The sequence below is a fragment of the Pseudomonas sp. LBUM1653 genome, from assembly GCF_059716115.1.
Map to the genome: position 1 here is coordinate 4125485 of NZ_CP166803.1, position 915194 is coordinate 5040678.

Annotated in this window: 848 protein-coding genes, 12 tRNA genes and 20 pseudogenes; 440 read left to right on the forward strand and 440 right to left on the reverse strand. The window is 60.3% G+C overall.

The window, feature by feature from the left end:
* The first annotated feature begins 253 nt into the window (after window positions 1-253).
* A complete protein-coding gene (locus ACA054_RS18360; RefSeq protein ID WP_497685517.1) occupies window positions 254-769 on the forward strand; it encodes an HvfX family Cu-binding RiPP maturation protein in 516 nt (171 codons plus the stop codon).
* Window positions 770-898: 129 nt separating this feature from the next.
* Here the strand turns inward: ACA054_RS18360 and ACA054_RS18365 are convergent, their stop codons facing one another.
* Both ACA054_RS18365 and ACA054_RS18370 read right to left on the reverse strand, forming a co-directional pair.
* A complete protein-coding gene (locus ACA054_RS18365) occupies window positions 899-1873 on the reverse strand; it encodes a nitrilase-related carbon-nitrogen hydrolase (RefSeq protein WP_497685518.1) in 975 nt (324 codons plus the stop codon).
* Between the two features lie 95 nt (window positions 1874-1968).
* The gene (locus tag ACA054_RS18370; protein WP_497685519.1) at window positions 1969-2901 is read right to left on the reverse strand and encodes a GlxA family transcriptional regulator; all 933 of its coding nucleotides are present in this window, start codon (window positions 2899-2901) and stop codon (window positions 1969-1971) included.
* 203 nt (window positions 2902-3104) lie between these two features.
* Between ACA054_RS18370 and ACA054_RS18375 the strand changes: the two genes are divergently transcribed.
* A complete protein-coding gene (locus tag ACA054_RS18375) occupies window positions 3105-6593 on the forward strand; it encodes a hypothetical protein (RefSeq protein WP_497685520.1) in 3489 nt (1162 codons plus the stop codon).
* A 45-nt stretch (window positions 6594-6638) separates the two neighbouring features.
* Here ACA054_RS18375 and ACA054_RS18380 read toward each other — a convergent pair whose 3' ends face one another.
* From ACA054_RS18380 to ACA054_RS18395, 4 genes are all read right to left on the reverse strand, one after another.
* On the reverse strand, window positions 6639-7718 hold the full coding sequence (locus ACA054_RS18380) for a putative urea ABC transporter substrate-binding protein (protein WP_497685521.1): 1080 nt from the start codon (window positions 7716-7718) through the stop codon (window positions 6639-6641).
* Window positions 7719-7756: 38 nt separating this feature from the next.
* Complete coding sequence (locus tag ACA054_RS18385; protein ID WP_497685522.1) at window positions 7757-8695, reverse strand: hypothetical protein; 939 nt, start codon at window positions 8693-8695, stop codon at window positions 7757-7759.
* Window position 8696: 1 nt separating this feature from the next.
* Window positions 8697-9746, reverse strand: a complete 1050-nt coding sequence (locus ACA054_RS18390; RefSeq protein ID WP_497685523.1) for an isopenicillin N synthase family dioxygenase — start codon at window positions 9744-9746, stop codon at window positions 8697-8699.
* A gap of 257 nt (window positions 9747-10003) precedes the next feature.
* Window positions 10004-10624: a cell wall hydrolase gene (locus tag ACA054_RS18395; protein ID WP_497685524.1), complete on the reverse strand. Its 621-nt coding sequence runs from the start codon at window positions 10622-10624 to the stop codon at window positions 10004-10006.
* Window positions 10625-10768: 144 nt separating this feature from the next.
* Between ACA054_RS18395 and ACA054_RS18400 the strand changes: the two genes are divergently transcribed.
* Complete coding sequence (locus ACA054_RS18400) at window positions 10769-11620, forward strand: CAP domain-containing protein (protein ID WP_497685525.1); 852 nt, start codon at window positions 10769-10771, stop codon at window positions 11618-11620.
* A 57-nt stretch (window positions 11621-11677) separates the two neighbouring features.
* Here ACA054_RS18400 and ACA054_RS18405 read toward each other — a convergent pair whose 3' ends face one another.
* On the reverse strand, window positions 11678-11809 hold the full coding sequence (locus ACA054_RS18405) for a DUF2474 family protein (RefSeq protein WP_497685526.1): 132 nt from the start codon (window positions 11807-11809) through the stop codon (window positions 11678-11680).
* A 185-nt stretch (window positions 11810-11994) separates the two neighbouring features.
* Here ACA054_RS18405 and moaA point away from each other — a divergent pair, with 185 nt between their 5' ends.
* The 8 genes from moaA (at window position 11995) to ACA054_RS18445 (ending at window position 20987) form a co-directional block, all read left to right on the forward strand.
* The gene (gene moaA / locus ACA054_RS18410) at window positions 11995-12993 is read left to right on the forward strand and encodes a GTP 3',8-cyclase MoaA (protein WP_497685527.1); all 999 of its coding nucleotides are present in this window, start codon (window positions 11995-11997) and stop codon (window positions 12991-12993) included.
* 5 nt (window positions 12994-12998) lie between these two features.
* Complete coding sequence (locus tag ACA054_RS18415; RefSeq protein WP_497685528.1) at window positions 12999-13898, forward strand: bestrophin family protein; 900 nt, start codon at window positions 12999-13001, stop codon at window positions 13896-13898.
* A gap of 949 nt (window positions 13899-14847) precedes the next feature.
* The gene (locus ACA054_RS18420; protein ID WP_497685529.1) at window positions 14848-15114 is read left to right on the forward strand and encodes a cyclic pyranopterin monophosphate synthase MoaC; all 267 of its coding nucleotides are present in this window, start codon (window positions 14848-14850) and stop codon (window positions 15112-15114) included.
* Between the two features lie 174 nt (window positions 15115-15288).
* Window positions 15289-16647, forward strand: coding sequence for a chromate efflux transporter (gene chrA, locus ACA054_RS18425; RefSeq protein ID WP_497685530.1), 1359 nt, complete (start codon window positions 15289-15291; stop codon window positions 16645-16647).
* 404 nt (window positions 16648-17051) lie between these two features.
* Entirely contained in the window at window positions 17052-18416 is a 1365-nt protein-coding gene (locus ACA054_RS18430; protein ID WP_497685531.1) for a glutamine synthetase family protein, read from the forward strand.
* A 160-nt stretch (window positions 18417-18576) separates the two neighbouring features.
* On the forward strand, window positions 18577-19863 hold the full coding sequence (locus ACA054_RS18435) for an NAD(P)/FAD-dependent oxidoreductase (protein ID WP_497685532.1): 1287 nt from the start codon (window positions 18577-18579) through the stop codon (window positions 19861-19863).
* 214 nt (window positions 19864-20077) lie between these two features.
* Window positions 20078-20515 carry a hypothetical protein gene (locus ACA054_RS18440; RefSeq protein WP_497685533.1) on the forward strand — a complete coding sequence of 146 codons (438 nt, stop codon included), beginning with the start codon at window positions 20078-20080 and terminating at the stop codon, window positions 20513-20515.
* 40 nt (window positions 20516-20555) lie between these two features.
* Window positions 20556-20987, forward strand: coding sequence for a PaaI family thioesterase (locus ACA054_RS18445; RefSeq protein WP_497685534.1), 432 nt, complete (start codon window positions 20556-20558; stop codon window positions 20985-20987).
* 1 nt (window position 20988) lies between these two features.
* Here ACA054_RS18445 and ACA054_RS18450 read toward each other — a convergent pair.
* Window positions 20989-21198: pseudogene (locus tag ACA054_RS18450) on the reverse strand (DeoR/GlpR family DNA-binding transcription regulator); the annotation flags it as partial.
* 418 nt (window positions 21199-21616) lie between these two features.
* On the opposite strand from ACA054_RS18450, the gene napE reads away from it, so the two are divergent.
* The 5 genes from napE to ACA054_RS18475 are packed head-to-tail and all read left to right on the forward strand — an operon-like array spanning window position 21617 to window position 25693.
* Window positions 21617-21784 (forward strand): periplasmic nitrate reductase, NapE protein, encoded by a 168-nt coding sequence (gene napE / locus ACA054_RS18455; RefSeq protein WP_497685535.1) that lies wholly within the window; start codon window positions 21617-21619, stop codon window positions 21782-21784.
* Between the two features lie 32 nt (window positions 21785-21816).
* Entirely contained in the window at window positions 21817-22077 is a 261-nt protein-coding gene (locus ACA054_RS18460) for a chaperone NapD (RefSeq protein ID WP_497685536.1), read from the forward strand.
* The gene (napA, locus tag ACA054_RS18465) at window positions 22074-24578 is read left to right on the forward strand and encodes a nitrate reductase catalytic subunit NapA (protein WP_497685537.1); all 2505 of its coding nucleotides are present in this window, start codon (window positions 22074-22076) and stop codon (window positions 24576-24578) included. The genes ACA054_RS18460 and napA overlap by 4 nt, the downstream gene beginning before the upstream one ends.
* An 11-nt stretch (window positions 24579-24589) precedes the next feature.
* Window positions 24590-25087: a nitrate reductase cytochrome c-type subunit gene (locus ACA054_RS18470; protein ID WP_497685538.1), complete on the forward strand. Its 498-nt coding sequence runs from the start codon at window positions 24590-24592 to the stop codon at window positions 25085-25087.
* A 9-nt stretch (window positions 25088-25096) separates the two neighbouring features.
* Entirely contained in the window at window positions 25097-25693 is a 597-nt protein-coding gene (locus ACA054_RS18475) for a cytochrome c3 family protein (RefSeq protein WP_497685539.1), read from the forward strand.
* 4 nt (window positions 25694-25697) lie between these two features.
* Here ACA054_RS18475 and ACA054_RS18480 read toward each other — a convergent pair whose 3' ends face one another.
* The 21 genes from ACA054_RS18480 to tssB all read right to left on the reverse strand — a co-directional run bounded on the left by ACA054_RS18480 (window position 25698) and on the right by tssB (window position 53543).
* A complete protein-coding gene (locus tag ACA054_RS18480) occupies window positions 25698-26366 on the reverse strand; it encodes an ATPase (RefSeq protein WP_497685540.1) in 669 nt (222 codons plus the stop codon).
* A gap of 108 nt (window positions 26367-26474) precedes the next feature.
* Entirely contained in the window at window positions 26475-27662 is a 1188-nt protein-coding gene (locus ACA054_RS18485) for an OmpA family protein (protein WP_497685541.1), read from the reverse strand.
* A gap of 15 nt (window positions 27663-27677) precedes the next feature.
* Window positions 27678-28127: a type VI secretion system baseplate subunit TssE gene (gene tssE, locus ACA054_RS18490; RefSeq protein ID WP_497685542.1), complete on the reverse strand. Its 450-nt coding sequence runs from the start codon at window positions 28125-28127 to the stop codon at window positions 27678-27680.
* A gap of 3 nt (window positions 28128-28130) precedes the next feature.
* Window positions 28131-28667 carry a type VI secretion system lipoprotein TssJ gene (gene tssJ / locus ACA054_RS18495; protein WP_497685543.1) on the reverse strand — a complete coding sequence of 179 codons (537 nt, stop codon included), beginning with the start codon at window positions 28665-28667 and terminating at the stop codon, window positions 28131-28133.
* On the reverse strand, window positions 28648-29745 hold the full coding sequence (tssG, locus tag ACA054_RS18500; RefSeq protein ID WP_497685544.1) for a type VI secretion system baseplate subunit TssG: 1098 nt from the start codon (window positions 29743-29745) through the stop codon (window positions 28648-28650). The genes tssJ and tssG overlap by 20 nt, the downstream gene beginning before the upstream one ends.
* Window positions 29709-31478, reverse strand: coding sequence for a type VI secretion system baseplate subunit TssF (gene tssF, locus ACA054_RS18505; protein WP_497685545.1), 1770 nt, complete (start codon window positions 31476-31478; stop codon window positions 29709-29711). The genes tssG and tssF overlap by 37 nt, the downstream gene beginning before the upstream one ends.
* 24 nt (window positions 31479-31502) lie before the next feature.
* On the reverse strand, window positions 31503-33089 hold the full coding sequence (tssA, locus tag ACA054_RS18510) for a type VI secretion system protein TssA (RefSeq protein ID WP_497685546.1): 1587 nt from the start codon (window positions 33087-33089) through the stop codon (window positions 31503-31505).
* The gene (locus ACA054_RS18515; RefSeq protein WP_497685547.1) at window positions 33086-36448 is read right to left on the reverse strand and encodes an ImcF-related family protein; all 3363 of its coding nucleotides are present in this window, start codon (window positions 36446-36448) and stop codon (window positions 33086-33088) included. Before ACA054_RS18515 ends, tssA begins: the two co-directional genes overlap by 4 nt.
* Window positions 36432-37607, reverse strand: coding sequence for a KPHS_23130 family T6SS system protein (locus ACA054_RS18520; protein ID WP_497685548.1), 1176 nt, complete (start codon window positions 37605-37607; stop codon window positions 36432-36434). Before ACA054_RS18520 ends, ACA054_RS18515 begins: the two co-directional genes overlap by 17 nt.
* Before the next feature lie 115 nt (window positions 37608-37722).
* Entirely contained in the window at window positions 37723-38238 is a 516-nt protein-coding gene (gene tli1a / locus ACA054_RS18525; RefSeq protein WP_497690333.1) for a Tli1a family immunity protein, read from the reverse strand.
* Between the two features lie 43 nt (window positions 38239-38281).
* A complete protein-coding gene (locus tag ACA054_RS18530) occupies window positions 38282-40594 on the reverse strand; it encodes a T6SS phospholipase effector Tle1-like catalytic domain-containing protein (RefSeq protein WP_497685549.1) in 2313 nt (770 codons plus the stop codon).
* A complete protein-coding gene (gene tli1a, locus ACA054_RS18535) occupies window positions 40582-41067 on the reverse strand; it encodes a Tli1a family immunity protein (RefSeq protein ID WP_497690334.1) in 486 nt (161 codons plus the stop codon). The genes ACA054_RS18530 and tli1a (ACA054_RS18535) overlap by 13 nt, the downstream gene beginning before the upstream one ends.
* 37 nt (window positions 41068-41104) lie before the next feature.
* Window positions 41105-41905 (reverse strand): toxin Tle1 chaperone Tla1, encoded by an 801-nt coding sequence (gene tla1, locus ACA054_RS18540; protein WP_497685550.1) that lies wholly within the window; start codon window positions 41903-41905, stop codon window positions 41105-41107.
* Entirely contained in the window at window positions 41902-44298 is a 2397-nt protein-coding gene (locus tag ACA054_RS18545; protein WP_497685551.1) for a type VI secretion system Vgr family protein, read from the reverse strand. Before ACA054_RS18545 ends, tla1 begins: the two co-directional genes overlap by 4 nt.
* A gap of 2 nt (window positions 44299-44300) precedes the next feature.
* Window positions 44301-46964: a type VI secretion system ATPase TssH gene (gene tssH / locus ACA054_RS18550; RefSeq protein WP_497685552.1), complete on the reverse strand. Its 2664-nt coding sequence runs from the start codon at window positions 46962-46964 to the stop codon at window positions 44301-44303.
* Between the two features lie 170 nt (window positions 46965-47134).
* Window positions 47135-47644: an Hcp family type VI secretion system effector gene (locus ACA054_RS18555; protein WP_497685553.1), complete on the reverse strand. Its 510-nt coding sequence runs from the start codon at window positions 47642-47644 to the stop codon at window positions 47135-47137.
* A gap of 34 nt (window positions 47645-47678) precedes the next feature.
* The gene (locus tag ACA054_RS18560; protein WP_497685554.1) at window positions 47679-49400 is read right to left on the reverse strand and encodes an OmpA family protein; all 1722 of its coding nucleotides are present in this window, start codon (window positions 49398-49400) and stop codon (window positions 47679-47681) included.
* 10 nt (window positions 49401-49410) lie between these two features.
* Window positions 49411-50094 carry a type VI secretion system protein TssL, short form gene (gene tssL, locus ACA054_RS18565; protein WP_497685555.1) on the reverse strand — a complete coding sequence of 228 codons (684 nt, stop codon included), beginning with the start codon at window positions 50092-50094 and terminating at the stop codon, window positions 49411-49413.
* Window positions 50091-51446, reverse strand: a complete 1356-nt coding sequence (gene tssK, locus ACA054_RS18570; protein ID WP_497685556.1) for a type VI secretion system baseplate subunit TssK — start codon at window positions 51444-51446, stop codon at window positions 50091-50093. Before tssK ends, tssL begins: the two co-directional genes overlap by 4 nt.
* Complete coding sequence (gene tssC, locus ACA054_RS18575) at window positions 51443-53005, reverse strand: type VI secretion system contractile sheath large subunit (protein WP_497685557.1); 1563 nt, start codon at window positions 53003-53005, stop codon at window positions 51443-51445. The genes tssK and tssC overlap by 4 nt, the downstream gene beginning before the upstream one ends.
* A gap of 34 nt (window positions 53006-53039) precedes the next feature.
* Window positions 53040-53543 (reverse strand): type VI secretion system contractile sheath small subunit, encoded by a 504-nt coding sequence (tssB, locus tag ACA054_RS18580; protein ID WP_497685558.1) that lies wholly within the window; start codon window positions 53541-53543, stop codon window positions 53040-53042.
* 453 nt (window positions 53544-53996) lie between these two features.
* Here tssB and ACA054_RS18585 point away from each other — a divergent pair, with 453 nt between their 5' ends.
* Entirely contained in the window at window positions 53997-54233 is a 237-nt protein-coding gene (locus tag ACA054_RS18585; protein WP_497685559.1) for a hypothetical protein, read from the forward strand.
* Between the two features lie 191 nt (window positions 54234-54424).
* Window positions 54425-55165 carry a hypothetical protein gene (locus ACA054_RS18590; protein ID WP_497685560.1) on the forward strand — a complete coding sequence of 247 codons (741 nt, stop codon included), beginning with the start codon at window positions 54425-54427 and terminating at the stop codon, window positions 55163-55165.
* 33 nt (window positions 55166-55198) lie between these two features.
* Here ACA054_RS18590 and ACA054_RS18595 read toward each other — a convergent pair whose 3' ends face one another.
* Complete coding sequence (locus tag ACA054_RS18595) at window positions 55199-56002, reverse strand: hypothetical protein (protein ID WP_497685561.1); 804 nt, start codon at window positions 56000-56002, stop codon at window positions 55199-55201.
* 350 nt (window positions 56003-56352) lie between these two features.
* On the opposite strand from ACA054_RS18595, the gene ACA054_RS18600 reads away from it, so the two are divergent.
* Genes ACA054_RS18600 through argE form a run of 4 tightly spaced genes read left to right on the forward strand, consistent with a single transcriptional unit; the run spans window position 56353 to window position 59968 of the window.
* The gene (locus ACA054_RS18600) at window positions 56353-57663 is read left to right on the forward strand and encodes a flavin-containing monooxygenase (protein WP_497685562.1); all 1311 of its coding nucleotides are present in this window, start codon (window positions 56353-56355) and stop codon (window positions 57661-57663) included.
* 51 nt (window positions 57664-57714) lie between these two features.
* Window positions 57715-58131, forward strand: coding sequence for a RidA family protein (locus ACA054_RS18605; protein WP_497685563.1), 417 nt, complete (start codon window positions 57715-57717; stop codon window positions 58129-58131).
* Window positions 58132-58142: 11 nt separating this feature from the next.
* Entirely contained in the window at window positions 58143-58820 is a 678-nt protein-coding gene (locus tag ACA054_RS18610) for a DUF1028 domain-containing protein (protein ID WP_497685564.1), read from the forward strand.
* Window positions 58817-59968 (forward strand): acetylornithine deacetylase, encoded by a 1152-nt coding sequence (argE, locus tag ACA054_RS18615; protein ID WP_497685565.1) that lies wholly within the window; start codon window positions 58817-58819, stop codon window positions 59966-59968. The genes ACA054_RS18610 and argE overlap by 4 nt, the downstream gene beginning before the upstream one ends.
* Before the next feature lie 15 nt (window positions 59969-59983).
* Here the strand turns inward: argE and ACA054_RS18620 are convergent, their stop codons facing one another.
* Window positions 59984-60895, reverse strand: a complete 912-nt coding sequence (locus ACA054_RS18620) for a LysR substrate-binding domain-containing protein (RefSeq protein WP_497685566.1) — start codon at window positions 60893-60895, stop codon at window positions 59984-59986.
* A gap of 256 nt (window positions 60896-61151) precedes the next feature.
* Between ACA054_RS18620 and ACA054_RS18625 the strand changes: the two genes are divergently transcribed.
* The 3 genes from ACA054_RS18625 to ACA054_RS18635 all read left to right on the forward strand — a co-directional run bounded on the left by ACA054_RS18625 (window position 61152) and on the right by ACA054_RS18635 (window position 64290).
* Window positions 61152-62567, forward strand: coding sequence for a purine-cytosine permease family protein (locus ACA054_RS18625; protein ID WP_497685567.1), 1416 nt, complete (start codon window positions 61152-61154; stop codon window positions 62565-62567).
* 1035 nt (window positions 62568-63602) lie between these two features.
* A complete protein-coding gene (locus ACA054_RS18630) occupies window positions 63603-64028 on the forward strand; it encodes a hypothetical protein (RefSeq protein WP_497685568.1) in 426 nt (141 codons plus the stop codon).
* A 67-nt stretch (window positions 64029-64095) separates the two neighbouring features.
* Window positions 64096-64290 (forward strand): PLDc N-terminal domain-containing protein, encoded by a 195-nt coding sequence (locus tag ACA054_RS18635; protein WP_497685569.1) that lies wholly within the window; start codon window positions 64096-64098, stop codon window positions 64288-64290.
* Window positions 64291-64319: 29 nt separating this feature from the next.
* On the opposite strand, the gene ACA054_RS18640 is transcribed toward ACA054_RS18635, so the two are convergent.
* From ACA054_RS18640 to ACA054_RS18655, 4 genes are all read right to left on the reverse strand, one after another.
* Window positions 64320-64868: a cupin domain-containing protein gene (locus tag ACA054_RS18640; protein WP_028623608.1), complete on the reverse strand. Its 549-nt coding sequence runs from the start codon at window positions 64866-64868 to the stop codon at window positions 64320-64322.
* Between the two features lie 333 nt (window positions 64869-65201).
* Complete coding sequence (locus ACA054_RS18645) at window positions 65202-66485, reverse strand: NAD(P)/FAD-dependent oxidoreductase (protein ID WP_497685570.1); 1284 nt, start codon at window positions 66483-66485, stop codon at window positions 65202-65204.
* A 51-nt stretch (window positions 66486-66536) separates the two neighbouring features.
* Window positions 66537-68027: an aldehyde dehydrogenase gene (locus tag ACA054_RS18650; protein ID WP_497685571.1), complete on the reverse strand. Its 1491-nt coding sequence runs from the start codon at window positions 68025-68027 to the stop codon at window positions 66537-66539.
* A 201-nt stretch (window positions 68028-68228) separates the two neighbouring features.
* Complete coding sequence (locus tag ACA054_RS18655; RefSeq protein ID WP_497685572.1) at window positions 68229-69605, reverse strand: glutamine synthetase family protein; 1377 nt, start codon at window positions 69603-69605, stop codon at window positions 68229-68231.
* 281 nt (window positions 69606-69886) lie between these two features.
* On the opposite strand from ACA054_RS18655, the gene ACA054_RS18660 reads away from it, so the two are divergent.
* The 5 genes from ACA054_RS18660 to ACA054_RS18680 all read left to right on the forward strand — a co-directional run bounded on the left by ACA054_RS18660 (window position 69887) and on the right by ACA054_RS18680 (window position 75212).
* Entirely contained in the window at window positions 69887-70648 is a 762-nt protein-coding gene (locus ACA054_RS18660; RefSeq protein ID WP_497685573.1) for a gamma-glutamyl-gamma-aminobutyrate hydrolase family protein, read from the forward strand.
* 355 nt (window positions 70649-71003) lie between these two features.
* Window positions 71004-72146 carry a polyamine ABC transporter ATP-binding protein gene (gene potA, locus ACA054_RS18665; RefSeq protein WP_497685574.1) on the forward strand — a complete coding sequence of 381 codons (1143 nt, stop codon included), beginning with the start codon at window positions 71004-71006 and terminating at the stop codon, window positions 72144-72146.
* Between the two features lie 29 nt (window positions 72147-72175).
* Window positions 72176-73057: an ABC transporter permease subunit gene (locus ACA054_RS18670; RefSeq protein WP_497690335.1), complete on the forward strand. Its 882-nt coding sequence runs from the start codon at window positions 72176-72178 to the stop codon at window positions 73055-73057.
* Window positions 73054-73938: an ABC transporter permease subunit gene (locus ACA054_RS18675; protein WP_497685575.1), complete on the forward strand. Its 885-nt coding sequence runs from the start codon at window positions 73054-73056 to the stop codon at window positions 73936-73938. The genes ACA054_RS18670 and ACA054_RS18675 overlap by 4 nt, the downstream gene beginning before the upstream one ends.
* A 176-nt stretch (window positions 73939-74114) precedes the next feature.
* Window positions 74115-75212 carry a polyamine ABC transporter substrate-binding protein gene (locus tag ACA054_RS18680; protein WP_497685576.1) on the forward strand — a complete coding sequence of 366 codons (1098 nt, stop codon included), beginning with the start codon at window positions 74115-74117 and terminating at the stop codon, window positions 75210-75212.
* Between the two features lie 237 nt (window positions 75213-75449).
* Here ACA054_RS18680 and thpR read toward each other — a convergent pair whose 3' ends face one another.
* On the reverse strand, window positions 75450-75989 hold the full coding sequence (thpR, locus tag ACA054_RS18685; protein ID WP_497685577.1) for an RNA 2',3'-cyclic phosphodiesterase: 540 nt from the start codon (window positions 75987-75989) through the stop codon (window positions 75450-75452).
* 60 nt (window positions 75990-76049) lie between these two features.
* Here thpR and ACA054_RS18690 point away from each other — a divergent pair, with 60 nt between their 5' ends.
* Window positions 76050-76244, forward strand: a complete 195-nt coding sequence (locus tag ACA054_RS18690; protein ID WP_497685578.1) for a hypothetical protein — start codon at window positions 76050-76052, stop codon at window positions 76242-76244.
* A 15-nt stretch (window positions 76245-76259) separates the two neighbouring features.
* Here ACA054_RS18690 and ACA054_RS18695 read toward each other — a convergent pair whose 3' ends face one another.
* Entirely contained in the window at window positions 76260-76613 is a 354-nt protein-coding gene (locus ACA054_RS18695) for a DUF1428 domain-containing protein (protein WP_497685579.1), read from the reverse strand.
* A 16-nt stretch (window positions 76614-76629) separates the two neighbouring features.
* A complete protein-coding gene (locus ACA054_RS18700) occupies window positions 76630-77697 on the reverse strand; it encodes a hypothetical protein (protein ID WP_497685580.1) in 1068 nt (355 codons plus the stop codon).
* 435 nt (window positions 77698-78132) lie between these two features.
* On the opposite strand from ACA054_RS18700, the gene ACA054_RS18705 reads away from it, so the two are divergent.
* Entirely contained in the window at window positions 78133-78390 is a 258-nt protein-coding gene (locus ACA054_RS18705; RefSeq protein WP_497685581.1) for a hypothetical protein, read from the forward strand.
* An 8-nt stretch (window positions 78391-78398) separates the two neighbouring features.
* On the opposite strand, the gene ACA054_RS18710 is transcribed toward ACA054_RS18705, so the two are convergent.
* Complete coding sequence (locus tag ACA054_RS18710; RefSeq protein ID WP_497685582.1) at window positions 78399-79289, reverse strand: LysR family transcriptional regulator; 891 nt, start codon at window positions 79287-79289, stop codon at window positions 78399-78401.
* A gap of 134 nt (window positions 79290-79423) precedes the next feature.
* Here ACA054_RS18710 and ACA054_RS18715 point away from each other — a divergent pair, with 134 nt between their 5' ends.
* Window positions 79424-80836 (forward strand): MFS transporter, encoded by a 1413-nt coding sequence (locus tag ACA054_RS18715; RefSeq protein WP_497685583.1) that lies wholly within the window; start codon window positions 79424-79426, stop codon window positions 80834-80836.
* Window positions 80837-80842: 6 nt separating this feature from the next.
* Here ACA054_RS18715 and ACA054_RS18720 read toward each other — a convergent pair whose 3' ends face one another.
* Window positions 80843-81292 (reverse strand): cupin domain-containing protein, encoded by a 450-nt coding sequence (locus tag ACA054_RS18720; RefSeq protein WP_497685584.1) that lies wholly within the window; start codon window positions 81290-81292, stop codon window positions 80843-80845.
* Between the two features lie 1087 nt (window positions 81293-82379).
* Between ACA054_RS18720 and ahr the strand changes: the two genes are divergently transcribed.
* A complete protein-coding gene (gene ahr / locus ACA054_RS18725) occupies window positions 82380-83411 on the forward strand; it encodes an NADPH-dependent aldehyde reductase Ahr (RefSeq protein ID WP_497685585.1) in 1032 nt (343 codons plus the stop codon).
* 41 nt (window positions 83412-83452) lie between these two features.
* Here ahr and ACA054_RS18730 read toward each other — a convergent pair whose 3' ends face one another.
* Genes ACA054_RS18730 through ACA054_RS18740 form a run of 3 tightly spaced genes read right to left on the reverse strand, consistent with a single transcriptional unit; the run spans window position 83453 to window position 86523 of the window.
* Window positions 83453-84556, reverse strand: coding sequence for an extracellular solute-binding protein (locus tag ACA054_RS18730; RefSeq protein WP_497685586.1), 1104 nt, complete (start codon window positions 84554-84556; stop codon window positions 83453-83455).
* A gap of 1 nt (window position 84557) precedes the next feature.
* On the reverse strand, window positions 84558-85466 hold the full coding sequence (aguB, locus tag ACA054_RS18735) for an N-carbamoylputrescine amidase (RefSeq protein ID WP_497685587.1): 909 nt from the start codon (window positions 85464-85466) through the stop codon (window positions 84558-84560).
* A 4-nt stretch (window positions 85467-85470) separates the two neighbouring features.
* Window positions 85471-86523 (reverse strand): agmatine deiminase family protein, encoded by a 1053-nt coding sequence (locus tag ACA054_RS18740; RefSeq protein ID WP_497685588.1) that lies wholly within the window; start codon window positions 86521-86523, stop codon window positions 85471-85473.
* Window positions 86524-86658: 135 nt separating this feature from the next.
* Here ACA054_RS18740 and ACA054_RS18745 point away from each other — a divergent pair, with 135 nt between their 5' ends.
* The 8 genes from ACA054_RS18745 to ACA054_RS18780 all read left to right on the forward strand — a co-directional run bounded on the left by ACA054_RS18745 (window position 86659) and on the right by ACA054_RS18780 (window position 94667).
* Window positions 86659-87528 (forward strand): LysR substrate-binding domain-containing protein, encoded by an 870-nt coding sequence (locus ACA054_RS18745; RefSeq protein WP_497685589.1) that lies wholly within the window; start codon window positions 86659-86661, stop codon window positions 87526-87528.
* A gap of 142 nt (window positions 87529-87670) precedes the next feature.
* Window positions 87671-88522 carry a putative selenate ABC transporter substrate-binding protein gene (locus tag ACA054_RS18750; RefSeq protein ID WP_497685590.1) on the forward strand — a complete coding sequence of 284 codons (852 nt, stop codon included), beginning with the start codon at window positions 87671-87673 and terminating at the stop codon, window positions 88520-88522.
* Window positions 88519-89316, forward strand: coding sequence for a phosphonate ABC transporter ATP-binding protein (locus ACA054_RS18755; protein ID WP_497685591.1), 798 nt, complete (start codon window positions 88519-88521; stop codon window positions 89314-89316). Before ACA054_RS18750 ends, ACA054_RS18755 begins: the two co-directional genes overlap by 4 nt.
* A complete protein-coding gene (locus ACA054_RS18760; protein ID WP_497685592.1) occupies window positions 89310-90137 on the forward strand; it encodes a PhnE/PtxC family ABC transporter permease in 828 nt (275 codons plus the stop codon). Before ACA054_RS18755 ends, ACA054_RS18760 begins: the two co-directional genes overlap by 7 nt.
* On the forward strand, window positions 90134-90901 hold the full coding sequence (gene phnE, locus ACA054_RS18765) for a phosphonate ABC transporter, permease protein PhnE (RefSeq protein ID WP_497685593.1): 768 nt from the start codon (window positions 90134-90136) through the stop codon (window positions 90899-90901). Before ACA054_RS18760 ends, phnE begins: the two co-directional genes overlap by 4 nt.
* A gap of 153 nt (window positions 90902-91054) precedes the next feature.
* Complete coding sequence (locus tag ACA054_RS18770; protein WP_497685594.1) at window positions 91055-91474, forward strand: organic hydroperoxide resistance protein; 420 nt, start codon at window positions 91055-91057, stop codon at window positions 91472-91474.
* A gap of 629 nt (window positions 91475-92103) precedes the next feature.
* Window positions 92104-93234, forward strand: coding sequence for a PAS domain-containing protein (locus tag ACA054_RS18775; RefSeq protein WP_497685595.1), 1131 nt, complete (start codon window positions 92104-92106; stop codon window positions 93232-93234).
* Window positions 93231-94667, forward strand: a complete 1437-nt coding sequence (locus ACA054_RS18780; RefSeq protein WP_497685596.1) for a sigma-54 interaction domain-containing protein — start codon at window positions 93231-93233, stop codon at window positions 94665-94667. The genes ACA054_RS18775 and ACA054_RS18780 overlap by 4 nt, the downstream gene beginning before the upstream one ends.
* 77 nt (window positions 94668-94744) lie before the next feature.
* Here the strand turns inward: ACA054_RS18780 and ACA054_RS18785 are convergent, their stop codons facing one another.
* Entirely contained in the window at window positions 94745-96049 is a 1305-nt protein-coding gene (locus ACA054_RS18785) for an IS4 family transposase (RefSeq protein WP_497690236.1), read from the reverse strand.
* 1095 nt (window positions 96050-97144) lie between these two features.
* Here ACA054_RS18785 and ACA054_RS18790 point away from each other — a divergent pair.
* The 5 genes from ACA054_RS18790 to ACA054_RS18810 all read left to right on the forward strand — a co-directional run bounded on the left by ACA054_RS18790 (window position 97145) and on the right by ACA054_RS18810 (window position 103076).
* Window positions 97145-97747, forward strand: coding sequence for a dimethylamine monooxygenase subunit DmmA family protein (locus ACA054_RS18790; RefSeq protein WP_497685597.1), 603 nt, complete (start codon window positions 97145-97147; stop codon window positions 97745-97747).
* Window positions 97744-98712, forward strand: a complete 969-nt coding sequence (locus ACA054_RS18795) for a PDR/VanB family oxidoreductase (RefSeq protein WP_497685598.1) — start codon at window positions 97744-97746, stop codon at window positions 98710-98712. Before ACA054_RS18790 ends, ACA054_RS18795 begins: the two co-directional genes overlap by 4 nt.
* A gap of 18 nt (window positions 98713-98730) precedes the next feature.
* The gene (locus tag ACA054_RS18800; RefSeq protein WP_497685599.1) at window positions 98731-99771 is read left to right on the forward strand and encodes a heme-dependent oxidative N-demethylase family protein; all 1041 of its coding nucleotides are present in this window, start codon (window positions 98731-98733) and stop codon (window positions 99769-99771) included.
* 194 nt (window positions 99772-99965) lie between these two features.
* Window positions 99966-101501 carry an APC family permease gene (locus ACA054_RS18805; protein ID WP_497685600.1) on the forward strand — a complete coding sequence of 512 codons (1536 nt, stop codon included), beginning with the start codon at window positions 99966-99968 and terminating at the stop codon, window positions 101499-101501.
* Window positions 101502-101651: 150 nt separating this feature from the next.
* Window positions 101652-103076 (forward strand): gamma-aminobutyraldehyde dehydrogenase, encoded by a 1425-nt coding sequence (locus ACA054_RS18810; protein WP_497685601.1) that lies wholly within the window; start codon window positions 101652-101654, stop codon window positions 103074-103076.
* A 104-nt stretch (window positions 103077-103180) separates the two neighbouring features.
* On the opposite strand, the gene ACA054_RS18815 is transcribed toward ACA054_RS18810, so the two are convergent.
* Entirely contained in the window at window positions 103181-103417 is a 237-nt protein-coding gene (locus ACA054_RS18815) for a hypothetical protein (protein ID WP_497685602.1), read from the reverse strand.
* Window positions 103418-103594: 177 nt separating this feature from the next.
* Here ACA054_RS18815 and ACA054_RS18820 point away from each other — a divergent pair, with 177 nt between their 5' ends.
* The 7 genes from ACA054_RS18820 to yghX all read left to right on the forward strand — a co-directional run bounded on the left by ACA054_RS18820 (window position 103595) and on the right by yghX (window position 112275).
* On the forward strand, window positions 103595-105358 hold the full coding sequence (locus ACA054_RS18820) for an L-lactate permease (protein ID WP_497685603.1): 1764 nt from the start codon (window positions 103595-103597) through the stop codon (window positions 105356-105358).
* Between the two features lie 223 nt (window positions 105359-105581).
* On the forward strand, window positions 105582-107081 hold the full coding sequence (gene glcD, locus ACA054_RS18825) for a glycolate oxidase subunit GlcD (protein ID WP_497685604.1): 1500 nt from the start codon (window positions 105582-105584) through the stop codon (window positions 107079-107081).
* Entirely contained in the window at window positions 107081-108145 is a 1065-nt protein-coding gene (gene glcE / locus ACA054_RS18830) for a glycolate oxidase subunit GlcE (protein ID WP_497685605.1), read from the forward strand. The genes glcD and glcE overlap by 1 nt, the downstream gene beginning before the upstream one ends.
* Window positions 108146-108148: 3 nt before the next feature.
* Window positions 108149-109369 carry a glycolate oxidase subunit GlcF gene (gene glcF / locus ACA054_RS18835; protein ID WP_497685606.1) on the forward strand — a complete coding sequence of 407 codons (1221 nt, stop codon included), beginning with the start codon at window positions 108149-108151 and terminating at the stop codon, window positions 109367-109369.
* 20 nt (window positions 109370-109389) lie between these two features.
* On the forward strand, window positions 109390-109788 hold the full coding sequence (locus tag ACA054_RS18840) for a heme-binding protein (protein WP_497685607.1): 399 nt from the start codon (window positions 109390-109392) through the stop codon (window positions 109786-109788).
* Between the two features lie 148 nt (window positions 109789-109936).
* Entirely contained in the window at window positions 109937-110995 is a 1059-nt protein-coding gene (locus tag ACA054_RS18845; protein ID WP_497690228.1) for an IS110 family RNA-guided transposase, read from the forward strand.
* A gap of 392 nt (window positions 110996-111387) precedes the next feature.
* Complete coding sequence (gene yghX, locus ACA054_RS18850) at window positions 111388-112275, forward strand: YghX family hydrolase (RefSeq protein ID WP_497685608.1); 888 nt, start codon at window positions 111388-111390, stop codon at window positions 112273-112275.
* Window positions 112276-113175: 900 nt separating this feature from the next.
* Here the strand turns inward: yghX and ACA054_RS18855 are convergent.
* The 3 genes from ACA054_RS18855 to ACA054_RS18865 form a co-directional block, all read right to left on the reverse strand.
* Entirely contained in the window at window positions 113176-113829 is a 654-nt protein-coding gene (locus ACA054_RS18855; protein WP_497639438.1) for a peroxiredoxin, read from the reverse strand.
* 140 nt (window positions 113830-113969) lie between these two features.
* Entirely contained in the window at window positions 113970-114914 is a 945-nt protein-coding gene (locus tag ACA054_RS18860) for an aldo/keto reductase (protein WP_497685609.1), read from the reverse strand.
* Complete coding sequence (locus tag ACA054_RS18865) at window positions 114911-116188, reverse strand: NTP/NDP exchange transporter (RefSeq protein ID WP_497685610.1); 1278 nt, start codon at window positions 116186-116188, stop codon at window positions 114911-114913. Before ACA054_RS18865 ends, ACA054_RS18860 begins: the two co-directional genes overlap by 4 nt.
* 52 nt (window positions 116189-116240) lie before the next feature.
* On the opposite strand from ACA054_RS18865, the gene ACA054_RS18870 reads away from it, so the two are divergent.
* Window positions 116241-117029, forward strand: coding sequence for an alpha/beta hydrolase (locus tag ACA054_RS18870; protein WP_497685611.1), 789 nt, complete (start codon window positions 116241-116243; stop codon window positions 117027-117029).
* Window positions 117030-117369: 340 nt separating this feature from the next.
* Here the strand turns inward: ACA054_RS18870 and ACA054_RS18875 are convergent, their stop codons facing one another.
* Window positions 117370-118284 (reverse strand): LysR family transcriptional regulator, encoded by a 915-nt coding sequence (locus ACA054_RS18875; protein WP_497685612.1) that lies wholly within the window; start codon window positions 118282-118284, stop codon window positions 117370-117372.
* Between the two features lie 91 nt (window positions 118285-118375).
* Between ACA054_RS18875 and ACA054_RS18880 the strand changes: the two genes are divergently transcribed.
* The 7 genes from ACA054_RS18880 (at window position 118376) to ACA054_RS18910 (ending at window position 126819) form a co-directional block, all read left to right on the forward strand.
* A complete protein-coding gene (locus tag ACA054_RS18880) occupies window positions 118376-119818 on the forward strand; it encodes an aldehyde dehydrogenase family protein (protein ID WP_497685613.1) in 1443 nt (480 codons plus the stop codon).
* A gap of 13 nt (window positions 119819-119831) precedes the next feature.
* Window positions 119832-120818, forward strand: a complete 987-nt coding sequence (locus ACA054_RS18885) for a dipeptidase (RefSeq protein WP_497685614.1) — start codon at window positions 119832-119834, stop codon at window positions 120816-120818.
* A 126-nt stretch (window positions 120819-120944) separates the two neighbouring features.
* Entirely contained in the window at window positions 120945-122498 is a 1554-nt protein-coding gene (locus tag ACA054_RS18890; protein ID WP_497685615.1) for a BCCT family transporter, read from the forward strand.
* A 23-nt stretch (window positions 122499-122521) separates the two neighbouring features.
* Window positions 122522-124237, forward strand: coding sequence for a hypothetical protein (locus tag ACA054_RS18895; protein WP_497685616.1), 1716 nt, complete (start codon window positions 122522-122524; stop codon window positions 124235-124237).
* A gap of 1 nt (window position 124238) precedes the next feature.
* Window positions 124239-124952: a DUF3726 domain-containing protein gene (locus ACA054_RS18900; protein WP_497685617.1), complete on the forward strand. Its 714-nt coding sequence runs from the start codon at window positions 124239-124241 to the stop codon at window positions 124950-124952.
* Window positions 124953-124980: 28 nt separating this feature from the next.
* A complete protein-coding gene (locus ACA054_RS18905) occupies window positions 124981-125373 on the forward strand; it encodes a RidA family protein (RefSeq protein ID WP_497685618.1) in 393 nt (130 codons plus the stop codon).
* Window positions 125374-125958: 585 nt separating this feature from the next.
* Window positions 125959-126819 carry a CAP domain-containing protein gene (locus ACA054_RS18910; RefSeq protein ID WP_497685619.1) on the forward strand — a complete coding sequence of 287 codons (861 nt, stop codon included), beginning with the start codon at window positions 125959-125961 and terminating at the stop codon, window positions 126817-126819.
* Between the two features lie 67 nt (window positions 126820-126886).
* Here the strand turns inward: ACA054_RS18910 and ACA054_RS18915 are convergent, their stop codons facing one another.
* The 5 genes and pseudogenes from ACA054_RS18915 to ACA054_RS18935 form a co-directional block, all read right to left on the reverse strand.
* Window positions 126887-127897, reverse strand: a complete 1011-nt coding sequence (locus ACA054_RS18915) for a GlxA family transcriptional regulator (RefSeq protein WP_497685620.1) — start codon at window positions 127895-127897, stop codon at window positions 126887-126889.
* A 973-nt stretch (window positions 127898-128870) separates the two neighbouring features.
* Window positions 128871-129500 carry a Vgb family protein gene (locus ACA054_RS18920; RefSeq protein WP_497685621.1) on the reverse strand — a complete coding sequence of 210 codons (630 nt, stop codon included), beginning with the start codon at window positions 129498-129500 and terminating at the stop codon, window positions 128871-128873.
* Window positions 129501-129535: 35 nt separating this feature from the next.
* Window positions 129536-130756 carry a winged helix-turn-helix domain-containing protein gene (locus ACA054_RS18925; protein ID WP_497685622.1) on the reverse strand — a complete coding sequence of 407 codons (1221 nt, stop codon included), beginning with the start codon at window positions 130754-130756 and terminating at the stop codon, window positions 129536-129538.
* Window positions 130757-130818: 62 nt separating this feature from the next.
* Window positions 130819-131029: pseudogene (locus tag ACA054_RS18930) on the reverse strand (hypothetical protein); the annotation flags it as partial.
* An 85-nt stretch (window positions 131030-131114) separates the two neighbouring features.
* Window positions 131115-131669 (reverse strand): MarR family winged helix-turn-helix transcriptional regulator, encoded by a 555-nt coding sequence (locus ACA054_RS18935; protein ID WP_497685623.1) that lies wholly within the window; start codon window positions 131667-131669, stop codon window positions 131115-131117.
* A 128-nt stretch (window positions 131670-131797) separates the two neighbouring features.
* Between ACA054_RS18935 and ACA054_RS18940 the strand changes: the two genes are divergently transcribed.
* The 12 genes and pseudogenes from ACA054_RS18940 to ACA054_RS18995 all read left to right on the forward strand — a co-directional run bounded on the left by ACA054_RS18940 (window position 131798) and on the right by ACA054_RS18995 (window position 140413).
* A complete protein-coding gene (locus tag ACA054_RS18940; protein WP_497685624.1) occupies window positions 131798-132058 on the forward strand; it encodes a DUF2024 family protein in 261 nt (86 codons plus the stop codon).
* A gap of 4 nt (window positions 132059-132062) precedes the next feature.
* Window positions 132063-132341 carry a Rho-binding antiterminator gene (locus ACA054_RS18945; protein ID WP_497685625.1) on the forward strand — a complete coding sequence of 93 codons (279 nt, stop codon included), beginning with the start codon at window positions 132063-132065 and terminating at the stop codon, window positions 132339-132341.
* A 199-nt stretch (window positions 132342-132540) separates the two neighbouring features.
* Window positions 132541-132996: an outer membrane lipoprotein gene (locus tag ACA054_RS18950; RefSeq protein WP_323608898.1), complete on the forward strand. Its 456-nt coding sequence runs from the start codon at window positions 132541-132543 to the stop codon at window positions 132994-132996.
* 229 nt (window positions 132997-133225) lie between these two features.
* Window positions 133226-133678 carry an Ohr family peroxiredoxin gene (locus ACA054_RS18955; protein WP_497685626.1) on the forward strand — a complete coding sequence of 151 codons (453 nt, stop codon included), beginning with the start codon at window positions 133226-133228 and terminating at the stop codon, window positions 133676-133678.
* A gap of 63 nt (window positions 133679-133741) precedes the next feature.
* On the forward strand, window positions 133742-134194 hold the full coding sequence (locus ACA054_RS18960) for an Ohr family peroxiredoxin (protein ID WP_497685627.1): 453 nt from the start codon (window positions 133742-133744) through the stop codon (window positions 134192-134194).
* Between the two features lie 148 nt (window positions 134195-134342).
* Window positions 134343-134798, forward strand: a complete 456-nt coding sequence (locus ACA054_RS18965) for a MarR family winged helix-turn-helix transcriptional regulator (RefSeq protein ID WP_497685628.1) — start codon at window positions 134343-134345, stop codon at window positions 134796-134798.
* Between the two features lie 149 nt (window positions 134799-134947).
* Window positions 134948-135610, forward strand: a complete 663-nt coding sequence (locus tag ACA054_RS18970) for a glutathione S-transferase family protein (RefSeq protein ID WP_497690336.1) — start codon at window positions 134948-134950, stop codon at window positions 135608-135610.
* Between the two features lie 130 nt (window positions 135611-135740).
* Window positions 135741-135827: pseudogene (locus ACA054_RS18975) on the forward strand (outer membrane lipoprotein carrier protein LolA); the annotation flags it as partial.
* 811 nt (window positions 135828-136638) lie between these two features.
* The gene (locus tag ACA054_RS18980; RefSeq protein ID WP_497685629.1) at window positions 136639-138015 is read left to right on the forward strand and encodes a pyridoxal-phosphate dependent enzyme; all 1377 of its coding nucleotides are present in this window, start codon (window positions 136639-136641) and stop codon (window positions 138013-138015) included.
* Window positions 138012-139190, forward strand: coding sequence for a trans-sulfuration enzyme family protein (locus ACA054_RS18985; RefSeq protein ID WP_497685630.1), 1179 nt, complete (start codon window positions 138012-138014; stop codon window positions 139188-139190). Before ACA054_RS18980 ends, ACA054_RS18985 begins: the two co-directional genes overlap by 4 nt.
* A 147-nt stretch (window positions 139191-139337) precedes the next feature.
* Entirely contained in the window at window positions 139338-139838 is a 501-nt protein-coding gene (locus ACA054_RS18990; protein ID WP_497685631.1) for a PaaI family thioesterase, read from the forward strand.
* Window positions 139839-139960: 122 nt separating this feature from the next.
* Complete coding sequence (locus ACA054_RS18995) at window positions 139961-140413, forward strand: hypothetical protein (protein ID WP_497685632.1); 453 nt, start codon at window positions 139961-139963, stop codon at window positions 140411-140413.
* Between the two features lie 439 nt (window positions 140414-140852).
* Here the strand turns inward: ACA054_RS18995 and mqo are convergent, their stop codons facing one another.
* Window positions 140853-142496 (reverse strand): malate dehydrogenase (quinone), encoded by a 1644-nt coding sequence (gene mqo / locus ACA054_RS19000; protein WP_497685633.1) that lies wholly within the window; start codon window positions 142494-142496, stop codon window positions 140853-140855.
* A 465-nt stretch (window positions 142497-142961) separates the two neighbouring features.
* Between mqo and ilvD the strand changes: the two genes are divergently transcribed.
* Complete coding sequence (gene ilvD / locus ACA054_RS19005) at window positions 142962-144644, forward strand: dihydroxy-acid dehydratase (RefSeq protein ID WP_497685634.1); 1683 nt, start codon at window positions 142962-142964, stop codon at window positions 144642-144644.
* A gap of 142 nt (window positions 144645-144786) precedes the next feature.
* On the opposite strand, the gene ACA054_RS19010 is transcribed toward ilvD, so the two are convergent.
* The 3 genes and pseudogenes from ACA054_RS19010 to ACA054_RS19020 all read right to left on the reverse strand — a co-directional run bounded on the left by ACA054_RS19010 (window position 144787) and on the right by ACA054_RS19020 (window position 147172).
* Window positions 144787-145650, reverse strand: coding sequence for a methyl-accepting chemotaxis protein (locus tag ACA054_RS19010; protein ID WP_497690337.1), 864 nt, complete (start codon window positions 145648-145650; stop codon window positions 144787-144789).
* Window positions 145645-146400, reverse strand: a pseudogene (locus ACA054_RS19015) (MCP four helix bundle domain-containing protein); the annotation flags it as partial. The gene ACA054_RS19010 and the pseudogene ACA054_RS19015, both read right to left, overlap by 6 nt.
* 97 nt (window positions 146401-146497) lie before the next feature.
* Complete coding sequence (locus ACA054_RS19020) at window positions 146498-147172, reverse strand: DUF2238 domain-containing protein (protein ID WP_497685635.1); 675 nt, start codon at window positions 147170-147172, stop codon at window positions 146498-146500.
* A gap of 171 nt (window positions 147173-147343) precedes the next feature.
* On the opposite strand from ACA054_RS19020, the gene ACA054_RS19025 reads away from it, so the two are divergent.
* Window positions 147344-147775, forward strand: coding sequence for a nuclear transport factor 2 family protein (locus tag ACA054_RS19025; protein ID WP_497685636.1), 432 nt, complete (start codon window positions 147344-147346; stop codon window positions 147773-147775).
* A gap of 89 nt (window positions 147776-147864) precedes the next feature.
* Here the strand turns inward: ACA054_RS19025 and ACA054_RS19030 are convergent, their stop codons facing one another.
* Genes ACA054_RS19030 through nirB form a run of 3 tightly spaced genes read right to left on the reverse strand, consistent with a single transcriptional unit; the run spans window position 147865 to window position 151272 of the window.
* On the reverse strand, window positions 147865-148305 hold the full coding sequence (locus ACA054_RS19030; protein ID WP_497685637.1) for a CBS domain-containing protein: 441 nt from the start codon (window positions 148303-148305) through the stop codon (window positions 147865-147867).
* A gap of 31 nt (window positions 148306-148336) precedes the next feature.
* On the reverse strand, window positions 148337-148711 hold the full coding sequence (gene nirD / locus ACA054_RS19035; RefSeq protein WP_497685638.1) for a nitrite reductase small subunit NirD: 375 nt from the start codon (window positions 148709-148711) through the stop codon (window positions 148337-148339).
* Complete coding sequence (gene nirB / locus ACA054_RS19040; RefSeq protein ID WP_497685639.1) at window positions 148711-151272, reverse strand: nitrite reductase large subunit NirB; 2562 nt, start codon at window positions 151270-151272, stop codon at window positions 148711-148713. The genes nirD and nirB overlap by 1 nt, the downstream gene beginning before the upstream one ends.
* Before the next feature lie 786 nt (window positions 151273-152058).
* Here nirB and ACA054_RS19045 point away from each other — a divergent pair.
* Complete coding sequence (locus ACA054_RS19045; protein WP_497685640.1) at window positions 152059-152415, forward strand: DUF6124 family protein; 357 nt, start codon at window positions 152059-152061, stop codon at window positions 152413-152415.
* A 905-nt stretch (window positions 152416-153320) separates the two neighbouring features.
* On the forward strand, window positions 153321-154346 hold the full coding sequence (locus tag ACA054_RS19050) for an IS110 family RNA-guided transposase (RefSeq protein WP_497685641.1): 1026 nt from the start codon (window positions 153321-153323) through the stop codon (window positions 154344-154346).
* A 455-nt stretch (window positions 154347-154801) separates the two neighbouring features.
* Here ACA054_RS19050 and ACA054_RS19055 read toward each other — a convergent pair whose 3' ends face one another.
* Window positions 154802-155002 carry a YbdD/YjiX family protein gene (locus ACA054_RS19055; RefSeq protein ID WP_497690338.1) on the reverse strand — a complete coding sequence of 67 codons (201 nt, stop codon included), beginning with the start codon at window positions 155000-155002 and terminating at the stop codon, window positions 154802-154804.
* A 241-nt stretch (window positions 155003-155243) separates the two neighbouring features.
* On the opposite strand from ACA054_RS19055, the gene ACA054_RS19060 reads away from it, so the two are divergent.
* The 4 genes from ACA054_RS19060 to katG all read left to right on the forward strand — a co-directional run bounded on the left by ACA054_RS19060 (window position 155244) and on the right by katG (window position 159531).
* Window positions 155244-155849 carry an SCO family protein gene (locus ACA054_RS19060; protein WP_497685642.1) on the forward strand — a complete coding sequence of 202 codons (606 nt, stop codon included), beginning with the start codon at window positions 155244-155246 and terminating at the stop codon, window positions 155847-155849.
* Entirely contained in the window at window positions 155849-156337 is a 489-nt protein-coding gene (locus ACA054_RS19065; protein WP_497685643.1) for a copper chaperone PCu(A)C, read from the forward strand. The genes ACA054_RS19060 and ACA054_RS19065 overlap by 1 nt, the downstream gene beginning before the upstream one ends.
* A 53-nt stretch (window positions 156338-156390) precedes the next feature.
* Window positions 156391-156897 carry a peptide-methionine (S)-S-oxide reductase MsrA gene (gene msrA / locus ACA054_RS19070; protein WP_497639395.1) on the forward strand — a complete coding sequence of 169 codons (507 nt, stop codon included), beginning with the start codon at window positions 156391-156393 and terminating at the stop codon, window positions 156895-156897.
* A 381-nt stretch (window positions 156898-157278) separates the two neighbouring features.
* Window positions 157279-159531: a catalase/peroxidase HPI gene (katG, locus tag ACA054_RS19075; protein ID WP_497685644.1), complete on the forward strand. Its 2253-nt coding sequence runs from the start codon at window positions 157279-157281 to the stop codon at window positions 159529-159531.
* Window positions 159532-159589: 58 nt separating this feature from the next.
* On the opposite strand, the gene ACA054_RS19080 is transcribed toward katG, so the two are convergent.
* From ACA054_RS19080 to ACA054_RS19100, 5 genes are all read right to left on the reverse strand, one after another.
* Window positions 159590-161590, reverse strand: coding sequence for a peptidase U32 family protein (locus ACA054_RS19080; RefSeq protein WP_497685645.1), 2001 nt, complete (start codon window positions 161588-161590; stop codon window positions 159590-159592).
* 1004 nt (window positions 161591-162594) lie between these two features.
* Window positions 162595-162975: a RidA family protein gene (locus tag ACA054_RS19085; RefSeq protein WP_046816407.1), complete on the reverse strand. Its 381-nt coding sequence runs from the start codon at window positions 162973-162975 to the stop codon at window positions 162595-162597.
* Window positions 162976-163072: 97 nt separating this feature from the next.
* Entirely contained in the window at window positions 163073-165883 is a 2811-nt protein-coding gene (locus tag ACA054_RS19090) for an amino acid adenylation domain-containing protein (protein WP_497685646.1), read from the reverse strand.
* A gap of 87 nt (window positions 165884-165970) precedes the next feature.
* Window positions 165971-166843 (reverse strand): mechanosensitive ion channel family protein, encoded by an 873-nt coding sequence (locus ACA054_RS19095; RefSeq protein WP_497685647.1) that lies wholly within the window; start codon window positions 166841-166843, stop codon window positions 165971-165973.
* 96 nt (window positions 166844-166939) lie between these two features.
* The gene (locus ACA054_RS19100) at window positions 166940-167752 is read right to left on the reverse strand and encodes a cupin domain-containing protein (protein WP_497685648.1); all 813 of its coding nucleotides are present in this window, start codon (window positions 167750-167752) and stop codon (window positions 166940-166942) included.
* A 132-nt stretch (window positions 167753-167884) separates the two neighbouring features.
* Here ACA054_RS19100 and ACA054_RS19105 point away from each other — a divergent pair, with 132 nt between their 5' ends.
* Both ACA054_RS19105 and grxC read left to right on the forward strand, forming a co-directional pair.
* Window positions 167885-168403 (forward strand): carboxymuconolactone decarboxylase family protein, encoded by a 519-nt coding sequence (locus ACA054_RS19105; protein WP_497685649.1) that lies wholly within the window; start codon window positions 167885-167887, stop codon window positions 168401-168403.
* Between the two features lie 25 nt (window positions 168404-168428).
* Window positions 168429-168680 (forward strand): glutaredoxin 3, encoded by a 252-nt coding sequence (grxC, locus tag ACA054_RS19110; RefSeq protein WP_497685650.1) that lies wholly within the window; start codon window positions 168429-168431, stop codon window positions 168678-168680.
* A 225-nt stretch (window positions 168681-168905) separates the two neighbouring features.
* On the opposite strand, the gene ACA054_RS19115 is transcribed toward grxC, so the two are convergent.
* Together ACA054_RS19115 and ACA054_RS19120 are read right to left on the reverse strand one after the other, a co-directional pair.
* The gene (locus tag ACA054_RS19115) at window positions 168906-169994 is read right to left on the reverse strand and encodes a polyamine ABC transporter substrate-binding protein (protein ID WP_497685651.1); all 1089 of its coding nucleotides are present in this window, start codon (window positions 169992-169994) and stop codon (window positions 168906-168908) included.
* A gap of 52 nt (window positions 169995-170046) precedes the next feature.
* Window positions 170047-171348, reverse strand: a complete 1302-nt coding sequence (locus tag ACA054_RS19120; RefSeq protein WP_497685652.1) for an NAD(P)/FAD-dependent oxidoreductase — start codon at window positions 171346-171348, stop codon at window positions 170047-170049.
* 157 nt (window positions 171349-171505) lie between these two features.
* Here ACA054_RS19120 and ACA054_RS19125 point away from each other — a divergent pair, with 157 nt between their 5' ends.
* Complete coding sequence (locus ACA054_RS19125; RefSeq protein ID WP_497685653.1) at window positions 171506-172390, forward strand: LysR substrate-binding domain-containing protein; 885 nt, start codon at window positions 171506-171508, stop codon at window positions 172388-172390.
* 29 nt (window positions 172391-172419) lie between these two features.
* Here ACA054_RS19125 and ACA054_RS19130 read toward each other — a convergent pair whose 3' ends face one another.
* From ACA054_RS19130 to ACA054_RS19150, 5 genes and pseudogenes are all read right to left on the reverse strand, one after another.
* Window positions 172420-173460, reverse strand: coding sequence for a GT-B fold glycosyltransferase domain-containing protein (locus tag ACA054_RS19130; RefSeq protein WP_497685654.1), 1041 nt, complete (start codon window positions 173458-173460; stop codon window positions 172420-172422).
* A 28-nt stretch (window positions 173461-173488) separates the two neighbouring features.
* Window positions 173489-173684: pseudogene (locus ACA054_RS19135) on the reverse strand (hypothetical protein); the annotation flags it as partial.
* A gap of 71 nt (window positions 173685-173755) precedes the next feature.
* On the reverse strand, window positions 173756-175264 hold the full coding sequence (locus ACA054_RS19140) for a tripartite tricarboxylate transporter permease (RefSeq protein ID WP_497685655.1): 1509 nt from the start codon (window positions 175262-175264) through the stop codon (window positions 173756-173758).
* A gap of 18 nt (window positions 175265-175282) precedes the next feature.
* The gene (locus tag ACA054_RS19145) at window positions 175283-175768 is read right to left on the reverse strand and encodes a tripartite tricarboxylate transporter TctB family protein (protein ID WP_497685656.1); all 486 of its coding nucleotides are present in this window, start codon (window positions 175766-175768) and stop codon (window positions 175283-175285) included.
* 1 nt (window position 175769) lies between these two features.
* Window positions 175770-176735 (reverse strand): tripartite tricarboxylate transporter substrate binding protein, encoded by a 966-nt coding sequence (locus ACA054_RS19150; RefSeq protein ID WP_497685657.1) that lies wholly within the window; start codon window positions 176733-176735, stop codon window positions 175770-175772.
* 203 nt (window positions 176736-176938) lie between these two features.
* Here ACA054_RS19150 and ACA054_RS19155 point away from each other — a divergent pair, with 203 nt between their 5' ends.
* The 7 genes from ACA054_RS19155 to ACA054_RS19185 all read left to right on the forward strand — a co-directional run bounded on the left by ACA054_RS19155 (window position 176939) and on the right by ACA054_RS19185 (window position 183834).
* Window positions 176939-177289, forward strand: a complete 351-nt coding sequence (locus tag ACA054_RS19155) for a DUF6152 family protein (RefSeq protein WP_497685658.1) — start codon at window positions 176939-176941, stop codon at window positions 177287-177289.
* Window positions 177289-177777, forward strand: a complete 489-nt coding sequence (locus ACA054_RS19160; protein WP_497685659.1) for a DUF6644 family protein — start codon at window positions 177289-177291, stop codon at window positions 177775-177777. Before ACA054_RS19155 ends, ACA054_RS19160 begins: the two co-directional genes overlap by 1 nt.
* A 130-nt stretch (window positions 177778-177907) precedes the next feature.
* Window positions 177908-178681, forward strand: a complete 774-nt coding sequence (locus tag ACA054_RS19165) for an alpha/beta hydrolase (protein ID WP_497685660.1) — start codon at window positions 177908-177910, stop codon at window positions 178679-178681.
* A gap of 125 nt (window positions 178682-178806) precedes the next feature.
* Entirely contained in the window at window positions 178807-179076 is a 270-nt protein-coding gene (locus tag ACA054_RS19170; protein ID WP_497685661.1) for a DUF2790 domain-containing protein, read from the forward strand.
* Between the two features lie 113 nt (window positions 179077-179189).
* Entirely contained in the window at window positions 179190-179861 is a 672-nt protein-coding gene (locus ACA054_RS19175; protein WP_497685662.1) for a heavy metal response regulator transcription factor, read from the forward strand.
* Complete coding sequence (locus tag ACA054_RS19180; RefSeq protein ID WP_497685663.1) at window positions 179858-181270, forward strand: heavy metal sensor histidine kinase; 1413 nt, start codon at window positions 179858-179860, stop codon at window positions 181268-181270. The genes ACA054_RS19175 and ACA054_RS19180 overlap by 4 nt, the downstream gene beginning before the upstream one ends.
* 182 nt (window positions 181271-181452) lie before the next feature.
* Window positions 181453-183834 carry a DUF3772 domain-containing protein gene (locus ACA054_RS19185; RefSeq protein ID WP_497685664.1) on the forward strand — a complete coding sequence of 794 codons (2382 nt, stop codon included), beginning with the start codon at window positions 181453-181455 and terminating at the stop codon, window positions 183832-183834.
* Between the two features lie 436 nt (window positions 183835-184270).
* Here the strand turns inward: ACA054_RS19185 and ACA054_RS19190 are convergent, their stop codons facing one another.
* Together ACA054_RS19190 and ACA054_RS19195 are read right to left on the reverse strand one after the other, a co-directional pair.
* On the reverse strand, window positions 184271-185761 hold the full coding sequence (locus ACA054_RS19190) for an aldehyde dehydrogenase family protein (RefSeq protein WP_497685665.1): 1491 nt from the start codon (window positions 185759-185761) through the stop codon (window positions 184271-184273).
* A 52-nt stretch (window positions 185762-185813) separates the two neighbouring features.
* Entirely contained in the window at window positions 185814-186203 is a 390-nt protein-coding gene (locus tag ACA054_RS19195; RefSeq protein WP_497685666.1) for a c-type cytochrome, read from the reverse strand.
* 258 nt (window positions 186204-186461) lie between these two features.
* Between ACA054_RS19195 and ACA054_RS19200 the strand changes: the two genes are divergently transcribed.
* The 7 genes and pseudogenes from ACA054_RS19200 (at window position 186462) to ACA054_RS19230 (ending at window position 194887) form a co-directional block, all read left to right on the forward strand.
* Complete coding sequence (locus ACA054_RS19200; protein WP_497685667.1) at window positions 186462-187178, forward strand: glycosyltransferase family 25 protein; 717 nt, start codon at window positions 186462-186464, stop codon at window positions 187176-187178.
* Window positions 187179-187383: 205 nt separating this feature from the next.
* On the forward strand, window positions 187384-188706 hold the full coding sequence (locus ACA054_RS19205) for an alginate export family protein (protein WP_497685668.1): 1323 nt from the start codon (window positions 187384-187386) through the stop codon (window positions 188704-188706).
* A gap of 353 nt (window positions 188707-189059) precedes the next feature.
* Window positions 189060-190112: pseudogene (locus ACA054_RS19210) on the forward strand (methyl-accepting chemotaxis protein); the annotation flags it as partial.
* Between the two features lie 255 nt (window positions 190113-190367).
* Window positions 190368-190967, forward strand: a pseudogene (locus tag ACA054_RS19215) (methyl-accepting chemotaxis protein); the annotation flags it as partial.
* A 309-nt stretch (window positions 190968-191276) separates the two neighbouring features.
* Window positions 191277-192590, forward strand: coding sequence for an amino acid permease (locus tag ACA054_RS19220; protein ID WP_497685669.1), 1314 nt, complete (start codon window positions 191277-191279; stop codon window positions 192588-192590).
* Window positions 192583-193863, forward strand: coding sequence for an aspartate aminotransferase family protein (locus tag ACA054_RS19225; protein WP_497685670.1), 1281 nt, complete (start codon window positions 192583-192585; stop codon window positions 193861-193863). Before ACA054_RS19220 ends, ACA054_RS19225 begins: the two co-directional genes overlap by 8 nt.
* Before the next feature lie 10 nt (window positions 193864-193873).
* Window positions 193874-194887 carry a phosphotransferase enzyme family protein gene (locus tag ACA054_RS19230; protein WP_497685671.1) on the forward strand — a complete coding sequence of 338 codons (1014 nt, stop codon included), beginning with the start codon at window positions 193874-193876 and terminating at the stop codon, window positions 194885-194887.
* 158 nt (window positions 194888-195045) lie between these two features.
* On the opposite strand, the gene hpaC is transcribed toward ACA054_RS19230, so the two are convergent.
* A complete protein-coding gene (hpaC, locus tag ACA054_RS19235) occupies window positions 195046-195558 on the reverse strand; it encodes a 4-hydroxyphenylacetate 3-monooxygenase, reductase component (RefSeq protein WP_497685672.1) in 513 nt (170 codons plus the stop codon).
* 260 nt (window positions 195559-195818) lie between these two features.
* On the opposite strand from hpaC, the gene ACA054_RS19240 reads away from it, so the two are divergent.
* Window positions 195819-196448 (forward strand): response regulator transcription factor, encoded by a 630-nt coding sequence (locus tag ACA054_RS19240; RefSeq protein WP_497685673.1) that lies wholly within the window; start codon window positions 195819-195821, stop codon window positions 196446-196448.
* A 132-nt stretch (window positions 196449-196580) separates the two neighbouring features.
* Here the strand turns inward: ACA054_RS19240 and feaR are convergent, their stop codons facing one another.
* The 9 genes from feaR to ACA054_RS19285 all read right to left on the reverse strand — a co-directional run bounded on the left by feaR (window position 196581) and on the right by ACA054_RS19285 (window position 204480).
* Window positions 196581-197501, reverse strand: a complete 921-nt coding sequence (gene feaR, locus ACA054_RS19245) for a transcriptional regulator FeaR (protein WP_497685674.1) — start codon at window positions 197499-197501, stop codon at window positions 196581-196583.
* Window positions 197502-197655: 154 nt separating this feature from the next.
* Window positions 197656-198606: a PDR/VanB family oxidoreductase gene (locus tag ACA054_RS19250; protein WP_497685675.1), complete on the reverse strand. Its 951-nt coding sequence runs from the start codon at window positions 198604-198606 to the stop codon at window positions 197656-197658.
* A 151-nt stretch (window positions 198607-198757) separates the two neighbouring features.
* On the reverse strand, window positions 198758-199498 hold the full coding sequence (locus tag ACA054_RS19255; RefSeq protein ID WP_497685676.1) for an SDR family NAD(P)-dependent oxidoreductase: 741 nt from the start codon (window positions 199496-199498) through the stop codon (window positions 198758-198760).
* 10 nt (window positions 199499-199508) lie between these two features.
* A complete protein-coding gene (locus tag ACA054_RS19260; protein WP_497685677.1) occupies window positions 199509-200009 on the reverse strand; it encodes an aromatic-ring-hydroxylating dioxygenase subunit beta in 501 nt (166 codons plus the stop codon).
* On the reverse strand, window positions 200006-201289 hold the full coding sequence (locus tag ACA054_RS19265) for an aromatic ring-hydroxylating oxygenase subunit alpha (RefSeq protein ID WP_497685678.1): 1284 nt from the start codon (window positions 201287-201289) through the stop codon (window positions 200006-200008). Before ACA054_RS19265 ends, ACA054_RS19260 begins: the two co-directional genes overlap by 4 nt.
* A gap of 22 nt (window positions 201290-201311) precedes the next feature.
* On the reverse strand, window positions 201312-202433 hold the full coding sequence (locus ACA054_RS19270; RefSeq protein ID WP_497685679.1) for an amidase: 1122 nt from the start codon (window positions 202431-202433) through the stop codon (window positions 201312-201314).
* Window positions 202430-202915 (reverse strand): nuclear transport factor 2 family protein, encoded by a 486-nt coding sequence (locus tag ACA054_RS19275; RefSeq protein WP_497685680.1) that lies wholly within the window; start codon window positions 202913-202915, stop codon window positions 202430-202432. The genes ACA054_RS19270 and ACA054_RS19275 overlap by 4 nt, the downstream gene beginning before the upstream one ends.
* 3 nt (window positions 202916-202918) lie before the next feature.
* Window positions 202919-203290, reverse strand: coding sequence for a hypothetical protein (locus ACA054_RS19280; RefSeq protein WP_272605850.1), 372 nt, complete (start codon window positions 203288-203290; stop codon window positions 202919-202921).
* Between the two features lie 26 nt (window positions 203291-203316).
* Complete coding sequence (locus ACA054_RS19285) at window positions 203317-204480, reverse strand: acyl-CoA dehydrogenase family protein (RefSeq protein ID WP_497685681.1); 1164 nt, start codon at window positions 204478-204480, stop codon at window positions 203317-203319.
* Between the two features lie 356 nt (window positions 204481-204836).
* Between ACA054_RS19285 and ACA054_RS19290 the strand changes: the two genes are divergently transcribed.
* The 7 genes from ACA054_RS19290 to ACA054_RS19320 all read left to right on the forward strand — a co-directional run bounded on the left by ACA054_RS19290 (window position 204837) and on the right by ACA054_RS19320 (window position 211878).
* A complete protein-coding gene (locus ACA054_RS19290) occupies window positions 204837-206318 on the forward strand; it encodes a sensor histidine kinase (protein WP_497685682.1) in 1482 nt (493 codons plus the stop codon).
* A gap of 296 nt (window positions 206319-206614) precedes the next feature.
* A complete protein-coding gene (locus ACA054_RS19295) occupies window positions 206615-207766 on the forward strand; it encodes an amine dehydrogenase large subunit (protein ID WP_497685683.1) in 1152 nt (383 codons plus the stop codon).
* 13 nt (window positions 207767-207779) lie between these two features.
* The gene (locus tag ACA054_RS19300) at window positions 207780-208319 is read left to right on the forward strand and encodes a MauE/DoxX family redox-associated membrane protein (protein WP_497685684.1); all 540 of its coding nucleotides are present in this window, start codon (window positions 207780-207782) and stop codon (window positions 208317-208319) included.
* A gap of 5 nt (window positions 208320-208324) precedes the next feature.
* Complete coding sequence (gene mauD / locus ACA054_RS19305; protein WP_497685685.1) at window positions 208325-208951, forward strand: methylamine dehydrogenase accessory protein MauD; 627 nt, start codon at window positions 208325-208327, stop codon at window positions 208949-208951.
* An 18-nt stretch (window positions 208952-208969) separates the two neighbouring features.
* Window positions 208970-209491, forward strand: coding sequence for a methylamine dehydrogenase light chain (locus ACA054_RS19310; protein ID WP_008062110.1), 522 nt, complete (start codon window positions 208970-208972; stop codon window positions 209489-209491).
* A 155-nt stretch (window positions 209492-209646) separates the two neighbouring features.
* The gene (locus tag ACA054_RS19315) at window positions 209647-210168 is read left to right on the forward strand and encodes a cytochrome C (RefSeq protein ID WP_497685686.1); all 522 of its coding nucleotides are present in this window, start codon (window positions 209647-209649) and stop codon (window positions 210166-210168) included.
* Window positions 210169-210453: 285 nt separating this feature from the next.
* Window positions 210454-211878, forward strand: a complete 1425-nt coding sequence (locus tag ACA054_RS19320) for an undecaprenyl-phosphate glucose phosphotransferase (RefSeq protein ID WP_497685687.1) — start codon at window positions 210454-210456, stop codon at window positions 211876-211878.
* An 87-nt stretch (window positions 211879-211965) separates the two neighbouring features.
* Here the strand turns inward: ACA054_RS19320 and ACA054_RS19325 are convergent, their stop codons facing one another.
* The 12 genes from ACA054_RS19325 to ACA054_RS19380 form a co-directional block, all read right to left on the reverse strand.
* Window positions 211966-213078: a glycosyltransferase 61 family protein gene (locus ACA054_RS19325; RefSeq protein ID WP_497685688.1), complete on the reverse strand. Its 1113-nt coding sequence runs from the start codon at window positions 213076-213078 to the stop codon at window positions 211966-211968.
* A 72-nt stretch (window positions 213079-213150) separates the two neighbouring features.
* Window positions 213151-214293 carry a hypothetical protein gene (locus ACA054_RS19330; RefSeq protein WP_497685689.1) on the reverse strand — a complete coding sequence of 381 codons (1143 nt, stop codon included), beginning with the start codon at window positions 214291-214293 and terminating at the stop codon, window positions 213151-213153.
* 239 nt (window positions 214294-214532) lie between these two features.
* Entirely contained in the window at window positions 214533-215276 is a 744-nt protein-coding gene (locus ACA054_RS19335) for a WecB/TagA/CpsF family glycosyltransferase (RefSeq protein ID WP_497685690.1), read from the reverse strand.
* A complete protein-coding gene (locus tag ACA054_RS19340) occupies window positions 215276-216463 on the reverse strand; it encodes a glycosyltransferase family 2 protein (RefSeq protein ID WP_497685691.1) in 1188 nt (395 codons plus the stop codon). The genes ACA054_RS19335 and ACA054_RS19340 overlap by 1 nt, the downstream gene beginning before the upstream one ends.
* On the reverse strand, window positions 216460-217662 hold the full coding sequence (locus tag ACA054_RS19345) for a glycosyltransferase family 4 protein (RefSeq protein ID WP_497685692.1): 1203 nt from the start codon (window positions 217660-217662) through the stop codon (window positions 216460-216462). The genes ACA054_RS19340 and ACA054_RS19345 overlap by 4 nt, the downstream gene beginning before the upstream one ends.
* 68 nt (window positions 217663-217730) lie before the next feature.
* A complete protein-coding gene (locus ACA054_RS19350) occupies window positions 217731-218642 on the reverse strand; it encodes a DUF535 family protein (RefSeq protein ID WP_497685693.1) in 912 nt (303 codons plus the stop codon).
* 19 nt (window positions 218643-218661) lie between these two features.
* A complete protein-coding gene (locus ACA054_RS19355; RefSeq protein ID WP_497690339.1) occupies window positions 218662-219639 on the reverse strand; it encodes a glycosyltransferase family 2 protein in 978 nt (325 codons plus the stop codon).
* A gap of 5 nt (window positions 219640-219644) precedes the next feature.
* Window positions 219645-220169, reverse strand: coding sequence for a serine O-acetyltransferase (locus ACA054_RS19360; protein WP_008062132.1), 525 nt, complete (start codon window positions 220167-220169; stop codon window positions 219645-219647).
* 8 nt (window positions 220170-220177) lie between these two features.
* Window positions 220178-221134: a glycosyltransferase family 2 protein gene (locus tag ACA054_RS19365; RefSeq protein ID WP_497685694.1), complete on the reverse strand. Its 957-nt coding sequence runs from the start codon at window positions 221132-221134 to the stop codon at window positions 220178-220180.
* A complete protein-coding gene (locus ACA054_RS19370) occupies window positions 221127-221744 on the reverse strand; it encodes an acyltransferase (RefSeq protein WP_497685695.1) in 618 nt (205 codons plus the stop codon). Before ACA054_RS19370 ends, ACA054_RS19365 begins: the two co-directional genes overlap by 8 nt.
* A gap of 110 nt (window positions 221745-221854) precedes the next feature.
* The gene (locus ACA054_RS19375) at window positions 221855-223321 is read right to left on the reverse strand and encodes a GMC oxidoreductase (RefSeq protein WP_497685696.1); all 1467 of its coding nucleotides are present in this window, start codon (window positions 223319-223321) and stop codon (window positions 221855-221857) included.
* Window positions 223322-223588: 267 nt separating this feature from the next.
* On the reverse strand, window positions 223589-224971 hold the full coding sequence (locus ACA054_RS19380) for an oligosaccharide flippase family protein (protein WP_497685697.1): 1383 nt from the start codon (window positions 224969-224971) through the stop codon (window positions 223589-223591).
* A 103-nt stretch (window positions 224972-225074) separates the two neighbouring features.
* On the opposite strand from ACA054_RS19380, the gene ACA054_RS19385 reads away from it, so the two are divergent.
* From ACA054_RS19385 to ACA054_RS19405, 5 genes are all read left to right on the forward strand, one after another.
* Window positions 225075-226601 (forward strand): O-antigen ligase family protein, encoded by a 1527-nt coding sequence (locus ACA054_RS19385; protein ID WP_497685698.1) that lies wholly within the window; start codon window positions 225075-225077, stop codon window positions 226599-226601.
* Window positions 226602-226606: 5 nt separating this feature from the next.
* Entirely contained in the window at window positions 226607-229240 is a 2634-nt protein-coding gene (locus ACA054_RS19390; RefSeq protein ID WP_497685699.1) for a glycosyl hydrolase family 5, read from the forward strand.
* A gap of 79 nt (window positions 229241-229319) precedes the next feature.
* Window positions 229320-230297, forward strand: a complete 978-nt coding sequence (galE, locus tag ACA054_RS19395) for a UDP-glucose 4-epimerase GalE (protein WP_497685700.1) — start codon at window positions 229320-229322, stop codon at window positions 230295-230297.
* A gap of 268 nt (window positions 230298-230565) precedes the next feature.
* Window positions 230566-231534, forward strand: a complete 969-nt coding sequence (locus ACA054_RS19400) for an IS110 family transposase (protein ID WP_497690340.1) — start codon at window positions 230566-230568, stop codon at window positions 231532-231534.
* Window positions 231535-232248: 714 nt separating this feature from the next.
* Entirely contained in the window at window positions 232249-233274 is a 1026-nt protein-coding gene (locus tag ACA054_RS19405) for an IS110 family RNA-guided transposase (RefSeq protein WP_497685641.1), read from the forward strand.
* A 580-nt stretch (window positions 233275-233854) separates the two neighbouring features.
* On the opposite strand, the gene ACA054_RS19410 is transcribed toward ACA054_RS19405, so the two are convergent.
* The 7 genes from ACA054_RS19410 to ACA054_RS19440 form a co-directional block, all read right to left on the reverse strand.
* Window positions 233855-234643 carry a CpsD/CapB family tyrosine-protein kinase gene (locus ACA054_RS19410; RefSeq protein ID WP_497685701.1) on the reverse strand — a complete coding sequence of 263 codons (789 nt, stop codon included), beginning with the start codon at window positions 234641-234643 and terminating at the stop codon, window positions 233855-233857.
* 11 nt (window positions 234644-234654) lie between these two features.
* Window positions 234655-236217 (reverse strand): GumC family protein, encoded by a 1563-nt coding sequence (locus ACA054_RS19415; protein ID WP_497685702.1) that lies wholly within the window; start codon window positions 236215-236217, stop codon window positions 234655-234657.
* A 20-nt stretch (window positions 236218-236237) separates the two neighbouring features.
* A complete protein-coding gene (locus tag ACA054_RS19420) occupies window positions 236238-237356 on the reverse strand; it encodes a hypothetical protein (protein WP_497685703.1) in 1119 nt (372 codons plus the stop codon).
* Between the two features lie 26 nt (window positions 237357-237382).
* Window positions 237383-237940, reverse strand: a complete 558-nt coding sequence (locus ACA054_RS19425; protein ID WP_497685704.1) for a polysaccharide biosynthesis/export family protein — start codon at window positions 237938-237940, stop codon at window positions 237383-237385.
* A gap of 109 nt (window positions 237941-238049) precedes the next feature.
* A complete protein-coding gene (locus ACA054_RS19430; RefSeq protein ID WP_497685705.1) occupies window positions 238050-238526 on the reverse strand; it encodes a hypothetical protein in 477 nt (158 codons plus the stop codon).
* A 423-nt stretch (window positions 238527-238949) separates the two neighbouring features.
* Window positions 238950-239468, reverse strand: coding sequence for a G/U mismatch-specific DNA glycosylase (gene mug / locus ACA054_RS19435; protein WP_497685706.1), 519 nt, complete (start codon window positions 239466-239468; stop codon window positions 238950-238952).
* The gene (locus ACA054_RS19440) at window positions 239461-240087 is read right to left on the reverse strand and encodes a TetR/AcrR family transcriptional regulator (protein WP_497685707.1); all 627 of its coding nucleotides are present in this window, start codon (window positions 240085-240087) and stop codon (window positions 239461-239463) included. The genes mug and ACA054_RS19440 overlap by 8 nt, the downstream gene beginning before the upstream one ends.
* A gap of 250 nt (window positions 240088-240337) precedes the next feature.
* Here ACA054_RS19440 and ACA054_RS19445 point away from each other — a divergent pair, with 250 nt between their 5' ends.
* The 5 genes from ACA054_RS19445 (at window position 240338) to ACA054_RS19465 (ending at window position 246636) form a co-directional block, all read left to right on the forward strand.
* Window positions 240338-241456 carry an HlyD family secretion protein gene (locus tag ACA054_RS19445; RefSeq protein WP_497685708.1) on the forward strand — a complete coding sequence of 373 codons (1119 nt, stop codon included), beginning with the start codon at window positions 240338-240340 and terminating at the stop codon, window positions 241454-241456.
* Window positions 241456-242955, forward strand: a complete 1500-nt coding sequence (locus ACA054_RS19450; protein ID WP_497685709.1) for a DHA2 family efflux MFS transporter permease subunit — start codon at window positions 241456-241458, stop codon at window positions 242953-242955. Before ACA054_RS19445 ends, ACA054_RS19450 begins: the two co-directional genes overlap by 1 nt.
* Window positions 242956-242974: 19 nt before the next feature.
* Entirely contained in the window at window positions 242975-244435 is a 1461-nt protein-coding gene (locus ACA054_RS19455) for an efflux transporter outer membrane subunit (protein ID WP_497685710.1), read from the forward strand.
* A gap of 31 nt (window positions 244436-244466) precedes the next feature.
* Window positions 244467-245417, forward strand: a complete 951-nt coding sequence (locus ACA054_RS19460; RefSeq protein WP_497685711.1) for an aldo/keto reductase — start codon at window positions 244467-244469, stop codon at window positions 245415-245417.
* A 271-nt stretch (window positions 245418-245688) separates the two neighbouring features.
* A complete protein-coding gene (locus tag ACA054_RS19465; protein ID WP_497685712.1) occupies window positions 245689-246636 on the forward strand; it encodes a LysR family transcriptional regulator in 948 nt (315 codons plus the stop codon).
* 53 nt (window positions 246637-246689) lie between these two features.
* Here the strand turns inward: ACA054_RS19465 and ACA054_RS19470 are convergent, their stop codons facing one another.
* The 12 genes and pseudogenes from ACA054_RS19470 to ACA054_RS19525 form a co-directional block, all read right to left on the reverse strand.
* Entirely contained in the window at window positions 246690-246956 is a 267-nt protein-coding gene (locus tag ACA054_RS19470) for a DUF2790 domain-containing protein (protein WP_497685713.1), read from the reverse strand.
* Window positions 246957-247198: 242 nt separating this feature from the next.
* Window positions 247199-248893, reverse strand: a complete 1695-nt coding sequence (locus tag ACA054_RS19475) for a BCCT family transporter (protein ID WP_497685714.1) — start codon at window positions 248891-248893, stop codon at window positions 247199-247201.
* A gap of 225 nt (window positions 248894-249118) precedes the next feature.
* A complete protein-coding gene (locus tag ACA054_RS19480) occupies window positions 249119-250426 on the reverse strand; it encodes an MFS transporter (protein WP_497685715.1) in 1308 nt (435 codons plus the stop codon).
* 26 nt (window positions 250427-250452) lie between these two features.
* Window positions 250453-250824 (reverse strand): ethanolamine utilization protein EutQ, encoded by a 372-nt coding sequence (locus ACA054_RS19485; protein WP_497685716.1) that lies wholly within the window; start codon window positions 250822-250824, stop codon window positions 250453-250455.
* On the reverse strand, window positions 250821-252149 hold the full coding sequence (locus tag ACA054_RS19490; protein WP_497685717.1) for an NAD(P)/FAD-dependent oxidoreductase: 1329 nt from the start codon (window positions 252147-252149) through the stop codon (window positions 250821-250823). Before ACA054_RS19490 ends, ACA054_RS19485 begins: the two co-directional genes overlap by 4 nt.
* A 10-nt stretch (window positions 252150-252159) precedes the next feature.
* Window positions 252160-253404, reverse strand: a complete 1245-nt coding sequence (locus ACA054_RS19495) for an FAD-dependent oxidoreductase (protein WP_497690341.1) — start codon at window positions 253402-253404, stop codon at window positions 252160-252162.
* Window positions 253393-253557, reverse strand: a pseudogene (locus ACA054_RS19500) (rubredoxin); the annotation flags it as partial. The pseudogene ACA054_RS19500 and the gene ACA054_RS19495, both read right to left, overlap by 12 nt.
* A 5-nt stretch (window positions 253558-253562) precedes the next feature.
* Window positions 253563-255008, reverse strand: coding sequence for an aldehyde dehydrogenase family protein (locus tag ACA054_RS19505; RefSeq protein WP_497685718.1), 1446 nt, complete (start codon window positions 255006-255008; stop codon window positions 253563-253565).
* 9 nt (window positions 255009-255017) lie between these two features.
* Window positions 255018-256205, reverse strand: coding sequence for an aromatic ring-hydroxylating oxygenase subunit alpha (locus ACA054_RS19510; RefSeq protein WP_497685719.1), 1188 nt, complete (start codon window positions 256203-256205; stop codon window positions 255018-255020).
* A gap of 287 nt (window positions 256206-256492) precedes the next feature.
* The gene (locus tag ACA054_RS19515; protein WP_497685720.1) at window positions 256493-257410 is read right to left on the reverse strand and encodes a LysR substrate-binding domain-containing protein; all 918 of its coding nucleotides are present in this window, start codon (window positions 257408-257410) and stop codon (window positions 256493-256495) included.
* Window positions 257411-258574: 1164 nt separating this feature from the next.
* Window positions 258575-258895, reverse strand: coding sequence for a DMT family transporter (locus ACA054_RS19520; RefSeq protein ID WP_497685721.1), 321 nt, complete (start codon window positions 258893-258895; stop codon window positions 258575-258577).
* 62 nt (window positions 258896-258957) lie between these two features.
* Entirely contained in the window at window positions 258958-259413 is a 456-nt protein-coding gene (locus ACA054_RS19525) for a carboxymuconolactone decarboxylase family protein (protein WP_497685722.1), read from the reverse strand.
* Between the two features lie 223 nt (window positions 259414-259636).
* On the opposite strand from ACA054_RS19525, the gene pdxR reads away from it, so the two are divergent.
* From pdxR to ACA054_RS19540, 3 genes are all read left to right on the forward strand, one after another.
* Window positions 259637-261055, forward strand: coding sequence for a MocR-like pyridoxine biosynthesis transcription factor PdxR (gene pdxR / locus ACA054_RS19530; protein WP_497685723.1), 1419 nt, complete (start codon window positions 259637-259639; stop codon window positions 261053-261055).
* Window positions 261056-261160: 105 nt separating this feature from the next.
* Entirely contained in the window at window positions 261161-261793 is a 633-nt protein-coding gene (locus tag ACA054_RS19535; protein WP_497685724.1) for an FMN-dependent NADH-azoreductase, read from the forward strand.
* Window positions 261794-261814: 21 nt separating this feature from the next.
* Entirely contained in the window at window positions 261815-262429 is a 615-nt protein-coding gene (locus ACA054_RS19540) for an LOG family protein (RefSeq protein ID WP_497685725.1), read from the forward strand.
* 101 nt (window positions 262430-262530) lie between these two features.
* On the opposite strand, the gene ACA054_RS19545 is transcribed toward ACA054_RS19540, so the two are convergent.
* The 3 genes from ACA054_RS19545 to ACA054_RS19555 form a co-directional block, all read right to left on the reverse strand.
* Window positions 262531-263178 carry a hypothetical protein gene (locus ACA054_RS19545; RefSeq protein ID WP_497685726.1) on the reverse strand — a complete coding sequence of 216 codons (648 nt, stop codon included), beginning with the start codon at window positions 263176-263178 and terminating at the stop codon, window positions 262531-262533.
* 598 nt (window positions 263179-263776) lie between these two features.
* Window positions 263777-264193, reverse strand: a complete 417-nt coding sequence (locus tag ACA054_RS19550) for an organic hydroperoxide resistance protein (RefSeq protein ID WP_130208903.1) — start codon at window positions 264191-264193, stop codon at window positions 263777-263779.
* Between the two features lie 234 nt (window positions 264194-264427).
* On the reverse strand, window positions 264428-264754 hold the full coding sequence (locus tag ACA054_RS19555) for a hypothetical protein (RefSeq protein ID WP_497685727.1): 327 nt from the start codon (window positions 264752-264754) through the stop codon (window positions 264428-264430).
* A 182-nt stretch (window positions 264755-264936) separates the two neighbouring features.
* On the opposite strand from ACA054_RS19555, the gene potE reads away from it, so the two are divergent.
* The 7 genes from potE to ACA054_RS19590 all read left to right on the forward strand — a co-directional run bounded on the left by potE (window position 264937) and on the right by ACA054_RS19590 (window position 273574).
* Window positions 264937-266346 carry a putrescine-ornithine antiporter gene (potE, locus tag ACA054_RS19560; protein ID WP_497685728.1) on the forward strand — a complete coding sequence of 470 codons (1410 nt, stop codon included), beginning with the start codon at window positions 264937-264939 and terminating at the stop codon, window positions 266344-266346.
* Window positions 266343-268628, forward strand: coding sequence for an Orn/Lys/Arg family decarboxylase (locus ACA054_RS19565; RefSeq protein WP_497685729.1), 2286 nt, complete (start codon window positions 266343-266345; stop codon window positions 268626-268628). Before potE ends, ACA054_RS19565 begins: the two co-directional genes overlap by 4 nt.
* Before the next feature lie 178 nt (window positions 268629-268806).
* Window positions 268807-269208, forward strand: coding sequence for a hypothetical protein (locus ACA054_RS19570; protein ID WP_497685730.1), 402 nt, complete (start codon window positions 268807-268809; stop codon window positions 269206-269208).
* Window positions 269209-269429: 221 nt separating this feature from the next.
* A complete protein-coding gene (locus ACA054_RS19575) occupies window positions 269430-269708 on the forward strand; it encodes a DUF3303 domain-containing protein (RefSeq protein ID WP_497685731.1) in 279 nt (92 codons plus the stop codon).
* A 184-nt stretch (window positions 269709-269892) separates the two neighbouring features.
* The gene (locus ACA054_RS19580; RefSeq protein ID WP_497685732.1) at window positions 269893-271506 is read left to right on the forward strand and encodes an arylsulfatase; all 1614 of its coding nucleotides are present in this window, start codon (window positions 269893-269895) and stop codon (window positions 271504-271506) included.
* 77 nt (window positions 271507-271583) lie between these two features.
* Complete coding sequence (locus tag ACA054_RS19585) at window positions 271584-272852, forward strand: OmpP1/FadL family transporter (protein ID WP_497685733.1); 1269 nt, start codon at window positions 271584-271586, stop codon at window positions 272850-272852.
* Window positions 272853-272899: 47 nt separating this feature from the next.
* Window positions 272900-273574, forward strand: coding sequence for a DUF3313 domain-containing protein (locus tag ACA054_RS19590; protein ID WP_497685734.1), 675 nt, complete (start codon window positions 272900-272902; stop codon window positions 273572-273574).
* Window positions 273575-273692: 118 nt separating this feature from the next.
* Here the strand turns inward: ACA054_RS19590 and ligD are convergent, their stop codons facing one another.
* Window positions 273693-276305: a DNA ligase D gene (gene ligD, locus ACA054_RS19595; RefSeq protein WP_497685735.1), complete on the reverse strand. Its 2613-nt coding sequence runs from the start codon at window positions 276303-276305 to the stop codon at window positions 273693-273695.
* Window positions 276306-276489: 184 nt separating this feature from the next.
* Here ligD and ACA054_RS19600 point away from each other — a divergent pair, with 184 nt between their 5' ends.
* Window positions 276490-276933: a cupin domain-containing protein gene (locus ACA054_RS19600; RefSeq protein WP_497685736.1), complete on the forward strand. Its 444-nt coding sequence runs from the start codon at window positions 276490-276492 to the stop codon at window positions 276931-276933.
* Between the two features lie 118 nt (window positions 276934-277051).
* Here ACA054_RS19600 and ACA054_RS19605 read toward each other — a convergent pair whose 3' ends face one another.
* The gene (locus tag ACA054_RS19605) at window positions 277052-277813 is read right to left on the reverse strand and encodes a DUF533 domain-containing protein (RefSeq protein WP_497685737.1); all 762 of its coding nucleotides are present in this window, start codon (window positions 277811-277813) and stop codon (window positions 277052-277054) included.
* Between the two features lie 248 nt (window positions 277814-278061).
* Here ACA054_RS19605 and pcsA point away from each other — a divergent pair, with 248 nt between their 5' ends.
* Both pcsA and ACA054_RS19615 read left to right on the forward strand, forming a co-directional pair.
* Window positions 278062-278784 carry a phosphatidylcholine synthase gene (gene pcsA / locus ACA054_RS19610; RefSeq protein ID WP_497639340.1) on the forward strand — a complete coding sequence of 241 codons (723 nt, stop codon included), beginning with the start codon at window positions 278062-278064 and terminating at the stop codon, window positions 278782-278784.
* Window positions 278785-278788: 4 nt separating this feature from the next.
* The gene (locus ACA054_RS19615; protein WP_497685738.1) at window positions 278789-279175 is read left to right on the forward strand and encodes a DUF488 domain-containing protein; all 387 of its coding nucleotides are present in this window, start codon (window positions 278789-278791) and stop codon (window positions 279173-279175) included.
* A gap of 481 nt (window positions 279176-279656) precedes the next feature.
* On the opposite strand, the gene ACA054_RS19620 is transcribed toward ACA054_RS19615, so the two are convergent.
* Window positions 279657-280682: an IS110 family RNA-guided transposase gene (locus ACA054_RS19620; RefSeq protein ID WP_497685739.1), complete on the reverse strand. Its 1026-nt coding sequence runs from the start codon at window positions 280680-280682 to the stop codon at window positions 279657-279659.
* Between the two features lie 1027 nt (window positions 280683-281709).
* Here ACA054_RS19620 and ACA054_RS19625 point away from each other — a divergent pair.
* Entirely contained in the window at window positions 281710-282636 is a 927-nt protein-coding gene (locus tag ACA054_RS19625; protein ID WP_497685740.1) for a universal stress protein, read from the forward strand.
* A 119-nt stretch (window positions 282637-282755) separates the two neighbouring features.
* On the opposite strand, the gene ACA054_RS19630 is transcribed toward ACA054_RS19625, so the two are convergent.
* Both ACA054_RS19630 and ACA054_RS19635 read right to left on the reverse strand, forming a co-directional pair.
* Window positions 282756-283568 (reverse strand): class I SAM-dependent methyltransferase, encoded by an 813-nt coding sequence (locus ACA054_RS19630; RefSeq protein WP_497685741.1) that lies wholly within the window; start codon window positions 283566-283568, stop codon window positions 282756-282758.
* Between the two features lie 39 nt (window positions 283569-283607).
* Window positions 283608-283877, reverse strand: coding sequence for a DUF4242 domain-containing protein (locus tag ACA054_RS19635; protein ID WP_008063076.1), 270 nt, complete (start codon window positions 283875-283877; stop codon window positions 283608-283610).
* A 180-nt stretch (window positions 283878-284057) separates the two neighbouring features.
* Between ACA054_RS19635 and ACA054_RS19640 the strand changes: the two genes are divergently transcribed.
* Window positions 284058-285050, forward strand: a complete 993-nt coding sequence (locus ACA054_RS19640) for an AraC family transcriptional regulator (protein WP_497685742.1) — start codon at window positions 284058-284060, stop codon at window positions 285048-285050.
* Between the two features lie 9 nt (window positions 285051-285059).
* Here the strand turns inward: ACA054_RS19640 and ACA054_RS19645 are convergent, their stop codons facing one another.
* From ACA054_RS19645 to ACA054_RS19655, 3 genes are all read right to left on the reverse strand, one after another.
* Window positions 285060-286286, reverse strand: coding sequence for a cytochrome c biogenesis protein DipZ (locus ACA054_RS19645; protein WP_497685743.1), 1227 nt, complete (start codon window positions 286284-286286; stop codon window positions 285060-285062).
* Window positions 286287-286443: 157 nt separating this feature from the next.
* Complete coding sequence (locus ACA054_RS19650; protein ID WP_497685744.1) at window positions 286444-286656, reverse strand: hypothetical protein; 213 nt, start codon at window positions 286654-286656, stop codon at window positions 286444-286446.
* Window positions 286657-286704: 48 nt separating this feature from the next.
* Window positions 286705-286968 (reverse strand): DUF2790 domain-containing protein, encoded by a 264-nt coding sequence (locus ACA054_RS19655; RefSeq protein WP_497685745.1) that lies wholly within the window; start codon window positions 286966-286968, stop codon window positions 286705-286707.
* Between the two features lie 304 nt (window positions 286969-287272).
* Here ACA054_RS19655 and ACA054_RS19660 point away from each other — a divergent pair, with 304 nt between their 5' ends.
* Complete coding sequence (locus ACA054_RS19660; RefSeq protein ID WP_008063067.1) at window positions 287273-288013, forward strand: response regulator; 741 nt, start codon at window positions 287273-287275, stop codon at window positions 288011-288013.
* Window positions 288010-289323, forward strand: coding sequence for an ATP-binding protein (locus ACA054_RS19665; RefSeq protein WP_497685746.1), 1314 nt, complete (start codon window positions 288010-288012; stop codon window positions 289321-289323). Before ACA054_RS19660 ends, ACA054_RS19665 begins: the two co-directional genes overlap by 4 nt.
* A 137-nt stretch (window positions 289324-289460) precedes the next feature.
* On the opposite strand, the gene ACA054_RS19670 is transcribed toward ACA054_RS19665, so the two are convergent.
* From ACA054_RS19670 to ACA054_RS19680, 3 genes are all read right to left on the reverse strand, one after another.
* Window positions 289461-290216: an HvfC family RiPP maturation protein gene (locus ACA054_RS19670; protein WP_497685747.1), complete on the reverse strand. Its 756-nt coding sequence runs from the start codon at window positions 290214-290216 to the stop codon at window positions 289461-289463.
* Window positions 290209-291048: an HvfB family MNIO-type RiPP peptide maturase gene (locus ACA054_RS19675; protein ID WP_497685748.1), complete on the reverse strand. Its 840-nt coding sequence runs from the start codon at window positions 291046-291048 to the stop codon at window positions 290209-290211. The genes ACA054_RS19670 and ACA054_RS19675 overlap by 8 nt, the downstream gene beginning before the upstream one ends.
* 144 nt (window positions 291049-291192) lie before the next feature.
* Window positions 291193-292527 (reverse strand): acetamidase/formamidase family protein, encoded by a 1335-nt coding sequence (locus ACA054_RS19680; RefSeq protein WP_497685749.1) that lies wholly within the window; start codon window positions 292525-292527, stop codon window positions 291193-291195.
* Between the two features lie 503 nt (window positions 292528-293030).
* Here ACA054_RS19680 and ACA054_RS19685 point away from each other — a divergent pair.
* Together ACA054_RS19685 and ACA054_RS19690 are read left to right on the forward strand one after the other, a co-directional pair.
* Entirely contained in the window at window positions 293031-294077 is a 1047-nt protein-coding gene (locus tag ACA054_RS19685) for a class I SAM-dependent methyltransferase (RefSeq protein WP_497685750.1), read from the forward strand.
* 156 nt (window positions 294078-294233) lie between these two features.
* A complete protein-coding gene (locus ACA054_RS19690; protein ID WP_497685751.1) occupies window positions 294234-295076 on the forward strand; it encodes an NAD-dependent protein deacetylase in 843 nt (280 codons plus the stop codon).
* Between the two features lie 116 nt (window positions 295077-295192).
* Here ACA054_RS19690 and ACA054_RS19695 read toward each other — a convergent pair whose 3' ends face one another.
* Window positions 295193-296080 carry a LysR family transcriptional regulator gene (locus tag ACA054_RS19695; RefSeq protein WP_497685752.1) on the reverse strand — a complete coding sequence of 296 codons (888 nt, stop codon included), beginning with the start codon at window positions 296078-296080 and terminating at the stop codon, window positions 295193-295195.
* Window positions 296081-296221: 141 nt separating this feature from the next.
* Here ACA054_RS19695 and ACA054_RS19700 point away from each other — a divergent pair, with 141 nt between their 5' ends.
* Genes ACA054_RS19700 through ACA054_RS19710 form a run of 3 tightly spaced genes read left to right on the forward strand, consistent with a single transcriptional unit; the run spans window position 296222 to window position 298815 of the window.
* A complete protein-coding gene (locus tag ACA054_RS19700) occupies window positions 296222-296920 on the forward strand; it encodes a CoA transferase subunit A (RefSeq protein ID WP_431761370.1) in 699 nt (232 codons plus the stop codon).
* A 36-nt stretch (window positions 296921-296956) separates the two neighbouring features.
* Window positions 296957-297622 carry a CoA transferase subunit B gene (locus tag ACA054_RS19705; protein ID WP_497685753.1) on the forward strand — a complete coding sequence of 222 codons (666 nt, stop codon included), beginning with the start codon at window positions 296957-296959 and terminating at the stop codon, window positions 297620-297622.
* An 11-nt stretch (window positions 297623-297633) separates the two neighbouring features.
* Window positions 297634-298815 carry an acetyl-CoA C-acetyltransferase gene (locus tag ACA054_RS19710; RefSeq protein WP_497685754.1) on the forward strand — a complete coding sequence of 394 codons (1182 nt, stop codon included), beginning with the start codon at window positions 297634-297636 and terminating at the stop codon, window positions 298813-298815.
* 227 nt (window positions 298816-299042) lie between these two features.
* Here the strand turns inward: ACA054_RS19710 and ACA054_RS19715 are convergent, their stop codons facing one another.
* Window positions 299043-299645 (reverse strand): NADPH-dependent F420 reductase, encoded by a 603-nt coding sequence (locus tag ACA054_RS19715; protein WP_497685755.1) that lies wholly within the window; start codon window positions 299643-299645, stop codon window positions 299043-299045.
* Between the two features lie 113 nt (window positions 299646-299758).
* On the opposite strand from ACA054_RS19715, the gene ACA054_RS19720 reads away from it, so the two are divergent.
* Complete coding sequence (locus tag ACA054_RS19720; RefSeq protein WP_497685756.1) at window positions 299759-300652, forward strand: LysR family transcriptional regulator; 894 nt, start codon at window positions 299759-299761, stop codon at window positions 300650-300652.
* Between the two features lie 83 nt (window positions 300653-300735).
* Here ACA054_RS19720 and ACA054_RS19725 read toward each other — a convergent pair.
* Window positions 300736-300948: pseudogene (locus tag ACA054_RS19725) on the reverse strand (divalent metal cation transporter); the annotation flags it as partial.
* A 372-nt stretch (window positions 300949-301320) separates the two neighbouring features.
* Between ACA054_RS19725 and ACA054_RS19730 the strand changes: the two are divergent.
* The 5 genes from ACA054_RS19730 (at window position 301321) to ACA054_RS19750 (ending at window position 304291) form a co-directional block, all read left to right on the forward strand.
* Complete coding sequence (locus ACA054_RS19730) at window positions 301321-302109, forward strand: hypothetical protein (RefSeq protein WP_497685757.1); 789 nt, start codon at window positions 301321-301323, stop codon at window positions 302107-302109.
* Between the two features lie 83 nt (window positions 302110-302192).
* Window positions 302193-302867: a glutathione S-transferase family protein gene (locus tag ACA054_RS19735; RefSeq protein WP_497685758.1), complete on the forward strand. Its 675-nt coding sequence runs from the start codon at window positions 302193-302195 to the stop codon at window positions 302865-302867.
* A gap of 297 nt (window positions 302868-303164) precedes the next feature.
* Window positions 303165-303356 carry a type II toxin-antitoxin system RelB family antitoxin gene (relB, locus tag ACA054_RS19740; protein ID WP_497685759.1) on the forward strand — a complete coding sequence of 64 codons (192 nt, stop codon included), beginning with the start codon at window positions 303165-303167 and terminating at the stop codon, window positions 303354-303356.
* Between the two features lie 28 nt (window positions 303357-303384).
* Complete coding sequence (locus ACA054_RS19745) at window positions 303385-303615, forward strand: type II toxin-antitoxin system RelE/ParE family toxin (protein ID WP_497685760.1); 231 nt, start codon at window positions 303385-303387, stop codon at window positions 303613-303615.
* 103 nt (window positions 303616-303718) lie between these two features.
* Entirely contained in the window at window positions 303719-304291 is a 573-nt protein-coding gene (locus ACA054_RS19750) for a DcrB/PsbP domain-containing protein (protein WP_497685761.1), read from the forward strand.
* 3 nt (window positions 304292-304294) lie between these two features.
* Here ACA054_RS19750 and ACA054_RS19755 read toward each other — a convergent pair whose 3' ends face one another.
* On the reverse strand, window positions 304295-305011 hold the full coding sequence (locus ACA054_RS19755; RefSeq protein ID WP_497685762.1) for an alpha/beta hydrolase: 717 nt from the start codon (window positions 305009-305011) through the stop codon (window positions 304295-304297).
* A 224-nt stretch (window positions 305012-305235) separates the two neighbouring features.
* Between ACA054_RS19755 and ACA054_RS19760 the strand changes: the two genes are divergently transcribed.
* Together ACA054_RS19760 and ACA054_RS19765 are read left to right on the forward strand one after the other, a co-directional pair.
* Complete coding sequence (locus ACA054_RS19760) at window positions 305236-306699, forward strand: PAAR domain-containing protein (RefSeq protein ID WP_497690342.1); 1464 nt, start codon at window positions 305236-305238, stop codon at window positions 306697-306699.
* Window positions 306696-307310 (forward strand): hypothetical protein, encoded by a 615-nt coding sequence (locus ACA054_RS19765; RefSeq protein ID WP_497685763.1) that lies wholly within the window; start codon window positions 306696-306698, stop codon window positions 307308-307310. Before ACA054_RS19760 ends, ACA054_RS19765 begins: the two co-directional genes overlap by 4 nt.
* Before the next feature lie 11 nt (window positions 307311-307321).
* Here the strand turns inward: ACA054_RS19765 and ACA054_RS19770 are convergent, their stop codons facing one another.
* The 3 genes from ACA054_RS19770 to ACA054_RS19780 form a co-directional block, all read right to left on the reverse strand.
* On the reverse strand, window positions 307322-308434 hold the full coding sequence (locus ACA054_RS19770; protein ID WP_497685764.1) for a succinylglutamate desuccinylase/aspartoacylase family protein: 1113 nt from the start codon (window positions 308432-308434) through the stop codon (window positions 307322-307324).
* A 174-nt stretch (window positions 308435-308608) separates the two neighbouring features.
* Window positions 308609-309388, reverse strand: coding sequence for an ABC transporter substrate-binding protein (locus tag ACA054_RS19775; protein ID WP_497685765.1), 780 nt, complete (start codon window positions 309386-309388; stop codon window positions 308609-308611).
* A gap of 244 nt (window positions 309389-309632) precedes the next feature.
* Window positions 309633-310055, reverse strand: coding sequence for a rhodanese-like domain-containing protein (locus ACA054_RS19780; protein WP_497685766.1), 423 nt, complete (start codon window positions 310053-310055; stop codon window positions 309633-309635).
* 101 nt (window positions 310056-310156) lie between these two features.
* Between ACA054_RS19780 and ftrA the strand changes: the two genes are divergently transcribed.
* On the forward strand, window positions 310157-311131 hold the full coding sequence (ftrA, locus tag ACA054_RS19785) for a transcriptional regulator FtrA (RefSeq protein WP_497685767.1): 975 nt from the start codon (window positions 310157-310159) through the stop codon (window positions 311129-311131).
* Window positions 311132-311139: 8 nt separating this feature from the next.
* Here the strand turns inward: ftrA and cobF are convergent, their stop codons facing one another.
* Complete coding sequence (cobF, locus tag ACA054_RS19790; RefSeq protein ID WP_497685768.1) at window positions 311140-311895, reverse strand: precorrin-6A synthase (deacetylating); 756 nt, start codon at window positions 311893-311895, stop codon at window positions 311140-311142.
* Window positions 311895-312467, reverse strand: coding sequence for a histidine phosphatase family protein (locus tag ACA054_RS19795; protein WP_497685769.1), 573 nt, complete (start codon window positions 312465-312467; stop codon window positions 311895-311897). Before ACA054_RS19795 ends, cobF begins: the two co-directional genes overlap by 1 nt.
* Before the next feature lie 342 nt (window positions 312468-312809).
* On the opposite strand from ACA054_RS19795, the gene ACA054_RS19800 reads away from it, so the two are divergent.
* From ACA054_RS19800 to ACA054_RS19810, 3 genes are all read left to right on the forward strand, one after another.
* Complete coding sequence (locus tag ACA054_RS19800) at window positions 312810-313826, forward strand: arginine N-succinyltransferase (protein WP_497685770.1); 1017 nt, start codon at window positions 312810-312812, stop codon at window positions 313824-313826.
* 61 nt (window positions 313827-313887) lie between these two features.
* Window positions 313888-314922, forward strand: a complete 1035-nt coding sequence (astA, locus tag ACA054_RS19805) for an arginine N-succinyltransferase (RefSeq protein WP_497685771.1) — start codon at window positions 313888-313890, stop codon at window positions 314920-314922.
* Between the two features lie 149 nt (window positions 314923-315071).
* Complete coding sequence (locus tag ACA054_RS19810; RefSeq protein ID WP_497685772.1) at window positions 315072-315941, forward strand: isocitrate lyase/PEP mutase family protein; 870 nt, start codon at window positions 315072-315074, stop codon at window positions 315939-315941.
* A gap of 66 nt (window positions 315942-316007) precedes the next feature.
* Here ACA054_RS19810 and ACA054_RS19815 read toward each other — a convergent pair whose 3' ends face one another.
* On the reverse strand, window positions 316008-317414 hold the full coding sequence (locus tag ACA054_RS19815) for a purine-cytosine permease family protein (protein ID WP_497685773.1): 1407 nt from the start codon (window positions 317412-317414) through the stop codon (window positions 316008-316010).
* A 323-nt stretch (window positions 317415-317737) separates the two neighbouring features.
* Here ACA054_RS19815 and ACA054_RS19820 point away from each other — a divergent pair, with 323 nt between their 5' ends.
* The 5 genes from ACA054_RS19820 to ACA054_RS19840 all read left to right on the forward strand — a co-directional run bounded on the left by ACA054_RS19820 (window position 317738) and on the right by ACA054_RS19840 (window position 321805).
* Complete coding sequence (locus ACA054_RS19820; RefSeq protein ID WP_497685774.1) at window positions 317738-318223, forward strand: flavin reductase family protein; 486 nt, start codon at window positions 317738-317740, stop codon at window positions 318221-318223.
* A 108-nt stretch (window positions 318224-318331) separates the two neighbouring features.
* Window positions 318332-319375, forward strand: coding sequence for an LLM class flavin-dependent oxidoreductase (locus ACA054_RS19825; protein WP_497685775.1), 1044 nt, complete (start codon window positions 318332-318334; stop codon window positions 319373-319375).
* A gap of 119 nt (window positions 319376-319494) precedes the next feature.
* Entirely contained in the window at window positions 319495-319665 is a 171-nt protein-coding gene (locus ACA054_RS19830) for a hypothetical protein (RefSeq protein WP_497690407.1), read from the forward strand.
* Between the two features lie 92 nt (window positions 319666-319757).
* Window positions 319758-320435 (forward strand): cysteine hydrolase family protein, encoded by a 678-nt coding sequence (locus tag ACA054_RS19835; protein WP_497685776.1) that lies wholly within the window; start codon window positions 319758-319760, stop codon window positions 320433-320435.
* A gap of 5 nt (window positions 320436-320440) precedes the next feature.
* A complete protein-coding gene (locus ACA054_RS19840) occupies window positions 320441-321805 on the forward strand; it encodes a purine-cytosine permease family protein (RefSeq protein ID WP_497685777.1) in 1365 nt (454 codons plus the stop codon).
* A gap of 777 nt (window positions 321806-322582) precedes the next feature.
* Here the strand turns inward: ACA054_RS19840 and ACA054_RS19845 are convergent.
* From ACA054_RS19845 to glnT, 5 genes are all read right to left on the reverse strand, one after another.
* On the reverse strand, window positions 322583-323908 hold the full coding sequence (locus tag ACA054_RS19845) for an ammonium transporter (RefSeq protein ID WP_497685778.1): 1326 nt from the start codon (window positions 323906-323908) through the stop codon (window positions 322583-322585).
* A gap of 263 nt (window positions 323909-324171) precedes the next feature.
* A complete protein-coding gene (locus ACA054_RS19850) occupies window positions 324172-325494 on the reverse strand; it encodes an FMN-binding glutamate synthase family protein (protein ID WP_497685779.1) in 1323 nt (440 codons plus the stop codon).
* Window positions 325495-325514: 20 nt separating this feature from the next.
* A complete protein-coding gene (locus ACA054_RS19855) occupies window positions 325515-326198 on the reverse strand; it encodes a protein glxC (RefSeq protein WP_497685780.1) in 684 nt (227 codons plus the stop codon).
* An 11-nt stretch (window positions 326199-326209) separates the two neighbouring features.
* Window positions 326210-327115: a class II glutamine amidotransferase gene (locus ACA054_RS19860; protein WP_497685781.1), complete on the reverse strand. Its 906-nt coding sequence runs from the start codon at window positions 327113-327115 to the stop codon at window positions 326210-326212.
* 76 nt (window positions 327116-327191) lie between these two features.
* Window positions 327192-328526 carry a type III glutamate--ammonia ligase gene (gene glnT / locus ACA054_RS19865; RefSeq protein WP_497685782.1) on the reverse strand — a complete coding sequence of 445 codons (1335 nt, stop codon included), beginning with the start codon at window positions 328524-328526 and terminating at the stop codon, window positions 327192-327194.
* Between the two features lie 266 nt (window positions 328527-328792).
* On the opposite strand from glnT, the gene ACA054_RS19870 reads away from it, so the two are divergent.
* A complete protein-coding gene (locus ACA054_RS19870) occupies window positions 328793-329398 on the forward strand; it encodes a helix-turn-helix domain-containing protein (protein ID WP_497639243.1) in 606 nt (201 codons plus the stop codon).
* A gap of 578 nt (window positions 329399-329976) precedes the next feature.
* Here ACA054_RS19870 and ACA054_RS19875 read toward each other — a convergent pair.
* Entirely contained in the window at window positions 329977-331179 is a 1203-nt protein-coding gene (locus ACA054_RS19875; protein WP_497685783.1) for an NAD(P)/FAD-dependent oxidoreductase, read from the reverse strand.
* Window positions 331180-331479: 300 nt separating this feature from the next.
* Here ACA054_RS19875 and ACA054_RS19880 point away from each other — a divergent pair, with 300 nt between their 5' ends.
* Complete coding sequence (locus ACA054_RS19880) at window positions 331480-332049, forward strand: RrF2 family transcriptional regulator (RefSeq protein WP_497685784.1); 570 nt, start codon at window positions 331480-331482, stop codon at window positions 332047-332049.
* A gap of 3 nt (window positions 332050-332052) precedes the next feature.
* Here ACA054_RS19880 and ACA054_RS19885 read toward each other — a convergent pair whose 3' ends face one another.
* Both ACA054_RS19885 and ACA054_RS19890 read right to left on the reverse strand, forming a co-directional pair.
* A complete protein-coding gene (locus tag ACA054_RS19885; protein WP_497685785.1) occupies window positions 332053-332391 on the reverse strand; it encodes a hypothetical protein in 339 nt (112 codons plus the stop codon).
* 73 nt (window positions 332392-332464) lie between these two features.
* Complete coding sequence (locus ACA054_RS19890) at window positions 332465-332683, reverse strand: hypothetical protein (RefSeq protein WP_497685786.1); 219 nt, start codon at window positions 332681-332683, stop codon at window positions 332465-332467.
* Window positions 332684-332852: 169 nt separating this feature from the next.
* Between ACA054_RS19890 and ACA054_RS19895 the strand changes: the two genes are divergently transcribed.
* Window positions 332853-333092 (forward strand): hypothetical protein, encoded by a 240-nt coding sequence (locus ACA054_RS19895; RefSeq protein ID WP_497685787.1) that lies wholly within the window; start codon window positions 332853-332855, stop codon window positions 333090-333092.
* Window positions 333093-333104: 12 nt separating this feature from the next.
* On the forward strand, window positions 333105-333458 hold the full coding sequence (gene osmE / locus ACA054_RS19900) for an osmotically-inducible lipoprotein OsmE (protein WP_497685788.1): 354 nt from the start codon (window positions 333105-333107) through the stop codon (window positions 333456-333458).
* 5 nt (window positions 333459-333463) lie between these two features.
* On the opposite strand, the gene ACA054_RS19905 is transcribed toward osmE, so the two are convergent.
* The 8 genes from ACA054_RS19905 to ACA054_RS19940 form a co-directional block, all read right to left on the reverse strand.
* Complete coding sequence (locus tag ACA054_RS19905; protein WP_497685789.1) at window positions 333464-334477, reverse strand: ABC transporter substrate-binding protein; 1014 nt, start codon at window positions 334475-334477, stop codon at window positions 333464-333466.
* Window positions 334474-335016: a sigma-70 family RNA polymerase sigma factor gene (locus tag ACA054_RS19910; RefSeq protein ID WP_497685790.1), complete on the reverse strand. Its 543-nt coding sequence runs from the start codon at window positions 335014-335016 to the stop codon at window positions 334474-334476. The genes ACA054_RS19905 and ACA054_RS19910 overlap by 4 nt, the downstream gene beginning before the upstream one ends.
* A gap of 117 nt (window positions 335017-335133) precedes the next feature.
* A complete protein-coding gene (locus ACA054_RS19915) occupies window positions 335134-335925 on the reverse strand; it encodes a phosphate/phosphite/phosphonate ABC transporter substrate-binding protein (protein ID WP_497685791.1) in 792 nt (263 codons plus the stop codon).
* 212 nt (window positions 335926-336137) lie between these two features.
* Complete coding sequence (locus ACA054_RS19920; RefSeq protein WP_497685792.1) at window positions 336138-337079, reverse strand: fatty acid desaturase; 942 nt, start codon at window positions 337077-337079, stop codon at window positions 336138-336140.
* A 474-nt stretch (window positions 337080-337553) separates the two neighbouring features.
* The gene (locus tag ACA054_RS19925; RefSeq protein WP_497685739.1) at window positions 337554-338579 is read right to left on the reverse strand and encodes an IS110 family RNA-guided transposase; all 1026 of its coding nucleotides are present in this window, start codon (window positions 338577-338579) and stop codon (window positions 337554-337556) included.
* Window positions 338580-338729: 150 nt separating this feature from the next.
* Window positions 338730-339854 carry an IS481 family transposase gene (locus ACA054_RS19930; RefSeq protein WP_497685793.1) on the reverse strand — a complete coding sequence of 375 codons (1125 nt, stop codon included), beginning with the start codon at window positions 339852-339854 and terminating at the stop codon, window positions 338730-338732.
* A gap of 358 nt (window positions 339855-340212) precedes the next feature.
* Window positions 340213-341640, reverse strand: a complete 1428-nt coding sequence (locus tag ACA054_RS19935; RefSeq protein ID WP_497685794.1) for an IS1182 family transposase — start codon at window positions 341638-341640, stop codon at window positions 340213-340215.
* Window positions 341641-342304: 664 nt separating this feature from the next.
* Complete coding sequence (locus ACA054_RS19940) at window positions 342305-342502, reverse strand: DUF2188 domain-containing protein (RefSeq protein ID WP_272602648.1); 198 nt, start codon at window positions 342500-342502, stop codon at window positions 342305-342307.
* A 218-nt stretch (window positions 342503-342720) separates the two neighbouring features.
* On the opposite strand from ACA054_RS19940, the gene ACA054_RS19945 reads away from it, so the two are divergent.
* The gene (locus ACA054_RS19945; protein WP_497685795.1) at window positions 342721-343083 is read left to right on the forward strand and encodes an NUDIX hydrolase; all 363 of its coding nucleotides are present in this window, start codon (window positions 342721-342723) and stop codon (window positions 343081-343083) included.
* A 10-nt stretch (window positions 343084-343093) separates the two neighbouring features.
* On the opposite strand, the gene ACA054_RS19950 is transcribed toward ACA054_RS19945, so the two are convergent.
* The 8 genes from ACA054_RS19950 to ACA054_RS19985 all read right to left on the reverse strand — a co-directional run bounded on the left by ACA054_RS19950 (window position 343094) and on the right by ACA054_RS19985 (window position 350734).
* Entirely contained in the window at window positions 343094-343867 is a 774-nt protein-coding gene (locus tag ACA054_RS19950) for a 1,6-dihydroxycyclohexa-2,4-diene-1-carboxylate dehydrogenase (RefSeq protein WP_497639302.1), read from the reverse strand.
* 152 nt (window positions 343868-344019) lie between these two features.
* Window positions 344020-345033, reverse strand: a complete 1014-nt coding sequence (benC, locus tag ACA054_RS19955; protein WP_497685796.1) for a benzoate 1,2-dioxygenase electron transfer component BenC — start codon at window positions 345031-345033, stop codon at window positions 344020-344022.
* Window positions 345034-345043: 10 nt separating this feature from the next.
* On the reverse strand, window positions 345044-345532 hold the full coding sequence (gene benB / locus ACA054_RS19960; RefSeq protein ID WP_497685797.1) for a benzoate 1,2-dioxygenase small subunit: 489 nt from the start codon (window positions 345530-345532) through the stop codon (window positions 345044-345046).
* Window positions 345529-346893 carry a benzoate 1,2-dioxygenase large subunit gene (benA, locus tag ACA054_RS19965; RefSeq protein ID WP_497685798.1) on the reverse strand — a complete coding sequence of 455 codons (1365 nt, stop codon included), beginning with the start codon at window positions 346891-346893 and terminating at the stop codon, window positions 345529-345531. The genes benB and benA overlap by 4 nt, the downstream gene beginning before the upstream one ends.
* 247 nt (window positions 346894-347140) lie before the next feature.
* Window positions 347141-348100, reverse strand: a complete 960-nt coding sequence (locus tag ACA054_RS19970) for an AraC family transcriptional regulator (RefSeq protein ID WP_497685799.1) — start codon at window positions 348098-348100, stop codon at window positions 347141-347143.
* A gap of 203 nt (window positions 348101-348303) precedes the next feature.
* A complete protein-coding gene (gene catA, locus ACA054_RS19975) occupies window positions 348304-349233 on the reverse strand; it encodes a catechol 1,2-dioxygenase (RefSeq protein ID WP_497685800.1) in 930 nt (309 codons plus the stop codon).
* A gap of 54 nt (window positions 349234-349287) precedes the next feature.
* Window positions 349288-349578 carry a muconolactone Delta-isomerase gene (catC, locus tag ACA054_RS19980; protein WP_497685801.1) on the reverse strand — a complete coding sequence of 97 codons (291 nt, stop codon included), beginning with the start codon at window positions 349576-349578 and terminating at the stop codon, window positions 349288-349290.
* 10 nt (window positions 349579-349588) lie between these two features.
* The gene (locus tag ACA054_RS19985) at window positions 349589-350734 is read right to left on the reverse strand and encodes a muconate cycloisomerase family protein (RefSeq protein ID WP_497690343.1); all 1146 of its coding nucleotides are present in this window, start codon (window positions 350732-350734) and stop codon (window positions 349589-349591) included.
* A gap of 127 nt (window positions 350735-350861) precedes the next feature.
* Here ACA054_RS19985 and ACA054_RS19990 point away from each other — a divergent pair, with 127 nt between their 5' ends.
* Window positions 350862-351758, forward strand: a complete 897-nt coding sequence (locus ACA054_RS19990) for a LysR family transcriptional regulator (protein ID WP_497685802.1) — start codon at window positions 350862-350864, stop codon at window positions 351756-351758.
* 85 nt (window positions 351759-351843) lie between these two features.
* Here the strand turns inward: ACA054_RS19990 and ACA054_RS19995 are convergent, their stop codons facing one another.
* The 4 genes from ACA054_RS19995 to ACA054_RS20010 form a co-directional block, all read right to left on the reverse strand.
* On the reverse strand, window positions 351844-352083 hold the full coding sequence (locus ACA054_RS19995) for a DUF1652 domain-containing protein (RefSeq protein ID WP_497685803.1): 240 nt from the start codon (window positions 352081-352083) through the stop codon (window positions 351844-351846).
* A gap of 103 nt (window positions 352084-352186) precedes the next feature.
* On the reverse strand, window positions 352187-352927 hold the full coding sequence (locus ACA054_RS20000) for a class I SAM-dependent methyltransferase (RefSeq protein ID WP_497685804.1): 741 nt from the start codon (window positions 352925-352927) through the stop codon (window positions 352187-352189).
* 130 nt (window positions 352928-353057) lie between these two features.
* Entirely contained in the window at window positions 353058-353957 is a 900-nt protein-coding gene (locus tag ACA054_RS20005) for a polysaccharide deacetylase family protein (RefSeq protein ID WP_497685805.1), read from the reverse strand.
* Between the two features lie 148 nt (window positions 353958-354105).
* Window positions 354106-355053, reverse strand: a complete 948-nt coding sequence (locus ACA054_RS20010; protein ID WP_497685806.1) for an ABC transporter substrate-binding protein — start codon at window positions 355051-355053, stop codon at window positions 354106-354108.
* A gap of 216 nt (window positions 355054-355269) precedes the next feature.
* Between ACA054_RS20010 and ACA054_RS20015 the strand changes: the two genes are divergently transcribed.
* Window positions 355270-355953, forward strand: a complete 684-nt coding sequence (locus ACA054_RS20015) for an SOS response-associated peptidase (protein WP_497685807.1) — start codon at window positions 355270-355272, stop codon at window positions 355951-355953.
* A 180-nt stretch (window positions 355954-356133) separates the two neighbouring features.
* On the forward strand, window positions 356134-356403 hold the full coding sequence (locus tag ACA054_RS20020) for a hypothetical protein (protein WP_497685808.1): 270 nt from the start codon (window positions 356134-356136) through the stop codon (window positions 356401-356403).
* 881 nt (window positions 356404-357284) lie between these two features.
* On the opposite strand, the gene ACA054_RS20025 is transcribed toward ACA054_RS20020, so the two are convergent.
* From ACA054_RS20025 to ACA054_RS20035, 3 genes are all read right to left on the reverse strand, one after another.
* A complete protein-coding gene (locus tag ACA054_RS20025; protein ID WP_497685809.1) occupies window positions 357285-357431 on the reverse strand; it encodes a hypothetical protein in 147 nt (48 codons plus the stop codon).
* Window positions 357432-357499: 68 nt separating this feature from the next.
* Window positions 357500-357811, reverse strand: a complete 312-nt coding sequence (locus ACA054_RS20030; RefSeq protein WP_497690344.1) for an AzlD domain-containing protein — start codon at window positions 357809-357811, stop codon at window positions 357500-357502.
* Window positions 357811-358509 (reverse strand): AzlC family ABC transporter permease, encoded by a 699-nt coding sequence (locus tag ACA054_RS20035; protein WP_497685810.1) that lies wholly within the window; start codon window positions 358507-358509, stop codon window positions 357811-357813. The genes ACA054_RS20030 and ACA054_RS20035 overlap by 1 nt, the downstream gene beginning before the upstream one ends.
* 432 nt (window positions 358510-358941) lie before the next feature.
* Here ACA054_RS20035 and dapA point away from each other — a divergent pair, with 432 nt between their 5' ends.
* The 3 genes from dapA to ACA054_RS20050 are packed head-to-tail and all read left to right on the forward strand — an operon-like array spanning window position 358942 to window position 361194.
* Window positions 358942-359817 carry a 4-hydroxy-tetrahydrodipicolinate synthase gene (gene dapA, locus ACA054_RS20040; protein ID WP_497685811.1) on the forward strand — a complete coding sequence of 292 codons (876 nt, stop codon included), beginning with the start codon at window positions 358942-358944 and terminating at the stop codon, window positions 359815-359817.
* 60 nt (window positions 359818-359877) lie between these two features.
* Window positions 359878-360252: a DUF2784 domain-containing protein gene (locus tag ACA054_RS20045; RefSeq protein WP_497685812.1), complete on the forward strand. Its 375-nt coding sequence runs from the start codon at window positions 359878-359880 to the stop codon at window positions 360250-360252.
* A 24-nt stretch (window positions 360253-360276) separates the two neighbouring features.
* Window positions 360277-361194, forward strand: a complete 918-nt coding sequence (locus ACA054_RS20050) for a LysR family transcriptional regulator (protein WP_497685813.1) — start codon at window positions 360277-360279, stop codon at window positions 361192-361194.
* A gap of 3 nt (window positions 361195-361197) precedes the next feature.
* On the opposite strand, the gene ACA054_RS20055 is transcribed toward ACA054_RS20050, so the two are convergent.
* From ACA054_RS20055 to ACA054_RS20080, 6 genes are all read right to left on the reverse strand, one after another.
* On the reverse strand, window positions 361198-362751 hold the full coding sequence (locus tag ACA054_RS20055; RefSeq protein ID WP_497685814.1) for a sensor domain-containing diguanylate cyclase: 1554 nt from the start codon (window positions 362749-362751) through the stop codon (window positions 361198-361200).
* Between the two features lie 133 nt (window positions 362752-362884).
* Window positions 362885-363652, reverse strand: coding sequence for an ABC transporter ATP-binding protein (locus ACA054_RS20060; RefSeq protein ID WP_497685815.1), 768 nt, complete (start codon window positions 363650-363652; stop codon window positions 362885-362887).
* A 20-nt stretch (window positions 363653-363672) separates the two neighbouring features.
* Window positions 363673-364386 carry an ABC transporter permease gene (locus tag ACA054_RS20065; RefSeq protein ID WP_497685816.1) on the reverse strand — a complete coding sequence of 238 codons (714 nt, stop codon included), beginning with the start codon at window positions 364384-364386 and terminating at the stop codon, window positions 363673-363675.
* Window positions 364383-365072: an ABC transporter permease gene (locus ACA054_RS20070; RefSeq protein WP_497685817.1), complete on the reverse strand. Its 690-nt coding sequence runs from the start codon at window positions 365070-365072 to the stop codon at window positions 364383-364385. The genes ACA054_RS20065 and ACA054_RS20070 overlap by 4 nt, the downstream gene beginning before the upstream one ends.
* A gap of 47 nt (window positions 365073-365119) precedes the next feature.
* Window positions 365120-365908, reverse strand: a complete 789-nt coding sequence (locus tag ACA054_RS20075) for an ABC transporter substrate-binding protein (protein WP_497685818.1) — start codon at window positions 365906-365908, stop codon at window positions 365120-365122.
* Window positions 365909-365969: 61 nt separating this feature from the next.
* The gene (locus tag ACA054_RS20080; RefSeq protein WP_497685819.1) at window positions 365970-367139 is read right to left on the reverse strand and encodes a M20 aminoacylase family protein; all 1170 of its coding nucleotides are present in this window, start codon (window positions 367137-367139) and stop codon (window positions 365970-365972) included.
* A gap of 132 nt (window positions 367140-367271) precedes the next feature.
* On the opposite strand from ACA054_RS20080, the gene ACA054_RS20085 reads away from it, so the two are divergent.
* The gene (locus ACA054_RS20085) at window positions 367272-368225 is read left to right on the forward strand and encodes a LysR family transcriptional regulator (RefSeq protein WP_497685820.1); all 954 of its coding nucleotides are present in this window, start codon (window positions 367272-367274) and stop codon (window positions 368223-368225) included.
* Window positions 368226-368231: 6 nt separating this feature from the next.
* Here ACA054_RS20085 and ACA054_RS20090 read toward each other — a convergent pair whose 3' ends face one another.
* On the reverse strand, window positions 368232-368759 hold the full coding sequence (locus tag ACA054_RS20090; protein WP_497685821.1) for a DUF3087 domain-containing protein: 528 nt from the start codon (window positions 368757-368759) through the stop codon (window positions 368232-368234).
* On the opposite strand from ACA054_RS20090, the gene ACA054_RS20095 reads away from it, so the two are divergent.
* The 5 genes from ACA054_RS20095 to ACA054_RS20115 all read left to right on the forward strand — a co-directional run bounded on the left by ACA054_RS20095 (window position 368758) and on the right by ACA054_RS20115 (window position 374134).
* Window positions 368758-368967 carry a hypothetical protein gene (locus tag ACA054_RS20095; protein ID WP_497685822.1) on the forward strand — a complete coding sequence of 70 codons (210 nt, stop codon included), beginning with the start codon at window positions 368758-368760 and terminating at the stop codon, window positions 368965-368967. The genes ACA054_RS20090 and ACA054_RS20095 overlap by 2 nt on opposite strands.
* Window positions 368968-368992: 25 nt before the next feature.
* Window positions 368993-370366 (forward strand): nucleotide 5'-monophosphate nucleosidase PpnN, encoded by a 1374-nt coding sequence (gene ppnN / locus ACA054_RS20100; RefSeq protein ID WP_497685823.1) that lies wholly within the window; start codon window positions 368993-368995, stop codon window positions 370364-370366.
* 601 nt (window positions 370367-370967) lie between these two features.
* Complete coding sequence (locus tag ACA054_RS20105; RefSeq protein WP_497685824.1) at window positions 370968-371708, forward strand: response regulator; 741 nt, start codon at window positions 370968-370970, stop codon at window positions 371706-371708.
* 136 nt (window positions 371709-371844) lie between these two features.
* Complete coding sequence (locus tag ACA054_RS20110; RefSeq protein ID WP_497685825.1) at window positions 371845-372057, forward strand: hypothetical protein; 213 nt, start codon at window positions 371845-371847, stop codon at window positions 372055-372057.
* 1081 nt (window positions 372058-373138) lie between these two features.
* A complete protein-coding gene (locus tag ACA054_RS20115) occupies window positions 373139-374134 on the forward strand; it encodes an IS110 family RNA-guided transposase (protein ID WP_497685826.1) in 996 nt (331 codons plus the stop codon).
* 131 nt (window positions 374135-374265) lie between these two features.
* On the opposite strand, the gene ACA054_RS20120 is transcribed toward ACA054_RS20115, so the two are convergent.
* The 3 genes from ACA054_RS20120 to ACA054_RS20130 form a co-directional block, all read right to left on the reverse strand.
* On the reverse strand, window positions 374266-375711 hold the full coding sequence (locus ACA054_RS20120; protein ID WP_497685827.1) for an FAD/NAD(P)-binding protein: 1446 nt from the start codon (window positions 375709-375711) through the stop codon (window positions 374266-374268).
* A gap of 463 nt (window positions 375712-376174) precedes the next feature.
* Window positions 376175-377578, reverse strand: a complete 1404-nt coding sequence (locus ACA054_RS20125; protein WP_497685828.1) for an LLM class flavin-dependent oxidoreductase — start codon at window positions 377576-377578, stop codon at window positions 376175-376177.
* Window positions 377579-377738: 160 nt separating this feature from the next.
* The gene (locus tag ACA054_RS20130; protein WP_497685829.1) at window positions 377739-378302 is read right to left on the reverse strand and encodes a helix-turn-helix domain-containing protein; all 564 of its coding nucleotides are present in this window, start codon (window positions 378300-378302) and stop codon (window positions 377739-377741) included.
* Between ACA054_RS20130 and ACA054_RS20135 the strand changes: the two genes are divergently transcribed.
* From ACA054_RS20135 to ACA054_RS20165, 7 genes are all read left to right on the forward strand, one after another.
* A complete protein-coding gene (locus ACA054_RS20135) occupies window positions 378297-379322 on the forward strand; it encodes a DMT family transporter (RefSeq protein ID WP_497685830.1) in 1026 nt (341 codons plus the stop codon). The two genes, ACA054_RS20130 and ACA054_RS20135, sit on opposite strands and share 6 nt — an antisense overlap.
* A 97-nt stretch (window positions 379323-379419) precedes the next feature.
* Window positions 379420-382338 carry a monovalent cation/H+ antiporter subunit A gene (locus tag ACA054_RS20140; RefSeq protein WP_497685831.1) on the forward strand — a complete coding sequence of 973 codons (2919 nt, stop codon included), beginning with the start codon at window positions 379420-379422 and terminating at the stop codon, window positions 382336-382338.
* Window positions 382338-382682 (forward strand): Na+/H+ antiporter subunit C, encoded by a 345-nt coding sequence (locus tag ACA054_RS20145; protein ID WP_007986256.1) that lies wholly within the window; start codon window positions 382338-382340, stop codon window positions 382680-382682. The genes ACA054_RS20140 and ACA054_RS20145 overlap by 1 nt, the downstream gene beginning before the upstream one ends.
* On the forward strand, window positions 382679-384364 hold the full coding sequence (locus tag ACA054_RS20150) for a monovalent cation/H+ antiporter subunit D (RefSeq protein ID WP_497685832.1): 1686 nt from the start codon (window positions 382679-382681) through the stop codon (window positions 384362-384364). The genes ACA054_RS20145 and ACA054_RS20150 overlap by 4 nt, the downstream gene beginning before the upstream one ends.
* On the forward strand, window positions 384361-384849 hold the full coding sequence (locus tag ACA054_RS20155) for a Na+/H+ antiporter subunit E (protein WP_497685833.1): 489 nt from the start codon (window positions 384361-384363) through the stop codon (window positions 384847-384849). Before ACA054_RS20150 ends, ACA054_RS20155 begins: the two co-directional genes overlap by 4 nt.
* Window positions 384846-385124 (forward strand): K+/H+ antiporter subunit F, encoded by a 279-nt coding sequence (locus tag ACA054_RS20160; protein WP_008063386.1) that lies wholly within the window; start codon window positions 384846-384848, stop codon window positions 385122-385124. Before ACA054_RS20155 ends, ACA054_RS20160 begins: the two co-directional genes overlap by 4 nt.
* Window positions 385121-385483: a Na+/H+ antiporter subunit G gene (locus ACA054_RS20165; protein WP_497685834.1), complete on the forward strand. Its 363-nt coding sequence runs from the start codon at window positions 385121-385123 to the stop codon at window positions 385481-385483. The genes ACA054_RS20160 and ACA054_RS20165 overlap by 4 nt, the downstream gene beginning before the upstream one ends.
* Window positions 385484-386290: 807 nt before the next feature.
* Here ACA054_RS20165 and ACA054_RS20170 read toward each other — a convergent pair.
* The 4 genes from ACA054_RS20170 to ACA054_RS20185 all read right to left on the reverse strand — a co-directional run bounded on the left by ACA054_RS20170 (window position 386291) and on the right by ACA054_RS20185 (window position 388619).
* Window positions 386291-386728 carry a DUF3995 domain-containing protein gene (locus tag ACA054_RS20170; RefSeq protein ID WP_497685835.1) on the reverse strand — a complete coding sequence of 146 codons (438 nt, stop codon included), beginning with the start codon at window positions 386726-386728 and terminating at the stop codon, window positions 386291-386293.
* 106 nt (window positions 386729-386834) lie between these two features.
* The gene (locus tag ACA054_RS20175) at window positions 386835-387848 is read right to left on the reverse strand and encodes an ABC transporter substrate-binding protein (protein WP_497685836.1); all 1014 of its coding nucleotides are present in this window, start codon (window positions 387846-387848) and stop codon (window positions 386835-386837) included.
* A gap of 118 nt (window positions 387849-387966) precedes the next feature.
* Complete coding sequence (locus tag ACA054_RS20180) at window positions 387967-388170, reverse strand: hypothetical protein (protein WP_497685837.1); 204 nt, start codon at window positions 388168-388170, stop codon at window positions 387967-387969.
* Window positions 388170-388619 carry a hypothetical protein gene (locus tag ACA054_RS20185; protein ID WP_497685838.1) on the reverse strand — a complete coding sequence of 150 codons (450 nt, stop codon included), beginning with the start codon at window positions 388617-388619 and terminating at the stop codon, window positions 388170-388172. Before ACA054_RS20185 ends, ACA054_RS20180 begins: the two co-directional genes overlap by 1 nt.
* Window positions 388620-389049: 430 nt before the next feature.
* Between ACA054_RS20185 and ACA054_RS20190 the strand changes: the two genes are divergently transcribed.
* From ACA054_RS20190 to ACA054_RS20200, 3 genes are all read left to right on the forward strand, one after another.
* Window positions 389050-389298, forward strand: a complete 249-nt coding sequence (locus ACA054_RS20190) for a hypothetical protein (RefSeq protein WP_497685839.1) — start codon at window positions 389050-389052, stop codon at window positions 389296-389298.
* Window positions 389299-389452: 154 nt separating this feature from the next.
* Window positions 389453-389683 carry a hypothetical protein gene (locus ACA054_RS20195; RefSeq protein WP_497685840.1) on the forward strand — a complete coding sequence of 77 codons (231 nt, stop codon included), beginning with the start codon at window positions 389453-389455 and terminating at the stop codon, window positions 389681-389683.
* Window positions 389684-389823: 140 nt separating this feature from the next.
* Window positions 389824-390063, forward strand: coding sequence for a DUF2789 domain-containing protein (locus tag ACA054_RS20200; RefSeq protein ID WP_110750803.1), 240 nt, complete (start codon window positions 389824-389826; stop codon window positions 390061-390063).
* Window positions 390064-390065: 2 nt separating this feature from the next.
* On the opposite strand, the gene ACA054_RS20205 is transcribed toward ACA054_RS20200, so the two are convergent.
* The 3 genes from ACA054_RS20205 to ACA054_RS20215 form a co-directional block, all read right to left on the reverse strand.
* Entirely contained in the window at window positions 390066-390275 is a 210-nt protein-coding gene (locus tag ACA054_RS20205; protein WP_497685841.1) for a hypothetical protein, read from the reverse strand.
* A gap of 120 nt (window positions 390276-390395) precedes the next feature.
* On the reverse strand, window positions 390396-392060 hold the full coding sequence (locus ACA054_RS20210; RefSeq protein ID WP_497685842.1) for a methyl-accepting chemotaxis protein: 1665 nt from the start codon (window positions 392058-392060) through the stop codon (window positions 390396-390398).
* A 187-nt stretch (window positions 392061-392247) separates the two neighbouring features.
* The gene (locus ACA054_RS20215; protein WP_007907888.1) at window positions 392248-392652 is read right to left on the reverse strand and encodes a TraR/DksA family transcriptional regulator; all 405 of its coding nucleotides are present in this window, start codon (window positions 392650-392652) and stop codon (window positions 392248-392250) included.
* Window positions 392653-393016: 364 nt separating this feature from the next.
* On the opposite strand from ACA054_RS20215, the gene ACA054_RS20220 reads away from it, so the two are divergent.
* Window positions 393017-393628, forward strand: coding sequence for a glutathione S-transferase (locus tag ACA054_RS20220; protein ID WP_497685843.1), 612 nt, complete (start codon window positions 393017-393019; stop codon window positions 393626-393628).
* Between the two features lie 222 nt (window positions 393629-393850).
* Here ACA054_RS20220 and ACA054_RS20225 read toward each other — a convergent pair whose 3' ends face one another.
* Window positions 393851-394780, reverse strand: a complete 930-nt coding sequence (locus ACA054_RS20225) for a hypothetical protein (RefSeq protein WP_497685844.1) — start codon at window positions 394778-394780, stop codon at window positions 393851-393853.
* 278 nt (window positions 394781-395058) lie between these two features.
* On the opposite strand from ACA054_RS20225, the gene ACA054_RS20230 reads away from it, so the two are divergent.
* A complete protein-coding gene (locus ACA054_RS20230) occupies window positions 395059-395742 on the forward strand; it encodes a response regulator transcription factor (RefSeq protein ID WP_497685845.1) in 684 nt (227 codons plus the stop codon).
* Window positions 395720-397114, forward strand: coding sequence for a sensor histidine kinase (locus ACA054_RS20235; protein ID WP_497685846.1), 1395 nt, complete (start codon window positions 395720-395722; stop codon window positions 397112-397114). Before ACA054_RS20230 ends, ACA054_RS20235 begins: the two co-directional genes overlap by 23 nt.
* Before the next feature lie 116 nt (window positions 397115-397230).
* Here the strand turns inward: ACA054_RS20235 and ACA054_RS20240 are convergent, their stop codons facing one another.
* The 3 genes from ACA054_RS20240 to ACA054_RS20250 are packed head-to-tail and all read right to left on the reverse strand — an operon-like array spanning window position 397231 to window position 399485.
* Window positions 397231-397641, reverse strand: a complete 411-nt coding sequence (locus tag ACA054_RS20240; protein WP_497685847.1) for an SRPBCC family protein — start codon at window positions 397639-397641, stop codon at window positions 397231-397233.
* Window positions 397642-397668: 27 nt separating this feature from the next.
* Complete coding sequence (locus ACA054_RS20245) at window positions 397669-398466, reverse strand: SDR family NAD(P)-dependent oxidoreductase (protein ID WP_497685848.1); 798 nt, start codon at window positions 398464-398466, stop codon at window positions 397669-397671.
* 2 nt (window positions 398467-398468) lie between these two features.
* A complete protein-coding gene (locus tag ACA054_RS20250; protein WP_497685849.1) occupies window positions 398469-399485 on the reverse strand; it encodes an aldo/keto reductase in 1017 nt (338 codons plus the stop codon).
* Window positions 399486-399600: 115 nt separating this feature from the next.
* On the opposite strand from ACA054_RS20250, the gene ACA054_RS20255 reads away from it, so the two are divergent.
* Window positions 399601-400500, forward strand: coding sequence for a LysR substrate-binding domain-containing protein (locus ACA054_RS20255; protein ID WP_497685850.1), 900 nt, complete (start codon window positions 399601-399603; stop codon window positions 400498-400500).
* A 126-nt stretch (window positions 400501-400626) separates the two neighbouring features.
* On the opposite strand, the gene ACA054_RS20260 is transcribed toward ACA054_RS20255, so the two are convergent.
* Complete coding sequence (locus ACA054_RS20260) at window positions 400627-401970, reverse strand: MFS transporter (RefSeq protein WP_497685851.1); 1344 nt, start codon at window positions 401968-401970, stop codon at window positions 400627-400629.
* A gap of 283 nt (window positions 401971-402253) precedes the next feature.
* Here ACA054_RS20260 and ACA054_RS20265 point away from each other — a divergent pair, with 283 nt between their 5' ends.
* Window positions 402254-403687 carry an aldehyde dehydrogenase family protein gene (locus tag ACA054_RS20265; protein WP_497685852.1) on the forward strand — a complete coding sequence of 478 codons (1434 nt, stop codon included), beginning with the start codon at window positions 402254-402256 and terminating at the stop codon, window positions 403685-403687.
* Between the two features lie 284 nt (window positions 403688-403971).
* Here ACA054_RS20265 and ACA054_RS20270 read toward each other — a convergent pair whose 3' ends face one another.
* Window positions 403972-405237, reverse strand: coding sequence for an OprD family porin (locus tag ACA054_RS20270; RefSeq protein ID WP_497685853.1), 1266 nt, complete (start codon window positions 405235-405237; stop codon window positions 403972-403974).
* A gap of 195 nt (window positions 405238-405432) precedes the next feature.
* Between ACA054_RS20270 and gcvA the strand changes: the two genes are divergently transcribed.
* From gcvA to ACA054_RS20325, 11 genes are all read left to right on the forward strand, one after another.
* Window positions 405433-406338, forward strand: coding sequence for a transcriptional regulator GcvA (gene gcvA, locus ACA054_RS20275; protein ID WP_497685854.1), 906 nt, complete (start codon window positions 405433-405435; stop codon window positions 406336-406338).
* Between the two features lie 94 nt (window positions 406339-406432).
* Window positions 406433-407338, forward strand: a complete 906-nt coding sequence (locus ACA054_RS20280; RefSeq protein ID WP_497685855.1) for an NAD(P)-dependent oxidoreductase — start codon at window positions 406433-406435, stop codon at window positions 407336-407338.
* Between the two features lie 375 nt (window positions 407339-407713).
* A complete protein-coding gene (locus ACA054_RS20285) occupies window positions 407714-408073 on the forward strand; it encodes a Zn-ribbon domain-containing OB-fold protein (RefSeq protein ID WP_497685856.1) in 360 nt (119 codons plus the stop codon).
* The gene (locus ACA054_RS20290) at window positions 408070-409215 is read left to right on the forward strand and encodes a thiolase family protein (RefSeq protein WP_497685857.1); all 1146 of its coding nucleotides are present in this window, start codon (window positions 408070-408072) and stop codon (window positions 409213-409215) included. The genes ACA054_RS20285 and ACA054_RS20290 overlap by 4 nt, the downstream gene beginning before the upstream one ends.
* A gap of 4 nt (window positions 409216-409219) precedes the next feature.
* Window positions 409220-409978, forward strand: coding sequence for an SDR family NAD(P)-dependent oxidoreductase (locus ACA054_RS20295; protein WP_497685858.1), 759 nt, complete (start codon window positions 409220-409222; stop codon window positions 409976-409978).
* 10 nt (window positions 409979-409988) lie between these two features.
* Window positions 409989-410795 carry an enoyl-CoA hydratase/isomerase family protein gene (locus tag ACA054_RS20300; protein ID WP_497685859.1) on the forward strand — a complete coding sequence of 269 codons (807 nt, stop codon included), beginning with the start codon at window positions 409989-409991 and terminating at the stop codon, window positions 410793-410795.
* An 18-nt stretch (window positions 410796-410813) separates the two neighbouring features.
* Entirely contained in the window at window positions 410814-412025 is a 1212-nt protein-coding gene (locus ACA054_RS20305; protein WP_497685860.1) for a CaiB/BaiF CoA transferase family protein, read from the forward strand.
* Between the two features lie 495 nt (window positions 412026-412520).
* A complete protein-coding gene (locus ACA054_RS20310; protein ID WP_497685861.1) occupies window positions 412521-412808 on the forward strand; it encodes a DUF6124 family protein in 288 nt (95 codons plus the stop codon).
* A gap of 149 nt (window positions 412809-412957) precedes the next feature.
* A complete protein-coding gene (locus ACA054_RS20315) occupies window positions 412958-413464 on the forward strand; it encodes an RHS repeat-associated core domain-containing protein (protein ID WP_497685862.1) in 507 nt (168 codons plus the stop codon).
* A 2-nt stretch (window positions 413465-413466) separates the two neighbouring features.
* Window positions 413467-414021, forward strand: coding sequence for a hypothetical protein (locus ACA054_RS20320; RefSeq protein ID WP_497685863.1), 555 nt, complete (start codon window positions 413467-413469; stop codon window positions 414019-414021).
* A 114-nt stretch (window positions 414022-414135) separates the two neighbouring features.
* Window positions 414136-415056, forward strand: coding sequence for a LysR substrate-binding domain-containing protein (locus ACA054_RS20325; protein WP_497685864.1), 921 nt, complete (start codon window positions 414136-414138; stop codon window positions 415054-415056).
* Here ACA054_RS20325 and ACA054_RS20330 read toward each other — a convergent pair.
* The 3 genes and pseudogenes from ACA054_RS20330 to ACA054_RS20340 form a co-directional block, all read right to left on the reverse strand.
* Complete coding sequence (locus ACA054_RS20330; protein WP_497685865.1) at window positions 414977-415570, reverse strand: DinB family protein; 594 nt, start codon at window positions 415568-415570, stop codon at window positions 414977-414979. The genes ACA054_RS20325 and ACA054_RS20330 overlap by 80 nt on opposite strands.
* Before the next feature lie 204 nt (window positions 415571-415774).
* Window positions 415775-416877, reverse strand: a pseudogene (locus tag ACA054_RS20335) (NAD(P)/FAD-dependent oxidoreductase).
* Window positions 416877-417026, reverse strand: a complete 150-nt coding sequence (locus tag ACA054_RS20340; protein ID WP_497690408.1) for a hypothetical protein — start codon at window positions 417024-417026, stop codon at window positions 416877-416879. Before ACA054_RS20340 ends, ACA054_RS20335 begins: the two are co-directional and overlap by 1 nt.
* Window positions 417027-417252: 226 nt before the next feature.
* Here ACA054_RS20340 and ACA054_RS20345 point away from each other — a divergent pair, with 226 nt between their 5' ends.
* Both ACA054_RS20345 and ACA054_RS20350 read left to right on the forward strand, forming a co-directional pair.
* A complete protein-coding gene (locus tag ACA054_RS20345) occupies window positions 417253-418272 on the forward strand; it encodes a GlxA family transcriptional regulator (RefSeq protein ID WP_497685866.1) in 1020 nt (339 codons plus the stop codon).
* 102 nt (window positions 418273-418374) lie between these two features.
* A complete protein-coding gene (locus ACA054_RS20350) occupies window positions 418375-418695 on the forward strand; it encodes a DUF2388 domain-containing protein (RefSeq protein ID WP_497685867.1) in 321 nt (106 codons plus the stop codon).
* Between the two features lie 143 nt (window positions 418696-418838).
* On the opposite strand, the gene ACA054_RS20355 is transcribed toward ACA054_RS20350, so the two are convergent.
* The gene (locus ACA054_RS20355) at window positions 418839-419630 is read right to left on the reverse strand and encodes an SDR family NAD(P)-dependent oxidoreductase (protein WP_497685868.1); all 792 of its coding nucleotides are present in this window, start codon (window positions 419628-419630) and stop codon (window positions 418839-418841) included.
* A 124-nt stretch (window positions 419631-419754) separates the two neighbouring features.
* Here ACA054_RS20355 and ACA054_RS20360 point away from each other — a divergent pair, with 124 nt between their 5' ends.
* Together ACA054_RS20360 and ACA054_RS20365 are read left to right on the forward strand one after the other, a co-directional pair.
* A complete protein-coding gene (locus ACA054_RS20360) occupies window positions 419755-420699 on the forward strand; it encodes a GlxA family transcriptional regulator (protein ID WP_497685869.1) in 945 nt (314 codons plus the stop codon).
* A gap of 134 nt (window positions 420700-420833) precedes the next feature.
* The gene (locus ACA054_RS20365; RefSeq protein ID WP_497685870.1) at window positions 420834-421493 is read left to right on the forward strand and encodes a methyltransferase family protein; all 660 of its coding nucleotides are present in this window, start codon (window positions 420834-420836) and stop codon (window positions 421491-421493) included.
* A gap of 105 nt (window positions 421494-421598) precedes the next feature.
* On the opposite strand, the gene ACA054_RS20370 is transcribed toward ACA054_RS20365, so the two are convergent.
* The 5 genes from ACA054_RS20370 to ACA054_RS20390 all read right to left on the reverse strand — a co-directional run bounded on the left by ACA054_RS20370 (window position 421599) and on the right by ACA054_RS20390 (window position 424748).
* Window positions 421599-422267, reverse strand: coding sequence for an HAD-IA family hydrolase (locus ACA054_RS20370; RefSeq protein ID WP_497690345.1), 669 nt, complete (start codon window positions 422265-422267; stop codon window positions 421599-421601).
* A gap of 146 nt (window positions 422268-422413) precedes the next feature.
* Entirely contained in the window at window positions 422414-422821 is a 408-nt protein-coding gene (locus tag ACA054_RS20375) for a response regulator (protein WP_497685871.1), read from the reverse strand.
* 207 nt (window positions 422822-423028) lie between these two features.
* Entirely contained in the window at window positions 423029-423295 is a 267-nt protein-coding gene (locus tag ACA054_RS20380) for a pentapeptide MXKDX repeat protein (RefSeq protein ID WP_497685872.1), read from the reverse strand.
* A 53-nt stretch (window positions 423296-423348) separates the two neighbouring features.
* Entirely contained in the window at window positions 423349-424134 is a 786-nt protein-coding gene (locus tag ACA054_RS20385; protein ID WP_497685873.1) for a molybdopterin-dependent oxidoreductase, read from the reverse strand.
* Entirely contained in the window at window positions 424131-424748 is a 618-nt protein-coding gene (locus tag ACA054_RS20390; RefSeq protein WP_497685874.1) for a cytochrome b/b6 domain-containing protein, read from the reverse strand. Before ACA054_RS20390 ends, ACA054_RS20385 begins: the two co-directional genes overlap by 4 nt.
* 252 nt (window positions 424749-425000) lie before the next feature.
* Here ACA054_RS20390 and ACA054_RS20395 point away from each other — a divergent pair, with 252 nt between their 5' ends.
* The gene (locus ACA054_RS20395) at window positions 425001-425942 is read left to right on the forward strand and encodes a class I SAM-dependent methyltransferase (protein ID WP_497685875.1); all 942 of its coding nucleotides are present in this window, start codon (window positions 425001-425003) and stop codon (window positions 425940-425942) included.
* Here the strand turns inward: ACA054_RS20395 and ACA054_RS20400 are convergent.
* Window positions 425926-426702 (reverse strand): helix-turn-helix transcriptional regulator, encoded by a 777-nt coding sequence (locus ACA054_RS20400; RefSeq protein ID WP_497685876.1) that lies wholly within the window; start codon window positions 426700-426702, stop codon window positions 425926-425928. The two genes, ACA054_RS20395 and ACA054_RS20400, sit on opposite strands and share 17 nt — an antisense overlap.
* A gap of 111 nt (window positions 426703-426813) precedes the next feature.
* Here ACA054_RS20400 and ACA054_RS20405 point away from each other — a divergent pair, with 111 nt between their 5' ends.
* Together ACA054_RS20405 and ACA054_RS20410 are read left to right on the forward strand one after the other, a co-directional pair.
* On the forward strand, window positions 426814-427917 hold the full coding sequence (locus tag ACA054_RS20405; RefSeq protein WP_497685877.1) for an extracellular solute-binding protein: 1104 nt from the start codon (window positions 426814-426816) through the stop codon (window positions 427915-427917).
* Between the two features lie 166 nt (window positions 427918-428083).
* Window positions 428084-429214, forward strand: a complete 1131-nt coding sequence (locus ACA054_RS20410) for a DmpA family aminopeptidase (RefSeq protein WP_497685878.1) — start codon at window positions 428084-428086, stop codon at window positions 429212-429214.
* Window positions 429215-429619: 405 nt separating this feature from the next.
* Here ACA054_RS20410 and ACA054_RS20415 read toward each other — a convergent pair whose 3' ends face one another.
* Window positions 429620-430240, reverse strand: coding sequence for a TetR/AcrR family transcriptional regulator (locus ACA054_RS20415; protein ID WP_497685879.1), 621 nt, complete (start codon window positions 430238-430240; stop codon window positions 429620-429622).
* 143 nt (window positions 430241-430383) lie between these two features.
* Here ACA054_RS20415 and ACA054_RS20420 point away from each other — a divergent pair, with 143 nt between their 5' ends.
* Entirely contained in the window at window positions 430384-430824 is a 441-nt protein-coding gene (locus ACA054_RS20420) for a hotdog fold domain-containing protein (RefSeq protein ID WP_497685880.1), read from the forward strand.
* A 107-nt stretch (window positions 430825-430931) separates the two neighbouring features.
* Here the strand turns inward: ACA054_RS20420 and ACA054_RS20425 are convergent, their stop codons facing one another.
* The gene (locus ACA054_RS20425; protein ID WP_497685881.1) at window positions 430932-431621 is read right to left on the reverse strand and encodes a GNAT family N-acetyltransferase; all 690 of its coding nucleotides are present in this window, start codon (window positions 431619-431621) and stop codon (window positions 430932-430934) included.
* A gap of 207 nt (window positions 431622-431828) precedes the next feature.
* On the opposite strand from ACA054_RS20425, the gene paoA reads away from it, so the two are divergent.
* Genes paoA through paoC form a run of 3 tightly spaced genes read left to right on the forward strand, consistent with a single transcriptional unit; the run spans window position 431829 to window position 435600 of the window.
* Window positions 431829-432452: an aldehyde dehydrogenase iron-sulfur subunit PaoA gene (gene paoA / locus ACA054_RS20430; protein ID WP_497690346.1), complete on the forward strand. Its 624-nt coding sequence runs from the start codon at window positions 431829-431831 to the stop codon at window positions 432450-432452.
* Window positions 432449-433405, forward strand: coding sequence for an FAD binding domain-containing protein (locus tag ACA054_RS20435; protein WP_497685882.1), 957 nt, complete (start codon window positions 432449-432451; stop codon window positions 433403-433405). Before paoA ends, ACA054_RS20435 begins: the two co-directional genes overlap by 4 nt.
* On the forward strand, window positions 433402-435600 hold the full coding sequence (gene paoC, locus ACA054_RS20440; protein WP_497685883.1) for an aldehyde oxidoreductase molybdenum-binding subunit PaoC: 2199 nt from the start codon (window positions 433402-433404) through the stop codon (window positions 435598-435600). The genes ACA054_RS20435 and paoC overlap by 4 nt, the downstream gene beginning before the upstream one ends.
* A 686-nt stretch (window positions 435601-436286) precedes the next feature.
* Here paoC and ACA054_RS20445 read toward each other — a convergent pair.
* From ACA054_RS20445 to ACA054_RS20455, 3 genes are all read right to left on the reverse strand, one after another.
* Window positions 436287-438776 (reverse strand): TonB-dependent siderophore receptor, encoded by a 2490-nt coding sequence (locus ACA054_RS20445; RefSeq protein ID WP_497685884.1) that lies wholly within the window; start codon window positions 438774-438776, stop codon window positions 436287-436289.
* Window positions 438777-438891: 115 nt separating this feature from the next.
* On the reverse strand, window positions 438892-439845 hold the full coding sequence (locus ACA054_RS20450; protein WP_497685885.1) for a FecR domain-containing protein: 954 nt from the start codon (window positions 439843-439845) through the stop codon (window positions 438892-438894).
* 3 nt (window positions 439846-439848) lie between these two features.
* Window positions 439849-440358, reverse strand: a complete 510-nt coding sequence (locus ACA054_RS20455) for a sigma-70 family RNA polymerase sigma factor (protein WP_497685886.1) — start codon at window positions 440356-440358, stop codon at window positions 439849-439851.
* 132 nt (window positions 440359-440490) lie between these two features.
* On the opposite strand from ACA054_RS20455, the pseudogene ACA054_RS20460 reads away from it, so the two are divergent.
* Window positions 440491-440903 (forward strand): annotated as a pseudogene (locus ACA054_RS20460) (Ig-like domain-containing protein); the annotation flags it as partial.
* A gap of 84 nt (window positions 440904-440987) precedes the next feature.
* Here ACA054_RS20460 and ACA054_RS20465 read toward each other — a convergent pair.
* The 8 genes from ACA054_RS20465 to ACA054_RS20500 form a co-directional block, all read right to left on the reverse strand.
* Window positions 440988-442406: a ComEC/Rec2 family competence protein gene (locus ACA054_RS20465; protein WP_497685887.1), complete on the reverse strand. Its 1419-nt coding sequence runs from the start codon at window positions 442404-442406 to the stop codon at window positions 440988-440990.
* Window positions 442407-442410: 4 nt separating this feature from the next.
* A complete protein-coding gene (locus ACA054_RS20470) occupies window positions 442411-444312 on the reverse strand; it encodes a hypothetical protein (RefSeq protein WP_497685888.1) in 1902 nt (633 codons plus the stop codon).
* A gap of 38 nt (window positions 444313-444350) precedes the next feature.
* A complete protein-coding gene (locus tag ACA054_RS20475; RefSeq protein WP_497685889.1) occupies window positions 444351-445358 on the reverse strand; it encodes a patatin-like phospholipase family protein in 1008 nt (335 codons plus the stop codon).
* 231 nt (window positions 445359-445589) lie between these two features.
* Window positions 445590-446159: a YceI family protein gene (locus tag ACA054_RS20480; protein WP_497685890.1), complete on the reverse strand. Its 570-nt coding sequence runs from the start codon at window positions 446157-446159 to the stop codon at window positions 445590-445592.
* A gap of 20 nt (window positions 446160-446179) precedes the next feature.
* The gene (locus ACA054_RS20485; protein ID WP_497685891.1) at window positions 446180-447289 is read right to left on the reverse strand and encodes a DUF3616 domain-containing protein; all 1110 of its coding nucleotides are present in this window, start codon (window positions 447287-447289) and stop codon (window positions 446180-446182) included.
* 86 nt (window positions 447290-447375) lie between these two features.
* Entirely contained in the window at window positions 447376-448044 is a 669-nt protein-coding gene (locus ACA054_RS20490; RefSeq protein ID WP_497685892.1) for a phosphoribosyltransferase, read from the reverse strand.
* A 195-nt stretch (window positions 448045-448239) separates the two neighbouring features.
* Window positions 448240-448380 carry a hypothetical protein gene (locus ACA054_RS20495; RefSeq protein ID WP_497685893.1) on the reverse strand — a complete coding sequence of 47 codons (141 nt, stop codon included), beginning with the start codon at window positions 448378-448380 and terminating at the stop codon, window positions 448240-448242.
* A 336-nt stretch (window positions 448381-448716) separates the two neighbouring features.
* Window positions 448717-450078 carry an MATE family efflux transporter gene (locus tag ACA054_RS20500; RefSeq protein ID WP_497685894.1) on the reverse strand — a complete coding sequence of 454 codons (1362 nt, stop codon included), beginning with the start codon at window positions 450076-450078 and terminating at the stop codon, window positions 448717-448719.
* Between the two features lie 442 nt (window positions 450079-450520).
* Between ACA054_RS20500 and ACA054_RS20505 the strand changes: the two genes are divergently transcribed.
* The gene (locus tag ACA054_RS20505; RefSeq protein ID WP_008054930.1) at window positions 450521-450793 is read left to right on the forward strand and encodes a hypothetical protein; all 273 of its coding nucleotides are present in this window, start codon (window positions 450521-450523) and stop codon (window positions 450791-450793) included.
* 72 nt (window positions 450794-450865) lie between these two features.
* Here the strand turns inward: ACA054_RS20505 and ACA054_RS20510 are convergent, their stop codons facing one another.
* The 4 genes from ACA054_RS20510 to ACA054_RS20525 all read right to left on the reverse strand — a co-directional run bounded on the left by ACA054_RS20510 (window position 450866) and on the right by ACA054_RS20525 (window position 454088).
* Window positions 450866-451141, reverse strand: a complete 276-nt coding sequence (locus tag ACA054_RS20510; protein WP_497685895.1) for a hypothetical protein — start codon at window positions 451139-451141, stop codon at window positions 450866-450868.
* A complete protein-coding gene (locus ACA054_RS20515) occupies window positions 451141-452913 on the reverse strand; it encodes an S-type pyocin domain-containing protein (RefSeq protein WP_497685896.1) in 1773 nt (590 codons plus the stop codon). The genes ACA054_RS20510 and ACA054_RS20515 overlap by 1 nt, the downstream gene beginning before the upstream one ends.
* A gap of 409 nt (window positions 452914-453322) precedes the next feature.
* The gene (locus ACA054_RS20520; RefSeq protein WP_497685897.1) at window positions 453323-453721 is read right to left on the reverse strand and encodes an alpha/beta fold hydrolase; all 399 of its coding nucleotides are present in this window, start codon (window positions 453719-453721) and stop codon (window positions 453323-453325) included.
* A gap of 91 nt (window positions 453722-453812) precedes the next feature.
* Complete coding sequence (locus ACA054_RS20525) at window positions 453813-454088, reverse strand: alpha/beta fold hydrolase (RefSeq protein ID WP_497685898.1); 276 nt, start codon at window positions 454086-454088, stop codon at window positions 453813-453815.
* A gap of 196 nt (window positions 454089-454284) precedes the next feature.
* On the opposite strand from ACA054_RS20525, the gene ACA054_RS20530 reads away from it, so the two are divergent.
* Window positions 454285-454686: a GFA family protein gene (locus tag ACA054_RS20530; RefSeq protein WP_497690347.1), complete on the forward strand. Its 402-nt coding sequence runs from the start codon at window positions 454285-454287 to the stop codon at window positions 454684-454686.
* A gap of 145 nt (window positions 454687-454831) precedes the next feature.
* Here ACA054_RS20530 and ACA054_RS20535 read toward each other — a convergent pair whose 3' ends face one another.
* Window positions 454832-456913: a molybdopterin-containing oxidoreductase family protein gene (locus ACA054_RS20535; protein WP_497685899.1), complete on the reverse strand. Its 2082-nt coding sequence runs from the start codon at window positions 456911-456913 to the stop codon at window positions 454832-454834.
* Between the two features lie 81 nt (window positions 456914-456994).
* Window positions 456995-458293, reverse strand: coding sequence for a DUF1214 domain-containing protein (locus tag ACA054_RS20540; protein ID WP_497685900.1), 1299 nt, complete (start codon window positions 458291-458293; stop codon window positions 456995-456997).
* A gap of 335 nt (window positions 458294-458628) precedes the next feature.
* Here ACA054_RS20540 and ACA054_RS20545 point away from each other — a divergent pair, with 335 nt between their 5' ends.
* The 4 genes from ACA054_RS20545 to ACA054_RS20560 all read left to right on the forward strand — a co-directional run bounded on the left by ACA054_RS20545 (window position 458629) and on the right by ACA054_RS20560 (window position 463281).
* Window positions 458629-459963, forward strand: coding sequence for a DUF1214 domain-containing protein (locus ACA054_RS20545; protein ID WP_497685901.1), 1335 nt, complete (start codon window positions 458629-458631; stop codon window positions 459961-459963).
* Entirely contained in the window at window positions 459956-461455 is a 1500-nt protein-coding gene (locus ACA054_RS20550; RefSeq protein ID WP_497685902.1) for a DUF1254 domain-containing protein, read from the forward strand. The genes ACA054_RS20545 and ACA054_RS20550 overlap by 8 nt, the downstream gene beginning before the upstream one ends.
* A 338-nt stretch (window positions 461456-461793) precedes the next feature.
* Entirely contained in the window at window positions 461794-462171 is a 378-nt protein-coding gene (locus ACA054_RS20555) for a c-type cytochrome (protein WP_497685903.1), read from the forward strand.
* 129 nt (window positions 462172-462300) lie between these two features.
* Window positions 462301-463281 carry an NAD-dependent epimerase/dehydratase family protein gene (locus tag ACA054_RS20560; protein ID WP_497685904.1) on the forward strand — a complete coding sequence of 327 codons (981 nt, stop codon included), beginning with the start codon at window positions 462301-462303 and terminating at the stop codon, window positions 463279-463281.
* Here ACA054_RS20560 and ACA054_RS20565 read toward each other — a convergent pair.
* Window positions 463247-463660: a MerR family transcriptional regulator gene (locus ACA054_RS20565; RefSeq protein ID WP_497685905.1), complete on the reverse strand. Its 414-nt coding sequence runs from the start codon at window positions 463658-463660 to the stop codon at window positions 463247-463249. The genes ACA054_RS20560 and ACA054_RS20565 overlap by 35 nt on opposite strands.
* A gap of 207 nt (window positions 463661-463867) precedes the next feature.
* Here ACA054_RS20565 and ACA054_RS20570 point away from each other — a divergent pair, with 207 nt between their 5' ends.
* Entirely contained in the window at window positions 463868-464356 is a 489-nt protein-coding gene (locus ACA054_RS20570; protein WP_497685906.1) for a GNAT family N-acetyltransferase, read from the forward strand.
* 122 nt (window positions 464357-464478) lie between these two features.
* Here the strand turns inward: ACA054_RS20570 and ACA054_RS20575 are convergent, their stop codons facing one another.
* The 6 genes from ACA054_RS20575 to ACA054_RS20600 form a co-directional block, all read right to left on the reverse strand.
* Window positions 464479-465375: an allantoinase PuuE gene (locus tag ACA054_RS20575; protein ID WP_497685907.1), complete on the reverse strand. Its 897-nt coding sequence runs from the start codon at window positions 465373-465375 to the stop codon at window positions 464479-464481.
* Between the two features lie 54 nt (window positions 465376-465429).
* Entirely contained in the window at window positions 465430-466302 is an 873-nt protein-coding gene (locus ACA054_RS20580) for a MurR/RpiR family transcriptional regulator (protein WP_497685908.1), read from the reverse strand.
* Between the two features lie 35 nt (window positions 466303-466337).
* Complete coding sequence (locus ACA054_RS20585; RefSeq protein ID WP_497685909.1) at window positions 466338-467573, reverse strand: cysteine desulfurase-like protein; 1236 nt, start codon at window positions 467571-467573, stop codon at window positions 466338-466340.
* 20 nt (window positions 467574-467593) lie between these two features.
* Entirely contained in the window at window positions 467594-468328 is a 735-nt protein-coding gene (locus ACA054_RS20590) for an amino acid ABC transporter ATP-binding protein (RefSeq protein ID WP_497685910.1), read from the reverse strand.
* Window positions 468325-469002 carry an amino acid ABC transporter permease gene (locus tag ACA054_RS20595; RefSeq protein ID WP_497685911.1) on the reverse strand — a complete coding sequence of 226 codons (678 nt, stop codon included), beginning with the start codon at window positions 469000-469002 and terminating at the stop codon, window positions 468325-468327. The genes ACA054_RS20590 and ACA054_RS20595 overlap by 4 nt, the downstream gene beginning before the upstream one ends.
* A 63-nt stretch (window positions 469003-469065) precedes the next feature.
* Complete coding sequence (locus ACA054_RS20600) at window positions 469066-469842, reverse strand: transporter substrate-binding domain-containing protein (protein ID WP_497685912.1); 777 nt, start codon at window positions 469840-469842, stop codon at window positions 469066-469068.
* 379 nt (window positions 469843-470221) lie between these two features.
* Between ACA054_RS20600 and ACA054_RS20605 the strand changes: the two genes are divergently transcribed.
* Complete coding sequence (locus ACA054_RS20605; RefSeq protein ID WP_497685913.1) at window positions 470222-470899, forward strand: hypothetical protein; 678 nt, start codon at window positions 470222-470224, stop codon at window positions 470897-470899.
* A gap of 73 nt (window positions 470900-470972) precedes the next feature.
* Here the strand turns inward: ACA054_RS20605 and ACA054_RS20610 are convergent, their stop codons facing one another.
* Window positions 470973-471284: a hypothetical protein gene (locus ACA054_RS20610; RefSeq protein WP_497685914.1), complete on the reverse strand. Its 312-nt coding sequence runs from the start codon at window positions 471282-471284 to the stop codon at window positions 470973-470975.
* Window positions 471275-471883, reverse strand: coding sequence for a cyclodeaminase/cyclohydrolase family protein (locus ACA054_RS20615; RefSeq protein WP_497685915.1), 609 nt, complete (start codon window positions 471881-471883; stop codon window positions 471275-471277). Before ACA054_RS20615 ends, ACA054_RS20610 begins: the two co-directional genes overlap by 10 nt.
* Window positions 471884-472008: 125 nt before the next feature.
* Here ACA054_RS20615 and ACA054_RS20620 point away from each other — a divergent pair, with 125 nt between their 5' ends.
* From ACA054_RS20620 to ACA054_RS20640, 5 genes and pseudogenes are all read left to right on the forward strand, one after another.
* The gene (locus ACA054_RS20620) at window positions 472009-472980 is read left to right on the forward strand and encodes a ribonuclease Z (protein ID WP_497685916.1); all 972 of its coding nucleotides are present in this window, start codon (window positions 472009-472011) and stop codon (window positions 472978-472980) included.
* Window positions 472981-473183: 203 nt separating this feature from the next.
* A pseudogene (locus tag ACA054_RS20625) lies at window positions 473184-473342 on the forward strand (aldo/keto reductase); the annotation flags it as partial.
* Window positions 473343-473352: 10 nt separating this feature from the next.
* Window positions 473353-473544, forward strand: a pseudogene (locus ACA054_RS20630) (aldo/keto reductase); the annotation flags it as partial.
* A gap of 38 nt (window positions 473545-473582) precedes the next feature.
* Complete coding sequence (locus ACA054_RS20635; protein ID WP_497685917.1) at window positions 473583-474755, forward strand: (R)-mandelonitrile lyase; 1173 nt, start codon at window positions 473583-473585, stop codon at window positions 474753-474755.
* A gap of 163 nt (window positions 474756-474918) precedes the next feature.
* Complete coding sequence (locus tag ACA054_RS20640; protein WP_497685918.1) at window positions 474919-475812, forward strand: LysR family transcriptional regulator; 894 nt, start codon at window positions 474919-474921, stop codon at window positions 475810-475812.
* Between the two features lie 137 nt (window positions 475813-475949).
* Here the strand turns inward: ACA054_RS20640 and ACA054_RS20645 are convergent, their stop codons facing one another.
* Window positions 475950-476216, reverse strand: coding sequence for a hypothetical protein (locus ACA054_RS20645; protein WP_497685919.1), 267 nt, complete (start codon window positions 476214-476216; stop codon window positions 475950-475952).
* On the opposite strand from ACA054_RS20645, the pseudogene ACA054_RS20650 reads away from it, so the two are divergent.
* Together ACA054_RS20650 and ACA054_RS20655 are read left to right on the forward strand one after the other, a co-directional pair.
* Window positions 476109-476380, forward strand: a pseudogene (locus ACA054_RS20650) (multiheme c-type cytochrome); the annotation flags it as partial. The gene ACA054_RS20645 and the pseudogene ACA054_RS20650 overlap by 108 nt on opposite strands.
* Before the next feature lie 118 nt (window positions 476381-476498).
* Window positions 476499-477287 (forward strand): GntR family transcriptional regulator, encoded by a 789-nt coding sequence (locus ACA054_RS20655; RefSeq protein WP_497690348.1) that lies wholly within the window; start codon window positions 476499-476501, stop codon window positions 477285-477287.
* 154 nt (window positions 477288-477441) lie between these two features.
* Here the strand turns inward: ACA054_RS20655 and ACA054_RS20660 are convergent, their stop codons facing one another.
* From ACA054_RS20660 to ACA054_RS20710, 11 genes are all read right to left on the reverse strand, one after another.
* Complete coding sequence (locus ACA054_RS20660) at window positions 477442-478602, reverse strand: acyl-CoA dehydrogenase family protein (protein ID WP_497685920.1); 1161 nt, start codon at window positions 478600-478602, stop codon at window positions 477442-477444.
* Entirely contained in the window at window positions 478599-480407 is a 1809-nt protein-coding gene (locus ACA054_RS20665; protein ID WP_497685921.1) for an acyclic terpene utilization AtuA family protein, read from the reverse strand. Before ACA054_RS20665 ends, ACA054_RS20660 begins: the two co-directional genes overlap by 4 nt.
* Entirely contained in the window at window positions 480392-481156 is a 765-nt protein-coding gene (locus ACA054_RS20670; RefSeq protein ID WP_497685922.1) for an enoyl-CoA hydratase-related protein, read from the reverse strand. The genes ACA054_RS20665 and ACA054_RS20670 overlap by 16 nt, the downstream gene beginning before the upstream one ends.
* Entirely contained in the window at window positions 481153-482400 is a 1248-nt protein-coding gene (locus tag ACA054_RS20675) for a CaiB/BaiF CoA transferase family protein (RefSeq protein WP_497685923.1), read from the reverse strand. The genes ACA054_RS20670 and ACA054_RS20675 overlap by 4 nt, the downstream gene beginning before the upstream one ends.
* A 23-nt stretch (window positions 482401-482423) precedes the next feature.
* Window positions 482424-482972, reverse strand: coding sequence for a 2,4'-dihydroxyacetophenone dioxygenase family protein (locus tag ACA054_RS20680; protein ID WP_497685924.1), 549 nt, complete (start codon window positions 482970-482972; stop codon window positions 482424-482426).
* The gene (locus ACA054_RS20685) at window positions 482969-483766 is read right to left on the reverse strand and encodes a cupin domain-containing protein (protein WP_497685925.1); all 798 of its coding nucleotides are present in this window, start codon (window positions 483764-483766) and stop codon (window positions 482969-482971) included. Before ACA054_RS20685 ends, ACA054_RS20680 begins: the two co-directional genes overlap by 4 nt.
* Window positions 483767-484287: 521 nt before the next feature.
* Complete coding sequence (locus ACA054_RS20690; RefSeq protein WP_497685926.1) at window positions 484288-485604, reverse strand: outer membrane protein transport protein; 1317 nt, start codon at window positions 485602-485604, stop codon at window positions 484288-484290.
* A 162-nt stretch (window positions 485605-485766) separates the two neighbouring features.
* Window positions 485767-487668 carry an acyl-CoA synthetase gene (locus ACA054_RS20695; protein WP_497685927.1) on the reverse strand — a complete coding sequence of 634 codons (1902 nt, stop codon included), beginning with the start codon at window positions 487666-487668 and terminating at the stop codon, window positions 485767-485769.
* The gene (locus ACA054_RS20700) at window positions 487668-488624 is read right to left on the reverse strand and encodes a fumarylacetoacetate hydrolase family protein (RefSeq protein WP_497685928.1); all 957 of its coding nucleotides are present in this window, start codon (window positions 488622-488624) and stop codon (window positions 487668-487670) included. The genes ACA054_RS20695 and ACA054_RS20700 overlap by 1 nt, the downstream gene beginning before the upstream one ends.
* A gap of 175 nt (window positions 488625-488799) precedes the next feature.
* Window positions 488800-489891: a VOC family protein gene (locus ACA054_RS20705; protein ID WP_497685929.1), complete on the reverse strand. Its 1092-nt coding sequence runs from the start codon at window positions 489889-489891 to the stop codon at window positions 488800-488802.
* A gap of 83 nt (window positions 489892-489974) precedes the next feature.
* A complete protein-coding gene (locus tag ACA054_RS20710; protein ID WP_497685930.1) occupies window positions 489975-490589 on the reverse strand; it encodes a TetR/AcrR family transcriptional regulator in 615 nt (204 codons plus the stop codon).
* Between the two features lie 226 nt (window positions 490590-490815).
* Between ACA054_RS20710 and ACA054_RS20715 the strand changes: the two genes are divergently transcribed.
* On the forward strand, window positions 490816-492054 hold the full coding sequence (locus tag ACA054_RS20715; RefSeq protein ID WP_497685931.1) for an NADH:flavin oxidoreductase/NADH oxidase family protein: 1239 nt from the start codon (window positions 490816-490818) through the stop codon (window positions 492052-492054).
* A gap of 4 nt (window positions 492055-492058) precedes the next feature.
* On the opposite strand, the gene ACA054_RS20720 is transcribed toward ACA054_RS20715, so the two are convergent.
* The 3 genes from ACA054_RS20720 to ACA054_RS20730 are packed head-to-tail and all read right to left on the reverse strand — an operon-like array spanning window position 492059 to window position 494605.
* Window positions 492059-492706, reverse strand: coding sequence for a TetR/AcrR family transcriptional regulator (locus ACA054_RS20720; RefSeq protein ID WP_497685932.1), 648 nt, complete (start codon window positions 492704-492706; stop codon window positions 492059-492061).
* A 2-nt stretch (window positions 492707-492708) separates the two neighbouring features.
* A complete protein-coding gene (gene mhpA, locus ACA054_RS20725; protein WP_497685933.1) occupies window positions 492709-494367 on the reverse strand; it encodes a bifunctional 3-(3-hydroxy-phenyl)propionate/3-hydroxycinnamic acid hydroxylase MhpA in 1659 nt (552 codons plus the stop codon).
* On the reverse strand, window positions 494342-494605 hold the full coding sequence (locus ACA054_RS20730; protein WP_497685934.1) for a hypothetical protein: 264 nt from the start codon (window positions 494603-494605) through the stop codon (window positions 494342-494344). Before ACA054_RS20730 ends, mhpA begins: the two co-directional genes overlap by 26 nt.
* A 98-nt stretch (window positions 494606-494703) precedes the next feature.
* On the opposite strand from ACA054_RS20730, the gene ACA054_RS20735 reads away from it, so the two are divergent.
* The 6 genes from ACA054_RS20735 to ACA054_RS20760 all read left to right on the forward strand — a co-directional run bounded on the left by ACA054_RS20735 (window position 494704) and on the right by ACA054_RS20760 (window position 504370).
* Window positions 494704-497601, forward strand: coding sequence for an AAA family ATPase (locus tag ACA054_RS20735; RefSeq protein WP_497685935.1), 2898 nt, complete (start codon window positions 494704-494706; stop codon window positions 497599-497601).
* A gap of 240 nt (window positions 497602-497841) precedes the next feature.
* Entirely contained in the window at window positions 497842-498057 is a 216-nt protein-coding gene (locus ACA054_RS20740; protein ID WP_497685936.1) for a hypothetical protein, read from the forward strand.
* 117 nt (window positions 498058-498174) lie between these two features.
* Window positions 498175-499689, forward strand: coding sequence for an efflux transporter outer membrane subunit (locus ACA054_RS20745; protein ID WP_497685937.1), 1515 nt, complete (start codon window positions 498175-498177; stop codon window positions 499687-499689).
* 29 nt (window positions 499690-499718) lie between these two features.
* Window positions 499719-500831: an efflux RND transporter periplasmic adaptor subunit gene (locus tag ACA054_RS20750; RefSeq protein ID WP_497685938.1), complete on the forward strand. Its 1113-nt coding sequence runs from the start codon at window positions 499719-499721 to the stop codon at window positions 500829-500831.
* Window positions 500828-503923: an efflux RND transporter permease subunit gene (locus ACA054_RS20755; protein WP_497685939.1), complete on the forward strand. Its 3096-nt coding sequence runs from the start codon at window positions 500828-500830 to the stop codon at window positions 503921-503923. Before ACA054_RS20750 ends, ACA054_RS20755 begins: the two co-directional genes overlap by 4 nt.
* Window positions 503924-504127: 204 nt before the next feature.
* A complete protein-coding gene (locus tag ACA054_RS20760; protein WP_497685940.1) occupies window positions 504128-504370 on the forward strand; it encodes a hypothetical protein in 243 nt (80 codons plus the stop codon).
* Window positions 504371-505388: 1018 nt separating this feature from the next.
* Here ACA054_RS20760 and ACA054_RS20765 read toward each other — a convergent pair.
* Entirely contained in the window at window positions 505389-507326 is a 1938-nt protein-coding gene (locus tag ACA054_RS20765; RefSeq protein ID WP_497685941.1) for a potassium transporter Kup, read from the reverse strand.
* 495 nt (window positions 507327-507821) lie between these two features.
* Between ACA054_RS20765 and ACA054_RS20770 the strand changes: the two genes are divergently transcribed.
* The 23 genes from ACA054_RS20770 (at window position 507822) to ACA054_RS20880 (ending at window position 532421) form a co-directional block, all read left to right on the forward strand.
* Window positions 507822-508070 (forward strand): hypothetical protein, encoded by a 249-nt coding sequence (locus tag ACA054_RS20770; protein ID WP_497685942.1) that lies wholly within the window; start codon window positions 507822-507824, stop codon window positions 508068-508070.
* A 182-nt stretch (window positions 508071-508252) separates the two neighbouring features.
* On the forward strand, window positions 508253-509407 hold the full coding sequence (locus ACA054_RS20775; RefSeq protein ID WP_497685943.1) for an epoxide hydrolase family protein: 1155 nt from the start codon (window positions 508253-508255) through the stop codon (window positions 509405-509407).
* 373 nt (window positions 509408-509780) lie between these two features.
* Window positions 509781-510617, forward strand: coding sequence for an ABC transporter ATP-binding protein (locus ACA054_RS20780; RefSeq protein WP_497690349.1), 837 nt, complete (start codon window positions 509781-509783; stop codon window positions 510615-510617).
* Window positions 510618-510655: 38 nt separating this feature from the next.
* Window positions 510656-511657, forward strand: coding sequence for an ABC transporter substrate-binding protein (locus ACA054_RS20785; protein ID WP_497685944.1), 1002 nt, complete (start codon window positions 510656-510658; stop codon window positions 511655-511657).
* A gap of 28 nt (window positions 511658-511685) precedes the next feature.
* Entirely contained in the window at window positions 511686-512462 is a 777-nt protein-coding gene (locus ACA054_RS20790) for an ABC transporter permease (RefSeq protein ID WP_497685945.1), read from the forward strand.
* The gene (locus ACA054_RS20795) at window positions 512459-513226 is read left to right on the forward strand and encodes an SDR family oxidoreductase (RefSeq protein ID WP_497685946.1); all 768 of its coding nucleotides are present in this window, start codon (window positions 512459-512461) and stop codon (window positions 513224-513226) included. Before ACA054_RS20790 ends, ACA054_RS20795 begins: the two co-directional genes overlap by 4 nt.
* 18 nt (window positions 513227-513244) lie before the next feature.
* On the forward strand, window positions 513245-513784 hold the full coding sequence (locus tag ACA054_RS20800; protein WP_497685947.1) for a cupin domain-containing protein: 540 nt from the start codon (window positions 513245-513247) through the stop codon (window positions 513782-513784).
* A 4-nt stretch (window positions 513785-513788) separates the two neighbouring features.
* Window positions 513789-514673, forward strand: coding sequence for an alpha/beta fold hydrolase (locus ACA054_RS20805; RefSeq protein WP_497685948.1), 885 nt, complete (start codon window positions 513789-513791; stop codon window positions 514671-514673).
* Window positions 514670-515506: an IclR family transcriptional regulator gene (locus ACA054_RS20810; RefSeq protein WP_008054905.1), complete on the forward strand. Its 837-nt coding sequence runs from the start codon at window positions 514670-514672 to the stop codon at window positions 515504-515506. Before ACA054_RS20805 ends, ACA054_RS20810 begins: the two co-directional genes overlap by 4 nt.
* A 1-nt stretch (window position 515507) precedes the next feature.
* Window positions 515508-516305, forward strand: coding sequence for an SDR family oxidoreductase (locus ACA054_RS20815; protein WP_497685949.1), 798 nt, complete (start codon window positions 515508-515510; stop codon window positions 516303-516305).
* Window positions 516298-517980 (forward strand): thiamine pyrophosphate-binding protein, encoded by a 1683-nt coding sequence (locus ACA054_RS20820; protein ID WP_497685950.1) that lies wholly within the window; start codon window positions 516298-516300, stop codon window positions 517978-517980. The genes ACA054_RS20815 and ACA054_RS20820 overlap by 8 nt, the downstream gene beginning before the upstream one ends.
* 10 nt (window positions 517981-517990) lie before the next feature.
* Window positions 517991-518794: an aspartate dehydrogenase gene (locus ACA054_RS20825; protein WP_497685951.1), complete on the forward strand. Its 804-nt coding sequence runs from the start codon at window positions 517991-517993 to the stop codon at window positions 518792-518794.
* A 9-nt stretch (window positions 518795-518803) separates the two neighbouring features.
* Window positions 518804-520300 (forward strand): aldehyde dehydrogenase, encoded by a 1497-nt coding sequence (locus tag ACA054_RS20830; protein ID WP_497685952.1) that lies wholly within the window; start codon window positions 518804-518806, stop codon window positions 520298-520300.
* Complete coding sequence (locus tag ACA054_RS20835; RefSeq protein WP_497685953.1) at window positions 520297-521277, forward strand: VOC family protein; 981 nt, start codon at window positions 520297-520299, stop codon at window positions 521275-521277. The genes ACA054_RS20830 and ACA054_RS20835 overlap by 4 nt, the downstream gene beginning before the upstream one ends.
* A gap of 1 nt (window position 521278) precedes the next feature.
* The gene (locus tag ACA054_RS20840; protein WP_497685954.1) at window positions 521279-521506 is read left to right on the forward strand and encodes a recombinase-like helix-turn-helix domain-containing protein; all 228 of its coding nucleotides are present in this window, start codon (window positions 521279-521281) and stop codon (window positions 521504-521506) included.
* Between the two features lie 21 nt (window positions 521507-521527).
* Entirely contained in the window at window positions 521528-522562 is a 1035-nt protein-coding gene (locus ACA054_RS20845) for a Rieske 2Fe-2S domain-containing protein (protein WP_497685955.1), read from the forward strand.
* A 68-nt stretch (window positions 522563-522630) separates the two neighbouring features.
* Window positions 522631-523590 carry a PDR/VanB family oxidoreductase gene (locus ACA054_RS20850; RefSeq protein WP_497685956.1) on the forward strand — a complete coding sequence of 320 codons (960 nt, stop codon included), beginning with the start codon at window positions 522631-522633 and terminating at the stop codon, window positions 523588-523590.
* A gap of 1925 nt (window positions 523591-525515) precedes the next feature.
* Window positions 525516-526745, forward strand: a complete 1230-nt coding sequence (locus ACA054_RS20855; RefSeq protein ID WP_497685957.1) for a putative porin — start codon at window positions 525516-525518, stop codon at window positions 526743-526745.
* A gap of 282 nt (window positions 526746-527027) precedes the next feature.
* Complete coding sequence (ampC, locus tag ACA054_RS20860) at window positions 527028-528221, forward strand: class C beta-lactamase (RefSeq protein ID WP_497685958.1); 1194 nt, start codon at window positions 527028-527030, stop codon at window positions 528219-528221.
* 112 nt (window positions 528222-528333) lie between these two features.
* Window positions 528334-528903: a GNAT family N-acetyltransferase gene (locus ACA054_RS20865; RefSeq protein WP_497685959.1), complete on the forward strand. Its 570-nt coding sequence runs from the start codon at window positions 528334-528336 to the stop codon at window positions 528901-528903.
* Window positions 528904-529183: 280 nt separating this feature from the next.
* Complete coding sequence (locus ACA054_RS20870) at window positions 529184-530806, forward strand: DUF1254 domain-containing protein (protein WP_497685960.1); 1623 nt, start codon at window positions 529184-529186, stop codon at window positions 530804-530806.
* A 90-nt stretch (window positions 530807-530896) separates the two neighbouring features.
* Window positions 530897-531688, forward strand: coding sequence for a transporter (locus tag ACA054_RS20875; RefSeq protein WP_497690350.1), 792 nt, complete (start codon window positions 530897-530899; stop codon window positions 531686-531688).
* A gap of 178 nt (window positions 531689-531866) precedes the next feature.
* A complete protein-coding gene (locus ACA054_RS20880; RefSeq protein WP_497685961.1) occupies window positions 531867-532421 on the forward strand; it encodes a DUF1905 domain-containing protein in 555 nt (184 codons plus the stop codon).
* A 191-nt stretch (window positions 532422-532612) separates the two neighbouring features.
* Here ACA054_RS20880 and ACA054_RS20885 read toward each other — a convergent pair whose 3' ends face one another.
* Window positions 532613-533071, reverse strand: a complete 459-nt coding sequence (locus tag ACA054_RS20885) for a metallophosphoesterase family protein (protein WP_497685962.1) — start codon at window positions 533069-533071, stop codon at window positions 532613-532615.
* A gap of 300 nt (window positions 533072-533371) precedes the next feature.
* Between ACA054_RS20885 and gltS the strand changes: the two genes are divergently transcribed.
* Both gltS and ACA054_RS20895 read left to right on the forward strand, forming a co-directional pair.
* Window positions 533372-534586 carry a sodium/glutamate symporter gene (gltS, locus tag ACA054_RS20890; protein WP_497685963.1) on the forward strand — a complete coding sequence of 405 codons (1215 nt, stop codon included), beginning with the start codon at window positions 533372-533374 and terminating at the stop codon, window positions 534584-534586.
* Between the two features lie 264 nt (window positions 534587-534850).
* A complete protein-coding gene (locus ACA054_RS20895) occupies window positions 534851-536044 on the forward strand; it encodes a Fic family protein (RefSeq protein ID WP_497685964.1) in 1194 nt (397 codons plus the stop codon).
* Window positions 536045-536086: 42 nt separating this feature from the next.
* Here ACA054_RS20895 and ACA054_RS20900 read toward each other — a convergent pair whose 3' ends face one another.
* Window positions 536087-536770, reverse strand: a complete 684-nt coding sequence (locus ACA054_RS20900) for a winged helix-turn-helix transcriptional regulator (RefSeq protein WP_497685965.1) — start codon at window positions 536768-536770, stop codon at window positions 536087-536089.
* 104 nt (window positions 536771-536874) lie between these two features.
* Here ACA054_RS20900 and ACA054_RS20905 point away from each other — a divergent pair, with 104 nt between their 5' ends.
* The 3 genes from ACA054_RS20905 to ACA054_RS20915 are packed head-to-tail and all read left to right on the forward strand — an operon-like array spanning window position 536875 to window position 538668.
* A complete protein-coding gene (locus tag ACA054_RS20905) occupies window positions 536875-537816 on the forward strand; it encodes a carbon-nitrogen hydrolase family protein (protein WP_497685966.1) in 942 nt (313 codons plus the stop codon).
* Window positions 537817-537869: 53 nt separating this feature from the next.
* Window positions 537870-538304 (forward strand): GFA family protein, encoded by a 435-nt coding sequence (locus ACA054_RS20910; protein ID WP_497685967.1) that lies wholly within the window; start codon window positions 537870-537872, stop codon window positions 538302-538304.
* 43 nt (window positions 538305-538347) lie between these two features.
* Window positions 538348-538668, forward strand: coding sequence for an isochorismate lyase (locus tag ACA054_RS20915; protein ID WP_497685968.1), 321 nt, complete (start codon window positions 538348-538350; stop codon window positions 538666-538668).
* A 49-nt stretch (window positions 538669-538717) separates the two neighbouring features.
* Here ACA054_RS20915 and ACA054_RS20920 read toward each other — a convergent pair whose 3' ends face one another.
* On the reverse strand, window positions 538718-539212 hold the full coding sequence (locus tag ACA054_RS20920) for a cupin domain-containing protein (protein ID WP_497685969.1): 495 nt from the start codon (window positions 539210-539212) through the stop codon (window positions 538718-538720).
* A gap of 265 nt (window positions 539213-539477) precedes the next feature.
* Between ACA054_RS20920 and ACA054_RS20925 the strand changes: the two genes are divergently transcribed.
* The 3 genes from ACA054_RS20925 (at window position 539478) to ACA054_RS20935 (ending at window position 542677) form a co-directional block, all read left to right on the forward strand.
* On the forward strand, window positions 539478-539957 hold the full coding sequence (locus tag ACA054_RS20925; RefSeq protein WP_497685970.1) for a hypothetical protein: 480 nt from the start codon (window positions 539478-539480) through the stop codon (window positions 539955-539957).
* 246 nt (window positions 539958-540203) lie between these two features.
* On the forward strand, window positions 540204-541754 hold the full coding sequence (locus ACA054_RS20930; RefSeq protein WP_497685971.1) for a DUF3300 domain-containing protein: 1551 nt from the start codon (window positions 540204-540206) through the stop codon (window positions 541752-541754).
* Between the two features lie 80 nt (window positions 541755-541834).
* Window positions 541835-542677: a DUF2950 domain-containing protein gene (locus ACA054_RS20935; protein WP_497690351.1), complete on the forward strand. Its 843-nt coding sequence runs from the start codon at window positions 541835-541837 to the stop codon at window positions 542675-542677.
* 1388 nt (window positions 542678-544065) lie between these two features.
* Here ACA054_RS20935 and ACA054_RS20940 read toward each other — a convergent pair.
* Complete coding sequence (locus ACA054_RS20940; protein ID WP_497685972.1) at window positions 544066-544716, reverse strand: TetR/AcrR family transcriptional regulator; 651 nt, start codon at window positions 544714-544716, stop codon at window positions 544066-544068.
* 157 nt (window positions 544717-544873) lie between these two features.
* Here ACA054_RS20940 and ACA054_RS20945 point away from each other — a divergent pair, with 157 nt between their 5' ends.
* Window positions 544874-545299, forward strand: a complete 426-nt coding sequence (locus tag ACA054_RS20945; RefSeq protein WP_497685973.1) for a hypothetical protein — start codon at window positions 544874-544876, stop codon at window positions 545297-545299.
* A 79-nt stretch (window positions 545300-545378) separates the two neighbouring features.
* Here the strand turns inward: ACA054_RS20945 and ACA054_RS20950 are convergent, their stop codons facing one another.
* The 6 genes from ACA054_RS20950 to ACA054_RS20975 all read right to left on the reverse strand — a co-directional run bounded on the left by ACA054_RS20950 (window position 545379) and on the right by ACA054_RS20975 (window position 551103).
* Window positions 545379-546701 carry a purine-cytosine permease family protein gene (locus ACA054_RS20950; RefSeq protein WP_497685974.1) on the reverse strand — a complete coding sequence of 441 codons (1323 nt, stop codon included), beginning with the start codon at window positions 546699-546701 and terminating at the stop codon, window positions 545379-545381.
* 111 nt (window positions 546702-546812) lie between these two features.
* The gene (locus tag ACA054_RS20955) at window positions 546813-547787 is read right to left on the reverse strand and encodes a 5-oxoprolinase subunit C family protein (RefSeq protein WP_497685975.1); all 975 of its coding nucleotides are present in this window, start codon (window positions 547785-547787) and stop codon (window positions 546813-546815) included.
* Entirely contained in the window at window positions 547784-548656 is an 873-nt protein-coding gene (locus ACA054_RS20960) for a 5-oxoprolinase subunit B family protein (RefSeq protein WP_497685976.1), read from the reverse strand. The genes ACA054_RS20955 and ACA054_RS20960 overlap by 4 nt, the downstream gene beginning before the upstream one ends.
* Window positions 548653-550026, reverse strand: a complete 1374-nt coding sequence (locus ACA054_RS20965; protein WP_497685977.1) for an acetyl-CoA carboxylase biotin carboxylase subunit — start codon at window positions 550024-550026, stop codon at window positions 548653-548655. The genes ACA054_RS20960 and ACA054_RS20965 overlap by 4 nt, the downstream gene beginning before the upstream one ends.
* 10 nt (window positions 550027-550036) lie before the next feature.
* A complete protein-coding gene (locus ACA054_RS20970) occupies window positions 550037-550282 on the reverse strand; it encodes an acetyl-CoA carboxylase (protein WP_497685978.1) in 246 nt (81 codons plus the stop codon).
* Between the two features lie 62 nt (window positions 550283-550344).
* Window positions 550345-551103 carry a 5-oxoprolinase subunit PxpA gene (locus ACA054_RS20975; RefSeq protein WP_497685979.1) on the reverse strand — a complete coding sequence of 253 codons (759 nt, stop codon included), beginning with the start codon at window positions 551101-551103 and terminating at the stop codon, window positions 550345-550347.
* 142 nt (window positions 551104-551245) lie between these two features.
* On the opposite strand from ACA054_RS20975, the gene ACA054_RS20980 reads away from it, so the two are divergent.
* Window positions 551246-552163 (forward strand): LysR family transcriptional regulator, encoded by a 918-nt coding sequence (locus ACA054_RS20980; RefSeq protein ID WP_497685980.1) that lies wholly within the window; start codon window positions 551246-551248, stop codon window positions 552161-552163.
* Between the two features lie 79 nt (window positions 552164-552242).
* Here the strand turns inward: ACA054_RS20980 and ACA054_RS20985 are convergent, their stop codons facing one another.
* Complete coding sequence (locus ACA054_RS20985; protein ID WP_497685981.1) at window positions 552243-553199, reverse strand: AraC family transcriptional regulator; 957 nt, start codon at window positions 553197-553199, stop codon at window positions 552243-552245.
* 212 nt (window positions 553200-553411) lie between these two features.
* Between ACA054_RS20985 and ACA054_RS20990 the strand changes: the two genes are divergently transcribed.
* The 4 genes from ACA054_RS20990 to ACA054_RS21005 all read left to right on the forward strand — a co-directional run bounded on the left by ACA054_RS20990 (window position 553412) and on the right by ACA054_RS21005 (window position 556610).
* On the forward strand, window positions 553412-554365 hold the full coding sequence (locus ACA054_RS20990; RefSeq protein WP_497685982.1) for a diiron oxygenase: 954 nt from the start codon (window positions 553412-553414) through the stop codon (window positions 554363-554365).
* A 15-nt stretch (window positions 554366-554380) separates the two neighbouring features.
* Window positions 554381-554803, forward strand: coding sequence for an MAPEG family protein (locus ACA054_RS20995; protein WP_497685983.1), 423 nt, complete (start codon window positions 554381-554383; stop codon window positions 554801-554803).
* A gap of 716 nt (window positions 554804-555519) precedes the next feature.
* On the forward strand, window positions 555520-555924 hold the full coding sequence (locus ACA054_RS21000; RefSeq protein WP_497685984.1) for an antitoxin Xre-like helix-turn-helix domain-containing protein: 405 nt from the start codon (window positions 555520-555522) through the stop codon (window positions 555922-555924).
* Entirely contained in the window at window positions 555918-556610 is a 693-nt protein-coding gene (locus tag ACA054_RS21005) for an RES family NAD+ phosphorylase (RefSeq protein ID WP_497685985.1), read from the forward strand. The genes ACA054_RS21000 and ACA054_RS21005 overlap by 7 nt, the downstream gene beginning before the upstream one ends.
* 6 nt (window positions 556611-556616) lie before the next feature.
* On the opposite strand, the gene ACA054_RS21010 is transcribed toward ACA054_RS21005, so the two are convergent.
* From ACA054_RS21010 to ACA054_RS21020, 3 genes are all read right to left on the reverse strand, one after another.
* Entirely contained in the window at window positions 556617-557030 is a 414-nt protein-coding gene (locus tag ACA054_RS21010) for an arsenate reductase ArsC (protein WP_497685986.1), read from the reverse strand.
* 81 nt (window positions 557031-557111) lie between these two features.
* A complete protein-coding gene (locus ACA054_RS21015) occupies window positions 557112-558047 on the reverse strand; it encodes a Ppx/GppA phosphatase family protein (protein ID WP_497685987.1) in 936 nt (311 codons plus the stop codon).
* A 183-nt stretch (window positions 558048-558230) separates the two neighbouring features.
* On the reverse strand, window positions 558231-559931 hold the full coding sequence (locus ACA054_RS21020; RefSeq protein ID WP_497685988.1) for a tetratricopeptide repeat protein: 1701 nt from the start codon (window positions 559929-559931) through the stop codon (window positions 558231-558233).
* 235 nt (window positions 559932-560166) lie between these two features.
* On the opposite strand from ACA054_RS21020, the gene ACA054_RS21025 reads away from it, so the two are divergent.
* From ACA054_RS21025 to ACA054_RS21050, 6 genes are all read left to right on the forward strand, one after another.
* Entirely contained in the window at window positions 560167-560568 is a 402-nt protein-coding gene (locus ACA054_RS21025) for a hypothetical protein (RefSeq protein WP_180207199.1), read from the forward strand.
* Window positions 560569-560729: 161 nt separating this feature from the next.
* A complete protein-coding gene (locus ACA054_RS21030; RefSeq protein WP_497685989.1) occupies window positions 560730-561014 on the forward strand; it encodes a DUF7693 family protein in 285 nt (94 codons plus the stop codon).
* Window positions 561015-561117: 103 nt separating this feature from the next.
* Window positions 561118-561687, forward strand: coding sequence for a chorismate mutase (locus ACA054_RS21035; protein WP_497685990.1), 570 nt, complete (start codon window positions 561118-561120; stop codon window positions 561685-561687).
* 1328 nt (window positions 561688-563015) lie between these two features.
* The gene (locus tag ACA054_RS21040; RefSeq protein ID WP_497685991.1) at window positions 563016-563390 is read left to right on the forward strand and encodes a hypothetical protein; all 375 of its coding nucleotides are present in this window, start codon (window positions 563016-563018) and stop codon (window positions 563388-563390) included.
* Window positions 563387-563587, forward strand: coding sequence for a helix-turn-helix transcriptional regulator (locus ACA054_RS21045; RefSeq protein ID WP_180203326.1), 201 nt, complete (start codon window positions 563387-563389; stop codon window positions 563585-563587). The genes ACA054_RS21040 and ACA054_RS21045 overlap by 4 nt, the downstream gene beginning before the upstream one ends.
* Window positions 563588-563641: 54 nt before the next feature.
* Window positions 563642-564070: a nuclear transport factor 2 family protein gene (locus tag ACA054_RS21050; protein ID WP_497685992.1), complete on the forward strand. Its 429-nt coding sequence runs from the start codon at window positions 563642-563644 to the stop codon at window positions 564068-564070.
* On the opposite strand, the gene ACA054_RS21055 is transcribed toward ACA054_RS21050, so the two are convergent.
* Window positions 564046-565011 (reverse strand): LysR family transcriptional regulator, encoded by a 966-nt coding sequence (locus ACA054_RS21055; protein ID WP_497685993.1) that lies wholly within the window; start codon window positions 565009-565011, stop codon window positions 564046-564048. The genes ACA054_RS21050 and ACA054_RS21055 overlap by 25 nt on opposite strands.
* Window positions 565012-565396: 385 nt before the next feature.
* Between ACA054_RS21055 and ACA054_RS21060 the strand changes: the two genes are divergently transcribed.
* The 10 genes and pseudogenes from ACA054_RS21060 (at window position 565397) to ACA054_RS21105 (ending at window position 575003) form a co-directional block, all read left to right on the forward strand.
* Window positions 565397-566887, forward strand: coding sequence for a sensor histidine kinase (locus ACA054_RS21060; RefSeq protein WP_497685994.1), 1491 nt, complete (start codon window positions 565397-565399; stop codon window positions 566885-566887).
* Between the two features lie 70 nt (window positions 566888-566957).
* A complete protein-coding gene (locus ACA054_RS21065; protein ID WP_497685995.1) occupies window positions 566958-567611 on the forward strand; it encodes a response regulator transcription factor in 654 nt (217 codons plus the stop codon).
* A gap of 98 nt (window positions 567612-567709) precedes the next feature.
* Window positions 567710-568084 carry a response regulator transcription factor gene (locus ACA054_RS21070; protein WP_497685996.1) on the forward strand — a complete coding sequence of 125 codons (375 nt, stop codon included), beginning with the start codon at window positions 567710-567712 and terminating at the stop codon, window positions 568082-568084.
* Between the two features lie 230 nt (window positions 568085-568314).
* Window positions 568315-569517 (forward strand): NAD(P)/FAD-dependent oxidoreductase, encoded by a 1203-nt coding sequence (locus ACA054_RS21075; protein ID WP_497685997.1) that lies wholly within the window; start codon window positions 568315-568317, stop codon window positions 569515-569517.
* Window positions 569518-569590: 73 nt separating this feature from the next.
* Complete coding sequence (locus tag ACA054_RS21080; RefSeq protein ID WP_497685998.1) at window positions 569591-569851, forward strand: transmembrane sensor/regulator PpyR; 261 nt, start codon at window positions 569591-569593, stop codon at window positions 569849-569851.
* A gap of 191 nt (window positions 569852-570042) precedes the next feature.
* A complete protein-coding gene (locus ACA054_RS21085) occupies window positions 570043-571497 on the forward strand; it encodes a sensor histidine kinase (RefSeq protein WP_497685999.1) in 1455 nt (484 codons plus the stop codon).
* Between the two features lie 60 nt (window positions 571498-571557).
* Window positions 571558-572220, forward strand: a pseudogene (locus ACA054_RS21090) (AraC family transcriptional regulator); the annotation flags it as partial.
* A 155-nt stretch (window positions 572221-572375) separates the two neighbouring features.
* Window positions 572376-572906, forward strand: a complete 531-nt coding sequence (locus ACA054_RS21095; protein WP_497686000.1) for a hypothetical protein — start codon at window positions 572376-572378, stop codon at window positions 572904-572906.
* 157 nt (window positions 572907-573063) lie between these two features.
* A complete protein-coding gene (locus tag ACA054_RS21100; RefSeq protein ID WP_497686001.1) occupies window positions 573064-573444 on the forward strand; it encodes a response regulator transcription factor in 381 nt (126 codons plus the stop codon).
* 107 nt (window positions 573445-573551) lie between these two features.
* Window positions 573552-575003: a catalase gene (locus ACA054_RS21105; protein WP_497686002.1), complete on the forward strand. Its 1452-nt coding sequence runs from the start codon at window positions 573552-573554 to the stop codon at window positions 575001-575003.
* A 1340-nt stretch (window positions 575004-576343) separates the two neighbouring features.
* On the opposite strand, the gene ACA054_RS21110 is transcribed toward ACA054_RS21105, so the two are convergent.
* Window positions 576344-576793: a winged helix-turn-helix transcriptional regulator gene (locus ACA054_RS21110; RefSeq protein WP_497686003.1), complete on the reverse strand. Its 450-nt coding sequence runs from the start codon at window positions 576791-576793 to the stop codon at window positions 576344-576346.
* Between the two features lie 202 nt (window positions 576794-576995).
* On the opposite strand from ACA054_RS21110, the gene ACA054_RS21115 reads away from it, so the two are divergent.
* The 6 genes from ACA054_RS21115 to ACA054_RS21140 are packed head-to-tail and all read left to right on the forward strand — an operon-like array spanning window position 576996 to window position 581616.
* Window positions 576996-577781 (forward strand): SDR family oxidoreductase, encoded by a 786-nt coding sequence (locus ACA054_RS21115; RefSeq protein WP_497686004.1) that lies wholly within the window; start codon window positions 576996-576998, stop codon window positions 577779-577781.
* Between the two features lie 37 nt (window positions 577782-577818).
* Window positions 577819-577953 carry a hypothetical protein gene (locus tag ACA054_RS21120; RefSeq protein WP_497686005.1) on the forward strand — a complete coding sequence of 45 codons (135 nt, stop codon included), beginning with the start codon at window positions 577819-577821 and terminating at the stop codon, window positions 577951-577953.
* A gap of 20 nt (window positions 577954-577973) precedes the next feature.
* The gene (locus tag ACA054_RS21125; protein ID WP_497686006.1) at window positions 577974-578873 is read left to right on the forward strand and encodes a heme/hemin ABC transporter substrate-binding protein; all 900 of its coding nucleotides are present in this window, start codon (window positions 577974-577976) and stop codon (window positions 578871-578873) included.
* A gap of 50 nt (window positions 578874-578923) precedes the next feature.
* Window positions 578924-579907 (forward strand): FecCD family ABC transporter permease, encoded by a 984-nt coding sequence (locus ACA054_RS21130; protein ID WP_497690352.1) that lies wholly within the window; start codon window positions 578924-578926, stop codon window positions 579905-579907.
* A complete protein-coding gene (locus ACA054_RS21135; protein ID WP_497686007.1) occupies window positions 579907-580674 on the forward strand; it encodes a heme ABC transporter ATP-binding protein in 768 nt (255 codons plus the stop codon). The genes ACA054_RS21130 and ACA054_RS21135 overlap by 1 nt, the downstream gene beginning before the upstream one ends.
* Window positions 580675-580731: 57 nt before the next feature.
* Entirely contained in the window at window positions 580732-581616 is an 885-nt protein-coding gene (locus ACA054_RS21140) for a ChaN family lipoprotein (RefSeq protein ID WP_497686008.1), read from the forward strand.
* A gap of 149 nt (window positions 581617-581765) precedes the next feature.
* Here ACA054_RS21140 and ACA054_RS21145 read toward each other — a convergent pair whose 3' ends face one another.
* On the reverse strand, window positions 581766-582155 hold the full coding sequence (locus tag ACA054_RS21145; protein ID WP_497686009.1) for a c-type cytochrome: 390 nt from the start codon (window positions 582153-582155) through the stop codon (window positions 581766-581768).
* Between the two features lie 204 nt (window positions 582156-582359).
* Here ACA054_RS21145 and ACA054_RS21150 point away from each other — a divergent pair, with 204 nt between their 5' ends.
* The 3 genes from ACA054_RS21150 to ACA054_RS21160 all read left to right on the forward strand — a co-directional run bounded on the left by ACA054_RS21150 (window position 582360) and on the right by ACA054_RS21160 (window position 584198).
* Window positions 582360-583109 carry an SDR family oxidoreductase gene (locus ACA054_RS21150; protein ID WP_497686010.1) on the forward strand — a complete coding sequence of 250 codons (750 nt, stop codon included), beginning with the start codon at window positions 582360-582362 and terminating at the stop codon, window positions 583107-583109.
* 33 nt (window positions 583110-583142) lie between these two features.
* Entirely contained in the window at window positions 583143-583544 is a 402-nt protein-coding gene (locus ACA054_RS21155; protein ID WP_497686011.1) for a cupin domain-containing protein, read from the forward strand.
* A 186-nt stretch (window positions 583545-583730) separates the two neighbouring features.
* Window positions 583731-584198, forward strand: coding sequence for a hypothetical protein (locus ACA054_RS21160; protein ID WP_497686012.1), 468 nt, complete (start codon window positions 583731-583733; stop codon window positions 584196-584198).
* Window positions 584199-584404: 206 nt separating this feature from the next.
* Here ACA054_RS21160 and ACA054_RS21165 read toward each other — a convergent pair whose 3' ends face one another.
* On the reverse strand, window positions 584405-585235 hold the full coding sequence (locus ACA054_RS21165; RefSeq protein WP_497686013.1) for an oxidoreductase: 831 nt from the start codon (window positions 585233-585235) through the stop codon (window positions 584405-584407).
* A gap of 130 nt (window positions 585236-585365) precedes the next feature.
* Here ACA054_RS21165 and ACA054_RS21170 point away from each other — a divergent pair, with 130 nt between their 5' ends.
* The 3 genes from ACA054_RS21170 to ACA054_RS21180 all read left to right on the forward strand — a co-directional run bounded on the left by ACA054_RS21170 (window position 585366) and on the right by ACA054_RS21180 (window position 588653).
* Entirely contained in the window at window positions 585366-586292 is a 927-nt protein-coding gene (locus ACA054_RS21170) for a LysR family transcriptional regulator (RefSeq protein ID WP_497686014.1), read from the forward strand.
* 166 nt (window positions 586293-586458) lie between these two features.
* On the forward strand, window positions 586459-586785 hold the full coding sequence (locus ACA054_RS21175) for an NIPSNAP family protein (RefSeq protein WP_497686015.1): 327 nt from the start codon (window positions 586459-586461) through the stop codon (window positions 586783-586785).
* A 215-nt stretch (window positions 586786-587000) separates the two neighbouring features.
* The gene (locus ACA054_RS21180) at window positions 587001-588653 is read left to right on the forward strand and encodes an arylsulfatase (protein ID WP_497686016.1); all 1653 of its coding nucleotides are present in this window, start codon (window positions 587001-587003) and stop codon (window positions 588651-588653) included.
* Window positions 588654-588695: 42 nt separating this feature from the next.
* Here ACA054_RS21180 and ACA054_RS21185 read toward each other — a convergent pair whose 3' ends face one another.
* The 5 genes from ACA054_RS21185 to speB all read right to left on the reverse strand — a co-directional run bounded on the left by ACA054_RS21185 (window position 588696) and on the right by speB (window position 595410).
* Complete coding sequence (locus ACA054_RS21185; RefSeq protein ID WP_497686017.1) at window positions 588696-589154, reverse strand: GNAT family N-acetyltransferase; 459 nt, start codon at window positions 589152-589154, stop codon at window positions 588696-588698.
* A gap of 160 nt (window positions 589155-589314) precedes the next feature.
* Window positions 589315-591003: a choline dehydrogenase gene (gene betA, locus ACA054_RS21190; protein WP_497690353.1), complete on the reverse strand. Its 1689-nt coding sequence runs from the start codon at window positions 591001-591003 to the stop codon at window positions 589315-589317.
* A 17-nt stretch (window positions 591004-591020) separates the two neighbouring features.
* Window positions 591021-592595: a purine-cytosine permease family protein gene (locus ACA054_RS21195; protein ID WP_497686018.1), complete on the reverse strand. Its 1575-nt coding sequence runs from the start codon at window positions 592593-592595 to the stop codon at window positions 591021-591023.
* Window positions 592596-592832: 237 nt separating this feature from the next.
* Window positions 592833-594341, reverse strand: a complete 1509-nt coding sequence (locus ACA054_RS21200; RefSeq protein WP_497686019.1) for an aldehyde dehydrogenase family protein — start codon at window positions 594339-594341, stop codon at window positions 592833-592835.
* A gap of 67 nt (window positions 594342-594408) precedes the next feature.
* The gene (gene speB, locus ACA054_RS21205) at window positions 594409-595410 is read right to left on the reverse strand and encodes an agmatinase (RefSeq protein ID WP_497686020.1); all 1002 of its coding nucleotides are present in this window, start codon (window positions 595408-595410) and stop codon (window positions 594409-594411) included.
* A gap of 151 nt (window positions 595411-595561) precedes the next feature.
* Here speB and ACA054_RS21210 point away from each other — a divergent pair, with 151 nt between their 5' ends.
* From ACA054_RS21210 to ACA054_RS21245, 8 genes are all read left to right on the forward strand, one after another.
* On the forward strand, window positions 595562-596476 hold the full coding sequence (locus ACA054_RS21210; protein ID WP_497686021.1) for a LysR family transcriptional regulator: 915 nt from the start codon (window positions 595562-595564) through the stop codon (window positions 596474-596476).
* Between the two features lie 69 nt (window positions 596477-596545).
* The gene (gcsR, locus tag ACA054_RS21215) at window positions 596546-598054 is read left to right on the forward strand and encodes a transcriptional regulator GcsR (RefSeq protein ID WP_497686022.1); all 1509 of its coding nucleotides are present in this window, start codon (window positions 596546-596548) and stop codon (window positions 598052-598054) included.
* Window positions 598055-598479: 425 nt separating this feature from the next.
* Entirely contained in the window at window positions 598480-598863 is a 384-nt protein-coding gene (gene gcvH, locus ACA054_RS21220; RefSeq protein WP_497686023.1) for a glycine cleavage system protein GcvH, read from the forward strand.
* Window positions 598864-598872: 9 nt separating this feature from the next.
* Window positions 598873-601728 carry an aminomethyl-transferring glycine dehydrogenase gene (gene gcvP / locus ACA054_RS21225; RefSeq protein WP_497686024.1) on the forward strand — a complete coding sequence of 952 codons (2856 nt, stop codon included), beginning with the start codon at window positions 598873-598875 and terminating at the stop codon, window positions 601726-601728.
* 145 nt (window positions 601729-601873) lie between these two features.
* Complete coding sequence (gene glyA / locus ACA054_RS21230) at window positions 601874-603142, forward strand: serine hydroxymethyltransferase (RefSeq protein ID WP_497686025.1); 1269 nt, start codon at window positions 601874-601876, stop codon at window positions 603140-603142.
* Window positions 603143-603296: 154 nt separating this feature from the next.
* Window positions 603297-604253 (forward strand): lipoyl synthase, encoded by a 957-nt coding sequence (gene lipA, locus ACA054_RS21235; RefSeq protein ID WP_497686026.1) that lies wholly within the window; start codon window positions 603297-603299, stop codon window positions 604251-604253.
* Between the two features lie 38 nt (window positions 604254-604291).
* On the forward strand, window positions 604292-605053 hold the full coding sequence (locus tag ACA054_RS21240; RefSeq protein ID WP_497686027.1) for a M15 family metallopeptidase: 762 nt from the start codon (window positions 604292-604294) through the stop codon (window positions 605051-605053).
* The gene (locus tag ACA054_RS21245) at window positions 605050-605772 is read left to right on the forward strand and encodes a L,D-transpeptidase family protein (protein WP_497686028.1); all 723 of its coding nucleotides are present in this window, start codon (window positions 605050-605052) and stop codon (window positions 605770-605772) included. The genes ACA054_RS21240 and ACA054_RS21245 overlap by 4 nt, the downstream gene beginning before the upstream one ends.
* Here ACA054_RS21245 and ACA054_RS21250 read toward each other — a convergent pair.
* The 6 genes from ACA054_RS21250 to ACA054_RS21275 form a co-directional block, all read right to left on the reverse strand.
* Window positions 605675-606778: a sterol desaturase family protein gene (locus tag ACA054_RS21250; protein ID WP_497686029.1), complete on the reverse strand. Its 1104-nt coding sequence runs from the start codon at window positions 606776-606778 to the stop codon at window positions 605675-605677. The two genes, ACA054_RS21245 and ACA054_RS21250, sit on opposite strands and share 98 nt — an antisense overlap.
* A 108-nt stretch (window positions 606779-606886) precedes the next feature.
* Complete coding sequence (locus tag ACA054_RS21255) at window positions 606887-608293, reverse strand: purine-cytosine permease family protein (RefSeq protein WP_497686030.1); 1407 nt, start codon at window positions 608291-608293, stop codon at window positions 606887-606889.
* Window positions 608294-608438: 145 nt separating this feature from the next.
* Window positions 608439-610286 carry an amidohydrolase gene (locus tag ACA054_RS21260; protein WP_497686031.1) on the reverse strand — a complete coding sequence of 616 codons (1848 nt, stop codon included), beginning with the start codon at window positions 610284-610286 and terminating at the stop codon, window positions 608439-608441.
* Between the two features lie 136 nt (window positions 610287-610422).
* Window positions 610423-611421, reverse strand: coding sequence for a helix-turn-helix transcriptional regulator (locus ACA054_RS21265; RefSeq protein WP_497690354.1), 999 nt, complete (start codon window positions 611419-611421; stop codon window positions 610423-610425).
* 99 nt (window positions 611422-611520) lie between these two features.
* Window positions 611521-612366, reverse strand: a complete 846-nt coding sequence (locus ACA054_RS21270; RefSeq protein WP_497686032.1) for a nitrilase-related carbon-nitrogen hydrolase — start codon at window positions 612364-612366, stop codon at window positions 611521-611523.
* A complete protein-coding gene (locus ACA054_RS21275) occupies window positions 612363-613865 on the reverse strand; it encodes a purine-cytosine permease family protein (protein WP_497686033.1) in 1503 nt (500 codons plus the stop codon). The genes ACA054_RS21270 and ACA054_RS21275 overlap by 4 nt, the downstream gene beginning before the upstream one ends.
* 199 nt (window positions 613866-614064) lie before the next feature.
* On the opposite strand from ACA054_RS21275, the gene ACA054_RS21280 reads away from it, so the two are divergent.
* Window positions 614065-614967 carry a LysR family transcriptional regulator gene (locus ACA054_RS21280; protein ID WP_497686034.1) on the forward strand — a complete coding sequence of 301 codons (903 nt, stop codon included), beginning with the start codon at window positions 614065-614067 and terminating at the stop codon, window positions 614965-614967.
* Window positions 614968-615089: 122 nt separating this feature from the next.
* Here ACA054_RS21280 and ACA054_RS21285 read toward each other — a convergent pair whose 3' ends face one another.
* Window positions 615090-615623, reverse strand: coding sequence for a cysteine hydrolase family protein (locus ACA054_RS21285; RefSeq protein ID WP_497686035.1), 534 nt, complete (start codon window positions 615621-615623; stop codon window positions 615090-615092).
* Between the two features lie 62 nt (window positions 615624-615685).
* Window positions 615686-617413 carry a gamma-glutamyltransferase gene (ggt, locus tag ACA054_RS21290; RefSeq protein ID WP_497686036.1) on the reverse strand — a complete coding sequence of 576 codons (1728 nt, stop codon included), beginning with the start codon at window positions 617411-617413 and terminating at the stop codon, window positions 615686-615688.
* Between the two features lie 135 nt (window positions 617414-617548).
* Here ggt and ACA054_RS21295 point away from each other — a divergent pair, with 135 nt between their 5' ends.
* Complete coding sequence (locus ACA054_RS21295) at window positions 617549-618061, forward strand: methylated-DNA--[protein]-cysteine S-methyltransferase (RefSeq protein ID WP_497686037.1); 513 nt, start codon at window positions 617549-617551, stop codon at window positions 618059-618061.
* A 109-nt stretch (window positions 618062-618170) separates the two neighbouring features.
* Here ACA054_RS21295 and ACA054_RS21300 read toward each other — a convergent pair whose 3' ends face one another.
* Entirely contained in the window at window positions 618171-618608 is a 438-nt protein-coding gene (locus tag ACA054_RS21300) for a hemerythrin domain-containing protein (RefSeq protein WP_497686038.1), read from the reverse strand.
* Window positions 618609-618753: 145 nt separating this feature from the next.
* Here ACA054_RS21300 and ACA054_RS21305 point away from each other — a divergent pair, with 145 nt between their 5' ends.
* Window positions 618754-619179: a GNAT family N-acetyltransferase gene (locus ACA054_RS21305; RefSeq protein WP_497686039.1), complete on the forward strand. Its 426-nt coding sequence runs from the start codon at window positions 618754-618756 to the stop codon at window positions 619177-619179.
* Window positions 619180-619315: 136 nt separating this feature from the next.
* Here the strand turns inward: ACA054_RS21305 and ACA054_RS21310 are convergent, their stop codons facing one another.
* Window positions 619316-619666 (reverse strand): hypothetical protein, encoded by a 351-nt coding sequence (locus ACA054_RS21310; RefSeq protein ID WP_497686040.1) that lies wholly within the window; start codon window positions 619664-619666, stop codon window positions 619316-619318.
* A gap of 149 nt (window positions 619667-619815) precedes the next feature.
* Here ACA054_RS21310 and ACA054_RS21315 point away from each other — a divergent pair, with 149 nt between their 5' ends.
* The 9 genes and pseudogenes from ACA054_RS21315 to ACA054_RS21355 all read left to right on the forward strand — a co-directional run bounded on the left by ACA054_RS21315 (window position 619816) and on the right by ACA054_RS21355 (window position 624813).
* Entirely contained in the window at window positions 619816-620064 is a 249-nt protein-coding gene (locus tag ACA054_RS21315; RefSeq protein WP_034146936.1) for a hypothetical protein, read from the forward strand.
* Window positions 620065-620084: 20 nt separating this feature from the next.
* Window positions 620085-620414, forward strand: coding sequence for a DUF6388 family protein (locus ACA054_RS21320; RefSeq protein ID WP_497686041.1), 330 nt, complete (start codon window positions 620085-620087; stop codon window positions 620412-620414).
* Between the two features lie 25 nt (window positions 620415-620439).
* A complete protein-coding gene (locus ACA054_RS21325) occupies window positions 620440-621144 on the forward strand; it encodes a YoaK family protein (protein WP_497686042.1) in 705 nt (234 codons plus the stop codon).
* A 200-nt stretch (window positions 621145-621344) separates the two neighbouring features.
* A complete protein-coding gene (tusD, locus tag ACA054_RS21330) occupies window positions 621345-621737 on the forward strand; it encodes a sulfurtransferase complex subunit TusD (RefSeq protein WP_497690355.1) in 393 nt (130 codons plus the stop codon).
* A gap of 1 nt (window position 621738) precedes the next feature.
* On the forward strand, window positions 621739-622101 hold the full coding sequence (tusC, locus tag ACA054_RS21335; RefSeq protein WP_497686043.1) for a sulfurtransferase complex subunit TusC: 363 nt from the start codon (window positions 621739-621741) through the stop codon (window positions 622099-622101).
* Window positions 622101-622394 carry a sulfurtransferase complex subunit TusB gene (tusB, locus tag ACA054_RS21340; RefSeq protein WP_497686044.1) on the forward strand — a complete coding sequence of 98 codons (294 nt, stop codon included), beginning with the start codon at window positions 622101-622103 and terminating at the stop codon, window positions 622392-622394. Before tusC ends, tusB begins: the two co-directional genes overlap by 1 nt.
* A complete protein-coding gene (locus ACA054_RS21345; protein ID WP_008062047.1) occupies window positions 622391-622726 on the forward strand; it encodes a TusE/DsrC/DsvC family sulfur relay protein in 336 nt (111 codons plus the stop codon). The genes tusB and ACA054_RS21345 overlap by 4 nt, the downstream gene beginning before the upstream one ends.
* Entirely contained in the window at window positions 622723-623724 is a 1002-nt protein-coding gene (locus tag ACA054_RS21350) for a glycosyl transferase family protein (protein ID WP_497686045.1), read from the forward strand. Before ACA054_RS21345 ends, ACA054_RS21350 begins: the two co-directional genes overlap by 4 nt.
* Before the next feature lie 90 nt (window positions 623725-623814).
* Window positions 623815-624813 (forward strand): annotated as a pseudogene (locus ACA054_RS21355) (glutathione S-transferase family protein).
* Between the two features lie 132 nt (window positions 624814-624945).
* Here the strand turns inward: ACA054_RS21355 and cysG are convergent.
* From cysG to ACA054_RS21385, 6 genes are all read right to left on the reverse strand, one after another.
* On the reverse strand, window positions 624946-626340 hold the full coding sequence (cysG, locus tag ACA054_RS21360) for a siroheme synthase CysG (protein WP_497686046.1): 1395 nt from the start codon (window positions 626338-626340) through the stop codon (window positions 624946-624948).
* Window positions 626341-627621: a serine--tRNA ligase gene (serS, locus tag ACA054_RS21365; RefSeq protein ID WP_497635627.1), complete on the reverse strand. Its 1281-nt coding sequence runs from the start codon at window positions 627619-627621 to the stop codon at window positions 626341-626343.
* 15 nt (window positions 627622-627636) lie between these two features.
* On the reverse strand, window positions 627637-628011 hold the full coding sequence (crcB, locus tag ACA054_RS21370; protein WP_497686047.1) for a fluoride efflux transporter CrcB: 375 nt from the start codon (window positions 628009-628011) through the stop codon (window positions 627637-627639).
* Complete coding sequence (locus ACA054_RS21375) at window positions 628011-629333, reverse strand: replication-associated recombination protein A (protein WP_497686048.1); 1323 nt, start codon at window positions 629331-629333, stop codon at window positions 628011-628013. Before ACA054_RS21375 ends, crcB begins: the two co-directional genes overlap by 1 nt.
* Before the next feature lie 184 nt (window positions 629334-629517).
* Complete coding sequence (gene lolA, locus ACA054_RS21380) at window positions 629518-630141, reverse strand: outer membrane lipoprotein periplasmic chaperone LolA (protein WP_008062032.1); 624 nt, start codon at window positions 630139-630141, stop codon at window positions 629518-629520.
* A 67-nt stretch (window positions 630142-630208) separates the two neighbouring features.
* The gene (locus tag ACA054_RS21385) at window positions 630209-632617 is read right to left on the reverse strand and encodes a DNA translocase FtsK (RefSeq protein ID WP_497686049.1); all 2409 of its coding nucleotides are present in this window, start codon (window positions 632615-632617) and stop codon (window positions 630209-630211) included.
* 305 nt (window positions 632618-632922) lie between these two features.
* On the opposite strand from ACA054_RS21385, the gene trxB reads away from it, so the two are divergent.
* The 4 genes from trxB (at window position 632923) to infA (ending at window position 635720) form a co-directional block, all read left to right on the forward strand.
* The gene (gene trxB / locus ACA054_RS21390; protein WP_497686050.1) at window positions 632923-633882 is read left to right on the forward strand and encodes a thioredoxin-disulfide reductase; all 960 of its coding nucleotides are present in this window, start codon (window positions 632923-632925) and stop codon (window positions 633880-633882) included.
* Window positions 633883-633945: 63 nt separating this feature from the next.
* Window positions 633946-634626: a leucyl/phenylalanyl-tRNA--protein transferase gene (aat, locus tag ACA054_RS21395; protein ID WP_497686051.1), complete on the forward strand. Its 681-nt coding sequence runs from the start codon at window positions 633946-633948 to the stop codon at window positions 634624-634626.
* A 56-nt stretch (window positions 634627-634682) separates the two neighbouring features.
* Window positions 634683-635390: an arginyltransferase gene (locus ACA054_RS21400; protein WP_497686052.1), complete on the forward strand. Its 708-nt coding sequence runs from the start codon at window positions 634683-634685 to the stop codon at window positions 635388-635390.
* A 111-nt stretch (window positions 635391-635501) separates the two neighbouring features.
* A complete protein-coding gene (gene infA, locus ACA054_RS21405) occupies window positions 635502-635720 on the forward strand; it encodes a translation initiation factor IF-1 (protein ID WP_002553999.1) in 219 nt (72 codons plus the stop codon).
* A gap of 227 nt (window positions 635721-635947) precedes the next feature.
* Here the strand turns inward: infA and clpA are convergent, their stop codons facing one another.
* Window positions 635948-638218 (reverse strand): ATP-dependent Clp protease ATP-binding subunit ClpA, encoded by a 2271-nt coding sequence (gene clpA / locus ACA054_RS21410; protein WP_497635635.1) that lies wholly within the window; start codon window positions 638216-638218, stop codon window positions 635948-635950.
* Window positions 638219-638248: 30 nt separating this feature from the next.
* Window positions 638249-638632, reverse strand: a complete 384-nt coding sequence (gene clpS / locus ACA054_RS21415; protein WP_020799529.1) for an ATP-dependent Clp protease adapter ClpS — start codon at window positions 638630-638632, stop codon at window positions 638249-638251.
* Window positions 638633-638856: 224 nt separating this feature from the next.
* On the opposite strand from clpS, the gene cspD reads away from it, so the two are divergent.
* The gene (gene cspD, locus ACA054_RS21420; RefSeq protein ID WP_497686053.1) at window positions 638857-639123 is read left to right on the forward strand and encodes a cold shock domain-containing protein CspD; all 267 of its coding nucleotides are present in this window, start codon (window positions 638857-638859) and stop codon (window positions 639121-639123) included.
* An 81-nt stretch (window positions 639124-639204) separates the two neighbouring features.
* Here the strand turns inward: cspD and icd are convergent, their stop codons facing one another.
* Entirely contained in the window at window positions 639205-640461 is a 1257-nt protein-coding gene (gene icd / locus ACA054_RS21425; protein ID WP_497686054.1) for an NADP-dependent isocitrate dehydrogenase, read from the reverse strand.
* 494 nt (window positions 640462-640955) lie between these two features.
* On the opposite strand from icd, the gene ACA054_RS21430 reads away from it, so the two are divergent.
* From ACA054_RS21430 to ACA054_RS21545, 24 genes are all read left to right on the forward strand, one after another.
* Window positions 640956-643181 (forward strand): NADP-dependent isocitrate dehydrogenase, encoded by a 2226-nt coding sequence (locus ACA054_RS21430; RefSeq protein WP_497686055.1) that lies wholly within the window; start codon window positions 640956-640958, stop codon window positions 643179-643181.
* Window positions 643182-643389: 208 nt separating this feature from the next.
* The gene (locus tag ACA054_RS21435) at window positions 643390-643836 is read left to right on the forward strand and encodes an NUDIX hydrolase (protein ID WP_497686056.1); all 447 of its coding nucleotides are present in this window, start codon (window positions 643390-643392) and stop codon (window positions 643834-643836) included.
* 59 nt (window positions 643837-643895) lie between these two features.
* A complete protein-coding gene (mnmA, locus tag ACA054_RS21440) occupies window positions 643896-645029 on the forward strand; it encodes a tRNA 2-thiouridine(34) synthase MnmA (RefSeq protein ID WP_497686057.1) in 1134 nt (377 codons plus the stop codon).
* On the forward strand, window positions 645026-645649 hold the full coding sequence (gene hflD / locus ACA054_RS21445) for a high frequency lysogenization protein HflD (RefSeq protein ID WP_272602829.1): 624 nt from the start codon (window positions 645026-645028) through the stop codon (window positions 645647-645649). Before mnmA ends, hflD begins: the two co-directional genes overlap by 4 nt.
* A 124-nt stretch (window positions 645650-645773) precedes the next feature.
* Window positions 645774-647144 (forward strand): adenylosuccinate lyase, encoded by a 1371-nt coding sequence (purB, locus tag ACA054_RS21450; protein WP_007940861.1) that lies wholly within the window; start codon window positions 645774-645776, stop codon window positions 647142-647144.
* 86 nt (window positions 647145-647230) lie between these two features.
* Window positions 647231-648400 (forward strand): ribosomal protein uL16 3-hydroxylase, encoded by a 1170-nt coding sequence (locus ACA054_RS21455; RefSeq protein WP_497686058.1) that lies wholly within the window; start codon window positions 647231-647233, stop codon window positions 648398-648400.
* On the forward strand, window positions 648393-648818 hold the full coding sequence (locus tag ACA054_RS21460; RefSeq protein WP_497686059.1) for a GNAT family N-acetyltransferase: 426 nt from the start codon (window positions 648393-648395) through the stop codon (window positions 648816-648818). The genes ACA054_RS21455 and ACA054_RS21460 overlap by 8 nt, the downstream gene beginning before the upstream one ends.
* Window positions 648819-649042: 224 nt before the next feature.
* A complete protein-coding gene (locus tag ACA054_RS21465; RefSeq protein ID WP_497686060.1) occupies window positions 649043-649819 on the forward strand; it encodes a secretin N-terminal domain-containing protein in 777 nt (258 codons plus the stop codon).
* Between the two features lie 459 nt (window positions 649820-650278).
* Window positions 650279-651604: an isocitrate lyase gene (gene aceA, locus ACA054_RS21470; RefSeq protein ID WP_497686061.1), complete on the forward strand. Its 1326-nt coding sequence runs from the start codon at window positions 650279-650281 to the stop codon at window positions 651602-651604.
* A 559-nt stretch (window positions 651605-652163) separates the two neighbouring features.
* Window positions 652164-652577 (forward strand): NADH-quinone oxidoreductase subunit A, encoded by a 414-nt coding sequence (locus ACA054_RS21475; protein WP_003223812.1) that lies wholly within the window; start codon window positions 652164-652166, stop codon window positions 652575-652577.
* Window positions 652578-652587: 10 nt separating this feature from the next.
* A complete protein-coding gene (locus tag ACA054_RS21480; RefSeq protein WP_007946424.1) occupies window positions 652588-653262 on the forward strand; it encodes a NuoB/complex I 20 kDa subunit family protein in 675 nt (224 codons plus the stop codon).
* Between the two features lie 74 nt (window positions 653263-653336).
* Window positions 653337-655121, forward strand: a complete 1785-nt coding sequence (nuoC, locus tag ACA054_RS21485) for an NADH-quinone oxidoreductase subunit C/D (protein WP_497686062.1) — start codon at window positions 653337-653339, stop codon at window positions 655119-655121.
* Between the two features lie 2 nt (window positions 655122-655123).
* On the forward strand, window positions 655124-655621 hold the full coding sequence (gene nuoE, locus ACA054_RS21490; protein WP_008053447.1) for an NADH-quinone oxidoreductase subunit NuoE: 498 nt from the start codon (window positions 655124-655126) through the stop codon (window positions 655619-655621).
* Entirely contained in the window at window positions 655618-656973 is a 1356-nt protein-coding gene (gene nuoF, locus ACA054_RS21495) for an NADH-quinone oxidoreductase subunit NuoF (RefSeq protein ID WP_497686063.1), read from the forward strand. The genes nuoE and nuoF overlap by 4 nt, the downstream gene beginning before the upstream one ends.
* Window positions 656974-657110: 137 nt before the next feature.
* Window positions 657111-659825 carry an NADH-quinone oxidoreductase subunit NuoG gene (gene nuoG, locus ACA054_RS21500; protein ID WP_497686064.1) on the forward strand — a complete coding sequence of 905 codons (2715 nt, stop codon included), beginning with the start codon at window positions 657111-657113 and terminating at the stop codon, window positions 659823-659825.
* On the forward strand, window positions 659822-660829 hold the full coding sequence (gene nuoH, locus ACA054_RS21505) for an NADH-quinone oxidoreductase subunit NuoH (RefSeq protein WP_497686065.1): 1008 nt from the start codon (window positions 659822-659824) through the stop codon (window positions 660827-660829). The genes nuoG and nuoH overlap by 4 nt, the downstream gene beginning before the upstream one ends.
* Before the next feature lie 12 nt (window positions 660830-660841).
* A complete protein-coding gene (gene nuoI / locus ACA054_RS21510; protein ID WP_497635648.1) occupies window positions 660842-661387 on the forward strand; it encodes an NADH-quinone oxidoreductase subunit NuoI in 546 nt (181 codons plus the stop codon).
* A 9-nt stretch (window positions 661388-661396) separates the two neighbouring features.
* A complete protein-coding gene (gene nuoJ / locus ACA054_RS21515; RefSeq protein WP_497686066.1) occupies window positions 661397-661900 on the forward strand; it encodes an NADH-quinone oxidoreductase subunit J in 504 nt (167 codons plus the stop codon).
* A 2-nt stretch (window positions 661901-661902) separates the two neighbouring features.
* Window positions 661903-662211: an NADH-quinone oxidoreductase subunit NuoK gene (nuoK, locus tag ACA054_RS21520; RefSeq protein ID WP_007946416.1), complete on the forward strand. Its 309-nt coding sequence runs from the start codon at window positions 661903-661905 to the stop codon at window positions 662209-662211.
* Window positions 662208-664061 (forward strand): NADH-quinone oxidoreductase subunit L, encoded by a 1854-nt coding sequence (gene nuoL / locus ACA054_RS21525; protein ID WP_497686067.1) that lies wholly within the window; start codon window positions 662208-662210, stop codon window positions 664059-664061. Before nuoK ends, nuoL begins: the two co-directional genes overlap by 4 nt.
* A 39-nt stretch (window positions 664062-664100) precedes the next feature.
* Complete coding sequence (gene nuoM / locus ACA054_RS21530) at window positions 664101-665633, forward strand: NADH-quinone oxidoreductase subunit M (protein ID WP_497686068.1); 1533 nt, start codon at window positions 664101-664103, stop codon at window positions 665631-665633.
* Window positions 665634-665640: 7 nt separating this feature from the next.
* Complete coding sequence (nuoN, locus tag ACA054_RS21535) at window positions 665641-667104, forward strand: NADH-quinone oxidoreductase subunit NuoN (RefSeq protein ID WP_008061979.1); 1464 nt, start codon at window positions 665641-665643, stop codon at window positions 667102-667104.
* A 250-nt stretch (window positions 667105-667354) separates the two neighbouring features.
* The gene (locus ACA054_RS21540) at window positions 667355-667705 is read left to right on the forward strand and encodes a toxin (RefSeq protein WP_497686069.1); all 351 of its coding nucleotides are present in this window, start codon (window positions 667355-667357) and stop codon (window positions 667703-667705) included.
* On the forward strand, window positions 667695-668009 hold the full coding sequence (locus ACA054_RS21545) for a helix-turn-helix domain-containing protein (RefSeq protein WP_497686070.1): 315 nt from the start codon (window positions 667695-667697) through the stop codon (window positions 668007-668009). The genes ACA054_RS21540 and ACA054_RS21545 overlap by 11 nt, the downstream gene beginning before the upstream one ends.
* Window positions 668010-668406: 397 nt before the next feature.
* Here ACA054_RS21545 and ACA054_RS21550 read toward each other — a convergent pair whose 3' ends face one another.
* From ACA054_RS21550 to ACA054_RS21575, 6 genes are all read right to left on the reverse strand, one after another.
* The gene (locus tag ACA054_RS21550; RefSeq protein WP_497686071.1) at window positions 668407-670149 is read right to left on the reverse strand and encodes an ABC transporter substrate-binding protein; all 1743 of its coding nucleotides are present in this window, start codon (window positions 670147-670149) and stop codon (window positions 668407-668409) included.
* Between the two features lie 167 nt (window positions 670150-670316).
* Window positions 670317-670589: a DUF2160 domain-containing protein gene (locus ACA054_RS21555; RefSeq protein ID WP_497686072.1), complete on the reverse strand. Its 273-nt coding sequence runs from the start codon at window positions 670587-670589 to the stop codon at window positions 670317-670319.
* 10 nt (window positions 670590-670599) lie between these two features.
* Window positions 670600-671400 carry a carbohydrate ABC transporter permease gene (locus tag ACA054_RS21560; RefSeq protein WP_497686073.1) on the reverse strand — a complete coding sequence of 267 codons (801 nt, stop codon included), beginning with the start codon at window positions 671398-671400 and terminating at the stop codon, window positions 670600-670602.
* Window positions 671401-671407: 7 nt separating this feature from the next.
* Complete coding sequence (locus tag ACA054_RS21565) at window positions 671408-672274, reverse strand: carbohydrate ABC transporter permease (RefSeq protein ID WP_053161460.1); 867 nt, start codon at window positions 672272-672274, stop codon at window positions 671408-671410.
* Window positions 672271-673404 (reverse strand): ABC transporter ATP-binding protein, encoded by a 1134-nt coding sequence (locus ACA054_RS21570; RefSeq protein ID WP_497686074.1) that lies wholly within the window; start codon window positions 673402-673404, stop codon window positions 672271-672273. The genes ACA054_RS21565 and ACA054_RS21570 overlap by 4 nt, the downstream gene beginning before the upstream one ends.
* Complete coding sequence (locus ACA054_RS21575; protein WP_046817153.1) at window positions 673404-674498, reverse strand: ABC transporter ATP-binding protein; 1095 nt, start codon at window positions 674496-674498, stop codon at window positions 673404-673406. Before ACA054_RS21575 ends, ACA054_RS21570 begins: the two co-directional genes overlap by 1 nt.
* Before the next feature lie 388 nt (window positions 674499-674886).
* Here ACA054_RS21575 and ACA054_RS21580 point away from each other — a divergent pair, with 388 nt between their 5' ends.
* Window positions 674887-676725: a sigma-54-dependent Fis family transcriptional regulator gene (locus ACA054_RS21580; protein WP_497686075.1), complete on the forward strand. Its 1839-nt coding sequence runs from the start codon at window positions 674887-674889 to the stop codon at window positions 676723-676725.
* A gap of 123 nt (window positions 676726-676848) precedes the next feature.
* Here the strand turns inward: ACA054_RS21580 and cysS are convergent, their stop codons facing one another.
* Entirely contained in the window at window positions 676849-678231 is a 1383-nt protein-coding gene (gene cysS, locus ACA054_RS21585; RefSeq protein ID WP_497686076.1) for a cysteine--tRNA ligase, read from the reverse strand.
* A gap of 15 nt (window positions 678232-678246) precedes the next feature.
* Window positions 678247-679944: a glutamine--tRNA ligase/YqeY domain fusion protein gene (locus ACA054_RS21590; RefSeq protein WP_497686077.1), complete on the reverse strand. Its 1698-nt coding sequence runs from the start codon at window positions 679942-679944 to the stop codon at window positions 678247-678249.
* Between the two features lie 251 nt (window positions 679945-680195).
* Between ACA054_RS21590 and ACA054_RS21595 the strand changes: the two genes are divergently transcribed.
* The gene (locus ACA054_RS21595) at window positions 680196-680699 is read left to right on the forward strand and encodes a peptidylprolyl isomerase (RefSeq protein ID WP_497686078.1); all 504 of its coding nucleotides are present in this window, start codon (window positions 680196-680198) and stop codon (window positions 680697-680699) included.
* Window positions 680696-681448 carry a UDP-2,3-diacylglucosamine diphosphatase gene (lpxH, locus tag ACA054_RS21600; protein ID WP_497686079.1) on the forward strand — a complete coding sequence of 251 codons (753 nt, stop codon included), beginning with the start codon at window positions 680696-680698 and terminating at the stop codon, window positions 681446-681448. Before ACA054_RS21595 ends, lpxH begins: the two co-directional genes overlap by 4 nt.
* A 121-nt stretch (window positions 681449-681569) precedes the next feature.
* Here the strand turns inward: lpxH and ACA054_RS21605 are convergent, their stop codons facing one another.
* The 4 genes from ACA054_RS21605 to ACA054_RS21620 form a co-directional block, all read right to left on the reverse strand.
* Window positions 681570-683099, reverse strand: a complete 1530-nt coding sequence (locus tag ACA054_RS21605; RefSeq protein WP_497686080.1) for a DHA2 family efflux MFS transporter permease subunit — start codon at window positions 683097-683099, stop codon at window positions 681570-681572.
* Between the two features lie 195 nt (window positions 683100-683294).
* Window positions 683295-684497: an HlyD family secretion protein gene (locus ACA054_RS21610; RefSeq protein WP_497686081.1), complete on the reverse strand. Its 1203-nt coding sequence runs from the start codon at window positions 684495-684497 to the stop codon at window positions 683295-683297.
* 15 nt (window positions 684498-684512) lie between these two features.
* Window positions 684513-685982, reverse strand: a complete 1470-nt coding sequence (locus tag ACA054_RS21615; protein WP_497686082.1) for an efflux transporter outer membrane subunit — start codon at window positions 685980-685982, stop codon at window positions 684513-684515.
* Window positions 685979-686452: a MarR family winged helix-turn-helix transcriptional regulator gene (locus ACA054_RS21620; RefSeq protein ID WP_497686083.1), complete on the reverse strand. Its 474-nt coding sequence runs from the start codon at window positions 686450-686452 to the stop codon at window positions 685979-685981. Before ACA054_RS21620 ends, ACA054_RS21615 begins: the two co-directional genes overlap by 4 nt.
* Window positions 686453-686703: 251 nt before the next feature.
* On the opposite strand from ACA054_RS21620, the gene zapE reads away from it, so the two are divergent.
* On the forward strand, window positions 686704-687834 hold the full coding sequence (gene zapE, locus ACA054_RS21625) for a cell division protein ZapE (RefSeq protein WP_497686084.1): 1131 nt from the start codon (window positions 686704-686706) through the stop codon (window positions 687832-687834).
* Between the two features lie 779 nt (window positions 687835-688613).
* Here zapE and ACA054_RS21630 read toward each other — a convergent pair.
* Window positions 688614-688700: pseudogene (locus tag ACA054_RS21630) on the reverse strand (outer membrane lipoprotein carrier protein LolA); the annotation flags it as partial.
* Between the two features lie 110 nt (window positions 688701-688810).
* Between ACA054_RS21630 and ACA054_RS21635 the strand changes: the two are divergent.
* The gene (locus ACA054_RS21635) at window positions 688811-689836 is read left to right on the forward strand and encodes an IS110 family RNA-guided transposase (RefSeq protein ID WP_497686085.1); all 1026 of its coding nucleotides are present in this window, start codon (window positions 688811-688813) and stop codon (window positions 689834-689836) included.
* Between the two features lie 390 nt (window positions 689837-690226).
* Here ACA054_RS21635 and ACA054_RS21640 read toward each other — a convergent pair whose 3' ends face one another.
* The gene (locus tag ACA054_RS21640) at window positions 690227-690931 is read right to left on the reverse strand and encodes a YebC/PmpR family DNA-binding transcriptional regulator (RefSeq protein ID WP_497635668.1); all 705 of its coding nucleotides are present in this window, start codon (window positions 690929-690931) and stop codon (window positions 690227-690229) included.
* 225 nt (window positions 690932-691156) lie between these two features.
* Here ACA054_RS21640 and ACA054_RS21645 point away from each other — a divergent pair, with 225 nt between their 5' ends.
* Window positions 691157-692572, forward strand: a complete 1416-nt coding sequence (locus tag ACA054_RS21645) for a type VI secretion system Vgr family protein (RefSeq protein WP_497686086.1) — start codon at window positions 691157-691159, stop codon at window positions 692570-692572.
* A 38-nt stretch (window positions 692573-692610) separates the two neighbouring features.
* Here ACA054_RS21645 and ACA054_RS21650 read toward each other — a convergent pair whose 3' ends face one another.
* A complete protein-coding gene (locus ACA054_RS21650; RefSeq protein ID WP_497686087.1) occupies window positions 692611-693936 on the reverse strand; it encodes an MFS transporter in 1326 nt (441 codons plus the stop codon).
* A 266-nt stretch (window positions 693937-694202) separates the two neighbouring features.
* On the opposite strand from ACA054_RS21650, the gene ACA054_RS21655 reads away from it, so the two are divergent.
* A complete protein-coding gene (locus ACA054_RS21655) occupies window positions 694203-695075 on the forward strand; it encodes a LysR family transcriptional regulator (protein WP_497686088.1) in 873 nt (290 codons plus the stop codon).
* Between the two features lie 112 nt (window positions 695076-695187).
* On the opposite strand, the gene ACA054_RS21660 is transcribed toward ACA054_RS21655, so the two are convergent.
* A complete protein-coding gene (locus ACA054_RS21660; RefSeq protein ID WP_497686089.1) occupies window positions 695188-696051 on the reverse strand; it encodes a LysR substrate-binding domain-containing protein in 864 nt (287 codons plus the stop codon).
* A gap of 109 nt (window positions 696052-696160) precedes the next feature.
* Between ACA054_RS21660 and ACA054_RS21665 the strand changes: the two genes are divergently transcribed.
* From ACA054_RS21665 to ACA054_RS21675, 3 genes are all read left to right on the forward strand, one after another.
* Entirely contained in the window at window positions 696161-697270 is a 1110-nt protein-coding gene (locus ACA054_RS21665; protein ID WP_497686090.1) for a 2-aminoethylphosphonate--pyruvate transaminase, read from the forward strand.
* Window positions 697271-697423: 153 nt separating this feature from the next.
* The gene (phnX, locus tag ACA054_RS21670) at window positions 697424-698251 is read left to right on the forward strand and encodes a phosphonoacetaldehyde hydrolase (protein WP_497686091.1); all 828 of its coding nucleotides are present in this window, start codon (window positions 697424-697426) and stop codon (window positions 698249-698251) included.
* Between the two features lie 204 nt (window positions 698252-698455).
* On the forward strand, window positions 698456-699007 hold the full coding sequence (locus ACA054_RS21675) for a cytochrome b (RefSeq protein ID WP_497686092.1): 552 nt from the start codon (window positions 698456-698458) through the stop codon (window positions 699005-699007).
* Window positions 699008-699136: 129 nt separating this feature from the next.
* Here the strand turns inward: ACA054_RS21675 and ACA054_RS21680 are convergent, their stop codons facing one another.
* Both ACA054_RS21680 and ACA054_RS21685 read right to left on the reverse strand, forming a co-directional pair.
* A complete protein-coding gene (locus ACA054_RS21680) occupies window positions 699137-700063 on the reverse strand; it encodes a 1-aminocyclopropane-1-carboxylate deaminase/D-cysteine desulfhydrase (RefSeq protein WP_497686093.1) in 927 nt (308 codons plus the stop codon).
* Between the two features lie 161 nt (window positions 700064-700224).
* Complete coding sequence (locus ACA054_RS21685; protein WP_497686094.1) at window positions 700225-702264, reverse strand: 2,4-dienoyl-CoA reductase FMN-binding domain-containing protein; 2040 nt, start codon at window positions 702262-702264, stop codon at window positions 700225-700227.
* 175 nt (window positions 702265-702439) lie between these two features.
* Here ACA054_RS21685 and ACA054_RS21690 point away from each other — a divergent pair.
* Window positions 702440-702646 (forward strand): annotated as a pseudogene (locus ACA054_RS21690) (O-antigen ligase family protein); the annotation flags it as partial.
* A 5-nt stretch (window positions 702647-702651) separates the two neighbouring features.
* The gene (locus ACA054_RS21695) at window positions 702652-705276 is read left to right on the forward strand and encodes a glycoside hydrolase 5 family protein (protein ID WP_497686095.1); all 2625 of its coding nucleotides are present in this window, start codon (window positions 702652-702654) and stop codon (window positions 705274-705276) included.
* A gap of 278 nt (window positions 705277-705554) precedes the next feature.
* On the opposite strand, the gene ACA054_RS21700 is transcribed toward ACA054_RS21695, so the two are convergent.
* Both ACA054_RS21700 and ACA054_RS21705 read right to left on the reverse strand, forming a co-directional pair.
* Window positions 705555-707201 carry a phosphoethanolamine transferase gene (locus ACA054_RS21700; protein WP_497686096.1) on the reverse strand — a complete coding sequence of 549 codons (1647 nt, stop codon included), beginning with the start codon at window positions 707199-707201 and terminating at the stop codon, window positions 705555-705557.
* A gap of 470 nt (window positions 707202-707671) precedes the next feature.
* Window positions 707672-708028 (reverse strand): hypothetical protein, encoded by a 357-nt coding sequence (locus ACA054_RS21705; protein WP_497686097.1) that lies wholly within the window; start codon window positions 708026-708028, stop codon window positions 707672-707674.
* A gap of 233 nt (window positions 708029-708261) precedes the next feature.
* On the opposite strand from ACA054_RS21705, the pseudogene ACA054_RS21710 reads away from it, so the two are divergent.
* Window positions 708262-708417: pseudogene (locus ACA054_RS21710) on the forward strand (IS5/IS1182 family transposase); the annotation flags it as partial.
* 244 nt (window positions 708418-708661) lie between these two features.
* Here the strand turns inward: ACA054_RS21710 and ACA054_RS21715 are convergent.
* Both ACA054_RS21715 and ACA054_RS21720 read right to left on the reverse strand, forming a co-directional pair.
* Complete coding sequence (locus tag ACA054_RS21715) at window positions 708662-709465, reverse strand: PhzF family phenazine biosynthesis protein (RefSeq protein WP_497686098.1); 804 nt, start codon at window positions 709463-709465, stop codon at window positions 708662-708664.
* An 85-nt stretch (window positions 709466-709550) separates the two neighbouring features.
* Window positions 709551-710246, reverse strand: a complete 696-nt coding sequence (locus ACA054_RS21720; RefSeq protein WP_497686099.1) for a B3/B4 domain-containing protein — start codon at window positions 710244-710246, stop codon at window positions 709551-709553.
* Between the two features lie 44 nt (window positions 710247-710290).
* On the opposite strand from ACA054_RS21720, the gene ACA054_RS21725 reads away from it, so the two are divergent.
* Together ACA054_RS21725 and ACA054_RS21730 are read left to right on the forward strand one after the other, a co-directional pair.
* Complete coding sequence (locus tag ACA054_RS21725; protein ID WP_497686100.1) at window positions 710291-710908, forward strand: XRE family transcriptional regulator; 618 nt, start codon at window positions 710291-710293, stop codon at window positions 710906-710908.
* A gap of 300 nt (window positions 710909-711208) precedes the next feature.
* Window positions 711209-712663 (forward strand): TrkH family potassium uptake protein, encoded by a 1455-nt coding sequence (locus ACA054_RS21730; RefSeq protein WP_497686101.1) that lies wholly within the window; start codon window positions 711209-711211, stop codon window positions 712661-712663.
* 198 nt (window positions 712664-712861) lie between these two features.
* On the opposite strand, the gene ACA054_RS21735 is transcribed toward ACA054_RS21730, so the two are convergent.
* Complete coding sequence (locus tag ACA054_RS21735; RefSeq protein WP_497686102.1) at window positions 712862-714073, reverse strand: patatin-like phospholipase family protein; 1212 nt, start codon at window positions 714071-714073, stop codon at window positions 712862-712864.
* A 700-nt stretch (window positions 714074-714773) separates the two neighbouring features.
* Here ACA054_RS21735 and ACA054_RS21740 point away from each other — a divergent pair.
* Complete coding sequence (locus ACA054_RS21740; RefSeq protein WP_497686103.1) at window positions 714774-714980, forward strand: transporter substrate-binding domain-containing protein; 207 nt, start codon at window positions 714774-714776, stop codon at window positions 714978-714980.
* On the opposite strand, the pseudogene ACA054_RS21745 reads toward ACA054_RS21740, so the two are convergent.
* The 4 genes and pseudogenes from ACA054_RS21745 to ACA054_RS21760 form a co-directional block, all read right to left on the reverse strand.
* Window positions 714923-715149: pseudogene (locus ACA054_RS21745) on the reverse strand (FAD-dependent monooxygenase); the annotation flags it as partial. The gene ACA054_RS21740 and the pseudogene ACA054_RS21745 overlap by 58 nt on opposite strands.
* A gap of 15 nt (window positions 715150-715164) precedes the next feature.
* Window positions 715165-717645: a TonB-dependent siderophore receptor gene (locus tag ACA054_RS21750; RefSeq protein ID WP_497686104.1), complete on the reverse strand. Its 2481-nt coding sequence runs from the start codon at window positions 717643-717645 to the stop codon at window positions 715165-715167.
* A gap of 96 nt (window positions 717646-717741) precedes the next feature.
* Window positions 717742-718713: a FecR domain-containing protein gene (locus ACA054_RS21755; RefSeq protein ID WP_497686105.1), complete on the reverse strand. Its 972-nt coding sequence runs from the start codon at window positions 718711-718713 to the stop codon at window positions 717742-717744.
* Window positions 718710-719231: a sigma-70 family RNA polymerase sigma factor gene (locus ACA054_RS21760; protein WP_497686106.1), complete on the reverse strand. Its 522-nt coding sequence runs from the start codon at window positions 719229-719231 to the stop codon at window positions 718710-718712. The genes ACA054_RS21755 and ACA054_RS21760 overlap by 4 nt, the downstream gene beginning before the upstream one ends.
* A 145-nt stretch (window positions 719232-719376) precedes the next feature.
* On the opposite strand from ACA054_RS21760, the gene ACA054_RS21765 reads away from it, so the two are divergent.
* Complete coding sequence (locus ACA054_RS21765) at window positions 719377-719535, forward strand: DUF2986 domain-containing protein (protein ID WP_497686107.1); 159 nt, start codon at window positions 719377-719379, stop codon at window positions 719533-719535.
* 12 nt (window positions 719536-719547) lie between these two features.
* Here the strand turns inward: ACA054_RS21765 and ACA054_RS21770 are convergent, their stop codons facing one another.
* A complete protein-coding gene (locus ACA054_RS21770) occupies window positions 719548-719931 on the reverse strand; it encodes a winged helix-turn-helix transcriptional regulator (protein ID WP_497686108.1) in 384 nt (127 codons plus the stop codon).
* Window positions 719932-720024: 93 nt separating this feature from the next.
* Here ACA054_RS21770 and ACA054_RS21775 point away from each other — a divergent pair, with 93 nt between their 5' ends.
* Window positions 720025-721152 (forward strand): alkene reductase, encoded by a 1128-nt coding sequence (locus tag ACA054_RS21775; RefSeq protein WP_497686109.1) that lies wholly within the window; start codon window positions 720025-720027, stop codon window positions 721150-721152.
* 70 nt (window positions 721153-721222) lie between these two features.
* Here ACA054_RS21775 and ACA054_RS21780 read toward each other — a convergent pair whose 3' ends face one another.
* The 7 genes from ACA054_RS21780 to ACA054_RS21810 all read right to left on the reverse strand — a co-directional run bounded on the left by ACA054_RS21780 (window position 721223) and on the right by ACA054_RS21810 (window position 727175).
* Window positions 721223-722524, reverse strand: a complete 1302-nt coding sequence (locus ACA054_RS21780) for an MSMEG_0569 family flavin-dependent oxidoreductase (protein ID WP_497686110.1) — start codon at window positions 722522-722524, stop codon at window positions 721223-721225.
* A gap of 52 nt (window positions 722525-722576) precedes the next feature.
* A complete protein-coding gene (locus tag ACA054_RS21785) occupies window positions 722577-722912 on the reverse strand; it encodes an MSMEG_0570 family nitrogen starvation response protein (protein WP_497686111.1) in 336 nt (111 codons plus the stop codon).
* A gap of 1 nt (window position 722913) precedes the next feature.
* Entirely contained in the window at window positions 722914-723945 is a 1032-nt protein-coding gene (locus ACA054_RS21790) for a sll0787 family AIR synthase-like protein (protein WP_497686112.1), read from the reverse strand.
* Entirely contained in the window at window positions 723938-724498 is a 561-nt protein-coding gene (locus ACA054_RS21795) for an MSMEG_0567/Sll0786 family nitrogen starvation N-acetyltransferase (protein ID WP_497686113.1), read from the reverse strand. The genes ACA054_RS21790 and ACA054_RS21795 overlap by 8 nt, the downstream gene beginning before the upstream one ends.
* 14 nt (window positions 724499-724512) lie before the next feature.
* Window positions 724513-725595 carry an MSMEG_0568 family radical SAM protein gene (locus ACA054_RS21800; protein ID WP_497686114.1) on the reverse strand — a complete coding sequence of 361 codons (1083 nt, stop codon included), beginning with the start codon at window positions 725593-725595 and terminating at the stop codon, window positions 724513-724515.
* Window positions 725582-726559 carry a Nit6803 family nitrilase gene (locus ACA054_RS21805; RefSeq protein ID WP_497686115.1) on the reverse strand — a complete coding sequence of 326 codons (978 nt, stop codon included), beginning with the start codon at window positions 726557-726559 and terminating at the stop codon, window positions 725582-725584. Before ACA054_RS21805 ends, ACA054_RS21800 begins: the two co-directional genes overlap by 14 nt.
* A gap of 133 nt (window positions 726560-726692) precedes the next feature.
* Entirely contained in the window at window positions 726693-727175 is a 483-nt protein-coding gene (locus ACA054_RS21810; protein WP_007969977.1) for an MSMEG_0572/Sll0783 family nitrogen starvation response protein, read from the reverse strand.
* A 266-nt stretch (window positions 727176-727441) separates the two neighbouring features.
* On the opposite strand from ACA054_RS21810, the gene ACA054_RS21815 reads away from it, so the two are divergent.
* The 4 genes from ACA054_RS21815 (at window position 727442) to ACA054_RS21830 (ending at window position 733050) form a co-directional block, all read left to right on the forward strand.
* Window positions 727442-729346 carry a sigma 54-interacting transcriptional regulator gene (locus ACA054_RS21815; RefSeq protein ID WP_497686116.1) on the forward strand — a complete coding sequence of 635 codons (1905 nt, stop codon included), beginning with the start codon at window positions 727442-727444 and terminating at the stop codon, window positions 729344-729346.
* 206 nt (window positions 729347-729552) lie between these two features.
* Entirely contained in the window at window positions 729553-730410 is an 858-nt protein-coding gene (locus ACA054_RS21820; RefSeq protein ID WP_497686117.1) for a Pnap_2097 family protein, read from the forward strand.
* The gene (gene scpA, locus ACA054_RS21825) at window positions 730407-732458 is read left to right on the forward strand and encodes a methylmalonyl-CoA mutase (RefSeq protein ID WP_497686118.1); all 2052 of its coding nucleotides are present in this window, start codon (window positions 730407-730409) and stop codon (window positions 732456-732458) included. Before ACA054_RS21820 ends, scpA begins: the two co-directional genes overlap by 4 nt.
* 55 nt (window positions 732459-732513) lie before the next feature.
* A complete protein-coding gene (locus ACA054_RS21830; protein ID WP_497686119.1) occupies window positions 732514-733050 on the forward strand; it encodes a P-loop NTPase family protein in 537 nt (178 codons plus the stop codon).
* 52 nt (window positions 733051-733102) lie between these two features.
* Here the strand turns inward: ACA054_RS21830 and ACA054_RS21835 are convergent, their stop codons facing one another.
* On the reverse strand, window positions 733103-733693 hold the full coding sequence (locus tag ACA054_RS21835; protein WP_497686120.1) for a TetR/AcrR family transcriptional regulator: 591 nt from the start codon (window positions 733691-733693) through the stop codon (window positions 733103-733105).
* A gap of 195 nt (window positions 733694-733888) precedes the next feature.
* Here ACA054_RS21835 and ACA054_RS21840 point away from each other — a divergent pair, with 195 nt between their 5' ends.
* The 4 genes from ACA054_RS21840 (at window position 733889) to ACA054_RS21855 (ending at window position 738330) form a co-directional block, all read left to right on the forward strand.
* Window positions 733889-734602: an SDR family oxidoreductase gene (locus tag ACA054_RS21840; RefSeq protein WP_497686121.1), complete on the forward strand. Its 714-nt coding sequence runs from the start codon at window positions 733889-733891 to the stop codon at window positions 734600-734602.
* Window positions 734603-734639: 37 nt separating this feature from the next.
* Window positions 734640-735965 (forward strand): epoxide hydrolase family protein, encoded by a 1326-nt coding sequence (locus ACA054_RS21845; protein ID WP_497686122.1) that lies wholly within the window; start codon window positions 734640-734642, stop codon window positions 735963-735965.
* A 176-nt stretch (window positions 735966-736141) separates the two neighbouring features.
* Entirely contained in the window at window positions 736142-737272 is a 1131-nt protein-coding gene (locus ACA054_RS21850) for a carbon-nitrogen hydrolase family protein (RefSeq protein ID WP_497686123.1), read from the forward strand.
* A 2-nt stretch (window positions 737273-737274) separates the two neighbouring features.
* Window positions 737275-738330, forward strand: a complete 1056-nt coding sequence (locus tag ACA054_RS21855; protein WP_497686124.1) for an AraC family transcriptional regulator — start codon at window positions 737275-737277, stop codon at window positions 738328-738330.
* A 340-nt stretch (window positions 738331-738670) separates the two neighbouring features.
* On the opposite strand, the gene ACA054_RS21860 is transcribed toward ACA054_RS21855, so the two are convergent.
* From ACA054_RS21860 to ACA054_RS21915, 12 genes are all read right to left on the reverse strand, one after another.
* Window positions 738671-739534, reverse strand: coding sequence for a DUF2242 domain-containing protein (locus ACA054_RS21860; RefSeq protein ID WP_497686125.1), 864 nt, complete (start codon window positions 739532-739534; stop codon window positions 738671-738673).
* 201 nt (window positions 739535-739735) lie between these two features.
* Window positions 739736-741607, reverse strand: coding sequence for a SurA N-terminal domain-containing protein (locus ACA054_RS21865; protein WP_497686126.1), 1872 nt, complete (start codon window positions 741605-741607; stop codon window positions 739736-739738).
* Between the two features lie 102 nt (window positions 741608-741709).
* Window positions 741710-741787 (reverse strand) — tRNA-Leu (locus tag ACA054_RS21870).
* A 53-nt stretch (window positions 741788-741840) separates the two neighbouring features.
* Complete coding sequence (locus ACA054_RS21875) at window positions 741841-742113, reverse strand: HU family DNA-binding protein (protein WP_002552737.1); 273 nt, start codon at window positions 742111-742113, stop codon at window positions 741841-741843.
* A 148-nt stretch (window positions 742114-742261) separates the two neighbouring features.
* Window positions 742262-744658: an endopeptidase La gene (lon, locus tag ACA054_RS21880; protein ID WP_497686127.1), complete on the reverse strand. Its 2397-nt coding sequence runs from the start codon at window positions 744656-744658 to the stop codon at window positions 742262-742264.
* A gap of 226 nt (window positions 744659-744884) precedes the next feature.
* Window positions 744885-746168, reverse strand: coding sequence for an ATP-dependent Clp protease ATP-binding subunit ClpX (gene clpX, locus ACA054_RS21885; RefSeq protein ID WP_145318649.1), 1284 nt, complete (start codon window positions 746166-746168; stop codon window positions 744885-744887).
* 112 nt (window positions 746169-746280) lie between these two features.
* Window positions 746281-746916, reverse strand: coding sequence for an ATP-dependent Clp endopeptidase proteolytic subunit ClpP (gene clpP / locus ACA054_RS21890; protein WP_497635695.1), 636 nt, complete (start codon window positions 746914-746916; stop codon window positions 746281-746283).
* Window positions 746917-747009: 93 nt separating this feature from the next.
* Complete coding sequence (gene tig / locus ACA054_RS21895; protein ID WP_497686128.1) at window positions 747010-748320, reverse strand: trigger factor; 1311 nt, start codon at window positions 748318-748320, stop codon at window positions 747010-747012.
* A gap of 395 nt (window positions 748321-748715) precedes the next feature.
* Window positions 748716-748791: transfer RNA gene (locus ACA054_RS21900), tRNA-His, on the reverse strand.
* A gap of 78 nt (window positions 748792-748869) precedes the next feature.
* Window positions 748870-748954, reverse strand: a tRNA-Leu gene (locus ACA054_RS21905).
* Between the two features lie 57 nt (window positions 748955-749011).
* Window positions 749012-749087, reverse strand: a tRNA-His gene (locus ACA054_RS21910).
* A gap of 32 nt (window positions 749088-749119) precedes the next feature.
* Window positions 749120-749196 (reverse strand) — tRNA-Arg (locus ACA054_RS21915).
* Between the two features lie 275 nt (window positions 749197-749471).
* Between ACA054_RS21915 and folD the strand changes: the two genes are divergently transcribed.
* Entirely contained in the window at window positions 749472-750326 is an 855-nt protein-coding gene (gene folD / locus ACA054_RS21920) for a bifunctional methylenetetrahydrofolate dehydrogenase/methenyltetrahydrofolate cyclohydrolase FolD (RefSeq protein WP_497686129.1), read from the forward strand.
* A gap of 239 nt (window positions 750327-750565) precedes the next feature.
* The gene (pbpG, locus tag ACA054_RS21925; RefSeq protein ID WP_497686130.1) at window positions 750566-751507 is read left to right on the forward strand and encodes a D-alanyl-D-alanine endopeptidase; all 942 of its coding nucleotides are present in this window, start codon (window positions 750566-750568) and stop codon (window positions 751505-751507) included.
* A gap of 902 nt (window positions 751508-752409) precedes the next feature.
* Here pbpG and ACA054_RS21930 read toward each other — a convergent pair.
* The 5 genes from ACA054_RS21930 to ACA054_RS21950 form a co-directional block, all read right to left on the reverse strand.
* Window positions 752410-752625 (reverse strand): hypothetical protein, encoded by a 216-nt coding sequence (locus tag ACA054_RS21930; protein ID WP_497686131.1) that lies wholly within the window; start codon window positions 752623-752625, stop codon window positions 752410-752412.
* A gap of 17 nt (window positions 752626-752642) precedes the next feature.
* A complete protein-coding gene (locus tag ACA054_RS21935) occupies window positions 752643-752849 on the reverse strand; it encodes a DUF6021 family protein (RefSeq protein ID WP_497635700.1) in 207 nt (68 codons plus the stop codon).
* A gap of 87 nt (window positions 752850-752936) precedes the next feature.
* Complete coding sequence (locus ACA054_RS21940; protein WP_497686132.1) at window positions 752937-753665, reverse strand: peptidase C39 family protein; 729 nt, start codon at window positions 753663-753665, stop codon at window positions 752937-752939.
* Window positions 753666-754066: 401 nt separating this feature from the next.
* Window positions 754067-754816: a TerC family protein gene (locus tag ACA054_RS21945; protein ID WP_497686133.1), complete on the reverse strand. Its 750-nt coding sequence runs from the start codon at window positions 754814-754816 to the stop codon at window positions 754067-754069.
* Window positions 754817-754845: 29 nt separating this feature from the next.
* Entirely contained in the window at window positions 754846-755088 is a 243-nt protein-coding gene (locus tag ACA054_RS21950) for a hypothetical protein (RefSeq protein WP_497686134.1), read from the reverse strand.
* Between the two features lie 257 nt (window positions 755089-755345).
* Between ACA054_RS21950 and nhaR the strand changes: the two genes are divergently transcribed.
* A complete protein-coding gene (gene nhaR / locus ACA054_RS21955; protein ID WP_497686135.1) occupies window positions 755346-756245 on the forward strand; it encodes a transcriptional activator NhaR in 900 nt (299 codons plus the stop codon).
* A gap of 4 nt (window positions 756246-756249) precedes the next feature.
* Here nhaR and ACA054_RS21960 read toward each other — a convergent pair whose 3' ends face one another.
* Window positions 756250-757404: an MFS transporter gene (locus ACA054_RS21960; RefSeq protein ID WP_497635705.1), complete on the reverse strand. Its 1155-nt coding sequence runs from the start codon at window positions 757402-757404 to the stop codon at window positions 756250-756252.
* 449 nt (window positions 757405-757853) lie between these two features.
* On the opposite strand from ACA054_RS21960, the gene sstT reads away from it, so the two are divergent.
* Window positions 757854-759086, forward strand: coding sequence for a serine/threonine transporter SstT (gene sstT / locus ACA054_RS21965; RefSeq protein WP_497686136.1), 1233 nt, complete (start codon window positions 757854-757856; stop codon window positions 759084-759086).
* A 203-nt stretch (window positions 759087-759289) separates the two neighbouring features.
* Here the strand turns inward: sstT and ACA054_RS21970 are convergent, their stop codons facing one another.
* The 13 genes from ACA054_RS21970 to ACA054_RS22030 all read right to left on the reverse strand — a co-directional run bounded on the left by ACA054_RS21970 (window position 759290) and on the right by ACA054_RS22030 (window position 772580).
* Window positions 759290-759799 (reverse strand): DUF1993 domain-containing protein, encoded by a 510-nt coding sequence (locus tag ACA054_RS21970; protein ID WP_497686137.1) that lies wholly within the window; start codon window positions 759797-759799, stop codon window positions 759290-759292.
* A gap of 74 nt (window positions 759800-759873) precedes the next feature.
* The gene (locus tag ACA054_RS21975; RefSeq protein ID WP_497686138.1) at window positions 759874-760749 is read right to left on the reverse strand and encodes an SDR family oxidoreductase; all 876 of its coding nucleotides are present in this window, start codon (window positions 760747-760749) and stop codon (window positions 759874-759876) included.
* A 152-nt stretch (window positions 760750-760901) separates the two neighbouring features.
* Entirely contained in the window at window positions 760902-762050 is a 1149-nt protein-coding gene (locus ACA054_RS21980; RefSeq protein WP_497686139.1) for an acetyl-CoA C-acetyltransferase, read from the reverse strand.
* 171 nt (window positions 762051-762221) lie between these two features.
* Window positions 762222-763277, reverse strand: a complete 1056-nt coding sequence (locus ACA054_RS21985) for an acyl-CoA dehydrogenase family protein (RefSeq protein WP_497686140.1) — start codon at window positions 763275-763277, stop codon at window positions 762222-762224.
* A gap of 10 nt (window positions 763278-763287) precedes the next feature.
* Complete coding sequence (locus tag ACA054_RS21990; protein ID WP_497690356.1) at window positions 763288-764454, reverse strand: acyl-CoA dehydrogenase family protein; 1167 nt, start codon at window positions 764452-764454, stop codon at window positions 763288-763290.
* 10 nt (window positions 764455-764464) lie between these two features.
* Window positions 764465-765220, reverse strand: coding sequence for an enoyl-CoA hydratase family protein (locus tag ACA054_RS21995; protein WP_497686141.1), 756 nt, complete (start codon window positions 765218-765220; stop codon window positions 764465-764467).
* A gap of 30 nt (window positions 765221-765250) precedes the next feature.
* A complete protein-coding gene (locus ACA054_RS22000; RefSeq protein ID WP_497686142.1) occupies window positions 765251-766318 on the reverse strand; it encodes an NAD(P)H-dependent flavin oxidoreductase in 1068 nt (355 codons plus the stop codon).
* A 2-nt stretch (window positions 766319-766320) separates the two neighbouring features.
* Entirely contained in the window at window positions 766321-767193 is an 873-nt protein-coding gene (locus ACA054_RS22005) for an enoyl-CoA hydratase (RefSeq protein WP_497686143.1), read from the reverse strand.
* A gap of 23 nt (window positions 767194-767216) precedes the next feature.
* Window positions 767217-768005, reverse strand: a complete 789-nt coding sequence (locus ACA054_RS22010; RefSeq protein ID WP_497686144.1) for a CoA-transferase subunit beta — start codon at window positions 768003-768005, stop codon at window positions 767217-767219.
* Window positions 768006-768017: 12 nt separating this feature from the next.
* On the reverse strand, window positions 768018-768899 hold the full coding sequence (locus ACA054_RS22015; protein WP_497686145.1) for a CoA transferase subunit A: 882 nt from the start codon (window positions 768897-768899) through the stop codon (window positions 768018-768020).
* Between the two features lie 11 nt (window positions 768900-768910).
* On the reverse strand, window positions 768911-769801 hold the full coding sequence (locus ACA054_RS22020; protein ID WP_497686146.1) for a VOC family protein: 891 nt from the start codon (window positions 769799-769801) through the stop codon (window positions 768911-768913).
* Window positions 769802-770137: 336 nt separating this feature from the next.
* On the reverse strand, window positions 770138-771259 hold the full coding sequence (locus ACA054_RS22025; RefSeq protein WP_497686147.1) for an LLM class flavin-dependent oxidoreductase: 1122 nt from the start codon (window positions 771257-771259) through the stop codon (window positions 770138-770140).
* Window positions 771260-771395: 136 nt separating this feature from the next.
* Window positions 771396-772580, reverse strand: a complete 1185-nt coding sequence (locus ACA054_RS22030) for an acyl-CoA dehydrogenase family protein (RefSeq protein WP_497686148.1) — start codon at window positions 772578-772580, stop codon at window positions 771396-771398.
* Window positions 772581-772960: 380 nt separating this feature from the next.
* On the opposite strand from ACA054_RS22030, the gene ACA054_RS22035 reads away from it, so the two are divergent.
* From ACA054_RS22035 to ACA054_RS22060, 6 genes are all read left to right on the forward strand, one after another.
* Window positions 772961-773476 carry a flavin reductase family protein gene (locus tag ACA054_RS22035; protein WP_497686149.1) on the forward strand — a complete coding sequence of 172 codons (516 nt, stop codon included), beginning with the start codon at window positions 772961-772963 and terminating at the stop codon, window positions 773474-773476.
* A 9-nt stretch (window positions 773477-773485) separates the two neighbouring features.
* On the forward strand, window positions 773486-775165 hold the full coding sequence (locus tag ACA054_RS22040) for an FAD-binding protein (RefSeq protein ID WP_497686150.1): 1680 nt from the start codon (window positions 773486-773488) through the stop codon (window positions 775163-775165).
* Window positions 775153-775908, forward strand: a complete 756-nt coding sequence (locus ACA054_RS22045) for a glucose 1-dehydrogenase (protein WP_497686151.1) — start codon at window positions 775153-775155, stop codon at window positions 775906-775908. The genes ACA054_RS22040 and ACA054_RS22045 overlap by 13 nt, the downstream gene beginning before the upstream one ends.
* A 13-nt stretch (window positions 775909-775921) precedes the next feature.
* Window positions 775922-777007: a 2Fe-2S iron-sulfur cluster-binding protein gene (locus ACA054_RS22050; RefSeq protein ID WP_497686152.1), complete on the forward strand. Its 1086-nt coding sequence runs from the start codon at window positions 775922-775924 to the stop codon at window positions 777005-777007.
* Between the two features lie 228 nt (window positions 777008-777235).
* Complete coding sequence (locus tag ACA054_RS22055; protein ID WP_497686153.1) at window positions 777236-777982, forward strand: SDR family NAD(P)-dependent oxidoreductase; 747 nt, start codon at window positions 777236-777238, stop codon at window positions 777980-777982.
* 71 nt (window positions 777983-778053) lie between these two features.
* Complete coding sequence (locus ACA054_RS22060; RefSeq protein ID WP_497686154.1) at window positions 778054-779634, forward strand: FadD3 family acyl-CoA ligase; 1581 nt, start codon at window positions 778054-778056, stop codon at window positions 779632-779634.
* 128 nt (window positions 779635-779762) lie between these two features.
* On the opposite strand, the gene ACA054_RS22065 is transcribed toward ACA054_RS22060, so the two are convergent.
* Both ACA054_RS22065 and ACA054_RS22070 read right to left on the reverse strand, forming a co-directional pair.
* Window positions 779763-780641, reverse strand: coding sequence for an SDR family NAD(P)-dependent oxidoreductase (locus ACA054_RS22065; RefSeq protein ID WP_497686155.1), 879 nt, complete (start codon window positions 780639-780641; stop codon window positions 779763-779765).
* Window positions 780638-782380: an FAD-binding protein gene (locus tag ACA054_RS22070; RefSeq protein ID WP_497686156.1), complete on the reverse strand. Its 1743-nt coding sequence runs from the start codon at window positions 782378-782380 to the stop codon at window positions 780638-780640. The genes ACA054_RS22065 and ACA054_RS22070 overlap by 4 nt, the downstream gene beginning before the upstream one ends.
* 374 nt (window positions 782381-782754) lie before the next feature.
* Between ACA054_RS22070 and ACA054_RS22075 the strand changes: the two genes are divergently transcribed.
* From ACA054_RS22075 to surE, 3 genes are all read left to right on the forward strand, one after another.
* Window positions 782755-784332 (forward strand): DUF1302 domain-containing protein, encoded by a 1578-nt coding sequence (locus ACA054_RS22075; RefSeq protein WP_497686157.1) that lies wholly within the window; start codon window positions 782755-782757, stop codon window positions 784330-784332.
* Between the two features lie 23 nt (window positions 784333-784355).
* Entirely contained in the window at window positions 784356-785735 is a 1380-nt protein-coding gene (locus tag ACA054_RS22080) for a DUF1329 domain-containing protein (protein WP_497686158.1), read from the forward strand.
* Window positions 785736-785812: 77 nt separating this feature from the next.
* The gene (surE, locus tag ACA054_RS22085; RefSeq protein WP_497686159.1) at window positions 785813-786790 is read left to right on the forward strand and encodes a 5'/3'-nucleotidase SurE; all 978 of its coding nucleotides are present in this window, start codon (window positions 785813-785815) and stop codon (window positions 786788-786790) included.
* Window positions 786791-787193: 403 nt separating this feature from the next.
* On the opposite strand, the gene ACA054_RS22090 is transcribed toward surE, so the two are convergent.
* From ACA054_RS22090 to ACA054_RS22105, 4 genes are all read right to left on the reverse strand, one after another.
* Entirely contained in the window at window positions 787194-787652 is a 459-nt protein-coding gene (locus ACA054_RS22090) for an REP-associated tyrosine transposase (RefSeq protein WP_497686160.1), read from the reverse strand.
* A gap of 204 nt (window positions 787653-787856) precedes the next feature.
* Window positions 787857-788972, reverse strand: coding sequence for a 3,4-dihydroxy-2-butanone-4-phosphate synthase (locus tag ACA054_RS22095; protein ID WP_497686161.1), 1116 nt, complete (start codon window positions 788970-788972; stop codon window positions 787857-787859).
* Complete coding sequence (gene lipP1 / locus ACA054_RS22100; RefSeq protein ID WP_497686162.1) at window positions 788969-789895, reverse strand: LipP1 family hormone-sensitive lipase; 927 nt, start codon at window positions 789893-789895, stop codon at window positions 788969-788971. Before lipP1 ends, ACA054_RS22095 begins: the two co-directional genes overlap by 4 nt.
* Entirely contained in the window at window positions 789882-790721 is an 840-nt protein-coding gene (locus tag ACA054_RS22105; protein WP_497686163.1) for an SDR family NAD(P)-dependent oxidoreductase, read from the reverse strand. Before ACA054_RS22105 ends, lipP1 begins: the two co-directional genes overlap by 14 nt.
* 146 nt (window positions 790722-790867) lie before the next feature.
* Here ACA054_RS22105 and ACA054_RS22110 point away from each other — a divergent pair, with 146 nt between their 5' ends.
* The 4 genes from ACA054_RS22110 to ACA054_RS22125 all read left to right on the forward strand — a co-directional run bounded on the left by ACA054_RS22110 (window position 790868) and on the right by ACA054_RS22125 (window position 794634).
* Window positions 790868-791911, forward strand: coding sequence for a 3-ketosteroid-9-alpha-monooxygenase, oxygenase component (locus ACA054_RS22110; protein WP_497686164.1), 1044 nt, complete (start codon window positions 790868-790870; stop codon window positions 791909-791911).
* 136 nt (window positions 791912-792047) lie between these two features.
* Complete coding sequence (locus ACA054_RS22115) at window positions 792048-793178, forward strand: helix-turn-helix transcriptional regulator (protein WP_497686165.1); 1131 nt, start codon at window positions 792048-792050, stop codon at window positions 793176-793178.
* Window positions 793179-793265: 87 nt separating this feature from the next.
* On the forward strand, window positions 793266-793814 hold the full coding sequence (gene nudE / locus ACA054_RS22120) for an ADP compounds hydrolase NudE (protein WP_497686166.1): 549 nt from the start codon (window positions 793266-793268) through the stop codon (window positions 793812-793814).
* Between the two features lie 652 nt (window positions 793815-794466).
* On the forward strand, window positions 794467-794634 hold the full coding sequence (locus ACA054_RS22125; RefSeq protein WP_497686167.1) for a hypothetical protein: 168 nt from the start codon (window positions 794467-794469) through the stop codon (window positions 794632-794634).
* Window positions 794635-794699: 65 nt separating this feature from the next.
* On the opposite strand, the gene dmpG is transcribed toward ACA054_RS22125, so the two are convergent.
* The 4 genes from dmpG to ACA054_RS22145 are packed head-to-tail and all read right to left on the reverse strand — an operon-like array spanning window position 794700 to window position 798305.
* The gene (gene dmpG, locus ACA054_RS22130; protein WP_497686168.1) at window positions 794700-795734 is read right to left on the reverse strand and encodes a 4-hydroxy-2-oxovalerate aldolase; all 1035 of its coding nucleotides are present in this window, start codon (window positions 795732-795734) and stop codon (window positions 794700-794702) included.
* A 12-nt stretch (window positions 795735-795746) separates the two neighbouring features.
* Window positions 795747-796655: an acetaldehyde dehydrogenase (acetylating) gene (locus ACA054_RS22135; RefSeq protein ID WP_497686169.1), complete on the reverse strand. Its 909-nt coding sequence runs from the start codon at window positions 796653-796655 to the stop codon at window positions 795747-795749.
* A 19-nt stretch (window positions 796656-796674) separates the two neighbouring features.
* Window positions 796675-797466: a fumarylacetoacetate hydrolase family protein gene (locus ACA054_RS22140; RefSeq protein WP_497686170.1), complete on the reverse strand. Its 792-nt coding sequence runs from the start codon at window positions 797464-797466 to the stop codon at window positions 796675-796677.
* Window positions 797463-798305: an alpha/beta fold hydrolase gene (locus tag ACA054_RS22145; protein ID WP_497686171.1), complete on the reverse strand. Its 843-nt coding sequence runs from the start codon at window positions 798303-798305 to the stop codon at window positions 797463-797465. The genes ACA054_RS22140 and ACA054_RS22145 overlap by 4 nt, the downstream gene beginning before the upstream one ends.
* A 262-nt stretch (window positions 798306-798567) precedes the next feature.
* Here ACA054_RS22145 and ACA054_RS22150 point away from each other — a divergent pair, with 262 nt between their 5' ends.
* The gene (locus ACA054_RS22150) at window positions 798568-799338 is read left to right on the forward strand and encodes an SDR family oxidoreductase (protein ID WP_497686172.1); all 771 of its coding nucleotides are present in this window, start codon (window positions 798568-798570) and stop codon (window positions 799336-799338) included.
* A 19-nt stretch (window positions 799339-799357) separates the two neighbouring features.
* Window positions 799358-799855 carry an SRPBCC family protein gene (locus tag ACA054_RS22155; protein ID WP_497686173.1) on the forward strand — a complete coding sequence of 166 codons (498 nt, stop codon included), beginning with the start codon at window positions 799358-799360 and terminating at the stop codon, window positions 799853-799855.
* 192 nt (window positions 799856-800047) lie between these two features.
* Here the strand turns inward: ACA054_RS22155 and ACA054_RS22160 are convergent, their stop codons facing one another.
* Genes ACA054_RS22160 through ACA054_RS22190 form a run of 7 tightly spaced genes read right to left on the reverse strand, consistent with a single transcriptional unit; the run spans window position 800048 to window position 805720 of the window.
* Window positions 800048-800482: a nuclear transport factor 2 family protein gene (locus tag ACA054_RS22160; protein WP_497686174.1), complete on the reverse strand. Its 435-nt coding sequence runs from the start codon at window positions 800480-800482 to the stop codon at window positions 800048-800050.
* Window positions 800479-800868 carry a steroid Delta-isomerase gene (locus ACA054_RS22165; protein WP_497686175.1) on the reverse strand — a complete coding sequence of 130 codons (390 nt, stop codon included), beginning with the start codon at window positions 800866-800868 and terminating at the stop codon, window positions 800479-800481. Before ACA054_RS22165 ends, ACA054_RS22160 begins: the two co-directional genes overlap by 4 nt.
* Window positions 800869-802071 (reverse strand): acetyl-CoA C-acyltransferase, encoded by a 1203-nt coding sequence (locus tag ACA054_RS22170; protein WP_497686176.1) that lies wholly within the window; start codon window positions 802069-802071, stop codon window positions 800869-800871. It abuts the gene before it with no gap.
* Between the two features lie 29 nt (window positions 802072-802100).
* Window positions 802101-802559: a MaoC family dehydratase gene (locus ACA054_RS22175; RefSeq protein WP_497686177.1), complete on the reverse strand. Its 459-nt coding sequence runs from the start codon at window positions 802557-802559 to the stop codon at window positions 802101-802103.
* A gap of 2 nt (window positions 802560-802561) precedes the next feature.
* Window positions 802562-803344, reverse strand: a complete 783-nt coding sequence (locus ACA054_RS22180; RefSeq protein WP_497686178.1) for an SDR family oxidoreductase — start codon at window positions 803342-803344, stop codon at window positions 802562-802564.
* 13 nt (window positions 803345-803357) lie between these two features.
* On the reverse strand, window positions 803358-804551 hold the full coding sequence (locus ACA054_RS22185) for an acyl-CoA dehydrogenase family protein (RefSeq protein WP_497686179.1): 1194 nt from the start codon (window positions 804549-804551) through the stop codon (window positions 803358-803360).
* Window positions 804548-805720, reverse strand: coding sequence for an acyl-CoA dehydrogenase family protein (locus tag ACA054_RS22190; protein WP_497686180.1), 1173 nt, complete (start codon window positions 805718-805720; stop codon window positions 804548-804550). The genes ACA054_RS22185 and ACA054_RS22190 overlap by 4 nt, the downstream gene beginning before the upstream one ends.
* Window positions 805721-805947: 227 nt before the next feature.
* Here ACA054_RS22190 and ACA054_RS22195 point away from each other — a divergent pair, with 227 nt between their 5' ends.
* The gene (locus tag ACA054_RS22195; protein WP_497686181.1) at window positions 805948-806595 is read left to right on the forward strand and encodes a YceH family protein; all 648 of its coding nucleotides are present in this window, start codon (window positions 805948-805950) and stop codon (window positions 806593-806595) included.
* A 45-nt stretch (window positions 806596-806640) separates the two neighbouring features.
* Here ACA054_RS22195 and ACA054_RS22200 read toward each other — a convergent pair whose 3' ends face one another.
* Window positions 806641-807468, reverse strand: a complete 828-nt coding sequence (locus ACA054_RS22200) for a shikimate 5-dehydrogenase (protein WP_497686182.1) — start codon at window positions 807466-807468, stop codon at window positions 806641-806643.
* A gap of 245 nt (window positions 807469-807713) precedes the next feature.
* On the opposite strand from ACA054_RS22200, the gene ACA054_RS22205 reads away from it, so the two are divergent.
* Window positions 807714-808097: a hypothetical protein gene (locus ACA054_RS22205; RefSeq protein ID WP_497686183.1), complete on the forward strand. Its 384-nt coding sequence runs from the start codon at window positions 807714-807716 to the stop codon at window positions 808095-808097.
* Window positions 808098-808320: 223 nt separating this feature from the next.
* Window positions 808321-808512 carry a hypothetical protein gene (locus tag ACA054_RS22210; RefSeq protein ID WP_497690357.1) on the forward strand — a complete coding sequence of 64 codons (192 nt, stop codon included), beginning with the start codon at window positions 808321-808323 and terminating at the stop codon, window positions 808510-808512.
* Here ACA054_RS22210 and ACA054_RS22215 read toward each other — a convergent pair.
* The 5 genes from ACA054_RS22215 to ACA054_RS22235 all read right to left on the reverse strand — a co-directional run bounded on the left by ACA054_RS22215 (window position 808509) and on the right by ACA054_RS22235 (window position 814849).
* Entirely contained in the window at window positions 808509-809570 is a 1062-nt protein-coding gene (locus ACA054_RS22215) for an AI-2E family transporter (RefSeq protein ID WP_497686184.1), read from the reverse strand. The two genes, ACA054_RS22210 and ACA054_RS22215, sit on opposite strands and share 4 nt — an antisense overlap.
* A gap of 107 nt (window positions 809571-809677) precedes the next feature.
* Window positions 809678-809956 carry a helix-turn-helix domain-containing protein gene (locus tag ACA054_RS22220; RefSeq protein WP_497686185.1) on the reverse strand — a complete coding sequence of 93 codons (279 nt, stop codon included), beginning with the start codon at window positions 809954-809956 and terminating at the stop codon, window positions 809678-809680.
* Window positions 809953-811305 carry a HipA domain-containing protein gene (locus tag ACA054_RS22225; RefSeq protein ID WP_497686186.1) on the reverse strand — a complete coding sequence of 451 codons (1353 nt, stop codon included), beginning with the start codon at window positions 811303-811305 and terminating at the stop codon, window positions 809953-809955. Before ACA054_RS22225 ends, ACA054_RS22220 begins: the two co-directional genes overlap by 4 nt.
* Before the next feature lie 308 nt (window positions 811306-811613).
* A complete protein-coding gene (oadA, locus tag ACA054_RS22230) occupies window positions 811614-813422 on the reverse strand; it encodes a sodium-extruding oxaloacetate decarboxylase subunit alpha (RefSeq protein ID WP_497686187.1) in 1809 nt (602 codons plus the stop codon).
* A gap of 11 nt (window positions 813423-813433) precedes the next feature.
* Window positions 813434-814849, reverse strand: a complete 1416-nt coding sequence (locus tag ACA054_RS22235; RefSeq protein ID WP_497686188.1) for an acetyl-CoA carboxylase biotin carboxylase subunit — start codon at window positions 814847-814849, stop codon at window positions 813434-813436.
* Between the two features lie 190 nt (window positions 814850-815039).
* On the opposite strand from ACA054_RS22235, the gene ACA054_RS22240 reads away from it, so the two are divergent.
* Entirely contained in the window at window positions 815040-816002 is a 963-nt protein-coding gene (locus ACA054_RS22240; RefSeq protein ID WP_497686189.1) for a LysR family transcriptional regulator, read from the forward strand.
* Here the strand turns inward: ACA054_RS22240 and ACA054_RS22245 are convergent.
* From ACA054_RS22245 to uraH, 3 genes are all read right to left on the reverse strand, one after another.
* Window positions 815944-816156 (reverse strand): PA3496 family putative envelope integrity protein, encoded by a 213-nt coding sequence (locus tag ACA054_RS22245; RefSeq protein ID WP_497686190.1) that lies wholly within the window; start codon window positions 816154-816156, stop codon window positions 815944-815946. The two genes, ACA054_RS22240 and ACA054_RS22245, sit on opposite strands and share 59 nt — an antisense overlap.
* Window positions 816157-816393: 237 nt before the next feature.
* Entirely contained in the window at window positions 816394-817260 is an 867-nt protein-coding gene (gene hexR / locus ACA054_RS22250; protein ID WP_497686191.1) for a transcriptional regulator HexR, read from the reverse strand.
* 265 nt (window positions 817261-817525) lie between these two features.
* Complete coding sequence (gene uraH, locus ACA054_RS22255) at window positions 817526-817879, reverse strand: hydroxyisourate hydrolase (protein ID WP_008031462.1); 354 nt, start codon at window positions 817877-817879, stop codon at window positions 817526-817528.
* Window positions 817880-818314: 435 nt separating this feature from the next.
* Between uraH and puuE the strand changes: the two genes are divergently transcribed.
* The 9 genes from puuE (at window position 818315) to ACA054_RS22300 (ending at window position 826433) form a co-directional block, all read left to right on the forward strand.
* Window positions 818315-819241: an allantoinase PuuE gene (gene puuE / locus ACA054_RS22260; RefSeq protein ID WP_497686192.1), complete on the forward strand. Its 927-nt coding sequence runs from the start codon at window positions 818315-818317 to the stop codon at window positions 819239-819241.
* Window positions 819238-819753 (forward strand): 2-oxo-4-hydroxy-4-carboxy-5-ureidoimidazoline decarboxylase, encoded by a 516-nt coding sequence (gene uraD, locus ACA054_RS22265; protein WP_497686193.1) that lies wholly within the window; start codon window positions 819238-819240, stop codon window positions 819751-819753. Before puuE ends, uraD begins: the two co-directional genes overlap by 4 nt.
* Window positions 819754-819849: 96 nt before the next feature.
* Window positions 819850-820845 (forward strand): allantoicase, encoded by a 996-nt coding sequence (alc, locus tag ACA054_RS22270; RefSeq protein WP_497686194.1) that lies wholly within the window; start codon window positions 819850-819852, stop codon window positions 820843-820845.
* Window positions 820846-820964: 119 nt separating this feature from the next.
* The gene (locus ACA054_RS22275) at window positions 820965-821468 is read left to right on the forward strand and encodes an ureidoglycolate lyase (protein ID WP_007960046.1); all 504 of its coding nucleotides are present in this window, start codon (window positions 820965-820967) and stop codon (window positions 821466-821468) included.
* 50 nt (window positions 821469-821518) lie between these two features.
* Window positions 821519-822823: a urate hydroxylase PuuD gene (locus ACA054_RS22280; protein WP_497686195.1), complete on the forward strand. Its 1305-nt coding sequence runs from the start codon at window positions 821519-821521 to the stop codon at window positions 822821-822823.
* A gap of 139 nt (window positions 822824-822962) precedes the next feature.
* Complete coding sequence (locus ACA054_RS22285) at window positions 822963-824315, forward strand: nucleobase:cation symporter-2 family protein (RefSeq protein WP_497686196.1); 1353 nt, start codon at window positions 822963-822965, stop codon at window positions 824313-824315.
* A gap of 171 nt (window positions 824316-824486) precedes the next feature.
* Window positions 824487-825272 (forward strand): outer membrane protein OmpK, encoded by a 786-nt coding sequence (locus ACA054_RS22290; RefSeq protein WP_497686197.1) that lies wholly within the window; start codon window positions 824487-824489, stop codon window positions 825270-825272.
* Window position 825273: 1 nt separating this feature from the next.
* Entirely contained in the window at window positions 825274-825621 is a 348-nt protein-coding gene (locus ACA054_RS22295) for a hypothetical protein (protein ID WP_497686198.1), read from the forward strand.
* 26 nt (window positions 825622-825647) lie between these two features.
* A complete protein-coding gene (locus ACA054_RS22300; RefSeq protein WP_046817966.1) occupies window positions 825648-826433 on the forward strand; it encodes an outer membrane protein OmpK in 786 nt (261 codons plus the stop codon).
* A 124-nt stretch (window positions 826434-826557) separates the two neighbouring features.
* On the opposite strand, the gene ACA054_RS22305 is transcribed toward ACA054_RS22300, so the two are convergent.
* Window positions 826558-827730 carry a patatin-like phospholipase family protein gene (locus ACA054_RS22305; protein ID WP_497686199.1) on the reverse strand — a complete coding sequence of 391 codons (1173 nt, stop codon included), beginning with the start codon at window positions 827728-827730 and terminating at the stop codon, window positions 826558-826560.
* Window positions 827731-827908: 178 nt separating this feature from the next.
* Window positions 827909-828841 (reverse strand): lipid A biosynthesis lauroyl acyltransferase, encoded by a 933-nt coding sequence (locus ACA054_RS22310; protein WP_497686200.1) that lies wholly within the window; start codon window positions 828839-828841, stop codon window positions 827909-827911.
* A 118-nt stretch (window positions 828842-828959) separates the two neighbouring features.
* Here ACA054_RS22310 and minC point away from each other — a divergent pair, with 118 nt between their 5' ends.
* The 9 genes from minC (at window position 828960) to ACA054_RS22355 (ending at window position 837875) form a co-directional block, all read left to right on the forward strand.
* Window positions 828960-829706 (forward strand): septum site-determining protein MinC, encoded by a 747-nt coding sequence (minC, locus tag ACA054_RS22315; RefSeq protein WP_497686201.1) that lies wholly within the window; start codon window positions 828960-828962, stop codon window positions 829704-829706.
* A gap of 201 nt (window positions 829707-829907) precedes the next feature.
* Complete coding sequence (minD, locus tag ACA054_RS22320) at window positions 829908-830720, forward strand: septum site-determining protein MinD (RefSeq protein WP_008056976.1); 813 nt, start codon at window positions 829908-829910, stop codon at window positions 830718-830720.
* A 3-nt stretch (window positions 830721-830723) separates the two neighbouring features.
* The gene (gene minE / locus ACA054_RS22325; RefSeq protein ID WP_007974947.1) at window positions 830724-830978 is read left to right on the forward strand and encodes a cell division topological specificity factor MinE; all 255 of its coding nucleotides are present in this window, start codon (window positions 830724-830726) and stop codon (window positions 830976-830978) included.
* 76 nt (window positions 830979-831054) lie between these two features.
* Window positions 831055-831690 (forward strand): RluA family pseudouridine synthase, encoded by a 636-nt coding sequence (locus tag ACA054_RS22330; RefSeq protein ID WP_497686202.1) that lies wholly within the window; start codon window positions 831055-831057, stop codon window positions 831688-831690.
* A gap of 1076 nt (window positions 831691-832766) precedes the next feature.
* The gene (locus ACA054_RS22335) at window positions 832767-833858 is read left to right on the forward strand and encodes a hypothetical protein (RefSeq protein ID WP_497686203.1); all 1092 of its coding nucleotides are present in this window, start codon (window positions 832767-832769) and stop codon (window positions 833856-833858) included.
* Window positions 833859-833954: 96 nt separating this feature from the next.
* Window positions 833955-835244, forward strand: coding sequence for a M18 family aminopeptidase (locus ACA054_RS22340; RefSeq protein ID WP_497686204.1), 1290 nt, complete (start codon window positions 833955-833957; stop codon window positions 835242-835244).
* A 37-nt stretch (window positions 835245-835281) separates the two neighbouring features.
* Complete coding sequence (locus tag ACA054_RS22345) at window positions 835282-835431, forward strand: hypothetical protein (protein WP_497686205.1); 150 nt, start codon at window positions 835282-835284, stop codon at window positions 835429-835431.
* A gap of 33 nt (window positions 835432-835464) precedes the next feature.
* The gene (locus ACA054_RS22350; protein ID WP_497686206.1) at window positions 835465-835641 is read left to right on the forward strand and encodes a hypothetical protein; all 177 of its coding nucleotides are present in this window, start codon (window positions 835465-835467) and stop codon (window positions 835639-835641) included.
* 77 nt (window positions 835642-835718) lie between these two features.
* Entirely contained in the window at window positions 835719-837875 is a 2157-nt protein-coding gene (locus ACA054_RS22355; protein WP_497686207.1) for a mechanosensitive ion channel family protein, read from the forward strand.
* 248 nt (window positions 837876-838123) lie between these two features.
* On the opposite strand, the gene ACA054_RS22360 is transcribed toward ACA054_RS22355, so the two are convergent.
* Window positions 838124-839797, reverse strand: a complete 1674-nt coding sequence (locus ACA054_RS22360; RefSeq protein WP_497635732.1) for a DEAD/DEAH box helicase — start codon at window positions 839795-839797, stop codon at window positions 838124-838126.
* A 420-nt stretch (window positions 839798-840217) separates the two neighbouring features.
* On the opposite strand from ACA054_RS22360, the gene ACA054_RS22365 reads away from it, so the two are divergent.
* Window positions 840218-841009 (forward strand): crotonase/enoyl-CoA hydratase family protein, encoded by a 792-nt coding sequence (locus tag ACA054_RS22365; RefSeq protein ID WP_497686208.1) that lies wholly within the window; start codon window positions 840218-840220, stop codon window positions 841007-841009.
* Between the two features lie 136 nt (window positions 841010-841145).
* Here ACA054_RS22365 and ACA054_RS22370 read toward each other — a convergent pair whose 3' ends face one another.
* Window positions 841146-841901, reverse strand: coding sequence for a spermidine synthase (locus ACA054_RS22370; protein WP_497686209.1), 756 nt, complete (start codon window positions 841899-841901; stop codon window positions 841146-841148).
* A gap of 159 nt (window positions 841902-842060) precedes the next feature.
* On the opposite strand from ACA054_RS22370, the gene ACA054_RS22375 reads away from it, so the two are divergent.
* Entirely contained in the window at window positions 842061-843407 is a 1347-nt protein-coding gene (locus tag ACA054_RS22375; RefSeq protein WP_110749138.1) for a class II 3-deoxy-7-phosphoheptulonate synthase, read from the forward strand.
* A 104-nt stretch (window positions 843408-843511) separates the two neighbouring features.
* On the opposite strand, the gene ACA054_RS22380 is transcribed toward ACA054_RS22375, so the two are convergent.
* From ACA054_RS22380 to ACA054_RS22390, 3 genes are all read right to left on the reverse strand, one after another.
* Window positions 843512-844741: a winged helix-turn-helix domain-containing protein gene (locus ACA054_RS22380; RefSeq protein WP_497686210.1), complete on the reverse strand. Its 1230-nt coding sequence runs from the start codon at window positions 844739-844741 to the stop codon at window positions 843512-843514.
* A 67-nt stretch (window positions 844742-844808) separates the two neighbouring features.
* Entirely contained in the window at window positions 844809-845201 is a 393-nt protein-coding gene (locus ACA054_RS22385; protein ID WP_497686211.1) for a DUF1127 domain-containing protein, read from the reverse strand.
* Window positions 845202-845213: 12 nt separating this feature from the next.
* A complete protein-coding gene (locus ACA054_RS22390; protein ID WP_497686212.1) occupies window positions 845214-845435 on the reverse strand; it encodes a DUF1127 domain-containing protein in 222 nt (73 codons plus the stop codon).
* A 95-nt stretch (window positions 845436-845530) separates the two neighbouring features.
* Between ACA054_RS22390 and ACA054_RS22395 the strand changes: the two genes are divergently transcribed.
* Complete coding sequence (locus tag ACA054_RS22395) at window positions 845531-846385, forward strand: LysR substrate-binding domain-containing protein (protein WP_497635737.1); 855 nt, start codon at window positions 845531-845533, stop codon at window positions 846383-846385.
* Here the strand turns inward: ACA054_RS22395 and ACA054_RS22400 are convergent.
* On the reverse strand, window positions 846375-847124 hold the full coding sequence (locus ACA054_RS22400; protein ID WP_497686213.1) for a sulfite exporter TauE/SafE family protein: 750 nt from the start codon (window positions 847122-847124) through the stop codon (window positions 846375-846377). The two genes, ACA054_RS22395 and ACA054_RS22400, sit on opposite strands and share 11 nt — an antisense overlap.
* 112 nt (window positions 847125-847236) lie before the next feature.
* Here ACA054_RS22400 and ACA054_RS22405 point away from each other — a divergent pair, with 112 nt between their 5' ends.
* The 4 genes from ACA054_RS22405 (at window position 847237) to ACA054_RS22420 (ending at window position 850546) form a co-directional block, all read left to right on the forward strand.
* Window positions 847237-848193 (forward strand): LysR family transcriptional regulator, encoded by a 957-nt coding sequence (locus ACA054_RS22405; protein WP_497686214.1) that lies wholly within the window; start codon window positions 847237-847239, stop codon window positions 848191-848193.
* 68 nt (window positions 848194-848261) lie between these two features.
* Window positions 848262-848723 carry a MarR family winged helix-turn-helix transcriptional regulator gene (locus ACA054_RS22410; RefSeq protein WP_497686215.1) on the forward strand — a complete coding sequence of 154 codons (462 nt, stop codon included), beginning with the start codon at window positions 848262-848264 and terminating at the stop codon, window positions 848721-848723.
* 358 nt (window positions 848724-849081) lie between these two features.
* Window positions 849082-849501 (forward strand): organic hydroperoxide resistance protein, encoded by a 420-nt coding sequence (locus tag ACA054_RS22415; protein WP_497686216.1) that lies wholly within the window; start codon window positions 849082-849084, stop codon window positions 849499-849501.
* A 34-nt stretch (window positions 849502-849535) separates the two neighbouring features.
* Complete coding sequence (locus tag ACA054_RS22420) at window positions 849536-850546, forward strand: alpha/beta hydrolase (RefSeq protein WP_497686217.1); 1011 nt, start codon at window positions 849536-849538, stop codon at window positions 850544-850546.
* A gap of 128 nt (window positions 850547-850674) precedes the next feature.
* Here the strand turns inward: ACA054_RS22420 and ACA054_RS22425 are convergent, their stop codons facing one another.
* Together ACA054_RS22425 and earP are read right to left on the reverse strand one after the other, a co-directional pair.
* Window positions 850675-851244: an elongation factor P gene (locus ACA054_RS22425; protein ID WP_100940667.1), complete on the reverse strand. Its 570-nt coding sequence runs from the start codon at window positions 851242-851244 to the stop codon at window positions 850675-850677.
* 48 nt (window positions 851245-851292) lie between these two features.
* The gene (earP, locus tag ACA054_RS22430; protein WP_497686218.1) at window positions 851293-852435 is read right to left on the reverse strand and encodes an elongation factor P maturation arginine rhamnosyltransferase EarP; all 1143 of its coding nucleotides are present in this window, start codon (window positions 852433-852435) and stop codon (window positions 851293-851295) included.
* 124 nt (window positions 852436-852559) lie between these two features.
* On the opposite strand from earP, the gene ACA054_RS22435 reads away from it, so the two are divergent.
* Together ACA054_RS22435 and ACA054_RS22440 are read left to right on the forward strand one after the other, a co-directional pair.
* Window positions 852560-852970, forward strand: a complete 411-nt coding sequence (locus ACA054_RS22435) for a hypothetical protein (RefSeq protein WP_497686219.1) — start codon at window positions 852560-852562, stop codon at window positions 852968-852970.
* 2 nt (window positions 852971-852972) lie between these two features.
* Window positions 852973-853455 (forward strand): GreA/GreB family elongation factor, encoded by a 483-nt coding sequence (locus ACA054_RS22440; protein WP_497686220.1) that lies wholly within the window; start codon window positions 852973-852975, stop codon window positions 853453-853455.
* A gap of 33 nt (window positions 853456-853488) precedes the next feature.
* Here ACA054_RS22440 and cysB read toward each other — a convergent pair whose 3' ends face one another.
* The 5 genes from cysB to ACA054_RS22465 all read right to left on the reverse strand — a co-directional run bounded on the left by cysB (window position 853489) and on the right by ACA054_RS22465 (window position 857444).
* Window positions 853489-854463 (reverse strand): HTH-type transcriptional regulator CysB, encoded by a 975-nt coding sequence (cysB, locus tag ACA054_RS22445; protein ID WP_497686221.1) that lies wholly within the window; start codon window positions 854461-854463, stop codon window positions 853489-853491.
* Window positions 854464-854575: 112 nt separating this feature from the next.
* The gene (locus ACA054_RS22450; protein ID WP_110749159.1) at window positions 854576-855079 is read right to left on the reverse strand and encodes a universal stress protein; all 504 of its coding nucleotides are present in this window, start codon (window positions 855077-855079) and stop codon (window positions 854576-854578) included.
* A gap of 94 nt (window positions 855080-855173) precedes the next feature.
* Complete coding sequence (locus ACA054_RS22455; RefSeq protein ID WP_497635747.1) at window positions 855174-856079, reverse strand: 5'-nucleotidase; 906 nt, start codon at window positions 856077-856079, stop codon at window positions 855174-855176.
* A gap of 25 nt (window positions 856080-856104) precedes the next feature.
* Window positions 856105-857061 carry a putative 2-dehydropantoate 2-reductase gene (locus ACA054_RS22460; RefSeq protein WP_497686222.1) on the reverse strand — a complete coding sequence of 319 codons (957 nt, stop codon included), beginning with the start codon at window positions 857059-857061 and terminating at the stop codon, window positions 856105-856107.
* Complete coding sequence (locus tag ACA054_RS22465; RefSeq protein WP_497686223.1) at window positions 857058-857444, reverse strand: thioredoxin family protein; 387 nt, start codon at window positions 857442-857444, stop codon at window positions 857058-857060. Before ACA054_RS22465 ends, ACA054_RS22460 begins: the two co-directional genes overlap by 4 nt.
* Between ACA054_RS22465 and ACA054_RS22470 the strand changes: the two genes are divergently transcribed.
* The gene (locus tag ACA054_RS22470) at window positions 857443-857886 is read left to right on the forward strand and encodes a PilZ domain-containing protein (protein WP_497686224.1); all 444 of its coding nucleotides are present in this window, start codon (window positions 857443-857445) and stop codon (window positions 857884-857886) included. The two genes, ACA054_RS22465 and ACA054_RS22470, sit on opposite strands and share 2 nt — an antisense overlap.
* 127 nt (window positions 857887-858013) lie before the next feature.
* Window positions 858014-859090, forward strand: a complete 1077-nt coding sequence (locus ACA054_RS22475) for a 3-deoxy-7-phosphoheptulonate synthase (RefSeq protein WP_497686225.1) — start codon at window positions 858014-858016, stop codon at window positions 859088-859090.
* 72 nt (window positions 859091-859162) lie between these two features.
* Here ACA054_RS22475 and ACA054_RS22480 read toward each other — a convergent pair whose 3' ends face one another.
* Complete coding sequence (locus ACA054_RS22480; protein ID WP_020800382.1) at window positions 859163-859450, reverse strand: GNAT family N-acetyltransferase; 288 nt, start codon at window positions 859448-859450, stop codon at window positions 859163-859165.
* A gap of 638 nt (window positions 859451-860088) precedes the next feature.
* On the opposite strand from ACA054_RS22480, the gene oprI reads away from it, so the two are divergent.
* A complete protein-coding gene (gene oprI / locus ACA054_RS22485) occupies window positions 860089-860340 on the forward strand; it encodes an outer membrane lipoprotei OprI (protein ID WP_003183784.1) in 252 nt (83 codons plus the stop codon).
* A 124-nt stretch (window positions 860341-860464) separates the two neighbouring features.
* Here the strand turns inward: oprI and ACA054_RS22490 are convergent, their stop codons facing one another.
* From ACA054_RS22490 to ACA054_RS22500, 3 genes are all read right to left on the reverse strand, one after another.
* Window positions 860465-861436 (reverse strand): L,D-transpeptidase family protein, encoded by a 972-nt coding sequence (locus ACA054_RS22490; RefSeq protein ID WP_497686226.1) that lies wholly within the window; start codon window positions 861434-861436, stop codon window positions 860465-860467.
* Window positions 861437-862381: 945 nt separating this feature from the next.
* Window positions 862382-862675 (reverse strand): hypothetical protein, encoded by a 294-nt coding sequence (locus ACA054_RS22495; protein WP_008055299.1) that lies wholly within the window; start codon window positions 862673-862675, stop codon window positions 862382-862384.
* Window positions 862676-862731: 56 nt separating this feature from the next.
* The gene (locus ACA054_RS22500; RefSeq protein WP_497686227.1) at window positions 862732-863337 is read right to left on the reverse strand and encodes an arylesterase; all 606 of its coding nucleotides are present in this window, start codon (window positions 863335-863337) and stop codon (window positions 862732-862734) included.
* Between the two features lie 10 nt (window positions 863338-863347).
* Here ACA054_RS22500 and ACA054_RS22505 point away from each other — a divergent pair, with 10 nt between their 5' ends.
* From ACA054_RS22505 to greB, 3 genes are read left to right on the forward strand one after another with little or no spacing between them, the layout of a single operon-like run.
* A complete protein-coding gene (locus ACA054_RS22505; protein ID WP_008055295.1) occupies window positions 863348-864031 on the forward strand; it encodes an ABC transporter ATP-binding protein in 684 nt (227 codons plus the stop codon).
* Window positions 864031-866535: an ABC transporter permease gene (locus ACA054_RS22510; protein ID WP_497686228.1), complete on the forward strand. Its 2505-nt coding sequence runs from the start codon at window positions 864031-864033 to the stop codon at window positions 866533-866535. Before ACA054_RS22505 ends, ACA054_RS22510 begins: the two co-directional genes overlap by 1 nt.
* A 36-nt stretch (window positions 866536-866571) precedes the next feature.
* Complete coding sequence (gene greB / locus ACA054_RS22515) at window positions 866572-867069, forward strand: transcription elongation factor GreB (RefSeq protein WP_497686229.1); 498 nt, start codon at window positions 866572-866574, stop codon at window positions 867067-867069.
* A gap of 14 nt (window positions 867070-867083) precedes the next feature.
* On the opposite strand, the gene ACA054_RS22520 is transcribed toward greB, so the two are convergent.
* From ACA054_RS22520 to leuC, 27 genes are all read right to left on the reverse strand, one after another.
* Window positions 867084-867392, reverse strand: coding sequence for a hypothetical protein (locus ACA054_RS22520; RefSeq protein WP_020795467.1), 309 nt, complete (start codon window positions 867390-867392; stop codon window positions 867084-867086).
* A gap of 271 nt (window positions 867393-867663) precedes the next feature.
* A complete protein-coding gene (locus ACA054_RS22525; RefSeq protein WP_497686230.1) occupies window positions 867664-868635 on the reverse strand; it encodes an XdhC family protein in 972 nt (323 codons plus the stop codon).
* A gap of 1 nt (window position 868636) precedes the next feature.
* Window positions 868637-869872, reverse strand: a complete 1236-nt coding sequence (locus tag ACA054_RS22530) for a c-type cytochrome (RefSeq protein WP_497686231.1) — start codon at window positions 869870-869872, stop codon at window positions 868637-868639.
* A 2-nt stretch (window positions 869873-869874) separates the two neighbouring features.
* Complete coding sequence (locus ACA054_RS22535; protein WP_007982256.1) at window positions 869875-870414, reverse strand: (2Fe-2S)-binding protein; 540 nt, start codon at window positions 870412-870414, stop codon at window positions 869875-869877.
* The gene (locus ACA054_RS22540; RefSeq protein WP_497686232.1) at window positions 870407-873292 is read right to left on the reverse strand and encodes a xanthine dehydrogenase family protein molybdopterin-binding subunit; all 2886 of its coding nucleotides are present in this window, start codon (window positions 873290-873292) and stop codon (window positions 870407-870409) included. The genes ACA054_RS22535 and ACA054_RS22540 overlap by 8 nt, the downstream gene beginning before the upstream one ends.
* Window positions 873293-873694: 402 nt before the next feature.
* The gene (locus tag ACA054_RS22545) at window positions 873695-876118 is read right to left on the reverse strand and encodes a TonB-dependent siderophore receptor (RefSeq protein WP_497686233.1); all 2424 of its coding nucleotides are present in this window, start codon (window positions 876116-876118) and stop codon (window positions 873695-873697) included.
* A 66-nt stretch (window positions 876119-876184) separates the two neighbouring features.
* Window positions 876185-877117 (reverse strand): FecR domain-containing protein, encoded by a 933-nt coding sequence (locus ACA054_RS22550; RefSeq protein ID WP_497686234.1) that lies wholly within the window; start codon window positions 877115-877117, stop codon window positions 876185-876187.
* Between the two features lie 8 nt (window positions 877118-877125).
* Window positions 877126-877635 carry a sigma-70 family RNA polymerase sigma factor gene (locus ACA054_RS22555; protein WP_497686235.1) on the reverse strand — a complete coding sequence of 170 codons (510 nt, stop codon included), beginning with the start codon at window positions 877633-877635 and terminating at the stop codon, window positions 877126-877128.
* A 248-nt stretch (window positions 877636-877883) separates the two neighbouring features.
* Window positions 877884-877960: transfer RNA gene (locus ACA054_RS22560), tRNA-Asp, on the reverse strand.
* Between the two features lie 92 nt (window positions 877961-878052).
* Window positions 878053-878129: transfer RNA gene (locus ACA054_RS22565), tRNA-Asp, on the reverse strand.
* A 53-nt stretch (window positions 878130-878182) separates the two neighbouring features.
* Window positions 878183-878258 (reverse strand) — tRNA-Val (locus ACA054_RS22570).
* 215 nt (window positions 878259-878473) lie between these two features.
* Complete coding sequence (locus ACA054_RS22575; RefSeq protein WP_497686236.1) at window positions 878474-879247, reverse strand: SDR family oxidoreductase; 774 nt, start codon at window positions 879245-879247, stop codon at window positions 878474-878476.
* The gene (locus ACA054_RS22580; protein WP_497686237.1) at window positions 879244-880455 is read right to left on the reverse strand and encodes an O-succinylhomoserine sulfhydrylase; all 1212 of its coding nucleotides are present in this window, start codon (window positions 880453-880455) and stop codon (window positions 879244-879246) included. Before ACA054_RS22580 ends, ACA054_RS22575 begins: the two co-directional genes overlap by 4 nt.
* A 73-nt stretch (window positions 880456-880528) precedes the next feature.
* Window positions 880529-882034 carry an amidophosphoribosyltransferase gene (gene purF, locus ACA054_RS22585; protein WP_020795479.1) on the reverse strand — a complete coding sequence of 502 codons (1506 nt, stop codon included), beginning with the start codon at window positions 882032-882034 and terminating at the stop codon, window positions 880529-880531.
* A 41-nt stretch (window positions 882035-882075) separates the two neighbouring features.
* Window positions 882076-882636 (reverse strand): CvpA family protein, encoded by a 561-nt coding sequence (locus tag ACA054_RS22590; protein ID WP_497686238.1) that lies wholly within the window; start codon window positions 882634-882636, stop codon window positions 882076-882078.
* Window positions 882637-882734: 98 nt separating this feature from the next.
* On the reverse strand, window positions 882735-883412 hold the full coding sequence (locus tag ACA054_RS22595) for an SPOR domain-containing protein (RefSeq protein ID WP_497686239.1): 678 nt from the start codon (window positions 883410-883412) through the stop codon (window positions 882735-882737).
* On the reverse strand, window positions 883396-884703 hold the full coding sequence (folC, locus tag ACA054_RS22600; RefSeq protein ID WP_497686240.1) for a bifunctional tetrahydrofolate synthase/dihydrofolate synthase: 1308 nt from the start codon (window positions 884701-884703) through the stop codon (window positions 883396-883398). The genes ACA054_RS22595 and folC overlap by 17 nt, the downstream gene beginning before the upstream one ends.
* Entirely contained in the window at window positions 884700-885620 is a 921-nt protein-coding gene (accD, locus tag ACA054_RS22605; RefSeq protein ID WP_497635764.1) for an acetyl-CoA carboxylase, carboxyltransferase subunit beta, read from the reverse strand. Before accD ends, folC begins: the two co-directional genes overlap by 4 nt.
* Before the next feature lie 188 nt (window positions 885621-885808).
* The gene (locus ACA054_RS22610) at window positions 885809-886447 is read right to left on the reverse strand and encodes a phosphoribosylanthranilate isomerase (RefSeq protein WP_497686241.1); all 639 of its coding nucleotides are present in this window, start codon (window positions 886445-886447) and stop codon (window positions 885809-885811) included.
* 63 nt (window positions 886448-886510) lie between these two features.
* Complete coding sequence (truA, locus tag ACA054_RS22615) at window positions 886511-887335, reverse strand: tRNA pseudouridine(38-40) synthase TruA (protein WP_497690358.1); 825 nt, start codon at window positions 887333-887335, stop codon at window positions 886511-886513.
* A gap of 299 nt (window positions 887336-887634) precedes the next feature.
* Complete coding sequence (locus ACA054_RS22620; protein ID WP_497686242.1) at window positions 887635-890298, reverse strand: motility hub landmark protein FimV; 2664 nt, start codon at window positions 890296-890298, stop codon at window positions 887635-887637.
* A gap of 178 nt (window positions 890299-890476) precedes the next feature.
* Entirely contained in the window at window positions 890477-891487 is a 1011-nt protein-coding gene (locus tag ACA054_RS22625) for an aspartate-semialdehyde dehydrogenase (protein ID WP_497686243.1), read from the reverse strand.
* A gap of 245 nt (window positions 891488-891732) precedes the next feature.
* A complete protein-coding gene (gene asd / locus ACA054_RS22630) occupies window positions 891733-892845 on the reverse strand; it encodes an aspartate-semialdehyde dehydrogenase (protein ID WP_497440804.1) in 1113 nt (370 codons plus the stop codon).
* Window positions 892846-892913: 68 nt separating this feature from the next.
* Window positions 892914-893996, reverse strand: a complete 1083-nt coding sequence (gene leuB, locus ACA054_RS22635) for a 3-isopropylmalate dehydrogenase (protein ID WP_497686244.1) — start codon at window positions 893994-893996, stop codon at window positions 892914-892916.
* A gap of 61 nt (window positions 893997-894057) precedes the next feature.
* Window positions 894058-894825, reverse strand: coding sequence for a class I SAM-dependent methyltransferase (locus ACA054_RS22640; protein ID WP_497686245.1), 768 nt, complete (start codon window positions 894823-894825; stop codon window positions 894058-894060).
* A 138-nt stretch (window positions 894826-894963) separates the two neighbouring features.
* A complete protein-coding gene (gene leuD / locus ACA054_RS22645) occupies window positions 894964-895608 on the reverse strand; it encodes a 3-isopropylmalate dehydratase small subunit (protein WP_497686246.1) in 645 nt (214 codons plus the stop codon).
* Between the two features lie 11 nt (window positions 895609-895619).
* Window positions 895620-897038 carry a 3-isopropylmalate dehydratase large subunit gene (gene leuC, locus ACA054_RS22650; RefSeq protein ID WP_497686247.1) on the reverse strand — a complete coding sequence of 473 codons (1419 nt, stop codon included), beginning with the start codon at window positions 897036-897038 and terminating at the stop codon, window positions 895620-895622.
* A gap of 148 nt (window positions 897039-897186) precedes the next feature.
* Here leuC and ACA054_RS22655 point away from each other — a divergent pair, with 148 nt between their 5' ends.
* The 11 genes from ACA054_RS22655 (at window position 897187) to ACA054_RS22705 (ending at window position 910795) form a co-directional block, all read left to right on the forward strand.
* Complete coding sequence (locus ACA054_RS22655; RefSeq protein ID WP_497686248.1) at window positions 897187-898077, forward strand: LysR family transcriptional regulator; 891 nt, start codon at window positions 897187-897189, stop codon at window positions 898075-898077.
* 65 nt (window positions 898078-898142) lie between these two features.
* Complete coding sequence (locus tag ACA054_RS22660; RefSeq protein ID WP_497686249.1) at window positions 898143-901421, forward strand: PAS domain S-box protein; 3279 nt, start codon at window positions 898143-898145, stop codon at window positions 901419-901421.
* 257 nt (window positions 901422-901678) lie between these two features.
* A complete protein-coding gene (locus tag ACA054_RS22665; protein WP_497686250.1) occupies window positions 901679-903142 on the forward strand; it encodes a PAAR domain-containing protein in 1464 nt (487 codons plus the stop codon).
* Window positions 903139-903756 (forward strand): hypothetical protein, encoded by a 618-nt coding sequence (locus ACA054_RS22670; RefSeq protein WP_497686251.1) that lies wholly within the window; start codon window positions 903139-903141, stop codon window positions 903754-903756. The genes ACA054_RS22665 and ACA054_RS22670 overlap by 4 nt, the downstream gene beginning before the upstream one ends.
* A 127-nt stretch (window positions 903757-903883) precedes the next feature.
* On the forward strand, window positions 903884-904507 hold the full coding sequence (locus ACA054_RS22675; RefSeq protein ID WP_497686252.1) for a CDP-alcohol phosphatidyltransferase family protein: 624 nt from the start codon (window positions 903884-903886) through the stop codon (window positions 904505-904507).
* Window positions 904508-904517: 10 nt separating this feature from the next.
* Complete coding sequence (locus tag ACA054_RS22680) at window positions 904518-906272, forward strand: bifunctional alpha/beta hydrolase/class I SAM-dependent methyltransferase (protein ID WP_497686253.1); 1755 nt, start codon at window positions 904518-904520, stop codon at window positions 906270-906272.
* A complete protein-coding gene (locus tag ACA054_RS22685; protein WP_497686254.1) occupies window positions 906272-907615 on the forward strand; it encodes a phosphatase PAP2/dual specificity phosphatase family protein in 1344 nt (447 codons plus the stop codon). Before ACA054_RS22680 ends, ACA054_RS22685 begins: the two co-directional genes overlap by 1 nt.
* Complete coding sequence (locus ACA054_RS22690) at window positions 907605-908060, forward strand: hypothetical protein (protein WP_497686255.1); 456 nt, start codon at window positions 907605-907607, stop codon at window positions 908058-908060. Before ACA054_RS22685 ends, ACA054_RS22690 begins: the two co-directional genes overlap by 11 nt.
* A gap of 9 nt (window positions 908061-908069) precedes the next feature.
* On the forward strand, window positions 908070-908690 hold the full coding sequence (locus tag ACA054_RS22695) for a lysophospholipid acyltransferase family protein (RefSeq protein WP_497686256.1): 621 nt from the start codon (window positions 908070-908072) through the stop codon (window positions 908688-908690).
* A gap of 1 nt (window position 908691) precedes the next feature.
* Window positions 908692-909624: a phosphatidate cytidylyltransferase gene (locus ACA054_RS22700; protein WP_497686257.1), complete on the forward strand. Its 933-nt coding sequence runs from the start codon at window positions 908692-908694 to the stop codon at window positions 909622-909624.
* Between the two features lie 112 nt (window positions 909625-909736).
* Complete coding sequence (locus ACA054_RS22705; protein ID WP_497686258.1) at window positions 909737-910795, forward strand: RHS repeat-associated core domain-containing protein; 1059 nt, start codon at window positions 909737-909739, stop codon at window positions 910793-910795.
* Between the two features lie 78 nt (window positions 910796-910873).
* Here ACA054_RS22705 and ACA054_RS22710 read toward each other — a convergent pair whose 3' ends face one another.
* From ACA054_RS22710 to ACA054_RS22755, 10 genes are all read right to left on the reverse strand, one after another.
* A complete protein-coding gene (locus tag ACA054_RS22710; protein WP_497635773.1) occupies window positions 910874-911320 on the reverse strand; it encodes an Hsp20 family protein in 447 nt (148 codons plus the stop codon).
* Window positions 911321-911451: 131 nt separating this feature from the next.
* On the reverse strand, window positions 911452-912411 hold the full coding sequence (locus ACA054_RS22715) for a tRNA dihydrouridine synthase (protein WP_497686259.1): 960 nt from the start codon (window positions 912409-912411) through the stop codon (window positions 911452-911454).
* Between the two features lie 11 nt (window positions 912412-912422).
* Window positions 912423-912563: a hypothetical protein gene (locus ACA054_RS22720; RefSeq protein ID WP_497686260.1), complete on the reverse strand. Its 141-nt coding sequence runs from the start codon at window positions 912561-912563 to the stop codon at window positions 912423-912425.
* Window positions 912564-912584: 21 nt separating this feature from the next.
* Window positions 912585-913022 carry an acyl-CoA thioesterase gene (locus tag ACA054_RS22725; protein WP_497686261.1) on the reverse strand — a complete coding sequence of 146 codons (438 nt, stop codon included), beginning with the start codon at window positions 913020-913022 and terminating at the stop codon, window positions 912585-912587.
* A 49-nt stretch (window positions 913023-913071) separates the two neighbouring features.
* Window positions 913072-913905 (reverse strand): alpha/beta fold hydrolase, encoded by an 834-nt coding sequence (locus ACA054_RS22730; RefSeq protein ID WP_497686262.1) that lies wholly within the window; start codon window positions 913903-913905, stop codon window positions 913072-913074.
* A gap of 29 nt (window positions 913906-913934) precedes the next feature.
* The gene (locus ACA054_RS22735; RefSeq protein ID WP_497686263.1) at window positions 913935-914474 is read right to left on the reverse strand and encodes a TetR/AcrR family transcriptional regulator; all 540 of its coding nucleotides are present in this window, start codon (window positions 914472-914474) and stop codon (window positions 913935-913937) included.
* 184 nt (window positions 914475-914658) lie between these two features.
* Window positions 914659-914734, reverse strand: a tRNA-Glu gene (locus ACA054_RS22740).
* Between the two features lie 80 nt (window positions 914735-914814).
* Window positions 914815-914890 (reverse strand) — tRNA-Ala (locus ACA054_RS22745).
* A 53-nt stretch (window positions 914891-914943) separates the two neighbouring features.
* Window positions 914944-915019, reverse strand: a tRNA-Glu gene (locus tag ACA054_RS22750).
* A gap of 79 nt (window positions 915020-915098) precedes the next feature.
* Window positions 915099-915174, reverse strand: a tRNA-Ala gene (locus ACA054_RS22755).
* Window positions 915175-915194 lie beyond the last annotated feature (20 nt).

The following is a 915194-nucleotide window of genomic DNA, read 5'->3' on the forward strand; positions in this document are numbered from 1 at the left end:
GCGAAAGCGGTCTGATAGTCAACATTGACGTCGACTGGAAGGGCCTCATCGTCGGAACGCCGCCCGGAGCAAGCTCGCTCCCACAGGGATCAGGGTGTCCTGGTTACGTATCAAAGTGTGTACAGCCCCGCCCCTGACACACCAGGCCTTCAAATACGCGCGCAAACGACACACCGCAGATACACCCGGTTGATGAAATAGGTATCAACGGGCACACCGCCGCCCGACACCCCTGCCTTGAAGGAGATCAACCATGAGCGCCACTATTTCATCGGCCGTGAAAGGCCTGCACCTGAACCTTGACCGTGCCGGCAGCTGGATCGCGCCACTGACCCTGCGGGTGTTCCTCGCCTGGGAATTCTTCGAATCAGGCCTGGAAAAATTCAATGGCGAAAACTGGTTCGCCGACATCCAGGACCGCTTCCTGTTCCCGTTCAACCACCTCCCGGCCACGCTGAACTGGGAATTGTCGATGTGGGTTGAGCTGATCTGCGCCCTCGCCCTGCTGGCGGGCCTGGCCACGCGGTTCTCGGCAATCAGCCTGATCGTGGTGACCATCATCGCGACCGCCGCGGTGCACTGGCCTGCCGACTGGTCGAGCTTGAGCGAACTGGCCCAGGGTTACTCCATCAGCAACAAAGGCTTCGGCAACTTCAAGCTGCCGCTGATCTACCTCGCCGCCCTCGTGCCGCTGCTGCTTTCGGGCCCCGGCAAGTTCAGCCTCGATGCCCTGCTGGCCCGATTCTTCTGGCGCCGCAATCAACACTGAAACGATGCCGTACTGTAGGAGCGAGCATGCTCGCGATGAGCGTCCAGACACCGCGGGCATCCAGGTTCCCCGCGAAATCGTTGACCACCATCGCGAGCAAGCTTGCTCCTACAGACAGTGGGTCAAGAATTATCGAAGCATTTCTTCCACCGCCTCAACCCCCGCCAATTGCGGATGCGCACTGCGTTCATGCACATGGGCATGCGGTGTGCGATCGATCAGCAGGCTCAGCAGTTCCGGACGGCTGTAATGGCCGCGGGAATCCATCATGCGCTTGCGCTTGTCGATCAGGCTCATGTCGAGGTCGACGATCACCTCGCCTTCACCCTCGGTCAACGCACCCAGCACCACGCCGTCCGGGCTGATGATCGCGGTGTAGCAACCGCCGGAAATCGGGCCGATCGGGCAACCGGTGTCGGCCATGATCTGCGCCTGTTGTTCCGGGTTGAGCCAGGCGGTGGAGTTGACCACAAAGCAGGCCGCTTCCAATGCGTGCTGGCGAATGCTGACTTCCATCTGCGAGGTGAACAGCGGGCCGGCAAACGAGCCGGGGTACATCGAGGCGTGGATCTGTTCGCCATCGGCCATCAAGGCGTAGCGAGCCAGCGGGTTGTAATGCTCCCAGCACGCCAGTTGGCCAATGCGCCCAACCGCGCTGTCGGTGGCGCGCAGGCCGGAACCGTCGCCCATGCCCCAGATCATCCGTTCATGGTAGGTCGGGGAGATCTTGCGGCGGCTCTGGATCAGAGTGCCGTCGGCATCGAACAGCAACTGTGTGTTGTACAACGTACCGCCGTCACGTTCGTTAACACCAATGGATACGACCATGCCGGCCTCTCTGGCTGCGGCGCCAATGGCATCGGTCGCCGCCGATGGCACAGTCACGGCCTGGTCCAGCAGCTTGAGATGTTCGGCGCCCATTGCAAAGGGCGCCTGGACGAACGAGAAATACGGGTAGTACGGCACGATGGTTTCCGGAAACACGGCGAACTGCACGCCCTGCCCGCCGAGCTCGAGAATCTTCTCGACGACTTTATTGACGGTGCCTTCACGGCTATAGAGCACGGGGCTAATTTGTACGGCAGCGGCTTTGACGAAGGTCATGGCGGCGATCTCATTGGGGGAATGGGCTTCAACGAGATAAATATTACGTCAATCATATTCAGTCTTGAATGTCGTATACACCACCTTTTAGGACATCACCCTCGATTGGCCCGTTGTATCACTTGCGGCGGTTGCCCGAACGCACGAATAAAGGCCCGACGCATGCGCTCCCTGTCACCAAACCCGGTTTCGGTCGCCACCACATCGATCGAGTGTCGGCCGGTTTCCATCATCAACCGCGCGGACTCCACCCGCAGGCTTTCGATGGCCTTGGCCGGTGATTGCCCGGTTTCGGCATTGAACACCCGGCTGAATTGTCGAGGACTGAGATTGGCGGCGTTGGCCAACGCTTCGACCGACAGTTCGGACTTCAGATTCTGCTTGGCGTAAGTCAGCGCAGCCTGGATGCGATCGGTCTTGGGCTGCAACTCCAGCATGACCGAAAACTGCGACTGCCCGCCTGCCCGGCGGTGATACACCACCAACTGCCGGGCTACCCGCCGCGCGACTTCGCCACCCAGATCCATCTCGACCAGCGCCAGCGCCAGATCGACGCAAGCGCTCATGCCCGCTGCCGTCCAGAGATTGCCATCGTTGATGAAGATGCGGTCCTCTTCGACCTTGATCCTGGGGTACGCCCGCTGCAGCGACGCGGCGTGACACCAGTGAGTGGTCGCCCGCCGGCCATCGAGCAAACCGGCCTCGGCCAGAGCAATGGCGCCAGTGCAGATCGAACCCAGGCGCCGGGTGTTCCGGCTGGCGTGACGCAAAAACTCGACCATGCCCGTTGATACCGGGCGAATCTCGTTATCGCCCATCACTAACAACGTATCGAACGAACGCTGGCCAAACGCTGTGGTTTCCACGGCAAAACCGGCGGAGGTTTGCACCATGCCGCCGTGTTCGGACAGCGAGGCAATGCTGTAAACCGGCTCATGCATAGCGTTATTGGCCAGTTCGAACACGGCGCACATGGCCAGGCCCAGTACCTGGAAACCGGGGTAAACAATGAGTCCGATGTGTTGCATGGTGGTTGCCCCGAATGACCTTAAAGGTGGCATGAGCGGTTATTCAGCCAGAGCACCGCACTGTACGCCTGCCGCTATAGTGCCGGGTAAAAAACCGTCCGATGGCAATTCGGTCAGACAATCGTCCATTCAGGCCATGCCCCTTCATTTATTGGGTCTATAAATAACAGTACACAGTTGGCCGCAAAGAAGAGGCGCAGGCCATGGACAGCAAGGATTCGGGCACAAATCTGGCCTTCTGGTTGCCAGGCAGTGCAGTCATCCTGAGTCTGGTGGTATCGATGTTCGCCCTCACCCGCGAGCCGTTCCTTGAACCGCGCCCCATCGGTGCCCAGTTCCAGGCGCAACTGCCTATCGAGGCCCGGCTGTGGCAGGACCCTTTCGACGCCGTGGAGCGTTATCGCAAGAAGCTTGTCGAGAGCAAGAACCCGGACGCCGAGAACGTTTGCAGCCCCGACCTCTCTCCCCTGAGTGCAGGACAATCGGCGCCTGACATCATGGTCGCGCTGGTCGAGGGCGGTCCCTACGCCGATGAAGTCGAACGGCGTCGTCGCATTCGCTATGCCTTGCTGGCCGGGTTCAAGAATTCCCATCGGGTGCCGGATCAGGAGCAGTACATCCACTGCCTGAAACTGGCCGCCAACCTGTCACTCGATGCGCCGCAAAAAACCGCTTTTGTCGATGCGCCCTACGAAGTGTTCGTATCCAATCCCTTCGATCCACCGCTGGCGCTTGAAGGCAAGCCACCGGCGCCCGACCGCACGATCGTGTTCTGGCTGAAACAGGACGCGCTCGGCTCGACTCCGCTGCAACAGCTCGAGACGCTACGCGCCAGCCTCAACAAAAAAGTCGCCATGGCCTGCGCGCCAGCACCCTGCGCCGAGCCTGCGGCCAATGCCGTGCTGAAGGTCATCGGCCCTTCGACCTCGACCGTGCTGCGCGACATGTTCCAGGACCAGGACATTGGCAAGGCTTCGGCGAACATCGAAATCTACTCGCCGCTGGCTACAGCCGATAACGAGACGCTGGATCGCGGCTACCAGAAGCTTTCACCGCCGCTGCAAAACCGGCAACCCATGAAGTTGCTGCGCACCGTCAGCGACGACGGCACCATGACCCAACTCATGCTCGATGAGTTGAAGTTGCGCCGCGTGGACCCGGCCGCTGGCGTACGCTGTGGTGAGGGCAAACTGCGCCGGATCGGCTCACCCTGCACCGGCAATCTTCGCCGCAGCGGCAACCGCATCGCGTTGATTTCCGAGTGGGACAGCTTCTACAGCCGTGCCCTGATCGAAAGCTTCAAGTTGCAGGTGGCCAAGGACGCCCGACTCGGTGACGGTGAAAACCATAGGGGCGCTGTCGACCAGTGGATTTTGCGCTTCAGTTACTTGCGCGGTCTCGACGGACGGCTGCCGGAAGAATCGGCGAGCACCGATAAAACCGCCAGTTTCGATGCCAGCAAAAGCGCCCGTGGCGCATCCGCAATCGACCTCAGCCCACTGGAAAAATCCGATGGCAATTCCCAGCTCGATTACCTGCGACGCCTGGCCGACCACATCGCCAGCGAAGACGCGGCCTATCGACGCGATGGCGAAAGCGGCATCGGCGCCATCGGCATCCTCGGTGTCGATGCCTACGACAAGCTGTTGGTACTGCAGGCACTCAAGAACCGGATGCCGTACAAACTGTACTTCTCCACCGATCTTGACGCACGCATGCTGCAACGGGGCCAGGCGCAAACCACGCGCAACCTAATCCTCGCCGCGCCCTATGGCCTGACGCTGACCCGCGCCCTGCAACAGGACGTGCCGCCGTTTCGCGACAGCCTGCAAAGTGCAGTGTTCATCTCGGTACTGGCCGCGTTGGCCCCACAATCATTCGATGCCAAGCGTGCGAAATTCGACTATTCCAAATCGGAGCTGCTCTCGCCGGGCATCTATGAAGTGGGCATCAGTGGTTTCATTCCCCTGGCCACGCGACTGGGCGCCTCGCGCCCGATCAGTTGCCAGGCACCCACCCAATCCCAGTCGGATCGCGGCATTGCGCCTCACGATCTTATGGCGCTTCGCTGCCTGCAAGATCCCTCGCCACCGCCCTACCCTGAGCCCTCCAGGTCACTGCGCGAGCGTTTCAAACAAAGCCAATCGTTCTTTTGGGCGGGACCTTTGACGCTCACCCTGCTGACCATCGCCGCGTTCATCCTCTGGTGGCGCATCGAGGGTCCCCAGGATGAACACGACACGCGACTGGCATGGGTGCGCGGCGTACCCATTACGCTGTTCATGGTTGCGGCGGCCTGCGCCTTCATTGCCACGCGCTATTGGCATGCGGAGTTCCTGTGGTTCACCTTCGTACTGGTGCTGCTGGGCATCCTGTCTTCGAACCTGGTCCGCCGCTCCACGCGGCGACTGGCACTGGCCCAGGACGCGACGGCGAGTTTGACCCCGGGCTCACACGATGCCTGGGCGTGGTACATCGTGGTCCCGCTGGTGGCGTTCATCCTCGCGTTGATGCTGGCGTACCAGATGCGCAGCACCTTGACCGACAACGGCCTCGGCGAACCGATGTTCCTGCTCGAAGGCATCAGTGCCTGGCCGACCGTGGCCCTGCGCCTGCTGGCCGTGCTGATCTCGCTCTCGGCGTTGACCTGGGGCTGGCGCAAACTGCGCATCAACCGCGCTGAAATCGAAAGCGCCTTTCATTTGCGCCTGCACATGCGCAAATACCAGACGACCCTGTGGGGCCAGGTGCGACGTTTGGTCCGCCGCGGCAAAGGCTGGAGCTTGCGCCGCTGGTGCAATGAACTGGGCCATTGGCTGCTGCTGATTTTCTTCCCGCTGATGAGCGCCAGCGAAGACTGGTCGAAGTCCTGCGCGGCCGCCCAGGCCCGCTGCACGGACGGACGCAAGATGATCGTCGTTGCGCGCTTCTGGGGTGAGCACTGCATCTGCGGCTCATTCGGTGCCCGCCTGTTGCGGGCGATACTCGCCACTTGGGCCTACGTCGTGGTCACCAGCGTGCTGTTCGTGATCTGGCCCATGGAAGGCATGCCCGTGCGCGGCGCATCGGCGTGGTGGATGATAACCTGGCTGATTCCAACCCTGATTTTCCAGTTGCTGGTGTTCTGGGTCATGGACGCCAACCTGTTGCTGACCCGCTTCATCCGTCATCTGAGCGAGCACCATGCGATCTGGCCGGGGACTTTGCAGGCCGAGCACAAGAAAATCTTCGGCATGCTCAAGCATCCCTGCATCGATGAGTGGGTGGATCTGCAGCTGATCGCCAAGCGTACGTCGGCGGTCAACCGGCTGATCTACGCGCCGACTGCGGTGCTGTTGATCCTGCTGGCCTCGCGCAGCAGCCTGTTCGACAACTGGCCGACGCCGCCAGGGCTGATGATTTCCTACCTGCTGACCGCGTTGCTGCTGCTCAGCTCCGCGCTGACCCTGCGGCGAGCCGCGGAAAAGGCCCGCACGGTGGCCTTGCAACGACTCGACGCCTATTTGCTGGAAACACCGGAATCGTCGCCCGGCTATGCCAAATTCAAGATGATCCGCGAACGGGCGTCAACGCTCAACACCGGTTCGTTCTCGCGCTATTCCGAAGATCCGTTGATCCGTTCACTGCTGCTGTCCCTGACCGGTATCGGCGGCTCGGCGATTGTCGATGCGTTGAATTATGCGAAGTTTTAACGGCAAGCCATGGGCGCTCAAACCCACGCCCATGGCCACGAGGGATCACAGCTGGTTGGTCATCGCCATGTTCACGAACCGGGTATCGAAGCGCAGCTTGATGTTGTTCTTGTCGCCGAGGGTCGAGCCATCGGCGAACTGCATGCCCACCGCATCAGCGCTGGTGGCGGCCTGGCCGAGCAATCCCTTGGCGAAAGAGAAGGTGCGGACCTTGTCCATGGTATTGCGGATAGCCTCGGAACTGGCGAATTCGTAGGCCGTGGTCGGCGTGTAGAACAGCATGGTTTGCGTGAGTTGATCCTCGTACCCCTTCAAATCGGTGCCCGAACGTTCGGCCATCGAAGTGCGTGCGGCGATGGCTGGCCCATTGTCGCCGGACATCAATTGCAAGGTCTCGAACCACGCGCCCACCAACGCCTTGCCCAGTTCCGGGTTGGCCGTCAGTGTCGCTGTGTTCACCGCCATCATGTCGATGATCTCGCCGGGAATTTCCCTGGACGTGAAGACCTGGACCGCCGTCGGCGATTGCTTCATCACCATGCTCAACTGCGGGTTCCACAGCGCCGCCGCTGTCACGCCAGGTGTGGTGAAAGAGGCCACCGCATCAGCGTCGGAGGTGTTCATGATCTTGATGTCGCGCTGGCTAAGGCCGTGGATGTCCAGGGCCCGGGACATCAGGTAGTCGGAGACCGACAGTTCCACCAGATTGACCTGCTGGCCCTTGATGTCGGCAAAGGTCTTGCCGTGTTTGAGGACAATCGCGTCGTTGCCGTTGGAGTAGTCGCCGAGGATCAGCCCGGTGGTGTCCACGCCGTTGGCGCTCGGAATGGTCAAGGCATCCATGTTGGTCATGCCGCAGGCATCGAATGCACCGGCGGCGTACTGGTTAATCGACTCGATATAGTCATTGAGCTGAACCAGTTCGATCTTGATGCCGTACTTTTCGGCCCATTTGTCGATGATCCCGTGTTCACTGGCGTAGCCCCATGGCATCCAGCCGGAATAGATCGACCAGGCCACCTTGAACGTCTGCTTTTTCTCGGCGGCAGAGGCACCGGAAGCGAGAATGGTCAGGGCCAGCAACACGGCTGCAAAACGGTAAAACACGCACGAGAATGCCTTCATGTAAACCTCACGGGTTATGAATAGGGGACGCAATGAGTTCAAACGAGCGGCTGGGTATAGCGGCGCAATGTCGGTGATTCGCGCTCATACCATCGCGCGGCGCTGCTGGTGAATCCGGTGCACGGCGAGTAGCTGACTTGCGGTTCCAGCGTGTCGATGATGAACACCCGTTCGCAGGCCTTGCCATCAATCAGCAACCTCTGGATGACCTGAACGCCGTCAGCCTGAAGTTCGAAACCGTCCAGTGAGATCAGGGGCTGGCCCACTCGCGCGGGACAGGTCGAGAGCGTCACGTTGTAGCCTTCGTCGAGCGAGCCCCGAGCCACCGAGGTTTCAAAGTTGAACGCACGGCTCAGCCATTGCGGATCTTCGCCGTGCCGGGCGACCAACTCTCGCAGGGGCGCACCGCTCTCAAGCGGATGTGAACGCCCCAGCACCAGCGCGGCATGTTCACCACAAACGATCAAACCGCCGCCTCGATGACGCACGACACCGCTCTCCAGTTCCTTTTCCTCCATCAGGCGCAGACCAATCAATGCTCCCGGCGCCGAAGATTGCAGACGCCAGTCTTCGACATAGGCCCCGCTGGGCGCGAACTCGATCATGCAGTTGCCGATGCGCTTGAGCAGCCCCGGCTCAGGCCAGCGATTGTGCAACTGGAAGGACGTGTCAGTGTGCCAACTGAGAACCTCGCCTTCCCATGAACAGAGGGCTTCCCAGCCTTCGTAGTTGGCCAGTTGCTGCAATTGTTCAGCGCTGTACTCCAGCAACGGTTTGGCTGTCACCTGGTGTTCTTCCAGCGGCAGGCGCAAATCGATAGTGAAGTTGCGACTTTGAAACCAGCACACATGGGTCTGCGTGTCAGTCAGGCCGTCGGCAAAGCTGATCGCCCGGCGTTTGTAGAAGCCCAGCATCCAGTCCGGAACGCCTTGCGCCGGTCGTTGCGGGTAGAGCGCGACAAGGTCAGTGATGTGCATATCAAATCTCCATGGCGCGGGCGGTACGGCCGAATGAGGACAAGCCCTTTGCCCCTTTCGGCAACTGCAACTCACCGTTGGCCAGGCGCTGCTTGAGGTAGCGAAAGGTTTGCAGGGTTTGCGCATACAAATGCTCGCCACAGGCAACCGGAACGTAGCGGCTGGGCGTTTGCGGATCGACCAGTTGCGCAATGGGCTCGATGACCGTGTCGTAATCACAAGCGCAAAACATCGGGAACGAGTAACGCTCCTGGGCGACTTTACGCACCCGATGCGCCGTGGCCACGTAGGTGCCGTTGCTCAGCACCTCCATCATGTCGCCGATATTGATGACAAACGCGCCCTCCACCAACGGCACATCGATCCACTGCCCTGCACCGTTCAACACTTCGAGTCCTGGCGCGGTCGGCAACAGGATGGTGAAGCACTCATAGTCGGTGTGTGCACCGATACCGGGACGATCCACCGGCGCATCCGGCGAGAATGGATAGTGGATCAACCGCAGTTGGCTGGGCGGGTTGCTGACCCATTGAGTGAAGGCGTTTTCCGCTAGCCCCAATGCCAGTGCGAAGCCTCGAAAAAGCGTGAGATTGAGGCTGAATACCGCATCATAATAAGCCTTGATGTCCTGCTTGAATCCCGGCAACGCCGGCCAGCGATTGGCCCCCAGCATCGGTCGCGTCCCCTGCGGCAACAGGTAATCGAAACCGACATCGAAGGCCTCCTTGTGATCGATGCTGCCCTCGACGAACTGCTCTTCGCCCTCCGGTACATAGCCGCTGTGGTTGCTCGAAAGCCCGATGTAATCCTGCATCTTCTGTTCGAGCGGCTGGGCGAAATACTCCTCCGTCCGTTGCTTGAGGCGACTGATGATCTGCGGGTCGATACCGTGTCCGGTCACATACAGAAATCCCGCTTGCGAGGCCGCTCGCCCCAATGCCGCGGCGGTTTCGACGCGATCGGCCTGCCTGTCTGAGAACAGTCCGCGAATATCTACAAGCGGCAGGGTTTTAAACGCTGAGTGAGGGGTAATTCGAGGCGTGGGCGCCATAAGTAACCTCCTGATGATTAGTCAAAATGTCACCTGGTCGTCCAGATATCGCAGAGCCGCGAGGCCTCCGGGTCGTCCCGGATCAGTCGCACAGAAAAGGTGCTTGAGGGGTGGAGCAATGTGCGTGCCACGTTTGCCCACGGTGAAGAGTGCAGGGTTATCCGATTGATTTAAAAGGCCCAACTTATAGCTGGCGCAATGAGTTCTTTATTCAAAGGTGCGAGCAAAGCACCAGAATGGAGCGATAGCGCCCGCGATCACTTCGCATCTCCACCATGGGGCTTGTAGAACCTGAACAACCCGATGTTGGCCGTATTAGTGTACTCCCTGGCCCAATCCGGCTTCACCGTGCGGTCATGGAAATACAGCGCGCCTTTGGTGCGATCCGGCAATTGTTTGTTCAGTGCCTTGCGCGCTATTTCCTTTGCCATCGCATAAGGCACTTCTTCCTGTACCGAATCGGAACGGCCGTCGCACCACCAGGAGAACTGGCAGCTCCTGGTTTCCGAGCCCTGCTTGACCACACCGCACACGGTATCGGGAAAACCCTCGTGGCCGAGGCGGTTCATGACCACATTGGCCACCGCTTCCATGTCGGCCGCGTTCTTGCCTTTGGCTTCCCAGTAGATCGAACGGGCGAGACAGGTGATGGCGTCATCCAGCGGCGCTTTGCCCACCGGGTCCACGGCCTGGACCTCGGGCTGGGTGATGGCTTCAGACTTGGGCGTCGACGCGGGACTGCTGTTTTCTGCGGCCTTATGCTCCAGCACCTCGGCCTTGTCTTCAGCGACTTTCTGTTTTTGCTCCTGGTCGGTGGCGAATGCCGGGACGGCGAGCAGGGTCAGGGCGAGGCAGGTGGCTATCCAGTCGTGGCGCATGGTTGGGCACTACTCTGTAGGCAGTATCGCTTCAGTGTAGTATCGAAATGATTGCACCTAGGGTGCGACATCCCGGAAAAAGGCATTGCGCTCAAGGGGGGCATTTCGCGCATCATGGGCGCAGTCAGCTCAAGGAGGATTTCCATGCATTTCCTATCATCCACTCTGCGCCTTGCCGGGTTTTCACTGGGACTTCTATTTGCCGCCACCGCGCTTGCCAGCGAAGAGTCGCAACTGATCGAATCGATCAACCTCTACCGCGGGCAGTTGCAGCGTTGCGCCGGCCAAGTGTCATCGGAACTGCCGCCGCTGTCGGCCGACCCGCGGCTGGTGCTGTCCGCCGCCAGCGTCGGCAACCTGCAGCAGGCCATGGCCACTGCCGGGTATCCGATGAAGAACGTGCAGGCGATCAGCCTGTCCGGGCCGCGTGATGCACCCTCGGCCATGAAGGCGATCCAGGAAAGTTTTTGCCAGATCGTGCTCGACCCGCAATTCGTCGACGTCGGCGTCAGCCGCCAGGACCGCGAGTGGCGCATCGTCCTGGCCCGGCCATTGTTGAGCGCACGCCTGGGCGATTGGCAGGCCGAAGGGCAAAAACTGCTGGCCGAACTCAACGTCGCGCGCAGCCAACCCCGCCAATGCGGCGCGCAAGCCTTTAACGCCACTACGCCACTGACCTGGAACACCACCCTGGCGAGCGCCGCCGAAACCCAGGCGCGCAACATGGCCAACAACAACTACTTCGATCACAAGGACCGCGACGGCCGTACCCCAGGCGACCGCGCGGAACTGGCGGGCTACGACTTCCAGCAGATCGGCGAAAACATCGCCGCCGGGCAGGACAGCGTGCGCAAGGTGGTCGACGGCTGGCTGACCAGCCCCGGCCATTGCGCCAACCTGATGAACCCGCAGTTCCGCGATCTGGGCGCGGCGTATGCGGTTGATCCGAAGAGCGATGCGGGGATTTACTGGACGGTGATGTTCGGGGCGCAGTGAAACAGAAAAACCCGGAACCCTTTCATAGGTTCCGGGTTAATTGCTTTTCGTAGGAGCTCAGTGAGCGCTCATCCCGGCCGCATGCATCAACATCCGCAACGCGCCCGCCACTACACCCAACGCAACTACATTTTCATCATAGAGCCTGTCGATCAACCGGTTATTGATAGTGATTGGACGCCCTCGCAAGTTGCTCTTAGCCTGCGCTCAACAACTGTGGGAGCGAGCCGGCTCCGGGCGGCGTTCCGACGATGAACTCAAGAGCGCCGCGTTAAACCAGTAACCACGCGTTATCGTTAGCGACCATCGTCGGAACGCCGCCCGGAGCCGGCTCGCTCCCACAATTCATTCAATGCGTGCCAAGCGAGGATGTCATGTCGGAACGAGTCTTGATCGATGGGTTCTCCCGGCGCGTGGACTATCTGCGGATGTCAGTCACCGATCGCTGCGATTTCCGTTGCGTGTATTGCATGCCCGAGGACATGCAGTTCCTGCCGCGCCAACGGGTGTTGACGCTGGAAGAGATCTATCAAGTGGCGCAAAGCTTCGTCGCACTAGGTACGCGCAAGATCCGCCTGACAGGGGGCGAGCCGCTGATCCGCCCAGGCGTGGTGCAACTGTGCGAGAAGATCGCCGCCCTGCCCGGCCTGCGCGAACTGTGCATGACCACCAACGGGTCGCAGTTGGCCAGGCTTGCCGATCCCCTGTTCGAGGCCGGGGTCAAGCGCCTCAACATCAGCCTCGACTGCCTGGACCCGAAACGCTTTCGCGAGCTGACCCGCACCGGCGATCTGGCGCAGGTGATCAAGGGCATCGACGCCGCCAACAATGCCGGATTTCGCAACACCAAGCTCAACTGTGTGGTGATGAAGGGTCGCAACGATCACGAGATCAACGACCTGGTGAGCTTCGCCATCGACCGCAACCTCGACATTTCCTTCATCGAAGAAATGCCCTTGGGCACCATCGATGAACACAGCCGTGCAGAGTCGTTTTATTCCAGCGCCCAGGTTCGTGAACGGATTGCCGAACGCTACACTTTGATTGATTCTGCCGAGTCGACCCAGGGCCCTTCGCGCTACTGGCGCCTGGCCGAGGCGCCGCAGATTCGCCTGGGGTTCATTTCGCCCCACAGCCACAACTTCTGCGGCACCTGCAATCGGGTACGGCTGACCGTCGAGGGTCGTCTGCTGCTGTGCCTGGGCAACGAGCACTCCGTCGATCTCAAGGCCGTGTTGCGCAGCCACCCCGGACAGCCAGAGCGTCTGGAGAAAGTCATCATCGAGGCGATGAAGCTCAAGCCTTATCGGCACAATTTCGAAGTGAACGACGAGGTCCAGGTCATTCGCTTCATGAACATGACAGGTGGCTGAACACCATGATCGTCAGACCCAAACCCAACCTGATCGGCGTGCTGACTTCGCTCAAGGGCTCGATCGCCAAACGGATTGCCTTGCGCAGTCTGTTAGTGACACTGCTCGCCTCTGCCATCGTGCTGATCGAAACATTGCATCCAAGCTACTTTTCCAAGGTCAGCGCAACGCCGTTCACCCTGCTCGGTTTGTCGTTGTCGATCTTCATGAGTTTTCGCAACAACGCTTGCTATGACCGCTGGTATGAGGCGCGCAAGGCGTGGGGCGAGATCATCGTGGAAATCCGCTCGATGATTCGCGAAACCCAGATCATCAAGGATGCGCCTGGACGACACACAATCCTCAGCAACTTGTGTGGCTTCGCCCATGCGCTCAACGCACGCCTGCGCAAGGAAAACGAACTGGCCGCGAGTGGCGACTGGCTCGAACCGATGCCCCAGGGCAACACGAGCGATGTGAGCGGGCAGATTCTGCTGCAAGTCGGTCAACAGTGCTCGGCGCTCAATGAGTCAGGCGTGATCAGCGAATGGCGCTACACGATCATGGCCAACCATCTGACCAACCTGACCCGCGCGCAAGCGATCTGTGAACGGATCAAAAATACGCCGTTGCCGTTCCCCTACACCCTGTTGTTGCACCGGACCATCTACCTGTTCTGCATCCTGTTGCCGTTCGCCATGGCCGAACCATTGGGCTGGCTGACACCGATCTTCACCGCGATTGTCAGCTACACCTTTTTCGGCCTGGATGCGATTGCCGACGAACTGGAAGACCCGTTCGGTCGTGATGAAAACGACCTGCCCACCGACGCCATCGTGCGCAACATCGAGCGCGATGTCCTGGCGGCGTTGGGTGTGACGGAACTGCCACCACAACTGGAACCGGTGTATTTCGTGCTGAATTGATTGACCCGAGGTAACCCCTAAAACCTGGGGGAGCGGGCTTGCTCAGGTAATGCTGTTCACTTTAGGTTGGGGGGCTGCAGGTGCATATTTGGATTGGGTGTATATCCGTTGCTGCGGTAACGGCGACCTAGGGTTTCGCCCTTACGGCGAGTCACTTGGAAGAGCCCCAAGTAACCAAGGGCTCTTGCCCCTGGCGTTCGGTGCCTCGCTGTGGCTCGGCATGCCCTCGCTCCGGTCCTGCTCCGTGGGCCCGCCGCGATGGGCCATCCTTGGCCCAGCGCGGCTAAACCGGCATCCATGCCGGTTTACCCACTGCGCAGAACCGGAACGAAGCCTCTCGATGTGGCAAGAAAATCAAAAGCCAAAGCAAACGCGAGGCGGCCTTAAAGCCGACCTGATTGCAGGTCTGTCCGCGATCCAACTGTGGGAGCGAGCTTGCTCGCGATGGACTTCCAGACAACGCGTTCATCCAGACAGGGCGCGTTATCGTTGACGACCATCGCGAGCAAGCTCGCTCCCACAGGGGATTGGGGGTATCTGCAAAAATCAGGTCGGCTGTCAGGCCGCCTCGCTTTGGCTTTAGATTTTGGGGGCCCCGTTAAACTACGATGGCCGAACGCAGGCATTGCGCAGTGGGTAAACCGGCAGGACGCCGGTTTAGCCGCGCTGGGCCAGGGATGGCCCATCGCGGCGACCCACGGAGCAATGCCTTCGTTACGGCATGCCGAGCCACAGCGAGGCACCGAGTGGTGGGGCAAAGCCTTTTGGTTCCTTTTTGGCGTTTGAAAAAGGGACTCGCCGTAAGGGCGAAACCCTAAGCGGCCGTTACCGCAGCAACGGATATACCCCCAATCCAGTTCTTACATACAACCCCATGTTTAAGTGAACAGTATTGCGCTCCTACAGGGAGTTTGCTGCTCATCCCCGCGTCCCGCAAGTTTGCACCGATTTGAACGCCGGCATTGATAGCCGTCGCGGCTTCACCGTGGTCACCAGTCGTTGCAGACTGGAACTGATCCACAAAGCCGTCAGGGCCAGACTCGGCACGCTGGTCAGCCTGTTCGCGCCTACGGCCCTGACCGTGCAATGGGCGATCAAACATCGTCTCAACCAGACCGGCGTAGAACTGGAAGCGCTGACCGCCGTCAGTGTCGCCGCGCTGACCCTCTACGACATGTGCAAGGCGGTGGACCGCGGCATGGTCATCGCCAACTGACACACCGTTCTGGAAACGCGAAGACGTGGCCTCTGTCGCGCGCTGGGTCGATGCCCGTGACAGCGACCGATTCGCAGCTGAACGCTGGAAGACTGTACCGTATTAGCAACTTTCCAAAGCGTGGCATCATGGCTAAAGTCACTGGCTCAAAGCGCCTTCGCAAGGAACATCCGCTTGAGCCTGACGCCTTCGCCGAACAGCCAACCAGAACCCGCAAAGCCCGCTGCCATCAGCCTGCGAGAAGCGTTCCGCTTCTGGCTCAAGCTCGGCTTCATCAGCTTCGGCGGGCCGGCGGGGCAGATTTCGATCATGCACCAGGAACTGGTCGAGCGCCGACGCTGGATATCCGAGCGGCGTTTTCTACACGCCCTCAACTATTGCATGTTGCTACCCGGCCCCGAGGCCCAGCAACTGGCGACCTACATCGGCTGGCTGATGCACCGGACCTGGGGCGGCGTGATCGCCGGCGCGCTGTTCGTGCTGCCGTCGCTTTTCATCCTGATTGCCTTGTCGTGGGTGTATATCGCCTTCGGTGAGGTGCCGGTGGTGGCCGGGCTGTTCTACGGAATCAAGCCTGCGGTGACCGCGATCGTGTTGCAGGCAGCGCATAGAATCGGCTCCCGGGCGTTGAAAAACCGCTGGATGTGGGGCATCGCCGCCGCGTCATTCGTGGCCATCTTCGCGCTCAACGTACCCTTTCCCTTGATCGTGTTGGGGGCGGCAATCATCGGTTACTTCGGCGGGCGTCTGGCACCCGAAAAGTTCCGCACCGGTGGCCATGGCGCAGCGCAAAAATCCTTCGGCGCGGCGCTGATCGATGACGACACACCGACACCCGAACACGCCCGTTTCAGTAGCTGGAAATTGCTGCGCCTGGCCCTCATTGGCGTGGTGTTGTGGACACTGCCGATGGCCACCCTCACCGCCCTGTTCGGTTGGGACGGCACGCTGACGCAAATGAGTTGGTTCTTCACCAAAGCGGCGCTGCTGACCTTCGGCGGTGCCTACGCGGTGCTGCCGTATGTGTATCAGGGCGCGGTGGGTCATTATGGGTGGCTAACGCCGACGCAGATGATCGATGGCCTGGCCCTCGGCGAAACCACTCCAGGACCACTGATCATGGTCGTCGCCTTCGTCGGTTTCATTGGCGGCTACGTACATCAGGTGTTCGGTCCGGATCAGGCCTTTGTCGCCGGGGCCCTTGCCGCAACACTGGTGACCTGGTTCACCTTCCTGCCTTCGTTCCTGTTCATTCTCGCCGGGGGTCCCTTGGTGGAATCGACGCACAACGAACTCAAATTCACCGCGCCACTGACAGCGATTACGGCGGCGGTGGTCGGGGTGATTGTCAATCTGGCGTGCTTCTTCGGCTACCACGTACTCTGGCCCAAGGGCTTCGACAATCCCCTCGACTGGCCCTCGCTGCTGATCGCGATAGCGGCGGCGATTGCCTTGTTCCGCTTCAAGCGCGGCGTGATCGAAGTGCTGGTCGGCTGCGGGCTGATCGGCCTTGGTGTGCACCTGATGCGTTGAATCAAACATTTACACGCGCCCCATTCACCCCTAGTATCCAGCCATCCCCGGATGGCTTGTGCTACTCGCCACCGACGATTTCCGCCTCTGGAAACCCTGCGTCATGCGCAATTCGCCGTCAGAACAGCATCGGCTGTACGTCTCGACACTCGCCACTTCACAGCTGGCCGTGGGCGGCATTGCCTCATGAAACGCATCGTCAACCTGCCCATGGCCCTGCGCCGCTCCAAACTGCGTCACTCCGCACGCCCGCCGGATAGCACCCTGCTCGCCTGATTGCGTCCACGACGCGTCGAGCACCCTCCTTTTTTGCTATCGCTGCCAGCCCGCCGCGGATCTTTATCCGTCGTCGTGTCGTGGCCTGAATCCGTGCGTCCGCGGGACGCCAACGTGAGTGACCAACAATGAAATTCGCAGCCCTTGAAGACGCCCAATGCTTTTTGGCGAACAACCCCGATATCGACATGATCGAGCTGTTCATTCTCGACGCCAACGGCGTACCACGCGGCAAGCTGTTGCACCGTGAGGAACTGCTGGCGGTGTATGAAAGCGGTCGCCCGCTGCCCAGCACCATTCTCGGCCTGACCTTGCAAGGCGATGACGTCGAGAACTCCGGGCTGGTCTGGGATGTGGGCGACATCGACTGTCGCGCCTATCCGCTCGAAGGCAGTCTGGTGCGTTTGCCGTGGCGGCAGATTCCGACGGCGGCGGTGCAAGTCAGCATGCACCCGCAAGAAGGCATGCCGGCGAGCATCGCTGACCCGCGTCACCTGCTGATCAAGGTCATCGAGCGTTTGCAAGCCGAGGGTTACCACCCGGTGATGGCGTGCGAGCTGGAGTTCTATTTGCTGGACGCCAAGCGCGACCACCACGGTCGCCCGCAACCGGCGCTGGACGCTGACGGCGGTCGACCGCGACACACTCAGGTCTATGGCCTGCGTGAGCTGGAGCAGATCGAACCCTTCCTCGCCGACCTCTATGCCGCGTGCAAACTCCATGGCATTCCGGCGCGCACGGCGATTTCCGAGTACGCCCCAGGGCAAGTGGAAATCACCCTGGAACACGGCGATGCCTTGCAAGCGATGGATCAGGCCGTGCGTTACAAACGACTGGTGAAAGCCGTGGCCCACAAGCACGGGATGCAGGCGACGTTCATGGCCAAACCCTTCGATCATCTGGCAGGCACCGGCATGCACATGCACGTCAGCATCGCCGATGCCGAAGGCCGCAACCTGTTCGCGTCCGAAGACCCGGCCGGCACCCCGCTGCTGCGCACGGCCATCGGCGGCATGCTGGCGTCCCTGCTCGATTCGCTGTTGCTGTTCTGCCCCAACGCCAACTCCTACCGGCGTTTCCAGGCCAACAGCTATGCGCCGCTGGCCCCGACCTGGGGCGTCGACAACCGCACCGTCAGCCTGCGTGTTCCCGGTGGCCCGGCCAACAGCCGCCACATCGAACACCGCATCTGCGGTGCCGACGCCAACCCCTACCTGGCAGCGGCGGCGATCCTGGCCGGCATCCATCGCGGCATCAGCGAGAACCTCGATCCGGGCGAACCGGTGCAAGGCAACGGCTACGCGCAGGCCACGCAATTGCTGCCGACCGACTGGCTGACGTCACTGACGGCGCTGGAAAATTCGGTGTGGGCGCGGGATGCGTTGGGGCAGGAATTTCTTGGGGTGTATCTGGCAGTCAAGCGTGCGGAGTATCGGCAGTTCATGACGGAAGTGGGTGAGCAGGACTGGCGCTGGTATTTGACTCAGGCGTGAGCCACCCGGTCGACCATACGCATTCCCACTGTAGGAGCGAGGCTTGCCCGCGAAGGCGGTGTGTCATTAAACATTGATGTTGGCTGACACACCGCCTTCGCGGGCAAGCCTCGCTCCTACAACGGTTCGCGCTACTCCCCTTTTTTGCCTGGACATTGACATGACTTCCCAACGCTGCAATTCCTACTACACCGCCACCCTCAACCACGAAACGGACTACCCAACCCTGCAAGGCCAACACCGCGTCGACGTAGTAATCATCGGCGGCGGTTTCACCGGCGTCGCCACGGCGGTCGAGCTGGCGGAGAAAGGCCTGAAAGTCGCCATCGTCGAAAGCCACAAGATCGGCTGGGGCGCCACCGGGCGCAACGGCGGCCAAGTCACCGGAAGCCTCTCGGGTGACGAAGCGATGCGCAAACAGATGCGCCGCACTATCGGTGATGAAGTCGACGATTTCATCTGGCACCTGCGCTGGCGCGGGCACCAGATCATCGAGCAACGGGTGGCGAAATACGGCATCGCCTGCGACCTCAAGCACGGTCACCTGCATGCGGCGTACAAACCGGGCCACATGGTCGGTTTGCGCAAGGACTACGACGAAGCGGTGCGCCGTGGCATGGGCGACGACGTCAGCCTGCTCGACCGCAGCCAGGTACGCGACCTGCTGCAAAGCGACCTTTACCACGGTGCGATCAAGAACACCCGCAACATGCACCTGCACCCACTCAACCTGTGCATCGGCGAAGCGCGGGCGGCGGAAAGTCTGGGGGCGCTGATCTTCGAAAACAGCGAAGTGCTGGAGATCATTCACGGTGACAACCCCGGCGTTCGCACCGCCCACGGCCGCATCGATGCCGAACAGGTGCTGCTGGCCGGTGACGTCTACCACAAACTGGAACCGGGCAAGCTCAAGGGCAAGATCTTCCCGGCAATGGGCGGCATCGTTACCACCGCGCCACTGGGGGACCTGGCCAAACAGATCAACCCTGAAGACCTCGCCGTCTACGACTGCCGCTTCGTGCTCGACTACTACCGCCTGACCGCCGACGGACGTCTACTGTTCGGTGGCGGCGCCAACTACAACGGCAAGGATTCGCGCGACATCGCCGCAGAATTGCGCCCGTGCATCGAGCATACGTTCCCGGCACTCAAAGGCGTGGCCATCGATTACCAGTGGAGCTGCGCGATGGGCATCGTGATCAACCGCATCCCGCAACTGGGCAAACTCTCGGACAACGTCTGGTACTGTCAGGGCTACTCCGGGCACGGCATTGCCACTACCCACATCATGGGCGAAATCATGGGCCGCGCGATCACCGGGCAGCTTGAAAAGTTTGATACCTTCGCCGCCTGCCACCACATCCGCGTGCCGATGGGCGACCTGCTCGGCAACCCGATGCTGGCCGCTGGCATGTGGTACTACCAGATGCTTGAGCGACTGCGCTGAGTAGCTCGCCCTCCGGACATGGCGGCCGAACATTCACCAGATATCCACCCTGTTACTTCTGACAGTAGACAGCTAAAAATTCAACAGTTAGTTTAATTTCACTAACTGCCGAACAGCTTCTCAGAAGAAGTGTGGGGTGTAGATATCCCTCAGTGAATCAGGCCAGGACGGTGTCAGCCACGTAGTGCCCTGCCATATCGAATGGATCGCAGACATGGACATGTATTACTGGCTCGCACTCGTTAGTTATGCACTGGCTTTTCTGATCATCGTGGCGTATTCATTCATTTACTTGAAGCGTTCTGACTTCCTGCCCTATCACGGCATCGCCATTGCTCGCACGTGGGATGAGGTCGACTCGCGTATGCAGTTGCTGATCATGGCACTGATCAAGGTGGCCGGGTGGGCCTGGCTGGCTGTGGCCTTCGCTGGCTTCGTGTTGTTGTACCTGCTTTTTTCGCGCAATGCGGGGTTTGCACAACTGATCATATTTCAAGTGTTCTGCCTGATTGCAGTCACGCCCCCCATAGCCGTCGCCATTTATGTACACCAAAAAACGGATGCGCCAACCCCGATTCGCAGCGGCTCTTTAGTCGTGTTTCTAACGTTATCGGGATTCACGTTCGCATTGCTATCCGGCCATTACGCCTAGCTTTCCAGGCCTCCCTCGCACACCATGAAGGTAACGAACCATGAACCTCGACTCATTGTTCTGGAAAGTCGTTAAAGGTGATCTTCCCTTGCCAAATGCAGCCGCATTACTGGGATGGAAATTCATCAGACACGATGAACACAAGAATAAGGCCTATGTCGAATTTGATGCTCCCACCTCGCTGACCAATCCAATGGGAAACATTCAGGGGGGTATGCTTTCAGCCATGCTGGATGACTGCATGGGGCCAGCGGTATACGCGAACCTGTCTGCTAACCAAGTCGCCATCACGGTCGAGGCAAAAACCCAATTCTTCCGCCCTGCTTCGCCGGGACGCATTATCGGATGGGGCCGCATTGATCACGCAACTAGCAAGTTATGCTTCACTTCGGGTCAACTTACCAATGAAGCCCACGAAGTTCTGGCGCGTGCGACAGCCATTTACCAAATCGTCAATCGTCGTGAGCCGTGAATCAAGAATCCGCTTGCACCACCTCGATTCCCAACTGGCGGTAATCCACGACATTACCCAACGCCACTTGACGCTCGGTGATCAGCGTGTGCAGGCGTTCGCAAGACGCCACCACGAACGGTTCCACCGCGCCCAGTTTGTCCGCCGTGTTGACTGCAATGATCTGGGTCGCGCTGTAAGGCATCGCCTGTTTCACCGGCACCTCATCGAAAAATGTCCGACGGCAGCAACCGAGCCAGCTATCAATTCTTTCGATCTTTCAAATCACCAAGCCGAATTTTTTATTTGCGCCCGACCTGTTCAAGATGAGCGCCATCACCCCTGTCTCGGATGGAAACGACATGAATCTAAATTTCGCCTTTGCCTGCATGATCGTGGTTTCGTTCACCATCGCGTTGGTGCACACCTGATCGCGATAATGCGCACCCCGCTTTTCTTCCTGTATCGAACGGTGCCAGAAGGCCCGTTCTCGCTTTTTGTAACTCAACGCTGTAATGACTCGAAGCGTTATATCCGTTTATCTCGTGACAATACGTTCATGCCACCGCCGGTCGATAAAAGCTGCGGTAACTAAACCCTTCAAAACACCGTGATCTAGTCTGAGTGCAAGTTCGGCTGGAGAGCACTCCATGTCATTGACTGAAGAGCAAAAACCGCAGCGACGCAAGGAAATGCGCCTGTTTCTGTTTCTCGTCATTTGCCTTTTTCCGTTGCTATCCGTGGCGATTGTCGGCGGCTACGGCTTCATTATCTGGTTTTTCCAGATGCTCTACGGCCCTCCCGGGCCGCCCAACTAAAAGCCCTCGATTAGAGCCTGTTGGAGTCAACCATGGACGAAGCCCTGCATATAGCCAGCCTTGTGGTACTTGCCCGACCTGAACTGTTCGACGCCGTCAAAGCCAACCTGCGTCTATTGGACGGTGTGGAATTACATCAGGAAAGTGCCGCCGGGAAACTGGTGGTAGTCCTTGAGGCGGTGCACGAAAACCAGATCCTGCAACGCATCGATCAAATCAACAATCTGCCGGGCGTACTCAACGCTGCGCTGATCTATCACGAAATTCTCGATTCCGCGGGAGACATCGAATGAGCATGTCGCGCCGAGCATTCGTCAAGGCCCAGGCCGCCGCCATAGCAGCCTCCGCGGCCGGCCTGCCGATATTCACCACGGCCAGCAACCTGGTCACCGAAGCGGACATGGTCACCCTGGACTGGAACAAGGCGCCCTGCCGTTTCTGCGGCACCGGTTGCAGTGTGATGGTCGCGACCCGTGACAACCGGGTGGTCGCCACCCACGGCGACGTCAAGGCCGAAGTAAATCGCGGGTTGAACTGCGTGAAGGGCTATTTTCTTTCCAAGATCATGTACGGCGTTGACCGTCTGACTCAGCCACTGCTGCGCATGACAAACGGTCAGTACGATAAGCAGGGCGAGTTCCAGCCGATCAGTTGGGACAAAGCCTTCGACATCATGGAAGAAAAATTCAAGCAGGCGCTGAAAAACAAGGGTCCAGAATCGGTCGGCATGTTCGGTTCGGGACAATGGACGGTATGGGAAGGCTATGCCGCCAACAAGCTGATGAAGGCCGGCTTTCGCAGCAACAACATCGACCCCAATGCCCGTCATTGCATGGCCTCGGCGGTGATGGGATTCATGCGCACCTTTGGCATGGATGAGCCGATGGGTTGCTACGACGACATCGAAGCCACCGACGCCTTTGTGCTGTGGGGCTCGAACATGGCGGAGATGCATCCGATCCTGTGGAGCCGGGTCACCGACCGACGCCTGAGCTATCCGCACGTGAAAGTTGCAGTGTTGTCGACCTTCGAACACCGCAGCTTCGAACTGGCCGACATCCCCATGGTGTTCAAGCCGCAAACCGACCTGTTGATTCTCAACTACATCGCCAACCACATCATTGAAAGTGGCGCGGTCAATCAGGATTTCATCAGCAAGCACACGCGCTTCGCCAAGGGCGCCGACGATATCGGCTACGGCTTGCGTGCGGATGATCCGCTGGAAAAACAGGCGAAGAATGCCGACAAGGCCAATACCTGGACGGACATGTCCTTCGAGCAGTTCGCCGCGTTCGTCAAACCCTACACCCTGGAACGCACCGCCAAGGAAACCGGGGTGGCGCCTGAACGCCTCAAGGCCCTGGCCGAACTTTATGCCGATCCCAAGTGTAAGGTCGTGTCGTTCTGGACCATGGGCTTCAACCAGCACACCCGCGGGGTGTGGGCCAACAACCTGATCTACAACATCCATTTGCTCACGGGCAAAATCAGCGAACCGGGCAACAGCCCTTTCTCGTTGACCGGCCAGCCGTCGGCCTGTGGCACCGCTCGTGAGGTCGGGACGTTCTCCCACCGCCTGCCCGCCGACATGGTGGTGACCAACCCCAAGCACCGCGCCACCGCGGAAAAAATCTGGAAGTTGCCCGCCGGCACCATCCAGGAGAAAGTCGGCTTTCATGCGGTACAACAAAGCCGCATGCTCAAGGACGGTGTGCTCAACGTCTACTGGACCCAGGCCAGCAACAACATGCAGGCCGGGCCCAACATCATGCAGGAAGTCTTGCCGGGCTGGCGCAACCCGGAAAACTTCGTGATCGTCTCGGATGTCTACCCCACCGTTTCCGCCCAGGCCGCCGACCTGATCCTGCCCAGCGCGATGTGGGTAGAAAAGGAAGGCGCCTTCGGCAACGCCGAGCGCCGCACGCAGTTCTGGCATCAGTTGGTCAGCGCACCGGGGGACGCCAAGTCCGATTTATGGCAATTGGTGGAGTTTTCCAAGCGCTTCACCACGGATGAAACCTGGCCCGCGGAGTTACTGGCCAAGGCACCGGAGTACAAAGGCAAAACCCTGTTCGAGGTGTTGTACAAGAACGGCCAGGTCGACGAGTTTCCGGTCGAGCAAATCGAGACCGGCTACAAGAACGATGAAGCCAAGGCCTTTGGTTTCTACCTGCAAAAGGGTTTGTTCGAAGAGTACGCACGGTTTGGTCGCGGACATGGCCATGACCTGGCGGCCTTCGATCGTTACCACAGCGAACGCGGCCTGCGCTGGCCGGTGGTTGACGGCAAGGAAACCCGCTGGCGTTATCGCGAGGGGTTCGACCCCTACGTGGAAACGGGCAGCGAAGTGCAGTTTTACGGCTACCCGGACAAGAAGGCGATCATCTTCGCCCTGCCCTACGAGCCACCGGCCGAAGCCCCTGACGCCGAATACCCGTTCTGGCTGAGCACCGGCCGGGTCCTTGAACATTGGCATACGGGCACCATGACCCAACGGGTCGATGAACTGTACAAAGCCGTGCCGGACGCGCTGGTCTACATGCACCCCGAGGACGCCAGGGCCATGAAGGCACGCCGTGGCAGTGAGGTGAAGCTGATCAGCCGCCGCGGGGAAATCCGTGCCCGCATCGAAACCCGCGGGCGCAACAAACCGCCACGCGGCCTGGTGTTCGTGCCGTTTTTCGATGCCAACAAGCTGATCAACAAGGTCACGCTCGACGCCACCGACCCGATCTCCAAGCAGACCGACTACAAGAAATGCGCCATCCGCATCGAGTTGATCAGCGTGGCTTGAGGAGAACCGCCATGACTTTTCGCATCCTGCCGTTGTTCCTGCTCGCCGTGATGGGCGCCGTGATGGGTGCCGCGATCGCCGCCGAGTTTGATTACCCCCTGGATGCGCCGGGCCCGGACGGACGCCGGCCCGGCGGTACCCTGACGCAAAACGCGCCCGCGCCGCCGATAGCCGACGACGAAAACAAGGACCTCAAACGCGAGCGCAACTACCCTGACCAGCCGCCGACCATTCCCCACAGCATTCGCGGCTATCAGATCGACAAGAACGGCAATAAGTGCCTGTCCTGCCACAGCCGGGCCAACAGTCCCCGCAGCCAGGCGACGATGATCAGCATCACCCACTACATGGACCGCGACGGCCAGGCGCTGGCGGCTGTCTCACCGCGTCGCTACTTCTGCAACCAGTGCCATGTGCCGCAAAAAGATGTGCTGCCGCTGGTGGGCAACAGCTTCGAGACCATCGACAAAATCCTGCAAGACGACGCCAACGCCGCGCAGAAACCTTGAGGAGGCGCCATGAAAGCACTGTTCGCCCTGCTTAAAGACTACTGGGGCATCCTGTGTCGGCCGAGTGTTTATTTCAGTCTGGGGTTTCTGACGCTGGGAGGTTTTATCGCCGGGATCATTTTCTGGGGTGGTTTCAACACCGCCCTGGAGCTGACGAACACCGAGAAGTTCTGCGTTTCCTGCCACGAGATGCGCGACAACGTGTTTGTCGAACTGCAGGACACCATCCACTACACCAACCGCTCGGGTGTGCGCGCGAGCTGCCCGGACTGCCACGTGCCCCATGAATGGACCCACAAGATCGCGCGCAAGATGCAGGCATCGAAGGAAGTCTGGGGCAAGCTTTTCGGCACCATCGACACCCGCGACAAATTCCTCAACCTGCGCCGTGAACTCGCGGAACATGAATGGGCCAGGCTCAAGGCCAACGACTCGCGCGAATGCCGCAACTGCCACAACTTCGAGTTCATGGACTTTACCCGCCAGGGCAAACGGGCGGCGGCCATGCATTCAACGTCACTGGCCAAGGGCGAGGCCACCTGCATCGACTGCCACAAGGGCATTGCGCACAGGCTACCGGATATGAGCGGCGTTAAAGGCTGGTAGTTGTTCAGTTGCTCGCGACATGATCCACATGGCTGGCCGTCACCAGTGTCTTCAACGACGCATCGAACTGTTTCAACGCGTTCACTTGCAACTCGGTCTGCTGATTGATCTGCGCGGCAATCTGCGGCGCGGCTTTGCCATGCACCCACACCGAGGGCATCTGCTGGGCACGCGAACCTTCAGCCTGGCCGATGTATTGCAGGTTCGAATCGTAGAATTTGGCCACAAACCGCGCCTCGACCTGATTGTTGCGTTTCGACACCAGGCGACTGTAGCTGTCGAGCATCACCACCACGTCCGGATGAGCCTGAACCGCCGCATCGAGACTGTCGTAAACGGTCACCGCTGCGAATTGTTTCTGCAACGACCCCATCAACCAGCCAATCGCCCGCTGCGGATCGGAGCTGTCGACGAACGCCTGGCTGATCCGTGAATCCAATCCGGGGTTCTGCGCACCCTTCACCGCCACGGCGTGGTAGCTCTCAAGGTATTGCTGGGTGTTGAGGGTGTTTTCGCTGTAGAGCACCGCCACCCTTTGCGTGTGTTGCAAAGGGACGGCGCTGTCGGCAATAGGCAGGAAACGGCAGGCCGCATCAGCAGCAATGGCCGGTGCGGTGGCAGCCACGCCAGCGCTGAACAGGGTGACAAAAGCCAGCAGGGTCGAGATTCTCATCGCGCTTAATCCTTCAATGGCGAGATTGGTATGGCGCTATCTTCCTCCCTTGGCAGAAAAACTGAACTTGCATTCTTTAATGATGGATATCGAGCAAATGAATGGTTGCTATGACGGCACCTGCTCGCTCGGTTTCCCGCAGGCTCCCACTTGAGGCACCAACTGGATATCGACACGACGGTTGGCCGCACGCCCGGCCTCGTTGTCGTTGCTGGCGATTGGCTGGCTGTCGGCAAAGCCCTGAACCGCGAAGCAACTGTCGGGGATATCCCCCATCCGTTGCATCCAGCCCCGCACGGCCGAAGCGCGAGCGTGGGACAGCTGCAAATTTTGCTCGGCATTGCCCTTGGCATCGCTGTGCCCGGCGATGACGATCAACCAGTCAGGTTGGGCCTTGATGTCGACCAGGGCGCTGATCAAGACCTTGGTCGAGCCGGGCTTGAGTTCGGCGCTGCCGGGGGCGAACAGGGACAGGCTGTCCAGACGTACGGGCTCGGGCGCCATTGGTGGCGCCTGGAAGACACTGGTGAGGCGATTCACGCCATCCTTTTCCGGGCTCGCCAGCCAAGCCGTCCAGAAGGCACCCGTGGCCAAGGTGATCGTCGCGGCGGCGGCGAACAGCCAAGGGCCAAGCCGATGCGCCTTTTTCTGTTGATCGCGAGCCAGCACTACAGGCATCGGCGGCGTCGGCAGGAGCACCACCGGCATTACTTGGGGCGGTTGCGGCAGTCTCGTCGACAACGCCACCGGGTCGAACAACGAGTGGGTCTGCGCGTGGGACTGCGCCAGTCTTTGCAGCAGGCTGTCGACTTGCTGACGCAGGGCTTGCAATGAGCCCGGCGGATTCTGCGCCTGTCGATCCAGTCGTGCGTCCAGGCGTTCCAGCCCAGCGCCCAGCTGGGCGATCGCAGGCAGACTCCAGGGTTGCAGCGCCAGGCTGCGCAACAGGGGCTGCAGGCACGCGAACAGCCAGGCCAGGATTTCCATGCGCGCCGGCTCCATCGCCGGCCACAGGGTTGTCCATTCGCAGACCAGTGCCTCGATCAGCGCGATCCCCTGAGCCATGCCCTCCAGGCCGTGGAGGTGACTACGGGCCAGTGCGAAAGCAGCGGCCGTTTGCAACTCCGCCCCGTTGCGCTGGAACAACGCCAGGCACAACTGCTCCACCTTGGCCCAATCCACATCCGGGCAGGCCGGATGACTCAGTCTGGTCAACTCTTCACGCAGCGCCTTGAACTCACTGAAGGCTCTCGGATCGCCGCCGAGCCTGATTCGCATCTCAAACAACGCTGTCATCGCGCATTCCTTGTGTTAAACAATTCCCGACATCGACAGATAGTGCTGCCGCTTCAAGTGACGCACCAGGACATTGCCCCCTGGCGTCAGTGTGGTGCCGAAGGTCACTCGTCGACCCCCTTTGAGTTGCACCTCGAGGCTGTACTCCAGATGACCCGGTCGGGTCTGGGGCAACAGCTCGATGCCAATCGTGGCCACGCGCGGCTCGTACTTGGCCAAGGTGTCAGCCATGGCGCTCATCAGTCCATGCGCCGATCCGGGCAGGCCCTGCAGAATCTGGCCCATGTCCGGCAGGCCATAATCGGGCAGATGGTCGAGCGCGCCGGCCCGGCTGTTGAGGATGCGCCGCAGGTTGTCCAGCACCGACAGCGTGCACTGATCCTCTTCGGCGACCTGGTGCAGATCCAGTTCGCCGTCGAAATTCTGCAGGAGTGTCTCGTACAACGAGGGATTGAGATCGCTCATCCGTCACTCCTTGGCCATGGGGCGCAGGGTCAGGCGGTTGTCCCCCAGTTCGATTACCCGCACCCGGTCCGGGTCGAGGTCATCGCGGGTCAGTGTCAGGCGCCAGGTATCGGCTCGGCTATCGAACTCACGGAATAATGCGACCACGGCGACGTAGCGTGCCTGCTTGTCCAGGGGGATGTTCAGTTGCGCGCCCTCGTCGGGCTTGACCACCAGGGTTCGCTTGTCCAGCAGGTCGGCACTCAGCACCTGCTCGTCGTGGTTGAGCAAGCTGTCGTAATTCGCCCTTTCCAGCGCCTTGCGCTCACGCAGTTGATAAACCCGCACCAGGGTCGGCAGGGATAACGCATTCATGTCGATCCCGGCGGTGTTCAGCGCCGCGCGCCCGCTGAGGTCCAGGCGCAGGGTTTTCACCTGCTTGTAGAAGATCGCCTCTGTGGTCGAGGTCGTTGCGTCTGTCACGCTCTGGGTTACCCCGCAAGCGGCGAGCAATACACCGAACGCGGCGACCCCCAATGATTTAGAAACGGTACGCGACATGCTGTATCTCCCTGTCCCGGCGGTTGTTCTGCAGGCCTTGATAGCGGCCCAGATTGATCGTGATAGTGGTGCTTTCGCAGGCCTGCCAGGCATCACTGCCCAGGCCCAGCACCGCGGTCATGCCCAGCAACACCTGCGCTCGTCCCAACAGCGGTTGCGGCAGGCTGTGCAGGGGCAACGACAGCTGCAGCGTTGCCGTGCAACGCCAGCCCAGGTACACGCGCAGCAGTACCAACAAATCGTTGTACAACTGGCCACCCGGGAGCCAGCCTCGGGCCTCGTCCCGGTCTTCGGTGAGCAGCGCCAGATGCAGCTGACTGTTGGCGTCGTAGCCGACACAGCCCAGGGGAGTGCCCTGGGACAGCCGCACCGGATGCTCGACGGACAAGCTCGCCGGCTGCGCCAGCAGCACTTTCTGCGGCCAGTGTGGAGTCACTTGTGTTCGGGTTTCGGGAGCCAGCAGCTTCACCAGCGCAGCGATGCCTTCGGCGTTGCGGGTGGGCAGGCGCATCACGCTGAGCAAGGCGAGGAAGCGCGATATCGGCGTGGCGACCTGCCTGGCCGTTCCGGGAATGCCCAGGCCGATCAGGCCCAACAGGCATTGCGAGGTCGCATCCGTACCACCGGTTTCGAAGGTGGCCGGATAGGAGTACTTGCGCCATATCCGGTAGAACTGGGTAAAGATCCGGTGGTTGAAAATATCGAGGAAGGCTTCAAGTGCCTCGTGCCCCTCGCGTCGCTGGGCGATATCGTCCAGAAAAGCCGTCGGCAACGGCGAGTCCACGCCATACAGACCCAACAGGCGCGTGCGCACCGTGGCCGGACGCCAAGGGTGTTCATCGTCGGTTTCAATCGCCTTCAATTCACCGGCGGGAAAGCCCATGCCGGGGTCTGGCCGAAAGCGTACCGGGTCATCCGCAGGCGACGTGGTGCTGCCCAGTGGCGGTTGATCGGGCAGCGCCTGTTCGAGCAACTGGCAGAAGCGATACAGATGGGCCTCGGCCACCTGCCCCTGCAGTGCATCGAGTAAACCGCTGGCTTTCAGCCGGGAATACGCTGACTGTGGTTCTCGTTCCATCGCAGGCACTTTCCAGTAGGTTGCAGGATCAGCGTGAGCTGGTTGTAGAGGTGGATGTCGGCGTACAGGGCGAAGAAGCGATTGAGCATTTCGCCGAACAGGCTGATGTCGCCCTCACCACTAAAGCCGTTGGCGTCCAGGGTGACTTCGATGTCCACCCCGCGCAGCAGAAAGCCTCTTTCGAAGCGCTGCACCAGGTGGTGGCCGACCTCGACAATCGCCGCCAGGCGACGTCGGTTCAGCTCACTGCCCGTCCAGTCGTACAACGCCAGCGTGCCGCGCAGCACTTCGGCGTTGTCGAGCATCGGCAGGAAGTTCGACCCGAGATGGCTCAGCACCCGCCAGTGGAAGCGGTCGCGGTTGGGCGGGTAGCACGGCAAGGTCGGCGCACACAGGTTGCGCACTCGCAAGTCGACCTCGATCGATTGCACCGGCGTATCGAGCAAGGTGCCTTGCAGTGCCTTGCGCGGCAGCTGGCCGTGGGTGCCGGTCAAGCGCAGCGACAGGCTTTCGTTGGTGTCCAGCCGATCCTGATCGAAACCTTCGCCGCCCAGGATCAGCCAGGTGTCATGCAGGCCATTGGGGCCACGCTTGAGTCGTGTATGGAAATAACGCTCCGGCGCTTCGTCACGCAACATGCCGCCCTTGTGACGAAAGCTGCTGAACGGCACGTATTCGTGGCGCACGGCACTCTTTGACGCAGTGACCCGATCCACCGAGTAAATCTCCGTATGACCGTCCTGCAAGCGCATGGGGCGAAGCAGGTAGTCGGTTTGCAAGGGCGCCAGGGTCATTGGGTCGGACTCCAGCGTGAACAGATTGATCACCGGCACGCAATGCAGGCGAATGTGCTCGGCGCTCGGCGTGAACGCTTGGGGCAACGGCTCGCGCAGCACCACCTCGAGTTCGAACCAGGGGGTATTCGGTGCCAGCTCCAGGTGCTCGAGCCCGCAGAGGGTCACGAACATGAATTTCTCGCGAAAGGTGAAATACTCCAGCAGCAACTGATAGCCGCTGAAGGCACTGTCGCCCTTGGGCCACAGGCGGTCCTCGTCGCCGAACCCCTTTGGCGAAAAATAACCCTCGAGCAGAGAGCGGCCCGCTTGGTCAGGCAGGCGTACATATAAGGCTTGAGCGTTCAGGGTCAGCGCCTGATGCAGCGCACTGGCCAGCGCGGCATCGGCATTGAGGTACAACGGCAGGCGGCTCAGGTCGATCTCGCTGCAGTCGACCATTGCCCCGCAGGCGAAGCGCAGTCGCAACAGCGAGCGACCGTCCGGTTCATAAGCCACCTGCACCGTTTCCAGCGCCAGCGGCTGTAATGTCAGGTCTTGGGTAGTGGTGTAGCGGCAACGGGTACGCAGCGGCCCGATGGGTTGCGACAGAACTTCGAAGCCGCTGGCGATCCGCTCGCTGCGCTTCATCTGCGTGAGCTCGGGCGTCAGTTCGACAATCGAGAGCGACGGGATGGTGCGCAGATAATGTGGCCAGAGCAAGCTGACCAGGCCTTCGGTCAGCTCCGGCAGGTCATCGTCGAGCTTTTCGCGCAACCGCCCCATCAGGAAGGCAAACCCTTCAAACAGGCGCTCCACATACGGGTCACGCGCGCCCGACTTGTCCAGGTTCAGCTGGGCCGCCCGGTCCGGAAAGGCCTCTGCGAACTCCTTGCCAGCCTCACGCAGGTAGCGCATTTCGGCGTCGAAATACTGCAGTGTCAGATTGTCGATGCTCAAAGAAAGAATCCTGATAAATGAGATTTAGCCACAGAGCACTGCGGCACGTACCGGGTCGACAGCCACCAGCGCTGCCAGCAGCGCCTCCATCCGCCGGGTCAGGCCGGGTTTGTCCGCGTCATTGCGTTGAGCCTTCAAGCGCAACAGCTTGAGCAGGCGCGCCTTGACCTCGAAACTCAGCTCGGATTCCCATTCGGCCAACCCATGACGTTGTCCGCTGGCATCCAGTTCGCCCAGTAAGTGAATGGCCAGTTCGCTCCTGCCGTATTGCTCGGCCACCCGGGCCATCAGCAGGCGCAACAACCAGCGTTGGCGACCGTTATGGATGCCCGGGCGCGCGGCCAGCCAGGCCAGTGAGTGCTCGACGCCGTCGCTGTCGGCCTGGGCCAGGGCCTCGCCTTCCAGTGACAGGATCTCGGGGTCCGCGGCCGTCGCGGCAACGGGCGCCGCCGGCAGCCATTGCTGAGGGCGATTGCCACAGACGTGCTGGCTGATCCACTCGCGGGTGGTCTCGTCCGCCAAGGGCGATCCATCGTTCCAACACAATGCCTCCAGCCCCGGCAATCGCTCGAGGAACATGCCCAGGTCGCGCTTGGCAATGTCGGCCCAACTGTCCTGTGGCGCAGGCTGCTTGCTCAGCGCCTGGTAGAGGTACCACTGCAAATCCAGCCAGAAATGGTTGACGCCCTCGGCGTAGATCCGCTCCACCAGATCCAACAGTTCACTGAAGCTCTGTTGCAGGTGCAGGCGCTTGAGTTGTGCCCGGTATTCGCCGCGGGGTGGCGTCAGGCGCGTCTTGCCGCTGGCGTCCTGGAGCGGTGCTTCATGCACGGTGTCCCAGCGCAGGCTTTTCATCAGGCGATGGGCCGCCAGCCACCCTTGGGGCTGCTCGCGCAGATAGCCGGCCAGCGCTCGACCGCTGTCCAGCAGGTCGCGCCCGGATTTGATGGTTGTCGCGTCGGGGGCGGCCGTACGCGTGTTCGCCTCGTGGCGGGCGCTGTTCTGCGGTACCAGCGCGTCGACCCCGCCGGATTGCGCCAGCCGCGCAGACAACGCGGCATATAGCGCGCCGAGGGCGGGACGCTGGTCCTGGGGCCAGGCAGCCAGCCCGCGCTCCAGCCAGGCCAGCGCCGCCACCGTGCGCTCAGCCTCGTCCTTGACCACCTCCGGATACCGCGACAGGGTGTCGAGCACCTTGCTGCTCGCCAGCCACTCCAGCGCCATCTTGCGGCTGTGGGGACGCGCGGGCAGCACCTGGACGGCATAACGTTCCAGCAAAGCGGCCAACAGGTTCAGACCGTCGGCCAACCCCGCTTCGCCATCCCGGTGCAAGCGTGCCCAGATGTAATAAGTGACCACCCGCAGATCCTTGCACGATCCGGCAAGCAGCGACTGCGCCAGTTGAATGACCTGTTCGATATCGGCCCCGGACAGTTTGTTGACCTCCTCACGCATGCGCTGGAAGTCATCGTCGCAGGCCGGGTCTTCCCCTGCTGGCAAGTCCGCGCTGATCGGCTGCAACCAGGATTGCCAGTGCCCAGCCTGCGCCCGGGCAAGGCCCAAGGCATCGCGCTCCCCCAGGCAACGTTCGATCAATCGGTCCAGGCTCATTCAAACCTCCCGTTCAGTGCATAGGGCACGGCTTTTTCGTCCTTGCCCAAAAAAATCTGCGTCGGCAACTTGAAACCCCGCAGCTTGAGCAACGCCATCGGCCCCGCCCCCAACTCGGTGCGCAGGTACCAGGTCAGGCCGATGCCATCGGGCGCCTTGAGCACCAGGCGAAAACGGCTGTCGCCATCGTCCAGCGGCGTGACCTGGGCTTGTTCCAGCAGGCGGATCAGGCCCCAGGTGCCCGGGTAGTCGCCGAACAGCCGTTCGTTGGCCCGCACGCTGGTCCAGGTCAGGCTCGCGCCGGGGTATTGGCTGCGACCGGGCCAGTTGAAGCGCTGCCAGCTTTCCTTCTGGTTGAAGTACTCGTGTTTTTCACCATTGAGGGTGAAGGTGGTTTGCACCACGTCGCGCACCGGTTTGCCTTGCAGTTCGAAGCTCAGGCCCATGCCGCCGTCGGTGAACAGCACGTCGGCCAGGTGACTGAGCTGGTTGATCGCAGTGATAAACTGCGGGTTGAAGCGCAGGCCCTGACTGTGTTGCGTGTCGGCCACCCAGCGGCTGCCTTCCTTGCGCAGCAAGCCGCCCAATTCGCGTTGCAGGAATTGCTCGAGGCGCCCGGAGTCGGCGCGGATCATCTGCCCGAGCATCGGCAGCGAGGCGTCGCTGGCAGTCGCAGCGAAGGGAAAACGACCGGTGAACGCTTGCTGCCATTCGTTGACGATCGCCCGTTGCCACTGGCGGTTGAGGCTACTGGCCGAGGGTTGCAGGACGCGCTGCCAGGCTTGCTCCAGCGGCTGCACGAACAGGGTCTGGCCGATGCCGCCCCACTCCGCGCCGAGGCTGGCGGCGAGTTGGCTGCCGTAGGCGCGGGTGTCGGTGAGGTCGATGCTCTTGCCCTGGAACACCGTCTGCGCCAGGGTCTGGGTCATGTCCTGCGGGTCGGCGGCGTGGTTCACCTGCTGCAGGGTCAGGCGGGTGCGCGTGACCTGGTTGAGGAACGCCTGCAGGCTCAGGCGCTCGCGATCGTCCTGGCCTTCGGGGGTTTTGCCGAGCAGGGCCAGCAGCGGGCCGAAGGTGGCGTCCAGGGGGCTTTTGGGTCCCAGTTGTTCAATTAACGGCACAGGGGCTTGGGCGATCAGCTTTTGCGCCGAGCTGATCAGCGAGTCGGCTAACGCCTGGGTGCGTGTGCCGGCTTGCCCCTGGTAGGCCAGGGTGTTCATCAGGGCGATCAGCGGCGACTGGCGCACGTCGCTCATCAGGGTCAACTGGTCGATCACCTCGCCCAGGCTGTTGGCCGGCTGCCAGCGCAGGTGGTTGAGGAATTTCAGCCAGGCGCTGGCGTAGTCCTGGAAGTAGCGCCGGGTCAAGCGTTCGCGCAGCATTTCCGGGGTCAGCTCGGCGTCGATGTCGCCCGGCCGATCGCTGAGCACCCAGTCGATTTCCTCGCGCCGCGCCTCGGCGATGGCATCGATCGCCGGCCGCACCTGGCCCTCCCAGGCCTGGCGGGTAAACACCCCCGGCACGCTGGCCGTGCTGACGAACAGCGCCCGCGCTTCGGTGTCGCCGACCATCTGTGCCAGGTTCAACGCCGGGTAATGATTGGCCGAGGCATCGAGCACCTGGCGGTACAGGCTGGCTTCGGCATTGCGCTGGCCCAACTGGCCGAGCAGCAGCTGGCGGACCTGAGCCACCAGCTTCGGGTCGGCCGCGATGCGCCACTCCGGGTGCGCCACCAGTTGCTCGCCATAGAACTGCCAGAGCATCGGCGACAGACCGTGCCACAGCCCCGGCGAGACACCGCCGGCGCTCGGTTCGAGCGTGCCCAGGGTCTTGACCAGAAAGCTTGCATCGGCTTTTTCCGGGCGCGCCAGCATCAGGTAGGCCTTGAGTTGTTCGTAGGCCTGGGGTGCGCGCTTGAGGCGTTCGGGGCTGTCGGCGGGTAACTTGATCAGGGCAGTAAGCTGCTGTTGCAGGCTGGCCACGGCAGGGTCGCGCAGCAATCGCTGGTTGGCCTCGAGGTAGCGCGGCCATAGCAGTGCCAGCAGCGGCTCGTTCTGGTTCAGGCCGAAGCGCTGGTACCAGGGCGTGCCGTGGGCGGCGCGGTAATCCAGGCGTCCCAGCTCGCGGGTCAGGTCATTCAGGGCGAGGAATTGTTCGTCACTGTTGGACGATTGTTGCAAGGTCGCCAGCGACGACTGCACCTGGGCGATAAGCACGCGGTTGCTGACGAAAGACAGCAACATGCCGGCGCCCCAGACCAGTGCCAGGGCGAGCATCAAGGCCTGTGCGATGCGGGTCGCGGGCCAGCCGAGGCGACGGGCGTGCGACTTTTTATCGCCGAGTACGCCCTCCCACACTGGCGCTATCGACCAGAAGTGACTGCGGTTATTGGGATCCGGCGACACCTCCGGTAACGGCAGGCTGAACCACAACCCGCGCAACGGCACGCTCCCGGCCAACTCGTCGAGCAACGGTGCCAGCGCCTGACGCCAGCGGGGAATGCCCTCGACCTGCAGATCGCGGGACAGGCGCAGCAAAAAGTCATGCTGCATCTGCTCACCCATCTGCTCCAGACCCTCCTGGCGCAAGGGCTCGAGCAATTGCTGCAGACGACTTTCCAGCTCCACCGCGGTGAAGCCGGCGGGCAACGCGCAACCCACCGGCTGTGTCTGACGCGTGTGCTGCTCCCACACAGTGTCGCAGACCTGCCACAGGTGCAGCGGCAACTGCCAATGCAGCGCCCGCGCCAGATCGCACAGGCGCCTTACGTTTTCGCCCAGCACTGCGGCGTCGGTGGTCTGCGCCTTGTTCAAGGCCCAGACCACGCCATCGAAGGGACGCCAGCGGCTCAAACCCTGCCATTGGCTGAACAGGGTTGGCGCCTGCACGCTGCCGCCGCAGAGCAGCACGGTGTCCTGTGCATGCAGGAAGTACCGTGTGGTCAGGCCGGGGGCGATGGCTTCGATCTGTTCGGGTTCGCCGACGACCAAAAGCAGGCGCACCTTGAGGCGCCAGAAGGGGCCATAGTGCTTGCGCAAATCTGCGAGTGCCTTTGCGCACTCGTCTGGCGGACTAGTCTCGGTGTTCGGCAAGGGCAGCAGAGGCTGAGTGCCCATCACCAGCTTGTGAATTCCTTTCTTCAGGACCAACCAGATTGAGACTGCCAGACTGAACAGCAGTGCCCAGCACGTCAGACCTTTGAGCAGCAGATCCACCCACATGGCTTGGCTGACAGGGCCGCGCCCTGTCAAAAACCACCAGACCACGCCACCCACCGTGACCACTACGGCCACGACCAGCGCCAGCAACAGCGCCGTCGGCCAGGAAGATATTTTTGGAGCTTCAGCTATCTGCATCATCGGATTCCACAATGCCAAGGGCCAGGGTGTGTTGAGGGTCATTCGCCAACCAGGCACAAGGCACGCCATGCTGCTCGGCATACCAGGCAGCCAAGGTCTGCACGACCATGGCCTCCAGGTTCTGCAGCGCACCAAAGTTGGCGTCTTGCAGGTGTTGGCGGGTGTTCCAATCCATGTCGGACAGCTGCGGCACGTCGGGTTGAGAGAACGACACGCATACCGGGGCGGAAGACTTCAGCTCGCTCTGTTGCGACGCTCGCTCGGCTACCGACGCCAGGCTCTCGGCATCAGCCGCGAACCACTCCCCGCGAGACAAGCGCACCCGACCTCGTGGAGCGAGCAACCACAACACGGCAGCCTCGCCCGCGGGCATGTGGCTCTGTGCACCGGGCGGCGAAGAGTGGCAACCGGCACAAAGAATGCGGAGATCCCAGGGTGCCCCATGCAGCCGATCAATGATCGCGTCAAGGCTCTGCATGCCTTGCCAAGGCTCGGGTTGTTCGGGCAACTGGATTTGCGGACAGCACTGCGTCATCTGTTCGACAAAGGCTTGCCAGGCGTCCAATGAACCTTGCCAGTAACAACACACTGGCTGCACCACGTCGGGTTCCGTACGCTGCTCGTTCCACTGCAGGGCGAGCAACGTCGCCAGATGCCGTTCGCGCTCGGCGACATCGCGTCCAAGTACCTGGAGCAGTCGAATCGCCGGGCCCTCGGCCGTCTCCTCTGGCACTGGGGGTTGATGCTCAGGACTGAACAGGCTTTGTCGATGTTCGGGGGAACTGCAGGCGGCGCCCAACAGCACCGATTCGATCAACCCGACTTTCTGGCGATGGTGGGTCCACCAGGTGTGCTGAATCTGTGCAACTGCCTCGGCATACCACTTCGCGTTAAGGCAACCGAAACGGTAGAACAACACCCGCAACAGCAATACGAGCAGCCACAGCACTGCCACACCAACCATCACACCCCAGACGGTGAGAAAGTACAGTAAATTTCGGAAGAGACTCACCCAGTCACCCCGTCCAACGTCGTACGAATCCACCAGACCGGCACCACCAAACACCAAGCTCAGCAGCACTGCGCCACTAACCAGCCACTGCGAGTAATTGGGGGATCGCGCCTGCGGATATGGCGCGTACTCGGGAGCCACTTTCATGAGGCCACCAAAATGTCGGCGTACTGCAACTGACGTAGCAGCGGCGATCTTTGTTTAGTGCATGGTTCTGTCATCTGGCTGGCTGCAGTGCAGCCCATTCGCCTTTCGGCGTATTTCACTTCGGACATGACTGTGGCTCCGGTAAATGCAACGGGGTCTTGATCGGGTATTCGGGGCTGCCGTAGGCGTAGCAGGAGGTGGTAACTTGCAGTTCTTCGCAGGGCAGGAAATGCACGGTGAGGCCGCAGACTTTTTGGTCGGTGTAGTCAGGGACTGGTACGACTTTTCTGTGTTGGCGTTTTTGTGCGTCGATCTGTTTTTCCCATGCCAAGTATTTCGGCCAGTCGGCATAACCTGGAAAGTTATCCGCGTAAGCCACTCCCGTCTCCCAATCGACACGCACCGTCATCCCCGGTTGCCAGCCCTGTGGTGCGATATAGCAACAGCCGCCTCCGCCACCTTGATAAGGCCCGATGATGTCGATGCCCGAACGGCCATCGACACTGAAATGGTTGATCGCCCAGTGCGTGTGGTTGATGGCTTCAAGGGTGCTGGCATGAGCCTGTTGTGCCAGCAGGATGCCGACCAGAGCTCCGACGAAGATGGCCCGTTCGCGCCATGGGCTACGCATGATCCCGGCTTCGCAGCCCTGTGCTGCGCCCCGAACAACAGGTTCAGGCCGACGCATTCTTCACCTCATCTGCCTGGGCATAAAATGCCTTCCATAGCGCATCGATGTCTTGCATGGCCTGGGCCAGGTGCTCGGCGTCCAGCACCACAGGTTGCGCGACGCCGGCAGGCCCGGCATTCGGGTTGGTGCGCGCCAGCACTTCACCGTTCTCGCCATACAGCGCCAGGTCGCGACGGCCGGCCTCGCCGAAAAACACCATGCGTTCGCCGAAGTAACTGCCGAACGGCTCACGTCTCAATGTGTACATAAACCAGGCGCGGGAATCGTGGACCTGATCGTCGAACAGCGCCCGCAGCAGCCCTTCGGGGTGCGTGGCGTTGCGGCTTTCGTCGACATTGCCGCGCCGGGTTTCATTTTGGTGATTGATTTCGCGCAACGGTGGCGGAAAAAGCTGGCTGACCCTGCTCCGCCCCGCCGCCTTCATACGTGCGCGTTCGGCCCGCACTACTTCGGTGAAGGGATGAATCTGCGCACCGAACGCCAACAGTGCCACGCGAACCACCACATCGACCGGAAGAACGGGTCTCCGGTAATCCGCCGCAAACTCCTCGGCGGCTTCGCGCAACTGGGTTTGTGCCATGTCGGCATCGAAATCCTTGACACCAGGCTCCAGCGGCATGTTCGGTTCGCGGCTGAGAAACTCGCGAGCCCGCTGCTGCTTGCGCCGTTTTACGACCTCTGCCTGATTCTGGTCGCGCTTTTCTTCGGCGCGCGCTTTGACCCCTTTGTCAGCTTCAAGGTCGCTCGCCTGAAGATAGAATGGGGTGTGCTTGAGGCTAGCGAAGGCATAACGGTCGATGCGCCAGGCGGTGATCCAGCTCATCTGATTGCGCAGGACCTGTTCCAGGTAAGTGGTGGCGGGAGTTGGCTGGTAATGGTCAACCTGTTCAGCGGGCAGCGGTTGAAGATCGGTGGGTAGACCAAGAGTGACTTCGCGCCAGGCATTGAAACGGTTTACCAATGTTGGCGCCGCGATAAACTCTCGTAACAGTTCGGGCTCCATCGCCCGCCAGCGGTCTCGGTTAACCGCCTCTGGCAGAACTTCTTCTGGCACTTTCAAAGGTGCGCCATTGGCAAAGGCATCGGCATACAGATCGTTCAAGGCAATCTGCGACAGCAATAGACTGTCTCCAACCCGAGGGTCCGTACTGACAGCCTTACCCTGTTCACCCGGCGGATATCCCCCTCCCTGATCCGAGTGCACGCCCGGATAAATCACCTCCAGGCTATTTACCGGGTAACCACCCTTCTCCCGGCGAATGGATTCCAACGGAAAACTCAACCGTTGCTCGTGACTGGCAACGATGTGCAGGCAACGCTTGACCAGACTGCTGGCGGGCAGTTCCTGGTTGCCATCGGCCCAACTCATATGGCCGTTGGCCCCTGGTACGATATCGGCCAGACCGACCGAGGCCACGGTGTCCAGCAGCCCCAGGTACTCGACGCTGATGGGCAGCCGCAAATCGGACAGGCGCAACGCCAGCACCGGCTCGGATCGGGTCAACAGCTGGTTCAACCAGCTGACAAAGGCCCGCGCCGCTGATGCGCCACGGGAAAAACCATAGACGTACAACTTGATTCCCAAGAGCTTGACCTGGCCGGGTTGCGGTTGGGTCAAGGCGATGCGCAGCGGTTTCTCCAGGGCCCAAAGCTGCCTGTTGAGTTCGCGGCTGCGGGTGGCATAACCGTCCATCGACTCCACACCCGCCCAGGTCCCCATGGCCTTAACCGCTTTGAGCAGGGCCGTGTTGTCCAGCCGCGGCAGCCCCAGTGTGCGGCGCAGGGCATCGAGGATCATCAACAGGCCCCAGTTGATCCGTTCCTCGCCATACCAGGCCCCCCCCAGCCCCAGAATGCTGTAGTCCAGGTCGCCGACTTCAGTGAACGGCGTGCCCACACCGGGCATGTAGTACTTGAAGTACTGGCCGTTGCCGGTACCCGCCGCATCAGTCAAACCCTTGGCCTCGGTGCTGTGGGCGGTGCCGCCGGCATGGCCGTCGCCTATGCTGGCGCGGAACATCCGGGCGATATTGGTCGGGTGCCGAGGATTCGACAGGTAGAGGTCGTTGTTGAGGTTATTGCCGGTGCCGTCGAAAAACAGGCTGATGTGCAACGTCTTGCAGCACGGCGGCATAAGCCGGCGCCCGGCCGCCACGCACAGGGCATCGTGATACTGCGACTCCAGCTGACACTGGCGCTGATTATTTTGATAGACCTGCGCAGCGCTGCGAGGCAAACGGCCCTCAACCGGAAACGCTGGCGGGTACCACATAGAAGCGTGTTTCACTTCGGACATGACTGGGGCTCCGGCAATTGCAGTGGGGTTTTGATCGGGTATTCAGGGCTGCCGTAGGCGTAGCAGGAGGTGGTGGCTTGCAGTTCATCGCAGGGCAGGAAGTGCACGGTGAGGCCGCAGACTTTTTGGTCGGTGTAGTCAGGGACAGGAACGTCTTTGCTGTGTTGGCGTTTTTGCGCATCGATTTTGTCGATCCAGGCTAAATACTTCAGCCAATCACCAGTGCCGGGGTAACCCGCAGAGCTTCCAGCGCCCGTCTCCCAATCAACACTTACAGTCATCCCCGCTTGCCAACGTGCCGGCGCGATATAGCAACAACCGCCCCCGCCGCCCTGGAAAGGCCCGATAATGTCGATCCCCGGACGCCCATCGACACTGAAATGATTGATGGCCCAGTGGGTGTGGTTGATGGCTTCAAGGGTGCCAGCCTGAATGTTCTGCGCGAATACCGCGGCATTAAGACCGAAGAGCATGGCAACGATTACTTTGCTTACAGCGCGAGTGGGCATGTCATTCGGTTCCTGTCTTTGCGGGGTCGGGACACTCAGATGCCAACCTTTCGAGGGTGAAGGCTTCGCGTTCGGGCATCATCAGCAATCCAGCCTGGGTGGCTTCGAGCATGGCGCCGTAGCAGGCTTGAAAGTGCTGTTCGGCGCTCCGCTCGCCAGGCAGTGCATGGCGCAGGTTCTTCATGGCCAACGTGGCATCACTGGCACAACCGAGGGTGTCTACCTGGCTGTCGCTCAGCTCGATGGGACTCAACATGGCGACGCTTTTTGGCGTATCGGGAGCCCCTGGAAGGTGCTGGGGAACCCCATCGCGATCGAGCCAGCTCCAGAACACGGCGGGCCGCAGCCACGGCTGTTGCTGTTCGGCTTGCAACACATGACTGAACAACAAAGGGAACAGACGCGGATCGTAGTAGCGCAGCAACCCTGGATAACCGCCATTGCGTGCTTCCAGACAACGACCCAGGTGCTCGGCCAAGGCCTGGAAAGGCCAGCGGGAAGCCAGCGCCAGTAGTTGCGAGCGACCGTGCAAGTCATGCATCAATCCCTTGAGCCATTGCCGCTGCAGCGGCTGCGCCAGGTCAACGCGCACCAGCAACGGCGCCAGGTCTTCGGCCCCCGCTTCGGGCAGCCCGGTGAACAACGAATACCACGTCAGTGATGGCTGAACACTGAGCACACTTGGGAGCATCGGGGCATTGCTACCGGCCTGGTCGATGATGATGTCCAGGCAGGTGATGGACGCTTTCGCGCACGAGGCCTCCAGCAAACCGATCCAGGTACCGAGCTGAGTGATCGTCATGCTCGCGTCTCCCTGAGCACAAAGCCCTGCGCTGCGGCCTGGGCTCTTTTCAGGCAGTCCTTGCACACTGAGCCGGGCAGTTCCGGTAGAGGATGGGTTTTGCTGGCGGCTAGGTTGAACTCGTGATGCGCAGCCTTGACCATGTAATCGCCCGTCGTGCCCTTTTCGATGCCGCCCGCATCGAGGCTGAGATAGCTGCCCCCGCCGTTGAGGTAGATTTTCTTTTTCGCGGTGAGATGGATTTCATCTTCGGTACTGGTAACCGACAGCCCGTGACGCGCCAACAGTTCCAGCGTGCCGTTTTGCGCCTGCACGCTGATCGGGCCCTGGTTGGCAATCAACTTCATCCCCAGCTTGCGCACGAACAGGCTCAATCCCTGGCCCACACCCATGAACAAGCGCTTGACCACGCTGAGATCGGCCTGGCCTCCGGCGTTGAGCATCAGGTTCTCCTGCGCCGCCAGTTGCAGGTGCTGGCCGCTGCTCAAGGCGATGCCCTGGGGCGCGCTGAGCAGGACCACCTGGGCCTGGAGTGCATCGATTCGTTCATTCATAAGGGCCCACTGCGCCTGCATATCGGCGGGGTCAGCGTGGGCTGCCTGGGCATCGCTGGACAGGCCTTGCAGTTGCTCGCCAGCCTGTTGCAAGCGGCACAGCGCGGCAGCCATTTCCAGCACCTGACCCTGGGCTTTCGGTTGTTCATCGGCACTGATGAATAGGCCCTTGCCTGCGCGGAGGGCGCCATGGCCATCGCTCCTCAGCTCAAACCCTTCCCCCCGCTTCTGCTTCTTGGCATCCACCAGATGCCCCAGATTCAACTGGCTCTTGCCACTGTGCTCAGTACTGAGCTTGACGTGCTCTTCCCCGCGCTGGTCCTCCATGCGCAGCTTGTTGTTCGCCGGGGTGCGCAGCACGTTGCGTTTGTAGTTGCGCAGGGTCACGTGGTCCGGGTGTTCGCTGTCGTGCAGGGCGTGGGCGATGTAGGGGCGGTCCGGGTCGCCTTGTTCGAAGGCGATGGCCACTTCGGTGCCGCAGATCAGCGGCAGGTGCAGGCCATGGGTGTCGCCGGCGTAGGGGCGCGCCTGGCGTAGCCACATGCTTTCCTGGCCGAGCTTCCACGGGTCGCGATCGAACAGGAAGTTGACCTTGTAGCGGCCTTCGAGGTCGATTTCGGCGTAGGGATCGTTGGCTTTGCCGCTGGTGACGCGGGCCGGCAGGGTGCCGGCGATGATCGGTTTGGCCGGGACCGGGGGGCGGAAGCAGACCATTTCGGCGTAGGGGATGGCCTCGAAATGCACTTCGATGCTGCGGTCGCGGGCGGCGCGGGTGTGCAGGCCGGTGATCACCGCGCCGGGGGCAAAGGCCTGGGGTGCGTCGGCGATTTTCAGCACCTGGCCCGGCGCCAGGGTGGCGCTGCTGCTGGCGCCGCTGAGGTGGGTCTGGCCGTTGAGGTAGCGTTCGTGGCGCAGGCGCGCGTAGAAAAAACCGCTTTCGCTTTGCAGGTCTTCGTCCTGATCCAGGCGATCGCCGAGCACGCGGTAGGGTTCGGCGTAGTGGTAGGCCTCGCCGTAGGTGGTGGTCGTGGTGCCACGGGTCTGGTCGACCTCGCCATCGAGCCAGGCCCGCGCGTCGCGGTGGTGATAGGCGCGAAAGTTGATGTTCTTTTCCACCACCTGGTGGCGGGTCTGCAGGCCCCACACGCCGTTTTCGCCGCTGGCAAAGCCGGACGGCGCACGCAACGGTAGCTGCACGCCGAACTGGTAGTGGCGCTGGTCGTCGTGGAACTCGACGACGTCGATCTGCAGGCGGTCGTCGTGGCTGAAGCGGTACCAGATGCCGACCTCGGCCAGCAGCCGCTCGATGAACGCCAGGTCGCTTTCGCCGTACTGCATGACCTGCTCGCGGCGGGGGTATTCGCGCACCAGCTGGAACAGGAAATGCTGGCCGAGGAAATCGTGGCGGCTGCGCAGGATGTGCTCGACGATTTCCGGCACCGACTGCTGCTGGTACAGGCGGTACTGGCGGCCACGGTCGAGCAGGGCCAGGCGCGGTTGCAGGGTGATTTCGTAGCGGGCTTCGTCGCGGGAGCTGGACAGGCGCTGGAAGCTGTTGACCATGCCGTACAGGCTGCGCAACGGCTTGACCTCGGGCACCGGCAGGCCGGGGTAAGGTGGCTTTGCCGGCGGGGGGTACAGGCTGAAACGGGCGTCCTTGTTGAGCATTTGCTCGGCGCTGAGATCCTGCTCGGTGCAGGTGAATTCGATGCGGTAGGTGAAGGGTTGGCTGAGGTGTTCTTCGCCTTCGAAGGCCAGGACGTCGAACGCGGCGTCGAACCGGCGAATTGCGAATTTGTGGCGGCGGTGGTCGAAGAAGATACGCGATTGGGTGCTCATGGTCAGGCCTCCATGGCGATGCTTGGCATCGTTTCCTGTGTGTCGATGAACTGCAGCGTGATGCCTTCATCGTCGTTGTAACCCAGGCTCACCCCCCGGGTTGGTTGACGGGTCGCCTGGCGTTGCAGCAGTTGCTGGCTGAGCACCGGCAGAATCTGCTGATTGAGCAGGCTGTCGATATTGCGCGCGCCGGTATCAGGCAGCAGGCAGGCGGCAACCAGGGCCTGGTTGAGTGCGTTGTCGATCTGGCAGGTCAGGCCGTAGTGGCGTTGCAGGCGCTTGGCGACCCGGGCGAGTTTTTGCGCGACGATGCGCTGCAGTGCGTCGACTTGCAGCGGGCGGTAGATCAAGGTCTGGAAGCGCGCGAGCAAGGCCGGCTGGAAGTGCTCGCGCAACAGTGGCCGCAGCAGCTCCTGCAGGGTGCTGTCGGGGGTTTCAGGGTATTGCTGCAGGCAGGTTTGCAGTTGATCCCTGCCCAGGTTCGAAGTCATGAGGATGACGGTGTTGCGAAAATCGATTTCGCGCCCTTCACCATCGCGCATGAAACCGCGATCGAAGACCTGGTAGAACAGATTGAGTACGTCGCAGTGTGCCTTCTCCACTTCGTCGAGCAACACGACACTGTAGGGGCGCCGGCGTACCGCTTCGGTGAGCACGCCGCCCTGGCCGTAACCGACGTAGCCCGGCGGCGAGCCTTTGAGTTGGCTGACGGTATGGGCTTCCTGGTACTCGGAGAGATTGAGGGTAATCAGCGACTGCTCACCACCGAACAGACAGTCGGCCAGCGCCAGGGCGGTTTCGGTCTTGCCGACGCCGCTCGTGCCTACCAGCAGGAACACGCCCAACGGAGCCTGCTCTTCGGTCAAGCCGGTCTTGGCCGCGCGCAGGCGTTGGGCCAAGGCACCGAGGGCATGATCCTGGCCGACGACCCGGTCACTCAATTGTTGCTCCAGTGCCAGCAGACTGGCCTGTTCGTCCTTGAGCAGACTGCCCAGCGGCACGCCGGTCCAGTCGGCGATCACTTCGGCCACGCTGCGGGGGTTGACGTCCAGCGAGAGCAACGGTTGTCCGCCCTGCACTTCGACAAGCTGCTGTTGCAGTCGAGTACAAAGAGTGATCTGCAGGGGGTCAGCCTGACGTGCATCAAGCAGTTGTCGGGTCAGGTCCAGTTCGTCGCTGTATTGGCGCACCAGCGCACTGTGCTGGTCTTGCAGGTCGACCCGTTGCGCATCGATCAAGGCAAGACGCTCGTCAACGCTGCAGCCACCGAGTTGGGCGTCCTCTGCCAGCGCTTGGCGTTCAAGCTCCAGGGCCGCCTGCCCGGCCTTGAGTCTGACCAGTGCCTGGGGTTCGCAGTCGAGGCTCATACGCACCCGTGCACTGGCGGTGTCGAGCAGGTCGACGGCTTTGTCGGGCAGCTGTCGACCGGTCAGGTAACGCCGCGAAAGCGTGACCGCGGCCTGTACCGCCGCATCCTGAATGTGCACGCCATGATGACTGGCGTAACGCGCCTTCAGGCCACGCAGCATGAGACAGGCATTGTGGTCATCCGGCTCGTCGACCTTGACCCTCTGGAAGCGTCGCTCCAGGGCGGCATCGCGCTCGAAATACTGCTTGTATTCGCTCCAGGTGGTGGCGGCGATGGTGCGCAGCTCGCCACGGGCGAGTGCGGGCTTGAGCAGGTTCGCCGCGTCGGCACCGCCCGCCTGGTTGCCGGCGCCGATCAGGGTATGGGCTTCATCGATGAACAACAGCACCGGATTTGCCGATTGCTGTACGGCATCGATGACGTTTTTCAGGCGCTGCTCGAACTCGCCCTTGACCCCGGCACCCGCTTGCAGCAACCCCAGGTCGAGGGTGCGCACGCTGACCGGCTTGAGACTGTCCGGAACGTTGCCCTCGGCGATGCGCAGCGCCAATCCTTCGACCAATGCGGTTTTGCCGACCCCAGGCTCGCCAACCAACAGTGGGTTGTTCTTGCGTCGACGACTGAGAATGTCGATGACCTGGCGGATCTCATCGTCACGGCCGAACACCGGGTCGATCCGCCCTTCCCGGGCCTTTGCGGTTATGTCTTGGGTGAACCGGTCCAGCACGGCCTGCAAGGCATCGTGGCTGCCGGTAGTGGATGAAGGCGTCGCCAGCACATCAGCCGACACCTGTGCCTGATCGATGGCAGCCTCTTGCTGTATCTGGGGACGCTCTTCGGAATGTTGATCGAGCAGCGCGAACAACTGCTGCAACTGGGTTTCGCTCAGGCTGAACAGCGGCCAGGCCGCTTCACAAGCCAGCAGCTCGGGAGACTCCAGCAACGCGCCGAGCAAGTGGGCCGAGCGCAGGTTGTCCTGGCCATCGAGCGATGCGCGCAGCCAGGCGTTCCTGATCAGTTGCTGTAACTTGCCACACAGCTGCGGCTTGCCGTGCACACTGCGCGGCAGTGTGTCCAGGTGTTCAAGCAGTCCGCGCCAGAGTGCGTCCAGATCCCATTCGTAGCGACGGGCAATGAGCGTCAGATCGCCCTCGCCCTGTTCGAATAATTTGAGCAACCAGTGCTCGATACTGATGTAGCCATGGGCGCGACTTTGGCACAGCGTCGCCGCCGCGCTCAGCGCCTGGGCACAGTAGGGATTGAGACGGCGAAGCAAACGGGAGGCGTTCTGTACCATGGGGGTACGTCCTTGTCTTGAGTGTAAGGCTTGTAATCCAGCAGCCCGCGATGAGCCTGGAGCTCCAGGGGCTGGCTGAGCGCCCGCGTTCAGGCGCTCAGCACGACACGCCGAAACCCGCCGGCATCGACGCATGCGGGTGCTCAGGTGTTCAGCTGTTCAGCTGTTTGTCATGCTGCGGGGGCTGCATTCGTTTCACCGCGGTCGTCCCAGGAATCGGAGTGGCTGAGGTTGCCCTCCATGAAATTCCAAGTGATCTTCTCGTAGCGCAATTCAATTTCCTCCAGGTGATTGTGCTTTTCCTTGGACGGATCCTTGATGTCGTGCATTTTCGACTCGACGTTCACCACCTTGACGTTCTCAAGCAACGCGGTGTAATTCACCACCTCCTGGCCTGCTTCGTTGATGCGATACCACTTGAACTCGGCGCTCATCAGAGTCTGTCCCTGTGTTACGGCTTTAAACAGGTAGACAGTGGAAGCATCAACCTCCTTGGTGAATACAAACGGATCGTGAATCCGGGTGCCTGTCAATTTGCCCGTGTTGTCATCACTTGGGATGGACACGCTATGATTCAGGGCCAGCACCTCGATGCTGCCCTCGCGCCCTTTAACGTCCACTGAACCCTTGATGTTTGCGCCGCCGTCACTTTTCAGCCACAGGTGAACGGGAATTGCCATGTGAAGCTCCTTCTCTCAGAACATGAATGCCGCGTTATGCGACAGGGGGTTGCAAGTCCGGTCCCGTAGTCGGGAACACGCAGGCTCCCGGCTCCGGCACCAGACGAATATCGACTCGGCGATTGGCGCTACGCCCGGCCTCGGTGTCATTACTGGCGATGGGCTGGCTGGCACCGAAACCCTGCACTGCAAAGCAACTGCCTGGGATGCCGCCCATGTGCTGCATCCAGTCGTGCACGGCGGCCGCCCGGGCCCGGGACAACTGCAGGTTTTGCTCGGTGCTGCCAGTGGCATCGGTATGGCCGCTGATCACGATGAGCCAGCCAGGCTGGGCCTTGATGTCGACCAGGGCGTTGATCAGGACCTTGGCCGAGCCGGGCTTGAGCCGGGCGCTGCCCGTACTGAACAGCGACAGACTGTTCAGGCGCACCGGCTTTGGATTGCCCACACGTCTTGGAGCCAGCGAGGGATGACGGTGACCGGCAATCGTCGACTGCAGCCTGATGCGCAATCGCTCGCCTCGATAAAGGCCCAGTCCCAGCGACAGGGGAGCGCCGTGTCGGTAGTAGCTGTCCAGGCGCAGGGCATCCTCGCGCAGCACCGCGAGCGCCTGCTCGCGCAAGATGAATTCAGGCCGCTCGGGTTGCCCCGATACGGGGATGGCGCTGTAACGACGCAGGTCGTCACTGACCTGGCGGACCAGCAGGGTGTTCTGCCAGGCCGAGCTGACCAGGGCTGTTGTCCCGGCAACGGCGAACAACCACAAGGCGATGACGCTCGCACGGCGCAATGGAGCGCGTTGAGTCTGGGTAGGCAGCAGCGCCAGCAAGGGATCGGGGAAAGGCATGGACGCGCCCTGCCCTGGTTCCGCTTGCCTTGCGTCAAGAAGTGCAACCTTGTTGTGCAGCCATTGTTGCCAAAGGTTGCCCGTCACTGATTGCGCGAGCGCCGGTACGAAGGTGACGGCACAGACCTTCGGCGGACCGTCGGGATCGCGGACATCACGGGGTGCCAAGTGGGGCAATACCGCATGATCGAGCCACGCCACCACACTGTTCAGCTTTACACTGGTGTGCATCCGGGCAGCGCGCGTTGCGCTGTCTGAAGGGTGCCTTTGCCAGTCGGCCATGCTGGTGCAGGCTCCGGCCTCGCGCACCTTGGGGCTATCCTCCCCGGCCTCCCAACTGAACCATGGGCCTTCTGCGGCCGAGGCTTGCAGGTAACTCGTCAACAGTAGCGGCAGCGCAACGCCGCCCTTTCGAACGATATCGACCTGATAGCGCAGAGCGCGCGCCTGCCCCGCCAGCACGGCGCAGTCGAGCTGTTCGGCCGGGTTGACGATGAACATGACGCTGAGCTGCCCACTCCACTCAGGGCGCAGCGTCATCAGGCTGGCGGTGAAAGCAGGCAGCTGCTCAAGCTCGGGTACCCGCACGTAGCAACCCTGGCGGGTTGTGCGCAATGCCAGTTGCTCCACGGGCGTATCGCCGAACAACTCCATCAGGCCATCGCCACAGACCAGCACCACTGGTTGACGGTAGGCTGCCGGGGGCAGCGATGCATTCTCGGTCAGGGTCAATGATGCGCACATTGACGTTGCACGGCGCCCGATCCGGTTCCAGGCCACGACCATGACGCACACCACGGCCAGGGCAGCCATTGCCCGCAGGCCCCAGGCCAATGGCACGACAATCAGCAACGCCAGTGACAGCGCGCCCGCCCACAACCAGAGACCGCGCATCTGCGCCAGCGTCATCGGCCTCACCTCAGGCCTCACCGGGCAAAACCGAGTTGAGGAGATTGGCCAACAGTTGGTCAAGCCCCCACCACAGACCGACGAAAAGCAAAACCACCAGCAGACAATGAGCCAGTGGCGATCGCGGCCACAGCCGAATGCGCGGTCCCTGTCCGATCTTCACTTTTGTCGCCAGCGTCTGGCTGAGTGCCAAAGGTGCGACCTGCGAATGGAATGCGCTCAGCAACTGTTCGCGCTCAGGATCGTCGGCATCGCGGTAGCGCCCCTGGAAGCCCAGCATCAGCACCCGATGGAACGTCGTCAGAACCAGAGGATCAGGCACGGGCTCGCGCAAGACTTCGCGCATGTCTTCATACAGGAACTCGCCCGCCTGGTGCCGACTGAAAAACTTCGCTTGCAAAGGCTCGTTCGTCCAGGCATCGCGAGCCTGTGCATTGCCACAGCCGAGTACAGTTTCATCGAGCAAGGCGCACTGAGCATGGCTGATGTGATCGATGCTGCGCGGGCTCAAGCCGGCGTGCTCGAGCATCTGGCGAACATGTTCGACCTGCTTTACGCAAAGGTCCCACAGCGTCGGGCCGTCCTGCGTCGATGCCCCCTGGCGCAGTTCCACCACCAGCAAGTAGCTGTCCTGCAGCAACGCGTCGATATCCACCGCCAGTGCGGTCGGTTTTCTTGAGGCTTTCCGGTTCATGTGCGCAACACCGCAAACAGTTCAAGTTTTACCTCGGCCAGCGTGCTCGGGACGTAGAAGGCGCAGACCCCTGCCGCCAGCACCGCCTGCCCCTTGGCATGGTCGAGATCCAGGGCGAAATACTGGTTCTCCAGTCGCAGCGGAATGGCTGCCGGTACATGGCTGAGCGACTGCAACGGCACACCGTCGAGCGCGGCGTTGATCAGGTGATCGACATCATCCGGTGTGCCGATCTTGCACAAGCGCGGGAACTGGCTCTGCACCTGTGCTGCCGGCAAGCGGCAACGCACTGACAGATAAAAATCAGCGCCTTCACGCTCGCACAGGCGTGGATCATTGAGGCTGACCTTCCAGCGGTTGGCGCCGTTCTCCTCCAGCGCCAGGGCGATGACACGCGAAGGCAGGCTGGCCTCCAGCAAGGTGGAAATCAGCCGCAACAGTGGGGGAAAAACGCTTTCCAGATGCCCATGCCGGTAAGGCGGAATCTGCTCGATATCGTGTTCCAGGGAAAAGGTCAGCAGGCCGCCGGCCAACTTGGCCAGTTCCCGATACACCTGCTCGGGATGTCGTGCCGGATGGGTCTTGAGATCAACCAGAATCGGCTGGTAGGTGTTCAAGGCATTGAGCAGCCAGAACAGCGACACATCGGCCACGGCAAAATCGGCCATGCGCTGGTTACTTTCACGACGCATACCCATCAGCCGTTGACGCTTGGCGGACAACTGGGTCAGCAGATTATCCAGCTGAACCAGCAATCCCGGGTGAGCCGCGAAGTCGAGCAGTGGCGGCACATAAGCGCTATCAAGACCCCATGCACCCTGCCCGTCCCGCATCAGGCGCGTGATCGGGCAGGTCAGGTAATCCGCGTTGTCGTCGTGAGCAAAACGCAGGCTCAGCACGTGTTCGAGCACGCCGACCTGTTGCGCCTCGCCATCATACAAATCCTGCACGTTGCGCCAGTCCTGGCGATAGCGTGTCGGTCGCTCGACTTTGGTGGTATCGAGCAGGCAGTTGTTGCCATTGGCCTGTTCCAGCGGCAGGGCCAAAAGCACCGTAGCGTCCTGCACTTCACTGGAAAGCAGGTGGGTCAATTCCAGGGCAGAAGGCAAACGATCCACCAGATCGCTATCGACCAAGGTGCCGTCAGGCATGCGCAGGCACAATCGGGTGGCTTTGAGCTTGCCCAGGCGCAGGGCCTCCAGGTCAAACGCCACCGCCTGGACACCCCAGGGATGCACCAGTGACAAATGCGCCAGACGTTCGTTGGACCAGGCTTCCCAGCGTGCCTGTTGCTGGAACTGCTGGGGGCACAGCAGTGCCCCCGCAGACCATACGGGACGGTCGATTTTCAAGACCTGGATTCTCCGCGACCGCCGTCAGCCTTGAGCTTGGGCATCTGCGACACCAGCGACAAATTGACGTCCATGCCTTCCACCTGGAAGTGCGGCACGGCATACAGCTTGACCCGGAAGAAGCCCGGATTGTCCTCGATGTCTTCCACGGTCACCTTGGCGTCACGCAGCGGATGCGAGGCCTGCAGATCGTCGCCCGGATCAGTCATTTCGGTCACCAGCCCGCCGATCCACTTGTTCAACTCCAGTTCCAGCAAACGCCGGTCCTTGGTGGTGCCGATGTTTTCGCGCTGGATCAGCTTCAGGTAATGCGCGATTCGCGACAGCAGGAAAATGTAAGGCAGGCGCGAATTGATCCGGCTGTTGGCGGTCGCATCGGCCGTGTCATACAGGGCCGCTTTCTGGGTCGAGTTGGCCGAGAAGAAGCACGCGTAGTCGCGGTTCTTGTAATACGACAGCGGGATGAAACCGAGATCGGCGAATTCGAATTCGCGGGTCTCCGGGATCATGACTTCCGAAGGAATCTTCACCTGGTTGCCGGTGCCCAGATCGTAGAGGTGGATCGGCAATTCGGTGACTGCGCCACCCGACTGCGGTCCGCGGATCTGCACGCACCAGCCATTGGCAATGAAGCTCTTGACCATGTTGGCGGCAAAGGCGAACGAGGCGCTGGTCCACAGGTACTTGTCGTGGTCGGGACCCTTGACGCTCTCGACGTAGTTGAAGCTGCGCACCGGGACGGTGTCCGGTCCATAAGGCAGGCGCCCCAGGACACGAGGCATGACCAGGCCGATGTAACGGGCGTCGTCACTGTCGCGGAACGCCTTCCATTTCAGGTATTCGGCACGGTCAAAATAGTTGCCGATGTCCTTGATGGCGGCCACTTCTTCCATCGAGCGCTTGCCGAAGAAGGCCGGGCCGACCGTGCCGATGAACGGCATGTGCGCGGCGGCCGCGACTTTGGAAATGTTGCGCAGCAGGGCGATATCCTGCGGCCTGCGATCGAACTCGTAGTTGGAGATCGCGGCGGCAATGGGCTCCCCGCCCGGCGTGTCGTACTCCTGGGTATAGGTGTGCACGTACAGGCCGCTTTGAGCGATTTCCGGTGCATCGTCGAAATCCTGAACCAGATGTTCCTTGCTGATATCCAGCAATTCGATGCGCACGTTCTGGCGAAAGTCGGTCTGGTCGATCAGCGACTTGACCCCGCGCCAGGTTGACTCCACTCGCTGGAAATCGGGGTGGTGCATCACGGCATCGAGTTGCCGGCTGATTTGCGCATCCAGGGCTGCGATGTGTTCATCGAGCAGGACTTTATCCAGGCGTTCGAATTTCTGCGAAGACTGCCCAAGCAGTTTCAGAAATACACTGACTGCCGCGGTTACTCGCTCATCGGCAGATACTTCGGAGAGTGCCTCGGTATTTTGAAATACTTCGATACTACTTAGGATTTCGATCGGATTGAGATTGATCTTGCCAAACAGCGCGCCATATACGCCTTTTTCTTCGGACAACACTGTAGCGCCGCGCGATTGCACGTTAGAACTTTCGATGGACATTAAGGTAACTTCCCTTTAAACGAACCGAAGTGGATTAACGATTTTCTTCCGGTACCAAAGCGGCCAACTCGGCGCGCAGTTCGTCAGTGAGCGCATCATCCTTGAGGATGCGTTCCAGCTCATGACGAAAGGTGGCGTTGTCCAGTAGGTTCGACTTGAGGTCGCGCAGGAGGTTGCGCATGGCCAAAAGAGCACGCAGGTGCGGGATTTGCCGCGCCACCTGCTCCGGTTCGAAGTCCTTCATGCGCTGGAAAGTCAGCTCGACCGAGGCGTCGCCAGCGTCATCGACCAGGGTATTTTCCACGGCCACTTTCAAGACCGGAGAAAACTCCGCCAATACGCTATCGAAGTTGTTTTTGTTGATTGAAACTTTGCTTCGAGCTGATAATGGACGCTGCTCCTTGCCGTTACTGTAGTCCCCCATGACCATCAGCTTCAGTGGTAATTCGACTTTCTTCTGCGCACCGCCGGTATGCAGGTCGAGTTTTATATTGACCCGTGCCTTTGGCACTTCATTCTGGAAACTGCTTGAAGCCATAACCCCTCCCGTTTTTTTTCGTGATAGCCACTGCCTTGACAACAAACTTGCAAGGACCGGGTTCGACAATTCTAGACAGCCAGACAGAAAAGTTGCTGCCACAATTTGTAAACTTCATTTCAATATAAATCTACGTACAAGAATCTTTTTGCTCTCCTACAACAACAGTGAACTATCCTACTTCTACATTCCATCCCCCCAATGCACTTTGGGAAATTTCGCACTTAAATACGGAAACTGCCTACAAAGGGAGCTCGTTGCCATAAGAGAAATTCGAGGTAACGACACGTCTCGGATACATCACTCCGAATGCTCTGTTTCTTGCGTGTTACCTCGCCGCCGCTGTTGTCACTTCTGCACCGTGCGACAGCTCAATAAAGTAGGGCCTTCGGCGTCCTGCCGGGACCTCAGAGCCCCGTTCAGCGCCGATCCCATCACGGAAGAGGTGAAATCATGAGTTTCGTCAAAGTGGAAAAAAACCAGAGCAGCGCGCCATCGGAAGCCGAGATGAAAAAGGCCATGATCGAGTCGGGCGGCGTACCGGGCGAGGTTAGTGGAACCAACGCCGCCCGGACCCTGACCTACACCGGCGTGGTCAATCACACGGTGTATGAGAACAAGCTGATCGAGATTGCCCAAGGCAAACGCACCAGCTGGAACTTCGTCTGGGCCGACGCCCGGGCTGCCTGAAACCACGGCGGGGCGGCCTGTTGGCCGCCCCGCTGTTTGCGCCATTGATACAACCCAGATACCCGCCTGTAACGCCAAGACACTTGGGCCCCCTGCCCCTTGCGCCTAGATTGAAACCCTCAATGGACCGACCGGCTTGACCGCTCACGGCCCATCGACTGCCCAACACACCACCAAGGAAGAGGAAAACCATGAGCAAATCAATCGCTGTCAGCCAACAAAGCCAGCAGCTTCACAACGATGTGCAAGAAGCCGTCAAGTCGATCATGGGTGCTACCACTGCGCTGAAATCCACCGATTACAGCCGGGTCTTGAGGTCCGCCCTGGCGGCTTCGCAAAAAACCGTCAGCATCGAAATCGCCCCCGGCGACCTGACCCTGCTGAAGAAGTCCGGCTACAAGCTGTGCTTTGCCAAGAAAGTCGGTACTGCCGACTACAACGTGGTCTGGCAGTCCTACAGTGCTTACCTCAGCAACAACGAATTCAGCTGGACGCCGCTGTATCAGCTGTTCGCCTCCAACGTGTTCAAGGAAAACGTACAAGTCAAAGTCTCGACTAATATCGTCAATATCGGTTTGGGGCAAACCTCGACACTCGATGAGCACGGCCTGCTGAGCCCGGCAGTAACGGGTGGTCCTGAGGTTTCCATGACGTTCGTCAACAACTTCGCGCCGATCCATCCGGGGATCAACCAGTTGTCCACCGGCATCGATGGCAACCAGGTCAGCACACCAATCTACGTGGCAGTCAATCAGGTGGTCACCGGCAACACCGTACTGACCCCCGTGGAAACCATCCTCGTGTGGTTCGAACAGAATGTGCAGACCAGTACCATGTTCAGTTCCTCACGCTCCAAGGCGATCGAAATCGACCTGACGTTCGATAACACCGCAGGTCGCCTTTACGAAGGCGGTCAATGGAAAACCGTTTGACGGGCGCAGCGGGGCAACCTCGCGGTTGCCCCACTACTCGTCGAACGCTCCTCGTGCAAAATACCCCGTCAACGACAGGCAGATAGAGGCTGCCAAGTCCTCTTGGGTAGCGATGCCATAGGGCTGATTGTGATCGAACTGCGCCGACCAGCGAATTCGCCCTTGCGCCACATCCACCAACCGCAGCGACGCGCGGACCCGCGCCGGTTCGACCCGCACGCTGCCCTCCAGGCAATAGCAGAAACGGCCGCCACGCCGGGCATCCGGTGTTTTCACACTGCTGCGCGGCATCCTGATCAACACGTGGCTGCCACCAGTCTGTGCCTGCTCGAACGACTCGAACAGTCGACAACTGAGCTCCTCGCACAAGCCGCGGGTAAAGTCATCGCCCTCACGGGTAATGCAGGTAAACGGCTGGATCTGCAAGACAGGATGGCGCGTGGCGCCTGCGTTGGGCCGTAGCCGCTGATAAGCCAGGCGATAACAACCGGGCGGAATGCTCAGCCGCACCGTTTCCTGTTGCCCCACCGTGGCGTAATGGCTGGCGAGCTTGCGGCGCAGCCGCCCGACCTGCACCCGCACCACCGGATCGTCGCCGGTGCAATACACCGCCGGATCGCGACGAAATACGGCGAGGCCAATGGCGTGCTCGGTCAGGGGGACATTGGCCGATTGCAGGTCGTGCTCGACCAGAAAGCGCAGCAGACTGCCCATGCGCCGGGACTTGGCGAACAACGGACTGGCCAGCAGCAACGCCAGTACCCGCTCCATCTCTTCAGGATCGAGCAGCTCGGCAGTACCCTGGGCACTTGCAGGACCTGTGTGTTTGATCACCATTGCCTGCCTCCGTGCAGGTTGCCGACAATCGCTTGCCACTTCCCATGAAGGGGTTGTGGGTACGGGAGTCCTACTCCCTGACCACGCTTGAGACCGGCTAAAGGCAGGCCAGGGCGTGGCAAGGTCGAAGCTTAGCAGCCGTAATGGAATGGGCAGTGATTACAGGGTGCCGGCCGACGAACGTTCAATCCCGTCTCCCCTTCAATCCGCCGCCCAAACGCTCTGCATCAGTTATTTATACTCAAATGCCAGCTTAATAATATTTTACCGATATCAGGCTGATCCCTAGTCTTGAGCCCAAGAAATGGCAGGTCGACACAGACCTTTATCCAACTTCGAAGGGCAAAGAGATGACCATTGAAAAAACAATAATAGATACCTTGATTGTCGGTGCTGGCCAGGCCGGCGTAGCCATGAGTGAACACCTGAGCAAGCTCGGCGTGCCGCACCTGGTGCTGGAGCGCAACCGTATCGCCGAACGCTGGCGCACCGGCCGCTGGGATTCGTTGGTGGCCAATGGTCCGGCCTGGCACGACCGTTTTCCAGGCCTGGAATTCGACGATATCAGCCCCGATGGTTTTGCCCCCAAGGAGCGCGTGGCCGATTACTTCGAAGCCTATGCCCGCAAGTTCAAGGCGCCGATCCGCACCGGCGTGGAGGTGAAGAAGGTCGAACGCAACGTCGGTCGCCCGGGCTTCACCATCGAGACCTCCCAAGGCGTGATCGAGGCCAGCCGCGTGGTGGCTGCCACGGGGCCCTTCCAGCGGCCGGTGATCCCGCCGATCGCCCCGAAAGATGCACAATTGCTGCAGATCCATTCCGCCGACTACCGCAATCCAGGGCAATTGCCCGAGGGCGCTGTGCTGGTGGTGGGCGCCGGCTCGTCGGGCGTGCAGATCGCCGATGAACTGCAACGCTCCGGCAAGCAGGTCTACCTCTCGGTGGGCGCCCACGATCGCCCGCCCCGCGCCTATCGCAACCGTGATTTCTGCTGGTGGCTGGGCGTGCTGGGCGAATGGGACCAGGCCGCGATGAAACCCGGCCGCGAACACGTGACCATCGCCGTCAGTGGCGCCCAAGGTGGCCGCACCGTAGATTTCCGTGGCCTGGCGCATGCCGGCATGGTGCTGGTGGGCCTGACCCAATCGTTCAATGGCAGCGTGGCAACCTTCCAGCCGAACCTGGCGGACAACCTGGCCCGGGGCGATGAAAACTACCTGGCCCTGCTCGATGCCGCCGATGCCTACATCGAACGCAATGGCCTGGACCTGCCGGAAGAACCCGAAGCGCGCCATACCTTCCCGGACCCGGACTGTGTCACCAACCCGCTCCTCGAGCTTGACCTGGCCAAGGCCGGCGTGACGTCGATTATCTGGGCCACCGGTTTTGCCGTGGACTACAGCTGGCTGAAGGTCGACGCCTTCGACGACAACGGCAAGCCGCAGCATCAGCGCGGCGTGTCCAGCGAGGCTGGCGTGTATTTCCTCGGCCTGCCCTGGCAGTCCCGCCGTGGCTCGTCGTTCATCTGGGGCGTGTGGCACGACGCCAAGTATGTGGCCGATCACATTGCCATCCAGCGGACCTACCTCGAGTACCGCGATGCTGACCAACGCGAGGCCGAAACAACCCCGGCCGCTCACCAGACCACCGTCAGCGCTTGATATCCGCACGGCGCGGGAACCGCGCCGTCCACCCTATTCCAGGAGTTTCAAATGACTACGCCAACCCATACCCGCATCCGCATGTTCAACACCAAGGAAACCTACCCGAACCAGAGCCTGGACAATGACCTGTGCCAGGCCGTCCGCGCCGGCAACACCGTGTATGTGCGCGGCCAGGTCGGCACCGATTTTGACGGCAACCTCGTTGGCCTCGGCGATCCGCAGGCACAAACCGAGCAAGCCATGCGCAACGTCAAACAACTGCTGGAAGAAGCCGGCAGCGACCTGAGCCACATCGTCAAGACCACCACCTATCTGATCGACCCGCGCTACCGCGAACCGGTGTATCAGGAAGTGGGCAAGTGGCTCAAAGGCGTGTTCCCGATTTCCACCGGGCTGGTGGTGACGGCATTGGGTCAGCCGCAGTGGCTGATGGAGATCGATGTGATTGCGGTGATCCCCGAATAAGGAGCAGAGCCATGACCTTTTCCATCGCCGCCCGCTGCCCCGAAACCGGCCAGTTCGGCATCGCCATCAGCTCCTCGAGCATCGCCGTCGGCGCCCGCTGCCCCTGGCTGTTGCCCGGTGTGGGCGCCGTCTCCACGCAAAACATCACCCTGCCCTCCCTTGGCCCGGAAACCCTCGCCCTGATGGAGCAAGGCCTCGCACCTGCCGAGGCCCTGGACAAGGTGCTGACCCGCAACGGCTACAGCCAGTACCGGCAGATCACCGCCATTGACCACCTCGGACGCACTGCGCATTTCAGCGGCGCGCAAACCCTGGGTAACCACAACGCTGTGTCCGGCGAGCAATGCGTGGCGGCCGGCAATATGCTCGCAGCCCCCGGGGTGATCGAGGCCATGGTCAGCGCCTTCGAACAGGCCGAAGGCCAACTGGCCGATCGTTTGCTGGCGGCGATGCAAGGTGGCGTGGCGGCCGGTGGCGAAGCCGGGCCGGTGCATTCGGCCGCGGTGCTGGTGGTTGGGGAGCTGACCTGGCCGATCATCAACCTGCGTGTCGACTGGGCCGATGAAGACCCGATTGGCCAGCTGCAAAAGCTCTGGCACGCCTACCGCCCGCAAGTTCAGGACTACATAGACCGCGCCCTGGCGCCCGACAAGTCCCCTGGCTACGGCGTCGCCGGAGACGATCGATGAGCGCCAGTCGCAATCTGCTCGAAACCCTGGTGGCGTTCGACACCACCAGCCGCGAATCCAACCTGCAGCTGATCGAGTTTGTCCGCGACTACCTCGAAGGCTTCGATGTGCCGTGCCAACTGATCTACAACCAGGAGCGCAGCAAGGCCAATCTGTTCGCCACGATCGGCCCGGCGGACCGGCCGGGCATCGTGCTCTCGGGGCACACCGACGTGGTCCCCGTCGACGGCCAGCCGTGGACCGTCGCGCCATTCCAGCTCACCGAACGCGAGGGCAAGCTGTATGGTCGCGGTACGGCGGACATGAAGGGCTACATCGCCTGCGTGCTCACCCTGGTGCCAGCGCTGGTGCAGGCCTCGTTGCGACTGCCGGTGCATATCGCCCTGTCCTACGATGAGGAAGTAGGCTGCCTGGGCGTGCGCTCCCTGCTCAAGGCCCTGGAGCAACGCCCGGTCAAACCGATGCTGTGCATCATTGGCGAACCCACCGAACTCAAACCAGTGCTGGGCCACAAGGGCAAGCTGGCGATGCGCTGTGACATCCACGGTCACGCCTGCCATTCGGCCTACGCCCCGCTCGGGGTCAATGCCATCGAATACGCTGCCGAGCTGATCGGTGAACTGGGGCGTATCGGCCATCGGCTCAAGGCACCCGAGCAGCATGACGCGCGTTTCGATCCGCCGTTCTCCACCGTGCAGACCGGCGTGATTGGCGGCGGCAAGGCCTTGAACATCGTCCCGGCCGACTGTCGCTTCGACTTCGAAGTTCGCGCCCTGCCCTCACACGACCCGCGCCTGGTGGCGCAGGAACTGCAGGCTTATGCCGAGCAGCAGCTGTTGCCGCGCATGCGCGCCGTGAGTGAGCACAGCGAGATCCGTTTCAGTGAGTTGTCGGCGTACCCCGGCCTGGCCACCGATGCCCGCAGCGAAGCCGCTGAATTGATCGCGGCATTTTCCGGCTCCCGCGAATTCGGCACGGTGGCGTTCGGCACCGAGGGCGGGCTGTTCGATGCGGCGGGAATCCCGACGGTGGTGTGCGGCCCAGGCAGCATGGAGCAAGGCCATAAACCCGATGAGTTCGTCAGCCTGGAACAACTGCACGGCTGCGATGCCATGCTGCAACGGATGCTGTTGGCGATCAGCAACTGATGGCTGGCCCGAGGCTCAGGTATAGAGCCGGGCCAGTTCTTCCTGACAGTAATCGACGAACAGCTGCACCGGCTTGGTCAGCTGCGCCCTGCGCAACCACGCCGCGGACAACCCGGAGCCGGTCACGGCTTCGGCCAGCGGCACGCACACGACTTGTTGCCCGTCATAGGTGTATTCGGAAAACGGTTTGGTCACCAGGATCGAAAAGCCGAAACCCCGCCCTACCATCCCGCGCACCATCTCGATCGAAGGCGAACTGAAGACGATGTTCGGCGTCAGCCCTCGCTCTTCGAAGATGCTCACGAAATAGGTTCGGCTGGGCACCACGTCCAGCAGGATCATCGGCTCCAGCACCAGGTCGTGCAGCGAGACTTTCGCCTGCTGCGCGAAGCGATGGTCCGCGGGAAGCAAGGCGTAGGGTTGCTGGGGCGGCATCAGCGCCACGGTCTCGATCGTGCTGTCCAGGTCGTGTTCGAAGACCATGGCCATGTCGATGCTGCCGGCAGTCAGCGCCTGCACCAGCTCTTGCTGCTCGCCGTCGCGAATGCGTATTTCCACCCCTGGCCAGCGCGCCTTGAAACCGGCGATCAGGCGCGGCAGGTATAGCGGTGCCACGGTTTCAAAACAGCCGATGTCGATCTGTCCCGCCACCACGTCATTGTCCGCCAGGGCATTCTGCTCAAACTCATGGGCGACCCGCAGCAGCTCCTGGGCCTTGCGGTAAAACCGCGAGCCGCTCGGCGTCAGTGATACCCCCTGGGCGTGATGGCGGATGAACAGTTGCACGCCAAAACTTTCCTCCAGGTGCTTGATCGCCGTCGACACCGATGGCTGCGCGATATAGAGCTTGCGCGAGGCCTCCGCCACGCTGCCGCAGTCGGCCGTGGTGACGAAATATCTGAGCTGGCGCAGGTTGTAAGCGGCCATGGGGATCTCCGGAAATCACAACATCAGGGTCAAGGAATCGACAGCGCCCACAAGGGTTTTGCGCTGACCTGCGGTCAAGGCTGAACATACCGGAGGCGACCGCAAGCGCGGCATATATTTTTTAAGGTTTGAAGCAACAAACTTACTAATTTATCTATCCCGATCCATTGCACATGATCGCTCCAACAAGAAAAGCGTCGTTCGCGCGGCGCTCACCGAAGTACGTCCACGTACTCACTTTGCCTTGGAGTTCATCATGGTAACCACTGCAACAACGAGCGCCCCGCTCATCGAAAAACACACGATCGGCTACGTGCCGCCGCAAGATCGTCATGGCAAGACGCGAGATCTGTTCACCCTGTGGTTCGGTGGCAACATCGCCCCCTTGCCCATCGTCACCGGCGCCCTCGGCGTGCAGATGTTTCACCTGAACCTGGTCTGGGGCATCGTCGCCATCCTCGTTGGCCATCTGGTCGGCGGCGTGCTGATGGCGCTGCACTCGGCCCAGGGCCCGCAGATGGGCATCCCGCAGATGATCCAGAGCCGCGCCCAGTTCGGCTCCCTGGGGGCGCTGCTGGTGGTGCTGATCGCCGGCGTCATGTACATCGGCTTCTTCGCATCCAACATCGTGCTGGCCGGCAAATCCCTGCACGGCGTGGTCGACAGCGTCCCGGTGCCCGTGGGCATCGTCATCGGTGCCCTGGGTTCGGGCATCATCGGCATCATCGGCTATCGCTTCATCCACGTGCTCAACCGTATCGGCACCTGGGTGCTGGGCATCGGCATCGTGCTGGGCTTTGGCTACATCCTGACCCACGTGCAGACGGACGACTTTCTCACCCGCGGCAGTTTCAACATCTCCGGCTGGCTGGCGACGGTGTCCCTGGCCGCGCTGTGGCAGATCGCCTTCGCGCCCTACGTGTCCGACTACTCGCGCTACCTGCCGGCCAACGTGCCCGTGGCGGCGACCTTCTGGACCACGTACCTGGGCACGGTGCTCGGTTCCAGCCTCTCGTTCGTCTTCGGCGCCGTCGCCGTACTTGCCACGCCTGTCGGCATGGACACCATGGACGCGGTCAAGCTTGCCACCGGTTCCATCGGCCCACTGATGCTGGTGCTGTTCCTGCTCAGCGTCATCAGCCACAACGCCCTCAACCTCTATGGCGCCGTGCTGTCGCTGATCACCCTGGTGCAAACGTTCGCCTACCGCTGGATCCCCACCGCCAAGAGCCGCGCCGTGCTCTCGGTGATTGTGCTCGCTGCCTGCTGCTTTGCCGCCGTCGGTGCCTCCGCTGACTTCATCGGCCACTTCGTCGACATGGTATTGGTACTGCTGGTGGTCCTGGTGCCGTGGACGGCGATCAACCTGATCGACTTCTACGCCATTCACAAAGGCAAGTACGACATCGACTCGATCTTCCAGGTCGATGGCGGCATCTACGGGCGCTACAACCCGCAGGCGCTACTGGCCTACGCGATCGGCATCCTGGTGCAGATTCCGTTCATGAACACGCCGCTGTACGTCGGACCGATTTCCGAGCACATCAACGGGGCGGATTTGTCCTGGTTGGTGGGCCTGCTGATTACGTCGCCGTTGTACTGGTGGCTGGCCAATCGTGACAGTGCCTATAAGCGTCGGTTGTCAGTTGGGAAGCTGGCCAGCAACGTTTAATCGCACCACCAACCGCAAGGCAAAGCCCCGCGGACTCGTAATTTAGATTGGGTGTATATCCGTTGCTGCGGTAACGGCCACCTAGGGTTTCGCTCTTACAGCGAGTCACTTGGAAGAGCCTGTAGGAGCGAGCATGCTCGCGATGGAGGTCAACGATGACGCGGGGAGCCTGACACCCCGTGGAGCTCTCAGGTTTTTCGCGAGCATGCTCGCTCCTACAGGGCCCGCCGCGATGGGCCATCCTTGGCCCAGCGCGGCTAAACCGGCATCCATGCCGGTTTACCCACTGCGCAAAACCTCCACTCGGCCTCTCGATGTGGCAAGAAAATCAAAAGCCAAAGCAAAGCGAGGCGGCCTGACAGCCGACCTGATCGGGAGCCGTACGTGTTCCCCCTGTAGGAGCCAGGCTTGCCGGCGAAGAACGATAACGCAGTACAACAGATACACCGCAGCGCCTGGTTCGCCGGCAAGTCGGATCGCCGCACCGCTGGCTCCTACAGGGGATTGGGAGTATCGGCAAAGATCAGGTCGGCTTTAAGGCCGCCTCGCTTTTGTTTTTGATCTGGGTACCCCGTTAACCACGATGGCCGAACGCAGGCATTGCGCAGTGGGGAAACCGGCAGGACGCCGGTTTAGCCGCGCTGGGCCAGGGACGGCCCATCGCGGCGACCCACGGAGCAATGCCGGAGAGAGGGCATGCCGAGCCTAAGCGAGGCACCGAGTGGTGGGGCAAAGCCTTTTGCTTACTTTTCGCTGGGCCGGCATTCCGGCGTTTGGAAAAGTGAGTCGCCGTAAGGGCGAAACCATAGGTGGCCGTGACCGCAGCAATGGATATCCCCCCAATCCAATTCTCAAATACAACCCACGCTTAAGTGAACAGCATTACCGCAGACTCGGTGCTTTGTCATGCCTGCAACGCGCCCGGCTACAGCGTGGCCCCAAAAATGATTGGAACCCCGCACCTCATCGCGTTTTCGAAACTCTATGGGCGCCGCTTCCCTATCGAGCAAAGGTGCCATTGCAGAGGAAATCCCGATGAACTGTCGACTTCTGCTTCTGATTGCCTGCCTCATTCCCGGCCTGGCCGTTGCTGAAGGCTGTGACGTGCTTACGCGATCGCAAAGCCCTTCCGTTCCCGCGGTCGAGACCCACAGCTGTTATGAATACGAAGGCATGCCGGTCAATGCCATCGATTGGTCCTGCAGTAACGAGAGCAAGGAGATGCTCACCAGCACCAAGAAAAAAGTCGAACACTGTGCCGATCATTATCAAGCCTCCTGCGTCGCCACGCTGACCCAGGAATCCCTGGCCAACCCGCATTCCACCAGCAAGGACAAGAACAGCAAGTCGCTGAACATCCCCGACAGCGCCCAGGTCACCACGTATTACTACGACGCGCAGCACATTGATCAGGCCAGGATCGATTGCGAGTCCGGTGGCGGTCACTGGAAGACCAAATAGCCCCGGAAATTAAATGAACCCTGGGTTTGCGTAGCCACCTAAGTGAATGACTATCAGGAGGTGACTCATGCAAATAGAAACGCTATGGATCGTTTTGGCAGCAGTGCTTCTGGTGCTTGAGTTGTGGGCGATCAACCGGGTGCGCAAAAGCGCAGGAAAAGCCAGCAACAAGGGGGTGTGGATGGTGGTAATTGTGTTTGTGCCGCTGATTGGACTGATCATGTGGGCCCTGGCGGGCCCCAAGCACGTTGTCCAGGCGTAATGCAGCGCATTGACGCCTCGGCCGGCTCGTCAGAAGTTCGCCGGGGTGTTCGCGCTAATGATCTCCGCTTCATCCTGGCCGATATTGCGGAACCGATGCGGTAATGTCGTCGGAAAGTAATACCCATCACCGGCATTGAGCACGCTGATCTGCCCGTCCACCGTCAGCTCGACGGTGCCACGGGTCACGAGCCCGCACTCTTCCCCTTCCGAATGCACGATCGGCTCTTCCCCGGAACTGGCACCCGGCGCGTATTGTTCGCGCAACAGACGCATCTGCCGGCTCGGCACGGACGCGCCGATCAGCAACAGGCGCAGGCCGTGGCGGCCGAGATCAGGCTGTTCGTTGGCGCGGAAGACGTATTGATGCTCGCGCGGCGGTTGATCGAAGGTGAAGAAGTCGGCCAGGGACATGGGGATGCCTTCAAGCAGCTTTTTCAGCGAGCTGACGGAAGGACTGACGCGATTCTGTTCGATCAGGGAAATGGTGGCATTGGTGACGCCGCTACGCCGGGCCAGCTCGCGCTGGGACAGTTTGTAGCTTTCGCGTACTAATTTGAGTCGTGAGCCCGTGTCCATGACAGCCTTATGTGCTTGGTACGCAAGGGTAATGGGGGTGGAGAGCAGGCGTTGATTGCGCCGTTTTCCTGTCCCGGAAACGTGAAAGGCGGCTATTAAATCACGTTTGTTGGTGTTGCTCAGCAGGTTCGATAAACGGCTGGAAAAATAGCCATTTGCCATGAAGTTGCACAACCTGTGGGAGCGAGCCTGCTCGCGAAAGCGGTGTGTCAGGCGCCGTCTGTTTCGGCTGATATGACCTCTTCGCGAGCAGGCTCGCTCCCACAGGGACTGCGGTGTGTCAGATAAAAAACCGGCGACACCTTTATCGGGCCACCGCCGGCGAGGTAAAGCTTAGATGCCGAAACGGTCGCGCAGCGAGTAGTACACGGCGCCGAGGGCGGTCAACGGTGCCGAGAACGTGCGCCCGCCGATCATCGGCATGTGTGGCAGGGAGGCAAACGCGTCGAAGCGCTCGGCGTCGCCACGGATCATTTCCGATATCAGTTTGCCCGCCAGGTGCGAGCACGTGACGCCGTGACCGCTGTAGCCCTGCATGTAGTAGGCGTTTTTCTCGATACGGCCGAATTGCGGCATGCGCGACATGGTCAGCAGGAAGTTGCCGGTCCAGCGATAGTCGATCTTCACATCCTTCAACTGCGGGAAGGTCTTGAGGATTTTCGGGCGGATCAGTTGGTCGATGTCGTCCGGTTCGCGCGCGCCGTAGACCACGCCGCCGCCGTAGAGCAGGCGGTTGTCAGCGGTCAGGCGGTAGTAATCGAGCAGGTAGTTGCAGTCTTCAACGCAATACTTGTTGGTGATCAGGCTGCGGGCGACTTTTTCCGAAAGCGGCTCGGTCACGACAATTTGCGAACCGCACGGCATGCTCTTGCTGGTCACGCGATTGTCGAGGCCCTGCGGCAGGTAGGCATTACCGGCGATCAGCAGGTACTTGGCCTTCACCACGCCTTTGGCGGTGCGCACAGTGATCGGCTCGCCGTAAGTGATTTCCACCGCAGCCGATTGTTCGTAGATCTTGCCGCCCAGACGTACGATGGCGGCGGCTTCTCCGAGGGCCAGGTTCAATGGGTGAACGTGGCCACCCTGCATGTCGAGCAGGCCGCCGACGTAGGCATCGGAGCCCACTTCGCGGCGGATATCAGCCGCGTCCAGCATTTTCAAATTACGGTTGCCGTAGCGCTCCCAGTTGCGCTTCTGCTCGGCCAGGCCATTGAGTTGTTTCTTGTTCATCGCTGCGAAGATGCCGCCCGGGCGGTAGTCGCATTTAATGTCGTATTCCTTGATGCGCGAACGGATAATGTCGGCGCCTTCGAAAATCATGCTACCGAGGATTTCCGCAGTCTTGTCGCCGTAACGCTCTTCAATCACGTCGACGTCGCGGCTGTAGGAATTGACCAGTTGACCGCCGTTACGACCGCTGGCGCCGTAGCCGACTTTTGCGGCTTCCAGCACCGTCACTTTATAGCCGGCTTCGGTGAGGAACAGCGCCGAGGACAGGCCGGTGTAGCCGGCGCCGATGATGCAGACATCGCAGTCCACCGCTTCTTCCAGGATCGGAAAGTCGATCACTTCGTTGCGGGTGGCGGCGTAGTAGCTGTTGACGTGTTGTTGTTTCATTGTTGTTCTCCGAGGGACGCCGGCAAACCGGCGCCCACCGCTGTAAAAGAATTAGAGCTTGATCCAGGTCGCCTTGAGCTCGGTGTACTTGTCGAACGCGTGCAGCGATTTGTCCCGACCATTGCCCGACTGCTTGAACCCGCCGAACGGCGCGGTCATGTCGCCGCCGTCGTACTGGTTGACCCAGATGCTGCCGGCGCGCAAGCCACGGGCGAAGGTGTGGGCCTTGCTCAGGTTGCTGGTCCACACGCCGGCGGCCAGGCCGTAGATGCTGTCGTTGGCAATTTGCAGCGCTTCTTGCTCGCTGTCGAAGGTGATCACCGACAACACCGGGCCGAAGATTTCTTCCTGGGCGATGGTCATGGCGTTGGTCACGCCATCGAAAATCGCAGGCTCCACGTAGAGGCCCCCGGTGTCTTCGAGGGTGCGACTGCCACCCGCGATCAACTGAGCGCCCTGCTCCTTGCCGATGTTGATGTAGCGCAGCACGTTGTCCAGTTGACGTTGATCCACGACCGCGCCGACGGTGGTCGCAGGATCGAGCGCGTGCCCCGGTTTCCAGCCTTGCAGGGCTTCCACCAGCAGCGGGATGAACTGATCACGGATCGAGCGCTCCACCAGCAAACGCGAGCCGGCGGTGCAGACTTCGCCCTGGTTGAAAGCAATGGCGCCAGCGGCGGCCTGCGCGGCGGCGCGCAAGTCTGGCGCATCGGCGAACACCACGTTGGCGCTCTTGCCACCGGCTTCAGCCCAGACGCGTTTCATATTGCTTTGCCCGGCGTAGATCATCAGCTGCTTGGCAATCGCCGTGGAGCCGGTAAAGGCCAACACGTCAACGTCCATGTGCAACGCCAGTGCCTTGCCGACGGTGTGGCCGAAGCCCGGCAGGACGTTGAACACACCCTTGGGAATGCCCGCATCGAGCGCCAGCTGCGCGATGCGAATGGCCGTCAGCGGCGACTTTTCCGAAGGCTTGAGGATGAACGAGTTGCCCATTGCCAAGGCTGGGGCGAATTTCCAGCTGGCCATGATCAGCGGGAAGTTCCACGGCACGATGGCCGCGACTACGCCGGCCGCTTCGCGAGTGACAAGACCAAGCTGATCGTGGGGCGTGGCGGCGACTTCGTCGTAGAGCTTGTCGATGGCTTCGGCGGTCCAACGGATCGCGTTGGCGGCCGCCGGAATGTCGATGGCCGTGGAGTCGCTGATCGGCTTGCCCATGTCGAGGGTTTCGAGCAGCGCCAGTTCTTCCTGGTTGGACAGGATCAAGTCGGCGAAGCGGATCAGGATGCGCTTGCGCTCGGTCGGGGCCAGGTTGGCCCAGATGCCGGATTCGAAGGTGCGGCGTGCGACAGCGACTGCCGCATTGGCGTCGGCTTCGTCGGTGCTGGCGACGTTCGCCAGAAAGCGACCGTCCACGGGGCTGATGCATTCGAACGTGGCGCCGCTGGCGGCTGCGCAGTATTGGCCGTCGATGAAGGCGCGGCTTTCAATTGTTAGGGACTGGAAGCGTTGCTCCCAGTCGCTGCGAGTGTTTGTCATGGTTGTGACTCGATAAGTGATCGTCGGACTGATGCCATTCGGACATGGATCAGATTGCCGCAGTACCTGTGGGAGCGAGCTTGCTCGCGATAGCGGAGGGTCAGTCGCCGTCAATGTTGAATGTGACGACCTCATCGCGAGCAAGCTCGCTCCCACAGGGGTTGGCGGCGTACACAGGTTTTGTGTATGCCGCCAACGCCGTCAGACGGTGTGCAAGTACCAGTTGTACTCAAGGTCGGAGATGGAGTTCTCGAACTCGGCCAGCTCGCTTTCCTTGCACGCCACGAACACGTCGATGTACATCGGGTCGATGTACTTGGCCATGACTTCGCTGTCGTCCAGCTCGCGCAGGGCATCGCGCAGGTTGTTCGGCAAGCTCTGCTCGTTCTGCTCGTAGCTGTTGCCTTCCACGGGGGCGCCCGGCTCGATCTGGTTGGTCAGGCCGTGGTGCACGCCGGCCAATACCGAGGCCATCAACAGGTACGGGTTGGCATCGGCACCGGCCACGCGGTGCTCGATGCGCACGGCGTCCGGTGAACCGTTCGGCACGCGGACCGCCACGGTCCGGTTGTCGACGCCCCAGCTCGGCGAGTTCGGCACGTAGAACTGTGCGCCGAAACGACGGTAGGAGTTGACGTTCGGGCAGAGGAACGCCATCTGCGCCGGCAGGGTCTCGAGCACACCGCCGATCGCGTGTCGCAGCGCGGCGTTCTGCTCGGGATCCTCGCTGGCAAAGATGTTGTTGCCTTCTTTGTCGAGAATCGAAATGTGCACGTGCAGACCGTTGCCCGCCTGGCCCGGATACGGCTTGGCCATGAAGGTGGTGTCCATCTCGTGGTCGTAGGCGATGTTTTTCACCAGACGCTTGAGCAGCACCGCGTAGTCGCAAGCCTTTATAGGATCGGCCACGTGGTGCAGGTTGACTTCGAACTGCGCCGGGGCACTTTCCTTGACGATGGCGTCAGCCGGGATGCCCTGCTCTTTCGCGCCTTCGAGGATGTCCTGCAGGCAGTCGACGTATTCGTCGAGGTCGTCGATCAGGTACACCTGGGTCGACATCGGACGCTTGCCGGACACCGGCGAGCGCGGCGACTGCGGACGACCGTTCACGTTGTCCTGGTCGATCAGGTAGAACTCCAGTTCGAACGCGGCGCAGATGGTCAGGCCCATGTCGTCGAACTTGCGCACCACATTGGCCAACACTTCCCGCGGGTCGGCGAAGAACGGCTGACCTTCAAGTTCGTGCATGGTCATTAACAGTTGCGCGGTTGGGCGCTTCTGCCATGGCTCGATGCTCAGGGTGCCAGGGATCGGGTAGCAGATCCGGTCGGAGTCGCCGATGTCCAGACCCAGGCCGGTGCTTTCCACCGTGGAGCCATTGATGTCCAGAGCAAACAGGGACGCCGGCAGGTTGATGCCTTTCTCGTAAACCTTATGAAGACTGGTGCGTTCGATGCGCTTACCGCGCACCACACCGTTCATATCCGCAATCAGAAGGTCGACGTACAAAACCTCAGGATATTTCTTAAGGAATGCGTTTGCTTCGTTGAGTTGAACGGTACGCAGAGGGACCGACATGATGCACCTATTTAGCTGTTAATTATTATGTTCACTACCCTTTCACGTAGCCAGTCAATCCGAAAGGCAAAGTGAAGTCAATAGCGAACACTCAGCCTTTCAGCGTTTATTTTCGGGCCTCTCAGAGGCACGAGAGTGCCAAATCATCCTTGAAACACGCGTAAACTCTCAGCTTCGGACGTGCGGCGTTTAGAATTTTTTACATGAGAGTTGTTAATTAAAATCAACAAGGCTAAGCTCCGGAAAAGCTCGTTCAAGTGTGAAACTTCGAGGTGATAAAAATGGCACTCAAGCCATTGATCGGCGTTACTGCATGCGTCAAACAGATTGGCCTGCACCCCTACCATGTCAGCGGCGACAAGTACTTGCGTGCTGTCAGCGTTGCCGCGCTGGGGCTGCCTGTGGTCATTCCTTCCTTAGGCGACCTGACTGAAATCGAAGACCTGCTACCGCAGCTCGACGGTCTGTTGCTGACCGGCTCGCCTTCGAATGTGGAGCCCTTCCACTATCAAGGTCCCGACAGCGCTCCCGGCACCGAACACGATCCCCAGCGGGATCGCACCACCCTTCCCCTGATTCGCGCGGCAATTGCCGCTGGCGTTCCAGTGCTCGGCATCTGCCGGGGTTTTCAGGAGATGAACGTGGCGTTCGGTGGCAGCCTGCATCAGAAGGTCCATGAACTACCGGGCTTCCTCGATCATCGCGAAGCCAACCATCCCGACCTGGCGGTGCAATACGCACCGGCGCATGCCGTCAGTGTGCAGCCCGGTGGTGTGTTCCAGGCGCTGGACCTGCCCCCGGAGTTCCAGGTCAATTCGATTCACAGCCAGGGCATCGACCGACTCGCTCCCGGTCTGCGCGCCGAAGCGCTCGCGCCGGATGGCTTGATCGAGGCGGTCTCGGTGGAGAACAGCAAGGCGTTTGCCCTCGGCGTGCAATGGCACCCGGAATGGCAGGTCCTGGACAACCCGCCCTACTTGAGCATTTTCCAGGCGTTCGGCGAAGCGTGCCGACAACGGGCGGCGATGCGTAATTTGCGCTGACGTAAAACACGAAAAATCAATTTACTGCCCCCGTGAGTCAGGCGGGCGTGCCTTTGCGCGCCCGTTCCTCACGGCAACAACACACTGCAATAACAACAAGTACGACCAGGCAGCCAGGATGGCGGCGCCGAATAAACCCGGGGTGGGAAACGCAATTCCCTGTAGGAGCGAGCATGCTCGCGATGGATGTCCGGACACCGCGGGCATCCAGGCTGCCAGCGTCATCGTTGGCGACCATCGCGAGCATGCTCGCTCCTACAGAAGAGGCAGCGTCGACCGTGAAGCCCCGGGTTTGCAATCAACTATTAAGCCAGGCCGCGTTGGCCCGGCGACTGAAACCTGTTGGGAGTTTCACATGGCAAACGCCTCCAGCATCTACAGGAAGGCTCTTGAAGGTCACCAGGCACCGAAAAAGGTGTTGGTGAAAGTCGACCGCGTCACCAAGAAGTTCGACGAGACCACCGCAGTGGACGATGTGTCCCTGGAAATCCATCAGGGCGAGATCTTTGCCCTGCTTGGTGGTTCCGGTTCCGGTAAATCGACGCTGCTGCGCATGCTCGCCGGCTTCGAGCGCCCGACTGAAGGCCGCATCCTGCTCGACGGCGTCGACATCACCGACATGCCGCCCTATGAGCGGCCGATCAACATGATGTTCCAGTCCTACGCGCTGTTCCCGCACATGACCGTGGCACAGAACATCGCCTTCGGCCTCAAGCAGGACCGTTTGCCCGCCAGTGAAATCGATGCCCGCGTCGAAGAGATGCTGCGCCTGGTGCACATGACCCAGTACGCCAAGCGCAAACCCCATCAGTTGTCCGGCGGCCAGCGCCAGCGCGTCGCATTGGCCCGCTCCCTGGCCAAGCGTCCAAAGCTGTTGTTGCTCGACGAACCGATGGGTGCACTGGATAAAAAGCTGCGTTCGCAGATGCAGCTGGAACTGGTGGAAATCATCGAGCGCGTCGGCGTGACTTGCGTCATGGTGACCCACGACCAGGAAGAGGCCATGACCATGGCCGAGCGCATCGCGATCATGCACCTGGGCTGGATCGCCCAGATCGGCAGCCCGGTCGACATCTATGAAGCACCGGTCAGCCGCATGGTCTGCGAGTTCATCGGCAACGTGAACGCCTTCGACGGCACCGTGGTGGAAGACCTGGAAGGCCACGCGATCATTCACAGCGCGGACCTGGAGCAGAAGATCTACGTCGGTCACGGCGTCAGTACGTCGGTGCAGGACAAGTCGATCACCTACGCCATCCGCCCGGAAAAACTGCTGGTCAGCACCGTCAAGCCCGACACCCGCTACAACTGGTCCAGCGGCAAGGTGCATGACATCGCCTACCTCGGCGGTCACTCGGTGTTCTACGTCAAGCTGCCTGGCGGCAAGGTTGTGCAGTCGTTCATGGCCAACGCCGAACGCCGTGGTGCTCGTCCGACCTGGGACGATCAGGTCTACGTGTGGTGGGAAGATGACAGCGGCGTGGTACTGCGCGCATGAGAACCTTCAATCAGCAATTTCTGCGCCTGGTGCCCAGCGGTCGAAAGCTCGTCATCGGCATCCCGTTCCTGTGGCTGTGCCTGTTTTTCCTGTTGCCGTTCTTCCTGGTAATGAAGATCAGCTTCTCGGAAGCGGCCCTGGCCATTCCGCCCTACTCGGAGATCTACACCTACGCCGAGCAGAAATTCAATCTGCTGCTCAACATCGGCAACTACAGCTTGCTGGGCGAAGATGAGCTGTACCTCTCGGCTTACCTCGGTTCGTTGAAGGTCGCGTTGTTCAGCACGCTGATGTGCCTGGTGATCGGTTTTCCCATGGCCTACGCCATCACCAAGACCCGCAAGGAAGCGCAAAACGTCCTGCTGCTGTTGATCATGATGCCGACCTGGACCGCGATCCTGATCCGCGTTTATGCGTGGATGGGCATCCTCAGCAACAACGGTTTGCTCAATGGGTTCCTGATGTGGACCGGGCTGACCTCGCACCCGATCGAAATCCTCAACACCAACACCGCTGTCTATATAGGGGTTGTCTACGCGTACTTGCCGTTCATGGTGTTGCCGCTGTACGCCAATCTGGTCAAGCACGATGGCAGCCTGCTGGAAGCCGCGTCGGACCTGGGTTCGAGCAACTTCAACAACTTCTGGAAAATCACCGTGCCGTTGGCCAAGAACGGCATCATCGCAGGCTGCATGCTGGTGTTCATCCCGGTGGTTGGTGAGTTTGTAATTCCGGAGCTGCTGGGTGGTCCTGAGACCCTGATGATCGGCCGCGTGCTGTGGCAGGAGTTCTTCAATAACCGCGACTGGCCGGTGGCATCTGCCCTGGCGGTGGTGATGCTGTTGATTCTGATCGTGCCGATTCTGCTGTTCAACCGCAGTCAGGCCAAAGAGATGGAGGCACGGGGATGAAACGCTTAGGATTTTCAAAGTTCATGCTGATTTTCGGCCTGTCGTTTATCTACCTGCCGATGCTGATTCTGGTGATCTACTCGTTCAACGCCTCGAAGTTGGTGACGGTGTGGGGTGGCTGGTCGTTCAAGTGGTACGCCGGCCTGCTCGACAACTCGCAACTGATGGGCTCGGTGCTGCGCTCTCTGGAGATCGCCTGCTACACCGCGATTGCCGCGGTAGCGCTGGGAACACTGGCGGCATTCGTGCTGACTCGCGTCACCCGCTTCAAGGGCCGCACGCTGTTCGGTGGCCTCGTGACCGCACCGCTGGTGATGCCGGAAGTGATCACCGGTCTGTCGCTGTTGCTGCTGTTCGTGGCCATGGCGCAGTTGATCGGCTGGCCGATGGAGCGCGGCATCGTCACGATCTGGATCGCCCACACCACGTTTTGTGCCGCCTACGTGGCGGTGGTAGTCTCCGCCCGCCTTCGCGAGCTGGACCTGTCCATCGAAGAAGCGGCCATGGACCTGGGTGCTAAGCCGTTCAAGGTGTTTTTCCTGATCACCATTCCGATGATCGCGCCGTCACTGGCGGCCGGCGGCATGATGTCGTTCGCCCTGTCGCTGGATGACCTGGTACTGGCGAGCTTCGTCTCGGGCCCGGGTTCCACGACCCTGCCGATGGAAGTGTTCTCGGCGGTGCGTCTGGGCGTGAAGCCCGAGATCAACGCCGTGGCCAGCCTGATCCTGTTGGCCGTGTCGATCGTGACCTTCATGGTCTGGTACTTCAGCCGCCGTGCCGAAGCCAGCCGTAAACGGGCGATCCAGGAAGCGATGGACCAGACTGCGAGCGAATCCTGGCAACAACCGAAAAAGCAAATGGCTGGAGCCACCGCCTAACGTAGGAGCTGCCGCAGGCTGCGATCTTTTGACCTTGCTTTCAAAAATCAAAAGATCGCAGCCTCGTTTCACTCGGCAGCTCCTACAGGGTGATGGGTCCCCCTCCTTCACCAATGGCTTTATGTTGATTGCAATTTTGCTTTGCGTACTTGAATAAAAAGAATGGAGTTGTACCGATGAAAATGTTTGGCAGGACTCTGCTGACACTGTCCTTATTGGGCGCGATCGCCTCGGGCGCCCAGGCCAATGACAAGGTTCTGCGCGTCTATAACTGGTCGGATTACATTGCACCGGACACCGTCAAGAAGTTCGAAGACGAGACCGGCATCCGCGTGACCTACGATGTGTTCGACAGCAACGAAACCCTTGAAGCCCGCTTGCTGGCGGGCAAGTCGGGCTACGACATCGTCGTGCCGTCCAACAGTTTCCTGGCCAAGCAGATCAAGGCCGGGGTCTATCATGAACTGGACAAGTCGAAGCTGCCCAACTGGAAGAACCTCAATCCGGTGCTGCTGAAAAACGCCTCCGCCAGCGACCCGGACAACGCCCACGCCTTCCCGTACATGTGGGGCTCGATCGGCATCGGCTTCAACCCGCAGAAGGTCAAGGAAGTGCTCGGCGCCAACGCCCCGACCAACTCCTGGGACCTGCTGTTCAAACCCGAAAATGCTGAAAAACTCAAAGCCTGCGGCATCAGTTTCCTCGACTCGCCAACCGAGATGATCCCGGCCGCCCTGCACTACCTGGGCTACCCGGTGAACGATCAGGACAAGGCGCACATCGCCGAAGCCGAAGCACTGTTCATGAAAATCCGCCCGTCGGTGGCGTATTTCCATTCGTCGAAGTACATCTCGGACCTGGCCAACGGCAACATCTGCGTGGCCGTCGGTTACTCCGGCGACGTCCTGCAGGCCAAGGCCCGCGCGGAGGAAGCCGGGAACAAGGTGAAGATCGACTACAGCATCCCGAAAGAAGGCGCCGGCAGTTTCTACGACATGGTCGCCATCCCGCGTGATGCCGCCAACGTCGAGAACGCCTACCTGTTCATGAACTTCCTGATGCGTCCGGACATCATCGCCGAGATCACCAATAACATCGGCTACAGCAATGCCAACGCGGCCGCGACCCCGCTGGTGGATGAGGCGATTCGCAACGATCCGGGCTCGTACCCATCGCAGGACGTGATGGCGACCTTGTATGCCATCCCGGACATGCCGATTGGCGTGCAGCGAGTGATGACCCGGGGCTGGACCAAGGTGAAGCTGGGTCAGTAACGAATCGCGGTCACCGGATCGTTCCCACGCTCTGCGTGGGAATGCCTCAAGGGACGCTCCGCGTTCCAGCTCTGGAAAGGGACGCGGAGCGTCCCGGGCTGCATTCCCACGCAGAGCGTGGGAACGATCATCGCAGCACCATTACATTCATGCAGCGCCTTACCACCGCTGCATCCCTCACCTGGCTCCTCGGTTAAGGTGAAGTTTGGCGCCCTCGGGCGCCTTTTTTGTTTTGGATCAAGCACCGCCCAACGGCCATTCGGCCAGCGCCCGGTAGCAGCCCTTGTGCGATTCAAACAACGTGAAGCGATCAGCTCGCAGAATAAATTCGGGGGGCGTTGCGGACTCCGGAACCGGCGCCCGATAGTCACGCGCCAGGGTCAAATGCGGGCGGAATTCCCGAGGTGCATCCGCAAGGACAAAGGGCAACAATGCCTGCTCCAGGTCATACACCAGCCGCAACAATGCCGGCGATGCCTGCTCGGGCGCCAGTACCAATACCCCTGCCCTGCGCCACACGTCCAGGCGATCAAGCTCCACGGTCAGGCGTTCGCCCGACGTGCGCACAGACGCGGCAGCCGTGCAGATGTCGGCAATCTGCGCGATCCCGACCGCACCCAGAAACTTCAAGGTCAGATGAAAATTCTCGACCGGCACCGGACGCCCGCTGCGCAATTGCAAGGCGCTGCGCCATTGGGCGATGGCCTTGCGTTGTGTCGGCGCGCAATCCAGCGCAAAAAACAGCCGTTTGAAGGGTTCGCGGGATTCATCGCTCATTCGTGGCACCTCCTGACATCCAAGTTATAGTTCATGCAAGCAATTCAACTGGAGGGGGCCATGCGAGAAATCATCAGCAAAGAGCCATGGTGGGCCGTGCCACCGAAACCCGGTCAAGATGAGTTCGAGCTCGAATGGGGCTGGCTGGTTCACTACAACGAAGGTGAGCCGCGCTTCGAGTTCGTCAAGGAACGGCCTACAGACCGCGAGATTCGTAATCGCAAGAGCTGCAGGATCACCCCGGCTTCCGAGTGATCCTGCGCCAGGTGCTCAGGCTTCCACGATCTTTTGAAAACCGCCGAAGATCATCCGCTGGCCATCGAACGGCATCGGATTGACGTCCTGCTGCATCCTCGGATCGACCATCATTTTTTCCATCCCGGCATCGCACGTAGCCTTGTCCGGCCAGATGATCCAGCCAAACACCACGGTTTCGTCGTCCTTGCGTTTCACCGCCATGGGAAACGAGGTCACTTTGCCGTCGGGCACATCCTCGCCCCAACATTCGACGATACTGAGTGCACCGTTCTCCTTGAAAATCGTGGCGGCGATTTCCGCGTGCGTCTTGAACTGTTCGCGGTTGGCAGTAGGGACTGCTGCAGCAAAGGCATTGACATAGGACATGAGCATTCTCCTGGGTTCACGGGTTGATCTGCTGGTTAGTCGACTGGCTCGGCTGCCATTCGACATGCCCGGCATCCAGGCCGACCGGCGGTTCAGCGCTGCTGGCCAGGCTGCCTTCGATCTGCGCCGCCATGTACAGGGTCCCGGCCATGACACCGGTCGTCGGGTTCTGCACCAGCTTCGTCCAGGCCTTGTCGAACGTGTTGCCCAAGCTGCTGCGAATCAACGCTTCGCTGTCCGGCCGGTCGTTGGCCTGGATGATCGCCCGCACGCCCGCTACGCCGACGGAGATCAACGCACCGGCCAGCTTCCCGGCTGCCGCCGCTACCGCACTGGCCGCCCCGCGCGGGGCCATCTCGGCTTCGATGCGCTTACTGGCACGCTTGGCCACCGGCGCCATGGCGGTGTCGGTCGACCCCACTCCCTTGTCGCCACCGGCCTTGTGGACCTTGTCGACCAGCGCGGCGTAAGCCGGCAAGGCGGTCAATTGCTCGGAGTGCACCACCTGATAAAGCGAAGCGTCCCTGGCGGACGGCGGCCCGAGGGCTATCGCCGGAATTTTCTGAATGCGGCCATTGAGCTGAGCCATCGGCACGCCATGGCGCTGGGAAATCTTCTGCAGTTCTTCCTTGAGAATGTCCAGATAGAACGCCGCTGCCAGGGTGAGGATCGCATCCGGATCAACCTCGAGCGCCGCCGGGGCCAGCACTTTTTCCTGGTACTTCTCCAGCAAATAAGCCGCCAGGCGTTTTTCCGAGGCATCTTTCTCGTCTTTGGAGCTACTGATGGAATACCAACTGACCTTCACTGACAGCCATTCCTGGGTCCAGTAGCTGCTGAACCAGGGAATGAAGTTTTCTTCGGTCAACTGATAAACCCGGGTGCGCCAGTAATCCATGGCCCCGCGCGCGTAGATTTTTGCCTGTTCGGTGGCCGATTGCGAGGCATCGATAATCTCCCGGTCGACTTGCTGCCAGGTGCTTGGAGAAACCATGATCTGCGGCACTTCCACTGGGGCAGGCGGGGCCGTGACGCATCCCGCCAACACCAGCAGCACGACGACGATCAGCGAACGCAGGTTCAAGATCGCGGTTCCTGAAATGTGAGCCGAACGGGATGTTCGGCGCTCAAAGGCCCCTGATTTGAGTATAGGTGGCGGCAGTTACCCGCTCAGAACTGATAGTGCTCTTGAGGCCGCCATCGCGAGCAAGCTCGCTCCCACAGTGGATCCGGTTGGAACACAGTCTTGTGAACACCTATAAGCCCCTGTGGGAGCGAGCTTGCTCGCGATGGGCCATCAGCCACACCTACAAGCTCCGACCATCACTCGCATCGATATTCACCATTGCAACGAATGCCTTCCGCCCACCGACCGTCAGCGTAGGATCAATTTCAACCCAACACCAAACCCTGTAGCGGAGGGTCGAACCATGCTGATCCATCTCCTGACCTGCCTGGCCCTGACGGCCTTCACGTTGAGCGTATTCGGCTGGTTCGTCCTCTCCGAGGAGCGCACGTCATGATCAACCAAGTCACCCTGGCCGTGAGCTTCCCGGTGTTCGGCAACAACTACTACTCGCAGCAATTCGAGTCTCGTAAAGTATTGACCCTGGTGTTCGACGAAAAATTCGAAGCGCTGCTGATTCCGGCAGCCGGTCATCACTTTAATAACGAAGTGGTCGGGCTCAACGATCAGTTTCGCTTTCTCAACGATGTGCTGGCCGAGCATTTGCTGGCGACTGAGTTCGCCGCTAGCGCCCGCCGCAATCACTTCTGAGCAGAGGCTTATTGCGCACAAACTTCCCGAAGGCAACCACGCAGCCAGCGATGCACCGGGTCGGCATCCAGCCGCGGGTGCCAAAGCATGGCAACGGTAAATTCAGGCAGGGACAGCGGCAGTGCAAAGCTGTGCATGCCCCAGCGCAGATTGGCGGTATGCCGCTCGGGCACACAAGCAATCAGATCGCTCGATCGGGCAACTGCCAGTGCGGTCGAGAAACCGGCGACCATGATCGCGATGTATCGCTGCAGACCGAGCGACTCCAGGGCTTCATCGATCGACCCCTTTCCCAGTCCCCGCCGTGACACGCTTATGTGACTGTGCGCCGCAAAACGTTCGGGCGTTATCTCACCGTCGCACAGCGGATGCCCCGCGCGCACCACGCCGATGAATCGATCGCGGAACAACCCCTGGGTTCGCAGTTCCGGGCTCGCGGCCTTGCCCACCACCCCCGTTTCCAGATCGACCGTGCCGTCGCGCAGTGCAGTGCTGTCCTTGTCGGGCTTGTGCACGAAGCGCAGGCGTATGTCCGGCGCTTGTTCGGCGACGCGGGCGATCAGCATGGCGCCGAAGTTTTCGACAAAGCCTTCGCTGGTGCGCAAGGTGAATGTGCGCAACACGCGCATGAGGTCGGGTTGCTCGGCCGGGCGCAGCACTGCTTCAGCCTCCAGCACAAGCTGACCGACCCGCTCCCGCAACTCCAGCGCGCGCGGCGTTGGCACCAGGCCACGGCCGGCCCTGACCAGCAGCGGATCGCCGGTGGTTTCGCGCAGTCGCGCCAGCGCTCTGCTCATCGCCGATGGACTCAAGCGCAGGCGCTTGGCGGCGCGGGCGACACTGCCTTCTGCCAGCAGCGCATCAAGGGTGATCAGCAGGTTGAGATCGGGTGTGGACATGCATGGCCCCATGAGTCGGCTTACATGGCGTTATATGCACGTATTAACTGCAACCAGTGCGCCTTCCGCCATGTTAGGCCCGAGCGTAGATTTCTGATAGCTCCAATCGGGAGTGGCCAGAAAAGAGGAACACCATGAATGACGGTTCTGCAGTCGCGGCAGTTGCTCAACAGATGCCGTCGGTGAAAGGGGCGCTGGCCAGCCTATCGTTGGCGATGTTGTTGTCTTCGCTCGGCACCAGCATCGCCAACGTTGGGTTGCCATCCTTGGCGCAGGCATTCAGCGCGTCCTTTCAACAGGTGCAGTGGGTCGTCATCGCCTACCTGCTGGCCATTACCACCTTGATCGTCAGCGTCGGCCGCGTCGGTGACCTTGTCGGTCGGCGCCGCCTGCTGTTGTCCGGGATTGCCCTGTTCACCCTGGCGTCGGCACTGTGCGGCCTGGCGCCCAACCTCGACCTGCTGATCGCTGCCAGAGCGCTGCAAGGCCTGGGCGCGGCGGTCATGATGGCGCTGACCATGGCGTTTGTCGGTGAGACGGTGGCCAAGGGCAAGACCGGTGGCGCGATGGGTCTGCTGGGGACAATGTCTGCCATTGGCACCGCGATGGGCCCGGCGCTCGGGGGTGTGCTCATCGGCGGTTTCGGCTGGCGCTCGATTTTTCTCATCAGCGTGCCCCTGGGCCTGTTGACATGGCTGCTCGCGCAACGCTACTTGCCCGAAGATCGCCAGGTGAAAACCGGGCGTGTGGGTTTCGATCCGCTGGGCACGCTATTACTGGCCCTGAGCCTTGCCGCCTATGCCCTGGCCATGACCCTTGGACGCGGTCACTTCGGGCTGCCGAATATCGCCCTGCTGCTGGCAGCCTGCCTGGGACTCGGGCTGTTTGTGAGGGTCGAAGCGCGAGTCGCGGCACCGCTGGTGCGCCTCGCCATGTTCCGCGATACCCGACTCAGTGGCAGCCTTGCCATGAGTCTGCTGGTGACGACCGTGATGATGGCGACGCTGGTGGTCGGGCCATTCTACCTGTCGCAGACGCTGCGGTTGACGGTTGTCGAGATCGGCCTGGTGTTGTCGGTCGGGCCGCTGGTCGCCGCGCTGACCGGCGTGCCCGCCGGGCGCATCGTCGACCGTTACGGTGCCCCTGGCATGACCCTCGCCGGGCTCCTGGCCATGGCGCTCGGCTGCTTGATGTTGTCGGTCGTGCCCGAAACGTTCGGCGTCGGCGGCTACATCGCGCCAATGGTCGTGGTCACCCTGGGGTATGCCGTGTTCCAGACCGCCAACAATACCGCCGTCATGCTCGACGTGCAGCCGGATCAACGCGGCGTAGTGTCCGGCCTGCTCAACCTGTCGCGCAACCTGGGGCTGGTCACCGGGGCTTCGGCGTTGGGCGCCGTGTTCGCCCAGGCATCAAAGGCGGTCGACATCGGCACCGCGCAGCCGCAGGCCATTGCCAGCGGCATGCGCATGACTTTTTTGGTGGCGCTGGGGCTGATCGTCGTCGCCTGCCTGATCGCGTGGCGCAGGCAGGCTGACGCGCGGTAGAGGCGGTTACTGCTCCAGCTTCACCAGCGGCGTGTCTTTCTTGACGATGTAGGTCGCCAGTTCCGACGCCTTGTCCTGGCCGACGTTCTTGGCCACGTGGGCGGTGCCGGCCGGGATGTACAAGGAGTCACCGGCCTTGAGCGTAACGGTCGGTTGCCCTTCGAGTTGATATTCGAAGGTGCCGTCGATGACGTAGGCCACTTCTACCCCGGGGTGCGAGTGTTTCGGCGAGACCACGCCCGGATCGAAATCAACGCGCACCTGGATGACTTCGCGCCCGGCGACGTCGAGGTCGCGGCGCACCAGGTCCGTACGCTTGAGACCGGTCTGCCAGTTTTTTGCCGGCGGCTGGCCAGCCTCCTCGGCTTGAGCAAGGCCGGTGAAAGCACTGAGTGTCGCAGTGACGAGGGCAACGCCGAGCAGGCCTGCCGAGTAGCGGGTGGGGGTTCGGGACATGGTGATTCTCCAGTGTGGGCAAGGTAAAAGCCGTTATGCAGCGGTTGCATTTCGCGCTTGCCGTGTATCGCCTGCGTGTCCCGTCACCCCGGTTTTTGTATGCGACTGTAGCTTTGTGAACGGCGGATACGTTTCGATACGCACTCATCCCGACTCCTTGCGGATGATCGGGAACTGGGGGGGGTGTAGATCCATTGCTGCGGTAACGGCCACTTAGGGTTTCGCCCTTACGGCGACTCACTTTTCCAAACGCCGGAATGCCGGCCCAGCGAAAAGTAAGCAAAAGGCTTTGCCCCACCACTCGGTGCCTCGCTGTGGCTCGGCATGCCCTCTCTCCGGCATTGCTCCGTGGGTCGCCGCGATGGGCCATCCCTGGCCCAGCGCGGCTAAACCGGCGTCCTGCCGGTTTCCCCACTGCGCAATGCCTGCGTTCAGCCATCGTGGTTTAACGGGGCGCCCAAATCTAAAGCCAAAGCGAGGCGGCCTTAAAGCCGACCTGATTTTTACAGATACCCCCAATCCCCTGTAGGAGCCAGCGGTGCGGCGATCCGACTTGCCGGCGAACTAGGCGCTGCGGTGTATCTGTTGTACCGCGTTATCGTTATTCGCCGGCAAGCCTGGCTCCTACAGGGTGAACGCGTACGGCTCCCGATCAGGTCGGCTGTCAGGCCGCCTCGCTTTGCTTTGGCTTTTGATTTTCTTGCCACATCGAGAGGCCGAGTGGAGGTTCTGCGCAGTGGGTAAACCGGCATGGATGCCGGTTTAGCCGCGCTGAGCCAAGGATGGCCCATCGCGGCGGGCCCTGTAGGAGCGAGCATGCTCGCGAAAAACGCCAGAACAACACGGGTATTCAGATAGCCCTCGTCATCGTTGACGACCATCGCGAGCATGCTCGCTCCTACAGGCCGGGCGGCGTTCCGTGCTTCCAAGTGACTCGCTGTAAAAGCGAAACCATAAGTGGCCGTTACCGCAGCAATGGATATGTACACCTGAAAGAGAATAGCCGGCCGTCAGGACGCCTTCGCCGGCAAGCCTGGCTCCTACAATGATTGTGCGCAGCCCCTGACCCTAAATCTGGAGGTACACCATGAGCGATAGCACCGAACTCACCACCTTTACTGGCTGGGCCGCCACCGCGGCCGGCGCGCCGCTGGAGCGCTACAGCTATAATCCCGGCCCGCTGGGGCAAGAAGAAGTGGAAGTCGCCGTGGAGTACTGCGGCGTTTGCCATTCCGACCAGTCATTGATCGATAACGATTGGGGCATCAGCCACTACCCTTTCATCCCCGGTCACGAGGTGGTCGGCCGCATTGTGCGGGCGGGTGCACAGGTACGTGGTCTCGAAGTGGGACAACGGGTGGGCATTGGTTGGTACAAGGGCAGTTGCATGCATTGTTCCTCGTGCATCGAAGGCTCGCACAATCTGTGCCGCACCGCCCAGCCGACCATCATTGGCAGCAACGGCGGCTTCGCCGATCGATTGCGTTCGCACTGGGCCTGGGCCCTGGCGATACCCGATGGCCTTGATCCGGCGATGGCCGGACCGCTGTTCTGCGCAGGCTCCACGGTGTTCAACCCGCTGCTGGAATTCGCCATAAAGCCCACGGACCGTGTCGGTGTGGTAGGCATCGGCGGCCTCGGTCATCTGGCGCTGCGCTTTCTCAACGCCTGGGGCTGTGAAGTCACTGCCTTCACGTCATCGCTAAGCAAACAGGACGAAGCCAGGCGCTTGGGCGCACACAATGTTGTCGCCTCGACCGACAGTAATGCGCTGAAAGGCATCGCCGGCACCCTGGATTTTCTCCTGGTCACCGCCAATGCCGACCTCGACTGGCCGGCGATGCTGGCCACCCTGCGCGGTAAAGGACGCCTGCATTTTGTCGGCATCGTGCCGGGCGCCATTCCGGTGCATGTGTTTGACCTGATCCCCCAACAGAAGAGCCTGTCCGCCTCGCCGGTCGGTTCGCCGAGCAACACCGCGACCATGCTCGAGTTCTGCGCCCGCCATCAGATCCTGCCGCAGGTCGAGATGTTTCCCATGAGCCAAATCAATGAGGCCATCGATCACTTGCGCAGTGGCAAGGCGCGTTACCGCGTCGTGCTCGATGCCAGCAAATGACGCAAGGCGCATCGGGTCATCCCGATGCGCCTTATCTGAAGTTATTGAGCGGTGGCTGTCTTGAATTTGGTCCAGGTGCGCATGCGCGCTCGCATATCCGCCTGGGGGATATCCCTGCCGGGAATCAGCCGTGCATACGTGGCCTCGTCGATGTAGATATCGGGATTGTTGCGCATGCTCGCATCGACGTCCGGTCGCGCCTTGGCGTTGGAAGTGGGATAGCCGGTGAAGTTGCTGATGGCGGCCATGTTCTGCGGGCGCATGACGAAGTTGATGAACGCATAGGCATACTTCGGATGTCTGGCATCGACCGGAATGGCCATGGTGTCCATCCAGACCGTAGTGCCTTCAAGGGGAATGCGGTACTGGAACATGGATTTTTTGCCGGCGGAGTCAGCTGTTCGTTGTGCCTGTGTCATATCGCCGCTGTAACCGAGTGACAGGCACAGGTTGCCATTGACCAGGTCGGTCACCGGCTGCGACTGGAATTTGCGAATGTACGGCCGCAGCTTGAGCAGCAATTGGCTCGCTGCCTGCAGGTCTTGCGGTTTGGCACTGCGCGGCTCCCGGCCCAGATAGTTGAGCACCACCGCCAGTACTTCGTCGGGAGAGTCGATCACCGAGATGCCGCAATCGGCAAACCGCGCGGCCAGTTCGGGCTTGAACAGCATGTCCAAACTGTTGACCGGTGCATCCGGCATGCGCTGCCTGATTTGCTCGGCATTATAGGTCAGGCCGATTGTGCCCCAGGTGTAAGGGACGGTGGCTTGGCTTGCGTGTTCGTATTGTGTGCGCAGTTTCTGCAGGCCTGGTTCGATGTCGGCCAGCTCCGTGAGTTTTGTGCGGTCCAACGGCTGCAGGCTGCCTGCGCGCACCAGGCGTTCGGCCACGGTGTCGCCGGGGAAGATCAGGTCATAGCCACTGCCGCCAGCGAGCATCTTGGCCTCCAGCGTTTCACTACCATCCATGACGTCGTAGATCACCTTGATCCCGGTTTCGGCGGTGAAGCGGCTCAGGGTGTCCTCGGCAAAGTAGTCAGCCCAGTTGTACAGCCGCAGGGTTTTCTCCTCGGCGTGCAGCGACGGCAAGACGCAGCACAATGAAAACCCCAAGGCACTGAGCAGGCGTTTATGGGAAGCGTGCATATCAGGCTCCTTGAATGTTCCAGCGTGCGTTGATCTGGCGACCGTCCTGGCTCAACAATGCCCCGTACATCTCCGGACGGCGGTCGCGGTAGATCCCCCAGCTCAGTCGCTCTTCGCGCATGGCCGCAAGATCCAGGCTTTGCACGAGCACTCCCGTGCTGTCGCGGTCGGCCTCGGCGAGCAATTTGCCCTTGTGGTTGCAGATGAAGGACGAGCCGTAGAAGCTCATCTGCAGGGCCGGATCGGTGGTCGCCGCTTCCCGGCCAATACGATTGGCCGCCACCACCGGCACCAGATTCGCCGCGGCGTGACCGCGCATGGTCATCTGCCAGTGGTCGCGCGAATCCAGCGCTGCACAACCAGGTTCAGAGCCGATGGCGGTGGGGAACAACAGGACCTCAGCGCCCATCAATGCCAGGCAGCGCGCCGTCTCGGGGAACCACTGGTCCCAGCAGATCCCCACGCCGATGCGCCCGAACGCCGTGTCCCAGACGCGAAAACCGGTGTCGCCGGGGCTGAAGTATTCCTTCTCCTGATAGCCGATGGCGTTGGGAATGTGGGTTTTGCGATACACGCCCAGCAAACGGCCATCGGCATCGGCGACGCTCAAGGAGTTGAAGAAGGCATTGCCCGCCTTCTCGAACCAGCTCAGCGGCAATACCACACCCAGTTCCCTGGCCAGGGCGGCAAAGCGCTTGAGTACCGCACTGTCGCGAAACTCTTCGGCCAATAGCAAATGCTGGTGATGTTGCTCGATGCAGAAATACGGCGTGGCAAACAGCTCCTGCAGCAGGATGACCTGGGCGCCCTGGGCTGCCGCCTCGCGCACCCGTTGCTCGGCCTGATCAAGATTGTGTTGCAGGTCCCAGGTGCAAGGCATCTGGGTCGTGGCGACGGTTAACAGGGTCATGGCATCAACCCTCCACCGGCCAGGCGGGCTGTTGCTGGGTGATGCAATGCACACCGCCGCCGCCATGGGCCAGGTGGTTGATGCGCACCGGCACCACCTCGCGTCCGGGGAATGCCTGCGCCAACACTTCGGCCGCCGCGTCGTCAGCTTCGATGCCATAGGCCGGCATGATGATGGCGCCGTTGGCGATGTAGAAGTTGGTGTAGGAGGCACAGAACACTTCTGCCTCGGTGTCCACCGCCTCACTGGCCTCATACAGTTCGATCAATTCGAACCTGCGCCCTCGCGCATCGGTTGCCAGCTCCAGGGCACGGCGGTTCTCGCGGGCCACCTCGGCATACACCGACTGCCGGTCGTGGGTGGCGTCCACCAGCAGCACGCCAGGACGGGCAAATGCGCACACGCCATCGACATGGCCGTCAGTCATGTCACCGGTGACATGGTCCGGATCGCCTGGCAACCAGATGGTCTTTTTCACGCCCAGCAGACGGGCAAAGATCTCCTCCATCTCAGCCTTGTTCATGCCCGGGTTGCGATTGCGGTTGAGCAAGACCGACTCGGTGGTGATCAGCGTGCCCTCGCCGTCGACATGAATGGCACCGCCTTCGTTGCTCAGGGGTGTGCCGAAGCACGGCAGCCCCAGGTGATTGAGTGCGCGGCGTGCCAGGCTTTCGTCCAGCTCATGGGCCGACTTGCCGCCCCAGGCGTTGAAACGCCAGCTCACGCCTGCCAGGCCCTGTTGCGGATGGCAAACGAAGCTCGGGCCGGAGTCGCGGCACCAACTGTCGTTCACCGCCAGTTCGATCAATTCGATGTTGGGACCACACAGGCCCTTGGCACTGGCCAAACCCGACGGGTCGACGACCATTTTTACGGGCTCGAAACGGGCAATGGCATTGGCAACGCGAGCGAAGTCTTCCTGAACCAGTGGCAGCGTGACGCCCCAACCCGACTCCCAGAGTGCCTTGTTGTGCGGCCAGACCATCCAGGTCGCGGCGTGCCTGACCCACTCTGCGGGCATCATCCAACCGGTGTTGAAAAATTCGTTCTGCTGCATGACAAAAACCCTTTCAGTTAAGTTATTGTTTTCAATCAAAACCACCTTGGTGATCCTGTCATGCATGCTACGGCCGTAAAAACGGCGCAACAAACGATGGATTTTGCGTACAACTGATTAGAGGAACTTATCGATATGCTCAAGCACTGGCCGCCGCTCAGCACCCTGCGCGGCTTCGAGGCGGCTGCCCGGCTGGGCAGTTTCCACAAGGCTGCCGACGAATTGCACCTCACCCAGTCAGCCATCAGTCAGCAGATCCGCAGCCTTGAGGCGTACCTTGAGCAACCCTTGTTTTTCCGTAGTGGACGCAGCGTCAGCCTGACCGATGCCGGTCATGACCTGCTCAGCACCACCCAGGCGCTGCTGCAGCAACTGGCGGTCGGCATTCGTCGCCTCGGGCAGTACCAGAAACCCAACCAGCTAGTGCTCAACACCACACCAGCGTTCGCCCGTCACTGGCTGCTGCCACGCCTGGGAGATTTTCGTCAGCAGCACCCGGAGGTCGATCTGTGGATTTTCAGCACCGACGAAGTCCCGGACATGGCCTCCCAGACCATCGACCTGGCACTGCGCGACGACATCAGTTCCCAGGCTGAGTGCAGCTTCAGGGTGCTGCACGCCGACCGCCTCTTTCCGGCTTGTCACCCAAGCGTGTTGACCCTGCCTTACGAACAGCGCACAACCCTTCACGGCGAGCGGGAAATGGACTGGAGTCACTGGGCGGTGGAAGCCGGCATTGATGTCGGCCAGCAGGATCAGGGGATGAACTTCTCCGATCCCGGGCTCTTGCTGGATGCCGCTTGCGCGGGGCTCGGCATTGCGCTGGTCAGCCAGTTGCTGAGCCGGCAAGCCTGTGCCAACGGCTTGTTGCAACCGCTGGTGGAACAAACCATCCGCGGGCCGAACTGGGCCCTGCTGACCCATCGTGACAGTGAGAACAGTGCACGAAGCTTCAGCGATTGGTTGATGTGCCATCTGCAAGCCCAAAGCCCGGAATTCGGGTAGCCTGACTCACCGTGTCGCCTGGTTCGCCGGCAAGCCTGGCTCCTACATCGCCGCACTTCGTCTACCCTCAAAAGGCGCCTGGCCGCTACCCATGCGTGCCAGGCACCTGGAAATATTTGCGCTCATGAACCGGAGAACTTTCATGCTCAAACGCACCCTGGCATTGGCTGTCGGCTTGACCCTGTCGCTATCCACCCTACTGGCGCAGGCTGCCGACACCCTGAAGGTCAGCGCCATTCCGGATGAAGCCCCCACCGAACTGCTACGCAAGTTCCAGCCCCTGGGCACTTACCTGGAACAGCAATTGGGCATGAAGGTCGAGTTCGTGCCTGTCAGCGACTACCCGGCCGTGGTCGAGGCACTGGCCACCGACCGGATCGACATGGCCTGGCTGGGTGGTTTCACCTTCGTCCAGGCTCGGCTGAAAACCGGTAATGCCATTCCGTTGGTGCAGCGCGAACAGGATGCCCAGTTCACCAGCAAGTTCATCACCGCCGACCCGAACGTCAAATCCCTCGCCGACCTCAAGGGCAAGACCTTCGCCTTCGGCTCGGTGTCCTCGACGTCTGGTAGCTTGATGCCGCGCTATTTCATGCTCCAGGACGGCATCAAGCCGGAAACCTTTTTCAGCCGCGTAGGCTATTCCGGCGCCCATGACGCCACCGTTGCCTGGGTCCAGGCTGGCAAGGTCGACGCCGGTGTCCTGAATGCCAGCGTCTGGGAAAAACTGGTCAAGGCCGGCAAGGTCGACACCAGCAAGGTCAAGGTATTTGCCACCACGCCGGCCTACTACGACTACAACTGGACCGTGCGCGGCACCCTCGACCCGGCGCTGGCGGCGAAGATCAAGGCCGCCTTCCTGGCGCTCGATCCAGCAAACCCTGAGCAGAAAGCGATCCTGGACTTGCAGGCCGCCAGCCGCTTCATCGAGACCAAGCCTGAAAACTACAAGGGCATCGAGGAAGCCGCACGCGCCGCCGACCTGCTCAAATGACCTTGCACCTGACCCGGGTCAGCCTCACCCACGCCAATGGCGTACAGGCGCTGCGCGGCCTGGACTTGCACATCGAAGCCGGTGAACAGGTCGCCATCATCGGCCCGTCCGGCGCGGGCAAGTCGAGCCTGCTCAACGTCCTCGCCACCGGCCTGCGCCCTGGCAACGGCGAGTTGCAGGTGCTGGGTGCACACCCCTGGCACCTGTCGGCCCGCCAGCGCCAACGCCTGCGCGCGCGCATCGGCCTGGTGCATCAAGCGCCGCCCCTGCCACCCCGCCAGCGGGTGATCACCGCGGTGCTGGCGGGAAAAATCGGTCAATGGGGGTTGGGCAAGAGCCTGTTGAACCTGGTGCACCCGCTGGATGTTCCGGGGGCTCGCGCGGCATTGGCCAGGCTGGACCTGCAGGACAAGCTCTTCGCCCAGTGCCAGCAATTGTCCGGCGGTCAGCTGCAACGCGTGGGCATCGCCCGGGTGTTGTATCAGGCACCCGAGGTATTACTGGCCGATGAACCGGTGTCGGCGATGGACCCGGTGCTGGCCGGCCACACGCTCAAGGTCCTCTGCCAGCATGCGCGGGCGCACGCCGTCACCCTGGTCGCCAGCCTGCACGCGGTGGAACTGGCGCTGGCGCACTTCTCGCGGATCATCGGCTTGCGTGACGGCCAGATCCTCTTCGACCTGCCGGCCAGCGCCGTCGACCGCGAGCAACTCGACGCCCTCTACGCCAACGAACAGTTGCAGCCCTCGCCAGCCCCGGCCCCCCCTTTGAGCGTGCAGATTCCCCGATGCTGAGCCGTGACACCCGTGATCCCGCCACCCGGCCACGCCTGCTGCTCAGCCTGCTGGCAATTGCCCTGTTATGGCCCGGCATGCGCTTCAGCGAACTGGACCTGAGTGTGTTGCTGGCCAGTGACAGCCAGAGCGAGATGGGCCGCTTTGTCGCGACCTTCTGGCCGCCCGCCCATGGCGCAGAATTCCTCCAGCTGTTGTGGCAAGCGACCTTGCAGACCCTGGCCATCGCCACGGCCGGCATGGCCCTGGCGCTGCTCCTGGCGATCCCCGCCAGCCTGCTGGCCAGCCGCGCACTTTCACTGTCGGCAGCGTCCCGGGCCGGTCGCCCGAGTCATTGGGGGCAACTGCTGCGCTGGCCGGTGCGCGGCGTGCTGATTTTCCTACGTAGCGTGCCGGAAATCGTCTGGGCCCTGCTGTTCGTGCGCGCCGTCGGCCTCGGTCCGACGGCCGGGGTCCTGGCCATCGCCATTACCTACAGCGGTATGCTGGGCAAGGTCTACGCGGAAATTTTCGAGTCGGTCGACCAGCGCCCCGCCCACGCGCTGCTGCAAGCCGGCAGCGGTCGGCTCGCGGCGTTCTGCTACGGGATCCTGCCCAATGTCGCGGCGGAGCTGTTGTCGTACACGGTGTACCGTTGGGAATGCGCGATTCGCGCTTCGGTGGTGATGGGCTTCGTCGGGGCCGGTGGCCTGGGCCAGCAAATCGACCTGTCGATGCGCATGTTCGCCGGCGGTGAAGTGGCCAGCCTGTTGCTGACCTTCCTCGTCCTGGTGCTGCTCGCCGATCAACTGAGCCGGCTGCTGCGCTGGAGGCTGGCATGAAGCGCCTGGTCAACCTGCTGCTGGTGCTGTGCATCGGCGCCGCGGTGTTCGCGTCGTTCCGCTACCTGGGTATCGACCTCGGTGAACTGGGCGGCAGCGGCAACCTGAAACAGATGGGTGCCTATGTGCAGCGTTTTCTCAGCCCGGACCTGAGCACGGGGCATTTGCAGGCCATTGCTCGCGGCGCGCTTGAAACCATTGCCATGTCGGCACTGGGCACCCTGTTGGCGACGGTGTTCGGCTTGCTGCTGGCGCTGCCGGCGGCCGGTCGATTCGGCTGGCCGATGCAGGGTTTGTCGCGCCTGGTGCTCAATGCCTTGCGCGCGATTCCGGAGCTGGTGTGGGCCGTGCTGATGGTCCTGGCCGCCGGGCTCGGCCCCAATGCCGGCACCTTGGCCCTGGCGCTGCATACCACCGGCGTGCTCGGCCGGCTGTTTGCCGAAGCACTGGAAAACACCCCACCCGAACCTGCCGAAGCGATCCGCCTGCAGGGGGGTAATGCAATAGGGGCGTTCTGCTACGGCACCCTGCCCAATCTGTTTCCGCAGCTGCTGGCCTACATCCTGTACCGCTGGGAAAACAATATCCGCATGGCCAGTGTGCTCGGTTTCGTCGGCGCCGGTGGCCTGGGGCAAATGCTTTACCTCAGCCTCAGCCTGTTTCAGGAAGCGCAAGCCAGCACGGTGATTCTCGCGATGCTGGTATTGGTATTTGCCGTCGACACGCTGAGCAGTTGGAGTCGCCAGCGTTGGGTGAAGGCCTGACAATTTGTATCCATGTGTATTGATCGCTGGCGAACGTACACAACGATACACAACCGTCGGGTCAGGACACATTCCCATGACATGGAGATGAAACAGTGGGCGGGTCGCACTTCAGCCAGGGCTGAAGCACCCCAACCTCAGCAGGAGCCTTGCATGACTAATCAAATTGAAACCGTCCTTTACACCGGCAAGACCGTCACGACTGGCGGCCGTCAAGGCGAGTCGCGAAGTGACGACGGCCGCCTTGACATCAAGCTGTCCCCGCCCGGTTCTTCCGGTAGTGGCACCAATCCGGAACAGCTACTGTGTGCGGGCTGGTCGGCTTGCTTCATCGGCGCCATGGGCAAGGCCGCCGCTGCGTTGAAGGTGAGCTTGCCGGCTGACGTGAGCGTTGCCACCGAAGTGGATCTGGGCAATACCGGCAACGCCTACTTTCTTCAGGCGCGCCTGAATGTCAGCCTGCCGGGCCTGGACCCTGTCCTGGCCAGGACGCTGGTGGACGCTGCACATCAGACCTGCCCGTACTCCAAGGCAACCCGTGGCAACATCGACGTCACGATTAACCTAGTGTAACGCCGGTATTGAACACATCTAGATGTAAATCAGACAGATAAACAAATGCCCCGAAGTCGGGGCATTTGATCTTGGCTAGCTGTATATATCCAACTGCACAAGTAGGCTTCAAGAGCCAAGTAGGTGGCCAGCGCTGGTCTCTGGCTTACGAGGTTTATCAGGACTCTCACAGAAACAGCTATAGACGCTGCCCTGCTTCACACGGCATAAGGGCTGGATCTCAGCGCGGAGATCTTTCTAACCGTGTACCCTTCGGAGCGCGCCCCACGCGTCCTCGCTATCCGCTTGCGCATCAGTCTGCGTTTTCACCTACAACTTCAGAGTAGCAAAACACTCAGGGTGTGGGCCGATATTTTTAGATCGATTTCATCCTGTAGGAGCCGGCTTGCTGGCGATGGCGATCTGACAAGCGCTATCGCCAGCAAGCCGGCTCCTACAATGTCAGCGCAACGCCATTATAAAGTGTTGCAGGTTTGCCCAATGTGCTGCAATAACGCAGCAATCGGTTGTCATGGCCGTACGTATGCCCCCTGTTCAATGGCTTTTGAGTTGGCATGCGATATGCCCTTACCAGAATGCCCTGGCACAGTGTGCCCAGGTCCCATTAGCCGAATCGAGCCGATCCACCGATGGATATCCTGAATTTGCTGGTAAACAAAACCCAGCCCCTGACCAGTACCGTCGCCGCCGACGGACAACTGCTCGGCCTGTCCTTGAGCCTGAGCGATCAATTGGGCTATGCGCATGAAGAGCTGCTCAATCAGCCGATCGAACGCGTATTGAGTGTCGAGTCACTGCGCACGGTGCAGGCGCTGTTTGCCAACCCGCCCGCCGACGAACTGATCCATAGCCTGGAGCTGACCCTGATTCGCCACAACGGCGGCCTGCTGCATGTGATTGCCAGCGGTTTGCTGCAATGGCGCGACGTGCAGCCGGCACGCCTGCACCTGTTGAAGATTCCGCTGGGCACGCTGGGGCACCGGCTGCGGGAAATGCACAACGCCAATGAGGTGATGAACCAGATGCTGCAAAGCGCCAAGGTCGCCTACTGGTGCATCGAGTTCGCCGAGGCGGTGGACATCAACCATTCCCCGGATGAAATCGTCCGCCAGGTGTTCGAAAACGACTCCCATTGGCGCATGTGCAACCGTGCCATGGCTGAGGTGTACGAGATGCCGTCGGATGTCGATTTCAACCAGCAACCGGTGCGCCTGTACTGGCCGCGCAGCCCGGCCAACGAAGAGTTCGTGCGGCGCCTGATTGAGGCCGGGTTCCATGTCGATGGGGCACTGTCGGTGGATCGCCGCCACGATGGCTCGCCTGCCTACGTGGAAAACGACGTCAGGGCCACCATCGTCAATGGCCAGCTGCTGCGCATGTGGGGCAGCATTCGTGATGTCAGCCAGGAGTTGCGCATGCAGCACGATGCCGAGCAACGCATCGATGCCTTGCGCCGAGTCTTCGATGCCGTGCCCGACGCGGTGCTGGTGATCGATGAACACCTGCAACCGCAATGGCGCAACGCAGCCTTCGAGGACACCTTCGGCATCACCCACGGCGCCGGTATCGCCCGTTTGCTGCTGGACAATGCCTTGCCCGAACGCACCTGGCACAGCCTGCCCCTGCCGGACCTTAGCGGGCGCGACCTGTACTTCAATGTGCATTGCTCGCGCATCCTGATTCGCGAAGGCGTGGCCTGGCGCGTGGCGGTGTTTCGTGAAAGCCAGGGCGTTCGCCGCCCCCAAGAGTTGCACCCATGAAAGACACCAACCTGCCGCCCACCTTGCAGATGGGCATGCGCTCCTCGGTCAATGTCAGCAGCGAAGTACTGGGCGCGCTGCTGGAAACGCCCGCCTTGCACGCCTTGCTCGACAGCTTTAGTGAAGCGCTGATCATCACTGACGGCGAAGGCCGGCTGCGCTTTATCAACCTGGCCGCCGAACGCGTCAACCGGCTGTCAAAACAGCAGGCCGTGGGGTTGTCCGAAAGTGATTTTTTCCAGCGCTCGGCGTTGAACTACGACGACTTCCTGGCAGCGTTGAACCGCGGTGGCAACAGTGCGTTGACCCGCTCCCGGGAAGGCCGGGTGCTGCTCAGCAGTACCCACGCGATCCCTACCGGTGCCTACGAAAAACCGTTCAGGATGCTCACCCAGAAAGACTTCGACGCCACCCAGCCGCAGCGCCGGGCATCGCTCAACACCCGCCCGCTGGAACCGCAAGGCCTGCGCGACCCCCAGGACAACGCCCTGCACCTTTCACCGCAGCTGTCGAGCATCGCCGACACCGGCGTGCGGGCTTTCCGCCGGCGCGCGCGCCTGTTGTTGCTGGGTGAGCCGGGGGTCGGCAAGACCGCCATCGCCCGGCACATCCATCGCGCGGCCGGCTGGGGGGATCGTCCGTTCATCCACGTCAATTGCGGGAGCATCCCGGAGAGCCTGTTCGAGTCCGAGATGTTCGGCTACGAGCGCGGCGCCTTTACCGGCGCCCTGGCAGGCGGCAAGCAAGGCTACATCGAAGCGGCGTCGGGCGGCACGCTGTTCCTCGACGAAATCGGTGAGATCCCGCTGCACGTACAGGCCAAGCTGCTGAAATTTCTCGAAGACAGCACCATCCAGTCGGTCGGTTCGCCCCTGAGCAAATCCGTGCAGGTACAGGTCATTGCCGCCACCAACAAGGACTTGCGTCATCTGGTGGACATGGGTGAGTTTCGCGCCGACCTTTATTATCGTCTCGCCGTGCTACCGGTGGAAATTCCGCCGCTGCGCCAGCACCGGGATGACTTGCCGTTTCTCATCGACATCCTGCTGAGCCGCATCAATGGCGATCGCGTACCGTCCCTGAGCCTGTCCGCCGGGTGTCGCAAGCGCCTGATGAGCTATGACTTCCCGGGCAACATTCGCGAGCTGGTGAACATTTTCGAACGCTTGGCGGTGCTGGCTGACGATGAGGCGCAGGAGCATCATCTGCCGGCCGAACTGCTTGAACCGGTGCGTTCCCGGGAACAGCCGGCCCCCTCGGTCGTGCAGGATGAAACGCCGGAAGACCCGCAGCAGAATCTCAAGCTTCAGGTTCAGCATTTTGAACGGCAGGTGATCTTGCGCGCAGTGCATCTGTGTGGGAGCAAGCGTAAGGCTGCGCAGCATCTGGGGATTGATATAGGGACGTTGATTCGCAAGCTGCAACGCGACTGACTGTAGGTTGTGGTCGGCGTACATATCCACTCCTGCGGTAACGGCCACCTATGGTTTCGCCCTTACGGCCATCCCTTTCAAGGTCTTTTGACTTTTGCGGCCTTGAGCACCCGATCCGTCGACACATGGGCATGCACTGCCTTACCTTCAAGCCACTCCTTGGGCTTGGGCACCTTGGGCCCGCGTGTGCTTTTGGCGACCTGTTTGGGCTTGATATTCCTGGCCAGCGCCAACAGGCGCTGTGCCGTAGTTTCTGAGCTCGATTGAAGTGATAAGTAATCTGCAGGCAACGCGATCTGCATGCCCTCATAACCGCTACGCACTTGCACGGTCAGGTGGAAGATCGAAGCCTCCCATCCCTCTGGCTGCGTTTGGCGATGAGCCTGCTCAACGCTGCGCTTAAGCACTGACAACACGTTGTAGGCCAACACCGCCGAAGCAAACCCGAGCAGGGCCGCCTTGGGGTTGCCCAAGGTTCCGAGTTCACTGTCCAGCACCGACTCCAGGCGCTGGAACATCCCTTCGATACTCCAGCGACGACGGTACAAATCGGCGATTTGCTCAGCGCTGATGGTCTCGGGCAAGTTGCTCCAGAACAACAACGTGGTGTCGCCTGATTCGGTAGCTTTTTGCAGATTCAGCTCGACACGCCGCCACTGACGTCCACCTTTCACTTCGATGATTTGCTCACGCACGCTTCCGGTCGCGACCGCGACAGGTTCCTGCCAGTCGCCTTCCTGAAACAGGCGCGGATGTTTACTCGGCTCACGAACAATGAAGGCAGCCCCGGCGTCTTCACAGGCCTCCATGACCGGGAGCGTGCAGTAGAGTCGATCGGCCATCCACAACTGGCCGGCACGGGCGTTTTCCAGCAACGGCAGCACACCGACACGCTCACTGGCATAAGCATCTTCACAGGGCTGGAGGTCGACGACCTGGTCCAGATCAGGGTCGTAAACCACGACCGAAAAACCAGGCCGCGCGGCACCTCGTTCACGGCGCAAAGCATCCAGACGTTTTTCACTGGCAGGCAGGTGGTTACCGTCAACGACCCGCAGTTGCCAGCCGGGCAAAATGGCAGAACAGCCCAACTCCTCAATCGTCGGCGTCAGGCGCTGCGCACTGCCGCTCACCAAGGCGCGCAGCAGCGCGGGCTCTGTGCGGCTGACCTTGTCGTAAAGCGCCGCCAAGCTGACGGGCAGATCATCCATCTGCCGTGCGGCGGCATGCAGCGAAGGGCGCAACCCCAGTGAAACAAGGGACATCAGCTCAACGATGGTCGAAAACAAAAGCTCGCGCGGGTACTGCCGTTGACGGTGTTCTTCGAACACCTGATCGACCCACTCAGCTGGAATGGCCTGCTCCAACACCAATTTGGCCATGACACTGGCCGGTGTTTTTTTCTCGAACCGCGCTAAAACCTCTGCCCACATCGTCTCGTCTTCCTGACCGGAGTTTTTGGAGGATTTTAACAAAGACCTTGAAAGGGGTGGCCCTTACGGCGACTCACTTTTCCAAACGCCGGAATGCCGGCCCAGCGAAAAGTAAGCAAAAGGCTTTGCCCCACCACTCGGTGCCTCGCTGTGGCTCGGCATGCCGTAACGAAGGCATTGCTCCGTGGGTCGCCGCGATGGGCCATCCCTGGCCCAGCGCGGCTAAACCGGCGTCCTGCCGGTTTACCCACTGCGCAATGCCTGCGTTCGGCCATCGTGGTTTAACGGGGCGTCCAAATCTAAAGCTAAAGCGAGGCGGCCTGACAGCCGACCTGACTTTTACGGCTGTACCTGATCCCCTGTGGGAGCGAGCTTGCTCGCGATGGACGTCAACGATAACGCGCCCTGTCTGGATGAACGCGTTGTCTGGACGTTTTTCGCGAGCAGGCTCGCTCCCACAGGGGATCGCGGATCAGCCAGTAATCAGGTCGGCTTTAAGGCCGCCTCGCTTTGGCTTTGGCTTTTGATTTTCTTGCCCCATCGAGAGGCCGAGTGGAGGTTCTGCGCAGTGGGTAAACCGGCATGGATGCCGGTTTAGCCGCGCTGGGCCAGGGATGGCCCATCGCGGCGGGCCCACGGAGCAGGACCGGAGCGAGGGTACCCCGAGCCTCAGCGAGGGGCCGAACGCCAGGGGCAAGAGCCCTTGGTTACTTGGGGCTCTTCCAAGTGACTCGCTGTAAGAGCGAAACCCTAGGTGGCCGTTACCGCAGCAATGGATATGTACTCCATCAACAAACAACAGGTCGGCTGTCAGGCCGCCTTCGCTAAGATGCGGCGACCTCCAAAAAACGCTGCAAAAACGCCTACAACCATTGTTATTTCTGCTTACACTTTCCCTCTCAAAAAATACTTATCCCTTTAAAATCAACATCTTAAATACTTGGCACGACCTGTGCTCCTGCTATCTGCAACCCACCATCATTGGGCTTTGCATCTGTGCCGACGTTTCACCCGTCGAGCCGATAGCCAGGAGGAATAATAAGAATGTTGATCACCGGGATCAAAAGTCGGCCGGTCTACGACCGGTTGCAACCTCTGCCGGGAGGTATTCGGCACATCATTGCCGGACAAGGCAGCGGCGGTCGCGCCATGTTGCGTTTGCTGGACGAGATGGCCGGGCTGGACCGGCCCGTCACCTTGCTGTACTCCCAGGAGTCATTTTCCGGCCAGGACTTCCTCGCCCAATTGCAGCAGCACCCAGGTCACCAATTGCGCGTGTACGCCAGCAACCAGGCATTGATCGACGCCCTCGATGACCTGCTCGGCGATGCAAGGATGGGTACCCGCCTCTACCTCGCCGGTTCCGAAAGCTTCCTCGGCAGCGCCATGCAAGTGGCCACCCGTTTCGACCTCAATCGCGACGAAGTGCTTCGCGAGCACTCCGGCACGCTGGTGCGCCGGGTCTGGTGCGTGCACTGCGACACCTACACAGAGAACGTGACCCAACGCGTCTACGACTGCCCCGGTTGCAGCCTGACGCTGGTGGTGCGCGACCACTATTCCCGGCGCCTTGCGGCATTCCAGGCGGTCAAGGCCGATGCCGAAGTACCGGGCGAACTGCCCCCAGCCGAGGAGCTCGATACATGAGCCAGAACAATGGGACTTTGAATCTGCGCGTCGCTCGCATCGAAGAGGTGACCCCGGAAATCAGGCGTTTCACCCTGATCTCGCCGAGCGGCGCGCACTTGCCGGCGTTCTCCGGTGGCAGCCACGTGGTGGTGCTCATCGCCAACCCGAACAATACGCTGCGCAACCCCTACTCGCTGCTGAGTTCGCCCTATGACACCAGCAGCTATCAGATCGCCGTGCGTCGGGTCGAGAGCGGCCGCGGTGGTTCGATCGCGCTGCACGACAGTGTCCGTGAAGGCGACCTGATCGAGGTCACGCCACCGGTCAATCTGTTTCCGCTGATCAAACAGGCACGCCTGCACCTGTTCATTGCCGGTGGCGTCGGTATCACACCGGTGATCTCCCAGCTGGAGGAGTTGCGCCTGAGCAAGGTGCCCTTCGAATTGCATTACGCAGTTCGCGGCGATGAACACGCACAGCTCGGCAAAGAGTTGCAGGACACCTACGGCAAGCAGGTCCACCTGTATCGCAAAGGCATCGAAACACGCATGGACATCGGGCAGATTCTCGCCGATCGCCCGCTGGGCAGTCACGTTTATGCCTGCGGCCCGGACAGCATGATCGACGCCACCCTGGCGTGTGCCCGCGAGCTGGGCTGGACCGACAGCCACGTGCACTTCGAGCGGTTTCTCGAGCAAAGCAGCGGCGGCGAAGCCTTCAGTTTCACCCTCGGTCGAAGTGGCGCAACCATCGAGGTCTCGCCTGACCAGACCATGCTCGAAGCTGTCGAGGCCGCAGGCTACAGCATGCCTTACCTGTGTCGTGGCGGCGCCTGTGGCCATTGCGAAACCGAGGTCCTGGAACTCGACGGCGAACTGCTGCACAGCGATGACTGGCTGTCGGACGAAGACAAGACCAGCCGCAAGAAAATCATGCCCTGCGTATCCCGCGCCAAATGCAATCGCCTGGTCATCGACCTCTGATCGACGGAAGACATAACAATGAATATCAAATTCAACCGCGACGAAACCTACCGCGACGACTACACCTTCGCCAACAGCCCAGAGACCATCGCCCGCGCGCCCTTCCCGTTCCCCGATGACGACTACATGTACTCGATGAACCTCGAGCCTCATGTTTCGGTCGGCGACGGCGCCTTCCGGGCGGCGTTCGATATCGACGAGCACTACATCAGCGAATGCCGGGATCGCGCCATCACCCTGGAGAAAGACCCGGGCATGCATTACGTCTCGGCGCCGCACATGATGGAGGCGCAGTGGGACCTGCTGGAACTGATCATGGAGTCCTACGCCCGCGACTACCCGCAGTACTTCACACTGTCCCGTGAGGGCCGCCAATGGCACTGGACCAACCGCCTGCTGGACATCGACGATCACTTCACCTTCGGCGACCCGGCGACCCTGCCGTATGAGCCGATGGAATACGTGACCCGCCAGGCCCAGGGCGACTGGGTATTGCAGGAAGAACGCGACGGTACGCTGTATTGGGGCGCCGGGATCGCGACTCAGCGCGCCGACTACTCGCTGCGCTTCAACCTCGGCATGAGCTGGGAGGAATTCCACGGTCCGGTGCCGCTGGTAAAGGAAATCGGCATGCTCGACCGCGCCCTGAAATTCCTCCTGCGCCTGCGCACCGGCCACCCGGTGCGTCGCCTGAACTGGTCGCTGACGGTCAACCCGCGCCTTGAGGTCTCGGCCGAAAGCCTGCCCGAATGGGCACCGGACCGGACCCTCGTGACGGCCGAAAACGCCGGCAAACTGGTGTACCTGCGCATCGAGCTGCAACCGCTGCACCGCCTGCCGCGCAGCAACGCGATTGTCTTTCCGATCCGCACTTACCTGCTCAGCCTCGAAGACATCGCCACCAACCCGGCGTGGGCGCGGCGCATGCATCGGGTGCTGCGTGACCTTAATCAGCAACTGGTTGATTACAAAGGCTTCAGCCGTTATCGCGATGCTGCCGTTGAGTGGCTGTCGCAGTACGACGACGGACGTGACAACGAAGTGAAAAAACAAGCCTGAACCCTGTGGGAGCGAGCCTGCTCGCGAAGGGGCCATCACCTTCAACATTGATGTTGGCTGATACGCCGCTTTCGCGAGCAGGCTCGCTCCCACATTGGGTCGGCGGCAACCTGATAACAACAAGCTCCACAGGAACAACGGCGGGCCAACCCGCCAGCACCGCAATCCACTGCCATTGATAATGAGGAAATAACATGAGTGGCTCATCCAACACGCGTGCAAGCAGCGCCGATCAGGACGCCGAACAACTGCGCGCCCTCGGCTACAGCTCGGATTTCAATCGCAGCATGAGCCTGTGGGAGAACTTTTCCCTGGGCTTTACCTATCTGTCGCCGGTCGTCGGGGTCTATACCCTGTTCGGCTTGTGCCTGGCCGCCGGCGGCCCGCCGATGTTCTGGTCCTACCTGCTGATCGGTGCCGGGCAAATGCTGGTTTGCCTGATTTTTGGCGAAGTGGTTTCGCAGTTCCCGATTTCCGGCGGTGTCTATCCTTGGGCCCGTCGTCTGGTGGGCAAGCGCTGGGCGTGGATGGTGGGCTGGGTCTATGCCTGGGCATTATGCGCAACCATCGCCGGGGTCGCGGTGGGTGCCGGGCCTTATCTGGCGATCATGCTCGGCTTCAATCCCGGCCCGGATGCCAACATCGTTATCGCCCTGGCGATCATCCTGCTGTCCACCGCACTGAATCTGGTGGGCACCAAGTTGCTGGCGCGGGTGGCGATGTTCGGTTTTCTCTGCGAACTGGTCGGCGCGATCCTGGTCGGTGGCTACCTGCTGATCTTCGAGCGTCATCAGCCGATCAGCGTGCTGTTCGACACCTTCAACCTTGAGGTGAATGGCTCGTACCTGCCTGCCTTCCTCGCTGCATCCCTGGCTGGCCTGTTCCAGTACTACGGCTTCGAGGCCTGCGGCGATGTCGCGGAAGAAACCCCGAACCCGGGCAAGCGCATTCCCAAGGCCATGCGCATGACCATCTACATCGGCGGCGCGGCAGCGATGTTCGCGTGCCTGGCGTTGATTCTCTCGGTGCCGGACATGGCCAAAGTGCTGGCCGGTGAAGACACCGACCCGGTCGCCACGATCCTCGCCAATGCCTTCGGCCCGGTAGGTTCGCGCCTGGTAATGGCAGTGGTCATGGTGTCGTTCATCTCCTGCGTGCTGAGCTTGCAAGCGGCAGCCAGCCGCCTGTTGTTCGCCTATGCCCGGGACGAGATGATCGTCGGCAGTTCGCTGTTCAAGCGCCTGTCGGCCAACCATGTGCCATCGTTCGCGTTGTTGGTCAGCGGCCTGGTGCCAGCGGCGATTGTCTGCCTGGGGATGTTCATGGCGGATGCCGTGGCCACTATCGTCGGTTTCGCGGCGATCGGCATTTACGTCGCCTTCCAGTTGATCGTGGTCGCCGCGCTGATCGCCCGCGCCAAGGGCTGGCGCCCGAACGGTCAGTTTACCCTCGGGGCCTGGGGTCTGTGGGTGAACCTCGCCGCACTGATCTATGGCGTGTGCGCCATCGTCAACATGGTCTGGCCGCGCTCGCCGGATGCTGCCTGGTACATCAACTATTCGATGATCCTGACCACGCTGGTGGTGATGGGTGCGGGCCTGGTCTACATGCTGCTGGGCAAGCCCTACGACAAAGGCACAGCGCCGGCGGGGGATGCGTGGAAGTTTTCTAAACCGCAGGCCAAGGGTGCTGATGTTTCCGGTGCTTCGGTAAACAGATCAGCGATCTGATAACAACAATCCCCCTGTAGGAGCTGCCGAAGGCTGCGATCTTTTGATCTTGATGTTCAAAAGCAAAATCAAAAGATCGCAGCCTTCGGCAGCTCCTACAGGGTTCGGTTTCTACAGATAAAAATAAATAGCTTCGAAGAGGACGATGCCATGCAAACCCAACTCTTGATCAACGGCCAACTGCTCGACGGCGAAGGCCCCGCCCAACCGGTGTTCAACCCGGCGCTGGGTCGCGTGCTGGTGGAAATCAACGAAGCCAGTGAAGCCCAGGTCGATGCCGCCGTGCGTGCCGCCGATGCCGCGTTCGACAGCTGGTCGCAGACCCCGCCCAAAGAACGCTCGCTGCTGCTGCTCAAACTCGCCGACGCCATCGAGGCCCATGGCGAAGAGCTGGCAAAGCTGGAATCGGACAACTGCGGTAAGCCCTTCAGCGCCGCGCTCAACGACGAAATCCCGGCGATTGCCGACGTGTTCCGTTTCTTCGCCGGCGCCAGCCGTTGCATGAGCGGCGCGGCCGGTGGCGAATACCTGCCCGGCCACACCTCGATGATCCGCCGCGACCCGGTGGGGGTGATCGCCTCCATCGCGCCGTGGAACTACCCGCTGATGATGGTCGCCTGGAAAATCGCCCCGGCCCTGGCCGCCGGTAATACCGTGGTGCTCAAGCCGTCGGAACAAACGCCGTTGACCGCCCTGCGCCTGGCGCAACTGGCGTCGGAAATCTTCCCGGCCGGTGTGCTCAACCTGGTATTCGGCCGCGGCCCTACCGTTGGTAGCCCGCTGGTCACCCACCCGAAAGTGCGCATGGTGTCGCTGACCGGTTCGATCGCCACCGGCTCGAACATCATTTCCAGCACCGCCGACAGCGTCAAACGCATGCACATGGAACTGGGCGGTAAGGCCCCGGCGATCATCTTCGACGACGCCGACATCGACGCCGCCGTCGACGGCATCCGCACCTTCGGTTTCTACAATGCCGGGCAAGACTGCACCGCCGCCTGCCGCATCTATGCCCAGGAAGGGATCTACGACAAGTTCGTGGAGAAACTCGGTGCGGCCGTCAGCAGCATCAAGTACGGCTTGCAGGACGATCCATCGACCGAACTCGGCCCGCTGATCACCGCGCAACACCGCGACCGCGTCGCCGGCTTCGTCGAGCGCGCCGTGGCGCAGCCGCACATTCGCCTGGTCACCGGGGGCAAGGCTGTTGAAGGCAATGGCTTCTTCTTCGAACCAACGGTGCTGGCCGACGCGCAGCAGGACGACGAGATCGTGCGTCGTGAAGTGTTCGGGCCGGTGGTGTCGGTGACCAAATTCAGCGATGAAGCGCAGGTGCTGGGCTGGGCCAACGATTCGGACTACGGCCTGGCGTCATCGGTGTGGACCGCCGACGTCGGCCGCGCCCATCGCCTGTCGGCGCGCCTGCAGTACGGCTGCACCTGGGTGAATACGCACTTCATGCTGGTCAGCGAAATGCCCCATGGCGGGCAGAAGCTGTCCGGGTATGGCAAGGACATGTCGATGTATGGGTTGGAGGATTACACCGTTGTAAGGCATGTGATGTTCAAACACTAAGAAGCAAAAACTTCGCGAGCAGGCTCGCTCCCACAGTTGATCGCATTCCCCCTGTGGGAGCGAGCCTGCTCGCGAAGGCCGCACCGCCTATCACCGGCCGTGCTTTACAGGGTTCTCTGGCTATTGCCGATGCCCTTGGCAATGTCGATCCCCCAGTCCATCGCCGCTTCCATGTCCAGCATATGCGGTTGTGGATCGTGGTTTTCGTCAATGACCGAGCCGTCCGGTCGGTAAACACCGATGAACATGCCCAAAGAGCCGTCCTTCAGTATCTCGGCCTTGACCTTGATGCTGCATCCGTTCGAAAGCGTCTCCTTGTGCTCCTCATGGCGCTCAGTCATTGCTGTTTTCCTCCCGCGGCTGATTTCGACCTATCGGCAATGCTAGCTCAGGCGTCTGCAAAGCGCTGATTGAGGCGACGGAGACCGCGCCCTGACAGCGGCGTAATGCCACCTATACTACAGGCCACCTCCCCCCCAAGGGGCTGCGCTCCCAACAATAAAAAGCAGAGGTGGAACATGGTCTGGCAGCAAATCTACGATCCGTTCAACAACCCGTTGCTTTCAACCCTCATGGCAGCCGTGCCGGTGGTGGTGATGCTGGCAGCCCTGGCCTTCTTCCATGTCAAGGCACACCTGGCGGCACTGCTCGCCCTGGCCTCGGCCCTGGTGATCGCGATTTTCGCCTTCGGCATGCCCGCCGGCATGGCGGGGTCGGCCGCGTTGTACGGTGCCGCCAACGGTTTGCTGCCCATCGGCTGGATTGTGTTGAACATCATTTTCCTGCATCGGCTGACGACCGAGAACGGCTCGTTCAAAGTGCTGCAGGACTCTCTTGCGCGGATCACCGACGATCGCCGACTGCAATTGCTGTTGATCGCCTTCTGCTTCGGCGCCTTTTTCGAGGGCGCAGCGGGGTTCGGTACACCGGTGGCGGTGACCGGGGCGATCCTCATCGGCCTCGGCTTCTCACCACTGGCCGCCTCGGGTCTGGCGCTGATCGCCAACACCGCCCCCGTGGCCTTCGGTGCCTTGGGAACACCGATCATCACCCTGGCCAAAGTCACCGGGCTCGATGAAATGGAGCTGTCGATGATGGTCGGTCGGCAACTGCCGTTTTTCTCGGTGATCGTGCCCTTCTGGCTGATCTGGGCCTTCGCCGGCTGGCGCAAGATGGTGGAAATCTGGCCGGCGATCCTGGTGACCGGGGTCAGTTTTGCCGTTCCGCAGTTCGTCGTGTCCAACTATCACGGGCCGATGCTGGTGGACGTGATCGCCGCGCTGATCTCCATGGCCTGTCTGACGGGTTTCCTCAAAGTGTGGAAACCGGCCACCGTGCATACCTCCGCCGCCCTGTCCGGGCGCGTCGACAACTCGGCCATCGCCGAGGAGCACGACGAAAAGCCGGTCGCCAGCGCAACCTTTGCCAGCGATGCCCAGCCAGCGGTGATGCGCGCCTGGATGCCGTGGATCATCCTCACCGTCTTCGTTTTCGCCTGGGGTACCCAAAGCTTCAAGAACATGTTCGACACCCGCCCGGCGATCGATCCGGCCACCAGCACGGCCAAACTGGACCCCCAGGGTAAACCGCTGCGCGAGGCGAACCCGATTTTCGCCCCGACCCTGACCTTCACCACGATTCACCAGCAGATCGAAAAGGTTCCACCCGTGGTGCCTGCGGCGAAAACCGAAGAGGCGATCTACAAGTTCACCTGGTTCACCAGCACCGGCACCGGCATCCTGCTGTCGGCGATCCTTGGTGGGCTGTTGATGGGCTACTCCATCCCGCAATTGATTCACCAGTACCTGCGAACGCTGTGGGTGGTGCGCTACTCACTGATCACTATTACCGCGATGCTCGCCCTCGGTTTCCTCACCCGCTACTCGGGGCTGGACGCGACCATGGGCCTGGCCTTTGCCGCGACAGGGATTTTCTATCCGATGTTCGGCACCCTGCTCGGCTGGCTCGGCGTGGCCCTGACCGGCTCGGACACCGCCTCCAACGTGCTGTTCGGCGGTTTGCAGAAGGTAACCGCCGAGCAACTGGGGCTCAGCCCGGTGTTGATGGCCGCCGCCAACAGTTCCGGCGGGGTGATGGGCAAGATGGTCGACGCCCAGTCGATTGTGGTTGCCTCCACCGCCACCCGCTGGTACGGCCATGAAGGGGAAATCCTGCGCTATGTGTTTTTCCACTCGATCGTCCTGGCGATCCTGGTCGGCGGCCTGGTGACGTTGCAGGCCTACGTCGCGCCGTTCAGTTATATGGTGGTGGGCGGCCACTGATCGGACAGCCCGGGCAATCGCCAAAATGCTGTTCACTTGTGGCGAGGGGATTTATCCCCGTTGGGTCGCGAAGCGGCCCCACTCCAGACAACCCGGTCTATTTGAAAGATCGCCGGGGGCCGCTTCGCAGCCCAACGGGGATAAATCCCCTCGCCACAATGTGAGTGATCAGCATTACGGGCAATCGCCCGGGCTTTCAGGAACGGAGTATCGTAAAACGACTATGAATATTCTCTACGATGAACGCGTTGATGGCGCTCTGCCAGAGGTCGACAAGGCCGCGTTGTTGCAGGCCTTGCGTACACAGCTGCCCGATCTGGAGATCCTGCACCAGCAGGAAGAACTCAAGCCGTACGAATGCGACGGGCTGAGCGCCTACCGCACCACGCCGATGCTGGTGGTGCTGCCGCGCGACATTGCCCAGGTTCAGGGCGTATTGCGCCTGTGCCATGAACGCCGGGTACCGGTTGTCGCCCGGGGCGCCGGGACCGGTCTGTCCGGCGGCGCATTGCCCTTGGAAAAGGGCGTGCTGCTGGTGATGGCGCGCTTCAACCAGATTCTGCAAATCGACCCCGCCGCCCGTACCGCCAAGGTTCAGCCGGGGGTGCGTAACCTGGCGATTTCCCAGGCCGCCGCACCGTTCGGCCTGTACTACGCACCCGACCCGTCCTCGCAAATCGCCTGCTCCATTGGCGGTAACGTCGCCGAAAACGCCGGGGGCGTGCACTGCCTGAAATACGGCCTGACCGTGCATAACCTGCTCAAAGTGGACATCCTCACCGTCGACGGCGAACACCTGACCCTGGGCTCCGACGCCCTGGACTCCCCAGGCCTTGACCTGCTGGCCTTGTTCACCGGCTCCGAAGGCATGCTCGGGGTGATCACCGAGGTCACGGTCAAACTGCTGCCCAAGCCGCAATCCGCCAAGGTGCTGCTGGCGGCGTTCGACTCCGTGGAAAAAGCCGGCCGCGCCGTCGGCGACATCATTGCCGCCGGTATCATCCCGGGAGGCCTTGAGATGATGGACAACCTGGCCATCCGCGCCGCCGAAGACTTTATCCACGCCGGTTACCCGGTGGAGGCCGAAGCCATCCTGCTGTGCGAACTCGACGGCGTCGAAGCCGACGTACGTGACGATTGCGACCGCGTGCGCCAGGTGCTGGAACAGGCCGGCGCCACCGAAGTGCGCCAGGCCCGGGATGAGGCCGAGCGCGTGCGCTTCTGGGCCGGGCGCAAGAATGCCTTTCCGGCGGTGGGCCGCCTGTCGCCGGACTACTACTGCATGGACGGCACCATCCCGCGCCGTGAGCTGCCCGGCGTGCTCAAGGCCATCGCCGATCTCTCGGCCGAGTACGGCCTGCGGGTGGCCAACGTGTTCCATGCTGGCGACGGCAACATGCATCCGCTGATCCTGTTCGATGCCAATACGCCTGGCGAACTGGATCGCGCCGAAGCCCTGGGTGGAAAGATCCTCGAGCTGTGCGTGAAGGTCGGCGGCAGCATTACCGGTGAACACGGTGTAGGCCGGGAAAAGATCAATCAGATGTGCGCGCAGTTCAACAGCGATGAGCTGACCCTGTTCCATGCGGTCAAGGCGGCATTCGACCCCAGCGGCCTGCTCAATCCCGGCAAGAACATACCGACCCTGCACCGCTGCGCCGAGTTTGGCGCCATGCATGTGCACGCAGGGCAACTGCCCTTCCCTGACCTGGAGCGCTTCTGATGCAGGAACCTGCCGATCTCGATGACAGCGCTGCGCTGCTGGAGCAGGTCAATCAGGCGTTGGCAAACGCCACGCCGCTGCGCATTCAGGGCGCCAATACCAAGGCGTTCCTGGGACGTGTGACGGCGGGCGAAATACTCGATACACGATCGCACCGGGGCATTGTCGGCTACGACCCGACAGAACTTGTGATCACTGTGCGCTGCGGCACGCCATTGGCGGAACTGGCGAACGTGCTGGACGCCGCGCAGCAGATGTTGCCCTGCGAACCGCCCGCCTTTGGCGATGACGCCACCGTCGGCGGCATGATCGCTTGCGGGCTGTCGGGCCCGCGTCGGCCGTGGTCGGGGTCTGTCAGGGATTTCGTGTTGGGCACGCGGGTGATCACCGGGCTGGGCAAGCACCTGCGTTTTGGTGGCGAGGTCATGAAAAACGTTGCCGGTTACGACCTGTCGCGCCTGATGGCCGGCAGTTACGGCATCCTCGGCCTGATCACCGAGGTCTCGCTCAAGGTGCTGCCCAAGCCCCGGAAGGCCCAGAGCATCAGCCTGCAAATGAATGCCGAGCGTGCCCTGCTGCGTCTGGCGGAATGGGGCCAGCAACCGCTGCCGATCAGCGCCGCGTGTCATGACGGTGAGCAACTGCACCTGCGGCTCGAGGGTGGCGAAGGCTCGGTGGCGGCGGCCCATGACCGCCTGGGCGGCGAGTTGCTCGACGCCTCGTACTGGGCCGATCTCAACGAACAACGCCTGGCTTTCTTTGACGAAGACCAGCCACTGTGGCGCCTGTCCGTGCCCAACAACACACCGCGCCTGTCCCTGCCCGGTCGGCAATTGATCGACTGGGGCGGCGCCCAGCGCTGGCTCAAATCCGACGCCCAGGCAACGTTCATTCGCCAGGTCGTCGAAGCGGTTGGCGGGCACGTCACCTGCTACAGCCACGGGCTCACGGACACGCCCTTCCAGCCGCTGCCCGACGCGCTGCTGCGCTACCACCAGAACCTCAAGCAGCAACTCGACCCCCAAGGCATCTTCAACCCCGGACGCCTGTACACGGAGTTATGAACCATGCAGACCACCTTGAGCGAAAGCGCCCGCCGACTGCCCCGCGCCGAAGAAGCAGACAGCATCCTGCGCACTTGCGTGCACTGCGGTTTCTGCAACGCCACCTGCCCGACCTATCAGTTGCTGGGCGATGAGCTCGATGGTCCGCGCGGGCGCATCTACCTGATCAAACAGGTGCTGGAAGGCAACGAGGTCACAGAAAAGACCCAGCAGCACCTGGATCGCTGCCTGTCGTGTCGAAACTGCGAGACCACCTGCCCCTCGGGGGTCGATTACCACAACTTGCTGGACATCGGCCGGGCCGTGGTCGATGCGGCGGTGCCGCGTCCGATCGGCCAGCGTCTGTTGCGCGAGGGGCTGCGTACGCTGGTGCCGCATCCGGAACTGTTCAAGTACCTGATCAACAGTGGCCAGACATTCCGGGCACTGTTGCCCGGCACGCTGCAAAGCAAACTGCCGCGTAACGTCCCGGTGCCCAAGCAGCGTCCCGCCATTCGCCATGCCCGGCAGGTGCTGATGCTCGAAGGTTGCGTGCAGCCCGCACTGTCGCCCAATACCAACGTGGCCGCCGCCAGGGTACTGGACCGGCTGGGCATCAGCGTCATGCCGGCCCGCGAGGCCAGATGTTGCGGTGCCGTGGATTATCACCTCGACGCCCAGGCCGCCGGCCTTGATCGCGCCCGGCACAACATCGATGCCTGGTGGCCGGGCATTGAACAAGGCGCCGAGGCCATCGTGCAAACCGCCAGCGGGTGCGGGGCCTTTATCAAGGATTACGGGCATCTGCTCGAACGCGACCCGGCCTATGCCGACAAGGCCACGAGGGTCAGCGCACTGGCCCGGGACCTGGTGGAAGTGTTGCGCGCTGAACCGCTGGAACAGCTGGGCATCCACAACGCCCACCGCGTGGCGTTCCATTGCCCCTGCACCTTGCAGCACGCGCAAAAACTCGGTGGCGCGGTCGAAGCACTGCTGATCCGCCTGGGATTCAACCTCACCAGCGTACCGGACAGCCATTTGTGCTGCGGCTCGGCGGGCACCTATTCGCTGACCCAACCGGAACTGGCTCGGCAACTGCGCGACAACAAGATGAATGCCCTGGAAAGCGGCTACCCCGAAGTCATCGTCACCGCCAACATCGGCTGTCAGTCGCACCTCGACGGCGCGGGCCGAACCCCTGTCCGGCACTGGATCGAACTGGTCGAAGCCGCCCTGTCCCAATAGAGACCCACTGGAGAACGCCCATGAACAGCAAAGCCGTCCTGAGCCAGGCCGAAGTCAGTCAGATACTCGCTGCCGCGCGCACCGAAGCCCAGGACAACCACTGGCCGGTGACCATTGTGGTGGTCGACGACGGCGGGCATCCCCTGGCCCTCGAACGCCTCGATGGCGCGTCGCCCATCAGCGCCTACATCGCCATCGAAAAAGCCCGTACCTCGGCCCTGGGGCGGCGTGAATCCAAAGGTTATGAAGAGATGGTCAATGGCGGGCGTACGGCCTTTCTGTCAGCTCCGTTGCTGACCTCGCTCGAAGGCGGGGTGCCGATCACGGTCGACGGCCAGGTGATCGGCGCGGTCGGGGTGTCCGGGGTCAAGGCCGAGCAGGATGCACAAGTGGCGAAAGCCGGGGCGCAGTGTCTGTAATGATATTTGGCATTCCCCCTGTAATTGGATGGACTCGCCCCAGCCGAGGCGTCAATGCGCCACGATGGCAGTCTAAACAGCCAACGACAGCGAGGGCGAGTCCATGAAAAATCATAGTTCGATTGATCAATCCCTGTCTTCTTCCGATTTGTCGGCCTGCACAACTTTGGCGGTCGATCTGGCCAAGCAGGTCTTTCAGGTCGCCGGTGAAGATGTCCTTGGCCAAGTGCGCTACGAGCAGCGGATCAAGTCGCGTGAGGCGTTTTATGAGTTTCTCCAGCAGTTGCCGCCTCATGTCGTGATTTTGATGGAGACCGGTCCGGGTGCTCAAGCCTGGGCCCGGCAGCTGCAAGACAAAGGCAATCTGGCGCGGATTCTTCCAGCCGGTTTGGTGGCCACACACCGCAGCGGGCCTAAAAATGATCGCAACGATGCGCTGGCGATTCTGCGGGCGGGTCGCGATGAAAAAATCTGCGCGGTACCGGTCAAAAGCGTTGCGGCGCTGGCAATGCAAGCGCTGCATCGCGCCCGTCAGGGCTATGTGCGTCGACGCACAGCGGTAAGCAATCAGATGCGCGGCCTGCTGCTCGAGCACGGCGTGGCCTTGGCGCAGGGCGATGTTGCGATCAGTCAGAAAATTCCGCGGGTACTGGAAGATGCCACCCAGCCGGTGCCGGGCCTGCTGCGTGAACTGATCCACGAACTGTTGGCCGAGTGGCGCCATTTGGGCGAGCGCATCAGCGTGCTGACGGGACGCCTGGAAGTGGCCGCCAACGCCGACATGACGGCGAAGCGACTGATGACTGTGCGGGGCATCGGCCCAGTCACTGCCACGGCACTGGTGGCCAAGGAAAGCAAGCCTGAGCGATTTCCCAATGCCCGCAAGTTTGCCGCGTACTTTGGCATGGTACCTGACCAGCACAGTAGCGGGCAGACGGTCCGGCTGGGGGACATGACCAAGCGAGGTGATGTTTATTTACGCAGCCTGATGATCCAGGGAGCCCATGCGGTGCTGCAACAACTACGACCTGATTCCCAGCAACCCGATGACCGCCGCTTGTTGCGGTGGATGAGCCGACTGGGCCGTAAGGAGGCTGCGATCAGGCTAGCCAACCGCAACCTGCGAATCGTCTGGGTGCTTCTACAGAATGACCAGTCTTATCGTCGCCATGCTGGTGATGGTCAGCAAGCGACGATGAGCCACTGAGCGACAGAGTTCTGCCACCGAGGTACTGACTGTCTGACCCTTTGCTGAAAAAAATTGACCCCAGGTAAGACCGGCGTGGATTGATGCCTAAGCTCCTACTGGCCTTCGAGGCCTGACTGTAATCGGCATACCACGAGCTCTTCCAATTTTGGCCAGAGGCCGAAGACGGCTTCCACGAATAGGCCTAATACATAGATGCAACGGGGCGACAGTTTTTCAAAAGCGGGTAGACAGTGGGGGCGAGTCCATACATAGGAGCTGGCTTGTCGGGTCGCCGCGTCGCAGCGAAAGCGGTAGTCCACTTACCACCTTCGCTGAATGTGAAATCGCCTTCGCTGGCAAGCCAGCTCCTACAAGGTTCGCGTTCAATAGGTTGAAAAGGAAGCGCACAGATGACCCGTCTCACTGCAAAAGACTTTTCCCCGCAACTGCTGGAGCTCTATGACTACTACGCCCATGGCCTGATCAACCGACGCGAGTTTCTCGACCGCGCCGCGCTGTTCACCCTGGGTGGTTTGACCGCCAGTGCACTGCTGGCGTCCCTGAGCCCGGATTACGCCCTCGCCGAACAGGTCGAATTCACCGACCCGGATATCATCGCCGAGTACGTCAGCTACCCCTCACCCAAGGGCAACGGGCAGGTGCGTGCCTATCTGGTGCGTCCGGCAAAAGCCGTCGGCAAGGTCGCGGCGGTGGTGGTCGTACATGAAAATCGTGGGCTCAACCCTTATATCGAAGACGTCGCGCGGCGCTTGGCCAAGGCCGGTTTCATCGCCCTCGCCCCGGATGGCCTGAGCTCGGCCGGCGGCTACCCCGGCAACGACGACAAGGGCCGTGCGCTTCAGGAAAAGGTCGACCCGCAAAAGCTCATGAATGACTTCTTTGCGGCCGTCGAGTGGATGATGAAACATCCCGACGCCAGTGGAAAAGTCGGCATCACCGGTTTCTGTTATGGCGGTGGTGTCACCAACGCGGCAGCCGTGGCTTACCCGGAACTGGGCGCTGCCGTGTCGTTCTACGGCCGGCAACCGGAGGCCAAGGATGTGCCCCGGATCAAGGCCCCGGTGATGCTGCACTTCGGAGAACTGGATACGCGCATCAATGAAGGCTGGCCCGCCTATGAGCAGGCGTTGAAGGCCGGGGGCAAGACCTATGAAGCCTATATCTATCCCGGCGCCAACCATGGCTTTCACAACGATTCCACGCCGCGTTATGACGAGGCGGCGGCGAAGCTGGCCTGGGAGCGAACGCTGGGGTGGTTTCGTAAATATCTGGTGTGATTGAATGTTTGGATTGGGTGTATATCCGTTGCTGCGGTAACGGCCACTTAGGATTTCGCTCTTACAGCGAGTCACTTGGAAGAGCCCTGTAGGAGCGAGCATGCTCGCGATGGAGGTCAACGATGACGCGGGGAGCCTGACTCCCCGCGGTGCTCTCAGGTTTTTCGCGAGCATGCTCGCTCCTACAGGGCCCGCCGCGCTGGGCCATCCTTGGCCCAGCGCGGCTAAACCGGCATCCATGCCGGTTTGCCCACTGCGCAGAACCTCCACTCGGCCTCTCGAAGGGGCAAGAAAATCAAAAGCCAAAGCAAAGCGAGGCGGCCTGACAGCCGACCTGATTGCAGGTCTGTCCGCGATGTGATCGTTCCCACGCTCTGCGTGGGAATGCCGCCAGGGACGCTCCGCGTTCCGCTGACGACGCATGACGTGAGCCGTGCGCAACGGTGACGCGGAGCGTCACAGGATGCATTCCCACGCAGAGCGTGGGAACGATCGGCGTATTCGCTTGAAATCAGGTCGGCTGTCAGGCCGCCTCGCTTTGGCTTTAGATCTGGGCGCCCCGTTAAACCACGCTGGCCGAACGCAGGCATTGCGCAGTGGGGAAACCGGCAGGACGCCGGTTTAGCCGCGCTGGGCCAGGGACGGCCCATCGCGGCGACCCACGGAGCAATGCCGGAGTGAGGGCATGCCGAGCCACAGCGAGGCACCGAGTGGTGGGGCAAAGCCTTTTGCTTACTTTTCGGCGTTTGGAAAAGTGAGTCGCCGTAAGGGCGAAACCATAAGTGGCCGTTACCGCAGCAACGGATATCCCCCCAATCCAGTTCTTATATACAACGCAATGAACAGCATTCCCCTGTACACCGTCCCCGCAGGAGCAATGTACAGGGCAGCCGCCAGGGCCTATTTTGGTTGCGGCACCACGCGCAGATACGGTTTCAATGTCTTGAAGCCGTCCGGATACTTCTTCCTGGCATCTTCGTCGGAAACCGACGTCGGAATGATCACGTCTTCGCCCGGACGCCAGTTCACCGGCGTGGCGACGGTGTGCTTGGCGTTCAGTTGCAGTGAGTCGAGCAAGCGCAGCACTTCGTCGAAATTACGCCCGGCGCTCATCGGGTAGATCAGCATCGCCTTGACCTTCTTGTCCGGGCCGATGATGAACACCGAACGTACCGTGGCGTTGTCCACGGCGGTGCGTTGGCCGCCGCTGGCATTGGGGTGAATCATGTCGTAGAGCTTGGCCACCACCAGGTTGTCGTCACCGATCATGGGATAGTTAACCGCATGGCCCTGGGTTTCCTCGATGTCGCCGAGCCAGGCGTGGTGGTCGCTGACCGGGTCGATACTCAAGCCGACGACCTTGGTGTTACGTTTGTCGAACTCCGGCTTCAACCGGGCCATATAGCCAAGCTCGGTGGTGCAGACCGGGGTGAAGTCTTTCGGGTGCGAGAACAGGATGGCCCATTTGTCGCCGATCCATTCGTGGAAGCGGATAGGCCCTTCGGTACTGTCGGCGGTGAAATCCGGTGCCTCATCGCCAATACGGATAGTCATGGTCGATCTCCTTTAGTGTGATGGTCAGGGATGTCTTGCAGGGGGACTGCCTTGTGACGCACAGACGCCTCGTGCTGATCAGGTTTTTCGGACCTCACTCAGTGTAGTCAGGAACCCGCCTGTCGAAGCCTGTTCAAGCGTCAATCCACCAAAGCAATCAACTGATGACGCTGCGCATCGGTGAGCATCGGGCCGAAACCGGCGCTGGCGTTTTCCGTCATGTAGCGCGGGTTGCCGGTGCCGGGGATGACGCAGGTCACCGCCGAATGCGACAACAGGAACTTGAGTACCAGGGGCGGCCAGCTCTTGACTCCGACTTGCGCGGCCCAGCCGGGTAATGGTTTGCCCTGCAACCGAGCGATCAAGCCACCGCCGCCGAACGGCCGGTTGCAGATCACCGCAACACCGCGGTCGCGACACAATGGCAGGATGCGTTTCTCGACGCCGCGATCATCCAGCGCGTAGTTGATCTGCAGGAAGTCCAGTGGTTCGGCCCTGAGCAGCGCCTCAACTTCGTCATAGGCCGACGCGGTGTAATGGGTAATGCCGATGTAGCGAATGCGCCCTTCTTCCTTCCATTGGCGCAGGGTCGGCAGATGGGTTTGCCAGTCCAGCAGGTTGTGGATCTGCATCAGGTCGATGTGGTCGGTCTGCAGCAGCTTGAACGATTGCTCCATCTGCGCGATGCCTTCCTCGCGCCCACGGGTCCACACCTTGGTCGCCAGGAATGCCGGCGAACGTGGCTCGTGAATCGACAGCAGCTCACCGGTGGTCTGCTCGGCGCGGCCGTACATCGGCGAACTGTCGATGACCTTGCCGCCCTTTTCGAACAACGCGTCAAGCACGGCGGGCAAGCTGCGGTACGCAGGATCCGAAGGCGCCACGTCGAAGCCGCGATAGGTGCCCAGGCCGACAGCGGGCAATGGCTCTTTGCTGGAAGGAATGACGCGGGTCATCATGGTCTTGCCTCCTGTTCCCGCCGCTGGCGAGGTTTGCGCACCGCTCGGGCCGAGCGTGAAGACCGCCGAAGCTGCGGCAGCCAGCGTGAGTATTTGCCTGCGGGTCAAACCTTGCGCATGGCTCATGACGTTTCCCTCACCGGTGGTGCGGACTCGGCCAATCGCGCCTGGCGCCTGGCCAGCCACAGGCACAACCCGCCCCACACTCCCGCAACCGGCACGACCGCCAGCGCGACCAGGCCAAAGCCTGCGCCCAGGGCCGTCAAACCCGCCGACAGCCAACCACTGGCGGCGTCGCCGCCACGATAGACCAGGGTTTCGATCACATTCTTGGCCTTGTACTTCTCTTCACGGCTGACCACCGTCCACAGCACTTCACGCGCCGGCCGAACAATGCCGAACTCCACCGCGCGGCGCAGCCCTTGGGCCAGTGCCACGCTGGCCGGTACCGGCGCCAGTGCCATGGCGCAAAACGCCACGACTGTCGCCAGGGGCAACGCCAGCAGCGCGCCGCCGATGCCCAGCAGACGAATCAACGGTGCCGTCAGCAGCAACTGACAGATCAAGGTCAGCGCCGACACCAGTAAATCGACCACGGCGAAGAATTGCGTCCTGCTGCCTACATCAGCGTAGCTGCCAGCGACGATCCGTCCCTGCTCGAAATACAACAAAGTCGCGGCGCTGGTGTGCAGCAGCATGAAGGCCACCAACCCCAATAGATAAGGCGAGTGCAGGATCAGCGTGATCCCGGCGAGCATGCTGCCGCCCATGCGCCGTTCGTCCAATAACCGGTTACCCTGCTGCGATTGCGTCTTCGCCAGCAGCCCCCGATAGCAACGGACCGCCAGTTCCAGCAGCAGCGCCGCCGCGACGGTCAACGCCAGCGGGCCCAGACGAGTGGCCATGGTCGCCGCCAGCAAGGGCCCGATGAAGGTGCCCAGGGTGCCGCCGGCCGCGATGCAGCCGAACAGCCGTCGCCCTTGCTCACTGGAGAAGCGGTCGACCAGCACACTCCAGAAAATCGAGACGATGAACAGGTTGTAGAGGCTGATCCAGACAAAGAACACCCGCCCGACCGTCACCGGCGCGACGCGATTGCCGATCAACAGGCCAAACACCAGCATCGACACGGCAATCGTGCGGTAGATCAATGGCACGAAGCGCGTGGCCGGCAGCCGCGACGCCAGCGCGCCAAACACCGGCACCATCAGCAGCATCACCGCGAAGGTAGCTGTGAACAGCCACTGCAACTGGCCGACGCCGCCTTCAAGGCCCAGGGCATCGCGCAACGGTCGTACCAGGTAATAGCTGGCAAGCACGCAAAAATGGAACGCAAAACCCAGGGCCAGGGCCGCTCTTTCCGCAGGCAACACGTTGAGCCACTTGAGCGCGATGGGCATCGGTGCCCTCCTTTACTGCCAGCTACACTCTGACAGCACCCCGGAGCCGTCAATGTCGCCCACTAACGTTAGCCGAATGTCTCGTACCCTGGTGTTACTCGTCGTCATCGCCGCTGTGCTGTATCTGGCGCTCTGCGTCGCCCTGTTCGTCTTTCAACGCGCGCTCATCTACTACCCGCAACCCCGCGCCGTCGACTCGCCCGAGACACTGCTGACGTTGCCCGTGGACGAGGCGCAGGTGCTGGTGTCGGTGCGGGCGCATGACGGCCCCAAAGCACTGATTTATTTCGGAGGCAATGCCGAGGACGTGTCGCGCAGCCTGCCGGAGTTCGCCCAGGCCTTCCCCGACCATGCCCTGTATCTGCTGCATTACCGTGGCTATGGCGGCAGCACCGGTTCCCCCTCCGAAGAAGCGCTTGCCATTGATGCCATGACCTTGTTCGACAAGGTCTACGCCGACCACCCGCAGATTGCCGTGGTCGGGCGCAGCCTGGGCTCGGGGGTCGCGGTGCGCCTGGCCAGTTATCGGCCGGCGGCGAAACTGCTGCTGATCACGCCATACAACAGCCTGGAGGAACTGGCTGAGCGCCAGTTCCGCTGGCTGCCGGTGCAGTGGCTGCTGAAGGATAAATTCGAATCCTGGCGCTACGCCGCACACATCACGGTGCCGACGCGCCTGATCGCCGCTGAGCACGACGAAGTGATTCCAGGCGCAAGCACCCGGCGGCTCTACAGCCATTTCCCACCGGGCGTGGCGACGCTGCAAGTGATTGCGGGCACCGGGCACAACTCGATCAGCAACAGCCCCGAATACCTCAAGGCGCTGGAGGATGGTTTGTAAACGTAGGAGCCAGGCTTGCCAGCGAATTAGACGCTGCGTTTTATCTGTCAGACCGCGTTATCGTTCTTCGCCGGCAAGCCTGGCTCCTACAGGCGAACCAGACGCCGCGTTTTATCTGTCAGACCGCGTTATCGTTCTTCGCCGGCAAGCCTGGCTCCTACAGGCGAACCAGACGCCGCGTTTTATCTGTCAGACCGCGTTATCGTTCTTCGCCGGCAAGCCTGGCTCCTACAGGCGAACCAGACGCCGCGTTTTATCTGTCAGACCGCGTTATCGTTCTTCGCCGGCAAGCCTGGCTCCTACAGGCGAACCAGACGCCGGGGTGTAGCTATCAACCGCGTTATCGTTCTTCGCCGGCAAGCCTGGCTCCTACAGAGGTCATCTGCATCTGCACCTTGAGAAACCCCATCAACTCGGCCGCTGCCGGCGACAGGCTATGACCCTTGCGACACAAGATGCCGATCTGGCGCTCCACCCGGGGCTCGGCCAGGGGTAAGAACACAAGCTGTTCATTGCCCTGGGGAAACGCCAGGGACGGCAGTGTGGTGATGCCGATACCCTCCTCGAGCATCGCAATCAGTGAAATCATGTTGGAGACAAACAGCAGGCTGCTGTCCAGCAACCCCGCCGCGTCCGTTCCCGCCAGCAGGCGCGATGTACCGTTGCGGACCAGCGGGTAGGCTTGCAGGCTGGACCAGTGCAGCGCCCCGCCGTTAGCCACCAGCGGATGATCATGCCGACAGACCACCCCTACCCGGTCACTCAGGATCGGCACGAATTCTATGTTTTCATCCGCCACCCACACGCTGCTGATGGCAAAGTCCACCTGCCCCTGGACCAATAGCTGCTGCACGCTGTCGGCGTTGCCGTCCTGAATGCTGATCTGCATTTTCGGGTGCTCGGCCACAAACCGCGCGAGCAGGTGCGGCAACAAGCGGCTGGCCACCGACGGCACCGTGGCAATGCTCACCTGGCCGATTTCGTGCCGCGCCAGCAGGCTCACTTCCCGGGCGATGCGATCGTGATGCGCCAGCAGATCCTGGAACAGCGGCAGACAGTGCGCGCCAAACGGCGTCAGCTCGGTTTTACCGCCCTTCTCGAACAGCGGCTGGCCGAGCTTCTGCTCCAGCTCGCGCACGGCCAGCGACAACGCCGGCTGCGTGCGATACGCCTGCCTGGCCGCGCCGTGGAAGCTTTTCAGCTGGGCGACCAGCGCGAAATAACGCAATTGAGTGATCTTCAGCTCGGGCAACACGGTAAGTTTTCCTTATCATTTCATATTTATTATTAATTTTTATTTGCAGAGTAATACTCTCAAGATGGGACCAACGCAATCGGAGGTTCCCATGGCACTGCAACCCTACAAAAACTACATTGGCGGCAACTGGTGCGAAGGCCAGGGTCTCGTCGCCAACCACAGCCCTTCAGATGTCGAAGACCTGATCGGGCACTACCACCAGGCCAGCGCCGAGCAGACCCTGGACGCCATCGCGGCCGCCCGTGACGCCCAGCCGCAGTGGGCGGCCAGCGGCCTGGAACAGCGCCAGCAAATCTTGATGGCCATCGGCAACGAACTGATGACGCGCAAGGAAGAACTCGGCGAACTGCTCTCGCGCGAAGAGGGCAAGCCGCTGGCCGAGGGCATCGGTGAAGTCCATCGCAGCGCGCAATTCTTCCATTACTACGCCGCCGAAGTGTTGCGCCAGATGGGCGAGACGGCCGCCTCGGTACGCCCCGGGATCGAGATCGAAGTCCAGCGCGAACCGGTGGGTGTGGTCGGCATCATCACCCCGTGGAACTTCCCGATGGCCACCTCCGCGTGGAAGATCGCGCCGGCCCTGGCCTTCGGTAACGCCGTGGTGTTCAAGCCAGCCAACCTTGTGCCTGCCAGCGCCTGGGCACTGACCGAGATCATCAGCCGCCAGCCCTTGCCCGCAGGCACCTTCAACCTGGTGATGGGCAGCGGCAGTGTGGTGGGCGAAAGCCTGATCCAGTCGGCCGATATCGATGCGCTGACGTTCACCGGTTCCCTGCAGACCGGCCGCCGCGTCGCGGTTGCTACCGCCGGCAACCTGGTGCGCTGCCAACTGGAGATGGGCAGCAAGAACGCGTTGGTGGTACTCGATGATGCCGATCTTGGGATCGCGGTCGAATGCGCCTTGAACGGTGCCTTTTTCGGCACCGGGCAAAAGTGCACCGCCTCCTCGCGCCTGATCGTCTGCGATGGCATCCATGACCGGTTTGTCGAGGCACTCGTCGCGCGCATGCGCCAGTTGAAGGTCGGCCATGCCCTTGAACAAGGGGTGCAGATCGGCCCTGTCGCCGAAGCCCGCCAACTGGAGCAGAACCTTCATTACCTGCACCTGGCCGAGGAAGACGGTGCGACCCTGGTCGAAGGTGGTGAATTGCTCGCCCTGCAACCGGCCGGGCACTACATGCGTCCCGCGCTGTTTATTAACACCACCAACCAGATGCGCATCAACCGCGAAGAAGTGTTCGGGCCGATTGCCTGCGTGATCCGGGTGAGCGACTACGAGCAAGCCCTGGCCGTGTTGAACGACACCGAATACGGCCTCACCGCCGGGATCATCACCCAGTCGCTGCGTTACGCCAGCGACTTCAAGCGCCGCGCCCGCACCGGTTGCGTGATGGTCAACCTGCCCACCGCCGGCACCGATTACCACGTGCCATTCGGCGGCCGCAAAGCCTCAAGCTTCGGTCCGCGCGAGCAAGGGCAATACGCCCGCGAGTTCTACACCGTGGTCAAGACCACCTACGTGCGACCTTGAACGGGAGATCACCATGCACGACTTATTGATGATCGATGGCCTGCAATACTCCAACTGGAGCGAAGACATCTTCCGCCAGATGCAGGCCGGCGGCCTGAGCGCCGTTCACGCCACCATCGCGTACCACGAGAACGCCCGGGAAACCCTATCGCGAATCGGCGAGTGGAACCGCCGTTTTGAAACCTGGCCGGAGCTGATTCGCCCGGTGCGCAACGCTCAAGACATTCGTCTTGCGCACGAGGAAGGCCGCGTCGGCATCTTCTTCGGTTTCCAGAACTGCTCGCCCATTGAAGACGACATCAGCCTGGTCGAGGTCTTCCGCCAGCTCGGCGTGTTGATCATGCAGCTCACGTACAACAACCAAAGCCTGCTGGCCAGCGGTTGCTACGAGACCGAAGACAACGGCATCAGCCGTTTCGGCCGCCAGGTGATCCGCGAGATGAACCGCGTCGGCATGTTGATCGACATGTCCCACAGCGCCGAGCGCAGCACCCTGGAAGCCATCGAGTTGTCGAGCCGGCCGGTGATCGTCTCCCACGCCAACCCGTCGAGTTTCCACGCGGCCAAACGCAACAAGTCCAATGCCGTGCTGCGCGGTATCGCCGAGTCCGGTGGCCTGCTGGGTTTCAGCACCTACCCGTTCCACCTCAAGGGTGCGTCGGGCTGCACCCTGGAATCGTTCTGCGACATGGTCGCCAGCACCGCCGAATTGATGGGCGTGGAGCACATCGGCATCGGCACCGACCTGTGCCAGCAACAACCCTTGCAAGTGCTCGAATGGATGCGCAACGGGCGCTGGAGCAAAGACAAGGACTACGGCGAAGGCTCAAAGGACAACGCGCACTGGCCGTCACCGCTGCAATGGTTCCGCGACAGCCGGGATTTCCCGATCATCGCCCAGGGCCTGCGCGCCCGTGGCTTCGCCGAGGACGAGGTACGCAACATCATGGGACTCAACTGGTTGCGCCTGCTGGAAAGCGCGACACCTGCGCAAAACTGACCCTTGACCTACTGACCCTGGTTTCACACCGTGAGGACAGCACAGCATGAAAAATAACAACAATAGCCTCCCGTTCATCCCCCCGACCGGCGATGCACAGCCCCAGGCGCGTATTTTGGAGGCATCATGAAAACATCCGACTCCCTGCAAGCCAACGTCCAGCCACTGGACCTTGCACCGCCGAAAAAAGACATCGACTGGCCGCTGTTTTTGATCAGTGGCGGCTTCCTCGGCGCCTTCCTGATCGCGGCCCTGGTCGACATCGAGGGCGTGTCGCTGCTGGTCAACACGCTGTTCGCCTGGTCGACTAAATTCTTCGGGCTGTACTGGCAGATCCTGATGCTGGCGACCTTTGCCATGAGCCTGTTCATCTGCTTCAGCAAATGCGGGCGGGTCAGGCTCGGCGGCGTCGACCAGCGTCCCGATACCAGCACCTTCAACTGGATCGCGGTGATCATGTGCGCCCTGCTCGCCGGCGGTGGTGCCTTTTGGGCGGCGGCGGAACCGATGATGCACTTCGCCAGCCCGCCACCGTTGTTCGCCGGGATGCAGCCTCATACCGAAGCGGCAGGCCACGCCGCGCTCGCGCAATCCTTCGTGCACTGGGGCTTCCTCGCCTGGGCGGTATTGGGCAGCCTCTTGGCCATCGTGCTGATGCATCTGCACTATGACAAAGGCCTGCCCCTGGCACCTCGTACCTTGCTCTATCCATTGTTCGGCGAGCGTGCGCTCAAGGGTCCGATCGGCACACTGGCAGACGCCACCTCGATCATTGCGGTAGTGGCCGGCACCATCGGCCCGATCGGTTTCCTCGGCCTGCAGATCAGCAGCGCGTTGCACTCGGTGTGGGGCATTCCCAATGACCTGATGGTGCAGTCCATCACCATCGTGCTGGTCACGGTGATGTACACCATCTCTTGCCTGGTCGGGCTCGAGGGAATCCGGTTCGTCAGTGGGATCAACGTCTGGCTGATGATCGGCCTGGCCGTGTTCATGGTGCTGCTCGGGCCCACCGCATTCATCCTCGGCGGTTTCCCCAGGGCGTTTGCCTTGCACATTGAACAGTTCATCCCGATGACCCTGTTCCGTGCCGATCCGAAATGGCTCGACTGGTGGACGGTGTTCTACTGGGGCTGGTTCATTGGCTACGCGCCGATGGTGGCGCTGTACGTGGCGAAGATTTCCCGGGGCCGGACCATCCGCGAAGTGATCATGACCCTGTCGATCATCGCCCCGTTGGTGACCATGTTCTGGTTCACCATTGTGGGTGGCGCCGGCATCGGCATGGAATTGCAAACCCCGGGCATCGTCACCGCCCATGGCGCACAGCCCGAAGACTTGCTGTTGGGCGTGACCCAGAACCTGCCTCTGGGCGGACTGATCTCGGCGCTGTTCCTGTTCCTGAGCTTCATTTCGGTTGCCACCAATGGCGATGCCATGGCCTTCACCGTGGCGATGGCGATGTCCAGTAATGACAAGCCCAAGCCATGGCTGCGCGCCTTCTGGGCGATCGGCATGGGCCTGGCCGCCGTGGTGCTGATCACCATCGGCTCGGGCGGGGTCACGGCGCTGCAATCCTTTATCGTAATTACTGCCGTACCGGTTTCACTGCTGATCCTGCCGTCGCTCTGGGATGCGCTGCGCATCGCCCGGCAGATGGCTCGGGAACAGGCAGTCTGATGATGAACAGTTCAGGAATCGCAATGATGTCGCACACCGACACAGACACCTCTTCGGCCTTGCGCCCCGCCGCCCGGGTCATGGACCTGGAGCGGCTGGGCAGTCACTTCCAGAGCCGCCTGAGTTTCGTGCGCAGTAGCATGCGCAAGATGATGAATGAGCAATGGCGCATCGACCGTACTCGCTTCGATCTTGACGCCGAAGGCTTCGGCACGGCGATCTACCGGATCGACACTGCCAGTGCCCACTATCACTGCGTGATTTTCTCGATGTACCTGCCGCCGGAGAAACGCAGTGACCGGGTCATCGCCGATCAGTGGGACGTCAGCTTCGTGCTGCTGGCCGGCGATGTCGACGAGCCGCAACTGGCCGACTTGCGGCGCAACGTGCCGTTGCAGGAAGCCGGGCGTTTCGATGCGCGGGTGCTGGTGCTATCACGTGCCAACCGCAGCCTGCGCAACTTCGAGCGTTTCCTTGGGGCGCTGGCTGAAGGTTGTCAGCCAGACCCACGGCAACTGGCCGAGGTTGGCTACCTGTATCGCACCACCGCCGTGTACGGCAACGGCAAGTTCGGCATCGCCGACTTCAGTTGCCTGCAAGGCAATGCCGACTTCACCCAACCGTTCAGCGCGCAGATGTTCACCGTGTACCTGCTGCGGCATTTCAGCATCGAGCAGATCGAGCACATGGCCCGGGCGCGCAATCCGCAACGGGCGGTGGGGCTGGACATCGAGTTGCAACGCTACCTGGGGGTCGGAAACTCCACGGGGCTGGGCATGGCGCCCTTCCTGATCAATCACCCGCAACTGGTCGGCCAGTGGGTGTGGGCCCGTGAAACCGCACTGGCGCGGGTTGTGGCACAACCGGCTGACGTGCCCCGGGTGCAGCGTTTCCAGGCACTGTTGCAGCGGGCTCACCGACACCTGCAGCAAACCAGCACCGAGGACCAACGGCAAAGTGCAATCGACCGGCAGACCTTGGCCGATCTCGATCAATTGAGCCAGTGGTTCGCCTGTCAGCCCGTCAGCGCCGATCTGTGGTTACGACTGCAGGCTTGGGCCGAGCTGAACGCCGGCTTCGGCTGCCAGGAATTGCTGGTCAGCCTGCAGCTGGAGCTGTACCCCGAACAGGTCGATCCGCTGGCCGAGCAGATGTCGGTCAACGAGGGCTTTCGCCTGAATGCCGAGATGCCGCTGGACGAGCTGTGCAACCTGATCGAAACCCGCTACCGCTGGGCGCTCGACTACGACCTTGGCGGTGCCGAGGCCAACCATTTCTTCTGGTATCGCTCGGCGGAAAAGGAAGAACCGCGTCTGGGGGAACGCGCCATGGAACCTGGCGCGGAAAAGGAAATGCAACTGGGGATCGCCCACAACATCCAGCGTTGCCACCGCGCGTTGCTGGCCTACCGCGAACAACATCCGCTGCAATTGACCGCGCACTTCCTGCTCGCACAGCCATCGTTCAAAGGCACCGTGTGCCGGCTGCAGGGCATGGCCCGTTGCGCCTTCGGGGAAATTCGCGCCAACCTGATGGACCGCGGCATGCTGCCGATCCACTTGCTGCGCTGCAAACTGGCGTTCTTCGGCGCCGGCAAGTTCGACCCCAAGTCCAGCCGCTGGGTGCGTATCACCTTGTTCCAGGGGGCTCCGCTGGTCAGTGAGATTGGCCAGCCTTTTGCCGATGACTGGAATTTCGCGGTGATGCCGACACTGGCCACCGCTGCCGGAGAACACTGATATGCGCGTCTCGCTCAATGAAATCCAGGTGATCTGCCGCAAGGCCTTCGAGGGCATCGGCTTCGCCCCCGGTGACTGCGACGACGCCGCCGAGATGATCGCCCGCCTGCAACTGCAAGGCCTCGATGGCATCGGCGCGCTGAAAAAGGCCCTGGCGTTCCTCCACGACGAAGTCGATCGCCCGATCGAAACCTGCTACGAAGACGCCGCTCAGTTGACCCTCGATGCCCACGGCCAAAGTGTCTTGCGCTGCGCCGCCCAAGCGGTCGAACTGGGTGTGGGCAAGGCCTTGCGCGGCGGCAGTGCGTTGATTCGCATCCGCCATTGCCATAACCGCATCCTGCTGCTGGGTTATCTGGCGCGCTGTGCCGCAGAGGCGCTGAATTTTTGCGTCTACTGGCGCGATGCACGCCAGGAAATGGTTGCCACGTTCAGCGTCGGGCAAACCTGCCCGACCCTGCGGGTGTATGACCTGCCGCAACCGGCGCAGAGCGACGAACAAAGCATCAATGTGCTGATCTCCCGGCACTTCACGCTGCTGCCGCGACTCAGTGCCGGGGATGCCCTGCCTGCCGCCCATCCGCAGCCCGCTGAGGGGCTGGTTGTCGACGACGACGTCTGGGCCCAACTGAAAAAACTGGGCGAGCGGGTGCTTGTGGAAAGTACCGAGGAGTCACGTCGGCGCGGTGCCGGCGAAAGCAGCGACGCCCAATAAAACCTTGCAATGCAACAGGAATCAATCGATGAAACACGCCATCAAGACCGACCTTTTCGCCTCGCGCGCGCCACTGGAATGGGCGGTGGTCGGCAACGGTACGCTGTACACCGCGCAGATCCCCATCGACCGCGACGGCCAAGTGGTCAGTGGGGGCATCGAGGCGCAAACCCGGCAGACCCTGGACAATCTTCGGCATACCCTTCAAGCCGCTGGCAGCACGCTGGACGCGGTCACCCAGGTGCTGATCTACGTCACCGACCGTAGCTACCTGGCGACGGTGAACGCGATCTATGGCGAGTATTTCCAGGCGCCCTACCCCAACCGCGCGGCCATCGTCGTGGCCGGATTGGCCCGGGAGGAGATGCTGGTGGAACTGGTGGTGTACGCCTGCCTTGACTTGCCGGCGAAGACGGCCTGACAGCCGACCAATCTCTCGCGGCTGTACCCGATCTACTGTGGGAGCTGGCCTGCCGGCGATGGCGGACTGACAGCCGACCTGGATTTTGTTGACTGTGTACATATCCATTCCTGCGGTAACGGCCACTTACGGTTTCGCTTTTACAGCGAGTCACTTGGAAAAGCCCCAAGTAACCAAGGGCTCTTGCCCCTGGCGTTCGGTGCCTCGCTGTGGCTCGGCATGCCCTCGCTCCGGTCCTGCTCCGTGGGCCCGCCGCGATGGGCCATCCTTGGCCCAGCGCGGCTAACCCGGCATCCATGCCGGGTTACCCACTGCGCAGAACCTCCACTCGGCCTCTCGAGGGGGCAAGAAAATCAAAAGCCAGAGCCAGAGCCAGAGCAAAAGCCAAAGCGAGGCGACCGACCGGCTGGCCTGATCCGGAGCTGTACGCATTTCCTCCTGTAGGAGCAAGCTTGCTCGCGATGACGCCAGAGCAGACGACCACGCAGCGTCTTCCCCCCCCTTGAACCTTGTCTCAAAACGCCAGTCTTAGACGGGCAATTTCCTCCCCCCAATTGTTGTCATCTCATCAGAGCTGTCCGCACCATGCGCCAATCCGCCCTCGCCTTGCGCTTCACTTCGCTGTGCCTGTTGACCTCGTTACCCCTGATCACCACCTCCGCCCAAGCCGGAGCGGAGCGACAACTGGTGGAAGCCATCAACGATTACCGAGCCCACCCGCAAGACTGCGCACGGCGTCCAGCCCAACGCTTGTCGCCGCTGGCCCAGAAGTCGAGCCTGGCCTTGCCGATCGGCTACGGCGGCGGCTTGCGCGATCGTTTGAAAGCTTCCGGGTACCAGGCCGTGGCAGTGCGATCGATCCGCGTGGTGGGTGCGCAAGATGCCGAAGAGGCTTTCGAGTTGCTGCAGAGTGAGCATTGCGCCGCCTTGCTGGACAACCAGTACGCCGACATTGGCGTCAGCCGCAGTCGCGGTGAATGGCAAGTGGTGCTGGCGCGGTCAGTGCTGGACAGTCAGATGAGCGATCCGCGCAGTGTCGGCAAAACCTTGCTGGCCCAAGTCAATGCCGCCCGGGCCAAACCGCGCCTGTGCGGTCGCCAGCGTTTCGCCGCCGCGCGGCCCTTGGCCTGGAACGCCAGTCTCGGCGCTGCGGCACAAGGGCACAGCAAAGCCATGGCCTACGGCAATTACTTCGCCCACCAGGACCCCGATGGCGAGACCCCTGCCGACCGCGCGCGAGCCGCAGGTTTCCGTGGCCGGCAGATCGGCGAAAACATCGCCGCCGGCCAAGGCTCACCGAACAAGGCCATGGCCGGCTGGCTGGCCAGCCCCGGGCATTGCGCCAACCTGATGAACCCGATGTTCACGCAAGTGGGTGCCGCCTATGCGACGGACGCACGCAGTGATGAAGGGGCCTACTGGACGATGGTGTTCGGGGCGCAATGAACGGCGCTGCTGCATGTTCGCACGGTGACTGATCAATGCACCGGGCATCGTCGCGAATGCCCGGTATTTACTTCACCAGCCGAATTTCCCTGGACGGCCGATAGCCGAAATAGGCGCTGTAGCACTTGCTGAAGTGGCTGGGTGAAACGAATCCACAGGCCACCGAGACTTCAACGATGGTCAACGTGGTGTGCTGCAGCAATCGACGCGCTTCGGTGATGCGCAAATCCATGTAGTAGCGCTGGGGTGTGGTGCCCAACTGCTCTTTGAACAGGCGCTCGATCTGCCGCCGAGACCGACCGGCGTACAGACAGAGTGCCTCCATCTCCAGCGGCTCTTCCAGGTTGGCGTCCATCAGATTGACCACCTCCCTCAGCGGGCCACTGACGGACACATTCAATGCGGGTTTGATGCGCCGGTAACGGGACGCTTCAAACGCCAGGATATCTTCGATACCGTCAGTCAACGCCTTGTCATGCAAGCCCCGGATCCACTCCAGGGCCATATAGAACGTGCCCGTTGGACTGGACGCCGTCAGGCGGTCGCGATCCACCACATAGGCTTCGCTGGTGACCTGGGTGAGTCTGGCGATTTCCGCCAAAGCGGGACGGTGCTCCGGGTGAATGGCGCAGCGATAGCCGTCCAGCAAACCGGCTTGCCCGAGAAACCAGGCGCCATTCCATATTCCAGCCAGCGAAACACCCTGTTCGGCCGCGCCTCGCAACAGGCAGGTCAACCCGTCGTCCGCCATGAGCGCCGTGCGGTAGCCACCGCAAACAACCAACAGATCCAGTGCTTGTATCTCGACCGGGTCAAGGCGCGCATCGGGTCGAATCACCAACCCCAGATCGCTGACGACTTCCCCTTCGGACAAACCGAAGGTTTTCGTTGAAAACAGCTCGGGCCGCAGCAGGTTGGCGGTGACGATGGTATCGAGCGCCTGGGTAAATGCCGGCAACGAAAAATGCTCCAGCAGCAGGAAGCCGGCCCGGGCCCGAACGGATTGGCCTTCATGGTCATTGAGGTAGCGAAGGTTTTTGCCCTTCATCGCACCGCTGAACTGACGTCGCTCTACCAACGTTCGCCTCGCCTTTCGTTTGAACAAGATGTGATTGGCCGCCTTGCGTCTCTTGCGACGGTTCAATGCGCGATCTGTTTACGCCAGTTGTCCCCCATGAGCAAGCGCAATGCTGTTCACTTAAGCATGGGGTTGTATTTAAGAACTGGATTGGGGGGATATCCATTGCTGCGGTAACGGCCACTTATGGTTTCGCCCTTACGGCGACTCACTTTTCCAAACGCCGAAAAGTAAGCAAAAGGCTCTTGCCCCACCACTCGGTGCCTCGCTAGGGCTCGGCATGCCCTCACTCCGGCATTGCTCCGTGGGTCGCCGCGATGGGCCATCCATGGCCCAGCGCGGCTAAACCGGCGTCCTGCCGGTTTACCCACTGCGCAATGCCTGCGTTCGGCCATCGTGGTTTAACGGGGCGCCCAAATCTAAAGCCAAAACGAGGCGGCCTGACAGCCGACCTGACTTTTACGGCTGTACCTGGATCCCCTGTGGGAGCGAGCCTGCTCGCGATGGACGTTAACGATAACGCGCCCTGTCTGGATGATCGCGTTGTCTGGACGTTCATCGCGAGCAGGCTCGCTCCCACAATAGGATCGCGGACAAGCCTGCAATCAGGTCGGCTGCCGGGCCGCCTCGCTCTTGCTTTGGCTTTTGATTTTCTTGTCCCATCGAGAGGCTTCGTTCCGGTTCTGCGCAGTGGGCAACCCAGCATGGATGCCGGGTTAGCCGCGCTGGGCCAAGGATGGCCCAGCGCGGCGGGCCCTGTTGGAGCGAGCATGCTCCGGGCGGCGTTCCGACGAAAAACGCCAGAACAACACGGGCATTCAGATAGCCCTCGTCATCGTTGACGACCATCGCGAGCATGCTCGCTCCTACAGGCCGGGCGGCGTTCCGTGCTTCCAAGTGACTCGCCGTAAGGTCGAAACCATAAGCGGCCGTTACCACAGGAATGGATATACACCCAATCCAAATCAAACCCTCAAGGCCGACGCACCACCCTCACCCGGCCGCTGTTACCACCCCCACAGAAAAAACGCTCGCCACCGTCGGACTCAAGCCCCGACACCCCGATGCCGGCCGGCAACCTGAGACTTTCCAGCACTTCGCCAGTGCTCGAGTCAACCCGGCGCAATTCGCTCTCCTCGCCTTCCCAGGTGCCATGCCATAGCGCCCCCTCGACCCAGGTCACGCCCGTGACAAAACGGTTGGATTGCAGGGTGCGCAGGATGGTCCCGGTCTCGGGATCGATCTGGTGAATTTTCCGTTCGCGGTACTGGCCGACCCACAGCGAGCCTTCGGCCCATGTCAGCCCCGAATCGTTGCCACCGCCGGGGGCCGGGATCGTGGCCAGGATTTCTCCGCTGCGAGGGTCGACTTTCTGGATGCGGTCCTCGGCAATCTGGAACAGATGCGTGCCATCGAATGCAGTGCCGGCGTGGGCGGCTACATCGAGCGAGCGCACCATGCGACCACTGTCGGGGTCCAGGGCGTGGAGCTTGTCGGGGGTCGCAAACCACACCTGCTGACCGTCCCAAGTGACGCCGTGCACGTCGTCGACATCGGCAAAGGGGCCATATTCACGCAGGATTTCGGCGGCTGACTGTTTCATCTTGGTGTTCCTCCAAAGGGGTTGGTGGAATCATCCTAGCCACCGGGCAGCGGAACGGGGAGTAACAAGGTCGTCGCGAAACCGGGCACCGGCGGGGTCAGCCAGCGCCGTGCCCGTCCTTGTCCGAACGATTGCACCTTGCCTGCCGCCGCCAGCGTATCGAGCGCCCGTTGCACGGTGCGCTGACTGTTACCCAGCACCAACGCCAGGGCTGAACTCGACCAGGACTCGCCGTCGCCAAGCAAGGCGAACACCGCTGCATATTTTTCTTCGACCGGTGGTGTGAGCAGCACCACGTCCGGTGAAACCTGCGCCACCAATGCGAATCCGCGCCGGGTTGCGATTACCGTAGCCAAGGGTTTCAACGCCGCGCGCAAGCGTCCGATTTCAACCCGTAACCGGGCTCGATGGGATTCATCACTGAGTTTCAAACGAAAGGCCTGGGCGATGAGTGTCTCTCTGGGCACATCGCCCGGCCAGGCTTGAGCGAGTGCTCGTACGAGGGAAAACAGGATTGGACGCCTGGACAGGGAAATCGACATGCCCGCGCCACGGACGACATAGCGGCAAGCGTCCACCACCAGTGATGTCGAGGCGAGCAGCGCTTCCACGTCGTCGAGCAACACAGGCCGTTCTTCGCCATGGACGATCTGGTGTGCGGCGGGGCTGTTCAGAATGGATGAAGCACTTTCGACTTCTGCAGACAGCGCTGGAATGCCGGCGAGTTGCGCGGCGAGTTCCGCCCTGGCGAGCGCGGCCCGTGCGGCTTGAGAATGCAGATGGCGCATCGCGATCCCTGCCACAAGCAGTTCATGGGTCGTCCGCAAGGGTGGCGGCAACGTTGCCGGATCCAGTTCAGCGAGTTGCCCGTGGGCCTCATCAAGTCGCCCGATCAGCAACAAGCGACGAATGCCCAGGTACCGTGCATGGGCCGCATTGATCAGGTCACCGTGGGCTTGCAGGGTGACCCGCGCCGCTTCAAGCGCCTTCACCGGCCAGCCGAGATCCCGCGAGGCCAGTGCGATCTCGGCTTCGGCGACGATGCAGCGTGCCCGCGCCACGACTTCTTTCGGCCCGAATGCCCGCGCCGCCCGGCGCACCAGCGCCTTGGCCCGCGCCAGATCACCCAGTTGCGCCATGGCGATACCGCGCAGTGCCAGCGCTGGCGCATCATCGCGCAATGCGATCCGGTCCAGCGCGCCGAGCGGATCGCCCGCCGCCAACGCCTGCGCTGCGGCGGTGATCAACGAGTCCATTGCAATCGTGCCACGCGAGTTGCTCCTGTCGTGATAAGCCCCGTATGAGTCTATCTCACCACTCAGTAGAGCGTATCCGGCACACACACGCTTCCATCAAACAACAATCGGGCCGTGCGCATCAGCCCGCAACCCACCAACACGCCGTCTGGGCGCAACCAGGCACATTTTGGGCACGTTGCGCTGGCTTACCTCGCCCAGGTTCATGCGCGGGCCGGCCTGCAAGTGGATGGGTTCAAGTCGGGTCTTCAACGCACTGGTGATTTTCGAGGTGAGGTCTTGCTGGGGAATTTTCCGGGCTTGCTCCGGGCGGCGTTCCGACGATGGCGTCATCGAAAACAACACATGATTGCCATGCCTAAACCGGATCGGGAATTTGATGCTCTCGGCAAATCAGGTCGATTTCCCTTGATTCCAACGGCTCCTGGGTCAACCCACAAAAGGCCCCGCCGGCCACTGTCTGATGAAAACGGCAAGTTCGGCACAGGCCGAAACCCGGCACGTTTTCCCCTTGCTGAATGTTGCGCAACAACTCCAGCAGCAAACCCTCCAGCACCGTTGCGTCTGCCCCCATGCGTTGGGCCGCGGCAACCAGAAAGTCCGGAGGCATCACTGCGTCCAACAGCACCCGGGCCGGCGCCGTCAGCTCCAGGTGCACGCTACGTTTATCCCTGGCATCCGGTGTTTTTATCAGCAGCCCTTTGCTTTCCAGTGCCTTGAGCGATTGCGAGACCGTGCCTTTGGTCAACCCCAGATACTCGGTCACCGCCAACGGGGTGTCGGAGTAGCGATTGCAGCGGCCCAGGTACATCAAGGCACTGAGCTGAATCGGTTGCAGGTCCGCCAGCATCGGGTGCTCGCGAAACCAGACTCGGGTCAGGCTCGACAACCTTTCCAGCAAATCAAACAGCACGAGGACATTTCCCTGATCAAAATCGATGATTAATAGTATCGGATAAAAACTATATTGACTAACGTATGGCTTATCGTAGTCTATTAGTATCGATTCGAAACTGTTTACCAATAGAGCGAGAGCAAATGATGAGCGTGAATGTCTTCGATACCCATGTGCGCACCAAAGATGGCCGCTACCTGCACTTCGATGTGCTGATCGAGCGCAATGACCCCGAACTGGCGAAGTCCTACGCCCGTCGGTTCCTTGATGAACAAGGCATCCAGGATGAAGATATTGCCCAGGACCGCTGCCAGTTCTGCCACGTTGAACCGACCCATCCCGAAGTGGCCGCGGCGATCGGCAAACAGGGTTACTTCATCCTCAAACTGCAAGGTTGTCAGGAGTAACGACATGAACACCTACCAGCCCATGAACTGCGACCTGCATGACTATCTGGAGATCGCCTGCCTGCGGGGTTATCGACTGGACGTCGAGTTGCAAGACGGCGCACGCCTGGTCGCCACGGCGTTGACCACGCGCACCTCCAGCGACAAGGAAGAGTTCCTGTGCCTTGAAACGGCTGATAGCCAGCAGGAGGTCCGTCTGGACCACCTGCTGGCCATCACGCCACTGGACGCCAATGCGCAGTTCGGCCGGGTGGTATTTTCCGATGCCTCCTGCACTTTCTGAGGTCGCTGTCAGACCAGCGACCTGCCGCCGTCCATGTGCCATTCGATACCGTTGACGAATGAACCTTCGAATCGGCCGTCGTCCCGGTTGCCCCCAGTTGCGCACCGGCGGCGGCCGCAGGGCCCTGTGCTAGTCTCCTTCGTCTAACGTGCGTTGATGCGTTTGAATGAACCGCTTCCCCTGGATGATGGAGTTCAACATGAAAAACACCGCTTCCTGGCTAACGATCACCCTTGTAAGTCTAGTGCTTTGCGCCTGCGCCGCCGTCGACGCTGGAAGCGGTGGCGCCGGCGAGATGGAAATCCGCTCAGGGAAAATCGAGCAGATCACCATGACGCAGATGCAGACCAATCACGACAGCGGCGTCGGCGCCATTCTTGGCGGACTCGCGGGCGTGGGTATCGGTAGTCTGATCGGTTCGGGCACCGGGCGAGATGTGGCCATGGTCGCTGGCGCCCTCGCTGGTGCGGCGGGCGGCAACTACGCCGAGAAGAAAAAATACGATCAACCGCAACAGGCCCAGCAGATTATCGTGCGTACGAAAAGCGGCGTTTTGGTGTCGGTGACCCAGCCGATCAATGCTGCACTGAGCAAAGGTCAGAGTGTGTATATCGAAGGCACCGGCAATGAAGCTCGGGTAGTGCCGCAAGGCTGATCATCACCCCACCGCCGAGATTCGATGGTCAAGCGTCCATTAAGAGCCCCGAGCCTGAACAGCCCGGGGCTTTTTTATTGAACGTGCATTGACTCTGACCGTTCGTCGTCCAGCTAGGGAAATATCCCTTGACGTCAACTGAGTTCTGGAGGAATATTATTTCAATCGGATGCGATCTAAACGCACACGACACTAATCAAACCTGACCGCACCCTTGAGGATTCACCCCATGAGCAAGATCGAAAAAGTCCTGGCCTCCGGCAAGACCCACACCACCCTGAGCAGCGCCGGCAACACCCTGCGCGGCCACAACGGCAACCTCGACATCGAACTGTCGACGCCAGGCTCTCACCAGCCAGCCCATGTGTTCGCCGCCACCCAGCCGCACCCGAAAGCCGAGCAACTGTTCGCCGGGGCCTGGTCGGCCTGCTACATCGCCGCCGTCGGCCTGGTGGCCGCAGAGCGCAACATCGCGCTGCCGGCGGATCTGGCCGTCGACATCGAAGTGGACCTGGGCCAGACTGGTCCGGCCTATTTTCTTCAGGCCCGACTGACCCTGCGCGTGCCGGGGCTGGCACAGGACGTCGCGACGGAACTGGCGCATATCGCCGATTCCATCTGCCCCTACTCCAAAGCAACACGCGGCAATATCGACGTTGCCCTGAACGTTATTACGGCGTAATTAATGTCGTATGCGATGCACGCGCACACGAACAATATATTCGGTAAACCTGAGGAAATCATCATGAGCAAGATTGAAAAAGTCCTGGCCAGCGGCAAGACCCACACCACCCTGAGCAGCGCCGGCACCACCTCGCGCGGCCATAACGGCAACCTCGACATCGAACTGTCGTCCCCTGGCAGCACCACACCGGCACACGTGCTCACCGGCGTGCAACCGCACCCCAAAGCCGAGCAACTGTTCGCCGGGGCGTGGTCGGCGTGCTACATCGCAGCGGTGGGCCTGGCCGCCCAACAGGCGAAGGTCACACTGCCGGCCGATACGGCCGTGGACATCGAAGTCGATCTGGGCCAGACCGGCGCAGCCTACTTCCTCCAGGCCCGACTGACCCTGCGGGTGCCGGGCCTGTCACAAGAAGTCGCGACCGAACTGGCCCACAGCGCCGATGCGATCTGCCCGTACTCCAAGGCCACCCGCGGCAACATTGACGTCGCCATCAACGTCCAGACCGCGTAACGCATTGCTTGGCCGGTTCACCAGGAATTATCCCGGGAAACCGGCCGTCGGCCGTTACGGGGCAGGCGCACACAGAGTTAGAACACTTCCGATACCATCGCATACGATGTAGAGTTCCAGTCTTGCAGCCTGCCCAAAGAGAAAACCCATGAAAACCACCGACAAGACGTCCGCTCTGGATCTCAAGCTCTCCGACTTCCTGTGTTTTGCGGTTTATTCCACCAACCTCGCTTTCGGCAAGGCCTACAAGCCGATGCTCGAACGCCTCGGCCTGACCTATACGCAGTACATCACCCTCGTTGCGCTGTGGGAGCAGGACAACCAGACCGTCGGCAGCCTAGGAGAAAAGCTGTTCCTGGAATCCAACACCCTCACCCCGATCCTGAAAAAGCTCGAAGCGATGGGTTACCTGCGCCGTCAGCGCGACCCGGAAGACGAACGCCAGGTGCGAATCAGCCTGACCGACGCAGGTCGCCAACTGCGCGCAGAGCTGACGGAAGATGGCTTTCCGCAAACTGGCCTCGATCCCGACGATTTCGTACAGATGCAGCAGGCGATCGTGGCGCTGCGCAACAACCTTATCCGCACGACCAAAGCCCCGTAGGAGCGAGCCTGCTCGCGATGGTCGTTAACGATAACGCGGGCATTCAGACAACCCGCGTTATTGTTGACCACCATCGCGAGCAGGCTCGCTCCTACAGGCCAGTCAATGTAATCACCCTGTGGGGCACCTCCCGCCCGAGGAGTTGAATGATGCCGCTGACGCTCTATTACCACCCGCTTTCGTCGTTCTGCCATAAAGTGCTGATCGCGCTGTACGAGTACGGGATCGACTTCCAGAGGCGGATCATCGATCTTTCCAGCGAAGCAGACCGGGCGGAACTCGAGGCGTTATGGCCCCTGTGCAAGTTCCCGGTCATACGCGATCACACGCATGCGCAAGGGTTGGCGGAGTCGAGTGTCATCATCGAATACCTGGACTGCTTTTATGCAGGCGGGCACTGCCTGCTCCCCGGTGATTGGGATACCGCATTGCAGGTGCGCTTGTGGGATCGATTTTTCGACCAGTACGTCCAGGTGCCGCTGCAACAGATAGTCGCCGACCGCCTGCGCGCGACGAACGGCGACCTGTCCAGAGAAGGGGCCATGCTCACGACGGCCTACGGCATGCTCGAGCGTCAGCTGGCCTCGCGAACCTGGGTGGCCAGCCCGGACTTCAGCCTGGCCGATTGCGCGGCGGCCCCGGCCCTGTTCTATGCCAGCACACTGGTGCCCTTCCCCGACGACTGCCAGCACTTGAACGCGTATTTCGACAGGCTGACGCAACGGCCATCCTTCCAGCGCGTCATCGACGAAGCCAGGCCCTGGTTTGCCTTCTATCCGTTTGCCGAGGCCATACCCCAACGGTTTCGCTAACAACCTCATGCGCACCGGGGGGGCGCTTATCGGGTGTATATCCGTTGCTGCGATAACGGCTACTTAGGGTTTCGCCCTTACGGCGAGTCACTTGGAAAAACGGAACGCCGCCCGGCCTGTAGGAGCGAGCATGCTCGCGATGGAGGTCAACGATGACGCGGGGAGCCTGACTCCCCGTGGTGCTCTCAGGTTTTTCGCGAGCATGCTCGCTCCTACGGAGCCCGCCGCGATGGGCCATCCTTGGCCCAGCGCGGCTAAACCGGCATCCATGCCGGTTTACCCACTGCGCAGAACCGGAACGAAGCCTCTCGATGTGGCAAGAAAATCAAAAGCCAAAGCAGAGCGAAAGCAAAGCGAGGCGGCCTGACAGCCGACCTGATTACAGGCTTGTCCGCGATCCAACTGTGGGAGCGAGCCGGCTCCGGGCGGCGTTCCGACGAAAAACGTCCGGACAACCCGATCATCCAGACAGAACGCGTTATCGTTGACGTCCATCGCGAGCAGGCTCGCTCCCACAGGGGATTGGGGGTATCCGCAAAAGTCAGGTCGGCTGTCAGGCCGCCTCGCTTTTGTTTTTGATCTGGGGCGCCCCGTTAAACCACGATGGCCGAGCGCAGGCATTGCGCAGTGGGCAAACCGGCAGGACGCCGGTTTAGCCGCGCTGGGCCAGGGATGGCCCATCGCGGCGACCCACGGAGCAATGCCGGAGTGAGGGCATGCCGAGCCTAAGCGAGGCACCGAGTGGTGGGGCAAGAGCGTTTGGTTACTTTGCGCTTTTCAAAGTGACCCGCTGTAAAAGCGGAACCATAAGTGGCCGTTACCGCAGCAATGGATATCCCCCCAATCCAGTTCTTAAATAAAACCATGCCTAAGTGAACAGCATTGCCAATGTAAGGGGCACTTTCGCCCGCACGGTTGCGAGTCTGGCGATCCCGGCCTATGGTCCAGACTCAACATTGTCACGACCGGCGCTTAACCTGCCGCCGGCTTTTTGTCCATCCATGGTGCTAGCGCAACGAGGTGACGACATGCCCAACGACTCCCGCCCCGCCGTACTCGAACTGATCGGCAACACGCCACTTGTGCGCGTCAGCCGTTTCGATACCGGGCCGTGCACGCTGTTTCTCAAGCTCGAATCACAGAACCCCGGCGGTTCGATCAAGGACCGCATCGGTCTGGCGATGATCGACGAAGCCGAACGCGACGGCCGCCTGCGACCCGGTGGCACCATCGTCGAAGCCACGGCCGGCAATACCGGCCTGGGCCTGGCGCTGGTCGGCCGCGCCAAGGGCTATCGGGTGGTGCTGGTGGTGCCGGACAAAATGTCCACCGAGAAGGTCTTGCACCTCAAGGCCATGGGCGCCGAGGTGCACATCACCCGCTCCGATGTCGGCAAGGGTCATCCGGAGTACTACCAGGATGTCGCCGCGCGGCTGGCGGCGGACATCCCCGATGCGTTCTTCGCCGACCAGTTCAACAACCCGGCCAACCCACTGGCCCACGAATGCAGCACCGCGCCGGAGATCTGGGCGCAGACCCAGCACGATGTGGACGCCATCGTCGTCGGTGTCGGTTCGGCCGGCACGCTCACCGGCCTGACCCGCTTCTTCAAACGCGTTCAGCCGGATCTGGAAATGGTCCTGGCCGACCCGGTCGGTTCGGTGATGGCCGAATACAGCCGCGGTGGCACCCTCCCAACCCCTGGTTCCTGGGCAGTGGAAGGCATAGGCGAAGACTTCATTCCGTCGATTGCCGACCTGTCCAGCGTGCGTCACGCCTATTCGATCAGCGACGAAGAAAGCTTCGACCATGCCCGCCAACTGCTGCGCGCCGAAGGCATTCTCGGCGGCTCCTCGACCGGCACCCTGCTGGCCGCCGCCCTGCGTTACTGCCGTGAGCAAACCAAGCCGAAACGGGTGGTGAGCTTCGTCTGCGACACCGGTACGCGTTACCTGTCCAAGGTCTACAACGACCAGTGGATGAACGATCAGGGCCTGCTGCAACGCAAGCACTACGGTGATCTGCGCGACCTGATCGCGCGGCGCTTCGAGGACGGCCGGGTGATCAGCGTCGGCCCCGATGACACCCTGCTCACCGCGTTCCAGCGCATGCGCCTGGCGGATGTATCGCAACTGCCGGTGCTGGTGAACGGCAAACAACTGGTCGGCGTGATCGACGAGTCCGACATCCTGCTAGGCGTGCATGAAGACGTTGCGCACTTTCGCAAAACCGTATCCAGCGCCATGACCGACAAACTGCAAACCCTGTCCCCGGGCGCCTCACTGGCGGATCTGGAGGCAGAACTGGGCCGTGGACTGGTGGCGATCATTCAGGATGCCTCGGGTTTCCACGGCTTGATAACCCGAACCGACATGCTCAATCACCTGCGGAGATCCCTGCCATGAGTCAGCACGATGAAAATGCCCCGCCGCGGGGCTTCGCCACCCGCGTGATCCATGCAGGGCAAACGCCGGACCCTTCGACCGGCGCGCTGATGCCGCCGATCTACGCCAACTCCACCTACCTGCAACAGAGCCCCGGGGTACACAAGGGCCTCGACTACGGGCGTTCGCACAATCCGACGCGCTGGGCGCTGGAACGCTGCGTGGCCGACCTCGAAGGCGGCACCCGGGGCTTCGCATTCGCCTCGGGCCTGGCGACCATTTCCACGGTGCTGGAACTGCTCGACGCCGGCTCGCACATCGTCTCGGGCAACGACCTGTACGGCGGCACCTTCCGCCTGTTCGACAAGGTCCGCCAGCGCAGCGCCGGGCATCGCTTCAGCTTCGTCGACCTGACCGACCTCGCCACCTTCGAAGCCGCCTTGCAGGACGACACGCGCATGGTCATGGTCGAGACGCCGAGCAACCCCCTGCTGCGCCTCACCGACCTTGCCGCCATCGCCCGCACCTGCCGCGACCGCGGCATCATCTGCGTCGCCGACAACACCTTTGCCAGCCCGTGGATACAACGCCCGCTGGAACTGGGCTTCGACATCGTGCTGCACTCCACCACCAAGTACCTCAACGGCCACTCCGACGTGATCGGCGGCATCGCCGTGGTCGGGCAGAACGCCGAGCTGGCCGAGCGCCTGGGTTTCCTGCAGAACGCGGTGGGCGCTATCGCCGGGCCGTTCGACGCCTTTCTCACCCTGCGCGGGGTCAAGACCCTGGCGCTGCGCATGGAGCGCCACTGCAGCAATGCGCTGGAACTGGCGCAATGGCTGGAACGTCAGCCGCAAGTCGCCCGCGTCTACTACCCGGGCCTGCCCTCGCACCCGCAGCATGAACTGGCGCGGCAGCAGATGCGCGGCTACGGCGGGATGATCTCCGTGGACCTGAACACCGACCTGGCCGGGTCCCGGCGCTTCCTGGAAAACGTGCAGATTTTCGCCCTCGCCGAAAGTCTGGGCGGGGTGGAAAGTCTGATCGAACACCCGGCGATCATGACCCACGCCACCATCCCCGTGGAAACTCGTGCGCAATTGGGCATCGGCGATGCGCTGGTGCGGCTGTCCGTGGGGGTTGAGGATATCGAAGACTTGCGTGCAGACTTGGGGCAGGCGCTAGCCCGGATATAGGGGTAACCAAACCTTGTAGGAGCCAGGCTTGCCGGCGAAGAACGATAACGCGGTGCAACAGATACACCGCGGCGTCCCGTTCGCCGGCAAGCCTGGCTCCTACAGGTACACCGAACACTGGTTTGAATTTTTTTGGAAAATAGACACATGTCCAACCTCGACACCTCCCTGCAAGACGCCGCCGCGCCCGATAGCGTGTGTTACGGCTGCGGCAGCAGCAATCCCCACGGGCTGCACATCAAGAGTTACTGGCATGAGGACGGCGTGCATGTCATGGCCGAGCACATGCCGGATGCCATGTACTGTGGCTGGCCGGACCTGGTCTACGGCGGGCTGATCGCCATGCTGGTCGATTGCCATTCCAACTGGGCGGTTATGGCCTATCACTACCGCGCGGAAAACCGCGAAGCCGCAAGCCTGCCGCGTATCAATTGCGTCACCGGCAACCTCGGCATCAAGTTTATCAAGCCTACGCCCATGGGTATCCCACTCACCTTGCGGGCGCGGGTGGAGGGTGAAGTCGGACGTAAAACGCGGGTCATCTGTGAAGTCTTCGCCGGGGACGTGCTGACTGCGGTGGGCGACTCCATTTTCGTACGGGTCGATACCGGGCAACTGGCAGACACCGCGCACGGGCGGCAGGTGTAAATCACCGCATGTGTGCCGCTGGCAGCCACTCGAGCGCGGCGAAATCGACAGCCGCCGGCGCTCGATAAATGAGCTATATCCGCTAATCTCCCCTTGCCGTTATTCAACACAGGAGTTTGGCAATGAAGCTCAGACATTCACTTGCGGCGTTAATGGTCGGCGCCAGCCTGTTCGGCTGCGCCACCTCATCAAACCAAAGCGTGTCGGTCACCCTGGTTGCCACCCGGCAGAACACCGGGCAGATCGGCAATGTCGCGTTGTCCGACTGGGACAAGCAAACCGGACTCAGCTTCTTCATCAGCGGCGTGCCAAGCGGTGCCGCCCTGCCCCTGCGAATATATAGCTTCATCAACAAAGGCAGCTGCGAGCAACCCGGCCCTGTCGCCTACGCCATGAATGACAAGGTCAACACCGAACGCCAACCGATTCGCGGCTGGACGTTCTCAAGAAGCGTGCCTGTGGCCTTGCCTGTCTTGCTGGCCGATGACTATCACATCGTCGTGCGAACCGCAGCGACGGATGGCAACGTCGATATCTTCTGTGGGGACATCAAGCAACAAGGCCCGGCGAAGTAAGCGCCTGTACCCCCAGGCCTTACACCGGCGAAATCGTTGCCAACACGCCGATCAGAATGGTCAACACCAGAAAACCACCGAGGAAAAACGCCATCTTGCCCATAGAGCCTCCAACATTTCGAAAGTGCGGTGCACCGCGGCTACCGCTGCGGAACCAGCCGACATTGTGGGGCTCAGGCTGAATGCATTACAGCGTCAGAAAGCGATTAAAAATACGGATCAGATGAAACACATGAAACACATGACCCTGTAGGAGCGAGCATGCTCGCGATGGTCGTCAACGACGCGGGAAGCCTGGCACCCCGCGGCGTTCTCGGGTTCATCGTCGGAACGCCGCCCGGAGCATGCTCGCTCCTACAGGTACAGGGATTTGTTGCAGCTGTACAAAAAAGCCCACTGGCCATCCCTGGCTCAGTGGGCTTTTTGATCAGGCGCTCAGTTACAGCGCCATATCCGCAGCAGCATTCTCCTTGGGTGCCTTGGCCTTGTCAGCCTCGACAGCCGGAGCAACAGCCTGGCCAATCGCAGGCGGCGGAGTCAGTTCCAGCACCTTGGCGGTGTAGGCCCATTCCTCGGCAACCTTTTCAGGGCTGGCGTTGAGCTGGGTGCCGTAGCTCGGCACAATTTGATGCAGTTTTTCCTGCCAGGCCGGGGTCGCGACCTTGTCCTTGAACACTTTCTGCAGCACGGTCAGCATGATCGGTGCGGCGGTCGAAGCGCCTGGGGACGCGCCCAGCAGGCCGGCGATGGTGCCGTCCTGGGAAGCAACGATTTCGGTGCCCAGTTTCAGCACGCCACCGGCGGCTTCGTCACGCTTGATGATCTGCACGCGCTGACCGGCTTGCCACAGGCGCCAGTCCTCGGCCTTGGCGTTCGGGAAGTATTCCTTCAGAGCGTTGAGGCGGTCTTCGTCCGACAGCATCAGCTGGCCAGCAAGGTACTCGACCAGCGGGTATTCCTTGATGCCGACCTTGGTCATTGGCCACACGTTGTGCGTGGTGGTGGTGGTCAGCAGGTCCAGGTACGAACCTTCCTTGAGGAACTTGGTGCTGAAGGTCGCGAATGGGCCAAACAGGATCACGCGCTTGCCGTCCAGCACACGGGTGTCCAGGTGCGGAACCGACATCGGCGGTGCGCCAACGGAGGCTTTGCCGTAGGCCTTGGCCAGGTGTTGCTCGGCGAGGGTCGGGTTCTCGGTCACCAGGAACGAGCCGCCTACCGGGAAGCCTGCGTATTCCTTGGCTTCAGGAATGCCGGACTTCTGCAGCAGGTGCAGAGCACCGCCGCCAGCGCCGATGAACACGAACTTGGCGTCGGTTTCGGATTTGCTGCCGTCTTTCAGGTTTTTGTAGCTGACGCGCCAGCTGCCGTCTGCGTTCTTGGTGATGTCCTGCACTTCGCTGGACAGCTTCAAGTCGAATTTCGGCGTGGTTTGCAGGTGCGCAACGAACTGGCGGGTGATTTCACCAAAGTTCACGTCGGTGCCGATCGGAGACCAGGTGGCCGCGATTTTCTGGTTCGGGTCACGCCCTTCCATCATCAGCGGGACCCACTTCTTGATCACGGCCGGGTCTTCGGAGTACTGCATGCCGGCGAACAGCGGGCTCGCTTGCAGGGCTTCGTAGCGCTTTTTCAGGAACTTGATGTTGTCATCGCCCCACACGAAGCTCATGTGCGGTGTGGAGTTGATGAACGAACGCGGGTTCTTCAGCACGCCTTGCTGGACCTGCCAGGCCCAGAACTGACGGGAGATCTGGAACGCTTCGTTGATTTCAACAGCTTTCGGGATCGAGACTTTGCCGTTCTCGTCTTCCGGGGTGTAGTTCAACTCGGCCAGGGCGGAGTGACCGGTACCGGCGTTGTTCCAGCCGTTGGAGCTTTCCAGGGCGACGCCGTCGAGACGCTCGATCATTTCCATCGAGGTGCCGGGTTCCAGCTCATTGAGCCAGACACCGAGGGTCGCGCTCATGATGCCGCCGCCGATCAACAGCACGTCGACTTTCTTGGCTTCTTCGGCCTGGGCTGTCGTCATCCCCAACGACAAGGCCAGCCCCAGCAGGGCCGTGTTCACTTTCTTAAACATCTGTAGCACCTATGATAAAACGCCATCCGCCCTTCCATCTTCAATCACGAGCCGCTTTCACGGCATTCAGGCAAGTCTGCCGCGGCTATTCACACATGACGGCTGCACATGAAGTCTGGAGGGTGGGCACACAAGGCCGACTGAGTGCATCGACCCCAGTTATATGTCCCTTCTGAACTGACTTTTTATCTTTTTTGGCTTCAGCTACTTGAGCGACAGTGATTCTGTTCACCCGTCACAAGGACAGGAAAACTGAATAGGTCAAAACAAGTTGTTGCCAAGAATATCACGACAAGGCTAAACCGCGCGTGATGGATCTGTAGGAGCCAGGCTTGCCGGCGAAGGCGTCCTTGAACATTGCACTGGTCTTTCGGGCGCCTTCGCCGGCAAGCCTGGCTCCTACAAGGTAACCGTGGATGGGCGACTATACTCACAGGTCTTAAGTTGAGCATGTGGGGAAAAGCCATGAGCGACAAAGACGATCTGCGCAAATATTCCTCCCAGGTGATCGACGGCGTGGAGGCCGCGCCAGCCCGCGCCATGCTGCGTGCCGTAGGCTTTACCGACGAAGACTTCAAGAAACCGCAGATCGGCATCGCCTCCACCTGGGCGATGGTCACGCCCTGCAACATGCACATCGACAAACTCGCGATCGAAGCGGAAAAAGGTGCGAACGCCGCCGGTGCCAAAGGCGTGATTTTCAACACCATCACCATTTCCGACGGCATCGCCAACGGCACCGAAGGCATGAAATATTCGCTGGTGTCCCGTGAGGTGATTGCTGATTCCATCGAAGTGGTGGTCGGTTGCGAAGGCTTTGACGGACTGGTGACCGTGGGCGGTTGCGACAAGAACATGCCGGGCTGCCTGATCGGCATGGCGCGGCTCAATCGCCCTTCGATCTTCGTCTATGGCGGCACCATTCGCCCGGGCGCCGGCCACACCGACATCATTTCCGTGTTCGAAGCCGTAGGTCAGCACGCCCGCGGTGACATCAGCGAGATCCAGGTCAAGCAGATCGAGGAAGTGGCGATTCCCGGCCCCGGCTCCTGTGGCGGCATGTACACCGCCAACACCATGGCCTCGGCCATCGAGGCATTGGGCATGAGTCTGCCCGGTTCGAGTTCCCAGGAAGCCATTGGCAGCGACAAGGCTTCGGACAGTTTCCGCGCCGGCCAGCAAGTCATGGAATTGCTCAAGCTGGACCTCAAGCCCCGGGACATCATGACCCGCAAGGCCTTCGAAAACGCCATCCGCGTGGTGATCGCCCTCGCCGGCTCGACCAATGCCGTGCTGCATCTGTTGGCCATGGCCAATGCCGTGGACGTCGAGCTGACCCTGGATGACTTCGTCGAGCTCGGCAAGATTTCACCGGTAGTGGCCGACCTGCGCCCCAGTGGCAAATACATGATGAGCGAGCTGGTGGCCATCGGCGGCATCCAGCCCTTGATGAAGCGCATGCTCGCGGCCGGCATGCTGCACGGTGACGTGCTGACCGTGACCGGCAAGACCCTGGCGGAAAACCTCGAAAACGTGCCCGACTACCCCGCCGGCCAGGACGTGATCCTGCCCTTCGATCAACCGATCAAGAAGGACTCGCACCTGGTGATCCTGCGCGGCAACCTTTCGCCCACCGGCGCCGTGGCCAAGATCACCGGCAAGGAAGGCCTGCGCTTCGAAGGCACGGCCAGGGTGTACCACGGCGAGGAAGGCGCGCTGGCCGGCATCCTCAATGGCGAAGTGCAAGCCGGCGACGTGATCGTGATTCGCTACGAAGGGCCCAAGGGTGGCCCGGGCATGCGCGAAATGCTCTCGCCGACCTCGGCGGTGATGGGCAAAGGCCTGGGCAAGGAAGTGGCGCTGATCACCGACGGCCGTTTCTCCGGCGGCTCCCATGGTTTTGTGGTGGGGCATATCACGCCTGAGGCGTTTGAAGGCGGGCCTATCGCGTTGGTCGAAGATGGCGACCGGATCACCATTGATGCCGAAACCCGGCAGATCACGGTTGATGTGTCCGATGCTGAACTGGCGGAGCGCAAGAGCCGCTGGGTAAGGCCGGAATCGAAGTACAAGCGCGGGGTGTTGGCCAAATATGCGAAGACTGTTTCCAGTGCCTCGGAGGGGGCTGTGACGGATAAGTATCTTTAGCCCGTAGTTTTGTGTTGTCTGTACTGTCGCATTCGCGAGCAGGCTCGCTCCCACAGTGGATCTGTGACCAACACAGATCCACTGTGGGAGCGAGCCTGCTCGCGATGAGGCCCTTGGAAGCGGCAGAAAAAGAACGGGTGTATCAGAGCCTGAAGCGATCGACCGACTGCGAAAGTTTCCCCGCCAACGAGGACAACTCATCTGTAGTCAAAGCCGTCTGCCCAATCACTTTGCTGTTGCCTTCCGACATCCCGGCAATCATCTCCACCTGATGGGCGATTTCATTGCTGGCCAGGCTCTGCTCGCCGATGGTGCGGCTGATGTCGTTGACCAGTTGCGTGGTGTTGAGTGTGGCCTCGAGGATTTCGCGGATGGCGCGCTCGACGTCGGCGGTCACGGCCATGCCTTTGTCGACCTGGGCGACGCCCTCCTCCATGCTGATCACCGCTTCGCGGGTGCTTTGCTGGATGCGCGAGACCATGGCGGCGATTTCCTGGGTGGAGGCGCTGGTGCGGCCCGCCAGACTGCGTACCTCGTCGGCCACCACGGCAAATCCACGGCCCTGCTCCCCGGCGCGGGCGGCCTCGATGGCGGCGTTGAGCGCCAGCAGGTTGGTCTGATCGGCGATGCCCTTGATCACCTGGATGATGCTGAAAATCCCTTCGGATTCCTTGTCCAGCGTGCGAATCACCTGCGCCGACTGCTGCGCCGAACGGGCAATGCCGTCCATGTCGCTGACCACCTGATGGATCACCCGTCCGCCATCCTTGGCCAACGCCTCGGCCTGGTTGGCCATGTCCAGCGCGCGCTCGGCATGCCGGGTAATCTCCTCGATGCTCGCGGTCATTTCGCTGGCGGCGGCGGCCATGGTGCTGGCGGCAGCGCTTTGCTGCTGGCTGCTGCCGGCCACTTCATGACAACCATTGCTCAGTCGTGTGCTCATGCCGCTGACGCCATGGGCGTTGCTGCGCACCACTTCGATCATGCCGCGCAAATCACGCTGCATGGTCGCCAGGCTGCGAATCAGCAGGCTGGCTTCGTCCTTGCGGTCAGTCTCGACAATGGGCTCACTCAAATTGCCGTGGGCAATGCTGTCGGCGATGCGGCTGGCCGTGCGCAACGGCCCCACGATGCTCAGGATCACCCAGCGCCCCTGGGCCAGCAGCAATAGCAGGCTGGCGATCAGCACGGCGCCGAGGGCGAAATTGGCGTTGCTGATCGCTTGCCGGGTGCCTTCGCTGGTCTGTTGGGTGTTGCTTTCGATCAACTCGCTGAGGGCGGCCATCTGGTCTTCCAGTTGGCTGAAGGCGCTATTGAACGTACCGAGTTCCTTTTGCGCGGCCTCTGGATTTTCCAGGGCCAGGCCGCCGATGCGCCCTGCCGCACCGATGTAGGTGTCGAGGCTGGGCTTGATCTTGTCCAGCGCGGTTTTGAGGGTGTCGTTGACCGGTAGCTTGAGGTTGTCACCGAGCACTTCGCGAAAATGCGCGGTGTGTTCTTCGATGGAACTGCGCACCTCGGCCTTGCTGCTGGTGCTTTTGCCCAGGCCCACCAGCATCGCCGACAACACGTCGGCGCGTAGCGCATCGTGCATCATGTCGGCTTCCATGTGATTGCGCAGCGCGGTCATGCCGACGTCGTTGTCCTGCACCGCATCTGCCATTCGGGCAGTGCCCAGGTAACCGACCAGGCTCATGATCAACGCGGTGAGCAACCCCGTCCCTATCAGCAACAATAAACGCAGTTTTATGGACACTCTGTGGTTCCTCTTTTGGCACGTATGTCGGTGGGCCAACGGCCACCGCGAATGGCGTCTCAAGAGGTTATCGGCGTGTCTGTCCGGGAATTGAAGCCTATCCCCACTGATTCGTGTTATTTCGACATGCGGTAGGTAACCCGGCTTTTTCTGCCGTATTACGCAGGGAAAGCATAAGCAGGCAGACGAATGCGCCGGCGACGGCAAGCGCCATGTCCTTTTGTGAATCCCACGGGTCGTTTTGCGCGCCGACGAAGGCTTTTGCCGTGTCGTTGCCCAGGTAGGCCCCACCGATCCATTCCACCAGTTCGTAGACGGCCGATGTCGCCAGGATGACGTTCAGGGCCATGAAAAACAGCCAGCGCCCGCGCAGCGGTGTAAGCCGCAGCAGCACTTCCCGGATCGGCCAGGCCATCAACAGCCCGTAACTCAAATGGACCAGCCGGTCGTAGTGATTGCGTTGCAGGCCGAAACTCTTGTCGAAGCTGACGCCGGTCAAGGCCGAACACCAACGATCGTAAGGCACCAGGGAATAAGTGTAATGAGCACCCAGTTCATGAATGCACAAGAAAACAAACACCAGCGTGATGGAAACCGCAGACAGGCGAAATTTGCGATAAAAAACCACCAATGTTCCCACCAGCAACAGCGCCAGCAGGTTTTCCAGCGCCCAATCCACCCGGCTGCGTGGGGAATACCCCAGCGCAATGACGATGAGCAATAACAGGATCAACAGCGTCAACGCGTATCGCGGATGTTCCCTGGGCTGCATGATTTGGGTTCCTCGGCATCCTTGAACTCGAAATCCATACGGACTTTTAACTTCGAGATGAACCCTCGCCGCAAGTTCGCTTTTTTCCTCCTTTGCATACTAGGTTGTACGATGACCGATGAGTCATCTCGAACTCGTCGATCCGATCACCCACAACAACAAGGAAACATCATGAAAAAAGCAAAAGTGCTGATTGGTTTTCTGTGCCTGTTCAGCGGCTACGTCGCCGCCACCCCGGCTTCCGGGGAAAAGGACGTGGCACAAGCCGTCGATCACTTGACCCAGGCGATGCTGCACAAGGACATCGCTGAACTGAACGCGTTGACGGCCGAAAACCTCACCTATGGCCATTCCAGCGGCAAGGTCCAGGACAAGAAACAATTCATTGCCGATATCGAAACCGGCAAAAGTGCCTTCAAGACCCTTGAGATGCAGAACCAGACCATCACCGTCTCCGGCGATGTGGCGTTGGTTCGCCACCACTTCTCGGCCCAGGCCCTCAAAGGCACCGAGGTGGTCCCGACGGAAATCGAGAACTTCCAGATCTGGCAGAAACAAAGCGGAAAATGGTTACTGGTAGGACGACAGGCGTTCAAGTTCTGATGTTTGGGTGATCCCGCAAAAAAAGAGGACGAATTGGCGTCTACCCGCCGATCCGTCCCTTTCGTGTTGCGCTGATGCTGAGGCGGGTTTCAGTGCCCGCGAATGTAGTGCTCGAACTGCCGAATCAGGTCGGCCTGCTCGACAATGGCTTCCTTGACCAGATCGCCAATCGACAGCAAACCGATCAGCTCGCCGTTTTCCACCACCGGCAGATGCCGCAAATGGCTGTCCGTCATGACCGCCATGCAATGCTCGATGCTCTGTTGGCTATCGGCCGTGACCACCGGGGAACTCATGATGGCCCTGACCGGCGTGCCGACTGACGAACGTCCCAGCAGAACCACCTTGCGCGCATAGTCGCGCTCGCTGATCACCCCGACGACCTGGCCCTTTTCGATCACCGGCAACGCGCCCACGTTCTTTTCGGCCATCTTCTTCACGGCCTCCAGCACCATGGCGTCCGGCGCGATGCTGTGCACCTGCTGGTTTTCCACGACCTTGAGCTTGAGCAACTGTGCGGCTGTCTTCATATCCGTCTCCTGATGTGAATGGCGTACGACGTCAGGCCAACCCGACTTCCACCACCCCTTCGTTCAGCCGAACCGGCCAGACACGCAAACGCTGTTGCGGGTACTCCAGGCAACTGCCGTCCTCAAGACGAAAATGCTGCTTGTAGATAGGCGAAGCAACGACCAGGTCGCCCTTGATGCTACCGACCAGTCCGCGACCGATGACGTTGGCCCCGGATTGCGGGTCGTGGTTGTCGATGGCATAGAGGTTTTTGCCCTCCATGCCCGGCAGGTAGAACAGCGCCACCTGGGCACCGTCCAGCCACACCACCACACCGGAGTCGTTCACCAGGTCCTGCTGACTGCACACCGATTGCCAGACGGCAGACGTAGCGGTTTCAACGCGTTGGGTATTGGACGGGTTCATCAGACACTCTCCTCGGTAACAGGGATCAGGTTGAGTTCGGCCGCCATGATCGGCCGGCGCTGGCCGCGCTCCTGGACAAAGTGGATGTCCGGATCCGGGCGTTTATCGTTGACGAAGGTACGGAAACGCTTGAGCTTTTCCGGGTCCTTGAGGGCGTTGGCCCATTCGCATTCGTAGCGGTTGACCACCAATTGCATTTGCGACTCGAGCTCGGCGCCCAGGCCCAGGCTGTCGTGGATGATCACGTCCTTGAGGTAGTCCAGGCCGCCTTCCAGGCTTTCGCGCCAGACCGAGGTGCGCTGCAGTTTGTCGGCGGTGCGGATGTAGAACATCAGGAAGCGGTCGATGTAGCGGATCAGGGTCGCGTCATCGAGGTCAGTGGCGAACAGCTCGGCGTGGCGCGGACGCATGCCGCCGTTGCCGGCGATGTAGAGGTTCCAGCCCTTCTCGGTGGCGATCACGCCGACGTCCTTGCTTTGCGCCTCGGCGCATTCACGGGTGCATCCGGACACCGCGAATTTGAGCTTGTGCGGCGAACGCAGGCCCTTGTAGCGATCTTCGATGGTCAGGGCCATTTGCACGCTGTCCTGCACGCCATAGCGGCACCAGGTGCTGCCGACGCAGGACTTCACCGTGCGGGTCGATTTGCCGTAGGCGTGGCCGGTCTCGAAGCCGGCTTCAATCAGCTCGCTCCAGATATCCGGCAACTGATGCAACTGGGCGCCGAACAGGTCGATGCGCTGGCCGCCGGTGATTTTGGTGTAGAGGTCGTATTTCTTCGCCACCACGCCGATGGCAATCAGCTTGTCGGCGGTGATCTCGCCACCGGGAATGCGTGGCACCACCGAATAGGTGCCGTTTTTCTGCATGTTGGCCATGAAGGTGTCGTTTGTGTCCTGCAACGGCACCAGCGACGGGTCCATGATCGGCTGGTTCCAGCACGACGCCAGGATCGAGCCCACCGCCGGTTTGCACACGTCGCAACCGGTATGGCCACGACCATGCTTGGCCAGCAGTTCTTCGAAGGTGATCACCCCTTCTACCCGCACCAGTGCATACAGTTCCTGACGGGTGTAGGCGAAGTGTTCGCACAGGCTCTTGTCGACGCTGACGCCACGGGCAATCAATTCATGCTCGAAGACTTGCTTGAGCAGGCCGGCGCAACCGCCGCAGCCGGTGCAGGCCTTGGTCTGCGACTTCAGCAGGCCGAGGTCGGTGCAACCGCCGTCGATGGCCGAGCAGATGGCGCCCTTGGTCACGTTGTGGCACGAGCAAACCGTGGCCGTTTCCGGCAAGGCGCCAGGGCCGAGGGTCGGCGCGCCTTCGGACGACGGCAGGATCAACGCGGCCGGCTCGGAGGGCAAGGCGATCGCGTTCTGCATGTATTGCAGCAGCGTGTCGTAATAGCTGTTGTCGCCGATCAGCACCGCGCCCAGTACGTGTTTGCCGCTGGCATCCACCACCAGGCGGCGGTAGCTGGCCGTCGTTTCGTCGATGAACTGATAGCTGCGCGCGCCTGGCGTATTGGCATGGGCATCGCCGATGGAGCCGACGTCGACGCCCAGCAGCTTGAGCTTGGTCGACATGTCGGCGCCCTGGAACGGTTCGGCGGCGTCGTCACACAGGCGTGCCGCGACACTGCGTGCCATCTGGTAGCCCGGCGCGACCAGGCCGAACAGGCTGCCATTCCACGATGCGCACTCACCGATGGCGTAGATGTGCGGATCACAGCTCAGGCAGGTGTCGTCGATCACCACGCCGCCGCGCGGACCGATGTCCAGTTCACACTGACGGGCCAGCGCATCCTGGGCACGGATACCGGCGGAGAACACGATCAGGTCGGTCTCGAGGAACTCGTCGTTGGCAAAGTTCATCCGGTAGCGGTACTGCTCGCCAGCGCTGATCGATTGCGTGGCGCGGGACAGGTGCACGCCGACGCCGAGGCGTTCGATCTGCGCCTTCAGCGCCAGCCCACCCAGATCATCCAGTTGCACCGGCATCAGGCGCGGGGCGAATTCCACCACGTGCGCTTCGAGCCCCAGGCTCTTCAGGGCGTTGGCGGCTTCCAGGCCGAGCAAACCACCGCCGACCACCACACCGCGCCGGGCATTGGCCGCCGCGGCACGAATGGCATCGAGGTCTTCCAGGGTGCGATAGACCAGACGCGAATCGCCTTCGGCGCCTTCGATCGGCGGCACAAACGGATAGGAACCGGTGGCCAGCACCAGCTTGTCATAGGCAACACAGCCTTGTGCGGTGATCACCTGGCGACGGGCGCGATCGATCTCCAGCACCGGCACACCCAGGTGCAACGTGACGCCGGGCGTCTCGTACAGCGCCGCGTCACTCAGTGCCAGCGACTCGGCATCACGACCGGAGAAGTACTCGGACAGATGCACGCGGTCATAGGCACGCATCGGCTCTTCGCTGAAGACGTGCAGCCGATAGCGGTCAAGCGCGCCGCGCTCGATCAACTGCTCGACACAATGATGCCCGACCATGCCGTTGCCGATCACGACCAGCGTTTGCTGTTTGTTCAAACTGGCTACATTGGAATTCATAAACGCACCTGCCCAAAGCCCATCACGGTGAAAAAAGCAAAAAAAAACGCCTGAAACCTTGCGGTTCCAGGCGTCTTTGCCTGTTCTTTTGCGGTGTTGAAAATCAGACGGCCATGCCTGATCCACCGATGTTGCCCACGACCTGTGCGGCCAGTCGATCGTCGTTGACCGAGAGGGCTGCCCATCTTTTTTGGATGGGCTTGAGGGGGTTAATGCAGGGTTTGTGCCAGTTCGACTAAGGAGACTTCCATGGCCATGCAAACGCCTTGATGGCCGCGACTCAGGCATGTTTCTGGCGGGATGAGCGGGTGTGGCGGCTGTTGGTGCGCGATGCTCGCAAACTCAGCAAACCGCTTCGCACTGGTGCACGTTGTCAGGCATGGCGCTTTAAAAGTGCATGCAGCAGTCGGTTCCGAAAGCGCCATTAAACATCGTCGAAGGAAGCTTGTTTAAGCGCCCTACGACTTACTTCCTGAAAGCCACAAGACCTTGCGCCGTTGCCTACGGCTACGCCAGAATCCGCCGGCTTGTGCGCCTTGGGGGTCGTCGGTAACTTGATTCGCGTCACTGCCCATCAGTGATCGGGTTTAGTCGCCCGGTGGTAATTGAAGTTGCACAAGCGTCCGTCAGGCAGGTATTTCCTATCTGCATTCGATGGTGGCTGTGCGCAGGGCACCTTCGGGTGCGCCGGCTTCTTCAATTCCCCGGTCGACTAACCTGCGTACAGCCGCCACCCCTTCGTTTAGTCGCGAAATGGTGTCAGCTCCATTCGAGGAATTGAAGATCATGTTCAAGGTAACGCCGAACCCGCCGGACCTCGATCCGGCATCCCCGTACGAACCCGATTCAAATAAACTCAACGAGGCTGCCGAGCGCGCCCTCGATTACCACTTTCCGTCATCTGCCGACATCAAGGCCACACCGCGTACACCCAGCTCACTATTTACTGTGAACCCGCAGGCCACGAACGAAACCCTGATGGTTTATCTGGTCGAGACGCTGGCCTCGGTTGATGTGATGGTTCATCAGTTGGTGGATCATCTGGACGGTGGGTGCCGCAATGCCCTGCTGGGTATTTCCAACAGCGTGATGCTGGCGGAGATTACGGCGAATCGGGTGCTGGATCAGATTGATCCGCCTTGATGGGTGTTGTCTTGTAGGATCGCAACCTTGAGCAGCACCTTGTAGGAGCCAGGCTTGCCGGCGAAAGCGCCCTGACAGCCGATGATTGTCTTTCAGGTGTACATATCCATTCCTGCGGTAACGGCCACTTATGGTTTCGCCCTTACGGCGAGTCACTTTCGAAAAGCGCGAAAGTAACCAAAGCGCTCTTGCCCCACCACTCGGTGCCTCGCTAGGGCTCGGCATGCCCTCACTCCGGCATTGCTCCGTGGGTCGCCGCGATGGGCCGTCCCTGGCCCAGCGCGGCTAAACCGGCGTCCTGCCGGTTTACCCACTGCGCAATGCCTGCGTTCGGCCATCGTGGTTAACGGGGCGCCCAAATTTAAAGCCAAAGCGAGGCGGCCTGACAGCCGACCTGACTTTTAAGGGTGTACCTGATCCCTGTGGGAGCGAGCTTGCTCGCGATGGACGTCAACGATAACGCGCCCTGTCTGGATGATCGCGATGTCTGGACGTTCATCGCGAGCAAGCTCGCTCCCACAGGGGAATTCGGACAGACCTGCCATCAGGTCGGCTGTCAGGCCGCCTCGCTTTGGCTGTTGCTTTTGATTTGGCTTTTGATTTTCTTGCCACATCGAGAGGCTTCGTTCCGGTTCTGCGCAGTGGGTAAACCGGCAAGGATGCCGGGTTAGCCGCGCTGGGCCAAAGATGGCCCATCGCGGCGGGCTCTGTAGGAGCGAGCATGCTCGCGAAAAACCTGAGAGCACCGCGGGGTGTCAGGCTCCCCGCGTCATCGTTGACCTCCATCGCGAGCATGCTCGCTCCTACAGGCTTTTCCAAGTGACCCGCTAATGAAATGGCTACCCCCGCCGCCCCCGGTGATCGCCCACTAAGCTTTCACCGGGGGCTCACCGGAGACCATTGCCATGAACAAAGTAGCTATTGCCGCCATCGACCTGGGAAAACACACCTTTCATTTGCATGCTCAAGATGATCGCGGGCATGAGCTCTACCGCAAAAAATTTACGCGTACCGCGCTCATCCAGCATCTGGCAAATGTCGAGCCTTGCACCGTGGTGATGGAAGCCTGTGGCGGAGCCCATTTCATGGCACAGGAGGTCGCAAAGCTTGGACATTTACCCAAGCTCATTGCCCCTCATCTTGTACGTCCCTACGTGAAAAGCAACAAAAACGACTTCGCCGATGCCGAAGCGATCTGCGAGGCAGCGACTCGCCCGACGATGCGCTTTGTGCCGCCCAAAACCCAGACCCAGCAGGTGCTGGCCATGTCCAACTCGATACGCGATGCGTTCATCAAGGATCGCACCGCAACCGCCAATCGGATTCATGCAGCCCTTCTGGAGGTTGGCGTCAGCCTGGCCCCCGGCTTCAAATCGATCAACACTCTGCCGGCGCTGCTTGAGGCGAGTTCAATGTCTGAGCCCTTCAAAAAAAATCTGACGAGGCTGTATCGACATTTCAAGAATCTGGAAGAGGAGATCAAGTCGCTGGACAAGGAGTTGCAATGCCAGGCCGCTGAAGATGATCTGGCATCTCGCTTGATGACCATGCCGTGCGTCGGCCCGATCACCTCCACCGTCCTGGCCGCCGAGTTGGGCGATGGCAAACAGTTCAAATGCGGCCGAGGCTACTCGGCCTCAATCGGCCTGGTGCCCAAGCAGCATTCCACGGGTGGCAAGAGCGTGTTGTTGGGCATCAGCAAGCGCGGAGATCGCAACCAGCGACGCTTGCTGGTCCAGTGCGCCCGGGTGTACCTGATGCATCTGGACCACCAGAAAGGCTGGCTGGCGGACTGGGTCCGGCAGCTACTGGCCCGCCATCATTCCAACCACGTGGTTTGCGCGCTGGCCAACAAGCTGGCGAGGATCGCCTGGGCGATTGCGGCACACCATACTGAATTCGATGCAGGGCCAAGCGCGATGAACGCCTGACCCTGCTGTCACCCGAGCACCACCCACCTGGTTTTGCGATGCTGGATAACTGATGACGTGAACGGCCAACCGGCCTGACGACAACCCTGGGCTCTTACACGGCTGAAAGGCCGTCTCGCTAATAAGGATCGTTGGGCATCGATTCTCATCGAGGCGCGGGGCGACACCCCCACTCAGACGCCGAATAGATGAAAGCAAGCCAAACACGCATCAAAAACAGTATTGCAGAAAAGGGGGTAACCATAGATGTAAGAGCGGAACCATAGGTGGCCGTTACCGCAGGAATGAATATGTACACCTGAAAGAAAATGGTCGGCTGTCAGGCCGCCTTCGCGAGCAGGCTCGCTCCCACAGTGGATCGGGTACATCCGCGAGTGACTGGTCGGCTATCAGGCCGCCATCGCTGGCAAGCCATACACAGTAGATCGGGTCCGTAAGTGGGGGAGTTTGCAGCGTCAGCAACACCGCGTATTACATTTCCCACGCCCAAAACGCGCTTCCTGACGCTCACGGAAAAACGCCTCATAGCTCATCACCGGCTCACCCGGATGGTTGATCGCCATTTGCGCGACGTAGTTGTCGTAATCGGGAACGCCCACCATCAAACGCGCACTCTGGCTAAGGAAACTGGCGGCTTGCTGCAGTTTGCGGAACATGGCAGTGCTCTCAATGAGATTTGGACAGCCCGATTCAAACCCACTGATGTATCTGCAATGTGTCTGCTTCCGGGCCATTTGTATTTTCATGTATTCAAGCACCCGCGACCTTTTGGCGCATGACCGGCTGGCCACCGATTGAGCGCCAACGGGCAACAGTTTGTTAACATCCCTGCGCTTTTTCTCGTCTGATTGATCAGGCACTGTGTTTTTCCAGTGGCTACACAGGATGCTTTTTTCCATGAGTACGTTGTATTCCCGCCGCACGGTCCTGCAAGGCATGAGCCTGTTGAGCCTCGGCCTGCTCGCCGGCTGCGATGACAGCAGCAAGCTGTCGTTCAAGTACGGCAAGGACCTGAGCGACAAGATCATGGGGCGTTCCTTCAAGCTCAAGGACGCCGAGGGCGAAACCCGGATGCTCGGCAGCTACCAGGGCCTGATGCCGATGATCTTCTTCGGTTTCACCCAATGCCCGGCCGTCTGCCCGACCACGCTGGCCCGCGCCGCCCAGGCGAAAAAACTGATGGGCCGCGATGGCGAGCGCCTGCAAGTGATCTTCATCACCCTGGACCCTGAGCGCGATACACCCGAGTTGCTCGACAAGTACGTAAAGGCCTTCGACCCGAGTTTCGAGGCGCTGTCCGGCACTCTGGAAGAAACCGCCGCCACCGCCAAGGAGTTCGGCGTATTCTTCGAGAAAGTGCCGAGCGGTTCGACCTACACCCTGTCCCACACCGCCACCAGCTTCGTGTTCGACTCCCGAGGCAACCTGCGCCTGGGCCTGTCCGCGTCCCTTACCGCTCAAGAGTGCGCAGAAGACCTGCTCACCGTCATGGAGGTCTGCTGATGACTTCGTTCTGCGCACCACGTATTAAACAGCTTGTACTGGGAATGGCCCTGATCGGCATGGCGTGGCAGGTGTCCGCGCAAACCCAGGTAAATGACGCCTGGGTCAGGGCGACGGTGGCCGGCCAGCCTTCGAGCGGCGCCTTCATGACCTTGCAGGCCGACATCGACAGCAAGCTGCTCGACGTGCAGTCGCCCGTGGCGAAGATGGTACAGATTCACCAATCGAGCATGAAAGACGATGTGATGAGCATGCAGCAGGTCGAGTCCGTGGCGTTGCCGGCCGGCAAGCCAGTGAGCTTCGATCCCCATGGCTACCACATCATGCTCATGGACCTCACGGGGCAGATCAAGGAAGGCAGCAAAGTGCCGTTGACCTTGACCGTGGAAAACGCCAAGGGCGAAAAAGAAACGATCAAGGTAGATGCTGAGGCGCGGGCACTTGGTACGATGGATCATGGCAACATGGATCACAGCAAGATGCATTGAGGGTCTGACGGCCTCCCCCACGGAGGCCGCTCTTTGATGGGAGGTGCGTACTGATGACGACGAACACCGAAACCGCCATTCTCGCCGGCGGCTGCTTCTGGGGCATGCAGGATCTGTTTCGACGCTACCCGGGCGTGATTTCCACTCGGGTCGGTTACTCGGGCGGCGATGTACCCAATGCAACCTATCGCAACCATGGCTCCCACGCCGAAGCGATCGAAATCGTCTTCGACCCGGAGCAGATCAGCTATCGCCAGATCCTCGAGTTTTTCTTCCAGATCCATGACCCGAGCACCCAAAACCGTCAGGGCAATGATCTGGGGACGAGCTATCGTTCGGCACTCTATTACCTGGATGACGAGCAGAAACGCGTAGCCGAAGACACCGTGGCCGACGTTGACGCCTCCGGCCTCTGGCCGGGCAAGGTGGTCACTGAAATAGAGCCCGCCGGGCCATTCTGGGACGCGGAGCCTGAGCATCAGGATTACCTCGAACACTATCCCAACGGCTACACCTGCCATTTCATACGACCGAACTGGACACTGCCCAGACGTAAATAATGGCAGGAGTCCGGCTTGCCGGCGCTTGGCGGGCAGGCGTTTATAATGAAGCCCCACAGGCGCCTTGAAAGATTTCGCCTATCGGCTACAAATACTCCAGCTATTAGCCGTCTGCCCAAGGGCGGTCTAGCCTTATCAAACGCCGGTGCGGTCTGGCTGGCCGAGACCTGATAAGAAGATAAAGCGGGAGTCAGAAACCGACTAGGCATACCGTGGGTCATCCCGTTGGCAATTTGCTTGCCAGTGCCGGTGATGCCCATTTGGCCACGATAATCAGTTGATCGATTTGCTGGGCCAACAGCCTGAGTCATTGATTTCACTCACTGCCATCGTACCTGTCGGGACAATGGCTGAATGAACACGACCAAAGGTAGCTCACAGATGGGAACTGAAACGAAATGCCCGTTCAATCACGCCGCTGGTGGTGGCACCACGAACCGCGATTGGTGGCCGAACCAGCTGAATCTGAAGATCCTGCACCAGCACTCGTCCCTGTCCACCCCCGCGGACGAGGGCTTCAACTATGCCCAGGCGTTCAAGGCCCTGGATTTTGCCGCGCTCAAGCGTGATCTGACCGCCCTGATGACCGACTCGCAAGACTGGTGGCCCGCGGACTTCGGACACTACGGACCGCTGTTCATCCGCATGTCCTGGCACTCCGCCGGCACCTACCGTACCGGCGATGGCCGAGGCGGCGCCGGCTCTGGCCAGCAGCGCTTTGCGCCGCTCAACAGTTGGCCCGACAACGTCAGCCTGGACAAGGCCCGTCGCCTGCTGTGGCCGATCAAGCAAAAGTACGGCAACAGCATTTCCTGGGCCGACCTGATCGTCCTGACCGGTAACGTCGCGCTGGAATCCATGGGCTTCAAGACTTTCGGTTTTTCCGGCGGCCGGCCTGACGTCTGGGAACCGGACGAGGATGTCTACTGGGGCTCGGAAAACAAATGGCTGGGTGGCGACGTCCGCTACGACAAAGCGCAAAAAGCCATGCAAGAACCCGGCGAAGGCCCGCTCGTTGCCGAACCTGGGGAAAACGAGGAGAGCCGTACCGAGCAAGGACGCAATCTGGAGAACCCTCTGGCGGCAGTGCAAATGGGCCTGATCTATGTGAACCCGGAAGGCCCGGAAGGCAACCCGGACCCGGTGGCCGCCGGCAAGGACATCCGTGAGACCTTCGGCCGGATGGCCATGAATGACGAGGAAACCGTGGCGCTGATTGCCGGCGGTCACGCCTTCGGCAAGACCCACGGCGCCGGCCCTGCCGACAATGTCGGTGCCGAACCCGAAGCCGCTGGCCTCGAAGAACAGGGGTTGGGCTGGAAGAACAGTTTCGGCAGCGGCAAAGGCCCCGACACCATCACCAGTGGCCTGGAAGTGACCTGGACCACCACGCCCACGAAGTGGAGCAACAACTTCCTGGAGAACGTGTTCGGCTTCGAATGGGAACTCACCAAGAGCCCGGCGGGCGCCCATCAGTGGACGCCCAAGAACGGTGCTGGCGCCGGGATCATTCCGGACGCGCACGATCCGTCCAAACGGCGCAATCCGACCATGCTGACCACGGACCTGGCGCTACGCTTCGACCCGATCTACGAGCCGATTTCCCGGCGCTTCCTGGCGAACCCCGATCAACTGGCCGACGCGTTCGCCCGTGCCTGGTACAAGCTGCTCCACCGCGACATGGGCCCGCTCTCGCGCTACCTCGGCCCGGAAATGCCCGCTGAAGAACTGCTGTGGCAAGACCCGATTCCTGAAGTCGATCATCCACTGGTCAACGACAGCGACGTCGCTGCCCTGAAAAGCAAGCTGCTGGCCTCGGGCCTGTCGGTCTCGCAACTGGTCTCGACGGCTTGGGCAGCGGCTTCCACCTTCCGTGGTTCGGACAAACGCGGCGGTGCCAACGGCGGGCGCTTGCGCCTGGCCCCACAGAAGTTCTGGCAGGCCAACCAGCCCGACCAACTCGCAGGCGTATTGGCGAAACTGGAGGGAATCCAACAGGAGTTCAATGCCGGCGGCAAGAAAATCTCCCTGGCCGACCTGATCGTTCTTGCCGGCTGTGCAGGCGTTGAACAGGCGGCGAAAAATGCCGGGCACACGATCACGGTGCCTTTCACGCCGGGGCGCATGGACGCTTCCCAGGAACAGACCGATGTCGAATCCTTCGGTTTTCTGGAGCCGATCGCCGATGGCTTCCGCAATTACCTCAAGGGCAGATACCGCGTATCGGCGGAGTCGCTGTTGATCGACAAAGCGCAGTTGCTGACCCTCACCGCGCCGGAAATGACCGTGCTGATTGGCGGCCTGCGCGTACTCAATACCAACGCCGGCCAGACTGCGCACGGCGTCTTCACCACGCGGCCCGAAGCGCTGACCACCGACTTTTTCACCAACCTGCTGGACATGGGCGTGGAGTGGAAACCGCTGTCGGACGCCCAGGAAGAGTTTGAAGCGAGCGATCGCAAGACCGGCCAGAAAAAGTGGACGGGCACGCGAGTCGATCTGGTCTTCGGCTCCAACTCGCAATTGCGCGCGCTGTCGGAGTTCTATGCCAGTAACGGCGAGGAAAAGTTCGTGAAGGACTTTGTGGCGGCCTGGACCAAGGTGATGAACCTTGACCGCTTCGACCTGAGGTGAGCTGACCCGCGGGGTGAGATGGCGAGCGCGCAGCCTTGACTTCGCGCTCGCCGCTCACTCAGTGGGGCGCGCGATGAATGGTTTTTAGCAGGTCTTCGGGGCTGATGTGCCCGACGACCTGCTGCACCACGCTGCCCGGTTGCGGCAAATCGAAGATATGCCCCTTCATCTTGCCGATCACATGCATCTCGCAAGGCTTGCAGTCGAATTTCAACGTCAGCACTTCGTCGCCGTGGATCAATTGCATCGGCGCGACCTTGGTGCGCACGCCCGTCACACCCTTGGCCTGCTTGGGGCACAGGTTGAAGGAGAACCGCAGGCAGTGCTTGGTGATCATCACCGGGACTTCGCCGGTCTCTTCATGGGCCTCATAGGCCGCATCGATCAGCTTGACCCCGTGACGGTGATAGAAATCGCGGGCCTTCTGGTTGTAGACGTTGGCCAGGAACGACAGGTGCGACTCCGGGTACACCGGCGGCGGACTGGTCTCGGCCTTGCGGCCACCCCGTGGGTGTGCCGCGACGCGCGCCACGGTCAGCGCTTCGATCACTTCGCGGCGCAAGGCCTTGAGCTGCGAGTTGGGAATGAAGAACGCCTGCGGGGCGTCCAGCTTGATGTTGGTGGCGTGGTACTCGGTGGTGCCCAGTTGGCCAAGCAGATCGTGCAGCTGCTCCAGGGCCTGTTCCGGTTTGTTGGCCACGCCGAACGGACCGTCCAGGGCCACACTGGCGCTGACGCCCTCTTCACTGGTGGCAATCAGTTCCAGGCGATCTTCACGCAGGCACGCCACCCAGGAAAGACCGATCCGGCGCTCGGCGGAGGTCTTTTGCAGCGCCTGGGCCCAGTTGTGATCCAGGTTGCGGCTCAGCGGGTGATTCGGGCGCAACTGGTGCAAGCCCTTGGGCATCTCGTTCGGCTCGACGCGGTAGCGATAGCGTTTCTCGCCGTCCTCTTCGAACTCGCCTTTAGCTTCTGCGATGTTGGTCCGCCAACCCACCACTTCACGCTTGACCAGTACGTTGAGGCCGTCACCGTTGGACAGCGGTTCTTGGGTGACCACCAGCAGATCGCGCTTGCCGACTTTTTCCACCACGCCCACCGACAGGCCGGTGAAGGTCGGCGAGTCGAAGGCGCCGATGTCGATCTTGCGTTCGCTGACGAAGTAGTCGGTACTGCCACGGTGGAAGGTCTTGTCCGGATCGGGCAGGAAGAAATGCGCAGTGCGGCCGCTGGACGCGCGGGCCAGGTCCGGACGGTCTTCGAGCACATCGTCCAGGCGCTGGCGGTAGTAGGCGGTGATGTTCTTCACGTAGCCCATGTCCTTGTAGCGCCCTTCGATCTTGAACGAGCGCACGCCAGCTTCCACCAGGGCGCGAATGTTGGCGCTCTGGTTGTTGTCCTTCATCGACAGCAGGTGCTTTTCGTAGGCGATCACCCCGCCCTTTTCGTCTTTAAGGGTGTACGGCAGACGGCAGGCCTGGGAGCAGTCGCCCCGGTTGGCGCTGCGGCCGGTCTGCGCGTGGGAAATATTGCACTGGCCGGAAAACGCCACGCACAACGCGCCGTGGATGAAGAACTCGATCGCCGCCTCGGTTTCGTCGGCAATCGCGCGGATCTCCTGCAGGTTCAGCTCGCGGGCCAGTACCAGTTGCGAAAAACCGGCCTGGTCGAGGAACTTCGCCCGCTCCAGGGTGCGGATGTCGGTCTGGGTGCTGGCATGCAGCTCGATCGGCGGGATGTCCAGTTCCATCACGCCCAGGTCCTGGACGATCAGCGCGTCGACACCGGCATCGTACAGTTGATGGATCAGCTGGCGGGCCGGCTCCAGCTCATTGTCGTGCAGGATCGTATTGATCGTGGTGAACACCCGGGCGTGGTAGCGATGGGCGAACTCCACCAGCGCGGCGATATCGCTCACCTCGTTGCAGGCGTTGTGGCGGGCGCCGAAACTCGGGCCACCGAGGTAAACGGCATCGGCGCCATGCAGGATCGCCTCGCGGGCGATAGCCACGTCACGGGCGGGGCTGAGTAGTTCCAGGTGATGTTTGGGCAGGGACATAATATTTTTTTAGTCAGGCTGTCACGGTCGAGGCGCGCATTGTAGCGGTGAAATGAACGGGGGGCATCCGTGTACTGCCAGGTGGCGATTGTGGGAGCGTCGATGGCGGCTTTATGGCCGACCTATTGTTTGTTGACGGAGTACATATCCATTCCTGCGGCAACGGCCACCTATGGCTTCGCTTTTACAGCGAGTCACTTGGAAGCACGGAACGCCGCCCGGCCTGTAGGAGCGAGCATGCTCGCGATGGTCGTCAACGATGACGAGGGCTATCTGAATGCCCGTGTTGTTCTGGCGTTTTTCGTCGGAACGCCGCCCGGAGCATGCTCGCTCCTACAGGGCCCGCCGCGCTGGGCCATCCTTGGCCCAGCGCGGCTAAACCGGCATCCATGCCGGTTTACCCACTGCGCAGATCCTCCACTCGGCCTATCGATGGGGCAAGAAAATCAAAAGCCAAAGCCAAAGCGAGGCGGCCTTAAAGCCGACCTGATTACTGGCTGATCCGCGATCCCCTGTGGGAGCGAGCCTGCTCGCGATGGACGTCCAGACAACGCGATCCTCCAGACAGGGCGCGTTATCGTTAACGTCCATCGCGAGCAGGCTCGCTCCCACAGGGGATTGGGGGGTATCTGCAAAAGTCAGGTCGGCTGTCAGGCCGCCTCGCTTTGGCTTTAGATTTGGGCGCCCCGTTAAACCATGATGGCCGAACGCAGGCATTGCGCAGTGGGTAAACCGGCAGGACGCCGGTTTAGCCGCGTTGGGCCAGGGATGGCCCATCGCGGCGACCCACGGAGCAATGCCTTCGTTACGGCATACCGAGCCACAGCGAGGCACCGAGTGGTGGGGCAAAGCCTTTTGCTTACTTTTCGGCGTTTGGAAAAGTGAGTCGCCGTAAGGGCGAAACCATAAGTGGCCGTTACCGCAGGAATGGATATGTACCCTGAGTCCGCGTCATCGTTCTTCGCCGGCAAGCCAGGCTCCTACAGAGCGCGGGGTGTATTAGATCAAGCCTTGGCAGCCATCGCAGTAACTTCCACGCGCATGCCCTCGACCGCCAGCGAAGCCACGCCCACTGCGGCGCGCACTGGCCACGGCTTGGCGAAGAAACGCTTATAGACCTCGTTGAAGGCGGCGCGGTCAGCCATGTCGGTGAGGTAGATAGTCAAGTGCAGCACCCGGTCCATGGAACTGCCGGCGCGTTCCAGCGCCACTTTCAGCGCCTGCAGGGTGCACTCGCTTTGCAGGGTGATATCGCCCAGTTCAAGGCTGCCATCGGCACGCGTCGGAATCTGGGTGGAGACCAGCATGCCGCCGAAACCGGCAACGTCGGAGGAGATGGAGTCCGCATCGGGATCGGGAACGAAGGTCAGGTCTTGGTTTGCCATGAGTGTCTCTTGCTTGAGGTGGTAAGGCGGCATCGCACGCATGACAGCCGAGGTAGTCATGTAGCAACGCCTGTTGCGCCGCCAGTTTACGGAACCGTCACGCCACCCGCTCGATTTTATCCGCGCGACGCTTCTTGCCGTCACTGTTGCCACGCAGCAATACCCAGCGCACCACCTTGTTCCAGGCATAAGCCACCGCAACGCCACCGACAACGGCGAATACCACCCCGAGCAGCGGATAATCGCCGATGCGTCTCGCCACCGAATGGAACTGGAAGTGCGTCAAGTAGATATACAGCGTCGAGGAGGCAATCAAGGCCATGCCCCGGGCCATCAGGCCGGGTACGGGAATGGACCGGACCCAGATCACCAGGAGAGTGGCAGGCAGGGCGACATCGATATGATTCCAGATCTCGGCGGCGAGCGGTCCGAATCCCAGCATCGCCAGCATGTCCTGCCAACCCACCACCATGACGGCAACGACAGTGACGATCCACTTCTGTGTGGTTGAACTGGCACTGTGGATGGCCATGCCGAGCACCATGATCGCCAGGTAATGCTGTGGCACCCGATTGAACAACTCGCTCGCATCAAACACGTAGTGACTGATCAGCACATCAGCCAACGCCAACACGCATGCCGCAATGACAAAACAGCGAAACGGGTCTGCGCTGATGATGTTCCTGACGCGCTCGAACGACAGTACGAACCCGATGATCACCAGCATCTGCACCAGTACTTCTATGTACCAGTAGACGAAGTTGCCGATCAGGTTCGGCGAATACCAATTGGAAATCAGCAACAATGATTGCCAATGCACCGTATCGAACAGCACCTGAACCAACACCGTGTACAGGATCGTGGGCACCGCGATGCTGGCAACGGACTTGACCAGCGTGCGTACGCTCCCGGATTCATTGATGGCCTTGAGTTGAAACCTTGCCAGGCTGATCCCGGAAACCAGGAACAAGGCCATTGTTTCGCCGAACACCGGCCAATGTGCCAACACCTGAAAATGCCCCATCACAATCAACACGATGGAAACCACGCGTAGAAACACCGGCACTTCCATTGCCCGAAGCGAAAACCTCGAGGCCTTGGTGTCGCTGGCCAGTTCACACAACTCGAGTACCGGGATCATTTCCCATTGATCGGGCAGGTGTCCGATAAGCTCTTCCAGCACCATCGAAGCCTGGACGAACGAGAGTGAATCCCCACCCAACTCCACGAACGTCAACGCTGGATCGATGCGCGGCACTTCAAGAATTTCAGCCCATGCCTGCGCCAACTTGAGCGCCAGCGGCGACAGGTCCTGGCTCGCGCTGACCGGTGCCGCCTGCTTGTCGACAAGCACCTGCAGCGCCCGCTTGTCGATTTTGCCGTTCGGCGTCAACGGAATAGTCTCCACGAACACGAACAACGCCGGCACCATGTAGTCGGGCAACTGCTGCCCCACTTGCTCACGCAGTTCAACCGATGAAACAGGGTTGGCTGAAACGCAACAGGCCACCAGTTTCACGTTCGATCGGTCGTTGTTGGCCAACACCACGCACTGTTTGATCCGCGGATGCCTTGAGATTGAGGTTTCGATTTCAGCCAGTTCGATGCGATGGCCGCGAATCTTGACTTGGCTATCGCCGCGCCCGCGAAACATGACACTGCCATCGGCAAGATAAGTGCCCAGGTCGCCGGTCCGGTAGCAGATATCACCCTCGGCACGGGTGAAGGGATTGACCACAAACTTTTCCCGGGTCAGCGCTGCGTCACCGTAGTAACCCAGGGACAAGTACGGGCTGCGGATCAGGATTTCTCCGACTTCGCCTTCGCCGACCAACTGATTGGCCTCATTGACCAGCAACAGTTGCGCGCCCTCGATCCCTTTGCCCAGCGGGATCCTCGCATTGTCGAGCGCGGGATCGACCTGATGGTAAGCCATCGCCTGCGGCGTTTCTGTTGTGCCGTAGAAGTTGACGCTGATGGCGTTGGGGGCGATGGCGCGTATTTGCTCGTAAAGGGTGCTGCTTAAGGCATCCCCACCCCAAAACAGATAGCGCAGCTCATTGAACTGCAATCCACTGATTTTCGCACCGGTTTCAATGAGTTTGCCCAAGGGCGGCGTGAGGTGAATGATCGAGATCCGATGCTGGTGTATCCATCTCGCCAAGGCTGCTGGATCGATCACTGTCGACTGGGCCGGGATGATGACTTTCGCGCCAATGGAGAGTGGCGTGAACACGTCCCTGTAGACCGGGTCGTGGCCCAGCCCCGACAGCAGGGAAAAGCAACTGTCCCTGGTCAACGAGTGACGCTGGCTATGCCATTCGATGAAATGCACCAAGGGCGCGTGATGGGTGACAATCCCCTTCGGCTCCCCGGTACTGCCCGAGGTGAAGGTGATATAGGCCGGGTCTCCAGGATTGACTTCGGGCAAGCCCCTTGGCTCGACGGCGAACGCCTTCAGTGCGTCGCCGGGCATCTCCGGTATCTTGACCACGCGCACGACGGACGAACGCTGCGAATCGAGCTCAAAGGCCGCCTCGCCGCATACCAGTACAAAGGTCGGCTTCAGCACCTCGATGATCTGTTCGATGCGCGCACGGGGATAGGCCATGTCGGCAACGGTGAACGTCAAGCCGGCGCGCGAGGCACCAAGCATGGCGTAGACCAGGCCGGCGCAGCGACTGGAGACGATCACGACCCGGTCGGATTCGCTCGCGCCCTGTTCAAGCAAAAAGCAGGCAAGGCGCTGGCTGATCGCTTCCAGTTCACCGTAAGTGCACGTGGCGTCATGAGAAACCACGGCAACGGCGTCGGACGTGCGTCCAGCGTGCTGCAGGAAGTCCATGAATATCGGACGTTCGACACAATACGCCAGATCAAGGGTCGGGTTTGGGCGCGCATCCTGCATGTTATTGGTTGACTCCCCATGGCCTGTAAGACACAACGGCAGGCTCATGGCGGCCTGTCTCACAAGACCGCCATGAGCCCGATTCCCTCACTGTTTTGCCATCGCCTGCGGCAACGCGGCGCCTTGCTGGAAGATCACCGTCTGCGCTGGCATCGGGGCCGGGAAGCCGGCTTCGCCGAGGGCGTCCTTGATGATGCGGTTGGTATCGAAATACACCTGCCAGTAATGCTCATTGTGGCAATAAGGCCGCACCGCCAGCACCGGGCCGACCAGGTTGAACTCCAGAATCTCCACATCCACTGCCGGCTCGGCAAGCACATTGGGGATGGCGGCGATGCGCTCCTTGAGCAAGGCCACCGCGGCTTTCCAGTCGGCCGCGCCGGACAGTTGCGCCTGGAGCTCGACACGGCGGAACGAATTGTGGGTGAAGTTCTGGATGTTATCGCTGAAGATCTTGTTGTTACCGACCAGGGTCATCACGTTGTCCGGGGTGTTGATTGCCGTCGCGAACAGGCCGATTTCGGTGACTGTACCGATCACCCCGCCTGCACTGATGAAGTCGCCGACCTTAAATGGACGCAACACAATGATGAAGGCGCCGGCCGCCAGGTTGGCCAGCAGCCCGGACCAGGCCAGGCCTATTGCCAGGCCGACCGCGGCCAGCAGCGCCGCGAAGGTGGTGGTCTGCATGCCGAGGTAGCCGAGGATGCCGATCACCAGGATGATGTTCAGCGTCACGGTGATCGCCGAGCCCACATAGCGCAGCACGGTCGGGTCGACCTTCTGCCTGCTCAAGGCCCTCTGCACCATGCCGACGGCAAAGCCGATCAGCCAGCGCCCGACGATCCAGAAGGCGATGGCAGTCAGCAGCTTGACCGCGAACGCGGCGCCATAGGCCTGCACCACGGCAAGCAGGGCATTGAACTTCTGAGTGGTCACGTTAACGACTGTCTCGTCCATGGCTGAGGCTCGCAAATGAGAGATTCACCCCAAGACGCTAGCACAGCTCCCGTGGCCCGCCAGTCCGCCGGCTAACATGCGCAGGATCCTGTGCCGTTATCCCCTCCATTGCCGGGGACTGACCCCGGTCTTGCGGCGAAAAGCCCGGGCAAGTGCCGAAGGGCTTTCATAACCGACCTCTTCGGCGATCAAGGCAATGGGCTTGCCTTCACGCAGGCGTTTCTGCGCCAGGCTGATGCGCCAGCTGACCAGATAATCCACCGGGGCCTGCCCGACCACCCGCTTGAAGTGCTCGGCGAAACTTGCCCGGGACATGTTGGCCGCCACCGACAGTTCGGCCACGCTCCAGGCCTTGCCCGGCGCCTCGTGCATGAGGTTCAAGGGCCGCGCCAGGCGAGGATCGGCAAGGCCGGCCAGCATGCCCGGCGACTGATTGCGACTGCTCAGCATGTGCCGCAACAACAGGATCACCACCAGCTCGAACAGCCGGTCCATCACCGCCTCACGACCACAGGTACCGTCGAAGGCTTCGTTGAACAACCATTGCAGCGTGCTGGCCAGGGTGGGGATTTCATCCAGTTTCAGCACCAGATAATCCGGCAGCGCCGTGGCGAGGGCATTGCCCGCGCCGCCATCGAAATCCAGGGTCGCGCACACCAACTGCGTATCGCTGTCCTGTGCGGCAAACAGGCGGTGGCGATATGGCCGGGGAAAAAAGATCAGTGTCGGTACCGTGATGTGCAGCTCACGGTCGTCCGCGAGCCTGAGGGACAACTCGCCCGCCTGGAGCAAATGTAAATGACCGCAGGCCTGGCTGCCATCGAACGCGGTCGTGCCGCAAAACGTACCGCTGTGAAAGGTCCCGGCATTGACGCCGAAATGCGCAAGCAATGTAGACAAGCGGTCCATGAAGGGCCTCCGGCAGCAGTTCTGGACGATCTGTCGCATATCGTCGACGATTTGCACCCAATAGGCCAGCCCGATTCACTAGCATCCACTCCGTACCCAGCGCTTGTCGCGCATTCACTACGGAGAATCACCATGCCACGCATTACCCCTGTCAGCCTCGAACACGCCACCGAGACCACCCGCCCATTGCTCGACGGCGTGCAGAAGAAAATCGGCTTCCTGCCCAACGTGTTCCGGGTCCTGGCCCACGCCCCCGCCGTACTGGCCTCCTACCTGCAGAACTCGGCGGCATTGGGCAAGACGTCCTTGAGCGCCCCGCAGAAGGAAGTGATTTTCCTCGCCACCTCCCAAGTCAACGGCTGCGACTACTGCCTGGCGGCACACACGCTGTTCGCCGGCAAGGCCGGGCTTTCCGGCCAGGAGATCCTCAGCGCCCGCGAAGGCCAGCACGATGCCTACGCGTTGCTCGCCCGGCAAATCACCGAAAGCCGAGGCCACTTGGGCAGCGAGCAAATTGCCGCGGCCCGCGCCGCCGGAATCGATGACGCGAAGATCATCGAAGTGATCGCCCACGTGGCCTCGCAAACGCTGACCAACTATCTGAACAACGTCGCCCTGACCGATATCGACTTTCCGGCCATCGACGCCTGATCCACCCTGCTGGAGGATTGATTTCATGAAAACGGTAACCCTGTACACCACCGACACCTGCCCTTACTGCCGCAGCGCTAAGACGCTGCTGGCCACCAAAGGCGTGACGCCCCGGGAGATCAACGTTCAGCACACGCCCGGCAAGCTTGAAGAGATGCTCAGCCGCAGCGGCCGGCGCAACGTGCCGCAGATATTCATCGGCGACACGCACATCGGCGGCTTCGACGACCTGGCCCGACTGGATCTACAGGGCGGCTTGCTGTCGATGCTGGCCTAACCCCCTGTAGGAGCGAGCATGCTCGCGATGGTCTTCAACGATGACGCGGGAAGCCTGGTACCCCGCGGCGCTCTCAGGTCCATCGCGAGCATGCTCGCTCCTACGGATGCTGGCCTAACCCCTTGTAGGAGCGAGCATGCTCGCGATGGTCTTCAACGATGACGCGGGAAGCCTGGTACCCCGCAGCGCTCTCAGGTCCATCGCGAGCATGCTCGCTCCTACCTCCTACGTATTGGTCTTCAACTTGGTCCACAGGCGCGTGGTCAAGCGGGCGATGGAGGCTGGCAAGTCTTCTACCGTGAACAACTTTTCCATCACCGCTTTCGGCGGGTAGATCGCCAGGTCCTGTTTCACCGCCGGCACCACATCGGCATCCGCTGCGCTGTTGGGGTTGGCGTAGTGGATACTGTTGCTGATGTTGGCAATGACCTGAGGTTGCAGCAGGTAGTTCATGTAGGTGTAGCCGATCTTCTGGTGCGGAGCGCTCTTGGGCATGACCACCATGTCGAACCACAACGTGGAGCCCTCTTCCGGGATCGAATAGGCAATGTCGATGCCGTTTTTCGCTTCCCTGGCGCTGGCAGCCGCCTGCACGATGTCGCCGTTGAAGCCGATCACCGCGCAGACGTTGCCGTTGGCCAGGTCGCTGATGTACTTGGAGGCGTGGAAATACTGGACGTAAGGCCGGATCTTCAGCAGCGCCTGTTCGGCTTTCTTGTAATCGGCCGGCTCATGACTATGGGGTGGCAACCCCAGGTAATTGAGGGTGATCGGCAGCACTTGCGTCGGGTTGTCGATGATCGCCACGCCACATTCGCTGAGTTTTTTGATATTGGCCTCATCGAAAAACAGGCTCCAGGAACGGGTGACGTCGGTGTTGCCGAAGATCGCCTTGATCTTCTCGACGTTATAGCCAATGCCCGCAGTGCCCCACATGTAGGGATAACCGTACTGGTTGCCGGGGTCGTTGACCTCGAGCTTTTTCATCAGCACCGGGTCAAGGTTGTTCCAGCCCGGCAGCTGGCTCCTGTCTAGCTTCTGGATGGCCCCGGCCTTGATCAGGCGCGACAGGAAATGGTTGGACGGGCTGACCACGTCATACCCGGTATTGCCCGTCATCAACTTCGATTCCAGCACTTCGTTGCTGTCATGGATGTCGTAGGTGGCCTTGATCCCGGTTTCCCGGGTGAACGTGGCCAGGGTGTCGTCGGCGATGTAGCCGTTCCAGTTGGAAATGTTCACGGTTTCATCGGCGTAGGCGGCGGCGCAAAACGTAGAGAGCAGTGCCACCAGGGAAACAGGATTGACGCGCATGTTCGATCACCTTCGTGTTGAAGTGCTTTTGTTGTGAGTGAAAGCCGGTGTTCTAGATTTCGCTTTTGGCCCGGGCCGTCTCTACGCGCATACGCAGCATGGCACCGATATCCAGCAAGGGCTTGGGCGGCAGCCAGCCGGGCTGGGCGCGCTCGATGACCGATTGCAAGACCGGTGAGTCGATACCCGACGCCAGTTCCGCCAGCAGCCGTCCCCACAGTGTGCCGCGCGCCACGCCGGAGCCGTTGCACCCGGCCACGGCGAACACGCCCTCCTCGACCTTGGCAAAATACGGTTGCCCGGAGCGCGAAGCGCTGAGGTGTCCCGTCCAGGTGTATTCAATGTCCCGCGCGCCCAACAGCGGAAAACGACGCTGCAGACCCAGTACATGGTGCTGGCGCCGCGTCGCCAGTTCGCTGAGCGACAAGTCGTGGCAGCGGTACTCGGCGGTGTTGCGAATCATCACCCGGCGATCCGGGGTCAGGCGCACCGTGGCCCCAAGGGGACGGGTCGACAGCACGCCCCAGGGTTCTACGGCGCCAAGGGCCTGGAATTCTTCGTCGCTCAGGGGCCGGGTGAGGCTGGCACTGAGTTCCATGGCGAAGGTGCCGCTATCACTGATACCGGAACGGGGAATGAAGGCATTGAGGCAAACCAGCACTTTGCTGGCCTCGATGCAGCCATGGGTGCCGCTAGCGCGGATGCGGCCATTGCCCAGGCGCTGCAGGCCGGTGATCTCGGTGTTTTCAAACAAGGTCACCTTCGGCGGCAGTGCATCGAGCAGCCCTTTGACGTACTTCGCCGGTTGCAGCAGCGCATTGCCATTGCCGCACCAGATCGCCGCCTGGTAGTGCCGGGTTCCCAGCTTCTGGCTCAACTGTTCACCTTGCAGAAACTGCGCAGAGGCGCCCACCGCGCGCAATGTCTGCAACTTGGCCTCGACCTGGGTCAACTTGCGCGGATCGCTGACCGCAAAGAAATAACCCGATTCACGGAAATCGCATTCGATGCCATGGCGGGCAATGCGCTTGCGTACCTCGTCGCTGGCGGTACGGGAAATCGCCGTGTCGACCTGGAAGTCGGCGAAGCCCGGGCGGCCTTGCAACTCGGCATGGGTGGGATGTTCGTGGGTGACCACGAACCCCGAATTGCGCGCCGACGCTCCTTGCGCGGCCCGCTGGCGTTCGACCAGCACAATGCGTGCCTGGGGATGCAATTCAGCCAGTGAGTGAGCGGCACACAGCCCCGTGATGCCGGCGCCGATCACCAGCCAATCGGCCTGCTGAGTGCCCTTGAGCGGATCGCGCAACGGGCTGTCCCCGGCTTGCGCAATCCAGCCACATACGTTTTCCATGCGTCACCTCGTTGACTGTCGTGATGCAGGCCTTCTCGCAAAGCTGCATGCAGTTATTGCATGGGTTGTTTGAGATGACGGCCGCTATAGCTAGAATCTAAAGGGACATTGCAACGACAACCAACGTTATTAAATCATCCGGGTATTCTGAAAACGCATGGATAACATTCGCCACGTTCCCTCGCTACAGGGCCTGCAGGCCTTGGTCGAGGTCGCCGATTCGGGCAGCTTCACCCAGGCGGCGCAAACGCTGTGCCTGACCCAAAGCGCCGTGAGCCGCAAGATCCAGCAATTGGAGAGTCACTACGGCGCCGCGCTGTTCGTCAGGACCAGCCGCAGCCTGCAGCTGACGGCGGAAGGCGAACAGGTGCTCGCCAGTGCCCGGCACATCCTTGAACACCTCAAGGCCCTCGAGGACCGGATCGCCCCGCAAAAGCGTCCGTTCCGCATCCGCATGCACGTGTCACTGGCCGTGCGCTGGCTGCTGCCCAGGCTGAGTGATTTCTATCGGCATCATCCGCAGGTATCGCTGGCGATCGAGACCGTCGCCACGGAAGTGGTGGAACCGGCGAGCGACAGCGACGCCTACATCCTCTACCTGCCCGAGCCGACCGGCGCCCCGGATTGTCTGACCCTGTTCGAGGAATCGCTGGTGCCGGTGTGCGCGCCCGGGCTGGCACTGGCGTCACTCGAGGATCTTGCAGGCTTTGCGCTACTGCACCGTTCGAGCGACAAGAACGACTGGCGGTATTGGCTATCCGCCAACGGTGGCAGATCACTGGATGAGTTTCGCCACATTCCCTTCAACCTCGACGAACTGGCCCTCGATGCCGCCGCGCGAGGTTTGGGCGTGGCCATGACCGACATGACCCTGGCCGGCGAGTCGATCGAACGCGGCGTCCTGGTCATCCCGTTCGGCCAGCCCTTGAAGACCCGCGGGATTTACTCGCTGTGCCTGCAGCCCTCGGCGGCTGCGCATCCGGCGTGCGCGCAGGTTGTTCAGTGGTTCACCGAGCAAGTTGTAGCACATCACAACCCGTAGGCGCGAATTTGACAGCCAGCGACGCTTCGCTATACACCAACTTCTGAAACATCAAGAGATTTCAAGAAATACCAAAGCCTGATTTTCCTCAAGACACGTAGCGGGAGCCATATGACATTTTGCCTGGGGGCTTCACTGTTTACCCTGTGCTCCATCAGTTCTTTATGAACATGGGGTATTTCGTTAATGAGTCGCTCCAGCATTGCTGGCTCCGAATCACCAGAAAGCGACCCGGAATAATGAATGATACTTGAACTCTTCATGGACGGTGTCGCTGATGGGCCGACGATATGCCCAGGAAAAACCATGTGATGCTCCACAAGGCTCAAGTGGCGCCAGCTGATATTATGCTTTACCAATACTGGAGAAATAACAACCTGGTCGGCATACCATGCGGAGCCTGAACTACTGGCCAGTTTACTTTTCAGTAGTTTTTCGAATGCTGAAACATAGCTTTCAGCAAAACAACTACTTCTACGCCAGACAAATGCACCGGAGTTAAAGAAAGCGCGCATTTTTACCACCGGAGTTTCCAATGATATCCATGGAAGCTCATCGAAACTGGCGCCTAATAACTTGCACAGCGATTGCCAGTAAGGAGTATTTTTTGCATCCCCCTCATGAATAGCAGGCGGAAGATATTCTGCACGGGCGGCAAAATCAACGCCTGAATCCAACAGCAACCCCGATGGCTCCGACGCAATCAAAATATCACTATCAAGCCAGGAAATTAAATCGGTTGTTGCATTACGTTGTGCCCAATACACCGCCGCCGGTTTATTTGAATAGTTAAACCAAGGCGCCACATTATAGGCACTGTCATCGACGTAGGTTACATCCAGCTCGCGCAGTGTGCGCAACGTCGCTTGCGACAGGGGTGCACCCAAACGCGCCTTTACTGCAAACACTGTACAATTTGCCAACCGACCGCCAAACTTCCTGAGCGTTTTGATCATAAGGAGAGTTTGACTTTCAAGCCGCCCACTTTCAATACAACAAACAAACGAAATCGATGGCGTTGAAACCTGCCCATCAAACACCTGCCGATCTGAGCTTAAAGAATTAGACATTTGATATAAATCCTTTTGACCGGGCGAACAGCATGGTTTCCAGCGGATACGGTTTGTGGCCACCGCCAGTCTTTGGGTAATACGGCTCAATCAACATCGGCAAGGAATCGTTCGCGGCGCGTTTGCTTGCGCTTGCCGGCGAATTCGCAATCGGAATAGCTCGTTTGGCACGCTTTCACCTCAAGGGCCCCATCGGACACACCAGCCGATATTGAATTCACCATAGATTGCTTCCGGCGTTTTTCAAGATAGCTGTCGCCGGCACAACTACGCCCCCCCAAAAAAGTCGCAGCACTCAATCGTCTTCGTGCAATTTGATACCCCGGGCATGCAGCAGATGCGGCACCACCAGCACCAACAGCGTCAGGGCCATGAACACCGCCGAGATGGGCTGGGTCAAAAATATTGTCCAGTCGCCCTCACTGATGGACAGGGCGTTGCGTAACTGTTTCTCAGCCATCGGGCCGAGCAGCATGCCGACGATCACCGGCGCCACCGGGAAGTCGAAACGCCGCATCAGCACGCCAGCCCAACCGATGGCCAGCATCAGCAGCAGGTCGAAGGAAGAATGGCGCATGCCGTAGACGCCGATGGTGGCGAACACCAGGATTCCGGCGTTGAGGTAAGGCCGGGGGATTTGCAGCAGCTTGACCCACAGGCCCACCAGCGGCAGGTTCAACACCAGCAGGATGACGTTGCCGATGTACAGCGAGGCCACCAGGGTCCAGACCAGGTCGGCGGAGGTTTCGAAGAGCATCGGCCCCGGTTGCAGGTTGTAGTTCTGGAACGCCGCCAACAGGATCGCCGCCGTGGCGGACGTCGGGATGCCCAGGGTCAGCAACGGCACCAGCGAGCCGGTGGCGCTCGCGTTGTTGGCCGCTTCCGGGCCGGCCACCCCTTCGATGGCGCCCTCGCCTTTGTTGGCCGAGAACTCTTTCGGGTACTTGCTCAGTTTGCGTTCGGTGGAATAGGACAGAAAGGTCGGGATCTCCGCGCCGCCAGCCGGAATGGAGCCGAACGGGAAGCCGATCAGCGTGCCCCGCAGCCAGGCAGGCACCGAGCGCTTCCAGTCGGCGCGGGTCATCCACAACGACGTCAGGCGATGTCGGCCCTCCGCTTGCTCAGTTTGATACAGCAGGCTGTACAGGGCTTCGCCGACCGCGAATAAACCGACCGCCACCAGCACCACCTCGATGCCATCCACCATTTCGGGCACGCCCAGGGTGTAGCGGGCAATGCCCGATGTCGAATCGAGGCCGATCAGGCCGATGGTCAATCCAATTCCCAGTGAAGCAAAGCCACGCAGCATGGAGGCGCCGAGTACCGCCGACACCGTGGTGAAGGACAGCACCAGGATCGCGAAATATTCCGCCGGCCCGAAATTCAGCGCCAGCCTGGCCACGACCGGTGCGAACAGGGTCAGCAGGATGGTCGCAATGGTGCCGGCGACGAAGGAGCCGATCGCCGCCGTGGCCAGCGCCGGCCCTGCCCGGCCATTGCGCGCCATGAGGTTGCCTTCCAGGGCCGTGACCATGGAGGACGACTCACCGGGCGTATTGAGCAGGATCGAAGTAGTGGAGCCGCCGAACTGCGCGCCGTAGTAAATCCCGGCGAACATGATCAGTGCGCCCGTGGGATCGACCTTGGCGGTGATCGGCAGCAGCAAGGCCACCGTCAGCGCCGGCCCGATGCCCGGCAATACGCCAATGGCGGTGCCCAGCAGGCAACCGATGAAGCCCCACAGCAGGTTGATCGGCGTCAGCGCCGCGGAAAAGCCCATCGCCAGGCTTGCAAGAATGTCCATGCTGTCGATCTCCTTGGATCAGATCCAGGCGTTGACCAGCGGCGGCAGGGAAACCCCCAGCCCGGCGTTGAATAACCAATAGATCGGCAGGGTCAGGGCCATGCCGATGGCCAGGTCGCGCAGCGGATGACGACTGCCAAAGCCCCGCGCTGCACAAGCAAACAGCAACCCGGCCGCCAGCACGAAACCGATGAGGTTGATGAGCACGGCCACACCGATCAACCCTGCGGTGACCCAGGCCGCGCCAGCCCTGCCGCCCGCCACGGTGGGGGCCTGTTCGTTATCCAGTTCGCGAAAACCGCCGCTGACCGACTGATAGCTCAACAACACGCCCACCCCCCCCAGAAACCCCGCGACCACCCAGGGGTAGACATAGGCCGGCAGAATGACGAAGCCCATCTCCGGCGGAAAGCGCCACGCGCCCACCGCCAACACGACGCTGAGGACAATCAGGCCAACGCCGATGGCCAATTGGGCCGGCACCACTGCGCGGGATCCGGCCATTTCAAAGCAACCCGACCTTGACCAGCATTGCGCGCAACCGCACGTGTTCTTCGTCGACAAACTTGCCGAAATCGTCACCGGTCAGCACGCTCTCCGTCCATGCATTGATTCGAATGTTGTCTTGCCAGACTTTGCTTTTGCTGGCGGCCAGCACTGCGTCGGTCACTTCCTTGCGCTGCTCGGGCGTGAGGCCGGCTGCACCATAGACACCACGCCAGTTGCCGATAACCACGTCGTAACCACTCTCCTTGAGGGTGGGCGCATCGATCTCCGGAACACGCTCGGGCGCACCGATGGCGAGCACGCGGATCTGGCCATTCTTGATGTATTGGCCCAGTTCGGCATATCCACCGGTCAGCACTTTGATTTGACCACCCAAGGTCTGGGCGACGATTTCCCCCCCGCCGCCAGTGGCGATGTAATTCACCTTGTTGACCGGAACATCCAGTTTGCCGGCCAGTTGAGCAATGCCGATGTGGTCGATCGAGCCCTTGGAGCCACCGCCCCAGGTGATGCTGGAGGGCTTGGCCTTGAAGTCCTTGATCAGGTCGTCGAGGGTCTTGTAGGGCGATTCCTTGCGCACGGCGATCACGTTGTATTCGGTAAACAGCCGGGCAATCGGCGTCACGTCTTTCAAGCTGATTTGCGGTTTGTTCTGTTCGATGCCAGCGACCATGATCGCACCGACCACCAGCAACGCATTCGGGTCGCCTTTGGTGCTGTTGGCAAACTGCGCCAGCCCTAGCGTACCGCCCGCGCCCCCCTTGTTCTCAAAGGTCACGGATTTGGCCGCGTTGGCCTCAATCAGGGCTTTGCCGAGTACCCGAGCCGTCTGGTCATAACCGCCGCCCACGGAACCGGGAGCCATGAACTTGACGGTATCCAGCGCCAGCGCCGACGTAGTGATTGCAGCAGCAACAAGTCCCACAGCCAGGCTATGACTGACGCGATGAAACAAAGCGGACATGGTGTCTCTCCCTTTAGCATTGTTTTTATGGGTGCCTTCTGCCGGTAAGCGTAGAACATGGTTCCGTCAAAGGCCTGCCAAGCCTTGCGACTCCTGCGTCACAGACTGAAACATTCTTTTGGTCGGGGTGTTCCAGCCCCCGAAATGCGCCAACTATCCTGAAAAACATCGACCCAAAACCTTTGCAACAGGAGAACCCTGTCATGAACATCATGCTCAAGGGCTTCGGCGTGTCATTGCTGTTGATGGCCACTGCGGCATTCGCCCATCACGGCTGGAGCGAGTACGACTCCAGCAAACCCTTGCAATTGACCGGCACCATAGAAGAGTCCGGTTATTCCCACCCCCACGGCTTCGTCAACCTCAAGACGGCTGACAAGACCTGGAATGTGGTGCTCGCACCGCCCTCGCGCATGGAAAACCGTGGGCTGTCGAAGGACATGCTGGCGGTCGGCACTCAAGCAACCGTGGTCGGCTATCAGAACCGCAACAAACCCGATGAGTTGCGCGCAGAACGCGTCACGATCGGCGACAAAACCACCGAGTTGCGCTGATGGAAACCAACCAGGGCTGGATGGACTGGCTGAATGATTCGTCGCTTGGGTCAGCCATGCGGGGTGATCTGTGGCTCTATCCGTTGGTGGAAGTGGTGCACATCCTCGGCTTCGCGATACTGGTCGGTTCGGTGGTGATGTTCGATCTGCGGGTACTCGGCGTATCGCGCAATATGCAGGTAACGGCCCTCGCCCGCCATCTCCTGCCATGGTCCGCTGCGGCTTTGCTGTTGATCGTTCCAGCCGGGCTGATGATGTTTTCCGCCCACCCTCACGACTTCGCCTCCAATGACATTTTCATCCTCAAGCTGTGCCTGATCGCCACGGCGGGCCTCAACGCCGTGCTGTTCCATGTCGGCGTGTACCGTTCCGTCACGGCGTGGGATACCGGTAACCCGGCACCGGGCGTGGCCAAGCTGCAGGCACTGTGTTCCATCGCGCTTTGGATCAGCGTGATCCTCTGCGGCCGATTGCTGGCCTACACCTGAACGATCCGTTGCATTACAGACTTGTCATTGAGTTGTCAGCGTAGCCAGCACCCTCGCTTCATACAGTGAAGTCGTCAGTCACCCGCACCGGGTGACACGCCTCCCACTGATGATGACAAGGGTCGATACCATGAATCCATTGAGCAAACTCTGCCTGATCGCCGCCAGCCTGTTCGTGCTGGGCACCGGTTCCGCCATGGCTGGCGCCACGACCGCACCGGTCAAGGCCAACAACGTCGTGCTGGTGCACGGCTCCTGGGCCGATGGCTCCAGTTGGTCGGATGTGATCAGCCGCTTGCAGGCCGCCGGTCTGCACGTTACGGCCGTGCAAAACCCGCTGACGTCGGTGGCCGACGACGTCGCCGCGACCCAGCGCGTGCTCGATCAGCAAGATGGCCCGACCGTGCTGGTCGGCCATTCCTACGCCGGCACGGTGGTCAGCGAGGCCGGGGTCAATCCGAAAGTCAGTTCGCTGGTGTACGTCGCCGCGCGTGCGCCGGATGCCGGGGAAGATTTCGTCGCCCTCTCGGCCAAATACCCGACCATGCCGGTACGTGCCGGTACCGAAGAACACGACGGTTTCGTCAGCCTCAAGCAAGACGCCTTCCTCAAATACTTCGCCAGCGACGTGCCTCACGACAAAGCCATGCAGCTGTTCGCCGTGCAACAACCGATTGCCAAGACCCTGTTCACCGACCGCACCACCGCTGCGGCCTGGCACACCAAACCGTCGTGGTACGCCGTATCCAGCCAGGACCAGACGATCAACCCGGACCTTGAGCGCTTTCTGGCCAAGCGCATGGGTGCCACCACCATCGAATTGCCGTCGAGCCACTTGTCGCTGGTGTCCCACTCCAAGGAAATCGCCGACCTGATCCTTGCTGCCGCCGGTCGCCAGCCGTAACCAGCGGCCATTCATTACAAGTTTGTCATCGAACTGTTGGTTGGCTGTTCGGATCGCCTGGTTAACCTGAACTCACTGTCAGGCCAACCCGCCGACAGCCAACTCAAACCTGAGAGAGAACCGTCATGAAAATCTATACCCTCGGTTTCACCGCCCTCCTCGCCGCCCTCCTCACCACAGCCTCGGCATTTGCCGACACCCAGAGCACCGCTGCGGTGATCCACGACAAGGACGCGGCCTTCGTCCACCTCGACGTCGCCAAAGTGCTGGGCGAAACGGACATCTCGCAACAATGCGGCATCGTCCCTGCCCAACTGAACTACCTCGACCATCAGGGTCGCCAGCATGAGCTGGATTACCTGGTCCAGGGCAGCGGTTGCACCAATGATCACTGATCGTCATCCCTGCGTACCGGCGGATGATCGGGCTACACTGGCGGCACCGGCATGCCGCTGTAGCCCGCCGGCGCGGCGCTGAATCCTGCTGACCCCGAACCAGGCAGAACCCCATGAACATTCTCGTCGTCGAAGATGAACCCAAGGCCGGCAATTACCTGCTCAACGGCTTACAGGAACTCGGTTACACGGTGAGCCTGGCCCGCGACGGCGTCGATGGCTTGCACCTGGCCCTGGAACACGATTTCGATGTGATCGTGCTGGACGTGATGATGCCGAAAATGGACGGCTGGGAAGTCCTGCGCCGCCTGCGCAAGGAAGCCGATACCCCGGTGCTGTTCCTCACCGCCCGCGATGACATCGCCGACCGCATCAAGGGCCTGGAACTGGGCGCCGACGATTACCTGATCAAGCCGTTTTCCTTCGCCGAACTGGTTGCCCGCCTGCGTACCCTGACCCGCCGCGGCCCCACCCGCGAAGAAGAACAATTGCACATCGAAGACTTGGCGATCGACGTGCTCAAGCGCCGCGTTACCCGCGCTGGCACGCGCATTACGCTGACCAACAAGGAATTCGCCCTGCTGCACCTGTTCGCCACGCATCAGGGTGAAGTGCTGTCGCGCTCGATGATCGCCTCACGGGTCTGGGACATGAATTTCGACAGTGACACCAACGTGGTGGACGTCGCCGTGCGGCGGTTGCGGCTGAAGATCGACGATCCATTCCCGCTGAAGTTGATCCACAGTGTGCGCGGTATCGGCTACCGCTTCGACACGCAGCCATGAACAGCCTGTCGCATTTGCGCCACTCCTTGACGCTGCGCCTGGCGCTGGTGTTTGCGTTCCTGGCGTTTGTCTCGCTGACGTCCCTGGGCGTGGCGTTGTACCGTGACCTGGAGCGCGAATTGGTCCGCCGTGATGACGCGGCCCTGATCACCCGCATCGATCAACTGCGCACGTTCCTCAACGACAGCAACACCCTGGAGCTGATCCGCACCAAGCCCGCGCTGTTTCACAACATGCTCGGCAACCACGAAGCCCTGTTGAGTATCGGCGCGCCCGGGCAACCGCCGTTGCTGGTGGTCAATCCGGGCAATCTGAACATGCCCGCGCTGACTCCGATGGCCATTGACCACCCGCTGACCCTCGGCGACGTGCAGCACTTGCCCAACGTTAACGGCGTACCTTTTTCAGCACTGGCGGCGACCATCGACTCCGGTGATCAGGGCACGCTGCAAGTGGTGACCGGGCGCCTGATGACTGAACGCACGGCGGTGCTCGCCAGTTACCGGTTCAACGTCTACCTGTTCGCTAGCGTGGCGGCGATTCTGCTGGCACTTTCCGGCTACGTGCTGGTGCAGCGCGGCCTGCTGCCGGTGCGGCGCGTGGCCCGGCATGCCCAGGGCATCGGCGTGGGTAACCTCGGCGAGCGCCTTCACAGCCAGGGCGCGCCGCTGGAGTTGCTACCGATGATCGAGGCCTTCAATGCCATGCTCGACCGCCTCGGCAGAGGCTTCGTGCAACTGGGCCAGGTGTCTACCGACATGGCCCATGAGCTGCGCACACCGATCAATAACCTGCTCGGTGAAACCCAGGTCGCCTTGCAGCAAAACCGCAGCATCGAAGCCTATCAACAGTTGCTTGCCTCCAATGTCGAGGAACTCGAGCGCCTGGCGCGCATGCTCGACAACATGCTGTTCCTGGCCCGCACCGACCCGGCCAGTGCCCTGCGCCAACGTCAGGAACTGGGCGCCTTTGATGAAATGGAACGCATGGCCGACTATTTCGAAGGGCTCGCGGCGGATGTCGGGATCGCCATCAATGCCCAGGGCAGCGGTGTGATCTGGGCCGAACCGATGCTGTTGCGCCGCGCCCTGGCCAACCTGTGCGCCAATGCCATCAAATACGGCGCGCCGAACTCCGAGCTATCGATCTGCGCCACGCCAACTGCCGATGGCATCCACCTGCAGGTGCGCAACCACGGCCAGACGATCCCCGCCGAACACCTTCCCCGGCTGTTCGAACGGTTTTACCGCGTCGACGAATCCCGCGAACGCTCGGCGCAATCCAACGGCCTGGGGCTGTCGATCGTGGCGACGATCATGCAGTTGCACAATGGCCAGTACCGCGTCACGAGTGCTGATGGCGTGACGTGTTTCGAGCTGTACTTTCCGGCCCGGCGGCTGGGCGAATGAAAAAAGATCAAAAGATCGCAGCCTTCGGCAGCTCCTACATTGGAATGCGATCTCCTGTAGGAGCTGCCGCAGGCTGCGATCTTTTGATCCTGCCCTTGCGCTTGCGACCAAAAAAGCCTCGATAACGTGAGTCATGACCTAACCTCATAGGTTGAGTGACACACAACCAGTCGAGCACGCCCATGCGTTATGCATTGAAGCTAGTGATCCTCATCGCTCTCGCGTTGTTGGGGCCGAGCGTCGGATGGCTGTCGGCGGCGCCCCTGCCCGATACCCCCGCCATCGCCCAGGCACCCCCGTCCGCCAGCGTTTCCGACAGCGATCTGGAGGCGCTGCTGAGCCAACTCAGCACTTTCAAACAGCAGGTGTCACAGGCCAGCAACTACAGCCAGCTCGAAGGCCCGCAGGACCTGGTTCAGGCGCTCATCCGCGAGGTCGATCGCCTGTCGGCACTGCTGTTGCCCGAGCAAGCTCAACTGCAGGCGCAACTGGGTGTGCTGGGCCCCGCGCCGTCAGATGCCGTGCCCGAAAAGTCCGATATCGCCCTGCAAAGAACCACCCTGACCGAACAAAAAGTCCGGGTCGACTCCAAACTGAAAAGCCTGGCATCGCTCAAAGCCAGCGCCACCGAACTGCTGACCCAGATTGCCGCCATCCGCCGCAGCTTGCTGGAAACCGAAGTCACACAGCAGACCAGGAGCGTACTCAACCCCTGGTTCTGGGCCCCCCTGCTCAATCCGCCAGCGCAAGACCGGCAAAAATTCCGCGCCTTCCTGCGACAGATTGGCGACACCCTTGATTCCACCTGGCAACCGGGCAATCGCCTACTGACCAGTCTGTTGCTCGCCATGGCCCTGGTGCTTTGGCTCGTGGGGCGGCGACTGGCTGAACGCGGGCTGACCTGGTTGTGCATCCATCGAATGCCTGAAGGTCGCCTGCGGCGTAGCAGCCTGGCCCTGGCCTCGGTACTGGCCACGGTGTTGGCGGCCTGGTTAGCCTTGCATTTGCTGTTTTTTGCCGTCACCCGTGAACTGCCGCTGACGCCTCAACTGGCGGGGTTTTCCCAGGACTTCGAAAAAATCATCTATACCTGCGTGCTGATCATCGGCCTGAGTCGCGCGCTGCTCTCTACGCAACACCCTTCCTGGCGACTGCCAGCCTTTGCCGATCCGCTCGCCCTGGCGATCGAGCCCTACACTACACGCCTGGCCTTCGCACTCCTGGTGCTGGTGTCGCTGGCACAGATGACCAATGCCACCGGCATGAGCCCGGAGTTGGTGATCTCTGTCCGCGGCCTGGTCGCATTAATCATTTCGTCATTGATCGCCATGCTGCTGTTGCGCGTCAGCAAAACCCGCCGGGAGATGGTCATGGCGGGCGTCGCCCCCGAAGCTGGCCGGACGTTGGCCGGGGTGATTTATTCGCTCGCCAGCCTTGCGATTGTGCTTTCACTCCTGGCCTTGCTCACCGGCTACGTGTCGCTGTCGCGCTTCATCACTTACGAACTGGTCTGGTTTTCCATCATATTTGCCGGTTTCTACTTGCTGACGCAGTTGCTCAAAGACGGCTGCGAACACCTGTTTTCCCCCCGCCACTCCTCCGGCAAGACCCTTAAACAGTTACTCGGCATCGGCGATACGCGGCTGGAACAGATTTCGATCATTCTGTCCGGTGCCGGCCGCGCCACCTTGTTGCTGATCGCGTTGATTACCCTGGTGGTGGGTGGGGTCGGATCGACGCTCGGACAACTGGCCAGCAACATCCTCGCCATCCTCGGCGGCGACGGCCTGCGCAAACTCAACATCGTCCCGGGCAACCTGTTGCGCGCCGTACTCGCCGTGATCATCGGCGTCTACCTGATTCGTTCGCTGCGGCGCTGGCTTGACAACGAGTTCCTGCCAAAAACCGAAATGGACCCCGGCATGTGTGCCTCGCTCAGCACACTGTTCTCCAACATCGGCTATGCCTTGGTGGTCCTGCTGATGCTGTCATCGCTGGGGGTCAAGTGGACCAACCTGGCCTGGATCGTCAGCGCCCTGTCGGTGGGCATCGGCTTCGGCCTGCAGGAGATCGTCAAGAACTTCGTCTCCGGCATCATCCTCTTGACCGAACGCCCGGTGAAAGTCGGCGACCTGATCAGCATTAGCGGGGTCGAAGGCGACATCCGCCGGATCAACGTGCGGGCCACCGAAATACAGCTGGCCGACCGTTCGATCGTGATCGTGCCCAACTCGCAATTGATCTCGCAGAACCTGCGCAACGTCACCCTCGGTGGCAGCGCCCAGGGGGTGGCGACACTTGAACTGATGTTCCCGCTGGACATCGACCCCGAACAAGTGCGCAACCTGCTGTACGACACCTTCAGCGAGCACGAGACCATTCTGGAAAAGCCGGCGCCGGTGGTGCGCTTCAGCCAACTCAAGCCGGAAGGCATTACCCTGACCGTCACCGGCTACGTCAACAGCCCGCGCATGGTCACCGCGATCAAGAGCGAGCTGCTGTTCGAGATTCTCAAGCGGCTGGGCGCCGCCGGGATAGAACTGGCGAAACCGCCTGCGGCGTGACCATTGTGGGAGCGAGCCTGCTCGCGATGAACTTCCGGACAACACGTTCATCCAGCAGCCAACGTTATCGTTGACGACCATCGCGAGCAGGCTCGCTCCCACAAGGGATCAGGTGCAGCCGTAAAAGTCAGGTCGGCTGTCAGGCCGCCTCGCTTTTGTTTTTGATCTGGGCGCCCCGTTAAACCACGATGGCCGAACGCAGGCATTGCGCAGTGGGTAAACCGGCAGGACGCCGGTTTAGCCGCGCTGGGCCAAGGATGGCCCATCGCGGCGACCCCCGGAGCAATGCCGGAGAGAGGGCATGCCGAGCCCTAGCGAGGCACCGAGTGGTGGGGCAAAGACTTTTGCTTACTTTTCGGCGTTTGGAAAAGTGAGTCGCCGTAAGGGCGAAACCATAAGCCGCCGTTACCGCAGCAACGGATATGTACCAGGTTCATCAATGGGCGATACACACCGACTTGAGCTCAGTGTAAGCCTCGATCACCGCACGCCCGAACTCGCGCCCCATGCCCGATTGCTTGACGCCACCGAACGGCATCGCCGGGTCGAGCAATACGTGGGCGTTGACCCACACGGTACCGGCTTCGATGCGCGGCACCAGGTTCATGGCCTTGCCCAGGTCGTTGGTCCACAGGCTGGCGGCCAGCCCGTAACGGTTGTCGTTGGCCAGCGCGATGACGGCGTCTTCATCGTCGAACGGCATCACGCCCAACACCGGCCCGAACACCTCTTCGCGCGCGACGGCCATGCTGTGGTCGATGTCGGCGAGGATGGTCGGCTGGACAAAGAAACCCTCGCCTTCCAGCAACTCGCCGCCAGCCACCACCCGCGCACCTTCCTGGCGAGCCAGTTCGATGTGCTTGAGCACGCTCTGCTGTTGCTTGCGCGACACCAGCGGGTTGATCGCCGCCTCGCAGTTCATGCCCGCGCCAATCGGCATCGCCGAGACCGCCGTCGCCAGGGCTTCGACAAATTTGTCGTGAATCGAGCGATGCACGTAGAAGCGCGAGGCCGCCGCGCACACTTGGCCGTTGTTCAGCAGGCCACCGAGGATCGCGCCCTGCACGGCTTTTTCGATGTCGGCATCGGCGAGCACGATCATCGGGTTCTTGCCGCCCAGCTCCAGGGAGAAGCGTGTCATGTTTTCCATGCACGCGACACCGACGCTCTTGCCCACGGCGGTGGAGCCGGTGAACGATACTTTGCTCACCAGCGGGTGCGCGGTCAGCACGCCGCCGACCGAGGCACCGCCGCCGGTCACCACGTTGAACACGCCTGCTGGAATGCCCGCTTCGAGGGCCAGTTCGGCCAGGCGCATGGCGGTCAATGGGGTTTCCATCGCCGGCTTGATGATCACCGTGCAACCGGTGGCCAACGCCGGCATCAGTTTCCAGGCGGCGATCAGCAGTGGGAAGTTCCACGGCACGATGCCGACCACCACACCCACCGGCTCACGCTTGGTGAACGCAGTGAATTTGGCACCTGGCGGCAGCGGGATCGACACATCGAAGGTCTGTCCTTCGATCTTGGTTGCCCAGCCGGACATGTAGCGCATGAACTCCACCGTGGCGTTCAGATCCAGCGCTCGGGCCATGTTGATCGACTTGCCCTGGCTCAAGGTTTCCAGCTGCGCCAGCTCTTCGGCATGCTCCTCCACCAGGCGGGTGAAGTTCAGCAGGATGCGTTCACGGTCCGCTGGACGCAGGCCCGACCACACGCCTGACTTGAAGGCCCGGTGCGACGACTGCACGGCGCGCTCGACGATTTCCAGTGGTGCGTCGAGAGTTTCGCACAGGGTTTGCCCGGTGGCCGGGTTGACCACGGCAATGCTTTGACCTTCGGCAAACACCCACTGGCCATCGATAAAGCAGCCGTGCTGGCGATCGAGGAATGCAGCAACCTGCGGCAGGATTTCAACGTTGCTCATAAATCACCTTTCATTCAGATAAAGGAGCCGGCTTGCCGGCGAAAGCTTCTGATCAGTGTTGTTCTTTGAGGAAGCACACCACCGCCTGGCGATCATCTGCCGAGGCCATGCCCATGTAGGGCATGTAGGTGCCAGGCACATAGGCCTGGGGTTGCGTGATCAGTTGCGCGATGTTCTCGGCTTGCCAGTCGATGTTCTTGTTGCGCATGGCTTGCGAGTAGTTGAAGCCTTCCAGCGAGCCGGACTTACGCCCCACCACGCCTGCCAGGTTCGGCCCCATCATGCCGGTCGTGCCTTTGCTCACCGCATGGCAGACCCCGCACTCATTGGCGAATACTTCGGCGCCACGACTCTTAACCGGTGCGCAATCGGCCGCCAGGGCGGCTTGGGCCAGGGTGTAGGTCAACAAACCAACGAGGGACAAACGCAGGCTGGTGAACATAAGAAACGACCTTGAAAATCCACGCGTTCGCAAGCAAGGCGAACGCCAACACTGAAAGTGCCGAGGCCACGAGGCTTCGGCAGGTTGAAAGGGATTGTCGGTGGTCAGTGAAACGCAGGCTTTGCCCTGCGTGCCAGTTGTGTTGGCGGTTCTGCCAAACTGCTGCACGGGCGCGACCGGCGATAGCAAAGCGGCATCCAAAGTTCTGCCTATACTGCAATCCAGCCGCCCTGATCACCTGCGCTGAGGAACTGCTGGATGAATGTGACCGACTATTTCGATCGAGCCAGAATCATCAATATTGCGTCAAGAAAGGATCGCCGCGTAGAAACGGTACAAGAATTCGCGCGCAACGGTTTTCCCTTCGACCATGAAAAAGTCAGCTTTTTCCAGGCGGTGACGCCCAGTGAAGACGACGGCTTCCCGAGCATCGGGGCCAGGGGCTGCTTCATGAGTCACCTGGGGATTCTGGAAGAGGCAATCCGCCTGAATGTGAAAAACATACTGATTCTGGAGGATGACATACAGTTTTCCAGACGCATTTCCCAGTATGGAAAGCAGGCCATCGAGTCCCTGGAAGGTATGGAGTGGGACATCGCCTACTTTGGCCATCCGTTTGAAGGTGACTCAAGCTCGCCCTCCTGGAAAGCGGTCGACCAGCCCATTCATCTGTCGCATTTCTATGCGGTAAACGGCAAATGCATTACCAGGTTGCGCGATTTCCTGCTGCAGATCCTGGAGCGCCCGCCAGGGCATCCTGACGGTGGGCCGATGCACTATGACGCCGCCCTCAATACGCTTATTCATTCGAACAAAGACGTTCAGGCCTACTATTTCACCTGGAACCTGGGCTATCAAAGACCCTCGCGCACGGACCTGCATGCACTGTCCCTCTTCGACAGGACGCCTGTTCTGCGGGATGTCATGGGCATGCTCAGGAAGTTGAAGGCCATGAACCTGAGAAGAACTCGATAGTGTTCTGCCCCCGCTCTCTTTAAGCAGAAAATCGCCACCTTCCCTTCTCAATCAGTGCACCCACGTGTGCACTGTCACCCCGCCCTGCAATCTGGCAAGCACAACCAACTCTTTGGCACCGAGGCAACAAGGCGCAAAAAACACCGGCATTAGTATCTGGACGGACCGCAAACCTGCGCTCAAGAACAAGAACGGATGCCACACCATGCTCAAGTCCCCCTTGCTTCGCCTCTCTACCCTGGCGTTGATGATCAGTGCAGGCCAAGCGAGCGCCTACGAACTCTACGCCAGTGACGACAGTCATGTGAACGCCACCCTGGAAGCGGTTTTCGGCGTTTTCCACAGCCAGCAAAACTACGCCTTGTCGGGACGTCTCGACGAAGGTTCGTCGTCGTGGCGCGAGGGCTACATCAAGTACGGCCTGAGCTTCGACCAGGGCCTGGCGGGGGTCGGCACCGCTTACGGCGCGGCGAACATGCTCAGCTCCGGCACTTGGGGCGACGGTGATGCTGCCGGCTTCACCGACGGTTCGGAACGCACCACCAAATTCGAAGACGCCTACCTCGGCTGGCGCTCGAGCGATCTGTTTCCCGTGCTGGGTGCTGACGGCATCGACCTGTCTTTCGGCCGCCAGAACATCATGATCGGCGACGGTTTCCTGATCAACGGCGACGCGTTGAACCTGGGCAAAGGCCTGGCCGACGGCGAGTTCAATCGCGGTGGCGCCTACTGGCTGGCCGCGCGCAAGGCCTTCGACGAAACCGCGGTGTTGCGTATCGGCGGCAAGGAAGGCTGGCGCAGTGACCTGATGTGGTTGAAATCCAACAACCGCGCCCAGGCCATGACCGAAATGTACGTCGGCACCCTGGAACACGTGTCCGAGGCCGGTACCGTCGGCTTGACCTACATCGACACCACGGACGTCGACGAGCAGTACGCCTCCCCCGCGCAACTCGAGCGCGATGGCATGAAGACCTACAGCCTGCGCGCGACCGGCAACGCCGGGGTCAAGGACCTGTTCCTCTCCGGCGAATACGCCAAGCAGGACAAACCTCACACGGCCACCGAAGACGCCTGGTACCTCGAAGCCGGCTGGACCTTTTCCGAGGCGCCATGGACGCCGTATGCCGGCTACCGCTACAGCCGTTTCTCGGAAGGCTACGATACGCTGTTCTACGGCTTCAGCCGCGGCTTCGGCACCTGGTTCCAGGGTGAAGTGGCGGGCAACTATGCCGGCCCGTTCAACACCAACTCGCGCATCCAGCAACTCAAGTTCACCGTCTCGCCGCTGGAGAACCTGACCGTTGGCGCGATGTACTTCAACTTCGACACCATCGACCGCGACCTCGGCAACACCGATGGCCACGAAGTCGACCTGTACGCCGAATGGCACCTCAACGACCACATCACGGTGATGCCGCTGATCGGTCTGTTCCAGCCGGACAAGAGCGCCGATCAGGGCGGTACGCAGTTGGGCAACAACGACAAGAACCTCTACAGCCAGCTGATTTTCGCCAGCTCTTTCTAAGCCCTGTAGGAGCTGCCGTAGGCTGCGATCTTTTGATCTTGTTTTTACAAAACGTCAAAAGATCGCAGCCTACGGCAGCTCCTACAGGTTCGTGATGGCAGCGCAATTGCTTTCCAAGGAAAAAGGTATTTCCAATGCAGAAAAGATTCCTCACGATCCAGAGCAAGATCGCCCTGCTCGCTGGCCTCTGCCTGGTGTTGGTAGTGGGTCTGCTAATGGGCCTGTCGCTTTACCAGACGCACAAAAGCAGCCAGCAAGTAGCCCAGGCCAGCAGCGACATGCTCGCCGACGCGGTCAAGGAGCATATGCAGGCCCTGGGCAAAGTGCAGGCCATGCAAGTGCAACGCACCTTCATGCAGACCCACGAATACGGCCAGGGATTGTCACGGTATTTGTTGTACCTGAGGCAACTCCAGCATCAGGGCAATCTGACCCGCCCACAACTACGCCAGGCGCTGAGCGCCCAGCTGCATCAGGCCCTGATCGACAAGCCCGACCTGCTCGGGCTTTACGTCATTTTTGAACCCGACGCGCTGGACGGTGCCGACGCCGGCTTCGCCGACAAGCCGGAGCTGGGCAGCAACGAGACCGGACGCTTCTCCCTGTACTGGGTGCAAGGCAAACCCGGCGAACTGCAAGCGGTGATCGGCGATGAAGGCCTGCTGGCCAACACCGAGCCGGGGCCCAGCGGCGCTCCCTACAACGCGTTCTACACCTGCGCCCGCGACACCCGCCAGGCCTGCGTGCTGGAGCCCTACTTCGACGAGGCATCGGGCAGTCGCAAACTGGTGACCAGCGTCGCCTTCCCGCTGCTGGAGAACGGCAAAATCATCGCCGTGGTCGGTCTCGACATCAACCTCGCCGCCTTGCAAAAGAACAGCGAAACCAGTGCGCTGCAACTGTTCGACGGCCATGGCCAGATCAGCATCGTCAGCCCCCGTGGCGTGATCTCCGCCAACAGCCAGGACGTCAGCCGCCTCGGGCAACCGATGGACAATGCCCAGGTGATGGACGCCTTGCGCCAGGGTCAGCCGAAGGTGTTTGTCGACCCGCAGCAGATCAAGGTCCTCGAACCACTGCCACCGATTACCGGTGCCACGCCCTGGGGTGTGCTGGTGGGCGTGCCGCAAGCGGTATTGCTGGCACCGGTCGCCGCCCTGCAAAAGCAACTCGATGCCCAAGGCGTACAAAGCACAGCGCTGGAACTGCTGCTCGGTGGCGGCTCGGCCCTGCTTGGCCTGCTGTTGATCTGGTACACGGCACAGCGCATCACCCGGCCGCTACAAGTGCTGACCCGGGTCTTGGAAGACATCTCGCTCGGCGAGGGTGATTTGACCCGGCGCCTGCAAGTGCAATCGCGCGATGAAATCGGCCAGTTGGCCACGGCGTTCAATCGTTTTGTGGAGCGCATTCACCAGTCGATTCGCGAAGTGTCGTCGGCGGCCCTTGGCGTCAACGAAGGCGCCCGGCGCGTCTTGGAGGCGTCCAATTCATCAATGAGCAATTTCGACGATCAAGCCAGCCGCACCAGTAGCGTGGCCGCCGCGATCAACCAGTTGGGCGCTGCCGCCCAGGAAATCGCCAACAACGCCTCCGATGCCTCGCATCAGGCGTCGAGTGCGCGGCAACAGGCCGAGGACGGTCGCCAGGTGGTGCAACGCACGATTGAAGTGATGCACGAACTGTCGGGAAAAATCAGCGCGTCGTGCACCAATATCGAAGTGCTCAACGACAAGACCGTGAACATCGGGCAGATCCTCGAAGTGATCAAGGGCATCTCCCAGCAGACCAACCTGCTGGCGCTCAATGCCGCCATTGAAGCAGCTCGGGCCGGTGAAGCCGGCCGCGGCTTTGCCGTGGTCGCCGACGAGGTGCGCAGCCTGGCCGGCCGCACCCAGGCCTCCGCGCTGGAGATCCAGCAGATGATCGAGGAGCTGCAAGTGGGTGCCCGCGACTCGGTCACCACCATGACCGAAAGCCAGCAGCACAGCGAAGAAAGCGTCACCATCGCCAACCTCGCCGGCACCCGCTTGAGCAGCGTGACCCAACGCATCGGCGAGATCGACAACGTCAACCAGTCCGTCGCCGCCGCCACCGAAGAACAGACTGCTGTGGTCGAAGCCTTGAACGTCGACATCACCCGGATCAACACGCTGAACCAGCAAGGCGTGGAGAACCTGCAGGCGACGTTGCGGGCTTGTACCGAGCTGGAGCAGCAGGCGGCGCGGTTGAATCAGTTGGTGGGGAGTTTCAGGATCTGAGCCTTTTGTTGGCTGATACACCGCTTTCACTGTAGGAGCCAGGCTTGCCGGCGAACAAGGCGCTGCGGTGTACCTGCTGCACCGCGTCATCGTTCTTCGCGGGCAAGCCTCGCTCCTACAAAGCGAAGAACGATAACGCGGTGCACCTGTTTTCCTCCCGCCAAATCTGGCACCCACAACCAACCACATGGCATGCACGCAAACATGCCGCGCCAGACCCCACGCGTAGTATCGAAGCGCAAAGCAACGTTCACCCCCTCCATTTCTCACTTAAACAATAAATCGACCTTCGGGTCGCGGGAGATTTCTGTGCTCAAGAAAAGTGCGTTGGGCTGGCCTAAGATCGCCGGCCTTGGAATTGCGTTGGTGGTGGCCGGGCAGTTTTCCGGCTGGAACTTTGGCCTGGCGGCCGGTGGTTGGCTGAACATGCTGATCGCCACCTTGTTGATGGCGCTGCTGTGCGGTGGGCTGGCGTTGTGCGTGGCGGAACTGTCCACCGCGTTGCCCAGCGCGGGCGGTGTGTTCGTGTATGCGCAAAGTGCGTTCGGGCCGTTCGTGGGTTACCTCGTCGGGGTGGCTTGTGCGTTGGCCTTGACCATCGGCACCGGAGCGGCGGCGACGTTCATTTGTGCGTACACCGAGTCAATTTTCGGTCTTGGCGGCTGGCCGGTGAAGATCGCCTTGTTCGCGGTGATCATTGGCATTCACCTGCGCGGCGTGGGTGAAGCAATGGGTCTGACGTTCATTGCCGGCGTGATTGCGGTCGTGGCCCTGCTGACCTTCGGTGTGGCCATGGTGCCGTATGTGGAGTTGAGCAACCTGCTGGCATTGCCGGCTAACGTCACGGCACCGGTCAGTCTCGGTGGCATCTTCGCCTGTGTGCCGTTCGCGATCTGGCTGTTCATCACCGTCGAGCAAACAGGTTCGGCGGCGGAAGAAGCCGACAACCCAGGCCGCACCATGCCACGCGGCATTCTCGCGGCCATCGGTACTTTGCTGGTGACAGCATTGGTCGTACTGGTTTGCGCCCCCGGTGCCGGTGGTGTCGAACTGGTCGGCAGCGCCGGTGACCCGCTGTACGCGGCGATGTCCAGCAACAGCGCTTTCGGCGACGGTTCCTGGCTGGCCAAGGTGATTGGCTGCGGTGCGGTGTTCGGCCTGATCGCTACCTTCTTCTCGTTGATCTACGCCGCTTCCCGGCAGTTGTTCGCCATGGCCCGGGACGGCCTGTTCCCGCAGTGGCTGGGCAAGACCGGCAAACGCGGTACACCGTACCCCGCGCTGTTGCTGATCGGCGCCATCGGCCTGCCGCTGTCCGAAGTCGACCCGGCCACCGTGATGCTCGCCGTGGTACTGCTGCTCAACGTCTGCTACCTGTTCATTTTCGGCGCGTACCTGCGCATCAAGAGCAGCCAACCGGACCTGCCACGCCCGTTCACCCTGGCCGGCGGCAAAGTCATTGCCTGGCTGGGCCTGGCGCTGACGCTGGTGGTCATCGCTGCCTGCTTCCAACTCGACATGCTGATGCTGATCGCCCTTGCGGTGACCTTCGCCTTGTGCATTTTCAACTTCCTGCTGCGCGCCCGTCGCATCCCTGTCATTGAGGTTCCAGACCATGCCTGAACAGACCCTTTTGCAGCGCCGTCACCGCGTGCTCGGTAGCGCCTCGCCGCTGTTCTACGACACCCCCCTGCACCTGGTGCGCGGCGAAGGCGTCTGGTTGTTCGACGTCGAGGGTCGGCGATATCTCGACGTCTACAACAACGTGCCCTGCGTCGGTCACTGCAACCCCCATGTGACCGAGGCCATGCACCGCCAGGCCACCACGCTGAACATCCACACCCGCTACCTCGATGAGCAGGTGGTGCGTTATGCCGAACGCTTGACCGCGACCTTCGGCCAGCCGCTGGACACCGCTATGTTCACCTGCACCGGCACAGAGGCCAACGAACTGGCGCTGCGCCTGGCACGCTACGCCAGTGGCGGCACCGGCATCATCGTCAGCGATTACAACTACCATGGTAATTCCGCGTCGCTGGCGCAGGTCACCACCGCCCTGCCCTCACCGGAACCCTTCGCCGCCCATGCTCGTGCCGTACCGATTCCTTGTCTGTACCGGGCGCCGGCAGGCACCAGCGAGGCGCAACTGGCCGAGCAGTACGCAGCCAACATCGCGGCCGCCATCGCCTCGATGCAGGCCCAGGGCATTCGCCCCGCCGCGCTGCTGATCGACACCTTGTTCGCCAATGAAGGCTTACCACGGGTGCCGGCCAGTTTCGTGGCCAAGGCCGCCGAGTTGATCCGCACCGCCGGTGGCTTGTTCATCGCCGATGAAGTGCAATCGGGTTTCGGCCGTACCGGCGATCACCTCTGGGGTCATCAGGCCCATGGCGTCGTGCCCGACATCGTGACCCTCGGCAAACCCATGGGTAACGGCTACCCGCTGGCCGGGCTGATCACCCACAAGGCGCTGGTCGAGTCATTCGGCCGCAACGCCATGTACTTCAACACCTTCGGTGGCTCGCCCGTAGCGGCGGCGGTCGGCATGGCGGTGCTGGATGAGATCGAGGACCGGCAATTGCTGCGCAACGCGCAAAGCGTCGGCGCTTATGTGCAGCAGCGTTTGCAGGTACTGGCAGGCAAGCACTCGATCATCGGCGATGTGCGCGGCAAGGGCCTGTTCTTCGCCATGGAGCTGGTGCGTGATCACGCCAGCAAGGAACCGGCCGGGCTGGAGGCGCGCAAGGTGGTCAACGACATGCGCGAGAACGGCGTGCTGATCAGCAAGATCGGCGCCGGCGACAACATTCTCAAGTTGCGCCCGCCGCTGGTGTTCAGCCGCGATCACGCCGACTTGTTCGTCGACACCCTGGACCACGCCCTGAGCGCAATTTGAGGCCTCTGCCATGACAGAATTCCACACCCTGAGCCACGATCAGCAAGTCGCCCGGTTGCACGACCTGGCGCGCCGCGCCCTGCAACACTGGGACGGTGACTTCGGCGACATCGAACTGGTCAAATACCGCGAGAACGCGGTGTTCTCTGCCCGCCGCCATGACGGCCAGCGCGTGGCCCTGCGTATCCATCGCAATGGCTATCACTGCGAAGCGGCGCTGCGTTCCGAATTGCAATGGATGGAAGCACTGGAAAACGCCGGAATCACCGTGCCGCAGATCATTCGCGCTCAGGACCAGCGCCATTTGATCGAGGTCAGCCATGCCGATATCGGCGAACGCCATGTCGACATGCTCGCCTGGTTGCCGGGCGCCACCGCCGGCTCCTCAGAGACCGGGGTGCAGGCCGATACCGAAATCGATTTCCTGTTTGCCGAGGCCGGCGCGATTGCGGCGCGCATTCATCTGCATGCGACGGATTGGCAGCAGCCGGACGAGTTTGTCCGCCATGCCTGGGATGAAGAAGGCTTGATCGGGGCGAATCCGTTCTGGGGGCGTTTCTGGGAGCTGCAACAGCTGAGCGATGAGCAACGGGACCTGCTGCAACAGGTCCGGAGTGCAGCGCGCAAGGACCTGCGCCAATACGGCCGCCATCTGGGCAACTTCGGCATGATCCACGCCGACCTCGTCCCGGAAAACCTGCTGATCGAAGGTCCGCGCCTGCGCTTGATCGACTTCGACGACGCCGGGTTTGGCTGGCACATGTTTGAACTGGCTACCGCGCTGTATTTCTGCCTGGACGATCCGCGTTATGAGCAGATCAAAGCGGCGCTGCTGGACGGTTACCACAGGGTCAAGCCGTTGACCGAGGCGGATCGCAAGACGCTGGCGTTGTTCCTGATGCTGCGCGGCACCACGTACCTTGGCTGGATTCACACCCGCCAGGGCACGCCGACGGCGATTGAAATGGCGCCGATGTTAATAGAGCGGGCTTGCAGGTTGGCGCGGGAATATCTCCAACAGTAACAGCCCGCTCAACAACCACCGCCCCCCCACTGATCGTTCCCACGCTCTGCGTGGGAATGCCTCAACGGACGCTCTGCGTTCGGCTCTGGATTGGGACGCAGAGCGTCCCGGGCTGCATTCCCACGCGGAGCGTGGGAACGATCAAAGAACGCGGTCTATCAGCAATGCGCGCCCGCATGCTCCAACCGATGAAACAACCGGTTGAAATACACCAGGCTATCGCGCGGTTCCCGCACGCCAACCTTGTCCAGCTCCACGAACATCACCGAGTGTGAGCCCACTTCCTTGCACTCGCTGATGCGCCCTTCCAGTTGCACCAGGGCATCGCGCAGCACCGGCACGGCGGCGGCGCCGTCGTCCCACAGGTCCCAGGCAAAACGTTCGGCCATCGGCACCTGGGTCATGCCGGCGAAGTGGCGGGCCAGTTCCTCCTGTTCGCCACACAGCACGTTGACGCACAGGCGGCCGTTGCTGCGGAACACGTCGTGGGTGGCGCTGTTGCGGTTGACGCACACCAGTACCGTGGGCGGTGAGTCGGTCACCGAGCACACGGCGCTGGCGGTGATGCCGCAGCGCCCGCCCGGGCCATTGGTGGTGATGATGTTCACCGCAGCAGGCAGCTGCGCCATGGCGTTGCGAAAGTCGATTTGCTGCTGGCTCAGGTCGGCCATGTCGATGCCCCTTCCTTCAGGAGGACCGCGAAGATAGCGGCCCGTAGGTGATGGAACAAGACTAAGGCTGCGGGCACGGCGCAACCATTCTGACGATCCCCATGACGATGTTGGGTTTCCGCTAGTCGACTAGGTGGTTTCTTTATCGCAAGGGCCGGCGACAGTGGGTATTCTGCTTACAGGCTGAAAAAACACCAGCCGATGCGTGCCGCGCGTTCGCGTGCGAAAACAATAATTAGAAATTTTCGTGGCAGCCCCTGATGGAAACCCGCAAACCGATTGTTTACATCGTTGACGACGACAAAGACTTGCGCACCTCGCTGGCCTGGCTGCTGGAGTCGGTCAGCGTGCAGGCGCAGTGCTTCGCCGGCGCCGAAGAGTTCCTCAGCCAGTACGACCCCGGGCAGCCCGCCTGCCTGGTGCTGGATGTGCGCATGCCGGAAACCAGCGGTTTCCAGTTGCAGGAGATCCTCAACCAGCGCGGCAGCACCTTGCCGACCATTTTCGTCTCGGCCCATGGCGACATTCCGATGTCGGTCGCGGCGATGAAGAACGGCGCCCTGGACTTCGTCGAGAAGCCCTACAACCCGCAGCAGATGATCGACCGTATCCAGGCGGCGCTCAAGACCGCCGTGCACGCCCAGGCCGATCAGCAGCAGCGTCAGAACCTGCAGGGAAAACTGGCGCTGCTGACCAGCCGCGAGCGTGAAGTGTTGATGCTGGTGATCGATGGCAAGGCCAGCAAAGTGATCGCCCGGGAGCTGAACATCAGCGTGAAGACCGTTGACGTGCACCGCACCAAGATCAAGGAAAAGATGGGCGTGACCAGCATTGCCATGCTGGTGCGCGAGGTGCTGCATTTGCCGGTGGATGAGCCGGCGCGGCACTGATCAATCTGTATTCGCCGTCAGGCCGCCTTCGCGGGCAAGCCCGCTCCCACAGGATCACCGTCGAACACAAATTCTGAGTTCACTGAGATCACTGTGGGAGCGGGCTTGCCCGCGATGAACGATGACGCGGTGTCAGTGCTGGCTATATCGCTTGCGATAAGCGCCCGGCGACACACCAAAACGCGATTTGAACGCCGACGAGAAGTAGCTGGAATCGGAAAAACCCCAGGCGTAACACAACGCCGAAAGCTTCTGTTCGATATCGGCACGGCGCAGGTTTTCCGCGCAGAAATCCAGGCGCCGGTGCTTGATGTATTGCGCCACCACCAGGCCGCGCTTGGAGAACATCCGGTACAGGCCGCGAACGGAAATGCCCACTTCACGGGCGATCAGTTCGGGACACAGGTCTTCGTCGCTGAGGTGCGCGTCGATGAAGGCGATGATCTTGCGGAACTGCCGCTCATGGGGATCGGCAGCGCTGTCACGGGCGCTGATCCCCGGCAGCAACAGGCTGGCCAGGGCGTCGAGCACCGCTTCGCTTTCCTGCATGTCCAGCCCTTCCTGCTGACGAGTCTCCAGCACCAACTTGTTGGCCATCGCCGCCAGAGGGCTGCTGGCCCCGATGCGCGTGGCGCAGTTGACGGCATTGAAGTGTGAACCACGCTCCACCACCTGACGCGGCAGAATCAGTGACAACTGGCGCGAGTCATCGTTGTAGGTCATGTCGCTCGGGCGGCTGGCGTCGATCAGGGCGATGTCGCCACAGCCCAGTTGCGCGCGGTTGTCGCCTTGTTCCAGGTGCGAGCTGCCGCGCATCTGGAACACCGCATAATAGTGGCCGTCGCTGCTGGTGCTGACGTCCTTGCTGGTGCGATACAGATGCACGTGCGCCATGTCGACCACACTGAGGTTGATCGCGCCGCTGCGAAATTCCGTCAGCTGGCCGTAGAAGTCGGTGTCCAGCGCCCGGGCGTCAAAACGCCCGCAGGCCTGGTTCACCTGGCTCAACCAACTTTCGAACGCCTCATTGCGCACCGTCGATGCTGTAATCATGTCCGCAAAGCCTCACGTTTTTTTGTTGTTATTTCTCGACCGCTTCGCCGAGCGGTTCGGTAAAAATGTTTCGTTTTCCAGCCATTTCCTTCATGGGCGGCCGCCGGGCGCCCATTCAAAAGGCTCCGGCGCACGCTTTCCAGCGTCCTTTAAGTCAAATGTCCAATACCAGACGAGCGGAAAGTGCCCGTGAAACGCAGGCGCAAATCTGCTTGTTGGAGGCCTTTTCCTTGTTGGAAAGGCAATTGTCGCGGTGCTCCGGCAAGCCGTCCAGCACCTCGACGATGCAGGTGCCGCAGATGCCTTCGCGGCACTCGGTGTCGATGTCGCAACCGTGGGCCTGCAACACATCCACCAGGCTGGTGTCGGCCGGCACTTGCAGGACCACGCCGGAACTGGCCAGCTGCACCTCGAAACTGCCGGCCGGGGCGCTATTGGCCGCCGGATCCGCAGCGAAGTGTTCAAGGTGGATGGCCTCATCGGCGCGACTGCGCGCAGCCACTTCCACCACTTTGTTCATGAACGGTGCCGGGCCGCAGGTGTAGACGTGGGCCGCCGGATTGGCGCGATCCAGGCATGCGCTCAATTCACCGTCCAGATCGCCCGGTTCGACGCCGTAGTGGAACTCCACGTGATCGGCGAAATTCGTCGCCAGCAGTTCGGTAAACGCGGCGTACTGCGCTGAACGGGCGAAGTAGTGCAGGCGATACGGCTGGCCGCTTTCCGCCAGTCGATAGGCCATGCTCAGCAGTGGCGTCACGCCGATGCCGGCGGCGAACAGCACATGTTCGCGGGCACCGGGGTCGAGGCGGAACAGGTTGCGCGGCGCGCCCATTTCCAGTTCCATGCCCTCTTCTACTTGCTCATGCAGGGCCTGCGAGCCACCGCGCGACTGTGGCTCTTTCTTCACCGCCACCAGATAGGCGCGGCGATCCTGCGGCGGGCTGCACAGCGAGTACTGGCGGGTCACCCCGGTCGGCCCGGTCAGGTCGACGTGGGCACCCGGTTCATAGGTGTCGAGCGGCTGGCCGTCACTGCGCACGAGGCGAAAGGAACGGATATCCAGCGCTTCGTCGACGATCCTTTCGATTTTCACCTTCATCATGGCATCACCTGAATACTTGTTTTTGTTTAACGGTACGGCTTGGGTTACCCCCTGTAGGAGCTGCCGAAGGCTGCGATCTTTTGATTTTGTTTTTAAAATCAAGATCAAAAGATCGCAGCCTGCGGCAGCTCCTACAGTGGTTGTTTCGGGTTTAGCGCATGAACAAGCCGCCGTTGATGTCCCAGCACGCGCCGGTTACCGACGTTGCGTTGTCGGCAATCAACAACAGCACGCTGTCGGCGATGAACGCCGGGTCGCCGAGGGTGCCGGCCGGGATCATTTTCAGGATCTGTTCCAGGCGCTCCGGGGCCACGGATTCGCGCACCACCGGCAAGTCCAGCGGACCTGGCGAGACGCTGTTGACCGTCACCCCTTGCGGCGCCAGTTCACGGGCAAAGACTTTGGTCAGCGTCGCCACGCCGCCCTTGGCCGCGGCGTAATGCGCGCCGGTGGCGGTGCCGCCGTTCTGCCCGGCCAGGGACGCGATGTTGACGATGCGGCCAAAGCCACGCTCGGCGAAGTGCGCGCCGAACACCTGGCAGGCGACGAAGGTGCCGCGCAGGTTGATCGCCATCGACTCGTCGAACTCTTCTGGCGTGATGTCCATCAGCGGCGCGACTTTCGACACCCCGGCGTTGTTCACCAGGATGTCGCAGCCGCCCCAGTGCTCGACCAGTAAATCGCGGGCACGCTGGAAGTCCGCCTTGCTGCGCACATCCAGCTCAATGGCGACAGCGCTGGCACCGCTGGCATCCAGCTCGGCAGCCAGTTGCTGCACGCCATCGAGGCGCACATCCGCCAGGGCGACGCGATAACCCGCCCCGTGCAGACGGCGGGCAATGCACTCGCCCAGTCCGCGAGAGGCACCCGTTACAAGGGCTACTCGACTCATGATGTTGCCCTCACAGAAGGAAGCCGAGTGCGCTCAGGCTGTCGGTGGAGTTGATCAGACGCACCACTTTGCGCTCCAGGGTCGGCACGCCATCGGTGAAACGGATGCGGTGGTTCAGGTCGGCCACGAACGGCGTGTGCACGCCGCGTTTGTAGGCGTACAGCAACTGCGCCGAGTTGACTTCGACGATGTCGCCGGCCGCTTCCACCAGACGGAAACGCGAGACCGTGCGGATGGTTTTCGCCGCGTCCACCGCCGACGGCGAGTAACCGGCGGTCAGGCGTTCGATGCGCAGGTCACGCATGCGTGCGTCGTCGTAGGCGTAGTTGAGGGTGGCTTCGAAGTCCTCGGTGTCCGGATCGATCGGCACGATGTACAGGCCGCTTGCGCTCCACAAGGTCGCCCATTCGGCGTAGTTCTTGTGGTCGAGCAGTTCGGCTTCGCGCCAGATGAATTCGATGGCCTGGGCCAAGGGGCCGGAAAAACCGTTCAGGGTGTCTTGAATGCTCATTGGCTCATCATCCTTTTCCACATGTCGTAGGCTCCGCGCATGCCGCCCTCGTCGGTGGCGTGGGAGACCTTGTCGCCGTTTTCAGCGGTGATTTCGCGGTTCAGGCCGCGGTTGACCAGGATTGGCGCATCGACGCCGGCGTACGAGCCGCGCTGCACGCGGTCCCAGGCCTCGGCATCGTCGGGGCTGCCGAAACCGAACGGGCCCTGGAAGTGTTCGTGAATACGCATGCGTTCGCGGTTGGCGATTTCCGGGCCGCCGTCCATGCCGAGGGCGACGTGGCGGATCTCGGTTTCGGTGACCGACACCGGGCGCAGCACGCGGAAGAACGACATCGACATCGCCACGTTAGGGAACAGGTTCAGGTTGAAACCGGCGCCGTGCAGCGAGCGCACGACGCGACGGACCTGATCCGCGGGCATGGTTTTCGACAGCTCTTCAGTGACGTGGGCAAAGCGTTCCTGCAACTGCTCGGTGCCGTCATCGTGATCGAGATCAACATGCTCCGGCACCATCACCATCACGCTGTGGCCGTTGCCCAGGGAGTGAGTGACGGCTTGTTCGTCGGTCATGAACGAGAGCATTTCCGAAGTTTCTTCATCCACCGACGACATGAACGACTTGTGCACGATCGGGAAGTGATAACCGTCGGTGGTGTTTTCCAGCTGGATCTTCCAGTTGCCTTTGAAGCTGAACTTGTGTTCGCCCTGGGTCTTGATCGGGTAACCGGCGCCCTGCTTCATGAACAGGTCCATCCAGTGTCTGGCGCCGCCGAGGAAGTCTTCCAGCGGCTCGATCTCGTCGTTGTAGCTGGCGAAGACCATGCCGGCATAACTTTCCACGCGCAGGCTGGTGAGCGGCAGTTCGGATTTTTCCAGGATGCCTTCATAGCCATCCGGATACGGTAGCGCGCGCAGCTTACCGTCCAGGCCATAGGACCAGCTGTGGTACGGGCAGGTGAAACCGGTGGCGTTGCCCTTGTGCTTCTCGCACACAGTCGCACCACGGTGGCGGCAGCGGTTTTCCAGCACGTTGATGTTGTTCTTCTTGTCGCGAACAACGATCACCGGGCGACGGCCAATGGTGGCGGTCTTGAAGTCACCGCTGTTGCGCACTTCGCTTTCGTGGGCGACCCACACCCAGGTGCGGTAGAAAATCTTCTCAAGCTCGGCTTCGAACAGCGCTGGGTCGTTGTACAGCGAGACGTCGACGCGGTCGTGCTGGACCAGGTCTTCGGGGCTTTTCGACGTTGCGATCAGCCGGTATTCATGAGTGCTCATGCGGTTCTCCTCATGGCTTTTTTTATGATTGAGTTGAGGCTTGCAGCTGCGCACCAAAGGCGCAGACCAGTTCGTCCTGGCCTTTACGGCCGACGATTTGCAGGCCGACTTTCAGCCCGCCGCAATCGAGTTCCACGGGTACCGTCAGCGCCGGATGGCCGCTGAGGTTGAACGGACGCACCAGCGGGGTCATGCCGGCCACGGCCTTGCTGCCGCTACGCGCTTCGCTCAGGGTCGGTGGCAGGCTCGGCATGGTCGGCAGCAACAGCACCGCGAACTCTTCGAGCGCCGCGTCAACCTGTTGGGTGAAACGGCTGCGCACGGCTTCCGCCTGAGCCAGCTCATCGCGAGTGGTGCGACTAGCCGCCAGCAGGCGCTGTTCGACATCGGCGCCGATCAGGCCTTTGCCGGTCAGGTGACCGAAGGCGGCCCAGTTTTCGAAATTGATCACGGTCAGGCCGGCGGCGAACGCGGCTTCGAATTCGCTCAAGTGCAGGTGACTGCGGCGCCAGCCGGCACGGTCAGCGGCAGCACCGAGGCTGGCTTGCAGATGCGCGTCACAGGCCACGTCGAGGAAGCCGACTTTGACGCCATCACTTGGCAAGCCCTGAGCCTCAAAGCCTGGGCAAATCACCTGCATGGCGGCGATCAGGTCGTCCATGGTCTTGGCGAATGGCCCGACGCAGTCGAGGCTGGAAGCCAGCGGATGCGCGCCAACGCGACTGACACGGCCGTAGGTCGGCTTGAGCCCGGCGATGCCGCAGCAGGCCGCCGGGACCCGCACCGAACCACCGGTGTCGGTACCGATGGCGATGTCCGCCAAACCGGCGGCTACGGCTGAAGCCGAACCGCTGGAGGAACCGCCCGGCACCCGATCAGGTGCTTGAGGATTGACTGGCGTACCGGTCCAGTCGTTGATGCCGGTGACGCCAAACGCCAGTTCGTGCAGGTTGGTCTTGCCGACGATCTGCCAGCCAGCGGTGAGAATCGCGTCCACCACTTCGGCGTTTTTTGTGGCCGGCGGTGCATCGCTAAAAGCACGGCTGCCCGAGCGGGTCGGATAACCGGCGATGTCGATGGAATCCTTGATGGCAACACGTTTGCCGTTGCCGCCCAGGAGAAATTCGCTGATGAAAGTACTCATGCGCTCAGCTCCTTTTTGTACAAGTCAGTGCTGAACAGCCGTTGCGTGCGGAAATGTGCGATCAGCCAGACACCGTCGACACAGCGGAAATCGATGTTCAGGCGGGTACCGAACAGTTCGCTGCGCTGATCTGCGTAGGTGGAAATCTGCTGCATGATCCACTGCCCCTGCGCCGTGTTGCCATCGACCACGATCGACTCGCTGGTGAGGTAATGCAGGTTCAACTGGAAGTGATCCGACGGCGGCAGGTAACCGCCGACAAATGCCGCCACGGCCTCGCGTCCACGATGCTGGCCGAAGGTCTGCGCGGTCTCGCGACCAACGCCTTCCCAGATCGCGTCGACGCAGAACAGCGCGGCCAGCTCGCTGACCTGGGTCGGCGCCCTGGGCACATCGCAAAGTTCCATGTAGCGCGCCATCAAGCGACGCACCGCGCTTTCCCCTTCGAGCGTCGCCAGACGCTGCAGCAAGGCCTCGTTCATGACTTACACCTTGGCCGCGTCAGGGATGGTCAGCGGGCGACCGATGCGCGCTTCGACCTTGGCGTAGCGCCACAGGCTGTATTCGTTCACCGGCGTGGTGCGGAACAGGTTGCAGGCGTCGATCACCGACTGGTGGCAGTCGACGTCGGCCATGATGTACACGGTCCAGGGCGAGGTAGTGGACGGGCCGACCATCAGGCGGTCGTCATCCATCGCGCCGAGCACGGTGATGCCGGGCATCGCGCCTAGATCTCCCATCATCCGGCTGAAGCCTTTCCACACGCTCAGGCCTTCGCCGGTGGGCAGGTCGAAAAAGTTCTGGGTGATGCCGATGCAGAAGACGACGCGCAATGGTTCTTGAGTAGCTTGGGTCATGAGTATTGATCCTTGAAATAGAGGTTTCAGATGTAACCCGGGAACGGCGGTACGCCGAGGAACACCGAGCCGGCGCCGTCATACAACCCTTCGCTGAGGAAGGCGTGCTGGGTCACCACCATCGAGTCGCGCAGGTAGCGTTGCAGCGGATGGCGCAGGTAAATGGCGGTGGTACCGGCCAGGCTGTAGGCGCTTTGCACCACCTCGGCACCGGCCTGGGACACGTGAATGGCGGACAAACGCAACAGGCTGGTCTGTTCCGGGGTGACCGGATTGCCAGCGAGGATCGAGTTCCATACCGTTTCGGTGGCGTTGTAGAAGAAACCGCGTGCGGCACTGAGCTTGGCTTCGGCCTTGGCGATTTCGATGCGCACGTAAGCGCGGTCGGACAGTTTCGGCGCGCCGGTGATGCCACTGCCGCCAGCCATGCGGCTGATTTCATCGAGGGCAGCGCGGGCCAGGCCGAGATTGACCACCGCCAGCACTTGCGCGGCGTAGGCAATCGAGGGGTAACGGAACAGCGGTTCGTCGATGGTCGAGGCACCGCCACGGATGAAGGTCCAGCGCTCGTCGACGCGCTTGTCGGACACGCGCAGGTCATGGCTTCCAGTACCTTTGAGGCCAACCACGTCCCAGTTCTCGACGATCTCTACCTGCTCCGGACGGAACACGGCGGTGCGTGGCTTACCGCCCGCGGCACCAATGCCCACACCCAGCAAGTCAGCGCCCTTGCAGCCGCTGGCGAATTTCCAGGTGCCGTTGACCTGATAGCCGCCTTCTACCGCTTCGGCAGGCTGCAATGGAAACAGGCCGCCGGCGAACACCAGATCGGGGCTATCGGCGTAGATTTCGGCCAGGGTTTCCGGCGGCAATGCGGCGAGATAAACACCGGCACTGCCGAAGCTGGCAACCCAGCCAGCAGAGCCATCGGCTTCGGAGATGCGTTCAATCATTTGCAGAAACTTTGCTGGCGCCAGGGCATCGCCGCCGTAGCATTTCGGCGTGGCGGCACGGTAGATGCCCACCTGCTTGAAGCGCTCGATCATGTCCCGTGGCACGTGGGATACGCTGTCGAATTCGTTGCGACGTTGGCGCACTTCTTCCAGCACCTGCGCAAAGGCCGGGCTGTCGACGACATTCTCGTCAACACCGATCGGTGCGTCTTGTTGCGCGACCGCTGAACGCAGCATGGGCTTTCTCCGTTTTGCTTATTGTTAGATGGCGTGGCTAACGCCTCCTTTCCTCTGTAGGAGCGAGGCTTGCCCGCGAACCAGGCACCGCGGTCTCTCAGGTAGACCGCGTCATCGTTCTTCGCGGGCAAGCCTCGCTCCTACAGGGAATCGGGATCGGCGTGGTCACCCTTGCATTGGAGCCCAGTGTAAAAACCGCATCACGGCGCAACTATTGGTGCGTGTAGCCCCCGCACTAAAGAAAACCCCTAGGCCGCCCCCGGTTACCTCTGAGCGCATCCCCATGCGTGAGCGGGTATAAAACGCCATACTCCTGACTCCACCGGTCGGAACCCTCTGCCGCCAAGGGCTGTGCGATGTACTTGCCAAAACCGAACGACTTCCATGCGCTGATCGAAGCCATGCCGCTGTGCATCATTCTTCACGATGCGCACACCAAGGAAATTCTCTGGGCCAACGCTGCCGCCCTGGCGGCGCTGGGTTTTACCCTGGAGGAACTGACGCCGCTCAAAGCCCCGGACATGACCCGCGACGCACCGAAGTACCGGCGCTCGGTGGGTCTGCGCTGGCTGGAAGGTGCTGCGCGCACCGGTCAGCGCGCCATCGAGTGGTGCTATCGCTCCAAGCAAGGGGTGGAAATTCTTTCCGAGGCGGTTGCGACCCTGGTGCACCTGGAAGGTCGCGATGTGCTGATGGTGCAGTTCCGCGACATCTCCAAAGAGGACAAGGTCAAGCGCGACCTCAAGCGTTTCGAAAGCCGGCTCAAGGCTTTCATGCAGGATTTAGCCGAGGGCGTGGCGGTGCTCGGCCCCGAGGGCGATCTGCGTTTTATCAGCGACTCCGGCGCGCACTTGCTTGGCAGTGAAGTGCATCAGTTGATGGGCAAAAACTTCCTGGCCTGGTGCGACGACGCTTCGCGCCAGCGTTTGCTGCAGCAGTTCGCCCATGAGACGCCGGAACATGCGCCTTTCAACGTGCATTACCAAGTGCAGCGACGGGACGGCGAATGGCGCTGGCATGACGCAACGTGCCGCTACATAGAGATTGAGGATGACCTGGTCGGCCATCTGCTGCTGTTCCGCGACGTCACCGAGCAGGTGCTGGCCGAAGAGGCGCGGCGGGTCAGCGAGCAGAAACTCGAATACCTGGCGCGCTACAACGCCATGGGTGAAATGGCCGTGGCCATCGCCCATGAACTGAGCCAACCGCTGGCCGCCACCCGCAATTTCATCGAGGGCGCAGTGATTCGTTTGGGTAACGCAGCCGACGCCGACCAAGGCGTCGCCTGGGGCTTGCAGAGTGCCGTGCGGCAGATCGAGCACGCCTCGGTGATCATCAAGAGCGTGCGCGATTACGTGGTGAAACTGGAGCAAAGCGAAGAGCTGATCGACCTGAACGAGCTGCTGCGCGAAACCCGCTATTTCATCAGCCTGAGGGCCGATCCGAGCCTGGTACGCGTGGAAGTCGTGACCTCACCCGAGCCGCTGCGGGTGAGCTGCGAGAAGGTGTTGATCGGCCAGGTGATCCTCAACCTGGCTTTCAATGCGATTGAAGAAATGGCCGACCTGCCCATCGAACGCCGCTTGCTGCGCATTCATGCCCGCACCGACAACGGCATGGCGCTGGTGAGCATCGAGGACAGCGGCCGCGGCATCCAGGCCCAGGCGCAAGAGAAGCTGTTCGACGGCTTTTTCTCGTCCAAGGTCAGCGGCAACGGCATCGGCCTGGCGCTGTGCAAGAACATCATCGGCCGTCACCGGGGCGATATCTGGGCGCAAAACCTGGAGCCTTGTGGCGCGGTGTTCAGCTTTTCCCTTCCCCTCACCACTCCTACCTGATCCCCCCATCTGATCGTTCCCACGCTCTGCGTGGGAATGCAGCCCGGGACGCTCCGCGTCCCATCCAAAGCCGAACGCGGAGCGTCCGTTGAGGCATTCCCACGCAGAGCGTGGGAACGATCAGTCTCCCCCCGCAGTTTCGGGGCATGGCAGTGATTTCCCGACACTGGCACAGATACACACACACTTGGCAGGCAGGGCAATTCCCGCGTTTGCCGGGCGAGGCACTATTCGATGGTCAGAATCTGCCCACTCACCCGCGATCCGCGTTACCAACAATTCAGGAAGTTCCCCTTATGCGAACAAACAGGATCTCCGTACAGTCAGCGCTAGGCCTGAGCCTGCTTGTACTCGGTTTGAACAGTGCCCGTGCGGACCTGCCCGCCGACACCGGCATCGGCCAGACCACCTTGGCCTTCCCCGCCGAACCGCACCGGACGTTCGTCGTCGATGTCGAGTTCGAAAGCTTCGTCGCTGGGCGCATCACCGTGGTCGACCCCGACCAGAAACGCGTGCTCGGCATGGTCCCGACCGGCTTTGCCGCGCCTTCGGCCCTGAGCCATGACGGCAAGCTGATCTACAGCGCCGACATCTGGTATTCGCGCGGCACCCGCGGCACCCGCACCGACGTGCTGACCGCCTGGGACAGTTCGACCCTGTCGCCGGCCTGGGAAGTGCTGATCCCGAACAAGCGCGCCGAATCGCTGACTCAGCGCTACGCCCTGAAGACCAGCGGCGATGACCGTTTCGTCTACGTCTACAACTTCACCCCGTCGACCTCGGTGACCGTGGTCGATACCCAGACCAAAGCGGTCGCCACGGAAATCGCGATTCCCGGTTGCGTGCTCAACTACCCGGTCGGCAAGCGCCGTTTCGCCTCGCTGTGCGGCGACGGCAGCCTGCAGGTGGTGACCCTCAACGATCAGGGCCAGGAAACCGCGCGCAACCGCACGCCGTTCTTTGACCCGAACGCGGAAAAACTGGTGGAGCGCGCGGTCAACGTCGGCGATACCTACTACTTCACCACCACCACCGGCACCGTGCGCGCCGTGGACTTCTCCGGCGACACGCCGAAAATCCTGCCGAGCTGGTCGCTGACCACCGACGAGGAAAAGAAAGCCGGCTGGGCACCGGGTGGCTGGCAGCTGATGGCCGTCGCGCCGAAGCTGAACCGCCTGTATGTACTGATGCACGACGCCCACGAACCGATGAAATGGGAAGACCCGAGCACCCTGATCTGGGCCTTCGATCTGAAGACTGGCAAGAAAATCGGCACCCTTGAAGCACCCGTACCGGTGTGGAGCATGCAGGCCACCGGCGACGACAAACCGCTGTTGCTGGGTACCGACGTCGAGGGCGGCTTGCAGATTTTTGACCTCAAGACCAACCAGCACACCGGCAGCATGGCCAAGGTCGCAAAAACCGCGACCCAGGTCATGAGCTACTAAACGAGGCTCGGCCATGCAATCAGATCCGATCTTCATCATTGCCAGCGCCCTCGCCATTTCGGCATTGCTGGCCAGTGCCGCGACCCACAAGGTACGGGCGCCTGCGCGCTTCGCCAAACAGCTGGCGGATTATCAACTGCTGCCCGCTGCGCTGGTGCGTCCGAGCGCCCGCTTGATCCCGCTGCTGGAACTGGCCATCGCTTTCGCGCTGCTGGTCCCGGTGAGCCGCGGCTGGGCAGCCTTGAGTGCGGCCAGCCTGCTGGCGCTGTACGCCGCCGCCATCGGCATCAACCTGTGGCGCGGTCGTCGCGACATCGACTGCGGCTGTGCAGGTCCCGACCAGGCGCAACCCCTGCGCCCGGTCCTGCTGCTGCGCAACAGCGTGCTGGTGGCGCTGGCGTTGCTGGCCAGCGTGGCACCGGTTGTCCGCGACATGACTGTGTTCGATGGCTTCGTGACCCTGGCTTCGGCCGCTGTCGCGCTGCTCATCTACGCCGCGGCCGATGGCCTGCTGGCGAACTCCCCTCTTCTGCTCAAATTGATTGGTAGGTAATCAAAATGGAAGGCTTGATAGTTTCCAACGTTTTGCTCTGGGTATTGCTGGTGGCCGTGGCGTTTGTCGTCATGGGCCTGGTCCGTCAGATTGGCGTGTTGCACGGCCGTCTGGCTCCGGCTGGCGCGCTGATGGTCGACAAAGGTGTGTCGGTCAACGAAGCCGCACCGCAAATCACTGCCGCCGACCGCAAGGGTCGCCCGGTGAACTTCGGCTACGCCGGTGAGAAATCGCAACTGCTGTTCTTCCTCTCGCCGACCTGCCCGATCTGCAAATCGCTGCTACCGGCGATCAAATCCATCGCCAGGGAACAAGCCAATACCCTCGACGTGGTGTTCGTCAGCGACGGCGACATGGACGCCCAGCAAGCGCTGATCCGCGAACACAAGCTCGAAGACGCCACCTACGTGGTCGGCCCGGAAGTGGGCATGACCTACCAGATCGGCAAGCTGCCGTACGCCGCGCTGATCGACAAGTCCGGCACCCTGCGCGCCAAAGGCCTGGTCAACTCCCGCGAGCACCTGGACAGCCTGTTCGAAGTCGAGCACTTGAAGCACGCCACGCTGCAGCAGTACCTCAATGCTCAGCCCCACGATCACAATCATGACCACAGCCACGGCCAAAGCCACTGATAAGGCAGGGAGACCTTCATGAAACTGCTGGATCTGTTGTTCGAGCGCTCCTCGCGCCGTGTCGCCGACACTACTTCGCGCCGCAAACTGCTGGCACGCATGGGCTCGCTGATCGTGGCCGGTGCCGCCCTTCCCGTCCTGCTGCCGCTGGACCGTACCAGCAAGGCCCTGGCCGCCACTGACCCGAAGGCCGGTGACCCGGGTGATCCGAACAGCTGCGACTACTGGCGCTACTGTTCCATCGACGGTTTTCTGTGCAGCTGCTGCGGCGGTTCGGTGACGTCCTGCCCACCGGGCACCGAAGCCTCGCAAGTGACCTGGATCGGTACCTGCCGCAACCCGGCCGACGGCAAGGACTACATCATTTCGTACAACGACTGCTGCGGTAAGCAAAGCTGCGCCCAGTGCGCCTGCACCCGTAACGACAGTGAAGAACCGGCCTACCGCCCGTTCAACAACAACGATGTGAACTGGTGCCTGGCCGCCAAATCGCACATCTATCACTGCACCGTTTCGATCATCCGCGGCGTGGCGGTCTGACACGCACCACCGCCGGTTGCCCACGCAATCGGCATCGGTCACCTGTAGGAGCTGGCTTGCCAGCGAAGGCGGTCTAACATGCGACATTTTTGTCGACTGACCCGGCGCCATCGCTGGCAAGCCAGCTCCTACAGGTCCCCTCAAGGAGATATCTCATGCGCAAGCTGCTGATCCTCGGTCTCGTCTGCGCCATGACCACCCCGCTCGCCCATGCCCGGGCCATCCCGGACCCGACGCAGCGTCACGCGCCGGGCAACGAGGAACTGCAAAAGCCCATCGCCGAGGCCGGTTACAGCGTGGGCGTGAACTATCAGCTGCAATGCGCCGGTTGCCATCTGGGCAACGGCATGGGCTCGGCGGCCAATGACACGCCGAGAATGACCGGGTTTGTCGGTAACTTCCTGAAAGTCTCGGGCGGCCGTGAATTCCTGGTACGCGTGCCGGGCATGTCGCAATCGGCACTGAACAATGCGCAACTGGCTGACCTGCTCAACTGGCTGATGCGCGAGGACGGCATGGCCGGCAAAAGCAGGCCCGCCGATTACCAGCCCTACAGCGCCGACGAAGTGGCGGCACTGCGCGCCAAAACCATGCTCAACCTGCCTGGCACCCGTGCCGAACTGATCGACAAAATGCGCGCCCAAGGCATCGCCATCGAAGACGGCATGAGTCACTGACAACGCTGCTACCGATGGTCGTCCAGATACCCCAAAAGCAGGCCGGCCGGCGCCTGCTTCAATGCTGCAGACTAAACTTCGTCCATTACGTGAATGAATCCACAGTGCTGCTAAAGTGATAGCACGGGATACGCATTCTCCCCTGCTGTGTGAATTTCGGTGGAGGGTGGATTTCTCGACTATAAGTAGCTTGCCGTTGAGGCTAAAGCTCTGAAACGAGGGTGGTTTTGACCTGGATCGCGTTCTGGTTGGGGCGCGAGGGGGCAGCAAAAATGGGATCTGATCATGATTTTTGAGCCGAGCAGCAGCCGTTCCGTACTCCAGCGCAGAAGCAGTACCAGTATCTTTATCCAGGCAGGCCTCGATAGCCTCGCTGTCACCGGTGTCGCGTGGTACCTGATTGTTTATCACATCGGCTTCATCACGCAGGCTTATGTGATCATGGTCCTGCTATTGCTGGGGGCGCTGGCCGTCGTCTACGACCACTACGCCATTTATCGAAGCAATGTCGTGTTTGCCGTCAAGGCCTTCAAACTGTTCAAGGCATGGACCGCCGCTTTTTGTTTTCTCGTCGCCATGGCCTTTCTTACGAAACAAAGCGAACAGTACTCACGTTTGTTGGTCGGTGAGTTGTTCGTCATCGGTTATTTTGCCCAGCTGCTTTTGCACCTCGCGACACGTGAATTGCAAAAGAAATTCCTGGCTCACCCCACCCAACGGGACAACGCGCTGATCATCGGCTCGGGAGAGCTGGCGGACTTCCTGCACCAGAAAATCAGCAACAACCCCTGGCTGGGTGAACGGGTCGTCGGCTCGGTGTTGATCGGGGCGGCCGATGACCAGGGCAAGGATGGCTCGGAAAACCCCAACCGCCTGGCGATACTGGGTCATATTTCCGATCTTGACGACTTGGTCGTGCAGCATTCCATCCGCACCGTCTATTTCGTCACGCCACTGGATGGGTCGCAGGTGATCAAGGATGTGTATTTGAAGTTGTTCGACAAGCACATCTCGGTCAACTGGGTGCCGGACATCTTTTCCTTGCGCTTGATCAATCACAGCGTGCGCGAGATTGCCGGCATTCCCGTGCTGACCTTGTCCGAAACGCCACTGATGGGCATGCGCCTACTGCTCAAGAACCTTGAAGACCGCGTGCTGGCGTTTCTCCTTTTACTTTTTGCGGCGCCGGTGCTGGCCATCGTCGCCATTGCCATCAAGCTCGACAGCCCGGGGCCGGTGTTCTTTCGTCAGCAACGGATGGGGTGGAGTGGCGGACCTTTTCGCATCTGGAAGTTCAGGAGCATGGTCGTCCATCAGCCGGAAGAAGGTGTCGTCAAGCAAGCACAAAAGAATGATCCACGCATGACCCGGGTCGGCGCCTTCATTCGACGAACCAGCCTGGATGAACTGCCGCAGCTGTTCAACGTGTTGATGGGCGAAATGTCCCTGGTCGGACCTCGTCCCCATGCCATCCAGCACGATGCGCAGTATTCGCCCGACATCGCCGACTACTTTGCCCGCCACAACATCAAGCCAGGCATCACTGGCCTGGCTCAAGTGCGTGGCTATCGCGGTGAAACCAAAGATATCGAACAGATGATTCGACGGGTTGATTCGGACATCGAATACATCAACAACTGGTCGCTGTGGCTCGACTTCGTCATTCTTGCCCGAACGGTGACGGCCTTCTCCGGCAAGCATGCCTACTAGGTGCGTCTTGAGTGCATAAGTCGCCCGGTAGCGCTGTCAATCAGCGCTACCGGGTTACCAACGAGACAGCAAAAGCCTGGAGACGCGTTATGCCGGGAACAGATCGAGCGTGCGCTCGACCTCATCGGGGTCGATCCTGAAACCTTCGCCGTCCGGGGTACCCACCACAAAACCGAAGTTTTGCCGGTCGCGATCCGTCAGGTACTTGAAGAAGCAGACGAAACGATCAGGGGGTTGCAGGACCAGCAGTGAGCCGCCGGGCGCAAGGACATTGACGCCGTGTATGAGTTGACTGCCTTCGATGCCGATCACTGTCCTGGCCCCGGCACAGGCCGCGACGATAGTCGCTACATCGGATTTCGACGGGTCGATAATGCGAAAGCCCCGGCGCTCGCGCAGACGTTCAGCCAGTTCCAGCTCATTGCGCAACAAGCGCAACGCGCCCTTGTTGCCCCGCAGCACGAATACCCCAGGGTGAGAACTGACATTGACATGCGACAGCAGCTTTTCAGTCATTCCGCGAAAGCGCATGTGCTTGTGTCGGTTCTGACTGATGTCGTCAAAGATCACCAGTTCACGAAAAAACGCGTTGCGCAAACGCAGCGGATTCATGCCCAGCCAGTCTTCGTAGCCGGGGGCGTGAAGTATCCCGTGTCTGGGTGCGGAAATGGCGTTTTCAGCAAGCGCCGTGGTCACCGGAACGCCCTCCTCGCAGGCCATTGGATAGGTGATGCAATCATCCACCATCCACGAGCCAAACCACGTGTTGCCACCCACGGTGCAATACATCGCCCCGCGATCGATTTCGTTTTCTATGCGAATCTTCGGCAACCATCCGGCCCTCGGCGATAACCAGGATTTGGCATCACCTTTGTAAAGCGCGCCGTCGATCAGCCAGGCGTCCTTGAGCAGAAAAGCGCGAGTCGGGCCGTGCTGGACGGGACCGTTGCCCTCCATGGTGCGACGGGGATGCTCGAAGGGATAAAACTGCCATCCCGTGACACGCTCAAGCTGATTGGGCAGGTAAAAAGCAGGCGGAGCTATCGATACATCCGCCGGAGCCACTTCCCAGGTTTTCGCCGCGACACTTTGCAGGTTCAGCGGCGCTTTTCTGGCAAGTTTCTCTTTGAAAATGTGCTTATACGCAGCAAAACTCCATTTCGCCCCAGCGCCGCTCACCAACATATTCGATTGCGACATAAGGATTACCACTCTAATACGTATGAATACAAACAACGCTTGTCATCTACGTGCGCAAAATCAAAACTCCGATCAGCTGCAACTAATGCTTTCCATGACAGGGGGCGATTTCAGATGACCATAGCGACCGCGTAAAGTCTCGAGCAGTTGTTCTTGTGGCGCCTTGGCGCAATGAAGATAGACCTTGGAGAGCCCTCCAAAACCCATTTCACGATAGCGCTCGGCGATATCCTCATCACTTTGCCCGTCCGGCAAACCCAGATGCAGGGTCAGTTTTTTACCCTCGACCGCAAACAGAGGTGTTTCCCAGAGAAATTGCGCGACGCCCACCTTGGGCAGTCGGACAAATAGATAGCCGTGGTTGTTCAGCGTATCGACATCACCGCCACGTCTTCTTTTCCATTCCAGCAGGCCATCGTCGGGACGCGCCAGGCAGGTGCCGATATCGTAATAGTCGAAGCCGTTTTCCAACGCCCATTCCAGCGCCATGAAGGTGGTGATCGAGTTGATCTCCCGTAGCTTTTTCGCATCCGAGTAGACCGTTTCCGGGTAGCCGAAACGGATCGTGCTCCAGTAGCGCTTGCCCGCGCGGGTAATCACGCAGCCAAGGTGACAGGCGACCACCTCGTCTTCCAGCAGCACCAGGTCCAGTCGCCCGGCGGTTTTCGCCACCCTTCGCACCTCCTGCTGTTCGATTTGCGAAGCAGACGTGCCATGCCTTGCGCTGGCATAAGGTTGCAGCATGCCCTGGTCGGCGCTTTCGATTTCGTCGTCGTTCAACGCCTGTTTAAGGCGATAGCGCAGTCGGTTCTTGCGAAGATTACGGCGCAACTCGGAGTTATATCTGGCGGTAATATCTTCGATCGATCTGCCCAGGGGTACAACAGCGCTTAGATACTGAGGCACGCACAGTGCACCCGGCGTCGGTATTTCACTGACAAACACCGTCCGACCTGATGTGTCCGGTTTAACTTGCTGATTGGCTACCTGAGGTTCAGCGCCCATGAGAACTTTCACAAATTCGCGCTGTGCCTTTCGACCCACATAGAGAATGTCGTAAGCACTGTCTTCACGCAGCTTGAACCTGACAAATTCCCAGCGCCAGAAACAGGCTCGACCGGCTATATCGTGGAGCCAGGCGTGGGTTTTCCTCAGTTCAAAGCGTACCGACGGCGTAATCAACTGACGCAACAGTGCCTTCACATGTTCTTTCATTTTGTATTAACACTAATTAATTAAGGAAAGATTATTCGAAAGTTCGAATCAAGGAGTTAGACACTGAAAAACAGGCTTCGATTCGATGGCGGTTGACGTCAAACTTCCGTCGCCTTTCGTACTAAAAACGACACAACTCCCGTATGCGCCAGCAAGTCGTCGCTTACATGAGCAGTAAAGATGCTACGCCGGAGTTTTGCAAGATATTACAGCGCTGACCGTGTCGATAAAGTCCCGACTCATCCGTCAGTCGGCGCGGTGCAGGCTAGCGTTCTCAATATGAACATTGGGTTACCGACCACGTAACGGCTGAACAGCCGCTTGGGCTCACTGGCCAGCCTGAATACCCATTCGCAGCCCAGGCCACGCATCCATTGCGGAGCGCGACTCACCTTGCCGCCGAGGAAGTCCAGGATCGCCCCTCCACACACGATCAGGCAAGGCACACCACTGGCCGCCAGACTGGCAGCAACAACTTCCTGCCTGGGCATGCCCATGCCCAACACCACCAGTTCCGGCTGATGTTGCCGGGCAAGGTCCAGGTAGGTCTCCACGTCCGCGAAACCATGGTGGGCGGAAACGACATTGACCGCCAATGCCGCCTCGCAATGCTTTGCCGCATTGCCCAGGAAAGGCTCTTGCGTGCCCCACAAAGCCACGCGCCGTCCTTTGTATGCCGAGAGTAATTTGGGGATCAAGTCCGTGCCGTTCATGTTCAGCCCCGGCACCCTGCCCATTCGGCGAAACAGGATCGACATGCCGGAGCCATCGCGTAGCAACACGTCGGCGGCCGCCAGTGCCTTGTAGTAGTCGTTGTCCTTGGCAACCAGGTTCATCGCATGGGCATTGACGAACCCAAGCACCGTCGCCCGTTGCGGCCTGGACAAAGCCTCGATCAAGCGTTGCTCTTGATCGGCATCAGCGACGACCCTGAGAGTCTGGATGATCGTTTGCCAGTTGTGTTGCCAGGCCAATGCACGCATCAGGAGTCGTCTCGCTTGGAACGCACCCATTCAACCTGGCGTTTAACCAGGAAGCCCAGGTACAGGGGGATTTTCTTCAGTGCGTAGAACGGCGCGTACAGCAAGGCAGAAAAGGAAATGATGGCGCGACCGAACTGGCTCCAAGCCAGCAAGATGCTCACCATCAACATTGCCACCCCGACAGACGCGATCAATGCCGGCAGCCATGCGCCGAACCACCAGAACACCAACCAGGACAGGCCAAACGCCGCGCCCAGCAACAACGTCAGCAAGGCCAGCGGTGGCACCAGCAGATCCAGGGTCATGGCCAGCAGGTTGAAGTTGCGCCGGGCAAGCGACTCCACGAGCAACTTTGGCGCGTCTCCCAGGATCACGCCCAGGTGTCCATGCTCCCAGCGCGTACGCTGGGTGGTGAGGCCTTCGTCACTGCGCGGGAAATAGCTGGTCACCAGCGCATCGGGGCAAAACAACGGCGGCTTGCCGCTACGACAGAAATCCAGGCCCATTTTCAGGTCTTCGACAATGTGACCACTGGCCAAAGTGATCAAGGGCAGGTCCCGCCAGACGAACGCCATGCCCGTGCCCATCAGCTGACAGGGCAAACCGAGCCGGGCCCAGCCTTGCGGCCGCACCCGATTCTTCACGCACCAGGCAAACTCGGCGATTTGCACCTTCAACCCGGAACCCGCCGGCGCACGCATCAAATCAAGTGCCTGGGTCGGCCGCCCCGAATCGATGCACTGTATGGCCAGGCGCTCGATGAAGCCCTCGTTTACCTGGCAATCGGCATCGACGATGATCAGCACGTCCGGCGTATCGCTGGCCAGATGACGCGCGCCAAAATCCAGCGCATAGCCCTTGCCACGCTGCTGATCATTGCTGCGTTCCACCACTTCGGCGCCTGCCGCACGAGCCACCGCGGCGGTGTCGTCAGAACAGTTGTCGGCGACCACTAACAGTCGGTCGCCCTCCAGCAGTTGCGGGCGCAGGGAATTCAATGTGGCGACAATGATCGAGGCCTCATTGTGAGCCGGTACCAGCACCGCCACCCGAGGCCGCGAGCGTTGCGTCGCCGCAAGCGCGCGCACCGGCAAGCCAGCCAGCAACACTTGCACGAACAGCACCAACACCGGCAGGAGGATAATCGCCAGCGGTACGCCGAGTAGCCAATTGAGGAATGTGATCATGCTTGCGCCTTGAACAGATGAGCCAACTTGGTCGCTTCGGTATCGATATCGTGGCGCTCCAGCACGCGCTGGTAAGCCGCCTCGCCCATGCGCTGCAACACCTCGACAGGTTGCGCCAGGCAGTCCGCCAGCGCCGCCGTCAACTCTTCCACCGCGCCTGCGGGAAACAGCCAGCCGTTCTCCCCCTGGCGCACCAGTTCGGGAATGCCCGCCACATAAGTCGTCAGCACCGGCCGGCGCAACGCCATGGCTTCCATGATCACCACCGGCAAGCCTTCGGCGAAGCTCGGCAACACCAGGGCCCGGGCGGCGAGAATTTCCGTGCGCACCTGTTCGCTGCTGATCCAGCCGGTGATTCGCACATGCGATTGCAAGCCGTGCCGGGCAATCAGTTCTTCGATCTGCGGGCGCATTTCGCCGTCGCCGGCCAGGACTATCTCGAACGCCACGCCTTGTTCAGCCAACCGGCGCGCGGCCTCAAGCAACAACAACTGGCCCTTCTGCTCACACAAGCGCCCCACGCAGACCAACCGCGGCGCGGACGGCACCGCCACCGCCGGCACATCGTGAAAGGCCCGCTCAAGGCCACAATGCACGACCTTGACCCGAGTCCAATGCGCATGGTCGACCCAACGATACAGTTGGCTGCGCCCATAGGCGCTGATGGCCGCGACAAACGCCGAGCGCCGGACTTTCTCGCCCAGATGAATGAACTGCGCTTTGTCGAACTCTTCCGGGCCATGCACGGTGAAACTGTACGCCGGCCCGCCGAGTGCATTGGCCAGCATCACCACTTCGGTCGAGTTGGTGCCGAAATGGGCGTGCACGTGCCGGGCGTCGAACGCCTGTACCCAGGACAACACGCGGCATGCCTCGAGCAAATAGATCAGATGGTACGGCCAGGGCCGATCGGCGCGCCGGCCCATGCGCAACGCCAGCCACAGCGTCGAAAAAAACCGCCGCGGCTGGGTTCGCAGCACCTGCAGCGCAGGCCGCAACAGCGCTTTGACGCCGCCTTCCAGTACATACTGGGTCTTGCTGCGCTCGGACTCGTCCTCGGCGTCCACCAACTCGCCGTCCCAGCCTCGTAGCGCGATGCGTTGTACCTCAAAGCCCTGGCGTTCCAGCGCCAGAATCTCGCGACGAATGAAGCTATGGCTGACCTTCGGGTATTGATTGATGAAATAAGCGATACGCATGGGCACCCGGCTTTTGTCGTCGAATTTGTACTGCAGGTACCCCCACAGTAGTCCAGTAACCGGTCACGTCAATTCACTGCGTAGCTGCCTATCAGCACCTTGTCGATCTTTGCAAAGGTATCGTCCAGCAGCTCATAGCGCCGGCGATACATGGCGCGTTTTTTTGAGGCAATGGTTTCCAGCGGCTTTCTGGACGATGCCATGGGAATTTCAAAAAAGTCTTCGCGCGCAGACGGTGTCGCCCCGTGCTCAAGCCAGATCGAATCATAATTGGCGGCCAGCTCCAGGGCTTTGTGCGCACCAAAATACGGGTGACGATGATGACGATAGACATCCCCTACCGCGTAGATTTTTCCGACACCGATATTGCCGGCGATGTACTTGATCACTTCAATCAGAAAGCTTCTGGGTCGCAGGCCTTCGAAATCCTTGGTGACATCCCTGTAGATGCCCAGCGACCTGTCGCTCTCGATGCCTTTATGGATGCCCTGCACGGCACCTATAAAGATACAAAGCTCACCGTCCGTACAACACAAGGTGAAAGCTATCGAGGCGATGCGCAAATCGCCCTGGAACAGGTTCAGCACCAGCTCGCCTTCACGCATGAACCAGAACGGACGGTCCAGCACCAAGGTACAACCTTCAGACCACTCCGTCAGATCGCTCAGGACCAGGCCGTCGTCGCGCCCGAAAAGCAGTAGCTGCGGGCAGCTTTTCGAGACCACCTCGTAATGCGAGGCCATGACGCCCAATTTGTCCTGGGAGCTCCAGCTTTTGCTGATGTAGGGCCAGTGGATGACGCCCAGGCAATCGCCGCCGAGTTTCTCGATACCGGTATCGCCCAACGCGTTGGACATACGACCGAAAAACAGATTCAGCTCGGTCCAGTTCTTGCCCACCAATAGCAGGAACTTGAGTTTGTTCTTCAATGCCCTCAGGGAATAGCCAGCGTGCAGGGAGAAGACGCTTTTGACGATCATCCAATAGTCCATCGAAGTCTCACTTGTATTCGATCAATGCGGATTTTCCGGCACCGAACCTGTTCAAAAGAAACTTGACCTGCCCGAACATCTCGGGAAATTTGCCCAGTACGAGGAAGAACGCCAGTAGCCAGTTTTGCCGCGCAGGGCCAGCGCCTCGCCGGGCCAGGCGCGCGACCTGCATGGGATAGACCAGCAGCACCAGCAGCCCGGGCCAGCCCAGCATCAACGTGGCAACGGCCGTTGCCAGCGGCACGCCCAAACCCCAGAACCAGGCCCGGCGCGACTCGCGGCGCCAATGGCGCTCCGGTGCGGCCCCGTGTAAAAACGCGCCCTCGGCAAAGGCATAACCGCCGCGCAGGGTACGCCGCCACCATTGGCCGAAGCGGGTCATGCTCGCATCGTGCAAGGTCATTTCTTCGGCCAGGCGCCAGACCTTCCAGCCCTTGGCTCGCAGGCGCACACAGAGCTCCGGCTCTTCCCCGGCAATCAGGTCCGGCCGGTACCCGCCGGCGGTGCCGAAGGCGTCCGCGCGCATCAGTGCATCGCCACCACAGGCGCTGGTCGCACCGGTCGGCGTATCCCATTCGAGATCGCACATCAGGTTATAAATGGAATGTTGCGGAAAGCGTTCGCGACGCCGCCCGCAGACCACCGCCACCTCGGGCTGCGCCTCAAGAAAGGCCTGTGCATGAGGCAGCCAGGTAGGGACCATCTCGCAATCGCCATCGACGAACTGCACATGACGCATCGACGGCAACAGGCGTTGCAGCCGGGCAAAACCTTCATTGCGCGCACGTGCGGCCGTAAAGGCAGTGCTCATGTCCAGTTCGACCACTTCGACGCCAAGCCTTTGCGCCATCTGTACTGAACCATCGGTCGAGCCAGAGTCGACATAGACGATCTGCTGCGCCGCACCGACCAGCGAAGCCAGGCAACGCTCGAGTCGCTGGCCTTCATTGCGACCGATGACAACCACGCCAATCCCCGTCATCAGCGTGCTCATGAGTATTGCTCGGCATCAGCGAGCTTGCGCTGCTTGATGGTCGCCGGCACACCGACGGCCACCGAGTTGTCAGGTACATCGGTCAGCACCACGGCATTGGCACCGATCACCACATTGTTGCCGATGCGGATATTGCCCAGCACCTTGGCGCCGGTGCCGATATCGACGTTGTTGCCCATCACCGGGGCGATCGGCTCCTTCACGTTCTTGAGCCCCACGACCACGCCATTGCGGATCCGGCAGTCATCGCCGAACTGCGCATAACCACTGATCACGATGCCGCCGAAATGATCGATGACGAAGTTGCGCCCGACCACCACCTCACACGGCAGCTCGATGCCCGTCACGATCTGCACCAGCTTGAAGAGCACTTTGTAGATAAAGGACAGCAATTTGCGCAACAGCGCCGGGCGTACGCCGTAGCGCCAGCGCCCGAAGCGATACACCAACATCACCCAGAAACCCTGGGCGCCCCAATCACCCTCGTACGCTCGCAAGTCCGCACGTATGTTTTCGAACATGGCCTGACCTACCGTGTGGGTTGGCTACCGAGTTTGGTTTTACGCAGCAGTGCCCAGGTCACACGTGTGTGTTGCCAACACGCCTTGATGGCGGCCCGACCGCGACCTTTCAACAAAGCCTTGAGCCCCAGGATCAGGTCACACAGGCCGACCAGCAGCATGTGCAAGGCCAACCCCGGCAAACCGTGATGCTTGCGGAAATACAACAGCTCGCTTTCGATTTGCAGCGTCTGCAGCTGTCGACCGTCCATATTCAGTTTGTCGACCGACTTGGCACTCTCGCCACCGATATGCACCACCGACGTATGCGGGTAGTAGACCACCTTGAACCCCGCCTGCTTGACGCGCCGGCAGTGATCGACTTCCTCGTAGTAGAGGAAATAGCGCGGATCGAACAAGCCGACCTTGTCGATCACTTCACGGCGGATCAGGTAATAACAGCCTGGCACCCAGTCACACTCTCGCACCGAGGCATGATCCCAGGTCAGGTCGTCGACCAATTTCACCCACGGGAAAAAGCGCTCAAGCCCGGCCGTCACGAGGAAGACATTGAGCGGCGTCGGAAAATAACGGCAGGAGGGTTGCAGCTCGCCGTCCCGACCGACGAGGCGTACACCGAGGATCCCGCAATCGGGATGAGCCTCCATGTACTCCAGGGTCTTGGCCAGGGTGTCATCGGACACAAAAGCGTCGGTATTGAGCAGCAACGCGTACTTGCCCTGCAGGTGTTCAACCAACTGATTATTGGCCCGACCAAAGCCGACATTGTCTTTATTGGCCAGCAACACGGCCTCTGGACAAATATCGCCCAGACAATCCAGGGAATTGTCCGCCGAGGCATTGTCCACCACCAGGTAGCGCGCGCGGTCGGCACTCTTGGACTGACGCAGCGCATTGAACATGGGCTGCAACAGGCCTGCCGTGTTGTAATTGACCACGAGCACATCCAGGGGCGCGCTACTCATTGACTTTCTCGCCGAAGAAGTACTGCGTTCTCATGGCCCTGAGCTTCGGCTCGTAATCCGGATCAAAGTGAGTGCCGCGCTGGCGGATGAGATCTATCCACGGATAGGCTTCGCAACGCTCTTCGACTTTCTTCATCAGATCGTCAACGGTGCAGAGCACCTTCGCCGGGTTACCCCCCACCACGACACCCGGCGGAACATCCTTGGTGACCACGGCACCGGCGGCGACGATTGAATTTGGACCGATGGTGACGCGCGGCATGACGATAGCGCCATAACCGATGAAACAGTTGTCACGTATATCGACCGCACCGACGGAATCGAGAGTTTTACCCGCGGTGACCTCGAACAGGCCAATGACTCCGTCGTGCCCGAACACTGTGCAATCGGACAAGCCGACGTTGTTGCCCAGGCGCAACAGCGAAGGGTCGGGGATGTTGCAGCCGGGATTGATCCACACGCCCTTGCCGACCGAGTGTATGCCTCCCCAACGCGCCAGGTAATCAGCCCATTCATAGCCAGTGGGGTGGCAAAACCTCTTGTATAAACCCTTCCCCCGACCCGTTTTCCTGACGTAGTAACGTATTGCACGCTTTGCTAGCCCAATCATCCTGTCAGCCTCACAAATGTCAGCGTTTCACATCGGTACCAAGACCAGATGCACCATGGTTGAAGTTTTTGTGGCACCCCGATTTGGTTGCTCTCCCTAGACTGTTTCACTCAAGAATATCTGCCTGTCGCAGGGCCCATTTGATGGTTGAGGTAGTCCGCCAATCGCAGCGTCAGCTGCAACAGCGGCATGGTTGGATTGCTCGCGCCGGTCGTTGAAAAAACACTGCTGCCAGCGACGTACAGATTATTGGTGCCGAACACTTTGCAGTTCTCATCGACCACCCCGAATTCAGGGGAGGTCGCCATCCGGGTCGTCCCCATGTGATGGGCATGCGGCACGACCTTCAGCGGCACGGAAACGTCATACACAGCTTCCTCCAACTTGACATAACCAAGCCCCTCTTCGGCAAAACACTTTGCCACCTCCAGGCCTATGCTTTTTATGGTCTCCCTGTCTTCAGGGGCGAGCTCCCAGTGGATGTTGGCCGTTCTCATCCCCAGGTCGTCGTGTTCTTCAGTCAACGAGATGCGACTCTTGCGGTTGGGAAACTGCTCGATCATCGTGGCGAGTTCCCCGTCACCGGGACAATTGAACTTGGTAATGAACTCGATCTTGTGCGCCATGCCTGCCTCGCAGGCCAGATTCTCGAAAAAGCCCTTGATTGCCGCCAAGCGTCCATAGGTTTCCACGGCCGACAACAGCGAAGCGGTGACATTGCCTTTACCGGAATGATGCTCGATCACGAACGCATCTTTGGTGTAGAACTGCCTGGCCTCCCTGCTTTCGCCGCCGTTGAGGATGAAGGTACCGAGGGCGATGTTCAGGTGTTCCATGAAGCATCGACCGACCAGGCCATCCTCGGTGACAACGCCGGCGGCGGCCAATGACTTGCTATTGAGCAACTGCCTGGCATTCTCGATCGCGCCGGTGGCCAGGATGAATTGCTTGGCCGAGATTCGCTCTTGCTTGCGCTCGTAATCGGACACTACGACGGCGGTGATGCGGCCAGTGTTGCTGTCGAAATCCAGGTCCACGCAATTGCAATTGATAAAGACGTCCAGGCCCTCGGTCTCCTCGAGTTCCTTGGCGTATTTTTGTGCAAAACGCGTCGGCGGACTGAGCAGGAAACGATCGGCTTCGAATTCATCGCTGTGAAAGGCCGCGTTGACGGTCTTGAATCCCGAATCCAGCGGCAAGTCCAGAATTGCCATGGCCCCTGGCAGATTACGCTCCATCTCGGAAAACGCGATGGGCCAGCCGGGCAAATTCACCGGAGGGGACAAGGTAAAGTCGGAAGGCTCGAAGGGACGGCAACGACCGGCCCAGTGGTTGGAGGTACCCCCCAGATAGCGCAGGCGGGTTTCTTCAGCGAAGACATCCAGCCCCGTGGAAGGACACTTGTAGAGGCTTTGCGAATACGGGGCATATTCGCGCCCCCCGCCCTCGAGAAGCACTACGCGCCAGCCATTGCCGGCCAAACGCAAGGCCAGCGTAATGCCAGCCGGGCCCGCACCAACGATGCAGAAATCATAGTGATCGCGCAGGTCTTTCTGCGTTTGGTAGTCTTTGATCATATATGCAGTTACCGGAAATGCGTGGCAGGTAACACCCACCCGTTGATAACGACAAACTCCGATTTTCCTGCAGGAGGCCGGGCCCCAACCCCGGAAAATTTCACCGCCAGCCCCCCCAGGCTTAACAGGGCAAATGCCCGAATGAGCCCTCTGCGACTGATGACAGAGGTATTCAACTCGCGTTCACTCATCACTCACGGCTCCTCGGGATCGAGATTGCATCTGGAATTTCAAAGGCGCCAGGTCAAGAAAACCTGGCCAACCGGTTCAACCGAAAAGCCACCTGGAAACGACCAGCACCAGCTCACCACACAAGGCCCCCACCACCAGCATAGGCAACACGATCAGTTCACGCTTGATATCGAGGATACCCACGCGACGATTGACATACACAACCAGCACCAAGGTCGGCAACGTATGCAGGGCGACTCCCCAAATCGCATATTCGACCCCGCCGATAGCCAATAACAGCGGCACCAGCACCCACAACGAAACAACCCGAATGATGTTGTCGATGGCCTGGTACTTGGTGAGCCCCAAGGCGATCCAGACTTGATTGGCCACGATGTAACGCATCACGAAAAAAGACGTCGAAAGAACGGCCATCATGTGGCCTGCTTGGGCATAACGGTCGTCGTACAACACCTTGATGATGAGCGGACTGGTGACCCAGAGGAACCCGCAAAGAAACAGCAGCGCAACGTCGACCATCATCTTGAAGCGGTAATACAACCTGCGCAGACGCTCGAAGTCATTGGTTCTCGAGGCCTCGCCGAAGGCCGGCAGGGCCACGGCCCCGACCACTTTCAATACACCGGTCTGAAGAGCGCCCAGGATCAGTCCGGCAATGGAATACACACCCATTTCGGTGACTGTCATGCTGCCGCCGAAAATGATCCGGTCACCCTGCATGGACAGTACGCCCACAGCCGAAGACAACAGTATCCAACGACCGAAGACCACCAGTTCGTCGAGCGCGGCGCGTTCCCACCGCAGACGGTTGGACGGTCCCTCAAACCAGAAATGCCCAAGCAGCGTGCTGGCCAAGGCTGCGGCCAGGCCGGCAGCCACCAGCGACCAGATGGAGCGGGTGAAGTAACCGATGGCCAACATCACCAGCAGGCCGACCACCTGGGAAAGAAATTCGGCGATCACCACTTTCTTTTGCTGGAAAGCGCGAACTGCCAGGTCGACTTTCGTCGACTGGAACCCATAGATGATCGCGGTAAGCCCGGTCCAGGCCAATACCATCGGCAACTCCGGTGCGGCGTAGGTGGAGCTGTGCGACCAAAAATCGATGCTTTGCGCAAACCAGGCAGCAACGGCGAGAAACAGCGTCAAGGCAAACAGCACAAAGCCGCGCACGATCTGCACGGTCCAGAGGGTATTGAGAAATACCGGGTCGTCGCCCCGCGGGCTCTGCAGGATGTTCTGGCGCAACCCCACATCGGAGAGCAGGTGCAGAATGAACAAGACGGTGGTGGCGATGGCGATGATGCCGAACATTTCCGGCATCAGCAGACGGGTCATCACCAGGTTGCCACCCAGGCGTATCGCTTGCGAAGTGACCAGCGCCCCAAGGTTCCATGCCCCAGCAGATATCGCTCGACGACGAAGGCTGAATGTTGGCGATATGTTAACTGAAGGCATAACATCAATCCCCGTATTGGACGACCCGAAAGGTACTATAGTCGCTATTAGGCAAACCACTAGCCAATAGCCATCGCTCTCTCATCAAATAAATCGGTAGCCCATGCCTGAGCACTTTCGCGCGTTAGTCGTCATCCTGGTCCTTGCCGGTATCGTCTTCGCTTTTGCACGGCGACCGGCGGCAGATCTGATCCCACTGAGTGATTTCACCCGTCGGCGCAACCTTTGGTTTGGATTGACGCTGCTAGCCTTTTTTTCCCATAGCTTCTGGGTGTACGCGGGCGTTACCGCAATCATTCTGACGGTGACGCGACAGCGTGAGCGCAATCCCCTCGCATTGTTTTTCATGCTGTTGTTTCTCATTCCACCCGCCAATGCGCAGGTCCCCGGCTTCGGCCTGGTCAACTTTCTTTTCGACCTGAACCATGTACGACTACTGGCGCTGTGCATCTTGTTCCCGGCTTTTCTGGCGTTGCGCAAGCGGCCGGACACACTGCCCTTCGGGCGCACCCTGCCGGACAAACTGCTGCTGGCCTACCTGCTGCTGACGTCTGCGCTTTTCCTGCGCCAGACCACGCCCACCGACACCTTGCGTCAATCGCTTAATCTGTTCGTCGACGTTTTTTTGCCCTATTACGTTGCCAGTCGCTCCATGAAGAACGTCAGCGACTTCAAGGATGCACTGTTGGCCTTTTTACTCGCCGCCATGCTGCTGTCGCTGATCGGTCTCTTCGAATTTACCCGCCGATGGTTGCTGTACAACGCGCTGACTGACGCCATGGGCGTGCAATGGGAAATCGCCACCTATCTCAGCCGTGGCGGCTCGCTGCGCGCCAGCGTCACCACTGGCCAGGCCATTGCGCTGGGCTATGTCATCGCCGTGGCCATCGGCTTTTACCTGTTCCTGCAGGAGGGTGTGCGCAGCAAACTGCAGCGACGACTCGGTGCCCTGCTGCTTGCCGGAGGACTGTTTGCGCCGCTGTCGCGCGGCCCGTGGATCGGTGCCGCCGTCATAATCATCATGTTCATCGGCACCGGACGTTATGCGGTCAGGCGCCTGGTGCTGCTCGGGGTCGCCGCCTTGCTCGCCCTGCCCCTGTTGGCCATCTTGCCCGGCGGACAGAAAATCCTTGATCTGCTGCCCTTCATCGGCTCTGTAGAAGCCGAGAACATCACCTACCGCCAGCGCTTGATCGATAACTCGTTGATCGTCATCCAGCGCAATCCATGGCTGGGTTCCTTCGATTACCGCAGCACCCCTGAAATGCAGTCGATGATCCAGGGCCAGGGCATCATCGACATCGTCAACACCTATATCGCCATCGCCCTGCAAATGGGCGTTATCGGGCTGTCGTTGTTCGTGGGTTTTTTCGGCACGATTGTGCTCGGCATTCGCAAGGCGATGCGTTCGTTCCCCAACCCGGACGATGAGTCACGCCGACTCGGACGTGCCTTGCTGGCGACACTGGCCGGGATATTGGTGACCATCATCACCGTCAGCAGTATCACGGTAATCCCCGTGGTGTATTGGTCGGTAGCCGGGCTGGGCGTGTCCTATGCTCAGATGGCGCGCAGGCTCAAGCGCGCCGAGACCGCAAGCAGCAAGAGTACCCTCCAACGGACCTGGTAACGCTCATGACATGTTTTTTTTACCGCATGCCTTTGCTGTCAGTCTTTCTCCTGTTTCTTGTCATTTGGCCATTCAGCACCCGGGCATCGGAGTGGGTCGCCAGCGTGGATGAGCGCAGCGGTCTGCCCCAGGTCACCCGCGGCGGCAGTCCTGCCGTTGCCTCTCAATTCGTCTTCTGGGGCGGCAACTGGGACTGGGCGGATTTCACGCCCTCGCTCAAGGTGATCTCGCCCTATGTCTACGCCATGGAAGGCAAGAGCCAAATACTGGATTTCGACGCGACCGGGCAGATTCGCAAGGAAAACGAGCAGACGTTGAGCATGAACCTGGTCCTGAATGCCCGCAGCCTCAAGTCGAACGTGATGGGCGGGGGCATCGTCTTCAACTTCGACCCGGCCCTGGCCGAAGAAATGGGCGAGCCAGTGTTGCTGCCCGGCAACCGTGGCTGGTCCTGGGGCAATGCCCAAGGGCGGCGCATCGAGATGCGCTTCGAGCCCGCGCTGGCAACAGTGTATTTCGAACCCGGTGATCGATCACAGGTACGGGCGTTCCTCTACAAGGACCGGATCAAACCCGGTCGCGAAACCTTCAAAGCCACGTTTAGCGTGTCCGGTGATGTGGCGCTGGGTCCGACCGCCGCCGAGCGCTTCGGGATCGCGGACCCGAAGAGCTGGCCGAGCGACCGGCTGGACTGGAAAACCGCACCGGTCGACCTGTCCTTTCTCAATGCCCAGGAAAAGCCCGCGGGCAAGCGCGGCTTCGTCAAGGCTTCCGGCGAACAACTGCTGTTTGCCGACAACACCCCGGCACGCTTCTGGGGCACCAACCTGTCGGCCTATACGCTGTTCCGCACGCCGGACGATGCGATCAAGCTCCAGGCCAAGCGCCTCTCGGCCCTGGGTTTCAATCTGGTGCGGCTGCACCACCATGACTCTCTGTGGGTCCTCCCCAACATCTTCGGTGACGGCAGGGTCGTGCATGATACCCAGCACCTGAGCGCAGAATCGCTGAAGAAGCTCGATTTGTGGATCAAGTGCCTAAAGGACGAGGGCATCTATGTCTGGCTCGACATGCACGTCGGACGAGCCCTCTGGGCGAACGACAACATCTTTGGCTTCGACGAATTACCGAAGAACCAGTATGGCATCGCCGACCTCAAAGGCTACGCCTACGTAAACGTCACGATCCAGCAGGCCATGAAACGCTTTGCCAAGGATTATATGAGCCATGTCAACAGCTATACCGGCCTCGCCTACAAAGACGATCCGGCGATTGCCGCCGTGCTGATCACCAACGAAAACGACATCACCCAGCACTATGGCAACGCCCTGTTGCCTGACAAGGATGTGCCCCGTCACAACGAGCTGTACATGAAGGCAGCCAAGGCCTTTGCCAAACAGCACGACCTGTCGGAAAACCAGACCTGGCGGTCCTGGGAGCCTGGCCCCGCCAAGCTGTTCCTCAACGACCTGGAACGGCGCTTCAACGTAGACATGATCCAATCCCTGCGCGAGACAGGCGTGAAAGTGCCGATTGCCACTACCAGCAGTTGGGGCGGCAACGGCCTGAGCGCCCTGCCGGCCCTGACCGCCGGAGACGTGGTCGACGTGCACATCTACGGTGGTCCGGGAACGCTTGAGAAAAACCCGCTGACCAGCGCCAGCCTGGTGGACTGGATTGGCGCCGGCCAGGTCGTCGGCAAACCCCTGACCGTCACGGAATGGAACAACGAGCCCTTCCCGATAGCCGACCGCCACTCGCTGCCACTCTATATGGCCGGCACGGCCAGCCATCAGGGCTGGGACGCGCTGATGCAATATGCCTATAGCCAGGACGAACTCACCGAGCAAGGGATGTCGGCGGGCAACTGGCATGCCTATAACGACCCGGCCATGCTGGCTACCCTGCCCGCCGCCGCCTTGCTTTATCGTCGCGCCGACGTTCACGAAGCGAAGACCACCTATGTCTTCGCGCCGACGCCAGAGACCCTGTTCAACCAAAGCATTACACCGGCCAACTCGGCCCTGCTGCGCACCGCCATGGAGAAAGGCAAACTGCAGATCGCCATGCCACGGACGCCGCAACTGCCCTGGTTACAACCGGGCATCATCGCCAGTAACGCTCAGGTGTTTCATGACCCGGCACAGTCGCTACTGGACGCCACGGCCAGCGAGTCCACCACGGACACCGGTGAACTCAAGCGCAACTGGAAACAAGGCATCTACACCATCGATACGCCCCGCACCCAGGCGGCAACAGGCTGGATCGGCGGTGAGTCGATCAAGCTGGGCAGTATCCAGGTGCAAATCAAAACCGCCTACGCCAGCGTAGTGGCGCAAAGCCTGGACGGCGCGCCCGTCGGCAAGTCCGCGGACCTGCTGATTTCCCTGGGCACCCGGGCCATCCCCAAGGACGACAACAAGACGCCTTTCTACGTGGAGCCCCTCGAGGGCACGCTGACCATCCAGGCCCCCCCGGGCTTGACCCTGTTTACCCAGGGCGGCCCCCTTGGGCAACTTAAAAAACTGCCTGCAACCTACCTGGATGGCCGCTACACGATCATGTTCGACGGCCTGCAGGCGTCCAATTGGCTGTTCCTGAAAAAAAATCCATCGCAAGCGAGTGACAGTCTCAAGTGACCTCGCAGGTCACTTGTCGCTTTTGAAGGACGGGTCAGGCGCCTCGCGCTGACACCGCAACGATGTCAAGGAGAGCTGCATGAAATTTCTGGTGATTGGCGGCGCAGGCTACATCGGTTCACACATGGTCAAGCAGCTCCTTGGCGCGGGGCACGAACTGGTGGTGGCGGACAACTTTTCCACGGGCTATCGCAGCGCGGTGCTGGGCGGGATACTGGTCGAGCTCGACATTGCCGACGCCCAGGCGCTGGACGCCTTGTTCGGCACTCACCACTTCGATGCCGTGTTCCACTTCGCCTCCTTCATCCAGGTGGGCGAGTCCGTTACTGAACCGGCCAAGTATTACCAGAACAACCTGGCAGCCACCCTGACACTGCTCAAGGCCATGGTGCGCGCCGGGGTCAAACGCTTCATCTTTTCCTCGACCGCCGCCGTCTATGGCGACCCGGAGTATGTGCCGATCGATGAAGCGCACCCCAAGGCCGCGATCAACCCCTATGGTCGCACCAAGTGGATGGTGGAGCAGATGCTGGAAGACTTCGACCGCGCCTACGGGCTCAAGTCTGTGTGCCTGCGCTACTTCAACGCCGCCGGCGCGGACCCCGATGGACAGTTGGGTGAGCGCCATGAACCGGAAACCCACCTGCTGCCGCTGATCCTGCAGGCCGCCTCCGGACGGCGCAAGACCATCACCGTCTATGGCTTTGACTACGACACGCCGGACGGCACCTGTATTCGCGACTACGTCCACGTTGTCGACCTGGTGGCCGCTCACGCGCTGGCCGTGGACTATTTATTGGCGGGAGGTGCCAGCACGGCTTTCAACCTCGGCAATGGCCAAGGCTTCTCGGTCCAGCAAGTGATCGACACGGCACGCCGCGTGACCGGCCGGGACATCTTCATCAGTGAAGCGTCACGCCGAGCAGGCGACCCGCCACGGCTGGTGGCGGATGCGCGAAGGGCTAACAACTTGCTGGGTTGGCAGCCGCGGTACGCCACGCTGGAACAGATCGTGGCGCATGCCTGGGCGTGGGAGAAGAAGTATCCCTGGCATTGAAGGCGGCGTGTTTAGTCAACAGAATCCAGGTTGGCTTGGAGGCCGACTTCGCTGGCAAGCCAGCTTGTATGGTAGGACTTGAAGGGGGGAGGAGGGACAAAGCCAGATTCTGACTGTTACTAGCAGTACAGACCGTGGGAGATTTCGCCCCTCCTCCTTTCACCCAAGCGCCGATAAAGAATGCTTCTGGTTCGACCGACGATAGAAACAAGCCTGCGCCTCTGGGTGACCCCAACAAGTGCTCAAACTTTATCCCGGAGGATATTCGATGGCAATGCAGGTTCTCGTCACCAAACCGATTGTAGGTGTGGACGTCGCCAAGGATGAACTGGTGATCTATCGCGCCGAACTCGATCTGCTTGAGACCATTCCCAACAACAAGACAGCCATCAAGAAGTGGCTGAAAGCGTTATCGGGAAGCGCAGCCATCGCCATTGAAGCCACCAATATTTATCACGTAGTGTTCGTCGATCTGGCCTATGAAGCCGGCTGCGACGTTTACATGGTCGACGGCTTTGAACTAAGTCACTATCGCAAAGGGGTGAAAATCCGCGCCAAGACTGACGCAATCGATGCTCGTCTGCTGGCCCGTTACCTGAAAAACGAGGCTGAGGAACTGCGTCCATGGACGCCTCCACCGCCGCTTTACCGTCAGCTCCTGAGCTTGTTCCGTCGGCGTGCGGCATTGGTTCAGGCGCGTACCGGCCTGGCGCAAAGCTGGGCCAATGAACCGCTGCTGAAAACGGCGTTTGCCGCCCAGGTACGCTCGATGCAAAGACTCGAAGCCCTGCTTGAGAAGATGATCAAGACCCTTCTGGAAAAAGCCGGGCTGATGGATCAACTCAAGCGCTGCATGAAGATAGAAGGTGTCGGCTTTCTGACTGCAGCTCGGCTGCTGGCGTCTTTCCAGCGGGGTGAATTTGGTGGTGGCGATGCCTTCATCGCCTTTCTTGGACTGGATTTGAGGGTGGCTAAATCAGGCAAGAAACAAGGACGCCCCTGTTTGACCAAGCGCGGGGATGGAGAGGCTCGTCGGCTGCTCCACAACGCTGCCATGTCTGCGAGTCGTACAGCGGCTTGGAAACCCTACTATGAAGAGCAAAGAGCCCGAGGCTTCAGCACCACCCAGGCCTTGGTGATACTGGCTCGCAAGCTGGCCCGAGTCGTATTCGCCCTGCTGAAAAACCAGAGCGAATACGAATCTAAAGGCGGTTTGAGGGCTTCCCCTCAACCATAGAATCTCCCACAGTTTGATCGAGTACATCCGCGAGCGACTGGTCGGCTGCCAAGCCGCCATCGCGAGCAAGCTCGCTCCCACAGGGGACCCAGTACATCCGCCAGATTCAGGTCGGCTGGCAGGCCGCCTTCGCGAGCAGGCTCGCTCCCACAGTGGGTCGGTGTACACCCTCCGCTCTTCACCACTCATCAGGCCGAGCGTTAGCTCGCCTTCAGCTTTTGATCTTGATCTGCCGGCCCCTTCGGGAGGCCTCGTTCCGGCGTTCAGCCGGGGGTGGGCGCGTAGCGCGGTGCGGCGAACAGCAACAGCACAAGCCAAGCAACAACCAGATCAAAAGATCGCAGCCTTCGGCAGCTCCTACAGGGAATCGGGTACACCCGCAAAATCAGGTCGGCTCGTAGGCCGCCTCGCTTTTGTTTTGGCTTTTGATTTTCTTGCCACATCGAGAGGCCGAGTGGAGGTTCTGCGCAGTGGGTAAACCGGCATGGATGCCGGGTTAGCCGCGCTGGGCCAAGGATGGCCCATCGCGGCGGGCCCACGGAGCAGGACCGGAGCGAGGGCATGCCGAGCATTAGCGAGGCACCGAACGCCAGGGGCAAGAGCCCTTGGTTACTTGGGGCTCTTCCAAGTGACTCACTAATGAAATGGCTACCCCCGCCGCCCCCGGTGATCGCCCACTAAGCTTTCACCGGGGGCTCACCGGAGACCATTGCCATGAACAAAGTAGCTATTGCCGCCATCGACCTGGGAAAACACACCTTTCATTTGCATGCTCAAGATGATCGCGGGCATGAGCTCTACCGCAAAAAATTTACGCGTACCGCGCTCATCCAGCATCTGGCAAATGTCGAGCCTTGCACCGTGGTGATGGAAGCCTGTGGCGGAGCCCATTTCATGGCACAGGAGGTCGCAAAGCTTGGACATTTACCCAAGCTCATTGCCCCTCATCTTGTACGTCCCTACGTGAAAAGCAACAAAAACGACTTCGCCGATGCCGAAGCGATCTGCGAGGCAGCGACTCGCCCGACGATGCGCTTTGTGCCGCCCAAAACCCAGACCCAGCAGGTGCTGGCCATGTCCAACTCGATACGCGATGCGTTCATCAAGGATCGCACCGCAACCGCCAATCGGATTCATGCAGCCCTTCTGGAGGTTGGCGTCAGCCTGGCCCCCGGCTTCAAATCGATCAACACTCTGCCGGCGCTGCTTGAGGCGAGTTCAATGTCTGAGCCCTTCAAAAAAAATCTGACGAGGCTGTATCGACATTTCAAGAATCTGGAAGAGGAGATCAAGTCGCTGGACAAGGAGTTGCAATGCCAGGCCGCTGAAGATGATCTGGCATCTCGCTTGATGACCATGCCGTGCGTCGGCCCGATCACCTCCACCGTCCTGGCCGCCGAGTTGGGCGATGGCAAACAGTTCAAATGCGGCCGAGGCTACTCGGCCTCAATCGGCCTGGTGCCCAAGCAGCATTCCACGGGTGGCAAGAGCGTGTTGTTGGGCATCAGCAAGCGCGGAGATCGCAACCAGCGACGCTTGCTGGTCCAGTGCGCCCGGGTGTACCTGATGCATCTGGACCACCAGAAAGGCTGGCTGGCGGACTGGGTCCGGCAGCTACTGGCCCGCCATCATTCCAACCACGTGGTTTGCGCGCTGGCCAACAAGCTGGCGAGGATCGCCTGGGCGATTGCGGCACACCATACTGAATTCGATGCAGGGCCAAGCGCGATGAACGCCTGACCCTGCTGTCACCCGAGCACCACCCACCTGGTTTTGCGATGCTGGATAACTGATGACGTGAACGGCCAACCGGCCTGACGACAACCCTGGGCTCTTACACGGCTGAAAGGCCGTCTCGCTAATAAGGATCGTTGGGCATCGATTCTCATCGAGGCGCGGGGCGACACCCCCACTCAGACGCCGAATAGATGAAAGCAAGCCAAACACGCATCAAAAACAGTATTGCAGAAAAGGGGGTAACCATAGATGTAAGAGCGAAACCATAGGTGGCCGTTACCGCAGGAATGGATATGTACGCGCTCAACAAACAACAGGTCGGATGTCAGGCCGCCTTCGCGAGCAAGCTCGCTCCCACAGTAGATCGTGGTACATCCGCGAGCGACTGGTCGGCTATAAGGCCGCCATCGCTAGCAAGCCAGCTCCTACAGAAGATCGGGTACAGCCGCGAACGATCGGTCGGCTATTAGGCCGCCATCGCTAGCACGCCAGCTCCCACAGTAGATCGGGTACAGCCGCGAGAGACTGGTCGGCTATAAGGCCGCCATCGCTGCGATGCGGCGACCCTACAAACCAGCTCCGCCTAGTAAGGCCGTTTCGCCGGCCCAGACTTGTTCAGCACCGTACCAATCAGATTCGCCCTGCCCAAATGATGCAGACTTTCCTCGATCTCTTTCTTGGTGTTCATGCCGTTGGCAACCACCAGCAACACGCAGTCAAACTTGGGCAGAATGGTAATCACATCGTCCGAACTCAGCACCGGCGGCAAGTCGAAGATCACGATGCGAGAGTTGTAGCGTTCGCGCAGATCAACGATCAACTCGCCCACCGCTGGCGAGGACAGCACCTCAGTGGAGAGCGGAATCGGTTCGCGCGTCGGCAGCACCACAAAACGCGGCAAGGTCGGATTGACCAGCACCTCTTGCAGTTCTGCTTCGTTGGTCAGCAATTCATTGAGCGATTTTTCCATCGGCAGCCCCAGGTAGCTACCCACCTTGGGACAACGCAAATCGAAATCCACCAGCAGCGCCGTCTTGGTCGTGTGATGCGCGATACTCATGGCCAGGTTGATCGCCAACACCGACTTGCCCGCCTCAGGCGTCGGCGAGGTAATGGCGAGCGTGCGCCAGCCATTTTCCTCCATGGCCTTGAGGACCTGGGAACGCAGCAGATCGAACGCCCAGCCCATGTTCGAATTCTTGTTGTAGGCGACAATGCGATGGCGCTCCAGGTGCTCTGCCCGCAACGGTACAACCTTGGTTTGCACGTAACTGAGCGCATTGAGCGGTGCAGGTTGTCCGACTGATGTGATCACCAGGCCTGACGAAGGCTGCTGTTCGCTTTTTCCCAGAGGTGGCTTAATAATTTCCATCGCATTATTCCTTATTCAAACCGCGCCAGAGCTTTGAACATCAGCAGATCCAGTGGCATGTAGAAGAAGTGCAGGAGCACCAGAGAGACCACGATCATCACGACGCCACAGAGCACCAGTATCGTTCGCCACTGTTTGCGGCGAGCCAGTTCCGCCTGGGTATGAATGTAGGGAATGGCAACCAGTACGCGTCTACCCAGCACACTGGTCAGTGCGTCGACACCGCGCACCCGCTGACTCAGCATCTCGAGCAGCATCACCAGCGCACCCGCCCCTACCGGCGCCAGGACAAAGCCCAGGGCCATCACTTTCTTACGGTTCGGCCGGACCGGCTTTTCGGGCATCAGCGGCGCCTCGAGCAGCACAAAACGCTCGGCTTTGTTTTCCTGCTCCAGGCTTTCGGTAATCTTTGCACTCATCTCCTTGGTGCGAATTTCCTCGTACTTCTTGCGAGCGTTTTCATGGTCGCGCATTAGCGTGACCAAGCCGCGTTCCACTTGCGGCGCTTCGAGAATCTGGCTCTCCAGGGTCTCGATCTTTTTGAGCAATTCCTGCTTCTGCCCGGCCAGCGATCTCATGCGCTGTTCCGAGGCGGCAATGCGTGTCTGGACCCTTGCAACCTCGAGACTGACCGGTGCGACGGAACCGCCGCGGCCTTCGGTTGCCTTCAGTGCGGCAATTTTGCGTTTGACGGCCCGCACATCCGGGTGGGCTTCTGTATAGATCGTCAGCAGCCGGGCGTACTCTGCCTTGAGGCTGGGCAGATCCTGCACTGGTTCAACAACCGCACCCGACGTGCCTTGTTTGATCGGCAGACCGGATTTGGCCGCCGACAGCTCCAGGTCCTGGAAGCGCAACTCTTCGTTGGTCGCCTTGTAGTCCCGGTCGATATCCTTGAGTTCGAGTTCAGAGCGCGACAACATGTTCATGCGCAGCTCCTGATGCTCGGGCAGCGCGTTGCCATGGGCCTGCTTGAAGTCCGCCAGTTTGTTCTCCAGCACTTCCAGTTCGGTGCGCAGCTTGTTCGCCTCCTGGGTCAGGAACTCAGTGGTTTCACTGGCGCGCTCGGTGCGCTGCTTGATGTTCTCGTTGAGAAACAGCGTAACCAGTTCGTTGGCCACTTCGTTCGCGACTTCCGGTTCCCTGTGCTCGAAGGCAAGGCGGAAGGCAATCGTCACTTCGCCTCGCCCCTTTACCGCCGCACTGACCAGGGCGACTGAAATCGAATTGCGCATCTCCTCGATCTTTTCGGTCAGGGTCAGGTGCCGGCTGCCCGTTTCGAAAAGATTGTACTTGTTGATGATTGCCTCCAGGTGCTCGCGGGTCATCACGCGCTGGCGGATGACCTCAATGCGCTCGTCAGCGAAGGTATTGTTGTTCCCCGCCACCAGGTCCGGTGAAATCTGCTGCGACTCGACCAGGATAGTCCCGGACGACTGATAGATCGGTGGCATGGACGTCGCCACCAATACAGCCGCCCCGATTATCACGGCCACCGTCACAATCAACAGCCAGGCCCGGTGCTTGATTACTGCAATGTAGTCGTTGACCGACATTTCGTATTCAGAGGACATAAATACCACGCTGCTGAAGGTCAGAAGTCGGGGTGACTATAGATCAAGGTCATCCCTATGATGTTGGCATCGGCATTTGGCAAGCCATCTCGCTCGCGCTCTTTGTAGGTGAAGGATAGGCGTGCAAGCCAAAAAGGCGAGAGTTCCCGACTCGCCCAGGCGCCGTATCGGCGAAAAGTACTGGGCGCGTCCCCTTTGGTTTCTTGCCAGGAGCCATCAAGACCGACACGACTGGTCTCGTCGAGCAGATAACTCCAGGTACCCCGTAGCTCATCGGATTCGATCAGGCCGTTCTCCCCGTTCGCGATCGTGCTGCGACTGGCGTCGACGCTGGTCTCGACACGCTCACCGGTGTATCGCAGGTTCACGCCACCCTGGCCGGTGGGGCCACCGTCGCTGTCGGAAACCTTGTTGACGCCGCCGTACACCGACCCCGTAAACTTCTCGGAGATCTGGAAGTTCACGCCGGCCACTTGGGTGTAACTGTTGGAGGAGCCAAGGGTGGTCTCGTCCTTGGGCTCATAGCGCGTCGCTTCGAAACGGGTGAACAGTTCGACCCGCTCATTCCATTGATAAAGCCAGCTCAAACGGTTGGTCAGCTCATCGTAGTTGGTCAGCGAGGCGGTGTCGTATTCGACATGGGTGAGGTCGATTTCGTTGACCAGGGTGCTGCGCTCGGTCACCGCGCTTCGCCAGTTACCGCCGATGTTCGAGAGCTTTTGCGTGCCATCGGTCGAGTCTGTTACACCGGTCTCCTGGACTTCAGTGGAAAGCGTCGAACTCTCGATGTATCGCGCCGTGAGCCCATACCCCCCCTTTTCGGTCTCGCGCTGCCAGCCAAACGACAGCCTCGGATCTTCTCGATCGGACACGACGTCGGTGTCGGACGAGCGCTCGACATTGACACCGAGGCCAAAATTCCACTGATCCCGATCAAAATTACCCACCAGCGTGTAATCGGGGGCAATGATCGTTCGCGTGACCGCTTTCTCGTCAGTCGTCAAGAGCAATGGATTGCTGTCGTGCTCGACGGTCATGGGCAGCGCAACTGCCGACTGCCAGGTGCCGGCGTAAGTCATGCCGGAACATGGCAAAGTCAATATTGCCATCACCACTCCGGTTGTTTGCAATGAACGCAAGATAATCCTTAATGCATCGCGCAATGTCAGGGAACGACCAGCGTATCGCCGGCCTGAAGTTGAATGTTAGTGGACATGTCATGTCCGGCAGTCAGATCGCCGTAGTTGACGAGCAGTACTTTCTGGGTTTTCCCTTCGCGACGCAAGACCTTGATATCGTCCTTGTCCGCGAACTTGTCCAACCCGCCGGCCTCGCTCAAGGCTTGCAGTACATCGGTCTCACCGTTCATCTGCACCTTGCCAGGCTTGAGTACTTTGCCCTGGACAAAGACGACATTGCCCTTGGCCTCCGTGACGACAACGCTGACCACCGGATCGGGATAATATTTTGTGAGTTTTTCAGTGATGGCCTTTTCGGCCTGAGCCGTATCAAACCCTTTGACCTTGACTTGCCCAGCCAGCTTCAAAGTAATGTTGCCATCGGGTAGCACAGGTACGAGCTCTCTATTCTCCCGGGGCTCGCCCCAAACGGACACTTCGATAATATCTCCCGAATTCAGGAGATAGGCTTTTTCTTCGGCGGCGCGGGCCATGTTAGGCACAATAGCCAACGCACACAGTGCAGGTAACAGTAAACGCAGCATCTGAATCCCTCCGCCTGGATAGCACATCTAACGAGATCAACCCTTACAATCAGCGACCTCTTTAAACCTGTAACATCCGCAAGAAAAAACTGTCTCGGGAAACTGACAGTTAGATCTTGCGCCGGTTGGCGACAACGATGAAACCCAATAGTGCGGAAGAGAATAACCATACAACCGCAGATACCGGTACTGCATTGGGTTGACTGACGTTGAACGCCGATTCGCCAGTCAGTCCCTTGTCCACTGGATCAATCACGAACTGCTGTTTGGCAACTTCCGTCATTAATCCGTCGCACGCTGAAGTATTGACGGAAGCATTTGCTCCCGACTCGGATCCATTATCAGAGCTGGTAAATTGGGCACTTTTGGCATCTAGCGAAGATCCACCAGGGTCTTTGCCAAGACTCGCTGTCGCAGCAGTGGTGCCGTCGGTCGAAGCCACGGCAGCTTGAGCCCGTGGACCCTCGCAAGCACTACTTATGCGACTAATTTCATAGGGCAAATTGGCGGCTTGGGCACTGGAAACGGCTACTCCATTCAGAGTCGCAAATAACACAATCAACTTAATGAAAACTGTCGTCCGCATATAACCGCCTCCCTGCGCTGAGGGTTTGCAATTGGTCGGTTGAAGAAATCTGAATCAGGCTAAATGGAGCCTATAAGCAGATAGCCAGTACGTCAATAGCACGTCACAATAATAAATAGAAATATAAAACGCCGCCGGATAACGTCAAAAAAACGCCACAACGAGCCTAAGTGACTTGTCAGAGACAGCAAGTGTTTATGCGTGCAGTCGCCTCTGATAAAAACGCTGTCAAATCACCCATTGCACAAGCAAAACAATGCAATGAAGATGCCGCCGAGCGTTGCGTTGATCGCATCGCACAGGATGGCCGGCCGCCACCCCGGAGGGGCCAGCGGACAGGTCCGGGCGAGCGACATCCACGGCGGGAAAACAGCGTAAGGCGCGACCTTGGTGCGCCAGCGCGGCTTTTCTGGCGCTCTCGCGCTAAAACAGGCGCGCGCCTGCTGCCACATATAGCTGGTGGTACGCACCCACCAGTTGCTCAAGGGTAAAGGCGCGATTTCGCCCGCTGGGGTTGGGCAGGACCCAGACCGCGGCATTGCCGAAGGTTTTCGGCTGCGCCCCCCACGCAACGTCGCGCTGAGCGGACAAGGCGCAGTACGCCGCCTTGCCGAGAAACGCCACGAAGCGCGGCGATAAACCGGCGATCTTTTGTTCGAAAGTCGCTGCGGCCGCGACAAACTCATGGGCCGACAGCTGATCCGCCCGCGCCGTCGGCCTCTGGACCACGGCCGTCAAACCACAGCGATAGCGCAAGATGTGCTGGTCGTGCTCCGGCAGCAGTGGCTGTGACGTAAAACCGGCGAGATAAAGGGTGCGCCAGAAACGATTGCCCCGACCGGCAAAATGGTGGCCCTGCGCCGCAGCAGTCACGCCTGGGTTGATGCCACAAAAAACCACGTCCAGTTGTTGCGCCAGAATATCGTCGAGCCCCTCACTCACCGCAGATCACACCGACCGCGTTGCGTACGAGCGCCGTCAACTCTGCACGGGATTTGCCGGCCCGCGCCCGGATCGCAATGCTGTGCAGCAGCGATGAAGCGAGTACTGCCAGTGCCCCTGCATCGACATCGTCTTTCAACTCGCCGGCTGCAATGGCCGTTCGCAGACGCGCCTCCAGATCGGCATCCAGCCTGCTCAGGCGATCGCTCAACACTTCACGGATCTGCTGATCCTCGACGGCCTCGGTGGTCGCCGTGCCGATGGCGAAACAGCCGCGTGGCTGGCCGTCGCCCGAGAAGTAGATCGACAACTGCCCCTCGTAGAAGCGCATCAGTGCCTGGCGCAACGTCAGTTCGCTATCGGTCAGCGCGGCCTGCATGTCGGCGGCGGCAAACTCCCAATATTGCTCAAGCGCCTTGATGTACAGGGCGTGTTTGTCTCCGAAGGCCGCATAGAGACTGGGGCGATTCATCCCGGCCGCCGTGGCGATGCTGTCCAGGGAGGCGCCGGAATAGCCGGTGCTCCAGAACACACCGAGCGCTTGTTGCAGCGCCGTCTGCGGGTCATACGCACGGGGCCGGCCGCGGCCTTTGCCCGCTGTCACTTTGTTTTGTGCCATGTCGTACAAAATCCTTGCAGGAAGGTGGATGAGGGGATATTTTTACACCATCGCACAAAAATAAGGAACCACAAATTCCTTGATCCATGTTTGTTCAAGCGCAGCTCGAACCGGGTGTTGCAGCGACGAAACAGAGGCGGCGGAGCGATCCTCCCAAGCGCCTGCGGGTTTGCTTTTCCACAACATTCATTGATGTCGGCGCCAGGCGATTGCTGCAGGCCCGCCTTCCCGGTTAAAGGTGCATTCGATCATGACTCAACAAATCGACATCGCGGCTTCGCAGGCTTATGAGGCCCAATCACCGATCAACAAACCCTTCAAGGAGAAGCTACGGCCCTGGCTGATGGTGGGCCTGCCTGCCCTCTTCGCCGCCGTTGGCTATGCGTACTACGTGGCGGGCTTGCCCTTCGTCACCACCGATAACGCCTACGCCCGGGTGGCCAAGGCCTCGGTCAATGCACGGATTGCCGGGCAGGTCGTGGACATTGCGGTCGAAGACAATCAAAAGGTCAGCAAGGGCCAGGTGCTGTTTCGCCTCGACCCCAAGCCATTGCAGATCGCGATCGATCGTGCGCAAGCGCAACTGAGTGTCGCGCGGCTGCGCATCGATGGACTCAAGGCCAGCTACCGCCAACAGCAGGCGGAACTGCAATCGGCCAAAGAGTCGGCGGATTTCGACCAGAAGGAATTTGCCCGCAAGAAAGCGCTGGTCGCGACCGAGTTCGTGTCCCGGGCCATTTACGAGCGCGCAGAAACCGACCTCAAGATTGCGCGGCAACGCATCGCCTCGATCGAACAACAGATCGCCAGCACCGTCGTGGCCTTGAACGGCAACCCGAACATCGAGGCCGACAGTCACCCCTCGGTGCGTGAGGCCAGGGCGCAGCTTGACGAAGCGCAGCTGTACCTTTCCTACGCCACGGTCTATGCACCGGCCGACGGCATTGTTGCCAAGGTCGACGATCTGCAGGTAGGCAACTACCTCAACAACGGCGCGCCAGCCTTTGCGTTGATTTCCGACCATGAGATCTGGGTCGAGGCCAACTTCCGTGAAACCCAGGTCACGCACATGCGTCCGGGCCAGGAAGCGAGCATCAGCATCGACACTTACCCCGGGCGCGTGTTCAAGGCCCACGTGACCAGCATGAGCCCCGGCGCCGGGTCGGACTTCGCCTTGCTGCCCCCGGAAAACGCTACCGGCAACTGGGTCAAGGTGGTCCAGCGGGTACCGGTTCGCCTCGAACTGGATGACGCGGACCCTGCCCTGCCGCTGTTTTCCGGCACCAGCGCCACGGTCAAGGTCGATACCGGCTATCGCACACCGTGGTGGCACCCACTCAAGTCGCTGTTGACCGCAGGTAACTTCTGATGAACAGCCAAGCACAGACATCCCCGGACGCAGGTCGTGCGCGCTCGCTCAGGTTGGCGGTGCTGCTCGCGACTTACATGCAGTCGGCGAACCTGCCGCTGCCGAATGCGGTACTGCGGCTGATTCAAGGCAGCCTGTCGATGACCGACGACCAGGCCGGCTGGATTTTCACGGCGTACCACGCGGCGAGCGCCATCACCCTGCCGATCGCCCAGTGGCTTGCCGGGCGTTTTGGCTTGAAGCTTGTCTATCAAGCCGCGCTGGCCTTCTTCGTCCTCGGTTTGTTGCTCGCGACGGTGGCCACGACGCCGCTTGAATTCATCGGCGCACGGATCGTCCAGGGCCTGGCCAGTGGCGTGCTGGCGCCCCTGTCGATGGCGATTGCCATGGAAACGTTGGCGCCTGAGAAGCGCATGAAATTTGGCGCGACCTGGACCGCCATCGTGCTCTTGGGCATCGTCAGCGGCCCAAGCATCGGCGGCTGGATCGCCGAGCATTTCGATTGGCGGCCAATCTTCTACATCAGCCTTCCGTTATCGGCGTACATCTTCCTGGTCGTGGCCCTTTTGCTCGCGGAGAAAAAAGCCGAGAAGGCGCCGTCCTTCGACTTCTTCGGCTTCGGCAGCTTCACCCTGGGCTTGATCAGCCTGCAGATGCTGCTCGACCGCGGTGAACGCCTGGACTGGTTCGCCTCGCCGGAAATCTGGGTCGAGGCACTGGCCAGTGGGCTGGGGTTGTACTTGTTCATGACGCACGTATTGACCTCAAAGGCGCACTTTCTCAACAAACGCCTGTTCAGCGATCGCAATTTCGTGCTGTCGACCATCATCTTTTTCGCCGTGGGTTTCGTGCTGCTGTCGACCATGGCGCTGACCTCGCCGATGCTCGATGAAATTCTCGGCTACCCGCCGGACACCACCGGCGCCTTGACCATCCCGCGAGGGATTGGGCTGGTGGGCGCGTTTGTGCTGATGGGGCGGGTGCCCGAGCGTTTCGACCGCCGGCTGTTCGTGGCGGCAGGCGTGGCGCTGGTGATCTATGCCAACTGGCTGATGCTCGGCTTTTCGCCATTGATGGACTGGTCGCCGGTTGCGGTTTCCGGCGCCATTCAGGGGATCGGCTTCGGCATGTTGATGCCGGCGCTGACCAAGGTGGCGTTCAGCACCCTCGACCCCGTGCTGCGCCCGGAAGGGACCGGTCTGTTCAATCTTTCCCGTGTCTACGGCAGCACCCTGGGCGTGGCAATCGTGCAGATTTTCTTCTTCAACAATACCCAGGCGATGCACCTGGCGCTGGTCAGCAACGTGACGCCCTATCGCGCCGCCGCCCATTTCGGCACGGCATCGATGCCCTTGCCGGCACTGGAAGGGCTTAACCACATGATCACCCACCAGGCCGCGTTCATCGCCGTTGTCGACCAGTTCAAGATCTTGCTGGTGGCGATGCTGGTGGTGAGCCCGCTGGTTGTCTTTCTTCGCAAGCCGATACCGGCCAACTAGTTTTCGTGGAGTCTGCGCAATGAAATCCAGTCATCTGTTCCCAACGAAAATCGCGGCACTGTCGGCGCTGGTATTGCTCACTGCCTGCACCGTCGGCCCTGACTTTGAAACGCCGGCGGCGAGCAAGTCGCAGCACTACGATCAACAGGCCGAGCAGCGTCTTGGCCAAGGCGGTTCGCAGCGCATTGCCCTGGGCGACAAATTCCGCGGAAAATGGTGGTCCGCCTTTGGCTCGCCCAAGCTCGATCAGCTGGTGCACCGGGCCATCGACGGCAACCTGGAGCTGGTCGCCGCCGACGCAACGATCCGCCAGGCGGCGCAATCGGTGGCTGCGGCGCAAGGTGCGCTGTATCCGCAGGTCGACTTCGCTGCGACAGCGGGTCGCCAACGTGTGCACAACACCAAGGAGTCCTCGGTCTCCAACTTCTATGCGATCGGGCCACGGGTCGGTTTCGACCTGGATGTCTTCGGTGGCAACAAGCGAGTGGTCGAACAACAGCAAGCCTTTACCGATCTGCAAAAGCATCGTTACGAAGCGGCGTACCTGACCCTGACCGGCGAGGTGGCCAGCCAGGCAATGCTGGTGGCGTCGGCCAATGCCCAGATGCAGGCCGTGGAGAGCTTGCTGGCCAACGACAGCAAGAACCTCGAACTGGTGCGCGCGGCCCATGTCAATGGCACCACCACGCAGATCGATGTGTCGCTGGCCGAAACCCGGCTTGCCCAGGACCGCACGTTGCTGCCGCCCCTGGCTCAGCAGCGGGATGCGGCGCGCCATGCGCTGTCGATCCTGACGGGCAAAGGCCCGGCTGACTGGATCGCGCCGGACTTTCATCTCGACGAATTTGCCTTGCCGTCGAACGTGCCGGTCAGCCTGCCCTCGGAAATGGCCCACGACCGTCCGGACGTGCGCCAGGCCGAGGCCGAGCTGCACATCGCCAGCGCCGCCGTCGGCGTGGCAACCGCCAATCTCTATCCGCGGGTGACGTTGTCCGCCTCCCTGGCCCAGGCCGCATCAGGCAATGGCAGCGCGGCGCTCTGGGGCTTCGCGGCAGGGATCGCCGGACCGATCTTCAACGGCGGAACCCTCAAGGCCGAACGCCAGGCCGCCGTCGAGGGTTACAACGCTACGCTCGCCGGCTACCAGCAGACCGTCATCAGCTCGTTCGGTCAGGTCGCGGACACCCTGCAAGCGATCAATCATGACGCGCAGGAATTGCGCGCCCAGGAGGATGCACTGCAAGCCGCGCAAATCAGCTTGCGCCTGAACCAGCAAGCCTACGCCCAGGGCGAGAACAGCATCCTCCAGGTACTCGAAGCCGAGCGGGCCTACCAACAGGCGCTGCTCGGCCAGATCCGGGTCAAGACCGCGCAGTACCTCGACACCGTGCAGCTGTTTGTAGCCCTCGGCGGCAATTCCGTCGGCGTGTTCGAGCAACGGCTGGCCAGTCGCGAAGCACCACAACGTTCGTATCAGTAGAGGCTGCCGCCTCGGTAATTGGAGTAAAGACATGTCCTACGAAGCCTTTCACGATGAACTTCGCGATACCCGATTTGCCCTCAATCACGGTTCGGGGAAGATGCCCGCCGTGGGCTTCGGCACCCTGTTCAAAGACCTTGGCGTCACCACCCAGGCGATCACCCACGCCCTGGAAACAGGGTTCCGCCATTTCGATTGCGCCGAGCGTTATCGCAACGAGGAAATGGTTGGCGTTGCCCTGCAAGCCTTCATGGAGGCCGGCAAAGCGCGGCGCGAAGACCTGTTCATCACCACCAAGCTGTGGAACACCAACCACCGTCCCGAGCGGGTGCTGCCGGCCTTTGAAGCCAGTCGCCGACGGCTGCAGGTGGATTACATCGATTGCTATCTGATCCACACACCCTTCGCTTTTCAAGCCGGGGATGACCAGGACCCCAGGGACGCCTTCGGTCATGTCCTCTACGATTCCAACGTGACCCTGATCGACACCTGGCGGGCCCTTGAGCAACTGGTGGACGAAGGTCGCTGCAAGTCCATCGGCCTGTCGGACATCACCCTGGAGGCGCTGAAAGAGATCGTGGCCGTGGCGCGGATCAAACCCGCCGTGGTGCAAGTCGAATCCCACCCTTACCTGCCGGAATGGGAGCTGCTGGACTACTGCAAAGAACACGGAATCATCGTCCTGGCCTTCGCGCCGCTGGGGCATGGTATGGAACCGAACGTGCTGGAAGACGAGGTCATCAGTGGCATCGCCCGGCACTTGCAAAGAACCCCGGCGCAGGTGGCACTGGCCTGGGCGGTGCAGCGTGGTGTCGCGTTCCTGACCACCTCTGCGACACCGAGCCATATCCAGGAAAACTTTGATATCACCACCCTACCCCACAGGGCCATGCTTGAAATTCGCGAAGAGATCACAACGCGGATACGCTTCAATTCGGTAGTTGAAACCGGAGTACCGGGATTCATCCCCCGCAAAAAATGACAGGTCTCCAGGGGACGATCCTGTAGCTGATGCTGTTCACTCAAGACAATTTCAGGCGAGGAGGAAATCTGTGGCGAGGGGATTTATCCCCGCTGGGCCGCGAAGCGGCCCCCCAGCGTCCATTCAAACAGACCGCGTTGTTTGGATTTGCGACTGCTTCGCAGCCGAACGGGGATAAATCCCCTCGCCACACATTTGCACCCCACGCTTAAGTGAACAGCATTACAGTTCTGTGCCGTCCTTTTTTTGCTCAACCCAAGAGGCGACAACGATGGATGTTTTCCAGAGCATGCGGTTTTTCATGGCGGTCGCCCAGAGCGGCAGCTTTACCGCAGCGGCGCAATTGCTGGACACCACCACGACCAACGTTTCCAAAGCGGTCTCCAGTCTGGAGGCCCGCCTGCAAACCCGGCTGATCAACCGTACGACCCGGCGCCTGGCGTTGACCGAGGCCGGTACGCGCTATCTGCAGCGCTGCGAGAAGATTCTGGAAGAGCTGCGAGAAGCGGAAGAGGAAGCAGGCACCGCACAGGTCACCCCCGTGGGCCGCCTGAAGATTCATGCGATGTCGGCCATCGGCAACCACTATGTGATCGACGCCATTGCCAAATACCGCGAGACACACCCCTCGGTATTATTTGATCTGGCCCTGACTAATCGGCTGCCCGATCTGCTGGAGGAAGGTTATGACATGTCGATCGTATTGGCGCGGGACCTGCCCGACTCAGGCTTTGTCGCCCAGCGGCTGGGCATCACCTACAGCATTCTCTGCGCCTCGCCGACCTACCTGAAGCAACGCGGAATACCCGACACGCCGGGTTCGCTTGGCACACATGACTGCCTGAGAATCGTCAACACGGTCATGCCGGCCGAGCACTGGGTGTTCGAGGGTCCCGAAGGCGTGGAGACCGTTAACACCCCGGTGTCGCCGTTTCACGTCAACACCGCCGATGCCATGACCGTCGCCATCACCCGGGGCATGGGGATCGGCATCCAGCCGATTGCGTCCGCCGTGGCCGGCCTCAAGGCAGGCACCCTGGTGCGGGTACTGCCGCAATACCATTTTGAAGAGTTGAACCTGTTCGCCATCTACCCTTCACGAAAATTCGTCGATGCAAAAATAAAAACCTGGGTGGAGTTCCTCAAGGACTACCTGCCCGGGTTGCTGGCTACCGATGACAAAATTGCACGTTCTTCAAAATACGCCGAAAGCGCCTGAGTGCACCCGCGTTGGCCGGATGGAGTGTCGACCCTCCACCGTCATCACGGTACTCAACCGTTCGAGCACCCGGTGCCCATGACTTGATACTGCATGACATGGCGCTGACCTTGGGAATCTTCATAGGTCATCTGCGCCGACACCGGACCACACTCTGGCGCAACATCGGTCACGGAAATGACCTTCTTGATGTCCAGTTTCGAACCGTAGGTGTAGGTCTCGATCGGTGGCTTGTTGGCCGAGGTCTTGGCCTGGCTTTCTTCAGCAAAGGCCTGGGCACCGATACAACTGAGGGCGAGGAAAATCGCGATTCTTTTCATGAGGTTTACCGTCTCGTTCAGGGGGGCTGATTCGTACCTCTGGAACCCATGGTCTGGGTGCAGTCGGTAGAGACGATGCTAGGGGGTTGCCCCGCTGCCAAACAGCGTCCTGGCGGATAAACACTGTGAACAGAATGCGCAGGAATGGAGGGATCGGAATTTGACGGAGGGCATCAAACCGAAACCGTCAGCTCTGTCAGGAGCAGACGGTTTCGGTGTGTTCACGGATGCCTCAGCGAGGCTCAGTAGGCGGGTGTTGTCGTAAGGGGCGCACTTGCACCGAGGTTCGATTGCGCTTCATGACCCTGTTGTCGAGAAAGCTCCTGCTCCGGCAGCCGGTCCAGCGCAGGCGTCCAGGCTGGCACGCTCGGCATCTCCTTGCGCAAGCTGTGGATCAGCGTATAGGACATCACCAGCAGCAACATGGCGATCGGCAAACCGGCGGCGATACTCGCCATCTGAATGGCCTTGAGTCCCCCCGCCAGCAACAGCCCTGCGGCAATGGCACCTTCCAGAATGCACCAGAGCAATCTGATCCAGTTCGGCGGATTGGTGCTGCCCAACGCACACAAGGTGCACAGAACCTGGGTTCCGGCATCCGCAGTGGTGACAAAATGCACACCCAGCAATACGCAGACCAGTATCGACAGCGCGGCGCCAATGGCCTGGCCATCGAGCGACTGCAGCAAGGTGAACATGGCCGCCGTGGTTTCTTTCTTGGTGGCGAGCAAAATAGTGCCGCCTTCGAACTTCGGTTGCTCCTGGGTGACCACCTGGCTGGCGACGGACGCCTGGTAGGCCTGCCTGTCCTGCTGTTCGTTTTTCAGCGCCGCCCCACCGAACACCGACATCCACAGGATGGTCACCATTGTCGGCACTACCAGCGCCCCGATCACCAGTTCACGGATGGTCCGACCTTTGGAAATTCGCGCGATGAAGAGACCGACAAAAGGACCCCAGGTCATCCACCACGGCCAGTAGAACGCTGTCCACCAGTTTTGCCATTCGCTGTCTTTTTGAGTGTCCATCCAGAAACTCAGGCCAACAATGTTCTGTACATAGTCGCCGGTGGATTCAAACATCAGATTGAGAATGTAACGGGTCGGACCGATAGCCAATACGGCCAGCATCAAGATGAATGACAGGTACATATTGAGCGTGGAGATACGCTTCATACCCTTTGACAGTCCAGCCAACAGCGAAATGCAAGCAATGATGCTGACAAACAGAATGATCGATAACTGCAACCCGACACTGACCGGAATGCCGAATACCTGATGCAATCCGGTATTGATCTGCACAACGCCCAGACCCAGCGACTGGGAGACACCAAAGGCGGTGATGACCACACCCATGATATCGACGACATGGCCGATCCAGCCGTAGATACGATCGCCAATCAGCGGATAAAGCAGCGAACGCAGGGCCAGCGGCAACCCTTTACGGTAGGCAAAGTACGCCAGGCTCAGGCCGATCATGGAGAAGATCGCCCACGGGTGCAGGCCCCAGTGAAACAGGGTGATACGCATCGCCAGGGTTGCCGACTCGTCCGTCAAGCCCTTGGAAAACGGGTTGTCGGCGTAGTGCAGCATGGGTTCGGCCACGGACCAGAAAATCAGTCCGATGCCCATTCCCGCACTGAACAGCATGGCAATCCATGAAGCGAAACTGAACTCGGGAACATCCTGTTCGGTGCCAAGTTTCAAGTTACCGAAACGGCTGATCGATATATAAAGCAGTACCCCAAGCACACCGCTGATCAGGGCGATGTAGTACCACTTGAAGTTGTGCAGAATAAACACCGAAGCCATTTCAAAGGCCTTGGCCGCCTGCTCGTCTTTAAATGCACAAAATACAACAAATATGATGACCGCCAATATGGAAGCCACTGTCACATTCGGATTAAGGCCTTTCAACAGGCCGGATTGAGCACGCATTGTTTTCCCCTTTTGTTTTTGTTTAAGGGTTTGGATATGTTCCGCAGTACGCTTATCGCCTGGTATTGACTAACACCAGGAGGTTTTCATCTGCAGGTTAATTCCGGTCTATTGCGCCTTTGGCAGCATCGCCAAGATGGTGGAAAGTTGACCAGCGTTCAAACCATTTTTCGTCACCGACTCATGAGAAAAACGCATCAATGCAGCGCAATAAAGCGCTTGTTTCTACCGAGCTTTCGCAGCTCCCGTCCCTTGCTCGCACAAGAGACTCACGCCCTCCTGCAGTTCACGCCTGTCAGGGCATTGGTTCATCGGCTCGACCACCGATACCAGGCTGGAGCTGGCAATCCCGTTGGGTGTCGAAGGGTGATGAAGCGGCGCATCCTGTTGCAGGTGTTTACCCGTGACTTTCGCCTGCCCCACGAACAGGGCGAGCAACGCTGCGCTGCCCGCATAGAAAAAATAAAAGCTGGAGGCGCCAAAGCCCTCCATCAGCGCTCCCGCAATGAGTGGCCCGAAACAGGCGCCGACACCAAAGGTAATCAACAGCATGCCCGAGAGCGAAACGCGCAATGACGGCTCCATGTTGTCATTGGCCAGCGCCACGCCCAGCGGGTACAGGCAGAACTGCAGAAAGCCGATGCCCGCACCGAACCACAGCAAGGTCGCGAACGAAGGCGCTTGATCGAACCCCAGCGGCAAGCTGATGAGTAGCAGCAATACCGCCACCGCGCGGATCAGGCTCGCACGGGGCAGACGATCCGAGAGCCAGCCCAATGGCAACTGCGCCAATAGCCCCGCACCGATGGTCAATGCCATGTACTGGCCAACCTGCGCCGTACCCAATCCCTGCTTGCTCGCATAGATCGAAGCCAGGCCGTAGAAGCTGCCATTGATCATGCCGGACACCAGGATCGTCCCCAATGACTGTGGAATGCGCCGCAGGAACAGGCGCAGGTCAATCGAGGTCGAGGGCACCGCCGTCGGATGCGCGCTGCGGGTCAGCGCCACCGGCACCGAACACAGGGCGAATACCATCGCCACCGCCAAAAGTACCCGAATGCCCAGCCCCTCATCGAGACTCAAGGCCAATTGACCGAGCATCATGCCGACGTAGCTGGCGACCATGTACAGCGCCAGGACACCGCCGCGCTGCTCGGTCCGGGCCTGGTCATTGAGCCAGCTTTCCAGCACCATCAATTGGCACATCATGGCCAGTCCCACCAGCGCCCGCAGCACCAGCCAGAAAGCCAGGGAAGTGCTGAACTCGTGGGCCAATACCGCCGCCGCGATCGTTGCTGCGCAGGCCGCGTAGGTGCGAATGTGCCCGACCTGCGAGATCAGGCTGCGCCCGACCCAGCCACCCAACACCATCCCCAGGGCATTGGCGGCCATCAGCGCGCCACCTGCCGTTTCACTCGCGCCTAATGCATTGAGGCGCAGCGCCAGATAGGTCATCAGCAAGGTCGATCCCAGCTGCATCAGCAAGCTGGCGAGGTAGAGTGCGCCGAACGTTTTCGTCAGTCTTATCACCGTGCCGACACCTTGATAATTGCGGTTCAAGCCAAACCGTGAAGCTGCTTCCAGTTGCCCGGGTGAACGACATACCCGAACAACGCATGCCCGCCATAAACCAGTTGGGTGCCTTCGGGAATCCACAGCAACTGGCCGGGCGTGACTGCAAAAAGCTCGTCGCCGACCTGCAACTCGAAGCACCCTTCGATCACGAAAATCACCTCGTCGTACAGCACCGTCCAAGCCACTTGCGCACCTTCCCAGCGGGCAAAACCCACACCGATGTTCGGCGAGACTTCGTTGCTGATGGCTCGCGCCACATACGCGGCGCCTGGCGGGCCACCACGAAAGGTAAAATCGAGGTCCTGATGGTCGATGCGCATTACCCTGCGGTTGCCTTTATCCGCCTGGCTCATAGCTCGCTCCGGCTGTTCCAGGCCGCCAGGCGAATGCGCGAGCGAACACCCAGGCCCAGAAAGGGTTCCGGCGGGTTGAGCGATGGCATGCCGGTCACCGCCCGGATATCGTTGAGCTGCGCTGACGGGGCACCCACCGCGAGATCGGCGAGCATCATCCCGGAAATGGTGCCCCAGGCGGCACCAACGCCGTTGTCGCACGCCGACGCGTAGACACCGTTTTCCAGTTCGCCAAAAAAGTTGGTGAAGTTACGCGAGATGGCGTACACACCACCCCAAGTATGACTGAAAGGCACCTCGGCCAGCTGCGGGAAGCGCGCCTGGAAGGCCTTGCGATGCGCGTCATGCACTTTCGTACGCATGGCATCGCTGGTGCTGCGACCGTATTTAGGCACGTGCTTGTAGGTGTTGCGGATAATCAGGCGGCGGTCCTGGGTCATGCGCACCGTCGTGCCGGCGTGATCCGCCGGGGTCAGTCCCCAGTCCAGTTGCCCGCCATAGATGGCCAACTCTGCATCGGTCAGGGGTCGGGTCCAGCTGGCAAAGGTCATGACCGGCAACAGGCGATTGCGCAGGTAGCCGAACTCCTGGGTGAAAATGCTCGTGCCCAAAAGCAGTTGCGGGGTTCGGATCAGCCCAGCGGTACCCTGCAAGATCCAGCCGCCACGGCCGTCGCGCTCCAGGCGCTGGATCGGTGATTCTTCCAGCAACTCGACGTTGGCCGGCAGGGTTCGGGCCAGGCCTGTGACCAGCGCCGCCGGTTGCATCAGGTAGCAGCCGGGGGTGTAGATGGCGCCGCGATAGTGGCCTGTGCCCAACACCTTGGCCAGCTCGGCGCTATCGGCCCGGCGGAACGGTTCGCCGAGGTCGCTCATCAGGCGTTCGAAATGATCCAGGTAGGCCAGGCCACGTTCGCCGACGGCGCCTTGATATTTGCCGACATGGGACCACTGGCAATCGATTCCATGGGTTTGGACCAGGCCCTGCAGCTGCGCGATCGCGGCGCGGTTGAGCGACAGCAAACGCTGCTTGTGCGCGGGGTCTGGATGCTCCAGCGCGAACTTGTGCGGCAGGTCAATCACAAACCCCGAGTTGCGCCCCGAGGCCCCATGGGCGACCCGTTGCGCATCCACCAACAGGATACGGGCTTGCGGATGATGTTCAGCCAGGCGACGGGCCGCGGCCAGTCCGGCAAAGCCCGCTCCGATGACGGCAAAGTCTGCACGCTGTTCGCCGGACAAGCGCTTGCAGGCCGGTTGCTCAGGCAGCGCTGCATACCAGCCGCAACTCGCGTCGTCATAAGGCAGGTTGATCGTGTTTTTCATGTTTCTGGCCTCAGGCGACAGCCTGCTGAGAGTGCTGACAGGACTGCAGCAATGCGCTGCGTTGCGTTTGCGCTTGGCGACCGAGCAGGACAAAACCATTGAGCTGGCCCTGGGCATCGTAAAAACCGGCGCTCAAGCCATCCTCGGTCGGCGTGCAGCGCCATTGACCTTCGCAGGCGATGGCAGGCGCCAACAGACACAACGGTGCGGCCGGGGTTTTTACCGTGACGGGCATCAAGGGGTAGTCGACGGCTGTCGGTTGACCGAGCAGGGTTTTGCTCAGCGCCTGGATCCCCTGGTTGATTGGCGCCAGATAAGACAGCAGTTGACCGCCAATCTCGATGCAGTCACCGAGGGCGTAGATGCCCGGTGCAGAGGTTTGAAGCTGAGCGTTCACTTGAATGCCTCGTCCAACCGCCACGCCGGCACTCTCGGCCAGGCTCAGGTCGGGGCGCAGGCCGACGGCGGACAACACCAGATCAGCCTCGAGGGTGTGACCATCGGCGAGTGTCAGGCGATAGCCCTGGCCGCTGGATTCGATGGCTTGCAGCGTGTTCTGCAGATGCCACGTCACCCCCAGTTCACCCAGCGCATGCTGCAGCGCCTGCCCGGCCTCGGCGGGCAACAGACGCTCCATTGGCCAGCGGCCCAGCCCGATGACATCGACGCTAAAGCCATTGTGGGCCAGATCGTTGGCAAACTCGCAGCCGATCAGACCGTCTCCGAGGATGGCGACACGCCGCACGCCGCCCAGGCGTTCACGGAACAGCTGGTAGTCCTGCAGATTATTGACGCTGATCAGCGCTGAAGTATCGCCCTGGATCGGCAGCCGAATCGGTTGCGCACCGCTGGCAAGGACCAACTGGCCGTACTCCATGTCACCAAAGCTGGTGCGCAGGTGGCGCGCCGAACTGTCGATGCCCAGCACCTTGCAGTGAGGATAAACACGGATGTTCAGACGCTGCTCGATGGCCAGCGGCGTTTCGCCGGACAAGGCCTCGGCGCTTTTGCCCTGGGACAGCCCGATCGAGAGCGCGGGTTTGGAGTACAGGTGACCGGACTCCTGCGTCAGCACGCGGATCTCGACCTTGGGATCGGCCTTGCGCAACGCCTGGGCCAGGCCGTAACCGGCATAACCGCTGCCGATAATGACGATAGGTTGACGCGGCAACGGGGCTGCAACGGACAGCGGCGGCGCACTGACCGGCACGCTGGCGACCGTGGCCGCCGGGGTATACTCACTGATATCGAGCATCTCGAAATCCGCCTTGCCAACGTGGCATTCGGGACACATCCAGTCTTCGGGAACATCCTCCCAGCGGGTGCCGGCGACGATGCCGTCCTGCGGCCATCCCAGTGCTTCGTCGTAAATCAGGCCGCACACAATGCAAAGCCAAGTCTTGAACATGGTATTCACTCCCCGGCGACCCGGATCGCTACGTTCTTGGTGCGCACGTAGCTGTACAAGGCTTCCTGGCCCTTTTCCCGACCAAAACCCGACAGCCCGACGCCGCCAAATGGCGTTTCGATGCCGCCGGCATACCATTCGTTGACAAACACCTGGCCGGATTTCAGGCGACGCGTGCAGCGCATGGCGCGGCTGATGTCCTGAGTGAACACCCCGGCCACCAGGCCGAATTCCGTGCCGTTGGCGATGGCAATCGCCTCTTCTTCAGTGTCGAACGGCATGATCGCCAGTACCGGCCCGAACACTTCTTCCTGGGCAATGCACATCTGCGGGGTAACGCCTTTGAACACGGTCGGGCGCATGAAATGCCCGGCCCGGTCAGCGAATGCTTCACCACCGGTGACTGCCACCGCGCCGTCATCCACCGCCCGGCGGCACAAGGCTTCGATGCCCGCCAGTTGCCCGGCGCTGACCACGGGAGTGAGGTCTGCGTTGTCCTGACCCAGGCCGACGCTGAGCCCTTGGGCCATGGCGACGACGTCCTCGACCACCTCTTCATAAATCTCGCGCTGCACCAGCAGCCGCGACATCGCCGAACAGACCTGGCCGGCGTTGAAGAAGATGCCCGACTGGACACTGGCCAGCAGTTGCTCACGGTCCGCATCGGCGAAGGCGATCGCAGCCGACTTGCCCCCCAACTCCATCACGCTGGGAATCGCATGCTGCGCGGCATCGCGCAAGATCGACTGGCCCGTCGGCACCGAACCGGTGAACACGATCTGATCGACAGCGCGATGGCTGACCAGATACGCACCGACTTCGCGGCCGCGGCCGCAAATCAGGTTGACCGCGCCCTCGGGCAAGCCGGCCTTGGCAATGGCGCGGATCAGCACGCACACACCCAGCGGTGAAAGCTCGGGGGACTTGATGACCACCGCATTGCCAGCCGCCAAGGCCGGGGCCAGCGAACGGGCGCAGATCGACACCGGGAAATTCCACGGAACGATCTGTGCCGAAACGCCCATCGGGTCGTACAGGGTAAAGTCCATGTAGCCATTGCCCAACGGGATCGACGTGCCCTCGATTTTGTCGGCCATGCCGGCGTAATACTCGAAGTAGCGCGCCGCCTCGATGAACTCGTCCCTGGCATCACTCAGGCGCTTGCCGTTTTCCTGGCACAGCACCCAGGCGCCCTCATCGGCCACAGCGCGAATTTCCTCGGCTATGCGCAGCAGCCAGGTGACGCGCTGCGCCGGACGCACACAGGTCAACTCACCGCTGTCGGCACAGCGGCGGGCAGCCAGCAACGCCCGCTCGGCATCGGCAACGGTGGCCTGGGCGATGGTCGCGACCGGCTCTGCCGTGCCGGGGTTGTTCACCGTCAGGCGCTGGACGCTATCGCTCCATTGACCGTCGATGTAATTGAGCCAGTGAGAGGCTATCGGATACATGGGACCTCCTCAGGCAGACGGTGTGGTGGCGAGCAGTTGACGTGCGGCCCACTGGTGGAAGAAGTGCGTCGGGATGTCCATCTCCGGAGAGAAGGCCCCGCCCTTGTAACCTGGGGAGTGACGCCCTTTCTGCATGCCTTCGACCGAGCTGATGTCCTCGGCGAACACCACTTTCCAGGACTCCAGGATCGCGTCCCGGCAAGCGCTGAACTCATCGCTGCCAGCCGCGTCGTCGCCCACATAGAACAGGCGCAGGTGTTCGATCGTGCGTCCCGGCGAGACCGGTTCCAGCTGCATGGCGAAGGCATGGTCAGCCTGGATGCCGAGCAGGACGTTAGGGAAGAACGCGACATACTCGGCGTTGCGCAGGCGATCCAGTGGCCAGCCGGGGAACTTCGGCAAATGCGTACCGGCGACGTCCGACAGGTTGTAGGCGTAGCTACCCTGGCCGGCAAAATGCTGGTCAAAAATGATGTTGTAGTGGTCTTCCAGGCGCGAGTATGAGTTCAGGCTCGGGTGCACCCACGGCAGGTGATAGGCCTCGCAGTAGTTCTCTACCGCCAGCTTCCAGTTGCAATTGATGTCCAGCGTGGTGGCGTCATGCCCCGGACGACGGCGCAACAAGCTCATGCCGTCCTCGCCGAGAAACTGCGTCCAGCGTGTGGTCAGGGGTGCCAGCATGTCTTCGAGCGGCTGCGCGTCCCCGGACAGGTTGATGAACACCATGTCCATCCAGATGGCACTGCGGATGGCTTTCAAGCCATGTTTTTCACAGGCGAAGCGTTCGTCCTTGTGCTGGTCGATGCCGCCGACATGGGGAGTGCCGCGCAGCCCGCCATTGAGGTCATAGGTCCAGGAATGGTAAGGGCAACGAATGACGCCTTGTACCTCACCGGCCTCCTCCACCAGCTTCATGCCGCGGTGGCTGCAAACGTTATGGAACACCTGCACCAGGCCTTCACGGTTGCGCATCAGCAGCAAAGGCAAACCCATGAAATCGACGGGCTTGACCGAACCGGCCTTGCCCAGATCACTGGCGAAACCGACACAAGCCCAGGTTTTACCCATGACCTGGTCGCGCTCAAGCTCGAAGTAACGTTGTTCGGTGTAGAACTCGTTGCTCAGGCCGGTCGCTTCGTGAATCGGATTAAGGACGGTTTCAAGCTGATGCACAGGAATTTGCTGGATGCTGCTCATTATTGTTCTCCCCTGCTGGGCACGGTGTTGAATGGTCGGCAGGCTCATTGGCCAAAGTCCGCTGGCAGCAAGTTTGGGAAAACAGGGGGTGTCTCGACAAACGATATTTCCGGCGCAATTCATGACTTTTTGTCATAAATAAAGGCAGCTGTATTTTTTAGCAGAACGCTTGTCGTGCGCCCTTCAGCGCATGCAACGTGGCCGCTCGGCATTAAAAATACCGAGGGTTCGAGATATACGACGCAAGAGAGTTTTAGTTCGTGTGGATGACAGCCATGACAACTGAGTTACTTGTTGTCCTCGGGCGGTGGAAGTTGATTCATCAGCCAACTGCGAAAGCGTTTTACACTTTGCCGCATACCGCCACGCGCCAAGGGTTCGAGCAAACAAAACTGCGCATCTGTGCGTAACACCGTGTCGAGCGGTCGCACCAGCGCACCGGTCTGCAGGTGATCGTCGACCAGGTTGGACCAGGCCAGGGCAATACCCTGTCCGCTGATAGCAGACTGGATCAACATCGAATAGCTATTGATATTGATCCGGCGCTTGGGCTCGACGTTTTTCAGGCCCAGGCTGCGGAACCATTCAGGCCAGCCGATCCAGTCACGCTGCAGGTCGTCAAGGAACAGCCAGGTGCAGGCAGCCAGGTCTTCGGGCTTGCTCAAGGCCGGGTGCTTGGCCAGGTAAGCGGGGCTACATACCGGGAAGACCTCTTCGGAAAACAGTGGAGTGACCTGCATGTCCCTGGGCGGTGTCCGGCAGTAATACAGGGCCAGATCACAATCCAGGCGTGAGAAATCCTTGACCTGGTCATGGGCGATGATTCGAAGATCGATCTCTTCGTTCTCGCGTTGAAACTCACTCACTTTAGGCAACAGCCAAAGTGAAGCCATCGCGGTACTGGTGGCGACCGTCACTTGCTCGGCGCCCTGCCAATGGCGAATTTCACCCGTGGCCTGGGCAACTTGCAGCAATGACGCACGGACCGCTTCGTAATATTGGCTGGCTGCCGGGCTCAGGTGAATCGTGCGGGTGGTACGTTCAAACAGGACCTTGCCTAAATAGTCTTCAAGCAGGCGAACTTGTCGACTGATTGCCCCTTGGGTGACGTTTAATTCCTGCGCGGCCAGGGTAAAACTCAAATGGCGCGCTGCCGCTTCAAACGCGACCAGGCTATTGAGTGGCGGTAAAGGGTGGATTTTCATACAAGGCAGGTCACGTCGTTATTTTGGTTTTATCGCGGGAGTTTAGCCCCTGTCGCAGGAGGTGGACAGCGGCATTGATGGGCCGCTGCCGGGTGTTTGAGGCAGTACCAGCAAAGGCGGCCTGTTGTTTGTTGACGGAGTACATATCCGATGCTGCGGTAACGGCGACTTAAGATTGCGCCCTGACGGCGGGCGAAAAACCTTGTAGGAGCCAGGCTTGCCGGCGAAGGCGTCCTGACGGCCGATGATTGTCTTTCAGGTGTACATATCCATTCCTGCGGTAACGGCCACCTATAGTTTCGCTCTTACAGCGAGTCACTTGGAAGAGCCCTGTAGGAGCGAGCATGCTCGCGATGGAGGTCAACGATGACGCGGGGAGCCTGACACCCCGCGGTGCTCTCAGGTTTTTCGCGAGCTTGCTCGCTCCTACAGGGCCCGCCGCGATGGGCCATCCTTGGCCCAGCGCGGCTAAACCGGCATCCATGCCGGTTTACCCACTGCGCAGAACCGGAACGAAGCCTCTCGATGTGGCAAGAAAATCAAAAGCCAAATCAAAAGCCAAAGCGAGGCGGCCTGACAGCCGACCTGATTTTGCAGCTGTACTCGTACCCCTGTGGGAGCGAGCTTGCTCGCGATGAACGTCAAGACAACGCGATCATCCAGACAGGGTGCGTTATCGTTAACGTCCATCGCGAGCAGGCTCGCTCCCACAGGGGATTGGGGGTATCTGCAAAAGTCAGGTCGGCTGTCAGGCCGCCTCGCTTTAGCTTTAGATTTGGGGCGCCCCGTTAAACCACGATGGCCGAACGCAGGCATTGCGCAGTGGGTAAACCGGCAGGACGCCGGTTTAGCCGCGCTGGGCCAGGGATGGCCCATCGCGGCGACCCACGGAGCAATGCCTTCGTTACGGCATGCCGAGCCTAAGCGAGGCACCGAGTGGTGGGGCAAGAGCCTTTTGCTTACTTTTGGGCTCTTTCAAAAGTGAGTCGCCGTAAGGGCGAAACCATAAGTGGTCGTTACCGCAGCAATGGATATGTACTCAGACAACAATCTCCCACAGGCTTCGGCGCGGCATGGATCAACGTTGGTAGAGGCGCCGATTGAGGTCGTCACAGGTTGACGGACAGGCTCAGGGCGTGATGGGCTCCCAACCCAGATCAAACCTCAGTCTGCCGACACCAGTTTGAGCCCAATGACCCCTGCCAAAATCACCCCGATGCACAACAGGCGCAGGGGTGCCGTGGAGTCTCCCAGCAAGGCCATGCCGACGATCGCGGTGCCTGCCGCGCCGATGCCGGTCCATACTGCGTAGGCCGTGCCCACCGGCAAGGTGCGCAGCGAGAGTGAAAGCAGGAAGACGCTCGACAGCCCGGTGACGACCGTCAAGACACCGGGGACCCATCGTGTGAAGCCCTCGGAGCCCTTCATGTAGAAGGCGAAGGCGATTTCCAGAATGCCGGCGATACCCAGTAGTGTCCAGGCCATGTGTCACAACTCCTTCAGAGGGTCTCGCCGGGCCTCGAAGCCAGGCGAGAGATTGTGCCTGATCAGGCTTTTCCAACCGCCGCCGGTGTCGAGCGGAATGCCACGCCGAGCCGGTTGAACGCGTTCATCAAGGCGATGGCGTATGTGAGATCCGCCAGTTCCTTTTCGCTGAACATCGCGGCCGCGGCCTCATAAATGGCGTCGGGAACAGCGGTTTCGGCGACCCGGGTAACGCTTTCGGCCCAGGCCAGCGCAACGCGTTCACGCTGGGTGAAGAGATTTCCGGCGTCGTGCCATACGGACACCAGCACCAGCTTGTCTGCCGCGACACCGAGGTTGAGCAAATCGCGCGAATGCATGTCGATGCAAAACGCGCAGCCATTGATTTGCGACACCCGCAGGTAGACCAGGTCGATGAGTTCGGTGGGCAGATCGCTCTTTTGCAGATAGCCGTAGACGTTGCCGAAGGCCTTGTAACCTTCAGGAGAAGCGCTGGCGTAATTGATTCGCTGAGTCATGATGAGTCCTTGAGTTGGCTGTTTGGAGGACTGCATCGTGGGGCTGTTTGGTCTATGGTTGAAGATCCATGTTTTGGCTTCTGTACTGGGCCATGTTTGCCCGGACTCGATACCGTCATGGCCCAGTCGTGAAGGTGATTCATGGAGCTTGGATACAGTTCATGATGGCTTGTAGGATCATTGTTCATGCCGGCAACAAAGGTGTTTGCCCCAGAGTGCGTCCATGACCAGTCCCATCACCAACCTGTCGCCCCTCGACCCTGCTTCGAAGGAACCGATCTACCGGCAAATCTACTGGCGGTTTCGCGCTGCGATCAGCGACGGCGTACTCGCGCCGGGTGAGCGCATTCCCGCCGCCCGGGCGCTGGCAAAAGAGCTGGGGCTGGCCCGGGGCACCATCGATACCGCGTATTCGTTGCTGGCGGCTGAAGGTTACATTCAGTCCCGTGGCCAGGCCGGTACGGTGGTGGCGGCAGGGCTCACTATCAGGACTGTTCCCAGCCGCGACGAACGCGCCTTGAGTCCACTCGCCGGCGCCTCGGTCCGGCATAAGGCGCCGGTGCTGCCCTTTCAAATGGCCCTGCCGGCGCTGGATGAGTTTCCGCGAAAGATCTGGGCGCAGATCGGCGCCCGCTGCGTGCGCGCCACCGGGGTCCGGGACATGGCCAATCCATCGGCCCATGGCCTGGAATCCTTGCGCAGCGCGATCGCCAGCTACCTGCAAGTGGCGCGCGGCATCGATTGCCAGCCTTCACAGGTGTTCGTTACTTCAGGCTACCGCAACACCCTGACGTTGATCGCCCACGCCTTGCTGAAACCGGGCGACCCTGTCCTCGTCGAAAACCCCGGCTACCCCCCTACCCGTCAATTGCTCGAGTACCTGCAGATCGTTGTGCAACCCGTTTCGGTAGACCAGGACGGCATGCAGGTCGCGCAAGGCGTGAGCGCTTCACCCGGCGCGCGCGCCGCCGTGGTCACGCCGGCCCATCAGAGCCCCTTGTGCATGTCGCTGTCGTTGCCGCGTCGCCTGCAACTGCTGGAGTGGGCAAGCCGGGAGCAAGCGTGGATCATCGAGGACGACTACGACGGCGAGTACCGTTACGTCAGCCGCCCGCTGCCCGCGCTCAAGAGCCTGGATCGCGAGGGGCGCGTGCTCTACGCCGGCACCTTCAGCAAGGTGCTCTTTCCCGGCATTCGTCTTGCCTATCTGGTGGTGCCGCCGGCGCAGGTGGAACGTTTCGAACACGTCAGCCAGACCTTCCTCGGCGGCTGTCCGGAATTGACCCAGGCCATTGTCACCACCTTTGTCACCGAGGGCCATTTCGCCCGGCATATCCAGCGCATGCGCAAACTCTACGGCGAACGCCGGGAGGCGGCGGTCCGGGGCCTGAACGACGCCTTGGGCGAGCACATCCGCATCGATGCCCAGCCGGGGGGCATGCACCTGATCCTGCGATTGAACCAACCACAATCGGACCGTGCGCTGGTGGAGCGACTGCTGCACGCGGGAATCTACGCCGAGGCCTTGAGCGAGTGTTGCATCGGCCCCCAAACCCATTGCGGATTGCTGCTCGGCTTCGCCAACATCGTCTCGCAAGCCAGTGCCGAACAGCTTGGACAACAGATCCTGGCGCTGCTCTGAACCCCGGCCCATGGCCCACACACGCAACGCATTCTTGGCTCTTTGTCGCAGGTCCAAGCGACCCCATCATGCAGACCCAGTCTTCAAAAAACAGCAGAGGGTCCCATGAAAATACTGCGCGTGATTTGCAGCCCGCGAGGCACAGCCTCCGAGAGTTATCGGCTCTCGCAAACCCTCATCAACCGCTTGATCGATAGCCATCGCGGCAGTGATTTCATCATCACCGAGCGCGGGGTCACAGGGCTTGCGCATATCGATGCCGACTATGCCGAAGCCGTGAGTAAACGGCGTGATCCGTCCAATGCTCCAGCCGCCAAAGGCGCCCTGTTGCAGTCCGAACAATTGATCCGCGAGCTGGAAAGCGCCGACTGCGTGGTGATCGCCACCCCCATGCATAACCTGATGGTGCCTTCGGCGCTGAAGGCCTGGCTCGACCATGTGATCCAGGCCGACCGAACCTTTCGAATCACTCCTGAAGGCAAGGTCGGCAGCCTGCGCGACCGCCCAGTGTTCATCGCCATCGCCTCAGGCAGTACCTTCACCGGCGTCAATGCCCAGCAACCGGACTTTTTGCGGCCGTGGCTGAAGACCGTTCTGGCAAGTATCGGCTTGCTCGACGTGAAGTTTTTCTCAGTAGAAGGCACTGGTCAAAAACCGCAGGCCTTGAGCGCTACCCGAGAAAAAGCCGCACAGGAAACCGCGCTGTATTTTTCCAGCCGCGCGCCAATGCCCGCCTGAATCGCACCCCAGGAAAATTCCATGACGATCGTTTCTCCCCTGCGCAGCATTGCCGTGTTCTCCGGCTCCAACTACGGCTTCAACCCTGACTATGTCGAAGGCGCCCGGGCCCTCGGCCGGGAAATCGCCAGGCGCGGCTTGCGTTTGGTCTATGGCGGTACCGACAAGGGCTTGATGGGCGTGATGGCCGATACCGTACTCGCCGAGGGCGGCGAGGTGGTTGGCTTCATCACCCGCCTGTTGCACGATCTCGGGCATCTGCATCAAGGTCTGACCCACCATGAGGTGACGCAGGATATGCGCAGCCGCAAAACGCGCATGAGCGAATACGCCGATGCCTTCATTGCACTGCCCGGCGGTCTGGGGACCTTTGAGGAGTTGTTTGAAGTGGCGACGCTGACGCAACTGGGCGAAGACTGCAAAGGTGTCGCCTGCCTGAATATCGGCGGTTTTTTCAATCCGGTGCGCAGCCTTCTCGACCACGCCGTGGCTGAAGGCTTCATGAAAACCGCGCACAGCGAGATGCTACTGTTCGACACCGATCCTTCAGCGCTGATCGATGCGCTTGAGCAATGGCAGGCGCCGACCGTGACGAAATGGATGGGGCCTGCCCCGTTCCTCGTTACAGCGCAGTGATATGAACGCTTTCAGGTCCTGGCGACATTGCTCCCGAAAATCTGTCGCCAGGACCTTTTTTACTTCAGCGCCAACGAACAAGGCGCTCGCGCATCACTGAGTCAGTGCGCGCCAGCCATCGCCCATTGCGGCGCGATAGTTGTGTTGTGGCGCTTGGCTCGCTGAGTCAACGCCAGCATCGTCAAGAAGCCGAGCACGATCAGAACCGGGTAAGCCATCAACAGTTCCGAGAGGGAGTATTTCCAGGCCAAAGGTCGGCCGACGCCGAGCATGGCGGCATACATCCACGATACCGCCGATAGCGAGCCACAAAACAGGGCCAGCATCCGGGCGCTGAATCCGAGTTCAAGCAAGGAGCCGGCCTTTTGCAGGGCTGGCAATACCAGTCGGTGCAGCAGGATGCCGTTATAGGTCAGGAGCACGACAATGATCACCTTGGCGTGAAGCTTCGGATTCATGAAGTACTCCATGCCTTTGCCGAGGTAGTCGATGCCGATGATGGCAGTACCCGTCACCCATAAACCGATCAATGCCACCACGACAGATTTCTGAAGACTTTCCATGTGGGCATTGTCATGCTCAGTGAGCACTTTGCGTTTCAACATATCCCTGACCATTGCAATATCACTGGTCAACACTAAACCAATCGCCACGCAACAGGCGAGCAAATGAACGTAAACAACGCCCAGCCGCAAAAACTCCATGAATTCTTTATGTTCGATCAGGCTCATAATTGTGTTTATCGCCACGGGTCTCTCTCCACCTTGTTCGACAGTACAGATCGGCCAATCAACAGAATGTTTTTCTGCACGACCTTGCTCATACAAGAAAACCGACCAATAGGTTTATTATCGAAATCCTATTGAGCCAGTTAGGGAATTGATGACAGCTTAGTGACTACCTCTCAATTTTCGGGTAAAAAAATCCCCAATTGCATTCACTGCATTTGAGGTTCTATTTCCACTTCTTTTTTTCAATTGCGAGAGCAGGCCATGGATGACGTGCTGCAGGATCTGAGGCCCACAGGCCGCAAATGTTCATTTTTTAACCACAGCACCGACAAGCGGTAGCGGGCTCAAGGGCCATCGGTATGGGTAATCAGCTTTCAACTTGCGCGGTGAGGCCCATTCCAACTGAGCTGGTGAATTTACATGAACGTCGACATTGCCAATTGGATCCACTAGTTGCCATGTGAGCAATAGGCCAGATCGATAGCAGGCTCTCATTTATGCCCTACTCGATTGAACAGTCTGACTATTTAGTGGATCCGATTATAGATTACTGAATACTTTGCAAGTCTTGGCGACATTACCCCAAGCTGTCGCCAAGACTGTTTGTTATTTCAACTCAGACTAACTTCAGCGTGACGTTTATGTTGTTGCGGGTGGCTTTGGAATACGGGCAATACTTGTGGCCGGTGTCGACCAGCTTCTGCGCGGTTTCGCGATCCAGTCCCGGCAGGCTCACATTCAGCCGCGCCTGCAGCAGGTAGCCGCCTTCATTGGTGCCCAGGTCCACCTCGGTATCGACCGCCACATCCTTGGGCAGAGCCACTTTCAATTCCTTGGCCGCGACGCCCATCGCGCCGATGAAGCAGGCTGACCAACCGGCGGCGAACAACTGCTCGGGATTGGTACCACCGCCGCCTGCCCCCGGGGACGACAGTTTGATGTCCAGAATGCCGTCGGAGCTGCGGGAGGCGCCGTCCCGCCCGCCCGTGGTGTGGGTTTTTGCGGTGTACAGGACTTTGTCGAGCTGGGTCATGATGATCTCCTGATTGAATTGAGGGTTATGCAATGTCAGGTGAATCAGCCTTCAGGCTTGATGCCAGGCATTCAATATAGACGGCGTTGCTGAACCGGGTGCCTGATCCGACAAAGGCCATCCTGCACACCGCAGACCTTGTAGGAGCGAGCATGCTCGCGATGGAGGTCAACGATAACGCGGGGAACCTGACACCCCGCGTTGCTCTCAGGTTTTTCGCGAGCATGCTCGCTCCTACCGCGCCAACTTGTACTTCACACAATCATCATAAAAACTCTGCCGAACCGCCGCAGGCTTGAGCCGCGTAGGGCTGTCGTAAGTCTGTTCGGTAATGCCCATTGCCGTCATCCGCATCCACGGCTTGGCAAACTTGTACGCCTGGATTTTTTGCCGCGCCGCATACAGCGAAACACCGGACAACTTGAGTTCCTGGGCTCTTGCCGCGGTGCCCGCGCCCCAACTGCACATATAAGTATCACCGGGCTTCAGTTCCCTGGCCTGGGCAGAAACTGTAAGACCCGCGACGCTGAAAGAGATCAGCACGACCCAGACATTGCGCATTTGCATTCCACCTAACCGCCTGAAAATAAAGCGATTCTGGCGATAAGCGGGAAATCTGGGGGCCAGCATAATGCCTTCTATGCAATACATTGATCTGCATCAGTAAACGAAATGCATTTTCTTGCGACATTTCAAAACTTTGCTATAGCTAAGCTCTCTCCGCCAACTTATGAGGCAACGGAATGTCAGTCGCAAAGAAAATGACTGTGGGGCAACTGACGATGTTGACCGCGGTCAACATGTTGGGCTCAGGCATTGTGCTACTACCGTCGAAACTAGCGGAAGTTGGGGCAATTTCGATTCTTTCCTGGCTGATCACAGCCACCGGTTCACTGGCATTGGCCTATGCCTTTGCGCGATGCGGGATGCTCAGCCGAAAGACCGGCGGCATGGGGGGATACGCGGAGTACACCTTCGGCAAGGCCGGTAACTACATCACCAACTACACCTATGGCCTCTCATTGCTGATTGCCAACGTGGCGATCAGCATTACCGCGGTCGGCTATATCCAGGAGCTGTTCCACATTCAACTGGACTCACTGCAAGTGGGCCTGGCGACCATCGCGCTCTTGTGGATCACCACGTTCGCCAACTTTGGCGGTGCGCGGATTACCGGCCGGATTGGTGCAATCACCGTATGGGGCGTGATTGCGCCTGTGGTGCTGGTGTCCACCATTGGCTGGTTCTGGTTCGACAGCAGCGTGTATGCCGCCGGCTGGAACCCGCACAACATGGGCTGGTTCGACGCCGCGGGTGCCTCGGTGGCGATCACCTTGTGGGCCTTCCTCGGCCTGGAATCGGCGTGCGCCAACACCGATGCAGTGGAAAACCCCGAAAAGAACGTACCGATTGCGGTACTCGGCGGCACCCTTGGCGCGGCGGTGATCTACATCGTTTCCACCAACGTCATCGCCGGCATCGTCGACAACCCGGAACTGGCCGCCTCTACCGCACCGTTCGGTCTGGTCTTCGCCAAGATGTTCACTCCGCTGGTTGGCGACATTGTGATGGCCGCGATGGTGATGGCCTGCATCGGCTCGCTGCTGGGTTGGCAGTTCACCATCGCCCAGGTCTACAAAAGCTCGGCGGACACCGGTTACTTCCTGTCGATCTTCGCCAAGTCCAACAAGGCCGGAACGCCGATTGTCGGCATGCTGGTGCTGCTGGCCGCGCAGACGGCGCTGGGTTTCCTCACCATCAGCCCGGACCTCAGCAAGCAGTTCGACACCCTGGTCAACCTCGCGGTGGTCACCAACCTGGTGCCGTACATCCTCTCCATGGCCGCGTTGATGACCATGCAGAAGGTGTCCAACGTACCGGCCGGCAAGGCGCTGGCCACCAACATCATTGCCTGGGTGGCGGCAGCCTACAGCTACCTGGCGCTCTACAGTTCCGGCGAGCAGGCGCTGATGCTCGGCGGCGTGGCAACCATCTTCGGCTACACGCTGTTCGGCTTCGTCAACAACCGCCTGATTCGCCTCGAAGCGCTCAACAACAGCGTGCCGACACAGACCGTCAGCGCGCAGCACCTCACTGGCCAACCGGTGCCGGTGAACAGCCTGAATAAAGCCACTCTGGAGGTTAACGCATGACGGACTATAAACATTCACTCGGGATGCTCGCACTACTGGTCAGCAGCCCGGCGGACAAGCGCACGGTGTTTGGCCGCGCCCTGGAACAGTTGGTCAGCGATGTAGAGGGACGTGGCGTCAGCGTACTGGCCTCGGAAAGCCTCAGCGATGCCGCGTCGATCCTGCGTTCGGACCCGGCCGTTCAATGCGTGTTGATCAGCTGGGAAATGGACACCAGCGAAGGTCACGAAGACTGCATCAAGTTGCTGGTGAAGCTGCGCGAACGCAACACGCGAGTGCCGGTGTTCCTGATCAGCGACCGGACCACCGCGTCGAGCATTCCGTTGCTGGTCATGCAGCACGCCGACGACTTCATCTGGCTTCCGGAGGACACCAGCCGCTTCCTCAGCGGACGTATCCTGGCGGCCATCGAACGCTATCGTCAGGCCGCCCTGCCGCCGATGTTCGGGGCGCTGGTGAAGTTCGCCAGGTCCTATGAGTATTCCTGGCACACCCCCGGTCACGCCGGTGGCACGGCGTTTCTCAAAAGCACGGCGGGCCGGGCGTTCTACGAGTTTTTCGGGGAAAACCTGCTGCGCTCCGACCTGTCGATCTCGGTCGGTGAACTGGGCTCGCTGCTCGATCACAGTGGCCCCATTGGCCAGGGCGAGCGCTACGCTGCCAAGGTGTTCGGCGCCCATCGCACGTATTACGTGACCAACGGTTCGTCGATGTCCAACCGCGTGATCCTCATGGCCAGCGTGACGCGCAACCAGATCGCCTTGTGCGACCGCAATTGCCACAAGTCCGCCGAGCACGCGATGACCCTGTCGGGGGCACTTCCGACCTACCTGGTGCCGACGCGCAACCGCTACGGCATCATCGGCCCGATCCTGCCGCAAACCCTGAGCGCCGAAGGTGTGAAAGCGGCCATCGCCAACAACCCGCTGGTCAAGGACGGCATCGACCGGACGCCGGTCCACGCGATCATTACCAACTCCACCTACGACGGCCTGACCTACAACGTCACCCGTGTCGAAGAACTGCTGGGCCAGAGTGTCGACCGCCTGCATTTCGACGAAGCCTGGTATGGTTATGCGCGCTTCAACCCGCTGTACCGCGACCGCCACGCCATGCACGGCAGCCCGGACGATCACGATGATTCGAAGCCGACCGTATTCGCCACCCAGTCGACCCACAAGTTGCTGGCGGCCCTGTCCCAGGCCTCGATGATTCACGTGCGCAACGGCCGTAACCCGATCGAACACGGACGCTTCAACGAGTCGTACATGATGCACGCCTCGACCTCGCCCAACTACGCGATCATGGCCTCCTGCGACGTCAGCTCGGCGATGATGGAAGCGCCCAGCGGGCAGATCCTCACCAGCGAATCCATCGAGGAAGCCGTGGCCTTCCGCCAGGTCATCTCGCGCATGCACAACGAGATGCTGAGCAAAAACGACTGGTTCTTCACCTGCTGGCAGCCGCCGACCGTGCAAGTGGGCAATGCCACAGTGCCGTTCCACGAAGTCGATCCGCTGCTGCTGAAAACCGAGCCCAATTGCTGGGTCCTCCACCCCAACGAGGTGTGGCACGGCTTTGGCGACATCGAGGAAGGCTACTGCATGCTGGACCCGATCAAGGTCTCGGTGCTCAGCCCCGGCATGGGTGACGACGGTAACCTGCTCGCCTCGGGCATCCCGGCCTGTGTGCTGACGGCGTACCTCGGACGCCAAGGCATCGTCGTCGAGAAAACCACCGACTTCACTATCCTGTTCCTGTTCTCCATCGGCATCACCAAGGGCAAATGGGGCACGCTGGTCAACGCGCTGCTGGACTTCAAGCGCGACTATGACGACAACGTCGAACTGGAGTTGTGCCTGCCCGACCTGCTGGCCGGTAACCAGTCACGTTACGCCGGCATGGGCCTGAAAGACCTGGCTGACGAAATCTTCGCCGCCATGAAGCAACACAAGACCACCTCGGCCATGGCCCAGGCGTTCGGCACGCTGCCGCAAGCCGTCTTCAGCCCGGTGGAGGCCTACGAGAAACTGGTGCGCAACGACATCGAACTGGTCACCCTCGAACAAGCCGCCGGGCGCATTGCCGCCACCGGCATCGTGCCGTATCCGCCGGGCATTCCCTTGCTGATGCCGGGTGAGAACGCCGGGGCTGCCGACGGTCCGCTGCTGGCCTATCTCAAGGCGCTGGAAGCCTTCGACAGGTCCTTCCCGGGTTTCACCCATGACACCCACGGGATCGAAGCCGAGGCCGGGGTTTATCGGATGCTGGTATTGAAGTAACAGGTCTACCCCCCCCCTGTAGGAGCGAGCCTGCTCGCGAAAAACGTCCAGACAACGCGGGCATCCAGACAGCCCGCGTCATCGTTGACGTCCATCGCGAGCAGGCTCGCTCCCACAGGGATCAATCACCTTCAATCCTCTGGGCAAATTCGATCACAGCGCTCTATGATTGAACCCCATGACCACCTCCGCTCCGATCCGCCAACCCTGCCCGCCCGGCGCCTGCGACTGCGGGCGTGATCCGCTGCTGGAAACCCCGGGTGCGGACGTGCGCATCCTGTTCCTGACCCGCGCGGAAGAAAAACGCCTGGTCGAACGCCTGGAAAACCTGCAAAGCCTCCAGGACCTCGAGCACCTGCAACGGCGGATGTTCGAGCAGTTGGGCATTCGCGTGGACATCGCCCCCGGTTTCAATGAAGTGCGGACCATGCGCGGTATCGGTATTCACATCGGCGAACTGCCAGGACTGTGCCGCAAGACCCGGGCAGCGATCCCGGCGGCGATTCGGCGGGCCATGGAAAAGCGTCCGCAAATCGCCTTTGAACTGCTCAACGCCAACGACCTGTTGCGCGACGCCTGATCAACCCCATCGCTGTATCACCGCTGAGACAGGCGCCTGCCCCCCCTGTAAAAGAGGATCGGCGGTCGTACGTGAACTGCGCGGCGCTGCTATGCCTTCTGCAGGGAGCAATCGTTTCAGGCCAGACAGGATGACGCTGGCAAGGCAAACGTGACCGTGGTCCCGGCGCCAACCCGGTGCGCGAAGACAGACAGGTGCCAATCCCTGGAAGGAGGTGGCAGATGTTATTCATCGTCAGCTGGAAAATCAGTTCGGCCAATCGCAACAGTGCGATCGAACGCTTTCTCAAGACCGGTGGCGCGCCACCGGAAGGCGTCAAGATGCTCGGCCGCTGGCACGCCGTCGGTGGCGCGGCCGGTTTTGGCGTGGCCGAGGCTAACGATCCGGTATCAATTCAGAAGTGGGTACTGCAATGGAGCGACCTGATGACCATGGAGGTACAGGTGGCACTGACTGACGAACAGGTGGCGCCACTACTGGCAGCCGCTACCGGCAAGTAAGGCGACGACGTAGGGGGCCGACTCCTTTATCCGGAGGCGACCCCCGTGTAAACGACCTGAAACACCGATTACCAATAACTGGAAATTTCGCCATTCGAACCTACGCTGTTCGCGGGGGTTAGCAAATTCAATGGCGCTCGGGGGTTCGTCTCAGGGTACTAACGCAAGTACGCAGGAGTTCGACATGAACCGAACAACGCTGACTTCAATGTTCGCCGTCCCCATACTGATGTCCGCAATCTTGCTCCCCGGCATGACCCATGCCGCCGACAAGGCCCCCAACATCGTGGTGATCATGGGCGACGATATTGGCTGGTCCAATATCGGTGTCTACAACCAGGGCATGATGGCCGGCAGAACCCCCAACCTTGATCAACTTGCCGCTGAAGGCATGCGCTTTACCGACTACTACGCCGAGGCCAGCTGTACCGCAGGGCGCGCCAATTTCATTACCGGTGAATTGCCGATCCGCACCGGTATGACGACCGTGGGCCAGGCCGGTTCTCCCGTCGGTATTCCCGCCGAAGCCGTGACCATCGCCACCGCCCTCAAGGCCATGGGTTATTCCACCGGCCAGTTCGGCAAGAATCACTTGGGCGACTTGAATGAATTCCTCCCCACCGTTCACGGCTTCGACGAATTCTTCGGCTACCTCTACCACCTCGACGCCATGGAAGACCCGGCGCACCCCAACTATCCGCAGGAGCTGCTGGCCACCGTTGGCCCGCGCAACATGGTTCACAGCTGGGCCACCGCAACGGACGATACAACCGTCATGCCGCGCTGGGGCAAGGTCGGCAAACAGAAAATCGAAGACGCCGGCACGCTCTATCCGGAACGGATGAAAACCGTCGACGACGAGATTCGCGACAAGGCTTTCAGTTTTATCGACAAGGCCAAACAGGACAACAAACCCTTTTTCGTCTGGCTCAACCCGACCCGCATGCACATCGTCACGCACCTGTCCGACAAGTACCAGGCCATGCGCAACGCGCAAAACGGCTGGTCGGAACAGGAAGCCGGCATGGCGCAACTCGACGATATCGTCGGTGACGTCATGGCCAAGCTGAAAAAAGACGGCATGGACGGCAACACCATCGTCATTTTCACCACGGACAACGGTGCGGAAAACTTCACCTGGCCGGATGGCGGCACGACCCCGTTTGCCATGGGCAAGGGCACCGTCATGGAAGGCGGGTTCCGGGTTCCGGCAATCATTCGCTGGCCAGGCAAGGTGCCGGCCAACCAGATTGCCAACGGCATCATGTCCGGCATGGACTGGTTCCCGACCCTGGTCGCGGCGGCAGGCAATCCGAACATCACGGCAGAATTGCTCAAGGGCAAACAACTGGGTGATACCACGTACAAGGTGCACCTCGACGGCTATGACCAGACACCGATGATCACCGGCAAAGGTCCGTCCAACCGCCATGAGATTTTCTACTTTGGTGAGAGTGCACTCGGCGCGGTGCGCATTGATGACTACAAGTACCGTTTCATAGATCAACCGGGTGGCTGGATGGGGGCCAAAGTGGCAGTCGATGTACCGATCCTGACCAACCTTCGCCTTGATCCGTTCGAACGCATGGGCTGGCCGGAAAATCAGTCGGCTCAAGGTTCGCAGCAGTACTTTGACTGGTTCAAGTACCAATTCTGGCGATTCGTGTTCGTGCAACAACAGGTAGCTAAACTGGCTGAAACCGCGATTGAGTTCCCGCCGATGCAAAAAGGCGCGAGCTTCAACCTGGATTCGGTCAAAGCCAAGATCGCTGCGGCCCGGGCGGAGATGGCCAAGTAAGCAGTCGAGTACTCGGGTGGCCAACACTGGCCACCCGCGTCCGTGACGGACGTTTATTGACGCAGTAGGGAATTCAAATGCAGATAAAAATTTCCGCCCTGCCCGCCTTCACCCTGCTTGCGCTGTGCTGCCAGCAAGCCCAGGCCGGCGGCATCATGCTCTATGAAATCGGCACCGATAACGCCGGCCTCGCCAACGCCGGTGCCGCCGCCCGGGCCCAGGGCCCTTCCACCATCGCCAGCAACCCTGCGGGCATGAGCTATCTGCCGGGCACGCAAATCACCGGTGGCGTGCAGGTGCTCTACGGCAATCTCGAGTTCAATCGCGACGACGACACCAATGTCCCGGGCAGTGGCAGCGGCAACGCCCTCGATCCGATTCCCGGCGGCAGTTTCTTCATCACCCATGAGCTGGACGACCACTGGAGCATTGGCTTCGGCCAGTACGCCGACTTTGGCCTCGCGGTCAATTACGACAACGATTGGTCTGGACGCTACTTCTCACAGAACGCCAGCCTCGGCGGTTTGTCATTCGTGCCGAGTGTGGCGTACCGCTTCAACGAGCAGTGGTCCGTGGGGGTCGGCGTCAAAGCCATGTACGGCGTGCTGCAAGCCCAGACCGCCATCGACCGCGAGCCCTTCGGCTTCACCGAGCGCGGCGATGGGCAATTCAAGTACAAGGACGAGGATTGGGGTTTTGGCGCGAACGTCGGGGTGATCTATGCCCCTCAGGCCGGTACACGCATTGGCCTGACCTACACCAGCAAGGTCGATCTGGATTTCGAAGACGGGCTGGATATCAAGGGCAACGGTCCGGCACTGGACCGGTTGAATGGCCTGAACACGCAGCTCGACATGACGGTGCCGCAGACCGTGACCCTGAGCCTGTTCCAGCAGCTCGACCAGCAATGGGCCTTGCTGGCCTCGGTCAACTGGCAGGACTGGTCAGAGTTCGGCGAGGTCGGGGTGCAGGTCGACACCACGGCGATCGATGCTCGATCGACCACCATTGACGCCAACTACAAAGACACCTGGCAACTGGCGCTCGGCGCGCAATATCAGGCTACCGCGCAATTACTGTGGAACGTCGGAGTGGCTTACGACAGCAGTCCCGTCTCAGACAGCGACCGCACCCTGACCGTGCCGATGGCCGAATCCTGGCGCATTGCGACAGGAGCCACCTATGCTGTGAACAAGGACACCGATATCAACGTCAGTTGGGCCATGGTGTGGCTTGGCGATATGCCGGTGGACCAGACCAAATCCACGACAGGCAATCGAACTTCCGGTCAGTTCGACAATGCCTGGATTCAAGCCGTGACCGGAAACATGACCTGGCGTTTTTGATTGTCTGCCAACGAAAAAACGACTTTACCCAAGGAGCACACAGCACTATGAACCTGACCCGAAAATTGCTCGTCGGCACTGCCCTGGCCGGGCTTCTGCTTGGCGGTTGTACGTCGAAAGTCACCGAGAAGGAGCAGTACTCAGGCTACCTTTCCAACTACAACAACCTGCAGCAAGTCGAAACGCCCAGCGGTGGCACAGCGATGCGTTGGGTGAGCCCGTCGTGGAACGCGGATGCCTATGACACGGTCGCGTTCAACCGGCTGGAAATGTATCCGGCGCCCAAGCCCAATGAACGGGTCAACCAGCAGACCCTCATGGACATTCAGAACTACATGAGCAGCAAGGCCAAAGCCACGCTGGGCCAGAAATACCGGGTAGTGTCCAGTCCGAATGCAGCGCCGGCCGGTTCGAAAGTCCTGGTCATGCGTGCCGCCATCACGGGCGTCAGCGCCTCCAATGAAGGCATGAAATGGTATGAAGTAGTGCCCATCGCTGCCGTCGTCGGGGCGACCCAGGCCGCCACCGGGCACAGGGATCAGGACACCGAACTGTTTATCGAAGCCGAGTTCATTGACGCGAAGAGCAACCAGACCGTGGCCAAGGTCGTGCGCAAGGTGTTCGGCACGCAGCTTTCCAACGAAAGCCAGAAAATCACCGCGCAGGACTTCAAGGCGGCGATCGATAAACTGGGCAGTGATTTCCAGGCGTTCCTCAAATAACACGATGGTTTGTGTGATTCTTTTGTAGGAGCCAGGCTTGCCGGCGAAGAACGATTACGCGGTGCAACAGGCACACCGCGGCGTCTGGTTCGCCGGCAAGCCTGGCTCCTACAGGGCGTCAAGCCTTTTTCATCCCCACCCGCCGTCGCATCTCGGCAGTAATCGTCTGCCGGGTTTTCTTCATGTCCGCCCAAGGTCCGTCGCCCACTTCGGCCAGGCGTTCGTGGACATTGTGAATGTCCCACTGGTTGCCGCCCTTGAGCTCGGCAATCTCTTCACGGTAGATCGGCACCGACACCGGCAACCCTTCGCGCGTGCGCACGGCATAGGCGCAGATGGTGGTCGCACCCAAGCCATTGCGCAGGTAATCGATGAAGATCCGCCCCACCCGGTTCTTCGGCCCCGACACCGCGGAAAAACGCTCAGGCAGCATCTTGGCCATGTGGCTGACAATGGCGTGGCTGAAGTCCTTGACCTCATCCCAGCCGAGCTTGCGGGTTAGCGGCACCACCAGGTGAATACCCTTGCCGCCGCTGGTCTTGAGGAATGTCTTGAGTCCCAGTTCATCGAGCACCGACAGGATTAGTTGGGTGGCCTCGACCATGCGTTTCCACGGCAGCGCCGGGTCCGGGTCGAGGTCGAGGATGAAGCGGTCGGGTTTGTCGAGGTTGTCCGAGGTGGCGTTCCAGGTGTGTAGTTCGACGGTGCTCATCTGCACCGCGCCGATCAGGGCCTCGGCGTTGTTGATGACCATCATCGGCTGGCCAGTGAGTTTCTGGTCAAGGGTGGTGATGCCGGGGATCGCCAGGCGCTCGGCGTTTTTCTGGAAAAACAGTTCGCCGGCGATGCCATCCGGCGCACGTACCAGCGCCACTGGGCGGTCCTTGAGCTGCGGCAAAATCCACTCGGCGACGCTGGCGTAGTACTGCGCCAGTTGCACCTTGGTCGCGCCGCTGCTGGCGTCGATGACCCGGTCCGGATGAGTGATGCGTACCTTGCCCTGGTCCAGGCCGATCTGAGATGGCGCAGTTTCGGCTTTGTTCTTCGCGGCGGAAGGTTTGGCGGCGGCGGTTTTTTTCGCGGGGGCAGTTTTCACGGCAGTCGGACGCTCCTCGGTAATGTCTTTGGCGGGTTTGTCGTCACGCAGGCCATGGAACACCGCATGGCGCACCGAACCGTCCTTGGTCATTTCGGCAAAGGCCACTTCCGCCAGCAGGCTGGGTTTGAGCCAATGCACAGCCTTGAACTCGGCACCGCCGGGCGGGTTGACCACCGCGGGTCTCTTCGTCTGCAAGGGTTTGAGTTGTTGATGAATGCTGTTGAGGGTCGCTTCGGTAAACCCGGTGCCGACCTTGCCCGCGTAGCGCAATTGACCGCTGTCGCGGTCATGCAGCCCCAGGAGCAACGCACCAAAGGCACTGCGCGAGCCTTTGGGGTCGGTGAAGCCGACGATGACGAATTCCTGTCGATGCTTACACTTGAGTTTGACCCAATCGCCGCTACGTCGGGATACATAGGGCGACCCCAGGCGTTTACCGATCAGGCCTTCCATTTGCATTTGGCAAGCGCTGTTGAGCAAGGCTTCCGGGTCTTCGCCAAAGGCGTCGGAGAAGCGCAGCAGCGGGTCTTTGCTGGTTTTGAGCACGGTCGATAGCGCAGCCCTGCGTTCCTCGACGGGCACCTCGCGCAGGTCCACGCCATTGAGATAGGGCAAATCAAACAGGTAGTAGAGAATGTTGCCGCTGCGGCCGGCTTCGAAGGCGTTTTGCAGCGCTTGGAAGTCCGGCACGCCCTGCTCGTCGGCCACCACCATTTCGCCGTCGAGCCAGGCGGATTCCAGGCCCAGGCCGGCCAGCGCCTTGGCCTGGCCGGGTAATTTGTGGGTCCAGTCGTGACCGTTGCGGGTGAAGAGTTTGACCTCGTCGTGGTCGATGCGCGCCATGATCCGGTAGCCATCGAACTTGACCTCATAGCTCCACTCTCCGCCCGGGGCTTTTTCCACCAGCGTCGCCAGTTCCGGTTTGATCTGGTCCGGCAGTTTGGCTTTGTGCGCGCCGGTGAGTGGCGTGGACTTTTCTTTGCGCATTTCTTTGCGCGGCTCTTTACGAGTTGGGGCCGCCGGCTGCTGGATGGCCTTGGGTTTGGCCGTCTTGGGTGCTTTGGCTACGATGGTCCGTTCGCTGAGGACGCTGTCGGGCTCGGCGACAACCACGTCGTAATCACTTTCCGGCCGGGCGGCGCCGTCCTGATGCTTGATCAGAAACCACTGCTCCTGCTTGCCCGGCATGTGCGTGCGCACCAGGTTCCACAGGCCGCCGAGCTTCTCTCCCTGCAGTTCGAACTTGAGCCGGCCCTTGGCGTAGGCCTTGGCCGGATCGTCCTGGGGAATCCACACGCCACGGTCCCAGACGATGACGTCGCCCGCACCGTAGTGGCCTTCGGGGATGCTGCCTTCAAAGGTGGCGTAATCCAGCGGATGGTCTTCGACATGCACTGCCAGGCGCTTGACCTTGGGATCCAGCGACGGCCCCTTGGGCACCGCCCAGCTCTTGAGCGCACCATCGAGTTCCAGACGGAAGTCGTAATGCAGGCGCGAGGCATCGTGTTTCTGGATGCAGAACTGCAAGGCATGAGTCTTGGCGTTTTTTCTGCCCGTAGGCTTGACGGCGACCGGTTCCGACGTCGCCGAAAAGTCGCGCATGCGGTTGTAGTCATCGAGGTTCTTGTTCATGGCTCACCCGCGGGTCGCTGCAGGGCGCTGAATCAGCACTTCCCTCTCACAGCAGAGCGAATCCGCGCGAGAAAAATTCCATCGCCGTCGAAATTGCCCGGACAGACGGCCCCGTGCCACGGCTGTCGGCAAGCGTTCAAGAGCATACAATCGGCGGGTGCTGCCTCATCTGCGGAGAGCAATCATGCGCACGGTTCACGTCCTCCAGGCCCCTCCGGCATCGGTCAATGTCGTCGGCGAAACGATCACTGTCCTAGCCGGCGGCGATCTGAGCAAACCCTTTGAAATGCATATCCAGGAAGGCGTGCAAGGCGGCGGCCCGCCCCCGCACTTTCACCCTTGGGACGAAGCGTTCTACGTGGTGGATGGCCAGGTCGAAGTGACCGTCGAAGGCACATCCACCACCGTCTCGGCCGGGGGCTATGTGCATATTCCTGCCGGGTCGATCCATGCCTACAAGAACGTCAGTCCCACCGCAAAGATGATCGGCGTGGTCTCCGATCCGCGTGGCGGGCAGTTTTTTACGGCGATGGACCAGTTCAAGGTACCCGAGGATCTGCCGCGGATATTCGAGGTGGCCAAGCGCTTTGGCGTGACGTTCCTGGTGCCCGAACCACAGACTTCCTGATAGTCCCCGACCCCTGTAGGAGCTGCCGCAGGCTGCGATCTTTTGATCTCGATCTTCTCGGGCCCCATGAAAATCAAGATCAAAAGATCGCAGCCTTCGGCAGCTCCTACAGGGGCCGTCAAGCTTTGCCGTGGGCCTGCTGTTCCAGATGCACCTGCAAATCCGGCTCGATGCTCAGCGCCGCCGCCAGTTCATCCAGATAACTGCGCTCGGCATCCTGTTGATCGTCCACCAGCATCACGCTGGCCAGGTACATCTCGGCGGCCATGCCGGAGTCGGTTGCCGACTGTGCCACCTCGGCAGGGTCAAGCGGTTTAGCGACTTCCTCATCAAGCCACTGCTGCAACTGCGGATCATCGGTGTGCCGGGCGATTTCGGCATTGATCATCTGCTTCTCAGTGTCGTCGAACCGGCCATCGGCCTTGGCCGCCGCTATCAATGCACGCAGGATCGCATGGCTGTGTTCCTCGACTTCGGGTCCCGCCAACATGTCCACCGTACGCATTGCCTGTTGCGGCGCCTGTTGTTGCTGCGCGGCCTGGCTGCGTTGCCAGGCCTGATAGGCCTGGAATGCCATCATCCCCAGCGAAGCCAGCGCTGCATAATTGGTACCACCCCTGGAACGCGATTGCGCTGCACCGCCCATCGGCGAACCCCCGCCCAGTAAGCCACCGAGCAAGCCGCCCAGGCCGCCCATACCGCCCATACCGCCCATGCTACCCGCGCCGGCATTGCTGGCGCCGCCACCGCCCAACAGGCCGCCGAGCAGTCCGCCCAGGTCACCCAGGCCACCTTGAGCCGACGCCCCCCCGCCGCCCCTTTGCGCCATCGAGCCCTGGCCGGCCCGCAGTAATTGTTCGAGCAGATCGCTGGTGTTCATGACGACGTCCTCATCGATGGGAGTTATCCAGTCAGACAACGATAGTCCTCGCGCGTAAATGTGCTACCACCGTCTGGCTGACACACCGCGGATTTATCCGGGGCATTTTTTATGGCGCAGCTAAGATTCATAGGGGGTGAACCTTATTCCCGGATACCCGGTCGATACCTGCATCCCCACCCCGGTTTGCCGCCGCCCGCTAGATGAGGGCGTTGACTGGCTTGCTTCACTTTCTGGAGAACGCCCCCGTGATATCGACCCTACACATCGCCAGGCTCAAAGCATGGGGTGCCCATGGATTTACCGCCACCGGCGTGGTCACTGCCTTCCTCGCGACCCTCGCCCTGCTCGATAACCAGCCGACCAGTTGCCTGCTGTGGCTGGGTGTGGCCCTGATCGTCGATGGACTGGACGGCGCGCTGGCGCGCAAGGTCAATGTGCAGTCAGTGTTGCCAAGCTTCGACGGTTCGATTCTTGACCTGGTGATCGACTACCTGACCTATGTGTTCATCCCGGCACTGTTCATCTATCGCTACATCCCGTTGCCGGACTACACGCTGTTGCTGACCGTGTCACTGATCCTGGTGTCGTCGCTGTTCTGCTTCTGCAACGTCAACATGAAAAGCAAGGATAACTATTTCCAGGGCTTCCCCGCCGCGTGGAACGTGGTTGCCCTGTGCCTGTACATCATCGCGCCGTCACCCTGGATCACCTTCCTGACCGTGATCGGCCTGGCGCTGTTGACCCTCACCCGCATGAAATTCCTGCATCCGTTCCGCGTGCGCCGCTTCATGCCGATCAACATCGCCGTGACGGCAATCTGGCTGCTGTGCAGCCTGTCGCTGGTGATCAACCACCCCGTGATCAATCCCATGGTCATGGGGCTTTGGTTGCTGATGTCGGCGTACTTCCTGGGAATCTGCTTCTGGCGTACGGCGCTTGAGTGGTTCGACGAATCGCGGCTCAAATGACGCCATGCCTATCCATATCGTGCGGCTCGGCTCCCCGCGAAAACCCGACGAAGGCCTGCGCCTGGGCACTGTGCGCCGGCCACCCCGTGGCGTACCGAAGGCCGAGTTTGCCAGCCGGGATTTCTACGACGTGTGGCAGCCACTGCTGTCGCCCAGCCCGGAGCTGGTACACCAGGCCCAGGCCGCTGAAGACGACAAGGCCTGGAATGCGTTCAGCCGCAAGTTCAAGGCCGAAATGAACCACCCTGCCCCCAGTCAGTTGCTCGATCTGCTGGCGGCCCTTTCGCATCACACCTCTCTGGCCGTGGGGTGTTATTGCGAGGAGGAAGCGCATTGTCATCGGTCGGTGCTGCGCGAGTTGCTTGAGACACGGGGGGCGGAGGTTGTCTAGGTATCTCGCCTGCCACTCTCGCGGGATGTACCCGATCTACTACTGTAGGGAGCTGGCTTGTCGGGTCGCCGCATCGCAGCGATGGCGGCCTTATAGCCGACCAGTTGCTCGCGGATGTACTCGATCTACTGTGGGAGCGAGCTTGCTCGCGATGGCGGCCTGACAGCCGACCATTTTTTTCAGGTGTACATATCCATTGCTGCGGTAACGGCCACTTAGGGTTTCGCTCTTACATCTATGGTTACCCCCTTTTCTGCAATACTGTTTTTGATGCGTGTTTGGCTTGCTTTCATCTATTCGGCGTCTGAGTGGGGGTGTCGCCCCGCGCCTCGATGAGAATCGATGCCCAACGATCCTTATTAGCGAGACGGCCTTTCAGCCGTGTAAGAGCCCAGGGTTGTCGTCAGGCCGGTTGGCCGTTCACGTCATCAGTTATCCAGCATCGCAAAACCAGGTGGGTGGTGCTCGGGTGACAGCAGGGTCAGGCGTTCATCGCGCTTGGCCCTGCATCGAATTCAGTACGGTGTGCCGCAATCGCCCAGGCGATCCTCGCCAGCTTGTTGGCCAGCGCGCAAACCACGTGGTTGGAATGATGGCGGGCCAGTAGCTGCCGGACCCAGTCCGCCAGCCAGCCTTTCTGGTGGTCCAGATGCATCAGGTACACCCGGGCGCACTGGACCAGCAAGCGTCGCTGGTTGCGATCTCCGCGCTTGCTGATGCCCAACAACACGCTCTTGCCACCCGTGGAATGCTGCTTGGGCACCAGGCCGATTGAGGCCGAGTAGCCTCGGCCGCATTTGAACTGTTTGCCATCGCCCAACTCGGCGGCCAGGACGGTGGAGGTGATCGGGCCGACGCACGGCATGGTCATCAAGCGAGATGCCAGATCATCTTCAGCGGCCTGGCATTGCAACTCCTTGTCCAGCGACTTGATCTCCTCTTCCAGATTCTTGAAATGTCGATACAGCCTCGTCAGATTTTTTTTGAAGGGCTCAGACATTGAACTCGCCTCAAGCAGCGCCGGCAGAGTGTTGATCGATTTGAAGCCGGGGGCCAGGCTGACGCCAACCTCCAGAAGGGCTGCATGAATCCGATTGGCGGTTGCGGTGCGATCCTTGATGAACGCATCGCGTATCGAGTTGGACATGGCCAGCACCTGCTGGGTCTGGGTTTTGGGCGGCACAAAGCGCATCGTCGGGCGAGTCGCTGCCTCGCAGATCGCTTCGGCATCGGCGAAGTCGTTTTTGTTGCTTTTCACGTAGGGACGTACAAGATGAGGGGCAATGAGCTTGGGTAAATGTCCAAGCTTTGCGACCTCCTGTGCCATGAAATGGGCTCCGCCACAGGCTTCCATCACCACGGTGCAAGGCTCGACATTTGCCAGATGCTGGATGAGCGCGGTACGCGTAAATTTTTTGCGGTAGAGCTCATGCCCGCGATCATCTTGAGCATGCAAATGAAAGGTGTGTTTTCCCAGGTCGATGGCGGCAATAGCTACTTTGTTCATGGCAATGGTCTCCGGTGAGCCCCCGGTGAAAGCTTAGTGGGCGATCACCGGGGGCGGCGGGGGTAGCCATTTCATTAGCGAGTCACTTGGAAGAGCCCCAAGTAACCAAGGGCTCTTGCCCCTGGCGTTCGGTGCCTCGCTAATGCTCGGCATGCCCTCGCTCCGGTCCTGCTCCGTGGGCCCGCCGCCATCGGCCATTCATGGCCGGGGGCGGCTAACCCGGCATCCATGCCGGGTTGCCCACTGCGCAGAACCTCCACTCGGCCTCTCGATGTGGCAAGAAAATCAAAAGCCAAAGCAGAGCGAGGCGGCCTTAAAGCCGACCTGATTGCAGGTCTGTCCGCGATCCAATTGTGGGAGCGAGCCTGCTCGCGAAAAACGTCCGGACAACGCGATCATCCAGACAGGGCGCGTAATCGTTGACGTCCATCGCGAGCAGGCTCGCTCCCACAGGGGATTGGGGGTATCCGTAAAAGTCAGGTCGGCTGTCAGGCCGCCTCGCTTTGGCTTTAGATTTGGGCGCCCCGTTAAACCACGATGGCCGAACGCAGGCATTGCGCAGTGGGTAAACCGGCAGGACGCCGGTTTAGCCGCGCTGGGCCAGGGACGGCCCATCGCGGCGACCCACGGAGCAATGCCGGAGTGAGGGCATGCCGAGCCTAGGCGAGGCACCGAGTGGTGGGGCAAAGCCTTTTGCTTACTTTTCGCTGGGCCGGCATTCCGGCGTTTGGAAAAGTGAGTCGCCGTAAGGGCGAAACCATTAGTGGCCGTTACCGCAGCAATGGATATGTACTCAGACAACAATCCCCACAGGCTTTGACGCGGCATGGATCAACGTTGGTAGAGGCGCCAATGGAGGTAGTCACAGATTGACGGCGTGAGGAGGCAAGAAGATCAATAGCCATAGCGACGCAGCCTTCCGGCCGGCCTGATCGCTTGATTCGCTACATCCCCCCCAGCATGGTCAATACTCAAAGATTGAAGCCAAACCAAGCAACCGCCGTCTCTACCCCACGGGAGGTTTGTCATGTCTGGTCAATCTCGCTTCATGCTGGTGACTTCGCCGTTGATGGAACACAGCCCCGCCTTCGACCGGGCGGCCGCGCTGGCCAAGGCGGAGGGCGCGGCGCTGCATATCGTGGCCTTCGACTATCTGGAAGGCCTGGCCACGGCTGGCATGGTCAATGAAAAGGCGCTGGAACAGATGCGCCTGGGTTACGTCGATCGCCACCGTCTGTGGCTGGAGGACCAGGCCCGGCCCCTGCGCAAAATCGGCGTAACCGTCACAACGGAAGTGGCGTGGGTGGAAAACCCGCTGGAGGAAATCCTGATTCACCTCAAGGAACAGCCGATGGACGTGCTGATCAAGGCGCTGGAACACCAGTCGTTGCTGTCGCGGCTGATCTTCACCCCGCTGGACGTGCATCTGCTGCGTGAGTGTCCGGTGCCGTTACACTTCGTCAGCCACGCGGTCAACGCGCTGCCACGCAAAGTCGTCGCCGCCGTCGACCCCTTCCATCGTGATGATCACTACAAGAGTTTCAACGACCGCATCCTGCATGAGGCCACGAAGCTGGCGACTGCCTGCAATGCCGAACTCGATGTGGTCTACGCCTATGACCTTTCGTCCATCAGTTCGGACGAATTCGGCTTTGACAACGGCTCGGCGTTTTTTTCCTCGACCCGCAACAAGACGCTGTATGACGCACAGCTGGAAGCGTTCAACGAACTGGCCCAACGCAATGGCATCGCAGAACCGCAACGACACATGATCATGGGCAACCCGGCCAAGGTCCTGACCCGCTACGCCGATGCCTTCGACGTCGATGTGATCGTCATGGGCCGTCTCGGCCATCGCGGCATGGGGCGCTTGATCGGTAGCACGGTGGAGCACCTGCTGTACAAAATGCCCTGCAGTGTGTGGGTGGTGTACACCGAGCGGCTGGATGAATGACCGCCCGACGTAGGAGCCAGGCTTGCCGGCGAAGGCGTCCGAAAGCCAACGCAATGCTCAAAGACGCCTTCGCCGGCAAGTCGGATCGCCGCACCGCTGGCTCCTACAGGGTCGGCGCCTCAACGCCTTGTGATCACCACCTCCAGGTATTCACTGGGCACCACCATCGACTTGTCGCCCGCCCGGTTCAGGCGGTTGAGCAGTTCGGTCAGGTCGTCTTCCAGGGCCTTGGCGCCATCGGGGGGCAGCGCCGCGAAGGCCTTGTGGATCGGACCGTACCAGCTGCGGAAGGTGTCGATGAAATGCTCGGCCGAGCGATAGCGGAAGTTGAAGGTCCGGCGAGTCACCTGCACCACGAAGTCGCGCTCGTCGAAGTGCTTGTGCAGCCAGGCTTCAGTGCCCCACTGCGACGGCGGTTGCGCGCCCAGCGGTGGCGGCATGTGCCGGCCCAGGGTCTTGAATATCTGGCCGACGAAACCTTCCGGCGTCCAGTTGGCCAGGCCGATCCGGCCACCCGGGCGACACACTCGCGCCAGCTCCGAGGCGGCCTTGGCCTGGTCGGGTGCAAACATCACACCGAAGGTTGAAAGCACGGCGTCGAAACTGGCATCGGCGAAAGGCAGCGCTTCGGCGTCAGCCAACTGAAAGGTCACGTTCAGGCGTTCCGCACGGGCGCGGTCTTCGCCGCGTTCGAGCAGTGCGGCCACGTAGTCGGTGGACATCACCTTGCAACCGCGACGCGCCGCGGCCAAGGTCGCATTACCGTTGCCGGCGGCAACGTCCAGCACCTGCTCATCGCACAACAGGTCGCAGGCCTCGGCCAGTTGCTCACCGACGATCTGCAAGGTGGTGCCGATCACGGCGTAGTCGCCACTGGCCCAAGCGGCCATTTGACGGGTTTTCAGGGCAGTAAGATCAATGGGTGTACTCATGGAGACGATCTCTGGGTTGGAACAGGATCGGGCGCACGCTTACTCAGCCGTGGTGGGATCGATGATGTTCATGACCTGGGAAATGCGATTGGCCGGGAAACCGCCCTGCCTGGCATGCTCCCTGATGAGCTCCTCGTTAGGCGCGATGTACACGCAGTACAATTTGTCGCCTGTGACATAACTCTGCAGCCATTGCACCTCTGGCAACTCGCGCAACACCCTGCAGGACTTTTGCGAGACGGCTTTCAAATCCCTTTCTGACAGTGCTCCGGCGCCTGGAATCTCGCGTTCAATGACGAACTTGGGCATGGCAACCTCACTTTTTTGTTATTGATGACAGGACCGGCAGTGACCCTGTGTGCGAACTATCGCTCTGACGCCCTTCGGCGTCCTGTCCGATCGTCGGCCAACACTGCCCGATCGTCCGGAGGATTCGCGTTATGTCGTGACGCGCTCACAATCAGAAACCCCCGCACGGGAAAAACGCCCATGGACGCCCTGTCACAGACCCTGCGCGTCGTCCGCCTGGTCGGCGCGATTTTCATCAACGCCAGGTTCACCGCGCCCTGGTGCTATCAGTCGCCGAGCGCAGACACGGCGGCACCGTTCCTGGAACCCGGCGCCGAACGGGTGGTGATCTTTCACTTGATCACCGAGGGCGAGTGCTACGTCGAACTGGGGGATGATCCGCCGCTGCTGCTCAATCCCGGCGACGTGGTGATTTTCCCCCAGGGCCACGCCCATCGCATGAGTTCCCGACCTGGGTTGACGCCCGCCAGCGGTGCGCGGCTCGACGAAGTATTGGCACGACGCCCGCGACAGTTGAGTTATGGCGGTGGCGGCGCGGTGACGCGCCTGGTGTGCGGCTACCTGGCCTGCGACACGCGCTTGGCCGGCATGTTGCTGGCAGGACTGCCGCCCGTGGTCAGGGTCAATGTGCGCGGCTCCAACGCCGGCATCTGGCTGGAATCTTCGGTGCGTTATGCCTTAGCCGAAGCGCGATCGCCAAGGCCTGGCGGCGAAGGCGTGCTGGCGAAACTGGCCGAGGTGCTGTTCATCGAAGTGCTGCGCCTGTACATGCACGAACACGGCAAGGGTCGAACCGGTTGGCTGGCCGGCGTGAGCGACCGGATCGTCGGTGCGGCCCTCAACGCCTTGCACAAGAAACCCTGCCACGCCTGGACGCTGGATGAACTGGCGCGCACTGCCGGCACCTCAAGATCGGTCCTGGCAGAACGCTTTGCGCAGCTGGTGGGGGTTACGCCGATGCAGTACCTGACGCAATGGCGCATGTTGCTGGCGGCCAACCTGTTACGCAGCAGTAACAGTTCGCTGATGCGCATCGCCGAAGAGGTGGGTTATCAGACCGACACGGCGTTCAGTCGGGCCTTTCGCCGTGAGTATGGAGCGCCGCCAGCGGCGTGGCGGCGCAGTCAGGGCAATCGATCAATGGCCCACGGCCTTGGGCCTGTGAGCCATTGATCAGCAGGGTCAGGCCGCTGGAGCCTGGGCCTTGGCGTCAGCCTTGGCCTCTTCGAGCAACTGCTGGATCATCTTTTCCTGGGTGTCGTAGCGACCTTCACCGAAGTGGGTGAAGCGCACCTGACCCTTGGCATCGATCAGGTAGTGAGCGGGCCAGTACTGGTTATCGAAGTTGCGCCAGATCGCGTAGTTGTTGTCGATCGCTACCGGGTAGGTGATGCCGTATTCCTTCACCTTGTCCTTCACGTTATCGATGATGCGCTCGAACCCGTATTCGGGGGTGTGCACGCCGATCACCACCAGGCCATCCTTCTCGTACTTCTTCGCCCAGTCCTTGACGTACGGCAGGGTGTGCTTGCAGTTGATGCAGTCGAAGGTCCAGAAGTCCACCAGCACAACTTTGCCTTTCAGCGACTCGTTGGTCAGCGCTGGCGAGTTGATCCACTCCACCGCACCGGCCAGCGACGGCATGGCGTCTTGAGCGTTGTCCATGGATTCAGCCTTGACCTTACTGACGAAGTAATCGACGACTTTTGGCACTGTTTCAAGCAAGCCTTTCTCGACGCTGCTGACACCTTCCGACGAGGTGTTGGCCAGCAGCACATCGTTTGCTCCCGTGGAAATCACCGCCGCACCGGCCAATACCGCCACACCGGCACCACGACGCAGCCAGCCAGTGACCGGGATCGACGGTTTCAAGCGATTAACCAGGCCACGACCGGCGAAGATCAGGGTGCCCAGGGACAATGCGCTACCCAGGCCGTAGGCCACCAGCAGCAGACTGGTCCCGGCGTTCGCGCCCTGCAGCATGGCGCTGGTGAGAATCACCCCGAGGATCGGCCCGGCGCACGGTGCCCAGAGCAGGCCGGTAGCAACGCCGATCATCACCGAACTGAGTGGGCCGGACATTTTGCGGCTGTTCGGGTCGATGCGATTACCCAGCGCAACGAACGGACGCGCCAACCAGTCGCCGACCCGAGCGGAGATCAGCGACAGGGCGAACAGCACCATCACGATCAATGCCACATGGCGCCCGGTATTGCTGGCATGAATAACCCATTCACTGCTGACCACGGCCAGGCTGGAGATCAGAGCAAACGTCAGGACCATACCGCCGAGGGTCAGCATGATCGACGAGCGTGTACGGTCGGCACCGGCGAACAGGAACGGTACGACCGGCAGGATGCAGGGGCTGAGGACGGTCAATATGCCGCCCAGGAAAGCGATGAGTAACATGGGATCACCTTGAAAAAGAGGGTGGCATTTCACACCCGTCCCCTGTGGGAGCGAGCCTGCTCGCGAAGAGGTCAGTACATTCAACATCGTTGTCGACTGACCCTCAGCCTTCGCGAGCAGGCTCGCTCCCACATTGGTTCGGCGGTGTGTTCAGGCTTCAGGCCGTCTGGCCATCCAGCAACTTGCCTTGAGGCGTGCGGCTGGAACCGTTCTCTGCGAGGAAGGCATCACCGCCCTTCTCGGCAACCGGCGTCAGCTGAAAGCAAGTGCTGCTGCCGCAAGCGTGCTGTTCTACAGCGGCGTTGGCATGGGCCGCGGCGCCGGCAACGGAGAAAGCAATGGCGGTCAAAAAGCGGGTGACGTTGTTCATGATGTTCTTCCTGGCTCGATTGGAATGCGCTAAGCGTGATCGCCGGACTCAGTTGTCCGAGCTGCAGTTGTCAGCAAATTTGCGGTAGTCCAGGACCTGGGTCTTGCTCTGGGAATCCAGGTAGGTCAGCTGGGCATTCACCACGCCGCAGGAAGGCGAGGCATCCTGTTTCAGCGACACCACTTTCTTGATGTCCAGGTGCGTGCCATAGCTGTAGCTCATCGGGGTAACATCAGCTTCGGCGCGGGCCGACAAGGTGCAGATGTTCAAGGCGGCAAACAGGCAAGCGGCGTAGATGGCTTTAGTGTTCATGGCGGTTTCCTCAAGGTTCGATACGTAGTTCGTTTGTTGGGTAGAGGCGCTTGGGTTTGCCTCGATGGAACCTATTAGAAGCCTGCGAGGTATCCCGTATGTGTCGGGAACCGGCGCGTGTAAATCGGTAAGTATCTGGACCGGGCCGGGATACAGAGGGATACAAAACCCCGGAAAATTGGCGTTTTTGCGTCGGTGTGTATCCGCCATCAGGCCAGATACACTGCAATACAAAGGGCGGCGGGCGAGCGGGCCAAGGCTCGATAGACTGTGCGACATCCCCCACTGACAGAGGCAAGTCCCCATGGAGCACGTCGATCACATTCTCATCGTTGACGATGACCGCGAGATACGAGAGCTGGTGGGCAACTACCTGAAGAAAAACGGCCTGCGCACCACGGTCGTGGCCGATGGCCGGCAGATGCGCAGCTTCCTCGAATCCACGCCGGTGGACCTGATCGTGCTGGACATCATGATGCCGGGCGACGATGGCCTGATGCTCTGCCGCGAGCTGCGGGCAGGCAAACACAAGGCCACCCCGGTCCTGATGCTCACCGCGCGCAACGATGAAACCGACCGCATCATCGGCCTGGAAATGGGCGCCGACGACTACCTGGTCAAGCCCTTCGCCGCCCGTGAACTGCTGGCACGTATCAACGCCGTACTGCGCCGCACGCGCATGCTGCCACCGAACCTGGTGGTGACCGAATCCAGCCGCTTGCTGGCCTTCGGTCGATGGCGCCTGGACACCTCCGCCCGGCACCTGCTCGATGGCGACGGCACCATGGTCGCCCTCAGCGGCGCCGAGTATCGGTTGCTGCGGGTGTTCCTCGATCATCCGCAGCGGGTGCTCAATCGCGACCAATTGCTCAACCTGACCCAGGGCCGCGACGCCGACCTGTTCGATCGCTCCATCGACCTGTTGGTCAGCCGCCTGCGCCAGCGCCTGCTGGACGATGCCCGCGAACCGGCCTACATCAAGACCGTGCGCAGCGAGGGCTATGTGTTTTCCCTGCCGGTGGAAATCGTCGGTGCGCCAGCATGAACCTGTCGATGCGCTGGCCCCGCACCCTGGCTTCGCGACTGTCGCTGATATTCCTGGTCGGCCTGATCCTCGCCCAGGCGCTGTCCTTCGGTGCGCAGTACTACGAGCGCTATGAAAGCTCGAAAAACACCATGCTCGGCAACCTGGAGACTGACGTCTCGACCTCTATCGCCATCCTCGATCGCCTGCCGGCCGAAGAGCGTGCGAGTTGGCTGCAACAACTGGACCGGCGCAATTACCGCTATTTGCTCAATGAAGGTTCACCCGGCACCTCCATGGACACGGACATGCCCGAAGCACCGATTGCCATGGCCTCGATCAAGAATTCCATCGGCAAGGACTACCCGATGACCTTCAGCGATATTCCCGGGCCGACGAAACACTTCCAGGTCCACCTCAAACTGGCGGACGGCAGCCCGTTGACCATCGACGTGCGGCCTGCGATGGTGCCGCTGTCGCCTTGGCTACCCATGGTGCTGATCGGGCAATTGGCGCTGATGATTGCCTGCACCTGGCTGGCCGTGCGGATCGCCATCCGCCCCCTCACCCGCCTCGCCGAAGCCGTGGACACCCTCGACCCCAACACCCACCCGGTCCTGCTGGACGAAAAAGGCCCGACCGAAGTGGCCCACGCCGCCAAGGCCTTCAATGCCATGCAGGCACGCATCGCCGCCTACCTCAAAGAACGCATGCAACTGCTGGCGGCGATCTCCCACGATCTGCAAACGCCGATCACCCGGATGAAACTGCGCGCCGAATTCATGGACGACTCGGTGGAGAAAGACAAACTGTGCAACGACCTGGGCGAGATGGAGCACCTGGTGCGCGAAGGCGTGGCGTATGCCCGCAGCGTCCATGGCGCCACCGAAGAAAGTCGGCGCACCGACCTGGATTCGTTCCTCGACAGCCTGGTGTTCGATTATCAGGACATGGGCAAGCAAGTGCAGCTGAGCGGCAAAAGCATCACCGTCATCGACACCCGCCCCCACGCCTTGCGGCGAGTGCTGGTGAACCTGACGGACAACGCGCTCAAATTCGCCGGAGCAGCGGAGCTGCAGGTCGAAAAGAAAACCGATGGCAGCGTGTCGGTGAAGGTCATGGACCGCGGGCCGGGGATTGCCGAAGCGGAACTGGCCCAGGTGATGCAACCGTTCTACCGCGTGGAAAACTCGCGCAACCGCAGCACCGGTGGCACCGGGTTAGGGTTGGCAATCGCGCAACAGCTGGCGTTGGCGATCGGGGGATCGTTGACGTTGAGCAATCGGGAGGGTGGTGGATTGTGTGCGGAGCTCAAGTTGCGTGGCCTGTAAAAACCAGCGGGTGGCAATCCGACTTGCCCGCGAAGAACGACAACGCATTACCGTAGGAGCGAGGCTTGCCCGCGAAGAACGATAACGCGGTGTGCCAGGTACACCGCGTTATCGTTCTTCGCGGGCAAGCCTCGCTCCTACAGGTACCCTACAACCCCTTCCCCCTGCATCTGCCGCAACAACCCCAGCCCGCTTTCCATGAACGCCCCAGATCCCGTCATTCCCGCCTCCTCTGCCAATCCCTGCAGCTGCGCAAGTCCGGTTTGCCCGGGAAACGCCTCGATGCGCTGCAACAACCGAAATGCCAACGGACTCAATTCAGAAAACTTCACACTGAAATCCAGGTCCCGACGCACCAACAACAGCGCTGGCTGATCCGGCATGACATCCGGCAGATAATCCGGCCCCACCCGCTGCACTGGCCAGGCATACGCCAAGGGCCAGGCCAATGGCGAAACCTGCAACGGACGATCCAGCAACCCATCGGCATCGCCCCAGGGCAACGGCTCGGCCTCGGATTGTTGCAGGGCCATTTCCACCCATTCGTAGTGCGCCAGTTCGACCATGAACGGCGGCCATGGACCAGCGCCCAGTGCCGGGGGTTCAGAGGCGAGGAACTCGACAAATTCCTCGGCGATTTCGCCGAATTTCGGGGTGTGGGCGCGGTAGTCGCGCAGGAAGATTCGCACCAATGCCCGCCAATGCTCGTCGCCGAGAATCTTCACCAGTACCGGAAAGGTGCCGCTGATCAATGACGACAGGTTGGCGAACACCAGGTCGCGATAAACCTGTGCCCGGAGTGGGTCCATCTCCGGCGGTGGTGCGTAGTGCTCGGGGTCACGCAAGTAGAGACCCATACTGTTTTGCTGTTCATGCAACGAGCGCTTAACCACGACTCACCTCCTCTGTTTGCAACCGGCGAATGGTCTGCAACTCGGCGACCAGCTCGGAAAACGCCGGAAAGTTGAAATCGCGCTCAAGCAAAGTCGGTTGCGCGCCGAATCGGGCATAGGCCTGGGCCAGCAACGACCACACCGCTGGTTTGACCGAGGCGCCATGGGTGTCGATTTTCAAGCTGTCGGACTCATCGAAATGCCCGGCAATGTGCATGGCCACCACACGGTTCGCATCGATTCCGGCCAGGAAGGTACGCGGGTCGAAACCGTGGTTGATCGAGTTGACGTACACGTTGTTGACGTCCAGCAACAGGTCGCAATCGGCTTCGCGTAGCACAGCATTGGTGAACGTTACCTCGTCCATGTCCTGCTGCGGTGCGGCGTAGTAGGAGACGTTTTCCACCGCCAGGCGGCGGCCGAGAATGTCCTGGGCCTGACGGATGCGCGCGGCGACGTGATGCACCGCTTCTTCGGTAAAGGGCAACGGCAACAGGTCATACAGGTGACCGTCATCGCTGCAGTAGCTCAGGTGCTCGCTGTACAGCGGCACGTTGTGGTGATCGAGGAAAACCCGCACCTCTTGCAGGAATTCGACATCCAGCGGCGACGGCCCGCCCAGGGACAGGGACAAGCCGTGACAGGACAACGGATAGCGCTCGGCCAGGGTTCGCAACGCCGCGCCATGGGCACCGCCGATGCCGATCCAGTTCTCCGGTGCGACTTCGAGAAAGTCGAAATGCCCGGCCGGGGCGGCCAGCAGGTCCTTGATTAAACCGCGACGCAGGCCGAGCCCGGCGCTGGCCTTGGCTGATGAAATAGGGGTTTGCATGATGTCGATTCCAAGGGTTGTCAGAACGTCATCACAGTTAATCGAAGCGATGTATCGGGTCTGTGTGGCGTGCTGACAGAAAACGGCAAGCCGTGTATCGGCAGCGGGTCTGTACACACTCTGGTACAGACCCGTATCCGGGCATTACGCCAGGTCGTACTTCTCGCGCACCAGATGGCCAATGCCCATGCGATCCAGGACATTCATCGGGCACAGGAAGGTCACGCGCACAGTGCCTGGCAGGCGACTGATGTCGATGGAACCGGTGATGGTGGCGCGATTGAGCACTTCGTCATAAGGCAGGCCGGTGACCGCGGCGGCGCGCGTCAAGCCGTTCTCCACCGCCAGGTTGAGGTTCTCGCCGCTGCCGATGAAGGTGATCGGGCCGCTCTGTTCGATCTCGTGCTGGCCCCAACGCTCGCCCAGCTCACGGACTTTCGCGCGCTGCCCGGCATTCATCGGCCGCGCCATCGGTGGCAGGTCATCAAGGTTTTGCAGCAGGATCGGCCCTTCCAGCGTCAGGTTTTTCACCACTTGCACCACCACCTCGGTCTCCCCGGAGCAATCGGTGGCGTGGCCGGCGATCTCGCCGTTGCCCTGCTGCGCATGCATGTCACCCATGTACACGCCGGCCCCCGGCACTTTCACCGGGCAGATCAACACGCAGCCTTCGCGGATCGAATTGGTGTCCATGTGGCCGTCGGTCTTGGCCGCGTGCAGCTCTTCGCGGGTCATGCCGAAACGGTGCGGCGCATTGATCAGGTATTGGCCAAAGTCGGCACAGTTGTGCGAGTCGGGAATATCCCGGGACGGCATGGTGCCGATGTTGCCGAGGAACGGCCGCATGTGCGCGGCGACCCCGGGGATATCGGCGCGGGCCAGGGACAGGATCGAATGCTGTGCAGCGAATTCCGGCAGCGCTGACATCTCGGAGGCATTGCCGGCCAGTCGGTTGGCGACGTCCTGATTGACCGTCAGGCTGACCTGATTCTGCGCGTCGAACACAATCACATATCCGTGGCTGAAGCGAAATGCGCTGACCTCGGCGCCACAGTGGTTGCAGCGAATCGCGTCCTCGCCAATGCCTTCGACATGGCTGGCCGGATGCTCGGTGCCGCACTTGGAACAGAACTTGGAGACGAACGGATCGCCGTTGTAGCGCCCTTCGACGAAGCTCATGACCCCGGACGAAGTGGCCAGCGATGTGACGCGCATGCTTTTGATCTTGATCGCCACGGCATCGCCGATTTGCGCCCCGGCGATGGCCACCGGTTGCGTCACTTCATGGCCTCCTTCGAAAGCTGGCGTGATCATCGGCCCCCAGCAACCTGGCGGCGTCCCGGTGATCAGGGTGCCGCCGTCGGCCAGCGGGCCGAGCATCGGCTGACTCGGACCAATGATGCCGTTGGTGTAGCGATCGACCCGCAGGCGATCGACCGGCGTGGCGTTGAGAGTGGGTTGAGGCACAAGCGTTGTCATTGTTATCCCCTTCGATGTCAGGAGCGAATGGCCGCCTGCCGCGACGACCTGGAAGTAGCGCTGACCCTCGCTTTGGCAGGAGTCAAACGGTCTTCACAGTTCAGCGCAGGTTTGTATCTGGTCTGTGTTCGGGGGTGACCTGGAATTGAGGGGGACTGTATCGAGAGGCTGGTTAGATACAGTGAGATACATGCAATACCACCGTCACCCAAATCCCCTGTAGGAGCTGCCGAAGGCTGCGATCTGTTGATCTTGATCTATAGCGAATTCAAGGCCGCCGGAAATCAAGATCAAAAGATCGCAGCCTTCGGCAGCTCCTACAGGGTTCAGTGCCAAGCGATTGGGGCTTTCGTCGCTTGGGACAGCGCTACACGCCCCGCCAACTAAACTTAATGCACACAGGGCGAGCTCATCGTCCTGTCCATTCCACGACCACCGCCCAGGGGCGAACGCCTCGATAAACACTGCCACTGGACCCTGATCCTGCAAAAGGAGCACACGTGATGGACGAGGCCAGACTCAACGATTTTATGGGCAAACTGGTGGGTGACATGGGTGGCGCGGCGATGCTTGCCAACGTCATCCTCGGTGAAGAACTCGGCCTGTACCGGGCCATGGCCGACAGTCAACCCATCAGCCCTGAAACACTCGCCGACAAGACCGGTTGCAACCCCCGCCTGGTGCGCGAATGGCTGAGCGCCCACGCCGCCTCTGGCTACATGGAACACACCGACGGCCAGTTCCGCCTGCCCGAAGAACAAGCCCTGGCCTTGGCCATCGAAGACTCTCCGGTCTATATCGCGGGGGGTGTCGGAGTGGTCGCGTCGTTTTTCCATGACAAGGACAAACTGGTCAAGGCCATGCGCGGCGACGGCGCCCTGGCCTGGGGCGATCACCATCCATGCATGTTCAGCGGCACCGAGCGCTTCTTCCGGCCCGGCTACAAGGCGCACCTGATCGCCGAATGGTTGCCGGCCCTGGACGGCGTGGTGGCGAAACTGGAGGCTGGTGCCAAGGTGGCAGATGTCGGCTGCGGGCATGGCGCTTCGACGGTAATCATGGCCCAGGCATTTCCGGACTCGCGGTTCGTCGGCTTCGACTACCACGCGCCGTCCGTCACCGTCGCCACCCAGCGCGCCGAAGAAGGTGGCGTGTCTGGCCGCGCGCGGTTCTTCCAGGGCACCGCCAAGAGCTACCCTGGCGACGACTATGACCTGGTCTGCTACTTCGACTGCCTGCACGACATGGGCGATCCGGTGGGCGCGGCCAAACACGCCTATGAGTCGTTGAAGCCAGACGGTACGGTATTGCTGGTGGAGCCGTTCGCCAATGACTCGCTGGACGACAACATCACCCCGGTCGGCCGGTTGTTCTACGCCGCCTCGACCTTCATCTGCACGCCCAACTCGCTGTCCCAGGAAGTCGGCCTCGGGCTCGGCGCCCAGGCAGGCGAGGCGCGGTTGCGCAAGGTGTTCAGCGAGGCCGGGTTCTCGAGTTTCCGCCGGGCCACGGAAACGCCGTTCAACCTGATTCTGGAGGCGCGTAAATAAACACCCCGCAAATACTGTAGGAGCACGGCTTGCCGGCGATGGCGTCCTCAAGATCGCTATCGCGAGCAAGCTTTGCTCCTACAAGGGATACTTTACGGTCGTAGCCAATGATCGGCGAATGCTAATCTGCAGGCACTCAACCGCGGAGTGCTAAACGTGCTCGACCCCCTCATTCATGAACAACTGGATCGCTTCCAGTCCCTCATGGCCGACGAGCCGTTCGCGGTCCTGACCGGCGCTGGCATCAGCACGCCGTCGGGCATTCCGGACTATCGCGACAATCAGGGCGTCCGCCGTGGCCGGCAACCGATGATGTACCAGGAGTTTCTCTCCGCCCCCGAATCCCGGCGGCGTTACTGGGCGCGGGCGATGCTCGGCTGGCCACGCGTACGCCAGGCCCAGCCGAACGTGGCCCACGAGACTCTCGCCCGTTTGCAAAGCACCCGCCTGATCAGCGGCCTGATCACGCAGAACGTCGATACCTTGCACGACCAGGCCGGCAGCCATGACGTGATCGAACTCCATGGCAGCCTGCACCGGGTGCTGTGTCTGGACTGCGGAACACGCAGCGAGAGGGATTCGATCCAGCACCTGATGGAGACCCAGAACCCCTTCCTCGCCGGCGTGGACGCGGTGCAGGCGCCAGACGGCGACACCTTGCTCGACCCGGCCTTCGAGGCACGCTTCAAGGTACCGCACTGCCCCCTTTGCAGCGGCGAACGGTTGAAACCGGATGTGGTTTTTTTCGGTGAGAACGTCGCGCAGGAAACCGCGGCGAAAGCGCTGGCCGCGGTGGAAAAGGCTGCCGGGTTACTAGTGGTTGGCTCGTCGCTGATGGCGTACTCGGCGTTTCGCCTGTGCCGCGCGGTGGCGGATCAAGGCAAGCCGTTGCTGGCGATCAATCTGGGCAAGACCCGGGCGGACGGGATGCTGGATCTGAAGATCGAGGGGTCGTGTGAGCAGTTGCTTCCATTACTGGCCCAGCGCCTGGCTCGCTGACTGATCGTTCCCTCGCTCTGCGTGGGAATGCCTCAACGGACGCTCCGCGTTCGGCTCTTTGGGACGCGGAGCGTCCCGGGCTGCATTTCCACGCAGAGCGTGGGAACGATCAGACTCTACCCTGCAAAATCCTGCGCCTTTAGCACATCAAACAACGCCTGTGCCGCCGCCGAAAGCTCCCCGCCCGGCAAGGTCAGCACGCCGATCGCCCGCTCCACCACCGGGTCACGCAAGGTAATGCAATGCGCGCCCAGTTCACGCATCTGCCCCGCGCACAGGGCCGGCACTGCGCTCACCCCCAGTCCACTGGCAACCATCCGCCCAACCGTCGCCAGTTGGTGGCTTTCAAACTCCACCGGCAGCTTCATGCCTCGCGTCTGCAAATGCTCTTCCAGCATCACCCGCAATGTCGACGGGCGCTGCAAGGTAATGAACGGCTCCTTGAGCAAGGTTTGCCAGTCGATTTCATCCCGCTCGACAAGTGGCGAATCATGGGGCACCACCGCGACGAAGCGGTCGATGTACAGTGGTGTGAATTGCAGCGACGAACTCATGGTCGGCTCAAATGCCACACCCAACTCCACCTGACGATCGCGGACCATTTCCAGCACTTGCTCATTGATCACGTCGTTAACCGTGACGTTGACTTTCGGATACCGGGCGCGGAAGGTCTTGAGGATTGGCGGCAGCAGGTTGCCCGCGAACGACGGCATTGCCGCCAGGGTCACGCGACCACGCTGCAGGGTGAAACGCTGACGCAATTCATCCTCGGCATTGTCCCAGTCGGCGATCAGGCGACGCGCCAGCGGCACCAGCGATTCGCCTTCGGCAGTCAGCGCCACATTGCGTGTGTTGCGAGTAAATAGCCGCCCGCCCAGGCCCTCCTCCAGCGCCTTGATGGTCAGGCTCAGGGCAGATTGCGACAGGTGCAGGCGTTCGCAGGCCACGGCAAAGCTCAGGCTTTGGGCCACGGCCAGGAAGGCGCGGATCTGCTTGACTGTCATAGTCGTTGTCTCCAAGGCGTTACATTGTTGAGTTTTATCTATCAATCAACATTAAAAATCAACTTAACAAATGAATCTTGTAGCGCGACACTCAATCCCATTCGGCTAGCCAGCCGCCCACAAAGAATAAAAGAGGTGCATATGGCAGGTTTCGACAAGCGCGTGAGTTCCTACGAGGAAGCCCTGGCCGGTCTTGAAGACGGCATGACCGTGATCGCCGGCGGCTTCGGCCTGTGCGGCATCCCGGAGAACCTGATCAACGAGATCAAACGCAAGGGCACTCGCGACCTCACCGTCGTTTCCAACAACTGCGGCGTCGACGGTTTCGGCCTCGGCGTACTGCTGACCGACCGCCAGATCAGCAAAGTGGTGGCCTCCTACGTCGGCGAAAACAAGCTGTTCGAAGAGCAACTGCTCAAAGGCGAAATCGAAGTCATCCTGACCCCGCAAGGCACCCTCGCTGAAAAAATGCGCGCAGGCGGCGCCGGCATCCCGGCCTTCTTCACCGCTACCGGCGTGGGCACGCCTGTTGCCGATGGCAAGGAAGTCCGCGAATTCCATGGCCGCAAGTACCTGATGGAAGAATCCATCACCGGTGACTTTGCCATCGTCAAAGGCTGGAAAGCCGACCATTTCGGTAACGTGGTCTATCGCCACACCGCCCAGAACTTCAACCCGCTGGCCGCCACCGCCGGCAAGATCACCGTGGTCGAAGTCGAAGAAATCGTCGAACCCGGCGAGCTGGACCCGGCGCAGATCCACACCCCTGGCATCTACGTCGACCGGATCATCTGCGGCACGTTCGAGAAGCGCATCGAACAGCGCACCGTACGTAAGTGATCCCCTGCCCCCGGACCGAATGAAGGAATAACAACAATGGCACTTTCCCGCGAACAAATGGCTCAACGCGTCGCCCGCGAAATGCAGGACGGCTTCTACGTAAACCTGGGCATCGGCATTCCGACCCTGGTCGCCAACTACATCCCTGAAGGCATGGAAGTCATGCTGCAGTCGGAAAACGGCCTGCTGGGCATGGGTCCTTTTCCTACTGAAGACACCATCGATGCCGACATGATCAACGCCGGCAAACAAACCGTGACCGCACGTATCGGCGCGTCGATCTTTTCCTCGGCCGAATCCTTCGCGATGATCCGCGGTGGCCATGTCGACCTGACCGTGCTGGGTGCCTTTGAAGTCGACGTGCAAGGCAACATCGCCTCGTGGATGATCCCCGGCAAGCTGGTCAAGGGCATGGGCGGCGCCATGGATCTTGTAGCTGGCGCAGACAACATCATCGTCATCATGACCCATGCGTCCAAGGACGGTGAGTCCAAGCTGTTGTCCCAATGCAGCCTGCCGCTGACCGGCGCCGGTTGCATCAAGCGCGTGCTGACTGACCTGGCCTATCTGGAAATCCACGATGGCGCGTTCCATCTCAAGGAACGCGCACCGGGTGTCAGCGTCGAAGAGATCGTTGCCAAGACTGCCGGTAAACTGATCGTGCCGGAACACGTGCCGGAAATGCAGTTCGCTGACCAGTGAGGAGTCATTCCATGCAAGAAGTCGTCATTGTTGCCGCCACGCGCACCGCGATCGGCAGTTTCCAGGGTTCCCTGGCCAGCGTATCCGCCGTTGACCTGGGCGCTGCGGTGATCCGTCAGCTGCTGGCGCAAACCGGCCTCGACCCGGCGCAAGTCGATGAAGTGATCATGGGCCAGGTGCTGACTGCCGGCGCCGGGCAAAACCCTGCGCGCCAGGCTTCGATCAAGGCCGGCCTGCCCTTCGCTGTACCCGCCATGACCCTGAATAAGGTCTGCGGCTCGGGCCTCAAGGCGCTGCACCTCGGTGCTCAGGCGATCCGTTGCGGCGACGCCGAAGTGATCATCGCCGGCGGCCAGGAAAACATGAGCCTGTCCAACTACGTCATGCCCGGTGCCCGCACCGGCCTGCGCATGGGTAACGCGCAAATCGTCGACACCATGATCAGCGATGGCCTGTGGGACGCGTTCAACGATTACCACATGGGCATCACTGCCGAAAACCTGGCCGACAAGTACAGCCTGAGCCGCGAGCAGCAGGATGCATTCGCCGCCGCTTCTCAGCAGAAGGCCATCGCCGCCATCGAAGGCGGGCGTTTTGTCGATGAAATCACGCCGATCCTGATCCCACAGCGCAAGGGCGATCCACTGTCCTTCGCCACCGATGAGCAGCCACGGGCCGGCACCACCGCCGAATCCTTGGGCAAGCTCAAACCTGCCTTCAAGAAGGACGGTTCGGTGACCGCTGGTAACGCTTCGTCGCTCAACGACGGCGCCGCCGCCGTGATCCTGATGAGCGCGGAAAAAGCCAAGGCCCTGGGCCTGCCGGTACTGGCGAAAATCGCTGCCTATGCCAACGCAGGCGTGGACCCGGCGATCATGGGCATCGGCCCGGTGTCGGCGACTCGCCGCTGCCTGGACAAGGCCGGCTGGACTATCGACCAGCTTGAGCTGGTTGAAGCCAACGAAGCCTTCGCCGCACAATCGCTGGCCGTCGCCAAGGACCTGGAATGGGACTTGAACAAGGTCAACGTCAACGGCGGCGCCATCGCCCTCGGTCACCCGATCGGTGCCTCGGGTTGCCGCGTATTGGTGACCCTGCTGCATGAAATGATCAAGCGTGACGCCAAGAAAGGCCTCGCCACCCTGTGCATCGGTGGTGGTCAGGGCGTGGCACTGGCGCTCGAACGGGCTTAAGCCGACAGCGTTTAACAGACGGCGCGGGGACCCACGAAGAACCGCCGCCGCCTGGCAAAACACCCGGTACGACTCACGTCGCACCGGGTTTTCACATTTCCAGAACTGTAACCCCGCGCCCCTGTAGGAGCTGCCGCAGGCTGCGATCTTTTGATCTTTATCGACTGGAAGGCCGCCGAAAAACAAGATCAAAAGATCGCAGCCTCCGGCAGCTCCTACAGGGGTCGTCAGGAAAACCTCACCAGATTCAAAGCTGGCAGCGGTCCACCCGGAAACTGCACCAGCCGCGCACCGACGCTCAACTCCCCAAGATCAATCCCGAAGAACCCCAGCCGTTCGATCAATGCCGCCACTTGCGCCCTCGCCTCGCCATCATCTCCCGAAAAAAACAGCACTCTTCGCCCGCCTTCCGCTGCCGGATCGCTTTCAAGCAAATGAGCCTGAAGGTGATTGAACGCCTTCACCACCCGCGCACCCGGTACCCATTCGGCAAACACCTCACTGGACATGCGTCCGTGCAGGTCCACAGCCTTGAACGACGGCGCTTCGATCGAGTTGTTGGCATCGATCACGATCCGCCCGGCAAAATCCGGCAGGCCGGCCAGTGCCATCGGTAACTTCGACCAGTTCACCGCCACCAGCACGATTGGCTGTGCAGCCGCTTCTTCACGGGTACCGGCGCGAGCGGTTGGCCCGAGTTCTGCCACCAGCGAGGCCAGGCTTTCGGGGCCGCGACTGTTGCCGATGACCACTTCAATGCCCTGGCGTGAAAGGGCTTTGGCGAAAGCTGCGCCGATTGCGCCGGCGCCGATAATTCCGATGGTGCTCATGGTTTGTCACTCCGAGTGGTTGTCGTCGGGGTGAATACTGCGCTTGCCATTGGTGCGCGATTAGCGGGTAATGATTTGAATGATTTTCAAGCATTGCTATCAGGTGTCGCGCCATGGAAACCCTCGCCAACCTCGAATCCTTTGTGCGCAGTGCCGAAACCGGAAGCTTTTCCGCAGCCGCCCGCTTGCTCGCGCTGACACCGGCCGCCGTGAGCCGCAACGTCGCCATACTGGAACGCAACATCGGTGTTCGCCTGTTCCAGCGCTCGACCCGCAAACTGTCCCTGACCGAGGCCGGGGAACGATTCCTGGCCAGCATCGGCGGCAATCTGGAGGCGTTGCAAGCGGCGATCAACGCGGTCACCACCGATCGGGGCGAGCCGGCGGGAGTGCTCAAGCTCAGCCTGGCGCCGACTTTCGGCATCGGCCATGTCCTCCCGCTGCTGCCGGCCTTTCTGGCGCGCTACCCGTTGATCCGCCCGGAATGGCATTTCGAAAACCGTCCCGTGGACTTGATCGCCGAAGGTTACGACGCCGCCATTGGCGGCGGCTTCGAGTTGACCCCGGGCGTCATCTCCCGATCCCTGGTGCTGGCCCCCGTAGTAGCCGTCGCCTCACCGGCTTATCTGCTGCAACGCCCCCTGCCCGCCACCCCGGCGGACCTGGCCCGACACACCGGGATCGTGATGCGCGGTAGCCGCACCGGGCGGATTCGGCAATGGGTCATGCGCGATGGCGCCGGCCATGAAATGCCGGCCAGCCTCAACGAAAGCATCGTGCTCAACGACCCCGCCGCCATGCGCGAGGCGGCCATACTGGGATTGGGCGTGACAATGCTGGTGCTGTCCGATGTGCAGGCGAACCTCCAGCGCGGCGAACTGGTGCGCCTGTTGCCCGATTGGCAAGGGGATGCAGGGGCGATTTCGCTGTACTACCCGAGCCGTACGCTAATGCCGGCCAAGACGCGGGTGTTCATTGATTTTGTGGTGCAAGCGTTTACCCGCTGATGATCATTGGCTGAAAAGCTGGAAAATCAACCAGCTATTGGCCCCACTGATCACTACAAATAAGCCCCACGCCAACACTCGCGTCGTGAACACAAACACTGCACCACCATCCCCGCCAGGCTCGCCAACAGCACCACGAACAGCAGACTGTAGCCAAAGCGCGACCCGGCCTCGATGGCCGTCGCCCAATTGCCCGGGGCCATGTAGCCGGTGGATACCAGCAAACCGGGACCGGCAAAACGCAGGACACGCTTGAAGAATGAGGCGCCGGGGTCAACGGCAACGGTACTCGCCACCTCCGGCGGGCAAAATGGCGCAGTGCCAACTTTGGGCAGACTGAATTTCACGCGATGATCCGTCAGCAGGTGGAAAGGCTCAGCATTGATACCGTCTTGGCCCTGACTGAGCAAGGTTGTTGCTGCACACGGCCCGCCTGGTACGCATCCACAGATCGGCTTTACCGATATCTACATGTCGACGCATACCCTTGTAGGAGCCAGGCTTGCCGGCGAAGGCGTCTTTGGATATTGCGTTGCTCTTTCAGTCGCCTTCGCCGGCAAGCCTGGCTCCTACAGAATCAGTTTTGTATACAAAACATGCTTACCTATAGAGCAAATCACCCCGCAAAATGCTACCGTTGCCGCCACACACAGGTTGGAGAAGTGCGCGTGCTGATGCTCAAACTGCTGGTCATTCCAGGCTTTCTGCTGCTGATCTCCCTGGCTGGCAAACGCTGGGGGCCAAGCGTGGCGGGTTGGTTGTCGGGGTTGCCGGTGGTGGTCGGACCGATTCTGTTCTTCCTCGCCATCGAACAAGGCCAGGCGTTCGCCGCCCAGTCGGCCATGGCCGCGCTGTCGGCGATGTTCGCGATGATTGCCTTCTGCGTGACCTATGCGCAGGTCGCGCAACGCGCAAAATGGCCACTGGCACTGACGCTCTCGCTACTGGTATGGGCCTTGGTTGCCGTGATCCTGTCGCAGCTCCCGCCGTCGCTGCCACTCTCGGTGATTGCCGCCGCCACCGCACTGCTGGCCGCGCCGTACTTGTTCCCGGCGGTACAGCCGATCGTCTCAGGCCCGGCGCCGAAGTCCGACAAACTGCTGCTGCGCATGATTGCCGGCGCCTTGCTGACCCTGGCCGTCACCTGGCTCGCCAGCACCGTCGGCGACCGCTGGAGCGGCCTGCTCGCCGTGTTCCCGGTGCTTGGCAGCGTGATGGCGGTGTTCTCCCAGCAAACCCGAGGCCCGGCGTTTACCGCCGCGTTGCTGAGGGCGACGGCTACCGGGATGTATTCATTTTCTGCCTTCTGCCTGGTCGTGACGCTGACCTTGCCCAGCATGGGCCTGATGGGTTTCGGTGTTGGCGTCGCGGTCTCGGTGGGCATGCTCGGCGTCACCAGGCGATTGCTGGCAAAACCCGCTCCCTTGCCAACACGTTCAACAATTTCGAACGAGTAGCGCAACATCCTGGTACGTCAATCGAACAGGTTTGCCCCACCATCAGCCTCAGTTCCAAACCACTCCCGACTGAGGCCTACCCCATGAAATTCTTTTTCCATCCTTCGCCGAACCCGATGAAAGTCGCTCTGTTGCTCGAAGAATTGCAAACGCCCTATGAGTTGATCGGCGTCGACACCTTCAAGGGCGAGCAACACTTGCCGGCCTTCCTCGCGATCAACCCGAACGCCAAGGTTCCGGCCCTGGTCGATGGCGACGCGACGGTTTTCGACTCCCAGGCGATCCTGCTGCACCTGGCGCAAAAGCATCAGCGCTTCCTGCCGAACAGCGCTGCCGGCAATGCCGAACTGCTGTCATGGCTGATGTTCATCGCCACCGGCCTGTCGCCGTTCTCCGGCCAGGCCGTGCATTTCCTGCATCACGCACCGGAGGACCTGCCCTACGCGAAAAATCGCTACTTCAAGGAAGTCGAACGCCACTACCGCGTGCTCGACCAGCGTCTGACCGACCATCAGTACCTGGCTGGCGACAGCTACAGCATCGCCGACATGGCGCTCTGGGGCTGGGCCAACTACGCGCCCTACATCCTCGGCGAAAACGGCTTGGCGGCCTACCCGAACGTCAAGCGCCTGTTCGATGAAATCAGCGCACGCCCGGCGGCCCAGCGTGCTCTCGGCCTGAAAGAGAAGCTTGTGCTCAAGGCAGAATTCGACGAAGAAACCCGTCGTAACCTGTTCCCGCAGAACCAGGCCCAGTAAGCCGCTCCCGACATTCGAAGGTGATGAAATGGAGGTGTGACTGCGCCCGTCCCTTGTGGTGACCTGCCGTCGCCACAGGGTATCGGCTACTCGTTTTTTCAGATCCTACGTGCGGCGACGAAAAACATAAAATCGAGCCTATGTCCTACATGTTTTTCGGGTTGGCCGTCAGACGTCAGGTGTTTACGATATCGATGGAGTGAGCACCCCAGCGCTCTTCGAGGGGATGTACTTCATCCAGACACGACGACAACGGGCTACATACCCATTAAACTGCAGGCAATCCCGGAGATCACCATGAACGCCCGACTTTCCTCCATAGTTTCAGAGTTTGAAACCGAAGAGCAGGCTACCCGCTACGACCGCTGGTTCCGTGCCAAGGTACAGGCATCCCTGGATGATCCGCGCCCAAGCATTCCGCATGATCAAGTGATGGCTGAAATGCGAGCCCTCCTGGAGTCAAAGCGCAACAAGCGCGATGCGGGTTGAGTGGCGTCCCGAGGCATGATCCGATCTCTTGCAAATCCTCAATTATATTGGTGACCGTAACCTCGTAGCGGCTCTTGAGCTCAATCAGGCCATTGAAACGGCTACATCAGCCCTCCCCGAACATCCCTACCTCTATCGATGTGGCCGACTTCCCGATACACGAGAAATTGTTGTGCATCCTAATTACCTGGTGGTCTATCGGGTGACGGATCAAATCCAGATCCTGAGTGTGTTACATGCCAGGCAGGAATACCCCTGATACCGAAGCATCTACGACCGTCCGTTACCCCATGCTGGAACATCTCACAGTCCCCATGGGATGATCGCCACCCACCGCGCGACCATCCCTGGAGTTTTTTCGAATGTCACTGTTGAGTAAAAAAGCCGTTGTCCTGATGCTGGCAGCGGTTGCCAGCCTGGGGGCTTTGAATGTGCAGGCGGCCAAGGCCCCCGCCAAAGAGACGGTGCAGGGTCAGAAAGTCTCGATGCTCGACGGCAAGTTCACCTTCACCCTGCCCAAGGGTTTCATCGCCAACCCGTTGCCAGCCAGCCCCACCGGCGCAAGCGGCACCATGTACACCAACGAAACCACCAAGACCGTGGTGATCGCCGCGCAAAACAGCCTGCCCGAGGGGGTCAAGGTCAAGGACAACGACGGTGAATTTCTCGACGGCACGGCGGCCGACTTCGACGCGGCGCAACACAAGGCCCTGCCGGACTACAACAAACTCAGCGAAAAAAGCCTGACCCTGAAAAAAACAGGGCTGGGTGTGCGCCAGGTCGACAGTACCGCCACCCAGGGCGGCGGCACGACCCTCAACACCACGTTGATAGCGGCATCGGGCAGCCACATGACTGTGATTCAGGTCATTTCCCGCCCCGGCGACATGGCGGCTCACGAAACCTTGATCAAGCAGATCGTCAGCGGCAAATGAGCCTCAGGGGTTGAGGCGCTGCAGCCAGGCGCTCAAATCCTGCAGTTCTTCGGCACTGATGCTGTGGCCGACACCCTGGTAGGCGTGGAACTCCGGTTCCAGTGACACGCTTTGCAACAGGCTGTTGGCCTCGGTGCCATCGCTCAAGGGAAGACGCTGGTCCGCCGTGCCATGGCCAATGAAAATCGCCAGCGACTGGCGTTTTTCATCCGGTTTGAGCTCGGACCTGAGCACCGGCAGAATCCGCCCGCTCAACGCGGCAATCCCGCCCACCGCCTCAGGATGACGCAGGGCGACTTCGTAGGACATGATCGCCCCCTGGCTGAAACCCACCAGGAACACCTTTTCGGGTTGTGTGTGATATTTCTTCGCCGCCTGTGCGACGAAATCCAGCAGCAACTGGCCGCTGGCGTTCAAATCATCGGTTTCGCCGTTGTAGGCACCATCGCCTTTCTTGCGAAACCACTGGTAACTCCCCTCTTGCATCACCATCGGCGCCCGCACCGACAGGTAGTTGTACTCGCGGGGTAACTCATCCTTGATGCCGAACAGGTCTTGCTCGTTACTGCCGTAGCCGTGGAGAAAAATCACCAGCGGCTGCTCGCGGGAATCGGGGTTGGCCTGCTCCAGGTACTTGAGCGGCAGATCGGTTTGGAGGGGGGGTTGAGCGTGGACAGCGGCGGATGCCAGCAGCGTGAACAGAGCAAGAAACTTCAGCATAAACCTTCCTTCACCGTGCGCAGGGTTCGGGACTGAGCCTAGCACCTTCGTTGGCGCGACTCCCACCACTGGGTCCGATTGCGGAATCCGCCTACACCAGACGAGGAAACGTCTGATTTACGCCTGACACTCTTGTATAGAACTCTGTGCACGGCATTTTGCCACTCCTCCGTTCCATTGGGAGCAGGAGCAATTTGATCGTCATCAGACAAGGAGTTCAAGCAATGGCAAAGGGATATTTCATTCGCAAGGGTGACAAAACCAGCTGTGGCGGCGAGGTGCTGGAGGCCGATACTCGCGTCATGATGTTTGGCTTCGCCCATGCTCGCGCAGGGGATCGGGTTTCCTGTGGCAAAAACGACGAAACATACGAAATCGTCGGTGGTATCTCGTACATGGACAGTCACGGCAGGCTGGTGGCGGGGTCGCTGGATAGCCGCAGCAGCTGTCCCTGCAAGGCCAGTCTCCTCCACTCGTTCACCAATGCCACCTACGAGTCCAGGCAGGGTGCTGCGCCGCAAGCCGCGAGGAGTGCCCCTCAACAGGAGGCCGCGCCGGTTGCCCCCAGCAACCCGGTGACGCCACGACAGTCCAGTTTCACTTCACCGCGAGCACCCTCACCGACGCTCAGCGAACGGCCTGGGACGGTCTGCGAGAACCTCTGGCGCGGGTACCAGCAAAGGGTCGAAAACGTCGTGGCACCGGGCGGTAAGCTGATTGCCGACCCGAAGGCGCGCAACAAGGCGATCAATGCCGCCTACGCCCAGCTGTGGCGCCACGACCCGCGATTTCAGTGGGCCGGGCTGGCGGCCTTCGCCTCGAAACAGGTGGGCTGTGGTCTGCTGCATGCGGCGGATTCGGTCGAGAAGATTCAGGCGGAAGAAGAGGCGATACAGCAATTGAGGGACAGTGCCAGGCAAGGACTGAGAGGTTTGCTCAGTCCCAGTGAGCGGGAAAAGCGCGCGACCATTCGGGCGTTTGAGCAGCGCCAACGCGAGTACGAACAGGCCAACCGGGACAACCCGGTGTGGGGCTTCACCTATTGGGGGGCCGACAGCCCGTTGTCCTACTCGCAACGAATGTACCGGTTTGTGTACGAAATGCTGGCCATGGGCAATACCACGCTGTTCCTGGATGTGTATCCGTTGCATGTGTTCTACCAGGAGCGGGGGCTGGAGGCGCTGAAGGACTGCCTGGCTGCACGGAAGAACATTCATGGCAGTGGTCAACATCCGGTGCTGTGGCCGGTCGGAGAGGAAACACTAAAATTCGGGATTGACCATGATGAAATCCTCCTGGCCTTTGAGGCGATTGAAACGGGTAACATTGCCAAAAGTGTTGAGCATTTAGCCAAGCACGAACAGGTCAATATTCTGCAACCGGCTATGTACGACGACAGCGGTCTGAAATGGTTATTGCGCGGCAACCATGCTTCCTACGTCACTAACATCCCCTCCGGTGCCGCTCAGGCCATCGAGCTGACGCTGGCCAGCCAGTGCCGCCCCATCGAGGACGGACGCACCATTGGTTTTGGCAGCAATCCCTTTGCCAACTTGGCTGACATCGAACGTCGCATGACCTTTGTGCTCAAAGCCGCGGCGCAGTTTGACGATTTGCTGCATAGCGACCAGCGGGGGCAGATTGAGCAATCGATTCGGGATATCGCCTGGGGTGGAGGCGTGCGATGAACCTGATGCAACGCATGGACTGGCGACACGGCATGTCAGTACTGGCAGTCGCGACCCTTCTGACACTGGCCGTGATCGAGACCCTATCGGATGAGCCGGAAATCGCCCTGTTGATTGGCGAGCCCTACGAGTCTATGCGCCAGCGCTCCAGCGCTAACATTGGCCCAGCCATTCCGGGGCGCTCATGGTTCAGTGTTCCGAAATCGGATGCCCGTCTACGTTTCGCAGACCCTCAATACGGCTTTGTAACTCCATTGGCCCGTTTTTTCACAGTAATGTTCGATGATGAGATGATCGACGGTGTCCGCATGTCCCCACAAGTCGAGCCGCTGCTGCTCGACGATACCCTCAAGGTCGTGCTGGATCTACAAGAGCAATGGCGCAACGCTGGCTGGGTACCCATCCGAGCCAAGGACTTCCCCTCGTTCGCCGACACCCCGCAATGGCGCGCGCAATTGCAGGATGCAAAAAAAGGCGGAACGGCTTACTGGCGAGCAGGTGACAAATACCAACTGATGCTAGTGGTCAATCGCTTCAAGGATGTTAAGCACCCCACAGAAGAACGCTACCTCATCACCTTGGGCATCCACCGATCACGCGGCGTGCAATGAATCTCCCCTCCTCAATCATTAATCAACTTCCCAACCCGAATCGGCTCGCGCCCGGCCACTTTCGCCTGCCAGGTGCCCGGTTGCGTATAGCGCCCACGATCGATCGCAAACAACACCCCACTTGTCCCCGCGCGCACGGTGGTGACCTTGTCGTTCAACGGGTCGACCACTTCAAACAGTGCATCGCCCTTCTCCACCCACTCCCCGGCATCGCGCAGGAAACTCACCACTCCGTGATGCGGCGCGAACAGGTATTGGGTGCCTTCGAACGGCATGCCCTCGCAGCACTCGCTCGGTGCCACGGGCCAGGTGCCCTTGATGAAACCCTGTTCGGCGAGAAAGCCCAGGATTGCCTCGCAATTGGCCTGGGCCTGATCGACCCGGGTGTCGCCCATACTGCCAAGCTCCAGCGTGGTCGCCAGGTTGGCCGGTGGGATGGCGGCTTCGGGGAAAGCCCTGGCCAGGCGTAACCAGGGCGAAGAGCAAGACTCATCGAAGGAACTGCCGCCGGAATCTTCGCATAGCAACGCAACCCCGGCTTTCAGGCGCGCCGCCAGCGATTGCCACTGCGGCCAGTGTTGCGGCAAGGCGTAGAGGTGAATCGCCGCGTCGAAGTCGCAATGCAGATCGAGGGTGATGTCGGCGTCGCAGGCGTGACGCAGTAACAGGCGGTGCATCGCTTCGAGTTGCGACGCCGGGGCCGGCAGGTCGTCGATTACCTGGCCCATGGCCTGGCGAATCAGGGCGATGTTGGCCGCGGCATCGCTGCCCAGACGATCGCCCACCCGCTGCGCTACCGGTTCGCTCAGTTCGACGAACGAGCGGTTGAAGTTCTTGCCGCTGCCCAGTTCGAAGCGGCCCATGTGGCTGCCTTGCAGGTGCTGATCGAGAGCGATGGGGTTGGCCACCGGCACCAGTTCGATCAGGCCTTGCAGTTGTCCCTGGCTTTCCAGTTCCGCCAGGCGCTGCTTGAGCTCCCATGCCGTGCGCATGCCCGGCAGTTCATCGGCGTGCAGGCTGGCCTGGATATAGACCTTGCGCGTGCCCGCGCCATATCGAAACACGCTGAGGGTGCGCTCTGTACCGAGATGGCTCCAGGGCAATGGGTGATCGATGCGTTGCATGGGAAGACTCCGGTATCTCTGTAGGAGGTGCCGCAGGCTGCGATCTTTTAAAGCAAGATCAAAAGATCGCAGCCTGCGGCAGCTCCTACAAGGGGAATGTGGTAGCCAGAATAAATCATGAGCACAAAAAAAGTGGCCACCGCGTCAACGGGGCCACTTTTTTGAACGGCTCGATTACTCGCCGTAAACGTCAAACTTGAAGTACTTGTCCTGCACTTGCTTGTACTTGCCGTTGGCGCGGATCTCGGTAATGGCTTTGTTGAACTGCTCGGCCAGGGCGGTATCGCCCTTGCGCACGGCAATCCCGGCACCACCGCCGAAGTATTTCGGATCGTTGTACTCAGGCCCCACGAATGCGAAACCTTTACCGGCATCGGTCTTCAGGAAACCGTCGTCCAGGTTGACCGAGTCGGCCAGCAGCGCGTCTACCCGGCCGGACACCATGTCCAGGTTGGCTTCCTGCTGGGAACCGTAGCGCACCAGGATAATCCCTGCCGGCTGCAGCACTTCGGTGGCAAAACGGTCATGGGTACTGGCGCGCAGCACACCGACTTTCTTGCCCTTGAGTTCGGTCAACGGGTCTTTGACGTCGGAACCTTCCTTCATCACGAAACGTGCCGGGGTGTGGTAGTACTTGATGGTGAAATCGACGTTTTTCTTGCGATCGTCGGTGATGGTCATGGACGACAGGATGGCGTCGATTTTCTTGACCTTCAGTGCCGGAATCAGGCCGTCGAACTCTTGCTCGACCCAGGTGCACTTGACGTTCATCTGCTCGCACAAGGCGTCGCCGATGTCCACGTCGAAGCCGGTGAGCTTGCCGTCAGGGGTTTTCATCGAGAATGGCGGGTAACCGGCTTCGATACCGATGCGGATTGGCTTGGTATCGGCGGCTACAGCGGTCAGGGACAACATCGACAGTGCCAGGGCACCGAACATCACTAGCTTGTTCATTTATAACTCCTGTGTGCGGAGACTTTTATTGGCAGCTTTCGGTCGGTAGCTTGTGGCGGGTGGGACCGAAGTGGCCGGCAGTCTAGAGCGGCTTTCACAGGGTAAATTATTTCAAGGCGACAATTATTTATAGAAAGTGGTCGGCACCCTGTAGGAGCGAGCATGCTCGCGAAAAACCTGAGAGCACCGCGGGGTGTCAGGCTCCCCGCGTCATCGTTGACCTCCATCGCGAGCATGCTCGCTCCTACAGGCACGCGCAGCCGATAGTGGCACCCGCCGCACTCAACTCGAATCCTTCATCCAGCCACCCGGTCACGCCGCCGATCATTTCCTTGACCGGGTAACCCAGCGCCGCCAGTTTCACCGCCGCCTTGTTCGCTCCGTTGCAGTGGGGGCCGGCGCAATAGACCACGAACAGACTGGTTTTCGGGTAGCCGAGCAGGCCTTCGGCGCTGAGCAGTCGCCCGGGAATGTTGATCGCGCCCGGTACATGCCCCCGGTCGAATGCCAACGGACCACGCACATCCACCAGAATAAAATCGACTTCGCCGGCCTGTTGGCTGGCGTAGACGTCGGAACAGTCGGTTTCGAATGTCAGGCGGTTGCTGAAATGCATCAAGGCAATGGCCGAAGGGGCGGCGGGTATTTCGCGGACGAGGCTGGTCATGGGCAGAGCTCCGGGATGTCGGTGGGTGTGAACAGACTTTATCTGCCCGCCGCCAGCGGCTAAAGTGGCGCACAAGACACTCACCGGGAATTTTCCGCCAAATGCATTCCTCTCCAGGGCTGGTCGCGATCCTGGCCTACGACGGCCTGTGTACCTTCGAATTCGGCATCGCCGTGGAGATCTTTGGCCTGGCGCGGCCAGAGTTCGATTTCCCTTGGTACAGCCATCAAATCGCGGCCGTCGATCAAGGCCCGATGCGCGCCATGGGCGGCATCCGGGTATTGGCCGATGGCGGCCTGGAGCTAGTGGAAAAGGCGCGGACCGTAATCATTCCCGGCTGGCGCGATCGCCATGCCGACGTACCTGAGGCGTTGTTGACGGCGCTGCGTCAGGCCCATGCGCGGGGCGCGCGGTTGCTGTCGATCTGCTCGGGGGTGTTCGTGCTGGCCGCCACCGGTTTGCTCGACGGTCGCGGCGCTACCACTCACTGGCGCTACACCGCGGAACTGGCCGAACGCTTCCCGAACATCCTGGTGGACCCGGACGTGCTCTACGTCGATTCGGGTCAATTGATCACCTCGGCCGGCAGCGCAGCCGGTATCGACGCCTGCCTGCATCTGGTGGCGCGGGACTTCGGCACTCAGGTCGCCAACTCGGTGGCACGGCGCCTGGTGATGTCACCGCAACGCACCGGGGGCCAGGCGCAGTTCATTCCGACGCCGGTCAGCCCTACGCCGCGCAGCGATCTTTCGCGTGTCATGCAGTGGGCACGGGAGCGTTTGCACGAACCGCTGGAGGTTCGCGACCTCGCCAGCGAGGCCGCCATGAGCGAGCGCACCTTCCTGCGCCGTTTCACCGAAGCCAGCGGCCAGTCGCCCAAGACCTGGTTGCAACATGAACGCCTGGGTCGTGCCCGGGAATTGCTGGAAAGCACCGACCAGCACACCGAGCAGATTGCCCAGCACTGCGGTTATCGGTCGGTGGAAAGCTTCCGCGTGGCATTTCGCAACGTGGTCGGCGTGCCGCCCTCGGTGTACAGGGAACGGTTTGGCCGAACGGACAAGCGCATGTCCTGAGGCGTGCTTCAGGGCTTGCGCAATAGATAGGTGTCCATGATCCAGCCATTGGCCTGCCGGGCCGCCTTGCGCACCCGCTCGATCTGCTGCGCCACCTCCTCGAGCTTGCCGCTGATGAGGATTTCATCCGGCGTCCCGAGGTAAGCTCCCCAGTAAATCTCTGTCTGCTGATCCGCCACATGATGGTAGGCATCCTGGGCATCGAGCATCACCACCAGACTGTCGGCATCGCTCACCTGCCCCGCTGCCAATCGCCGGCCGGTGGTAATTTCAACCGAGCGGCCAATTTGATTGAGCGCCACCTTGTGCTGCGCGGCCAGCGCCTGGACGCTGGTAATGCCGGGGATCACCTCGAACTCGAAAGTACAGGTGCCTGAAACCAGGATCGCCTGCAGGATGCGAATGGTGCTGTCGTACAACGCCGGGTCGCCCCACACCAAAAAACCGCCGCACTGGTCATCGGCCAGTTCCTCATTGATCAGCCGCTCGAAGGTCTGCTGCTTGGCCAGGTTCAACTCATCGACGCTGGTCCTGTAGTCCACGTCGCCACGCTCGCGCTCCGGGCTCTGGGCTTCCACAAAGCGATAATTTGGATCGGTGATATGGCGCTCGCAGAGCTCGCGGCGCAGGTCGATCAGCTTGTCCTTGCTCTGGCCCTTGTCCATGATAAAAAAAACATCGACCCGATTCAGCGCCTTCACGGCCTGCAGGGTGATGTAGTCGGGGTTGCCGGCGCCGATGCCGATGACCAATAATTTTTTCATCACAGCATCCCCTCGTTATCGCTGCACGACAGCCGCAGCCGCCAGCAACCATGGAACTGCAGGTCTATCGTTGACAGCGGCTCGACATCAATCAGGTTGAATGCCGAACCCTGCAGCACGTGCATCAACGCGGCACGCATGATGAATGGATGGGTCACGGCAATCACATGGCCGGGCCACGCTTCCAAAGTTTTCAACCAGGCGGCGACGCGCTCGCCGACTTGCGCCACCGACTCGCCGCCGTGGGGCGCAGAGCGCGGGTCGGCGAGCCAGGCCTGAAGCAATTCGCCCTGGTTTTTTTGCAGGTCGTTGATTCGCACACCGCGCCAATGGCCGAAGTCGCAATCGCGCAGGGCCGCCTCGACTTCCACGGGCTTGCCGAACAGTTCGGCGGTCTGTCGGGTACGCAACTCCGGAGCGCACAACAGGCGCGATGTCTCCTTGAATCGAGCGCCTCGAGAACCACGCGCCGATTGCCAATCCATCTCCAGGGGTTCGTCCACAGGAAAGCGCGCCAGTTTCTGTGCAAGGGTTCGAGCGTGGCAGATCAAGGTCAAACGGGTCGCCTGCACAAAAAAATCACTCTATGGGATAGATAGGAAAACCGGCGCCTGGCCGTCAGTCATTGCCCAATTGTGCCGTAAGAAAGATCTTCAGGGGGCCTCATTTCAACGATTCAAACGCTCTTGAAGGACGACGCCCTACACGGTCCATCAACATCCCCTTCGTCTGCCGCTGACAGTCATTTCCCGCCAATTCGACCGTGGAAAAGTCCCGTGAAAATTAACTAGACATGTAGTGCGCCTTATATAAATACTGTTTTCAACGGATTAACGACACACCTCATCCAGCAGGAGCCGGGATGCCCTCATGCGAAGGCCGGTCACCGAGCCCTTTGATACAGGAGTGCACCCATGCTGGTACTGCGCACCGTGCAACTCACCGACCTGTCCCAGTTGCAGCGATTGGCCCGCGAAAGTTTGGTGGGCGTCACGTCCTTGCCCGATGACAGCGCGCGCTTGCGCGACAGGATTCTCGACTCCTGCACTTCACTGGAACAAAACGTCGAGAGTCCCGGCCCGCAGAATTACTTTTTCGTGCTGGAAGACCAGACGAACCGGCGCCTGGTGGGCTGCTCGGAAATCGTCGCTACGGCCGGTTTCAGCGAACCCTTCTACAGCCTGCGCAATCGCCCTTTCACCAGCGCCTCGCGCGAGCTGAACATCGAGCACGGCGTGCCTGCTCTGTCGCTGTGCCAAGACCTCAACGGCCACACCTTGCTGCGCGGCTTCCATATCGATACGGCGCTGGTGCGTACGGCGCACTCCGAATTGTTGTCGCGGGCGCGCCTGCTGTTCATTGCCGCACATGCAAAACGCTTTGCCGACGCCGTGATCACCGAAATCGTCGGCTTCAGCAGCGATGAAGGCCACTCACCCTTCTGGGATGCCGTGGGCAAGCATTTCTTCGACCTGCCCTACGTCGAGGCCGAGCGGCTCTGCGGTGTGGAAAGCCGAACCTTCCTCGCCCATCTGATGCCGCAATACCCGATCTACGTCCCGATGCTGCCCCAGGCCGCGCAAGACTGCATCGGGCGCATCCACCCCGATGGCCAGGAGGCCTTCGATATCCTTGAACGCGAAGGGTTCGAAACCAACAGCTATGTCGACCTGTTCGATGGCGGCCCGACGCTGTATGCCCGCACCGGCGACATTCGCTCGATCGCGCAGAGCCAGACCGCCCTGGTCAAAACCGGTTCGTCCATCGACGCCCGTGGCCGCTATCTGGTCAGCAACGACTTGCTTGCGGACTATCGCGCCATCGTCGCCGAGCTCGACTACCGCGCCGGGCAAGCCGTGGTCCTGGACACCGGAATGTGCCAGGCACTGCAGGTGACTGAAGGCAGCACCATCCGACTGATCGCCCTGTGAGCATTAAACGCCAGGAGCCCTGTCGACAACGCCCGAACGGGCGTGCAAAAGGCATGGCAGCATGATTGTCCGCCCCGTTCAGGTGACCGACCTGCCCGCCTTGCTCGCGCTGGGCCGCCTGGCAGGCCGCGGCTTGACGACCCTGCCGGTCAACGAAGAGCGCCTGACCCACCGCTTGCGCTGGGCCCAAAGGACCTTCGCCGAACAGGTTGAACGCGCCGACGCCGATTACCTGTTCGTGCTCGAAGACGACGACCAGCAAGTGGTCGGCGTCAGCGCCATGACCGGGGCGGTTGGCCTGCGCGAGCCCTGGTACAACTATCGTGTGGGGCTGACGGTCAATTCTTCACCCGACCTGGGTATTTCGCGACATATCCCGACCTTGTTCCTCAACAACGAGATGACCGGACAATCGGAACTCTGCTCACTGTTCCTGCGCCCTGATCAACGCCGGGGCAGTAACGGCCGACTGCTCTCGCTGGGACGCCTGTTGCTGGCGGCGGAGTTCCCGCACCTGTTCGGCGAGAAACTGATCGCCGAGCTGCGCGGCAGTGCCGACGAAAAAGGTTGCTCACCGTTCTGGGACAGCGTGGGCCGACACTTTTTCAAGATGGATTTCAGCCATGCCGATCATTTGTCGGGGCTGGGCAACAAATCGTTCATCGCCGAGTTGATGCCACGTCAACCGCTCTATACCTGCCTGCTCACCGAACGGGCCCAGTCCGTGATTGGCAAGCCGCATCCCAATTCAGAGCCAGCCCTGAAAATCCTCACTGCCGAGGGTTTCTCCCACCAGGGCTACATCGACATTTTCGACGCGGGCCCGGTCATCGAGGCGCCGGTTTCGGGCATTCGAACCGTGCGCGACAGTCAACACCTGCAACTGGCCATCGGCACCCCGGACGACCAGGCACCGATCTGGCTGATCCACAATCGCCGCCTGGAAAACTGCCGCATCACCGCCGCCCCGGCGCGACTGACGGGCAACAGCCTGATGGTCGACCGCATCACCGCCAAACGCCTGCAGCTGCAACCCGGCGACTCGGTGCGTGCGGTGCCGCTGCCCAATCGACAGCAGCAGGCTGTGGCGGCGTAACTGAGCCCTGCCTGGCTGCAAGATTGAGGTCTTTGGCCGGAAAACCCGTAAATTCGTCATCATTCCAGACCTGCTCGCGTGATAGCCTTTCACATCTTCGGCGTTGACACTTTTGCTCAAGCCCTTCCATTTCCATTGGTGGAACTCATATGTCCAGGCTTTCTCATCAAGATTTGCGCCGCAATTTTCGCCAGCTGTTCGCCTCCAACACCTGCTATCACACCGCGTCGGTCTTCGACCCGATGTCGGCACGCATCGCTGCTGACCTGGGGTTCGAGGTGGGGATCCTCGGTGGGTCGGTCGCGTCGTTGCAGGTACTGGGCGCCCCTGACTTTGCCTTGATCACCCTCAGCGAGTTCGCCGAGCAGGCCACCCGTATCGGCCGCGTCGCCCAATTACCGGTGATCGCCGACGCCGACCACGGCTACGGCAATGCGCTCAATGTCATGCGCACCATCGTCGAGCTGGAACGTGCTGGCGTGGCTGCCCTGACCATCGAAGACACCTTGCTGCCGGCACAATTCGGCCGCAAATCCACGGACCTGATCACGGTCGCCGAAGGTGTCGGCAAGATTCGCGCAGCACTGGAAGCCCGGTGCGACAAGGAAATGGCAATCATCGCCCGCACCCATGCAGGGATTCTGCCGGTCCAGGAAATCATCAGCCGCACCAAGCAATACCAGGCCGCGGGCGCGGATGGCATCTGCATGGTGGGGGTCAAGGATTTCGACCACCTGGAGCAGATCGCCGAGCACCTGAGCGTACCACTGATGCTGGTGACCTATGGCAATCCATTGTTGCGCGATGACCAACGCCTTGCCGAACTGGGCGTGCGCGTCGTCATCGACGGTCACGGTGCCTACTTCGCTGCGATCAAGGCGACTTACGACAGCCTGCGCGAACAGCGTCAGATATTTACCCAGGCGTCGGACCTGAGCGCTACCGAACTGACGCATACCTACACGCAGCCCGAGGAATATATCCGTTGGGCGCAAGAGTTTATGCACGTTAAAGAGTAACCAATCGCCAGAACAAAAATGCCCGGCAAAAGCCGGGCATTCCAGACAAACACCAGCGATCAAAAGTTAGTCGGTATAACTCAACCCCGAAGCCCTGCTCTGCCGAGCCTGCCCACGCGTAGCCAGGCAATAGTAAAGCGGGCAAGTCACCACCAACCCCACCAACCACGACAAATCCGCACCCTCGACCAGATTCGCATAAGGCCCGACATACAACGACGTATTGGCAAACGGCAGCTGCACAATGATCCCGATGAAATACGCCACGATCGCATGCAGATTGAAGCGCCCATAAATCCCGCCATCCGCACGGAAGATCGAGGCAATGTCATAACACCCACGCTTGATCACGTAGAAGTCGATCAGATTGATCGAAGCCCAAGGCACCAGCACCAACAGCAATGCCAGGATCAGCCCGATGAACTGCGAGATAAAATCCGCCGATGCACCCAGCGCCACCACACAGCAACCCGCCAGCACCCCGCTCGACAGCACCACGCGCACTTTGATGCTCGGCGTCCACTGACTGGCGAAGGTCTGGATCGAGGTGATGATCGACAGCACCGCGCCATACAGATTCAAGGCGTTGTGGCTGATGATGTTGAGCAGGAACAGCACCATCAGGATGGGGCCCAGCCAGCCGGTGGATTGCTTCACCGCGGCCATCGCTTCAGTGCCTTCCGGGGTCGCCAGTACAGCCACCGCGCCGAAGGTAAAGGACAGGATCGTGCCCAGGGTTGCCCCCAGGTAGGTGGCCCAGAACGGCTTGGCAATACCGATTTCGGCCGGCAGGTAGCGCGAATAGTCCGACACGTAAGGCGAAAAGCTGATTTGCCAGATGATCCCCAGGGACACGGTGGCCAACCAGCCGGACAGGTTGAAACCACCGCGGGTGAAAAAGTCCGCCGGCAGGTCATGGGCGAAGATGTAGAGGAACCCGGCGAGCAAGGCGCTGCCCATGACCCAGGTGCCGATGCGGTTGAGGGAATGGATGAAGCGGTAACCGATCACGCCGATCGCCGTGGCGCTCAGGGCACCGATCAGGATGCTCGCTGGCACCGGCACCGACGGGGCAATTCCGACAATCGACTTGCCCGCCAGCACGATGTTGGAGATGAAGAAGCCGACATAGATCAGTGCGGCAAAGAACACGATCAGCAACGCGCCATAGCGGCCGAACTGGCCGCGGCTCTGGACCATTTGCGGAATGCCCATGCGTGGTCCCTGGGCCGACGCCAGGGCAATCACCAGCCCGCCGACCATGTGCCCAAGGGCAATCGCCAGCAACCCCCAGAACAGGTCGAGATGGAACACCTGAACCACCATGGCACCGGTGACGATGGGCAGCGGCGCAATGTTGGTACTGAACCATAGGGTGAAAAGATCGCGGGCCTTCCCGTGGCGCTCTGCGAGTGGAACGTAATCGACCGTGTGATTCTCGATCAACGGGTCTTGCCGGGACATCTGGGACATATGCATGAACTCGAGTTTGTCTGTTCTTATCTTTGTATGAAGTCAAACCGGGGGGACTCTCTGGCCGCCCCTCAGATGCGCACCATATTATGGTATTCCAACATTTTCACAAGACTGATCCTGCCTTTGAATGCCCATCTGATCCGCCATCCTGCCGCATGACGGCACCCGACATCCAGCCGAAAGCCCCGCAAACACTGACTTCAAGCCTCAAAGCATACGTTTATCGGACTAGCGAAAAAGCTCTTGCAAACGATGTATTACGGTATACCATCAGACCTACAAACTCATAAAAACCACGCGCCACTCCCGAGGACAGTCCAATGATCGATGCCGCCATCTACAAACAAGTCATGGGCTCGTTCCCGTCCGGCGTCTGCGTGATCACCACACTTGACGACGACGGGCAGATCGTCGGCCTGACCGCCAGCGCCTTCAGCTCGCTGTCGATGGACCCGGCCCTGGTGTTGTTCTGCCCTAACTACAGCTCAGACTCCTACCCGGTCCTGATCAAGAACAAGCGCTTTGCCATTCATGTGCTGTCCGGCGGCCAGCAGAGCGAAGCCTATGCATTCGCACGCAAGGGCAAGGACAAGGCGCAAGGCATCGAGTGGACGTTGAGCGAACTGGGCAACCCGATCCTGGCCAACGCCACGGCGGTCATCGAATGCGAACTGTGGCGCGAGTATGAAGGGGGCGACCACGCGATCATGGTCGGCGCGGTGAAGAACCTGATTGTGCCCCAGCACAACGCCGGGCCACTGGTGTATTGCCACGGCAAGATGGGCGCCCTGCCCGTTCTGGCCTGACACGATCTTTCGATCTGATAAATTTTGCATCATTTTCGTATTATGGTATACCAATAACCATCAGGCCCGCAGTCGACAGGCCGACAACAAAAGATTCGAGGTAGCGTCATGAAATTTTCCCTGTTCGTACACATGGAACGTTGGGACGAAAGCGTCAGCCATCGCCAGCTGTTCGAGGACCTGACCGAACTGACGCTGATGGCCGAAGCCGGTGGTTTCAGCACCGTATGGATCGGTGAACACCACGCCATGGAATACACCATTTCGCCTAGCCCGATGCCATTGCTGGCCTATCTGGCCGGCAAGACCACCACCATTCACCTCGGCGCCGGCACCATCATCGCGCCGTTCTGGCACCCCATCCGAGTCGCCGGCGAATGCGCCCTGCTCGATGTCATCAGCAACGGTCGCATGGAAGTGGGCCTGGCCCGTGGCGCTTACCAGGTTGAATTCGACCGCATGGCCGGCGGCATGCCAGCCTCCTCTGGCGGCCAGGCATTGCGGGAAATGGTTCCGGTGGTGCGTGCCCTGTGGCAAGGCGACTACGCCCATGACGGCGACATCTGGAAATTCCCGACGTCCACCAGCGTGCCCAAGCCGATCCAGAAACCGAACCCGCCGATGTGGATCGCCGCCCGTGACCCGGACTCGCACAACTTCGCCGTAGCCAACGGCTGCAACGTGATGGTCACGCCGCTGATGAAGGGCGACGAGGAAGTCCTGGACCTGAAGAACAAATTCCAGACCGCCCTGGACAACAACCCGAACGTGCCGCGCCCGCAATTGATGGTGCTGCGTCATACCCACGTGCACTCGGTCGACGATCCCGAAGGCTGGAAAGTCGGGGCCAAGGCCATCGCCAGGTTCTACCGCACCTTCGATGCCTGGTTCGGCAACAAGGAAACCCCGGTCAACGGCTTCCTGGCACCGAGTCCGGAAGAGAAATTCGCCGGCCGCCCAGAGTTCGAACTGGAGAGCCTGCACAAGACGGCCATGATCGGCACCCCGGAGGAAATCATTCCGCGCATCAAGTACTATCAGGAGCTGGGCGTCGACGAGTTCAGCTTCTGGTGCGACAACAGCCTGCCGCACGCCGAGAAGAAAAAGTCCCTGGAGCTGTTTATCAAACACGTGGTGCCGGCGTTTCGCTGAACCCACCTCCCCCCCTTGTGGGAGCGAGCCTGCTCGCGAAGCGATCTGACAGTCGACATTTATGTTGGATGTGAAACCCTCTTCGCGAGCAGGCTCGCTCCCACAAGGATTGATGTTTGATGCGTAGGTCGATTTCCATGTTCAATGGTCGTCTCCAATCAATCGCCCTTCCCTCCGGCGCCGAGCAGGTTTACCTGCGCGGCGAATGGACCGCTTCACATATCCATTTCAAGCGCCTGCGCGCCAGCGTTTCCGCCAAGCAGAACGGCTTCTGGCAACCCGTTTACTGAGCCCGCCCGAATAGAAAGTCACGCACTTCATACCGCTTCATTACGCGGTATGCACTGTGCATTGTGCTTCGGCTCATGATCAGGTTTGCCCCATGAACAATAAAAACGCACTGTTGATCATCGACATGCAACAGGAGGACAGTTTCGTCCTCGAACACTTCGACTCGGTGCTGGCCAACACGGCCGCACTCCTCAAAACCGCCCGCCAGCAGCGGGTCCCGATCCTCTATACCCGCTATATCAATCAAGCCGATGGCAGCGACCTGCCACGCGGCGAACCCCGCGCGCCCGATGGCGGTCCGAGCGGTTACCGTGCCGGCACCCGTCAGGTGGAGATCATCGAAAGCCTGGCCCCGCGGCCCGATGAAGCCATTGTCGATAAAGGCCGTTACAGCGCCTTCCACCGTACCGATCTGGACGCCCGGCTCAAGGCACTGAACGTCGAAACACTGATCATCAGCGGCGTGCTGACCGATGTCTGCGTGCTGACCACGGTGTTCGATGCCTTCGCCCTGGGTTATCACATTCGCCTGGTCAGCGACGCCTGCACCACGACCACCCTGGCCGGACACTACTCGGCACTGTTGATCATGGCCAACTGGGTCTACTCCCTGGAAATCCTCACCAGCAGCGAATGCCGGCGCGCCCTGCAAAACCTTGACTACCTGAGCCTCAATCCCGAGCACCCGGACCTGTTCGCCCACCAGCCCCATGAACTGCCAGGCACCATCGCCCGGCTGCAGACCCACCTCGTGCGGACTCAGGAGTAATCGCCATGCAAGTCGAAAAAAGAAGCATCGATTTCATCCCCGAAGCCGAACGCCATGGCCGGCCGGGGTCGCTGTTCTTCATCTGGTTCGGCGCCAACATGAACATCACCACCATCGCCTCCGGAGTGCTGCCGGTGGTGATGGGGCTCAACCTGTTCTGGAGCGCCCTGGCAATCATCATCGGCTCGTTGCTGGGGGCGATTTTCATGGCCTCCCATTCCGCTCAGGGGCCGAAGCTGGGTATCCCGCAGATGATCCAGAGCCGCGCGCAGTTCGGCGTGCTCGGGGCGGTGTTGCCGCTGCTGTTCGTGATGCTGATCTATCTGGGGTTCTTCGTCAGCAACACCCTGCTGGCGGCCCAGGCGCTGGAATCCGTCAGCCCGTTGCCGGCCAGCGGCAACATCTACCTGATCGGCGCCTTGTGTTTCGTGGTTGCGCTGTATGGCTACCGGCTGATTCACCGTTTGCAGAAGCTGCTGTCGATCCTCTCGCTGCTGGTATTCGCCGCCGCCACGCTGTTCGCCTTGCAGCTGTCGATTCCGGCCGAGCAATGGCTGCCGACGGGGTTCTCGCTGTCGAAGTTCCTGGTGGCGGTGAGCATTGCCGTGACCTGGCAACTGTCCTATGCGCCTTACGTTGCCGACTATTCGCGTTACCTGCCGAGCCGCACGAGCGCCGCACAGGTGTTCTGGTACAGCTACGCCGGCACGGTCAGCGGCGGTGCGTGGATGATGATTCTCGGTGCAATCCTGAGCGTCGGCTTCGGCGATTTTTCCAGTAACGTCGGCGGCCATGTTGCCGGGCTGTTCGGCAGCGGCGCGATCCTGCTGTTCGCCTTCATCGTCTATGGCCAGGTGTCGATCAACGTGTTCAACCTGTACGGGGCGTTCATGTCGACCATCACGGTGATCGAACCCTTCGCTCGATTGAAAGTGACGCCACGGGTACGCGGCCTGTTCATGCTGGTGATCAGCGTGGTAGCGACCGGCCTGTGCACCATCAGTCAGGACGATTTCATCACCTTCTTCCTCAACTTCATTTTCTTCATGAGTTACTTCCTGATCCCCTGGACGGCGATCAATCTGGTGGACTTCTACTGCCTGCGCAAAGGTGAATACCGGATCGATGACATCTTCGACCTCAACGGCATTTATGGTCGAGTCAACTGGATCGCCTGCGGCAGTTTCATACTCGCGATTGCCCTGGAGATTCCGTTCATGAATACCACGCTCTATGTCGGTCCGGTCGCCACGGCGCTCGAGGGTGTCGACCTGGCCTGGCTAGTCGGCTTGCTGGTGCCGGCCTTGAGTTACTACTGGCTGATGAAACTCGGCAAGCGAGCGCCGGCGCTGAAACAAGCGTCGCAATAACCGTGGTACGACAACGCCGGCCTTGGGCCGTAATGCTGCTCACTTAAGCGTGGGGGTTGTATATAAGAACTGGATGGGGTGTATATCCATTGCTGCGGTAACGGCCACCTAAGGTTTCGCCCTTACGGCGAGTCCCTTTTTCAAACGCCTGTACGGACCGGACACATGGTTGACGGGTGTGCGGGGACATGGTGGACACTTTTCGGCGAACCAACTTCGCCGGGTGTACCTGATCCCTTGTGGGAGCGAGCCTGCTCGCGATGGACGTCAACGATAACGCGCCCTGTCCGGATGAACGCGTTGTCTGGACGTTATTCGCGAGCAGGCTCGCTCCCACAGGGGAATGCGGACAGACCTGCAATCAGGTCGGCTTTAAGGCCGCCTCGCGTTGGCTTTTGCTGTTGCTTTTGATTTTCTTGCCCCATCGAGAGGCTTCGTTCCGGTTCTGCGCAGTGGGTAAACCGGCATGGATGCCGGTTTAGCCGCGCTGGGCCAAGGATGGCCCATCGCGGCGGGCCCCTGTAGGAGCGAGCATGCTCCGGGCGGCGTTCCGACGAAAAACCTGAGAGCACCACGGGGTGTCAGGCTCCCCGCGTCATCGTTGACCTCCATCGCGAGCATGCTCGCTCCTACAGGCTCTTCCAAGTGACTCGCCGTAAGGGCGAAACCCTAGGTGGCCGTTACCGCAGCAATGGATATACACCCAATCCAAATGCCCTCCCAACCTAAAGTGAACAGCATTAGACCCTGGACCGGCGTTGTTTTGTTTAAAACCTCCTAGTGGTTGTAAGCACGCTCATTGTGCTCGCCCATGTCCAGGCCCATCTCCTCCACCGTTTCATCGGCACGCAGGCCGACCACGACATTCACCACCTTGAGAATGATCCAGCTGATGACGAAGCAGTACACCGTCGTCAGCACCACACCTTTGACTTGCGCCAGCACCTGACCGCCCATGGTCACGCCTTCCACCAGCCCGCCCAGGGACGGTACGCAAAACACGCCGGTCAATACCGCGCCGATCATCCCGCCGATGCCGTGCAGCCCGAACACATCCAGGCTGTCGTCATAACCGAAGCGGCGTTTAAGCACGGTGACGCTCAAGTAGCAGAACACCCCGCACAACAAACCGATGGCCAGGGCACCGCCCACGCCCACATAGGCGCATGCCGGCGTAATCCCCACCAGACCGGCCAGGGCACCGCTGGCCAGGCCCAGCGCACTCGGTTTGCCGACCTTGAACCACTCGGTGAACATCCAGCCAAGAATCCCCGCGCACGCCCCCAGTTGGGTGTTGAGCATGACGATGCCGGACGTGCCACTGAGGCCGCCACCGGAACCGATATTGAAGCCGAACCAGCCGACCCAGAGCATCGCTGCACCGGCCATGGTCAGGCTCAGGTTGTGCGCCGGCATCGGCGTATTTTCATAGCCCTTGCGCTTGCCCAGGATCAGGCAGGCGGCCAGCGCGGCGACGCCGGCATTGATGTGCACGGCGGTGCCACCGGCAAAGTCGAGGACACCCCAGTTATGCATCAAGGCCCCCGCACCACCCCAGACCATGTGCGCCACCGGGGCGTACACCAGGGTGAACCACAGCGCCATGAACAACAGCGCCGCAGAGAACTTCATGCGTTCGGCGAAGGCACCGGCTATCAGCGCCGGGGTGATGATGGCGAAGGTCATCTGGAAGGTCACGAACACCCCTTCCGGGATCTCGCCGACCAGGCTTTCCGGGGTCATTCCGGCCAGGAAGGCCCGGCTCATGCCGCCGACAAAACTGTTGAAGGTCACCTCGCCCTCGACCATGCCCGTGGTGTCGACCACCATGCTGTAGCCGTAGATCACCCACAAGACGCCCACTAGCCCTGCGATGCCGAAACACTGGGTGAACAACGACAGCATGTTTTTCGCCCGCACCAGGCCGCCATAAAACAATGCAAGGCCCGGCAGGCACATGAATAACACCAGCACCGCGGCCATCACCATCCAGGCGGTGCTGCCGGTGTTCAATGTTGGTGCATCGGCTGCCTGCGCCAAGGGCACCAGCGCACCGCTCGCCAGTAAGCCAAGAAGGGAATTGCCGAGAAGACGATTGACCATGTTCAAAGCTCCTGCAATGGAAATCGGAAGTGTCGGCAGCGAGCAAGTGGTAAAACTACGGGCCTTGGTGGCCTCTTCGAATATCTGACGCATACACGTCCCTGTAGGAGCCAGGCTTGCCGGCGAAAGCGATCTTCAGGACGCCTTCGCCCGTAGGAGCCAGGCTTGCCGGCGAAGGCGATCTTCAGGACGCCTTCGCCCGTAGGAGCCAGGCTTGCCGGCGAAAGCGATCTTTCGGACGCCTTCGCCGGCAAGCCTGGCTCCTACACACCGGAACCCGGAATCCAGCTTGTCCCCGCCAGCGGTACCCGCGCCATGGCCGCCGATTCCACCGTCAACGCCACCAGATCCTCCGGATCCAGGTTGTGCAGATGCGACTTGCCGCAAGCCCGGGCCATGGTCTGTGCTTCCAGCACTAACACCCGCAGGTAGTTGGCCAGACGGCGACCGCCTTCCACCGGGTCCAGGCGCTTGGACAGCTCCGGGTCCTGGGTGGTGATCCCGGCCGGGTCGCGGCCGTTCTGCCAATCGTCATAAAAGCCTGCGGCCGAACCAATTTTGTGCAGTTCTTCATCCAGACGCGGGTGGTTGTCGCCCAGCGCAATCAGGGCCGCCGTGCCAATGGCCACCGCGTCCGCCCCCAGCGCCATGGCCTTGGCCACGTCGGCACCGTTGCGAATCCCTCCCGAAACGATCAGTTGAACCTTGCGATGCATGCCCATCTCTTGCAAAGCCTGTACCGCTTGCGGGATGGCCGGCAAAATCGGAATCCCCACGTGTTCGATAAACACTTCCTGGGTCGCCGCCGTGCCACCTTGCATGCCATCGAGCACGATCACGTCGGCCCCGGCCTTCACCGCCAGCTTGACGTCGTAGTAAGGTCGGCTCGCGCCGATCTTCACGTAAATCGGCTTCTCCCAATCGGTGATTTCGCGGATCTCGGCGATCTTGATCGCCAAGTCATCCGGGCCGGTCCAGTCCGGGTGACGGCAGGCGCTGCGCTGGTCGACACCGATCGGCAAGGTGCGCATGCCGGCCACCCGCTCGGTGACTTTCATGCCCAGCAACATGCCGCCGCCACCGGGCTTGGCGCCCTGCCCCAAGACGATTTCGATGGCGTCCGCCTTGCGCAGGTCATCCGGGTTCATGCCGTAGCGCGATGGCAGGTACTGATAGACCAGATGCTGCGATTGCCCGCGCTCTTCCGGGGTCATGCCGCCGTCACCGGTGGTGGTGCTGGTACCGGCGATGGTCGCGCCTCGGCCCAAGGCTTCCTTGGCATTGGCCGACAACGCACCGAAGCTCATGCCGGCGATGGTCACTGGAATCTTCAGGTGAATCGGCTTCTTGGCGAAGCGGTTGCCGAGGATCACATCGGTGCCGCACTTTTCCCGATAGCCTTCGAGCGGGTAGCGCGACACGCTGGCGCCCAGCAGCAGCAAATCATCGAAGTGCGGGACCTTGCGCTTGGTACCACCGCCGCGAATGTCATAGATGCCGGTCTCGGCGGCGCGCTGGATTTCCTGGATGGTCAGGCGGTCGAAGGTCGCGGACTCGCGCAGTACTGGAGGGTTCTTCTCACTCATGTTCGTTCTCCTCGCGTAGATCAATACGCGGACGCGTTATCGACTTTGAAGTTGTACAACTGCCGGGCCGAGCCGTAGCGCTTGAAGTCATCCGCCTTGTGTTCGAAACCGGCACGATTGAGTAGCACTTGCAGCTCTTCCAGGTGCTCGGCACGCATCTCTTTCTCGATGCAGTCCGACCCCAGCGACGCGACGCTGCCCTTCACGTAAATGTGCGTTTCGTACAGCGAATCGCCCAGTGCATCGCCGGCATCGCCGCACACTACCAGGCGCCCGGCCTGCCCCATAAAGCAGCTCATGTGGCCAATGCTGCCGCCGACCACGATGTCGATGCCTTTCATGGAAATGCCGCAACGGGCCCCGGCGTCCCCTTCGATCACCAGCAACCCGCCATGGGCGGTGGCGCCGGCAGCCTGGGACGCGCTGCCTTTGATCCGCACGTAACCGGACATCATGTTTTCCGCGACACCCACACCCGCGTTGCCGTGCACGGTGATGCTCGCTTTCTGGTTCATGCCCGCGCAGTAGTAACCGGCATGCCCCTGGATATCGATGGACACGGCCTGGTTCACCCCGACGGCGAGGTTGTGCTTGCCGTTGGAATGGGTCACCACCCATTCGCGGTCTTCTACGTTGTGGACCTGGTCATGCAGCGCCTGATTGAGGTCGCGCACGCTGACAATGGAAAGATCGATGGTTTTCATGTGTGCGCTCCTTAAGCTGACTCGCGTTCCCAGATGTACAAGGTGGCCGGTGCCGGCTCCCAGATCCTGGCGTTTTCAATGCCTGGCAGGCTCGACAACGCCTGATATTCCGAGGCCATGGCGACGTAGTCGTCGGTCTCGGCGAGGATCGCCGGCTTGCAGGCGATCGGGTCGCGGATCACTGCAAAGCCGTTGCGGGTACCGATGGCGAAGGTGAAAAAACCGTCGAGGTCCTCCAGCGCATGGTCCAGCGCCTCTTTCAACGAATCGCCCTGCTGCAGGCGCCAGGTCAGGTAACCGGCGGCCACTTCCGTGTCGTTGTCGGTTTCGAACTGGATGCCTTCGCGCTTGAGTTCCTGGCGCAGGCGGAAGTGGTTGGACAGCGAGCCGTTGTGCACCAGGCACAGGTCGGCACCGGTGGAAAACGGGTGGCTGCCTTCCATGGTCACCGCACTTTCGGTGGCCATGCGGGTGTGGCCGATGATGTGACTGCCCTGCATGCCGGCCAGCCCGAAGCGTTGGGAAATCTCCTGGGGCAAGCCCATGCCCTTGAGGATTTCAATGCTCTGCCCGGCGCTCATGATGCGCACGCTTGGCGCCAGTTCGGCGAGGGCCAGACGTACCGGCGCCTCCTCAGCGTGGATCTTCAATACGGCGGCGCTGGCGTTCTGGAACCAATCCAGCGAGCAGCCGAGACGGCCTTCCAGTTCACCCATCAGGGCTGACCAGTCGAAGCTTTCGGTGGTCGCCTGCAGGGTCAGCTTGACCCAGCCATCGGCCACTTCATCGCCATAGATGGCGAATCCGGCACTGTCCGGACCACGGTCGGTCATGGCCTGCAACATTGGTTCGAAAAGTTGGCCCAGCCGGGATTCCAGCTGCGGATTTTTCAGGTAAAGACCTACGATTCCACACATAAAACAGTCCTCACTACGTTCGGCAGCCGCCAGTTTCAAGCGGCGAGATGGTTCGTTTGAGCGCGCCCGGTGGCGCTTAGAAAAATTCGGTGTAGCGCTGCACTTCCCAGTCGGAGACGTGGCGGCTGTACTCCACCCACTCCATGCGCTTGAGCTTGATGAACTCGCCCACGATCTGCGGGCCCAGCACTTCGGCAAACAACGGGTCGGCCTCCAGCGCATCGCAGGCTTCCTTGAGCGATTGCGGCAAGGTCTTGATGCCGCGCGCGGCGATCTGCTCCAGGCTCAGGCTGTAGAGGTTTTCGTTGCAGACGTGGTCGATTTCCAGCTGGCGGTCGATGCCATCCAGGCCGGCGGCGATGATCGCGGCGCTGACCAGATAGGGATTGCAGCCGGCATCCGGCAGGCGGAACTCCAGGCGGCCGTAAGGCACCCTGACCATCGCCGAACGGTTGTTGGCACCGAAGGCAATGAACGCCGGTGCCCAGGTCGCGCCGGACAACGAATTGCCCACCACCAGGCGCTTGTAGGAGTTCACCGTCGGCGCCGCAAACGCGCAGAGCGCCGGGCCATGGGCAAGCAAGCCGGCGGCGAAGTGATAGGCCATTTTCGACAGACCCATGCCGCTCGGGTCGCCGGCATCAAAGAACAGGTTCTTGTTCTCGGCACTGCTGATCGACAGGTGAAAGTGCATGCCGTTGCCGGCCCGCTTCGGGTCCGGCTTGGGCATGAACGAACAGATCATGCCCAGGTCATTGGCGATCTCGCCGGCGGCCATGCGAAAGAAGGTGAAGCGATCCGCCGAGGTCATGGCATCGCTGTAGGTGTAGTTGATCTCGAACTGGCCGTTGGCGTCTTCGTGATCGATTTGATAGACCTCGAAATCCACGGCCTGCAAGGCTTCGGTCAAGCGTTCGAGGAACACCCGGGAGCGCGACAGGCCCTTGTAGTCGTAGCAAGGCTTGTCCAGGTTGTCGCTGAGGTCGACCAGCTGCAACTTGCCCTGCTCGTCGCGACGCATCAGGTTGAACTCCGGCTCCAGACCGGTATTGAGGGTCCAGCCCTTGTCCTCCAGGCGCCGGATCTGCTGCTGCAATACATAACGGCTGTCATAGGGATGGGGTTTGCCATCGACATGACCGACGCACACCACCCGGCCATACCCCGGCTGCCAGGGCACGGGCGTCAGTGTGGCCAGGTCACCGCGGGCCATGAAGTCCGGGCCATGCGGCTCCATGCCCATGCCACTGATCGCGAACCCGGCAAAACCGGCGCCTTCTTCGGCCACCGTCTTGAGCCCACAGATCGGCACCGATTTGGTCTTGGCCGCACCATGGATATCGACAAACTGCGCAAGCACATACTTGATCCCGTGCTTGTCGATGATGCGCTGGGTTTCTGCTGGCAACATTGCTCGTCACTCCTCGCGAAAGGCAAATCTCTAGTGGGTTGGCCCTGACTTTCTTTTTATTCCTGAAAAGAAAGTTTGTTTCCCAATAGGAATGCAAGGCCCTTGCCAGCTTCGCGAATGGCGCGTGAAAAGCGCTTTTGTGCTGTTTATATGGGAAAAATCTTTTCCCCGTGGGAATATTGCCCGGTGGATGCGCGCCAGACGCCGCGATTCGCACTTTCTCAGTGCGAAACGATTATTACTGAACGGAAAGTGTGCAGGATCCGATGACTATGCCGACCGAAACCGCCCCGCGTCTCAAGCTTGAGCAATACCTGGGTTTGCAGATCAAACGCCAGCGCCAGGCCCAAGACCTGAAACTGTCCGATGTGGCCAAGATTGCCGATATCAGCCAGGGCATGTTGAGCAAGATCGAAAACGCCCAGGTCTCCACCAGCCTCGACACCCTCAGCCGCCTGTGCGACGTGCTGGGCCTGCCACTGTCGAAATTGTTCAGTGAGTACGACCAGCAGGACGGCAGCGCGCTATTGGTCAAGGCCGACCAGGGCATGGAGGTGGTGCGCCGGGGAACAGAGAAAGGCCATACCTATCATTTGCTCAATCACACCCGCGGGCCCAAGAAGAGTTTCGAGGCCTACATGGTGAGCATGGATGACGCCAGCGAAGAGTTTCCGACCTTCTCCCACCCCGGGACCGAGTTTTTGCATTTGCTTGAAGGTGAGCTGATTTATCGGCATGGCAATCAGTTGTATCGCATGGAGGCTGGGGACAGCCTGACCTTCGAAGGGGAAATACCCCATGGGCCTGAAGAGTTGGTGCAGGTGCCGATCCGGTTGTTGTCGATCATGAATTACGGTAGCGACAAGGAATGATTTAGCTCACATCCAAAATCAGACCGGTCGCCCGCCTTGCTTTAGCCGTTGCTGTTGCTGTTGCTGTTGCTGTTGCTGTTGCTTTGGCTTTGGCTTTGGCTTTGGCTTTGGATCTTGATCCACCCGCCCCTTCGGGAGGCTGAGTGGAGGTGTTCATCCGGGGAGTGGCGCGCAGCGCCGTTCGACGCAGTCGAACACATCGCATGTAGGTGCCAGCGAAGCCAACCGGAGGGCGATGCCCCCGGATGAATGCCGGAGCGAAGGAACCCCGAGCCTTAGCGAGGGGCCGGACGCTGGGGCAAGACCTTTGCTTCCTTTGGGGCGTTTGCCAAAGGGAGTCGGCCGTCAGGGCGAAACCATAAGTGGCCGTTACCGCAGCAATGGATATGTACACAGTCGACAAAACACAGGTCGGCTGTCAGGCCGCCTTCGCTGGCAGGCCAGCTCCCACAGTTGATCGGGTACAGCCGCGAGACGGCAAGCCTGGCTCCTACAATTCTTAACATGTGCGTCTGCAAAAAAATCCCGCCTGGATATCTCCAGGCGGGATTTTTTGAATCACTCAACGTCACTCAGACTTAGGCAATCGGAATCAACGGATCCGCTGCCGCCCAAGCGCTTTCACGATCCGCCGCCGGCGGGTAGATCCACACCGTATTGATCTGGGTCTTCAGCGACTTGCCTTCCTGCCGGGTCAGCTTGACCTGACGATCCCAACCTTCGGTATAGACCGCGCCCCAGGCCCCCAGGTCCAGGCAGGTCACGTATTTGGGCTGGCTGTACGGCGTCGGGTCCACGCCGAGGACCTGCGCGGCAACGTTATTGCCGGCATGACGGCCCAGCACAATGGCGTGCTGGCAGGTCATCAGCGCATGGTTGCCGATGTTATCGCTAGCTGCGTAGGCAACGTCGCCGGTGGCGAAGATGTCGGGCTGGCCGATGACTTGCAGGTGAGCGTCGACGTGCAGTCGGCCCAGGTGGTCGCGTTCGGCGGGGATCTGCTCGGTCAGCGAGCTGGCACGCACGCCGGTGGTCCAGATAACGGTGTTGGCATCGATGCGCTGGCCGTCGGACAAGGTCACACCGTTCTCATCGACGGCGACAACCGAGGCTTTGAGCTGCCATTTGACGCCGGTTTCCTCACTGGCTTCGGCAATTTTCTCGGCGATTTCCGGGCCCATGGAACCGCCAACCTTGTCGCCACGATCGACGATGATCACCTTGATGTCTGCACCCTCGCCGAGGATGGCGCGCAAACGGGTCGGCATTTCAGTTGCCGTTTCAATGCCGGTGAAGCCACCGCCGGCCACCACCACCGTGTTGCGTGCCTGGCTCTGCGGTTGGTTGACAAGGGACTTGAGGTGGGCCTCCAGGCGCATGGCCTGTTCGATCTGATCGACGTCGAACGCATGTTCGGCCACACCTGGGGTGTCAGGCCGTGCGAGACGGCTGCCAGTGGCCAGAACGAGTTTGTCGTAGATGCAGACTTGTTTTTCGCCCCGGGCATCCACGTAGCCAACACGCTTTTGCTCGACGTCGATGGTCTCGGCGGCCCCCTTGATGAACCTGACGCCGACCGCATTGAACAGCTCGCCAATGGGAGCCGCAAGCTGGTGGGCGTTCGGCTCGTAGAAGCGTGGACGCACGCGCAGTTCGGCTTGAGGCGCCAACACCGTCACGTCAACGTCATTGTGACCGTGGATATCGAACAGGCGGGTGGCGCTCAAAGCGGTCCACATGCCACCGAAACCTGCGCCAATTACCAGGATGCGTTGTTTCATTTTTAACTCCAGGGGAAAAAACCAGGCATTGAATTGGGGTTAGGGTCAGGAGGTCGGCACCCGCTCTCTCTCTTGAAAGCGCCTTCCGCTCCCGACCTGACAACTACGACTTTATTGATCGTAGTTAATTCGAGCAAGATGTTTTTCTGAATGGTTCGAATCGATAGCATCGATAGACCGGCTAAACCGCACTGAGTCTGCGGTCCAGAGGGCCTTTCCAGCGACTGGAGAAAAATCGAGATCGTTGCCTGGCTAAGGAACAGCTGCTAATATTTACGACAACATTAGTCGGAGATCGATATGGCTCTTTACAGCGCAGGCGTCGAGTACGGCATTCACTGCCTGCTTTTCCTGGTGGGCAATAGTGGCGAGACCCGCGAGGCGAGCGTGCGTGACCTTGCAGAGCTGCAAGGCGTGCCGTTGGACTATCTGGCAAAAATCTTCACCAAACTGGCCAAGGCAAAACTGGTGGTCGCCACCGAAGGCGTACGCGGGGGTTTCAAGCTGGCGCGGCCGGCCGATGAAATCAGCCTGCTGGACATCGTCAATGCCGTCGACGGGCGCAAGGCCATTTTCGAATGCCGGGAAATTCGCGGTCGCTGTGCGCTGTTCGAAGGCGAGGTTCCCGAGTGGGCGGTGGACGGTCCTTGCTCGGTGCACGGCGCCATGTTGACTGCGCAGAAGCGCATGGAAGAAGCCCTGGCCCAGCAGACCATCCTGGACATCGCCAGAAAGGTCGGACGAAAAGCGCCGGCGCGGTTCAATGCGCAGGTCGACAGCTGGATGAGTGATCGCCGGGAAAAGAAAGGCACCGCGAGTGCCCAGGCCGATGCCGATCAACTTATCCAGGTCACCGAGATCGGCGGCTGAACCCTATAGGCAGTCCCGCACAGCCTGGCGCATGGCCCCTGACTTTGCCCAGGGCGGCCCCTGGTAAAGCGAGACCCGGCTGCCGTCCTTGTACTTGACGATATCCAGCACTTCATCGGCCGTTATGATGCTCGGCGCGGTAATCCGGTAGCCGTTGGAAATCGATGTCTGGGTTGTCTTGGCTATCTCCTGTTGCCACGCTGGCAATACACATGCCGCTACGTCCTTGGGTATCTTGTCGCTCGGTTTGTTGTAATTCGGCTCTCCCGGCACAAGGGACGCCGGCAACGAACACCCCGCCAACAACGCCATTACCACTCCCCCCATCAACATTCGACTCATGAAGCATCCTTAGACCTGAAAAAATAAAATGTAGCCTGTTGCCGCGCTGACAGCCATTTTGTTGCATCGAGCCTCAAGGGCTGACGTTGTGATCGCCGGGGTCCGGATAGGAGCGCTCGTTCAGATAGCTCGTCCAGCGTTCGAAGGCTTCGTGTTGCCATAAACTGACCCGCTCCCATTCAGGTCCGCTGAACTGGTGCTCCGTAATAAGTTTCATCATTTCGCTGGTGGCCGCATCCAGATCGGCTTTCAGTTCCTGGGCATGCGCTCTGAAGTCATCAGTGGTGGTCATTTTGAACGGTCCCTGCCCTGGTGAAATATCGGCACCTCACTACGACAGCGAATTTTGCGAAACGCGCAAATTTCCCGACCAATGGAAGCCCTTTGGCATTAGACGAACATAACGCCGGGCCACGGGAATGGGTCTAAAATTTCGTAGCACAAGGTTACGGGAGATCATCATGTGGCTTAACGAACATGAACAAACGCTTCGGCGTGATCTGCAGGGGCTTGCATCGGACCTGCGATGGTCGGCGGTAGAGCTTTTGCGCATTGCCGAACAATTGCGCCTGTCGGGGAACGATGTCGATGCAGAAGCCGTCAGGCGGCTGTGCGATTTGTTCCAGGGCGATGAACAACGGCTGTCGGGTTATGCCGAGGAAGTGAAGGCCAAGATCATCAGTCGAAACAAGGCTGATTAGCGGAGTCATACCGTGAACAAGGCTCTCTGCACGCTCGCCACTCTGATCACGGTGCTGATGGGCTGCAGCACCGATTCACAGCTCTATCGGGATCAGCCGTTGGTGGCGAAGGTCGAGACCGGGATGAGCAAGGGGCAGGTCGAGCAAATCGGCGGCCCACCCCTGTCGATCTCCGACCGCACGGTCGAGCCCGGCACCTGTTTCGACTACAACCTGACCCAGCCTGGTCATCAGCAACGGTACAACGTCAGCTTCGATGGCCGGGGTAAGGTCGATCATAAAGGCTTCATGACTTGTGCCGAATGGAGTCACGCGCAGCAAAAGGCCAGGGAACCGTCCCGCAGCAGCGGTGGCGGAGGCTATTGAGCCGCTTACAACCGCGCGGTGACACGCTCAGCCACCTCCCCCGGCACCCAGCCCTTCCAGATCTGCGGCTGGTCACGCAGGAAGGCTTCTGCCACCTGACGCGGTTGCAGGCGCTTTTCGCTCATCTGGCCGAGGGTATGGTTCAGCAGATCGATCGGCAGGTCGACCTTTTCGAAGAACGCCACCAGGTCCGGGTACTGCGCCTTGAAAGGCGCGGACACACCGATCGCCAGGCTGGCAGGCATTGACCGAGTGCCCTTTGGATGCGGGTTGTTGGCGTCGGCCAGGGTCTTCCAGGCTTCGGCGTCGAACGCCGGCTCGTCGAGTTTCACCAGTTTGTAACGTCCCAACAGCGGCGTCGGCGACCAGTAGTAGAACAGCACCGGTTTGCCACGACGGATCGAGGAAGCCACCTCGGCATCCAGTGCAGCACCCGATCCCGTGCGGAAGTTGACGAAGCTGTCGGTCAGGTCATAGGCCTTGAGTTTCTGACTGTTGACGATCTCCGAGGTCCAGCCGGTCGGGCTGTTGAGGAAGCGTCCACGACTTGGGTCTTCCGGGTCGCGGAACACGTCCTTGTAGCGGGCCAGGTCGGCGACGGATTTCAGGTCCGGGGCCAGGGGTTTGATGCCTCGTTCAGGGTCGCCCTTAATCACGTATTCCGGCACCCACCAGCCTTCGGTGGCGCCTTTGACCGTGTCGCCCAAACCAAACACTTTGCCTTCGGAAGCGGCTTTGACCCACGCCGGACTGCGCCCGGCCCACTCTTCGCCGATCACTTGAATATCGTTCTTGGCCAACGCCGCTTCGAGGCTGACGGTGCTGCCCGGCAAGGTGTCTGTCGGGTAGCCGTAGCCTTTCTCGACAATCACTCGAAGGATTTCGGTGATGAGGCTGCCGCTTTCCCAGGTGATATCACCGAAGTGGATCGGGGCGTTTTTTTCCGCCGCGGGAACCTGAGTTGCCACAAGGCTCAGGGCCAGCAGTGAACTGCCGAGCAGGGTTTTGAACGATCTCATGCGGAACTCCGGGTCAGGGAATTCAAGGGTTGGTTGGCGCTGTGCCGGGCACACAAGGCTTGGGAGCGAATCATGTAATCGCTTACCGAGCGTTGGGAAATGCCCAATCGGGCGGCAATTTGCGGGTAGGTCAGGCCGTCGATTCGCGACAACAGGAAGGTTGCCCGAACCTTGCCCGGCAAGCGTTCAAGCGTGCGTTCGAGGCCATTCAACGCCTGGGTCAGTTGCACCTGTTCTTCGGGCGAGATCGCTTGATGCTGATCAACGTGCTGCAACTGTTCGAGGTGCTGGCGTTCCAGATCGCGGCGGCGCCAGAGCTGATAGATCAACCGATGGGCTATGGTGGTGAGCAAGGCGCGAGGCTCGCGGATCGGGGTCAGCCCCGGCGATTCGAGCAACTGTAAAAAGGTCTCGGAGGCGATGTCTTCAACGCTGGAACTGGACCCCAGATGCCGGCGCAACCGTGCGCACAGCCAGGGGTAATGCGCGCGGAACAATCCGCCCACGTCGTTGCGATGGGAAAAGTCGGTGCCGGACATAGAGGCTCCAAGGGTTAGGGGTCGCTGAATGTCCGGTGATCCGGTGACGCGATCCTAGCAAGGAGCCTTATTCATTAATAATACTTAAAAAGCATTTTTATATTCCATACAAGAATTTCAACGCAGTCGTCCGAACCCCAGATCCTCGGCCTCTCGCTGGTAGTCGAGAACGACTTGATAGTCGCTTTCGGTAGCCGGCAGGATGTCTTGCAGACCGAGGATTTCGGCGACGTCAGGCAACGCCTGCAACGTCTGATTCATCACCTGGCGAATTTGCCCGGCCTGTTCTTCGGTGACGTTAGCCGCGGTGATGTAGGGCAACGTCGGACTGAATGCACTGCGACCGATAGTCCGTAGGTCGGCCACTTCGTCTTCGGCGTGTCGCGCCAGATAGGCAAAGGTCACGCTGTCGATGGCCGCCAGGTCGGCTTTATCTTCCCGCAACCAGCGCAGGCTTTCGCGGTGGCTGCCGCTGATACCGACACTGGCAAAAAACTGCCCCTCTCGATGCAGCGGCGCCAGCCGATGACGCAGCAGGTTCATGCCGCTGTTGGAATCTTCGCCATTGATCACACCGCGGCTGCCTCCGAAGGCCGGCAAGCTGCGCCGTGGGTCATCGGCGCGACTCAGCAGCAGGCTGCAATGATTACCACCGCTGCTGTCCGGCAGTTCGTAACGAGGACGACCGATGATCCGCACCCGGCCACGCAATGCCGTCATCAGCGGATAGCCGCAGGTCTGCGTCAACAGCAAGTGCGGGGACAGCCACAGATCCATCAGCGAAAGGCCCTCGGCGTTGCGGCGCGTCGCACCCAGGCGCTCGAGGATTTGGGTCAGCCAGCGCTCGTTGGCCTGGCGGACCGGTTCGGGGGCCACGTACATCAGTAATTCAGCGAGGTGTTGTGTCATCGAAAACCTTCCCATGCAACGTAATTCCAATTGTGGGAGCCTGTGTGGCGAGGGGATTTAGCGAAACGTCGCACCGCCCCGTTCGGCTGCGAAGCAGTCGCAAAGCCAGACAACTCGGTGTGCCTGAAGGAATGCTGGGGCCGCTTCGCGGCCCAACGGGGATAAATCCCCTCGCCACACAGGCTCGCTCCCACAGGGGATCTCATTCGCCATCAGTGGAATGGGTGTCTGGGGCTGTCGATGGCCTTCACCCCGTGCCGGCGCCATAACTGGCCATAACCCTGCACCAGAAACCCGCCGCTGCGCGCCAGCCATTGCTCGCGACGTGCGTGGTAAGCGCGGGGCAAGTCGTACCAGGGCAGTCCCGGCAAGTCGTGATGCACCAGGTGCAGGTTGAGGTTCAGGAACAGCCAGCGCCACGGCCAGGCGGCTTCATTGATGACCGTCCTTTGCTCGGGCTCGGCATGCGGACGGTGTTCATAGTAGGAGCGGATCATGGCAATCGATAGCGCCGGCACGCTGATCAGCAACAGGTAATGCCAGACCGGCAGCACGCTGTAGCGGGCGATAAACAGCAACATCAGCAGGGTCAACGTGCCGTGGGTCAGCCACATCGACCAGGCCTGGCGCTCACCCGCTTTCAGACGCTGCAGCTGTTCCCGGGCCAGCGCCAGCAAGGCCAGCGGAGCGCCCAGGATGAAACGACCCAGCACTGTTTTGTTCAGCCAGTGCAGGCCTTGTTCGAACAGTGAACTGTCCTGCCACTGCTCGGCGCTCAGGTAACGGCTTTCCGGATCGCGGCCAGGCAGGGTCAGGTCTTCATCGCGGTGATGCAATAAATGGCTGTCGCGATACAGGGTGTAGGGATACCAGACGGCGAACGGCGCGTAGCCGAGGATCTTGTTCAGCGATGCCCTGCGGGTGGGATGACCGTGAAGCAATTCGTGCTGCACCGACAACCAGAGCACCACCAAAGGGATCAACAACAATGTGCTCCAACACAGGCCCAACCAGCCACTGCCCAGCACGATGCCGAACCAGCCAGCGTACACGCCGATCAGCAGCAACCAGGTCGGCCACTCGGTGCGAGCGGTCAGGCGTTGGCGCAAAGTTTCGATTTCTACACGGTGAGCGGTATCGAAGTAATGGGGCATGGCGTTGCTCAGATCGGGGACCAGTCCTCTTCTGTGCAACGGTGTTGGGTTTTCTTGCAGATTATTTTATTCGTCAAACCGGCCAAGTGGCAGACAGCGCTACTCCCCAAAGATAAAAGCCCCGGAGAACCGCAATGCTGTTCACTTAAGTATGGGGTTGTATATAGGAATTGGATTGGGGGATATCCATTGCTGCGGTAACGGCCACCTATGGTTTCGCTCTTACATCTATGGTTACCCCCTTTTCTGCAATACTGTTTTTGATGCGTGTTTGGCTTGCTTTCATCTATTCGGCGTCTGAGTGGGGGTGTCGCCCCGCGCCTCGATGAGAATCGATGCCCAACGATCCTTATTAGCGAGACGGCCTTTCAGCCGTGTAAGAGCCCAGGGTTGTCGTCAGGCCGGTTGGCCGTTCACGTCATCAGTTATCCAGCATCGCAAAACCAGGTGGGTGGTGCTCGGGTGACAGCAAGGTCAGGCGTTCATCGCGCTTGGCCCTGCATCGAATTCAGTACGGTGTGCCGCAATCGCCCAGGCGATCCTCGCCAGCTTGTTGGCCAGCGCGCAAACCACGTGGTTGGAATGATGGCGGGCCAGTAGCTGCCGGACCCAGTCCGCCAGCCAGCCTTTCTGGTGGTCCAGATGCATCAGGTACACCCGGGCGCACTGGACCAGCAAGCGTCGCTGGTTGCGATCTCCGCGCTTGCTGATGCCCAACAACACGCTCTTGCCACCCGTGGAATGCTGCTTGGGCACCAGGCCGATTGAGGCCGAGTAGCCTCGGCCGCATTTGAACTGTTTGCCATCGCCCAACTCGGCGGCCAGGACGGTGGAGGTGATCGGGCCGACGCACGGCATGGTCATCAAGCGAGATGCCAGATCATCTTCAGCGGCCTGGCATTGCAACTCCTTGTCCAGCGACTTGATCTCCTCTTCCAGATTCTTGAAATGTCGATACAGCCTCGTCAGATTTTTTTTGAAGGGCTCAGACATTGAACTCGCCTCAAGCAGCGCCGGCAGAGTGTTGATCGATTTGAAGCCGGGGGCCAGGCTGACGCCAACCTCCAGAAGGGCTGCATGAATCCGATTGGCGGTTGCAGTGCGATCCTTGATGAACGCATCGCGTATCGAGTTGGACATGGCCAGCACCTGCTGGGTCTGGGTTTTGGGCGGCACAAAGCGCATCGTCGGGCGAGTCGCTGCCTCGCAGATCGCTTCGGCATCGGCGAAGTCGTTTTTGTTGCTTTTCACGTAGGGACGTACAAGATGAGGGGCAATGAGCTTGGGTAAATGTCCAAGCTTTGCGACCTCCTGTGCCATGAAATGGGCTCCACCACAGGCTTCCATCACCACGGTGCAAGGTTCGACATTTGCCAGATGCTGGATGAGCGCGGTACGCGTAAATTTTTTGCGGTAGAGCTCATGCCCGCGATCATCTTGAGCATGCAAATGAAAGGTGTGTTTTCCCAGGTCGATGGCGGCAATAGCTACTTTGTTCATGGCAATGGTCTCCGGTGAGCCCCCGGTGAAAGCTTAGTGGGCGATCACCGGGGGCGGCGGGGGTAGCCATTTCATTAGCGAGTCCCTTTTTCAAATGCCTGTACGGACCGGACACATGGTTGACGGGTGTGCAGGGACATGGTGGACACATTATGACCCATAGTCAGGTTTGCTCACGTCGAACGTTCTCAGGAAGTGATGGCAGAAGTAGACATCAAAGAGTCCATTCCTTTCAGGGTTAGGGCGTATTGCGATGTGCTGCCCAACCAAGCCCTTGGCGATGCTGAAATAGCGTTTTTGAAAGCGGAATCGGCTGTGATAAACCTTGGCCAACACATCGTCCGGCCCGTATTCAAACTCCGATAACTGCTGCGGATAAGCCCAAGGGCTAGAGCGATACCGGTCCATTGGCACTTGGTAGTTCAACGCTTGATGAGGCCGTTGCAGGTTATAAACCTCCCGCCATCGATCAAACGCTGATTGAGCCTCCTTGACCGTGGAAAACTGACGTCCATCAAGCACTTCGGCCTTGAGTGAGCGGTGGAAGCGCTCGATCTTTCCATTGGTTTGGGGATGGTAAGGGCGGCTGAAGCTGACCCGGATTCCTAAACGAATCAGCCAGATACTCAGCTCTGTGATTTCACCTGGATTGCGCGGCGAGCCCCATGGCGGGCCGTTATCAACATTGATGCGAGCGGGTAATCCGAAGCGCTGGAATACCTCAATCAGCTTTTCCTTCACCGTGGCTCCACGCTCGTTATCACAAGCCTGAATAGCTAAATTGAATCGTGAGTGGTCGTCCAACAAAGTCAGGGGATGGCATCGGCCTTCTTGCGTTGAGAAGTGCCCTTTGAAATCCATCTGCCAAAGATCGTTCGGCGCATCGTGTTCAAATCTCAGCTTGGCCTCTTGCTCATTCTGAGCAGGCTGAATCAGCCCGTGCCGGTGCAGGACATTGGTGACGGTGCTGGGAGCGATCTGCTTTTTCAAGATGGTGCTGATTGTGCGTCCGCCCCAGGCTGGATGTTCTTGCCTGAGGGCTAAGACTTCCGCCTCCAAAGCAGCAGGGGTCAGCTTGGGGCTGGTAGCCGGTTTGCGGGACTTCTCTTGCAGTCCCGACTGACCGTGCGCCTCGTAGCGGTTGAGCCACTTGTAGGCCGTTTGCGGACTGATGCCGAACCGTCGACACAGTTCGCGTTTATTGCTGCCGGGTTGCCGTGCTAAGGCAACAAACTCTTCTTTCAGGCTCATGGTATCTCTCGTGTCCCAGGGCATGGTGGTTTTCCGGCGAAGTTGGTTCGCCGAAAAGTGTCCACCATGTCCCCGCACACCCATCAACCATGTGTCCGGTCCGTACACAAACGCCAAAAAGGAACCAAAAGGCTTTGCCCCCCCACTTGGTGCCTCGCTAGGGCTCGGCATGCCCTCGCTCCGGTCCTGCTCCGTGGGCCCGCCGCGATGGGCCATCCTTGGCCCAGAGTGTGTAAAAACACATGAAAACATCGTCGGCACGTAGCGCCGACCGGTGTTGGCCAGCTGATTAAAACCTGAAGCACTCTTGTAGCTCCAAGCGGCCCCTACAAGCGCTAGCAAGGCTCCATAGCTTGATTAACGGGGCAAAACGGCAGCCTTTTCAGGCCGCCAGCGCTTTCATCAGACCCTGTGCACCGAGGATCTTCATCACCCTTTTCCAGTTGTAAGCGAGCACATTCAAGCTCATTTCGGTGCTCACCCCCGTCAGCCTACGCGTCAGAAAATGCGTCGCCCCCATCCATTGTTTCAGCGTCCCGAAGGGATGCTCGACGGTCCGCTTGCGGATGCTCATCATCTGCGGCGCATTGTCCAGACGGTCCTGCATTTCCTCCAGCACCGCCTCATGTTCCCAGCGCCGAACCTTTCGCTCTCTGGCCGGTGTGCATTGCGCCTTTATCGAGCAGGATCGGCAGTTGGATCTCCAGTAAACGTCCAGCTTCTTGCCCTTATCGATGTAAGAGGAACGCCAAATCAGCACTTCCTTGGCGGGACAGATGTACACATTTTTGTCCGCGTCGTAGACGAAAGCGTCATTGCCGAAACGGCCATCGAATTTGGCCCGGGAGCTCAGCGTCTTCGGCACATAAGCAGTGATCCCTGCCTCGTGGCAGGCCAGGATTTCTCCGCTTTTGTAATACCCTCGATCCGCCACCACCGACAACGATTCGAGTTGCATCGCCTCACGGGCCTGCTGGGCCATCGAGCTGAGCTGATCACGGTCGTGACCGACATTGGTCACCTCGTGCGCGACGATCAAATGGTGCTTGGTATCGACCGCTGTCTGCACGTTATAACCCACGATTCCATTACCGCTCGTCTTCATCGAGCGCGCGTCCGGGTCGGTCAGTGAGATCTGTTTGTCCGGCGATGCTTCAAGCTGTACTTCAATCTCCTGAAGCGCCTTCATCCGCTCCTTCAGTTTGGCGATTTTCTCTTCCAGGCCGCCCTTGTGCCCTGAAGACGTGGGCTCTTCCCGATCAGCCTCATCCAGCGCCTTCAGATAACGGGCAATGCTTGATTCGATGTCTTCCATCCGGCGCTTCAGCTTGGCGCTGGTGAAATTGCGGTCACGGTGGTTCACCGCTTTGAATTTGCTGCCATCGATGGCAACGAAATGTTCCGAGAAAAGCCCCAGTTGCTGACACAGCACGACGAATTGCTGGCAGACGCCTCGAATGGCTTTGCCGTTGTCTTTGCGGAAGTTGGCGATGGTCTTGAAGTCCGGCCGCAGGCGACCAGTCAGCCACATCAGTTCGACGTTGCGCTGCGCCTCGCGCTCAAGGCGCCGGCTTGACTGGATACGGTTGAGATAGCCGTAGATGTAGATCTTCAGCATGACTGCGGGGTGGTAAGCCGGTCGGCCGGTTTCAGCAGGGACAGCGCTTTCAAAACCCAAGGCGATCAGGTCGAGTTCATCCACGAAGACATCGACAACGCGCACGGGATTGGCGTCGCTGACGTAATCGTCCAGGCTCTCGGGGAGCAAGGTAGTTTGACCTCGGTGTTCACCTTGAATGAAGCGTTTCATGGGCAGCCCTTGCGATGAATTTCCTGGGGGGAATCATAGCAAGGGTTGGCTGGAGTTTTGACACACTCTGGGCCCAGCGCGGCTAAACCGGCGTCCTGCCGGTTTACCCACTGCGCAATGCCTGCGTTCGGCCATCGTGGTTAACGGGGCGCCCAAATCTAAAGCCAAAGCGAGGCGGCCTGACAGCCGACCTGACTTTTCCGGCTGTACCTGATCCCCTGTGGGAGCGAGCTTGCTCGCGATGGACGTCAACGATAATGCGCCCTGTCTGAAGGATCGCGTTGTCTGTACGTTCATCGCGAGCAAGCTCGCTCCCACAGGGGATCGCGGATCAGCCAGTAATCAGGTCGGCTGTCAGGCCGCCTCGCTCTTGCTTTGGCTTTTGATTTTCTTGCCCCATCGAGAGGCCGAGTGGAGGTTCTGCGCAGTGGGTAAACCGGCATGGATGCCGGTTTAGCCGCGCTGGGCCAAGGATGGCCCATCGCGGCGGGCCCACGGAGCAGGACCGGAGCGAGGGTACCCCGAGCCTCAGCGAGGGGCCGAACGCCAGGGGCAAGAGCCCTTGGTTACTTGGGGCTCTTCCAAGTGACTCGCCGTAAGGGCGAAACCATAGGTAGCCGTTACCGCAGCAATGGATATACACCCAATACTGAAAAACGGGCCTTCATGTGGCTTGCTGATTACGAGGCTTGCCAGCACGGGCCTTGTAACCGGGCAGTGCAGCCGCAAAGGCCAGCGCCTCTTCCCGACTGGCAAACGAGCCAAGCCGGTCACCTTGGGTGCAGACCCGCCACGGGCCGTTGTTCACACTGAGTACGTCATAGCCGTTCATGTGCATTTTGTTCAACATCGGAACGCTCATAGTCACCTCCATCTTGGCAGTGATCACAGGGTTGACCTGCCTACCTTACACCCCCCTGCCGTGAAGATGCCGACCAGACGTCGAGTCAGGATACTGGCAGCGGGATTGCACTTTTAGACACCCTTGCTGCTCAAAATGTCCAGGCAATATGCAAAGGGTTGCGGCCCGAATATTGCATTTTTGTTACTGTTTTGTGACAACCTGGATTCAAAGAACCGATGAAAATACGCGCAACCGTGATTTGTGAGCAGGACCGGCACATTCTCCTGGTGCGTAAACCCAGGAGTCGCTGGACGTTGCCCGGCGGCAAGGTTGAACCCGGCGAGACCGCGCAGGATGCGGCCGTGCGCGAGTTGCAGGAGGAAACCGGGCTGGGCGCCGACGATATGCTGTACCTGATGGAGCTGGAAACAGGAGGTACTCGACACCATGTCTACGAAGCATCGTTGCTGAGTCCGGATCAGGCGCGGCCGCAAAACGAGATTTTCGATTGCATCTGGTACCCGCTGGACGCGGTGCATAACCTGAACCCCAGCGACGCCACGCTGCAGATCCTCAGAGCGTTTCAGCGTCGCCTGTAGTTCATGCGCCTCAGCCCTGGTCGCCACCGCCCACCGGCATGACCATGCCAGTGATGTAGGACGCCTCGTCGCTGGCCAGGAACAGAATCGCGCCTGCCTGCTCATCCAGAGTGCCGTAGCGCTTCATCAAACTACTGTCGAGGGTCTGATCGACGATCTGCTGATACCAGGCCTTCTCTTGCTCACTCTGCTCGGCACTGTTACGCGGAATAACCCGTGGCGGCGCTTCGGTGCCGCCGGGTGCAGTGGCGTTGACCCGAACACCGCGACCGGCGGTTTCGAACGCCAGGCAAGCGGTCAGCGCATTCACCCCGCCCTTTGCCGCGCCGTACGGCACACGGTTGACGCTGCGGGTGGCGATCGACGAAACGTTGACGATCGCGCCACTGCCCTGCTGCAACATGTACGGCAATGCGGCGTGGCAGCACCACAAGGTCGGAAACAGCGAACGGCGAACCTCGGCCTCGATCTGCGACGGATCGTAATGCTCGAACGGCTTGGTCCAGATGGTCCCGCCGACGTTATTGACCAGCACATCGAGACGACCAAAACGCTCCACGGCGCTTTGCATGACCCGGTTGCATTCGTCGTATTGCTCAAGGTCGGCAGTCAGGGCCAGGACCTCGCTGTGCTGGGCTAATTGCTGTTGAAGCTCGAATACCAATTCAGAGCGATCGACCAGAATCAGCTTCGCCCCTTCCGCCGCCATGCGCTCGGCCACGCGCCGACCGATGCCTTGGGCGGCGCCGGTGATCAGCGCGACTTTGTCGTGGAATCTGTTCATGTGTACCTCGATGGATGCCAACTGCCCCTGTGGGAGCCAGCTTGCTCGCGATAGCTGCCTCACAGGCGACATCAATGTTTAATGTTCTGGCCTCATCGCGAGCAAGCTCGCTCCCACATTGGATCATTGCCAGGCAGGGTGTTGCGCGCGACTCACGCCGCGCTGGCAGCAAATTTTTCGTAGTAGAAATTCGCAGGCTTGATGCCTTGCTCGCCGATGTACTTGCTGACCGCCTCCACCATCGGCGGCGGGCCGCACAGGTAGACGTCGACATCGCCATCGTTCAAATGTTTGGGTTCGATGTGCTGGGTCACGTAGCCCTTGAGCGGGTGCTGGCTGTCGGGGCTGGCCACGCAGGCGCTGTAAGTGAAGTTGGGGATACGTGCGGCGAAGGCTTCCAGGCGGTCGAGTTCTACCAGGTCGAAATCGTGGGTCACACCGTAGATCAGGTGCAGCGGGTGTTCACTGCCCTGCTCGGCGATCTTTTCCAGCATCGCGGTGAATGGCGCCAGCCCGGTGCCGCCCGCCAGCAGCAACAACGGCCGACGGATGTCGCGCAGATAGAAACTGCCCAGGGGACCTGCCAGGCTCATGCTGTCGCCGGCCTTGGCCATGCCGGTGAGGAAGCTGCTCATCAGGCCGCCAGGCACGTTGCGAATCAGGAAGCTGACTTCACCGTCACGCTGCAGCGAGCTGAACGAATAGGCGCGGGTCTGCTCGCTGCCCGGAATGCCCAGGTTCACATACTGGCCTGGCAGGAAGGCCAGTTTGCTCAAGGACTCGCCCTTGATCGACAGGGCGATGGTGCTGTCGGACAACTGGCGCACGGCACTGATGGTGGCGTCGTAGCTGGCCTGGCGGGTGCGGCAAACTTCCGAAGACGTCGGCACCCGCACCACGCAATCGCTCTTGGCGCGCATTTGGCAGGTCAGGACATAGCCTTGCCCGGCTTCTTCAGGGCTGAGGGCGTCTTCGATGTATTCCTCGCCCAGATCGTAGCTGCCCGCTTCGGCAAAACACTTGCAGGTGCCGCAGGCGCCGTCACGGCAGTCCAGCGGAATATTGATGCCCTGGCGGTACGCGGCATCGGCCACGGTCTCGCCGACATTGGCGTCGATGAACCGGGTGACGCCGTCTTCAAAATTGAACGCAATGGAATGGGTCATGACGGCAGCCTCACAAGTGGTAAACATCGATGACCTGGCGAACGTAGTCGTTCTTCAGGATCACTTTCTTGGCCTTGATCAGCGGGTTTTCACCGCGCACATCGAGGGTGTAGAAACTGCTGCCGAAATAGCTGTCGACGGTCTTGTAGCGAAAGCTCAGGGTGTGCCAGTTGAAGCGCACCTTGCACATCCCGTCGGCTTGTTCGAGCAGCTCGATGTTGCTGATGTTGTGGGACGTGCGGGTGTCCGGCACGCTGGCGCTGGAACGCTCGGTCTTGATGCGGAAGATGCGGTCTTCCAGGCCCGTGCGGTTGCCGTACCAGATCAGCGAAATTTCCCGCTGCGGGTCTTCCGTCAGTTCGTCGTTGTCGTCCCAGGACGGCATCCAGTACGTCGCGTCGGGGGCGTACATTTCCAGCCACTCATCCCACTGGCGGTCGTCGAGGTAGCGCGCCTCGCGGTAGAGGAAATCGCGCACGGTGTCGTAGGTAATGGTCATTGCACGTCCTCCACGGCGATCAGTTTCGACTGCTCGGCCGCCAGGGCCTTGAGCATGGTCTGCTGCCAATACTTGTGTTGCAGCACGAACAGGCCTTCGTCTTCGGTGCGCACGCCGCTGAGCAGCGGATGCAGGTCGATTTCCTTGGCTGCCTCATCGGCGCCTTCGATCCAGTGTTCGGCGCCACGGGACATGTCGTTCCAGGTGGTGACGCTGCCCTGGTAACTGGTCTGGCAGGAGCGGAACTCTTCCAGATCGTCCGGTGTGGCCATGCCGCTGACGTTGAAGAAGTCTTCGTACTGACGAATCCGGCTCGAACGTGCGTGGTCGCTTTCGCCTTTGGGGGCGATGCAATAGATGGTGATTTCCGTGCGGTTGACCGAGATCGGCCGGGCGATACGGATCTGCGAGCTGAACTGGTCCATCAGGTACACGTTGGGGTACAGGCACAGGTTGCGCGAGTTCTCGATCATCCAGTCGGCGCGGGCCTTGCCGAAGTCCTGGGCGAGTTCATCGCGACGTTCGTACAGCGGACGGTCCTCGGGATTGGCCCACCGGGTCCAGAGCAGCATGTGCCCCTTGTCGAAGGAGTAGAAACCCCCGCCCTGCTTGGCCCAGCTGCCGGCGCTCATGGTCGGGTTTTCGTCACCGGCTTCGCGCTGTTTGCGCTGGTTCTGGGTAGCGGCGTAGTTCCAGTGCACGGAGCTCACGTGGTAACCGTCGGCACCGTTTTCGGCGGTGAGTTTCCAGTTGCCTTCGTAGATGTAGCTGGAAGAACCGCGCAGTACCTCCAGGCCATCGGTGGACTGGTCGACGATCATGTCGATGATCTTCGCCGACTCGCCCAGGTGCTCGACCAGCGGCACCACATCGGCCTTGAGGCTGCCGAACAGGAAACCGCGATAGGACTCGAAACGCGCAACCTTGGTCAGGTCGTGGGAGCCTTCGCAGTTGAAGCTCGCCGGGTAGCCGGCCTGCGCCGGATCCTTGACCTTGAGCAACTTGCCGGAGTTGTTGAACGTCCAGCCGTGGAACGGGCAGGTGTACGAGCTTTTGTTGCCGGACTTGTGCCGGCACAGGGTCGCACCGCGATGACTGCAGGCGTTGATGAAGGCGTTCAACACACCGTCCTTGTTGCGCGCGATAAAGATCGACTGGCGCCCCATGGTGGTGGTGTAGAAATCGTTGACGTTGGGAATCTGGCTTTCGTGCGCCAGGTACAGCCAGTTGCCTTCGAAGATGTGTTCCATCTCCAGATCGAACAGGCGCGGATCGGTAAACATCTCGCGCTTGCAGCGATAGATGCCCTGCTCTGGATCGTCTTCAAGCAGGGACTCAAGGTATTCAGGTCGCAGGGTCATGGCCGCCGCCTCCATTGTTATTGTTCAGGCAAGGCTCATGCTAGGACGGGGCAATGGGACGGACTATCCGCGGGGTGCAGACCCTTATCCGTTTTGTGCAGGGAGCTGGCGTTGTGTCAGGCGACACCAACGTTGACAGTACCGCCCTCTTCGCGAGCAGGCTCGCTCCCACAGGGGCAACGCGATCCAATGTGGGAGCGAGCCTGCTCGCGATGGCGTCAGAGCAGGCAACATCAATGTGAAGGTTTCAGTGGCGGCGCTTGAGGGTATCGGACGGCAACTCGCCGAACTGCTTGCGGTAGCTGTCGGAGAAGCGTCCCAGGTGCAGGAAGCCGTAGTCCATTGCGATTTCAGTGACGTTGCGCACGTTGCAGGTCGGATCGCTGAGGCAGGCGTTGACGCGTTCCAGACGTTTCTGGCGGATATAGTTTTTCGGTGTGGTGCAAGCGTTGCGTTCGAACAGGCCGTATAACGAGCGCAGGCTCATGCTGGCCTGGCGCGCCAGCTCTTCGCTGTCGATGTCCTGCTTGAGATTCCTGGCAATGTAATCGGCAATCGCTTCGAACGTGGCAGCCTGCGAGCCGAGTTCGAGGCGGCTGACGTTGGTCTTCATCAGGCTGAGCATCTTGCTGACGATGATCTGCGCGTAATGTTCCTGCACCCGGGGAATCTGCTCGGTGGCCTCGGCCTCCTGGCAAATCATCGCCAGCAGGTTGACGAAGCCTTCCAGCTCATTGAGCTGATAGCGGTTCTCGAGAAACCGCACGCCTTGCCCCGGATAGCGCCAGCGCTGCTCGTTGCAGACGGACTCAAACAGGGACGTGGGGACCTTGAGGATGAATTTTTCGCAATCGTCGGAGTAGGTCAAATCGACCGGGTCGTCGGGATTGATCAGCAGCAACTCGCCGGGGGCAAAGTAGTGTTCCTGGCCGTGCCCGCGCCACAGGCAATTGCCCTGCAGCAACACTTGCAGGTGATAGATGGTTTCCAGCGCGCCCGAAGTGACGCGAACGCTGCCGCCGTAGCTGATACGGCACAAGTCCAGGCTGGCGAATTTTCGATGATTGAGGCTGGCCAGGGGATGCCCGGCGCGAGGCATCAGGATGCAATGATTACCGACATGCTGATTGACGTAGCCCGACACCGCGTACGGGTCGGCATGGTCGAATACCGTGCTGCGCTGACTCAACAGTTGCGCTTGCATCATCGGGTAACTCTCGTTGTTGTTATAGGGTGCATCAGGTCATTCTAAGGCAGTACTTGCAGCGGCGTATCAGTGGACTGACCTGTGGAAGGTCATGCCATCAATCCCGTGTAGGAGCTGCCGCAGGCTGCGATCTTTTGATCTTGCTTTTAAAGAGCAAAGTCAAAAGATCGCAGCCTGCGGCAGCTCCTACAGTTCAGTAGGGATCAGTCCTCCAGTGCACGCACCCGCTCATGACGCTGCTGCTCTTCAGGCTGGGCAGACGACGGCAGGGTGAAGTCGAACTCGATTTCGGCAAAACGACCGCTGACACCGTAGGCCGCTGCACGCGCCTGATCATCGCTGAAAGTGATCTTGGCGATCAGCTCGTCACGGGTGGCGTAGGCAAAATCGTCGTGCAGGTACTTCTCGCCATCCAGGTTGATCTGGGTGGTCAGGTGACGATGATCCGGCGCGGAAATGAAGAAGTGCACGTGCGCCGGACGCTGGCCATGACGGCCCAGTTGATCGAGCAGTTGCTGGGTCGGACCGTCCGGTGGGCAGCCGTAGCCCGACGGCACGATGCTGCGGAAACGGTAGCGGCCTTCGGCGTCTGTGACGATGCGGCGACGCAGGTTGAATTCCGACTGAGAAGCATCGAAGTACGAGTAGGTGCCGCCAGTGTTGGCGTGCCACACGTCCACCACGGCGCCAGCCAGAGGTTCGCCAGCGGTGTTGAACACCCGGCCTTGCATGAACAGGGTCACACCTGGATCGACACCGTCATCCAGACGCGCTTCGCCTTGCGACAGCGGTGCACCGGCCACGTACAGTGGGCCTTCGATGGTGCGCGGGGTGCCACCGGCTTTACCGGCCTGCTCGTCTTCGGCGTCCATCAGCAGGTCGAGGTAATGCTCCAGGCCCAGGCCGGCCACCACCAGTCCAGCCTCCTGGCGCGCACCCAGCACGTTCAGGTAGTTGACCGCTTTCCAGAACTCTTCCGGGGTCACGGCGAGGTCTTCGATGATGTTCACCGAATCACGCAGGATGCGGTAGATCAGGGCTTTGGTCCGTGAATCACCGGCATCGTTGTGCAGGCCGCTGGCTTCTTCGAGAAATTTCTGGACTTCGGCAGTGTGGGAAATCTTGACGTTCATTTTATGGGTTCCTCATCTTGTAATTATTGGCATGGCGAACTGAACAGGCTGGGTTCAGCGGTCATCCTCGCGAATCGACGAAGGATGCCGGCACATCGCGGTGACTTCGATCGCCATGTACGGATACAGCGGCAATTGCATGAGCAAGTCGTGCAGTTCCTGGACGCTGTCGACATCGAACACGCTGTAATTGGCGTAGAGCCCGGCGATGCGCCACAGGTGACGCCACTTGCCTCGCTCCTGCAGACGCTGGGCCAGGGCTTTTTCGTCGGCCTTGAGCTGCGCGGCGCGTTCGGGGTTCATGTCGACCGGCAAATTCACGGTCATCTTTACGTGGAACAGCATAATGCTCTCCTCAGGCTTGATGAATGGTGGAAGTCTTGTCGCGACGGAAGAACGCCAGGCGTTCTTCGTCCAGGCTCAGGCCCAGACCCGGGGTCTTCGACACATGCAGCTCGAAATCGCGGTAAACCAGCGGCTCACTGAGAATGTCTTCGGTCAGCAGCAGCGGACCGAACAGCTCGGTGTCCCACGCCAGTTTGTTCAGGGTGACAAAGGCATGCGCCGAAGCCATGGTGCCGATTCCACCTTCGAGCATGGTACCGCCGTACAGGGCGATACCGGCCGCTTCGGCGATGTAGGCGGTGCGCAACACGGCGCGCGGGCCGCCATTCTTGGCGATCTTCAGGGCAAACACCGAGGCCGCGCCTTCGCGCGCCAGGTTAAATGCATCTTCCACACATTCGATGGATTCATCGGCCATGATCGGCGCCGGGCTCATGGCATTCAGGCGTGCCATGCCGGCGCGGTTGTTGCGCGAGATCGGCTGTTCGATCAGGTCGATGCCGTTGGTTCCCAGGATCCGGCAGGCGCGCAACGCCACCGCCTCGTCCCAGGCCTGATTGACGTCGACCCGCACGCTGGCGCGATCGCCGAGGGCTTTCTTGATCGCAATCACGTGGGCCAGGTCGCGATTGACCTCGCCAGCACCGATTTTCAGTTTGAAGATGCGGTGGCGGCGCAGGTCGAGCATTTTTTCCGCTTCAGCGATGTCCTTCTCGGTATCGCCGCTGGCCAGGGTCCAGGCCACGGGCAGCGAGTCACGTACGCGACCGCCCAGCAACTCGCTGACCGGCAGGCCAAGGCGCTTGCCCTGGGCGTCGAGTAGCGCGGTTTCCAGACCGGACTTGGCGAAGGTGTTGCCACGGATACTGCGTTCCAGGCGCAACATCGCGGCATTGACATTGCCGCTGTCCTGGCCGATCAACAGCGGCGCGAAGTGTTTGTCGATGTTGGTCTTGATGCTGTCAGGGCTTTCGTTGCCATAAGCCAGGCCACCGATGGTGGTGGCTTCGCCGATGCCTTCAATGCCATCGGCGCAGCGCACGCGAATGACCACCAGGGTCTGGTTCTGCATGGTGTGCATCGCCAGCTTGTGCGGGCGGATGGTCGGCAGATCGACGATGATCGTCTCGATCGATTCAATGGCTGTAGCAAGCATTTCGATACCCGTCAGGTTCTTGAAGTTCTGAGCCTGATTCTCATACGGCTTTTTCCGGGCGGCCAATATAGAATTGGTCTGGCTTGATACCTTCAAGGTATGCAACCGCTCGACATCCGGAGGCTCCATGGAACTGCGTCACCTGCGTTACTTTCAGGTGTTGGCTCAAACCCTCAATTTCACCCGCGCCGCCGAACGCCTGCACATCGCCCAGCCGCCCTTGAGTCGGCAGATCCAGCAACTGGAAGATGAACTGGGGGTGATGCTGCTCGAGCGTGGCCGACCGCTGAAGCTGACCGACGCCGGGCGTTTTTTCCATGAGCACTCCACCGCCCTGCTCGACCAGCTGCACAAGGTTTGCGACAACACGCGGCGCATCGGGCTGGGGGAAAAGACCTGGCTGGGTATTGGCTTTGCGCCATCGACCCTCTACGGCGTACTGCCGGAACTGATTCGCCGGTTGCGCAGCGGCGAACCGCTGGAACTGGAACTCGGGCTGTCGGAGATGACCACGCTGCAGCAGGTACAGGCGCTCAAGGCCGGGCGCATCGACGTCGGCTTCGGCCGCATCCGCATCGACGACCCGGCCATCGTCCAGACCGTGCTCACCGAAGACCGCCTGGTGGCCGCCCTGCCCGCCGGTCACCCGCTGCTGGCGGGCCCCGTCAGCCTGCGCGACCTGGCCAAAGAGCCCTTCGTGCTGTACCCCGGCAACCCGCGCCCCAGCTACGCCGACCACGTGATCGCGCTGTTCGAATCCTATGGGGTGAGCATTCATGTGGCGCAATGGACCAACGAGTTGCAGACGGCAATCGGGCTGGTGGGGGCCGGGATAGGGATCACACTGGTGCCGGCCTCGGTGCAGTTGCTGCACCGCGACGACATCGGTTTCACCCCGCTGCTGGAAGACAACGCCACCTCACCGATCATTCTCAGTCGGCGGGTGGGCGACGTGTCACCGGGATTGAACCATTGCCTGCGGATGATCGACGAACTGCTGCCACACGCGATCATGCCCGTGTAGGAGCTGCCGCAGGCTGCGATCTTTTGATCTTGCTCTTAAAGATCAAAAGATCGCAGCCTGCGGCAGCTCCTACAGGGCACGGTCTTCAACCGGCAAACGCCCGGCGCCCGGCTTGCATCTCGGTGCGCAATTCACCGATCAAGTCGGAGATGGCACGCACGCTGGTCAACTGTTCGGTCGATACACCGGCAATCATCAGCTTGACTTGCCCACTGGCGGGTTCATAGACCTCGATCCGCAGCAGCCCGCCACTCTCCGTGCATTCGCAGGCCAGGGGCTCGAAACCGGACTCGACAATGTTGCAAAGGACTGAAACGGGAACCATGGCCGGTGCCTCCGTGGCAGTTGATCGGAACGGACCCAACGAGAATAGCTGCGCTTTGCCGATTCTGCGCAGCGATCAGGGTGTGTCCTCATTCTGGAGTCGGTTACGGCTTGAAGACAATCCCTTGACCCGTAGGCAGCTCCAGTACGTCCAAACCAAACTCGGCAAGCAGCGGGTCTTCAGCTTCCTTCTGTGCGCGGTAGCACCACCAGCCATAATCATCGAGCACCAGAATGCTACCGGGCACCATGCGAGGGACGATTCTCTTGAGCGCTTCGACTTCGGCAGGCGCCTGGTTCAAATCGATGTGGGCAAATGCAATCTGCTCTGGAAATCCTTGCTCAAATGACTCCGGCACGTAGCCCTTGATGACCTTGACGAAAGGGTAGCCGGAAAAACGCTCCTTGACCTTGGCGTACAACTCCGAGCTGTGCTCAGGCATGGCGTGGTTGACTTCAGTGCCTGTGTGCTCGAACGCGTCGTACAGGTAGTACTGCTTGCCAGTCGATTCGAGGTCAATCCTGTCTGCAATCACATTGGCAGTGTTGCCTTTGTATGCACCGACCTCGACGAAGTCTCCAGGAAGGCGTCGGGCCAGTTTTGCGAAGTGGCACAAGATGTACGTCCGCCAGATAATCGTCATTTCCACATTGGAAGTGGCATTACGCCTCATGATTTCCATAAAGCTTTCGTCAGTCATGAAACTGAGATTTCGATTCCAGCAAATGACATTATCAGAGCAATAAAAACTGTCCGGGGTGGCGATACTTTGACGTATGCCCTCAACGCTGTGCTTGAACAAGGCTGGGTTGGTTATGTTGAAGTTGTCACCGTTCACAATCATTATTATCACCCCCACGTGTAGTATTCAAAGGCCAGCATCATAAGGGTATTTTGTGCCCGGATGGGTACCTGGATTTCAACCCCGTGGCTGAAATCAGGTCTGTGCTGCAGAAGGGGCACAGATGGCTTGTTCAGTGGCTATTGTCTTTCCAGATCCAGTTCCAGATCCCCGGCAATTGCGCCGACTGTGAACTGTCACGCAGCGTCCGCGCCATGGCGGCCCGTTGCAGCGTGGCAGTGTCGTCGTAAAACGCCATTGGGGCGGTTCTGACCCCCGTCGCCCGGGCACTGTCGAGAAGGATTTGCAGATATTCGCGGGTATGCCGCGCGGTGTAGCGATTGAGGTCGTGGAAGGTCACCACCACCGGAATCACCCCGTCCACCACCGGCAACTCGCCTCGGGCAATGCGTTCGCGCACTTCGGACATCGAGCGCAGCATATGGGCGCGGCGCCGGGGGCTGGCGTTGAAGCCCCAGATCTTGCCGTCATTGGCGCTCAGGTCGGTCAGCAGCACATGCAGGCCATGCTGCTGGTAGGCGGCGAAGGTGCGTTTGTCGTAGCTCCAGAATGGTGGGCGCAGCAGAGTCGGCGGCACACCAGTGATCGCGGCGATGTCGGCACAACCATAGGTGAGCGCCTGCTCCAGTTCCTGCGCGTCCAGAGAGCGATGATTGGTGTGCGAAGGCGTGGCCGTGTGGAAGGCCAGAATGTGCCCGGCATCGCGCTCGCGGTGCATGACCGCCCGCCCGATTTCACTGGCACCGGCCCGTGAGGCGCGGGTCTGCACGAAAAACACCGCCTTGATGCCCGGTTGCAGAGGATTGATCGCCAGGCTGTCGAGCACGGTCTCGGTCGGGTTCCAGAAACTCGAGGCGCTGGGGCCATCGTCGAACGTCAGCAGAAAGCGGATCGGTGGTTGTTCGCGCAACCCTTGTTCGGTTTGCGACGTCATTTCAATGGGTGCGGCGATACAGCCCAGCAAACCAACTGCCATGGCGAACACCGATAGAACCTTGAACAACTGTTTCATGTTTTGCCTTGGGCCAGACCGTTCCGGTCAACACGTCAAACGGCAACGATCCATCGCCCGTTCATCCTTCGCCGACCCGCACACAGCGGCGGGCCGAGGTGGGATAAGGTACACAGTGTTTGGTTCCGGCGCTCGCCCAGGCGGTGGCTCAGTTCGCCAGTGCCTGCTGGAACGAATGATCGATGATCGGTGCGGTGGCAAGCTCGGCCGGCAGCGCCTTGACCTTGAACAGGAAGTCGGCGGTGTGCTGCAGATCCCCGGCAGCCTGGGCGTCCACCGGGCCGACGGTCATGTGGGCCTGGCGCAACCAGTGGCGGGACACATTCTGGTCGAGATTGGCCTTCTTCGCCCACAGGTCGGCGTATTCGTCAGTGTGGGTATCGACCCAGGCCCGGGCCTTTTTCAGGCGCCCGAGGAAGTCGGCGATGGCTTCGCGCTTGCTGTCGATCGAAGGGGTAGACGCGGCGATGGCGCTCAGGCCGGGCATCAGGTTCTTCGCGGTGAGGATCGGCCGGGCGCCGGAGAAGAGGATCTGCTGGGAAATGTACGGTTCCCAGACCGGGAAGGCGTCGATGCTGCCCTGGGGCAGCGCGGCGGCCGCATCGATCGGCATCAGCTTGATGAAGTCGACATAGTCCTCCGGCAGATTGGCCTGTTCCAGGGCGCGCAAGGTCAGTTGCTGGCTCCAGGCACCCGGCCAGTAGGCGACTTTCTTGCCCTTGAGATCAGCGATGGTTTTCACCGGCGAGTCCTTGGGCACCAGCAAGGCGATGGTGTCCGGATTCTGCCGCGACACACCGATCAGCTTGACCGGCGCCTGTTTGGCGGCCAGGAACAGAAAGCCCGAATCGCCTAGAAAGCCCAGGTCCAATGCACCGGTATTCAAGGCTTCGGCCAGCGGCGCGGCGGCCTGGAAGTGTTTCCAGTCGACGGTATAGGGTGCCCCATTCAACACGCCGGACGCTTCGACCGAGGCACGAATGTTGTAGTAGTTCTGATCGCCGACATGCAGGACGACAGGTTCGCTGGCGTAGGTCAGTGGTGCGGCAAACAGGGCGCTGGTCAACAGACCGCGCAGGTATCTGGAAAGGTTCATTAGAGGTTCCTTGAGGTTCAATGCTTTAGACCATAAAGGCCTTACTAGATATTTTTAAATACCTTTTATGCATATGCTCATGACCCGTTACACACAGTGTTGGCGCAGCAACAGCGACTCGACAGAGTGTTTTCTCCCGGACACATTTGGGCAGGCTTTGTGAACGCAAATTGCTCAAACATCTATGCTCAACACTCCAGCCTGAGGGTTCGATCGATGTGCGGACGATTGTCGCAATACCGGGGCATTCACGACTTCGTGGCGGTGCTGAGCATTCCCGACGCCTTGATCAATCACGTCGGCAATCAGCCACTGGCCCGCTACAACGCCGCGCCCACCACCCAGCTCGCGCTGTTGCACCTGGAGAGCGATGGCCTGCACGCCGACTCGCAGCGCTGGGGCTGGCGACCGCACTGGGCGAAGGATCGTGCGGCGCCGATCAATGCACGCGTCGAGAAAGTCGCCCACGGCCCGTTCTTTCGAGCGATCTGGCCCCATCGCGCCATCTGCCCGGTCGACAACTGGTTCGAATGGGTCGATGCCGGAGACGGCACGCGGCAACCCTGGCTGATTCGCCGTCGCGACCAAGGGCCGGTCTTCTGCGCGGCCATCGGGCAGTTCCCGCAAGGCAGTGCAGCCCCCAGGGACGATGACGGCTTTGTCATCATCACCGCCGATAGCGCTGGCGGCATGCTGGACGTTCATGATCGCCGGCCGGTGGTGTTCAGCGCAGAACTGGCACGCGAATGGCTGGACCCGGCGACGCCCAGGGAACGTGCCGAACAGATGGTGCTTCTACAGGGGGAAGGCAGTGATGCTTTTGAGTGGTACAGGGTTGACAAGGCAGTGGGGAATGTCAGGAATCAGGGGGCCGGGTTGATTGACGCTTTCAAGGCATGAATACCTATAGAAACATGGCACTTTGATGTTTCCACCGCTTGTCAGACGACTCCAGGCACTTACATACATTTGTCAGTGCTGCGGCTAGGATTCGCGCCGTATTTTCCAGCGGCATACCAAATTGACCAAAGAGTCAACAACCAAGGGAATCCCATATAACAAGCCTTGCAGAGAACTCAATTGCGCGACGATTTTACCAATAATCAAGTCGTGAGTCTGGCGTGCATTTATCTTACAAAGACAGAGCACTACCAACTCGACCATTTCATCGGGCAGTACATACAGACCCGTAACTTGCTTTCAATTCCCAATATCAAACAGGTCCTGAGTTCAATACTCGAAAGTTATCCGGGTAAAGCCCCGGTCATGGTCAACGAGTTGAATGCCTGGATCGACAGAAACCTGGGATATCGGGCTGCCCACCCCGAATTCCTGCATTTGCTGGAATAAGCTCGACCGATCTGCTGCTGGCAACTACGACGATGACCCGCTCGATGCGTAATGTTGTTCACTTAAGCATGGGGTTGTATAGGGATTGGGGGGGCATATCCATTGCTTCGGTAACGGCCACCTAGGGTTTCGCCCTTACGGCGACTCACTTTTCCAAACGCCGAAAAGTAAGCAAAAGGCTTTTGCCCCACCACTCGGTGCCTCGCTGTGGCTCGGCATGCCCTCACTCCGGCATTGCTCCGTGGGTCGCCGCGATGGGCCATCCCTGGCCCAGCGCGGCTAAACCGGCGTCCTGCCGGTTTACCCACTACGCAATGCCTGCGTTCGGCCATCGTGGTTTAACGGGGCGCCCAAATCTAAAGCCAAAGCGAGGCGGCCTGACAGCCGACCTGACTTTTACGGCTGTACCTGATTCCCTGTGGGAGCGAGCCTGCTCGCGATGGACGTCAACGATAACGCGCCCTGTCTGGATGAACGCGCTGTCTGGACGTTCATCGCGAGCAGGCTCGCTCCCACAGTTGGATCGTGGACAGACCTGCAATCAGGTCGGCTGTCAGGCCGCCTCGCTTTTGCTGTGGCTTTTGATGTTCTTGCCACATCGAGAGGCTTCGTTCCGGTTCTGCGCAGTGGGTAAACCGGCAAGGATGCCGGTTTAGCCGCGCTGGGCCATGAATGGCCCATCGCGGCGGGCCCTGTAGGAGCGAGCATGCTCGCGAAAAACCTGAGAGCACCTCGGGGTGTCAGGCTCCCCGCGTCATCGTTGTCCTCCATCGCGAGCATGCTCGCTCCTACAGGTCTTTTCCAAGTGACTCGCCGTAAGGGCGAAACCCTAAGTGGCCGTTACCGCAGCAACGGATATACACCCAATCCAAATATGTCGCTCAGAACTTGCGGTCAGACTCCGACAATTCCTTGCCATCATCGGGATGTTTCCAGTCCGGTGTCGAACGCCTCTGCTGTTCGATTTCTTCTTCCGTCGGTTCATCCATATCGTCTTCGGGTTCCGGTTTCTTTTGCTCTGTTGCCATGGGTTCACCTCTCGTCCTGAAGGGATCGGTCATCAGCTTTAAGCGTAGAACAGTTTGCCGTGCCCGGCTCACAGCCACCCACGCAGCAAAAAGAAAAAGCCCATGCTCAACAGCATGCTGAGCAAGGTGTTGCGGGTGTACAGCACCAGGCCGACGGCCACCAGCGAACTGATCAGGTAAGGGTTGTCCCATTGCAGATTCAGTTGCTTGTCCGGCATGAACACGATCGGCCCGCAGATCGCAGTCAACATGCCCGGCACGGCGAAGCCGAGGAACTGCCGGGCATTGCTGCTCAACCGCACCGGCAGACGCGGTTCCAGGAAGACATAGCGGTTGAGAAACACCAGGACGCCCATGCCGATAATCACTGCCCAGACCATCATGTGCGCACTCCCTGGAATTTGTTGCAGATAAAACCGGCGCTCATGCCTGCCAGTCCTGCCAGCACCAGGGCCGAGCCCCATTGCCAGTAGCTGAACAGCACCGAGCAGAACAGCGAGACCGCGACACAGACAACGGTCGGCACGTTGCGCACCACCGGGGTAATCAGGGCGATGAAGGTGGCCGCGATGGAGAAGTCCAGCCCCAGGTGTTCCAGGCCCGGAATACTGCTGCCCAGCACGATGCCCGCCAGGGTGAAGAGGTTCCAGGCAATGTAGAACGTCAGGCCGACACCCAGGGCGTACCAGCGATTGAACTGTTGCTTGTCGTGCTGGCTGGTCAGGGCGAACAGTTCATCGGTGAGCAAAAAGCCCAACCCCGCTCGCCAACGACCCGGCAACGGCGAGATCACCGAACGCAGGCTCATCCCGTAGAGCAGATGCTGGGAGGTCAGCAACAAAGTGGTCAGCAGGATCGAAAAGATCCCGGCCCCGCCCTTGAGCATGCCGATGGCCACTAACTGCGCGGCGCCGGCAAACACGATGCTCGACAAGCCCTGGCCTTGCAGGGGCGTGAGGTTGGCTTCGATGGCCATGGAACCGGCCAGCAGGCCCCAGGGCGCCGTCGCCAGGGATAAGGGCATGATCGCCACGGCGCCACGCAAGAACGCGCTGCGCGGCATGAGTGAGTTGGACATAACGCTCTGCAACCAGGGAAAGACCTCAGACTGTGCCAGCAGTCACGGCCGATGACTTGAACAATCTTGCGCACTTGGGCCATTGATCGGCCGGCGGCTTGCGTCGCCCGACATGACGGTGCTGCATTTTCCTGATGTTCGCGATTGACAAACAGCGCGCCGGCTTTTAAAACTGGGCGCCTCATTCAGGGTGTAAGCAAAGATGTCCGCAATCTTTAATCTCGACACTTGTGTTATTGGCTTGACTGCCAAGGCGCAAGGTTGCGTTGCGCACGCCCTCAAATCGAAGAAACAGTCGCTCATGTGACCGGGGCGCGCTGTCCCGTCAGATGAGCTGACAGGACATTGAGCGCGACGGACCACCCTCCCCTTGCTTACTTCCTTCTACGCTTCTGACGGTGACGAAATCGGTCAACCATCAGGAGAAAGTGCATGTCATCGTTTCAAGGTATCTGGGTTCCCCTCGTCACGCCGTTCCACAATGGCGCCATCGATTTCGTCGGGTTGCGCCGGCTGGTCAGCCATCTGCTGGAAAACGGCGTCGACGGCCTGATTGTCTGTGGCACCACCGGCGAACCGGCGGCCATGGGCAAGCACGAACAGCTGGCGGTGCTCGATGCGGTACTCGAGCAAGTGCCGGCCCGGCAGGTCGTCATGGGCCTGGCCGGCAACAACCTGATCGAGCTGCTGCACTTTCAGGAGGAGATTCTCAAGCGCCCGGTGGCCGGTCTGCTGGTGCCGCCGCCGTATTACATCCGGCCCTCCCAGGCGGGGCTCGAAGCGTTTTATAAAACGGTCGCCGATGCTTCCAGTGTGCCGCTGATCCTGTACGACATCCCCTACCGCACCGGCGTGACCTTCGACCAGACGACCTTGCTGAACATCGTCGCCCATGAGCGGATCGTCGCGATCAAGGACTGTGGCGGCAACCTGGGTAACACCCTGGCGTTGCTGGCCAGCGGCAAGGTCGATGTGCTGTGCGGTGAAGACAACCAGATCTTCAATGCCCTGTGCCTGGGCGCCAAAGGCGCGATTGCCGCGTCGGCGCATGTCCATCCGCAACGTTTCGTGGCGTTGTACCGACAGATTCGCGACAACCAGCTGACGGCCGGGCGGGCAACGTTCTTCCAGCTTCTGCCGCTGATCCAGAGCCTGTTCATCGAACCCAACCCGGCGCCGGTGAAAAGCGCTTTGGCCCTGCAAGGCTTGATCATTGATGAACTGCGCGCCCCGATGCAACGCAGCAGCGATGCCATGGTGACGCGTTTAAAGAAGGTGCTCGGCGCGCTGGGCAGCGACAATCGATAGAGCGCCAGGCACCCGCCCGAGTAACATGGAGCGATTCGACTGACGCGCCTGGGGGTCGACATGCTCTACCGAATCGCCGCCGATGGCCTGATGCTGTTTCACCTGGCATTCATTGTGTTTGTCGTGTGCGGCGGGCTGCTGGTTCTGAAATGGCCGCGCCTGATGGTGTGGCACCTGCCCGCCGCCATCTGGGGCGTGGCGGTGGAGGTGTTCCACCTGCCCTGCCCGCTGACGCACTGGGAAAACCTGATGCGCCAGGCAGCGGGGCAAAGCGGTTACGGCGGTGGCTTTATCGAACATTACGTGTGGCCAATCATTTACCCGGCCGGGCTGACACCGGCCATTCAGATTGGACTGGGCGGCGCGGTACTGGGGGTGAACGTACTGGTCTACCTTCGATTGATCTGGCACAAAAAACGGCGACGGCTATTGTAACCGTCTAACTCGAGGGTTCGGCCCATGCTGTCGATTGAAGACCTGACGCTGCTGCAAGCGATCCGCGAGACCGGCAGCCTGTCGCGGGCCGCGGCCTACCTCGGCAAGGCGCCCTCTACGGTGTCCTACGCCGCGCGGCAACTGGAAGAACGCTTCGATGCCTTGCTGTTCGATCGCCGGCGCTACCGCCTGCAACTTACCCCGGCCGGTGAATTGCTGGTCAACGAAGCGGCGCGACTGATGCAGGACGTCTCGCGCCTGACCCAACGGGTGCAACAAGTGGCCAATGGCTGGGAGAGTCGACTGTGGATCGTCACCGATGAACTGCTGGAGTTCGAAACCCTGCTCCCGGTGATCCACGAGTTCGATGCGCTGGGCTCCGGCGTACCGCTGCGCATCACCCAGGAGGTGCTCCGGGGCGTCTGGGAGGCTCTGCGTGAAGGCCGCGCCGACCTGATCATCGGCGCCACCAACGAACCACCGGCCATCGCGTCCCTGCGCTGGATGCAACTGGGGGAAATGCAGTGGGTATTCGCCGTCTCGCCCAGGCACGCGCTGGCCAAGGCCAGCGAACCGATTACCCGCGCCATGGTGGCGCAGCACCGGGCGATTGTTGTGGCGGACTCGTCCCGGGCCAGCGAAGGCAGTACTTACGGTGTCTCGGGTGGCCAATCGGTGCTGGCGGTGCCGACCATGCGCGCGAAAATTCTCGCGCAGTGCGACGGCCTCGGCGTGGGCTGGCTGCCCAGGCATCGGGTTGGCTCGTTGTTGAACAATGGCTCGCTGGTTGAAAAGCAGATGGCCGACCCGCGCGAGCCGAACATTCTGTATGCCGGCTGGCGCGGCGATCACGACGGGCGGGCGTTGGGCTGGTGGTTGGAGAAGCTCAAGCAACCGTACCTTTGCAACCGGCTGGTACAAGGCAGCGACCGGTTTGCCTGAGCCTCAGTTGGCAATCACGCTCATGTTCCGCCCGCTGGCCTTGGCCACGTACAGCGCCTTGTCGGCCGCCCCGATCAGCTCGCTGGTCTGGGCCTTTGACGCCGGATCATAACCGCAGACACCGACGCTGACCGTCACCTTGCCATCAGGACTTTCACTGTGCAGCAAGCCGGCTGCCTGGACCGCATGACGGATTTTCTCCGCCAGCAGAAATGCCCCGACGTAGTCAGTCTCCGGCAGCACCACGGCAAACTCCTCGCCGCCAAAGCGCGCAGCCAGATCGCCAGGGCGCCTGATGTGCTCGGTAATGATCGCAGCGATCTTGCGCAGGCACTCATCACCGGCCAGGTGGCCGTAGCGATCGTTGAACGGCTTGAAGTGATCAACATCGATCATCAGCAGCGCCAGCCCCGTCATGTTGTGCCGGGCGCGGCCCATTTCCGCCTGGATAAACAGATCAAACTGGCGTCGGTTGGCCAGGCCCGTGAGCGCGTCCTCCAGCGCCAGCAACTCAAGGTTGCGATTAAGCTCAAGCAGCCTCTCCTGGGTGCCGAGCAACTCGCCCTGGATGCGATCCTGCTTCTTCATCAACCTGATCAGGCGATACCCGAGCGCCCCCAGTACCCCAAGCAACAGCGCGACGATGCCCGCACTGAGCAAGGACTCCTGGCGCCAGCCAGCCAGCACCTCATCCTTGTTGAGCGCGGCAAAGACGATCAGCGGATAACCCTCGACCCGGCGAAAGCCCACGACCCGCTCCACGCCATCCAGGATCGATCTTACGGTAGCCGTCCCCGAACTGCCCTGTGGCAGGAGCCGGGTGAACAACGAACTCTTGGCCAGGCTGGTGCCGATGTCCGCCTCGTGAAACGGCCGGCGCACGATGATGCTGGCATCGTCGGCGATCAGGTTGATCACACCGTTGTTGCCCATGTCGATGCCATCGTAAAGCTGCAGGAAATGACTGAGGTAGATCGTGGCCAGCGCCACGCCGGCGAAACTGCCGTCCGGATGATTGACCCGACGCGACACCGTCATGATCCATTCGCCGCTGGAGCGGCTCTTGATCGAAGGGCCGATGTGCGGTCCGCGGTCGGGATGATCGCGATGATAGATGAAGTACTCGCGGTCGGAATTGTTCGCTACACCCACCTCGGCGCCGTTGGAGTTGGCGATCCATTTGCCGGTTTGGTCATAGACGAACAGCCCATGGACCTGACTCAACTCACTGCGCTGGGCGCTGAGCAAGCGTTGCAGGCGATTGAGCCGACCCTGGTCGATACCGTCGTTCTCCAGGCGATCGACCAGGGTGAACAGCAGAGTGTCGGCTTGCTTGATCGCCGCCTGTGCTTGCGAGGCCAGGGTCTGCGCAAGGTTGGACATCGCCACTTCCTTGTCATGCAGATGGTACTGGCGCGAGCTCCAGGTTTCCCAGGTCACGATCACCGCCATCGACAGGCATACGGCAATCATCAGCGTCACGGCCGAGCGAATCTTGAGCCTTGCGAGGCCGGGCCGGTTTTTTTCGATACGCTCGTTGATAGACGGATGCCCCATGAAGATCCTTGAATACTCATACCATAGCGAATTTTCCCATTCGCCACTTTAAACAACCCGTCAAACACCAACGGGGTGATTTACACGATAAGTATACATAGGGCTGTTCCGACAATCCGCGCAGTGCTTTGCGTTACTTGAGGCTCCCTGCCAGAAACTGCTGCAGCCGCTCGCTTCGGGGATTCTCCAGAACACTGCCTGGTACGCCCTGCTCCTCCACCCGGCCCTGATGCAGAAAGATGACGTGGTTCGATACCTGCCGGGCGAACGCCATTTCATGGGTGACCACCACCATGGTCCTGCCCTCCTCGGCAAGTTCCTGCATGACTTTGAGCACCTCGCCGACCAGTTCGGGGTCGAGCGCGGACGTCGGCTCGTCGAATAGCATCACCTGCGGCTCCATGACCAGCGCCCGCGCGATGGCCACCCGCTGTTGCTGGCCGCCGGATAAATGGACTGGATACTGCCCTTCCACCTTGGATGGCAGGCCGACCTTGGCCAGGTAATGCCGCGCCCGCTCCGTGGCCTGCGCCCGACCCACGCCGAGCACACTCATCGGGCACTCGATGATGTTTTCCAGCACCGTCATGTGGCTCCACAGATTGAAGTGCTGAAACACCATCGACAGCTTGCTGCGCATGATGCGCAATTGTCCGGGATCGACCACGCGCAGCTCGCCCCTTGAATCGCGGCGCGTCAGCAGTTCCTCGGCATTGACGATAATGCGCCCGGCCGATGGCTGTTCGAGATGGTTGATACACCGCAGAAAAGTACTTTTGCCTGATCCCGAGGAACCGATGATGCTGATCACGTCGCCGGCGCGGGCCTTGAGCGATACCCCCTTCAAGACTTCATGACTGCCATAGTTCTTGTGCACATCTTCAACGATCAATTTATACATTCGAGCAAGTCCAATAGGGGTCAATGCGTGCGCGGCTTGAGGTAGGCCAGCCAATGCAGTTCGCCGCGACGAAACAGCCAGATCAGCAAAAATGCACTGCCGGCATACAGCAGCCCGGCAATACCGAAAGCGGTGAAGGAGGCGTAGGTCGCCGAATTGACGTCACGGGCAATCTTCAGCAAGTCGGGAACCGTGGCCGTAAAGGCCACTGAGGTGGAATGCAGCATCAGAATCACTTCGTTGCTGAAAAACGGCAGTGCCCGACGCAGGGCTGACGGCAATACGATTCGCCGATAGAGGGTCAGCCGCCCCATTCCGTAGGCCCTGGCGGCCTCGATTTCGCCATGGGGCGTCGCCCGTATGGCACCGGCGAAAATTTCGGTCATGTAGGCACAGGTATTGAGCCCGAACGCCAACACCGTGCAGTTGAAGCCGTCACGGAAAAACGCGTTGAGAAAGTCCTGGGACCGGACCACATGCAAGCTGTACACCCCGGTGTAGAAGAACAGCAGCTGGATGTACAACGGCGTACCGCGAAACACGTAGGTGTAGCACCAGACCGGCAAGCGAAGCAGTGGATTGCGGCTGATCCGGGCAACCGATAACGGCACCGCGAGCACAAATCCGATCACCACCGAAAGAATCAGCAACCACAACGTCACCGCCAACCCGGAAAAGTGTGGCCCGTCACTCCACAGATAAGCCTGCCAGTAATCTTCGAGAATGCCGGTCATAGCGCGGCCTTCCTGACACCGACCGAGTAGCGGTGCTCCAGCCACAGCAATACGCCGTTGGACACGGTGGTAATCGCCAGGTAGATCAGGCCGCCAACCAGGGTGAAGTAGAAAAACTGCATCGAGCCCTTGCCCGCATCCTGTGTGGCCTTGACCACATCGGTCAGGCCTATGATCGATACCAGCGCCGTGGATTTGATCAGCACCTGCCAGTTGTTGCCTATGCCCGGTAGCGCATGACGCAGCATCTGCGGGAAGAGCACTTTGCGAAAGGTTTGCCCGCGGGTCATGCCGTAGGCCTTCGCCGCTTCGACCTGACCTGCCGGGACTGCCTGGAAGGCACCACGAAAGGTCTCGGTAAAGTACGCCCCGTAGATGAACGCCAGCGTCACCACGCCAGCCAGGAACGGGTCGATATCGATTTGCCCGATGCCCAGCCAATCGGTCATGCGGTTGAGCAACATCTGCAGGCTGAAAAACAGCAGCAACATGATCACCAGGTCCGGCATGCTGCGGATAACCGTCGTGTAACCAGTGGCCAGCGCTCGCAACAGGCGGTTGGAAGACAGCTTGGAACTGGCCCCGAGCAGCCCTGCCAGGACAGCGATCAGCAACGACCAGAGTGCCAGTTTGATTGTGGCCAGGGTGCCCAGCAAAATCTGCGGGCCAAAGCCTTCCAGAAGCATTTCACTCTCCTTTTGTTCTTATTGGGTGTGGTGAAGGGGGACGCAGGTCATTTCGCGCCGTAGACGTCGAAATCGAAGTACTTTTTGTTTATCCGTTCGTAGGTGCCGTTGGCGAGAATCGCCGCCAAGGCTTTATTCAGGTCCTCGCGCAACTCGACATCGTTTTTGCGCAGACCAATGCCATCGCCCACGCCGAAAAACTGCGGATCGTCCAGGGTTGCGCCGGAAAACTCATAATCCTTGCCCACGGCCGTATTCAAGAATCCGTAGCTTGCCTGGATGGAGCCCTGGAGCGAGGCATCGAGTCGTCCCACCACCAGATCGGCGTACACCTGGTCCTGATTCTGATAAGACAGGACCTCCACACCTTTGGAACCCCAGACGGCTTTGGCATACGCCTCCTGCGTCGAGCCCTGCTCCACACCGATGCGTCTGCCCTTGAGCGATTCAACGGTTGGCAGCAAATCCGAGCCGCGCTTGACGACCAGGCGAGCCGGCGCGTTCGACACCTTGTCGGTGAACGCAATCTGCTGCAGACGCTTGGGCGTGACGGTCATCGACGACGCCACCGCGTCGAACTTGCGCGCCAGCAGTGCCGGGATCATCCCGTCCCAGCTGCTTTCCACCCAGACACAGCGAGCGTGCAGTTGCGCGCAAAGCGCCTCGGCGATGTCGACCCCGAAACCGGTCAGCGTGCCGTCCTGATTCTTGTATTCCAGCGGTGGATAGCTGGGGTCCACACCCAGTCTCAGGGTTTTGCCGGACCAGTCGGCCGCCCCAACGATGCTCGATGCCGACAGGAACACCAGTGAAACCACTGCAAGTATCTTGTTCATTTCCTTCTTCTCCAGGCCGCAGTTTATTTTTGTAATGACAGGCGCTTGAAATGACGGCGTCTCAACGCAGAAAGCTTTCCACCAACTTGACCCAGTAACTCGCGCCGATCGGCAGGCAAGCATCATTGAAGTCGTAGCCGGGGTTGTGCAGCAGGCAGCCGCTGTCCCCTTCGCCGTTGCCGATCACCAGATAGCTGCCGGGGCATTGCTCCAGGATGAAGGCAAAGTCTTCACTGGCCGTGAAGGGGCGCAAGTCGTCGATCAGGTGCTCGTCTCCCAACCAGTCACGGGCGACGGCTCGGGCAAACGCGGTCGACTCGGGATCGTTGATCAGTACCGGATGGCAATGCTGATAATCAATATGCGCCTGAGCGCCGAAACTGGTGGCCTGTGCCGTTACCAGCGCGGTAATCCGCGATTCGAGCAACTGGCGAATCTCGGGCGTCAGTGCACGCACACTCAGGCTCATCTCGGCGCAGGCGGGGATGACATTCGAGACGGTGCCGGCATGAATCGAGCCTACGGTGATGATCGCCGTGTCTTGCGGGTTGACGTTGCGCGACACGATGCTTTGCAGGGCGATCACGATCGAAGCGCAGACCACCACCGGGTCAACGGCCTTGTGCGGCACCGCGCCATGACCACCGGTGCCGACGATCTTGATCGTGACCGTGTCGGCAGAGGCCATGAACGGCCCGCTGTAGAATCCCAAATGCCCGACAGGATGACCCGGTACGTTATGCAAGGCGAAAATTGCATCGCAGGGGAAGCGTTCGAGCAGGCCTTCCTCGAGCATTTTCCGGGCGCCGCCCAAACCTTCTTCCGCCGGTTGGAAAATCACCTGCAGCGTGCCCTTGAATGCCCGGGTTTGCGCCAGATACCTGGCCGCCGTAAGCAGGGTGGCCGTATGACCATCGTGACCACAGGCATGCATGACCCCGTCGTTGCGACTGGCGTAGGGTAAGCCCGTGGTTTCCTGAATCGGCAGTGCATCCATGTCTGCACGCAAGCCGATGGACCGGCCCTCAGCATTTTTCAGGGTGCCGACGACTCCCGTCTTGCCCACACCCGTGCTGACCTCAAAACCCCACTCTCTCAAACACCGGGCAACCTGTTCACTGGTGGCGAATTCTTCAAAGCCCAGTTCGGGATGCGCGTGAAGCCTGTGACGCAACGCAATCATTTCATCTTGTATCGCTGCAATACCTGGCAGCACCTGGCCGGCATCCATTGTTGTTCTCCTTAGATTAAGGCGGCGCGCCTGTAAAAGCGCTGCCGGAATCGATCTTAGGCAACGGGCCCTGGGCTGAGGAGACCCAGTTTGGTTATGATGACAACCATTGGTTGTCTGAAGGGTTAGCAGATGAAACTGCATCAATTGCAAGCACTGATTGCCAGCGCCGAGACCGGCAGCATCCGCGCCGCCGCCCGTTCGCTGAACATTTCCCAGGCGGCCGTTACCAAGGCGCTACGGGAGCTGGAAACCGCGCAGCAGCTACCGTTGTTCAGCCGAACCCCCAGCGGCCTGAACTTCACCGAATACGGCAAAGTCCTGCTGACCCACGCCCGGCTGGTGACCAAACAACTTGAACATGCACAAACCGAACTCGATCATATGCGGGGCAAGGCCCAGGGCAGGCTTTGCGTCGGGATCACCCCATGGATCGCCCTGACGTTCCTGCCCGAAGTGGTATTGGCCTTTCGCGAGCGTATGCCGCAAATCCGACTGGAATTGTACGAAAGCCTGATGGCCGTGGCCCAACCGCTGCTGCGCGACGGCAGCATGGATTTCGCGATCGGCCAGTTGCACCCGGCACAAACAACCCAGGAATTTGCCTGCGAAACCCTACTCGATTACCAGACGTCGGTGCTGGTTCGCGAGGGCCATGCTCGACAGAACGCGCGCTCGATCCATGAACTGCTGGAACAGAACTGGACCCTGAACTATGCGCCGGACGGCCACGATGGGTTGATGCAGGAATTGTTCTGGAAACACGGCGCGCAGATCGACGAGAACCGTATCGTTCGGGCCCACTCACTGGCCATCTTGCAGATGATGGTTGAACGGGCTGACATGTGCACCTGGGGGCCATCGATCGTCAGCATTGCCCCGCCCTTCCTCGGCCGCGTGGTTTCCCTGGACCTGCACGAACGATTCGAACCCCGGCAGTTGAGTATCGTGACACGCCGCAATGGCGCATTGAGCAGTTCGGCACAGTGCTTCACCGAGTGCCTGATGCAAATCATTCGTCGGCATGCGCGTTCGGCCAGAAAGGAAGACCGGGAGCTCTTCGAAACACTGCGCCTGCGGGTTTGAGATGGTTCAGCTGCGTGGCTGCTTCACGGCTTCAAGCCACGCTGGATTCAACTGCGTCTGCTCGGTGTCGAGGCCCAACGCTTCCATCCGCGCCTTGTGCTGCTGCATTTCCCGGTGCAACTGCGCATCATCGCTGGAGTTCCCGTCCAGTTGATGCATCTGACTTAATCCCAGGTGATAGAAGCGCAAAAGCTTCATGGCGTCAGGATCCCCCGCCGCCACAGCGGCCTTGAGGTGGTGCATGACGTTGGTGATGCTCATCAGGCTGCGCTTGAGCTGCCAGCTGTAGACCGCCGGCGCCATCCATTCCTGGCGCCAGAACAGCTTGCGCATCAACGCGGCCATGACCAATACCGCGGCAAACACCCCGCCGATATTGAAGCGTAGATTGTCCCCGCCGGGCTCGCCGAACACCGTCACCGCCGCGGTGGACAGGGCCATCGCCAGCGCGAGGAAGATCAGCGCGATCATCACCGTGCTGCGCCGTGTCCGTTGCCGATAGTCGTCGGCGTTCATCGGCTGGATTTCGAACATGACGTCGGGATTCCTTGGCTTCAATGGTAAAAAGGGTCGCAGGGCAAAAAGACCGCGGGCCATTATCGCCTCTGCGACGGATTTAGCTATGCTGGGGCTCCTTTTCATCTATACATCATCAAAAGGAGGACATGGCGAGACCGCGCAGTTCGTGCCATCTTCTTTCATGGATACTCTCTATTCGGATGCCATTCCTGTTTGCGCGTGAATGACATCGTTTTAAGGATCATTGAATGACCCAACGACAAGTAATCAATGCTTCGGTCAGCCCGAAAGGCAGCCTGGAAACACTCTCCCAACGGGAAGTCCAGCAACTGAGCGAAGCCGGATCCGGCAGCACCTACGACATCTTCCGCCAATGCGCCCTGGCCATCCTCAACACCGGCGCCCACGTCGATAACGCCAAGACCATCCTCGAAGCCTACAAGGACTTCGAAATCCGTATTCACCAGCAAGACCGCGGCGTACGCCTGGAACTGCTGAACGCCCCGGCCGACGCGTTCGTCGACGGCGAAATGATTGCCAGCACCCGTGAAATGCTGTTCAGCGCCCTGCGCGACATCGTCTACACCGAAAACGAACTCGACAGCCAACGCATCGACCTGAGCACCTCCCAAGGTATCAGCGACTATGTCTTCCACCTGCTGCGCAACGCCCGCACGCTGCGCCCCGGCGTCGAACCGAAGATCGTGGTGTGCTGGGGCGGCCACTCGATCAACACCGAAGAATACAAATACACCAAGAAAGTCGGCCACGAACTGGGCCTGCGCAGCCTGGACGTGTGCACCGGTTGCGGCCCCGGCGTGATGAAAGGCCCGATGAAAGGCGCCACCATCGCCCATGCCAAACAGCGTATCCACGGCGGGCGTTACCTTGGCTTGACCGAACCCGGGATCATCGCCGCCGAAGCGCCGAACCCGATCGTCAACGAACTGGTGATCCTGCCGGACATCGAGAAGCGCCTGGAAGCCTTCGTCCGCGTCGGCCACGGCATCATCATCTTCCCCGGCGGCGCCGGTACCGCCGAAGAGTTCCTGTACCTGCTCGGCATCCTGATGCACCCGGACAACCAGGGCCTGCCCTTCCCGGTCATCCTCACCGGGCCGAAACATGCCGCGCCCTACCTCGAACAGCTTGACGCGTTCGTCGGCGCCACCCTGGGCGAGGCCGCCAAGAAGCATTACCAGATCATCATCGACAACCCGGCAGAAGTCGCCCGGCAGATGACCCAGGGTCTCAAGGCGGTCAAACAGTTCCGACGCGAACGCAACGACGCGTTCCATTTCAACTGGCTGCTGAAGATCGACGAAGGCTTCCAGCGCCCGTTCGACCCGACCCACGAAAACATGGCCAACCTCAAGCTGAGCCGCGCCCTGCCGGCCCACGAACTGGCCGCCAACCTGCGCCGCGCGTTCTCCGGCATCGTCGCCGGCAACGTCAAGGACAAGGGCATCCGCCTGATCGAAAAACACGGGCCGTACCAGATCCGTGGCGATGCGGCCGTCATGCAGCCGCTGGATCAACTGCTCAAGGCCTTCGTCGCCCAGCACCGGATGAAACTGCCGGGTGGCGCGGCTTATGTGCCGTGTTATCAAGTGGTTGCGTGATCAAGTTAACGTAAATTGTTAAACGCGAGCCGAAGCCAATGCTTCGGCTCGCTGCTTTCAGGGACAGGTAAATCAGATCGGGATGCTGAGGAAGGCGTTTACCTGAGATCAGGCCGACCGGTGGGTCGCCTCGCTCTGCTTTTGCTTTGGCTTTGGCTTTTGATTTTCTTGCCACATCGAGAGGCTTCGTTCCGGTTCTGCGTAGTGGGCAAACCGGCATGGATGCCGGTTTAGCCGCGCTGGGCCAAGGATGGCCCATCGCGGCGGGCCCACGGAGCAGGACCGGAGCGAGGGTACCCCGAGCCCCAGCGAGGGGCCGAACGCCAGGGGCAAGAGCCCTTGGTTACTTGGGGCCGGGCGGCGTTCCGTGCTTCCAAGTGACTCGCCGTAAGGGCGAAACCATAGGTGGCCGTTACCGCAGGAATGGATATGTACGCAGTCAACAAAACATAGGTCGGCTATAAGGCCGCCTTCGCGAGCAAGCCCGCTCCCACAGTTTGATCGGGGTACATATGCGGGAGATTGGTCGGTTGTCAGGCCGCCATCGCTGGCGAGCGAGCGCCTACAAAATGTATCGTTGTAAAAAAAAGAGGATCGACCGATGGACCACGTCAACCACATCCTGATCGTCGACGACGATCGCGAAATTCGCGAACTGGTCGGCAACTACCTGAAGAAAAACGGCCTGCGCACCACCGTGGTCGCTGACGGCCGGCAAATGCGCAGCTTCCTCGAAGCCAATCAGGTCGACTTGATCGTGCTCGACATCATGTTGCCCGGCGACGACGGCCTGGTCCTGTGCCGCGAACTGCGCGCGGGCAAGCACAAAGCCACGCCAATCCTGATGCTCACCGCACGCAACGACGAAACCGACCGTATCCTCGGCCTGGAAATGGGCGCCGACGACTACCTGACCAAACCCTTCGCCGCCCGCGAGCTGCTGGCGCGGATCAACGCCGTATTGCGCCGCACCCGCATGCTGCCCCCCAACCTGCTGATCAGCGAAAGCGGACGGATGCTCGGCTTTGGCCGCTGGCGCCTGGACACCACCGCCCGTCACCTGCTGGACGAAGACGGTACCCTGGTGGCCCTCAGTGGCGCCGAATACCGCTTGCTGCGGGTATTCCTCGATCACCCGCAACGGGTGCTCAGTCGCGACCAGTTGCTCAACCTGACCCAAGGGCGCGACGCCGACCTGTTCGACCGCTCGATCGACTTGATGGTGAGCCGCCTGCGCCAACGGCTCAAGGACGACTCACGGGAATCGACCTACATCAAGACCGTGCGCAGCGAAGGCTACGTGTTCTCCTACCCGGTGGAAATGCTCGACGCTCAGGCCTGAATGGCCGCAATCGCGCTCCCACAGGTTTTGCGAAGATCGACACGCTCGATAACGACTATGCGCAAGGGTGTTTTTTCATCGCGATGCTCCAGCTCTACAGTGGCCACATCTTCTCCCCACGCTCTGGAGCAACATCATGAAAAGCATCATCGGTCTCGGGTTCGCCCTTTCGGTCCTAGGCGCCACTTCCGCCATCGCCGCCCCTCACGCCACCACACCCATTGTTGCAGCGGCGAAAGTCAGCCAACCGGCCACACTGAATGTGAACACCGTCAGCGTTGACCACAAAGACAAACTCTACGTCGCGGAAAACCGTCCTGAGTTCGGCTCCAAGTATCAGCGCTATTGATCAACGGCCATGGTCTGCCTGAAACAATAAACCCCGCCAAGTGCGCAATGCTGTTCACTTAGGCATGGGGTTGTATTTAAGAACCGGATTGGGGGGGATATCCATTGCTGTGGTAACGGCCACTTATGGTTTCGCCCTCACGGCGACTCACTTTTGAAAGAGCCCAAAAGTAAGCAAAAGGCTCTTGCCCCACCACTCGGTGCCTCGCTGTGGCTCGGCATGCCCTCACTCCGGCATTGCTCCGTGGGTCGCCGCGATGGGCCATCCCTGGCCCAGCGCGGCTAAACCGGCGTCCTGCCGGTTTACCCACTACACAATGCCTGCGTTCGGCCATCGTGGTTTAACGGGGCGCCCCAGATCAAAAACAAAAGCGAGGCGGCCTGACAGCCGACCTGACTTTGGCTGATCCCCCCCAATCCCCTGTGGGAGCGAGCTTGCTCGCCATGGACGTCAACGATTACGCGCCCTGTCTGGATGATCGCGTTGTCTGGGCGTCTTTCGCGAGCAGGCTCGCTCCCACAATGAGATCGCGCACGGACCTGCATTCAGGTCGGCTTTAAGGCCGCCTCGCTTTTGCTGTGGCTTTGGCTCTTGATTTTCTTGCCACATCGAGAGGCCGAGTGGAGGTTCTGCGCAGTGGGCAAACCGGCATGGATGCCGGTTTAGCCGCCGCCGGCCATGGATGGCCGATGGCGGCGGCCCCTGTAGGAGCGAGCATGCTCCGGGCGGCGTTCCGACGATAAACCTGAGAGCACTGCGGGGTGTCAGACTCCCCGCGTCATCGTTGACCTCCATCGCGAGCATGCTCGCTCCTTGTATGTTGTCCCTGTACCCAGCGAGAGAGGTTAAGCTCGGCAGCGTACACACAAGTAAGTGCGTTTCTGGGGGAGGCCGATCGCTCCTGAAGGCAGGATTTGCTCCTGACCTTGTCTGTAGAGAGGCCCCCCCGCCTCATTGCCCACCACGAAGAGTATCGAGAAGCCGACAAGTCGGACTTCGCATTACAAGGTTGCAGTGGCATGAAGTTCGAGGTCGGGGGAACCAGGTGCAATCTTACCTAAAGCCAAGGAAGTGAAAAGCAATGAATGCGCATGTCGGCATAGATATCAGTGCTCGCAGTTCAGCCATGGGATGGCGGCAGAACGGCAAAGCAGCAGGCAATGGAGACATTCAGCACACACCCAAAGGTCGCAAGGCCGCTGTGGAAAAGCTGCTACGTCTCAAGCCGCTAAGCGTTGTCATGGAGGCCACCGGTATTTACTACCTGGATCTTGCGATGGAGTTGCACGCCGCCGGCTTGCCGGTCTCGGTGATCAATCCCAAAAGCTTCCACAACTTTGCCAAGCTGATGTTGCAAAACAGCAAGACTGACCAGATCGATGCCCAACTGCTGGCCGAATACGGCGAGCGTATGGGGCCTAGGCTGTGGGTCCCGCCCACTGCGGAACAGATGATGCTGCGTGCGATTGGTCGCCACATCAACCGACTGATTGGCCATCGAACACGAGCCAAAAACGAATTACACGCCCTACAAGCAACAGAAACGAGTGTGGAGCTGCTGATCGAGGATGAGAAGGAGGCGATTGCAGGACTGGACTCCCGGATTGATCGCTTGAAGAAAGCCGCACGTGAGGCCATCGCCAAATGCCCGGATCTGAGTTTGCAGTTTCGCTGCATGATGGCGGCGCCCGGCGTTGGAGAGGCCTCGGCCATCGCCGCACTGGCTGAGCTGACGACCCTTCCAGTGACGCTTAAATCGGCACAGGTAAGCCGCTATGCAGGCCTGGATGTCAGACTGACCCAGTCAGGCACCAGCGTGAACCGGCCAGGACGAATGTCCAAGTGCGGTAATGCTTACTTGCGTGCAGCGATGTTCATGCCGGCGATGACGGCAATCCGTTGTGATGAGAATGTGAAGGCCTTCTACGAGGCACTGGTAGCGCGCGGCAAGAAGAAAATGCAAGCCATCGGCGCGGTCATGCGCAAATACCTAACCGGGTTATGGGCATGCATGCGCTCCGGAGAAGAATTTAATACGGCCAAGCTTTTTAGCAAAAAACATCTCGCGAAAGCTTGACCGTGAACAGAGTATCTACAGGCCGGGCGGCGTTCCGTGCTTCCAAATGACTCGCTGTAAAAGCGAAACCCTAAGTGGCCGTTACCGCAGGAATGGATATATACCCAATCCAAATTGGAGCCATTCAATCTTCATTTGTGCAACGTCCAGGGTGTTGCCAGACGCGCGGCCAAAGCCTTGGCCTGACTCGCCACATCCGTCACGGCGGTGCTTTCCCACCACATCCCGCGCAACGGTGGCCCCATGGCAAACAACCGGCTGGCAGCCTGGCCGTCGGCATCCAGCACCGCACCGTCGACCTCTGCGGCAATCCCCAGCGCCAGGTGTCCTGGCCGGATCAGCCCCCGCGCCAGCAATTGCCGGGGCAACGGTCGAGCCACCCGTCGCCAGTCATATTCGATGCCGCTGGAGTTGATCAATGCCGCGCCACTGACGACAACCGTTTCAGGTTCGCCCCGCCGCCGGATACGAATACTCACTTCGTTACCCGAGGAAGGCTCCAGCCCTTTGAACGACGCCGCCTGAATCCGCAACCGCCCTTCCCCGTGCAAGCGCTCCACCAGTTCGGCACTCAACGGCGGCGAGCGGTGATGATGACTTTCCCACCACGGCCGTATATGGCGCACGAATTGCCGGCGCTGTACGTCGGTGGCCTGACTCCACAAGCGCCCGATGTGCGCTCGCACCGTGTCCAGCGGTGCCTGCCAGTCAATGCCCTGGGCGATGGCGTTGCGGCAATGCCGACGCAATTCACGCACCAGCTGTCGCGGCGTGCGAATGCTGTGATCCTCGGCCAGAAAATCCACCCATGCCGGTGGCTGCCGCCGCACGTGGGGCAGCAGGCCGTGACGGGAAAACACTTCGATCGGCCCGCGATGCCCCGCCTGTTCCAGCGACACCACGGCATCGACCATGGTCAGCCCCGAGCCGATGATCAGCACCGTCGACTGCGGGTCGAGCTGCTGCATCGCAGCCACATCCCACGGGTCAAGCGCCGCCGCGTTCAAACCGCTGGATTCAGTCTGCGGCGTGCGCGCGGCCGGGAACATCCCCGTAGCAAGCACGGCAAAAGAACCCTGCAAACGCTGGCCGTCACTCAAGGTCAAGCACACCGAATGCGCATCGGTTTGCAGATCAACCACCTCGGCCCGCACATGCTCCACCGTTGAACCGTTCAACGCCCCCAGCGCTTGCGCCTCGGCCATACGTTGCTGCACGTACAGGCCGAAAATCCCCCGTGGCGGGAACAGCTCGCTGATCGGTACATGCTGCTCATCCGACTCAGGCCAGCCGCCAGCCGCAATGTAGTCGGTCAGCCATTGGGTCAGGTCGTCGGCGTTGTCCGGGTCGACACTCATGCGCGCCGCGTTGCCGTTGAGCGTATGCCCCAGCTCCACGGCGCTGTAGGCCTCGCCGCGACCCAGTTCGGCGCGCGGCTCGATCACCAGCACCTGGCGCTTGCCCGGCAGACGCAACAATTGCGCCGCCAGCATCGCGCCGCTGAGGCCACCGCCGATGATCAGGATGTCCGCGTGACGGATGACGTCGGTCGCCTGTCCGTTTTGGGTTTCAATCATGCCGTTCTCACTGATCAGTATTTACCTGGATAGAAGTCATGCAGATCGCCCCGGGGGCGACGATTTCGAAAATTGGCCTGGATGATAATAGGCGCCAAACCTATGGAAGGTTCATCGAGCAGTACCAAAGTAGAATGCGTCTTGCAGGATGGAATCGCTTGGCATTGACCTGCCATTCCCAGGTGTCCGCAAGTGGCGGACGCTTGAGTTCGTGCACGCTCATGGGTTTTGACCTCTATGTCATGGGCAAATGCGTGCGATGGTCCGCTGGGCGGAGATATCGGTAACTACCGCGATCCAATGTGGGAGTGAGCCTGCTCGCGATGACAGTGAATCAGGCGACATCAATGTTGGATGTGCAGGCCTCATCGCGGGCAAGCCCGCTCCCACAGGTTTCGTGTCGATTGCAATATTTGTGTACGACGCAAAACCCTGTGGGAGCGTTGCTTGCCCGAGATGGCGTCTAGGCCGACACCACCTTCTTCTCCTGTTGACGCAACACCGCCAGATCGCGATAACCGCTGCCCGGATGAATCTCCGGCAAACGCGGCCTCTCGCCAAACAGCTTCTCGCGCAGGGTGCCCGGCGCATATTCGGTCTTGTACACCCCGCGTTTCTGCAACTCCGGCACCAGCAATTCCACGGCGTCGATAAAGGTTTCGTGAGTCAGTGCATAGGCCAGGTTGAAACCATCGACATCGGTCTCCTCGACCCATTCCTGCAACAGATCGGCCACTGTTTGCGGACTGCCGACAAACAGCGGCCCAAAACCGCCGATGCCGACCCAGTCGGCCAGTTCATTCGGAGTCCAGACCTTGTTCGGATCGGCTGTGGAGAATGCTTCCACCGCCGATTGAATGGCGTTGGTGTGCACATGCTTGAGCGGTTCATCCGGTTTGAACTGGCTGAAATCGATGCCGGTCCAGCCCGAGATCAGTGCCATCGCGCCCTCATAACTGACCCAGGTCTTGTATTCCTCGAACTTGGCCTTGGCCTTGGCATCGGTCTCGCCGAGGATCACCGTCTGCAGGTTGAAAATCAGGATCTTCGACGGATCACGCCCCGCCTGCGCCGCACGCCGGCGGATATCGGCCACGGTTTTCTTCAGCAGCACTTTCGACGGTGCGGCGACGAACACGCATTCGGCATGCTCGGCGGCAAACTGCTTGCCGCGACTAGACGCGCCGGCCTGATACAAAACCGGGGTGCGTTGCGGTGAGGGCTCGCAGAGATGAATCCCTGGCACCTGGAAGTGTTTGCCGACATGCTGGATCTCATGGATTTTGCTCGGGTCGCTAAAGATCCGCCGCTCGCGGTCGCGCAGGATCGCGCCCTCTTCCCAGCTGCCTTCCCACAGCTTGTAGCAAACCTCCAGATACTCCTCGGCAAAATCGTAGCGGGCGTCGTGTTCGGTCTGGGTTTTCTGCCCAAGGTTCTTCGCGCCGCTCTCCAGGTACGAGGTCACGATGTTCCAGCCGGCGCGGCCCTTGGTCAGGTGATCGAGGGTCGACAGGCGTCGGGCGAACGGGTACGGATGCTCGAACGACAGCGAGGCGGTCAGGCCAAAGCCCAGATGTTCAGTCACCAGCGCCATCGGCGGGATCAGTTGCAGCGGATCGTTGACCGGCACCTGGGCCGCCTGACGGATCGCCGCATCGCCGTTGCCGTTGTAGACGTCATAGATGCCCAGCACATCGGCGATGAACAGACCGTCGAACTTGCCGCGTTCGAGGATTTTCGCCAGGTCGGTCCAGTATTCCAGGTCTTTGTATTGCCACGAGCGGTCCCGCGGATGCGCCCACAACCCCGGCGACTGGTGGCCGACACAGTTCATGTCGAAAGCATTGAGACGAATTTCACGGGCCATCAAACAGCACTCCGAAAGCCAGGGGGATAGATGCCCAGAGCACTGCAGGAGTCATGCCTGAATTTAATTTACATATATTTCAATAGGTTAAGTGACACTCAAAGAAACCCTTACAGCTTTAAAACAGCAAAGTGTCGATCCGCTGTTGATAGGCCAACAGTCAAATCACCACGTTACGCACAAACCGCACGGCCACCGCCCCATCGTTGCGATAGGAATGGGGCTGGTTGCTGGCGAACATGAAGAACTCGCCGGCGTCGATCTTGTGCGGCACGTCACCGACCATCAGCGTCAGGCAGCCTTCGAAGACATAGAACTGTTCGCTCCAGCCTTCCGCGTCCGGCTCCGACGGGTAATGCTCGCCCGGCTCGAGGCGCCATTCCCAGAGTTCGACTTCACGGGTGGCATTGGCCTTGGCCAGCAGCACCGCCTTGCTCCCGGGGATGGTACCGGCCCAGGCCAGCTCGTTGATGCGGCTATGGTCGCGCACGTCGGGGGCCTGGATCAGGTCGCTGAACGCCACGTCCAGTGCTTCGGCCACACGGTCGAGGGTGGTCAGGCTGACGTTCTTTTCGCCGGCCTCGATGGCCACCAGCATCCGTCGGCTGACACCGGATTTTTCCGCCAAAGCGGTCTGGCTCAAATCGGCGGCATGGCGCAAACGACGAATGTTCTGGCTGACGTGCTGCAGGACCGAAGCCCGTGGCGAGGAATCTTTGTGCACTATATTGCTCACTTGGTGGTGTTGCGCAGTATACTGCCCAACTTCCGGCGCATTGTGCGTCCCCCTCAAATAGTGTGCAAGATCATGACGTCGGTGAACTCCTCCCAGGCTTCCTCCCGTTTCCTGCGGCTCAGCAAGGCCGAGTGCGTGCTGGTGCTGATCACCATGGTCTGGGGCGGGACCTTTTTGCTGGTCCAGCATGCGATGACCGTCAGCGGCCCGATGTTTTTCGTCGGCCTGCGCTTTGCCGCCGCCGCGATCATCGTCGCCCTGTTCTCCTGGCGCAGCCTGCGGGAATTGACCTTGTTCGAACTCAAGGCCGGCGCCTTCATCGGCGTGGCGATCATGCTCGGTTACGGCTTGCAGACGGTCGGGTTGCAGAGCATTCCCAGCAGCCAGTCGGCGTTCATTACCGCGTTGTACGTACCCTTCGTGCCGTTGCTGCAATGGCTGGTACTGGGTCGTCGTCCGGGGCTGATGCCAAGCATCGGGATCATGCTGGCCTTCACCGGGTTGATGTTGCTGTCGGGGCCTTCTGGCGCGGCGTTGAACTTCAGCCCCGGTGAAATCGCCACGTTGATCAGCGCCATTGCCATTGCGGCGGAGATCATTCTGATCAGCAACTTTGCCGGTCTTGTCGATGTGAAGCGGGTAACGGTGGTGCAACTGGCCGTTACGTCGCTGCTGTCGTTCCTGATGGTGGTGCCGACCCAGGAACACATTCCGGATTTCTCCTGGCTGCTGTTATGCAGTGCCCTGGGTTTGGGCGCGGCGAGTGCGGCGATCCAGGTGGCGATGAACTGGGCGCAGAAGAGTGTTTCGCCGACCCGGGCGACCTTGATCTATGCCGGTGAGCCGGTGTGGGCCGGAATTGTCGGGCGGATCGCCGGGGAGTGGCTGCCGGCGATTGCGCTGCTGGGGGCCGGGTTGATCGTAGCGGCGGTGATTGTCAGTGAGTTGAAGACCAAAGGTAAGGGTGTTGCGGTAGAGGAAGTGCTGGAGCGGGAGACCCGAGGTTAAGACGCTAAATCTGCAGCGTCTGGAAGATAGCTTGGCGTTTGGCGATCCGGGAGCTGGCACGTATGATGCTTCACAAACTTCCGCAGATTAGAAGCCTATGTCCCTGATAGTTCTACTGCTTCTGCCTTTCATAGGCAGCTGTCTGGCAGCGGTGCTGCCACACAACGCGCGAAATACCGAATCGCTTCTGGCTGGCCTGGTTGCCTTGATCGGCACTGTCCAGGTCGCCCTCCTGTACCCGCAAATCGCCCATGGCGGCGTCATCCGCGAAGAATTTTTCTGGCTGCCGAGCCTTGGCCTGAACTTCGTCCTGCGCATGGACGGTTTCGCCTGGCTGTTCTCGATGCTGGTGCTGGGCATCGGCACCCTGGTGTCGCTGTACGCCCGCTACTACATGTCGCCCGACGATCCGGTGCCGCGGTTCTTCGCGTTTTTCCTAGCGTTCATGGGCGCCATGCTCGGGCTGGTGATCTCTGGCAACCTGATCCAGATCGTGTTTTTCTGGGAGCTGACCAGCCTCTTCTCGTTCCTGTTGATCGGCTATTGGCACCACCGCGCCGACGCTCGACGCGGGGCGTACATGGCGCTGATGGTCACCGGCGCGGGCGGCCTGTGCCTGCTGGCGGGGGTCATGCTGCTTGGCCATGTGGTCGGCAGCTATGACCTCGACAAGGTCCTGGCCGCCGGCGACATGATTCGCGCACATGCCCTCTACCCCATCCTGCTGCCCCTGATCCTGATCGGCGCGCTGAGCAAAAGCGCGCAATTCCCTTTTCACTTCTGGCTGCCCCACGCCATGGCCGCGCCGACTCCGGTTTCGGCCTATCTGCACTCGGCGACCATGGTCAAGGCCGGGGTGTTTCTGCTGGCCCGGCTGTGGCCGTCGCTCTCGGGCAGTGAAGAATGGTTCTACATCGTCAGCGGCGCCGGCGCCTGCACCCTGTTGCTCGGCGCTTATTGCGCGATGTTCCAGAACGACCTCAAGGGCCTGCTGGCTTACTCGACCATCAGCCACCTGGGCCTGATCACCCTGCTGCTGGGCCTGAACAGCCCGCTGGCCGCTGTGGCCGCGGTGTTCCACATCCTCAACCACGCCACGTTCAAGGCCTCGCTGTTCATGGCCGCCGGGATCATCGACCACGAAAGCGGCACCCGCGACATTCGCCGGCTCAGCGGCCTGTTCAAGCTGATTCCGTTCACCGCGACCCTGGCCATGGTCGCCAGTGCCTCGATGGCCGGTGTACCGCTACTCAACGGCTTCCTGTCCAAAGAAATGTTCTTCGCCGAGACCGTGTTCATCAACGCCACGGCCTGGATCGAAGCCACCCTGCCGATCGTCGCGACCATCGCCGGGACCTTCAGTGTCGCCTACTCCCTGCGCTTCACCGTGGACGTGTTCTTCGGCCCGACCGCCACCGACCTGCCCCACACCCCGCACGAGCCACCGCGCTGGATGCGCGCGCCGGTCGAGTTGCTGGTGTTCGCCTGCCTGGTGGTGGGGATCTTCCCGGCGCAGGTGGTCGGTCCACTGCTCGCCGCGGCCGCACAACCGGTCGTGGGCGGCACCTTGCCCGAGTACAGCCTGGCGATCTGGCACGGCTTGAACGCGCCGATGATCATGAGCCTGATCGCCATGTCCGGCGGCATCGTGCTTTACCTCCTGCTGCGCAAGCAGCTCAAGCGCGGGCGCTTCCATTACCCGCCGCTGATTGGCCGATTCAACGGCAAGCGCCTGTTCGAACGCAGCCTGGTGCTCATGATGCGCCTGGCCCGACGCCTGGAGCCACTGATCAGCACCCGGCGCCTGCAGATGCAATTGTTCCTGATGGTGCTCGCCGCCGTGCTGGCCGGACTGATTCCGATGCTGCACAGCAGCCTGAGCTGGGGCGACCGGCCGAAGATTCCGGGCTCGATCGTGTTCGTCATCCTCTGGCTGCTGGCGATTGCCTGCGCCCTCGGCGCCGCGTATCAGGCCAAGTATCACCGTCTGGCCGCCCTGACCATGGTCAGCGTCTGCGGCCTGATGACCTGCGTGACCTTCGTCTGGTTCTCGGCCCCGGACCTGGCATTGACGCAACTGGTGGTCGAAGTGGTGACCACGGTACTGATCCTGCTGGGCCTGCGCTGGCTGCCACGGCGGATCGAAGAGGTTTCGCCGCTGCCGAGCAGCCTGCGCAAGGCGCGCATCCGCCGCATCCGCGACTTGCTGCTGTCGGCCGTGGTCGGCGGCGGCATGGCGTTGCTGGCCTATGCGATGCTGACCCGGCAAACGCCGAACGACATTTCCTCGTTCTACCTGAGCCGCGCCCTGCCCGAAGGCGGTGGCAGCAACGTGGTCAACGTGATGCTCGTGGACTTCCGCGGCTTCGACACCCTGGGTGAAATCACCGTACTGGTGGCGGTAGCCCTGACCGTGTTCGCCCTGCTGCGGCGTTTCCGTCCGCCGAAGGAAAGCCTGCAGTTGCCGGCCCAGCAGCGCCTGCTCGCGCCGGACGTGGTCACCGACCTGGTCAACCCGCGCCACGCCAGCGACACCGCGCTCGGCTTCATGATGGTTCCGGCGGTGCTGGTGCGCCTGCTGCTGCCGATTGCGCTGGTGGTCTCGTTCTACCTGTTCATGCGTGGCCACAACCAGCCGGGCGGCGGCTTTGTCGCGGGCCTGGTGATGTCGGTGGCGTTCATCCTGCAATACATGGTCGCCGGCACCCAGTGGGTCGAAGCGCAAATGAGCCTGCGACCGCTGCGCTGGATGAGTGTCGGGCTGCTGTTCGCCACCGTCACCGGCCTCGGCGCGATGGTCGCTGGCTATCCGTTCCTGACCACCCATACCTGGCATTTCGACCTGCCGCTGCTGGGCGACATTCACCTGGCCAGTGCGCTGTTCTTTGACGTCGGCGTATACGCCGTGGTGGTCGGTTCGACGCTATTAATTCTCACCGCCCTCGCCCACCAATCGGTGCGGGGTCACAAGACCGCGGCCCAGCCCAAACCCGCCGTCATGAAGGAGGCTGTCTGATGGAAGAAGTCATCGCCATCGCCATCGGCGTCCTGGCCGCGTCCGGCGTCTGGCTGATCCTGCGTCCGCGGACGTTCCAGGTGGTCATGGGGCTGTGCCTGCTGTCCTATGGCGTCAACCTGTTCATCTTCAGCATGGGCAGCCTGTTCATCGGCAAGGAGCCGATCATCAAGGACGGCGTGCCGCAGGATCTGCTGCACTACACCGACCCGCTGCCGCAGGCACTGGTGCTGACCGCGATCGTCATCAGCTTCGCCATGACCGCGCTGTTCCTGGTGGTCTTGCTCGCCTCCCGGGGCCTGACCGGCACCGACCATGTGGATGGCCGGGAGCCTAAAGAATGAATCCGATGTCGCACCTGATCGCCGCGCCCATCCTGCTGCCGCTGCTGACCGCCGCGATCATGCTGATGCTCGGCGAGAAACATCGCCCGCTCAAAGCCAAAATCAATTTGTTCTCCAGCCTGCTCGGGCTTGGCGTTTCCGTTCTGCTGCTGCAATGGACGCAAACCACCGGCATCCCCGGCTCCATCGGCGTGTACCTGCCGGGCAATTGGCAAGTGCCGTTCGGCCTGGTGCTGGTGGTCGATCGCCTGTCGGCGCTGATGTTGGTGCTGACCGGCATCATCGGCGTCTGCGCCCTGCTGTTCGCCATGGCGCGTTGGGACAGCGCCGGTTCGAGCTTCCACGCGTTGTTCCAGATCCAGTTGATGGGCCTGTATGGCGCCTTCCTGACGGCAGACCTGTTCAACCTGTTCGTCTTCTTCGAAGTGCTGCTGGCCGCGTCCTATGGCCTGATGCTGCATGGCTCGGGGCGGGCGCGGGTATCGTCGGGGTTGCACTACATCTCGATCAACCTGCTGGCCTCGACCCTGTTCCTGATTGGCGCGGCGCTGATCTACGGTGTCACCGGCACCCTGAACATGGCCGACCTGGCGCTGAAGATCCCGCTGGTGCCCCAGGCCGATCGCGGCCTGCTGCACGCGGGCGCGGGCATTCTGGCGGTGGCGTTCCTGGCCAAGGCCGGGATGTGGCCGCTGAATTTCTGGCTGGTGCCGGCGTACTCCTCGGCAAGCGCGCCAGTGGCGGCGATGTTCGCGATCATGACCAAGGTCGGCATCTACACCTTGCTGCGCCTGTGGACCCTGCTGTTTTCCGGTCAGGCCGGCGCCTCGGCGTACTTCGGCGGCGACTGGCTGATCTACGGCGGCATGGCCACCATCGTCTGCGCGGCACTGGCGATCCTCGCGGCCCATCGCCTGGAACGCATGGCCAGCCTGAGCATCCTGGTGTCGGCGGGGATTCTGCTGGCGGCGATCGGGTTCGGCCAGCCCAACCTGATCGGTGCGGCACTGTTCTATGTGGTTAGCTCGACCCTGGCGCTGAGCGCGCTGTTCCTGCTGGCGGAGCTGATCGAACGCTCGCGCTCGGCCAACGAAATCCCCCTGGAGGATGAAAACGAAATGCTGCCACGGCCGCTGGAATCGTTGCATCCGGTCAAGGGCATCAACCTCGACGATGACCAGAAAGCCGTGGTCGGCCAAGTGATTCCCTGGACCATGGCGTTCCTCGGCTTGAGCTTCATCGCCTGCGCCCTGTTGATCATCGGCATGCCACCGCTCTCCGGGTTCATCGGCAAGCTCGGCCTGCTCAGCGCCCTGCTCAACCCGATGGGCCTGGGCAATGCCAGCGACGCCCCGGTATCGAATGCCGCGTGGGGCTTGCTGGCGCTGCTGATCCTCTCGGGACTGGCGTCATTGATCGCCTTTTCCCGCGTGGGCATCCAGCGTTTCTGGACACCGGCAGAACGCCCCTCGCCCGTGCTCCGGCGCCTGGAGTGCGTACCGATTTTCGCGCTGCTCGGCTTGAGCATCCTGCTGACGTTCAAGGCCGAACCGCTGTTGCGCTACACACAGGCGGCCGCCAACGCCTTGAACAACCCGCAGCAGTATGTGATGGCCGTGCTCGGCACCCGTGCGGTGCCAGGCCCGCAAGCCAGGGCGGCGCTGCTGGAGGTGCAACCATGAAGCGCCTGCTGCCTGCGCCATGGCTGTCGCTGGCCCTGTGGCTGTTGTGGTTGCTGCTGAACCTGTCGCTCAGCCCCGGCAACGTGCTGCTGGGCGCCCTGCTGGGATTTTGCGCACCCTTGATGATGCGCAAGCTGCGCCCGCTGCCGATCCGCATTCGGCGGCCAGGGGTGATCCTGCGCCTGTTCCTGCTGGTCGGTCGCGATGTGCTGGTGTCCAACCTGGCGGTGGCCGTTGGCGTGCTCAATGCCGGAAGTCGGCCACCGCGCTCGGGTTTCGTCAAGGTGCCGCTGGACCTGCGCGACGCCAACGGCCTGGCCGCGCTGTCGATGATCTGCACAGTGGTCCCCGGCACGGTCTGGTCGGAACTGGCGCTGGACCGCAGCATCCTGCTGCTGCATGTCTTCGACCTGGATGACGAAGCGCTGTTCATCCAGCACTTCAAGGCGACCTACGAGCGCCCGCTGATGGAGATTTTCGAATGAGCAGTTTGCTGTCCAACGCGATCCTGCTGAGCCTGTTCCTGTTTTGCGTGGCAATGATCCTGACCCTGATCCGCCTGTTCAAGGGCCCGTCGGCCCAGGACCGGGTCCTGGCCCTGGATTACCTGTACATCGTGGCGATGCTGATGATGCTGACGCTGGGCATTCGTTATGCCAGTGACACTTACTTCGAGGCAGCGCTGCTGATCGCGCTGTTCGGTTTCGTCGGCTCGTTTGCCCTGGCGAAATTCCTCCTGCGTGGCGAGGTGATCGAATGAGTGCGCCATTGTCCCTGTGGGTCGAAGTACCCGTGGCCATCCTGCTGGTGCTCGGCAGCCTGTTTGCCCTGGTGGGCGCCATCGGCCTGGTGCGGATGAAGGATTACTTCCAGCGCATGCACCCCCCGGCCCTGGCCTCGACCCTGGGCGCATGGTGCGTGGCCCTGGCCTCGATCATCTTCTTTTCGGCGCTCAAGTCCGGGCCGGTCCTGCATGCCTGGCTGATTCCGATCCTGCTGGCGATCACCGTGCCGGTGACCACCTTGCTGCTGGCCCGGGCGGCATTGTTCCGCAAGCGCATGGCCGGGGATGATGTGCCGGCGGAGGTTTCGAGTCGGCGTACGGAAAGCGGGAGCTGATCAAAAGAGCTTTGGCGTACATATCCATTGCTGCGGTAACGGCCTATGGTTCCGCTTTTACAGCGGCTCACTTTTGAAAGAGCCGGAATGCCGGCCCAGCCAAAAGTAAGCAAAAGGCTCTTGCCCCACCACTCGGTGCCTCGCTTAGGCTCGGCATGCCCTCTCTCCGGCCATCGTGGTTTAACGGGGCGCCCAAATCTAAAGCCAAAGCGAGGCGGCCTGACAGCCGACCTGATTTTTGCAGATACCCCCAATCCCCTGTGGGAGCGAGCTTGCTCGCGATGGAGGTCCGAACGACGCGATCATTCAGACAGGGCGCGTTATCGTTCACGACCATCGCGAGCAAGCTCGCTCCCACAATGGGAACGCGGATCAGCCAGTAATCAGGTCGGCTTTAAGGCCGCCTCGCCTTGCTCTTGCTTTTGATTTTCTTGCCCCATCGAGAGGCCGAGTGGAGGGTGCGTAGTGGGTAAACCGGCATGGATGCCGGTTTAGCCGCCGCCGGCCATGGATGGCCGATGGCGGCGGGCCCACGGAGCAGGACCGGAGCGAGGGCATGCCGAGCCTTAGCGAGGCACCGAACGCCAGGGGCAAGAGCCCTTGGTTACTTGGGGCTCTTCCAAGTGACTCGCTGTAAGAGCGAAACCCTAAGTGGCCGTTACCGCAGCAATGGATATGTACTCCGCCAACTAACAATAGGTCAGCTATCAGGACGCCTTCGCCGGCAAGCCTGGCTCCTACAGTTTGATCGGGCTACACCCGCCCGCACCGAGGCGTCAAAAAGAAGCAAGTTGCGATCTTTTGCTCCTAAACCCAAGCCACCGCCAACAACCCGGCCCCCAGCACCACACACAAGGGCGAATAAACCCAAGTGTCCCAGTGGGCAAACCTCGACCCCTTGACCTCCTTGAAAAACCCCACCAGTTCCGAATCGCCAATCGCCCGGGCGAACAGCAATAGCGCAATGGCGCTGATCACCCACTGCAACCCTCGATGATCCACCTGCGGCAGCCACCAGCCAACCCGCAAGCACACCAACAGGGCCATGGTCAGCAACGCCGCCGCCACCAGCATCGTCATCCAGCCACGGGGCTTGAAGGCCGGCTGCAACCGCGCACCGCCCTCCACCGGCACCTGCGGCACCACCGCCACGGCGGCCCATTCACCACCCAACGCCCAATACACGTGTACCAGAGCGATCGCCGCAATTACCGTCGCCAGCCATTGAGCCAACACGAAGGTCATGGTCTGAAATCCTTGAAAGGGATTTGAACAGACTCATCCTAGTCGGCTTTTTTCGCAGTGCACGCGCTCACGCCAGCGACCCGACCAACGCGTTTGCAACCGACGCCTACAGGGCCGCTGACACCTTGTCCGCGACCTCTTTAGGCAACCAGGCCTTCCAGACCTCTGGATGCGCCTTCATAAACGCTTCGGCTGCCTGACGCGGTGGCGTGTGTTTTTCACTCATCTCGGCCAGCGCCCGGTTCAACGGGTCGATGGGGAAATCGACCTTGGCGAAGAACTCGGCAATCTGCGGGTACTGCTTCTGGAACGGCGTAGACACGCCGATGGACAGCTTCGAGGGCAGCGAGCGAGTCGGTTGCGGATTCGGGTTATCGGCGTCGGTCAGGGTTTTCCAGGCCTGCGCATCGAAGGGCGGCTCCTCCAGCTGGATCAACTTGAAGCGACCGAGCAGCGGCGTGGGCGACCAGTAATAGAACAGCACCGGTTTGCCACGGCGAATCGACGAGCTGATCTCCGCATCCAGCGCCGCTCCCGAACCGCTGCGAAAGTTCACATAGCTGTCATCGAGCCCATAGGCCTTGAGCTTCTGTTTGTTGACCACTTCCGAGGTCCAGCCGATGGGGCTGTTGAGGAAGCGTCCCTTGTTCGGGGCTTCAGGGTCCTTGAACACGTCCTTGTATTTGGGCAGGTCGGTGACACTGCGCAAGTCCGGCGCCATCGCCTTGATGCCCTTGGCCGGGTCGCCCTTGATCACGTACTCCGGCACCCACCAGCCTTCGGTGGCGCCCTTGACCGTGTCGCCCAGGCTCGCGACCTTGCCTTCGGCCTCCGCCTTGACCCAGACCGGGCTGCGCCCCGCCCACTCTTCGCCAATGACCTGGATGTCATTGTTGGCCAGTGCGGTTTCCAGGGTGATGGTGGTACCCGGCAAGGTGTCGGTCGGCAGCCCGTAGCCCTTTTCGACGATGATCCGCAGGATATCGGTGATCAGGCTGCCGCTTTCCCAGTTGAGGTCGGCGAAGTGGATCGGGGCGCTGGCAGCCAGCACCGGAACGGGTGACGCCAACAATCCGAACGTGGCCACGACAGCGGCCAGCAACCGGCGAATGCCTTTCATGCTTGTGCACCTCGTGCTGTTCACAGCAATAGCAGGATGGCCTGGCAGAAGACCGCAAAGCCTCTGAATACTCAGTCAACTGACTGTAGTAGAGGTTCCTGCTTTCGAGGGACGTGGATCAGTTTTCGGACGTTTCCTGCAGACGGGCAAGCTCTCTCCTGACCATGCTGGCGTACGCCGCAGGTCGCAACGCGTAGATCTGCGAGGCCACCCAGTTCAGCCAGGCACCCTGCAGAACAACCTTGTGCTCAAACAGACGCAGGGCCTCGGCTTGCGCACTGGCCTGGTGCTGTTGGTGGAAATCGGCGCGGGGCAGGTCCACTACTCACTGGCCTTGAACGTCACCAGTTCACCCTTGCGCCACTTGGCGGCCTTGGCGGTCACGGCCTTGAGGGTCTTGGTCAGGCCTTCCTGCAGCTGCTGGTGGGCGGCGAACACCGTCACCACGCTGTGGCCTTCCTTGAACAGGATGGCTTGGCCGTCGGTGGTGGTCACGAAGGCGTAATCGCCCAGGCCGTAGACAGTCAATTTGATGTCACGGAACTTGATTTCCAGTTTGCCGCCTTCGCGGCTGGGCAACACCGACGCGCTGAAATGATCGCCGACCTTGAGTTTGAGCCCCGGTTTATCGTCCACCACCAGCGCCGATTCGGTGTCGATTTCGGCAACGTAAATGCCTTCAGCGCTCTGTTCGGTGATGTAGACGAAACGTGACTGAAACTGTTTAACCAGCTTTGCGCGCAAATCACCCAGCACGAACAAAGCATGCATATCGAGATTACTTACTGCCAAGGAAACATCCCCACATCTGAAAATGACGCCGCACGCGAAAAAAGCGCACAGCCAAAAAAGCGGCAATGCCGAGGTGAAGCCAGATAACCCGGGTTGAGATCCTGGGTGAGCAGAGCACTCATCCATCTCGAAGCTTGAGAAGATTACTGGATGCCGCTCACATCGTCTCGCCCGGTGTTCGACAAAGGCTGAAGGAAAACGCCCTTGGAACGGCCAGAGAAATACGGACTATCAACTTTAAGGAAAAAACTCTTATAAAAAAGCACTTTTCTTACATATCGCTAGCCAGAAATTGCTTTAGATAAGCCTTGTCCACCCACCAGTGACGCTGATTCTAGAGCAGCGATGCTCACCGAGACTACCCATAACGACGTACATTACGTCGGCAAACCTACGAAAAGGACTTCATATGTGCACACTGACACACTTTGCCCATCCCCAGGCATCTTACTCCAACACCCCACCTTCCCTGCACCCCACGGTGTTTCTTGCTGCCGAAGCCGCCCCCCGTGCCCCTTCGCCACCACGATTTCACGTGGTCCTGGCGGGCATCGCTTTCTTTCATATCAAGGAAACTTCCACGGGGCACGTAAGAGGTTTCCGCGGCGATCATAACCAGGCCTGCGCCCTCGCCCGCGCGCTCGAGTCACGTATGTGACACTTTCGTCCCGTTTTCCCTTGAAGATTTCGTCAGGCCGGCGACTTTACTCAGCCGCAGGCAGGCAACTGCTGCCATACTGCCCGACCAATCAAACGCGCCTGGCTGTGGCGGGCGCGTTAAACAACAATATTTTTCATGGGAAGGCTGCAACGTGACGGAATTTGATATCGGCGAGTTTTTCATCAGGGGCGAAGCCAGAGAGATCGACGGCGAATTCCAGGCCGTGATTGTGATGCGCGCCAAACCGCCGCTGAAAACCGTGACCTATTATCAGGTCGAGAAAGATCGCTGGTTCAAGTCCTCCGACATCGCCGCCCTCGCCGCACAGGAATCGGCCAGGGAACTGAAGGCCGCCGTCGATGCAGGTGCCTTGAAAACCTGATACGTGGATTTGCGGTCTATGCTCACTGCTGCGTTTGAACATCGTTTTCGAACTTACTGAAGCACGGCTCCCTCAGATGCATCAGAGACGTTCTTCATCTCTCTCACTCGACGCGACCTATGACCTGCAAGGAGATCAAGATGGAATCACCGACCCACGACTTGAAAGGCTTGTTCGACCAGCTCGGCCTGGATTCCAGCCAGCGAGCCATTGACGATTTCATTGCCAGCCATTCCCCCCTGCCCGACGACAAGAAACTCATCGATGCCGAGTTCTGGACCCCCCAACAGGCAGGCTTCCTCAAAGAACAACTGCGTGAAGACGCCGACTGGGCGCGGGTGGTCGACGACCTGAACCTGCGCATGCATCAGGTTCACTAGCCTCACGCACAGTGAAAGTTGCCTGGCGTTTCGGCGCACAATTGCGCCAACCAGGCAGCCTTGCACTCTTCGGCTTCATTGCGACTGGAATAAGCCGTGCCACGGCGTTCGCCATTAAGCAGCACCACCCAGCAGATACTTTGCCCCAATGCCCGCAAACTGGCGGGCACTCCACTGCCGATCATGACCGCGACATCAACTTTACTGTGCATGCTGCGCCTCGAATTCCGTTAGCAACCTAACTAATAGAGGTATGGTAACGACTACACAGGCGCGGAAACAATATCGACTTTGTACAGCTTAGTTACCAAAATTGTAACAATAGCCGTCCATCATCGAGGGTTTTCCGGCTTATACCCCAAGCGCAAACCACCCCAATGGCGCCCCTTGAGCATGATCGGTACTGACAGGTCGTGCATCAGTTCGCCGGTATCGCGGGTATAGGTTTGCAACAGAACAGCCTGTTGATGACTGCCACAGCGGATCCCCGTCCGGTCGCCGAACTTGCGTTTGCTGCGGTTGTGCAGGGTATCGCGCTCTATATCGCCGGTCAGTGGCTGGCTGAACGACTGGTTATGCGTCGGCACATAGCCCTGCTGGGTGCAGGCAATGGCGAACACCAGGCCTTCGTGGCGTGGCAGCAGCGGCTCCTGGATCGCGGGCAGGACCTGATCGGTGTAACGATCGAAACGCGTCCGGTATTTGGGCGGGTGGGTATCGGGGATCGCCTGGTAATGGCGGTCGAACAGGTCTTCGAGGCTGATGTGCCCCGCAACGATGTCTGCCTCGAAACGCGCCGCAATCTGGCTCGCGCCTTCCCGGGCCAGGTCGTAGATCCGCTGGTGGTAGTCATCCAGGCCGACTTCGGCGAGGCGCTCGCTGATGGTCTCGGCCTGGCCTTCCATCTGCACCGCTGCCAGGGCCAGGCGCTGGGTCTGTTGGTCGCTGATGGCCAGGTCACTGCGCATCTGCTCGATGGCGTGGAACAGGCTATCGAGTTGTTCGCGGTTGGTTTCAGCACCGCGGGCGATCTCCCCGACCTGGCTTTCGACACTGGCAGCCAGGCGGGCGATGTTTTCCAGGTGCTGGCCCGTGTTTTCGACCTGCGCGACGCCGGTGTCGAGGTCACTGGACAACTGGCGGATCTGCTCGACCACTTGCGTGGTGCGGTGCTGGATATCGGCCACCATCTCCCCGACTTCTCCGGTAGCGGTGGCGGTACGCGCGGCAAGCCCGCGAACCTCATCGGCCACCACCGCGAAGCCACGACCGTGTTCTCCCGCCCGCGCCGCTTCGATTGCCGCGTTCAAGGCCAGCAAGTTGGTCTGGCTGGCAATGGACTGGATCACCAGCGTGACCCGCTGAATTTCATCGCTACGCAGGCTCAGGGCTTCGATCAGCTCACGGCTGTTGTTGGCCCGCTGGCTGAGCTGGTGCATGCGTGCAATGGACTCGATCAATTCGGTACGCCCAGCCACGCCGCTTTGATGCGCTTCACTCGCGGCACTCAGGGCCTGACGACTGAGGGTCGAGGTGGCCTGCTCGGTGGCAATCATGACTTGCGCATTGCCGACGATTTGCGCCGCCGCACCCAGTTGCGATTGCAACTTGTCGGCCAGTTGCTTGACCGAGAAGGCCACGCCGGCGGCTGACAGAGCGTTATGACTGGTGGTGTAGGAAAGTTCGCGGGTTAACGCCGAGAGCGCGCTGGACGTATCGGCAGGCATCGCTTCGGGCATTGCGCGAGTACGCAGTCGCGGCAGCCAGATGACCAGCACGGCCAACGGCAGGGCCAGGTAGAGCGACCAACCGCCCAGGGTCATGCCACACAACAACAGCACCAGGGCGATGCTTTGCAGGGTCGGCGTCAACCAGCGGTTTTTCGGCAAAAGCACTGGTGCAGGCACTGCCGCAACCAGAGATCCGTCACTCGTCATCTTTTTCACCCCGCAAATTTCTAGTTGTTGTCTTCGCATTAAACGCCAGCATAAGGCCATGATCCATGAGCCTTTAGTCGGGGACGTTGCAGCAGATCAATAGAAGTTCGGGGGATTTGTGTAGACGTCAAAAAGCAAGGATCGCAGCCTGCGGCAGCTCCTACGGGGGTTCACTTGAACTTGCAGGAGCTGCCGAAGGCTGCGATCTTTTCGAGGCAGCCCCGCTTAAATGGGCTACCCAACAGAATCAGGCCTGACGCTGGTGCTTGTCGATTTGCTCGTGACGTTCTTGAGCTTCGATGCAGTACTTGGTGGTCGGGCTGATCAGCAGGCGCTTGAGGCCAATTGCCTCGCCGCTGTCATCGCACCAGCCGAAGCTGTCTTCTTTGATGCGTTCCAGGGCTTGTTCCAACTGAGGCAGCATGCGCTGATCACGATCGATCGCATTCACCAGCCAGGTGCGCTCTTCTTCGACGGAAGCAGCGTCAGCCGGGTCGGCCGGGGTGTCCAGGCTTTCGATGGCGATGCGGTTCTGTTCGATGCGCTCATGGGTTTCGACTTTCATGTTCTGCAACAGCTCAGAGAAAAAAGCATGTTGCTCGGCATTCATGTAGTCATCCGCCGGCATGGCCAGCAACTTGTCCTTTGTCATTGATATCTCTATAAAAAAACGTGCATTAAGGCGAATTAGGGAGCGTTGCGGCGGACCATCGAAGGTCATCGCAAAGGCGCCGTTTATACCAAGCGCCACCCGGCACTCAATTTACGAGGGGCGGCAGTCTAAGGCCGACTTGAGGCCTCAGCAACTGAAAAGACAGCGAATTTGTCCGACAAAGCCTCGAAAATGCTCTATGGCGGGCATCCAGGCGGATATCGGAGTGCGTTTATAGCAAGAAATTCAATCCTGCGAAGCTTATATAGAAGACAAACCGCTGAGCTGCATGCCCCGGTTTGCAGGTCGACCGGGCTCAGCTAAGGTTGTCGCTCGCGTAATGGCTATCTCAAGGAGCGGTTATATGAAGCTGATCGGCATGCTGGATTCACCTTACGTGCGACGCGTCGCCATTTCTGCCAAGCGCCTGGGCATCGCCCTGGAGCACGAATCGGTGTCGGTGTTCAGGACCTTCGAGCAATTTCGGCAAATCAACCCGGTGGTCAAGGCGCCTACCCTGATACTGGATGACGGTGAAGTGTTGATGGATTCGACGCTGATCATCGATTACCTGGAGGCATTGGCCGGCCCGGATCGCAGCTTGATGCCTGCGGGTATCGAACATCGCCTGCGGTCACTGCGACTGATTGGCCTGGCGTTGGCCGCCAGTGAAAAGTCGGTGCAGCTTTATTATGAACGCAACCTGCGCCCGGCAGAGATCCAGTTCCAGCCTTGGGTCGAGCGAGTCGAGGGGCAATTGGCGGCCGCCTATTCGGCGTTGGAACGGGAGCTGGCAAAGCAGCCGCTGAAAAGTGACGGCTCGATTGACCAGGCTGGTATTACCCTCGCTGTTGCGTGGAGCTTTACCCAGTACGTGGTGCCGGATCAGGTCGCGGTTGAGCGGTTCCCAAGAATCGCTGCGTTCACCCACTATGCTGAAGGGCTCGAGGTGTTTATCGACACGCCGATTGACTGACGGCGTAACGGCCCACCGCATCGCCAGCAAGCCGGCTCCTACAGGTGCGTGTCACAGCTTTACGTCCACACACAAAAACGCCGCTCCTGCTAAAAAGGCAGAAGCGGCACAGGCACGAGGCCAGGAACTATCAGCTCATGTAAACAACGCGATCAGAATGATGATCGGGATCGGTATGCCGAGAAATAACAGCAGTAATGAACGCATGATGATTCTCCTGGGTTAGCGAACAGGTGTGGTGTTTACGTAAGTGTCGGTTTCCATATACACCACGGCATCCCGACGACGACCTCCAAATGTTGCTGCAAGGCTGGCGAAGAACGCACCGGCCAGCAGCGCGACGAACATCCACAAGGTGGTCCAGGCAGCGACTTTGGCGGCGGTGTCAGCAGCTTGTTGCGCAGCCAGCTTGGCGTCGGCTACAGCTTTCTGGGTACGGGCATAGACTTCATCAACTCGACGTTCAGCGTCCGCTTGCGTCATGTTGGTCCGCTGCGCCACCAGTTGCGCCAGGTAGGTGCGGTCTTCAGGGGACAACTTACCGTCGCTCAGGGAGCGCACGAAAATGCGCGTCACAGTACCCCGGGCGGCGTCATCGCTGACGGCAGCCGGCTGGTCAGTACGAAACAGGCTGTCGATGTAGTAGCCATACTGATCACTGTCGGTATTGGCTGCCGCGGTGCCCGCCGCTGCTGTCATTGCAGTGGCGGCGCCACCGGCAACCTGCGCCCCGGCCTGCACTCCGCCACTGACGATGCTGCTGACCGAACCGGCCACCAGCGTCGCCGTCACCAACGTCGCCACGCACCATGCAAGAAAGCCGTGGGCGGTGTCGCGGAAATAAACTTCATCGCCATGCATGTAAGCCCACTTCACCCGCAGCCGGCCGGCGATGTAGCCACCGGCCCCGGAAGCGACGATTTGCGTGACGGCCAGCCAGACAATCGTCGATATGCCCAGGCCCTTGGCGCTCATGCCTTCATTGGCCCACGGCGAAACCGCCGAGAACCCCAGGCCGAATCCGAGCAGCACCAGGATCAGCGACAACGCCGCCGCAGCCGCGGCCCCGGCGAAGATCGCACCCCAGGACACGCCGGACACCGTGGTCGACTCATCCGTGGCGGGATAGAAACCTTCAGAGGATCTATTCATTGTTGTATCGCTCCAGGCAGAAAGATGGTGTTACAAGTCTCAAAGGAGCAATTGCAGTCACCGTGCCAGTCGCGGGTTTTTAATAAATCCTGCTCTTTCAACGGGTTAGAAAATTTGAACTTCCACGACCCATGCAATATGCAACGAAAGGGTGGACGCAGCGGGTTTTATGCATTGGCCGAGGATGGATTTGTCCATGAACTTTTATTTAGTAAGCCTGCGATCATTTCTTGGCAAAATGGCGCACAACGTTGTGAACATCTAATCAGGCCAGCCCTATGACCCGCATCTTGACCATCGAAGACGACGCCGTGACCGCCCGGGAAATCGTCGCCGAACTGAGCAGCCACGGCCTCGACGTCGATTGGGTCGATAACGGTCGAGAGGGTCTTGCGCGTGCGGTCAGCGGCAACTATGACCTGATCACCCTCGACCGTATGCTGCCCGAGCTCGACGGCCTGGCGATTGTCACCACGTTGCGCACCATGGGTGTGGCCACGCCGATCCTGATGATCAGCGCCCTCTCCGACGTCGACGAGCGCGTGCGCGGCTTGCGTGCCGGGGGCGACGATTACCTGACCAAACCCTTCGCCACCGATGAAATGGCCGCCCGGGTCGAAGTCCTGCTGCGCCGTCAGAACACCGTGACCGCGCAAGCCACCACGTTGCGGGTGGCGGACCTGGAACTGAACCTGATCAGCCACGAAGCCAGCCGCGACGGCCAGTTGCTGACGCTATTGCCCACTGAGTACAAGTTGCTGGAATTCTTGATGCGCAACACCGGGCAAATCCTCTCGCGGATGATGATTTTCGAAGAGGTCTGGGGTTATCACTTCGACCCCGGCACCAACCTGATCGACGTGCACATCGGCCGCCTGCGCAAGAAGATCGACCCACCTGGCAATGTTCCACTGATTCGAACGGTGCGAGGCTCGGGTTATGTCATTGCCGAACCCGTCTAAAGGCTGGCGCTCTTCCAGCAGTCGCTTGCTGGCGCTGTACAGTGCGCTGTTCGTGGTCTGGAGCGGGATTCTCATGGGCGTCATGTACTACGAGGTATCCGCTTACCTGGACAACCTGGCCAAGCATTCGCTGATGCAACGCCAGCACTTGTTCTCGCGCTTCCAGGGTGAACAACTGCTGGACGCCCTCGCCGTCAGCATGACCTTCGACATCCGTGGCATCGACGCCTATGGCCTATTCGACAGCCAGCGTCGCTACCTCAGCGGCGCGCTGGACCATATCCCTCACGGTTTGCCGCTGGATGGCAAGATCCACATGCTCAGCGACTGCGCCGGCTCCGACGACCCGACGCTGCCCAATGACAGCTGCGACGCCGTGGCCACCCAGACCCGCGATGGCCTGTGGCTGGTGCTGGTGCGTGACAACGGCTCGCTGTTTGCCGTGACGCGGATCATTTTGCACGCGCTGCTCTGGGGGGTGACCCTGACCATCCTGCCGGGCATCGTCGGCTGGCATTTGTTGCGCCGCCGCCCGCTAAGACGGATTCGTGCGATCCAGGCCAGCGCCGAAGCCATTGTCGCCGGTGACCTGACCCGACGTTTGCCGCTGTCCAATCGCCGCGACGAACTGGACATGCTTGCTGCCATCGTCAACGCCATGCTCGAACGCATCGAGCGTCTGATGCACGAGGTCAAGGGCGTCTGCGACAACATTGCCCACGACCTGCGCACCCCCCTGACCCGCCTGCGCGCGCAGCTCTACCGCATGCAACAACAGGCCGGCGAAGGCTCGGCGCAAGCGGCACAACTGGATCTGGTGCTTGGCGAGGCCGATACGCTGATGGCACGCTTTCGCGGCTTGCTGCGGATTTCCGAACTGGAGGATCGCCAGCGCCGTTCCGGCTTCGTGCAGCTCGACCCGGTGCCGTTGCTGCAGGAACTGCATGACTTCTACTTGCCCCTGGCGGAAGACGATGGCCTGACGTTTGAATTGCTGTTACCGCAATCATTGCCGCCACTCAATGGCGACCGCGCCTTGTTGTTCGAAGCGGTGGCCAATCTGTTGAGCAACTCGATCAAATTCACCCCGCCCGGTGGCCAGGTGATTTTGCGTGGGGTCAATGAAAGCGGACATACCCGCATCGAAGTACTCGACTCCGGCCCGGGTATTCCGGAGGCCGAACGGGTGGCGGTGTTCCAGCGTTTCTATCGGGCCGAGGCGGGCAATCAGAAAAGCGGTTTCGGGTTGGGGCTGTCGATCGTCGCGGCGATTGTGAGCCTGCACGGGTTTACGTTGGAGGTGGGAACGAGTGAGTTGGGTGGGGCGCTGTTGGTGCTGGATTGTCGGGAGAGTTTGATTACCCAGACCTGATACAAAACCTGTGGGAGCGAGCCTGCTCGCGAAGGCGTCAAGTCAGTCGATATCAACGTTGACTGACACGCCGCTTTCGCGAGCAGGCTCGCTCCCACAGGGGGTTGTGGTGTTTGTCAGGTTGGGTAATTTGCCCGCAGGGCCTCGAGGCCACCCTGATAAATCCCGGTAAACAACGCCACCACTTCCTCGTCACTCACACCCACCGGCTCGAACCGACCGGACCAGGTCACCCGGGCGCCCTGCCTCTGCGCTTCTACCTTGATCGTCGCCAGATAATCAGTGGCCGGAAACGGCGCCTGCAAGATCGAGTAACTGTAGGTTTTGCCATCGTTGTCGAACGCTTGCAGACGTTCGATCACCACCGCGCCGTCCGCCGTCTGCAGGCTGCGCACCCGTCCGCCTTCGCTGAGCTCACTCTTGGGAATGAACGGCAGCCAGTCCGGCAGCGAATTGAAGCCGCCGATCAATTGCCAGACCTGATCGGCCGAGGCCGGGATGTCGATGAATGCTGATGCAGTTGCCATGTAATGCTCTCTCTTAATCTATCAGGTTCAAATGGCCATGCTGTCGACAACGCCGCCGTCGACTCGCAGGGCTGCGCCAGTGGTGGCCGAGGATAGCGGCGAAGCGATGTACGCCACCAGGTTCGCGACTTCCTCGACATTCGCCACGCGCTGGATGATCGACGTCGGCCGCGCCTTGCGCACAAAGGCGTCGGCTTCTTCCTGAACACTGCGACCGGACGCGGCAATGGCATCCTTGAGCATCAGCTCCACGCCGTCGGTCAACGTCGGGCCCGGCAGGATCGCATTGACCGTTACCCCAGTGCCCGCCAGCCGTTTGGCCAGTCCGTGGGACACCGCCAGGTTGGCGCTTTTGGTCACGCCATAGTTGAGCATGTCCGCGGGGATCGCGATCCCGGATTCCGAAGACAGGAAAATCACCCGTCCCCAGCCCTGCTTGACCATGTCCGGCACGTAATGCCGGGACAGGCGTACACCGGAGATCACGTTGACCTCATAGAAGCGCGTCCACTCGCTATCGGGCGTGTCGAAGAAATCCACCGCGTTGTAGATCCCCAGGTTGTTCACCAGAATATCTGCCCGCGGCTCGGCGGCGAACAGTTTCTCGGCGCCTTCAGCCGTACCGAGATCCGCCGTCAGCCCGCGCAATTGTGCGCCGGGCACCTGCTGGCGAATGCTCGCCAGTGCCTGCTCGACCTTGTCCGTCTCACGGCCGATCACCACTACCGTGGCGCCGGACTCGGCCAGTGCCTTGCTGATGCCCAGACCAATGCCGGCAGTGCTGCCGCTGACAATCGCCAGTTTTCCACTCAGATCGATTTTCATGCTCAAGCTCCAATGATCGGCAACGGTGCGCGCTCGGACACCAGCTTCGCTTCACGCATCGCTTGCCAGAAAGCGGCGGGAATCACCGCCGACAATGCGGCCACATCCTCGGCAATCCGCTCTGGACGGCTGGCACCTGGAATCACCGCTGCCACGGCCGGGTTGGCCAACGAGAATTGCAACGCCGCCGCTTTGATATCGACGCCATGGGCGGCAGCGATACGTTTGATCTGCTCAACTTTATTGATGATCGCCGGGCTGGCTTTTTGGTACTCGAAATGCGCGCCACCGGCGAGGATGCCCGAGCTGTAAGGGCCACCGACCACGATCTCGACGTTTTGCGCCAGCGCCGCGTCCATCAAGCGTTGCAACGCGCGGTCATGGTCGAGAAGAGTGTAGCGACCCGCCAACAGAAAACCGTCAGGCTGCGCTTCGCTCAGATCAAGGGTCAATTCGCACGGCTCGACCTTGTTCACACCCAGGCCCCAGCCCTTGATCACGCCTTCTTCACGCAAGCGGGTCAACACCTTGAAGGCGCCGGTGCGGGCCTGGTTGAAGTACTCCAGCCATTGATCGCCGTAGAAATCCTGGGCGATGTCATGCACCCAGACGATGTCCAGGCGATCGGTTTGCAAACGCTTGAGGCTGTCTTCGATCGAACGCAGCGTCGCATCGGCGCTGTAGTCATTGACGATCTTGTTCGGGCGACCGTGTTCGAACACCCCGCTCTTCTCACCCAGATCACGGGACGCGGCGTCTTCGACTTCGTCAAGGATCACCCGGCCGACCTTGCTGCTGAGCACATAGTCATCGCGGTTGTAGCGCGACAGCGCTTGGCCGAGGCGAATTTCCGACAGACCCGAACCGTAGAACGGTGCGGTATCGAAGTAACGCACGCCGGCATCCCAGGCGGCATGGACGGTGGCTTGCGCTTCTTCTTCGGGAATGGCGCGGAACATGTTGCCCAGAGGTGCAGTGCCGAAACCCAGTGCGCCGGGCAGTTTGTCTTTCAAGCTCATATTCAAATCCTCATCAGTTCAGTGGTCTGGTGGTGACCGTTGAGCAGATCCTAGATTGCGACGTTCGGACCGTCCAAGACATAATGTGCAGCACTTGAGTCCCCAGAGGTCTGACATGATCGACATCCGCCAATTGCGCTACTTCGTCGCCGTCGCCGAAGAAGAACACGTCGGTCGCGCCGCCGAACGCCTGCACATTTCCCAGTCGCCCCTGAGCCGGCAGATCGCCCAGCTCGAAGAACGCCTGGGCCTGACCCTGTTCGAGCGCAGCCAGCAACGCATCCGCCTGACCCGCGACGGCCAGACCTTCCTCGCCGAAACCCGCGCGCTGCTGACCCACGCCAATCGGCTTGAATCCCTCGGCAAACGCCTGGGGCGTGGCGAGGAAGGCGGCCTGTGCATCGGCTACATCGAAAACGCCATGCACGCCGGCGTCCTGCCCAATGCCTTGCGCGTGCTGCGTGGTGACCGGCCGAACGTGCACGTCGCGCTGTACAACATGAGCTCCAGCGAACAACTCGAAGGCCTGCGTCAGCGTAGTCTGGATATCGCCCTGGTCAGCGAGCCGCCGACCGATGACGACCCTGACCTGCTGGGCTTCCAGGTGCTGGACGACCCGATGTTGCTGGCGCTGCCCGAACATCACCCGCTGGCCAGCCAGGCGCAACTAACCGCCGCCGACCTCGCCGAGCAGGAATGGATCGGCGTGCAGCACCACCAGAATGTCAGCAGCCGCGAAAACTTCGTCAGCGCCTGCATCCGCGCCGGCTTCACTCCGGATATCCGCATGGAAGCCACCGGCCCCTTCACCGCAATGGCTCTGGTGGCATCGGGGCTGGGCATCGCCATGATTCAGAAAGGCTTGAGTCGCAACGCACCGCCGGGCGTGGTGCTGCGGGAAGTGCCGTGGATTCCCCTCACCAGACCGCTGTGGGCGGCGTGGCACCGGATCAATCTGCGGCCATTGGTGGAGACGTTCAGGAAGGTGTTGACGGAGCCGGGGTCGGACATATGATCGTTCCCACGCTCTGCGTGGGAATGCCTCAAGGGACGCTCCGCGTTCCAACTCGCGAAAGGGACGCGGAGCGTCCCGGGCTGCATTCCCACGCAGAGCGTGGGAACGATCAGTACAGGGTTTGGATCAACGCAACGCCTGCCCCCGCGTCTCCGGCATCCTCAGATAAACCACCAAGCTGATCGCACTGATCACCGCCAGGTAAATCCAGAACAACCCGCCATACCCCCAACCCGCCATCGCCGCCATCAGGTATGGCGCGGTGCCACCGAACAGGGTCACCGACAAGGCGTAGGGCAAGGCAATGCCGGTGACGCGGACCTCGGCCGGGAATTGCTCGGCCATGGTCACCGCCGACGCCGCGCCGAAGCCGGTCATGATCACCATCGACACGGTCTGGATCAATGTCACTTCCATCAGACTGATCCCGCTGTGCAGCAACCCGAAGCTCGGCCAGGCCCACAGGATCGAAGCGATGGCAAAGGCGATCAGCACCGGACGGCGCCCGACCCGATCCGCCAGTTTGCCGGCGAACGGCAGCAGCACCAGCGACACGCCAACGGAAATCACCCCGGCCAGCAAGGTGTCGCGGATCGACATGCCGGTGATCAGGTGCACCTGATTGGGATAGCTGACCATCCACACGTAATTGAGCAAGTTGCCAGCCATGGCGATGCCGATCACGCGCATGGCATCGCGGCGATGACTGAACAGCAGCTCACGGATCGGGCGTTTCTTGCTGTGGGAAGCAACCCGCGACTTGAAGATTTCGGTTTCATGTACCGACAGACGAATCCACAGGGTAATCAAGCCCATCAGTGCCGCGATCACAAATGCCAGGCGCCAGCCCCAGTCGTACAGCGCAGTGTCACTGCCCATCGAAGCGAGCGCAAACCCGAGCAGGAACGACACCAGGGTGCCGGCGTTAATGGCGAACCATTGCCAGGACCCGGCGAACGCCCGGCGATGCGCGGGGGCAGACTCGATCAAAAACGCTGATGCCGACCCGAACTCGCCACCCGCCGAGAAACCCTGGACCAGACGGGCAAGTACCAGAATGATCGGCGCGGCAATGCCGATGCTTTCATAGTTGGGGCAGATACCAATCACCAGCGAAGCCACCGACATCAGCAGGATCGACAGCGTCAGGCCTTTTTTGCGGCCATAACGGTCCGCCAGTTGGCCCAGCACCGCGCCGCCGATGGGGCGCATGATAAAGCCGACGGCAAACACCGCCAGTACCGACAGCAAAGCAGTTACGCCGTCACCGGCGGGGAAAAATTGCTTGGCAAGGATGGAGGAGAATGTCGCGTAGATCACCCAGTCGGTGTACTCGACGATGGTACCCAGGGTGGCAGCGACAATGGCTTTTTTCTCGGCACGGTTGAGTCGCCGACCCTCGGATTGCAGGCTCGCAGTTGCAGTGGATGACGACGGCAGTTGACCGTCCACTGTGTTGTAGTTGCTCATTTTCAAGACTCCCGTGGGCGCTGTTATTGTTGACCTTTGAACGCGGCCCCAGCGTTGCTACGGGATAAATATCCGGCGTTGCCGACCTTTCGTGTAGCGAGTTTTCCGGACGGTTCGGTTGACTAAATATCAATCCATTGCCTTGAGGTTTTCTCAACGCACTGCCCTTTAAAACTCGGTTGAAGGGTGATCGGTGAGCAGCCGTAATGGCAGGCAATCATGGGGCTGCCCACGACCCTCCCCATGAGTACCGACAAGAACAGCTTCACGAGGAGAACCGGCAATGTTTGATAGAACCCACAGCTTCATCGACGGGCGCCATACGCCACCGCTGGATGGCCAATACGAAGACAAGATCGACCCGCGCACCGGCGAAAAACTCAACGAAGTGGCCAACAGCGGCCCGGCCGACGTGGCCATCGCCATCGATTCCGCCGCCGCGGCGTTGCAAGTCTGGCGCGACATGCGCCCGGCCGAGCGCGGACGCATCCTCAACGATTTCGGGCGCCTGATCCGCGCCAGTGAAAGCACCCTCGGCGCCCTGGAACGGGCCGAAACCGGCAAGCCTGGCCGGGAAATGGCGCAACTGATGGACCTGACCGCGCAATATTTCGAGTTCTACGGCGGCATCGTCAATGTCATGGACGGCGAAGTGATCAACCAGGGCCCTAACTACCACGTCTACACCCGCCGCGATCCGTTCGGCGTGATCGGCGTGATCCTGCCCTGGAACGCCCCGCTGCATCAGGCCGCCCGCGCCATCGCCCCGGCCCTGGCCACCGGTAACACAGTGGTGGCGAAACCGTCCGAGCACACCTCGGCGTCGCTGGTGGAACTGGCACGCATGGCCGTCGAGGCCGGCATTCCACCGGGCGTATTCAACGTGATCGTCGGCAAGGGCAGCATCATCGGCCCGGCCATGGCGCATAACCCGCACATCCGCAAAATCTCCTTCACCGGCGGCATTCGCGCCGGCCAGGAATTGGGGCACATCGCGGCGGATCGGATTCTGCCATTGACCCTGGAACTGGGGGGCAAGTCGGCCAACATCGTCTTCGACGACGCCGACCTCGACGCCGCCGCCAAAGGCTCGACCCTGGCCTTCACCTGGAACAGCGGCCAATGGTGCGCGGCGGGCACACGCTTGCTGGTACAGGAATCGATCTACCAGCGTTTCGTCGACAAACTGGTGGCCGAAGTCGGTCAACTGCGCGTAGGCCCGCAAGATGACGCGACCTCAGGCCCCATCACCACCCACGCGCAATTTGAAAAAATCCAAAGCTACTTCGCTATCGCCGAACGCGAAGGTCTCAAGCCAGCTATCGGCGGCAAAGTCGCCAGTCATCCGGGCTACGAAAACGGCTGGTACATCGAACCCACCGTGTACACCGGCGTGACCAACGACATGACGTTGGCCAAGGAAGAAATCTTCGGCCCGATTGTCTGCGTGATTCCGTTCAAGGACGAAGCCGATGCCTTGCGCATCGCCAACGACAGCGAATTCGGCCTTGGCGCCGGGATCTGGAGCCGCGACATCGGGCGCGTGCACCGGGTCGCTGCGCAACTGGAGGCAGGGCGCATCGTGGTCAACGAATACAGCGGCGGGTTCGTGCAGACACCGTGTGGTGGGTTCAAGCAGAGTGGTTACGGGCGTGAGCAAGGGGTGGATGCGTTGGCGCATTACACGCAGTTGAAGTCGGTGATTATTCGGCTCTGAAGTATTCGCCGAAACCCGAAGGCGCAGCATGGCTGCGCCTTTTTATTTCCCGACAAATTCAACATCCTTGCCGTCTGACACTCCGCTTTCGCGAGCAAGCTCGCTCCCACATTTGATTGATGTCGTACACGGTATTTGCGCCCACTGAAGATCCAGTGTGGGAGCGAGCTTGCTCGCGATGAGGTCAGCACATTCAGCATCCATGTTGACTGACCCACCGCTATCGTCGGAGCGCCGCCCGGAGCAAGCTCGCTCCCACAGGTTTTGCGGTTTGATCAGGCATATCACCACAGTGCCAACGAATACGTAACGATCAACCGATTCTCATCAATATCACTGGAAAAATTGCTCCGCGCACTGGCGTTTTTCCACTTCACCCCAAGGTTCTTCAACGGTCCGCTCTGGATCACATAACCCAATTCGGAATCACGCTCCCACTCTTTGCCCGCCCTGGCGCGAGTGCGCACGCTGACGTCCTCACCCGACAGATAACGGGTCATGAAGGTCAGGCCCGGAATGCCCAGCGCGGTAAAGTTGTAGTCATAGCGCGCCTGCCATGAACGCTCGTCCTGGTTGCCGAAATCGTTGATCTGCACCAGATTGACCAGGTAGCCATCGGTGCCATTGATGTTGGCGAAACCCGTGTCGCCACTCATGCGTTGATACCCCAGGCCCACCGAGTGGCCGCTGGCGCTGTAGGTGAACATCGCACCAAGAGCCGAATTGTCGACATTGCTGCCGCCGCTGTCGAGGCTACGGGCCCAGCGCAGGTCGGAGCTGAAAGTCTGCCCTTCGCTGATCGCCCATTTGTGGTTGAGGGTCAGGTAATGCTGGCGGTAAATCCCTTCGAGCTCACCGTAGTGATAAGCCGTGCTCAGCGATGGCGTCCAGCGATACGTGGCCCCGGCAAAGTCGAAACGGTCACTGGTGGCATGACGGCCAAGGCGGATGTTGCGCGCCACGCCGTTGTAGACGCTCATGTCCTCAAAGTCGGAGGAATTGCGCAGTTTGGTCTGGTCGAGGCGGCCGAAGTCCAGGGACAGGTTGTCGACATCGGCACTGTTGAGCCAGGCACCACGAAAGGTTTGCGGCAGCAGGCGCGAGTCGTTGTACATCACCACCGGCATTTTCGGCAGCAGCGTTCCGGCTTTCAGGGTGCTCTTGGCCAGGCGCAGTTTGCCGGTGGCGCCGAGTGCGCCGTACTGGTCTTCGGCGCGTCCGCCGGGCCCGCGCGCGGTGTTGAGCAAGCCGGTGCCGCTGCGGTCCGGCGCGGAGTCGAGCTTGATACCGACCAGGCCAATGGCGTCGAAACCGACGCCAATCAGGCCTTCGGTGTAGCCCGATTCAACCCGCAGGATCAAACCCTGCGCCCACTCCTCGGCCTTGCTCTGGGCCACGCCGGATTGGCGAAAATCGCGATTGAAGTAGTAATTGCGCAGCTCAAGATTGGCCTTGCTGTCCTGAAAAATATCGGCGCAGGCCGGATTGAATACGGTGCTGGCTGCGATGCAAACAGCCAGGCGTGAAAGCATTGGGAAGGCGTTGTTCATGGGCGCGTTTCTCTTATTGTTGTCAGGTTCGAGCACGCCCCGGACAGGCGCGCGAACGTCGATCCTGAAAGCCAGGCCCGGGCCCGACAATCGAGAAAAACACCCCGCTGCCTTGAGTTTTAATCAAGTGGGTTTAGGCTCTTCATTACGTACACTGCGCGCCGCTCCTCCCATAAGAACAAGGGTTTGCCCACTATGGATCGTCTGCCTCCCCTCAATGCCATCCGCGCATTCGAGTCCGTCGCCCGGCATCTGAGCATCACCCTGGCCGCCGATGAATTGAACGTCACGCCGGGAGCGGTCAGTCGGCAGATCCGCACCCTGGAAGAATTTCTCAAGCTCGATCTGTTCGTGCGCGGCCACCGGCAGATCACCCTCACCGCTGCCGGCGAGCAGTATTTCCGTGCGGTGGCGCGGGTGGTCGAAGACCTGCGCGGGGCAACCAAAAAACTCATGTCACCGCCCCGCCGCCGCCAGCTCAAGGTGCGCGCCTACACCACGTTCGCCATGCAGTGGTTGATTCCGCGGCTGGCGAGTTTTCATGCGCAGAACCCCAAGATTGAAGTGCTGCTGACTGCATCGCTGGAGCCGGTGGATTTCTACAAGGAAGACATCGACGCTGCGATCCGCCTCGGTTCCGGCGAATGGCCCAACTGCAATTGCTATGTGCTCAGTGACAACCAATTGGCACCGGTGTGCAGCCCGTCACTGTTGCAACACGGTCCGGGATTGCAAACCCCGGCCGACATCGCCGGCTACACCATGCTGCATTCCATCGCCCGCCCCGAAGACTGGCGCTACTGGCTGGAAGCCGCCGGGGTCAGTCGCGAAGTGGATGCCCTGGCCGGCATGTCCTACCAGAGTTCTTCGATGGTCTACGCCGCCGCGGTCGGCGGTCAGGGCATCGCCATGGCGCAGCTGTTCATGGTCAGCAAGGAGTTGCAGGATGGCAGTTTGATCCGGCCGTTCGAGCAGGTGGTGGACATGGGCGTGTACACCTATTACCTGCTGACGCCGCGGCACCGCGAGGAAAGTGACGACCTGCGGATTTTCCGCGAGTGGTTGCTTGAGCAGGCGCGTATCACCCGCGATCAGGCTTGAGATTTAGTCAACGCAGCGCGGCGTAAAACTGCTTTGTCGGTCATTTACCGGCATGACTAGCATGGGTCTCCGACGACAAAAAAAGAGACCCGTCATGACTACTCCTGATCGCCCTTCCATCGGCTTTATCGGCCTCGGTGCCATGGGCCAGAAAATGGCCCGCCATCTGCTCGACAAGGGCTTCGACCTGAACCTGTTCGACCCCAACCCGCTCGCCCTGGCGCCTCTACTGGCACAGGGCGCGCGCCAACATGCAACGCCTCGGCAAGTGGCCGACCATGCGCAAATCGTGCTGATCTGTGTACCCACGCCGGACATTGTCGAACGCGTGGTGCTGGGGGCCGACGGGGTGATCCACGGCCAACAGATCAACATCCTGGTCGACCACTCCACCACCGCCCCGAGCCTGGCCCGGCGCCTGCACGCCGAACTCGCCGAACGCGGCATCGACGCTCTCGATGCGCCGTTGGCCGGGGGTGTCGCCGGCGCGCAGAACGGCACGTTGTCGGTGATGGTGGGCGGTGACCTTGCCGCCTACCAACGCTGCGAGTCGGTATTCGCGGCGTTCGGCAAGAAAGTCGAACACATTGGAACGGAGCCGGGATTGGGGCAAACCCTGAAACTGGTCAACAACATGATCGTCGCCGCAACCCTGGTCGCCACCAGTGAAGCCATGCTGTTCGGGGTCAAGGCCGGGCTCGATGCGCGGCAGATGGTCGAGATGCTCAACGCGAGCACCGCGCGCAGTTTCACCAGCGAACAGATACTTGCGGGGACTGTGATGCGCCGGGAATTCGATTTCGGCTTTCGTCTGGATCTGATGCGCAAGGATGTGAGGCTGTTTCTGGCCGAAGCGGAGAATGCCGGGGCACCAGTGTTTACCAGTTCGGTGGTGAAGCAGTTCTTCGATCAGGCACTGAGCGAGGGTGATCCGGCGCGGGATATGACGAATGTCGTGCAGGTGCTGGAGCGCTTGGCAGGTGTGACATTGCAAGGCTGACAGGCTGAACACCATACCTGTGGGAGCGAGCCTGCTCGCGATGAGGCCGGCACACTCAACATCTGTTTCGGCTGACCCACCGCCATCGCGAGCAGGCTCGCTCCCACTGTTGATCGATGTCGTACAAAGCTTTGGTGTTCGCCGCAGATCCACTGTGGGAGTGAGCCTGCTCGCGATGAGGCCGGCACATTCAGCATCTTTTTCGACTGCCCCACCGTCATCGCGAGCAGGCTCGCTCCCACAGGTTTAGTATTCTCCATGGCTTGATTTTTTCTCAACCCACCCCGGTTTTTATATCGTTTGTCGGACCTCCCGCCCCTGCCCGACCATGACCTCCAGCGCTCGCTCGCGAGCCCATAACAACAGGAGGTCATCATGAGTTTTTCCACGCCCGTCTGGGCCGCCACCACGCCGCCGAGCCTGCGCGCCTCGCGCCATCGCCACAGCGGTGAAATCTTCTTCCCTGCCGTGATTGATGAATCGCCGCTGAGCAGCCAGTTCGACGACACCGTCCTCGACACCGAGGGCCAGGTCTACAGCTTCACCATCATGCACCCGAGCCCGAAAAGCGGCCTGCCACCCTTCGTCCTCGCCTACGTCGACCTGCCCGGCCAGGTGCGTTTGTTCGGGCGCCTGATCGACAGCCCTGCCCGCGCCGCCATCGGCGACAAATGGCGGGTGATCGCCGACGACACCTACGGCTACGTTTTCCAATCCCTGGAGGCACGTCCATGAGCCAGATGCATGTAATGGGCGGCGCGATGACCGTCTTCGGCCGTCACCCAGGCGTGATGGCGCCGGAACTGGCGCAACGGGCGATTCTGGATGCAGTGGCCGATGCCGGCCTGCAACTGGCCGACATCCAGGCGGTGTACTGCGCCAACGTGCTGGGCGGGATGATCCTCGGCCAGGTGATCCTGCGTGACCTGGGACTCAAGGGCATTCCGGTCTACAACATCGAAAACGCCTGTGCCAGCGGCGCCACGGCGGTGCATCTGGCGCGTCACGCCTTGCTGGCCGGGCAGTACGAGCGGGTGCTGGTGTTTGGCATCGAGCAACTGACCGCCCTGGGCGGCGGTATGATCCCGATGCAGCGCAACGACCGCATGACCGATCTGTACGCCACGGCTGGAATGGTCTTGCCAGCGGTCTACGCGATGCGCGGCACGCGTTTCCTCCACGAGCGCGACGCCAAGCCTGCCGACCTCGCCGCCGTGGCAGTGAAGAACCGCCGTCACGGCTCACTCAACCCATTCGCCCAGCAACGCACAGAAGTGACGCTCGAAGAAGTACTGGCCTCACGGATGATCGCCGACCCGCTGACCCTGCTGCAGTGCTGCCCGTCGCAAGTGGACGGCGCCGCCGCGCTGGTGCTGGGCAACAAGCCGGGCCCACACAGCAAAGACGTAAAAGTACTGGGCTCGATCATCGTGTCGGGCCTGCGCGAGAGCGGTGACGAGGACATTCTCGACGCCGAAATCACCGCCCGCGCCGCGCGCCTGGCCTATGAACAGGCCGGTGTTTCCCCGACCGACATCGGCGTGGTCGAGTTGCACGACGCCTTCACCATCGCCGAGCTGCTGTATTACGAAGCCCTGGGGCTGGCCGCGCCGGGTGACGCCGTCGCGCTGCTGCATTCGGGCGCCACATCGCTTGGCGGCCGAGTGCCGGTCAATCCAAGCGGCGGTCTGCTGGCCAAGGGGCATCCATTGGGCGCCACGGGCGTTGCGCAAATGGTCGAGTTGTTCTGGCAGTTGCAGGGTCGCGCCGGCGACCGCCAGGCAGGCACCCCGCGCCTGGGCCTGGCGCAATGCACCGGCGGCGGTATCGCCGGGGTCGACCATGCGGCGTCCGCCGTGCACATTCTTGGAGTCTGAAGCCATGAACAACTTTTCTATTGGTCAAGTCGCTGTTGTTACCGGCGCGGCACGTGGCATCGGCCTGAGCATTGCGCACCGCTTGGCGCAACAAGGTGTTTTTGTCTACCTGCTGGACCGCGACGAACAGGCGCTGAACAGCAGCATCGAGGCTTTGCTGGCTGAAGATTTACAGGTTGCCGGCATCGCCCTCGACCTGACCGAAGGCGAGGCCGTCAACGCGGCATTCGCACAAATTCGCGAGGCCCATAATCGCTTGGATTTCCTGGTGAACAACGCCGGCGTGGTGCGCGATAAACGCTTCCTCAACATGACCGAACAAGACTGGGACCTGGTGGTGGATACCAACCTGAGGGCGCAATTTCTCTGCTGCAAGGCGGCCCTGCCGCTGATGTTGGAGAACGCCTTTGGACGCATCGTCAACATGTCTTCGCGAGCCTGGCTCGGCGGTTTCGGCCAGGCCAACTATTCGGCAGCCAAGGGTGGCGTGGTCAGCCTGACCCGCAGCCTGGCCATTGAGTTCGCCGCCAAGGGCATCACCGTCAATGCCATCGCACCGGGCATCGTCGACACGCCGCTGTTCCAGAGTTTCGCCCCCGAAGTGCAGGCGAAACTCAAGGACACCGTGCCGGTGAAACGCATCGGCACGCCCGATGACATCGCCAACGCCGTGGAGTTTTTCCTCGCCCCGGCCAGCAGCTACGTCACCGGGCAAACCCTGTATGTCTGTGGCGGACGCAGTCTGTCCTCGGCCAGTGTGTGAGGTGAGCGCCATGTCAGTCACCTTCGAAATACACGGCGCCGTGGCGCTGATCACCCTGGATCGGCCGCAAGCGCTCAACGCCCTCGACCTGGACTCGCTGCAAGCCCTGCGCGGTCATCTGCTGCAAGTGCGCGACCGTCGTGAACTGCGCGCCGCCGTCATTACCGGCAGCGGTGAACGGGCGTTCTGCGTCGGTGCCGACCTCAAGAGCACGCGGCAATCAAAGGCCTCCTATGCCGAGGCGCTGTTCTTGGCCAACGATGCAGCGGCAGATGCCGGGCTCTATATCCGCCAGATGGACCTCACTGATCTGGACCTGCACAAGCCGTTGATCGCCGCGATCAATGGCCACTGCCTCGGCGGTGGCCTGGAGCTGGCGTTGCAATGCGACCTGCGCATCGCCAGCGACAGCGCCACCTTCGGTTTGCCCGAAGCAGTGGTCGGCTCGATCCCGGCAGTCAGCGGTCTGCATCGACTGATGCGCGCCGTGCCACCGGCCCACGCGCTGCAAATGGCCCTGACCGGCGCACGCATCGACGCTGTTCGTGCCGAGTCCATCGGTTTGATCTCCGAACGCCTGGACAGCCGCGCAGCCTTGCTGAACCGAGCAATGGAACTGGCGCAATTGATTGCCCGGCAAGCACCGCTGGCGATTCAGGCCTTGCAAACCCTGGCCCGCAGCACCGCGCATTTGAGCGATCGCGAGGCCCAACGCCTGACCGAGCTGTATTGGGGCGTGCTTCGCGATACCGAAGATCGCATCGAGGGCCGCCAGGCATTCGCCGAAAAACGCACGCCGAATTACACCGGGCGCTAACGGCCCGAGGAGGCGAACATGTTACGCAAAGCTCTGGATGGCCTGACCGTCCTCGACTTCACCCAGATCGCCGCCGGCCCCACGGCAACCATGCTGATGGCCGACATGGGCGCGCGGGTGATCAAGGTCGAACCCCACGAAGGCGAGTTGGGCCGCACCCTCGGCCCGGCCTGGGTCGGCGAAGATAGCGCGCTGTTTCACGGGTTCAATCGCGGCAAACTGGGCCTGAGTCTGGACCTGAAACACCCAGACAGCGCAGCGGTGATCAAACGCCTGGTATTGCAGGCCGATGTACTGGTGGAAAGCATGCGCCCCGGCGTCATGGCCCGGCTGGGCTTGGGTTACGAGGCCTTGGCTGAGTTGAAACCGGACCTGATCTACTGCTCGATTTCCGCCTATGGCCAGCAAGGTCCCTACGCAGATCGGGCCGGTGTCGACGGCATTCTGCAAGCTGATTCCGGGCTGATGAGCCTGATCGGCACGCCAGGCTCCGCGCCGTCCAAGGTGCAGGCACCGGTGGTCGATGTGGTCACAGGTTATATGGCGTGCATGGCGGTTTTGGCCAAGTTGCACGCCCGGGACAACGACGGCCTCGGCGGGCACCTCGACGTCAGCCTGATGAACTCGGCACTGGCGCTGCAACAGGCGTCGCTGGCCAGTTTCCTCTGCGATGGCAAGCTGCCAACCCGCATCGGCAGTGCCGCGCCCTATTCCGCGCCCAACGAAGCGTTTGAAGCGGCGGATGGCTGGCTGATGGTCGCCGCCTACAACGGCAACCGCTGGCCGGCGTTGTGCGGCGTGCTCGGGCATCCGGAATGGATCGATGACCCACGTTTCGCCACCTCGGCGCAGCGCGTGGTGCATCGTGAAGCCATGTGCGCGGCGCTGACAGACGTGTTCCGCGCCCGCACCACTGCACACTGGCTGCAAGTACTGCGCGAGGCCGACATCCTTTGTTCGAAGGTCAGCGACTACAACGACGTACTGAACCATCCGCAGATCGCCAGCAATGGCATGCTGGTGGATCTGCACCACTCGCAGCACGGCGTGGTCCGGGTGCCAGGGTTTCCGATCAACAGCCTGGAGGCGGCGCAGACGCCTTATGCACCGGCGCCGGACAATGGCGAGCATTCGCGAGCGGTGTTGCGGGAGTTCTCTTTTTCCGAGGAGGAAATCGAGGCCCTGTTGGCCACCAATGCCTTGCGCTGCCCGGAGATGGCGTTGAGCTGAGGTATTCAATTAGCACATTCAACTTCTACGTGACTGACACACCGCTATCGCGAGCACACAGTTGATTGGTGTCGTATGCAGAATTTGCGATATCTGCAGACCCAATGTGGGAGCGAGCTTGCTCGCGATGGCGGTGTCTGTTTAAGGCACATGTTTAACGGTTGTCAGCGTAACTTGATGAAAGCTACAGCGCCTTGCGTCATTGCCTACGGTTACGCCAGAATCCGCCGGCTTGTGCGCCTTGGGGCCGGGCTCTATCGTTGGTCGGTCGCTGAAAACACAGCGATCGGGTTTGGTAGCCCGCCATGCGAAGTGCACAGCATCATCATTTGCAGTGATTGTTTCGTCTCTGCTTTCTATGGTGGTCATGCACAGGGCGCCTACGGGCGCGCCGGTCTCCTCGCATCCCGGTCTACCAACCTGCGCATGGCCACCACCCTACGTTTGGTAGCGCAAGGTGATGGCTCCTTATTTACGATGTGAGGAGTTTCAACCATGTTCAAACCGACGCCCGATCCACCAGACATAAATCCCGCCTCCGCCGCCGACATCCAAGCCACCCCGCGCAAACTCTGCACGATGTTCACCATCAACCCGGAACTCAACACCGAAACCCTGCTCGCCCACGCTTGCGAATCACTGGCCTCGGCCAATGTCATGGCCAACGATTTGGCCGGCTTTCTGCAGGGATCGCACCGCAACACCCTGCTGGGCATTGCCCAAGTCATCATGCTGGGCGAACTGGCGGTGAACCGCGCACTGGATCAACTCGACCCGCCTTAGTAGGTACTGCCCAACTCCGTGACGAGGGACCAAGCTCCCTGGCCACGGGGAATCATCGGCCAAAATACCTAGCAGTTCTGATAGTTCCAACTCGCAGCGCAAAAACCAATACTGAGCGCCTGCCTGTTGGACCTTTGGAGCACTCGCCCATGCCATCGTCACACGAATCCCTGCTATGCCAGTATCGCTACGACGCCCTCGACCGGTTGATCGACCAAACACCAACAGGAGCGCAGCAGCATCAGCGCTTTTACTGCAAAAGCCGCCTGGCTACCGAAATGCAGGGCGCAACACGCTATTCAATTGTCCAGCACGGTGACCTGTTACTAGCGCAACAGCAGTGCCAGAAAGACATACACGCCGCGATGTTACTGGCCACCGATCAGCAGTGCTCAGTGCTCCATACGCTCGAATCAAACAACCAGCGACAACCCATTGCCTATTCGCCCTACGGAAATCGTCACCCTGAAAATGGGTTGCTGAGTTTGCTGGGCTTCAATGGCGAACGGCCTGATCCGGTAACCGGGCATTATTTATTGGGTAATGGTTATCGGGCGTTTAATCCGGTGTTGATGCGATTTAGTAGCCCGGACAACTTAAGTCCGTTTGGGAGGGGGGGCTTAATCCGTATGCATATTGTTTGGGAGACCCTGTAAACATGACTGATCCTACGGGGCACTCTCGTCATTTCCTGTTCTCGTTGGGTAGAAAAATTAACGAAAGAAGAGGAATGAACAGATTAAAAAAGATCAAGAGTCAAGGTATGCAACGCCAAAAACTCTATGAAAAGCTCGAAAACGACAAGAAACTTGCAAGCCAACAAGCCACACCGCGCTTCAAAAAACTTCTCTCCGAGACGAGAACCGCATACGAAAATACGCCAGCATATGCAGAAAAATCGCCAAGTCTTCGATCTCTATCCAATGACGCAGTACCGCCGTCGCAAAAAAAAGTAGCAGAAGAATTGAACGCACGACTAGGTATCAATCCCAATCGGGTCAAACGACTCCCTGAATCTAATAAAATAAAAAATCAGCTAGAACATCTTGAGAATGTGGCTATCCGAGATAACACAGGTGTAATCACTGGATTTGATGCTCTAAGAATAAATTCAGAACTCCATGAATATTTGGGTAAATCGTTTAAAAAGGGCATCGAACGCATCAGAAAGACCCAAGATGAAATCTTTAATATAAATGTCCCTAATTTTTAAAGTCGTCGCCACTCCACGATATCCCAGGGTTTATGGCGGAACTGATCGGCGCCGCCACATAATCGACGTTGGTGCTTTACTGTAGAGATCCAAAAGCCCGACGAGCCTCCAACCATGAACCGCAACGACCTGCGCCGCGTGGACATGAACCTGTTGGTGATTTTCGAAACCCTGATGTTCGAAAAAAACCTGACCCGCGCCGGGGAGAAGCTGTTCCTCGGCCAGCCCGCCGTCAGTGCGGCACTCGCCCGGTTGCGCGATTTGTTCGACGACCCGCTGCTGGTGCGTAATGGGCGTGTACTGGAACCAACCCCGCGGGCCCTGGTGATTCTCAAGGAGCTGCAACCGGCAATGGACACCATTTCCGGGGCGGTGAGCCGGGCCAAGGATTTCGACCCGTCCATCAGCCGCGATGTGTTTCGCATCGGCCTGTCCGACGATGCCGAGTTTGGCCTGTTTCCGCCGCTGCTCAAGCAGATTCGCGAAGAAGCGCAGAACGTCGTGGTGGTGGTGCGCCGGGTGAATTACCTGTTGATGTCGTCGATGCTCGCCAGCGGTGAGATTTCCGTCGGCATCAGCTACACCACGGAGTTGCCGGCCAACGCCAAGCGCAAGAAGCTGCGGGATTTGAGCGTCAAGGTCCTGCGCGGCGATGACCGGCCTGGCCCCCTGACCCTGGATGAATTCTGCGAGCGTCCCCACGCGCTGGTGTCGTTTTCTGGAGACTTGAGCGGCGCCATCGACAATGACCTGGCGCGAATCGGCCGCTCCCGTCGCGTGGTCCTGGCAGTGCCGCAGTTCTCGGGCCTGCGCGCCTTGCTGGCGGGCACCGACATGCTGGCCTCGGTGCCCGATTATGCAGCCTGCGCGCTGATCGATGGCAGCAGCCAGCTGCGCGCCGACGACCCGCCGTTCGAGATCGTGCCGTCCGAACTGTCCATGGTCTGGAACGGCGTCAACGATAACGATCCGGCAGAACGTTGGTTGCGCTCGCGAATAGTGGAGCACATGTCAGCCCCACTGCCGGGGCATTAAGCGAGTTGAAGTGCGGGTCGGTCTCGCGCAGGTAGATCGGCATGTCCGTCATCGGCGGCATGGCCGGGATTTCGAAGTACATCTGGATCACCCAGCCGCGGTGATAGCTGGCGTGATTGACCACGTGCATCAACATCGCGCCGGCACTCATGGTGCCGCTTTCGCCGGAAACGAAGGTGAACCTGAGGGGTTTGTCCAGCGAGGCATCGGTCTGCCTCGCGCACCAGTTGCAGTACCAGCGATCCACGTCCTGTTGCGCCAGGCGCAGCACCGGCAGTTCAGGGTGCACCAGGTCATGGGAGGTTTTGAAGCCGTGCCCTCGGCCTTCGAGGTGAGCCTGCCAGATACGGTCCACCACATAGATGTGATTGAGCGTGCCGATTATGTTCTTGAAGACCCCGGCGCGTTCTTTTTCGACTTCGCCCGGTGGCAGTAGCGCCAGGTTATCGAAGAGGCGCTGGTTGGCCCATTGTTTGTAATCGGCAAGCATGCGGGCAGTGCGTACGTTGATCATCAGACTTCTCCGATGGCGAAGAGCACATCTTCCAAGGATAGCGCTATCTACGCCTGGCGGCGCGGGCACTGATTACCGGTAGAATGCGGACACCTGTAGGAGCGAGCCTGCTCGCGATGGACTCGAATACTGCGCGGGGTGTCAGGCACCCAGCGTCATCGTTGACGACCATCGCGACGGTGCGACGATTCGACATGCTCGCTCCTACAGGTGCAGGGCGTTCATTACGTGTTCGGCCAGCGCCAGGCAACTGGTCAGGCCCGGCGATTCGATGCCGAACAGATTGACCAGCCCGGGAACGCCATGTTCGGCGGGTCCACTGATGCGGAAGTCGGTGGCCGGCTCGTTTGGGCCGCTGATTTTCGGGCGAATGCCGCTGTAGGCCGGTTGCAGGCTGGCAGCGGGCAAGCCTGGCCAGTAACGCCGGATCGCCTCGTAAAAGCCGTCGGCCCGTCCTGGATTCACGCGGTAATCGACCCTGTCGACCCATTCCACATCCGGCCCGAAACGCGCCTGACCGCCGAGATCGAGGGTCATGTGCACACCCAGCCCGGCGCTTTCCGGCGCCGGGTACACCAGATGCCGGAACGGCGCTCGGCCGCTGTAACTGAAATAGCTGCCTTTGCAAAATCGCGCCTCGGGAACGTATTGCGCTGGCAGGCCGACGATACGGCTCGCCACTTCGGGCGCGGACAATCCCGCACAGTTGATCAGCCCGCGGCAGCTCAAGGTCATGGACTCGGCGCCGCCCATGTGCAGTTCGAAGCCCTGTTCGGTGCACCGCGCCGACAACAGCGGCGTATGCAAGGCCAGCGACGCGCCCCAGGCTTCGGCATCGGCCTGCAGCGCATCAAGCCATGGGAATCGACGATTCCGGTGGACGGCGACCACAGCGCTGCAACGCAGGACAACTCAGGTTCCAGCGCCCGCGCCTGACCGGCATCCAGCCATTGCAGGTCGTCGACGCCATTGCGCCGGCCCTGCTCCAGCAAACCCTGCAAGGCCACACGCTGCGCATCATCGGTGGCCACGATCAACTTGCCCAGCCGCTGATAATTGACGCCGCGCTCGTCGCAGAAGGCGTAAAGACGTTGCTTGCCCTCCACGCACAACTGCGCCTTGAGACTGCCGCTCGGGTAATAGATCCCGGCGTGGATCACTTCGGAATTGCGCGAACTGATGCCCACGCCAATCCCTTCGCCGGCCTCGACCAGGATCACTTCGCGCCCGCTCATGGCCAGGGCCCTGGCTACCGCCAGGCCCACTACCCCGGCCCCGACCACCACGCAGTCGACATCAACGCTCATCAAACCAGCCCTCGCTCCCGGTAATCGATCAGGCTGGAGAATATCGCCAGCAGCATGGCCATGACCACGAAGAAGATCAGCACCAGGAAATACGAGCCGGTGAACAACTGAACGACCAATAGGAGCTGGCTTGCCAGCGATGGCGGCATGACGGCCTCCATCGCATCGCCAGCAAGCCGGCTCCTACAGATGCGTGTCACGCCATAAATTCAACATGCAGCCGCAAATCCTGTAGGAGCCGCAGGCAGCGCCTACTGGTTGAAGTTTTCCCGGCCAAGTGACATAAAACCCTGAAATCCTGACAGCCGACCAGCTGCGATAACGCTTATGCCGTTTGCGAATTATCATTATTCCAACGCGTCAATACAGAAGCCTATGAACGATATCGCCAGCACTTCCGACACCTCCGAGTCCCCGTCCGACCAACCGCGTCTGATCGTATTCCTCGCCTACCCGGGAATGGGCCTGCTGGACCTGACCGGCGCGCAAACCGTATTCTGGGCGGCCTCCCGCTACCTCAACAGCAGCGATTTGCCCGGTTACAAACTGCAGACCGCCAGCCTGGCCGGTGGTCTGATCCACACTGCAGAAGGTCTGGCCGTCGACACCGTGCCATTGAGCACCTTCGACGACCAAACGATCGACACGCTGATCGTTCCCGGGGCCCCGGCGATTATTCTGGCGATGAACAACTCCCTGAGCCTGGTCGACTGGCTCAAACAGGCATCGAGCAAAGCCAGGCGCACCGCTTCGGTGTGCAGCGGCACGTTCCTGCTGGCCGAAGCCGGATTGCTCGAAGGTCGGCGCGCCGCCACCCATTGGGCGATGTGCGGCATGCTCAAGGAGCGCCATCCGTCCATCGAAGTCGACAACGATGCGATCTTTGTCCAGCAGGGTTCAGTCTGGACTTCCGCCGGGGTCAGCGCCGGGATCGACCTGGCACTGGCGTTGGTCGAAGAAGATTGCGGACGTGAGCTGGCACTGCTGACGGCACGGGAAATGGTGGTGTTCCTCAAGCGCCCCGGTGGCCAGGCCCAGTACAGCCAATTGCTGCAAGCGCAAACCAGCGAGGGGGCGGTCTTCGACGACCTGCACCTGTGGATCACGCAAAACCTGGCCGGTGAAAACCTCACCATCGACCGGCTCGCCCAACAAGTGCAAATGAGCCCGCGCAACTTCGCCCGGGTCTACAAGCTCAAGACCGGTCGCACCCCGGCCAAGGCCGTGGAAGTGCTGCGAGTGGAAGCGGCGCGGCGACTGCTGGAAGATTCAGAGCGCAATATCGATCAGATTTCCCGGCTGTGCGGCTTTGGGGATGAAGAGCGAATGCGCCTGACTTTTCAGCGCAACCTCGGGGTTTCGCCACGGGATTATCGCAACCGGTTTTCGCGCTGAAAATACGCTGCAAAACATCGACACGGGAACTCCTGACGACCGCCATGCATCTTAAAAGGTGAGGTACTTTCTTTTTGCATCATGCCTTCAGAGGACAACGTCATGCGCCGTCTGATTATCGTTTCTTCCCTTTTGCTGTGCTTACCCGTCGGCTCCGTTATGGCCAAAGTGGATGCAGGCGATGTCGCCACTTCGGCCGGGGTTTCCGCCTCGCTGTACTCGACGTTCAAGGACCACAAACTGATGATTCCCGCCCGCGATGACGCCTCCAGCTTCGTGGCCAGTGGCGGTGCGATTCGTGGCGCTTATCTGGAGCAGGTATTGCAGCGCATTCGCCAGGAACATCCTGACCTCAACAGCGCAAGCGACGAAGACCTGGCTCGCGCCATCCTCGTCCAGGAAGGCGTTCCGGCCGGTCATTAGAGCCCAACGTATTGCCCCTACCTGTAGGAGCCAGGCTTGCCGGCGAACCAGACGCCGCGGTGTATCTGCTGTGCCGCGTCATCGTTCTTCGCCGGCAAGCCTGGCTCCTACAGTTTTACGTGGGCGAGGCGTGCCATTGTCGTTTAACGATATCGCGCCGCTGCCGTGGAGTTGCCGAACAACCCGGACAGCACTTGGCGCTGCGCTTCGTAGCGATCCCACTGCCCCCCGTCGTGCAGTCCCGGAATCGTCACCACTTCCCCCCTCTCCAATCCCACCAATGCGGCATCGACCATGTCTTCGGCGGACATCACGATCTCCTGTGGCAAGTTCTCCACCGGGTTGCCCGCCTCGCTCCAGAAGTCGGTGGCGGTCGCGCCCGGCAGTACCGCCTGGATACGAATGCCTTTATCTGCAAGTTCACGATGCATCGATTGGCTCAGCCCCAGGACAAAGGCCTTGGTCCCGCCGTACACGCCGTTGAGGATTTCCGGGGCGATGGCGACGATCGAGGAAATGTTGATCACGGTCCCGGCACCACGCGCGACGAAGCCCGGTGCCGCAGCAAAGGCCAGGCGTGTCAGCGCGGTGATATTGAGGGTGATCATGTCTTCCATGTCATCCACGGGGCTGTCGAGCAACGGCATGACCGCGCCGACTCCGGCGTTGTTGACCAACAGGGTGATGCTCGCGTCGCTACGCAGAATCTGTTCGACCCGCAGCAAGTCGGCCTTGTCTTTCAAATCCGCGGCGACCACTTCCACCGTTTGGCCGGTCGCGTCACTCAGGTGGTTGGCCAGGGCATTGAGTTTTGCCCGGCTGCGAGCAACCAGAATCAGGTCATAACCCTGCCGGGCGAGACGGTCGGCATACACCGCGCCGATGCCGGAAGAGGCGCCAGTGATCAGTGCAGTGCCTTTGGAGGAGAGAGCCATGTTCAATTTCCTTCACAGTGAGGCGAGACAGTCGCCAGCCATGAGCCGTTATAAATTGACTCATGCCCGTCGCAAATGACGTTTAAACTACGTTTTTCGGACATCAGCGTTTGAGGACCTGGCGATGATCAGCGTGGCGTTTGTGGTTTTCGAGGGTTTCCAGTCCATGGCGCTGGCGGCCATGCCGGTGTTCGAGTACGCCAACTTCAGCGCGGGAGAAGCCCTGTATGACGTGCGTGTACTGTCCGAAGACGGCCGCACCCTGCGCGCTTCCGGTGGCCTGAGTGTCGGCACCGAGGCGTTCGGCGAGCGGGTGTTCGATACGGTGATCGTGGTCGGTGGCGACGCCATCCTCGAGCAGGCACCCGAGGGCGTACTCGACTACTTGCGTGCCAGCGCCACAACCGCGCGCCGCACCGCGTCGATTTGTTCCGGAGCCTTTGTCATGGCCCAGGCCGGATTGCTCGAGGGCCGGCGAGCAACCACGCACTGGGCCTATGCACGGCAACTGCAAGAACGCTTTCCATCGATCAAGGTAGAAGCCGACCGTATCTACGTGATCGACGGTTCGATCTGGACCTCCGCCGGCATGACCGCCGGCATCGACCTGGCGCTGGCCATGGTCGAAAAGGACCACGGTGCCGAACTCGCACGTTCTGTGGCGCAGAAACTGGTGATGTACCACCGCCGTGCCGGCGGCCAGTCACAACACTCGGCGCTGCTGGAACTGGCGCCAAAATCCGACCGCATTCAGACCGTCCTCGCCTACGCCAGGGAACACCTCGCCCAAACGTTATCGGTGGAACAACTGGCGCAAGTGGCGCGTCTCAGCCCGCGCCAGTTCAGCCGTGCGTTCCGTGCCGAAACAGGCCAGTCGCCGGCCAAAGCCATCGAAAACCTGCGCCTGGAGGCGGCACGGCAGATGCTCGAACGTGGGCGCCTGACGCTTGAGCAGATCGCTTTGGAAACCGGCTTTCTTGATCCTCGGCGCATGCGCGAAGCGTTCCTTCGAGCGTTCGGGCAGCCGCCGCAGGTGATCAGGCGCAATGCGCGGTCGGCCGCAGAATGATCGTTCCCACGCTCTGCGTGGGAATGCCTCAAGGGACGCTCCGCGTCCAGTGACGCGGAGCGTCACGGGCTGCATTCCCACGCGGAGCATGGGAACGATCGGCGCTACACTGAAGAGTGTCGGGGGAATCGCCTATGAAAATCTCCGCAAAACTGGCGTTTTTTGCCATCGTCTCCACCCTCGCTTACCTCTGGCTGGCGATTTGGGGGCTGGGCGGCTTCGGGGCTTTTTTTTCCCATGCAGCCTTGGTGGTTGTTGCCCTGGCAACGCTGGTCATGGCCATCGCTTCGCTGTTCACCGAGGTCAACCTGAGTTCTGGCGAGCGCGAGGATCGGGCCAATCGCTGGGTGCTGCCAGCGTTCGGGGTGATCGGATTATTGAGTGGTTTTTTACCGGCCTACACCGACCGCATCGACTTCTGGACCTTCGGTGGCGAGGGCATTCGTTGGCTCGGAGCGTTGCTCTTCATCATCGGCGGCGTTCTGCGAATGTGGCCGGTGTTCGTGCTGGGCAAACGCTTCAGTGGACTGGTGGCGATTCAGCCGGGCCATAGCCTGGTGACCGACGGGATCTATCGCCGTTTGCGCAACCCTAGTTACCTGGGGATGTTGGTGATTGCCGTGGGTTGGGCGCTGGCCTTTCGTTCCGGGGTCGGGCTGCTGCTGGCTGCGCTGACCGTGATCCCGCTAATTGCGCGCATTCACGCCGAAGAAGCGCTGTTACGAGCGCAGTTTGGTGGTGAATACGAGGCTTATTGCGCCCGGAGCTGGCGGTTGATCCCCAAAGTCTATTGAGACCTACAACCCCACTGTGGGAGCGAGCCTGCTCGCGAATGCTGACTTCCGGCCGACATAAAAGCTGACTGACACTCCGCTTTCGCGAGCAGGCTCGCTCCCACATTAGATTGTGCGAAGTCGAATCACGCCGTCGGTGTCTACACGGGCCACAACTTCGTCATAACTTGCCAACGTGGCATGCGCCGTCATAATCGGCTGCTCATGCGTCGCCGTAACGATCAGCAAATCCGCCCCCGCCGCCTCGGCCGCAAGAATGCCTACCGTCGCATCCTCGAAAACCAGGCAATCCGATATCTCGACACCCAACCGCTGCGCAGCCAATCGATAACCGGCCGGGTCGGGTTTACCGGCGGTGACGTCTTCGGCAGTGACCATCACATCCGGCTCGGGAATCCCGGCGGCTGCCATCCGCCGCAACGCCAGCGCCCTTGGTGCAGAGGTCACGATCGCCCATTGATGAGCGGGCAAAGACTGGAGAAAAGCCGCCGCGCCAGCCACCTCTTCAACGCCATCGACATCCTCGATTTCAGCTTCGGTGATCCACGCCGCTTCGGCCTCGGCATCGACGCCAGGCAACGCCAGGCGATTGATAGTGTCGATGGCACGGGCGCCGTGAATGGTGGGCAGGAAGGTCTCGACATCGACGCCATGGCGTATGGCCCAGGTGGCCCATACGCGCTCGGCGGCGGCAATCGAGGTGAGGATGGTGCCGTCCATGTCGAAGAGGAAGGCGCGGTAAGGGGCATTGAAGACGGATGTGGGAGCAGGCAAAGGGTCCTTCCTATCAAGGATCAGCGGGCTTCCCGCAATGTACACGATCAATGTAGGAGCTGCCGCAGGTTCGGGCCGCGTTCGGACGATCTTTTGATTTGGCTTTTTTACAATCAAAGTCAAAAAATCGCAGCCTGCGGCAGCTCCTACAGGGTCCGACGAGACTTGAGGGCACCGTCCACGCAATCAAGCAACTGCCCGAGCGCCCAGGGTTTCTTGATGAACGACACCTGATGGCGAACCCCGGAGCTGGCCGGGGTTTCGAAACCGGACATAATCATGATCGGTTTGTCCGGCCAGCGATCACCGAACAGATTGGCCAGGTCCGCGCCGTTGAGCGTGCCCGGCATGGTGATGTCTGTCAGCAACATCCCGACTTCGGGCGCGTGCCCCTGCAGATACACCGATGCAGCGTCCGCACTGGTTTGCGGTTGCACTACATAGCCTTCGTCCTGAAGAATTTCACAGAGAAACTCCAGGATCAGCGGGTCGTCTTCAACCACCAGAATCAACCCGCCAGGAAGATGTTCGCCCGCTGTCGATACTCGACTCATGACCTTACCGCTCCCTGATCGCACCAATAAATACGCGGGCTCGAAATCCGCTACCTACAGGTATGAGCAACGGGATCTGCGGAAATTCATTTTTGATACTAGTGGTCGACGAAATCAGTGTTCCTGAAGAATTTGCAATATTGCCAAGCTATCAAATGTCATGGGGAGCATGAGCTCAGGTCACACCCCCGAATGACAGGGTTTGCGTTATTGGGACGCTGCGTCTTTTTTCATCGCGTCCTTGGACATGGCGTCTTTCTTCATGCCGTCTTTGCTCATGGCATCCTTGGACGTGGTGTCTTTCTTCATCGTGTCCTTGGACATGGCGTCCTTTTTCATTTCGTCTTTGTGCATGGCGTCCTTGGACATCGCATCTTTGCTCATGCTGTCCTTGCTCATCGTATCGCCAGCAAAGACACTGGCGGCGCCGATGGCCAGGCACATGGACAGAACAACGGTGGTCAACTTTTTCATGATAAAACTCCTTGATGCATGGGGTGTGGACGAGGGGTATTGCCGGGACCTCCTCAGCTGCCACCGAACCAGTTGTAGCCCTGGTCTTCCCAGTAGCCGCCGCTGTAGGTGTTGCTGACGAAGATCGCCTGGATGTGTTTGGGGTTCTTGTAGCCGAGCTTGGTGGGCATACGCAGCTTCATCGGGAAGCCGTATTCGCGCGGCAGCACGGCGCCGTCATAGGTCAGCGTCAACAAGGTTTGCGCATGCAGTGCGGTGGCCATGTCGATGCTGGTGTAGTAATCGTCGGCGCACTTGAAGCCGATGTATTTGGCGTCAGTGTCGGCTCCGACCCGTTTGAGGAAATCGCTGAAGCGCACACCACCCCAACGGCCGATCGCGCTCCAGCCTTCTACACAAATGTGCCGGGTGATCTGCTCGGTTTGCGCCATGACGCGCAGCTCTTCGAGGCGCCAACTGCGCTTGTCCGCCACCAGGCCGGTGACTTCCAGCCGGTAGCTCTCCTCCTCCACCGTCGGCGCCTCGTCGATGTCGTAGAAGGCATTGAACGGGAATGGCCGGGTGATCATCGACGCCGGATAGGTCGGCGCCATCGCATTGGGGTTGAACAGCCAGCCTTGCACCCGGTCGTTGAAGCGCGACATGGACGACAACGCGGTCTCTACGCTGTCGTTGTCGGTGAGGTTGCAACCGGACAACATGGCCACGCCGCCGAGTGTCAGGCCACGCAACAGGAACGAGCGGCGTGAGCGGTCTTCGATCTGCGGGGCGAGGATTTTCCGGGCGTCGGTCAGGATGGACGACTCGTCCAGCCCGGAGCCTTGAATGCGCTTGTTCATACGTGCTCCTTGCGACCAATGATCATGGCCAACAGCGTTTTTGGAACCAGTGCCACCATCACCAGGTGCACCGCGACGAACGCCACCAACAGCGCCATGGCGATGAAGTGCACATGGCGCGCACCTTCGTAGCCCCACAGCAATTCACGCAACAGCGGGAACTGCACCGATTTCCACAGCACCAGCCCGGAGATCACCAGCAGCGTGATATCGACCATCACGAACAGGTACGCCACACGCTGCACCTGGTTGTAATGACTCAGGTCGGCATGCCCCAACCGGCCCCGCAATGCGGCCCCCAAGTCCTGCAGCACACCTTTGGGGGAAACCGGGAAGAAGCGTCGTTTCAGGCGTCCACTGACCAGGTTGATGATCAGGTAGACGAGACCGTTGAGCGCGAGAAACCACATCGCCGCGAAGTGCCATTGCAAGGCGCCGCCAAGCCAGCCGCCAAGAGTGATCGACTTGGGAAAGCTGAAATCGTAGAGCGGTGAGGCGTTGTAGATGCGCCAGCCGCTGGTGACCATCACCAGCACCGCCAGGGCGTTCAGCCAATGGGTGAGCCGTAGCCAGCGTGGGTGGCTGGGCTTGGGTGAAGCAGTTGACTGCGACATGTCCGGCTCCCGGTTGTTGTTCGTTGGAGCCGAGTATGGGGGCCGGAAGATCGCCAAATCCTCACGTAAAGTTAAATTAAACGTGATAACTCACTGTTCCCACCCCCTGTAGGAGCTGCCGCAGGCTGCGATCTTTTGACTTTGCTTTTAAGATCAAAAGATCGCAGCCTGCGGCAGCTCCTACAGGGTCGCGCAATATTTGGGATGCAATTATGGTTAAATGCCGCCCCCTCAGATTGCCGACCCAGACCGATGAACCCTGAAGCCCTCGCCACCCTCCACGCGCATGTGTCGACCGCCCTGGCGGCCGCCCCCGCCGAAACCCGCCGCCTGTTCCACGGCCGCGGCCGCTGCTGGCCGGGGCTCGAACAACTGACCGTCGACTGGTTGCAGGGCGTGGTGCTGGTGTCGCTGTTCAAGGAACCGGAAACCGCGCAACTGGACGCTTTGAAGCAGCTGTTGCTGGACGTCACGCAGTCACCGGCATGGGCGCAATCCGGCGCGCATACCTTGCTGCTGCAACATCGCTACCTGCTGCAAAGCACCACCGAATGGCTACTCGGGGACGTCATCGAGGAAATGACCATCACCGAGGGCGGCCTGAAATATCGGGTGGACCTGGGGCGCAAACAGAACACCGGGCTGTTCCTCGACATGCGCTATGGCCGCGACTGGGTGCGGGCCAATGCCCAGGGCAAACGCGTGCTGAATCTGTTCGCCTACACCTGCGGCTTCTCGGTGGCGGCCGTCGAAGGCGGCGCGACCCACGTGGTCAACCTGGACATGTCCAGCCCGGCCCTGAGCCGCGGTCGCGATAACCACCGGCTCAACGGACATGACCTCGGCAAGGTGACTTTTCTCGGCCACGATCTGTTCAAGTCCTGGGGCAAAGTCATCGGCAAAGGTCCGTACGACCTGGTGATCATCGACCCGCCGTCCTTCCAGAAAGGCAGTTTCCTGCTGACCAAGGACTACCAACGGGTACTGCGTCGCCTGCCCGAACTGCTCAGCCCCCAAGGCACGGTGCTGGCCTGCATGAACGACCCGGCCTTCGGTGCGGACTTCCTCATCGACGGTGTGACCCGCGAAGCGCCGAGCCTGCGCTTTGAACAACGGCTGGACAATCCGCCGGAGTTTCCGGATGCCGATGTTGAGTGTGGGTTGAAGGCGTTGGTGTTTACCCTGGAGGATTGAGCACCAACGCAAACAATTCGCCATGCCCGTTCACATTAAGCTTGTGATAGAGATTGCGCCGATGCACCTTCACCGTCTCCGGGGAAATGCCCATCTGCTGGGCGATGGCCTTGCTGGAGAAGCCCTGGAGAATCAGGCGCGCCGTTTCGATTTCGCGCACTGACAGGCGTGCGTCGAAACGATCGAGCAAGGTCGCCAGATCGCCGGCCACAGCTTCGACAGCCGGGCCTTCCGGCGGGAGCAATTGCAGGTGCCGACGCATTGCCGCCAGCACCCAGTCGCGCACGCACAGCAAACGGCCTTGCTCTTGCAGTGTGAAGCGGGTCGAGCGGCCCAGGGATAAACCGAGTACGGCGCCGTCAACGTTGATCATGAACTGCAACTCGTCCCCACCCACCACCGTGCGGAAGTAGCTCAGGTAGTACTCGCTCTGCTGGAATTGGTCGGGCGCCACCGAATCGAGGCTGTGCAAGCCATCGGCGATGCCGGCGCATACGGCCAGGTAAAACGGATCGAGCAGGTACATGCCGGCGCTGTAGTCCGCCAGTTCTTCATGTTCGTCGCCGCTGCCCTTGGAGTCGAAATCGATCAGCAAGCGCGGCACCCTTCCCGGTTGCATCACTGCGACCAGGGCGTTGTCCAGCGGCACCAGCAAGCGCAGGGTGTCGACCAGCGCACGCCAGAACCCGTCCTGGCCCACCGCGCCAAATACCCGCGCCAATCCCTGGTGCAGCGGTAACTCTTTCAACAACGCGTCCACGCACTACCCCTTTCGAGTAACCCATGATGGGAATGGGTAACGGCCACCCCGGTCGATACGCTGCAAACTCCTGATCATCACCGGCCTGCAGCAGGCCAGGAGTGCCGCATCATGAGTGGTCACCGCTCGTATTTCAATCTGGGGTTTGGCGTCTGTCTGGCGGTGTCGCTGACTGCGGTTGCTGCCGATGGCCCGACTGTGCACGTGTACAACTGGTATGACTACATCGGCCCGAACACCCTGCATGACTTCAAGCGGGACACCGGTATCCAGCCGGTCTACGACACCTTCGACAGTGCCGAAGTCCTCGAAGGCAAACTGCTGACCAGCCGCAGCGGCTACGACGTAGTGGTGGCCAGCAATTTCAGTTTGCCGACCCTGATCAAGGCTGGCGCCCTCGCCCCTTTGCCCCACGCGCAGATGCCGGACTTCAAGAACATGGACACCGAACTGCTGGCGAAACTGGCCAACAACGATCCGGGCAACCAGTACGCGGTGCCGTATCTGTGGGGCACCAACGGCATTGGCTACAACATCGACAAGGTGCGCGCCGCGCTGGGCGACAAGGCGCCGGTGGACTCCTGGGACCTGGTGTTCAAGGAAGAGAACCTGGCGAAACTCGGCGAATGCGGCGTTGCCATGCTCGACTCGCCCTCGGAAATGCTGCCGGTCGCCCTGCACTACCTGGGCCTGCCGCCCAACAGCACCAACCCCGGGGACTACAAGAAGGCCGAAGCGCTGCTGCTCAAGCTGCGTCCGCACATCGCCTACTTCAATTCGTCGAAGTTCATCAGTGACCTGTCCAACGGCAACATCTGCGTCGCCGTGGGTTGGTCCGGCGCGATGCTCGAAGCCAAGGCCACCGCCGAGCAGGCCGGCAATGGCGTGAAGATCGCCTACAGCTTGCCCAAGGAAGGCGCGCCGGTGTGGTTCGACACGCTGGTATTGCTCAAGGACGCACCGCATCCGCAACAGGGCCTGGCCTTCATCGACTACCTGATGCGCGCCGAGGTCATCGCCCCGGTCAGTAATCACCTCAACTACCCCAACGGCAACCGCAACGCGACAGCGCTGGTGGCCGAAGCGACGCGCACCAACCCAGCTGTCTACCCGTCGGCCGAAGCCCTGGCCACGTTGTTCACCCTCCAGCCCCTGCCGCCTGCGACCGAGCGGGTGCGTACGCGGATCTGGAGCAAAGTCAAAAACGGCCAGTAATCACACCGAAATCTCCTTGTGGGAGCGAGCCTGCTCGCGATGGTCGTTAACGATAGCGCTGGAAGCCTGACACCCCTCGGTGTGCTCAGGTTTTTCGCGAGCAGGCTCGCTCCCACAGGTTTCACGACCACTTTTTTCCACCACGAATTTGAAGATGAGAGAAACCATGAAACCACGTGCCCGCGACCTCAACATCCAGTTTGGCCAACTGCAACCCGGCCCCCTCAACGCCATTACCGATGTACCCGGCGTGCGGGTCGGCCACAGCGATGTGCGCGGTCTCACCGCCAAGGGTCGCGATATCCTCACCGGCGTCACCGTGATCGAACCCCGTGCCGGTTCCACCAGCCAGCAACCGTGTTTTGCCGGGGTCCATGTGCTCAATGGCAACGGCGATGCCACGGGCCTTGAGTGGATTCGCGAGGCCGGCTTGTTGACCAGCCCGATCGCCTTCACCAACACCCATAGCCTGGGCGTGGTGCGCGATGCCTTGATCGTGCTGGACCGGGAGCAGCAACCGGACGACGGGCGGCTCTACTGGAACATGCCGGTGGTGCTGGAGACCTTCGACGGCTTGCTCAATGACATCAACGGCTTTCACGTTAAAGTCGAGCATGTGGCCGAAGCCTTGCGTACGGCGGTGGGCGGTCCGGTTGCCGAAGGCAATGTCGGCGGTGGCAGCGGCATGATCTGTCACGAGTTCAAGGGCGGCATCGGCACCGCTTCGCGACGCTTGAACAGTGCCCAGGGAGGCTGGACGGTTGGCGCGATTGTTCAGGCCAACCATGGCATCCGCAATGAGTTGCGCGTCGATGGCTACCCGGTCGGGCGCTATATGGAGCAGGTCGACTCACCGTTCCTCAAGGCTTCACTGCCACATCCGGGCATGGGCTCGATCGTGGTATGCCTGGCCACCGATGCGCCCTTGCTGCCGCACCAATGCACACGTCTGGCCCAGCGCGCCAGCCTCGGCCTGGCCCGCACCGGCGGCGGTAATGAAGACCACAGCGGCGACATCTTCATCGCGTTCGCCACCGGCAATCGGCATGTACCTCCGGCGGCTTACGAGAGCAAAAAATCGCCGACCTGCGACAACCTGAGCATGGTCAACAACGATCACATCAGCGAATTGTTCCTGGCGGCCACCGAGGCCGTTGAAGAAGCCATCATCAACGCCTTGCTCGCGGCCGAAACGACGGAAGGTAACGGCCACGCGGTGCCGGGGCTGGATGCCGAAACCCTGCTCAAGGCCTTGAATCAGGCCGGTTGGCCCGGGGAGCGCAATCGCAGAAGCTGACAGTTGTGGGGGGATTCGACTAGCGGTACTTGAGACCGAACCCCCATCTTCCTACGATGGAGTTGCGCAGCCGCTTGCTTGTCCAAGCCGTTGCGTAGGTGGTGAGTGTTCTGAACCCCTATCAAGCTCACCGCCTGCTTCATGCGCATCTTGAGCCTCAATGGCTCCACTTCTCCCCATCAAAGAGCTTTGAGGCTCTTTTTTAACTGCGCGAAAACCAGACCTGAAAAAGCCCGGCACTTGTCCGGGCTTTGTGCATTCTAAAACCCACCGCAAATCCCCCTGTAGGAGCGAGCATGCTCCGGGCGGCGTTCCGACGATGGACGTTAACGATAACGATGGAGGCCTGACACCCCGCGGCGCACTCAGGTTTTTCGCGAGCATGCTCGCTCCTACAGGGGGGTGTCATTCGGATGTGGTAATCGAGCGCCACGCCGCGTCCGCCAGCAGATCCCGATACGCTTTCGGACTGCCCTTGGCCCGACCCGACAACCAGGCGCGGCAGTAGCTCTCGGCCTGACCAATGATCAATGACGGCAGCAACTCCGGCGGATAACCGCGCAACACTTCGACCCGCGCCGAGGCGCCCAGCCACTCGAACAGCAGTTTATTGCGCGCCTTGTTGCGCGTGACCAGTTCGTCCTTGAACGGCCCTTTGGTGACGGCGAATCGAGCGTGATATTGAAAACGCGCCCACTCGGGCTGGCTATCGACCCAGTCCACGTAGCTGTGCACCAACGCGTGAACGCCCGCCTGGGTGGTTTCGGCGTCGGCCAGGTAGCTGTCGCGCAGCCTGGCCTGATCGTCCAGCGCCGTGAAAAACAACGCCGCCACCAGCCCTTCCTTGTTGCCGAAGTGGTGGTAGATCGCGCCGACGCTGGTATCGCACTCGGCGCGGATCATCTCGATGGTGGTGGCCTCGATGCCCTGCTCGTTGAACAGTTGAAGGGCCTTTCTGAAGATGTCGCGCTTGAGTTCGGCGCGGCGGCCGGGGTAGCAGCGTTCGAGTAAATCGGCAGTTTCCATGCTGGATGCAGTCCAAAAAATTCCAGGGTTGAGGCGGGTGCTAGGTTGACAGATTTCCTGCCAACAGAATACTGTTCCGTCACAGAACAATATTCTGTAACAGAACAATATTCTGCAAATTTGCCATCCAGGAGGTTTCAACCATGAGTCAATTCCTCAGCATGTTCAGCAGTGCAGGCCCGCAAGCGTTCAGCAAAATGGCCTGCCAAGTGGCGCCCTACTTCTCCACCATCAATCCGCTCGTCACCGACTTGCGCAAAGGCTCCGCCACCGTCCAGGTGCCGTTCGTCCGGGAGATCACCAACCATTTGGGCACCGTGCATGCGATAGCGATGTGTAATGCGGCCGAGCTGGCCGCCGGGATGATGACCGACGTATCCATTCCTACAGGCGCACGCTGGATTCCCAAAGGCATGACCGTGGAATACCTGGCCAAGGCCAAAAGTGATGTAACGGCGGTGGCTGATGGCGAAGCGGTGGACTGGAGCTCAGAAGGCGACAAGATCGTGCCGGTGGACATTCACGATGTGGAAGGCAAGAAGGTGTTCACGGCGCGGATCACCATGAATGTGAAGTTATCCTGATCACCACACAAACCAATGTGGGAGCGAGCCTGCTCGCGAATAGGCCGTCACATTCAACATGTATGTAATCTGGCACACCGCTTTCGCGAGCAGGCTCGCTCCCACAGTTAACCGCGTTTTTCCAATCGCTCCTGGACAAACTCGTTGGCCCTGCGCGTCAACTGATCCAGATGCCGGTCCCGCTGCTTCTCCGCATCGACCATCGCCCGCTTGCCGTGCTTTTGCAGCAGGTAGGTATGAATCTGCCGCACCTCCAGCGAGCTATAGATCGGCGCCACATCCAGCAGCGCCATCAAGCCGTCGCTGCCGTGATCGCGGGTGTTCATCAGCACCTGGGTGGCGCGCACGCCCACCACCTGAAAGCCCATAGACTCAAAGTACGGCACCTTGGCCACTGCGCACGTCAGCTCGGCATGCGGGTAACGGCCGACCATCTCCCTCAGCATCCTGCGCGCGACGCCTTGTCGCCGATGACCGGCATCCACGGCCATGTAGGCTACGCTGCACGCGTCGGTATCGTCCTTGACCGGCAGGTACAACAGGAAACCTGCGACCTTGTCCGGATCGTCCAGATCCGTGGCGACGATCAACTCCACCGCTATCCCTTTCGCCCCGTTCAACGCCTCCAGGTACAGGTGCACCTCGTAGCCAATCGCGTACTGGTAGACGTTGTACAACAGGTTGCTCGGCGCGATGGCGACCATGCTGATGTCGGTCAGGTTGTCGACCACCATCTGCAGGATCTGACTGTTGACCGACTCAGGGCATGGGGTTTTGTAATGGGTGATCTGGGGCATTGCTGGGATTGACTCCGGGGAATGGGCGCGGCTGCCTATCATAGCGTGCCGGGCAGCGTTACTCGCCTGTCTTGATCGATTCATGAGCCACACGCATAACTCTATAGCCGAAAACCGCAAGAACATTTCCCTGACCACTGAGGTCAGTCAATGGATGAGAGCTGTACTCGCCAATCAACCATAGGAAACGCACCGATGCTCGACGTGATGACGATTTCCCGACGAGAATTGCTGATCGTGGGCGTAGTAACAGCAGCGGCCATGATCCTGCCTCCGTTCATTTCTGCACAAGCATCGGCCGCCAATGCGGCGCAGCCGGTCAAGACCAAAGTGTCGATCTGGGTCAACGGTGCACAGCAGGAAATGGAACTCGACACCCGCACCACCCTGCTCGACCTGTTGCGCGAACACCTGCAGCTCACCGGCACCAAGAAGGGTTGCGACCACGGCCAGTGTGGCGCCTGCACAGTGATTGTCGACGGCCGACGCATCAATTCCTGCCTGACACTGGCGGTGATGCACGAAGGCTCGAAGGTCACCACCATTGAAGGGCTCGGAACGCCAGACAAGCTCCATCCGATGCAGGCGGCGTTCATCAAGCATGACGGCTATCAATGCGGCTATTGCACGCCGGGGCAGATCTGCTCGGCGGTCGCGGTGCTGGGGGAAATCCGCGATGGTATTCCCAGCCACGTCAGCCCGAGTCTCACCGAACCACCCAGGCTGATCGCCAGCGAACTCCAGGAACGCATGAGCGGCAACATCTGCCGCTGCGGTGCGTACTCCAACATCATCGAAGCGATCACTGAAGTCGCGGAGGCCAGCGCATGAGGCCCTTTACCTATCTACGCGCCCAATCGCCGGCCGAAGCCGCCTCGCTCTCCGCGCAGGTCCATGGCTCGCACTTCATCGCTGGCGGTACCAACCTGCTGGACCTGATGAAGCTGGATATCGAGACGCCGTCGCAACTGATCGACGTCAATCACCTGGCCCTGGACCGAATCGAAGCCACACCGGAAGGTGGCTTGAGAATCGGCGCGCTGGTGAGGAACACCGACCTCGCCGCCGACGCGCGCATCCGCAAGGATTACGCCGTGCTTTCCCGCGCCCTCCTCGCCGGCGCTTCCGGCCAGTTGCGTAACATGGCCACGACCGCCGGCAACCTGCTGCAACGCACGCGCTGCCCGTACTTCTATGACACCCATCAGGCCTGCAACAAGCGCCAGCCCGGCAGTGGCTGCGCCGCCATCGGCGGATTCAGTCGGCAGTTGGGCATCATCGGTGTCAGCGATGCCTGCATCGCCACCCATCCCAGCGACATGGCCGTGGCCATGCGCGTGCTCGATGCGCAGGTCGAAACCGTTCGACCCGACGGCACGACACGCGTCATTGCCATCGCCGACCTGCATCGATTGCCCGGCAATACGCCGAATATCGAAACCGCCCTGGCGCCGCACGAGCTGATTACCGCCGTGACTTTGCCAGCGCCGATTGGCGGCACGCACATTTACCAGAAAGTCCGTGACCGCGCCTCCTACGCATTCGCCCTTGTCTCGGTGGCAGCGGTGATTCAGCAGAACGGCTCCGGCCACATTGCCCTGGGTGGCGTCGCGCCCAAACCGTGGCGCGTGGAGACCGCTGAAACAGCGATGGCCAAAGGCTCAAAAGCGCTCTCGGAACAACTACTGGCTGGCGCCACACCCACCCATGAAAACGCCTTCAAACTGACGCTGGTCGAGCGCACGCTCGCTCTAGTGATGGCGCAAGCGAGGGCCCAGGCATGAAATTCGACACCCCGGCCACCAACAACCCCATCGACCAAGGCAAGGTCATCGGCCACCCCACCACGCGCATTGAAGGGCCGTTGAAAACCACCGGGCGGGCGCCTTACGCCTACGAACACCATGACGCTGTGCCGAACCAGGCCTATGGCGTGGTGGTCGGTTCGGCCATTGCCAAGGGGCGCATTGCTTCGATGAATCTTGCGCCCGCAGAGTCGTCGCCAGGGGTGATCGCCATCGTCACCGCCGCGAACGCCGGCAAACTCGGCAAAGGCAAATACAACACCGCAAAGTTACTTGGCGGGCCGGACATTCAGCACTACCACCAGGCCGTGGCTCTGGTGGTAGCAGAAACCTTCGAACAGGCACGTGCCGCCGCAGAACGACTGGACATTACCTATACCAGCACGGACGGCGCGTTCGATCTCGCCAGCTCCCGCGGATCAACGGTGGAACCCAAGGAGCAGATGGCGGACACCCTGCATGGGGACTTTGAAACGGCGTTCGCGGCGGCACCGGTGCAACTGGACGCAACCTACACCACGCCCGATCAGGCCCACGCGATGATGGAGCCCATGGCCTCGATGGCGGCTTGGGAAGGCGATCGGCTGACCCTGTGGACGTCGAACCAGATGATTGATTGGTCGGTCACCGACCTGGCGACCACCCTCGGCATACCGAAGAAAAACGTGCGCCTGATCTCGCCGTACATCGGCGGTGGGTTCGGCGGCAAATTGTTCATCCGCGCCGATGCGGTCCTGGCAGCCCTGGGTGCACGCATGGCCGGCAGGCCGGTCAAAGTAGCGCTAGCGCGGCCACTGATCTTCAACAATTGCACCCATCGCCCGGCGACCATCCAACGCATCCGCATCGGCGCCGGCAGCGATGGCAAGATCACCGCCATGGCGCACGAAGGCTGGTCCGGCGACTTGCCCGGCGGTAAAGCGGAACTCGCCGCGCAACCGAGCAAATTGTTGTACGCGGGGGAAAACCGTCGGGTAACCATGCGCCTGTCGACACTCGATCTGCCGGAAGGCAACGCGATGCGTGCACCGGGTGAAACGCCGGGGATGATGGCGCTGGAAATTGCCATGGACGAGATGGCAGAGAAGCTCAAACTCGACCCCCTGGAGTTTCGCATCCTCAATGACACCCAGGTCGATCCCACCAAACCGGATCGGCCATTTTCCCAGCGCCATTTGGTCGAATGCCTGCGCACCGGGGCCGATCGTTTTGGCTGGAGCCAACGGCATGCGCAACCGGCCACACAGCGCGAGGGCCGCTGGCTGATCGGCATGGGGGTCGGTGTCGCCTTTCGCAATAACCTGTTGGTGAAGTCTGGCGCCCGTGTTCGCTTGAATGATCAGGGAATCGTGACTGTGGAAACCGACATGACCGATATCGGCACCGGCAGCTACACGATCATTGCCCAGACGGCAGCGGAAATGCTGGGCGTCAGCCTCGACAACGTGGTCGTGCGCCTGGGCGATTCGAGCTTTCCCGTTTCGGCAGGCTCGGGTGGGCAGTTCGGCGGCAACTGCTCCACAGCGGGGGTGTATGCCGCCTGCGTCAAACTTCGTGAGGCCGTTGCGCGACGTCTGGGGGTGAAGGTCAACGAGGCGGAATTCGCCGATGGCGAGGTACGCGCGGCAGGCAAAAGCATGCCGTTGCGCAATGCGGCGCAGACCGGCGAAATCGTCGCAGAGGACAGCATCGAATTCGGCGAGCTGAGCAAGAAGTATCAGCAATCGACCTTCGGCGCGCACTTTGTCGAAGTCGCGGTCGATAGCGCTACCGGGGAAACCCGCGTGCGCCGGATGCTGGCGGTGTGTGCAGCCGGGCGCATTCTCAACCCGACCTCGGCCCGCAGCCAGGTGATTGGCGCAATGACCATGGGCGTCGGCGCGGCGCTGATGGAAGACCTGGTCGTGGATAAACGCCTGGGCTTTTTCGTCAATCATGACCTGGCCGGTTACGAGGTGCCGGTGCATGCCGACATCCCCCACCAAGAAGTGATTTTCCTCGATGAAACCGACCCGATTTCCTCACCGATGAAAGCCAAGGGTGTTGGCGAACTGGGTATTTGCGGTGTCAGTGCCGCCATCGCCAACGCGGTGTACAACGCAACCGGGATTCGGGTGCGCGACTACCCGATCACGCTGGACAAGATGCTGGATAAATTGCCGCCGATGATTTGAGCGCAGGACTGGAGGCGTTGCGGTTTCGGGGGTGATGGTGGTGTGTCAGCTGACAGGTGTGCTGGCTGTCCCGGCCTCATCGCGAGCAAGCTCGCTCCCACAGTGGGTCTTCTGTGTTGCACAAATCCCTGTGGGAGCGAGCTTGCTCGCGATGGCGTCTGTAGCTACACCGACGATTACCAGTCGTAAGTCATCTCAACCGAAGCCATCCGCTCCTGGCCGTAGTAGCAACCGAACGAGTAGTTGCAGTCCGACACGTATTCTCGATCGAAGAGGTTCTGCACGTTCACGCGCAGGCTCGGGTCCAGTTGATCGTTCCCACGCTCTGCGTGGGAATGCAGCCCGGGACGCTCCGCGTCCCTTCGACAGCCGAACGCGGAGCGTCCGTGGAGGCATTCCTTTGCTGCGCGTGGGAACGATCGGTGCCGCAGTTACCAGTCGTAAGTCATCTCAACCGAAGCCACCCGCTCCTGCCCGTAGTAGCAAGCGAACGAGTAGTTGCAGTCCGACACGTATTCACGATCGAAGAGGTTCTGCACGTTCACGCGCAGGCCCGGGTCCAGTTGATCGTTCCCACGCTCTGCGTGGGAATGCAGCCCGGGACGCTCCGCGTCCCTTCGACAGCCGAACGCGGAGCGTCCATGGAGGCATTCCTTTGCTGCGCGTGGGAACGATCGGTGCCGCAGTTACCAGTCGTAAGTCATCTCAACCGAAGCCACCCGCTCTTGGCCGTAGTAGCAACCGAACGAGTAGTTGCAGTCCGAAACGTACTCTCGATCGAAGATGTTCTGCACGTTCACGCGGGCCTGTAAACCACGCAGGCTCGGGTCCAGTTTGCCCATGTCGTAGCTGACAGTGGCGTCATAGACGACGTAGGACGGCACGTCGAACGAGTTGGCCGCATCCCCCGGCTTGCGCCCGGTGTAGCGGGCGCCCGCGCCGAAGGTCAGGCCATTGAGGTTGGCCTGGGTGAAGTGATAGTCAGCCCACACCGAGGCCGATACCGGCGACTGGGCTTCGTTGCGGTTGTCCTCGTTACCCCAGGTATCCTTGGTGTAGAACGAGTCCATGTAGCTGGCCGCAGCGATGACGTCGATGTTGTCGAGGCTGGATTTGACTTCCAGTTCGACGCCGCGCGAACGCATTTCACCGCTCTGGGACATGTACTCTGGATACACAGTGTCGCCGGTCAGCACGTTCTTCTGTTTGACCTCGTACACGGAAGCGGTGATTAGGGTCTTGTCGAATGGCTGGTACTTCACACCCACTTCGTATTGTTCGCCCTTGGTCGGTTCGAAAGCCTTGCCGCCGCGCTCGGGGGCGGCAGTGCCCAGGGTTGGCAGGAACGATTCGGAGTAGCTGACGTACGGCGCCAGGCCGAAATCGGTGACGTAGGTCAGGCCGACACGGCCGGTGAACTGGCTGTCGCGTTTGGCTTCGTGGGTCGACGCCAGCAAGTCTTTGTTGTCGATTTCCGCCCAGTCCTGGCGACCTCCGATGGTCAGGATCCACTTGTCCAGTTTGATCTGATCCTGCAGGTACACACCGGTCTGGCGCAGGGTGTTGTCCCACTTTGTGGTCAGTTGCGGGGTGACGCTGCTGGTGTCGTAGTTGTTCTTGCCGTACAGGTCGACCGGCAACACGTTGTTGGCGTTGTAGCCATCGTACTTGCGAGTGAAATGGCGATAGTCGACGCCCGCCAAGGTCGTGTGTTCAAGGGCGCCGGTGTTGAATCTGTACTCCAGGTTGTTATCGAGGGTGTAGGCGATGTTGTGCTGGTGCCAGTCGACCTTGGCACGGTTGGCCCGGGTGTAATCGGTCACGCCGTCGGCATCGGTGACGAAGCTGCGCAGGTAGAAACCCTTGTAGCGGTCGCGCACGTCGGTGTAGCGCGCCGTAGAGCGGTACTTCAGGTCATCGCTCAAGTTGTGGCTGAAGTCGTAGCCAAAAATGTACTGGTCACGCTTGTAATCGTTGAAGTTGGTGTCGCCGGAGAAGAAATCGCGGTCGATTTTCTCGCCGTTGGGGCCACGGTTGAGCGAGCCGATCCTCGGTAGCGACTGATAATCCGGCACGCCGTCGTCACGCTGGATCTGTGCCAGCAACGTCAGGGACGTGTCGTCGGTGGGTGCCCAGGTCAGGCTTGGCGCCAACAGCATGCGCTGGCTGTTGTTGTGCGCGACCATTTCGTTGCCTTTGTCCGCTACACCGACGAGGCGGTAGGTGAACTGTTTTTGCTCATCCATCGGGCCGCTGGTGTCGAAGGCGCCGTTGACCCGGTTATAGCTGCCCGCCCCCAGCTTGACCTGGCTGCGCTGCTCGGTGGTCGGGCGCTTGGAGACCATGTTGATCAGGCCGCCCGGCTGGTTTTGCCCGTACAGGACCGACGACGGCCCTTTGAGCACTTCGATGCGCTCCAGGGTGTAGGGATCGATTTGCGGGGCGCCACCAAGGCTGCCGGCGTACGGGATGTAGGCACCATCCAGGTACAGCGGAGTCGGGGCGAAACCACGGCTGGTGATCTCGTCGGCAATCGAGTTGCGGTCGGTGAAACCACCAGTGTTCACCCCCGGCGTGTAGCGCAGGGCCTGGGTCAGGTTGCGCGCGCCCTGGACTTCAACCTGGTCGGCGGTGACCACGTTGATGGTCTGCGGAATTTCCAGGATCGGCGTATCGGTCTTGGTCGCGGTAGCGCTGCGAGTGGCAACCAGGCCGTCCACCGGGCCGTAGGCCGATTCCACGGCAACCCCGGAAATGCTGGTGGCGCCCAACTGCATGGCCGCACCGGAGCCAACGATCGGCAACAGCGAATAACTGCCGTTGTCGTGGCGAACAGCTTCGAGCTTGCTTGCGGCGAGCAACTGTCGCAGGCCGGCATCAACGCTGTAGCGCCCGCGTAATCCAGAGGTTTGCTGGCCGGTGGCTGAGCCCGGCTCGAAGGACACGGTTACCCCGGCCGTACCAGCGAACTGGGTCAATGCCGAACCCAAGGGCCCCGCCGCAATGTCGAACTCGGTTTCGACATCGGTCTGCGCCCAGGCCGGTTGCGCCACCATCGTCATGCCCAACGGAACAACCAACGCCATTCCGAGCAAAGCGGCATGCACGGCTCGGCTCAAAGGTCTGACGGATGGCTGAATAGAACAAATGCGGTGTTGGGGATTGCGAGGGGTCATGCAGTTTCCTTTCGCCCGTTGGCAGTGAATGGCGGCGTCTGTGTGCGCCTCTAACACCTAAGTCGAACGAGAATCGAAATCAGTAACCCCTGCGCAGGATTTTTTTCAGAAACACTCAGACCGACTCCACGCTCGTCCAGAAACGACTGAATCGACGAATGCGCACGGGCAAGGTCGAGGTCAGGTTTTCGAGGATGGTGTCGATACTTGCCAGATGAAAAGCACCGGAAATCCGCAGTGCCGCGACCGCCGGATCACAGCCCAGATGGCCAGGACGGTAACGCTGCAGTTCACTGATGAATTCACCCAGGCGCCAGTCGTTGACCACCAGCATGTCGCGGGTCCAGGCATCCGCCTGAGGGTTGGCCCGTTGCAGGGGTTCGATGGCGTCCTGGCGGAAGCTCACTTGCTGACCGGCGTCGACACGCACGGCCGCGCCCGTCAGGTTGGCGCAGCGCACCTCCACCGCATGCTCTTGCACACTGACCTGCGTGCGGTCCGCTTCGCAACGCACGACAAAACGCGTGCCCAAGGCGCGGATGCTGCCTTCGGCGGTGTGTACAACGAAGGGCCGCGCCTGCGCGTCGCGGGCCGTTTCAATCTGAATTTCACCCTGGAGCAACCGGACTTCACGCAGAGTTTCGCTGTAGCGGATGTCCAGCGCAGTTGCCGTGTTCAATTGCAATTGCGTGCCATCATCCAGACGCAGCCGACGGCGCTCGCCGGTACCGGTGCGCTGATCGGCCATCAGCGTCGGTAGTGGCGTGGTGTTCCAGGCCAGGGTCCCCGCCCCGCCCGCCATCAGCAGAATCGACAGGACCTTGAGCACATCGCGGCGTTTGGCACGGGCGCTGGCCAAGGTCGGGCGAGCGATGCCGGGGGTGACTTGTTCGAGCTTGCCCTGCAGGCGACCGAGGCGCTCCCAAGCCTGACGATGCCGCGGATCGCGCTCCAGCCAGCGTCGATGTGCCTCGCGAACGGCCTCGTCCGGCACCTCATCGCGCAAATCGACATACCAGCGCGCAGCGGCTTCGAGGGTGGCGTAATCCAGCGGTTGTGCTTGGGCCACGACTCAGTCCTCGATCAGCAACAGGCAGTGCGTCAGGGCGCGCACCGCGTGCTTCTTGACCGTGGTCACCGAGACGTTGAGGCGCCGGCCGATCTCGACATAGCTCAGGCCATCGAGCTGGGCCATCAGGAAAATCTCCCGGGTCCGCTCGCCCAAACCGTCGAGCAAGCGGTCGATTTCCATCAGGGTTTCAATGATCAACGAACGGGTTTCCGGGGAGAACGCCACCGGTTCCGGGATGTGGGCCAGGGTTTCCAGATAAGCCTGCTCCACCGCCCGGCGCCGGAACATGTCGATCATCAGGCTGCGGGCGATGGTGCTCAGGTAAGCACGAGGCTCTCGCAGCTCAGCGCTCTTGCGTTGGGTCAACACGCGAATGAAGGTGTCCTGGGCCAGATCCGCCGCATGGTGGTGGCAGCCGAGGCGCTTACGCAGCCAGCCACACAACCAACCGTGATGGTCCTCGTAAAGCGTATGCACGGCCTGTTGCAGCGAGAGATCGACAGAGGACATGGGAAAGCTCGACACAAATTTATTTGATAATGACTCTCATTTTCTTCCAAGCCGACACATTTTGGCAAGACCACCTGTCATTGGTGAAAGTAACCCAATGAAATATGAGAAAATTTCCCTGTTTATGAGGAATTCCCCCCACCGGCCAGCGTCACCGCGCCTTTCACCGCGGCCTTCACCTACCAGGCCAGCGATGCCAAGAATGCGCTGTCGGAACGGCAACGGTGTCCGTGGCAGTGACCCCGGCGGCGGTCAACGAAGACCTGGTGGTCACCAGCGCTTCGGTCACCGTACGCAGCAACAACCGCTACACGTGGGACCTGGCCGGGACCACGTCGAAAGGCACGGGCAATACGCTGACGGTGACCGCCACGACCACTGCCGGCCCGCTCAACCTCGGTAACGCGATCCTCACGCCAACCGGCACCGGAGCGCGCTGGAGGGTGTCGGTCTGCACCACGGGTGCCGGTCCGACACCAAGCCCGACCGTGACCATCAACTCGACCTTCGGCAAGTCAGTGACGGTACCGATAACGGCGAAATAAGTAACTCGACTGGCGCCCGGTCCCTGCAATGGGGATCGGGCGCTGGGTGGGCTTACCGAGTACATTCGATCGTTTAAATCCGGCTCAGAAAGAAATCTTAACCTCCACCCACAAACCCGTTGGGTGATAGTCCAGAACAGCCCGTTTATTTTCTGCGGTTGGGTTTGTCATGAAGGTTGCAGTTTCATCGGCGATCACACTGTCACCGATCACAACGCGTTTTTGGGTCCTGTCCTTCAAGGCTTGATAAAGCTCGGGATACGGCATGTTCCATTCGTTGTCCTGAGCGACTTGCGTGACCACCGGAATCATCGCCACCAACCTGCCGTCGGTCATTTTCTCCAGCCCCAACTGCCGCAGCGTGGCGTTGTGGCTGCAATGGTGGCCGACTTTGTACAGGGTCACACGTGCCAGGATGTCATCGACGGTCAATGCACCGCCCTGCTTAGAATCCGGCGTTCGCGGATAGGTCTGCTCGGCCCACGAGAGCCAGTTACCTACCTGAGCGTCACCTGGAAACAGCAGGATCTGCCCATCCGGAAGTTCAAAGGCCAGCACCAGGCTGGTGTTGTTGGTGTCGGAGTCCATCTTCAACGCCATCGTCTCGGCAGATGAGTACCACTCGTCATCGATTTGTCGCGACGCCGTTGCGGGGTCGAAGTACAGTTTCTGGGTGATGGTACGGTCCTTTGGATTTTGCAGTTTCACCTCGGCCAGTGGCCGTTGATGGGGCCTCGCAAATGGGAGGTCAGCGTTATCAATACAAGCGTCATCGAGTTGTTTGAGGTGAAGACTGATCGCGTTTGCATCCTCCTCATTGCTCAAGTACACCTCTTTGTTCGCGCCCCGAGCGGGCGAATCCTTGCGCAAATACTTCTGGTCCCTGGGTGGCCCCAGGACGTAGGCCTTGAGCCCGTCAATGGTTGTCGGACTGACGACATCGCCCGGTTCCAGATAACGGGTTCGAGCCGGCGTGGCTTTTTCCTTGAGCATGCGCAACGTGCTGGCACCGGTCGGACGCCCTTCCTCGCCCAGGAACGCACTGAGTTCCAGAACGGTCTTGATGCGAAAGTTACTGTCCTTCAGTGCGGCCACTTTTGAATGGTTAACCAGCGCCGACAGCGCTTGCCTGGTTTTGTCGAAACGCTCGCGCAATGCGTTTGCCGTGGGATCATTGGGATTCTCCGTCCAGGCAAGCCAGAACTCACGGATCTCGAAACTGCTCTGGAAACACTCCCGCTCATACAGGAACCCCGACAGGTGATCGTGGTGCTCATGGGTCACCACCAGCAGATCAAGTTTGCCGCCTGTGGTTTCCAGAAGATCACGGACAATCTCTGTCATCCGGTCTTTGGCATTCTTGACGCCCTGCAATACGCCGCAGTCGATCAGGATGTGTTTGACCTCGGCTGCGTCCAACTCATGGCGCAGCAAAAAACAGTCACCCAGAATGCCGCGATACATGCGCACCGACACCGACCCCGATGGATTACTTGTACTCATGGCCTCAGACTCCACGATGGGTCATGGCGAACGGATTATCCTGAATGTTTGCGCCACGGTAGGTCAGCGCCAGGCTGCCAAAACCCGTATCGAGAAAGCAGCGCTGGCACTCGAGCCGATCGTTGTCATTGATGCGCTTGCATATGACATAGCGCACCTGGCCATCGCGCAGATCAATGATCAGCGTCGCACCGCCGCGGAACTGGAAGTCGCTGGCCGGTGGTGTCGCTGTCCTGACGAGGTCCAGCTGATCCTGAGTGGCTTGCACCTTGGGATCGAGGAAACCATGGCGTTTTTGCGTGACTTCGATCACCAGCTGACGCAAGTCCTGGCCGTCAGGCCCTGCACGACGGCAGGTACGCACAGAATGCACCTCGACCGCAGGCCGACTGAAGTCCCCTCCAAGGAAGAGACTGCCGGCAATGTAGTCTTTTGTGCGATGGGTATTGAACACCACACCCAGTGCATCGGCCCAACCGGAATCCGAGTTGCACACCTTCATGATCCAATGCCAGACGATCTTGCGATTACTCTCGGCCTGGCGAAAGCCTTTGTGCCGTTGATATTGCGGTGTGATATCAAGCGCATCCTCCCCTTTCGCCGCATGCAGCAGTTCAGTCGCCGCCAGCGCCCCCCGAGGCGATTCCCACAACAGGCTGTCCGGTGCCAGTGACAGGCATTTTTCGGGCAGAATGCCACGACGACGGAACGCTTGAATCATCGCCAGGCGATACTGCATAGGATCGTCCGGAATCAGGTCGGTGTCAGCGGTGATGATTCCACGCAAGAACTCACCAAACCTCACATCCACGGGTGGCAAGTAGTCCAGCGCACGAATGCACATGCGCAAGACATGGTCCGCCGATTTGGTCGCTTCGCGGGTCAGACGCTGAACCAGTTCCGGTGGCAGGCGACTGCCTGTGCTTCCTGCCCCATCGGCCAGGCGCAAGAGATCGGCCGAGCGTTGCTCGTAGATACTGATAAAGGCGTCGAAGACCGCGGCAACCAGGATTGCACCGCGTGCGTGTGGCTCGCTTGTCCTGGACAACAGGGTCGGGTCGGGCAACTGCTGGCTGTCCTTGTCATCGATGGCCTCGCGCAACGCGGCATAGCGTCCCGTGGCTTCACCGAACTGCCGGGCCAGGCCGCTCATCCAGGAGCGTTGGTTGAGGCTGCCGCCATTGCCGGCAACATGCTGGGACACTGCCTCTGGCAACATGAAATGCATCATCAGGGCAACGATGTCAGCAAACGCCTCATGAAACGCCAGGCTATCGGGACTGGTCGCCTCACTGTAGCGACGGTGCAAACCATCGAGAATGGCGTGGGTGGTTTCGTGGGCGATGATGTCGTGGGACAACGCCGTGAACACCCAGCTGCCCGGAAGATTGACCCCGGGATCGGTCATGGACGCCTTGAAGTAACCGAACAACAACGCCTTTTTTTCTTTGCTGTAATAGGCATTGGCTTCGCGTAGCGCATGAGGATAAATGCGCAGTTTGCGCACCTGCTGGTAAGAGCCGGACCGTTCATCCCACTGCGGGCACCAATACACCTTGCGCCCCAGCGCCCGCTCGAACAGCTTCACGGTTTTCATCGCCACGGCAAACACCATCTGCTGATGAAAGCGTGGGTCACCCTCCGAAGGCGTGAGTCCGTCCTGCGCCAGCAAATGACGATCGTTGAGATCCACCGGGTCGTAAAACTGCCCGCTGCTCGGATCGATATCTATGACTTCAAAATACTCGTTGACCGGGCCGGGTTTCACCCTGGCTTCCCAGCGCTCTTCCCAGGGAATCTGGATGGTCGCGTGGCTGATGCGAGCCGTTTCAAGCTGCGTGGAGGCCTGCGGGTCAAATGCGTAAACCCTCAGTTTGCGCATGGCGGGTGGTGGGTAGTCGGTCATATGCCCTCCCTTTGCAGCAGTCCTCGTGGCGGTGCACGCTAAAGAAGTTCCGGGGCATAGGCCAATAGTCGTGCTTTGACCAGCGCCGCACCGTGGCGAGTCAAGACGTCCATCTCTTCGGCAGACAACCGGCGCAGATTCGTATCAATGGCGGACGCAAACGCCGCGTCGCCCTGCTGCGCTTGACCTTCTTTACTGTCGATCGAGAACCACATTGGCTTGGGTCCCTTCCCTGACAGAAAACGATATTGCAGTCGGTCAAACTCCAGGCCACGTATTTGCTCCATCATGATGTCCAGCGCCGCCTTGAGCACGATGGCACCGGACTCCGTCGGCTGGCTGCTGTTCGCAAACGGCTTTCCACCGTCGCTGACAATGACGTAGTCCAACTCATTCTTCTCGCGCACCAAGGGGTTGATTCCCATGTTGTCGTAGACGCCACCGTCGGTCAGCGTCACGTACTCAACGATGTCATTCGGGTCGAATGGTTGGGAGTCGAGCCTTAAGGGAGGGAACACCGGCGGAAAGGCGGATGAAGCCGCAACAGCGTTACAGATAGGGAAATCGAGTGCCGAGGCTTCCCCGAGGTCATGATCGCCCATCACGCATTCCTTACCGCCGCCGACAACGAAGAAAAACATGTTGCCGGTCGCAAGGTTGGTGGCATTCAAATAAATACGAGGGCCATTGCCCAGTGCCGACAGCTTTTTCTTCTTGAACAGGTCCTTATCGTAAGACTCTGCCAGTTTCTCAAGTCGAGACTCGAATGGATCAAGAGCCCCCACGATAAATGACGACACCGCGATTGAACGGCTTCGCAAGTAAGTATCAAGCAATTCAAGTTTATTTGCAGAGCCCCAGTTCAAGGCAACCGTGGCCCCCGCGATGCTGCCACCGCTCACGCAACTCAACAGGTCGATTTTGTCGAGAAGTCCATTGCGTTTCAGCTCCTGCATAACACCTAAATGAAAGGCGGCAGCTCGGAACCCGCCTCCCGACATGGCCAGGCCGATGCGTTTGGTTTCACCGTTTATCACGATTGACATGATCAGCTCCCTTGATTCGAGAACCCATGAGTGAAAGAAAATCGAGACAATCAAACGCGCAACTTTGAAAACGGAAAAAACAATAAACACCACAGCAAATGCTAGCTGAGTTCTCAACTCAACAAGCAAGGTAAAAGTGATTAACAGACTGCGCCTTATTTCAATTGAATAGATAAGTGATTTATCGCCCGAACAACTTTGCAACCCGCATCAATCGACAAACAACACCTTTCAGTGCTCCGGCGCAACCATTCGAAAACGTATGTCGATGTTGTCGGAAACCATGCTGTCAGCCCACTCGCCAGCGCCGATCTTGAAGTCACTGCGTTTGAGTACCAACTCGCCATCGAATATGCCGATGGCGCGCTCCGATTTCAGGAGCACCGGCACCGTGACCTCCAGGGTTTGCCCCCTGAGCGAGAGGTTGCCGGAGATCTGATAGCGGTTGTTGCCCAGGTCTTTGATACCGGTCGACTCAAAGATCGCCACTGGATAACGTTCAGTGTCGAACCAGGCAGGCTTTTGCAGTTCCTCGTTGGCATCGCTGCTGCCGGCATCAATGCTGACGAGTTCGATGGTCAACTTGGCGCGGGCGGCCTCGGGGCGGTTTGTATCGAAATCGAGGATGCCCTCGAACTTGCTGAATGTGCCATACACCCGCGACCCCATCTGGTTATAGGTGAAGCTGATGGTACTGGCGGTGGGATTCACGGTGGTGTATTCGACCGCATCAGCACAGAGATAAAAGCCAAGCGCCAGGATGGCAGTCAATGCGGTAAAGCGCAGAGATCGAGGGCTCATGGAACTCTCCGGGCCGATCGTCACAGATTGAATAGATCCGCCTGCACACTGCCATCATCGCGTTTTCTATGATCGGCGGGCGCGTCATACACTACCAGCAGCGAAGGCCCGGGCAAATCGGCCATTGAAAAAAGGGATAAACCTTCCGCATGGTCATTCCCCTGACCAAAGGGCACATCCAAAACCTTCTCGAGGTCCTGACTGAACACCACGCTGTCGCCGCTCGTGCGCACGCCATCAGGCCAGCGAGTCACGGTAACCGGGCCATCGAGATCCATGGTAGGGCCGGCCAGAATCAGTAAATCATCCCCCTGCACACACAAGTCGCGCACACCCAGACCGCCCAACTGGATGAAGTGCTTGAAATAGGGACGAGCATCCTTACCGATTTTTCCCAGCTTCAGCCTGCAGGGATCGGCCTTGTCCACAACCGGTTCGATCTCCAGGATAATGGCCCAGCCTCTGAGTACAGGCCCACGCAAACCAATGAAAAGCCGTGAGCCGGCCACCGCCAGGCCCTCAATATCGAAACCGTTGTCCTTACCGGGAACCGCAAAGAAATCCCGCAGGTGTACATCATGCTTAAGCGATTCGGTCAGTGCATTCCACGATTCCTGGCCGTCCAGTTGAGCAGCGGATCTCTCAAGGCCCGGAGTCTGTCGCACAAGACTGCAGACGCCGTCTTGTTCCACCACCGGAATACGCGCCAATAAATAACGATTGCCTTCGCTACTCACTTTGCCCAGTCGCTCGATATTCCTGGCGCCTTTTTTCTTCTCATCGGCCTGTTTGCGCTTGAGACTGTGGGAACCGATCAACCAGAGATACCCCTCCTTTTCATCATGGGCCAAGCCCTCTATGTCAGCCTCCTCGAACTTTTGCGGCGACTTCGGTGGCACAGGCAGGTACAACAAATCGTTCAGAGCAAACCGTTGATGATCTGCAAAAACAAACCCATCCGCAGTGGAGCGACCTTGATAGATTAGACGCTCCAGACTCAAGGATTCATCATTGGCCAGCCAAAGGGTCGACCCCATCTGCAATACCGTTGACAGACCATCCCTGATTTTCTTTTCGAAAGAATCGATCTGACCGTTAAATTGAAGCAACACTGTTCTCTTGCGTTTCATGCGATCCACCTAAGAATGAATAACCGAACGCGAAGAATGGCTGCGTCGGACCAGAAACGTCTGGTAATACGCAAACGCATCCCGACCTACCCGTGCTCTCGCTGCCACGCCCGCGCCAACAGATCCATGACTTCCTTATCCGAAGTCTGGGAAAAATCCATGTACCAATGACCGATCGACATGAACCAATCGGGCATGATCGGACACACCAACTCATCCACCTCACTGCGCAACGCCTCGACCGTTTCAACCGGCGCCACCGGCACTGCCACCACAATGCGCGCTGGCGCCTGCAAACGCACCGCCTGCACCGCCGCCAGCATCGAGGCCCCGGTCGCCAACCCGTCGTCGACCAGAATCACCACCTGATCCTTGAGCTGCACCGGCGCCCGCGTGCCTCGGTAAACCTGCTCGCGGCGCAACAGCTCACGGGTTTCCCGGGCGACCACGGCCTCAAACGCGGATTTTTCAATGGGGTGAGCCCGCAGCGCGTGCTCATTGCGAATTTGAATATCGCCACTGGCAATGGCGCCCATGGCGTACTCCGGGTGGGACGGAACACCCAGCTTGCGCACCAGCAGCAGGTCCAGGCGCACACCGAGCGCCGTGGCCACTTCATAGGCCACCGGCACCCCGCCCCGGGGCAAGGCCAGCACGATCACATCGGCGCGGTGGGCATAAGGGAGCAGCGGCTCCACCAGGCGTCGACCGGCGGCGGCGCGGTCCTGCAGGATGGTTTGCGATGAGTAATTCATTTGAAAACCTCCCCAGGCGATCAACGCCTGTCGGTTCGCATCACATCATCAATTGTCGGTTCGACGGTGGCTGTCAGCAAGCCCGAATACAAGGACAGTGCTCACCCCAGTTACCTGTGGGAACGGGCTTGCTCCGGGCGGCGTTCCGACGAAGACGGCCTGACAGCCGACCAACCTTCTGCAGATGGAACCCGTTCAAACTGTAGGAGCTGGCTTGCCAGCGAAGACGGCCTGGCAGCCGACCGCCAGCTTGCGGATGTACCGATCTACTGTGGGAGCGAGCTTGCTCGCGATGGCGGCCTGCCAGCCGACCTGGATATTGTTGACCGAGTACATATCCATTCCTGCGGTAACGGCCACCTATGGTTTCGCCCTTACGGCGAGTCACTTGGAAAAGCCTGTAGGAGCGAGCTTGCTCGCGAAAAACGCCGGGATAACGCGTTCATTCAGGCAGGGCGCGTTATCGTTGACCTCCATCGCGAGCAAGCTCGCTCCTACAGAGAACCTCCACTCGGCCTCTCGAGGGGGCAAAAAAATCAAAAGCCAAATCAAAAGCTTGCGCGAGGCGGCCGACCGGCCGGCCTGATCTCAGGTGAACGCGTTCCCCTGTAGGAGCTGCCGAAGGCTGCGATCTTGGCGCCGAGCCAACCACCACACCCCTAAAGCCTTCCCTTACACCAACCGCTCAATCTTCTGATGCTGCCACACCAGCTTGTAATACAACGTCTGCATCGCCAGCATCCCCAGATACGCCACCGGAAACGCCATCCACACCCCTTGCAACCCAAACCGCGCATCCAACAAATACGCCACGGGCAACTGCACGCCCACCACGCACACAATCGAAATCGCCACCGGCACCCTCACCGTGCCGCTGGCGCGCATAATCCCGCCGATGATCGCCTGGAAGCCAAACACCAACAGGCTCCAGAGCATGATGTGCAACAAGTGCTCAGCCATGCTGCGCGTCGCGTCTTCAGTGAGGAACAACCCCAGCAACCAATGCGACAGCAAATACCCCAACACCACCAACCCACCGGTCAAACACACGTTGATCATCAGCCCCGTGCGCAGAATCGGCCCGATACGCTCGATGCGCCCTGCTCCGATCGCCTGCGCCCCGAGGATCGACGCCGTGATCGCAATCGACAGCGCCGGGAACTGCACGTAATTGACGATCTGCGTCACCGCGCCATACGCCGCCGTCGCCTGGGAACCGTGCTGGTTCACCAGCGCCAGAATCACCAGCTCCGACAGCGACAACACCACCATCTGCAACCCGGTCGGCAAACCGATGCGCAACACCTTGCCGAGGATCGCCTTGTCCAGCTTCATCGCCGCGAAAAACTCCCGGTCCGGCGCCAACGGATGCCCCTTGCGAATCAAGCGCCACGCCAGCCACCCCATCGCCGCCAGGTTCCCCGCCAACCCGGCAAACGCCGCACTCTGAATCCCCATCGGCGGCAACCCCAACCACCCGCGAATCAATGCCGGCGTCAGCGCCAGGCCGATACAGGTCGACACCACCAGCGCCAACAACGGCGACAACGTATCACTCACCCCGCGCAGCAACTGTGTGAACAACACGAACACCAACAGCGTCGGCATAAACCACAACATCACATGCGCATACGCCACCGCATCGTCCAGCACATCCCCCGGCGTCCCCAACCCCACCAACGAAGACCGCGCAAACACACTCCCCACCACCGCCGCCACCAACCCGATCAACAACCCCAACAACAACGTCGACCCGGCAATGGCCTTCACCAAATGCGTCTCCCGCGCACCCCAGGCCTGACCGATCAATACACCAGCGCCCGCGCCAAGGCCGATGACCAGGGCAATGAAGAAGAACACGATGGGGAACATGCCCGAGACTGCCGCCAGGGCCTGGGTGCCGAGCATTTGGCCGATGTAGATGCTGTTGACGGTGCCGGACATGGACTGGAGGAAATTGGAGAGGACCATGGGGGCAAGGAAAAGCAGGTAGGTTTTCCAGAGGGAATGTTGGGGCTTGGGTGGGGTTTGCATTGGGTAGAGGTCCATCTCGACGGCTGGCGTGTTGATTGAGGATAGCTTCGGTGGCTGAAACCAACGGGCGATGAACATCTCAGGTCTGTGTTTATATTTCCAGCGGAGTGATGTGAAAGGTCTGAGATTTCATCATCACGGGTCCTACACTTTTCTCGGAAGCACTTACCTTGCCCGCTAATCCGATGAAGCTTATAGTCCGCCACGTCGCCCAAATGGCGACTCAGGTTTGGCGACCTGACTGATCGGATGCAAAAGCTCTGTGCTTTCTTGCAGGTGCTTTTGCACGTTCGCAAAGCTGTCTTTATGGCAGCTGTGCGCGGGAGACCTTCGGGTCTGCCGGATTCCGATCCCGGTTCGCCAACCTGCGTACAGCTGTCACCCATTTGTTTGGCGACGAATGAGGGACAGTCAACCTTTGCACTGATCGGAGTTTTCACCTATGGAAAGATACATGCCCCTCACCGGAATCGACCTGATCCCGGCCTCCCTGCTCATCGACACCCAAGCCCCACTCGACGTTCTGCAAGCCATGGCGGATTACCGAATTCGCACGGTTACGCAGGTACTGGAGAACATCGCGTTTCGCGCGGAGATTGGTTGCGACACGGTGGTGTTGTCGGACTTTTCCAAGCTGCTGGCGATTCCGTTGCGCGATGGTTGTGACTTGATGGATGTGATTGGGCGGCGCTTGCGGGCACAGGCGGCGGAGTAAATGAAAACGGGCGCCAAGGCGCCCGCTTCTTGTTAAACATCACCTACTCAAAGAGTCAGACAGTTAGTAATATCAATCAAAGGTATATTTCCCCTCTAACATAAATGCTGGCTCTCTCCAGTTGATATCCCTGACAATCGTGGTTCCGTTTTTAAACTTTATAAATCCAGCGTCACGCATTTTCCAAACGAGGTTCAACAACCCCATATTATCCTTCACATGCGCCCATCCAGCCACATTGTAAAGTCTGTCCAGTTGAGGAAGAGAGATACCTGACTCATTTTTTGTGAAAAATAGAATCACCTCTTCAGGCTTCTCATTAAGCACAATTTCTCTTATAACACCCATTATTTTATCCCACTCAGTAGCTTGAACATTATTTCCCGTTGTTTTTCATCCGCTTCTAAAGCATCAGGTGTGTAGAGCAATTCAGAAGCATCCTTGAGTTTGTAGTCTTCCAGGGTTGCCGCATGGGTGTGATTCCAAGTAGCACCTTCATCTTTCGGATTTACACCGTCTGCCACCCCTAATGCTCTGAAACGTTCAAGCTCCCTGATTTCATGAGTATAGAAACGTTTGTCGATAGCCGTGACTACTAATTTACCTTGGAGAATTTTTTCCAAGCGCTCAATCATGATGGCATTGGCATCCGAAGGATCGAATCGGCCCGTATGTACTTTCACCAGGTCAAAACCCACTTGAGTCACGGTAGCACTCGTCCAATCGAGATCAAGGATCGGGCCTCCCGCTTTGGCGGGATTGTACAATCGACCGCTGTACTTTCCTCTCGTGGTAGCCCCTTCATAAGGACTATTGAAAACAACATAGATTGGCGGCAAGCCGCTACTGATCGGAAAGCAGTAAATACAATCTCTGAAATCCGGTGACTCGAAAGCAGGCAAAGTTTCGGGCTGCACGAGCAATGGCGACAGCTCAACGCCAGTGTAACGAGGTACCTCCACGGGTCTAGCAGGTGAAGTTGTCGAACTGCTTCCCCAATGGATAATGGGGAAACCGAGAGTGATGGGCGGTGTGTCGTCGGAGGTGAAACTGTAGCTGCTGGTATGCTGGTCGAACTCTAACGCCCGAACTGGCACCGCTGGCGAAATGCTGCCTCCAGTCGGAGTTGCAACGAGTGAGTACTGATCACGATCACCGTAAATACGATAGGGAAGATCGATGGTTCCTTCGGCAGCCGCGATTTCATGCAAGTTAGACGGTGCATCTGGCAATAGTGCATTGCCGGATAGTTTGAGAACCGTTTGAGGATAACGCTCGCCGTTACCCAGTTCAGGCGAGTAGAGCAAAGCACCGATCCCAACCGCCGTCGCTCGACTAAAAAGAACTTCCCCCATCCCCGTCAACAACTGAATGCCCTTACGGATCACTGCCTCGAAGGTCCAACCGTCCGCGTTTAGGAGATCAGCGGCACCTGCCACAGTTACCACCTGTGCGGATTGACCAAAGGTTAACTTGAAACTGTAGGCAGTTTCACCTCTAGCCAAGGCAGAATGGATTGCAGCATCTACAGCTGGAGAAGCGTCCTCTAAGATGGAAACAGCCTCGACAAGGATTCGTTTAACGTAGGCGGCTGTCAGAGATCTCAGAAAGCTTTCATAAAGGCCTAGGCGTTCTTCCTGGTGTTCTACGGTATCCAAATAAGCCGCAAATAGCTCGGCCCTTTCCATACTGCCTAACGACAAAGCATCTATGCCAAAAAATATATTCGCCTCAGACCAACTCGCATTCATTCGAACTTGTTGCAGAAGCTCGACAATCATCGCTTTCTTTTTTAAGGCGCCTTCCAACTCATTGAATAGGTGAGTATCAATAGTCGAATTGATGCGCATCTCTATTTCATTTCGCACACACATCGTGCAATTCGAAAATACGCCTCCTATTTGATCTTGCACCGAATACCCTATAGCTACCAACTTTGAATATGGGTCGTGTTCTTTATCGATAGTTTCAATTCGGTAATCCACAGTAACCGTCGGAACAGCTCCATCCCAATATAAAACACTGTCAAAGCTTGAAGGAAATCCGGAATATTCCTTGTGTGAATTGAACAGAGTGTTCGACGATTTTAAAGGCGGAGGAAAAGCAGTAAATTTTTGCATGCAGCATCCCTTGCAATTATTTGAATTCCATGCGACTTGAAGCACCCAACTTATGCCGCAACAACGAAACTCTATCAACAGTAAAATATTTACCGCATATGCCTGCCTAGAGATGGCGAAACTTCAATGCCAACCATTATCCATCGTAAAATTTCTTATTTAAAAATCCGATTTCAGGCGGATATTTTGGTACATTTTGTATAGATTGATGGCTGTTACCAGGATTTGACTCAGCAGCAACATATACAACTGGCCTACCTCTGGTGAAGAGAACAAAGGGATGGTTGTGAGATGATGGATATGATTGGGCGGCGTTTGCGGGCGCAGGCGGCGGAGTAAATGAAAACGGGTGCTTAAACGATCCGTTCTTCGGCCCGACGAAAAGATAAATCCCCTTTTCTACCGCTTTCTATTCATCGCCGTGCTGCTGGCAGAGGAATTCGCGTATCGCTTCGGCGGTTCGCCTGGCGCTGGTCACCACGAAAAAATGCCCCTCGCCCTGCAGAACGTGCAGTTCGGCACGGCGAATGGTGCGGCGAAGGATGTGCGCGTTGTACAGCCGCACCAGAGTGTCGCGTTCGCCGGTGAGGATCAGCGTGCGCTGGCGCAGACGAAACAGCCGCAGCAGGCTGGTCCAGCCGACCAAGGCGGTGAGCTGGTGGTAATAGGTTCGCGGGTTGACCGTGAGCATGCCGTTCACCACACCGAAGCGCAGCAGCGTCTGTATCGAATTGCGCGAGCCTTCTTGCTTGCGCAGTTTGGCGCTTTTACTCCTGCCAAAAAAATCCAGGATGTCGGCAGGCTTCACCAGCATCGCCGGGCCGGCCGAGGTCGCCGCGAGGATCAGCCGGCGTACCGGTAACGCAGGGTGAATTCTTGCGCCAATGCACCGCCCCAACTCACGCCGAACACATCGACCTGGTCGATTCGAGCTTGAGCATCTCGGCAATCAGGTCGGCATGGCGCGGCAGACGCATCGGCCAGCGGGGCATTTGCGATTTGCCGACCCCGGGCACGTCCAACGTAATGGTCCTGTAGTCCACCAGTTCATCGCGCAGGGGATCGAAAGTACGGATCAAACCACCCAGGCCGTTGAGCAAGAGCAGCGGTGAGCCTTGGCCGCGGATTGAAACGTTCAACTGCAAGTCTTTAATGGTTAATTTGTTCGTTGTCATGGTTTACCCCTTGGCCTACCCGCTTTGAGACAGCATCTGGCATTTTGAGGCTGAGATAGGGTGTAAACCTTATTCAGGACGAGACAGACACAACCAAGAAACTGACTAAATAAATATGTCCCCTTTTCGACCGTCCCCTTTCCGACCTCGGAAGCAGTGATTAAGCTGTCACCGTTTTTAATGGACGGTCGAGATGATGACAGAGGTCTATCAGGGAAGCTGCCTCTGTGCAGTTGTCAGTTACGAGTTGAGTTCTGCGCCAAAAGCCGTGAGTCATTGCCATTGCGCCCAGTGTCGAAAAGGCCACGGGGCGGCATTCGCTACTTACGGCAGCATTCCACGCAGCGAGCTTCGAATCCTGAGCGGCACTACGGCTATCAAGTCCTACGCTTCGTCCGATGCGGTGCTTCGCCAATTCTGTACGCACTGTGGTTCGACCTTGTTCTGGGCAAGGTCTAAGGGCGAGTACGCCGATTGGATATCAGTAGCATTGGCCACGCTGGACACGCCCTTCACCCCGCAGAAGCAAAAACATATTCATGTCGCCTCCAAGGTTCCATGGTATGAGCTTTGCGAGACCTATCCACCACTGGAATGAGCGCTATGGGGTGGGTTGCAGCCCTTCGCGACAGGCAGGAATCGGCCAATAGCAGCCGTTGCAGAACGATCGCTTTCGATCCATCGCTGTGGTTGTTAATGGGAAAGCTGGCCAGCGCGGTCGCTTGCGCCTGTCGCGAGCAAAGTCACTCCTCGCACTTCTCTATCTGTACCAGCACGTCGTAAAACGTCGCCCCTCTACCCATGTCGGTCAAATGCTGACTGGTGACTTCGTTGGCGTTCTTGCCATCTTCGGCGAGCTTCTTCCACCAGATGGACAACCCCACGACCAACCCTTGTCGTGCACGGTCGGTCACGCGTGCCTTGGCGACGAATGAGCCGCGATCGTTGTAGATTCGTACCTTATTGCCGCCCTCGATGCCTCGTTCTGCCGCATCGGCCGGATGGATATCCAGGTGCGGTTCGCCTTCGGTGCTGCGCAGACTCTGCACGTTGACGAAGGTGCTGTTCAAGAAATTGCGGGCGGGCGGTGAAATCATCGCCAGCGGATATTTTTTTGCCAGCTGCGGATTGCTTGCTATCGATTCGTAAGGCGCGATATAGGTTGGCAAGGGGTCCAGGCCGGCGGCCTGCATCCGTTCGCTGTAGAACTCGCATTTGCCGGAGGGGGTGGGGAAACCGCCCAGGGCAAAAGGCGCATCCGGTACGTTCAACTTTTGCCAGCCTTTTACCTTAAGCACATCCCAATCGAAATCAATGGCGCGCACATCCTGCTTTTTGAAGGCCTGCGCGGCGATCTCGTCGTCGCTCTCCTTGAAACAAGGATCGTCGAAACCCATGCGCGACGCCAGCAGGCGGAACATTTCCGAGTTCGGCTTCGCTTCGCCGAGTGCAGCGATGGCCGCATTGTTGGCCAACATGTAGTTATGCCCATATGCCATGTGAACATCCACATGCTCGAGTTGCGTCGTGGCAGGTAAGAGAATATCCGCAAAATCGGCAGTGTCAGTCTGGAAGTGTTCCAGCACCACGGTGAACAAGTCCTCACGGGAAAAACCCTGGGCGACTTTCGGTGACTCGGGCGCCACCGCGACCGGGTTCGAGTTATACACAATTAGCGCTTCGATCTTCGGACCGAACTCGGGAGATGTGTCGCGCAGCAAGTCGTCGCCGATGGTGATCATGTTGATGGTGCGTGGCCTGCCTCCGGAGCGCAGGTCGGAACGCTGCATGGCATGGTAATTGACCGGAAAAGCGTCCGCAGTCGCCAGCAGGACACCGCCCGCGGCCTGCCGCCAAGCGCCGATCAAAGCTGGGAGGCAGGCGATGTTGCGCACCGACATGCCGCCGCCGCGCACGCGCTGCAGGCCGTAATTGAGGCGGATCGCAACAGCATCGCCGCGCTTGGCAGTCGTGCCATATTCACGCGCCAGTTCCACCACTTCTTTCGTCGTAATGCCACAGGTTTGTGCGGTGCGTTCTGGCGTCCATTCCTGCACACGCTCTTGCAGCAGCTCAAAACCAAACGTGAACTGTGCGATGTAATCTTCGTCCAGGAGATTTTCAGCGATCAGCACATGCATCATGCCAAGTGCCAATGCAGCATCGGTACCTGGCATCAACGCAATGTGCTGATGGCATTTTTCCGCGGTTTGCGAACGGTAAGGATCGATAGCGATCAGTTTGGCGCCGCGTCGCTTGGCTTGTTGCACTCGGCTCCAGAAATGCAGGTTAGAAGTGATTGGATTACCGCCCCAGATCAGGATCAGTTTTGCATTCTCGAATTGTTCGACATCAGTGCCCAACTGCGCGCCGATGGTGTAGTTGTAACCCACTCTGCCCGCCGAGCTGCAAATCGTGCGATCTAGGTAGGACGCGCCGACTTTGTGGAAAAAACGCGCGGACATCGCATCGCCCTGGACCAGGCCCATCGTGCCGGCATAACTGTAGGGCAGGATGGCCTGCGGAGCGCGTGCCGCGATGCTCTTCAGGCGAGACGCAATGGTATCGAGTGCCTCATCCCAACTGATGCGTTCAAATCTACCTTCACCTTTTTTCCCGATCCGCTTCATTGGATACAACAGGCGATCCGCGTGATAGGTGCGCTGGACGTAACGCGCCACCTTGGTACACAGCGCACCGGCAGTAGTGGGGTGATCGGGATCGCCGCGTACTTCGGTGGCGACTCCGTCTTGTACGGTCACCAGCATCGCGCAGGTATCGGGACAATCGTGCGGACAAGCCGCGCGAACGATAGAAACAGTCATTGGCTTAATTCCAGAAATGCACGGCCGCGAGGTGGGGAGCGTTGCAGTGCGGGTGGGTTTTCATTGAGCTTGAGCGGGGGATCAAGAATGCTTGATCACCGGCGGGAAATATTCACCCGTGCTTGCCCCACCCTTGGCTCCATAGAAGCGGAAGACCAAGCGATAGTTCTGGCCCGGCGAGGTGGGCAGCCAGTTGCCGTCTGCGACGTCCTGCGGTTTCGTGGGGGCAAAGTGCAGGGTCAGGGAACCGTCCTTGTTATACGTCAGCGGCGAGTGGCTATTGATCGCAAAGCGGTTCTGCGGGTTGGGCAGAACGCGGAAGTTCCTGGCATCCGTGGCCGTGATCGACCAGTAGTAATTCACCATCGACGCTGGCAGTTGATCGGCGGGAAAGGTCACCGAATAGCTTTGCGCGCTCTCCAGCGGTTTGCCGTTCTCGTCCAGCCCGCCCCGGTAGTAAACCACTTCTTTCTGGGTGTTGGCCCAGATGCCGCCATGGTTCACCAGGGAACGGGTCAGGTAGTCACTGCCGTAGGTGCCGGAGGTCGAGGGGCGGCCCCAGCCATTGTTGACGGTGCCGTGGCCGATTAGAGGCGCAGCCTTGGCGAGATCGGCGAAGGCATGGGTGTGGATCGACTTGTCGATGCGCGCCCGTTCCTCGGGATCGGCGATGGCTGAGGCAATGGCGCGGACCTTGGCTTGCAACGGTTCCATCCCGGGATTCAGGTCAGGCTCCTGCAGCGCCACGGTGGCTGAATCGAAGGCTTCCACCCCTGGCATTTGCTGCCCCTGGAAAATCAGCGTCTGCGCAATCTCCGGCGATTGCGGCGTGCCGGTCTGGCGCATCTTGAATGCGTGCTGCAAGCGCTCGGCCTCGCTCCAGTCGCTGCCCAACTCGACTCGGGTCAGCACCCGCGCCGTACGCGCCGGGAGGTCGATCCGCTGGGTATTGGCCGGCAGCTTGACCTTGGCGCCTTGCAAACAGGCCGCAAACTCGCCGTTCGGATGTTTGGGGAACACACGTTCGTTGATGTTGGCCAGCGTCTCGCCCCAGCCGTTAAGGAACTGCACGGTGTAGTAGCGGCCACTGATCTTCGGTACCGATACCAGCGTACAGCTCTGCTCGTCCACCGCCACCCAGGCCTCGGAACAAGCGACATCCACATTGGGATTGGGCCAATCCACCGCGCCGGGCTTGTGATGGGTCAAGGTGTTCCACTGCATCCCATCCTTGAAGTCCAATTGTTGCTGGCGAGCTACCAGCAGCCGGCTGTACAGGTAGATATAGGCGTCGCTGATATCTTGGTCGGTGATGGCAAGCGTTTGCGATGCGGGGGCGGTTTGTGCGAGCGCGACCGGCACCTGTAAGCAGGCGGTCATCAGCCAAATCACGGCTGTAGCTCCCAGTGTCAAAGGTAAACGCAAGGACATGAAAATCTCCATCGAATGCAGTGGAAATGACCTCCAGGGTCATCGCCCGTTATGCCTGTATCCAACCTATTGCGCGCCCCCCCCTTTGGAGTGGTGTGAACAGCGTTTTCAGAAAACGCGAGATAACCGCAGGTCGTACGCTGACCTGAGAAAAATGCCGTCTACTATATTTCTGATGCAGCGTTCGGTCATCTGCCATTTTTGAGTTGCGGGCGCAGAATGGAACGCCGTAATAAGCACAAAAAAAGCACTTTTTTGACCTGCGTTTTTTAGCGAGATATGCAATGGAACGGTTATTGATCTCTGGTGCTTTGGCTTTAATTTCGGTTGCTTCCTTCAGTGCCACCAGCAATGTCGCCATGGCTCAGTCTCCCCAGAGTGATCAGGACATTGCCGATGCGTATATCTATCTGCTTGGCCGTTTACACGTCACGCGCCAGCAACAGCTCGATTTCCAGGAAGGCTTCAAGTGGAACGAAATCATTCACCGCAAGCCCGGCGCGGTGGATTGGCCTAACCCCAACCTGGATGTAGCTTATTCGGAGGCCTGGGTCGCGGTCGATGAATCAAGCTGCACGATTGTCTCTGTGCCAAAAATCCAGGATCGCTATTTCACCGTTCAGTTTCTGAACGGTTGGGGCGAAACGCTGGCCAACATCAACGAACGGCTTTTCCCCCGGAAGGCATACGGCGATTTCGCCGTTTGCTTCAGAGGGGCGAAGGTCAAGTTGCCGGATGGCCTAACCAGTCGGATCGACTTGCCGGTTAAGCAGGCTCGTATCCTGGCGCGTGTGGCATTGGGCAGTGATCAGGAGGGCGCCGTTGCGCTGCAACAGCAGTTCAAACTCACTGCCACGGGAACTCCCAAATTGCCGGAGATCCCGAAGACACCGATCTTCGAACTGGAGAAATTGCCCGGCGTAGAAGCCTTTGACTCTGCTGATGTAGCGCTCGACAGCGACCCGGACATTAATCCGGGTCTGGAACACCTCCAGCAAACGGCGCGCAGTATAGAAGAGGCGATCAGCGACCCGGCTGAGCGTGCTCGCGTTGATCAAGTCATTCGCACGGTGGCTTTCCCTCGTTTTGCCAAGGCTGGCGCCAGCATCGGTCATGGAACGATCGAGAATGGCTGGGCCCGTCCAGGCGTCGTCGGTGAATACGGGCTCGATTATCTTGCGCGAACCCTGATCAACCATGCAGGTATCTGGGCCAACATCAAGCCTGAGGTGCTCTATTATCGAGGCGGTAGCGATTCGACGGGGGCCGAACTCAATGGCAACAATGTCTACGCAATGACGTTCCCGGCTGACGCCTTGCCCACTCGATTCGCCAAATACTTCTGGTCAGTGATTGCCGTCGATAGTGTCCGATTCCGCGTACTTCCCAATCCCACGAAACGCTACTTGCTGAATGAGCAGACCAAACCGCAACGAGGCGCGGACGGTTCGCTCACGCTCTACTTCGCCGCCGAAAAACCGGTCAACGCCCCTGAGGGTAACTGGCTGCCGACGCCGAAGGGCTCGGTCTATCGCCTGACCCTACGATTCTATGGTCCGCTAGAGGGAGTTGCCAACGGTACCTATTTCCCGCCGCCACTGGTCAAAACCAATGAATAGACCCGCTGGGCGATTAGTGCCCTCGATTCTCAAGAGCCTGTCCGTATCGATGTTCGCCGTGTGCGTCACCATTGCGGCGGCCTACGCCAGCGAGTTGCAGCCGTCGCCAGCCTGGCGCTCTGCCATGCCGCTCGGGCCAGACGCTCGCGTGAAAATCACTGAGCAATATGCCCGCATGGTGGCGCGCGATGCTTATTTCTGGGCCTGGCCGATGGTGAACATCTACAACCGCCGACAGGCATTTGAGCAGTCGCCGAGAGTTGGCTTGATGAATGGGGTTTTGCCATTTGCACCACCCAACAGATTGTCGATGCTGCACGACTACATCCAGCCGGAGCAGCGCTGGGTTGCCTGCCCCAATCAGGACGTAGTCTACGGGGCGGCAATCGCCGCGCTTGAGCGAACCCCAGTTGTCGTGCAGGTGCCGGACTTTGGCGATCGATTCTGGGTTTACCAGGTTGTCGATCTGCGCACGGACAGCTTTGCCCAGATTGGTGCGATGTACGGCAGCAAGCCTGGTTTCTACTTGTTGGTTGGTCCAGGTTGGAGCGGCGAAGTGCCCAAGGGAATAACCAAAGTCTTCGTTGCCAGGACCAACACGGCCTTCGTAGTCCCTCGGGTGTTTATGGATGACACGCCTGAAGATCGAGAAAAGATTCAGTCCGTCATTGCTGGCATCGACGTTTATCCGCTGGCTGAATTCGACGGAAAGATGAAGCAGCAGGACTGGCGCAAACTGCCGACGCTCAAGTCGCCCACCGAGGGCAGCGGCGAGGTCGAGACCAAATGGGTATTCCCCGACAAGTTTTTTGCCGAATTGCCGCTCGTGCTTAAAGACGCTCCGGCGCTACCGGGTGAAGAGGCTCGTTATGCGCAAATCGAGGCCGTGCTGTCGGCTGCGAACGACGATCCAGAGTTGAAGCGGGCAATAGATGATGAAGCGGCGAAAGCCGAGAAAGAGCTTGTCGATCCGCTGCTACAGTTTCGCAACTGGGGCCGGCCGGCTGGCAACAACTGGACGTCAACGTCCAACAACGCGGCTTTCGGCACTGATTACTTCACGCGCACTGCGGTAGCTAAATCGAACATTCTGGTCAATGCGCCTACCGAGACCAAATACTTCTACCAGGATCTGGATAGTGCCGGGCAGCGCTTGAACGGTACCAAGCGATACGCAGTGACCTTCAACAAAGGTGAAGCCCCACCTGTAGACGGTTTCTGGTCGCTCACGCTCTATGACGCGCAGCACTTTTTCGTCCCGAACGCGCTGAAACGTTACTCTCTAGGTACCAAGAACAAGACTCTCAAATTCGAAAACGACGGTTCCCTGATCCTTTACGTGCAGGCAGATTCGCCGGGATTTGACAAGGAGTCGAACTGGCTGCCGACGCCGAAGGGCGCTGATTTCTCGCTCTATCTGCGGGCTTATGCGCCCAAAACGACAGTCGTCGACGGTTCATGGATTCCGCCCTCCGTTGAGGCGAAGAACTAGTGGAGCGCGCGATAGTTTTAAGATGAAGATGTTGTTTGCACTGAGGGGCTGTGGATTATTTAAGCTGATGTGCCAGATCTAATTACCCTTATCCTCAAACGAGTGCTGAATGACTGCTTCTGGCCGATTGCTGCATTCCGTGACGGCAGCTATGGATCGATTTCTGCCCATCGTAACAGGCAGAAATCGGCCAAGAATGGTCACCGGGATGCGCGGGAAAACGTGTTGGTTTAATGGGCATCAGAAATGACTGGGTGTGCCGACGCGACGGCTGATATCTTTCCCGCGCTCCAAATCGCGTCCAATCGACGCTGATCCCATCAAGGAAGATAAAAACAATGAAAATATTATTCATCGCTTCGCTAGGAATTTTATCGCTGACTCAAACATCACTATCCTTCTCGGATAATCCTAATGGAAAAAATCTCTATCTACAGCGATGCAGCATGTGCCACGGACTGGATCTCAAAGCAACAGGACCGCTGGCTAATAAAAGCAATCCGCCTACACCTGATCTAACAACGTCCGCTTTCAAAAAACGATTAAATGATTATCCGGGCGTGATTGTCTCTTCGATAATACTTCGCCCAAATGGCGACTTGATTCCAAGAACCTTGCGCGAGAATGGTGTAAAGCTATCGCCGCACTCATGGAGCGTTAAGGATCTGCGCGATTTAAATCAATACATGGGTGGTGTGATTTCACAAAACCGATGACCTTTGAAGTGCCTGGTCCTGTGCTGTCACCTTCGATTGACATGACGCCAGCGCTTGACTCTGTCCCTTGGGGCAACCCGTACCCTGCCTTTTCTCTTTCGGTTCCGCCGTCAGCGGATAAGGCAATCCATGAATACGCTATCGCTGGTCACAGGTGCCAATGGGCATTTGGGCAACACCCTGGTCCGGGCACTGCTCGCCCGGGGGCAACAAGTGCGCGCCGGGGTCCGTGCCCCGGACCGAAGCGCAGCCCTGAACGGGCTCGACTGCCAGGTGGTACGCGCCGAATTGCAGGACCCTGACTCACTGCGCCAGGCCCTGCAGGGGGTGGACGTGCTGTACCAGGTAGCGGCAGTGTTCAAGCACTGGGCGAGCAATCCACAGGCCGAGATCGTCGACGTCAACGTACAAGGCACGCGTAATGTACTGCGGGCCGCCGCAGAGGCCGGGGTCCGGCGCGTGGTCTATGTCAGCTCCGTCGCAGCGGTGGGACACAACGGCCAGCGCCTGGATGAAAACAGCTGGAACACCCATCAGGAAAACCCGTACTACCGCTCGAAAATCCTCTCTGAACGCGCTGCCTGGAAAACCGCCCAGACCTGTGACCTGCCGATGATCGCAGTGTTGCCCTCGGCGATCATCGGCCCTCATGCCACGCGGCTGACCGATACGATGGGATTTTTTGCCGCCGTGCTGGCGCGCAAGCTGGTGCTGGACCCGAACTTTTATTTCAACTTTGTCGACGTGCGCGACGTGGCCGATGGCCTGATCCGCGCCGCTGAAAAAGGCCGTCCCGGACAGCGCTACATACTCGCCAATCAGCAGGCCTCATCACTGGCTGAGGTGATTGGGGCGCTCAACACGTTATGTCCCGGCTATCGTCTGCCGCGCCGCGCACCCAAAGCCTTGCTGTTGCTGATCGCCTGGTTGCAGGAACAGCGGGCACGGTACACCGGTCAACCAGCCGAGCTGCTGCTCAGCCAGGTGCAGATGTTTTATGGGGTGCGCCAGGTCTACTGCATCGACAAGGCCATCAATGAACTGGGTTACCAGCCGCGCTCGCCACAGAACGCCCTCATTCAGGCGTTTGCGCACTTATTGGCGCGCTGATACCGGGCGCAGCGCCAGGCTCTGGCGTGGGGGCGAATTGCTGGTTGATCTGTTGTTGCAACAGCGTCAGGTGCTGCTCCCGATCCTGCAAGGCCAGGATCTGCGCCTGCAACTCCAGGCGCTTGACCTCAATGCCCTGATTGGCCAGCGCCAGGGGAAACGGTGCCTGATGTCGCTTGGCCGCCAGCAGCTCGCTCATCTCCCCCAGTTTGAACCCCACCGCCTGGGCCGTGCGGATCATCTGCACCAACGTCAAGTGATGGGCCGTGTACAGCCGATAACTGCCACGGCGCTGAGGGCTCAGCAGGCCCAGTTGCTCATACAAACGAATGGCTTTGGGAGTGCACCCCGACAACCTGGCAAGTTCACCTATGTACATATGACGCTCCTCCCTGATCCAGCTCCGGCCTGCAGTTTACTGGCTGTGGCCGGATGTTGTCCTGGAGCACAGGGTGTTCATGCAGAGTCGGTCAGCGGCACCGCGACAGGCAGAAATCGGCCAATTGCGGACATGCCATTTTCCATCACCCTGCGCTAGCCTTGGGACTCAGCTAAAGTACTGATTCATGGAGCTTAGAGACGAGCAATGAAACTGAACCACAGGCCAGTGAAGGCTAGCGACGTTAAAATGATCTGCGGCTTTCCTCAGAACGCTCAAGAGTTGTTTTTCATGTTTCCGAAGGCGCACTTCCCGCTAACGGAAACGCAGTTGATTACCGCGATCTCCCAACGTTTCGACTCCACCGTCGTGGAAATTGATGGGACTGTCGTTGGGTTTGCCAATTTCTATCGAGCTGAACGCAATGGCGTTTGCTGTATCGGCAATGTCATTGTCTCCCCGAACGCTCGGGGCGAAGGAGTGGCCACGTTTATCGTAGAGACGATGACCGACTTGGCATTCGAGCGTTACGGAGCCAACGAGGTGCAGATTTCCTGTTTCAACGAAAACACGGCAGGGCTGCTGCTCTACCCCAAGCTCGGGTTTGTGCCTTATGCCATTGAGGAGCGATCTTCTTTGGGAAATGGCCGATCGGCCCTCATACACATGACGCGCAGCAGAGACTCACCAGGTTGAATGGATTGCATCTATGTATAAGGGAAAGCAACCCGGCAAGTCTAGACTCACCGGGTTTCTCGAATCGGGCAAACCATCTCATTGGAATCAATAAGTGCTTCTAAAGCAGATGCGCGCCGCAATCAACCGCGCTCAAGCCAGGCACGGGCGATCTCTTCACGTGTGGCAAACCAGACACCACCGTGTTGCTTGGCATACTCGATGAATTGCTTGATCGCCCTGACCCGGCCAGGACGACCCACCATGCGCGGATGCAGCCCGATCGACATCATGCGTGGACCTTCTGCCGACTCCTCATAGAGGACCTCAAAGCTTTCCTTCATGTACTCGAAAAAGTCCGATGCCTGCGACAGCCCGGGCGAGTTCCAGTAGCGAAAATCGTTCACGTCGGCGGTGTATGGCACCACGAGGTGACGCTTGCCCTCGACCTCGACAAAGTAGGGAACATCGTCGTTGTAGGCATCGGAGTCGTAGAGAAAGCCACCCTCCTCTGCGACTAGACGTCGTGTGTTGACGCTGGCGCCATAGCGGCAATACCAGCCAACGGGACGCTTGCCACAGGTGCGCTCGAAGGACTCGATGGCCAGGCGCATGTGTTCACGTTCCTGCTCTTCGGTCAGGCGAAAAACTTCCTCCCAGCGATAACCGTGGCTGCAAATTTCATGGCCACCGGCGACTGCGGCGCGAGCAACGTCAGGGTTCTGTTCAAAGGCCACTGCGCAAGCATGAAACGTCGAACGAACCGATTGCTGGTCGAGAATATCCAGAATTCGCCAGATTCCGACGCGCGAGCCGTACTCGTACATCGACTCCATCGCCAGGTTGCGTGTGCCGTCGGGGATTGAGTAGCTGCCCCATTCGGTCATCGATTCCTGATCCGGATCGCCCATGGCCAGCGAGCGTTCGGAACCTTCCTCGTAGTTGATCACCAGGCTAATGGCCAGACGTGCGCCATTCGGCCAGGTGCCTTGCGGGCGTTGTCTACCGTAACCCACTAAATCGCGTGCAGGTGAAACCATCGGGATATTCTCCTGAAGTGACGGGTTGAATAAGTACGTGGCGAAAGCAGCGACTTAGCAGTCGATATCTTCCAGCCGATCATGGCTTAGGGTGCCGCTGTCCGATTGCCACTCGCGGAAGGCCAGCCCCATTGCCAGGGTTTGCGCAATACAGAACGAAGCCGTGAGCGAGCGAAAGCCAAGTAGCTCGGCGTCGTTGACCTCAATCACCGTATCGGCGATCTGCCCGATAGGGCTTAGCACGCTGTCCGTGATCGCCACCAGCGTGACGCCGGCTTCGCGCGCCTGACGACAGGCCTCGACGGTGTCATGGGCGTACGGCGGAAAGCTGACGGCGATCAACAAATCATCATTGGCGATCGCGCTGACCTGTTCGGGCAACGTGCCGCCAGCACCGCTGATGTGCACGGTTCGGCGCCCCACCCGACTCAACGCGTAGCTCAGGTACGCCGCCACCGGAAAGGCGCGCCGCATGCCAATGACAAATGTGGTGCGCGCTGCTTGCAGATGGACGATGGCCGCTTCGATATTGGCCTGCTCGCCGCCTTCGGCCAGGTGCTCCAGGGAAACGATATTGGCCTGGCTGAACTCACGCAGAATCCCGCCGACATCACTCGGGTCCTCCAGCAACGTCTCACCGCCGTAGTGGCGAATTCGCTCGCTGTGGGTGTCGGCAGCCTGTTGCAGCGGTGCGCGGAACAGCCGTTGCATCTCCTTGAAACCTGCAAAGCCCAGCGCCTGGGCCAGCCGAATATAAGCCGAGGGTGCGATGCTTGAGCGCTTACCCAGTTCGGCCACCGTGTTGAGTGCGATCTCATGCGGGTTGTCGATCAGGAATCGGGCAGCGTCGCGCAAGCGACCGGTCAGTTGTTCGTGCTGGGCCGCGATACAGTCACGCAGCTCTGCAAGGGTTTCAGGTAAGGCCATGGCGAAGGCTCGTAAATGGGGAGTGTGCGCGCCTGTCAACGCAGCGCAGTGATTGCTTGATCCAGCGCAGTGATAAGCCGGTCGACTTCTTCCAGCGTGTTGTAGTGCGCCAACGAAACCCGCACTACCCCACCAAAACGGTCGAGCTTAAGGGCTTCGATAAGTCGCCGCGCATAGAAGTCACCAAAGCGAATGCCAATGCGGTGCTCATCGACCCGACGCACCAGCGCTTCGGACTGTACGCCCTCGACCACAAAACTGATGGTTGGCACCCGATTGCGGGTATGCGCCTTGCCAATGATGCGAACGCCATCGCGCTGGCGCAAAAATGCCAGCAGACGCTCGGCGAGCAGATCTTCCTGCACCTCGAAGGCATCGAAAGCCGCCTGCATGCATTTGCGCTCGCTGCCTTGGGCGCCAAGCCGGGTGCTGATGTCGAGCAGGTAATCGGTAATGCCGATGCAACCGAAGGACAACTCATAGTTGACGTTGCCCGGCTGCAATTTGTAGGGCACCACGTCCTGGCCGATAAAAAAGTGGTTGAGGCTCGGCAACTCCAGCAACAGATAACGACGTCCCCAGAGCACGGCAAAGTGCGGGCCGAAGGTTTTGTAGAAGCTGTAGACGTAAAAATCGGCGCCGCTGGCCTGCACATCGACCAGACGGTGTGGCGCATAAGCGACGGCGTCGACGCACAGCTTGGCACCCACCGTATGCACACGCCGCGCAACCTCGGCGACCGGATTGACCGAGCCGAGAATATTCGAGGTGTGGGTCATGGCCACATAACGGGTGTTGGGGTTGAGCAAGACCTGCAAGTCATCCAGCTCAAGCTCACAACTATCAAGGTTGACCTGCCACACACGCAGGGTCGCACCGCGGTCCTCGCACAGCTTGACCCACGGGCCGATGTTCGCCTCGTGATCGCAATTGGTGACGATGATTTCATCGCCCGGAACGATAGACGGGGCGATGGCGCGACAGAGGATTTGCAGCAAGTGGGTGGTCGAGCCGCCCATGATCACTTCTTCGGGATGCTCGGCGTTGATCAATTGCATCACCGAGTGACGCGCCTGCATCACCCGCTCGCCAGCGTCGACCGAAGGCTGGTAGGAAGCACCCAGTTGCACGCTGCTGTTGAGCAGGTAATCACTGACACGCTCGGCCACGGCGCTGAGCACCATCGAACCACCGGCGTTATCCATGTAGGCATAGCCACCGGCCAGACCTGGAAACTGCTTGCGAACGTAATCAATATCGAGAGGATTCACTCTACTTTCTCCAGCCTGATTCAATGATGCAAGATGGCCTGCAGGAACGCTTGTGTGCGAGGTTCCCGAGGTGCGGTAAAAAACGGTTCAGGAATGTTCTGCTCAACAATGCGTCCGCTTTCCATGAAGATCACCCGGTCGGCGACCCTGCGGGCAAAGCCCATTTCGTGAGTGACAACGACCATCGTCACGCCGGAGCGCGCGAGGTTCTGCATGACATCCAGTACCTCGCCAACCATTTCCGGGTCCAGCGCCGACGTCGGTTCGTCGAACAGAATCGCGCGAGGTTCCATGGCCATGGTGCGGGCAATGGCAACACGCTGCTGTTGGCCGCCGGACAACTGGCTCGGGTATTTGTGCGCGTGATCGCCCATGCCAACCTTGACCAGTAGCTCCTTGGCCCTGGCATGCGCATCACGCCGACTCAGGCCACGCACGCGGATCGGCGCCAGCGAGACGTTGTCCAGGACAGTGAGGTGCGGGTAGAGATTGAAACTCTGGAACACCATGCCCACTTCACTGCGGATCGCGGCCAGTCGCGGACCGTTTTCAACCCGCTCACCGGCTACGCGGATATGACCTTGCTGATAGTCTTCAAGCAGATTGATGCAGCGGATCAAGGTCGACTTGCCCGAGCCGGAAGGCCCGAGAATGACCACCACTTCCCCTTCTTCGACCTGCAGGTTGATATCGCTCAACGCTTTGAAGTTGCCGTAGTACTTGTCGAGTTTTTCGATGTCGATCAAGGTGCTCATGCGGTTTTTCCTCCAGTGGCGTTCCGACGCTCAACCCAGCTGACCATTTGCACCAGCGGCAACAGCAGCAACAGGTACAGCAAGGCGGCTCCTACCAGTGGCGTCGGGTTGGCAGCCAGCGCCTGCGCCTGGGTCGCCTGCTTCAGCAAGTCAGGCATCGCAACCACCGAAGCGAGCGCGGTATCTTTCATGACGTTGATGCAATTGCTGGTCATGGGCGGCATGACGATGCGAACCGCCTGGGGCAAGATGACGTCGCGCATGGTGTTGAAAAAACTCATGCCCTGGGAAGCCGATGCTTCGAACTGGCCACGAGGAATGGCCTCGATGCCCGAACGAAAAATCTCCGCGCTGTAGGCGCATGAGACCAGCGAGAGTGCACTGGTCGCGGCGGCAAAAGACGACAGTCGAATACCGACAAAAGGCAGTGCGTAGTAGATGAGTACCAGCAATACCAGCAACGGAATGGAGCGCATGATATCGATGTAGATACGCGCCAGCGCTCGAACGGGTTTGTAGGAGTACAAGCGCAGCAACGCCAGCAAAAGCCCGCCCACCAGGCCCAGGGCAATACTCACTACCCCGAGCAAAATGGTCACGCCCAGCCCACGTATCATCAGCGGAAGCGACTCGACGAGCACGTTCCAGTTAAAAAATGTCTGCAAAAGATCCATGGGATACCTCGGTCAATACCAGTGGCGAACGGGCGTCGCCAATTCATGCATCATCGGCAGGACTTACTTGAGGACAGCGGTCACCTGCATGGTGCTCGAATCTTTATCGGCATCGGCGCCGAACCACTCTTTGTGGATTTTCCCGAGGGTGCCGTCTTCTTTCATTTTGCTGATGATGTCGTTGACCTGATCGCTCATCGCCCAGCCCTTGGCGTGCATCAGCGAGTAGCGCTCACCGGTGGGAATTCGCGCAACGATGGAGTATTGCGGCTTGTCCTTGATGTAGTAGAGCACCGCCGGGATATCGCTGAGGTAGCCATCGATTCGCCCGGAAGCCAGATCCAGCATGGCCGGCGAAAGCCCTTCGTAACGCGAGACATCGGCAAACTTGTACTCGTCCTTGTGCTGGCCGATCCACATGTCACCGGTCGAGCCGGTGTCTACGCCCACCACCTTGTCAGCCATGTCGGCCAGGCTTTTGACCTTGGAGGTGGTCAGTGCGGTGAGTGACTGGTCGCTGTCGAAATAAGGCTGCGCAAAGGCGACCGACTCCAGGCGTTTGGGGGTGATGGTGATCGATGAAATAGCGATCTCGACGCGTTTGGATTGCACGGCACTGAACAGGCCGTTGAAGGGGATATTGATGAACTCGACGGTTTTGCCGGCGCGCTTGGCTACCTCTTTTACGACATCGACTTCGAAGCCGACGAACTCGCCTTTGGAGTTCTGAAACTCCCACGGCACGTTGCCAACGTTAGCACCTACGGTCCAGTCCGCTGCCCAGGCTGGCAGTGAAACTGCGGCCGTCATGAACAATCCCAACATCAATTTCGCTTTCATGTTTGCTCCCGATTGTTTGAATTTTTAGGTGCTAACAACTGTTGATCTCGTACAACGTAGGGCGAGACTAAACCAGTGAATCAAATAATTCAACAGTAATCTTACATGAATTATTTGCTTCACTCCGATGCGCATTTCTTCGAATTTTCAGATTTGGAAAGCCGAACCAGCCGCTCGCCGTGCCTTGATCAATTTGCGAAACGTGAGCACGGTCTCCTGACGTCGATATGGAAATCCCAATCTGATGTTTTTACAGACTCTGGCCATTTCCAGACGTACGGCCATGAGGCGCAATCGCGAAGGCTCGGGCGTCGCACTACATTAACGGGAGACGTCGCCCGCCGGCGATGAAAATACGACCACCACGGCCGGAGGGACGATGACCGCCTACCCACACACGACAACCCGAGGCGGGACATGGATCATAGGAGCCGCTCTTCCTGCCGCGGCGCTCACGCTCGGCGCCTTGCTCAGTACGGCACCAGTCCACGCGGCTGAAACGGCTGAAACGGCTGAAACGGCCGAACCGCCGATCGCGACGATGATGGTCGGCGGTAACTACTTCCGCCGCAAACTCCCAGATAGCAAGTACACGATCCTGGCCATTTTCAATGATCGGGGCAGCGCAATCGACCCGGCAAGTGGCGACGTGCCGGCGGGTGGTATGGCGGTATTCGGCTGGTTCGAGTCGGGCGAGGTGCAGCTGCTGCACATGGTCGAGTACCTACCTTCGATGCAGCAGATGGTGGCTCGGCGCAACGTGAAGCCCGCGAAGTTCCCGTTGGACCCCAAAGCCACGCCGCTCTACGCGATGGTGTGCGGCTGGCCGCTCGACGACCAGCGCGCGCCCGGAAAGATCACCGTCGCCTATGCCGAACGCGACGACGCCAATACGCAGGTCAAGGACTCCTCGGTGGGCACCCTGCTCAATGTGCGTTGGGTACCGGTGCCCGCCTCGCGCGCCGCGAAGAACTTCCAGGCCATGGACTACTGCGACGAGGTCGCCAAGACAAAGAAGTCGTCAGCCTCGCTCTGGCTCACCACGACCACAGAGTAATCGGCCCTGCCAGACAATGAGCACGGAGCGAACAATGTCGGCTTGGACGTTACGCGGATGTGTTGTGCCAGGGCTAGCGAATGAGATTCACGGCGGTGGCACGGATCAGGATTTCTTCCTGTTGAAAACGCTCTTCCAGATCACGTTTGTAGCTTTGCCACCAAAGCCGATCAACAACTTCCACCATGACCTCATAAATGATGATGTCGTCCTCTGATCTTTGGTTGCCTTGCTGTAACGAGATACCTTTCGCTGGATTGCGGATGAACGCCGTCACGCCTCCGAATTGGTCGGTCAAATGCTCCCGCACACGGCGGAAAAGCTCGACCGGCTGCGGTGTGCCATCGTTGGTGTTGAGCGGTAGGAAGACCTCGATCAAGTGCATGATGATGACCTCTCCACGAGCGGTTTGTCCTGACGCCAGACGCGAGCCAGCGCTTCATCGGCTTTTTGCTGAAGGTCGCAGCGATCATGAGCCAGTTCAGTTCTCCTGGCCGACGGTACGATCTGATCAACGTCCGAATCGACATTCAGCAAGAGCGCCGAGAGGCTTGCGTGCATGATCAAGACGGCGGCGACCACATCGCATTGCAAGGATGGCTTCACACAGGGTAAGCCCCTCTGCGCAAGTTCAATGCCTTGAAGGCAACCTCTCGCAGCAGCCAGTGCACCCAAGGTAACTTCCAGGGTTCGCTGCTGACTGTGACCTTGAGCGTCAGCCAGTGGCTCTTCGATATAAGCACTGAACGCTCGAACATCATTGTCGGCGTGGGCCTTCATGACGTCCATCAGTTGCTCCGCCTCATGGATGGTTTTTTTTCGCTCGTCTTCCAGGTTGCGGGTATCGGATTTACGTAGCGCCATGAGCAGAAGCGCAAGCCCGAAGCTGGCACAGACGCATGACGTGGCACCACAGCTTGGTACCGACGTATCGGCCGCGACTTTGTCTCGAAAAGACTCAAGGCTTGATAACCAGATGCTCATGCGCAGCATACCTTCAAGGCAGTGGGTTTTCTTTGGAGTAACCCCGTGCATTCCAGTGCAGCGCAGCGGACAAACGGTGTGGGTATACACTTCAGCAACCATTGAAACTGAATAAAGAGCCGGCCATGGATCTCATATTTTTGGGTACCTCATCAGGTGTTCCGACCCGAAATCGAAATGTGAGTGGCACCGCTCTCATAGAGTCCTCTGGCAGGGGTTGGTATCTGGTCGATTGCGGTGAAGCCACTCAACATCAAGTGATGCGCACCCCGCTCTCCTTACAGGAACTACGCGGGTGCTTCATCACCCATGTACATGGCGATCATTGCTTCGGTTTACCCGGCTTGCTGGCCAGTGCCGGCATGTCGGGACGTTTGGAACCACTCGATATAGTGATGCCGGTTGCGCTACATGCCTGGGTGCGCCTCAGCCTGAGCGTCAGCAAGTCCTGGCTGCCCTTCGAATTGCATCTGCACGCGAGCGAAACCTTCAATGGCTGGCAAAATGGCAACGTTCAGGTCAACACCGTTACCCTCTCCCATCGCGTTCCCTGCCATGGCTATGTTTTTGCCGAATCAGATCCTCATCCGCGCCTGGATATTCAACGTCTGGAGGCCGAAGGGATTCCTCGTGGCCCGCTGTGGGGCGAGTTGGCGCATGGACGTGAGGTTGAACACGCCGGACGTGTAATCCGTGCGGAGCCATATTTGCGCCCTGCGCGCCCCGCTCAACGGATTATTATCTGCGGCGATAACGATACCCCTGAACTGTTGGCAGAGGTGGCTGCCGGTGCGAATGTGCTGGTGCATGAGGCGACTTTCACTCAGGCATTGATCGATCACAATCGCGAGAATTACGGGCACAGCAGTGCCGCCGCCGTGGCGCGTTTTGCCGAGTCGGCAGGCATTCCCAATCTGCTTCTTACACACTTCAGTGCCCGCTACCAGTGCAATCCCGAGCGAAGTCCGTCTATCGAAGATGTACGCAAGGAAGCAGCAGCCCACTTCACCGGCGAGCTGTTCCTGGCGCGAGATCTGCAGCGTTATCACCTCGACCTGGATGGTCGGTTAAAAGTCGTCATGGGCCGCTTGGCGTAATGGCGATCACGTTCGGGGAATCCACATGGCTTGACTAATGAATCTATCTCATAAGTCCTTGCCGATTTACCTGTCTAGTGTGTGTTTCCAACCTCCCTTAGAGTTTCCACAGCGCAATTGCACAAGCCGCCTGGGCGCAGTGCAGCCTGCTCCTATCTTTTACCCATCAGCTCAATGCTGATCGCAAGGCAGGGAGATCTGCAATGCAAAAGCGGAAACTCGGAAACAGCTCTCTTGAAGTATCGGCCCTGGGGCTCGGTTGCATGGGCCTCAGTCACGGCTATGGCCCAGCCACTGACACCAGGCAGGCAATCTCACTCATCCGCACTGCAGTTGATCGCGGCCTCACTTTTTTCGACACGCCCTTGCCAGTTGCTGGCACAGGCTCCCTGGAACGTTCCTATTCCCGGGACAACCAAGCTGCATCGCCTTGAAGAAAATATCGGCGGTGCGAGCATCACACTCGCCGAGGACGATCTCTGGGCCATCGATTCGGCATTGTCACAGATCCGCGTCCAGGGTGACCGCTACCCCGAGTCTCTCAAGGCTCGTGTCGGGCGTTGACAGATGCTGTCGACTCGCCACTCATAGGAGCACCCTCAATGAATCCCCTGATCGCCCCGCTTGTGGCCTTGTCACTCCTGGCCGGGGAAACCTGCGCCCAGGCCTCCAACCAGATCCGGATCAGCACCGCTGGCTCTCAGCCCTCAATCAAGGGCGCTGAAGAAAACTTCACGGGCACGGTACGTGTCGATGGCCTGTTCAAAGGTGACCAGCCTGCCCGCATCGGCGGTGGCACGGTGACCTTCGAACCCGGCGCACGCACGGCGTGGCATACCCATCCACTGGGGCAAACGCTGATTGTCACCGCCGGTGTCGGCTACGTGCAGCAAGAGGGAGGCCAACGTCAGGAAATCCGTCCGGGTGACATTGTCTGGATCCCACCGCAAACACGCCACTGGCATGGGGCTACTGCCGCCAACGGTATGACCCACATTGCAATCGCCGAAGCCGAAGACGGCAAAGCCGTCACCTGGGCGGAAAAGGTCTCGGATGCGCAGTACGAAGGGGTATCGAGTGTTGCCACCCAGAAAGCCGAGGCATCGCAGCCCATGACCCGCACACAAGCCGCTTCTGACACGCTGTCGATCAAGCAACAAGCCATTCCACTGATCGCCGCCTTCATGGCGACCAGTGACATGCCCAAGCTCAACGCTACCTTGAACCAAGGCCTCGACGCCGGCCTGACCGTTAGCGAGGCCAAGGAAATCCTGACGCAGCTCTATGCCTATGTCGGCTTCCCCCGCAGCCTCAATGCATTGACCGAGCTGATGAACCTGGTGGAGGCACGCAAGCAACGTGGCATCCACGACGCGCCTGGACGTGAACCCAGCCGCGCCATCCCGACAGGTGAGGCCTTGCTGGCGGCAGGCACGGCCAATCAAACCCGTATCTCGGGCGGCCCGGTCAAGGGGCCGGTGTTCGATTTCGCCCCGGTCATCAACCAGTTTTTACAAGCCCATCTGTTCGGCGACATCTTCGAGCGCGACAACCTCGACTGGCAAAGCCGGGAGCTGGCGACCGTAGGGGCACTGGCCGCCACACCGGGTGCGGAGTCGCAGTTGCGCTCGCACATGCGGGCGAGCATGCGGGTGGGACTGAGCGCGGGACAATTGCGCCAGGTAACCGAGGTGCTGGCCGAACGCGGGGATGAAGAAGCCGCCAAGCGTGCAAATACAGCCCTGGCACAGGCACTTGCGGCTACGGGTAGTTGAACATGAAGACTGGAAAAAACCTGTCAGGCGTTGCTCTGCTGAGCTTGCTTGCCGCCTGTGCGCGATGGTCGGCATCTCTGTGATTGGCTCGTTGGGGTCGCGCATCCATGCGGAACCTGCTTACATGGAATAATCCCGCGCTCCGCATGAGAGGTTCTCATCAATGTCCCGCGCCAATCTCAACGACCTGCAAGCCTTCGTGGTCATTACCCGCGAGGGCAGCTTCACCCGCGCAGCCGCACAGCTAGGTGTCTCGCAGTCCGCCCTGAGCCACACGATGCGTGCCCTCGAGGCACGACTCGGCGTTCGACTGCTGACCCGAACAACGCGCAGCGTGTCCCCCACTGAAGCGGGTCAGCGTTTGTATCTCTCGATGGCGCCGCGGTTCGAAGAGATCGAACTTGAATTGGCTGCTGTCAGCGAGTTTCGGGATACCCCTGCGGGTAACGTACGAATTTCAGCCTCCGAACATGCGGCGAACAACATTCTTTGGCCCAAGCTGTTGAAGGTGCTTCCCGACTACCCGGACATCAAGGTCGAAATCACGGTCGACTACGCCCTGTCCGACATTGTCGCGCAGCGCTACGACGCAGGCGTGCGTCTGGGCGATCAAGTCGCCAAGGACATGATTGCCGTTGCGATCGGGCCACCGTTGCGCATAGCGGTAGTGGGGTCACCTGACTATTTCAAACAGCGGCCCCTGCCAAAGGAGCCTGGAGACCTGGCCGCCCATAATTGCATCAATCTGCGACTGCCCACCCACGGTAGCCTGATGCAATGGGATTTCGAAAAAGACGGTCACGAACTGAAAGCGCGTGTTGAAGGGCAATGGACGTTCAACAGCAGCGTGCCAATCTTGCGCGCTGCTGTTGCGGGTTGCGGGTTAGGCTTCCTGCCAGAAGATATGGTGTCGAAGGAGCTTGCCGACGCAAGCCTTGTGCGGGTATTGGAGGATTGGTGCCAACCTTTTGCTGGCTACCATCTCTACTACCCTAACCGCCGTGAACATTCGTCAGCGTTTGGCGTCGTGGTTGACGCCCTGCGCTATGAGCGCTGAGCCGAACTGGCGGCATACGCTGCGAATGGCTTTGAATGTCGATCAGTACCGATAGGTCGCCTGCACAGAAAACCCATTCCCGTTTTTGTCGTAGTTGGCACTGTATTCCGGTTGCAGTCCGGAGTTGTTCGACTGCTTTACCGAGACTTTGGAATCCCAGCGAAACAAATGACTAAATAAATCTGTCCCCTTTTCTTTAAATAAATCTGTCCCCTTTTCTTTAAATAAATCTGTCCCCTTTTCTTTGGTCCCCTTTTCTTTGTTTCTTCCTTTTCTTCGGTCCCCTTTTCTTCGATCGGGCCTTGCTCAAGCGTGCGAGTTCGGCCACCGAGGGGAAGGTCGATAACTTCTGCACCGACTGCCATACCCCGATCGGTCTCACGACCGGGCAGATCAATTCGCAAGTCAACCCCTCCTCGATCGAAGACAGCGCGAAAAATCATCCGATGCCTGGGGTCGATTGCGAGACATGCCACAACATTAGTGCCCGCACGGGCCTCGATAACGGCGCCTATGTCCTGAGCCCTCGAGCGACGGTAAACCGACTAAGTTCGGCCCGCGTAAAGAACGGCACAGAAATGACGGCCAATGCCGGTCCTGATACCATAAACCTAATGTTAGGCACTTGGGTGAAAGACAGCGTGAACAAGCGCAACAGTGATGCAGACATCAGAACCGAGCGACCGATGCTGGGGGCCGAACGCGGCGTTACCCAATATCAGCGGTTAGCTTCCCTGCTGAGGCACCAGATCGCGAAGGGCGAGTACCCGCTCGGCACACAGCTGCCGACGATCACGAAACTGGCGGACGACTTGGGCGTCGCGGTCGTGACTGTCCGGCAAGCGTACGAGCTGCTTTCCAAGGAAGGACTGATCCGCAGCCAACGGGGTGTCGGCACCCACGTTGCAGCGCTGCCCGCCGCCACCGGCGACCTCGAACTGACGATCAATGATCCCTTCGCCGCGCCGCAGGCGCTTGCCTTCGAGATACTCGAAGTCCGGCACCACACTCAATTGCCCCAAGAACTGCTTGGTGAGGAGGATCGGTCGGCGGACGACAACGTGTGCGTGCGCAAGCTGCATACCTATTCCGGCGAAGCGTTCTGCTATGCCGAGATTTACGTGTCCACGGCGGTCTTCGAGTCACTGCCCAAGGACATCGCCAGGAAAAGGAAGCTACTCGCCGCGGTGCTCGACAAACTGGGCACCCGCGGCAAACGCGTGAGACAACGCATTTCTGTGATGCCTGCGGATTTTCCTTTGTGTGACCTGCTGAAGATCCCGTTTGCCTCTCCCGTGGCAAAAATGTCACGGTGCCTGGTCGACGGCAAAGGCAACGTGCTGTACGCCGGTGTCACCTGGTATCGGGGCGACCGCTACGTCGCCGAGATCGACTTCCCTGCGTCTACATTGAAGACTATGCCCGGGATGACCGAACCTCAACCAGGCGTGGTGGGTGAGCGCAAGCGGGACTAGAAGCGCTCATGCGCGTTTCCTGATCCAACAGAACACACTCGTCACGGCCACCCTGACCGGTCTTTACAACCGCTGAGTGCGCCGTAGTACTGCAACTGTTTGAACGGTTCGGCGCGAATGCCAATGAGGAAGGCGTGTTGATTCGTTGCGCAGATCAATACGACTTCGGCAGGCCGAGAGCCTGCTCGGCGACGTAGCACAGCGCGAGCTCCTGGGTCACCGGCGCGACCAGCGACAGCACGCTTTCGCGCAGGCCGCGCTCGACGTGGTACTCCGTGGCATAGCCGAATCCGCCGTGTGTGCGCACCGCACGCAATGACGTCTCGAAACTAACCTCGGCCGCCAGGTACTTCGCCGCCGTGGCCTCGACGCCGCAGGGCTTGCCGAGGTCATAGAGCGCCGCCGCCTTCCACATCAGCAGCTCGGCCGCTTGCAGGCGCATCCAGCATTCGGCCAGCGGATGCTGGATCGCCTGGTTCATGCCGATCGGCCGCCCGAACACGACGCGTTCCCTGGCATAGTCCGTCGCACTCGTCAGCGCCGTCTGCGCGGCACCGAGCGCAGAGGCCGCGACGAGGATGCGCTCCGGGTTCAGACCGTGCAGCAGGTACCTGAACCCCTGGCCTTCCTCGCCGATGCGATCCTCGACCGGGATCTCCAACCCGTCGATGAACAGTTCGTTCGAGTCCACGGCCTTGCGCGCCATCTTCTCGATCTCGCAGATGCGCACGTGCTTGCGGTCGAGGTCCGTATAAAACAGCGTGACGCCGTCCATCGGCCGCGCGCATTCCTCGATCGGCGTCGTCCGGGCCACCAGCAGGATCTTGTTGGCGTGCTGCGCGGTCGAGGTCCAGACCTTCTGGCCGTTGACGATGTAGCGGTCGCCCGCGCGGCGCGCGAAGGTTCGGATGCGTGTGGTATCAGAACCGATGTTCGGCTCGGTCACGCCGAAGCAGGCGCGATCCGTGCCTTCGATCAATGGCGGCAGAAAGCGCCGCTTCTGCGCCTCGCTGCCGAATACGACCACGGGCTGCGGGCCGAACAGGTTGAGATGCACCGACGACACCGCCGCCGCGCCGAGCTTGCCGATGGTGCGCATCACCATTGCGGCTTCCGAGATGCCGAGGCCGGCGCCGCCATGCTCTTTGGGCATGGTCACGCCGAACCAGCCGCCGCGGGCGATGGTGTCGCAGAATTCACTCGGCCAGCGTCCGTCGCGCTCGCGCTCGAGCCAGTAATCGGCACCGAAGTCGGCGCAGATCGCCTCGACGGCGTCGCGGATCGCGAGCTGGTCTTGCGATAAATCGAAATTCATGCGAGCAGTTCCTGCAGCAGGCTTTCGGGCACATCGACCGGCATATCGAGCAGCATCTGCGCCATGCCCTTGCCGAGCGGGTCGTTGCGCAGCGACGCCATACCGCCGCCGCCCAGCGCGCGCTCGCATAGGAGGTTGATGGCGTGAATGCCGGGCAGCTCGTATCGATGCACCGGCCCCTGCACCAAGTGGCCGAGGTAATCCTTCACGCGTTCGGGTGTCACCTGCTCGATCAGCACCGGCAACAGTGCCGGATGGCGGGCGATCAGGCCGATATTGGACGTGTCGCCCTTGTCGCCGCTTCGCCCGAGCGCGATTCTCACTAGCGGCACGGTCTGGCGTGGGCCGGCGGGCAGAGCACCCTCGGTGGGCACCAGCCGTTCCGACACCCCCTGTGGTGATCGCGGCGGCAACGCCACGGTAAACGTCGTCTCGCCGAGCGTGACCGTCGGCGACACCTGCTCCTTCGCAATGAGCCAGGCGAACTGCCGCAAGACCGGCGACACGGAGGGACGGCCACCTGAACCGGTCGTGCCCGGTGACCATGACGTGCCGGGTGCGGCGAATTCGCGGCTGTACATCTCCAGCGCGCGCCGGTCGGCATGCGTCACAGTCAGGCGCAGCACGACTTCGCGCGTCGGCAACCGCCGGGCGAGTGGGCCGTAGGCCGACTCGGTGCCAAGCAGCTCGATGCGCGTCGCCAGGAAGTCCGCGAACCCGTGATCGCGCAGCAACCGGCTGCCCCGCTCGAGTAGCGCTTCGCCGGTGCGCTTGGCTTTAGCGGCGGCATCGATCCCGACGATGGTGAGCTGCCCGGACACCTTGAAGCCCGCCGGTGCAGTGGCGCTGACCTTGTAGGTAGCGGTCGGCGGCAGGCCGCGCGCACCGGTCACCCGCACGCAATGCAGCCCGACTTGCTCCAGGCGCACCTGGCGGAAGTCGCAGATCACATCCGGAAGCAGATAGCGGGCCGGGTCGCCGATCTCGTACAAGAGTTGCTCGCCGACCGTTCCGGTCGAGACGAGCCCGCCGGTGCCCGCGGGCTTGGTGACGACGAAGCTGCCGTCGTCGCGGCACTCCACGATCGGATAACCGATGTTGGCCCAGTCGGGCACCGCGGCCCAGTCGGTGTGCAAGCCGCCGGTGGCCTGACAGCCGCATTCGATGATGTGGCCGGCGAGACTGCCCGCGGCAAGCCGGTCGAAGTCGTCAGGCGCCCAGCCGAATTCATGCATCAGCACGCCGAGCGTGACCGCACTGTCGACGCAGCGGCCGGTGATGACGATGTCGGCACCTGCGTCGAGTGCCTGCGCGACCGGCAGCGCGCCAAGGTAGGCATTTGCCGTCACCAACCGTTCCGGCATCCGTTCGCCGTTGTACATTCCGACCGTGCCGGCCGCCCGCATGGCGGCCGCCAGGGGCAGCACGTCGTCACCTTCGACGATCGCGATGCGTACCGCCACGCCGAGTTCGTCGGCCAGAGCCTGCACCGCCGCGGCGCAGCCCTTCGGGTTCACGCCGCCGGCGTTGCTGACGATGCGAATGCCCTTCTCTACAGCCTGCTTCAGCACCGAGCGCAGCGCCACCGTGACGAAGTCGATGGCATAGCCTTCCTCGGGACGCTTCATACGTGCGCCGGCGAGGATCGACATCGTCAGCTCGGCGAGATAGTCGAACACCAGGTAGTCGATGTCGCCCTGGCGCACCAGTTGCATCGGTCCGAGGCTGCTGTCGCCCCAGAAGCCCGAGGCGCCGCCGATGCGCACGAGCTTGTTCGCGGCTTGCGAATTCATTTGTTGGTCCATTGCGGTTTCCTTTTGTCCTTGAATGCGGCGATACCCTCGCGCGCATCCTGCGTCATGGCCAGCAGGCCGATCTGGCCTTCGCCGAACGCGATAGCCTCTTCGAACGACATCGAGCGCATCGCCTTCATCGCATACAGCCCACGGCGTAGCGCGGTGGGCGAGTTGCCGAGCAATCGCGACAGCAGGCGCTCGATCGCACCGTCGAGGTCGTCCGCCACCTCGTTGATCAGGCCGATTTCGCGCGCTCTCGCGGCATCGATCGGGTCACCCGTCAGGCAAAGTTGCACCAGGCAGCGCTGCGGCACTTGAGCCTGCAGCACAGCGAGCACCTGCATCGGGAACACACCGACTTTCGCCTCTGGTAATCCGAAGATCGCGTGCGGGGCAGCAATGGCGAGGTCACACATCGCGAGCAGGCCCATGCCGCCGGCCATGCAGGCACCGTTAACCCGCGCGATGAGCGGCACGGCAAGCGTGCGGGCGGTGCGCAGCAGGTCGGCATAGGCGATGGTCGGTATGGAGTAGTCGAGCGCGAAGGCGTCCGCGCCCAGGTCAGCACCGGCGCAGAACGCCTCGTCGCCCGCACCGGTGAGCACGACAGCGCGGATCGAGTCGTCCGCCCGGGCGCGCTGCAGGGCTTGCTGCAGCGCCGCGATGACATCCGCGTTGAGCGCATTGCGGCGATCCGGGCGGTCGATGGTGAGAATCACCCGACCGTCCTGCCGGCTTTCTTGAAGGACCGTCGTCATGTCCTGACCTCCGTTTCCTTGGGTACCGTTGTCACCTGGGTCACGCTGGTCAGCACCATCTCGCGGATCTGATCGCGCGAGTAGCCAGCCTCCGCGAGCACTTCCTCGCTGTGCTCACCCAACAGCGGCGGCGGGCGAAACGGCGGCAGCGGTGATTGCGGCCATTCGCTCGGTACCGCCATGGTCCGCAACACGCCCTCGGTGGGATGCTCGAATTGTTGGAAGAAGCCGATGTCCTTCAGGTGCGGATCCTCCAGCAGGGACTCGAAGGTATGCGCCGGGAGCACCGGGATGCCGAGCGGCACCAGCAGCTCTTCCCATTCTTTAGTGGTCTTGGTTTTCAGGTTGTCGGAGAGAATTTCGTACAGCGCCTCGACATGCTGCGTGCGTGATTCGCCGTCGGCAAACCGCGGGTCGCTTTCGAACCGCTCGGCCTCGCCGACCACGCGCATGAAGGCCTTCCATTGCTCGTCGGTGTAGACGACCAGGCATACAAGACCGTCCTGCGTGGCGTATGGCCGCCGCTGCGGGTTGAGCAACCGCGGATAGCCGAAGCCACCGCGCGGCGGGATGAACGTGTGGCCATAGAGGTGATCGCCCAGCATCATCTGTGCGGTCGTCTCGAACATCGGCACATCGACCGACTGGCCGCGTCCCGTGCGTTCGCGCGCCAACAGCGCCGCACAGATCACACCGAACGCGTACAGGCCCGTCGCCCGGTCCGAGAGGTTGAGCGGCGCATAGCGCGGTACTTCGGACCCCGCTCGCACGCTGGCCTCGGGCATCGCGACGGCGGCCTGGATCAGATCGTCGAAGGCGCGCGAGGCCGCATAGCGGCCCCGCTGGCTGAACCCGAAGGTGCCGACATAGATAATGCGCGGGTTCACCTGCCGTACTGCTTCGTAATCCAGCCCGAGCCGCTGCATGGCCTGCGGCCGCACGTTGTAGATCAGCGCGTCGGCCGTCTGCGCCAGTTTCAGTAGCGCCTCCTTGCCGACAGGATTCTTGAGGTCCAGCACGATGCTGCGCTTGTTGCGGTTCAGGTTGAGGAACAGCGGACCGGCGCCAGCGCGGCCTCCGGGCCCGGTGGCGCGCAGCATGTCGCCACCGGGCGGCTCCACCTTGATCACGTCGGCGCCAAGATCAGCCAGCATCTGCGTGGCCGAAGGTCCCATGACGACTTCGGTGATGTCGATAATGCGCAGGCCGGCGAGCGGTCCACCCTGGCTTGAGTTGTTATTCATTCGGTCCGTGCTCCTCTTTACGGTCAAGAACCGGCTATGTCGGCGCCGTTGCCGCGGATGTAGGGCACCGGTCCGAGGCCGTGCGCCGCTGCGAGGGTCTCGATCGCGTACTGGATCGAAGCCGCGTCATTCATCGAATGGAAGGTGCCGTCATCGTTGAAGCTGACCTGCGCGCCTTCGATCCAGGCGATGGTGATGGTGTCTTCGGTGTTCTCCTTGGGGGTGTAGAAGGTGTGCACCGAGCCGCCCGGCTCGAACAGGTAGGAGCCCGCCGTCTGTGGCTGGTCTGGGTACTCGAGATACTTCCAGCAGCCCTGGATCGTCCACACCTGCGCCGTACCGGTGTGGTAGTGAATCGGCAGGGAGGCACCGGGTTCCACGATGGCCTTGATGACCCACTCGCCGCGCTCCGGGTCGATACGTAGCGGCTGAATGTGGATGCCCGGGAAGACATTCTTGATCAGTGGGACCTGCTCGATGTTGACGGTCAGCAGAGTGTCCTGCGGGAGGCCGACCAATGGCAGCAACGCGCCGGTGGAAGTTTTTTGCTGGGTGGGAAATTTAGCGTTCATGCGTTGTTTCCTTTTGTTGTTGTGAGTAAAGCGGTTGACGGAAGCCGTCCTTTGATGAGAAAGCCGGATGCGGGCTGCTCCGGCGGGCAGCGCAGGACTGTGGCGAACCCGCATGGAAGAAACAGGAAGTCGCCCGCCGCGAGCTGGAAGTCCTGCCCGTCGACGTGCGCCTCGATCCGTCCGTCTTCGACGTAGAGAACCTGCTCGGCGTCGGGCTCGGTGGTGCAGGCCAAGGCGCTGCCGGCACGCAGCCGCAGCGCCTTGATGTCGACCCACTGCGCGCCGACGGTGTCGCGATCGATGAGCGGGACGATCGGGGTGGAGGCCTCGGCGGCGACAAGTACGCGGACTTCGCCGCGCTCAGTGACCGCAGGGTCGGGTTCCGTGATCGTGTGCGCCGGGTTCTCGCCATAAGGCGGCGCATAGACGACCAGCAGCCGTCCGGGCTGGTCGCTGGTCACGCGAAATGTATGGAACACGCCCGCCGGCGCGTAGGTCCAGGTTCCGGGGGCCATCACGTCGACGCGACCCTGCGCTTGCGACTCGCCAGTGCCTTCAATCATGTAGGCGCATTGCTCCAGGTACGGATGCGCGTGCGGCTTCGCGCCATGGGATTTCACGATCGTACCGACCAGCACTTCGAGTGCCGTCGCGCCCACGGTCTCAGGGCCGATCACGCGCACATTGGAGGTGCCGGTGTGGTTCGCCGGCGAGTAGGCAGCAAGGTCCGCCGCCCTGATCACAGTGGGGATGGCTTTTATTGCGGCTGGATCCTGAACGTTTTGCGTAAGCATAGAACCTCCTACGAGACTTAAGCCTAAAGATCTAATGTTAGGAGTTTTGCCATGAAAAAAGACCCTCGTCAAGCACCTCATTGGGGTGACCGCAGAGATTCTGTCCGGACGGTACGAGATCTGGCGTACCCGGCAGGACGAGTTAGCGGCGACTGTCAAAGAAGAAGGCGCAAGCGAGAGGAAACTGACCCAGAAAAGGTGCAAGGTCCATGCAGTGCCGCCTATGAGATTTGCGTATTTCGGTGGCGCCGTCCCGAACTCGCAGCGCGAGTTCGGAGTCTTCCAAATCGCCACGGATAGCGACGACCTTCAGACAGGCGCAGAGATAAAACAGAGACTCTCTTGTGGAGAGTGCACCGACAGCAAGGCGCTTGGTAAAGCGCCTCGATCAGGCATGGCTACTAACGCCGTGGAACGCGTAGCGTCCGCCCGCTGTAAAGAGCCCCCATGACAGGTTCAGTAATGGGCGCTGGAAAAACTACTCAATCAATTCGTAGTGGAAATGCTCTGGGTCAAATCGATTAGTACCGATAGGTTGCCTGTACTGAAACTCCATTCGCACTATTTTCGTAGTTGGCACTGTATGCCGGTTGCAGACCGGAGTCGTTCGACTGGTTTACTGAAACTTTGGAATCCCAGAGATAACCATAAGCAAGGTCTATCGTCAGATCGGCGTTCGGTGAATAAGCGGCGCCGAAGGTGACGGCCTGGCGGTTGCCAACCGGAACGCGCACGCTGCGATCCTCATTTCCTACTGGCGAGGGATCATAGGCGTAGCCTGCGCGGAGCAGCCATTGGGGGTTCAATTGATAGGATGCGCCCACCGCGGTGCTCCACGTGTCATGCCAGTTCATAAGTTCGGTCATAGTCTCCATGCCAACCGCCTGGCCCACGGGGGAAACACCGCTGTTGATTGCCTTGACCTCCTGGATCCGGCTCCAACGTGTCCAGGTGGCACCCAGGTATCCGGTCCAGCGACTATTGAATCGATGGGTGATGGACGTATCCACTGATTCGGGCATAGTAATGTCTACTTTGTTGTCATAATTTCCGTCCATGACAGCGCTCGGGGAGCCGGAAACTTCAGTATGCCCTTTGAGGTGATAGCTCACCTTCGAGTGGTAAGTAATTCCCCAACGGGTTGCCTCATTAAAGTCAACCAGGAGGCCAAGGTTGTAGCCAATGGCCGTGTCATCGCCTTTGATGGTGACCAGTGTATCCTCGCCATTGTTCAGGGCGCCGGTAGCCATATAATTCTGAAGCTTGGCATTGAAGCGGTTTATGGTCGGTCCGCCACCAATGGACACGTGATCATTGATCCGATAGGCAATAGTGGGCTGCAGGGTTATTTCCTTGGTCGTGCTATAGGAGCCATGGTAGCGGCCCTGAAAAGAGCCCTCGTAATCATTGATCAGACCACTCGGCGCATAGAGGCCCACACCAATCGAAAATCGATCGTCAAGCGGCGTCGACATATAAGCGAAGGGCACCACCCCCAAAGGCACCGAGTCCCCCTCATTCGTCCCTGCGACACTGCTCTGCGCATCACTGATGTCGATGTTGGCCGAGACGACCGCGGCACCGCCGGAAATTTCACTGCGCTTCAACTTGGTCAAGCCTGCGGGGTTTCCATAGATGGTGCTGGCATCCAGCGCCGAAGACGACCTTCCCGCGTAAGCAGTCCCTGCACTGCTTGCACTTTGTTCATTCAGGCCGATGCCATTGGCGCCTGCCATGGTAGAGGCGCTGAGGAGTGCCATGGCACTGCTGAACTTAATCCAGATAGCACATTTTCGCTGAGCGGAGAAACGTGGGGTCGCACGGTTATTCAGCTGCATTTTCCACCTCTTGTTTATTGTTTTTGTTGATTCACGCAGGCAAGGCTTCGCCGTCCTGTGCACTTCTCAGTGCCGGGTGGCGTTGATCGATGTTGTGTAAAACACCCTGGCTGAAGAACGCCAGGGCATGACTGCTGGACTTACAGATTGCGAATCAAAAACTCAATTAATCCACTCGATTTGAAAGCTGTAACGCCCCAAGAGTGGAGCCAGGACTTCTTGGCCCGTGCCTGCCCTGACGCAGGCAACCTGCCCACGACGATTGTCCTGGACGACTTCAACAGCAATATCCGAAAGCCCCAGACGCTCCACTTCCTGCTGGACTACTTTGGCAATTTCGCGCTGCTGCAAAGCGGGCTTGAATATCTTGCCCACGGCAGTCAGTGGCAACGCTTCGAGGATTTCAATGCGCTTGGGAACAGCTGCCCGCTCGCTGATGTTGAGATGAGCGAACGCCTCAAGTTCTTCGGCATTGCAAGTTTGCCCGGGGCGTAGTTGAACGTAGGCAACCGGCACTTCGCCCGAGTAGGCATCGGGGCAACCTATTGCAGCGGCCAAGGCGACGGCGGGATGCGCCTGAAGAGCTTCTTCAATTTGCTTGGGATCAATGTTGTGGCCGCCGCGGATGATCAGCTCCTTCTTGCGCCCGGTCAGCCAGAAGTAACCTTGTGCATCCTGGCGACCCAGATCGCCCGTATTCAGCCAGCGCTGACCATCGATATCGATCCAGAGGCCCTGGTTATGACGCTCCTCCAGATAACCCTCGAAGAGGTTCGGACCACTGATCGTGATTAGACCGATCTCATCCACGTTGGCGTCGCGCAGGTACTCTCCGGAATCGTTGAGCAAGACCGCGCGCATGTTCTGGTAGGCGATCCGTATCCCGATGGAGCCGATATGGCGCTCGCCATGGGGTGGATTGATTGAAGAGACGCAGGCACCCTCGGTAAGACCGTAACCTTCAAGGATCTTCACCCCGGTCCGACGTTCGAACTCCCGGAACAGCTCAGCCGGCATGGGTGCGGCGCCACAGATTGCATAGCGAAGACTGGACAGATCGCGGCCCTGCCATTCATTTTGCAGAAGTGCTGCATAGACCGTTGGCACGCCGGAAAAGAGGTTGATACCGAAGTGCTCGACTATCTCCCAGAATCGTGGGATCACGCCCTCGCCACGATACCCTTGAGCCGTGCCGAGAATCACATGGTCGCCTTGCGTCCAAGGCATCAGTCCGGTCACCAGCTGGCCATTGACATGAAACAGCGGCAGGCCACAGAACATGACCTGGACACCACTGCGTGGCTGCATGTGAGCGGCGATGGCCCATGCGTTGAATACTTCCGAGCCGTGGCTACGCGCGGCGATCTTGGGAAGTCCCGTGGTGCCGCCCGTACAGATGTAGGAGGAGCACTCATCCTCGCGGATTTGCCGACCGCTCTTGAGGTATGTGTGTGGCTGAGTCTCCATCAGCGATTGCCAATCGTGGATCGCTATGCCGCTGTGTAAGTCTCGTTCCTTCAGTGCCACGGCTTTCAGGGCCTCACGCACTGGTTCGTCGACATAGGGTGCCATGCTGACCCAAACGACAGACCTGATCCCGGGTAACTGATCCAGCTGCGAAGCCAGTTTCGGCCACAGGTCGCTGCCTGGAGTCGGCGCGAGTGTCACCACCACGGATGCCTTCGCGGCATTCAGCAAGCCAGCCATCTGCTTGGCTTCAAGCAGAGGATTGATCGCCATGGCGATGCCCGCCGCCTCCCCGCCCCATATCGTGAAATGGGTTTCTGGCAGATTGGGCAAAACAAAGGCAATCACCTCGCCCGGTTTTATGCCCAGGTCATCGAAGGCATTTGCCGCGCGGGTGATGTCCGCCAAGAGTTGGGAGTAGTTCCACTCGTGGGTGCGCTTGAAATCGGCAGCATCGGCGAAGAAGCTCAGCGCCGGTGCCTGGGGGGTGCGCTCGGCCGTCTGTCGCAGCGCGTCATAAGTGCTGCAAGCCAGACCACGCTCCGACAAGGGGACTCGTTCGAGACTTTCGATGTCATCCAGGGTCTGCACTACCATCAGGCTTCCCCCACGACGCGATTGCGTTGTACGCCGAGATCGATCACACCATCGGCGCTGCGAATGCGCGCCTCGACCACGTCACCGGCCTTGAGGTACTGCGTCCGGCCTTCCTGCGCCTTGAGGAAAAGCTTCCACTTGGTGGCTTCGGGCAGCAGGGCTGCAATGCGCATTTTGGCAGGCGAAGGGATCGTCAAAGCACAGCCGGCAGGCGTACCGGTGGCGATCAGGTCTCCAATGGCGAGATCTTGCAAGGCGGAGAGTTCGGTCAGGGTTTCCGCGGGGCCGTAAACCAGATTGGCCGTGCTGTCGTTCTGTCGCACCTGGTCGTTGACTGTCAGGCGTAGCTGCAGTTCTTTCAGGTAATGCATGTTCTTGGCATCCAGCAGGCACAGGTACGGGCCGACCGGGCCGAAAGTGCGGTAGCTCTTGCCCTTGTAGAACTGCATCTGGGGAATCTGAATGTCACGCGCCGAGTAGTCATTGACAATGACGACGCCGGCAATGAACTCATGCAGATTGGCGTCGGTGACAGCAATGGCGCCGGTGATCGCGCGCTTCATCACAAGGCCCAGTTCGATCTCGTAGTCAAGGAAGCGTACGTGGCGTGGCTTGATCAGGTCGCTGTCAGCCGCTACCAGGCAACTCGTCGCCTTGGTGAAGATCATGTTGAATTTCTTCGCGTCCGGGTCCATGCCTGACTCGATCATGTGCTGACGGTAATTGGCACCCTGGCAGACGAACTGCTGGTTACGGGTTACCGGCGACAGCAGTTTTACTTCGCCCTGCGCAAGCTCAGAGCCTTTGAGTTGAGCGAGGTCGTCGATACTGTTCTGGCGAAGGAAGTCACCGGTGGTTTCAAAAACGCCGGGGACAACTGTGATACGGCCCTGGCGAAGCACGCCCCAGTGGATACCGTTCTGAAATTCAAAGCGGACTACGTGTACAGCAGACATTGAAGGTACTCCTGGAGCGGCGTTTGTCCCGCGCTCGATGGCGCGGGAACAGTGGTGTTGTTCTGACGGGGGGCTGGCAACGGTGTAGACCCACGCACTGCCAGCAATCAAAGCGCCGGCTTTAAGCAGGTCCCGCCGGCCAAACCGGGTTGAGTTGTCCGACATGGCGGCAGCTCTACCCGAACATCCGCATGAGTGTTATCAGCTTGCGAAAGGTCAGGTCCGGGCTGCGTCGAAGGTTGCGGATCAGCAGAATCAGATTGGCCAGGCTCATCTTGGGTTTGGTAAAACTCTTGGGCATGCGTTGCCCCCACTGGGCCATTGCCTCGGGACTCACCGGATGAATGCCCGTAGGCCGAGTGGCCGTGAAAAGATCCCCGTCGCAGTAATGCTCGTGCTTGTCACCCCAAGGGTCTTGCCAGTAATCGAAAATCTGACTGCCCAGGATGTGCCGGCCGATGCCCCATGAGTGCTCCCAACCGCGCTCGCGCAAAACGCGCTGCCCCATGCCCACGGCGTCTGCATCGACGACCTCAAAGGCGCTATGGCTGTAGGTGGCCATGAACCCTTGCGCAATCGCGAGCGTATGGTGAGCCGCGGGAATGTCACCGAGATCCACACGCATGAAAGCGACGATAGGCGTGCCATCGGGAAGTACCTGCACATCGCTGGGAATAAACCCGAAATGCTGCGTATACCAGGCACAGGTAGCCTGGTAGTCGGCCACCTCAATGACGATGTGGCCAAGCCTGAGCACTTCGGGGGGAGCAATCGGCGGGCGCTGCGTGGCATTGATTCGTGGTTGTTCGTGAGCCAGATTCCAGTGCAGAGGAGCTCTGTGTGCCAGCGTCTTGCCTGGTGTCTGGTCAAAAACGGCTTCCACAACGAAACCGGAAGGATCGGTCAGTCTGACGTAATACCCTTCGCCAGGATGTTCCGACTTCTCTACCGATGACGCACCTGGGATTCGAGAGAGTTTTTCCAGATCTTTGAGAGACCGGACTGCCAGGCCGAATCCGATAAAACGTGCCTGTTCTGCACGATGGACACGGTAACAATATGAAGTGGCATCGGTGGCTCGTAGATAGAGCGTTTCGGCGTCCTGTCGTCTTACCGTCAGACCGAAGTCGGTCAGGAAACGCGCCGCCTCATTCATGTCCGGCCGCTGGAAAATCAGGTGAGTCAGATCCTGGGCTTTTACCGTCGGCTGCGGATGCCGGGCGGGTTGTTGTGTCGCCAACCGGTGCAGTTCGATTTTTTTGTTCATTGTCGTTTTCCGGTTTTTTAGGGCAAAGCTGTCCCGAACCCCTGAAACAATCAGGGGTTTAGCCAATCAAGTCAGTTACGAGCTCAGTCGAGAGATGGAAGTGCCGGCAACTCTTTGGTCGCCAACGCACGAGCCTCCTCTGAGGGCACACCCAATGCGCGCAGTACCAGCTCGGCGGTATCAGAGCCCGACTCGCGCCACGTTTTGTGACCTTCCAGCACCAGGAAAATCGAGCCAAGCACGCTGCTCGATATCAGCGTCAGTACCGAAAGCAATTGCTCCTGCGCAAACGTGTAGCGCCCAGTGGTAAGCCCGCTCAGAAGATCCTTGGTCGCCTGGCTGCTGAACATTTCGCGCAACGCCGAATTGCTCATGGCGAATTTATGGATGAACGCGCCCCACTGGGAGTCTTCATGCGCTCGGCGAATGAAGAATCGAATGCCATTGGCAAGGCGATGAGCGGGATCCGAGAGGGAGTCGAAGCTCTTGTTGACGCGCTCATGCATCTCCCTCGCGAGATGGCTGGCCACCGCCTCGAACAGGCTTTCCATGCTGTCGATGTTGCTATAAACCGTTCCGCGCGCCACGCCTGCCTCTTGCGCGAGGTCAAGGATGTTCACTTGTGAGGTGCCTCTCTCGGCGAACAGGCGAAAGGCGGCTTGATGAATGCGGCGCTGTGTTGGATTCAGGGATTCCACGGTTCTCTCTCCAGGATTACCTTATGGATCGATTGAACACTCGTGTTCATTCCGCGTCAACCATATTTTTATGGACGGTTGGTTATTCTGTGTAAAACCGGCCTGAAACCTGATAATCAGGGCGCCTGGATCGTGGTCACCGAATCAAAAAAGCACTGCACATTGACATAACTGAACACGCGTGTTCAATTATGCTGGCCGACTTTTATCAGATGAAGGACAGAACATGACCGGCTCAAATCTCTTCAAACCGCTTCGATTGCCCAACGGCACGGTGATTCCAAATCGAATCGCCAAGGCAGCCATGGAGGAGAACCTTGCCAATGAGGATCACGCTCCGGGGGAAGCGCTGGTCAAGCTCTACCAGCGTTGGGCGGAGGGTGGTGCCGGTCTGATCATCACTGGCAACGTCATGGTTGACCGCCTTGCCTTGACCGGCCCCGCTGGCGTTGTGCTCGAGGATGATCGGAACCTGGGCAAATTCAAGCTATGGGCCGATGCTTGCCGCAGCCGTGGAGCCCAGGCCTGGATGCAAATCAATCATCCCGGACGGCAGCTATTGGCTTCACTGGGGCAATCGGCAAGGGGCCCCTCCGCTGTTGCGGTCGACATTCCCGGGCTTTCAAAAGCGTTTGTGCCGCCCAGGGCTTTGGAGGAGCAGGAGATCGAAGAGCTGATCGGGCGCTATACCCAAGCGGCGGTGCTGGCCGAGCGTGCCGGATTCACCGGCGTGGAGATTCATGCCGCGCATGGCTACCTCTTCAGCCAATTCCTTTCGCCCTTGACCAACCGGCGTGATGACCGCTGGGGCGGTAGCCTGGAAAATCGTGCGCAAATTCTGCTGCAAACCATCGACGCAATACGTCAGCGAGTGGCACCGACCTTTTGCGTCGCGGTGAAGCTCAACTCCGCGGACTTTCAGCGCGGCGGGTTCGATGCCGAAGATGCGGCTCGCGTGGTGGAAATGCTTAACGCCAAGGCGGTCGATCTGGTCGAGTTGTCGGGTGGCAGCTACGAAAGCCCGGCCATGCAGGGGCAGACCCGCGATGGCAGCAGCCTGGCTCGAGAAGCCTACTTTCTCGAGATCGCGCAGAAAATAGGAGAAATAGCGCGCATGCCGCTGATGGTCACCGGCGGCGTGCGCAGAAAGGAGGTCGCGGAGCGAGTGGTAAGCGGCTCGGTGTCGATGGTCGGCATTGCCACTGCGCTGGCAATCGAGCCAGCCCTGCCGAAACAGTGGATGGCAGGGCGCGACATCAAAGTGGAGCCCATCGTCGTCCGCTGGAAGAACAAGACGCTGGCATCGCTGGCAGTGGCCTCGGTGATCAAGAAGCAGCTCGGATTGCTGAGTCAAGGGAAGCGGACAAAACCCGGGACGTCGCCACTCATGGCATTGATCGGCAATCAACTGAAAGCTCGTCGCCAGGCGAAGAGCTATCGGCAATGGATTGATCAAGCCAGGTAGAGGATCAGGCCGGTAGCGGCTTGCCGGCGATTTTCCTGGCTCTGGCAGGTGTGACGCCCAGAGCCTGGAGAACCATTTCGGCGACCCGCAGATCGTGCTCCGCCACTGCCCGCCCCTCGACAACCGAGCGCATTGCTCCGGTTGTGCACGACAAGACAATATCCAGGGCGACCCCTTCGTCCTCGTAAGCAAGCGTGCCCGCACGCAGTCCTTCACGCAGGTCGCCCAGTACATGGTCAGCCAGACGCGAGCGCATTGCCTGGTCGAAATGGATGATGCGCAGCAGCGCATTCGCCCATTGGTGGTCGGCCGCGGCCCGGCACACAAACATGCGCACGCCGATCGAAAGCCGCTGTGCGCCGCAGTGCACGTTCCTGCTCATGGCGGAAATGGCATCGGAGAACTCGGCGGCCATGGCGATGCCCACCGCCTCCAGTACTTCATCGCGAGTTCGAAAATAGTTGTAGATGGTACCGTTGGATACCGCTGCTTCCGCGGCGACCTCGAGCAATGCGATCTCCCCCACTTCCTTGCGTGCGATAAGACGCAATGCCGCGTCCACCAGGCCGCGACGGGTGCGCTCACGCTTCTTGTGACCTCTCGTGAGAGGTTCCGGCGCATCAGCTTCTGAAGGAAGTGTGGAGGAATGCATTATCAAGCTCGTAATCTAATGGGCTCGTCGATGGTAACGGAAACGCTGCCCGGCGTGGCGTCTTCGCTGACCAGCAAGCCCCTGCAGTCTCGAAGGAGGCTTCCCGCCTCTGCGCCAGGGGCGTGGTGCATGATGATACGGTCGGGGCGAACCGCGACGAGCGTTCCCTTGGCAGCCAGCGGCAGGATCTCATGGTTCATGTCTTCGATGAAGTCACAGCTGCCGCCGGAGCGTTGGCCACGTGCTCTGACCTCTAAAAAGTGGCCTCCGATTTTTTCCCAGGAAACGATCTGATCAGGGGTGAGCAGTGACAACGGGTCAACACCGAATCCAACCAGGGTCAGGTTATCTCCAAGTGCATCGTCGCTCAGTTTGATCTGCTTTTGCAGGTTGCGAGTCCAGGCCTGGGGAAACAGGCTGCCACGTACCAGCTTGTCGCCCCGGCGATGCTGTACGAACAGGCCGTGTTTGAAGGTGTTCTTCGGCTTGATGTCCAACTGTTCGAAGTACCTCCTGGTAGCAGGAGTCAACGCCAGCGTGCGCATCAGGCCGTGCACAAAGAAAGCGGCGATCTTGTTCTTGGGCATCACCAGGCGGCCCATGAGCTTGGCCAGATTGATCATCGCCTGGGCATGGGGGCGGCGCTCTACATCATAGGTTTCGAGTATTGCAGGCGCGGCATGGCCGCGAAGGACCCAAGCCAGTTTCCAGGCAAGGTTGGCACCATCTCGAAGTCCCGCGACGAGACCTTGCCCGACAAAAGGCGGGGTGATGTGCGCGGCGTCGCCGGCGAGAAAGACGCGACCCTTGCTGAATTTGTTGCAGCACCGCGCGTGGAATCGATACACCGCCTTGCGCTCTATTTCCAGCTCCTGCGGGTTGATCCATGGCGCAATCAGCCGGGCTATGCTTTCCGGGCTTTCCAGCTCTTCCCGGGATTCGCCGGGCTGCAGCATGAACTCCCAACGTTCCCTGCCGCCGGGTGCAGGCATGTGCGGCGTCGGGCGCCGTGGATCACAGATAAACTCAATGTGATCAATCGCTGACTTATGCCGGTTCTTGACATCGACAATCAGCCAATCCTCCGCATAGGTCTGTCCTTCGAACTCTTGACCAATCAGCGCTCTGACCCTGGAGCTGGCGCCATCCGCACCGATCAGATACTGGGCGCGAACGGAATGCGACTGCCCATTTTCATCACGTACGGAAGCGAACACGCCATCCGACACCTCGACCAGGCTCTCTAGCTCGTAGCCACCCAGGCTGGTGACGGTTTTAAGCCGGGAAACCTGGCCGCGCATCGCGTGTTCGAGATCAGGTTGATAGAAAGTCACGAGTTTCGGATGGCCGTCGACGCACCCCTCAGTATTGGCTCGACCGAATTGCCCCAGCACCGGGGAGTGCATCTTCACTTCAGGGATAACGATCTTCTCGAACGCGTCTTCCGACAAACCGGCGAGTTGCAGGATACGCAGCGCCTCGTTGTCCAGAGCAATGGCACGAGGCATCAACAGGATCTCATGGACCTTGTCCAGTACCAGGGTCGTTATCCCATAGCGGCCTAGCAGCGCCGCGATAGTCGCACCTACCGGACCATAACCGATCACCAGCACGTCGACGGCGGCGGGAGGTAATTCACAATCTTTCTTGTTGTTGTTCATCTCGAGCCCTTGTTGTGATTGAAGTCGTGAGACGCGAGGTCTCATCGTCAGGCACGATGAAGGTATTCAATATTGAGAGATATTTCAATATTGATGTTTTTGTCATTACTTTTTTGAGATCATAGTCAAGCCGCGATGGGGCCCAGGACGAGCCGGATTTGGCGGCGTGAACCGAGTTTGCGCGTGCGCCAGTATCCGACCGGCGACGCTTGGCTTCTGAGCCGATCAGCGTTGTCATGGGAGCACTGGCCCAGGAAGCCAGGTACATCGGTTTAGTATCGAACCCCATGTGAAGCTTCGCGGCGCACACCATGTTTTAGTCTTCAGGAATCAACCGTGGCACGTCCGCAGCCCCATCCGAACCCAGTCTTGCTCCGCTTTGTCGAGTTCGAGCTCGACGAGACCAACGCCTGTTTGTCGCGTAATGGGCAAGCGGTGGCGTTGGCGCCGACGCCCTTCATGTTGTTGTGTGTGCTGGCACGCCAGCCAGGCTCGCTGGTGACCAAGGATGCCTTGCTTGATGCCGTGTGGGGGCATCGGTTCGTCAGCGATTCGGTCCTGAAAACGGCCATCAGCGATCTGCGCAAGGTGCTGGGCGACGACCCCAGGCATCCTCGTTTCATCGAGACGGTGTCGCGTCGCGGCTATCGCTTCATCGCCCCACCCTCCTGCGCACTTTCGATGCCGACTGCATCCGCTACGGTTACAGCGGCTGGCACACCTTCATCACCGCCATTCATCGGCCGCACCGACGAGGTCTGCAGATTGCAACGGGCGTGGGAGCAGGCGGACGGCGGTCAGCGCGCCGTGGTCTGGCTCGCTGGAGAACCGGGAATTGGCAAGACGACGTTGATCGAACACTTCCTCGCCAGCCTTGGCGGCATCGCCTGCGCACGCGGCCATTGCGTGGAGCACTATGGCGCCGGCGAGCCGTATCTGCCGGTGCTGGAGGCGTTAGCCGATCTGTGCCGCAGCGCCCCCACCCTGCCGGCGCTGATGCGCGCCGTGGCACCGACATGGCTGCTGCAACTCCCGTGGCTGAGTACCGCGCAGGAGAAAGACGCGTTGCGGCGCGAGCTTGCCGGCGTCGGCCCGGATCGCATGCTGAGGGAAATGGGCGAATTACTGGACCGCTACACAGAGCAGCGCCCGCTGATGCTGGTGACCGAAGACCTGCAATGGAGCGATCGGGCGACGGTCCAGCTCATCAACTATGTGGCACGGCGACGTGGCCACACGCGGCTGATGTGGCTGTCGAGCTTCCGCCTTGCCGAGGTGGTTGCGCTCGATCATCCCCTCAGCTCGTTGCGCCACGAACTGCGCCTGCAACGTCTGTGCGAGGAAGTGGTGCTCGACCCGTTTTCGGAAACCGAGGTCGCTGACTATGTTGCGCTGCGTTCGACCTCGCTGGCACGCGATGAAGCCTTCGTGCGCGCCCTGCACGAGCGGACCGATGGTGTGCCGTTGTTCGTTTCGTCGATCACCAGTGAAGTGATGGACCCAAAGGAAGACAATGCGACCATCGAGGCTCGGCTTGCGGATCTGGCGGTTCCCGAAAACCTCGCAGCCATCATTGATCACTACATCGCCAGGCTGGGTCCGGAACAACGTACGCTTCTTTCGGCCGCAGCGGTGTGCGGGGTCGAATTCCGCATCGAGACGGTTTCACTGGCCCTCGAGCGCGACCTTGATTCGGTGGCCCACACCTGTGAACAGCTGATACGTGAACAGGTATGGCTCATACGGTCGCGGGCCTCAGAAATTGAAGAAACGCTAGAGCCCTCCCACTCTTTCCGACATGCTCTCTTCCGCCAGGTGCTGTACGAGCGCACGCCGCGCGCATTGCGCACCCAACTCCATCGCCAGGTCGGCGCCGCCCTCGAACGCGAACGCACGGCCGGCGTACCGGTTGCTGCCTCAGAGTTGGCAATGCACTTCGACCGGGCCCGGCAGCCGATGATTGCGCTGCGTTACTACGCCGAGGCCGCAGAAGCCGCGCTACTGCACTTCAGCCCGGACTTGTGCATTGGCCTCACTGAACGCGCCTTGGTTCTGCTCAAGCAGGCACCCGAAGGGGCGGAGCGCAATTCGCTCGAAATTACCCTGGCCACGCTGCAGGGGGTTTCGGCTTTCCATATGTTCGGTGTCGGCAGCGAAGCCAAGAGCGCCTTCGAACGTGCATACAGGCTGCTGGCGGATGTACCCGAGCACCCCATGCGTGGTCGCCTCCTGCACGGATTCGGCTATCTGCTTGGTCTGCGCGGCGACTATGCGTTGGCGCTCGAGGTGGCGGAGCGCGCCGAAGTCCTCTCCGGCGATGCAAATGATCAAGCGCTCATGCTGGCGGCGTGCATCGTCCAGGCCGAGGTGCATCACCTCCAGGGACGCACGAAAACGACCCGCCGCTGGCTCGAACGCGCCCTTGCGATTGCCGAGCCGCTGGACATTGGGACGAACGAGATTTTTGCGGCTGATCCTCAGGTCATGCTGCACGGCATGCTGGCTATAGAACTGCTGCGTTCTGGTCTGGTCGAGCAAGCCCGAGCCCACATGCAGCAGGCGCGGGCACGCGCGCAGGCGTTGCGTCAACCCATGACCTGGCTGGTCGCCGCCTGGCAGGAGGTGTTGATCGAGGTGCGGATGGGAAACCACGTGCGTGTGGCTGCGCTGGCCGACGACATGCAGGCGCTGGTCGATGAATATTCGCTCGCACTCGGGCGGACGGCTTGCCGCTGGTGGCGCGGCTGGGCCGACGCGCGCAACGGTGCACCGCACGACGGCTACCGCCGCATCCGTGAGGCCTATGAAGAACACACCGGACTTGGAATGCGCTCCGGTGCCAGCGAGGTACTCGGCTACGCTACCGAGGCGCTGCTGCTCGCAGGTGATTGCAACGCAGCGCAAGTCGAGTTGCAGGAGGCATTTCGGGTGGGCGAGGAACTGGGCGAGCGCGTCTACCTGCCGCAGCTATTGCTGCTGGAGGCAGCAATCTCGCGAGCACAGGGCCGGCCCGACGCCGGCATCGCCGCGGTGCGGCGCGCAGTTGAAGAAGCTCGCGCCCAGGATGCACCGTGGCTGGAACTGCAAGCGCTGGTCGAACTGTGCGAGCACCCTGACGCTTCGGCCGAGGATCTACAGGCATTGGCCGCGCTGGTTGACCAGTCACCCGAAACTGACGGAACCGATCTGGCACAACGTGCGCGCTCGCTGATTCAGGCTGCACAGTCCACTTGAAGAGTTAAGGACGAAAACTTGTGGGAGCGAGCTTGCTCCGGGCGGCGTTCCGACGATGACGGCGGTACATTCAGCATCAATATTGGCTGACCCGCCGCTATCGCGAGCAAGCTCGCTCCCACAGGGGGCTGCGGTATTGAAGACCTTATCCTGTCCCGACCGAAGTCTGACCTTTCGCTTACGACTCGCTCCAGGGGGACGCTTACGCTGTCGTCGAACTTTCTTGCCCCCAGGTCTTCGATGAGCCTTAACCCTGAATCCAAGTACCCGAGCCGCCGCTCATACGTAGTGAAGCTGCGTAGCGACGCCGCGCCGGGGGCCCTGGTGGGCCGCCTCGAAAACCTGGTCACCGGCCGACAACACGAGTTTTCCTGCGCCGAAGAGCTGCTGGAGTCAATTGCGTCGGACCTCGCGCTGGCAGCCGGCGAGCACCCGGCCGATGCCGTCGGTGAGTGACGCCTCCACCACGAACGAGTGCTCGATATGGCGACCGAACGGCGACCCTTCGCTGACGACTTCGCGCACACCGGGCCCTACGCTGATGCCACCTCGAATCTTCACGAGCCCAATCCGATGCCGCGATTTGCAACTTTCCACCTGTTGACCCGCAATGCCGGGCAGACGCCCCTGCAACATGCCGAACGCGTAATCGGTGTCGTAAAGGGTGCGACGCTCGCCGCGTCCATCGCCTTGATCCTGACCGGTTGTTCCACGGAGGTCCTTGAGCCATCCGTAGACGTGCCGACCAGGTTCGCCGCAAGCACGGCCTCCGAGATGGAACCCGAAGCCGTGTGGTGGAAGACTTTCAACGACCCGGTGCTGACGGATCTGGTGCGCCGCGCGATGGACGAGAACCGTGACGTCAAGATAGCCGCCGAGCGTGTGCGCGCCGCTCGCGCCGGTGAGACGATCAGTAACTCCTGGCTCTTTCCGAGTGTCGCAATGTCTGCCTCCGGCTCCGACCGTAGCAGCGGCTATAGCACTGCGAAGAAACAGGGTTATCCAGATACCAGGACCGCGAGTGCAGGCCTGGACGTTTCGTGGGAACTCGACCTGAGCGGACGCCTGCGCGCTGGTGCGCAAGCCGCCGAAGCCGAGGCACTGGCCGCAGAGGATGGCGTACGCGGTGTGCGTCTGCTGGTGATGAGCGATGTCGCCAGCAACTACTTTACGCTGGTCGGTGCGCTGCGCCAGGCCGAAACATTACGCGCGATCTCCAAGGCGCAGGACGAGACACTGCGCCTGGTTACCGCGCGCCACCGTGTAGGACTGGCAACCGCCTTCGACGTCGAGCGCGCACAGACCGATGCCGCTTCGGCACGCGCGCAGATCCCTCCTCTGGACACCTTGGCGGCTGTAGCGCGGCACCGCATAGCAGTCTTGATCGGTGACCAGGCCTTCAACGCCGCGAGTATCCAGCCCTCCCCTGTCAACGTGATTGCGCCCGAGGCCCGGCAGGGGCAGCCCGCCACCCTGCTGCAACGTCGGCCTGATGTACTGGCGCTGATGGCGCAACTCGACGCCGCCAATGCGCGCCGTAAAGAAGCCGCGGCCGAGTGGTTTCCGCGGCTGTTCCTCGGTGCATCCTACGGCCGCCAGGGCCTTGAGCTGAACGGGCTGGATATGGGCGCCGCACGCTTCACCAACGTGGCCGCTCTGCTCACCATGCCGCTCTTCAACGCCGGGCGCACACGCGCGATCAACGAGGTCGCCGAGAGCGGCCAGCGTGAGGCGCTACTGCGCGCCGAAGACGGCATTGTGCGTGCGCTTGAGGACGTGGAGAACGCGCTCGTCACGCAAGCACAAGAACGCCAGCGCGCGGCGTCGCTGCAGTCGGCCGCCGAGTCTGCGGAAGCTGCGCTGAGCCACGCACAGTCGCTCTACGACAGGGGACAGATCGACCTGTTGCCGCTGCTGGACGCGCAACGGGTGCGCCTGACGGTGCGCCTGAGTGCCAATGACAGCAACACCCGTCTGCTGCTCGATAGCGTGCAGCTCTACAAGGCACTGGGCGGTGGCTGGCAGTTGTTCGAACAACCCATCACCCCCACAGCAGCCGCCGCAGCAGACCGGCCACCACTTTCCTGAGAATTTTCGTTTTACCAAGAGGAACCGCCTTGAAAACCTCCCTTACTGCGGCCGGCGTCCTGGCTGTAGCCGTCATGCTTTGCGCGTGCAGCCCGGACCAGCCTGCCGTGCAGGCACCCCGACCGGTGCACACCGCTGTAATCAGCTACGACAATGCCCGCGACATCAGTCGCTATGTGGGCACCGTTCAGTCGCGACATGAAGTCGACCAAGCTTTCCGCGTGGGTGGCAAGGTCGCCCAGCGCAAGGTTGAGGTAGGCCAGTTTGTGCGCGAAGGCGACATACTGGCTGTGCTGGATGACGCCGACTACCGCCTCGCCGAAGAAGCGTCGCGACAACAGTGGACGGTTGCCGTCGAGCAGACGCGCCAGGCCGACTCGGACCGCCAGCGCCTGACCGCGCTGAAGGCTGACGGCTCGGTCAGTGCGGCCGACGACGAGCGCGCACAAACAAATGCCCAGACCGCGCATGCGACCGCCGAGGCGGAGGCGCGAAAGCTAGAGCTCGCGCGCAACCGGCTCAAGTACACCGTGCTGCGCGCCTCGCGTAGCGGCGTCGTCACGGCTGTGCGCTTTGAGGCCGGGCAGGTCGTGCCGGAGGGTCAAGCGGTTGTCTCGATTGCGAATCCGGATGAGTCCGAGATCGTCATCGACGTGCCCGAGGATCAACTGGCCGTCCTCAAGGACGCGCGTTTCAAGGCGTCGCTGGCCAGTGCGCCAAGAGAGGTCTTCGATGTCACGCTGCGCGAGCTGTCGCCGCAGGCGGCAGCGCAAACGCGCACCTATCGCGCGCGGCTCAAGCCTTTACAGGCGCTGCCGCTGGGCGCAACTGCCACGGTGATGGCCGAGCGAGTCATGACAAGTGTCTCCGTGGCGGCAGTGCCAGCCACGGCATTGACGCAGAACGGCGGTCAGCCGGCGCTATGGGTGGTCACGCCCACGGGCAAGGATCCAGCAGGCATCGTCGATCTGGTGCCTGTGGCAGTTTTGGGCTACCGCAATGACGAGGTGCTCGTCTCCGGGCCGCAGGCTGGCGTATTGGTCATCACCGCCGGCGTCCAGAAGATGACGTCCGGATTGAAGGTCGCGCTCCCCGGTGCGGCGATCGTTGACGCGAATACCACGCAGCAGGCCGCCCGATGAATAACCTTAACCTCACCGACTGGGCGCTGCGCCATCGCGCCATCGTCTTGTTCATGCTTCTGATTGTCGCGGCAGCTGGCGCCTTCAGCTTCACCAAGCTCGGCCAACTCGAGGATCCGAACTTTTCCGTGCCCTCCATGACCGCCATGGTCATCTGGCCGGGCGCCACTGCCCAGCAGTTGCAGGACCAGGTCCTCAACCGCATGGAGAAGAAATTCGAGCAGATCGACAACTTCGAGAAGGTGGTCACCTACGCGCGGCAAGGCTACGCAGGCATGACGCTCACCGTGCGCGGCGGCACCTCCAAAGCCGATCAGCGCGAGGCCTGGTACCAGGCGCGCAAGAAACTCAACGACCTGAGCCGCGAGATGCCTGACGGCGTGATCGGCCCAATCCTGAACGATGAGTACGGCGACGTGTATGGCCTGATGTATGCGGTCAAGGGCGACGGCGTTGGCCACGCCGACTTGTCGGACGCGGCCGAGGACATCAAGCGCCAAATGCTGAAGGTGCCGATGGTCAAGAAGATCGATCTCATCGGCAAACAGGCCGAGCGTGTCTACGTCGAGTTCTCGCACGAACGCTTGGCCGCACTGGGCATCACACCGCTGGCCATCGCCGAAAGCCTCAAGAGCCAGAACGCCATGGTGCCCGCAGGCCAGATCGACACCCGCGGCGACCGCGTCATGGTGCGCGTGAGTGGCCAATTCGCCAGCGAAGAGGCTATCCGCAACGTGCCCATCTCTGCGGGCGGCCGACTGATCAAGCTCGGCGACATCGCGACCGTTGCACGTGGCTACGAAGATCCTCCGACCTACACGGTACGCCACAACGGCCAGCCAGTGCTGATGCTTGGTATCACCATGACCAGCGACGGCAACATCGTGGACCTTGGCAAGGCGATGGACACGGCAGTTGCCAAGATCCAGTCGGAGCTACCGCATGGTGTGGAACTGGAACTCGTGGCCGACCAACCGACCACGGTGAAGGATGCAATCCTGGACTTCGGGCGTGCGCTGGCCGAGGCGCTGATCATCGTGATCGCGGTGAGCCTGGCCAGCCTGGGCTGGCGCGCCGGCCTCGTAGTCGCGGCCACGGTGCCGCTGGTGCTGGGCGGTGTGGCGCTGGTGATGCTGGCGATGGGCTGGAACCTCGAGCGCATCTCGCTCGGCTCACTGATTATCGCGTTGGGACTGCTGGTGGATGACGCCATCATCGCCATCGAGATGATGGTGGCGAAGATGGAAACCGGCATGGACCGCGTGAAGGCGGCCGCCTTTTCCTATCAGTCCACCGCCATGCCGCGCCTGACCGGCGCGCTGATCACCGTCGTAGGCTTCCTGCCGATCGGCCTCTCGAAGTCCACCACCGGCGAGTACGCGGGTGGCATTTTCTGGATCGTCGGCGCTGCGGTGCTGTTCTCGTGGATCTGTTCCGGCATCTTCACACCGTACCTGGCGGTCAAGATGCTGCCCAACGACTTGGGCACGCACCAGCACGCTGATCCGCACGACACCAAGTTCTATCGCAGTCTGCGCCGCCTGATCGACGCCGCCATCGAGCGCCGCTGGGTGGTCATCGGTGCGACGGTTGCCGCTCTGGTGCTTGCTCTGGCCTGTATCAAGCTGGTGCCGCAGCAATTCTTCCCCAACAGTTCGCGTCCTGAACTGGTCATTGATCTGCGCGTCAAGGAAGGTTCCTCGTTCGCCGCGACGACCGAGCAGGTCAAGCACATGGAGGAGATCCTGGCGAAAGACGAGGACGTGCGTTTCTATACCGCCTACACCGGCGCTGGCGCACCGCGCTTCTATCTCTCGCTCAACCCCGAGCTGCCGAATCCGGGCTTCGCCCAGTTCGTTGTGATGACCAAGGACCTGGATGCACGCGAGCGAGTACGTGCGCGGCTGGTGGCCTCGGCTGACCAACAATTCCCACAGGCGTGGGTACGCGTGACCCGGCTCGAGTTAGGGCCACCTGTCGGCTACCCGGTGCAGTTCCGCGTTGTCGGGCCTGATACCCAGAAAGTGCGGCAGATCGCTCGCGAGGTGGAGCACGTGATTGCGGCCAACCCGAAAGTGCGCGACCTCCAGCTCGACTGGAACGACCCGGTGCGCACGCTGAAGGTGGAAATTGATCAGGACAAGGCAAGCGCGCTTGGCCTCACGCCGGCCGACGTGTCGCTGGCGACTCAGACCGTGATGAACGGAGCAACCCTGTCGCAGCTACGTGAGCGCGAGGACCTGATCGACATCGTGGCCCGTGCCGTGCCAGAGGAGCGCTTGAACCTCGACACACTGAAAAACATCAACCTTTACACACGCCAGGGCACGGTGGTGCCGCTGTCGCAAGTCGCACAGGTGCGCTCAGAACTGGAAGAGCCGGTACTGTGGCGCCGCAATCGCGACATGGCGATCACGGTGCGTGCCGACGTGAAGGATGGTGAGCAAGGTGTATCGGTGACGCAGGAAATCCAGCCGTTACTCAAGGACATCGAAGCCAAGCTGCCGACCGGTTACCGCATCGATGTGGGCGGCGCGGTTGAGGAAAGTGACAAGGCCAACAAGGCGCTACTCGCGGTGGCCCCGTTGATGCTGATCACCATCCTGCTGCTGCTTATGCTGCAACTGCAGAACTTTTCCCGCATGTGGATGGTAATGCTGACCGCACCGCTGGGCCTGATCGGTGTGGTGCCGGCGCTGCTGGTGTTCCAGTCGCCGCTGGGCTTCGTCGCGATCCTGGGCATCATCGCACTGGGGGGCATGATCATGCGCAACGCGGTGATCCTGATCGATCAAGTACAAATCGAGATCGCCGAAGGACTCGACCCGTGGAACGCGGTGCTGGATGCCGCCATTCACCGAGCCCGTCCGGTGATGCTGACGGCGCTGGCCACCGTGCTGGCGATGATCCCGCTCACGCGCAGTGTGTTCTGGGGACCAATGGCAATTGCGATCATGGGCGGCCTTACCGTGGCGACGCTACTGACGATTTTCTTCGTCCCGGCGTTGTACGCCGCATGGTTCAAGGTGGGTCGCCGGACGGCCACTGACATCCAACCGGTGAGGGGTGAGGCCACGCTCGCTTCTGAGTGATGAGTGCCGTGGCTTTATGCCCCGGGCCTAAAGTTCAATGATAGAACCTAATTTTGAAGAAGGAGTTTCATCTGTGGAGGCTGGAAAAAAGGGTTGCCCCTATTGCGCGGAAGGGCTGAAGCCATTTTATGCAAACACTGCCAGTCCGACCTCAGGCAGAAAAAACGGATTCCGCCTGGGGGTCCACTACCGTCAGAAAAGAGAATGGGCCGTGTCAGCACGGTCCTTGTCGGAACCATTATTGCCATCACCTTGTACTTGGCTTTCGGCTTTTATGTCAGTGACACGCCGCTAGACAAGGAAAGAATGCAGGCCCAAGATGCCGTCGAACTATGCCGCCAGGAAGTAGACAGCTACTCCGGCCCGGCGGTCGGTAAAAGCGTAATCGCAGAAATCTATCGAAAGCTGGAGGACGAATTTCGCAAGGATTTTGGCCACGCGCCATAGGAAAAGCCGATTACGAAGCCCTCCACTGAGCGTAATGCTGTTCACTTAATCATGGGGATGTATTTAAGAACTGGATTGGGGGGATATCCGTTGCTGCGGTAACGGCCACTTATGGTTTCGCCCTTACGGCGAGTCCCTTTTTCAAACGCCGGAGTGCCGGCCCAGCAAAAAGGAACCAAAAGGCTTTGCCCCACCACTCGGTGCCTCGCCTGGGCTCGGCATGCCGTAACGAAGGCATTGCTCCGTGGGTCGCCGCGATGGGCCATCCCTGGCCCAGCGCGGCTAAATCGGCGTCCTGCCGGTTTAGCCACTGCGCAATGCCTGCGTTCGGCCATCGTGGTTAACGGGGCGCCCAAATCTAAAGCCAAAGCGAGGCGGCCTGACAGCCGACCTGACTTTTACGGCTGTAACTGCTCCCCTGTGGGAGCGAGCCTGCTCGCGATGGACGTCAACGATAACGCACCCTGTATGGATGAACGCGTTGTCTGGAAGTCCATCGCGAGCAGGCTCGCTCCCACAGTTGGATCGCGGACAGACCTGCAACCAGGTCGGCTTTAAGGCCGCCTCGCTTTGCTTTTGCTCTGCTTTGGCTTTTGATCTTCTTGCCACATCGAGAGGCCGAGTGGAGGTTCTGCGCAGTGGGTAAACCGGCATGGATGCCGGTTTAGCCGCGCTGGGCCAAGGATGGCCCATCGCGGCGGGCCCACGGAGCAGGACCGGAGCGAGGCACCGAACGCCAGGGGCAAGAGCCCTTGGTTACTTGGGGCCGGGCGGCGTTCCGTGCTTCCAAGTGACTCGCCGTAAGGGCGAAACCCTAGGTGGCCATTACCGCAGGAATGGATATACACCCAATCCAGTTCTTAAGTACAACCACATGCTTAAGTGAACAGCATTACGCCACTGAGCGGGCTTTTTTGCCTTTGGCATCAGGCGGCTAAATCAGACGCTGATCAAAGTGGTCTTTAACACCGCTTGATTTGGAAACAAACAAGACCGCCAGTGCGACCTTGCTTATTCCTTACATCTCAACCTGTGTGCCCAGTTCTATCACCCGGTTCAACGGTAACTTGAAGTATTTAAGGTTGCTGTTTGCGTTCTTTAGCAAAAAGGCGAAAAGGCTTTCTCGCCAACGCGCCATACCGATGCGCTTGGTCGGGATCACCGTCTCCCGGCTCAGGAAATAGGTTGTGCGCATCGGGCTGAAGTCAAGCTCGGCCAAGTGACAGAGACTCAACGCAAAGGGGACATCGGGCTCCTCGATAAAGCCAAAGTGCAGACTGACCCGGAAGAACCCTTCGCCATACGCTTCAACCTCAAACCGTCGATCAGCACTCACACGAGGGCTGTCTTCAGACACCACAGTGAGCAATACCACTTGCTCATGCAAAACCTGGTTATGCAGCAGGTTGTGCAGCAGCGCATGCGGAACGGCATCGGACCTGGCTGTTAGAAATACCGCCGTACCTTGTACCCGATGAGGAGGCTGCGTGCGGATGCTACCGATGAACAGTGGTAGAGGCAGCGCGGTTTCGTCCAGCCGTTCAACAATGATCTTGCGGCCACGTTTCCAGGTGGTCATCAAAATGAACAGGCCAATACCGGCAATCACCGGAAACGCACCGCCCTGGAAGATCTTCGGAGCATTGGCCGCGAAGTACAGGCTGTCTACCAGCAGAAAACCGAGCAGCATCGGAATGGCTAACCAGCGCGGGGTTTTCCATAGCAGCAGGGCGACGGCCGAGGACAGGATGGTGGTGATCAGCATGGTGCCCGTTACAGCAACCCCATAAGCAGCGGCCAAAGCACTGGAGGACTCGAAACCAAGTACCAGCAGCACAACACCGACCATCAACGCCCAGTTAACGGTACCGATGTAAATCTGTCCCTGCTCCTGGCTGGAGGTATGTTGGATAAACATGCGAGGGACATACCCCAGCTGGATGGCCTGGTGAGTCAGGGAAAATGCGCCGGAGATCACGGCTTGAGAAGCGATGATGGTCGCCAGTGTGGAGAGTGCGACCATCGGCAGCAGAGCCCAGCTCGGCGCGAGCAGATAAAATGGATTGCGCACCGCTTCAGGGTTTTCCAGGATCAAGGCGCCCTGGCCAAAATAATTGAGTACAAGTCCTGGTAGTACCAAAATGAACCACGCACGGGCAATGGGTTTACGACCGAAGTGCCCCATGTCTGCATACAGTGCTTCGGCGCCCGTCAGCGCTAGCACCACTGCCCCAAGGATGGCCACACCGATTCCCGGATGAGCGATAAAAAAATGCGCTCCCCAGTACGGATTGAGCGCTTGCAGTACTTCCGGTCGCTGCAAAATGCCATAGATCCCCAGCGCACCCAGCACGACAAACCACAGCACCATCACTGGGCCGAACAGAATACCGATACGAGCCGTGCCGTGTTTCTGTATCAAGAACAGCGCCACCAGCACGATCACTGACAAAGGCACAACCCAGTGTCCAATTCCATCAAATGCCAGTTGTAGCCCCTCAACCGCAGAAAGCACCGAAATAGCCGGGGTGATCATGCTGTCCCCGTAAAAAAGTGCCGCACCAAACAGGCCAAGCAGAACGAGGATTTTACTCATGCGCGGATAAGGGGCGGCCGCGCGGCGGGCCAAAGCCGTCAACGCCATGATGCCGCCTTCACCCTGGTTGTCGGCACGCAGGATGAACAGCACATATTTGATCGAGACGACCCAAATCAGTGACCAGAAGACCAACGACAGAATACCCAGTACGCCGTCGTGGTTGGCCTGAACGCCGTAGTGGCCGGAAAATACTTCTTTGAGCGTGTAGAGGGGGCTGGTGCCTATGTCCCCGTAAACCACTCCGACCGCGGCGACGAGCAAGCCCACTCCTGACGCTTTGGATTGCGGATGCTCATGTGTTCCGATTGCTGTTCCACTCAAGGGTCGCTTCTCTCGAATTACGGGGAGGAAGTACATGCCATCCTTGGGCAAGACGATATGCCCGGGCCACTGAAGCCTCAAGGCGCATGGATAGTCTATAAAATCGCGGCCAGTATCTTTGAGGGCGCAAACAGCAGTCGTAAAGAAAGCGTAAAAAATTTACGGCAGACGTAAAAGACGTGTCCAGGGTGCCCAGCGCTATGGATAACCAGTCAGCGTGTGGAAGGGCTGCAGTAGACCCAAAGCTGACGATGGCGACGGGCAGAAATCGGCTCAGTCAGGCCATCCAAAAAACGGGATGCCTTGATGTATTCATCAGGGGGCGGGCATTGGGGAGAGATGCAAAAAGATGTGGCTCCAGCCTCTCATACCGAGGATCAGTAGCTAATATTGAGGAAAAGGGGGCTGATTTATTTTCTAGCCTATCTCGACGCATCAAAAAAATTTGAACCGCTTATGGACGCGCTCGCCTAATGATCAGCTTGTGGATAATCGCACAGGCAATGTGCCAATACCGGCATACTCCGAGAGGTGGTCAACGTGGCTAAAGACGAGAAGAAAAGCAAAGGTGAAGCTTCGAAAGCCAGCAAGGAATTGAAAGACAAAAAGTCATCACCGGCAAAGAAATCAGCAGCGGCCTCGGCTCTTTCGAAATCTTCCGAAAAGAAAGACAAGAAAAAAGATGCCGAACCAAAGAAATCTGCAAAAAAAGCTGATAGCAAGCCAGAAAAGGCCAAGAAATCAGCGAAGGCAGAAAAGCCGGCGAAAAAGAAAAAGTGACATTTGCTATCTGCTAGGGCTTTACGCCCTAGCTTCCTCAGGCCGTGTTGCCATCGAAAGCTATCAATAGCCGTAAAATTTCAGGCTTGGTTAGTAACGTGTTGGTTGCAATCGCTAGCCCGGCGGTGAGCTGTACCCCATCGCATCGCATCGCATCGCATCGCATCGCGTAGAGAATCGTCATGTCTATCCGCCCTTTCACGCTTGCCATTACCACTGAGCAGCTGGACGACCTTGATAGACGCCTGCGCTCTTCACGCTTGCCAGACACCTTGGTAGCGGACAGTTGGGATGACGGTACTAATGCGAATTTTCTTGCGCGCCTCCTGGATTATTGGAGCAACCAATTTGATTGGCGCATTCAAGAGCAGCGAATAAATCAGTTGCCACAGTTCCTGGCGGAAATTGACGGCGAGGAGATTCATTTTCTACACCAGCGGGGGATTGGGCCCAAGACGATGCCACTGATCATTACCCACGGCTGGCCAGGCTCTTTCTTAGAGATGGAACGGTTGCTTGCGCTGCTAACTGATCCTGCGAAATACGGGGGTGATGCCTCAGATGCCTTTGATGTAGTCGTGCCCTCTCTACCAGGCTACGGTTGCTCTCCTGCTCCGACCAAACCGGGTATCAGCTCCAGGCAAATCGCAGGACTATGGGCATCGTTGATGAAAGAACTGGGCTACGATCGATTTGGCGCTCAGGGAGGAGATATCGGTGCGGGTGTATCAATGTGGCTCGCTCGTAACTACGGCCCCAACTTAATAGGTGCCCATCTCAATTACATCCCGGGTAGTTTCAGGCCATCTCTGGGCGGGACCCAAGACGCCTTGAGCGAAGCAGAACAGGATTTTCTGCATCGAAGCAGCCAATTCGCGGCGACCGAAGGTGCTTACGCTGCATTGCACGGTACCAAACCTCAAACCCTGGCGTTCGCACTTGCTGACTCGCCAGCGGGTCTTGCTGCGTGGATTGTCGAAAAATTCCACTCATGGGTAGATCATCCCGACGATCTTGAACAAGTGGTGCCGTTTGACACGCTCCTCAGCGACATAGCGCTTTATTGGTTCAGCGGGAGCATTCAAGCAACCTTGAGGCTATACAAGGAAAATCGACTTGATCCGCTGGTTTTCCAAGACAACGAGCGAGTGGAGACTCCATTGGGTGTCGCGTTATTTCCCAAAGAGCTGCCCATGCCACCCCGCAGCTGGGTCGAGCGCGTATTTCATGTCCACCGTTGGGAGCATATGGCGCGTGGCGGTCATTTCGCAGCGCTGGAGCAGCCCGAAATCCTTGCTGAAGAGATCAGGGCATTCTTTAGACCGTTAAGGCGCTAGATCCAACCATTCGGCCAGATGTGTCGTTGCAGAAAAACGGGCGCCTTATTGGGCCCGTTTTTTTCTTTGCGGCAGACTTTGTTTTACATTTAAAACAAATTCGTTGTTTCCCCACGTTCAGCGTTACTTGAAAAAGCACCGCCTCCTCGCAAATCGCTGAGCCTCGCACGACGGATGTGCAATTTCGTGCCATACAAGAAACCACGTTTCATATATGAAACGCCAATAAATCTCTAAATGTTTCATAAGCCATTAATTTTAAACGTTTTTTCAACAAAAAAACGACTTGGCCAATCTCTGGCATTGTTCATGCACTAAACGCCGTATCACCTATAAAACAGACCAGAGACCCTTCCCAATGGCTGTGAAAGAGATGTACGCCGTCGCTCCTCAATGGAACAAACCCGCTCCCAAGGAAGACCTGGAGCCCACCGAAATTGAATTTCGCAATGTCGGTAAATGTTTTCCGGCCAAGGGAAAGCCCGAAGCGCCGTTCGCCATTCGCGGGGTCAACTTCAAGATTCGCCGTGGTGAAGTGGTGTCGATCATTGGCCCTTCCGGTTGCGGCAAGAGCACCATCCTCAATATGGGTTCCGGCCTCTATCGCCCTACCGAAGGCGAAGTATTCGTCGGCGGTGAAGCGGTCACCGGCCCGGTCCGTCAGGTCGCATTCATGCTGCAAAAAGACCTGTTGATGCCGTGGCGCAGTATTCGCCGCAACGTTGAACTGGGCCTGGAAATACAAGGTGTGGCGGCCGCCAAACGTCAGGCCGTGGCTGAAGATCTGCTTGTTCGTTGCCACCTGCAAGGCTTTGCCGACCACTACCCATTCCAGCTATCGGGCGGTATGCGTCAGCGCGCTGCCTTGGCCCGCACCCTGGCCATCGACCCGCAAGTGCTGTTCCTCGACGAGCCGTTCTCCGCGCTGGATGCGCAGACCAAGATGATCCTGCAACAGGACATGGCGCGAATGCTGTTCGATGAAAAGAAAACCGCACTGTTCATTACCCATGACCTGATCGAAGGCATCGCCATGTCTGACCGGCTGCTGGTCATGAGCGCCCGCCCCGGCACCATCATTGAAGAAATCAACATTGACCTGCCGTTTCGCGACAACCCGCTGGAGCGCCGCAAGCTGCCGGAGATCGGCCCGCTGGTCGGTCGCCTGATGGAGTTGCTGCAAGTCAGTGAAGACACCGAACTGCATTGATCACGCCTGTGTGGCTATCGACCGATTGAGGAGTACGCATGTTCAAGTCTCTGTTTCAACGCTTCAGCCAGGTCACCGGCATTGCGCTCGGCCTGGGCATGGCTTGCGCCGCCCAGGCGCAGCCGACCGACGTCACCTATTTGTTGCCGGCGCCACCCAACCTGCCGGCATTCGCCCCGTGGATCATTGCCCAGCAAAAGGGTTACTACGCCGCCCAGAACCTGAACATGACGTTCATCGCGGCCAAGGGCGGTGTGGATGTTGCGAAACAGATCGGTGCCGGTAACGCGATGCTCGGCGGCGCCCTCGGCGATACCCCGATCGTGGTGCGGGCCAACGGGATTCCAGTGCGCGCGGTCGCGGTGCTGGGTGCGGGCGGCGTGACCATGATTGCCACCAATGCGGCGCAAAACATCAACTCGATCAGCGACCTCAAGGGCAAGACCATGACGGTGATGTCCTACTCGGATACCACCTACTACGCCCTGCTCGCCTCCCTGCGTAAAGCCGGCCTGAGCAAAACCGATGTGAATATCCAGGCGGCAGGCCCGGCAGGTGTCTGGCAATTGTTCTCGGCCAACAAAGCCGAGGCGATGGCCGGTGTGCCGGATTGGGTGGTCAACGCCGAAGAAGCAGGGTTGAAGATCAAGCTGATACCGCAATCGCAGATTTTCGAAAGCATGGCCCAGTCGATCCTCGCCTCCGACGATGCGATCAAGAATCACCCGGATATCGTTCGCGGCGCGGTCCAGGCAACGCTGCAGGGAATGCGCGACATCATTGCGGATCCACGAGCTGCCGCAGTGACCTTTGCCAAGGCTGTTCCCGCCTATGCCGGCAAGGAAGATTCGCTGGAGAAGATCTTCAAGCTCTACGTCGAGCATGTCTATGCCAACCAGACCGTATTGGGCCGCATCGATCCGGCGCGACTTGAAGCGGTCCGCCAGTTCTATGTCAGCGAAGGCATCGTCACCCAGGAGCCGAAGCTCGACGACCTGTACACCAACCAGTTCATCGACACCCAAACAGCCGCGCAATGACGGCCAGTGACAACAAGGTACCGACACGATGAAAAATCTCAATAACTCCATGCTCGGCAGCGTCGCCCTGCTGATCCTGTTCCTGGTGCTCTGGCAGTGGGGCCCGGGAATGCTTGGCATGCCCGAATTCGTCATGCCGCAACTGAGCCGCGTGGCCCAGGAAAGCCTGGTGATGTGGCACACCGGCGGCCTGTTGCAACATACCCTGATTACCGCATTCGAAATCATTGTCGGCTTTGGCCTGGGTGCCCTGCTCGGCGTGGTGATCGGGGTGTCGCTGGGCCTCTCACCTGCCGCCGAGGCTATGCTGTCGCCTTACATCCTGGCGCTGCAGATCGCCCCGAAAGTCGCCTTCGCCCCGCTGTTCGTCATGTGGCTGGGCTACACCATCTACCCGAAGATCCTGATCGCCATCCTGATCGTGTTCTTCCCGGTAATGATCAACGTACTGTCGGCCATCCGCACCGTGGACCCGGACATGATCAACCTCGTGCGGACCATGAACGCCAGTCGCTGGCAGATCTTTCGCCTGGTGGAGTTTCCCTCGGCCATGGCCGCGCTGTTCTCCGGTCTGCGCATTGCGTCAACCCTGGCCGTCATCGGTGTCACCGTCGGTGAACTGGTCGGTGGTAACCAGGGCCTGGGCTTCTTGCTCGTCGATGCCGAAGGCCAGGGCAATACCGCGGGTGTGTTTGTCGCCATCGTCATGCTTACGCTGATCGGTGTACTCGCTTACGGCGCGGTGGTCTGGACCGAAAAACGTGTCCTGCACTACATGCCCAAAGCCATGTTGAGCACGCAATGATGACGACCTTCAATCGCTTGCTCGAAGGCCGGCGCGTGCTGGTCACCGGTGGCGCCCGCGGCTTGGGTTACGCCTTTGCCCAGGCCATCGGCCGGGCCGGTGCCCACGTGGTCATCGCCGACATTCTCGCCGAACGCGTGCAGCAATCGGCCGCCGAACTGGTCGCTGAAGGCCTGACCGTGCATGGTGTGACGGTCGACCTGGCGCAACCGGATTCAATTGACGCCTGCATCGCGCAATCCACCCTTTTGCTGGGTGGGCTCGACGGTCTGGTGAACAACGCCTCGATCACCAATTCCGGCGGCAAGACCTGCGAAGAGCTGAGCCTGGACACCTGGGACCAGGTGATGCAGGTCAACGTGCGCGGCACCTGGTTGATGACCAAGGCTTGCCTGCCAGCCCTGCGCGCCAGCGGTCAGGGCGCCATCGTCAACCTGGCGTCCGACACCCCGCTGTGGGGCGCGCCGAACCTGCTGGCGTATGTCGCGAGCAAGGGCGCGATCATCGCCATGACCCGCAGCCTGGCCCGTGAACTGGGAACCGACAACATCACGGTCAACGCCATTGCACCCGGCCTGGTGCTGGTCGAAGCCACGGCCTATGTGCCTGAGGCTCGCCACCGTTTGTACAACGATCAACGGGCCATTCAACGCCCACAACTTCCCGAAGACGTCAGCGGCGCCGTGCTGTTCGCGCTGTCCGACCTCGCCCGCTTCATCACTGGACAAACCTTGCCGGTCAACGGCGGGTTCGTCATGCCTTGACTTGATCTGGAGACAGCCATGACCGATTTATCCGCACAGCAAAACACCCCGAAAAGCTGGGAACAGCCCGCTGGCAGCGATCTCGAAAGCTGGATGAATACCCGCATCGCCCGCTACGAAACCCGTAAGTACGACTGGAACGCCTTGAAATTCCAGGCCGACTACGACCCGAAATTCCGTCGCGCGCAAATGCGCTACATCGGCACCGGTGGCACCGGCGTGACCTCGGACATGAACACCATCCCGTCGGAGAACTTCACGTTTTCGACCATGGTGATTCCGGCCGGTCACGAAGGCCCGCCGCACCTGCACACCGACGTTGAAGAAGTGTTCTTCGTGCTGCGCGGCAAACTCAAAGTGGTGATCGAGAAGGACGGCGAGCGTTTCGAAACCATCCTCACCGACCGCGACGTGATTTCCGTGCCACCCGGCGTGTACCGCGAAGAGATCAACATCGGCGATGAAGACGCGCTGATGTGCGTGATGCTCGGCGCGAAAAAACCGCTGACCCCGACCTACCCGCCAGAACACCCTCTGGCCTCGATCAAGCGCGGATAAGCCCATGTCGCACGCCATCGATAATCTCGCCTCGCCACTCACCGCCGATCTCCAGGCCCAATTGGCCCGGGACTTTCCCCAGCGCATGCAGGAGCTCGCGGGCGCACGCCAGGCCTTTCGCGAATGCGGAAGCGGGCCGGTAGTTGTGTTGTTGCACGGGATCGGATCGGGCTCGGCGTCGTGGTTGCAGGTGGCGCAGGAACTTGGCGGCAGCGCCCGTGTGATTGCCTGGGATGCGCCCGGCTACGGCGACTCCACACCGCTGAGAGCCTTGGCTCCCGATGCTTCGGATTATGCCGAACGGCTGCTGCAGATGCTCGATGCGCTGGGCATTCAGCGCTGCGTGCTGGTGGGGCATTCCCTCGGGGCAATGACCGCCGTCGCTTTCGCCAGCGGCGTGCAACAACAGCGCATCAGCCGACTGGTATTGATCAGCCCGGCGCAAGGCTACGGCCATCCATCGCGCGCCGTGCAGCGCCAGGAAGTGCGCAACAAACGCCTGCGCGCCCTGGAACAATCGAGCATTCAACACATGGCCGAGCAGCGCAGTCCCTACATGCTCTCGCCCGCAGCCAGTCCCCAGGCACAGGCCTGGGTGCGGTGGAACATGGCGCGACTCAATCCCGAGGGTTATCGCCAGGCCATAGAACTGCTATGCGGCGACGACCTGTTGCGCCATGCACCGCTGTCAATGCCTTGCGAAGTGCATTGCGGCAAAGCCGACGGCATCACCACTGCCGAAAGCTGCCTGACCCTGGCCAAGGCCCTGGGCGGCACTTTCGAGCTTATCGAAGATGCCGGACACGCCAGTCCCATCGAACAACCTTGTGTAGTGGCGGGCCGCCTGGCCTGCGCCATCAAAGAATCCCTGACAGGTGCATCGCTATGAACGATTCAGATCTGCTGAAGGACGCTCAGGACAAATACATCGTGCCCGGCCTGGAGCGCGGCCTGCTACTGCTGTGCGAATTCAGTCGGCGCAATCGCACGCTGACCGCGCCGGAACTGGCCCGGCGCCTGTCGTTACCGCGCTCGACGATCTTTCGACTGCTGACGACGCTGGAAACCATGGGCTTCGTGACCCGCAGCGGCAACGAATACCGCCTCGGCATGTCGGTGCTGCGCCTGGGCTTCGAGTACCTCGCCTCACTGGAACTGACCGAACTCGGTCAGCCGCTGCTGGCACGCTTGTGCGACCGCCTCAACTACCCGAGCAACCTGGTCGTGCGCGATGGCCGCTCGATCGTCTACGTGGCCAAGGTCTCGCCGCCGTCGGTGTTCTCCAGCGCGGTGAATGTCGGCACGCGCCTGCCCGCCCATGCCACCGTCCTTGGCCGCATTCTGCTCGAAGACCTGTCGCTGGCCGAGTTGCGCGAACTGTACCCGGAAGATCATCTGGAACAGTTCTCGCCTTGCACGCCGAAGACCGTGATGGAGCTGTTCGACATGGTCCAAGCCGACCGGCAACGCGGATTCGTCAGCGGTGAAGGCTTCTTCGAGTCAGCGATTTCCTCGGTTGCCGCGCCAGTGCGCGATCAATCCGGGCAGATCGTCGCGGCGCTGGGTGTGACGATTCCGACCACTCAGATCGCTCACGTCAACTTCAACGAATTGCTTCTGCAAGTGCGTCGTAGCGCCGACGAACTGTCGCGGTTGCTCGATTACAACAGCGCGACTGGCCACGACGGCCACAACCGCGTAACGGCGCTGATGAGGGATTGAGATGAGTCTCTATCAACTGCAAGACCGCACCGCGATTGTCACCGGTGGCTCATCGGGCATCGGCCTGGCCTGTGTCGAACTGCTGCTCGAAGCCGGCGCGGCCGTGGCCTTCTGCGGTCGCGACAAAGATCGCCTGCGCAGCGCCGAAGACACGTTACGTCAACGCTTTCCAAAGGCGCAGTTGCTGGCTCAGGTCTGCAACGTCCTTGACGCCGACTCGGTCAACGCCTTTGCCGCCGCCAGCCTTGCTGCATTGGGACCGGCCAGCGTGCTGATCAACAACGCCGGGCAAGGTCGCGTGTCGACCTTCGCCGAGACCACCGACAGCGCCTGGACCGAAGAGTTGAACCTGAAGTTTTTCTCGGTGATCAACCCGGTCCGCGCCTTTAAGGCACAGCTGCAAGATCAAGCGACCGCCGCCATCGTCTGCGTCAATTCGCTGCTGGCCAGCCAGCCGGAACCGCACATGGTCGCCACCTCGGCCGCTCGCGCAGGGGTGATGAACCTGGTGCGTTCGATGGCCACCGAATTTGCCGTCGAGGGTATTCGCGTCAACGGCATCCTCATTGGCCTGGTCGAGTCCGGGCAATGGCGCCGACGTTTCGAAGCCCGCGAAGAACGGGATCTGGACTGGACCCAATGGACCGCCCAGCTGGCACAAAAAAAACACATTCCCTTGGGGCGCCTGGGCCTGCCAATTGAAGCGGCCCGCGCAATCCTTTTTCTGGCTTCGCCTCTGTCGTCTTACACCACCGGCAGCCATATCGATGTTTCTGGAGGCCTGTCCCGCCATGCGTAATGAAAATACTGTCACCGTTGGCGCTGCCATCACCGCGTTTCTCGAACAATGCGATGTGAAAGCCGCGTTCGGTGTGATCTCGATCCACAACATGCCGATCCTCGATGCCTTCGCCGTGCGCGGCAACATCCGTTTCGTCATGGCCCGCGGTGAAGCCGGCGCTACCAACATGGCCGACGCCTATGCCCGTACCACCGGTGGCCTGGGTGTTTGCCTGACGTCCACCGGCACCGCGGCCGGTAACGCCGCCGGGGCGATGGTCGAAGCGCTGACCGCCGGCACGCCGCTGCTGCACATCACCGGACAGATCGAAACGCCGTACCTGGATCAGGAATTCGCCTACATCCACGAAGCCCGCGATCAGCTGACCATGCTCAAGGCTGTGTCGAAGGCCGCGTTCCGCGTGCGCAGCGTCGAAACCGCACTCAGCACCATGAAGCTGGCCGTGCAGACCGCCCTAACCGCGCCGACCGGACCGGTCAGCGTTGAGATCCCGATCGACATCCAGTCGACTTTCATCCCGATGCCGACCGACCTGTCGCCGCTGCCCGTTCCGGTTGCCGTACCCGCCCCGGAAGCGCTGGACCTGGTGGCCGAGCGTCTGGCGACGGCCACCCGCCCCCTGTTGTGGCTCGGCGGCGGCGCGCGGCATGCCGGCCCGCAGGTCAAGCGTCTGCTGGACATGGGCGTCGGCGTGATCACCTCGACACAAGGTCGCGGTGTGGTCAACGAAGATGACGAACGCTGCCTCGGTGCGTTCTCGCAAAACAAACTGGTCGAGCAATTCCTGCAAAGCTGCGACGCCCTGCTGATCGCCGGTTCACGTCTGCGCAGCAACGAGACGTTCAAATACGCGCTGAAGCTGCCACGCAATACCCTGCGCATCGACGCCAACCCGGCCATCGAAGGTCGCAGCTACAACAGCGAACTGTTCATCTGCGGTGATTCAGCGCTGGCGCTGGAAGGCCTGGCGGATCGCCTGGAAGGTCGCCTGCACATCGACCCGACGTTCCTCGTCGAACTCAAGCAAGTGCGTGAAAAGTCCCGCACGCAACTGATCGCCGATCTGGGCCCGTACTCGGCCATGGTCGAACAGCTGCAAGCCCTCACCGGGCGCAATTTCTCGTGGGTGCGCGATGTAACGCTGTCCAACAGCATCTGGGGCAACCGCCTGCTGACGCTGTTCCATCCACGCGCAGGCGTGCATGCCTTGGGCGGTGGCATTGGCCAGGGTTTGTCGATGGGCATTGGCGCGGCCGTTGCGGCAGCGGAAACGGCACCGGAGCGCAAGGTCTTCGCCCTGGCTGGAGACGGCGGTTTCATTCTCAACCTCGGCGAGTTGGCGACGCTGGTGCAAGAGAACGCCAACGTGGTGATTTTGCTGATGAACGATCAGCGCTACGGGGTGATCCGCAATATTCAGGACGCGGTGTATGGCAGTCGCCATTGCTACGTCGACCTGCACACACCGGATTATTCCAAGCTGGCCGAATCACTGAACCTGCGCCACGGCCTGGTCACCGACCTGAAGGATTTCGGCAAGGTCGTCGATGGTGCGCTCGCGCAGCCGGGACCGTTCCTGCTGGAAGTGGACATGCTCAGCGTCGGCGGCTTCGCCACCCAGTTCGCCGGTCCGCCCAACAGCGAAACCAAAGCGCAAAAAGCCACGGCCTGAGGACTTCGCCATGTTGCATATCACCATGATCGGCTGCGGCGCCATTGGCGTCGGCGTGCTCGAACTGCTGGAGAAAGACCCGCAGTTGTGCATCGACTACGTCATCGCCTCGGCCGGTTCCGAAGAGCTGGTGCGCCAGCGGCTGGCCAGTTTCAAACAACCGCCGCAAGTGCTGACGGCATTGCCGGCCGACGCGCGCCCCGACCTGCTGGTCGAGTGTGCCGGTCACAAAGCCATCGAAGAACACGTGTTGCCGGCCCTGGAGCGTGGCATTGCCTGCCTGATCGTCTCGGTCGGCGCGCTGTCCGAAGTCGGCCTGGTGGAACGCCTGGAGGCGGCCGCCGAACGCGGCCAGACCCGCATCGAATTGCTGCCCGGCGCCATCGGCGGCATCGACGCCTTGTCGGCGGCCAAGGTCGGCGGCCTGGACTCGGTCAATTACACCGGACGCAAACCGGCGCGGGCCTGGAAAAACACCCCGGCTGAACAGGCTTTTGACCTGGACAGCCTCACCGAAGCCACGGTGATTTTTCAGGGCAGCGCGCGTGAAGCTGCCCACCTCTACCCGAAAAACGCCAACGTCGCCGCGACCTTGTCGCTGGCCGGGCTCGGCCTGGATCGCACCCATGTGACCCTGATCGCCGACCCGCTCAGCGAGGAGAACGTCCATCACTTCGAAGCCCGTGGCGCCTTTGGCGGGTTCGAACTGAGCCTGCGTGGCAAACCGCTGCTGGCCAACCCGAAAACCTCGGCGTTGACCGTTTACAGCGTCGTTCGCGCCTTGGGCAACCACGCCCACGCGATTTCGATCTAGGGGACTGCGATGACTCTCGAACAGACTTTACCGATCTGCATTGCCGGCGAATGGCGCCAGGGGCGCGGTGAACGCTACGCCTCGTGCTACCCCGCCACCGGCGAAGCCGTTGCCTGGCTCAACGCTGCCAGTGTCGACGATCTAGAAGACGCCGTGCAAGGCGCCCACCAGGCGTTTTTGCACAGCGGCTGGGCGCAGCGCAAACCTCATGAACGCGCCAGCGTGCTTTATCGCATTGCCGAGCTGATCCGTGAGCAAAGCGAAGAACTGGCGCAATTGCAGCGCCAGGACAATGGCAAGCCGATCAACGAAACCCGAGCCCTGGTGGCCAGCGCTGCCGGCACCTTCCAGTTCTTCGCCGCCGCCTGTGAAACCCTCGAAGAAACCATCACGCCATCCCGTGGTGATTTCGTCAGCATGAGTGTGTACGAACCAATGGGCGTGATCGCCGCGATCACCCCTTGGAACTCGCCGATCGCCAGCGAAGCGCAGAAGGTTGCGCCAGCGCTGGCGGCAGGCAACGCGGTGGTGATCAAACCGGCGGAAATCACTCCGTTGATGGCCTTGCAACTGGCGCGCATCTGCGAAGATGCCGGGTTGCCGAAAGGACTGCTCAGCGTGCTGCCTGGCAAGGGTTCGCTGCTCGGCGATGCGTTGACGCGTCACCCGCTGGTCAAGCGCGTGTCGTTCACTGGCGGCACCAAAACCGGCAAGCACATTGCCCACATCGCCGCCGACAAGATGATGCCGGTGTCGCTGGAACTGGGTGGCAAATCGCCGACCATCGTCCTCGACGACGCCGACCTCGACCACGCGGTGGCCGGTGTGCTGTACGGCATCTTCAGTTCTTCGGGCGAAGCCTGCATCGCCGGCTCGCGGTTGTTCGTCGCCCGCGCACTGTACGAGCCTTTCATGGCGCGCTTGGTGGCGGCGGCGGCCGAGCTGCGGGTCGGTGATCCGGCGGATGAACGCACGCAAATGGGCCCGCTGATCAGCGCCGGTCACCGCGAGTCGGTGGAGCGCTATGTGGCACTCGGGCTGGCCGAAGGCGGACGTCTGTTGCTCGGTGGCAAACGTCCCAGCGGCGGCATTTACGATCAGGGTTATTACTACCCGCCGACCATCCTCGAAGGTTTGAACAACCACCAACAGGTATGCCAGGAAGAAATCTTCGGCCCGGTGCTGGTGGCCATGCCATTCGACGACGAAGCGCAGTTGCTGGAACAGGCCAACGACAGCCTGTACGCCCTCGCCGCCGGCATCTGGACTGGCGATTACAAGCGAGCCTGGGCACTGGGTCGAAAAATCCAGGCCGGTACGGTGTGGATCAACACCTACAAACAGTTCTCGATTTCCACCCCGTTCGGTGGCTGGCGCGACAGCGGCCTGGGCCGAGAAAAAGGTCGCCTGGGCATCCTGCAGTACATGGAACAGAAAAGCCTTTATTGGGGCATGAATGAACAACCGCTGGCCTGGGCCGGTGTGCAACCTGAGGTAGGACTATGAGCGTTTTAGGCATTGATGAAGTTACCTATGGCGTCGAGGACCTGGAGACCAGCACGCGGTTCTTCAGCGACTGGGGCTTGAGCAAAGTCAGCGAGCAGCCTGACGAGGTGATCTTCGAAACCCTCAACGGTTGTCGTGTGGTGCTCGCCGACATCAACAAGGCCGACCTGCCACCGGCTATCGAACCCGGTTCAACCGTGCGCGAAGTGGTCTGGGGCGTCGAAAGCGACGCTGACCTGAAGCTGTACAGCGAGCGAATTGCCAACGACCCAGGCTTCATCGAAACGGACGGGCGTATCGGCTGCACCGACCCCAATGGCCTGGCGATCCGTCTGCAGGTGACCCGCAAGCGCGAAATCGACATCGAGTGCAGCGGCCATAACACCTGGCAAACCAAGGGCCGGATCAACAAGGCTGCGCCGGTCTACGAACGCGCAACACCCATCGAGGTCGGGCATGTGGTGTTTTTCGTCAAGGACGTCAACGCCTGCGAAGCCTTCTATCACGAGCGCTTCGGCTTCCAGGCCTCTGACCGCTATCCGGATCGCGGCGCGTTCCTGCGCACGGCTGAAGAAGGCGGTCACCACGATTTGTTCATGCTGCAACTGCCTGCCCCTCGCGCCGGCCTGAACCACGTCGCCTTCACCGTGCGCGATGTGCACGAAGTATTCGGCGGCGGCATGCACATTTCCCGCAGCGGCTGGGCCACGGAAATCGGCCCGGGGCGCCACCCGGTGTCTTCGGCGTTCTTCTGGTACTTCAAGAACCCGGCCGGCGCGTTGGTCGAGTACTACGCCGACGAAGACCAACTGACCGGCGAATGGGAGCCACGCACCTTCGAGCCCGGTCCGACAGTCTTCGCCGAATGGGCGATTGCTGGCGGCATCGATGGCAATACCCGACGCCAGCAAAACGTCGAGGCGCCGCAAGGCAAGTTCCTGACCGACAAACCGAAATCCTCAGACGGAGATCAATGAGATGCGTAATACCGAACCCTATCTGCAGCCCAATCAGGCCCGTATACGCCCGAATACCCAGTTCGAGGATTTGCTCGGCGACTCCATCGAGCGCGCCTTCGGCAACGGCGTGACTGAGCTGCCCGACCTTCTCGCGCACCTGAACCTGGCCGGCCCGCCCTGCCCGCTGACCACCGGTGAGTGGACAGCAGACGCCTATAAAACCCTGATGGCTCGGCTGGGCGAATGACCCGCCGGAGGTAAATAAGAAATGAACATGAACACAACCGTCGACCCTGTAGAAAACCTCCTGGCAAATGGCTTGAAGAACCTCTGGTTCCCGGTGCTGCCTAGCGACCAACTGGGCGAGAAGCCGGTGTCGATTCGTCGACTGGGCTACAAGATTGCCTTGTGGCGCGACAATGACGGCAGCGTTCATGCCCTCGAAGATCACTGCCCGCATCGCGGCGCGCCGTTGTCCCAGGGCCCGGTATTGGGCGATCGCCTGCAATGCCCTTATCACGGCGTCGAAGTGCGCTGCGATGGCACTGTCACCAAAGTGCCCGGCAGCCCCGGTTGCAAACTCGAAGGCAGTCGCCCGACGCGGATGTTCCACACCCGTGAAGCCGCTGGCGCGATCTTTCTCTACAACGCAGCCGAACCGCACGTTGAAACGCCACCAGAACTGGTGCTGCCCGAACAACTCACTTCCCCCGAGTGGAGCAGTTTCGTCTGCTACGCCGAGTGGAAAGGCGACTACCGCTATGTCATCGACAACGTCATGGACCCGATGCACGGCACATACCTGCACAAGATGTCGCACTCCATGAGCGAAGGCGAAGCCACCGCCAAATTCGTCACCCGTGATACCGACAAAGGTTTCTTCTTCGAGAAGGAAGGCCAGCGCGGCGTGAACTTCGACTGGACCGAATTCATGGACGACAGCTGCCACTGGCTGCGCCTGGAAATCCCCTATCCGAAAACCGGCGGGCCGGGCGGCAACTTCACCATCATCGGCAGCTATACACCGAGCAGCCCCTCCTTGTCGGCCGTGTTCCACTGGCGTTGCCGCCCACTGACCGGCTGGCAGCGTGATACCTGGCGTTTCCTCTACAAAAATCGTCTGGAAGCACGCCACTGGGCGGTACTGGAACAGGATCGGGTGCTGCTCGAATTCATGGAACCCGACGCCAACCAGCGGGAAAACCTCTACCAGCATGACCTTGGTGTGGTGCGCCTGCGTCGCTACCTGAAAAACGCGGCCAAGACCCAGCTTGAGCTGATCGACGCGAAGCAGTTGCCATGAACCCGATCGTGCAACGTGTTCAGGCCGGCGCGTGTGTCGATTTGCGAATTGTCGAAAAGAGGTGACCGATGTCCCATTCCTCCCCCCTCACCGCGCTCGTGCATACCCTGCGCTACGAAGCCGAAGGCATCATCAGTGTCGAGTTGCGGCCCTATGGCGACACGGTGTTCGCCCCGTTCGAAGCCGGCTCGCATATTGATCTGCATCTGCCCAACGGGTTGGTGCGCAGCTATTCCCTGCTCAACTCGCCGAGCGATCGTGGCCGCTATGTGGTCGGCATCCTTCGCGATCGCAACAGCCGTGGCGGTTCGGAATATGTGCACGGGCAACTACGGGTCGGCATGCAATTGCCGATTTCGTCGCCACGCAACAACTTCCAGCTCGACCTGAGCGCCAGACACAGCGTACTGGTGGCCGGCGGTATCGGCATCACGCCGATTTACTGCATGTTCCGCCAACTGCTGGCACTGGGGAAATCCGCCGAGCTGATCTACTGCGCCCGTTCGCGGCAGGAAGCGGCACTGGTGGAAGAACTCAGCGGCCTGAGCGCCAAAGTGGTTTACCACTTCAACGACGAAAAAGGCATGCCGCCAGACCTGAGCGCCTACCTGGCTGGCAAGCCCGACGATACGCACTTTTATTGCTGCGGTCCGACGCCGATGCTCGATGCCTTCGAAAGCACCTGCGAAGGCCTCGGCTATCCCCATGCGCATATCGAGCGTTTTGCCGCGGCTGAACTGCCGCCGTCCGAAGACGCACAGAGCAGCTACAGCGTCGAGTTGAAAAAGTCCGGCAAAACGCTGTCCATCGAGCCGGGGTTGAGCTTGCTCGATGTGCTGCTTGAGGCGGGTTGTGATATTGAGCACAGCTGTCGCGAGGGTGTGTGCGGTTCGTGCGAAACACGCGTCCTGGAAGGTGATGTCGACCATCGTGACGGCGTGCTGACCAAAGCCGAACGTGCGGCGAATAAATCCATGATGGTGTGTGTGTCGGGTTGCAAGAGTCGGCGATTGGTACTCGATTTGTAATGTCTTGGCAGTTTCATCCATTAAACAGGCCGGACATTATTGGCTGATACTGATCACTTAAGCATTGGATTGGGTGTAGATCCGTTGCTGCGGTAACGGCTGCTAATGGTTCCGCCCTTACGGCGAGTCACTTGGAAAAACGGAACGCCGCCCGGCCTGTAGGAGCGAGCCTGCTCGCGATGGAGGTCAACGATGACGCGGGGAGCCTGACACCCCGCGGTGCTCTCAGGTTTTTCGTCGGAACGCCGCCCGGAGCATGCTCGCTCCTACAGGGGTCGCCGCGATGGGCCATCCTTGGCCCAGCGCGGCTAAACCGGCGTCCTGCCGGTTTACCCACTGCGCAATGTCTGCGTTCGGCCATCGTGGTTAACGGGGCACCCAAATCTAAAGCCAAAGCGAGGCGGCCTGACAGCCGACCTGACTTTTACGACTGTACCTGATCCCCTGTGGGAGCGAACCTGCTCGCGATGGACGTCAACGATAACGCGCCCTGTCTGGATGAACGCGTTGTCTGGACATTAATCGCGAGCAGGCTCGCTCCCACAATTGGATCGCGGACAGACCTGCAATCAGGTCGGCTGTCAGGCCGCCTCGCGTTGCTTTTGCTTTTGATTTTCTTGCCCCTTCACGCCCTGAGCCTTTCCGTCAACCCGTGGCTACCTCCTCTACCAACGTTGATCCACGCCGCGTCAAAACCTGTGGGAGATTTGTTGTCTGAGTACATATCTATTGCTGCGGTAACGACCACTTAGGGTTTCGCCCTTACGGCGACTCACTTTTCCAAACGCCGGAATGCCGGCCCAGCGAAAAGTAAGCAAAAGGCTTTGCCCCACCACTCGGTGCCTCGCTGTGGCTCGGCATGCCCTCACTCCGGCATTGCTCCGTGGGTCGCCGCGATGGGCCATCCCTGGCCCAGCGCGGCTAAACCGGCGTCCTGCCGGTTTACCCACTGCGCAATGCCTGCGTTCGGCCATCGTGGTTTAACGGGGCGCCCAAATCTAAAGCCAAAACGAGGCGGCCTGACAGCCGACCTGACTTCTACGGCTGTACCTGATCCCTGTGGGAGCGAGCTTGCTCGCGATGGACGTCAACGATAACGCGCCCTGTCTGGATGATCGCGTTGTCTGGACGTTCATCGCGAGCAAGCTCGCTCCCATAGGGGAATGCGGACAGACCTGCATTCAGGTCGGCTTTAAGGCCGCCTCGCTCTGCTTTGGCTTTTGATTTTCTTGCCCCCTCTAGAGGCCGAGTGGAGGTTCTGCGCAGTGGGTAAACCGGCATGGATGCCGGTTTAGCCGCGCTGGGCCAAGGATGGCCCATCGCGGCGGGCCCACGGAGCAGGACCGGAGCGAGGGCATGCCGAGCCACAGCGAGGCACCGAACGCCAGGGGCAAGAGCCCTTGGTTACTTGGGGCTTTTCCAAGTGACTCGCTGTAAAAGCGAAACCATAGGTGGCCGTTACCGCAGCAATGGATATACACCCAACCCAACCCAACCCAACCCAACCCAACCCAACCCAACCAAAATATGCACCTGCTAACTCCCCCCCTGAAGTGCACAGCATGACCGACATTATTATCGGCCGTTTTTATGCGTGAGAAGTAAGAACGCACAGTTAACGTGCAGTTTCGTTACCCCCTGCCCTCTCTGTTTCGCAGGCAATACATAAAAATGCGTTTCCCATATAAACAATTGTTTTTTCTGGATTTATTGCCAACCCACAAGCCAGGTCCGGACTGGCATGGTTTCTGCTCTATCTAGATCAGATTCATAGGTCAGACGCCGTATCACCTACGAAACAGTCAAAACAAAAACGCACTGAATAACAGCAACACATAAAGCCTTCCTCTTATTGCCACTTCCAAGGCAAGCGGGAAAGTGTTGCCAGTCACTTTGCAGTGCTCAACATCGCAGGGGAAGTCAACATGAAGAAGTACGTTATAGGTCTGGGACTGATAATAAGCAGTTGCGTCAGTTTCGCAGGCGAACCCGGCCCTGCCGCCCCCGTGACTTCGACCACCGGCAAGAAGCCGTTTCCGCATATCGCCTGGCGTAGCGATGACGGCCAAAGCAGCCTGGACATCGGCGGTGCCTTGCGCACCAATTACCGCGACGAACATTGGGACACCACCGAAAACAATGGCCGGTTTCTGTTCGACACCTTTCGTATCGATGTGCAAGCGACTTACAAGAACCTCTACAGTGATGTCGGCTACTGGTTCCAGGACGACGGTAAACGTTCCATCGATCGCGGTTTCGTTGGCTATCGCCTGAACAGCAATTCCAATCTGCAAGTGGGCGCGCCGTTCAAACCGTTCGGGCTGGAACCCTACCCGCAATTCGGCTGGAGCTATCACTTGCCCTTCTTCATGGGTTACGGCGTCAGCGCCGGCACGGGCTTGAAGTACAGCTACAAGGACAATGACTGGGACCTGCAACTGGGCTACTTCCCGCGCATGTTGCCGTCCGACATTCGCTACTCGCCGGAAGTCGGGCGCTACGCCGACCTCAAGGACAATGCCATCCCCTTCACCCAGTCACGCCAGGACAACGAGAAACACAACCAGCTTAACGCCCGCGTCGCGCGGACCTTCGTCAACGATGGCTGGAAGACCGAAATCGGCGCATCACTGGCCACTGCCCAGCTCTATAACGCCACCACCAAAGATGACGGCGACTATTGGGCCGGTGGCGTCCACGCCATCATCAACGCCGGCCAGTGGACCGTCAGCACCCAAGGCATTCGCTACGAGTACGACCCGAAAAACCCGACTGGCGTCAGCGACGATTCAATACTGATGGGCAGCAACGGGCTGACGCCCGCTTACCTGATTGCCGCCAAAGCCACCATCGCTTCGTTGAACGTCAGCTACGACATCGCGACGCCGAAATTGGGACCGTTGAAGAAAATCAAACTGTACAACGACTACAGCCGCATGATGAAAGACAAGAGTGGGTGGGACGACTCGCAGATGTACACCGTTGGCGCCCAGTTCCTGGCGATGCCGATCATGGCATGGGTTGATTTCACCTGGGCGAAAAATGCCAATCCCTATGGCGGCGCGGAAAACGGCACGGGGTTTACCAATACCAGTTCGATTGGCAGTAATCAGTGGTACTACCGAACAAACATCAATATCGGGTACTACTTTTGATTCGCGGAAAATAGCTGTTGCAGCGGGTCGATTGTTGCCCTTCGTGACAGGCGTCAATCGGCCCTGTGCGGCACCCGCTCGCTGAAAACGAATGAGCATTGCCATTACCTATAATAAATACTTCCATTGAGTCTAATGCGTCGATATGAGCGGACTAATATCAAAAGAACAAGTAAATGCTTTTTAAATATATAATTGCAAGTTGGCAGAGTTTTTTTTGTCGATCATGAAGATCAAGAAAGTCCCACCGTTTTTTCATAATTCATGGAGGATCTTTCAATCATGTACGAAAAAATTCTAGCCAGGCTGGGCGGCATTGCGATTACCGCATTTTTCCTCGGCGCAGGCTGCTGCGTCGCTGGGGATGATGTAGAAAACAGGATCAGGGCTGTCGTGGACGCGGCTATCCGACCGGTTATCCAGGAGTATGGCATTCCTGGCATGGCGGTGGCCGTGACACTCCATGGGAAGCAGTATTACTTTAACTACGGCGTCATCTCCATGGAGGAAGGGAAGCCGAAGGTTACCGAGGAGACGATTTTCGAGATCGGCTCGATTAGTAAAATCTTCACAGCGACCCTCGCATCCTACGCGCAGGAAACCGGAAAGCTCTCCCTGTCTGATCCAGCAAGCCAATACCTGCCTTCGCTGCGTGGCAGCAGTTTCGACAACATCAGCCTGCTCGATCTTGGAACCTACACGGCCGGCGGTCTGCCGCTGCGGTTTCCGGGCGATGTGGACAGTCATGAAACGATGATCGGTTATTACAAAAACTGGCAACCGAACTATGCCGCCGGAACAATGAGACTCTACTCGAATCCGAGCATCGGTCTGCTCGGCTTTCTGACCGCCGAGAGCATGGGGGAGCCTTTCGAAGATCTACTGGAAAAGAGGCTGTTTCCGATGCTCGGCCTGAAGCACAGTTACGTCAGGGTTCCTCAAGCGCAGATGAGTCACTACGCGTACGGCTATAGCCCAGAGGGCGTACCGTCCAGGATGGTCCCAGGTGTTCTGTATGCCGAGGGTTATGGCGTGACATCCAGCTCGGCGGACATGATTCATTTCGTCGAGGCCAACATGCAGAAGGTGGACCTGGATGAGCCTCTACAACGTGCGATCACTGCAACGCATATAGGCTACTACAAGGTCGCAGATATGACGCAGGGCTTGGGATGGGAGTTTTACCCCTACCCGATAGAGCTCGACCGCTTGCTCGCTGGCAACTCGTACCCAATGATCCTTGAGGCCCATGAAATTACCCGGCTCAACCCTCCGCTGCCACCGCAGGGTAACGTGCTCATCAACAAGCCAGGCATGACGGACGGTTTCGGCGCTTACGTGGCCTTTGTTCCAGCCAAGAGCATGGGCATCGTGACGCTGGCGAACAAGAACTATCCCCTCCCTGCGAAGGTGAAAGCCGCCCATGAAGTATTGACGGCCCTGGATACCCGGATTGGATCAAGTACAGGTCAGTGAGCGCTTGATACCGACCGTCCCTTAAACCTGTCAGCGAGCGGATATTGCTCCAGCTAACCGCGCATAAGACTAGGGTGAATGAGCAGTTCCATTCATGGGCGGAGTTCATCGCATGGTATATGACGCAAGCATCAACACTCGCTTCAAGGATGAAACCGATGGGCTGACTGGCGAATACTGGGTGGAATCCTTGCCGGACGGTACTCCCATACTGATTCGTGAGTTGGCAGAGTCTGATCGAGAGCGCGATTTAGCCTTTTTCAACGAGCTGGGCAAAAGCAAACCGCATTTTCATTTTCTTGCCTCGTTCAGCAATCTGGTAGAACCCCACGACCAGCTCATGGACATCAATCTGCACAATCGCATGGCCTACATTGCTCTGGCATACGAAAGCAACCAGCTTATTGAAATCGGCACCGCGCGTTACGGGGCATACGAAGGCGATGCTCATTGCGAGTTCGCCGTTGCCGTTGGTGACCGGTGGCAACGACGGGGTGTCGCCACTGCGCTGTTACAACATTTGATGGACACCGCAACATGCCAGGGCTTCAGCAAAATCTCTTCAATGGACTCGTCAGGTAACGAGCCGATGCACGGCTTGGCCATGAGTATGGGATTTACCAGCAGAATCGATGACCAGCATGGGCCGCAGATTTTTCATGAGTATATTTTAGCGCCCTAATTTTAAAGGGACTGCCCGGCCAATAACACCCGGTGACTGGAGCGATGGCAAATGTGCACCTATGCTTGACCTGCTGGAAGAATTGATCAAGCAGACTGTGCTGCTCCGACAATGGTGCGCAACATTTGTAAGTGGTCATCCGGGCGATTAAATGTCAGTACCACTCAGTGATGACGAGAGCGCAAGGAGATTGATAAACCGCGCCCTGAGAAATGTCACTGCGCCATTAGTTCCTAAGTTTGGGTAGTCAACGCGTTTGGCATCCATCAGGGAGAACTTCATGACGCAAATTCTCAAACCAACAACCCTTCTGGCAACCTTTGCCGTGCTGGCGCTACCTGTAATAAGCGCGGCGCAGGCGGCCAGCGAAATCCCCCCGGGAATCACTACACCCGATCGCATCGAGACCCGTATCGGCACATTGGAGTTCAAGGACGGCGCGCCGAGCGTAAAAACCACACAGGATGTCTACGACACCCTGGCTTTCACTCGCGGCATAGACGCGTTCATGAACAGTTTTTCAGGCGCATCGGCCTATGCCATTCGCGAGGGCTTCCACAGCATTGGGGCAGACGACAATACGGTGATCATCTTCTCCGAGTTGATGGACTCCCAATCGCTGTTTCTCACCGCCAACGCCGACACCATCTATACGCTCTCGGTCCTCGACCTGACAAAGGGACCGCTGGTGGTTGAAGTGCCACCCAAATCGCTCGGCACGCTCAATGACATGTGGTTCGGCTGGATCATCGACCTTGGCGCCCCTGGCCCTGATCGGGGTGAAGGCGGCAAATACCTGATCGTGCCGCCGGACTACGACGGTCCGCTTCCAGACAGTGGATACTTCGTAGGCCGATCGAAAACCAACCATGTGCTGTATGCCGTTCGTGCATTCATGGAGAACAACGATCCCAAGCCCGCTGTCGACCTGATCAAGGACAAGCTGAAGATTTATCCCTACACGCCAGGCGGCTACGGCACCAGCATTGCCACGGCACTCGCAGGCCAAATCAGGCTGGAGCCGAGTCCTCCGATACCGCCGACGAAATTCGTCGAGGGCACCGGCAAGTCTTTCAACACCATTCCCCCTAACGACTTCGCCTATTTCGAAACGCTCGACAAGCTTGTGCAGCTGGAACCCGCCACCTCGTTCAACCCGGAACTCCTGGGCCAACTGGCGGCCATTGGCATCGTGAAGGGCAAGCCCTTTGCTCCGGACGAGCGGATGAAGAAGATCCTCACCGACGCGGCCGCCGTGGGCAATGCGGCAGGGCGATCACTGAACTTTCGCGCTGCCGATTATCCCGGCTGGGCTTACTACCCGAATTCGATGTGGGCCAACATGCTATGGCAGGGTGGTTTCGACTTTGAGACACCGCCACCCATGATCACCAAGGAAGGCTTGTTCAAGGCATTGCCACCGACCGGTGCACGGACCCTCGATTCCCGCACGGCTTTCTATTACGGCTACACCATGGATTCACCGGGGATGATCATGCGGTTGCCCAACGTGGGCTCGCAGTACCTCATGGGCTTCTCGGATGCGCAAAAGAATCCCTTTGATGGCGGCAAGACCTATAAAGTGACTCTGCCGCCGAAGATTCCAGCGGCGAAATTCTGGTCGTTCACCGTCTACGACAATCAGACGCGGTCCATGCTCCAGACGCCGCAACGCTACCCGCGCGCCGGCAGCCAGACCTACCCTTCGCCCGCCGCCGTCGAGAACGCAGACGGGTCCACAACAATCTATTTCGGTCCTTCCAAGCCAGCCGACGCCAAGGCGGGTAACTGGATTCAGACCACGCCTGACAAGGGCTGGTTTACGATCCTGCGCCTCTACAGCCCACTTGAATCGTTTTTCACGAAAACCTGGCGACCGAGCGAGCTCGAACTGGTTCGGTGAGACATGTCAGCACACCACTCGGCCGGTGCTGACCGCGATGTTGGCGCCTGCCGAACAGGAGGGAACATGCGAATCTAACTACCGCTAACGCTGCTGTCGGGCGCTGTTCTCGCTGTGCAGAGCGGCTGGGTACAGGCCGAGGATTCAGCAGAATTGGCAAAGAAGGCACTCAACCCGGTCGCCGCGATGTACAGCCTTCCGGTGCAATACAACTGGGACCAGAAGATGGGGTCGACCGGTAACGGCATGCACAGCGTCACCAATATCCAGCCCGTGCTGCCCTTTCGTTTGAGCGACGACTGGAACCTGATTTCGCGCACCATCCTGCCAGTGATCGACCAGCACGGCCTGGCACCGAATGGCGCGGCGGATAAATCCGGCATCGGCGACGTGACCCAGAGTTTTTTCTTCTCGCCGACAAAACCCACCGACAGTGGCTGGATCCTCGGTGTCGGGCCAGCGCTGTTGATTCCAACCGGCAGCGATAAACTGCTCAGCAGCGAGCAATGGGGCCTTGGCCCGACAGCGGTCGCGCTAAAACAGTCAAACGGCTGGACTCGGGGCATTCTCGCTAACCATATCTGGGGGTTGGAGGACAGCCCTGCGGATGACAAGGAAAAGGTCAACCAAACCTTCCTGCAACCTTTCCTCTCGTACACCACCGCTACCTTCACCACTTACGGGGTGAACACCGAGTCAACCTATAACTGGCAATCACGGGAGTGGTCAGTACCGGTCAACCTGACGGTCACCCAGCTGCTGAAAATCGGCGGTCAACCGCTAACGGTGCAAGCGGGTCCACGGTACTGGCTCGACAGTCCGGAGGATGGCGCGCAAGGCTGGGGCTTTCGCGTGGCCGTGACGTTACTGTTTCCACGCTGACGGGTAGATAAGTCAGGCGAAATTGACAGGACTTCTACATCATACGAATGGCTGCATTGGGTCGATCGCAGCCCTTGCAGACAGGCGGTAATCGGAGTTTGGCGACATCACTGTCGCGTTAAAACGCGACAGTGATGTCACCAAATAGTAGTCAGGCGTATTGGCTGGAGAAGTTGCAATGACAACAATCGATGTGAAATCCCGATTCGAAGCAAAGCTTCTTCGTCCGGCGAAGCCTGGTAATGACACGTCGTGGGCGTTCGTAGTATTGCCAAGAGACGCGAGTGAACAGCTTCCGAGGCGAGGAAGGACGACAGTTGAAGGCACAGTCAATGGGCACCCTTTCCAGGCAACCCTTGAGCCGGATGGTAAGCTGAGCCATTGGCTGCAGGTAAGTAGAGAGTTACTCGAAGCCGCAGGCGCGGCCGTTGGGGATGTCGTTACACTAGAGCTAACCCCAGTGAAGAAGGAACCCGAGCCTGACATCCCAGCAGATTTTCAGGAGGCACTGGCAGCCACTCCTGAGGCTTGTAAAGTTTGGAAGAATACGACGACCCTCGCGCGAGTAGACTGGATACACTGGATTACTTCAGCCAAACAACTTAAAACGCGCGCAAAACGAATTGGTGATGCCTGCGATATGCTTGCATCCGGCAAGAAGCAGGTTTGCTGTTTCGACCAGTCCGGCTACTACAGTAAGGCCTTCTGTGCGCCCGAGGCAGAAAATTTTTAAATGGAACATTCCGTTGAATACGCCTGACAATGCGTCCAAATCGTTCGCTTCGTTCACCGGGACCGGCTAAAGCCGGCCTTTTAGCTTACTTGTTATGAATGTCTACAAAGGGTCGTTTGCTGCCTTCCAAAAAAGATCGTTTTGGGTTGTTCCAGCCAATGGTAAAAGATATGCCCCCTCCTGGAAAACGCTCACTCCAGCAACGAAACCAGACGCGGTTCAATCGCCCCCTCTTGCACTTCAAGCAACGCCAACGTCACCGGTAACTTGAAACGCCGCGGCCCTGCACTGCCTGGATTGAGAAATAGCCGTTCACCGCGCCACTCAATGCGCGGCTTGTGGGAATGCCCGGTAATCACCAGCCTCGTGCCTGGCTCCAGCACTACCGGAGCATCGGCAATGTCATGCACCAGCAAAGTCTGCCATCCCTCAAGCTCGAAACTCAGGTGGTCGGCGAGATGTTCCGCCCACGGAGTCGCCAGGTCATTGTTCCCACGCACGACATGCAGCGGCGCAATCAACGCCAGTTGTTCAAGAATTTCCGGCTTGCCGATGTCGCCCGCGTGAATGATCCGTTCACAGCCCATCAACGCCGCGAGCGCTTCTTTGCGGAGTAAACCGTGAGTATCGGAGATCACGCCAACTTTCATGCAAGGCTCCAGTCCAGCTTCAAGAATGAACACGGGTACTTATTCGGGTATTGCCCAACTCCGGCGTTTGCGTGTTCCGGGATCAGGTGCTTGACTCACCCGGCATACACGCAACTTCACGGATGTTCGTCAGCAATACCTTAGATTCACATGAAAACAATAGCCAGCCCGGGGTTTGCCCCGTGCATTGCCTTGCCCGCGCCCGGCTTCGTCCGCGATCTGTACTTTCATTGATCCAAGTCCGAAAGCCGTACGATCGAGTCTGGATAATATTTTTTCAGGTTTTTCAATAGGCTATAGATGACCGCCCAACTCTTTGCTGTTCATGGCCTGGTGAGTTTCACCCTCGCCATCCTGCTGCTCTTCCTGGGCAAGACGCTGGTCCAGCACAGCACCTTGCTACGTCAATACTGTATTCCTGAATCGGTGGTCGGCGGCTTTGTCTGCGCGGCGGTCACGAGCCTGTTGTACTTCGGTCTCAACATCCAGGTCGAGTTCGACCTGCAAGTTCGCGACACCATGCTGCTCTATTTCTTTGCCGGCATCGGCTTGAAATCGGACATGCGCCAGCTGATCAAGGGTGGGGGCCCGCTGTTGATTCTGCTGGTGCTCGCCGCTGTCTTCATCTTCCTGCAAAACGCGCTGGGCATGGGCATGGCCGAGGTATTCGGGCTTGATCCCAAGGCTGGCCTGATGGTGGGCTCCATCTCCCTCACCGGAGGGGTTGGCACGACCCTGGCCTGGGCACCGCTGTTCGTCGAAAGGCTGGGCATCCAGAACGCGCATGAATTGGGGATCGCCAGCAACACCGTCGGCCTGATTGCCGCTTGTGTGATCGGCGGCCCCATCGCGAACCGGTTGATCCGTCGCCATCAACTCACGCCCTCCAGGGATGCGGCGCTGGAAGTCGGCATTCTTGAGCAACAGCAGAGCAAGCCACTGGACTACTACGACGTGCTCTGGGCGTGGATGTGGCTCAATTTGACCTTGATGCTCGGCTACGGACTTAACCTGCTGCTGGTCGATAGCGGGATCACGCTGCCCAAGTTCGTCAGTTGTCTGTTCGCCGGTATCGTCATTCACCACCTCGTCCGCGGATTAATCGGCGAGCAGCGCCTGAAATCCTGGAGCGGCGCCAGCCAGGGCTTGTCACTGATCTCCGATGTCTGTCTGGGTATGTTCCTGACCATGGCGCTGATGGGCTTGCAGTTGTGGCAGCTCAGCGGCGCGCTGCTATTCATTGCTTGCGCTTTGACCCTGCAGATCCTGTTGACCGTCCTCTATACGTATTTTTTGGTTTTCCGCTTCATGGGCCGCAATTACGAAGCCAGCGTGATTGCTTCAGGCTTCGGCGGTATTGCGCTGGGTTCTACTGCGACAGCCATCGTCAATATGACGACCGTGACCCAGAAGTATGGGGCGGCGCACCAAGCCTTTCTCATCGTGCCGCTGGTGTGCGGATTTTTCATTGATCTGGTTAATGCGGTGATTATTGGGATGTTTAGTGGTCTGTAGCGGTTTGAAGCTCACCCAGCGGGATAAACGAACACGGGTACCTCGCGAGGCGCCCGTTTTGTCAGCGATTGTGGACAGCGCCGGTAGACGGGTCCATTGGATATTCAGATAGCAGAAACCATTCAAAAATATTGTGAAATAAAATGTGAAGGTGATTGTGCTGAAAACGCCTAAGAACTTCCGTAAACCCAATAAATTAGCGCTTGTTAAGCGAACAGGTATGTGAAATAAAATGTGAAGCCTTTTCACTCGGTGCAAACCGCAATGTCCTTGATCACATCAAAATCCTGGCTCGATCCGATACTCCCCGATGCTTTGCCCCCATCCATCATTGCCCTTGCGGACGCGCTGCCAAGAAAGACGCAATTTCTAGCCGGACGCCTTCCGCCAGAAACCGCCGCACGCCTCGGCCGGCTCCTGCAGATCACTAATACGTACTACTCGAATCTGATCGAAGGGCAGTACACCGAGCCTGCCGATATGCAGAAAGCGCAGGCAGCCCCGGTCAAGGATCGCAAGCGACTTAAAAACCTGGCGGTTGAACAAATGGCGGTGCAAGCGTTGTTCGAACGGATGTTAAGCCAGCGTGGACCATTTCCCTGGAACGCCATGTTCGCTCCTGAGCTCGTAAGCACTGCACATAACCGGCTTTTTCGCGGCGCCAGCGATGCGCAACGTACGTTGTCCGATGGCTCGATAATGCAGCCCGGCATACTCCGGTCGATCACAGGCAAGAACGTTGTCGTCGGCAATCATGACGCACCGCACGCTTGTGCAGTTGACGGTATGCTGCGGCACCTCCAGGCAGGCTTCGGCCGGCAAACAGACCCGCGTCGTCAGCTTATCTCTTCGCTTGCCTATCATCATCGTCTCGCATGGGTTCACCCCTTTGCCGACGGAAATGGTCGAGTTGCTCGACTGATCACTCATTTACAGTTGGTGCAACTGGGACTCGAGCCAACCCTCTGGTCGCTGTCTCGCGGCCTCGCACGACGGCATCAGGATTACTACTGCGCACTGACCATGGCCGACCGACCACGAGAAGGTGATTTGGACGGACGAGGCCAGTTATCCCAGAGACGCTACTTCGAGTTTATCGAGTTCATGCTGCAGGTTTGTCACGATCAGGTGGATTACATGACCGCAGCGGTAAACCCGTCCCAGCTGCGAGAGCGCGTGATACGTGCTTTTCGCTACAACGAGAGGCTTCTACAACAAGGCATTCGCCCGGAAAGTGCGCCAGCGATCATTGCCCTGATCACCCAGGGTAGTCTGCCGCGCAACGAAATAAAGACTTTCACCGGACTGACACCACGCCCAGCAATCGATGAGCTGTCGCGACTGATCAAAGTCGGCCTGGTGGAAAGCCGAACGCCCAAATCCCGAATCGTCACACCCGGCCTGCCCGCCTGGTTTGCCCAGGATATTTTTCCGGATTTGCATCGACGGTTTCAGTAGCGCTCATCGACCGCTTACGTTTCATGATGGCAACTGCCAAGGCTAGCGCGCAGCGCGCCGGGTACTGGCGAACGCACTCGTGCCAAGCCAGCGCCACAGGTTTTCCGAGTCCGGAACTGCGCCGTCTACACGCAGCTCTCGCGACTGGAGTACCTCCTTGGGTGTGCGGTCGCCAGCCCACACTTCGGTCAACGCCCGAACGCTGGAGTCGACGACGAGCGTCAGTTCGCGCCCGGGGTCGTCGCGGCACAGGTCTGCCACACCCTCCTCGACCACCAGCCACCATTCTTGCTCACCGGGTCGTGCGTCGCGGAACTTGAACTGGATGACCACCGGCCGAGCCGGGAACGTCTCGAGGTGCACGAACCGGCGCACGTCCCACATGAGCAGGCCCGCGTCGAGTTGGTCGTCGCGAAGGCGACTGCCGATCCAGCGCGCGCCCCAATGCCCCAGCGCCATGATGATGGGGCGCAATTCCTCACCCGCCTCGGTCAGGCTGTATTCCCAGACTTTGCCAACAGCCGTGCGATGCACCACACCGATTTCTTCCAGATGGCGCAGCCGCTGTGCCAGCAAGCCGGTGGACATCCGGGGTACGCCGCGGTGCAGTTCATTGAAGCGTTTGCTGCCGCACAGCAGTTCGCGCACCACCAACGGTGTCCAGCGCTCGCACAGTGCTTCAGCGCCGCGCGCGACCGTGCAGAACTGACCGTAGCTTTCGTCCATCGCCTGCACTCCTACCGCTGCAACGCTTCAGATTCTGAACTAGCCCCGCGACTTCGCCACGCGCACGCTGAAGCCATCGACACCAACCGCACCAGGAGAACGCCATGACCAAGATAGCCATCATTCAGCGCCCACCCGTGCTGCTCGATCGCAGCGCGACGATCGCCCGGGCCGTGCAATCGGTCGCTGAAGCTGCGGCGGCGGGAGCCTCGCTGATTGTTTTACCCGAGTCGTACATCCCAGGTTACCCGTCGTGGATCTGGCGACTGGCGGCGGGAAAGGACGGGGCTGTAATGGGCCAGTTGCACACGCGGCTGCTGGCCAACGCCGTCGATATCGCCAGCGGTGACCTGAGCCAATTGTGCGAGGCCGCCAGGCTCCACGCGGTGACGATCGTGTGCGGCATCAATGAATGCGACCGGCGCAATGGTGGCGGCACGCTCTATAACAGCGTAGTCGTTATCGGCGCGAGCGGCGCCCTGCTCAACCGACACCGCAAGCTGATGCCAACCAATCCCGAGCGCATGGTGCATGGCTTCGGTGATGCAACCGGATTGCGTCCGGTCGATACACCGGTCGGCCGCGTGGGCGCGCTCATCTGCTGGGAAAACTACATGCCGCTGGCGCGCTATTCACTGTATGCCCAAGGGGTGGAAATCTACGTTGCCCCCACGTACGACACTGGCGAAGGCTGGATCAGCACCATGCGTCACATTGCCCTCGAAGGCCGCTGTTGGGTGCTCGGCAGTGGCACCGCGCTGCGCGGCAGCGACATCCCCGATGACTTCCCGGCTCGCGCACAACTGTTTGCCGATCCGGACGAATGGATCAACGACGGCGACTCGGTGGTGGTCAGTCCTCAAGGCCGGATCGTGGCCGGCCCATTGCACCGGGAGGCAGGCATTCTGTATGCGGACATCGACGTCTCACTCGTGGCGCCAGCGCGGCGGGCGCTCGACGTCACCGGGCACTATGCGCGCCCGGACATTTTCGAACTGCAGGTGCGGCGCACGCCGGCGACAGCGGTGCGTTACATCGACGGGTGAAGGTCCTGCCCTATCCGGCGGCTTCGCCTGACCATTGATCAAGGAGTCATTCCATGAACATTGAACGGTCTTACAAAGGCAGTTGTTTTTGCGGTGCAGTCGAGTTCACCGTCAGCGGTGAGCCGGCCGGGATGGGCTATTGCCATTGCGAGTCGTGTCGGCATTGGTCAGCGGGGCCCGTCAATGCCTTCACGCTGTGGAAACCCGAGGCGGTGCAAGTGACTCGGGGTGCCGACAACATCGGCACCTACAACAAGACACCACAGAGTTACCGCAAGTGGTGCAAGACTTGCGGCGGGCACCTCTTCACCGAGCATCCGGGGATGGGGCTCATCGATGTGTATGCCGCGATCATCCCGAATCTTGTTTACTCGCCAGGCGTGCATGTTCACTATCAGGAGTCGGTGCTGCGTATTAAAGATGGCTTGCCGAAGCTTAAGGATGTGCCGAAAGAATTGGGGGGATCGGGCATTAGCGTGGAGGAGTAGGAGCGAGCTTGCTCCTACACACAGACATAACGGAGTTACCTACATGGAAGTTTCCAACCAGTTGCAACCCGCAGAATGCGCCGGAATGGAGGACATCAGACGCGAGATCGATGCCCTCGACCAGGCCGTTATCAAGCTGTTGGGCAGGCGATTTCAGTACGTGCTTGCTGCTTCTAAATTCAAGACTTCTGCGGCCTCGGTGCGTGCCCAGGAGCGATTCGATTCCATGCTTGCGACACGCCGTAAATGGGCCGAGGCCGAAGGTCTGAGCCCGGATACAATCGAAAAGATGTACAGCGATTTGGTTAAGCATTTTATTGCCGAGGAGATGAAACATTGGTCGGCGCAATTGCCCCAGACCTGATCCCGGTACATTCGGCGATGGCGCCCTTTTTTACTTTCGAAGATCTTTCTCACTTCAACGCATTACGAGGATCGTCATGGCTATCCACATACTCCAGCCCCAACGGGCCCGTCCCGTAAACCTGCGAGATGTACTCTCCTGATTTCGCCCAATGGAAATGCGGCGTATTGGCCGGGAGTATCACGACGCTACCTGGCCCATAGGCAACCAGTTTGTCCGGATCGAAAACGGTACCGAAGCCAATATAGAAAACACCGGACATGACGGTATAGATCCGATCTTCTGGATGGGTATGGGGCATTAATCGGGTGCCATTGGGCACTTTGACTCGCACCACGTAGGGTGCTGGCTTGCTCGGGTCGCCGGCGATAACGGCCAGTCTTACTTCTTTGGGGAAGGCGGGGAAGCTGCGCCATTCCACGTCTTCATTGTGCAAGGCAGCGGTTTTATCGAGTGGCAATGGTTGTGCCTGAACGGACGGCATGGCTGCGCTAGCGACAAGAAGTGCTGCCAGGGCAGCTGTTTTCATAATGCTTTGAACCATGAGAGACACCTTGACTACGCCGTAAACAAAATCGTCAGGCTGACTCTATGGGTGATTGGCACTAATGATAACGGCGTGATCGCGCATTACAGTTGATACGCAATGTAATCAATGCTCGGCGCCACATCATCACGCTCACCACGGGGCTGGCGCGGGCCCTATCAATGCCATCGATGTTCACAATCACGTCAATGAAGTTCTCTTAAAAAATCCGCGGCGTAACATTGGCTCCATACCAACCAACAACACCCCGGAGCACACGATCATGAAACGCCAAACCCTCCTCAGCATCGCATTCTCGGTTTTCGCAGTTAACGCTTTTGCCGCTACCTCTGTTCAGCCTGTTGTCGCTGAAGGCGGCTCGGATCGTCTGATTGAAAGCCGTGTGGCTGAAGGTGGTTCGGATCGTCTGATCCAGAATCGTATAGCTGAAGGTGGCTCTGACCGCCTGATCGAGAATCGCGTTGCTGCTGATGGTTTTGATCGTCTGCAAGGCAACACCGTGGCTGCCGATGGCTCCGACCGTCTGCAAGGCAACACCGTCGCTGCCGATGGCTCCGACCGTCTGCAAGGCAACACCGTCGCCGCCGATGGCTCCGACCGTCTGCAAGGCAACACCGTCGCCGCCGATGGCTCCGACCGTCTGCAAGGCAACACCGTCGCCGCCGATGGCTCGGATCGTCTGCAAGGCAACACCGTCGCCGCCGATGGCTCGGATCGCCTGCAAGGCAACACCGTCGCCTAACCCCATCGTTTTACCGCACTAACAAAAAGCCCGGCCTGATCAGCCGGGCTTTTTCGTGTTCACTGTACTGAGCGGGCCCCATTGACAGCTGTTGGTCCGGGAACCGTACGTATTCCGGGCAGAATTTTTATGTTTGCTACTATCAATGGACGGCGTCGAAGCTGAGGTCCGGGGATTGCACAGTCGGCTTGCATTTGCCTGGCATTGATCCACTCATTCAAATCTGCCTGACCACAGGGAGCCGTGATGCGCACTCCATTATTTTACGTGTTGTCAGCGGTGCTTTTTCTAAGCGGCCCTCCCTGCGTGGCGCAGGCAGCGGATACAGCCCCCTCCCCGACAGCTAACCCTGCCGATACAGCACCGGTCACGGCGCCCGCCAAAGACCCGGTGTTTACCCAGGAACAGCTGGATCAAATGCTGGCGCCCATTGCGCTCTACCCGGACCCACTGCTGGCACAGGTACTGATGGCGTCCACCTACCCAGGGGAAGTCGCCGAGGCGGTCACCTGGTCGAAAGCTCACCCGGACGCCAAGGGCGATGATGCGGTCAAGCAAGTGGCGAACCAGCCCTGGGACCCGAGTGTGCAGGCACTGGTAGCCTTCCCGCAGGTCTTGGCAACGCTGGGACAGGATCCCGTCTGGGTACAACGTTTGGGTGATGCCTTCCTGGCGCAGCCGGACGATCTCATGAATGGGGTGCAACGCCTGCGTCATCAGGCCCAGGCAGCCGGCAACCTGCAGAGCAACCAGTATCAGAACGTGACGATCCAGAACGTTGCGGCACCGGCACCGGCCACCGCACCGGCCGCCACGACTACAACGGCGCCCCCGCCCCCTGCTCAGGCGCCTGCAAGCAGCTCCACCATCATCATTCAGCCGTCCGATCCGCAGGTGGTGTATGTCCCCACCTATAACCCGACAACCACCTACGGCACCTGGGCCTATCCCGCCTCACCTCCCGCCTACTATCCACCGCCGCCCGCTTATTACCCCGGCCAGGCATTGATGGCTGGGCTGGCATTTGGTACCGGGGTGGCGATCGTCGGTGCACTGTGGGGTGAATGTGACTGGGGCAATAACGACGTCGACATTGACGTCAATCGCTACAACAACATCAACGCCAACAACCGAATCACCAACAATCAGAACAAGTGGCAGCACAACTCCGCTCATCGCAATGGCGTGCCCTATCGAGACACCAGGAGCCGTGAACAGTACGGCCGGCAGCTGGACGGTGCCAGTCAGCGTGCAGCTTATAGAGGGGAAAATGCCCAGCGAGCCCAGGCTCGTGATAGAGCCCGTAGTTCAATGGACAGCCACGGTATCGAACGACCTGCCACCAGCAACCTCGAAGCCCGTGATCGGGCGCGCGAAGCCCAGTCCCGAGCCTCGGCCAGCAATCGGATGCAAGCAGGCGCAGACAGACCGAAAGCGGCCGATAGACCTAAGGCGTCTGACAGAAGCCAGGGAACTGCCAGAAACACTCGGGAGAATCAGCAACCGAGGAATCAGCAACCCAGGAATCAGGCCAATCAGGCGAATCAACGCGCACAGGGCAGCTCACAGGTGCGTCAGGCTGCGCAAAACCGCCAGACCGCGCCGGCCGCCAATAGAGGCGGTGCCCGCAACAATGCATTCGCCGGCGCGCGCTCACCGTCCCAGGCCAACCTGCAAGCCAATCGTGGCCGGGCCAGCCAGGCCTCCTATCAGCGCCCCAACGCCTCGCGAGCAGCCGGCCATCAAATCAGTCGGCCGTCCAGTCCACCAGCGCGTTCAAGGGGGGGCCGCCGTTGAATAACCATCCTCGAGTAAAGGCATGCAAGGGCGTACTTGTGCATGCCTTGGCGATTACTGTCGGCCTGGCATGGTCGTGCATGGCGACGGCGCAGCAGGAATTTGCAACGCCGGAAAAGGCCGCGCAAGCGTTCGTCGAAGCCCTGGGTACGAAAAACGCCGATCAGAAACGCCTGACCGAGTTGCTGGGTGAAGACTGGCGCAGTTTCATCCCTCGCGAAGGCGCAGAACGCGAAGACGTGGAGGCGTTTTTGAAGCAATACCACGAGCAACACCAGATCGAAAAAACCGGCGACAACAAGGCGATCCTGTCGGTGGGCAGTGAGCACTGGACACTGCCTATCCCCATCGTCAAAGTCGCGAAGGGTTGGCGCTTCGACATCAAGGCCGGCAGTGCCGAACTTCGTACACGGCAAATTGGCCGTAACGAGCTGGCAGCGGTGCAATCGGCGCTGGCCTATCACGATGCCCAGATGGACTATGCCTCGGTGGATCGCGACGGTGACGGCGCACTCGAGTATGCGCAGAAAATCTTCAGCACCCCCGGCAAGCACGACGGACTCTATTGGGCGGACGACGATAGCGGTCAGATCAGCCCGGTGGGCCCGTCGTTCGGAAAAACCATTGCCGGCGAGGCCTGGCATGGATACCACTTCCGCATCCTGCTTGGCCAGGGTCCTTCGGCACCGGGCGGGGCCTACAGCTACCTCATCGGTGACAAGATGAGCCGCGGCTTTGCACTGATCGCCTGGCCGGCGAAATATGGTGAAACCGGGGTGATGAGTTTCATGATCAGTCATGAAGGGCAGATCTTCGAAAAAGACCTGGGACCTGGCAGTGAAAAGTTGGCGCAGGCGATGAAGCGCTTTGATCCGGATGACAGTTGGGCAGAAGTGCCGGCCGATGAAGAGAAGCCGGACTGACTCGGACCTCAGGCGGCGCAGGCAATGAAACCGGGGGCGCAAGGCACCCGTTAGCCTTGCGTTGCTAGCGGAACGCGGAGCCTCCCTGGCGGCATTCCCACGCGGAGCATGGGAACGATCAGCGTACGCGCGCAGATCCAGAATCAGGCTAGCCGGCCGCCTCGCTTTGATCGTTCCCACGCTCTGCGTGGGAATGCATCCTGTGACGCTCCGCGTCACCACTGCGCAGACCCCCAGCCTTGCGTTGCTAGCGGAACGCGGAGCGTCCCTGGCGGCATTCCTTTGATGCGCTTGGGAACGATCAGGTGTACGCGCGCAGATCCAGAATCAGGCTAGCCGGCCGCCTCGCTTTGATCGTTCCCACGCTCTGCGTGGGAATGCATCCTGTGACGCTCCGCGTCACCATTGCGCAGACCCCCAGCCTTGCGTTGCTAACGGAACGCGGAGCGTCCCTGGCGGCATTCCCACGCGGAGCGTGGGAACGATCAGCGTACGCGCGCAGATCCAGAATCAGGCTAGCCGGCCGCCTCGCTTTGATCGTTCCCACGCTCTGCGTGGGAATGCATCCTGTGACGCTCTGCGTCACCATTGCGCAGACCCCCAGCCTTGCGTTGCTAGCGGAACGCGGAGCGTCCCTGGCGGCATTCCCACGCGGAGCATGGGAACGATCAGCGTACGCGCGCAGATCCAGAATCAGGCTAGCCGGCCGCCTCGCTTTGATCGTTCCCACGCTCTGCGTGGGAATGCATCCTGTGACGCTCCGCGTCACCACTGCGCATACCCCCAGCCTTGCGTTGCTAACGGAACGCGGAGCGTCCCTGGCGGCATTCCCACGCGGAGCATGGGAACGATCAGCGTACGCGCGCAGATCCAGAATCAGGCTAGCCGGCCGCCTCGCTTTGATCGTTCCCACGCTCTGCGTGGGAATGCATCCTGTGACGCTCTGCGTCACCATTGCGCAGACCCCCAGCCTTGCGTTGCTAGCGGAACGCGGAGCGTCCCTGGCGGCATTCCCACGCGGAGCATGGGAACGATCAGCGTACGCGCGCAGATCCAGAATCAGGCTAGCCGGCCGCCTCGCTTTGATCGTTCCCACGCTCTGCGTGGGAATGCATCCTGTGACGCTCCGCGTCACCACTGCGCATACCCCCAGCCTTGCGTTGCTAGCGGAACGCGGAGCGTCCCTGGCGGCATTCCCACGCGGAGCGTGGGAACGATCAGTGCGCGCGCACAGATCCAGAATCAGGCTAGCCGGTCGCCTTGTTTTGCTCGTTCCCACGCTCTGCGTGGGAATGCATCCTGTGACGCTCCGCGTCACCAGTACGCACATTCGCATTACTTGCCTCCTGCTTCATCCCGCACCTTTCATCACAAACGGACAAAGGTCGTCAGCCACGCTTTCGACGGGCTTTTTCATCCTCATCCAGCGCCTGGCGAACCAGCGCCCGCGCCGCCCAGGCGGTAGTGGCAAGTGCTTCTGAGAGGCTCGCGCCACCGATATCGCGCACGGCGATCAACGCCTCGGTACCCATGACGATCGACAGCGCCTGTTTCAGGCGTTTGCGCGCCCTGGGTGAAAGCAGGTCCTTCATCGAGTCGACAATCGGCTCGATGTAGCTCAGGCGTCGGCCCGGTCGCAGGGGCTCGTGGGTCTCGCTTTCGAGCCACACGGTCATGAATGAACGCTCCATCACGTGCAGGCCGATCTCGTCGTCGATCAAGAGTTTGTTCAACGCGTTCGCCGCCAGGCCCACGCCCTTTACCGGATCGTCACCTGGTCGCCAGATGCGCTCCAGCGGCGGCATGTCACGATCGGCCGCCGTCTCGCTGATCAACGCTTCAACCGTGGGAAAGTAGCGATAGGCCGTGGCGCGCGACACCCTGGCGCGCTCGGCCACTTGCGCAACCGTGGGCTGATGGCCCTCGTCGCGCAAGGCGACGGCGGCCTCGATCAGCGCCTGGCGGGTGCGCAGCTTCTGGTTGACACGACCTTGTGGATCGCCCTCGCCGATCAATGGGCTTGACTTGGGGTTGGACATGGAATAAATGATACCTTGTCTTGTAATGAGACTTAAGTCTCATAATAGACGCACGGCACGGAATCTGCCACCGCCCCTGTGCGCGGCACCTGCGGGCATCACGATTTCAGGGATTTCCAGCAACTGAACGCGCCTCAGGGCGCTTGAGGTGAATGCCATGAATCACAATCCCCGTTCGCGGGCCTGGTTTCGACTCGCTGCCCTCTACTTTGCGATTGGCGTGATGCTGGGGGTGGCGATGGGCGCATCCGGCGATCACTCGCTGTTCGCGGTACATGCCCACATCAATCTGTTGGGATGGGTGTCGATGGCACTATTCGGCGTCATCGGCACACTGCACCCGTGCGTGACCGAAGGTCGCGCCGCTGCAGTGCAGTTCTGGATGTACAACCTGGGCGTGCCGGTGATGCTCGGCGCGCTGACCCTGCGCATGAAGGGCTTCCCGTCGATCGAGCCACTGATTGGCATCGCATCGATCCTGATTGGCGTGAGTGTGCTGCTTTTTGTCTGGCTGGTGTTCTCGCGCATCGGCGTTGCTGCCGGGTACTTGAGCCGCGCGCCAGGCGAATCGCGCCTGTCATGACCCGGTAGCTGCTACCGCGGGTGCCGTATGAACAAGACACCCGCGATTGCCGATCAGCGAGATGTACGACTGCGTTCCCCTACTGTGCCAACTGCAGGCGCAACCGGCTTCGGCGTGACAAACCGGCCTGCAGGGCAAACGCCAGGACCACGGTCGAGGGGGCGGAAAAGCTGCCCAGGCCACCACCGCAATACATCAGCGCGAGTCCCGCTGCCGTGGCGGAAAACCAGGCTGTCAGGCCCACCGGGTTGAATGCGGCCACTCGTTCCAGCGCAGCCACGTCACTGCGTCCGTAAAGAATCTGCGCTAACGCCACGCCGACCCAGGCCACCACGAAAATGCCCTGGTAAGCCAACGCCTTGAGCAGATAGGCAAACACATCGGCGAGCATCAAGCCGTACACGATCACCCCAACCGTCAGCGCCCACATCAAGTACGAACCGCGCACACCAAAACGCCCAAAGAACGCCTGCATGTTGAGCGTCGCCAGGTAGTAATTGGCGGTATTGATGCGGGTTTGCGTGGCCCAGACAAACAACAATCCCCACAGGCCCATCAACTGCAAGATCGCCATGACCACTGACACTTCGTTCAACGCGCCTTCATGGGGAATGCTGCTGACCAGATAGATGCCCGCCGCGCCGTTGAGCAAAAACGTCACCGCGTAGAACGGCATGCCAAAGTTCCAGCGACCGTGATACTCAGCGTCCTCGGACTTGCCGAAACGGGCATAGTCGAAGGTGAACAGCATCAACACCCAAACGCCCATGTAGGCGACGAAGCAATCCCACCAACCAGTCACACTGGGCGTGGCCGGGCCGAAATCCAGCCATTGCGGCTGGTAGCCATAACGGCTGATCGACAGCCCCACCGCCACCAGCAAGCCACCCAGGTAGACCGGCAGCAGCACGCCATTGAGCTTGTCCAGCCAGTGCTGCACGCTGCCCAGAATCATCGGCACGCTGTACAGCACCACCAGCAACGCGGCCAATGGATAGACCAGTTCCGGGTACAGGTGATTGAGCGCCACGGCGATCACCGAACCTTCGAACACCGCGTAATAGATCGCCGTGGAAAAGAAGATCAAGGTGGCCAGGCACGCCCCGGTGCTGCCGAACAATAGCCGCGAAAACAACGCCACCGACAATCCGCTGCGGATCGCGAAACGGCTGAGCACACTGTTGACCAATCCGTAACTGATCACCGACAGGACCATGCCGATCAGCGCATTGCGCGCGCCATAAGACAGCGCCAGGGAAGCGCCCACCACGATGTAGAACATCGCACTGCACACCGCCCACCAGGCCATGGTCAGCGACAGTCGGCCCATGCGTGCTTGAGGTGGAACGGGATGATTGGCCGGGTCCTGCCCGGTTTGACTCGATTGCGATAAAGCAGCCATATGCGTGAACTCCAGAACCAGTCAAAGGTTGAAGCGCGGGTAGCCGCCACCGCACCGTAGTGCGGCGTTGGCTTACCGTTTGGCATTACCCGCGCGATGCGGCGGGCAGAATCAGGAAGGGAACAGCTTGCTCAGGCAGCTGAGTTTTTTCTTGTAGGAACGTCGCGCTTCCAGCGCCTCTTCCAGGGTGACCGCGACAAAGCGGGCCTTCTGGTTGGGTTGCATCTGGCCGATCAGGTCGAGGTCGGCGCTGATCACCGTGCCGATCATCGCGTAGCCGCCACCGGACACCGCGTCGCGGTGCAACACGATGGGTTCGAGCCCGGCGGGGACCTGGATCGAGCCGATCGGGTAGCAACTGTCGACGATGTTCGACGGATCGGAACCGGCGCCGAACGGCTGTTCGCGGGGCTGAAAGCTCAGCGCGCTGCCACCCTTGAAGCGATAGCCGATGCGATCCGCTTCCGAACCGACGGTCCAGGCCTCGGCGAAAAAGCTGTCCGCCGCCGCAGGGGTCAAGCGATCGTAGTAAAGCCCTGGCACCACCCGCAGGGTGATTTCGCCCCCCAGGGATTGGCGCAACGCCATGGGCAGACTGGCCCCTGCCCGGCCCTTGCCGCTGGCGATACCGATGGGCAATTCATCGCCGGCTGTCAGCCTGCGTCCCTGAAAACCACCCAGCGCACCCAACGCATAGGTGGACCGACTGCCAAGCACCACCGGCACATCGATGCCACCGGCCACTGCCAGATAGGTACGAGCGCCGGCCTTTGGAAAGTCAAAGCGCAGCACTTGTCCGGCCTTCACCGTGAACGCCGTATCGTGATGCATTTCCACGCCATCGACCCTCGGCGTCATGTACGCACCGCACACCGCCACCAGTGCGTCTTCCCGGAACTCCAGTTCCGGCCCCAGCAGCGTGCATTCCAGCGCCGCCGAATTGGCCGGGTTGCCAACCAATTGGTTGGCCGCACTCAGGGCGTATTGATCCAGCGCGCCGGAGGGCGGAATGCCCAGGTGGTAGTAACCTTCGCGGCCCAGATCCTGTACCGAGGTGGCGAGACCGGGTTTGAGTACCTTGATCATGCCAGCACCTCCTGCAGCGACTTGGGATAGCCGATCGGGTCGGCCAGAAACGCATCCAGCGAAAACTCCACCGGACGAATCCGCAGATCGAAACGCCCGGCCTCAACGTCGGCCACGGCCTGGTCGTATGCCTCACGCTCCATCGGTTTGAACTGCACGATGTCACCCGGCCGAAAGAACACCATGTGCTCTTTCAGGTACGCCAGGTTCTGCTGCGGATCGTATATCGGTGCCGGCGTGACGCCGAACATCTGATAACCACCAGCACCGCGCACCGAGTAGATGCAACCGAAGCATCCGCCATGACCGAGGGTCAGTTTCGGCGTGTCGGTACGCGGGCGCAGGTACTTGGGCACCTGCAACTGGCGCTCGCGCTCGACCATCTGGAACATGAACGGCAGGCCGGCGACGAAGCCGACCATCGAGACAAACCACGGCGCACCACTGTGGGCGGCGATGAACGCCTCGACGTCCGCCAGGCCGTTGATCCGCGCGGCGTACTCCAGGTCCGTGGCGCTCGGGTCCTGATGACGGTCGCGAAAACGCATCAGGGTTTCATGGGTCCAAGGATCGTTGTACAGCACCGGGATTTCGATGATCCGGGTTTGCAAGGTGCGCTCAGCCACGGCCTCGGCTTCTGCGCCTTTTACCGCTTCGAGCAAGGTGTGAGGCGCGATGCGGTCCGGGTCGAAACGGATCTGGAACGAGGCATTGGCCAGGCACACATCGAGTACGCCATCCAGCGCCAGCCGCTCCACGGCGCGGGTCACGGCCATGCCCTTGAAAAACGCTTCAAGGGACATGCTGTCGCTGACTTCGGCAAACAAATGCTCGTCGGCGCCGAAGCTGTAGCGGATCGGGGTACTCATGCTTCACCTCCGCTGCGGCGCGCGGCCAGCCAGGTTTCCAGGGTGCCGGTGTGGAAGTCGGCGCTGTGCAGCCACGGCTGTTCCAGCAGCTCACCGTGCAGCGACAGGGTGCTGGCCATGCCGGTGAGCGTGGTCTGCTCGACCGCGACTCGGGCACGGGCCAACGCTTCGTTGCGGTCCCGGCCATGCACGATCAGCTTGGCCAACAGCGAGTCATAGTAAGGCGGCACGCGGTAGCCTTGATAGAGATGACTGTCGACCCGCACACCCTCCCCTTGCGGCCAGATCAGCGATTCGACCAGACCTGGGCTGGGGAAGAAATCCCGTGCCGGGTCTTCGGCGTTCAAGCGCATTTGCAGCGCGGCGCCGTTGAGCTGGATGTCGCTTTGCTTGAAGCCCAACGGCTCGCCTGCGGCAATGCGCAGCATGGCCTGGACCAGATCGATACCGGTGATCAGTTCGCTGACCGGGTGTTCCACCTGAATCCGCGTGTTCATCTCGATAAAGAAAAACTCACCGGTGGCGTCGTCGTACAGATACTCCAGGGTGCCAGCGCCTTTGTAGCCAAGGGCTTCGGTCAGGCGCACGGCACTGGCGCAAAGCGTCTCGCGCTGTTGCGGGTTGAGGACCGGCGACGGTGCCTCTTCAAAGATCTTCTGGCGCCGCCGTTGCAGCGAGCACTCGCGCTCGAACAGGTGCACCGCGTGCTGGCCATCGCCCAACACCTGCACTTCGATATGCCGGGCCTTGCCGATAAACCGTTCCAGATACACCGCGCCGTTGCCGAATGCGGCCTGGGCTTCGCGCTGGGAACGGGGAAACTCCTCGCTCAGTTGCTGGGCGTTTTCCGCCAGTCGAATGCCCCGCCCACCGCCACCGGCCGAGGCCTTGATCAGCAGGGGAAAGCCGACGGACTCGGCAGCCTTGAGCGCCGATTCGACGTCGAACAGCTCACCGGGCGAACCCGGCACCACCGGCACGCCAGCCGCTTGCGCGGTGCGCCGGGCTTCGGCCTTGTCACCCATGCGCCGGATCGTCTCGGCGCTCGGTCCGACGAAAATCGCGCCTGCGGCGACAACAGCTTCAGCAAAGTCGGCGTTCTCCGAGAGAAAGCCATAACCGGGATGGACCGCATTGGCCCCCGTGGCCTTCAACGCGCCGAGCAATGCCTCCACGTTCAGGTAACTCTTGTCAGCACGGGCCGGGCCGAGGATGTGCACCTCGTCGGCCATGCGCGCGGCCTGAGAATCGACGTCCGCTTCGCTGCAGGCGGCAACGGTAGGAATCCCCAGCGCTTTGGCGGCGCGGATAATCCGCACAGCGATTTCGCCACGGTTGGCGATCAGTAATTTACGAATGCCTTGCGTCATGATCGCGCCCTCATTCGCCGTCGAGTGTTGCGACGACCTGACCCGGCTCCACCGGATCACCGTCTTCAACCAGGAAAGCGCTGAGGCGACCGGCCGTTCCGGCGGTCAGTTCGGAGAACTGCTTCATGACCTCGATCAGGCCAATCACCGTGTTGGCGCTGACCTGCGCGCCCACTTCGACGTAGTTCGCCGCTTCGGGCGTGGCTTTGCGATAGAAGGTCCCTGGCAATGGGGTGATGACAGTGTGTTCGGCCATGTCTGTTCCTCTTGGAATAGTTGTAGAAAGGCAGGCAAAAATGATTCGGTGTTTTTGCAGGTTCAGCGCGGCGCGCGAACCTTGATCCCGGCGCTATCGAGTGCGTTACGCGTGGCCTCAACCAACGCCAGCGCACCCGGCGTATCGCTGTGCAAACAGATGGAATCGAATTCAATCGCCAGGTCTTCACCCTCGACTGTGCGCACCACCCCTTCCTGACAGGCGCGTAACACCCGCGCAGCCACCTGGGTCGGGTCGTAGGCGCGCACATGGCGGGTGAAGACGATGGAGCCGCTGAGGTCATACTCGCGGTCGGCATAGAACTCTCGAATTACCGGTTGGCCCAACTCCTTGGCGACGCGCCAGATCACGGAATCAGGCATGCAATACAGCAGCAGCTCAGGCTCCAGGCGTTGGAGATTTTCAACCAGCAATCGGGCGGCTTCCTCGTCACGGGCCAGGTGCATATACAGCGCGCCGTGAGGCTTGATGTGTTGCAGTTCCACGCCTTGAACCCGGGCGAGTTCACGCAGGGCACCCAACTGGTAAAGCATGTCGTCGACCAGTTCCTGGGCCGGGGCATTGATATGGCGGCGGCCAAAGCCGACCAGGTCGCGGAACCCCGGATGCGCGCCGATGGCCACGCCCAGAAGCTTGGCCTGCTCAACGGTGCGGCGCATGGTGCTTGGGTCGCCGGCATGGAAACCGGTGGCGATATTGGCTGAGCTGATGAAGCCCATCAGTTCGTTGTCGACGCCATCGCCGATGGTCCACGGACCAAAGCCTTCGCCCATGTCCGAGTTGAAATCTACTGCCTGCATGACGCTTGCTCCTGACGCTTGTGACTTCATGCAGACCACGTTAAATTCCCGCCAACCCCTTGGGAAGATCTATTATCAGATGGGCCATCTTCTGAAAAACAGATAGCTCTGAAAAACAGATACGCCATCAACCGGAGTGCTCATGTCACTGACCCTGCGCCAGGTGCGCTATTTCGTCGCCACCGCCGAGATCGGGCAAATCTCTCAAGCGGCGATTCACCTGAACATTTCCCAGTCCGCCGTGACCACGGCGATCAAGGAACTGGAGGCCATGCTCGGCACGCTGTTGTTCCAGCGCTCGGCCCAGGGCATGAGCCTGACCGATGCCGGGCGGCATTTTCTCAATCGCGCCTACGTGATTTTGCGCAGCGTCGACGACGCGCTGAACAGCCCGCTGCCGGACGTCCGGGCCAGTGGCCTGTTACGTCTGGCCGCGAGCTACACGGTGATCGGCTACTTTCTGCCGCACCATCTGCAACGGCTTGAACACTGGCATCCGGACGTGGCCATCGAGGTCCACGAGCAAGAACGCACGGCCATCGAACAAGGCCTGCTGGAAGGAAGATTCGACATGGCGGTGCTGCTGACCGCGAACCTCACTCACCCGGACATCGTCTCGGAAACCCTCTTCAACTCCGAACGCCGGTTATGGCTGCCCAGCCATCACCCCCTGCTCGATCGTTCCGCCGTCAGCCTGGCTGACGTTGCGCAGGAGCCCTATATCCTGTTGACCGTCGACGAAGCCGAACAAAGCGCCATGCGTTACTGGGAACACGCGCACCAACAGCCCAACGTGCGGGTGCGCACCAGTTCAGTCGAGGCGGTGCGCAGCATGGTCGCCAATGGCAGCGGCGTGGCGATCCTCTCGGACCTGGTGCACCGCCCCTGGTCGCTGGAAGGAAAACGCATCGAAACCCTGACCGTCACCGACAAGGTAACCCCCATGAGCGTCGGCCTGGCCTGGCATCGCGAGCGCGATTTCAGCCCGGCCATGCAGGCGTTTCGTAACTATTTCCACGATGCATTTCTGGCGCCGCAACAATTGTCTGCACGACGCTAGTTCACCCGCCGTGGCAGTGTTTTGCCCAAGCAACCCCAGGCTCGTCACACGGCTGCGCAACGGTGACGTTTAATCCGGGTCATGCTGATTGCCTGCGCCAGGCGCCGGGAGATGTGCCGAACTGGCGTTTGAATGCGCGACTGAACGCCGCTTCGGATTCGTAGCCAACGGCAAAGCCGATTTGCGCCACGTTCCCGCGACCTTCGAGCAGATGTTGAGCCGCCACGTGCATACGCCAGAGCGTCAGGTATTGCATCGGTGGCTGTCCGACCAATGCGGTGAAGCGCTGGGCGAATACCGAGCGCGACATGCCCACCTCAAGCGCCAGGGTTTCCGCTGTCCAGCCCTCGGTCGGACGAGCATGGAGCAGCGCCAGTGCGCGCCCGATATGCGGATCTCGCAAACCCGCCAACCACCCGCGCCGCTCGGCCGGGAGGCTCGCGACATACTGGCTGACGGCTTCGACGAAGAGCAATTCCGATAGCTTGGCGATGACCGCCGCCGAGCCGACACTCCCTGCTGCGGTCTGACTCACGGCGAAACGGAATGAGCTTTCAATCCAGGCCCCCGACGCCGTCGCGCGCACGTCCAATTTCAATACCGATGGCAGCGACGAAAGCAACGGACTGAAGGGAGTTTCAGAGCCGAGGAAACCGCACAACAACTGTGTGGCCTCGCCACCACCGCCGCACTTGATTCGTGAAATGCCGCCGACTTGCGGCGGCGTAATGACGTCGCGCGCCGACATGGGTGCAATGCCCAGGTCACTGCCAAACGTATGAACGTCATTGCGCGCAAGCAGAATCAGTTCGCCTGCCCGCACGTCGAGGGGGGCGCCATCGTCGAGGCGCAATTGCATGTGCCCCGCCGCGACAAAATGCGAGGCAATGATATGTCGAGGTGCCGCCAGGTACGGTTTGCAATCGTCGGCAGAGATTCTTCCGCTCATGCACCAGGGCGCAGTGAACTCCGCCTCGAGGAACACCCCTCCAGACAGCCGGATCACACGCAATACATCAGAAAGCGCATCCAGCAATTGCCACCCCTCCTTTGCGGAGTCTGGAGCAAGTAATCAGGCGCACCAGTCATTCTTCGCCTGAACGGCGAGGCCTAGATTAGCACCTACGCGGACTCAGCGATCGAGGCTCTTCCCAGAGGCTCTCCCCGGAAGCTTCACCCAGGGTCATTGGCTCCGACGGTAACCGTAACCGCCCCCTTCCAATTCGACCTGGAAAGCAGGAGATCGATATGAACACCTTCGCGACCCCAGCCACCCCTGATTTGGGCAACGCCGCCCGTTACGCTCAACTGGTCAGATCATCGAAGAAAGCCGAATGGCAGATCGATCGCGATTTGCTGCAGGACCGGCGTTTCGACTTCTCGCGCAAATTCTTGCCCGACTCACTGTCGCAGGTCGACCGCCTGACCTTTCTCGACGCGCACGAGGCGCGCCTGCTCAGTCAGATTCAAGGCCGGACCTATGCGTACCTCTTTGGTCTGGTGGAGCGCTTTATCAGTGCCAAAATGCTCGATCAAGGTCGCGCCCATGTATTTGACGATCAGCTCGCACTCGAAGCGCTGGTGCGCTTTTCCAACGACGAGATCAAGCATCAGGAGCTGTTCCGGCGCATGGAAACGATGATTGGCTCGCAATTGCCCGCGGGATATCGTCAGGTGGCCGATCCAAACGATGTGGCGCGCGCGGTACTGACGGCCAGCACCTGGTCGGTACTGGCGCTGACCTGTCACATCGAGCTATTCGTTCAGACGCACTATGCGCAAAGCATCGCCCCGCGCGAGGAGTTGTGCCCACTGTTCAAGGACGTCTTCAAATTTCACTGGATCGATGAAAGCCGGCACGTCGTGCTCGATGAACTGGAGTGGAAGGCCGAGCACGCGAAACTTTCGCCCGCCGAGTGCGACCAGGCAGTGAACGATCTGATTGCGCTGGTAGCAGCCGTCGACGCCATCCTGCAGGCACAATCGGCAGCCGATGCCGAGTACTTCACTCGCAATGCTTCACGGTCATTCAGTGTCAACCAGACAGCGCGCATCGAAGCCTGCGTGCTGAGCGCCTACCGCTGGCAATACATTATCTCGGGCGTGCAGCATCCACACTTTGGCCGGCTGCTGACGCGCATGACAACACCAGCCCAGATGTCGAGGATTCAGACCGCACTGGCACCCATCATGAGCCATTGATCGAGGATGGCAGCCATGACGATACCGATGTGGATGTTGCTTGGATTTGCGACCTGGACTTTGCTGCTGTTGATGGCAACCGTCGGGGTATATCGCTGGGTCAGAATATTGTTCTCGAATGTGCCGATTGCCTCTTTCCGAAGCGACCGGCTCGAAGGCGAGGACTGGTATCGGCGCGCAACCAGAGCGCATGCGAACTGTGTGGAAAATCTGCCTGTCTTTGGCGCGATCGTGGCCGTGATTTCAGCCCTTGGTGTCGACGGCCCTGCCGTAAACTACTTGTCCATACTCATCCTGGTTGCTCGGGTGTGCCAGTCGCTGGTTCACGTCTGCCATGTGCAAACCAATAAGTTCGTGGCAGTCCGGTTTACCTTCTTTTTCGTTCAGCTGGTTTGTTTTCTCGGGCTCATTGTGATGGCTGCCTGGTACGGCGCATGAAGCATCATCTGAACCCAGGCCTTGGCCTGCGCAAGCACAGGTCTCCAGCAGGTACACCGCAGCGCCCGGTTCGCCTGTAGGAGCGAGCGATGCGGCGACCCGACTTGCCCGCGAAGAACGATAACGCGGTGCAGCAGACACTCCGCAGCGCCTGGTTCGCCTGTAGGAGCGAGCGATGCGGCGACCCGACTTGCCTGCGAAGAACGATATCGCGGTGCAGCAGACACTCCGCAGCGCCTGGTTCGCCGGCAAGCCTGGCTCCTACAAAGCGAAGAACGATAACGCGGAGCAGCAGACATCCCGCGGCGCCTGGTTCGCCGGCAAGCCTGGCTCCTACAAAGCGAAGAACGATAACGCGGTGCAGCAGACACTCCGCAGCGCCTGGTTCGCCGGCAAGCCTGGCTTCCTACAAAGCGAAGAACGATATCGCGGTGCAGCAGACACTCCGCAGCGCCTGGTTCGCCGGCAAGCCTGGCTCCTACAAAGCGAAGAACGATATCGCGGTGCAGCAGACACTCCGCAGCGCCTGGTTCGCCTGGCTCCTACAAAGCGAAGAACGATAACGCGGTGCAGCAGACATCCCGCGGCGCCTGGTTCGCCGGCAAGCCTGGCTCCTACAGGTGCCGATGTGATGCTGCCGCTGGTCGAGAGGACCTTGTTCTGTAGACACAATCTACCTATCTTTGAGTCTAAGGATTCAAAGATAGGTAATGCACATGGCCGTCGCCTCCCAGCCCCAATCTTTCAGCAAAAACCAATGCGTCACCGGCCTGCGCGCCGCCGTGGGCATTCTGGATAAATGGCGCGCCAGCAGCGAGCAGGCCTGCCGCATCCTGCGCATTTCCCGCAGCACCTACACCCGCGCGCGGCAGCATGACCCTGACTGGGCGGTGGCGCTGGATGCGGACCAGATGCAGCGCATCAGTTTTGTACTGAACATTCACGCCACGTTGCGCCTGGTGTTCGACAACCCGGACAACGTGTATGGCTTCGTGTCGATGGCCAACGACAACGAGTTTTTTAATGGGCGCTCGCCGTTGGCGATCATGGCCCAGGGCGACATGATTTCGCTGTATGAGACCTTTCGGCGCATTGATATGTTGCGGGGCGCGCAATGGTGAAGTTGAGTGAGCTGGCGGTGTTTGCCGGGCAGGCGTTGCAGGCTTACCGGCTGGTCAATTCGAAGTTTCCACCGATTGCGTTGTTCGATGACGTGGCGAACGCGGATGAATTCGAGGTGCTGTTCGAGATCCAGGCACTGACCAATCCCCGGCTGAAGAACGAGGTTGGTCAGCTTGAGTTGATCCCACGGGGCGAGATCCCGTTCGGCATTGCTGGCTGCTCGTACGCCACCGCGCCCTTTACTCACATCAACCCGGCGGGCTCGCGGTTCAGCGATGGCAGCTTTGGAGTGTTGTACCTGGCCGATTCCATGGAAACCGCACTGGCCGAGGTGCGGCATCACCAGAGCCTGTATTGGTCGAAGGTGCCGGGCCTGAACTATGAGCGGTTTGTGTTCCGCGGGCTGTCGTGTTCATTCATGGATACGGGCATGAAAGACGCCACCGTCCTGCCGATCAACGATCCGCTGTATGCGCCTGACGACTACAGCCATTCCCGCACACTGGGCCGGGCGATCCGGAAGGCCGGTTGCCCGGGTCTGCGTTATCGCTCGGTGCGCCTGCCTGGCAGTGTTTGCTGGGCGTTGATGACGCCCCGGCCTGTCTCTTCGATCATCCAGACCGCCCATTACGAGATGGTCTGGAATGGTCAGATCACCAGCGTCAGCCAGATCAGCGAGGCTTGAGGGAAGTCACGACCGGGTCTTCACCGTGATGAACATTTTGATGCGGTCGTGGATTTCCTGGACGGTGTGGCGGAACGGATCATGTCTTTCGCTGAGCGTCGGGTCTTCGAAATTCCACACGATGACTTCGTCGGACGCGGGCATGCGCGAGGTGTCTTCCGAGGATTTGTCACACAGCGTGATGACGTAGTGGAAGGGCTGAACTTCAAGCTCGTCGATGCCCTTGCTGCGCAGCCCGGTGCTATCGATACCGATATGGTCCAGCGTTTCCAGGGTGCGCAGGTCGACTTCAGTGGCTTCAAGCCCGGCGCTGAAGGATTCGAAATGCTCGGAATCGGTGTGGCGCAGCAATGCTTCGGCCATCAGTGAGCGAACATCATTGTGCGCACAAACGAACAGCACCCGACGTTTGTCTGTCATGACTCTCTTCCCCCTGATTCCATCTTGCGGACAAGTGTCCAGTCAGTTTAGAAGCCAAGGCTTGGCGCGCCTGCAGCCCTATCAGTGCTGGGACATCAGTCCATGCAGCACGCCCAGCCTCAATCCCGGTTCGGAGGGCGTCATGTGCAACACACCGAACACTTTGAACGCCGCCAACATCGCCACCAGGCCACCCGGCAGGATGCTCAGGCGATGGGCTTGCAAGCCCGCCAGCTTGAGTTGCTTGACGTGCCCGACCTCCAGCAGTCGCAATGACAAGCGCAACAGGCCGCTGTAGGTAATACCGCTTTGGCGGTTGTCGTTCAGCCCGTTGGCCTTGAGCACTTTGGCCAGCATCCGAGCGGTGCCGGAAGAGCCAATGACCTGCTGCCAACCCAGCGATCGATAACGGCGTGCGACCTTTTCGAACTGCAGGGTGGCGACCCGCTCGGCTTCGAGCAGCGCCCTGGCCGTAATGACACCGCCGGCGAAGTAACGCGCCCCCAGGGTGCCGCTGCCGATGGCAATACTTTCGGTGACGAGCGGTTGTGAACCCTTGCCCAGAATCAATTCGGTGGAGCCACCGCCAATGTCCACCACCAGCCGCATGCGCCCGGGATCAGGAATCGTATGGGCAACACCGGCATACACCAGCCGGGCCTCTTCATGCCCGGAGATGACATCGATTCGAAACCCCAGGTGCCTCTCAGCGCTGGCAAGGAACAGTTGCGCATTCTCGGCTTCGCGCACGGCACTGGTGGCCACCGCCCGCACCCGGCCCGCTTCGAAACCGCGCAGTTTTTTGCCGAAGCGCGCCAGGGCTTGCCAGCCGCGGTCCAGCGCCAGTTCGTCGAGCGCGCCGCCCTGCAAGCCCTCTGCCAGACGGACGGGTTCACGCAGGGTTTTCACTTCCTGGATCAGGATCTGCTGGCTGTGCTTGACTTGCTGGCCAATCATCATGCGAAACGCGTTGGAGCCCAGGTCAATGGCCGCAAATAGCGAAGCGTCGCCTTTCATGGTGGGGTTCCTGGCAAATTCATCGGCCCGTGGACGAGTCTGATCGCCCGTGGCGGTTGCGCGGATGTTGCCATGGGTTCAGTGACACGCAGATGACACTGCGATTAACTGTGCTGCCTTTTGTGCGTCACGGTTTCGTCATATCGTCGGGGCGGACATGCCTATTCCAGAGTTCTAACGGGACTAACCTTTTCGCGGGCAAGTCGGGTCGCCGCACCGCTCGCTCCTACAGATCCGGCAAAAACACGATGCCGAAATCTCCACATCCGCCCGGGCCATGGCCAGGTTGAGGCGAACTTGCGCAGCAGCCGCTTCGGCTTCGCGACCCAGTCGCTTCAAACATTCCACGTAACCGTGCAGGCTCCACACATTGTCCAGGTGCCAGGACGCGCGACTGAGGGTGTTGTCCAGGCCCAGGTCGGCACGGTAGGCCTGCAGGGCTTCTTCCAACCTGCCCTGTTCCAGCAACAGCGCGCCCAGTGCGTGGCGCACCGGTTGCATCCAGCCCCAGGGCTCGTCGTAAGGCAGGTGATCGTCCAGAGATTGCGCCTCGCGCAGGTGGGTGAAGGCTTCGTCGACGTTGCCTTTGCGATACTCGATTTCACCGCGCAGCATGCCCGCGGCCACGGCCAGGATGTCGTTGCATTTGTTGTTGAAGAGGTAGCGTGTGTCCGGCACCCGGGCCCAGGCCTCGAGGAACAGGTGATGCTCGGTTTCGGCACCGGCGACTTGCCCGCAGGCAGCAAAGGCAACGCCTTTGGCGTAGTGCAGCATGGCCGTGGTCACGCAGTACAGCGCCTGGTCGTCGGGCAGCGGTGTGGCGAGGATGTCTTGCCATCTGCCGAAGCGGATCTGCACGTGGACCTTCATCGACACGAAGCTTTCCAGCCAGTCGGCCATGGGCGGTTTTTCCACTCGCAGGAGGTCCTCCTTGATGGTATCGATCAGTTGCTCAGCGGCTTCCAGGGCCGGCTGGTACTGGCCGAGGAACATCGCCGAGTAGAGTTTGAAGTGGTAGTTGTGGCTGCGGTACAGGGTGTAGAAGTTGATCGGCCCTTCCTCGGCCAGATAGAGGCTGTCGGCCTGGATTGCCCGGTGATTGGTGATCATGGCCCCGCGATAATCGCCGCAGAGTACGTCGATGTGCGACGGCATATGGCGCAGGTGTCCGGCGTCCGGCACCAGGTCGCGCAGGACATCGCCCGCGCGCAATGCCCGTTCCGGGTATGGCGACATTTCCAGGGTGTGGACGTACATGTGCAGCACGCCGGGGTGCGGTGCGTCGCCGTGTTGCTCCATGCGTTGCAGGGCCCGCTCGAGCACGGCCACTGTCTCAAGGGTGTCGGCACCGGCTGCCGGCTGACCGGTTCTCAGGTCCCACAACTGCCAGGGCGTGCGGTCGATCAGCGCTTCGGCGAACAGAGCTACCACGTCGGGATCGTCGGCAAAGCTGTTGTACACATCGCGCATGGACACCGCATAGGCATCGTTCCAGGTGAAGAGTTCGTCAACGCTGTTCGCCTGCTCTGCCTGGTAGCGTTGCTGCAGCGCGTGGATCAGGGCCTGCTCCACTGGCGTCGCGCCGTCGAGGTGCACCAGCGCGATTTGCGTCGCCAGTCGCGCCTGGGCCACGGCCTCCTTGAGCTCTTGTTCGATGAAGGCGTCCCAGCGTTTGTTGTAGTTGGGCCCCGAGGCATAGGCGATGCCCCAATAGGCCATCGCACAGTTGCGGTCGTGTTCCAGGGCCTTCTGAAAACAGCGGATGGCTTCGTCGTGGTTGTAGCCGTAGCACCACATCAGGCCACGGTCGAACCAGAGTTGGGCCTGGGGTGAACTGGTTGTCACGGGGCGGCTGTAGGTGCCCAGATCGTAATAGTCGTGCATCGGTTTATCCTCTCGATCGGAGTGTGGACCCTGCGAAAAACCAGCATACCCCTGCGCTCCTGGCCGGGCGCCACAGCCGACGACAGGCTGCGTCGCATCATCACGCCCACCACAGGCTGCCGCTGGCTATATCAATGCCATCGATGTTCACAATCACGTCAATGAAGTTCTCTTAAAAAATCCGCGGCGTAACATTGGCTCCATACCAACCAACAACACCCCGGAGCACACGATCATGAAACGCCAAACCCTCCTCAGCATCGCTTTCTCGGTCTTTGCAGTTAACGCTTTTGCCGCTACCTCTGTTCAGCCTGTTGTCGCTGAAGGTGGCTCGGATCGTCTGATTGAAAGCCGAGTGGCTGAGGGTGGTTCGGATCGTCTGATCGAGAATCGTGTGGCTGAAGGCGGTTCGGATCGCCTGATCGAGAATCGCGTTGCTGCTGATGGTTCTGATCGTCTGCAAGGCAACACTGTTGCCGCCGATGGCTCGGATCGCCTGCAAGGCAACACCGTAGCCGCCGACGGTTCTGACCGTCTGCAAGGCAACACCGTCGCCGCCGATGGCTCGGATCGTCTGCAAGGCAACACCGTCGCCGCCGATGGCTCGGATCGCCTGCAAGGCAACACCGTCGCCTGAACCAAGCGCTTCACCGCACCAACAAAAAGCCCGGCCTGATCAGCCGGGCTTTTTCGTCGTTGCAATTCAAACCAGTGCGTTACAGGGTTCTTCCCCTGGTTCGTGATCGTCTATCCTGTGTGCCCGATTCTATCCATGCCGCCATCCCGCCGGAGACACCTGTGCCGCCCCTGACAGCCCGAGAGGTTTACCAGCAACTGCGTGACGCCGCCTTGGGTCTGCGCCCGCTCCAGCGCCTTGATGGGCAACCCGGTCCGGTACAGGTCGACATCGAGGGCTGGCGATTGAGCCTCGATGTCGACCACACTCACCTGCGCCACTGCCTGCATTGCCAGAGCGCGGATGGCCGAGCGTTCGAGGGTGGGCCGCGATTCGGTACCGACCCGGTGAGTTTGCTCAGCACCTGGGAGCTGGCGCAGATCGAGCGTTTGCTGGCCGGCGACTGAGTCCGGGTCGGGCCATTGCGAAAGTGCTCGTTGAACTATCGTTCATCTGACTCAGCTGTGATACATAAGACTTGATGCGCATCCCGTGCCCGAGAGGTTGCTTATGTTCCACTGCCCACGCTTGCCGCAAGTTCTCGCTTGCTCGCTGTTCGGCTTACTCGCCAGCGTCGCCAATGCCGCCACGCCCTCCCCGGCACCCGAAACGCTGCGGCCGCTGCTGAACACCATCAACGAGCGCCTGAACATTTCCGATCTGGTGGCGCTGACCAAGTGGGACAGTGGCAAACCGATTCAGGATACTGCCCGGGAAACCCTGCTCATCAATAACGCCAGGAAGCAGGCAACCGGTAGCAACGTGAACCCGGACGAAGCCGCTGACTTGATCGCCGCACAGATCGAAGCCAACAAACTGGTGCAGTACGGACTGATCGCGCAATGGCAAGCGGCGCACAAGGCGCCCGACTTGCCACGACCGGACCTCAATCAACTACGGGCAAAACAGGATGAGCTGCAAGCCCGCCTGTTGCAGCAATACGCCGATTTCGTGCCCTATCGCGTCGACCCGGAGTGCCCGGCCTGGCTGGCGGAGCAGCGCTCGGGCCTGATAAAGGATGCCCTGCATGGCCAGGCGCTGATTCGCGCTACTGGGGAATTGTGCGTCACGGATCTATAACTGGAGCGAGCCTGCTCGCGATGGCGGCCTGATAGCCGACCTTTTTCTTTCGGCGAACATATACATTCCTGCGGTAACGGCCACCTATGGTTTCGCTTTTACAGCGAGTCACTTGGAAAAGCCCCAAGTAACCAAGGGCTCTTGCCCCTGACGTTCGGTGCCTCGCTGTGGCTCGGCATGCCCTCGCTCCGGTCCTGCTCCGTGGGCCCGCCGCGATGGGCCATCCTTGGCCCAGCGCGGCTAAACCGGCATCCATGCCGGTTTACCCACTACGCAGAACCTCCACTCGGCCTCTCGATGTGGCAAGAAGATCAAAAGCCAAAGCAGAGCAAAAGCAAAGCGAGGCACCGAGTGGTGGGGCAAAGCCTTTTGGTTCCTTTTTGGCGTTTGAAAAAGGGACTCGCCGTAAGGGCGAAACCATAAGCGGCCGTTACCGCAGCAATGGATATGCACACCAAAGAATCCAGCAAAAAAAAACGGCCCTCTCAGGCCGCATGCGCAGAACCTGCGCTCGGCCTCTCGAGGGGCAAGTAGATCAAAGCCAGAGCAAACGCGAGGCGGCCTGACAGCCGACCTGATTTTGCAGCTGTACTCGTACCCCTGTAGGAGCGAGCTTGCTCGCGAAAAACGCCCAGACAACACGATCATCCAGACAGCCCGCGTAATCGTTGACGTCCATCGCGAGCAAGCTCGCTCCCACAGGGAATTGGGGGGTATCTGCAAAGTCAGGTCGGCTGTAAGGCCGCCTCGCTTTGGCTTTAGATTTGGGCGCCCCGTTAAACCACGATGGCCGAACGCAGGCATTGCGCAGTGGGTAAACCGGCAGGACGCCGGTTTAGCCGCGCTGGGCCAGGGATGGCCCATCGCGGCGACCCACGGAGCAATGCCGGAGAGAGGGCATGCCGAGCCACAGCGAGGCACCGAGTGGTGGGGCAAAGCCTTTTGGTTCCTTTTTGCTGGGCCGGCACTCCGGCGTTTGAAAAAGGGACTCGCCGTAAGGGCGAAACCATAAGTGGTCGTTACCGCAGCAATGGATATGTACGCCAAAAAAATCCAGCAAAAACGCGGTCCCCTCAGGCCGCATGCGCAGAACCTGCGCTCGGCCTCTCGAGGGGCAAGTAGATCAAAGCCAAAGCAAACGCGAGGCGGCCTACCGGCCGGCCTGATCGGGAGCCGTACGTATTTCCCCGGTAGGTGCCGGCTTGCTGCGGGCGGCGTTCCGACGATGGGGGCGTTGAATGCTGCATCAGCCCCCAATGTAAAACACCCTTTACATTCACAAAAACTCCAGCGAATATGTAAAGGTACTTTTACATCAGGACGATGCAATGAAACGTTACTACATGGAAATGGGCGCAGCGCTGGCGCTGTACACGGTGTTCTTGATCCTGTCGCTGACCCTGCTCAAGAATCCGCAAGGCCTGGGTACCGGTTTGCGTATCGTCATCACGTTGTTGCCGGTGATTCCGGCGGCGCTGATGTGCTGGGCGATCGTGCGGATGATGCGTACGCTGGACGAAATGCACCTGCGCATTCAATTCGAGGCGCTCGGTTTTGCCTTTGCCGCTTCCGCGTTGCTGACATTCAGCTACGGTTTTCTGGAGAATGTCGGCTTCCCCCACATCTCCTGGATCTGCGTATGGCCGGTGATGGGCTTGATGTGGATCATCGGCCTCGCCCTCGCCAGACGTCGTTACCAATGAAAAACCGACTCAAGGAACTGCGTGCCGAACGCAAGTGGTCGCAGGTGGATCTGGCGGCGATGCTCAATGTCTCGCGACAGACCATCAACGCCATCGAAAATGGCCGCTATGATCCAAGCCTGCCGCTGGCGTTTCAGATCGCCCGGACGTTTGCATTGCCCATCGAAAGTATTTTCGACGATGAGTTCACCGGCTGATCCATGGCGTCCAGCTGGCAAGCTTTGCACAACAACAAAAAACAGGAGTTGAATATGGCTGAACTGCAACTGCACCCCAAAGCCGCAGAGTCCTTGAGCCTGTGGCACGCGATGATCCGCACCGGTGATTTGAAGGCCTTGCCTGCGCTGCTGGACCCACAAGCGGTGTTTCGCTCGCCGATGGCGCACACGCCGTATCCGGGTGCGCCGGTGGTTTCGATGATTCTCAACACGGTGTTCGAGGTGTTCGAAGATTTCACCTATCACCGCGAACTGGCGAGCGCCGACGGCTTGAATGTGATCCTCGAATTCAGCGCCAGGGTCGGCGAGAAACAGCTCAAGGGCATCGACATGATCCGCTTCAACGAACAGGGAAAAATCGTCGATTTCGAAGTGATGGTCCGCCCTCTCAGTGGCTTGCAGGCGCTGGGCGAGGAAATGGGCCGGCGCCTCGGCGCCTACCTGGCCACCAGCAAAGCCTGACCGTTGTGCAGCGCCGGTCGAGCCTTGGGCACCACCTGCAACTCGACCGGCTCACAGAGAAACGCGCAGCAGCGCGAGCGTAACCAGCGCTGGCCGGGATCGTTATGCACTGCTGCGCGCCAGGCCATGGAAAGTTCCGGTACGGGCAGTTGCAGCGGTACCGGCTCGGCCCTCATCCCTGCCACCGAGGTCATCGCCTTGGCCACGTAATCCGGCACGATCGCCAACATGTCGCTTTGCGCCAGCAACCCCGGCAACGCACTGAACTGCGGGACGGTCAGCACCACTTTGCGCCGCCGGCCCAGCAGGCTCAAGGCATGGTCGCTGTCATCCGTAGCATTGCCCATTGACGACACCAGCACATGAGGCCGCCGGCAAAACTCGTCCAGCGCCAACGGCCCGGGCCGGGTGTCAGACCGCAGCAGCATCGGGCGGATCGGCCGCAAGCCTTTGCGCCGGGCATTGGCCGGCAGGTCGAGGGTGTGGCTGATGCCCACGCAGATATCACCATTGCCCAACCTTTGCGCCATCTGCTGCTGATCGACACGGCGCACGATCAAGGTGATGTTCGGCGCCTCGACTCGCAGCTGTCGCAACAGCCGCGCGTATTCGACATCATCGGACAGGCCGACACGAAACGTCGTCTCGCTGGTGCGCGGGTCGAACGATTGGCAACGGCTCAACGCGGCGGCGATGCCGTCCAGCGCCGGCGCCAGGTTGGCGAAGATTTCCTCGGCCCGTGCGGTCGGTTCCATCATCAGCCCGCAACGAATGAACAGCGGGTCATCGAACAGTGCACGCAAGCGGCCCAGGGCACCGCTGATGGTGGGCTGCCCGAGGAACAGCTTTTCACCGACGCGGCTGACATTTCGCTCATGCATCATCGTCTCGAAAACCACCAGCAGGTTGATGTCGGCACGACGCAGGTCATTTCTGTTCATGAGGTTCGCTACCCGGCACGCGGCCTTTGGTTTCGGGAAGGTGCCTGGACAGGTTATGGCCGCGCAGGAAGAACGTCTGCTGTACATGGGGACGGCACAATCATGCGTTAGGTGAGCCGGTTGATACCTGGGTATGACACCAACCGAAAAAAACCAATGTAATGAAGGGGTTCCACTTGCTTCGGCAATCGCCAAAGTCGACGCCGTGGCGGTTTTTTCGGGTTTTTTGTCCTAACGGAATCAGGCCCCATGCTTCTAGGATACTGAACCGATTCTCCGCTTCCAGCCCGAACAAAAAACCGAGGCGCGCATGATCGACACTCCGACAAAAAAGCCTGCCACTGCACGCAGCGCGCCTACCTTCCTGAAAGGAACCTGCAGCAAGATGCTGTACAACTGCGGTCAACGGACGTCTCGCCTCTTGCTCGGCCTGAATCTCAAGCCACTGGAAAACCTGTTGGTGTGGCTGATGGGGCTGATCGTGGCGTGCGGGATACTGATCAATACCGAAACCCGGGCCGACCTCGGCACCACGACGCTGTACATCGCGCTGTTGCTGATGGCAATCAACCTGTTGTCGATCAGCGCGGTGATCGTGGTCGCGCTGTTCTGCATGCTGGTGCTGACGTTGATGTGCCTGGATCAGGGTGGCTTTTACCGCTGGGAATCGACCACGGACTTGCTGCGCAGCCTGACTGTACTGGCGGCGATTATTTTCCTGGCGCTGCGCAGCAAGCAGGTGTCCGACAGCCTGCGCCACAAGGAAGTCTACATGACCGGTGCCCAGCGCCTGACCCGGACCGGTTGCTTCGGCTTTCGCGCAGACCTCGGGAGGATGGGCTGGTCGGAACAGGTGGCACGCATACTCGAATACCCGGTGGGCATGCCCTCCTCTGCGTCTTCGTATCTGGAGCGTACCCACCCAGATGACCTGCCCCTGGTGCTGGGCGGTTTCGAAAAGGCGGCGCGCCATGCGACCCTGATCGAGGTCAAGCACCGCCTGCTGATGCCCGACGGGCGCATCAAGCATTTGCACATGTTCGCCACCCCGCTCTTCACCCGGCACGGGCGCTTTGAATACCTTGGCGCGCTGATGGACGTGACCGCCAGCAAACAGGCCGAAGAAGCGCTGTGCCGCGCCCAGACCCAGCTGGCCCATGTCACCCGCGTGACGTCCCTGGGCGAACTGGCAGCGTCCATCGCCCATGAAGTCAATCAACCGCTGGCGGCGATCACCAGCAGCGGCGAAGCCTGCCGCAACTGGCTGAGCCGCCCGCAGCCCGATTTGGTCGAAGCACGCCAGGCACTGGAGCGGATCATCGCCAGCGCCCATCGAGCCAGCGAAATCACCCACCGCGTTCGGGCTTTGTCGCGCAAGAGCGACCCACTGCGCCAGAACGAATCGCTCAACGACATTGTCAGCGAGACCTTGAGCCTGGTCCGTTATGAGTTTGTCCATCACAGGATCAATCCGAAAATCGAGCTGGGCGCATTCGGCGGCCAGGTCAGTGCCGATCGCGTGCAACTGCAGCAAGTCATCATCAACCTGATCATCAACGCCTGCCAGGCCATGGACGCAGTCAACGCCGCGCAACGGGCACTGTCGATTCGCACCTGGGTAAAGGACAACGAGGCCGTGCTGGAAGTAGCCGACCAGGGGCCGGGCATCGCCGCCGATGTCTTGCCGCAGTTGTTCACGCCGTTCTTCACCACCAAGGAAAACGGCCTGGGCATGGGGCTTTGCATTTGCCGCTCGATCATCGATTTCCACGGTGGCCGGATCTGGGCCACCAGCACAACAGGCCAGGGCAGTTCGTTTCTGTTTGCCCTGCCGATACGGGTTGCCAACGATGCGGGGTACGCCGCGGCCATCTGATACACAGGTATGACGCCGGCCAGGAACACCGCGCCGGGCGGTTGCACATCCAACCCCTTGGGAACCCGCAATGAACGAACAACACCCCCTCAACAAAATCAATCACAACGAGCCCGTGGTTTTCGTCGTCGACGACGATGCGCCGCTGCGCGAATCCCTCGGCAGCCTGCTGCGTTCCATCGGCCTGCGGGTCGAGCTGTTCGGCTCGGTTGCCGACTTCATGAAGTACCAGCGCCCGGACACCGCCAGTTGCCTGGTGCTGGATGTTCGGTTGCAAGGCAGCAGTGGCCTGGACTTTCAAAACGAACTGGCCGCCGCCGGCATCAACGTGCCCATCGTGTTCATCACCGGGTACGGTGACATCGCCATGACGGTACGGGCGATGAAAGCCGGCGCGGTGGATTTCCTGACCAAACCCTTTCGCGAACAGGATCTGATCGATGCGGTGTGCGCCGCCCATAGCCGGGACAAACAACGTCGTGAGTCCGAGCGGCACGCCGACCAATTACGCGCGCGCCACCAGACATTGACCGCCCGGGAACAAACGGTGATGGCACTGGCGGCCTCGGGCTTGATGAACAAGCAGATAGCCGGGGAAATAGGCCTGAGCGAAATCACCGTGAAGATCCACCGCGGCCAGGCCATGCGCAAGATGGGCGCGCGTTCCTTTGCCGATCTGGTGCGCATGGCCGAGGTGATCTCGACTCACCCCCCTATCCGCTGACTATACCCACGTATACTGTGCGCCATTTCAGGACGGCGTATCTTGCAATGATGGCGCAGTGACTCTAAGTGTTCTGCGCTACTGAGCAGGACACCACTATGCACAAAGAGGCAATGATTGCCGTTGTCGATAACGATGAATCGGTTCGAATGGCCCTGGACAGTTTATTGCGATCCAGTGGGTATACGGTGCGAACCTATTCGGGAGCGCATGAGTTTCTCATCTCCGATGGCCCGCTTATTACGTCCTGCTTGATCTCCGATATACAAATGCCACAAATGGACGGGATCACGATGTATGAAGAACTGGCAGCCAGGGGCATTCATATCCCGGTCATTTTCATTACCGGCAACCCCTGTGCACAGCGTCAGCCGGGGCCCCACGCCATGAAGCCCATTGCCTTTTTCCCCAAACCCTTCCCCGCCGAAAAGTTGCTCGCCTGTATCGAAACGGTGCTCGACCGTCGCCACTGAACTTTGCTGATTCAGGCAACTAACACCTTGGTATAGCTCGATAATACTTAGTCATACCCGGGCTGACCCTATGTAGCAGTGCCAGATTTAAAGCCCTCGAATAACATCTGTTCCAGATCAAGCCGATCCCGACTGTTTCGCACTGTTTAGTGACAGCGCAAACGATCAGCCACAGCGGACGTGCGGCAACAACTTTTTCACGCCCTCGATTGTTCTTCAGGAGCTAAACAATGAAACAGCAAATCTTGATTATTGGTGCAGGGTTCGGTGGGGTCTGGAGCGCGTTGAGCGCTGCCCGTCTGCTGGACAAGCACGATCGAAATGACGTCGAGATCACCGTGTTGGCTCCTCAGGCCGAGCTGCGGATTCGTCCGCGCTTTTACGAGCCTGACGTGCACACCATGAAGGCACCGCTGAACGAGTTGTTCGATGCCGTGGGGGTGAAATTCGTCAAGGGTTCGGCCGAAGTCATCGACGAGCGCAATAAACAGGTCAGCTACGTCAACGCCGCGGGCATCCAGGGCACGCTGAGCTACGATCGCCTGGTGCTGGCCGCCGGCAGCAAGCTGATGCGCCCACCGGTCGACGGCATGCTGGAGCACGCATTCGATGTCGATGAGATCGAATCCGCCACTCGCCTGGAAGCTCACATCAAATCCCTGAAGGACAAGCCGCTCAGTGCGGCCCGCAACACCGTGGTGGTGGCCGGCGGTGGTTTCACCGGGATCGAAACCGCGACCGAAATGCCGGCGCGCCTGCGTGCCGTCCTCGGTGAAAACGCCGACATCCGGATCATCGTGGTTGACCGTGCCCCACAGATTGCCGCCGCCTTGGGCGATGGCATTCGCCCCTCGATCGTCGAAGCCTCGGAGCACCTGGGCATCGAGTGGATGCTCAACGCCACCGTCGCCGCGGTCGACGCCAACGGTGTCACCCTCGCCGATGGCCAGCTCATCGAGTCCAACACGGTGATCTGGACCGTCGGTTTCCGTGCCAACTCGCTGACCGAGCAAGTGCAAGGCACGCGCGATCATCAGGGACGCCTGCATGTCGATCAGCATCTCAAGGTGCGCGGTCACACCGATGTGTACGCCAGCGGCGACGTGGCCTATGCCGCCACCGATGACCTGGGCAACTTCGCGGCAATGTCCTGCCAGCACGCCATCGCCCTGGGTCGCTATGCCGGCAACAACGTCGCCGCCGAGCTGCTGGGTGTCGAGCCGATGGCCTACAGCCAACCCAAGTACGTCACCTGCCTGGACCTGGGCGCCTGGGGCGCGGTATTCACCGAGGGTTGGGATCGACAGGTCAAGCTGGTCAAGCACGAAGCCAAGGAACTCAAGACCCAGATCAACACCCTGTGGATCTATCCACCGGCGGCTGATCGTGCCGTGGCGCTGGCGGCAGCCGACCCGTTGATCCCGGTGGCCTGAAGACGATCGATGCGGCCGTGGCAACCACGGCCATGACAACCCACCCTGACACTGCAAGTCGCAGGTGACCGACATGTATGGTTTTTTTGAGCATCCGTATCGGGTCTTGAGGTTGTCCCACGTGATGTTGATCGGCGGGCTGGTCGCGCTGGTCGTCGGGGCCATTCTGGCCTACGGCCTGGACCAGCATCTGTCGCTGCCAAGCGTGGTGATGGCCCATGCCATGACGATACTCGGCCCGACCGCCATCAAGCTTGGATATGTGATGCGCTTGCTGACGCTCAATCGCCTGCGGCGCCAGCAACTCGTTCAACCACCTGGCCTCGCCGGGTGATGTGAAGTTTACGCCTGTATCCCGACCAGCCCACTCCTTGCTGGACGGGGCCTTTCCCAAGCGCCCGCCACTGGTTTTTCTGGCGGGCGTTTTTTCTCCAGCCCGATCAAGCACCAACCCCTCAAAGAGTTTGCCCGGCATCACCGATGCCTTGCGAGTTGCCGTTCGATAGCAAAAATCTGGAAGAACAAATGTCTATCACTAAACGTTGCAAGAAACTTTTTTTTTCAGACCCCGTCGCCTGGCTGGCCGCCATTGCGGTCGGCAGCATGATCTTCATTACCAACTCGCTGCTCGACCTGGATGTCGCACCAACGCTGCTGTACATCACGCTGGTGTTCATGTCGGCGAACATCTTTTCCGTGCCGGTGTTCCTGGCCGTCGCCTTCAGTTGCGTGGCCATCCTGACCGCCAGTTTCATTATCGACGAAGGGTATCGTGATCACAGGCTCATCGCCGGCTTCGTGCGGTGCCTGATCGCGCTGACTACCATCACCCTGCTGGCGCTGCGCAGCAAGCGCGCCACCGACACGTTGCGGCGCAAAGAGGCGTTCTTCCTGGGTGCACAAAAACTCAGCCATACTGGCAGTGTCGGCTTGATCCTCGATGACCAGGTGAGGGTGTCGTGGTCGGACGAGTCCTCACGCATTTTCGAATACCCGCTGGACGTTACACCGACCCTTGCCATGGTCAGGGCGCGCACTCATCCCGATGACCTGCCCATTGTCGACAGTGTCCTGGAACAGGCCGCACGCCGGGAAAAGCTGATCGAAGTGGAACATCGGCTGGTCATGCCCGATGGCCGGATCAAGCACGTGCAGATGCTCGCCAACCCACTGTTCAACCATGACGAACGCATCGAGTACGTCGGCGCATTGATGGATGTGACCGCGTCCAGACACTCCGAAGAAGCACTGTTTCACTCACAGGCGAAACTCGCGCATGTCACGCGGGTGACCTCCATGGGCGAGCTGGCCGCCTCCATTGCCCATGAAATCAATCAACCCCTGGCGGCGGTCATCACCAGCGGGGAATCGTGCAAACGCTGGATCAACCGCCCTGAGCCGAACCTCGAAGAAGCCCGCCGCTCGCTGGACCGGATCATTCAAAACTCATCCAGGATTTGCGATGTGATCGCTTGTATCAGGGCGCTGTCGCGCCAGAGTGATGTGCAACGCAAGGCCGAAGTATTCGACGAGATCGTCCGTGACTCACTGACGCTCATGCAACATGACATCTGCAACCATCAGGTTCGCCCGCACCTGCAACTGGGCGCGCCCGGCGCTCACATAAAAGGCGACCGGGTTCAACTGCAGCAAGTCATCATCAATCTAATCATCAATGCCTGTCAGGCCATGGCCAACGTGCATGAGCGCGCACGAACGCTGCGCATTCACACCCAGGTGCTGGACGACCAGGCGGTGCTTGAAATCGCCGACTCCGGCACCGGCATTGCCGAAGACATCCTGCCCTCGTTGTTCGATCCGTTCTTTACGACCAAACCTACCGGCCTGGGGATGGGCCTCTCGATCTGCCGCTCGATCATTGAATTTCATGGCGGCCGAATCTGGGTCAACAGCACCGTTGGGGTCGGCACGCAGATGCTGTTTGCGATTGCGCTGACAACCCCCAGGCACGATGAATAATTCATCCACACCTAACGCCGCGATACGGCGACATGGAGACAAGCAGTGTCCATCAATGAAATGAGCGACAACCCTGAAACGGCGCAACCTCGCACCATCATCTTCGTGGCTTATCCGCAAATGGGCTTGCTGGACCTGACCGGTGCCCAGACCGTTTTCTGGGCGGCGACCCGCAGCCTGGCCGAGCGCGGTTTGCAAGGTTATGCCTTGCACACGGCCAGTCTGGACGGCGGGCCCATCCGCACGGGCGAAGGCCTTGAGGTGCAGACCCGGCGCCTGAGTGAGCTGGCCGATAGCCCGATTGATACGCTGATCGTTCCCGGCTCCCCGCACATCCGCCAGGCCATGGTCGACAGCGCCCCGCTGGTGGACTGGTTGCGCGCCGCTGCAACTACGGCCAGGCGCACGACGTCGGTGTGCAGTGGCTCGTTTTTCCTGGTCCGGGCCGGCTTGCTCGATGGTCTGCGCGTGGCGACTCATTGGGTAATGGCGGACTTGTTCGAGCGCCTGTTCCCCCAGGTCGAACTCGACCGCGAGGCGATTTTCGTCGAGCAAGGGACGATATGGACCTCTGCCGGTGTCAGCGCCGGGATCGATCTGGCCCTGGCGCTGGTCGAGGCCGATTACGGCCGTGATGTGGCGATGCAGGTCGCCCGGCGCATGGTGGTGTACTACCGACGCCCGGACAACCAGGAACAATGGAGCCCGCTGTTGCGCTCGCAGTACCCCACCGCTCATACCCAGGTATGACGGGCCTGACCCCATGTGCTAGCGCGCTGTCTTGAGGTAGGAGTGTTATCGCCGTCCTGTCGATTTAGGCTGGTCACCTCGAATGAATCAACTCATCTCACCGATGCGCTGACCTGGGAATGGTTGCCATGAACGCACTGCAAAAGCTGTACATCGTCAGTCATCCGCTGCGTATCAGTCGTTATGGCGCGCATACCTCCCTGTCCACCGCCGAGCGCGTGGAGATCATCGACGCATTGACGCAAACGCTGGGCACCACCCTGGGCATGCTCGCGCACCTCCAGCGCGGTAAGCAGAAACTGCGCAACGTCAGCTTCTTGCCGGTGCAACAGCTGTTCCAGCGCCTGGTGCGCGCCAATGCCGCCTATGCCGAGTTCCTCGCCAGAGGCATCACCGACCTGGGCGGCTACGCCGAAACCGCAGCGCTCTACAGCCTGCACCATAGCCGCGAGCCACAGTGTTTTGCCGACTGCCTGGCAGGCATTGGTCAGGGCAAGCGCCGGCTGCGGGCTGTCGATGCCTTGCTGTGTGATTACCTTGAACGCGCCATCGCCAACAAGGACAACGCCAGCAGACGCTTTTTCGAAGAATGCGCGCGGCGCAACGCGCGTTTTCTGTCGGTGATCGAGGACAACCTGCCCCATGAACAGCCAGGGTGAAGCAAACAATCAACCAATCGCTGATATTAACCATCGCAACTAACGCGCAAAAACAACTGTACATACCCAAGTATACTATTGCACTTTTCTGAAGCGCGTATCTTGCAAGTATGACGGGCGCCACTTAGCACCGCTCGCAATGAAGCAAGGTTTCTACATGTTCAACTCAGCTATTGTTTCGGTTGTTGATGATGACGAACTTATTCTTGTCTCACTGGACAGTTTGTTGCGTTCTTATGGTTACACGGTAAAGACCTACAACAGTGCCTATGCCTTTCTTGAATCCAGCGGACCTGAGCAGACAGACTGCCTGGTTTCGGATATTCAGATGCCCGGCATGTGCGGGGTGAAAATGTACGAAGCGCTGGCGAGTAGAAACACCCATATTCCTACGCTGTTCATAACCGGAAAGCCCGGCCTGCCGCCGCAATTCAGTGCCAGCGTGCGTAAACCCGAAGGCTATTTCTCCAAGCCCTTCAACACCGATGCGCTGCTGGCGTGTATTGAACGGGCCTTGAAGCGGCGGGTTTCAGAGTGAACTGCGGCACGGCGCTAAAACAAATAACAGTTTCTTTTTCAGTTCTTGATTAGTTAAGCCATTCACCCTTGCCACTCAACTAAAATCTCAGCTTGAAGAGCCATGCCATGCCCAAGAACAAACTGACTTCGATCAACGGCGCACCGGTCGTCGACAACTTCTATATCCAGACCGCCGGCCCTCGTGGCCCCGCTTTGCTGCAGGATGTCTGGTTGCTGGAAAAACTCGCCCACTTCGACCGCGAAGTGATCCCTGAGCGACGCATGCACGCCAAAGGCTCCGGCGCCTACGGCACCTTCACCGTGACCCGGGATGTGACGCGCTACACCAAGGCTCGCCTGTTTTCGCAAGTGGGCAAGCAAACGCCGATCTTCACCCGTTTCTCCACCGTTGCCGGCGAACGCGGTGCCGCCGATGCCGAGCGCGACATCCGTGGTTTTGCCTTGAAGTTATATACCGAACAAGGCAACTGGGACCTGGTGGGCAACAACACCCCGGTGTTTTTCTTCCGCGATCCATTGCGCTTCCCGGACCTCAACCACGCGGTCAAACGTGATCCGCGCACCGGCCTGCGCAATGCGCAAAGCAACTGGGATTTCTGGACGTCATTGCCCGAAGCCTTGCATCAAGTAACCATCGTCATGAGCCAACGCGGCATCCCGCGCAGCTACCGGCACATGCACGGTTTCGGCAGCCACACTTTCAGCCTGATCAACGCCAACAACGAGCGGCACTGGGTCAAATTCACCTTCAAGTCCCGACAAGGCATCGCGAACCTCAGTGATGAGCAGGCACAAAACCTCATTGGCCGGGACCGGGAAAGTCACCATCGGGATCTGTTCGACAGCATTGAAGCAGGCGACTTTCCGCGCTGGACCTTCTACATCCAGGTCATGACCGAGGATCAGGCCCGGGACCACGCCGTCAACCCGTTCGACCTGACGAAGGTCTGGCCGCACAAGGACTATCCGCTGATCGAAGTGGGTTACTTCGAGCTCAATCGCAACCCGCAAAACGTCTTCGCTGAAGTCGAGCAAGCCGCATTCTCACCGTCGAATGTGGTGCCTGGAATCGGCTTTTCACCGGACCGGATGCTGCAGGCGCGACTGTTTGCCTACGGCGATGCCGCGCGCTATCGCCTGGGGGTCAATCACCACCAGATCCCGGTCAACGCCGCCCGCTGCCCGGTGCACAGCTTCCACCGCGACGGCGCCATGCGCGTGGACGGCAACTACGGTGAGCAGCTGGCGTACGTGCCCAACAGCGAGGGCGCCTGGGCCGATCAACCGGACTTCCGTGAACCACCGTTGAAGATATCCGGTGCCGCCGGACATTGGGATCACCGTGTGGACGAGGACCACTTCGAACAACCGGGCAACCTGTTCCGCCTGATGTCGGACTCGCAGAAACAAGCGTTGTTCGAAAACACCGCGCGTTCGCTCAGTGGTGTTTCACAAGAGGTTCAACAGCGGCACATCGTGCACTGCACCAAGGCTGATCCGTTCTATGGGGCTGGGGTTTCCAGGGCGTTGAGCGAGCTTACTCGCGATGGTCGTTAACGATAACGCTATTAGCCTGACACCCCGTGGCGTGCTCAGGTTTTTCGCGAGCAGGCTCGCTCCTACAGTCCAGCGTCAACCCAAATTGATGGGCACACGAATAACCCTGTAGGAGCAAGCTTGCTCGCGATGGTCGTTAACGATGACGCTGGAAGCCTGGAACCCCGCGGCGTGCTCAGGTTTTTCGCGAGCAGGCTCGCTCCTACAGTCTGGCGTCAACCTAAACTGATGGGCACACGCATAACCCTGTAGGAGCAAGCTTGCTCGCGATGGTCGTTAACGATAACGCTATCAGCCTGACACCCCGCGGCGTGCTCAGGTTTTTCGCGAGCAGGCTCGCTCCTGCAGTCTGGCGTCAACCCAAATTGATGGGCACACGCATAACCCTGTAGGAGCAAGCTTGCTCGCGATGGTCGTTAACGATAACGCTGGAAGCCTGGAACCCCGCGGCGTGCTCAGGTTTTTCGCGAGCAGGCTCGCTCCTACAGTCTGGCGTCAACCTAAACTGATGGGCAACGCATAACCCTGTAGGAGCAAGCATGCTCGCAATGGTCGTTAACGATAACGCTGGAAGCCTGGCACCCCGCGGCGTGCTCAGGTTTTTCGCGAGCAGGCTCGCTCCTACAGTCTGGCGTCAACCCAAATTGATGGGCACACGCATAACCTTGCAAGCTTGCTCGCGATGGTCGTTAACGATATCGCTATCAGCCTGACACCCCGTGGCGTGCTCAGGTTTTTCGCGAGCAGGCTCGCTCCTACAGTCTGGCGTCAACCCAAATTGATGGGCACACGTATAACCCTGTAGGAGCAAGCTTGCTCGCGATGGTCGTTAACGATAACGCTGGAAGCCTGATACCCCGCGGCGTGCTCAGGTTCTTCGCGAGCAGGCTCGCTCCTACAGTCTGGCGTCAACCCAAATTGATGGGCACACGCATAACCCTGGAGCAAGCTTGCTCGCGATGGTCGTTAACGATAACGCTGGAAGCCTGACACTCCGCGGCGTGCTCAGGTTCTTCGCGAGCAGGCTCGCTCCTACAGTCTGGCGTCAACCCAAACTGATGGGCACACGCATAACCCTGTAGGAGCAAGCTTGCTCGCGATGGTCGTTAACGATAACGCTATTAGCCTGACACCCCGCGGCGTGCTCAGGTTTTTCGCGAGCAGGCTCGCTCCTACAGTCTGGCGTCAACCCAAATTGATGGGCACACGCATAACCCTGTAGGAGCAAGCTTGCTCGCGATGGTCGTTAACGATAACGCTGGAAGCCTGATACCCCGCGGCGTGCTCAGGTTCTTCGCGAGCAGGCTCGCTCCTACAGGGTCGTCAGCGGATTCAAATCCTCAGTGCGGCACGCTCAGTTTTGTCGCCACTTCATCCGGCGCCAGATGGCGCCCGTCAGCCGCAACCAGCTCAAGTTTCTGGATCGGTTTACGGTTTTTCGCATCGACCATAACCGACCCGAGCTCGCCAGGCTCGTACATGAACTCATTGCCCCACTGCGACAACGCAATCAGCACGGTCTGCAAGGCGCGGCCCTTTTCGGTCAACGCGTATTCCTTGTAGACGCTGCCATCCGCCGCCGGGACCATCTCCATCACACCCTGCGCCACCAACCCTTTCAGGCGGATACTGAGGATGTTTTTCGCGACATCCAGGCTTTTCTGGAAATCGCTGAATCGCCGCGTGCCTGCCAGGGCGTCACGAATGATCAGCAGCGACCACCAATCGCCGATCAGATCGAGGGACCGGGCAACCGGACAAGGATCACCCTGCAAGCTTTTACGCTTCACTTAACTTATCTCCACCCATGAATTACCGGATTGACGCAAACCACGCCTCTCAGTCAGTGGTTGCATAATACAACCTCTGATGCTAATAATCACCGCCAGTGGTTTTATTATAAAACCACAACCCCTCACATTGATGACGGTGCAGCACATTTGCACCATCATCATTGGTTGCATAATGAAACCATAACCATAGGAATTACCCATGAAACTGGCTGGAAAAACGGCATTTATCACCGGCGGCAATAGCGGTCTGGGCCTGGCGACCGCAAAGCTTTTCATCGCCGAAGGCGCGAAAGTGGCCATCACCGGCCGCAGTCAAAAAACCCTGGATGAAGCACGGGAAGCGTTGGGTCCCAACTTGCTGGCGATTCAGGCCGACCTGACCGATGTCAAAGAGATCGAACGCGCCGTGGCCGAGGCCGTCGCGGTGGTCGGCAAACTGGATGTGGTCTTCGCCAATGCGGGCATTGCCGCCCTGACGCCCGTCGGCGGGACCACGCTGGAGGCCTTCCAGAGCATTATCCAGACCAACCTCACCGGCACCTTTTTTACGGTGCAGGCCGCTTCACCGCACCTCAATCCCGGCGCCTCGATCATTCTGAACGGTTCGGTTCACGCCGATATGGGCTGGCCAGGCTACAGCGCCTACGCGGCGACCAAAGGGGCCGTGCGTTCGATGACCCGGGTCATGGCGGCTGAGTTCGCCCCTCGAGGGATTCGGGTCAATCAGATCACACCTGGCGCTGCGCGCACGCCGGTGTGGAACCCGCTCGCGTCGAGTGCGCAAGCCATGGATGCACTGGAAGAGAAACTGGTGACCACCATTCCCCTCGGTCGCATTGGCGAGGCCGAAGAAGTGGCCACCGTGGCACTGTTCCTCGCATCAAGTGATTCAAGCAATGTCGTAGGTGCGGAGATCGTGGTGGATGGCGGCGCCACCGGCGCCCCTCTGGGCGCACCGGCCCACCGGAGAAATTGGGAGGCTTGAGGGACTGGCGGTCATCGGCCCGTGGATAAAGTGACCTGTGGCGGCATCGGTTTCACGGGTGCGCAAGCCGAGCGTCGATGGCATCATCACCCGCTTCGAAGGTTTCGATGCCGACGGTGAATGGGTCATCCCGTTGTTCGGCGTGCCCTGGCCGAAACCGCCACTGTCCTGATCGACTAAGGAAGCGTCCCGATGCGTATCAAATCACTGCTGGCCTGCGCCGGCGTGCTCCTGAGCCAAATGGTCGCGGCCGACGCCCTACCCCAGCGTTGGGTCAGCGCCGGTGGCGCGCTCAGCGAATGGGTGGTCGCCCTCGGTGGCGAGGGCAAGCTGGTGGGTGTCGACAGCACCAGCCAGTACCCACGCTCATTGCACAGCCTGCCGAGCATCGGTTACCAGCGGGTGCTGGCGGCCGAAGGCATCCTGGCGTTGAAACCGGACATTCTGGTGGGCAGCGCCGAGATGGGCCCGCCGCCGGTACTGGCGCAACTCAAGGCTGCCGGTGTGCGCATCGAGCTGCTGTCGGCCAAGGCCGACGTGCCCTCGTTGCAACACAACCTGACCGAGCTCGGGCAATTGCTCGGCAAACCGGCGCAAGCACAGGCGCTGATGGCCGGTTACCAGCAGCGCCTGGAGCAACAGGCGGCGTGGGTCAAGCAGGTGCAACAGCACAACCCCGCCCCTCGGGTGTTGATGCTGCTCAGCCATGCCGGCGGCAATCTCCAGGCCGCCGGCAAGGACACCCTGGCCGCCTGGATGATCGATCAGGCCGGCGGGAAAAACCTTACCGAGCACAATGGCTACAAGCCGGTGTCCAACGAGGCCATGCTGACGCTGGACCCACAGGTGATCATTTTCGCCGGTGGCAAGCTTGAAGGCGATGCTGCGCGGGCAGCGCTGCTTGAACAGAATCCGATCCTGGCGCAAACCGCGGCCGGTCGCGACGGCCGGGTGCTGGTGATCGACCCGACGCTGCTGGTCGGCGGTCTGGGTCCGCGTGTACCGGACGCCCTGAGCACACTGTCGAAGGCATTCTATCCGTCGGCACAGGTGCAGACTGCCGAACTCCAGACAACAGAGAGCAACCGATGACGGCCATCGTTCGGCCGCGGCCGATGCTGATTACCCTGGGTCTGTTGTTGGTGCTGGTGTTCTGGCTGTCTTTGGCCCTGGGGCCGGTCAGCCTGCCGCTGGGCGATACGCTGCTGGCCGGGCTGCGGCTGCTTGGATTGCCGGTGGATGGCGGCGATAGCCAACAGGCGCAGCTGATTCTCGGTCAGATCCGCCTGCCGCGCAGTTTGCTGGGCATCGCGGTCGGCTCGGTGCTCGCGTTGTCCGGCGTGGCCATGCAAGGGTTGTTTCGCAATCCGCTGGCGGACCCGGGGCTGGTCGGGGTGTCCGGCGGCGCGGCGTTGGGCGCGGCTGTCGCCATTGTCGGCGGCAGCCTTTTGGGCGGTTTTCCACCGGCCATCGAGCCATACCTGTTGTCGGTGTGCGCCTTCGTCGGTGGCCTGATCGTCACGGCGGTGGTGTATCGCTTCGGCCGCAGCGATGGCCAGACCAACGTCGCCACCATGCTCCTGGCAGGCGTGGCGATGACGGCCATGGCCGGGGCCGGGGTCGGTCTGTTCACTTACCTGGCCGATGACGCCACGCTGCGCACCCTGACCTTCTGGAACCTGGGCAGCCTCAACGGTGCCAGCTACCCGCGCCTGTGGCCGTTGCTGATCGTGGCGGTGGGCGTGGCATTGTGGTTGCCGCGTCGCGCGGCGGCGCTCAATGCGATGCTGTTGGGGGAGTCCGAAGCCCGTCACCTGGGCTTCAATGTCGAGCGGATCAAGCTTGAGCTGGTGCTGTGCACGGCGCTGGGTGTGGGGGCCGCGGTGGCGGCGGCAGGCTTGATCGGCTTTATCGGCCTGGTGGTGCCGCACCTGATGCGACTGCTGGTCGGTCCCGATCATCGGGTGTTGCTGCCGGCTTCATTGTTGGCCGGTGCCAGCCTGTTGTTGCTGGCCGATCTGGTCGCCCGTTTGCTGCTGGCACCGGCCGAGTTGCCGATCGGTATTGTCACCGCACTCATCGGTGCGCCCTTCTTCCTTTATCTGCTGGTACGGGGGCGTTCCTGATGCTGCGGGCCAACAACTTGCTGGTGCGGCGCGGCAGTCGCACCGTGCTGGCGGACATCGATGTCCAGTTGCATCCGGGTCAAGTCCTCGGCGTGCTGGGCCCCAACGGTGCCGGTAAAAGCACCCTGCTTGCCGCCTTGTGCGATGAGCTGCCCGCCAACGAAGGCACGGTCAGCCTCGACGAACGTCCTCTGGCCGACTGGCCTGGTCAGGAGCGGGCCAGACGCCTGGCGGTATTGCCCCAGAGTTCGAGCCTGAACTTTGCCTTCTCGGTCAATGAAGTGGTGGGCATGGGTCGCCTGCCCCACGCCAGCGGTCGCGTGCGCGATGCGCAAATTGTCGCCCAGGCCCTGAGTGCCGCCGACGCCCTGCACCTGGCGGGGCGCAGTTATCTGGCCTTGTCCGGGGGGGAACGCCAGCGCGTGCACCTGGCGCGGGTGCTCGCGCAATTGTGGCCGGGTGCCGAGGGGCAGACCCTGCTGCTCGACGAGCCGACCTCGATGCTCGATCCGCTGCACCAGCACACCATTCTGCAAGCGGTGCGTGATTTCGCCGGACGCGGTGCGGCGGTGCTGGTGATCCTGCACGACCTGAACCTGGCTGCACGATATTGCGATCAGTTGCTGCTGTTGCAGGATGGTCGCCCGCACGCCTACGGTCCACCGGATGAAGTCCTGACCGCCGAAGCTCTGGAAGCAGTGTACGGGCTGCAAGTGCTGATTCACCGGCACCCGGAACGCGGTCATCCGTTGATTATCGCGCGCTGATACCCGCCCCTTCCTGCCTTGGCGAGCGAGGGGGCCACCGTCCAACAAGGAAAACCAATGCGCATTCTGCTGTTATGCCTGGTCAGCCTGCTGGCTGCCTGCCAATCCCATTACGTCGCACCGCCACCGCCAGCGATCGCCCCGCAAGGGCGAGATCACGCCGATCTCGGGCTGATCCGCGAACTCGCCAGCGGGCGCACCCTCACCCCGCAAGAACTGGTCGAACGCCTGGCGGCTGCGCCGCGGGTGCTGGTCGGTGAACAACACGACAATCCCGATCACCATGCCTTGCAACTGTGGCTGCTGCGCCAACTGGCGACACAACGTCCGCAAGGCAGCCTGTTGATGGAAATGCTCAACCCCGACCAACAGGCAAAAGTCGATGCGGCACAGGCCTCCACCCGTGCCGGTCAACCGCCGGCCGACCCGTACCAGGCACTGTCCTGGCAAGCCAATTGGGATTGGGGGGTTTACGGCGCACTGGTGACTTACGCGCTGCGCCAACCCTACCCGCTGTTGCCGGCCAACCTGGACAGGGCGCAGATCATGCAGATCTACAAACAGCGTCCGACGCTCAGCGGCGAAGCGTCCACCACTCAACAGGTGCAAGCGACATTACTGGACGATATCCGCGAGTCCCATTGCGGCTTGCTGCCCGAAACACAGATGCCAGCGATGCTCGCCGTGCAGCAGCAGCGTGACCGACGCATGGCCGAACGCCTGTTGGCGGCACCGACGCCCGCCCTGTTGCTGGCCGGGGCGTTCCATGTGCGCAAGGATTTGGGGGTGCCACTGCATCTGCAAGACCTCGGCGCTGACCAGGGTAACGCCGTGCTGGTGCTGGCCGAAGTGGGCAAGACGGTAAGCGCCGAAAGCGCGGATTACGTGTGGTACACCGCAGCGCAGCCGGAACAGGATCACTGCGCGAAATTGCGTCGCTAGTTCGTTAACTGATCCAGGATATTTGGCGGGGCAACTATCGCTTTCGCGAGCAGGCTCGCTCCCACAGGGGAATGCATTCCAAAGGTGGGAGCGAGCCTGCTCGCGAAGACGGCATCACAGTTAGCACACCTGGCCCTGTATCACCCTCGTCAGGGTGCTGGGAAGGTCTGTATATAAGCCAACAAATCATCGATCTTCTCCTGATCGCTGATGCCCCAGAAAATCATCCGTGTACCCGACACCACCGCTTTCGGGTCCTCGATGTACGCCGCCAGTTTTTCCCGCGTCCAGACAATGCCCGATGACTTCATCGCGTCGGAGTATTGATAGTCCGTGGTACTCCCGGCAACCCGTCCGACAACACCGTTTAGCTGCGGCCCAAAAAACGCCCGCGCCGACTCGCCGATCTGATGACAACCACCACACACCCGCTTGAACAGTTTCCCGCCCGCCTCGGCATCACCCTGGGCGCTCGCTTGCGTAGCGAACAGGTCTGCACCCAGAGTCAAAACAAGGGTCATCACGGCCGCTTTGTTCATTTACAGCTCCAGCTTGCAGCGAAAAAAATGACCGCCATTTGAGCATGACCAGGGCACCAAACCGAAGCTTTTCAGAAGCACGAGGCCCAAGCCTGCCGTCCATCCCGCCAGTCCACGCCCCGCTTTCGCCCGCCTAGACTAGCTACTCACAACGCGCGTGGCATGAGCAGCCACCACTCCACACCAACAAACGGAGGCTCAATCATGAAAATTGTCGTCATCGGCGGTACAGGCTTGATCGGAACACAACTGTGCAAACTCCTGCGCGAAGGTGGACATGATGTGGTGCCCGCCACACCGAGTACCGGTGTCAACGCGGTGACCGGGGAAGGATTGCAGGCCGCGTTACAAGGCGCCGACGTGGTGGTCGACGTCGCCAACTCCCCCTCCTTCGAAGATGCCGCCGTGCTCGATTTCTTTGAAAAATCCGGGCGCAACCTCGCAACCGCCGAGAAGGCCGCCGGGGTCAAGCATCACGTCGCGCTGTCCGTGGTGGGCACGGAGCGGATGCTCGAAAGCGGCTACTTTCGCGCCAAGATGGCCCAAGAGGAATTGATCAAAAAAGCCGGAGTGCCCTACTCGATCCTGCGCGCTACGCAGTTTTTCGAATTCATTGGTGCCATTGTCCAATACAGCATGCAAGGCGACACCGCTCGCTTGACCTCGGCCGCCCTGCAGCCGATTGCCTCGGCCGATGTCGCCGCGGCACTGGCCAAAATTGCCGTGGTGCCGCCCACTGGCAAGACCGAGGAGGTGGCGGGTCCCGACAAGCAACCTCTGGTGTCGTTTGCCAAAACCTATCTGCAACACAGCGGGGATGCGCGCGAAGTGATTACCGACGATAGTGCCGGATACTACGGCGCGATCATCAACGACCAGTCACTGACCCCGGGCGCCAATCCCATCCTCGGCAAGATTCACTTCGATCAATGGCTCAAGAGCGCCGGCGTCTAGCAGTCAGCCCGCCAACTTCATCAGGAGCGTCCCATGCGAACCCACGTTCTCCTCGCCCTGCTTGCGCTGTCCACCATTCCGGCCCCGGTCCTGGCCGCCGACGCGCCGCACCCCGACGTCAAAGAAGTGTCGGTCACCGCGCTTCCCGATTACCCCGGCAAAGAAGTGCTGATGCTCACAGTCGAATACCCACCGGGCGGTGCCGACCCGGTTCATCGGCACGACGCCCACGGCTTCATCTATGTGCTCGAAGGCTCCATCGTCATGGGGGTCAAGGGTGGCAAGGAAGTCACGCTGATGCCCGGACAAAGCTTCCACGAAGGCCCCAATGACATCCACACGGTGGGCCGCAATGCGAGCAAGGACAAGCCGGCCAAATTTGTCGTCTTTCTATTAAAGGACCAGGGCAAGCCGCCGGTCATCCCGGTCGATTGACGATCGCTGACCATACTTGCGTATAAGGCGCTAAAACCAAGATGTTCATTGGAAGAACCTATGCATGAGTGACGGGATTATTCAGGCAAATCAAGATGGCCGCATCGAATGCCAGGGCTATGGCGGACTGCATTCATGCCTGCCAGGTTGTCCTTGAATAATCCCCGAACACATTAGGTGAACATGATGAACACGCCCCTCTTCGCGCTAGGAACTGCCCTTTTCTCAGCCATCGGTTTCAGTGTTTCGACGATACACGCCGCTGAAGCAGGTGCCGGAACGACTGGCAGCGGCACAGCCGCGCATAATGTTGCCGAAGGCGCCACCGACCGTATCAAGGAAAGACAACTGGCCGCCGACGGTGCAGAGCGTCTCAAGCAGAATCAGGTCGCCGAAGGTGGTGCTGATCGCCTGAGAGAACGGCAACTGGCCGAAGGCGGTGCTGATCGCTTGAGGGAACGGCAACTGGCATCGGACGGTTCCGACCACCTGAAGCAAAACAGCGTTGCCGCGGGTGGTTACAACTCGATGCGCGGTACTCGGGTGGCAGAAGGCGGCTCCGACCGTCTGCGGCAAAATCATTACGCCGATGGCGGCAATGGCTACGATGCCAGCTCCGACGTCATGCCCTATTTCTGCATGGAATGCCGCTGATTTGCGGGACAACCCTGATGTCTGTATGTAGGAGCGAGCATGCTCGCGATGGTCGTGAACGATAACGCGTAAAACCAGATGCCCAGCGGTGCCCGTGAGTTTTTCGTCGGAACGCCGCCCGGAGCATGCTCGCTCCTACAATTGCAAATCCCATGTATAAGAAATCCGGAGCCCTGTGAAGGGGTCCGGATTTTTATTCCCAGCAGTCAGTCGTTGAAATCGGTAGACAGTGCCAGCTCGTTCCACTCGGCCAGTTCCTGGGCGACAAAGCGGTTTTTTGCTTCTATACGCGCGATGGTATCGCTGCCCAGTGCCAGTCGTTGCGGCGGGTTAGGTGCATTGACCAAGGCCAGCATGGCCTCGGCGAATTTCACCGGATCACCTGGTTGGGCATGGTTCGCGGACTCGGCATATTTACGCATCGCGCCGACCGTTTCATCGTAGTCCGACAGTTCCAGCGCGGTCTTCACCAGCGACTGCTCGTCGAGGAAGTCAGTGCGGAAGAAGCCTGGCTCGACCACCGTGGCGTTTATCCCCAGCGGCGCCAGTTCCTGGTGCAGCGCTTCGGTGATGCCTTCCACCGCGAACTTGGTGGAACCGTAGACACCCCAGCCCATGTAGGCCTGGTAGCCGCCGATGGAAGAAATGTTGATCACATGCCCGGAGCGCTGGCGACGCATGTGCGGAAGTACCGCACGGGTAACGTTGAGCACGCCGAAGACGTTGGTGGCGAACAGACGCTCGGTCTCGCTCGCGCTGGTCTCTTCCACCGCGCCCAGCACGCCGAACCCGGCATTGTTGATCAGTACGTCGACCCGGCCGAACCGCTTGATGCCTTCTGCCACGGCCCGATGCGCTTCTTCTTCGCGGGTTACGTCCAGACGCACGGCCAGCAGGTTTGGATGGTCGCCGAGTTTGGCGGTGATTTCTTCCGGTTTACGGGCCGTGGCAATGACCGCGTCGCCGGCACGCAGAGCACGTTCTGCGATGAGAGTACCAAAACCACGGGAAGCCCCAGTAATGAACCAAGTACGCATTTCAACTCCTCCTGTCAGCGACCCGAGCGTTATTGCCGGGCTTTCTTGATGAGTTGACGCAACTTTAAAACTGGATTAATGATGTGATAATCCCAGTAATATTGCATGACTTTGTGAAAGGCATTCACATATGAAAGCCCCTTCGGCGACAGACCTCTCAACCTTCCTGAGCGTGGCCAACCATCTGAACTTCAGCCGGGCGGCGGTGGAACTGGGCCTGACGCCTTCTGCGCTGAGCCATGCGGTGCGCACCCTGGAGAACCGGCTCGGCGTCAGGCTGTTCAATCGCACCACCCGCAGTGTCGGCCTGACCGAAGCTGGCGAGCGTCTCTTTGCGCGATTGAAACCTGCGTTTCGAGATATCACCGATGCCTTGGAAGACCTGAACAATTTTCGCGATAAACCCTCGGGCAACTTGAGAATCACCGCAGGTCGCCAGGCCGCCGAACTGGTGCTGCTGCGGCTGGCCAGCAGGTTCCTGGAAGCCTATCCAGACGTGAAACTGGAGATCGTGACAGACGACGCGCTGGTCGATGTGGTGACGCAGGGGTTTGACGCCGGAGTCCGCTTCGGCGCTCGGCTGGAGGCGGACATGGTCTCCCTGCCGATTGGCAGCTACCTGCGCTCCGTGGTCGTGGGCTCAGTGGAATTTTTCCGCAAACATCCCGTTCCGCAGAAACCCGAGGATTTGCATGGCCTGCCGTGCATCCGCCATCGTTTCCCCAGTGGCGCGTTGTATCGCTGGGAGTTCGAACGGGGTGGTATCGCCCAGGAAATAGAAATCGACGGTCCCCTGATCCTCGGCGACGTAAGCCTGATGGTCGGCCCGGCGTTGCAGGGCGTCGGCGTGGCCTACATCTTCGAAGATATGGTCAAGGCGCAGATTGCCGACGGCAGCCTGATCCAGGTGCTGGGCGACTGGTGCCCCTACTACCCCGGCTTACATCTGTACTACCCAAGCCGACGGCATGTGCCGGCAACGCTCAAGGCTTTCATCGAATTTGCCCGTGCCGCACGGGAGGTCAATCCGCGATCTCCCGACCAGGCCGACCCGTAGGCCGCCTCGCTTTTGCTTTTGCTGGAAAATCGCGCTGCGCCATGGCGTCCATCAGGGCTGTTGTCTACCATCGGCGGCGAGCACTTCATCCTGCGACCGCACCGTGCTTCCTTTTGCCAGACAATTCAACGACCGAAAACATCTAACCCAGTCAGAGAGAAAACCGATGCTTACCTGCTACCTGAAATATGTGTTGGACCCTTACAAGCTCGAAGCATTCGAACACTACGGCAAACTGTGGATTCCACTGGTGGAGAAATTCGGCGGCCAGCATCACGGCTACTTCCTGCCGTCCGAGGGTGCCAATAACATTGCCCTGGCTATGTTCACCTTCCCCAGCCTGGCGGCCTACGAAACGTACCGACAACAGTCGATGAACGACCCGGAATGCATCGCCGCCTTCAAGTACGCAGAAGAAACACGCTGCATCCTCAGTTATGAACGCTCCTTCTTCCGGCCAGTGTTCGGTGAGCCGAAACAGCAAACGGCTTAAGTGCGCTCAAGGCGAATCGTAGTCAATAAAAATGCCGCCTCACCGGGCGGCATTTTTTATTACCCAAACATGGGTGTCACAGCGGACTCAAACGTCAGATGAATGGTCGGCCAATAGACGGCGAGCTGCTGTTGATGGGACTAAATTTACAGGTCCAATCTCGATGTTTGACTAAGCCAGCAATAACGATCAACTCTCGCGAAAGGAAACCGGGTATGAAAAGGCTCTCACACCGCACCAGGTTTTACGTTGCATGTTCTTTGCTAATGGCACTCAACGGTATCGCCCAGGCAGCACAAACCGAGAAACCCAATATTCTGTTCATCGTCTCCGACGACACTGGCTACGGTGACCTGGGCCCCTACGGCGGAGGCGTAGGTCGAGGAATGCCAACGCCGAGCATCGACGAACTCGCCGCAGAAGGCACCACCTTCTATTCCTTCTACGCCCAACCCAGTTGCACCCCGGGCCGGGCTGCCATGCAAACAGGGCGCATACCAAACCGCAGCGGCATGACCACGGTTGCATTCCAGGGTCAGGGCGGTGGCTTGCCGGCGGCTGAATGGACATTGGCATCGGTACTCAAGACCGGTGGATACGAAACTTATTTCACCGGCAAGTGGCACTTGGGCGAAGCTGATTACTCGCTGCCCAATGCTCAAGGTTACGACGTGATGAAATACGTCGGCCTGTATCACCTGAACGCCTACACCTACGCGGACCCTACATGGTTCCCGGACATGGATGATGAAACCCGGGCGATGTTTGCTAAAGTGACCCAGGGCGCGCTGTCGGCGAAGGCCGGCGAAAAAGCGGTCGAGGAATTCAAGATCAACGGCCAGTACGTCGACACCCCGGTAGTGGATGGCAAGCCCGGTGTCGTGGGCATTCCGTTCTTCGACAACTATGTGGAAAAGGCGGCGCTGGAGTTTCTCGAAAGCGCCTCGAAATCGAACAAGCCGTTCTTTATCAACGTCAATTTCATGAAAGTTCACCAGCCCAACCTTCCGGCGCCGGAGTTCGTCCACAAATCGATCTCCAAATCGAAGTATGCAGACTCCGTGGTTGAACTCGATACCCGAATTGGCCGCATCATGGCCAAGTTGAAAGCGCTGGGGATGGATAAAAACACCCTGGTTGTCTACACCACCGACAACGGTGCCTGGCAGGACGTTTATCCGGACGCTGGCTACACGCCCTTCCGTGGCACTAAAGGCACGGTGCGTGAAGGCGGCAACCGGGTTCCGGCGATCATTGCCTGGCCAGGCAAAATCAAACCGAACACCAAGAACCACGACATCCTTGGCGGTCTCGATTTGATGGCAACGTTCGCCTCTGTGGCGGGAATCAAATTGCCCGATAAAGACCGGGAAGGTAAGCCAATCATCTTCGACAGTTACGACATGACCCCAGTGCTCCTTGGAACCGGGCCATCCCCACGTAAAGAGTGGTTCTACTTCACCGAAAACGAGCTGTCGCCCGGTGCCGCCCGTGTAGGCAATTACAAGGCCGTGTTCAACCTGCGTGGCGACAATGGCGCTACGACTGGCGGTCTGGCCGTTGACTCCAACCAGGGCTGGAAAGGCCCGAGCAAGTATGTAGCGACCGTGCCGCAGGTCTTCGACTTGCTGCAGGATCCACAGGAACGCTATGACATTTTCATGAACAACTACACCGAGCGCACCTGGACGATGGTGCCTATCAGCATGGCAATCACCACGTTGATGAAAACCTACGTTCAGTATCCTCCGCGCAAACTGCAAAGCATGAGCTATGACGGCCCGATCGAATTGTCCAAGTACCAGAAGTTTCAATCGGTACGGGAAGATCTGGAGAAGGAAGGCGTCGTTATTCCAATGCCTAACTAGCCAAGCGGCGGCAACCTCGACGAGGCTGCCGCTTTGTTGAACCTAGCCTTGTTTCAAGTCCAGGCAATAGGTGTAGTAGCCTGGATCGCGCACGTAGCCCAACGACTCGTACAAATGCTGGGCACTGAAGTTGTCGGTGGCGGTTTCCAGGGTCATGCCTTTGGCTCCCATCAACCGCGCAAAGTCGCGGGCGGTGTTCATCAGCAGCGTTCCAACGCCTTTGCCCCGTGCGGCGGGCGTGGTGAACAGGTCGCCGAGCAGCCAGGTGCGATGTGCGTCGATGGAGGAAAAGGTCGGGAACATCTGCACGAAACCCAGCGCTTCGCCGTTGGTGTCCTCGGCGAAGAAGATCACTGATTCGTCGCGGGCAATGCGTTCGGCGATGAAGTTGCGGGACTGTGGCAGGTTCGAAGGCTGGCCGTAGAAGCCGCGATAGGCGTCGAATAACGGGGCGATTGTGTCGATGTGCGAGGCGTCGGCGCGCAGGGCCAGGATAGCCATGAGAGTGCTCCATTGCGGTCTGGGGGAGTTTGAGCCTAGCAATGGGAATCGAATTTTTCCTGTGGGAGCGAGCCTGCTCGCGAAGGGGCCATGACATTCAACATTGATGTTGACTGGCCCACCGCTTTCGCGAGCAGGCTCGCTCCCACATTGGATTGTGTCAAACCCGCACGTTACGCCCTGGCAACGATGAGCGCTGGCTGTTTTCCCAGTTTTCCACCAGTCCCACCGGCACATCCGACGCCGGCAGCATCTTCACCCCGCGCACCAGATCCGAAGCCCGCTCGGCGAGCATGATGGTCGGCGCATTGAGGTTGCCGTTCGGTTCAGTCGGGAACACCGAAGAGTCGATCACCCTCAACCCTTGGATGCCATGCACCCGCAGCTCGGAATCCACCACCGCCATGTCGTCCTCGCCCATGCGGCACGAGCCACACGGATGGTAAGTGCTTTCGAGGTTGTCACGGACAAAAGCATCGAGGTCTTCATCACTGGTCACCAGCGCACCGGGGGCGATTTCGCCGTCGCGGAAACGGTCCATGGCCTTCTGGCCGATGATCTCCCGGGTCAGGCGGATGCAACGGCGGAAGCCTTCGCGGTCCTCCTCGCGCTCCAGGTAGTTGAAGCGGATTTCCGGGTGCTCGTACGGATCGGCCGATCGTACCCGCACATAGCCACGGCTTTTCGGTTTGTTCGGGCCCGTGAGCACCATGAAACCGTGGCCCTTGATCGGCTTGTTGCCGTCGTAACGCATCGCCGCCGGCAGGAAGTGGAACTGAATGTCCGGCCAGCGCAGGCCCTTCTCGGAGCGGATGAAGCCACCGGCCTCGAAGTGGTTGGTGGCGCCCAGGCCGTCCTTGAACAGCAGCCAGCGCAAACCGATCATCAATTTGCTCAACGGGTCCATCTTGCTGTTGAGCGTCACCGGTTCCTTGCAGCCGAACTGGATGTACACCTCGGCGTGATCCTGCAGGTTCTCCCCTACCCCCGGCAGGTCATGGCGCACGCCGATCCCGGCCTTGCGCAGGACCTCGGCCGGGCCGATGCCGGAGCGTTGCAGCAGGTGCGGCGAACCGATAGGCCCGGATGAGATGAGCACTTCCTTGTTGCAATAGACCTGGTGGGTCTGGCCACCGTGGTCATACATGATGCCCACGGCACGCTTGCCTTCGAGGATCACCTGGCGAGTCATCGCGTGGGTGATCACCGTCAGGTTCGGACGGCCCATGGCCGGGCGCAGGTAAGCATTGGCCGTGGAGCAGCGCACACCGTTTTTCACGGTCATGTGCATCGCCCCGAAACCTTCCTGCATATAGCCGTTGCAGTCTTCGGTCTTGATGTAGCCCGCCTCGGCACCGGCTTCGACCCAGGCCCCGTATAGCGGGTTCTTCATGTTGTTGCCGTTGGTGGTGTGCAGCGGCCCGGTCTGCCCGCGATAGCTGTCACCACCGGACTCGTAGCTTTCGGCACGCTTGAAGTACGGCAGGCAATTCTTGTAACCCCAGCCCTGGGCGCCGAGGGATTCCCATTCGTCGAAATCCAGGGCGTGGCCGCGGATATACACCAGGCCATTGATCGACGACGAACCACCCAGCACCTTGCCCCGTGGGCAATGAATGCGCCGACCGTTGAGGTAAGTTTCCGGCTCGGTTTCGTAGCGCCAGTTGTACTTCTTGGTGTTCATCGGGATCGAGAACGCACTGGGCATCTGGATCACCACGCTCTTGTCGCTGCCGCCGAATTCCAGGACCAGCACCGAGGTGGCCGGGTCTTCGCTCAGGCGGTTGGCCAACACACAACCTGCCGAGCCTGCTCCAATGATGATGTAGTCGTATTTTTGCGTGGTCATTCTTTGCGTGGTCATAGTTATCTCCCGACCGTCGATTCAGTGAATACCGGCAGTGGTTGTTGTTTGTGGGTCAGCGTGTCGCCAGTGGTGTATTGCGGGGAGGTCTTCTCGATCTGCTGGATAACGGTTTCTTCGCGTTTGAGGTCGATCGAGCGGCTCAGCCAGTAGTACGCCAGCCCCGAGACGATCAGCCCCACCAGCCAGGCGATGTCGATGCTGCCCAGCGCCTTGGCCAGCGGCCCGACATACACTTCGCGTTGTTCAACGCCGTCGTAGATGTAGAAGAACGGAATCATCGAGATAAAGCCGATGGCATAGGCGGCGATACCGCGCAGGCCCCAGCTGCCGTAGATGTTGCCGTGGGGCATGAAGAAGTGCGGGATGGCGTAGCGGCCCTTGCGCACGAAGAAGTAGTCCGTGAGGTTGACCGAGGTCCAGGGCACCAGGAAGTAGAGCATCACCACCAGGTAGATGCCGAGCACCGACAGGCCTTTGCCGGAACTCTGGATGCTCAGGGCCACGCCCAGTTGCAGCAGGATCACGAAGGCGATGGCGAGGATCCGCGCCTTGCGGGTCGGCTCGATGTGCTTGATCGAATCGACACAGGTAAGCGTGGTCAGCTTGGCGCTGTAGATGTTCATCGCGATCACCGGCAGGAACGCCAGGATGGTCACCACTACTACCACGGTGCCCATCAGCGGCGACACGGTGTTGCCGACTTGACCCAAGGCCACCAGCACATCGGTTGAATGCAGGTGATCGGCCAGCCAGCCACCGACGGAGATCATCCACGCACCGGACAGCGAAGCGCCGAGAAACACCACGGCAATCAGCTTGCCGCTGGAGGTGTTCTTCGGCAGGTAACGCGAGTAGTCCGACACGTACGGGGCATAGGCGATGTTGTAACTCGCCGCCGCCGCGAACTGCGCGATAAAACCGGTCCAGTTGAAGCCCAGCGGCGCACGGGCCGCTTCGCCCTCGGCGAGCGCCGGCAGTACCGCATCCGGCACCCAGCCCATCAACACCGCCAGGGTCACCAGGCCGTACAGCGGCAGCGACAGGTACAACGCCCATTTGAAGCTGCGGTGCATCCAGTCATGGCCGAGGATCGCCAGCACCGCCGCCGGGATGGTCACCGCCACCGCGATCACCGCGGGGTTGAAACCGAACAGCGTGTGCAGGCCCTGCATCATCAGGACCAGATTGACGATGTTAAACCCGGCGAACACGAACAGCGTCGCCAGCAGCACCAGGATCACCCCGCGGTAACCGAATTGCGCACGGGACTGGATCATCTGTGGCAAGCCGAGGTGCGGGCCTTGCGAACCGTGAAACGCCATGAACAGCGTGCCGAACATGATGCCCAGGGTGCCGGCGAGAGTGGTCCAGAGCGCGGTCAGGCCGACGCTTGGGCCGACGAAGCCGATGGTCATGGTGAAGAAGGTGAAATTGCCGAGGAACCAGAACGGGCCCTGGCTCGACAGTTTGTCGGTGCGCTCGTTCTCGGGGATGAAGTCAATCGAATGCCCCTCGACGACGGATTTGTCGTCGAGGGAGGACACACTCGTGGCGGACTTGGCGTTAGTGTTCATGATGGACTCTTATTGTTGGAAGATCATGACGAGATAACCGCATTCTTCGGGTGAACGACGCCCGGGGAGCCTCCTTGCCGTTCCCGAATTTCAAAGATGCAATTGCTTTCAACTTTGGTGCAAAACCTGTGGGAGCGAGCTTGCTCGCGATGGGGGCGTGACATGCAACATTGATGTTGGCTGACAGTCCGCTATCGCGAGCAAGCTCGCTCCCACAGGGATTGAGTCAACCTTGATTCAAGGCAGCGTGATCCACACCGCCTTGGTTTCGAGCAGGTAATCGAGCTGCTCGGCGCCCAGGTCCTTGCCGAACCCGGACTGCTTGTAGCCACCGAACGGCATCGACGGGTCGAGGGTGCCGTGGGCGTTGACGTAGACCGAGCCGGCCTTGAGGCGTGGTATCAGGCTGTGCACCTTGCCAAGGTCGTTGGAATACAGGGCCGCTGCCAGGCCAAAGGGCGAATCATTGGCCAGGGCCAGCGCCTCTTCTTCATCATCGAACGGTGCGGTCACCAGCACCGGACCGAAGATCTCTTCCTGGACGATGCGCATGTCGTTGCGGCAGTTGGCGAAGATGGTCGGTTCGACGAAGAAGCCAGGGCCATCGACCGGTTGGCCGCCGTAGACCAGTTCGGCGCCTTCAGCCTTGCCGGTCTCGATGTACTCGGTCACGCGCTGCTTTTGCAGGGCCGAAACCAGTGGGCCGATGAAGCAGTCCGGGTCCAGGCCCGGGGCCATTTTCAGGGTGCGTGTGTAGGCGATCAGCTCACGCAGGAATTCGTCGTAGACACTGCTATGAATATAGGCCCGCGTGCCGGCATCGCATACCTGTCCGGAGTTGAAAAACACGCCATTGGCGACCGCTTGTGCTGCCGCCGGAATGTCGGCATCGGCAAACACGATGACCGGTGATTTGCCGCCGAGTTCGAGGGTCAGCCGCTTCATGTCGTCCAGCGCCGCGCGGCCAACGGTACGGCCCACCGGGGTCGAACCGGTGAATGTCAATTTGTCGATGCCGGGGTGGGTAGCCATGGCCGCGCCGACCACGCTGCCACGTCCGGTGACGATGTTGATCACGCCGTCCGGAATGCCTGCTTCCTGCACCAGTTCAGCGAAACGCAGGGCCGACAGCGACGTCAGTTCGGCGGGTTTCACCACCACGGTGCAACCGGTGGCCAGCGCCGCGCCGAGCTTCCAGGCCATGGTTTGCAGCGGGAAGTTCCACGGCACGATGGCGCCGACCACGCCCACCGCTTCCTTGCGCGTATAGGCCAGGTAATTGCCCGGCAGCGAAGGCTCGACGGTACGGCCGTGGAGCTTGGTGGCCCAACCGGCGAAATAGCGCAGGGTATCGACGGTGCCCTGGATGTCGACGTCCTTGGCGAAGGCTACAGACTTGCCCATGTCGATCGATTCGATTTCCGCCAGTTCGGCAGCGTTCTGTTCAATCAAATCCGCCAGGCGCTGGATCAGGCGTTCGCGTTGCGCCGGTTTGGCCTGGCGCCATTCGCCACCGTCGAACTGCGCACGGGCGGCTTGCACGGCGCGGTCCAGGTCATCGGTAGTGCCCATGGGAATGCGGGTGATCAGGCCTTCGGTCGACGGCTCGATGACTTCGGACGTCTGGCCGTCGCTGGCCTCCACCCAGGCGCCGCCGATGAACATTTTCTGCACTTTGCTGAGGAAGGTCTGGGTGGCTTCGCTCACGCCAAACTTCTGCAGGTAACTTTTGACGATCGTGTCCATTTTTGTTCTCTCTGCCCGGCAGTCAGGCACTGCCGGGGTATGTGGTTTCGATGTTCAGGCTCAGCTCTTAAGCCAGCGTCGGTTCACTCTCGGCGGCCGCTCGCACCTTTCCACGCTCGTGGAAGATGAAACCGATGCTGTTGAGCAGCAGTTGCGCGGCGAGGATCGAGGTCATGCCGGTCGGGTCGTACACCGGTGCAACCTCCACCAGGTCCATGCCGACGATGTTGCCTTTACTGCGCTTGGCCAGGGCCTGGATGATTTCCAGCACTTCGTAGTAGAGGAAGCCACCGTGGCTCGGTGTGCCGGTGCCAGGGGCGATGGACGGGTCGAAACCGTCGATGTCGATGGTGATGTAGTAGTTGATGTTCTGCGGGATCAGCGCCAGTACACCTTCGACGCCAAGGCGACGCACATCGCGCACCGAAAGGATCTTCGAGCCGGCTTCGTGGGCCGCTTCGTAGTCGTCGCGGTTGGACGACGAGACGTTGCGAATGCCCATCTGGGTCATGCCGACGATGTGGTTCATTTCCGAGGCGCGGCGCAGCGGGTTGCCGTGGCCGTAGCGAACGCCGTGGCGCTCGTCGACGAAATCCAGGTGCGCATCGAAGTGAATGATGTGGATCGGGCCACGGCCTTCGAAGGCCTTGATCACCGGCGCGTGCACAGAGTGATCGCCGCCGAGCACCACCGGCATCACACCGGCATCGAGGATCTTGCGCACGGCGTATTCGGTGTTCTTGTTACTGGTGGCCATGTCGGTATGGACGATGTCGGCATCACCGACGTCGACCATGCGCACGTCCGACGCCGTGAGGTACATCACGTCGTCTTCGTGGTCATAGGCGCCGGCGTGGCCGAAGGAAAACAGCGTCGATGCTTCGCGAATCCCGCGTGGTCCGAAGCGTGCGCCGGAGCGCCACTGGGTGCCCATGTCGTTGGGCACGCCCAGCACCGCGACGTCGGCATCCAGCGCGTCCCAATCGGTGCACACCGGAGATTTGCCAAAGGTGCAATGACCCACGAATGGCAGGTTCAGACGACCGGATTCATAACCGTTGTTCGACATTTCTAGCCTCTCCACTTCTTGTTATCGGCTTGGCGGACTGCAAGGCGACCGCCGTTGGAAAGACTATGAGCGCAGGTTTTCGTGGAAAAAATGCTAAACATCAGATACTCATATCGGCATTGCCGATGCATCCACAGGCGGGAGGTTCCAGGTGATTCAACTGCACGATGTCGACCTGAAGTTGCTTCGGGTGTTTGCCACAATTGTCCGTTGCGGCGGGTTTTCCGCGGCGCAGGCGGCGTTGAACGCCGGCCAGTCGACCATCAGCGAACAGATGACCCATTTGGAAACCCGCCTGGGGGTCAAGCTCTGCCAGCGCGGGCGCAGTGGCTTTCGCCTGACCGAGCAAGGGGTGGCGATCCATGAAGCCACTCAGCGCCTGCTGTCGGCGGTGGAAAATTTCTGCATGGACGCCGACGTGCTCAAGCAGCACATCAGCGGCAAGCTCAACCTGGGGATCATCGACACCACCATCACCGACCCCGATTCGCCGATCCCGCGCACCACCCAGCGCTTCGTGTCGCGCGGGCATGACGTGCACCTGAACGTGTACGTCGGCACCCCTGCCGAACTGGAGGAACGGGTGCTCGACGGCCGCTTGCACCTGGCCATCGGGCACTTTCCGATCCATCTGCCGGGCCTATTGCAATCGCCGCTGTATCAGGAAGCGCTGGGGTTGTATTGCGGCCGCCGACATCCACTCTACGGGAGCAAGGCCGAAGGTGCCGAACTGCTCGAAGAAGTCGGCGCAGGGCGCATCGTCGTGCGCGGCTACATGCAGCAATACGACCTGGAACACTTGGGCGTGAGCAAGGCAGCGGCCACCGTGGACAATATCGAGGCCTCGGCGATCCTGATCATCTCCGGCGCCTACATGGGTTTCCTGCCCGAGCACTTCGCCTCCCAGTGGCTCAAGTCAGGCGAGATGCATCAACTGGGCCCGGCGAGCCTGCGGCTGAAGTCGCCGTTCGACGTGATCACCCGGCGCGGTGTGGCACCCTCGCCGATCCTGCAGGCGTTCCTTGAGGACCTGGCGGCCAGCGCGCGCAAAACGGCCAGCGGATGACGTGAAGCTCGCCAAACTCAAATTCGCCCCGGCATACTGATTTCCGTTCGCCCATCTTGCAGGCCTGTCATGCGCATCCACGTCACCTTCATCGACCGCGTCGGCATCACCCAGGAAGTGCTGGCCCTGCTCGGCGGGCGCAGCTTCAATCTGGACGCCGTGGAGATGGTGCCGCCGAACGTCTACATCGATGCCCCGACCCTCGGCACCGAAGTGCTGGAAGAGTTGCGCGAGGCATTGTTCGGCGTGTGCGGCGTGCAAGCGGTGACCATGGTCGACATCCTTCCGGGGCAACGTCGGCGCCTGCAACTGGATGCGTTGCTCGCCGCCAGTTCCGACCCGGTGCTGGCGGTGGATGATCGTGGGCACGTGCTGCTGGCCAACCCGGCATTGATCGCCCTGTGCGGTCGCGAACCGGCCGGTGAATCGCTGAGCGCGCTGTTCGACGATGCCGATTTGCAACGCACCTTGATCGCCCACCATTTCCGCCTGCCCATGCACGAGGTCAGCCTCGGCGGCCACACCTTGCTGCTCGATGCCATGCCGATCACCGACGCCGGCGCCCTGCTCACCCTCTATCAACCGAACCGCATCGGCGAACGCCTCTCGGCGCTGCACCATGATCACGCCGAAGGTTTCGATGCGCTGCTTGGTGAATCACCGCCGATCCGCTCGCTCAAGGCCCGCGCGCAACGGGTGGCGGCCCTCGATGCACCGCTGTTGATCCAGGGTGAAACCGGCACCGGCAAGGAACTGGTGGCCCGCGCCTGTCACGCGATCAGCGGTCGCCGTGACAAGCCGTTTCTGGCCCTGAATTGCGCGGCGTTGCCAGAGAGCCTGGCCGAAAGCGAGCTGTTCGGCTACGCCCCCGGCGCGTTCACCGGTGCGCAACGGGGCGGCAAGCTCGGGCTGCTGGAACTGGCCGACCAGGGCACGGTGTTTCTCGACGAAGTCGGCGAGATGTCGCCGTATCTGCAAGCCAAGTTGCTGCGCTTTTTGAGCGATGGCTGCTTCCGTCGGGTCGGTGGCGATCGTGAGGTCAAGGTCAATGTGCGGATCCTCAGTGCGACCCACCGCGACCTGGAAAAAATGGTCAGCGAAGGGCACTTTCGCGAAGACCTGTTCTACCGCCTCAATGTGCTCAACCTGCAAGTACCGCCGTTGCGCGAACGTGGCCACGACATCCTGTTGATGGCCCAGCATTTCATGCAGCAGGCTTGCGCGCAGATCCAGCGCCCGGTCTGTCGCCTGGCCCCCAGCACCTTTCCCGCCCTGCTCGGCAACCGATGGCCGGGTAACGTGCGGCAATTGCAAAACGTGATCTTTCGCGCGGCGGCGATTTGCGAAAACCCGCTGGTGGATATCGATGACCTCGACATTGCCAGAACCGCTGTGGAGCGCCAGAACGATGGTGAGGTGGGCAGCCTTGAAGAGGCTGTCGAAGGGTTTGAAAAGAATCTGCTGGAAAAGCTTTATCGCAGCTATCCGTCCAGCCGCTTGCTCGCAGCGCGGTTGCAAACCTCCCATAGTGCGATTGCCGTTCGGTTGCGCAAGTACGGCATACCCAACAAGTCCTGACTCCGGCAATTCCTGAATCACCCCGGATCCCTGTGGGAGCGAGCTTGCTCGCGATAGCATACTGTCAGTCAACATCATTGTTTTCTGTCACACCGCAATCGCGAGCAAGCTCGCTCCCACAGTGGACGGGTGTATCTGTCGCATTGTGTTCAAATCGATACAGCGTATCGAAATCAAGACAAAAGCCTCTCAACCTATCTAGGCCGGACTTCGGCCCCTTCCCTTCGCTTGCCTGTATTGATTTCAATACGGTAGCCGCGCCTCAAATGGCCTCTTAAAACATTAAGCCATTGATTTAAAACAACTAATCAACCTTGGCACCACCCTTGCTATCTCTCCTCCAGCCAAGCTCGCTACCCACCCACGAGCCTGCCCATCGTCATCCGCCACCTGCAGCGGTTGAGTCCGAACAATGAGGAGTTGATATGAGCGAATTGCGTTTTACCGTCGAACACGAATGGCTGCGCACCGAAGCTGACGGCAGCGTCACGGTCGGCATCACCGCGTTTGCGCAACAGGCGCTGGGGGATGTGGTGTTCGTTCAAGTGCCTGAATTGGGCAGCTTCGACGCCGGTGCTGAAGTGTCGGTCGTGGAATCGGTGAAAGCCGCCAGCAGCATCGGCATGCCGCTGGACGGTGAGGTGCTGCAAGTGAACTCGGCGCTGGACAGCACCCCGGAGCTGGTCAACGAAGACCCACTGGGCCAAGGCTGGTTCTTCCGTTTCAAACCCACTGACGCTGCCGCTGTCGGCCAATTGCTGGATCAGGTCGCCTACGACCGCCTGATCCAAGACCAGACCGACGCGTGAGGACTGCCCATGACCGCCCTCCTCGACACCCGTAACGAATTCATCGCCCGTCACATCGGCCCCCGCGCCGGTGACGAGCAAGCCATGCTCAACACCCTCGGTTTCGACTCCCTCGAAGCCCTGAGCGCCAGCGTCATCCCCGACAGCATCAAGGGTACCAGCGTGCTCGGCCTTGAAGACGGCCTGAGCGAAGCTGACGCACTGGCGATGATCAAAGGTATCGCCAGCAAGAACCAGCTGTTCAAGACCTTCATCGGCCAGGGTTACTACGGCACCCACACGCCGTCGCCGATCCTGCGCAACCTGCTGGAAAACCCGGCCTGGTACACCGCCTACACCCCGTACCAGCCGGAAATTTCCCAGGGCCGCCTCGAAGCGCTGCTGAACTTCCAGACCCTGATCAGCGACCTCACCGGCCTGCCGATCGCCAACGCCTCCTTGCTCGACGAAGCCACCGCCGCCGCCGAAGCCATGACCTTCTGCAAGCGCCTGAGCAAGAACAAGGGCAGCCACCAGTTCTTCGCCTCCGTGCATTGCCACCCGCAAACCCTCGACGTGCTGCGCACCCGTGCCGAGCCGCTGGGCATCGAGGTGGTGGTCGCTGACGAGCGCGAATTGAGCGACGTGACGCCGTTCTTCGGCGCCCTGCTGCAATACCCGGCGAGCAACGGTGATGTGTTCGACTACCGTGCCCTGACCGAACGCTTGCACGCCGCCAACGCCCTGGTGGCCGTGGCCGCCGACCTGCTGGCCCTGACCCTGCTGACGCCACCGGGCGAGTTCGGCGCCGACGTGGCCATCGGCAGCGCGCAACGCTTCGGCGTGCCGCTGGGCTTCGGTGGCCCGCACGCCGCCTACTTCTCCACCAAGGACGCGTTCAAGCGCGACATGCCGGGCCGTCTGGTCGGTGTCTCCGTCGACCGTTTCGGCAAGCCGGCCCTGCGCCTGGCGATGCAAACCCGCGAGCAACACATCCGCCGCGAAAAGGCCACCAGCAACATCTGCACCGCGCAGGTTTTGCTGGCCAACATCGCCAGCATGTACGCCGTGTACCACGGTCCGAAGGGCCTGACGCAAATCGCCAATCGCATTCATCACCTGACCGCGATCCTGGCCAAGGGCTTGAGCGCACTGGGTCTGAGCGTCGAGCAGGAAAACTTCTTCGACACGCTGACGATCAAAACTGGCGCGCACACTGCTGCTTTGCACGATAAAGCGCATACCCAGCAGATAAACCTGCGCGTGGTCGATGCCGAACGCCTGGGCCTGTCCCTCGACGAAACCAGCACCCAGGCTGACGTTGAAACCCTGTGGGCGCTCTTCGCCGCTGGCCAGACCCTGCCGGACTTCGCCGCCCTCGCCGCTGCTACTCAAGCGACTATCCCGGCCGCGCTGGTTCGTCAATCGCCAATCCTCAGCCACCCGGTGTTCAACCGCTATCACTCGGAAACCGAGCTGATGCGCTACCTGCGCAAACTCGCCGACAAGGACCTGGCGCTGGACCGCACCATGATCCCGCTAGGCTCGTGCACCATGAAACTCAATGCCGCCAGCGAAATGATCCCGGTGACCTGGGCCGAATTCGGTGCCCTGCACCCGTTCGCCCCGGCCGAGCAAAGTGCCGGCTACCAGCAACTGACCGATGAACTGGAAGCGATGCTCTGCGCCGCCACCGGTTATGATTCGATTTCGCTGCAACCGAACGCCGGTTCCCAGGGTGAATACGCCGGCCTGCTGGCCATTCGCGCCTACCACCAGAGCCGTGGCGAAGACCGTCGCGACATCTGCCTGATCCCGTCCTCGGCCCACGGCACCAACCCGGCCACCGCCCAGATGGCCGGCATGCGCGTGGTGGTCACCGCCTGCGACGCCCGCGGCAACGTCGACATCGAAGACCTGCGAGCCAAGGCCATCGAGCACCGCGAGCACCTCGCGGCCTTGATGATCACCTACCCGTCGACCCACGGCGTGTTCGAGGAAGGCATCCGCGAAATCTGCGGCATCATTCATGACCACGGCGGCCAGGTGTACATCGACGGCGCCAACATGAACGCCATGGTCGGCCTCTGCGCCCCGGGCAAGTTCGGCGGCGACGTCTCGCACCTGAACCTGCACAAGACCTTCTGCATCCCGCACGGCGGTGGCGGCCCGGGCGTTGGCCCGATTGGCGTCAAGTCGCACCTGGCGCCGTTCCTGCCGGGCCACGCGCACATGGCACGCAAGGAAGGCGCGGTGTGTGCCGCGCCGTTCGGCAGCGCGAGCATTTTGCCGATCACCTGGATGTACATCCGCATGATGGGCGGCGCGGGTCTCAAGCGTGCTTCGCAGCTGGCAATCCTCAATGCCAACTACATTTCCCGCCGCCTCGAAGAGCACTACCCAGTGCTGTACACCGGCAGCAACGGCCTGGTGGCCCACGAGTGCATCCTCGACCTGCGTCCGTTGAAAGACAGCAGCGGCATCAGCGTCGATGACGTGGCCAAGCGCCTGATCGACTTCGGCTTCCACGCCCCGACCATGTCCTTCCCGGTGGCCGGCACCTTGATGATCGAGCCGACCGAAAGCGAATCCAAAGAAGAACTGGACCGCTTCTGCGACGCCATGATCCGTATCCGCGAAGAAATCCGCGCGGTGGAAAACGGCACCCTGGACAAGGACGACAACCCACTGAAAAACGCCCCGCACACCGCGGCGGAGCTGGTGGGCGAGTGGTCGCATCCGTACAGCCGTGAGCAGGCGGTTTATCCACTGGACACCTTGATCGACGGCAAATACTGGCCGCCGGTCGGTCGTGTCGACAACGTCTTTGGCGACCGCAACCTGATCTGCGCCTGTCCATCGATTGCCGACTACCAGTACGCCTAAGAACACCGCATCCCCCTGTAGGAGCTGGCTTGCTAGCGATGCAATCACCTCGGTCTAAACGTTTCACCGCGTTGATTCCATCGCTAGCAAGCCAGCTCCTACAGGTGTGCGTCACCCTATTTCAGAACGACAGAGGACTTTCACCATGTTCAGCACCCTTTTTAGCAAGCAGGACCAGATCAAAGGCTACGACGACGAACTGCTGGCGGCGATGAACGCCGAGGACGCGCGGCAAGAGCACCACATCGAGCTGATCGCTTCGGAGAACTACACCAGCCAACGGGTCATGGAGGCGCAAGGCAGCGGCCTGACCAACAAGTACGCCGAAGGTTATCCGGGCAAGCGCTATTACGGCGGTTGCGAACACGTCGACGTGGTTGAGCAACTGGCCATCGACCGCGCCAGGCAACTGTTCGGCGCCGACTACGCCAACGTCCAGCCGCACTCCGGCAGCCAGGCCAACGCGGCGGTGTACCTGGCGTTGCTGCAGGCTGGCGACACCGTGCTGGGCATGAGCCTGGCCCACGGCGGTCACCTGACCCACGGTGCCAAGGTGAGTTTTTCCGGCAAGCTCTACAACGCCGTGCAATACGGCATCGACACCGCGACCGGGTTGATCAACTACGACGAAGTCGAACGTCTGGCCGTCGAGCACCAGCCGAAAATGATCATCGCCGGCTTCTCCGCTTACTCCAAGACCCTGGACTTCCCGCGTTTCCGTGAGATCGCCGACAAGGTCGGCGCCTATCTGTTCGTCGACATGGCCCACGTCGCCGGGCTGGTGGCCACCGGTCTGTACCCGAACCCACTGCCCTACGCCGACGTGGTCACCACCACGACCCACAAGACCCTGCGCGGTCCACGCGGGGGCCTGATCCTGGCCAGGGCCAATCCTGAGCTTGAGAAAAAGCTCAATGCGGCCGTATTCCCCGGCGGCCAGGGCGGCCCGCTGATGCATGTGATCGCCGCCAAGGCCGTGTGCTTCAAGGAAGCACTGGAGCCGGCGTTCAAGACGTATCAGGCGCAAGTGATCCGCAACGCCCAGGCGATGGCGCAGGTCTTTATCGAGCGCGGTTATGACGTGGTGTCCGGTGGCACCGACAACCATCTGTTCCTGGTCAGCCTGATCCGCCAGGGCCTGACCGGCAAGGACGCCGACGCCGCCCTGGGCCGTGCCGGTATCACCGTGAACAAGAACGCCGTGCCCAACGATCCGCAGTCGCCGTTTGTGACCTCTGGCCTGCGCATCGGTACGCCGGCGATCACCAGCCGTGGGTTCAAGGAAGCCCAGAGCATTGAGCTGGCCGGCTGGATCTGCGACATCCTCGATCATCTCGGCGATGCCGATGTCGAGGCTCAAGTCGCCCGCCAGGCCGCGGCGATGTGCAGCGATTTCCCGGTCTACCGCGACTGATCGCACAACACAAAACCTGTGGGAAAACTTGTGGGAGCGAGCCTGCTCGCGAAGGCGGAGTGTCAGTCGACATCAGTCTGGATGTTCCACCGTCTTCGCGAGCAGGCTCGCTCCCACAGTTCCGGTTCTTGTCTGACAGACCTTGGGAAATTCTATGAACACAGTGCAAGTCGGCACCAAACTGCGCGGTGCGGAAAAGGTCGCGCGGATTCCAGTGAAAATCATCCCCACCGATGAGTTCCCGCGCAAACCCGACTGGATCCGGGTGCGCATGCCGACCTCCCCCGAGGTCGACCGGATCAAGCAATTGCTGCGCAAACACAAGCTGCACAGCGTTTGCGAGGAAGCCTCGTGCCCGAATCTGGGCGAGTGTTTTTCCGGGGGTACCGCGACCTTCATGATCATGGGTGACATCTGCACCCGTCGCTGCCCGTTCTGCGATGTCGGCCACGGGCGTCCGAAACCGCTGGACGTCGATGAACCGAGCAACCTGGCGGTGGCCATCGCTGAACTGCGTCTGAAGTATGTGGTGATCACCTCGGTGGACCGCGACGATTTGCGCGACGGTGGCGCCCAACATTTTGTCGACTGCCTGCGCGAAATCCGCAAGCTGTCGCCGGGCATTCAACTGGAAACCCTGGTGCCGGACTATCGCGGACGGATGGACGTCGCCCTGGCAATTACCGCCCTCGAGCCGCCGGATGTGTTCAACCACAACCTGGAAACCGTGCCGCGCCTGTACAAGGCCGCGCGGCCGGGCTCGGATTTCGAGTGGTCGCTGGATCTGCTGCAGAACTTCAAGCAGCGGGTGCCGCAGGTTCCAACCAAATCCGGGCTGATGCTGGGCCTTGGCGAAACCGACGAAGAAGTCATCGAGGTCATGCAGCGCATGCGCGAGCACGATATCGACATGCTCACCCTCGGCCAGTACCTGCAACCGTCGCGCAGCCACTTGCCGGTCCAGCGTTTCGTGCACCCGGATGTGTTTGCGTGGTTTGCCGAGGAAGGAGCGCGGATGGGGTTCAAGAACGTCGCGTCCGGGCCATTGGTGCGTTCGTCGTATCATGCCGACCAACAACTTCATGGAGGTGTAGCGGGTTTCAAGCCATGATGAAGTGACATGTCATGGATTTCCGGAGGCCCGACCCGATGCCCTTTGCAGCTCGATCATCGCTTCTGCTTTTAAGTCTTGCCTTGCCGTGCCTCGCCGGTGCCGAACCGAAGCCCGAGCACATGGTGTATCTGCGCACGATCGATCCGGGTATCGAGCAAGACATCCGCTATGCCAGCGCCCACAACTTCACCGGGCACCCGCTTGAGGGTTACGAAGCGCCCGAATGCTTGCTGTCGCAGGACGCCGCCAAAGCCCTCGCCCGCGTGCAAACGGCATTGCGGGCGCAAGGCTATGGCTTGAAGGTATTCGATTGCTATCGCCCCAGCCGCGCGGTCGCGGACATGGGGCGCTTCGCCACGGAGCCGGGCGACCCGCGCAAGGCTGAATTCTATCCACGGGTAGACAAGCAGGACTTCTGGCGCCTGGGCTATGTGGCGCGGGTATCCAATCACTCCAAAGGCGGCACCGTCGACCTGAGCATGACGGGACCGGGCGCCCTGCCCGCCGACACCTGGACGCCGTCAGCCACGCCAGTCGATTGCACGGCGCCTTATGGTCAGCGCTGGCACGACGGCGCAGTCGACATGGGCACCGGTTTTGATTGCTTCGATGAGCGCGCGCATGCCGATTCGACGCTGATCAATGCGACGGCCATGGAAAATCGCCAGCGACTGACCCGCGCCATGGAGCAGGAGGGATTTATCGGGTACTCCGCCGAGTGGTGGCACTTCACTTATACCCGGGATGCTGCGTTGAAGACCGTCATGAACTTCCCCATAACCCCGCCGACACCATGAACAGTCTTGCCAAAATCTGCGCATTGCTGATCCTGCTGCTGCCCTGTAGCGCGATGGCGCAAGGGCTTGACGGTAGTGGTCAGTTGATCGTGGTCACCAGCAAGAACTGGGATGACATCCAGGGCAGCGCCCAACGTTATGAACGGCACGGCAGCACCTTCGAAAAAGTCGAAGCGCCGTTTGCGGTGGTTCTTGGAAAACACGGCATGGGCTGGGGCAAGGGACTGCTCGACACTCAGCAACTTCCGGGGCCGGTGAAACAGGAGGGCGATGGAAAGGCGCCAGCCGGGATTTTCCAACTGGGTACAGCGTTTGGATACGACGCTTCAGCTGAGACCCGCCTGCCCTACCTCGCGCTTGGCCCGAGCATCGAATGCGTGGATGACAGTCAGTCTACTCGTTACAACGAACTGGTCGACGGCTCCACGATTGCCAAAGACTGGAACAGCTCGGAACGCATGCACCGCGGTGACGACTTGTATCGCCAGGGCATTTTCATCCACCACAACACGCCGGCTTCCCCCGCCGCCGGGTCGTGCATTTTCTTTCACATCTGGCGTGGCCCCACGACACCGACCCGTGGCTGCACCGCCATGGCCCCAGCGGATATCGCCCGCTTGTTCAGCTGGCTGGACCCACGCCAGTCCCCGCTACTGGTGCAATTGCCCGAGGCGCAGTACGAGCAGTTGCGGGAACGCTGGCGCCTGCCACCGCGCTGACCCCAAGCGAGCGCCTGGCCAGGCGGATCTTGCCCAGCGTTTCGACAAAGGGCGTGACGATCAGGCTGTAGAGGGTCAGGTAACGCCCATGATCCGCTTCGCCGGTGCCGAAGCGGATGGGCTCCGGTTGCGTTTGGGTGACGTACAGCGTGCCGAACATCCAGTCCCACAGTGAAAGGTTGACCCCGAAGTTCTTGTTGAAGTGCCGCGGTGCGTCGCTGTGGTGAATCTGGTGCTGGGCCGGGCTGTTCAGCACGTGCTCGACCCGCGGCCCGAAGGACAGCCAGACATGACTGTGGCGCAGATTGGCCGCCAGGGCGTTGAGGATGAACACCATGTAGGTCACGCCGAACAGCGTGTAACGGCTGATCTCTCCGCCGCAGGCATACCAGAAAAGACCGGCAAAGGCGCTGATGAACACGAGGTCGGTCAACCGCGCGACCACCTTCTCGAGGAAATGCACCCGGCTCGCCGTCACCGGCACCAGCACCGTCGCCGAATGATGGACCTTGTGGAATGCCCACAGGTAGCGGGAATGGAAAGCGCGGTGGGCCCAGTAATGGATGAAGTCCTGCAGCAAAAACACGCCCAATCCATAGAGCAAGGACAAGGCCAGGTGCTCCTCGATCTGCACCCGCGCGCCCCACAGTTGAGTGAAAAAGCGGACGTAGTCCCCGGAGCGCAACACGTAGGGATCCACCAGCCCGACGATGGGCACCACCAACACGACCTTGAGGATTGCGCGCACGAAGTAGTAGCGGTAATCGAGCAGCGCCGAGGGATGAAAATGCACGCGGTTGCCGCCGATGAACTGCCAGAAGGTGTGCGCGTCCGTCAGCCCGCGGGATCTGCGCCAGCGGAACAGGCCGTAAGCCACGGCGTAGGAGGTGAAAAGAAAGGCCACACAGAGACGGCCATTCAGGTCGAAGAGCCCCAGGAACTGATCGCTGACAGGCGCAATCAGCCACCGGTACAGGTACTGGTCGATCGGTGCGAGAACATCCATGAAAAGGCTGCCCCCTGCTGAAGTAGAGCGTTGTGTGTCGGTTCGAAAAAATGCTTTGCGCAGGAGCACGGCAAGCCGGCTCTTGCGATATGTGATTGCGGATGTATCTTATTCAGGTCTTTGGATTTCGGCAACCGGCACAACCCCTGCCGATGTCCTGGCCAGCAGGAAATACAGGATTCCCGGTACCACCAGTCCGACGATCCAGGAAATATCCACGCCGCCGAGTTGCGCGACCATTGCTCCGGAATAGAAATGGGTGTCGACGAAAGGCAGCTGGATCAACACGCCGATCACATATACGCTGATCCCCAGCAGGTTCCAGCGGCCATAACGCCCCGCCGGGTCGGACAATGCCGGGATGTCATAACGCTCCTTGTTGATGAAGTAGTAATCCACCAGGTTGATCGCGCTCCAGGGGGTGAAGAACGTCAGCAGGAACAGGATGAAGTACTTGAACGAGTTGAGGAACGAGTACTGGCCCAGCAGCGCAAGCGTGGTGGACGCCGCGACAATCACCAGCACGAACAGCATGCGCTGGCCGGCGGTGATTTCCAGGCGACTGCGAAAGCCGCTGATGATGGTGGCCACGCACATGAAGCTGCCATAGGCATTGAGGGTCGACACCGTGACCTTGCCGAACACCACGCTCAGGTACAGCAAGGAGGCCATCACCCCGGTACTGCCCAGCCCGACTATGGTCGCCACTTCATGACCGCGAAAGTTCGCCCCCGCCAACGCCGCGGCAAACACCCCCAGCACCATCGACGCCTGGGCACCCAACACGGTGCCGAGGCCGACGGCGGTGAAGGTTTTCCAGGATGAGGTCTTGCTCGGCAAGTAGCGCGAATAGTCGGCCACGTACGGGCCAAAGGCGATCTGCCAGGAAGCCGAAAGCGACACCGCCAGCAGGAAGGTGCTCCAGCTGAAGTGGCGGTTTTCCAGCAACAGGCCGATGTCGTTGAGGCTCATCAAGCGCGTGAACAGATAGACGAACGCGATGACGCCCAGCACGCTGGCGACCCGTCCGACCAGGTGGATCACCCGGTAACCGAACATCGTCAGCAGCGCGATGCACGCGGCGAAAATCAGGATACCGGCGCTGTCGCTGACGCTGATCAATTGGGCAATCGCCTGCCCCGACAACACCGCACCGGTGGCGCTGAAGCCAAGGTACATCAGGCACACCAGCACAATCGGAATCGCCGCACCGTACACCCCGAACTGCACGCGGCTGGAGATCATCTGCGGCAGCCCGAGCTTCGGCCCTTGCGCTGCGTGCAGCGCCACCACGGCCCCGCCCAGCACCTGGCCAATCAGCAAGCCGATGAGTGACCAGAACACGTCACCACCCAACACCACGGCCAACGCCCCGGTGACGATCGCGGTGATCTGCAGGTTGGCGCCGAGCCACAAGGTGAACTGACTGTAGAGGCTGCCGTGGCGCTCGGCTTCGGGGATGTAATCGATCGAGCGGGTTTCGATAAGGGGACTTCGTTGTGGACTATCGGTCATTATTTTTGTTCTCTTCAAAAATAGAAGGCATACACGTACCCCCCTGTAGGAGCCGGCTTGCTGGCGATAGCGGTGTGTCAGGCGCATCAATGTTGATTGAAACGCCGCCATCGCCAGCAAGCCGGCTCCTACAGGGGGGAATGCGTTATTTCTGTTGTTCGTTAACGGCCACCTGCCCCACAAACGGCGCCTTGGCCCACACCACCTTGCCGCCGACCAGCGTCATCAACACCTGATTGCGCCCCAGCTCGTCTTCAGGCACCTGCATGAAGTTTTTGTCCAGAACGATCAGGTCGGCAAACTTGCCCACTTCGACCGATCCAGTCACGTTTTCCAGCCTGAGCTGCTCGGCAGCGTTCAAGGTGATGGTGCGCAGCACGTCGGCACGGGACAACGCCGGGTCGCCGTTCAGCCTGCCGGCGTATTTGGGGCCGTAGCTGTGCGGGTTCTGTGGATCGCCCGCGCGGGTGACGCCGATCTTCAGGGCGAGAAACTCGTCGAGCGGATCGACCGGCCAGTCGCTGCCATACGCCACCCGACCGCCGGCGCGGGCGATGCTGCCCGACGGTTCCATGCGGGAAAACCGCTCCGCACCCAGATGATCGCTGGTTCCATCCACCGTGGACGGCGCCTGCTGCGCCCACTGGAACGACATGTTGGCCGTCACGTCCAACGCCTTGAAACGTCCGTAATCGGCGGGGTCCACCGATTCGGCGTGGGTGATGGCCGGGCGGAATGGATTGCCGGGCAATTGCTGGCGCACGTATTCGATGCCGTTGAGCGAGTCGCGTACCGCGCGGTCGCCGGTGGCATGCAGGTGCGGATCGAGACCGGCCTGCACGGCTTTGAGCAGCAGCGGATTGAGTACCTGTGGCGGGAAATACAGCTCGCCCCGGTTTTTCCCCTGCGTCCATTTCGGCGTCTTCTCGGTACCGGCATTGTGCAGATACGGCGTCAACATCGCCCCGGTATCGGCCGGCGCGTTGATGATGCCGTCCATGAACAACTTGACGTGACGCATGCTCACGCCCGGCGCGACCTTGGCTTCGCCCTGGTCGTAGGTGCTGGCAAGGGCCTTGGCCTCGGCGATGGTTTTATCCGGGTCTGCGGTGGCGGCGGACGGGTCAAGCTTGATTGCGAGCAAGGCCCGGGCGGTCAGTTCGCCGGACTGCGCGAGGGTGGTGAACGCCTTGGCGCTCTCCGCTCCCGACAAGGCATCGAAGAAACTGGTGATGCCCTGCTGGCGCATCGCGTCGAGCGCGGCGCGGCTCTGGATCAGCTTCTCGGCATCGGTGGCGGGCGGCACCACGGCGGCCATGGTATCCGCCGCTCCGTCCTCGCAAATACCGGTCGGATTGCCGGCACTGTCGCGCACGTACTTGCCATCGCCGGGGTTGGCCGTGCGCTTGTCGATGCCCGCCACCGCGAGGCCGCGGGAGTTGAGCAGCATGGTGTGGAAGTCGGTGGAGCGTACCTGGATCGGACGCTGGGTCTTGAGCGCATCGAGGGTTGATTTGTCGGCATCGCCATCGAGGCCGGTCATGCCCATGCGATCCCAACTGCCGACTTCGAGCCAGACGTCAGGGCCCTTGTCCTTGTCCGCATCCAGGCAGGCCTGGATGGTTTCCTGGAACACCTTGCGGGTCATCGTCTGGTACTTCAGGTCGCACAACGTCATGGCGCGACCGCCGTCCCCCGGATGCATGTGCGCATCGATGAAGCCCGGCATCAGCATGCGCCCGGCCAGATCGATCAGTTGCGTCCGGGTGCCGATGTAAGAAGCAGCGCCCTCATCGCTGCCGACATACACGATCTTCCCGTCCTTGACGGCGACCGCCTGCTGCACCGAATCCTTGCCGTCGACGGTGTACACATAACCGTTGCGCATGACCAAGTCGGCGCTTGTTGAACCTTGGGTCTGGCACCCCACCAGCGCCACGCAGGACACGGCCGTCGCACCGGCAACGGCGATAAATAGCCTGGACAATTTCAATGGCCTCACCTCTGTTTTTATAGTTTTGCAAGGGTGAGCGCAGACTGCCGCGCAAGCCCTTGATATGCAGGGCATACCCTATAGAGCGCGGCGCTCGAATGGACCTCTGCAAATGAGGAGGGGTAAGGCAAATGTCCTACAGTGGCGTTACGCAGACGGAACGCAGCACCGCACCCAGTTCAACCTTGCTCTTCACGCCCAATTGCAAATAACAGTTGCGCAGGTAGGTGCGCACTGTGGCCGGGCTCAGGGACAGGATTTTGGCGATTTCCTTGTAGGAGTGACCCGCAGCGAACAGCATCGCCACCGTCCGCTCCCGGGGCGCCAGCACTGCGCCGCGTGGCTGCGTTTCCAGCGACAGGATGACGTGCTCGGCGTTCGGGCTCAGGGTCAGTGCCGAGCGGCCCAGGCGCATGACACAGGGCGCCTTGGGCAAGTGCGCGATGACCTCGGCGGGCAGCGTCGAGCCGTTCCAGCCGGGCACCTCCCGTTGAATGAGCGTGCACAATCCGGCGCCGATGTAGAGCAGACCACCGTCGCGCCGCGCGACCCCGAAGTCGCTGGCGCCGTTGCCGGTGTCGACGCGGATCATGTCCTGCACCTGAAAACGCCACAGCTGCAACAGGTGATCGCAGAACGCCGAAAACAGACCGGCCTCGCCGTCGCTGAAAGCCGTTGCATCAGCGCCACGGTAGACGCAGACGAAAAACATCAGGCCGCTTTCCGGCAGTTCGAAGGTGATGCACATCAGGTGATAGAGATCATGGCGCCGGGCGAAGGCGTCGACTTCGGCGTGGGGGTCGTTGAAGCCGCTGTCGCGAATGACCTCGCCGGGACGACTCAAGGTGTCATGGGAAAATCTGTCGCTGCTGGCGTTCCGTTGCCATTCGCCGGCGAACGAGTCAGGCAGGTTGATGCGTCCGTGCATCCAGCTTTGCGGCGCTGCGCTGGCGACCGAGGTGGACATCTCGCCCCACCACGCCGAGGTGAAGGGCACCAGTTGGCGCAACGCCTGCAAGCCGTCGGCGATGAATTCGGCGGCACCGCGCTCTCGCGCCAGGCGCCCCAGGTGCAACACGCAACGGTTGAACGCCTGCAGCGAGGTGTCGACGCCGCCCTGATTGCCCTGCTCCATCTTGCCGATCCTGTTCACTGCATGGTCTGTGGTTTCGACCATGCCACAGGCGCCGCGATGGCGTCTAGCGGGCGAGTTGTGGATGAGTTCCAGGGGTTTTCATTGCACCACACTGCTCAAGTCATACAGCGACGGCCGCCGGTCCCGGTGCAGGTCATTGCGCTCACTGATGCGCTTGTTACGCGCCTCGGCCAGGTTCAGGGTCGCCAAAAGAATCTGTTCGCCACCCTGCTCCGCCGGCCCGGCCAACGGGTAACCGTCGGCGTCGACGATCACCGAACCTTGTACCCAACTCACCCCACGCTCGTGACCATAGCGGTCACAGGCGGCGATAAACATGCGGTTCACCGAGGCATTGGCCTGCACCCGCAAAACTTCCGCCGGGCGCTCGGTCTGCGGTCGCGGGCCGTCGGGCCAGTTGACCGGCGCACAGAGCAGGTCGGCACCGGCCAGCGCCGGCAGGCGTACCCACTCGGGGAACTCCAGGTCGTAGCAGATCAGCATGCCGATTCGCCCGTGGACCGTTTCGATCACCGGCGGCGCGGCATTGCCGGCGCTGAAGATGTCCTTTTCCGCATCCCACAGGTGCGCCTTGCGATACACCGCGCGCACGCCCTGGGCATCGATCAGCGCCGCGCTGTTAGCCAGTTCATTATCAGCCAGGCGCTCGCAGAATCCGCCGACGATGACGACGTTCAATTCAACGGCCAATGCCTGCCACAGGCGCAAGGTCGGACCCTCGGCGGTTTCCGCCAGGGCCAGCGCCTCCGCGCGGTCGGCAAACAGGTAGCCGCTTTGCACCAGTTCCGGCAACACCACGACCTGTGCACCCTGCAGCGCTGCCGAGCGAATCGCGCGCTCGGTCAGGGTGCGGTTGTAAGCGAGGTCGCCGATTTTCGGTGCCAGTTGGCAGCAGGCGACCAAGGTATTTTTTGCACTATTCAACGCACCGTCTCCGCAGATGAATGGGCGGCCATGGCGACGATGTCGTGCTCAGTGATCGAGTCGATAACCCGGCGTTCGGAGGCCAGGTCCAGCGAGCGGCTCAGGATGTAGTAAGTCAGGCCCGACACCACCAGGCCCACCAGCCAGGCAATGTCGACACCCTCGAGCAGGCGCGCCAGTGGACCGACGAACACTTCCTTGCCGGCCGCCGCATCGAAGATGTAGAAGAACGGCACCATGGCGGCAAAGCCGATCAGGTACGCAACGATGCCGCGAAATTGCCAGGCGCCATAGATGCCCTTCGGCGTGAAGAAATGCGGAATCGCGTATCTACCTTTGCGCACGAAGAAATAGTCCACCAGGTTGACGGCGGTCCAGGGTACGAGGAAGTACAACAGCAACACGAGAAAGGTGTTCAGCAGCGCGATACCGTCACCTTTGATCGACAGTACGCAGGTCAACAGGATGACGCTGATGGCGCTGATCGACAGCACCCGGGCGCGGGGTGACGGGGTGATCTTGCTGATCGAATCGACGCCGGTCAGCAGCGTCAACATGGCGCTGTAGGTGTTGAGCGCGATGATCGGCAGAAAACCAGCTACCGACACCACCACCAGCACATTGCCCAACCCGGGAATCATCGAAGAGCCCACCTGGTTCAACGCCACCAGTGCGTCCACCGCTTTCAATTCCTGGGCGAGCCAGGCACCCAGGCCGATCATCCAGCTGCCCGACAACGACGCGCCGATAAATATCGCCGCGATCAGTTTCGGCCGGCTGGTGTTTTTCGGCAGGTAGCGGGAATAGTCGGAAACATAGGGCGCATAGGAAATGTTGTAGCTGGCGCCAATGGCGAACAGGGTGGCGAAGGCGATCCAGCTGAAGCCCAGGTCGGTGGCCGGCGTGACGCCCTCGGAACCCGCGCCGAACATCAGGGCGATGGTGACCAGGGCATACAACGGCAGCGTTGCCAGCAGCGCCCACTTGAAGGCTTTGTGCATCAGATCGTGACCGTAGATCGAGAGCAGCGCGCCGATCAGCACCACGGCCACGGCGACGATGGTCGGGTCGATGCCAAACACATGCTCCAGCCCGTTCATGATCAGCGACACGTTCACCACGTTGAAACCGACGAACACAAACATCGTCGCCATCAACGCCAGGATCACCCCGCGATAGCCGAACTGGGCACGGGACTGGATCATCTGCGGCAGGCCCATTTCCGGCCCTTGCGAGCCGTGGAAGGCCATGAAGATCGTGCCGAACATGATGCCCAGCGCACCGGCGAGCATGGTCCACAGCGCCGACAAGCCAAGGCTGGGGCCGACAAAACCGATGGAGATGGTGAAAAAATGGAAGTTGCCGAGGAACCAGAACGGTCCCTGGCTGCTGAGTTTGGCGTGACGTTCGTTTTCCGGGATGTAATCGATCGAGTGGCCTTCGATGGCCAACCCGCCGCTCGCCTCGGTGGCGTGCGCGGAAAGTGGGGACCCTGACATACGATGATTCCTATGCAGTTGATTGTTTTTGTTTTGAGCGCAGCGGTCGAATCGACGTCCGGATCAGGTGAAACTCCAGAAAAAGCTGACGATGACCCTGGTTTCCCTGCAATGTATGGCGTTGGCCTCAGCCTTAAAATATCCAAGGCGCACTGTTCACATAGATCGGCATCAATGTAATCGAGTAGCGGGAGCCCCCATGCTGGGAACTGTAACGGAGCTGGATCTGCGCCTGATCCGGGTATTTCTCACGGTGGTCGAGGCCGGCGGTATTTCGGCGGCGCAAACCGCCCTCAACACCACGCAACCGACCATCAGCGCGCAGCTGGCGACGCTGGAGGCACGGGTGGGTTTTCGCCTGTGCGAACGCGGTCGCGGCGGATTTTCCGTGACGCCCAAGGGCGGTCAGTTCGTCGAGGCGGCGCGGCGGTTACTGGCCGCCGCCGAGGGCTTCAGGGTTGAGGTGCAGCACATCAACCGCAAGGTCTCGGGCAACATCAACGTCGGCCTGCTGGGGCAGATCGACCCGGTGGCGAACACCAAGATCGGTTTGGCCATTGCCCGCCTGAGGGCTCGGCACGAGGGTTTGTACTTTCACTTCACCGAGCTGTCGTCGTCGCTACTGGAAGAAAAAATCATCAACGGCCATATCGATCTGGCGATCGGTTATTTCTGGCATCGCTTGCCCAATATCGACTACTTCCCGTTGTTCCAGGAAACCCAGATCGCCTACTGCGCGCCGTCGCATCCGCTGTTCGAGCAGGTGGGAGCGCTGACCCGCGAGGATGTCAGCCACCATGACTGGGTCTGGCCGAGCCACCCCTTGCCGGAAATGCCGGCGCCCACCTCGATCGAACGCTTGACCGTGCTCACCGACAGCATGGACGGGGCCGCCCTGCTGATCCTGTCCGGTCAACACCTGGGCTTCCTGCCGCAGCATTATGCGGCCAGGCATGAACAGCTCGGGCAGTTGCATCCGCTCAATCCGCAGTTGCTGCGTTATGAGGTCGGGTTTCACGCGGCGGTGCGGCATTCGGCGCGGCAACGGGATCTGGTCAGTGCTTTTTTGAATGAGTTGATCGAAATCTTCGGCTCGCCTTGAACACGGCAAACAATTCATGTGGGATCGAGCCTGCTCGCGAACGCGGTCTTTCAATCAACATTGATGTTCGCTGACACGCCGTCTTCGCGAGCAGGCTCGCTCCCACAGGGACTGTGGTGGATTCAGAAATGGATCTCACTGGCCGGGATAACATCGATCCGCGCCACGGATCCGCTCAGATCGGCCCAATCCTTGTTGTGTTCGGCAATGATGTCTTCGGCAGTGGTATTGCCATTGTCGACGGTTGAATGCGCGTCGGCGGCCAGCACCACGTCGTAGCCCAGTTGATGCGCCTGACGCAGGGTTGCATTCACGCAGTAATCGGTTTGCAGGCCACAGATGACCAGGCGTTCGAAGTCTTGTACCGGCACCAGGTTCTGCAGGTTTGTCTGATAGAACGAATCGCCGGTGGTTTTACGTACGCGATGATCGTCCGGTGAAGTGTGCAGCCCTTCGGCCAGTTGCCAGCCTGGAGCGCCGTGCTTCAAAAGGTCGCCCTCTTCTTCGTGCTGGATCAACACCACCGCAACGCCGGCTTTTCTCGCCCGGGCACTGAGGCCATTGATCGTTTCGATGACGCGTTTTATCTCGAAGCACTCGTACTCGCCTGCGCACAGGGCTTGCTGTACATCGATAATCAGCAATGCAGTGGTCATGGTTCCTTCCTTGCAAAGTCATTGGATCAGGGGACGGGTCCGTCCCCATTCAAACACAATACTCAGTAACCCAGCGACAACCCGGTATTACGCCGCGGATCGTTGGCCCCGTAGAAACGGTTCTTGCCCACCGGCTTGCCCTCCAGCGACGGTGCGCCCACCAGGATCGCCGCCAGGTGGTTGGCATCCTGCGGACCGGCAAACTTGTGGCCCCAGCTTTCGAGGATCTTCACCGTGTCCGGGCTGGTGGTGAAGGTCTCCAGGTTGGTTTCCTCCGGCAGCCATTGCTGGTGGAAACGCGGTGCATCGACCGCTTCCTGGATGTTCATACCGTAGTCGATCACGTTGAGCATGGTCAGCAGGGTCGCGGTGATGATACGGCTGCCACCTGGGGTGCCGACCACCATCACCACTTTGCCGTCCTTGGTGACAATGGTCGGGCTCATGGACGACAGCGGCGCCTTGCCGGGCGCGATGGCGTTGGCCTCGCCCTGCACCAGGCCGTACATGTTCGGCACGCCGATTTTCGAGGTGAAATCGTCCATTTCGTCGTTGAGGATGACCCCGGTCTTGCTGGCCATGACCCCGGCCCCGAACCAGTCGTTGAGGGTGTAGGTCACCGACACCGCGTTGCCCCATTTGTCGACGATGGAGTAATGGGTGGTGTTGCTGCCCTCATGGGGTGCCACGCCGGGTTTGAGCTCGCTGGACACAGCGGCCTTTTGTGGCTGGATGGCTTCACGCAGCTTGGTCGCGTAGTTTTTGTCGAGCAGGTGGGCGATCGGATTTTTCACGAAATCCGGGTCGCCCAGGTAGCTGTTGCGGTCCACATAGGCGTGGCGCATCGCTTCGATCTGGTAGTGCATGCCCTGGGCCGAGTGGTAGCCCAGGTCCTTCATCGGATAGCCTTCGAGGATGTTCATGATCTGGCAGATCACCACACCACCGGAGCTCGGTGGCGGTGCCGAGACCACATGGTAGCCGCGGTAGTCGCACTCGATCGGCGCCAGTTCACGGGTCTTGTAATTGTCGAGGTCGGCCTGGGCGATGATGCCCTTGTTGGCCTGGCTGGAGGTGACGATGGCGTCGGCCACCCAGCCCTTGTAGAAGCCGTCGGCGCCTTTCTCGGAGATTTCCCGCAGGGTTTTGCCGAGGTCTTTCTGCACCAGTTTCTGCCCGACCTGCATCGGCTCGCCGTTGCTCAGGAAGATCGCGCCGGAATCCTTGATGTCCTTCTTGAACACGTCGGTGGCGTACTCCAGCAACTCGACGTCGCCCTGCTCCAGCACGAAACCGTCTTCAGCCAGTTTGATCGCCGGGGCGATCACTTCCTTGCGCGGTTTGGTGCCGTATTTGGAGAGCGCCAGTTCCATGCCGGACACGGTGCCCGGTACGCCAACCGCCAGGTGGCCGCGAGTACTGAGGTCGGGGACGACGTTGCCCGCCTTGTCCAGGTACATGTCAGCGGTGGCGGCCAGCGGGGCTTTTTCACGGAAGTCGAGGAAGGTCTTGCGCCCGTCGGCCAGTTGAATGGTCATGAAACCGCCACCACCCAGGTTACCCGCCGCGGGATACACCACCGCCAGCGCGTAACCCACCGCAACAGCAGCGTCGACCGCGTTGCCACCGTTCTTCAGCACATCCACGCCGACATGGCTGGCCAGGTGCTGGGCGGTGACCACCATGCCGTTTTCGGCCGCGACCGGAGCCACGGAGGCCGCATGGGCCATCAGGCAGCTGAGCGCCAACGAGGTCGCAATCAGCGATTTGGCAAAAGGTTCGTACTTCATGAGTCGGTCTCTTTTTGTTTTAAAGTAGGAAAACGCTTCAAGAGCAGTAGGCAGTATGGTCGGGATTGCGTATTGCGCCTCCCCGGCGAGGCAGTATGCTTAACACCTGTTCAGCAATTCGGCGATGCGTGCGGCATGACCTACACCTACATCACCCTGGCGTCATCGGTCGGCGAGTTGAAGCTGGTGGCGAACGATTCACGTCTGGCTGCCATCCTCTGGGAAAATGACAAACCGGGCAGAGTGCGCCTCGGCCCGATGAACGAAGCGCCGGACAACCCGGTCCTGCTGCGCACCGCGCAACAGCTGCGCGAATACTTCGCTGGCACACGCCAGTCTTTCGAGCTTGAACTTGATTTTGCCGGGACGGAATTTCAGAAGAAGGTCTGGATGGCCTTGCTGACCATTCCATTCGGCGAAACCCGCAGCTACAGCCAGATCGCCGAGCAAATCGGCAACCCGAGCGCGGTGCGGGCGGTGGGTGCGGCGAATGGCAAGAATCCGATTTCGATTATCGCGCCCTGTCATCGGGTGATTGGCGCGTCGGGGAAATTGACCGGGTTTGCCGGGGGGCTGGAGGCGAAGCAAAAGTTGCTCACGCTGGAAGGCGGCCAATGGCCTGGAACCGCGCGCCTCCCTGGCTTCTAATTCCTGTGGGAGCGAGCCTGCTCGCGATGGAAGTCAACGATAACGCGCCCTGTCTGGATGCCCGCGTCATCGTTGACGTCCATCGCGAGCAGGCTCGCTCCTACATTCCTCAAGCAAGCTGCGCCTTGTATTCCTTTTCATACTGAGTCGCCAGCGACTCTTTCTGCTTGTCGTCAAGCAACTTGCCGGCCATCTGGAAGAACTTCTGCTCTTCTTCCTCGAGATGGTGGTGAACCTTCTCCGACAACTTCTTCGCCGTCGCCAGCCAGGCCGGACTGGACATCTCGGTTCCGTCCAGTTCTTCCATCATTTCATCCATCTCGTGATGCTCGGCGATCGCGTGACGGCTCAGGTCGACGCCATTGTCGAATTCCATCAGCGGGATATAGAAATGTCGTTCTTCAGCGGTTTCGTGAGCCTGCAGTTCTGACTTGAGCTGCTTGTACGCCTCGACGCGTTCAGGGGTGTCGCCGCTGGTGCGGATCAGGGCTTTGGCGTAAGTGCGTTGGCGCTCGTGGCTTTCGCGCAAGGCTTCGAAAATATTCACGGAATGTCCTCATCGGTCGCACTCTGGAATGGCGCGTCACAATAAATGACATCTGCGCGTTGGCGACGGTTCCACTCGGTGAGGGTGATGGAACAATGGTGGCAACCACGATAGGCTGCCGATTCACAGCCATAAGGATATAGCCATGAACCTGCGAATAGAGTTTTCGCCCACGCCCACGGAAGAAGAGCGCCAGGCCATCCTGCTGCCGCTGCGGGCCTACAATGCCTCGAAGGCCGACGGCGCCGTACCCGAGCAGATTGCCCTGCTGGTACGCGACGAAAACGATGTGATCCTCGGCGGCCTTTACGCCCGGTTGTTTTACCAGTGGATGTTCATCGACCTGCTGTCGGTGCCGGAGCAGGCCCGGGGACAGGGCATGGGCACCCGGCTGATGCAGATGGCCGAAGACCTGGCGCGGGAGAGGAAGTGCGTCGGAATGTGGCTCGATACCTTCGAATTCCAGGCACCGGAGTTTTACAGGAAATGCGGTTACAGCGAGATCGGCCACATCGCCGACTACCCGCCGGGGTACAAGCATTTCTTCTTCCAGAAGCGCCTGAGCTACTGATTATCCACGCCCCCCCCTGTAGGAGCGAGCATGCTCGCGATGGACGTTAACGATAACGCGGGGAGCCAGATACCCAGCGGCGCCCGGAAGTCCATCGCGAGCATGCTCGCTCCTACAGGGGGGGTACAGCGTGAAATCAGAGGCAGGTGGCCAACGCCGCAAGGCGGCGCTTGGCGACGAAGTCGTCCTGCTGCGCGTAGTAACTCAATACGGTGCCCGAGGCATCAGTGGTCACATCGACAAAAGACTCCGCCGAGCGGGTGTAGACGGTGGTGCTACCCTTCTCTCCAGGCTCCAGGTACGCGGCAGCATCGACACCGAACACCGCTTCGTCCTGCCAGGAAAACTGCACGCATTGGGCGACGTCTTTTGCCGGCTTGTCGGAGTTGAGGGTCTTGTACGGGGCCTTGGTACGAGCATCGTTCATCGCCGAGCCCGCGCATCCCGCCAGCAAGGTAACGGCCAGCGCCACCATCAGAATTCGCATTGCATTCACTCATCAGGAAAAAGCGGACTGTATCACCGTGGCAGCGCGTATCGTTCTGCTTTACTTCATTTATACCGCGACAGCGCGTGACGATTCGCGCACCCTGTCGCGCCAAATATCGCTGTATTGCACCTTTCACTGGAAGCCCCATGACACCCAACGCCGAGTTTTACAAACCGACCACTGAATACGCCGACAAGCTGATCAGCCAGATCGGTCAGACACCTTCCTGGATCGCCAAGCGAATCGGCGTCACCGACAAGCGGATTCGTTACATCCTCGACGGCGAAAGAACCGTCAAAGGCGAAACCACGCCGATCCAGATGACCTATACCGAGCAGTTCGCCCTCGAGTGTCTGGCGGCAGCGGCCAAGGCCAGCAAAAAACAGTCTTCGTAATCTGTTCTCAAGGAGTGACCATGGCGGCATCCGAGTTGCAACACGAACAGGCACTGAACAAGTTTCTCGACGAACGTCCCGAACTGCGCGACGAGCTCGACCACCTCAACCCGCTGCTGGCCCAGGCCAAGGGTGAAACCCTCGCGCAGTTTCGCGATGAGCGTTTGCATGAGGCCTTTGAAGCCGAAGCCGAGCGCCTTGGATTGTTTGCCTGGGAGCTGACGCTGCAACTGACCGCCGGCACACCCGAGGACTATCAGGCCCAGCGTCTGGAAGTACACAGGGAAGTCGCGGAAATGGCCGGCATGGAATGGCTGGAGTATTGCGACCTGTACGGGATAACCCCCTGACCACCGCTCGAGGACGTCATCGCCGATGCTGCCTTCCGCTTCCAGGACCCACGCCAGCCCCGGACACCTGCACATGCAAAAATGGCGCGGGCGCATCGGCCTGAGCCTGGTGGCCATGCTCTCGGTGCTGGCCGGCATGACCGACGCCATCGGCTTCATGGCCAGCGGCGATTTCGTTTCGTTCATGAGCGGCAACACCACCCGGATGGCCGTCGCCATCAGTGCCGGCGACCTGGGGTTGACCCTGCGCCTGGTGATCCTCATCGCCACCTTCATTGTCGGCAATGCGCTGGGCATTATCGTCAGCCGCCTGGGCGGGCGCCGGGCCCTGCCCTTGTTGCTGTGCATCGCCGCGCTTCTCTGCGCCGCCGCGGCCTGGCCCTATGACTCGCAACTGCCCGCCCTGCTGGCGGCAATTATCGCCATGGGCATGCTCAATGCCGCCGTGGAAGAGGTCAACGGCCTGCCGGTCGGCCTGACTTATGTCACCGGCGCCCTGTCACGCTTCGGCCGCGGGCTGGGGCGCTGGATGCTCGGCGAGCGCCGCAGCGGTTGGCGTGTGCAACTGATTCCCTGGACCGGCATGTTCGCTGGCGCGGTACTGGGTGCGGTGCTGGAACATCACTTTGGGCTCAAGGCGCTGTTTGCCAGCGGCTTGCTGGCTGCGGTGCTGGGGTTGTTGTCGTTGAAGATCCCGCGGCGTTGGCAGTTGGGGTATATGCCCCGCTGATTCTTGTGCTGCCTGAACGGGCCCCTTCGCGAGCAGGCTCGCTCCCACAGGGGTTTTGTGGGGGATTCCAGTTTTGTATTTGACACGGATCCATTGTGGGAGCGAGCCTGCTCGCGAAGGGGCCCGCTCAGACAACATCGATTTAGCCGCCCCGCTGATAAAGCTTTATCATGGCCGCAGTTTCGCTGATCGAGTCCGCCATGAAGTTCGCCATCGCCGTGTTTTCCGCCGCCCATGCGCCCTCCTCGCGCCGCGCCTTGCTGTTCGCCCAGGCGCTGCTCGCCGGCGGGCATGAGATTGTCCGGCTGTTTTTCTATCAGGATGGCGTGTACAACGCGTCCGCCAGTGTGGTCACTCCCCAGGACGAGCTGGATCTGCCCAGGCAATGGCGCGCCTTCGTCAGCGAAAACCGACTGGATGGCGTGGTGTGCATCGCCGCCGCCTTGCGCCGTGGGGTGTTGAACGAGGAAGAAGCCGAGCGCTATCAGCGCGAGGCTGTCGCCGTCGGCGCGCCGTGGGAATTGTCCGGCCTCGGCCAGTTGCATGACGCGGTGCAGGACGCTGACCGCCTGATCTGCTTCGGAGGTGCGTGAGATGGCCAAATCCTTACTGATCATCAGCCGCCAATCGCCTTGGTCCGGTCCGGGCGCGCGGGAAGCGCTGGACATCGTCCTGGCGGGCGGCGCCTTCGATCTGCCGATCGGCCTGCTGTTTCTCGACGACGGCGTGTTCCAGCTCGCCACGCATCAGGACGCCAAGTTCCTGCAACAGAAAGACCTGAGCGCCAACCTGCAGGCACTGCCGATGTTCGGTGTTGAAGAACTGTTTGTCTGTGCCGACAGCGCTGCCGAACATGGCCTGGACCCTGGTGCCCTGGCGCTGGAGGAAGCCCAAGTGTTGGCCGCCCACGAAATCACTGCACTCATTGACCGTTACGACCAGGTGATCACCCTCTGATGTCGACTTTGCATGTGTTGTCTCATTCCCCGTTCGGCGACGACCGCCTGAACAGTTGCCTGCGCGTGATCGGTACCCACGACGCGCTGCTGCTGTGCGGTGACGCGGCCTATGCCCTGCAGCCGGGCACCGCACCCTTCACGGCGCTGAATGCTCGCGGCCTGACACTCTACGTTCTGGCCGAAGATGCCCAAGCCCGGGCTATCGATGTTCCGGACTGGGCAACGGTTGTCGATTATCCGGCCTTCGTCGAACTGTCGATCCGCCACGACAAGGTCAACAGCTGGCTATGAATGTATTGACGGTCGGCGCGCGCGCCATCGAACTGGACAAGGACGGTTTTCTGCTGGAGCTCAGTGACTGGTCGGCGGACGTCGCCAGTGCCCTGGCCGCCGCCGAAGACATCGAGTTGAGCCCCGAGCACTGGGAAATTCTCGAACTGCTGCGCAGCTTCTACGCTGAATTCCAGCTGTCGCCGGCCACCCGGCCGCTGATCAAGTACACCGCATTGAAACTCGGCCCGGACAAAGGCAACAGCCTGCACCTGAACCGACTGTTCAAAGGCACCCCTGCCAAACTCGCCGCGAAACTGGCGGGCCTGCCCAAACCGACGAATTGCTTATGACCGACTTCCCTGCGCTGACCCTCGAAACGCCTGCCGAGCACCCGTTCGCCCAATTCGTGCGCATCCTCGGCAAAGGCAAGCGCGGTGCCCGCGACCTGACGCGTGAAGAAGCCCGCGCCGCCATGGGCATGGTGCTTGACGACAAGGTCGAGGACACCCAGCTCGGCGCCTTCCTGATGCTGTTGCGCCACAAGGAAGAAAGCGCCGAGGAAATGGCCGGGTTCACGGAAGCCTTGCGTGAACGCCTGAATCCACCGGCATTGGCCGTCGATCTGGACTGGCCGACCTATGCCGGCAAAAAACGTCATCTGCCGTGGTACCTGCTGGCGGCCAAGTGCCTGGCGCAGAACGGCGTGCGGGTCTTCATGCACGGCGGCGGCGCGCACACTGCGGGTCGGCTCTACAGCGAACAATTGCTGGATGAGCTGAACATCCCGTTGTGCCGCGACTGGCAGCAGGTGGGCGTGGCGCTGGACAACGGCGGCCTGGCCTTCATGCCGTTGGTGGACTGGGCGCCGCAACTGCAACGCATGATCGACCTGCGCAACACCCTCGGCCTGCGCTCGCCGATCCACTCGCTGGCGCGAATCCTCAACCCGCTGGGCGCCCGTTGCGGCCTGCAAAGCATCTTCCACCCCGGTTACCAGGCGGTGCATCGCGATGCCAGCGGCTTGCTCGGCGACACCGCGATCGTGGTCAAGGGCGATGGCGGTGAGATCGAGATCAACCCCGACGCCGACAGTCACTTATACGGCACCAGCGGCGGCGAGAGCTGGGATGAAGAGTGGCCGCAACTGTCGAGTCAGCGCCACGTCAAACCCGCCAGTCTGGAACCTGGGCATCTCAAGGCGGTATGGCGCGGCGATGTGGTGGACAGTTACCCGCAAATGGCCCTGATCTCGACCATGGCCCTGGCTTTACGCGGTCTCGGCCAGACCCGCGAGCAAGCGTTCGAGACCGCCCAGCATTACTGGGATGCGCGGGACAAATCGATTTAATCGATCATAACCCTGCAAACTTTGCGCTTTTTTATCGAACCTATCAGCCTAGACTCCTCTCCAACGCTTATCGGTTGAGGAGTCTCGGACATGGGTTTGTTAGTTGAAGGTCGCTGGCAAGACAAGTGGTACGAAAGCAAGGACGGCACGTTCCAGCGTGAACAGGCGTAGCGTCGCAACTGGGTCACCGCTGACGGCCAACCCGGCCCCAGTGGTGTCGGTAGTTTTGCTGCCGAGCCGGGCCGCTATCACCTCTACGTGTCCCTCGCCTGTCCGTGGGCCCACCGCACGCTGATCCTGCGCAAACTCAAGGGCCTTGAAAGCCTGATCGACGTGTCGGTGGTCAGCTATTTGATGCTGGAGAACGGTTGGACTTTCGACAAGTCCCACGGCTCCACCGGCGACAAACTCGATCACTTTGACTTCATGCACCAGCGCTACACCGCCGATACCGCCGACTACACCGGCCGCGTCACGGTGCCGGTGCTCTGGGACAAACAGCAGCATCGCATCGTCAACAATGAATCGGCGGAAATCATCCGCATGTTCAATGGCGCCTTCGATGAGCTGACCGGCAATGACCTGGATTTCTATCCGGCACCGTTGCGTGGCGAAATTGATGCGTTAAACGAGCGGATTTATCCGGCGGTGAACAACGGCGTGTATCGGGCCGGGTTTGCCACGTCGCAAACCGCTTATGAAGAAGCCTTCGATGAATTGTTTGCAGAACTGGATCGGCTGGAGCAGTTGTTAAGTGCCAATCGCTACCTGACCGGTGAGTACCTGACCGAAGCGGACATCCGCCTGTTCACTACGCTGATTCGTTTCGACGCGGTGTATTACGGTCACTTCAAGTGCAACCTGAAGCGGATAGCCGATTATCCGAACCTGTCGAACTGGCTGCGGGAGATTTACCAGTGGCGGGGGATTGCCGAGACGGTGGATTTCGAACACATCAAGAACCACTACTACGGCAGCCACAAGACCATCAACCCGACGGGTATCGTGCCGAAAGGGCCCGCGCAGGATTTCACCGCGAGCCATGATCGGGCGCGGTTGAGTGGGAAAGGGGTTTGGCGCAAGGCCTGAGGTTTTGATCGTTCCCACGCTCCGCGTGGGAATGCATCCCGTGACGCTCCGCGTCACAGCATTAGAAGCGGAACGCGGAGCGTCCCTGGCGGCATTCCCACGCAGAGCGTGGGAACGATCGGTTGCAGAGATTCAGAGCTGCGCCTGAGCCCCTTCGAACCACGCCAGTTTCTCGCGCAGTTGCACCACTTCCCCCACGATCACCAGCGTCGGCGCATGCACTTCATGCTCCGCCACCAGTCGAGGCAGGTCCGCCAGGGTGCCGGTGAACACCCGCTGATTGACCGTGGTGCCCTGCTGGATCAACGCCGCCGGGGTATCCGCCCCGCGACCATGCTTGATCAACTGCTCGCAGATGCTCGGCAAACCCACCAACCCCATGTAGAACACCAGCGTCTGCGCCGGCGCGACCAGGTCGGCCCACGGTAGATCGGTGGAGCCGTCCTTCAAGTGACCGGTAATAAACCGCACTGACTGCGCGTAATCACGGTGGGTCAGCGGTATCCCGGCATAGGCGGCGCAACCGCTGGCCGCCGTGATGCCCGGTACGACCTGGAACGGGATGCCATGAGCCGCCAGTTCTTCGATCTCTTCACCGCCGCGGCCGAAGATGAACGGATCGCCACCCTTCAACCGCACCACACGCTTGCCTTGCTTCGCCAGGTCGACCAATTGCTGGTTGATCTGGTCCTGCGGCACGGCGTGATCGGAGCGGCGCTTGCCAACGTAGACGCGCTCGGCATCGCGCCGGCACAACTCAAGAATCGCCGGTGCTACCAAGCGGTCGTACAGCACCACGTCGGCTTGCTGCATCAGGCGCAAGGCGCGGAATGTCAGCAGGTCCGGATCACCAGGACCTGCGCCCACCAGATACACCTCACCGGTGGCCACCGGCGCTTCTCCAGCGATTTTCGCCTGCAGCAAACGCTCGGCTTCACCGCCCTGCCCGGCCAGTTGCCGATCGGCAATCGGGCCCTGGAAGACGTCTTCCCAGAACGCGCGGCGCTGCTGCACATCCGGGAACAGCTTTTTCACCTCGTGACGGAAACGCGCCGCCAGGCCAGCCAGTTGGCCGTAGGTAGAAGGAATCCAGGTTTCAATCTTGGCGCGGATCAACCGCGCCAGCACCGGCGCATCGCCACCGCTGGACACGGCAATGATCAGCGGTGAGCGGTCGACGATGGCCGGGAAGATCACGCTGCACAAGGCTGGCGCGTCCACCACATTGACCGGCACACAACGCCGATGGGCATCGGCGGACACTTGTGCGTTAAGCGCTTCGTCGTCGGTGGCAGCAATGATCAGCGCGCAGCCGTCCAGATCCGTCTCGACGTAACCGCGCACCAGGCACTCGCCAGCGCTGGCGCTGACCAGTTCACGCAGCTGCGTTTCGATTTCAGGTGCGACCACCCGCAGCAGCGCACCGGCATCGGCCAGCAGGCGGGATTTGCGCAAGGCAATCTCCCCCCCACCGACGACCAACACACGACTGCCGCGAAGGTTATGGAACAGCGGCAGATAGTTCATTTAGCCGATGACCTCAAGGCCACCCATGTACGGCTTGAGCACCTCAGGGATACGGATCGAACCGTCGGCCTGCTGGTAGTTTTCCAGCACCGCCACCAGGGTACGACCGACCGCCAGGCCGGAACCGTTCAGGGTGTGTACCAGTTCCGGCTTGCCGGTTTCCGGGTTGCGGAAACGCGCTTGCATACGGCGGGCCTGGAAGTCGCCGCAGTTGGAGCACGACGAGATTTCGCGGTATTTGTCCTGGCTCGGAATCCACACTTCCAGGTCATAGGTCTTGACCGCACTGAAGCCCATGTCGCCGGTGCACAGGGCAATCGTGCGATAAGGCAATTCGAGCAGTTGCAGGACTTTCTCGGCGTTGGCGGTCAGGCCTTCCAGCGCTTCCATCGACGTCGACGGCTCGACGATCTGCACCATCTCGACCTTGTCGAACTGGTGCTGACGGATCATGCCGCGGGTGTCGCGACCCGACGCGCCGGCTTCACTGCGGAAGCACGGAGTGTGGGCAACGAACTTGATCGGCAGCAGTTTCGAATCGACGATTTCGCCGGCGACGATGTTGGTCAGCGACACTTCGGCGGTCGGGATCAGGTACAGATCGGCTTCGCCTTCGCGCGCGATCTTGAACAGGTCTTCTTCGAATTTCGGCAGTTGACCGGTGCCTTGCAGCGCCGGGGCCTGGACCAGATAAGGCGTGTAGGCCTCTTCGTAGCCGTGCTCGGTGACGTGCAGGTTGATCATGAACTGCGCCAGGGCGCGATGCAGGCGGGCGATCGGGCCGCGCAACAGAGCGAATCGGGCGCCGGACAGCTTGGCGGCGGTCTCGAAGTCCAGCCAGCCGAACTTTTCGCCCAGGGCGACGTGGTCCTGCACCGGGAAATCGAACGCGGTCGGCGTGCCCCAGCGGCGCACTTCGACGTTGCCGTCTTCGTCTTCGCCGATCGGCACCGATTCATGCGGCAAGTTGGGAATGCCGAGCACGATCGAGTCCAGCTCGGTCTGGATCGCGTCCAGTTCGACTTTACCGGCGCTCAATTCGCCCGCCATGCGCTCGACATCTGCCATCAACGGCGCGATGTCTTCGCCGCGCTGCTTGGCCTGACCGATGGATTTGGAGCGCGCGTTACGTTCAGCCTGCAGTGCTTCGGTGCGGGTCTGGACGGTCTTGCGCTGTTCTTCCAGCGCTTCGATGCGCGCGACATCCAGGGCAAAGCCACGGGATGCCAGGCGGTCCGCTACGTCCTGAAGGTTGCTACGTAACAGTTTGGAATCGAGCATGTCGGTCTCTCGTAATCAAAGTTTGGTCAAGGACAGGCCAGCCCAGGTGGCGAGCAGCCCGCCGAATACGCTGATGGCAGCATAGCCCAGGGCCAGAGGCACCTGCCCGCTTTCCAGCAGGCGCAGCGTATCCAGTGAAAAGGATGAAAAAGTCGTCAGCCCTCCGAGGAAGCCGACGATCAACCCGGCGCGCACCTCGATCGGCACCTCCGGGCGTAGCAAAAACAGACCGTATAAAACGCCGATCAGCAAACAGCCGACGATATTAACGGCCAGCGTCGCGGTATAGAAGTGCCGCGGCCAATTAGCGTTGATCCAGTTACCCGTGGCAAAGCGTAGCAAGGTGCCGGCCATCCCGCCGACGGAAACTGCAACGATCAAGGCAAGCACTATTTTCTCCGCTGCCGGGGGCTTAAACGGTCGAGTTTCGCCAGGTGGTTGAGCTTTTCGCCAATCTTCAGCTCCAGGCCACGGGGCACCGGCTGATAGAACGGGATAGGGTCAAGTTCTTCCGGGAAGTAGTCTTCCCCGGCGGCGTAGGCATCAGGTTCGTCGTGGGCATAACGGTATTCGTCGCCATAGCCGAGCTGTTTCATCAGCTTGGTCGGCGCGTTGCGCAGGTGCAGCGGCACTTCCAGCGAGCCGTGCTCGGCGGCGGCACGCAGTGCGGTCTTGAAGCCCATGTACACCGCGTTGCTTTTCGGCGCGCAAGCCAGATAAGTGATGGCCTGGGCCACCGCCAGTTCGCCTTCCGGGCTGCCGAGGCGCTCCTGCACTTCCCACGCCGCCAGGCACAGGCTCAGCGCACGCGGGTCGGCATTGCCGATGTCTTCGCTGGCCATGCGCACCACGCGCCGGGCCAGGTACAGCGGATCGCAGCCGCCATCGATCATGCGCGCGAACCAGTACAACGCGCCGTCGGGGTTGGAGCCGCGCACGGACTTGTGCAGCGCGGAGATCTGGTCGTAGAACGCTTCGCCCCCCTTGTCGAAACGCCGGCGGGTATCACCGAGCAGGCTTTGCAGCAGATCGGTGCCGATCTCGCTGTTGTCTTCGGCCAGGTCCGAGGCGTTTTCCAGAAGATTGAGCAAGCGCCGGCCATCGCCATCGGCGGCCGCCAGCAGCATCTGGAAGCCTTCATCGCTGAGGGTCAGGTTGCGCTTGCCCAGGCCGCGCTCTTCGGTCAGCGCGCGGTGCACCAGTTTGCGCAAGGCGGCTTCGTCGAGGCTTTTGAGCACATAGACCCGCGCCCGGGACAGCAAGGCGTTGTTGAGTTCGAACGAGGGGTTTTCCGTGGTCGCGCCAATGAAAATCAGCGTGCCGTCTTCGACATAAGGCAGGAACGCATCCTGCTGGGACTTGTTGAAGCGATGCACTTCGTCGACGAACAGAATCGTCCGGCGGCCGTACTGCGCGGCCTGCTGCTTGGCGATTTCCACTGCCTGGCGGATTTCCTTCACCCCGGCCAACACCGCCGACACCGTTTCGAAATGCGCCTCCGATACTTCCGCCAGCAACCGCGCCAGGGTGGTCTTGCCCACCCCCGGCGGTCCCCAGAAAATCATCGAATGCAGGGCACCCTGTTCCAGCGCTTCGCGCAAGGGTTTGCCGCGAGCGAGCACGTGTTCCTGACCGACATACTCGTCCAGGTTGGCCGCCCGCAAACGGGCGGCCAGGGGTTGGGCGATTGGGGTGCTGCGAAACAGGTCCATCACTACCTCTGAAACCTCACTGGGTCCCGGTGCCGATCATTAATCTGCTGAACACCACAATCTCCCTGTGGGAGCGAGCCTGCTCGCGATGGTCGTCAACGATAAAGATGACCGCCTGACCCAGCGCGGCGTATCCGAATTCATCGCGAGCAGGCTCGCTCCCACAGGTGTCATGTCGTGCTCCTTATTCCTGGATTACATCCGCACCCTTAGGAATATCGAACTTGAACTTGGACGCCGGGATCGGTTCGTTGGCCTTCACCCCGGTGAACAGGATATTGGTGCGCTGGCCGACACTGTCGATCAGCTGCATGTCATTCACCAGGCCATTGCGGAACGACAGGCGCAGGCTGTCGAACAGGGTGTCCTTGGTCTTGGGCTTCAAGGTGAAGTCGATCACGCCGCCGGCTTCCTTGGCGCTGATATCGAAGCTCTGGCTGATCTTCGACACGTCACCGGACAGCAGCAGCGCTGGCGTCTGGGTCAGGCGCTGATCGAGGTTCTTGATCGTGGCCTGCTCCAGATCCGGGTCCCACAGGGTGACCTTTTTCCCGTCGGAGACCATGGTCTGCTCGGCAGGCGCATTGGTGTGCCAATAGAACAGCCCCGGACGCTGCAGCGACATCTCGCCGGCGGTTTCCTGCAACTGGGTACCCGTACCATCGAGGGTCAGCTGGGAGAAACGCGCGGTCAGGGTCTGGGATTTTTCCAGCAATTGGGTCAGGCGTGCCACGTCCTTGTCATCGGCGTGGGCCGAGAGCGTGCTCAAAGCCAGTACCGGCAGCAACAGCATGCGGATCAGACGCATGGGAGTCCTCATAACATTCGTGGGAGTGCGGGCGGCGCCTCAAGACGCCGCCCCTTTTCAGTTCAGGTCAGTCGCGTACCGGGCCAGGGGCCAGGACTTCACGCGAACCGTTGGTGTTCATGGACGTCACGACCCCGGCCATTTCCATGGCTTCGATCATGCGCGCGGCGCGGTTGTAGCCGATCTTCAGCTTGCGCTGAACCGCGGAGATGGACGCGCGACGGCTTTCCAGGACGAACTGCACCGCTTCGTCATACAGCGCGTCGGCCTCGGGATCATCGCCGTCGCCGCCACCGCTGCTGCCTTCAAAGCCGCTGCCCGCCTCTTCGACACCGTTGAGGATGTCGTCGTTGTATTCCGGCGCACCGCGCAGTTTCCAGGCCTCGACCACGCGGTGAACCTCATCGTCGGAAACGAAGGCACCGTGGACACGGATCGGCAAGCTGGTGCCGGGCGGCATGTACAACATGTCACCGTGACCCAGCAATTGTTCGGCGCCGCCTTGGTCGATGATGGTCCGCGAGTCGATCTTGCTCGATACCTGGAACGCCATGCGGGTCGGGATGTTGGCCTTGATCAGACCGGTGATCACATCCACCGACGGACGCTGGGTCGCGAGGATCAGGTGGATACCGGCCGCCCGCGCCTTCTGGGCGATACGGGCGATCAGTTCTTCAACCTTCTTGCCGACGATCATCATCATGTCGGCGAATTCGTCGACCACCACGACGATGGTCGGCAGCTTCTGCAGCAACGGCGCTTCGTCGTGGATGCTTTCGCGCTTGTACAGCGGATCGCTCAACGGCTCGCCGGCGTCCTGGGCTTCCTTGACCTTGGCATTGAAGCCGGACAGGTTACGCACGCCCATCTTCGCCATCAGCTTGTAGCGCCGTTCCATCTCGGCGACGCTCCAGCGCAGGGCGTTGGCGGCGTCCTTCATGTCGGTGACCACCGGGCACAGCAGGTGCGGAATGCCTTCGTAGATCGACAGCTCGAGCATTTTCGGGTCGATCATGATCAGCTTGGCGTCTTCCGGGCCAGACTTGAACAGGATCGACAGGATCATCGCGTTCACCCCCACCGACTTACCGGAACCGGTGGTACCGGCCACCAGCAGGTGCGGCATCTTCGCCAGGTCAGTGATCACCGGCTTGCCGCCGATGTCATGGCCCAGGGCCAGGGTCACAGGGGACTTGAAGTTGTCGAACTCGGGGGTCGACAGCACTTCGGAGAAGCGCACGATCTGCCGGTCTTCGTTGGGAATCTCGATACCGACCGTGGTCTTGCCCGGAATCACTTCCACCACACGCACACTGGTCACGGCCAGGGACCGCGCCAGGTCTTTCGCCAGGTTGGAGATCCGGCTGACCTTGACCCCCGCCGCTGGCTGGATCTCGTAACGGGTAATCACCGGACCCGGGTGGATCGAATCCACGGTGACTTCGACGCCGAATTCCTTGAGCTTGATTTCCAGCAGGTGGCCGACGGCCGCCAGGGATTCCGGCGAGTAATTGAGTTGTTTCTTTTCCGCCGGGTCGAGAATCGAGATCGGCGGCAAGGTGCCTTCCACGGCGCTGTCGACAAACAACGGCGCTTGTTTCTCTTTTTCCACGCGTTTGCTCGGCGCTGGCGGCTTGGGTGGCGCCGGGGCGATCACCGGCGGCACCTGCTTCTCGCGCTCGGACATGTGCTTGCTCAGGGCCTGCTCGCGCTCGATCAGGCGCTCCTTGACCTTGGCCTGTTCACGCTTGTCGGTGACGGACGGCGCGACCACATCGTGCACGCGCTCATCGACTTCACGCAGTTGCGCCACCAGTTGCTTGCGCTCGGTACGGGCCGCCCACCAGCGATTGGCGGCGCCCTGGAACAGTTCAAACAGGTCGAGGGTGATCTTGCCGGTAACGTCCATCACCTTGAACCATGACAGGTCGGTGAACACCGTGAGACCGAACAGGAACAAGGCGATGAACAGCAGCGTGCTGCCCTGGATGTTCAGCGCGTTCTTCGCCAGGTCGCCAAGGCTCTCGCCCAGCGCCCCGCCAGCGCCGGCCGGCAGACCGGTCGCGGCATGGAAATGGATGTGCGCCAGCGCGGCACCGGACAGCACCAGGAACACCAGGCCGATCAGGCGCCAGGAGAACAGCCATCCGCTCCACTCCCACGGCTCGTGGCGCTGACGGAAGATCTGATAAGCCTTGATCGCCAGCAACAGCGGGAAGATATAGGCAAAGTAACCCAGCACCATGAACAGGATATCGGCGCTGTAGGAGCCCGCCGGGCCGCCGAAGTTCTGCACGTCGTCGATCTTGCTGTTGTGGCTCCAGCCCGGATCGTCCTTGCCATAGGTCAGCAAGGCCATCATCAGGAACAGGCACAACGCACCGATGGCGATCAATGCACCTTCCTTGAGGCGGTAGTGCAAGTGCTGGCGCCAGAGTGGAACGACTGTTTTGGGTGCTGCGGTGGATTTCTTCAAAACCTGTTTTTCCTGCGCCAACGGCGCGTCCATCTGTTGAATGACTATAAAACTGCCCAATCCAGGCAGGTAAAAAAGTTAACAGGCGTAACCGGGACTACTTTTAACACTGCGCACCGGTTTTCATAAACACGAAACGCGATGCCTATTTTGTTACAAACACTGTTACAGCCAGGCATTGTACGGGTTTGTACGTACGATGCCATGCTGGCAACTCTTGGGTGTAGCATAGTTAACAGCACATTACGGGCGACTCAATTTGAGCACGCATTCTCTTTTGTGACAAAGGCTTATGAGGTGTTTTTATGAGCGAAGCGAAGCATTCCCGCCTGATCATCCTGGGTTCCGGTCCCGCGGGCTACAGCGCAGCCGTGTATGCCGCTCGCGCCAACCTCAAACCCGTTGTCATTACCGGCATACAGGCAGGTGGCCAGCTCACTACTACCGTGGAAGTCGATAACTGGCCTGGCGATGTCGAAGGCCTGACCGGCCCGGTACTGATGGAGCGCATGCAAAAACACGCCGAGCGCTTTGCCACCGAGATTGTTTACGACCACATCCATACCGCCAAGTTGCAACAGCGCCCCTTCGAACTCATCGGTGACAGCGGCACTTATACCTGCGACGCCCTGATTATTGCCACTGGCGCCTCGGCACAGTATCTGGGGCTGCCTTCGGAAGAGACCTTCGCGGGCAAAGGGGTTTCAGCCTGCGCGACCTGCGACGGCTTCTTTTATCGCAACCAGGTGGTCGCGGTGGTGGGCGGCGGCAATACCGCTGTTGAAGAAGCGCTTTATCTGTCGAACATTGCCAGGGAAGTCCATCTGATTCACCGTCGCGACAAGTTGCGCTCGGAAAAGATTCTTCAGGACAAACTCTTTGAAAAAGCCGCCAAAGGCAACATTCGCCTGCACTGGAACCAGAATCTGGACGAGGTACTGGGCGACGCCAGCGGCGTGACCGGCGCGCGCCTGCGCGACAGTCATACCGGCGCACTCACGGAGTTGCCGCTGACTGGCGTGTTCATCGCCATCGGTCACAAGCCCAATACTGACCTGTTCGCCGGTCAACTGGAAATGCGTGATGGTTATCTGCTGGTAAACGGCGGCAGCGAAGGCAATGCGACGGCAACCGCCATCGAAGGCGTGTTTGCCGCGGGTGACGTCGCCGATCACGTGTATCGCCAGGCCGTCACCTCCGCTGGCGCCGGCTGCATGGCCGCCCTGGACGCGGAAAAATACCTCGACGACATTCCCGCTGTTTGACGGCACACTTTACGGCGGGCCCGACGCCCGCCATCGCCCTCCCCTTCTGTAAGCCCTGACGCCATGCTGACTTGGTTACAACGCAACACCCTGACGTTCCCGGCGCTGGAAAAGGCCATGCGCGATCCCAACGGATTGCTGGCGGCCGGTGGCGACCTGTCCGCCGATCGATTGATCCAGGCTTACCGCCATGGTTGTTTCCCCTGGTTTTCCGAAGGCCAGCCGATTCTCTGGTGGTCGCCGGACCCCCGCACCGTGCTGTTTCCCGATGAACTGCACGTGTCCCGTAGCCTGAACAAACTACTGCGCCAGCAACGCTACCAGGTGACCTTCGATCAGGATTTTGCCGCGGTCATCCGCGCCTGCGCCGCTCCCCGGGAGTATGCGGACGGCACCTGGATTACCGAGGCCATGCAGGACGCCTATATCGAGTTGCACAACCGCGGCCATGCGCATTCGGTGGAGGTCTGGGACCAGGATGAACTCGTGGGCGGGCTGTATGGCCTGGCGATGGGCCGGCTGTTTTTCGGCGAATCCATGTTCAGCCTTGCCGACAACGCCTCGAAATTTGGCTTTGCCACACTGGTGCGACATCTGAAAGACTCGGGTTTTGTGCTCATCGATTGCCAGATGCCCACCGATCATTTGCACAGCCTGGGTGCGCGGGCCATTCCGCGCCGTGTGTTTGCCGATTACCTGGCACAGCATCTGGATCAGCCCAATCGTGCAACCTGGGTTTACTGAGCGACTTTTGCGCGCGTGGCTTACACTTATTCAAAAGCTTATCCCGAGGGTTGATCATGACCGAGTTGGCGCGCTTGAAGTTTTATGCCACTCAACCCCACTCCTGCAGTTATCTGCCCGAGGAGCAGGCCACCACCCTGTTTCTCGATCCTAGCCAGCCCATGGATGTGCACGTCTATGCAGATCTGTCTGAAATGGGTTTTCGGCGCAGTGGCGACCATCTGTATCGACCCCATTGCCAGAATTGCAATGCGTGCGTACCGGCGCGCATTCCGGTAGGGCAATTCACACCCAATCGTCAGCAGAAACGCATTTTCAAACGCAACGCCGACTTGCAGGTCCGCCCCGCCAAGCCAGGTTTCAGCGAAGAATATTTCGATCTTTATCAGCGCTACATCGAAGAACGCCATGCCGATGGCGACATGTACCCGCCCAGTCGCGATCAGTTTTCGACCTTCCTGGTCCGCGACCTGCCTTTTTCACGGTTCTACGAATTTCGCCTCCAGGGCCAGTTGCTGGCCCTCGCCGTCACCGACCTTCTGCCGAACGGTCTGTCGGCAGTCTACACCTTCTATGAGCCCGCCGAAGAGCGCCGCAGCCTGGGGCGCTACGCCATACTCTGGCAAATCACCGAAGCCCGGCGCCTGGGGCTGGACGCGGTTTACCTGGGCTACTGGATCAAGAACTGTAAAAAAATGAGCTACAAGACCCAGTATCGCCCCATCGAACTGCTGATAAACCAGCGCTGGGTCATTCTGAACTAGAGCAAGCCCTAAACCCCTTGGCTTAAACACCACTTTTCGGGCACAATGCACGCCGCTTTTGCCTGGCGCAGTTGCACCGGGCCATTCATTGGACACCGAGGGCTTTACTGCATGTCGAAAGAAGACAGCTTCGAAATGGAAGGCACTGTCGTCGACACCCTGCCCAACACCATGTTTCGTGTGGAGTTGGAAAATGGGCACGTCGTAACCGCGCATATTTCCGGCAAGATGCGCAAGAACTACATTCGTATTCTTACCGGTGACAAAGTGCGCGTCGAGCTGACGCCCTATGACTTGAGCAAAGGGCGCATCACTTACCGCGCTCGCTAATCAGGTCAATACAAGACGCCCGGCATTGCCGGGCGTTTTTGTTTGCTGATCGTTCCCACGCTCTGCGTGGGAATGCCTCAACGGACGCTCCGCGTTCGGCTCTGGAAGGGACGCGGAGCGTCCCGGGCTGCATTCCCACGCGGAGCGTGGGAACGATCAATCGGCGAACAAACACCAGGCAGCAAAAAGGCGCCAATCGGCGCCTTTTTGCTGTGCTGCGATTAACGTCAGGCCATTTCAGCCGTGGTTTCGAACTCGAAGGTCAGCTCGCCGTCCTTGATGTCGATGTGTACCACACCGCCATGTTCGGCCAGTTCGCCAAAGAGGATCTCCTCCGCCAGTGGACGCTTGATCTTGTCCTGGATCAGGCGCGCCATGGGACGTGCGCCCATCGCCGAGTCGTAACCGCCGGCCGCCAACCAGCTGCGGGCGGCATCGGTGACTTCCAGCAACACACGCTTGTCTTCCAGCTGCGCCTGAAGTTCGGTGAGGAACTTGTCCACCACGCTCTTGATGACCTCATGGCTGAGGCGACCAAACTGGATGATGGTGTCCAGACGGTTGCGGAACTCTGGCGTGAAGCTCTTCTTTATCACTTCCATCGCATCGGACGAATGGTCCTGATGGGTGAAACCGATCGAAGCACGGGCTGCAGTTTCGGCACCGGCGTTGGTCGTCATAATGACGATCACGTTGCGGAAGTCGGCCTTGCGCCCGTTGTTATCGGTCAGCGTCCCGTGGTCCATGACCTGCAGCAGCAAGTTGAAGACTTCCGGATGCGCCTTCTCGATTTCATCGAGCAACAGCACGCAGTGTGGCTGCTTGGTGATGGCTTCGGTCAGCAGACCGCCCTGATCGAACCCGACATAGCCTGGAGGCGCACCGATCAAACGCGATACGGTGTGGCGCTCCATGTACTCGGACATGTCGAAGCGAATCAGCTCGACCCCCAGTGCCTTGGCCAGCTGCCGTGCCGCTTCGGTTTTACCGACACCGGTGGGACCGGCGAACAGGAACGAACCAACTGGCTTGTCAGGCGACTTGAGGCCGGCACGGGACAGTTTGATCGCGGTCGCCAGCGAATCGATCGCAGCATCCTGACCAAACACCGTGAGCTTCAGGTCACGCTCAAGGTTACGCAGCAGCTCTTTATCGGAACTGGTGACGTGTTTTGGCGGAATCCGCGCGATTTTCGCGACGATGTCCTCGACTTGAGGCACTTCGATGCGTTTTACCCGTTTCTCCACCGGCTGCAGGCGCTGGTAGGCACCCGCCTCGTCGATGACGTCGATGGCCTTGTCCGGCATGTGCCGGTCATTGATGTAGCGCGAAGCCAGTTCGGCAGCGGCGCGCAAGGCCTCATCACTGTATTCGATATTGTGATGGGACTCGAAACGCCCTTTCAGGCCGCGCAGAATACCGATGGTGTCTTCCACCGAAGGCTCCGACACATCGACCTTCTGGAAGCGTCGTGCCAAGGCACGGTCCTTCTCGAAGATCCCGCGGAATTCCTGGAAGGTGGTCGAACCGATGCAGCGGATATCACCGGACGACAGCAGCGGCTTGAGCAGGTTCGAGGCATCCATGACGCCACCGGACGCGGCACCCGCCCCGATGATGGTGTGGATCTCGTCGATGAACAGGATCGCCTGCGGACGTTTTTTCAGCTCATTGAGCAACGCCTTGAAGCGCTTCTCGAAATCGCCGCGGTATTTGGTCCCGGCCAGCAAAGCACCCAGGTCGAGGGAGTAAACCACGCTGTTGGCCAGCAGGTCCGGCACCTGGTTGTCGACAATGCGCTTGGCCAGGCCTTCGGCAATCGCGGTTTTACCCACGCCCGCCTCGCCCACCAGCAGCGGATTGTTCTTGCGGCGGCGGGCCAGGATCTGGGCGACGCGCTCGACTTCCATCTCACGGCCTACCAATGGATCGATTCGACCCTGGCGCGCGAGTTCATTAAGGTTGCTGGCATAAGCATCCAGTGGATTGCCTGAAGATGAAGACTCACCGCCCTCGTCGTCCTGCATATCTTGCTCACCCTCAGAGTGATCGCCGTGCCCCGGCACTTTGGAAATACCATGGGCGATGTAGTTGACGACATCGATGCGCGCAACGCTCTGCTGTTTCAGCAGAAACACCGCCTGACTCTCTTGCTCACTGAAGATCGCGACCAGCACGTTGGCGCCAGTCACTTCGCGTTTGCCCGAGCTCTGTACGTGAAACACAGCACGTTGCAGGACACGCTGGAAGCCCAGGGTTGGCTGGGTCTCACGATCCTCGTCATGCACGGGGATCAATGGCGTGGTGGAGTCGATGAACTCCTGCAGGTCATGCTTGAGTTTGTCGAGGTTCGCGCCGCACGCACGCAAAACGGTGGCGGCAGCCTCATTGTCCAATAGGGCCAGCAGGAGATGTTCGACGGTCATGAATTCATGACGCTTCGAACGAGCCTCCTTGAAGGCAAGATTGAGGGTGACTTCGAGCTCGCGGTTTAACATAGCTTCACCTCATACCCAAGTGGTCGGCGATTAACCGTCCTTCTCGATTTCACAGAGTAGCGGATGCTGGCTTTCCCTGGCGTACTGGTTGACCTGCATGGCCTTTGTCTCGGCGATGTCGCGGGTAAACACTCCACATACTGCCCGCCCTTCTGTATGGACGGCCAGCATGACCTTGGTCGCCAGCTCGCGATTCAGGTTAAAAAACACCTCGAGCACTTCGACGACGAAATCCATCGGTGTGTAGTCATCATTGAACAAAACCACCTTGTACATCGGCGGCGCCTGTAAAGCAGGCTTGGCCTCCTGAACAGCAATGCCTGCGGAATCGTCGTCGTGTTCCTCCGGGCGATCTTTCTGGAGAGTCGGGCGATCCTGATTGAATGTTAGTCGAATCTGGCTGATTGCATGCATGGAAAGAAAGGTTCGTCAGTTGTGCAAATACAGTGGTGGGGGCGGTCTTGGGCGATTTCAACTCCGACTGCCTGGTCAGCTTGACTATCGGCAAAACGGTGTTACAACCAATAGAGCCCACAGTGGGTAAAAAAGGTCCGCGGAGTCAACTTTTTTTCTAAGAAGTGACTGCGGATGTACTGGATGATACTCCAGTGATGGAGTCTGTAGCAGAGGGAGTTGGTATGTCAGGTGTCAAGGTCAGCGGCAAGGTTAAATGGTTCAACAACGCCAAGGGTTACGGTTTCATCAACGAGGACGGCAAATCGGAAGACCTGTTTGCTCACTACTCGGCCATTCAAATGGAGGGTTATAAAACCCTGAAAGCCGGGCAAGCCGTTGTCTTCGAGATTATCCAGGGGCCTAAAGGGCTGCACGCCGTCAACATCGGCGCCCCTGTCGATACGACGAATGCCACCACACCTGCTACGCAACAGACAGTTACGGTTTAACGCAGCAGCGTCATCCAGTCATAAAAAAACCGCCCGACTCATTCATCTGAATCGGGCGGTTTTTGTGTGCCTGTCTTTCGCTTACATGTGCTTGATCAGTGCTTCACCGAACCCGGAAGACGAGACCAGCGTCGCGCCTTCCATCAGGCGCTCGAAGTCATAGGTCACGGTCTTGGCCTTGATCGCACCATTGGTGCCCTTGATGATCAGGTCCGCCGCCTCAGTCCAGCCCAGGTGACGCAGCATCATTTCTGCCGAAAGGATCACCGACCCCGGGTTGACCTGGTCCTTGCCGGCATACTTCGGTGCAGTACCGTGGGTAGCTTCGAACATGGCCACGGTGTCGGACAGGTTGGCACCTGGTGCGATACCGATACCGCCCACTTCCGCCGCCAGCGCATCGGAGAGGTAGTCACCGTTGAGGTTCAGCGTGGCGATCACATCGTATTCGGCTGGACGCAGCAGGATCTGCTGGAGCATGGCGTCGGCGATGGCGTCCTTGACGACGACTTCGCGGCCGGTTTTCGGATTCTTGAATTTCATCCACGGGCCGCCATCGAGCAGCTCGGCACCGAATTCTTCCTTCGCCACCTCATAGCCCCAGTCCTTGAAGGCGCCTTCGGTGAACTTCATGATGTTGCCTTTGTGCACGATGGTCAGCGACTTGCGGTCGTTATCCACCACATATTGCAGGGCCTTGCGCACCAGACGCTGGGTGCCTTCCTTGGAAACCGGCTTGATACCGATGCCGCAGTCCTGGTCGAAACGGATCTTGGTGACGCCCATTTCTTCTTTCAGGAACTTGATGACTTTGGTGGCTTCAGGCGAACCGGCCTTCCACTCGATACCGGCATAAATGTCTTCGGAGTTTTCGCGGAAGATCACCATGTCCACGTCGCCGGGCTTTTTCACCGGGCTTGGCACACCTTCGAACCACACCACCGGCCGCAGGCACACGTACAGGTCCAGCTGTTGGCGCAGGGCAACGTTGAGCGAGCGAATACCGCCACCGACCGGGGTGGTCAGTGGGCCCTTGATGGAGACGACGTAATCTTTAACGGCATCCAGGGTTTCCTGGGGCAACCAGGTGTCCTGGTCGTAGACTTGTGTAGCCTTTTCGCCAGCATAGACTTCCATCCAGGAAATCTTGCGCTTGCCCCCGTAGGCCTTTTCCACGGCAGCATCAACAACCTTGATCATGACGGGGCTGACGTCGACGCCAATGCCGTCGCCTTCAATGAACGGGATGATCGGATTATCAGGAACATTGAGAGAATGGTCTGCATTGACGGTGATTTTGTCGCCGACGGCTGGAACCTGAATCTTCTTGTAACCCATGCTGAACTCCATTGATTGGATTGAACATCTGGCTTGGTTCGAGCGTAACCCAGTTAAATCGGCGCGCAAACCCTCTGATCTATTCATATGCCGCAAAGCCACACTACCTGCGACCTACAAGCCTGAAAGCAAAGGGAAAAGCGCCAAACTCAAGCACGACGAATGACCTTACGCCTTGCTCGTCCCTGCGACCTTTAGACCAATGGACGACAATCGTTGTGTATGAACCATCGGCAGATTGCCAGCTACCTATGTATAATGCCGCCCGCTGACTAAAGGGTCACGACGGCTGGACTGCTCTATGATGAGCTTTTCCGCCTGATAGGCCGGCCTGTTACCGCAGCCCGGCTGCTTGACGCCCTACTGATGCACCCAACATCACAGCAACGAAATCTCGATATTCGGCTCATGGATGACTTTGAACGAACGCGCTTACCCGGCGCCCCTCGAGTTTCTGCGCACGCTTTAGCAAAGAAGAGAGAGTTAATCCGAATATGCCCACCCGCTCGAAGATCATCTATACCTTCACCGACGAAGCTCCCGCCCTCGCCACCTATTCACTGTTGCCTATCGTAGAGGCCTTCACCGCCTCGGCTGATATCGCCGTTGAAACCCGCGATATCTCTCTTGCAGGGCGCATCCTGGCCAGCTTCCCCGAGCAATTGGGCGACAAAGCCGTAGCCGACCACCTCGCCGAACTGGGCGCCCTGGCCGTTACGCCTGAAGCCAACATCATCAAGCTGCCGAACATCAGCGCCTCGGTTCCGCAACTGCAAGCCGCGATCAAGGAACTGCAAGCCCAGGGCTACGCCCTGCCGGACTACCCGGAGACCGTGAGCAGCGACGCCGACAAAGAAGCCAAGGCGCGCTACGACAAGATCAAGGGCAGCGCCGTGAACCCGGTACTGCGCGAAGGCAACTCCGACCGTCGCGCTCCGCTGTCGGTGAAGAACTACGCGCGCAAGCACCCGCACAAAATGGGCGCCTGGGCTGCGGACTCCAAGTCCCACGTCGCGCACATGAGCAGCGGTGATTTCTACGGCAGCGAAAAAGCCGCCCTGATCGACGCCGCCGGCGCCGTTAAAATCGAACTGATCGCTCAAGACGGCACCACCACCGTCCTGAAGGAAAAAACCAGCGTACAAGCCGGCGAGATCCTCGATTGCGCGGTCATGAGCAAAAACGCCCTGCGCAGCTTCATCGCGACCGAAATCGAAAGCGCCAAGCAACAAGGCGTGCTGCTGTCGGTCCACCTCAAAGCCACCATGATGAAGGTCTCCGACCCGATCATGTTCGGCCAGATCGTTGCCGAGTTCTACAAAGACGCCCTGGCCAAGCACGCTGACGTGCTGGCACAGATCGGCTTCAACCTGAACAACGGCATCGGTGACCTGTACTCGCGCATCAAGGCTTTGCCTGCCGAGCAGCAAGCTGCCATCGAAGCGGACATCCAGGCGGTCTACGCCGTTCGTCCGTCGTTGGCCATGGTCAACTCCGACAAAGGCATCACCAACCTGCACGTGCCGAGCGACGTCATCGTCGACGCCTCGATGCCAGCGATGATCCGTGACTCCGGCAAGATGTGGGGCACCGACGGCCAGCTGCACGACACCAAGGCCGTGATCCCGGATCGCTGCTACGCCACCATCTACCAAGCGGTCATCGAAGACTGCAAGGCCAATGGCGCTTTCGATCCAACCACCATGGGCAGCGTGCCGAACGTTGGCCTGATGGCGAAAAAAGCCGAAGAGTACGGTTCCCACGACAAGACTTTCCAGATCAAGACCAACGGCGTTGTCCGCGTGACCGGCACCGATGGCACCCTGCTGCTGGAACAGTCGGTTGAAGCCGGCGACATCTTCCGCATGTGCCAGACCAAGGACGCGCCGATCCAGGACTGGGTCAAACTGGCCGTCAACCGTGCTCGCGCAAGCAGCACTCCAGCCATTTTCTGGCTGGACCCGATGCGCGCCCACGACGGCGTGGTGATCGAGAAAGTTCAGGCTTACCTGAAGGATCACGACACTGCCGGCCTGGACATCCAGATCATGGCACCGGTTGACGCAATGAAGTTCACCCTGCGTCGCACTCGCGCAGGCAAGGACACCATCTCGGTGACCGGCAACGTATTGCGCGACTACCTGACTGACCTGTTCCCGATCATGGAACTGGGCACCAGCGCCAAGATGCTGTCGATCGTGCCGCTGATGAATGGCGGCGGCCTGTTCGAAACCGGCGCTGGCGGTTCGGCTCCGAAGCACGTGCAACAACTGCTGGAAGAAAACTTCCTGCGTTGGGATTCCCTAGGCGAGTTCCTGGCCCTGGCCGCTTCCCTTGAGCATTTGGGCGTGACCTACAACAACCCCAAGGCGCTGGTTCTGGCCAAGACCCTGGATCAGGCCACCGGCCAGTTCCTGGACAACAACAAGTCGCCATCGCGCAAAGTCGGCAACATCGACAACCGCGGCAGCCACTTCTACCTGGCGCTGTACTGGGCTCAAGCCCTGGCCGCCCAGACTGAAGACGCTGCACTGCAAGCGCAGTTCGCGACCCTGGCCAAGACCCTGACCGAGAACGAGGCGACCATCGTTGCCGAGCTCAACGCTGTCCAGGGCAAGCCAGTGGACATCGGCGGTTACTACCACGCCGATGCCGAGCTGATCAGCAAGGCCATGCGCCCGAGCGCAACTTTCAACGCGGCGGTTGCAGCGTTGGTTTAAGGTTGTAAGGGAACATCACAAACCCCGGCCATGTGCCGGGGTTTGTGTTTTCAGAATCCACACAAATTTATCTGTCGAAACCGGACCTTGTGGGAGCGAGCCTGCTCGCGAAGGCGGTTTATCATTCAACATCAATGCTGGCTGACCCACAGCCTTCGCGAGCAGGCTCGCTCCCACAGGGACAGCATTTCAACATCAAGGAAAACTTATGGACTGGAAACCCCACATCACCGTCGCCACCATCGTCGAAGACAACGGCCGATTCCTGATGGTCGAGGAACTCAAGCACGGACGCGTGGTGCTCAACCAGCCTGCCGGCCACCTGGACCCGAACGAAACCCTGACCGAAGCCGCCGTGCGCGAAACCCTCGAGGAAACCGGCTGGGACGTCGAACCCACCGGCGTACTGGGCATTTATCTCTATACCGCCCCGAGCAACGGCGTGACCTACCAACGGGTCTGCTTCATCGCCAAACCGCTGAAACATCACCCCGAGTATCAACTGGACGAAGGCATCGTCGGCGCCAAGTGGTTGACCCGCGAGGAATTAATCGGGCAGCGCGACAACTGGCGCAGCGAGCTGATCATCCGCTGCATCGACGACTATCTAAGCGGTCAACACTTCGGACTCGAATTGATCCGTCCTTCTCTTTAGCCTTGCAGGCTGGAGCCTGTTAGAATCGCGTCCTTTTTCAAGACACTCATTGAATCCCTATGCGTGATCCAGCCCCTTCTGACACACAAAAGAAGCGCGTCATTGTCGGCATGTCCGGCGGCGTGGACTCTTCCGTTTCCGCCCTCCTGCTGATCGAGCAGGGCTATGAGGTGGAAGGCCTGTTCATGAAGAACTGGGAAGAAGACGACGGAACCGAATACTGCACCGCCATGGACGACCTGGCGGACGCCCAGGCCGTGTGCGACAAGATTGGCATCAAGCTGCACACCGCCAACTTCGCCGCCGAGTACTGGGACAACGTGTTCGAGCATTTCCTGGCCGAATACAAGGCCGGACGCACGCCGAACCCGGACATCCTGTGCAACCGCGAGATCAAGTTCAAGGCGTTCCTCGACTACGCCATGATGCTCGGCGCCGACCTGATCGCCACCGGCCACTATGTGCGCCGCCGCGACATCGACGGCCGCACCGAACTGCTCAAGGGCCTGGACCCGAACAAGGACCAGAGCTACTTCCTGCACGCCGTCGGCGGCGAACAGATTGCCAAGACCCTGTTCCCGGTCGGCGAGCTGGAAAAACCGCAGGTTCGGGCAATTGCCGAGAAATACGAGCTGGCGACCGCGAAAAAGAAGGATTCCACCGGCATCTGCTTTATCGGCGAACGCCGCTTCAGCGACTTCCTCAAGCAATACCTGCCGGCGCAACCGGGCGAGATCAAGACCACCGAAGGTGAAATCATCGGCCGCCACCATGGCTTGATGTACCACACCATCGGCCAACGCCAGGGCCTGGGCATCGGCGGCCTGAAAGACGCCAGCGACGAGCCGTGGTACGTGCTGATCAAGGACCTGGAACACAACGAGCTGATCGTTGGCCAGGGTAACGATCACCCGTGGCTGTTCTCCCGCGCCCTGCTCGCTTCGGATATCTATTGGGTCAACCCGATCGACCTGAGCCAGCCACGCAAGCTGACCGCCAAGGTTCGTTATCGCCAGAGCGACCAGCCCTGCACGCTCGAGAAGACCGCTACCGGCTACCGCGCGACCTTCGATGACCCGCAACGCGCGGTCACTCCTGGTCAATCCGTGGTGTTCTACGACGGCGAGATCTGCCTGGGTGGCGGCGTCATCGAAATTGCGGAACCCTGGACCAGCAAAGGCCAGGCCCAATGAGCCCGACCCAGGAGCAACTGACGGCACTGGGCGGCGTATTCCTGGCCGCCGTGCTGGTCGACAAGATCGCCAAGACCGGCCAGACCAATGAGGCCGGCCTGACCTGCATGCTCGGCAGCCTGCTGATTCGCGATCCCAAGGACACCCTGGAAGTCTATGGCGGCGACGATATCAACCTGCGCGAAGGCTATCGCGCCTTGATCGGCGCCCTCGAACGCGACCCGAGCGCCCTGCAGCGCGAACCACTGCGTTATGCACTGGCCATGCTGGGCCTTGAGCGCCAGCTGGCCAAGCGCGAGGACATGCTGGAGATCATCGGCAAGCGCCTGCCGCAGATTCAGTCCCAGGTCGAGCACTTCGGTCCGGCCCACGAAAACGTGATCGCCGCGTGCGGCGCACTGTATCAGGACACCCTGAGTACTCTGCGCCAACGCATTCAGGTGCACGGCGACATGCGCAACCTGCAGCAACCAAGCAACGCCTCGAAAATTCGCGCCCTGCTGCTGGCCGGCATACGTTCGGCACGCCTGTGGCGGCAATTGGGCGGTCATCGCTGGCAGCTGGTGATCAGCCGGCGCAAATTGCTGAAAGAGCTTTACCCATTGATGCGTAACGAATAACCCGCATCGACAGCACCGAACTTAGCAATACGCGTAATACGCCGGTCAGTTGGCGACGGACCGGCGGATTTTTTCATGTATGATACGCGCCCCATTTCGTTGCCCGACTGTCCGAGAACACCCCATGCAGCTCTCTTCGCTCACTGCGGTTTCCCCTGTTGACGGCCGCTACGCCGGCAAAACCCAGGCCCTGCGCCCAATTTTCAGCGAGTACGGCCTGATCCGTGCCCGCGTCCTGGTTGAAGTGCGTTGGCTCCAGCGCCTGGCCGCTCACCCCGCCATCAGCGAAGTGCCGGCGTTCTCCGCCGAAGCCAACGCGGTATTGAACACCCTGGCGGAAAACTTCTCCCTGGAGCACGCCGAGCGTGTCAAAGAGATCGAGCGCACCACCAACCACGACGTAAAAGCCATCGAATACCTGCTCAAAGAGCAAGCGGCCAAACTGCCGGAACTGGCCAAGGTCAGCGAATTCATCCACTTCGCCTGCACCAGCGAGGACATCAACAACCTGTCCCACGCCCTGATGCTGCGCGAAGGCCGTGATGACGTGATGCTGCCGCTGATGCGCCAGACCGCCAACGCCATCCGCGAACTGGCCATCCGTTTCGCCGACGTGCCGATGCTGTCGCGCACCCACGGTCAACCGGCTTCGCCGACCACCCTGGGCAAAGAACTGGCCAACGTGGTTTACCGCCTGGAGCGCCAGATCGCTCAAGTCGCTGCCGTTCCACTGCTGGGCAAGATCAACGGCGCTGTCGGCAACTACAACGCTCACCTGTCGGCCTACCCTGAGATCGACTGGGAAGCCAATGCCCGCGCCTTCATCGAAGACGAGCTGGGCCTGGGCTTCAACCCGTACACCACGCAGATCGAGCCGCACGACTACATTGCCGAGCTGTTCGACGCGATCGCGCGTTTCAACACCATCCTGATCGACTTCGACCGTGATATCTGGGGCTACATCTCCCTGGGTTATTTCAAGCAGCGCACCATTGCTGGCGAAATCGGCTCGTCGACCATGCCGCACAAGGTCAACCCGATCGACTTCGAAAACTCCGAAGGCAACCTGGGCATCGCCAACGCGCTATTCCAGCACCTGGCGAGCAAGCTGCCGATCTCCCGCTGGCAGCGCGACCTGACCGACTCCACCGTACTGCGCAACCTCGGTGTCGGCTTCGCCCACAGCGTGATCGCGTACGAAGCCAGCCTCAAGGGCATCAGCAAGCTGGAGCTCAACGAGCAGAAGATTGCCGCCGACCTGGACGCCTGCTGGGAAGTGTTGGCCGAGCCGATCCAGACTGTCATGCGTCGCTACAACATCGAAAACCCGTACGAAAAGCTGAAAGAATTGACCCGCGGCAAGGGCATCAGCCCTGAAGCGCTGCAAACTTTCATCGACGGCCTGGACATGCCAGCCGCGGCCAAGGCCGAGCTGAAACTGCTCACCCCGGCGAACTACATCGGCAACGCTGTAGCGCAAGCCAAACGCATCTGATCCACCGCTGGACCCTTTTAAGACGCCCGGCCGCGCCGGGCGTTTTTATTCCCGTATGAAAAGTGCTTTTTTTCAATAGGTTACACATGAATCCTGACATTCCTCTTCAACTTCTGGGCGGCATCACGGCACGCGAGTTCCTGCGCGACTACTGGCAGAAAAAACCGCTGTTGATCCGTCAGGCGATTCCCGATTTCGAAAGCCCGATCGATGCCGACGAACTGGCCGGCCTGGCGCTGGAAGAAGAAGTCGAATCGCGCCTGATCATCGAGAACGGCGAGCGCCCATGGGAATTGCGTCGCGGTCCGTTTGCCGAGGATGAATTCAGCAAATTGCCGGAGCGCGAGTGGACCCTGCTGGTGCAGGCCGTTGACCAGTTCGTGCCGGAAGTCAGCGAACTGCTGGAAAACTTCCGCTTCCTGCCGAGCTGGCGCATCGACGACGTGATGATCAGCTTCGCCGCCCCTGGTGGCAGTGTCGGTCCGCACTTCGACAACTACGACGTGTTCCTGTTGCAAGGCCACGGCAAGCGCAACTGGAAAATCGGCCAGATGTGCGACTCCGAAAGCCCGCTGCTGCAACACGCGGACCTGCGCATCCTCGCCGACTTCGAAGCCACCGATGAATGGGTGCTGGAACCGGGCGACATGCTCTACCTGCCGCCGCGCCTGGCCCACTGCGGCGTGGCCGTCGACGATTGCCTGACCTACTCCGTCGGTTTCCGCGCACCGAGCGCCGCTGAAGTGCTTACCCACTTCACCGACTTCCTCAGCCAGTTCCTGCCGGACGAAGAGCGCTACACCGACGCCGACGCCCTGCCTGCGGTCGATCCGCACCAGATCCAGCACGACGCCCTCGATCGCTTGAAAGGCCTGCTGGCCGAACACATGAGTGACGAGCGCCTGCTGCTGACCTGGTTCGGCCAGTTCATGACCGAGCCACGCTACCCGGAACTGGTGGTCGGCCCGGAAGACCTCGAAGAAGACGACGTACTCGGCGCGCTCGAGCAAGGCGCCGTGCTGATCCGCAACCCGAGCGCGCGCCTGGCCTGGTCGGAAGTCGATGACGACCTGCTGCTGTTCGCCAGCGGCCAGAGCCGTTACCTGCCGGGCAAGCTGCGCGAACTGCTGAAGATGATCTGCGCCGCCGACGCACTGCACGTCGACAACCTGGGTGACTGGTTGACCGACGAAGACGGCCGCGGCCTGCTGTGCGAACTGGTCAAGCAAGGAAGCCTGGGGTTTGCCGATGAATAAGATTCACGTACGTGTCGCAGACTGGCAGAAAGACAACGCCGAGATCCGGCGCATTCGTGAAGCGGTGTTCGTCGCCGAGCAATCCGTGCCACCCGAGTTGGAATGGGATGCCGATGATGTGACGGCCGTGCATTTTCTCGCCCTTGAAGGCGACTTTCCGGTTGGCACCGCCCGCCTGTTGCCTGACGGTCACGTCGGCCGGGTGTCGGTACTCAAGGACTGGCGCGGCTTGAAAGTCGGCGATGCACTGATGCACGCGGTAATCGGCGAAGCCGAAGAGCGCGGGCTGAAGCAGCAGCAGCTCAGCGCCCAGGTGCAAGCCACGGCGTTCTATGAGCGCCTGGGCTTTCACATGGTCAGTGAGGAGTTCCTGGAAGCAGGGATTCCGCATGTGGACATGGTCCGGCATTCGACTTGAGACCGAGTCGCGACCTTCGCGAGCAGGCTCGCTCCCACAGTTGATTTGCGAACGACGCAAAACCAATGTGGGAGCGAGCCTGCTCGCGAAGAGGCCAGTAGGCGCACCACAAAACGCCCCGTCATCACCCGATGCCGGGGCGTTTTGCTGTCTAGGATTCAACAAGCGCCAACCCTGGCCGACAAACTGGCAATATCAAGACTTTGATTGCGGAGATAACGGATATGTCCCTACGCACCCTGCTCACCACACTGCTGGTGACCTGCAGTTTTTCGCTCATGGCAGCCACCGAAATCGTGCCGCTGAACTACCACACCAGTGCCGACATGTTGCCGGTGGCGCAGGATTTCATCGGCAAGGACGGCCAGGTCAGCGCCTACGGCAATCAGCTCATCGTCAACGCCGATCAGCGCAAGATCGACGAACTTAAGGCCCTGATCGGCCAACTCGATACCGCGCCCAAACGCCTGCTGATCACCGTCGACACCAACGAAAACAACGTTCAGGGCGATCAGGGTTACTCGGTCAACGGCGCCAGACCCAGCCAGACCCGCATCATCAACCGCAGCACCGCCAGCCGCGAGGGTGGCATCCAGCAAATCCAGGCCACCGACGGCATGCCGGCGCTGATCCAGGTCGGCCAGAGCGTACCGCTGACCAGCACCCAGACCGACGGCTACGGTGACCTGCGCAGCCAGACCGTGTACCGCAACGTCACCCAGGGCTTTTACGTGACCGCCAACGTCACCGGTGAGATCGTCCATCTGTCGATCAGTACCAACCGTGACCGCATGAGCCAGGAACGTCCCGATGTAGTGAACGTGCAAAGCACCGACACAACCGTCACCGGCCGCCTGGGCGAATGGATCCTGCTGGCCGGGGTGAATCGCCAGACACAGGCCGACAAACAGGGCCTGACCCGCAGCTACTCGACCCAGGGACGCGATGACATGACCCTGCGAGTGAAAGTCGATACTTTGGACCAAGACACCAAAAACTGACTGCCAAGTCGTATTAGACCAAAGATGTAGTGCTTGAAAAAAAGCACTACAAAACGTTTGACGAGGCAAAAAAGCGAAGGCATGATGGCCTCGCTCCCGCTAATCAGGGGCCCTGGCAAGGGCCTTCGAGGCGATGTTCGCACCTACCCCGCGAACCGCTTCGTGTCTGTACCGCCCACAAGGTGTGTTTGACGAGGTTGCCGACTGGAACGAAGTTGTCCCGAGGGACGGAAGCGTAATTAGGTAACCCGGCACCACACTGATGTTCGTACCAAGGCCCACGATGCCCGAATGCGCCCGCAGTTCGCCTTTACCTGCTCACTTCCCCTCGAGCCCATCGTTCATCCCGTCGCCATCCCCGCCGAACCCGACTTGACCGCCTAAGCTTCTGGTCAGCGAGCGCAGGAATTTTCCACCGCAGAACAACTTTTCATACAAGACGCGACGAGGTTTATCTCCATGGCACTGACACGCGAACAGCAAATTGCAGCCCTCGAAAAAGACTGGGCTGAAAACCCACGCTGGAAAGGCGTGACACGCGCTTACTCCGCTGCTGACGTCGTCCGCCTGCGTGGCTCGGTTCAACCTGAGCACACCTTTGCAAAACTCGGCGCCGAGAAGCTGTGGAACCTGGTCACCCAGGGCGCCAAGCCATCCTTCCGTCCTGATAAAGATTTCGTCAACTGCATGGGCGCCCTGACCGGCGGCCAGGCTGTGCAACAAGTCAAAGCCGGTATCCAGGCGATCTACCTGTCGGGCTGGCAAGTAGCTGCGGACAACAACTCCGCCGAATCGATGTACCCGGACCAGTCGCTGTACCCGGTGGACTCGGTTCCAACCGTGGTCAAGCGCATCAACAACTCGTTCCGTCGTGCCGACCAGATCCAGTGGAAAGCCGGCAAGAACCCGGGCGACGATGGCTACATCGACTACTTCGCGCCCATCGTGGCTGACGCTGAAGCCGGTTTCGGCGGCGTATTGAACGCCTACGAGCTGATGAAGAGCATGATCGAAGCAGGCGCCGCCGGCGTTCACTTCGAAGACCAACTGGCTTCCGTGAAAAAATGCGGCCACATGGGCGGCAAGGTACTGGTTCCTACCCAGGAAGCCGTACAGAAGCTGACCGCTGCCCGTCTGGCGGCCGACGTTGCCGGTACTCCGACCATCATCCTGGCGCGTACCGACGCTAACGCGGCTGACCTGCTGACTTCCGACTGCGACCCGTACGACCAGCCATTCGTGACTGGCGAACGTACCCAGGAAGGTTTCTACAAAGTGCGCGCCGGCCTCGACCAGGCGATTGCTCGCGGCCTGGCCTACGCACCGTACGCCGACCTGATCTGGTGCGAAACCGCCAAGCCAGACCTGGACGAGGCTCGTCGCTTCGCTGAAGCGATCAAGAAGGAATACCCGGACCAACTGCTGTCGTACAACTGCTCGCCTTCCTTCAACTGGAAGAAAAACCTGGACGACGCGACCATCGCCAAGTTCCAGCGCGAACTGTCCGCCATGGGCTACAAGCACCAGTTCATCACCCTGGCCGGCATTCACAACATGTGGCACAGCATGTTCAACCTGGCGCACGACTACGCCCGCAACGACATGACTGCCTACGTGAAGCTGCAAGAGCAAGAGTTCGCTGACGCATCGAAGGGCTACACCTTCGTGGCGCACCAGCAGGAAGTGGGCACCGGCTACTTCGACGACATGACCACCGTGATCCAGGGTGGCTCGTCTTCGGTTACCGCACTGACCGGTTCGACTGAAGAAGAACAGTTCCACTGATCTGCTTCGCCTGAGACATCAGCCGCTGCGGGCCCCATAGAAAGCTAACCGCAGCGCTGCACATCTGACGCCCCGACTGGTTCGGGGCGTTTTTTTGCCTGCAATTTCGTGAACACCCAAAAACCCTGTAGGAGCTGACGAGTGAAACGAGGCTGCGATCCTTTGATTTTTTTTAGAAGCAAGATCAAAAGATCGCAGCCTCGTTTCACTCGTCAGCTCCTACAGTTACGCGCATATAAGACAACTTCCCAACCATAAACCCGATAACCAGTTTGAAAACCGCCACAAACAATATTGATTATCATTTAGCCAAAACTATATTCGTTACATTCCCTACAAAACATAATTCCCGAAATGCCGGCTAATGCCCGCAACGCAAGGGCTACGGCGCTTTTGCCGCTCGCTATGTCCTTATTCCTATAAATAATTTCGCTATAGGAATTTTACTTGCTGGGTGTTTAGCCATAAAATCAGCGGGATTGATTGCTGCGACATATCGTCACTGCGTTGTTACTTTTTCAAGCTCAGAGACCTTTGCTCTCTGTTAAGGATTACCAGCATGCCCGAAGCGACAGGACTCATGGCCCACAACTGGGGCTTTGCCATTTTCCTTCTAGGCGTGGTCGGCCTCTGTGCCTTCATGCTGGGCGTTTCCAGCCTACTCGGGTCAAAAGCCTGGGGCCGCAGCAAAAACGAACCGTTCGAGTCCGGCATGCTACCTACAGGTGGCGCCCGCTTGCGGCTCTCAGCCAAATTCTATCTGGTCGCGATGCTCTTCGTGATCTTCGATATCGAAGCCCTCTTTCTCTTTGCATGGTCTGTGTCCGTCCGCGAAAGCGGCTGGACCGGATTCGTCGAAGCTCTCGTTTTCATAGCAATTCTGTTGGCAGGCCTTGTCTACCTATTCCGAGTGGGCGCCCTTGACTGGGCTCCGGAAGCTCGTCGTAAGCGGCAAGCGAAGCTGAAACAATGAGGCTTTGGCAATGCAATACAATCTCACCAGGATCGACCCCGATGCTCCTAACGAGCAGTATCCGATTGGCGAACGGGAAACCGTTTCCGATCCGTTAGAAGATCAAGTCCACAAAAACATTTTCATGGGCAAGCTCGAAGACGTGCTTAACGGCACGATCAACTGGGGGCGCAAGAACTCCCTGTGGCCGTATAACTTCGGTCTTTCGTGCTGCTACGTGGAAATGACCACCGCCTTCACGGCGCCCCACGACATCGCGCGCTTTGGCGCCGAGGTTATCCGGGCATCGCCGCGTCAGGCGGATTTCATGGTTATCGCCGGTACCTGCTTCATCAAGATGGCGCCGATCATTCAGCGTCTCTACGAGCAAATGCTCGAACCCAAATGGGTCATCTCCATGGGTTCGTGCGCCAACTCCGGTGGCATGTACGACATCTACTCTGTCGTTCAAGGGGTGGACAAGTTCCTGCCCGTGGACGTCTACGTGCCTGGCTGCCCGCCCCGCCCTGAAGCTTTCCTGCAAGGCTTGATGCTGTTGCAGGAGTCGATTGGACAGGAGCGTCGTCCGCTTTCCTGGGTCGTTGGTGATCAAGGCGTGTATCGCGCCGAGATGCCTTCGGAAAAGGAAAAGCGCCGCGAACAGCGAATCGCAGTCACCAACCTGCGCAGCCCCGACGAAGTCTGATCCAGATCTGCTTCTTCTTATAGAACGAGACACTGGCTTCATTCTTTACGTTGACCGAAAGCGATAAAATAACCATGACTACAGGCAGTGCTCTGTACATCCCGCCTTACAAGGCAGACGACCAGGATGTGGTCGTCGAACTGAACAACCGTTTTGGCCCGGAGGCGTTCACCGCCCAGCCTACCCGCACCGGCATGCCGGTGCTTTGGGTTGCCCGCGCCAAACTCGTCGAAGTCCTGACCTTCCTGCGCAACCTGCCCAAGCCGTACGTCATGCTCTATGACCTGCACGGCGTGGACGAGCGTCTGCGTACCAAGCGTCAAGGGCTGCCGAACGGCGTCGAGTTCTCCGTGTTCTATCACTTGATGTCGATCGAACGTAATAGTGACGTAATGATCAAGGTCGCCTTGTCCGAGAGCGACCTCAGCCTGCCGACCGTCACCAGCATCTGGCCAAACGCCAACTGGTACGAGCGTGAAGTCTGGGACATGTACGGTATCGACTTCAAAGGCCACCCGCACCTGTCGCGCATCATGATGCCGCCGACCTGGGAAGGTCACCCGTTGCGCAAGGACTTCCCTGCCCGGGCCACCGAATTCGATCCGTACAGCCTGACCCTGGCCAAGCAACAGCTCGAGGAAGAAGCCGCGCGCTTCAAGCCTGAAGACTGGGGCATGAAGCGTTCCGGCCCGAACGAGGACTACATGTTCCTCAACCTCGGCCCTAACCACCCTTCGGCGCACGGTGCATTTCGCATCATCCTGCAGCTGGACGGTGAAGAGATCGTCGACTGCGTGCCGGACGTCGGTTACCACCACCGTGGTGCCGAGAAGATGGCCGAGCGTCAGTCCTGGCACAGCTTCATCCCGTACACCGACCGTATCGACTACCTCGGCGGCGTGATGAACAACCTGCCGTACGTGCTCTCGGTCGAGAAACTGGCCGGCATCAAGGTGCCGGAGAAGGTCGACGTCATCCGCATCATGATGGCCGAGTTCTTCCGGATCACCAGCCACCTGCTGTTCCTGGGTACCTATATCCAGGACGTCGGCGCCATGACCCCGGTATTCTTCACCTTCACCGACCGCCAGCGCGCGTACACGGTGATCGAAGCCATTACCGGTTTCCGCCTGCACCCGGCCTGGTACCGCATCGGTGGCGTCGCCCACGACCTGCCGCGCGGCTGGGAAAAACTGGTCAAGGATTTCGTCGAGTGGATGCCCAAGCGTCTGGACGAATACCAGAAAGCCGCCCTGGACAACAGCATCCTGCGTGGCCGCACCATCGGCGTCGCCGACTACAACACCAAAGAGGCCCTGGAATGGGGCGTCACCGGTGCCGGCCTGCGTTCCACCGGTTGCGACTTCGACCTGCGTAAAGCGCGTCCGTACTCGGGCTACGAAAACTTCGAGTTCGAAGTGCCGCTGGCCGCCAATGGCGATGCCTACGACCGTTGCATCGTGCGCGTCGAGGAGATGCGCCAGAGCATCAAGATCATCGACCAGTGCCTGCGCAACATGCCGGAAGGCCCGTACAAGGCGGATCACCCGCTGACCACGCCGCCGCCGAAAGAGCGCACGCTGCAGCACATCGAAACCTTGATCACGCACTTCCTGCAAGTTTCGTGGGGCCCGGTCATGCCGGCCAACGAATCCTTCCAGATGATCGAAGCGACCAAGGGCATCAACAGTTATTACCTGACGAGCGATGGCGGCACCATGAGCTACCGCACCCGGATTCGTACCCCAAGCTTCCCGCACCTGCAGCAGATCCCTTCGGTGATCAAAGGCAGCATGGTCGCGGACTTGATTGCGTACCTGGGTAGTATCGATTTCGTTATGGCCGACGTGGACCGCTAAGCATGAACAGCACGCTTATCCAGACAGACCGTTTCACCTTGAGTGAAACCGAGCGCTCGGCCATCGAGCACGAGCTGCATCACTACGAAGACCCGCGCGCGGCGTCGATCGAAGCCCTGAAGATCGTCCAGAAGGAACGCGGCTGGGTGCCGGACGGCGCTCTGTACGCCATCGGCGAGATCCTCGGCATCCCGGCCAGCGACGTTGAAGGCGTGGCGACGTTCTATAGCCAGATCTTCCGTCAGCCAGTGGGCCGTCACATCATTCGCGTCTGCGACAGCATGGTCTGCTACATCGGCGGCCACGAGTCGGTGGTCAGCGAAATCCAGAGCAAACTCGGCATCGGCCTGGGCCAGACCACCACCGATGGTCGTTTCACCCTGCTGCCGGTCTGCTGCCTCGGCAACTGCGACAAGGCGCCGGCGTTGATGATCGACGACGACACTTTCGGTGATGTGCAGCCTGCTGGCGTTGCCAAATTGCTCGAGGGCTACGTATGACCCTGACTTCCTTCGGTCCTGCCAACCGCATCAAGCGTTCGGCCGAGACTCACCCGCTCACCTGGCGTCTGCGTGACGACGGCGAAGCCGTATGGCTCGACGAATACCAGGCCAAGAACGGTTACGCCGCTGCGCGCAAGGCCTTCGCCGACATGGCCCAGGACGACATCGTCCAGACCGTGAAAGAATCCGGCCTCAAGGGCCGCGGCGGTGCAGGCTTCCCCACTGGCGTGAAGTGGGGCCTGATGCCAAAAGACGAATCCATCAACATCCGCTACCTGCTGTGCAACGCGGATGAAATGGAGCCCAACACCTGGAAAGACCGCATGCTGATGGAGCAACTGCCCCATCTGCTGATCGAAGGCATGCTGATCAGTGCTCGCGCACTGAAAACCTACCGTGGCTACATCTTCCTGCGTGGCGAGTACACCACCGCCGCCAAGCACCTCAACCGTGCCGTGGAAGAAGCCAAGGCAGCAGGCTTGCTGGGCAAGAACATTCTGGGTTCGGGTTTTGATTTCGAGCTGTTCGTCCACACCGGCGCCGGGCGTTACATCTGCGGTGAAGAAACCGCGCTGATCAACTCCCTCGAAGGCCGTCGCGCCAACCCGCGCTCCAAGCCGCCCTTCCCGGCCGCCGTTGGCGTTTGGGGCAAGCCGACTTGCGTGAACAACGTTGAAACCCTGTGCAACGTGCCGGCGATCATTGCCGACGGCGTGGACTGGTACAAATCGTTGGCTCGCGAAGGCAGTGAAGACATGGGCACCAAGCTCATGGGCTTCTCCGGCAAGGTCAAGAACCCGGGTCTGTGGGAACTGCCATTCGGCGTCACCGGTCGCGAGTTGTTCGAAGACTACGCCGGTGGCATGCGCGACGGTTACAAGCTCAAGTGCTGGCAGCCTGGCGGCGCCGGTACCGGTTTCCTGTTGCCGGAACACCTGGACGCACAAATGTACGCCGGCGGCATCGCCAAAGTGGGCACCCGTATGGGTACCGGCCTGGCGATGGCGGTGGACGACAGCGTCAACATGGTGTCCCTGCTGCGCAACATGGAGCAGTTTTTCGCCCGCGAATCCTGCGGCTTCTGCACCCCTTGCCGCGATGGCCTGCCATGGAGCGTCAAGCTTCTGATGGCCATCGAGAACGGTGAAGGGCAAGCCGGCGACATCGAGACCCTGCTGGGTCTGGTCGGTTTCCTCGGCCCAGGCAAGACCTTCTGTGCTCACGCACCGGGTGCCGTGGAGCCGCTGGGCAGCGCCATCAAATACTTCCGCCATGAGTTCGAAGCCGGTATCGCGCCTGTCAGCGCCGCCGTCCCGCCTCTGGCACGGCCGATCGTAGTCGGCGCGTAAACGCTTAAACAAGGCGAAGGGCCCGTGCCCTTCGCTTTTCGTGCGATGACGCCTTTACCGGCTGTGTTGATTCGCGCGGATAACAAGATTCCATTAGCCACGCCCGCTGACACCGGGCCAACGAAGAACTTTGAACCATGGCCACTATCCACGTAGACGGCAAAGAGCTCGAAGTCGATGGGGCAGACAACCTGTTACAGGCGTGTCTGTCGCTAGGCCTCGATATCCCTTATTTCTGCTGGCACCCTGCCCTTGGCAGCGTTGGCGCTTGCCGCCAGTGCGCGGTCAAGCAGTACACCGACGAGAACGACACCCGTGGTCGTATCGTCATGTCCTGCATGACCCCTGCCACCGACGGCACCTGGATCTCCATCGAAGATGAAGAGTCCAAGGCCTTCCGCGCCAGTGTTGTTGAATGGCTGATGACCAACCATCCTCACGACTGCCCGGTCTGTGAGGAAGGCGGTCACTGCCACCTGCAAGACATGACGGTAATGACCGGTCACAACGAGCGCCGTTACCGCTTCACCAAGCGTACCCACCAGAACCAGCAACTGGGCCCGTTCATTTCCCACGAGATGAACCGCTGCATCGCTTGCTACCGCTGCGTGCGCTTCTACAAGGACTACGCCGGCGGCACCGACCTCGGCGTATTCGGCGCCCACGACAACGTGTACTTCGGTCGCGTTGAAGACGGCACCCTGGAAAGCGAGTTCTCCGGCAACCTCACCGAGGTCTGCCCGACCGGTGTGTTCACCGACAAGACTCACTCCGAGCGCTACAACCGCAAGTGGGACATGCAGTTCTCGCCGAGCATCTGCCATGGCTGCTCCAGCGGTTGCAACATCTCCCCGGGTGAGCGTTACGGTGAACTGCGTCGTATCGAAAACCGTTTCAACGGTTCGGTAAACCAGTACTTCCTGTGCGACCGTGGCCGTTTCGGCTATGGCTACGTCAACCGCGAAGACCGCCCGCGTCAGCCATTGCTGGCCAACGGCGCCAAGCTGAGCCTCGACGAAGCACTGGATAAAGCCGCCGACCTGCTGCGCGGTCGCAACATCGTCGGTATCGGTTCGCCACGTGCCAGCCTCGAAAGCAACTACGCGTTGCGCGAACTGGTCGGTGCCGAGCACTTCTACTCCGGTATCGAAGCGTCCGAACTGGAACGCATCCGTCTGGTCCTGCAGGTGTTGAAAGACAGCCCGCTGCCTGTACCAAACATGCGCGACATCGAAGACCACGACGCCGTGTTCGTCCTCGGTGAAGACCTGACCCAGACCGCTGCGCGTATGGCCTTGTCCCTGCGTCAATCGGTCAAAGGCAAAGCTGAAGACATGGCCGACGCCATGCGCGTCCAGCCTTGGCTCGACGCCGCGGTGAAGAACATCGGCCAGCACGCGCTGAACCCGCTGTTCATTGCCAGCCTGGCTGAAACCAAGCTCGACGATATCGCCGAAGAGTGCGTTCACGCCGCTCCAGACGACCTGGCGCGCATCGGTTTCGCCGTGGCTCACGCCCTCGATGCCAGCGCTCCTGCCGTAGAAGGCCTGGACGCCGAGGCCCTCGAGCTGGCCAAGCGCATTGCCGACGCCCTGCTCGCGGCCAAGCGCCCGCTGATCATCGCCGGTACTTCCCTGGGCTCAAAAGCCTTGATCGAAGCCGCCGCGAACATCGCCAAGGCCCTGAAGCTGCGCGAGAAGAACGGTTCCATCAGCCTGATCGTGCCAGAGGCCAACAGCCTCGGCCTGGCCATGCTCGGTGGCGAATCGGTCGACGCCGCGCTGCAAGCCGTGATCGATGGTAAGGCTGACGCCATCGTCGTACTGGAAAACGATCTGTACACCCGTACCGACAAAGCCCGTGTCGATGCTGCCTTGAGCGCCGCAAAAGTGCTGATCGTCGCTGACCATCAGAAGACTGCCACCAGCGATCGCGCGCACCTGGTCCTGCCAGCCGCCAGCTTCGCTGAAGGCGACGGTACGCTGGTCAGCCAGGAAGGTCGCGCCCAACGCTTCTTCCAGGTCTTCGATCCGAAGTACATGGATGCGAGCATCCTGGTTCACGAAGGCTGGCGCTGGCTGCATGCCCTGCGCGCCACCCTGCTGAACCAGCCGATCGACTGGACCCAACTGGACCACGTCACCGCTGCTGTTGCTTCGAGCACGCCGCAACTGGCGCGCATCGTCGATGCCGCACCGTCCGCCGCGTTCCGCATCAAGGGCATGAAGCTGGCCCGCGAACCGCTGCGCTACTCGGGTCGTACCGCCATGCGCGCCGACATCAACGTGCACGAACCGCGTACTCCGCAAGACAACGACACCGCGTTCAACTTCTCGATGGAAGGTTACTCGGGCTCGGTCGAACCGCGTCAGCAAGTGCCATTCGCCTGGTCTCCGGGCTGGAACTCGCCGCAGGCCTGGAACAAGTTCCAGGACGAAGTCGGTGGTCACATCCGCGCTGGCGACCCGGGCACCCGCCTGATCGAAAGCACCGGTGACTCGCTGAACTGGTTCGCCAGCGTTCCGCGCGCGTTCAACCCGGCCCAGGGCACCTGGCAGGTTGTGCCGTTCTTCCACCTGTTCGGCAGCGAAGAGAACTCTTCGAAAGCCGCGCCGGTTCAGGAACGCATCCCGGCCGCTTACGTGGCACTGGCCAAGTCCGAAGCCGACCGTCTGGGCGTCAACGACGGTGCCATGCTGAGCTTGAACGTGGCTGGCCAGACCCTGCGTCTGCCACTGCGCATCAATGAAGAGCTGGGCGCCGGTCTGGTGGCATTGCCTGCGGGCATCGCCGGCATTCCGCCAGCGATCGCAGGCTTTTCCGTTGACAGTCTGCAGGAGGCAGCGCAATGACCTTGTTCACTCCTGAAGTGATCGACATCATCATCGCGGTCCTCAAGGCCGTGGTGATCCTGCTCGCCGTGGTGGTCTGCGGCGCCCTGCTGAGCTGGGTCGAGCGTCGTCTGCTCGCCCTCTGGCAGGACCGTTACGGTCCGAACCGTGTCGGTCCGTTCGGCGCGTTCCAGATCGCCGCCGACATGATCAAGATGTTCTTCAAGGAAGACTGGACGCCTCCATTCGCCGACAAGATGATCTTCACCCTGGCACCGGTAGTGGCCATGAGCGCCCTGCTGATTGCCTTCGCGATCATCCCGATCACCCCGACCTGGGGCGTGGCGGATATCAACATCGGCATCCTGTTCTTCTTCGCCATGGCCGGTCTGTCGGTCTACGCGGTGTTGTTCGCCGGCTGGTCGAGTAACAACAAGTTCGCCCTGTTGGGCAGCTTGCGGGCCTCGGCACAGACCGTGTCGTACGAAGTGTTCATGGGCCTGTCGCTGATGGGCATCGTGATCCAGGTCGGCTCGTTTAACATGCGGGACATAGTTGAATACCAGGCGCAGAACCTGTGGTTCATCATTCCGCAGATCTTCGGTTTCCTGACCTTCTTCATCGCTGGCGTGGCCGTGACTCACCGTCACCCGTTCGACCAGCCGGAAGCGGAGCAGGAACTGGCCGACGGTTACCACATTGAATACGCCGGCATGAAATGGGGCATGTTCTTCGTTGGCGAGTACATCGGCATCGTGTTGATTTCGGCGCTGCTGGTGACCTTGTTCTTCGGTGGCTGGCACGGTCCGTTCGGCATACTGCCGCAGATCCCGTTCATCTGGTTCGCACTGAAAACCGCGTTCTTCATCATGATGTTCATCCTGCTGCGCGCTTCGATTCCGCGCCCACGGTATGACCAGGTGATGGATTTCAGCTGGAAGTTCTGCCTGCCGCTGACCCTCGTCAACATGCTGGTGACCGCTGCGATCGTGTTGCTCAACACGCCCGCCGTCGCGGCTCAGTGAGGATAGAGAATCATGAAGTACATATTTGACATCGTGCATGGCTTCTACACCCAGCTTCGCAGCCTGGTGATGATTTTTGGCCACGCCTTCCGCAAGCGCGACACGCTGCAGTACCCGGAAGAACCGGTCTACCTGCCGCCGCGCTACCGTGGACGTATCGTCCTGACCCGCGACCCCGACGGCGAAGAGCGTTGTGTAGCCTGCAACCTGTGTGCCGTGGCGTGCCCGGTCGGTTGCATCTCGCTGCAGAAAGCCGAAACAGAAGACGGTCGTTGGTACCCGGAGTTCTTCCGCATCAACTTCTCGCGCTGCATTTTCTGCGGCCTCTGCGAGGAAGCCTGCCCGACCACCGCGATCCAGCTCACGCCGGATTTCGAAATGGCCGAGTTCAAACGTCAGGACCTGGTTTACGAGAAAGAAGATCTGCTGATCTCCGGCCCCGGCAAAAACCCTGATTACAACTTCTATCGTGTTGCAGGTATGGCGATTGCCGGTAAGCCCAAGGGCTCCGCGCAGAATGAAGCCGAACCGATCAACGTGAAGAGCTTGCTGCCTTAAGGAAGAAAGATGGAATTCGCTTTCTATTTCGCATCGGGTATCGCTGTGGTGTCCACGCTTCGCGTGATCACCAACACTAACCCTGTGCACGCCCTGCTCTACCTGATCATTTCGCTGATCGCCGTGGCGATGACGTTCTTCGCCCTTGGCGCGCCGTTCGCCGGTGTCCTGGAAGTGATCGCCTACGCTGGCGCCATCATGGTGCTGTTCGTGTTCGTGGTGATGATGCTGAATCTGGGGCCCGCCTCGGTTCAGCAAGAGCGCGTCTGGCTCAAGCCCGGCATCTGGCTCGGCCCGGTCATCCTCGGCGCCCTGTTGCTGGGTGAACTGCTGTACGTGCTGTTCGCCCACCAGACCGGCGAAGCCGTCGGCCACACCACCGTAGACGCCAAGGCCGTGGGCATCAGCCTGTTCGGTCCTTACCTGCTGGTGGTAGAACTCGCCTCGATGCTGCTGCTCGCCGCAGCCGTCACGGCGTTCCACTTGGGCCGCAACGAAGCCAAGGAGCAATGACGATGCCTGCTATCCCTATGGAGCATGGTCTGGCGGTCGCCGGCATCCTGTTCTGCCTCGGTCTGGTCGGCCTGATGGTCCGCCGCAACATTCTCTTCGTGCTGATGAGCCTGGAGGTCATGATGAATGCCTCCGCGTTGGCGTTCATCGTCGCCGGTAGCCGCTGGGCGCAGCCGGATGGACAGATCATGTTCATCCTGGTGATCAGCCTGGCAGCCGCCGAGGCCAGTATTGGCCTGGCGATCCTGTTGCAGCTGTACCGCCGCTTCCACACTCTCGATATCGACGCTGCCAGCGAGATGCGCGGATGAATCTTCTCTATCTGACTTTCGTATTCCCTCTCATTGGTTTCCTGCTGTTGTCGTTCTCCCGTGGACGCCTCTCGGAAAACCTCTCGGCGCTGATCGGCGTCGGTTCCGTCGGCCTGTCTGCCATCGTCACTGCTTATGTGATCTGGCAGTTCAACGTCGCACCACCTGAAGGCGGCCACTACACCCAGGTGTTGTGGCAGTGGATGGCGGTGGAAGGCTTCACGCCGAACTTCGCGCTGTACCTGGATGGTCTGTCCCTGACCATGCTGGGTGTGGTGGTTGGCGTGGGTTTCCTGATCCACCTGTTCGCGTCCTGGTACATGCGCGGTGAAGCCGGTTACTCGCGCTTCTTCGCCTACACCAACCTGTTCATCGCCAGCATGCTGTTCCTGGTGCTGGGCGATAACCTGCTGTTCCTGTACTTCGGTTGGGAAGGCGTGGGCCTGTGCTCGTACCTGTTGATCGGTTTCTACTACAGCAACCGCAACAACGGTAACGCCGCGCTCAAAGCCTTCATCGTGACCCGTATCGGTGACGTGTTCATGGCCATCGGCCTGTTCATTCTGTTTGCCCAGCTGGGCACGCTGAATGTCCAGGAACTGCTGGTGCTGGCACCGCAGAAATTCCAGGCTGGCGACTTCTGGATGGTCATGGCCACCCTGATGCTGCTGGGCGGCGCTGTCGGTAAATCCGCGCAACTGCCGCTGCAAACCTGGCTGGCGGATGCGATGGCCGGTCCTACTCCGGTTTCGGCACTGATCCACGCCGCAACCATGGTGACCGCCGGTGTCTACCTGATCGCCCGTACCCACGGCCTGTTCACCCTGGCGCCGGAAATCCTGCATCTTGTAGGCATCGTCGGTGGCGTGACTCTGGTTCTGGCCGGTTTTGCCGCCCTGGTGCAGACCGACATCAAGCGTATCCTCGCCTACTCGACCATGAGCCAGATCGGCTACATGTTCCTGGCCCTGGGCGTTGGTGCCTGGGATGGCGCGATCTTCCACCTGATGACCCACGCCTTCTTCAAGGCCCTGCTGTTCCTTGCCTCCGGTGCGGTGATCGTTGCCTGCCACCACGAGCAGAACATCTTCAAGATGGGCGGCCTGTGGAAGAAACTGCCACTGGCCTACGCCAGCTTCATCGTCGGCGGCGCGGCCCTGGCGGCCCTGCCACTGGTGACTGCAGGCTTCTACTCCAAGGACGAAATCCTCTGGGAAGCGTTTGCCAGCGGTAACGAAGGTCTGCTGTATGCAGGTCTGGTCGGTGCGTTCATGACTTCGCTGTACACCTTCCGCCTGATCTTCATCGCGTTCCACGGTGAAGCGAAGACCGAAGCCCACGCCGGTCACGGCGTTGCCCACTGGTTGCCGCTGTCGGTGCTGATCGTACTGTCGACGTTCGTCGGCGCGATGATCGTTCCGCCACTGCACGGCGTACTGCCGCAAAGCGTCGGTCATGCCGGCGGCGAAGCCAAGCACAGCCTGGAAATCGCTTCGGGCGCCATCGCCCTGGCCGGTATCCTGCTGGCCGCGCTGCTGTTCCTCGGCAAGCGTCGCTTCGTCACCGCCATCGCCAACAGCGGCATCGGCCGTTTCCTGTCGGCCTGGTGGTTCGCTGCCTGGGGCTTCGACTGGATCTACGACAAACTGTTCGTCAAGCCTTACCTGGCGATCAGCCACATCCTGCGCAAAGACCCGCTCGACCAGACCATCGGTCTGATCCCGCGCATGGCCAAGGGCGGTCACACCGCCCTGAGCCGTACCGAGACCGGTCAACTGCGTTGGTATGCCGCCTCGATGGCTGCTGGTGCCGTGCTGGTAATCGGCGCCGTCGTGCTGGTAGCGGTCTGATATGAACCTTGCGAACTTGCGAAAGGAATTGAGCCCGTCATGATTCTGCCTTGGCTAATCCTGATCCCCTTCATCGGCGGCCTGCTGTGCTGGATGGGTGAGCGCTTCGGCGCCACCCTCCCCCGCTGGATTGCGCTGATTACCATGTCCCTGTTGCTCGGCCTCGGCCTCTGGCTGTGGGCCATCGGTGACTATTCATTTGCCCCGGCGCCTGGCGCCGATCCGAAGTGGGTGCTTGAGTTCAAGCACATCTGGATCCAGCGTTTCGGCATCAGCGTGCACCTGGCCCTCGACGGCCTGTCGCTGTTGATGATCATGCTGACCGGTCTGCTGGGTGTCCTCTCGGTACTCTGCTCGTGGAAAGAGATTCAACGTCATGTTGGCTTCTTCCACCTGAACCTGATGTGGATCCTGGGCGGTGTCGTCGGCGTGTTCCTCGCCCTCGACCTGTTCATGTTCTTCTTCTTCTGGGAAATGATGCTGGTGCCGATGTACTTCCTCATCGCGCTCTGGGGTCACAGTTCTTCGGACGGCAAGAAAACCCGGATCTACGCGGCGACCAAGTTCTTCATCTTCACTCAGGCTTCCGGCCTGATCATGCTGGTGGCGATCCTGGGCCTGGTACTGGTCAACTTCAACGACACCGGCGTGATCACCTTCAACTACGCCGACCTGTTGAAGACCAAGATGTCGACGACCACCGAGTACATCCTGATGCTCGGCTTCTTCATCGCCTTCGCGGTCAAGCTGCCCGTCGTACCGTTCCACTCCTGGTTGCCTGACGCTCACGCCCAGGCACCGACCGCGGGTTCCGTGGACCTGGCCGGTATCTTGCTGAAAACCGCTGCCTACGGCCTGCTGCGTTTCGCCTTGCCGCTGTTCCCGAATGCCTCGGCCGAGTTCGCGCCGTTCGCCATGACCCTGGGTCTGATCGGGATCTTCTACGGTGCGTTCCTGGCGTTCGCGCAAACCGACATCAAGCGTCTGATTGCCTTCTCGTCCGTTTCCCACATGGGCTTCGTACTGATCGGCATCTACTCCGGCAGCCAACTGGCGCTGCAGGGCGCGGTGATGCAGATGCTCGCGCACGGCCTGTCGGCGGCGGCACTCTTTATCCTGAGTGGCCAGCTGTACGAGCGCACCCACACTCGCGACATGCGTGAAATGGGTGGCCTGTGGTCGAAGATCGCTTACCTGCCGGCTCTGAGCCTGTTCTTTGCAGCAGCGTCCCTGGGCCTGCCGGGTACCGGTAACTTCGTCGGTGAGTTCCTGATCCTGATCGGCACCTTCCCGATCGCTCCATGGGTCACCATCATCGCGACGTCCGGCCTGGTATTCGGTTCGGTCTACTCGCTGATCATGATCCATCGTGCCTACTTCGGCCCGGCCAAGTCGGACGCGGTGCTGCATGGCATGGACGGTCGCGAAATGATCATGGTGGTCGGTCTGGCAGCGCTGCTGATCTACATCGGCGTCTACCCGCAACCGTTCCTCGATACCTCTGCCGCTACGATGCATGGCGTGCAGCAATGGCTCGGCACCGCCTTCACTCAACTCGCTTCGGCCCGGTAAGAGCGCTATGGAATTCACACTTCAACACTTTATTGCGCTTGGGCCACTGTTGATCACCAGCGCCACGATCATCGTGGTGATGCTGGCGATCGCCTGGCGGCGCAACCACTCCCAGACCTTCCTGCTGTCGGTGGCGGGTCTGAACCTGGCACTGCTGTCGATCCTGCCGGCTTTGAAAGTCGCGCCTCTGGCGGTGACTCCACTGCTGCAGATCGACACCTTTGCCTGCCTGTACATGGCGCTGATCCTGGTCGCCACCCTCGCCTGTGTGACCCTCGCCCACGCCTACCTCGGCGATGGCGGTTCGGGTTACCCGGGCAACCGTGAAGAACTGTACCTGCTGATCCTGATGGCCGCCGCCGGTGGCCTGGTACTGGTCAGCGCGCAGCACCTGGCCGGCTTGTTCATCGGTCTGGAACTGCTCTCGGTGCCGGTCTACGGTCTGGTGGCTTATGCCTTCTTCAACAAGCGCTCGCTGGAAGCCGGTATCAAGTACATGGTGCTGTCGGCTGCCGGTTCCGCGTTCCTGTTGTTCGGTATGGCCCTGCTCTACGCCGACTCCGGCTCCCTGAGCTTCGTCGGCATCGGCCAGGCCCTGGCGGCCACCGGCCTGCCTAGCTCCCTGGCGCAACTGGGCCTGGGCATGATGCTGATCGGCCTGGCATTCAAGCTGTCGCTGGTACCGTTCCACCTGTGGACTCCGGACGTGTACGAAGGTGCTCCGGCACCGGTGGCAGCCTTCCTGGCCACCGCTTCGAAAGTGGCTGTATTCGCCGTGATGGTGCGTCTGTTCCAGATCTCGCCAGCGGCGAGCAGCGGTGTACTGAGCGACGTGCTGACCATCATCGCCATCGCGTCGATCCTGTTCGGCAACCTGCTGGCGCTGACCCAGAGCAACCTCAAGCGTCTGCTGGGTTACTCGTCCATCGCCCACTTCGGTTACCTGCTGATCGCCCTGGTGGCGAGCAAGGGTCTGGCCGTGGAAGCCATCGGCGTGTACCTGGTCACCTACGTGATCACCAGCCTCGGCGCCTTCGGCGTGATCACCCTGATGTCCTCGCCGTACAACGGCCGTGACGCAGACGCCCTGTACGAATACCGCGGCCTGTTCTGGCGCCGTCCGTACCTGACCGCCGTACTGACCGTGATGATGCTGTCCCTGGCCGGCATCCCGCTGACCGCGGGCTTCATCGGCAAGTTCTACATCATCGCCACCGGTGTCCAGTCGCAACAATGGTGGCTGGTCGGCTCCCTGGTACTGGGCAGCGCCATCGGCGTGTTCTACTACCTGCGCGTCATGGTCACCCTGTACCTGATCGAACCGAACCTGCGTCGCCACGATGCCCAGCTGCACTGGGAACAACGCGCAGGCGGCGTGATGCTGCTGGCCATCGCGGTACTGGCGTTCTTCCTCGGTCTGTATCCGCAGCCGCTGCTGAACCTGGTTCAGCAATCGGGCCTGGCGGGTTGATCGCTTAAGCGTTCTCGGTAGAAAACAGAAACGGCACCTTCGGGTGCCGTTTTTGCGTTTGTGGGATTTGTTACCGCTGTCCTGCCCTCCTTCTGTAATCCCCGAATGCTCTCACTGGATTGGTCGACTCGTCCTACAGGTGTTTTTACGACCGGGGTCTACCGTTAAAAACGGGAACGAAAAGGTTGGCCTCGATGCCTTGACCAATTCGATTAAAGGGACAAAACTATACGTAGGTAGCGTACAGAACATGGATGCTCTATTTGTCGAGTTACGTATGTTTCAGAAACATCGAGACGATTACCTGGATGACGATCTGTTTCGCAGCTTTCAGTTGGAATTGCTGAAGAATCCCGAAGCTGGCGATCTCATTGAGGGCACCGGTGGGCTGCGCAAAATTCGCTTCTGCGACCAACGACGAAGTAAAGGCAAGCGCAGTGGCTTACGGGTGATTTATTACTGGTGGTCAGGCTTCAATCAATTCTGGCTCTTCACCGTGTATGGCAAAGACGAGAAAGACGAGCTATCGCCCTCCCAGAAAAAGCTTTTCAGACAAACGCTGGATAGAGAAATCAAAACGAGATCCCACTATGAAACGTGACATTTTTGCCGAACTGATGGATGGCCTCGAAGCCCTGTCTGATGAGCGCCAAGGTAAGATCACGCTGCGAACCCACAAGGTTCAACTGCCAGAACTGATGCCCATCACTGCCGAGGAAGTGGTCGCCATCCGCCATCAGCTCAACCTCTCCCAGTCGGTGTTTGCGATGTATCTTCGCACCAACACCCGAACCCTGGAAAACTGGGAACAGGGACGGGCAACGCCCAATGCCCAGGCCACGACCCTTATCCGCCTGGTCGAGCGCTTTCCGCAGACGATCGAACATCTCGCAGCCCTGACCTGAATTCAGAGCGAGCCGCTAGAGGGCTTTGACGCCTTGGCAACTGAGCGTCTAAGTGCTGCTAAACCCTGTAACCGACGTATAGGAACAATGAACGCCAAACTGGTCCTTCCCGAAGACTTCGACGCGCCGCTACCTGATGACATGCTTGATGACTTCGAAGGCACTCAAATTTGAGACTTCCGATCCTACTGTTAAACGTTTGTTCGGCTGATGAAATTTGATGACTGGGATGGCCCCTTCGCGAGCAGGCTCGCTCCCACAGGGGATCTTTTGTGGACACACAAATCGCGAACACCGCCGATCAAATGTGGGAGTGAGCCTGCTCGCGATAGCGGTGGCACAGACACAAGCAAAAACGGCACCTTCCGGTGCCGTTCGCCTTTCACACTTCAACGCTTTACTTGCGCGCCGCCTCCCACGACTTCAGCAGTTCGGAGTAGCTCACGGTTTCACCCTGCGGCTTCTCGTTCGCCAGTTTCGGTTTCGGTGCGCCCGGCTGATCGAACCAGTATTGCGCATCGCGCTCCGGGTTCATTTTCGGGGCGCAGGTGGCTTGGGCTTTCGAGCGCTCCAGACGCGACATGATCGCGTCCTGATCCTTGGCCAGGCCATCAAGCGCCTGTTGCGGGGTTTTCTCGCCGCTGGCGGCTTCGGCGATGTGGCTCCACCACAACTGCGCCAAACGTGGATAATCCGGCACGTTGGTCCCGGTCGGGGTCCATTGCACGCGGGCCGGGCTGCGGTAGAACTCCACCAGGCCACCGAGCTTGGGTGCCAGGTCGGTCATGGCTTGCGAGTTGATGTCCGACTCGCGGATCGGGGTCAGGCCGACGATGGTTTTCTTCAGCGAGACGGTTTTCGAGGTCACGAACTGCGCGTACAGCCAGGCCGCGAGTTTTTGCTTCTCGGGCGTGGACTTCATGAACGTCCAGGAACCCACGTCCTGATAGCCCAGTTTCATGCCCTCTTCCCAGTACGGCCCCCGCGGCGACGGCGCCATGCGCCATTTCGGCGTGCCATCGGCGTTCATCACCGCCAGGCCCGGTTTGGTCATGTCGGCAGTGAAGGCGGTGTACCAGAAGATCTGTTGGGCGATACTGCCCTGGGATGGCACCGGCCCGGATTCGGAGAAGGTCATGCCCGCCGCTTCCGGTGGCGCGTACTTCTTCAGCCAGTCCACGTACTTGGTGGTGGCGAACACCGCCGCCGGGCCGTTGGTGTCGCCGCCGCGGGTCACGCTGGAACCGACCGGGTGACAATCCTCGACCCGGATGCCCCACTCGTCCACCGGCAAACCGTTGGGCAGGCCCTTGTCGCCGCCACCGGCCATGGAGAACCAGGCATCGGTGAAGCGCCAGCCCAGGGAAGGGTCTTTCTTGCCGTAGTCCATGTGCCCGTAGACGCGCTTGCCGTCGATTTCCTTGACGTCTTCACTGAAGAATTTGGCGATGTCTTCATAGGCCGACCAGTTCACCGGTACACCCAGCTCGTAGCCGTACTTTTCCTTGAACTTGGCTTTGAGGTCCGCGCGTTCGAACCAGTCGGCGCGGAACCAGTACAGGTTGGCGAACTGCTGGTCAGGCAATTGATAGATCTTGCCGTCCGGCGCGGTGGTGAAGGAGATGCCGATGAAATCCTTGATATCGAGGGTCGGCGAGGTGAAGTTCTTGCCCTCATTGGCCATCAGGTCGGTGATCGATTCGGTCTTGCCGTAACGCAAGTGCGTACCAATCAGGTCCGAGTCGTTGACCCAGCCGTCATAGATGTTCTTGTCCGATTGCATCTGTGTCTGCAGCTTTTCCACCACGTCGCCTTCCTGCAGCAGGTCGTGGGTCAGCTTGATCCCGGTGATCTCGGTGAAGGCCTTGGCCAGGACCTTGGACTCGTATTCGTGGGTGGCGATGGTTTCCGACACCACTTTGATACTCATCCCGCGAAACGGCTCCGCCGCCTTGATGAACCACTTCAACTCTTCGAGTTGCTGATCGGCCGTCAGGGTCGACGGCTTGAATTCACTGCCGATCCATTTCTTCGCGGCGTCTTCATAGGCATCGGCCCAGGCCGAAGCGCTCAAACCGCTGAGTGCCAGCATGGCTGCCAATGAAATGCTATGTCGCAGCTTATTGTTTTTGTCGAACATAAGACCTCCTTATTGAATTTGGGAGCAGGCTCTGTACGAGAGCTGCCTGCGCGTCGATCATGCTGCGTTAAAAACAGGCTCGGTATGCTCATTGACTGACGTCAACTCCGCTACCTCGCCTGTTTTTGCCTTGCCTGATCGCCGCTCGGCGAGCTCTCGTACAGACCCTAACCCCAGCGCATCACAGCCAACAGCCACACCAGGGACAACGCGAAGGCGACCCAGATGCTCCAGTCGGTCACGCCGATTACCAGCAAATGCAGGTAGGCGCTGCCGAGAAGACCGATGAACAACCGATCGCCACGGGTGGTGGCAATCGGCAAAAAGCCTCGCTTGAGAATACTCGGCGAACGCAACTCCCAGGTCGTCATGCCCACCAGGATCAAGGCAATGACAATGAAGAACGCCGCCGTGGGGACGGTCCAACTCATCCATTCCATCATCAGCTCCTCATACCCGGCCCAGGGCAAAGCCCTTGGCCACGTGGTTGCGAACAAACCAGATCACCAGCATGCCCGGCAGAATGGTCAACACCCCCGCTGCCGCCAGCACGCCCCAGTCGATGCCGGACGCCGAGACCGTGCGGGTCATCACCGCCGCGATGGGCTTGGCGTTCACCGAGGTCAGGGTTCGCGCCAGCAGCAGCTCGACCCAGGAAAACATGAAGCAGAAAAACGCCGTGACACCGATACCGGAGCCGATCAGCGGGATGAAAATCTTCACGAAGAACTTGGGAAAACTGTAGCCGTCGATGTAGGCGGTTTCGTCGATTTCCTTGGGAACGCCAGACATGAAGCCTTCGAGAATCCACACCGCCAGCGGCACGTTGAACAGGCAGTGCGCCAGGGCCACGGCGATGTGGGTGTCGAACAGGCCGATTGATGAATACAGCTGGAAGAACGGCAACAGGAACACCGCCGGCGGTGCCATGCGGTTGGTCAGCAGCCAGAAGAACAGGTGCTTGTCGCCGAGGAAGCGGTAGCGCGAGAACGCATAGGCCGCCGGCAGCGCCACGCTCAGTGAGATCACCGTGTTTAGGCTCACGTAGTACAACGAGTTGAGGTAACCGGTGTACCAGGCCGGATCGGTGAAGATCACTTTGTAGTTGTGGAAGGTGAAATCCTGGGGAAACAGTGTCAGGCCGCCGAGGATTTCAGTGTTGCTCTTGAAGGACATGTTCAGCAGCCAGTAGATCGGCACCAGCAGGAACAGGATGTAGATCAGCAGTGGAATAAGCTTTCTCATGCTCATGATGGCCTCAGCGGTTGGCGTCAGAGTGAGTCATGGCGGTATAGAACAGCCAGGACACCAACAGGATGATCAGGAAGTACACCAGCGAGAACGCTGCGGCCGGCCCCAGGTCGAACTGCCCGATCGCCATTTGCGTCAGGGTCTGGCTGAGGAAGGTCGTGGCATTGCCGGGCCCGCCACCGGTCAGTACGAACGGCTCGGTGTAGATCATGAAACTGTCCATGAAGCGCAGCATCACGGCGATCAGCAGCACACTCTTGAGCTTGGGCAGCTGGATATGGCGGAACACCGCCCAGGCAGAGGCACGGTCGATCCGCGCCGCCTGGTAGTACACGTCCGGAATCGCCCGCAACCCGGAGAAACACAATAGCGCCACCAGTGAAGTCCAGTGCCAGACGTCCATCACCAGCACGGTGACCCAGGCATCCATGGTGTTTGCCGCATAGTTGTAGTTGATACCCATGGCCTTGAGGCTCGCCCCCAGCAGACCGATGTCGGCCCGGCCAAAAATCTGCCAGATGGTGCCGACCACGTTCCACGGGATCAGCAATGGAATCGCCAGGATGATCAGCACCACCGACGACCAGCGACCCTTGGTCGGCATGGTCAGGGCAATCGCGATGCCCAGCGGGATTTCGATCAACAGCACGCAAGCCGAGTAGATGAACTGGCGCAGCAGCGAATCGTGCAAGCGCGGGTCGAGCAACACTTGCCTGTACCAGTCGGCACCGACGAAGTAGCGGCTGGACTGGTCGAAGATGTCCTGCACCGAGTAGTTGACCACGGTCATCATCGGGATCACCGCACTGAACGCCACCAGCAGGAACACCGGCAGCACCAGCCACCAGGCCTTGTTGTTCTGCACCTTGTTCATGGCTGCGCCCCCGGGTTGGAAATCACTTCGTTCACGGCTTGCGCTTCCAGCAGGAAATCATCGGCATAGACCATCAGCCACTGCGCCGGAAAACTGATATACGCCGTGCCTTCGGGCACCGGTTTGTCTTCAGCCAGGCGCACTTTCAGCGGCGCGCCGTCGAGGTTCAGGGTCATGATCTTGTAGGTGCCGAGGTCTTCGACGTGTACGACTTGTGCCCGCAGCGCGTCATCAAAGGGTTCGTCCCAGACATGGATGAACTCCGGGCGAATGCCGACCTTCAGGGTGTGCCATTCGGACTCGGCGATGCGCTTCTGCATGGCCTCGGACAACGGCAGATGAGTCGAAGCGAAACCGACGCCCCCCGGTTGCGGCTCGACCTCGATCAGGTTCATCCCCGGACTGCCGATGAAATAACCGACAAAGGTGTGGCTCGGCCGCTCGAACAATTCCCGCGGCGTGCCGAACTGCACGATCTGTCCGCCGTACATCACTGCGATCTTGTCGGCGAAGGTCGAAGCCTCCAGTTGATCGTGGGTGACGTAGACCATGGTGATGTTGAACTGCTCGTGGATCTGCTTGAGCTTGCGCCGCAGCTTCCACTTCAGGTGCGGGTCGATCACCGTCAGCGGCTCGTCGAAGAGGATGGCCGAGACGTCATCGCGTACCAGCCCACGGCCCATGGAGACTTTCTGTTTTTCGTCGGCGGTGAGGTTGCTGGCTTTTTTGCTTAGCAAGCTTTGCAGGTCGAGAACTTCGGCAATTTCCTGCACCTTGGTGTGAATTTTCGCCTCGGCCATGCCCTGGTTACGCAACGGAAAGGCCAGGTTGTCGAACACCGTCATGGTGTCGTAGACCACCGGAAACTGGAACACCTGGGCGATGTTGCGCTTTTCCGGGGTCAGGTTGTTGACCGCTTTGCCATCGAATAACACATGGCCTTGGGATGGGCTGAGCAAGCCGGAAATGATGTTGAGCAAGGTCGACTTGCCGCAGCCCGACGGACCGAGCAGCGCGTAGGCACCGCCCTGCTCCCAGATGTGGTCCATCTCGCGGATCGCGTAGTCCTCCGGTCCGGCCGGGGTCTTGGTGTAGCTGTGGGCGAGGTTCTGCAAACGGATTTCGGCCATCAGGCAACCCTCGCGACGCGCCGGCCGGGCGCCTGGACCAGCCGCCCCTGCGCATCGAACACGAACAGTTTATGGGTCGGGATGTAGATGCGGATCGGCGCATCGACGTCGTATTCGTGAACACCGGGCAAGTGCAGCACCAGCAGGAAATGCTCGTTGCGCACGTGCAGGAAGGTTTCCGAGCCGCTGATTTCCGCGACTTCGACGGTCACCGCCAGTTCCAGGTCATCGTCGTTGCTCGGTACCAGCGAGATATGGCTGGGGCGCACGCCGAAGCGGAACTCGCCCTCGCCCACCGGGCGTAAATCAACGTTGAGCGGGAAGTGCACGAAATTGGCGAAGCTCACTTCGTTGCCGGCAATGCGACCCGGCATCAGGTTGATCGGCGGCTCGGAGAACAACTCTGCTGCCAGCACGGTCTGCGGCTGGTGGTAAACCTCGGACGACTGGCCGCTCTGGATCACCCGGCCCTCATGAAGAATGGTGGTGGTGCCGCCCAGGGCCAGGGCTTCGTTGGGCTCGGTGGTGGCATAGATGGCGATGGTATGGCGCGCCTTGAACAGCTCGCGCATTTCCTGGCGCAGCTCTTCGCGCAATTTGTAGTCGAGGTTGACCAGCGGCTCATCGAACAGGATCAGTTCGGCATCCTTGACCAGCGCCCGGGCCATGGCCGTGCGCTGCTGCTGGCCACCGGACAGTTCCAGTGGATATCGCTGCAGGAACTTCTCGATGCGCAGCATCTTCGCGGTTTCCAGCACCTTGCTCTGGATCTGCTCATTGGAGACACCGGCCTGGCGCAACGGCGAGGCGATGTTCTCGAAAACGGTCATGGTCGGATAATTGATGAACTGTTGATACACCATCGACACGTTGCGCAGGCGTACCGGGCGTTGAGTGACATCGACGCCGTTCATCAGGATGCGGCCGGTGTCAGGCTTGTCCAGCCCGGCCATCAGGCGCATGAGACTGGTCTTGCCGGACAGCGTGCGCCCGAGCAAAACGTTGAAGGAACCGGGTTCGAAACGCAGGCACGCATCATCGATCCAGGTCTGGCCCTCGACGGTGCGACTGACATGCTCCAGGGTTAATGACATGGCTCGGCCTTTTTTATTTTTGGAGTCAAGCGACCTGAGCTGTATAGCGACATTTGTGCCAGAAAACGCAAGCTATTGATTTGGCTTTGAATCCTTGAAAGTGACTGCCTGGTCACATTCGTTGCTGAACACAAATGAACAAGCTGAAGTGAACAATTGAACAGTTCACCGATTGACAATGAACAATAGTGAACAACACTCTATGGGTGTTTTTTGCCTTTCCCGGGACATGAAACAGACGCAAAACCTGTGGGAGCGAGCCTGGTCGCGATAGCGTTAGATCAGCCAATATTCATGCCGACTGACACTCCCTCATCGCGAGCAGGCTCGCTCCCACAGGGGAACTACCTATAACAACAATAAAAGCGTTAATCAGAGGCTGACTGTAATGGCCGCACCTGCCCCCGCGTTATCCCACGACGCCATCATCCAGGACTCCTGGTCCCGCTGCCGCGCGTTCGGCCTCAATCACCAGAGCACCCCGGCGTTCGATCAGCTGCCGGCTGAAGGCATTGCGCAGTTGCTGGAGAGCCAGCATTCCTTAGTACAGACCACCCATCAGGAAGTGCTGCCGTATTACGAGAACATCCTCAGCAACTCCAACTGCCTGATCATGCTCGCCGACAATCAGGGCCAGGTGCTGACGTCCTGGGGCACCCAACGGTTTATCGAACCGAGTCTGACCCGTGGCTTCAGCGCTGGCGCCAGCTGGATGGAGCGCTGCAGCGGGACCAATGCGATCGGTACCGCGCTGGCCTGCGAGCAGGCGGTGCACATCGAGCACGATGAACACTTTCTCAAGGCCAACCGCTTCATGACCGGCTCCGCCGCGCCGATCTTCGATGCCGAGCGCAAGGTCATCGCGGTGCTGGATGTGTCCAGCGACAGCTACCTGCCGCCATCCCATACCCTGGGCATGGTCAAGATGATGAGCCAGACCGTGGAAAACCGGCTGATTCTCAACCTGTTCCACGGTCAGCATTTTCAGCTGACCTTCAACACTGGCCTGAACAACCTCGACAGCCAGTGGGCCGGCTTGCTGATTTTCGATGAGAGTGGCCAGGTGCTTTCCGCCAATCGCCGCGCCGACAATCTGCTGGGTGTGCGTCTGTCGCGGGTCAGTGTTGAAAGCCTGTTCAAAGTTTCCTTGCTGGAATTGCTCAATCAACCTGAAGACCTGCCCTTCTCGCTCCAGGCCTCCGGGCGCAATCGCTTCCAGTGCCTGCTGAAACGGCCGAAACAGGTACCGATACAGGCGAGGGTGTTCGCTGAAACCGTGTCTATTCCAGCTCCGGCCACTATCAACCTCAACACCCTGCACTTCGGCGACAGCCGCGTGGAAAAGGCGGTGCGCCAGGCCGAGCGCTTGCTGGAAAAAGACATTCCGTTGTTGATTCACGGCGAAACCGGGGTCGGCAAGGAGGTGTTCGTAAAAGCCCTGCATCAGGCCAGCTCGCGCAGCAAACAGGCGTTCATCGCCGTGAACTGTGCAGCGATCCCCGCTGAATTGGTGGAGTCGGAGCTGTTCGGCTATGAAAAAGGCGCGTTCACCGGCGCCAACCAGAAAGGCAGCATCGGCCTGATCCGCAAAGCCGACAAAGGCACGCTGTTCCTCGATGAAATCGGCGACATGCCGCTGCCGACCCAGGCCCGCTTGCTCCGTGTGTTGCAGGAGCGTTGCGTGCAACCCGTAGGGAGCAGTGAGTTGTTCCCGGTGGACATCCGCATCATTTCCGCGACCAACCGCTCGTTGCGCGAGCAGGTGCAACTGGGGCGCTTCCGTGAGGACTTGTACTACCGCATCGGCGGCCTGACCCTGGAACTGCCGCCGTTAAGGGAACGCACCGATAAAGAGGCGCTGTTCAAACGCTTGTGGGAACAGCACCGCGAACCGAGTCAGTGGGCCGGGCTGAGCCGCGAAGTGCTGGAATTGTTCAGCCGTCATCCGTGGCCGGGGAATTTAAGGCAGGTCAGCAGCGTGATGCAGGTGGCGCTGGCCATGGCCGAGGAACAACCGGTGCGGCCGGAGCATTTGCCGGATGATTTTTTTGTCGATCTGGAGATGGAGCCGGTCGATGCGCCGGAGACGTTGGTGGTGGATCTTGATGATGCCGAGGATTTGAATCGGCAGTTGCGGGAGGTCGGGGGGAATATTTCGCATCTGGCGCGGCGGTTGGGGGTTAGTCGCAATACCCTTTACAAGCGATTGCGCCAGTCGGAAAGCTGACTGCGCTTTGATCGTTCCCACGCGCAGCAAAGGAATGCGTCAACGGACGCTCCGCGTTCGGCTTTTGATTTGGGACGCGGAGCGTCCCGGGCTGCATTCCCACGCAGAGCGTGGGAACGATCATCAGTCAGCCAAACGCCAGGTAGTCCCGCCCTTGCCGTCTTCCAGCACCACGCCCATGGCGGTGAGCTGGTCGCGGATGCGGTCGGATTCGGCCCAATCCTTACCGGCACGCGCCGCCAGACGCGCAGCAATCAGCGCCTCGACTTCGGCTGCATCCACGCGCCCTTCGGCACCGGCCTGCAGGAAGTCATCGGCTTCAAGCTGCAACACGCCCAATACGCTGGCCAGTTCTTTCAAACGGGCAGCCAGGCCGGCCGCTGCGTTCAAATCGCTGTCGCGCAGGCGATTGATCTCGCGCACCATCTCGAACAGCACCGCACAGGCTTCCGGCGTTCCGAAGTCGTCGTTCATCACCTGGGTGAACCGCTCGACAAAAGCTTCGCCGCCGGCCGGCGCCACGTTCGGCAGGCCTTTCAACGCGTGGTAGAAACGCTCCAGGGCGCCCTTGGCGTCCTTGAGGTTGTCTTCCGAATAGTTGATGGCACTGCGGTAGTGGCTCGACACCAGCAGGTAACGCACGACTTCCGGGTGGTATTTGTCGAGCACGTCGCGGATGGTGAAGAAGTTGTTCAAGGACTTGGACATCTTCTCGCCATTGATGCGAATCATGCCGCAATGCATCCATGCGTTGGCGTAGGTCTTGCCGGTGGCCGCTTCGCTCTGGGCGATTTCGTTTTCGTGGTGCGGGAACTCGAGGTCGCTGCCGCCGCCATGAATGTCGAAGGTCTCGCCCAGGCAGCAGGTGGACATCACCGAGCACTCGATGTGCCAGCCCGGACGACCGTCGCCCCACGGCGATGGCCAGCTCGGTTCGCCCGGCTTGGCGCCTTTCCACAGCACGAAGTCCAGCGGGTCCTGTTTCGACTCGTCGACTTCGATCCGCGCGCCGATGCGCAGGTCTTCGATTTTCTTGCGCGACAGCTTGCCGTAGCCCATGAATTTGGCGACGCGGTAGTACACGTCGCCATTGCCTGGGGCGTAGGCGTAACCCTTGTCGATCAAGGTCTGGATCATGGACTGCATGCCACCAATATGATCGGTGGCCCGCGGTTCCATGTCCGGCTTGAGGATGTTGAGGCGCGCTTCGTCCTCGTGCATCGCGGTGATCATACGCTCGGTCAGCACGTCGAACGGCTCGCCGTTCTCCTTGGCCCGATTGATGATCTTGTCTTCAATGTCGGTGATATTGCGTACATAGGTCAGGTTATAACCGCTGAACCGCAACCAGCGGGTCACCAGGTCAAACGCGACCATGCTGCGGCCGTGGCCAATGTGGCAGTAGTCGTACACGGTCATCCCGCAGACGTACATGCGCACATTGTTGCCATCCAGCGGCTTGAAGACTTCTTTGCTCTTGGTGAGCGTGTTGTAGATCGTTAGCACGTCAGTTTCCTTGAATCACTGGCCCCACGAATCACGCAAGGTCACGGTACGGTTGAATACCGGCTGACCTGGTTTCGAGTCCTTGATATCCGCGACGAAGTAACCTTCGCGCTCGAACTGGAAACGGTCTTCCGGCTGTGCGTTGCCAAGCGAAGGCTCGGCACGACAACCGGTGAGTACCTGCAGCGAGTCAGGGTTGATGTTGTCCAGGAAACTGGCGCTGTCTTCGGCCTTTTCCGGGTTCGCAGAACGGAACAGGCGATCGTACAGACGCACTTCGCACTCGACGCTGGCAGCGGCCGGCACCCAGTGCACCACGCCCTTGACCTTGCGGCCTTCAGGGTTCTTGCCCAGGGTGTCCGGGTCGTACGAGCAACGCAGTTCGACGATGTTGCCATCGGCGTCCTTGATCGCTTCGTCGGCGCGGATCACGTAGCTACCGCGCAGGCGCACTTCGCCGTTCGGTTCCAGGCGCTTGTAGCCTTTTGGCGGCTCTTCCATGAAGTCTTCACGGTCGATGTAGATTTCGCGGGCGAACGGCAGAACGCGCACGCCCATGTCTTCTTTCGGGTGGCATGGCAGTTCGAGGTTTTCGACCTGGCCTTCCGGGTAGTTGGTGATCACGACTTTCAGCGGACGCAGTACGCACATGGCACGCGGTGCGCTTTGGTCGAGGTCGTCACGGATGCTGAATTCGAGCATGCCGAAGTCGACTACGCCGTCGGAACGGTTGGTGCCGATCATTTCGCAGAAGTTGCGGATCGATTTCGGCGTGTAGCCGCGGCGGCGGAAGCCCGACAGCGTGGACATGCGCGGATCGTCCCAACCGTTGACGTGCTTTTCATCGACCAGCTGCTTGAGCTTGCGCTTGCTGGTGATGGTGTAGTTCAGGTTCAGGCGGCTGAACTCGTATTGGCGCGGGTGGGCCGGTACTGGCAGGTTCTCGAGGAACCACTCGTACAGCGGACGGTGGCTTTCGAATTCCAGGGTGCAGATCGAGTGGGTGATGCCTTCGATGGCGTCCGACTGCCCGTGGGTGAAGTCGTAGTTCGGGTAGATGCACCACTTGTCGCCAGTCTGGTGGTGATGCGCGTGACGGATGCGATACATGATCGGGTCGCGCAGGTTCATGTTCGGCGAAGCCATGTCGATCTTGGCCCGCAGCACGCGTGCGCCGTCCTTGAACTCGCCGGCCTTCATGCGGGCGAACAGGTCCAGGTTCTCTTCGACGCTGCGGTCGCGGAACGGGCTGTTCTTGCCTGGCTCGGTCAGGCTGCCACGGTATTCCTTGGCTTGTTCAGGGGTCAGGTCGTCGACATAGGCCTTGCCGGACTTGATCAACTCCACTGCCCAGTCGTGCAACTGGTCGAAATACTGCGAGGCGTAGCGCACTTCACCGGACCATTCGAAGCCCAGCCATTTGACGTCGCTTTCGATCGCGTCGATGTACTCCTGGTCTTCCTTGGCCGGGTTGGTGTCGTCGAAACGCAGGTGCGTGACGCCGCCGAACTCCTGGGCCAGGCCGAAGTTCACACAGATCGACTTGGCGTGGCCGATGTGCAGGTAGCCGTTGGGTTCAGGCGGGAAACGGGTGACGATCTGCGTGTGCTTGCCCGAGTCCAGGTCTGCCTGGATGATCGGCCGCAGGAAGTTGACCGGCACGGCAGGGCCGGTCTTGGCATTCGAGGTAGGGTCGACAGTGGGCTTGCTCATAGGATCCTTGAACGTACAAGTGCGTGGCCGTAATGAAGGCCGGACAAAACAAAGCCGCTATCATAGCCGATGCCGTCAAGTACCTGACAGAGCGCACCCTGTAAACCGTCGTATTTAATAGGCGGTAAATGAAAAAACAGCCTCGAAATTCGCGCCTGTCACGCTAAACTGCGCTCCTTGGCCAACGCTGGCCAAACCGGTTGGGGGCCGTACTGCCCCGAAACCCACGAATTCCTTAAAGAGTAGCGATCATGACTCAAGTCAAACTGACCACCAACCACGGCGAAATCGTCCTGGACCTGAACGCCGAGAAAGCCCCGATCACCGTGGCCAACTTCATCGAGTACGTAAAGGCCGGTCACTACACCAACACCGTATTCCACCGCGTCATCGGTAATTTCATGATCCAGGGCGGCGGCTTCGAGCCAGGCATGAAAGAAAAGAAAGACAAGCGTCCAAGCATCCAGAACGAAGCTGACAACGGTCTTTCCAACGACAAGTACACCGTCGCCATGGCCCGCACCATGGAGCCACATTCGGCTTCCGCGCAGTTCTTCATCAACGTGGCGGACAACAGCTTCCTCAACCACAGCGGCAAGAACGCGCAGGGCTGGGGCTACGCGGTATTCGGCAAAGTGACCGCCGGCACCGACGTTGTCGACAAGATCAAAGGCGTGGCCACCACTTCCAAGTCCGGCCACCAGGACGTACCGGCAGACGACGTGATCATCGAGAACGCCGAGATCATTGAGTGATACTGCTGATTTCAGATTTACATCTGGAAGAGGAGCGCCCGGACATTACCCGGGCGTTTCTGGATTTGCTCGCCGGACGCGCCCGTTCGGCGAGTGCACTTTACATTCTGGGCGACTTTTTCGAGGCGTGGATTGGCGACGACGCCATGACGCCGTTCCAGCGTTCCATCTGCCAGGCCCTGCGCGATTTGAGCGACAGCGGCACGGCGATTTTCCTGATGCACGGCAATCGCGACTTCATGTTGGGCAAAGCGTTCTGCAAACAGGCCGGCTGCACCCTGCTCAAAGACCCGAGTGTCGTGCAGTTAAACGGCGAACCCGTGCTGCTTATGCACGGCGACAGCCTCTGCACCCGCGACGAAGGCTACATGAAGCTGCGTCGCTATCTGCGCAACCCGATCACCCTGTTCATCCTGCGGCACTTGCCGCTCCGTACTCGCCATAAGCTGGCACGCAAGCTGCGCAGTGAAAGCCGGGCGCAGACGCGGATGAAGGCCAATGACATCGTGGATGTCACGCCCGAGGAGATTCCGCGGATCATGCAGCAATACGGCGTGAAAACGTTGATCCACGGACATACCCATCGTCCTGCCATTCACAAGTTGCAGATTGGCGATCTGGCGGCCAAGCGCATCGTGCTGGGGGATTGGGATAAGCAGGGGTGGGCGTTGCAGGTGGATGACAGCGGGTTTGCCCTGGCACCGTTTGATTTCGCCCCGCCGCCGCAACTCGCAGCCCCCGCAAACTGACTGACAAACCCAAGCCCCTGTAGGAGCCGGCTTGCTGGCGATAGCGGTTTATCATTCAACAACTTTATTGACTGAAAACCGCTATCGCCAGCAAGCCGGCTCCTACAGGTTTGTGTATGGCTTAGTGACCGGACGCCTCAGGCCCCGCCTTCGCCGCAAACGGCGGTTTCGCCAGCCATACGATCACGATCAACCCCATGAACGCCCACCCCAGCAACGTGAAGTAATCCACGGTGGAGAGCATGTACGCCTGACTGGTCAACACATGATCGAGCTGCGCATACGCCGGGTTGCTCGCACCACCCAGGGCATGCAGTGCCTCGCGGGTTGCAGGTTCATAGGTGCTGATGCTTTCGCTCATGTACGCATGGTGCTGATCCGCCCGGCGAATCCAGATCCAGGTAGTCAACGACGCGGCGAAGCTGCCGCCCAAGGTCCGCAGGAACGTCGCGAGGCCCGCGCCATCGGCGATCTGGCTCGGCGGCAAGTCCGACATCAGGATGCTCAGGGTCGGCATGAAGAACAACGCCACGCCAATGCCCATGAACAATTGCACCAACGCGATGTGCTGGAAGTCCACCTCGCTGGTAAAGCCGGCACGCATGAAACAGCTCAAGCCAATGGCCAGGAACGCCAGGCCCGCCAATAAACGCAGGTCGAACTTGTGCGCATACTTGCCGACAAACGGCGACATCAGGACCGGCAGAATCCCGATCGGCGCCACCGCCAGACCGGCCCAGGTTGCCGTATAACCCATCTGGGTTTGCAGCCATTGCGGCAGGATCAGGTTGATCCCGAAGAATCCGGCGTAGCCCAACACCAGCACCAGGGTGCCGATGCGGAAGTTGCGGTGAGCGAACAGGCGCAGGTTGACCACCGGGTGTTGATCCGTCATTTCCCAAATCACGAACACCGCCAGCGCAATCACCGAAATGGCCGCGCCGATGAGGATGAAGTTCGATTCGAACCAGTCGAGGTCGTTGCCCTTGTCGAGGATCATCTGCAACGCCCCGACGCCGATGATCAGCGAGATCAAACCGACGTAATCCATCGGCTGATAACTGGTCACCACCGGCCGCGCCTTGAGCTGCGAACGCACGATCATGACCGCGAAAATCCCGATCGGCACGTTGATGAAGAAGATCCACGGCCAGCTGTAGCTGTCGGTGATCCAGCCGCCAAGAATGGGGCCTGCAATCGGCGCGACCACCGTGACCATCGCCAGCAACGCCAGGGCCATGCCGCGCCTGGCGGGTGGATAAACGGCGATCAGCAGCGTCTGGGTCATCGGGTACAACGGCCCGGCCACCAAGCCTTGCAGCACGCGAAAGCCGATCAACTCGGGCATCGAGGTGGAAATACCGCAGAGAAACGAGGCCAGCACAAACAGGACGGTCGCCCACAGGAACAGCTTCACCTCACCGAACCGCCGGCTGAGCCAGCCGGTCAGCGGCAACGCGATGGCGTTGCTCACCGCGAAGGACGTGATGACCCAGGTGCCCTGCTCCGAACTCACCCCCAGGTTGCCGGAAATCGTCGGCAGCGCCACGTTGGCGATGGTGGTATCGAGCACCTGCATGAAGGTCGCCAGCGACAGGCCGATGGTGCTCAGCACCAGGCTGGGGGGCGTGAAAGAGGCGTTATTGCTCATTGCGAATCCTTTGATACTTGGCTGGCGCCGCTAACCCTGTGTGGCGAGGGGATTTATCCCCGTCCGGCTGCGCAGCAGTCGTAAAACCATTGTCCGCGATGTACCTGATACACCGAGATTTTAGGTTCTGGGGCCGCTTCGCAGCCCGACGGGGATAAATCCCCTCGCCACATCGGCTAGCCCACAAATTCGGTATCAGCGATGCACGGTCTTGCTCACCGCGGCGCTGTTGTCGTGGATCAATTGGGTGATCATGGCGTCGGCCTCGACCAACTGGCGGTCATAGACGCCGGTGCTGAACGAGGCCTTCTGCGGCGGCTGTTGCGCCAGCACCGGGCCGCTCTGGTCACGCAGGTTCACATCGACCAACGTCGACAGGCCAACGCGCAGTGGATGCTCGGCCAGCTGCTGGGCGTTGACATGAATCCGCACCGGCACCCGCTGCACGATCTTGATCCAGTTGCCGGTGGCGTTCTGCGCCGGCAGCAGGGCAAACGCGCTACCGGTGCCGGCACCGAGGCTGTCGATGGTGCCGCTGTATCTCACGCTGCTGCCGTAGAGATCGGTTTCGATCTCCACCGGCTGGCCGATGCGCATGTCGCGCAGCTGGGTTTCCTTGAAGTTGGCGTCGATCCACAATTGGTCCAGCGGGATCACCGCCATCAGCGCCTCCCCCGGCTGCACCCGTTGCCCCAGTTGCACGGTGCGTTTGGCCACGTAGCCGGTGACCGGTGCGATCAGGGTGCTGCGGGCGTTATTCAGGTAGGCCTGACGCAATTGCGCAGCGGCGGCCATCACGTCCGGGTGCGAAGAAACCACGGTGTCATCGACCAGTGCGGCGGTGGTCTTGAGCTTCTGTTGGGCGTTGGCCAAGGCGTTTTGCGTCGAGGTCAGGTCGTCACGGGCGTGGGACAGCTCCTCCTGGGAGATCGCCCCGCCGACGGCGAGATTTTTCCGCCGGTTGTAGTTGTCCTGGGCTTTTTGCACTTCGGCTTGTTGGGCGTTGACCTGGGCTTTCATGCCGTCGACGTCACTGTACAGGCCGCGAACCTGACGCACGGTGCGGGCCAGATTGGCCTGGGCGCTTTGCAGGCCGACTTCGGCGTCGTTCGGGTCGAAGTTCACCAGCACCTGGCCTTCGTGGACCAGATCGCCATCGTCGGCGCCGATGCTGACGACGGTACCGGTGACCAGCGGGGTGATTTCCACCACGTTGCCATTCACATAGGCGTCGTCGGTGCTTTCGCTCCAGCGCCCGTAAAACTCGTGGTAGGCCCAGACGCCCGCGCCGCCCAGTGCGACCACCACGGCAAGGGCGAGCAGCATGAACTTGCGCTTGCCCGAATCGGGATTGGCCGGGGTGTTTTCAGCGGCTGGCGTTGTATCGGCAGTGGCCATGACATATTCCTTGAATTAGTGGATCAGCGTGGCTGGCGCGGCGTTGGCCGAGGCAATGGCCTCAGGCTGGAAACCGCCACCCAGCGCCTGTATCAGCTGGATCGACAGGTCGATCTGCTCGGCATTCAGGTTGGCCAGCTGACGCTGGGCCTGGAGCAATTGCTGCTCGATGCTGAGCACGTCCAGATAGTTACCGATGCCGGAGCCGTAGCGCTGGACCACGGTGTTGTAAGAGTCCTGGGCGATGTCGGTGGCATGTTGCTGGGCCGCTATCTGCCGCCCGATGTCACGCAACTGGTTGATGCTGTCGCTGACGTCACCCAGCGCCCTGACCAGGCTTTTGTTGTACTGCGCCACCGCAAGGTCGTAGTCGGCGTCGCGGGAATCGAGGTCGGCGCGTAGACGGCCACCGTCGAAAATCGGCACGGAAATCGTCGGAGCGACATTAAAGAAGCGACTGGCCGAACCAAACATCGCATCCCCCAACAACGATTCGGCACCGGCCGCGGCGCTGAGGTTCAAGTTCGGATAAAACTGCGTTTTGCCGGCAGCGATATTCTTGCTCGCCGACTCGACCCGCCAGCGCGCGGCCACCAGGTCCGGACGACGGCCGAGCAGTTCGGCCGGCAGCACCGACGGCAAGGCCACGGCACTCGGCTTGAGAATGTTCGGCCGGGCGATTTCATTGCCGCGATCCGGACCTTTGCCAAGCAGCACGGCCAGCGCGATTTTGGCGCTTTGCAGGCGCTTCTCGGCGTCGATCAGATTGGCTTGGGAGGTGGCTTCCAGGCTTTCGGTCTGCTGGAACTGGTACTGGCTGTCGATCCCGGAACTCAGGCGGCGCTGGCTCAGATCAAGCATTTGCCGGGTGCGCTTGAGGTCTTCGGTGGACAGGTCATGGACGATGTGCGCCTGCCCCAGGTCGCTGTAGGCACGGGCCACGTCAGCGGACAAGGTCAACTGCGCGGCCTGCTGGTCGACTTCAGCGGCACGGGCCTGGCCCAGCGCCGCTTCCCAGGCGTCACGCTGGCCGCCCCAGAGATCGAAGTTGTAATTGAAGATTGCGCTGATGTTGCGCACGGTGGAGTAATTGTCGCCCTGCCCCAGCGGGTCCTGGTCCCGGGCCAGTCGCGAACGGCTGACGCCGGCGCTGGCATCCAGGGTTGGCATCCGCGCGGCGTCGGCGGCGAAGGCAGCGGCACTGGCCTGGTGGGCGCGGGCGTCGGCGATCTGCATGTCGGGGCTGTCGCGAAGGGCTTCGCGGATCAGGCCGTCGAGCTGCGGATCACCGAGGCTTTTCCACCAGTCGCTTTTTGGCCAGGCCGCTGGCGACAGCGTCACACCGCTGAGGGATTGCCCGGCCTTGAGGTTCTTCGCATCGAGGCTGACGCCTTCGGTGGTCAAGCCACTGTAGCTGGCGCAACCAGCCAGGCTCATGGCCAACAGCACCAGGCTCAGGCCGGTGCGCAAGGTTTTGATGCTCATTGGTCACCTACCCGCAGCAGGGTGATCGAGTCACCGGCCGCCACCAGGATTTTCTTCAGGATCGACTCCAGGGTTTTCAGTTCTTCCGGAGTGATGGCTCCGGCCAATTCGTTCATGGCTTCGGCGCCGATGTGCGGCAGGCGATCGGCCAGTTTCCGGCCCTCCCCGGTCAGCACCAACTGCACCTGGCGACGGTCTGCCTCGGAGCGCTGGCGTGCGAGGAAACCTTTCTGTTCCAGACGATCGAGCATGCGGGTCATCGAACCGCTGTCCAGGGACAGGTGCCGACACAGCTCACCCGGCGAATCAACGCCATATTGGGCAATGATGATCAGCACCTTGAACTGCGCAGCGGTGATGCCGTGGGGTTCCATGTGCGTGTCGATGATCCGGTCCTTGAGCAGCGCAGCGCGCCCGAGCAGGAGGCCGAGGTGGCAATTGTGGAAATCGTCTGGCGCGAAATGCTTCATCTGAACACCAATTAGCTGCCTAGGCAGTGAATGTATGTCGAAATATTACTGCCTAGGCAGCCAATGTCAACGTAATAGTTAGGTTGCTTAGCAATTAGTTGACCAATGGGCTTGGTTATTGGGGCAAATTTACCGGCTTCATCGTCCGGAAAGTCGTCGACACAACTGGAAGCAAAACTACCCAACTGGTTAAACTATGCCGCCGCCGGCTCAACTCACAGAGCCTGACTGAAGATCACGGGGACATCACAGTGGCCGCTCGACCACCCAAGCATTCGCGACTCACACGGCGCTGGCCAGCGTTGCGCCGCCTGTTCGGCAAGGTATCGGCCGGGCCTGACCGTCACTGCGCGAATGCGCAGGTCGTCCACGACTACTTTCACCACAAGGCCTGTTCCCAGGGCTACACCCTCAGCCATAGCCAGCAACGGGTGATCGACTGCATGGCGCAGCACGCCTCGACGTTGTTGGGCTCGGCGGGCAAGACCCTGCCCGGGCTTTACCTGCATGGCGCGGTTGGGCGTGGCAAGAGCTGGCTGCTCGACGGTTTTTTCCAGGCGATCCCCCTCGCCCAGAAGCAGCGCCTGCACTTCCACGGTTTTTTTGCCCGCCTGCACGAGGGCATGTTCAGCCATCGCGATCAACCGGATGCGCTGGCGACCACGCTGGATGAGTTACTGCACGATTGCCGGGTGCTGTGTTTCGACGAGTTTCACGTCCACGACATCGGTGATGCGATGCTCATCACGCGGCTGTTCAAGGCGCTGTTCCACCGCGGGATCCTGCTGCTGGTCACCTCCAATTACCCGCCGGATGGCCTGTTGCCCAACCCGCTTTACCATGCGCGATTCAAACCGGTAATCGACCTGATCAATGCGCGCATGCAAGTCATGGAAGTCGGCGGGCCCCACGACTATCGCAGTCAGGCCAGACCCCATGCGCAACAGCTGTTCACCCAGGGCCGCTACGTCTGGCCCGCCACGCTGGCGCAACGTCAGGCATCGAACCTGCCGGAGCCGAACGCGCCGGCCATTGCCCTGCCCGTCGGCACTCGCCATCTATCGGCCCGCTACTGCGCAGGACGCACCATCGGCTTTACCTTCAGCGACCTGTGCGATCACCCCACAGCGGTCATGGATTACCTGGAACTGTGCCGACGCTTCGATCACTGGATCATCGACGACCTGCCCGACCTCGCCGACTGCTCGATTGCCGCCCAGCAGCGTTTCATCAACCTGGTCGACGTTTTGTATGATCAGGACAAGCACCTGACATTGCTGGGCCCGCGCTCACTGCGCGAAAGCCTGGGCGGTGACGCGATTGACCTGGCGCGCACGCGTAGTCGGTTGGGGCAATTGGTGCAGGTGCGGGAGAGGGTTTGAGTTGGGGCAATTTGCTGGGGGTTGAAGAAAAAGATCGCAGCCTGAGCCTGTCCGTCAACCTGTGACGACCTCCATCGGGGCCTCTACCAACGTTGGTCCATGCCGGGTCGAAGCTTGTGGGAGATGGTTGTCTGAGTACATATCCATTGCTGCGGTAACGGCCACTTATGGTTTCGCTCTTACAGCGACTCACTTTTTCAAACGCCAAAAAGTAAGCAAAAGGCTTTGCCCCACCACTCGGTGCCTCGCTAGGGCTCGGCATGCCCTCACTCCGGCATTGCTCCGTGGGTCGCCGCGATGGGCCATCCCTGGCCCAGCGCGGCTAAACCGGCGTCCTGCCGGTTTACCCACTGCGCAATGCCTGCGTTCGGCCATCGTGGTTTAACGGGGCGCCCCAGATCAAAAACAAAAGCGAGGCGGCCTGACAGCCGACCTGATTTTTGCGGATACCCCCAATGATCGTTCCCACGCTCTGCGTGGGAATGCATCCTGTGACGCTCCGCGTCACCGTTGCGCACGGCTCACGTCACGCGTCGACAGTGGAACGCGGAGCGTCCCTGGCGGCATTCCCACGCAGAGCGTGGGAACGATCACACAGGGGGGAACGCGTACGGCTCCCGATCAGGTCGGCTGTCAGGCCGCCTCGCTTTGGCTTTTGATTTGGCTTTTGATTTTCTTGCCCCATCGAGAGGCCGAGTGGAGGTTCTGCGCAGTGGGCAACCCGGCATGGATGCCGGGTTAGCCGCGCTGGGCCAAGGATGGCCCATCGCGGCGGGCTCTGTAGGAGCGAGCATGCTCGCGAAAAACCTGAGAGCACCGCGGGGTGTCAGGCTCCCTGCGTCATCGTTGACCACCATCGCGAGCATGCTCGCTCCTACAGGCTTTTCCAAGTGACTCGCTAATGAAATGGCTACCCCCGCCGCCCCCGGTGATCGCCCACTAAGCTTTCACCGGGGGCTCACCGGAGACCATTGCCATGAACAAAGTAGCTATTGCCGCCATCGACCTGGGAAAACACACCTTTCATTTGCATGCTCAAGATGATCGCGGGCATGAGCTCTACCGCAAAAAATTTACGCGTACCGCGCTCATCCAGCATCTGGCAAATGTCGAGCCTTGCACCGTGGTGATGGAAGCCTGTGGCGGAGCCCATTTCATGGCACAGGAGGTCGCAAAGCTTGGACATTTACCCAAGCTCATTGCCCCTCATCTTGTACGTCCCTACGTGAAAAGCAACAAAAACGACTTCGCCGATGCCGAAGCGATCTGCGAGGCAGCGACTCGCCCGACGATGCGCTTTGTGCCGCCCAAAACCCAGACCCAGCAGGTGCTGGCCATGTCCAACTCGATACGCGATGCGTTCATCAAGGATCGCACCGCAACCGCCAATCGGATTCATGCAGCCCTTCTGGAGGTTGGCGTCAGCCTGGCCCCCGGCTTCAAATCGATCAACACTCTGCCGGCGCTGCTTGAGGCGAGTTCAATGTCTGAGCCCTTCAAAAAAAATCTGACGAGGCTGTATCGACATTTCAAGAATCTGGAAGAGGAGATCAAGTCGCTGGACAAGGAGGTGCAATGCCAGGCCGCTGAAGATGATCTGGCATCTCGCTTGATGACCATGCCGTGCGTCGGCCCGATCACCTCCACCGTCCTGGCCGCCGAGTTGGGCGATGGCAAACAGTTCAAATGCGGTCGAGACTACTCGGCCTCGATCGGCCTGGTGCCCAAGCAGCATTCCACGGGCGGCAAGAGCGTGTTGTTGGGCATCAGCAAGCGCGGAGATCGCAACCAGCGACGCTTGCTGGTCCAGTGCGCCCGGGTGTACCTGATGCATCTGAACCACCAGAAAGGCTGGCTGGCGGACTGGGTCCGGCAGCTACTGGCCCGCCATCATTCCAACCACGTGGTTTGCGCGCTGGCCAACAAGCTGGCGAGGATCGCCTGGGCGATTGCGGCACACCGTACTGAATTCGATGCAGGGCCAAACGCGATGAGCGCCTGACCCTGCTGTCACCCGAGCACCACCCACCTGGTTTTGCGATGCTGGATAACTGATGACGTGAACGGCCAACCGGCCTGACGACAACCCTGGGCTCTTACACGGCTGAAAGGCCGTCTCGCTAATAAGGATCGTTGGGCATCGATTCTCATCGAGGCGCGGGGCGACACCCCCACTCAGACGCCGAATAGATGAAAGCAAGCCAAACACGCATCAAAAACAGTATTGCAGAAAAGGGGGTAACCATAGATGTAAGAGCGAAACCATAAGTGGCCGTTACCGCAGGAATGGATATGTACGCAGTCAACAAAATATAGGTCGGCTATCAGGCCGCCTTCGCCGGCAAGCCTGGCTCCTACGGGGTTGTTTTTTCAGTCGCCGTGAGGGCGGAAATTAACCCGCCAGGCCGACAAACATATCCTGCACGTCGTCGTGGTTATCCAGTCCTTCGAGGAAAGCTTCAACTTCAGCCATCTGCTCATCACTCAAGCCGCTGACCGGGTTCTTCGGCTGGTAGCCCAACTTGGCCGACAACACGGTGAAACCTTGCTCAGGCAGAGCTTTTTGTACCGCGTCCAGGTCCGTAGGTTCGGTCAGGAACAGCGTCGCGCCGTCTTCGCCCGGCTCGAAATCCTGGGCACCGGCTTCGATGGCGGCCATTTCCGGATCGGCGTCCGGGGTGTCCGGCGAGGCTTCGATCATGCCCACGTGGTTGAAGTCCCAGGCCACCGAACCGGAAGCGCCCAGTTGGCCCTTGCGGAAGGCGACGCGGATTTCAGCGACGGTACGGTTGATGTTGTCCGTCACGCACTCAACGATCAGCGGCACCTGGTGCGGCGCGAAGCCTTCATAGGTCACGCGATGGTATTGCACGGTTTCGCCGAGCTGGCCCGAACCTTTCTTGATCGCACGTTCCAGGGTCTCACGAGGCATCGAGGCCTTTTTCGCCTGTTCGACCACCAGACGCAGGTGTGCGTTGGTGGCGGTATCGGCACCGTTGCGCGCAGCAATGGTGATTTCCTTCACCAGTTTGCCGAAGATCTTGCCCTTGGCGTTGGCTGCCGCTTCTTTGTGTTTAACCTTCCACTGTGCGCCCATTACTCACTCTCTTGTCTATGGCGCCGAAACATCTATTGGCCGACGCATGCGGCCAAGTTTATACGGCCTAAAGTTGGCAATCGACCAAAAAATCTCAGGGTCATCCACGGATCGACATCTTTACCGATGGTTGTAGGGCGATTCTGAAAATTCGATTGGCGATGTCCACAAGGCATGCGGGTTTCGTACTCTCTGCGGCCGAACTCCATGGCAGAAGCGCGATCGATGCACAACGACAAGGAAAGTCCCTTCACCCTGACACTCCTCGACGACCACCTGAGTTTGCAAGTGCTGCAGTTCAGTGGGCGCGAGGCCCTCAACCAACCCTATCGATTCGATATCGAAGTGATCGGCCTGGCACCGGCCCTCAACCTTGAACGGCTGCTGCAACAACCGGCGCTGCTCGACCTCGGGCAAGGCCAGGGCATCCATGGCGTGCTGCACAGCGCCAGCTGCGAACATCGAGGGCGAGGCAGGGTCGGCTATAAGCTGGTCCTGGTGCCCGCCCTTCAAGCACTGGATCGATACAGATCGCGGCGGGTCTTCCAGCGCCTCAGCGTGCCCATGATCCTGCGCCAGCTGCTGGAGGAGCATGACCTGCACGCAGACAGCTATCGCCTGGAACTGGCAGACGGGCACTATCCCCTGCGGCCTTTTTGCATTCAGTACGAGGAAACCGACCTGGCGTTGCTGCAGCGCCTTTGCGAGGAAGAAGGCATCCACTACCACTTCGAACACTCCCGTCGCGGTCATGTACTGGTGTTGGCCGACGACAACATAAGCTTTCCCCAAGAGCCGCTGCTGATGCCTTTCCATGGTGATGAATCGGGCGATAGCACCACACTTGTGATCAGCGAGCTGTTCCAGCGCCATGATTCATTAGCCGTTTACCCACGAGTGGAAGCGAAGAATCGCGGTGTTCAGGTCGATGAAGGCGCGGCCAATCACGCTTTTTCCCACCCGTGTGCACCCCGCCCTCCCCAGGAGCAGCGTCATCGAGATGAACTCGAGCGCCGCGATCTGCAGCGTATGCGTTGCCGACAGTTGCAGCTTCACGGTCAAAGCAATCAGAGTCTGTTAGGCAGCGCACGCATCGTGCAGGTGGCCGACCATCCCGTGCCGGGGTTCAACGACCAATGGCTGGTCTGCCAGGCGCGGCATCAGGGCCAGCAGGGTTCGATCCTGTCTGAGGACAACATTCCCCGGCGCTATCGCAATCAGTTCACGGCCATTCCCTGGTCGACGGTATTTCGCCCCCCCCTGGAACAGGGCAGGCCGCGCATCCCCGGTTTACAGCCGGCCCGGGTCTGTGGCCTGGCCGGGCAGCAAGCGAAACAGGATGATCAAGGTCGCCTGCAAGTGAGTTTGTGGCCCGACACGGATGGCGATCCCGAGGCGGCCACTGATCTCTGGCTACCTATCGCGCTGGCAATGTCCCAGCCCCCAGCGCAACCGATCCAGTTGCCAATGGCCGGGAGCGACGGCTGGGTCAGTTTTCTCGACAGCGACCCTGACCGTCCGGTGCTCTGCGCCAGCAGTGGGCAACGCCGCAGCCCGCCAGCGGTCCGCGCCGACACCCGTCATAGCGACACCCGCCTGCTGCTCGACTGGCTGATCAATCGCACCGACCCCGAGTCTTGAGCATCATCCCCTGGTCACCGAACGGCCCGATGGACCGTTCAGATACGCAGGGGTTTTAGGGTCATCGCCTGGTTGGGCACGCAGGCATGGTGGCTACCCTGGCCCCCGGGGCGGCTGTTCCAGTGCGGGATCAGCACCAAGGCAGAGAACAGCGCGCTGCCGGCGAAGACGATGAAGACGGTAACGGTGTCGAAGTAGCCTGGCAGCAATCCGCCGAGAATCGCCCCGACCGAGCCGCAACCGTTGACGAAACCGGCCGCCGTGGCGCCGGCCTTGGCGGTACCGAAATCGATCGCGGCCGCACCGCTGATCATCGAGTCAGGTCCGTAGAGCGTCAGGCCCATGACGAACAACAGCGCCACTACCAGCATCACGCTGCCGGTATGCAGGGCGCCCATGAAAAACCCCAGGGACACCGTCAGTGCTAACAGACTGAGCACGCAGGCTGGCATGCGCCGGGCGCCGAACAGCTTGTCCGAGGCCAGGCCGATCATGATCGGCCCGAGCAGCCCGGCCAGTTCGAACGCGGTAGGAATGATCGCCGCGCCGACCTTGCCCACCGAAGGCATCTGTTCGAAAACGATCACCGGGCCCCAGAGCAGAATCGCGTAGCGCGCCGGTTTGAGCATGAAATACGCCAAACCCAGCACCAGCACCGTGCGGTTGCGCAGGATCTCCTTCAAAGGCTCCCACAGGCTGATTTTGCTTTGGGCATGGGCCTCGTCGGCGGTTAGCTCAGGCTCCGGCTCAACCGCTGGCAAGCCGACGTCTTGTGGTTTATTGCGTTGAAAAATAAAAAACAGCACGGCGACCAGCCCAACCACCGCCGCACTGGAAATGAACGCCGCCTGCCAGCTGCCGATCAGCGTATACGCCCACCAGCCGGCAAACGGCGAGGCCACCAGGCCGCCGAAGGCGTAGCAGGAACTCCACAATCCCAGTACCTGCCCGCGCTTTTCGGCGGGAAAGAAATTGCCGAGGTTCTTGCACAACCCCGACCAACCGGTGGACTGCGCCAGGCCTTGAATCAGCATGCAGGTGGCAAAAATCGGCAAGGTGGCGAAACTGCCCATCACCAGCGCCGCTGCCGCAGAAATCAGCAAACCACCCAGCACCACCACCCGCGGACCGAAGCGGTCGGCAAGAATGCCCCAGGTGAATTGGCCGATGGCGTAGGCGGTCAGGTAAATCGCGTCGAGGTTGGCCATGGTCATCTTGTCGAGCATGAACGTCGGATCTTCGCCGATGCCGAGCTTGGCAACGGAAAACGCTTTGCGGGTGAAGTAAAAAGCGGCGTAGGCGAGCCATGTGATCGCGAAGATCTGCACGCGCCAACGCTTGAGGGTGCCGATGTGCTGGTTCATTGTGGTTCTGACCTCAGGGTATGAGTGTGCCGGCAGAATTGGAAAAAAACGCCTGTGTTCTTATTGTTGAGCACTGCGAAATCACCTTGTCCCTGTGGGCGATTCCGGTCAGATGAGTCCTGTTGTTGCACGCACGGGCTCATGGCCCTGCGTTGTTCGACTGAGCAATCACGGCGGCTGAGGTGGATAAAAACAATTACTGATTAATAAGTGAAATCGATTTATCGTATTTCCAAAACAAGCTCAGCTTGTTACTGGAGATTCCCATGTCGGTTTCCCACGCCCAACTCAAAGCTTTCCACGCCGTGGCCGTGCATGGAAGCTTCACCAAAGCCGCCGAGCGGTTGTTTCTCACCCAGCCGGCGATTTCCGACCAGGTGCGCAAACTCGAAGAGCGCTACGGTGTGTTGCTGTTCCACCGCAACAAACGCTCGGTACGCCTCACCGACCTGGGCGAGCGCTTGTTGGGCGTCACCCAGAAACTGTTCGTGATCGAAGCCGAGGCCCAGGAGTTGTTGCAGGATTCCCAGGCGTTGCAGACCGGCAGCCTGATCCTGGCGGTGGATGCGCCGGTGCATGTGCTGCCACAGATCGCCCGGTTTTGCGAACGCTACCCCGGCATCAGCGTGAAGATCGAAACCGGCAACACCGATGAGTCGCTGTTTCGACTGTTCAACTATCAGGCCGACCTGGCGTTGCTCGGCCGCGAGGTGAGTGACGAACGATTGATCACGCTGGCGCTGCGCAATGACCCGATGGTGGCGTTCGTGTCGCGCAATCATCCGTGGGCGGATCGCGAATCCATTACCCTCGCGGACCTGGACAATACGCCGCTGGTGTTGCGGGAAATCGGTTCGGTGACCCGCCAGACCCTGGAGGAAGAAATGGCCGGCGCCGGGTTCCGCATTCGTCCGGCGATTGAGGTCGAAGGTCGGGAAGCCGCGCGTGAGGCGGTGGTGGTGGGGATCGGGATTGGCGTGGTGTCGGCGGCAGAATTCGGCGCCGACTCGCGGGTGTGCGCGTTGCCGATCACCGATTGCAAAAGACGGCTGACGGAAACGCTGGTGTGCTTGCGCGAACAGAGCTCGCGGCGGATTGTGGCGACGTTTCTGGAGATGGTGCGTGGGAGTCTTGTGTAGGCAGGCCCGGCCCCTTCGCGGGCAAGCCCGCTCCCACATTTGATTGCATTTCTCCAGGAAGAACGCGGTCAAAAGTGGGAGCGGGCTTGCTCGCGAATACAGGCGACTCGGTCTACCTGCCTGGCGCCAACCCGAAAAACGCCTGTATCAAACGCAAATCCCGCCGCCGCTCCATGCACCCCATCATGTGCCGGTTGACCAACCCCCCGCCGATGATCGGCACCGCCGCCACTCGCGGATCATGGCTGACCTCCACCGACGACACCACCCCCACCCCCAACTCGGCAGCGACCGCCTCGGTCACCGCTTCCCGGCTGTCCAGCTCCAGCAACACCCGCGGATTGACCTTCGCCTGGACGCAGGCGTCATCGAAGGTGCGTCGGGTGATCGAACTCGGTTCACGCAACACCATGATCACCTGATCCAGTTCCTTTAGCGGCACGCCTTGAGTCCGCCGCGCCCAGGGATGACCCTCGGGCACCAACGCACAAATCCGCGATTCGCTGAGGGCTTGCAAGTGCAGGCCCTTGCGCGGCTCGACCTCGGTCAAAACCGCCACGTCGGCATGCTCGGACAACAGCGCAGCCAGGGTTTCCTGGGCATTGCCCAGGCGCAGGTTCACGGTGATCCCCGGATAACGCGCACGCAGTCTCGCGAGCATCGGCATGACCATGTGCGGGCCGTCCGCCGCCACTTCCAGGCGCCCGGTCAGTAACTGCCGGTTGGCCTCCAGCATCGCTTGCGCCTCCTCGGCCAGGCCGAACATCGCCCGGGTGATCGACGCCAGCCGGGTGCCCTCCTCCGTCAGCTCCACCCTTCGGGCGGTGCGGCGCAACAGGGTGATCTGGTAGTGCTCTTCCAGCGCCTTGATGTGCCCGGTGACCGCCGGTTGGCTGATGAACAGCCGCGCGGCAGCCCGAGTGAAACTGCCCTCCCGGGCCACGGCATCGAAAGCGCGGAGCTGAAACAGGTTCATGAATAACTCTCACTGATGGCTGGCATAACAACAAACAATTTGATTGATAACTCGGCAAATTGCAATTTAAGCCCCGTAGCTTCATCCCATCGATTGCGAGGACACGAGAATGAGTATTGCCGCACCCATCCTGCTCACCCCCGGCCCGTTGACTACTTCGGCCCGCACCCGTCAGGCGATGATGGTTGACTGGGGTTCATGGGATGACCGCTTCAACCAGCTGACCGCCAGCCTCTGCGAACAACTGCTGGCGATCATCAACGGCGCGGCCAGCCACCACTGCGTGCCCCTGCAAGGCAGCGGCACCTTCGCCGTCGAAGCGGCGATCGGCACGCTGGTGCCGCGCGACGGCAAGATCCTGGTGCTGATCAACGGCGCCTACGGCAAACGCCTGGCGAAGATCTGCGAAGTGCTGGGGCGCTCTTTCAGCACCTTCGAAACCGCCGAAGACGAACCGACCACCGCCGCCGACGTCGACCGTCTGCTGCGGGCCGACGGCGGCATCACCCACGTTGCACTGATTCACTGCGAAACCAGCACCGGTATCCTCAATCCGCTGCCGGAAATTGCCCAGGTGGTCGAACAACACGGCAAACGCTTGATCATCGATGCCATGAGCTCCTTCGGCGCGCTGCCGGTGGACGCACAACAAGTGCCGTTCGATGCCCTGATCGCCGCTTCCGGCAAATGCCTGGAAGGCGTGCCGGGCATGGGTTTCGTTTTCGCCCGCAAAGAATCCCTGGCCAACGCCGCCGGCAACTCGCACTCCCTGGCGATGGACCTGCACGACCAGCACACCTACATGGCCAAGACCGGGCAATGGCGCTTCACCCCACCGACCCACGTGGTCGCTGCGTTGCACGAAGCCCTGTTGCAATACAACGAAGAAGGTGGCTTGCCAGCCCGGCACCAGCGCTATGCCGCCAACTGCCAGGCCCTGATGGAAGAGATGGGCACGCTTGGACTGCGCAGCTTCCTGCCAGCCACCATCCAGGCACCGATCATCGCCACTTTCCATGCACCGAAAGATCCGCGTTATCAGTTCAAAGAGTTCTACGAGCGGGTCAAGGCCAAGGGTTACATCCTCTACCCCGGCAAACTGACCCAGGTCGAGACGTTCCGCGTCGGCTGCATCGGCCATGTCCAACCGGCGGAAATGCGCGAAGCCGTGGCGGCGATTGCCGAAGTGCTTCGCGAAATGGAAGTACTAGAGATCTAAACCACACCCCTTTCCCCCTGTGGGAGCGAGCCTGCTCGCGAAGACGGTCGGACATTCAACATCAATATCGACTGATCCAGAGCTTTCGCGAGCAGGCTCGCTCCCACAAAAAGCAGCTCCCCATTTAGCCAGTTGCCACAGGATTTGATCACCATGAACTACACCAACCCAACCAAACTGCAAGCCGCCATTCTCGACTGGGCCGGCACCGTGGTCGACTTCGGCTCGTTCGCGCCGACGCAGATTTTCGTCGAGGCCTTCGCCGAGTTCGACGTCCAGGTCTCCATCGAAGAAGCTCGTGGCCCGATGGGCATGGGCAAGTGGGACCACATCCGCACCCTGTGCGATCAGCCACAAGTCGCCGAGCGCTATCGCAACGTGTTCGCCCGTACCCCGACCGACGATGACGTCACCGCCATCTATCAGCGTTTCATGCCACTGCAGATCGAGAAAATCGCCGAACACTCGGCGCTGATTCCCGGCGCCCTGGACACCATCGCCAACCTGCGCCAACAGGGGATCAAGATTGGCTCCTGCTCCGGTTATCCGAAACAGGTCATGGATAAAGTCGTCGAACTGGCCGCCACCAACGGTTACGTGGCCGACCACGTGGTCGCCACCGACGAAGTGCCGAACGGCCGCCCATGGCCAGCTCAAGCATTGGCCAACGTGATCGCCCTGGGCATCGACGATGTTGCCGCTTGCGTGAAGATCGATGACACCGTGCCGGGCATTCTCGAAGGCCGTCGTGCCGGCATGTGGACCGTGGCGCTGATCTGCTCGGGCAACGCGCTGGGCCTGGACTACGAAGGCTATCGTGCCCTGGACAGCGACACGCTGGACAGCGAGCGCAAGCGCATTCACGCGCTGTTCGAAGGCTCGCGCCCGCATTACATGATCGACACCATCACCGACTTGCCGCAAGTGATTGCCGACATCAACAAGCGCCTGGCCAAAGGCGAGATGCCGCAATCCAACTGACTCACCGCCCCTCCTGTAAGAGCGAGCATGCTCGCGAAAAACGTCAGGGCAACGCGTTTATGCAGCAAACACGCGCGTTATCGTTGACGTCCATCGCGAGCATGCTCGCTCCTACAGAGGGCATTCCGCGTCAAAGAGCCTCAGGCAAACCCGGTGAAACAGGATTACAGTTAACGGTGGCTGCCCCCCTGTGAGGAACACCGTATGCCGTGGAAAAATTCCGACTCGCGCTACAGCACCGTCTCGATCGCGCTGCATTGGTTGATGCTGGTCCTGCTGGCCCTGGTTTACGCCTGTATCGAACTGCGCGGCCTCTTTCCCAAGGGTAGCGGTGGTCGAACGCTGATCGTGGAATCGCACTTCATGCTCGGCCTGACCGTATTCGTGCTGGTCTGGCTACGCCTGTTCGCCCGCAGCCTCGGCCCGGCACCACAGATCTTTCCGGCTTCGCCTCAGTGGCAAACGGTGCTGGCCAGAGTGATGCACTGGGCGCTGTACATCTTCATGATCGCCATGCCGATGCTGGGCTGGCTGGTCACCAGCGCCAAAGGTAACCAGGTGATGTTCTACGGTTTCGACCTGCCCCTGCTGGTCGCGGAAAACAAGGACCTGGCCAAGCAGATCCAGGGCTGGCACGAGCTCGGTGGCACCCTCGGCTACTGGCTGATTGGCCTGCACGCCGTCGCCGGGCTGTATCATCACTATGTGGTGGGCGATAACACCTTGTTGCGGATGATGCCCAAGCGGGTGAGCTGAACCTAAGGCTGGCAGCAACTCATGTGGGAGCGAGCTTGCTCGCGATGGGGGCATTACATTCAACACGTCCGTTGACTAACACACCACCATCGCGAGCAAGCTCGCTCCCACATTGATCTGCAGCGTTTTTCAGGCTTGTGGATTGAATCCCCGCCAGCCCTGCAATCCACCGGTGTGGATAAAGATCAGCCGCGTGCCTGGGGCAAACCTCCCCGCCTCGACCTGCTGCCTGAGCGCCAGTAACGCCTTGCCGGTGTACAGCGGTTCCAGCGCAATACCGCTGGCTTGCTCGGTCTGCGCGATGAATTCGAGCAACAGCGGGTCGACCTTGGCAAAGCCACCTCGGCTGGCGTCGAACAGTTCATAAGACGGAGCATTCACGCCCGCCTCCTCCACGATGCTCTCGACCTGCTGTGCTACACCGTGATCACCGGGCACTGCCAGTGCACCGTAGACCGGATGCCCTCCCGCTTCGGCCATGACCAGGCCGGCCAGGGTCGTGCCGGTCCCACAGGCCAACCACCAACCGTCGTAGTCGCTCCAGCCCAGATCATTCAGTTGTCGGCAGGCCAATGCTTTGAGCTGCACGCAGCCCTGTGCCCCCTGCAAACCTCCGCCGCCTTCCGGGACCGGATACAGGTCGGGATACAGCGCCTGCCATGGCTCCCAGAAACCCGCTTCATGCCGCGCCCGATAGCCGCCATAACCGAGCCAGTGCAGTTGCATGCCGAACGCCTGCAAATCGTTCACCGTCGGCGTTTGCTGAGGGTGCCCGCGCAACAGGCCGACCGTGGCAAAACCGAAACGCTTGCCGGCAGCGGCCAACGCATGCAGGTGATTGGAATGCGCTCCGCCGAGGCTGATGATGCCTTTGGCGCCGGATTGGTCGGCGGCTTTGAGGTGTTCGGTGAGCTTGAACCATTTGTTGCCGCTGATCAGCGGGTCGATCAAGTCCAGGCGCAGGATGGCGAGTTCGATGTTGGCGGTGGTTAGCCAGTCGAGGTGGAGGCGGTCGAGGGGGGCTTGGGGTAGCCAATTGTTGGGAGGAAGAAGCATTGATGCCGGCTCTGGGTAAACAGCCGGCATCTTAGCAGCTTGTAGGAGCGAGGCTTGCCCGCGAACAAGACGCTGCGGTGTATCTGAAAAACCGCGTCATCGTTCTTCGCCGGCAAGCCTGGCTCCTACAACGATTGCCATTGGCACGCGGGTCCTGCGTATTACAACTCAGCCGCCAACCGCGAACCCTGATTGATCGCCCGCTTGGCATCCAGTTCCGCCGCGACATCCGCGCCTCCGATCAGATGCACGTTCTGCCCCGCCGCCACCAGGCCGTCCTGCAACTCGCGCAACGGGTCCTGTCCGGCGCAGATCACCACGTTGTCCACCGCCAGCAGTTGCGGCTCGCCGGTTTCGCCGATGCGGATGTGCAGGCCTTCGTCGTCGATCTTCAGGTATTCGACGCTGTTGAGCATCTGCACCTTCTTGTTCTTCAGACCGGTGCGGTGAATCCAGCCGGTGGTCTTGCCCAGGCCGTCGCCGACCTTGGATTTCTTGCGTTGCAGCAAAAACACTTCGCGGGCCGGCGCATGCGGTGCCGCCTTGATCCCGGCGACACCGCCGCGTGCTTCGAGGTGAGTATCGATGCCCCACTCCTTCCAGAACTCATCGCGGTTCAGGCTGGTCGCCTCGCCCTGGTGAACCAGGAATTCCGAGACGTCGAAACCGATACCGCCGGCACCGATCACCGCGACACGCTTGCCCACCGGTTTGCGCTCAAGCAGCACGTCCAGGTAGCTCAGCACCTTGGCATTCTCCACCCCCGGAATCGCCGGCAACCGCGGCGCAATGCCGGTGGCCAGGATGATCTCGTCGTAGCCGCCCTCGACCAGTTTCGCCACATCGACGCGGGTGTTCAGGCACACCTCGACATTGGTGGTCTGCAATTTGCGACCGAAGTAACGCAGAGTCTCGAAGAACTCTTCCTTGCCCGGCACCCGTTTGGCGACGTTGAACTGGCCGCCGATCTCACTGGCCGAATCGAACAGCGTCACCGCATGGCCACGCTCGGCCGCCACGGTCGCGGCGGACAAGCCGGCAGGCCCGGCACCGACCACGGCGATTTTCTTGATCTGCTGCACCGGCACATAGTTGAGTTCGGTTTCGTGGCAGGCACGCGGGTTGACCAGGCAACTGGTCAACTTGCCGCCGAAGGTGTGGTCCAGGCACGCCTGGTTGCAACCGATGCAGGTGTTGATTTCATCGGCGCGCCCTTCAGCGGCCTTGTTGACGAAGTCCGGGTCGGCGAGAAACGGCCGCGCCATGGAGACCATGTCGGCATCGCCCTCGGCAAGGATCTGCTCGGCGACTTCCGGGGTGTTGATGCGGTTGGTGGTGATCAGCGGAATGTTCACCGAGCCGCGCAGCTTGGCCGTGACCTTGCTGAAGGCCGCGCGCGGCACTTTGGTAGCAATGGTCGGAATCCGCGCTTCGTGCCAGCCGATACCGGTGTTGATGATCGTTGCACCGGCCTGCTCGATGGCCTTGGCCAACAACACGATTTCTTCCCAGCTGCTGCCGCCTTCGATCAGGTCGAGCATCGACAGGCGGAAAATGATGATGAAGTTCGGGCCAACCGCCTCACGCACGCGACGGACGATTTCCACCGGCAGGCGCATGCGGTTTTCGTAGCTGCCACCCCAGCGGTCGGTGCGGTGGTTGGTGTGGGCGGCGAGGAACTGGTTAATGAAGTAACCTTCGGAGCCCATGATCTCGACGCCGTCGTACTCGGCCTGCTGGGCCAGGGTCGAGCAGGTGACGAAATCGCTGATCTGCTTCTCGATGCCTTCCTCGTCCAGCTCCTTGGGCTTGAAAGGGTTGATCGGCGCCTGGATGGCGCTTGGCGCAACCTGTTTCGGGCTGTAGGCATAACGACCGGCGTGGAGGATCTGCATGCAGATCTTGCCGCCCGCCTCATGCACCGCACGGGTGACGATGCGGTGCTTGAGCGCTTCTTCCTCGGTGGTCAGCTTGGCCGCACCAGAATACACACCGCCCTCGTCGTTCGGGCCGATCCCCCCGGTGACCATCAGGCCGACACCGCCACGGGCACGCTCGGCGAAGTACGCCGCCATGCGCTCGAAACCACCGGGCTTTTCTTCAAGGCCGGTGTGCATCGAACCCATCAATGTGCGGTTGCGCAACGTGGTGAATCCCAGGTCCAGCGGGGCCAGCAGGTGCGGGTAGTGAGCGGCGGTCATCGGTAACTCCACAGCGAGCGATCACGGATAAAGCGGGAGCTCTACGGCCCCCGTCAGTCATGTTCGACAGACTAAGAGCCGCACCGTCGGCACTCAATGACCGAAACTGACAACTTAATGATCGAAATGTGCAGCCGCGCTCAAGCTGGCGCCCCCAACAACTGACTCAACACCAGACGATGAGGCACGCCGACTCGGACGTGCACTTCTGGCGACACTGGCCGGGATCCTGATCACCATCGCTACCGTTAGCAGTATCACGGTGATCCCCGTGGTGTATTGGTCGGTGGCTGGACTGGAAGTTATCTATGCTCAGATGGCGCGCAGGCTCAAGCACACCTCGACCACCGTCACGGCGAGTGCCCATCTCCAACTCAGGTAGAACCCATGGTCCAATTGTTTCGCCGTCCCCAGATACTGCTCCTGCTACTGCTGTTTTTTGCTATTTGGCCGTTTCGTACCTGGGCGTCGGACTGGGTCGTCAGTGTGGATGAGCGCAACGGCCTGCCAATGCTGGTGCGTGGTGGCAGTCCGGTAGTTGCTACGACATTCTCGTTCTTTGGAAGGAACTGGGACTGGACGTATTTGCAGACCGAATTCAAGGTAAACACCCCTTATCGATACTCCCTTGCAGGCAAAAATAAAGCGCTGGATTTCGACTTGACTGCGCAGATTCAGAAGCAAGGCGAGCAAAAGCTGACCTGGAACTTTACCCTGGATGCACACAGCGGGAAGTCTGGCGTTTCAGGTGGTGGCATCGTCTTCGAATTCGACCCCGCTCTTTTCGCTGGAGAAATGGGCGAGCCCACTTTGCTACCCGAAAACCGCGGCTGGACCTGGGGCAATGCACAAGGTCGACGCATCGAAATGCGCTTCGAGCCCGCACTGGCGGGTGTGTACTTTGAATCGGGCAGTAAATCCGAGGTGCGCGCTTTTTTCTACAAGAACACGATCAAACCTGGCCGCCAGGATTTCACAGCCACCTTGAGCGTTTCTGGCGATGTGGCGGTCGGCCCGACCACTACCGAGCGCTTCGGGCTGTCGGACCCAAAGAGCTGGCCGACTGACAAGCTCGACTGGAAAACCTCGCCGGTCGACCTGTCCTTTCTCAACGCTCAGGAAAAACCTGCAGGCAAGCGCGGCTTCATCAAAGCCTCCGGCGAGCAATTGCTATTTGCGGACAACACTGCGGCGCATTTCTGGGGCACCAACCTTTCGGCCTACACGCTGTTCCAAACGTCAGACGATGCAATCAAGCTGCAGGCCAAACGCCTGTCGGCACTGGGCTTCAACCTTGTACGACTGCACCACCATGACTCGCCATGGGTCTTCCCGAACATCTTTGGCGACGGCAGGGTCACGCGCAGCACCCAGCAACTGAGCCCGGAATCGCTGAAAAAAATCGACTGGTGGATCAAGTGCCTGAAAGACGAAGGCATTTATGTGTGGCTCGATCTGCACGTCCAGCGAGTCTTCACTGAAAACGACAACATTTATGGCTTCGATGAATTGCCAAAAGAAGAGCAGAATTTTACCTATCTCAAGGGCTATTCCTATGTGAATCTCACCATTCAGAAAGCCATGAAGCGCTTTGCCGAAGCCTACCTGACCCATGTAAACAGCTACACCGGTCTCGCCTACAAAGACGACCCGGCGATCGCCGCCGTATTGATTACCAACGAAAACGACGTCACCAATCACTTTGGCAACGCCTTGTTGCCAGACAAGAATTTGCCGAAGCACAATCGCGTCTACATGGCTGAGGCCGAGGCTTTTGCCAAACAGCACAATCTGTCTGCAGACCAGACCTGGCGCTCCTGGGAGCCAGGCCCCTCCAAGCTGTTCCTTAACGATCTGGAGCGACGTTTCAACGTCGACATGATTCAACACCTGCGTGGAATAGGCGTGAAGGTCCCCATCGCCACAACCAGTAGCTGGGGCCGCAATGGTCTGAACTCCCTGCCGGCCCTTACTGCCGGCGACGTAATCGATGTCCATAGCTACGGGGGCTCGGGACAGATAGAGAAAAACCCGCTCTACAGTGACGGCATAGTGAATTGGATTGCCGCCGGCCAGGTCATCGGCAAACCCTTGACCGTCACCGAGTGGAACAATGAGCCCTTCCCGACACCAGACCGTCACTCGCTGCCACTCTATATCGCCGGCACCGCCAGACACCAAGGCTGGGATGCACTGATGCAATATGCCTACAGCCAGGAGCCACTGGGGGGCGAAGACATGAGTGCCAGCAACTGGCACACCTATAACGACCCTGCAATGCTGGCCACTCTGCCCGCCGCCGCCTTGCTTTATCGCCGTGCAGACGTTCGCGAAGCAACAACGACCTACGTCTTCGCGCCGACGCCAAGCACCCTGTTCAACCAAATGATCACACCGGCCAACTCTGCTCTACTGCGCACAGCCATGGAGAAAGGCAAGCTGGAAATCGCGATGCCACAGACGCCGGAATTGCCTTGGTTGCAACAGAGCGTTATCCCAAGCAATGCACAGGAATTTCATGACCCTGGCCAGTCGCTGCTGGACACCAATGCCAGCGAGTCCACGACAGACACGGGTGAGCTAAAGCGCAACTGGAAACAAGGCATCTACACCATCAATACACCACGTACCCAGGCCGCTACCGGCTGGATCGGCGGCGAGTCGATCAGCCTTGGCAACATTCAAGTTCAAGTGAAGACCGCCAACGCCAGTGTGGTGGTGCAAAGTCTGGATGACGCGCCTTTGGGCCGATCGCAGGATTTACTGATTTCGTCAGGCACCCGTGCCATCCCCCAAGACGACGCCAAAATACCTTTTTACGTTGAGCCCCTCGAGGGCACGCTAACAATCCAGGCGCCGCAAGGCTTGACACTGTTCACCCACGGCATTCTGGGGCAAATGAAGAAGCTGCCCGCGACCTACCTTGATGGCCGCTATACAATCAAGTTCGACGGTCTGCAGGCGTCGAACTGGTTGTTTTTGAAAAAAGGCGTCACGCAAGCACAACCTTAGGCGACGCGCAGCCGCCCCCTGCCAATACAGCATCATCACGCACGCCTGCGAGCCAATAACTAGCCCGTCTATTTTAAAATAATGGCCTGGTAGATTGCGCTGACGTTGCAATCTGCGCCTCCACATCAATAGCTTCCAGGAGCGTTGGATGATGTTGCCACAGGCCGTGTCGTGAGATGACTTTGAAGCCTTACTGCCGTGGAATTGCACGCCAGACCTGAAATCAGGAAGTCAACCTGATGGATCAACGCCTTGCGGCGTTGTTCAGCGAGGGCTATTTAATGGGTGTCAAAATCAAACGATGGAACATAGCCTGCGCCGAGCAGATGTGGACATTTCGACGATACAAAATCATCACTCAATAAATCATCCGAACTTTTATACTTACTCGTGAAAACCCCAGTGATATTTAAAAGAGTATGTGGCAAGGATGATATGCTGATTTTCTGACTTTCTCTTTCCCTCAGCTTTAAAAGCTTAAGCGATTGCTGGCTTGAAACATTATCGGACGCCCAGATAAATGCCGAAACCGGGAGGTCATATTTATTGCCAATTCCATGACCCAAGAGCCCTCGACTGTCATCCATCATGTTTTCACCATGATCCGATGAATAAAACAAGACAGATGGTTTTTTGCTTGACTTCAATTGATCAATAATTGTGCTTAATAGCCAGTCCGTATATAAAATACTATTATCATATTCCGCGGTAATTTTGTCTTTGAAGCTGTTTGTTGACGGCTGGAATTTATCGAAATGCTCTGGGTATCGGCGTGAATACTCGAAATGACTACCCTTGACATGAATAAATATGGCTTTCTTTTCTGTATCGCTTTTTTTTAGTATTTTTTCATATTCTGAAATTAATGCTCCATCATAGCTTCTCTCAAAATAATGACGGTACTGTGCCTCTGCAGCTATTTGTGGAATTATTCCGCCAAAACTATCAACTTCCTGCACAGACAACCAATAGGTCATGTACCCGGCTGCGCGATATATACTCACCAATGATTTTGTTGACACAATGGATTCCCAATCCCATATAGGCTCAAGGCTCAGCATTGAAGGAACCGCGAACGAGGTATATGGGGCTGTCGTGCAAATATGATTAAACTTGAAAATCCCCGCCTGCTTACCAAGATTTGGGGTTGTTTCCTTGTTATAACCGTAGAGGGACCAGTTGTGCGGCCGTGATGACTCACCGATCACAAAAACAATGGTTTCTATATTTGATTGATTCGACATGCTGGTTATTTTTACATCAGATTCTCGACGGCGCTTGATAAGTTTCTCCGTCCCCAAATACAAGTCTGCAGTAAGAGCAATTTGCGATAAATAACCTACTGGCGTGCTTTGATCTTTTGCAAGGAGATCCATGACTGCAGATTTCCCGAGAGAATTAAGTTTGACGGTTTTATAAAAATACGCCCCATACCCCACTAGCAAGGCGCTAACAACCAGAACAAAAATACCTTTGTTTTTATATAATTCGCGCTTATGCAGACCTATTAATCCAACCCCATAACAAAATATAAAAATCACCAAAACGATACTGATTGGCTGCCAATAGGTCGGCAAAAATTCGCTGGCTTCCTGATGATTTGTCAAGCCAATAAATATATAGGCAGCTGTTAATCTCGAGTTGAAATTCAAAACCAAAAATAGATCAACAGCTGCTACCAAATAGAATGGCAGCAGAATGATGTGAACTTTGAATTGATTGGATGAAATAAATCTAATTGCCAAAAGCCACAACACCGACATGCTAAGGGTGTAAAAGACCAATAAATCAATTTTAGAGTGTTGATAGTTTGTTAGCGTTCTAACAATCAAAGGTGATAGCAGATATGACCACAATACTAAATTTGGCCATTCTGCTTTTAATATTTTAAATGAGTAATCGATAATTTTGGCTGAGTTTTTCATTTGATAATTATTCTCGCAGGATACCCATATGCCTCCTCAGAGGGTAGCTCCAATTGGCGCGCCCGCTGTATCTTGTTAAAAATATTCTCTCCTTTGTCGTCCAAACGTAGCGAGTCTCGGCTATTGCCAGCAAGCTTGTAGCGAAAAATCCAACTTGCAGAGCCCTCGAGGGCACGCTAACCATCCAGGCGCCGCAAGGCTTGACACTGTTCACCCTAGGCATTCTGGGGCAAATGAAGAAGCAGCCCGCGACCTACCTTGATGGCCGTTATACAATCAAGTTCGACGGCTTGTAGGGTTCGAACTGACGTTGCAATCTGTGCTAGAGCTGGGATTTACATAGGAGCGCGATTTTAGCTCCCAATTAGGCCGCCAAAGCTGCTCGAAAACGTTTTTACACAGCCTCGGCCGATTGCTGCCCGTCGGGAGAAGCTACAATTGAATCTGCATTGACCAATAGATTTCAGAAACTATTTTTCAGTGGCAAGTTTAAATTCCAGTGGGCCATAGGCTTGCAGAGCAGGACCATCATGGCATAACAGCACATTAACAAGATCACTACTGGCAACTTGGGTAAGCCATTGGCGCAATTCACTGAGTCTTTGCTCAACTTCAGGAATGACAAGCGAGCGGAATAGCGAGACCTGCTTGGGCTGATTAGCCAGCATTAACTGACGTTGCCAGCTGATATCCCCTCCAATAATCCATAACTTGCCTCCCACCGTTGCGACCTGGTAACCCACTATTTTTGCTGATGCTACAATTTCGGGGTCAATGAAAACCCATGAACCCCTTGGGCTTTTCACTACGAACTGAATTTTTTTCACTAAAGTCTTAGCGGCATGAAAGGTAGACTTTATTATTCATCGAAATCGGCTGCATCACCCATGCACAGCCTTAGCTCTTTGATCCGGCCGCGACTATTCAGCTAGCCAACGAAGAAAACCTTTCGCATTAACCGTCAATATTTATGTGCAAAAGTGCCCGACCGCCGCATTCAACTCTGCATCCACCTGCTGGAGTTCGAGTGTCAAACTTTGCAATTTCACACTTTCTTGGGCGCTCCATCGCTAACTTCCGAAAAGACAACAGCAAGGCCTTCCGGGGCGTCTGTCGCCAGTTCGTTGTACGGTGTCAGCAGTTGGGACTGTTTGGAGAAAATCTGGTCGCCATCGATGGCAGTAAATTCAAAACCGTCAACAACCGCGACCGCAATGGCATCCAACCCGTTCTTGCCGTGTGTAACCAGGCTGCCAAATGGATGCTTTGCAATGTTATTCATGCAGGACATCAATGCGTGACTCATTGAAATGCGCAGGTAAGTACATGTTGGCTCCAGGGAGGGGTAATAGCGCAACGCTTGTTGGATGAACTGGCGTCTCAATTACGTGCTCTGCCAGTAGTCTTTCGGCCACCGCTCTCTACTGTCCATGGCAACAGGCATGAGGACATCTGGCTCCTTATGCCGAATCACGGGGAAGGAAAATCCTGGCCTCCATAAAAGTTATGGCGTTCCCAACAAGAAAAACGCGATCTTCAGTCAATTCACAATCAAGCCACCCTCCACGTGCCGATGCCTGATAAGCCATGAGCCTGTGGCGTCCCAGTCGACTGGCCCAATAGGGAACCAGTGTGGCGTGGATTGATCCCGTAACCGGGTCTTCGGAAATACCGGCTCCAGGGGCAAAGTATCGAGACACAAAATCCGCTCGCTCCCCGCTGCTGCCCCGCCCCGTCACAACAAGACCGATCGGGCCAAGGAGAGCAATCGCAGGAAAGTCCGGAGCGAAGCTGCGCACGGCATCTGCGCTGCCAAGATCGGCAAATATGTTCTCAAAATTTCGGAAGATACACGCAGGAGGATCCACAAAAATACTCGCGATATCTGCTGGAAGCGCTTCCAGAGGCTCAGGTGACAGGCGTGGAATATCCAGTCGGTATCCTTTTGAGACTGTGGAAACCCGCAGTTCGCCAACGCGCGTATGAAAGACTAAAGGAGTTTCGGCTTTCATCTCTGTTAGCAGCACATGTGCGGTCGCAAGGGTGGCGTGGCCGCAGAAATCGACTTCATGTGCCGGGGCGAACCATCGCAAATCCCAAGCGCCGTCAGACCTGACTTTGACAAAGGCAGTCTCGGCAAGGTTGTTCTCTTGCGTGATGGCAAGCATCATGTCGTCTGTCAGCCAGTCGTCAAGCACGAGGACGGCAGCGGGATTCCCCGCAAAAAGCCGGTCTGTGAAGGCATCGACTTGATACATAAGCATGGGAAATTCCTTGCTGTAGATGTCGGATATTAGGGAAGCTCCGAACAAGTAGACTGCGCACAAGCGTTGCTATACGAGCCTCACGCTACGGTGCGTCGAAACCGATCAGGGTCGACTCTATCACCGCACCAGGCATCATGAGTTGTAGCCCTTCGATCAACTGGTCACCAGCTTCAGTCAATGCTTCTAGCGGCATGACCGGCAAGCTTTCCAGAATGAACCACATCTGTTTTGCCTCAGCACTCAAGCGGGTTCTGACGCCCTGGCGCCAATTCCAACGTCGGCATGTCACCCCGAGGTCATCACGCCAAATCACTTCCCCTACATCGGGTGATTCGTGGGCCGGTACACCCTCTTTTATGGTGTCGAATAGCTCGGTTCCATCAGCGATAGTCAATCTTGGTGCGCCTACATAGGCCGCATAATTCTCGCCGCCGACGGGGATGGCGTATTGGATGCTGATGGCGTTATACAAATCGACAATCGGATCAATGCTCGACAGGCTGCTTTCGCGTAGCACTCGCTTTCGCAATGCTTCGGCGGAACAGGGTGTGCGCTGTGGCTTAGCACCGAACCTCCTGAATACGTTTGCCCACGCCAATAGATGCGCTTCTGCCCATGGGGCATCTCCGCTGGTTAGTGATTGGCAGGCACGACTCAGCGCTTGCGTAGCAATACTCGGGTTGGCGATGTCTGTTGCTTCGACACTGATGCTGAGCGCACGAAAGCCGGGGGCCAGGCTGGCGATATTCGGATTGATTGACGGCAGGACTGAGAGCATCTCAGAATCACTCCAATGACTAATTTATCTTAGGATATTGACCAATGACTAAAAAAGTCAATATATCGACCGACTCGGGCGCCGATGTGCAAACCGTCAGCAAGGCTATCGCTGCCAAGCTCAAGGAACACAGAAAAAGACAAAAGCTCTCTCTGGATGAGCTCTCCCGAAGAGCCGGTGTCAGCAAAGGCATGTTGGTCGAGATTGAAAAGTGTCACGCCAATCCCAGCATTGCCATCCTCTGCAAGCTTGCGGCAGCGCTCGGCGTGTCGGTGGCAGACATTGTGGACGTGGCCAACGCACCCACTGTGCATGTGATTGAGGGCAAGCATATCCCAACATTGTGGACTGGCCCCCTGGGCGGGACCGCCCGCCTGCTTGCCGGTACGAGCGGCGCAAACATGATCGAACTATGGCGCTGGGAGATGCAGCCAGGAGAGCTGTTCGAATCACCAGGGCACGCACAAGGGACATTCGAGCTATTTCATGTGGAACAAGGGCAGCTCAAGCTGAAAGTGGATACAACTGAATTGCTCATCCCTGCTGGTTGTTCTGCGGTAGCAAGAACAGATGTGCCTCATCACTATGCGAATGACGGCGGCATCAAGCTTGTATTCACGATGACCGTTGCCGAACTTCACCAACTGGCGACAATGGTTTGAGTCATTGAGCAAGGTGACCGGAGAAGAATTGCGGGAAAGCGCTCTGCGACATCCAACTTGGGCGCTATGTAGAGAAACAATGTTCACTGGCTTCTACGAATGACCGCAAAGGGTTGTGCCAGTCGCGAGGGACTGCAATCGGCCGATTTCTGCCTGTAGCGAGGGGTCGCAAACGACCCAAAGCTACCCTTTTACGCACGTAGCCCTACTGGTTGCTTGAAGAAGTTTTTACGCAAAATTTACGGGGCTTTCAGGTTGGGCATCCGATACTGCGCGGTGCTAATTTGGAACGCTACTGTTATGTCCCTCGCAGCAATTCGGCTTATCGGCTTTATCTTGGGCATTTTCCTGATCACGCTGGCCGTAAGCATGGCTATTCCCATGATCACACTGGTGGCCTATGAGCGCAGTGACGATCTGTCGGCATTTCTCTGGTCGAGTTTGATTACTTTCATCTGCGGCCTCCCCTTGATCGTGCGGGGGCGCCCGGATGCTGGCCAGCTTCGTCCCAGGGATATGTACCTGCTGACTACCGGAAGCTGGGTAGTTGTATGCACCTTCGCAGCGTTACCAATGGTGTTCATCAGCGATATCAGCTACACCGACGCATTCTTTGAAACGATGTCTGGCATCACAACCACTGGCTCGACTGTACTCACCGGCCTGGATAATTCATCTCCCGGCTTGTTGATATGGCGCTCCATGCTGCATTGGCTGGGAGGCATCGGTTTTATCGGCATGGCTGTGGCGATCCTTCCACTGTTGCGAGTAGGCGGCATGCGTCTGTTCCAGACAGAGTCCTCAGATTGGTCGGAGAAAGTGACACCGCGTTCCCATGTGGCAGCCAAGTACATTCTTTTGCTCTATCTGGGGCTTACTGGCATCGGAGCTCTGGCGCTCTGGCTCGCTGGAATGACGCCATTTGAAGCGCTCAACCACGCAATGTCGTTGATCTCTACCGGGGGGTTCTCAACTTCGGACGCCTCACTTGGGCATTGGACGCAACCAGCGATTCACTGGGTGGCAGTGGCCATCATGATTCTGGGCAGCCTGCCATTCACCTTGTACGTCGCGTCATTGCGGGGCGATCGGCGTGCGCTGATCAAGGACCACCAGGTACGCGGGTTCATTGGATTCTTGCTCGTCACATCGCTGGCTGTGGGTACCTGGCTTTGTTTTAATAGCGATTACGGATGGTGGGATGCGTTTCGTATCGTGGCAGTCAATGTGACCTCGGTCGTCACGACCACCGGAATTGCGGTTGGCGACTACACGTTATGGGGCAGTTTCGCTGTCTTGCTCTTTTTCTATCTGACCTTTGTCGGAGGCTGTTCAGGCTCAACTGCAGGCGGTCTTAAAATCTTCCGTTTTCAGGTGGCTGCCGCCCTATTGGTCAGTAGTTTGAAGCAGTTGATCCATCCTCGCGCCGTGATTCAGAAGAAGTACAACGGTCATCCCATCGACGAGGAGATCTTGCGCTCGCTTTTGACCTTCTCGTTTTTCTTCACCATCACTATTGCAGCCATCGCCTTGGGCTTGGCTCTCATTGGACTTGATTGGACAACGGCATTGAGCGGCGCAGCCACTGCGGTGTGTAACGTCGGGCCTGGGCTTGGCACGATCATTGGGCCGGCAGGTAATTTCTCATCATTACCTGATGCCGCCAAATGGCTACTGACCGTTGGAATGCTCCTGGGAAGGCTGGAAATCCTGACTGTATTGGTACTTGTAACTCCGGTTTTCTGGAGATATTGACCCACCTTGTCGGGGTCTGAGTCTGAAAGGCGTTGACCTTTGCTGCTCTGTTATTGGGTTGGTTTGAGGGTTTTTTGCATAGTGCAGACGCTCCTATCCCGTGACCGATGGCAATACATAAGTTAAATCACTCCTGACTCTCTACCGCCAAGCGTGTTCTTTCTGCGGGAGCTTGTCATTGAGCGCAGCGCCCGCTCACTATTTCTCCGTTGCTGTTGCACCTGGAGGAGCGAACCCGGGCGGCACTTTGAGCCACGGGAAGCCCTGCAACGCCATGTCATAACCGGTGTCGTAGAGTTTGCGCATGTACTCGTTGTCGAACTCTTCCTTGTGGGGGAAGTTGAAGCTCGACGGTATGAACCCGAGGTTGAAGTCCACGCCGTCGCGCTGAGTGGTCGCATAGATCCGGTACAAGTCGCCGATGCCCTGACTGTGGATCAACGAGGCAACCGCGCGCCCAGCGATGCTCATAGTGCTGCGCTCGACCTGCGCCCAGTCCGGATCGAGACGCGAGTTGCGTATCACGTAGAGTTTGCGCTCGCGGGTGAATCCTACTTTTGCCGCGTCCTCATTGATACGCATCCCGGCCGGATAAGCGAATACCTGCGCCATGATGCCACCGTCCACGTGCATTTCCTGATAGGTTTTACCGTCAACTTCCACATCGATCATCATGGGCGGAAATCCTCCCGGAATCGAGGCGGAGGCGATCATGATTTTCACGAAGAGGTCCAAGGCCTGAGGACCCCCATAGGTCGCGATTTTCCCCATGTCCCAGATAATGGGGCGGCGCGCATCGAGGTCGGCGGTGGCGATCAACAAAAAGCGGCCCTTCGCGTACTCGGCGGCGATCTCCTTGAGCATGTCATCGGTCACCGATTTGCGCGTCAGCTCCAACAGCGGTGCGTTGTCCGACATCGCATCGCCCAAAACGCCTGCGAAAAAGCTGCGATGCAAAATGACGTCTTTGGGCGACAAGGTGGTATAGACCCTCTTCAGCTCCGCGTCGTACTTCGGCCCAAGAAAAGCGAACGGCGCAATCAGCGCGCCCGTGCTGATGCCAGTAACGAGTTTGAATTCAGGGCGCGTTCCTGCAGCCGTCCAGCCATTCATCATTCCCGCGGTGAACGCGCCATTGTCACCACCGCCCGAAATAGCCAGAAATACCGCTGGCGGTAGGGCCCCCTTGTGCCCCTGCTTCACGAGGTAAGCCTGTTCCCGCCGCAACGCGTCAATCGCGACTCGGGTCAGCTCTGTCATGTCTCCGCCAGCGACATAACGCACCCCGGGCATTCCCGGGATCTCCGCTCTGGCCGTCAACTCGGTCGGCACCGCGGACAGGCGCGGCGGCGCCATGGCGCACCCTTGTATAAGTACAAGCAGGGCCACAATCAGGCTGGTGATTTTCATAGTCAACTATCGCTCGAAAATTTCGATCCGCTTGCCCGCGACGCCATTCCATTCATCCGTAATATCCAATGGCGTCTGCTGGGTTGATCAATGATCGTTTAGAGGTCTCAACTGCTTCGAAGCGACTGGTTTCCTGACGTCGAATAGGCATTCCAGATGCTAACTAATCGCTTGCAATAGTTAAAACGATAGCACTGCTGCACCGCTCCGTTATTGCGCAACCTCTAGATCGAGCACATCCAGCTTGATCCGGGCGATAAAGCTGGAGAAAAAAGGTTGGCGGCGAGCAGTCGCGGATCTGCGGCCCAGACTGGAAGAGGGAGAGCCCAACAGCTATCCATGTAGTCTCGCAAGGAGTGACTGATGGGCGCTTACGCAAGGCGCATGCCCGGCACCAGGGCATGGAACGGCTGCCATCGCTGAACTAAGCTTTTCTGTGTTCTTCTGGAGTCATGATCTTGGCCATCTCGGCAAGTTAGACGAACACAACTTGCGGAGCACTGACCATGCGGGGAGCGCGCGATCCGGTAACACACCGTACGGTTCATTCACCTACACGTTCAACGCTTATTATCCACGCCGTTGCGGCTCTCGCGTTCGCTCTTTTCGCCGGCCCGATCTATGCCGCAGCCGAGACAAAGTCGTCCCCTCAGACACCCCAGCGTGAACAACTAAAAAGCTCAAGCACAAGGCTCTGAAAGTGCGGGTGGTGCTCATTCCTGTGGCACGGGATGAATTGCTGCCGGCGCTGGCTGCCGGCAAAGGTGATATTGCGGCATCTAACCTGACCGTGACTGAAGAACGCAGGCACCTGGTTGACTTTACTTCACCCATCTATCGCAACGTCAGCGCTTCCCAAGATGTGCGTTGCACACGACAGGCTCGTGGGCGACGGATAGCGTCATAGACTTCGAGAACCGCTTGCGGGCGGCTCACCAAAACCTGTGGATCCGCCAGCAGTCGTGCCAAAAGCCGAGCGTCCTCCAGCCCCTGCCCTGCGCCAGCGCCTTGGTGCGGCAACATGGCGTGGGCCGAGTCGCCAATTAGCCCTACCGGCCGTGTACATAGCCCGGAAGCCATCGCTGCCGGCGTCAGAAACTCGCCTTGACCGACAACATGAAGTTGCGTGGATCACCGTAGTAATTACCGAAGGTCTCGGTACCGATGGTGGCGTAGTAGCGCTTGTCGAACAGGTTGTTGCCGTTGAGCGCAACCGACCAGGTGTCGTCGATGCGGTAGCCGATGCGACCGTTCCAGATCGCATAACCTGACTGGCTGATTTTCTCGCCGCTAGAGGGAGATATCCGGAAGTTATCGCTTTGCGCGTTGACGCCAGCACCCATGGTGAATCGCTCAAGTGACCCGCTCAGGGCGTAATTGCCCCACATACGCAACATATGCCGAGGCACATAACTGTTGAACGCTGCGCCGTTCAGGCTGGTGTCGATGTCGTCGAGGGTCTTGGTCTGGGTGTAGGTGTAACCCGCCAACACCTGCAGGCGTTCAATGACTTCACCGCTGATCTCGGCCTCGAAACCCTGGGCGCGAACCTTGCCGGCATTGACGTAGCAGTAACCATCGGATGACGGGCAGGCCGAGTTGAAGTCAGTCTGCGCCTGGTCTTTCTGGATCGTACGGAACAGATTGAAAGAGCTGTTCAGGCGACCGTCGAACCAGGCGCCCTTGATCCCCAGTTCATAGCTCTGGCCCACGAGCGGCTTGAGCGCAGCACCGTCTTCCGAGCGGTAATTGCCTTGCGGTGTAAAGATTTCCGAATAGCTGGCGTAAGCCGTCAGGTGCTCGTTCAGGTCCAGCAGCACACCGGCAAAGGGCGTCACCTGCCCAGTCTCTGTGGTGCTGGAATGTTCCGAGGTACCCGTGTTGATGAAGTCGGAGTCGGTATCGGAGTCGTACCAGCTCACCCGACTGCCGACGACAAAAGTCAGCGGATCAGCCAGTTTCAAACGCAGTGTCGAGTACACGCCCTTCTGTTTAGTCACTGAATTGACCGGCCCGCCGCGAGACGAGTTATCGATGAAGTAGCTGTCATCCGGCTCCGGAATATGCTTGTCGGGGTTGAACACATTCTGCCGCTGCGGCAGAAACGCCACCGAGTAGAAGTCGTCCTTTTTCGAACGGCTGGCGTTGAAGCCCACGACCAGTTCATGTCGCTGACTGAACGCGTCGAACTTGCCATCCACATAGGCGTCCAGACCGTAATCGACCTGATCGTAGTCGTACATGCTGCCCAGCATGCCGGTGGTATTGGTGCCGGGCGTCACGGCACCGGAAGCGAATGCGTACTTGATGTCCTGGGTGTTTTTTGTATAAACACTGGCGACCTTCAAGGTCCAGTCGTCGTTGATCCGCTGATTCAGATCACTGAAAACGGTGGTGCGCTGGCTGCGCCAGGTGTTCCACGAAGGATCGAGACAGGTCGAGCGGCTGAGCTTCAAGTCGCTGCCGTCCCGATAACGCGGCAGGCCGCCCCAGCAAGGGCTGGCATCCACGTCTTCATAGGCAACGGCCAGGCCGAGGGTCGTGTCGGGGCTCAGGTCGACGTCGAGCGCGCCGTAATACACCTGATCCTTGCGACTGGCGTCGTCTACGAAATAATGCCGGCTCTGCTCGGCGACCACGGCCCGCCCCCGCAGGGTGCCGGATTCGTTCAGCGGGCCACCGGTGTCGACCTGCCCGCGATAGTTGTCCCAACTGCCACCGGACAGCGTGATGTCTGTGTGCGCGGCAGTCTGGCCGCGTTTGCGCACGAAGTTCACCCCGCCGGCGGTGCCGCCCGCGCCTTTCATCATTCCCGCTGCGCCGCGAAGAATTTCGACCCGGTCGTAATACGCCATGTCACCGCTGAAACTGTCGGCCTGAACATAGAGGTTGCCCATGTCCAGTGGTACACCGTCGTACTGATACTGGCCCGACATGCGGAATCCGCGCGAATAGAAGTACTTGCCGCCCATGGTCGAGTCGTAGACGGTGATGCCCGGGGTCTTTTCCATGACCTGGTCGATGGTATTCAGGTTCTGGTCATCGAGCATCTTGCGTGTCATCACCGTGACCGATTGCGGCGTTTCCCTGAGCGAGTGCTCACCCTTGCCGATGGTGATCGCACCCGTGGTGTACGAGCCGCTGTTTTCGGTAGTCGCGCCCAGCACTTGTCCATTGATGTTGGTAGCGCCCAGTTCCAGCGCCGAGCCAACAGTCGGAACCGGCCGCAGCACATAAGTACCGTTGGCCTGGGGTTCGGCCTGCAGCCCGCTGCCACCCAGAATCCGCGCAAACCCTTCGCTGACACCAAACGCACCCTGGAGCCCGGGGGATTTCAACCCATCGGTTTGTCGCGCATCAAAGGAAATGGCGGCACCCGCCGCACTGGCGAAATGGCTGAGGACTTCGGTCAGGCTGCCGCCAGCGATGTCAAAGGACTTGACCGAGTTATGCTGTTGCGCCGGCAGCTGTGCCGCCAGCGTTACGGTTGACCAGACGCCAGCCGTCGTTGCCGCCAATAACCCAACCTTTACTGCGGTCGTCAAACGACCCGGCTTGTACACCCGAAACATGCTTGCCCTCCCCCAAAAACGATCTGTAAAAACTCATTGAGGGATGAGCCGAACGATGCGCATGAAAAGTGCAAACGCAGACAAACTATTTTCAACTCACTGTGAAAGCGTACTGGCAGGCGACGACACATCGACCCAATACCGGCTGTACCGGGTGATCCGTAGCGAGAACCCACTTTCCAGCGCAGCCAGCGCCAGGTCGGTGTTATCAATGGGAAAAGCGCCGGACACCTTCAGTTGGGCAATACGCGGATCGCAGCGCAGCACACCTGGGCGGTAGCGCGAAAGGTCGGCCAGCAACTCGGCCAAGGGACGATTGATGGCAATGATGCTCCCCTGTTGCCAGGCACCGACCGAAGCATCGTTGCGACGTACAACCCCCAATGAGTGGCCATCGAAATCCAGCGACTGGCCAGCCTCCAGGCGCACCATCGAGCCAGCGCCAGCGCCAGCCGAACAGACCTCTACAGCCTTCTCGAGCACCGCCACCCCACCGCCCTGCTCATGGGACCGGACGATAAAACGCGTGCCCAGCGCCAATACCTCTGCATGTCGGGTGAGCACCTTGAACGGCCGCTGCAAGGGATCAACCGCGGTCGTCACCCGTATCTCGCCGCGCAACAGTTCGAGTACTCGTTGACGACCGTCGAAACGAAGGTTGACCGAGGTATCGGTGTTGAGCAGCAACGCGCTGCCATCCGCCAACCGAAACTCACGGCGCTCACCCACGGCGGTTCGAAAATCGGCAAACAGGTTGCTGGAGGTTTCACTGCGCCAGCCCAGCCAGCCCAGCGAACCGGCTGACGCGAGCACCAACACACTGCGCAACACCTGGCGCCGGGATCGATCAGCGCCGCGCAACGCTGGCGACGCCAGGGAGCCCGGCACACTCGCCATCTGCTCGCCGACATCGACCATGCGTTGCCAGGCTTGGCGATGGTCAGGATCAGACGCCAGCCAGTCGTTCCAGGCTGCCAGATCCGACTCGGTGGCGATGCCAGACCGCAGTCGGGCGTACCACTGGGCGGCGGCACCAATCGCCTTCAACTCAGCGGACGAAAGGCTCACGCCAGTTGCAACCGAATCTGCATCAGACAGCAATGCTCCATGGCCTTGGCCATGTAGTTGTTGACCGTGCGGGCGCTGATATTCAAACGCTCGGCAATTTGCGGGTAGGTCAGACCGTCGAACTGGGACAGGATGAATGTCTGCTTGACCTTGGTCCCCAATCCTTGCAGCAGGCGGTCGATTTCCATCAGGGCTTGCAACAGGATCGCCTGTTCCTCCAACGAAGGTTGCTGCCATTCGGGCATGGCGGCCAAGGCTTCAAGGTAGGACTGTTCCAACGAGCGGCGGCGAAACAGATCGATCAGCAAGCCCTTGGCGATCATCGACAGGTAAGGTCGCGGCTCGCGAATCTCCAGCGCGTTTCGCGCCTTGATGACCCGAACGAAGGTGTCCTGCGCCAGGTCCGCCGCATCGAAAGCATTGCCCAGACGCTTGCGTAGCCAGCCATTGAGCCAACCGTGATGCTCGCAATACAGATCATTGACGGCGCTGCGCAGGGATAAATCGTTGGCGGACATAACGATGGAATAATTCGCGAGTGATAATGACTCGCATTGTCATGCGTGCGAAGGGTGATTTGCAATAGCCACATTGATCAACAAGCCCTGCCAGGCAATGGCTACGCTGATATCATTCAACAACTTACAAGCCGGGTGGAAAAACATGAACCGTCAAAAAAAACTAAAGCAGTTGTTCAAGGCCAACGCCAAAAAGGCCAGCGCCAAATTGGCACCGAAAAAGCCTAAATACATTTGTAAAGCTGACCGATTGAAACTGGCTGCTGAAGTCAGTCAGGAAACGATCATTTCTGCTGAGAGCTGATCGATGCTCGTTCTACCGCCGGCCGTCAAGCGAGCGCACGACCGCGTCGCACGATAGCAGTCGATGGCCCTCGCCCAGTTCTTCTGCATGTTGCTGGCCCCAATCCTGGAGCGACGAAATCAGCGGCTGAAGACTCAATCCCAATGGCGTCAACGTGTATTCGACGCGTTGCGGCTCTTCTGCAAAGGTCTTTCGCCAAACGAGTCCGTGCTCTTCGAGCGCCTTGAGTTGTTGGATCAGGACTTTCTGCGAAATGCCGGCAATCTGCGCCTCGATCTCGCAGGTTCGCTTGGGACCCTCCCGCAAGACGTAGATGATGACGGCTTTCCAGCGTCCTGAAATGACGCCAAGGGTTCGCTCGATGGGAAGCCGGGGAAGCATTTTTGTAATGGCCATGAGGCGATTTCAACCTGCATACCAAAGGGTGTGTAGAGGGAAGAATAAGCCCTCAATAATCTGGTGCTCCAGTTCACTTTGGAGATAATTCAGATGTCCTCCTTGTTCAAGGCCTATGCACTAGGTGCCCGCAAGCTGAAAAACCGCATCGTCATGGCCCCGATGACCCGATCACGCACGTCCACCGGGGACATCCCCAATGCGCTGATGGCGACCTACTATGCGCAACGAGTGAGTGCTGGCCTGATCATTACGGAAGCAACCGACGTCTCGGACTTTAGCAATGGCTATGCTTTCACTCCTGGCATTTACACAGCGGAACAAACTAAAGGTTGGCGCTTGGTGACTGATCGAGTCCATCGCCACGGCGGTACGATTTTCCAGCAAATCTGGCATGTCGGCAGAATGGCCCACCACAGCATGCTGCCTGGCGCAGAGGCACCGCGTGGCGTGACCGCTGAGCGTGCAGCGCAATCCGACGTATTTATCCACGACAGCGAGGGCAAGGCGGCTTTCGTTCGCGCCGACACCCCGCGACAGATGGAGACCGAGGAGGTCGCAGGACTGCTGGAGGAGTTCACCCTCGCCTTCAGAAACGCGAAGGCAGCCCTGTTTGATGGTGTGGAAATTCACGCAGCCAATGGTTACCTCTTCGATCAGTTCATGAACTCGACACTCAACACGCGCACTGATCAGTTCGGCGGACAGACACCTCAAACGCGCACGCGCCTGCTGCTGGAGGTGATCGACAAAGCGATACGGGAACTGGGAGCCGACAAGGTCGGCGTTCGCGTCTCCCCATTCAGCAAATTCAATAGCATGCCCAATGATCCGTTCACCGAAGAAACCTTGCTTTACCTGTGCAGCGAGTTAAGTCGCCGTGAGATTGCCTATCTGCATGTCGTCTATCAACCGTTACCGGCGGGTAACACGGTGGACAGCGAGTTCAACGAAATGAACCTCAGTGACGAATTCGTGCGCAAGGTGCGTGACGCCTTTCAGGGAACATTGATCTGGTGCGGAGGATTTGACAAAGCTGCGGCCCAGGCGGCGCTGGATGACGGTTGGGCAGATCTGATCGCTTTCGGCAGGCCTTTCATTGCCAATCCTGATCTGGTGGATCGTTTGAGAAACAATTGGCCGCTGGCTGAGGCACCTCAAATCGCCTTCTACACACGCGACGGTGAGAGGGGTTATACCGACTTCCCCTATTTCGAGTAATACGCCTACTCCCTCTTGAAGCCAACGCCTCTGGCATGCCCGAACATGCCAGAGGTGTTGATGATCCTGTCTAGCCTGCCGCCGAACGTCGTTGCCGCACGCTGCTCTCAAGCGCTCCCTCGACAATGTGCTGCACCAGATACTCCGCGTCCCGCGCCACGCCCGAGAAGCGCCCCGAACCCCAGGTGTACAACCATGGCAACCCCAGGAAGAACAAGCCAGGCTGCGCCGTCACGCCACGCTGGTGGACAGGGTGACCACGACCGTTGAACACCGGGGCCTCGACCCAGGTAAAGTCCGGGCTGAAGCCGATGCACCAGATGATGCTGGTGATCCCTTCGTCCAGCAGATCCAGTTCACTGCGTTCCTGCTCCGGCACCCAACTCGGCGTGTATGGCGCACCGACTGGAGCGTCAATCGATTGCTGTTCGATGTATTTGTCGATCGACCCATTGATCCGGTTGTAGACCGCATCGGCATTGTCCAGGCTCTCGCCCAGGTTTTTCGCAAATTGCAGCCGGTTGCCTTGCAAGCCATCCAGTCGACCGAACAACTCCATGCCTTCGCGAGCGAAGTTACGCAAGTCGATATCGCGCCCGCCATCACGCCCGGTGACATAGTGGTTGGTGTTGTCGCGTACACCTTCACGTAGCGGATGCGTGTCGACGCCAATCTCGTAGTAGCCCATTTCCGCCAGCCAATCGACCACGTCCTTGCCACGGTAAAAGCGTGCGCAACGCGGTGCATCCCCGACTGCCAGATAGACCTTGCGACCGGCCAGGTGCAAATCTTCGGCGATTTGCGCCCCCGACTGCCCGGAACCGACCACCAGCACATTGCCGGCGGGCAAGGCCTGCGGATTGCGGTATTGCTCGGAGTGAAGCTGATGGATACTCGCCGGCAAGCGTTCGGCCAGGCGCGGGATGATCGGCGTGTGATACCCGCCCGAGGCGACAATCACCTGATCGGCCGTAAACTCGCCTTGTGCGGTGTGCACCTCGAAACCACCGATGCTGCGTGGCACCACACGCTGCACCGTGACACCTTCACTGGCCGGAGCGTTAACCGAACTGACGAAGCCGGCCAGGTATTGGTTGATCTCGTCCTTCTTCATAAAACCGTGAGGATCAGTGCCCTTGAAGCCATCGCTGTAGGTGTAACCCGGCAAGGCGCACTGCCAGTTGGGCGTCACCAGGCTGAAAGCATCCCAGCGCTGGTTGCGCCAGGTGTGGGTCAGGCTGTGCTTTTCCAGGACCAGGTGATCGATATCCTGCTGTTGCAAGTAATAGCTGGCGGATAACCCGGCTTGACCGCCACCGACGACGATCACGCTGTGGTGTGGAGGTTTGATTGAGGTGAGGTGGCTGGTCATGCGGCACTCCGGTAATCAGTGACGAAAAGGAACAAGCGAAAAAAACGATGAATCAAAATGAGCTCCAGCCGGCGCCGAGCACCTGGCCGGCACCTTCAGTACGCATGCTGAGAATCTCCACTTGCCCATCTGAATGGGCGGGCTCGAGCAGATAACTGGCCTGCCCTTTCAGCGAACTCAATGTGTCCATCGCTGAACTGCAATAGAAACCCTTGACCTGCTTGACCCGTTCAGAGGCATTGTTCAGGGCGCTTTCCAGACGTTGCAGGAAGTCCGTCAACGGGTAGCTGGCGCCCTCCTCCAGGTATTGGTAAATCGCGGTGGAGGGTGAATAGCCGGTTGCTTCCCTGCCATTGGGCCAGCGGATTTTGAAATTGACGGCGGGCATGTCAGTGCTCCTTTTGATCAAGGTTCAAGGGGGACAGATTGAGATGGGGATAGCTGAAACCGGTAAAGGGCTGCTCGCGCAGGTTCCAGAATTCGCCGTGCTGGTTGCCGGACTGGACACCCAACAGGCCACTGGCGTTGACCCGGCCGATGCGCTCACAACGCACACCTTCGAAGGCAAATGCAGCCTGCACTTGAGCCCAGTCACGCTCATCCAGCGTCATCAAAAAACCGTAGCTGGGGAACACCTGTAGCCAGCGCGCGAGGGCGGCATCTGGCGGACACGGCAGCGCCGTCAAATCGATGGACGCGCCGCAGCCAGTGGTTTCAAGTAGCATCAACAGACTGCCGAGCACCCCGGCGTTGCTGATGTCTTTGGCCGCCAGCAGCAACCCGGCTTCGGCCAGGCGCGGCAGCACTTCGAGTTTGCTGCCCAGGCGCGCGGCCGGTACGCCTTCAAAGGCTTTCCAATAGGTACTGTCGGCATGCCAGGAGCCTTCCAGGTCCACTGCCATGGCGATGACCTGGCCGGGGGCGACATGCAAGGTCGACAGCAGTTTTTGCGCAACGCCAGTAATCGCCACTGCCAGCGCGGTCGGATTACCCGCCGTGAGGCTGGTGTGCCCGCCAGCCAGCATTAATCCGTAGGCTTCACACGCCGCACGAATACCGGCGAGCATTTGTTGCGCGCCAGCACTGTCGTGATGCCAATAAGCATTGACCACCGCTGTGGCGCGACCGCCCATGGCGGTGATATCGCTGACGTTGGCCATGACCGCCGACCACCCGGCGAACCACGGCGCCGCCTCGACGAAGGCCGGCAACATGCCTTCGATGGCCAGCAGCTGGAAATGCTCGCCACAGGCAATCGCCGCCGTGTCATCGCCGGGCAGCGCGTAAAGTTGCTCGCGGGTCAGCCTGTGTTTCGCGTCGCCGATAACGGCCGCAGGCTGCTGGATCGCCTGTTTCGAGCGCATCGCCGGCGTGCTGCGCAAGGTATTGAGCAGCCTCTGCAAATCAGACACTTCAGTCATGGCGAGCCACCTTCAGCGCACGCAATGAGACCTGACGCGGCATCAACGGGTAGCTCGGCAAATCCGCCTGCATCAAACAATGCGGTTGCCCGAGCAACTCTATCTGTTCGAGGGTTTGCCAGCGCAAGCGATGAAAATAGACTTCGTTCTGCGCCTGGACCGTAGCGCGAAAGACCTCGCAGCCCAGCTCCTTTGCCCGCGACACCGCTTCGTTGACCAACGCCTTGCCGATCATGCCGTGTCGTCGGTAAGCCGGGGCGACGCACAACCGTCCACCAAACCACAGGCCCGGCTCCGGCTGATAGATGCGTACCGCGCCCACTACCTGATCGGCGATGCCGCAATTGCCGGCCAGGGCGACGATGGCAATGGCCTGAAAATCATGGCTGTCCTTGTCTTGCACCAGCAGTTGTTGCTCATCGGAAAACACCGAGCGCCGCAGGGCGAAATAGGCTTCCTTTTCCCAGTTTTCGCTGGCGGGCTTGACCCGCAACTCACCCGCGCGGAACGGCTCGAAGGTACTGTCGACCAAGGCAAAGGCGAAATTCGGCATGGGGATTCTCCGGCTTATTCGTAGCTTTTCAGGGCCGAGCACGCACCGCATTTGGCGCAACCGGCGTTGATCCGATCGGAGTGCAAACCGTGACGGCGCAGGCTTGCGCCGATCTGCGGATAGAGCCTGGCCATCATCGCGCTGTCGGGTTTTGGGTGATGAGCCAGGGGCGTGCCATCGATGGGTACGAAGGGCACCACAAACGGGTACACGCCCATGGCGCACAGGCGTTCGCTCATCTCGCTGATCGCGGTTTCGCTGTCGCCCAAACCGGCCAGAATGTAGGTGCTGACCTGGCCTCGACCAAAGACCTCGACCGCCGCGCTGAACGCCTCGAAATAGCGGCTCAGCGGCACTTCGGCCTTGCCCGGCATGATCCGTTGCCGCACCTCGTCGGTGACTGCTTCCAGGTGCATACCCACAGACACCACGCCGCTGTCAGCGAGGCGCTGGAACCAGCGATCGTCGTCCGGCGGCTCGCATTGCGCCTGGATCGGTAGATCGACTGCGGCGGTCACCGCTGCGGCTGACTCACACAAAATCGCCGCGCCACGGTCCGGGGTTTGTGGTGTGCCGGTGGTCATCACCATGTGCTTGACGCCATCGAGCTCTACCGCGGCCTTCGCGACTTCCGCCAGTTGCTGTGGGCGTTTGCGGGCGATGGTTTTGCCCGCTGCCAGCGACTGGCCGATGGCGCAGAACTGGCAGGAACTGCCGCGATCATTGAAACGGATGCAATGCTGCAGCACCGTGGTCGCGAGCACATCGCTACTGTGCAACGTGGCTATTTTCCAATAGGGAATGCCCTCGGCGGTGCTCAAGCCGTAGAACTTCGGCACGCCGGGCATTTGCACCTGCCCGACCTGCAGGCCTTCGCGGAAGATCAGCGCCTGCCTGCCATCGGCATTGGGCTGTGCCTGATAGGGCGAATCCTGCGAAGCCTGGTTGAGGATCGGCACCATCATGGTCCGGCTGCCGAAACTCAACGCCTTGTGGTCAGACGGCCCCGCGCCACCCTGGCGCGACAAGCCATTCTGCGCAGCGGGCCAGCGCACACCATGGCATTGCAGTTCGGCGAGCAATTCATTGGTTTGCATGATCGGACTCCTCGTCGTGCACCGCCACAACGTGCGCCCCGCGCTCATGGACATGCGCCGTGGGTGTGCGGTCGATAAACAGGCTGAGCAGTTCCGGACGGCTGTAATGCCCGACCGAGTCCATCATCCGTTTACGCTTGTCGATCAGTGCCAGATCGAGATCGGCGATCACCACGCCTTCGCCGCAACGCAGCGGCTCGCCGAGCAATTTGCCTTCAGGCGAGACGATGGCGGTGAAGCAGCCCCCCGAGATCGGACCGAGTGCGCAACCGGTGTCCTGCATGATCTGGCCCTGCTGATCGGCGTCCAGCCAAGCGGTGGCATTGACCACAAAGCAGCCTGACTCCAGGGCGTGATGGCGAATGGTGACTTCGATTTGCTCGGCAAAAATATCGCCCACCAGGGAGCCGGGAAACATCGCGGCGTGAATCTGCTCGCCGTCCGCCATCAAGGCGTAACGGGCCAGCGGGTTGTAATGCTCCCAGCAGGCCAACGAGCCGATGCGCCCCACGGCACTGTCGATGGCGCGCAGCCCGGAACCATCGCCCTGCCCCCAGACCATGCGCTCGTGGTAGGTCGGGGTGATTTTGCGTCGATGCTGAATCAGCGTGCCGTCAGCATCGAACAGCAATTGTGCGTTGTAGATCGTGCCGCCATCGCGCTCATTGACTCCGATGGAAACGACCATGCCCGCTTGCTTGCATGCTTCGCCAATAGCCAGGGTGGCGGCGGACGGAACCGTAACGGATTGATCCAGCAACTTGAGGTGTTGCGCGCCCATGGCGAACGGCGGCTGCACGAATGAAAAATAGGGGTAGTAAGGCACCACCGTTTCCGGGAACACGGCGAACTGCACGCCCTGTCGTCCGAGGGCGATGATCTGTTGGCAGACCTTGTCCACGGTGCCTTCGCGGCTGTAAAGCACTGGGCTGATCTGAACGGCGGCTGCGCGAATGATGGCCATGATGGGGTCCTGGTTGTGGGGATTGAAAATGCAAACCTATGTAGGAGCCGGCTTGCTGGCGAGCGGTGTGTCAGGCGACATCGAATTGACTGATCCGCCCCCATCGCCAGCAAGCCGGCTCCTACAGAAGTAATCAGGCGGTCCAGGTATCGATGATCATCGCGCCCTCACGGCGCATCAGCAGGCGCAGGTCCATGACATCCAGCGGGTTGATCGGGCGGATGCCTTCGATCAGGGCCTTTTCGGTCTGGCCGTACAACGCTTGCAGGGCGAACCGACAGGCGTAGACCTCACCGCCTTCTTCCATGAACTGAATGAGCTGCTTGTTCACCGCCAGGTGACCGGGAAATGCTTCGGCACCGAGGGTCGGGAAACCCCGTTGAACGCCCAGTTGCACGCCTGGCCCGTACAGCAGGATTTTGGTTTCGAAGCCTTTGCGCAGCAGACGCTTGGCCTGAAGCATGTTGACCAGGCCGATGGAGCCCTCGAAGGCGATGGTGTGGAAGGTGATCAGGACTTTTTCGCCGGGCTCGGCCTTGATGTCCTCAAAGACTTTCTCTTCGTAATTGACCAGGAAGTCGCCGTCTTTGTAATGGGGGATGTCCACGGTTGGCATAGTGTCGCTCTCCAGTTTCTTCGTGCTTGAACGCCAGCCTGGGTTGGCTGCCGGGTTGCAGGAGAAAGAGCGAAAGCCGTGCCAGCAAATAATATTATTTTTCCTGCCTAGGTAAGTGTTTGATTAGCTTGGGAATGACAATCTGAGCCGGTTTTTAATGGCGCATCTGATGCTATCTGTGAATCACGCATTCCCGTAGAAATACGAGTATTCGTAGGGGCAAATCACGAGATTTCGTAGCGATGAACAAAGCCATGAAACAAGCCATGAACGAAACAGACGCTCTCACCGGCTGGGCGGACCTGGCGTATTCGTCACGACACATGGTGTTCGAGCATTGCGCCGAAGCCATCGCGCTGCTCAATCCGTTTTCCGATCGGCTGGGTGATCTCAACATCGCCACCTGCAAGTTGCTCGGCTACCCCCGCCAGGAGTTGTTGGAGTTACCGGTAAGCAAGCTGTTCGGCCATCAATTGGCGGACCTGATCGTGTTCACCCAGGCCGTCATGGACAAAGGTCGCGGCTGGACCGAAGAGTTGAGCTGCAACTGCAAGAGCGGCGAACGCATCGAGCTGGAAATCTCCGCCACCACCCTGCAAATCCATGGCGAGTTGCAACTGATCCTGGTGCTGCGCGAGTTGAGCCATGAAAAATACCAGCGTGACCAGGCCCACACCGAGCGCACCATGCGCGGCGGACTGATTGAGTGGCGCAACATTCTCAACCTGTTCCAGGAAAGCGAGCGCGACAACCAACTGCTGCTCAGTTCCGTCGGCGACGGCATCTACAGTATCGACAGCGAAGGCCTGGCCACCTTCGTCAACCCGGCCGGCGCGCGCATGCTGGGCTGGGAACCACAGGACATGATCGGGAAAAACATCCATCGCATTCACCACCATACTCACGCCAACGGCAGTCATTACCCGGTCGAAGAATGTCCGATCTACAAAGCCGTGCGCGATGGCGTGGTCCACGAGGGACGCCAGGAGGTGTTCTGGCGCCGCGATGGCAGTTCGTTTCCAGTGGAATTCACCAGCACCCCGGTGATTTCCGATGGCCGCATCGTCGGCGCCGTGGTGGTGTTTCGCGACATCACCGAGCGCCGCAGTACCGAAAACCAGCTACAAAGCGCCCTTGAAGAACTCAAGGTGCTCAAGGATCGACTGGAAGAGCAAAACGCGTATTTGCAGGAGGAGATCCACATCGAGCACAACTTCCGTGAGATTGTCGGCCAGAGCGAGCCGATCATCAAAATCATCAAGCAGATCGACGTGGTCGCCCCCACCGATGCCAGCGTGCTGATCAACGGCGAGTCAGGCACCGGCAAGGAGCTGATTGCCCGCGCGATCCATCAGGCCAGCCGCCGCAATGCCAGCCCGCTGATCCGGGTCAACTGCGCCGCCATACCCGCTGAACTGTTCGAAAGCGAATTCTTTGGGCACATTCGCGGTGCCTTTACCGGTGCCGTGCGTGATCGTGTCGGACGCTTTGAACTGGCGGACGGTGGCACGCTGTTTCTCGACGAAATCGGCGAAATTCCCCTGGAGCTGCAAAGCAAACTGCTCCGGGTTTTGCAGGAAGGTCAGTTCGAGCGGGTTGGCGAAGAACGCACCCGCAAGGTCGATGTGCGGATCATTGCCGCGACCAACCGCGATCTGCGCCAGGAAGTCACGGCGAAGCATTTCCGTGAGGACCTGTACTTCCGGCTCAACGTATTCCCTATCCAGTCGCCGGCGCTGCGTGAACGTCCGATCGACATCGCCCCCCTGGCCGCACATTTCCTCAAGCAGACAGGCAAGCGTCTGAACATGCCAGGGCGACGTCTGCGCAACTGCGACATCGAGCGACTGCAACGCTATTCGTGGCCGGGCAATATTCGCGAACTGCAAAACGTGATCGAGCGCGCGCTGATCACCTCGGTCGGAGCGGATCTGAACCTGGATTTGCCCGACGAACCGAACCCCGGTCTCGCCGCCCCGCAGCGGCCCTCCTCGGCCACGATCATGACTGACGCGCAGATTCGCGAGCTTGAGCGCAGCAATATGCAAGCCGCGCTCAAGGCCGCAGATGGAAAGTTATTCGGTAAGGGCGGTGCAGCTGAACTACTAGGACTCAAACCCACGACACTGGCTTCGAGGTTCAAGCGGCTCGAGATCAAATTGGACGAATGATCTGTCCGGGGTGGCCACGCAATTTCGTGAAATCCGCTACGAAAATTCGTATTCCTACGGAGTTACGTAGCGCGCGGCCACCACCAACGACTCAATAAAGACAAAAATAATGTTCAAAATCATATAGTTATTGCCATCATAAAAAACCGCATGAGGCTGGTACGACATTCGCTACAGGGTATAAACCGAAATGACGGATTGCTGCCATGCCGACCTCCCCTGCGTTCATCGTCTCCCGCTCGGAAACCTACCTGGCCTCGATGCCCAACCTCGCCTACACCGGGTTGTCGGAAAACTGGTTGTTGAAAGAGTGCGGTCATCAACACTGGCTTGCACTGGCCCAATTGCACAATCGGTCTCTGCCTGATTTCGTCGATGAGCAAGGTCGCATCGCCTATGCCGCGTTCACTGGCGTAAAGCTGTGGGATCTGAAGCTGGAAGCCATCGTCGAGAATCGCCCGTTCCAGATCCATACCAGGATCGGCCGAGGAGGCCAGGCCCGCCATTTCAGCGAACATGAAGTCAGGCTCGGTGATCGCGTCGTCGGGCAACTGGCATTACTGTCCACCTTCGTGAGCCGTCACATACCGGGCGACAACCGCAGTGTCAGCAAAGCATGCCTGCGGGGCACTCAGGCACCCGTGACCCGGATACCGCAGGCATTGCAGGAACTGCACGCCGACAACCGGCAAATTCGCGGCGGCGACTGGCACAGTCATTACGGCATTGACCGCCAGTCAACCGAGGCGCGGGTGTTTGATTTTACGCCCTGCCCTGACATCGACTTCAACGGTGCCGACCTCCTGTATTTCGCCAATTTCCAGGCCATGGTCGAGCGTGCGGAGTGGGCGCAGTCGGGACTTCGCCGCCCAGGGCACATTCGCCAGCGCGAACTGCATTTCTACGGCAACCTCAACATCAACGACAGCTTGCAGCTCAGGCTGCACACACAGCCAGGTAATAAAGAGCTGCACTGGTGTGAAGTCTATCGGCGCAGCGATCTGTTCAAGCTGGCTGATATTTTCACCCGCAAACTCCATATCGCGGACTGCAGCCGAGTATGAGCCATCCTCCTCTCTGGCGGCCTGAAGGCCTGCGACTCAAGCCGGTGTATCACTGCAGTGACCTGGAAGGTCTTGAGCACCTGCACAGCCTGCCGGGCAAAGCGCCTTTCGTGCGCGGCCCCTACTCGAGCATGTACCCGCAAAAGCCCTGGACCGTGCGCCAGTACACCGGATTTGCCGGGGCCGACGCCAGCAACCAGCGACTGCGGCAACGGTTGGCCGAAGGTGCAACGGGTTTATCCCTGGCCTTCGATTTGCCGACCCATCGTGGCTACGACTCCAGTGATCCACAATGGCAGGCCGATGTCGGCAAGACGGGTGTCGCCATCGACAGCGTCGAGGACATGGCGCAGCTGTTGGACGGCATTGCCCTGGACCAGGTGTCGGTGTCGCTGACCATGAACGGCGCGGTACTGCCCGTGCTGGCAGCCTTCATCGTTGCCGCGCAGGAATCCGGCGTCGCTGCAGAGCAGCTCAGCGGCACTATCCAGAACGACATTCTCAAAGAGTTCACGGTGCGCAACACCTACATCTTTGCGCCACAACCCTCAATGCGCATTACCCTGGACGTGATCAGTTACCTGAGCGAACACATGCCACGCTTCAATCCGATTTCGGTGTCGGGGTATCACTTTCAGGAGGCCGGTGCCGATGCCGTGCTGGAGCTGGCACTGACCTTGATCAATGCCCGAACCTATGCCGAGCAGGTGCAAAAAAGCGGTCTGAACCTGCAAGGATTCTGTGAGCGAATCAGCTTCTTTTTCGGCATTGGCAGCGATTTTTTCAGCGAAGTCGCCAAGTGTCGTGCGGCCCGACTGCTGTGGTGCGAAATCACCCGGGAGCTGGGCGTTCAAGGTGAAAAAGGCCGGGCGCTGCGCATGCACTGCCAGACATCCGGCTGGTCGCTCTGTGCCCGGGACCCGCTCAACAATGTCACGCGCACAACTGTCCAGGCCATGGCCGCGGTATTCGGCGGGACGCAGTCTCTGCACACCAATGCCTGGGACGAGGCCCTGACCCTGCCCAGTGAAGCCTCGTCGAGACTGGCCAGCAATACCCAACATATTCTTCAACAGGAAACCGGGCTTTGTGATGTGGTCGACCCTTGGGCGGGGTCCTACATGATGGAGTCCCTGACCGCACAAATGGCGGCGCAGGTGCGCCAACGGATGGCCGATATCGATGCCCAGGGAGGCGTGTTGCAGTCGATCGAGTCCGGCTGGATCAGCCAGGCCATCCACCTTCAGGCCATGGCCACCCAGGCCCGTCTGGATAACGGGATTGCGCGGCGTGTTGCTGCACATGAGCCAGTGCAAGTAGAGCCCGCGCTACCCGTGGACAGTCAGGTATTGCGCGCCCGACAGTGCCGACGCCTCGACAACCTGCGCCTTATGCGCGACAACGCTCGGGTCGAAACCCTGCTGCAGTCGATCACCGAATGTGCACGCTCAGGCCGGGGCAACCTGCTCAAGGAGACCGTGGCTGCAATCAGGGCGCGGGCAACAATCGGCGAATGCACCCAGGCACTGGAAAAGGTGTGGCCTCGCTACAACCAAGACCTGAGTTTTCGCGCAGGCCACTATGGACCCTCTGTGTGCAGGCAGCCCAACTGGGCATTGGTAGCTGCGCGCATTTCCGGCTTTGTCGCTGACCATGGTCGGCCGCCCATGATTGTGCTGGCCAAGTTGGGCCAGGACGGGCATGACCGCGGTATTCGATTGATAGCCGCGGCACTGACCGATGCCGGCTTCGAGGTGCGCCTGCTGCCCATGTTTCAAACACCGATGCAGTTACTGCAAGCACTGGGCGAACAAGGCCAGGTGGATCTGCTTGGCGTTTCAAGCCTGGCGGGGGCGCACAACGAACTGCTCACTGAGCTGTTGAGTCTGTTGAACCAACGTGAGCTCGACATTCCAGTAGTAGTGGGAGGCATCATCCCAGACGCCGATGCACAAAGGTTACTGCGCCAGGGGGTCAAGGCCTGTTTCGGTCCGGGCCAGGAGGTAATTGAGATCATCCAACAGTTGGTCGATCTGCTGGGCCTTTAACTGGCCATCCAGAACCTGCACAATTGCCGGCTTTTTTGTGACAGGAAGTCAGCACATGCAACGGATTGTAATTCTGGGCAATGCCGGTAGCGGCAAATCCACCCTCGCCCGCGCCCTCGGCAAGCGCCTGGGTCTGCCCGTGCTGCACCTGGACAGGTTGTTCTGGGAGCCAGGCTGGGTCGAACCCGACGCCGAGCAGTTCCGCGCACGGGTGCGCGAAGCGATCGCAGCGGATGCCTGGATTTGTGAAGGCAACTATGCGCGGCGTACCTTCGACCTTCGCCTGCCACGTGCCGACCTGATCATCTGGCTCGATACACCGCGGCTCACCTGTTTCACCCGGGTGATCATGCGCAGTGTAATGAACCGCCCTCGCCCTGACCTTGCTGCAGGTTGTACCGAGAAGCTCGACCGGGCGTTCCTGACCTTCCTGGATTTCGTGTGGAATTTCGACCGTGAGTACCGCCCAGGCATCGAGGCGGTGCGCCTGGCCATAGGCCCGCAAATTCCTACGGTGCACCTGCGAGGTACCCGGCAGATTGCCGCATTTCTCGATAGCTTGCCTGCAACGCCGGGAGTCTGTCTTCAATAGCCGCGACAGAATCAAACCGCCGCCGGTTTTTTCGATGTCGCGCAATCCTCAGCTAGACCGGTTTGCCGAGCGCGGCATCAATCATGGGACGCACACCTCGCAGTACCTGGGCCGACACCTCCGGCTTGGCCTTCGCCGTGGCACGCGCAACCGACAGGGCGCCAATCATTGCCGCGACGATGCCCATGGCGGTGGCAAGTGCGTCGACGCCGGGATTGTTGGCAGCGACCCTGCGCTCAAACGCCCGCACCAGCACCATGTAACCCTCGGTAAACTTTGTGCTCATCACTGCATCCTGACGGCCGATTTCGCTGGCGGATGCCGCCATTGCGCAGTGCTCGGCGTAGTCGTCGCGCTTGTCGACTGACAGATAGTCGGACAGGAAGCGATCCAGGTCCGGCTCGCCATCGACCGTGCCCGTATAGAGCTTGGAGTTCCCCTGCTCCAGGCTCCACGCCAGCGCCTCGGCTGCCAGCGCTTCCTTGGATGGGAAGTGTGCGTACAGCGCGCCGTGGGTCAAGCCAGCCGACTTGCTGATTTCAGCAACACCCACCCCGTCGATCCCTTTCTGTCGAAACAGGCGGCTTGCCGTCTCCACCAGTGCGGCGCGATTGGCTTCTGCTTTTTCTTTCGAGATTTTCATAGTGAGGCTCCTCCGCGTTGATTCTTGCACATTATGGTTACGCTCACAATTAATGGTAAGCCATATTTTGAAAGGGTCTACTTTATATTTACTTTTTGTCTTGACTTTAATAATTGCAGGCACCACTATAAATTCATTGATTGCGGTCGCAATCATAAAAAGAACGATTCGCTCGCCCAACCAGAGCAAACCCTCATGAAAATAAAAAATTCCGTAGCATTTGTTACCGGCGCCAACCGCGGTCTTGGCCTTGCATTCGCAAAGGAACTTGTGGCGCGCGGCGCGAGCAAGGTCTACGCAGGAGTGCGCAACCCCGAAGGCGTCGACATTCCGGGCGTGATCGCCATCCGCCTTGACGTCAGCGACCCGGCATCGGTCGCCGCGGCGGTGGCCCAGGCTGGCGACGTGACGCTGCTGGTCAACAATGCAGGCATTGCCCGCTTGCTGCCATCCATGCTTGAACCTGGCCTGGTGGAAATCGCCCGCGAAATCTTCGAAACCAATTACTACGGCGTCATGCACGTCAGCCTGGCCTTCGCACCGGTGCTTAAAGCCAACGGCGGTGGAGCGATCGTCAACGTACTGTCGGATGCGACCTGGGTTGCCCTGCCATTCCTGTCCGCTTACGCGGCATCGAAAGCGGCAGCGTGGAGCTTCACCAACTCGCTGCGAATCGAACTCCATGGCCAGGGCACCCGCGTGCAAGGCCTGCATGTGGGTTTCATCGACACTGACCTGACCCAGGGTTTCGACGTGCCGAAAGTCCAACCATCCGACGTCGTGATCCAGTCACTGAACGGCGTGGAAACAGGCTTGAAAGAAGTGCTCGCAGACCAAGGCACGCGCGCCATAAAAGCCAGCCTGTCTACTGGGCAAGCGGCTTACCTCAACCCTGAAACCAGCGCATAAGGAGCACACCATGCACCTCTTCCCCTCGAGAACGACCATGTCCGCAGTATCGTTTTCGGCGTTCCGGCGCTGCCTGTTAGCTGTTTCAGTGACCGCTGGTGCCCTGGCACTGGTCACCCTCGTCTCGCCCACTTACGCCCGGGCCGGAACGACGCCGCAGATTGCCGCCACAGTCGAGAAGGACAGCGCAATTCGTCCTTTCAAGGTCAACATTCCTGAAGACGCGGTTGCCGATCTGCGTAAACGCGTACTGGCGACCCGTTGGCCCGACCGCGAAACGGTCAATGATCAATCCCAAGGCGTGCAGCTTGAGAAACTGCAGGCACTCGTCGGTTATTGGGGCAGCCAATATGACTGGCGCAAGGTTGAAGCCCAACTCAATGCCTTGCCGATGTTCGTGACCAGGATCGACGGCCTCGACATCCAGTTCATCCACGTCAAATCGAAACATCCCAACGCCCTGCCGCTGCTGCTCACCCATGGCTGGCCCGGGTCGATTCTGGAACTGACCAAAGCCATCGGCCCGCTGACCGACCCGACCGCTCACGGCGGTCGTGCCGAAGATGCCTTTGACGTGATCATTCCCTCGATGCCTGGCTACGGTTTCTCGCAGAGGCCCACCGACGGCGGCTGGGGTCCTGACCGTATCGGCGTTGCATGGGATGTGTTGGTCAAGCGCCTGGGCTATAAGCGCTATGTGTCGCAAGGTGGCGACTGGGGATCGGTGATCGCCGACGCCATGGGACGCCAGGCTCCGCCCGGCTTGCTGGGAATCCACGTGAACATGCCGGCCACCGTCCCAGCCGATGTGGCCAAGGCGATCAACGACGGCACCCCGCCTCCCCCCGGTCTGTCGGCCAAGGAGACAGCGGCCTATGAGTCGTTGAAAACTTTCTTCAGCAAAAATGCGGCTTACGGCGCCCTCATGAGCACCCGACCACAAACTGTCGGCTACGGCTTGTCGGATTCCCCCGTTGGCCTGGCCGCGTGGATGTTCGACAAATTCAACCAATGGACCTACAGCGGCGGCGATGCGGAAAAATCCCTGACCAGGGACGAAATACTCGACGGTATTTCGCTCTATTGGCTGACCAACAGCGCTATCTCGTCCGCTCGCCTGTATTGGGAGAACAACACTAACAACTTCAACGCCGTGGAGCAGAAGACTCGGGATATCAAGATTCCTGTCGCAGTGACTGTGTTTCCGGGGGAAATTTACCAGGCGCCGAAAACCTGGACCGAACGCGCCTATCCCAACCTGATCTATTTCAACGAAGTGGACAAGGGTGGGCATTTCGCGGCATGGGAACAACCCGAGTTGTTCGCCAGGGAACTGCGCGCAGCCTTCCGCACCTTGCGCTAAGCATGGCATTGCCTTGGTCTGCCCATTGTCCTGATGAGCAGACCAAGGCACCTGCGACTCGGCCAATTGCGCAGAGCGCTGTCAATTTTCCCCACCCACCCCTTGATTCGCTTTATCCTTGACGCAAACCCGATGAAAAGCCATGAACCCTGCATACGGCTATTGACTGTTCCCCCATGCGCAAACTTCTGTACCTGACTTTCTCCATGGCGCTGATCGCCGCTCTTACAACCTACGCAATGTGGGCCGCGGATCGCCCGACGGGGCTTTACCTCTCGGATCTGCGGATCGATGTCGCCGTTGACCAGGGCACGCCCGCTGACCGTGGCAATTTGCTGGGCATCCAGCCCGAGCTGTTTCCCACCGACTACCAAAGCCCCGACCGCTTGCACCGCAAACTCGCCGCCTACTTGCAGACGGCGCGGGATCAGGGGCTGCTGAACGAAAAAACCATCGTCGTATTGCCGGAGCATGTTGGCACCTGGCTGATGGTCAGCGGCGAAAAGGACGAGTTGTACCAAGCCACCACCTTCAAGGAAGCGATGAACTGGCTGGCCGTGAGCAATCCCCTGAAGTTCGTCCGTGCGCTGATTGGCGCCGAGGGCGACAGCCGTATCGACGACGCGCACCTGCGCATGAAAGCCAAAGGTATGGCCAAGGATTACCAGGCGTTGTTCGGCGGGCTGGCTAAGGAATTTCACGTCACCCTGGTGGCGGGCTCCATCGTACTGCCTGAGCCCAGCGTCATCGACGGCACGCTGAAAATCGGTCGTGGCGCGTTGTTCAACAGCAGCGTGGTGTTCGGTCGCGATGGCTTGCCAATCGGCCAGCCCCAGCGCCAGATGCATCCGGTTTTCGAACAGCAGGTGGCAATCAAGGCCAACGACGAACACACGCTCAATGTCGTCGACACCCCGGCCGGGCGCCTGGGTGTGCTGATCGGCAGCGACAGTTGGTACCCCGACAACTACCGCAAACTCGACACTCAGCAGGCACAGCTCGTCGCAGTCCCGGCGTTTGTTGCCGGTCGTGGCACCTGGGATCAGCCGTGGCGTGGCTACAAGGACTCATCAACACCCGGCTCTGTAAGCCTCAAGGCCGGGGAAATCAGTGAAGGCCAAGCCTGGCAGCGCCTGAACCTGAGCACTCAAGTTCCCGCCAGCCAGGCCATCGCCGGCATGAGCGTATTCCTGCGCGGACAGTTCTGGGATCAAGGCAGCGCCGGGCAGAGTTTTCTCAGCAGCAACGGCCGGCATTTCGCCGATGGCAAGGCCCGCGGCGCGCGCTTGCTGAACCTCTGGCTGTAACCATGAAACCCACCCCCATGCGCCTGGGTGATTTGTCGGTGGGCTTCGTTCACAGCCTGGCCGACGCCGTGCGCAGCCACGGGACAGATCCGCAGCCATTGCTCGAGCAATACGGCCTTGACGCGGCCCGACTGAGTGAAGCCGGTGCCCGCCTCTCGATCCCGCGCTACATGCGCCTGGGCCACGCGGCCATCCACTTGACCGGCGACCCGGCACTCGGCTTGCAAATGGGCTTGCTCAGCCGCCTGAGCCAGGCAGGTCTTGCCGGCGTCACCGCCGCCCAGGCACCGACGGTGCGTGAGGCGGCGCGCTGCCTGATTCGATTCGAAGCCTTGTATGGCTCCAACTATCGTGGTCAATCGAGCTTCCACGAGGACCCTCAGGGTGCCTGGTTGCGCTTCTACTCCATCAGCCCCTACAACAGCTATAACCGCTTCGTGGTGGATTCGATCCTCTGCGGCTGGTTGCAGCAATTGTCCAGCGTCAGTCCTGCCCGGCTGCGCGCCGAACGCATCGACATCGAGTTCGAAACTCCCGACTACCGCGCGGCCTATGACGTGCTGGGCGACTGCCCGATCCAGTTTGGCGCCGAGCACAATCAATTGCGCCTGAGCCTGGCCAGCCTTGCCCAGCGCAACCCCGAGCATTGCCCAAGCACCTGGCGACATCTGCTGCAACTGTGCGAGCGGGAACTGGAGCAATTGACACGCACCCGCAGCCTGCGTGAACGCATCACTCAGTTGCTGGGTCCGTTGCTCAATGGTGGCCGGGAACCCGACCTGGAAGAAGTGGCGGCACGCCTGAAGCTGCCCGTCTGGACCTTGCGTCGCAAACTCGCCGAAGAAGGCACGCAATTTCGCGCGATTCTCAACGACACCCGTCGCGACCTGGCCATGACCTACATTCGCGACACCGAACTGGCGTTCGGAGAAATCGCCTACCTGCTGGGCTTTGCCTCAGCCGAAGCCTTTCAACGCGCCTTCAAGCGCTGGACCGCGCAGACACCCGGCGAGTTTCGCCGTAGTCGTAGAGAACCAGCCGCAAGCAACAAGCTTTAAGTTAAAGCTCGGTTGCGTCTTCAGCGGGTTCCAGTGGGTCCAGTTCAAACGCCTGATACTCGAGCAGCTCTTCTTGATAATCGTCCATTTTCGAATCCCCCACAGCTCATTGAAAAACGTTTGAATAAATGACCAGCGCCTTGAGCCTAAAGTGCCCGCATTAAAGAAAAATGACGCGGACACGACACTTCGTCGCTTCTAGATAAAACGTAGCAGGCGGTGGGGAATTTATCACAGGATTTTTTCGCTGCAGGCCGCAGGACGACGGTCTGTTTGACGCTGATCAATCTTTGTTGCGGTGACGGGGCCGGTGCGATGTCGCCTGGCCCCGTGGCGCCCATCACTGGCCAGTGATGGGCATTGCCTGGATCGGCTCCGAAGGTGGCGCCATGTCGCTCGGGTTGGCCGGTGGCGTGATCGCTTCAGTGGAAGGCGTCGGCTCGGCGGCTGGGGTCGAGGTAAACGGTGCAGCCTCAGGCGGCGGAGCGACCGGCTCGGAAGCGGCAGGAGCCACTTCGGCGGCCTTGGCTGCCTCTGGCGCCGGCGCAGGCTCTGCCGCGGATTCCGGGGCCAACGCCGCCGGTGCGGGTGCCGGTGCCGGTGCCGGTGCCGGTTTGGGTTCGGGCACGCCCAGGTCGGTTTTCGGCTTCTCGGGGATGTGCGCCGCTTCTTTCACTTCCTTGGGCAGGAACAGCTCGACCAGGGCGAAGAAACGCTCGTAGAACTTGGCCGATGTGACGGTTTCGCTCGCGACCTTGACCATCGAGTCGTCCGACGAGCCGATCGGCATCGATACCGAGCCCAGCACGCCGACACCGAGACTGGCAGAGTTGTTGGTTTTCTTCAGCGCGTACTTGTCCTGCAAGGCGTTGGCGAACACGGTGGCATGATGCGCCGCGCTGCCGTCTTCGGCGCAGACCACACTGAAACTGATTTCCATGTGGTTTTCGCCGGTCTGCTGGAAGCTCTTGTGCCCACTGACCAGCTTCGGATCACTGCTGGTGATGATATAGCCCTGGCTCAGCAAGGCTCGACGAGCCGCTTCACAGGAGACCGAATCGGTCACCGGATAGTTACGGGAAAACGTTCCGGAATCATCGAAGTTCTCATGCTCGTAGATGGCGGCTTTCTTCGACGAACAACCGGCAGCAGCAGCCAGCACCAAGGCCAGCCCGACAACCCGCATGGGAATTGATTTAAACATTGAACATCCTGAAAGAAACGGTTCGGGGCGTATTGTGCAACAGATCGATGCTTAGCGGCGCACTGATTGTGTCTTAAAACAGTTACAGCGCTGTTGACCCGATGGTCGGGAGAGAATGATCCGCGTCGCAGAATGCAGCCGAAAAAAAACCCCGGCCTTTCGGCCGGGGTCTTCGTTTCACGCAAAAAGCTCGGACTCAGATCAGAAACGCTCGATCTCTGCCTGGCTCTCCAGCTGCTTGCGGTAAGCAGCGAAGTCTTGCTGGCCAACACGCGAAGCGAGGAAGCGACGGTATTGAACCTTCTCTTCTTCGGTTGGCGCTGCGGCCTCGTTAACGCCGTTCAGACGCACGATCATCAGGCTGCCATCAGGCAAGGTGACGCTGCTGAAAGTCGGCTTGTCCTTGGCGGCTGGCTTGGGCATGCGGAACAGCGCCTGCAGCACAGTCGGGTCCAACCCTTCCTGAGCACGGGTCGCGGCTTCGGTAACCTTCCAGTTCTGACCGTCGATCGGCTTATCCAGTGGGGTCTTGCCATCGCGCAGGCTGGCAATCAGCTCGTCAGCCTTGGTCTTGGCGGCAGCACTGGCGTGCTCCTTGGCCAATTGCGCACGGATCGGACCCTCGACCTTCTCCAATGGCAGTTGCGCAGGCTTGAGATGTTCCTTGGCGCGCAACACGATCACGGTATCGGGGTCGAGCTCGATGGCGGTGCTGTTGGCACTCTCATCCAGCACTTCCGGGCTGAACGCTGCGGTGATCACGGCACGGTTGGCCGCAATGCCTTCGCCACCTTCCCGGCCGAACGGCTTGGAGGTGTGAACGGTCAGCTTCAAGTCCTGCGCAGGCTGGACCAGATCGGACGCTTCAAACGATGCGTCTTCCAGTTGCTTGGTCGCTTCGACGAAACGCTGCTCGACCTGCTGGGCCTTCAATTCGCGGGTCAGCTTGTCTTTCAGGCTGGCGAACGTCGGCACTTCAGGCGCTTCCACGCCCAACAGCTTGATCAGGTGGAAACCGAAGTCGGTGCGAACCGGCTCGGAAACCTGATCCTTGGCCAACGAATACAGGGCTTTCTCGAACGCCGGGTCATAGACGCCAGGACCTGCGTAGCCCAGGTCGCCGCCGTTGTTCGCCGAACCCGGATCCTGGGAGAATTCCTTGGCCAGGGCTTCGAACTTCTCGCCCTTGTTCAGGCGGGCCTGGATCTCCTCGATCTTGGCCTTGGCCTGCGCTTCGGTAGTCTTGTCGTTCACTTCGATCAGAATGTGCGCAGCCTGACGTTGCTCGGACAGGTTCGCAGTCTCTTTCTGATACGCCGCTTGCAGGTCTTCGTCCTTGACGCTGACCTGATCGAAGAAGGAAGCCTTCTTCAACTCCAGGTAATCGATGACCACCTGATCTGGCGTCATGAATTCCTTGGCGTGCTCGTCGTAGTAGGCCTTGACCTCTTCGTCGGTCAGCTTCACAGCTGCCGGGTCGACCTTGATGCTCAGGGACGCGAAATCGCGGGTCTGTTTTTCCAGACGGGCAAAGGCCAGGACCTGGGCATCGGTGACGAAACCGCTACCCGCCAAACCGGCGCGCAGCTGTCCGATCAGCATTTCCTGTGCCAGCATCTGGCGGAACTGCATACGGCTGTAGCCGAGTTGACGAATCACTTGGTCGAAACGTTCAGGGCTGAACTTGCCATCCACCTGGAATTCAGGCGTTTGCAGGATGACCTGGTCCAGCGCCGCTTCGGAGAAAGCGAATTTGGAATTTTCTGCGCCTTGCAGCAGCAGTTTGCGGTCGATCAGGCCTTTGAGGGCCGATTCGCGCAGCATTTTTTCGTCGAGCAAGGAGGCGTCGAAATCCTTGCCCAGCTGTTGCATGAGTTGACGGCGTTGCATATCGACCGCCTGGCTCAGCTCGTTCTGGCTGATTTCTTCACCATTGACCTTCGCCGCCTCATTTTTGGTCGTCGTAGCCTGAAAAATGGCGTCGAAACCGGTCAAAGCCATCAGTGCAACGATGACCCCGATAATGGTCTTGGCAATCCAGCCTTGTGAATTGTCCCTGATATTCTGCAGCATGCGTCCCCCATAAACGGTTGAACTTCAAAATTAGGCAACCGTGGAGCGTGGGTAGAATCCGGATAGAAGAAAGGCGCATCCGAGGATGCGCCTTCTCGTAACTGGCGGAGCGGACCGATGACTCGACCTTGCGAGTCTCGGTGTCTCAGACCGGCGACCTGCCGACTGGACTACCGCTCCGCTGCCAGGTCAGGCATGACCCCGACCCGGATAGGCAAAAACCTGAATGGAACTTAGTTGACAGCTTCTTTCAATGCTTTACCGGCTTTGAAACCTGGTTTTTTGGCAGCTGCGATTTCCAGCGTCTTACCGGTCTGTGGGTTACGACCGATGCGAGCTGGACGATCAGTTACGGAGAAAGTACCGAAACCAACCAGAACCACGGAGTCGCCGGCCTTGAGAGCGCCAGTGACGGATTCGATTACAGCGTCCAGCGCACGGCCAGCAGCAGCTTTCGGGATATCAGCGGATGCAGCGATAGCATCAATCAGTTCCGACTTGTTCACTCTAAGTCCCCTTATATCTATTTGAGTATGATTCTAAGTTTTTTGGTAAAAGCAAAAACGAGTGCTGAATGGCCTACAGACACTTAAGAGCCGCTTTATAACAAGGGCTCTAAAAAGCTGTCAAGGAAGCCCCCCAGGCAAATACGTACTAATGCGTGCTAATTCTTTCCTTAGAATCCGACTCGCGTTTTTCTTCCTTCGCGACTATCTCCGGAGCCACATCCGGCAAGGGCTCCGGGGCGTATTGCAGCGCAATTTGCAGGACCTCGTCAATCCATTTAACTGGTTTAATCTGAAGATCTTGCTTGATATTGTCCGGAATCTCCTTGAGATCGCGAACATTCTCTTCGGGAATGATCACGGTCTTGATTCCGCCACGATGCGCGGCGAGCAGTTTTTCCTTCAACCCACCGATCGCCAATACCTGGCCACGCAGGGTAATTTCACCCGTCATGGCAACATCCGCGCGTACAGGAATGCCGGTCAGTGCCGACACCAATGCCGTGCACATGCCCACGCCCGCGCTCGGGCCGTCCTTCGGGGTCGCCCCTTCCGGCATGTGGATGTGCGTGTCGCGCTTCTCGTGGAAGTCCAGGGGAATCCCCAGGCTCTTGGCGCGGCTGCGGACAACGGTCAGGGCTGCGGTGATCGATTCGACCATCACGTCACCCAGGGAACCGGTCTTGATCAGCTGGCCTTTGCCCGGAACGACAGCGGCTTCGATGGTCAGCAATTCACCGCCCACCTGAGTCCACGCCAGGCCAGTCACCTGACCGATCTGGTCCTGCTGTTCTGCCAGGCCGTAGCGGAATTTGCGCACACCCAGGAAGTGTTCCAGATCGTCCGCAGTGACCTTCACCGAGAAGCGTTTTTCCAGCGCATGCTCTTTGACCGTCTTGCGGCAAACCTTGGCAATCTGGCGCTCCAGGCCCCGTACACCGGCTTCGCGGGTGTAGTAGCGGATGATGTCGCGGATCGCTTCCGCGTCGAATTCCAGCTCGCCTTTTTTCAGGCCGTTGGCCGTGATCTGTTTTGGCGAGAGGTATTTGACGGCGATGTTGATCTTCTCGTCTTCCGTGTAACCGGGCAGGCGAATGACTTCCATCCGGTCCAGCAGCGCCGGTGGAATGTTCATGGAGTTGGAGGTGCACAGGAACATCACATCGGACAGGTCGTAATCGACTTCCAGGTAGTGATCGTTGAAGTTGTGGTTCTGCTCGGGATCGAGCACTTCCAGCAACGCCGACGCCGGATCGCCACGCATGTCGCTGCCCATCTTGTCGATTTCATCGAGCAGGAACAGCGGGTTGCGCACACCCACTTTTGTCATCTTTTGAATCAATCTTCCTGGCATCGAACCGATGTACGTACGGCGATGACCACGAATTTCCGCTTCATCGCGCACGCCACCGAGGGCCATTCGCACGAATTTACGGTTGGTGGCGTGTGCAATGGACTCCGCCAGCGAGGTTTTACCCACCCCAGGAGGACCGACCAGGCACAATACCGGACCGCGGATCTTCTTCACGCGCTTCTGCACGGCGAGGTATTCGAGAATCCGTTCCTTGACCTCTTCGAGGCCGTAGTGATCGGCGTCGAGAATGTCTTCTGCGCGAGCCAGATCGAGGCGCACCTTGCTCTGGGCCTTCCACGGCACCTGGACCAGCCAGTCGATGTAGGAACGGACCACAGTCGCTTCGGCGGACATCGGCGACATTTGCTTGAGCTTGTTCAGCTCGGCAGTTGCCTTGGCCAGCGCGTCTTTCGGCAGGCCGGCGGCATCGATGCGCTTTTTCAGCTCTTCGACTTCGTTATGCCCTTCGTCGCTGTCACCGAGTTCTTTCTGAATGGCCTTCATCTGCTCATTCAGGTAGTACTCGCGCTGACTGCGCTCCATTTGCTTTTTGACACGACCGCGAATGCGTTTTTCGACCTGCAGCAGATCAATCTCGGCATCCAGCAAGGCCAGCACGTGCTCGACACGGGCCGACAAATCGATGATTTCGAGGATTTCCTGCTTCTGCTCGATTTTCAGCGCCATGTGCGCGGCCATGGTGTCGACCAGGCGGCCTGGCTCATCGATGCTATTGAGCGACGACAGGACCTCGGCAGGGACTTTCTTGCCCAACTGCACATATTGTTCGAACTGCGACAGCAGGCTGCGGACAAACACTTCCGACTCGCGCTCTGGCGCATCGACTTCGTCGATCAACGAAACTTCGGCGCGGCAGTGGCCATCCACTTCGCTGAAGCGCTCCACGGCGCCCCGCTGCTCGCCTTCGACCAGAACCTTGACCGTGCCGTCAGGCAGCTTGAGCAGCTGCAGAACGGTCGCAATCGTACCTACGCGATAAAGTGCGTCTTCACCGGGATCGTCGTCAGCAGGGTTTCTCTGGGCCAGCAGAAGGATCTGCTTGTCGCCCGTCATCGCTGCCTCGAGGGCTTCGATGGATTTCTCGCGCCCCACGAACAGCGGGATAACCATGTGCGGATAAACCACAACATCACGCAATGGCAGGAGAGGCAATTCGATGGTTGTCTTCATGATTTCGCCTCTACGGCGGCCATAAGGCCGGAAACAGATGGAAGTAAGCTTGAAACCAAGATGGGGGCTTGTTTAGAAAAAAACAAGCGGATAAAAGCAGTAAAAGGTCGCAGCCAGAAGAAGCTTGAGAAAATAGTCGGCTGCCAAGCCGTCTTCGCGGGCAAGCCTCGCTCCTACAAAAGCAAAGGGGCCCGAAGGCCCCTTCTTTATACCGACTGCGCGACGCTTAGGCGTCTGGCGCGGCCTTGGCAGCAGGCTCACTGTTTTCGTAGATATACAGTGGCTTGGACTTGCCTTCTATTACGCTTTCGTCGATCACTACTTTACTCACCTCGGACTGCGAGGGGATTTCATACATAGTGTCGAGTAACACACCTTCGAGAATCGAGCGCAGCCCACGAGCACCGGTTTTGCGTTCCAGCGCGCGTTTTGCGACCGATTTCAGTGCGTCGGCCCGGAATTCCAGGTCCACGCCTTCCATCTCGAACAGCTTGGCGTATTGCTTGGTCAGAGCATTTTTCGGCTCGGTGAGGATCTGCATCAAGGCAGCTTCATCAAGCTCGTCCAGCGTGGCCAGGACCGGCAGACGACCGACGAATTCCGGGATCAGACCGAACTTGACCAGATCGTCAGGCTCGACTTCACGCAGGGACTCACCGACTTTCTTGCCTTCTTCCTTGCTGCGAACTTCCGCGCCGAAACCGATGCCGCCCTTGGTGGAACGGTTTTGAATAACCTTTTCCAGACCGGAGAACGCACCACCGCAGATGAACAGGATGTTACGGGTGTCGACCTGAAGGAATTCCTGCTGCGGATGCTTGCGACCACCTTGAGGTGGAACGGAAGCGACCGTGCCTTCGATCAACTTGAGCAGGGCCTGCTGCACGCCTTCACCGGAAACGTCCCGGGTGATCGACGGGTTGTCAGACTTGCGCGAAATCTTGTCGATTTCGTCGATGTAGACAATGCCCATCTGGGCTTTTTCCACGTCGTAATCGCACTTCTGCAGCAGCTTCTGAATGATGTTCTCGACATCTTCACCCACATAACCCGCCTCGGTGAGGGTGGTTGCGTCGGCGATGGTGAACGGAACGTTCAGCAAGCGGGCCAATGTTTCGGCAAGCAGGGTCTTACCCGAGCCTGTCGGGCCGATCAGCAAGATGTTGCTCTTGCCGAGTTCGACGTCGTCATTCTTCTTGTCACGCTGGTTCAGGCGCTTGTAGTGGTTGTACACCGCTACGGCGAGAACCTTTTTCGCACGTTCCTGACCAATCACGTATTGATCAAGGATGCCGCTGATTTCTTTAGGCGAAGGCAATTTATGCGCGCTGCTTTCGGCCTGGGCTTCCTGCACCTCCTCACGGATGATGTCATTGCACAGGTCGACGCACTCGTCGCAGATAAAGACCGAGGGGCCGGCAATCAATTTGCGCACTTCATGCTGGCTTTTGCCACAGAAGGAGCAATAGAGCAGCTTGCCGTTGTCCTCGCCGTTGCGGGTGTCAGTCATTCGTTCGATCCAAATCCGATAGGCTTGCAACACAAGATGAAGGCTATTGCGGGCTTTTTCAAGCCCGCCGGTGATCAGACCAGCCGACCAACCCTATTTTGAGCTGCTTATTTTAAGCGGGGCGTTGGGTGATCACTTCATCGATCAACCCATACTCACGTGCGGCTTCTGCACTCATGAAGTTATCGCGATTGGTATCGCGCTCGATTTCTTCGAGAGTGCGCCCGCTGTGCTTGGCCATCAGCGTGTTGAGACGCTCACGGATGAAGAGGATTTCCTTGGCATGGATTTCGATATCCGACGCCTGGCCCTGGAAACCGCCCAGTGGCTGGTGAATCATCACACGCGAGTTCGGCAGGCAGTAACGCTTGCCTTTGGCACCGGCCGTCAGCAGGAACGCGCCCATGCTGCACGCTTGACCGATACAGGTGGTCGACACGTTAGGCTTGATGAACTGCATGGTGTCATAGATCGACATGCCCGCCGTCACCGAACCGCCCGGGGAGTTGATATAGAGATGGATGTCCTTGTCCGGGTTTTCCGCTTCAAGGAACAGCAGTTGCGCACAGATCAGGTTGGCCATGTAGTCCTCTACCGGACCCACCAGAAAGATCACTCGCTCCTTGAGGAGACGTGAGTAGATGTCGTAGGCGCGCTCGCCACGAGCGGACTGCTCGACAACCATCGGGACCAGGCCGCCTGCGGCCTGGATATCAGAGTTCTGCTGAATATACGAATTACGGAACATGCTCTGCAGTCACTCCCAAATAGTTATGTCTTGAATACGCATAAGCCAGCTCGAGAGCTGGCTTATGGTGTGTGCTTCTTAGCGCAAAAACGATCAGTCGGCTTGTGGAGCTTCTACCGGCTTGACTGCTTCTTCGTAAGAGACCGATTTGTCGGTCACGCTAGCTTTCTGCAGAACAGTATCCACAACTTGCTCTTCCAGCACAACCGAACGAACTTCGTTCAGTTGCTGGTCGTTCTTGTAGTACCAAGACACTACTTGCTCTGGCTCTTGGTAAGCCGAAGCCATTTCCTGAATCATCTCGCGAACGCGGGCTTCGTCAGGCTTCAGGTCGAATTGCTTGACCACTTCAGCCACGATCAGGCCCAGGACGACGCGGCGCTTGGCTTGTTCTTCGAACAGCTCGGCCGGCAGTTGGTCAGGCTTGATGTTGCCGCCGAACTGTTGAACAGCCTGCACGCGCAGACGGTCGACTTCGTTGGACAGCAGAGCTTTTGGCACTTCGATCGGGTTGGTGGCCAGCAGACCGTCCATGACCTGATTCTTGACCTTGGATTTGATCGCCTGACGCAGTTCGCGCTCCATGTTCTTGCGAACTTCGGTGCGGAAGCCTTCCAGACCGGTTTCCTTGATGCCGAATTGAGCGAAGAACTCTTCGGTCAGCTCAGGCAGTTTTGGCTCGGAAACGGTGTTCACGGTAACGGTGAACTCAGCGGTCTTGCCTGCCAGGTCGAGGTTCTGATAGTCCTCTGGGAAGGTCAGGTTCAGAACGCGCTCTTCGCCGGCTTTAGCGCCAACCAGACCATCTTCGAAGCCAGGAATCATGCGGCCGGAACCCAGAACCAGCTGGGTGCCCTTGGCGGAACCGCCAGCGAACACTTCACCGTCGACCTTGCCGACGAAATCGATGTTCAGCTGGTCTTCGTTCTGGGCAGCGCGATCGGCCACTTCGAAACGAGTGTTCTGCTTGCGCAGGATGTCCAGCATCTTGTCCAGATCGGCATCAGCCACGTCAGCGCTCAGGCGCTCTACGTTGATACCTTCGAAACCGGCAACGGTGAACTCAGGGAACACTTCGAATACAGCAACGTATTCCAGGTCCTTGCCTGCTTCCAGGGATTTAGGCTCGATCGAAGGCGAACCAGCCGGGTTCAGCTTCTGCTCTACAACTGCTTCGTAGAAGGAAGACTGGATGACGTCGCCTACCGCTTCCTGGCGAGCTTCAGCGCCGAAACGACGCTTGATTTCGCTCATTGGCACTTTGCCTGGACGGAAGCCAGCAATCTTGGCCTTTTGGGCAGTCTGCTGCAGACGCTTGTTGACCTGAGTCTCGATGCGCTCAGCCGGCACGGTGATGCTCATGCGGCGCTCAAGAGCAGAAGTATTTTCAACAGAAACTTGCATGGATATTCCTCGTTGCACAGACGTTAGCCGGCCGTTTCCGACCCCAGAATCAAGGGCATGCATTCTAGTGGGTCAAACTCAAGAAGTCACCCTACTGAAAACGGGTAAAAACGCAGCAGGCAATTTATAGGTGCGAATGCACGAGTGCACCTCGCCCCGGTGGCAAATACAGCCAATCACGCCAAGGCTCTGCGCCAACCCCTCCTTATATGGAAGAGGTTGCCAATCATCTCCCTGACAGCCGATCTTGCGAGCAAGGCCGGCGGGCAGCACGGCATCATCGCGAAACATAAAAACGACGAAACGCCCTGCCCTTGCGACCCGGAACCTGCGGTCGCTGAATCCGCTGAAACAAAAAAGGCGCCAGACTATTAATCTGGCGCCTTTTCGAAATATGGGGTGGACGATGGGGATCGAACCCACGACAACGGGAGTCACAATCCCGTGCTCTACCAACTGAGCTACGCCCACCATATTGCATAACAAAGAAGCCAAATCACTTCTTTGTTGAACTTCAACCAGGCCAGGCGGCATGGGTGAAGTCTTGTTTGGTGCGGATGAAGAGACTCGAACTCTTACGCCTCGCGGCGCTGGAACCTAAATCCAGTGTGTCTACCAATTCCACCACATCCGCGGGATGAAGCTTTTAAAGCAAAGGCGCCAGACTGTTAATCTGGCGCCCTTCGAAATATGGGGTGGACGATGGGGATCGAACCCACGACAACGGGAGTCACAATCCCGTGCTCTACCAACTGAGCTACGCCCACCATATTGCGTTACTTGTGCCAAAGCTGCCTAATGGCGCACCCGGCAGGACTCGAACCTGCGACCATCCGCTTAGAAGGCGGATGCTCTATCCAGCTGAGCTACGGGCGCCTTGTTAATCTGTACTCTTGGAGGACTACAAACTAAGTGCTTTTCAGTTTTGCAGAACCGTAATCCCGCTCAACCTTCTCAACCAGTGCTAGGCTGTGCCCGACAAGTGCGACGAATAGTATAGAGCCCCCCGCAGGTCGTCAAATCCTTTTTAAAAAAAATTCATTTAATTAAAGGGGTTAGCGGAATTTGCAGACCAAGCGCCTTTGCCCTCAACGCATGACATGCGAGAATGCGCTCTCTTTTTTTCCCCTCTCGATGGTTAATCACGCGCAATGACTGCACAACTTATCGACGGCAAATCGATCGCCGCCAGCCTGCGCCAGCAGATCGCCCAACGCGTCAACGAGCGTCGCCAGCAAGGCCTGCGCACGCCCGGCCTCGCGGTGATCCTGGTCGGCAGCGATCCTGCCTCTCAGGTTTATGTCTCGCACAAGCGTAAAGACTGTGAAGAGGTCGGCTTCCTGTCCCAGGCCTATGACCTGCCTTCCGACACCACTCAAGAAGCGTTGACCGAGCTGATCGATCGCCTCAATGACGATCCGGCGATTGACGGTGTTCTGCTTCAGCTCCCGCTTCCTGAACACCTGGACGCCTCCAAATTGCTGGAGCGCATTCGTCCGGATAAAGACGTCGATGGTTTCCATCCTTATAACGTCGGCCGCCTGGCCCAACGCATCCCGCTGCTGCGTCCCTGCACGCCGAAAGGCATCATGACCCTGCTGGAAAGCACCGGCGCCGATCTCTACGGGATGAACGCGGTGGTGGTCGGCGCTTCCAATATCGTCGGACGCCCGATGGCGATGGAATTGCTGCTGGCCGGTTGCACCGTGACCGTCACCCACCGTTTCACCAAGGACCTGGCCGGTCATGTCGGCCGCGCCGACCTGGTGGTCGTCGCCGCTGGCAAGCCGGGCCTGGTAAAAGGTGAGTGGATCAAGGAAGGCGCGATCGTGATCGACGTCGGCATCAACCGCCAGGAAGATGGCAAGCTGGTGGGTGACGTGATCTACGAAACCGCCCTGCCCCGTGCCGGCTGGATCACTCCGGTACCGGGTGGCGTCGGTCCGATGACCCGTGCCTGCCTGCTGGAAAACACGCTGTACGCCGCCGAAACCCTGCATAGCTGAGGCTCAAGGCAGAGGTAGTTCGCGACACAAGAAACCCCGCCCATGGCGGGGTTCTTTTTTGCCCGCGCAACAGGATCGACCATCCGCCGGAAAGTGACTTTTTTTTCATGTTTCCAGGCTCTTTCACCCCACCCTCGAACAACCATCGACAGTTATTCAGCCATACTCCAGAATGTCGCGCTTTTTAAGTAATAGCCCGTTACAAAACGGCTTATCAACACATTATTGAGTCTGCCAGCGTGAAAATCCGTCTTTCCATCCTGAGCCTATTTTTTGCAGTTACAGGGACTTTCATCACGCCACTGGCAAGCGCGGGCGACACCACCACCGCAGCGCCTCGAGACACCTCGCAACTCAAGCTCGCTTCCGGCAGCTCCTTGCTGCTGGATATGCAGACCAACAAAATCATCTATGCCAGCAATCCGGACGTCGTCGTCCCCATCGCTTCCGTCAGCAAGCTGATGACCGGCCTGGTCGTGGTCGAAGCCCGGCAGAACATGGATGAATACATCAATATCAACATCAGCGACACGCCAGAAATGAAAGGTGTGTATTCCCGGGTAAAACTCAAGAGCGAACTGCCGCGCCGGGAAATGCTGCTGATTGCCCTGATGTCCTCCGAGAACCGCGCCGCCGCGAGCCTGGCCCACCACTATCCGGGCGGCTATGTCGCCTTTATCGCCGCCATGAATGCCAAGGCCAGGGCGCTGGGGATGACCAACACCCATTTCGTCGAGCCGACCGGCCTCTCTCCGCGCAACGTTTCCACCGCTCGCGACCTGAGCAAGCTGTTGATCGCCGCGCACAAATACCCGTTGCTGACAGAGCTGAGCACCACCAAGGAAAAAACCGTCACCTTCCGCAAACCCATCTATAGCCTGGGTTTCCGCAATACCGACCATTTGGTGCGCAAGCCGGACTGGGACATCCAGCTGACCAAAACCGGCTTCACCAACGAAGCAGGTCACTGCCTGGTGCTGGTGACCCGGATGAGTAATCGTCCGGTTGCCTTGGTGCTCCTTGACGCTTATGGCAAATACACACACTTTGCCGACGCCGCCCGCATCCGCAATTGGGTCGAAACCGGCAAGAGCGCCAACGTGGCTTCTGCAGCCTTGCAGTACAAATCGGACAAGAACCTGAAGCAGCGCCAGAGTGGTGTCGTTGAAGCTTCGAAGTAGGTAGGCAGATACCTCGGGCAAAAGCCCCTGACCATCCGGGTAGGGGGCTACATGAGCATATTTGGATTGGGTGTATATCCGTTGCTGCGGTCACGGCCACCTATGGTTTCGCCCTTACGGCGACTCACTTTTCCAAACGCCGGAATGCCGGCCCAGCGAAAAGTAAGCAACAGGCTCTTGCCCCACCACTCGGTGCCTCGCTAGGGCTCGGCATGCCGTAACGAAGGCATTGCTCCGTGGGTCGCCGCGATGGGCCATCCCTGGCCCAGCGCGGCTAAACCGGCGTCCTGCCGGTTTACCCACTGCGCAATGCCTGCGTTCGGCCATCGTGGTTTAACGGGGCGCCCAAATCCAAAGCCAAAGCGAGGCGGCCTGACAGCCGACCTGACTTTTACGGCTGTACCTGATCCCCTGTGGGAGCGAGCCTGCTCGCGATGGTCGTCAACAATAACGCGCCCTGTCTGGATGATCGCGTTGTCTGGACGTTCATCGCGAGCAGGCTCGCTCCCACAGGGGAATCCGGACAGACCTGCAATCAGGTCGGCTTTAAGGCCGCCTCGCTCTGCTTTTGCTCTTGATTTTCTTGCCCCCTCGAGAGGCCGAGTGGAGGTTCTGCGCAGTGGGCAAACCGGCATGGATGCCGGTTTAGCCGCGCTGGGCCAAGGATGGCCCATCGCGGCGACCCACGGAGCAGGACCGGAGCGAGGGCATGCCGAGCCACAGCGAGGCACCGAACGCCAGGGGCAAGAGCCCTTGGTTACTTGGGGCTTTTCCAAGTGACTCGCTGTAAAAGCGAAACCGCAGGTGGCCGTTACCGCAGGAATGGATATGTACTCCGACAACAGGCCGCCATCGAGAGCAGGCCACAGTAGATCGGGTAAATACGCGAGCGACTCCCGCAATCAATCGTTGGGTAACGGCATCTGGTCATCATCCGGAATGCCATCACCTTTACTGGGGTCGCGCCAGCCCTGGGGATGCTGAGTCGGCACCACCGTCGGCCGCGCCAGCGGATCGCGCATCGGACTGTCCGGATCCATAACCGGGTCCGTGTCCTGCTCAGGAGTGGTCGGTACGGTTTCCGGACGTTTGTCGTTGAAACTCGAATCGGTAGACATACGCACCTCCAATAGACCTAGGGTTTCAGATCACCCAGTGGATCGTAGGGTTTGGCCGGAGCCTTGGAGTTGTCACCCGGCTTCACATCCCTCGGTGCCTTGGCCGGCCCGATTGGATCGACCGCCGGATCAGCAAGGTCCGGGGAGTCGGGATCGAACCCCAACTCATCGCCAGACGAATGCTCGGACGAGTGAGGGCCGTCGGGGGTATTGGAATGTGCCATGGCACCTCCTGAGAGCCCGGGAAAATCCGGGCCTTTTGCATAAGAGGCTGGCAATGGGCACAGGTGCCCGGCGGGTGACGAACGGGCTTACTGCGCGCCCAACGCTTGCTTCGCCTCGGCGGCAGCCTGTTCCTGTCCTGCCTGAGCGAGGTCGTTGGCTGCCTTGAGCCAGCGTTGCTGATCGACCTGAGCGGGCAACTGGGTCGGATTCTGGATCAACACCGCCCATCCACCGGCGTCTTTGAACGCCGATTCGAACGAGCTGAAACCCATCATCAACCGCTGATCCATACCTGCACGCAGCAAGACGGTCTGCTTCTGACGGTTGTAGCCGCTCAAGATCGCGTAACGCGGCTCGGCCCAGAGCGCCGAGCCCTCTGTGAAGCGCACCATCACCGGATAACCGGCGGCGACCTGGGTCAACAAGGCCGACAGATTGCTGTCGAGGGGATAGACCATCATTCCGTATTCACGGGCGAGGTTCTGCATGTTCTGTTGCAATTGCCCCTCGCCGCCCGGCAGATGCAAGGGTTTATCGAGCAAGCCAGGGGTGATCACGATGCCCTGCTGGGACAGCATGCTCGCCAGCACTTGTGGCCCGCTTTGGTTCGCCACGCCCTTGTAGAACCTGCCGCTAAGCTCGACACGCTCTGGCAGACGCTTGATCTGCGGCGCAACGCTCCCCGCGCAACCCGCCAGGCCGACAACGAACCCCACTATCAGCACCGCCGACAGCATTCGAGACATTACTCGCACCATCATCACTCTCTTATTCAACTGCCAGGCAATTGCATTCCCGGCTTGGCCGTCGATCATAGGACGCCGCACCGCAGCGGTATAGCCTTAACCGGCAGTTGATTGCATCTGATAGAGCAAACTGGTTGGTGATAGCCGACCTTTGGTCAATAGCCTGAAACACGCCAGCGACTAGACTGTCACTTGGATAGCGTGTGTGCCCGCTGCAGGGCAAAGAGGAGGCCTCGATGAGCCTGGCAATGACAATCGTAATGTTGATTTCTGGCTGGTTGGCAGTAGCCGCCGCCATGTTATGGGGCGTTCTGCGCATTACCCGCCGGCACCATCACCCTGTCCAGCCGGCACCTTTGGCGAAAACCGACAAAGCCCCACCACACGCCACAGCACACTAAGCGACAGCATTCGGTCATCAAAAAAAACGGCCGCCTGGACTCCAGGCGGCCGTTTCGTTTCAGCGAGGGTCAGGCTTGAGCGCTAACCCGCTTCTGCCTTGCCCGCCGGGACATCATGTTCAGCATTTCGATTGCTGCCGAGAACGCCATCGCGGCATAGACGTAGCCCTTCGGTACGTGGGCGCCGAAACCTTCGGCGATCAGCGTCATGCCGATCATGATCAAGAAGCCCAGGGCCAGCATGACCACCGTCGGGTTGTCATTGATGAACTTGGCCAACGGATCAGCCGCCAGCAACATCACCAGCACCGACACCACTACCGCAATGATCATGATCGGCAAATGCTCGGTCATGCCGACAGCGGTAATGATGCTGTCGATGGAGAACACCATGTCCAGCATCAGGATCTGCCCGATCGCCGCGGCAAAGCCCAGGGTCACGGTCGAGGTAGCCGACTTCGGATCGTCTGGCGCCGGATCCATGCTGTGATGGATCTCGGTGGTGGCTTTCCACAACAGGAACAGGCCACCAGCGATCAGGATCATGTCCTTCCAGGAAAACGCATGACCGAAAATCTCGAGCACCGGTGCCGTCAGTTGAACAATGAACGCGATGGTGCTGAGCAAGCCCAAGCGCAGGATCAAAGCCATGCCGATACCGATGCGCCGCGCCTTCTGCCGATGCTGCTCGGGCAGTTTGTTGGTCAGGATCGAAATGAAGATCAGGTTATCGATGCCGAGCACGATTTCCATCACCACCAGGGTGGCCAGGGCGACCCAGGCAGTGGGGCTGGCGGCTAACTGTAAAAGGTATTCCATGGGTCAGTCCTGACTCGCTGTAAGACGGTTTAGATTTCCTGGGAGGAAGAATCAGATTTTTCCGAATCTTTTTCCGATGATTCTTTTTTACTGATCAGCCCGCCGGTGGCATCGCTGAGCGCTTGCTCGGCGGCCTTGTGGGTGTCGTCGATTGCTTGCTTGGCGCTTTCGGCAGCCTTGCCCATCAACTGCTGGGCGCTTTTTTCTGCCTGGTCGCAACCGGCCAGAACCAGTAAAGACGTGATCAGCAGTGCCGTGGCTTTAAATTTCATTGTGTATTCCTCGATATAACGAACGCAGCCGAAACGATGGCCCGTTGATAGCGAGGGATTCTAGGGAATCCAATACTTCAGGAAAATTCGTATTTTTAGCGGTTATACTTCGGTTTTATCGAATCCAGGCTTTCTGCTTTGTGTAGGAGCTGCCGCAGGCTGCGATCTTTTGATGTTGCTCATGTGCGCCAAGATCAAAAGATCGCAGCCTCGTTTCACTCGACAGCTCCTACCAGCTCCTACAGGGGACCGTACTTATGTTGAATTATCGACAGCTGCACTACTTCTGGGTGGTAGCCAAGACTGGCAGCATTGTGCGCGCCTGCGAGCAACTGAACCTGACGCCACAAACCATCAGCGGGCAGATCTCGCTGCTCGAACAAACCTATGGCATCGAGTTGTTCCGCCGGGTTGGCCGGCAGCTTGAGCTGACGGAGGCGGGGCGACAGACCCTGCCCTACGCCGAGCAAATGTTTCAGCTGGGGGGCGAACTGGAATTGATGTTGCGGGCGCAGCCCAATGAGCAGCAGATCCTGTTTCGCGTGGGCGTGGCCGACGTGGTACCCAAGTCCATCGTCTATCGCCTGATCGCGCCGACCATGGAATTGAATGAGCCTTTGCGCATCACCTGCCGCGAAGACAAGCTTGAGCGGCTACTGGCCGATCTGGCCATCCAGCGCCTGGACCTGGTGATTTCCGACAGCCCGATGCCGTCGCACCTGGACATCAAGGGCTACAGCCAGAAACTCGGTGAATGCGGAATCAGTTTCTTTGCCACGGCCGAACTGGCGGCGCGTTACGGCAGGGATTTTCCCCGCAGCCTGCACGGCGCACCCCTGCTGATTCCCGGGCCGGAAACCGTGGTGCGCAGCCGCTTGCAGCGCTGGTTCGCCGAGCAGCAGATCCAGCCGCAGATCGTCGGTGAGTTCGATGACAGTGCCTTGATGCAGGCTTTCGGCCAGTCCGGCAGCGGAATTTTCATCGGCCCGAGCGTGATCGCCGACGAAGTGCAACGCCAATGCGGCGTGCAAGTGATTGGCCAGACCGACGCGGTCAGCGAGTCGTTCTACGCCATTTCGGTGGAACGCAAGGTCAAGCACCCTGGCATTGTCGCCATTACCGAAGGTGCCCGACGCGAGTTGTTTACCGAACTGTGACGCCTCAGGCGCAGACTTCGCGGGGCTTGAAGGTCATCAACGCGATGGCCAACAGGATCGAGGCCAGGATAAAAGCGGCCGCCGCGAAACCGAGGCCTTGCAGGCCAACACTGTCGATCACCCGCCCGCCGACCATGGCCCCCAGGCCAATCCCGAGGTTGGCTCCGGCAATGTTCAGCGACGCGGCGAACGCCGGTGCTTCAGGCGCGGCTTTCATCAAGCGCACGTGGCTGACCAGGAACATCGCCGCCTGCGTCACGCCCCAGATGCCCATCGCCGCCGCCAGACCGAGAGGCGAATGAATGTTTGGCACCAGCGCCACCAGGCCGGCGATCATGAATGCGCAGAACATCATCGAAGCCATCAGCGGATGACGGTCCACCGCGCGACCACCCAACGAGTTACCGATCAACCCGACCGCGCCGAAGCCCATCAGGCACCAGCCGACCACCGTGCCGTTGAACCCGGCCAGGCGCTCAAGGATGTCCGCCAGATAGGTGTAGGCGGTGAACATGCCGCTGAACACAATCACCGACAGCAACACGTGACCGATCATCAACGGGCTGCGCAGGATCTTGAACTGCGAACGAAAGCTGACCTGATGCTGGTGCAGGTTCGTCTTCGGCAGATAGATAAACAGCAGCAACGCCTTGGCGAAGGCGATGACCGCAAGAATGGCGAAAGCACTGCGCCAGCCGAACGCATCGGAAATCAACGTACCAACCGGAATGCCGAACACCGTGGCACAGACAATGCCGAAGCCGATCTTGGCGATGGCACGTCCGGCGTAATCCGGCCCGACAATATCGACCGCTGTTTCACTGGCCAAGGCCCAGAACACCGGCAACCCCAGCGCCGGAATCAGCCGCGCGAACGCCATTACCCAGATATTCGGCGCCAGTGCCGCCAGCGTGTTGGCCAGACCAAACATGATCAACACCGAGATAAACAGCTTGCGCCGTTCGAAGCGGGCGAAGTACGCCGTGAGAAACGGTCCGAACGCAGCAACGGTAAAGGCGAACAGGGTCACCAGCAACCCCGCTTGCGGGATGCTGACGTCAAGATCACGGGCGATCGCTGGTAACAGGCCGACGATGACGAATTCCGTGGTCAGCACCGTGAATCCGGCGGCAGACAACAGAAGGATGGGCAACAGCATGCAAAACTCCAGAAAACGAGAACACCAGCGATAGCCCGAAGGCCCACTGGCAATATGAAAATGAGGATGGCGAATCTTAACAGAGTGATTGCGGATGCGGTTGCACGAACCTGCAATTCGCGTTGAATGCCAGGGTGGCAGTTCGTCACAGGTCTGAAGGATCGTGCCTACGCTGTGATAAAGTCCGCGCCCTGCAAAACGTACACCCTGTGATCAATGCCGATCATTCAAGGGGCAACCTGTGGGAGCGAGCTTGCTCGCGATGGCGGCCTGTCAGACAACGAAAGTGTCGACTGTGCCAGCGTCATCGCGAGCAAGCTCGCTCCCACAAGGAATGCGGCGTTCTACACCGTGTGCTCCCCTCTCGGTTTCCCGTCTGCGGCCTGCCCTGCTTGTTGCTGCAACTACGACGAAACCATGCACTTATAAAAAATCAGAGATGCCGTTCTATGACCGCTTCATCCCCTTCTCTTTTGCAACGCCTGAAACGCCTGAGTCTGGTCACGCAGATCGTGATCGGCCTGATAGCCGGTATTGCCCTGGCCTTGCTCGCGCCTGAAACGGCGAAGTCCACGGCGTTTATCGGTAAAGTTTTCGTCAGCGCGCTGAAAGCGGTCGCGCCGATTCTGGTGTTCGTGCTGGTCATGGCCTCGATCGCCAACCACAAGCACGGCCAGGAAACCCACATCCGGCCGATTCTGTTCCTGTATCTGCTGGGGACTTTTGCCGCCGCCGTGGTCGCGGTGGTTGCCAGCATGATGTTCCCGTCCAGCCTGGTGCTGTCGACCCATGACGTTGCGGTGACCGCGCCGGGCGGGATTGGTGAAGTGCTGCAAAGCCTGCTGCTGAGCGTGGTCGACAATCCGGTCAGCGCGCTGATGAACGCCAACTTCATCGGCATTCTGGCCTGGGCTATCGGCATGGGCATCGCCATTCGCCACGCGGGCGACACTACTCGCGAAGTGCTGGGCGACCTGTCCAATGGCGTGACGGTGATCGTGCGTCTGGTGATCAGCTTCGCGCCGCTGGGGATCTTCGGTCTGGTGGCCTCGACCCTGGCCACCTCCGGTTTCGGTGCGTTGATCGGCTACGCCCACCTGCTGGCCGTGTTGCTCGGTTGCATGCTGTTCGTGGCGCTGGTGATGAACCCGCTCATCGTGTTCTGGAAACTGCGCCGCAACCCATACCCGTTGGTGCTGATGTGCCTGCGCGAGAGCGGCATCACTGCGTTCTTCACCCGTAGCTCGGCGGCGAACATTCCGGTCAACCTGGAACTGAGCAAGCGCCTGGGTCTGCATGAAGACACTTACTCGGTATCGATTCCGCTGGGCGCGACCATCAACATGGCCGGTGCAGCCATCACCATCACCGTGTTGACTCTGGCGGCCGTGCACACGCTGGGGATCGCCGTGGACATTCCCACCGCCATTCTGCTCAGCGTCGTTGCGGCGATCTGTGCCTGCGGTGCTTCGGGCGTGGCTGGTGGTTCGCTGCTATTGATTCCACTGGCGTGCAGCCTGTTCGGCATCCCTAGCGAAATCGCCATGCAGGTGGTGGCGGTTGGTTTCATTATTGGTGTGTTGCAGGATTCGGCGGAGACGGCGCTGAATTCGTCTACCGATGTCCTGTTCACCGCAGCCGCTTGCCTCGGTGAAGAACAGAAGGCCCAAAGATTGGCCTAACACCGAGGACCCTGTGGGAGCGAGCTTGCTCCGGGCGGCGTTCCGACGATAGCGTTTTATCATTCAACAAAGCTGTCGACTGACACTCCGCCATCGCGAGCAAGCTCGCTCCCACAAGGATTGATGGTGTAGCTGAAAAAAGCGTACAAATGAAAAAGCCCCCGCAACCAAAGGCTGCGGGGGCTTTTTTGTACCTGGGCGGTTTAGAACGCGCCCATGTAATCGCGCTTGCCCACTTCAACGCCGTTATGACGCAGCAGTGCGTAAGTGGTGGTGACGTGGAAGAAGAACTGCGGCAGGCCGTAGGTCAACAGATAAGCCTGGCCGGAGAAGCGCTTCTCTTTCGGCGTGCCCGGACGGGTGACGATCTCGATGCCTTCCTTGCCATTGATCTGCTCAGGCGTGAACTCGCCGATGTAGGCCAGGACCTTGGCGATCAGCGCCTGCAGTTCGGCGAAGGTGGTTTCGCTGTCGTCGTACTTCGGCAGTTCGACTTCAGCCAGACGCGAGGAAACGCCCTTGGCGAAATCAACGGCGATCTGCACCTGACGCACCAGCGGGAACATGTCCGGGTACAGACGGGCTTGCAGGAAGGCGTTCGGGTCGATGTTCTTGGCGGTAGCGTGGGCCTCGGCTTTTTTCAGCACGTCGCTCAGGGCGTTGAGCATTTGCTGGAAAACAGGAACGGAGGCGTCGTACAGGGCAATGGTCATGGCAGTCTCGTGTGATGACAGGAGGGAACGTGGGCCGATTATAGCCACCCGCGCCCTCCCGAGACCGTTCTTTTTCAGCTGCCGTACACCTTCGCCGCCGGAACGGCCTCGGTCATCAACTGTGCAATCGCATGACCCATCTCGCCAACCGCCCAACGGCCCTTGCGGTCCAGCTCCGGGCCGCGGCGCCAACCGTCGGCAATCGACAACTTGCCGCCCTCGACTTCGAACATCTGCCCGGTGACCTCGGCGGAAGCTTCGGAACCGAGCCACACCACCAGTGGCGCGATGTTTTCCGGGGCGAAGTAATCGAAGCCTCCTTCAGGCTTTTTCATGGTGTCGGCGAACACCTGCTCGGTCATGCCGGTGCGCGCGGCCGGGGCCAAAGCGTTGACGGTAATCCCGTAGCGGCGCAGTTCAGCGGCCTGCACCAGCGTCAGCGAAGCAATACCGCCCTTGGCCGCCGCATAGTTGGACTGGCCAATTGAACCCTGCAAACCGGCGCCGGAGCTGGTGTTGATGATCCGCGCATCGACCTTCGCGCCGCCCTTGGCCTGTTCACGCCAGTACTTCACGGCGTGGCTGGAAATGCAGAAATGGCCCTTCAGGTGCACGGCCACCACGGCGTCCCAGTCGGCTTCGGTCAGGCTGGCGAACATGCGGTCGCGGCAGATACCGGCATTGTTGACCACTACGTTCAGACCGCCAAATGTTTCAATCGCCTGGCGCACGATCAGCGCCGCCGAGTCATAGCGGGTGATGTCGTCGCTGTTGGCCACTGCGCTACCGCCCTGGCCGAGGATTTCGCCGACCACAGCCAGCGACGCTTCGCGGTTGATGTCGTTGACCACCACTTTCGCCCCTTCGGCAGCGAAGGCCAGCGCGTAGGCGCGGCCCAGTCCGCCGCCGGCACCGGTGATGATGACGACGCGGTTTTCACAGATTTTCATGTTGCTGCTCCACTCAAATTCTTTACTGGGCGACACATCTCCCTGTGGGAGCGAGCCTGCTCGCGAAGAGGCCGGCACATTCAAAATTGATGTTGCCTGTCATGCCGCTTTCGCGAGCAGGCTCGCTCCCACAGGATCGGTGAGCTTGCTGATTACAAACGTTCGATGATCGTCACGTTGGCCTGGCCGCCGCCTTCGCACATGGTCTGCAGGCCGAAGCGTCCGCCGCTGCGCTCCAGCTCATGCAGCAGGCTGCACATCAAGCGGGTGCCGGTAGCGCCGAGCGGATGGCCGAGGGCAATCGCGCCGCCGTTGACGTTGGTCTGTTCGTGCGGATAGCCCGTCTCTTTCAACCAGGCCATGGCCACCGAAGCGAAGGCTTCGTTGATTTCCACGCGGTCGATGTCTTCCAGTTTCATCCCCGCGCGTTTAAGCGCGTAGGCCGTGGCCGGGATCGGCGCGGTGAGCATCCAGATCGGGTCTTCGGCGCGCACGCTCAGGTGATGGATACGCGCACGGGGTGTCAGGCCGTAACGTTTAAGCGCCGCCTCCGAGACGATCAGCATCGCGCTGGCCGCATCGCAGGTCTGGCTGGATACCGCGGCGGTCACCCGGTCGCAACCGAACAGAAACTCCAGCTCGGCCATTTTCTCCAGGCTGGTCTGGCGCGGGGTTTCGTCATGCCGTACACCGGCCAGTGGCACGATCTCGCGGTTGAAGCGGCCTTGCTCGATGGCCTGTAAGGCACGTCGATGGGACTCCAGCGAATAGGCTTCAAGTTGCGCCCGGGACAGGTCCCACTTCTCGGCGATCATCTGCGCCGAACGAAACTGCGTCGGTGGTTGCGCGCCATAGCGTCGTACCCAGCCTTCAGAGCCGCTGAACGGATCGGTGAAGCCCAACGGTTCGGCGGCGATCATTGCCGAGGAAATCGGGATCTGGGTCATGGTCTGCACACCACCAGCAATCACCACATCCTGCGTGCCGCTCATCACCGCTTGTGCGGCGAAGTGCACCGCTTGCTGGGACGAACCGCACTGCCGGTCGATGGTGGTGCCAGGTACCGATTGTGACAAACCGGCGGCCAGCCAACTGGTGCGGGCAATGTCCCCGGCCAACGGGCCGATGGTGTCGACACAGCCGAAGATCACATCGTCGTAATCGTCATCGGGAATGTCGTTGCGCTCGACCAGTGCACGCAAGACATGGGCGCCCAGGTCGGCGGCGTGAATCTGGCTCAGACCACCCTTGCGCCGTCCGATGGGCGTGCGCAGGGCGTCGACAATATAGGCTTCAGGCATGGTCTACCTCGGTGAAGAAACTGAAATCAGGCATTGAAGGTGACAAAAACCTGTGGGAGCGAGCCTGCTCCGGGCGGCGTTCCGACGAATTCGTCAGTTCAGTCGACAAAAATGTTGAATGTGCTGCCGCCTTCGCGAGCAGGCTCGCTCCCACAGGGGGTTCGTCACGGATTAGAACGTACTGCCCGCACCTAGCGCGGATTGGCCATCGAACAGCGCCGCGCGAATCCGCCCTTTGTGGTGACCGCGATCACCCCAGACCTTGTCCAGCGCCCAGGCGCGTTTCATGAACAGATGCAGGTCGACTTCCCAGGTGTACCCCATGGCGCCGTGGGCCTGGATGGTGTTCTTGGCCGCGAGCATGGCCGCTTCCGCCGTCGCCAGTTTGGCGTGTGACACGAACACGTCCTGCCCCGGTTGTTGCTCGGCGATGGCATACGCGGCGCGATACAACGGGCCTTTGGCGAACTCGATCTGCACCGCGACGTTGGCCATCAAATGCTTGACCGCCTGGAACGAACCCACCGGTTTGCCGAACTGCTTGCGCTCGAAGGTGTAGTCCACCGCCAGGTCGACCATGCGTTTGGCCAGCCCCAGCAACTGCGCGGCACTGGCGAGGGCGCCACGGTTGAAGGCATCGGCCCACAAACATCGGCCCTGTTCACCACTGGCGACACAGGTGGCCGGTGTCGGCGTCCATTGGACCTGAAACAACTGCCGGCTCGGATCGACCGATTCATTGCGGGTCAGGCGCACGGCATCACGCTGCAGCGCATGCACCTCATCGCCATTTGCCAACAGCAGCAGATCAGCAACATGGGCATCGCTGACCAGCGGATTACCCGGTTCAGACACCGCGAGACGTGCCTGGCCCTCGGCAACTCGCGACAGCCAAGTCTGCTTGAGCGGGGCATGTTGCTCGTCCAGTGCGGCAAGCATCGGCACGCCGATCAGCATGGTGTCCACCAGCGGCTCGGGCAGGCCGGCGTACCCGCACTCCTGGGCAATCAGCACGAAGTCCAGCTCATTCATGCCCATGCCATCCTGCGCCTCGGGCACGGTCAGGGCGCTCAGGCCGAGTGCCACCAGTTGCGCCCAGAGTGGGTCACTGCGCCCGCTGTCGCTCTGCCACAGTTCGCGAATGCGTTCCGGAGTGACTTCGTTGATCAGGAAGCTGCGGACGTTGTCCTGAAACAGCAATTGGTCGCGGCTGAAACTAAAATCCATGGTCTGTTCCTCAGGCGCGCGGCATGCCGAGCATGCGTTCGGCAATGATGTTGCGCTGGATCTCGTTGGTGCCGGCGTAGATCGGCCCGGCCTGGGCAAACAGGAAACCTTCCAGCCAATGGCCGACGTCGCCGGCAGCGGGAGCCTCGGGCAGCAGCTCGCCACGCAGGCCGAGGATGCTCATGGCGGTGTCGTGCATGCGCTGGTCTAGTTCCGACCAGAAGATCTTGTTGGTCGACGACTCCGGCCCGATCTTGCCGCCCTGCACCAGTTGCGAGGCGGTCATGTAGGTGCTCAGGGTGTAGGCCTCGGCATCGAGCCAGGCGCGCATCACCGCTTCGCCAATGGCCGGGTCGCGGTCGGCCTGCTCGCGGTTGGCCTGGTACAGCTGCACCAGTCGCTTGGCGGTTTCCTGAAAACGTGCCGGTGAGCGCAACAGCAACCCGCGTTCGAACCCGGCGGTGGACATCGCCACATGCCAGCCCATGCCCTCGCCGCCGAGGGCGTTTTCCACCGGGACCTTGACGTCGTCGAAGAAGATCTCGGCGAACCCCGGCAAGCCATTGAGTTGCGGGATCGGCCGCACGGTGATGCCCGGTGTATTGAGCGGCAGCAGGATGAACGTTAGCCCGTTATGACGCTGGGACTGCGAGTCGGTACGAAAAATACCGAACGCCCAATCCGCCCACACCGCGCGGGTCGACCAGGTTTTCTGGCCGTTGATCACGTAGTGGTCGCCCACTCGCTCAGCCTTGGAGCGGATCGCCGCCATGTCGGAACCGGCACCCGGCTCGGACCAGGCCTGGGCCCAGATATCTTCGCCAGTGGCCATGCGCGGCAGAAAACGTGCTTTCTGCTCTTCGCTGCCGTATTCCATCAACGTCGGGCCGAGCAGGAAGATACCGTTCTGGTTGACCCGTGCCGGCGCCCCGCAACGGTAGTATTCCTCTTCGAAGATCAGCCACTCGATCAGGTCGCAACCGCGCCCGCCGAGTTCGGTCGGCCAGGTGACCATGCCCCAACGGCCTTCATTGAGCTTGGCCTCCCAGGCGCGGTGCTGGGAAAAACCAAGCTCTGTGTCGAACGATTGCAGCGGTTCACTCGGTACATTGGCCGCCAGCCAGGTCCGCGCATCAAAGCGAAAGGCCTGCTGGGCCGGGGTATAGGTCAGGTCCATGGATATGCCTTCAGCCGTTGAATCGGGCATCGCGTTTCTCGACGAACGAGTCGCGTGCTTCCTGAGAGTCCAGTGAGCGATAGGCTTCGAGGGTGAAGCCCTGCTCCCAGCGGTACTTGTCTTCGAGGTTGCCGTCTTCGATGCCCGTCAGCGCTTCCTTGGCCAGGCTGATCATGCCCGGGCTCTTGGCGGCGATGGTGCGGGCGATCTGCAACGCGGTTTCGCGCAAGTCTTCACGCTTGACGACTTGTTCGACGGCACCGAGGCGCCAGGCTTCGGCGGCGCTGATCGGCTCGCCGGTGAAGTACATGTGGCGGACTTTCTGCACCGGGAACAGCCGCTGCAAATGCGCCCCGCCGCCCATGGCCCCGCGATCCACTTCCGGCACACCGAAGGTCGCGCACTCGGAAGCGACAATGATGTCGGCGGCGCCGCAGATGCCAATGCCACCACCCAACACAAAACCGTGTACGGCCACGATCACCGGTTTCGGGTTGCGGTGGATGGCCTTGAAGCTGTCGTAGTTGCCCTTGTTCACCGCGACGATCAGGTTGCCGTCAGAGGCCAGTTCCTTGATGTCGACCCCGGCGCAGAAGCCGCGCCCTTCGGCCCGGATCACGATCACCCGCACCTCGGCGCTGCGACCCAGGCTTTCGATTTCGCTGGCGATGTCGGCCCAGCCCTGGCAGTTGAAGGCGTTGACCGGTGGCCGGTCGAACACCAACTCCGCAATGCCGTTATCGATACTCACGCTAAATGGTTTCATGGTTTCCTTCCTTCACAATGCATGGCCCCTTCACGACACACGGCGGCACAGTTCGCCCAGACGCGCTTCGGCGTCGCGGACGATCTGTTCAATCAATTGGGCGCAGCTGGGCAAGCTGTCGATGGAGGCCGCGATCTGCCCGGCGGGCAATACGCCTTCGGCCGGTTGCCCGTCGACCATGGCTTTCTGGATGACCATCGGCGCGTTGGCAGCCATGATGCTTTGCGCGGCGGTCAGCTCCCCGGCGCCGCGCATCTTCAAGGCGCTGCCGAGCAGTTGCGTGAGGCTGGCGCCGGTGTGGCGGCGGTAGGCCAGACCACTCTGCAACGCCAGCAACAGGCGCTTGAGGCCGCCGCTGTTTTCCAGCTGGTTAAGCAATTCGTTGCGGATCATCCGTTGCGGCATGCCGTCGATGGCACGACTGATGATGATCGCCGCCGGGTCCTTGACCGCCAGGTAACGCGCCAGCGTCGCTTGCGGCACCGGGCTATCGGCGCACATCAGAAAGCGCGTGCCCATGGCGATGCCCTCGGCGCCGTAAGCCAGGGCCGAAACCAACCCTTTGCCGTCCTTGAAGCCACCGGCTGCCACCACCGGCACCGATACCGCGTTGACCACTTGATCCAGCAGCAGCGAGGTCGGCACGGAACCGGTATGCCCACCCCCCTCGCCGCCCTGCACGGTCACCGCATCGGCACCCATTTCCACGGCTTTCTGCGCGTGCTTGAGGGCGCCAACCGTGGGAATGCACACCACGCCGGCGTCCTTCAAGCGGCTGATCATCTGCTTGCCGGGCGACCGGCTGTAACTGACCGCCCGGACTTTGTGGCGCAACACCAACTCGACGATCTCGCCGGCATTGGCCTGGTACATGTGGAAGTTCACACCGAACGGCTGATCGGTCAGGCGCCGGGTTTCGATAATCGCCGCTTCCATCTGCTGCGGTTCGATGGTCGCCCCGGCGAGAAAACCGAAGCCACCGGCATTGCCCGTGGCCGCCACCAGTTTCGGGTCGGCGACCCAGCCCATGGCGGTCTGGATGATCGGGTAGCGGCAACCGAGCAGTTCGGTCAATCGGGTGTTCAGCGAGATCGCCATGCTCACGCCCCGCCCGTTTTGCGCTGGGAACTGGCCATGGCCTTGGCGTCGTAACCGCCGAGGCGGTCGCCGGACACCAGTTCGTTGTGGGCATGGGCGAAGTGATGCAGGCCGAACACCATGTCCATGGTCGCGCGCTTGCCCATCAGGTCTTCGGCGTTGTTCACCGCTTGCTTGCTCAGTTGCAGGCCCAGGCGCGGCATTTGCGCGATGCGCCCGGCGATGTCGAGAGTTTGCTGTTCGAGTTCGTCGCGGGCGACCACCCGGTTGAGCATGCCCATCTGATAAGCACGGGTTGCCGGCATGCGTTCGCCGAGGAACAGGAATTCCTTGGCGATGCGCGGATTGAGCTCATGCACGTGGGCGAAATACTCGACGCCGGGAATGCCCATGCGCACCACCGGATCGGCGAAATAGGCATCTTCACTGGCGACGATCAGGTCGCAGACCCAGGCCAGCATCAGCCCACCGGCAATGCACGCACCCTGGACCATGGCGATGGTCGGCTTGGGCATCTCGCGCCAGCGCCGGCACATGCCCAGATAGACTTCCTGCTCGCGGGCATAGAGAAACTCGCCGCCCGGTTTGTTCACATGGTCGTACCACAGGCTGGCGCGATCGAAGGTCTTGTCGACGTCGCGGCCCGGCGTGCCGATGTCGTGTCCGGCGGAGAAATGCTTGCCGGCGCCACGCAACACAATGACCTTCACTGCATCGTCATCGCAGGCCCGGCGAAACGCCGCGTCCAGCGCGTAGGTCATCTGCGAGTTCTGCGCGTTGTGGTACTCGGGGCGGTTCATGGTGACCAGGGCCACCGCGCCTTGCACTTCGTAAAGCACCACGTCGGCCTGGTTCTTATCGTTATGTTCAGCCATCACTTTTCTCCGCAACGCGTTGCTCAGCGTTGGCCTGGCGGGTTGTCTTTAAGTTGCAGGGCGCGCAGGTTGTGCGGGTCCAGGCGCTGGATCAGTTGCAACTGCTCGGCCGTCGGTGCTGCGGTGGTCGGGCAGTTGTCCGGCACATGCAATTCAAAACCGGTGTTGTCCTGGACTTGCGCCACGGTCACGCCGGGGTGCAGCGAACGAATGCGCATCTGCCGCAATGGCCCCTGAAAATCCAGGACACAGAGGTCGGTGATGATCAGGCGGATGTCGATGTCGTCGAGGGACCAACCGCGCGCCAGGCGGGCCGGGTTGTAGCCAACCGAGGCGACCATATCGACCTCGCCTTCGACGAACACCCGACGGTTATGGCTCGGCACGCAAAAGGAGTTGGCATGGCTGATCGAGTTGCCGGGAAAACCGCGCACACCGAGCATCTGCGCCTTGGGTTTGGCGTAGTCGCCGATGCAGGAAATGTTCGCCTGACCGAAACGGTCGATCTGGGTCGGGCCGACCAGTGCGTGGCGTTTGCCGCCCCAGACGTTGTCGAAAATCCGCGAAAATCCCATCCAGCTGTCGCGCTTGGGTTCGTAGCCATTGCGTGCACCCAACGGCACCGGTTCGGCGACCATGTAGGCTTCGGAGTCGGTCATCAACAGTTGCGGGTTGCTGGTCAGCATGGCCAGTGACGCGGCCAGGCGCGGGATCACGCCGATGCCGGACGCCAACACTTCGCCGTCTTCGCGCCAGGCTTCGGAGGCCGCGCAAATCATCAGCTCGGCGAGGCTGTAAGTAGTAGTGCTCATCGGAAGGCTTCCTTAGAAAATCGGCAACGGCAGTTCACGGATCGCAGCCAGGCCGCCGACCTTTTGCAGATACTGTTCGTGGGTGCAGGCGACGTAGTCGCGTACGTAACCTTCCCAGCCGTCGGCGGCCTGCACGGTGGCGTTGTAGGCCTTGAAGTGCGCGACGTCGAAACCGTACAGCGGCGCACACGAAGACGGATGCGCCCCGCCTGGCACGTGGGCCACGGCGGTGGTCAGGTTGCGTTCCCAGAACACTTGGTGCGCGTGGCTGGCATTGGCGTGGAAATAATCGCTGTCGACCAGTTCATCGCAGGTCACGTAGCTGTGGGTCGCGGCGCGCACGAACAGGTCGTCCATGTAGTGATCCGGGCCGCTGATCTGGCACACGCCACGTTTGTCGGCGCGATCGACGTGCACCAGCGCCGCGTCGAGTTTGAGCGCCGGCATCGCCACCCAATCCTTGCCATCGGCATACGGCGAGGCGATCAACTTGATCTGCCGGTTATGGCGCAGCACATCGGTGCCCAGGCCCACGGCGGTCGGAATGAACGGCACGTTCATAGCCGCCGCCCGCAGGCCAAGTAGCAACATGCCTTCGTCGATTTCCATCACTTCCAGCGCCGCTTCCTGGCGCGCCTTGCGGAAGTACGGCTCCAGCGGAATGAAGTCGAGGGAGACGAAAGCGAATATCAGTTTCTTGATCTTGCCGGCGGCGCAGAGCATGCCGACATCGGCTCCGCCATAGGCGACGACGGTGAGGTCCTTGAGGTCCGAGCGCAGAATCTCGCGCACCAGCGCCATCGGCTTGCGCCGCGGGCCCCAACCACCGATACCGATGGTCATGCCGTCACGCAGTTGGCCGACAATCTCGGCGGTGGTCATTTGTTTGTCCATCGTCTTGTTCCTCATTGGCGACCGACACTGAAGTCGTGGCCCCAGTGGCTGACCACGGTGCTTTCGAACGGCGTGTGGCGATCCCAGTCGACCACCAGGCCATCGCAGCCGTATTCCAGGTCAAACCCGGACGGGGTCTTGATATAGAAAGAAATCATCTGGTCGTTGGTGTGCTGGCCGAGGGTGGCCGACATTTTCACGCCGTTGGCGTGAACGCGGTCCAGGGCACGACCGACTTCATCCAGCGCATTGACCTCGACCATCATGTGCACGCAGCCGTGGGGCATCGGGCACTCGAAAATCGCCAGCGAGTGGTGGCGGCCGTTATTGCAGTGCAGGAAGTGAATGCGCTTTTGCGGCTCAGCCGGGTCCGGGGTGAAGCGGACTTTCATCAGGTCGGACAGGCCGAAACCCATCACTTGCTCGTAGAAGTCGCGGCAGCGCTCGAAGGCTGGCGCTGGCAGTACGACGTGGCCCATGCCAAGGTCGTTGGTGACAAAACCTTTGACCCCGACTGGCGAGACGAAACGGGCGAAGTCCTGTAATGGCCCCCAGAAGATTTCGTGCCGGTTGCCATCCGGGTCGGTGAAGTGCACCAGTTCCTGGACCTTGCGCAGTTCGGCTTCGGCCGCGCTGCCGCGAGTCACTTGTACGTCGGCCTGTTGCAGCTCGACAACCGCCTGTTCGAGGGCCGCTTTGCCGGCCACTTCCCAGCCGCAGGCACCAAAGCCGTTTTCGGCGTTCTTCTGTACCAGAATGCGGTAGTGGCGCTCGTCCATTTTCAGGTACAGAAGCTCATCGTCGCCGCTGACCATCATGCCCAGCACCTGACTTGCGTAGTGGCGCCATTGCGCCAGGTCGCTGGATAACAGGGTGACGTAACCCAGACCACGGATATCCATGGATGCACTCCTCGTTTTGCTCAGGCCGTGCCGCCCTTCGGCGGCTGCCGGGGGAGACTTTATGTGGGCCTATTCAAGCGGGTTCGGGGAGGGGCAACATCGTCCAATGGGACTAGCGGAATTGATTGGGGCGGGAATAAAAAAACGGGCCTTGGGGACCCGTTGGAAAGTTGGCCTGACGTCCATGCCAGGCCTGAAAAGCGATCAAACTGTGGGAGCGAGCCTGCTCGCGAAGGCGGTGTGTCTGGCAACATAAATGGTGAATGTGCCGACCTCTTCGCGAGCAGGCTCGCTCCCACAGGGGTGATGCGGTGTTCACGCCTTTAGCGTCAACTTTCAGCCCTTACGGAAGTGCGGAATCACCCTCTCGCCAATGTTCTTCAGGGTCTCCAGCTGCGCCCACTGCGGCACGGTGCCCATCTGGCAGATGAACAGGATTTCGTCGGCGCCGGCGTCGATCAAACGCTGCACATAATTGATGCAATCCTCGACCGTGCCGTAGGCATGGTTCGGGTTCATCATCGCCATGGTCGGGTCGGAGAAGTCGACGCTGACTTCTTCGGAAGCGAAGCGCGACTTGATCACGCTTTGGCCGTTGCCATCGACGAAGGTGTCGTCCTTCCACTTCTCCGGGTCCGGACGCTCGCCGCCGCCGTACCAGTAGCCCAACGATTCCATGAAGTAACGCTGGCCACGAATGCCGATGCGGCGCGCTTCTGCGTTGTCTTCCAGCACGATGGCCGGGCACAGCGCGGCGATGTGACGGTTGGGGCGGAAACCGACCTGTTTCTTCTCATCGCGATTGTCGTAGGCCTCGTGGTAGACCTCGACCTTCTTGGCGATTTCTTCCGGGCCACCGAAGCCCAGCACCAGTGCACCCATGCCGCGACCGCCGGCGTTTTTCAGCGAGTCGGTGTTGGTGCACGCCAGGTACATCGGCGGATGCGGATCCTGGTAAGGCTTTGGATGGATCGGGCGTTTCGGGATCTGCACGAAGTCGCCGTTGTGTTCGATTTCGTCCTGCACGAACATTTTCGGGATCAGGTACATCATCTCGTCGATCTGCGGCTGCAGGGTCGCCAGGTCGTAGCCGAAGGTACCGGCTTCCTGTTGAGTGCCGCCCTTGCCCACACCGAAGTGCACACGGCCCTTGGACAGCAGGTCGAGGGTGGCGATGCGCTCGGCGACTTTTACCGGGTGGTTCATCGCCGGCGGCAGGCAGACCACGCCGTGACCGATGCCGATGCGCTCGGTCTTGCCGGCGACGAAGGCCAGCATGGTTTCCGGGGCGGACATGTGCGAGTAGTTGCTCAGGGCCGTGTGCTCTACGCACCAGAAAGTGTCGAAGCCGAGCTTGTCGGCCAGCACCGCTTGCTCGACGGTGTCTTCGAAAATCTTGCGGTCGCCTTCGCGGCTGGAATCCACCGTCTGGGCTTCGTAAATCAGGGAAAATTTCATGGGTGATCCTTGTGCTTATTTGGATGCGCAGTCGGCGCCAGAGACCTGTGCCTTGCGCCCATGCTCGGGTATTGGCAGGGCGCTCGAATCACGCAAACGGACTAGCCGGCTTATAGTTAAAGAACCATGGGAATAGTCAGAGGAAAAAATCGCTGCTGTCCTGCCCCATGCTCACTCCGCCGAGATTCCAGGCGTACTTGGCCGGGCTGTTGGCCACGTGGGCGCGACCGGTGTGAATGTCGCGGAACGCCCGGTTGATCGGATGGCTGCGGAAAATCGTCGAGGCGCCGCTGTTGAACATCAGGTCGCCGGCGGCCTTGGCGCACTTGTCGGCCACCAGTGCGGAGTCGTACCGCATCTTCACTCGCTCGGGCATGCTCAACGGCTCGCCTTTCTGCGCCCGTTCCAGCATCAGCGCGAAGTTGCGATGCAGCACGGTCTTGCATTCGTCAACGCAAACCATCGCGTTAGCCAGTGCCGATTGCGCGGCCGGGTCCTGAACCATCTTGCGACCGTCGTTGACCCCGACCCGGGCGCGGTTGTGCTCGACAAACTGATCCACCGCACCCTGCAAGGCACCGATGGCCGAAGACGAAACGGCTCGCACGAAAATCTGTCCGAATGGCAGGCGGAACAACGGTGCAGTGTTCACCTCGTTGCCCGGACTGTTCTGCATGAACCCGTCGAGGGCGCGATGGGTGCGGTATTCCGGCACGAAGGCGTTTTCCACCAGAATGTCGTGGGAGCCAGTGGCTTCCAGGCCCATGACGTTCCAGTTGTCGAGGACCTGGTAGTCACTGCGCGGCACCAGGAACGTCCGGTAATCCGGCGCCCCGCCCGCCTCCTCCGGTGGCACCAGCGCACCGAGGAACACCCACTCGCAATGCTTGCTGCCGGAAGAAAAGCCCCAGCGTCCGCTCAACTTGAAACCACCGTCGACCCGCTCGACCTTGCCCACTGGCATGTAGGAAGACGAGATCAACACGCTGGAATCGTCGCCCCACACATCCTGGGCGGCGCGGTCATCGAACAGCGCCAGTTGCCAGTTGTGGATCGCCACCACACCGAGTACCCAGGCCGAAGACATGCAGCCTTCGGCGAGGGTCATCTGGACGTCGAAAAAGTCCTTGGGCTCCAGCTCAAAGCCTTCCCAGCGCGACGGCTGGAGGATGCGGAAGAATCCGGCGTCGTGGAAATCCTTGAGGGTCTCTTCAGGTAACTGCCCGGCTTGCGCGGCGTTGAGGGCGCGTTCACGCAGGATCGGTACCAGCTCGCGGGCACGTTGGCTCAGACGCTGGCGAATCAGGTCTTGGTTGAGCATTTTTATTGTTCTCCTTTGTTCACCCCATCCGCCGGGGCGCGCGTGCAACGGGGCGGGTGTAGCGCCCCTACGCTGGCATTCAAGCAATGCGCAACCGAGTGGACATCCCTCAAACGGACCATGTGGGGGGTTGGAAAACCAATTTGCCTGACAGGCCGCCATCGCGAGCAAGCTCGCTCCCACAGAGTTAACGGGTGCGTTCAATTTCTGTGGGAGACACAAATAACTGTGGGAGCGAGCTTGCTCGCGATGAGGCCGGCCCATTCGACATATATGTCAGCCCGCAGGCCGCGTCGGCCTAGTCCCCTCGGACGATGTTTGCGCTAGACGTCAGCGCAAGAATCCATCGCACTCACCCCCCAACAAAAAGGCCCAGTGCGATGAACGACGTCAATCTCAAAGCCGACATGCTCCAGGCCATGCGCCGCCTGGCCAAGTCAGTCACCATAATCAGCACCAGCAACGGCTCCGAGCGTTTCGCCATGGCCGCCACCGCTGTCGACTCCCTGAGCACCGAACCACCGTCACTGCTGATCTGCGTCAACAAGACCGCCTCACCCCACGCCGCACTGGCCACCGGCGCGGACTTTTGCGTGAACATCCTCGGTGTCGAACAACAAGACCTGGCGCACCTGTGCAGCGGTGCGATCAAGGGCGAAGCGCGCTTCGACCGTGGCAACTGGCTGACCAGCCCCGGCGGCATTCCTTACCTGGGTGACGCGCAGTCGGCGATCCTCTGCCGTCAGGACGGTCACTTCAGTTACGGCACCCACACCGTGTTCATCGGGCGCATCCTGCAGATCCATACCAGTGACGCGATCACCCCGCTGGTCTACCTCGACGGCAGCTACACCACCACCGCCAAGCCAACCCCTTCCTTTGCTGTTGCTGGCTGAGGCTTGAACATGGACGGCGTGAACGGGTTGACGGCGTTGCGAGTGAACAGCGCCGACCAGTTGCCATGGGATGACCGCTGCGACTTGTTGGTGGTCGGTTTCGGCGGTGCCGGTGCCTGTGCCGCCATCGAAGCGGCCAGTCGAGGCCTCTCGGTGCTGGCACTGGATCGCTTCGAAGGTGGTGGTGCGACAGCGCTCAGCGGCGGCGTGGTGTACGCCGGCGGTGGCACGCCGTATCAACGCCAGGCTGGCTACGAAGACACCAGCGACGCCATGTTCAATTACCTGCGACAGGAAGTCGGCGACGCCGTCAGCCTCGAAACCTTGAAGGATTTCTGCGAAGCAAGCGCCGAACAACTGGCCTGGCTGGAGCGTCAAGGCGCGGCCTTCGAAGCCAGCGTGCCGCCGCACAAAACCTCGTACCCAAGCGACCAGTACTACCTCTATTACTCCGGCAACGAAGCCGTGCCGGACTATGCCACCGCCGCCAAACCGGCGCCCCGTGGCCACCGCACCAAAGGTCCGGGCATGTCCGGCGCCAGCCTGTTCGCCCCGCTCAAGGCCAGCGCCCTGCGTCACGGTGCACGCCTGCGCAGCCAGTGCGAAGTGCGGCGACTGGTGCTCGACCTCGACGACAAAGTCCTCGGTGTCGAAGCCTGGCAACTGCCGTCGGGAAGCCGCGCCGCCAAACAACATGCGCGTCTGTCACGCTGGGCCGCCGCCATTCATATGTACGCGCCGGCACTGGCCGACCGCTTGCGTGCCCGTCAGCGCCGCATCGAACAGACCAGCGCCATTCGGCAATTGATTCGCGCCGAACAGGCCGTGCTGCTGAGCAGCGGCGGTTTTATCTTCAATCGCGATCTGGTGCGCCAACACGCGCCGCAGTACCTGGCTGGTCTGCCGCTTGGCGCCACCGGGTGCGATGGCAGCGGCATCGCCCTGGGCCAGAGCGCTGGCGGCAATGTGGCGCGGATGGACAAGGTCAGCGCCTGGCGTTTCATCAATCCGCCATTGGCGTGGGCGCGCGGGTTGATCGTCAATGCTCGCGGCGAGCGCTACGCCAACGAAGAAATCTACGGCGCGACGCTGGGTCATTCCATGGTGGAAGAACAGGAAGGTCGCGCCATTCTGATTCTCAACCGGGCCCTGGTGCGCGAAGCGCTGAGTCAGGTCGGTCCGGGCAAGGTCTGGAATTTCCAACGCTTGCCGGTTTTGCTCAATCTGCTGTTTAACGCCAAACGCAGCAACAACCTGGCTGATCTGGCCAAGCGCTGCAACCTGCCGACCGAACTGCTTCGGCAAAGCGTTGAACGCTATAGCCGCGCCGCACGCGGTGAAATCGCTGACGAGTTCGGCAAATCCACACCGATGCTCGCCAACCTCGAACAAGGTCCGTGGTACGCCCTCGACTTGTCTTTCGACAGCAAACTCTTCCCCTGCCCGGTCATCACCCTCGGCGGGCTGAAAGTCTGCGAGCGCAGTGGCCGGGTGCTGGACCACGCTGGCGCCCCCATCGAGAACCTCTACAGCGCCGGCCGCAATGCCGTCGGTGTCGCTTCCAACCTGTATGTCTCCGGCCTGTCCCTGGCCGACTGCATTTATTCCGGTCGCCGGGCTGCCGCCCACGTGGCCGACCAATTCGCACTTCAAACCGCACGATCAGGAGAACAACAATGCAACGTGTAGAAGGCAAAGTCTGCATCATCACCGGCGCCGCCAGCGGCATCGGTCGCGAAGACGCCCTGCTGTTGGCCCGCGAAGGCGCCAAAGTGGTACTGACCGACCTCAACGAAGACGCCGGGCGCCAGGTCGCTGCAGAAATCGGCGCCAACGCACTCTTCATCCGCCACGACATCGCCAGCGAAAGCGACTGGCAGCAGGTGGTCAAGACCACCGTCGAACACTTCGGCCGCCTCGACGTGCTGGTCAACAACGCCGCGATCCTGGCGTTGGGCAGTATCGAAGACACCACATTGGAGCTGTGGCAGAAGGTGCAGAAGATCAACGGCGACGGTTACTTCCTCGGCTGCAAATACGCGATCCAGGCGATGAAGGAAACCGGTGGCGGCTCGATCATCAACATGTCGTCGGTGGCGGCGTTGGGTGCGATGCCAATGTTCTGCGCCTACTCGGCGTCCAAAGGCGCGGTGGCGGCGATGACCCGTTCCGTAGCCCTGCACTGCAAGCAGCAGGGTTATCGCATCCGCTGCAACAGCGTGCACCCGGATGGCGTGAACACGCCGATGACACAGGCGCTGGCCGGTGGTCAGGCGATCCCGCAGGAAGCGCTGGACCAAGACCCGATGAACCGCATGGCCGCCCCACGGGACATTGCCAACGTGGTGCTGTTCCTCGCCACCGACGAGTCGCGGTTCGTCAACGGCGCCGAGATCCGTGTGGACAACGCCCAACTGATCAGCGGGCTCTGAGGCCGAGGTGAACATGGGCACGCAACAACAGAATCTGACACCGGCCGAATCAACAACGGGAAGCGTCTCCTTGCAAGTGTGCGCGGTGATCGACGAAACCGCTGATGCGCGCTCGTTGGTGCTGGATGTACCGCCAACCCTGCGTGAGCGCTTTCGCTACAAACCGGGACAGTTCCTGAGTTTTCGCGTGCCCTGTGCCGGCAAGGTGTTGACCCGCTGTTATTCCATGGCCAGCTCGCCGCTTGCGGATGCGCTGCCAAAAGTCACGGTGAAACGGGTCGACGGCGGTCGGGTGTCGAACTGGATGAACGAAGTCCAGGTCGGCGACTGGCTGGAAGTGCTGCCGCCGGCCGGGCTTTTCTGTCTCAACGAACGCCAGGCCGACAATGACCGGCCATTGGTACTGTTCGGTGGCGGCTCAGGCATCACTCCGGTGTTTTCCATTCTCAAATCGGCGCTGCACAACAGTCGACGGCCGATCAAATTGATCTACGCCAACCGTGATGAGGCCTCGGTGATTTTCAAGGACGAGCTGTGCCGGTTGATCAAGGCGCATCCTGATCAACTGCACGTGGTGCACGTCCTCGATTCGGTGCAGGGCTTCCTGACGGAGCATCAGGTCCGTCATCTGCTGCGCGGCTCGGCGGGTGGCGACTACTTCATCTGCGGACCTGGGCCGTTCATGGACACCGTCGAGCGCACGCTGCTGGCGTTGGGCGAGCCGGGCGAATGTATTCATGTCGAGCGCTTTGTCTCACCGCCGGATCCCGATGAACTGCTGGCCGAAGAAGCCGTGGCACGCGCCGCCGCCATGCAATCGCAATGCGAGGCGTTGATCGTCGAGCTCGATGGTCAGCAACACGAAATCGCCTGCCAGCCCGGCGACACCCTGCTGCAAAGTTGCAAGACCGCCGGCCTGGATGTGCCGTCGTCCTGTGAAGAAGGTTTTTGCGGGGCCTGCATGTGCGTGGTCAAGGAAGGTGAGGTCCAGTTGGCGCGCAACGATGTGCTCACGCCCAAGGAACTCGCCGACGGCTGGACCCTGGCCTGCCAGAGCCGCCCGACGGGTGCCCGAGTACGCCTGATATTCCCGGATTGAAGATACGCGTCCCCCTTGTAGGAGCTGCCGCAGGCTGCGATCTTTTGATCTTGCTTCTAAAAATCAAAAGATCGCAGCCTGCGGCAGCTCCTACAGGGGACATACGTTCACTTGAGACCTGGTCGATTGAGACGCTCTGTCGCCATAGTCTCAACGGACGATCATGTCCGGCCGGTCTGCGGTTAGACTCGGCCAGCATTAGCCCACAACAATAAAAGAGGTGCAGTTATGGCTCGTTTGCAGAATAAGGTCGCGGTGGTTACCGGCGGCGCTTCGGGGATCGGCCTGGCCTGCGTGCGCCGCTTTGCCGCTGAAGGCGCGCAAGTGGTCGGGTTGGACATCGGCAGCGCACCGGCAGACTTTCCCGGCCTGTTCATGACCCTGGATGTGCGCGACGAAGCGCAGGTGCAGCAGGTCATGCAAGAAGTCGTCAGCCACTTCGGGCGCATCGACGTGCTAGTTAACGCCGCCGGCGTCGCCGATCAGGGCAGCGTGACCCAGACCACCACCGCCAACTGGCAACGGGTGATGGACATCAACCTGACCGGCAGCATGCTCACCAGCAAATACGCGCTGGCGTCGATGGTTGAGCAGCGCAGCGGTTCGATCATCAACATCGGTTCGATCTTCGGCCTGCAAGCCTGCGACAACAACGTCGCCTACAACGTCGCCAAGGGCGGCATCAATCAGCTGACCCGCTCGATGGCCATCGACTACGGCCACGCCAATGTTCGCGTCAACGGCCTGTGCCCGGGCCTGATCGAGACGCCGATGACCAGCATGGTCCGCGAGCACGAAGCGTTCCACGCTTTCTTCGCCTCGCAACACATGCTCAGCCGCTCCGGGCAACCGGAGGAGGTCGCCAGCGCCGCGCTGTTCCTGGCGTCCGATGACGCGTCGTTCGTCAGCGGCCAGATGATCGCCGTGGACGGTGGTTTCTCCGCCGGCCGCCGTTTCGCCCCGCCCGCACAGTAACTCGCTATCCGGCCGAGCGCCCTGCCCGGCCTACTCCCTTATCGTACTTGTCTTCTAACCGGGGAGGCCCCATGCCGCCTGTCGCTACCGCTCTGACCTTCGCTCAATTGTTCGCCAACACAGCCCAGGCCTTTGGCGACCGCCCGGCCATCGAGGACGCGGGCCACACCATCAGCTATCGCCAACTCGACCAGTTGCGCAGGCAAGCTGCCCGCGCGCTATTGGCCCTCGACGTTCAGCTCGGGGATCGTGTGGCGATCTGGGCGCCGAATGTGTGGGAATGGATTGTCGCTGCTGGCGCCTTGCAAAGTGTCGGTGCGGCCCTGGTGCCGCTCAACACCCGCATGAAAGGCAGCGAGGCCGGTTACATCCTGCGCGAGAGTGGGGCCTGTGTGCTGTTTGCCATCGGTGAGTTTTTGGGGGCCGATTACCCGGCCATGTTGGCGGCGGAAGAATTGCCGGCGCTGCGCCACATCGTCAGCTTGCGCAGCACTGGCGCGGGCACGTTGAGTTGGGAGCGCTTTCTGGATCTGGCAACCGACGTGCCGCAACTGGCACTGCGCACCCGCGAACAGAACGTCGGACCGCAAACGCTATCCGACCTGTTGTTTACCTCCGGCACCACCGGCAAACCCAAAGGGGTGATGACCAGCCACGGCCAGAACCTGCGGATCGTGCGTGACTGGAGCGATATCGTCGGTTTGCGCGAGGGCGATCGCTACTTGATCGTCAACCCGTTCTTCCATTCCTTCGGCTACAAGGCCGGTTGGCTGGCGGCGCTGATGCGCGGCTGCACGATTGTGCCGCAGCAGGTGTTCGACGTGCAGTCAGTGCTCGACTGCGTGCAGCGTGAACGAATCACCGTGTTGCCTGGGCCACCGACGCTGTATCAGTCGTTGCTGGCTCATCCGCACCGCAATGAATTCGACCTGGGCTCCTTGCGCGTGGCGGTGACCGGGGCGGCGGCGATTCCGGTGGAGATGATCCGGCGCATGCGCGACGAGCTGGGTTTCGCCACCATCGTCACCGCGTATGGCCTGACGGAAGTCTGCGGGTTCGCGACGATCTGTCGCTCCGGTGACTCGGCGGAACGGGTCGCCAACACCAGTGGCCGGGCGATGCCTGGCGTGGAAGTGCGTTGTGTCGGCAACAGCGGTCGCAGCCAACCGGCGAACATTCCCGGTGAAGTGCAGATTCGCGGCTACAACCTGATGCAGGGCTATTTCAATAATCCGCAGGCCAGCGCAGAGATTCTCGACGCCGACGGCTGGCTGCACACCGGCGACATCGGCATGCTCGATGAACAGGGTTACCTGCGCATCACCGACCGCCTCAAGGACATGTTCATCACCGGTGGCTTCAATGTGTACCCGGCAGAGATCGAGCAGTGTTTGCTGACTTATCCGGGTGTGGCCCAGGCGGCTGTCATTGGCATTCCCGATGAACGTCTCGGTGAAGTGGCGATGGCGTTTCTGTTGCCGACACCGGGCATCGAGATCGAGCAAACTCGATTCCTCGCCTGGTGCCGTGAGCAGATGGCCAACTACAAGGTTCCGCGGCGGGTGCAGGTGCTGCAAAGCATGCCGATCAATGCGGCGGGGAAAGTGACCAAGAATGTGTTGCGGGAGTGGGCACTGCAGCCCGCCGAGTAAAACGCAATCCCTGTGGGAGCGAGCTTGCTCGCGATAGCGTCAGGTCAGTCGACATAGATGTTGTTTGACACTCCGTCATCGCGAGCAAGCTCGCTCCCACAGTTTTTGTGTTTGCCGGGATGATGGAGTCAGACCACCCGCGCCGGATGCTGCTGGCGAGGGTCGCCCAGCATGGCGCGGTGCGACGGTGGCTGGCGGCCTTCGGCTTCGCTGATGCCATAACCCGGCGCGATTTCAGCGGTGATCAGGGTCTGCCCGGACAACGCCATCAACTGCGGATCATTGAGCAACGCATGAATCACCCGCCCGTTGAATTGCGGGGTTTCGGCGTGGGCGAGAAACGCCTGGTACTGCTCGCCGTGGACATCACCCGCAATCTTCGTGCGTTCAGTCAATTGCGGGCCGAGCCACAGCGACAGCGCCGCCACGCCCTGCCCTTCGAAATCGACCGCCATGTCGGCTGCCAGCTTATCGACACCGGCCTTCTGCGCGCCGTACGCCGGGCCATGCATGTAGCACCCGGCACCGAATGACGAGGTGAAGCAAATCAGCCCTTGATTGCTGCGCAGCAACAGCGGCGCAGCGTAGTAGCTGGCGGTATACGCCGAACGCAGACCGACGTCGAGAATGCGTACCAGCTCCAGCGGCTTGGCCCAGAACGGGCCGGGTTCGATCAACTGGTCATGGATGAACGCGGCGTTGTTCACCAGCAGGTCCAGTTGCCCGCATTCCTCTCCCACCCGGGTAAACAGCGCCTGCACCTGTGCGTCATCGGCGTGATCACAGACCACTGCGATGCCGCGCCCACCGGCGGCGGTAATCGCCGCCGCGGTGTCTTCCAGCGAGCCGCGCAACGCGTGCCCATACACATTCGATCCGCCCTGCTCGGGGGCGCGGCCGGTGACATACACGGTCATGCCCGCCGCTCCCAAGGCCAGGGCGATGCCTCGCCCTACCCCGCGACTGGCACCAGTAACGACGGCGATCTGCTGATGCTGCTGGTTCATTCAACACTCCCGAACAAGGTTTTCGCCGCAGCGGTTTCGCTCTGGCGCTTGATGTGATTGGCTGCCAGGTAACCAAAGGTCATGGCCGGGCCGATGGTCGAGCCGGCACCCGGATAGGTGCGCCCCATCATCGAGGCGGCGCTGTTGCCAATGGCGTACAGGCCGCTGATCGGTTCTCCGTCTTCATGCAACACACGGGCGTGCACGTCGGTCAGCAAACCACCCTTGGTACCAATGTCCCCGGCGTCGATGCGCACGGCGTAGAAAGGCCCTTTGAGCAACGGCGCCAGGCATGGGTTGGGCTGCACGTTCGGGTCGCCGTAATAGCGGTCGAACAGCGATTCGCCCTTGTGGAAGTCTGCGTCGACGCCCAGCACCGCCATGGCGTTGAAACGCTGCACGGTGCGCACCAGCCCGCCAGCATCGACGCCGATCGTCGTCGCCAGCGCTTCCAGGCTCGACGCCTTGTGGAAGTAATCACGCAGGTGTTCCGGCAACTGCCAATCGCGCTGGGCATAGCCCGGTAGCAAGGCGCCGCACGGGTATTTGCGGCGGAACTCGGCGTCGAACACCATCCAGCACGGCACGCTCGCCGCGCCTTCGCGGTTGTTGGCGTACATCGCATAGACGATATCGGTGTAGGGCGCGGCTTCGTTGACGAAACGCTCGCCCGCCGCGTTGACCATCACACAACCGGGCAAGGTCCGCTCGACGAACAAGGCACGTTGTTTTTCTTCGCCCTTGACGTAAGTGGTCGGCGCCCACCAACTGTGTTCCATCAACGCGGTTTGCGCACCGATGGCCTGGCCGGCGCGGATGCCGTCGCCGGTATTGTGCGGCGGTGTGGCACTCCAATCCGACCTGGAGGGCTGCGGTAGATACTGCTCGCGCATCGCCTGGTTACGCTCGAAACCACCGGCGGCAATGATCACGCCGTAGCGTGCCTTGACGTTGAGCAGTTGACCGTTGCGATTGACCCGCGCACCGCCGACCCGGTCGCCGACCAGCAACAATTCTTCCAGCGCACAGTTGAGCCACAGCGACTTGCCGCGATCCTGCAACGAACAGCGCAAGGCACCGATCAAGGCATTGCCCAGGGTCAAATAGCGGTCGCGTCGAGACATGCGCCGACCCTCGCGGTCACGCCAGTAGCGCCACATCACCCGCAGGGTCAGGCGCAACCAGCCAGGGCCACGGCAGAGCAACACTTGCGCTTCCTTCATGGTCATCGCCATGCGTCCCATCATCAGGGTGCCGGGGGATGGTGGGCGCATACGCAGGAATTCTTCGCCGAGTTCGGCGGCATCGAACGGTTGCGGGTCCATGGAGCGATAGCCCGGTTTTCCGCCCTCGACTTCCGGGTAGTAATCGGCGTAGCGAGGTTGCGCCTCGAAGCGCACGCGTGTCTGGTTTTCCAGGTACTCGACCATCTCGCGGCCGTGCTCGACATAGGCTTCGATGCGACCGTCGTCGATCTCACCGTGGGTGACGGCGCGGATATAGGCTATTGCCTCGGCCACCGAATCGCTGCCGCCGATGGCGCTGATCCGGTGGTTGTTGGGGATCCAGATGCCGCCGCCGGACACCGCCGACGTGCCGCCGTACTCGCCGCTCTTTTCGATCAGCAAGGCATTCAGGCCCAGGTCGTGGGCGCGCAATGCAGCGGTCATGCCCCCAGCTCCCGAGCCAATCACCAGCACATCACAGCACTCGTCCCATTTGATCCCGGCAGCGTTCATGCGATCACCCTTGTTCAGCGCCCATCAGGCAAAAACCGCCGCTGCCGGATCTTCGCCCGGTGCAGTCGGTCTCGGGATTGTTCGCCGCGCGAGCCGGGTGTTCATCGTCCGATGGGACTAAGGCGCAGACGACGATCCCTTGTAGGAGCCGGCTTGCTGGCGATAGCGCCGTGTCAGGTTCATCGATATTGACTGATGCACCGCTATCGCCAGCAAGCCGGCTCCTACAGCGATTCGGTGTTTGGTGCTCCCCTGCAAATCGCTTAGTCCGCTTGGACGATGTTGCGCGCAAGTCGTGACTCCATAGTCGCCCACAGCACCAATCACCCCCTGAAATGCAGGTCGGGCAGGCCTGACCTGGGCATGAGGACGACATGATAAAAACAATAATCGCCCCACAATCGCTGCATCCGCGCACACAGCTGGCCATGCTGTTGCTGGCTGGCGGGCTGGGCAGTCAAGCCAGCGCGATGAACTTCCAGCCGAACGAGGATCTGCGCGTGGACTGGGACACCACGCTGACCTACAGCCTGGCGTGGCGGGCCGACTCACGCGATCACAAGCTGGTGGCCAATGCCAACGGCAACGATGGCGACAACGCATTCGACAAGGGCAGCCTGATCAACAACCGCGCCGGTTTCCTCACCGAGGCCAACATCAAGTGGCGCGACGATTACGGCGTGTTCCTGCGCGGCACCGGTTTCTACGACAACGTTTACGACCAGGGCAACGACAACGACACCGGCACCTCGAACTGCTTCGCCGGCGGTCATTGCAACCGTCCGGACCGCTTCTCCCAGGACACTATCGATCAGCATCGCAATGAATTGCGCATGCTCGATTACTACGCCTACGGCACTTGGGACCTGGGTGGCCACAACCTCAACGCGCGTCTCGGTAATCAGGTGGTGAGCTGGGGTGAAAGCCTGTTCTACCCCGGCATTTCCGCTGCGCAGAGCCCGGTGGATGCGACCAAGGCGACCACGCCGGGGGTCGAGGTGAAGGAAATCCTCCTGCCGGTCGGCCAACTGTTCACCCAGTTCAGCCTGACCGACAGCCTGGATGTACAGGCCTACTACCAATACAAATGGGAAAAGACCGAGATCTTCGGTGTCGGCAGCTACTTCTCCTCCACCGACTTCATCGACGAGGGCGGCTTCAACGACGCCACCGGTTTCCTCACTCGCCTGGGTGACGACAAGCCAAGTAACGGCGGTCAGTACGGCCTGGCGTTCACCTATGCCGCCGAGTCGCTGAACAACACCGAGTTCGGCATCTACTACTCGCGCTATCACGACAAGACCCCGTCGCTGGACTTCCAGACCGATCTGGGCCACTACCGCGCACGCTACTTCGACAACATCGACCTATATGGCGCCAGCTTCTCCACGGTCATCGGCGATGTGAGCTGGGCCGGTGAAGTCAGCTACCGCGACGGTTCCCCGGTGATGGTCGACAACGGTTTCTCAAGCCCGGTGCGCGGTGAAACCCTGCAGGCGCAGACCGCGATGATCTACGTGGTCGGCCCGACGTCCTGGGCCGACAACACCACCCTGACCGGCGAGGTGGTCTACAACACCGTCCTGAACAACGACAAATCGCAACCGGTGACCCTGGCTCCCGGCTTCACGCTGCCGGGCACCGACAGCCTGGTCTACGACCGCGACGCCTGGGGTTACACGGTGCAAGTCAACTTTGACTACAACAACGTGTTCAGCGGCTGGGACATGTCGCTGCCTGTCACCTACAGCACCGCCGCCCAGCATGACAGCGCCCTGGTGGGCTCGATCAACTCGGGGCAAGGCGACGACCGCGCCAGTATCGGCAGCTCGTGGCGCTACCTGGGCAACTTCACCGTCGAGGCCCGCTACAACGCCTACCTGGGCAACGCCAACAACGCGCCGTTGGCCGACCGCGACAACGTCGCCCTCAACTTCAAGTACCGGTTCTGATTCCCCTGTTGGAGGAGCACAGCATGTCTAGATTCACCCACACCTTGTTGGGCACGGCACTGGCCGTCAGCCTGCTAAGCAGTGGCCTGGTTCAGGCCAAGGTCAGCGAACAAGAAGCCGCACGCCTGGGTCAGGACCTGACCCCGATGGGCGCGGAAAAGGCCGGCAACGCCGATGGCAGCATCCCGGCATGGACCGGCAAATGGCGCGGCCTGCCACCGGGACTCAAATACGCCGGCCCCGGTACGCCGTACCCGGACCCGTACGCCGCGGAAAAACCGTTGTTCGTGGTCACTGCTAAGAACATGGACAAGTACGCTGACAACTTGACCGACGGCCAGAAAGCGTTGCTCAAGCGCTATCCCGAGACGTTCAACATTCCGGTCTACCCAAGCCATCGCGACTTCCGTTTCGATCAGCGCCTGGAAGACATGGTCAAGAAAAACGCTGTCACAGCCGACCTGGCCAATGACAACAACGACACGCTGAACGCCTGGGGCGCCTCGCCGTTCCCGATTCCGAAGAACGGCAGCGAGTTGATGTTCAACCACACCCTGGCCGGGCGCGCCAACACCGAAGAGGCCAACTACGGGCAGGCGGTGGTGTACTCCAACAAGGAGCGCGTGCTCGAAGAGGTCAACTACAAGATCTTCTCGATCTGGTCCAGCCCGGATAAAAACCTGGACAGCGCCAACGGCATTCTCACCAACTTCCTGATCACCACCCTGGAACCGGTGCGCAAGAAAGGCGAGATCGTGGTCGGCCACGAGTTCATCAACCCGACCGCCTCACCGCGTCAGGCCTGGCAGTACAGCCCGGGTCAACGCCGCGTACGTCGCGCGCCGACCGTGGGCTATGACTCGCCAAGCGGTGCCGGCGGTTTCCGGGTGTATGACGAAGACCGTTTGTTCAACGGGGCGCCGGATCGCTACAACTGGACCATCGTCGGCAAGAAAGAAATCTACATCCCTTACCACAACTACAAGATCGACGATCCAAGCGTGAGCAGCGACCAGATCCTGGCCACCACCGGCCACATCGATCCGCAGTACATGCGCTATGAAAAACACCGGGTGTGGGTATTGCAGGCGACCCTCAAGGAAGGCGCCCGGCATATCTACGCCAAGCGTGTGCTGTACCTGGATGAGGACTCCTGGGCCGCCACCCTGGCCGACAACTACGACAGCCGCGGTGAGCTGTGGCGCACCAATATGCAGACCTCGATCTACGCCTATGAGATGCAGCGCTACCACGCTCGCCTCGGCATCTACCATGACCTGATCGCCGGCTCGTACCTGGTTGACCGGATGCTGATCGATCAGAAACCGGCCAAGCTCAACGCCACCGCCTTCACCGAAGACGAATTCACCCCTGGCAACCTGCGCAAACTCGGCACCCGCTAAACCCGCCGCGCCCCGACCGATTTATTCGGTCGGGGCGTTGTGCTTTTCTATAGCTGCCCATTTCACGGAAATTTCCCATGAACAAACTGCTCACTGGCGTTATCGCCGTGGCCAGCGTCGGTCTGTCGATGCAGGCCAATGCCCTGAACATCCTGCTGACCAACGACGACGGCTGTCGCGCGCCCGGCATCGATGCGATGTATCGCGCCCTGACGGCTGCCGGACATCAAGTCACCCTGGTTGGCCCATTGAACGACAGCAGCGGCATCAGCGCCGCAAGTGTGGTCGTGCCCGGTCAGGCATTGGCGGTGACGGAGCTGGCGCCGGGCAAATTCTGCGTCGGGCCACCTGAGGGCTACACCTCGCCCGCCGGCAAGACATCGGCGATTGGGACGCCGGTGGACGCGGTCAACGTCGGGCTTGATGTGATTCTCAAGGACAACCGGCCAGACCTGGTGGTCTCGGGCAGCAACTTTGGTGAAAACGTGGGTCCGTTGACGCAGATGTCCGGCACTCTCAATGCCGCCGTGCGCGCGATGTTCAAGGGGATTCCGGCAGTGGCGGTGTCCACGGCCATCGACATGGACCTGATCATTCGCGATCAACAGGCGGGTTATCGCAAGACGCTTGGCGCCATGGACGACACGGCGCGGTTTGCGGTGGAGGTCATCAAGCAGGCAAGTCTTGCCGGCGCTGAAGCCAGACAGGCTTGTGCCAAGAACAAGCTCACCTGCGAATTGAACGTGCTCGGTTTGCCCGGCGTGAGCGGCCTGAACCTCAATTACCCACCGCTCAAGCCTGAAGAGATCAAGGGTGTTAGCTTTGCCCCGATTGGTAATTGGGACCGCGTCAACTTCACCCCACAACGCGACGCCGACGGCGTGGTCCACGTCAACCTGGCCGCACCGTCCACACCAACAGCCGCCCAGCAAAAGGCCGATGCGTATCAGCTGTGGCAGGGGCATGCGGTGATCACCGTGATCGACGGCAACATGACCGCGCCGGATGCGGCGCAGGATCAGGCGAAGAAGGTGTTGCGAGGGGTGAAACCTTAAGCCCGCGCAGAACGGTGTTAATCAAAAACCCCTTGTGGGAGCGGGTGTATGCAACATCTGCGAACAACAAAAAATATTGTGGGAGCGAGCTCGCTCGCGATGAGGCCGGCACATTCAACATGGATGTCACCTGACACTCCGCCATCGCGAGCAAGCTCGCTCCCACAGGGTTAGCAGGTGCATGCATCATCTGCGGATAACCAAAAAACACTGTGGGAGCGAGCTTGCTCGCGATGAAGCCGGCACATTCAACATGGATGTCGCCTGACACTCCGCCATCGCGAGCAAGCTCGCTCCCACAGGGTTAGCGGGTGTATGCAACATCCGCGGATAACCAAAAATCAGTGTGGGAGCGAGCTTGCTCCGGGCGGCGCTCCGAGGATGGTGGCTACGCGGTTACGGATCAAACCCATATCGCATCCCACAGCGGATAATCGCCCAGCTTCTCCACCAACCCCGCGCGCAACGGGTTGGCGACGACATATCGAGCAAGCTTTACCAGATCCTCATCCCGCCTCAACGCCCGATCATGATAGCCCTGTTGCCAAAGACTACCTTTACGTCCGACGGACATGTTCACGGCCCGCGTACTCAACGATTTGGTTTTTTGCATCAACCCACTCAGTGAACACTGTTGCAATTCAACCAACCAGTGAAAATGATCGGGCATGACGACCCAGGCCAAGGTGTTCGCCCAACTTTGTTCCTGCGCTTCTCGAAATTGTTCAACGACCAATCTGCCCAAGGCGAAATCCTTGAAGACAGGTTTTCTATCAAGTGTGTTGGTGGTTAGCAGAAAAATCCTGTTGGTCTCAGCATAACGACCAATACGTAGACGATGTGAAGCAGGTAAATCAGGCATTCCATTGCCCTCTCCATAATCAAGTCATGAAGAAGGCTAGACCGGTTAATGCTTGGACTCTGAGGCAGCTTGCGACTGGATGTGTCTGGTAGATAGCTATCGCGAGCAAGCTCGCTCCCACAGGGGTTGTGGGTGTACGCAGATTCATCGGCAACCGGATTTATTGTGGGAGCGAGCTTGCTCCCACAAGTTTTTGTGCTGGCTTTAGATCGGAGGTTGGAACGGCACAAATTCCGTCACTTGCAGATCGAAACCGGACACGGCCTTGTACGGCACCGGCGAGCTCATCAGACGCATTTTGCGCACGTTCTGGTCCCGCAGGATTTGCGCACCCACGCCCAAGGTCCGTTGCGGAAATTGCGGTGTACGCTGCTTGCCGCCGCTGCGCTGGCGCAACTGCTCCAGCACGCCATCGGCGGTTTCCTTTTGTGCCAGCAGCACCAGCACGCCACATCCGGCTGCGGCAATGCTCGCCAGCGAACGCTCCAGGGTCCACTGCAGTGGCCCGCCTTCGCTTTCGCAGCCCAGGGCATCGCGCAAGGTCTCGATGCTTTGCACCCGCACCAGCACCGGATGCATGCTGTCGATCCGGCCTTTGACCAATGCCAGGTGCAGCGCGCCTTGATAGGTGTCCTGATAGGTCGTCACCCGAAACTCGCCGTGGCGGGTGTGCAACGGGTACTCGTCACCGCGTTCGATCGTGCCTTCATGCAGGATACGGTAGTGAATCAGGTCGGCGATGTTGCCGATGCGCAAGCCATGACGATGGGCAAACTCGTGCAACTCGGCACCACGGGCCAGCTCGCCCTCCTCGTTAAGTATCCCCACCAGCGTTGCCGCCGGTTGCAGGCCCGCCAGACGCGTCAGGTCGCACGCGGCCTCGACGTGTCCGGCACGCTGCATGACGCCACCGGGCAAGGCTTGCACAGGAAAGATATGCCCCGGCTGCACCAGATCCGCCGGACTACTGGCCGGATCCACCGCCACCTGGATCGAACGCGCCCGGTCTGCCGCGGAGATACCGGTGGACACCCCGGTCGCCGCCTCGATGGAACGAGTAAAACCCACACCGTGCTGCGCCCGAGAGTTAGGCACCATCAAGTCCAACCCTAGTGCGCGGCAACGTTGCTCGGTCAGCGCCAGGCAAATCAACCCGCGTGCCTGCACCGCCATGAACGTAACCGCCTCGGCCCCGGCCTGTTCGGCAGCCATCAGCAATGAGCCTTCACCGTTGTGTTCGTCGTCGGTGATCACCACCATCTGCCCGGCAGCAATGGCCTCGATCAGTTGTGGCACCGTGTTGAACAACGCGCCGTTCAATTGAATGCCCTGCGCAGGTCGGCGGCCGCATCGGCCAACGCCAGCGCTGCGCGTTCGACAAAGGGCGCCATGCTGATGAAGCCGTGAGTCATGCCTTCACAGCGTTGCAGGCGCACCGATACGCCAGCCTCAAGTAAACGCCGGGCAAACGCCTCGCCCTCATCACGCAAGGGGTCGAACTCGGCGGTGAGCAACGTCGTCGGCGGCATCACCGCCAGTGAGTCGGCACGCAGTGGTGAAGCCAGGGGATCGTCGCCCTGCCCGGTATCCTGCAGGTATTGCTGCCAGAACCAGTACATCATCGCGCTGCTGAGCAAGTAGCCTTCGGCAAAATCCTCGTAGGACTGACTGTCGCAACGGGCATCGGTGACCGGGTAAAACAAGCATTGATAACTGATTTTCGGCCCTTGGCGTTGCGCCGCAATTTGGCTGACCGCCAGCGCCAGGTTGGCGCCGGCACTGTCCCCGGCCAGCGCCAGCCGTCCGCCATCGACGCCCAGCGCAGCAGCGTTTTCGACCAGCCAGCAAGTGGCGGCATAACAATCGAGCGGACCCGCAGGGAAATGGCTTTCCGGCGCCAAGCGGTAAGCGACCGACACCACCACCGCCTCTGCCTGGCGGGCCAGGGAACGGCAGAGATTGTCGTGCGTATCGAGATTGCCCATGACGAACCCGCCTCCGTGGAAAAACACCAGCAACGGCAAGTTGCCCTCATCCACAGGCCGATACAGCCGCGCATCCAGTTCACCTTCCGCGCCGGCAACCCGCAGCTCCCGCACTTCGATCATCGGATCGCCGGGAATCGCCGGCAGCAGGTTGTCGGAAAACTGTCGGTATTGAACGGCATCGACCTGGCTGAAATCGGGCTCCGGCAAGTCGCGAAACTGCTGGAGCACCCCAGCGATCTGTTTATCGAGCGGCATGGGTTTGTCCTTCTACATCGGTCATTTGAAACTGGGGATTGGTCTCGTGCAGGATGCTTTGCACCCGTCGCTCCAAGGCCGGTTTGAAGCCTTTATGGGGCAGGATCCAGAAGCGTTTTTCAGCAATGGCCGCGAATACCTGCGCAGCCAGTTCGGCTGGCGTCATGCCTTGGCGGATGGTGTTGTCGAGCAATTGACTGAAGTCAGACCCGGCGCTGTCCACCACTTGATTTGAAGCCATGATTTCGCTGGCTACGGGCCCAGGGCACAGCACTGAAACCGACACCGGTGCACCGAGCATGGCCAGTTCGTAGTGCAGGGTTTCCGAGAGCGCGACCACCGCTTGCTTGGTGACGTTGTACGGCGCCATCAACGGGCTGCTGACCAACCCGGCAAGGGATGCGGTGTTGATCACATGGGCTGCTCGACCTTGACCCAGTAACAGCGGTACAAAACTGCGAATGCCGTTGATTACGCCGTTCAAGTTGACGTCGAGCATACGTTGCCATTGCGCATCGGTGATTTCCCAGCTGAAGCCGGTTTGCATGACCCCGGCGTTGTTGAACAGGTAATCCACACCGCCGAATTGCTCGACGGCGCGGTCGCGCAAGCGTTCGACCTGCTGCACATCGCCGACATCGGTGACACAGGCAATCGCCTGCGCACCACCGTTGGTTAATTCATTGCACAAGCTTTGCAGGCCTGCTGCGTCCCGATCCGCCAGCACCAGGCGCATGCCCAGCGTCGCCGCGTGTGCGGCCAGACCGCGGCCAATACCACTGGCGGCGCCGGTAATCACCGCTACCGGCCCTTGTTCATTACTCATCGCCAACTCCTGCCATGGGTCCAATGCCGCCAGTAGAGCGGGCCTACTGAAAGCAGCCATCGTCCATTCAGACGATGCCCGCTTTTACAGGGCCGGCAGAATCCCTTACATGCGCCAAACCCGTGATCCCTTGGGAGAATAATAAGATGAGTACCCTGCACCGCATCGAAGCCAAACTGCTGGAAGATCGCTACGCCCGCGGCTGGCATTGCCTGGGCCTGGCCGCGCAATACCGCGACGGCAAGGCCCATCGCCTGGAGGTGTTCGGCACCCGTCTGGTGGCGTTCCAGGGTGAAGATGGCGAACTGCATGTTCTTGATGGCTACTGCCCGCACATGGGTGCCGACCTGAGCACCGGTTGCGTTGAAGGCAACTCGATCCGCTGCCCGTTCCACGCCTGGCGCTGGGGCGCCGATGGCGTGTGCGATGACATTCCCTATGCCAAGCGCATTCCACCACGGGCCAAAATCAAAAGCTGGCCGATCATGGAAGAGAACCAGTTGCTGTTTGTCTGGAACGACCCGGAAGGCAACCTGCCGCTGCCCGAACAACGCATTCCACGCATTGACGCCTGCTTCAGCGTCGAGTGGGCAGCCTGGGAAGTAGCCGAACTGCAGATTGGCACCAACTGCCGCGAACTGATCGACAACATCGCCGACATGGCGCACTTCGGCACGGTCCACGGCGCGCCGGTCGAAGAATTCATCAACATTTTCGAAGGCCACCTGGCCACCCAGATCATGCGCGCCCGCAGTGAGCGTCTGTCCGGCGACAGCGTGTTGACCACCGAAGCCACCTATTTCGGCCCGGCCTATCAGATCACCGAAATGAACGGCGCCATGAACGGCCAGCCGATCAACTCGATCCTGCTCAACTGCCACGTGCCGATCGACCTCGACAGCTTCACCCTGCGCTACGGCGTGCTGGTGAAAAAGATCCAGGGGCTCAGCGAAGAGCAGAACCAGGCGATGGCCAAGGCCTACGTGGCGCAGGCGCAAGCAGCCTTCTACGAAGACGTGGCCATCTGGCACAGCAAGACCCGCGTCGACAACCCGCTGCTGTGCGACGGCGACGGCCCGGTCTACCAGTTGCGCCGTTGGTACGAGCAGTTCTACACCGACGTCCAGGCGCTGTCGGCGGACGTGCACGAGCACAAAAAATTTGTCGTGCGCGCCAGCGAACGGGTCTGACGCCAGCGGCTTTTCGCCCGTCATGGGCCTGTCCGGTAGCCGCCGGTCAGGCCCTGAGCCCGAGCGTTGCAAGGAGTCGATACCGGCGCTTATTCTCGGCCACCGCCAACGCTAATAATAAAAACGGTTTTTCCCTATGCAGCAGAGCCTCAGCCTCGATACGTTCAGTGATTTGATCGGCAACCTCTATCAGGGTCCGCTGGAAACCATTCCCTGGGCCACCTTTCTCAATCAACTCAACGTGCACCTGCACAGCAAGTACGTGACCTTCATCCTGCGTCCGCCCAGCGCCCATGTGGACGGCTTGATGGTTAACACCACCGGCACCTCGACCGAGGCGACCGCGTCGTACAACAAGCACTTTTTCAGCCTCGATCCTTTTGTCGACCTGCCCAACCGCCAGGTCGTGACCCTCGCCGAATTCGTCTCCAACGACGATTGGCAGAACTCCGAGTTCTACAAGAATTTCCTCGAACCGGTGGACGTGTTCCACATCCTCGGTGCCGACATCAACACTGTCGACGGCGCCCAGTGCCGCATTCGCATCAGCCGAGGACGTGACGACAAGCCTTTCGGCAATGAAGAAAAGGCCATGCTCACACATTTCATTCCTCATCTGGAACGCTCGATCAAGATTCACATGCAGCTCAACCGCATCGAAGCCGAACGCAACCTGTACGCCGGCGCGGTGAATCAGATGGCGGTCGGCACGATCATCCTCGACGAGTCCGGCAAGGTGCTGCAGACCAATCAGGTCGCTGACCGGCTGATCCAGGAAAAGGACGGCATCAAACTGGTCAACGATGGTCTGCAGGTGGGTACGGCCCGGGACACCCAGGAGTTCCGTCGACTGGTCAAGCAATCGCTGCTGTCGCAAAAGAGCAGTAACCCCTCGGTGGTCGAAGCCCTGCGCGTGCAGCGGCCATCCGGCAAAGCGGATTTGGGGATCATCGTGCGTTCGGTGCCGCTGACGGACTGGAGCGAAGGTAAACAGTGCCCGACCGTGGTGATTTTCATCAGCGACCCGGAGCAACAGTCCACCGCGCCACAGGAAATCGTCCGCGCGTTGTTCGACTTCACCCCGGCGGAAACCCAGCTGGCGATGTTGCTGGCCAACGGTTTGACCCTCGACGAAGCGTCGGAAGAACTCGGCATCAGCCGCAATACGTCGCGGGCGCACTTGCGATCGACCTTCTCCAAAACCGGCGTAACCCGCCAGACCATGCTGGTGCGCCTGATCCTGCGTAGCGTGGCGACCCTCGGCTAACGACCATTGCCGCCCTCGTCCGCTTGGACGATGGCGGCCCTCGTTGTACAGCGCACAGTGTGTTTATCCCAAACGGGGGTCTGACCCATGCGCAACTGTCCCACCATCCTCAAGACTGAACTGCTGGCGCAAAGCGGCCACTTTCAGATCGAAGCCCTGCACCTGCAATTCAGCAACGGCCAGCAGCGGGTCTACGAGCGTCTGCGCGGCACCGGGTATCGCTCGGTGATGCTGGTGGCGATGCCTGATGCAGAGCATGTGTTACTGGTGCGTGAGTACGCGGTCGGTGTGGAGAAAACCATTCTCGGCCTGCCCAAGGGCGGCGCGGAACCCGATGAAGACTATCTGCAGGCGGCGCAGCGCGAGTTGAGTGAAGAAGTCGGAATGCGCGCCGCACACCTCACCGAGCTGGGCGAGCTGACGCTGGCACCGGGACATTTGTGTCACCGCTACCGCGTAGTGTTGGCCGAACAACTGAGCCCCTGCCAACTGGTCGGCGACGAACCCGAACCCCTGGAATGCCTGCGCGTGCCACTGGCGAAAATCCCGGAACTGGTGGCCCGCGGCGAACTGCATGAAGCACGAGCCATCGCCGCGCTGTTCATGGCCATGGGCGCCCTCGCCCAACGAACCTGACACCCATCAGTACCTGTGGGAGCGAGCTTGCTCGCGATGAGGCCCGCACATCCAACATCTCCCTCGCCTGACACTCCGCCATCGTCGGAACGCCGCCCGGAGCAAGCTCGCTCCCACATTTTGATCCCTGTCGAACACAAATTCTGCGTGCACCGAAATCACTGTGGGAGCGAGCTTGCTCGCGATGAGGCCAGCACATCCAACATCTCCCTCGCCTGACACTCCGTCATCGTCGGAACGCCGCCCGGAGCAAGCTCGCTCCCACATTTTGATCCTTGTCGAACACAAATTCTGCGTGCACCGAAATCACTGTGGGAGCGAGCTTGCTCGCGATGAGGCCAGCACATCCAACATCTCCCCCGCCTGACACTCCGCCATCGTCGGAACGCCGCCCGGAGCAAGCTCGCTCCCACATTTTGATCTTTGTCGAACACAAATTCTGCGTGCACCGAAATCATTGTGGGAGCGAGCTTGCTCGCGATGAGGCCAACACATCCAACATCATCGATGCCTGACATACCGCCATCGCGAGCAAGCTCGCACAGGGGAACGGGTAGCTGGCAATTGATCGGCTAGTCCATTCGGACGAAGCCACTCGCCATCCGCCGCCATAACCTGTCTCTACAACAATAAAACCGTGTCGAGACTCACCATGCGCAAAACCACTTGTGCCCTGTTCATCATCATCTGTGCCGGCGCATCCACCAGCCTGTGCCAACTCTTCAAAAATGAAGCCTATCGACCGACCACGGCGTATTTCAGTTGTGCGAGCACGGCCATCAACTGCTATCCGCCGCTGGTGCGCAATTTGCTGCCCTGAGACCCGTTTGCATCGGCCATAAAAAAACCACCGAATCATCGGTGGTTTTTTTGTCGCTTCAACAATCAGGTCGGCAACACCCCACGCGACCGTGACAGGGTCAGCGCCAGGTCTTCAATCATGTCTTCCTGACCACCCACCGTCCCACGTCGCCCCAACTCCACCAGCAGTTCACGCGCAGCAATGCCGTACTTCTGCTCGGCGCGTTTGGCGAACAGCAGGAACGAACTGTAGACCCCGGCGTACCCCAGAGTCAGGGCATCGCGGTCGAGGCGGATCGGCTGGTCCATCATCGGCACCACCAGGTCTTCGGCCACGTCCATGATCTTGTACAGGTCGACGCCACTGTTGACGCCCATGCGCTCCAGCACCGCGACGAACACTTCCAGCGGCGTATTCCCCGCCCCTGCGCCCAGCCCCGCCACCGAACCATCGATGCGTGCGGCACCGGCCTCGATCGCAGCAAGGGAGTTGGCAATGGCCATACCCATGTTGTGGTGGCCGTGGAAGCCGACTTCGGTCCCGGCGTTCAGCCCGGCGCGCAATGCTCCGATCTTTTGTGTCACTTCATCGGGCAGCATGTAGCCCGCCGAGTCCGTGCAATAGATGCAATTGGCGCCGAAGCTTTCCATCAACCGCGCCTGCTCCAGCAGTTTCTCCGGGCTGACCATGTGCGCCATCATCAGGAAGCCGACGGTATCCAGGCCCATCTTCGCCGACATGCCGATGTGCTGGCCGGAAACGTCCGCCTCGGTGCAGTGGGTGGCGACGCGAATGGTCGACACGCCATGTTCGTGGGCCATCTTCAGATGGTCGAGGGTACCAATCCCCGGCAACAACAGGGCCGAGACCCTGGCCTGTTTCATCTTCGGAATCACCGCAGAGAAGTATTCCTCGTCGCTGTGGGCGGGAAAACCGTAGTTCAGTGACGCACCGCCCAGGCCATCGCCGTGGGTGATTTCGATCAGCGGCACGCCCGCCGCATCGAGGCCGGTGGCGACCGAAATCATTTGTTCGAGGCTGATTTGATGCTGTTTGGCGTGCATGCCGTCGCGCAGGCTCATGTCATGCAGACGGACGCTCTTACCTTGCAAATTCATACTCATCTCCACTCAACGGACAGGCAATTGCAGGGTGCCCTTGTGGGCTTCTTCGGCGAACATCTCGGCGGTGCGCAAACCGGCGGCGGTCATGATGTCGAGGTTGCCGGCGGACTTGGGCAGGAAATCGCCGAGACCTTCGACCTCGATGAAAATCGACACCTTGCGCCCGTCGAACACCGGCCCGTTGATCAGCTTGTAGCCGGGCACATAGCGCTGCACTTCGCGGACCATCTCCAGCACCGAGGTGCGGATCGCGTCCTGGTTCGGCTCGTCATCGGTCAGGCAGTGGATGGTGTCGCGCATCATCAGCGGCGGCTCGGCCGGGTTGATAACGATGATCGCCTTGCCGCGTCGGGCGCCGCCGATCTGCTCTACCGCGCCGGCCGTGGTGCGGGTGAATTCGTCGATGTTCTGCCGCGTGCCCGGTCCCACCGAACCGGAGGACACCGTGGCAACGATTTCGCCGTAGCTCACCGGTTGCACCCGAGACACCGCCGCCACCATCGGAATGGTCGCCTGGCCACCGCAAGTGACCATGTTGACGTTCATCGCCAGGCTCGATGCGTGCTCCTTGAGATTGACCGGCGGCACGCAGAACGGGCCAATGGCCGCCGGCGTGAGGTCGATCATGATCACCCCCAGTTCGTTGAGCTTGCGGCTGTTTTCCGCGTGCACGTAGGCAGAGGTGGCATCGAAGGCGATACGAATGTGATCGTCGAGAACGTGGGGCAGCAAGCCGTCGACGCCGCCGGCGGTGGTTTTGATGCCCATTTCCCGAGCGCGTTTCAGGCCTTCGGATTCTGGGTCGACGCCAACCATCCACACCGGCTCGATCCATTGCGATCGGCACATTTTCATCAGCAGATCGGTGCCGATATTGCCCGGGCCGATAATGGCCGCTCTGAGTTTTTTGCTCATTGGGATAAAACTCCAAAAGTCAGGCGCAGAAAGACACCCGGGCACTGCCCAGGCCATCGATGGTCAGCGAAAATAGGTCGCCGGCACGGGCCGGTTCCAGCGGTACCAGGGAGCCGGACAGGATGATTTCCCCGGCCTTGAACGGAATGCCGAAGGCGCCCAGGGTGTTGGCCAGCCAAGCCACGGCAGTCAGCGGATTGCCCTGCACTGCCGAACCCAGGCCTTCGCTAAGCGGCTCACCGTTTTTGAACACGCGCATGCGCAAGTTGGGCAGATCCAGTTCACGGGGATCGACCTGGCTGTCACCGAGCACAAACACACCGCAGGAAGCGTTGTCGGCAACCGTGTCCTGGATGCGGATGCGCCATTCGTGAATCCGCGAGTCGACGATCTCGAAGCACGGCATCACGTATTCGGTGGCGGCCAGCACATCAGCTTCGGTAATACCCGGCCCGACCAGATCGCGCTTGAGCTTGAAGGCGATTTCACCCTCGGCACGGGGCTGGATCAGTTTGTTGGCCGACAGGGAAATCTGCGCACCATCGGCGAAGGCCATCTGCCGTGTGATGAAGCCGAAATCTGGCTGGTGCACGTTGAGCATCTGCTGGACGGCCGCCGAGGTCACGCCAATTTTCTTACCGACGATCTGATCCCCGGCCGCGACGCGACGTTCGATGGCGTACAGGGAAATATGGTAGGCATCCTCGATGCTGATCGACGGCCAGCGTTCGGTCAGTGGTGCCAGGGTGGAGCCGCTGAGTAGCGCCTGATAAAGCTCTTCGCCGAATTCACGGCGCAGTTGCACGCTCATCCGCGAGCCTCCTGAAGAAAGGCCAGGCACTCGCGGTTGAACAGTTCGCGGTGCTCGACCTGAACCCAATGCCCGCATTCGCTGAGCAAGACAAAACGGATTTTCGAGCAATTTTCGAGCATGGTCTGGGCGCCGGAGGACGGACAGAACTTGTCGTTCATACCCCAGAAACCGAGGATCGGGCACTGCAACTCGCCCAGACGCGAAGTCATGTTCGGCACCTGCATGGTCGACAGCACGCACACCGGTTGCAGTTGCACCACGGCCACGCGTTCATTGACCGTCTCATCGCTGATCAGGCTTTCGTCGAACAGTTGCAAGGCCAGCAGGCGACGCATGCCCGTCGCGTCATTGAGCTCACCCTTGGCGAAGGCCGCGCCCATTTTCTGGATGCCTTCCATCTGCAGGTAATACTGCTCTTTTTCCATCAGGCCACCAGGCGCCATCAGCACCAGACGGCTGACCCGTTGTGGTTGGTCGAGGGCCATCTTGATGGCGATTGCGCCGCCCAACGAGTTGCCGACCAGCACGCAACGCTGGATATCCAGGGCGTCGAGCAAACCGCTCAGGGCGGCAACGAAGAAGTCCAGGGTGTAGAGGGTGTCGGGCTTGTCCGAAGCGCCGTAGCCCGGTAGATCGGGAACGATAACCCGGTAACCGGCTTCAGCAAACACCGGGTAGTTCTGCTTGAAGTTGCTGTGACCGCTGGCGCCCGGCCCGCTGCCATGAATGAAAATCACCGGCTCGCCGTTGCCGGTGTCTAGCCCGCCGATGTCTTTGTAGTGCAGCTGCAAACCATCCGGCAGCGTAACGAAGTGCCCTTGCGCTAAAGCGTCCATAAGGTGTCCTCCCGGCCTGTTGTTGTAGCCGGATTATTCCGACAGGCCGGACCATCAACATCGTCCGACAGGACTACCTGTAGGAGCGAGCATGCTCGCGAAAAACGTCAGGATACCGCGGGAAATCAGGTTTTACGCGTTATCGTTGACGTCCATCGCGAGCATGCTCGCTCCTACAGTCTCTAGTCTCATCGGACGTTGGCCTGCAGCAACGGTCGACCTAGCATCGGTCGTATTCCCGAGCGACAGAACGAGGCACCCCATGCTTGAACCGATGGACTTTCGCGGCAAAGTGGTACTGGTCACCGGCGGTGGAAAAGGCGTCGGGCGCGGCATCAGCCAGCGCTTCCTCGACTGCGGCGCCGAGGTGGTAATTTGCGGCCGCGAAGCCCCGCAAACCTTACCCGCCAGCGCCGGGCGCGAGGCGCTGTTCGTGCCCTGCGACCTGCGGGATGTCGAGCAGTCCGGGCGTTTGATCGCGCAGATCGTCGAGCGCTTCGGCCGCCTCGATGTGCTGGTCAACAACGCCGGTGGCTCACCGAATGCCGACGCCGCTACCGCTTCGCCGCGTTTCAGCGAAGCAATCATTCGGCTGAACCTGATTGCGCCGCTGAACCTGTGTCAACAGGCCAACCAAGTGATGCAGGTCCAGGCCGAAGGCGGTGCGATCATCAACATTTGCAGCGTCAGCGCCACTCGCCCTTCCCCCGGCACCGCCGCTTATGGCGCGGCCAAGGCCGGCTTGCTCAACCTGACCACTTCGCTGGCGGTGGAATGGGCGCCCAAGGTGCGGGTCAACGCCGTGACCGCCGGGCTGATTCTCACCGAGCAAGCGGCCATGCATTATGGTGACGAAGCGGGGATTGCCCGGGTGGCGGCGACCATTCCACTGCAACGCCTGGCGACACCGGAGGACATTGGCGACACCTGCCTGTACCTGGCCTCGACATTGGCCCGTTACGTCAGTGGCGCGGACATTGCCGTGCATGGCGGTGGCGAACGTCCGGCATTTCTTGACGCCGCCCAATCCTGATAACAAGAGGAGACTCGACATGCCCGCAATTGCCAGTCACAGCATTTTGCTCGATCTCACGCCACAAGCGGCGTGGACCAAGCTGCGCGACCTGAGCCTCGCTCCGCACTACGTACCAGGTCTCACCGGCTGCCAGTTTCATCCCGGGCCGCAGGAAGGCCTCGGCGCGAGCCGCCGGGTGTTGCGTAAGGGCGGTCAGTATCTGGATGAAAGCGTGGTGCAGTGGCAGGAAGGCACGGGGTTTGTGCTGAGGTTGCACAAGGGCAGCAATGACTCACCCTTTCCGTTTCGCGAGGCGAGTTTCAGTTATGCCTTGCAAGCCGAAGGCAACGCGACCCGCATCACCCTGCAAATGAGTTACAGCCTGCGCGGTGGCAGGCTGTTTGAAGGGTTACTGGCCAAGTCCTTCAACAAGGTCGTGCGGCAGATTGCCGAGAACCTCAAGGCTTTCTACGAAACCGGTCGGACACAGAATCCGGATATGGCTGTCAGCACATCCAACATCAATGTTGCCTGACATGCCGCCATCGCGAGCAAGCTCGCTCCCACAGGGGGATGGGGTTGCACGCTAAAGCCAGGTTCACCACAAAAACTGTGGGAGCGAGCCTGCTCGCGATGAGGCCGGCACATTCAACAGTGATGTTGCCTGACATGCCGCCATCGCGAGCAAGCTCGCTCCCACAGGGGCCATCTCTGGAGTGAGCGGCCTTCAGGAACGCGTCACCTGCGAGTGCGCGGTAAAGCGGGTGGCGACGATTTTCCACTGACCGGCGATTCGCTGGTAACGGTCCTGATAAAACCCACCCAACTGCCGCGTCGCCCCGCTCTCGCCATCCAGATTGAAATACCACAGGGCCCAACGGCCCTGGGCTTGGTCCTCGTTGAGCCATTCAATCTCCGGGTTGGCGCCATGGTGCAGATCGATCACCCGCTCATGACAGGCGAGTTCGCGATACAGCGCGACAAAGCTGTCGCGCTCACGAAAGACCCCGAGCGGACCGTAATCGATCAGCACTTCATCTTCGGCAAAGCAGTCGGCAATCACCTCGACCTGCTTCAGATCGCAGGCATTGAGGTAGCGGTGCTTGAGCTGGCGGATGTCCTCCAGCGCTTCCAGGCGGGCGATTCGCTGCTCCAGATTCACGCGGCACCTCGCGCCGTCACGTTGACCTCACTCCAGAAGGCTTTCATCGAGCGGATCTTGCCCTCGGCGTCGAACTCCATCACGTCGATCACATGCAGCGAGCACGGCTGCCCGCCCCACTCCATGTCAACCCGGAACGGCATCGCCCCGCAACCGTTCGAGGTCGCCCGCACCGGGCCGGTCTGGGTCGCCGAGACCTTCATCGCCCCCAGTCCTTCACGGTAGAAGCGCGCGATGGATTCAATGCCTTGCAACGGCGCCTGGCCGACCGGGTCTTCAACGGTGGCGTCGTTGGCGTAGAGCGCGAGGATGCCATCGATGTCGCCGGCATCCACCAGTTCCACATAACGCGCCATGATCGCCTGGATATTTTGTGTGCTGATCATTCAGACCACCTCGAACAGGCCCGCAGCGCCCATGCCGCCACCGATGCACATGCTCACCACCACATAACGCAAACCGCGACGCTGGCCTTCGATCAAGGCGTGGCCGACCATCCGCGCTCCGGACATGCCGAACGGATGACCGATGGAAATCGCGCCGCCATTGACGTTCAGGCGCTCGGCCGGAATACCCAGCGTGTCGCGGCAATACAGCACCTGACAGGCGAACGCTTCGTTCAACTCCCACAGGCCGATGTGGTCCATGGTCAGGCCATGGCGCTTGAGCAGCTTGGGAATGGCATACACCGGACCGATGCCCATCTCGTCGGAATTACAGCCGGCGACGGCCATGCCACGATAGATTCCCAACGGCTCCAGGCCACGCTTCTCGGCCAGTTTGGCGCTCATCAACACCGAGGCCGATGCACCGTCGGACAGCTGCGAAGCGTTGCCCGCAGTGATGAAGCACCCCTTCTCACTCCACTGACCGCCCGGCCATACCGGCTCCAGTGCGTTCAGACTTTCACGGGTGGTGTCGATGCGGTTGCACTCGTCGCGTTGCAAGGTGACGAGTTCATATCGGGTTTCGCCGCTGGCCTTATCGAAGATCGCCTGGCGGCTGGTCAACGCCGCCAGCTCACGGTCGAAGCGTCCGGCACTCTGAGCCAGGGCGGTGCGCATTTGACTCTGGTAGCTGTACTCATCCTGCTCTTCGCGGGAAATTCCGTAGCGCGCCGAAACGATTTCGCCGGTTTCGATCATCGGGATGTAAGCGTGCGGATCGTGTTCAATCACCGCACTCGACTGATTGCGATAGAGGTTCTTGTGCTTGTTCTGCACCAGGGAAATCGACTCCAGGCCACCGGCCACGGCGATATCGATTTCATCGCACATGATGCCTTTGGCGGCCATGGCGATGCTCATCAGGCCCGACGAGCACTGGCGCTCGACGGCCATGCCGGCAACCGTGGTCGGCAGGCCGCCGGCAATCGCGCACAGGCGTCCGAGGTTGTAGGACTGGGTGCCCTGCTGTGCGGCGGCGCCGATGATCACGTCGTCCACTTCGCCCGGCTCGATGCCGGCCCGGCGCACGGCTTCGCGCACCACGTGGCCGCCAAGCTGCGGCGCTTCGGTGTCATTGAATGCGCCACGAAAGGCTTTACCGATCGGGGTGCGGGCGGTGGAAACGATGACGGCTTCTTTCATGTTCAAATCCTCGAAAAATCTGTTGAAGGTCAGGCCGGGTAATAGCGACTGATGGTGTCGACCACGCAGCCGGGGCGTTCCTCGCCATCGATTTCGACGCTGACGCGGATAGTCGCCTGCACGCCGCCCTTCACTTCCTCGACCGCGATCAATTGCGCGCTGCCACGCACCCGCGATCCGACTCGCACCACGGAAGGAAAACGCACCCGCTCACAGCCGTAATTGACGCCCATGGCCAGGCCGCGAACCTCAACGATCTGCGGCAAAAACAGATTGACCAGTGCAAGACTCAAGTAGCCATGGGCAATGCAGGCGCCAAACGGGCCGCTGGCGGCCTTGAGCGGATCGACGTGAATCCACTGGTGATCGCCGGTGGCGTCGGCAAACAGATTGATTCGGTCTTGCTCCAGTAGCAGCCAATCGCTGACGCCGAGCGCCTGGCCCACGGCGTCGAACAAGGCCATTGGCGTGTCGAAAATACGTGGCATGGTCAGGCCCTCTGGCTGGACACCGACAACACTTCGCCGGTCATGTAGGAGCTGTAGTCGCTGGCCAGGAACATCATCACGTTGGCCACTTCCCAGACTTCGGCGGCGCGGCCGAACGCTTCGTTGGCAGCCAGTTGATCCAGCACCGCTTGCGGCGCGGATTTGCGCAGGAAATCGTGCAGGGCGATGCTCGGGCTGACTGCGTTGATGCGAATGCCGTAGTCGGCGGCTTCGACCGCTGCGCAGCGGGTCAGCGCCATCACCCCGGCCTTGGCGGCGGCGTAGTGCGCCTGTTCTTTCTGCGCGCGCCAGCCGAGTACCGAGGCGTTGTTGACGATGACCCCGGCACGCCGCGCCATCATTTTCGGCAGCATGGCGCGGGTCATGCGCATGGTGCCGGTGAGCGTGACATCGATGACCCGATTCCACTCTTCGTCGGCCATGTCCACCAGCAACCGCGAACCGCCAAGCCCGGCGTTGTTGATCAGTACATCGACGCCTTGCAGATCGCGCTCGGCGCAGGCGATCAGCTGCTGCACCTGGGCTTCGTCGGCGACGTTGCAGACCTGGCCGAAGACTTGTTGCAGGCCGGTGCTTTCGCGGATTTTCAGCACCGCTTCGGCCAGTCGGCCTTCATGGATATCGCTGATCATCAGCGCCCGGCAGCCTTCTTCGGCAGCGCGCACGGCGGCGGAAAAACCGATCCCGGCGCCTGCGGCGGCGGTGATCAGCACGGACTTGCCGCGCAGCAGGCCGCGACCTTCAACATATTGAGGTACAGACATGAACTCTCTCCTTTCAGACGCGCGGACGCGGCTCTTTGGGCATGCCCAAGGCACGCTCGGCGATGATGTTGCGCTGGATTTCGTTGCTGCCGCCGTAGAGGGTGTCGGCGCGGCTGAACAGGTACAGCGACTGCAAACGGGTCAGTTGGTAGGGCGCGGCTTCGAGCAATTCCGCTTCGGCGCCAAGGACGTCCATCGCCAACTTGCCGAGGCTGGCGTGCCAGGTCGACCAGAACAGCTTGTAGATGGTCGCCTCTTTGCGCAGCGAACCGTCCTGGCTACCCGAGAGCATGCGCAGCGAGTTGTAGCGCATGATCCGCAACCCGCTCCAGGCTTCGGCCAGGCGCTGGCGCAGGATCGGATCGCGGGCAGCGCCGTTGCGCTTGGCGATGGCGATGATTTCGTTGAGTTCGTTCTGGAACTGCATCTGTTGGCCGAGGGTCGACACGCCGCGCTCGAAACCCAGCAGCGCCATGGCAATCTTCCATCCTTCGCCCGGTGCGCCGATGATATGGGTGGCGTCGGTGCGGGCGTCGTCGAAGAACACTTCGTTGAATTCCGAGGTGCCGGTCAGTTGCTCGATGGGGCGTACGGTGATTTCCGTCTGGGCCATCGGTACCAACAGGAACGACAGGCCGCGATGGCCGACGCTGCCCGGTTCAGTGCGGGCGATGACGAAGCACCAATCCGATTCGTGGGCCAGGGACGTCCAGACTTTTTGGCCGTTAATCACCCATTGACCCGTCGCCTCGTCCAGCGTCGCGCGGGTCTTGACGTTGGCCAGGTCGGAACCGGCCCCCGGCTCTGAATAGCCCTGGCACCAGAACGATGTGCCGCTGACGATTCCCGGCAAAAAGCGCTGTTGCTGTTCGACCGTGCCGAACGCAGCGATGGTCGGCCCGGCCAGGCCTTCGCCGATGTGGCCCATGCGTCCAGGTCCGCCGGCGCGGGCGTACTCTTCATGGAAAATCACTTGCTGGGTGATCGACAAGCCACGCCCGCCATGCTCCGGCGCCCAGCCGACACAGGTCCAGCCGCCCTCGGCGAGTTTGCGTTCCCAGGCTTTGCGCTCTTCGGGAAACATGTGCTCATCGCCCGGCCCTCCGCGAAAACGCAGGGGCTCGAATTCGCCGCAGAGATTGGCGCTCATCCAGTCGGCGACTTCCTGGCGGAAGCGTTCGTCCTGCTTGCTGAAACTGATTTTCATGGCTGCTCTCCCAGAATCACCGAAGCAATGCGCTCGCGATGCCAAGCCGGTAGCCCGAGAAAACTCTCGCTGGCACGGGCGCGCTTGAAATAGAGGTGCGGGTCGTATTCCCAGGTGAAACCGACGCCGCCATGCAACTGGATCGACTCGCACGCACAGCAAAAGTAGGTTTCAGAGCACTGCGCCTTGGCCAGCGCTGCCGCCAGTGGCAGTTCGGCCGCGACCTGCGGATCACCCTGCGGATCGAGGACTTCCTGCGCCACGCACGCGGCGTAATAACTGACCGAACGCGCGCATTCGACTTGCAGCATCATGTCGGCGGCGCGGTGTTTGAGGGCCTGAAAACTGGCAATAGGGCGACCGAACTGCTGGCGTTCCTGCATATAAGCCACGCTGAGATCGAGCACCTGCTGCGCGCCGCCGGTCTGCTCGGCGGCGAGGCCGATGCAGGCCAGTTGCAGGACGCGTTCCAGGTGCGGCCAGCCATGACCGAACTCGCCCAGCAGCGCATCGGCTTCGAGGTACAGACCCTTGAGCTGAATCCGCGCCTGACGCCGGGTCTGGTCCATGGTCGGGAGCATTTGCCGCTCGATGCCGGCCCGTACAGCGTTGACGGCAAACAGGCTGATACCTGCTTCGCCGCGGGTTCCGGGTTGCCGTGCGGCAATGATCAAAAGGTCGGCGCCGTGCCCATCGAGTACATGCTTGAGCGTGCCGTCGAGAACAAAGCCGTCGCCTTCGACCACCACGGTTGCCTGGACGTCGGCGGCTGACCAGCCGTTGGCGCTGCTGAAACCCAGGGTCGCGGTCACGCTGCCGTCCGCAATCGACGGCAACCAGCGCAGCTTCTGTTCATCGTTGGCAGCCAACAACAGCGCAGGCGTGGCCATGCAGGCGGTGGCGAAAAACGGCGAGCACAGTAAACGCCGGCCCATCTGCTCCAGCAGGATTGCCAGTTCGACAAAACCAAGGCCAAGACCACCATAGGCTTCGGGAATATGAATCGCCGGCCAGTACATTTCCTGGCATAGACGCTGCCAGAGGGCCTCGTCGAAACCCCGTTCGCTGACCATTGCCGCGCGTACGGCGGCGGAATCCGAGACATCGGCGAGGAAGCCCTCGGCCGATGCGCGGATCATTTCCTGTTCGTCGCTGAATGCAAACTCCATCGCGGCGCCTTCTGCTCGTTTGGCGGGGCGCGCGTGGCGCAACACCCCTTTGAACATGAAGTCTGGCGCCGTCCGGAGGCGGTAGAATCGTTAGCCTTGCCTAGTCCGAACGGGTGATGCCGCCGAGAATCAAGCGCGGCAACACAGCAATGCTCGACTAACCTCCCTGAACGAGGTTTTATTAGCCGATATTTTCCAGATCAACCGTTAGCGAGGTTCCAGACACTGTGAGTACTGAGCAAGAAACGACGTTCGACGAACCACGGCTCAACAGCACGGAAATCCGCATTCTGGGCTCGTTGATCGAGAAACAGGCCACCAGCCCGGAAACCTATCCGCTGACCCTCAATGCGCTGGTGATTGCCTGCAATCAGAAAACCAGCCGCGAGCCGGTGATGAACCTCACCCAGGGCCAGGTTGGCCAGAGCCTGCGCGCGCTCGAGGGACGCGGTTTCACCAGACTGGTGATGGGCAGCCGGGCCGACCGTTGGGAGCACAAGGTCGACAAGGCACTGGAACTGGTGCCAGCGCAGGTGATTCTGACCGGGCTGTTGTTTTTAAGGGGGCCGCAGACGGTCAACGAACTGCTGACCCGCAGCGGGCGCATGCATGATTTCGAGGATGCCGAGCAGGTCGTGCATCAACTCGAACGCCTGATTGCCCGTGGCCTGGCAGTGCTGATCCCGCGTCAGGCCGGCCAGCGTGAAGATCGCTATACCCACGCACTGGGTGATCCGGCGGATATCGAAGCGATCCTCGCTGCACGGCAAAATGCGCCGGAGCGCGGTGCTGGCGGCGCGGTGTCGGTTGAGCGAATCGAGGAGCTCGAAGCGCGAATTGCCGCGCTGGAAGAGCGCTTGGCACGCCTCGAATAAAAGGGGCGAAAGCTCGTTCCGGGCGGCGTTCCTGCTGCCCGTCAATCAATAGGCAAGGCTGCTGCGCGCAAACTCCACGGCCTTTTGAAACTGCTCATCGGTCGGGCGCACTCCGGTATAAAGCACAAATTGCTCCAGTGCCTGGATCGCAATCACTTCGAGCCCGGTGATGACATGTTTACCCTCGGCACGAGCGCGCACGATCAGCGGGGTTTCCGCGGGAACCGCGACGACATCGAAGACGATATCCGCAGCAGCAATGGCTTGGGGATCGAACGCCAACTGCTCGGCTTGCGGGCCGGTCATGCCGATAGGTGTGACGTTGATGAGCATTTGCGGGCGTTGCTCACCCAGCTCGGCTTGCCAGCGGTAGCCCAGCGACTTGGCCAACGCCTGCCCCGCGCGCTCGTTACGGGCCACGATCAGGCCATTGTGGTAACCACCATCGCGCAAGGCGCTGGCCACTGCCTTGGCCATGCCACCACTGCCAAGCAGGGCAAAAGTGCTGTCTTTGGGCACCTGGTGGGTCTGCAGCAACTGGGCAATGGCGATGTAGTCGGTGTTGAAGGCCTTGAGATGGCCGTCGGTATTGACGATGGTATTGATCGACTGGATGGCCTCGGCAGAAGGGTCCAGTTCATCGACCAGGGCAATGCAGGCTTCCTTGAACGGCATCGATACGCCGCAACCGCGAATCCCCAGGGCGCGGATGCCGCCAACGGCGCCTGGCAGGTCCTGGCTGGAAAACGCCTTATAGTAGAAATTCAGCCCCAGCTGCTCATACAGATGATTGTGAAATCGCAGGCCAAAGTTCCCGGGGCGTCCGGAGAGGGACATGCACAGCTGGGTGTCTCTGTTGGGGTTCATCTGCATGTGAATCTCCTTGTGCTGCACTTTCGGATGGACGGGATTAGCCAGTCCATCGGGTTCTGATCAATCATATTCGCATGCCCTGATCGACGCCGCGTGACCGTAAAGACGACGACACAGACCTTACACAAAATTTACCCGGCGGCTGTGCTGATTATCAAAAAAAAGCTGTCTTAGAAGTATCCCCGCGACATTCCTTGAGTCTATGGCAGACACGAGCGCCGGGTCGAAGAACCGAGGGAATCATCATGATTCGTAGAATCCCCACAGTGGCCTTGCTGATCGGCGCCCTGGCTGTCGCAGGGCAAGCAGAGGCGCATGGCGGTGGCGGTTGGGAAGGTCCGGCGGTATTTGGTGCGATCGTAGGCTCGGCCATCGTTGGCTCGGCAATCATCAACAGCAACCGGCCTGTGTATGTGACGCCACAACCGGTCTACGCTCAGCCGGTCTACGCGCAACCACAGCCGGTGTACATGGCGCCGCCTCCACCGGTCTACTACCAGCCCGCGCCGGTGTACGTCGAACAACCGATCTACTATCGCCCGGCGCCGGTCTATTACGGTCCACCTCGTGGTTACTACGGCCCGCCTCGCGGCTATTACGGCCATCCCCACGGCTACGGCCGCTGGTAGCCCGCGCCCGCAACCCGCCGTTCGTCGTCGCAGGCGTAGAACCTGGTGCGAAAGGGCCTGCTGAACGAGCAGGAAGTGGTGCATATGCTCGATCAGGTGGTCGACTGAGCGTCAGCCGCTGAGCTGACCTCAATGGCATCAATGACCACTATTGAAAACGTTGATTTTCCCTCGAAGCGCCCGAACCGTAAGGTGACCCCACAGATTAATGGAGGTCCTTATGATGTCTCAGGTTCAGATTATGTCCGTTATCGGCAGCGCCGTTCCCGCACCGCTCAGAGCGCTTGGATTGCTCGCCTGCTGGTACCTGGTCCAGGACGGCGAACAAATCAGCGGCCCGCTCACCTCGCTGCCGGACGCCCAGGCGTTGTCCCTGCAAATCGGCACGGGACAGCCAGGCCAGCTCAGTGCCTAAGGCAGCTGGACCCGCGGTTTGGTCTCGATGAAAATGTCCCAACTGGACATGAACAGGGCCGCGATCAACGGGCCGATGACAAAACCATTGAGCCCGAACAGCGCCAGGCCACCCAGGGTCGAGATCAGGATCATGTAATCTGGCATCTTCGTGTCCTTGCCCACCAGGATCGGTCGCAGCACGTTATCCACCAGGCCAATCACGAACACCCCGAACAACCCCAGCACCACGCCTTGCCAGACTGCACCGGTGAGCAGGAAAAACGCCGCCACCGGGGCCCAGACAATTCCTGCCCCGACCGCCGGCAACAGCGACAGAAGCGCCATCAACACCGCCCAGACCAGTGCGCTGGGAACGTCCAGAAACCAGAAAATCATGCCGCCCAATGCGCCCTGGGTAATCGCCACCAGCAGGTTGCCCTTCACCGTGGCCCGCACCACGCGATTGAACTTGAGCTGCAACCGGCGCTTCTGGTGCTCCTCCAACGGCACGGCCATGCGCACCTTGCGCGCGAGTTCGGCACCGTCGCGCAGGAAGAAAAACAGCAGGTAGAGCATGATGAAAAAGCTGACGATGAACTCGAACGTACCCTGGCCAAAACTGAACGCCTGACTCGCCAGTACCTGGCCGCCCGCTACTGCGCTCTTGACGATTTTCTCCCGCAGCCCGTTCAGCTCTCCCACGCCGAACCGGTCGAGCAAATGCTGGAAATACGGTGGCAAGCTGTGCTTGAACTGCGTTACATACCCGGCAATGTCCAGCTCACCGCTCTCGACACTCTTGTACAGCGCCGCGCCCTCCTGAACCAGCAGGAAGCCGATGATGATCACCGGCAGGATCGCAATCACCAGGCAGATGCTCAAGGTACACAGTGAAGTCAGGTTGCGCTGCCAGCCGAATTTGAGTTGCAACCGGCGCTGCATGGGCGCAAAGACAATCCCCAGGATCACCGCCCAGAACACCGCACCGTAAAACGGCAGCAGAATCCAGATGAACGCGATGCTCACCAACACCAGCAAAACCGCCAGCGATCTATCTTTTAGCGTGTCTTCGTTCATATCCGATCCTGGCCAGTCACCGGGACGCAACGTTACGCCCTGATGCTTAGGCCATCACAGCTCGCGCGAGTGCCGTCCGTTTGTGCAAAAAGCCATATCGACCTGACTCAACCGGGATCACGTCGAACCCGCACAACGCCCATCTTCAATCCAAACGGCTTGAACACTGCATTCAACGATTTCAGCGTCTGATTGCCTTCGCCGTGCTCGATATGTACTAACGTACGTACCGAAATCCTGCACATCTTCGCGAACTGAGTCTGATGCAAGCCGGTGACTTCGACCCGCAATCGGCGAACCGCATCGCCAATTTCAAGGGTGCCTTGAGCCAATGCCTCTTGAATGCCTTCTATGAGCACAGTGCGCTCAGCCACTGTCATGCTCATATCAACTCCCATGCTTTCAAACGTTGCTGCAGATTTTTCAAGGCAATTTGTGGGTGATTCATTGTCACGTCCGGCAGGCCGCTGGCAGTAAGAATATCGGGCAGTGCCATCAGCTGATTCGCATCTTCGCGCAGGCGCTCAAAAGAGTCTTGCACGTCACTCAATGCGGCTAACGGATCATTCGGGTCAGCGATGTCGACCAATGCCCGACACACGCCACGCCAATCAACATCACCCGCTCTCTCCAGCTCTTTTGGCCACTTGGTGGTGCGAGTCACGCCTTCGTCGTCCATCACCATGGGCGCCAAATCATAAATGGGTGCAAGCCGAAGCGATGCGCGATCGCGGATGATGGCGGTGTTTCGACCATGATTATCCGAATTACCCAGGATTTTGTTTAGTAGATCCCGACGCAGGTAATCTGCAACGAGGTTCGGAATTTGCTCCGTTTGCCCCACCTCCCGCCATAGCCCCGCCAGCATTCGAATAACTTCCAGGTGATCCAACGCGCTACCCGGTGCTGTGATGTTTGCCAGCGAGTAAATCGACTCCACGGCAAAGCGCTCGACGCCCTGGTGAGTCACTTGACGGTCAAAACGCTGCATCCACAGGCTGGGTTTGGTCGACTCCTCCAGTGCAAGCCCCTCTGCTGCCACGGTCTCGATCCCCAGAGTCTGGAGCGCCTTGTAGTAGTGGTACTCGCTTCTCAGGATGACCTGATCAGTCGCTGATCCTTTATTGCGAGCGAACTTCACGAACCAATGCCGGGTGACGTCGGCGTCGTCCAACACTGCGTCGGGATACAACAGGCCTGCCTTGTTCTGCGCCAACAAAAGCTTCGGTGCCTCGCCCCCTGCCCCCGTTGCGCCACCAATGGCCGCTCCCTGCTCATAGGCATACTCAAGAAATCGATTGCTGCGATTGATGACGTCCTGACGCTCAAACCCTATCGGCTCACGCTGATCCACCACCTCGGCAGATTCCTTTATCCGCATGTTGCCAATCGGTGCCGGCGTGCTTTTGGCCAGTAGGTATAGGTCTGCATTTATTCCCGCTGGTTTGTCTTGCCCCATACGTGCCAATAGAAACCTTTTGGCCGCACCGGCAGGCGCAATGTCGTGCACAAATGCCGGGGCGTTGGATCGACGGCCATCCCAGTCCAATGGGAATCGCGCACTGACGGCTTTGGCGAACGGCGTCCCAATCTCCTCGTAATGGTCAAAAAGATAAGTTTGTTCGTATCCAAAACTGCATCGGCTTTCGAATCCTTTTTCCGGACTGTCGAAGCTCAAAATCATGGCGTCATGCCAATTCCCAGCCGTATAGATCTGTAATGTCAGGTCGTACATCGGATGACACCTGCATTTAAATGCACTTTAGAAAGAGCAACTGAAGTCTTGACTGCAATATAGTGCATTTGAAAACATCAAAGATATGGCATAAACGCAATATAATGCAGATTTTTGCCAATACTGGATCTAATTACGCAAAATAATGCAGTTGTTAATCCTCAACCAAAAAACGACGCTGCCCACCACGCCGTCAGCCGGCGTAACGAGTCAGAGAGGCGTGACGACCTGAGCAGCAAATCCCGGACGAAAAAAAAGGGGAGCACATGCCCCCCCGAGGTTTAAAACGTTGTATTGCGGCCGTTAACTCAGCCTTCAATCTCGATCAGGATCTCGCCCGGATTCACCCGGTCGCCCTTGGCCACGTGAATGGCGGTGACTTTGCCGGCGATGGCTGCCTGGACTTCGGTTTCCATCTTCATCGCTTCGGTGATCAGCACAGCCTGGCCCGCCTTGACGGTGTCGCCTTCCTTGACCAGCACGTCGACGATATTGCCTGGCATGGTGGTGCTGACGTGGCCCGGGGCCGACGCCTGCTTGCGCTTGCTGCTGCCACCGCTGACGAATTCGTTGAGCGGTTCGAACACCACTTCTTCCGGCATGCCGTCGATGGACAGGTAGAAGTGACGCTTGCCTTCAGCCTTGACGCCCACACCGGTGATGTCGACGCGGTAGGTTTCGCCGTGGACGTCGATGACGAACTCGGTCGGCACACCTTCGCCGCCCGCCGAGGCGACGCCACCGGCTTCAGGAATCGGCAGCAGCACTTCGGGGGTCAGGGTGCCCGCCGCACGCTCTTCGAGGAACTTGCGCCCGATATCCGGGAACATGGCGTAGGTCAGCACGTCTTCTTCAGACTTGGCCAGCGCACCGATATCGGCACGCAGCCTGGCCATTTCCGGCTTGAGCAGGTCGGCTGGGCGCACGTCAATCACTTCTTCGCTGCCGATGGCCTGGCGACGCAGTTGCTCGTTCACGGGGGCCGGCGCCTTGCCGTAGCCGCCTTGCAGGTACAGCTTCACTTCGTTGGTGATGGTCTTGTAGCGCTCGCCGGCCAGCACGTTGAAAAACGCCTGGGTGCCGACGATTTGCGAAGTCGGGGTCACCAGTGGCGGGAACCCGAGGTCTTCGCGAACACGCGGAATCTCTGCCAGCACTTCGCCCATGCGGTTCAGGGCGCCCTGCTCTTTCAACTGGTTGGCCAGGTTGGAAATCATCCCGCCCGGCACCTGGTTGACTTGAACCCGGGTGTCGACGGCGGTGAATTCGCTTTCGAACTGGTGGTACTTCTTGCGCACGGCGTAGAAGTACAGACCGATCTCCTGCAGCAGCTCCAGGTTCAGGCCGGTATCGAACTCGCTGCCTTTAAGGGCGGCAACCATCGATTCGGTACCCGGGTGGCTGGTGCCCGAGGCGAAGCTGGAGATCGCAGTGTCGATGTGGTCGGCGCCGTTTTCAATGGCCTTGAGTTGGCACATGGTGGCCATGCCGGCGGTGTCATGCGAGTGGATGAACACTGGCAGCGACTGCTCGGACTTCAACGCCTTGACCAGTTCGCCGGTGGCGTACGGGGTCAGCAGGCCGGCCATGTCCTTGATTGCCACCGAGTCGCAACCCATGGCTTCCATTTGCCTGGCTTGCGCCACGAACGCATCAATGGTGTGCACCGGGCTGGTGGTGTAGGCGATGGTGCCCTGAGCGTGCTTGCCGGCAGCTTTCACCGCTTCGATGGCCACGCGCAGGTTACGCACGTCGTTCATGGCGTCGAAGATGCGGAACACGTCGATGCCGTTGACCGCAGCCTTGGCGACGAAGGCCTTGACCACGTCGTCGCTGTAGTGGCGATAGCCCAGCAGGTTCTGGCCGCGCAAGAGCATTTGCAGGCGCGTGTTAGGCAAAGCGGCGCGCAGCTGGCGCAGACGCTCCCACGGATCTTCCTTGAGGAAACGTACGCAGGCGTCAAACGTCGCGCCGCCCCAGCATTCCAGCGACCAGTAGCCAACCTTGTCGAGCTTGTCGCAGATCGGCAGCATGTCTTCGGTGCGCATGCGGGTCGCGAGCAGCGATTGGTGGGCGTCGCGCAGGATGGTGTCGGTTACATGAATCTTCTTGCTCATTGTTCTATTCCTCACAGGCCTGCGTGGGCGGCGATGGCGGCGGCGATGGCCAGGGCCAGCTCTTCGGGTTTGCGCTTGATCGAGTAGTTGGTCAGTTCAGGGTGGCTTTCGACGAAGCTGGTGTTGAACTGGCCGCTACGGAATTCCGGATTACGCAGGATTTCCTGGTAGTACGCCGCGGTGGTCTTGACCCCTTGCACACGCATGTCGTCCAGCGCGCGCAGGCCACGGTCCATCGCTTCCTCCCAGGTCAGCGCCCACACCACCAGTTTCAGGCACATGGAATCGTAGAACGGTGGAATGGTGTAGCCGGTGTAGATCGCCGTGTCGGTCCGTACGCCCGGACCGCCGGGTGCGTAGTAACGGGTGATCTTGCCGAAGCTGGGCAGGAAGTTGTTTTTCGGGTCTTCGGCGTTGATCCGGAACTGCAGCGCGAAACCGCGGTGCTGGATGTCTTCCTGTTTCACCGAGAGCGGCAGGCCGGACGCGATGCGGATCTGCTCGCGGACGATGTCGATACCGGTGATTTCTTCGGTGATGGTGTGTTCCACCTGCACCCGGGTGTTCATTTCCATGAAGTACACCTCGCCCTCGGCGAGCAGGAACTCCACGGTACCGGCGTTCTCGTAACCCACGGCCTTGGCTGCACGCACCGACAGGTCGCCGATGTAGGCGCGCTGTTCCGGGGTCAGTTGCGGGCTCGGTGCGATTTCGATCAGTTTCTGGTTGCGGCGCTGGATCGAGCAATCACGCTCGAACAGGTGCACCACATTGCCAAAGCTGTCGCCGAGGATCTGCGCTTCGATGTGCTTGGGGTTGACGATGCACTTTTCCAGGAACACTTCCGCGGAACCGAACGCCTTGGTGGCTTCGGAAATGACTCGCGGGAACGCCTGTTCAAGTTCTTCACGGCTGTTGCAGCGACGAATACCGCGACCGCCACCACCGGAAGTGGCCTTGAGCATCACCGGGTAACCGATGCGGTCGCCTTCGACCAGGGCCTCTTCGATATCCGCGACGTTGCCTTCGGTACCCGGTGTGACCGGAACACCCGCCTTGATCATGCTGCGGCGGGCTTCGGTCTTGTCACCCATGCGGCGAATGACTTCAGCCGATGGACCGATGAATTTGATCCCGCGTTCGGCGCAGATGTCTGCCAGCTCGGCGTTTTCCGAAAGGAAACCGTAGCCAGGGTGCAAGGCATCGCAACCGGTTTCCACGGCCAGGTTCACCAGCTTGCGCGGGTTCAGGTAACCGGCCAGTGGCTCGGCACCAATACTGTGGGCCTCATCCGCACGCTTGACATGCAAGGCATGGCGATCGGCGTCGGAATAGATCGCGACCGAGCGAATGCCCATTTCGGCACAAGCGCGTACGATTCGTACGGCAATCTCACCACGGTTGGCGATCAGGATCTTTTTTATCACTTGGAGTTTCCCTTGATCCGGTGGTACCCACGACCTGCTAGACGAGGTCGACGCGTGACCAAATGTTTCAATTTGGTCGCAACGCCACACTAGCGCTCACAAGGGATTAACAAAAATGAATAATTATTGGGTCATGCATAAGTAAAGACTTATAGTTGACACACCCGCCTGTGGCCAGAGTGTTCAAATAATGCGTAAGTCCTTGATGCGTATGACATTGCGTCAATTGCAGATCTTCAACGAAGTCTGCGACCTGAGGTCCTACAGCCGCGCGGCCGACGAAATGTCCCTCACGCAACCGGCCGTCAGCTTACAGATTCGTCAACTTGAGGAGCTTGTGGGCCAACCACTATTCGATTACGTCGGCAAAAAACTCTACATGACGGAAGCCGCAGAAGCCCTGCAACGTGCGAGCCGGGACATTTTCGGACGCCTGGAAAACCTCGACATGCAACTGTCGGACATGCAGGGCTCGCTGCAAGGCCAACTGAAACTGGCGGTGGAATCGAGCGCCAAGTATTTCGTACCGCATCTGTTTGCCGCCTTCAAGCGCCAGCATCCGGAAGTGAACCTGCAACTGACGGTGGTCAATCGCGCCCAGGTGATTCGGCGACTATCGGACAACCGCGACGACCTGGTAATCATGTCCATGGTGCCGCAGGACATGGGGCTGGAGTTCCTGCCGTTCCTGAACAATCCGATCGTTGCGGTAGCACCGCCGGACCACCCGCTGTGCCACCTGGGGCCATTGCGCCTGCAGGATCTTGAGCCTTACACATTGCTGATGCGCGAGGTGGGTTCGGGAACGCGAATGGCCTGTGAAGAATACTTCAAGGAAAAGCGTGTGCACTTCAACCAGACCCAGGAGGTTTCTTCCGCCGAAGCCCAGCGTGAATGCGTGCTGGCGGGTCTGGGCGTGGCACTGTTGACGCGCCACGCCCTGAACCTTGAACTGGCCACCGGCGGCTTGATCGAGTTGCCGATCGAGGAACTGCCGCTCTACCGCAGCTGGTGTCTGGTACAGGCCAAGGCCAAACGCCTGTCACCGGTGGCTCACGCTTTCCTTGCGTTCATTCGTAGCGAAAGAATTCAGATCAGCGCGCTGGTTGAGCGCTTCGACGGGAAGTTGTCGCTGCCGCCTGCCAGTAATTAAGCTCCAGGTCGCCAGCAAAATCAGCAATCTCGGCCAGAAGCTGACGCTGCTCACAGCGATCTTCGATCGCACGGCGAAACGCCATGCGGCGCTGGTCTTCCTGCTGACGACGGGTTTTGACGGCGCTGTTGCGTTCTTCGTAAAGCTGGGCCATTTCAGTTCTCCCAAGTCGAGTACGGGAGCTTCAAGATAGGCGCGAGGGATGACGGTTTGGCGGCTTGGGCGTTACAGACTGATGAAAATCACCCTGTGGCGAGGGGATTTATCCCCGCTGGGCTGCGAAGCAGCCCCAAAACCTGCGGCCACGGTGTGCCCGAAACGCCGCATGCAGTGGTTTTGCGACTGCTGCGCAGCCGAACGGGGATAAATCCCCTCGCCACAGGGACTTCAATCAGTCGTCCAGCGCTTTCACCGACTTGGGTGACAGGCGCAAGCTGCGCAGGCTGCGCTTGACGCTCTTGAGGTGGTTGACCAGGCTTGGCCCGCGGGCCATGGCCACGCCCATGGCCAACACATCGATCACCACCAGGTGGGCGATACGCGAGGTCAGCGGCGTGTAGATTTCGGTGTCTTCGTGAACGTCGATGGCCAGGTTGACGGTCGACAGTTCGGCCAAGGGCGTCTGGCTCGGGCATAAGGTGATCAACGAGGCGCCGCTCTCCCGGACCAGGTTGGCGGTGATCAGCAAATCCTTGGAGCGGCCGGACTGCGAAATGCAAATCGCCACGTCACTAGGCTTCAGCGTGACCGCCGACATCGCCTGCATGTGCGGATCGGAATACGCCGCCGCCGTGAGCAGCAAGCGAAAGAACTTGTGCTGCGCATCCGCCGCCACCGCACCGGAGGCGCCGAAACCATAGAACTCGACGCGCTGGGCCTTGGACATGAGCGTCACCGCCCGCTGCAACTCCAGCGGATCGAGCTTCTCCCGAACCTCCATCAGCGTGTGCAGGGTGGTGTCGAAAATCTTCAGGCTATAGTCGGCGACCGAATCGTCCTCATGGATCGCGAACTGCCCGAAACTCGCCCCTGCCGCCAGGCTCTGGGCCAGCTTCAGCTTCAAGTCCTGGAAACCCGAGCAACCGATAGCGCGACAAAAGCGCACGATGGTCGGCTCACTGATACCCACGCTGTGGGCCAGGTCGGCCATGGAACTGTGCATCACGGCCGCAGGATCAAGCAAAACGTGATCGGCGACCTTGAGCTCCGACTTGCGTAACAGGTGGCGTGACTGGGCGATGTGTTGCAGCAGATTCAAAGGGCTGGACTCTTTTTTATTTGGCAGGCGCCGGAGATGTAGCACGCTTGTAGTTATACTACATGAATCGCGTTTTTGCCTGCTGAATAAGTAACTGAATTGTCTTCGTCACACCCTGTTTTGGCGGGATGGGCTTTATGTAGCAGCAAATCCGGCCTTTGCCGCCAAAGATTTTTTGCGAAAAAAAGCCCGCAGTGTGAGCGGGCGAAAGACCAAAGAAGCTATATGCGCAGTCGCTTCTATGAGGAGAAAGCTGCTTGGGGGATCAACTTCCTCGGTACGTTGAATAGCTATAGGGCGAAATGAGCAGTGGCACATGGTAGTGATCCTGCTCGGCAGAGATGCCAAAACGCAGCACCACCACATCCAGGAATGCCGGCTCCGGCAGCTGAACACCTCGGGCGCGGTAGTAGTCGCCCGCATGAAACTGGACCTGATAGACCCCGGTCCGGTAGTCATCACCCTGCAGCAGCGGTGCATCGACACGACCATCGCTGTTGGTTATCGCACTGGCGACCAATTCCAGCTGCGATCCTTCAACGCGGTACAACTCGACCTTGATCGAGCTGCCCGGGCAACCATGTGCAGCGTCCAAAACGTGTGTAGTCAAACGTCCCATTGATTCTGCGCGCCTGCCTGCGTGGAGCAGCCAGACTTCGCGCCTCCCGAAGTCAGGTGAAAAGGAGACCGCACCGTTTCGGAGCACGAAAAGCTGCGGCGAGCGATTGATTAAGACACTTTTCAAAAAAATTGTACACAATAAAAACGACATTTTTGCGACTGACGGCGCCATCGATGGAAATACCGCCGATTTCCTGCGAAACCATACATCCTCTGAACCGCACAATCATTAACTGACCAGTCAGGCAGATTTCTTGCAGGTGCGTGTCAATAGCAGGCAAAGATGACCGTTAACGAAAAATGCAAAAAATCAGGCTTACAAAGTGAATATAAAGTTGTATACAATCATCCCATCGCTGTGACGCCAGCCAGTGATCCAACCTTTAGTCGCGTCACACCAACTGTCACCACGAATACAAGAAGGAAGACTGCAGTGAGCGCTGACTACCCTCGCGACCTGATCGGTTACGGCAGTAACCCTCCGCACCCACACTGGCCGGGCAATGCCCGCATCGCCCTGTCCTTCGTACTCAATTACGAAGAAGGCGGCGAGCGCAATATCCTGCACGGCGATAAAGAATCCGAAGCTTTCCTCTCGGAAATGGTCTCGGCGCAGCCGCTGCAAGGCGCGCGCAACATGAGCATGGAATCGCTTTACGAGTATGGCAGCCGCGCCGGCGTATGGCGGATTCTGAAGCTATTCAAGGAATTCGACATTCCGCTGACCATCTTCGCCGTGGCCATGGCCGCCCAGCGTCACCCGGATGTGATCCGCGCGATGGTCGATGCCGGCCACGAGATCTGCAGTCACGGCTACCGCTGGATCGACTACCAATACATGGACGAGAATCAGGAACGCGAGCACATGCTCGAAGCGATCCGCATCCTCACCGAAATCACCGGCGAGCGTCCGCTGGGCTGGTACACCGGTCGCACGGGCCCCAACACCCGCAAGCTGGTGATGGAAGAAGGCGGTTTCCTCTACGACTGCGACACCTATGACGACGACCTGCCCTACTGGGAACCGAACAACCCGACCGGCAAGCCGCACCTGGTGATCCCGTACACCCTGGACACCAACGACATGCGCTTCACCCAGGTCCAGGGTTTCAACAAGGGCGACGATTTCTTCGAGTACCTCAAGGATGCGTTCGACGTGCTCTACGCCGAAGGCGCCGATGCCCCGAAAATGCTGTCGATCGGCCTGCACTGCCGCCTGATCGGCCGTCCGGCGCGTCTGGCTTCGCTCAAGCGCTTTATCGAATACGCTAAAGGTCATGAACAGGTGTGGTTCAGCCGCCGCGTCGACATCGCGCGCCACTGGCAAGAAACCCATCCGTACCAAGGGGCCGCGAAATGAGCGCCTTTCAAACATTGAAACCATCGACCTTGAGCCGCGACGCCTTCGTCAAAGCCTTTGCCGACATCTACGAACATTCGCCATGGGTGGCCGAGAAGGCCTTCGACCTGGGCCAGGACGCTTCGATCGACGAGATCGAAACCCTGCACCAGCGCATGAGCGACATCCTGTTGAGCGCCGATCACGAAAGCCAGCTTGAGCTGATCGTTGCTCACCCGGACCTGGCCGGCAAAGCCGCCGTCCAGGGCCAGCTGACCGAAGCCAGCACCAATGAACAAGCTGGCGCCGGTATTCACCAATGCACGGCCGAAGAGTTTTCTCGCTTCACCGAGCTGAACGACGCCTACAAGGCCAAGTTCAAGTTTCCCTTCATCATGGCGGTAAAAGGCAGCAACCGGCATCAGATCCTCGCGGCGTTCGAAACGCGCATTCACAACCCGCAAGACACCGAGTTCAAGTGCGCGCTGGCGGAGATCAACAAGATCGCCCTGTTCCGATTACTGACCCTATAGCAAGCTTCCCTTGTAAAAAGTATCCGGGTGTTTAAACGCGAAAATACCCAGGGCAGCAAGCATCCCAAGCCAACTTATTAAAGGCAGACAAGAAGAATGAAAGCTTACGCCGTACCTTTCGAGAAGTTCGTCAACCTGGCCGACGCCCGCCTGGGCACCAAAATCATCTCGGTCACCGATGACTGGTTCGCAGACGCCAACCGTCTGTTCCAACCGACCCCGGCCGTGTGGAAGGAGGGCGTGTTCGATGACAACGGCAAGTGGATGGACGGCTGGGAGTCGCGCCGCAAGCGCTTCGAAGGCTACGACAGCGCAGTGATCCGCCTGGGTGTGCCTGGCTCGATCAAAGGCGTCGACATCGACACTTCATTCTTCACCGGCAACTTCCCGCCGTCGGCCTCCCTGGAAGCCTGCTACCTGACTGAAGGCGAGCCAAACGAAAACACCCAGTGGGTTGAAGTGCTGTCCGCCGTCGAGCTGCAAGGCAACAGCCACCACTACCACGAAATCAGCAACGACCAGGCGTTCAGCCACCTGCGCTTCAACATTTACCCGGATGGCGGTGTTGCCCGTCTGCGTGTGTACGGCGTTCCGTTCCGCGACTGGTCGGCTGTGGGTGACAACGAGCAAGTCGACCTGGCTGCAGCCCTCAACGGTGGCCGCGCCCTCGCCTGCTCCGACGAACACTTCGGTCGCATGAGCAACATCCTCAACCCGGGCCGTGGCATCAACATGGGCGACGGCTGGGAAACCGCACGTCGTCGCACGCCAGGCAATGACTGGGTGATCGTCGCCCTGGGCCACCCGGGCGAGATCGAGAAAATCATCGTCGACACCCTGCACTTCAAGGGCAACTACCCGGACACTTGCTCGATCCAGGGCGCGTTCGTGAAGGGCGGCACCGACAGCCAGATCGAAACCCAGTCGCTGTTCTGGCGCGAGTTACTGCCAAGCCAGAAGCTGGAAATGCACGCTGAACACACCTTCGCCGAGCAGATCAAGGCCCTGGGCCCGATCACCCACATCCGTCTGAACGTGTTCCCGGACGGTGGTGTGAGCCGCCTGCGCGTTTTGGGCAAGGTCGCTAAATAAGCGGCGAGGCCATTCGCGAGCAGGCTCGCTCCCACAGGGGTACGCGGTCAAATGTGGGAGCGAGCCTGCTCGCGAAGACAATAGAACAGACAACAACGAATTCGGATAAGAAGACCAGCATGCGCACACTGACGATTGAACCGCTGACCAAAGAAGCCTTCGCCCCTTTCGGTGACGTGATCGAAACCGACGGCAGCGATCACTTCATGATCAACAACGGTTCGACCATGCGCTTCCATAAACTGGCGACGGTGGAAACCGCTACGCCTGAAGACAACGCGATCATCAGCATTTTCCGCGCCGACGCGCAGGACATGCCGCTGACCGTCAGCATGCTGGAGCGTCATCCGCTGGGCAGCCAGGCTTTCATTCCGCTGCTCGGCAACCCCTTTCTGATCGTGGTCGCGCCACTTGGCGATGAACCTGTATCAGGCTTGGTCCGCGCCTTCGTCACCAACGGCAGGCAGGGCATTAATTACCATCGCGGCGTTTGGCACCATCCGGTGCTGACGATCGAAAAGCGGGATGACTTCCTGGTGGTTGATCGCAGTGGCACAGGCAATAACTGCGATGAGCATTTTTTCAAAGAGGATGAGCGTTTGATCCTTGCCCCCCACCAATAAGAGAAGGTCTGATCACTCGACAACAGAGTGACAGGCGAGAGGTAAAGACTGTGGAAGCACATCTGTTGGAATGGCTGAACCTGAGCGTGCGCTGGGTTCACATGATTACTGGCGTGGCCTGGATCGGCGCATCGTTCTACTTCGTCTGGCTGGAAAACAACCTCAATCGGGTCAACCCGAAAAGCGGTCTGGCCGGTGATTTGTGGGCGATCCACGGCGGCGGTATCTACCACCTGGAAAAATACAAACTGGCTCCACCGACCATGCCGGACAACCTGCACTGGTTCAAATGGGAAGCCTACTTCACCTGGTTGTCGGGGATCGCGCTACTGTGCGTGGTGTTCTACTCCAACCCGACGCTCTACCTGCTGGCTCCGGGCAGCAGCCTGACCGGTCCTGAAGGCGTTCTGCTGGGCATCGGCTCGCTGTTCGTCGGCTGGTTCATCTACTCCTTCCTCTGTGACTCGGCCCTGGGCAAACGCCCTGCCCTGCTGGGTTTCATCCTTTTCGTACTGATCATCGGCGCGGCCTACGGCTTCAGCAAGGTGTTCAACGGTCGTGGTGCGTACCTGCACGTTGGCGCGATCATCGGCACCATCATGGTCGGCAACGTGTTCCGCATCATCATGCCGGCACAGCGCGCACTGGTGGCGGCAATCGCCGAGAACCGCACGCCCGATCCGGCGCTGCCGGCCAAAGGCCTGCTGCGTTCGCGTCACAACAACTACTTCACCCTGCCGGTGCTGTTCATCATGATCAGCAACCACTTCCCGAGCACCTATGGCAGCCAGTACAACTGGCTGATCCTGGCCGGGATCGCAGTGCTGGCGGTGCTGGTGCGTCACTACTTCAACACCCGTCACGACAGCCACAAGTTTGCCTGGACCCTGCCAGTGGCAGCGGTGGGCATGATCTGCCTGGCCTATGTTTCTGGTCCGAAGCCGATGTCCAGTGCTCCGGAAGTAGCCAAGGCACCCGCCGCGATCGAATACCAGCCGCTGCCGGAAACAGCAGTGGGTGGTGGTTTGAAACCGGCTGAAGCAAAACCTGCAGAGGCTCCGGCAGCCGCACCGGCGCAAGCGTCCAACGCAGGTCCCGGCTTCGACAAGGTGCACAGCGTGATTCAGGAACGTTGCGCAGTCTGTCATTCGGCCAAACCGACCAGCCCACTGTTCAGCGCGGCTCCGGCCGGTGTGATGCTGGACACCCCCGAGCAGATCCGCCAGAACGCGGCGCGCATCCAGGCTCAAGCGGTCGCCACCCAGATCATGCCTTTGGGCAACATCACCCAGATGACCCAGCAGGAACGTGACCTGATCGGTGCCTGGATTGTGCAGGGTGCACCGACCAATTAAGCGTTGAAAAACTTCGCGAGCAGGCTCGCTCCCACACAGACAATGCGAAACCTGTGGGAGCGAGCCTGCTCGCGAATGGCCGCGCTGCGGTCAACCTGATACAAATAATCACAAGAATAAAAATGATCCGAGGTGTTGCATGTCCGAGCTCTCCCAAGCACGCATCCCCGACGCACCCGCCATTCAGCGTTTGCCCCTTTTGCAACTGATCCTGGTCGGTCTGCAACATGTTCTGCTGATGTACGGCGGCGCCATCGCGGTGCCGCTGATCATCGGACAGGCCGCAGGCCTGAGTCGTGAAGAAATCGCCTTCCTGATCAACGCCGACCTGCTGGTCGCCGGCATCGCCACCATCGTCCAGTCACTCGGTATCGGCCCCATGGGCATTCGCATGCCGGTGATGATGGGCGCCAGTTTCGCCGCCGTCGGCAGCATGGTCGCCATGGCCGGCATGCCCGGCATCGGCCTGCAGGGGATCTTCGGCGCGACCATCGCCGCCGGGTTCTTCGGCATGCTCATCGCGCCGTTCATGTCCAGGGTCGTGCGCTTCTTCCCGCCTCTGGTGACCGGCACGGTCATCACCTCGATCGGTTTGTCGCTGTTCCCCGTGGCCGTAAACTGGGCCGGTGGCGGTGCCGATGCCGCGCAATTCGGCTCACCCATCTACCTGACCATTGCCGCGCTGGTGCTGGGCACCATCCTGTTGGTGCATCGTTTCATGCGCGGCTTCTGGGTCAATATTTCCGTGCTGATCGGCATGTGCCTGGGCTACGTGCTCTGTGGCGTGCTGGGCATGGTCGACCTCAGCGGCATGGCCCAGGCGCCATGGCTGCAATTCGTCACCCCGCTGCACTTCGGCATGCCGAAATTCGAGCTCGCCCCGATCCTTTCGATGTGCCTGGTGGTGGTGATCATCTTCGTCGAGTCCACCGGGATGTTCCTCGCGCTGGGCAAGATCACTGGCCAGGAAGTCTGCCCACGGATGCTGCGTCGCGGCTTGTTGTGTGATGCCGGCGCCTCGTTCTTCGCCGGGTTCTTCAACACCTTCACCCACTCCTCCTTCGCGCAGAACATCGGCCTGGTGCAGATGACCGGCGTGCGTTGCCGCTCGGTGACCATCGTGGCTGGCGGTTTGCTGATCGTACTGAGCCTGCTGCCCAAAGCCGCGTTCCTCGTGGCCTCGATTCCACCGGCGGTGCTGGGCGGCGCGGCGATCGCGATGTTCGGCATGGTCGCCGCCACCGGAATCAAGATTCTGCAGGAAGCCGACATCGGTGACCGACGCAACCAGTTGCTGGTGGCGGTGAGCATCGGCATGGGCCTGATCCCGGTGGTCCGCCCGGAGTTTTTCGCCCACCTGCCCCTGTGGATGAGCCCGATCACCCACAGCGGTATCGCCATGGCCACGCTCAGCGCCCTGACCTTGAACCTGCTGTTCAACATCCTCGGCGGCGCCGAACGCGCGGCCATCAACGACTGCCACGCCCACTAAGACAGATACGCACAACCCCCTGTAGGAGCGAGCATGCTCGCGATGAACCCGAGAACACCGCGTTTATCCAGATAACACGCGTAATCGTTTACGACCATCGCGAGCATGCTCGCTCCTACAGGGGGCGGGGGTTTCCTGCGCCTTGAAAATAAGAAAAAGAGGGAGCAACAGATGATTCGTACCCAGACAAACTTGTTGTTGGCGGGCGGTCTTTTGGCCGCTACTCAAGCCATGGCCGGCGATTTGCTGTTGTGGCAAACCAACAGCCTGAGCTATCTGTACGGCAAGGATTTCGCGGTCAACCCGTCGATCCAGCAGACGATCACCTTCGAGCACGCCGATCGCTGGAAGTACGGCGACAACTTCATGTTCGTCGACAGCACCTACTACAACGGCGAGCAAGACCGCAACAAAGGCGTTCACGCCTATTACGGCGAGTTCAGCCCGCGCCTCTCCTTCGGCAAAATCCTCGACCGCCGTTTCGAATTCGGCCCGATCAAGGACGTGTTGCTGGCCATGACCTACGAGAATGGCGAAGACGACAGCGAGGCCTATCTCATTGGCCCGGGTTTCGACCTCGCGGTACCGGGCTTCAACTTTTTCACCTTGAACTTTTATTATCGCCAGACCGAAGGCTCGCGTCCCGGCGACGATGTCTGGCAGATCTCGCCGGCCTGGTCCTACACCGTGCCACTGGGCAATTCGAGCCTGTTGATCGACGGCTACCTCGACTGGGTCGTCGACAACGACCAGAACTCGCGCGGCACCTATCACGCCAACGTGCACTTCAACCCGCAGATCAAATATGACCTGGGCAAAACCCTCGGCTGGCGGGAGAAACAGGTGTACGTCGGCGTCGAGTACAGCTATTGGAAAGACAAATACGGCATCGAAAACAACGGCAACCTCGACACCAACGAAAACACCACCAGCCTGCTGGTGAAGGTGCATTTCTAAGATGATCCGCAACCGTGCCCCAAACCTGTCGTCGGTGCGCTGTTGCGGGGCACTTGAGACCTGGCCGAGGAGTCAGTATTCTCCGCGGCCGCCTGAATCCGCTTTAAAAAAAAGCCCGGATTTAATTCCTGACCAGAAAGCCAACTTATCCCGGCTCTGGACGGTACCAAGGCATCCCCAAACCACTCTCAATCGACTGCTTAAGAGCCGCCGAGCGGGAGTTTTTTTGTTTTCTGAAAGCCTTGGCGCAGCTCTTGCTAACAGCACAAAGCTGACCGAATGGATGATTTTTTTGCAGTTACAGAAAAAGGCGCCACACCAGAGCGTCGACCTTAAAAAAATAACGTGAAACCACTACTTTTTGGGAGCAACCGAATGAAACGTACGTGCACTAGCCTGATGCTGGCAGGATCGTTGCTGGCGGGGGGTCAGGCCATGGCCGGCGACTTGCTGCAATGGCAGAACAACAGCCTGACCTACCTATATGGCAAGGACTTCCAGGTCAACCCGCGCATCCAGCAGACGGTGACCTTCGAACACGCCGACGGCTGGAAATACGGCGACAACTTCTTCTTCATCGACAAAATCTTTTACAACGGCAAGGAAGACTCCTTCGCGGGTGAGAACACTCACTACGGCGAATTCAGCCCGCGCTTGTCGTTCAACAAGATTTTCGATCAGAAGCTGGAGTTCGGCCCGATCAAGGACGTGCTGCTGGCCATGACCTATGAGTTCGGCGAGGACGACACCGAGTCGTACCTGATCGGTCCGGGTTTCGACCTGGCCATCCCCGGCTTCGACTACTTCCAGTTGAACTTCTACAACCGCCACACCGAAGGCGACCGCCCGGGCGACGATGTCTGGCAGATCACTCCAGCCTGGTCCTACACCATCCCGGTGGGTGACTCGGACGTGCTGATCGACGGCTTCATGGACTGGGTGGTCGACAACGACGTGAACGACAAAGGCGAATACCACGCCAACCTGCACTTCAATCCCCAGGTCAAATACGATCTGGGCAAGGCGCTGAACCTGGGCGCCAAGCAGTTGTACGTCGGTGTCGAGTATGACTACTGGAAAAACAAGTACGGTATCGAAGACAGCCAGGGCTTCAAGACGGATCAGAGCGTGACCAGCTTCCTGGTCAAGGTGCACTTCTGATCGTTGATTAATGTGGCGTCTGCACGGACGCCATCGCGAGCAAGCTCGCTCCCACAGTTGATCTTTGTCACGCTGAAGATCCCCTGTGGGAGCGAGCTTGCTCGCGATGGCCGCACCGCCGATCTCAGGCCGAAACCACCGGCTGCGCCAACCCCAGGAACCGGCAAAGCTCCTCGCGCTTGGCCAACGCATCCCGCCTTCCCAGATCAATCAACTCGCTGCAATACCCCGCCTCGAACAGCAGATAACTCAACACCCCTGCCCCGCTCGTCTTGGTCGCCCCCGGCCCACGCAAGAACAGACGCAGCGCCGCCGGCAATTCCTGGCGATGGCGTGCGGCGATCTCGTCGATCGGTTGACTCGGTGAAATCACCAGCACCTCCACCGGCGCCACGCCGAGCACGCGGGTCGGTGTGCCATCGGGCATGAGGTGGCTGAACTGATTCAAACGCTGCAGCAACTCGATGTCACTTTCCAGGCTGTCAATGAACGTACTGTTGAGCATGTGCCCACCGATCTGCGCCAGGGTGGGTTGTTGCCCGGAATAGGCGCGTTGCAGCGATTGCTCGGGATCAACGCCGCGCGGGTTGCCGCTGACACCCACCACCAGCACGCGACTGGCGCCCAGGTGCAACGCCGGGCTGATGGGTGCCGATTGGCGCACCGCGCCGTCGCCGAAATACTCTTCGCCGATTTTCACCGGAGCGAACAGCAGCGGAATGGCCGAACTGGCGAGCAAATGGTCAACGGACAATTGTGTGGGAATGCCGATCCGGCGATGGCGCAACCACGCATCGATGGTGCCGCCGCCCTGATAGAACGTGACGGCCTGGCCGGACTCATAGCCGAACGCCGTGACGGCTACCGCGTGCAACTGCCTTTGCGCGATCGCTTCGGCGATGCCGTTCATCTGTAATTTGTCGTCGAGCAACTCGCGCAGGGGTGAGCTGTTGAGCAACGCCACGGGCGCTTGGGCGCCAAGGCCCAGCAAGCTGTGACTGACAAACCGAGTAGCCTGGCTGATCACGCCAGGCCAGTCGCTGCGCAACACCAGGTGACTGCGAAAGCCCTGCCAGAACGCGGTAAGCCGCTCGATGGCCGCGCGAAAATCCATCGCCCCGCTGGCCAGGCTGACCGCATTGATAGCCCCGGCGGAGGTGCCGACAATCACCGGAAAGGGATTGTCCGCGCCCAATGGCAACAACTCGGCAATCGCCGCCAGCACGCCCACCTGATAGGCCGCCCGAGCCCCGCCGCCGGAAAGAATCAACCCTGTGACCGGTTCAGCAGGACTCATTCACAACGCTCCATGCTGCTTGATGGGATTTCATTGCTCAAACCTCTTTCCTTGTAGGAGCGAGCACGCTCCGGGCGGCGTTCCGACGATGGTCGCCAACGATAACTCGGGGTGCCGGATACCCCGCGGCGCCCTCGGTTTTTTCGCGAGCGTGCTCGCTCCTACAGGGTTCGGCCGTTCAGCCGCGTTTTGCGTACAGCTTCGGTTCACCGGGCGGACGGCTCTTGAAGCGGCGATGAGCCCAGAGGTATTGCTCCGGACAGTCGCGTAAGACGCCTTCGATCCACTGGTTGATGCGCAGGCAGTCGGCTTCTTCGGTTTCACCGGGGAAGCCTTCGAGCGGCGCATGGATCACCAAGCGATAGCCGCTGCCGTCAGCCAGACGTTCCTGGGTGAACGGCACCACCAGCGCCTTGCCCAGCCGTGCAAATTTGCTGGTGGCGGTGACAGTCGCGGCCTGAATGCCGAACAACGGCACGAAGATACTTTGCTTGGCGCCGTAGTCCTGATCCGGTGCGTACCAAATTGCTCGACCTGAGCGCAGCAGTTTGAGCATGCCGCGCACGTCTTCGCGCTCCACCGCCAGCGAATCGAGGTTGTGGCGCTCGCGGCCGCGACGCTGGACGTAGTCGAACAACGGATTTTTGTGTTCGCGGTACATGCCGTCGATGGTGTGCTGCTGGCCAAGCAATGCCGCGCCGATTTCCAGCGTCGTGAAATGCACGGCCATCAGGATCACGCCCTTGCCTTCGCGCTGCGCTTGCTGCAAATACTCCAGCCCGTCGATATGAGCCAGCTTCGCCAGACGCTCACGGGACCACCACCAACTCATCGCCATTTCAAAAAAGGCGATACCGGTGGAAGCGAAGTTTTCCTTGAGCAGACGCTTGCGCTCGGCCGCGGTTTTTTCCGGGAAGCACAGCTCGAGATTGCGCTTGGCAATGCGCCGCCGGTCGGCCGCTGCCCTATACATGAAGGCACCCAGGACCCGACCGATCCACAGCAATGCAGGGTACGGCAGCTGGACAATCAGCCATAACAGCCCCAGGCCGCACCAGAGCGGCCAGAAACGTGGCATCAGAAAAGTTGTTCGAAAACGCGGGCGATCCATTAAAGGTTCCGAAAAGACGATGGCCGCGCATTCTACATCGTTCGACCCGGCTTGCGGCTCGCGGGCGTTCTCGTTATAAGTCTGGGCACTTTTAGTGACAAGTCGTTGTATGCCGACCATGAGCCAAACCGAATCGCTAGACCAAGATCCCGTGTTCCAGTTGAAGGGCAGCATGCTGGCCATAACGGTGCTGGAACTGGCCCGTAATGACCTTGAAGGCCTCGATCGGCAACTGGCCGCCAAGGTCGCCCAGGCGCCGAACTTCTTCAGTAACGCACCGCTGGTCCTGGCCCTGGACAAACTCCCGGCCAACGGCGGCGCCGTCGATCTGCCCGGCCTGATGCGCATCTGCCGCCAGCATGGCCTGCGTACCCTGGCTATCCGCGCCAGCCGCATCGAAGACATCGCGGCCGCCATCGCGGTCGACCTGCCGGTACTGCCACCGTCCGGTGCCCGTGAACGGGCGCTGGACCTGAACGAAGGCGTCGTTGCGAAAAAGCCGGAGAAGCCGGAAAAGCCAGCGGAGCCGAGCATCAAACCGACGAAAATCATCACCTCGCCAGTACGCGGTGGCCAACAGATTTATGCCCAGGGCAGCGATCTGGTGGTGATCTCCTCGGTCAGCCCGGGGGCGGAACTTCTCGCCGATGGAAACATCCATGTATACGGCCCGATGCGCGGGCGTGTGCTGGCGGGCGTCAAAGGCGACAAGAAGGCGCGGATTTTCTGCCAGCAGATGAGCGCTGAACTGATCTCCATCGCCGGTCATTACAAGGTTTCCGAAGATCTGCGCCGCGACCCGTTGTGGGGTTCGGGCGTGCAGGTCAGCCTGTCAGGCGACGTGTTGAACATCATTCGGCTTTAACGGATACTGCCGCATTTTCCAAACATCTCTAAAACGTAGCGAAAACGGCTCAAACGAAGTAGGAAACAGGCTACAAACAGTGTTTACCGGGGGTAAACGCCGTCTGCGGTCACATTCCAGCCAAGGCTGTCCAACTGCTGTAGTTTTTCAAGAGATGTTTTTCAGGGGCTAAAAGTCCTTTTTCCTTAGGGGTGAAACACCTTGGCCAAGATTCTCGTGGTTACATCCGGCAAGGGTGGTGTGGGTAAGACCACCACCAGCGCCGCTATCGGTACCGGCCTCGCTCTGCGCGGTCACAAAACAGTCATCGTCGACTTCGACGTCGGTTTGCGTAACCTCGACCTGATCATGGGTTGCGAGCGCCGCGTGGTGTATGACTTCGTCAACGTGGTCAACGGCGAAGCCAACCTGCAACAGGCTCTGATCAAAGACAAGCGCCTGGAAAACCTCTACGTACTGGCGGCCAGCCAGACCCGTGACAAAGACGCGCTGACGGTCGAAGGCGTGGAAAAAGTCCTGATGCAACTCAAGGAAGACTTCGAGTTCGTGGTCTGCGACTCCCCGGCGGGTATCGAAAAAGGCGCCCACCTGGCCATGTACTTCGCTGACGAAGCGATCGTGGTGACCAACCCGGAAGTGTCCTCGGTGCGTGACTCCGACCGCATGCTCGGCCTGCTGGCCAGCAAGTCCCGTCGCGCCGAGCGTGGTGAAGACCCGATCAAGGAACACCTGCTGATTACCCGTTACCATCCAGAGCGTGTGAGCAAGGGCGAAATGCTCGGCGTCGAAGACGTCAAGGAGATCCTCTCGGTGGCCCTGCTCGGCGTGATCCCTGAATCCCAGGCGGTGCTCAAGGCATCCAACCAGGGCGTTCCGGTGATTCTCGACGACCAGAGCGATGCCGGCCAGGCCTACAGCGACACCGTGGACCGCCTGTTGGGCAAAACCGTGGAACATCGTTTCCTCGATGTACAGAAGAAGGGATTCTTCGAGCGCCTGTTTGGAGGCAACTAAGCAATGAACCTTTTTGACTTCTTTCGTGCCAACAAAAAGCAAAGCACCGCGTCGGTAGCGAAAGAGCGTCTACAGATCATCGTGGCGCACGAACGCGGCCAACGCAGTACCCCGGATTACCTGCCGGCCTTGCAGAAGGAACTGGTCGAGGTTATTCGCAAGTACGTCAATATCGGGTCCGATGACGTGCACGTCGCACTGGAAAGCCAGGGCAGCTGCTCGATTCTGGAACTCAATATCACCCTGCCTGATCGCTGAGTCGATCCGGCTGGAGCCACGGCGGTTCAGGCCTGCAGGCCTGAACCGCCGTTCGCGTTTGTTACGAGGCTGTTTGATGCCGCTGTCCAATATCCACATCATCCATGAGGACGCCGCCGTCCTGGTGGTAAACAAACCCACCCTGTTGCTCTCCGTGCCCGGCCGGGCCGACGACAACAAGGACTGCCTGATTACCCGCCTGCAGGAAAACGGCTACCCGGAAGCGCGAATCGTCCATCGACTGGATTGGGAAACCTCCGGCATCATCCTGCTGGCCTGCGATGCCGACACACACCGTGAACTGTCCAGGCAATTTCACGACCGCGAAACCGAAAAAGCCTACACCGCATTGTGCTGGGGCCAGCCGGAGCTCGACAGTGGCAGCATCGACCTGCCGCTGCGCTACGACCCGCCGACCAAGCCACGCCACGTGGTGGACCATGAATTCGGCAAACACGCCCTGACCTTCTGGCGCGTGCTGGAACGCTGTGGCGATTGGTGTCGCGTCGAACTCACGCCGATCACCGGACGCTCGCACCAATTGCGCGTGCACATGCTGTCGATCGGTCATCCACTGTTGGGCGACGGTCTCTACGCCCATGAGCAAGCCCTGGCCGCCTGGCCGCGACTCTGCCTGCATGCAAGCATGCTCAGCTTCACTCACCCACAAAGCGGTGAGCGACTGCGCTTCGAGTGCCCTGCGCCTTTTTGAGTGAATGACTATCGAAGCTCATTGAAGACGCCCCCCCCTCTGAAGGTAATGCTGTTCACATAAGCATGGGGTTGTATGTAAGAACTGAATTGGGGGGGATATCCATTGCTGCGGTAACGGCTACTAATGGTTTCGCCCTTACGGCGACTCACTTTTCCAAACGCCGGAATGCCGGCCCAGCGAAAAGTAAGCAAAAGGCTTTGCCCCACCACTCGGTGCCTCGCTTAGGCTCGGCATGCCCTCACTCCGGCATTGCTCCGTGGGTCGCCGCGATGGGCCATCCATGGCCCAGCGCGGCTAAACCGGCGTCCTGCCGGTTTACCCACTGCGCAATGCCTGCGTTCGGCCATCGTGGCTTAACGGGGCGCCCAAATCTAAAGCCAAAGCGAGGCGGCCTGACAGCCGACCTGACTTTGCAGATACCCCCCAATTCCCTGTTGGAGCGAGCCTGCTCGCGATGGACGTCAACGATAACGCGTGCTGTCTGAAGGATCGCGTTGTCTGGACGTTTTTCGCGAGCAGGCTCGCTCCCACAATAGGATCGCGGACAAGCCTGTAATCAGGTCGGCTGTCAGGCCGCCTCGCTTTGGCTGTTGCTTTGGCTTTTGATCTTCTTGCCACATCGAGAGGCTTCGTTCCGGTTCTGCGGAGTGGGTAAACCGGCATGGATGCCGGTTTAGCCGCGCTGGGCCAAGGATGGCCCAGCGCGGCGGGCCCAGTAGGAGCGAGCATGCTCCGGGTGGCGTTCCGACGATGAACCTGAGAGCACCACGGGTGTCAGGCCCCCCGCGTCATCGTTGACCTCCATCGCGAGCAGGCTCGCTCCTACAGGCCGGGCGGCGTTCCGTTTTTCCAAGTGACTCGCTGTAAAAGCGAAACCCTAAGTGGCCGTTACCGCAGCAACGGATATACACCCAATCCAAATATGCACCTGCACCCCCCAACCTAAAGTGAACAGCATTACTCCTCTGAAGGGGCGTTTTTCATTAGTCGTTACAACATATCCAGACAACAGCGCACCTGCATTGCCCCAGGCCAATACGGTAAACTTGCGTTTCTGTTGCCTGGAGCTACTTATGCGCGAAGCGCTGTCCCCCCTAGAGAAAACACCGCACCAGTTGCTCTACCTCATCTATGGCAACCAGGATGTTTACCGGCGCGAAGCCAAATTCAGCATGCTCACCGCCCTGGCCCAGCTCAAACGGGGTGAGTCGCTGCGCATCAGGGTCATGACCGATCGCCCTGAGGATTATGCTGGCTGGCCGGTCGACACTATCGCCCTGAGCGAGCAGACCATGGCCCAATGGCAGGGCGAAAACGGCTATCACCACCGACGCAAGGCCTGCGCCATTGCCCAAGGGCTGAAGCTTGCGCACAAGACGCTGTTCGTCGACACCGATACGCTGTTTCTCGAATCGCCTCATCGCGTGTTCGAACGGATCGGGCCCGGGCGCTATGTCATGGACCGTTTCGAGTACGATTGGAGCTACGTCTGCGAACGCCCGGACTACGTCAAGCTCGGCCGCTGCCTGCAAGCCCACGCCATCTCGTCCGACAACAGTTTCAAGCTGTATAACAGCGGACTGTGCGGTATCACCGACGGCGATACGCCATTGCTCGAAGAATCGATCCGCCTGATCGATGAATGGACCCAAGGCTCGTTCGATATCCATACCATCGAACAGATCGCCCTGTCGTTCGCGATGCGCAACCATCCCGTTCAAGAAGCGAAGAAGTTCATCTATCACTACTTCGCTGAAAAACGCTTCTTCCATGCCATGCAGAAGCATTTTTTCACCCGCCACGGCGAGCAGTTCCGTCCCGAGCTGCCGGCCCTGTGCACAGAAGTCCCACGCTGCAAACCCGTGCCCTCGCCCTGGCAGCGCCTGCGCATCAAGTGGAAACTGCGCAACAAGCGCAAGAGCATGAAAAAGGTCGGTCGTGACCTGCTGTATGGCAGCGCGGCGCCTGAACATCCGTATTACGAAGTGTGCCGCCATGAATGGTGGGAGTCCGCCTCCCGCGAGATCCTGCGCTGGGATGAAGACAAACAGAAGAGTTTCTTCGGCGCGGAAAAGGGTCGCTGGCCAAAACATCTGCCGCGGCCGGCAAAGTCCTCCGACGAGCAAACCATCATTGCCTACCTGCGCGAGCGGATGACACATTGACCTCCTGGCGCACGTTACCGGCCCGGCGCTGAAAGCTCTTGTCCAATGCGTCGGGCCAATACGTTAAACTGGCGCCATTGCTGTCTGGAGCTACTTATGCGCGAAGAGTTGAACCAAGGCCTGATCGATTTCCTCAAGGCCTCCCCTACCCCGTTCCATGCCACCGCCAGCCTTGTTCAGCGACTGGAAGCGGCGGGTTTCCAACGCCTGGACGAACGCGAGCCATGGAACACCGAAGCCAATGGTCGCTACTACGTCACCCGCAACGACTCGTCGATCGTCGCGATCAAGATGGGCCGGCACTCGCCGTTGCACGGCGGCATTCGCCTGGTTGGCGCCCACACCGACAGCCCGTGCCTGCGGGTCAAGCCGCAGCCGGAACTGCAACGCCAGGGTTTCTGGCAATTGGGCGTCGAAGTCTATGGCGGTGCCCTGCTGGCCCCCTGGTTCGACCGCGACCTGTCCCTGGCCGGCCGCGTCACCTTCCGTCGTGATGGCAAGGTCGAGAGCCAGCTGATCGACTTCAAGGCGCCGATCGCAATCATCCCCAACCTGGCCATTCACCTCAATCGTGAAGCCAACATGGGCTGGGCAATCAACGCCCAGACCGAACTGCCACCGGTACTGGCGCAATTCGCCGGTGACGAGCGCGTGGATTTCCGCGCAGTGCTCACCGACCAGCTTGCCCGCGAACACGGCCTGAACGCCGATGTCGTGCTGGATTACGAACTGAGCTTCTACGACACCCAAAGCGCGGCCGTCATCGGCTTGCATGGTGATTTCATCGCCGGCGCGCGCCTGGACAACCTGCTGTCATGCTATGCCGGCCTGCAAGCGCTACTGACCACCGACACCGACGAAACCTGCGTCCTGGTGTGCAATGACCACGAGGAAGTCGGTTCATGCTCGGCCTGTGGCGCCGACGGTCCGATGCTGGAGCAGACGTTGCGTCGCCTACTGCCAGAAGGTGATGAATTCGTGCGCACCATTCAGAAATCCCTGCTGGTCTCGGCCGACAACGCCCACGGCGTGCACCCCAACTACGCCGACAAGCACGATGCCAATCACGGCCCTAAACTCAACGCCGGCCCCGTGATCAAGGTCAACAGCAACCAGCGCTATGCCACCAACAGCGAAACCGCCGGGTTCTTCCGTCACCTGTGCATGGCCGAAGAAGTGCCAGTCCAGAGTTTCGTGGTGCGCAGCGATATGGGTTGCGGCTCGACCATCGGCCCGATCACCGCCAGCCACCTGGGTGTGCGTACCGTGGACATCGGCCTGCCGACTTTCGCCATGCATTCGATCCGCGAACTGTGCGGCAGCCATGACCTGGCGCATCTGGTCAAGGTGCTCGGCGCGTTCTACGCCTGCCGCGAATTGCCGTAACGCCCCCGGTAGGAGCCAGGCTTGCCGGCGAAGAACGATGACGAGCCAGGAGCACCGCATCGCCTGGTTCGCCGGCAAGCCTGGCTCCTACGGCGAACCTGGCACCGCGGTATATCAAATACACCGCATCGCCTGGTTCGCCGGCAAGTCGGATCGCCGCACCGCTGGCTCCTACAAAACCACCTAGACTTTCATTATCCCTTTCGACAAGGCAGTCGCCATGATCACGATGTCCTCGTTCCACGCCATGCTCATCCCTATTCTTATCGGGATGGTCATGCTGGCAGTCGGTTTCAATTTTCGCGACAAGAACGCGGGTGTGCTCGCCATGTGGCTCGGGATGTTGCTGATCCTGGCCACGGTGATCTTCAAGATCCTCGCCAAACTCAACGAATAAATCCCCACCCCGGCTCGCATTGATTTTGACGGGCTCGTACACTCGGTCGATCTGCCCATTTCGAGGTTGACCGCCTAGTGTTCGCTCGTCTATTCGCCCTGCCGTGCCTTTTCCTTATCTGCCTGATGACGCTGATGGCGTCAGCACCTGCCCAGGCGGTCGGGCTGCCGAGCCTGCTTGGCAGCCCGGCAAAAACCCAACCCGAGGCGCAGGAACCCCTTGGGCAATCCCTGGACGAAGTCATCAAGTCGCTGGAGAACGATCAGCAGCGCAGCAAGCTGCTGGCGGATCTGAAGAAGCTGCGCGACGCCACCAAAAAAGCCCAACCGGTCGCCGAGGAAGGTGTGCTGGGCCTGATTGGCGGGACCCTGGCCAGTTTCGAAAAGCAATTTTCCGGGGCCGATAGCCCGATCACTCGCTGGTCCGACGAGTTCGACCTGGCCAAGGATGAATTGACGGCGCTGGTGCTGCCGGCCAGCGAGTGGCTGCCGATCATCTTCGCCTTTGCCATGATCCTGATGGTCTGGAGCCTGCTGGCGGCGGCGCTCATCTGGTTCAGCCATCGGGTACGGATGCGTTTCGGCCTGACCGAAGAATTGCCGCAACACCCCAGGGCCGTGGACATGCTGCGTTTCGCCCTGCGCAAGCTGGGGCCGTGGCTGATAGCCCTGGTCATCACCGTCTACATGAGTTACGCCCTGCCGTCGTCACTCGGTAAAAGCCTGGCCATGGTGCTGGCTTACGCGCTGGTGGTCGGCACCTGTTTCTCCGCGATCTGCGTGATTGCCTTTTCCCTGCTCGACGGACCGCACCGTCACCGGGCCCTGTACATCCTGCGGCACCAGGCCTTCCGACCGCTGTGGTTGATTGGCAGTTTTGCCGCTTTCGGTGAAGCCTTGAACGACCCGCGCCTGATTGAAAGCCTTGGCGTGCACCTGGCACACACCGCGGCGACGGTGGCCAATGTGTTGGCGGCATTGTCCACGGGGCTGTTCATCCTGCGTTTCCGCCGCCCGATTGCGCACTTGATCCGCAACCAGCCGCTGTCCCGGCGCCTGACACGCCGCGCCCTCAGCGACACCATCGAAATTCTCGGCACCTTCTGGTATGTACCGGCGCTGGTGCTGGTGGGGATTTCCCTGTTTGCTACCTTCGTTTCGGCCGGCGACACCAGCACTGCGCTGCGCCAGGCGCTGATCTGCACCGTGTTGCTGGTGTTGTGCATGGTCATCAATGGCTTGGTGCGCCGTCACGCCCTCAAACCGCAACGCGGCGCGAAGCGTCACGCACTGTATTCGGAACGCCTGAAAAACTTCTTCTATACCCTGGCCCATCTGTTGGTATGGCTGGCATTCATCGAGCTGGGCCTGCGGGTCTGGGGCATGTCGCTGATCAGCTTCACGGCAGGCGAAGGCCATGAGGTCAGCGTCAAACTGTTCAGCCTTGTCGGCACGCTGATCTTTGCCTGGCTGATCTGGATTCTCAGCGACACCGCCGTGCACCACGCCCTCACCCGCTCGCGCAAAGGCCTGGCCAACGCCCGCGCACAGACCATGATGCCGCTGATCCGCAACGTGCTGTTCGTGGCGATTTTCATCATCGCGCTGATCGTCGCCCTGGCGAACATGGGCATGAACGTGACGCCACTGCTGGCCGGCGCCGGCGTGATCGGCCTGGCCATCGGTTTTGGCGCACAATCGCTGGTGGCCGACCTGATCACCGGACTGTTCATCATCATCGAAGACTCCCTGGCCATCGACGACTACGTGGACGTCGGTGGCCACTTGGGCACCGTCGAGGGCCTGACCATTCGTACCGTGCGCCTGCGGGACATCGACGGCATCGTCCACACCATTCCGTTCAGCGAAATCAAGAGCATCAAGAACTACTCTCGGGAATTTGGCTACGCGATCTTCCGGGTTGCGGTGCCTGCCAGCATGGACATCGACAACGCGATCAAGCTGATGCGCGACGTTGGCCAGAAAATGCGCACCGACCCGCTGCAACGGCGCAATATCTGGTCACCCCTGGAGTTTCAGGGCGTGGAAAGCTTCGAGTCCGGCAATGCGATTCTGCGGGCCCGGTTCAAGACCGCTCCGATCAAGCAGTGGGAAGTGTCACGGGCGTTCAACCTGTCGCTCAAACGGCATCTGGATGAAGCCGGGCTGGATCTGGCAACACCGCGCATGAGCATCCAGGTGATAACGGCGGGCGGCGGGCCGGCTGCGGAATAATCCCATCGCCGATGTAATTTGTGGGAGCGAGCCGGCTCCGGGCGGCGTTCCGACGATGGACGTCATCGATTACGCTTGCAGCCTGAGTAAACGCGGTGCCTTTAGGTTTATCGTCGGAACGCCGCCCGGAGCCGGCTCGCTCCCACAGAGACCGCAGTCTCGGCCGGTGCGACACAAAACGCAGGACATAAAAAATCCCCGAACCAGTCGGGGATTTTTTATGTTCGATCAATCAGCCCGAGGGCGGATCAATCTTCGCGGTAGCGACGCAGCTTCAACTGCTTACCGGCAACGCGAGTGTCCTTCAGTTTGGTCAGCAGACGCTCCAGACCATCTTCCGGCAGCTCGACGAGGCTGAAGCTGTCACGTACCTGGATACGACCGATCGCTTCACGCGCCAGACCACCTTCGTTGAGGATGGCGCCCAGCAGGTTCTTGGCAGCGATGCCATCACGCGCACCCAGCGCGGTACGGCAACGAGCACGGCCTTCAGCCAGCGGCATTGGTGCGCGACGCTCGCGGTCACCACGCTCAGGACGATCACCGGAACGCTCTGGACGATCGCCACGCGGTGCGTTGTTCGGCACCAGTGGACGTTCTTTCTCGATAGCGGCCAGGGTCAGCGCTTGACCGTTGGTAGCCTTGCGCAGCAGGGCTGCGGCCAGGGCACGCGGACTGCAACCGATGTCGGCGGTCAGGCGATCAAGCAGATCACCGTGAGTCGATTCGGCATCAGCCACCAGCGGCGACAGGCTGTTGGTCAGTTTCTTGATGCGCGCATCCAGAACGGCTTGAGCGTCCGGCAGGCGAACTTCAGCAACCTTCTGACCGGTTACACGCTCGATCACTTGCAGCATGCGGCGCTCACGTGGAGTCACCAGCAGCAGCGCACGACCTTCGCGACCGGCACGGCCGGTACGGCCGATACGGTGAACGTAGGATTCCGGATCGTACGGCATGTCAACGTTGAACACGTGAGTGATGCGCGGAACGTCCAGGCCACGAGCGGCAACGTCGGTCGCCACAACGATGTCCAGACGGCCATCCTTGAGGGAGTCGATCACGCGCTCACGCTGGTTCTGGGCAATGTCACCGTTCAGCGCAGCGGCTTTGTAGCCTTTGGCTTCCAGGGCACTGGCCAGGTCCAGGGTCGCTTGCTTGGTGCGCACGAACATGATCAGGGCGTCGAAATCTTCCACTTCCAGCAGGCTCAATACAGCCGAGGTCTTCTGGTCAGCGTGAACCAACAGGTGAGCCTGTTCGATCGCGGTAACGGTCTGAGTCTTGGTCTGGATCTTCACGTGTTGCGGATCGCGCAGATGGCGTTCGGCAATGGCACGGATCGACTGCGGCAGGGTAGCCGAGAACAATACGGTCTGACGGGTTGCAGGCAGGGCCTTGAAGATGACTTCGAGGTCGTCCATGAAGCCCAGTTTGAGCATTTCGTCAGCTTCGTCGAGAACCAGGTGGTTCACGGTCGCCAGTACTTTTTCGTCACGACGCAGGTGGTCGCACAGACGGCCCGGAGTAGCGACAACGATCTGTGCGCCATTACGGATTGCTTTCAGTTGCGGGCCCATAGGCGCGCCGCCGTAAACGGCCACAACGGTAACGCCGGGCATTTGCTTGGCGTAAGTTTCAAAAGCGGTTGCTACTTGCAGCGCCAACTCACGAGTTGGCGCCAGGATCAGGGCTTGCGGTTCGCGCTTTGCAGGATCGATGCGATGCAGGATCGGCAGGGCGAACGCTGCGGTTTTACCCGTACCGGTTTGCGCCTGGCCAATCATGTCGTGTCCGGCCATGATGATCGGGATCGATTGCTGCTGAATAGCCGATGGCTCTTCGTAGCCAGTCGCGATGACGGCTGCAAGAATATTCGGATTAAGATTAAAAGCGGCGAATCCGCCGGATTCCTGGGTCATGGGTCTGCCTCTAAGTGCATCCGCAAAGACCCATGCTCCAAAGCTGCGCGTGCCGTGTTGAGACTCAAGAGTCGCCCTGGCAGCTTTGTCGGCGGGGATTTGCGAAAACGAATGAATGAAAGAATCGTTTAGGAAGAGTTCGCTGGGCGAACGTGCAACCGAATCTGACTTCGGGGAATTGCGCCACCTAAACGCGGCCCGGCTAAAGGCCGGCGCGCACTATACCGGAATTTGCCGGAAAAGGGAGCTTTTTTTATCGCAAAACTCCCGCGCACGGCGTTCTGTCACAGGCTTTGCGGATAATCGCGCGAGCGTCTACTTTTCAAGGGCCCTGCCCTGCGGGCGATGGCGCTAAAACGGTTCACCCACCAGCCACAGACCTTAGGTCTGCGCCCCCTCCTCCCGCTTGAGGAATGCAGCATGAAAGAGCTCAATACCAGCCGCGTGAGCCGTGAAAAGCGTGGTCATGTCCTGTTGATCGGACTGGACCGGGTCGCCAAGCGCAACGCCTTTGATCTCGACCTGCTCAACGAATTGAGCCTGGCCTACGGTGAATTCGAAGCCGACAGCGAAGCACGTGTGGCCGTGGTCTTCGGCCATGGCGAACATTTTACCGCCGGCCTGGACCTGGTCAGCGCCAGCGCGGCACTGACCGAAGGCTGGCACGCCCCGCCCGGCGGCTGCGACCCGTGGGGAGTGTTCGCCGGGCCCAGGGTCAGCAAACCGGTGATCGTCGCCGCTCAGGGCTACTGCCTGACCATCGGTATCGAGTTGATGCTGGCCGCCGATATCAACCTGTGCGCCAGCAACACCCGCTTCGCGCAAATGGAGGTGCAGCGCGGCATCTTCCCCTTTGGCGGCGCCACCTTGCGCCTGCATCAAGTGGCTGGCTGGGGCAACGCGATGCGCTGGATGCTGACCGGCGACGAGTTCGATGCCCATGATGCCTTGCACCTGGGCCTGGTGCAGGAAGTCATGGCCAGCGAGGATTTGCTGCCGCGGGCGATTGAACTGGCCGAACGAATCGCCCGGCAGGCGCCGCTGGGGGTTCAGGCAACGTTGCTGTCTGCCCGGCAGGCGCGCTACGAGGGCGAAACCGCCGCTGCGCAAGGGCTGCCAGCGCTGGTGAAGAAGTTGCTGAACAGCGAGGATGCCCAGGAAGGTGTGCGGTCGCTGGTGGAGCGGCGGCCCGGCATATTCAAAGGGATTTAGTTTGTATTGGTTTTGAGGGCCCCTTCGCGGGCAAGCCTCGCTCCTACGGGTGCTGTGTCGTTCACATGAGCGGAGAACGATGCAAATCCCGTAGGAGCGAGGCTTGCCCGCGAAGAGGCCCTGAAGAACAGCCACTTCATGTCGCCGGGCGAATCGCCTTGATCAACGACTGCAACGAATACCCCAACCGCGGCGCCAACGCTTCGGCCCGGCCGGCCAGGCCTTCCATGTCCAGCACCTGATCCAGTTCGGAAGGCACGATCAGGATCACGTTGCCCTCCTTCACCGGCAGCTCCCAGTAATGCCGATGATAAAGCCCGCGCAGCAACGCGGCACCCAGTGGCTTGCCATCGTCGGTGGCCCATTGGTTGATCACCAGCCAGCCTCCCGGATTCAGGCGCTTCTGGCAATTTTCCAGGAACGACCAGGCCAGATGCCCGACACCCGGACCGACGTCGGTATACAGGTCGACGAAAATCAGGTCCGCCGGCTCGGCGCTGTCGAGCAGCTCCAGTGCATCGCCCACCCGGATATACAGGCGTGGATCATCGTCCAGCCCCAGGTATTCGATGGCCAGGCGCGGCACATCCGGGCGCAGCTCGATGGCTTCGACATCTTCCAGTGGCAGGAACTTGAGGCAGGCCTGGGTCAGCGTACCGGCGCCAAGCCCCAGGAACAGCGCGCTTTCCGGCTGTTCATGGCACAGCGCGCCAATCAGCATCGCCCGGGTATAGTCGTACTCGAGCCAGCTCGGATCGGCCGTGAACACGCAACTTTGCTCGATGGCATCACCGAATTCGAGAAAACGGTAATCGGCCACTTCCAGCACGCGAATCACGCCAAATTCGTCCTGCACCTCGGCGAGCAGATGCTCGACGCGCTCCTCAGTCATTTCGTCTCCTGATCGTTGCCGGGCCTTCTTGGGCAAACAGCAACGCGATAAACCGCAGCGGAAGCGGCAAAGGCGCGATTGTCCGCGAAGCGACGGGAACAGGTCACGCACTAATTGCTGATAACATGGACGTCCGAGCGTAAAACACTAGAGATCATGATGAGCCAACCCTGGAGCCCTGACAGCTGGCGCGCCCTGCCGATCCAGCAACAACCCCAATACCCCGACGCGGCGCATCTGCAGCACGTCGAGCAGACCCTGGCCAGCTACCCGCCACTGGTGTTTGCCGGGGAAGCCCGGGAATTGCGCCGTCAGTTTGCCGAAGTGACCCAAGGGCGAGCGTTTTTGCTGCAGGGCGGCGACTGCGCCGAAAGTTTCGCCGAGTTTTCCGCCGCGAAAATCCGCGACACCTTCAAGGTGCTGCTGCAAATGGCCATTGTCATGACGTTCGCGGCCGGTTGCCCGGTGGTCAAGGTCGGGCGCATGGCCGGACAGTTCGCCAAACCGCGCTCGGCCAACGACGAGACCATCGACGGCGTGACACTGCCGGCCTACCGTGGCGATATCGTCAACGGCATCGGTTTCGATGAAAAAAGCCGTGTACCGGACCCGGAACGCCTGCTGCAGTCGTACCACCAGTCCACCGCCACCCTGAACCTGCTGCGCGCCTTCGCCCAGGGCGGGTTTGCCGACCTGCACCAGGTACACAAGTGGAACCTCGATTTCATCGCCAATTCGGCCCTGGCGGAAAAGTACAGCCACCTGGCCGACCGCATCGATGAGACCCTGGCGTTCATGCGCGCCTGTGGCATGGACAGCTCGCCGCAACTGCGCGAAACCAGTTTCTTCACCGCCCACGAAGCGCTGCTGCTCAATTATGAGGAAGCCTTTGTCCGCCGCGACAGCCTGACCAACGACTATTACGACTGTTCGGCGCACATGCTGTGGATCGGCGACCGCACCCGTCAGCTCGACGGCGCGCATGTCGAATTCCTGCGCGGGGTGAACAATCCGATCGGGGTCAAGGTCGGCCCAAGCATGAACCCCGAAGACCTGATCCGCCTGATCGATGTGCTCAACCCCGACAACGATCCGGGTCGCCTGAACCTGATCGCACGGATGGGCGCGAACAAGGTCGGCGATCATTTGCCACAGCTGATCCGCGCCGTGCAGCGAGAAGGCCGGCAAGTGCTCTGGAGTTCCGATCCGATGCACGGCAACACCATCAAGGCCAGTAGCGGCTACAAGACCCGCGACTTCGCGCAGATCCTTGGCGAAGTGAAACAGTTCTTCCAGGTTCACGAAGCTGAAGGCAGTTATGCCGGCGGCATCCACATCGAGATGACCGGGCAGAACGTCACCGAGTGCATCGGCGGTGCGCGGCCGATTACCGAGGACGGCTTGTCGGATCGCTACCACACCCATTGCGACCCGCGAATGAATGCCGATCAGTCGCTGGAACTGGCGTTTTTGATTGCCGAGACGTTGAAGCAGGTTCGGCGTTAAATAGCGCTGAATTCTTCGCGAGCAGGCTCGCTCCCACAGTAAACCGAGTTGCCCTGTAGGACACGGTCCACCGTGGGAGCGAGCCTGCTCGCGAAGGGGTCGCCTCAGGCACCATCAATACTGGCCAATGCCACCCTCAACCTTGCCGCACTCGCCCGCGGGCAATTCAACTGGACCCGCGCCAACCCCAGCCAATCCGCCATCTGCCGCAGATTAAGCGCCAACGCCAGCATCCCCTCGTCATCCAGCCCCGAGGCTTCCTCATGCACCGCATGCACCGCCAGCCGCCCTGCAGCCCGCTCAGCACGCAGGTCGACCCGCGCGGCAATCCGTTCATTGTGCAAAAACGGCAGGACGTAATAGCCATAGACCCGCTTCCCCGGCGGCGTGTAGATCTCCAGCCGGTAGCGAAAATCGAACAGGCGCTCGGTACGGCTTCGTTCCCAGATCAGCGAATCGAACGGTGAAAGCAACGCGCTAGCCTCGACCTTGCGCCGCACCTTCGGCTCAGACAGGCAATAGGCAGGTTGCCGCCAGCCCTCGACTTCGCAGCAGAGCAACTCGCCGGCCTCAACCAACTCCGCCAGACGCGGACGACTGTCCGTGGGGCTCAAACGAAAATAGTCACGCAGATCTTTCTCGGTGCCAACGCCCAAGGCCGCTGCGGCATGCCGTATCAGCCCGCGCTGGGCCTCTGGCTCGCTGAGCAGCGGTTGCGCCAGAATCGCCGAAGGAATGACCCGCTCCGGCAGGTCATAGAGCCGTTCGAAGCCTCGCCTGCCGGCCACTGTCACTTCACCGGCGGCAAACAGCCATTCCAGCGCATGCTTTTCCGCGCTCCAGTCCCACCAGGGCCCTGCCCGTTCCTGGCGAGTCGACAGGCTGCCGGCGCCCAACGCGCCCCGCTCTTGAACGCAGGCCAGCACCCGCTGAACCGTGTCCTGCTGCTCACGGCCGAAACGCGCCAGCTGCTGATAAATGTCTTCGCCACGGCTTGCCCGCCGCATGCGCCAGCGCATCAATGGGTACATCGACAAGGGCAGCAAGGACGCTTCATGCCCCCAGTATTCGAACAAGGTACGGTGTCGCCCCTGGCTCCAGGCAGCCTGGTCGAGCAAGTCGGCTGAATAATGGCCAAGCCGGGAAAACAGCGGCAGGTAGTGCGAACGCACCAGCGCATTGACCGAGTCGATCTGCAAAATGCCCAGGCGTTCGATCAATCGGTTGATCCCGGCAGGCTTGACTGCCACTGGCGACTGGCGCCCTGCAAAACCTTGGGCGACCAGCGCCAGACGTCTGGCTTGTTTCAGGGAAAAACACAGGGAAGCAGGCATCTGGCGACTCATCGGCAAGGCTCTTCCCACCTTAGCGGCAGGTGCGAAAAACGCCAATGCACAGGCCTCATCGCTTGAGTGGATCATCCCAGAACGGGCGAGATGACTCCCAGCGGACCTCGGCTCGACTCAAGCCAATATCGCGCAAGCAATCATCGCTCAATCGCGCCAGCTGGGTACGATCCCTGCTCAGTTGGCGCCAGCGCTGCACTTGCGTAATCGCCGCCCATACTGGCTGTTTGAGCCTGTGCAGTGCATGTCTCGTGCCCCTCCCTTCAATGTCTATCCCTTCAATGTCTCGTCGATCCATGACACCACTCCTCAATGTTGGGGAGAGGATCTTCAGCCAGTGCAGAAACAGGCTCCAGTAAAGCTCTATGACCATCTGTTTCGGGCCCGCGCCTACCCCATCAGCCCGGGCTTTGGCCGGGATGATGGGGTAGTGACAGGACATTTCCATGGGTCGTCGTGCCTACTTTCCATTGCCCATCGGGTCTTGCCAGAAATGCAGATCAGCTTCGTGCGCGACATCGGCACGACTCAAGCCGATGTCCTTCAACGCTTCATCACTCATGCTCGCCAGCATTTCGCGCTCACGGTGCAGTTCGTACCAGCGACTGACCTTGTGCAACAGATCGGATATCAGGTGAACCGAATGTTGTTCAGTGCCGTGAATTTCATGTTGACCTTTCATCTTGTTGCCCTCCGTTTGGATGGCTCAAGTCTCTGCCCAGGGCTAAGATCAATCCAACGAATGTTTCTGATGGTAACCATCTCGGAGATTGATGAATGTCGGCCTACCCGAGTATCGATACCGAAGTGCTGCGCACCTTCGTCGCCATCGCCGACCAGGGTGGTTTCACCCGGGCCGGTGAATTGGTCCATCGCACCCAATCAGCCGTCAGCATGCAGATGAAGCGGCTGGAAGAAGATGTGCTGCAGCGCCAATTGTTCCAGCGTGACGGACGTCAGGTGCGGCTCACGGCCGAAGGCCAGGTACTGCTGGGTTATGCGCGGCGAATCCTCAAGCTGCACAGCGAGGTGTTCAACACCCTGCGCGAGCCGCACATGATCGGCACCGTGCGCATCGGCACCCCGGACGACTACGTGATGCGTTTTCTGCCAGGGATCCTGCGGCAGTTTGCCCAGTCCTACCCGCTGATCCAGATCGAAGTGCATTGTGAATCATCAAAACAATTGCTGATGCGCCAGGACCTGGACCTGTCCATCGTCACCCGCGAGCCGGGCAGCGAAATCGGCCAGTTGTTGCGCAAGGAACGTTTTGTCTGGGCCGAGGCGCAATGCTACAGCGCCCACGAGCAGACGCCGTTGCCGCTGGCGATGTTCAACAGTGATTGCTTCTGCCGGATGTGGGCCTGCAACGCCCTCGATGCCCAAGGGCGCGATTATCGTGTGGCGTATAACAGCGACAGCCTGTCGGCAATCATGGCGGTGGTCAGCGCCGGTCTGGCTATCACCGCGCAACTCGAAAGCCTGATCACCGCGGACATGCGCATCCTCGGTGAAGCCGAGGACCTGCCGGTGCTGCCCGAGGCCAGCATCATGCTGGTGCGCAACCTGCATAATCCGTCACCGATCACCGAGTGCCTGGCTGAGCATATCGTCGAAGGCTTCAAGCTTTAAACGCAAGCATCACCGCACAGCACAGCAGAAAGCCGCAAAACAAGGCGCGCAGCAGGCGTTCCGGCAGGCTGTGAGCGATCTTCACGCCCCAACTGATACTCATCAGCCCGCCGATCGCCAGTGGCACACCGATCATCCAGTTCACCTGGTGATGCACCCCATAGGTGACCAGCGTGACGCCGGTGCTCGGCAATGCCAATGCCAGGGACAGGCCTTGGGCAACCACCTGGGTGGTGCCGAACACGCTGGTCAACACCGGTGTCGCCACCACTGCCCCGCCCACGCCAAACAAACCGCCCATGGTGCCGGATGCGGCACCGAGCACGCCCAGCCATGGCCATGAATGGTTCATCTGCGCCGAAGCAGGTGCGCTGGCGAGGAACATGCGCACCAGGTTGTAGGCGCAAAGCGCAATCAGGAACGCAACAAAACCGATCCGCATGGTTTGCGCATCGACACCCACTGCCCATATCGATCCGAGCCATGCGAAGCAAAATCCCATCGAGGCCAGCGGCAGCGCGTGACGCAACTCGATCCTGTTGCGCTGGTGGTAGCGCCACAGCGCCAGCATCACGTTCGGCACCACCATCACCAATGCCGTACCTTGGGCAATCTGCTGATCGAGACCGCACAACACGCCCAGCAACGGAATGGCGATCAACCCCCCGCCGATGCCAAACAGGCCGCCGAGGGTTCCCAGGGCCGCGCCGAAAACCAGATACATCACAAACTCAATCACCGCGTATCTCTCCCAAACGTCAGGCGATCCATCCTACGCAACTGGTTCTGGCGTGGAAACGCACAGCAACGCACAATGGCTATGCCAATCTCGCACAAGCATCGAGCCACACATGAATCCCAACCAACTGACCGAGCAACTGGGCCTGTTTCTCGACGTGCTGGAAACCGGCAGTTTTTCCGCCGCGTCACGCCGTCATCCACTGACTCCCTCGGCAGTGGCGCGGCGCATAGACAGCCTGGAAGGGGCCGTCGGCAGCCAGTTGTTCATTCGCAGCACCCATGCGGTGCGCGCGACGCCGGCGGGGCTGGCGTTTGCCGAACGCGCGCGCAGGATCGTCGCCGAATTGCGCCTGGCCCGGGCCGAAGCGGTGTCCCTGAGCAGTGCTCCGGAAGGCCTGATTCGTATCGATGCGCCGGCCGCGTTCGGACGGCGCCATCTGGCACCGGTGATTGCCGACTTTCTGTTGCTCTATCCCGGCCTCGACGTGCAATTGCAGCTGATCGACAGCTTTGTCGACATGCAGGGCTTGAACCTGGGCAAGGTCGATCTGGTGTTGCGCGCCGGGCAATTGGCCGATACCCGGTTGGTGGCTACGCCACTGGCGAGCATGGTGCGCATCGCCTGCGCCAGCCCCGACTACTTGCAGCGCCGCGGTGTGCCGAATGATCCGGCGCAGCTGGTCGAACATGACGGCCTGGACTGGGCCGGCCTGGCCCCTCCGTTCGCCTGGCGTTTCGAAAAGGACGGCCGGATGCAACTGCATCGGCCGTCGCGCGTGCGCATGAGCGCCAACAATGCCGAAGCCCTGGTCTGCGGCGCACTGGCCGGTCTGGGCATCGCCCACTTGCCGACCTGGCTGGCCAGCGAGTACCTGTTACGCGGCGAATTGCTGCCCTTGTTCTGCGAAAACGGCCTGCCGAATCCGGAAAGCACCGGGATCTATGCCTTGCGCCTGCAGCAGCAACCCAATTCCCGCAGTCGCCTGCTGCTGGAATACCTGAAAACCCGTTTCAGCCCCATTCCGCCATGGGACCTGGTGTTGCAAAACCATTTGGGTCGGCACTAGTCCAGAATTGTCTGGCGCGTTAAAGATTTGCCCGCTAGATTCTAAAGATCACTGATCAAGGCTACGAAATGACCACCAAGCGCGACACCCCGGACAACTGCGACGACCTGCTGCTGGACAATCAGGCCTGCTTTGCCTTGCATTCCACTTCGCTGATGTTGACCAAGGTCTACAAACCCTTGCTGCAAGCGTTGGGTCTGACCTATCCGCAATACCTGGCGATGATGGTTCTGTGGGAAAAGGACGGTTTGACCGTAGGTGAAATCAGCGCGCGCCTGTTGACCGATCCCGGCTCGCTCACGCCGCTGCTCAAGCGCCTGGAGGCTGAAGGCGTGCTCAGCCGCACCCGCAGTCGTGAGGACGAGCGCGTGGTGATCGTCGAACTCACCGAACAGGGCCGCGCCTTGCGCGACAAGGCCCGCGACATTCCTCAGTGCATCCTCGGCGCCAGCGGGATGACGCTGGAGCGACTGCAGAAACTGCAAGCGGAGCTGCAGGAACTGCGACGTCATCTGCAAGAAAGCCTCTAATTTTCTAACCACCGAAAATCCCCATGTGGGAGCGAGCCTGCTCGCGATTGCGGTGTCACATTCAACATCTGAGTTGACTGACACACTGCAATCGCGAGCAGGCTCGCTCCCACAGTTGTTTTGCGCTCGTGCTGGAAAATCAGCTATGCGGCAAAAAAAATCTTCCCGCTGAAAAATCCCGCCTCGACAGCTCTAAATCGCAACTTACAGCCACATCCATCAAGACAGAACTTCCGCAGCGTGCACTTTTTCAGAAATATATCTTGCGAACTAAATATTAGCGCGATACATTCATTTCGCACTTACTTAGCGCGCAAACATTTAGCGCAAACAACAAAACTCGAACGAGGCTTTCACCATGCAAACTCTCTACACCGCAATCGCAACTTCCACCGGTGGCCGTGACGGTCGGGCGATTTCCAGCGACAACATTCTCGACGTCAAACTCGCCACCCCGAAAGAACTCGGCGGTGCTGGCGGCGCGGCAACCAACCCGGAGCAACTGTTCGCCGCCGGCTACTCCGCCTGCTTCATCGGCGCACTGAAATTCGTCGCCAGCCAGACCAAGCGCAAGATCCCCGACGACGCTTCGATCACCGCCCACGTCGGCATCGGCCAGATCCCTGGCGGCTTCGGGCTGGACATCGACCTGCACATCAGCCTGCCGGGCCTTGAACAAGCCGATGCACAAACACTGGTCGAGGCTGCCCACCAGGTTTGCCCGTACTCCAACGCCACCCGTGGCAACGTCGATGTGCGCTTGCACGTGACCGTCTAACTGCCGACCTATCAGGCCCGAACAGGAAATGAACATGAACGCTTTCAGCAAAGTCTTGACCGGTAGTCTTCTCGCCCTGTCCGTCCACAGTGCATTAGCCGGTGATGTCGAACACAACACCCAGGCATTCCTCGACGTGCTGAATGCCGGCACCGGCAAGCCGATGGAGCAGATGACGCCTGCCGAGGCCCGCGCCGTGCTGGTGGGCGCGCAGGCCGGGGTGAAGCTGACGCTGCCAAAAGCCGATGTCAGCCAGAAGACCATCCAGGTCGATGGCCAACCGCTGGAACTGACCATCGTCAGACCGGCCGGGGTCAAGGGCGAGCTGCCGGTGTTCATGTTCTTCCACGGCGGTGGCTGGGTGCTGGGGGACTTCCCGACCCACGAGCGGCTGGTTCGCGACCTGGTTGCCGGTTCCGGCGCAGCAGCGGTATTCGTCAACTACACGCCGTCACCGGAAGCGCACTACCCGGTGGCGATCAACCAGGCATACGCCGCGACCCGGTGGGTGGCCGAGCACGGTAAAGAGATAAATGTCGATGGCAAGCGCCTGGCGGTGGCTGGCAACAGCGTCGGTGGCAACATGGCGGCCGTCGTTGCACTGATGGCCAAGGACAAGGGCACTCCGGCGATCAGGTTCCAGGTGTTGCTGTGGCCGGTGACCGATGCCAACTTCGAAACAGCGTCCTACAACGAGTTCGCCGAGGGGCACTTCCTCAGCAAAAACATGATGAAGTGGTTTTGGGACAACTACACCACCGACGCCAAGCAGCGTAACGAAATCTACGCTTCGCCGTTGCGGGCCACCCCCGCTCAGTTGAAGGGGCTGCCACCGGCCCTTGTGCAAACGGCGGGTGCCGACGTGCTGCGCGATGAAGGTGAAGCCTATGCCCGCAAACTCGACGAGGCCGGTGTGGCGGTGACCTCGGTGCGCTATAACGGCATGATCCACGACTACGGCTTGCTCAACGTGGTGAGCCAGGTGTCGGCGGTGCGTTCGGCGATGTTGCAGGCGTCGCAAGAACTCAAGGAACAGCTGAAATAAAGCAAAAGATCGCAGCCTGCGGCAGCTCCTACACCGATCTTGTAGGAGCTGCCGCAGGCTGCGATCTTTTGATCTTGCACAAAAAAGCCCGACTCAATGGTCGGGCTTTTTCATTCCTCAAGCAGTGCTTATTTAGCACGGCCTTTGTAGGAACCGCCTTCGCGGGTATCGATCTCGATCATGTCGCCGATTTCGATGAAGTCAGCAACCGACAGCTCGGTACCGTTCTTCAGTTTGGCAGGCTTCATCACCTTGCCGGAAGTGTCGCCGCGAGCGGAACCTTCGGTGTAGTCAACCTGACGCACGATGGTGGTCGGCAGCTCTACGGAAACCAGACGATCTTCGAAGAACACGGCTTCGCAAACATCGGTCATGCCTTCTTCAACGAAAGGCAGAACGGCTTCGATGTCTTCAGCGTTCAGCTCATACATGGTGTAGTCGGAGGTGTCCATGAAGGTGTAGCTGTCGCCGCTGATGAAGGACAGGGTCGCTTCTTTGCGGTCAAGGATCACGTCGTCCAGCTTGTCGTCGGCGCTGTAAACGATCTCGGTCTTGTAACCGGTCAGCAGGTTTTTCAGCTTGGTCTTCATGATCGCGCTGTTACGGCCCGACTTGGTGAATTCAGCTTTCTGAACCAACCATGGATCGTTTTCGAGACGGATCACGGTACCGGGTTTGAGTTCTTTACCAGTTTTCATTGCGAATATCCGAATTTGGATGGGATTTACAAAAATCTAGGCCGCGTATCATATCCAATTTACATAAAACTGTACCAGCGCCGCGGCAAGATCGGTCTGCAAGGCCTGTTCCAGACACCACGTCTCGGCGTGTTTTTCCAGCTGCGGCCAGTGTTTGCGGGTAGATTGCCAGTGGTCGGTCATTGTCTCACCGGCATTCCAGGTCCGCCAGAGACCGCTGATCGCCTCGCCAGCCGCAGGCGAAAGGTCCTTGACGTATAGCGCGAGGAAGGCTTCGAGCTTGTCCAGATGGACATCTTCCTCCTGCTGGTAGATGTGCCACAGCATCGGCCGACCCGCCCATTGCGCGCGGACAAAGGAATCTTCGCCGCGTACGGCGTTGAAATCACAGCACCACAGCAACTGGTCATACTGGTCCTGTCGGACGAACGGCAATACCTGCACGGTCAAGGCATCACGCACATGCAGCGCCCCCACCTGCAGATCCTGCACCCCCAGCCAACGCTCGACGTCGCCCAGGATCCGCCCTTGCGGCACCAGCAGATGAGTGGGCGTCGAGTCGCTGGCCAATGTGTCCAGCCAACTGGCCAACCCGGCATTTTCGTAGGCAAACAGCGAAATCAATAGCGCACCCGGCGCGCGGTCAACCTCCAGGCCTTGCAGGAAGGTTCGCTGCGCCTCGGGGCTCTGCTGAAACTGCCGACGCCGTTCGAGCAATCCGCTTTCACGCAGCAGGCCGCCCGTATCTTTGTGGAAGCCAGGGAAGAAAAAGTGCTTCTGTACGTGTTTGTATTTTACCGACGGCAAACCGTGGCAGCCGATCACCCAGTCCTCGGCGCTCAAGTAGTCGAGGTTCATCCACAGCGGCGTTTTTTCCCGCAGCGCCATGGCGTCCATGTAGGCGCCTGGCAACTGACAGGCGAATGCGGCGATCACCACATCGGCCGCCTCGACCGGCTGCCAGTCGGCCGACCATTGGCACACTTCCACACCCTGCTGCCATTGCCGGCCAGCGTGAATGTCGATCTGCGGACACAGGCGCTCGAAGGCACGCAGATCGTCGACCCACAAACGCACCGCCACCCCATGCTCGGCCACCAGTTGCCGCGACAACCGCCAGGTCACGCCGATGTCGCCAAAGTTGTCGACCACGGTGCAAAAAATATCCCAGCGGGTTTTCATATCAGGCATTCCAGGCTCCCGTTGGCAAAGGTACCAATTGTCCGCATAAATCAGCCCGCGCAGAAGAGCCGACGACGATTAATCTTCGTGCGACAATCGTCACTCGCCCGCGACCCCTCGCCAGGAGGCAACCATGCCCTACCGCCCTACTCCGCGCCGATCCATTGCGATTCACCTGAACGCCCTGCAACTGACCGGCAGCATCGCCCTCGGCATGTGGCTGGGTTTCATCGCCATTGCGTTGACCGGCTGGCTGGTGTCCCGGCTGTTTTTCAGCGAACAACTGGCACCGGTCGCAGCAGCGGTGGAGCAACTGGCCAAACCGCCGGTGGTGACGCGACCGGTGCCGGACATTCCCGCACAGAGCCCGTTGTTCGAGCAGTATGAAGAAAACCTGCGCAAGAACGAGCAGGCGCAACGACTCGATCAGGCGCGCGGCAGCAACCGCAACCTGTCGAACCCCCGATGCCAGTTCTGGTTGCAACAGGACCAGACGGCACCGAGTGAAAAAAGCCGCGCCAATGTCCTGCAATTCTGCGATTGATCATGAATAAGCACACTGTCCACCAACTGATTCTCGACAAGCTGCGGGTCGATCTCGACATCGCCGAACGCGCCGCGCAAACCGCGTACGAAACCGCGACCCACGAAGAAAACATCGCCGAAAACAAGTACGACACACTGGGCCTGGAGGCGTCTTATCTGGCCGCCGGGCAGGCCAGGCGGGTCGAAGAGATTCGCCAGTCACTGGCGCTTTGCCAGAACCTGGCACTGCGTCCGTATGACGAGCAACGGGGTATCGAGATAGGTGCCCTGCTCGGCCTGGAAGACGAAAAGGGCCGTGAGCAATGGCTGTTTCTGGCGCCGGATGCGGCGGGCCTGAAGGTTGATCTGGTGGGGCAACTGATCACCGTCATCACCCCGCGCTCACCGCTGGGCAAAAGCCTGCTGGGCAAGTTCGCCGGCGACGAGGTGGAGATTCTGGTGGCGGGCGCTCGGCAACTGTTTGCTGTCACCGAGGTGGTTTGACCGGCTGTCCTGTCTGCCCGGCAGGATGCTCTATCAGTGAACGGGCAGCTCGACGCCGTCGAACAGCTCTTCCAGCTCCTGCTTGTTGTGGCACTGGATGGCCTTGGCCATGACTTCGCGAGTCAGGTGCGGGGCGAACTTCTCGATGAAGTCGCACATGAAACCCCGCAGGAAGGTGCCGCGACGGAAACCGATCTTGGTCACGCTGGATTCGAACAACTCGCTGGCATCGAGCACCACCAGGTCGTTGTCGAGTTTGGTATCGACCGCCATTTTCGCCACGATGCCCACACCCAGGCCCAGGCGCACGTAGGTCTTGATCACGTCGGCATCAGCGGCGGTGAACACCACCTTGGGCGTCAGGCCGCGGTGGCTGAAGGCTTCGTCGAGCTTGGAACGGCCGGTGAAACCGAACACATAGGTCACGATCGGGTATTCAGCCAGGGCTTCGAGGGATAACTTCGAGAGCTTGGTCAGCGGGTGTCCCTGGGGCACGACCACACAGCGATTCCAGCGATAGCAAGGCATCATCACCAGGTCGCCGAACAGCTCGAGGGCTTCAGTGGCAATGGCGAAATCCACGGTGCCATCAGCGGCCATCTCGGCAATCTGCATGGGCGATCCCTGGTGCATGTGCAGGGCAACATCCGGATACTGCTTGATGAAATTGCTGATCACCGGCGGCAATGCGTAGCGAGCCTGGGTGTGGGTGGTGGCGATCGACAGGGTGCCTTTCTTCTCGTTGGAGAATTCCTGGGCGATCTGCTTGATGCTTTCGACCTTGCGCAGGATCTCGCCAGCGGTGGTGATGATGCGCTCACCGGCCGGGGTTACGCGGGTCAGGTGCTTGCCGCTGCGGGCGAATACTTCGACGCCCAATTCGTCTTCCAGCAAACGGATCTGCTTGCTGATGCCCGGCTGAGAGGTGTAGAGACTTTGGGCTGTAGCGGAAACGTTGAGGTCGTGGTGCGCCACTTCCCAGATGTAGCGCAGTTGTTGGAGCTTCATATGAATCCCTCAAAGCAGGTAGACGCCACGGGCATCAGCGACGGTATATAACTATATTAATGGTTTGAAGAATAAATCTAGAACTTTTTATCAAAATGCCATTATTCGTGTTCTAGCGATCCCCTTGGCGACGACGTTGCACCAGCGGCACCAGGTAGACCGGTACCTTGGCCAGTTGCAACACCCGTGCTGCGGTCCGGCCCAAAGGCGTTTCCGCACCGGCACCATGGCTGTGACTCCCTACGATCAGTAAATCCACCGAGAGTTTCTGCGCCTGGTCGAGTATCACCTGCGACGGATCACCCTGCAGCACCCGTACCGCCTTGATCCGCTCAAGGTCCTGCTCCCCCTCGTCACCCAGCTCTTCACGAAAATTGTCGAGCACTCGCTGCTCGATGCTGGCAATCACCGTGTTAAGACCCTGGCTGTGAAATTCGTTCAACGCCTGCTCGTCGAGATAACTCTGCAGCACCGATTCGGCAAACAGCCCCATGGGCTCGACGGCGTGCACCACATACAGGTCGGCATTGAATGTTCGCGCCAATTCCAGAGCGTGCTGCATCACCACAGGTGCGTACAGCCCGAGGTCAGTGGCATACAGCATCGAACGAATCATATGACCTCCTCGCGTGCCAACATGGCGGAGATTGATTCAGCTTAGCAGTGCCTTGGCGAGTACGACGTCCGGCGTAACACGTTGAACGGCGGGCTTAAACCTTTTGCTCGTTGCTTATGCCATGTGGCACATGGCCGGTGGCGACCACTTCGCGGGCCAACTCGCAATGGCCGGCCTGATCGTCGAAAAACACGTCAGCGGCAAAGGCTTCAAGAAAGGCCGACTTGGTCAGGCCCCCGAGGAACAGCGATTCATCCAGGCGAATATCCCACTCGCGCAACGTGCGGATCACCCGCTCATGGGCCGGCGCCGAGCGCGCCGTGACCAGTGCCGTGCGAATCGGACAAGCGTCATCCGGGAATTCGCGCTGCAGCAGATTGAGGGCGGCGAGGAAGCCCTTGAACGGCCCACCGCGCAGGGGCTCGCGGGCCGCTTCGCGCTCGCTGGCCTGAAACGCTTCCAGGCCACCGGCCTGATAGACGCGTTCGGACTCGTCGGAAAACAGCACGGCATCACCGTCAAAGGCAATGCGCAGTTCATCGCTGGCGGCACGGCTGGCGCCACCGGACAGAATGGTCGCCGCGGCGAACCCGGCGTCCAGCGCACTGCGCACGTCTTCGGCGTGGGTCGAAAGAAACAGATCGCAGCCAAAGGCCTTGAGGTACGGATACGGACTGCGCCCGCCGACAAACGCCGCACGGGAAATCGCCAGTCCATAGTGGTGGATCGAGTTGAACACGCGCAGGCCGGTGTCGGCGCTGTTGCGCGACACCAGGATCACCTCGACCCGGGCGCGGCCGAGGTGGGCATTGAGGCTCAGGAGTTTGTGCACCAGCGGGAAGGCGTCACCGGGTTCGAGGATTTCGTCTTCGTGTTCAATCTGATATTGCCGGTAAGCCTCGACGCCACTCGACAGATAGACCTTGTGGCTTTCACTCAGGTCGAACAACGCTCGCGAAGAAATCGCCAGCACCAGCTTGTCGTCTATGGACTTTGGCATCCCCTTCCCCCTCCGATTGATCGACTCAGGTATTACGCCGATCGATAAAACTCAAACTGCGATACATCGCCTCGATGCGTGGCAACTCACAGCCGACGGCCTTCGCCGCGGCCAGTGGCCGGGCGTAGATGGCCTCCAGTTCCAGGGGCCGCTTGTGCAGAAAATCGTGGTACATGCTCGGCCAGTAGTCGGGCATTCTCTGCGTCACCTGCAAAAGTTGCTCGGCATAGCCGGCGGGCACGTCGTGACCGCAGGCGTTTGCGCCCTGGATCACTTCGGCCATCAGCGACCTGATCAGCTCACGACTGTCGGCATCGGCCATCAGCGGCGTGGTACTCGCTCCGAGCAGCACGGACAGGCCGTTATACGGAATATTCCAGACCAGTTTCTGCCAGCGCGCCTGGTGCAGGTTCGCCATGGCCTGGGCCTCGATGCCAGCCGCACGGAACAGCCCGACACCCTCCTCGACAATCGCGGCACGCGAAGGCTCATCGGACGCCGGCCCACTGTGATAGCCGACATGCACCGCCCCCAGCGCCTGATGGGTAATGACACCCGGGCCCTGGCGATGGACGCAGATATAGCAAAGTCCCCCCAGCACATGCAGCGCGTCGGGCAGCAGTTCACGCAGGCTGTCTTCGACATCCAGGCCATTTTGCAACAGCAACACCCTGGCATTCGGTGCGGCGGCTTGCACAATGGCGGGCGCGAGATCGCTGTTACTGGTGGTTTTTGCGCCTACCAGCAGCCAGTCGCAGGGTGGCATGTCTTCGGCCGCTGAATAGGCCTTTACCGAATTCAGCGTCAGCGCACCATGAACCGCGCTGTGGAGTTGCAGCCCGCGCTCGGCCACCGCGCTAAACTCGCTGCGCAACAGAAAATGCACATCGAAGCCGGCCTGTGCCAGCATCATCCCGTAGAACCCGCCGATTGCACCGGTCCCGATAATTCCGATTGTCGGTTTGGCAACTGCACCCGTCATGGCAACTCCTCTGCTGTTCGACTCAGCGCCCGCCCCAAGGCGGCGTTGAGCTCGGCGCCGGTCAGGCGCGATTTTAGTGCCCCGTAGAATTCGCCGTCGCGTACGACGAACAGCGCCGGCAAGTGAAAGACCTGATAGCGCTCGACCACCCCGCCATTGTTGCCGGCATCGATCCAGCACAGTCGATCGACATCCAGATCGAGCGCAGGTAACTGCTCGCGGGCAAAGCGACAACTGGCGCAACCGACACTGGTGAAAATCACCAGCGATACGCCGCTCATTGCCAACAGCCGTTGGTCGGCGTCGAAATCGGTCAGTTCCAATTCGACCACTATACTGGGGGAAACAATGTCAGATGGCCGACACATGGAGTCCGTGCTCATGGGACGTTTTCTTCCTCATCCTGACGATATACCTGTCGAGTTGACGTTGCTCAAACCTGAGTGCATTTCAAGGCAACAGCTGCACACTATCAGCCTCGGGGGCATGGCTTGCAATTATCACCGCGCCTGGCGCCACGGTACGGCGCTGGAGGTGCGCATGCCGAGCCTGAACCCGGACATGCGCTTCCTGGGCTACGTGGCCTGGTGCCTGCGACGCAAGCGAGGCTACCTGGTGGGCATTGCCTTCGTCGACGAACAGACGCTGTTCAGTGCCCGGATGGGTGAGCAGGTGTGCCAGATCGAGCGCTACTGCCGCCAGCATGATGCCCACAACGACCTGCAGGATATCCAGGCCCTGGCCCTTGAATGGGTCCAGCAACATGCCGACGAGTTCTCCCATGACAAGGTCCACCAGGCATTTGCACAGGCAGTGCTGGATTAAACCGGGCCAGCCCATTGTCGAGCCACGGTGTAACGCGCTAAGGTTCGGCTCCCCGACGCGCTTAATTTGCTGTGCTCCGCCGCGCGGGTTCGCTGGCGGCCGGCACCCGTGACCTGACGAGTAAACGATGGCTGATTTACCGATCAACGACCTAAACGTCGCCTCCAACGAGACGCTGATCACTCCCGACCAGCTCAAGCGTGATATCCCCCTGAGCGATGCCGCCCTGCGCACCGTCACCAAGGGCCGCGAAGTCATTCGCAACATTCTGGATGGCACCGACCATCGCCTGTTCGTGGTCATCGGGCCTTGCTCGATCCACGACATCAAGGCGGCCCACGAGTACGCCGAGCGCCTGAAGGTTCTCGCGGCGGAAGTGTCCGATACCCTGTATCTGGTCATGCGCGTGTATTTCGAGAAGCCACGCACCACCGTTGGCTGGAAAGGCTTGATCAACGACCCGTACCTGGACGACTCGTTCAAGATTCAGGACGGCCTGCATATCGGCCGCCAGTTGTTGCTGGACCTGGCCGAAATGGGCCTGCCGACCGCTACCGAGGCGCTCGACCCGATCTCCCCGCAATACCTGCAGGACCTGATCAGCTGGTCGGCCATCGGCGCGCGCACCACCGAATCCCAGACTCACCGTGAAATGGCCTCCGGCCTGTCTTCGGCCGTCGGCTTCAAGAACGGTACCGATGGCGGCCTGACCGTAGCGATCAACGCCCTGCAATCGGTTTCCAGCCCGCACCGCTTCCTGGGCATCAACCAGGAAGGTGGCGTGTCGATCGTCACCACCAAGGGCAATGCCTACGGTCACGTCGTATTGCGCGGCGGCAACGGCAAGCCGAACTACGATTCGGTCAGCGTCGCCCTCTGCGAGCAGGCGCTGAACAAAGCGAAGATCAAGCCCAACATCATGGTCGATTGCAGCCACGCCAACTCCAACAAGGACCCGGCCCTGCAACCGCTGGTGATGGAGAACGTCGCCAACCAGATCCTCGAAGGCAATCAGTCGATCATCGGCCTGATGGTCGAAAGCCACCTGAACTGGGGCGCCCAGGCTATCCCGAAAGATCTCGCCGACCTGCAATACGGCGTGTCGATCACCGATGCCTGCATCGACTGGACGGCCACCGAAAACACCTTGCGCAGCATGCATGCCAAGCTCAAGGATGTACTGCCAAAACGCGAGCGCACCTGATCAGCGTTTTCCGCAGACAAAAAAAAGCCGGGCTGAGCCCGGCGTTTTTTTATGCTTCGGTTTTGTCGAGGGTCACTGGCTCAGCTTGGCAGCATGGCGCTGGTGACGCTCCATGTAGCGCTCGACGTAAGAGCACGAGGGAATGACGGTATAGCCCATTTCCTCGGCGTACTGCAGAGCCTGTTCGGTCAGGGCCGCGGCGATGCCGCGACCGCGCAATGCATTGGGCACAAACGTGCGATAGATATCCAGGGTCTGTTTCCCCAGATCCATATAGGTCAGGTAGGCACGATGACCGTCCACATTGGTCTCGAATTGATGACCAGCCTGGTCATGGTGGATGGACAACGCCTCGCTCATCACTACTCCTCGCGGGTCTGGGATTCTGACCCCTACCTTACCGATGTTTTTCCGGCGAAGGAACAACTACGCCACCCCGTGCCTGAATCGACACCGAGAAGAACCACACCGATCTCGCGCAATCGAGCACGTACAAATAGTAGGCGCCATTGGCAGAAATGCTCAAGGTTCGCTCGTCATCGTGCTGGTCGGCAGGTGCGGCTGTGGATAACGCAGGAACAGCTCGACCGGAGGTCTTGCAGCGGTCGGTAGCCTGAACATTGCCGGATGTTGAGACATAAGACGAGCACCCCTCGTTAAAGTCACCTGAACATGGAGAAAGATATGAGAGACGCCGCGCAAATTCCGAACAAAAGTGTAGACGAATCCATCTAGACGGACTTTAGCCAAGACGGGGAAAAGAGCTTTGAGCTTGGGGAACTTTTCCTTGGCGGCTCGCTCAAAACGGGCCTTGTAGCTGGATATTTTTTATACAACGCAGTTAAAAGTTGCTCGAAAAAGAATCAACGCCTACAATTTTTTTTGCTTCTTGCTTCACGTCAGTTTACTTACGACAAGTAATGGGTAGTATGTACGCCGGCTATTTCCTCACTCGGAGGAGACAGCCACTTAATAGAAAGTCCTTGAAGGGGAACACGATGAACAACGTTCTGAAATTCTCTGCTCTGGCTCTGGCCGCAGTTCTGGCTACCGGTTGCAGCAGCGCATCGAAAGAAACCGAAGCACGTCTGACCGCTACTGAAGACGCAGCAGCTCGCTCCCAGGCTCGTGCAGACGAAGCTTACCGTAAAGCTGATGAAGCTCTGGCTGCTGCTCAAAAAGCACAACAGACTGCTGACGAAGCTAACGAGCGTGCTCTGCGCATGCTGGAAAAAGCTAGCCGCAAGTAATAGTCCTTCGGGATTATTATCAAGCCGACCCATTTTTTGGGTCGGCTTTTTTATTGCCTGCTGTTTCCTGCAGCCAATAAAAAACCCGCCGACGCGGCCTGCGTCGGCGGGTTTGTTTCAGGCATTACTGCAGCGGGTCGATCGGCGCACTCGTCACCATCGGCGCGGTAGTGTTCGGCACGCCGATTTCCACCGGCAGGCCATCTTCGGCCGCAACAATATCACGCACCACATCCCAGTTCATGCGCAGGTTGTTGGTGATGTCTTCACGCTTGAGCATCGCGTTGATCACCGCGGTGTGCTTGTCGACCACCGACGGGTTGCCCTTGTCGTCCAGCGGCGTGTGCGCCTCCAGGTAAACCTTGCCGCCACTCACGCCGAACTTGTAGGAGTCGTTGATGATCCGCACCGACGTCCCGACCGGCACCATGCCCGCCATTTCCAGCACGTTATTGTTGAACATGCGGAAGCAGCCGTGGCTGGTGCGCATGCCGATACCGAACTTCTTGTTCGAGCCGTGGATCAGGTAGCCCGGAGTCCCCAGCGTGAACTTGAACGGCCCCAGAGGGTTGTCTGGGCCGGCCGGCACCACGTTGGGTAGCGGATCACCATCGGCGGCATGCTCGGCCTTGATCGACGCAGGAGGCGTCCAGGTCGGGTTCGGGGTCTTGGCGACGATGCTGGTGTGGGCAATCGGCGAGCCCCAGCCTTCACGGCCAATACCCAGCGGGAAGGTGTACACCACGTTCCGGCCTTTCGGGAAGTAGTAGAGGCGGTACTCGGCCAGGTTGATGACGATGCCTTCACGCGGGCCGGGCGGCAGGATGAAGCGGGTCGGCAGCACGATTTCAGTGCCGGCGCCGGGCAGCCATGGATCGACGCCAGGGTTGGCGGCCACCATTTCCGAATAGCCCAGGTCGTAGGTCGTGCCGAGGTCGGCGAAGGTGTCTTCGTACTTGGCCTGGATCACTTGTACCTGACCGACGATGTCTTCACCAGGCGGTGGCAGGGGTAGCTCCAATGCTGCGACGGGACCCGCTACACAGAGAGCGGCAAGTGTCAGGCAGCGGGTGACGGCGGGAAAGCGCGGCAACATCCGGAAAATCCTTTGCATGATCGACAGAGGGTATAAGAACGGGATTGTACACCGCTGGCCGTTATTTCGGGGAGGTCGCGGGGGTTGCAGGCGATGCAAGGCATTTCCTGGGGGAGCTGGCTTGGTAGTCAAGGCGGCCTGACCGCCGACCTATTGCTTGTTGACGGAGTACATATCCATTGCTGCGGTAACGGCCACTTAGGGTTTCGCTCTTACAGCGAGTCACTTGGAAGAGCCCCAAGTAACCAAGGGCTCTTGCCTCTGGCGTTCGGTGCCTCGCTGTGGCTCGGCATGCCCTCGCTCCGGTCCTGCTCCGTGGGCCCGCCGCGATGGGCCATCCTTGGCCCAGCGCGGCTAAACCGGCATCCATGCCGGTTTGCCCACTGCGCAGAACCTCCACTCGGCCTCTCGATGGGGCAAGAAAATCAAAAGCCAGATCAAAAGCAAAGCGAGGCGGCCTGACAGCCGACCTGATTGCAGGCTTGTCCACGATCCAACTGTGGGAGCGAGCCTGCTCGCGATGGACTTCCAGACAACGCGTTCATCCAGACAGGGCGCGTTATCGTTGACGTCCATCGCGAGCAAGCATCGCTCCTGCAGGGAAACGTGTTCACTTAAAATCAGGTCGGCTGTCAGGCCGCCTCGCTTTGGCTTTAGATTGTGGCGCCCCGTTAAACTACGATGGCCGAACGCAGGCATTGCGTAGTGGGTAAACCGGCAGGACGCCGGTTTAGCCGCGCTGGGCCATGGATGGCCCATCGCGGCGACCCACGGAGCAATGCCGGAGTGAGGGCATGCCGAGCCTAAGCGAGGCACCGAGTGGTGGGGCAAGAGCGTTTGGTTACTTTGCGCTTTTCAAAGTCACCCGCCGTAAGGGCGGAACCTTAAGCGGCCGTTACCGCAGCAATGGATATGTACACAGTTAACCGCCTACCACTGCAATGATCAAAGCTCGAACCGCAACTCCGGCCAGATCGGCGACGTGCCACGCTTTTGCGATTCAAGAATGGCCCGGCACAAAGAGCACAGGCGCTGGTCCTGGAACACCCGGCGATCGACGTTCGACCAGCGTGGCTGAGCCGGCAGCAGACTGCCGCACAGGGTCCGGTCCGCCGAGCCGCCCAGCTCCAGTTGTCGGGTCACCAGGTGTACCCGCACTTCCTGGCAGGCGAACAGATCCAGCTGTTCGTCAGGCTCGATCAGTTGATAGGCATAAAGTGACCAGGCAGAACGCGGCATCGGGGGCTCCAAATCGGGGGCGCCACCTTAGCCGAAAGCCTGCTCCTAGAAAAGTGTCATAACAGCGGTTTTAGCGTAGGCCAGACATTTTCCAGCAACTTGTCCTGAGCCCCGGCTGCCGGGTGAATGCCATCGGCCTGCATCAAGTCCGGATGACCGCCCACGCCGTCGAGGAAAAACGGTACCAGCGGGACCTTTTTCTCATCGGCCAGGTTGCTGTAAACATCAGTAAACGCCTTGGTGTATCGAGCGCCATAATTGGGCGGCAATTGCATGCCCAGCAGCAGCACCTTGGCCCCCGCCTCCTGCGACTGCTGAATCATCGACGCAAGATTTTGTTGCAATTGTGTTGGCAGCAAGCCGCGCAGGCCGTCATTGCCCCCCAACTCAAGGATCACCAACTCCGGCTTATGCTCTGCAAGCAGCGCCGGCAGGCGTGCCTGGCCTCCGGCACTGGTGTCGCCGCTGATGGACGCATTGACCACCTTATCGTCGAAACCTTCACGCTTGAGCCGCTGCTCGAGCAACGACACCCAGCCCAAGCGGGTATCCAGTCCGAAACCGGCGCTGATACTATCGCCAACGATCAGGACTGTACCCGCCGCTGCGTTCTGGGCCATGCACATCAAGGCCAGGCCAGCACTCAAAAACCACACACGCATCGGATTCTCCATGGGCGCAAGCATTCTCACCGCGAAGAACCTTAGCAAAGTGGTTCCCAGCGCGGAAGGTGAACTGACCATCCTGCACCAACTCAGCCTGGAACTGAACAAGGGCGACAGCCTGGCCATCGTCGGCGCCTCCGGTTCCGGGAAATCCACCCTGCTGGGCCTGCTCGCCGGCCTCGACTTACCGAGCAGCGGCGAAGTCACCCTCGCCGGCCAGGGCCTGAGCAACCTCGACGAAGACCAGCGTGCACGCATCCGCGCTGAACATGTGGGCTTCGTCTTCCAGTCATTCCAGCTGCTCGACAGTCTCAACGCCCTGGAAAACGTCATGCTGCCGCTGGAGCTCGATGGCCGCCAGGACGCCCGCGGCCGTGCCACAGAGCTGTTGCAGCGGGTCGGCCTGGGCCAACGCCTTACCCACTCGCCACGCCAGCTCTCCGGCGGTGAACAGCAGCGCGTGGCGATTGCCCGCGCGTTTGCCGCCGAGCCCGATGTGCTGTTCGCCGACGAGCCTACCGGCAACCTCGACAGCCATACCGGCGAGCGCATCAGCGACCTGCTGTTCGAACTCAACCAGGAACGCGGCACGACCCTGGTGCTGGTGACTCACGATGAACGCCTGGCACACCGCTGCCGGCGCCTGATCCGTCTTGAAGCCGGCCTGCTGGTCGCCCCTCTGGAGCCTTGATGGCACGCCTGCCGCTGCTGCGCCTGTTCAGTCTCGCCGTGCGTCAACTGTTGCGCGATGCCCGCGCCGGTGAACTGCGCGTGCTGTTTTTTGCCCTCGTGGTCGCGGTGGCCGCCAGTACCGCCATCGGCTACTTCGGCGCACGCCTGAATGGCGCCATGATGTTGCGCGCCACCGAGTTTCTCGGTGCCGACCTGCTGCTCGAAGGCAGCTCACCAGCGCGCCCCGAGCAAATAAGAAGCGGCACCGAGCTGGGCCTCGAGCACGCCCAGGTGGTGGAGTTTTCCAGTGTCATCGCCACGGACAACGGCATCCAGTTGTCCAGCATCAAGGCGGCCGATAGCGTCTACCCCTTGCGCGGCGAACTGAAGAGCGCCCCTGCGCCTTTCGCCCCGGAAGAGCCCGGCGGCGGGCCAAAACCCGGTGATGCCTGGGTCGAAGCACGGTTGCTGACGGCACTGGACTTGAAGATCGGCGACAGCATCGATGTCGGCATGAAAACCCTGAAGCTGGCACGGGTGCTGACCTACGAACCCGACCGCGCCGGCAACTTCTACAGCCTGACGCCGCGGGTGTTGATCAACCTTGACGACCTCGCAGCCACTGGCGTGGTGCAACCCGGCAGTCGGGTCAGCTACCGCGAACTCTGGCGCGGCAAGGCCGAGGCCCTGGAAACCTATCGCCAACTGATCAAACCCGGCCTGGCCGCCAACCAGCGCATCCAGGATGCCCGCGATGGCAATCGGCAGATTGGTGGAGCTTTAGGCAAGGCCGAGCGCTATCTGAACATGGCCAGCCTGGTGGCCGTGCTGCTGGCCGGGGTGGCCGTGGCGTTGTCGGCGACCCGCTTCGCCACCCGCCGCTTCGATGCCAGCGCGCTGTTGCGTTGCCTCGGCCTGTCCCGTCGGGAAACCATGGTGCTGTTCAGTCTGCAGCTGACCGTGCTCGGCCTGCTCGCCAGCCTCATTGGCGCCGCCATCGGCTGGCTGGCGCAACTGGGACTGTTTGCCCTGCTGCATGACTTGCTGCCGACCGACGTACCACCGGGCGGCCTGTTCCCGGCCATCGCCGGTATCGGCACTGGACTCGTGGCCTTGGCCGGTTTTGCCCTGCCGCCGCTGGCGGCGCTGGGTCGGGTTCCACCCTTGCGCGTACTGCGCCGGGACCTGCTGCCGATTCCTTCCAGCACCTGGATGGTCTACGGCGCCGCATTGGGCGCCCTCGGGCTGATCATGTGGCGTCTGAGCCTGGACCTGGTGCTGACCTTCGCCCTGCTCGGCGGCGGCGTGGTCGCGGCACTGGTACTGGGCGGCCTGCTGTTGCTGCTGTTGAAAAGCCTGCGACGCATGCTGGCCCGTGCCTCCCTGCCGTGGCGTCTGGGGCTGGGCCAATTGCTGCGCCATCCGTTGGCAGCCGCGGGGCAGTCCCTGGCATTCGGCCTGATCCTGCTGTCGATGGCGTTGATCGCCTTGCTGCGCGGCGAGTTGCTGGACACCTGGCAGAACCAGCTGCCCAAGAACGCACCGAACTATTTTGCCCTGAACATCCTGCCCGCGGACAAGCAGGCATTCACCGATCGCCTGATCTCGTTGTCGGCGCAATCGGCGCCACTGTATCCGGTGGTCCCGGGGCGGCTGATCAGCATCAATGGCGAACCGGTGCAGCAAATCGTCACCAAGGAATCGGCGGGCGACCGGGCGATCCAGCGTGACCTGAGCCTGACCTGGGCGGCAGACCTGCCCGCGGGCAACCAGGTCACCGCCGGCAACTGGTGGCCGGAGCAACCGCCGGATGAAATCCCCGGTGTGTCGGTGGAGGGCAAAGTCGCCGAAAGCCTGAAGCTCAAGCTCGGCGACCATCTGGTCTTTACCGTGGGCGGGGCCAATCGCGAGGCGAAAGTCACCAGCCTGCGGGAGATCAACTGGGACAACTTCCAGCCGAACTTCTTCATGATCTTCCAACCCGGCACCCTGAAGGATTTGCCGGCCACCTACCTGACCAGCTTCTATCTGGCGGCAGGACATGACCAGCAGATCGTCGACCTGTCGCGCAGTTTTCCGGCGGTGACGATCCTGCAAGTCGAGGCGCTGCTGGCGCAACTGCGCAGCATCCTCGCCCAAGTCACCCTGGCGGTAGAGTACGTGCTGTTGTTTGTCCTGGCGGCGGGGATGGCGGTGTTGTTTTCAGGCCTGCAGGCGACCCTGGACGAACGCATCCGCCAGGGGGCCCTGCTGCGGGCACTGGGTGCAGAGCGGCAGTTGCTGGTCAAGGCACGACGGATCGAGTTCGGGTTGCTGGGTGCGGTCAGCGGCTTGCTGGCGGCGCTGGGTTCGGAAGTCGTCAGCCTGGTGCTCTACCGCTACGCCTTTGACCTGCCTTGGCATCCGCATCCGTGGCTGCTGGTGCTGCCGTTGATCGGCGCCGTGCTGATCGGTGGCGCCGGCGTGTTCGGCACTCGCCGAGCCTTGAACGCCAGCCCACTGACAGTCCTGCGCGAGGGTTGATAGACTCAAGCGCTCCTGATTCGAAGAAAAGTTGCCATGAGCCGTTATCGCCCTCCCCGTCCCGCCGGTACCGCGCTGATCACCCCCGAAGGTGAAGCGCGGATGCGCGCCGAGTTTCATGAACTGTGGCACGTCCGCCGCCCCCAAGTGACGCAATCGGTCAGCGAGGCGGCAGCCCAGGGCGATCGTTCGGAAAATGCCGAGTACACCTACGGCAAAAAAATGCTGCGCGAAATCGACAGTCGCGTGCGCTTCCTGACCAAACGCCTGGAAGCCCTCAAGGTCGTCAGCGAAAAGCCCAGCGATCCGAACAAAGTCTATTTTGGCGCCTGGGTCACGATCGAGGACGAGGATGGCAAGCAATCACGCTATCGCATCGTCGGCCCGGATGAACTGGACTTGAAACAGGGCCTGATCAGTATCGACTCGCCATTGGCGCGCGCCCTGATCGGCAAGGCACTGGACGCCGAAGTACGGGTCCAGACACCGACGGGTGAGCAATGTGTGTACATCGTGGCGATCGACTATCCCTGAGGCCTCAGCGAGCCTCAGCGACGTGTAATCAGCCCTTGCCGGGCAACGCGGGTCAGTTGCCTGATCATTTCAGGGGCGTCTTCGACGCTCGGTGACTGAATCACTGCCAGATCGAAACTGTCCGCGGCAAAGCGCGCCAGGGATTCACCGTCTTCGACAAACTGGATCAGGAAGGCTGCCGGCCCACCGGTACGACGTGGCCAACCATCGAGGTAACGCAGGAGCGTCGGCTGATGTTTACCGCCAAGCAGGATTTTTGGATTGCGCTGGGTGAGATGTGCCGTGATCGGCGCGGGACGTACAACAGGGCTTAGTGCATTCATCGTGTCGTGTCTCTGCCTCAAAAAGTCTGCATGGCAGGTGAGAGGCAACACCGAACCAGCGCTTTAGCGGTATTTCGAAGCCTGTTTCAAGCTTCTGTCGGCGACTGAATGAGTCACCTGGCGCCCCGCAAGTAGCTGTTTAAATCGGCGCATGGCAGCATCCTAGAGAAGCTGACCGGACAGTGTCAAGAATGACACCCAACAAAAAAGGCTCGTCCAATTAAGCGACGAGCCTCATTTAAAACCAGCCTTGCCCCTGATCGGGGTCGCTTCAAAGTCGATCGCGAGCGATCCCGCTGCGAATTCGCAGGATATCGGCAAGCACGGCCAAGGCGATTTCCGCCGGGGTCTTGCTGCCCAGATTCAGCCCGATAGGCGCATGGATCCGCGCCAGTTCCGCCTCCCCCAGCCCACCAATGCGCCGCAGCCGCTCGAAGCGCTTTTGCGAGGTCTGCAGGGAGCCCATCACACCGATGTAGAACGCGTCGGTACGCACCGCTTCCATCATCGCCAGGTCATCGATGCGCGGATCGTGGGTCAGCGCCACCACTGCCGTGTCGCTATGGCAGCCGCCGTCGGCGATGAACACCGACGGCAGTTGACGACGAATTTCCACGTTGTCCAGCACCACGCCTTCCAGTACTTCGTCCCGCGGATCGCAAAGAATCACCTCGAAGCCCAGGCCCACCGCGAACTCCGCGCAGGCCTGCGCCACACTGGAATACCCGGCCAGCAACAGGCGCTGCGCCGCGCCGATGCGCAGCCTGACGCGATCGATCTCGCGTTCGACGCGCACGCCCTGCTCGCGATCATCGAACAGACTGCGCGCGCCACTGGCCAGGTCGACTTCACGGATCAGCCGACGTCGGCCCAACAGCGCCGACTCCAGCTCCCGCAGATGCGCCTGCACCTCACAGACGGGCTCCAGCTTCTCCACCAGCACATCGAGCACGCCGCCGCAGGGCAGGCTGACCCGCGAGCGCGGGTCGTCGCCTTCGCCGTAGCGCACGACACTGACCGCTTGCTCGAATGCACCTTCGGCGACGCGTTCGAGGAAGTCCTCCTCGACACACCCGCCGGACAGCGAGCCGATCCACTGCCCGTCAGCATTCACCGCCAGCAACGAACCCGGCGCGCGAGGCGCCGAGCCGTAAGTGGCAAGTACGCTGCACAGCCAGACACGCTGCCCGGCCGCCGACCACGCCAGCGCCCGCCGCACCACTTGCAGATCCAGATGCTGCATGTCAGTGCGCCTTGTGCTCGAGCGGCGGCGCATCGGCCCGCAGCTTCTGCACATCGCTCAAGGCCAGATCACCCGGTTGACCACCCCACCCCTGGCGCAGGTAATTCAACAAATCCGCAAGCTGCTCGTCGGTGAGCTTCTGCGCGAAACCCGGCATGGGTTGCATGTGTTCGAAGCCTGCGAACTTCTGCTCGCCGATGCCATCGTCGATCACCCGCACCAGGTTGCGCGGGTCTTCCAGACGCAAGGTGGTATTGCCGCGCATGGCCACGGCGATGTGCGGTTTGCCTTCGCCACCTGCCGCGTGGCAACCGGCACAGACGTTCAGGTAATCCTGACGGCCGCGCTGCGCGCTGGCACTGAGCCTTTCCAGTGGCACGTCGGTCAACACCTTCGCCGCCGGTGGCTGGTCGCCGAGGAGGAAGGTCGCCATCGCCGCCAGGTCCGCATCGTTGAGGCCCTGGGTGCTGTTGTGGAACACCGGGAACATCTCGTTGAACATGGTGCCCTGGGCGCTCATGCCGTGCTTGAGGAACGAGCTCAGATCCTGATGATTCCAGCCGCGGGCAGCCAAATCAGTGGCCAGCAGGCTCGGGGCCAGATAACCATTGAGGATGCCGCCAGTCATGCGCTTGTCCTGCTGCATGGCACCAGGCAAGCCACGTGGGGTGTGGCATTCGCCGCAGTGACCGAGCACGTCGACCATGTATTGGCCACGTTTCCAGGCTTCGCTTTTGCCTTCGGCCGGCGCCAGCTTCACGTCCTTGCCGTACATCATGTTCCAGCCCATCAGGCCCAGGCGCACGTTGAACGGAAAGCTCAGGCTGGTGACCGGCGCATCACGTTCAATCGGCTCGACGGTTTTCAGGTAGGCATGGATCGCGTCGGAATCCTCACGCGGCATCAGGTGATACGAGGTGTACGGCATCGCCGGATACAGGTTGGCACCGTCACGTCGCTTGCCTGCGGTGAGCGCAGCGAAGAACTCGTCATCGTTGTACAGGCCGATGCCGTGCTCTTTGCTCGGGGTGATGTTGGTGCCGTAGATCGTGCCGAACGGCGAAACGATCGGCAGCCCACCGGCATAGGGCGCGCCACCCGGCGCGGTATGACAAGCCATACAGTCAGCGGCGCGGGCCAGGTAAGCCCCACGAACCACCTGATCATCCGCCTGCGCCAGCAACACAGGCGCAGCCAGGCCGACCGCCAGCGTCAGGCGGGTAAGTAGATGCTTCATGCTTAACCCTCCTTGACCAGGCCGAGATCGGTCAGCACGTTGCGCGTGGCGCTGTAGTAGCGCACGTACCCGGTGCAACGGCAGATGTGATGACCAAGGCTGTCCTCGATGACTTTTTCCAGCTGGCTCTTGACGATCGGCTGACGTTGCAGCTTTTCCACCAGCACCGTCGCGGCATTCACAAAACCCGGTGCACAGTAGCTGCACTGGAAGGCGAACTCGTCGACGAAGCGCTGCTGGATCGGGTTCAGCTCGGTGACCTTGCCCTGCTCGTCACGGGTCGCATGACCTTCGATGGTCCGTACTTTCTTGCCTTCGAAATAGTGTGCGCCGGTGATGCAGGTGCGCACTTCTTCGCTGGTGCCGTCGGGGTTGTCGACGATCACCACACAGGCGTGGCAAATGCCCTGGCCACAGCCCAGGCGCGAGCCGGTGAGGTTCTTGTATTCGTGCAGGTAGTCGATCATCGGCAGGTCATCAGGGATGTCCACCGGGCCGACGGATTGACCGTTGAGGGTCAGTTGAAGCGGACGGTTAGCCATTGAGGGCCTCCTTGATGCGTGCAGAAGTGATAGGCAGGTCGCGGACACGTTTGCCGATGGCGTGGGCCACGGCGTTGCCGATGGCACCGACCACCGGGATCATCACCACCTCGGCGATGCCCTTGGACGGATCGCTCGGCGACAGCGGCGGCAGGATTTCCGCAGTCTGTTTCCACACTGCCACGTGCCGCGCCATCGGCAAGCGGTAACGGTTGAAGTTCCAGTCACCCTCCCCCGGCCCGCCTTCGTACAGTGGCATTTCTTCCATCAAGGCATGGCCGATGCCCATGGCGATGCCGCCTTCGAGCTGGCCCTTGACCAGTTCCGGCACCAGCACCCGACCGCACTCGACCCACGAATGGTGGTTGAGCACCGACACTTCGTGCGAGCCCTTGTTGACCTTCACTTCCACCAGCGTCGCCACCGGGCTGTAGTAGGTCACTGCCGCGTTGTTCAACTGGGTCGGCGGGTAGGCGATGTTCTGCCGATCCAGCAAGTGGAAACCGGCGCTGTTCATTTGCGCCTGTTTCGCCTTCGGTGCACCGTCGCCGTACTTGACCGCCAGACCATCGAGCGGCAGACGTTCACGCACGCCGTCGATGCTGTATTCGGCCTCGGCCCAGCTCCAGCGGTTGAAGCCGTGCACCGTGGCACCGGTGACCAGACCGCGTTCGTGGGCACGTTTGGCCAGCACTGCGAACGGCAAGGGCTCCATGCCGTTGGCGGTGAGTTTGCCGTCGACCCAATGGGCGTCTTCGCGGCGCACCACGTAAGGGTTGGCCTGGCCGCCGTACGGGCCCTGGCGCCAGATCTCCAGCGCCGCCGGCCACAGGCCGTGGTTGAACAGCACACGCGCCGCTTCCCGGGTGGCGTGGCTGAAGTAGTAGGCGGAGTTGGTCGCCGACGACGCCGACGCGACCTTGCCGACCCAACGCGGGTTGCGCAGGAAGTTGTCCTGCTCGGCCTGGCTCATGATGTACGGGTTGCCGCCGCTGATCAGCTGCAACTCCTTCCATTCGGTTTCGCCGGTCTTCACTTCGTGCGCCGGGTTACCGAGGAAATCGGCCACCACTATCGCCTGCGAGGTGGACATGCCGGTACCGATTTCGATACCGATGTGGCGCAGGGTGATGCGACCGTCAACGGTGTATTCAATGCTGGCCATCGGTGCTTCGGAACCGGTGCCGAAGTCTTTCTGGCAAATCGCAAAACCGACGCCATACCAGTGGTCCGGGTCCGCCGCTTCGCGTTGTTGCTTGATCGCGTTGCGGTTTTTCCAGACTTCGTTGACCGCCGCCTTGTCGAGAATTTCGTGCAGGCGCAAGGCACCGGCCGGGACCGCGCCCTGGGTGTTTTTCATGCCCGAACGCAAGGCATTCTTGCGCCGCAGTTCAATGGCATCGACACCGAGGCGATCGGCAATTTCATCGACCATCATCTCGGTGGACGCCATGCTTTGCAGCGTGCCGTAGCCACGCATCGACCCGGCTTCCACTGCGCGCGAGTGATAAGCGGTGACTTGCAGATCGTTCTGCGGCATGTAGTAGATCGACTGCGCCGCCGTGGCGCCTACTGCTGCCACCGACGGGCTGTAGTTGACCCGTCCGCCGCCGTCGACGCTCATCTCGGCGCGGAAGATCTTGAAGCTGTGGTCGGTCTTGTCCACCGCCAATTGATAACGGATATCGAACGGGTGACGCTTGATGCCGCTCTGGAATTGCTCGTAGCGGTCGTTGGCCAGGCGTACTGGTACACCGGCGCCGTACAACGCCGCAAGCGCCGCGTAGTACACGAATATGTTGTGGTCCTTGGAACCGTAGCCAACGGTGTAGCCGGGGTGCATGTTCAGGTTGGCCAGGCCGAAACGCGACGGCGCGATCATCTTCGCGGTCTCGGTTGCGGTCTCCAACGGGCACTGCGTCGCAACGACAAAGTGCAGGGTCTTGGACGCCGGGTCGTACCAGCCGTTGCCGTTGTCCGGCTCCATCGCAGCGGGTTCGATCGACGGGGTCTTGTAGCGCTCGTCGAACACCAGCCAGTTTTCTGGCGGCGTGTCGATCTGCTGCTTCATGCGCTCGGCGTAGAACAAGCCGCGCTCAGTCAGGTTGCCGTGCAGGTTCGGTTGAGAATCCCACACCGGGCGGCGGTTGCGCAGCATCGGGAACAGGATCGAATCCTTGAGGCTGGCGAATTCGTCTTCGTCGGCCGAGGTCGCACCGCCCACACGCACGTAGCGGAAGCTGCCGTACGGGTCGCCTTCGTAGAACGGCGCTTTATCGCCATAGCGGATGGCTTTGTCATTGAACTTGAGCTGGGCCTTGGCCTGGCGGAAGCGCTCGAAGTCATTCCAGATCAGGATCGCCACCGGGTGGCCGATGAACATCGGCACCTTGCCGGCTGGCAGCAGTGGATCGGGGGCGTGTTCTTCCGGGAAGACGATGCCGTCCTTGACCAGGTCGTCGGCGGTGACGATGCGGTCCGGCTGCAATTCGGCGCCGAGCCACGACAGGTCTATGCCTGCGTAGATGCGGTCCGGCTGCAATTCGGCGCCGAGCCACGACAGGTCTATGCCTGCGTAGATGCGGTCGGCCTTGATGGTTTTCAGCAGCATGGCGTGGCCTTGCTGCTGTGGCCAGCCCGGCATGTCCTTGGCGCGGATGTCGCGGGCAAAGACCTTGCTGCCGCAGACCTTGGACAAGGCATCGTTACGGGCGCGCGCCTTGCCGTTGTTGCCAAGCCATTGCTCGGACGGCACGGTGACGCTGCTTTCCATCAAGGCTGCCAGCGCCTGACTGCTCAGCGGTGTAAGCGTCACGCTCACACCCGCCACCAGCCCGCCCTGAAGGAACGAGCGCCGGGATATTTCACGGTTGGACATGGATCATCCTATGGGCGGTCATGGAGGCCGCCCTTCTGGTTATGTTCTGGAAATCTCGAGTCGTGCAGAAGCCCCTTTTGACGATGCAAGGGGCTGTGATGACAATGCAAAGCTGACCGAAAGGTTAAGTTTATAGACTTAAGCACTCACGGAAAACCAAAAACTGACCAAAGAATCAAAAAACAGCGACTTTTCGACGCAGCAGATTGGTGGAGCGGATGGCAAGCATGGGTTGTATGAGTACACCCATACCCATGCGGTGTATCTGCAAGGCTGAACCTTGGCGGTGTTGCATAGCCCCTGTGGGAGCGAGCCTGCTCGCGAAAGCGGCGTGTCAGACGATACAAATGGCGGCTGACACACCCTCTTCGCGAGCAGGCTCGCTCCCACAAAGGCATTGATTTAAAAGTCGACCGTCGCCGAAAGCAGATAGGTCCGCGGCGTCGACAGCGTCAAGCCCGGCTCGCTGTCATCCGAGGCCCCGGCCGAACTCCAGTAGCGCTTGTCCGCGACGTTCTCGATATTGCCCCGCAAGGTAATGGTCTTTTCATCGACCCTGAACGCATAGCGCGCACCCACGTCGAAACGCTCCCAGGAATCGATTTCCTTGTTGTTGGACTGGTCCAGATACTGCGAGCTGGAATAAAGGCCACGACTGGTCAGGGTCAGGCCCTGTACGCTCGGCACGTCCCACTCGGCGCCCAGGTTGACGTTGTATTTCGGCGTGGCGGGCGCCCGGTTGCCGTCGAAGGTGCCATTGGTGGTGTTGTTCAATTCACTGTCGATGTACATCACACCACCGAGCAGCCGGAATCCTTTGAGCGGCTCACCAAACACACTCAGTTCCACACCATCGTTCTGCCGTTTGCCGTTGGGGCCGAAGACCCGCGTCGTGGCGTTGGTCTCGTAGGCCGGCTGCTTGATCCGGAACACCGCAGCGGTGACGGCGAACGCACCGGCGTCGTACTTGGCGCCGACCTCGACCTGGCGGCTGATGAACGGCGGGAAGATCTCATCCTCGTTGACCGAGGTCGACGGTGCGATCTTGCCCTGGCTCAAGCCTTCCATGTAGTTGGCGTACAGCGACAGCTTGTCGGTGGCCTTGAACAGGATGCCGCCCGACGGCGAGATTTTTTCTTCGTCGTAGGCGGTGTCGCCCTTGATGTCATCCGACCAGTCGTCCACCTGCACCCGCTGCCAGCGGGCACCGAGGGTCAGCAGCAGCCGGTCATCGAAGAACCCCAGTGTGTCGGACAAGGCCACGCTGCTGAAGCGGTTCTCGGTGTAGACCTCAGGATCGAAGCGTGTGGGCCTGTCAGGCGTTGGGGTTTCCACGGGGTTGTAGAGGTTACTGGGGGCCGCCGCATAACGCGCGCCGCCATTCTCGAAGTCCATGTAGAAATAGCTGGCCGCCAGGTTGACCTGATGGCTTACCGGGCCGGTATGAAACCAGTTGCGCACACCGGCTGTGGCCGTGCGGACATTTTCGTCGCGGGTGAAGTCGCGCGGCAGCACGCTGAAATCGCCCGCGTCGTTGGTGACCGCAACGGCATGCCGGAGGAAGTCATGATTGCTTTTGCGCGCGCCCACACCGCCGTACAGCAGGACCGAATCGCTGACATCGAATTCGCCGTTCAGGGTGCCGAAGGTGTCCGTGGTACGCGCCTGGCTCCAGGGCTGTGCGTAGTTGTCGCGAACATCGTTCGCGTTCGGCACCTGCGCGTTGGCGCCGATCTGCACACGTTCCTGCGGGGCGTCGGTTTCACGCTCGGTGTGCCCGATGTCCGTTGAGAGCCGCAGGCGATCACCACGAAAATCCAGGCCCAGCACGGCCATCTCGCGATCGACGCGCTGGTGATCCCATTCGGTGTCGCCGGACTGCTTCACGCCGTTGAAACGAATGCCGAACTTGTCTTCCTCACCAAAGCGCCGGCCAACGTCCACGGCACCGCCGAGCTGGTTGTTGGAGGCGTAACTGCCGGTGAACGACGTGATGGGCTGGTCGGTCGCGCGCTTGGGCACCACGTTGATCCCGCCCCCCACGCTGCCCCGTGGCGAGATGCCGTTGATCAGCTGGCTGGGGCCCTTGAGGATGTCGACGCGATCAGCCATCTCCATGTCGATGGTATAGGTCGGCAGGACACCGTACAGACCGTTGTAGGAAACATCACTATTGAACAGGCTGAGCCCGCGAATGGTGAACTGCTCATAGCGCCCTCCCGCCGGGTTGGTGGCGCGAACCGAGGGATCGCTGGCGACCAGGTCGCCCAAGGTACGCGCCTGCTGGTTCTTGACCGCCTCGCTGGTGTAGGTGGTCATGCTGAACGGCGTTTCCATAAAGTCTTGCGAGCCCAGCAAGCCTTGTGAACCGCGGCGTGCAACCTGGCCACCGGCATACGTCTGGTCGCTCGCGTCGCCCGCTGTAGCGAAAATGGAGGTGGCGCCCAGTTGCAGGCTGCTGCCGGATGGCGCGGGAATCAGGATGTACGCCTGCTCGCCCACCGGTTGCAGTTGAAGACCGGAATCTTGCAACAGGCGGACGAAGCCCTCCTCCACCCCATAGTCACCGGACAGCCCGGCGCTGCTGCGACCGCTGACCAGTGCAGGATCGACCGACAGGTTGACCCCGGCCAGGCCAGCGAACCGGGTCAGCGCATCGCTCAGGCTGCCGGCTGGCACCTGATAGCTGCGGCGGGAGGTGTCTTCCGCCCAGCTATGGGTGACGAAAATCGGGCTGGCACTCAGGCTCAACAACAGGCTCAGGCGCAACAACGGGCGCAGACCGGACGACGCCGGGCGTGGACGGCAAGACTTTACGGCGGGCATTGAAGAGGCTCTCTTGTGCGTTCAGTTGCCTTGAATGACAAGCGAGTCGAAAAAAGGGGACAGGCTTCAAGCAACTTTTTTGCGCGACGTCAGCGTCACCCAATAACGAGTGCGCATTTGCACGTCCAGCGGCAGGCTGGCCGCGAGCAGCGCGAGGATGCGATCGGTGTCGTCCAGGCGGAAACTGCCGGTGACGCGCAACGCCTCAAGCTCTGGCTCCCAGCGCAATACGCCCGGTCGATAGGCGTCGAGTTGCCGCAGGAAATCCCCCAGCGGCTGATTGTTTGCCATCAATACGCCTTCGCGCCAACCGGGTTGCAGCACATCAAAGGGCTGCACCGTTGCGGCGCCTGCTGCTTGCAGGCTGACCTGCCGACCTTCGCGCAAGGTCAATGCGGCGCCTTGCAACGGTTGCAGCTGCACGGCTCCACTGAACACCGATACCTGGCAAGCGAGGGTATCCTGGCGAACACAGACTTCGCTTTGACTGACGATCACTTGGCCAAACCGGGTCTGGATCGTCAACGGCGAGCTGCCCGGTACCTTCAGCGACATTTCGCCCTCCACCAGCTTCACCCGACGGTTCGGCAAATCCACATCGACGGCGCTGGCGGTATTGAGTTGCAGCGAACTGCCATCGGCCAGTCGTACCTGCTTGCGCTCGCCCGTGGCGGTGTGCAGGTCGGCTCGCCAGACGTCCAGCGACAATTGCCGGCTGATCAGCCAGGCTGCCGGCACCAACGCCACCATGCCCAATGCACGTTTGAGCACCACCCGTCGCGCAGGATCGGGGCGATCGAGGCTGCTCAGGGCCAACGCCGGAGGCAGATCGGCAAAGCGCTGGCGCAAGGCCTGGGCCTTTTGCCAGGCATGTTCATGACTGCAGCAGCTGTCGCGCCAACGTTGCAGATTCGCTCGGTCCTGCTCGGTGGCGCCTCCCGACTCGAGCAACGCCAGCCACTGGGCGGCGGCGCGGACGGCCTGGCGAGCATCGGGCATCGGGCTGTTCACAGTTCCACCAACAGGCAATGCTCGTAGGCTTGCGCCATGTAGCGTTTGATCGTGCGCTCGGACACCGACAGGCGCTCGGCGATTTGCTGGTAGCTCAAGCCTTCGAGCTGACTCCAGAGGAACGCCCGGCGCACTGCCCTCGGTAATCCATCGAGCAGTTCATCCAGCGCTTGCAGGGTTTCCAGCAGCAGCCAACGCTGTTCCGGGGACGGCGCACAATCCTCGGGCAGGGATGCCAACGCACTCAGGTAGGCCTGTTCAAGACTGCGACGCTGGTAGAAATTGCTCAGCAGGCGTTTGCCCACCGTCAGCAGATAGGCACGGGGCTCTTGCAGATCAGCAATGCGCTGGGAGCTGGCGAGCAAACGCAAAAACGTATCCTGGCTCAGGTCCGCCGCATCGCAAGCGTTGCCCATGCGTCGCCTCAGCCAGCCCTCAAGCCAGCTACGGTGATCGCGGTACAGGTCGTGAAGGGTTTGCTCCTTCGCCATCGCTGCATCACTCATCTCAAGAAGCCCTGTGCCAGGAGTTATCGTAAATGAGAGTGATTCTAATTAATGTCGCAAGGCGGCACCAAGTGCTTTATGCAGCGGATGCGCAGAAAGATTCGACGGGAGGCGTCACAGAGGAGAAAAAACCAAATTCCAGACACAAAAAACCCCGGTCTTTCGACCAGGGTCTTTGCTATCGACTCGAAGTAAACCAGTGGCTTTCTTCGTAGCTCCAAGGCGTTCAGTGGGCCTTGGGGCAGATATGGCGCAGCGGACGGGACTCGAACCCGCGACCCCCGGCGTGACAGGCCGGTATTCTAACCGACTGAACTACCGCTGCGTATCGCTGTGGACTTGCGTCCAGGTAACTCGTTTGATTGCAAGCTTCGGTGCTTTGCAACCGCGAAGCGGATAAATCCGTTTCGTTAAATATGGCGCAGCGGACGGGACTCGAACCCGCGACCCCCGGCGTGACAGGCCGGTATTCTAACCGACTGAACTACCGCTGCGCGTCGGTGGAGGCATTTCAGCCTACCTCTTGCTTTCGCAAGTTTCTCGGGAGTGGTGGGTGATGACGGGATCGAACCGCCGACATTCTGCTTGTAAGGCAGACGCTCTCCCAGCTGAGCTAATCACCCGTTTGCATCTCCGAGGCCGCGAAATCTACGCAGGTAGCGAACCTAAGTCAATAGCAGGATTGAAGTTTTTCTGAAAAAGACAAAATTCTTTCAATCGATACCGTGTCGACCGCTTTCGCGAGCAGGCTCGCTCCCACAGTGGATCGCATTTCTAATGTGGGAGCGAGCCTGCTCGCGAAGACGATGGCGCATTCAACATCAATGCCCGGCTCAATCTACTCGCTGTAAATCATCTTCTTGGTCATGCCGCCGTCCACCACGAACTCCTGACCCGTGACAAAACCGGCGTTCTTCGACAGCAGCCAGGCCACCATCGCCGCCACGTCCTCGACCGTCCCTACCCTGCCCGCCGGATGCTGGGCATGGTCGGCATCGGTCAGCGGCTCGGCACGGCGTACGGAAGGGTCCCGCGCATCGATCCAGCCGGGGCTGACCGCATTGACCCGAATCTCCGGGCCAAGGCTGATGGCCAGTGCGTGAGTTAAGGCCAGCAGACCGCCTTTGCTCGCGGCATAGGCCTCGGTGTCGGGTTCCGACTGCCCGGCGCGGGTCGAGGCCAGGTTGACGATCGCCCCGCTATGGGCCCGCAGGTACGGCGCACAGTGTTTGGCCAACAGCATAGGCCCACTGAGGTTCACCGCCAGCACCCGGTTCCAGTACGCCAGGTCGAGACTTTCCAGGGTAATGTTATGCGGATCGGCAACCGCCGCATTGCACACCAGCGCATCCAGGCGCCCGAACTGCCCCAGCACCTCGGCAACACCCAGCGCCACCTGCCCTTCGTTCGAGACGTCCATGGCGATGAACCAGGCGTTGTCGCCAAGCACCTTCGCCACTTTCGAGCCACGCGTCCGGTCCAGGTCCGTCAGCACCACCTGCCAGCCTTCGCTGATCAGCCAGGCCGCGATACCCAGGCCAATACCCCGCGCCGCACCGGTTACCAGTGCAACGCGGCCATTGGAACCGAGTGGCGTGGACAACTCGATCACAAGGCAGCCAACCCGCGCGCCAGGTCGGCTTGCAGGTCTGCCACGTCTTCCAGGCCGACCGCGATGCGGATCAGGCTGTCACGAATGCCCGCGGCCTCACGCTCTTGCGGCGCCAGGCGGCCGTGGGAGGTGGTGCTTGGGTGAGTGATGGTGGTTTTGCTGTCGCCCAGGTTGGCGGTGATCGAAATCAGACGGGTGGCATCGATAAAGCGCCAGGCGCCCTCTTTACCGCCCTTGACCTCGAAACTTACCACTGCACCGAAGCCCTTCTGCTGACGCAGGGCCAGCTCGTGCTGCGGATGACTCTTGAGACCGGCGTAATGGACTTTCTCGATGCCGTCCTGCTGCTCCAGCCATTCGGCCAGCTGCTGGGCGTTGGCGCAATGGGCCTTCATCCGCAGGTTGAGGGTTTCCAGGCCCTTTAGGAAGATCCAGGCGTTGAACGGGCTCAGGGTCGGCCCGGCGGTCCGCAGGAAACCGACCACTTCTTTCATCTGCTCACTGCGCCCGGCCACGACACCGCCCATGCAGCGGCCCTGGCCGTCGATGAACTTGGTCGCCGAGTGCACAACGATGTCCGCGCCCATTTTCAGCGGCTGTTGCAACGCCGGGGTGCAGAAGCAGTTGTCGACTACCAGCATCGCACCCTTGGCATGAGCGATTTTCGCCAGTTCGGCGATGTCCACCAGTTCAGCCAGCGGGTTTGACGGCGATTCGACAAACAGCAATTTAGTGTTGGCCTTGATCGCCGCATCCCAACCGGACAAGTCCGCCAGGGGTACATAATCGACTTCGACGCCGAAACGCTTGAAGTACTTCTCGAACAGGCTGATGGTCGAGCCGAACACGCTACGCGACACCAGCACGTGATCGCCGGCACTGCACAGGCTCATCACCACTGCCATGATCGCGGCCATGCCGGTAGCGGTGGCCACGGCTTGCTCGGCGCTTTCCAGGGCGGCAATGCGCTCTTCGAAGGCACGCACGGTGGGGTTGGTGTAGCGCGAGTAGACGTTACCCGGCACTTCCCCGGCAAAACGCGCGGCCGCATCGGCGGCGGTGCGGAATACATAGCTGGAAGTGAAGAACATCGGATCACCGTGTTCGCCTTCCGGCGTACGGTGCTGACCGGCACGTACGGCCAGGGTATCGAACGCTACGCCTTCGAGGTCGCTGTCCAACCGACCGGCATCCCAATCCTGACTCATGCTGTCACTCCTTTCCCTATTCTCGTCAATTAAAAGCCAGATACAAAACCGGCCCCTCAGGGCCGGTAGTTACTCAGTTGTTGTACAGATCGATGATCGCGCTGACTGCCTGGGTCTTGACCTTGGAGGCATCGTTGCGCGCCTGCTCGATCTTGTTCAGGTAAGCCTCGTCGACGTCGCCGGTGACGTACTGGCCGTCGAACACCGCGCAATCGAACTTGTCGATCTTGATCTTGCCGCCACCAACCGCTTCGATCAAGTCAGGCAGGTCCTGATAGATCAGCCAGTCGGCACCGATCAGGTCCGCAACGTCCTGAGTCGAACGGTTGTGGGCGATCAGCTCGTGGGCGCTCGGCATGTCGATGCCGTAGACGTTCGGGAAACGCACGGCCGGGGCTGCGGAGCAGAAGTAAACGTTCTTGGCGCCCGCTTCGCGCGCCATCTGGATGATCTGCTTGCAGGTGGTGCCGCGCACGATGGAGTCGTCCACCAGCATCACGTTCTTGCCGCGGAATTCCAGCTCGATGGCATTGAGCTTCTGGCGTACGGATTTTTTCCGCGCAGCCTGGCCTGGCATGATGAAGGTCCGGCCGATGTAGCGGTTCTTCACGAAACCTTCGCGGAACTTCACGCCCAGGTGGTTTGCCAGTTCCAGGGCCGCGGTACGGCTGGTGTCCGGAATCGGGATGACCACGTCGATATCGTGATCAGGACGTTCGCGCAGGATCTTCTCGGCGAGCTTCTCACCCATGCGCAGGCGGGCCTTGTACACCGACACACCGTCGATGATCGAATCCGGACGCGCCAGGTAGACGTGTTCGAAGATGCACGGGGTCAGGGAAGGGTTGGTCGCGCACTGACGGGTGTGCAGCTTGCCGTCTTCGGTGATGTAGACCGCTTCGCCCGGCGCCAGGTCGCGAATCAGGGTGAAACCGAGCACGTCCAGGGACACGCTCTCGGAGGCAATCATGTACTCGACGCCTTCGTCGGTGTGACGCTGGCCGAACACGATCGGACGGATGCCGTGCGGGTCGCGGAAACCGACGATGCCGTAGCCGGTCACCATGGCCACTACCGCGTAGCCACCGACGCAACGGTTGTGCACGTCGGTGACGGCAGCGAACACGTCTTCTTCGGTCGGCTGCAGCTTGCCGCGCTGGGCCAGCTCGTGTGCGAACACGTTCAGCAGGACTTCCGAATCGGAGCTGGTGTTGACGTGGCGCAGGTCAGATTCGTAAATCTCCTTGGCCAGTTGTTCAACGTTGGTCAGGTTACCGTTGTGCGCCAGGGTGATGCCATAAGGCGAGTTGACGTAAAACGGTTGAGCTTCGGCCGAGGTCGAGCTGCCCGCGGTCGGGTAGCGCACATGGCCAATGCCCATGTGGCCGACCAGGCGCTGCATGTGACGCTGATGGAACACGTCACGCACCAGGCCGTTGTCCTTGCGCAGGAATAACCGGCCATCATGGCTGGTCACGATACCGGCAGCGTCCTGGCCGCGGTGCTGGAGGACGGTTAGCGCGTCATACAGCGCCTGATTGACGTTCGACTTACCGACGATACCGACGATGCCACACATGCGACGCAACCCCTACTTAATGGATCTGAACTGAACAACACTCACTGAGGCGTTTTGGCCATCGGCAAGAGCTGCTCCTTGAACGGTATATCAGCGGGTACGCTGATACCGCTGGCAAGCCACTGACTGCTCCACCCGAGAATCAGGTTCTTGGACCAGTCGGCGACCAATAAAAATTTTGGCACGAGTTGGGACTCTTTCCACCACCCGTCCTGCTGTACCGGCCCCAGGCTCAACAGCCCGACCGCCACGACCACCAGCAATACGCCACGCGCTGCGCCGAAAGCCATGCCGAGGAATCGATCGGTCCCGGACAACCCGGTAACGCGAACCAACTCGCCGATAAGATAATTGATCATTGCGCCTACGATCAGCGTGGCGACAAACATGATGGCACAGCCCGTGATCACACGAGCCGATGGGGTTTGGATATATCCGGCGAGGTACTCGGACAATGAGCCACCAAACATCCAGGCAACGGCTCCTGCGATAATCCAGGTCACCAGCGACAGTGCTTCTTTGACGAAGCCGCGGCTCAGACTGATCAAAGCGGAGATGGCGACGATTGCAACGATCGCCCAGTCAACCCAGGTAAATGGCACAGTGCAGCCTACAGACGGATAAGGCGGCGCATTTTAGCAGAGCCCATGCTTATCGGTAAGCTGCGATTGTCAGTGCATTTCAAATCGCGGCGATAGATTTAGCCACGTTCTGGCTGAAAGCGTACGACAAACCCCTTGAGGTTCTGCTGGCGGTTCAACAAGTCGCGCAGGCGATCGGCCTCTGCACGCTCGATCAACGGCCCGACAAACACGCGATTCTTGCCGTCGGCAGTACGGATATAGGCATTGTAACCCTGGCTGCGCAGGGTTTTCTGCAGTTTTTCCGCGCTTTCACGATTGGCCAGGCTGGCCAGTTGCACCGACCAACTGACCGAGAGGCCATTGGCGTCGACACGGCTTTGCGTGGTATCCGGCTTGCCTGGTGCGGCGCTGATCGGTTGCGACGGCGCTGTGGCGGGCTTGGCCGCCAGCGCCGGGATCGGGGCTGGCGCAGGGGGCGGCGTGACCGGCTTGACGGTGGGCGCCGGAGCGGCAGGAGCGGCAGGCGCAACCGGTGCAACCGGCGCTTCCTGCTGGGCAATTTCTTCGTCGCTCGGCACGGGCTCCTGCGGCAGGGCTTGCGGTTCAGGCACCACCACGGGCTCCACCTGCACTTGCGGCATCGCCGGTGCTTGCGGCGCAGCCGGGGCCTGGACCGTTACCTGGCGCTGCTCATCCTGGCGGGAAAACAGCATCGGCAGGAAAATCACGGCCAGCGCGACCAGAACCAGGGCGCCGACCATGCGCTGCTTGTAAGCCTTATCCAGCAATGCCATTTGCCGCTTCCTCCGTGGAGCGCCGGGCCAGCCACTCAAGGGCCTCGGCAACACAATAGAATGATCCGAACAACAGAATCTCGTCGTCGCTCGTCGCCTGTGCACACTGCCCTTCCAGAGCGGCGGCCACGCTGTCATAGGACGTCACCGAAGCACCGCGCTTGTCCAGCGCCTCGCGCAAGTCCGCCACCGGTCGCGCCCGAGGCGAATCCAGCGGCGCGACAGCCCAGTGCTCGACACTAGCACTCAATTCGCCAATAACACCATCCAGATCCTTGTCTGCCAGCAATCCGAATACCGCCAGGCGCTTGCCGGCCGGTGGACGGCTGGCCAGGCGACGGGCCAGATATTCTGCCGCATGGGGGTTGTGCCCCACATCCAGCAACAGATTGAGGTGTTTGCCCTGCCAGGCGACCTGCCGACGATCGAGTCGACCGACCATCCGCGTCGCTTGCAGCGCCTTGATAATCTGCGCACTCACCCAAGGCAAACCGAGCAACAGATAGGCCTGCAGTGCAAGGGCGGCATTTTCCATCGGCAGATCGAGCAACGGCAGATCGCGCAGCTCAACTACACGTCCTTGAGCATCAACACCACGCCATTGCCACCTGTGATTGGTGACGCCGAGGTCGAAATCGCGCCCACGCAGGAAAAACGGGCAATTGAGCTCGCGCGCTTTATCCAGCAGGGGCTGCGGGGGATTCAGGTCACCGCAGAGCGCAGGCGCGCCCTGGCGAAAGATGCCGGCCTTCTCGAAGGCCACGGACTCACGGGTATCGCCCAGGTAATCCGCATGATCGACGCCAATGCTGGTGACCAGCGCCATGTCGGCGTCCACCACGTTGACCGTGTCCAGGCGTCCGCCCAGGCCCACTTCCAGTATCACGGCGTCGAGCCCGGACTGTTGAAACAGCCAGAACGCCGCCAGGGTACCCATCTCGAAATAGGTCAGGGAAGTGTCGCCGCGACCGGCCTCGACCGCCGCGAAAGCCTGGCAAAGCTCGGCGTCAGTGGCTTCGACGCCATTGACCTGCACACGCTCGTTGTAACGCAGCAGGTGCGGAGAACTGTAGACACCGACGCTCAGGCCCTGCGCGCGCAGCAATGAAGCCACGAACGCACAGGTAGAGCCTTTGCCATTGGTGCCGGTGACCGTGATCACCCGAGGCGCCGGCTTGCCCAGTCCCATGCGGGACGCTACCTGCTGCGAGCGCTCAAGGCCCATGTCGATGGCCGAAGGGTGCAACTGCTCAAGGTAGGCGAGCCACTCGCCAAGGGTACGTTCGGTCATAGGTTGGCAGGTACCGGTGGAACCACGATTGGCTCGATTGGCGCGGCGACGAATTTAGGCGTCGGCAGGCCCATCATTTGCGCCAGCAGGTTACCCAGGCGCGGGCGCAGCTCCTGACGGTGAATGATCATGTCGATCGCGCCGTGCTCCAGCAGGAACTCGCTGCGCTGGAAGCCTTCTGGCAGTTTTTCGCGAACGGTTTGTTCAATGACGCGCGGACCGGCGAAGCCGATCAGGGCTTTCGGCTCGCCGACGATCACGTCGCCCAGCATCGCCAGACTGGCGGAAACACCGCCGTAGACCGGGTCGGTCAGCACGGAGATGAACGGAATGCCTTCTTCACGCAGACGCGCCAGCACCGCGGAGGTCTTGGCCATTTGCATCAGCGAAATCAGGGCTTCCTGCATCCGCGCGCCACCGGAGGCGGAGAAGCAGATCATCGGGCAGCGTTTTTCCAGCGCGTAGTTGGCGGCGCGCACGAAGCGCTCACCGACGATGGCGCCCATCGAGCCGCCCATGAAGGAGAATTCGAACGCCGAAACCACCACAGGCATGCCGAGCAGGGTACCGCTCATCGAGATCAGCGCGTCTTTTTCGCCGGTCTGCTTCTGCGCCGCGGTCAGGCGATCCTTGTACTTCTTGCCGTCGCGGAACTTCAGGCGGTCAACCGGCTCCAGGTCAGCGCCCAGCTCGGTACGACCTTCGGTATCGAGGAAAATGTCGATACGCGCGCGCGCGCCGATACGCATGTGGTGATTGCACTTGGGGCAAACGTCCAGGGTCTTTTCCAGCTCCGGACGATACAGCACAGCCTCGCAAGACGGGCATTTGTGCCAAAGACCTTCAGGCACCGAGCTCTTCTTGACCTCGGAACGCATGATCGAAGGGATCAGTTTGTCTACCAACCAGTTGCTCATGCTTTCTTTCTCCAGTACCGGCGGCCCGAACGCTCTGGTTCGCGGCCCCGCGTATGCCCTTGAGCTAAATTCATGTGTGCGGCGATGTTCGATGAGTGCCGGGTCAGTGCAGAGACCAGCGTACACCCCATCAATCCTCAGCCGTTTTGTACAGTCCAGTGGACGGCGGCAGTCTGCCAGCCGTCACATCAACGTAGGAGCTCCGGTGAGCTTCTGCGTACCGCGTCGATGAACGCCTGAATCTTTGCGTGATCCTTGATGCCTTTGCTTGCCTCTACCCCGCCGCTGACATCCACGGCATAAGGTCGAACCCGCGCCACCGCTTCGGCGACGTTTTCCGGTGTCAGGCCGCCCGCCAGGATAATCGGCTTGCTCAAGCCTTGCGGTATCAATGACCAGTCGAACGCCTGGCCGGTTCCACCGGGAACGCCTTCGACATAGGCGTCGAGCAAAATACCGCTGGCACTCGGATAAGCGTCGCAAGCCGCCGCGATATCATCCCCCGCCTTGACCCGCAGCGCCTTGATGTACGGGCGGTGCCAGCCCTCGCAGTCCGCAGCACTTTCATCACCATGAAACTGCAGCAGGTCCAGCGGCACGGCGTCGAGGATTTCCCCCAGCTCGCAGCGGCTGGCGTTGACGAACAAGCCCACGGTGGTGACGAACGGCGGCAACGCCTGGATGATCGCGCGGGCCTGCTGGAACGTCACGCCCCGCGGGCTCTTGGCGTAGAACACGAAGCCGATGGCATCGGCCCCGGCCTCGACCGCCGCCAACGCATCTTCTATGCGGGTAATCCCGCAAATCTTGCTGCGAACGGCTGACATGTCGATAAAACCCCACGGCAAATCCGAGAAAGTCCCGGATGGTAACAAAAGCGTTCGAAGGCGTCAGCCGTCAAGTTCGCTGAAACCGGTGAGGAAATGTGGGCCGATGTAACGCTCGGGCAACTGGAACTCGTCGCGGTACTCGACTTGCACCAGATACAGGCCGAACGGATGCGCCGTCACCCCGCCAGTACGACGAATACGGCTCTCCAGCACTTCCTTCATCCACTCCACCGGACGCTCGCCGGCACCGATGGTCATCAGCACGCCGGCAATGTTGCGCACCATGTGGTGCAGGAAGGCGCTGGCGCGGATATCCAGCACGATCATCTTGCCGTGGCGCGTGACGCGCAGGTGATGCAGCTCCTTGATCGGCGACTTGGCCTGGCATTGGCCGGCACGGAAAGCGCTGAAATCGTGGGTGCCCACCAGGTACCGGGCCGCTTCGGCCATGCGCTCGACGTCCAGCGGACGGTGGTTCCAGGTGATTTCTTCGTTCAGGTGCGCCGGACGGATCTGATCGTTGTAGATCACGTAGCGATAGCGCCGGGCTATGGCCTTGAACCGCGCATGAAAATGCGCCGGCATGACCTTGGCCCAACTGACGCTGACATCGTGCGGCAAATTGATATTGGCACCCATGACCCAGGCCTTCATTGAACGCTCGACTTGCGTGTCGAAGTGCACCACTTGGCCACACGCGTGCACGCCGGCATCGGTGCGCCCGGCGCAAAGCAGCGAAACGGGAGAGTCGGCCACCTTGGACAAGGCGTTTTCGAGGGTTTCCTGCACCGTGAGCACGCCGGAGGCCTGACGCTGCCAGCCACGATAACGCGAGCCCTTGTATTCAACGCCCAACGCGATCCGGAAAAAGCCGTCGGCCACCATTTCGGCGGCCGGGTTATCTATGTTTGCCAAGGAGTGACAACCTGCTGATGTACGCAAAGGAGGCATTATAAGGCTGCCAGACGAGGACGCCAGTACAACAGCAGGTACTGTGGCGAATCGGATGCCGCCTTCGCGAGCAGGCTCGCTCCCACAGTGGACCGTGTTTCTTCAGGCAAAACGCGGCTCACTGTGGGAGCGAGCCTGCTCGCGATAGCGGCAGCACAGACACCATCGCATCGCCCGCAAACAAAAACGGCAGCCTCAATGGGCTGCCGCTTTGTTTACAACAGGTCATCCACTCAAACCAGACGCGCGAGCATCTCCTTGGCTTCGCTCTTCTGGCCGTCGTCGCCTTCGCTCACCACCTCGTTGAGGATGTCGCGGGCACCATCGTTGTCGCCCATGTCGATGTAGGCCTGGGCCAGATCGAGCTTGGTGGCGACTTCGTCGGTACCGGACAGGAAATCGAACTCCGGCTCGTCATCCACGGTGGCCAAGGCGTCATCTACCGTGAAGCTTGGCTCGCTGATGCTTTGGGACAGGCTTTCCAGTTCGGCGCTGAGATCATCCAGCTCAGGGGTAACCACCTGCGCAGGCGCCGGGACGTCCATTTCATCGGCCAGGGACAAATCGAAATCGGCCGGCAGCTCCAGATCGTCCAGGACCACTTGTGGCACGTCCGGCGCTGGTGCGGCCGGCAGGTCTTTGACGTCTTCATCCAGGTTCAGCAGGAAATCGTCCTCGGCCAGGATCGCCGGCGAAGGCTCGCCACCGAGGTCCATGTCCAGGTCGAACTCCGACAGGTCGTCGAGGTTTTCCTTGATTTCAGTCTGTTGCTGCAAGACCGATTCGAAACTCAGGTCATCGTCCAGCGGGAAATCTTCCAGATCGGCCAGGGTTGTTTCCGGCTCCGGCGCTGGTTCCGGCGTTGGCGCAACCGTTACCGGCGTGACGTTTTCCAGATCATCCAGACTCAGGTCGAACGCACTGTCAAAATCGTCATCGACTGCAGCCGGCGCTTGCGGCTCGTCGAGCAACAGGTCCTTGACGTACTGCGCGTCCAGCTCGGCAGCGACGGCGGCAGTGGCAATACCGCCAGCAGCGACCAGCGCCATGGCCGGGAAACGGCTCTTGAGTTTTTCGACCTGGGCATAGTTGTCGCCGTTGGCCACCAACTGGCGCTCCTGGACCACGAACGCGTCGCGATCACCCTGCAAACCGTAGACTTCCATCAGCTTCAGGCGCAAATCGCTGCGTTGCGGCTCCTGCTTGACGCCTTCCTCCAGCAGCGTGGCAGCCTGATTCAGACGACCGCCATCGATGTGCGACTGCACGCGGCCCAACACATCGTCGGAATGCTCGGCGGCGGGCGACACCAGCGGCGCGGCAATCGGCGGCGTGACCACGACCGGGGCAATCACCGGAGCGGGTTCTGGAGCTGGAGCGGGGGCCGTGGCGAGTTTCGGGCTCGGCGGCTCAACCTCTTCCAGATCGTCGAAGATGCCTTTGGACAGGTCAAGCTCGGAGGAAAACTCCTGCTCTTCAGCCAAGGCGCGGGCCATGCGCAAATGTTTCTCGGCTTCCTGCTGGGCTTTGCGGCGACGGGCCAGCAACAGCAGCAACAGCAGCACCACCACCGCCCCGCCACCCGCCAGACCCAGCAGCCAAGGATTGGTCAGCAATTCATTGAACTTCTGATCGTCGGAGACCGCAGGCGTCGGCTCGATCGGCGTTTCTGCCGGTGCCGGAGCAGGAGTCGCTTCAGGCGCCACTGCAGCCGGGGTAGGCGCAGGCGCGATTACTTCAGCAGGGGCTGGCACTTCGGCAGGCGTTGCCGCAGGATCAGCCGGCAGCTCAGCCGGGATCGCTGCATCAGTCGCAGTTGCCGCAGGCGTTCCCGCCGCACCGTCGGCCTGCAATTTGGCCAACTGGTTGTTCTTCAGCTCAATAAGGCGTTGCAGTTTGTCCATCTGACTTTGCAAATCGGTCATGCGGCTTTTCATCTCGGCGCTGTCACGGCGCTTGGTATCGAGACTTTCCTGGGTCACCGCCAGCTTGTTGTTCAAGGCCTTGGCATCGCCTGCGGCGCCCTTGCCCCCAGCCTTGCCGGATTCGGCGGAAACCAGGCTCAGCTTGTCCTGAGCGGCTTGCGACGAAGGTGCTTCACCGCGACCGCGATTGGTCGCATCGAGCTGCTGCTGGCCATTACCAGGCTTGGCGACATAACGACGTCCCTGACGCCAGGCGGTGTTCTGTGCAGCCACTTCGGCGATGGCCTTCGGTTGCGCCAAGCTCGTGCTTTGTACCTGATCCGGCAGACGCAACACCTGACCGGTTTTGAGCCGGTTGATATTGCCATCGATGAAGGCATCCGGATTTAGCGCCTGGATGGCCAGCATGGTTTGTTGAATCGAACCGCCATTACGCGCCTTCGCGGCGATTTCCCACAAGGTATCGCGCCGCGTAGTGGTGTATTCGGACGGCGTGGTCGCACCGGTGACGGGCGTCGTACCGGTTTGAACAGGTGCAGATTGCGCAGCCGCCTCGGCGGTTTGCGGCGAGAATTTGGACGGATCGAGCAGCACGCTGTAATCGCGTAGCAGACGACCGTTGGGCCACATCACCTGAACCAGGAATTTCACCATCGGTTCGGTCAGGGGTTTGCTGGAAGTCACGCGCAGGATGCTTTTACCGCTGGCGTTGAGCACCGGGGTAAAGGTCAGGTCGTTGAGAAACGCCTGGCGGTCGACACCGGCTTTGGCGAAATCTTCAGGTGAAGCCAGGCTCGGCACCACTTCGGCAGCGGTGAGCTCCTTGACGTCGAGCAGCTCGATTTCCGCCACCAGCGGCTGGTTCAGCGTCGATTTCAGGGTCAGTTCCCCGAGCCCGAGGGCATGCGCCATACCGGAGGACAGCGCCGAGGCGGCCGCTATTGCTAGCACCAGTTTGCGAACTTGAACCATTAGCTAATCCTTAGTTTTTACATTCCTCGGCCAGCGAGGTTGATAGCCGCTGCCATAAGGCATTGCGCGCGGGCGAAGGTCGCCGCGCGCGATCGTTTCATGCATGCCCTGCAAAGCCCTTCAGGGTGGCGCGCCTTCAACATTACGGCCAAGCATGGCGCTCGTCTGGAAGTATCTTTTACAGCAGGTCTTTTATCAACAATTCGGCCACCTGCACAGCATTGAGCGCCGCACCTTTGCGTACGTTATCTGACGTCAGCCACACATTAAGTTCCGACGGTTCGTCGATACCCAGGCGCACCCGACCAACGTAGACGACATCCTGCCCCACCGCATCGCCGACCGCTGTCGGGTAATCGCCGGCTTCCACCAGCTCGATGCCGGGAGCGTCTTCCAGTGCGGCGTTGACCTTGGCCAGGTCGATTTCGGTCGAGGACTGCAGGGTCACGCTATAGCTATCGCCAAAAAACACCGGGGCTTGAATGCAAGTGACGGAAATCTTCAATGAAGGCAACGCCATGACTTGACGCAGCTCGCGCACCAGGCGCTTTTCCAGCAGTGTATGGCCCTGTTCATCCGGTTTGCCGACCTGGGCCAGCAGGTTGAAGGCCATCTGCCGGTCAAAGAAGGTCGGCTCCAGTGGGCGCACATTCAGCAGTTCGGCGGTTTGCCGGGCCAGCTCGGTCACGGCTTCGCGGCCTTGGGCAGACACCGCCAGGCTGGCGGTCAGGTTGATGCGTTGCAAATCGAGCAACCCCAGCAGGGGTGCGAGCACCACCGCCAGGGTGGTGGCCGATGGGCTCGGGCTGCCGATCTGGAATGGCTTTTTCAGGCTGGCCAGCACCTGCGCATTCGCCTCCGGCACTACCTGTGGCGCCTGGTCGGCCGGCAAGGCGCCGGAGAGGTCGATCAGCGAACAACCGGCGGCGGTGGCACGCGCGGCGTAGCTCAATGTCACTGCTGGACCGGCGGCAAAGAACACCAACTGAACTTTGCTGAAATCAAACTCATCGACTTCGCGCACCCGCACGTTCTTGCCGCGATACGGCACCGAACTGCCGGCGGATTCGCTGCTGGCCAGCAAATGCAGGGTGCCGATCGGGAAATCGCGCTCTTCGAGAATCTGCACCAGCGTTTCGCCGACAGTACCGGTGGCGCCGATCACGGCAATATCAATGGTCTGGCTCATGGTTATACCTCTGGCGAAACGGGGGGAGCGGCACTTTACCGGGTGGTTGGCATGCAGGCAATTATGTGGCACCTGTAACGGCCTCATCGCGAGCAAGCTCGCTCCCACAAGGATCGCGCTGAACCCTGTGGGAGCGAGCTTGCTCGCGATAGCGGAATGTCAGTCAACCCATCAACCTCAGTCTGTCGAGTATAAAAAAACCCGCGCCTCTCGCAAGGCGCGGGTTCGTTCATAGCATCAATCGATCAACGCTCGAGCAGGATCCGCAGCATGCGACGCAGCGGCTCGGCCGCGCCCCACAGCAGTTGGTCGCCGACAGTGAAGGCGCCGACGAATTGCGAGCCCATGTTCAGCTTGCGCAGACGGCCAACCGGAATGTTCAGGGTGCCGGTGACCTTGGTCGGGCTCAGCTCCTGCATGCTGATGTCGCGGTTGTTCGGCACCAGCTTGACCCAAGGGTTGTGCTGGCTGATCAACCCTTCGATATCGGCGATCGGCACATCCTTGTTCAGCTTGATGGTCAGCGCCTGGCTGTGGCAGCGCATGGCGCCGATGCGCACGCAGATGCCATCCACCGGGATCGGGCTCTTGAAGCGACCGAGGATCTTGTTGGTTTCGGCCTGGGCCTTCCACTCTTCACGGCTTTGACCGTTCGGCAGTTCCTTGTCGATCCACGGGATCAGGCTGCCGGCCAGCGGTACGCCGAAGTTTTCGGTCGGGTACGCGTCGCTGCGCATGGCTTCGGCCACACGACGGTCGATGTCGAGGATCGCGCTGGCCGGGTCGGCCAATTGATCGGCGACGGCGGCGTGGGTCGCGCCCATTTGCTTGATCAGTTCACGCATGTTCTGCGCGCCGGCACCGGAGGCCGCCTGATAGGTCATGGCGCTCATCCACTCCACCAGGCCGGCCTCGAACAGACCGCCCAGGCCCATCAGCATCAGGCTGACGGTGCAGTTGCCGCCGATGTAGTTCTTGGTGCCGGCATCCAGCTGCTGGTCGATGACCTTGCGGTTGACCGGGTCCAGTACGATGACCGCGTCATCCTGCATGCGCAGGCTGGAAGCGGCGTCGATCCAGTAACCCTGCCAGCCGGCTTCGCGCAACTTCGGGAAGACTTCGCTGGTGTAGTCGCCACCCTGGCAGGTCAAAATCACGTCGAGGGTTTTCAGCTCTTCAATGCTGTAAGCGTCCTTGAGCGGAGCAATGTCCTTGCCCACGGACGGGCCTTGGCCACCGACATTGGAAGTGGTGAAAAACACCGGCTCGATAAGATCGAAATCCTGCTCTTCCAGCATCCGCTGCATGAGCACGGAACCGACCATACCGCGCCAACCGATCAGACCTACACGTTTCATCGCAACTACACCTTCTTGAAAAGTGGGCCGCTGCTTCCGGGGGTGAAAGTGGCAGCGGGCCCGAGAGATTACAGATTCCGCAGCGCGGCGACTACTGCGTCGCCCATTTCCTGCGTACCGACTTTAGTGCAACCAGCCGACCAGATGTCACCGGTGCGCAAGCCCTGGTCCAACACCAGACTAACGGCTTTTTCGATAGCATCGGCCGCAGCCTGCTGGTTGAAGCTGTAACGCAACATCATCGAGACCGACAAAATGGTCGCCAACGGGTTGGCGATGCCCTGGCCTGCGATGTCTGGTGCCGAACCGTGGCACGGCTCGTACATGCCTTTGTTGTTGGTGTCCAGGGACGCCGACGGCAGCATGCCGATGGATCCGGTGAGCATCGAGGCCTGGTCGGACAGGATATCGCCGAACATGTTGTCGGTGACGATCACGTCGAACTGCTTGGGTGCCCGCACCAGTTGCATGGCGGCGTTATCGACGTACATGTGGCTCAGTTCGACTTGCGGGTAATCCTTGGCCACTTCCTCAACGATTTCACGCCACAGCTGGCTGGAGGCCAGTACGTTGGCCTTGTCCACCGAGCAGAGCTTCTTGCCGCGGACCATGGCCATGTCGAACCCGACACGGGCGATGCGGCGGATTTCGCTTTCGCTGTACGGCAGGGTGTCGTAGGACTGACGCTCGCCGTTTTCCAGGGTACGGGTACCGCGTGGTGCGCCGAAGTAGATACCGCCGGTCAGCTCGCGAACGATCAGGATGTCCAGGCCGGCAACGATTTCCGGCTTCAGGCTGGAGGCCTCGGCCAGTTGCGGGTACAGGATCGCCGGACGCAGGTTGCCGAACAGGCCCAGTTGCGCGCGGATTTTCAGCAGGCCGCGCTCAGGGCGGATATCACGCTCGATGGTGTCCCATTTCGGGCCGCCCACCGCGCCCAACAGCACGGCATCGGCGGCGCGGGCGCGGTCCAGGGTTTCATCGGCCAGCGGCACGCCGTGCTTGTCGATGGCTGCGCCACCGATCACATCAAAGCTCAGGTTGAAGCCCAAAGCGAACTTGTCACTGGCCAGCTCCAGCACCTTTACCGCTTCGGCCATGATTTCCGGGCCAATACCGTCACCTGGGAGAATCAGAATCTGCTTGCTCATGCGTTCCTCATGTCATCAGTCGGTGCGCCTGGGGCGCTCCCGGAAAAAGTCTGTTAATCGCTTATCTTTCAGCCATCAGTACCAGTACATCTGTACTGAACGAACCATCGGCCTCAATCTCAAAATATTCGCGCACTTCGTTGCCCATCGACTGCTGCAACTCGCGGATCGCCGCGCGCATCACCTGTGGCGTACGCATGCGCTCGACCCAGGAGTTGTATTCCAGACGCAGCCGCTGGCGGGTGGTGCTGCGGGTATGCAGCCCTGCCTCACTGACCTGGCGCAGCCACTCGCCGGCGCTATAGTCGCGCACATGGCTGGTATCACGCAGCACTTCGACGCTTTGCAGGTAAGTGTCGAACAATGGGCTGCCCGGTGACAACACGTCGATGAATGCCGCGACACCGCCTGGCTTCAATACTCGCCGCACTTCCCGCAGGGCCAGGCCAAGATCGCTCCAGTGGTGTGCCGAATAGCGACTGAAGACGAAATCGAACTCGCCATCGGCGAACGGCAGGCGCTCGGCGGCGCCGTTGACCGTGGAGACGTTTTGCAGGCCTCGTTCGGCGGCAGCAGCGGCCACCACGTCAAGCATCTGTTGGGACAAGTCGTAGGCCACCACTTCCTTGACCAGCGACGCCACCTGAAAACTCACGTGACCGGCGCCACAACCCAGGTCCAGGACCCGGGCTTCGCCCTGCCCTGCCAGTTCGGCCTGTAGCAGCGCGAATTCGGTGCCTTGAGCGTGTACGGCGCTGCTCAGGTAGGCCGCGGCCTGTTCACCGAATTGCTTTTGGACTACCTGGCTGTGCTGGGCGGTGCTGGTCATTGGGACTTCCTTTTTCAGGGTTTAGCCTTGTGGTGTTTGATCGGGCCTCTTCGCGAGCAGGCTCGCTCCCACAGTGAAATGCATTTCAAATGTGGGAGCGAGCTTGCTCGCGATGGCGTCATTACGCCTTACGCAAAATCAAGCGTCGCGAAACAACCAAGGCTGGCTCGCACGGTGCTTGGCTTCAAACGCCGCAATCGCATCACCGTCCTGCAACGTCAGGCCAATATCGTCCAGACCATTGAGCAAGCAGTGCTTACGGAACGCGTCGATTTCAAAACTCAACACCTTGCCATCCGGGCGGGTCACGGTCTGGGCTTGCAGATCGATCTGCAACTGATAGCCCGGATTGGCCTCGACCTGCTGGAACAACTCATCGACGTCGGCATCGCTCAAGATGATCGGCAGCAAGCCGTTCTTGAAGCTGTTATTGAAGAAGATGTCGGCATAGCTCGGCGCGATGATGCTGCGAAAACCATATTCTTCCAGCGCCCATGGCGCGTGCTCGCGGCTGGAACCGCAACCGAAGTTTTCCCGGGCCAGCAGCACGCTGGCGCCTTGGTAACGCTCGGCGTTAAGGACGAAATCCTGGTTCAGGGGACGCTTGGAGTTGTCCTGATACGGCTGTCCCACATCCAGGTAGCGCCATTCATCGAACAGGTTCGGGCCGAAACCGGTGCGCTTGATCGACTTCAAGAATTGCTTCGGAATGATCTGGTCGGTGTCGACGTTGGCACGATCCAGAGGCGCGACAAGTCCAGTGTGCTGGGTGAAAGCTTTCATGCTGCGCTCCTTTAGATCAATTCACGGACGTCGACGAAACGACCGTTCACAGCGGCGGCGGCGGCCATGGCCGGGCTGACGAGGTGAGTACGGCCACCGGCGCCCTGACGGCCTTCGAAGTTACGGTTGGAGGTCGAGGCGCAGTGCTCGCCCGATTCCAAACGGTCCGGGTTCATCGCCAGGCACATCGAGCAACCCGGTTCGCGCCATTCGAAACCGGCTTCGAGGAAAATCTTGTCCAGGCCTTCCGATTCGGCCTGGGCCTTCACCAGACCCGAGCCCGGCACCACGATGGCCTGCTTGATGGTCGAGGCCACTTTGCGGCCCTTGGCGATCACCGCCGCAGCGCGCAGGTCTTCGATCCGCGAGTTGGTGCAGGAGCCGATGAATACGCGGTCCAGCTGAATGTCGGTGATTGCCTGATTGGCAGTCAAACCCATGTATTTCAGGGCGCGTTCGATGGAACCGCGCTTGACCAGGTCCATTTCCTTCGCAGGATCCGGAACGTTCTGATCGACAGCCAATACCATCTCAGGCGAAGTGCCCCAGCTGACTTGCGGCTTGATCTGGGTGGCGTCGAGCTCGACCACGGTGTCGAACACCGCATCGGCGTCGGACACCAGGTCTTTCCAGGCTTCGACGGCCAAATCCCATTCCGCGTCTTTCGGGGCGAATGGACGGCCCTTCACGTAAGCCACGGTTTTTTCATCAGCTGCGACCAGGCCAACGCGAGCGCCGGCTTCGATGGACATGTTGCAGATGGTCATGCGGCCTTCGACGGACAAGTCACGAATCGCGCTGCCGGCGAACTCGATGGCGTGGCCGTTACCGCCGGCGGTGCCGATCTTGCCGATCACCGCGAGGACGATGTCCTTGGCGGTCACGCCGAACGGCAGTTGGCCTTCGACTTCTACCCGCATGTTCTTCATCTTCTTGGCGACCAGGCACTGGGTGGCGAGCACGTGCTCGACCTCGGAGGTGCCGATACCGTGGGCCAGGGCACCAAAAGCGCCATGGGTCGAGGTATGGGAGTCGCCGCAGACCACGGTCATGCCCGGCAAGGTTGCACCCTGCTCCGGGCCGATGACGTGGACGATGCCTTGGCGGACGTCATTCATCTTGAATTCGACGATGCCGTATTCATCACAGTTATCGTCGAGGGTCTGGACCTGCAAACGCGAAACCTCGTCGGCAATGGCAGCGATGCCGCCCTTGCGCTCAGGGGTGGTCGGTACGTTGTGGTCCGGGGTCGCGATGTTGGCGTCGATGCGCCAAGGCTTGCGCCCGGCCAGCCGCAGGCCTTCGAAAGCTTGCGGCGAGGTCACTTCGTGGATGATGTGACGATCGATGTAGATCAGCGCAGAGCCATCGTCGCGCTGTTTGACCAAATGCGAATCCCAGAGCTTGTCGTAGAGCGTTTTGCCGGCCATCAGACGGTTTCCTCATCAGCTTGTTTCTATGCCCTGGGCCTTGAACAGTTCAATAACCCTTTGGCTTGTGAGGCTGATCCTATGGGGTTACATTAAATAACTCAAATTCATATTTTTTATGCTTTGGATAACCAACTGGAATACAGACATGGACCTGGCCAACCTCAACGCCTTTATTGCCATCGCCGAGACGGGAAGCTTCTCCGGCGCGGGCGAACGGTTGCATCTGACTCAGCCGGCGATCAGCAAGCGCATCGCCGGGCTGGAGCAGCAACTGAAGGTGCGGCTGTTCGATCGGCTGGGCCGCGAAATCGGCCTGACCGAGGCCGGCCGCGCCCTGCTGCCCCGGGCCTATCAGATCCTGAATGTCCTCGATGATACGCGTCGTGCCCTGACCAACCTCACCGGGGAGGTGACCGGTCGTCTGACCCTGGCCACCAGTCACCACATCGGCCTGCACCGTTTACCGCCTTTATTAAGGGAGTTCACCCGGCGCTATCCCGAGGTGGCGCTGGATATCCAGTTTCTCGATTCGGAAGTGGCCTACGAAGAAATCCTCCATGGCCGGGCGGAACTGGCGGTCATCACCCTGGCGCCGGAACCCCATGCCCTGGTCAAGGCCACGCCGGTGTGGGACGACCCGCTGGACTTCGTGGTCGCCCCGGAGCATTCGTTGCTCAACAACGGCAAGGTCAGCCTCGCGGACATCGCCCATCACCCGGCGGTGTTCCCCGGCGGCAACACCTTTACCCACCACATCGTCCAGCGCCTGTTCGAGGCCCAGGGCCTGACGCCGAACATCGCCATGAGCACCAATTACCTGGAAACCATCAAGATGATGGTGTCGATCGGCCTGGCCTGGAGCGTCTTGCCACGCACCATGCTCGATGACCAGGTTGCGCGAATACCTTTACCGGGCATACAACTGACTCGCCAGCTAGGCTATATCCTGCACACAGAAAGGACGCTATCGAATGCAGCGCGGGCCTTCATGGCCTTGCTGGATGCCCAAATCGATCTGCCAGGGACTCAAGGCTAACTTGTGCTACTCCTATAGAGCCCGAATTTCTGTACCCGAGACCCAATTCAGCTCAAGGCTTGCCCATGCCGAAATCTGTTGACCGTATTCCGCCGATGCCGCGCATCCAGGCGCTTGACCCGAAAAGCTCCGAACAAAGCTGGGAAAGTGCCTCGCAATTGCTGGCCGCGCTTAACGGCGCGCGCCTGGGCGCGTGGTATTGGGATATCGAGCGTGGGCAGATCAGCTGGTCCCGGGGCACGCAGGCGCTGTTTGGCTTCGATCCCCGGCAACCATTGCCGGCCGACCTGGAATACCTCGACTTGTTGCCTCCGGAAGATCGGGCAAAGACCCTTCGCGCCTTCCATGCGGTGATCGCCGGCGCGCCGCTGGAGCAAGCGATGCACCACCGCGTTCGCTGGCCCGACGGCAGCCTGCATTGGCTGGAGATCAGCGGCAGCCTGCTGCCGGACAAGCACGGCCGTCCACGCATGATTGGCGTGATCCGCGAAATCACCCACCAACGCCTGCGCGAACAGGCGCTGAGCAGTTCGGAGAAACGCTTCGCGACGCTGTTTCACCTGTGCCCGAACATGGTCCTGCTGACACGCCAGGAAGACGGCCTGATCACCGAAGCCAACCAGTATTTCGAAAGCCTGTTCGGCTGGCCGGTCCAGGACGCGATCGGCCGCACCACGCTGGAACTGGGCCTCTGGGTGCACCCCGAGCAACGCGCGCAACTGGTCAAGGCCACCAAGGCCAAGGGCGAGCTGACCAGCATGGAGGTGCAGTTTCGCGCCAGCAACGGGCAGATCCACGATGGCATCCTGAGTGCACAAAAGGTCGAACTCGAAGGCCAGCCCTACCTGTTGAGCACCTTCCTCGATACCACCGAACGCAAAGCCGCCGAACACGCCCTCAAAGACAGCCAGGAGCGCCTCGACCTGGCCCTGGACTCGGCGCAACTGGGCACCTGGGACTGGCACATTCCCAGCGGCATGCTGTATGGCTCGGCCCGCGCCGCCCAGTTGCACGGCATGGAGGCCAAACCTTTCCATGAATCCTTCGACGACTTTTTCGAAGGCGTGCCCGGCGAAGAACGCGACACCATGCGCGATGCCTACCGCAGCCTGCGCGAAGGCCCGGCCGGCAACTATCAGCTGACCTATCGGGTGCAAATGCCCGACGGCAGCTCACGCTACCTGGAAAGCCGCGCCCGCCTCTACCGCGATGAAAACGGCGTGCCCTTGCGCATGGCCGGCACCCTGCTCGACATCACCGACCAGGTCGAGCGCGAACAACGCCTGGTGGCCTCCGAAGAGAAATTCGCCACCCTGTTCCAGGTCAGCCCGGACCCGATCTGCGTGACGCGCCAGGACACCGGGCAGTTCATCGAGATCAACTCCAGCTTCACCCAGACCTTTGGCTGGAGCACCGCCGATGTGATCGGGCGCAGCGCCGACGAAATCGGCCTGTGGGACGCTTCAGCAAAAAGCCTGCAGCGGATCGAACAGGTGATCCGCGAACAAGGCCTGAACAATGTGGCGATCCTCGTCCAGCACAAGGATGGGCAGTCGCTGACCTGCGTGATTTCCAGTCGCCAGATCAACGTCAGCGAACAGCCGTGCGTCGTCACCACCTTGCGCGACATCACCCAACAGCAACGCTCGGAAGCGGCGCTAAAGGCCAGCGAAGAGAAGTTCGCCAAGGCCTTCCACTCAAGCCCCGACGCCATCACCATCACTGAACGCGATACCGGACGCTATCTGGAGGTCAACGACGGTTTCTGCCGCCTGACCGGCTACCGCGCCGACGAAGTGATCGGCCGAACCGTGTACCAGGTAGGGATCTGGGCCGAAGAGAAACAACGCTCGACGTTGCTCGCCGAACTGCAGATCAAGGGCCGGGTTCATCACCAGGAAATGCTCGGGCGCAACAAGCGCGGCGAGTTGCTGACGGTAGAGGTGTCGGTAGAACCGATCACCCTCAACGAAACCGCGTGCCTGCTGTTGACCGCGCGGGACGTCAGCCTGCTGAAAAACGCCGAGGCGCAGATCCGCCACCTGGCCTACCACGACCCGCTGACCAACCTGCCCAACCGCGCACTGCTGATGGATCGCCTGAGCCAGCAGATCGCCCTGCTCAAGCGCCACAACCTGCGCGGCGCGTTGATGTTCCTCGACCTCGACCACTTCAAGCACATCAACGACTCCCTCGGCCATCCGGTGGGCGATACGGTGCTGAAAATCATCACCGCGCGCCTGGAAGCCAGCGTACGCATGGAAGACACCGTCGCGCGCCTGGGCGGGGATGAATTCGTGGTGCTGCTGAGCGGCCTCGAAGGCTCGCGCAACGAGGTCAGCGCTCAGGTCTGCGAGCTGGCCGATACCATTCGTGAGCTGCTGTCTGAACCGATGTTCCTCGACGGTCAGCGCCTGCAGGTGACGCCGAGTATCGGCATTGCCTTGATTCCTGACCACGGCTCCACGCCGACCGATTTGCTCAAGCGTGCCGATATCGCCCTTTATCGCGCCAAGGATTCAGGGCGCAATACCGCACAGATGTACCACAACACCATGCAGAAGGCCGCGAGCGAGCGCCTGCGCATGGAAACCGACCTGCGCCTGGCACTTTCACGCGGTGAGTTTCGCGTGCACTACCAACCCCAGGTGGACGCCCGGGATAACCGCATTGTTGGTGCCGAAGCGCTGGTGCGCTGGAACCATCCGGAACTCGGCGCACAGTCGCCCACCGAGTTCATCAAGGTGCTGGAAGACAGCGGATTGATTCTGGAGGTCGGCACCTGGATCGTCGACGAAGCCTGCCAGGCCTTCAGGCAACTGATCGCCGATGGCCTGGTGGACCCGCTGGAATTCAGCCTGTGCGTTAACATCAGCCCGCGCCAGTTCCGCCAGAACGACTTCGTCGAGCGCATCGAAAACAGCCTCGCCACCTACGGCCTGCCCTGCTCGCTGCTGAAACTGGAAATCACTGAAGGCATCGTCATCCAGAATCTGGAAGACACCATCAACAAGATGCTGCGCCTGAAAAAACTCGGCGTGAGCTTTGCCATGGACGATTTCGGCACCGGTTACTCCTCGCTGACCTACCTCAAGCGCCTGCCGGTCGACACCCTGAAAATCGACCAGTCGTTCATTCGCGACGCCACCACCGACCCCAACGATGCCGAGATCATCCGCGCCATCGTTGCCATGGCCCGCAGCCTGGGGTTGAAGATCATCGCCGAAGGAGTGGAGACCTCGGAACAGCTTGAGTTTTTGCAGGGCCTGGGCTGCCATCTGTATCAGGGGTATCTGCATAGCCGGCCGCTGCCGGTGGAGGATCTGCAAAAGCTCCTCCTGTAGGAGCGAGCATGCTCGCGATGGTCGTCAACGATAACGCTGGAAACCTGACACCCCGTGGCGCTCTCAGGTTCATCGCGAGCATGCTCGCTCCTACAAATCCCCACCTTCGATTCAATCTCCCTTTCCTACACGCATTCCAGAAACGTCCGATTTACCCCTGACACCTTCTTATTGAACCCTTGCGCTGCAGTTTGCCTTGCCTCCATTGCCTTGGAAGCGGGAGCAGATGGATCGCCAACAGACAAGGAGTTGAAGCAATGGCAAAGGGATATTTCATTCGCAAGGGTGACAAGACCAGTTGCGGTGGCGAGGTGCTCGAGGCCGATACCCGCGTGATGATGTTTGGCTTCGCCCATGCTCGCGCAGGGGATCGGGTTTCCTGTGGCAAGAACAATGAAACCTACCAAATCGTCGGTGGCATCTCGTACATGGACAGTCACGGCAGGCTGGTGGCTGGCTCGCTGGATAGCCGCAGCAGCTGTCCCTGCAAGGCCAGTCTCCTCCACTCGTTCACCAACGCCACCTACGAGTCCAGACAGGGTGCTGCGCCGCAAGCCGCGAGGAGTGCCCCTAAACAGGAGACCGCGCCCGTTGCGCCCAGCAATCCGGTCGCGCCGCGACAATCCGGTTTCACTTCAGCGCGGGCACCCTCACCGACGCTCAGCGAACGGCCTGGAACGGTCTGTGAAAACCTCTGGCGCGGCTACCAGCAGCGGGTCGAAAACGTCGTGGCGCCGGGCGGCAAGCTGATCGCCGACCCAAAGGCGCGCAACAAGGCGATCAATGCCGCCTACGCCCAGCTGTGGCGCCACGACCCACGTTTCCAGTGGGCCGGGCTGGCGGCGTTCGCCTCGAAACAGGTGGGCTGTGGATTGCTGCACGCGGCCGAAACGGTTGAGAAGATTCAGGCGGAAGAACAGGCGATACAGCAATTGAGGGACAGTGCCAGACAAGGACTGAGAGGCTTGCTCAGTCCCAGTGAGCGGGAAAAGCGCGCGACCATTCGGGCGTTTGAGCAGCGCCAGCACGAGTACGAACAGGCCAACCGTGACAACCCGGTGTGGGGCTTCACCCACTGGGGTGCCGACATTCCCTTGTCGTACTCGCAACGAATGTACCGGTTTGTGTACGAGATGCTGGCGATGGGTAATACCACGCTGTTCCTGGATGTGTATCCGTTGCATGTGTTCTACCAGGAACGGGGGTTGGAGGCGCTGAAGGATTGTTTGGCTTCAAGAAAGAATATCTTTGGCAGCGGTCAGTATCCGGTGCTGTGGCCGGTCGGGCAGGAAACATTAAGATTCGGAATTAACCACAAGGAAATCGTCTTGGCCTTCGAGGCGATCGAGGCGGGCAACATCGCCGAAAGTGTTGAGCATCTGGCCAAACACGAACAGCGGAATATTCTGCAACCAGCGATGTACAACGACAGCGGTCTGAAATGGTTATTGCGCGGTAACCATGCCTCCTACGTCACTAACATCCCCTCCGGTGCCGCCCAGGCCATCGAGCTGACGCTTGCCAGCCAGTGCCGTCCCATCGAGGACGGACGCACCATTGGTTTTGGCAGCAATCCCTTTGCCAACCTGGCTGACATCGAACGGCGCATGGCTTTTGTGCTCAAAGCCGCGGCGCAGTTTAACGATTTGCTGCATAGCGACCAGCGCGACCAGATTGAGCAATCGATTCGGGATATCGCCTTGGGTGGAGGCGTGCGGTGAACCTGATGCAACGCGTGGGCTCGCGACGCGGTGTGTTGGCACTGGCGATCGCGGCCCTCCTGACGTCAGCCGCGATTCAAGTACTCTCGGATGAGCCGGAAATCGCCCTGTTGATTGGCGAGCCTTACGAGTCTATGCGCCAGCGCTCCAGCGCAAGAATCGATCCAGTCATACCAGGGCACTCCTGGTTCAATGTTCCCAAGTCTGATGCCCGTCTGCGCTTCGCAGATCCTGAGTTTGGCTTTGTCACCCCGCTGGCCCGTTTCTTCACGGTGGGTTTTGGACGCGATGAACGGATCGACGGTGTCCGCATGTCCCCACAAATCGAGCCGCTATTACTCGACGACACCCTCAAGGTCGTACTGGATCTGCAAGAGCAATGGCGCAGAGCTGGCTGGACACCTATCCGCGTCGAGGAAGATCCACCTTTCGCCGACACGCCAGAATGGCGAGCCCAATTACGGGACGTGAACAAGGGCGGCACATCCTATTGGCATGCGGGCGAAACGTACCAGGTGATGTTGGTCGTTGGGCGCTTCAGGGACGAGAAGCGTCCCACAGAGGAGCGTTACCTCATCACCCTGTCACTGGCTACGCCATGGACGAATCCCTGACGTGGCTTTATCGCGACAAGATCACGCTTTGAGCATTAAACCCACGCACCAGGCGCCGTCCCCAAGTCCATCCCCGGATGCCATCTACACTCAGTAACCATATCGCCTCCCCCGAGACCTCATCAACGTGCCCAGCATCTACCAGATCAAACCCGCGTTCCAAAACCTCCTGCGCCCCCTGGTCCGGCGCTTGTTCGCCAAAGGCACCACCGCCAACCAGATCACCCTGATCGCGGGCATCGGCTCAATCCTGGTGGGCGCAGTGATCGCAGGTTTCGTGCATCACCCCTGGGTCTTTGCACTGGTACCCATCTGGATGATCGTGCGCATGGCGCTCAACGCCATCGACGGCATGCTGGCTCGAGAATTCGACCAGCAGTCGCGCCTGGGGGCCTATCTCAATGAGCTGTGCGACATCACCGCCGACTGCGCCTTGATCCTGCCCTTCGCCCTCCTGCCCGGTGTCAGCCTGTGGCTAGTGCTGCTGGTGACCCTGCTCGCCTTGTTCAGCGAATACAGCGGCGTGCTGGGGCCGATGGTCGGGGCTTCGCGGCGCTATGACGGGCCCATGGGCAAAAGTGACCGGGCTTTCGTGCTAGGGGTCGTGGCCGCCGGCATCGTACCGGGCTGGATCAGCCCATTCTGGATCAACACGGTATTCGCGATCATCGCGATGCTACTGGTCTACACCTTGGTAAACCGGGTCCGCCAGGGCCTCAGGGAAGCACAAATCGACAGCTCTTCAGCCTAAGGAAATGGCAATGCGCGAAGCACTACAACAGACATTCACCACCCACGACGACGTGCAATTGATCTACCGCCACTGGCCAGGCACCCCTGAACCGGGAGAGCCACGCAAGGCCGTACTGCTGTTTCACCGCGGCCATGAACACTCCGGGCGCATTGCCCATCTGGTGGATGAACTGGATCTGCCCGGCTTCGATTTCTTCGCCTGGGATGCCCGGGGTCATGGCCTCTCGCCGGGTGCTCGGGGCGACAGTCCCAGCTTTGCCACCAGCGTGCGGGACGTGCAGACCTTCTGCGAGCACCTGCGCGCGACCTACCAGATCTTTGAGGAAAACCTCGCGGTGATCGCCCAGAGCGTCGGCGCGGTGATCGTGGCCACCTGGGCCCACGATTACGCGCCACGCATACGTGCGCTGGTACTGGCGTCCCCGGCGTTCAAGGTCAAGCTCTATGTGCCTTTCGCCCGCCAGGGGTTGGCGATGATGCGCCGGTGGCGCGGCAATTTCTTCGTCAACAGCTACGTCAAGGCGCGCTTTCTGAGCCATGACCCGCAGCGCGTCGCCAGCTACGACAACGACCCACTGATCACCAAGGCCATTTCAGTCAATGTCCTGCTCGGTCTCTACGAGGCCGCCGACCGTGTTGTGGCCGATGCCCAGGCCATTGCGATACCCACTCAGTTGTTGATCTCCGGTGCCGACTTCGTCGTGCATCGCCAACCCCAGGAACAGTTCTTCGAGCGCCTGGGCACCCTGCGCAAGGAAAAACATATCCTGCCGGGGTTCTTCCACGACACCCTGGGCGAAAAGAACCGTGGACACGCCGTCGCCAGCGCACGGCGCTTCATCCTGCAGAACTTCGCACAACCGAGCGAACGCCCCAGCCTGCTGGCCGCCGACCGCCTGGGCCTGACCTGCGCCGAATCCGAATCATTGGCCGCGCCCCTGCCGCGCAACTCCCTGCGCGATCTGTATTGGCGCATGACCCGCGCCAGCATGCGCCTGGGCAGCCAACTGTCGACCGGGATCAAGCTGGGCTTCGACACCGGTTTCGACTCCGGAAGCACCCTGGACTACGTCTATCGCAACACCCCCACGGGCACCTCGGGTGTCGGCCGCATGATCGACCGCAATTACCTCGACTCCATCGGCTGGCGCGGCATTCGCCAACGCAAGCTGCACGTCGAAGAACTGCTGCGCCTGGCGATGCAGCAATTACGCGAACAGGGCCGCGAAGTGCGTATCGTCGACATCGCCGCCGGACACGGACGCTACATTCTCGAAGCCTTGCAGGGCGTCAGCCCGTTACCCGAATCGATCCTTTTGCGCGACTACAGCGATATCAACGTACGTGATGGCAGCGCGCTGATCCGCGAAAAAGGCCTGGAAGATATCGCCCGGTTCGTCAAGGGCGACGCCTTCGACCGTGCCGACCTGGCCGCGCTGGATCCCAAACCGACCCTGGCGGTGGTCTCCGGACTGTACGAGTTGTTCGCCGACAACCAAATGGTCTGCGCATCCCTCGCCGGGCTGGCCGAAGCCGTCGAGCCCGGTGGCTATCTGGTCTATACCGGTCAACCCTGGCACCCGCAGCTGGAACTGATCGCCCGCGCCTTGACCAGCCACCGTGAAGGCCAGGCCTGGGTCATGCGCCGGCGCACCCAGGCGGAAATGGACCAACTGGTGGAGGCCGCCGGCTTTCGCAAGGTCGGCATGCGCGTCGATGAGTGGGGCATCTTCAGCGTGGCTCTCGCGCAACGGGTGTCTTGATGCTGCGCAGCCCAACGACGGCACGCGAGCCCGGTTTGCTCAAGCCTGCGGTGCTCTGGCTGCTGCTCCTGGCGCCGTTGTTCTTCGGCACCTACGGTTTCGCCACCTGGTTCACCACCCAGCGCGACGATGTCGGCAGCCTGGTGTTCGACTGGGAAAACCACATGCCGTTCTGGGCCTGGACCATCGTCCCGTACTGGTCCATCGACTTGCTGTACGGGCTGTCCCTGTTGTTGCCCGATAGTCGCGAGGAACTCAAGCGCCACGCCTTGCGCCTGCTGACCGCGCAACTCATTGCAGTCAGTTGTTTTCTGATCTGGCCGTTGCGCTTCACCTTCGCCCGGCCGGAACTGGACGGCGTATTCGGCTGGCTGTTCGATGTCCTGGCAGGCTTCGACAAGCCGTTCAATCAGGCGCCATCGCTGCACATTGCGTTATTGGTCATCCTGTGGACCTGCTATCAACGGCACTTGCAGGGCTTCTGGCGCGGATTGATGCATGCCTGGTTTACCCTGATCGGGATCTCGGTGCTGACCACTTACCAACACCACTTCATTGATCTGCCTACCGGTGCGCTGCTTGGCTGGCTGTGTGTCTGGCTGTGGCCGCTGGAGGGACCGGGCCCTTTGCACCGTGCCCGACTGGCAACCGCGAAAAAACGCTGGCAACTGGCGCTGTATTACCTGCTGGGGGCTGCCGCTTTCGCCGTCCCGGCCTTTTACTTTGGGGGAACTTGGCTGTGGCTGACCTGGCCTGCATCGGCCTTACTGTTGGTGTCACTCAATTACGCCGTTCTGGATGCAGGAGGTTTTCAGAAGCGCGCCGATGGACGCCTGTCCCCCGCCGCACGCTGGTTGCTGGCGCCTTACCTGGCTGCCGCCTGGCTCAACTCGCGCCTGTGGACCCGCAACAATCCGCTGCCAGACCAGGTGCTCGATGACGTCTGGCTCGGGCGCATACCGACTCGCCGAGAACTCAAGGGCAGCGCCTTCACCGCAGTGTTCGACCTGTGTGCCGAACTGTCGCTCGATCCTGGCGCCGTCGCCTACCGCACGCTGCCTGTCCTGGACCTGACCGCCCCCACCACCGCGCAATGCCAGGAAGCCGCGCTGGTCATCGAAAGCCTGCGCCAGCACGGGCCGCTACTGGTCTGCTGCGCCTTGGGCTATTCGCGCAGCGCCACCGCAGTAGCCGCCTGGCTGTTGCACACCGGGCGGGCCAGCAGTGTCGCCGAAGCCTTTTTGCTGATCCAGCGCGCACGCCCGGGAATTGTCCTGGGGCCGCTTCACCGAGAGGCACTGGAGCCGCTGGCGACCCGCATGGAGGAGCACAGTGTCCATTGATATGCATTTGCAGGCGACAGCCAGCCTGTTGCGTCGTGGCGATTCACTGGATCGACTCTCCAACGGCCTCACCCTGCTGGGCGCCCTGCTCGGCCTGAGTCAGTACCTAATGCCCGGCCCGGGGTTGTGGAGCCTGGTCTGCAGCAGCGGGCTGCTGGTGCTCGGTCTGTGGCAAAAGTACTGGGCACTGCGGGTTGCCTTCGACGCCGATCTGTTCCGGCATCTTGCCAACCCTGCCGAAGAGCTCCCCCAGCGCACTCAAGCCCTGGACCAGGCACTGACAGCCTTGGGCCTGCAGCCCGCCGACCGCAGCGGCCGCCCCTGGAGCGAACGTATCGCCGGTGCCCTGAAACTATTACGCCGCCAGGCCCTGCTGGTGGCGGCACAACTGTTGTTGACCCTGGTTTTCATCCTGGCCAGCCCTTGGCTGTCCTTTGCTGGATAAGGAGATCTCATGCTCGAACCCGTGGTTGCCACCCTCATCACCTCGGCCGCGCGCCTGCTCACTGGAGCGCGCAGCCTATGGCTCGGTTGTGCGCCGCAATCGGTACAGCGCATCTATTTCGCCAACCACAGCAGTCATGGCGATTTCGTCCTGCTGTGGGCTTCGCTGCCGCCGACCCTGCGCACCATCACCCGGCCCGTGGCCGGCTCGGACTACTGGCTGAAAAGCACGCTGCGGCGCTACATCATCAACCAAGTGTTCAACGGCGTGCTGGTTGACCGTGAACGCAAGGAACCTGCCGACACTCCCTTACAGCCCATGCTCGATGCCCTGGAAAACGGCGACTCGCTGATCATCTTCCCCGAAGGCACGCGCAACCCCGATGAGGGTTTGCTGCCGTTCAAGAGCGGGCTGTACCACCTGGCACGACAGTATCCCCAGGCGCAGTTGATCCCGGTGTGGATCGCCAATCTCAACCGCGTCATGCCCAAGGGGCGAGTCCTGCCGCTGCCGCTGTTATGCACCATCAGTTTTGGCGCCGCGCTGACCCTGGACGAAGACGAAAGCAAGACGCACTTTCTCGAACGCAGTCGCGACGCGCTGCTAAGCCTGGCCGGAGAGCATGCCTGACATGGATAGACAAACGTTGATGTTGTTCGGCGGGATTGGCGCGTTTCTGCTGCTGGCCTCGGCGATTGGTTTCGTGCTCAAGCGCCGCAGCCACGGCAGCCCCAACCCAGTGATCGACAACCTCAACGCCCGGATCAACGCCTGGTGGGTGATGGTACTGGTGATCGGGATCGCCTTCTGGCTCGGTACCACGGCGGTGATCCTGCTGTTCTACTTCGTGTCCTTCTACGCCCTGCGCGAATTCATGACCCTCACGCCCACCCGCCGCAGCGACTACCCGGCATTGGTCGCGGCCTTCTATCTGGCGCTGCCGCTGCAGTACCTGTTGATCTACTACGACTGGTACGGGCTGTTTTCGATCTTCATTCCTGTCTACGTATTCCTGCTCCTGCCGATCCTGGCGTCCCTGGGCGGCGACAGCACGCACTTCCTCGAGCGCGCCTCGAAAGTCCAGTGGGGCCTGATGATCGCGGTGTTCTGCGTATCGCACGTACCCGCCCTGCTGACCCTGGACATCGCCGGTTATGAGGGGCGAAACCTGCTGTTGATCGCCTATCTGGTGATCGTGGTGCAGATGTCGGATGTACTGCAGTACGTGTGCGGCAAATTGTTCGGCAAACGCAAGATTGCGCCGAACCTGTCGCCGTCCAAGACAGTGGAAGGCTTTGTCGGTGGCATTCTGCTGGCCTCGTTGATCGGCTGTGCATTGTGGTGGATCACGCCGTTCACCGCCTGGCAGTCGCTGCTCATCGCCCTGCTGATCAACCTGCTGGGCTTCGCCGGCGGCATCGTGATGTCGGCGATCAAGCGCGACCGTGGGGTAAAGGACTGGGGGCACATGATCGAGGGTCATGGCGGCATGCTCGATCGCCTGGATTCGGTGTGTTTTGCGGCGCCGATTTTCTTTCATCTAGTGCGGTATGGGTGGACTTGACGGCATTGACCCCAGCCGCATGAGCGGACTAGCAGTTCTGATAGTGGGCAGAAACTGAAAATGCGCCAATGCTTTAAGTCCAGCCTCATGGACCTTGATCGGAGTTCAGCCAATGCCCATATCACCTCGCCAGAATCTACTGTGCAGTTACCGCTACGATGCCCTGGATCGATCAATTAATTGGGCGCCGATTGGGCAAGCCGGCATTCAATGCTTTTACTGCAAAGACCGCTTGGCCACTGAAATCCAGGACTCGGTCAAGCACAGTATTTTTCAACATGACGACCAAGTGTTGGCGCAACAGCACCATATGGACGACAAGGTCGACATCACTCTGCTGTCAACCGACCTGCAAGGGTCGTTATTGAACGCTCTCGACGCACACCAACCACATCCCATTGCTTACACGCCCTATGGTCATCGTCTTCCCGGTAACGGTTTGTTTAGTCTGCTCGGATTCAATGGCGAACGGCCGGATCCGGTGACCGGGCATTATCACTTGGGGCATGGGTATCGGCAGTTCAATCCGGTGTTGATGCGATTTAACAGTCCGGACAGTTTAAGTCCGTTTGGGAAGGGTGGATTGAACGCTTATGTTTATTGTGGAGGCAATCCAGTTTTGAATACTGATCCAACAGGTCGATATATTGAGAAGGTCATAAGTAAGATGACCTCAAGGATTCGCCGAAGAACCGGACGCAAAGAATTATCGCCTCACACCAGAGTCGCAATAGCAGAAACGCAGCCCCTCCCAAATGGCCTGGGCGGCCCTTCAAACCCGGACAATGTTATTACGCAAGTTTTTTATAAACATAAGTTAACAAGCGCCGACACTGAACTTCTCGACTCTCTAAAGAGCGGAACGCCTGAACAGGCACTAGAGTTACTGAAGCGCGCAGGAGAATTCAAACCACAGCTCGACAGAAGAAGTGCCGTAGTGGCAGACGTATTAGATGGATGGAATCGTAAAAGCCCTATCAACACTAAGATCATGCGACGTCGAATGATAGACTACAATCTAGAATTTCGTGACGCGCTTCTAAACTTGAAGGTCATTGCACCGGATAATGCTATTGGCGCGACCTCCCGCAACACAGAGGGGCTAAGTAGTTTATCTTCCCATGGTCATCAATTCTCAGTAGAAGCAGACAATAAAAATATACGGAAATGAACGAAAGCTAATTTTAAAGCAATGGAATTAACGATCACAAAAAAGGGCGCTAGCGGCGCCCTTTTTCATTGATTCAACTCAATGCTGCAAAGCTGGCTTCTCCATCCCATTAATCGGGATGCGCTTGGCTTTCGCCTCTTCCGGAACAACCCGCAACAGGTCGATGCTCAACAGACCGTTGCGCAGGTCCGCGGCCTTGATTTCGATGTGATCGGCCAGGCGGAACGACAGCTTGAACGCACGCTGGGCAATGCCCTGGTGCAGGAAGGTCACGCCTTCATTAGCGTCGCGCTTGCCACCGCTGATGGTCAGTACACCCTTCTCGACTTGCAGCTCCAGGTCTTCTTCCTGGAAGCCGGCAGCCGCCACGACGATGCGGTATTGATCGTCGCCGTGTTTTTCGACGTTGTAGGGTGGGTAGGTGCTGCCTGGCTCGTTGCGCAGCGCGGTTTCGAACAAGTCGTTGAAGCGGTCAAAACCGACAGAGGAACGGAACAGTGGGGCCAGGGAAAATGCAGTAGTCATGATTCAAATCTCCTGAAAACAATCAGCAAGGTTTTATGTCTCCGCGACCCGAATTCGGCATCGCGTAACCCTTAGATAGGGACCGCTGATTGCTTTTCAAGAGATTATTTTCTGCTTTTTTTAAAAATTTTTCAGGCTGCCTCAGCCACCTGCAGCCCCAGCAGACGGGAAACCTGGTCCAGTTCGGTCTCACGGCGCAGCACGCTGAACAACTCTACCGCCTCGGGATAATTGCGGGTCAACATCGCCAGCCATTGCTTCAAGCGGCCCGGCGATTGACGCGCTGTCATCTGCGCCTTGGCTTGCAGCCAGAAATCCTGGATGAGCGGCAGCAGTTCGGCCCAAGTCATCTCGACGACCTCCTCGCCGGCCCGCGCCGCCGCGATTTGCCGGGCCAGATCGGGGCGCGAGACTAGGCCGCGACCGAGCATGATGTCTTCCACGCCGCTGATTTCCCGGCAACGACGCCAGTCTTCGACGCTCCAGATATCGCCGTTGGCGAACACCGGCACCTTGACCACGTCTTGCACCCGCGGGATCCATTCCCAATGGGCGGGAGGCTTGTAGCCATCCACCTTGGTCCGGGCATGCACCACGATATGCTCGGCACCGCCCTCGGCCAGCGCCGTGGCGCACACCAGCGAACCGTCCGGACTATCAAAGCCCAGGCGCATCTTGGCCGTTACCGGAATGTGCGCCGGAACGGCGCGACGCACATGCTCGACGATCTGGTTGAGCAGCTCAGGCTCTTTGAGCAACACCGCGCCGCCGCGGGACTTGTTCACGGTCTTGGCCGGGCAACCGAAGTTCAGGTCGATCACTTCAGAGCCCAGTTCGCAGGCCAGCGCGGCGTTTTCCGCCAGGCACACCGGATCGGAACCCAACAGTTGCACCCGTAACGGCACGCCGGAGGTAGTCCGGGCACCGTTGAGCAACTCTGGGCCGAATTTGTGGAAGTAGGCCGGCGTGAGCAACTGGTCGTTGACCCGAATGAACTCGGTTACGCACCAATCGATGCCACCCACTCGGGTCAGCACGTCGCGCAGGATGTCGTCGACCAGCCCCTCCATGGGCGCCAAGGCAATTTGCATGAAAAACACACTCAAGGAAAAACGTGCGGCATTTTACTGGTTTCAGCGGGAATCTGCAGATTCCTTGTAGGAGCGAGCATGCTCGCGAAAAACGTCCAGACAACGCGACCCTTCAGGTAGGGCGCGTTTTCGTTGACGACCATCGCGAGCATGCTCGCTCCTACAGGGGGGTGTCAGGCGGGGGTTTGCAGCGCCGGGCCGTAGCCTTCGATGAACTCGGCGGGCATACGCTTGGGCTTGCCGGTGGACAGCTCAATGCAGACAAAGGTGGTCTGAGCACGCAGCAGCGTCGAGTTGTCACTGGGACGCTTCAACTGGAAATGACGGGTCATTCTCAGGCGCTGGTCCCAATCGACGATCCAGGTCGCCAATTGCAACTCGTCGCCTTCATAGGCGGCCGCCAGGTAATCGATCTCGTGCCGCACCACCGCCATCGCCCGGTTCAGTCGTCGATACTCGACCAGATCCAGGCCAAGGCGCTGGGAGTGGCGCCACGCACAGCGTTCGAGCCAGGTCACGTACACCGCGTTATTGGCGTGCCCCAGCCCATCGATATCTTCGGCGCCCACTTGCAGATCAATGATAAATGGCGTTGCCCGATCCCAGCCCATGCCCCACTCCCCGGTCAGATTGATTCGACCGGGGCAGTGTAACGGATGCTCAGGCCGATTGGCGCGATTGCAGACTGCGACCGGACAGCAGTGATAACACACCATCAATCACCCGCGGGTCGGCCAGCACCCGCTGATGACCGCCTTCCTGCAGACGCAGCAGACGACTGTCGAACCAGGCCTCGTGGATCAGTTGCGATTCCTTGACCGGGACATGGGTGTCATCTTCGGCATGCACGATCAGGCCAGGCATGTCGAGTTGGTAGTGCGCGACATCCAGCATCGCAGCACGCATGCCGACGTCACTCTCGACCTGGCGGATGAACGCCGAGCGAGCTTTCGGGGGCAGCCCTACATAGCGGGCGAAACCGCGCAATACACCAAGAATTCGCGCCGGGGCGGCAATGCTGACCAGGGTTTCGGTGCGCAGGCCCAATTGCACGGCAAGCATGGCACTGGCGCCGCCCATGGAGTGGCCGATGACCGCTTGCAGTGGCGGCAACTCGGCGGCGGCTTCGAGCATGGCACGGGCGAACAGCACCACATTCGCCTCGCGCCCGGGTGAGCGACCGTGCGCCGGGCCGTCCAGCGCGACAACCGAATAACCGGCATCGACCAGTGCGGTGATCAGGCTGGCAAACTGCGTGGGCCGACCTTCCCAGCCGTGCATCAGCAACACCGCCGGGCCTTGCCCCCAGCGCAAAGCCGAGAGGCCGAAACGCAAAGTGATTCGTTCGGATTTGGCCAGCAGCGGCAATTCCCAATCACGCGGTGGAAAATCGCGCGGCGTCATGAACGCCAACCGCATTTTGCTCGCCACCAGCCTGGGGGCGAACCAGCCCAAGGTGCCATTAACGCCACGAACCCACTTCAACGTGCTCATCGCATTCTCCCCAGGCCGCAGCCTTCAGGTCAACGCACCGCCGACTTGGCCGCGCGCAGCAAACGATCGGATAAATCACCGGGTCCCAGCGCCCGTGCCAGCGCGAGGCCGCCCACCATCAAGGCCAGGTCGGCCAGGGCTTTGTCGGTGTCTTCAGGACTGGCCGCCAACTGCGCGACCATCAGCTCCATGTGTTCATTCAGGGCGATTCGAAACGCCTCAGGCAGGCGTCCGAGTTCACCGATCGAGGCCGGGATCGGACACGCAGACTCGCTGGAATCACGGTGTTTGCGTGACAGATAAAACGCAGCGACCAGGGTGCGGCGCTCTTCACCGGTCAATTCGGCATCCATGTCGGCAATCAGGTCACGACGATGACCCAGCAACTGCTTGAACGCTTCCAGCATCATTGCGTCCTTGCTTTCGAAGTGCGCATAAAAGCCGCCGACGGTCAGGCCGGCTGCGCCCATCACTTCGCCAACGCTCGGCTCGGCCGGACCACGCTGAATCAGCGCGGCGCTGGCAGCCTTGAGGATGCGTTCGCGGGTTTGAGCTTTTTTATCGTTCATCGTTGCCTCCGAATATTACGACTAGAATATTATTCTCATAATAATTTTCTGCAAGTCGTGGATGTGACCGCTGGTCTGAAGAACAGTTTGAGAGAAAGAGGGAGATTTGGCCAAACGCCAGACAAACAAAAGGGCCATTCAATAATTGAATGACCCTTATAAAATCCCGCAGAGCGGGTAATCGTGGCGTCCCCTAGGGGACTCGAACCCCTGTTACCGCCGTGAAAGGGCGGTGTCCTAGGCCACTAGACGAAGGGGACACAAACCCTTCTATACAACTGATCAGTGCTGAGAGCTGATCGATTCAAGGCCGGTGTGGCCAGACCTTGAACTGTAAAATTGGTGGAGCTAAGCGGGATCGAACCGCTGACCTCCTGCATGCCATGCAGGCGCTCTCCCAGCTGAGCTATAGCCCCGGATTTTTCGCCTCGCGGCGGAGCGACATCTTGCAACATCGCTTCTGTAAAACTGGCGTCCCCTAGGGGACTCGAACCCCTGTTACCGCCGTGAAAGGGCGGTGTCCTAGGCCACTAGACGAAGGGGACGCAAACCCTTCTATACAACTGATCAACGCTGAGTGTTGATCGCTTCAAGGCCGGTGTGGCCAGACCTCGAAGTGTAAATTGGTGGAGCTAGACGGGATCGAACCGTCGACCTCTTGCATGCCATGCAAGCGCTCTCCCAGCTGAGCTATAGCCCCTCATCGTTGATGTCATCGCT

What these genes read in the sequence shown, in the direction of transcription:
- ACA054_RS18360 (WP_497685517.1), top strand. Translation starts at nt 254, where the DNA reads ATGAGCGCCACTATTTCATCGGCCGTGAAAGGCCTGCACCTGAACCTT.
- ACA054_RS18365 (WP_497685518.1), bottom strand. Translation starts at nt 1,873, where the DNA reads ATGACCTTCGTCAAAGCCGCTGCCGTACAAATTAGCCCCGTGCTCTAT.
- ACA054_RS18370 (WP_497685519.1), bottom strand. Translation starts at nt 2,901, where the DNA reads ATGCAACACATCGGACTCATTGTTTACCCCGGTTTCCAGGTACTGGGC.
- ACA054_RS18375 (WP_497685520.1), top strand. Translation starts at nt 3,105, where the DNA reads ATGGACAGCAAGGATTCGGGCACAAATCTGGCCTTCTGGTTGCCAGGC.
- ACA054_RS18380 (WP_497685521.1), bottom strand. Translation starts at nt 7,718, where the DNA reads ATGAAGGCATTCTCGTGCGTGTTTTACCGTTTTGCAGCCGTGTTGCTG.
- ACA054_RS18385 (WP_497685522.1), bottom strand. Translation starts at nt 8,695, where the DNA reads ATGCACATCACTGACCTTGTCGCGCTCTACCCGCAACGACCGGCGCAA.
- ACA054_RS18390 (WP_497685523.1), bottom strand. Translation starts at nt 9,746, where the DNA reads ATGGCGCCCACGCCTCGAATTACCCCTCACTCAGCGTTTAAAACCCTG.
- ACA054_RS18395 (WP_497685524.1), bottom strand. Translation starts at nt 10,624, where the DNA reads ATGCGCCACGACTGGATAGCCACCTGCCTCGCCCTGACCCTGCTCGCC.
- ACA054_RS18400 (WP_497685525.1), top strand. Translation starts at nt 10,769, where the DNA reads ATGCATTTCCTATCATCCACTCTGCGCCTTGCCGGGTTTTCACTGGGA.
- moaA (WP_497685527.1), top strand. Translation starts at nt 11,995, where the DNA reads ATGTCGGAACGAGTCTTGATCGATGGGTTCTCCCGGCGCGTGGACTAT.
- ACA054_RS18415 (WP_497685528.1), top strand. Translation starts at nt 12,999, where the DNA reads ATGATCGTCAGACCCAAACCCAACCTGATCGGCGTGCTGACTTCGCTC.
- ACA054_RS18430 (WP_497685531.1), top strand. Translation starts at nt 17,052, where the DNA reads ATGAAATTCGCAGCCCTTGAAGACGCCCAATGCTTTTTGGCGAACAAC.
- ACA054_RS18435 (WP_497685532.1), top strand. Translation starts at nt 18,577, where the DNA reads ATGACTTCCCAACGCTGCAATTCCTACTACACCGCCACCCTCAACCAC.
- ACA054_RS18440 (WP_497685533.1), top strand. Translation starts at nt 20,078, where the DNA reads ATGGACATGTATTACTGGCTCGCACTCGTTAGTTATGCACTGGCTTTT.
- ACA054_RS18445 (WP_497685534.1), top strand. Translation starts at nt 20,556, where the DNA reads ATGAACCTCGACTCATTGTTCTGGAAAGTCGTTAAAGGTGATCTTCCC.
- napE (WP_497685535.1), top strand. Translation starts at nt 21,617, where the DNA reads ATGTCATTGACTGAAGAGCAAAAACCGCAGCGACGCAAGGAAATGCGC.
- ACA054_RS18460 (WP_497685536.1), top strand. Translation starts at nt 21,817, where the DNA reads ATGGACGAAGCCCTGCATATAGCCAGCCTTGTGGTACTTGCCCGACCT.
- napA (WP_497685537.1), top strand. Translation starts at nt 22,074, where the DNA reads ATGAGCATGTCGCGCCGAGCATTCGTCAAGGCCCAGGCCGCCGCCATA.
- ACA054_RS18470 (WP_497685538.1), top strand. Translation starts at nt 24,590, where the DNA reads ATGACTTTTCGCATCCTGCCGTTGTTCCTGCTCGCCGTGATGGGCGCC.
- ACA054_RS18475 (WP_497685539.1), top strand. Translation starts at nt 25,097, where the DNA reads ATGAAAGCACTGTTCGCCCTGCTTAAAGACTACTGGGGCATCCTGTGT.
- ACA054_RS18480 (WP_497685540.1), bottom strand. Translation starts at nt 26,366, where the DNA reads ATGAGAATCTCGACCCTGCTGGCTTTTGTCACCCTGTTCAGCGCTGGC.
- ACA054_RS18485 (WP_497685541.1), bottom strand. Translation starts at nt 27,662, where the DNA reads ATGACAGCGTTGTTTGAGATGCGAATCAGGCTCGGCGGCGATCCGAGA.
- tssE (WP_497685542.1), bottom strand. Translation starts at nt 28,127, where the DNA reads ATGAGCGATCTCAATCCCTCGTTGTACGAGACACTCCTGCAGAATTTC.
- tssJ (WP_497685543.1), bottom strand. Translation starts at nt 28,667, where the DNA reads ATGTCGCGTACCGTTTCTAAATCATTGGGGGTCGCCGCGTTCGGTGTA.
- tssG (WP_497685544.1), bottom strand. Translation starts at nt 29,745, where the DNA reads ATGGAACGAGAACCACAGTCAGCGTATTCCCGGCTGAAAGCCAGCGGT.
- tssA (WP_497685546.1), bottom strand. Translation starts at nt 33,089, where the DNA reads ATGAGCCTGGACCGATTGATCGAACGTTGCCTGGGGGAGCGCGATGCC.
- ACA054_RS18515 (WP_497685547.1), bottom strand. Translation starts at nt 36,448, where the DNA reads ATGATGCAGATAGCTGAAGCTCCAAAAATATCTTCCTGGCCGACGGCG.
- ACA054_RS18520 (WP_497685548.1), bottom strand. Translation starts at nt 37,607, where the DNA reads ATGAAAGTGGCTCCCGAGTACGCGCCATATCCGCAGGCGCGATCCCCC.
- tli1a (WP_497690333.1), bottom strand. Translation starts at nt 38,238, where the DNA reads ATGCGTAGCCCATGGCGCGAACGGGCCATCTTCGTCGGAGCTCTGGTC.
- ACA054_RS18530 (WP_497685549.1), bottom strand. Translation starts at nt 40,594, where the DNA reads ATGTCCGAAGTGAAACACGCTTCTATGTGGTACCCGCCAGCGTTTCCG.
- tli1a (WP_497690334.1), bottom strand. Translation starts at nt 41,067, where the DNA reads ATGCTCTTCGGTCTTAATGCCGCGGTATTCGCGCAGAACATTCAGGCT.
- tla1 (WP_497685550.1), bottom strand. Translation starts at nt 41,905, where the DNA reads ATGACGATCACTCAGCTCGGTACCTGGATCGGTTTGCTGGAGGCCTCG.
- ACA054_RS18545 (WP_497685551.1), bottom strand. Translation starts at nt 44,298, where the DNA reads ATGAGCACCCAATCGCGTATCTTCTTCGACCACCGCCGCCACAAATTC.
- tssH (WP_497685552.1), bottom strand. Translation starts at nt 46,964, where the DNA reads ATGGTACAGAACGCCTCCCGTTTGCTTCGCCGTCTCAATCCCTACTGT.
- ACA054_RS18555 (WP_497685553.1), bottom strand. Translation starts at nt 47,644, where the DNA reads ATGGCAATTCCCGTTCACCTGTGGCTGAAAAGTGACGGCGGCGCAAAC.
- ACA054_RS18560 (WP_497685554.1), bottom strand. Translation starts at nt 49,400, where the DNA reads ATGACGCTGGCGCAGATGCGCGGTCTCTGGTTGTGGGCGGGCGCGCTG.
- tssL (WP_497685555.1), bottom strand. Translation starts at nt 50,094, where the DNA reads ATGAACCGGAAAGCCTCAAGAAAACCGACCGCACTGGCGGTGGATATC.
- tssC (WP_497685557.1), bottom strand. Translation starts at nt 53,005, where the DNA reads ATGTCCATCGAAAGTTCTAACGTGCAATCGCGCGGCGCTACAGTGTTG.
- tssB (WP_497685558.1), bottom strand. Translation starts at nt 53,543, where the DNA reads ATGGCTTCAAGCAGTTTCCAGAATGAAGTGCCAAAGGCACGGGTCAAT.
- ACA054_RS18585 (WP_497685559.1), top strand. Translation starts at nt 53,997, where the DNA reads ATGAGTTTCGTCAAAGTGGAAAAAAACCAGAGCAGCGCGCCATCGGAA.
- ACA054_RS18590 (WP_497685560.1), top strand. Translation starts at nt 54,425, where the DNA reads ATGAGCAAATCAATCGCTGTCAGCCAACAAAGCCAGCAGCTTCACAAC.
- ACA054_RS18595 (WP_497685561.1), bottom strand. Translation starts at nt 56,002, where the DNA reads ATGGTGATCAAACACACAGGTCCTGCAAGTGCCCAGGGTACTGCCGAG.
- ACA054_RS18600 (WP_497685562.1), top strand. Translation starts at nt 56,353, where the DNA reads ATGACCATTGAAAAAACAATAATAGATACCTTGATTGTCGGTGCTGGC.
- ACA054_RS18605 (WP_497685563.1), top strand. Translation starts at nt 57,715, where the DNA reads ATGACTACGCCAACCCATACCCGCATCCGCATGTTCAACACCAAGGAA.
- ACA054_RS18610 (WP_497685564.1), top strand. Translation starts at nt 58,143, where the DNA reads ATGACCTTTTCCATCGCCGCCCGCTGCCCCGAAACCGGCCAGTTCGGC.
- argE (WP_497685565.1), top strand. Translation starts at nt 58,817, where the DNA reads ATGAGCGCCAGTCGCAATCTGCTCGAAACCCTGGTGGCGTTCGACACC.
- ACA054_RS18620 (WP_497685566.1), bottom strand. Translation starts at nt 60,895, where the DNA reads ATGGCCGCTTACAACCTGCGCCAGCTCAGATATTTCGTCACCACGGCC.
- ACA054_RS18625 (WP_497685567.1), top strand. Translation starts at nt 61,152, where the DNA reads ATGGTAACCACTGCAACAACGAGCGCCCCGCTCATCGAAAAACACACG.
- ACA054_RS18630 (WP_497685568.1), top strand. Translation starts at nt 63,603, where the DNA reads ATGAACTGTCGACTTCTGCTTCTGATTGCCTGCCTCATTCCCGGCCTG.
- ACA054_RS18635 (WP_497685569.1), top strand. Translation starts at nt 64,096, where the DNA reads ATGCAAATAGAAACGCTATGGATCGTTTTGGCAGCAGTGCTTCTGGTG.
- ACA054_RS18640 (WP_028623608.1), bottom strand. Translation starts at nt 64,868, where the DNA reads ATGGACACGGGCTCACGACTCAAATTAGTACGCGAAAGCTACAAACTG.
- ACA054_RS18645 (WP_497685570.1), bottom strand. Translation starts at nt 66,485, where the DNA reads ATGAAACAACAACACGTCAACAGCTACTACGCCGCCACCCGCAACGAA.
- ACA054_RS18650 (WP_497685571.1), bottom strand. Translation starts at nt 68,027, where the DNA reads ATGACAAACACTCGCAGCGACTGGGAGCAACGCTTCCAGTCCCTAACA.
- ACA054_RS18655 (WP_497685572.1), bottom strand. Translation starts at nt 69,605, where the DNA reads ATGTCGGTCCCTCTGCGTACCGTTCAACTCAACGAAGCAAACGCATTC.
- ACA054_RS18660 (WP_497685573.1), top strand. Translation starts at nt 69,887, where the DNA reads ATGGCACTCAAGCCATTGATCGGCGTTACTGCATGCGTCAAACAGATT.
- potA (WP_497685574.1), top strand. Translation starts at nt 71,004, where the DNA reads ATGGCAAACGCCTCCAGCATCTACAGGAAGGCTCTTGAAGGTCACCAG.
- ACA054_RS18675 (WP_497685575.1), top strand. Translation starts at nt 73,054, where the DNA reads ATGAAACGCTTAGGATTTTCAAAGTTCATGCTGATTTTCGGCCTGTCG.
- ACA054_RS18680 (WP_497685576.1), top strand. Translation starts at nt 74,115, where the DNA reads ATGAAAATGTTTGGCAGGACTCTGCTGACACTGTCCTTATTGGGCGCG.
- thpR (WP_497685577.1), bottom strand. Translation starts at nt 75,989, where the DNA reads ATGAGCGATGAATCCCGCGAACCCTTCAAACGGCTGTTTTTTGCGCTG.
- ACA054_RS18690 (WP_497685578.1), top strand. Translation starts at nt 76,050, where the DNA reads ATGCGAGAAATCATCAGCAAAGAGCCATGGTGGGCCGTGCCACCGAAA.
- ACA054_RS18695 (WP_497685579.1), bottom strand. Translation starts at nt 76,613, where the DNA reads ATGTCCTATGTCAATGCCTTTGCTGCAGCAGTCCCTACTGCCAACCGC.
- ACA054_RS18705 (WP_497685581.1), top strand. Translation starts at nt 78,133, where the DNA reads ATGATCAACCAAGTCACCCTGGCCGTGAGCTTCCCGGTGTTCGGCAAC.
- ACA054_RS18710 (WP_497685582.1), bottom strand. Translation starts at nt 79,289, where the DNA reads ATGTCCACACCCGATCTCAACCTGCTGATCACCCTTGATGCGCTGCTG.
- ACA054_RS18715 (WP_497685583.1), top strand. Translation starts at nt 79,424, where the DNA reads ATGAATGACGGTTCTGCAGTCGCGGCAGTTGCTCAACAGATGCCGTCG.
- ACA054_RS18720 (WP_497685584.1), bottom strand. Translation starts at nt 81,292, where the DNA reads ATGTCCCGAACCCCCACCCGCTACTCGGCAGGCCTGCTCGGCGTTGCC.
- ahr (WP_497685585.1), top strand. Translation starts at nt 82,380, where the DNA reads ATGAGCGATAGCACCGAACTCACCACCTTTACTGGCTGGGCCGCCACC.
- ACA054_RS18730 (WP_497685586.1), bottom strand. Translation starts at nt 84,556, where the DNA reads ATGCACGCTTCCCATAAACGCCTGCTCAGTGCCTTGGGGTTTTCATTG.
- aguB (WP_497685587.1), bottom strand. Translation starts at nt 85,466, where the DNA reads ATGACCCTGTTAACCGTCGCCACGACCCAGATGCCTTGCACCTGGGAC.
- ACA054_RS18740 (WP_497685588.1), bottom strand. Translation starts at nt 86,523, where the DNA reads ATGCAGCAGAACGAATTTTTCAACACCGGTTGGATGATGCCCGCAGAG.
- ACA054_RS18745 (WP_497685589.1), top strand. Translation starts at nt 86,659, where the DNA reads ATGCTCAAGCACTGGCCGCCGCTCAGCACCCTGCGCGGCTTCGAGGCG.
- ACA054_RS18750 (WP_497685590.1), top strand. Translation starts at nt 87,671, where the DNA reads ATGCTCAAACGCACCCTGGCATTGGCTGTCGGCTTGACCCTGTCGCTA.
- ACA054_RS18755 (WP_497685591.1), top strand. Translation starts at nt 88,519, where the DNA reads ATGACCTTGCACCTGACCCGGGTCAGCCTCACCCACGCCAATGGCGTA.
- ACA054_RS18760 (WP_497685592.1), top strand. Translation starts at nt 89,310, where the DNA reads ATGCTGAGCCGTGACACCCGTGATCCCGCCACCCGGCCACGCCTGCTG.
- phnE (WP_497685593.1), top strand. Translation starts at nt 90,134, where the DNA reads ATGAAGCGCCTGGTCAACCTGCTGCTGGTGCTGTGCATCGGCGCCGCG.
- ACA054_RS18770 (WP_497685594.1), top strand. Translation starts at nt 91,055, where the DNA reads ATGACTAATCAAATTGAAACCGTCCTTTACACCGGCAAGACCGTCACG.
- ACA054_RS18775 (WP_497685595.1), top strand. Translation starts at nt 92,104, where the DNA reads ATGGATATCCTGAATTTGCTGGTAAACAAAACCCAGCCCCTGACCAGT.
- ACA054_RS18780 (WP_497685596.1), top strand. Translation starts at nt 93,231, where the DNA reads ATGAAAGACACCAACCTGCCGCCCACCTTGCAGATGGGCATGCGCTCC.
- ACA054_RS18785 (WP_497690236.1), bottom strand. Translation starts at nt 96,049, where the DNA reads ATGGCCAAATTGGTGTTGGAGCAGGCCATTCCAGCTGAGTGGGTCGAT.
- ACA054_RS18790 (WP_497685597.1), top strand. Translation starts at nt 97,145, where the DNA reads ATGTTGATCACCGGGATCAAAAGTCGGCCGGTCTACGACCGGTTGCAA.
- ACA054_RS18795 (WP_497685598.1), top strand. Translation starts at nt 97,744, where the DNA reads ATGAGCCAGAACAATGGGACTTTGAATCTGCGCGTCGCTCGCATCGAA.
- ACA054_RS18800 (WP_497685599.1), top strand. Translation starts at nt 98,731, where the DNA reads ATGAATATCAAATTCAACCGCGACGAAACCTACCGCGACGACTACACC.
- ACA054_RS18805 (WP_497685600.1), top strand. Translation starts at nt 99,966, where the DNA reads ATGAGTGGCTCATCCAACACGCGTGCAAGCAGCGCCGATCAGGACGCC.
- ACA054_RS18810 (WP_497685601.1), top strand. Translation starts at nt 101,652, where the DNA reads ATGCAAACCCAACTCTTGATCAACGGCCAACTGCTCGACGGCGAAGGC.
- ACA054_RS18815 (WP_497685602.1), bottom strand. Translation starts at nt 103,417, where the DNA reads ATGACTGAGCGCCATGAGGAGCACAAGGAGACGCTTTCGAACGGATGC.
- ACA054_RS18820 (WP_497685603.1), top strand. Translation starts at nt 103,595, where the DNA reads ATGGTCTGGCAGCAAATCTACGATCCGTTCAACAACCCGTTGCTTTCA.
- glcD (WP_497685604.1), top strand. Translation starts at nt 105,582, where the DNA reads ATGAATATTCTCTACGATGAACGCGTTGATGGCGCTCTGCCAGAGGTC.
- glcE (WP_497685605.1), top strand. Translation starts at nt 107,081, where the DNA reads ATGCAGGAACCTGCCGATCTCGATGACAGCGCTGCGCTGCTGGAGCAG.
- glcF (WP_497685606.1), top strand. Translation starts at nt 108,149, where the DNA reads ATGCAGACCACCTTGAGCGAAAGCGCCCGCCGACTGCCCCGCGCCGAA.
- ACA054_RS18840 (WP_497685607.1), top strand. Translation starts at nt 109,390, where the DNA reads ATGAACAGCAAAGCCGTCCTGAGCCAGGCCGAAGTCAGTCAGATACTC.
- yghX (WP_497685608.1), top strand. Translation starts at nt 111,388, where the DNA reads ATGACCCGTCTCACTGCAAAAGACTTTTCCCCGCAACTGCTGGAGCTC.
- ACA054_RS18855 (WP_497639438.1), bottom strand. Translation starts at nt 113,829, where the DNA reads ATGACTATCCGTATTGGCGATGAGGCACCGGATTTCACCGCCGACAGT.
- ACA054_RS18860 (WP_497685609.1), bottom strand. Translation starts at nt 114,914, where the DNA reads ATGAGCCATGCGCAAGGTTTGACCCGCAGGCAAATACTCACGCTGGCT.
- ACA054_RS18865 (WP_497685610.1), bottom strand. Translation starts at nt 116,188, where the DNA reads ATGCCCATCGCGCTCAAGTGGCTCAACGTGTTGCCTGCGGAAAGAGCG.
- ACA054_RS18870 (WP_497685611.1), top strand. Translation starts at nt 116,241, where the DNA reads ATGTCGCCCACTAACGTTAGCCGAATGTCTCGTACCCTGGTGTTACTC.
- ACA054_RS18880 (WP_497685613.1), top strand. Translation starts at nt 118,376, where the DNA reads ATGGCACTGCAACCCTACAAAAACTACATTGGCGGCAACTGGTGCGAA.
- ACA054_RS18885 (WP_497685614.1), top strand. Translation starts at nt 119,832, where the DNA reads ATGCACGACTTATTGATGATCGATGGCCTGCAATACTCCAACTGGAGC.
- ACA054_RS18890 (WP_497685615.1), top strand. Translation starts at nt 120,945, where the DNA reads ATGAAAACATCCGACTCCCTGCAAGCCAACGTCCAGCCACTGGACCTT.
- ACA054_RS18895 (WP_497685616.1), top strand. Translation starts at nt 122,522, where the DNA reads ATGATGTCGCACACCGACACAGACACCTCTTCGGCCTTGCGCCCCGCC.
- ACA054_RS18900 (WP_497685617.1), top strand. Translation starts at nt 124,239, where the DNA reads ATGCGCGTCTCGCTCAATGAAATCCAGGTGATCTGCCGCAAGGCCTTC.
- ACA054_RS18905 (WP_497685618.1), top strand. Translation starts at nt 124,981, where the DNA reads ATGAAACACGCCATCAAGACCGACCTTTTCGCCTCGCGCGCGCCACTG.
- ACA054_RS18910 (WP_497685619.1), top strand. Translation starts at nt 125,959, where the DNA reads ATGCGCCAATCCGCCCTCGCCTTGCGCTTCACTTCGCTGTGCCTGTTG.
- ACA054_RS18920 (WP_497685621.1), bottom strand. Translation starts at nt 129,500, where the DNA reads ATGAAACAGTCAGCCGCCGAAATCCTGCGTGAATATGGCCCCTTTGCC.
- ACA054_RS18925 (WP_497685622.1), bottom strand. Translation starts at nt 130,756, where the DNA reads ATGGACTCGTTGATCACCGCCGCAGCGCAGGCGTTGGCGGCGGGCGAT.
- ACA054_RS18940 (WP_497685624.1), top strand. Translation starts at nt 131,798, where the DNA reads ATGAGCGTGAATGTCTTCGATACCCATGTGCGCACCAAAGATGGCCGC.
- ACA054_RS18945 (WP_497685625.1), top strand. Translation starts at nt 132,063, where the DNA reads ATGAACACCTACCAGCCCATGAACTGCGACCTGCATGACTATCTGGAG.
- ACA054_RS18950 (WP_323608898.1), top strand. Translation starts at nt 132,541, where the DNA reads ATGAAAAACACCGCTTCCTGGCTAACGATCACCCTTGTAAGTCTAGTG.
- ACA054_RS18955 (WP_497685626.1), top strand. Translation starts at nt 133,226, where the DNA reads ATGAGCAAGATCGAAAAAGTCCTGGCCTCCGGCAAGACCCACACCACC.
- ACA054_RS18960 (WP_497685627.1), top strand. Translation starts at nt 133,742, where the DNA reads ATGAGCAAGATTGAAAAAGTCCTGGCCAGCGGCAAGACCCACACCACC.
- ACA054_RS18965 (WP_497685628.1), top strand. Translation starts at nt 134,343, where the DNA reads ATGAAAACCACCGACAAGACGTCCGCTCTGGATCTCAAGCTCTCCGAC.
- ACA054_RS18970 (WP_497690336.1), top strand. Translation starts at nt 134,948, where the DNA reads ATGCCGCTGACGCTCTATTACCACCCGCTTTCGTCGTTCTGCCATAAA.
- ACA054_RS18980 (WP_497685629.1), top strand. Translation starts at nt 136,639, where the DNA reads ATGCCCAACGACTCCCGCCCCGCCGTACTCGAACTGATCGGCAACACG.
- ACA054_RS18985 (WP_497685630.1), top strand. Translation starts at nt 138,012, where the DNA reads ATGAGTCAGCACGATGAAAATGCCCCGCCGCGGGGCTTCGCCACCCGC.
- ACA054_RS18990 (WP_497685631.1), top strand. Translation starts at nt 139,338, where the DNA reads ATGTCCAACCTCGACACCTCCCTGCAAGACGCCGCCGCGCCCGATAGC.
- ACA054_RS18995 (WP_497685632.1), top strand. Translation starts at nt 139,961, where the DNA reads ATGAAGCTCAGACATTCACTTGCGGCGTTAATGGTCGGCGCCAGCCTG.
- mqo (WP_497685633.1), bottom strand. Translation starts at nt 142,496, where the DNA reads ATGTTTAAGAAAGTGAACACGGCCCTGCTGGGGCTGGCCTTGTCGTTG.
- ilvD (WP_497685634.1), top strand. Translation starts at nt 142,962, where the DNA reads ATGAGCGACAAAGACGATCTGCGCAAATATTCCTCCCAGGTGATCGAC.
- ACA054_RS19010 (WP_497690337.1), bottom strand. Translation starts at nt 145,650, where the DNA reads ATGCAGCGTGATTTGCGCGGCATGATCGAAGTGGTGCGCAGCAACGCC.
- ACA054_RS19020 (WP_497685635.1), bottom strand. Translation starts at nt 147,172, where the DNA reads ATGCAGCCCAGGGAACATCCGCGATACGCGTTGACGCTGTTGATCCTG.
- ACA054_RS19025 (WP_497685636.1), top strand. Translation starts at nt 147,344, where the DNA reads ATGAAAAAAGCAAAAGTGCTGATTGGTTTTCTGTGCCTGTTCAGCGGC.
- ACA054_RS19030 (WP_497685637.1), bottom strand. Translation starts at nt 148,305, where the DNA reads ATGAAGACAGCCGCACAGTTGCTCAAGCTCAAGGTCGTGGAAAACCAG.
- nirD (WP_497685638.1), bottom strand. Translation starts at nt 148,711, where the DNA reads ATGAACCCGTCCAATACCCAACGCGTTGAAACCGCTACGTCTGCCGTC.
- nirB (WP_497685639.1), bottom strand. Translation starts at nt 151,272, where the DNA reads ATGAATTCCAATGTAGCCAGTTTGAACAAACAGCAAACGCTGGTCGTG.
- ACA054_RS19045 (WP_497685640.1), top strand. Translation starts at nt 152,059, where the DNA reads ATGTTCAAGGTAACGCCGAACCCGCCGGACCTCGATCCGGCATCCCCG.
- ACA054_RS19050 (WP_497685641.1), top strand. Translation starts at nt 153,321, where the DNA reads ATGAACAAAGTAGCTATTGCCGCCATCGACCTGGGAAAACACACCTTT.
- ACA054_RS19055 (WP_497690338.1), bottom strand. Translation starts at nt 155,002, where the DNA reads ATGTTCCGCAAACTGCAGCAAGCCGCCAGTTTCCTTAGCCAGAGTGCG.
- ACA054_RS19060 (WP_497685642.1), top strand. Translation starts at nt 155,244, where the DNA reads ATGAGTACGTTGTATTCCCGCCGCACGGTCCTGCAAGGCATGAGCCTG.
- ACA054_RS19065 (WP_497685643.1), top strand. Translation starts at nt 155,849, where the DNA reads ATGACTTCGTTCTGCGCACCACGTATTAAACAGCTTGTACTGGGAATG.
- msrA (WP_497639395.1), top strand. Translation starts at nt 156,391, where the DNA reads ATGACGACGAACACCGAAACCGCCATTCTCGCCGGCGGCTGCTTCTGG.
- katG (WP_497685644.1), top strand. Translation starts at nt 157,279, where the DNA reads ATGGGAACTGAAACGAAATGCCCGTTCAATCACGCCGCTGGTGGTGGC.
- ACA054_RS19080 (WP_497685645.1), bottom strand. Translation starts at nt 161,590, where the DNA reads ATGTCCCTGCCCAAACATCACCTGGAACTACTCAGCCCCGCCCGTGAC.
- ACA054_RS19085 (WP_046816407.1), bottom strand. Translation starts at nt 162,975, where the DNA reads ATGGCAAACCAAGACCTGACCTTCGTTCCCGATCCCGATGCGGACTCC.
- ACA054_RS19090 (WP_497685646.1), bottom strand. Translation starts at nt 165,883, where the DNA reads ATGCAGGATGCGCGCCCAAACCCGACCCTTGATCTGGCGTATTGTGTC.
- ACA054_RS19095 (WP_497685647.1), bottom strand. Translation starts at nt 166,843, where the DNA reads ATGGACGAGACAGTCGTTAACGTGACCACTCAGAAGTTCAATGCCCTG.
- ACA054_RS19100 (WP_497685648.1), bottom strand. Translation starts at nt 167,752, where the DNA reads ATGGACCGCTTGTCTACATTGCTTGCGCATTTCGGCGTCAATGCCGGG.
- ACA054_RS19105 (WP_497685649.1), top strand. Translation starts at nt 167,885, where the DNA reads ATGCCACGCATTACCCCTGTCAGCCTCGAACACGCCACCGAGACCACC.
- grxC (WP_497685650.1), top strand. Translation starts at nt 168,429, where the DNA reads ATGAAAACGGTAACCCTGTACACCACCGACACCTGCCCTTACTGCCGC.
- ACA054_RS19115 (WP_497685651.1), bottom strand. Translation starts at nt 169,994, where the DNA reads ATGCGCGTCAATCCTGTTTCCCTGGTGGCACTGCTCTCTACGTTTTGC.
- ACA054_RS19120 (WP_497685652.1), bottom strand. Translation starts at nt 171,348, where the DNA reads ATGGAAAACGTATGTGGCTGGATTGCGCAAGCCGGGGACAGCCCGTTG.
- ACA054_RS19125 (WP_497685653.1), top strand. Translation starts at nt 171,506, where the DNA reads ATGGATAACATTCGCCACGTTCCCTCGCTACAGGGCCTGCAGGCCTTG.
- ACA054_RS19130 (WP_497685654.1), bottom strand. Translation starts at nt 173,460, where the DNA reads ATGTCTAATTCTTTAAGCTCAGATCGGCAGGTGTTTGATGGGCAGGTT.
- ACA054_RS19140 (WP_497685655.1), bottom strand. Translation starts at nt 175,264, where the DNA reads ATGGACATTCTTGCAAGCCTGGCGATGGGCTTTTCCGCGGCGCTGACG.
- ACA054_RS19145 (WP_497685656.1), bottom strand. Translation starts at nt 175,768, where the DNA reads ATGGCCGGATCCCGCGCAGTGGTGCCGGCCCAATTGGCCATCGGCGTT.
- ACA054_RS19150 (WP_497685657.1), bottom strand. Translation starts at nt 176,735, where the DNA reads ATGTCCGCTTTGTTTCATCGCGTCAGTCATAGCCTGGCTGTGGGACTT.
- ACA054_RS19155 (WP_497685658.1), top strand. Translation starts at nt 176,939, where the DNA reads ATGAACATCATGCTCAAGGGCTTCGGCGTGTCATTGCTGTTGATGGCC.
- ACA054_RS19160 (WP_497685659.1), top strand. Translation starts at nt 177,289, where the DNA reads ATGGAAACCAACCAGGGCTGGATGGACTGGCTGAATGATTCGTCGCTT.
- ACA054_RS19165 (WP_497685660.1), top strand. Translation starts at nt 177,908, where the DNA reads ATGAATCCATTGAGCAAACTCTGCCTGATCGCCGCCAGCCTGTTCGTG.
- ACA054_RS19170 (WP_497685661.1), top strand. Translation starts at nt 178,807, where the DNA reads ATGAAAATCTATACCCTCGGTTTCACCGCCCTCCTCGCCGCCCTCCTC.
- ACA054_RS19175 (WP_497685662.1), top strand. Translation starts at nt 179,190, where the DNA reads ATGAACATTCTCGTCGTCGAAGATGAACCCAAGGCCGGCAATTACCTG.
- ACA054_RS19180 (WP_497685663.1), top strand. Translation starts at nt 179,858, where the DNA reads ATGAACAGCCTGTCGCATTTGCGCCACTCCTTGACGCTGCGCCTGGCG.
- ACA054_RS19185 (WP_497685664.1), top strand. Translation starts at nt 181,453, where the DNA reads ATGCGTTATGCATTGAAGCTAGTGATCCTCATCGCTCTCGCGTTGTTG.
- ACA054_RS19190 (WP_497685665.1), bottom strand. Translation starts at nt 185,761, where the DNA reads ATGAGCAACGTTGAAATCCTGCCGCAGGTTGCTGCATTCCTCGATCGC.
- ACA054_RS19195 (WP_497685666.1), bottom strand. Translation starts at nt 186,203, where the DNA reads ATGTTCACCAGCCTGCGTTTGTCCCTCGTTGGTTTGTTGACCTACACC.
- ACA054_RS19200 (WP_497685667.1), top strand. Translation starts at nt 186,462, where the DNA reads ATGAATGTGACCGACTATTTCGATCGAGCCAGAATCATCAATATTGCG.
- ACA054_RS19205 (WP_497685668.1), top strand. Translation starts at nt 187,384, where the DNA reads ATGCTCAAGTCCCCCTTGCTTCGCCTCTCTACCCTGGCGTTGATGATC.
- ACA054_RS19225 (WP_497685670.1), top strand. Translation starts at nt 192,583, where the DNA reads ATGCCTGAACAGACCCTTTTGCAGCGCCGTCACCGCGTGCTCGGTAGC.
- ACA054_RS19230 (WP_497685671.1), top strand. Translation starts at nt 193,874, where the DNA reads ATGACAGAATTCCACACCCTGAGCCACGATCAGCAAGTCGCCCGGTTG.
- hpaC (WP_497685672.1), bottom strand. Translation starts at nt 195,558, where the DNA reads ATGGCCGACCTGAGCCAGCAGCAAATCGACTTTCGCAACGCCATGGCG.
- ACA054_RS19240 (WP_497685673.1), top strand. Translation starts at nt 195,819, where the DNA reads ATGGAAACCCGCAAACCGATTGTTTACATCGTTGACGACGACAAAGAC.
- feaR (WP_497685674.1), bottom strand. Translation starts at nt 197,501, where the DNA reads ATGATTACAGCATCGACGGTGCGCAATGAGGCGTTCGAAAGTTGGTTG.
- ACA054_RS19250 (WP_497685675.1), bottom strand. Translation starts at nt 198,606, where the DNA reads ATGATGAAGGTGAAAATCGAAAGGATCGTCGACGAAGCGCTGGATATC.
- ACA054_RS19255 (WP_497685676.1), bottom strand. Translation starts at nt 199,498, where the DNA reads ATGAGTCGAGTAGCCCTTGTAACGGGTGCCTCTCGCGGACTGGGCGAG.
- ACA054_RS19260 (WP_497685677.1), bottom strand. Translation starts at nt 200,009, where the DNA reads ATGAGCATTCAAGACACCCTGAACGGTTTTTCCGGCCCCTTGGCCCAG.
- ACA054_RS19265 (WP_497685678.1), bottom strand. Translation starts at nt 201,289, where the DNA reads ATGAGCACTCATGAATACCGGCTGATCGCAACGTCGAAAAGCCCCGAA.
- ACA054_RS19270 (WP_497685679.1), bottom strand. Translation starts at nt 202,433, where the DNA reads ATGAGTACTTTCATCAGCGAATTTCTCCTGGGCGGCAACGGCAAACGT.
- ACA054_RS19275 (WP_497685680.1), bottom strand. Translation starts at nt 202,915, where the DNA reads ATGAACGAGGCCTTGCTGCAGCGTCTGGCGACGCTCGAAGGGGAAAGC.
- ACA054_RS19280 (WP_272605850.1), bottom strand. Translation starts at nt 203,290, where the DNA reads ATGACCCAAGCTACTCAAGAACCATTGCGCGTCGTCTTCTGCATCGGC.
- ACA054_RS19285 (WP_497685681.1), bottom strand. Translation starts at nt 204,480, where the DNA reads ATGCTGCGTTCAGCGGTCGCGCAACAAGACGCACCGATCGGTGTTGAC.
- ACA054_RS19290 (WP_497685682.1), top strand. Translation starts at nt 204,837, where the DNA reads ATGTACTTGCCAAAACCGAACGACTTCCATGCGCTGATCGAAGCCATG.
- ACA054_RS19295 (WP_497685683.1), top strand. Translation starts at nt 206,615, where the DNA reads ATGCGAACAAACAGGATCTCCGTACAGTCAGCGCTAGGCCTGAGCCTG.
- ACA054_RS19300 (WP_497685684.1), top strand. Translation starts at nt 207,780, where the DNA reads ATGCAATCAGATCCGATCTTCATCATTGCCAGCGCCCTCGCCATTTCG.
- mauD (WP_497685685.1), top strand. Translation starts at nt 208,325, where the DNA reads ATGGAAGGCTTGATAGTTTCCAACGTTTTGCTCTGGGTATTGCTGGTG.
- ACA054_RS19310 (WP_008062110.1), top strand. Translation starts at nt 208,970, where the DNA reads ATGAAACTGCTGGATCTGTTGTTCGAGCGCTCCTCGCGCCGTGTCGCC.
- ACA054_RS19315 (WP_497685686.1), top strand. Translation starts at nt 209,647, where the DNA reads ATGCGCAAGCTGCTGATCCTCGGTCTCGTCTGCGCCATGACCACCCCG.
- ACA054_RS19320 (WP_497685687.1), top strand. Translation starts at nt 210,454, where the DNA reads ATGATTTTTGAGCCGAGCAGCAGCCGTTCCGTACTCCAGCGCAGAAGC.
- ACA054_RS19325 (WP_497685688.1), bottom strand. Translation starts at nt 213,078, where the DNA reads ATGTCGCAATCGAATATGTTGGTGAGCGGCGCTGGGGCGAAATGGAGT.
- ACA054_RS19330 (WP_497685689.1), bottom strand. Translation starts at nt 214,293, where the DNA reads ATGAAAGAACATGTGAAGGCACTGTTGCGTCAGTTGATTACGCCGTCG.
- ACA054_RS19335 (WP_497685690.1), bottom strand. Translation starts at nt 215,276, where the DNA reads ATGCGTGCATTGGCCTGGCAACACAACTGGCAAACGATCATCCAGACT.
- ACA054_RS19340 (WP_497685691.1), bottom strand. Translation starts at nt 216,463, where the DNA reads ATGATCACATTCCTCAATTGGCTACTCGGCGTACCGCTGGCGATTATC.
- ACA054_RS19345 (WP_497685692.1), bottom strand. Translation starts at nt 217,662, where the DNA reads ATGCGTATCGCTTATTTCATCAATCAATACCCGAAGGTCAGCCATAGC.
- ACA054_RS19350 (WP_497685693.1), bottom strand. Translation starts at nt 218,642, where the DNA reads ATGATCGTCAAAAGCGTCTTCTCCCTGCACGCTGGCTATTCCCTGAGG.
- ACA054_RS19360 (WP_008062132.1), bottom strand. Translation starts at nt 220,169, where the DNA reads ATGTTCGAAAACATACGTGCGGACTTGCGAGCGTACGAGGGTGATTGG.
- ACA054_RS19365 (WP_497685694.1), bottom strand. Translation starts at nt 221,134, where the DNA reads ATGAGTAGCGCGCCCCTGGATGTGCTCGTGGTCAATTACAACACGGCA.
- ACA054_RS19370 (WP_497685695.1), bottom strand. Translation starts at nt 221,744, where the DNA reads ATGATTGGGCTAGCAAAGCGTGCAATACGTTACTACGTCAGGAAAACG.
- ACA054_RS19375 (WP_497685696.1), bottom strand. Translation starts at nt 223,321, where the DNA reads ATGATCAAAGACTACCAAACGCAGAAAGACCTGCGCGATCACTATGAT.
- ACA054_RS19380 (WP_497685697.1), bottom strand. Translation starts at nt 224,971, where the DNA reads ATGCCTTCAGTTAACATATCGCCAACATTCAGCCTTCGTCGTCGAGCG.
- ACA054_RS19385 (WP_497685698.1), top strand. Translation starts at nt 225,075, where the DNA reads ATGCCTGAGCACTTTCGCGCGTTAGTCGTCATCCTGGTCCTTGCCGGT.
- ACA054_RS19390 (WP_497685699.1), top strand. Translation starts at nt 226,607, where the DNA reads ATGACATGTTTTTTTTACCGCATGCCTTTGCTGTCAGTCTTTCTCCTG.
- galE (WP_497685700.1), top strand. Translation starts at nt 229,320, where the DNA reads ATGAAATTTCTGGTGATTGGCGGCGCAGGCTACATCGGTTCACACATG.
- ACA054_RS19400 (WP_497690340.1), top strand. Translation starts at nt 230,566, where the DNA reads ATGGCAATGCAGGTTCTCGTCACCAAACCGATTGTAGGTGTGGACGTC.
- ACA054_RS19405 (WP_497685641.1), top strand. Translation starts at nt 232,249, where the DNA reads ATGAACAAAGTAGCTATTGCCGCCATCGACCTGGGAAAACACACCTTT.
- ACA054_RS19410 (WP_497685701.1), bottom strand. Translation starts at nt 234,643, where the DNA reads ATGGAAATTATTAAGCCACCTCTGGGAAAAAGCGAACAGCAGCCTTCG.
- ACA054_RS19415 (WP_497685702.1), bottom strand. Translation starts at nt 236,217, where the DNA reads ATGTCCTCTGAATACGAAATGTCGGTCAACGACTACATTGCAGTAATC.
- ACA054_RS19425 (WP_497685704.1), bottom strand. Translation starts at nt 237,940, where the DNA reads ATGCTGCGTTTACTGTTACCTGCACTGTGTGCGTTGGCTATTGTGCCT.
- ACA054_RS19430 (WP_497685705.1), bottom strand. Translation starts at nt 238,526, where the DNA reads ATGCGGACGACAGTTTTCATTAAGTTGATTGTGTTATTTGCGACTCTG.
- ACA054_RS19440 (WP_497685707.1), bottom strand. Translation starts at nt 240,087, where the DNA reads ATGGCACAAAACAAAGTGACAGCGGGCAAAGGCCGCGGCCGGCCCCGT.
- ACA054_RS19445 (WP_497685708.1), top strand. Translation starts at nt 240,338, where the DNA reads ATGACTCAACAAATCGACATCGCGGCTTCGCAGGCTTATGAGGCCCAA.
- ACA054_RS19450 (WP_497685709.1), top strand. Translation starts at nt 241,456, where the DNA reads ATGAACAGCCAAGCACAGACATCCCCGGACGCAGGTCGTGCGCGCTCG.
- ACA054_RS19455 (WP_497685710.1), top strand. Translation starts at nt 242,975, where the DNA reads ATGAAATCCAGTCATCTGTTCCCAACGAAAATCGCGGCACTGTCGGCG.
- ACA054_RS19460 (WP_497685711.1), top strand. Translation starts at nt 244,467, where the DNA reads ATGTCCTACGAAGCCTTTCACGATGAACTTCGCGATACCCGATTTGCC.
- ACA054_RS19465 (WP_497685712.1), top strand. Translation starts at nt 245,689, where the DNA reads ATGGATGTTTTCCAGAGCATGCGGTTTTTCATGGCGGTCGCCCAGAGC.
- ACA054_RS19470 (WP_497685713.1), bottom strand. Translation starts at nt 246,956, where the DNA reads ATGAAAAGAATCGCGATTTTCCTCGCCCTCAGTTGTATCGGTGCCCAG.
- ACA054_RS19475 (WP_497685714.1), bottom strand. Translation starts at nt 248,893, where the DNA reads ATGCGTGCTCAATCCGGCCTGTTGAAAGGCCTTAATCCGAATGTGACA.
- ACA054_RS19485 (WP_497685716.1), bottom strand. Translation starts at nt 250,824, where the DNA reads ATGAGCCAGGCGGATAAAGGCAACCGCAGGGTAATGCGCATCGACCAT.
- ACA054_RS19490 (WP_497685717.1), bottom strand. Translation starts at nt 252,149, where the DNA reads ATGAAAAACACGATCAACCTGCCTTATGACGACGCGAGTTGCGGCTGG.
- ACA054_RS19495 (WP_497690341.1), bottom strand. Translation starts at nt 253,404, where the DNA reads ATGCTCGATATCAGTGAGTATACCCCGGCGGCCACGGTCGCCAGCGTG.
- ACA054_RS19505 (WP_497685718.1), bottom strand. Translation starts at nt 255,008, where the DNA reads ATGTATCCGATAGCCTCTCACTGGCTCAATTACATCGACGGTCAATGG.
- ACA054_RS19510 (WP_497685719.1), bottom strand. Translation starts at nt 256,205, where the DNA reads ATGAGCAGCATCCAGCAAATTCCTGTGCATCAGCTTGAAACCGTCCTT.
- ACA054_RS19515 (WP_497685720.1), bottom strand. Translation starts at nt 257,410, where the DNA reads ATGAAAATCCACCCTTTACCGCCACTCAATAGCCTGGTCGCGTTTGAA.
- ACA054_RS19520 (WP_497685721.1), bottom strand. Translation starts at nt 258,895, where the DNA reads ATGGCCTGGACACTACTGGGTATCGCCGGCATTCTGGAAATCGCCTTC.
- ACA054_RS19525 (WP_497685722.1), bottom strand. Translation starts at nt 259,413, where the DNA reads ATGACTCAGCGAATCAATTACGCCAGCGCTTCTCCTGAAGGTTACAAG.
- pdxR (WP_497685723.1), top strand. Translation starts at nt 259,637, where the DNA reads ATGACCAGTCCCATCACCAACCTGTCGCCCCTCGACCCTGCTTCGAAG.
- ACA054_RS19535 (WP_497685724.1), top strand. Translation starts at nt 261,161, where the DNA reads ATGAAAATACTGCGCGTGATTTGCAGCCCGCGAGGCACAGCCTCCGAG.
- ACA054_RS19540 (WP_497685725.1), top strand. Translation starts at nt 261,815, where the DNA reads ATGACGATCGTTTCTCCCCTGCGCAGCATTGCCGTGTTCTCCGGCTCC.
- ACA054_RS19550 (WP_130208903.1), bottom strand. Translation starts at nt 264,193, where the DNA reads ATGACCCAGCTCGACAAAGTCCTGTACACCGCAAAAACCCACACCACG.
- ACA054_RS19555 (WP_497685727.1), bottom strand. Translation starts at nt 264,754, where the DNA reads ATGCGCAATGTCTGGGTCGTGCTGATCTCTTTCAGCGTCGCGGGTCTT.
- potE (WP_497685728.1), top strand. Translation starts at nt 264,937, where the DNA reads ATGTCAGTCGCAAAGAAAATGACTGTGGGGCAACTGACGATGTTGACC.
- ACA054_RS19565 (WP_497685729.1), top strand. Translation starts at nt 266,343, where the DNA reads ATGACGGACTATAAACATTCACTCGGGATGCTCGCACTACTGGTCAGC.
- ACA054_RS19570 (WP_497685730.1), top strand. Translation starts at nt 268,807, where the DNA reads ATGACCACCTCCGCTCCGATCCGCCAACCCTGCCCGCCCGGCGCCTGC.
- ACA054_RS19575 (WP_497685731.1), top strand. Translation starts at nt 269,430, where the DNA reads ATGTTATTCATCGTCAGCTGGAAAATCAGTTCGGCCAATCGCAACAGT.
- ACA054_RS19580 (WP_497685732.1), top strand. Translation starts at nt 269,893, where the DNA reads ATGAACCGAACAACGCTGACTTCAATGTTCGCCGTCCCCATACTGATG.
- ACA054_RS19585 (WP_497685733.1), top strand. Translation starts at nt 271,584, where the DNA reads ATGCAGATAAAAATTTCCGCCCTGCCCGCCTTCACCCTGCTTGCGCTG.
- ACA054_RS19590 (WP_497685734.1), top strand. Translation starts at nt 272,900, where the DNA reads ATGAACCTGACCCGAAAATTGCTCGTCGGCACTGCCCTGGCCGGGCTT.
- ligD (WP_497685735.1), bottom strand. Translation starts at nt 276,305, where the DNA reads ATGAACAAGAACCTCGATGACTACAACCGCATGCGCGACTTTTCGGCG.
- ACA054_RS19600 (WP_497685736.1), top strand. Translation starts at nt 276,490, where the DNA reads ATGCGCACGGTTCACGTCCTCCAGGCCCCTCCGGCATCGGTCAATGTC.
- ACA054_RS19605 (WP_497685737.1), bottom strand. Translation starts at nt 277,813, where the DNA reads ATGAACACCAGCGATCTGCTCGAACAATTACTGCGGGCCGGCCAGGGC.
- ACA054_RS19615 (WP_497685738.1), top strand. Translation starts at nt 278,789, where the DNA reads ATGCCTATCCATATCGTGCGGCTCGGCTCCCCGCGAAAACCCGACGAA.
- ACA054_RS19620 (WP_497685739.1), bottom strand. Translation starts at nt 280,682, where the DNA reads ATGAACAAAGTAGCTATTGCCGCCATCGACCTGGGAAAACACACCTTT.
- ACA054_RS19625 (WP_497685740.1), top strand. Translation starts at nt 281,710, where the DNA reads ATGTCTGGTCAATCTCGCTTCATGCTGGTGACTTCGCCGTTGATGGAA.
- ACA054_RS19630 (WP_497685741.1), bottom strand. Translation starts at nt 283,568, where the DNA reads ATGAGTACACCCATTGATCTTACTGCCCTGAAAACCCGTCAAATGGCC.
- ACA054_RS19635 (WP_008063076.1), bottom strand. Translation starts at nt 283,877, where the DNA reads ATGCCCAAGTTCGTCATTGAACGCGAGATTCCAGGCGCCGGAGCACTG.
- ACA054_RS19640 (WP_497685742.1), top strand. Translation starts at nt 284,058, where the DNA reads ATGGACGCCCTGTCACAGACCCTGCGCGTCGTCCGCCTGGTCGGCGCG.
- ACA054_RS19645 (WP_497685743.1), bottom strand. Translation starts at nt 286,286, where the DNA reads ATGTTACTCATCGCTTTCCTGGGCGGCATATTGACCGTCCTCAGCCCC.
- ACA054_RS19650 (WP_497685744.1), bottom strand. Translation starts at nt 286,656, where the DNA reads ATGAACAACGTCACCCGCTTTTTGACCGCCATTGCTTTCTCCGTTGCC.
- ACA054_RS19655 (WP_497685745.1), bottom strand. Translation starts at nt 286,968, where the DNA reads ATGAACACTAAAGCCATCTACGCCGCTTGCCTGTTTGCCGCCTTGAAC.
- ACA054_RS19660 (WP_008063067.1), top strand. Translation starts at nt 287,273, where the DNA reads ATGGAGCACGTCGATCACATTCTCATCGTTGACGATGACCGCGAGATA.
- ACA054_RS19665 (WP_497685746.1), top strand. Translation starts at nt 288,010, where the DNA reads ATGAACCTGTCGATGCGCTGGCCCCGCACCCTGGCTTCGCGACTGTCG.
- ACA054_RS19675 (WP_497685748.1), bottom strand. Translation starts at nt 291,048, where the DNA reads ATGCAAACCCCTATTTCATCAGCCAAGGCCAGCGCCGGGCTCGGCCTG.
- ACA054_RS19680 (WP_497685749.1), bottom strand. Translation starts at nt 292,527, where the DNA reads ATGACAACGCTTGTGCCTCAACCCACTCTCAACGCCACGCCGGTCGAT.
- ACA054_RS19685 (WP_497685750.1), top strand. Translation starts at nt 293,031, where the DNA reads ATGGACGAGGCCAGACTCAACGATTTTATGGGCAAACTGGTGGGTGAC.
- ACA054_RS19695 (WP_497685752.1), bottom strand. Translation starts at nt 296,080, where the DNA reads ATGACAGTCAAGCAGATCCGCGCCTTCCTGGCCGTGGCCCAAAGCCTG.
- ACA054_RS19700 (WP_431761370.1), top strand. Translation starts at nt 296,222, where the DNA reads ATGGCAGGTTTCGACAAGCGCGTGAGTTCCTACGAGGAAGCCCTGGCC.
- ACA054_RS19705 (WP_497685753.1), top strand. Translation starts at nt 296,957, where the DNA reads ATGGCACTTTCCCGCGAACAAATGGCTCAACGCGTCGCCCGCGAAATG.
- ACA054_RS19710 (WP_497685754.1), top strand. Translation starts at nt 297,634, where the DNA reads ATGCAAGAAGTCGTCATTGTTGCCGCCACGCGCACCGCGATCGGCAGT.
- ACA054_RS19715 (WP_497685755.1), bottom strand. Translation starts at nt 299,645, where the DNA reads ATGAGCACCATCGGAATTATCGGCGCCGGCGCAATCGGCGCAGCTTTC.
- ACA054_RS19720 (WP_497685756.1), top strand. Translation starts at nt 299,759, where the DNA reads ATGGAAACCCTCGCCAACCTCGAATCCTTTGTGCGCAGTGCCGAAACC.
- ACA054_RS19735 (WP_497685758.1), top strand. Translation starts at nt 302,193, where the DNA reads ATGAAATTCTTTTTCCATCCTTCGCCGAACCCGATGAAAGTCGCTCTG.
- relB (WP_497685759.1), top strand. Translation starts at nt 303,165, where the DNA reads ATGAACGCCCGACTTTCCTCCATAGTTTCAGAGTTTGAAACCGAAGAG.
- ACA054_RS19750 (WP_497685761.1), top strand. Translation starts at nt 303,719, where the DNA reads ATGTCACTGTTGAGTAAAAAAGCCGTTGTCCTGATGCTGGCAGCGGTT.
- ACA054_RS19755 (WP_497685762.1), bottom strand. Translation starts at nt 305,011, where the DNA reads ATGCTGAAGTTTCTTGCTCTGTTCACGCTGCTGGCATCCGCCGCTGTC.
- ACA054_RS19760 (WP_497690342.1), top strand. Translation starts at nt 305,236, where the DNA reads ATGGCAAAGGGATATTTCATTCGCAAGGGTGACAAAACCAGCTGTGGC.
- ACA054_RS19765 (WP_497685763.1), top strand. Translation starts at nt 306,696, where the DNA reads ATGAACCTGATGCAACGCATGGACTGGCGACACGGCATGTCAGTACTG.
- ACA054_RS19770 (WP_497685764.1), bottom strand. Translation starts at nt 308,434, where the DNA reads ATGCAACGCATCGATCACCCATTGCCCTGGAGCCATCTCGGTACAGAG.
- ACA054_RS19775 (WP_497685765.1), bottom strand. Translation starts at nt 309,388, where the DNA reads ATGAACAAGCTAGTGATGTTCGGTGCCCTGGCACTGTCGATGTTGTCC.
- ACA054_RS19780 (WP_497685766.1), bottom strand. Translation starts at nt 310,055, where the DNA reads ATGACCAGCCTCGTCCGCGAAATACCCGCCGCCCCTTCGGCCATTGCC.
- ftrA (WP_497685767.1), top strand. Translation starts at nt 310,157, where the DNA reads ATGCATTCCTCTCCAGGGCTGGTCGCGATCCTGGCCTACGACGGCCTG.
- cobF (WP_497685768.1), bottom strand. Translation starts at nt 311,895, where the DNA reads ATGAAAAAATTATTGGTCATCGGCATCGGCGCCGGCAACCCCGACTAC.
- ACA054_RS19800 (WP_497685770.1), top strand. Translation starts at nt 312,810, where the DNA reads ATGCTGGTACTGCGCACCGTGCAACTCACCGACCTGTCCCAGTTGCAG.
- astA (WP_497685771.1), top strand. Translation starts at nt 313,888, where the DNA reads ATGATTGTCCGCCCCGTTCAGGTGACCGACCTGCCCGCCTTGCTCGCG.
- ACA054_RS19810 (WP_497685772.1), top strand. Translation starts at nt 315,072, where the DNA reads ATGTCCAGGCTTTCTCATCAAGATTTGCGCCGCAATTTTCGCCAGCTG.
- ACA054_RS19815 (WP_497685773.1), bottom strand. Translation starts at nt 317,414, where the DNA reads ATGTCCCAGATGTCCCGGCAAGACCCGTTGATCGAGAATCACACGGTC.
- ACA054_RS19820 (WP_497685774.1), top strand. Translation starts at nt 317,738, where the DNA reads ATGATCGATGCCGCCATCTACAAACAAGTCATGGGCTCGTTCCCGTCC.
- ACA054_RS19825 (WP_497685775.1), top strand. Translation starts at nt 318,332, where the DNA reads ATGAAATTTTCCCTGTTCGTACACATGGAACGTTGGGACGAAAGCGTC.
- ACA054_RS19830 (WP_497690407.1), top strand. Translation starts at nt 319,495, where the DNA reads ATGCGTAGGTCGATTTCCATGTTCAATGGTCGTCTCCAATCAATCGCC.
- ACA054_RS19835 (WP_497685776.1), top strand. Translation starts at nt 319,758, where the DNA reads ATGAACAATAAAAACGCACTGTTGATCATCGACATGCAACAGGAGGAC.
- ACA054_RS19840 (WP_497685777.1), top strand. Translation starts at nt 320,441, where the DNA reads ATGCAAGTCGAAAAAAGAAGCATCGATTTCATCCCCGAAGCCGAACGC.
- ACA054_RS19845 (WP_497685778.1), bottom strand. Translation starts at nt 323,908, where the DNA reads ATGGTCAATCGTCTTCTCGGCAATTCCCTTCTTGGCTTACTGGCGAGC.
- ACA054_RS19850 (WP_497685779.1), bottom strand. Translation starts at nt 325,494, where the DNA reads ATGAGTGAGAAGAACCCTCCAGTACTGCGCGAGTCCGCGACCTTCGAC.
- ACA054_RS19855 (WP_497685780.1), bottom strand. Translation starts at nt 326,198, where the DNA reads ATGAAAACCATCGATCTTTCCATTGTCAGCGTGCGCGACCTCAATCAG.
- ACA054_RS19860 (WP_497685781.1), bottom strand. Translation starts at nt 327,115, where the DNA reads ATGTGTGGAATCGTAGGTCTTTACCTGAAAAATCCGCAGCTGGAATCC.
- glnT (WP_497685782.1), bottom strand. Translation starts at nt 328,526, where the DNA reads ATGTTGCCAGCAGAAACCCAGCGCATCATCGACAAGCACGGGATCAAG.
- ACA054_RS19870 (WP_497639243.1), top strand. Translation starts at nt 328,793, where the DNA reads ATGACTATGCCGACCGAAACCGCCCCGCGTCTCAAGCTTGAGCAATAC.
- ACA054_RS19875 (WP_497685783.1), bottom strand. Translation starts at nt 331,179, where the DNA reads ATGAAACAACGCATCCTGGTAATTGGCGCAGGTTTCGGTGGCATGTGG.
- ACA054_RS19880 (WP_497685784.1), top strand. Translation starts at nt 331,480, where the DNA reads ATGGCTCTTTACAGCGCAGGCGTCGAGTACGGCATTCACTGCCTGCTT.
- ACA054_RS19885 (WP_497685785.1), bottom strand. Translation starts at nt 332,391, where the DNA reads ATGAGTCGAATGTTGATGGGGGGAGTGGTAATGGCGTTGTTGGCGGGG.
- ACA054_RS19890 (WP_497685786.1), bottom strand. Translation starts at nt 332,683, where the DNA reads ATGACCACCACTGATGACTTCAGAGCGCATGCCCAGGAACTGAAAGCC.
- ACA054_RS19895 (WP_497685787.1), top strand. Translation starts at nt 332,853, where the DNA reads ATGTGGCTTAACGAACATGAACAAACGCTTCGGCGTGATCTGCAGGGG.
- ACA054_RS19905 (WP_497685789.1), bottom strand. Translation starts at nt 334,477, where the DNA reads ATGAGATCGTTCAAAACCCTGCTCGGCAGTTCACTGCTGGCCCTGAGC.
- ACA054_RS19910 (WP_497685790.1), bottom strand. Translation starts at nt 335,016, where the DNA reads ATGTCCGGCACCGACTTTTCCCATCGCAACGACGTGGGCGGATTGTTC.
- ACA054_RS19915 (WP_497685791.1), bottom strand. Translation starts at nt 335,925, where the DNA reads ATGACACAACACCTCGCTGAATTACTGATGTACGTGGCCCCCGAACCG.
- ACA054_RS19920 (WP_497685792.1), bottom strand. Translation starts at nt 337,079, where the DNA reads ATGCCCCATTACTTCGATACCGCTCACCGTGTAGAAATCGAAACTTTG.
- ACA054_RS19925 (WP_497685739.1), bottom strand. Translation starts at nt 338,579, where the DNA reads ATGAACAAAGTAGCTATTGCCGCCATCGACCTGGGAAAACACACCTTT.
- ACA054_RS19930 (WP_497685793.1), bottom strand. Translation starts at nt 339,854, where the DNA reads ATGCCCTGGGACACGAGAGATACCATGAGCCTGAAAGAAGAGTTTGTT.
- ACA054_RS19935 (WP_497685794.1), bottom strand. Translation starts at nt 341,640, where the DNA reads ATGAAACGCTTCATTCAAGGTGAACACCGAGGTCAAACTACCTTGCTC.
- ACA054_RS19940 (WP_272602648.1), bottom strand. Translation starts at nt 342,502, where the DNA reads ATGAGCGTTCCGATGTTGAACAAAATGCACATGAACGGCTATGACGTA.
- ACA054_RS19945 (WP_497685795.1), top strand. Translation starts at nt 342,721, where the DNA reads ATGAAAATACGCGCAACCGTGATTTGTGAGCAGGACCGGCACATTCTC.
- ACA054_RS19950 (WP_497639302.1), bottom strand. Translation starts at nt 343,867, where the DNA reads ATGAACAGATTCCACGACAAAGTCGCGCTGATCACCGGCGCCGCCCAA.
- benC (WP_497685796.1), bottom strand. Translation starts at nt 345,033, where the DNA reads ATGACCCATTCCATTGCGTTCAATTTTGAAGACGGCGTCACCCGGTTC.
- benB (WP_497685797.1), bottom strand. Translation starts at nt 345,532, where the DNA reads ATGACCATTACCTACGACACCGTGCGCGATTTCCTCTACCGCGAGGCG.
- benA (WP_497685798.1), bottom strand. Translation starts at nt 346,893, where the DNA reads ATGACCCTGCGACCTGAATACCTTGAGTCCCTGCTTGAAGACGATCCA.
- ACA054_RS19970 (WP_497685799.1), bottom strand. Translation starts at nt 348,100, where the DNA reads ATGATGCAAGCGCAACTGTTGAGTCAGCGCAGCACGGTATTCGACCAT.
- catA (WP_497685800.1), bottom strand. Translation starts at nt 349,233, where the DNA reads ATGAACGTCAAGATTTCCCACACTGCCGAAGTCCAGAAATTTCTCGAA.
- catC (WP_497685801.1), bottom strand. Translation starts at nt 349,578, where the DNA reads ATGCTGTTCCACGTAAAGATGACCGTGAATTTGCCGGTCGACATGAAC.
- ACA054_RS19985 (WP_497690343.1), bottom strand. Translation starts at nt 350,734, where the DNA reads ATGCTTGCTACAGCCATTGAATCGATCGAGACGATCATCGTCGATCTG.
- ACA054_RS19990 (WP_497685802.1), top strand. Translation starts at nt 350,862, where the DNA reads ATGGAACTGCGTCACCTGCGTTACTTTCAGGTGTTGGCTCAAACCCTC.
- ACA054_RS19995 (WP_497685803.1), bottom strand. Translation starts at nt 352,083, where the DNA reads ATGGTTCCCGTTTCAGTCCTTTGCAACATTGTCGAGTCCGGTTTCGAG.
- ACA054_RS20000 (WP_497685804.1), bottom strand. Translation starts at nt 352,927, where the DNA reads ATGATTGTGAACGGTGACAACTTCAACATAACCAACCCAGCCTTGTTC.
- ACA054_RS20005 (WP_497685805.1), bottom strand. Translation starts at nt 353,957, where the DNA reads ATGAAACAGTTGTTCAAGGTTCTATCGGTGTTCGCCATGGCAGTTGGT.
- ACA054_RS20010 (WP_497685806.1), bottom strand. Translation starts at nt 355,053, where the DNA reads ATGAACCTTTCCAGATACCTGCGCGGTCTGTTGACCAGCGCCCTGTTT.
- ACA054_RS20015 (WP_497685807.1), top strand. Translation starts at nt 355,270, where the DNA reads ATGTGCGGACGATTGTCGCAATACCGGGGCATTCACGACTTCGTGGCG.
- ACA054_RS20025 (WP_497685809.1), bottom strand. Translation starts at nt 357,431, where the DNA reads ATGGCAACAGAGCAAAAGAAACCGGAACCCGAAGACGATATGGATGAA.
- ACA054_RS20030 (WP_497690344.1), bottom strand. Translation starts at nt 357,811, where the DNA reads ATGGTCTGGGCAGTGATTATCGGCATGGGCGTCCTGGTGTTTCTCAAC.
- ACA054_RS20035 (WP_497685810.1), bottom strand. Translation starts at nt 358,509, where the DNA reads ATGTCCAACTCACTCATGCCGCGCAGCGCGTTCTTGCGTGGCGCCGTG.
- dapA (WP_497685811.1), top strand. Translation starts at nt 358,942, where the DNA reads ATGTCATCGTTTCAAGGTATCTGGGTTCCCCTCGTCACGCCGTTCCAC.
- ACA054_RS20045 (WP_497685812.1), top strand. Translation starts at nt 359,878, where the DNA reads ATGCTCTACCGAATCGCCGCCGATGGCCTGATGCTGTTTCACCTGGCA.
- ACA054_RS20050 (WP_497685813.1), top strand. Translation starts at nt 360,277, where the DNA reads ATGCTGTCGATTGAAGACCTGACGCTGCTGCAAGCGATCCGCGAGACC.
- ACA054_RS20055 (WP_497685814.1), bottom strand. Translation starts at nt 362,751, where the DNA reads ATGGGGCATCCGTCTATCAACGAGCGTATCGAAAAAAACCGGCCCGGC.
- ACA054_RS20060 (WP_497685815.1), bottom strand. Translation starts at nt 363,652, where the DNA reads ATGTATAAATTGATCGTTGAAGATGTGCACAAGAACTATGGCAGTCAT.
- ACA054_RS20065 (WP_497685816.1), bottom strand. Translation starts at nt 364,386, where the DNA reads ATGACCGGCATTCTCGAAGATTACTGGCAGGCTTATCTGTGGAGTGAC.
- ACA054_RS20070 (WP_497685817.1), bottom strand. Translation starts at nt 365,072, where the DNA reads ATGCTTCTGGAAGGCTTTGGCCCGCAGATTTTGCTGGGCACCCTGGCC.
- ACA054_RS20075 (WP_497685818.1), bottom strand. Translation starts at nt 365,908, where the DNA reads ATGAACAAGATACTTGCAGTGGTTTCACTGGTGTTCCTGTCGGCATCG.
- ACA054_RS20080 (WP_497685819.1), bottom strand. Translation starts at nt 367,139, where the DNA reads ATGGATGCCGGCCAGGTGCTGCCAGGTATTGCAGCGATACAAGATGAA.
- ACA054_RS20085 (WP_497685820.1), top strand. Translation starts at nt 367,272, where the DNA reads ATGAAACTGCATCAATTGCAAGCACTGATTGCCAGCGCCGAGACCGGC.
- ACA054_RS20095 (WP_497685822.1), top strand. Translation starts at nt 368,758, where the DNA reads ATGACGTCGGGATTCCTTGGCTTCAATGGTAAAAAGGGTCGCAGGGCA.
- ACA054_RS20090 (WP_497685821.1), bottom strand. Translation starts at nt 368,759, where the DNA reads ATGTTCGAAATCCAGCCGATGAACGCCGACGACTATCGGCAACGGACA.
- ppnN (WP_497685823.1), top strand. Translation starts at nt 368,993, where the DNA reads ATGACCCAACGACAAGTAATCAATGCTTCGGTCAGCCCGAAAGGCAGC.
- ACA054_RS20105 (WP_497685824.1), top strand. Translation starts at nt 370,968, where the DNA reads ATGGACCACGTCAACCACATCCTGATCGTCGACGACGATCGCGAAATT.
- ACA054_RS20110 (WP_497685825.1), top strand. Translation starts at nt 371,845, where the DNA reads ATGAAAAGCATCATCGGTCTCGGGTTCGCCCTTTCGGTCCTAGGCGCC.
- ACA054_RS20115 (WP_497685826.1), top strand. Translation starts at nt 373,139, where the DNA reads ATGAATGCGCATGTCGGCATAGATATCAGTGCTCGCAGTTCAGCCATG.
- ACA054_RS20120 (WP_497685827.1), bottom strand. Translation starts at nt 375,711, where the DNA reads ATGATTGAAACCCAAAACGGACAGGCGACCGACGTCATCCGTCACGCG.
- ACA054_RS20125 (WP_497685828.1), bottom strand. Translation starts at nt 377,578, where the DNA reads ATGGCCCGTGAAATTCGTCTCAATGCTTTCGACATGAACTGTGTCGGC.
- ACA054_RS20140 (WP_497685831.1), top strand. Translation starts at nt 379,420, where the DNA reads ATGTCCCTGATAGTTCTACTGCTTCTGCCTTTCATAGGCAGCTGTCTG.
- ACA054_RS20145 (WP_007986256.1), top strand. Translation starts at nt 382,338, where the DNA reads ATGGAAGAAGTCATCGCCATCGCCATCGGCGTCCTGGCCGCGTCCGGC.
- ACA054_RS20150 (WP_497685832.1), top strand. Translation starts at nt 382,679, where the DNA reads ATGAATCCGATGTCGCACCTGATCGCCGCGCCCATCCTGCTGCCGCTG.
- ACA054_RS20155 (WP_497685833.1), top strand. Translation starts at nt 384,361, where the DNA reads ATGAAGCGCCTGCTGCCTGCGCCATGGCTGTCGCTGGCCCTGTGGCTG.
- ACA054_RS20160 (WP_008063386.1), top strand. Translation starts at nt 384,846, where the DNA reads ATGAGCAGTTTGCTGTCCAACGCGATCCTGCTGAGCCTGTTCCTGTTT.
- ACA054_RS20165 (WP_497685834.1), top strand. Translation starts at nt 385,121, where the DNA reads ATGAGTGCGCCATTGTCCCTGTGGGTCGAAGTACCCGTGGCCATCCTG.
- ACA054_RS20170 (WP_497685835.1), bottom strand. Translation starts at nt 386,728, where the DNA reads ATGACCTTCGTGTTGGCTCAATGGCTGGCGACGGTAATTGCGGCGATC.
- ACA054_RS20175 (WP_497685836.1), bottom strand. Translation starts at nt 387,848, where the DNA reads ATGAAAGGCATTCGCCGGTTGCTGGCCGCTGTCGTGGCCACGTTCGGA.
- ACA054_RS20185 (WP_497685838.1), bottom strand. Translation starts at nt 388,619, where the DNA reads ATGCATGCTTTGTTCGTGCTGGGTGATTTGCGCGCAAAGCTGGTTAAA.
- ACA054_RS20190 (WP_497685839.1), top strand. Translation starts at nt 389,050, where the DNA reads ATGTGCACACTGACACACTTTGCCCATCCCCAGGCATCTTACTCCAAC.
- ACA054_RS20200 (WP_110750803.1), top strand. Translation starts at nt 389,824, where the DNA reads ATGGAATCACCGACCCACGACTTGAAAGGCTTGTTCGACCAGCTCGGC.
- ACA054_RS20205 (WP_497685841.1), bottom strand. Translation starts at nt 390,275, where the DNA reads ATGCACAGTAAAGTTGATGTCGCGGTCATGATCGGCAGTGGAGTGCCC.
- ACA054_RS20210 (WP_497685842.1), bottom strand. Translation starts at nt 392,060, where the DNA reads ATGGCCTTATGCTGGCGTTTAATGCGAAGACAACAACTAGAAATTTGC.
- ACA054_RS20215 (WP_007907888.1), bottom strand. Translation starts at nt 392,652, where the DNA reads ATGACAAAGGACAAGTTGCTGGCCATGCCGGCGGATGACTACATGAAT.
- ACA054_RS20220 (WP_497685843.1), top strand. Translation starts at nt 393,017, where the DNA reads ATGAAGCTGATCGGCATGCTGGATTCACCTTACGTGCGACGCGTCGCC.
- ACA054_RS20225 (WP_497685844.1), bottom strand. Translation starts at nt 394,780, where the DNA reads ATGAATAGATCCTCTGAAGGTTTCTATCCCGCCACGGATGAGTCGACC.
- ACA054_RS20230 (WP_497685845.1), top strand. Translation starts at nt 395,059, where the DNA reads ATGACCCGCATCTTGACCATCGAAGACGACGCCGTGACCGCCCGGGAA.
- ACA054_RS20235 (WP_497685846.1), top strand. Translation starts at nt 395,720, where the DNA reads ATGTCATTGCCGAACCCGTCTAAAGGCTGGCGCTCTTCCAGCAGTCGC.
- ACA054_RS20240 (WP_497685847.1), bottom strand. Translation starts at nt 397,641, where the DNA reads ATGGCAACTGCATCAGCATTCATCGACATCCCGGCCTCGGCCGATCAG.
- ACA054_RS20245 (WP_497685848.1), bottom strand. Translation starts at nt 398,466, where the DNA reads ATGAAAATCGATCTGAGTGGAAAACTGGCGATTGTCAGCGGCAGCACT.
- ACA054_RS20250 (WP_497685849.1), bottom strand. Translation starts at nt 399,485, where the DNA reads ATGAGCTTGAAAGACAAACTGCCCGGCGCACTGGGTTTCGGCACTGCA.
- ACA054_RS20255 (WP_497685850.1), top strand. Translation starts at nt 399,601, where the DNA reads ATGATCGACATCCGCCAATTGCGCTACTTCGTCGCCGTCGCCGAAGAA.
- ACA054_RS20260 (WP_497685851.1), bottom strand. Translation starts at nt 401,970, where the DNA reads ATGAGCAACTACAACACAGTGGACGGTCAACTGCCGTCGTCATCCACT.
- ACA054_RS20265 (WP_497685852.1), top strand. Translation starts at nt 402,254, where the DNA reads ATGTTTGATAGAACCCACAGCTTCATCGACGGGCGCCATACGCCACCG.
- ACA054_RS20270 (WP_497685853.1), bottom strand. Translation starts at nt 405,237, where the DNA reads ATGAACAACGCCTTCCCAATGCTTTCACGCCTGGCTGTTTGCATCGCA.
- gcvA (WP_497685854.1), top strand. Translation starts at nt 405,433, where the DNA reads ATGGATCGTCTGCCTCCCCTCAATGCCATCCGCGCATTCGAGTCCGTC.
- ACA054_RS20280 (WP_497685855.1), top strand. Translation starts at nt 406,433, where the DNA reads ATGACTACTCCTGATCGCCCTTCCATCGGCTTTATCGGCCTCGGTGCC.
- ACA054_RS20285 (WP_497685856.1), top strand. Translation starts at nt 407,714, where the DNA reads ATGAGTTTTTCCACGCCCGTCTGGGCCGCCACCACGCCGCCGAGCCTG.
- ACA054_RS20290 (WP_497685857.1), top strand. Translation starts at nt 408,070, where the DNA reads ATGAGCCAGATGCATGTAATGGGCGGCGCGATGACCGTCTTCGGCCGT.
- ACA054_RS20295 (WP_497685858.1), top strand. Translation starts at nt 409,220, where the DNA reads ATGAACAACTTTTCTATTGGTCAAGTCGCTGTTGTTACCGGCGCGGCA.
- ACA054_RS20300 (WP_497685859.1), top strand. Translation starts at nt 409,989, where the DNA reads ATGTCAGTCACCTTCGAAATACACGGCGCCGTGGCGCTGATCACCCTG.
- ACA054_RS20305 (WP_497685860.1), top strand. Translation starts at nt 410,814, where the DNA reads ATGTTACGCAAAGCTCTGGATGGCCTGACCGTCCTCGACTTCACCCAG.
- ACA054_RS20310 (WP_497685861.1), top strand. Translation starts at nt 412,521, where the DNA reads ATGTTCAAACCGACGCCCGATCCACCAGACATAAATCCCGCCTCCGCC.
- ACA054_RS20315 (WP_497685862.1), top strand. Translation starts at nt 412,958, where the DNA reads ATGCCATCGTCACACGAATCCCTGCTATGCCAGTATCGCTACGACGCC.
- ACA054_RS20320 (WP_497685863.1), top strand. Translation starts at nt 413,467, where the DNA reads ATGACTGATCCTACGGGGCACTCTCGTCATTTCCTGTTCTCGTTGGGT.
- ACA054_RS20325 (WP_497685864.1), top strand. Translation starts at nt 414,136, where the DNA reads ATGAACCGCAACGACCTGCGCCGCGTGGACATGAACCTGTTGGTGATT.
- ACA054_RS20330 (WP_497685865.1), bottom strand. Translation starts at nt 415,570, where the DNA reads ATGATCAACGTACGCACTGCCCGCATGCTTGCCGATTACAAACAATGG.
- ACA054_RS20340 (WP_497690408.1), bottom strand. Translation starts at nt 417,026, where the DNA reads ATGCCGCCATCGCTGGCAAGCCAGCTCCTATTGGTCGTTCAGTTGTTC.
- ACA054_RS20345 (WP_497685866.1), top strand. Translation starts at nt 417,253, where the DNA reads ATGAACGATATCGCCAGCACTTCCGACACCTCCGAGTCCCCGTCCGAC.
- ACA054_RS20350 (WP_497685867.1), top strand. Translation starts at nt 418,375, where the DNA reads ATGCGCCGTCTGATTATCGTTTCTTCCCTTTTGCTGTGCTTACCCGTC.
- ACA054_RS20355 (WP_497685868.1), bottom strand. Translation starts at nt 419,630, where the DNA reads ATGGCTCTCTCCTCCAAAGGCACTGCACTGATCACTGGCGCCTCTTCC.
- ACA054_RS20360 (WP_497685869.1), top strand. Translation starts at nt 419,755, where the DNA reads ATGATCAGCGTGGCGTTTGTGGTTTTCGAGGGTTTCCAGTCCATGGCG.
- ACA054_RS20365 (WP_497685870.1), top strand. Translation starts at nt 420,834, where the DNA reads ATGAAAATCTCCGCAAAACTGGCGTTTTTTGCCATCGTCTCCACCCTC.
- ACA054_RS20375 (WP_497685871.1), bottom strand. Translation starts at nt 422,821, where the DNA reads ATGAGTCGAGTATCGACAGCGGGCGAACATCTTCCTGGCGGGTTGATT.
- ACA054_RS20380 (WP_497685872.1), bottom strand. Translation starts at nt 423,295, where the DNA reads ATGAAAAAGTTGACCACCGTTGTTCTGTCCATGTGCCTGGCCATCGGC.
- ACA054_RS20385 (WP_497685873.1), bottom strand. Translation starts at nt 424,134, where the DNA reads ATGAACAAGCGCATTCAAGGCTCCGGGCTGGACGAGTCGTCCATCCTG.
- ACA054_RS20390 (WP_497685874.1), bottom strand. Translation starts at nt 424,748, where the DNA reads ATGTCGCAGTCAACTGCTTCACCCAAGCCCAGCCACCCACGCTGGCTA.
- ACA054_RS20395 (WP_497685875.1), top strand. Translation starts at nt 425,001, where the DNA reads ATGAACCCTGAAGCCCTCGCCACCCTCCACGCGCATGTGTCGACCGCC.
- ACA054_RS20405 (WP_497685877.1), top strand. Translation starts at nt 426,814, where the DNA reads ATGAGTGGTCACCGCTCGTATTTCAATCTGGGGTTTGGCGTCTGTCTG.
- ACA054_RS20410 (WP_497685878.1), top strand. Translation starts at nt 428,084, where the DNA reads ATGAAACCACGTGCCCGCGACCTCAACATCCAGTTTGGCCAACTGCAA.
- ACA054_RS20415 (WP_497685879.1), bottom strand. Translation starts at nt 430,240, where the DNA reads ATGGAAACTGCCGATTTACTCGAACGCTGCTACCCCGGCCGCCGCGCC.
- ACA054_RS20420 (WP_497685880.1), top strand. Translation starts at nt 430,384, where the DNA reads ATGAGTCAATTCCTCAGCATGTTCAGCAGTGCAGGCCCGCAAGCGTTC.
- ACA054_RS20425 (WP_497685881.1), bottom strand. Translation starts at nt 431,621, where the DNA reads ATGCCCCAGATCACCCATTACAAAACCCCATGCCCTGAGTCGGTCAAC.
- paoA (WP_497690346.1), top strand. Translation starts at nt 431,829, where the DNA reads ATGACGATTTCCCGACGAGAATTGCTGATCGTGGGCGTAGTAACAGCA.
- ACA054_RS20435 (WP_497685882.1), top strand. Translation starts at nt 432,449, where the DNA reads ATGAGGCCCTTTACCTATCTACGCGCCCAATCGCCGGCCGAAGCCGCC.
- paoC (WP_497685883.1), top strand. Translation starts at nt 433,402, where the DNA reads ATGAAATTCGACACCCCGGCCACCAACAACCCCATCGACCAAGGCAAG.
- ACA054_RS20445 (WP_497685884.1), bottom strand. Translation starts at nt 438,776, where the DNA reads ATGACCCCTCGCAATCCCCAACACCGCATTTGTTCTATTCAGCCATCC.
- ACA054_RS20455 (WP_497685886.1), bottom strand. Translation starts at nt 440,358, where the DNA reads ATGTCCTCTGTCGATCTCTCGCTGCAACAGGCCGTGCATACGCTTTAC.
- ACA054_RS20465 (WP_497685887.1), bottom strand. Translation starts at nt 442,406, where the DNA reads ATGAGTACAAGTAATCCATCGGGGTCGGTGTCGGTGCGCATGTATCGC.
- ACA054_RS20470 (WP_497685888.1), bottom strand. Translation starts at nt 444,312, where the DNA reads ATGACCGACTACCCACCACCCGCCATGCGCAAACTGAGGGTTTACGCA.
- ACA054_RS20475 (WP_497685889.1), bottom strand. Translation starts at nt 445,358, where the DNA reads ATGTCAATCGTGATAAACGGTGAAACCAAACGCATCGGCCTGGCCATG.
- ACA054_RS20480 (WP_497685890.1), bottom strand. Translation starts at nt 446,159, where the DNA reads ATGAGCCCTCGATCTCTGCGCTTTACCGCATTGACTGCCATCCTGGCG.
- ACA054_RS20485 (WP_497685891.1), bottom strand. Translation starts at nt 447,289, where the DNA reads ATGAAACGCAAGAGAACAGTGTTGCTTCAATTTAACGGTCAGATCGAT.
- ACA054_RS20490 (WP_497685892.1), bottom strand. Translation starts at nt 448,044, where the DNA reads ATGAATTACTCATCGCAAACCATCCTGCAGGACCGCGCCGCCGCCGGT.
- ACA054_RS20495 (WP_497685893.1), bottom strand. Translation starts at nt 448,380, where the DNA reads ATGTACTCGGTCAACAATATCCAGGTCGGCTGGCAGGCCGCCATCGCG.
- ACA054_RS20500 (WP_497685894.1), bottom strand. Translation starts at nt 450,078, where the DNA reads ATGCAAACCCCACCCAAGCCCCAACATTCCCTCTGGAAAACCTACCTG.
- ACA054_RS20505 (WP_008054930.1), top strand. Translation starts at nt 450,521, where the DNA reads ATGGAAAGATACATGCCCCTCACCGGAATCGACCTGATCCCGGCCTCC.
- ACA054_RS20510 (WP_497685895.1), bottom strand. Translation starts at nt 451,141, where the DNA reads ATGGGTGTTATAAGAGAAATTGTGCTTAATGAGAAGCCTGAAGAGGTG.
- ACA054_RS20515 (WP_497685896.1), bottom strand. Translation starts at nt 452,913, where the DNA reads ATGCAAAAATTTACTGCTTTTCCTCCGCCTTTAAAATCGTCGAACACT.
- ACA054_RS20525 (WP_497685898.1), bottom strand. Translation starts at nt 454,088, where the DNA reads ATGACAACGAACAAATTAACCATTAAAGACTTGCAGTTGAACGTTTCA.
- ACA054_RS20530 (WP_497690347.1), top strand. Translation starts at nt 454,285, where the DNA reads ATGACAGAGGTCTATCAGGGAAGCTGCCTCTGTGCAGTTGTCAGTTAC.
- ACA054_RS20535 (WP_497685899.1), bottom strand. Translation starts at nt 456,913, where the DNA reads ATGACTGTTTCTATCGTTCGCGCGGCTTGTCCGCACGATTGTCCCGAT.
- ACA054_RS20540 (WP_497685900.1), bottom strand. Translation starts at nt 458,293, where the DNA reads ATGACCGCCTGCTTACAGGTGCCGGTCGCGCTCGCACAAACCGCCCCC.
- ACA054_RS20545 (WP_497685901.1), top strand. Translation starts at nt 458,629, where the DNA reads ATGGAACGGTTATTGATCTCTGGTGCTTTGGCTTTAATTTCGGTTGCT.
- ACA054_RS20550 (WP_497685902.1), top strand. Translation starts at nt 459,956, where the DNA reads ATGAATAGACCCGCTGGGCGATTAGTGCCCTCGATTCTCAAGAGCCTG.
- ACA054_RS20555 (WP_497685903.1), top strand. Translation starts at nt 461,794, where the DNA reads ATGAAAATATTATTCATCGCTTCGCTAGGAATTTTATCGCTGACTCAA.
- ACA054_RS20560 (WP_497685904.1), top strand. Translation starts at nt 462,301, where the DNA reads ATGAATACGCTATCGCTGGTCACAGGTGCCAATGGGCATTTGGGCAAC.
- ACA054_RS20565 (WP_497685905.1), bottom strand. Translation starts at nt 463,660, where the DNA reads ATGTACATAGGTGAACTTGCCAGGTTGTCGGGGTGCACTCCCAAAGCC.
- ACA054_RS20570 (WP_497685906.1), top strand. Translation starts at nt 463,868, where the DNA reads ATGAAACTGAACCACAGGCCAGTGAAGGCTAGCGACGTTAAAATGATC.
- ACA054_RS20575 (WP_497685907.1), bottom strand. Translation starts at nt 465,375, where the DNA reads ATGGTTTCACCTGCACGCGATTTAGTGGGTTACGGTAGACAACGCCCG.
- ACA054_RS20580 (WP_497685908.1), bottom strand. Translation starts at nt 466,302, where the DNA reads ATGGCCTTACCTGAAACCCTTGCAGAGCTGCGTGACTGTATCGCGGCC.
- ACA054_RS20590 (WP_497685910.1), bottom strand. Translation starts at nt 468,328, where the DNA reads ATGAGCACCTTGATCGACATCGAAAAACTCGACAAGTACTACGGCAAC.
- ACA054_RS20595 (WP_497685911.1), bottom strand. Translation starts at nt 469,002, where the DNA reads ATGGATCTTTTGCAGACATTTTTTAACTGGAACGTGCTCGTCGAGTCG.
- ACA054_RS20600 (WP_497685912.1), bottom strand. Translation starts at nt 469,842, where the DNA reads ATGAAAGCGAAATTGATGTTGGGATTGTTCATGACGGCCGCAGTTTCA.
- ACA054_RS20605 (WP_497685913.1), top strand. Translation starts at nt 470,222, where the DNA reads ATGACCGCCTACCCACACACGACAACCCGAGGCGGGACATGGATCATA.
- ACA054_RS20610 (WP_497685914.1), bottom strand. Translation starts at nt 471,284, where the DNA reads ATGCACTTGATCGAGGTCTTCCTACCGCTCAACACCAACGATGGCACA.
- ACA054_RS20615 (WP_497685915.1), bottom strand. Translation starts at nt 471,883, where the DNA reads ATGAGCATCTGGTTATCAAGCCTTGAGTCTTTTCGAGACAAAGTCGCG.
- ACA054_RS20620 (WP_497685916.1), top strand. Translation starts at nt 472,009, where the DNA reads ATGGATCTCATATTTTTGGGTACCTCATCAGGTGTTCCGACCCGAAAT.
- ACA054_RS20635 (WP_497685917.1), top strand. Translation starts at nt 473,583, where the DNA reads ATGAATCCCCTGATCGCCCCGCTTGTGGCCTTGTCACTCCTGGCCGGG.
- ACA054_RS20640 (WP_497685918.1), top strand. Translation starts at nt 474,919, where the DNA reads ATGTCCCGCGCCAATCTCAACGACCTGCAAGCCTTCGTGGTCATTACC.
- ACA054_RS20655 (WP_497690348.1), top strand. Translation starts at nt 476,499, where the DNA reads ATGCTGGGGGCCGAACGCGGCGTTACCCAATATCAGCGGTTAGCTTCC.
- ACA054_RS20660 (WP_497685920.1), bottom strand. Translation starts at nt 478,602, where the DNA reads ATGAATTTCGATTTATCGCAAGACCAGCTCGCGATCCGCGACGCCGTC.
- ACA054_RS20665 (WP_497685921.1), bottom strand. Translation starts at nt 480,407, where the DNA reads ATGGACCAACAAATGAATTCGCAAGCCGCGAACAAGCTCGTGCGCATC.
- ACA054_RS20670 (WP_497685922.1), bottom strand. Translation starts at nt 481,156, where the DNA reads ATGACGACGGTCCTTCAAGAAAGCCGGCAGGACGGTCGGGTGATTCTC.
- ACA054_RS20675 (WP_497685923.1), bottom strand. Translation starts at nt 482,400, where the DNA reads ATGAATAACAACTCAAGCCAGGGTGGACCGCTCGCCGGCCTGCGCATT.
- ACA054_RS20680 (WP_497685924.1), bottom strand. Translation starts at nt 482,972, where the DNA reads ATGAACGCTAAATTTCCCACCCAGCAAAAAACTTCCACCGGCGCGTTG.
- ACA054_RS20685 (WP_497685925.1), bottom strand. Translation starts at nt 483,766, where the DNA reads ATGCTTACGCAAAACGTTCAGGATCCAGCCGCAATAAAAGCCATCCCC.
- ACA054_RS20690 (WP_497685926.1), bottom strand. Translation starts at nt 485,604, where the DNA reads ATGCAGCTGAATAACCGTGCGACCCCACGTTTCTCCGCTCAGCGAAAA.
- ACA054_RS20695 (WP_497685927.1), bottom strand. Translation starts at nt 487,668, where the DNA reads ATGGTAGTGCAGACCCTGGATGACATCGAAAGTCTCGAACGAGTCCCC.
- ACA054_RS20700 (WP_497685928.1), bottom strand. Translation starts at nt 488,624, where the DNA reads ATGTCTGCTGTACACGTAGTCCGCTTTGAATTTCAGAACGGTATCCAC.
- ACA054_RS20705 (WP_497685929.1), bottom strand. Translation starts at nt 489,891, where the DNA reads ATGAACAAAAAAATCGAACTGCACCGGTTGGCGACACAACAACCCGCC.
- ACA054_RS20715 (WP_497685931.1), top strand. Translation starts at nt 490,816, where the DNA reads ATGACCGGCTCAAATCTCTTCAAACCGCTTCGATTGCCCAACGGCACG.
- ACA054_RS20720 (WP_497685932.1), bottom strand. Translation starts at nt 492,706, where the DNA reads ATGCATTCCTCCACACTTCCTTCAGAAGCTGATGCGCCGGAACCTCTC.
- mhpA (WP_497685933.1), bottom strand. Translation starts at nt 494,367, where the DNA reads ATGAACAACAACAAGAAAGATTGTGAATTACCTCCCGCCGCCGTCGAC.
- ACA054_RS20730 (WP_497685934.1), bottom strand. Translation starts at nt 494,605, where the DNA reads ATGACAACGCTGATCGGCTCAGAAGCCAAGCGTCGCCGGTCGGATACT.
- ACA054_RS20740 (WP_497685936.1), top strand. Translation starts at nt 497,842, where the DNA reads ATGAGCCTTAACCCTGAATCCAAGTACCCGAGCCGCCGCTCATACGTA.
- ACA054_RS20745 (WP_497685937.1), top strand. Translation starts at nt 498,175, where the DNA reads ATGCCGCGATTTGCAACTTTCCACCTGTTGACCCGCAATGCCGGGCAG.
- ACA054_RS20755 (WP_497685939.1), top strand. Translation starts at nt 500,828, where the DNA reads ATGAATAACCTTAACCTCACCGACTGGGCGCTGCGCCATCGCGCCATC.
- ACA054_RS20760 (WP_497685940.1), top strand. Translation starts at nt 504,128, where the DNA reads ATGGGCCGTGTCAGCACGGTCCTTGTCGGAACCATTATTGCCATCACC.
- ACA054_RS20765 (WP_497685941.1), bottom strand. Translation starts at nt 507,326, where the DNA reads ATGTACTTCCTCCCCGTAATTCGAGAGAAGCGACCCTTGAGTGGAACA.
- ACA054_RS20775 (WP_497685943.1), top strand. Translation starts at nt 508,253, where the DNA reads ATGTCTATCCGCCCTTTCACGCTTGCCATTACCACTGAGCAGCTGGAC.
- ACA054_RS20780 (WP_497690349.1), top strand. Translation starts at nt 509,781, where the DNA reads ATGTACGCCGTCGCTCCTCAATGGAACAAACCCGCTCCCAAGGAAGAC.
- ACA054_RS20785 (WP_497685944.1), top strand. Translation starts at nt 510,656, where the DNA reads ATGTTCAAGTCTCTGTTTCAACGCTTCAGCCAGGTCACCGGCATTGCG.
- ACA054_RS20790 (WP_497685945.1), top strand. Translation starts at nt 511,686, where the DNA reads ATGAAAAATCTCAATAACTCCATGCTCGGCAGCGTCGCCCTGCTGATC.
- ACA054_RS20795 (WP_497685946.1), top strand. Translation starts at nt 512,459, where the DNA reads ATGATGACGACCTTCAATCGCTTGCTCGAAGGCCGGCGCGTGCTGGTC.
- ACA054_RS20800 (WP_497685947.1), top strand. Translation starts at nt 513,245, where the DNA reads ATGACCGATTTATCCGCACAGCAAAACACCCCGAAAAGCTGGGAACAG.
- ACA054_RS20805 (WP_497685948.1), top strand. Translation starts at nt 513,789, where the DNA reads ATGTCGCACGCCATCGATAATCTCGCCTCGCCACTCACCGCCGATCTC.
- ACA054_RS20810 (WP_008054905.1), top strand. Translation starts at nt 514,670, where the DNA reads ATGAACGATTCAGATCTGCTGAAGGACGCTCAGGACAAATACATCGTG.
- ACA054_RS20815 (WP_497685949.1), top strand. Translation starts at nt 515,508, where the DNA reads ATGAGTCTCTATCAACTGCAAGACCGCACCGCGATTGTCACCGGTGGC.
- ACA054_RS20820 (WP_497685950.1), top strand. Translation starts at nt 516,298, where the DNA reads ATGCGTAATGAAAATACTGTCACCGTTGGCGCTGCCATCACCGCGTTT.
- ACA054_RS20825 (WP_497685951.1), top strand. Translation starts at nt 517,991, where the DNA reads ATGTTGCATATCACCATGATCGGCTGCGGCGCCATTGGCGTCGGCGTG.
- ACA054_RS20830 (WP_497685952.1), top strand. Translation starts at nt 518,804, where the DNA reads ATGACTCTCGAACAGACTTTACCGATCTGCATTGCCGGCGAATGGCGC.
- ACA054_RS20835 (WP_497685953.1), top strand. Translation starts at nt 520,297, where the DNA reads ATGAGCGTTTTAGGCATTGATGAAGTTACCTATGGCGTCGAGGACCTG.
- ACA054_RS20840 (WP_497685954.1), top strand. Translation starts at nt 521,279, where the DNA reads ATGCGTAATACCGAACCCTATCTGCAGCCCAATCAGGCCCGTATACGC.
- ACA054_RS20845 (WP_497685955.1), top strand. Translation starts at nt 521,528, where the DNA reads ATGAACATGAACACAACCGTCGACCCTGTAGAAAACCTCCTGGCAAAT.
- ACA054_RS20850 (WP_497685956.1), top strand. Translation starts at nt 522,631, where the DNA reads ATGTCCCATTCCTCCCCCCTCACCGCGCTCGTGCATACCCTGCGCTAC.
- ACA054_RS20855 (WP_497685957.1), top strand. Translation starts at nt 525,516, where the DNA reads ATGAAGAAGTACGTTATAGGTCTGGGACTGATAATAAGCAGTTGCGTC.
- ampC (WP_497685958.1), top strand. Translation starts at nt 527,028, where the DNA reads ATGTACGAAAAAATTCTAGCCAGGCTGGGCGGCATTGCGATTACCGCA.
- ACA054_RS20865 (WP_497685959.1), top strand. Translation starts at nt 528,334, where the DNA reads ATGGTATATGACGCAAGCATCAACACTCGCTTCAAGGATGAAACCGAT.
- ACA054_RS20870 (WP_497685960.1), top strand. Translation starts at nt 529,184, where the DNA reads ATGACGCAAATTCTCAAACCAACAACCCTTCTGGCAACCTTTGCCGTG.
- ACA054_RS20880 (WP_497685961.1), top strand. Translation starts at nt 531,867, where the DNA reads ATGACAACAATCGATGTGAAATCCCGATTCGAAGCAAAGCTTCTTCGT.
- ACA054_RS20885 (WP_497685962.1), bottom strand. Translation starts at nt 533,071, where the DNA reads ATGAAAGTTGGCGTGATCTCCGATACTCACGGTTTACTCCGCAAAGAA.
- gltS (WP_497685963.1), top strand. Translation starts at nt 533,372, where the DNA reads ATGACCGCCCAACTCTTTGCTGTTCATGGCCTGGTGAGTTTCACCCTC.
- ACA054_RS20895 (WP_497685964.1), top strand. Translation starts at nt 534,851, where the DNA reads ATGTCCTTGATCACATCAAAATCCTGGCTCGATCCGATACTCCCCGAT.
- ACA054_RS20900 (WP_497685965.1), bottom strand. Translation starts at nt 536,770, where the DNA reads ATGGACGAAAGCTACGGTCAGTTCTGCACGGTCGCGCGCGGCGCTGAA.
- ACA054_RS20905 (WP_497685966.1), top strand. Translation starts at nt 536,875, where the DNA reads ATGACCAAGATAGCCATCATTCAGCGCCCACCCGTGCTGCTCGATCGC.
- ACA054_RS20910 (WP_497685967.1), top strand. Translation starts at nt 537,870, where the DNA reads ATGAACATTGAACGGTCTTACAAAGGCAGTTGTTTTTGCGGTGCAGTC.
- ACA054_RS20915 (WP_497685968.1), top strand. Translation starts at nt 538,348, where the DNA reads ATGGAAGTTTCCAACCAGTTGCAACCCGCAGAATGCGCCGGAATGGAG.
- ACA054_RS20920 (WP_497685969.1), bottom strand. Translation starts at nt 539,212, where the DNA reads ATGGTTCAAAGCATTATGAAAACAGCTGCCCTGGCAGCACTTCTTGTC.
- ACA054_RS20925 (WP_497685970.1), top strand. Translation starts at nt 539,478, where the DNA reads ATGAAACGCCAAACCCTCCTCAGCATCGCATTCTCGGTTTTCGCAGTT.
- ACA054_RS20930 (WP_497685971.1), top strand. Translation starts at nt 540,204, where the DNA reads ATGCGCACTCCATTATTTTACGTGTTGTCAGCGGTGCTTTTTCTAAGC.
- ACA054_RS20935 (WP_497690351.1), top strand. Translation starts at nt 541,835, where the DNA reads ATGGCGACGGCGCAGCAGGAATTTGCAACGCCGGAAAAGGCCGCGCAA.
- ACA054_RS20940 (WP_497685972.1), bottom strand. Translation starts at nt 544,716, where the DNA reads ATGTCCAACCCCAAGTCAAGCCCATTGATCGGCGAGGGCGATCCACAA.
- ACA054_RS20945 (WP_497685973.1), top strand. Translation starts at nt 544,874, where the DNA reads ATGAATCACAATCCCCGTTCGCGGGCCTGGTTTCGACTCGCTGCCCTC.
- ACA054_RS20950 (WP_497685974.1), bottom strand. Translation starts at nt 546,701, where the DNA reads ATGGCTGCTTTATCGCAATCGAGTCAAACCGGGCAGGACCCGGCCAAT.
- ACA054_RS20955 (WP_497685975.1), bottom strand. Translation starts at nt 547,787, where the DNA reads ATGATCAAGGTACTCAAACCCGGTCTCGCCACCTCGGTACAGGATCTG.
- ACA054_RS20960 (WP_497685976.1), bottom strand. Translation starts at nt 548,656, where the DNA reads ATGAGTACCCCGATCCGCTACAGCTTCGGCGCCGACGAGCATTTGTTT.
- ACA054_RS20965 (WP_497685977.1), bottom strand. Translation starts at nt 550,026, where the DNA reads ATGACGCAAGGCATTCGTAAATTACTGATCGCCAACCGTGGCGAAATC.
- ACA054_RS20970 (WP_497685978.1), bottom strand. Translation starts at nt 550,282, where the DNA reads ATGGCCGAACACACTGTCATCACCCCATTGCCAGGGACCTTCTATCGC.
- ACA054_RS20975 (WP_497685979.1), bottom strand. Translation starts at nt 551,103, where the DNA reads ATGCAGGCAGTAGATTTCAACTCGGACATGGGCGAAGGCTTTGGTCCG.
- ACA054_RS20980 (WP_497685980.1), top strand. Translation starts at nt 551,246, where the DNA reads ATGTCACTGACCCTGCGCCAGGTGCGCTATTTCGTCGCCACCGCCGAG.
- ACA054_RS20990 (WP_497685982.1), top strand. Translation starts at nt 553,412, where the DNA reads ATGAACACCTTCGCGACCCCAGCCACCCCTGATTTGGGCAACGCCGCC.
- ACA054_RS20995 (WP_497685983.1), top strand. Translation starts at nt 554,381, where the DNA reads ATGACGATACCGATGTGGATGTTGCTTGGATTTGCGACCTGGACTTTG.
- ACA054_RS21000 (WP_497685984.1), top strand. Translation starts at nt 555,520, where the DNA reads ATGGCCGTCGCCTCCCAGCCCCAATCTTTCAGCAAAAACCAATGCGTC.
- ACA054_RS21005 (WP_497685985.1), top strand. Translation starts at nt 555,918, where the DNA reads ATGGTGAAGTTGAGTGAGCTGGCGGTGTTTGCCGGGCAGGCGTTGCAG.
- ACA054_RS21010 (WP_497685986.1), bottom strand. Translation starts at nt 557,030, where the DNA reads ATGACAGACAAACGTCGGGTGCTGTTCGTTTGTGCGCACAATGATGTT.
- ACA054_RS21015 (WP_497685987.1), bottom strand. Translation starts at nt 558,047, where the DNA reads ATGAAAGGCGACGCTTCGCTATTTGCGGCCATTGACCTGGGCTCCAAC.
- ACA054_RS21020 (WP_497685988.1), bottom strand. Translation starts at nt 559,931, where the DNA reads ATGCACGACTATTACGATCTGGGCACCTACAGCCGCCCCGTGACAACC.
- ACA054_RS21025 (WP_180207199.1), top strand. Translation starts at nt 560,167, where the DNA reads ATGAAACGCCAAACCCTCCTCAGCATCGCTTTCTCGGTCTTTGCAGTT.
- ACA054_RS21035 (WP_497685990.1), top strand. Translation starts at nt 561,118, where the DNA reads ATGTTCCACTGCCCACGCTTGCCGCAAGTTCTCGCTTGCTCGCTGTTC.
- ACA054_RS21040 (WP_497685991.1), top strand. Translation starts at nt 563,016, where the DNA reads ATGAAACGTTACTACATGGAAATGGGCGCAGCGCTGGCGCTGTACACG.
- ACA054_RS21045 (WP_180203326.1), top strand. Translation starts at nt 563,387, where the DNA reads ATGAAAAACCGACTCAAGGAACTGCGTGCCGAACGCAAGTGGTCGCAG.
- ACA054_RS21050 (WP_497685992.1), top strand. Translation starts at nt 563,642, where the DNA reads ATGGCTGAACTGCAACTGCACCCCAAAGCCGCAGAGTCCTTGAGCCTG.
- ACA054_RS21055 (WP_497685993.1), bottom strand. Translation starts at nt 565,011, where the DNA reads ATGAACAGAAATGACCTGCGTCGTGCCGACATCAACCTGCTGGTGGTT.
- ACA054_RS21060 (WP_497685994.1), top strand. Translation starts at nt 565,397, where the DNA reads ATGCTGTACAACTGCGGTCAACGGACGTCTCGCCTCTTGCTCGGCCTG.
- ACA054_RS21065 (WP_497685995.1), top strand. Translation starts at nt 566,958, where the DNA reads ATGAACGAACAACACCCCCTCAACAAAATCAATCACAACGAGCCCGTG.
- ACA054_RS21070 (WP_497685996.1), top strand. Translation starts at nt 567,710, where the DNA reads ATGCACAAAGAGGCAATGATTGCCGTTGTCGATAACGATGAATCGGTT.
- ACA054_RS21075 (WP_497685997.1), top strand. Translation starts at nt 568,315, where the DNA reads ATGAAACAGCAAATCTTGATTATTGGTGCAGGGTTCGGTGGGGTCTGG.
- ACA054_RS21080 (WP_497685998.1), top strand. Translation starts at nt 569,591, where the DNA reads ATGTATGGTTTTTTTGAGCATCCGTATCGGGTCTTGAGGTTGTCCCAC.
- ACA054_RS21085 (WP_497685999.1), top strand. Translation starts at nt 570,043, where the DNA reads ATGTCTATCACTAAACGTTGCAAGAAACTTTTTTTTTCAGACCCCGTC.
- ACA054_RS21095 (WP_497686000.1), top strand. Translation starts at nt 572,376, where the DNA reads ATGAACGCACTGCAAAAGCTGTACATCGTCAGTCATCCGCTGCGTATC.
- ACA054_RS21100 (WP_497686001.1), top strand. Translation starts at nt 573,064, where the DNA reads ATGTTCAACTCAGCTATTGTTTCGGTTGTTGATGATGACGAACTTATT.
- ACA054_RS21105 (WP_497686002.1), top strand. Translation starts at nt 573,552, where the DNA reads ATGCCCAAGAACAAACTGACTTCGATCAACGGCGCACCGGTCGTCGAC.
- ACA054_RS21115 (WP_497686004.1), top strand. Translation starts at nt 576,996, where the DNA reads ATGAAACTGGCTGGAAAAACGGCATTTATCACCGGCGGCAATAGCGGT.
- ACA054_RS21125 (WP_497686006.1), top strand. Translation starts at nt 577,974, where the DNA reads ATGCGTATCAAATCACTGCTGGCCTGCGCCGGCGTGCTCCTGAGCCAA.
- ACA054_RS21135 (WP_497686007.1), top strand. Translation starts at nt 579,907, where the DNA reads ATGCTGCGGGCCAACAACTTGCTGGTGCGGCGCGGCAGTCGCACCGTG.
- ACA054_RS21140 (WP_497686008.1), top strand. Translation starts at nt 580,732, where the DNA reads ATGCGCATTCTGCTGTTATGCCTGGTCAGCCTGCTGGCTGCCTGCCAA.
- ACA054_RS21145 (WP_497686009.1), bottom strand. Translation starts at nt 582,155, where the DNA reads ATGAACAAAGCGGCCGTGATGACCCTTGTTTTGACTCTGGGTGCAGAC.
- ACA054_RS21150 (WP_497686010.1), top strand. Translation starts at nt 582,360, where the DNA reads ATGAAAATTGTCGTCATCGGCGGTACAGGCTTGATCGGAACACAACTG.
- ACA054_RS21155 (WP_497686011.1), top strand. Translation starts at nt 583,143, where the DNA reads ATGCGAACCCACGTTCTCCTCGCCCTGCTTGCGCTGTCCACCATTCCG.
- ACA054_RS21160 (WP_497686012.1), top strand. Translation starts at nt 583,731, where the DNA reads ATGAACACGCCCCTCTTCGCGCTAGGAACTGCCCTTTTCTCAGCCATC.
- ACA054_RS21165 (WP_497686013.1), bottom strand. Translation starts at nt 585,235, where the DNA reads ATGCGTACTTGGTTCATTACTGGGGCTTCCCGTGGTTTTGGTACTCTC.
- ACA054_RS21170 (WP_497686014.1), top strand. Translation starts at nt 585,366, where the DNA reads ATGAAAGCCCCTTCGGCGACAGACCTCTCAACCTTCCTGAGCGTGGCC.
- ACA054_RS21175 (WP_497686015.1), top strand. Translation starts at nt 586,459, where the DNA reads ATGCTTACCTGCTACCTGAAATATGTGTTGGACCCTTACAAGCTCGAA.
- ACA054_RS21180 (WP_497686016.1), top strand. Translation starts at nt 587,001, where the DNA reads ATGAAAAGGCTCTCACACCGCACCAGGTTTTACGTTGCATGTTCTTTG.
- ACA054_RS21185 (WP_497686017.1), bottom strand. Translation starts at nt 589,154, where the DNA reads ATGGCTATCCTGGCCCTGCGCGCCGACGCCTCGCACATCGACACAATC.
- betA (WP_497690353.1), bottom strand. Translation starts at nt 591,003, where the DNA reads ATGACCACGCAAAAATACGACTACATCATCATTGGAGCAGGCTCGGCA.
- ACA054_RS21195 (WP_497686018.1), bottom strand. Translation starts at nt 592,595, where the DNA reads ATGAACACTAACGCCAAGTCCGCCACGAGTGTGTCCTCCCTCGACGAC.
- ACA054_RS21200 (WP_497686019.1), bottom strand. Translation starts at nt 594,341, where the DNA reads ATGGACACGATCGTCAAAAGTTACCTGCAGAAGTTTGGCGTGAGCGAA.
- speB (WP_497686020.1), bottom strand. Translation starts at nt 595,410, where the DNA reads ATGTCGAACAACGGTTATGAATCCGGTCGTCTGAACCTGCCATTCGTG.
- gcsR (WP_497686022.1), top strand. Translation starts at nt 596,546, where the DNA reads ATGCGCATCCACGTCACCTTCATCGACCGCGTCGGCATCACCCAGGAA.
- gcvH (WP_497686023.1), top strand. Translation starts at nt 598,480, where the DNA reads ATGAGCGAATTGCGTTTTACCGTCGAACACGAATGGCTGCGCACCGAA.
- gcvP (WP_497686024.1), top strand. Translation starts at nt 598,873, where the DNA reads ATGACCGCCCTCCTCGACACCCGTAACGAATTCATCGCCCGTCACATC.
- glyA (WP_497686025.1), top strand. Translation starts at nt 601,874, where the DNA reads ATGTTCAGCACCCTTTTTAGCAAGCAGGACCAGATCAAAGGCTACGAC.
- lipA (WP_497686026.1), top strand. Translation starts at nt 603,297, where the DNA reads ATGAACACAGTGCAAGTCGGCACCAAACTGCGCGGTGCGGAAAAGGTC.
- ACA054_RS21240 (WP_497686027.1), top strand. Translation starts at nt 604,292, where the DNA reads ATGCCCTTTGCAGCTCGATCATCGCTTCTGCTTTTAAGTCTTGCCTTG.
- ACA054_RS21245 (WP_497686028.1), top strand. Translation starts at nt 605,050, where the DNA reads ATGAACAGTCTTGCCAAAATCTGCGCATTGCTGATCCTGCTGCTGCCC.
- ACA054_RS21250 (WP_497686029.1), bottom strand. Translation starts at nt 606,778, where the DNA reads ATGGATGTTCTCGCACCGATCGACCAGTACCTGTACCGGTGGCTGATT.
- ACA054_RS21255 (WP_497686030.1), bottom strand. Translation starts at nt 608,293, where the DNA reads ATGACCGATAGTCCACAACGAAGTCCCCTTATCGAAACCCGCTCGATC.
- ACA054_RS21265 (WP_497690354.1), bottom strand. Translation starts at nt 611,421, where the DNA reads ATGGAGCAGGGCAATCAGGGCGGCGTCGACACCTCGCTGCAGGCGTTC.
- ACA054_RS21275 (WP_497686033.1), bottom strand. Translation starts at nt 613,865, where the DNA reads ATGTCAGGGTCCCCACTTTCCGCGCACGCCACCGAGGCGAGCGGCGGG.
- ACA054_RS21280 (WP_497686034.1), top strand. Translation starts at nt 614,065, where the DNA reads ATGCTGGGAACTGTAACGGAGCTGGATCTGCGCCTGATCCGGGTATTT.
- ACA054_RS21285 (WP_497686035.1), bottom strand. Translation starts at nt 615,623, where the DNA reads ATGACCACTGCATTGCTGATTATCGATGTACAGCAAGCCCTGTGCGCA.
- ggt (WP_497686036.1), bottom strand. Translation starts at nt 617,413, where the DNA reads ATGAAGTACGAACCTTTTGCCAAATCGCTGATTGCGACCTCGTTGGCG.
- ACA054_RS21295 (WP_497686037.1), top strand. Translation starts at nt 617,549, where the DNA reads ATGACCTACACCTACATCACCCTGGCGTCATCGGTCGGCGAGTTGAAG.
- ACA054_RS21305 (WP_497686039.1), top strand. Translation starts at nt 618,754, where the DNA reads ATGAACCTGCGAATAGAGTTTTCGCCCACGCCCACGGAAGAAGAGCGC.
- ACA054_RS21310 (WP_497686040.1), bottom strand. Translation starts at nt 619,666, where the DNA reads ATGCGAATTCTGATGGTGGCGCTGGCCGTTACCTTGCTGGCGGGATGC.
- ACA054_RS21315 (WP_034146936.1), top strand. Translation starts at nt 619,816, where the DNA reads ATGACACCCAACGCCGAGTTTTACAAACCGACCACTGAATACGCCGAC.
- ACA054_RS21320 (WP_497686041.1), top strand. Translation starts at nt 620,085, where the DNA reads ATGGCGGCATCCGAGTTGCAACACGAACAGGCACTGAACAAGTTTCTC.
- ACA054_RS21325 (WP_497686042.1), top strand. Translation starts at nt 620,440, where the DNA reads ATGCTGCCTTCCGCTTCCAGGACCCACGCCAGCCCCGGACACCTGCAC.
- tusD (WP_497690355.1), top strand. Translation starts at nt 621,345, where the DNA reads ATGAAGTTCGCCATCGCCGTGTTTTCCGCCGCCCATGCGCCCTCCTCG.
- tusC (WP_497686043.1), top strand. Translation starts at nt 621,739, where the DNA reads ATGGCCAAATCCTTACTGATCATCAGCCGCCAATCGCCTTGGTCCGGT.
- tusB (WP_497686044.1), top strand. Translation starts at nt 622,101, where the DNA reads ATGTCGACTTTGCATGTGTTGTCTCATTCCCCGTTCGGCGACGACCGC.
- ACA054_RS21345 (WP_008062047.1), top strand. Translation starts at nt 622,391, where the DNA reads ATGAATGTATTGACGGTCGGCGCGCGCGCCATCGAACTGGACAAGGAC.
- ACA054_RS21350 (WP_497686045.1), top strand. Translation starts at nt 622,723, where the DNA reads ATGACCGACTTCCCTGCGCTGACCCTCGAAACGCCTGCCGAGCACCCG.
- cysG (WP_497686046.1), bottom strand. Translation starts at nt 626,340, where the DNA reads ATGAACTATCTGCCGCTGTTCCATAACCTTCGCGGCAGTCGTGTGTTG.
- serS (WP_497635627.1), bottom strand. Translation starts at nt 627,621, where the DNA reads ATGCTCGATTCCAAACTGTTACGTAGCAACCTTCAGGACGTAGCGGAC.
- ACA054_RS21375 (WP_497686048.1), bottom strand. Translation starts at nt 629,333, where the DNA reads ATGGACCTGTTTCGCAGCACCCCAATCGCCCAACCCCTGGCCGCCCGT.
- lolA (WP_008062032.1), bottom strand. Translation starts at nt 630,141, where the DNA reads ATGCGTCTGATCCGCATGCTGTTGCTGCCGGTACTGGCTTTGAGCACG.
- trxB (WP_497686050.1), top strand. Translation starts at nt 632,923, where the DNA reads ATGAGCGAAGCGAAGCATTCCCGCCTGATCATCCTGGGTTCCGGTCCC.
- aat (WP_497686051.1), top strand. Translation starts at nt 633,946, where the DNA reads ATGCTGACTTGGTTACAACGCAACACCCTGACGTTCCCGGCGCTGGAA.
- ACA054_RS21400 (WP_497686052.1), top strand. Translation starts at nt 634,683, where the DNA reads ATGACCGAGTTGGCGCGCTTGAAGTTTTATGCCACTCAACCCCACTCC.
- infA (WP_002553999.1), top strand. Translation starts at nt 635,502, where the DNA reads ATGTCGAAAGAAGACAGCTTCGAAATGGAAGGCACTGTCGTCGACACC.
- clpA (WP_497635635.1), bottom strand. Translation starts at nt 638,218, where the DNA reads ATGTTAAACCGCGAGCTCGAAGTCACCCTCAATCTTGCCTTCAAGGAG.
- clpS (WP_020799529.1), bottom strand. Translation starts at nt 638,632, where the DNA reads ATGCATGCAATCAGCCAGATTCGACTAACATTCAATCAGGATCGCCCG.
- cspD (WP_497686053.1), top strand. Translation starts at nt 638,857, where the DNA reads ATGTCAGGTGTCAAGGTCAGCGGCAAGGTTAAATGGTTCAACAACGCC.
- icd (WP_497686054.1), bottom strand. Translation starts at nt 640,461, where the DNA reads ATGGGTTACAAGAAGATTCAGGTTCCAGCCGTCGGCGACAAAATCACC.
- ACA054_RS21430 (WP_497686055.1), top strand. Translation starts at nt 640,956, where the DNA reads ATGCCCACCCGCTCGAAGATCATCTATACCTTCACCGACGAAGCTCCC.
- ACA054_RS21435 (WP_497686056.1), top strand. Translation starts at nt 643,390, where the DNA reads ATGGACTGGAAACCCCACATCACCGTCGCCACCATCGTCGAAGACAAC.
- mnmA (WP_497686057.1), top strand. Translation starts at nt 643,896, where the DNA reads ATGCGTGATCCAGCCCCTTCTGACACACAAAAGAAGCGCGTCATTGTC.
- hflD (WP_272602829.1), top strand. Translation starts at nt 645,026, where the DNA reads ATGAGCCCGACCCAGGAGCAACTGACGGCACTGGGCGGCGTATTCCTG.
- purB (WP_007940861.1), top strand. Translation starts at nt 645,774, where the DNA reads ATGCAGCTCTCTTCGCTCACTGCGGTTTCCCCTGTTGACGGCCGCTAC.
- ACA054_RS21455 (WP_497686058.1), top strand. Translation starts at nt 647,231, where the DNA reads ATGAATCCTGACATTCCTCTTCAACTTCTGGGCGGCATCACGGCACGC.
- ACA054_RS21460 (WP_497686059.1), top strand. Translation starts at nt 648,393, where the DNA reads ATGAATAAGATTCACGTACGTGTCGCAGACTGGCAGAAAGACAACGCC.
- ACA054_RS21465 (WP_497686060.1), top strand. Translation starts at nt 649,043, where the DNA reads ATGTCCCTACGCACCCTGCTCACCACACTGCTGGTGACCTGCAGTTTT.
- aceA (WP_497686061.1), top strand. Translation starts at nt 650,279, where the DNA reads ATGGCACTGACACGCGAACAGCAAATTGCAGCCCTCGAAAAAGACTGG.
- ACA054_RS21475 (WP_003223812.1), top strand. Translation starts at nt 652,164, where the DNA reads ATGCCCGAAGCGACAGGACTCATGGCCCACAACTGGGGCTTTGCCATT.
- ACA054_RS21480 (WP_007946424.1), top strand. Translation starts at nt 652,588, where the DNA reads ATGCAATACAATCTCACCAGGATCGACCCCGATGCTCCTAACGAGCAG.
- nuoC (WP_497686062.1), top strand. Translation starts at nt 653,337, where the DNA reads ATGACTACAGGCAGTGCTCTGTACATCCCGCCTTACAAGGCAGACGAC.
- nuoE (WP_008053447.1), top strand. Translation starts at nt 655,124, where the DNA reads ATGAACAGCACGCTTATCCAGACAGACCGTTTCACCTTGAGTGAAACC.
- nuoF (WP_497686063.1), top strand. Translation starts at nt 655,618, where the DNA reads ATGACCCTGACTTCCTTCGGTCCTGCCAACCGCATCAAGCGTTCGGCC.
- nuoG (WP_497686064.1), top strand. Translation starts at nt 657,111, where the DNA reads ATGGCCACTATCCACGTAGACGGCAAAGAGCTCGAAGTCGATGGGGCA.
- nuoH (WP_497686065.1), top strand. Translation starts at nt 659,822, where the DNA reads ATGACCTTGTTCACTCCTGAAGTGATCGACATCATCATCGCGGTCCTC.
- nuoI (WP_497635648.1), top strand. Translation starts at nt 660,842, where the DNA reads ATGAAGTACATATTTGACATCGTGCATGGCTTCTACACCCAGCTTCGC.
- nuoJ (WP_497686066.1), top strand. Translation starts at nt 661,397, where the DNA reads ATGGAATTCGCTTTCTATTTCGCATCGGGTATCGCTGTGGTGTCCACG.
- nuoK (WP_007946416.1), top strand. Translation starts at nt 661,903, where the DNA reads ATGCCTGCTATCCCTATGGAGCATGGTCTGGCGGTCGCCGGCATCCTG.
- nuoL (WP_497686067.1), top strand. Translation starts at nt 662,208, where the DNA reads ATGAATCTTCTCTATCTGACTTTCGTATTCCCTCTCATTGGTTTCCTG.
- nuoM (WP_497686068.1), top strand. Translation starts at nt 664,101, where the DNA reads ATGATTCTGCCTTGGCTAATCCTGATCCCCTTCATCGGCGGCCTGCTG.
- nuoN (WP_008061979.1), top strand. Translation starts at nt 665,641, where the DNA reads ATGGAATTCACACTTCAACACTTTATTGCGCTTGGGCCACTGTTGATC.
- ACA054_RS21540 (WP_497686069.1), top strand. Translation starts at nt 667,355, where the DNA reads ATGGATGCTCTATTTGTCGAGTTACGTATGTTTCAGAAACATCGAGAC.
- ACA054_RS21545 (WP_497686070.1), top strand. Translation starts at nt 667,695, where the DNA reads ATGAAACGTGACATTTTTGCCGAACTGATGGATGGCCTCGAAGCCCTG.
- ACA054_RS21550 (WP_497686071.1), bottom strand. Translation starts at nt 670,149, where the DNA reads ATGTTCGACAAAAACAATAAGCTGCGACATAGCATTTCATTGGCAGCC.
- ACA054_RS21555 (WP_497686072.1), bottom strand. Translation starts at nt 670,589, where the DNA reads ATGGAATGGATGAGTTGGACCGTCCCCACGGCGGCGTTCTTCATTGTC.
- ACA054_RS21560 (WP_497686073.1), bottom strand. Translation starts at nt 671,400, where the DNA reads ATGAGCATGAGAAAGCTTATTCCACTGCTGATCTACATCCTGTTCCTG.
- ACA054_RS21565 (WP_053161460.1), bottom strand. Translation starts at nt 672,274, where the DNA reads ATGAACAAGGTGCAGAACAACAAGGCCTGGTGGCTGGTGCTGCCGGTG.
- ACA054_RS21570 (WP_497686074.1), bottom strand. Translation starts at nt 673,404, where the DNA reads ATGGCCGAAATCCGTTTGCAGAACCTCGCCCACAGCTACACCAAGACC.
- ACA054_RS21575 (WP_046817153.1), bottom strand. Translation starts at nt 674,498, where the DNA reads ATGTCATTAACCCTGGAGCATGTCAGTCGCACCGTCGAGGGCCAGACC.
- ACA054_RS21580 (WP_497686075.1), top strand. Translation starts at nt 674,887, where the DNA reads ATGGCCGCACCTGCCCCCGCGTTATCCCACGACGCCATCATCCAGGAC.
- ACA054_RS21590 (WP_497686077.1), bottom strand. Translation starts at nt 679,944, where the DNA reads ATGAGCAAGCCCACTGTCGACCCTACCTCGAATGCCAAGACCGGCCCT.
- ACA054_RS21595 (WP_497686078.1), top strand. Translation starts at nt 680,196, where the DNA reads ATGACTCAAGTCAAACTGACCACCAACCACGGCGAAATCGTCCTGGAC.
- ACA054_RS21605 (WP_497686080.1), bottom strand. Translation starts at nt 683,099, where the DNA reads ATGAGCAATAACGCCTCTTTCACGCCCCCCAGCCTGGTGCTGAGCACC.
- ACA054_RS21610 (WP_497686081.1), bottom strand. Translation starts at nt 684,497, where the DNA reads ATGGCCACTGCCGATACAACGCCAGCCGCTGAAAACACCCCGGCCAAT.
- ACA054_RS21615 (WP_497686082.1), bottom strand. Translation starts at nt 685,982, where the DNA reads ATGAGCATCAAAACCTTGCGCACCGGCCTGAGCCTGGTGCTGTTGGCC.
- ACA054_RS21620 (WP_497686083.1), bottom strand. Translation starts at nt 686,452, where the DNA reads ATGAAGCATTTCGCGCCAGACGATTTCCACAATTGCCACCTCGGCCTC.
- ACA054_RS21635 (WP_497686085.1), top strand. Translation starts at nt 688,811, where the DNA reads ATGAACAAAGTAGCTATTGCCGCCATCGACCTGGGAAAACACACCTTT.
- ACA054_RS21640 (WP_497635668.1), bottom strand. Translation starts at nt 690,931, where the DNA reads ATGGGCGCACAGTGGAAGGTTAAACACAAAGAAGCGGCAGCCAACGCC.
- ACA054_RS21645 (WP_497686086.1), top strand. Translation starts at nt 691,157, where the DNA reads ATGCACAACGACAAGGAAAGTCCCTTCACCCTGACACTCCTCGACGAC.
- ACA054_RS21650 (WP_497686087.1), bottom strand. Translation starts at nt 693,936, where the DNA reads ATGAACCAGCACATCGGCACCCTCAAGCGTTGGCGCGTGCAGATCTTC.
- ACA054_RS21655 (WP_497686088.1), top strand. Translation starts at nt 694,203, where the DNA reads ATGTCGGTTTCCCACGCCCAACTCAAAGCTTTCCACGCCGTGGCCGTG.
- ACA054_RS21660 (WP_497686089.1), bottom strand. Translation starts at nt 696,051, where the DNA reads ATGAACCTGTTTCAGCTCCGCGCTTTCGATGCCGTGGCCCGGGAGGGC.
- ACA054_RS21665 (WP_497686090.1), top strand. Translation starts at nt 696,161, where the DNA reads ATGAGTATTGCCGCACCCATCCTGCTCACCCCCGGCCCGTTGACTACT.
- phnX (WP_497686091.1), top strand. Translation starts at nt 697,424, where the DNA reads ATGAACTACACCAACCCAACCAAACTGCAAGCCGCCATTCTCGACTGG.
- ACA054_RS21675 (WP_497686092.1), top strand. Translation starts at nt 698,456, where the DNA reads ATGCCGTGGAAAAATTCCGACTCGCGCTACAGCACCGTCTCGATCGCG.
- ACA054_RS21680 (WP_497686093.1), bottom strand. Translation starts at nt 700,063, where the DNA reads ATGCTTCTTCCTCCCAACAATTGGCTACCCCAAGCCCCCCTCGACCGC.
- ACA054_RS21685 (WP_497686094.1), bottom strand. Translation starts at nt 702,264, where the DNA reads ATGACCGCCGCTCACTACCCGCACCTGCTGGCCCCGCTGGACCTGGGA.
- ACA054_RS21695 (WP_497686095.1), top strand. Translation starts at nt 702,652, where the DNA reads ATGGTCCAATTGTTTCGCCGTCCCCAGATACTGCTCCTGCTACTGCTG.
- ACA054_RS21700 (WP_497686096.1), bottom strand. Translation starts at nt 707,201, where the DNA reads ATGAAAAACTCAGCCAAAATTATCGATTACTCATTTAAAATATTAAAA.
- ACA054_RS21715 (WP_497686098.1), bottom strand. Translation starts at nt 709,465, where the DNA reads ATGCTTATGTATCAAGTCGATGCCTTCACAGACCGGCTTTTTGCGGGG.
- ACA054_RS21720 (WP_497686099.1), bottom strand. Translation starts at nt 710,246, where the DNA reads ATGCTCTCAGTCCTGCCGTCAATCAATCCGAATATCGCCAGCCTGGCC.
- ACA054_RS21725 (WP_497686100.1), top strand. Translation starts at nt 710,291, where the DNA reads ATGACTAAAAAAGTCAATATATCGACCGACTCGGGCGCCGATGTGCAA.
- ACA054_RS21730 (WP_497686101.1), top strand. Translation starts at nt 711,209, where the DNA reads ATGTCCCTCGCAGCAATTCGGCTTATCGGCTTTATCTTGGGCATTTTC.
- ACA054_RS21735 (WP_497686102.1), bottom strand. Translation starts at nt 714,073, where the DNA reads ATGAAAATCACCAGCCTGATTGTGGCCCTGCTTGTACTTATACAAGGG.
- ACA054_RS21750 (WP_497686104.1), bottom strand. Translation starts at nt 717,645, where the DNA reads ATGTTTCGGGTGTACAAGCCGGGTCGTTTGACGACCGCAGTAAAGGTT.
- ACA054_RS21760 (WP_497686106.1), bottom strand. Translation starts at nt 719,231, where the DNA reads ATGTCCGCCAACGATTTATCCCTGCGCAGCGCCGTCAATGATCTGTAT.
- ACA054_RS21765 (WP_497686107.1), top strand. Translation starts at nt 719,377, where the DNA reads ATGAACCGTCAAAAAAAACTAAAGCAGTTGTTCAAGGCCAACGCCAAA.
- ACA054_RS21770 (WP_497686108.1), bottom strand. Translation starts at nt 719,931, where the DNA reads ATGGCCATTACAAAAATGCTTCCCCGGCTTCCCATCGAGCGAACCCTT.
- ACA054_RS21775 (WP_497686109.1), top strand. Translation starts at nt 720,025, where the DNA reads ATGTCCTCCTTGTTCAAGGCCTATGCACTAGGTGCCCGCAAGCTGAAA.
- ACA054_RS21780 (WP_497686110.1), bottom strand. Translation starts at nt 722,524, where the DNA reads ATGACCAGCCACCTCACCTCAATCAAACCTCCACACCACAGCGTGATC.
- ACA054_RS21785 (WP_497686111.1), bottom strand. Translation starts at nt 722,912, where the DNA reads ATGCCCGCCGTCAATTTCAAAATCCGCTGGCCCAATGGCAGGGAAGCA.
- ACA054_RS21790 (WP_497686112.1), bottom strand. Translation starts at nt 723,945, where the DNA reads ATGACTGAAGTGTCTGATTTGCAGAGGCTGCTCAATACCTTGCGCAGC.
- ACA054_RS21795 (WP_497686113.1), bottom strand. Translation starts at nt 724,498, where the DNA reads ATGCCGAATTTCGCCTTTGCCTTGGTCGACAGTACCTTCGAGCCGTTC.
- ACA054_RS21800 (WP_497686114.1), bottom strand. Translation starts at nt 725,595, where the DNA reads ATGCAAACCAATGAATTGCTCGCCGAACTGCAATGCCATGGTGTGCGC.
- ACA054_RS21805 (WP_497686115.1), bottom strand. Translation starts at nt 726,559, where the DNA reads ATGGCCATCATTCGCGCAGCCGCCGTTCAGATCAGCCCAGTGCTTTAC.
- ACA054_RS21810 (WP_007969977.1), bottom strand. Translation starts at nt 727,175, where the DNA reads ATGCCAACCGTGGACATCCCCCATTACAAAGACGGCGACTTCCTGGTC.
- ACA054_RS21815 (WP_497686116.1), top strand. Translation starts at nt 727,442, where the DNA reads ATGAACGAAACAGACGCTCTCACCGGCTGGGCGGACCTGGCGTATTCG.
- ACA054_RS21820 (WP_497686117.1), top strand. Translation starts at nt 729,553, where the DNA reads ATGCCGACCTCCCCTGCGTTCATCGTCTCCCGCTCGGAAACCTACCTG.
- scpA (WP_497686118.1), top strand. Translation starts at nt 730,407, where the DNA reads ATGAGCCATCCTCCTCTCTGGCGGCCTGAAGGCCTGCGACTCAAGCCG.
- ACA054_RS21830 (WP_497686119.1), top strand. Translation starts at nt 732,514, where the DNA reads ATGCAACGGATTGTAATTCTGGGCAATGCCGGTAGCGGCAAATCCACC.
- ACA054_RS21835 (WP_497686120.1), bottom strand. Translation starts at nt 733,693, where the DNA reads ATGAAAATCTCGAAAGAAAAAGCAGAAGCCAATCGCGCCGCACTGGTG.
- ACA054_RS21840 (WP_497686121.1), top strand. Translation starts at nt 733,889, where the DNA reads ATGAAAATAAAAAATTCCGTAGCATTTGTTACCGGCGCCAACCGCGGT.
- ACA054_RS21845 (WP_497686122.1), top strand. Translation starts at nt 734,640, where the DNA reads ATGTCCGCAGTATCGTTTTCGGCGTTCCGGCGCTGCCTGTTAGCTGTT.
- ACA054_RS21850 (WP_497686123.1), top strand. Translation starts at nt 736,142, where the DNA reads ATGCGCAAACTTCTGTACCTGACTTTCTCCATGGCGCTGATCGCCGCT.
- ACA054_RS21855 (WP_497686124.1), top strand. Translation starts at nt 737,275, where the DNA reads ATGAAACCCACCCCCATGCGCCTGGGTGATTTGTCGGTGGGCTTCGTT.
- ACA054_RS21860 (WP_497686125.1), bottom strand. Translation starts at nt 739,534, where the DNA reads ATGTTTAAATCAATTCCCATGCGGGTTGTCGGGCTGGCCTTGGTGCTG.
- ACA054_RS21865 (WP_497686126.1), bottom strand. Translation starts at nt 741,607, where the DNA reads ATGCTGCAGAATATCAGGGACAATTCACAAGGCTGGATTGCCAAGACC.
- lon (WP_497686127.1), bottom strand. Translation starts at nt 744,658, where the DNA reads ATGAAGACAACCATCGAATTGCCTCTCCTGCCATTGCGTGATGTTGTG.
- clpX (WP_145318649.1), bottom strand. Translation starts at nt 746,168, where the DNA reads ATGACTGACACCCGCAACGGCGAGGACAACGGCAAGCTGCTCTATTGC.
- clpP (WP_497635695.1), bottom strand. Translation starts at nt 746,916, where the DNA reads ATGTTCCGTAATTCGTATATTCAGCAGAACTCTGATATCCAGGCCGCA.
- tig (WP_497686128.1), bottom strand. Translation starts at nt 748,320, where the DNA reads ATGCAAGTTTCTGTTGAAAATACTTCTGCTCTTGAGCGCCGCATGAGC.
- folD (WP_497686129.1), top strand. Translation starts at nt 749,472, where the DNA reads ATGACTGCACAACTTATCGACGGCAAATCGATCGCCGCCAGCCTGCGC.
- ACA054_RS21930 (WP_497686131.1), bottom strand. Translation starts at nt 752,625, where the DNA reads ATGTCTACCGATTCGAGTTTCAACGACAAACGTCCGGAAACCGTACCG.
- ACA054_RS21935 (WP_497635700.1), bottom strand. Translation starts at nt 752,849, where the DNA reads ATGGCACATTCCAATACCCCCGACGGCCCTCACTCGTCCGAGCATTCG.
- ACA054_RS21940 (WP_497686132.1), bottom strand. Translation starts at nt 753,665, where the DNA reads ATGATCGACGGCCAAGCCGGGAATGCAATTGCCTGGCAGTTGAATAAG.
- ACA054_RS21945 (WP_497686133.1), bottom strand. Translation starts at nt 754,816, where the DNA reads ATGGAATACCTTTTACAGTTAGCCGCCAGCCCCACTGCCTGGGTCGCC.
- ACA054_RS21950 (WP_497686134.1), bottom strand. Translation starts at nt 755,088, where the DNA reads ATGAAATTTAAAGCCACGGCACTGCTGATCACGTCTTTACTGGTTCTG.
- nhaR (WP_497686135.1), top strand. Translation starts at nt 755,346, where the DNA reads ATGTTGAATTATCGACAGCTGCACTACTTCTGGGTGGTAGCCAAGACT.
- ACA054_RS21960 (WP_497635705.1), bottom strand. Translation starts at nt 757,404, where the DNA reads ATGCTGTTGCCCATCCTTCTGTTGTCTGCCGCCGGATTCACGGTGCTG.
- sstT (WP_497686136.1), top strand. Translation starts at nt 757,854, where the DNA reads ATGACCGCTTCATCCCCTTCTCTTTTGCAACGCCTGAAACGCCTGAGT.
- ACA054_RS21970 (WP_497686137.1), bottom strand. Translation starts at nt 759,799, where the DNA reads ATGACCATTGCCCTGTACGACGCCTCCGTTCCTGTTTTCCAGCAAATG.
- ACA054_RS21975 (WP_497686138.1), bottom strand. Translation starts at nt 760,749, where the DNA reads ATGAAAATCTGTGAAAACCGCGTCGTCATCATCACCGGTGCCGGCGGC.
- ACA054_RS21980 (WP_497686139.1), bottom strand. Translation starts at nt 762,050, where the DNA reads ATGCCTGAAGCCTATATTGTCGACGCCCTGCGCACGCCCATCGGACGG.
- ACA054_RS21985 (WP_497686140.1), bottom strand. Translation starts at nt 763,277, where the DNA reads ATGGATTTTAGTTTCAGCCGCGACCAATTGCTGTTTCAGGACAACGTC.
- ACA054_RS21990 (WP_497690356.1), bottom strand. Translation starts at nt 764,454, where the DNA reads ATGGACCTGACCTATACCCCGGCCCAGCAGGCCTTTCGCTTTGATGCG.
- ACA054_RS21995 (WP_497686141.1), bottom strand. Translation starts at nt 765,220, where the DNA reads ATGAAACCATTTAGCGTGAGTATCGATAACGGCATTGCGGAGTTGGTG.
- ACA054_RS22000 (WP_497686142.1), bottom strand. Translation starts at nt 766,318, where the DNA reads ATGGCGATCTCGCTGAACACCCGATTGACCGAACTGCTCGGTTGCCGC.
- ACA054_RS22005 (WP_497686143.1), bottom strand. Translation starts at nt 767,193, where the DNA reads ATGGCTGAACATAACGATAAGAACCAGGCCGACGTGGTGCTTTACGAA.
- ACA054_RS22010 (WP_497686144.1), bottom strand. Translation starts at nt 768,005, where the DNA reads ATGAGCACTACTACTTACAGCCTCGCCGAGCTGATGATTTGCGCGGCC.
- ACA054_RS22015 (WP_497686145.1), bottom strand. Translation starts at nt 768,899, where the DNA reads ATGGACAAACAAATGACCACCGCCGAGATTGTCGGCCAACTGCGTGAC.
- ACA054_RS22020 (WP_497686146.1), bottom strand. Translation starts at nt 769,801, where the DNA reads ATGGATATCCGTGGTCTGGGTTACGTCACCCTGTTATCCAGCGACCTG.
- ACA054_RS22025 (WP_497686147.1), bottom strand. Translation starts at nt 771,259, where the DNA reads ATGAAATTTTCCCTGATTTACGAAGCCCAGACGGTGGATTCCAGCCGC.
- ACA054_RS22030 (WP_497686148.1), bottom strand. Translation starts at nt 772,580, where the DNA reads ATGCTCAACCAAGACCTGATTCGCCAGCGTCTGAGCCAACGTGCCCGC.
- ACA054_RS22035 (WP_497686149.1), top strand. Translation starts at nt 772,961, where the DNA reads ATGAACGACGTCAATCTCAAAGCCGACATGCTCCAGGCCATGCGCCGC.
- ACA054_RS22040 (WP_497686150.1), top strand. Translation starts at nt 773,486, where the DNA reads ATGGACGGCGTGAACGGGTTGACGGCGTTGCGAGTGAACAGCGCCGAC.
- ACA054_RS22045 (WP_497686151.1), top strand. Translation starts at nt 775,153, where the DNA reads ATGCAACGTGTAGAAGGCAAAGTCTGCATCATCACCGGCGCCGCCAGC.
- ACA054_RS22050 (WP_497686152.1), top strand. Translation starts at nt 775,922, where the DNA reads ATGGGCACGCAACAACAGAATCTGACACCGGCCGAATCAACAACGGGA.
- ACA054_RS22055 (WP_497686153.1), top strand. Translation starts at nt 777,236, where the DNA reads ATGGCTCGTTTGCAGAATAAGGTCGCGGTGGTTACCGGCGGCGCTTCG.
- ACA054_RS22060 (WP_497686154.1), top strand. Translation starts at nt 778,054, where the DNA reads ATGCCGCCTGTCGCTACCGCTCTGACCTTCGCTCAATTGTTCGCCAAC.
- ACA054_RS22065 (WP_497686155.1), bottom strand. Translation starts at nt 780,641, where the DNA reads ATGAACCAGCAGCATCAGCAGATCGCCGTCGTTACTGGTGCCAGTCGC.
- ACA054_RS22070 (WP_497686156.1), bottom strand. Translation starts at nt 782,380, where the DNA reads ATGAACGCTGCCGGGATCAAATGGGACGAGTGCTGTGATGTGCTGGTG.
- ACA054_RS22075 (WP_497686157.1), top strand. Translation starts at nt 782,755, where the DNA reads ATGATAAAAACAATAATCGCCCCACAATCGCTGCATCCGCGCACACAG.
- ACA054_RS22080 (WP_497686158.1), top strand. Translation starts at nt 784,356, where the DNA reads ATGTCTAGATTCACCCACACCTTGTTGGGCACGGCACTGGCCGTCAGC.
- surE (WP_497686159.1), top strand. Translation starts at nt 785,813, where the DNA reads ATGAACAAACTGCTCACTGGCGTTATCGCCGTGGCCAGCGTCGGTCTG.
- ACA054_RS22090 (WP_497686160.1), bottom strand. Translation starts at nt 787,652, where the DNA reads ATGCCTGATTTACCTGCTTCACATCGTCTACGTATTGGTCGTTATGCT.
- lipP1 (WP_497686162.1), bottom strand. Translation starts at nt 789,895, where the DNA reads ATGCCGCTCGATAAACAGATCGCTGGGGTGCTCCAGCAGTTTCGCGAC.
- ACA054_RS22105 (WP_497686163.1), bottom strand. Translation starts at nt 790,721, where the DNA reads ATGAGTAATGAACAAGGGCCGGTAGCGGTGATTACCGGCGCCGCCAGT.
- ACA054_RS22110 (WP_497686164.1), top strand. Translation starts at nt 790,868, where the DNA reads ATGAGTACCCTGCACCGCATCGAAGCCAAACTGCTGGAAGATCGCTAC.
- ACA054_RS22115 (WP_497686165.1), top strand. Translation starts at nt 792,048, where the DNA reads ATGCAGCAGAGCCTCAGCCTCGATACGTTCAGTGATTTGATCGGCAAC.
- nudE (WP_497686166.1), top strand. Translation starts at nt 793,266, where the DNA reads ATGCGCAACTGTCCCACCATCCTCAAGACTGAACTGCTGGCGCAAAGC.
- ACA054_RS22125 (WP_497686167.1), top strand. Translation starts at nt 794,467, where the DNA reads ATGCGCAAAACCACTTGTGCCCTGTTCATCATCATCTGTGCCGGCGCA.
- dmpG (WP_497686168.1), bottom strand. Translation starts at nt 795,734, where the DNA reads ATGAATTTGCAAGGTAAGAGCGTCCGTCTGCATGACATGAGCCTGCGC.
- ACA054_RS22135 (WP_497686169.1), bottom strand. Translation starts at nt 796,655, where the DNA reads ATGAGCAAAAAACTCAGAGCGGCCATTATCGGCCCGGGCAATATCGGC.
- ACA054_RS22140 (WP_497686170.1), bottom strand. Translation starts at nt 797,466, where the DNA reads ATGAGCGTGCAACTGCGCCGTGAATTCGGCGAAGAGCTTTATCAGGCG.
- ACA054_RS22145 (WP_497686171.1), bottom strand. Translation starts at nt 798,305, where the DNA reads ATGGACGCTTTAGCGCAAGGGCACTTCGTTACGCTGCCGGATGGTTTG.
- ACA054_RS22150 (WP_497686172.1), top strand. Translation starts at nt 798,568, where the DNA reads ATGCTTGAACCGATGGACTTTCGCGGCAAAGTGGTACTGGTCACCGGC.
- ACA054_RS22155 (WP_497686173.1), top strand. Translation starts at nt 799,358, where the DNA reads ATGCCCGCAATTGCCAGTCACAGCATTTTGCTCGATCTCACGCCACAA.
- ACA054_RS22165 (WP_497686175.1), bottom strand. Translation starts at nt 800,868, where the DNA reads ATGATCAGCACACAAAATATCCAGGCGATCATGGCGCGTTATGTGGAA.
- ACA054_RS22170 (WP_497686176.1), bottom strand. Translation starts at nt 802,071, where the DNA reads ATGAAAGAAGCCGTCATCGTTTCCACCGCCCGCACCCCGATCGGTAAA.
- ACA054_RS22175 (WP_497686177.1), bottom strand. Translation starts at nt 802,559, where the DNA reads ATGCCACGTATTTTCGACACGCCAATGGCCTTGTTCGACGCCGTGGGC.
- ACA054_RS22180 (WP_497686178.1), bottom strand. Translation starts at nt 803,344, where the DNA reads ATGTCTGTACCTCAATATGTTGAAGGTCGCGGCCTGCTGCGCGGCAAG.
- ACA054_RS22185 (WP_497686179.1), bottom strand. Translation starts at nt 804,551, where the DNA reads ATGAAAATCAGTTTCAGCAAGCAGGACGAACGCTTCCGCCAGGAAGTC.
- ACA054_RS22190 (WP_497686180.1), bottom strand. Translation starts at nt 805,720, where the DNA reads ATGGAGTTTGCATTCAGCGACGAACAGGAAATGATCCGCGCATCGGCC.
- ACA054_RS22200 (WP_497686182.1), bottom strand. Translation starts at nt 807,468, where the DNA reads ATGCAGATGAACCCCAACAGAGACACCCAGCTGTGCATGTCCCTCTCC.
- ACA054_RS22205 (WP_497686183.1), top strand. Translation starts at nt 807,714, where the DNA reads ATGATTCGTAGAATCCCCACAGTGGCCTTGCTGATCGGCGCCCTGGCT.
- ACA054_RS22210 (WP_497690357.1), top strand. Translation starts at nt 808,321, where the DNA reads ATGTCTCAGGTTCAGATTATGTCCGTTATCGGCAGCGCCGTTCCCGCA.
- ACA054_RS22215 (WP_497686184.1), bottom strand. Translation starts at nt 809,570, where the DNA reads ATGAACGAAGACACGCTAAAAGATAGATCGCTGGCGGTTTTGCTGGTG.
- ACA054_RS22220 (WP_497686185.1), bottom strand. Translation starts at nt 809,956, where the DNA reads ATGAGCATGACAGTGGCTGAGCGCACTGTGCTCATAGAAGGCATTCAA.
- ACA054_RS22225 (WP_497686186.1), bottom strand. Translation starts at nt 811,305, where the DNA reads ATGTACGACCTGACATTACAGATCTATACGGCTGGGAATTGGCATGAC.
- oadA (WP_497686187.1), bottom strand. Translation starts at nt 813,422, where the DNA reads ATGAGCAAGAAGATTCATGTAACCGACACCATCCTGCGCGACGCCCAC.
- ACA054_RS22240 (WP_497686189.1), top strand. Translation starts at nt 815,040, where the DNA reads ATGCGTAAGTCCTTGATGCGTATGACATTGCGTCAATTGCAGATCTTC.
- ACA054_RS22245 (WP_497686190.1), bottom strand. Translation starts at nt 816,156, where the DNA reads ATGGCCCAGCTTTACGAAGAACGCAACAGCGCCGTCAAAACCCGTCGT.
- uraH (WP_008031462.1), bottom strand. Translation starts at nt 817,879, where the DNA reads ATGGGACGTTTGACTACACACGTTTTGGACGCTGCACATGGTTGCCCG.
- uraD (WP_497686193.1), top strand. Translation starts at nt 819,238, where the DNA reads ATGAGCGCCTTTCAAACATTGAAACCATCGACCTTGAGCCGCGACGCC.
- alc (WP_497686194.1), top strand. Translation starts at nt 819,850, where the DNA reads ATGAAAGCTTACGCCGTACCTTTCGAGAAGTTCGTCAACCTGGCCGAC.
- ACA054_RS22275 (WP_007960046.1), top strand. Translation starts at nt 820,965, where the DNA reads ATGCGCACACTGACGATTGAACCGCTGACCAAAGAAGCCTTCGCCCCT.
- ACA054_RS22285 (WP_497686196.1), top strand. Translation starts at nt 822,963, where the DNA reads ATGTCCGAGCTCTCCCAAGCACGCATCCCCGACGCACCCGCCATTCAG.
- ACA054_RS22290 (WP_497686197.1), top strand. Translation starts at nt 824,487, where the DNA reads ATGATTCGTACCCAGACAAACTTGTTGTTGGCGGGCGGTCTTTTGGCC.
- ACA054_RS22295 (WP_497686198.1), top strand. Translation starts at nt 825,274, where the DNA reads ATGATCCGCAACCGTGCCCCAAACCTGTCGTCGGTGCGCTGTTGCGGG.
- ACA054_RS22300 (WP_046817966.1), top strand. Translation starts at nt 825,648, where the DNA reads ATGAAACGTACGTGCACTAGCCTGATGCTGGCAGGATCGTTGCTGGCG.
- ACA054_RS22305 (WP_497686199.1), bottom strand. Translation starts at nt 827,730, where the DNA reads ATGAGTCCTGCTGAACCGGTCACAGGGTTGATTCTTTCCGGCGGCGGG.
- ACA054_RS22310 (WP_497686200.1), bottom strand. Translation starts at nt 828,841, where the DNA reads ATGGATCGCCCGCGTTTTCGAACAACTTTTCTGATGCCACGTTTCTGG.
- minC (WP_497686201.1), top strand. Translation starts at nt 828,960, where the DNA reads ATGAGCCAAACCGAATCGCTAGACCAAGATCCCGTGTTCCAGTTGAAG.
- minE (WP_007974947.1), top strand. Translation starts at nt 830,724, where the DNA reads ATGAACCTTTTTGACTTCTTTCGTGCCAACAAAAAGCAAAGCACCGCG.
- ACA054_RS22330 (WP_497686202.1), top strand. Translation starts at nt 831,055, where the DNA reads ATGCCGCTGTCCAATATCCACATCATCCATGAGGACGCCGCCGTCCTG.
- ACA054_RS22335 (WP_497686203.1), top strand. Translation starts at nt 832,767, where the DNA reads ATGCGCGAAGCGCTGTCCCCCCTAGAGAAAACACCGCACCAGTTGCTC.
- ACA054_RS22340 (WP_497686204.1), top strand. Translation starts at nt 833,955, where the DNA reads ATGCGCGAAGAGTTGAACCAAGGCCTGATCGATTTCCTCAAGGCCTCC.
- ACA054_RS22345 (WP_497686205.1), top strand. Translation starts at nt 835,282, where the DNA reads ATGACGAGCCAGGAGCACCGCATCGCCTGGTTCGCCGGCAAGCCTGGC.
- ACA054_RS22350 (WP_497686206.1), top strand. Translation starts at nt 835,465, where the DNA reads ATGATCACGATGTCCTCGTTCCACGCCATGCTCATCCCTATTCTTATC.
- ACA054_RS22360 (WP_497635732.1), bottom strand. Translation starts at nt 839,797, where the DNA reads ATGACCCAGGAATCCGGCGGATTCGCCGCTTTTAATCTTAATCCGAAT.
- ACA054_RS22365 (WP_497686208.1), top strand. Translation starts at nt 840,218, where the DNA reads ATGAAAGAGCTCAATACCAGCCGCGTGAGCCGTGAAAAGCGTGGTCAT.
- ACA054_RS22370 (WP_497686209.1), bottom strand. Translation starts at nt 841,901, where the DNA reads ATGACTGAGGAGCGCGTCGAGCATCTGCTCGCCGAGGTGCAGGACGAA.
- ACA054_RS22375 (WP_110749138.1), top strand. Translation starts at nt 842,061, where the DNA reads ATGAGCCAACCCTGGAGCCCTGACAGCTGGCGCGCCCTGCCGATCCAG.
- ACA054_RS22380 (WP_497686210.1), bottom strand. Translation starts at nt 844,741, where the DNA reads ATGCCTGCTTCCCTGTGTTTTTCCCTGAAACAAGCCAGACGTCTGGCG.
- ACA054_RS22385 (WP_497686211.1), bottom strand. Translation starts at nt 845,201, where the DNA reads ATGGAAATGTCCTGTCACTACCCCATCATCCCGGCCAAAGCCCGGGCT.
- ACA054_RS22390 (WP_497686212.1), bottom strand. Translation starts at nt 845,435, where the DNA reads ATGAAAGGTCAACATGAAATTCACGGCACTGAACAACATTCGGTTCAC.
- ACA054_RS22395 (WP_497635737.1), top strand. Translation starts at nt 845,531, where the DNA reads ATGTCGGCCTACCCGAGTATCGATACCGAAGTGCTGCGCACCTTCGTC.
- ACA054_RS22405 (WP_497686214.1), top strand. Translation starts at nt 847,237, where the DNA reads ATGAATCCCAACCAACTGACCGAGCAACTGGGCCTGTTTCTCGACGTG.
- ACA054_RS22410 (WP_497686215.1), top strand. Translation starts at nt 848,262, where the DNA reads ATGACCACCAAGCGCGACACCCCGGACAACTGCGACGACCTGCTGCTG.
- ACA054_RS22415 (WP_497686216.1), top strand. Translation starts at nt 849,082, where the DNA reads ATGCAAACTCTCTACACCGCAATCGCAACTTCCACCGGTGGCCGTGAC.
- ACA054_RS22420 (WP_497686217.1), top strand. Translation starts at nt 849,536, where the DNA reads ATGAACGCTTTCAGCAAAGTCTTGACCGGTAGTCTTCTCGCCCTGTCC.
- ACA054_RS22425 (WP_100940667.1), bottom strand. Translation starts at nt 851,244, where the DNA reads ATGAAAACTGGTAAAGAACTCAAACCCGGTACCGTGATCCGTCTCGAA.
- earP (WP_497686218.1), bottom strand. Translation starts at nt 852,435, where the DNA reads ATGCCTGATATGAAAACCCGCTGGGATATTTTTTGCACCGTGGTCGAC.
- ACA054_RS22435 (WP_497686219.1), top strand. Translation starts at nt 852,560, where the DNA reads ATGCCCTACCGCCCTACTCCGCGCCGATCCATTGCGATTCACCTGAAC.
- ACA054_RS22440 (WP_497686220.1), top strand. Translation starts at nt 852,973, where the DNA reads ATGAATAAGCACACTGTCCACCAACTGATTCTCGACAAGCTGCGGGTC.
- cysB (WP_497686221.1), bottom strand. Translation starts at nt 854,463, where the DNA reads ATGAAGCTCCAACAACTGCGCTACATCTGGGAAGTGGCGCACCACGAC.
- ACA054_RS22450 (WP_110749159.1), bottom strand. Translation starts at nt 855,079, where the DNA reads ATGATTCGTTCGATGCTGTATGCCACTGACCTCGGGCTGTACGCACCT.
- ACA054_RS22455 (WP_497635747.1), bottom strand. Translation starts at nt 856,079, where the DNA reads ATGCCAAAGTCCATAGACGACAAGCTGGTGCTGGCGATTTCTTCGCGA.
- ACA054_RS22460 (WP_497686222.1), bottom strand. Translation starts at nt 857,061, where the DNA reads ATGACGGGTGCAGTTGCCAAACCGACAATCGGAATTATCGGGACCGGT.
- ACA054_RS22470 (WP_497686224.1), top strand. Translation starts at nt 857,443, where the DNA reads ATGGGACGTTTTCTTCCTCATCCTGACGATATACCTGTCGAGTTGACG.
- ACA054_RS22465 (WP_497686223.1), bottom strand. Translation starts at nt 857,444, where the DNA reads ATGAGCACGGACTCCATGTGTCGGCCATCTGACATTGTTTCCCCCAGT.
- ACA054_RS22475 (WP_497686225.1), top strand. Translation starts at nt 858,014, where the DNA reads ATGGCTGATTTACCGATCAACGACCTAAACGTCGCCTCCAACGAGACG.
- ACA054_RS22480 (WP_020800382.1), bottom strand. Translation starts at nt 859,450, where the DNA reads ATGAGCGAGGCGTTGTCCATCCACCATGACCAGGCTGGTCATCAATTC.
- oprI (WP_003183784.1), top strand. Translation starts at nt 860,089, where the DNA reads ATGAACAACGTTCTGAAATTCTCTGCTCTGGCTCTGGCCGCAGTTCTG.
- ACA054_RS22490 (WP_497686226.1), bottom strand. Translation starts at nt 861,436, where the DNA reads ATGTTGCCGCGCTTTCCCGCCGTCACCCGCTGCCTGACACTTGCCGCT.
- ACA054_RS22495 (WP_008055299.1), bottom strand. Translation starts at nt 862,675, where the DNA reads ATGCCGCGTTCTGCCTGGTCACTTTATGCCTATCAACTGATCGAGCCT.
- ACA054_RS22500 (WP_497686227.1), bottom strand. Translation starts at nt 863,337, where the DNA reads ATGCGTGTGTGGTTTTTGAGTGCTGGCCTGGCCTTGATGTGCATGGCC.
- ACA054_RS22505 (WP_008055295.1), top strand. Translation starts at nt 863,348, where the DNA reads ATGGGCGCAAGCATTCTCACCGCGAAGAACCTTAGCAAAGTGGTTCCC.
- ACA054_RS22510 (WP_497686228.1), top strand. Translation starts at nt 864,031, where the DNA reads ATGGCACGCCTGCCGCTGCTGCGCCTGTTCAGTCTCGCCGTGCGTCAA.
- greB (WP_497686229.1), top strand. Translation starts at nt 866,572, where the DNA reads ATGAGCCGTTATCGCCCTCCCCGTCCCGCCGGTACCGCGCTGATCACC.
- ACA054_RS22520 (WP_020795467.1), bottom strand. Translation starts at nt 867,392, where the DNA reads ATGAATGCACTAAGCCCTGTTGTACGTCCCGCGCCGATCACGGCACAT.
- ACA054_RS22525 (WP_497686230.1), bottom strand. Translation starts at nt 868,635, where the DNA reads ATGCAGCATCTGGATCTGCAAGTGGTGCGGCGGGCGCTGGCGTGGTCG.
- ACA054_RS22530 (WP_497686231.1), bottom strand. Translation starts at nt 869,872, where the DNA reads ATGAAGCATCTACTTACCCGCCTGACGCTGGCGGTCGGCCTGGCTGCG.
- ACA054_RS22535 (WP_007982256.1), bottom strand. Translation starts at nt 870,414, where the DNA reads ATGGCTAACCGTCCGCTTCAACTGACCCTCAACGGTCAATCCGTCGGC.
- ACA054_RS22540 (WP_497686232.1), bottom strand. Translation starts at nt 873,292, where the DNA reads ATGTCCAACCGTGAAATATCCCGGCGCTCGTTCCTTCAGGGCGGGCTG.
- ACA054_RS22545 (WP_497686233.1), bottom strand. Translation starts at nt 876,118, where the DNA reads ATGCCCGCCGTAAAGTCTTGCCGTCCACGCCCGGCGTCGTCCGGTCTG.
- ACA054_RS22550 (WP_497686234.1), bottom strand. Translation starts at nt 877,117, where the DNA reads ATGCCCGATGCTCGCCAGGCCGTCCGCGCCGCCGCCCAGTGGCTGGCG.
- ACA054_RS22555 (WP_497686235.1), bottom strand. Translation starts at nt 877,635, where the DNA reads ATGAGTGATGCAGCGATGGCGAAGGAGCAAACCCTTCACGACCTGTAC.
- ACA054_RS22580 (WP_497686237.1), bottom strand. Translation starts at nt 880,455, where the DNA reads ATGAGTCAGGATTGGGATGCCGGTCGGTTGGACAGCGACCTCGAAGGC.
- purF (WP_020795479.1), bottom strand. Translation starts at nt 882,034, where the DNA reads ATGTGTGGCATCGTCGGTATCGTCGGTAAGTCGAACGTCAATCAGGCG.
- ACA054_RS22595 (WP_497686239.1), bottom strand. Translation starts at nt 883,412, where the DNA reads ATGGCATTGCTGGATAAGGCTTACAAGCAGCGCATGGTCGGCGCCCTG.
- folC (WP_497686240.1), bottom strand. Translation starts at nt 884,703, where the DNA reads ATGACCGAACGTACCCTTGGCGAGTGGCTCGCCTACCTTGAGCAGTTG.
- accD (WP_497635764.1), bottom strand. Translation starts at nt 885,620, where the DNA reads ATGAGCAACTGGTTGGTAGACAAACTGATCCCTTCGATCATGCGTTCC.
- ACA054_RS22610 (WP_497686241.1), bottom strand. Translation starts at nt 886,447, where the DNA reads ATGTCAGCCGTTCGCAGCAAGATTTGCGGGATTACCCGCATAGAAGAT.
- truA (WP_497690358.1), bottom strand. Translation starts at nt 887,335, where the DNA reads ATGGTGGCCGACGGCTTTTTCCGGATCGCGTTGGGCGTTGAATACAAG.
- ACA054_RS22620 (WP_497686242.1), bottom strand. Translation starts at nt 890,298, where the DNA reads ATGGTTCAAGTTCGCAAACTGGTGCTAGCAATAGCGGCCGCCTCGGCG.
- ACA054_RS22625 (WP_497686243.1), bottom strand. Translation starts at nt 891,487, where the DNA reads ATGAGCCAGACCATTGATATTGCCGTGATCGGCGCCACCGGTACTGTC.
- asd (WP_497440804.1), bottom strand. Translation starts at nt 892,845, where the DNA reads ATGAAACGTGTAGGTCTGATCGGTTGGCGCGGTATGGTCGGTTCCGTG.
- leuB (WP_497686244.1), bottom strand. Translation starts at nt 893,996, where the DNA reads ATGAGCAAGCAGATTCTGATTCTCCCAGGTGACGGTATTGGCCCGGAA.
- ACA054_RS22640 (WP_497686245.1), bottom strand. Translation starts at nt 894,825, where the DNA reads ATGACCAGCACCGCCCAGCACAGCCAGGTAGTCCAAAAGCAATTCGGT.
- leuD (WP_497686246.1), bottom strand. Translation starts at nt 895,608, where the DNA reads ATGAAAGCTTTCACCCAGCACACTGGACTTGTCGCGCCTCTGGATCGT.
- leuC (WP_497686247.1), bottom strand. Translation starts at nt 897,038, where the DNA reads ATGGCCGGCAAAACGCTCTACGACAAGCTCTGGGATTCGCATTTGGTC.
- ACA054_RS22655 (WP_497686248.1), top strand. Translation starts at nt 897,187, where the DNA reads ATGGACCTGGCCAACCTCAACGCCTTTATTGCCATCGCCGAGACGGGA.
- ACA054_RS22660 (WP_497686249.1), top strand. Translation starts at nt 898,143, where the DNA reads ATGCCGAAATCTGTTGACCGTATTCCGCCGATGCCGCGCATCCAGGCG.
- ACA054_RS22665 (WP_497686250.1), top strand. Translation starts at nt 901,679, where the DNA reads ATGGCAAAGGGATATTTCATTCGCAAGGGTGACAAGACCAGTTGCGGT.
- ACA054_RS22680 (WP_497686253.1), top strand. Translation starts at nt 904,518, where the DNA reads ATGCGCGAAGCACTACAACAGACATTCACCACCCACGACGACGTGCAA.
- ACA054_RS22685 (WP_497686254.1), top strand. Translation starts at nt 906,272, where the DNA reads ATGCTGCGCAGCCCAACGACGGCACGCGAGCCCGGTTTGCTCAAGCCT.
- ACA054_RS22695 (WP_497686256.1), top strand. Translation starts at nt 908,070, where the DNA reads ATGCTCGAACCCGTGGTTGCCACCCTCATCACCTCGGCCGCGCGCCTG.
- ACA054_RS22700 (WP_497686257.1), top strand. Translation starts at nt 908,692, where the DNA reads ATGGATAGACAAACGTTGATGTTGTTCGGCGGGATTGGCGCGTTTCTG.
- ACA054_RS22705 (WP_497686258.1), top strand. Translation starts at nt 909,737, where the DNA reads ATGCCCATATCACCTCGCCAGAATCTACTGTGCAGTTACCGCTACGAT.
- ACA054_RS22710 (WP_497635773.1), bottom strand. Translation starts at nt 911,320, where the DNA reads ATGACTACTGCATTTTCCCTGGCCCCACTGTTCCGTTCCTCTGTCGGT.
- ACA054_RS22715 (WP_497686259.1), bottom strand. Translation starts at nt 912,411, where the DNA reads ATGCAAATTGCCTTGGCGCCCATGGAGGGGCTGGTCGACGACATCCTG.
- ACA054_RS22720 (WP_497686260.1), bottom strand. Translation starts at nt 912,563, where the DNA reads ATGCTCGCGATGGTCGTCAACGAAAACGCGCCCTACCTGAAGGGTCGC.
- ACA054_RS22725 (WP_497686261.1), bottom strand. Translation starts at nt 913,022, where the DNA reads ATGGGCTGGGATCGGGCAACGCCATTTATCATTGATCTGCAAGTGGGC.
- ACA054_RS22730 (WP_497686262.1), bottom strand. Translation starts at nt 913,905, where the DNA reads ATGAGCACGTTGAAGTGGGTTCGTGGCGTTAATGGCACCTTGGGCTGG.
- ACA054_RS22735 (WP_497686263.1), bottom strand. Translation starts at nt 914,474, where the DNA reads ATGAACGATAAAAAAGCTCAAACCCGCGAACGCATCCTCAAGGCTGCC.